The organism is Pseudomonas eucalypticola, assembly GCF_013374995.1.
Taxonomy (GTDB): Bacteria; Pseudomonadota; Gammaproteobacteria; order Pseudomonadales; family Pseudomonadaceae; genus Aquipseudomonas; species Aquipseudomonas eucalypticola.
Map to the genome: position 1 here is coordinate 5453096 of NZ_CP056030.1, position 910978 is coordinate 6364073.

At 62.8% G+C, this 910978-nt stretch carries 844 protein-coding genes, 13 tRNA genes, 3 rRNA genes, 9 pseudogenes and 1 riboswitch (2 of these 870 cut by a window edge); of the genes and pseudogenes, 391 read left to right on the forward strand and 478 right to left on the reverse strand.

The features are described from left to right. From garD to HWQ56_RS24405, 7 genes are all read right to left on the reverse strand, one after another. Positions 1 to 1074: the 5' portion of a galactarate dehydratase gene (garD, locus tag HWQ56_RS24375; protein ID WP_176571962.1), read on the reverse strand. The gene continues 480 nt to the left of window position 1, outside the view; only the first 1074 of its 1554 coding nucleotides appear in the window; it begins with the start codon at positions 1072 to 1074; its stop codon lies beyond the left edge, outside the window. Between the two features lie 12 nt (positions 1075 to 1086). Further along, positions 1087 to 2451: an MFS transporter gene (locus HWQ56_RS24380; RefSeq protein WP_176571963.1), complete on the reverse strand. Its 1365-nt coding sequence runs from the start codon at positions 2449 to 2451 to the stop codon at positions 1087 to 1089. Positions 2452 to 2601: 150 nt separating this feature from the next. Continuing rightward, the gene (gene kdgD, locus HWQ56_RS24385; RefSeq protein WP_158155148.1) at positions 2602 to 3513 is read right to left on the reverse strand and encodes a 5-dehydro-4-deoxyglucarate dehydratase; all 912 of its coding nucleotides are present in this window, start codon (positions 3511 to 3513) and stop codon (positions 2602 to 2604) included. Positions 3514 to 3790: 277 nt separating this feature from the next. Next, the gene (locus HWQ56_RS24390) at positions 3791 to 4537 is read right to left on the reverse strand and encodes a FadR/GntR family transcriptional regulator (RefSeq protein WP_158155146.1); all 747 of its coding nucleotides are present in this window, start codon (positions 4535 to 4537) and stop codon (positions 3791 to 3793) included. A 69-nt stretch (positions 4538 to 4606) separates the two neighbouring features. Then, positions 4607 to 6346, reverse strand: a complete 1740-nt coding sequence (locus HWQ56_RS24395) for an ABC transporter ATP-binding protein/permease (protein ID WP_176571964.1) — start codon at positions 6344 to 6346, stop codon at positions 4607 to 4609. An 81-nt stretch (positions 6347 to 6427) separates the two neighbouring features. Beyond that, complete coding sequence (locus HWQ56_RS24400) at positions 6428 to 6988, reverse strand: response regulator transcription factor (RefSeq protein WP_158155142.1); 561 nt, start codon at positions 6986 to 6988, stop codon at positions 6428 to 6430. Then, positions 6981 to 8243 carry an ATP-binding protein gene (locus tag HWQ56_RS24405; protein ID WP_158155140.1) on the reverse strand — a complete coding sequence of 421 codons (1263 nt, stop codon included), beginning with the start codon at positions 8241 to 8243 and terminating at the stop codon, positions 6981 to 6983. The genes HWQ56_RS24400 and HWQ56_RS24405 overlap by 8 nt, the downstream gene beginning before the upstream one ends. A 173-nt stretch (positions 8244 to 8416) precedes the next feature. On the opposite strand from HWQ56_RS24405, the gene HWQ56_RS24410 reads away from it, so the two are divergent. The 12 genes from HWQ56_RS24410 (at position 8417) to HWQ56_RS24465 (ending at position 24521) form a co-directional block, all read left to right on the forward strand. Continuing rightward, positions 8417 to 9127, forward strand: a complete 711-nt coding sequence (locus tag HWQ56_RS24410; protein ID WP_176571965.1) for an SIMPL domain-containing protein — start codon at positions 8417 to 8419, stop codon at positions 9125 to 9127. Between the two features lie 70 nt (positions 9128 to 9197). Next, complete coding sequence (locus HWQ56_RS24415) at positions 9198 to 10796, forward strand: ABC transporter substrate-binding protein (protein WP_176571966.1); 1599 nt, start codon at positions 9198 to 9200, stop codon at positions 10794 to 10796. Between the two features lie 282 nt (positions 10797 to 11078). Then, positions 11079 to 12692 carry an ABC transporter substrate-binding protein gene (locus HWQ56_RS24420; protein WP_176571967.1) on the forward strand — a complete coding sequence of 538 codons (1614 nt, stop codon included), beginning with the start codon at positions 11079 to 11081 and terminating at the stop codon, positions 12690 to 12692. A gap of 262 nt (positions 12693 to 12954) precedes the next feature. Continuing rightward, on the forward strand, positions 12955 to 14556 hold the full coding sequence (locus tag HWQ56_RS24425; RefSeq protein ID WP_176571968.1) for an ABC transporter substrate-binding protein: 1602 nt from the start codon (positions 12955 to 12957) through the stop codon (positions 14554 to 14556). Between the two features lie 163 nt (positions 14557 to 14719). After that, positions 14720 to 16096, forward strand: a complete 1377-nt coding sequence (locus HWQ56_RS24430) for an OprD family porin (protein WP_158155130.1) — start codon at positions 14720 to 14722, stop codon at positions 16094 to 16096. An 84-nt stretch (positions 16097 to 16180) separates the two neighbouring features. Then, the gene (locus tag HWQ56_RS24435) at positions 16181 to 17776 is read left to right on the forward strand and encodes an ABC transporter substrate-binding protein (RefSeq protein ID WP_158155128.1); all 1596 of its coding nucleotides are present in this window, start codon (positions 16181 to 16183) and stop codon (positions 17774 to 17776) included. Between the two features lie 79 nt (positions 17777 to 17855). Beyond that, positions 17856 to 18866 carry an ABC transporter permease subunit gene (locus HWQ56_RS24440; RefSeq protein WP_158155126.1) on the forward strand — a complete coding sequence of 337 codons (1011 nt, stop codon included), beginning with the start codon at positions 17856 to 17858 and terminating at the stop codon, positions 18864 to 18866. 10 nt (positions 18867 to 18876) lie between these two features. Continuing rightward, positions 18877 to 19788: an ABC transporter permease subunit gene (locus tag HWQ56_RS24445; RefSeq protein WP_158155124.1), complete on the forward strand. Its 912-nt coding sequence runs from the start codon at positions 18877 to 18879 to the stop codon at positions 19786 to 19788. Between the two features lie 10 nt (positions 19789 to 19798). After that, the gene (locus HWQ56_RS24450) at positions 19799 to 20767 is read left to right on the forward strand and encodes an ABC transporter ATP-binding protein (protein WP_158155122.1); all 969 of its coding nucleotides are present in this window, start codon (positions 19799 to 19801) and stop codon (positions 20765 to 20767) included. Further along, complete coding sequence (locus HWQ56_RS24455; protein ID WP_158155120.1) at positions 20767 to 21738, forward strand: peptide ABC transporter ATP-binding protein; 972 nt, start codon at positions 20767 to 20769, stop codon at positions 21736 to 21738. The genes HWQ56_RS24450 and HWQ56_RS24455 overlap by 1 nt, the downstream gene beginning before the upstream one ends. Before the next feature lie 192 nt (positions 21739 to 21930). Then, a complete protein-coding gene (locus HWQ56_RS24460) occupies positions 21931 to 23337 on the forward strand; it encodes an NAD(P)/FAD-dependent oxidoreductase (RefSeq protein ID WP_176571969.1) in 1407 nt (468 codons plus the stop codon). A gap of 83 nt (positions 23338 to 23420) precedes the next feature. After that, positions 23421 to 24521, forward strand: coding sequence for a polyamine ABC transporter substrate-binding protein (locus tag HWQ56_RS24465; RefSeq protein ID WP_158155116.1), 1101 nt, complete (start codon positions 23421 to 23423; stop codon positions 24519 to 24521). 17 nt (positions 24522 to 24538) lie between these two features. On the opposite strand, the gene HWQ56_RS24470 is transcribed toward HWQ56_RS24465, so the two are convergent. Beyond that, positions 24539 to 25432 carry a LysR family transcriptional regulator gene (locus tag HWQ56_RS24470; RefSeq protein WP_176571970.1) on the reverse strand — a complete coding sequence of 298 codons (894 nt, stop codon included), beginning with the start codon at positions 25430 to 25432 and terminating at the stop codon, positions 24539 to 24541. A gap of 121 nt (positions 25433 to 25553) precedes the next feature. On the opposite strand from HWQ56_RS24470, the gene HWQ56_RS24475 reads away from it, so the two are divergent. From HWQ56_RS24475 to catA, 3 genes are read left to right on the forward strand one after another with little or no spacing between them, the layout of a single operon-like run. After that, complete coding sequence (locus tag HWQ56_RS24475) at positions 25554 to 26702, forward strand: muconate cycloisomerase family protein (protein ID WP_176571971.1); 1149 nt, start codon at positions 25554 to 25556, stop codon at positions 26700 to 26702. 13 nt (positions 26703 to 26715) lie between these two features. Continuing rightward, complete coding sequence (gene catC / locus HWQ56_RS24480) at positions 26716 to 27006, forward strand: muconolactone Delta-isomerase (RefSeq protein ID WP_176571972.1); 291 nt, start codon at positions 26716 to 26718, stop codon at positions 27004 to 27006. A 52-nt stretch (positions 27007 to 27058) separates the two neighbouring features. Continuing rightward, positions 27059 to 27988 (forward strand): catechol 1,2-dioxygenase, encoded by a 930-nt coding sequence (gene catA / locus HWQ56_RS24485; protein ID WP_176571973.1) that lies wholly within the window; start codon positions 27059 to 27061, stop codon positions 27986 to 27988. A gap of 308 nt (positions 27989 to 28296) precedes the next feature. On the opposite strand, the gene HWQ56_RS24490 is transcribed toward catA, so the two are convergent. Continuing rightward, complete coding sequence (locus HWQ56_RS24490) at positions 28297 to 29880, reverse strand: peptide chain release factor 3 (RefSeq protein ID WP_158152697.1); 1584 nt, start codon at positions 29878 to 29880, stop codon at positions 28297 to 28299. A 360-nt stretch (positions 29881 to 30240) separates the two neighbouring features. On the opposite strand from HWQ56_RS24490, the gene HWQ56_RS24495 reads away from it, so the two are divergent. The 5 genes from HWQ56_RS24495 to HWQ56_RS24515 all read left to right on the forward strand — a co-directional run bounded on the left by HWQ56_RS24495 (position 30241) and on the right by HWQ56_RS24515 (position 35207). After that, complete coding sequence (locus HWQ56_RS24495) at positions 30241 to 30927, forward strand: ABC transporter permease (RefSeq protein ID WP_176572480.1); 687 nt, start codon at positions 30241 to 30243, stop codon at positions 30925 to 30927. A gap of 14 nt (positions 30928 to 30941) precedes the next feature. Then, entirely contained in the window at positions 30942 to 31856 is a 915-nt protein-coding gene (locus HWQ56_RS24500; RefSeq protein ID WP_176571974.1) for a glycine betaine ABC transporter substrate-binding protein, read from the forward strand. Next, positions 31853 to 32506 (forward strand): ABC transporter permease, encoded by a 654-nt coding sequence (locus HWQ56_RS24505; protein WP_158152700.1) that lies wholly within the window; start codon positions 31853 to 31855, stop codon positions 32504 to 32506. Before HWQ56_RS24500 ends, HWQ56_RS24505 begins: the two co-directional genes overlap by 4 nt. After that, a complete protein-coding gene (locus HWQ56_RS24510; RefSeq protein WP_158152701.1) occupies positions 32503 to 33672 on the forward strand; it encodes an osmoprotectant ABC transporter ATP-binding protein OsmV in 1170 nt (389 codons plus the stop codon). The genes HWQ56_RS24505 and HWQ56_RS24510 overlap by 4 nt, the downstream gene beginning before the upstream one ends. 371 nt (positions 33673 to 34043) lie before the next feature. Then, positions 34044 to 35207 carry a type III PLP-dependent enzyme gene (locus tag HWQ56_RS24515; RefSeq protein WP_158152702.1) on the forward strand — a complete coding sequence of 388 codons (1164 nt, stop codon included), beginning with the start codon at positions 34044 to 34046 and terminating at the stop codon, positions 35205 to 35207. Positions 35208 to 35351: 144 nt separating this feature from the next. Here HWQ56_RS24515 and HWQ56_RS24520 read toward each other — a convergent pair whose 3' ends face one another. Both HWQ56_RS24520 and HWQ56_RS24525 read right to left on the reverse strand, forming a co-directional pair. Continuing rightward, positions 35352 to 36101, reverse strand: a complete 750-nt coding sequence (locus tag HWQ56_RS24520) for a tetratricopeptide repeat protein (RefSeq protein WP_158152703.1) — start codon at positions 36099 to 36101, stop codon at positions 35352 to 35354. Between the two features lies 1 nt (position 36102). Further along, positions 36103 to 36783, reverse strand: a complete 681-nt coding sequence (locus HWQ56_RS24525) for a Fe2+-dependent dioxygenase (protein WP_158152704.1) — start codon at positions 36781 to 36783, stop codon at positions 36103 to 36105. Between the two features lie 209 nt (positions 36784 to 36992). Here HWQ56_RS24525 and HWQ56_RS24530 point away from each other — a divergent pair, with 209 nt between their 5' ends. Both HWQ56_RS24530 and HWQ56_RS24535 read left to right on the forward strand, forming a co-directional pair. Continuing rightward, positions 36993 to 39296, forward strand: coding sequence for a TonB-dependent receptor (locus HWQ56_RS24530; protein ID WP_176571975.1), 2304 nt, complete (start codon positions 36993 to 36995; stop codon positions 39294 to 39296). Positions 39297 to 39423: 127 nt separating this feature from the next. After that, positions 39424 to 41808 carry a PepSY domain-containing protein gene (locus HWQ56_RS24535; RefSeq protein ID WP_176571976.1) on the forward strand — a complete coding sequence of 795 codons (2385 nt, stop codon included), beginning with the start codon at positions 39424 to 39426 and terminating at the stop codon, positions 41806 to 41808. Positions 41809 to 41957: 149 nt separating this feature from the next. Here HWQ56_RS24535 and HWQ56_RS24540 read toward each other — a convergent pair whose 3' ends face one another. The 3 genes from HWQ56_RS24540 to ptsP (HWQ56_RS24550) are packed head-to-tail and all read right to left on the reverse strand — an operon-like array spanning position 41958 to position 47521. Next, on the reverse strand, positions 41958 to 43697 hold the full coding sequence (locus tag HWQ56_RS24540; protein ID WP_176571977.1) for a PTS fructose-like transporter subunit IIB: 1740 nt from the start codon (positions 43695 to 43697) through the stop codon (positions 41958 to 41960). An 11-nt stretch (positions 43698 to 43708) separates the two neighbouring features. Further along, positions 43709 to 44650 carry a 1-phosphofructokinase gene (gene pfkB, locus HWQ56_RS24545; RefSeq protein WP_158152708.1) on the reverse strand — a complete coding sequence of 314 codons (942 nt, stop codon included), beginning with the start codon at positions 44648 to 44650 and terminating at the stop codon, positions 43709 to 43711. Further along, a complete protein-coding gene (gene ptsP / locus HWQ56_RS24550) occupies positions 44651 to 47521 on the reverse strand; it encodes a phosphoenolpyruvate--protein phosphotransferase (RefSeq protein WP_176571978.1) in 2871 nt (956 codons plus the stop codon). 349 nt (positions 47522 to 47870) lie between these two features. Here ptsP (HWQ56_RS24550) and cra point away from each other — a divergent pair, with 349 nt between their 5' ends. Next, entirely contained in the window at positions 47871 to 48866 is a 996-nt protein-coding gene (gene cra / locus HWQ56_RS24555) for a catabolite repressor/activator (protein ID WP_158152710.1), read from the forward strand. 3 nt (positions 48867 to 48869) lie between these two features. Further along, a complete protein-coding gene (locus HWQ56_RS24560; protein WP_176571979.1) occupies positions 48870 to 49655 on the forward strand; it encodes a TatD family hydrolase in 786 nt (261 codons plus the stop codon). A 46-nt stretch (positions 49656 to 49701) separates the two neighbouring features. On the opposite strand, the gene ampE is transcribed toward HWQ56_RS24560, so the two are convergent. The 3 genes from ampE to HWQ56_RS24575 form a co-directional block, all read right to left on the reverse strand. Further along, on the reverse strand, positions 49702 to 50538 hold the full coding sequence (gene ampE, locus HWQ56_RS24565) for a regulatory signaling modulator protein AmpE (protein ID WP_158152712.1): 837 nt from the start codon (positions 50536 to 50538) through the stop codon (positions 49702 to 49704). Further along, positions 50535 to 51098: a 1,6-anhydro-N-acetylmuramyl-L-alanine amidase AmpD gene (ampD, locus tag HWQ56_RS24570; protein ID WP_176571980.1), complete on the reverse strand. Its 564-nt coding sequence runs from the start codon at positions 51096 to 51098 to the stop codon at positions 50535 to 50537. The genes ampE and ampD overlap by 4 nt, the downstream gene beginning before the upstream one ends. 66 nt (positions 51099 to 51164) lie before the next feature. Beyond that, positions 51165 to 53384: a DUF1631 domain-containing protein gene (locus HWQ56_RS24575; protein ID WP_176571981.1), complete on the reverse strand. Its 2220-nt coding sequence runs from the start codon at positions 53382 to 53384 to the stop codon at positions 51165 to 51167. Between the two features lie 365 nt (positions 53385 to 53749). Between HWQ56_RS24575 and nadC the strand changes: the two genes are divergently transcribed. Then, positions 53750 to 54598 carry a carboxylating nicotinate-nucleotide diphosphorylase gene (gene nadC / locus HWQ56_RS24580; RefSeq protein WP_158152715.1) on the forward strand — a complete coding sequence of 283 codons (849 nt, stop codon included), beginning with the start codon at positions 53750 to 53752 and terminating at the stop codon, positions 54596 to 54598. A gap of 43 nt (positions 54599 to 54641) precedes the next feature. Beyond that, positions 54642 to 54905, forward strand: coding sequence for a hypothetical protein (locus tag HWQ56_RS24585; protein ID WP_158152716.1), 264 nt, complete (start codon positions 54642 to 54644; stop codon positions 54903 to 54905). Positions 54906 to 55031: 126 nt separating this feature from the next. Here HWQ56_RS24585 and HWQ56_RS24590 read toward each other — a convergent pair whose 3' ends face one another. The 6 genes from HWQ56_RS24590 to HWQ56_RS24615 form a co-directional block, all read right to left on the reverse strand. After that, entirely contained in the window at positions 55032 to 55805 is a 774-nt protein-coding gene (locus HWQ56_RS24590) for an EAL domain-containing protein (protein WP_176571982.1), read from the reverse strand. A 286-nt stretch (positions 55806 to 56091) separates the two neighbouring features. Then, positions 56092 to 56250, reverse strand: a complete 159-nt coding sequence (locus HWQ56_RS24595) for a hypothetical protein (protein WP_176571983.1) — start codon at positions 56248 to 56250, stop codon at positions 56092 to 56094. Then, the gene (locus HWQ56_RS24600; protein WP_176571984.1) at positions 56240 to 57997 is read right to left on the reverse strand and encodes an anti-phage dCTP deaminase; all 1758 of its coding nucleotides are present in this window, start codon (positions 57995 to 57997) and stop codon (positions 56240 to 56242) included. Before HWQ56_RS24600 ends, HWQ56_RS24595 begins: the two co-directional genes overlap by 11 nt. Positions 57998 to 58635: 638 nt before the next feature. Then, positions 58636 to 58711, reverse strand: a tRNA-Thr gene (locus tag HWQ56_RS24605). Between the two features lie 72 nt (positions 58712 to 58783). Further along, positions 58784 to 59212 (reverse strand): pilin, encoded by a 429-nt coding sequence (locus HWQ56_RS24610; RefSeq protein WP_176572481.1) that lies wholly within the window; start codon positions 59210 to 59212, stop codon positions 58784 to 58786. Between the two features lie 52 nt (positions 59213 to 59264). Continuing rightward, positions 59265 to 59678: a pilin gene (locus HWQ56_RS24615; protein ID WP_176571985.1), complete on the reverse strand. Its 414-nt coding sequence runs from the start codon at positions 59676 to 59678 to the stop codon at positions 59265 to 59267. Between the two features lie 230 nt (positions 59679 to 59908). Between HWQ56_RS24615 and pilB the strand changes: the two genes are divergently transcribed. Genes pilB through yacG form a run of 5 tightly spaced genes read left to right on the forward strand, consistent with a single transcriptional unit; the run spans position 59909 to position 64531 of the window. Then, positions 59909 to 61609, forward strand: a complete 1701-nt coding sequence (gene pilB / locus HWQ56_RS24620) for a type IV-A pilus assembly ATPase PilB (RefSeq protein WP_176571986.1) — start codon at positions 59909 to 59911, stop codon at positions 61607 to 61609. 3 nt (positions 61610 to 61612) lie between these two features. Then, the gene (locus HWQ56_RS24625) at positions 61613 to 62836 is read left to right on the forward strand and encodes a type II secretion system F family protein (RefSeq protein ID WP_176571987.1); all 1224 of its coding nucleotides are present in this window, start codon (positions 61613 to 61615) and stop codon (positions 62834 to 62836) included. A 2-nt stretch (positions 62837 to 62838) separates the two neighbouring features. Beyond that, positions 62839 to 63708, forward strand: a complete 870-nt coding sequence (locus HWQ56_RS24630; protein WP_176571988.1) for a prepilin peptidase — start codon at positions 62839 to 62841, stop codon at positions 63706 to 63708. Then, the gene (gene coaE / locus HWQ56_RS24635; RefSeq protein ID WP_158159036.1) at positions 63708 to 64328 is read left to right on the forward strand and encodes a dephospho-CoA kinase; all 621 of its coding nucleotides are present in this window, start codon (positions 63708 to 63710) and stop codon (positions 64326 to 64328) included. Before HWQ56_RS24630 ends, coaE begins: the two co-directional genes overlap by 1 nt. Beyond that, positions 64328 to 64531, forward strand: coding sequence for a DNA gyrase inhibitor YacG (gene yacG / locus HWQ56_RS24640; protein WP_158159034.1), 204 nt, complete (start codon positions 64328 to 64330; stop codon positions 64529 to 64531). The genes coaE and yacG overlap by 1 nt, the downstream gene beginning before the upstream one ends. A gap of 40 nt (positions 64532 to 64571) precedes the next feature. Here yacG and HWQ56_RS24645 read toward each other — a convergent pair whose 3' ends face one another. Both HWQ56_RS24645 and HWQ56_RS24650 read right to left on the reverse strand, forming a co-directional pair. Continuing rightward, positions 64572 to 65249 (reverse strand): energy-coupling factor ABC transporter permease, encoded by a 678-nt coding sequence (locus HWQ56_RS24645; protein ID WP_176571989.1) that lies wholly within the window; start codon positions 65247 to 65249, stop codon positions 64572 to 64574. Further along, positions 65246 to 65713 (reverse strand): FAD/FMN-containing dehydrogenase, encoded by a 468-nt coding sequence (locus HWQ56_RS24650; RefSeq protein ID WP_158159030.1) that lies wholly within the window; start codon positions 65711 to 65713, stop codon positions 65246 to 65248. The genes HWQ56_RS24645 and HWQ56_RS24650 overlap by 4 nt, the downstream gene beginning before the upstream one ends. A 111-nt stretch (positions 65714 to 65824) precedes the next feature. Between HWQ56_RS24650 and HWQ56_RS24655 the strand changes: the two genes are divergently transcribed. The 5 genes from HWQ56_RS24655 to hutC all read left to right on the forward strand — a co-directional run bounded on the left by HWQ56_RS24655 (position 65825) and on the right by hutC (position 70591). Further along, positions 65825 to 66454, forward strand: a complete 630-nt coding sequence (locus tag HWQ56_RS24655; protein WP_158159028.1) for a DUF1780 domain-containing protein — start codon at positions 65825 to 65827, stop codon at positions 66452 to 66454. A gap of 101 nt (positions 66455 to 66555) precedes the next feature. After that, the gene (locus tag HWQ56_RS24660) at positions 66556 to 66729 is read left to right on the forward strand and encodes a DUF3094 domain-containing protein (protein WP_158159026.1); all 174 of its coding nucleotides are present in this window, start codon (positions 66556 to 66558) and stop codon (positions 66727 to 66729) included. A gap of 87 nt (positions 66730 to 66816) precedes the next feature. Beyond that, a complete protein-coding gene (locus HWQ56_RS24665; RefSeq protein WP_176571990.1) occupies positions 66817 to 68112 on the forward strand; it encodes an NAD(P)/FAD-dependent oxidoreductase in 1296 nt (431 codons plus the stop codon). A 233-nt stretch (positions 68113 to 68345) separates the two neighbouring features. Beyond that, positions 68346 to 69881, forward strand: coding sequence for a histidine ammonia-lyase (gene hutH, locus HWQ56_RS24670; RefSeq protein WP_158159022.1), 1536 nt, complete (start codon positions 68346 to 68348; stop codon positions 69879 to 69881). Continuing rightward, a complete protein-coding gene (gene hutC / locus HWQ56_RS24675; protein ID WP_176571991.1) occupies positions 69878 to 70591 on the forward strand; it encodes a histidine utilization transcriptional repressor HutC in 714 nt (237 codons plus the stop codon). The genes hutH and hutC overlap by 4 nt, the downstream gene beginning before the upstream one ends. A gap of 49 nt (positions 70592 to 70640) precedes the next feature. Here hutC and HWQ56_RS24680 read toward each other — a convergent pair. The 7 genes from HWQ56_RS24680 to rluD all read right to left on the reverse strand — a co-directional run bounded on the left by HWQ56_RS24680 (position 70641) and on the right by rluD (position 75858). Then, positions 70641 to 70717, reverse strand: a tRNA-Pro gene (locus tag HWQ56_RS24680). Between the two features lie 96 nt (positions 70718 to 70813). Then, a tRNA-Lys gene (locus HWQ56_RS24685) sits at positions 70814 to 70889 on the reverse strand. Positions 70890 to 70894: 5 nt separating this feature from the next. Then, positions 70895 to 70971, reverse strand: a tRNA-Pro gene (locus tag HWQ56_RS24690). 10 nt (positions 70972 to 70981) lie between these two features. Then, positions 70982 to 71057: transfer RNA gene (locus HWQ56_RS24695), tRNA-Asn, on the reverse strand. 360 nt (positions 71058 to 71417) lie between these two features. Continuing rightward, positions 71418 to 73982, reverse strand: coding sequence for an ATP-dependent chaperone ClpB (gene clpB / locus HWQ56_RS24700; protein WP_158153799.1), 2565 nt, complete (start codon positions 73980 to 73982; stop codon positions 71418 to 71420). 182 nt (positions 73983 to 74164) lie between these two features. Next, positions 74165 to 74899 (reverse strand): peptidoglycan editing factor PgeF, encoded by a 735-nt coding sequence (gene pgeF, locus HWQ56_RS24705; protein ID WP_176571992.1) that lies wholly within the window; start codon positions 74897 to 74899, stop codon positions 74165 to 74167. Then, entirely contained in the window at positions 74896 to 75858 is a 963-nt protein-coding gene (gene rluD / locus HWQ56_RS24710; RefSeq protein ID WP_158153801.1) for a 23S rRNA pseudouridine(1911/1915/1917) synthase RluD, read from the reverse strand. The genes pgeF and rluD overlap by 4 nt, the downstream gene beginning before the upstream one ends. Before the next feature lie 149 nt (positions 75859 to 76007). Between rluD and HWQ56_RS24715 the strand changes: the two genes are divergently transcribed. From HWQ56_RS24715 to HWQ56_RS24730, 4 genes are all read left to right on the forward strand, one after another. Continuing rightward, entirely contained in the window at positions 76008 to 77033 is a 1026-nt protein-coding gene (locus tag HWQ56_RS24715; RefSeq protein WP_158153802.1) for an outer membrane protein assembly factor BamD, read from the forward strand. 258 nt (positions 77034 to 77291) lie between these two features. Continuing rightward, entirely contained in the window at positions 77292 to 77525 is a 234-nt protein-coding gene (locus HWQ56_RS24720; RefSeq protein ID WP_158153803.1) for a PP0621 family protein, read from the forward strand. Next, positions 77515 to 79107 carry a sensor histidine kinase gene (locus HWQ56_RS24725; RefSeq protein WP_158153804.1) on the forward strand — a complete coding sequence of 531 codons (1593 nt, stop codon included), beginning with the start codon at positions 77515 to 77517 and terminating at the stop codon, positions 79105 to 79107. Before HWQ56_RS24720 ends, HWQ56_RS24725 begins: the two co-directional genes overlap by 11 nt. 2 nt (positions 79108 to 79109) lie before the next feature. Beyond that, entirely contained in the window at positions 79110 to 80450 is a 1341-nt protein-coding gene (locus HWQ56_RS24730; RefSeq protein ID WP_158153805.1) for a sigma-54-dependent transcriptional regulator, read from the forward strand. 58 nt (positions 80451 to 80508) lie between these two features. Here the strand turns inward: HWQ56_RS24730 and thiO are convergent, their stop codons facing one another. The 7 genes from thiO to HWQ56_RS24765 all read right to left on the reverse strand — a co-directional run bounded on the left by thiO (position 80509) and on the right by HWQ56_RS24765 (position 87365). Beyond that, positions 80509 to 81618, reverse strand: coding sequence for a glycine oxidase ThiO (gene thiO / locus HWQ56_RS24735; protein ID WP_158153806.1), 1110 nt, complete (start codon positions 81616 to 81618; stop codon positions 80509 to 80511). Between the two features lie 22 nt (positions 81619 to 81640). Continuing rightward, positions 81641 to 82030, reverse strand: coding sequence for a type IV pilin protein (locus tag HWQ56_RS24740; protein ID WP_158153807.1), 390 nt, complete (start codon positions 82028 to 82030; stop codon positions 81641 to 81643). Between the two features lie 13 nt (positions 82031 to 82043). Beyond that, positions 82044 to 85172 (reverse strand): pilus assembly protein, encoded by a 3129-nt coding sequence (locus tag HWQ56_RS24745; protein WP_158153808.1) that lies wholly within the window; start codon positions 85170 to 85172, stop codon positions 82044 to 82046. After that, positions 85162 to 85596, reverse strand: a complete 435-nt coding sequence (locus HWQ56_RS24750; RefSeq protein ID WP_245217804.1) for a pilus assembly PilX family protein — start codon at positions 85594 to 85596, stop codon at positions 85162 to 85164. Before HWQ56_RS24750 ends, HWQ56_RS24745 begins: the two co-directional genes overlap by 11 nt. An 88-nt stretch (positions 85597 to 85684) precedes the next feature. After that, complete coding sequence (locus HWQ56_RS24755; RefSeq protein ID WP_158153809.1) at positions 85685 to 86413, reverse strand: PilW family protein; 729 nt, start codon at positions 86411 to 86413, stop codon at positions 85685 to 85687. Further along, complete coding sequence (pilV, locus tag HWQ56_RS24760) at positions 86410 to 86904, reverse strand: type IV pilus modification protein PilV (RefSeq protein WP_158153810.1); 495 nt, start codon at positions 86902 to 86904, stop codon at positions 86410 to 86412. The genes HWQ56_RS24755 and pilV overlap by 4 nt, the downstream gene beginning before the upstream one ends. Further along, the gene (locus HWQ56_RS24765; protein ID WP_158153811.1) at positions 86901 to 87365 is read right to left on the reverse strand and encodes a GspH/FimT family pseudopilin; all 465 of its coding nucleotides are present in this window, start codon (positions 87363 to 87365) and stop codon (positions 86901 to 86903) included. Before HWQ56_RS24765 ends, pilV begins: the two co-directional genes overlap by 4 nt. Before the next feature lie 143 nt (positions 87366 to 87508). On the opposite strand from HWQ56_RS24765, the gene HWQ56_RS24770 reads away from it, so the two are divergent. Then, on the forward strand, positions 87509 to 88033 hold the full coding sequence (locus tag HWQ56_RS24770; protein WP_176571993.1) for a GspH/FimT family pseudopilin: 525 nt from the start codon (positions 87509 to 87511) through the stop codon (positions 88031 to 88033). Here HWQ56_RS24770 and ispH read toward each other — a convergent pair. The 6 genes from ispH to murJ form a co-directional block, all read right to left on the reverse strand. Further along, the gene (gene ispH, locus HWQ56_RS24775; protein ID WP_158153813.1) at positions 88030 to 88974 is read right to left on the reverse strand and encodes a 4-hydroxy-3-methylbut-2-enyl diphosphate reductase; all 945 of its coding nucleotides are present in this window, start codon (positions 88972 to 88974) and stop codon (positions 88030 to 88032) included. The genes HWQ56_RS24770 and ispH overlap by 4 nt on opposite strands. Positions 88975 to 89007: 33 nt before the next feature. Beyond that, positions 89008 to 89445: an FKBP-type peptidyl-prolyl cis-trans isomerase gene (fkpB, locus tag HWQ56_RS24780; protein WP_008371575.1), complete on the reverse strand. Its 438-nt coding sequence runs from the start codon at positions 89443 to 89445 to the stop codon at positions 89008 to 89010. Then, complete coding sequence (gene lspA, locus HWQ56_RS24785; protein ID WP_158153815.1) at positions 89438 to 89953, reverse strand: signal peptidase II; 516 nt, start codon at positions 89951 to 89953, stop codon at positions 89438 to 89440. Before lspA ends, fkpB begins: the two co-directional genes overlap by 8 nt. Beyond that, positions 89946 to 92777 (reverse strand): isoleucine--tRNA ligase, encoded by a 2832-nt coding sequence (gene ileS / locus HWQ56_RS24790; RefSeq protein ID WP_176571994.1) that lies wholly within the window; start codon positions 92775 to 92777, stop codon positions 89946 to 89948. The genes lspA and ileS overlap by 8 nt, the downstream gene beginning before the upstream one ends. A gap of 1 nt (position 92778) precedes the next feature. Beyond that, on the reverse strand, positions 92779 to 93732 hold the full coding sequence (gene ribF, locus HWQ56_RS24795) for a bifunctional riboflavin kinase/FAD synthetase (RefSeq protein ID WP_158153817.1): 954 nt from the start codon (positions 93730 to 93732) through the stop codon (positions 92779 to 92781). Positions 93733 to 93840: 108 nt separating this feature from the next. Next, entirely contained in the window at positions 93841 to 95379 is a 1539-nt protein-coding gene (gene murJ / locus HWQ56_RS24800) for a murein biosynthesis integral membrane protein MurJ (protein WP_176571995.1), read from the reverse strand. Between the two features lie 252 nt (positions 95380 to 95631). Between murJ and rpsT the strand changes: the two genes are divergently transcribed. Continuing rightward, positions 95632 to 95907: a 30S ribosomal protein S20 gene (gene rpsT, locus HWQ56_RS24805; RefSeq protein WP_027981210.1), complete on the forward strand. Its 276-nt coding sequence runs from the start codon at positions 95632 to 95634 to the stop codon at positions 95905 to 95907. A 79-nt stretch (positions 95908 to 95986) separates the two neighbouring features. Here rpsT and HWQ56_RS24810 read toward each other — a convergent pair whose 3' ends face one another. The 6 genes from HWQ56_RS24810 to rplU all read right to left on the reverse strand — a co-directional run bounded on the left by HWQ56_RS24810 (position 95987) and on the right by rplU (position 100993). Next, a complete protein-coding gene (locus tag HWQ56_RS24810; RefSeq protein ID WP_158153819.1) occupies positions 95987 to 96748 on the reverse strand; it encodes a LuxR family transcriptional regulator in 762 nt (253 codons plus the stop codon). Between the two features lie 468 nt (positions 96749 to 97216). After that, on the reverse strand, positions 97217 to 97678 hold the full coding sequence (locus tag HWQ56_RS24815; RefSeq protein ID WP_158153820.1) for a CreA family protein: 462 nt from the start codon (positions 97676 to 97678) through the stop codon (positions 97217 to 97219). Between the two features lie 9 nt (positions 97679 to 97687). Next, on the reverse strand, positions 97688 to 98806 hold the full coding sequence (proB, locus tag HWQ56_RS24820; protein ID WP_158153821.1) for a glutamate 5-kinase: 1119 nt from the start codon (positions 98804 to 98806) through the stop codon (positions 97688 to 97690). A 170-nt stretch (positions 98807 to 98976) separates the two neighbouring features. Then, positions 98977 to 100200, reverse strand: coding sequence for an Obg family GTPase CgtA (gene cgtA / locus HWQ56_RS24825; RefSeq protein WP_158153822.1), 1224 nt, complete (start codon positions 100198 to 100200; stop codon positions 98977 to 98979). Positions 100201 to 100386: 186 nt separating this feature from the next. Further along, positions 100387 to 100644: a 50S ribosomal protein L27 gene (gene rpmA, locus HWQ56_RS24830; protein ID WP_003281574.1), complete on the reverse strand. Its 258-nt coding sequence runs from the start codon at positions 100642 to 100644 to the stop codon at positions 100387 to 100389. A 34-nt stretch (positions 100645 to 100678) separates the two neighbouring features. Further along, entirely contained in the window at positions 100679 to 100993 is a 315-nt protein-coding gene (gene rplU / locus HWQ56_RS24835; RefSeq protein WP_007950961.1) for a 50S ribosomal protein L21, read from the reverse strand. A gap of 239 nt (positions 100994 to 101232) precedes the next feature. Here rplU and HWQ56_RS24840 point away from each other — a divergent pair, with 239 nt between their 5' ends. From HWQ56_RS24840 to HWQ56_RS24850, 3 genes are all read left to right on the forward strand, one after another. Then, complete coding sequence (locus HWQ56_RS24840) at positions 101233 to 102201, forward strand: polyprenyl synthetase family protein (RefSeq protein WP_158153823.1); 969 nt, start codon at positions 101233 to 101235, stop codon at positions 102199 to 102201. 164 nt (positions 102202 to 102365) lie between these two features. Then, positions 102366 to 102707 (forward strand): zinc ribbon domain-containing protein YjdM, encoded by a 342-nt coding sequence (locus HWQ56_RS24845; RefSeq protein WP_158153824.1) that lies wholly within the window; start codon positions 102366 to 102368, stop codon positions 102705 to 102707. A gap of 138 nt (positions 102708 to 102845) precedes the next feature. Further along, positions 102846 to 103088, forward strand: coding sequence for a PA4570 family protein (locus HWQ56_RS24850; protein WP_158153825.1), 243 nt, complete (start codon positions 102846 to 102848; stop codon positions 103086 to 103088). Between the two features lie 91 nt (positions 103089 to 103179). Here HWQ56_RS24850 and bamJ read toward each other — a convergent pair whose 3' ends face one another. From bamJ to HWQ56_RS24875, 5 genes are all read right to left on the reverse strand, one after another. After that, complete coding sequence (gene bamJ, locus HWQ56_RS24855; RefSeq protein ID WP_158153826.1) at positions 103180 to 103797, reverse strand: BamJ family beta-barrel-assembly machinery protein; 618 nt, start codon at positions 103795 to 103797, stop codon at positions 103180 to 103182. 120 nt (positions 103798 to 103917) lie between these two features. Then, positions 103918 to 104223 carry a DUF6482 family protein gene (locus HWQ56_RS24860; protein ID WP_158153827.1) on the reverse strand — a complete coding sequence of 102 codons (306 nt, stop codon included), beginning with the start codon at positions 104221 to 104223 and terminating at the stop codon, positions 103918 to 103920. A gap of 103 nt (positions 104224 to 104326) precedes the next feature. After that, the gene (locus HWQ56_RS24865; protein WP_008371599.1) at positions 104327 to 104815 is read right to left on the reverse strand and encodes a TIGR00645 family protein; all 489 of its coding nucleotides are present in this window, start codon (positions 104813 to 104815) and stop codon (positions 104327 to 104329) included. A 91-nt stretch (positions 104816 to 104906) separates the two neighbouring features. Continuing rightward, entirely contained in the window at positions 104907 to 105227 is a 321-nt protein-coding gene (locus tag HWQ56_RS24870) for a PA4575 family protein (protein ID WP_158153828.1), read from the reverse strand. Between the two features lie 161 nt (positions 105228 to 105388). Then, positions 105389 to 107827, reverse strand: a complete 2439-nt coding sequence (locus tag HWQ56_RS24875) for a Lon protease family protein (RefSeq protein ID WP_176571996.1) — start codon at positions 107825 to 107827, stop codon at positions 105389 to 105391. A gap of 328 nt (positions 107828 to 108155) precedes the next feature. Between HWQ56_RS24875 and HWQ56_RS24880 the strand changes: the two genes are divergently transcribed. From HWQ56_RS24880 to HWQ56_RS24895, 4 genes are all read left to right on the forward strand, one after another. Beyond that, on the forward strand, positions 108156 to 108644 hold the full coding sequence (locus HWQ56_RS24880; RefSeq protein WP_158153830.1) for a DUF3015 domain-containing protein: 489 nt from the start codon (positions 108156 to 108158) through the stop codon (positions 108642 to 108644). An 80-nt stretch (positions 108645 to 108724) separates the two neighbouring features. Further along, positions 108725 to 110578: an Lnb N-terminal periplasmic domain-containing protein gene (locus HWQ56_RS24885; RefSeq protein ID WP_176571997.1), complete on the forward strand. Its 1854-nt coding sequence runs from the start codon at positions 108725 to 108727 to the stop codon at positions 110576 to 110578. 124 nt (positions 110579 to 110702) lie between these two features. Continuing rightward, a complete protein-coding gene (locus HWQ56_RS24890; protein WP_158153832.1) occupies positions 110703 to 111053 on the forward strand; it encodes a hypothetical protein in 351 nt (116 codons plus the stop codon). 103 nt (positions 111054 to 111156) lie between these two features. After that, positions 111157 to 111603 carry a GreA/GreB family elongation factor gene (locus HWQ56_RS24895; RefSeq protein WP_158153833.1) on the forward strand — a complete coding sequence of 149 codons (447 nt, stop codon included), beginning with the start codon at positions 111157 to 111159 and terminating at the stop codon, positions 111601 to 111603. A gap of 41 nt (positions 111604 to 111644) precedes the next feature. On the opposite strand, the gene ettA is transcribed toward HWQ56_RS24895, so the two are convergent. Further along, positions 111645 to 113309: an energy-dependent translational throttle protein EttA gene (ettA, locus tag HWQ56_RS24900; protein ID WP_158153834.1), complete on the reverse strand. Its 1665-nt coding sequence runs from the start codon at positions 113307 to 113309 to the stop codon at positions 111645 to 111647. A 245-nt stretch (positions 113310 to 113554) separates the two neighbouring features. On the opposite strand from ettA, the gene HWQ56_RS24905 reads away from it, so the two are divergent. Next, complete coding sequence (locus tag HWQ56_RS24905; protein WP_158153835.1) at positions 113555 to 117388, forward strand: sensor domain-containing protein; 3834 nt, start codon at positions 113555 to 113557, stop codon at positions 117386 to 117388. A gap of 136 nt (positions 117389 to 117524) precedes the next feature. Continuing rightward, the gene (gene glyA / locus HWQ56_RS24910; RefSeq protein ID WP_158153836.1) at positions 117525 to 118778 is read left to right on the forward strand and encodes a serine hydroxymethyltransferase; all 1254 of its coding nucleotides are present in this window, start codon (positions 117525 to 117527) and stop codon (positions 118776 to 118778) included. A gap of 127 nt (positions 118779 to 118905) precedes the next feature. Here the strand turns inward: glyA (HWQ56_RS24910) and HWQ56_RS24915 are convergent, their stop codons facing one another. The 4 genes from HWQ56_RS24915 to HWQ56_RS24930 form a co-directional block, all read right to left on the reverse strand. Then, positions 118906 to 120552 carry a bifunctional metallophosphatase/5'-nucleotidase gene (locus tag HWQ56_RS24915; protein WP_176571998.1) on the reverse strand — a complete coding sequence of 549 codons (1647 nt, stop codon included), beginning with the start codon at positions 120550 to 120552 and terminating at the stop codon, positions 118906 to 118908. 69 nt (positions 120553 to 120621) lie between these two features. Further along, positions 120622 to 121578, reverse strand: a complete 957-nt coding sequence (gene yjiA / locus HWQ56_RS24920; protein ID WP_425331919.1) for a GTPase — start codon at positions 121576 to 121578, stop codon at positions 120622 to 120624. Positions 121579 to 121720: 142 nt separating this feature from the next. Then, positions 121721 to 121918, reverse strand: coding sequence for a YbdD/YjiX family protein (locus HWQ56_RS24925; protein WP_008371622.1), 198 nt, complete (start codon positions 121916 to 121918; stop codon positions 121721 to 121723). Positions 121919 to 121936: 18 nt separating this feature from the next. After that, a complete protein-coding gene (locus HWQ56_RS24930) occupies positions 121937 to 124003 on the reverse strand; it encodes a carbon starvation CstA family protein (RefSeq protein WP_176571999.1) in 2067 nt (688 codons plus the stop codon). Between the two features lie 219 nt (positions 124004 to 124222). Here HWQ56_RS24930 and HWQ56_RS24935 point away from each other — a divergent pair, with 219 nt between their 5' ends. The 3 genes and pseudogenes from HWQ56_RS24935 to HWQ56_RS24945 all read left to right on the forward strand — a co-directional run. Beyond that, the gene (locus HWQ56_RS24935; RefSeq protein ID WP_158153839.1) at positions 124223 to 124672 is read left to right on the forward strand and encodes a methyltransferase family protein; all 450 of its coding nucleotides are present in this window, start codon (positions 124223 to 124225) and stop codon (positions 124670 to 124672) included. Positions 124673 to 124714: 42 nt separating this feature from the next. Continuing rightward, positions 124715 to 125086, forward strand: coding sequence for a PilZ domain-containing protein (locus HWQ56_RS24940; RefSeq protein ID WP_176572000.1), 372 nt, complete (start codon positions 124715 to 124717; stop codon positions 125084 to 125086). A gap of 12 nt (positions 125087 to 125098) precedes the next feature. Then, a pseudogene (locus HWQ56_RS24945) lies at positions 125099 to 125233 on the forward strand (transposase); the annotation flags it as partial. Positions 125234 to 125333: 100 nt separating this feature from the next. On the opposite strand, the pseudogene HWQ56_RS24950 reads toward HWQ56_RS24945, so the two are convergent. The 11 genes and pseudogenes from HWQ56_RS24950 to radA form a co-directional block, all read right to left on the reverse strand. Further along, positions 125334 to 125684: pseudogene (locus HWQ56_RS24950) on the reverse strand (immunity 8 family protein). A gap of 262 nt (positions 125685 to 125946) precedes the next feature. After that, complete coding sequence (locus tag HWQ56_RS28965) at positions 125947 to 126180, reverse strand: hypothetical protein (protein WP_209008694.1); 234 nt, start codon at positions 126178 to 126180, stop codon at positions 125947 to 125949. Between the two features lie 137 nt (positions 126181 to 126317). Next, positions 126318 to 126548, reverse strand: coding sequence for a hypothetical protein (locus tag HWQ56_RS24960; RefSeq protein WP_158153842.1), 231 nt, complete (start codon positions 126546 to 126548; stop codon positions 126318 to 126320). An 896-nt stretch (positions 126549 to 127444) separates the two neighbouring features. Further along, entirely contained in the window at positions 127445 to 127927 is a 483-nt protein-coding gene (locus HWQ56_RS24965; protein ID WP_176572001.1) for a hypothetical protein, read from the reverse strand. A gap of 127 nt (positions 127928 to 128054) precedes the next feature. Next, on the reverse strand, positions 128055 to 128354 hold the full coding sequence (locus HWQ56_RS29180) for a DUF2247 family protein (RefSeq protein ID WP_233270974.1): 300 nt from the start codon (positions 128352 to 128354) through the stop codon (positions 128055 to 128057). Between the two features lie 688 nt (positions 128355 to 129042). Further along, complete coding sequence (locus tag HWQ56_RS24980) at positions 129043 to 129291, reverse strand: hypothetical protein (protein WP_158159050.1); 249 nt, start codon at positions 129289 to 129291, stop codon at positions 129043 to 129045. 980 nt (positions 129292 to 130271) lie between these two features. Continuing rightward, positions 130272 to 130502: pseudogene (locus tag HWQ56_RS29530) on the reverse strand (hypothetical protein); the annotation flags it as partial. 468 nt (positions 130503 to 130970) lie between these two features. Then, positions 130971 to 131495, reverse strand: a complete 525-nt coding sequence (locus HWQ56_RS24990) for a hypothetical protein (protein WP_158157627.1) — start codon at positions 131493 to 131495, stop codon at positions 130971 to 130973. Continuing rightward, positions 131495 to 140182 carry a two-partner secretion domain-containing protein gene (locus tag HWQ56_RS24995; RefSeq protein ID WP_176572003.1) on the reverse strand — a complete coding sequence of 2896 codons (8688 nt, stop codon included), beginning with the start codon at positions 140180 to 140182 and terminating at the stop codon, positions 131495 to 131497. The genes HWQ56_RS24990 and HWQ56_RS24995 overlap by 1 nt, the downstream gene beginning before the upstream one ends. Before the next feature lie 24 nt (positions 140183 to 140206). After that, positions 140207 to 141907, reverse strand: a complete 1701-nt coding sequence (locus HWQ56_RS25000; RefSeq protein ID WP_158152591.1) for a ShlB/FhaC/HecB family hemolysin secretion/activation protein — start codon at positions 141905 to 141907, stop codon at positions 140207 to 140209. A 326-nt stretch (positions 141908 to 142233) separates the two neighbouring features. Further along, a complete protein-coding gene (gene radA, locus HWQ56_RS25005; RefSeq protein ID WP_158152589.1) occupies positions 142234 to 143601 on the reverse strand; it encodes a DNA repair protein RadA in 1368 nt (455 codons plus the stop codon). 166 nt (positions 143602 to 143767) lie between these two features. Between radA and mscL the strand changes: the two genes are divergently transcribed. Continuing rightward, on the forward strand, positions 143768 to 144181 hold the full coding sequence (mscL, locus tag HWQ56_RS25010; RefSeq protein ID WP_158152588.1) for a large-conductance mechanosensitive channel protein MscL: 414 nt from the start codon (positions 143768 to 143770) through the stop codon (positions 144179 to 144181). Positions 144182 to 144230: 49 nt separating this feature from the next. On the opposite strand, the gene HWQ56_RS25015 is transcribed toward mscL, so the two are convergent. Next, positions 144231 to 145007 (reverse strand): ferredoxin--NADP reductase, encoded by a 777-nt coding sequence (locus tag HWQ56_RS25015; protein ID WP_176572004.1) that lies wholly within the window; start codon positions 145005 to 145007, stop codon positions 144231 to 144233. A gap of 193 nt (positions 145008 to 145200) precedes the next feature. Between HWQ56_RS25015 and HWQ56_RS25020 the strand changes: the two genes are divergently transcribed. Together HWQ56_RS25020 and HWQ56_RS25025 are read left to right on the forward strand one after the other, a co-directional pair. Further along, complete coding sequence (locus HWQ56_RS25020) at positions 145201 to 145923, forward strand: autoinducer binding domain-containing protein (RefSeq protein WP_176572005.1); 723 nt, start codon at positions 145201 to 145203, stop codon at positions 145921 to 145923. 115 nt (positions 145924 to 146038) lie between these two features. Further along, the gene (locus HWQ56_RS25025; protein WP_158152585.1) at positions 146039 to 147163 is read left to right on the forward strand and encodes a methyltransferase; all 1125 of its coding nucleotides are present in this window, start codon (positions 146039 to 146041) and stop codon (positions 147161 to 147163) included. Between the two features lie 109 nt (positions 147164 to 147272). On the opposite strand, the gene HWQ56_RS25030 is transcribed toward HWQ56_RS25025, so the two are convergent. Genes HWQ56_RS25030 through HWQ56_RS25040 form a run of 3 tightly spaced genes read right to left on the reverse strand, consistent with a single transcriptional unit; the run spans position 147273 to position 149942 of the window. After that, positions 147273 to 147434 carry a DUF2474 domain-containing protein gene (locus HWQ56_RS25030; RefSeq protein WP_158152584.1) on the reverse strand — a complete coding sequence of 54 codons (162 nt, stop codon included), beginning with the start codon at positions 147432 to 147434 and terminating at the stop codon, positions 147273 to 147275. A 60-nt stretch (positions 147435 to 147494) separates the two neighbouring features. Then, positions 147495 to 148502: a cytochrome d ubiquinol oxidase subunit II gene (gene cydB / locus HWQ56_RS25035; RefSeq protein WP_158152583.1), complete on the reverse strand. Its 1008-nt coding sequence runs from the start codon at positions 148500 to 148502 to the stop codon at positions 147495 to 147497. Between the two features lie 3 nt (positions 148503 to 148505). Continuing rightward, positions 148506 to 149942 carry a cytochrome ubiquinol oxidase subunit I gene (locus HWQ56_RS25040; protein ID WP_158152582.1) on the reverse strand — a complete coding sequence of 479 codons (1437 nt, stop codon included), beginning with the start codon at positions 149940 to 149942 and terminating at the stop codon, positions 148506 to 148508. Between the two features lie 392 nt (positions 149943 to 150334). On the opposite strand from HWQ56_RS25040, the gene HWQ56_RS25045 reads away from it, so the two are divergent. Beyond that, positions 150335 to 151561 (forward strand): MFS transporter, encoded by a 1227-nt coding sequence (locus tag HWQ56_RS25045; RefSeq protein WP_176572006.1) that lies wholly within the window; start codon positions 150335 to 150337, stop codon positions 151559 to 151561. Between the two features lie 63 nt (positions 151562 to 151624). Here HWQ56_RS25045 and HWQ56_RS25050 read toward each other — a convergent pair whose 3' ends face one another. Genes HWQ56_RS25050 through HWQ56_RS25060 form a run of 3 tightly spaced genes read right to left on the reverse strand, consistent with a single transcriptional unit; the run spans position 151625 to position 155270 of the window. Continuing rightward, positions 151625 to 153808 carry a xanthine dehydrogenase family protein molybdopterin-binding subunit gene (locus tag HWQ56_RS25050; protein WP_176572007.1) on the reverse strand — a complete coding sequence of 728 codons (2184 nt, stop codon included), beginning with the start codon at positions 153806 to 153808 and terminating at the stop codon, positions 151625 to 151627. Then, positions 153805 to 154794, reverse strand: coding sequence for an FAD binding domain-containing protein (locus HWQ56_RS25055; protein WP_158152579.1), 990 nt, complete (start codon positions 154792 to 154794; stop codon positions 153805 to 153807). Before HWQ56_RS25055 ends, HWQ56_RS25050 begins: the two co-directional genes overlap by 4 nt. Beyond that, positions 154791 to 155270, reverse strand: a complete 480-nt coding sequence (locus HWQ56_RS25060) for a (2Fe-2S)-binding protein (RefSeq protein WP_158152578.1) — start codon at positions 155268 to 155270, stop codon at positions 154791 to 154793. The genes HWQ56_RS25055 and HWQ56_RS25060 overlap by 4 nt, the downstream gene beginning before the upstream one ends. Before the next feature lie 273 nt (positions 155271 to 155543). On the opposite strand from HWQ56_RS25060, the gene HWQ56_RS25065 reads away from it, so the two are divergent. Further along, complete coding sequence (locus HWQ56_RS25065) at positions 155544 to 156839, forward strand: NCS2 family permease (protein WP_158152577.1); 1296 nt, start codon at positions 155544 to 155546, stop codon at positions 156837 to 156839. Then, complete coding sequence (gene trmA, locus HWQ56_RS25070; RefSeq protein ID WP_176572008.1) at positions 156836 to 157921, forward strand: tRNA (uridine(54)-C5)-methyltransferase TrmA; 1086 nt, start codon at positions 156836 to 156838, stop codon at positions 157919 to 157921. Before HWQ56_RS25065 ends, trmA begins: the two co-directional genes overlap by 4 nt. A 15-nt stretch (positions 157922 to 157936) precedes the next feature. Here the strand turns inward: trmA and HWQ56_RS25075 are convergent, their stop codons facing one another. Next, positions 157937 to 158503: an antibiotic biosynthesis monooxygenase gene (locus HWQ56_RS25075; RefSeq protein ID WP_176572009.1), complete on the reverse strand. Its 567-nt coding sequence runs from the start codon at positions 158501 to 158503 to the stop codon at positions 157937 to 157939. 23 nt (positions 158504 to 158526) lie between these two features. Then, positions 158527 to 159171: a hydrolase gene (locus tag HWQ56_RS25080; protein WP_158152574.1), complete on the reverse strand. Its 645-nt coding sequence runs from the start codon at positions 159169 to 159171 to the stop codon at positions 158527 to 158529. Positions 159172 to 159321: 150 nt separating this feature from the next. On the opposite strand from HWQ56_RS25080, the gene HWQ56_RS25085 reads away from it, so the two are divergent. From HWQ56_RS25085 to HWQ56_RS25095, 3 genes are all read left to right on the forward strand, one after another. Beyond that, positions 159322 to 160212, forward strand: a complete 891-nt coding sequence (locus HWQ56_RS25085) for a LysR family transcriptional regulator (protein WP_176572010.1) — start codon at positions 159322 to 159324, stop codon at positions 160210 to 160212. Between the two features lie 1223 nt (positions 160213 to 161435). Then, positions 161436 to 161882, forward strand: a complete 447-nt coding sequence (gene aroQ / locus HWQ56_RS25090; protein ID WP_158153528.1) for a type II 3-dehydroquinate dehydratase — start codon at positions 161436 to 161438, stop codon at positions 161880 to 161882. A gap of 6 nt (positions 161883 to 161888) precedes the next feature. Then, entirely contained in the window at positions 161889 to 162749 is an 861-nt protein-coding gene (locus tag HWQ56_RS25095; RefSeq protein WP_176572011.1) for a shikimate dehydrogenase, read from the forward strand. A 7-nt stretch (positions 162750 to 162756) separates the two neighbouring features. Here HWQ56_RS25095 and HWQ56_RS25100 read toward each other — a convergent pair whose 3' ends face one another. After that, entirely contained in the window at positions 162757 to 163527 is a 771-nt protein-coding gene (locus HWQ56_RS25100; RefSeq protein ID WP_176572012.1) for an IclR family transcriptional regulator domain-containing protein, read from the reverse strand. A 152-nt stretch (positions 163528 to 163679) separates the two neighbouring features. On the opposite strand from HWQ56_RS25100, the gene HWQ56_RS25105 reads away from it, so the two are divergent. From HWQ56_RS25105 to HWQ56_RS25120, 4 genes are read left to right on the forward strand one after another with little or no spacing between them, the layout of a single operon-like run. Then, positions 163680 to 164489, forward strand: a complete 810-nt coding sequence (locus HWQ56_RS25105; RefSeq protein ID WP_158153525.1) for a shikimate dehydrogenase family protein — start codon at positions 163680 to 163682, stop codon at positions 164487 to 164489. Between the two features lie 10 nt (positions 164490 to 164499). Continuing rightward, positions 164500 to 166227 carry an FAD-dependent oxidoreductase gene (locus HWQ56_RS25110; RefSeq protein WP_176572013.1) on the forward strand — a complete coding sequence of 576 codons (1728 nt, stop codon included), beginning with the start codon at positions 164500 to 164502 and terminating at the stop codon, positions 166225 to 166227. Between the two features lie 2 nt (positions 166228 to 166229). Then, positions 166230 to 166550: an NIPSNAP family protein gene (locus HWQ56_RS25115; protein WP_158153523.1), complete on the forward strand. Its 321-nt coding sequence runs from the start codon at positions 166230 to 166232 to the stop codon at positions 166548 to 166550. A 9-nt stretch (positions 166551 to 166559) separates the two neighbouring features. Next, positions 166560 to 168311, forward strand: a complete 1752-nt coding sequence (locus HWQ56_RS25120) for an FAD-dependent oxidoreductase (RefSeq protein WP_176572014.1) — start codon at positions 166560 to 166562, stop codon at positions 168309 to 168311. On the opposite strand, the gene HWQ56_RS25125 is transcribed toward HWQ56_RS25120, so the two are convergent. Together HWQ56_RS25125 and quiC are read right to left on the reverse strand one after the other, a co-directional pair. Beyond that, positions 168238 to 168909 (reverse strand): TetR/AcrR family transcriptional regulator, encoded by a 672-nt coding sequence (locus tag HWQ56_RS25125; RefSeq protein WP_158153521.1) that lies wholly within the window; start codon positions 168907 to 168909, stop codon positions 168238 to 168240. The two genes, HWQ56_RS25120 and HWQ56_RS25125, sit on opposite strands and share 74 nt — an antisense overlap. 111 nt (positions 168910 to 169020) lie before the next feature. Beyond that, positions 169021 to 170931 (reverse strand): 3-dehydroshikimate dehydratase QuiC, encoded by a 1911-nt coding sequence (quiC, locus tag HWQ56_RS25130; protein ID WP_158153520.1) that lies wholly within the window; start codon positions 170929 to 170931, stop codon positions 169021 to 169023. 350 nt (positions 170932 to 171281) lie between these two features. Here quiC and HWQ56_RS25135 point away from each other — a divergent pair, with 350 nt between their 5' ends. After that, on the forward strand, positions 171282 to 172598 hold the full coding sequence (locus tag HWQ56_RS25135) for an MFS transporter (RefSeq protein WP_176572015.1): 1317 nt from the start codon (positions 171282 to 171284) through the stop codon (positions 172596 to 172598). A gap of 82 nt (positions 172599 to 172680) precedes the next feature. Here the strand turns inward: HWQ56_RS25135 and HWQ56_RS25140 are convergent, their stop codons facing one another. Next, positions 172681 to 173424 carry a sugar phosphate isomerase/epimerase family protein gene (locus tag HWQ56_RS25140; RefSeq protein WP_176572483.1) on the reverse strand — a complete coding sequence of 248 codons (744 nt, stop codon included), beginning with the start codon at positions 173422 to 173424 and terminating at the stop codon, positions 172681 to 172683. A gap of 160 nt (positions 173425 to 173584) precedes the next feature. Beyond that, entirely contained in the window at positions 173585 to 174361 is a 777-nt protein-coding gene (locus HWQ56_RS25145; RefSeq protein ID WP_158153518.1) for an IclR family transcriptional regulator, read from the reverse strand. Between the two features lie 188 nt (positions 174362 to 174549). Here HWQ56_RS25145 and HWQ56_RS25150 point away from each other — a divergent pair, with 188 nt between their 5' ends. Continuing rightward, on the forward strand, positions 174550 to 176268 hold the full coding sequence (locus HWQ56_RS25150) for an FAD-dependent oxidoreductase (RefSeq protein WP_158153517.1): 1719 nt from the start codon (positions 174550 to 174552) through the stop codon (positions 176266 to 176268). Positions 176269 to 176297: 29 nt separating this feature from the next. Beyond that, positions 176298 to 177119 carry an aldo/keto reductase gene (locus HWQ56_RS25155; RefSeq protein ID WP_176572016.1) on the forward strand — a complete coding sequence of 274 codons (822 nt, stop codon included), beginning with the start codon at positions 176298 to 176300 and terminating at the stop codon, positions 177117 to 177119. A gap of 69 nt (positions 177120 to 177188) precedes the next feature. Here the strand turns inward: HWQ56_RS25155 and pcaG are convergent, their stop codons facing one another. Together pcaG and pcaH are read right to left on the reverse strand one after the other, a co-directional pair. After that, on the reverse strand, positions 177189 to 177794 hold the full coding sequence (pcaG, locus tag HWQ56_RS25160; protein ID WP_158153515.1) for a protocatechuate 3,4-dioxygenase subunit alpha: 606 nt from the start codon (positions 177792 to 177794) through the stop codon (positions 177189 to 177191). Positions 177795 to 177807: 13 nt separating this feature from the next. Then, positions 177808 to 178527 (reverse strand): protocatechuate 3,4-dioxygenase subunit beta, encoded by a 720-nt coding sequence (gene pcaH / locus HWQ56_RS25165; protein ID WP_158153514.1) that lies wholly within the window; start codon positions 178525 to 178527, stop codon positions 177808 to 177810. A gap of 146 nt (positions 178528 to 178673) precedes the next feature. Between pcaH and ypfJ the strand changes: the two genes are divergently transcribed. Further along, positions 178674 to 179573 carry a KPN_02809 family neutral zinc metallopeptidase gene (gene ypfJ / locus HWQ56_RS25170; RefSeq protein WP_176572017.1) on the forward strand — a complete coding sequence of 300 codons (900 nt, stop codon included), beginning with the start codon at positions 178674 to 178676 and terminating at the stop codon, positions 179571 to 179573. Here ypfJ and HWQ56_RS25175 read toward each other — a convergent pair whose 3' ends face one another. The 4 genes from HWQ56_RS25175 to HWQ56_RS25190 form a co-directional block, all read right to left on the reverse strand. Continuing rightward, positions 179574 to 180854, reverse strand: a complete 1281-nt coding sequence (locus HWQ56_RS25175; protein WP_158153512.1) for a carbohydrate porin — start codon at positions 180852 to 180854, stop codon at positions 179574 to 179576. Positions 180855 to 181109: 255 nt separating this feature from the next. Beyond that, positions 181110 to 181703, reverse strand: coding sequence for an HAD family hydrolase (locus HWQ56_RS25180; protein WP_176572018.1), 594 nt, complete (start codon positions 181701 to 181703; stop codon positions 181110 to 181112). After that, positions 181700 to 182569 carry an acyl-CoA thioesterase II gene (gene tesB / locus HWQ56_RS25185; RefSeq protein ID WP_176572019.1) on the reverse strand — a complete coding sequence of 290 codons (870 nt, stop codon included), beginning with the start codon at positions 182567 to 182569 and terminating at the stop codon, positions 181700 to 181702. The genes HWQ56_RS25180 and tesB overlap by 4 nt, the downstream gene beginning before the upstream one ends. 88 nt (positions 182570 to 182657) lie before the next feature. Next, the gene (locus tag HWQ56_RS25190) at positions 182658 to 183227 is read right to left on the reverse strand and encodes a GNAT family N-acetyltransferase (RefSeq protein WP_176572020.1); all 570 of its coding nucleotides are present in this window, start codon (positions 183225 to 183227) and stop codon (positions 182658 to 182660) included. An 81-nt stretch (positions 183228 to 183308) separates the two neighbouring features. On the opposite strand from HWQ56_RS25190, the gene HWQ56_RS25195 reads away from it, so the two are divergent. Beyond that, the gene (locus tag HWQ56_RS25195; protein ID WP_176572021.1) at positions 183309 to 184226 is read left to right on the forward strand and encodes a histone deacetylase family protein; all 918 of its coding nucleotides are present in this window, start codon (positions 183309 to 183311) and stop codon (positions 184224 to 184226) included. A 150-nt stretch (positions 184227 to 184376) separates the two neighbouring features. Then, a complete protein-coding gene (locus HWQ56_RS25200) occupies positions 184377 to 185612 on the forward strand; it encodes a TIGR03862 family flavoprotein (RefSeq protein ID WP_176572022.1) in 1236 nt (411 codons plus the stop codon). Positions 185613 to 185708: 96 nt separating this feature from the next. Here HWQ56_RS25200 and rhlE1 read toward each other — a convergent pair whose 3' ends face one another. From rhlE1 to HWQ56_RS25220, 4 genes are all read right to left on the reverse strand, one after another. After that, positions 185709 to 187046, reverse strand: coding sequence for an RNA helicase RhlE1 (gene rhlE1, locus HWQ56_RS25205; protein WP_176572023.1), 1338 nt, complete (start codon positions 187044 to 187046; stop codon positions 185709 to 185711). Positions 187047 to 187153: 107 nt separating this feature from the next. Further along, complete coding sequence (locus HWQ56_RS25210) at positions 187154 to 187765, reverse strand: 3'-5' exonuclease (RefSeq protein WP_158153505.1); 612 nt, start codon at positions 187763 to 187765, stop codon at positions 187154 to 187156. A gap of 15 nt (positions 187766 to 187780) precedes the next feature. Beyond that, on the reverse strand, positions 187781 to 188260 hold the full coding sequence (locus HWQ56_RS25215) for a LabA-like NYN domain-containing protein (protein ID WP_158153504.1): 480 nt from the start codon (positions 188258 to 188260) through the stop codon (positions 187781 to 187783). A 129-nt stretch (positions 188261 to 188389) separates the two neighbouring features. Beyond that, positions 188390 to 189103: a DUF2076 domain-containing protein gene (locus HWQ56_RS25220; protein WP_176572024.1), complete on the reverse strand. Its 714-nt coding sequence runs from the start codon at positions 189101 to 189103 to the stop codon at positions 188390 to 188392. A 201-nt stretch (positions 189104 to 189304) separates the two neighbouring features. Between HWQ56_RS25220 and HWQ56_RS25225 the strand changes: the two genes are divergently transcribed. Next, positions 189305 to 189964 carry a YciC family protein gene (locus HWQ56_RS25225; RefSeq protein WP_158153502.1) on the forward strand — a complete coding sequence of 220 codons (660 nt, stop codon included), beginning with the start codon at positions 189305 to 189307 and terminating at the stop codon, positions 189962 to 189964. 64 nt (positions 189965 to 190028) lie between these two features. Beyond that, entirely contained in the window at positions 190029 to 191111 is a 1083-nt protein-coding gene (locus HWQ56_RS25230; protein ID WP_176572025.1) for an endonuclease/exonuclease/phosphatase family protein, read from the forward strand. Positions 191112 to 191234: 123 nt separating this feature from the next. Here HWQ56_RS25230 and hrpB read toward each other — a convergent pair whose 3' ends face one another. Next, positions 191235 to 193760 (reverse strand): ATP-dependent helicase HrpB, encoded by a 2526-nt coding sequence (gene hrpB / locus HWQ56_RS25235; protein ID WP_176572026.1) that lies wholly within the window; start codon positions 193758 to 193760, stop codon positions 191235 to 191237. A gap of 118 nt (positions 193761 to 193878) precedes the next feature. Between hrpB and HWQ56_RS25240 the strand changes: the two genes are divergently transcribed. Then, positions 193879 to 194298, forward strand: a complete 420-nt coding sequence (locus tag HWQ56_RS25240) for a polyribonucleotide nucleotidyltransferase (RefSeq protein WP_158153493.1) — start codon at positions 193879 to 193881, stop codon at positions 194296 to 194298. Between the two features lie 12 nt (positions 194299 to 194310). Further along, a complete protein-coding gene (locus HWQ56_RS25245; protein ID WP_158153492.1) occupies positions 194311 to 195225 on the forward strand; it encodes a cation diffusion facilitator family transporter in 915 nt (304 codons plus the stop codon). Here the strand turns inward: HWQ56_RS25245 and HWQ56_RS25250 are convergent. Further along, positions 195210 to 196307 (reverse strand): DUF6515 family protein, encoded by a 1098-nt coding sequence (locus HWQ56_RS25250; protein ID WP_176572027.1) that lies wholly within the window; start codon positions 196305 to 196307, stop codon positions 195210 to 195212. The genes HWQ56_RS25245 and HWQ56_RS25250 overlap by 16 nt on opposite strands. A 452-nt stretch (positions 196308 to 196759) precedes the next feature. Here HWQ56_RS25250 and HWQ56_RS25255 point away from each other — a divergent pair, with 452 nt between their 5' ends. Then, positions 196760 to 197239: an Lrp/AsnC family transcriptional regulator gene (locus HWQ56_RS25255; protein WP_176572028.1), complete on the forward strand. Its 480-nt coding sequence runs from the start codon at positions 196760 to 196762 to the stop codon at positions 197237 to 197239. A 9-nt stretch (positions 197240 to 197248) separates the two neighbouring features. Next, a complete protein-coding gene (locus tag HWQ56_RS25260; protein WP_158153489.1) occupies positions 197249 to 197452 on the forward strand; it encodes a DUF2788 domain-containing protein in 204 nt (67 codons plus the stop codon). A 61-nt stretch (positions 197453 to 197513) separates the two neighbouring features. Here HWQ56_RS25260 and HWQ56_RS25265 read toward each other — a convergent pair whose 3' ends face one another. From HWQ56_RS25265 to HWQ56_RS25280, 4 genes are all read right to left on the reverse strand, one after another. Next, on the reverse strand, positions 197514 to 198080 hold the full coding sequence (locus HWQ56_RS25265; RefSeq protein WP_176572484.1) for a pseudouridine synthase: 567 nt from the start codon (positions 198078 to 198080) through the stop codon (positions 197514 to 197516). Between the two features lie 138 nt (positions 198081 to 198218). Continuing rightward, positions 198219 to 199682 (reverse strand): AMP nucleosidase, encoded by a 1464-nt coding sequence (amn, locus tag HWQ56_RS25270; RefSeq protein ID WP_158153487.1) that lies wholly within the window; start codon positions 199680 to 199682, stop codon positions 198219 to 198221. Positions 199683 to 199789: 107 nt separating this feature from the next. Then, positions 199790 to 201439, reverse strand: coding sequence for an acyl-CoA dehydrogenase family protein (locus HWQ56_RS25275; RefSeq protein ID WP_158153486.1), 1650 nt, complete (start codon positions 201437 to 201439; stop codon positions 199790 to 199792). A 72-nt stretch (positions 201440 to 201511) separates the two neighbouring features. Beyond that, entirely contained in the window at positions 201512 to 203905 is a 2394-nt protein-coding gene (locus tag HWQ56_RS25280) for a hybrid sensor histidine kinase/response regulator (RefSeq protein WP_176572029.1), read from the reverse strand. 262 nt (positions 203906 to 204167) lie between these two features. Between HWQ56_RS25280 and HWQ56_RS25285 the strand changes: the two genes are divergently transcribed. The 4 genes from HWQ56_RS25285 to HWQ56_RS25300 all read left to right on the forward strand — a co-directional run bounded on the left by HWQ56_RS25285 (position 204168) and on the right by HWQ56_RS25300 (position 207670). Beyond that, positions 204168 to 204965, forward strand: a complete 798-nt coding sequence (locus tag HWQ56_RS25285; RefSeq protein WP_176572030.1) for a hydroxymethylpyrimidine/phosphomethylpyrimidine kinase — start codon at positions 204168 to 204170, stop codon at positions 204963 to 204965. 30 nt (positions 204966 to 204995) lie between these two features. Continuing rightward, on the forward strand, positions 204996 to 205622 hold the full coding sequence (thiE, locus tag HWQ56_RS25290) for a thiamine phosphate synthase (RefSeq protein WP_158153483.1): 627 nt from the start codon (positions 204996 to 204998) through the stop codon (positions 205620 to 205622). A 17-nt stretch (positions 205623 to 205639) separates the two neighbouring features. Beyond that, positions 205640 to 206923, forward strand: coding sequence for a glutamate-1-semialdehyde 2,1-aminomutase (gene hemL / locus HWQ56_RS25295; protein WP_158153482.1), 1284 nt, complete (start codon positions 205640 to 205642; stop codon positions 206921 to 206923). Between the two features lie 198 nt (positions 206924 to 207121). Continuing rightward, positions 207122 to 207670: a tetratricopeptide repeat protein gene (locus HWQ56_RS25300; RefSeq protein WP_158153481.1), complete on the forward strand. Its 549-nt coding sequence runs from the start codon at positions 207122 to 207124 to the stop codon at positions 207668 to 207670. Between the two features lie 9 nt (positions 207671 to 207679). Here HWQ56_RS25300 and HWQ56_RS25305 read toward each other — a convergent pair whose 3' ends face one another. Both HWQ56_RS25305 and HWQ56_RS25310 read right to left on the reverse strand, forming a co-directional pair. After that, on the reverse strand, positions 207680 to 208282 hold the full coding sequence (locus tag HWQ56_RS25305) for a glutathione S-transferase (protein ID WP_176572031.1): 603 nt from the start codon (positions 208280 to 208282) through the stop codon (positions 207680 to 207682). Positions 208283 to 208329: 47 nt separating this feature from the next. Next, the gene (locus HWQ56_RS25310) at positions 208330 to 208656 is read right to left on the reverse strand and encodes a DUF1820 family protein (RefSeq protein ID WP_158153479.1); all 327 of its coding nucleotides are present in this window, start codon (positions 208654 to 208656) and stop codon (positions 208330 to 208332) included. A 131-nt stretch (positions 208657 to 208787) separates the two neighbouring features. On the opposite strand from HWQ56_RS25310, the gene miaB reads away from it, so the two are divergent. From miaB to lnt, 5 genes are all read left to right on the forward strand, one after another. Next, entirely contained in the window at positions 208788 to 210113 is a 1326-nt protein-coding gene (gene miaB, locus HWQ56_RS25315) for a tRNA (N6-isopentenyl adenosine(37)-C2)-methylthiotransferase MiaB (RefSeq protein WP_158153478.1), read from the forward strand. A 191-nt stretch (positions 210114 to 210304) separates the two neighbouring features. Then, positions 210305 to 211300 carry a PhoH family protein gene (locus tag HWQ56_RS25320; RefSeq protein ID WP_158153477.1) on the forward strand — a complete coding sequence of 332 codons (996 nt, stop codon included), beginning with the start codon at positions 210305 to 210307 and terminating at the stop codon, positions 211298 to 211300. Next, positions 211293 to 211754, forward strand: coding sequence for an rRNA maturation RNase YbeY (gene ybeY / locus HWQ56_RS25325; protein ID WP_158153476.1), 462 nt, complete (start codon positions 211293 to 211295; stop codon positions 211752 to 211754). Before HWQ56_RS25320 ends, ybeY begins: the two co-directional genes overlap by 8 nt. 40 nt (positions 211755 to 211794) lie before the next feature. Then, positions 211795 to 212634 (forward strand): CorC family transporter, encoded by an 840-nt coding sequence (locus HWQ56_RS25330; RefSeq protein ID WP_008374714.1) that lies wholly within the window; start codon positions 211795 to 211797, stop codon positions 212632 to 212634. A gap of 19 nt (positions 212635 to 212653) precedes the next feature. Continuing rightward, positions 212654 to 214171: an apolipoprotein N-acyltransferase gene (gene lnt / locus HWQ56_RS25335; protein ID WP_176572032.1), complete on the forward strand. Its 1518-nt coding sequence runs from the start codon at positions 212654 to 212656 to the stop codon at positions 214169 to 214171. A gap of 77 nt (positions 214172 to 214248) precedes the next feature. Here lnt and HWQ56_RS25340 read toward each other — a convergent pair whose 3' ends face one another. Beyond that, complete coding sequence (locus HWQ56_RS25340; RefSeq protein WP_176572033.1) at positions 214249 to 215013, reverse strand: YdcF family protein; 765 nt, start codon at positions 215011 to 215013, stop codon at positions 214249 to 214251. Positions 215014 to 215110: 97 nt separating this feature from the next. After that, positions 215111 to 215437: a hypothetical protein gene (locus HWQ56_RS25345; RefSeq protein ID WP_158153473.1), complete on the reverse strand. Its 327-nt coding sequence runs from the start codon at positions 215435 to 215437 to the stop codon at positions 215111 to 215113. A 273-nt stretch (positions 215438 to 215710) separates the two neighbouring features. Between HWQ56_RS25345 and leuS the strand changes: the two genes are divergently transcribed. The 5 genes from leuS to HWQ56_RS25370 all read left to right on the forward strand — a co-directional run bounded on the left by leuS (position 215711) and on the right by HWQ56_RS25370 (position 221726). After that, entirely contained in the window at positions 215711 to 218317 is a 2607-nt protein-coding gene (leuS, locus tag HWQ56_RS25350; protein WP_176572034.1) for a leucine--tRNA ligase, read from the forward strand. A gap of 72 nt (positions 218318 to 218389) precedes the next feature. Continuing rightward, positions 218390 to 218995 (forward strand): LPS-assembly lipoprotein LptE, encoded by a 606-nt coding sequence (locus HWQ56_RS25355; RefSeq protein ID WP_158153471.1) that lies wholly within the window; start codon positions 218390 to 218392, stop codon positions 218993 to 218995. A gap of 40 nt (positions 218996 to 219035) precedes the next feature. After that, positions 219036 to 220073 (forward strand): DNA polymerase III subunit delta, encoded by a 1038-nt coding sequence (gene holA, locus HWQ56_RS25360; protein WP_176572035.1) that lies wholly within the window; start codon positions 219036 to 219038, stop codon positions 220071 to 220073. Between the two features lie 82 nt (positions 220074 to 220155). Further along, positions 220156 to 220308 carry an alternative ribosome rescue factor ArfA gene (arfA, locus tag HWQ56_RS25365; protein WP_176572036.1) on the forward strand — a complete coding sequence of 51 codons (153 nt, stop codon included), beginning with the start codon at positions 220156 to 220158 and terminating at the stop codon, positions 220306 to 220308. Between the two features lie 95 nt (positions 220309 to 220403). Next, the gene (locus HWQ56_RS25370; RefSeq protein WP_176572037.1) at positions 220404 to 221726 is read left to right on the forward strand and encodes a lytic murein transglycosylase; all 1323 of its coding nucleotides are present in this window, start codon (positions 220404 to 220406) and stop codon (positions 221724 to 221726) included. Between the two features lie 69 nt (positions 221727 to 221795). Here HWQ56_RS25370 and HWQ56_RS25375 read toward each other — a convergent pair whose 3' ends face one another. The 13 genes from HWQ56_RS25375 to HWQ56_RS25435 all read right to left on the reverse strand — a co-directional run bounded on the left by HWQ56_RS25375 (position 221796) and on the right by HWQ56_RS25435 (position 234182). Further along, complete coding sequence (locus HWQ56_RS25375) at positions 221796 to 222728, reverse strand: S66 peptidase family protein (protein ID WP_176572038.1); 933 nt, start codon at positions 222726 to 222728, stop codon at positions 221796 to 221798. A 165-nt stretch (positions 222729 to 222893) separates the two neighbouring features. Beyond that, positions 222894 to 223874 carry a lipoyl synthase gene (gene lipA, locus HWQ56_RS25380; RefSeq protein ID WP_176572485.1) on the reverse strand — a complete coding sequence of 327 codons (981 nt, stop codon included), beginning with the start codon at positions 223872 to 223874 and terminating at the stop codon, positions 222894 to 222896. A 40-nt stretch (positions 223875 to 223914) separates the two neighbouring features. Then, a complete protein-coding gene (gene lipB / locus HWQ56_RS25385; protein ID WP_158153465.1) occupies positions 223915 to 224562 on the reverse strand; it encodes a lipoyl(octanoyl) transferase LipB in 648 nt (215 codons plus the stop codon). Further along, the gene (locus HWQ56_RS25390) at positions 224562 to 224837 is read right to left on the reverse strand and encodes a DUF493 domain-containing protein (RefSeq protein WP_158153464.1); all 276 of its coding nucleotides are present in this window, start codon (positions 224835 to 224837) and stop codon (positions 224562 to 224564) included. Before HWQ56_RS25390 ends, lipB begins: the two co-directional genes overlap by 1 nt. Before the next feature lie 83 nt (positions 224838 to 224920). After that, entirely contained in the window at positions 224921 to 226081 is a 1161-nt protein-coding gene (locus tag HWQ56_RS25395) for a D-alanyl-D-alanine carboxypeptidase family protein (RefSeq protein WP_158153463.1), read from the reverse strand. A 173-nt stretch (positions 226082 to 226254) separates the two neighbouring features. Beyond that, the gene (locus HWQ56_RS25400; RefSeq protein ID WP_158153462.1) at positions 226255 to 227268 is read right to left on the reverse strand and encodes a septal ring lytic transglycosylase RlpA family protein; all 1014 of its coding nucleotides are present in this window, start codon (positions 227266 to 227268) and stop codon (positions 226255 to 226257) included. Next, positions 227269 to 228279 (reverse strand): lytic murein transglycosylase B, encoded by a 1011-nt coding sequence (mltB, locus tag HWQ56_RS25405; RefSeq protein WP_158153461.1) that lies wholly within the window; start codon positions 228277 to 228279, stop codon positions 227269 to 227271. It abuts the gene before it with no gap. A gap of 17 nt (positions 228280 to 228296) precedes the next feature. Then, complete coding sequence (rodA, locus tag HWQ56_RS25410) at positions 228297 to 229400, reverse strand: rod shape-determining protein RodA (RefSeq protein WP_176572486.1); 1104 nt, start codon at positions 229398 to 229400, stop codon at positions 228297 to 228299. A 31-nt stretch (positions 229401 to 229431) separates the two neighbouring features. Beyond that, positions 229432 to 231327, reverse strand: a complete 1896-nt coding sequence (mrdA, locus tag HWQ56_RS25415) for a penicillin-binding protein 2 (RefSeq protein ID WP_176572039.1) — start codon at positions 231325 to 231327, stop codon at positions 229432 to 229434. An 18-nt stretch (positions 231328 to 231345) separates the two neighbouring features. Next, the gene (rlmH, locus tag HWQ56_RS25420; protein ID WP_158153458.1) at positions 231346 to 231813 is read right to left on the reverse strand and encodes a 23S rRNA (pseudouridine(1915)-N(3))-methyltransferase RlmH; all 468 of its coding nucleotides are present in this window, start codon (positions 231811 to 231813) and stop codon (positions 231346 to 231348) included. A gap of 9 nt (positions 231814 to 231822) precedes the next feature. After that, the gene (gene rsfS / locus HWQ56_RS25425; RefSeq protein WP_008374761.1) at positions 231823 to 232215 is read right to left on the reverse strand and encodes a ribosome silencing factor; all 393 of its coding nucleotides are present in this window, start codon (positions 232213 to 232215) and stop codon (positions 231823 to 231825) included. 16 nt (positions 232216 to 232231) lie between these two features. Beyond that, complete coding sequence (nadD, locus tag HWQ56_RS25430) at positions 232232 to 232909, reverse strand: nicotinate-nucleotide adenylyltransferase (protein ID WP_158153457.1); 678 nt, start codon at positions 232907 to 232909, stop codon at positions 232232 to 232234. A 1-nt stretch (position 232910) separates the two neighbouring features. Continuing rightward, positions 232911 to 234182, reverse strand: coding sequence for a glutamate-5-semialdehyde dehydrogenase (locus tag HWQ56_RS25435; RefSeq protein ID WP_158153456.1), 1272 nt, complete (start codon positions 234180 to 234182; stop codon positions 232911 to 232913). A 180-nt stretch (positions 234183 to 234362) separates the two neighbouring features. On the opposite strand from HWQ56_RS25435, the gene HWQ56_RS25440 reads away from it, so the two are divergent. Then, positions 234363 to 235061: a DNA-3-methyladenine glycosylase gene (locus HWQ56_RS25440; RefSeq protein ID WP_425331920.1), complete on the forward strand. Its 699-nt coding sequence runs from the start codon at positions 234363 to 234365 to the stop codon at positions 235059 to 235061. Positions 235062 to 235063: 2 nt separating this feature from the next. Then, complete coding sequence (locus tag HWQ56_RS25445) at positions 235064 to 236380, forward strand: bifunctional DedA family/phosphatase PAP2 family protein (protein ID WP_158153454.1); 1317 nt, start codon at positions 235064 to 235066, stop codon at positions 236378 to 236380. Positions 236381 to 236406: 26 nt separating this feature from the next. On the opposite strand, the gene HWQ56_RS25450 is transcribed toward HWQ56_RS25445, so the two are convergent. From HWQ56_RS25450 to HWQ56_RS25460, 3 genes are read right to left on the reverse strand one after another with little or no spacing between them, the layout of a single operon-like run. Further along, entirely contained in the window at positions 236407 to 236997 is a 591-nt protein-coding gene (locus tag HWQ56_RS25450) for an LON peptidase substrate-binding domain-containing protein (RefSeq protein ID WP_176572041.1), read from the reverse strand. Between the two features lie 10 nt (positions 236998 to 237007). Then, the gene (locus HWQ56_RS25455; protein WP_176572487.1) at positions 237008 to 237718 is read right to left on the reverse strand and encodes an LrgB family protein; all 711 of its coding nucleotides are present in this window, start codon (positions 237716 to 237718) and stop codon (positions 237008 to 237010) included. Between the two features lie 2 nt (positions 237719 to 237720). Then, positions 237721 to 238074, reverse strand: coding sequence for a CidA/LrgA family protein (locus HWQ56_RS25460; protein WP_176572042.1), 354 nt, complete (start codon positions 238072 to 238074; stop codon positions 237721 to 237723). 158 nt (positions 238075 to 238232) lie between these two features. On the opposite strand from HWQ56_RS25460, the gene HWQ56_RS25465 reads away from it, so the two are divergent. The 3 genes from HWQ56_RS25465 (at position 238233) to HWQ56_RS25475 (ending at position 241178) form a co-directional block, all read left to right on the forward strand. Beyond that, the gene (locus tag HWQ56_RS25465) at positions 238233 to 238688 is read left to right on the forward strand and encodes a MaoC family dehydratase (RefSeq protein ID WP_176572043.1); all 456 of its coding nucleotides are present in this window, start codon (positions 238233 to 238235) and stop codon (positions 238686 to 238688) included. An 88-nt stretch (positions 238689 to 238776) separates the two neighbouring features. Continuing rightward, positions 238777 to 240510 carry a C13 family peptidase gene (locus HWQ56_RS25470; RefSeq protein ID WP_176572044.1) on the forward strand — a complete coding sequence of 578 codons (1734 nt, stop codon included), beginning with the start codon at positions 238777 to 238779 and terminating at the stop codon, positions 240508 to 240510. 26 nt (positions 240511 to 240536) lie between these two features. Then, entirely contained in the window at positions 240537 to 241178 is a 642-nt protein-coding gene (locus tag HWQ56_RS25475) for an oxidoreductase (RefSeq protein WP_176572045.1), read from the forward strand. A 50-nt stretch (positions 241179 to 241228) separates the two neighbouring features. Here HWQ56_RS25475 and HWQ56_RS25480 read toward each other — a convergent pair whose 3' ends face one another. The 4 genes from HWQ56_RS25480 to HWQ56_RS25495 form a co-directional block, all read right to left on the reverse strand. Then, a complete protein-coding gene (locus tag HWQ56_RS25480; RefSeq protein ID WP_158153448.1) occupies positions 241229 to 241516 on the reverse strand; it encodes a YceK/YidQ family lipoprotein in 288 nt (95 codons plus the stop codon). After that, a complete protein-coding gene (gene ubiX / locus HWQ56_RS25485; RefSeq protein WP_176572046.1) occupies positions 241509 to 242138 on the reverse strand; it encodes a flavin prenyltransferase UbiX in 630 nt (209 codons plus the stop codon). The genes HWQ56_RS25480 and ubiX overlap by 8 nt, the downstream gene beginning before the upstream one ends. After that, positions 242135 to 243484, reverse strand: coding sequence for a UDP-N-acetylmuramate:L-alanyl-gamma-D-glutamyl-meso-diaminopimelate ligase (mpl, locus tag HWQ56_RS25490; RefSeq protein WP_176572047.1), 1350 nt, complete (start codon positions 243482 to 243484; stop codon positions 242135 to 242137). Before mpl ends, ubiX begins: the two co-directional genes overlap by 4 nt. A 118-nt stretch (positions 243485 to 243602) precedes the next feature. Next, on the reverse strand, positions 243603 to 245498 hold the full coding sequence (locus tag HWQ56_RS25495) for a sigma-54-dependent Fis family transcriptional regulator (RefSeq protein WP_176572048.1): 1896 nt from the start codon (positions 245496 to 245498) through the stop codon (positions 243603 to 243605). Positions 245499 to 245781: 283 nt separating this feature from the next. Between HWQ56_RS25495 and exaC the strand changes: the two genes are divergently transcribed. The 6 genes from exaC to HWQ56_RS25525 all read left to right on the forward strand — a co-directional run bounded on the left by exaC (position 245782) and on the right by HWQ56_RS25525 (position 251138). After that, positions 245782 to 247302: an acetaldehyde dehydrogenase ExaC gene (gene exaC, locus HWQ56_RS25500; RefSeq protein WP_158153444.1), complete on the forward strand. Its 1521-nt coding sequence runs from the start codon at positions 245782 to 245784 to the stop codon at positions 247300 to 247302. A gap of 155 nt (positions 247303 to 247457) precedes the next feature. Beyond that, positions 247458 to 247916: a GNAT family N-acetyltransferase gene (locus HWQ56_RS25505; protein WP_158153443.1), complete on the forward strand. Its 459-nt coding sequence runs from the start codon at positions 247458 to 247460 to the stop codon at positions 247914 to 247916. Between the two features lie 215 nt (positions 247917 to 248131). Next, positions 248132 to 248788 carry a DedA family protein gene (locus HWQ56_RS25510; RefSeq protein WP_158153442.1) on the forward strand — a complete coding sequence of 219 codons (657 nt, stop codon included), beginning with the start codon at positions 248132 to 248134 and terminating at the stop codon, positions 248786 to 248788. Between the two features lie 3 nt (positions 248789 to 248791). After that, positions 248792 to 249610: a M90 family metallopeptidase gene (locus HWQ56_RS25515; protein ID WP_158153441.1), complete on the forward strand. Its 819-nt coding sequence runs from the start codon at positions 248792 to 248794 to the stop codon at positions 249608 to 249610. A gap of 113 nt (positions 249611 to 249723) precedes the next feature. Beyond that, positions 249724 to 250251, forward strand: coding sequence for an inorganic diphosphatase (gene ppa / locus HWQ56_RS25520; protein WP_158153440.1), 528 nt, complete (start codon positions 249724 to 249726; stop codon positions 250249 to 250251). A 158-nt stretch (positions 250252 to 250409) separates the two neighbouring features. Continuing rightward, a complete protein-coding gene (locus HWQ56_RS25525) occupies positions 250410 to 251138 on the forward strand; it encodes a LexA family transcriptional regulator (RefSeq protein WP_176572049.1) in 729 nt (242 codons plus the stop codon). Between the two features lie 976 nt (positions 251139 to 252114). Here the strand turns inward: HWQ56_RS25525 and HWQ56_RS25530 are convergent. Next, positions 252115 to 253277 (reverse strand): IS3 family transposase gene (locus tag HWQ56_RS25530; protein WP_176570905.1). Its coding sequence is split into 2 segments (ribosomal slippage): positions 252115 to 253022 and positions 253022 to 253277, totalling 1164 coding nucleotides; the frame shifts between segments, so codons are not numbered across the junction. A 328-nt stretch (positions 253278 to 253605) separates the two neighbouring features. Between HWQ56_RS25530 and HWQ56_RS25535 the strand changes: the two genes are divergently transcribed. Beyond that, positions 253606 to 254250: a recombinase family protein gene (locus tag HWQ56_RS25535; RefSeq protein ID WP_176572050.1), complete on the forward strand. Its 645-nt coding sequence runs from the start codon at positions 253606 to 253608 to the stop codon at positions 254248 to 254250. A 93-nt stretch (positions 254251 to 254343) separates the two neighbouring features. Here the strand turns inward: HWQ56_RS25535 and HWQ56_RS25540 are convergent, their stop codons facing one another. The 13 genes from HWQ56_RS25540 to HWQ56_RS25600 all read right to left on the reverse strand — a co-directional run bounded on the left by HWQ56_RS25540 (position 254344) and on the right by HWQ56_RS25600 (position 273198). Beyond that, positions 254344 to 256029: an ATP-dependent nuclease gene (locus HWQ56_RS25540; RefSeq protein WP_176572051.1), complete on the reverse strand. Its 1686-nt coding sequence runs from the start codon at positions 256027 to 256029 to the stop codon at positions 254344 to 254346. Positions 256030 to 256261: 232 nt separating this feature from the next. Further along, positions 256262 to 258016 carry a site-specific integrase gene (locus HWQ56_RS25545; protein WP_245217805.1) on the reverse strand — a complete coding sequence of 585 codons (1755 nt, stop codon included), beginning with the start codon at positions 258014 to 258016 and terminating at the stop codon, positions 256262 to 256264. 72 nt (positions 258017 to 258088) lie between these two features. Next, positions 258089 to 258164 (reverse strand) — tRNA-Phe (locus HWQ56_RS25550). Positions 258165 to 258277: 113 nt separating this feature from the next. After that, the gene (locus tag HWQ56_RS25555) at positions 258278 to 259330 is read right to left on the reverse strand and encodes an ADP-ribosylglycohydrolase family protein (protein WP_176572053.1); all 1053 of its coding nucleotides are present in this window, start codon (positions 259328 to 259330) and stop codon (positions 258278 to 258280) included. Between the two features lie 208 nt (positions 259331 to 259538). Further along, positions 259539 to 260561: a Fic family protein gene (locus HWQ56_RS25560; RefSeq protein ID WP_176572054.1), complete on the reverse strand. Its 1023-nt coding sequence runs from the start codon at positions 260559 to 260561 to the stop codon at positions 259539 to 259541. 270 nt (positions 260562 to 260831) lie between these two features. Next, positions 260832 to 261647 (reverse strand): YfaP family protein, encoded by an 816-nt coding sequence (locus tag HWQ56_RS25565; RefSeq protein ID WP_158152594.1) that lies wholly within the window; start codon positions 261645 to 261647, stop codon positions 260832 to 260834. A gap of 3 nt (positions 261648 to 261650) precedes the next feature. Continuing rightward, on the reverse strand, positions 261651 to 263288 hold the full coding sequence (locus tag HWQ56_RS25570; protein ID WP_176572055.1) for a DUF2300 domain-containing protein: 1638 nt from the start codon (positions 263286 to 263288) through the stop codon (positions 261651 to 261653). Position 263289: 1 nt separating this feature from the next. Further along, positions 263290 to 267849 carry an alpha-2-macroglobulin family protein gene (locus tag HWQ56_RS25575; RefSeq protein WP_176572056.1) on the reverse strand — a complete coding sequence of 1520 codons (4560 nt, stop codon included), beginning with the start codon at positions 267847 to 267849 and terminating at the stop codon, positions 263290 to 263292. Beyond that, positions 267846 to 268454 carry a DUF1175 domain-containing protein gene (locus HWQ56_RS25580; RefSeq protein WP_245217903.1) on the reverse strand — a complete coding sequence of 203 codons (609 nt, stop codon included), beginning with the start codon at positions 268452 to 268454 and terminating at the stop codon, positions 267846 to 267848. The genes HWQ56_RS25575 and HWQ56_RS25580 overlap by 4 nt, the downstream gene beginning before the upstream one ends. Before the next feature lie 17 nt (positions 268455 to 268471). After that, positions 268472 to 270196 carry a DUF2138 domain-containing protein gene (locus tag HWQ56_RS25585; protein ID WP_176572058.1) on the reverse strand — a complete coding sequence of 575 codons (1725 nt, stop codon included), beginning with the start codon at positions 270194 to 270196 and terminating at the stop codon, positions 268472 to 268474. A 36-nt stretch (positions 270197 to 270232) separates the two neighbouring features. Beyond that, positions 270233 to 271021: a YfaP family protein gene (locus tag HWQ56_RS25590; protein WP_176572059.1), complete on the reverse strand. Its 789-nt coding sequence runs from the start codon at positions 271019 to 271021 to the stop codon at positions 270233 to 270235. 135 nt (positions 271022 to 271156) lie between these two features. Continuing rightward, the gene (locus HWQ56_RS25595) at positions 271157 to 271981 is read right to left on the reverse strand and encodes a TIGR03915 family putative DNA repair protein (protein WP_158152600.1); all 825 of its coding nucleotides are present in this window, start codon (positions 271979 to 271981) and stop codon (positions 271157 to 271159) included. Then, positions 271978 to 273198, reverse strand: coding sequence for a putative DNA modification/repair radical SAM protein (locus HWQ56_RS25600; RefSeq protein ID WP_176572060.1), 1221 nt, complete (start codon positions 273196 to 273198; stop codon positions 271978 to 271980). Before HWQ56_RS25600 ends, HWQ56_RS25595 begins: the two co-directional genes overlap by 4 nt. Positions 273199 to 273387: 189 nt before the next feature. Here HWQ56_RS25600 and HWQ56_RS25605 point away from each other — a divergent pair, with 189 nt between their 5' ends. The 4 genes from HWQ56_RS25605 (at position 273388) to HWQ56_RS25620 (ending at position 278435) form a co-directional block, all read left to right on the forward strand. Beyond that, positions 273388 to 273630: an exodeoxyribonuclease VII small subunit gene (locus HWQ56_RS25605; protein ID WP_158152602.1), complete on the forward strand. Its 243-nt coding sequence runs from the start codon at positions 273388 to 273390 to the stop codon at positions 273628 to 273630. Then, positions 273627 to 274514 (forward strand): polyprenyl synthetase family protein, encoded by an 888-nt coding sequence (locus tag HWQ56_RS25610; RefSeq protein ID WP_158152603.1) that lies wholly within the window; start codon positions 273627 to 273629, stop codon positions 274512 to 274514. Before HWQ56_RS25605 ends, HWQ56_RS25610 begins: the two co-directional genes overlap by 4 nt. 96 nt (positions 274515 to 274610) lie before the next feature. Further along, the gene (gene dxs, locus HWQ56_RS25615; protein WP_176572061.1) at positions 274611 to 276506 is read left to right on the forward strand and encodes a 1-deoxy-D-xylulose-5-phosphate synthase; all 1896 of its coding nucleotides are present in this window, start codon (positions 274611 to 274613) and stop codon (positions 276504 to 276506) included. 60 nt (positions 276507 to 276566) lie between these two features. Further along, positions 276567 to 278435: a TonB-dependent receptor domain-containing protein gene (locus HWQ56_RS25620; RefSeq protein WP_176572062.1), complete on the forward strand. Its 1869-nt coding sequence runs from the start codon at positions 276567 to 276569 to the stop codon at positions 278433 to 278435. A 124-nt stretch (positions 278436 to 278559) separates the two neighbouring features. Here HWQ56_RS25620 and HWQ56_RS25625 read toward each other — a convergent pair whose 3' ends face one another. The 11 genes from HWQ56_RS25625 to nrdR form a co-directional block, all read right to left on the reverse strand. After that, positions 278560 to 279354 (reverse strand): cobalamin-binding protein, encoded by a 795-nt coding sequence (locus HWQ56_RS25625; RefSeq protein ID WP_176572488.1) that lies wholly within the window; start codon positions 279352 to 279354, stop codon positions 278560 to 278562. A 67-nt stretch (positions 279355 to 279421) separates the two neighbouring features. After that, positions 279422 to 280039, reverse strand: coding sequence for a GTP cyclohydrolase II (gene ribA / locus HWQ56_RS25630; protein ID WP_158152606.1), 618 nt, complete (start codon positions 280037 to 280039; stop codon positions 279422 to 279424). Between the two features lie 117 nt (positions 280040 to 280156). Further along, on the reverse strand, positions 280157 to 280885 hold the full coding sequence (locus tag HWQ56_RS25635; RefSeq protein ID WP_233270796.1) for a substrate-binding periplasmic protein: 729 nt from the start codon (positions 280883 to 280885) through the stop codon (positions 280157 to 280159). Between the two features lie 14 nt (positions 280886 to 280899). Beyond that, positions 280900 to 281409, reverse strand: a complete 510-nt coding sequence (locus HWQ56_RS25640) for a phosphatidylglycerophosphatase A family protein (protein ID WP_176572063.1) — start codon at positions 281407 to 281409, stop codon at positions 280900 to 280902. Next, a complete protein-coding gene (thiL, locus tag HWQ56_RS25645; protein WP_176572064.1) occupies positions 281406 to 282371 on the reverse strand; it encodes a thiamine-phosphate kinase in 966 nt (321 codons plus the stop codon). The genes HWQ56_RS25640 and thiL overlap by 4 nt, the downstream gene beginning before the upstream one ends. Before the next feature lie 18 nt (positions 282372 to 282389). Next, positions 282390 to 282890 (reverse strand): transcription antitermination factor NusB, encoded by a 501-nt coding sequence (nusB, locus tag HWQ56_RS25650; protein ID WP_027982038.1) that lies wholly within the window; start codon positions 282888 to 282890, stop codon positions 282390 to 282392. After that, on the reverse strand, positions 282887 to 283363 hold the full coding sequence (ribH, locus tag HWQ56_RS25655) for a 6,7-dimethyl-8-ribityllumazine synthase (protein ID WP_158152609.1): 477 nt from the start codon (positions 283361 to 283363) through the stop codon (positions 282887 to 282889). The genes nusB and ribH overlap by 4 nt, the downstream gene beginning before the upstream one ends. A gap of 133 nt (positions 283364 to 283496) precedes the next feature. Beyond that, complete coding sequence (gene ribBA, locus HWQ56_RS25660; protein ID WP_158152610.1) at positions 283497 to 284588, reverse strand: bifunctional 3,4-dihydroxy-2-butanone-4-phosphate synthase/GTP cyclohydrolase II; 1092 nt, start codon at positions 284586 to 284588, stop codon at positions 283497 to 283499. Between the two features lie 15 nt (positions 284589 to 284603). Further along, positions 284604 to 285266, reverse strand: a complete 663-nt coding sequence (locus HWQ56_RS25665; RefSeq protein WP_158152611.1) for a riboflavin synthase — start codon at positions 285264 to 285266, stop codon at positions 284604 to 284606. A 45-nt stretch (positions 285267 to 285311) separates the two neighbouring features. After that, entirely contained in the window at positions 285312 to 286448 is a 1137-nt protein-coding gene (ribD, locus tag HWQ56_RS25670; protein WP_176572065.1) for a bifunctional diaminohydroxyphosphoribosylaminopyrimidine deaminase/5-amino-6-(5-phosphoribosylamino)uracil reductase RibD, read from the reverse strand. A 2-nt stretch (positions 286449 to 286450) separates the two neighbouring features. Next, a complete protein-coding gene (gene nrdR, locus HWQ56_RS25675; RefSeq protein ID WP_158152613.1) occupies positions 286451 to 286915 on the reverse strand; it encodes a transcriptional regulator NrdR in 465 nt (154 codons plus the stop codon). A gap of 107 nt (positions 286916 to 287022) precedes the next feature. Between nrdR and HWQ56_RS25680 the strand changes: the two genes are divergently transcribed. The 3 genes from HWQ56_RS25680 (at position 287023) to HWQ56_RS25690 (ending at position 289057) form a co-directional block, all read left to right on the forward strand. Continuing rightward, a complete protein-coding gene (locus tag HWQ56_RS25680; RefSeq protein WP_158152614.1) occupies positions 287023 to 287475 on the forward strand; it encodes a YbaY family lipoprotein in 453 nt (150 codons plus the stop codon). After that, entirely contained in the window at positions 287472 to 288119 is a 648-nt protein-coding gene (locus HWQ56_RS25685) for a class I SAM-dependent methyltransferase (protein ID WP_158152615.1), read from the forward strand. Before HWQ56_RS25680 ends, HWQ56_RS25685 begins: the two co-directional genes overlap by 4 nt. 65 nt (positions 288120 to 288184) lie before the next feature. After that, positions 288185 to 289057, forward strand: a complete 873-nt coding sequence (locus tag HWQ56_RS25690) for a thioredoxin family protein (protein WP_176572066.1) — start codon at positions 288185 to 288187, stop codon at positions 289055 to 289057. A 1-nt stretch (position 289058) separates the two neighbouring features. On the opposite strand, the gene HWQ56_RS25695 is transcribed toward HWQ56_RS25690, so the two are convergent. Beyond that, a complete protein-coding gene (locus HWQ56_RS25695; RefSeq protein WP_176572067.1) occupies positions 289059 to 289406 on the reverse strand; it encodes a hypothetical protein in 348 nt (115 codons plus the stop codon). Between the two features lie 143 nt (positions 289407 to 289549). Between HWQ56_RS25695 and HWQ56_RS25700 the strand changes: the two genes are divergently transcribed. The 5 genes from HWQ56_RS25700 to HWQ56_RS25720 all read left to right on the forward strand — a co-directional run bounded on the left by HWQ56_RS25700 (position 289550) and on the right by HWQ56_RS25720 (position 293445). Next, the gene (locus HWQ56_RS25700; RefSeq protein WP_158152618.1) at positions 289550 to 290131 is read left to right on the forward strand and encodes a DUF2796 domain-containing protein; all 582 of its coding nucleotides are present in this window, start codon (positions 289550 to 289552) and stop codon (positions 290129 to 290131) included. Further along, positions 290131 to 290853: an ABC transporter ATP-binding protein gene (locus HWQ56_RS25705; protein WP_176572068.1), complete on the forward strand. Its 723-nt coding sequence runs from the start codon at positions 290131 to 290133 to the stop codon at positions 290851 to 290853. Before HWQ56_RS25700 ends, HWQ56_RS25705 begins: the two co-directional genes overlap by 1 nt. Next, positions 290853 to 292118, forward strand: a complete 1266-nt coding sequence (locus tag HWQ56_RS25710) for an ABC transporter permease (protein WP_158152620.1) — start codon at positions 290853 to 290855, stop codon at positions 292116 to 292118. Before HWQ56_RS25705 ends, HWQ56_RS25710 begins: the two co-directional genes overlap by 1 nt. Before the next feature lie 11 nt (positions 292119 to 292129). Next, entirely contained in the window at positions 292130 to 292642 is a 513-nt protein-coding gene (locus tag HWQ56_RS25715; RefSeq protein WP_158152621.1) for a DUF3299 domain-containing protein, read from the forward strand. Between the two features lie 104 nt (positions 292643 to 292746). Further along, on the forward strand, positions 292747 to 293445 hold the full coding sequence (locus tag HWQ56_RS25720; RefSeq protein ID WP_158152622.1) for an OmpW/AlkL family protein: 699 nt from the start codon (positions 292747 to 292749) through the stop codon (positions 293443 to 293445). Between the two features lie 54 nt (positions 293446 to 293499). On the opposite strand, the gene HWQ56_RS25725 is transcribed toward HWQ56_RS25720, so the two are convergent. The 4 genes from HWQ56_RS25725 to HWQ56_RS25740 form a co-directional block, all read right to left on the reverse strand. Continuing rightward, positions 293500 to 294429, reverse strand: coding sequence for an NAD-dependent epimerase/dehydratase family protein (locus tag HWQ56_RS25725; protein ID WP_176572069.1), 930 nt, complete (start codon positions 294427 to 294429; stop codon positions 293500 to 293502). Continuing rightward, positions 294422 to 295306, reverse strand: coding sequence for a sugar nucleotide-binding protein (locus HWQ56_RS25730; protein WP_158152624.1), 885 nt, complete (start codon positions 295304 to 295306; stop codon positions 294422 to 294424). Before HWQ56_RS25730 ends, HWQ56_RS25725 begins: the two co-directional genes overlap by 8 nt. 833 nt (positions 295307 to 296139) lie before the next feature. Then, on the reverse strand, positions 296140 to 296655 hold the full coding sequence (locus tag HWQ56_RS25735) for a single-stranded DNA-binding protein (RefSeq protein WP_158154265.1): 516 nt from the start codon (positions 296653 to 296655) through the stop codon (positions 296140 to 296142). A 9-nt stretch (positions 296656 to 296664) separates the two neighbouring features. Beyond that, positions 296665 to 298059 carry an MFS transporter gene (locus tag HWQ56_RS25740; RefSeq protein ID WP_158154264.1) on the reverse strand — a complete coding sequence of 465 codons (1395 nt, stop codon included), beginning with the start codon at positions 298057 to 298059 and terminating at the stop codon, positions 296665 to 296667. A 178-nt stretch (positions 298060 to 298237) separates the two neighbouring features. Here HWQ56_RS25740 and uvrA point away from each other — a divergent pair, with 178 nt between their 5' ends. Then, positions 298238 to 301072 carry an excinuclease ABC subunit UvrA gene (uvrA, locus tag HWQ56_RS25745; RefSeq protein ID WP_158154263.1) on the forward strand — a complete coding sequence of 945 codons (2835 nt, stop codon included), beginning with the start codon at positions 298238 to 298240 and terminating at the stop codon, positions 301070 to 301072. Positions 301073 to 301162: 90 nt separating this feature from the next. Here uvrA and bfr read toward each other — a convergent pair whose 3' ends face one another. The 55 genes from bfr to tyrS all read right to left on the reverse strand — a co-directional run bounded on the left by bfr (position 301163) and on the right by tyrS (position 343975). Further along, entirely contained in the window at positions 301163 to 301627 is a 465-nt protein-coding gene (gene bfr / locus HWQ56_RS25750) for a bacterioferritin (protein WP_176572070.1), read from the reverse strand. Positions 301628 to 301782: 155 nt separating this feature from the next. Beyond that, entirely contained in the window at positions 301783 to 303231 is a 1449-nt protein-coding gene (locus HWQ56_RS25755; protein ID WP_176572071.1) for a catalase, read from the reverse strand. Positions 303232 to 303427: 196 nt separating this feature from the next. Further along, positions 303428 to 303814, reverse strand: a complete 387-nt coding sequence (rplQ, locus tag HWQ56_RS25760; protein WP_158154260.1) for a 50S ribosomal protein L17 — start codon at positions 303812 to 303814, stop codon at positions 303428 to 303430. 41 nt (positions 303815 to 303855) lie between these two features. After that, on the reverse strand, positions 303856 to 304857 hold the full coding sequence (locus HWQ56_RS25765) for a DNA-directed RNA polymerase subunit alpha (protein WP_007924176.1): 1002 nt from the start codon (positions 304855 to 304857) through the stop codon (positions 303856 to 303858). Positions 304858 to 304879: 22 nt separating this feature from the next. After that, entirely contained in the window at positions 304880 to 305500 is a 621-nt protein-coding gene (gene rpsD, locus HWQ56_RS25770; RefSeq protein ID WP_158154259.1) for a 30S ribosomal protein S4, read from the reverse strand. An 18-nt stretch (positions 305501 to 305518) separates the two neighbouring features. After that, positions 305519 to 305908 carry a 30S ribosomal protein S11 gene (gene rpsK, locus HWQ56_RS25775; RefSeq protein ID WP_002555466.1) on the reverse strand — a complete coding sequence of 130 codons (390 nt, stop codon included), beginning with the start codon at positions 305906 to 305908 and terminating at the stop codon, positions 305519 to 305521. 30 nt (positions 305909 to 305938) lie between these two features. Beyond that, positions 305939 to 306295: a 30S ribosomal protein S13 gene (rpsM, locus tag HWQ56_RS25780; protein ID WP_176572072.1), complete on the reverse strand. Its 357-nt coding sequence runs from the start codon at positions 306293 to 306295 to the stop codon at positions 305939 to 305941. Between the two features lie 131 nt (positions 306296 to 306426). After that, positions 306427 to 306543 carry a 50S ribosomal protein L36 gene (gene rpmJ, locus HWQ56_RS25785; protein ID WP_002555468.1) on the reverse strand — a complete coding sequence of 39 codons (117 nt, stop codon included), beginning with the start codon at positions 306541 to 306543 and terminating at the stop codon, positions 306427 to 306429. A 27-nt stretch (positions 306544 to 306570) separates the two neighbouring features. Next, positions 306571 to 307902: a preprotein translocase subunit SecY gene (secY, locus tag HWQ56_RS25790; RefSeq protein ID WP_158154258.1), complete on the reverse strand. Its 1332-nt coding sequence runs from the start codon at positions 307900 to 307902 to the stop codon at positions 306571 to 306573. After that, positions 307903 to 308337: a 50S ribosomal protein L15 gene (gene rplO / locus HWQ56_RS25795; RefSeq protein WP_008374142.1), complete on the reverse strand. Its 435-nt coding sequence runs from the start codon at positions 308335 to 308337 to the stop codon at positions 307903 to 307905. A gap of 3 nt (positions 308338 to 308340) precedes the next feature. Beyond that, complete coding sequence (gene rpmD / locus HWQ56_RS25800) at positions 308341 to 308517, reverse strand: 50S ribosomal protein L30 (RefSeq protein WP_003176408.1); 177 nt, start codon at positions 308515 to 308517, stop codon at positions 308341 to 308343. 2 nt (positions 308518 to 308519) lie between these two features. After that, entirely contained in the window at positions 308520 to 309020 is a 501-nt protein-coding gene (rpsE, locus tag HWQ56_RS25805; RefSeq protein WP_008374145.1) for a 30S ribosomal protein S5, read from the reverse strand. Positions 309021 to 309023: 3 nt separating this feature from the next. After that, a complete protein-coding gene (gene rplR, locus HWQ56_RS25810) occupies positions 309024 to 309374 on the reverse strand; it encodes a 50S ribosomal protein L18 (RefSeq protein WP_008374147.1) in 351 nt (116 codons plus the stop codon). 10 nt (positions 309375 to 309384) lie between these two features. Then, positions 309385 to 309918 carry a 50S ribosomal protein L6 gene (gene rplF / locus HWQ56_RS25815; protein WP_027982011.1) on the reverse strand — a complete coding sequence of 178 codons (534 nt, stop codon included), beginning with the start codon at positions 309916 to 309918 and terminating at the stop codon, positions 309385 to 309387. A gap of 12 nt (positions 309919 to 309930) precedes the next feature. Continuing rightward, a complete protein-coding gene (rpsH, locus tag HWQ56_RS25820) occupies positions 309931 to 310323 on the reverse strand; it encodes a 30S ribosomal protein S8 (protein ID WP_027982010.1) in 393 nt (130 codons plus the stop codon). Between the two features lie 207 nt (positions 310324 to 310530). Next, positions 310531 to 310836 (reverse strand): 30S ribosomal protein S14, encoded by a 306-nt coding sequence (rpsN, locus tag HWQ56_RS25825; protein WP_158154257.1) that lies wholly within the window; start codon positions 310834 to 310836, stop codon positions 310531 to 310533. A 13-nt stretch (positions 310837 to 310849) separates the two neighbouring features. Then, entirely contained in the window at positions 310850 to 311389 is a 540-nt protein-coding gene (gene rplE, locus HWQ56_RS25830; RefSeq protein ID WP_158154256.1) for a 50S ribosomal protein L5, read from the reverse strand. Between the two features lie 20 nt (positions 311390 to 311409). After that, positions 311410 to 311724 carry a 50S ribosomal protein L24 gene (rplX, locus tag HWQ56_RS25835; protein WP_008374158.1) on the reverse strand — a complete coding sequence of 105 codons (315 nt, stop codon included), beginning with the start codon at positions 311722 to 311724 and terminating at the stop codon, positions 311410 to 311412. 11 nt (positions 311725 to 311735) lie between these two features. After that, a complete protein-coding gene (gene rplN, locus HWQ56_RS25840) occupies positions 311736 to 312104 on the reverse strand; it encodes a 50S ribosomal protein L14 (protein WP_002555479.1) in 369 nt (122 codons plus the stop codon). Positions 312105 to 312127: 23 nt separating this feature from the next. Next, positions 312128 to 312394 (reverse strand): 30S ribosomal protein S17, encoded by a 267-nt coding sequence (gene rpsQ / locus HWQ56_RS25845; protein ID WP_027982007.1) that lies wholly within the window; start codon positions 312392 to 312394, stop codon positions 312128 to 312130. Between the two features lie 2 nt (positions 312395 to 312396). Next, positions 312397 to 312588, reverse strand: a complete 192-nt coding sequence (gene rpmC / locus HWQ56_RS25850; protein WP_002555481.1) for a 50S ribosomal protein L29 — start codon at positions 312586 to 312588, stop codon at positions 312397 to 312399. Further along, the gene (gene rplP, locus HWQ56_RS25855; protein WP_003255479.1) at positions 312588 to 313001 is read right to left on the reverse strand and encodes a 50S ribosomal protein L16; all 414 of its coding nucleotides are present in this window, start codon (positions 312999 to 313001) and stop codon (positions 312588 to 312590) included. The genes rpmC and rplP overlap by 1 nt, the downstream gene beginning before the upstream one ends. 12 nt (positions 313002 to 313013) lie before the next feature. After that, positions 313014 to 313700, reverse strand: coding sequence for a 30S ribosomal protein S3 (rpsC, locus tag HWQ56_RS25860; protein ID WP_027982006.1), 687 nt, complete (start codon positions 313698 to 313700; stop codon positions 313014 to 313016). Positions 313701 to 313713: 13 nt separating this feature from the next. Beyond that, positions 313714 to 314046, reverse strand: coding sequence for a 50S ribosomal protein L22 (rplV, locus tag HWQ56_RS25865; protein WP_003103908.1), 333 nt, complete (start codon positions 314044 to 314046; stop codon positions 313714 to 313716). An 11-nt stretch (positions 314047 to 314057) separates the two neighbouring features. Continuing rightward, positions 314058 to 314333 carry a 30S ribosomal protein S19 gene (gene rpsS / locus HWQ56_RS25870; protein WP_002555486.1) on the reverse strand — a complete coding sequence of 92 codons (276 nt, stop codon included), beginning with the start codon at positions 314331 to 314333 and terminating at the stop codon, positions 314058 to 314060. A gap of 16 nt (positions 314334 to 314349) precedes the next feature. Beyond that, positions 314350 to 315174, reverse strand: coding sequence for a 50S ribosomal protein L2 (gene rplB, locus HWQ56_RS25875; RefSeq protein WP_008374163.1), 825 nt, complete (start codon positions 315172 to 315174; stop codon positions 314350 to 314352). Between the two features lie 14 nt (positions 315175 to 315188). Beyond that, entirely contained in the window at positions 315189 to 315488 is a 300-nt protein-coding gene (gene rplW / locus HWQ56_RS25880; protein WP_002555488.1) for a 50S ribosomal protein L23, read from the reverse strand. Continuing rightward, a complete protein-coding gene (rplD, locus tag HWQ56_RS25885; RefSeq protein ID WP_158154255.1) occupies positions 315485 to 316087 on the reverse strand; it encodes a 50S ribosomal protein L4 in 603 nt (200 codons plus the stop codon). Before rplD ends, rplW begins: the two co-directional genes overlap by 4 nt. A 12-nt stretch (positions 316088 to 316099) precedes the next feature. Further along, a complete protein-coding gene (rplC, locus tag HWQ56_RS25890; protein ID WP_008374169.1) occupies positions 316100 to 316735 on the reverse strand; it encodes a 50S ribosomal protein L3 in 636 nt (211 codons plus the stop codon). 80 nt (positions 316736 to 316815) lie between these two features. After that, on the reverse strand, positions 316816 to 317127 hold the full coding sequence (rpsJ, locus tag HWQ56_RS25895) for a 30S ribosomal protein S10 (protein ID WP_003186070.1): 312 nt from the start codon (positions 317125 to 317127) through the stop codon (positions 316816 to 316818). 141 nt (positions 317128 to 317268) lie between these two features. Further along, positions 317269 to 318462 carry an elongation factor Tu gene (gene tuf, locus HWQ56_RS25900; RefSeq protein ID WP_010220303.1) on the reverse strand — a complete coding sequence of 398 codons (1194 nt, stop codon included), beginning with the start codon at positions 318460 to 318462 and terminating at the stop codon, positions 317269 to 317271. A 31-nt stretch (positions 318463 to 318493) separates the two neighbouring features. Further along, positions 318494 to 320596: an elongation factor G gene (fusA, locus tag HWQ56_RS25905; RefSeq protein WP_158154254.1), complete on the reverse strand. Its 2103-nt coding sequence runs from the start codon at positions 320594 to 320596 to the stop codon at positions 318494 to 318496. A 30-nt stretch (positions 320597 to 320626) separates the two neighbouring features. Continuing rightward, on the reverse strand, positions 320627 to 321097 hold the full coding sequence (gene rpsG / locus HWQ56_RS25910) for a 30S ribosomal protein S7 (protein WP_010490886.1): 471 nt from the start codon (positions 321095 to 321097) through the stop codon (positions 320627 to 320629). Positions 321098 to 321216: 119 nt separating this feature from the next. Further along, a complete protein-coding gene (gene rpsL, locus HWQ56_RS25915) occupies positions 321217 to 321588 on the reverse strand; it encodes a 30S ribosomal protein S12 (RefSeq protein WP_003186084.1) in 372 nt (123 codons plus the stop codon). A gap of 206 nt (positions 321589 to 321794) precedes the next feature. Next, positions 321795 to 325994: a DNA-directed RNA polymerase subunit beta' gene (rpoC, locus tag HWQ56_RS25920; protein WP_158154253.1), complete on the reverse strand. Its 4200-nt coding sequence runs from the start codon at positions 325992 to 325994 to the stop codon at positions 321795 to 321797. 64 nt (positions 325995 to 326058) lie between these two features. Continuing rightward, entirely contained in the window at positions 326059 to 330132 is a 4074-nt protein-coding gene (rpoB, locus tag HWQ56_RS25925) for a DNA-directed RNA polymerase subunit beta (RefSeq protein ID WP_158154252.1), read from the reverse strand. A 220-nt stretch (positions 330133 to 330352) separates the two neighbouring features. Then, entirely contained in the window at positions 330353 to 330718 is a 366-nt protein-coding gene (rplL, locus tag HWQ56_RS25930; RefSeq protein ID WP_158154251.1) for a 50S ribosomal protein L7/L12, read from the reverse strand. A 74-nt stretch (positions 330719 to 330792) separates the two neighbouring features. Further along, positions 330793 to 331293: a 50S ribosomal protein L10 gene (gene rplJ, locus HWQ56_RS25935; RefSeq protein WP_158154250.1), complete on the reverse strand. Its 501-nt coding sequence runs from the start codon at positions 331291 to 331293 to the stop codon at positions 330793 to 330795. Positions 331294 to 331494: 201 nt separating this feature from the next. Further along, positions 331495 to 332190: a 50S ribosomal protein L1 gene (rplA, locus tag HWQ56_RS25940; RefSeq protein WP_158154249.1), complete on the reverse strand. Its 696-nt coding sequence runs from the start codon at positions 332188 to 332190 to the stop codon at positions 331495 to 331497. Beyond that, positions 332190 to 332621: a 50S ribosomal protein L11 gene (gene rplK / locus HWQ56_RS25945; RefSeq protein WP_158154248.1), complete on the reverse strand. Its 432-nt coding sequence runs from the start codon at positions 332619 to 332621 to the stop codon at positions 332190 to 332192. The genes rplA and rplK overlap by 1 nt, the downstream gene beginning before the upstream one ends. A 117-nt stretch (positions 332622 to 332738) precedes the next feature. Continuing rightward, positions 332739 to 333272, reverse strand: coding sequence for a transcription termination/antitermination protein NusG (nusG, locus tag HWQ56_RS25950; protein ID WP_108240418.1), 534 nt, complete (start codon positions 333270 to 333272; stop codon positions 332739 to 332741). 9 nt (positions 333273 to 333281) lie between these two features. After that, on the reverse strand, positions 333282 to 333650 hold the full coding sequence (gene secE, locus HWQ56_RS25955) for a preprotein translocase subunit SecE (protein WP_158154247.1): 369 nt from the start codon (positions 333648 to 333650) through the stop codon (positions 333282 to 333284). A gap of 46 nt (positions 333651 to 333696) precedes the next feature. After that, positions 333697 to 333772 (reverse strand) — tRNA-Trp (locus HWQ56_RS25960). A gap of 95 nt (positions 333773 to 333867) precedes the next feature. Further along, a tRNA-Thr gene (locus tag HWQ56_RS25965) sits at positions 333868 to 333943 on the reverse strand. Between the two features lie 26 nt (positions 333944 to 333969). After that, positions 333970 to 334043 (reverse strand) — tRNA-Gly (locus tag HWQ56_RS25970). A gap of 23 nt (positions 334044 to 334066) precedes the next feature. Beyond that, positions 334067 to 334151, reverse strand: a tRNA-Tyr gene (locus tag HWQ56_RS25975). A 148-nt stretch (positions 334152 to 334299) separates the two neighbouring features. Further along, on the reverse strand, positions 334300 to 334746 hold the full coding sequence (locus HWQ56_RS25980; RefSeq protein WP_176572073.1) for a hypothetical protein: 447 nt from the start codon (positions 334744 to 334746) through the stop codon (positions 334300 to 334302). An 8-nt stretch (positions 334747 to 334754) separates the two neighbouring features. Further along, complete coding sequence (locus HWQ56_RS25985; RefSeq protein ID WP_176572074.1) at positions 334755 to 335504, reverse strand: pantothenate kinase; 750 nt, start codon at positions 335502 to 335504, stop codon at positions 334755 to 334757. Then, on the reverse strand, positions 335494 to 336453 hold the full coding sequence (birA, locus tag HWQ56_RS25990) for a bifunctional biotin--[acetyl-CoA-carboxylase] ligase/biotin operon repressor BirA (RefSeq protein WP_176572075.1): 960 nt from the start codon (positions 336451 to 336453) through the stop codon (positions 335494 to 335496). The genes HWQ56_RS25985 and birA overlap by 11 nt, the downstream gene beginning before the upstream one ends. 167 nt (positions 336454 to 336620) lie before the next feature. Continuing rightward, positions 336621 to 336736, reverse strand: a 5S ribosomal RNA gene (rrf, locus tag HWQ56_RS25995). A gap of 141 nt (positions 336737 to 336877) precedes the next feature. Then, positions 336878 to 339770 (reverse strand): 23S ribosomal RNA (locus tag HWQ56_RS26000). A 219-nt stretch (positions 339771 to 339989) separates the two neighbouring features. Further along, positions 339990 to 340065: transfer RNA gene (locus HWQ56_RS26005), tRNA-Ala, on the reverse strand. Between the two features lie 10 nt (positions 340066 to 340075). Continuing rightward, positions 340076 to 340152: transfer RNA gene (locus HWQ56_RS26010), tRNA-Ile, on the reverse strand. A 123-nt stretch (positions 340153 to 340275) separates the two neighbouring features. Further along, positions 340276 to 341812: ribosomal RNA gene (locus tag HWQ56_RS26015) — 16S ribosomal RNA — on the reverse strand. The 16S, 23S and 5S rRNA genes sit together here with 2 tRNA genes alongside, the layout of an rRNA operon. 963 nt (positions 341813 to 342775) lie before the next feature. Then, positions 342776 to 343975, reverse strand: coding sequence for a tyrosine--tRNA ligase (gene tyrS / locus HWQ56_RS26020; RefSeq protein WP_176572076.1), 1200 nt, complete (start codon positions 343973 to 343975; stop codon positions 342776 to 342778). Between the two features lie 210 nt (positions 343976 to 344185). On the opposite strand from tyrS, the gene HWQ56_RS26025 reads away from it, so the two are divergent. Further along, a complete protein-coding gene (locus HWQ56_RS26025; RefSeq protein WP_176572077.1) occupies positions 344186 to 345625 on the forward strand; it encodes a peptidoglycan DD-metalloendopeptidase family protein in 1440 nt (479 codons plus the stop codon). A gap of 3 nt (positions 345626 to 345628) precedes the next feature. Next, positions 345629 to 346720, forward strand: a complete 1092-nt coding sequence (locus HWQ56_RS26030; RefSeq protein ID WP_176572078.1) for an anhydro-N-acetylmuramic acid kinase — start codon at positions 345629 to 345631, stop codon at positions 346718 to 346720. A 60-nt stretch (positions 346721 to 346780) separates the two neighbouring features. On the opposite strand, the gene erpA is transcribed toward HWQ56_RS26030, so the two are convergent. Together erpA and argC are read right to left on the reverse strand one after the other, a co-directional pair. Continuing rightward, positions 346781 to 347131 carry an iron-sulfur cluster insertion protein ErpA gene (gene erpA / locus HWQ56_RS26035; protein WP_158153258.1) on the reverse strand — a complete coding sequence of 117 codons (351 nt, stop codon included), beginning with the start codon at positions 347129 to 347131 and terminating at the stop codon, positions 346781 to 346783. Positions 347132 to 347243: 112 nt separating this feature from the next. Continuing rightward, entirely contained in the window at positions 347244 to 348278 is a 1035-nt protein-coding gene (gene argC, locus HWQ56_RS26040) for an N-acetyl-gamma-glutamyl-phosphate reductase (RefSeq protein ID WP_158153257.1), read from the reverse strand. Between the two features lie 138 nt (positions 348279 to 348416). Here argC and hemJ point away from each other — a divergent pair, with 138 nt between their 5' ends. From hemJ to coq7, 6 genes are all read left to right on the forward strand, one after another. Beyond that, positions 348417 to 348842 carry a protoporphyrinogen oxidase HemJ gene (gene hemJ / locus HWQ56_RS26045; RefSeq protein ID WP_176572079.1) on the forward strand — a complete coding sequence of 142 codons (426 nt, stop codon included), beginning with the start codon at positions 348417 to 348419 and terminating at the stop codon, positions 348840 to 348842. Positions 348843 to 348873: 31 nt separating this feature from the next. After that, positions 348874 to 349833 carry an NAD(P)H-dependent flavin oxidoreductase gene (locus tag HWQ56_RS26050; RefSeq protein WP_158153255.1) on the forward strand — a complete coding sequence of 320 codons (960 nt, stop codon included), beginning with the start codon at positions 348874 to 348876 and terminating at the stop codon, positions 349831 to 349833. A 27-nt stretch (positions 349834 to 349860) separates the two neighbouring features. Then, on the forward strand, positions 349861 to 350649 hold the full coding sequence (locus tag HWQ56_RS26055) for a DUF805 domain-containing protein (RefSeq protein WP_176572080.1): 789 nt from the start codon (positions 349861 to 349863) through the stop codon (positions 350647 to 350649). Between the two features lie 110 nt (positions 350650 to 350759). Next, positions 350760 to 351533, forward strand: a complete 774-nt coding sequence (locus HWQ56_RS26060; RefSeq protein ID WP_176572081.1) for an SDR family NAD(P)-dependent oxidoreductase — start codon at positions 350760 to 350762, stop codon at positions 351531 to 351533. 71 nt (positions 351534 to 351604) lie between these two features. Further along, on the forward strand, positions 351605 to 351943 hold the full coding sequence (locus tag HWQ56_RS26065; protein WP_027980374.1) for a histidine triad nucleotide-binding protein: 339 nt from the start codon (positions 351605 to 351607) through the stop codon (positions 351941 to 351943). 72 nt (positions 351944 to 352015) lie between these two features. After that, positions 352016 to 352663, forward strand: a complete 648-nt coding sequence (gene coq7 / locus HWQ56_RS26070; protein WP_158153252.1) for a 2-polyprenyl-3-methyl-6-methoxy-1,4-benzoquinone monooxygenase — start codon at positions 352016 to 352018, stop codon at positions 352661 to 352663. A gap of 59 nt (positions 352664 to 352722) precedes the next feature. Here the strand turns inward: coq7 and HWQ56_RS26075 are convergent, their stop codons facing one another. Then, complete coding sequence (locus HWQ56_RS26075; RefSeq protein ID WP_158153251.1) at positions 352723 to 353145, reverse strand: OsmC family protein; 423 nt, start codon at positions 353143 to 353145, stop codon at positions 352723 to 352725. A gap of 212 nt (positions 353146 to 353357) precedes the next feature. On the opposite strand from HWQ56_RS26075, the gene crp reads away from it, so the two are divergent. Next, on the forward strand, positions 353358 to 353996 hold the full coding sequence (crp, locus tag HWQ56_RS26080) for a cAMP-activated global transcriptional regulator CRP (protein WP_158153250.1): 639 nt from the start codon (positions 353358 to 353360) through the stop codon (positions 353994 to 353996). Here the strand turns inward: crp and HWQ56_RS26085 are convergent. The 14 genes from HWQ56_RS26085 to HWQ56_RS26150 all read right to left on the reverse strand — a co-directional run bounded on the left by HWQ56_RS26085 (position 353993) and on the right by HWQ56_RS26150 (position 369260). Next, positions 353993 to 354697 (reverse strand): lipoate--protein ligase family protein, encoded by a 705-nt coding sequence (locus HWQ56_RS26085; RefSeq protein WP_176572082.1) that lies wholly within the window; start codon positions 354695 to 354697, stop codon positions 353993 to 353995. The two genes, crp and HWQ56_RS26085, sit on opposite strands and share 4 nt — an antisense overlap. A gap of 48 nt (positions 354698 to 354745) precedes the next feature. Continuing rightward, a complete protein-coding gene (gene trpC, locus HWQ56_RS26090) occupies positions 354746 to 355561 on the reverse strand; it encodes an indole-3-glycerol phosphate synthase TrpC (RefSeq protein ID WP_158153248.1) in 816 nt (271 codons plus the stop codon). After that, entirely contained in the window at positions 355558 to 356607 is a 1050-nt protein-coding gene (trpD, locus tag HWQ56_RS26095) for an anthranilate phosphoribosyltransferase (RefSeq protein ID WP_158153247.1), read from the reverse strand. Before trpD ends, trpC begins: the two co-directional genes overlap by 4 nt. 9 nt (positions 356608 to 356616) lie before the next feature. Further along, complete coding sequence (locus HWQ56_RS26100) at positions 356617 to 357216, reverse strand: aminodeoxychorismate/anthranilate synthase component II (RefSeq protein WP_158153246.1); 600 nt, start codon at positions 357214 to 357216, stop codon at positions 356617 to 356619. Between the two features lie 11 nt (positions 357217 to 357227). Further along, positions 357228 to 358718 (reverse strand): anthranilate synthase component I, encoded by a 1491-nt coding sequence (trpE, locus tag HWQ56_RS26105; protein WP_176572083.1) that lies wholly within the window; start codon positions 358716 to 358718, stop codon positions 357228 to 357230. Positions 358719 to 358791: 73 nt separating this feature from the next. Further along, the gene (locus HWQ56_RS26110; RefSeq protein ID WP_176572084.1) at positions 358792 to 359607 is read right to left on the reverse strand and encodes a phosphoglycolate phosphatase; all 816 of its coding nucleotides are present in this window, start codon (positions 359605 to 359607) and stop codon (positions 358792 to 358794) included. Then, positions 359604 to 360278 carry a ribulose-phosphate 3-epimerase gene (gene rpe, locus HWQ56_RS26115; protein WP_176572085.1) on the reverse strand — a complete coding sequence of 225 codons (675 nt, stop codon included), beginning with the start codon at positions 360276 to 360278 and terminating at the stop codon, positions 359604 to 359606. The genes HWQ56_RS26110 and rpe overlap by 4 nt, the downstream gene beginning before the upstream one ends. Positions 360279 to 360367: 89 nt before the next feature. Then, positions 360368 to 361516 (reverse strand): iron-containing alcohol dehydrogenase, encoded by a 1149-nt coding sequence (locus tag HWQ56_RS26120; protein WP_176572086.1) that lies wholly within the window; start codon positions 361514 to 361516, stop codon positions 360368 to 360370. A gap of 106 nt (positions 361517 to 361622) precedes the next feature. Next, positions 361623 to 362447: an ABC transporter permease gene (locus tag HWQ56_RS26125; RefSeq protein ID WP_176572087.1), complete on the reverse strand. Its 825-nt coding sequence runs from the start codon at positions 362445 to 362447 to the stop codon at positions 361623 to 361625. A gap of 13 nt (positions 362448 to 362460) precedes the next feature. Next, positions 362461 to 363708: an ABC transporter permease gene (locus HWQ56_RS26130; protein WP_158153240.1), complete on the reverse strand. Its 1248-nt coding sequence runs from the start codon at positions 363706 to 363708 to the stop codon at positions 362461 to 362463. A gap of 66 nt (positions 363709 to 363774) precedes the next feature. Next, a complete protein-coding gene (locus HWQ56_RS26135) occupies positions 363775 to 364809 on the reverse strand; it encodes an ABC transporter substrate-binding protein (protein WP_176572088.1) in 1035 nt (344 codons plus the stop codon). A 56-nt stretch (positions 364810 to 364865) separates the two neighbouring features. Next, positions 364866 to 365987, reverse strand: coding sequence for an ABC transporter ATP-binding protein (locus tag HWQ56_RS26140; protein WP_158153238.1), 1122 nt, complete (start codon positions 365985 to 365987; stop codon positions 364866 to 364868). A gap of 253 nt (positions 365988 to 366240) precedes the next feature. Further along, positions 366241 to 366870, reverse strand: a complete 630-nt coding sequence (locus tag HWQ56_RS26145; RefSeq protein WP_158153237.1) for a response regulator — start codon at positions 366868 to 366870, stop codon at positions 366241 to 366243. Further along, positions 366867 to 369260 (reverse strand): PAS domain-containing sensor histidine kinase, encoded by a 2394-nt coding sequence (locus tag HWQ56_RS26150; protein WP_176572089.1) that lies wholly within the window; start codon positions 369258 to 369260, stop codon positions 366867 to 366869. The genes HWQ56_RS26145 and HWQ56_RS26150 overlap by 4 nt, the downstream gene beginning before the upstream one ends. 94 nt (positions 369261 to 369354) lie before the next feature. On the opposite strand from HWQ56_RS26150, the gene HWQ56_RS26155 reads away from it, so the two are divergent. Next, positions 369355 to 370335, forward strand: a complete 981-nt coding sequence (locus HWQ56_RS26155) for an alpha/beta hydrolase family protein (protein ID WP_176572090.1) — start codon at positions 369355 to 369357, stop codon at positions 370333 to 370335. A 60-nt stretch (positions 370336 to 370395) separates the two neighbouring features. Here HWQ56_RS26155 and HWQ56_RS26160 read toward each other — a convergent pair whose 3' ends face one another. Genes HWQ56_RS26160 through HWQ56_RS26170 form a run of 3 tightly spaced genes read right to left on the reverse strand, consistent with a single transcriptional unit; the run spans position 370396 to position 372858 of the window. Continuing rightward, positions 370396 to 371163: a TerB family tellurite resistance protein gene (locus HWQ56_RS26160; protein ID WP_158153234.1), complete on the reverse strand. Its 768-nt coding sequence runs from the start codon at positions 371161 to 371163 to the stop codon at positions 370396 to 370398. 1 nt (position 371164) lies between these two features. Then, positions 371165 to 371836, reverse strand: a complete 672-nt coding sequence (murU, locus tag HWQ56_RS26165) for an N-acetylmuramate alpha-1-phosphate uridylyltransferase MurU (RefSeq protein WP_158153233.1) — start codon at positions 371834 to 371836, stop codon at positions 371165 to 371167. Next, positions 371833 to 372858, reverse strand: a complete 1026-nt coding sequence (locus HWQ56_RS26170; protein ID WP_176572091.1) for an aminoglycoside phosphotransferase family protein — start codon at positions 372856 to 372858, stop codon at positions 371833 to 371835. The genes murU and HWQ56_RS26170 overlap by 4 nt, the downstream gene beginning before the upstream one ends. Positions 372859 to 372987: 129 nt before the next feature. Here HWQ56_RS26170 and HWQ56_RS26175 point away from each other — a divergent pair, with 129 nt between their 5' ends. From HWQ56_RS26175 to HWQ56_RS26225, 11 genes are all read left to right on the forward strand, one after another. Further along, entirely contained in the window at positions 372988 to 375777 is a 2790-nt protein-coding gene (locus tag HWQ56_RS26175; protein WP_158153231.1) for an LPS-assembly protein LptD, read from the forward strand. Then, on the forward strand, positions 375758 to 377086 hold the full coding sequence (locus tag HWQ56_RS26180) for a peptidylprolyl isomerase (protein WP_158153230.1): 1329 nt from the start codon (positions 375758 to 375760) through the stop codon (positions 377084 to 377086). Before HWQ56_RS26175 ends, HWQ56_RS26180 begins: the two co-directional genes overlap by 20 nt. After that, a complete protein-coding gene (pdxA, locus tag HWQ56_RS26185; RefSeq protein ID WP_158153229.1) occupies positions 377083 to 378072 on the forward strand; it encodes a 4-hydroxythreonine-4-phosphate dehydrogenase PdxA in 990 nt (329 codons plus the stop codon). The genes HWQ56_RS26180 and pdxA overlap by 4 nt, the downstream gene beginning before the upstream one ends. Further along, complete coding sequence (gene rsmA / locus HWQ56_RS26190; RefSeq protein ID WP_176572092.1) at positions 378069 to 378875, forward strand: 16S rRNA (adenine(1518)-N(6)/adenine(1519)-N(6))-dimethyltransferase RsmA; 807 nt, start codon at positions 378069 to 378071, stop codon at positions 378873 to 378875. Before pdxA ends, rsmA begins: the two co-directional genes overlap by 4 nt. 104 nt (positions 378876 to 378979) lie before the next feature. Continuing rightward, positions 378980 to 379360, forward strand: a complete 381-nt coding sequence (apaG, locus tag HWQ56_RS26195; RefSeq protein WP_158153227.1) for a Co2+/Mg2+ efflux protein ApaG — start codon at positions 378980 to 378982, stop codon at positions 379358 to 379360. Beyond that, the gene (locus HWQ56_RS26200) at positions 379360 to 380208 is read left to right on the forward strand and encodes a symmetrical bis(5'-nucleosyl)-tetraphosphatase (protein ID WP_158153226.1); all 849 of its coding nucleotides are present in this window, start codon (positions 379360 to 379362) and stop codon (positions 380206 to 380208) included. The genes apaG and HWQ56_RS26200 overlap by 1 nt, the downstream gene beginning before the upstream one ends. A gap of 188 nt (positions 380209 to 380396) precedes the next feature. Continuing rightward, positions 380397 to 380726: a thiosulfate sulfurtransferase GlpE gene (glpE, locus tag HWQ56_RS26205; protein ID WP_158153225.1), complete on the forward strand. Its 330-nt coding sequence runs from the start codon at positions 380397 to 380399 to the stop codon at positions 380724 to 380726. Positions 380727 to 381006: 280 nt separating this feature from the next. Further along, positions 381007 to 382929 carry a PrkA family serine protein kinase gene (locus tag HWQ56_RS26210; protein ID WP_158153224.1) on the forward strand — a complete coding sequence of 641 codons (1923 nt, stop codon included), beginning with the start codon at positions 381007 to 381009 and terminating at the stop codon, positions 382927 to 382929. Positions 382930 to 383065: 136 nt separating this feature from the next. After that, positions 383066 to 384340 carry a YeaH/YhbH family protein gene (locus HWQ56_RS26215; protein WP_158153222.1) on the forward strand — a complete coding sequence of 425 codons (1275 nt, stop codon included), beginning with the start codon at positions 383066 to 383068 and terminating at the stop codon, positions 384338 to 384340. After that, complete coding sequence (locus HWQ56_RS26220) at positions 384337 to 385899, forward strand: SpoVR family protein (RefSeq protein ID WP_158153220.1); 1563 nt, start codon at positions 384337 to 384339, stop codon at positions 385897 to 385899. The genes HWQ56_RS26215 and HWQ56_RS26220 overlap by 4 nt, the downstream gene beginning before the upstream one ends. 63 nt (positions 385900 to 385962) lie before the next feature. Further along, on the forward strand, positions 385963 to 387054 hold the full coding sequence (locus HWQ56_RS26225) for a tRNA nucleotidyltransferase/poly(A) polymerase-related protein (RefSeq protein WP_176572093.1): 1092 nt from the start codon (positions 385963 to 385965) through the stop codon (positions 387052 to 387054). Between the two features lie 26 nt (positions 387055 to 387080). Here the strand turns inward: HWQ56_RS26225 and folK are convergent, their stop codons facing one another. Together folK and folB are read right to left on the reverse strand one after the other, a co-directional pair. Next, positions 387081 to 387590 (reverse strand): 2-amino-4-hydroxy-6-hydroxymethyldihydropteridine diphosphokinase, encoded by a 510-nt coding sequence (folK, locus tag HWQ56_RS26230; protein ID WP_176572094.1) that lies wholly within the window; start codon positions 387588 to 387590, stop codon positions 387081 to 387083. Next, positions 387581 to 387934, reverse strand: coding sequence for a dihydroneopterin aldolase (gene folB, locus HWQ56_RS26235; RefSeq protein ID WP_158153215.1), 354 nt, complete (start codon positions 387932 to 387934; stop codon positions 387581 to 387583). The genes folK and folB overlap by 10 nt, the downstream gene beginning before the upstream one ends. 75 nt (positions 387935 to 388009) lie before the next feature. Here folB and plsY point away from each other — a divergent pair, with 75 nt between their 5' ends. Beyond that, the gene (plsY, locus tag HWQ56_RS26240) at positions 388010 to 388579 is read left to right on the forward strand and encodes a glycerol-3-phosphate 1-O-acyltransferase PlsY (protein WP_176572095.1); all 570 of its coding nucleotides are present in this window, start codon (positions 388010 to 388012) and stop codon (positions 388577 to 388579) included. Positions 388580 to 388604: 25 nt separating this feature from the next. Here plsY and tsaD read toward each other — a convergent pair whose 3' ends face one another. Next, the gene (gene tsaD / locus HWQ56_RS26245) at positions 388605 to 389630 is read right to left on the reverse strand and encodes a tRNA (adenosine(37)-N6)-threonylcarbamoyltransferase complex transferase subunit TsaD (protein WP_158153211.1); all 1026 of its coding nucleotides are present in this window, start codon (positions 389628 to 389630) and stop codon (positions 388605 to 388607) included. A 202-nt stretch (positions 389631 to 389832) separates the two neighbouring features. Between tsaD and rpsU the strand changes: the two genes are divergently transcribed. The 5 genes from rpsU (at position 389833) to HWQ56_RS26270 (ending at position 398269) form a co-directional block, all read left to right on the forward strand. Beyond that, positions 389833 to 390048, forward strand: a complete 216-nt coding sequence (gene rpsU, locus HWQ56_RS26250; RefSeq protein WP_002551877.1) for a 30S ribosomal protein S21 — start codon at positions 389833 to 389835, stop codon at positions 390046 to 390048. A gap of 385 nt (positions 390049 to 390433) precedes the next feature. Then, complete coding sequence (gene dnaG / locus HWQ56_RS26255) at positions 390434 to 392416, forward strand: DNA primase (RefSeq protein WP_158153209.1); 1983 nt, start codon at positions 390434 to 390436, stop codon at positions 392414 to 392416. A 67-nt stretch (positions 392417 to 392483) separates the two neighbouring features. Next, a complete protein-coding gene (gene rpoD / locus HWQ56_RS26260) occupies positions 392484 to 394331 on the forward strand; it encodes an RNA polymerase sigma factor RpoD (RefSeq protein WP_158153207.1) in 1848 nt (615 codons plus the stop codon). Between the two features lie 111 nt (positions 394332 to 394442). Continuing rightward, complete coding sequence (locus HWQ56_RS26265) at positions 394443 to 398177, forward strand: bifunctional diguanylate cyclase/phosphodiesterase (protein WP_176572096.1); 3735 nt, start codon at positions 394443 to 394445, stop codon at positions 398175 to 398177. 15 nt (positions 398178 to 398192) lie between these two features. Next, positions 398193 to 398269, forward strand: a tRNA-Ile gene (locus HWQ56_RS26270). A gap of 72 nt (positions 398270 to 398341) precedes the next feature. Here HWQ56_RS26270 and HWQ56_RS26275 read toward each other — a convergent pair. Next, positions 398342 to 399295: an NAD-dependent epimerase/dehydratase family protein gene (locus HWQ56_RS26275; protein WP_176572097.1), complete on the reverse strand. Its 954-nt coding sequence runs from the start codon at positions 399293 to 399295 to the stop codon at positions 398342 to 398344. A 258-nt stretch (positions 399296 to 399553) separates the two neighbouring features. Here HWQ56_RS26275 and HWQ56_RS26280 point away from each other — a divergent pair, with 258 nt between their 5' ends. From HWQ56_RS26280 to HWQ56_RS26405, 26 genes are all read left to right on the forward strand, one after another. Then, on the forward strand, positions 399554 to 399766 hold the full coding sequence (locus HWQ56_RS26280; protein ID WP_158153201.1) for a CbtB domain-containing protein: 213 nt from the start codon (positions 399554 to 399556) through the stop codon (positions 399764 to 399766). Positions 399767 to 399813: 47 nt separating this feature from the next. Then, positions 399814 to 400515 carry a CbtA family protein gene (locus tag HWQ56_RS26285; RefSeq protein WP_245217904.1) on the forward strand — a complete coding sequence of 234 codons (702 nt, stop codon included), beginning with the start codon at positions 399814 to 399816 and terminating at the stop codon, positions 400513 to 400515. Between the two features lie 192 nt (positions 400516 to 400707). Then, positions 400708 to 401169: an Lrp/AsnC family transcriptional regulator gene (locus tag HWQ56_RS26290; RefSeq protein WP_158153198.1), complete on the forward strand. Its 462-nt coding sequence runs from the start codon at positions 400708 to 400710 to the stop codon at positions 401167 to 401169. A 143-nt stretch (positions 401170 to 401312) separates the two neighbouring features. Further along, positions 401313 to 402995: a flavin monoamine oxidase family protein gene (locus HWQ56_RS26295; protein ID WP_176572099.1), complete on the forward strand. Its 1683-nt coding sequence runs from the start codon at positions 401313 to 401315 to the stop codon at positions 402993 to 402995. Between the two features lie 9 nt (positions 402996 to 403004). Continuing rightward, the gene (locus HWQ56_RS26300; RefSeq protein WP_176572100.1) at positions 403005 to 403805 is read left to right on the forward strand and encodes a carbon-nitrogen hydrolase family protein; all 801 of its coding nucleotides are present in this window, start codon (positions 403005 to 403007) and stop codon (positions 403803 to 403805) included. 654 nt (positions 403806 to 404459) lie between these two features. Then, the gene (locus HWQ56_RS26305) at positions 404460 to 405230 is read left to right on the forward strand and encodes a hypothetical protein (RefSeq protein ID WP_176572101.1); all 771 of its coding nucleotides are present in this window, start codon (positions 404460 to 404462) and stop codon (positions 405228 to 405230) included. A gap of 42 nt (positions 405231 to 405272) precedes the next feature. Continuing rightward, a complete protein-coding gene (locus HWQ56_RS26310) occupies positions 405273 to 406382 on the forward strand; it encodes a DegT/DnrJ/EryC1/StrS family aminotransferase (protein ID WP_158154952.1) in 1110 nt (369 codons plus the stop codon). A gap of 3 nt (positions 406383 to 406385) precedes the next feature. Continuing rightward, entirely contained in the window at positions 406386 to 407903 is a 1518-nt protein-coding gene (locus HWQ56_RS26315; protein WP_176572102.1) for a lipopolysaccharide biosynthesis protein, read from the forward strand. Next, positions 407900 to 408829 (forward strand): glycosyltransferase family 2 protein, encoded by a 930-nt coding sequence (locus HWQ56_RS26320; protein ID WP_158154955.1) that lies wholly within the window; start codon positions 407900 to 407902, stop codon positions 408827 to 408829. The genes HWQ56_RS26315 and HWQ56_RS26320 overlap by 4 nt, the downstream gene beginning before the upstream one ends. A 36-nt stretch (positions 408830 to 408865) precedes the next feature. Continuing rightward, the gene (locus tag HWQ56_RS26325; protein WP_176572103.1) at positions 408866 to 411076 is read left to right on the forward strand and encodes a polysaccharide biosynthesis tyrosine autokinase; all 2211 of its coding nucleotides are present in this window, start codon (positions 408866 to 408868) and stop codon (positions 411074 to 411076) included. Between the two features lie 58 nt (positions 411077 to 411134). Continuing rightward, positions 411135 to 411638: a transcription/translation regulatory transformer protein RfaH gene (gene rfaH, locus HWQ56_RS26330; RefSeq protein WP_158154959.1), complete on the forward strand. Its 504-nt coding sequence runs from the start codon at positions 411135 to 411137 to the stop codon at positions 411636 to 411638. Between the two features lie 38 nt (positions 411639 to 411676). Then, on the forward strand, positions 411677 to 412678 hold the full coding sequence (locus HWQ56_RS26335) for a glycosyltransferase (RefSeq protein ID WP_176572104.1): 1002 nt from the start codon (positions 411677 to 411679) through the stop codon (positions 412676 to 412678). Next, positions 412675 to 413922, forward strand: coding sequence for a glycosyltransferase family 4 protein (locus tag HWQ56_RS26340; RefSeq protein ID WP_176572105.1), 1248 nt, complete (start codon positions 412675 to 412677; stop codon positions 413920 to 413922). Before HWQ56_RS26335 ends, HWQ56_RS26340 begins: the two co-directional genes overlap by 4 nt. After that, positions 413891 to 415207, forward strand: a complete 1317-nt coding sequence (locus HWQ56_RS26345) for a hypothetical protein (RefSeq protein ID WP_176572106.1) — start codon at positions 413891 to 413893, stop codon at positions 415205 to 415207. The genes HWQ56_RS26340 and HWQ56_RS26345 overlap by 32 nt, the downstream gene beginning before the upstream one ends. Before the next feature lie 10 nt (positions 415208 to 415217). Then, a complete protein-coding gene (locus HWQ56_RS26350) occupies positions 415218 to 416522 on the forward strand; it encodes a glycoside hydrolase 5 family protein (protein ID WP_176572107.1) in 1305 nt (434 codons plus the stop codon). Between the two features lie 31 nt (positions 416523 to 416553). Further along, entirely contained in the window at positions 416554 to 417660 is a 1107-nt protein-coding gene (locus tag HWQ56_RS26355) for a glycosyltransferase family 4 protein (protein WP_158154966.1), read from the forward strand. Between the two features lie 41 nt (positions 417661 to 417701). Then, a complete protein-coding gene (locus tag HWQ56_RS26360; RefSeq protein WP_176572108.1) occupies positions 417702 to 418904 on the forward strand; it encodes a glycosyltransferase family 4 protein in 1203 nt (400 codons plus the stop codon). Between the two features lie 15 nt (positions 418905 to 418919). Continuing rightward, the gene (locus tag HWQ56_RS26365; RefSeq protein ID WP_176572109.1) at positions 418920 to 420332 is read left to right on the forward strand and encodes an undecaprenyl-phosphate glucose phosphotransferase; all 1413 of its coding nucleotides are present in this window, start codon (positions 418920 to 418922) and stop codon (positions 420330 to 420332) included. A 53-nt stretch (positions 420333 to 420385) separates the two neighbouring features. Further along, positions 420386 to 421465, forward strand: a complete 1080-nt coding sequence (locus tag HWQ56_RS26370) for a polysaccharide biosynthesis/export family protein (RefSeq protein ID WP_158154971.1) — start codon at positions 420386 to 420388, stop codon at positions 421463 to 421465. Between the two features lie 138 nt (positions 421466 to 421603). Then, positions 421604 to 424057: a pyrroloquinoline quinone biosynthesis protein PqqF gene (pqqF, locus tag HWQ56_RS26375; protein ID WP_176572110.1), complete on the forward strand. Its 2454-nt coding sequence runs from the start codon at positions 421604 to 421606 to the stop codon at positions 424055 to 424057. Positions 424058 to 424229: 172 nt separating this feature from the next. Then, a complete protein-coding gene (gene pqqA / locus HWQ56_RS26380) occupies positions 424230 to 424301 on the forward strand; it encodes a pyrroloquinoline quinone precursor peptide PqqA (protein ID WP_008365141.1) in 72 nt (23 codons plus the stop codon). 69 nt (positions 424302 to 424370) lie between these two features. After that, the gene (gene pqqB, locus HWQ56_RS26385) at positions 424371 to 425282 is read left to right on the forward strand and encodes a pyrroloquinoline quinone biosynthesis protein PqqB (protein ID WP_176572111.1); all 912 of its coding nucleotides are present in this window, start codon (positions 424371 to 424373) and stop codon (positions 425280 to 425282) included. 10 nt (positions 425283 to 425292) lie between these two features. Continuing rightward, positions 425293 to 426048: a pyrroloquinoline-quinone synthase PqqC gene (gene pqqC, locus HWQ56_RS26390; protein WP_176572112.1), complete on the forward strand. Its 756-nt coding sequence runs from the start codon at positions 425293 to 425295 to the stop codon at positions 426046 to 426048. Then, positions 426045 to 426320: a pyrroloquinoline quinone biosynthesis peptide chaperone PqqD gene (gene pqqD / locus HWQ56_RS26395; protein ID WP_158154977.1), complete on the forward strand. Its 276-nt coding sequence runs from the start codon at positions 426045 to 426047 to the stop codon at positions 426318 to 426320. Before pqqC ends, pqqD begins: the two co-directional genes overlap by 4 nt. After that, entirely contained in the window at positions 426292 to 427452 is a 1161-nt protein-coding gene (gene pqqE / locus HWQ56_RS26400) for a pyrroloquinoline quinone biosynthesis protein PqqE (protein ID WP_158154979.1), read from the forward strand. The genes pqqD and pqqE overlap by 29 nt, the downstream gene beginning before the upstream one ends. Further along, positions 427418 to 429253 carry a S9 family peptidase gene (locus tag HWQ56_RS26405; RefSeq protein WP_176572113.1) on the forward strand — a complete coding sequence of 612 codons (1836 nt, stop codon included), beginning with the start codon at positions 427418 to 427420 and terminating at the stop codon, positions 429251 to 429253. Before pqqE ends, HWQ56_RS26405 begins: the two co-directional genes overlap by 35 nt. Before the next feature lie 213 nt (positions 429254 to 429466). Here the strand turns inward: HWQ56_RS26405 and HWQ56_RS26410 are convergent, their stop codons facing one another. The 10 genes from HWQ56_RS26410 to bioB all read right to left on the reverse strand — a co-directional run bounded on the left by HWQ56_RS26410 (position 429467) and on the right by bioB (position 440297). Beyond that, on the reverse strand, positions 429467 to 429625 hold the full coding sequence (locus HWQ56_RS26410) for a YqaE/Pmp3 family membrane protein (protein ID WP_008365129.1): 159 nt from the start codon (positions 429623 to 429625) through the stop codon (positions 429467 to 429469). A gap of 362 nt (positions 429626 to 429987) precedes the next feature. Then, positions 429988 to 431766: an acyl-CoA dehydrogenase C-terminal domain-containing protein gene (locus HWQ56_RS26415; RefSeq protein WP_176572114.1), complete on the reverse strand. Its 1779-nt coding sequence runs from the start codon at positions 431764 to 431766 to the stop codon at positions 429988 to 429990. A gap of 119 nt (positions 431767 to 431885) precedes the next feature. After that, the gene (locus tag HWQ56_RS26420; protein WP_158158148.1) at positions 431886 to 433172 is read right to left on the reverse strand and encodes a GGDEF domain-containing protein; all 1287 of its coding nucleotides are present in this window, start codon (positions 433170 to 433172) and stop codon (positions 431886 to 431888) included. 171 nt (positions 433173 to 433343) lie between these two features. Further along, positions 433344 to 435149, reverse strand: coding sequence for a phenylacyl-CoA dehydrogenase (locus tag HWQ56_RS26425; protein WP_176572115.1), 1806 nt, complete (start codon positions 435147 to 435149; stop codon positions 433344 to 433346). Positions 435150 to 435429: 280 nt separating this feature from the next. Next, positions 435430 to 435726 (reverse strand): pyrroloquinoline quinone biosynthesis protein PqqE, encoded by a 297-nt coding sequence (locus HWQ56_RS26430; RefSeq protein WP_158158146.1) that lies wholly within the window; start codon positions 435724 to 435726, stop codon positions 435430 to 435432. Between the two features lie 107 nt (positions 435727 to 435833). Beyond that, the gene (gene bioD, locus HWQ56_RS26435; protein ID WP_158158145.1) at positions 435834 to 436514 is read right to left on the reverse strand and encodes a dethiobiotin synthase; all 681 of its coding nucleotides are present in this window, start codon (positions 436512 to 436514) and stop codon (positions 435834 to 435836) included. Between the two features lies 1 nt (position 436515). Beyond that, complete coding sequence (gene bioC, locus HWQ56_RS26440) at positions 436516 to 437340, reverse strand: malonyl-ACP O-methyltransferase BioC (RefSeq protein WP_158158144.1); 825 nt, start codon at positions 437338 to 437340, stop codon at positions 436516 to 436518. After that, on the reverse strand, positions 437333 to 438067 hold the full coding sequence (locus HWQ56_RS26445) for an alpha/beta fold hydrolase (RefSeq protein ID WP_176572116.1): 735 nt from the start codon (positions 438065 to 438067) through the stop codon (positions 437333 to 437335). The genes bioC and HWQ56_RS26445 overlap by 8 nt, the downstream gene beginning before the upstream one ends. Continuing rightward, the gene (gene bioF / locus HWQ56_RS26450) at positions 438060 to 439232 is read right to left on the reverse strand and encodes an 8-amino-7-oxononanoate synthase (RefSeq protein ID WP_176572117.1); all 1173 of its coding nucleotides are present in this window, start codon (positions 439230 to 439232) and stop codon (positions 438060 to 438062) included. The genes HWQ56_RS26445 and bioF overlap by 8 nt, the downstream gene beginning before the upstream one ends. Before the next feature lie 6 nt (positions 439233 to 439238). Next, positions 439239 to 440297, reverse strand: coding sequence for a biotin synthase BioB (gene bioB, locus HWQ56_RS26455; protein ID WP_176572118.1), 1059 nt, complete (start codon positions 440295 to 440297; stop codon positions 439239 to 439241). Between the two features lie 92 nt (positions 440298 to 440389). Between bioB and HWQ56_RS26460 the strand changes: the two genes are divergently transcribed. The 5 genes from HWQ56_RS26460 to rarD all read left to right on the forward strand — a co-directional run bounded on the left by HWQ56_RS26460 (position 440390) and on the right by rarD (position 445960). Next, positions 440390 to 441127 (forward strand): ComFC family protein, encoded by a 738-nt coding sequence (locus HWQ56_RS26460; RefSeq protein ID WP_176572119.1) that lies wholly within the window; start codon positions 440390 to 440392, stop codon positions 441125 to 441127. A 63-nt stretch (positions 441128 to 441190) separates the two neighbouring features. After that, positions 441191 to 441955, forward strand: coding sequence for a TOBE domain-containing protein (locus HWQ56_RS26465; RefSeq protein WP_176572120.1), 765 nt, complete (start codon positions 441191 to 441193; stop codon positions 441953 to 441955). A 101-nt stretch (positions 441956 to 442056) separates the two neighbouring features. Then, positions 442057 to 443925 (forward strand): PhoX family protein, encoded by a 1869-nt coding sequence (locus HWQ56_RS26470; protein ID WP_176572121.1) that lies wholly within the window; start codon positions 442057 to 442059, stop codon positions 443923 to 443925. A gap of 74 nt (positions 443926 to 443999) precedes the next feature. Continuing rightward, entirely contained in the window at positions 444000 to 444974 is a 975-nt protein-coding gene (locus HWQ56_RS26475; RefSeq protein WP_158158137.1) for a serine/threonine protein kinase, read from the forward strand. A gap of 98 nt (positions 444975 to 445072) precedes the next feature. Then, positions 445073 to 445960, forward strand: a complete 888-nt coding sequence (gene rarD, locus HWQ56_RS26480) for an EamA family transporter RarD (protein ID WP_158158136.1) — start codon at positions 445073 to 445075, stop codon at positions 445958 to 445960. 213 nt (positions 445961 to 446173) lie between these two features. On the opposite strand, the gene HWQ56_RS26485 is transcribed toward rarD, so the two are convergent. Next, positions 446174 to 446692, reverse strand: coding sequence for a glycine cleavage system transcriptional repressor (locus HWQ56_RS26485; RefSeq protein WP_176572122.1), 519 nt, complete (start codon positions 446690 to 446692; stop codon positions 446174 to 446176). 330 nt (positions 446693 to 447022) lie between these two features. Here HWQ56_RS26485 and HWQ56_RS26490 point away from each other — a divergent pair, with 330 nt between their 5' ends. Beyond that, positions 447023 to 449200: a malate synthase G gene (locus HWQ56_RS26490; protein ID WP_176572123.1), complete on the forward strand. Its 2178-nt coding sequence runs from the start codon at positions 447023 to 447025 to the stop codon at positions 449198 to 449200. A 97-nt stretch (positions 449201 to 449297) separates the two neighbouring features. Here HWQ56_RS26490 and HWQ56_RS26495 read toward each other — a convergent pair whose 3' ends face one another. After that, entirely contained in the window at positions 449298 to 449741 is a 444-nt protein-coding gene (locus HWQ56_RS26495) for a response regulator (protein WP_176572124.1), read from the reverse strand. Between the two features lie 216 nt (positions 449742 to 449957). Here HWQ56_RS26495 and HWQ56_RS26500 point away from each other — a divergent pair, with 216 nt between their 5' ends. From HWQ56_RS26500 to HWQ56_RS26530, 7 genes are all read left to right on the forward strand, one after another. Next, complete coding sequence (locus HWQ56_RS26500; RefSeq protein WP_342366177.1) at positions 449958 to 451895, forward strand: putative nucleotidyltransferase substrate binding domain-containing protein; 1938 nt, start codon at positions 449958 to 449960, stop codon at positions 451893 to 451895. Continuing rightward, positions 451892 to 452599, forward strand: coding sequence for a 3'-5' exonuclease (locus HWQ56_RS26505; RefSeq protein ID WP_158152851.1), 708 nt, complete (start codon positions 451892 to 451894; stop codon positions 452597 to 452599). The genes HWQ56_RS26500 and HWQ56_RS26505 overlap by 4 nt, the downstream gene beginning before the upstream one ends. A gap of 143 nt (positions 452600 to 452742) precedes the next feature. Next, positions 452743 to 453261, forward strand: coding sequence for an RNA polymerase sigma factor (locus HWQ56_RS26510; RefSeq protein WP_158152852.1), 519 nt, complete (start codon positions 452743 to 452745; stop codon positions 453259 to 453261). Then, positions 453258 to 454238, forward strand: coding sequence for a FecR domain-containing protein (locus tag HWQ56_RS26515; RefSeq protein ID WP_176572126.1), 981 nt, complete (start codon positions 453258 to 453260; stop codon positions 454236 to 454238). The genes HWQ56_RS26510 and HWQ56_RS26515 overlap by 4 nt, the downstream gene beginning before the upstream one ends. A 124-nt stretch (positions 454239 to 454362) precedes the next feature. Further along, positions 454363 to 456771: a TonB-dependent siderophore receptor gene (locus tag HWQ56_RS26520; RefSeq protein ID WP_158152854.1), complete on the forward strand. Its 2409-nt coding sequence runs from the start codon at positions 454363 to 454365 to the stop codon at positions 456769 to 456771. A gap of 62 nt (positions 456772 to 456833) precedes the next feature. Then, the gene (locus HWQ56_RS26525) at positions 456834 to 457934 is read left to right on the forward strand and encodes a PepSY-associated TM helix domain-containing protein (RefSeq protein ID WP_176572127.1); all 1101 of its coding nucleotides are present in this window, start codon (positions 456834 to 456836) and stop codon (positions 457932 to 457934) included. After that, a complete protein-coding gene (locus tag HWQ56_RS26530) occupies positions 457931 to 458101 on the forward strand; it encodes a hypothetical protein (protein ID WP_176572128.1) in 171 nt (56 codons plus the stop codon). The genes HWQ56_RS26525 and HWQ56_RS26530 overlap by 4 nt, the downstream gene beginning before the upstream one ends. 85 nt (positions 458102 to 458186) lie before the next feature. Here the strand turns inward: HWQ56_RS26530 and creD are convergent, their stop codons facing one another. The 4 genes from creD to rloA2 form a co-directional block, all read right to left on the reverse strand. Beyond that, positions 458187 to 459548 (reverse strand): cell envelope integrity protein CreD, encoded by a 1362-nt coding sequence (gene creD / locus HWQ56_RS26535; protein WP_158152856.1) that lies wholly within the window; start codon positions 459546 to 459548, stop codon positions 458187 to 458189. Between the two features lie 72 nt (positions 459549 to 459620). Continuing rightward, positions 459621 to 461045, reverse strand: coding sequence for a two-component system sensor histidine kinase CreC (creC, locus tag HWQ56_RS26540; protein ID WP_176572129.1), 1425 nt, complete (start codon positions 461043 to 461045; stop codon positions 459621 to 459623). Further along, positions 461045 to 461719, reverse strand: coding sequence for a two-component system response regulator CreB (gene creB, locus HWQ56_RS26545; RefSeq protein ID WP_158152858.1), 675 nt, complete (start codon positions 461717 to 461719; stop codon positions 461045 to 461047). Before creB ends, creC begins: the two co-directional genes overlap by 1 nt. A 4-nt stretch (positions 461720 to 461723) precedes the next feature. Beyond that, complete coding sequence (gene rloA2, locus HWQ56_RS26550; RefSeq protein ID WP_158152859.1) at positions 461724 to 462227, reverse strand: retropepsin-like aspartic peptidase RloA2; 504 nt, start codon at positions 462225 to 462227, stop codon at positions 461724 to 461726. Between the two features lie 191 nt (positions 462228 to 462418). Between rloA2 and HWQ56_RS26555 the strand changes: the two genes are divergently transcribed. After that, on the forward strand, positions 462419 to 463309 hold the full coding sequence (locus tag HWQ56_RS26555) for an acyltransferase (RefSeq protein WP_158152860.1): 891 nt from the start codon (positions 462419 to 462421) through the stop codon (positions 463307 to 463309). Positions 463310 to 463374: 65 nt separating this feature from the next. Here HWQ56_RS26555 and HWQ56_RS26560 read toward each other — a convergent pair whose 3' ends face one another. Beyond that, complete coding sequence (locus HWQ56_RS26560) at positions 463375 to 463923, reverse strand: DUF2780 domain-containing protein (RefSeq protein ID WP_158152861.1); 549 nt, start codon at positions 463921 to 463923, stop codon at positions 463375 to 463377. Between the two features lie 158 nt (positions 463924 to 464081). Here HWQ56_RS26560 and HWQ56_RS26565 point away from each other — a divergent pair, with 158 nt between their 5' ends. After that, positions 464082 to 464666 (forward strand): sigma-70 family RNA polymerase sigma factor, encoded by a 585-nt coding sequence (locus tag HWQ56_RS26565; RefSeq protein ID WP_245217806.1) that lies wholly within the window; start codon positions 464082 to 464084, stop codon positions 464664 to 464666. Then, the gene (locus HWQ56_RS26570) at positions 464663 to 465337 is read left to right on the forward strand and encodes an anti-sigma factor (protein WP_176572130.1); all 675 of its coding nucleotides are present in this window, start codon (positions 464663 to 464665) and stop codon (positions 465335 to 465337) included. Before HWQ56_RS26565 ends, HWQ56_RS26570 begins: the two co-directional genes overlap by 4 nt. 89 nt (positions 465338 to 465426) lie before the next feature. Here the strand turns inward: HWQ56_RS26570 and fdhA are convergent, their stop codons facing one another. The 7 genes from fdhA to glyA (HWQ56_RS26605) form a co-directional block, all read right to left on the reverse strand. Next, complete coding sequence (fdhA, locus tag HWQ56_RS26575; protein WP_027980277.1) at positions 465427 to 466626, reverse strand: formaldehyde dehydrogenase, glutathione-independent; 1200 nt, start codon at positions 466624 to 466626, stop codon at positions 465427 to 465429. A gap of 33 nt (positions 466627 to 466659) precedes the next feature. Then, positions 466660 to 467517, reverse strand: coding sequence for a formyltetrahydrofolate deformylase (purU, locus tag HWQ56_RS26580; RefSeq protein WP_176572131.1), 858 nt, complete (start codon positions 467515 to 467517; stop codon positions 466660 to 466662). Between the two features lie 86 nt (positions 467518 to 467603). After that, on the reverse strand, positions 467604 to 468236 hold the full coding sequence (locus tag HWQ56_RS26585) for a sarcosine oxidase subunit gamma (protein WP_158152864.1): 633 nt from the start codon (positions 468234 to 468236) through the stop codon (positions 467604 to 467606). Between the two features lie 79 nt (positions 468237 to 468315). Next, complete coding sequence (locus HWQ56_RS26590; protein WP_176572132.1) at positions 468316 to 471333, reverse strand: sarcosine oxidase subunit alpha; 3018 nt, start codon at positions 471331 to 471333, stop codon at positions 468316 to 468318. Further along, on the reverse strand, positions 471330 to 471626 hold the full coding sequence (locus HWQ56_RS26595; RefSeq protein ID WP_158152866.1) for a sarcosine oxidase subunit delta: 297 nt from the start codon (positions 471624 to 471626) through the stop codon (positions 471330 to 471332). The genes HWQ56_RS26590 and HWQ56_RS26595 overlap by 4 nt, the downstream gene beginning before the upstream one ends. A gap of 18 nt (positions 471627 to 471644) precedes the next feature. Then, entirely contained in the window at positions 471645 to 472895 is a 1251-nt protein-coding gene (locus HWQ56_RS26600; protein WP_158152867.1) for a sarcosine oxidase subunit beta family protein, read from the reverse strand. A gap of 16 nt (positions 472896 to 472911) precedes the next feature. Beyond that, entirely contained in the window at positions 472912 to 474165 is a 1254-nt protein-coding gene (gene glyA, locus HWQ56_RS26605) for a serine hydroxymethyltransferase (RefSeq protein WP_176572133.1), read from the reverse strand. Between the two features lie 251 nt (positions 474166 to 474416). On the opposite strand from glyA (HWQ56_RS26605), the gene HWQ56_RS26610 reads away from it, so the two are divergent. Beyond that, positions 474417 to 475454, forward strand: a complete 1038-nt coding sequence (locus HWQ56_RS26610; protein ID WP_158152869.1) for a threonine aldolase family protein — start codon at positions 474417 to 474419, stop codon at positions 475452 to 475454. A 96-nt stretch (positions 475455 to 475550) separates the two neighbouring features. Here HWQ56_RS26610 and HWQ56_RS29535 read toward each other — a convergent pair whose 3' ends face one another. The 4 genes and pseudogenes from HWQ56_RS29535 to HWQ56_RS26625 all read right to left on the reverse strand — a co-directional run bounded on the left by HWQ56_RS29535 (position 475551) and on the right by HWQ56_RS26625 (position 478226). Next, entirely contained in the window at positions 475551 to 476393 is an 843-nt protein-coding gene (locus tag HWQ56_RS29535; RefSeq protein WP_425331981.1) for a methyl-accepting chemotaxis protein, read from the reverse strand. A gap of 69 nt (positions 476394 to 476462) precedes the next feature. Then, positions 476463 to 477485 (reverse strand): annotated as a pseudogene (locus tag HWQ56_RS29540) (cache domain-containing protein); the annotation flags it as partial. Between the two features lie 211 nt (positions 477486 to 477696). Next, positions 477697 to 477999 carry a cell division protein ZapA gene (locus tag HWQ56_RS26620; protein WP_158152871.1) on the reverse strand — a complete coding sequence of 101 codons (303 nt, stop codon included), beginning with the start codon at positions 477997 to 477999 and terminating at the stop codon, positions 477697 to 477699. Then, a complete protein-coding gene (locus HWQ56_RS26625; RefSeq protein ID WP_158152872.1) occupies positions 477996 to 478226 on the reverse strand; it encodes a hypothetical protein in 231 nt (76 codons plus the stop codon). The genes HWQ56_RS26620 and HWQ56_RS26625 overlap by 4 nt, the downstream gene beginning before the upstream one ends. 300 nt (positions 478227 to 478526) lie before the next feature. Here HWQ56_RS26625 and HWQ56_RS29545 point away from each other — a divergent pair. Together HWQ56_RS29545 and HWQ56_RS29550 are read left to right on the forward strand one after the other, a co-directional pair. After that, positions 478527 to 479282 (forward strand): annotated as a pseudogene (locus tag HWQ56_RS29545) (MCP four helix bundle domain-containing protein); the annotation flags it as partial. Continuing rightward, positions 479274 to 480137 (forward strand): methyl-accepting chemotaxis protein, encoded by an 864-nt coding sequence (locus tag HWQ56_RS29550; RefSeq protein WP_425331982.1) that lies wholly within the window; start codon positions 479274 to 479276, stop codon positions 480135 to 480137. The pseudogene HWQ56_RS29545 and the gene HWQ56_RS29550, both read left to right, overlap by 9 nt. 92 nt (positions 480138 to 480229) lie before the next feature. Here the strand turns inward: HWQ56_RS29550 and gbcB are convergent, their stop codons facing one another. Continuing rightward, entirely contained in the window at positions 480230 to 481330 is a 1101-nt protein-coding gene (gene gbcB, locus HWQ56_RS26635) for a glycine-betaine demethylase subunit GbcB (protein ID WP_176572135.1), read from the reverse strand. 285 nt (positions 481331 to 481615) lie between these two features. Between gbcB and gbcA the strand changes: the two genes are divergently transcribed. From gbcA to HWQ56_RS26650, 3 genes are all read left to right on the forward strand, one after another. Beyond that, a complete protein-coding gene (gene gbcA / locus HWQ56_RS26640) occupies positions 481616 to 482911 on the forward strand; it encodes a glycine-betaine demethylase subunit GbcA (protein ID WP_158152874.1) in 1296 nt (431 codons plus the stop codon). A 754-nt stretch (positions 482912 to 483665) separates the two neighbouring features. Then, complete coding sequence (locus HWQ56_RS26645) at positions 483666 to 483929, forward strand: hypothetical protein (RefSeq protein WP_176572136.1); 264 nt, start codon at positions 483666 to 483668, stop codon at positions 483927 to 483929. Positions 483930 to 483966: 37 nt separating this feature from the next. Then, positions 483967 to 485631: an ATP-binding cassette domain-containing protein gene (locus HWQ56_RS26650; RefSeq protein ID WP_176572137.1), complete on the forward strand. Its 1665-nt coding sequence runs from the start codon at positions 483967 to 483969 to the stop codon at positions 485629 to 485631. 5 nt (positions 485632 to 485636) lie between these two features. Here HWQ56_RS26650 and etfB read toward each other — a convergent pair whose 3' ends face one another. The 6 genes from etfB to HWQ56_RS26680 all read right to left on the reverse strand — a co-directional run bounded on the left by etfB (position 485637) and on the right by HWQ56_RS26680 (position 493331). Next, positions 485637 to 486407 carry an electron transfer flavoprotein subunit beta gene (gene etfB / locus HWQ56_RS26655; RefSeq protein ID WP_176572138.1) on the reverse strand — a complete coding sequence of 257 codons (771 nt, stop codon included), beginning with the start codon at positions 486405 to 486407 and terminating at the stop codon, positions 485637 to 485639. Positions 486408 to 486414: 7 nt separating this feature from the next. Then, the gene (gene etfA / locus HWQ56_RS26660; protein WP_176572139.1) at positions 486415 to 487635 is read right to left on the reverse strand and encodes an electron transfer flavoprotein subunit alpha; all 1221 of its coding nucleotides are present in this window, start codon (positions 487633 to 487635) and stop codon (positions 486415 to 486417) included. Further along, a complete protein-coding gene (gene dgcB / locus HWQ56_RS26665) occupies positions 487635 to 489581 on the reverse strand; it encodes a dimethylglycine demethylation protein DgcB (protein ID WP_176572140.1) in 1947 nt (648 codons plus the stop codon). The genes etfA and dgcB overlap by 1 nt, the downstream gene beginning before the upstream one ends. A 114-nt stretch (positions 489582 to 489695) precedes the next feature. After that, the gene (gene dgcA, locus HWQ56_RS26670) at positions 489696 to 491756 is read right to left on the reverse strand and encodes a dimethylglycine demethylation protein DgcA (RefSeq protein WP_158152881.1); all 2061 of its coding nucleotides are present in this window, start codon (positions 491754 to 491756) and stop codon (positions 489696 to 489698) included. 15 nt (positions 491757 to 491771) lie between these two features. After that, positions 491772 to 492302, reverse strand: coding sequence for a DUF5943 domain-containing protein (locus HWQ56_RS26675; RefSeq protein WP_158152882.1), 531 nt, complete (start codon positions 492300 to 492302; stop codon positions 491772 to 491774). 51 nt (positions 492303 to 492353) lie between these two features. After that, the gene (locus HWQ56_RS26680; RefSeq protein ID WP_158152883.1) at positions 492354 to 493331 is read right to left on the reverse strand and encodes a dipeptidase; all 978 of its coding nucleotides are present in this window, start codon (positions 493329 to 493331) and stop codon (positions 492354 to 492356) included. Between the two features lie 262 nt (positions 493332 to 493593). Between HWQ56_RS26680 and HWQ56_RS26685 the strand changes: the two genes are divergently transcribed. The 3 genes from HWQ56_RS26685 (at position 493594) to HWQ56_RS26695 (ending at position 495346) form a co-directional block, all read left to right on the forward strand. Next, positions 493594 to 494364 carry a hypothetical protein gene (locus tag HWQ56_RS26685; RefSeq protein WP_176572141.1) on the forward strand — a complete coding sequence of 257 codons (771 nt, stop codon included), beginning with the start codon at positions 493594 to 493596 and terminating at the stop codon, positions 494362 to 494364. 110 nt (positions 494365 to 494474) lie between these two features. Continuing rightward, positions 494475 to 494900 (forward strand): lysozyme inhibitor LprI family protein, encoded by a 426-nt coding sequence (locus HWQ56_RS26690; protein ID WP_158152885.1) that lies wholly within the window; start codon positions 494475 to 494477, stop codon positions 494898 to 494900. Between the two features lie 23 nt (positions 494901 to 494923). Next, positions 494924 to 495346, forward strand: coding sequence for a DUF3010 family protein (locus HWQ56_RS26695; protein ID WP_176572142.1), 423 nt, complete (start codon positions 494924 to 494926; stop codon positions 495344 to 495346). A 9-nt stretch (positions 495347 to 495355) separates the two neighbouring features. Here the strand turns inward: HWQ56_RS26695 and HWQ56_RS26700 are convergent, their stop codons facing one another. Then, positions 495356 to 496318: a GlxA family transcriptional regulator gene (locus HWQ56_RS26700; protein WP_176572143.1), complete on the reverse strand. Its 963-nt coding sequence runs from the start codon at positions 496316 to 496318 to the stop codon at positions 495356 to 495358. A gap of 165 nt (positions 496319 to 496483) precedes the next feature. Between HWQ56_RS26700 and choX the strand changes: the two genes are divergently transcribed. The 8 genes from choX to HWQ56_RS26740 all read left to right on the forward strand — a co-directional run bounded on the left by choX (position 496484) and on the right by HWQ56_RS26740 (position 503628). Further along, the gene (gene choX / locus HWQ56_RS26705; protein WP_158152888.1) at positions 496484 to 497428 is read left to right on the forward strand and encodes a choline ABC transporter substrate-binding protein; all 945 of its coding nucleotides are present in this window, start codon (positions 496484 to 496486) and stop codon (positions 497426 to 497428) included. Between the two features lie 77 nt (positions 497429 to 497505). Then, a complete protein-coding gene (gene cdhC / locus HWQ56_RS26710) occupies positions 497506 to 498393 on the forward strand; it encodes a 3-dehydrocarnitine:acetyl-CoA trimethylamine transferase CdhC (protein ID WP_158152889.1) in 888 nt (295 codons plus the stop codon). Between the two features lie 9 nt (positions 498394 to 498402). After that, complete coding sequence (locus HWQ56_RS26715; RefSeq protein ID WP_176572144.1) at positions 498403 to 499368, forward strand: L-carnitine dehydrogenase; 966 nt, start codon at positions 498403 to 498405, stop codon at positions 499366 to 499368. Further along, positions 499365 to 499820: a thioesterase family protein gene (locus tag HWQ56_RS26720; protein WP_176572145.1), complete on the forward strand. Its 456-nt coding sequence runs from the start codon at positions 499365 to 499367 to the stop codon at positions 499818 to 499820. Before HWQ56_RS26715 ends, HWQ56_RS26720 begins: the two co-directional genes overlap by 4 nt. Before the next feature lie 52 nt (positions 499821 to 499872). Beyond that, the gene (locus tag HWQ56_RS26725; RefSeq protein ID WP_158152892.1) at positions 499873 to 500742 is read left to right on the forward strand and encodes a hypothetical protein; all 870 of its coding nucleotides are present in this window, start codon (positions 499873 to 499875) and stop codon (positions 500740 to 500742) included. A gap of 245 nt (positions 500743 to 500987) precedes the next feature. Next, on the forward strand, positions 500988 to 501248 hold the full coding sequence (locus HWQ56_RS26730) for a hypothetical protein (protein WP_158152893.1): 261 nt from the start codon (positions 500988 to 500990) through the stop codon (positions 501246 to 501248). Between the two features lie 165 nt (positions 501249 to 501413). Then, a complete protein-coding gene (locus HWQ56_RS26735; protein WP_176572146.1) occupies positions 501414 to 502778 on the forward strand; it encodes an MFS transporter in 1365 nt (454 codons plus the stop codon). Between the two features lie 7 nt (positions 502779 to 502785). Next, on the forward strand, positions 502786 to 503628 hold the full coding sequence (locus HWQ56_RS26740; RefSeq protein WP_158152895.1) for an amidohydrolase family protein: 843 nt from the start codon (positions 502786 to 502788) through the stop codon (positions 503626 to 503628). Here the strand turns inward: HWQ56_RS26740 and gbdR are convergent. After that, positions 503618 to 504721, reverse strand: a complete 1104-nt coding sequence (gene gbdR / locus HWQ56_RS26745; protein WP_158152896.1) for a choline metabolism transcriptional regulator GbdR — start codon at positions 504719 to 504721, stop codon at positions 503618 to 503620. The two genes, HWQ56_RS26740 and gbdR, sit on opposite strands and share 11 nt — an antisense overlap. Before the next feature lie 369 nt (positions 504722 to 505090). Beyond that, a complete protein-coding gene (locus HWQ56_RS26750) occupies positions 505091 to 506470 on the reverse strand; it encodes an L-serine ammonia-lyase (protein WP_158152897.1) in 1380 nt (459 codons plus the stop codon). A 445-nt stretch (positions 506471 to 506915) separates the two neighbouring features. Between HWQ56_RS26750 and HWQ56_RS26755 the strand changes: the two genes are divergently transcribed. The 3 genes from HWQ56_RS26755 (at position 506916) to choV (ending at position 509953) form a co-directional block, all read left to right on the forward strand. Continuing rightward, positions 506916 to 507863 (forward strand): choline ABC transporter substrate-binding protein, encoded by a 948-nt coding sequence (locus HWQ56_RS26755; protein WP_158152898.1) that lies wholly within the window; start codon positions 506916 to 506918, stop codon positions 507861 to 507863. 69 nt (positions 507864 to 507932) lie between these two features. Further along, the gene (gene choW, locus HWQ56_RS26760) at positions 507933 to 508778 is read left to right on the forward strand and encodes a choline ABC transporter permease subunit (RefSeq protein ID WP_158152899.1); all 846 of its coding nucleotides are present in this window, start codon (positions 507933 to 507935) and stop codon (positions 508776 to 508778) included. Further along, complete coding sequence (gene choV / locus HWQ56_RS26765; protein WP_158152900.1) at positions 508775 to 509953, forward strand: choline ABC transporter ATP-binding protein; 1179 nt, start codon at positions 508775 to 508777, stop codon at positions 509951 to 509953. The genes choW and choV overlap by 4 nt, the downstream gene beginning before the upstream one ends. A 59-nt stretch (positions 509954 to 510012) precedes the next feature. Here choV and HWQ56_RS26770 read toward each other — a convergent pair whose 3' ends face one another. Next, complete coding sequence (locus HWQ56_RS26770; RefSeq protein WP_233270806.1) at positions 510013 to 511572, reverse strand: BCCT family transporter; 1560 nt, start codon at positions 511570 to 511572, stop codon at positions 510013 to 510015. A 334-nt stretch (positions 511573 to 511906) separates the two neighbouring features. Between HWQ56_RS26770 and betI the strand changes: the two genes are divergently transcribed. The 7 genes from betI (at position 511907) to yccS (ending at position 522444) form a co-directional block, all read left to right on the forward strand. Next, positions 511907 to 512500, forward strand: coding sequence for a transcriptional regulator BetI (gene betI, locus HWQ56_RS26775; protein ID WP_158152902.1), 594 nt, complete (start codon positions 511907 to 511909; stop codon positions 512498 to 512500). Positions 512501 to 512553: 53 nt separating this feature from the next. Then, positions 512554 to 514026 (forward strand): betaine-aldehyde dehydrogenase, encoded by a 1473-nt coding sequence (gene betB / locus HWQ56_RS26780; protein WP_176572147.1) that lies wholly within the window; start codon positions 512554 to 512556, stop codon positions 514024 to 514026. Between the two features lie 168 nt (positions 514027 to 514194). Beyond that, positions 514195 to 515886, forward strand: coding sequence for a choline dehydrogenase (gene betA / locus HWQ56_RS26785; RefSeq protein ID WP_176572148.1), 1692 nt, complete (start codon positions 514195 to 514197; stop codon positions 515884 to 515886). 144 nt (positions 515887 to 516030) lie between these two features. Then, positions 516031 to 517452 carry a multidrug transporter subunit MdtD gene (mdtD, locus tag HWQ56_RS26790; RefSeq protein WP_158152905.1) on the forward strand — a complete coding sequence of 474 codons (1422 nt, stop codon included), beginning with the start codon at positions 516031 to 516033 and terminating at the stop codon, positions 517450 to 517452. A gap of 105 nt (positions 517453 to 517557) precedes the next feature. Then, positions 517558 to 518895, forward strand: coding sequence for an ATP-dependent RNA helicase DbpA (gene dbpA / locus HWQ56_RS26795; protein ID WP_233270807.1), 1338 nt, complete (start codon positions 517558 to 517560; stop codon positions 518893 to 518895). Positions 518896 to 518945: 50 nt separating this feature from the next. Next, positions 518946 to 520124 carry a BaiN/RdsA family NAD(P)/FAD-dependent oxidoreductase gene (locus HWQ56_RS26800; RefSeq protein WP_176572149.1) on the forward strand — a complete coding sequence of 393 codons (1179 nt, stop codon included), beginning with the start codon at positions 518946 to 518948 and terminating at the stop codon, positions 520122 to 520124. Between the two features lie 118 nt (positions 520125 to 520242). Then, positions 520243 to 522444, forward strand: coding sequence for a YccS family putative transporter (yccS, locus tag HWQ56_RS26805; RefSeq protein ID WP_176572150.1), 2202 nt, complete (start codon positions 520243 to 520245; stop codon positions 522442 to 522444). Here the strand turns inward: yccS and HWQ56_RS26810 are convergent, their stop codons facing one another. After that, positions 522445 to 523185 (reverse strand): substrate-binding periplasmic protein, encoded by a 741-nt coding sequence (locus HWQ56_RS26810; protein WP_158152909.1) that lies wholly within the window; start codon positions 523183 to 523185, stop codon positions 522445 to 522447. It lies immediately after the preceding gene. A 145-nt stretch (positions 523186 to 523330) separates the two neighbouring features. Between HWQ56_RS26810 and HWQ56_RS26815 the strand changes: the two genes are divergently transcribed. Continuing rightward, a complete protein-coding gene (locus HWQ56_RS26815) occupies positions 523331 to 523789 on the forward strand; it encodes a GNAT family N-acetyltransferase (RefSeq protein ID WP_158152910.1) in 459 nt (152 codons plus the stop codon). On the opposite strand, the gene HWQ56_RS26820 is transcribed toward HWQ56_RS26815, so the two are convergent. Genes HWQ56_RS26820 through HWQ56_RS26830 form a run of 3 tightly spaced genes read right to left on the reverse strand, consistent with a single transcriptional unit; the run spans position 523780 to position 526758 of the window. Next, the gene (locus tag HWQ56_RS26820) at positions 523780 to 524076 is read right to left on the reverse strand and encodes a winged helix-turn-helix domain-containing protein (RefSeq protein ID WP_158152911.1); all 297 of its coding nucleotides are present in this window, start codon (positions 524074 to 524076) and stop codon (positions 523780 to 523782) included. The genes HWQ56_RS26815 and HWQ56_RS26820 overlap by 10 nt on opposite strands. Positions 524077 to 524094: 18 nt before the next feature. Beyond that, on the reverse strand, positions 524095 to 524589 hold the full coding sequence (locus HWQ56_RS26825) for a YgjP-like metallopeptidase domain-containing protein (protein WP_158152912.1): 495 nt from the start codon (positions 524587 to 524589) through the stop codon (positions 524095 to 524097). A 48-nt stretch (positions 524590 to 524637) separates the two neighbouring features. Next, positions 524638 to 526758 (reverse strand): putative bifunctional diguanylate cyclase/phosphodiesterase, encoded by a 2121-nt coding sequence (locus HWQ56_RS26830; RefSeq protein ID WP_176572151.1) that lies wholly within the window; start codon positions 526756 to 526758, stop codon positions 524638 to 524640. Between the two features lie 336 nt (positions 526759 to 527094). On the opposite strand from HWQ56_RS26830, the gene HWQ56_RS26835 reads away from it, so the two are divergent. Further along, on the forward strand, positions 527095 to 527769 hold the full coding sequence (locus tag HWQ56_RS26835) for a polysaccharide lyase family 7 protein (RefSeq protein WP_158152914.1): 675 nt from the start codon (positions 527095 to 527097) through the stop codon (positions 527767 to 527769). A gap of 125 nt (positions 527770 to 527894) precedes the next feature. On the opposite strand, the gene fba is transcribed toward HWQ56_RS26835, so the two are convergent. The 6 genes from fba to tkt all read right to left on the reverse strand — a co-directional run bounded on the left by fba (position 527895) and on the right by tkt (position 534118). Continuing rightward, entirely contained in the window at positions 527895 to 528959 is a 1065-nt protein-coding gene (fba, locus tag HWQ56_RS26840; RefSeq protein WP_158152915.1) for a class II fructose-bisphosphate aldolase, read from the reverse strand. A gap of 103 nt (positions 528960 to 529062) precedes the next feature. Next, on the reverse strand, positions 529063 to 529386 hold the full coding sequence (locus HWQ56_RS26845; RefSeq protein WP_176572152.1) for an MliC family protein: 324 nt from the start codon (positions 529384 to 529386) through the stop codon (positions 529063 to 529065). A gap of 96 nt (positions 529387 to 529482) precedes the next feature. Next, a complete protein-coding gene (locus HWQ56_RS26850) occupies positions 529483 to 529707 on the reverse strand; it encodes a hypothetical protein (protein WP_176572153.1) in 225 nt (74 codons plus the stop codon). A 32-nt stretch (positions 529708 to 529739) separates the two neighbouring features. Next, entirely contained in the window at positions 529740 to 530903 is a 1164-nt protein-coding gene (locus tag HWQ56_RS26855) for a phosphoglycerate kinase (RefSeq protein ID WP_176572154.1), read from the reverse strand. Positions 530904 to 530915: 12 nt separating this feature from the next. Beyond that, on the reverse strand, positions 530916 to 531974 hold the full coding sequence (epd, locus tag HWQ56_RS26860) for an erythrose-4-phosphate dehydrogenase (protein WP_158152919.1): 1059 nt from the start codon (positions 531972 to 531974) through the stop codon (positions 530916 to 530918). A 146-nt stretch (positions 531975 to 532120) separates the two neighbouring features. Next, complete coding sequence (gene tkt / locus HWQ56_RS26865) at positions 532121 to 534118, reverse strand: transketolase (protein WP_158152920.1); 1998 nt, start codon at positions 534116 to 534118, stop codon at positions 532121 to 532123. Between the two features lie 259 nt (positions 534119 to 534377). Between tkt and HWQ56_RS26870 the strand changes: the two genes are divergently transcribed. From HWQ56_RS26870 to HWQ56_RS26890, 5 genes are all read left to right on the forward strand, one after another. Further along, complete coding sequence (locus HWQ56_RS26870; protein WP_158152921.1) at positions 534378 to 535373, forward strand: ArsR/SmtB family transcription factor; 996 nt, start codon at positions 534378 to 534380, stop codon at positions 535371 to 535373. 18 nt (positions 535374 to 535391) lie between these two features. Beyond that, on the forward strand, positions 535392 to 536582 hold the full coding sequence (gene metK, locus HWQ56_RS26875) for a methionine adenosyltransferase (protein ID WP_158152922.1): 1191 nt from the start codon (positions 535392 to 535394) through the stop codon (positions 536580 to 536582). A gap of 156 nt (positions 536583 to 536738) precedes the next feature. After that, entirely contained in the window at positions 536739 to 536981 is a 243-nt protein-coding gene (locus HWQ56_RS26880) for a hypothetical protein (RefSeq protein WP_176572155.1), read from the forward strand. 93 nt (positions 536982 to 537074) lie between these two features. Continuing rightward, positions 537075 to 538757 carry an NAD-dependent DNA ligase LigB gene (gene ligB, locus HWQ56_RS26885; RefSeq protein ID WP_176572156.1) on the forward strand — a complete coding sequence of 561 codons (1683 nt, stop codon included), beginning with the start codon at positions 537075 to 537077 and terminating at the stop codon, positions 538755 to 538757. Positions 538758 to 538829: 72 nt separating this feature from the next. Continuing rightward, entirely contained in the window at positions 538830 to 539225 is a 396-nt protein-coding gene (locus HWQ56_RS26890) for a DUF1090 domain-containing protein (protein ID WP_158152925.1), read from the forward strand. Positions 539226 to 539234: 9 nt separating this feature from the next. On the opposite strand, the gene HWQ56_RS26895 is transcribed toward HWQ56_RS26890, so the two are convergent. Both HWQ56_RS26895 and HWQ56_RS26900 read right to left on the reverse strand, forming a co-directional pair. Further along, on the reverse strand, positions 539235 to 539684 hold the full coding sequence (locus tag HWQ56_RS26895) for a c-type cytochrome (protein ID WP_176572157.1): 450 nt from the start codon (positions 539682 to 539684) through the stop codon (positions 539235 to 539237). A gap of 10 nt (positions 539685 to 539694) precedes the next feature. Beyond that, positions 539695 to 540081, reverse strand: coding sequence for an MAPEG family protein (locus HWQ56_RS26900; RefSeq protein WP_158152927.1), 387 nt, complete (start codon positions 540079 to 540081; stop codon positions 539695 to 539697). A gap of 855 nt (positions 540082 to 540936) precedes the next feature. Between HWQ56_RS26900 and HWQ56_RS26905 the strand changes: the two genes are divergently transcribed. After that, positions 540937 to 542193, forward strand: a complete 1257-nt coding sequence (locus tag HWQ56_RS26905; protein WP_176572158.1) for a cation:proton antiporter — start codon at positions 540937 to 540939, stop codon at positions 542191 to 542193. Positions 542194 to 542237: 44 nt separating this feature from the next. Here HWQ56_RS26905 and HWQ56_RS26910 read toward each other — a convergent pair whose 3' ends face one another. Continuing rightward, entirely contained in the window at positions 542238 to 542639 is a 402-nt protein-coding gene (locus HWQ56_RS26910; protein WP_158152929.1) for an acyl-CoA thioesterase, read from the reverse strand. Positions 542640 to 542833: 194 nt separating this feature from the next. Then, positions 542834 to 542938: riboswitch (S-adenosyl-L-homocysteine riboswitch) on the forward strand. 21 nt (positions 542939 to 542959) lie between these two features. On the opposite strand from HWQ56_RS26910, the gene ahcY reads away from it, so the two are divergent. The 5 genes from ahcY to rhlE2 all read left to right on the forward strand — a co-directional run bounded on the left by ahcY (position 542960) and on the right by rhlE2 (position 549505). Next, a complete protein-coding gene (ahcY, locus tag HWQ56_RS26915; protein WP_158152930.1) occupies positions 542960 to 544369 on the forward strand; it encodes an adenosylhomocysteinase in 1410 nt (469 codons plus the stop codon). Between the two features lie 178 nt (positions 544370 to 544547). Next, the gene (gene metF, locus HWQ56_RS26920) at positions 544548 to 545393 is read left to right on the forward strand and encodes a methylenetetrahydrofolate reductase [NAD(P)H] (RefSeq protein ID WP_158152931.1); all 846 of its coding nucleotides are present in this window, start codon (positions 544548 to 544550) and stop codon (positions 545391 to 545393) included. Between the two features lie 87 nt (positions 545394 to 545480). Continuing rightward, positions 545481 to 546560 carry a hypothetical protein gene (locus HWQ56_RS26925; protein WP_158152932.1) on the forward strand — a complete coding sequence of 360 codons (1080 nt, stop codon included), beginning with the start codon at positions 545481 to 545483 and terminating at the stop codon, positions 546558 to 546560. A gap of 40 nt (positions 546561 to 546600) precedes the next feature. Beyond that, positions 546601 to 547383 carry a substrate-binding periplasmic protein gene (locus tag HWQ56_RS26930; RefSeq protein ID WP_158152933.1) on the forward strand — a complete coding sequence of 261 codons (783 nt, stop codon included), beginning with the start codon at positions 546601 to 546603 and terminating at the stop codon, positions 547381 to 547383. A gap of 220 nt (positions 547384 to 547603) precedes the next feature. Then, a complete protein-coding gene (gene rhlE2, locus HWQ56_RS26935) occupies positions 547604 to 549505 on the forward strand; it encodes an RNA helicase RhlE2 (protein ID WP_158152934.1) in 1902 nt (633 codons plus the stop codon). A 66-nt stretch (positions 549506 to 549571) separates the two neighbouring features. On the opposite strand, the gene HWQ56_RS26940 is transcribed toward rhlE2, so the two are convergent. Both HWQ56_RS26940 and HWQ56_RS26945 read right to left on the reverse strand, forming a co-directional pair. Continuing rightward, positions 549572 to 550168, reverse strand: coding sequence for a YceI family protein (locus HWQ56_RS26940; RefSeq protein ID WP_158152935.1), 597 nt, complete (start codon positions 550166 to 550168; stop codon positions 549572 to 549574). Between the two features lie 29 nt (positions 550169 to 550197). Beyond that, positions 550198 to 550749: a cytochrome b gene (locus HWQ56_RS26945; protein ID WP_158152936.1), complete on the reverse strand. Its 552-nt coding sequence runs from the start codon at positions 550747 to 550749 to the stop codon at positions 550198 to 550200. Between the two features lie 235 nt (positions 550750 to 550984). Here HWQ56_RS26945 and HWQ56_RS26950 point away from each other — a divergent pair, with 235 nt between their 5' ends. Then, positions 550985 to 552391 (forward strand): adenosylmethionine--8-amino-7-oxononanoate transaminase, encoded by a 1407-nt coding sequence (locus HWQ56_RS26950; protein WP_176572159.1) that lies wholly within the window; start codon positions 550985 to 550987, stop codon positions 552389 to 552391. Positions 552392 to 552432: 41 nt separating this feature from the next. Next, a complete protein-coding gene (locus HWQ56_RS26955; protein ID WP_158152938.1) occupies positions 552433 to 553152 on the forward strand; it encodes a 16S rRNA (uracil(1498)-N(3))-methyltransferase in 720 nt (239 codons plus the stop codon). Here the strand turns inward: HWQ56_RS26955 and trhA are convergent. Further along, a complete protein-coding gene (gene trhA, locus HWQ56_RS26960; RefSeq protein ID WP_158152939.1) occupies positions 553149 to 553766 on the reverse strand; it encodes a PAQR family membrane homeostasis protein TrhA in 618 nt (205 codons plus the stop codon). The two genes, HWQ56_RS26955 and trhA, sit on opposite strands and share 4 nt — an antisense overlap. A gap of 81 nt (positions 553767 to 553847) precedes the next feature. Between trhA and HWQ56_RS26965 the strand changes: the two genes are divergently transcribed. Continuing rightward, positions 553848 to 554762, forward strand: a complete 915-nt coding sequence (locus HWQ56_RS26965) for a LysR family transcriptional regulator (RefSeq protein WP_158152940.1) — start codon at positions 553848 to 553850, stop codon at positions 554760 to 554762. A 26-nt stretch (positions 554763 to 554788) separates the two neighbouring features. Here HWQ56_RS26965 and madM read toward each other — a convergent pair whose 3' ends face one another. From madM to pilG, 15 genes and pseudogenes are all read right to left on the reverse strand, one after another. Then, complete coding sequence (madM, locus tag HWQ56_RS26970; RefSeq protein ID WP_158152941.1) at positions 554789 to 555556, reverse strand: malonate transporter subunit MadM; 768 nt, start codon at positions 555554 to 555556, stop codon at positions 554789 to 554791. Between the two features lies 1 nt (position 555557). Beyond that, the gene (madL, locus tag HWQ56_RS26975) at positions 555558 to 555965 is read right to left on the reverse strand and encodes a malonate transporter subunit MadL (RefSeq protein WP_158152942.1); all 408 of its coding nucleotides are present in this window, start codon (positions 555963 to 555965) and stop codon (positions 555558 to 555560) included. Between the two features lie 62 nt (positions 555966 to 556027). Beyond that, positions 556028 to 556954 carry a malonate decarboxylase subunit epsilon gene (gene mdcH / locus HWQ56_RS26980; RefSeq protein ID WP_176572160.1) on the reverse strand — a complete coding sequence of 309 codons (927 nt, stop codon included), beginning with the start codon at positions 556952 to 556954 and terminating at the stop codon, positions 556028 to 556030. Then, entirely contained in the window at positions 556951 to 557550 is a 600-nt protein-coding gene (locus HWQ56_RS26985; RefSeq protein ID WP_176572161.1) for a malonate decarboxylase holo-ACP synthase, read from the reverse strand. Before HWQ56_RS26985 ends, mdcH begins: the two co-directional genes overlap by 4 nt. Further along, a complete protein-coding gene (gene mdcE, locus HWQ56_RS29185; protein ID WP_245217905.1) occupies positions 557541 to 558386 on the reverse strand; it encodes a biotin-independent malonate decarboxylase subunit gamma in 846 nt (281 codons plus the stop codon). The genes HWQ56_RS26985 and mdcE overlap by 10 nt, the downstream gene beginning before the upstream one ends. A 30-nt stretch (positions 558387 to 558416) precedes the next feature. Further along, positions 558417 to 559250: pseudogene (locus HWQ56_RS29190) on the reverse strand (biotin-independent malonate decarboxylase subunit beta); the annotation flags it as partial. Next, positions 559243 to 559542, reverse strand: coding sequence for a malonate decarboxylase subunit delta (locus HWQ56_RS26995; RefSeq protein ID WP_158153378.1), 300 nt, complete (start codon positions 559540 to 559542; stop codon positions 559243 to 559245). The gene HWQ56_RS26995 and the pseudogene HWQ56_RS29190, both read right to left, overlap by 8 nt. Next, a complete protein-coding gene (locus HWQ56_RS27000) occupies positions 559542 to 560402 on the reverse strand; it encodes a triphosphoribosyl-dephospho-CoA synthase (protein ID WP_158153379.1) in 861 nt (286 codons plus the stop codon). Before HWQ56_RS27000 ends, HWQ56_RS26995 begins: the two co-directional genes overlap by 1 nt. Then, positions 560402 to 562078 (reverse strand): malonate decarboxylase subunit alpha, encoded by a 1677-nt coding sequence (gene mdcA, locus HWQ56_RS27005; protein WP_176572163.1) that lies wholly within the window; start codon positions 562076 to 562078, stop codon positions 560402 to 560404. Before mdcA ends, HWQ56_RS27000 begins: the two co-directional genes overlap by 1 nt. 868 nt (positions 562079 to 562946) lie before the next feature. Continuing rightward, positions 562947 to 563405: a chemotaxis protein CheW gene (locus HWQ56_RS27010; RefSeq protein WP_158153381.1), complete on the reverse strand. Its 459-nt coding sequence runs from the start codon at positions 563403 to 563405 to the stop codon at positions 562947 to 562949. After that, entirely contained in the window at positions 563398 to 569235 is a 5838-nt protein-coding gene (locus tag HWQ56_RS27015) for a hybrid sensor histidine kinase/response regulator (protein ID WP_176572164.1), read from the reverse strand. The genes HWQ56_RS27010 and HWQ56_RS27015 overlap by 8 nt, the downstream gene beginning before the upstream one ends. A gap of 26 nt (positions 569236 to 569261) precedes the next feature. Next, positions 569262 to 571310, reverse strand: coding sequence for a methyl-accepting chemotaxis protein (locus tag HWQ56_RS27020; protein ID WP_158153383.1), 2049 nt, complete (start codon positions 571308 to 571310; stop codon positions 569262 to 569264). Between the two features lie 73 nt (positions 571311 to 571383). Continuing rightward, positions 571384 to 571917 (reverse strand): chemotaxis protein CheW, encoded by a 534-nt coding sequence (locus HWQ56_RS27025; RefSeq protein WP_176572165.1) that lies wholly within the window; start codon positions 571915 to 571917, stop codon positions 571384 to 571386. Between the two features lie 9 nt (positions 571918 to 571926). Continuing rightward, entirely contained in the window at positions 571927 to 572292 is a 366-nt protein-coding gene (gene pilH / locus HWQ56_RS27030; protein WP_158153385.1) for a twitching motility response regulator PilH, read from the reverse strand. 21 nt (positions 572293 to 572313) lie between these two features. Beyond that, a complete protein-coding gene (pilG, locus tag HWQ56_RS27035) occupies positions 572314 to 572712 on the reverse strand; it encodes a twitching motility response regulator PilG (RefSeq protein ID WP_158153386.1) in 399 nt (132 codons plus the stop codon). Positions 572713 to 572979: 267 nt separating this feature from the next. On the opposite strand from pilG, the gene gshB reads away from it, so the two are divergent. The 7 genes from gshB to HWQ56_RS27070 all read left to right on the forward strand — a co-directional run bounded on the left by gshB (position 572980) and on the right by HWQ56_RS27070 (position 578879). Next, positions 572980 to 573933, forward strand: a complete 954-nt coding sequence (gene gshB / locus HWQ56_RS27040; protein WP_176572166.1) for a glutathione synthase — start codon at positions 572980 to 572982, stop codon at positions 573931 to 573933. 110 nt (positions 573934 to 574043) lie between these two features. Next, entirely contained in the window at positions 574044 to 574949 is a 906-nt protein-coding gene (locus HWQ56_RS27045) for an energy transducer TonB (protein ID WP_176572167.1), read from the forward strand. Between the two features lie 63 nt (positions 574950 to 575012). Further along, positions 575013 to 575582, forward strand: a complete 570-nt coding sequence (locus tag HWQ56_RS27050) for a YqgE/AlgH family protein (protein ID WP_158153389.1) — start codon at positions 575013 to 575015, stop codon at positions 575580 to 575582. Continuing rightward, a complete protein-coding gene (gene ruvX / locus HWQ56_RS27055) occupies positions 575582 to 576022 on the forward strand; it encodes a Holliday junction resolvase RuvX (protein ID WP_158153390.1) in 441 nt (146 codons plus the stop codon). Before HWQ56_RS27050 ends, ruvX begins: the two co-directional genes overlap by 1 nt. Positions 576023 to 576075: 53 nt before the next feature. Then, a complete protein-coding gene (gene pyrR, locus HWQ56_RS27060; RefSeq protein ID WP_158153391.1) occupies positions 576076 to 576594 on the forward strand; it encodes a bifunctional pyr operon transcriptional regulator/uracil phosphoribosyltransferase PyrR in 519 nt (172 codons plus the stop codon). A 12-nt stretch (positions 576595 to 576606) separates the two neighbouring features. Then, entirely contained in the window at positions 576607 to 577611 is a 1005-nt protein-coding gene (locus HWQ56_RS27065) for an aspartate carbamoyltransferase catalytic subunit (RefSeq protein WP_158153392.1), read from the forward strand. Beyond that, complete coding sequence (locus HWQ56_RS27070; protein WP_176572168.1) at positions 577608 to 578879, forward strand: dihydroorotase; 1272 nt, start codon at positions 577608 to 577610, stop codon at positions 578877 to 578879. The genes HWQ56_RS27065 and HWQ56_RS27070 overlap by 4 nt, the downstream gene beginning before the upstream one ends. A gap of 120 nt (positions 578880 to 578999) precedes the next feature. On the opposite strand, the gene HWQ56_RS27075 is transcribed toward HWQ56_RS27070, so the two are convergent. Next, the gene (locus HWQ56_RS27075; protein WP_176572169.1) at positions 579000 to 579422 is read right to left on the reverse strand and encodes an NINE protein; all 423 of its coding nucleotides are present in this window, start codon (positions 579420 to 579422) and stop codon (positions 579000 to 579002) included. Positions 579423 to 579670: 248 nt separating this feature from the next. Here HWQ56_RS27075 and HWQ56_RS27080 point away from each other — a divergent pair, with 248 nt between their 5' ends. Beyond that, positions 579671 to 580348 (forward strand): C40 family peptidase, encoded by a 678-nt coding sequence (locus HWQ56_RS27080; protein WP_158153395.1) that lies wholly within the window; start codon positions 579671 to 579673, stop codon positions 580346 to 580348. Between the two features lies 1 nt (position 580349). Here HWQ56_RS27080 and HWQ56_RS27085 read toward each other — a convergent pair whose 3' ends face one another. Together HWQ56_RS27085 and HWQ56_RS27090 are read right to left on the reverse strand one after the other, a co-directional pair. Continuing rightward, complete coding sequence (locus HWQ56_RS27085) at positions 580350 to 581480, reverse strand: PilT/PilU family type 4a pilus ATPase (RefSeq protein WP_176572170.1); 1131 nt, start codon at positions 581478 to 581480, stop codon at positions 580350 to 580352. A gap of 76 nt (positions 581481 to 581556) precedes the next feature. Continuing rightward, a complete protein-coding gene (locus HWQ56_RS27090) occupies positions 581557 to 582591 on the reverse strand; it encodes a type IV pilus twitching motility protein PilT (protein WP_158153397.1) in 1035 nt (344 codons plus the stop codon). 66 nt (positions 582592 to 582657) lie between these two features. Here HWQ56_RS27090 and HWQ56_RS27095 point away from each other — a divergent pair, with 66 nt between their 5' ends. The 9 genes from HWQ56_RS27095 to HWQ56_RS27135 all read left to right on the forward strand — a co-directional run bounded on the left by HWQ56_RS27095 (position 582658) and on the right by HWQ56_RS27135 (position 589319). Next, complete coding sequence (locus HWQ56_RS27095; protein WP_158153398.1) at positions 582658 to 583347, forward strand: YggS family pyridoxal phosphate-dependent enzyme; 690 nt, start codon at positions 582658 to 582660, stop codon at positions 583345 to 583347. A 34-nt stretch (positions 583348 to 583381) separates the two neighbouring features. Beyond that, the gene (gene proC, locus HWQ56_RS27100; protein ID WP_158153399.1) at positions 583382 to 584200 is read left to right on the forward strand and encodes a pyrroline-5-carboxylate reductase; all 819 of its coding nucleotides are present in this window, start codon (positions 583382 to 583384) and stop codon (positions 584198 to 584200) included. Between the two features lie 10 nt (positions 584201 to 584210). Continuing rightward, entirely contained in the window at positions 584211 to 584801 is a 591-nt protein-coding gene (locus HWQ56_RS27105) for a YggT family protein (RefSeq protein WP_158153400.1), read from the forward strand. A gap of 165 nt (positions 584802 to 584966) precedes the next feature. Continuing rightward, positions 584967 to 586106 carry a homoserine O-succinyltransferase MetX gene (gene metX / locus HWQ56_RS27110; protein WP_158153401.1) on the forward strand — a complete coding sequence of 380 codons (1140 nt, stop codon included), beginning with the start codon at positions 584967 to 584969 and terminating at the stop codon, positions 586104 to 586106. Positions 586107 to 586113: 7 nt separating this feature from the next. After that, the gene (gene metW, locus HWQ56_RS27115; protein ID WP_158153402.1) at positions 586114 to 586734 is read left to right on the forward strand and encodes a methionine biosynthesis protein MetW; all 621 of its coding nucleotides are present in this window, start codon (positions 586114 to 586116) and stop codon (positions 586732 to 586734) included. Positions 586735 to 586759: 25 nt separating this feature from the next. Continuing rightward, the gene (locus HWQ56_RS27120) at positions 586760 to 587197 is read left to right on the forward strand and encodes a DUF4426 domain-containing protein (protein WP_176572171.1); all 438 of its coding nucleotides are present in this window, start codon (positions 586760 to 586762) and stop codon (positions 587195 to 587197) included. Continuing rightward, on the forward strand, positions 587194 to 587787 hold the full coding sequence (rdgB, locus tag HWQ56_RS27125; RefSeq protein ID WP_158153404.1) for an RdgB/HAM1 family non-canonical purine NTP pyrophosphatase: 594 nt from the start codon (positions 587194 to 587196) through the stop codon (positions 587785 to 587787). Before HWQ56_RS27120 ends, rdgB begins: the two co-directional genes overlap by 4 nt. Then, positions 587784 to 588986 (forward strand): radical SAM family heme chaperone HemW, encoded by a 1203-nt coding sequence (gene hemW / locus HWQ56_RS27130; RefSeq protein ID WP_245217807.1) that lies wholly within the window; start codon positions 587784 to 587786, stop codon positions 588984 to 588986. Before rdgB ends, hemW begins: the two co-directional genes overlap by 4 nt. Positions 588987 to 588995: 9 nt before the next feature. Beyond that, complete coding sequence (locus HWQ56_RS27135) at positions 588996 to 589319, forward strand: DUF3392 domain-containing protein (RefSeq protein WP_158153406.1); 324 nt, start codon at positions 588996 to 588998, stop codon at positions 589317 to 589319. Between the two features lie 64 nt (positions 589320 to 589383). Here the strand turns inward: HWQ56_RS27135 and trmB are convergent, their stop codons facing one another. The 4 genes from trmB to HWQ56_RS27155 all read right to left on the reverse strand — a co-directional run bounded on the left by trmB (position 589384) and on the right by HWQ56_RS27155 (position 591640). Beyond that, the gene (gene trmB, locus HWQ56_RS27140; RefSeq protein ID WP_233270819.1) at positions 589384 to 590031 is read right to left on the reverse strand and encodes a tRNA (guanosine(46)-N7)-methyltransferase TrmB; all 648 of its coding nucleotides are present in this window, start codon (positions 590029 to 590031) and stop codon (positions 589384 to 589386) included. 101 nt (positions 590032 to 590132) lie between these two features. Then, positions 590133 to 590927, reverse strand: coding sequence for a thiazole synthase (locus HWQ56_RS27145; protein ID WP_158153408.1), 795 nt, complete (start codon positions 590925 to 590927; stop codon positions 590133 to 590135). 50 nt (positions 590928 to 590977) lie between these two features. Then, positions 590978 to 591178: a sulfur carrier protein ThiS gene (gene thiS / locus HWQ56_RS27150; RefSeq protein WP_008364873.1), complete on the reverse strand. Its 201-nt coding sequence runs from the start codon at positions 591176 to 591178 to the stop codon at positions 590978 to 590980. Between the two features lie 84 nt (positions 591179 to 591262). After that, the gene (locus tag HWQ56_RS27155; RefSeq protein ID WP_176572172.1) at positions 591263 to 591640 is read right to left on the reverse strand and encodes a DUF423 domain-containing protein; all 378 of its coding nucleotides are present in this window, start codon (positions 591638 to 591640) and stop codon (positions 591263 to 591265) included. A 69-nt stretch (positions 591641 to 591709) separates the two neighbouring features. Between HWQ56_RS27155 and mtgA the strand changes: the two genes are divergently transcribed. Next, on the forward strand, positions 591710 to 592435 hold the full coding sequence (gene mtgA / locus HWQ56_RS27160) for a monofunctional biosynthetic peptidoglycan transglycosylase (RefSeq protein WP_158153439.1): 726 nt from the start codon (positions 591710 to 591712) through the stop codon (positions 592433 to 592435). A 163-nt stretch (positions 592436 to 592598) separates the two neighbouring features. On the opposite strand, the gene rpoH is transcribed toward mtgA, so the two are convergent. The 4 genes from rpoH to ftsY form a co-directional block, all read right to left on the reverse strand. After that, positions 592599 to 593453: an RNA polymerase sigma factor RpoH gene (gene rpoH / locus HWQ56_RS27165; protein ID WP_027980159.1), complete on the reverse strand. Its 855-nt coding sequence runs from the start codon at positions 593451 to 593453 to the stop codon at positions 592599 to 592601. A 127-nt stretch (positions 593454 to 593580) separates the two neighbouring features. Continuing rightward, the gene (gene ftsX / locus HWQ56_RS27170; protein ID WP_176572173.1) at positions 593581 to 594606 is read right to left on the reverse strand and encodes a permease-like cell division protein FtsX; all 1026 of its coding nucleotides are present in this window, start codon (positions 594604 to 594606) and stop codon (positions 593581 to 593583) included. Next, a complete protein-coding gene (ftsE, locus tag HWQ56_RS27175; protein ID WP_158153411.1) occupies positions 594603 to 595274 on the reverse strand; it encodes a cell division ATP-binding protein FtsE in 672 nt (223 codons plus the stop codon). The genes ftsX and ftsE overlap by 4 nt, the downstream gene beginning before the upstream one ends. Continuing rightward, on the reverse strand, positions 595271 to 596770 hold the full coding sequence (ftsY, locus tag HWQ56_RS27180; RefSeq protein WP_176572174.1) for a signal recognition particle-docking protein FtsY: 1500 nt from the start codon (positions 596768 to 596770) through the stop codon (positions 595271 to 595273). Before ftsY ends, ftsE begins: the two co-directional genes overlap by 4 nt. A gap of 232 nt (positions 596771 to 597002) precedes the next feature. Between ftsY and HWQ56_RS27185 the strand changes: the two genes are divergently transcribed. The 5 genes from HWQ56_RS27185 to HWQ56_RS27205 all read left to right on the forward strand — a co-directional run bounded on the left by HWQ56_RS27185 (position 597003) and on the right by HWQ56_RS27205 (position 602349). Continuing rightward, on the forward strand, positions 597003 to 598358 hold the full coding sequence (locus tag HWQ56_RS27185; protein WP_158153413.1) for a M16 family metallopeptidase: 1356 nt from the start codon (positions 597003 to 597005) through the stop codon (positions 598356 to 598358). Next, positions 598351 to 599817, forward strand: a complete 1467-nt coding sequence (locus HWQ56_RS27190) for a M16 family metallopeptidase (protein WP_176572175.1) — start codon at positions 598351 to 598353, stop codon at positions 599815 to 599817. Before HWQ56_RS27185 ends, HWQ56_RS27190 begins: the two co-directional genes overlap by 8 nt. Beyond that, positions 599817 to 600407 (forward strand): 16S rRNA (guanine(966)-N(2))-methyltransferase RsmD, encoded by a 591-nt coding sequence (gene rsmD / locus HWQ56_RS27195; protein WP_158153415.1) that lies wholly within the window; start codon positions 599817 to 599819, stop codon positions 600405 to 600407. Before HWQ56_RS27190 ends, rsmD begins: the two co-directional genes overlap by 1 nt. An 86-nt stretch (positions 600408 to 600493) precedes the next feature. Further along, positions 600494 to 601498, forward strand: coding sequence for a hydrolase (locus tag HWQ56_RS27200; RefSeq protein WP_176572176.1), 1005 nt, complete (start codon positions 600494 to 600496; stop codon positions 601496 to 601498). Further along, the gene (locus HWQ56_RS27205) at positions 601498 to 602349 is read left to right on the forward strand and encodes a helix-turn-helix transcriptional regulator (RefSeq protein ID WP_176572177.1); all 852 of its coding nucleotides are present in this window, start codon (positions 601498 to 601500) and stop codon (positions 602347 to 602349) included. Before HWQ56_RS27200 ends, HWQ56_RS27205 begins: the two co-directional genes overlap by 1 nt. Here HWQ56_RS27205 and HWQ56_RS27210 read toward each other — a convergent pair. Further along, the gene (locus tag HWQ56_RS27210) at positions 602322 to 603176 is read right to left on the reverse strand and encodes a sulfurtransferase (RefSeq protein ID WP_158153418.1); all 855 of its coding nucleotides are present in this window, start codon (positions 603174 to 603176) and stop codon (positions 602322 to 602324) included. The genes HWQ56_RS27205 and HWQ56_RS27210 overlap by 28 nt on opposite strands. Positions 603177 to 603223: 47 nt before the next feature. After that, positions 603224 to 603895, reverse strand: a complete 672-nt coding sequence (locus HWQ56_RS27215; protein ID WP_158153419.1) for a TetR/AcrR family transcriptional regulator — start codon at positions 603893 to 603895, stop codon at positions 603224 to 603226. A gap of 96 nt (positions 603896 to 603991) precedes the next feature. On the opposite strand from HWQ56_RS27215, the gene HWQ56_RS27220 reads away from it, so the two are divergent. The 4 genes from HWQ56_RS27220 (at position 603992) to ggt (ending at position 608157) form a co-directional block, all read left to right on the forward strand. Further along, positions 603992 to 605419, forward strand: a complete 1428-nt coding sequence (locus tag HWQ56_RS27220; protein WP_176572178.1) for a coniferyl aldehyde dehydrogenase — start codon at positions 603992 to 603994, stop codon at positions 605417 to 605419. Positions 605420 to 605587: 168 nt separating this feature from the next. Then, positions 605588 to 606067 carry a pantetheine-phosphate adenylyltransferase gene (gene coaD, locus HWQ56_RS27225; protein ID WP_158153421.1) on the forward strand — a complete coding sequence of 160 codons (480 nt, stop codon included), beginning with the start codon at positions 605588 to 605590 and terminating at the stop codon, positions 606065 to 606067. A 102-nt stretch (positions 606068 to 606169) separates the two neighbouring features. Continuing rightward, positions 606170 to 606421 carry a YfhL family 4Fe-4S dicluster ferredoxin gene (locus HWQ56_RS27230; protein ID WP_158153422.1) on the forward strand — a complete coding sequence of 84 codons (252 nt, stop codon included), beginning with the start codon at positions 606170 to 606172 and terminating at the stop codon, positions 606419 to 606421. 53 nt (positions 606422 to 606474) lie between these two features. Then, positions 606475 to 608157, forward strand: a complete 1683-nt coding sequence (gene ggt / locus HWQ56_RS27235; RefSeq protein ID WP_176572179.1) for a gamma-glutamyltransferase — start codon at positions 606475 to 606477, stop codon at positions 608155 to 608157. A gap of 4 nt (positions 608158 to 608161) precedes the next feature. Here ggt and HWQ56_RS27240 read toward each other — a convergent pair whose 3' ends face one another. The 3 genes from HWQ56_RS27240 to HWQ56_RS27250 form a co-directional block, all read right to left on the reverse strand. Next, entirely contained in the window at positions 608162 to 608506 is a 345-nt protein-coding gene (locus HWQ56_RS27240) for a multidrug transporter (RefSeq protein ID WP_158153424.1), read from the reverse strand. A 124-nt stretch (positions 608507 to 608630) separates the two neighbouring features. Next, the gene (gene mutM, locus HWQ56_RS27245) at positions 608631 to 609443 is read right to left on the reverse strand and encodes a bifunctional DNA-formamidopyrimidine glycosylase/DNA-(apurinic or apyrimidinic site) lyase (RefSeq protein WP_176572180.1); all 813 of its coding nucleotides are present in this window, start codon (positions 609441 to 609443) and stop codon (positions 608631 to 608633) included. Positions 609444 to 609473: 30 nt separating this feature from the next. Then, positions 609474 to 610286: an HDOD domain-containing protein gene (locus HWQ56_RS27250; protein WP_176572491.1), complete on the reverse strand. Its 813-nt coding sequence runs from the start codon at positions 610284 to 610286 to the stop codon at positions 609474 to 609476. A gap of 228 nt (positions 610287 to 610514) precedes the next feature. Between HWQ56_RS27250 and HWQ56_RS27255 the strand changes: the two genes are divergently transcribed. After that, positions 610515 to 611711 (forward strand): class I SAM-dependent rRNA methyltransferase, encoded by a 1197-nt coding sequence (locus HWQ56_RS27255; RefSeq protein ID WP_008364826.1) that lies wholly within the window; start codon positions 610515 to 610517, stop codon positions 611709 to 611711. A gap of 203 nt (positions 611712 to 611914) precedes the next feature. Beyond that, positions 611915 to 613081, forward strand: coding sequence for an MFS transporter (locus HWQ56_RS27260; RefSeq protein ID WP_176572181.1), 1167 nt, complete (start codon positions 611915 to 611917; stop codon positions 613079 to 613081). Between the two features lie 114 nt (positions 613082 to 613195). Here the strand turns inward: HWQ56_RS27260 and HWQ56_RS27265 are convergent, their stop codons facing one another. Beyond that, positions 613196 to 613921 carry a magnesium transporter gene (locus HWQ56_RS27265; RefSeq protein ID WP_176572182.1) on the reverse strand — a complete coding sequence of 242 codons (726 nt, stop codon included), beginning with the start codon at positions 613919 to 613921 and terminating at the stop codon, positions 613196 to 613198. A gap of 447 nt (positions 613922 to 614368) precedes the next feature. On the opposite strand from HWQ56_RS27265, the pseudogene ilvD reads away from it, so the two are divergent. Next, a pseudogene (gene ilvD, locus HWQ56_RS27270) lies at positions 614369 to 616209 on the forward strand (dihydroxy-acid dehydratase). Positions 616210 to 616320: 111 nt separating this feature from the next. Here the strand turns inward: ilvD and HWQ56_RS27275 are convergent. After that, entirely contained in the window at positions 616321 to 617376 is a 1056-nt protein-coding gene (locus HWQ56_RS27275) for an HAD family hydrolase (RefSeq protein ID WP_176572183.1), read from the reverse strand. Positions 617377 to 617622: 246 nt separating this feature from the next. Between HWQ56_RS27275 and HWQ56_RS27280 the strand changes: the two genes are divergently transcribed. Next, a complete protein-coding gene (locus tag HWQ56_RS27280) occupies positions 617623 to 619014 on the forward strand; it encodes an L-cystine transporter (protein ID WP_176572184.1) in 1392 nt (463 codons plus the stop codon). A 77-nt stretch (positions 619015 to 619091) separates the two neighbouring features. Here HWQ56_RS27280 and HWQ56_RS27285 read toward each other — a convergent pair whose 3' ends face one another. Further along, positions 619092 to 619604 carry a dihydrofolate reductase gene (locus HWQ56_RS27285; RefSeq protein ID WP_176572185.1) on the reverse strand — a complete coding sequence of 171 codons (513 nt, stop codon included), beginning with the start codon at positions 619602 to 619604 and terminating at the stop codon, positions 619092 to 619094. A gap of 71 nt (positions 619605 to 619675) precedes the next feature. Between HWQ56_RS27285 and HWQ56_RS27290 the strand changes: the two genes are divergently transcribed. Together HWQ56_RS27290 and HWQ56_RS27295 are read left to right on the forward strand one after the other, a co-directional pair. Further along, entirely contained in the window at positions 619676 to 621049 is a 1374-nt protein-coding gene (locus HWQ56_RS27290; RefSeq protein ID WP_176572186.1) for a DUF2868 domain-containing protein, read from the forward strand. After that, positions 621033 to 622388, forward strand: a complete 1356-nt coding sequence (locus HWQ56_RS27295; RefSeq protein WP_176572187.1) for a DUF3482 domain-containing protein — start codon at positions 621033 to 621035, stop codon at positions 622386 to 622388. The genes HWQ56_RS27290 and HWQ56_RS27295 overlap by 17 nt, the downstream gene beginning before the upstream one ends. Before the next feature lie 250 nt (positions 622389 to 622638). On the opposite strand, the gene HWQ56_RS27300 is transcribed toward HWQ56_RS27295, so the two are convergent. After that, positions 622639 to 624876, reverse strand: a complete 2238-nt coding sequence (locus HWQ56_RS27300) for a heavy metal translocating P-type ATPase (RefSeq protein WP_176572188.1) — start codon at positions 624874 to 624876, stop codon at positions 622639 to 622641. An 81-nt stretch (positions 624877 to 624957) separates the two neighbouring features. Here HWQ56_RS27300 and cadR point away from each other — a divergent pair, with 81 nt between their 5' ends. After that, positions 624958 to 625407: a Cd(II)/Pb(II)-responsive transcriptional regulator gene (cadR, locus tag HWQ56_RS27305; protein WP_158153437.1), complete on the forward strand. Its 450-nt coding sequence runs from the start codon at positions 624958 to 624960 to the stop codon at positions 625405 to 625407. Here cadR and HWQ56_RS27310 read toward each other — a convergent pair. Then, positions 625401 to 626156 (reverse strand): OmpA/MotB family protein, encoded by a 756-nt coding sequence (locus HWQ56_RS27310; protein ID WP_176572189.1) that lies wholly within the window; start codon positions 626154 to 626156, stop codon positions 625401 to 625403. The genes cadR and HWQ56_RS27310 overlap by 7 nt on opposite strands. Beyond that, complete coding sequence (locus HWQ56_RS27315; protein ID WP_158157481.1) at positions 626153 to 626965, reverse strand: motility protein A; 813 nt, start codon at positions 626963 to 626965, stop codon at positions 626153 to 626155. Before HWQ56_RS27315 ends, HWQ56_RS27310 begins: the two co-directional genes overlap by 4 nt. Positions 626966 to 627194: 229 nt before the next feature. On the opposite strand from HWQ56_RS27315, the gene HWQ56_RS27320 reads away from it, so the two are divergent. From HWQ56_RS27320 to HWQ56_RS27335, 4 genes are all read left to right on the forward strand, one after another. After that, positions 627195 to 628283 (forward strand): FliC/FljB family flagellin, encoded by a 1089-nt coding sequence (locus HWQ56_RS27320; protein WP_158157479.1) that lies wholly within the window; start codon positions 627195 to 627197, stop codon positions 628281 to 628283. 110 nt (positions 628284 to 628393) lie between these two features. Then, complete coding sequence (locus HWQ56_RS27325; protein ID WP_176572190.1) at positions 628394 to 629272, forward strand: hypothetical protein; 879 nt, start codon at positions 628394 to 628396, stop codon at positions 629270 to 629272. Between the two features lie 36 nt (positions 629273 to 629308). Further along, positions 629309 to 630493: a tetratricopeptide repeat protein gene (locus HWQ56_RS27330; protein ID WP_176572191.1), complete on the forward strand. Its 1185-nt coding sequence runs from the start codon at positions 629309 to 629311 to the stop codon at positions 630491 to 630493. Then, on the forward strand, positions 630490 to 630894 hold the full coding sequence (locus tag HWQ56_RS27335) for an adenylyltransferase/cytidyltransferase family protein (RefSeq protein ID WP_158157473.1): 405 nt from the start codon (positions 630490 to 630492) through the stop codon (positions 630892 to 630894). The genes HWQ56_RS27330 and HWQ56_RS27335 overlap by 4 nt, the downstream gene beginning before the upstream one ends. Here the strand turns inward: HWQ56_RS27335 and HWQ56_RS27340 are convergent. From HWQ56_RS27340 to fliE, 13 genes are all read right to left on the reverse strand, one after another. After that, positions 630891 to 631586, reverse strand: a complete 696-nt coding sequence (locus tag HWQ56_RS27340) for an RNA polymerase sigma factor FliA (protein ID WP_176572192.1) — start codon at positions 631584 to 631586, stop codon at positions 630891 to 630893. The genes HWQ56_RS27335 and HWQ56_RS27340 overlap by 4 nt on opposite strands. Before the next feature lie 155 nt (positions 631587 to 631741). Beyond that, on the reverse strand, positions 631742 to 632203 hold the full coding sequence (locus tag HWQ56_RS27345) for a hypothetical protein (protein WP_158157469.1): 462 nt from the start codon (positions 632201 to 632203) through the stop codon (positions 631742 to 631744). Continuing rightward, positions 632196 to 634469, reverse strand: a complete 2274-nt coding sequence (gene flhF, locus HWQ56_RS27350; protein WP_176572193.1) for a flagellar biosynthesis GTPase FlhF — start codon at positions 634467 to 634469, stop codon at positions 632196 to 632198. Before flhF ends, HWQ56_RS27345 begins: the two co-directional genes overlap by 8 nt. After that, positions 634469 to 636559: a flagellar biosynthesis protein FlhA gene (gene flhA / locus HWQ56_RS27355; RefSeq protein ID WP_176572194.1), complete on the reverse strand. Its 2091-nt coding sequence runs from the start codon at positions 636557 to 636559 to the stop codon at positions 634469 to 634471. Before flhA ends, flhF begins: the two co-directional genes overlap by 1 nt. Next, on the reverse strand, positions 636556 to 637725 hold the full coding sequence (gene flhB, locus HWQ56_RS27360) for a flagellar biosynthesis protein FlhB (protein ID WP_176572195.1): 1170 nt from the start codon (positions 637723 to 637725) through the stop codon (positions 636556 to 636558). Before flhB ends, flhA begins: the two co-directional genes overlap by 4 nt. A 128-nt stretch (positions 637726 to 637853) precedes the next feature. Beyond that, positions 637854 to 638663, reverse strand: a complete 810-nt coding sequence (motB, locus tag HWQ56_RS27365; RefSeq protein ID WP_176572196.1) for a flagellar motor protein MotB — start codon at positions 638661 to 638663, stop codon at positions 637854 to 637856. Beyond that, a complete protein-coding gene (motA, locus tag HWQ56_RS27370) occupies positions 638660 to 639535 on the reverse strand; it encodes a flagellar motor stator protein MotA (RefSeq protein ID WP_176572197.1) in 876 nt (291 codons plus the stop codon). The genes motB and motA overlap by 4 nt, the downstream gene beginning before the upstream one ends. Before the next feature lie 153 nt (positions 639536 to 639688). Next, positions 639689 to 640258 (reverse strand): flagellar transcriptional regulator FlhC, encoded by a 570-nt coding sequence (flhC, locus tag HWQ56_RS27375; protein ID WP_158157457.1) that lies wholly within the window; start codon positions 640256 to 640258, stop codon positions 639689 to 639691. Further along, positions 640251 to 640598 (reverse strand): flagellar transcriptional regulator FlhD, encoded by a 348-nt coding sequence (gene flhD, locus HWQ56_RS27380; RefSeq protein WP_233270906.1) that lies wholly within the window; start codon positions 640596 to 640598, stop codon positions 640251 to 640253. The genes flhC and flhD overlap by 8 nt, the downstream gene beginning before the upstream one ends. Positions 640599 to 640697: 99 nt before the next feature. Beyond that, entirely contained in the window at positions 640698 to 641069 is a 372-nt protein-coding gene (locus HWQ56_RS27385; RefSeq protein WP_158157456.1) for a flagellar protein FliT, read from the reverse strand. Beyond that, positions 641047 to 641472 (reverse strand): flagellar export chaperone FliS, encoded by a 426-nt coding sequence (fliS, locus tag HWQ56_RS27390; protein ID WP_176572198.1) that lies wholly within the window; start codon positions 641470 to 641472, stop codon positions 641047 to 641049. Before fliS ends, HWQ56_RS27385 begins: the two co-directional genes overlap by 23 nt. Positions 641473 to 641496: 24 nt before the next feature. Then, a complete protein-coding gene (fliD, locus tag HWQ56_RS27395) occupies positions 641497 to 642909 on the reverse strand; it encodes a flagellar filament capping protein FliD (RefSeq protein WP_158157455.1) in 1413 nt (470 codons plus the stop codon). 377 nt (positions 642910 to 643286) lie between these two features. Beyond that, positions 643287 to 643604, reverse strand: a complete 318-nt coding sequence (gene fliE, locus HWQ56_RS27400) for a flagellar hook-basal body complex protein FliE (protein ID WP_158157454.1) — start codon at positions 643602 to 643604, stop codon at positions 643287 to 643289. A 275-nt stretch (positions 643605 to 643879) separates the two neighbouring features. Here fliE and fliF point away from each other — a divergent pair, with 275 nt between their 5' ends. The 13 genes from fliF to fliR all read left to right on the forward strand — a co-directional run bounded on the left by fliF (position 643880) and on the right by fliR (position 654793). Then, positions 643880 to 645577 (forward strand): flagellar basal-body MS-ring/collar protein FliF, encoded by a 1698-nt coding sequence (fliF, locus tag HWQ56_RS27405; protein WP_176572199.1) that lies wholly within the window; start codon positions 643880 to 643882, stop codon positions 645575 to 645577. Continuing rightward, complete coding sequence (gene fliG, locus HWQ56_RS27410) at positions 645567 to 646565, forward strand: flagellar motor switch protein FliG (RefSeq protein ID WP_158157453.1); 999 nt, start codon at positions 645567 to 645569, stop codon at positions 646563 to 646565. The genes fliF and fliG overlap by 11 nt, the downstream gene beginning before the upstream one ends. After that, a complete protein-coding gene (locus HWQ56_RS27415; protein ID WP_176572200.1) occupies positions 646558 to 647274 on the forward strand; it encodes a flagellar assembly protein FliH in 717 nt (238 codons plus the stop codon). The genes fliG and HWQ56_RS27415 overlap by 8 nt, the downstream gene beginning before the upstream one ends. Beyond that, positions 647271 to 648665: a flagellar protein export ATPase FliI gene (fliI, locus tag HWQ56_RS27420; RefSeq protein ID WP_176572201.1), complete on the forward strand. Its 1395-nt coding sequence runs from the start codon at positions 647271 to 647273 to the stop codon at positions 648663 to 648665. Before HWQ56_RS27415 ends, fliI begins: the two co-directional genes overlap by 4 nt. Before the next feature lie 15 nt (positions 648666 to 648680). After that, on the forward strand, positions 648681 to 649133 hold the full coding sequence (gene fliJ / locus HWQ56_RS27425; RefSeq protein WP_158157450.1) for a flagellar export protein FliJ: 453 nt from the start codon (positions 648681 to 648683) through the stop codon (positions 649131 to 649133). Between the two features lie 8 nt (positions 649134 to 649141). Next, positions 649142 to 650455 carry a flagellar hook-length control protein FliK gene (locus tag HWQ56_RS27430; protein WP_176572202.1) on the forward strand — a complete coding sequence of 438 codons (1314 nt, stop codon included), beginning with the start codon at positions 649142 to 649144 and terminating at the stop codon, positions 650453 to 650455. Between the two features lie 126 nt (positions 650456 to 650581). Further along, complete coding sequence (locus tag HWQ56_RS27435; RefSeq protein WP_158157446.1) at positions 650582 to 651037, forward strand: flagellar basal body-associated FliL family protein; 456 nt, start codon at positions 650582 to 650584, stop codon at positions 651035 to 651037. Between the two features lie 3 nt (positions 651038 to 651040). Continuing rightward, positions 651041 to 652093, forward strand: a complete 1053-nt coding sequence (fliM, locus tag HWQ56_RS27440; RefSeq protein WP_176572203.1) for a flagellar motor switch protein FliM — start codon at positions 651041 to 651043, stop codon at positions 652091 to 652093. Continuing rightward, a complete protein-coding gene (gene fliN / locus HWQ56_RS27445; protein ID WP_158157442.1) occupies positions 652086 to 652565 on the forward strand; it encodes a flagellar motor switch protein FliN in 480 nt (159 codons plus the stop codon). The genes fliM and fliN overlap by 8 nt, the downstream gene beginning before the upstream one ends. Beyond that, entirely contained in the window at positions 652562 to 652951 is a 390-nt protein-coding gene (gene fliO, locus HWQ56_RS27450; protein ID WP_158157440.1) for a flagellar biosynthetic protein FliO, read from the forward strand. The genes fliN and fliO overlap by 4 nt, the downstream gene beginning before the upstream one ends. Further along, positions 652948 to 653700, forward strand: coding sequence for a flagellar type III secretion system pore protein FliP (gene fliP / locus HWQ56_RS27455; RefSeq protein WP_425331921.1), 753 nt, complete (start codon positions 652948 to 652950; stop codon positions 653698 to 653700). The genes fliO and fliP overlap by 4 nt, the downstream gene beginning before the upstream one ends. Positions 653701 to 653743: 43 nt before the next feature. Then, on the forward strand, positions 653744 to 653995 hold the full coding sequence (gene fliQ, locus HWQ56_RS27460) for a flagellar biosynthesis protein FliQ (RefSeq protein WP_425331922.1): 252 nt from the start codon (positions 653744 to 653746) through the stop codon (positions 653993 to 653995). Between the two features lie 6 nt (positions 653996 to 654001). Further along, on the forward strand, positions 654002 to 654793 hold the full coding sequence (gene fliR / locus HWQ56_RS27465) for a flagellar biosynthetic protein FliR (RefSeq protein ID WP_176572204.1): 792 nt from the start codon (positions 654002 to 654004) through the stop codon (positions 654791 to 654793). 6 nt (positions 654794 to 654799) lie between these two features. On the opposite strand, the gene flgL is transcribed toward fliR, so the two are convergent. The 11 genes from flgL to flgB form a co-directional block, all read right to left on the reverse strand. Next, positions 654800 to 655999: a flagellar hook-associated protein FlgL gene (flgL, locus tag HWQ56_RS27470; protein WP_176572205.1), complete on the reverse strand. Its 1200-nt coding sequence runs from the start codon at positions 655997 to 655999 to the stop codon at positions 654800 to 654802. A 16-nt stretch (positions 656000 to 656015) separates the two neighbouring features. Next, positions 656016 to 657626 carry a flagellar hook-associated protein FlgK gene (gene flgK, locus HWQ56_RS27475; RefSeq protein ID WP_176572206.1) on the reverse strand — a complete coding sequence of 537 codons (1611 nt, stop codon included), beginning with the start codon at positions 657624 to 657626 and terminating at the stop codon, positions 656016 to 656018. A gap of 126 nt (positions 657627 to 657752) precedes the next feature. Continuing rightward, positions 657753 to 658640, reverse strand: a complete 888-nt coding sequence (gene flgJ / locus HWQ56_RS27480; RefSeq protein WP_176572207.1) for a flagellar assembly peptidoglycan hydrolase FlgJ — start codon at positions 658638 to 658640, stop codon at positions 657753 to 657755. Next, positions 658640 to 659749, reverse strand: a complete 1110-nt coding sequence (locus tag HWQ56_RS27485) for a flagellar basal body P-ring protein FlgI (RefSeq protein WP_209008695.1) — start codon at positions 659747 to 659749, stop codon at positions 658640 to 658642. Before HWQ56_RS27485 ends, flgJ begins: the two co-directional genes overlap by 1 nt. Positions 659750 to 659760: 11 nt before the next feature. After that, positions 659761 to 660417: a flagellar basal body L-ring protein FlgH gene (locus HWQ56_RS27490; protein WP_199267136.1), complete on the reverse strand. Its 657-nt coding sequence runs from the start codon at positions 660415 to 660417 to the stop codon at positions 659761 to 659763. Positions 660418 to 660425: 8 nt separating this feature from the next. Next, positions 660426 to 661208, reverse strand: coding sequence for a flagellar basal-body rod protein FlgG (gene flgG, locus HWQ56_RS27495; RefSeq protein WP_158157424.1), 783 nt, complete (start codon positions 661206 to 661208; stop codon positions 660426 to 660428). A gap of 31 nt (positions 661209 to 661239) precedes the next feature. After that, positions 661240 to 661995, reverse strand: a complete 756-nt coding sequence (locus tag HWQ56_RS27500) for a flagellar basal body rod protein FlgF (RefSeq protein WP_176572209.1) — start codon at positions 661993 to 661995, stop codon at positions 661240 to 661242. A 2-nt stretch (positions 661996 to 661997) separates the two neighbouring features. Beyond that, positions 661998 to 663167, reverse strand: coding sequence for a flagellar hook protein FlgE (gene flgE, locus HWQ56_RS27505; protein WP_158157422.1), 1170 nt, complete (start codon positions 663165 to 663167; stop codon positions 661998 to 662000). Positions 663168 to 663251: 84 nt separating this feature from the next. After that, positions 663252 to 663932 carry a flagellar hook assembly protein FlgD gene (gene flgD, locus HWQ56_RS27510; RefSeq protein WP_176572210.1) on the reverse strand — a complete coding sequence of 227 codons (681 nt, stop codon included), beginning with the start codon at positions 663930 to 663932 and terminating at the stop codon, positions 663252 to 663254. Between the two features lie 3 nt (positions 663933 to 663935). Next, a complete protein-coding gene (gene flgC / locus HWQ56_RS27515; protein ID WP_158157418.1) occupies positions 663936 to 664334 on the reverse strand; it encodes a flagellar basal body rod protein FlgC in 399 nt (132 codons plus the stop codon). Positions 664335 to 664348: 14 nt separating this feature from the next. Continuing rightward, positions 664349 to 664762 carry a flagellar basal body rod protein FlgB gene (gene flgB, locus HWQ56_RS27520; RefSeq protein WP_158157416.1) on the reverse strand — a complete coding sequence of 138 codons (414 nt, stop codon included), beginning with the start codon at positions 664760 to 664762 and terminating at the stop codon, positions 664349 to 664351. Positions 664763 to 664923: 161 nt separating this feature from the next. On the opposite strand from flgB, the gene flgA reads away from it, so the two are divergent. From flgA to HWQ56_RS27535, 3 genes are all read left to right on the forward strand, one after another. Next, a complete protein-coding gene (gene flgA, locus HWQ56_RS27525; RefSeq protein ID WP_176572211.1) occupies positions 664924 to 665622 on the forward strand; it encodes a flagellar basal body P-ring formation chaperone FlgA in 699 nt (232 codons plus the stop codon). An 87-nt stretch (positions 665623 to 665709) separates the two neighbouring features. Further along, on the forward strand, positions 665710 to 666000 hold the full coding sequence (flgM, locus tag HWQ56_RS27530) for a flagellar biosynthesis anti-sigma factor FlgM (RefSeq protein WP_158157413.1): 291 nt from the start codon (positions 665710 to 665712) through the stop codon (positions 665998 to 666000). Next, positions 665981 to 666469 (forward strand): flagella synthesis protein FlgN, encoded by a 489-nt coding sequence (locus HWQ56_RS27535; protein ID WP_158157411.1) that lies wholly within the window; start codon positions 665981 to 665983, stop codon positions 666467 to 666469. The genes flgM and HWQ56_RS27535 overlap by 20 nt, the downstream gene beginning before the upstream one ends. On the opposite strand, the gene HWQ56_RS27540 is transcribed toward HWQ56_RS27535, so the two are convergent. Next, the gene (locus HWQ56_RS27540; protein ID WP_176572212.1) at positions 666455 to 666877 is read right to left on the reverse strand and encodes a hypothetical protein; all 423 of its coding nucleotides are present in this window, start codon (positions 666875 to 666877) and stop codon (positions 666455 to 666457) included. The genes HWQ56_RS27535 and HWQ56_RS27540 overlap by 15 nt on opposite strands. 185 nt (positions 666878 to 667062) lie before the next feature. Beyond that, positions 667063 to 667683, reverse strand: coding sequence for a LysE family translocator (locus HWQ56_RS27545; protein WP_158157407.1), 621 nt, complete (start codon positions 667681 to 667683; stop codon positions 667063 to 667065). A 133-nt stretch (positions 667684 to 667816) separates the two neighbouring features. Here HWQ56_RS27545 and HWQ56_RS27550 point away from each other — a divergent pair, with 133 nt between their 5' ends. Then, entirely contained in the window at positions 667817 to 668302 is a 486-nt protein-coding gene (locus HWQ56_RS27550; protein ID WP_176572213.1) for an Lrp/AsnC family transcriptional regulator, read from the forward strand. Positions 668303 to 668357: 55 nt separating this feature from the next. Here the strand turns inward: HWQ56_RS27550 and HWQ56_RS27555 are convergent, their stop codons facing one another. Both HWQ56_RS27555 and lgt read right to left on the reverse strand, forming a co-directional pair. Beyond that, a complete protein-coding gene (locus HWQ56_RS27555; protein ID WP_158157403.1) occupies positions 668358 to 669191 on the reverse strand; it encodes a thymidylate synthase in 834 nt (277 codons plus the stop codon). Positions 669192 to 669270: 79 nt separating this feature from the next. After that, positions 669271 to 670083 (reverse strand): prolipoprotein diacylglyceryl transferase, encoded by an 813-nt coding sequence (gene lgt, locus HWQ56_RS27560; protein ID WP_158157401.1) that lies wholly within the window; start codon positions 670081 to 670083, stop codon positions 669271 to 669273. A 209-nt stretch (positions 670084 to 670292) separates the two neighbouring features. Here lgt and HWQ56_RS27565 point away from each other — a divergent pair, with 209 nt between their 5' ends. Further along, positions 670293 to 671039, forward strand: coding sequence for an NRDE family protein (locus HWQ56_RS27565; RefSeq protein WP_176572214.1), 747 nt, complete (start codon positions 670293 to 670295; stop codon positions 671037 to 671039). 38 nt (positions 671040 to 671077) lie between these two features. Here the strand turns inward: HWQ56_RS27565 and ptsP (HWQ56_RS27570) are convergent, their stop codons facing one another. Then, entirely contained in the window at positions 671078 to 673357 is a 2280-nt protein-coding gene (gene ptsP / locus HWQ56_RS27570) for a phosphoenolpyruvate--protein phosphotransferase (RefSeq protein ID WP_158157397.1), read from the reverse strand. Positions 673358 to 673379: 22 nt separating this feature from the next. After that, positions 673380 to 673859 (reverse strand): RNA pyrophosphohydrolase, encoded by a 480-nt coding sequence (locus HWQ56_RS27575; protein ID WP_008364786.1) that lies wholly within the window; start codon positions 673857 to 673859, stop codon positions 673380 to 673382. A 141-nt stretch (positions 673860 to 674000) separates the two neighbouring features. Between HWQ56_RS27575 and HWQ56_RS27580 the strand changes: the two genes are divergently transcribed. Then, positions 674001 to 674657 (forward strand): histidinol-phosphatase, encoded by a 657-nt coding sequence (locus HWQ56_RS27580; protein ID WP_158157395.1) that lies wholly within the window; start codon positions 674001 to 674003, stop codon positions 674655 to 674657. A gap of 96 nt (positions 674658 to 674753) precedes the next feature. On the opposite strand, the gene HWQ56_RS27585 is transcribed toward HWQ56_RS27580, so the two are convergent. Together HWQ56_RS27585 and ilvA are read right to left on the reverse strand one after the other, a co-directional pair. Beyond that, entirely contained in the window at positions 674754 to 675203 is a 450-nt protein-coding gene (locus tag HWQ56_RS27585) for a DUF2269 family protein (protein ID WP_176572215.1), read from the reverse strand. 43 nt (positions 675204 to 675246) lie between these two features. Next, positions 675247 to 676761, reverse strand: a complete 1515-nt coding sequence (gene ilvA, locus HWQ56_RS27590; protein WP_176572216.1) for a threonine ammonia-lyase, biosynthetic — start codon at positions 676759 to 676761, stop codon at positions 675247 to 675249. Between the two features lie 123 nt (positions 676762 to 676884). Between ilvA and rpiA the strand changes: the two genes are divergently transcribed. Continuing rightward, entirely contained in the window at positions 676885 to 677556 is a 672-nt protein-coding gene (gene rpiA / locus HWQ56_RS27595) for a ribose-5-phosphate isomerase RpiA (RefSeq protein WP_158157389.1), read from the forward strand. 101 nt (positions 677557 to 677657) lie between these two features. On the opposite strand, the gene HWQ56_RS27600 is transcribed toward rpiA, so the two are convergent. The 3 genes from HWQ56_RS27600 to HWQ56_RS27610 form a co-directional block, all read right to left on the reverse strand. Next, a complete protein-coding gene (locus HWQ56_RS27600; RefSeq protein ID WP_158157387.1) occupies positions 677658 to 678584 on the reverse strand; it encodes an SdiA-regulated domain-containing protein in 927 nt (308 codons plus the stop codon). 105 nt (positions 678585 to 678689) lie between these two features. Further along, positions 678690 to 679355: a fumarylacetoacetate hydrolase family protein gene (locus HWQ56_RS27605; protein ID WP_176572217.1), complete on the reverse strand. Its 666-nt coding sequence runs from the start codon at positions 679353 to 679355 to the stop codon at positions 678690 to 678692. Positions 679356 to 679385: 30 nt separating this feature from the next. Then, a complete protein-coding gene (locus tag HWQ56_RS27610) occupies positions 679386 to 680780 on the reverse strand; it encodes an FAD-binding oxidoreductase (RefSeq protein ID WP_176572218.1) in 1395 nt (464 codons plus the stop codon). Positions 680781 to 680949: 169 nt separating this feature from the next. On the opposite strand from HWQ56_RS27610, the gene serA reads away from it, so the two are divergent. Beyond that, positions 680950 to 682179 (forward strand): phosphoglycerate dehydrogenase, encoded by a 1230-nt coding sequence (serA, locus tag HWQ56_RS27615; RefSeq protein WP_158157381.1) that lies wholly within the window; start codon positions 680950 to 680952, stop codon positions 682177 to 682179. Positions 682180 to 682277: 98 nt separating this feature from the next. On the opposite strand, the gene HWQ56_RS27620 is transcribed toward serA, so the two are convergent. The 3 genes from HWQ56_RS27620 to HWQ56_RS27630 all read right to left on the reverse strand — a co-directional run bounded on the left by HWQ56_RS27620 (position 682278) and on the right by HWQ56_RS27630 (position 683939). Next, complete coding sequence (locus HWQ56_RS27620) at positions 682278 to 682715, reverse strand: DUF4399 domain-containing protein (RefSeq protein WP_158154513.1); 438 nt, start codon at positions 682713 to 682715, stop codon at positions 682278 to 682280. Positions 682716 to 682816: 101 nt separating this feature from the next. Beyond that, on the reverse strand, positions 682817 to 683305 hold the full coding sequence (locus HWQ56_RS27625; RefSeq protein WP_176572219.1) for a 2-thiouracil desulfurase family protein: 489 nt from the start codon (positions 683303 to 683305) through the stop codon (positions 682817 to 682819). A gap of 1 nt (position 683306) precedes the next feature. Next, entirely contained in the window at positions 683307 to 683939 is a 633-nt protein-coding gene (locus HWQ56_RS27630) for a 2OG-Fe(II) oxygenase (protein ID WP_176572492.1), read from the reverse strand. Between the two features lie 142 nt (positions 683940 to 684081). On the opposite strand from HWQ56_RS27630, the gene HWQ56_RS27635 reads away from it, so the two are divergent. Then, the gene (locus tag HWQ56_RS27635) at positions 684082 to 684849 is read left to right on the forward strand and encodes a DUF2059 domain-containing protein (protein ID WP_176572220.1); all 768 of its coding nucleotides are present in this window, start codon (positions 684082 to 684084) and stop codon (positions 684847 to 684849) included. A gap of 31 nt (positions 684850 to 684880) precedes the next feature. Here HWQ56_RS27635 and bipL read toward each other — a convergent pair whose 3' ends face one another. Then, positions 684881 to 685810, reverse strand: a complete 930-nt coding sequence (gene bipL, locus HWQ56_RS27640; protein WP_176572221.1) for a phospholipase BipL — start codon at positions 685808 to 685810, stop codon at positions 684881 to 684883. 96 nt (positions 685811 to 685906) lie between these two features. On the opposite strand from bipL, the gene HWQ56_RS27645 reads away from it, so the two are divergent. Then, positions 685907 to 686485, forward strand: coding sequence for a DUF6436 domain-containing protein (locus HWQ56_RS27645; protein WP_176572222.1), 579 nt, complete (start codon positions 685907 to 685909; stop codon positions 686483 to 686485). A 21-nt stretch (positions 686486 to 686506) separates the two neighbouring features. Further along, positions 686507 to 688882, forward strand: a complete 2376-nt coding sequence (locus HWQ56_RS27650) for a penicillin acylase family protein (RefSeq protein WP_176572223.1) — start codon at positions 686507 to 686509, stop codon at positions 688880 to 688882. 77 nt (positions 688883 to 688959) lie between these two features. On the opposite strand, the gene HWQ56_RS27655 is transcribed toward HWQ56_RS27650, so the two are convergent. The 7 genes from HWQ56_RS27655 to HWQ56_RS27685 all read right to left on the reverse strand — a co-directional run bounded on the left by HWQ56_RS27655 (position 688960) and on the right by HWQ56_RS27685 (position 697048). Then, complete coding sequence (locus HWQ56_RS27655; protein ID WP_158154520.1) at positions 688960 to 689850, reverse strand: ABC transporter permease subunit; 891 nt, start codon at positions 689848 to 689850, stop codon at positions 688960 to 688962. Beyond that, on the reverse strand, positions 689847 to 690767 hold the full coding sequence (locus HWQ56_RS27660) for an ABC transporter permease subunit (RefSeq protein WP_176572224.1): 921 nt from the start codon (positions 690765 to 690767) through the stop codon (positions 689847 to 689849). Before HWQ56_RS27660 ends, HWQ56_RS27655 begins: the two co-directional genes overlap by 4 nt. Further along, the gene (gene potA, locus HWQ56_RS27665; RefSeq protein WP_158154522.1) at positions 690764 to 691906 is read right to left on the reverse strand and encodes a polyamine ABC transporter ATP-binding protein; all 1143 of its coding nucleotides are present in this window, start codon (positions 691904 to 691906) and stop codon (positions 690764 to 690766) included. Before potA ends, HWQ56_RS27660 begins: the two co-directional genes overlap by 4 nt. Positions 691907 to 692254: 348 nt before the next feature. After that, the gene (locus HWQ56_RS27670) at positions 692255 to 693352 is read right to left on the reverse strand and encodes a polyamine ABC transporter substrate-binding protein (RefSeq protein WP_158154523.1); all 1098 of its coding nucleotides are present in this window, start codon (positions 693350 to 693352) and stop codon (positions 692255 to 692257) included. A gap of 144 nt (positions 693353 to 693496) precedes the next feature. Then, the gene (locus HWQ56_RS27675) at positions 693497 to 694861 is read right to left on the reverse strand and encodes an aspartate aminotransferase family protein (RefSeq protein ID WP_158154524.1); all 1365 of its coding nucleotides are present in this window, start codon (positions 694859 to 694861) and stop codon (positions 693497 to 693499) included. A gap of 34 nt (positions 694862 to 694895) precedes the next feature. Further along, positions 694896 to 696254 (reverse strand): glutamine synthetase family protein, encoded by a 1359-nt coding sequence (locus HWQ56_RS27680; RefSeq protein WP_158154525.1) that lies wholly within the window; start codon positions 696252 to 696254, stop codon positions 694896 to 694898. Between the two features lie 14 nt (positions 696255 to 696268). Beyond that, positions 696269 to 697048 carry a gamma-glutamyl-gamma-aminobutyrate hydrolase family protein gene (locus HWQ56_RS27685; RefSeq protein ID WP_176572225.1) on the reverse strand — a complete coding sequence of 260 codons (780 nt, stop codon included), beginning with the start codon at positions 697046 to 697048 and terminating at the stop codon, positions 696269 to 696271. Positions 697049 to 697325: 277 nt separating this feature from the next. Here HWQ56_RS27685 and HWQ56_RS27690 point away from each other — a divergent pair, with 277 nt between their 5' ends. Further along, the gene (locus HWQ56_RS27690) at positions 697326 to 698702 is read left to right on the forward strand and encodes a glutamine synthetase family protein (RefSeq protein WP_158154527.1); all 1377 of its coding nucleotides are present in this window, start codon (positions 697326 to 697328) and stop codon (positions 698700 to 698702) included. A 160-nt stretch (positions 698703 to 698862) separates the two neighbouring features. Further along, on the forward strand, positions 698863 to 699495 hold the full coding sequence (locus HWQ56_RS27695; RefSeq protein WP_176572226.1) for a TetR/AcrR family transcriptional regulator: 633 nt from the start codon (positions 698863 to 698865) through the stop codon (positions 699493 to 699495). A gap of 15 nt (positions 699496 to 699510) precedes the next feature. On the opposite strand, the gene HWQ56_RS27700 is transcribed toward HWQ56_RS27695, so the two are convergent. The 15 genes and pseudogenes from HWQ56_RS27700 to HWQ56_RS27770 all read right to left on the reverse strand — a co-directional run bounded on the left by HWQ56_RS27700 (position 699511) and on the right by HWQ56_RS27770 (position 711791). Continuing rightward, on the reverse strand, positions 699511 to 700665 hold the full coding sequence (locus HWQ56_RS27700) for a glutathionylspermidine synthase family protein (protein ID WP_158154529.1): 1155 nt from the start codon (positions 700663 to 700665) through the stop codon (positions 699511 to 699513). Between the two features lie 7 nt (positions 700666 to 700672). Further along, positions 700673 to 701407, reverse strand: a complete 735-nt coding sequence (locus HWQ56_RS27705) for a DUF1190 domain-containing protein (protein WP_176572227.1) — start codon at positions 701405 to 701407, stop codon at positions 700673 to 700675. Between the two features lie 14 nt (positions 701408 to 701421). Next, a complete protein-coding gene (locus tag HWQ56_RS27710) occupies positions 701422 to 701850 on the reverse strand; it encodes a DUF350 domain-containing protein (protein WP_158154531.1) in 429 nt (142 codons plus the stop codon). Between the two features lie 18 nt (positions 701851 to 701868). Then, positions 701869 to 702519: a DUF2491 family protein gene (locus tag HWQ56_RS27715; RefSeq protein WP_158154532.1), complete on the reverse strand. Its 651-nt coding sequence runs from the start codon at positions 702517 to 702519 to the stop codon at positions 701869 to 701871. Positions 702520 to 702521: 2 nt separating this feature from the next. Next, positions 702522 to 703070 (reverse strand): rhomboid family intramembrane serine protease, encoded by a 549-nt coding sequence (locus HWQ56_RS27720; RefSeq protein ID WP_158154533.1) that lies wholly within the window; start codon positions 703068 to 703070, stop codon positions 702522 to 702524. 124 nt (positions 703071 to 703194) lie between these two features. Then, a complete protein-coding gene (locus HWQ56_RS27725) occupies positions 703195 to 703899 on the reverse strand; it encodes a PspA/IM30 family protein (protein WP_158154534.1) in 705 nt (234 codons plus the stop codon). A gap of 4 nt (positions 703900 to 703903) precedes the next feature. Next, positions 703904 to 704572 carry a YjfI family protein gene (locus HWQ56_RS27730; RefSeq protein WP_176572228.1) on the reverse strand — a complete coding sequence of 223 codons (669 nt, stop codon included), beginning with the start codon at positions 704570 to 704572 and terminating at the stop codon, positions 703904 to 703906. A gap of 148 nt (positions 704573 to 704720) precedes the next feature. Further along, positions 704721 to 704936 carry a TOBE domain-containing protein gene (locus HWQ56_RS27735; RefSeq protein ID WP_027980095.1) on the reverse strand — a complete coding sequence of 72 codons (216 nt, stop codon included), beginning with the start codon at positions 704934 to 704936 and terminating at the stop codon, positions 704721 to 704723. A 32-nt stretch (positions 704937 to 704968) separates the two neighbouring features. Next, complete coding sequence (ssuB, locus tag HWQ56_RS27740; RefSeq protein ID WP_158154536.1) at positions 704969 to 705781, reverse strand: aliphatic sulfonates ABC transporter ATP-binding protein; 813 nt, start codon at positions 705779 to 705781, stop codon at positions 704969 to 704971. Next, complete coding sequence (gene ssuC, locus HWQ56_RS27745; protein WP_158154537.1) at positions 705778 to 706560, reverse strand: aliphatic sulfonate ABC transporter permease SsuC; 783 nt, start codon at positions 706558 to 706560, stop codon at positions 705778 to 705780. The genes ssuB and ssuC overlap by 4 nt, the downstream gene beginning before the upstream one ends. Before the next feature lie 9 nt (positions 706561 to 706569). After that, positions 706570 to 707718, reverse strand: coding sequence for an FMNH2-dependent alkanesulfonate monooxygenase (gene ssuD / locus HWQ56_RS27750; RefSeq protein WP_158154538.1), 1149 nt, complete (start codon positions 707716 to 707718; stop codon positions 706570 to 706572). Between the two features lie 58 nt (positions 707719 to 707776). Then, positions 707777 to 708741: pseudogene (locus tag HWQ56_RS27755) on the reverse strand (sulfonate ABC transporter substrate-binding protein). Positions 708742 to 708855: 114 nt separating this feature from the next. Further along, the gene (ssuE, locus tag HWQ56_RS27760) at positions 708856 to 709449 is read right to left on the reverse strand and encodes an NADPH-dependent FMN reductase (protein ID WP_176572229.1); all 594 of its coding nucleotides are present in this window, start codon (positions 709447 to 709449) and stop codon (positions 708856 to 708858) included. Positions 709450 to 709633: 184 nt separating this feature from the next. Further along, positions 709634 to 710272: a peroxiredoxin gene (locus tag HWQ56_RS27765; protein ID WP_158154541.1), complete on the reverse strand. Its 639-nt coding sequence runs from the start codon at positions 710270 to 710272 to the stop codon at positions 709634 to 709636. A 160-nt stretch (positions 710273 to 710432) separates the two neighbouring features. Next, positions 710433 to 711791, reverse strand: coding sequence for an OprD family porin (locus tag HWQ56_RS27770; protein ID WP_176572230.1), 1359 nt, complete (start codon positions 711789 to 711791; stop codon positions 710433 to 710435). Positions 711792 to 712207: 416 nt separating this feature from the next. Between HWQ56_RS27770 and HWQ56_RS27775 the strand changes: the two genes are divergently transcribed. The 5 genes from HWQ56_RS27775 to tauD all read left to right on the forward strand — a co-directional run bounded on the left by HWQ56_RS27775 (position 712208) and on the right by tauD (position 717222). Continuing rightward, a complete protein-coding gene (locus HWQ56_RS27775; protein WP_233270804.1) occupies positions 712208 to 713140 on the forward strand; it encodes an aliphatic sulfonate ABC transporter substrate-binding protein in 933 nt (310 codons plus the stop codon). A 560-nt stretch (positions 713141 to 713700) separates the two neighbouring features. Then, entirely contained in the window at positions 713701 to 714675 is a 975-nt protein-coding gene (gene tauA / locus HWQ56_RS27780; protein ID WP_176572231.1) for a taurine ABC transporter substrate-binding protein, read from the forward strand. 57 nt (positions 714676 to 714732) lie between these two features. Continuing rightward, complete coding sequence (gene tauB, locus HWQ56_RS27785) at positions 714733 to 715524, forward strand: taurine ABC transporter ATP-binding subunit (RefSeq protein ID WP_158152839.1); 792 nt, start codon at positions 714733 to 714735, stop codon at positions 715522 to 715524. Beyond that, complete coding sequence (gene tauC, locus HWQ56_RS27790) at positions 715521 to 716354, forward strand: taurine ABC transporter permease TauC (RefSeq protein WP_176572232.1); 834 nt, start codon at positions 715521 to 715523, stop codon at positions 716352 to 716354. The genes tauB and tauC overlap by 4 nt, the downstream gene beginning before the upstream one ends. A gap of 34 nt (positions 716355 to 716388) precedes the next feature. Then, the gene (gene tauD / locus HWQ56_RS27795) at positions 716389 to 717222 is read left to right on the forward strand and encodes a taurine dioxygenase (RefSeq protein WP_176572233.1); all 834 of its coding nucleotides are present in this window, start codon (positions 716389 to 716391) and stop codon (positions 717220 to 717222) included. A gap of 144 nt (positions 717223 to 717366) precedes the next feature. Here the strand turns inward: tauD and HWQ56_RS27800 are convergent, their stop codons facing one another. The 5 genes from HWQ56_RS27800 to HWQ56_RS27820 all read right to left on the reverse strand — a co-directional run bounded on the left by HWQ56_RS27800 (position 717367) and on the right by HWQ56_RS27820 (position 723714). Beyond that, positions 717367 to 717615 carry a hypothetical protein gene (locus tag HWQ56_RS27800; protein ID WP_158152836.1) on the reverse strand — a complete coding sequence of 83 codons (249 nt, stop codon included), beginning with the start codon at positions 717613 to 717615 and terminating at the stop codon, positions 717367 to 717369. Between the two features lie 460 nt (positions 717616 to 718075). After that, entirely contained in the window at positions 718076 to 719002 is a 927-nt protein-coding gene (locus tag HWQ56_RS27805) for a sulfonate ABC transporter substrate-binding protein (RefSeq protein WP_176572234.1), read from the reverse strand. 54 nt (positions 719003 to 719056) lie between these two features. After that, entirely contained in the window at positions 719057 to 720094 is a 1038-nt protein-coding gene (mgrA, locus tag HWQ56_RS27810) for an L-glyceraldehyde 3-phosphate reductase (protein ID WP_158152834.1), read from the reverse strand. A 47-nt stretch (positions 720095 to 720141) separates the two neighbouring features. Next, on the reverse strand, positions 720142 to 721470 hold the full coding sequence (locus HWQ56_RS27815) for an LLM class flavin-dependent oxidoreductase (protein ID WP_176572235.1): 1329 nt from the start codon (positions 721468 to 721470) through the stop codon (positions 720142 to 720144). A 3-nt stretch (positions 721471 to 721473) separates the two neighbouring features. Next, the gene (locus tag HWQ56_RS27820) at positions 721474 to 723714 is read right to left on the reverse strand and encodes a TonB-dependent receptor (RefSeq protein WP_176572236.1); all 2241 of its coding nucleotides are present in this window, start codon (positions 723712 to 723714) and stop codon (positions 721474 to 721476) included. A gap of 213 nt (positions 723715 to 723927) precedes the next feature. Here HWQ56_RS27820 and HWQ56_RS27825 point away from each other — a divergent pair, with 213 nt between their 5' ends. From HWQ56_RS27825 to dsbG, 3 genes are all read left to right on the forward strand, one after another. Further along, positions 723928 to 724953 carry a LacI family DNA-binding transcriptional regulator gene (locus tag HWQ56_RS27825; RefSeq protein ID WP_176572237.1) on the forward strand — a complete coding sequence of 342 codons (1026 nt, stop codon included), beginning with the start codon at positions 723928 to 723930 and terminating at the stop codon, positions 724951 to 724953. Between the two features lie 104 nt (positions 724954 to 725057). Continuing rightward, complete coding sequence (dsbD, locus tag HWQ56_RS27830; protein ID WP_176572238.1) at positions 725058 to 726767, forward strand: protein-disulfide reductase DsbD; 1710 nt, start codon at positions 725058 to 725060, stop codon at positions 726765 to 726767. Beyond that, positions 726767 to 727540, forward strand: a complete 774-nt coding sequence (gene dsbG, locus HWQ56_RS27835) for a thiol:disulfide interchange protein DsbG (RefSeq protein WP_176572239.1) — start codon at positions 726767 to 726769, stop codon at positions 727538 to 727540. Before dsbD ends, dsbG begins: the two co-directional genes overlap by 1 nt. Positions 727541 to 727596: 56 nt before the next feature. Here the strand turns inward: dsbG and betT are convergent, their stop codons facing one another. Next, the gene (gene betT / locus HWQ56_RS27840) at positions 727597 to 729561 is read right to left on the reverse strand and encodes a choline transporter BetT (protein WP_176572493.1); all 1965 of its coding nucleotides are present in this window, start codon (positions 729559 to 729561) and stop codon (positions 727597 to 727599) included. 200 nt (positions 729562 to 729761) lie between these two features. Continuing rightward, on the reverse strand, positions 729762 to 730697 hold the full coding sequence (epsC, locus tag HWQ56_RS27845) for a serine O-acetyltransferase EpsC (RefSeq protein WP_176572240.1): 936 nt from the start codon (positions 730695 to 730697) through the stop codon (positions 729762 to 729764). Between the two features lie 198 nt (positions 730698 to 730895). On the opposite strand from epsC, the gene HWQ56_RS27850 reads away from it, so the two are divergent. The 12 genes from HWQ56_RS27850 to HWQ56_RS27905 all read left to right on the forward strand — a co-directional run bounded on the left by HWQ56_RS27850 (position 730896) and on the right by HWQ56_RS27905 (position 742325). Then, positions 730896 to 731894, forward strand: a complete 999-nt coding sequence (locus HWQ56_RS27850) for a D-cysteine desulfhydrase (RefSeq protein WP_176572241.1) — start codon at positions 730896 to 730898, stop codon at positions 731892 to 731894. Between the two features lie 127 nt (positions 731895 to 732021). Continuing rightward, the gene (tcyJ, locus tag HWQ56_RS27855) at positions 732022 to 732819 is read left to right on the forward strand and encodes a cystine ABC transporter substrate-binding protein (protein WP_176572242.1); all 798 of its coding nucleotides are present in this window, start codon (positions 732022 to 732024) and stop codon (positions 732817 to 732819) included. Beyond that, positions 732816 to 733484, forward strand: coding sequence for a cystine ABC transporter permease (gene tcyL, locus HWQ56_RS27860; RefSeq protein ID WP_158152824.1), 669 nt, complete (start codon positions 732816 to 732818; stop codon positions 733482 to 733484). The genes tcyJ and tcyL overlap by 4 nt, the downstream gene beginning before the upstream one ends. Before the next feature lie 4 nt (positions 733485 to 733488). After that, positions 733489 to 734232, forward strand: coding sequence for an L-cystine ABC transporter ATP-binding protein TcyN (gene tcyN / locus HWQ56_RS27865; protein WP_176572495.1), 744 nt, complete (start codon positions 733489 to 733491; stop codon positions 734230 to 734232). Positions 734233 to 734373: 141 nt separating this feature from the next. Continuing rightward, complete coding sequence (locus tag HWQ56_RS27870) at positions 734374 to 735084, forward strand: hypothetical protein (protein ID WP_176572243.1); 711 nt, start codon at positions 734374 to 734376, stop codon at positions 735082 to 735084. 102 nt (positions 735085 to 735186) lie between these two features. Continuing rightward, positions 735187 to 736422 (forward strand): SfnB family sulfur acquisition oxidoreductase, encoded by a 1236-nt coding sequence (locus HWQ56_RS27875; RefSeq protein WP_176572244.1) that lies wholly within the window; start codon positions 735187 to 735189, stop codon positions 736420 to 736422. A gap of 20 nt (positions 736423 to 736442) precedes the next feature. Continuing rightward, on the forward strand, positions 736443 to 737648 hold the full coding sequence (locus HWQ56_RS27880) for an SfnB family sulfur acquisition oxidoreductase (protein WP_176572245.1): 1206 nt from the start codon (positions 736443 to 736445) through the stop codon (positions 737646 to 737648). Then, entirely contained in the window at positions 737648 to 739009 is a 1362-nt protein-coding gene (locus tag HWQ56_RS27885) for an LLM class flavin-dependent oxidoreductase (RefSeq protein WP_176572246.1), read from the forward strand. The genes HWQ56_RS27880 and HWQ56_RS27885 overlap by 1 nt, the downstream gene beginning before the upstream one ends. Before the next feature lie 98 nt (positions 739010 to 739107). After that, positions 739108 to 739899, forward strand: coding sequence for a MetQ/NlpA family ABC transporter substrate-binding protein (locus tag HWQ56_RS27890; protein WP_158152819.1), 792 nt, complete (start codon positions 739108 to 739110; stop codon positions 739897 to 739899). Between the two features lie 2 nt (positions 739900 to 739901). After that, the gene (locus tag HWQ56_RS27895) at positions 739902 to 741026 is read left to right on the forward strand and encodes a methionine ABC transporter ATP-binding protein (protein ID WP_176572247.1); all 1125 of its coding nucleotides are present in this window, start codon (positions 739902 to 739904) and stop codon (positions 741024 to 741026) included. Continuing rightward, positions 741016 to 741660 (forward strand): methionine ABC transporter permease, encoded by a 645-nt coding sequence (locus HWQ56_RS27900; protein ID WP_158152817.1) that lies wholly within the window; start codon positions 741016 to 741018, stop codon positions 741658 to 741660. Before HWQ56_RS27895 ends, HWQ56_RS27900 begins: the two co-directional genes overlap by 11 nt. Before the next feature lie 38 nt (positions 741661 to 741698). Beyond that, a complete protein-coding gene (locus tag HWQ56_RS27905; protein ID WP_158152816.1) occupies positions 741699 to 742325 on the forward strand; it encodes a class I SAM-dependent methyltransferase in 627 nt (208 codons plus the stop codon). A gap of 20 nt (positions 742326 to 742345) precedes the next feature. On the opposite strand, the gene HWQ56_RS27910 is transcribed toward HWQ56_RS27905, so the two are convergent. The 8 genes from HWQ56_RS27910 to rpmB form a co-directional block, all read right to left on the reverse strand. Beyond that, positions 742346 to 745393 carry an efflux RND transporter permease subunit gene (locus tag HWQ56_RS27910; protein ID WP_158152815.1) on the reverse strand — a complete coding sequence of 1016 codons (3048 nt, stop codon included), beginning with the start codon at positions 745391 to 745393 and terminating at the stop codon, positions 742346 to 742348. Continuing rightward, positions 745390 to 746460 carry an efflux RND transporter periplasmic adaptor subunit gene (locus HWQ56_RS27915; RefSeq protein ID WP_158152814.1) on the reverse strand — a complete coding sequence of 357 codons (1071 nt, stop codon included), beginning with the start codon at positions 746458 to 746460 and terminating at the stop codon, positions 745390 to 745392. Before HWQ56_RS27915 ends, HWQ56_RS27910 begins: the two co-directional genes overlap by 4 nt. Then, the gene (locus tag HWQ56_RS27920; protein WP_158152813.1) at positions 746457 to 747548 is read right to left on the reverse strand and encodes an efflux RND transporter periplasmic adaptor subunit; all 1092 of its coding nucleotides are present in this window, start codon (positions 747546 to 747548) and stop codon (positions 746457 to 746459) included. The genes HWQ56_RS27915 and HWQ56_RS27920 overlap by 4 nt, the downstream gene beginning before the upstream one ends. Before the next feature lie 392 nt (positions 747549 to 747940). Further along, positions 747941 to 748723, reverse strand: a complete 783-nt coding sequence (locus HWQ56_RS27925; protein WP_176572248.1) for a MetQ/NlpA family ABC transporter substrate-binding protein — start codon at positions 748721 to 748723, stop codon at positions 747941 to 747943. 159 nt (positions 748724 to 748882) lie between these two features. Next, positions 748883 to 749833, reverse strand: coding sequence for a sigma 54-interacting transcriptional regulator (locus tag HWQ56_RS27930; RefSeq protein ID WP_158152811.1), 951 nt, complete (start codon positions 749831 to 749833; stop codon positions 748883 to 748885). Between the two features lie 9 nt (positions 749834 to 749842). Then, positions 749843 to 750424 (reverse strand): alpha/beta hydrolase, encoded by a 582-nt coding sequence (locus HWQ56_RS27935; RefSeq protein WP_158152810.1) that lies wholly within the window; start codon positions 750422 to 750424, stop codon positions 749843 to 749845. Positions 750425 to 750715: 291 nt separating this feature from the next. Further along, positions 750716 to 750871 (reverse strand): 50S ribosomal protein L33, encoded by a 156-nt coding sequence (gene rpmG, locus HWQ56_RS27940; protein WP_003177274.1) that lies wholly within the window; start codon positions 750869 to 750871, stop codon positions 750716 to 750718. Positions 750872 to 750883: 12 nt separating this feature from the next. Then, positions 750884 to 751120 carry a 50S ribosomal protein L28 gene (rpmB, locus tag HWQ56_RS27945; RefSeq protein WP_008366806.1) on the reverse strand — a complete coding sequence of 79 codons (237 nt, stop codon included), beginning with the start codon at positions 751118 to 751120 and terminating at the stop codon, positions 750884 to 750886. 375 nt (positions 751121 to 751495) lie between these two features. Between rpmB and HWQ56_RS27950 the strand changes: the two genes are divergently transcribed. The 4 genes from HWQ56_RS27950 (at position 751496) to HWQ56_RS27965 (ending at position 756031) form a co-directional block, all read left to right on the forward strand. Next, entirely contained in the window at positions 751496 to 753085 is a 1590-nt protein-coding gene (locus HWQ56_RS27950) for an ABC transporter substrate-binding protein (protein ID WP_176572249.1), read from the forward strand. Between the two features lie 167 nt (positions 753086 to 753252). Continuing rightward, entirely contained in the window at positions 753253 to 755403 is a 2151-nt protein-coding gene (locus tag HWQ56_RS27955; protein WP_176572250.1) for a methyl-accepting chemotaxis protein, read from the forward strand. Positions 755404 to 755514: 111 nt separating this feature from the next. Next, complete coding sequence (locus tag HWQ56_RS27960; protein ID WP_176572251.1) at positions 755515 to 755778, forward strand: CopG family ribbon-helix-helix protein; 264 nt, start codon at positions 755515 to 755517, stop codon at positions 755776 to 755778. After that, the gene (locus tag HWQ56_RS27965) at positions 755741 to 756031 is read left to right on the forward strand and encodes a type II toxin-antitoxin system RelE/ParE family toxin (protein WP_176572252.1); all 291 of its coding nucleotides are present in this window, start codon (positions 755741 to 755743) and stop codon (positions 756029 to 756031) included. The genes HWQ56_RS27960 and HWQ56_RS27965 overlap by 38 nt, the downstream gene beginning before the upstream one ends. 78 nt (positions 756032 to 756109) lie before the next feature. On the opposite strand, the gene radC is transcribed toward HWQ56_RS27965, so the two are convergent. Beyond that, positions 756110 to 756784 carry a RadC family protein gene (radC, locus tag HWQ56_RS27970; RefSeq protein WP_176572253.1) on the reverse strand — a complete coding sequence of 225 codons (675 nt, stop codon included), beginning with the start codon at positions 756782 to 756784 and terminating at the stop codon, positions 756110 to 756112. Positions 756785 to 756916: 132 nt separating this feature from the next. Here radC and coaBC point away from each other — a divergent pair, with 132 nt between their 5' ends. The 4 genes from coaBC (at position 756917) to argB (ending at position 762118) form a co-directional block, all read left to right on the forward strand. Next, positions 756917 to 758125 carry a bifunctional phosphopantothenoylcysteine decarboxylase/phosphopantothenate--cysteine ligase CoaBC gene (coaBC, locus tag HWQ56_RS27975; RefSeq protein ID WP_176572254.1) on the forward strand — a complete coding sequence of 403 codons (1209 nt, stop codon included), beginning with the start codon at positions 756917 to 756919 and terminating at the stop codon, positions 758123 to 758125. Positions 758126 to 758127: 2 nt separating this feature from the next. Next, positions 758128 to 758583 (forward strand): dUTP diphosphatase, encoded by a 456-nt coding sequence (dut, locus tag HWQ56_RS27980; RefSeq protein ID WP_158152803.1) that lies wholly within the window; start codon positions 758128 to 758130, stop codon positions 758581 to 758583. Positions 758584 to 759793: 1210 nt separating this feature from the next. Beyond that, a complete protein-coding gene (gene algC, locus HWQ56_RS28970; protein WP_199267040.1) occupies positions 759794 to 761191 on the forward strand; it encodes a phosphomannomutase/phosphoglucomutase in 1398 nt (465 codons plus the stop codon). A 21-nt stretch (positions 761192 to 761212) separates the two neighbouring features. Then, positions 761213 to 762118, forward strand: coding sequence for an acetylglutamate kinase (gene argB / locus HWQ56_RS27990; RefSeq protein WP_158152802.1), 906 nt, complete (start codon positions 761213 to 761215; stop codon positions 762116 to 762118). A gap of 56 nt (positions 762119 to 762174) precedes the next feature. Here argB and HWQ56_RS27995 read toward each other — a convergent pair whose 3' ends face one another. Continuing rightward, positions 762175 to 762846 carry a DUF4124 domain-containing protein gene (locus HWQ56_RS27995; RefSeq protein WP_233270802.1) on the reverse strand — a complete coding sequence of 224 codons (672 nt, stop codon included), beginning with the start codon at positions 762844 to 762846 and terminating at the stop codon, positions 762175 to 762177. Further along, complete coding sequence (gene pyrE / locus HWQ56_RS28000) at positions 762782 to 763423, reverse strand: orotate phosphoribosyltransferase (RefSeq protein WP_158152801.1); 642 nt, start codon at positions 763421 to 763423, stop codon at positions 762782 to 762784. The genes HWQ56_RS27995 and pyrE overlap by 65 nt, the downstream gene beginning before the upstream one ends. Before the next feature lie 82 nt (positions 763424 to 763505). Between pyrE and HWQ56_RS28005 the strand changes: the two genes are divergently transcribed. Beyond that, positions 763506 to 764285 (forward strand): exodeoxyribonuclease III, encoded by a 780-nt coding sequence (locus HWQ56_RS28005; protein WP_008366828.1) that lies wholly within the window; start codon positions 763506 to 763508, stop codon positions 764283 to 764285. An 87-nt stretch (positions 764286 to 764372) separates the two neighbouring features. On the opposite strand, the gene rph is transcribed toward HWQ56_RS28005, so the two are convergent. Beyond that, positions 764373 to 765095: a ribonuclease PH gene (gene rph, locus HWQ56_RS28010; RefSeq protein WP_158152800.1), complete on the reverse strand. Its 723-nt coding sequence runs from the start codon at positions 765093 to 765095 to the stop codon at positions 764373 to 764375. A gap of 242 nt (positions 765096 to 765337) precedes the next feature. Here rph and HWQ56_RS28015 point away from each other — a divergent pair, with 242 nt between their 5' ends. The 6 genes from HWQ56_RS28015 (at position 765338) to HWQ56_RS28040 (ending at position 770648) form a co-directional block, all read left to right on the forward strand. Further along, positions 765338 to 766201, forward strand: a complete 864-nt coding sequence (locus HWQ56_RS28015) for a YicC/YloC family endoribonuclease (protein WP_176572255.1) — start codon at positions 765338 to 765340, stop codon at positions 766199 to 766201. 13 nt (positions 766202 to 766214) lie between these two features. Next, positions 766215 to 766835: a guanylate kinase gene (gene gmk, locus HWQ56_RS28020; RefSeq protein ID WP_158152798.1), complete on the forward strand. Its 621-nt coding sequence runs from the start codon at positions 766215 to 766217 to the stop codon at positions 766833 to 766835. Positions 766836 to 767000: 165 nt separating this feature from the next. Then, positions 767001 to 767264: a DNA-directed RNA polymerase subunit omega gene (rpoZ, locus tag HWQ56_RS28025; RefSeq protein WP_007921129.1), complete on the forward strand. Its 264-nt coding sequence runs from the start codon at positions 767001 to 767003 to the stop codon at positions 767262 to 767264. Positions 767265 to 767321: 57 nt separating this feature from the next. Continuing rightward, entirely contained in the window at positions 767322 to 769430 is a 2109-nt protein-coding gene (spoT, locus tag HWQ56_RS28030; RefSeq protein ID WP_158152797.1) for a bifunctional GTP diphosphokinase/guanosine-3',5'-bis pyrophosphate 3'-pyrophosphohydrolase, read from the forward strand. Positions 769431 to 769466: 36 nt separating this feature from the next. Then, the gene (locus HWQ56_RS28035) at positions 769467 to 769847 is read left to right on the forward strand and encodes a RidA family protein (RefSeq protein ID WP_008366837.1); all 381 of its coding nucleotides are present in this window, start codon (positions 769467 to 769469) and stop codon (positions 769845 to 769847) included. Between the two features lie 60 nt (positions 769848 to 769907). Next, positions 769908 to 770648, forward strand: coding sequence for an SRPBCC family protein (locus HWQ56_RS28040; protein WP_158152796.1), 741 nt, complete (start codon positions 769908 to 769910; stop codon positions 770646 to 770648). 63 nt (positions 770649 to 770711) lie between these two features. On the opposite strand, the gene HWQ56_RS28045 is transcribed toward HWQ56_RS28040, so the two are convergent. Continuing rightward, a complete protein-coding gene (locus HWQ56_RS28045) occupies positions 770712 to 771560 on the reverse strand; it encodes an NAD-dependent epimerase/dehydratase family protein (protein WP_176572256.1) in 849 nt (282 codons plus the stop codon). 187 nt (positions 771561 to 771747) lie between these two features. Here HWQ56_RS28045 and exbB point away from each other — a divergent pair, with 187 nt between their 5' ends. The 6 genes from exbB (at position 771748) to HWQ56_RS28075 (ending at position 778449) form a co-directional block, all read left to right on the forward strand. Then, entirely contained in the window at positions 771748 to 772701 is a 954-nt protein-coding gene (gene exbB / locus HWQ56_RS28050) for a tonB-system energizer ExbB (protein ID WP_158152794.1), read from the forward strand. 3 nt (positions 772702 to 772704) lie between these two features. Further along, the gene (gene exbD, locus HWQ56_RS28055) at positions 772705 to 773130 is read left to right on the forward strand and encodes a TonB system transport protein ExbD (protein ID WP_158152793.1); all 426 of its coding nucleotides are present in this window, start codon (positions 772705 to 772707) and stop codon (positions 773128 to 773130) included. Next, positions 773127 to 773870, forward strand: coding sequence for an energy transducer TonB (locus HWQ56_RS28060; protein ID WP_158152792.1), 744 nt, complete (start codon positions 773127 to 773129; stop codon positions 773868 to 773870). Before exbD ends, HWQ56_RS28060 begins: the two co-directional genes overlap by 4 nt. 93 nt (positions 773871 to 773963) lie before the next feature. Continuing rightward, complete coding sequence (locus HWQ56_RS28065) at positions 773964 to 774896, forward strand: hydrogen peroxide-inducible genes activator (RefSeq protein WP_158152791.1); 933 nt, start codon at positions 773964 to 773966, stop codon at positions 774894 to 774896. Further along, positions 774893 to 776968 carry an ATP-dependent DNA helicase RecG gene (recG, locus tag HWQ56_RS28070; RefSeq protein WP_158152790.1) on the forward strand — a complete coding sequence of 692 codons (2076 nt, stop codon included), beginning with the start codon at positions 774893 to 774895 and terminating at the stop codon, positions 776966 to 776968. Before HWQ56_RS28065 ends, recG begins: the two co-directional genes overlap by 4 nt. A gap of 80 nt (positions 776969 to 777048) precedes the next feature. Beyond that, positions 777049 to 778449, forward strand: coding sequence for an aminoacyl-tRNA deacylase and HDOD domain-containing protein (locus HWQ56_RS28075; RefSeq protein WP_176572257.1), 1401 nt, complete (start codon positions 777049 to 777051; stop codon positions 778447 to 778449). An 85-nt stretch (positions 778450 to 778534) separates the two neighbouring features. On the opposite strand, the gene HWQ56_RS28080 is transcribed toward HWQ56_RS28075, so the two are convergent. After that, the gene (locus HWQ56_RS28080; protein ID WP_176572258.1) at positions 778535 to 778903 is read right to left on the reverse strand and encodes a helicase; all 369 of its coding nucleotides are present in this window, start codon (positions 778901 to 778903) and stop codon (positions 778535 to 778537) included. Between the two features lie 337 nt (positions 778904 to 779240). On the opposite strand from HWQ56_RS28080, the gene HWQ56_RS28085 reads away from it, so the two are divergent. The 8 genes from HWQ56_RS28085 (at position 779241) to HWQ56_RS28120 (ending at position 790485) form a co-directional block, all read left to right on the forward strand. Next, positions 779241 to 779930, forward strand: coding sequence for a GntR family transcriptional regulator (locus HWQ56_RS28085; protein WP_176572259.1), 690 nt, complete (start codon positions 779241 to 779243; stop codon positions 779928 to 779930). A 722-nt stretch (positions 779931 to 780652) separates the two neighbouring features. Beyond that, positions 780653 to 781426: a DUF3050 domain-containing protein gene (locus tag HWQ56_RS28090; RefSeq protein ID WP_158152786.1), complete on the forward strand. Its 774-nt coding sequence runs from the start codon at positions 780653 to 780655 to the stop codon at positions 781424 to 781426. Beyond that, positions 781423 to 782352, forward strand: coding sequence for a diiron oxygenase (locus tag HWQ56_RS28095; RefSeq protein ID WP_176572260.1), 930 nt, complete (start codon positions 781423 to 781425; stop codon positions 782350 to 782352). The genes HWQ56_RS28090 and HWQ56_RS28095 overlap by 4 nt, the downstream gene beginning before the upstream one ends. A 15-nt stretch (positions 782353 to 782367) precedes the next feature. After that, complete coding sequence (locus HWQ56_RS28100; protein ID WP_176572261.1) at positions 782368 to 785751, forward strand: non-ribosomal peptide synthetase; 3384 nt, start codon at positions 782368 to 782370, stop codon at positions 785749 to 785751. 25 nt (positions 785752 to 785776) lie between these two features. Beyond that, the gene (locus tag HWQ56_RS28105; protein WP_158152783.1) at positions 785777 to 786247 is read left to right on the forward strand and encodes an SRPBCC family protein; all 471 of its coding nucleotides are present in this window, start codon (positions 785777 to 785779) and stop codon (positions 786245 to 786247) included. Positions 786248 to 786388: 141 nt separating this feature from the next. Next, positions 786389 to 786889 carry a sigma-70 family RNA polymerase sigma factor gene (locus HWQ56_RS28110; RefSeq protein ID WP_176572262.1) on the forward strand — a complete coding sequence of 167 codons (501 nt, stop codon included), beginning with the start codon at positions 786389 to 786391 and terminating at the stop codon, positions 786887 to 786889. Further along, positions 786879 to 787853: a FecR domain-containing protein gene (locus tag HWQ56_RS28115; protein ID WP_176572263.1), complete on the forward strand. Its 975-nt coding sequence runs from the start codon at positions 786879 to 786881 to the stop codon at positions 787851 to 787853. Before HWQ56_RS28110 ends, HWQ56_RS28115 begins: the two co-directional genes overlap by 11 nt. 151 nt (positions 787854 to 788004) lie before the next feature. After that, entirely contained in the window at positions 788005 to 790485 is a 2481-nt protein-coding gene (locus tag HWQ56_RS28120; RefSeq protein ID WP_176572264.1) for a TonB-dependent siderophore receptor, read from the forward strand. A 73-nt stretch (positions 790486 to 790558) separates the two neighbouring features. Here the strand turns inward: HWQ56_RS28120 and HWQ56_RS28125 are convergent, their stop codons facing one another. Together HWQ56_RS28125 and HWQ56_RS28130 are read right to left on the reverse strand one after the other, a co-directional pair. After that, positions 790559 to 791197, reverse strand: a complete 639-nt coding sequence (locus HWQ56_RS28125) for an NADH:ubiquinone oxidoreductase subunit N (protein WP_158152779.1) — start codon at positions 791195 to 791197, stop codon at positions 790559 to 790561. Positions 791198 to 791369: 172 nt separating this feature from the next. Next, positions 791370 to 791609: a DUF2789 domain-containing protein gene (locus HWQ56_RS28130; protein ID WP_158152778.1), complete on the reverse strand. Its 240-nt coding sequence runs from the start codon at positions 791607 to 791609 to the stop codon at positions 791370 to 791372. Positions 791610 to 791691: 82 nt separating this feature from the next. On the opposite strand from HWQ56_RS28130, the gene HWQ56_RS28135 reads away from it, so the two are divergent. Together HWQ56_RS28135 and HWQ56_RS28140 are read left to right on the forward strand one after the other, a co-directional pair. Next, positions 791692 to 792177, forward strand: a complete 486-nt coding sequence (locus tag HWQ56_RS28135) for an NfeD family protein (RefSeq protein WP_158152777.1) — start codon at positions 791692 to 791694, stop codon at positions 792175 to 792177. Between the two features lie 3 nt (positions 792178 to 792180). Next, positions 792181 to 792939: a slipin family protein gene (locus tag HWQ56_RS28140; protein ID WP_158152776.1), complete on the forward strand. Its 759-nt coding sequence runs from the start codon at positions 792181 to 792183 to the stop codon at positions 792937 to 792939. A 7-nt stretch (positions 792940 to 792946) separates the two neighbouring features. Here the strand turns inward: HWQ56_RS28140 and HWQ56_RS28145 are convergent, their stop codons facing one another. The 15 genes from HWQ56_RS28145 to HWQ56_RS28215 all read right to left on the reverse strand — a co-directional run bounded on the left by HWQ56_RS28145 (position 792947) and on the right by HWQ56_RS28215 (position 813051). Further along, positions 792947 to 794374 (reverse strand): efflux transporter outer membrane subunit, encoded by a 1428-nt coding sequence (locus HWQ56_RS28145; protein WP_158152775.1) that lies wholly within the window; start codon positions 794372 to 794374, stop codon positions 792947 to 792949. Then, complete coding sequence (locus HWQ56_RS28150; RefSeq protein ID WP_176572265.1) at positions 794371 to 795264, reverse strand: efflux RND transporter periplasmic adaptor subunit; 894 nt, start codon at positions 795262 to 795264, stop codon at positions 794371 to 794373. The genes HWQ56_RS28145 and HWQ56_RS28150 overlap by 4 nt, the downstream gene beginning before the upstream one ends. Beyond that, positions 795261 to 795470: a DUF1656 domain-containing protein gene (locus HWQ56_RS28155; RefSeq protein WP_158152773.1), complete on the reverse strand. Its 210-nt coding sequence runs from the start codon at positions 795468 to 795470 to the stop codon at positions 795261 to 795263. Before HWQ56_RS28155 ends, HWQ56_RS28150 begins: the two co-directional genes overlap by 4 nt. Next, entirely contained in the window at positions 795467 to 797554 is a 2088-nt protein-coding gene (locus HWQ56_RS28160) for an FUSC family protein (protein WP_176572266.1), read from the reverse strand. The genes HWQ56_RS28155 and HWQ56_RS28160 overlap by 4 nt, the downstream gene beginning before the upstream one ends. Further along, positions 797551 to 798003 carry a MarR family winged helix-turn-helix transcriptional regulator gene (locus tag HWQ56_RS28165; protein WP_158152846.1) on the reverse strand — a complete coding sequence of 151 codons (453 nt, stop codon included), beginning with the start codon at positions 798001 to 798003 and terminating at the stop codon, positions 797551 to 797553. Before HWQ56_RS28165 ends, HWQ56_RS28160 begins: the two co-directional genes overlap by 4 nt. A 226-nt stretch (positions 798004 to 798229) precedes the next feature. Next, a complete protein-coding gene (gene iolG / locus HWQ56_RS28170; RefSeq protein WP_176572267.1) occupies positions 798230 to 799240 on the reverse strand; it encodes a bifunctional inositol 2-dehydrogenase/D-chiro-inositol 1-dehydrogenase in 1011 nt (336 codons plus the stop codon). 104 nt (positions 799241 to 799344) lie between these two features. Next, positions 799345 to 802821, reverse strand: coding sequence for a cellulose synthase complex outer membrane protein BcsC (gene bcsC / locus HWQ56_RS28175; protein WP_176572268.1), 3477 nt, complete (start codon positions 802819 to 802821; stop codon positions 799345 to 799347). After that, positions 802809 to 803915 (reverse strand): cellulose synthase complex periplasmic endoglucanase BcsZ, encoded by a 1107-nt coding sequence (bcsZ, locus tag HWQ56_RS28180; protein WP_425331923.1) that lies wholly within the window; start codon positions 803913 to 803915, stop codon positions 802809 to 802811. The genes bcsC and bcsZ overlap by 13 nt, the downstream gene beginning before the upstream one ends. 4 nt (positions 803916 to 803919) lie before the next feature. After that, positions 803920 to 806190, reverse strand: a complete 2271-nt coding sequence (gene bcsB, locus HWQ56_RS28185; RefSeq protein WP_158152769.1) for a cellulose biosynthesis cyclic di-GMP-binding regulatory protein BcsB — start codon at positions 806188 to 806190, stop codon at positions 803920 to 803922. Further along, the gene (gene bcsA, locus HWQ56_RS28190) at positions 806187 to 808781 is read right to left on the reverse strand and encodes a UDP-forming cellulose synthase catalytic subunit (protein WP_176572269.1); all 2595 of its coding nucleotides are present in this window, start codon (positions 808779 to 808781) and stop codon (positions 806187 to 806189) included. The genes bcsB and bcsA overlap by 4 nt, the downstream gene beginning before the upstream one ends. Then, positions 808778 to 809500, reverse strand: a complete 723-nt coding sequence (gene bcsQ, locus HWQ56_RS28195) for a cellulose biosynthesis protein BcsQ (RefSeq protein ID WP_158152767.1) — start codon at positions 809498 to 809500, stop codon at positions 808778 to 808780. Before bcsQ ends, bcsA begins: the two co-directional genes overlap by 4 nt. Further along, a complete protein-coding gene (bcsR, locus tag HWQ56_RS28200) occupies positions 809497 to 809739 on the reverse strand; it encodes a cellulose biosynthesis protein BcsR (protein WP_158152766.1) in 243 nt (80 codons plus the stop codon). The genes bcsQ and bcsR overlap by 4 nt, the downstream gene beginning before the upstream one ends. Beyond that, complete coding sequence (gene bcsG, locus HWQ56_RS28205; RefSeq protein ID WP_158152765.1) at positions 809709 to 811334, reverse strand: cellulose biosynthesis protein BcsG; 1626 nt, start codon at positions 811332 to 811334, stop codon at positions 809709 to 809711. The genes bcsR and bcsG overlap by 31 nt, the downstream gene beginning before the upstream one ends. Then, positions 811331 to 811513 (reverse strand): cellulose biosynthesis protein BcsF, encoded by a 183-nt coding sequence (bcsF, locus tag HWQ56_RS28210; protein ID WP_158152764.1) that lies wholly within the window; start codon positions 811511 to 811513, stop codon positions 811331 to 811333. The genes bcsG and bcsF overlap by 4 nt, the downstream gene beginning before the upstream one ends. Beyond that, entirely contained in the window at positions 811510 to 813051 is a 1542-nt protein-coding gene (locus tag HWQ56_RS28215) for a BcsE family c-di-GMP-binding protein (RefSeq protein ID WP_158152763.1), read from the reverse strand. Before HWQ56_RS28215 ends, bcsF begins: the two co-directional genes overlap by 4 nt. A 430-nt stretch (positions 813052 to 813481) precedes the next feature. Here HWQ56_RS28215 and HWQ56_RS28220 point away from each other — a divergent pair, with 430 nt between their 5' ends. After that, a complete protein-coding gene (locus HWQ56_RS28220) occupies positions 813482 to 813820 on the forward strand; it encodes a tryptophan synthase subunit beta (protein ID WP_158152844.1) in 339 nt (112 codons plus the stop codon). 76 nt (positions 813821 to 813896) lie between these two features. Here HWQ56_RS28220 and HWQ56_RS28225 read toward each other — a convergent pair whose 3' ends face one another. The 3 genes from HWQ56_RS28225 to HWQ56_RS28235 all read right to left on the reverse strand — a co-directional run bounded on the left by HWQ56_RS28225 (position 813897) and on the right by HWQ56_RS28235 (position 815704). Next, positions 813897 to 814172, reverse strand: coding sequence for an HU family DNA-binding protein (locus HWQ56_RS28225; RefSeq protein ID WP_158152762.1), 276 nt, complete (start codon positions 814170 to 814172; stop codon positions 813897 to 813899). Positions 814173 to 814359: 187 nt separating this feature from the next. Further along, complete coding sequence (locus tag HWQ56_RS28230; protein WP_158152761.1) at positions 814360 to 815508, reverse strand: NAD(P)/FAD-dependent oxidoreductase; 1149 nt, start codon at positions 815506 to 815508, stop codon at positions 814360 to 814362. A gap of 28 nt (positions 815509 to 815536) precedes the next feature. Beyond that, positions 815537 to 815704, reverse strand: coding sequence for a rubredoxin (locus HWQ56_RS28235; protein WP_158152760.1), 168 nt, complete (start codon positions 815702 to 815704; stop codon positions 815537 to 815539). A gap of 111 nt (positions 815705 to 815815) precedes the next feature. On the opposite strand from HWQ56_RS28235, the gene HWQ56_RS28240 reads away from it, so the two are divergent. Together HWQ56_RS28240 and ubiA are read left to right on the forward strand one after the other, a co-directional pair. Next, positions 815816 to 816421, forward strand: a complete 606-nt coding sequence (locus HWQ56_RS28240) for a chorismate--pyruvate lyase family protein (RefSeq protein WP_176572270.1) — start codon at positions 815816 to 815818, stop codon at positions 816419 to 816421. Then, positions 816421 to 817311 carry a 4-hydroxybenzoate octaprenyltransferase gene (ubiA, locus tag HWQ56_RS28245; protein ID WP_158152758.1) on the forward strand — a complete coding sequence of 297 codons (891 nt, stop codon included), beginning with the start codon at positions 816421 to 816423 and terminating at the stop codon, positions 817309 to 817311. Before HWQ56_RS28240 ends, ubiA begins: the two co-directional genes overlap by 1 nt. 4 nt (positions 817312 to 817315) lie before the next feature. On the opposite strand, the gene HWQ56_RS28250 is transcribed toward ubiA, so the two are convergent. Then, positions 817316 to 817708, reverse strand: a complete 393-nt coding sequence (locus HWQ56_RS28250; RefSeq protein WP_176572271.1) for a COG4315 family predicted lipoprotein — start codon at positions 817706 to 817708, stop codon at positions 817316 to 817318. Positions 817709 to 817857: 149 nt separating this feature from the next. Between HWQ56_RS28250 and phoB the strand changes: the two genes are divergently transcribed. The 3 genes from phoB to HWQ56_RS28265 all read left to right on the forward strand — a co-directional run bounded on the left by phoB (position 817858) and on the right by HWQ56_RS28265 (position 821365). Next, positions 817858 to 818547, forward strand: coding sequence for a phosphate regulon transcriptional regulator PhoB (gene phoB, locus HWQ56_RS28255; RefSeq protein WP_158152756.1), 690 nt, complete (start codon positions 817858 to 817860; stop codon positions 818545 to 818547). A gap of 78 nt (positions 818548 to 818625) precedes the next feature. Next, entirely contained in the window at positions 818626 to 819924 is a 1299-nt protein-coding gene (gene phoR, locus HWQ56_RS28260; RefSeq protein ID WP_245217808.1) for a phosphate regulon sensor histidine kinase PhoR, read from the forward strand. A 100-nt stretch (positions 819925 to 820024) separates the two neighbouring features. After that, positions 820025 to 821365 carry a hemolysin family protein gene (locus HWQ56_RS28265; RefSeq protein WP_158152754.1) on the forward strand — a complete coding sequence of 447 codons (1341 nt, stop codon included), beginning with the start codon at positions 820025 to 820027 and terminating at the stop codon, positions 821363 to 821365. 73 nt (positions 821366 to 821438) lie between these two features. Here the strand turns inward: HWQ56_RS28265 and HWQ56_RS28270 are convergent, their stop codons facing one another. The 9 genes from HWQ56_RS28270 to HWQ56_RS28310 all read right to left on the reverse strand — a co-directional run bounded on the left by HWQ56_RS28270 (position 821439) and on the right by HWQ56_RS28310 (position 832288). Next, on the reverse strand, positions 821439 to 822338 hold the full coding sequence (locus HWQ56_RS28270) for a peptidoglycan DD-metalloendopeptidase family protein (protein WP_176572273.1): 900 nt from the start codon (positions 822336 to 822338) through the stop codon (positions 821439 to 821441). Between the two features lie 33 nt (positions 822339 to 822371). Next, a complete protein-coding gene (locus HWQ56_RS28275) occupies positions 822372 to 822713 on the reverse strand; it encodes a hypothetical protein (RefSeq protein ID WP_158152752.1) in 342 nt (113 codons plus the stop codon). 164 nt (positions 822714 to 822877) lie between these two features. Beyond that, a complete protein-coding gene (locus tag HWQ56_RS28280; protein ID WP_158152751.1) occupies positions 822878 to 823801 on the reverse strand; it encodes a response regulator in 924 nt (307 codons plus the stop codon). 161 nt (positions 823802 to 823962) lie between these two features. After that, complete coding sequence (phoU, locus tag HWQ56_RS28285; protein WP_158152750.1) at positions 823963 to 824724, reverse strand: phosphate signaling complex protein PhoU; 762 nt, start codon at positions 824722 to 824724, stop codon at positions 823963 to 823965. A 117-nt stretch (positions 824725 to 824841) separates the two neighbouring features. Then, positions 824842 to 825675, reverse strand: a complete 834-nt coding sequence (pstB, locus tag HWQ56_RS28290) for a phosphate ABC transporter ATP-binding protein PstB (protein WP_158152749.1) — start codon at positions 825673 to 825675, stop codon at positions 824842 to 824844. An 18-nt stretch (positions 825676 to 825693) separates the two neighbouring features. Then, positions 825694 to 827364 carry a phosphate ABC transporter permease PstA gene (gene pstA, locus HWQ56_RS28295; protein WP_176572274.1) on the reverse strand — a complete coding sequence of 557 codons (1671 nt, stop codon included), beginning with the start codon at positions 827362 to 827364 and terminating at the stop codon, positions 825694 to 825696. A 17-nt stretch (positions 827365 to 827381) separates the two neighbouring features. Next, the gene (locus HWQ56_RS28300; protein WP_176572499.1) at positions 827382 to 829415 is read right to left on the reverse strand and encodes an ABC transporter permease subunit; all 2034 of its coding nucleotides are present in this window, start codon (positions 829413 to 829415) and stop codon (positions 827382 to 827384) included. 392 nt (positions 829416 to 829807) lie between these two features. Then, positions 829808 to 830794, reverse strand: coding sequence for a phosphate ABC transporter substrate-binding protein PstS (locus HWQ56_RS28305; RefSeq protein ID WP_158152746.1), 987 nt, complete (start codon positions 830792 to 830794; stop codon positions 829808 to 829810). A gap of 204 nt (positions 830795 to 830998) precedes the next feature. Then, positions 830999 to 832288, reverse strand: coding sequence for an MFS transporter (locus HWQ56_RS28310; RefSeq protein ID WP_176572275.1), 1290 nt, complete (start codon positions 832286 to 832288; stop codon positions 830999 to 831001). 369 nt (positions 832289 to 832657) lie between these two features. Between HWQ56_RS28310 and HWQ56_RS28315 the strand changes: the two genes are divergently transcribed. Further along, positions 832658 to 833059 (forward strand): acyl-CoA thioesterase, encoded by a 402-nt coding sequence (locus tag HWQ56_RS28315; RefSeq protein WP_008366910.1) that lies wholly within the window; start codon positions 832658 to 832660, stop codon positions 833057 to 833059. Between the two features lie 72 nt (positions 833060 to 833131). Next, positions 833132 to 834034, forward strand: coding sequence for a D-hexose-6-phosphate mutarotase (locus HWQ56_RS28320; protein ID WP_158152744.1), 903 nt, complete (start codon positions 833132 to 833134; stop codon positions 834032 to 834034). A gap of 62 nt (positions 834035 to 834096) precedes the next feature. On the opposite strand, the gene HWQ56_RS28325 is transcribed toward HWQ56_RS28320, so the two are convergent. The 5 genes from HWQ56_RS28325 to HWQ56_RS28345 form a co-directional block, all read right to left on the reverse strand. Next, a complete protein-coding gene (locus HWQ56_RS28325) occupies positions 834097 to 834636 on the reverse strand; it encodes a DUF3299 domain-containing protein (RefSeq protein ID WP_158152743.1) in 540 nt (179 codons plus the stop codon). Between the two features lie 76 nt (positions 834637 to 834712). Continuing rightward, positions 834713 to 834958, reverse strand: coding sequence for a GlsB/YeaQ/YmgE family stress response membrane protein (locus tag HWQ56_RS28330; protein WP_158152742.1), 246 nt, complete (start codon positions 834956 to 834958; stop codon positions 834713 to 834715). Positions 834959 to 835049: 91 nt separating this feature from the next. Beyond that, entirely contained in the window at positions 835050 to 836132 is a 1083-nt protein-coding gene (locus tag HWQ56_RS28335) for a 5-(carboxyamino)imidazole ribonucleotide synthase (RefSeq protein ID WP_158152741.1), read from the reverse strand. Positions 836133 to 836141: 9 nt separating this feature from the next. After that, a complete protein-coding gene (gene purE, locus HWQ56_RS28340) occupies positions 836142 to 836633 on the reverse strand; it encodes a 5-(carboxyamino)imidazole ribonucleotide mutase (protein WP_158152740.1) in 492 nt (163 codons plus the stop codon). 255 nt (positions 836634 to 836888) lie between these two features. Next, the gene (locus HWQ56_RS28345; protein ID WP_158152739.1) at positions 836889 to 837797 is read right to left on the reverse strand and encodes a LysR substrate-binding domain-containing protein; all 909 of its coding nucleotides are present in this window, start codon (positions 837795 to 837797) and stop codon (positions 836889 to 836891) included. 168 nt (positions 837798 to 837965) lie between these two features. On the opposite strand from HWQ56_RS28345, the gene HWQ56_RS28350 reads away from it, so the two are divergent. The 19 genes from HWQ56_RS28350 to HWQ56_RS28440 all read left to right on the forward strand — a co-directional run bounded on the left by HWQ56_RS28350 (position 837966) and on the right by HWQ56_RS28440 (position 855902). Continuing rightward, positions 837966 to 839390 (forward strand): aspartate ammonia-lyase, encoded by a 1425-nt coding sequence (locus HWQ56_RS28350; RefSeq protein WP_158152738.1) that lies wholly within the window; start codon positions 837966 to 837968, stop codon positions 839388 to 839390. 463 nt (positions 839391 to 839853) lie between these two features. Continuing rightward, positions 839854 to 840690 (forward strand): ABC transporter ATP-binding protein, encoded by an 837-nt coding sequence (locus HWQ56_RS28355; protein ID WP_245217809.1) that lies wholly within the window; start codon positions 839854 to 839856, stop codon positions 840688 to 840690. A gap of 38 nt (positions 840691 to 840728) precedes the next feature. Continuing rightward, positions 840729 to 841715, forward strand: a complete 987-nt coding sequence (locus HWQ56_RS28360; RefSeq protein ID WP_158152736.1) for an ABC transporter substrate-binding protein — start codon at positions 840729 to 840731, stop codon at positions 841713 to 841715. Between the two features lie 29 nt (positions 841716 to 841744). Beyond that, entirely contained in the window at positions 841745 to 842521 is a 777-nt protein-coding gene (locus HWQ56_RS28365) for an ABC transporter permease (protein ID WP_158152735.1), read from the forward strand. Further along, a complete protein-coding gene (locus tag HWQ56_RS28370; protein ID WP_176572500.1) occupies positions 842521 to 843285 on the forward strand; it encodes an SDR family oxidoreductase in 765 nt (254 codons plus the stop codon). The genes HWQ56_RS28365 and HWQ56_RS28370 overlap by 1 nt, the downstream gene beginning before the upstream one ends. 13 nt (positions 843286 to 843298) lie before the next feature. Continuing rightward, positions 843299 to 843838: a cupin domain-containing protein gene (locus tag HWQ56_RS28375; protein WP_158152734.1), complete on the forward strand. Its 540-nt coding sequence runs from the start codon at positions 843299 to 843301 to the stop codon at positions 843836 to 843838. Between the two features lie 6 nt (positions 843839 to 843844). Next, positions 843845 to 844717 (forward strand): alpha/beta fold hydrolase, encoded by an 873-nt coding sequence (locus HWQ56_RS28380; RefSeq protein WP_176572277.1) that lies wholly within the window; start codon positions 843845 to 843847, stop codon positions 844715 to 844717. Beyond that, entirely contained in the window at positions 844714 to 845538 is an 825-nt protein-coding gene (locus HWQ56_RS28385) for an IclR family transcriptional regulator (protein WP_158152732.1), read from the forward strand. Before HWQ56_RS28380 ends, HWQ56_RS28385 begins: the two co-directional genes overlap by 4 nt. Position 845539: 1 nt before the next feature. Further along, a complete protein-coding gene (locus HWQ56_RS28390) occupies positions 845540 to 846337 on the forward strand; it encodes an SDR family oxidoreductase (RefSeq protein ID WP_158152731.1) in 798 nt (265 codons plus the stop codon). Continuing rightward, entirely contained in the window at positions 846330 to 848012 is a 1683-nt protein-coding gene (locus tag HWQ56_RS28395) for a thiamine pyrophosphate-binding protein (protein WP_158152730.1), read from the forward strand. Before HWQ56_RS28390 ends, HWQ56_RS28395 begins: the two co-directional genes overlap by 8 nt. A 10-nt stretch (positions 848013 to 848022) precedes the next feature. Next, positions 848023 to 848826, forward strand: coding sequence for an aspartate dehydrogenase (locus tag HWQ56_RS28400; protein WP_158152729.1), 804 nt, complete (start codon positions 848023 to 848025; stop codon positions 848824 to 848826). 9 nt (positions 848827 to 848835) lie between these two features. Next, on the forward strand, positions 848836 to 850332 hold the full coding sequence (locus HWQ56_RS28405; RefSeq protein WP_158152728.1) for an aldehyde dehydrogenase: 1497 nt from the start codon (positions 848836 to 848838) through the stop codon (positions 850330 to 850332). Then, positions 850329 to 851306 carry a VOC family protein gene (locus HWQ56_RS28410; RefSeq protein ID WP_158152727.1) on the forward strand — a complete coding sequence of 326 codons (978 nt, stop codon included), beginning with the start codon at positions 850329 to 850331 and terminating at the stop codon, positions 851304 to 851306. The genes HWQ56_RS28405 and HWQ56_RS28410 overlap by 4 nt, the downstream gene beginning before the upstream one ends. Then, on the forward strand, positions 851303 to 851620 hold the full coding sequence (locus HWQ56_RS28415; RefSeq protein WP_158152726.1) for a hypothetical protein: 318 nt from the start codon (positions 851303 to 851305) through the stop codon (positions 851618 to 851620). The genes HWQ56_RS28410 and HWQ56_RS28415 overlap by 4 nt, the downstream gene beginning before the upstream one ends. 1 nt (position 851621) lies before the next feature. Continuing rightward, positions 851622 to 851849, forward strand: coding sequence for a recombinase-like helix-turn-helix domain-containing protein (locus HWQ56_RS28420; RefSeq protein WP_158152725.1), 228 nt, complete (start codon positions 851622 to 851624; stop codon positions 851847 to 851849). 19 nt (positions 851850 to 851868) lie between these two features. Next, positions 851869 to 852903 (forward strand): aromatic ring-hydroxylating oxygenase subunit alpha, encoded by a 1035-nt coding sequence (locus HWQ56_RS28425; RefSeq protein ID WP_158152724.1) that lies wholly within the window; start codon positions 851869 to 851871, stop codon positions 852901 to 852903. Further along, positions 852900 to 853337, forward strand: a complete 438-nt coding sequence (locus HWQ56_RS28430) for a RidA family protein (RefSeq protein WP_176572278.1) — start codon at positions 852900 to 852902, stop codon at positions 853335 to 853337. The genes HWQ56_RS28425 and HWQ56_RS28430 overlap by 4 nt, the downstream gene beginning before the upstream one ends. A gap of 3 nt (positions 853338 to 853340) precedes the next feature. After that, positions 853341 to 854300 (forward strand): PDR/VanB family oxidoreductase, encoded by a 960-nt coding sequence (locus HWQ56_RS28435; RefSeq protein WP_176572279.1) that lies wholly within the window; start codon positions 853341 to 853343, stop codon positions 854298 to 854300. A gap of 372 nt (positions 854301 to 854672) precedes the next feature. After that, positions 854673 to 855902, forward strand: a complete 1230-nt coding sequence (locus HWQ56_RS28440) for a hypothetical protein (RefSeq protein WP_176572280.1) — start codon at positions 854673 to 854675, stop codon at positions 855900 to 855902. 63 nt (positions 855903 to 855965) lie between these two features. Here HWQ56_RS28440 and HWQ56_RS28445 read toward each other — a convergent pair whose 3' ends face one another. Beyond that, a complete protein-coding gene (locus tag HWQ56_RS28445; protein WP_176572281.1) occupies positions 855966 to 856778 on the reverse strand; it encodes a helix-turn-helix domain-containing protein in 813 nt (270 codons plus the stop codon). Between the two features lie 188 nt (positions 856779 to 856966). On the opposite strand from HWQ56_RS28445, the gene HWQ56_RS28450 reads away from it, so the two are divergent. Genes HWQ56_RS28450 through HWQ56_RS28460 form a run of 3 tightly spaced genes read left to right on the forward strand, consistent with a single transcriptional unit; the run spans position 856967 to position 860167 of the window. Beyond that, the gene (locus HWQ56_RS28450; protein WP_158152719.1) at positions 856967 to 858409 is read left to right on the forward strand and encodes an alanine/glycine:cation symporter family protein; all 1443 of its coding nucleotides are present in this window, start codon (positions 856967 to 856969) and stop codon (positions 858407 to 858409) included. Between the two features lie 16 nt (positions 858410 to 858425). Then, the gene (locus HWQ56_RS28455; protein ID WP_245217810.1) at positions 858426 to 859166 is read left to right on the forward strand and encodes an aspartate/glutamate racemase family protein; all 741 of its coding nucleotides are present in this window, start codon (positions 858426 to 858428) and stop codon (positions 859164 to 859166) included. Further along, positions 859163 to 860167, forward strand: coding sequence for an asparaginase (locus tag HWQ56_RS28460; protein ID WP_176572283.1), 1005 nt, complete (start codon positions 859163 to 859165; stop codon positions 860165 to 860167). Before HWQ56_RS28455 ends, HWQ56_RS28460 begins: the two co-directional genes overlap by 4 nt. Before the next feature lie 566 nt (positions 860168 to 860733). Here the strand turns inward: HWQ56_RS28460 and pdxR are convergent. Further along, on the reverse strand, positions 860734 to 862275 hold the full coding sequence (gene pdxR, locus HWQ56_RS28465; RefSeq protein WP_176572284.1) for a MocR-like pyridoxine biosynthesis transcription factor PdxR: 1542 nt from the start codon (positions 862273 to 862275) through the stop codon (positions 860734 to 860736). 92 nt (positions 862276 to 862367) lie between these two features. On the opposite strand from pdxR, the gene HWQ56_RS28470 reads away from it, so the two are divergent. Genes HWQ56_RS28470 through HWQ56_RS28480 form a run of 3 tightly spaced genes read left to right on the forward strand, consistent with a single transcriptional unit; the run spans position 862368 to position 864122 of the window. Continuing rightward, on the forward strand, positions 862368 to 862991 hold the full coding sequence (locus tag HWQ56_RS28470; protein ID WP_176572285.1) for an FMN-binding negative transcriptional regulator: 624 nt from the start codon (positions 862368 to 862370) through the stop codon (positions 862989 to 862991). Between the two features lie 9 nt (positions 862992 to 863000). Beyond that, positions 863001 to 863444 (forward strand): GNAT family N-acetyltransferase, encoded by a 444-nt coding sequence (locus HWQ56_RS28475; RefSeq protein ID WP_176572286.1) that lies wholly within the window; start codon positions 863001 to 863003, stop codon positions 863442 to 863444. Between the two features lie 9 nt (positions 863445 to 863453). After that, complete coding sequence (locus HWQ56_RS28480; RefSeq protein WP_176572287.1) at positions 863454 to 864122, forward strand: GNAT family N-acetyltransferase; 669 nt, start codon at positions 863454 to 863456, stop codon at positions 864120 to 864122. Here the strand turns inward: HWQ56_RS28480 and HWQ56_RS28485 are convergent. After that, positions 864119 to 865012: a homocysteine S-methyltransferase family protein gene (locus HWQ56_RS28485; protein WP_176572288.1), complete on the reverse strand. Its 894-nt coding sequence runs from the start codon at positions 865010 to 865012 to the stop codon at positions 864119 to 864121. The two genes, HWQ56_RS28480 and HWQ56_RS28485, sit on opposite strands and share 4 nt — an antisense overlap. Before the next feature lie 110 nt (positions 865013 to 865122). Here HWQ56_RS28485 and HWQ56_RS28490 point away from each other — a divergent pair, with 110 nt between their 5' ends. After that, positions 865123 to 865944, forward strand: a complete 822-nt coding sequence (locus HWQ56_RS28490; protein WP_176572289.1) for an ABC transporter substrate-binding protein — start codon at positions 865123 to 865125, stop codon at positions 865942 to 865944. Further along, the gene (locus HWQ56_RS28495) at positions 865941 to 866774 is read left to right on the forward strand and encodes an amino acid ABC transporter permease (protein WP_176572290.1); all 834 of its coding nucleotides are present in this window, start codon (positions 865941 to 865943) and stop codon (positions 866772 to 866774) included. Before HWQ56_RS28490 ends, HWQ56_RS28495 begins: the two co-directional genes overlap by 4 nt. A 54-nt stretch (positions 866775 to 866828) precedes the next feature. Here the strand turns inward: HWQ56_RS28495 and oadA are convergent, their stop codons facing one another. Together oadA and HWQ56_RS28505 are read right to left on the reverse strand one after the other, a co-directional pair. Next, positions 866829 to 868637 (reverse strand): sodium-extruding oxaloacetate decarboxylase subunit alpha, encoded by a 1809-nt coding sequence (gene oadA / locus HWQ56_RS28500; RefSeq protein WP_176572291.1) that lies wholly within the window; start codon positions 868635 to 868637, stop codon positions 866829 to 866831. A 104-nt stretch (positions 868638 to 868741) separates the two neighbouring features. Then, entirely contained in the window at positions 868742 to 870157 is a 1416-nt protein-coding gene (locus tag HWQ56_RS28505; RefSeq protein ID WP_158152956.1) for an acetyl-CoA carboxylase biotin carboxylase subunit, read from the reverse strand. Positions 870158 to 870344: 187 nt separating this feature from the next. Here HWQ56_RS28505 and HWQ56_RS28510 point away from each other — a divergent pair, with 187 nt between their 5' ends. Then, entirely contained in the window at positions 870345 to 871307 is a 963-nt protein-coding gene (locus HWQ56_RS28510) for a LysR family transcriptional regulator (RefSeq protein WP_176572292.1), read from the forward strand. Here the strand turns inward: HWQ56_RS28510 and HWQ56_RS28515 are convergent. The 3 genes from HWQ56_RS28515 to HWQ56_RS28525 all read right to left on the reverse strand — a co-directional run bounded on the left by HWQ56_RS28515 (position 871249) and on the right by HWQ56_RS28525 (position 875500). Further along, a complete protein-coding gene (locus HWQ56_RS28515) occupies positions 871249 to 871467 on the reverse strand; it encodes a PA3496 family putative envelope integrity protein (RefSeq protein WP_176572293.1) in 219 nt (72 codons plus the stop codon). The genes HWQ56_RS28510 and HWQ56_RS28515 overlap by 59 nt on opposite strands. A 180-nt stretch (positions 871468 to 871647) precedes the next feature. Next, complete coding sequence (gene hexR / locus HWQ56_RS28520; protein WP_158152959.1) at positions 871648 to 872514, reverse strand: transcriptional regulator HexR; 867 nt, start codon at positions 872512 to 872514, stop codon at positions 871648 to 871650. A gap of 88 nt (positions 872515 to 872602) precedes the next feature. Continuing rightward, a complete protein-coding gene (locus HWQ56_RS28525) occupies positions 872603 to 875500 on the reverse strand; it encodes a putative bifunctional diguanylate cyclase/phosphodiesterase (RefSeq protein ID WP_176572294.1) in 2898 nt (965 codons plus the stop codon). A 160-nt stretch (positions 875501 to 875660) separates the two neighbouring features. Here HWQ56_RS28525 and uvrD point away from each other — a divergent pair, with 160 nt between their 5' ends. The 3 genes from uvrD to HWQ56_RS28540 all read left to right on the forward strand — a co-directional run bounded on the left by uvrD (position 875661) and on the right by HWQ56_RS28540 (position 879417). After that, positions 875661 to 877844 (forward strand): DNA helicase II, encoded by a 2184-nt coding sequence (gene uvrD, locus HWQ56_RS28530; protein WP_176572295.1) that lies wholly within the window; start codon positions 875661 to 875663, stop codon positions 877842 to 877844. Between the two features lie 197 nt (positions 877845 to 878041). Beyond that, a complete protein-coding gene (locus HWQ56_RS28535) occupies positions 878042 to 878890 on the forward strand; it encodes a Tim44 domain-containing protein (protein WP_158152962.1) in 849 nt (282 codons plus the stop codon). 119 nt (positions 878891 to 879009) lie between these two features. After that, positions 879010 to 879417, forward strand: a complete 408-nt coding sequence (locus tag HWQ56_RS28540; RefSeq protein ID WP_158152963.1) for an SMI1/KNR4 family protein — start codon at positions 879010 to 879012, stop codon at positions 879415 to 879417. A gap of 39 nt (positions 879418 to 879456) precedes the next feature. On the opposite strand, the gene HWQ56_RS28545 is transcribed toward HWQ56_RS28540, so the two are convergent. Then, on the reverse strand, positions 879457 to 881214 hold the full coding sequence (locus HWQ56_RS28545) for a cation:proton antiporter (RefSeq protein ID WP_176572296.1): 1758 nt from the start codon (positions 881212 to 881214) through the stop codon (positions 879457 to 879459). Between the two features lie 219 nt (positions 881215 to 881433). Here HWQ56_RS28545 and HWQ56_RS28550 point away from each other — a divergent pair, with 219 nt between their 5' ends. Next, complete coding sequence (locus tag HWQ56_RS28550) at positions 881434 to 881919, forward strand: acyl-CoA thioesterase (protein ID WP_158152965.1); 486 nt, start codon at positions 881434 to 881436, stop codon at positions 881917 to 881919. Here the strand turns inward: HWQ56_RS28550 and pdxY are convergent. After that, positions 881916 to 882788, reverse strand: a complete 873-nt coding sequence (gene pdxY / locus HWQ56_RS28555) for a pyridoxal kinase PdxY (protein ID WP_158152966.1) — start codon at positions 882786 to 882788, stop codon at positions 881916 to 881918. The genes HWQ56_RS28550 and pdxY overlap by 4 nt on opposite strands. Before the next feature lie 117 nt (positions 882789 to 882905). Between pdxY and HWQ56_RS28560 the strand changes: the two genes are divergently transcribed. Beyond that, the gene (locus tag HWQ56_RS28560) at positions 882906 to 883295 is read left to right on the forward strand and encodes a DUF3301 domain-containing protein (protein WP_176572297.1); all 390 of its coding nucleotides are present in this window, start codon (positions 882906 to 882908) and stop codon (positions 883293 to 883295) included. A 101-nt stretch (positions 883296 to 883396) separates the two neighbouring features. On the opposite strand, the gene HWQ56_RS28565 is transcribed toward HWQ56_RS28560, so the two are convergent. Beyond that, a complete protein-coding gene (locus HWQ56_RS28565) occupies positions 883397 to 884362 on the reverse strand; it encodes a CobW family GTP-binding protein (protein WP_176572298.1) in 966 nt (321 codons plus the stop codon). Between the two features lie 26 nt (positions 884363 to 884388). Between HWQ56_RS28565 and HWQ56_RS28570 the strand changes: the two genes are divergently transcribed. After that, on the forward strand, positions 884389 to 884742 hold the full coding sequence (locus tag HWQ56_RS28570; RefSeq protein WP_158152969.1) for an NADH:ubiquinone oxidoreductase: 354 nt from the start codon (positions 884389 to 884391) through the stop codon (positions 884740 to 884742). On the opposite strand, the gene zigA is transcribed toward HWQ56_RS28570, so the two are convergent. The 3 genes from zigA to HWQ56_RS28585 form a co-directional block, all read right to left on the reverse strand. Then, on the reverse strand, positions 884743 to 885948 hold the full coding sequence (gene zigA, locus HWQ56_RS28575; protein ID WP_176572299.1) for a zinc metallochaperone GTPase ZigA: 1206 nt from the start codon (positions 885946 to 885948) through the stop codon (positions 884743 to 884745). Between the two features lie 102 nt (positions 885949 to 886050). Beyond that, positions 886051 to 887295, reverse strand: a complete 1245-nt coding sequence (locus HWQ56_RS28580; protein ID WP_158152971.1) for an N-acetylmuramoyl-L-alanine amidase — start codon at positions 887293 to 887295, stop codon at positions 886051 to 886053. Between the two features lie 228 nt (positions 887296 to 887523). Beyond that, positions 887524 to 888051 (reverse strand): DUF3617 domain-containing protein, encoded by a 528-nt coding sequence (locus tag HWQ56_RS28585; RefSeq protein ID WP_158152972.1) that lies wholly within the window; start codon positions 888049 to 888051, stop codon positions 887524 to 887526. A 148-nt stretch (positions 888052 to 888199) separates the two neighbouring features. Here HWQ56_RS28585 and cls point away from each other — a divergent pair, with 148 nt between their 5' ends. Further along, a complete protein-coding gene (gene cls, locus HWQ56_RS28590) occupies positions 888200 to 889639 on the forward strand; it encodes a cardiolipin synthase (RefSeq protein WP_158152973.1) in 1440 nt (479 codons plus the stop codon). 19 nt (positions 889640 to 889658) lie between these two features. On the opposite strand, the gene cfaB is transcribed toward cls, so the two are convergent. Continuing rightward, on the reverse strand, positions 889659 to 890843 hold the full coding sequence (gene cfaB / locus HWQ56_RS28595; RefSeq protein ID WP_176572300.1) for a C17 cyclopropane fatty acid synthase CfaB: 1185 nt from the start codon (positions 890841 to 890843) through the stop codon (positions 889659 to 889661). Between the two features lie 268 nt (positions 890844 to 891111). Here cfaB and HWQ56_RS28600 point away from each other — a divergent pair, with 268 nt between their 5' ends. Together HWQ56_RS28600 and HWQ56_RS28605 are read left to right on the forward strand one after the other, a co-directional pair. Beyond that, positions 891112 to 891540 carry a DUF2231 domain-containing protein gene (locus tag HWQ56_RS28600; protein ID WP_176572301.1) on the forward strand — a complete coding sequence of 143 codons (429 nt, stop codon included), beginning with the start codon at positions 891112 to 891114 and terminating at the stop codon, positions 891538 to 891540. Continuing rightward, a complete protein-coding gene (locus tag HWQ56_RS28605) occupies positions 891537 to 892829 on the forward strand; it encodes a PQQ-dependent sugar dehydrogenase (protein ID WP_176572302.1) in 1293 nt (430 codons plus the stop codon). Before HWQ56_RS28600 ends, HWQ56_RS28605 begins: the two co-directional genes overlap by 4 nt. Before the next feature lie 180 nt (positions 892830 to 893009). On the opposite strand, the gene HWQ56_RS28610 is transcribed toward HWQ56_RS28605, so the two are convergent. Genes HWQ56_RS28610 through HWQ56_RS28620 form a run of 3 tightly spaced genes read right to left on the reverse strand, consistent with a single transcriptional unit; the run spans position 893010 to position 894127 of the window. Then, the gene (locus tag HWQ56_RS28610; RefSeq protein ID WP_176572303.1) at positions 893010 to 893219 is read right to left on the reverse strand and encodes an HAD family hydrolase; all 210 of its coding nucleotides are present in this window, start codon (positions 893217 to 893219) and stop codon (positions 893010 to 893012) included. Beyond that, on the reverse strand, positions 893219 to 893836 hold the full coding sequence (locus HWQ56_RS28615) for a LysE family translocator (RefSeq protein WP_176572304.1): 618 nt from the start codon (positions 893834 to 893836) through the stop codon (positions 893219 to 893221). Before HWQ56_RS28615 ends, HWQ56_RS28610 begins: the two co-directional genes overlap by 1 nt. Before the next feature lie 45 nt (positions 893837 to 893881). Continuing rightward, positions 893882 to 894127 carry a 2OG-Fe dioxygenase family protein gene (locus tag HWQ56_RS28620; protein ID WP_425331924.1) on the reverse strand — a complete coding sequence of 82 codons (246 nt, stop codon included), beginning with the start codon at positions 894125 to 894127 and terminating at the stop codon, positions 893882 to 893884. A gap of 306 nt (positions 894128 to 894433) precedes the next feature. Here HWQ56_RS28620 and HWQ56_RS28625 point away from each other — a divergent pair. Then, positions 894434 to 895314 (forward strand): annotated as a pseudogene (locus tag HWQ56_RS28625) (LysR substrate-binding domain-containing protein). 186 nt (positions 895315 to 895500) lie between these two features. On the opposite strand, the gene glmS reads toward HWQ56_RS28625, so the two are convergent. The 16 genes from glmS to mnmG all read right to left on the reverse strand — a co-directional run. After that, on the reverse strand, positions 895501 to 897336 hold the full coding sequence (gene glmS, locus HWQ56_RS28630) for a glutamine--fructose-6-phosphate transaminase (isomerizing) (protein WP_176572305.1): 1836 nt from the start codon (positions 897334 to 897336) through the stop codon (positions 895501 to 895503). A gap of 11 nt (positions 897337 to 897347) precedes the next feature. Next, positions 897348 to 898115: a DeoR/GlpR family DNA-binding transcription regulator gene (locus HWQ56_RS28635; RefSeq protein WP_158152980.1), complete on the reverse strand. Its 768-nt coding sequence runs from the start codon at positions 898113 to 898115 to the stop codon at positions 897348 to 897350. A 166-nt stretch (positions 898116 to 898281) separates the two neighbouring features. Continuing rightward, positions 898282 to 899649, reverse strand: coding sequence for a bifunctional UDP-N-acetylglucosamine diphosphorylase/glucosamine-1-phosphate N-acetyltransferase GlmU (gene glmU, locus HWQ56_RS28640; protein WP_176572306.1), 1368 nt, complete (start codon positions 899647 to 899649; stop codon positions 898282 to 898284). 113 nt (positions 899650 to 899762) lie between these two features. Beyond that, positions 899763 to 900188 carry a F0F1 ATP synthase subunit epsilon gene (locus HWQ56_RS28645; RefSeq protein ID WP_158152982.1) on the reverse strand — a complete coding sequence of 142 codons (426 nt, stop codon included), beginning with the start codon at positions 900186 to 900188 and terminating at the stop codon, positions 899763 to 899765. A 44-nt stretch (positions 900189 to 900232) separates the two neighbouring features. After that, the gene (gene atpD, locus HWQ56_RS28650) at positions 900233 to 901609 is read right to left on the reverse strand and encodes a F0F1 ATP synthase subunit beta (RefSeq protein WP_158152983.1); all 1377 of its coding nucleotides are present in this window, start codon (positions 901607 to 901609) and stop codon (positions 900233 to 900235) included. 27 nt (positions 901610 to 901636) lie between these two features. Beyond that, positions 901637 to 902497 carry a F0F1 ATP synthase subunit gamma gene (gene atpG / locus HWQ56_RS28655; protein WP_158152984.1) on the reverse strand — a complete coding sequence of 287 codons (861 nt, stop codon included), beginning with the start codon at positions 902495 to 902497 and terminating at the stop codon, positions 901637 to 901639. 50 nt (positions 902498 to 902547) lie between these two features. After that, positions 902548 to 904092 carry a F0F1 ATP synthase subunit alpha gene (gene atpA, locus HWQ56_RS28660; RefSeq protein WP_158152985.1) on the reverse strand — a complete coding sequence of 515 codons (1545 nt, stop codon included), beginning with the start codon at positions 904090 to 904092 and terminating at the stop codon, positions 902548 to 902550. Positions 904093 to 904113: 21 nt separating this feature from the next. After that, positions 904114 to 904650: a F0F1 ATP synthase subunit delta gene (locus HWQ56_RS28665; protein WP_158152986.1), complete on the reverse strand. Its 537-nt coding sequence runs from the start codon at positions 904648 to 904650 to the stop codon at positions 904114 to 904116. A 12-nt stretch (positions 904651 to 904662) separates the two neighbouring features. Further along, positions 904663 to 905133, reverse strand: coding sequence for a F0F1 ATP synthase subunit B (locus HWQ56_RS28670; protein ID WP_158152987.1), 471 nt, complete (start codon positions 905131 to 905133; stop codon positions 904663 to 904665). Between the two features lie 54 nt (positions 905134 to 905187). After that, positions 905188 to 905445 (reverse strand): F0F1 ATP synthase subunit C, encoded by a 258-nt coding sequence (gene atpE / locus HWQ56_RS28675; protein ID WP_002555987.1) that lies wholly within the window; start codon positions 905443 to 905445, stop codon positions 905188 to 905190. A 147-nt stretch (positions 905446 to 905592) separates the two neighbouring features. After that, a complete protein-coding gene (gene atpB, locus HWQ56_RS28680) occupies positions 905593 to 906462 on the reverse strand; it encodes a F0F1 ATP synthase subunit A (protein WP_158152988.1) in 870 nt (289 codons plus the stop codon). Positions 906463 to 906478: 16 nt separating this feature from the next. Continuing rightward, positions 906479 to 906886, reverse strand: coding sequence for a F0F1 ATP synthase subunit I (locus tag HWQ56_RS28685; protein ID WP_008367085.1), 408 nt, complete (start codon positions 906884 to 906886; stop codon positions 906479 to 906481). 148 nt (positions 906887 to 907034) lie between these two features. Continuing rightward, on the reverse strand, positions 907035 to 907907 hold the full coding sequence (locus tag HWQ56_RS28690) for a ParB/RepB/Spo0J family partition protein (protein ID WP_158152989.1): 873 nt from the start codon (positions 907905 to 907907) through the stop codon (positions 907035 to 907037). 9 nt (positions 907908 to 907916) lie between these two features. Next, positions 907917 to 908705: a ParA family protein gene (locus tag HWQ56_RS28695; protein ID WP_158152990.1), complete on the reverse strand. Its 789-nt coding sequence runs from the start codon at positions 908703 to 908705 to the stop codon at positions 907917 to 907919. 18 nt (positions 908706 to 908723) lie between these two features. Continuing rightward, positions 908724 to 909362, reverse strand: a complete 639-nt coding sequence (gene rsmG, locus HWQ56_RS28700; protein ID WP_176572501.1) for a 16S rRNA (guanine(527)-N(7))-methyltransferase RsmG — start codon at positions 909360 to 909362, stop codon at positions 908724 to 908726. Between the two features lie 5 nt (positions 909363 to 909367). Continuing rightward, positions 909368 to 910978 carry the 3' portion of a tRNA uridine-5-carboxymethylaminomethyl(34) synthesis enzyme MnmG gene (mnmG, locus tag HWQ56_RS28705; protein WP_176572307.1) on the reverse strand. Its footprint extends 282 nt past the window's final position, so 1611 of the gene's 1893 nt are visible here — the last part of the coding sequence; its start codon lies off the right edge, out of view; the stop codon is at positions 909368 to 909370.

Consider the following 910978-nt stretch of genomic DNA (forward strand, 5'->3'; position numbering starts at 1 on the left):
GCTGCGGTCGGCCTCGCCCTTGGCCAGGTAGCGGTCGTACCAGTCCATCTCGCGCACCAGCGCTTCGGCCACCGCCGGCGTTTCGGCCCTGGAGGTCAGCAGGTAGATGGCGTCGCGCACTTCGGTCACTTCAGAGAACATCACCGTGGCGCCAGCGCGCAGCAGCAAGTCGCTGGCATACCCCAGCGCCGGGTTGGCGGTGATGCCGGAAAACGCATCGCTACCGCCGCACTGCATGCCCAGGATCAGTTCGCTGGCCGGGACCGTCTCACGGCGGCGGGCATCGAGTTTTTTCAGGCGCACCTCGGCCAGCTCCATGATCTGCTCGATCATTTCGGTGAAGCCGTGGCTGGAGTCCTGCAAGCGGTACAGCCAGGGCTCGCTGAGGTCTACGGAAGCATCGTCCTCGTGCATCACCTGCCCGGCCTGCAGTTTCTCGCAGCCCAGGCTGATGACCAGGGCTTCGCCACCCAGGTTGGGGTTGCGCGCCAGGTTGCGCACGGTACGGATAGGAATGTAGGCATCCGCCGCGGTAATGGCCACGCCGCAGCCGTAACTGTGGGTCAGGGCCACCACGTCGTCGACGTGCGGGTACTTGGGCAGCAGTTCGTCACGGATGCGCTTGACCGCATGGTCCAGCACCCCGGTCACGCACTGCACCGTGGTGGTGATACCCAGGATGTTGCGCGTACCTACCGTGCCGTCAGCATTGCGGTAGCCCTCGAAGGTAAAGCCTTCCAGGGCCGGCAGCGCCTCGGGCACCGCGTCCGACATCGGCAGGCTGTCCAGCGCCGGGGCGGTGGGCATGCGCAGCAGGTCCTCGCGCACCCAGGTGCCGCGGGGGATGGGCTGCAGGGCATAGCCGATGACCTGGCCATAGCGGATCACTTCGCCGCCCTGGGGAATGTCCACCAGGTTCACCTTATGGCTCTGCGGCACGTGTTCAAGGGTCACCAGGGCGCCGGGCAGCTCGGTGCCGGCAGGCACGCCCTGGTCATTGACGATTACCACGACGTTGTCGCGCTCGTGCAGGCGAATTACCCGCGGCGAGTCAGCGTGCTCAATCAACTGCATGAAACCCGCTCCTCAAATTTTGGCTGGGGCCAGTTGCTCGACCGGTTTGCGCGAGCCTTTGCTCGGCGGGTCGGTCAACTCGACCCGTTTGATCTGGCCAACAATCACCAGGTAACTGATCACGGCTACCAGTGCGTTGGCGCCGACGAACACCAGGGCCCACTTGAACGAGCCGGTGGTGCTGATGATGTAGCCGATGACGATGGGCGTGGTGATCGAAGCGATGTTGCCGAACATGTTGAACAAGCCACCGCTCAGGCCGGCGATCTGCTTGGGCGAGGTGTCCGACACCACCGCCCAGCCCAGTGCGCCAACCCCTTTGCCGAAGAACGCCAAGGCCATGAAGCCCACGACCATCCACTCAATGTCCACGTAATTGCAGGCCACGATGGTGGTCGACAGCAACAGGCCACCGATGATGGGCGCCTTGCGGGCGAACGTCAGGGAATGGCCGCGGCGCAGGAGCCAGTCGGAAATGATGCCGCCGAGTACGCCGCCGATGAAACCGCAGATAGCGGGCAGCGAGGCGATGAAGCCAGCCTTGAGGATGGTCATGCCCCGTTCCTGCACCAGGTATACCGGGAACCAGGTCAGGAAGAAATAGGTGATGCCGTTGATGCAGTACTGGCCCAGGTACACCCCGAGCATCATGCGGTTGGTCAGCAACTGGCGCACGTAGTCCCATTTCGGTCCTTCGCGCTTGCCCTTGGGCTTGTCGTCCATGTCGACCATGCCGCCATTGCCAGCGATGTGTTCCAGCTCCGCCCGGTTGATCATCGGGTGCTGGCGCGGGCTGTGGATGACTTTCAGCCAGACCAGGGAGAACACGATACCGATGCCGCCCATGATCATGAACACATGCTGCCAACCGAAGGTGAACACGATCCAGCCCATCAGCGGCGCGAACAGCACGGTGGCGAAGTATTGCGCGGAGTTGAATATCGCCGAGGCGGTGCCACGTTCAGCGGTGGGAAACCACGCGGCGACGATGCGCGCGTTGCCTGGGAACGATGGCGCTTCGGCCAGGCCCACCAGGAAACGCAGCATGAACAGCGCGACCACCGCGGTGGACACGCCGAAATCACCGACGAAGCCTTGCATCACGGTGAACAGTGACCAGGTAAAAATGCTCAGGGCGTAGACCTTCTTCGAGCCGAAGCGGTCCAGCAGCCAGCCACCGGGAATTTGCCCGGCCACGTAGGCCCAACCGAAGGCAGAGAAGATGAAACCCAGGGTGACGGCGTCGATGCCGAGGCTTTTTTGCAGGCTGGAACCGGCAATGGCGATGGTCGCACGGTCGGCGTAGTTGATCGTGGTCACGACAAAAAGCATGAGCAGGATCAAATAGCGGACGTGCGTCTGCTTGGCGGCTTGCATGAAGGTGTACTCCCACTGATTATTTTTTTTAACGCGGGTCTTTCATTCACGGTGTCACAGTGCGGGAACTGCCTTGCCAACGCGCTTTCACGGCCTCGAAAACTCGCTGGCAAGCCAGCCCCACAGGCTTGCTGCAGGCGCGTCTTGAGCTTACTGCGGGCCCATCTTGTCCATCAGGGCGGCGAGCATTTCGTACTCTTCGCCGGTCAGGTCGGTCAGCGGGGTGCGCACGGGGCCTGCGTCGTAACCGGCGATCTTGGCGCCTGCCTTGACGATGCTGACGGCATAGCCCGCTTTGCGGTTGCGGATGTCCAGGTACGGCAGGAAGAAGTCGTCGATCAGCTTGCCAACGGTGGCGTGATCGTCGCGGGCGATGGCGTGGTAGAAGTCCATCGCGGTTTTCGGGATGAAGTTGAACACCGCCGAGGAGTAGACCGGCACGCCCAGCGCCTTGTAGGCCGCGGCGTAGACTTCGGCGGTAGGCAGGCCACCCAGGTAGCTGAAGCGGTCGCCCAGGCGGCGGCGGATGGACACCATCAGTTCGATGTCACCCAGGCCGTCCTTGTAACCGATCAGGTTCGGGCAGCGCTCGGCCAGGCGTTCCAGCTGCGTGGCATTGAGGCGGCACACGTTGCGGTTGTAGACGATCACGCCAATGTTCACCGACTTGCACACCGCTTCCACGTGGGCAGCGACGCCGTCCTGGCTGGCTTCGGTCAGGTAGTGCGGCAGCAGCAACAGGCCCTTGGCACCCAGGCGCTCGGCTTCCTGGGCGTATTCGATGGCCTGGCGAGTGGCACCGCCGACGCCGGCCAGGATAGGTACGCTCTTGGCGCAGGTATCGACTGCCGTCTTGATGACTTGCGAATACTCGCTGGCAGCGAGGGAGAAGAACTCACCGGTACCGCCGGCAGCGAACAGCGCGCTGGCGCCATAGGGGGCCAGCCACTCCAGGCGCTTGATGTAGCCAGAGCGGTCGAAGTCGCCCTGGGCATTGAAATCGGTCACCGGGAAAGACAGCAGGCCGGCGGAGAGGATGGACTTCAGTTCTTGTGGATTCATTATTCGAACACCCTGGTTTGCATGGAATGTGCGCTCAGCCTTCGCTGATGTCGTACGTCATCGTACAACTGAAATAACGAATGCTCAATAGGGTGTGCGACGAAATGTCATGGGATTGCGGCGGCCGCTTCCCGAGCAAGCCGGCAAGCAGGCACAGCCTTCGGTGGCACCGCAGGTCTATCTGCAGTGCCACCAAAGGCTGAGTGCTGGAGGCTATTGATTAAACGGCCGCGAAAGGTGTGGGACCGAGCGTGCTCGGGAAGCAGGTACAACCGACCTAGGCAGTCGCCTGCGCTTCTTCATGAGCCTGGCGCAGCCGCTCGCGGCTGTTGGTCAGGTGCAGGCGCATGGCCGCGCGGGCGGCATCGGAGTCCTGACGGGCGATGGCCTCGTATATCTCTTCATGCTCGCGGCTCAGGCGGCTCATGTAGTGCTGCTGGTCATCATGGGCCAGGCGCGCGGAGTTGAGCCGGGTACGCGGAATGATACTGGTGCCCAGGTGGGTCATGATGTCGGTGAAGTAGCGGTTGCCGGTGGACAGGGCGATCTGCAGGTGGAACTGGAAGTCCGAGGCCACTGCATCGCTGGCGTGGGCCGCGCTCTCAGCCAGGGCGTCCAGCGCCGCGCGCATGGCGGCCAGTTGCTCGGGCGAGCGGCGCTGGGCAGCCAGCCCTGCCGACTCCACTTCCAGGCTGATGCGCAATTCCAGCACCGCCAGCACGTCACGCAAGGTGACGATGGTGGCGGGGTCGATACGGAAGCCGCTTGGGCTGGGCGTGTCGAGCACGAAGGTGCCGATGCCATGGCGGGTTTCCACCTGCCCCGCCGCCTGCAGGCGCGAAATGGCTTCACGCACCACGGTGCGGCTGACGCCCTGCTCCTGCATGATCGCCGACTCGGTGGGCAACTTGTCGCCGCGCTTGAGCTCACCCTTGAGGATGCGCTCGGTCAGCACGGTGACCAGTTCCTGGGCAAGGCTGCGGGGCTTGCGGCGCCCGCGCGGCTGGGCGGTTGGGGTATCCATGGCGAACTTCTTATCTCGAAATCACGTTGATAGGCGCATCATAGCGCATTCCAGTCGTACGACCACAGTTCACACCGTGGTCGCCTCCCCCATCGCCTGTGGCTGCAAATGCCCGCCTTCCAGGCGAATATGCCGGGAGTGGAAGCGCTTGAGGCTGCTGCGGTGGCCGACGCTGATCAGGGTCAGCCCCGGCAGTTCATCGATCAGCGCCTGGTACAGGCTGGCCTCGTCTTCCTCGTCCATGGCCGACGTGGCTTCGTCCAGGTACAACCACTGCGGCGCGTACAACAGCGTGCGGGCGAATGCTACGCGCTGCTGCTCACCCGGCGACAGCAGGCTTTGCCAGTGGGCCGGTTCGTCCAGCCGCTCGATCAGTTGCGGCAGGCGGCACAGCTGCAGGACGTGGGCGTAGCGCTCTTGGCTGTACACATCACCCGGCTGTGGATAACTCAAGGCCTCGCGCAGGGTGCCGATGGGCAGGTACGGCTTCTGGGGCATGAACATCGTGCGCCCTTCGGGCATGTCGATGCGGCCCCGGCCGTGGGTCAACAAATTGCCCATGGCCCGCAACAAGGTGCTCTTGCCACTGCCGGAGCGGCCGCTGAGCAGCACACGGTCGCCGGCAGCGACGTCCAGGGCGGCGTTTTGCAGCAGTTGGCGACCGTTGCCCAGGGTCAGGTCCAGGTCCTTGATGTGCAGCTGGTGCCCGTGGCGCTTCACCTCCACGCCCGGCGCGCGCTGTTCGTTGTCGTCCATGGCCTGGCGGAAACTCAGCAGACGGTCGCACGTGGCGCGCCAGGTGGCCAGGTCGGTATAGGCATTGATGAACCAACTGAGGCTACCCTGCACGCTACCGAAGGCATCGGCTACCTGCATGAGCACGCCCAGCTCGATGGCCCCGGAGAAATAGCGCGGCGAGGCCACGACGATGGGGAAAATGTTGGCGATCTGCGCGTAACCATTGGTGAAGATATTCATGCGCTTCTGCACGCGCATGATCGCCCAGTAATTTTTCCAGATCTGGTTGAAGCGCGCGCTCAGGCGCTGGTTTTCCACAGGCTCGCCGTCCAGCAGGGCGATGGTCTCGGCGTTTTCGCGCACTCGGATCAAGCCAAAACGCAGGTCGGCCTCGAAACGTTGCTGGTTGTTGCTCAAACTGATCAGGCGGCGCCCCAACAAATGGGTGATCAGGCTGCCGGCCAGGGCGTACAGGAATGCGGCCCAGAACATGTACCCGGGGATGTTGATGCCGAACAGCTCGATAGTGCCGGAAATACCCCACAGGATCACCGAAAACGACACCAGGTTGACGATGTTGCTGATCAGCCCCAGGCCGATGCTCAGGGTATCGGAAGTGAAATCGCGCAAGTCTTCGCTCAGGCGCTGGTCAGGGTTATCGGTAACGCCCTGCTGCTCCAGGCGGTAGTAGCTCTTGTGCGCCAGCCACTGCTTGAAGTGTTTCTCGGTGAGCCAGCGCCGCCAGCGGATGGTGAGCATCTGCGTCAGGTAGATGCGCGTCACCCCCATGGCGATGTACACCGCCGCCATGCCACAGAAATACAGGATCAGCTGAATGAACTGCTCATAATGTTTTTCCTGCAGCGAGTTGTACATGTCGCGGTTCCAACTGTTGAACCACACCGACATGGCCACGCTGGCCAGCGACAACACAATGATGGTCACCAGCAGCGACCAGGCTTTGCCCTTTTCTTCGCTTTTCCAGTACGGGGTAATCAGTTTCCAGACCCGGCGGGCAAAATGACCGCGCACGGCGTCGTTGACCGCGGAGTGTTCAGCGTTCTGATTCATGTAGGAACTCGATGATGGAAGGCCCGCGCACGCGCATCGATCCTGATGCGCAGCGAGGCGAAATCAACAAGGGGCAGGCGCTCAGCGCCGAACCGGGCGCTTCTGCAGTTTGCGCTGCAGCGTTCGCCGATGCATGCCCAGGGCGCGGGCAGTGGCGGAGATGTTGCCTTCGTGCTCGGTGAGCACGCGCTGGATGTGTTCCCACTGCAGGCGGTCCACCGACATGGGGTTTTCCGGCACCAGGGTGTCCAGGTCGGCGTGCTCGGACAGCAGAGCCGCCAGCACGTCGTCGGCGTCGGCCGGCTTGCACAGGTAGTTGCAGGCACCGCGCTTGATGGCTTCCACCGCGGTGGCGATGCTGGAGTAACCGGTCAGGATCACCACGCGCATCTCCGGGTCCAATTCCAGCAGCTTGGGCAGCAGCACCAGGCCCGAATCGCCTTCCATTTTCAGGTCCAGGGCGGCGTAGTCGGGTACGTCGTCCTGGGCCAGCTTCAGCCCTTCGTCGGCGCTGGCGGCGGTGCTGACGCGAAAGCCCCGGCGGGCCATGGCGCGGGCCATGACGCGGGTAAAGGTCGAATCGTCATCGACCAGCAACAGATGCGGCAGCTCTTCGCCTTCGACCTGGTTTTCATCACTCATGTCTGTCTCCTCGGGCGTCACGGGGCAGGCGCAACTCGGTGAGTGTACCGCCCTGCTCATGACTATAGAGTTTTACCGAGCCGCCGGCGCGTGTCACGCTGGCCTTGCTCAAAAACAGGCCCAGGCCGAAGCCCTTGCCCTTGGTCGTAAAGAAAGGTTTGCCGATTTGCTCGGCGATTGCCAGAGGCACACCGGGGCCGTGATCGCGAATCACGATGAAGATATCTTCAGCGTTCCAGTCCAGGTGCACTTCCAGGCCTTCGGCGCAGGCGTCGGCGGCGTTGTTCAGCAGGTTGAGCAACGCCTGGGTGAGGTCCGGAGGTGGTGCCAGCTCGGGCACTTCGCCCTGGCCCAGGCGCTGGAAGCGGTAGGTGGCTTCCGGGCGCATCAGGTGCCAGCGGTTCAGGGCCTCGTCGAGCCAGGCGGTCACGGGCTGCTCCATCACCGCCATGCGCCGGTTGGCCTCGGCGGCGCGCACCAGTTGCTGCAGGGTTTCCTTGCACAGCTTGACCTGGTCCTGAAGCACCGCCAGGTCTTCCTGCAGGGCCGGGTCCGGGTGGTCCTGGCGCATTTCCTTGAGCAGCACGCTCATGGTCGCCAGCGGCGTGCCCAGTTCATGGGCGGCACCGGCGGCTTCAGTGGCCACGGCCAGCAATTGCTGGTCACGCAGCCCCTCTTCGCGCCGCTGAGCACGCATCTGCTCTTGGCGGCGCAGCTCCTCGGCCATCTTGGCGGCGAAGAAGGTAATCACCCCGGCCGCCAGGGCAAAACTCAGCCACATCCCGTAGTTCTGCAGGTTTTCCCGGGCGATCGGCAGCGTTGGCAGCGGGTAGAACCGCACCAGCAGCACCGAATAGCACGCCAGGGCAATACCCGACAGAATCACCGAATAGAGCCAGGGCAGTGTGACTGCCGCGATGGTCAACGGCACCAGGTAATACGACACGAACGGGTTGGTGGAGCCACCCGAGTAATACAGCAGGGCACTGTGCAACAGCAGGTCACAGGTCAACTGCAGGGCGTATTCCTGCTCGGTCACCGGGAGTGAAGCGCGCACTCGCAGTGCGGTCACGGTACACAGCAGCAACGACACGGCCAGGGTGGCGCTCAGTTGCAACCAGGGCAGCGGCAGCAGGTGCGTCAGGTAGGCGAAGCCCACCGACCCGGCTTGGGCGGCCAATACCAGAAAACGGATGAATGTCAGGCGCCAGAGGTTCTGGCGAGTAGCGGACAACGGCATAGATGGGGCGAGCATGAGCTCTCCTGATGAGCGCTCCAGGCAGATCGTTGCAAGTATAACCAACTCGGGGGCCAGGCAGACAAATGTGCGGCAAAGCGCCACAGCCCGCCATACAAACGGTTACACATCCGCGATGAACCGCCCCCGGACGACTACAGTCTTAGCGGTTTGCCCACAAGGAGCTCCCCATGCACATCTCCCGTCGCAGCGCTGCCCTCGTCCTCGGCGCCGGCCTGCTTGCCAGCCTGCCGGCCCTGGCCGACGAAGCGCCCCGCTACAATCAGATTTCCCTGCGTGCCGAAGTCAGCCGGGAAGTGCCGCGCGACCTGATGCTGGTCACCCTGTACAGCGAAGAACAGAACGCCGACCCCGCCAAGCTCGCCGCCCAGGTCACCGAGGCCATGAACAAGGCGCTTGGCAAAGCCCGTGAAGCAAAGGAAGTGAACGTCAGCCAAGGCAGCCGCAACAGCTACCCCATTTATGACGACAAGGGCCAGAAAATCACCGGTTGGCGCGAGCGGGCCGAGCTGCGCCTGGAAAGCGCCGACTTCCCGGCCCTGTCCACCCTGACCGGGCAACTGTTGCAAGACCTGAAGATGGGCGGCATGACCTTTACCCTGTCGCCCAAGACCCGCACCGCCAGCGAAGACGCCCTGCTCAAGGACGCCGTGGCCGCCTTCAAGGCCCGCGCCCAGCTGGCTACCGAGGCGTTAGGCGGCAAGGGCTACAAAGTGGTCAGCATGAACCTCAACAGCAGCGGCTACCAGCAGCCGTTCCCACGGGCGGCGATGATGATGAAATCGGCCATGGCCGACGCGGCGCCCACGCCTGAAGTGGAAGCGGGCACCAGTCAGGTCAGCATGAACGCCGACGGCACCATCGAAGTGCAGATGCCCTGACGGTCTGCGGCTACGGGTCATGCAGCGGATGGGGTAATCTGCGAGCCACACTGTATTCAGAGAGGCTTTCATGGACAAAACCGCCTTCAAACCCCTGCTGCTCGCCGCTGCCCTGCTGGCCGCACCGCTGGCCCAGGCCGCCGGCACGCTGGTCTACTGCTCGGAAGCGAGCCCTGCGGGGTTCGACCCCAGCCAATACACCAGCGGCACCGACTTCGACGCCTCGGCCGAAACGGTGTTCAACCGCCTGACCCAGTTCAAACGCGGCGGCACCGAGGTGGAACCGGGCCTGGCGACTTCCTGGGATGTGTCCAAGGATGGCCTGGCGTACACCTTTCACCTGCGCCAAGGGGTGAAGTTTCACACCACCGAGTATTTCAACCCTACCCGCACGTTCAATGCCGATGACGTACTGTTTACTTTCGATCGCCTGCTGAACCCCCAACAGCCGTTTCGGCAGGCCTACCCATCCGAGTCTCCATACTTCAACGACATGGACTTGAACACCACCATCAAGTCGGTGACCAAGACCGACGACAACACCGTGGTGTTCACCCTCAACCATATCGACGCCGCCTTCGTGCAGAACCTGGCCATGAGCTTCGCCTCAATCCAGTCGGCCGAGTACGCCAACCAGTTGCTCAAGCAAGGCAAGGCCGCGGACATCAACCAGAAGCCGATCGGCACCGGGCCGTTCGTGTTCAAGCGCTACCAGAAAGACGCGCAGATCCGTTACACGGCCAACAAGGACTACTGGAAGCCGGAAGACGTGAAGCTCGACAATCTGATCTTCTCCATTACCCCGGACGCTGCGGTGCGCTTGCAGAAGCTCAAGCGCGGCGAGTGCCAGGTCAGCGGCTACCCGCGCCCCGAAGACATCGAGGTGGCCAAGCAGGACCCGGATTTGCGGGTGCTCAGCCAACCCGGCTTCAACCTGGGCTTCCTGGCCTACAACGTGACCCACAAACCCCTGGACCAGTTGAAGGTGCGCCAGGCCCTGGACATGGCCATCGACAAGCCGGCGATCATCAAGGCGGTGTACCAGAGCGCCGGTCAGTTGGCCCAGAACGCCTTGCCACCGGCCCAATGGTCCTATGACCCGACCATCAAGGACGCCCCCTACAACCCTGACAAGGCCCGCCAACTGCTGAAAGAGGCCGGGGTCAAGGAAGGTACCACCATCGACCTGTGGGCCATGACCGTGCAACGCGCCTCCAACCCCAATGCGCGCATGTCTGCGCAGATGATCCAGAGCGACTGGGCCAAGATCGGTATCAAGGCCAACATCGTCAGCTATGAATGGGGCGAGTACATCAAGCGGGCCAAGGCCGGCGAGCATGACGTGATGATCTACGGCTGGACCGGCGACAACGGTGATCCGGACAACTGGCTGGGCGTGCTCTATAGCTGCGCCGCGGTGAAAGGCAGCAACTACGCCAAGTGGTGCGACCCTGCGTATGACAAGCTGATCCAGAAAGCCAAGCTGAGCGCCGACCGTGACGAGCGCATCAAGCTGTACCAGCAGGCCCAGCACATTCTCAAGGCCCAGGTGCCGATCACCCCGATCGCCAACTCCACGGTGTTCCAACCCATGCGCAAAGAAGTACAGGACTTCCGCATCAGCCCGTTCGGCCTGACGCCGTTCTATGGCGTCAGCGTGCAACAGTAGGCAGCTGCTCATCCTTCAAACCAGTCCTATCCATGCGCACCAAAACGGTGCGCATTGTTGACCGAATGATCAGTTTTCGGGCGAGCTACGCCCCAGAATAAACGTACGCAAACGTTCAACTGGGTCATTTCTTACACCGATGCGACATTCTAGTACGACCGTTCCACGTATGAGCCTTTCCCTCCGCCTAAAGTATTGCTTTGGGTATGCGGCCTGCATAAGTATCGGCGGGTCGACCCACAAGGTCCCCCTCAATCAAAAAACACAACAACTGAGGCCAACATGCTCAAACACGCGGTCATTCCGTTTCTGATCGGCGCCGGCATGCTTGCCAGTGCTCCTTTTGCCCTGGCAGCCCCCACCAGCCTGGTGTTCTGCTCCGAGGGCAGCCCGGCCGGTTTTGACCCGGGCCAGTACACCACCGGCACTGACTTCGATGCTTCGGCCGAAACCATCTTCAACCGCCTCAGCCAGTTCGAGCGCGGGGGCACCGCCGTGGTCCCAGGCCTCGCTACCCGCTGGGACGTATCCCCGGACGGCCTGACCTACACCTTCCACCTGCGCGAAGGGGTCAAGTTCCACACCACCGATTACTTCAAGCCGACGCGCGACTTCAATGCCGACGACGTGCTGTTCACCTTCAACCGCATGCTCGACAAGGACATGCCGTTCCGCAAGGCGTACCCCACGGAGTTTCCGTACTTCACCGACATGGGCATGAACGACAACATCACCAAGGTCGAGAAAGTCGACGACCACACCGTCACGTTCAGCCTCAAGACCGTCGACGCTGCATTCATCCAGGACATGGCGATGAGCTTCGCCTCCATCCAGTCCGCCGAATACGCCGCGCAGCTGCTCAAGGAAGGCAAGCCCCAGGACCTGAACCAGAAGCCCATCGGCACCGGCCCCTTCGTGTTCAGCGAGTACCAAAAGGACGCGCAGATCCGTTACAAGGGCAACAAGGAGTACTGGAACCCGTCTGACGTAAAGGTCGACAACCTGATCTTTGCCATCACCACCGACGCTTCGGTGCGCATGCAGAAGCTCAAGAAGAACGAGTGCCAGATCACTGCCTACCCGCGTCCGGCCGACATCGAGCCGCTCAAGGCCGACCCGAACCTGAAGATGCCTGAGCAGGCCGGTTTCAACCTCGGGTATATCGCCTACAACGTCACCCACAAGCCGTTCGACAACCTCAAGTTCCGCCAGGCGCTGGACATGGCGGTGAACAAGCAGCAGATCATCAAGTCGGTGTACCTGGGCGCCGGCCAACTGGCGGTCAACGCCATGCCGCCGACCCAGTGGTCGTACGACACCACCATCAAGGATGCGGCCTACGACCCCGAGAAAGCCAAGGCCCTGCTCAAGGAAGCCGGGGTACCGGAGGGCACCACCATCAACCTGTGGGCCATGCCCGTGCAGCGCCCCTACAACCCCAATGCCAAGCTGATGGCCGAAATGCTGCAGTCGGACTGGGGCAAGATCGGCATCAAGGCCAACATCGTCAGCTACGAGTGGGGCGAGTACATCAAGCGTGCCCACAACGGCGAGACCGACGCCATGCTGATTGGCTGGAGCGGCGACAACGGTGACCCGGACAACTGGCTGGGCACGCTGCTGGGCTGCGATGCTGTCAATGGCAACAACTTCGGCAAATGGTGCGACGCCGACTTCGACAAGCTGATCAAGGCGGCCAAGGCCACCTCCGACCAGGCCAAGCGCATCGAGCTGTACAAGCAGGCGCAACACCGCATGAAGGACCAGGTGCCGATCACCCCGATCGCCAACTCCACGGTCTACCAGCCGATGCGCAGCAACGTCGTGGACTTCAAGATCAGCCCCTTCGGCCTGAACTCGTTCTACGGCGTGGGTCTCGACGAAAGCAAGAAATAACCCTCGGCGTGCAGAAACTGGCTTGCCAGCGAGCTTTTCAGCCCGAAAAGCACGCTGGCAGGCCAGCGCTTCGACGATCGGTGCAAGCTCCCTTAAACCTTTGATTACTGCATTTTCAAGCAGGGCCCTCGTGCATTTCAGAAACGTCCTACAAGCCCCGGCGATTTCGCGCATTTACGGTCATGGCTGACGCCCCTAGTTTCGAACCCCTGCCCAATCGACCCGCGGGCACTTCGAACCAGACAACAAGGAATAGACCGTCATGCGTCATCATCACCTGGTTGCATCCCTATTGAGCGTCGGCCTGCTGGCCGAGATTCCGCTCGCCCACGCCAATGGCAAGAGCCTGGTATTTTGCTCCGAAGGCAGCCCTGCCGGCTTCGATATCGCCCAGTTCACCGGCGGTACCGACAACGACGCGGCCGAGCCGTTGTACAACCGCCTGACCGAGTTCGAGCGCGGCGGCACCGCCGTGGTCCCAGGGCTGGCCACGCACTGGGATGTGTCCGAGGACGGGCTGACGTATACCTTTCACCTGCGCGAAGGGGTGAAATTCCACAGCAACAAGGCCTTTACCCCCAGCCGCGACTTCAATGCCGACGACGTGCTGTTCAGCTTCAACCGCATGCTCGACCGCAACCACCCGTTCACCCAGGCCTACCCCACCGAATTTCCCTACTTCGGTTCAATGAGCCTGGACAAGAACATCGCCAAGGTGGAGAAAACCGGCCCCCACACCGTGGTGTTCACCCTGCGCAGTGTCGACGCTGCGTTCGTGCAGAACATCGCCATGAGCTTCGCCGCCATTCTTTCGGCCGAATACGCCGACCAACTGCTCAAGGCTGGCAAGGCCAGTGATATCAACCACAAGCCCATCGGTACCGGGCCTTTCGCACTGGCGCGCTACCAGAAGGATTCGCAGATCCGCTACAAGGCGCACGACCAGTACTGGGACCCCAGCAAGGTCAAGGTGGGACAGCTGATCTACTCGATCAACATCGACCCGTCGGTGCGCATCCAGAAGCTGCGCAAGAACGAATGCCAGGTCACCCTCAACCCACGCCCGGCCGACCTGGCGGTGCTGGAGGCTGACAGCAAGTTGAAGGTGCTGCAGGCGCCGGGCTACAACCTGGGCTACATCGCCTACAACGTGCAGCACCCACCGTTCGACAACCTCAAGGTGCGCCAGGCCATGGACATGGCCGTGAACAAGCAGGCCATCCTGGAGTCGGTGTACCAGCAAGCCGGGCAGCTGGCGGTCAATGCCATGCCGCCCACCCAGTGGTCTTACGACACCAGCATCAAGGACGCGCCATTCGATCCGGAAAAAGCCCGACAGCTGCTCAAGGAAGCCGGCATCAAGGAAGGTCATGAGTTCACCCTGTGGGCCATGCCGGTGCAGCGCCCCTACAACCCCAACGCCAAGCTGATGGCGCAGATGCTTCAGGCCGACTGGGCGAAAGTGGGCCTCAAGGCCCGCATCGTCAGTTATGAGTGGGGCGAGTACCTCAAGCGCGCCAAGGCCGGCGAGCACGACGTGATCCTGATGGGTTGGACCGGCGACAACGGTGACCCCGACAACTGGCTGGGCACCCTGTACAGCTGCGACGCCATTGGCAGCAACAACGCCGCCATGTGGTGCGACCCTGCCTATGACGCCCTGGTGAAGAAAGCCAAGACCCTCAACTACCAGGAGCAGCGCAGCGAGCTGTACCTGCAGGCTCAGCGGCGGCTGAAAGAACAGGTGCCGATCACTCCGATCGCCCACTCCACCGTCAGCCAACCCATCAGCGCCAAGGTGCAGGACTTCAAGGTCAGCCCTTTTGGCCGCAACTCTTTTGACGGAGTGTCACTGACCGACTGACCGTACAGGCCCAGAAGGTCCGGCCCTCGGCCGGGCACCTCCGCCCAGGGCAAGCCTTGCCACCATGAACGATGGCAAACGTTTGCAAACGTTGTTGTACCCAAAGTTGACCAGGCACCCGAATGTGCCCGGCATAAAAAAAAGAAAACCAAGGAGCTTCACCATGAACATAACAAGAAAAACCATGCTGGCATTGTCCATCAGCAGCCTGTCTGCCGTGGCCTTCGCCGACGAACCCAGCCAGGCCTTCACGCCCACCACGTTGAAGACCACCAGTGCCCAGGCCGAGGCTAACGGCTTCGTGGAAGACCAGAGCCTGTCGGGCTGGACACGCAACTGGTATGCCCGCGAACAGTCCAAACGGGGGCCACTGTTCACCCACAGCAAGGACGGCACCCGGGAGCCTATGAACAACCGTACCAACTGGCTGCAAGGTACCACGCTGAACTACACCTCTGGTTTCACCCAGGGCACCGTCGGCTTCGGTGTCGAGGCGGCGATGTACAACGTGGTGGCGCTGGAGCGCGGCAGTGCCCGCAACGGTGGTTCCAACAACCGCACGCTGGCTGACAGCGACGGCGACACCGTGGGCCAGTGGAGCAAGCTGGGCCTGGGCAACGTCAAGGCGCGGGTCTCCAACACCACCCTCACCCTGGGCCGCCAGGCCATGAACACGCCCATGGTCGCTACCATTGGCAACCGTGCCTTGCCGTCGAGCTTCGAAGGCGTGGCCATCGACAGCAAGGAATTCAACAATTTGTCGTTTCAGGCCGGCACGTTTGACCGCGTGTCGCCGCGTACCGAGCAGAGCTTGAGCAAGTTCCGCACCGAATACGGCGCCACCGGCGTGGAAACCGACCGTGTCACCACCGCCGGCGCCAACTACCAGCCGTTCGAAAGCCTGACCACTACCCTGTTCGCCACCCAGGCCGATGATTTCTGGAACCAGTACTACTTCGGTGCCGAACATGTGCTGGGCGACAGCGCGGTAGTAAGCCTGACCACCGGCCTGAACTACTACAAGACCCGCGATACCGGCGCCCGCAAGATGGGCAAGATCGACAACGACACCGGCAGCCTGTCGCTGACCGCCACGCACCAGGCCCACAGCCTGACCCTGGCGTACCAGCAGGTGAACGGCAACGAGTACTTCGACTACCTGCACGAAACCAACGGCATCTTCCTGGCCAACTCCCTGCTGTCGGACTTCAACGGCCCGAACGAGAAGTCCTTCCAGGTGGCCTACGGCCTGAACATGGCCCAGTACGGCGTGCCGGGCTTGAAATTCAATGCCTACACCGCCCGCGGCTGGGGTATCGACGGTACCCACTACACCGGCACCGCCTACGACGTGCGCAAGATGGATGGCGAGACCCACTATGAATATGGCGTGGGCACCAGCTACGTGATTCAGAGCGGCGCCCTGAAAGACACCAGCGTGCGGGCGACCTACACCGCCCACCGCGCCAGTGCCAACCAGGCTGATGGCAGCCTGGACGAATTGCGGATCGTGACCACGATTCCATTCAACATTCTTTAAGTAAACCGAGGCAAGCTGCAAGCAAAAGCCGTTCGCGGTGCTTGCAGCTTGAAGTTCAAAACCTGCAGCTCCCAGAGGGCCTATATGAAAGCGCTACCCCTTCGTGCCGCCATCGCGGCAGCCTTGTTCAGCGTGGCCGTCGGTATTTCGGCCAAGCCCCTGGTGGTCTGTACCGAAGCCAGCCCGGAAGGTTTCGACATCGTCCAATACACGGCGGCCACCACCGCCGACGCGTCGTCGGAAACCCTGTTCAACCGCCTGGCCAGCTTCAAGCCCGGCACCACCGACATCGAACCGGACCTGGCGCAAAGCTGGGACATCAGCGCCGACGGCAAGCGCTACACCTTTCACCTGCGCAAGGGCGTGAAGTTCCAGACTACCGATTACTTCAAGCCCAGCCGCGACTTCAACGCCGATGACGTGCTGTGGAGCTTCGAGCGCCAGCTCGACCCCAAGCACCCTTGGCACGACAAGGCCCCCATGGGCTTTCCCTATTTCGAAGCCATGGGCATGAAAGACCTGATCGACAGCATCGACAAGGTCGACGACTACACTGTTCGTTTCAACCTCAAGCGTCCCGAGTCGCCCTTCCTGAGGGACATGGCCATGGCCTTTGCGTCGATCTATTCCGCCGAATACGGCGACCAATTGCTCAAGGCAGGCAAGACCGGCGACATCAACAGCAAACCCATCGGTACCGGGCCATTCATTCTGGTGCGCTACAACAAGGACGCGATGGTGCGCTACAAGGCCAACCCCGACTACTACAAGGGTGTGCCGCCCAGCGAAGCGCTGGTGTTCGCCATCACCACCGACAGCAACGTACGCCTGCAGAAACTGCGCGCCAATGAATGCCAGGTGGCTGTGTACCCCAAGCCGGACGACATTCCCAGCATCAAGGCCGACCCGAACCTGCGCATCGACGAGATGGAAGCACTGATGACCAGCTACGTGGCCATCAACACCTCGCACAAATACCTGGGGGACGTGCGCGTGCGCCAGGCCATCGCCATGGCCCTGGACAAGCCCACCCTGGTCAAGACCCTGTTCGGTGAAGGGGGCGCCACCCAAGGCACCGGCCCCTACCCTCCGACCTTGCTGGGGTTCGACAAGACCATCGTTGAGCCGCCCCATGACCTGGACAAGGCACGGGCGCTACTCAAGGAAGCCGGGGTGCCGACCGGCACCCGTTTCACCGTATTCGTGCGTAACGGTAGCGGCCCCACCAACCCCAACCCCACGCTCGCGGCCCAGTTGTTGCAGGCAGACCTTGCCAAGATCGGTCTCAACCTCGATATTCGCGTGTTCGAGTGGGGGGAAATGGTCAAGCGCCTGAAACAGGGCGAACACGACATGGCCTTCTACGGTTGGGCCGGCGACAACGGCGACCCCGACAATTTCCTCAGCCCCAACCTGAGCTGCGACGCAGCCAGCAGTGGGGAAAACGCGGCACGGTGGTGCAACAAGGAGTTCGACAGTCTGCTAGCCCAGGCACGCGCCAGCAGCGACCCGACCGAACGCGCCCACGCGTACCAGCAAGCCCAGGCCATTTTCGCCCAGGACATTCCTTGGCTGAGCCTGGCTTACCCACGCTTATTCACTGCTTTGCGCAAAAACGTCGAGGGCTACCACATCAACCCCCTGACCAATAACAACTTCGCCACCACCCTGGTGAAGTAAAAAAGAAGAACACCTGCCCACACCCGCGATCGGGTCGTGGGCGGGCCATGCCTAACCGGCTGATGAGGTACCAATCAAGATGTTTAGTTTTATAGCCCGCCGTGTGGGATTGCTGATCCCGACCTTCTTCGGCATCACCTTGCTGACGTTCGCGTTGATACGCCTGATTCCCGGCGACCCGGTGGAAGTGATGATGGGCGAGCGGCGCGTCGACCCGGAAATGCACGCCCAGGCCATGGAGCGCCTGGGCCTGAACAAGCCACTGTATGCCCAGTACCTGGACTACATCGGCAACCTGGCCCACGGCAACCTGGGCGAATCCCTGCGTACCCGGGAAAGCGTGTGGCATGAGTTCCTGTCGCTGTTCCCGGCGACCCTGGAATTGTCCATCGCCGCGCTGATCTTCGCCGGCACCCTGGGGCTGCTGGCGGGGGTGATCGCAGCGCTCAAGCGCGGCTCACTGTTCGACCACGGGGTGATGGGCATTTCCCTGGCGGGCTATTCCATGCCGATCTTCTGGTGGGGTCTGATCCTGATCATGTTTTTCTCCGTCAGCCTGGGCTGGACCCCGGTGTCGGGGCGCATCGACCTGCTGTACGACATCGAACCCAAGACCGGCTTCATGCTCATCGACACATTGCTCAGCGACGAGCAGGGCTCATTCCTGGACGCCCTGCGGCACCTGATCCTGCCGGCTATCGTGCTGGGCACCATCCCGCTGGCAGTGATCGCGCGCATGACCCGCTCCTCGATGCTCGAAGTGCTGCGTGAAGACTACGTGCGCACCGCCCGCGCCAAGGGCCTGTCACCGGCCCGCGTAGTGTTCGTGCATGGCCTGCGCAACGCGCTGATCCCGGTACTGACGGTGTTCGGCCTGCAAGTGGGCACCCTGCTGGCGGGTGCCGTACTGACCGAAACCATCTTCTCCTGGCCCGGCGTCGGCAAATGGCTGATCGAAGCCATTGGCGCCCGGGACTACCCCGTCGTGCAGAACGGCATCCTGTTGATCGCCTGCCTGGTGATCCTGGTCAACTTCGTGGTGGACATCCTCTACGGCCTGGCCAACCCACGCATCCGTCATCAGCGCTGAGGGCTCGAACATGACTACCCCAACCCCTGCGGTCGTTGTCGACCAAAGCCTGCTGTACCCATCGCCCTACAAGGAGTTCTGGCAAGCGTTCGCCAAGAACAAGGGTGCCGTCGCCGGCCTGGCGTTCATGCTGCTGATCATCTTCTGCGCGCTGTTCGCGCCGTGGGTGGCGCCCCATGACCCCAGCGAGCAATTTCGTGATGCACTGCTGACCCCGCCCGTGTGGCTGCAGGGCGGCCAATGGCAGTACCTGCTGGGTACCGACGAGCTGGGCCGTGACCTGCTGTCACGGCTGATCCACGGTTCGCGCCTGTCGCTGCTGATCGGCCTGTCGTCGGTGGTGATGTCGCTGATCCCGGGTATCTTCCTGGGCCTGGTGGCCGGGTTCTTCCCGCGTGTCATGGGCCCCGGCATCATGCGCCTGATGGACGTGATGCTGGCCCTGCCCTCGCTGCTGCTGGCCGTGGCGATCGTCGCCATCCTCGGCCCAGGCCTGATCAACACCGTGATCGCCATCGCCGTGGTGTCGCTGCCGTCCTACGTGCGCCTGACCCGCGCCGCGGTCATGGGCGAACTGAACCGCGACTACGTCACCGCCGCGCGCCTGGCCGGTGCCAGCCTGCCGCGCCTGATGTTCGTCACCGTGCTGCCCAACTGCATGGCGCCGCTGATCGTGCAGGCCACCCTGAGCTTCAGCTCGGCCATCCTCGACGCCGCCGCCCTGGGTTTCCTGGGCCTGGGCGTGCAGCCGCCCACCCCTGAGTGGGGCACCATGCTGGCCTCGGCCCGCGACTACATCGAACGTGCCTGGTGGGTGGTGAGCCTGCCTGGCCTGACCATCTTGCTCAGCGTGCTGGCAATCAACCTGATGGGCGACGGACTGCGCGATGCGCTGGACCCGAAACTCAAGAATGCCGCCTGAGGGAACGACCATGTCACTGTTGCAAATCAAGAATCTGAACGTGCGCTTTGGCGACGCCAAGGCGGTGCCCGTGGTCGACGGCCTGGACCTGTCCGTGGACAAGGGTGAAGTGCTGGCCATCGTCGGCGAGTCCGGTTCCGGCAAGTCCGTGACCATGATGGCGCTGATGGGCCTGATCGATCACCCGGGCATCATCACCGCCGACGCCCTGGCGTTCGACGGCCGCGATATGCTCAAGCTCAGCGCCCGGCAGCGTCGCCAAGTAGTGGGCAAGGACCTGGCAATGATCTTCCAGGACCCCATGACCGCGCTCAACCCCAGCTACACCGTGGGCTTCCAGATCGAAGAAGTGCTGCGCCAGCACCTGGGCCTGTCCGGCAAGGCCGCGCGCCAGCGTGCCCTGGAGCTGCTGAAGAAGGTGGAGATTCCCGGCGCCGAAAGCCGCCTGGACGCCTACCCGCACCAGTTGTCCGGCGGCATGAGCCAGCGCGTGGCAATCGCCATGGCCATCGCCGGCGAGCCCAAGCTGCTGATCGCCGACGAACCCACTACCGCCCTGGACGTGACCATCCAAGCGCAGATCATGGAGCTGCTGCTCAACCTGCAACGCGAGCAGAACATGGCCCTGATCCTCATTACCCACGACCTCGCCGTGGTCGCCGAGACCGCCCAGCGCGTATGCGTGATGTACGCAGGCCAGGCGGTGGAAGTCGGCCAGGTGCCGCAGTTGTTCGATATCCCGGCCCACCCGTATACCGAAGCATTGCTCAAGGCGATCCCCGAGCACAGCGAAGGTGCCGAGCGCCTGGCCACGCTGCCCGGCATCGTGCCTGGCCGCTACGACCGGCCCCAGGGCTGCCTGCTGTCGCCGCGCTGCCCTTACGTGCAAGACAGCTGCCGCGCCCAGCGCCCCGGCCTGGACCCCAAGGCCCACAGCCTTGCCCGTTGCTTCTACCCGTTGAACCAGGAGGTGGCTTGATGGCCGTCGTACTCACTGCCCGCGACCTCACCCGTCACTATGAGGTCTCCCGTGGCCTGTTCAAGGGCCACGCCCTGGTGCGCGCCCTCAACGGCGTATCGTTCGAACTCGAAGCCGGCAAGACCCTGGCCGTGGTCGGCGAGTCCGGGTGTGGCAAGTCCACCCTGGCCCGGGCGCTTACCCTGATCGAAGAGCCCACTGCCGGTTCGCTGAAAATAGCCGGCCAGGAAGTGCACGGCGCTACCAAGGCCGAGCGCAAGCAACTGCGCAAGGACGTGCAGATGGTCTTCCAGAGCCCCTATGCCTCGCTCAACCCGCGGCAGAAGATCGGTGACCAACTGGGTGAACCGCTGCTGATCAACACCGACCTGAGCAAGGCCGAGCGCCGCGAAAAGGTCCAGGCGATGATGCAACAGGTGGGCCTGCGCCCCGAGCACTACCAGCGCTACCCACACATGTTCTCCGGCGGCCAGCGCCAGCGCATCGCCCTGGCCCGTGCCATGATGCTGCAGCCCAAGGTGCTGGTGGCCGACGAACCGACCTCGGCACTGGACGTCTCCATCCAGGCCCAGGTACTGAACCTGTTCATGGACCTGCAGAAGGAGTTCAACACCGCCTACGTGTTCATCTCCCACAACCTGGCGGTGGTACGCCACGTGGCTGATGACGTGCTGGTGATGTACCTCGGCCGCCCGGCGGAAATGGGTCCCAAAGAAGACATCTACAAACGCCCGCTGCACCCTTACACCCAGGCGTTGTTGTCGGCCACCCCGACTATCCGGCCGGACCCGGCCAAGCCGAAGATCAAGATCGTCGGCGAACTGCCCAACCCGCTCAACCCACCGTCGGGCTGCGCCTTCCATAAACGCTGCCCGCATGCCACCGAGCGTTGCGCCAGCGAAGTGCCCGAGCTGCGCCAGGTAGATACCCGTCAGGTGGCGTGCCACTATGCCGAGCAGTTTCTGAACTGATTCGCCTCTAAAGCAACTCCACTGTGTGTGGGACCGGGCGAAGCTCGGGAAGGGGACAATGCGTATTTCATGGAAGAACGCATTGCCTGTTTCCCGAGCTTCGCCCGGTCCCACAGAGTGACAGCCCCCCTGCGGTCGCCGTGGAATTTGCAGCTAATCTGAATTCCATCCCCCTATCAATGGAGCAAGCCCATGACAGCGTGGCGCGGCATCAGCCTATGGATGGACCAACTGGAAGACTCCCTCACGCCACGCCCGACGCTGGAACACGACCTGGACGTCGACGTCGTCATCATTGGCGCCGGCTACACCGGCCTGTGGACCGCCTATTACCTCAAGCTGCAGGCCCCTGGCCTGAACATCGCCATCCTCGAAGCCCAGACCGCCGGTTTTGGTGCTTCCGGCCGCAACGGCGGCTGGTTGATGGGCAACCTGCTCAACGATGATCGCCTGCTGGCGACACTGCCCGCCGAGCAGCGGCGTGCTTCGTTCGACTTGCTGCACGGCATTCCCGATGAAGTCGCCCAGGTGGCCGCCATCGAAGGCATCGACTGCCATTACCGCAAGGGCGGCGCGCTGTATTGCGCGGCCCGTTACCCTGAGCAGGAAACCAGCCAGCGCCAATACCTCGAACATCTGCACAAACTGGGGCTGGGCGACCAGGACTACCGTTGGCTGACCCCGGCGCAGGTCGCCGACCAGGTGCGCGTTGACCGCTGCTATGGCGCGATCTTCACGCCGCACATGGCGACCATTCAACCGGCACGCCTGGCACGTGGCCTGGCGCGCACGGTGCAGCGCATGGGCGTGCGGCTATACGAGAACAGCCCTGTCACCGATTGGCAGCCCCGCCAGGTGCGCACGGCGAAGGCCACTGTGCGCAGCCACTGGGTGGTGCCGGCCGTGGAAGGCTACAGCGCCAACCTGCCGCCCCTGGGCCGGTATCACTTGCCGGTACAAAGCCTGCTGGTGGCCACCGAGCCATTGAGCGACGCGCAATGGCAAGGCATCGGCCTGGAACACGGCCAGGCCTTCGGCGAAGCCAGCCGCCAAGTCACCTATGGCCAACGCTCCGCCGACGGCCGCCTGGTGTTCGGTGCCCGGGGTGGCTACCGTTTTGGCGGCCAACTGCGCCACGACTTCACCCTCAGCGACCAGGAAATCGGCCTGCGCCGCTACCTGTTCGGTGAACTGTTCCCGCAGCTCAAGGACGTGCGCATCACCCACGCCTGGGGTGGCAACCTGGGCATGGCCCGGCGCTTTCGCCCGCACATGCTCTGCGACCACGCCAGCGGCCTGGCGCTGGCCGGTGGCTACGGCGGCGAAGGCGTGGGGGCCAGCAACCTGGGCGGCCGCACCCTGGCGGCGCTGATACTGCAGCAGCACAACGAACTGGTGCGCCAGCCCTGGGTAACCTGCACGGGCGGCCTGGCCAACCTGAAAGCCTGGGAGCCGGAACCGTGCCGCTGGCTCGGCTACAACGCCATCATCAAGAGCTTCGTCCATGAAGACCAGACCCTGGCAAACCCGGCGGCCGCACCCTGGCGGCGGCAGCTGGCCAGCCGGTTGGCGGATGTGATGGAGGGGTTGATGCGGTGAGCCGCGAGCCGCCTCGATTCGCCCTGTCGACAATTCCCGAGCTGGCGTATGCTTCAGCAGCCTCTTTCTCAAGGCTTGTCCCAATGCTGCTGAAGATTACCGCCACCCTGCTGCTCGCCCTTGTTGCCAGCGCCGCCCAAGCCGCGGACACGGTGCGCATCTACAACTGGTCGGAATACATCGCACCGGACACGTTGAAGCATTTTCAGGCCCAGACCGGCATCGTGCCGAGCTACTCGCTGTACGACAGCAACGAGGTGCTCAACGACAAGCTGGTGGCACGCCACTCCGGCTATGACGTGGTGTTTCCGTCCACGCACTTCATGGCGCATCAGGTCCAGGGCAATCTGCTGATGGACCTGGACCGCAGCCAACTGCCCAATTGGGGCAACCTGAACCCGGTGCTGCTCAAGGTGCTGGAGGTCAACGACCCGGGCAACCGCCACGGTTTTCCTTACCTGTGGGGCAGCACGGGCATCGGCTACAACATCGACAAGGTCAAGGCGGCGCTGGGGCCCAACGCGCCGGTAGACTCCTGGGACCTGATCTTCAAGCCGGAAAACATCAGCAAGCTGAAAGCCTGCGGCGTCGCATTCGTCAATAGCGGGCCGGAACTGCTGCCCATCACCTTGAATTACCTGGGCCTGCCTCCTCACAGCACCAACCCCGACGACTACCTGAAAGCTCAAGCGCTGCTGATGAACATTCGGCCCTATGTGGCTTACTTCGATACTGCGCGGTACATCGACGACCTCACCCAGGGCAAGGTCTGCGTGGTGGTGGGCTACAACGGCGACGTGCTGCAGGCCCAGACCAACGCCCGCCAGGCCAACAACGGTGTGAACATCGCATACTCGGTCCCGAAGGAAGGCGCCCCGCTATGGTTCGACATGGTCGCCATGCCCGCCGATGCCCCCGACGCGAAGGCTGGCTATGCCTTCATGAACTACCTGCTGGAGCCCAAGGTAATGGCGGGTATCAGCAACTACGTGCACTACGCCAACGCCAACGAAAAGGCCGATGCGTTGATCTCGCCGTCGTTGCGGGGCAACAGCCTGGTGTACCCGGATGAAGACACCATGAGCCGCCTGTTCCCGCTGCAGGCAATGCCTGCGGCGATCGACAAGGTGCGGTTGCGGGTGTGGAACAAGGTGATGGCGGGTGAGCAGGCCGCGCAGAATTGATTTTCTGTCAAACGCGCTTACTCTGCGGCCGGTACACGCAGTTGACGGATCACCTCCAGGCAATACCCCACTGCTGGCGACACATCCCCCACGCGCCGGCTGAGAATGATCGGTGACGTCGCATTGGCTTCCTGCAATGGGCTATAGCCGATGTCATCGCGGTGCAGGATCTGCACCGACTCCGGCACCAGTGTGATGCCAATCCCCGCCCCCACCAGGCCGATCGCGGTCTGCAGTTCGTTGGTCCACTGCGCTACCTTGATGCTCAGGCCGTGGGCGGAAAACAGGGCCAGTACGTGGTCGGCGTAGCTAGGCCTGGGGTTGCCGGGGTAAAGCACGAACGGTTCGCTGGCGAGTTGCGCGAGGGAGGCCGTATGGCCCAGCAACGGGTGCCCGGCAGGCAGCACCGCGATCAAGCGGTCTTCGCGCAGAACCGTTTGCGTGATGGCTGGGTCATCGATGTGGATGCGGCCAAACCCCACGTCGATGCGCCCGGCTTTCAGCGCCTCGACCTGCTGCACCGTGGTCATCTCTGAGAGGCCCAATTCCAGCTCGATCTCGGCGTCGTCGCCACGCAGGCGGCGGATCATCTCAGGCAAGACGCCATAGAGCGTCGAGGGCGCGAAGCCGATGCCCATCCAGGTTTTCTTGCCCTGCCCGATGCGCCGTGTGTTGCCACACAGGCTGTCGAGTTGATGCAGCAAGGCATTGCTGTGTTCGAAGAAATAGCGTCCTGCTTCGGTCAGCCGTAGCGGGCGGGCACGCTCCAGCAAACTGACGCCCAGCTCGTCTTCCAACTGCTGGATCTGCCGGCTCAGGGGCGGCTGGGCAATGTGCAGGCGCTCTGCGGCGCGGGTGAAGTTCAACGTCTGGGCCAATACCTGAAAATAGCGCAGATGCCTGAGTTCCATGATCACCTCCGTTTCAGACGATACCCTGAGGGTATAAAACCAGACTCATTCTATATTGGATTCAACGCGTGCGGCGGATCACTATCGGGTTATACAAGAACACAACCTGACGGGTATCGAAATGAGTCATCCCATCATCGAGTCGCTGGAGACGATCATCGTCGACCTGCCGACCATTCGCCCGCACAAACTGGCCATGCACACCATGCAAAACCAGACGCTGGTGTTGCTGCGCCTGCGCTGCAGCGACGGCGTGGAAGGCATTGGCGAGTCCACCACCATCGGTGGCCTGAGCTACGGCAACGAAAGCCCCGAAAGCATCAAGGTCAACATCGACGCCCATTTCGCACCTTTGCTCATCGGCCAGCCCGCCGACAACGTCAACGCCGCCATGCAGCGCATCGAACGTAGCGTGCGTGGCAACACCTTTGCCAAATCCGGTATCGAAAGCGCCTTGCTGGACGCTCAGGGCAAACGCCGTGGACTGGCCGTGAGCGAATTGCTGGGCGGGCGCCTGCGCGACAGCCTGCCAGTAGCCTGGACCCTGGCCAGTGGCGACACGGCGCGCGATATCGCCGAAGCGGAAAAAATGCTCGATGTGCGCCGCCACCGCATCTTCAAATTGAAGATCGGTGCCGGCGAGGTCAACAAGGACCTGGCCCACGTGATCGCCATCAAGAAAGCCGTGGGCGAGCGCGCCAGCGTGCGGGTGGACGTCAATCAGGCCTGGGACGAAGCAGTGGCCCTGCGGGCCTGCCGCATACTCGGTGACAACGGCATCGACCTGGTCGAGCAGCCTATCTCGCGTTACAACGGCGTTGGCATGGCGCGGTTGAGTGCCAGCAGCCCGGTCCCGATCATGGCCGACGAAGCCATCGAATCAGTAGAAGATGCGTTCAACCTGGCCCGCATCGGCGCCGGTACCATTTTCGCCCTGAAAATCGCCAAGACCGGTGGCCCCCGCGCGGCGCTGCGGGCTGCCGCCATCGCCGACGCGGCGGGTATCGGCCTGTATGGCGGCACCATGCTCGAAGGCGGCATCGGTACCCTGGCCTCGGCGCAGGCCTTTGTCACGTTGCCGAAAATGGCCTGGGACACCGAGCTGTTCGGCCCGTTGCTGCTGACCGAGGACATCCTCGCCAACCCGCCGGTTTACCGCGACTTTCACCTGCATGTTCCCAACACCCCCGGCCTTGGGCTGGAATTGGATGAAGACCGCGTGGCCTTCTTCCGTCGTGACAAGACCACCACGGCTTACAGCCACAGCTAAGGAGAAGCCCGCCATGCTGTTCCACGTGAAGATGACCGTGAACCTGCCCCCTGACATGGACCCGGCCAAGGCCACTGCCTTGAAGGCCGATGAGAAGGAACTCGCCCAGCGCCTGCAACGCGAAGGCAAATGGCGCCACCTGTGGCGGATCGCCGGGCTATACGCCAATTACAGCGTGTTCGACGTGAACAGTGTCCAGGAGCTGCACGACCTGCTGATGCAATTGCCGCTTTACCCCTACATGAAGATCGAACTGGATGCGATGTGCCGTCATCCTTCCTCGATTCACCAAGACGATCGCTGAAAAGACCTGAACCAACCGAATTGCCTAATAACTACAAGATGAGGCTACACCCATGAATATCAAAATCTCGCAAACCGAATCGGTACAGCAGTTCTTCAAACAAGCCACCGGGGCGTTCAACGATGCTGGCAACGCCAGGTCCAAAACCCTGATACACCGCATTGTCACCGACGCGGTGAAGATCATCGAAGAGCTGGACGTCACGCCAGAAGAGTTCTGGAAGGCGGTCAACTACGTCAACGTGCTGGGTTCCCACCAGGAAGCCGGACTGCTGATGGCAGGCCTTGGCCTGGAGCATTACATGGACCTGCAACTGGACGCCCAGGACGAGGCGGCCGGGCAACTGGGCGGTACGCCGCGCACCATCGAAGGCCCGCTGTACGTGGCCGGCGCGCCTCTGGTCCAACACCAGGCGCGCCTAGACGACGGCACCGACCCAGGCACCGTGCTGTTCATGCAGGGCCAGGTCACCGACACCGACGGCAAGCCGCTGGCGGGCGCCATCGTCGACGTCTGGCATGCCAATACAGGCGGTACCTACTCCTATTTCGACCCGTCCCAATCGGAGTTCAACCTGCGTCGCCGCATCGAGACAGATAGCGAGGGGCGCTATCGCTTCCGCAGCATCGTGCCCTCGGGCTATGGCGTGCCCCCTACCGGGCCAACCCAGCAACTGCTCGACGAACTGGGCCGCCATGGCCAACGCCCGGCGCACATCCATTTCTTCATCTCAGCGCCGGGTCACCGGCACCTGACCACCCAGATCAACCTGGCAGGTGATCCATACCTGTATGAAGACTTCGCCCATGCCACCCGGGATGGGCTGATTGCAGAAATCCATTTCAGTAATGATCAGGCGCGCGCGCAGCAGCACGGCGTGACGGGCAAGTTTGCCGAAATCGATTTTGACTTCACCTTGCAGCCAACCGAGAAACCCAAGGCAGACCAGCGCCCACCGCGAGTTCGCGCCCTGGAAGCCTGAGACCAGCCCGCGTCACAAACCCCGAGCAGCATCAGGTACACCGCATGTACCGCCGACGCGGCCAGGTCCGCTGCTACGCCGACCGCTGTAGCAGCGGACCTGGCCGCGTCATAAACACCGCGCAGCATCAGGCACACCGCCTACACCGCCAACGCGGCCAGGTCCGCTGCTACGCCGACCGCTGTAGCAGCGGACCCGGCCGCGTCAAAAACACCGCGCAGCATCAGGTACACCGCCTACACCGCCGACGCGGCCTGGGAGCGGATACCCCAAAAAAAGGGCAACCCGTGGGCTGCCCTGCTTTCAACTTAGTGGTGCTCGCGCGTGGCGCGGAATTTCACGTCCGGCCAGCGCTCTTCCATCAGCGCCAGGTTGACCCGGGTAGGCGCCAGGTAAGTCAGGTGACCGCCGCCGTCCACCGCGATGTTTTCCACCGCCTTGTTCTTGAATTCTTCAAGCTTCTTCTTGTCGGCGCACTCGATCCAGCGCGCCGACCAGACAGTGATCGGCTCATAGGAGCATTCCACCTTGTACTCTTCCTTCAGGCGGCTGGCGACCACGTCGAACTGCAGCACGCCCACGGCGCCGAGGATGATGTCGTTGCTGCGCTCGGGGAAGAACACCTGGGTGGCGCCTTCCTCGGCCAACTGCTGCAAGCCTTGGCGCAGCTGCTTGGATTTGAGCGGGTCGCGCAGGCGTACGCGGCGGAACAGCTCCGGCGCAAAGTGCGGGATGCCAGTGAAGCCCAGCACTTCGCCTTCGGTGAAGGTGTCGCCGATCTGGATGGTGCCGTGGTTGTGCAAGCCAATGATGTCGCCGGCAAAAGCCTCTTCCAGCTGCTCACGCTCGGAGGAGAAGAACGTCAGCGCGTCGCCGATGCGCAGGTCCTTGCCGGTGCGCACGTGACGCATCTTCATGCCCTTCTCGTACTTGCCCGAGCAGATGCGCATGAAAGCGATGCGGTCGCGGTGCTTGGGGTCCATGTTCGCCTGGATCTTGAACACGAAGCCGCTAAATTTCTCTTCCACTGGCTCCACGGTACGTTCGTGGGCCACGCGGGCCAAGGGGCGCGGCGCCCAGTCGACAACGGCGTCGAGCACGTGGTCTACGCCGAAATTGCCCAGCGCGGTGCCGAAGAATACCGGGGTCAGCTGGCCGTTCATGAACTCGTCCTGGTCGAATTCGTGGCAGGCACCCTGCACCAGTTCCAGTTGCTCCAGGAAGCGGTCGTATTCATCACCCAGGTGCGCGCGGGCCTCGTCGGAGTCCAGCTTCTCGATGATCTTCACCTCGGTACGTTCGTGGCCGTGGCCCGGGGTGTAGACAATGATGTAGTCGCCCGCCAGGTGGTACACACCCTTGAAATCACGGTAGCAGCCGATCGGCCAGGTGATCGGCGCAGCCTTGATCTTCAGGACCGCCTCGATCTCGTCGAGCAGCTCGATAGGGTCGCGGATGTCACGGTCCAGCTTGTTGATGAAGCTGACGATCGGCGTGTCGCGCAGGCGGCAGACGTCCATCAGGGCGATGGTCCGCGGCTCTACGCCCTTACCACCGTCGAGCACCATCAGGGCCGAGTCCACCGCGGTCAGGGTGCGGTAGGTATCTTCCGAGAAGTCTTCGTGACCGGGGGTGTCGAGCAGGTTGACCATGTGGTCGCGATACGGGAACTGCATCACCGAGGTGGTGATGGAGATACCGCGCTGCTTCTCCATCTCCATCCAGTCGGACGTGGCGTGGCGGTCGGATTTACGCGACTTCACGGTACCGGCCACGGCAATGGCCTTGCCCATCAGCAAGAGTTTCTCGGTGATGGTGGTCTTACCGGCGTCCGGGTGGGAAATGATGGCGAAAGTGCGGCGTTTCGCGACTTCGGCGGCCTGTTGGGTCATGGGAAATCGCCTGCGAGGTGATTCAAAAAAGGGCGCAGATTATAGCTCAAACTCAACGCCCAGCTAAACCGTTGAGTCAATTAAGGGTGGCCAAATGCTGCCGCAGATGGGAACCTTTTAATACGTGGAGGCGTCCACTCCCCTGATATGACCGTTCGTCAGGGTGCCGAAACACTAGCAACAGCTGCCTGACGAGGCTGCGCTTATGGCACGCATCGGCCCTGTTTTCACAGCCCGCCGAACGTGCTGCTTCTCGCGAACCCACCGTTGACCGCCAGGAATGGCCGGTTGCCACTGACGGTGTGTGCGCCGACTGAAAAAAGGAGTCCGCCTGTGGCTATTCGCTATGGCAAAGGGCTAATGGGGTGCGCGGCCGTCGTCGTCATCCTGGCCCTGCTGGTCCACTGGATCGGCATCAGTACCATCGAGCAGTACCGTGAAGATTTACTGTTTTACCTGCAAGCGCATCTGATACTGGTGGTGGCCTCCATGGCCGCGGCACTGGTGGTGGGGATTCCAGCGGGCATTGCCCTCAGCCGACCGAACATGGTTGGCCGCGCCGAACGTTTCATGCAGATCTTCAACATCGGTAACACCGTCCCGCCCCTGGCCGTACTGGCCATCGCCCTGGGCATACTTGGCATCGGCAGCGGCCCGGCCATCTTTGCCCTGTTCCTCGCGTCACTGTTGCCCATCGTGCGCAACACCTACGAAGGCCTGAAAAACGTTCAGGGCTCCCTCAAGGAAGCGGCCGTCGGCATCGGCATGACCCCGCGCCAAGTGCTGTTCCAGGTCGAGTTGCCCAACGCCGTGCCCATCATCATCGGTGGCGTGCGCGTGGCCCTGGCCATCAACGTCGGTACCGCCCCCCTGTCATTCCTGATTGGCGCCAACAGCCTGGGCAGCCTGATCTTCCCCGGCATCGCCCTGAACAATCAGCCGCAACTGCTGCTGGGCGCCGCGTGCACCGCGCTGCTGGCGCTGTTGCTCGACGGCCTGGTGTCGATGGCCAGCCGCCTATGGCTGGAACGTGGTCTGACTCGCTGAGCGAAGGAACCTACATGAAAGTATCAAGCATGCTGCTGGGCCTGGCCCTGCTGTGCGCGGGCGTCACCAACGCCGCGGAAAAACCGGTGATCCGCCTAGGCGCCCGGGTGTTCACCGAACAGTCGGTGCTGGCTGCCATCACCGCGCAGTACCTCAACACCAAAGGCTACAACGTCCAGGTCACCAGTGGCCTGGGCAGCAACCTGGCGCGCAGTGCCCAGGAAACCAACCAGCTTGACATGGTGTGGGAATACACCGGCGTGTCGCTGGTGGCCTACAACCACGTCAACGAGAAACTCGACAGCGCCGCCACCTACCAGCGGGTCAAGGAACTCGACGCGAAGAAAGGCCTGGTGTGGCTGGCCCCGTCCAAATTCAGCAACACCTATGCCCTGGCCCTGCCGGAAAAGATCGCCAAGGCCTACCCCCAGGTCAACACCATCACCCAGCTCAACCAGGTGCTGATGGATGAACCGAACAAAGGCCACGTGCTGGCCCTGGACACCGAGTTCGCCAACCGCTCCGACGGGCTGGTGGGCCTGACCAAAACCTATGACCTGAAATTCACCCGCCCCGACATCCGCCAGATGGATGCCGGCCTGGTCTATACCGCGCTGCGCAATGGCCAGGTGTTCACGGGCCTGGTGTACACCACCGACGGGCGCCTGAACGCCTTCCATCTCAAGCTGCTGGAAGACGACAAGCACTACTTCCCCGACTACACGGCCGCCCCCGTGGTGCGCCAGGACTTCCTCGACAAGCACCCGGACCTGGCCGCCGACCTCAAGCCGCTGGCCGAGCGGCTGGACGACGAAACCATGCGCCAGCTCAACGCCAAGGTCGACGTGGACCACCTGAGCCCGACGGTCGTGGCCGACCAGTTCCTGCGCGACCACCCCGTGCCTGCCGCCGCGAAGGAGCAACCATGAATTTTATCGATACCTTCTCTCTGCTGGACTGGTCGCAGGTGCTGCACCTGACCGGCCAGCACATCGCCCTGGTCGGCGTGGCCGTGAGCCTGGCCATTCTGGTGGGTGTGCCCCTGGGCATCCTCATGACCCGCTTCCCGGCCGCCGCCGGCGTCATGCAGGCCAGCGCCACGGTGCTGCTGACCATTCCGTCCATCGCCCTGTTCGGCCTGCTGCTGCCCTTCTATTCGAAGTTCGGCCAAGGGCTGGGGCCGTTGCCTGCCATCACCGCGGTGTTCCTCTACTCGTTGCTGCCGATCATGCGCAACACCTACCTGGCGCTGACCGGCGTGGAGCCTGGCATTCGTGAAGCCGCCCGCGGTATCGGCATGACCTTCGGCCAGCGCCTGCGCATGGTCGAACTGCCCATCGCCGTACCGGTGATCCTGGCGGGCGTGCGCACCGCCGTGGTCATGAACATCGGCGTCATGACCATTGCCGCCACCATCGGCGCCGGTGGCCTGGGCGTTCTCATCCTCACTTCCATCAGCCGCAGCGACATGTCGATGCTCATCGTCGGCGCCGTGCTGGTGAGCGTCCTGGCGATCATCGCCGACCTCGCCCTGCAATGGCTGCAACGCGCCCTGACTCCCAAAGGATTACTCAAATGATCGAACTTCAGAACCTGACCAAGACTTTCAACAGCAACGGCAAAGACGTCAAGGCCGTGGACTCCGTGAGCCTGACCGTCAACGAAGGCGAGATCTGCGTGTTCCTGGGCCCGTCGGGCTGCGGCAAGAGCACCACGCTGAAAATGATCAACCGCCTGATCATGCCCACCTCGGGCAAGGTGCTGATCAACGGCGAAGACACCACGGACCTGGACGAAGTGACCCTGCGCCGCAACATCGGCTATGTGATCCAGCAGATCGGCCTGTTCCCCAACATGACCATCGAGGAAAACATCACCGTGGTGCCGCGCCTGCTGGGTTGGGACAAGCAGAAATGCCACGAACGCGCCCGCGAGCTGATGAGCATGATCAAGCTCGAACCCAAGCAGTACCTGCACCGCTACCCGCGCGAACTGTCGGGCGGCCAGCAACAGCGCATCGGCGTAATCCGCGCCCTGGCGGCCGATGCGCCCTTGTTGCTGATGGACGAACCGTTCGGTGCCGTGGACCCGATCAACCGCGAGATGATCCAGAACGAATTCTTCGAGATGCAGCGGGCGTTGAACAAGACCGTGATCATGGTCAGCCACGACATCGACGAGGCCATCAAGCTGGGTGACAAGATCGCCATCTTCCGCGCCGGCAAACTGCTGCAGATCGACCACCCGGACACCCTGCTGGCGCACCCGGTGGATGATTTCGTCAGCAACTTCGTGGGCCAGGACAGCACCCTCAAGCGCCTGTTGCTGGTAAAAGCCGAGGACGCTGCCGACAACGCGCCGTCCGTCAGCCCGGAAACCCCGGTGGCCGATGCCTTGGAGCTGATGGACGAGCACGATCGTCGCTACGTGGTCATGACCGATGCGCAGAACAAGGCCATGGGCTACGTGCGCCGCCGCGACCTGCACCGCCAGCAGGGCACCTGCCACGACTACCTGCGCCCGTTCAACGCCACCGCCGCCTACGACGAACACCTGCGCATCCTGCTGTCGCGCATGTACGAGTTCAACCGCGCCTGGTTGCCGGTGCTGGACGCGGAGAATGTGTTCCTGGGTGAGGTGACCCAGGAGTCCATCGCCGCGTACCTGAGTTCGGGCCGCTCGCGGGGCATGAAGACCAACATCGTCTCCCCGGCCGAATTGGTCGAGCAGACCACCGTCGCATGAGCCTGTCGGTCGTGCGCGAACCAGGTGGGGGGAACATCAGCCTGTCATGCAGGTCGGTTATCAAGGGTGTACCCAAGGCTCAGCGACGAACGCGTGTAAAAACGCGACATTTTTTGTTGATCTTGAGCCCCTCACGTCCTAAAGTTCGCGCCGACCGTCCATGCTGGAAACGATCCATCCGGCTCAAGTACTGACGACGAGACAGCAGGCCATGGGGAAGCACGTCTTCCTGTGGCCTTTTTGCTTTCGGCGACATGCCTTGGGAAGTAGGCGAACCAAAGTGGGGATACGGAGGGCGGTCAAGAGAGGTGTGCATCCGGTGCCACCTTCACCCATGAATATTTTCAATGTTTGCCAGCAGGAGTCCCAGCATGTCGATCCAGGTCGAAGACTATTTCGCGCGCGAAACCTTCCAGAAAATGAAGGCGTTCGCCGACAAGCAAGAAACCCCTTTCGTACTCATCGACACCCAGATGATCAGCCAGGCCTACGACGACCTGCGCGCCGGTTTCGAATTCGCCAAGGTCTACTACGCGGTCAAGGCCAACCCTGCGGTCGAGATCATCGACCTGCTGCGCGACAAGGGTTCGAGCTTCGACATCGCCTCGATCTACGAGCTGGATAAAGTCATGGGCCAGGGCGTTGGCCCTGAGCGCATCAGCTACGGCAACACCATCAAGAAGTCCAAGGACATTCGCTACTTCTACGAGAAGGGCGTGCGCCTGTTCGCCACCGACTCCGAAGCCGACCTGCGCAACATTGCCAAGGCCGCCCCGGGCTCGAAAGTGTACGTGCGTATCCTGACCGAAGGTTCCACCACCGCTGACTGGCCGCTGTCGCGCAAGTTCGGCTGCCAGACCGACATGGCCATGGACCTGCTGATCCTGGCCCGCGACCTGGGCCTGGTGCCTTACGGCATCTCGTTCCACGTAGGGTCGCAACAGCGCGACATCAGCGTGTGGGACGCCGCCATCGCCAAGGTGAAGGTGATCTTCGAACGCCTGAAGGAAGAAGACGGTATCCACCTGAAGCTGATCAACATGGGTGGCGGCTTCCCGGCCAACTACATCACCCGTACCAATAGCCTGGAAACCTACGCGGAAGAGATCATCCGCTTCCTGAAGGAAGACTTCGGTGACGATCTGCCGGAAATCATCCTGGAGCCGGGCCGCTCGCTGATCGCCAACGCTGGCATCCTGGTCAGTGAAGTAGTGCTGGTGGCCCGCAAGTCGCGCACCGCCGTCGAGCGCTGGGTATACACCGACGTGGGCAAATTCAGCGGCCTGATCGAAACCATGGACGAAGCCATCAAGTTCCCGATCTGGACCGAGAAGAAAGGCGAAGTGGAAGAAGTGGTCATCGCCGGCCCGACCTGCGACAGCGCCGACATCATGTACGAGAACTACAAGTACGGCCTGCCACTGAACCTGGCCATCGGTGACCGCCTGTACTGGCTGTCCACCGGCGCCTACACCACCAGCTACAGCGCCGTGGAGTTCAACGGCTTCCCGCCGCTGAAATCGTTCTACATCTAAGCATTCGCTGAACAACGAAACCGGGCCTCGCGCCCGGTTTTTTTACGCCCCCCACACCGCCCGTAGCAGCGGACCCGGCCGCGTCAAGAACGCCGCGTAGCATCAGGCACACCCCATGCATCGCCGACGCGGCCGGGTCCGCTGCTACGCCAGGGAATCGGCTTTCGCCTGGTACAGCGTCGCCATGGCCCGGATGCGGGTGTCGCTGGCCTGCAGCAACGCAGGCCCGCTGACACGCAGGAAATTCAGGTTGCCACCTTCCAGCGCCCGCTGCAGCCAATGCAGCGCGTCTTCCACCCTGCCGGCCTCGGCCAGCACCGCGGCGTGGCTGAACTGCCCACGAAAATCACCGGCTTCGGCCGAACGTCGGTACCAGTCGTGCGCCTGGGCAGGGTCGGCTGCGCACGCCATGCCGTTTTCCAGGTAACGCCCCAGCAGGTTCATCGACTTGGCATGCCCCATCAGCGCCGCACGGCGGTAGCAGGCCAGCGCCAGTTCATGGTCAAGGGCCACGCCACGCCCGGTGCCCAGCAGGTTGGCGTAGTTGTACAACCCCCAATCCAGCCCGGCTGCCGCGGCCTCACGGTAATGCACCGCCGCCTGCCTGGCGTCCACCGCCCCGCCCCAACCGTGTTCGTGGCAACGCCCGAGCATGTTGCGGGCCATGGCATGCCCGCCGTTGGCGGCGATAGCGAACCATGTACGCGCCAGCGCGGGGTCGCGCTCGATGCCTTGGCCGTCCAGCAGAATCTGCCCCAGCAACGCCTGGGCGTCGGCCATGCCGGCGCGCGCGGCAGTCAGGATCGCCTGGGCGGCACGGGCGGGGTTGTCGTCCAGCATCGCACGCAGGCGCTGGGCGTCGAGCACTTCCTCGCGGCGCAGTTGGTAGCCCATGTCAGACGTCCACCCAGCGCCGCAACAGGTTGTGGTAGGTGCCCGTCAGGCGGATCAGCGAGGGGTGGTCGGGCACATCACGGGTCAGGCTCTGGATGGCACCGTCCATCTCGAACAGCAGCGCCCGCTGGCTGTCCTCGCGCACCAGGCTCTGGGTCCAGAAAAACGAGGCGTAACGTGCGCCGCGGGTCACGGCGTTGACCTTGTGCAGGCTGGTACCGGGGTACAGCACCAGGTCACCGGCCGGCAACTTGACCCGCTGGGTGCCAAAGGTGTCCTGGATCTCCAGCTCCCCGCCTTCATATTCGTCAGGGTCACTGAAGAACAGCGTCGATGACAGGTCGGTGCGCACCCGCTCCGGGTTGCCACGGGCCTGGCGCACGGCATTGTCGATGTGAAAGTCGAAATTGCCGCCTGCCGTGTAACAGTTCAGTAACGGTGGGAACACCTTGTGGGGCAGCGCGGCCGACATGAACAGCGGGTTCTGCCACAGCCTTTCCAGCATGGCCGCGCCAATCTCGACCGCCAATGGGTGGCCCTCAGGCAGTTGCAGATTGTGCTTGGCCTTGGCCGACTGATGGCCGGCGGTGGCCTTGCCATCGGCCCAATCGGCTGCTTCCAGGGCCTGGCGAATGCGCGCCACCTCCTCTCGGGAGAAGATTGCGGGGATGTGCAAAAGCATGGCGGTGGCACCTGGAGGAGGAAAGATGCCAATGGTATTGATTCTTATTGACTGTGTACAACGGCTCGACGTACGAATTTGTTAAAAACGTAACAACAAATTGTAAAGAACGTAAATTAGATACGAATGGCAGGGTATCTCAATTGATACCGAGTTTCATTTACCCTACATTCCGCCGCCTCGACACACCTTGGGGAAGGCCAAAAACAATGTCACGCCAACACGTTCACGTACCTGTCAGCTCGCCACGCCTGCTGGTCTCGGCCATCGGCATGGCTCTGGGCGCCGCTTCGGTCTCGCAGTTCGCCCAGGCCGCCGAAGACACCGATGCCAAGCAGAACGGTGCCATTTCGCTCGGCGCTACCAGCATCACCGGTGAGGCCCAGGAGCCTTCCTACCAGGTCGAGAAGTCAGCTTCCAATAAATACACCGCACCGCTGACCGACACCCCACGCTCTGTCACCGTCATCCCTCAACAGGTGATCAAGGACACAGCAGCCACGTCGCTACAAGATGCCCTTCGTACTGTGCCGGGCATTACCTTCGGCGCTGGCGAAGGCGGCAACCCGCAAGGCGACCGACCGTTCATCCGCGGCTTCGACGCCCAGGGTGACACGTACCTGGACGGCGTGCGTGACACGGGTGCGCAAACCCGGGAAATTTTTGACATCGAATCGGTGGAGGTCAGCAAGGGCCCGAACTCGGCTTTCGGCGGCCGCGGCTCGGCAGGCGGCAGCATCAACCTTATCAGCAAGCTGCCCAAGGACCACGACTTCATCGACGGCGGCTTTACCTACGGCTCCGACCAGACGCGCCGCTACACCCTGGACGTCAACCGCAAATTCCTCGATACCGCGGCCTTTCGTCTGAACCTGATGAGCCACGAGCAGAACGTGGCCGGGCGTGACGCGGTCAATTACGACCGTTGGGGCGTGGCACCGTCGTTGACCTTCGGGCTGGGCACCGAGAACCGCCTGAACCTCAGCTACTATCACGTGGAAAGCAACGACCTGCCGGACTCGGGCATTCCCTATGGCTACAGCTCGGCCGATGCCACCGCCCACGTGCACGACAAGCCCACCGATGGCGGCAACAGCAACAACTTCTATGGCCTGAAAGACCGCGACTTCCGCAAGACCCGCGCCGACATCAGCACCATTTCGTTCGAACACGACTTCAGCGACACCATGACGCTGAAAAACACCCTGCGCCATGGCAATACTGGCCAGGACTACATCCTGACCCAGCCCGACGACAGCCAGAAGAACGTCAACAAGTACGGCACCGTATGGCGCCGCGCCAACGCCCGGGTCAGCACCACCGAGACCACCACCAACCAGACCGATCTGTTTGGCGAGTTCAACCTGCTTGGCTTCAAGAACAACTACTCCACCGGCGTTGAGTTCACCCGTGAAGTCAGCAACGTGACCGGCTACACCTTCGCCAACCCGGCGAACAGCAACCCCGGCGCCACTTCGCCAGGTGGCACCGGTTGCCAGCCTGGAGAAACCAACGGTGGTACCTGTACTTCGCTGAGCAACCCGAACCCGGACGACGACTACACTGGCACCATCACCCGCAACTACGCGGGCACCAGGACTACCGCCAATACCCGTGCCATCTATGCCTTCGACACCATCGAACTGGACCCGCAATGGCTGCTGAACCTGGGCACGCGTTTCGACAGCTTTGATACCAAGGCCGACAGCGCCACCACCGGCAAGACCAAGAACGATTCCACCTTCTGGAACTGGCAGGCCGGCCTGGTCTACAAGCCAACCGACAACGGCAGCATCTATGCCTCGTTCGCTACCTCGGCCACACCGCCGGGCGCCATGCTTAACGAAGGTATTGATGGCAACCCGCTGACGGCAGGCAACAGCACCCTGCAGAGCGACCTGGAACCGGAAACCACCAAGAACTACGAAATCGGTACCAAGTGGGACGTACTGCAGGACCGCGTCTCGTTGACCGCGGACATTTTCCGTACCGAGAAGGAAAACACCCGGGTACTGACCGCCAACAACACCTACGAAAACGCCGGCAAGACCCGTGTCGACGGTTTCGAACTGTCGGCCACCGGCAAGATCACCGAGAAATGGCAGGTATTCGCTGGGTATAGCTACCTGGACAGCGAGATCGTCAGCGGTGGCCTGTCCGGCCGCAACGGCACCGTCACAGGGGGAGCCGCTACCGACGGCAATGAACTGCCCAACACACCGAAACATAGCGCCAGCCTGTGGACCACGTACCAGGTGGCGCCGAAGCTGACCATCGGCGGCGGTGCCTTCTACGTGGGTGAAGTCTGGGGCGACACTGCCAATACCGTGTATGTCCCGTCCTACACGCGCTACGACGCCATGGCGGCGTACAAGCTGAACAAAAACGTCGACTTCCAGCTCAACGTGCAGAACCTGACCGACAAGGTCTACTACGACAAGGCCTACGCCGCGCATTTCGCCAACCAGGCGGCCGGCCGAACCGTGCTGTTCAGCACCAACTTCCACTTCTGATTCAAGAGAAGTGCCCCCAGGCCCCGCTCACTGTTGAGCGGGGCTTTTGCATGCATGAGATTTATTCGCAACCGATGCGGCATAATGCGCGCCGCATTCAGTGCCCGATTCGGCAAGGTGATTAAACGTGTTGAAGAAAACACTGTTCCAACTGCATTGGTTTTTCGGCATCACGGCGGGCCTGGTACTTGCCCTGATGGGGGTGACCGGTGCGCTGGTATCGTTCCAGGATGAAATCCTGCGGGCCTTGAACCCCGACACGTTGCGCGTGCAGGTGCAGGACAGTGGCGTGCTGCCGCCTTCGGCCCTGGTGCCCAAGCTGGAGGCCGCCAAGGGCAAGCCGATTACCGCCTTGTGGGTGGAAACCGACACCGGCCTGGCCTCACGGGTGTTCTACATGCCCCCGCCTGGCGAGCGTCGCGGTGAACTGCGCTACTTCAATGCCTACACCGGCGAGCTGTTGGGCAAGGTGCGTGGCGAAGGTTTCTTTGGCTTCACCTTGCAGTTGCACCGTTTCCTGGCCATGGGCGAGGTGGGCAAGAACATCACCGGGGCCTGTACCCTTATCCTGGTGTTCTTTTGCCTGTCAGGCCTTTACCTGCGCTGGCCACGCCAGGCGCTGAACTGGCGCGCATGGCTGACCCTGGACTGGGCCAAGAAGGGCCGCGGCTTCAACTGGGACCTGCACGCGGTGGCAGGCACCTGGTGCCTGCTGTTTTACCTGTTGCTGTCGGTGACGGGGCTGTTCTGGTCCTATGACTGGGCACGCGAAGGCATGACCTCGCTACTGGGCAGTGCGCCAAAAGGCGAACACCGCGAAGGCCAGCGTGGCGGCCGCACGCCACGGCCGATGCCGCCCACAGGCCCGGTAAACGTCAATTACGACGCAGTGTGGGACAGCATCCGCAGCCAGGCCGGCCCCGCCCTGCGCGCCTACAACCTGCGGCTGGCGCCCAATGGCCAGCCGATCACGGTCTTTTACCTGCTGCACAACGCCCCGCACGAGCGCGCGTTCAACAGCCTGATTCTCGACCCCCTGTCCGGCCAGGTGCGCAAGCATGAGCGCTTCGCCGACAAGCCCTTGGGCGGCCAGTTGCTGGACAGCGTCTACGCCCTGCACGTGGGCAGCTACTTCGGCCTCGCCGGGCGCATCCTCAACACCGTGGCGGCGCTGACCATGCCGCTGTTCCTGGTCACAGGCTGGCTGCTGTACCTGGACCGCCGCCGCAAGAAAGGCCTGGTACGCGCCGCGCGCCAGCAACTGGACAACGTCGAGGCCCAGGCGGATGGCTGGCTGATCGGCTTCGCCAGCCAGAGCGGGTTCGCCGAGCAACTGGCCTGGCAGAGCGCCAGCCAGTTGCAGGCCGCCGGCCTGCCGGTGCGAGTAGAACCACTGTCGCGACTGGGCGAAGCAGACCTGTGCCAGGCCTCGCACGCCTTGTTCGTGGTCAGCACCTTCGGTGACGGCGAAGCGCCCGACAGTGCTCGTGGGTTTGAACGCAAGGTACTGGGCCAGGCCATGGGGCTTGGCCACATGAAGTATGCATTGCTGGCGCTGGGCGACCGCCACTACCCACATTTCTGTGGCTTTGGCCTGCGCTTGCATCACTGGCTCGGCCAACAGGGCGCCCAAAGCGCCTTCGAACCGGTGCAGGTAGACAGCGCCGACCCACTGCGCCTGCAACAGTGGCAGGAGCAACTGGGCCAGTTGACCGGTGCCCAACCGACCATGGCCTGGCAGGCGCCGCTGTACGAAGACTGGACGCTGAGCGAACGCCAGCGGCTGAACCCGGGCAGCCAGGGCGCCCCGGTGTACCTGCTGCGCCTGGCGCCACCGGCGCCCCACGGCTGGGAGGCCGGCGACCTGGTCGAGATGATGCCGCGCCTGACCACCGACGTGCCGCTGCAAACTCAGGCCCGGGAATATTCCATCGCTTCCTTGCCCGGGGACGGCGGGCTGGAGCTGATCGTGCGCCAGGAGCGTCACCCCGACGGCACCCTCGGCCTGGGCTCAGGCTGGCTCACTGAACATGCGCCAGTGGGCGCGGCCATCAGCCTGCACGTGCGGCGCAACAACGGCTTCCATGCACCGCGCGATGAGGCGCCGGTGATACTGATCGGCAACGGCACCGGCCTGGCAGGCCTGCGCAGCTTGCTCAAGGCGCGCATCGCCAAGGGCCACCTGCGCAACTGGCTGGTGTTTGGCGAGCGCAACCAGGCCCATGACTTCCTCTGCCGCGATGAGCTGCAGGGCTGGCTGGCGGGCGGCCAGCTGGCACGCCTGGACCTGGCGTTTTCCCGCGACCAGGCGAAGAAAGTCTACGTGCAGGACCGCTTGCGCGAGCATGCACGACTGCTGCGCGAGTGGGTGGCCGAGGGGGCTTTGATCTATGTGTGCGGCAGCCTTCAGGGCATGGCGGGCGGGGTCGATGAAGTGCTGCGTGAAGTGCTTGGGGCGGCTACCCTCGAAACGCTGAGCGAACAAGGGCGCTACCGCCGCGACGTTTACTGATAACGGGCGCGCACACCCTGTGGGACCGGGCGCCAGCTCGGGAACCAGGCGCCGCGGTGTAACTGATACCGCAAGGCGCCCCCTTCCCGAGCTGGCGCCTGGTCCCACAGCGGTGTGCCTGCAACCCTGAACTGACACTACAAGGTGCGTCAGGCCTTGACGGGCTCTACCGCCAGTTCCACCACTTCGGCTTTCTTGATCACTGCATACACCACTGCCGTCACCGCGGCCCCGGCGGCAATCGCCAGCAGGTACAGCAGTGCATGGTTGATGGCGTTGGGGATCAGCATCACGAACAATCCGCCATGGGGCGCCATGAGTTTGCAGCCGAAGTACATGGACAGCGCACCGGTCAAGGCGCCCCCGGCGATGCTGGCCGGGATGACCCGCAAGGGGTCCTTGGCGGCAAAGGGAATGGCGCCTTCGGAAATGAAGCACAACCCCAGTACCAACGCGGCCTTGCCCGCTTCACGCTCGCTCTGGGCGAATTTGCGGCGGGCCAGGAAGGTAGCGATGCCCAGGCCGATGGGGGGCACCATGCCCGCAGCCATGGTGGCGGCCATCGGCGCGTAGCTCTGGGAGGCCAGCAGGCCAACCGAGAACGCGTACGCCGCCTTGTTGATCGGCCCTCCCAGATCGACGCACATCATGCCACCCAGCAGTACCCCCAGCAGGATGGCATTGGTGGTGCCCATGCTGTCGAGGAAGTGGGTCAGCGCTTCGAGCATGCCGGCCACCGGCTTGCCCACCACGTAGATCATCACCAGGCCGGTGAACAAGCTGGCCAGCAACGGAATGATCAGGATCGGCTTGAGCGCTTCCAGGCTCGCGGGCAACCGCGCGTAGCGGTTGATGGCCTTGGCGGCATAACCGGCGATGAAGCCGGCGGCAATGCCGCCGATGAAGCCCGCCCCCAGGGTGCTGGCCAGCAAGCCGCCGATCATGCCGGGCGCCAGCCCAGGCCGGTCGGCGATCGAGTAGGCGATGTAACCAGCCAGCAGCGGCACCATCAGCTTGAAGGCGCTATCGCCACCAATCTGCATCAGCGCGGCCGCCAAGGTGCCTGGCTCCTTGAACGCGGTGATGCCGAACACGAACGACAGCGCGATCATCAGGCCACCCGCCACCACCATTGGCAGCATGTACGACACACCGGTCAGCAAGTGCTTGTAGACCCCGGTTTTCTCCTGCTTGGCTGGCGCGGCGGCACCCGTGCTGGCCGCGGACTCCTGCTTGCCCTCGGCCAGGGCCTTGTCGAGGATCGACTTGGCCTGCTTCAGTGCCACGCCCGTGCCGCAGCGGTAGATACGCTTGCCGGCGAACCGCTCGGTGGCCACATCGATGTCGGCCGCCAGCAGTACCACGTCGGCGTCCTTGATGGCCGCGGCGCTGAGCGGGTTGCGCGCGCCCACCGAGCCCTGGGTCTCGACCTGCAGGTCGTAGCCCATTTGCTTGGCGGCGGTCTGCAAGGCTTCGGCCGCCATGAAGGTGTGGGCTACGCCGGTCGGGCATGCAGTAATGGCCACCAGCCGCGGCGCACGGTCGGCTACCGGGGCGATAGCGGCGTCGGTACACGCCTCGTGAACCTTGGCCTGCTCCGCGGCCTGGCGCAGGAACGCGTCGGCGTCCTGCAGGGCCGCCGCCGGGCTGCTCTGGAACAGGCGCTTGCCGACAAAGCGGCTGAGGTCGACAGGGCCGGTGTTGATCACCAGTACCCAGTCGGCGGCCGCGATGGTGGCCGGCGACAGTTTGTTTTCCGGGTGCTGCGGGTCGTGCACCTCAACGCTGGTGCTCCAACCCTGGCGCTGGGCCACAGCGTCGAGCAGACGCGCACTGAGGACACTGGAGACGCGGCCGCTGGGGCAGGCCGTGACGATGGCAAGTTTCATCTCATACCCTCTTATTGTTCTGTCAGCGCGCGCACGCAGACGCCGCTTTCGAGCCGCGCCAATTCAGCGTGGTCACGGATGCCAAAGCCAATCTGGCTGACCGCCATGGCGGCGATGGCGGTGGCGGTGCACAAGGTCTGCTCCGGCGCAGTGCCGCTGAGCAGGCCATGGACCATGCCCGCCAGCAGCGAGTCGCCAGCGCCCACGGTGCTGCCGATGTCCACGGTGGGTGGCAGCGCTTGCAGGGCTTGCTGGCCACTGAACCAGTTGACGCCCTGGGCGCCCTGGGAAATCACCACGTGCTCGATCCCTCGGTCACGCAAGCGCGTGGCCAGGGCCTGCTGCTGGGCCGGGGTATCCACCGCTTCACCCAATGCTTCGCTCAGCTCGGCGGTGTTCGGCTTGATCAACCATGGCTGCGTCTGCAGGCCGACGCGCAAGGCAGCGCCGCTGGTGTCCAGGGCGACCTTCAGGCCCATGGCGACCAGGCGTTCCAGCAAGGCCTGCAACCACTGCGCATTGATACCGCGCGGCAGGCTGCCGGCCACGACCACGGCGTCATGAGCGGGGGCGATCTGTTCCAGGCGCGCCAGCAGCGCAGCCTGGGCGTCGTCGTCGACGAATGCACCGGGGCCGTTGAGGTCGGTGATGCGCCCGCCGTGCTCGGCCAGCTTGATGTTGGTGCGGGTCTCACCCGGCACGCGGATGAACTCGTCGGTGAAGCCCCGGGCCTGGAACAGCGCTTCGAACGGCAGCACGTTGTCCTCGCCGAGGAAACCGGCCACGGTCAGGTCATGGCCCAGGTCAGCCAGCACCTGGGCGACGTTGATGCCCTTGCCGGCGGCATGGCTGTGCATGGCCGTGGTGCGGTTGACGTCGCCCACCAGCAGGCTGTTGAGCGCCACGGTCAGGTCCAGCGCCGGGTTCAGGGTCAGGGTCAGGATCTTGGCCATCTACTGTTTCTCCACCAGGGCGCGCACGTCAGCGGCGCTGCCCAGGCCCAGCGCGGTCTGCGCCAGGCTTTTCGCATGTTCCAGGGTCAACTCGCGCACCCCGGCCTTAACCTCGGCAATGCTGCGCGCCGAGACACTCAATTCATCCACGCCCAGGCCCACCAGCAGCGGCACGGCCAGGGGGTCGGCAGCCAATTCACCACAGATGCCTACCCACTTGCCGTGGGCATGGGCAGCTCGCACGGTGATGTCGATCAGTTGCAGCACCGCCGGGTGCAGGCCATCAGCCTGGGCAGACAAGGTCGGGTGGCCACGGTCGATGGCCAGGGTGTACTGGGTCAGGTCATTGGTGCCGACACTGAAGAAGTCCACCTCCTTGGCCAGTACTGGCGCCAGCAGCGCAGCGGATGGCACCTCGATCATGATGCCCAGTTGCAGGTCGGCAACCGGGATTTCCAGGCGCAGGCGCTCGGTCATGTCCCGGGCCTGGCGCCACTCCTCGACACTGCCCACCATGGGGAACATGATCCGCAGCGGACGGTTGTCGGCGGCGCGCAACAGGGCGCGCAGCTGGCTTTCCATCACGTCGGGACGCTGCAGGGTCAGGCGAATGCCGCGCACGCCCAGGAAAGGGTTTTCTTCCTTGGCGATCGGCCAGTAAGGCAGCGGTTTGTCACCGCCCACATCCAGCGTGCGCACCACCAGTGGCCGGCCAGCCAGGCCATCGAGCACTCGGCGGTACTCGGCTTCCTGGATGGCTTCATCGGGCGCCTGGGAATGGGCCATGAAGATCAGTTCGGTGCGCAACAGGCCGACACCTTCGGCGCCCTGCTCCACCGCGGCCTTGACGCCGGCGCTCTCGCCGATGTTGGCGAACACTTCAACGGCGTGGCCGTCGCGGGTCACCGCGGTTTCCAGGCGCCGGGCATCTGCGGCTTCCTGGCGCCGGGCGCGGGTTTCGCGCTCTTCGATGGCGCGCTGGCGCACCTCTTCGCTAGGCTCGACCACCAAGTGGCCGCGCTGGCCATCGAGCATCAACGGGCAGCCGGACTTGAGCAACAGCACGGCCTCGCCCGCCCCGACAATGGCCGGGATACCCAGTGCGCGAGCGACGATGGCGCTGTGGGCGGTGGCGCCGCCACGTGCGGTTAGAATACCGGCCACGCGGGCCGGGTCCAGACGGGCAACGTCCGATGGGCCCACCTCGTCCATCACCAGGATATAAGGCTGGCTGGGTTCATCGGCACTTTGCACGCCACACAGCTGCGCCAGCACGCGGCGGCCGATGTCGCGCAGGTCGGCGGCACGCTCGGCCAGCAGCGCATCCTGCAGGGCTTCCTGCTGGCGAGCGGCGGCCTCGATGACACTGATCCACGCCGCCGGAGCGCTTTCACCCTGCTTCAGGCGGCTGGCAACTTCCTCAGTCAGCGCCGGGTCGTCGAGCATTTCCTGGTGGGTCACGAAAATCTCGCGAATGGCCTTGGCCTGGCTGCGGCGAATAAGGCCTTCAATGTCTTCACGCACCTGAACCAGTGCGTCTTGCAAACGCTGGTGCTCCACCGGATGGGATTCGCCGCGCAGCGGGTAGTCGAATGCCTGTGGCACCTGCACATGGGCCGGGCCCATGGCGATACCGGGCGCCGCGGCGATACCCTGAAGCTGCTGGCCGGCCACCGGGGCCTGAACCTTGGGCGTGACGACCACGGTTTCTTCGACCACCACGGCCACTTCGGCAACCGCTGGCAGCGGCTCGACCTCCTCGCCCAGGCCTTCTTCTACCGCCGCCAGCAACGCGGCCAGGGCGTCGTTGGCGATGGCCGGCTCGGCAATGAACTCCAGCACCTGGCCGCGACGGGCGCCCAGGCTCAACAGTTTGCTCAGGCTTTTGGCCGACACGGCAGGCTCGGCGCTGTCCACCAGGCGCAGGTGAATCTCGCCCTCGAAGCGCTTGGCCAGTTGCGCCAGCACCTTGGCCGGACGCGCGTGCAGGCCGTGGGCGTTGGGCAGGCCAATACGGGCGCTGGGCCAGTCGGCGGGCACGTCACCGCCCAAGGCTTCCAGTACCGCGCGCGGGTTGGTGGCGCGGCCCAGTTCCTGGCCGCGGCCTTCGATCAGCAAGCCACACAAACGCTCCAGCAGGGCCTGGTGCGCCTCGCCCAGGCTGGCCAGGCAAAACAGCCCGGTCAGCGGCTGGCCCAGGTAGCGCAGCGGATGTTGGGGGGTAACGAACGCCAGCCCGGGCTTCTTCACGGTCTGCTCGCTGTGCAGCCACCACAGGCCATCGCCCAAGGGCAAGGCTTCGACTTGTTGCAGCACGGCGGCAAAGCCATTGCTGACACAGTCGGCTTGGCGCAACAGGCGCGCGCCGCGCCATACCAGCTCTTCGAAGTCTTCGGCGGCCACGCCCAGGCTGATCATCTGGGCATCCAGCGCCAGCTCTTGCGGCGCACCCTGCAAGAGCTTCAACAAGGCCTCAGGGGTGCTGGCCGTGCGCAACGCCTGGCCCAGGTCAGTCTCGCCCAGCGCGCGGGTCAGCAGTTGCAGCAGGCGCAGGTGCTCGTCGGACTTGGCCGCGATGCCGATGGCCAGGTATACGATCTGGCCGTCGCCCCAGTCCACGCCCTGGGGAAATTGCAGCAGGCGCACGCCGGTGGCGAACACCAGATCACGGGTTTCCGGGGTGCCGTGGGGAATGGCGATGCCTTGCCCCAGGAAGGTGGAACCCTGGGCCTCGCGTGCTTGCAGGCCCGCCAGGTAGCCCTCGGCGACCAGGCCGTCGGCCACCAGCTTTTCAGCCAGCAATTGCAGGGCGGCGGGTTTATCCACGGCACTCTGGGCCATGGATATCTGCTCTATAGTGAGCTCGAGCATGCCAATCTCCTTTACGGCATCCACAGGATGCAGAAGTCTTGTTTTAAGGGTGCAGCATAGGACTGAATTCCCCGCGGAGTCAGCCCAGAGCTGTTGGACAACTTCAGCCAGCCATCGACGGGAAAATTTACTGACCACCCCGACAGATTTTTTTCGGCAGAAAACACGCCGGCTGAATCGTTTAACCTAGAATGACAGGCACGTTACCCGATAATCTTCAGGCATTGAAGCCCAACCTGACGGCGGCATTGCGACAATCGTCGCCTGCCGCGGTGGCCAACGATGGTGAACAATGCACCGGGCAGCCTGAACGCCCGGCGTCGCACGCCGCAAAACAAGGAATACTCGGTTGAAACTCAGTGATATTGCCCGCCTGGCCGGAGTGTCGGTGACCACCGCCAGTTACGTGATCAACGGCAAGGCGCAACAGCAGCGCATCAGCAAGACCACCGTGGAACGTGTCCAGGCGGTGGTGCTGGAACACGGCTTCACGCCCAACCCCCAGGCCGCCGGCCTGCGTAGCCGCCATACGCGCACGCTGGGCTTCATTCTTCCCGACCTGGAGAACCCCAGCTACGCACGCATCGCCAAGCGCCTGGAAAAACGCGCGCGCGAGCATGGTTATCAACTGCTGATCGCCAGTTCCGATGACGAGCCGGCCAGCGAACTGCAACTGCAGCAATTGTTCAAGGCCCGCCGCTGCGACGCCCTGTTCGTCGCCAGTTGCCTGCCGACCGACGACACCAGCTATCTGGAACTGCAAAACAAGGGCTTGCCGGTCATTGCCATCGACCGGGTGATGGACACCCACCATTTCTGCTCGGTGGTCAGTGACGACCAGCACGCCGCCCTGCAATTGACCAGCAGCATCCTGCGCACAGCCCCCAAGGACATCGCCCTGATCGGCGCCCGCCCCGAGCTGAGCATCAGCCAGGCCCGCGCCGCCGGTTTTCATCAGGCCGTGGAAGGCTTCAACGGCAAGGTGCTGGTGTCCGAGGGCGAGGCATTCAGCCGCGAATGTGGCCGTCAGTCCATGGCCGACCTGGTGCAGCAACTGGGCCATCTGCCGGCAGCGCTGGTGACGACCTCCTATGTACTGCTGCAAGGGGTGTTCGATGTGCTGCAAGGCCATCAGGACGAGTTCCCCTCGCTGCACCTGGCGACGTTCGGCGACACCCAACTGCTGGATTTCCTGCCCTTGCCCATCAATGCCATGGGCCAGCAGCACGACCTGATCGCCAGCAAGGCCCTGGAACTGGCGCTGGCCGCGGTGGAGCGCAACGAGTACCACCCTGGCGTGCACGCCATAGCCCGTACCTTCAAGCAGCGTATTTTCGAGGGGTGAGCCATGGGGCTGATCGACACCCACACCCACCTGGACTTCCCCGACTTCGACGCAGACCGCCCCGCGTTGCTGGCCAATGCGCGCGCCCTGGGCGTGCAACGCATGGTGGTGCTGGGCGTACACCAGGCCAATTGGCAGCGGGTGTGGGACCTGGTGCAAAGCGACGCGCAGCTCTATGCCGCGTTTGGCCTGCACCCGGTGTACCTGGACGAGCACCAGCCTGCGCATGTGAACGAACTGCGCGGCTGGCTGGAGCGCCTGGCTGGGCATCGGCAGGTGTGCGCGGTGGGCGAATTCGGCCTGGACTACTTCCTCGAAGACCTGAACCGCGAACGCCAGCAAGCCTTGTTCGAGGCACAGTTAACACTGGCGGCCGAGTTCGAATTACCGGTGTTGCTGCACGTGCGGCGCAGCCACGCGGCGGTGATCGCCACGCTCAAGCGTTTCAAGCTAAAGCGCGCGGGGGTCATCCATGCCTTCGCTGGCAGTCATGAAGAAGCGCGGGAATACCTGAAACTAGGCTTCAAACTGGGGCTTGGCGGAGCGGGCACTTGGCCGCAGGCGGTGAAGCTGCGCAAGACCCTGGCCCGCCTGCCGCTGGAAGCCGTGGTGCTGGAGACCGACTCACCGGACATGGCCCCGGTGATGTACGCCGGGCAGCGCAACAGCCCGGAGCATTTGCCGATGATTGCCGAGGCCTTGGCCGAGGTCATGGGGGTTGATGCACAGACGTTGGCGGCGGCCAGCACCGCGAATGCCTGCGACGTGTTCCACTGGCCTTACGCCTGACCACTCACGCCCCTGGTGCACAGGGTTGCCCCCGGCAATCCGAAGCTCAGAACAGCACTGTCCACAGGGCAATGACGGCATACCACAGCACCGCCGAGCGCAGCAGCAGCTCCCAGAGGCTGTCGAGGCTGGCGACACCCGCCTCGCCCGCCGCCGTGGCCGGCAGCTCACCCGCCACGCGGCCGACATCCGCGATCAGCTGCTTGGCGCCTATGCCCCAGTGCAGCACCTCATGGAGCATCACCTTGCCCACCGCGACGAAGTTGCCCACCAGGGCAAAGCTCACCGCCAGCACCCGCACAGGCAACCAGTCAAAGGCATGGCGAATGCTGCCCGCCCGTGACACCACGCCAGGGTGCTTGGCATTGCGCACCGCCAGCGCCAGCAGGCGATAGACCAGCGCCGCCACCGGTCCCAGCAGCACATACCAGAAGATCACCGCGAAAAAGCTTTGGTACGCCTGCCACAGCAGGTTGTCCTGCACCTTGGCCAACAAGCCCGACTCATCGTCGGCCGTCAGCCCAAGGTCACGCTCAGCCACATGCACGGCCGCCTGCTCGTCCCCGCGCCGCCAGGCATCGCGAAACGGCCCAAGGCCGGCTTTCACATCGCCACGGCCAAGGCTGTAGATCACCACCCACAGGTGAACCGGCAACGCCAACAGGCCATAGGCCACAGGCTTGAGCGCCAGCAGCACGGCCCCCAGGACTAACGCCGGCAGCAATACCCACAGCGCCAGAACGAGCGCCGGCTCCTTGGCGAGCCGAGGCTTGGCTTCCAGGCGGGCCAACTCGGCCAACCAGGCGCGATCCCCTTGCAACCGATGGCGCAACGCCGAGAACTTTTCGATGACCAACACCAGCACCAACACCAGAAAACTCATTGCGCGCCCTCGGGGGCCAGCAGGCTGGCGCGGTAGCGCGCCCAGTCGAAATGCGGCCCTGGATCTGTCTTGCGCACCGGGGCAATGTCGCTGTGCCCGCAGATACGCGATGAAGTAATGGCCGGGTACTGCGCTTGCAGCTGCCGGGTCAGTTGGGCCAGCGCCTGGTACTGGGCGTCGGTGAACGGCTCGAAGTCGGTGCCTTCCAGTTCAATGCCGATGGAGAAGTCATTGCAGGTTTCACGCCCTTCGAAACTCGACACCCCGGCGTGCCAGGCCCGTTGCAGGCAAGAGACGAACTGGGTGAGCGCGCCGTCACGCTCGATCAGGAAGTGCGCCGACACCTTGAGTTCGGCGATGGTCTCGAAGAACGGATGGGCGCTGCGGTCCAGCTGGTTCTGGAAGAACTGCTGCACACGGCCGGTCTTGAACTGGCCAGGTGGCAGGCTGATGTTGTGGATCACCAGCAGGGAGATCTCGCCCTCGGGCCGCTCGTTGAAGTTCGGCGAGGGGCAGTGCTGCGCCGGCTGGCACCAGCCAGTGGCGGGATCAATCGTCATCGGGTTTCCTTGGCAACACGGGTCGTCGGCCCAGTATGCCCCGCCATGGGCCGGCAGGTCAGCCCACTATTTGTTTTTCAGCCGTCGCAGGTTGCTGACCACCGAATCCAGCGCCCGGTCGAACAGCAATGCGTCATCGAGCAGGCGCACGCTGCCGCGACGGAACTCGACCGCCAGGCCGCTGCGGGTCTTTTCCAGCACTTTCATGCCGGTGCGGTTGACGAACACATACTTGTCGGTAGCTTCGATGATGGCCGCCAGCTTGCAGCGCTGGCGATGGTCTTCATCCTCCACGAACTCAACCCAGCAACCGGTGCGCAGCTTGCTTACCTGCAGCATGCCAGGGTCATCGGCCGGCAGGCGCACCTGGACCTGCGGCGCGTCGCCGTGCCCGGCCAGGACGATTTCCTCCACCACCGCCACCAGCGCCGCGGGCTCCTGCCCTTCCGCCCACGCGGCGGGCTGGCGTGCATCGCGCTTGAGCGCTTGCACGTGCAACACCTCCAACTGGCTGAAGAATTCACTGGTGGCAAAGGGGTCGAACGCCGAACTGGTCAAACCTTCGCGCAAGGCCTTGAGCAGGCCGGGCACCACCTGCAACAGGCGCTCATGGGCCTGGGGCTCGTCATGGGGCTCGACGCTCCAGATCAGGTCGTCCATGGTCGTTAGCCCTTCCTGCCATTGCGGCGAACCGTCGCCATGCTTCAGGCAAGTCAGCAGCAGCACCTTGCTCCAGGCTTCTTCCAGCAGGCGCACCACCACCAGGGGCATCACCTTGCCCAGCAAGCGGCTGTTGAGTTCCTGCTGCACACGCTGGCGGGCGAGCTCGGCCTTGGCACGGCCTTCCTCGGCGTCCCGGGTGCGCTGCTCGAGCAGTTCGCTGCGGCGCCGCTCATCCGCGGTGAAGGCCAGGAAGTCGGCCAGCAGTTCGGAGAAGATCGCCGTGTCGTCGACGAAGTCGTTGAGCAGGCGCTGCACGATCTGCTCGATGCGCAGGTACAGGCTGTCACGCTGATAATCGTCACGGTTGCCCCAGCCCATGGCGGCCGACGCAATTTCGTTGAGCAGGCGACGGGCCGGGTGGCTGCCGCGGCTGAAGAAGCTCTTGTCGAGCACCGCCACCTTGAGCATCGGGATTTGTAGCCGGCCGATCAAGGCCTTCAGCGAGTCAGGCAGGTTGCGGTCGTCGAGAATGAACTCGAACAGCATGGTGATGAGGTTGATCACGTCTTCGTCGACGACCCCGATCACCCGGAACCTGCCGCTCTTGACGCTCACGCGGGTCAGCAACTGCTCCAGCTGGTGGCGCAGGTCGTAGTCATCCTGGGCGGCCTGGGACGCCGGCACGTACTGTTGCAGGTGGGACAGCAAGCGCATCAGGTCATTGGTGGAGATGGGTTGCGCTTCCTGGGCGCTCTCCAGCTTGGGCGCCACACTGCCACGCAGTTGGTGCAGCAATTCCTGCAGGGCGCCGAATACTTCCTGCACGCTTTCATCGAGCTGCGCGCCTGGCTGGGTGCCCGCCGAAGGGGCGTCTTCGCGGCGCTGGGCGGGGCGCGCCGGCGCACGGTCGGCGCTGCGCCGCGCCGGGGCGGCCTTGAGTTCAGGCAGCACGCCCGTGGCGATCAACAGCTGATTGGCCTCGGCGTACAACTGGTCGGTATCGGCCAGCACGTATTTCTCGAACAGCTTGAGCACGATCAGCTTGACCTTGATCTCCACGCCCAGGTTGCGCCCGGCCTGCAGGAAGTAGTCGCAGACCATGGCCGGCCCCAACGGGTTGGTGGCATCGTCCAGGCGCTTGAGCACCAGAGCGTTGAGCCGTGCAGTCAACTGGCCAAGGGCCAGGCCGTCGCGGGCCAGGACCTTGCCGACCATGGCGTCCAGGGCAACCGTGCGCTCCAGGTCGTCATTGGCGACCAGTTCCAGTTTGTCGTAATTGACCGGGGCTGCGACGGTGGGCTCGGCGATCTCGTATTGGCCGATGGCCACGAAGGCCTCATTGAGCCTTTCCAGGAAGCCACGCTCGATACTCTTGCGCTTGAGGCGCAGGTCGCGCATGGCTTCGAAAAAGGTGTTCTGCTCGACATTGTTGTGGGCCTTGTCGGCCATCTCGAACAGCGTGTCATCGGCATTGTCGAACAGCGCCTGCAAGCCCTGGCGCAACTGCTGGGCAGCCTTGTCGCGCACTTGCAGCAGTACAACGGGCAGGCGTGCCAGAGGCGTCTGATTGGCGTTATCAGCAGCAGCCTTGTTCAACGGCACGACTTTCCCATCGTTTTGCATCCCGTCCTCCAGAAAGAATGAGGGTCGCTATCGCTCTAGTATGCAGGTTACCCACGCCCGCCCACAGCCCTCTGTCGCAACGCCTTTGTAAGCGCCGTCACGCAGAGTGGAAACAAAGATTCGAAGCGTCAAGCCTATGGCGCCAAATACAAGGCACTCATTATCTGCAAAAGCACGCCGCTCGGCTAGAGCACCCGCGGCAGTTATTTACCGGGCGATGCGAAGTGGACAACAAAACCGGCAAAAAGCTCCGCAACGCCGAATGATTTGCTGGCTTTTCGCTGCTCGGCGGCCTGGCTATCGCAAGGCTTCGCGCCGGGCACCGGCTGCCCTATAATCCGGCCACTTTGCTTGTGGAGCCTGCTATGCCGAATCTACGCCTCGCCGACCTGACTGCCGAGATAGAAGCCAACGTGCGCCGCGCGTTGCTGGAAGACATTGGCAGCGGCGACATCACCGCCCAGCTGATCCCGGCCGAGCGCCTGGCCAAGGCCACCATCATCACCCGCCAGGACTGCGTGGTCGCCGGCACCGCCTGGGTGGACGCGGTGTTCCGCCAGCTCGACCCGCGCGTGGCGGTGCACTGGCAGGTCGTCGACGGCCAGCGCGCCACGGCGAACCAGGCCCTGTTCCACCTCGAAGGCCCGGCGCGCTCGCTGCTGAGCGGCGAACGCACGGCGTTGAATTTCCTGCAGATGCTGTCGGCCGTCGCCACCCAGGCCCGCGCCCTGGCTGACAAGGTAGCCGCCACCCAGGTCAAGCTGCTGGACACACGCAAAACCCTGCCGGGCCTGCGCCTGGCACAGAAATACGCTGTCACCTGCGGTGGCTGCCACAATCACCGCATCGGCTTGTACGACGCCTTCCTGATCAAGGAAAACCACATCGCCGCCAGCGGCGGCATCGCCCAGGCCATCAGCGCCGCGCACCGCATCGCGCCCGGCAAGCCGGTGGAAATCGAAGTGGAAAGCCTGGAAGAACTCAAGGAAGCCCTGGCCGCTGGCGCCGACATCATCATGCTTGACGAACTCAGCCACGACGACATGCGTGAAGCAGTGCGCCTGAATGCCGGTAAGGCCAAACTGGAAGCCAGCGGCGGCATCAACGAAAGCACCTTGCTGCCCATCGCCCAGACCGGTGTGGACTACATTTCCATCGGCGCCATGACCAAGGACGTCAAGGCCATCGACCTGTCGATGCGCCTGAGTCTGTGAAACATCACCCCACGAGATGAACGAAGGTATTGGAGTACTCGCAGTGACGAACACGCTCAACCCCGGGGCCGACACGGTCTACATCATCCGCATCGACGGCACTCGCCTGGGTCCTTTCCAGACCCAGGTAGAACCGAACAAGGCGCTGATCTACGAAGTAACCCTGAACGCCGGCGCCGGCGACACCCTGGAACACCACCGCGAAGGTGGCGCGGTGGACAAGTACCTGATCACCAACACCCACTTCCAGCCGCAAATGACCACCGTAGCCGCGCATTACACCGTGCGGTGGCGGCAAGAGGGCTGACTTGCGAATTTAGCCCCCCTCCTCTGTGGGACAGGGCGAAGCTCGGGAAGCCGGCACCACGCAGCCACTTAAACTGCGCGCCGTCCTTTTCCCGAGCTTCGCCCGGTCCCACACGGTTGCCCCCCGCTACGGCATCAACGGCAAACACTCCACTTGAGGGCGCGCGAACAGATACCCCTGCATCAGGCGGATCCCCAGCCCCAGCAACGCATCTCGCTCCCCCGCCGTCTCCACCCCCTCGGCCAGCAAGGTAATGCCCAAGCGCTGCGCCACCAGCACGATCCCCGCCACGATGGCCTCACGCACCGGGTCGCTGTCGATAGACCGCGTCAACGCCATGTCCAGCTTCAGCACCTGAGGCTGAAAGGTCGCCAACAGATTCAACCCGGAATACCCCGAGCCGAAATCATCGATCGCCGTGGTAAACCCCTGGCGCTCATACGCCTTGAAAATGGACTTCAGATGCTCCGGGTCCTCTACCCGCTCCCCCTCGGTCACTTCGAACATCAAGCGATCCAAGGGAAAACTCGATGCCTCCGCCGCCTCGAGGGTCGCCCGGATACAGGTCTCGGCGCGGTACACGGCGTTGGGCAGGAAGTTGATGCTCAGCTTGCAATCAGGGATGCCCACCAAGCCCAACCCGGCTGCCAGCTCAATGGCCTTCACCCGGCAGGCCTGGTCGAAGCGGTAGCGGTTACCGTCATTGACCTTGCCCAGCACGCTGGCCGCCGACTCGCCGTTGGGGCCGCGCACCAGGGCCTCGTAGGCGTAGAGCTTGCCGGTGGAAACGTCGAGAATGGGCTGGAACGCCATGGTGAACTGGAAATCCAGGCCTTCCAGGTTGCGGCATTGGGCACAGCCGGTGGGTTCGAAGGGGTGGGGGAAGAAGGTTTGGGTCATTGCTCCTCCGGGGAGGCAAATATTTTGTCCGGTGAGCTTGTCACCCTGGGCCGAGCTAACAAATACCAGCGTTTGAAATGAAAAACCCCCAATAGAAAAGGGGGTTCGCAGGATGCTCAGGACCAGTACATCAACCGGCGCGGCCATACCAAACGGCGGCGTCACACGCCTTTACGTGCCCCCGCGTGTACATCGAGACGTTTTCAGAATAGGTGGGCGGCAAGGCCAGGTCAATGGATGGAGCGGTCCTCGTCGACTCGCGTCTGTGGGCGGTCGGCTACCACGGCTATTTTCGATCAGCCCGCGCCTGGGCGGCAGCTAGACCTTGATCGGCGAGCTGCATGGGAGCCGCGCGCAGGATGTTCTGCTTCCATTGGGGCCACTGGGCCACGGTGTGACGAGCCTTGGCCATATGCTCAAGGAAAGCCTTCTTGTCACTGTTCATCTGCCTTCTCCTCCAGGTAGGTTGCAAGCAATGCGGCAGCCAGGTCCTCACGTTCCATGTAGGAGCACGGCAACAACTGGGTGCGCAATTTAGCATCGGATTCACACCAGTCAACGATTTGCCCGTCCGAAGTCTTTCTCTTTATCGGATAACCGCTTCCCAGGCTCGTTGAGAATAGGTTGAAAAAGCTTCGGGGGCCAACCCCGATGAATGGTTCAAAGACGACATTCGTTCCGTCTCTTTCAAGGGAAATGGAGTCGGAGTGAAACTCCAATGCTTTGCTCTTGGGGTAGGGCTCTACATAAACGACTCTTTTTACCCCAGCTGCAATGATATGTTTCGCGCAGTTATGGCATGGAAACGTCGTGCAATATAGTTCCCCCCCGACGGTGCCCACGCCGGCTCGAGCCCCCGCTAGCAAAGCTTCCATTTCGGCATGAACAACCCGACCATACTCGGTAATGTCCCGAATTCTGCTGGAGCGAATAATGGGTGCTACCTGAGAGTGAAGATGTTCCGGGATAGCTGCGAGGATGCTGTCGATGATTGCCTTTTTCTGTACGACATTCGAGTCTTCTCCCCGCATGTAGTCCCGACCGTCCTTGGCATCATTAGCACAATGAGTAGCGGGATCAATTTCTGGCCAGTACAGGCCACCGTGCGCCTTGGGAACATCGTTGGCTCCGGTGGCAACGATGCTGCCATGCTGAGTGAGTACAGCCCCTACCTGCCTTGATAGATCTGCAGATCTCAATGCTGCGGAAAACGCCATGAACATGGCATATTCATCAAAGGTAGGAGTGACATACGGTTTTCCAAACAGCAGATCCAGAACACGCCAGATCTGGTTCTTCAGCGAGTCACTGTGACCGTTGTGATTGATGAAAAAGTCTGAGAGATGGTAGGTGTCCCGCGTGTGCTGACCGAACGGATCACTTTCGTCTGCATCCTTCTCGATCAAGCGAGAAGCCTGCTCGTCGGTCATGCCCCGTTCCCTGATCAGAAAATTAGACCTTCGCGCATGATCGGCATGCACTCCCAGCAGGAAGAAGCCATCCGAATAGATACTGCGCAGACGTTGCACTACTTCAGGATGCTTCAGCGACTTGACGACAAACGCACGCCGACCCGGCTCCTGACCGCTGCGGAATTGGTTCACCTTCAGCGCTACACCTAGCGCGAGCACCGCCTTATCTTCAGTGCGCTTTCTCAATGCATTGCCTGCCGCCATGAAACCGCTGATCCGATCATATTCGCTACTAGTCTGCTCAACGGGAGCAAGCGGGGAGATGATGTCAGTGGATATGCGGATTGACTCGCACGCGTATCGGAAAGCCCTGAGACGGTCGCCTACAACCCTCACAACCTCGTCGAGATCAGTACCAACGGCACCCACCAACCCAATCACAATCTCAGAGTCTGCGTAGGTTCCATCGAGGAAGTAACCGCGCTCACCCGGCATGGTGCGCGCCAAATCGGCCGTAGCCTCGGCACGAGTTTCGGTCTCGGTGGGTGAGTGTGCAGGTCCACCCCCGAACAAGATCTGCGAAACCAATTCCCTCATCAGGTTTGCCGCCTGGGTGGGCCCTTGAAAACTCACGGTGCCCGTAGATGGGAACCAGTTCATGATCGCCTTGCTCTTGGCCCGGAATTGATGTTGATTTCGGTTGACCACCCGCCATTCTCCCACCACCGCTAGGCTTCCCAGCTTCTGCATCAACTCGTTCAGATCTCCATTGAACTTCATGCCTTTCCTCACAGCAGCGTAATTTCCCGTCCGGCCAGAGCGATGCAAATTGCAGGGCCGCGCAAACAGACATCAGCCTAGCGGATGGCGGCACTGCTGACAGTCAGCGCGAATCTCTCGAAAGACGAAGAAAGCTCCGATTGGTACTGTGAAACGTCCTACACCAGATGGTTAGGGATTAGTTGAAAAATAGGCAGGGAACAGTTGAGCATCACCGACTATCGCGCTATCGCCAATGGACATTCGTAGCTTGGACCTGACTACGGTGGAGTAAGCATCCCCATCAGAGGGCCATTCAGCTCAACACACCGCTGACGCCACTAACCTCGAAGGCAGCGCGATCACCAGTGCGCTCGTGGGCCGGCCGCAGCAGGTCATTACCCCTGATGGCCTTTCCTATAGCGAAACCTTCCAGCCAGACGGCATCGCGGTGCGGCACCTGAGGGGGCAGCGGGACGCAGGAAGGGATCTGAAAGGTGACCGAGAGTCCGTTTTGCGTCAACTATGCGGCCTATGGCAACGAGTGCAACATGGTCAAAGCGTATGACCGATGGATCTGGGAGATCGGCAACTCGGAGATGACCACGAACAATCGGATTTCGCGGCATTGAAGGCTTGAAGGGTGACGCGGGGGGAGATGGTGCCGGGGATAGGAATCGAACCTACGACCTTCGCGTTACGAGTGCGCTGCTCTACCGACTGAGCTACACCGGCATATGACTTATCACCAGGCAAAAACTACCACTACTCGCGATCCCTCACAAGCTTTCTGAATCGATCAACGCATCAGTTGAAGACAGTGCAACCGAGAGGGGCGAAATCCTGAGATATATTGGAATTAACTTCGCAAGTCCATATTCCTTCACTCGACCTGACAAGACTAACAACTCCTCCCGCGATCAGATAAACAGGATTTACTAGCGTACAGGATAACGCCACCACACCAGAAGAGGCGACAAGGGACATTGTACAGTTACTAGTATTAGAACTCCCTCCCAAATCGGAGAGAGAGAATGAGCCTACACTGGAAGCCACAAACTCCTCAACTGCAGGCTTTAATGCGGTAAGCTCGGCAAGCCCACCAGAAACCTTGCTCTTGGCTGTATAACGCATATAGTTCGGAATAAGGATCGCCACCAGCACACCGATAATGGCCACTCCAACCATTACCTCTATTAATGTAAATCCATTTTGAGCGAGTTTGGACGAGCTCATATTACTCCAACATATAAAGATGAGGGACGCTTAGCGCCCCCCAGGCCAGCTATCAGCCACCACAGCTTTTAGGCAGCAGCGTGGTATCCGTTACAGTGGAGCTGCAGGCCCAGACACCAGTATCTGCCGTACGAGTCCAAACTACGTTTTTACCCTGAACAATCGAAGGGGCGTTGGTGATTGTGCAGGTGATGGTAACGTTCGCTGTCGCAGAGCCTGCAATAGCGATTGCAGAGCAGTTCGCACTAGATGCCGCACCGCCCGCCAAAGCCAAGGTCGGGGCCGTATTGGAGTTTACTGCGTCGTCTACACCCACTTTCATCGCAGACGTTTCAGCGACTGCGGCAGCGACTTTGGACTTAGCCTGATAACGCGTGTATTGCGGAATTGCGATTGCCGCAAGGATACCGATGATTGCAACTACAACCATCAGCTCGATTAACGTAAAACCTTTCTGATTTTTCATAAAGAAAAAATCTCCGTGTAGGTGCAGGAGCCGAGACAGCTATAAGAGGGTAAGCAATGGTCATGCCACGGCCCAGAACCGGCGGCTTTCCCGCTCTACCTTGCCAATCAAAGCGATAGCGTCGACCACAGATGCGCAAAACTGACGTTTTTTGTCACATTGGCACGTTAGATTTGGCACCTTCGCTCGACTACGCTATAAAACACCGATTAGATGTGACCGGTGCTCAAATGAACGATATTGCCCTCACCGGCTTGGCCAAGCACTTGGTCCAGGCCGATTTGCTAACCGACAAGAGCGCGCAGCAGGCGTATCAGCAAGCGCAGCGGAATCGTACCCCTTTCGTACATTTCTTGGTACAGAGCAAGCTAGTAAAAAGTCGTGAAATTGCTGAGATAGCGTCTGAGCAATTTGGTGTCTCGCTTCTCGATCTAGCGATGCTGGATAAGGATAGCCAGCCTAAGGGGTTAGTAAGCGAAAAACTAATCAGGCAACACCACGCACTTCCACTTTGGCGTCGTGGTAACAAGCTATTTGTTGGCGTATCGGATCCAACCAACCATCAAGCAATTACTGATATCCAGTTCAGCACTGGGTTGACCACCGAGGCCATCCTTGTCGAAGACGACAAGCTCGTAGATGCGATTGAGAAATTCTTCGACTCCGGCAGCACTGGGCTTGAAGAAATGGCGGATGTCGACCTCGATGGTCTTGATGTGCAGGCGGTTGATACTGAAAAAGATGAACCGATAGTAGGTCAGGACGCGGACGACGCTCCCGTGGTCCGTTTTGTAAACAAAATGTTATTGGACGCCATTCGCGGAGGGTCATCAGACCTTCACTTTGAACCCTATGAAAAGAATTACCGCGTACGATTGCGGACCGACGGCATATTACGCGAAGTTGCGCGCCCCCCCATCAATCTTGCAGGGCGCATTGCCGCACGCTTAAAGGTCATGGCAAGCCTCGACATATCCGAAAGGCGAAAACCTCAGGATGGTCGTATAAAGATGCGCATATCGAAGAGCAAAGCAATTGATTTTCGCGTCAACACTCTCCCAACACTTTGGGGTGAGAAAATTGTAATGCGAATTCTGGATCCGTCTAGCGCTCAAATGGGTATTGATGCACTTGGGTACGAACCGGACCAGAAAGAACTTTACCTTCAGGCGCTCCGCCAGCCGCAAGGAATGATACTCGTTACTGGCCCCACAGGCTCTGGCAAAACCGTATCACTATACACTGGCCTTAATATCTTAAACACAGTGGATATCAACATTTCTACAGCTGAGGACCCGGTTGAAATCAACATGGAAGGCATTAACCAAGTTAACGTCAACCCTAAACAAGGGCTGGACTTTGCCCAAGCACTGAGATCCTTTCTACGCCAGGATCCTGACGTCATCATGGTAGGTGAAATCCGCGATCTTGAGACAGCAGAAATTGCCATTAAGGCCGCTCAAACGGGCCACCTTGTGCTATCTACACTACACACTAATAGTGCAGCAGAGACGCTGACACGCTTGCAAAACATGGGCGTTGCTGGCTTCAACATTGCCACCTCTGTCAGCTTGATTATTGCACAAAGGTTGGCACGCAAGCTCTGCCCTCATTGTAAACGAGCTGCGGAAATCCCTTTGGAAACACAGGAAAGTGAAGGCTTCCCTGCGCACCTTATCGGAACTTTTAAAATCTATGAACCTGTAGGTTGCGACCACTGCAACAACGGGTACAAAGGTCGACAGGGCATTTATGAGGTAGCGCGAAATACCCAGGCGCTTCAGCGCCTTATCATGGAGCAAGGAAACTCCATCGAGATCGCGGAGCAAATGCGCAAAGACGGGTTCAATGATCTTCGCACCTCTGGTTTGATAAAGGTCATGCAGGGCGTGACTAGCCTTGAAGAAGTTAACCGCGTCACCAAGGATTAAGCAATGGCTGCGAAAGCACGAGCGCCCAAAATTTTCACTTACAATTGGGAAGGTACTGATCGCAAAGGCGTCAGGATAACGGGCGAACTAACGGGTGTGAGCATACCCCTAGTGAAAGCTCAGTTACGCAAGCAAGGCATCAATCCAGGAAAAATCAAAAAAAAATCGCCTTCTCTTTTTGGGCGAGGTAAAAAAATCAAACCCATGGATATTGCTCTATTCACCCGCCAGATGGCAACGATGATGAGAGCAGGTGTGCCGCTACTACAGTCTTTTGACATCATTGGCGAGGGCTTTGACAACCCGACGATGCGTCAATTAGTAGGGGACTTAAAGCAGGAAGTCGCAGCCGGCAACAGCTTCGCAACCGCATTGAGGAGAAACCCTCAATATTTCGACGAGCTCTACTGCAACTTAGTAGATGCCGGGGAGCAAGCAGGCGCGCTTGAGACACTGCTGGACCGGGTAGCTACCTATAAAGAGAAGACGGAAGCCTTAAAAGCAAAAATACGCAAAGCGATGACGTATCCAGCGGCCGTAGTCGTCGTTGCTTTTATAGTTTCAGCAATCCTATTAATCAAAGTGGTACCTCAATTCCAAATAGTATTTCAGGGATTTGGCGCAGAGCTTCCTGCTTTTACTTTGATGGTAATAGGGCTTTCGGAAATAATGCAGAGTTATTGGTGGATAGTATTAGCTGGCGCCATCGGTATTGTCATAGCATTTAGGCAGGCCATGCGAAAAAGCGAGAGATTCCGGGATGCGCTGGATCGCCTGTTGCTAAAGCTGCCAATTGTCGGTGGAATTTTATACAAGTCCTCGGTCGCCCGTTACGCTCGGACCTTAGCTACCACTTTTGCTGCAGGAGTTCCTTTAGTCGAGGCACTAGACTCTGTCTCAGGCGCTACAGGTAATGTCGTTTTCAAAAACGCGGTAGGTAAAATCAAGCAAGACGTCTCCACCGGCATGCAGCTTAACTTCTCGATGCGATCAACCGGCGTTTTCCCAACCATGGCAGTACAAATGACTGCCATCGGAGAGGAGTCTGGTGCTTTGGACGAAATGCTTGCCAAGGTTGCCTCTTATTACGAGGACGAGGTAGATAACTTAGTAGACAGCTTAACCAGCCTGATGGAACCTCTTATCATGGCCTTCCTCGGCGTAATCGTAGGCGGGCTTGTAATCGCCATGTACCTCCCCATCTTCCAACTCGGCAACGTCGTCTAACCATGCCCCTATCCGACTACCTGGCCACCACCCCCATAGCCTTCACCCTCTGCGCCCTGATCCTCGGCCTGGTCGTAGGCAGCTTCCTGAACGTCATCATCCACCGCCTCCCCAAGATGCTGGAACGCGACTGGAAAGCCCAAGCCCGGGACATTCTCGGCCTCCCCGCCGAGCCCGAGGGGCCGCGCTACAACCTGATGCTCCCCGCCTCCACCTGTCCCCACTGCGCCCATAAGATCCGCGCCTGGGAGAACATTCCCGTGGTCAGCTACCTGGCGCTGAAAGGCAAGTGCAACCAATGCCATGCCCCCATCAGCAAACGCTACCCGCTGGTAGAGCTGGCCAGCGGCGTGCTCAGCGCGTTCATTGCCTGGCATTTCGGTTTCGGCTGGGCCGCTGGGGCGATGATGTTGCTGACCTGGGGGCTGTTGGCCATGAGCCTGATCGACGCCGACCACCAGTTGTTGCCCGATGCGCTGGTGTTGCCGCTGTTGTGGCTGGGCCTGATCGTCAACGCGTTCGGGTTGTTCGCGACTTTGCCCGATGCGCTGTGGGGCGCGGTGGGCGGGTACCTGGCGCTGTGGGTCGTGTTCTGGCTGTTCAAGTTGGTGACCGGCAAGGAAGGCATGGGCCATGGCGACTTCAAGTTGTTGGCCATGCTCGGCGCCTGGGGTGGGTGGCAGGTGTTGCCGCTGACCATTCTGCTGTCGTCGCTGGTGGGTGCCATTCTGGGGGTGATTCTGTTGCGCTTGCGCAACGCGGCGCATAGCACGCCGATCCCTTTTGGGCCTTACTTGGCCATCGCGGGCTGGATCGCATTGCTCTGGGGTGGTCAAATAACCGCTTCTTACATGCAGTTCGCTGGTTTCTGATGACGACAGCTTCTCCCGCACCCTGGATTCTGGGCCTGACCGGTGGCATCGGCAGCGGCAAGAGTGCCGCCGCCGAGCGCTTCGCCGAGCTGGGCGTGCACGTGGTGGACGCCGACCAGGCGGCGCGCTGGGTGGTCGAGCCGGGCCGCCCTGCCCTGGCCGAGATCGCCAGGCATTTCGGTGAAGGGGTGTTGCGGGCCGATGGCACGCTGGACCGGGCGGCGTTGCGGCAGCTGATTTTCGAGAACGCTGATGAGCGTCGCTGGCTGGAAGGCCTGCTGCACCCGCTGATCGCCACCGAAATTGCCCAAGCGCTGGCCAAGGCCACGTCGCCGTATGCGGTGTTCGTGTCGCCGCTGATGATCGAGTCCGGGCAGTACCGGCTGGCCCAGCGCTTGCTGGTGGTGGATGTGCCGGAGGCGTTGCAGATCGAACGCACCTTGCGTCGGGACAACACCAGCCTTGAGCAGGTACAGGCGATCCTGAAGGCCCAGGCCACCCGGGAAAAACGCTTGAGCCATGCTGACGATGTGCTGGTCAATGACCGTGACTTGGCGGCCTTGCGCGCCGAGGTCGAGCGGCTGCATGCCTTTTACCTGACATTGACTGGAGGCCACTGATGAGCCAACCCCTGACCGTACAATGCCCTACCTGCGGCGCGCCGGTGGAATGGAGCGCGGCGACGCCCACCCGGCCGTTCTGTTCGGAGCGCTGCAAGCTGATCGACCTGGGCGCCTGGGCGGCCGAGGAGCACAAGATTCCGGTGGGGCCGGACGCCGAGGATGAAATGTTCTCGGGCGACTTGCCTCATCGCGAGCATTGATTTCAGCGCACCATAGAGGCAGGCGCCGGTGGGCTGGGCATCAGTCTTCCTTCCACGGCGCCGCCAGGTAGCGGGTACGGTTAAAGGTCTCCAGCCATTCGGGGCAGAACACCACCAGCGCCGTGACGATGACGCCGTTGATGAAGGCTTCCGGAAAGATCACCAGCCACAGGTAGCCGATAAAGTCCCATAGCCATTCCGGCAAGGCAAAACGTCCGTCCAGCCACAGCAACCCTACCCCCGCCAGCACACACAGCAATGCCGCCAACGCAGCAGAAAAAAACCCCGAGCAGAAGATGTAGATAAAGGGGTTTTTCGGTTGCAGGCGCTCTACCCCCAGCGCGCACAGCTCGGTGACCAGCACCGGCAAGCCAATCAGCAACAACCCGTTGACGCCCGCGGCTTGCAGATCCTGGTACCCCAGCCCCACCAGGCCCATCTGCGCCACCAATGCGCCGAGCAAGGCCAACGGCCAATCCAGCAGCAGGGTAACCGCCGTCAGGCCGAGAAAGTGGTAGGACACCCCCGTATCGAAGTCTCGACGCACCAACCACAGCGCAAACAGCGCCAGCACCGTGCCGAACAGCAGGTGCTGACGGCGGCTATCGGCGAAGAGCTCTACCCATGGTGCGCGCCACGCCGCCCAGCCCAGGACCGGGACATACAGGCACCAGCCGATCGCGAGGGTCGCGCCGGACAGCACCTGCGCGCTGATCATTTTTTCGCCTGTTCCAACGCCGTCTTCAACGCGGCGGCGTCGGTGAATTCATGCTGGGCCACCACGCGCTGGTGGTCCAGTTCCAGCCACAGTACCGAGTCGTCGGCGACGTTGTAACCAGGCGCGATCCGCCCCTCGCGGTCAAGCACCACCCGGTAGTCGTAGGAGCGCATGGACGGCAGGGCGAACATCTTTGCGATCAGCCGCGGCATGCGCTGGATATCGGCCAGGAACACGGCCTGCCGGCTTTCCAGGTAGCCTTTGGGCTGCCCTTGCAGGGCCGCGTTGACCAGCTTGGCGCCCCCCATGTCGCGGGCCACCAGCAGAATGCGGGCATCTTCGTTGAGGGTGTAGGCACTGTCGAACTGGTCGAGCAGGGTCCAGGCAGGCACGTGCTCGCCCACTTCCAGGGCCATCGCCCAGCACGGCAGCAGGCTGAGCAGCAGGCAGGTCCAGAACTTCATCGGCAGGTTCCTCAGGGAAATTTGGCGTATTGGCAGTCTACACCCCAGGCCATGACACGGCGTGTGCAAGTCATTCACTGCAAAGCGCATTTGAACGCTAAGCTTGTGTGCATGGATGACTCAGATTACCTGCGCCTGCTCACCATCCAGGCCGAACAAGCCAATGCGTTCCTGTCCAATGCCCGCAAATGGGAGCGCGAGCGTTGGGTCTGCCAGCGCCTGCTGCAAGGCTTGAACATTCCCTATCGGGCCGAGGAGTTCAACCCGGCCGGGCAGGAGCCGCCTGACGTGCTGTTCCGCGATGCCAGCTTCGAGGTGTTCTTCGTGCTCGATGAAGGGCGCAGGCTCAATGACGAATGGCGCGAGGAACTGCAACGCCGCCGCAGTGCCTTTTCCCTGGCCCAACTGGTGCGGCGCGAAGCCCGGCCCCGACGTATCGGCGCACCGGAGCTCTTGCAGCGGCTAGCGCCGACCTTGCGCAAGAAGTCGCATAACTACAAGGAGCGCGGGCTGGATCTGGGTGAGCTGGACATCATTGCTTTCGCCAGCCTCAAGCGCGAAGTGCTGGACCTCAACAGCCATTTCCCACCGCCCACCGAATACCTGCGCCAGGGCTGGCGCTCGCTGTCGCTGGTGGGCCCGACCTTCGCCCGGGTGTTGTTCGCCCACCCCGATGCACCGGATTTCCTGCGCAGCAACCTGGGGCGCAGCATCGTCTTCGATGTGGGCATCAGCCTGTAACCCACCACTTCCACAGGCCGGTCCTGCAGTGGTTTATATGCCTTCGTTGTGGAACACTGTACTTTTCCCACAGTCAGAAGCGTCTACCTTCCGAGGTCACGATGAGCAGCCGTTTGAGTCCCGAAGATCAGCAACGCGTGGATGATTACCTGCAGCTGCCCCAGCACAGAGTCGAGCGCCGGCCTTTTCGGCCGTGGATGCTCCTGGTGCTGACGGTGGCCATCACCGTCGGCCTTGGCCTGTTGAGCCGTCTGATCAGTTACCTGGTGCTTTGAGCTGCCTTGCGCTCGCCCGGAACCGGCCGCCAGAAGCGGCCTTGACCCATGACCTACAGAATTCCGTAAACCTTATGAGTACTTTGAATGACACATCGTATCGTGATTGTCGGCGGTGGTGCCGGCGGCCTGGAGTTGGCGACCCGCCTGGGTAAAACCCTGGGCAAGCGTGGCACCGCCAGCGTGACCCTGGTCGACGCCAACCTGACGCATATCTGGAAACCCCTGCTGCACGAAGTGGCCGCCGGCTCGCTGAACTCTTCGGAAGACGAACTGAACTATGTGGCCCAGGCCAAGTGGAACCACTTCGAATTCCAGCTGGGGCGCATGAGCGGCCTGGACCGCGCCGCCAAGCAGATCCAGCTGGCTGCGACCCTGGACGAGAACGGCCTGGAACTGGTGCCTGCGCGCACCCTGGGTTATGACAGCCTGGTGATTTCGGTGGGCAGCACCACCAACGACTTCGGCACCCTGGGCGCGGCGCAGAACTGCCTGTTTCTGGACACCCGCAAGCAGGCGGAGCGTTTCCACCAGCAATTGCTGAACCACTACCTGCGCGCCCACGCCCACCACGACCAGGACAGCCAGATCAGCGTCGCCATCGTTGGCGCCGGGGCCACGGGAGTGGAGCTGGCCGCCGAGCTGCACCACGCTGCCCACGAGCTGGCCGCCTACGGCCTGGACAAGATCAAGCCGCAGAACATGCGCATCACCCTGATCGAAGCCGGCCCGCGTGTACTGCCTGCCCTGCCCGAGCGCATCGGCAACCCGGTGCACAAGACCCTGGAAAAACTCGGGGTTACGGTGCTGACCGGCGCCTCAGTGAGTGAAGTTGGCCCCGACAGCCTGATGACGGCGGACGGCAAAGTCATTCCGGCCAGCCTGAAGGTCTGGGCGGCAGGTATCCGCGCGCCGGCGTTCCTCAAGGACATCGACGGCCTGGAGACCAACCGCATCAACCAGCTGCAGGTGCTGCCGACCCTGCAGACCACCCGCGACGAGAACATCTTCGCTTTTGGTGACTGCGCCGCCTGCCCGCAGAAAGGCACCGACCGCAACGTACCACCGCGTGCCCAGGCCGCCCACCAGCAGGCGTCCTTGCTGGCCAAGTCGCTTAAACTGCGCATCGAAGGCAAGGAATTGCCGGAATACACCTACAAGGATTACGGCTCGCTGATCTCGCTGTCGAAGTTCTCCGCCGTTGGCAATCTGATGGGCAACCTGACCGGCAGCGTGATGCTGGAAGGCTGGCTGGCGCGCATGTTCTACGTGTCGCTGTACCGCATGCACCAGATGGCGCTGTATGGCACCTTCAAGACCATGATGCTGATGCTGGGCAGCCGCATCGGCCGCGGCACCGAGCCTCGCCTCAAACTGCACTGATCCCCTCCCCACCCTTCGGCCGCTGCCACGTGTAGCAGTGGCCGCAAGGCCGCGTCCGCGGTAGATGCGGTTCGCCTGACACTGCGCGGTGGCTGTGACGCGGCCGGGTCCGCTGCTACGGACTATCCATTCTATTTGCGACAAGGTGCGCTTTACCGGCGACGTGACGCTTGCTATACCTGTATATACAGGCTTATATAGCTCCCTTCACAACCTGACATCAGGACACCGCCATGCCCGCCCCACTGCATATCCTGCCCGGCCATTTCGACCTCGACCAACTGCGCGCCATCTATCAGCAGCAAGCTCCGTTCGAGCTGGATGCCTCGGCCCGGGATGTGGTGGCTGCCAGCGCCAACACCGTTAGCCAGATCATCGCCAACGAACGCACCGTGTACGGTATCAATACCGGCTTTGGCCTGCTGGCCCGCACGTCCATCGCCACCGATAAGCTGGCCAAGTTGCAACGCAACCTGCTGCTGTCCCACTGCACGGGCACCGGCCCGTTGCTGGATGACGCCAGCGTGGGCCTGATCATGGCGCTGAAAGTGGCATCGCTGGCGCGTGGTTTCTCCGGGGTACGCTGGGAGCTGATCGAGGCACTGCGCAGCCTGTACACCGCCAAGGTGTTCCCCTGCATCCCGTCCCAGGGCTCGGTAGGCGCTTCGGGCGACCTGGCGCCACTGGCGCACATGTCGGCCGTACTGATCGGCGTCGGTCGGGTGCGCCATGAAGGCCGTGAAATGGATGCCGTCGAGGGCCTCGCCATCGCCGGGTTGAAGCCGCTTGAGCTGGGGCCGAAGGAAGGTCTCGCCTTGATCAACGGCACCCAGGTGTCCACCGCCCTGGCCCTGCGCGGCCTGTTCGCTGCCGAGAAACTGTTCAGCGCCGCCGTGGTGGCGGGCAGCTTGACCGTCGAAGCCCTGAAAGGCTCGGCCGTGCCCTTCGACCCGCGCATCCAGGCCGTGCGCGGCCAGCCCGGGCAGATCGCCGCGGCAGCGTACTACCGCGACCTGTTGGGCAGCACCAGCGAAATCCGCCAGTCCCATGCCGACTGCAAGCGCGTGCAAGACCCCTACTCCCTGCGCTGCCAGCCTCAGGTGATGGGCGCCTGCCTGGACCACATGCGTTTCGCCGCGGGTGTTTTCCTGCGCGAGGCCAACGCCGTGTCGGACAACCCGTTGGTGTTCAGCGCCGACGGTGATGTGCTGTCGGGGGGCAACTTCCACGCCGAGCCCGTGGCCATGGCCGCCGACGTGCTGGCCCTGGCCATCTCGGAAATCGGCGCGCTGTCCGAACGCCGTACCGCGCAATTGGTGGACCCGGCCCTGTCCGGCTTACCCGCCTTCCTGGTGCGCGAAGGCGGCCTGAACTCTGGCTTCATGATTGCCCAGGTGACTGCGGCGGCCCTGGCCTCCGAGAACAAGACCTTGGCCCACCCTGCTTCCATTGACAGCCTGCCCACCTCGGCGAACCAGGAAGACCACGTCTCCATGGCCACCTTCGCCGCTCGCCGACTGCTGGACATGGCCGGCAACAGCAGCGCGGTGGTGGCTATCGAACTGCTCGGTGCCGCCCAAGGCATCGACCTCCTGGCGCCGTTGCAAACCTCGCCGAAACTCACCCAAGTGATGCAGTTCATCCGCGAAGGCGTGGCCCACTACGACGAAGACCGCTATTTCGCCCCTGACATCGCCGCTGCCCGCGGCTGGGTGGAAGACGGTGTGTTTGGCCGCTGGCTGGCCTTCAGCGAGCTGTACCAGGGATGACCCAGGCGCTCTACCAGAAGGCCAAGGACTTTGTGCTGCACAAGGTCCGGGCCGGTGACTGGAAGCCTGGCGACCTGATCGCCTCGGAAAACCAGTTGGTGCAAACCCTCGGCATGTCGCGCATGACCGTCAACCGCGCCCTGCGCGAGCTGGCCGAGGAAGGCCGGCTGGTGCGGGTCAATGGCGTGGGCACCTTCGTGGCCGAGCACAAGCCGCAGTCCAACCTGATGCGCATCAGCAACATCGGCGACGAAGTCCTGGCGCGGGGGCATCGCTATGAATGCAGGATGCTGGAAATGGGCCGGGTGGTTGCCAGCATGGCTGTCGCCGCCGCCATGGGCGTGCCCACCGGGGCTTCGTTGTTTCACCTGCTGTGCGTGCACCTTGAAGAAGGTGTGCCGGTGCAACTGGAGGACCGTTACGTGAACCCCGAGCTGGTGCCGCAGTTGCTGGCACAGGACTTTGGTGCGCAATTGCAGCCGGCCAGCTATCTGTTGCAGGTGATTCGGCCAGATGAAATGGAACACATCGTCGAGGCAGGCCACCCCAGCGAAGAAGAAGCACGGCTGCTGTGCATGGAACCAGATGAGGCCTGCCTGGTGTTGCTACGGCGCACCTGGCACGGCGAACGCGCAGTGACCTATGTGCGGCTGGTACACCCGTCTTCGCGCTACCGCCTGGGCAGCAGGATGGCGGTCGGCAAAAGCTGAACGCGGGGCATAAAAAAGGCGTCCACCAGGGACGCCTTTTTTCTGAAGATGGTCGGGGTAAGGGGATTCGAACTCCTGACATCCTGCTCCCAAAGCAGGCGCGCTACCGGACTGCGCTATACCCCGGTACAAAAAAGGCACCCAGAAGGCGCCTTTTTTGATGCCTTCAGACGTTACTCTGAAGGTCTTTTAAGATCTGACCCAGCGAACTGGAGTCAAAAATGGTGGGTCGTGTGGGACTCGAACCTACGACCAATTGGTTAAAAGCCAACTGCTCTACCAACTGAGCTAACGACCCAAAAATGGTCGGGGTAAGGGGATTCGAACTCCTGACATCCTGCTCCCAAAGCAGGCGCGCTACCGGACTGCGCTATACCCCGATATGAAATTTGGCTCCGTGACCAGGACTCGAACCTGGGACCCAATGATTAACAGTCATTTGCTCTACCGACTGAGCTATCACGGAACTATCAATTTCAGTTACATCTACAGCAAGCTTCGAACCTGTATTCCTACCGCTTCGAACTCTTCGACGCTTCCGTATCGCTACGTTAGTGCCTCTGAGGCGCGCTATTCTACAACCTTCAAAACCCTTGTCAACCCCTAATTTTCATTCAACTTACTGAATTTCAAACTATTTTCAGATCCCGGTGTTGCGTGGTGATCTGTGGGTTGCCGTTACTGCGGGGCGCACTTTACTAAAGGTTTTTTGGAAATGCAAATAGAAACATGCATTTAGCTTCAATTTTTTCAGGAGCCCGCGAATGCCGGGCCTGGCTGCAGGACCGGGCGGCGCTCGGTCCTGCAGAGGCACTGCATTCACCCGTCAGGCAAATACGATCTCATCGTCTTTTACCGTGGCGGTCACGGTGGTGCCGGGCAGGAACTGCCCCGACAGGATCAGTTGCGCCAGGGGGTTCTCGATCCAGCGCTGGATGGCGCGCTTGAGCGGCCGAGCGCCATACACCGGGTCGTAGCCCACAGCGATCAACTTGTCCAAGGCCTCATCGCTCAGCACCAGGCTCAGCTCGCGCTCGGCCAGGCGGCTGCGCAGGCGGCCCAACTGGATCTGCGTAATACCGGCGATCTGGTCGCGGGCCAGGGCTTCGAATACCACCACTTCATCGATACGGTTGATGAACTCTGGCCGGAAGTGCGAACTCACCGCGTCCATTACCGCCGCACGCTGGGCTTCGCGGTCACCGGTCAACTCCTGGATCTGCGCCGAGCCGAGGTTGGAGGTCATCACGATCACCGTGTTGCGGAAGTCCACGGTGCGGCCCTGGTTGTCGGTCAGGCGGCCGTCATCCAATACTTGCAGCAGCACGTTGAACACATCCGGGTGAGCTTTCTCTACCTCATCCAGCAGCACCACCGAGTACGGCTTGCGACGCACGGCCTCGGTCAGGTAGCCGCCCTCTTCATACCCCACATAGCCCGGCGGTGCACCGATCAACCGCGCCACGGAGTGTTTCTCCATGAACTCGGACATGTCGATGCGCACCATGGCCTCCTCGGTATCAAAGAGGAATTCGGCCAGCGCCTTGCACAGCTCGGTCTTGCCCACGCCGGTTGGGCCCAGGAACATGAACGAGCCGCTTGGGCGGTTGGGGTCGGACAACCCGGCACGGGAGCGGCGCACGGCGTTGGCGACGGCCACCACGGCCTCGTCCTGACCGATGACACGCTGGTGCAGCAGGCTTTCCATCTTCAGCAGTTTTTCCCGCTCGCCTTCAAGCATCTTCGCCACGGGAATACCCGTCCACTTGGACACCACTTCGGCAATTTCTTCCTCGGTGACCTTGCTGCGCAGCAACTGGTTGTCGCTCTTGCCATGCTGGTCGACCATCTGCAGGCTGCGCTCCAGGTCCGGGATAACCCCGTACTGCAGTTCGGCCATGCGGTTGAGGTCGCCACGGCGACGGGCCGCTTCCAGCTCCTGGCGCGATTGCTCGATCTTCTGCTGGATCTGGGCTGAGCCTTGTACCTCGGCTTTCTCCGAGGTCCACACCTCTTCCAGGTCGGCGTATTCGCGCTCCAGGCGGGCGATTTCCTCGGTCAGTTTTTCCAGGCGCTTGATGGCTGCGTCATCGTCTTCTTTCTTGAGGGCCTGGGATTCCACCTTCAATTGGATCAGGCGACGTTCCAGGCGGTCGAGCACCTCAGGCTTGGAGTCGATTTCCATGCGGATACGGCTGGCGGCCTCGTCGATCAGGTCGATGGCCTTGTCCGGCAGCTGGCGATCCGTGATGTAGCGATGGCTGAGCTTGGCCGCGGCAATGATCGCGCCGTCGGTGATGGCCACCTTGTGGTGCACCTCGTAGCGTTCCTTGAGACCACGCAGGATAGCGATGGTGTCTTCCTCGCTCGGCTCGTCCACCAGCACTTTCTGGAAGCGCCGTTCCAAGGCCGCGTCTTTTTCGATGTACTGGCGATACTCGTTCAGCGTGGTGGCGCCCACACAGTGCAGTTCACCACGGGCCAGGGCCGGCTTGAGCATGTTGCCAGCGTCCATGGAGCCCTCGCCCTTGCCGGCGCCGACCATGGTATGCAGCTCGTCGATGAACAGGATGATCTGGCCTTCCTGCTTGGACAGGTCGTTGAGCACACCCTTGAGGCGTTCTTCGAATTCGCCGCGGAACTTGGCGCCGGCGATCAGCGCGCCCATGTCCAGGGACAGCAGGCGCTTGCCGCGCAGGCCGTCGGGCACCTCGCCATTGATGATGCGCTGGGCCAGGCCCTCGGCGATGGCGGTCTTGCCCACACCAGGCTCACCGATCAGCACCGGGTTGTTCTTGGTGCGGCGTTGCAGCACCTGGATGGTCCGGCGAATTTCGTCGTCGCGGCCGATCACCGGGTCCAGCTTGCCTTCCTCGGCACGCTTGGTCAGGTCGACGGTGTACTTTTCCAGGGCCTTGCGCGAGTCCTCGGCGTTGGCGTCGTTCACCGCTTCGCCGCCGCGCAGGTTGGTGATGGCATTTTCCAGCGCTTTCTTGCTCACGCCCTGGCCGAGCAGCAGCTTGCCCAGCTTGCTGTTCTCGTCCATGGCGGCCAGCAATACCAGTTCGCTGGAGATGAACTGGTCACCTTTCTGCTGGGCCAGGCGGTCGGCCTGGTTGAGCAGGCGCGCCAGGTCCTGGGACATGTTCACGTCGCCGGTGGGGTTCTGGATTTTCGGCAGGCGGTCGAGCTCTTTGCTCAACTCCTTGCGCAGGCTGTTCACGTCGAAGCCGACCTGCATCAACAGCGGCTTGATGGAACCACCCTGCTGGTCGAGCAGCGCTTGCATCAGGTGCGCGGGCTCGATGGCCGGGTGGTCCATGCCAACGGCCAGGGATTGGGAATCGGATAAGGCTAATTGCAGCTTGCTGGTCAAACGGTCTATACGCATGAGTCACCTTCCTAAAGGGGCAGGCCGGAGCGATGGACACACCTGATGAAGATAAACCTGCCTGAGATACCGATATAGATGGGGGGGATTGTTCAATATTCAAGCGGCAGGAGCTTGACCCAGATCATCAAATCGGCAGCGCCTGGTTCCCGAGCTTGGCCCGGTCCCACAAGGGATAGCGTTTAATCCAGCCAGATCAACGAGGCAAAGCGCCCCGTCTGCGGCGCACGCCGGTAAGAGAAGAAGCGTAGATCCTCGATGGTGCATTCACCACCGCCGTAAACGGCTGTGATGCCCAGTGCCGCCAGGCGCACCCGTGCCAGCGCATAGATGTCGGCGAGGTACTTGCCCGGCGCCGCACCGGGCACGAAGGCTTCGGCGGTTTCGGGATGGCTGGCCATGAAGATGTCGCGCACTTCAGCGCCCACTTCAAAGTTGCGCGGGCCGATGGCCGGCCCCAGCCACACCAGAATTTCGCTCGCCGGCACGCCCAGGCTTTCGGCCGTGGCTTCCAGCACCCCGGCGGCGAGCCCGCGCCAGCCTGCGTGAGCCGCGCCCACGCGGGTACCGGCGCGGTCGCAGAACAACGCGGGCAGGCAGTCGGCGGTCATCACCGTGCAGGCGATACCCGGCGTCGAAGTCCAGCTGGCGTCGGCCTCGGCAATCACCGACGGGTCGGCATGGGCCACGGCGACGCCATGCACCTGCTTGAGCCACGCCGGCTGAATGCCGAAGGCCTGGGTCAGGCGCCGACGATTCTCGGCGACCGCGGCAGGGCTGTCGCCCACATGGTCGCCCAGGTTGAAATGCTCGAAAGGCGCGGCGCTGACACCGCCCTCTCGCGTGGTGACGCAGGCTTTCACATTGGCCGGTGCCGGCCAATCGGGGAATATCAGGGCCTGCGTCAAGTCACTCACCCGACGAACGCCTCGCGGTCCTGCTTGAGCAGCGACAGCAGCCAGACGAAGTCGTCGGGCAGTGGCGATTCCCAGCTCATGCGCTCACCCGTGCTCGGGTGTTCCAGCTCCAGGAAGCGCGCATGCAGGGCCTGGCGCGGGAAGGTCTTGAGCGCATCGACCATGGTCGCGCTGGCGGCCGGCGGAATGCGGAAGCGACCGCCGTAGGCCGGGTCTCCCACCAACGGGAAGTTGATGTGCGACATGTGCACGCGGATCTGGTGGGTACGGCCTGTTTCCAGCTTCACCCGCACGTGGGTGTGGGAGCGGAAGCGCTCCAGCACGCGGTAGTGGCTGACGGCCGGCTTGCCGCCCTCCATCACCGCCATGCGCTGGCGCTGCTGGCCATGCCGGCCTATGGGGGCGTTGATCTTGCCGCCGGCGGTTACCACGCCGATGACGATGCACTCATAAATCCGACTGACGGTACGGCTTTGCAGCTGCGCGACCAGTTTGGTCTGCGCCTGGATGGTCTTGGCGACCACCATCAGGCCCGTGGTGTCCTTGTCCAGGCGGTGCACGATGCCCGCGCGCGGCACATTGATGATGTCCGGCACATGGTGCAGCAGGGCGTTGAGCAGGGTGCCATCGGCGTGGCCGGCAGCCGGGTGCACCACCAGGCCCGCAGGCTTGTTGATGACCAGGATGTCGTCGTCTTCGTAGACGATGTCCAGCTCGATGTCCTGGGCGATCCACTCGCCCTGGGCTTCCTGCTCGGCGGAAAGGGCCAGGATGGCGCCGCCATGGACGATGTCACGCGGGCGCAGCACGCCACCGTCCACGGTCAGGCGGCCTTCTTTGATCCAGGCGGATAGGCGCGAGCGCGAGTGCTCGGCGAACAATTGTGCGGCGACTTGATCGAGGCGTTGGCCGCCCAATTCGGACGGCACCTCTGCGCTAAGTTGTATGATCTCGGACATGCTCGGACTAGGCGGCGGCACAGCCTTTGGTTTCGGCTGCACGCTTGTGGTTAAATACGGCGTCTTTTGCCCCGAGGGTTTCACGGGGCGCCCATCATAACAGGACGGTCACGCCCAAGACAGCGGCCGTCATAGGGACGCAAGCCGCCATGCAAGTGAAACACCTGCTGCTGATCGCCATCCTCGGACTCACGGCCGCCTGTTCGTCGAAGAAAGAAGTGGTCGACGAAAACCTGAGCGAAACCGAGCTGTACCAGCAGGCACAGGCCGATCTGGACAACCACAGCTTCACCAGCGCCACCGCCAAACTCAAGGCGCTGGATTCCCGCTACCCGTTCGGCCGCTATGCCGACCAGGCCCAGCTGGAGCTGATCTACGCCAACTACAAGAACTCGGAGCCCGAAGCCGCCAAGTCGGCAGCCGAGCGCTTTATCCGCCTGCATCCCCAGCACCCGAACGTCGACTATGCCTACTACCTCAAGGGCCTGACCTCGTTCGACCAGGACCGCGGCCTGCTGGCGCGCTTCCTGCCGCTGGACATGACCAAGCGTGACCCGGGTGCTGCCCGCGACTCCTACAACGAGTTCGCCCAGCTGACCAGCCGCTACCCCAACAGCCGCTACGCGCCGGACGCCAAGCAGCGCATGATCTACCTGCGCAACCTGCTGGCGGCCTACGAGATCCACGTGGCCGACTACTACCTGACCCGTCAGGCCTACGTCGCTGCCGCCAACCGTGGCCGCTACGTGGTGGAAAACTTCCAGGAAACCCCATCGGTCGGCGACGGCCTGGCCGTGATGGTGGAGTCCTACCAGCGCCTGGGCCTGGACGAACTGGCGGCCACCAGCCTGGAAACCCTGAAGCTGAACTACCCGGACCACCCGCAACTGGTGGACGGCCAGTTCGTGCCGCAGCAGAAGGAAGCCGACAACCGCTCCTGGCTGACCAAGGCCACCCTGGGCCTGGTGGGCACCAGCGCGCCGCTGCCACCGGGTGAAACCCGTGCCAACCAGGAACTGACCAAGCAGTTCCAGGACGACAAGGACGCTATCCCGCACGAGTTGCTGCCTGCTGACCAGGGCGGTACCGCCGACGAGCCGGCCAAGCCGATCGACGATTCGCCGAAGAAAAAGCGTGGCTTCTTCAGCTACCTGACCTTCGGCCTGTTCGACTGAGCAGCGCTGCGATAGCAAGAAGAGGCCTGCGGGCCTCTTTTTTTGTATCCGCGAAAATATATATACGCGCCGAGCGTGCACACCGCTTGGCGCCTGAAGAAGCGCGTTGCCCTTTTCCCGAGCTTCGCCCGGTCCCACAGGGGAAAGGTAGCGGGTTGAAGCCATCAAAAAGATATCACTGCCGATACCCGCCCGCGCTTGTCCCCCGCCCTGCCCGCTCCTACACTGCCGCATCCCTTTCCGTTCGAGCCGCACACCATGATTCGCCTGATTTTCTGGATCGCCATTGTCTTCGCCGCCCTGTGGCTGTGGCGCAAGATCAAGCCCAACGCCCCGCGACCGGCCCCCCAGGGCGGCGACCAGACGCTGCCAATGGTGCGCTGCGCCCACTGCGGCGTTCACCTGCCCAAGGACCGCGCCTTGAGCCGTGACCACCAATGGTTCTGCAGCCAGGGGCACCTGGAACAGGGCCCGGCCGCCCGTGAGCGCTGAGACCTTCCTGCCCGGGGGCCCCCAGGCGCGGCGGATGCTGCGCCTGTACCACCTCTATCGGCTGACGATCGGCATCACCCTGATCCTGCTGATTTCCAGCGACATGGACGACAAGCTGCTGGAACTGGCCAACGGCACCTGGTTCCGCAACGGCAGCTGGGCCTACCTGCTGATCAACATCGGTGCCGTGATCCTGCTGGAGAAGCTGCGCCCGCCAGGCCACGTATTCGCCCTGGCACTGTTCGACATTCTCATGCTCTCGGGGCTGTTCTACGCGGGTGGCGGCACGCCCAGCGGCATTGGCAACCTGATGATCGCCTCGGTGGCCATGAGCAACCTGCTGCTACGCGGGCGCAACGGCCTGCTGATCGCCGCGCTGGGCAGCATCGGCATCATTTACCTGACGTTCTACCTCAACTTCCTGCGCCCCAATGGCACCACCAACTACGTGCAGGCCAGCACTCTGGGCGTCCTGTGCTTTGCCGTGGCGCTGATGGTGCAAGCCCTGACACGCCTGCTGCGGGTCAGCGAAAACCTGGCCTCACAGCGCGCCAGCGACGTCACCAACCTGGAAGAACTCAACGCCCTGATCCTGCAGCGCATGCGCACCGGCATCCTGGTGCTGGACACGGTCAACCGCGTGCAACTGGCCAATGAAGGCGCGTTGAAACTGATCGGCCATTACCACCTCAATGGCCAGCTCATCACCGCCTACTCCCCCGAACTGGTGGAGCGCTTGCTGCAATGGCGCACCAACCCCACGCTGCGCCTGCGCAGCCTGAAGTTCACCCCGACCGGGCCATCGGTACAGCCAAGCTTCATCGCCCTGCGCCGCGGCGAGCAGCAACAGACCCTGGTGTTTCTCGAAGACCTGTCGCAGATCGCCCAACAGGCCCAGCAACTCAAGCTGGCGGCCTTGGGGCGCCTGACTGCCGGCATCGCCCACGAAATCCGCAACCCGCTGGGCGCCATCAGCCATGCCGGCCAACTGCTGCAGGAGTCCGAGACCCTGGACCCAGCCGACCTGCGCCTGACGCAGATCATCAAGGACCAGTCCAAGCGCATGAACCTGATCATCGAGAACGTGCTGCAACTGTCCCGCCGTCGCCAGGCCGAGCCGCAGCCGTTGGACCTGAGCAGTTTCCTGCAGCAGTTCCTGGCCGACTTCCGCACCACAGCCACCGCCAACCAGGCCCTGCACCTGTACGTCACGGATGGCCCCATCGAAACCCGCATGGACCCGCATCACCTGACCCAGGTGCTGACCAACCTGGTGGACAACGGCCTGCGTTACAGCGCCCACAACCATGGCCAGGCCCAGGTTTGGCTGAACCTGTTCATCGAACCGACCAACGGCCTGCCGATTCTCGACGTGCTGGATGATGGTCCCGGCTTTTCGGCCGATCAACTGCAACACATCTTCGAACCTTTCTTCACCACCGAGACCAAAGGAACAGGATTGGGCCTCTACATTTCCCGTGAGCTGTGCGAAAGCAACCAGGCGCACCTAGACTACAAACCACGTGAGCGCGGTGGCAGTTGCCTGCGAATCACGTTCGCCCATGCACGGAAGCTGACTTGAACATGAGCCAACGGCAAAAGATCCTGATCGTCGACGATGAGCCGGACATCCGCGAACTCCTGGAAATCACCCTGGGCCGGATGAAGCTCGACACCCGCAGCGCGCGCAACGTCAAGGAAGCCCGTGACTGCCTGGCTCGCGAGCCGTTCGACCTGTGTCTCACTGACATGCGCCTGCCCGACGGCACCGGGCTGGACCTGGTGCAGCATATCCAGCAGCGTTTTCCCCAGGTGCCGGTGGCCATGATCACCGCCTACGGCAGCCTGGACACCGCCATCAATGCCCTCAAGGCTGGCGCATTCGACTTCCTGACCAAACCGGTGGACCTCGCCCGGCTCCGGGAGCTGGTGGGCAGCGCCCTGCGCCTGCAAGGCCAGACCGCCGAGCAGCCGAGCATCGATGACCGCCTGCTGGGCGATTCGCCGCCCATGCTGGCCATGCGCAAACAGATCGTGCGCCTGGCGCGCAGCCAGGCGCCGGTGTACATCAGTGGTGAGTCGGGCAGCGGCAAGGAGCTAGTCGCCCGGCTGATCCACGAACAGGGTCCACGCGCCGACCTGCCTTTCGTGCCGGTGAACTGCGGCGCGATTCCCTCGGAATTGATGGAGAGCGAATTCTTCGGCCACCGCAAAGGCAGCTTCACCGGCGCCATGGAAGACAAGCCCGGGCTGTTCCAGGCGGCCCAGGGCGGCACGCTGTTCCTCGATGAGGTAGCCGACCTGCCCTTGGCCATGCAGGTCAAGCTGCTGCGCGCGATTCAGGAAAAGGCCATTCGCAGCGTCGGTGGCCAGAGCGAGGTGGTGGTGGACGTGCGCATCCTCTGCGCCACCCATAAGGACCTGGCCGCCGAAGTGGCGGCCGGGCGCTTCCGGCAGGACCTGTATTACCGGCTCAACGTCATCGAACTGCGCGTGCCATCCCTGCGCGAACGCCGTGAAGACATCGCCCTGCTGGCCAACAAGGTGCTCAAGCGCCTGGCCCACGGCAGCGGCCTGCCGCCCGCGCAACTCAGCGCCACCGCGCTGGAAACCCTCAAGGCCTACCGTTTCCCCGGCAACGTGCGCGAACTGGAGAACATGCTCGAACGTGCGTACACCTTGTGCGAAAACGAGCGCATCGAGGCCAGCGACCTGCGCCTGAGCGACACCGCGCCCGTGGCCGAGGGCGGTGTGCCAGACTTGACCAACGTGGATAACCTGGAAGACTTCCTGGAGAACATCGAGCGCAAGCTGATCCTTCAGGCGCTGGAAGAAACTCGCTGGAACCGCACGGCGGCGGCGCAGCGCCTGAGCCTGTCGTTCAGGTCGATGCGCTACCGCCTGAAAAAGCTGGGGCTGGAGTAGGGACCGGCGAACGCGATCTGCCTTTGTGGACCGGGCGAAGCTCGGGAAGCAGACGCCGCTAATCCCCCGCCAAACGCCCCGCTGGCGCATATGGCGCAGGATCGATGATCGGCTCGCGCCCCAGCATCAAATCGGCAAACAACTGGCACGAGGCCGGCGCCAGCACCAGCCCATTGCGGTAATGCCCGCAGTTCAGCCATAGCCCATCAAAGCCTTCCAGCGCCCCAATGAACGGAATGCCCTCCGGCGACCCCGGCCGCAATCCCGCCCAATGCTTTACCGGCTGGGCATCGGCCAGCGCTGGCAGCAACTCCACCGCAGACGCCTTCAGGCTCTCCAGGGCGCTGACGGTCGGGGTCTTGTCATAGCCCTCATGCTCCAGCGTACTGCCCACCAGAATGTGCCCATCACGACGGGGAATGGCGTAGCGCCCCTTGGCCAGCACCATGCTTGGCAGGAAATCCGCCTCGCACTTGAACAAGATCATCTGCCCTTTCACCGGTTCGACCGGCAGGCGCACGCCCAGGCTTTCCAGCAAGTCGCCGCTCCAGGCGCCAGCGGTCAGCACCACCTGGTCGCCATGCAACTCACCGTCAGCCGTATTCACCCCGACCACGGCCTGGCCATCGCGCAGGAAGCCTCGCACCTCGCAATGCTCGCGCACGGTCACGTTCGGCTGCCCCAGCAAGGCGGCCTTCAACGACTTCACCAGCCGCGGGTTGCGCACGTTGGCCACATTGGCCATGTACACCGCACTGCGGTAACCGCCGCCCAGTACGGGCACCCCGTCGTAGGCAGCCGAAATGTCCACCTTGCTCAGGGGCCGGTTCAGGCGCTGGGCCCAAGCCAGGGCCTCGTCTTCGTCCGGCAAGTCCAGCCAGTACAGGCCGGTGGTGTGTACCTCGGGGTCGATGCCGGTATCGGCGAACAACCGCGCGCCCAATTGCGGGTAGAAATCCTGCGACCAGTGCGCCAGTGCCGTGACCGCGGCGCTGTAGCGCCAGGGATACAGCGGCGAAACGATGCCGCCACCGGCCCAGGACGATTCCTGGCCCAGGCCGGAGCGGTCCAGCAGGGTGACGTGGCCTACATGGGGCGCCAGGTTCAGGGCGGTCAGCAAACCGATGACGCCGCCGCCGACGATGATCACTTGTTGTTGTGTGGGCATGCTTGATCCAGTTTCAGTGAGCTCAACGGCCCCAGCAGGTGGCGGTGGCCGTGGTGCCGGAGCTGCTGCGCAGGCCGGTGTTGTCCAGGGTGAACGCACCGCAGGTGTCGGTGGCCATCAGGGTACCGGCAATGGGTGTGGCTGTCAGGGTATAGGTAGTGGCAGTACTCCCCAGTATGACTGTGTACCAGGCGTTGCTCGACGGGTTGGGAAACCCGGCGTAGGTACCGTATTTGGAATACCAGCGTTCCAGGTTTTGCGCCGTCTCAGACATCAGCTCGGTAATCTCCGCGCGGTGAGTCTTGCGCACGTAGTTGGTGTAGCTCGGGTAGGCGATGGCAGCCAGAATGCCGACGATCGCGACCACGATCATCAGTTCGATCAGCGTGAACCCGCGGGTGCTTCGTTGCATGTTCAGAGTCCTTCTATTGGATTTGCCGCCACATGATACGGCTCGCCGTGGTCACCGATCCTGCGGCCTCCACCAGCACCGTGAGTGTACCGCTGGAATCGTTGACGATCTTGCGCTGGCTCGCCGCCGTCGTGGAGGTCGCCGCCACACTGACAATGGCGTTCAGATCGGGAATGCCCGTGGAGATATACAGGCCACTGACCCTGGTGTCACTGGCATTGACCGAACCGTCGCCGTTGGTGTCCAGCACCGGGTAGCTCAGCAAGCTGCCGTTGAGGGCATCCAACTCGATGATGTAACCGCTGCCCTGGCTGGAACAAGGGTCGGTAGTGTCAATGTCGGCGGTGGTGAAGATCACCCTGCCAGATGTATACGCCGCTTGGTATATAACCCGGTTACCGGTCAGCAGGGTGCCGTAGACCAGCGGGATGTACCAGCCTTTCTGCGAGGTGTAGTCCGTCACATTCGAGGTGGTGGTCAGATACTGACTGCTGCCAGAGGTATAGGTGCCCGTTACTGCCTGCGCTTGCAGGTTGGACACGGTGTAATTGCCGGTGGCATTGTCGGCATCCCATACCGCATAGAACGCCTCGCTATCGGTGGTGGTCTTGTCCGTGGTTTCCAGCAGTTTGCCTGTGCCGAAATACACCATCTTGCCGCTGGTGCTGTTGGTTACCAACAAGGGCTGAGCGGTGATGGGCTGGGTGGCACCGCCCGGCGCCGTGAACAGAGGGCTACCGGAAAACGCCACCGCCCAGCTTGCTGTGGACGTACTGCTGAGGTCGAACTTCCACATGTGGCCCAACAGGTCCCCGCCGTACGCGGCCTGAACCACGTTGGAGGCATTGACCTTCAGCTTGACCGACGACAATCCATTGCTGCCGTTGCTGCTCTCCGCCACGATCTCCTTGATCAGCGCCCCGGTCGCCAGGTTTACCACGAAGAGTGATGCCACCCCCTTGGTGCTGCCATAGCCGTTTGCGATGAACGCTGCCCAGGTCCCGTCAGGCAAGCGGGCCACTTCGGGCTTGGAGTAGGCATAGCCGAGGTTCGCGAACGTGGTTGCGGTATCCGGACGCAATTCCCACAATGCCTTGGGCGTACTGCTTTTAGTCGCCGCGTCGAAGATCTGTACAGCCGTATACGCCTTTCCACCGCCGCCTGTACCGGTCAGTGCGATGGTTTTCCAGGCGCTGCTGATCTGCGCATCGAACACTGCAATCTGGCCGTCGTTGAGGAAGGTATGGGACGTGCCGTTGACATAGGTGGTATCGGCAACCTTTTCCAGCGATGGCAATGCCGTCGAGGGCATGTAGGCATAGTCGCGCACACCGGTATTGGCATTGAGTACGTTGAAGAAACCATCATTGGCATTGACCAGCAAACGAGGCGTCATGTTCGCCGACTTGATCGCCAGAAAACTCGTATAGGTAGAGTCGTTGGTCAAGTCCGACGCGGTCTGATCGGTGGCCGCCGCCAACGTCAGGGGCGAATTGATGATATCGCCCATCAGTACCGTGCGTGTACGCAGGCCAGTGACGTTAGTACCCTTGGCCCAGTTCACCAGACTGGTAGCTGTCACGCCTGACGGGACGCTGGCGGTCAAGACGGCCTGCTGCGCGCTGGAGTAGTTGGCATAGTTCATGGTAATAGGCAGCGCGGTGCTGGTGTTATACGACTCGAACGTAGGCGCCGTGGTGCCGACCGCCATGGTGGTATTGGTCGTCCAACTGGCGGTGGAGCTGATCACGCCCGCCGTGCTGATCGCGTAGGCATTGATAACCCCGCGCCAGTCGGCTGGGTCATAAAGCGTCTGGTAGTAAACAGTGCTGGAGGTCAACGTCGAAGAGTTGGTGGCGCCTGCCCCACCGGACCCGGCCTTGGAGGTGATATCGCTGAGCGCCGAAGACAGTGCTGCGGTAAGGCTGGTGCTGTCGCTGGCCTGATAGTACTTGCCATGGCCATAGCTCGCTGCATCCGACAGCATCTGGTTCGAAGAGGTAAACCCCACGGTATAGGTCAGCATGTTCTGCTTGGGGAAATCGGCCGCGTCCCAACTCTTGCCGGCGGCATCGGTGCTGGTGGTGGACGCCGCGCGCATGTCGATGTCGTAGGCGAACTTGGCGATGTCATCCAGGTAGAGCGTGTCACCCTCGCTATCACCACTCAGGTTTGCGCCGTCATTGTTGATGCCATCCCAGTTGGGTAGATTCTTGCCGCCCAGCGGGTCATTGGTAGGGAACGTACGGTCGTAGGTAGGCAGGCCATCGGTGATCACCACGCCGAAATTCTTTTGGCAGCGGTACTGAATGGGGCTCGTATAGGTGGTTGGGGAAGAGTTGTAGTAAGGCGCCATACCCCGCATGTAGCGGGTGATTTCGTAATAGGTCTCCGCCAGCGGAGTGTTGGCCACCGCCGCCAGGGCGTTGATGGAACTGACGAGGTTATTGTAGTTGGTGGTGGCCTGCGCGGTCGTGGTACTGCCGCTCACCGCCTGCAAGTCACTGATGGAGCGGGCGATATAACCACCCGGCCCGCGGTCGGCATTGGTGGGCGAGTTGAACGTGGCCAGGCCGAAACGCAGGTTGCGATTGGCAGCCACCAGCGCCGCAGACACCGTGCGGGCCACGTTGATGCGGTAGTCGGTCGGTATGGTACCGGTGGTGAAGTCGGTGTTTTTACCATTCGCCAGGTTGACCAGATAAGCCAGGTAGGCTGCCGAGTAGCGGGTGTTGCCACTGCCCACGGGGTCGGGCAGCTTCAGGCAGATAGACGCTAGCCCCAGCAGCCCGCGGTAGAAGCCATACCAGCCACTGGAGCACCCGCCGCGGTTGAGGTCGGAAATGAAAATACTGGTATCGGTCATATCCAGCGCCTGCCCGAACAGGCAATTGCTGTCGGAAGCACAGATATAGATCTGGGAAGGCGTGGCCGTCGAGTCGAAACCACTTGCCCAGATGATGCTGTTCATACTGCCCGAGTCGTCGACCAACAGCATGACATTGGGCGTCACCGCCGCCGCACTGAGCAGTGGCGATGTAGATGGGGCGAAGGCCTGTGCCGGTATTCCCACGAAGAACACCAGGCACATGCCCAGCAGCAGGCCCAGGCAGCGCCGCAGAGTCCGTTTGCTATTTCGCATACACACTCTCCAGTACCGAGCGCGGGTTGGTCAACGGCGTCGCCGCGGTGAAACCGATAGCGGTAATGCGGTACAACGAAGCACTGGTGGAACTGCTGTTGGCCGGGTCGCTGGTGGTGCCGATCATCTGTACGCCGTAGAAGCCCGTGGTGCCCACCGCCACCCAGGTAATGCCGGCGGTACCGTAGACCCCAGCGGTCGTTACCTGGTTGTAGTCGGTGGCAGGTGGCGGCGCACAGGTCGTGGTCGTAGTGCATTTGGCCAAAGTATAACCTGTGGTGGCGACTGCATTCTCACCCGCGCGCAAAGCTGCCTCGGCCGCCTGGAAGGTCGTGTTTCGGGTTTGCACGCTGCTGGCCATTTTTTCCTGCAAGGTGGCGTTGTGCATGGATGAAACGCCGATCATGGTAATCAGCAGCAACATCACCAACGCCACCAGCAGGACCATGCCTTGCTGGGAACGCTGGCTCGGGGGGAGGCAAAGGGGCGACCGCGCTTCATCGGCACCGTCCTCATGGCAAGCGGTTGCGAATAGCCGCAACGACGTTGAAGGTCTGGTTGGCCACTCGTCCATTGGGATCGGACAAGGTCAGGGTGATGCGTACACTGCGAATGTTGGCCGCGGAAGCAGGCGTTGCCGTGTAGGAAGTAATCGGGCTGCCAACGCTGGTGTCGGCAGCCATGCCAAACAGCACGCTCATGGCGGCGACGTTACTGATCAGCACCGATTGGGTAGTGCCAGACACGGTCAGCAATTGCTGGGTGGTGCTGTTGTAGGTGTAAATCACCTTGCGGATTGGCAATGCAATCATCCCAGTAGCCGTCTTGGCGCCAGCCGAAACGGTCGAAGGGCTGGTGACGCAATCGGTGAGAATGGTCCAGGTCGGCGTGGTACTGCTGCCCACATCCCCGGTGATCAAGGTCAACGTTCCAGTGGTCACGGTACCGACCGTGGTGGTCACGTAGGTGATCGGGCTCACCTGGGCGGCGATGAAATCAGCGGCGGTGGCGTCCGGCGTGACCGTCTCCACGCACCCGAACATCCCCACCATGCGAATTTCCTGCACCATCTTGCTCAACGCATAACGCGCGTCTTCTTGCATGGCCGCTGATGCATTCTGCGCCAGGTAGGTATTCTTGGCGGACACGAATATCTGCAAGACACCCAACAGGATGATCAGGCCCAGCAGTATCGCCACCATCAACTCAATCAGGCCGAAACCGGCGCAATGCTTTCTCATTGGGTCACCGTGCCGTCATTGAACGCCCTGGACACCAACGTGAACGTCTGGGTATTGGTGTTCTGATTGGCCGTCGTGGCGTTGATCGCGTTCACGCTGTTGCCCGCCCGCGCATCCCCCCATTTGATCGTGATGGTAATGACGTTGTTGGCGATGGCGATGGAGCCGTCGGCGTTGCTACTGCCACCCAGGCCGCTGTTGATATTGGTCTTGAAGTCGGACCAGTCCAGCGCCCGAGGGTCGGAGGTGGCGGTGGTGGTGGTCGCGGCCTGCGCCGAGGCCAGGGTGTAGTTGGCGCCGTTGTTGGCGCGGATGCGGTCGAGCATGTCATAGGCGATGAAACTGGCCTGGGTGCGCATGGCCGAGCTGTCGGTGTATTTCAAGGCGTTCACCTGGATGGCGGCCGCGCCCAGCAGGCCGATGGCCAGAATCAGCAAGGCCACCAGCACTTCGATCAATGAAAAGCCCCGCTGGGCGGTTTTCAGGCTCATGTACAGGTTCCGCTCAAGACGATACGACCATTGAGGCACACGCCCAGGCTGCGGGTGACAGTGCCCTGGGTGTAGGTCAGGTTGAGCGCGGACGCCGGGAAGGTCAGCCCGCCCAGGTTGTTGAATTCGATGTAGGCGGCCGTGGTGCTGAACGCCAGCTTCGCCTGGCTGGACATCCCGGGGATCACCCGCAGCGTCGTGCCGCCCGAGCTCAGGGCGATATTGAGGACGCCGGTCCAGGCCCCTGCCGTAGCAGGCGTGATGCGTACGCTCAGGCCGCGGTTGATGGCTTCGATGCGGGTGTAATTGAGGGCTTGGTAAAGGTCATTGGTTTCCGAGTCCGCCCGGTTGTTGGCGATCAGCTTGGTGTACGACGGCAGCGCGATGGCAGCCATGATGGCCAGAATCGCCACCGTCACCACCATCTCCACCATGGTGAACCCATTACGTCTTGAATCCATTTACCCCACTCCCCCGAATGCGCTTGGACTATAAACCAGCAGTGCCCGCGCTAAAGCAGCGCACAGGATATACGGTTGTTCCAGAGGGATCAGCGTTCATCTGTACGAACTCGTCACCGCGTTGCCACGCAAGGAGCCTCGGCATGCCCCAACAAGGTTTCACGCTGCTGCAGTTGTTGATAACGCTCGCCATCGCCAGTGTGTTGCTGCACCTGGCGGCCCCGGCCTATGAGGAAATGCTCGCCAGCCACCGGCGCCAGGTCATCGCCCAGGAGCTGCTGGCAAGCCTGCGGGCGGCACGTACCGACGCGGTGCTGGAGCACCGCGATGTGCTCATGCATGCCCTGGAAGGTGACTGGGCCAACGGCTGGCGGGTCATCGCCGACCAAAGTGGCAAGGGCGCCAGCGATACCGACAACCCGGTACTGCGAGTGCATCAGGGTATGCCCAGGATGCTGGTGAAGGGCAACACACCGGTACGTGAGCAAGTGCGGTTCACGGGCCAGGGTTGGGCGCTGCAGGACAACGGCGCGTTTCAGGCCGGCACCGTGCACGTGTGTGATGGAAAAACGGGAGAGAGCCATTACCAGGTGGTGGTGGCCAAGAGCGGCCGCGTGCACCTGACGAACAAAAGGGCCCAGCAGGCCCTTTGTTCAGTGCAGACCTAGATGGCCTTGACGCGCAGTTCCTTGGGCATCGAGAACGTGATGTTCTCCGGCCGCCCGTCCAGCTCTTCGGCGCCCGTGGCGCCCCAGGCACGCAGCTGCTCGATCACGCCACGCACCAGCACTTCCGGTGCCGAGGCACCGGCGGTGATACCGATGCGCTGCACGCCGTCGAACCAGCTTTGTTGCATATCTTCGGCGCCGTCGATCAGGTACGCCGGGGTGGCCATGCGCTCGGCCAGCTCGCGCAGGCGGTTGGAGTTGGAGCTGTTGGGGCTGCCCACTACCAGGACCACATCGCACTCGTCAGCCAGCTGCTTGACCGCGTCCTGGCGGTTTTGCGTGGCGTAGCAGATATCGTCCTTGCGCGGGCCGCCGATGTTGGGGAAACGCGTGCGCAGCGCGTCGATGACGCGACTGGTGTCGTCCATCGACAGGGTGGTCTGGGTGACGAAGGCGACGTTGTCGGGGTTGCGCACCGCCAGGGTAGCCACGTCCTTCTCGTCTTCGACCAGGTAGATCGAGCCGCCGTTGCTGGCGTCGTACTGGCCCATGGTACCTTCCACTTCCGGGTGCCCGGCGTGGCCGATCAGGATGCATTCGCGGCCGTCACGGCTGTAGCGCGCCACCTCGATGTGCACCTTGGTCACCAGCGGGCACGTAGCGTCGAACACTTTCAGGCCACGGCCGGCCGCTTCCTGGCGCACGGCCTGGGAAACACCGTGGGCGCTGAAGATGACAATGACGTCGTCCGGCACCTGGTCCAGTTCTTCGACGAAGATGGCACCGCGGTTACGCAGGTCTTCGACCACGAACTTGTTGTGCACCACTTCATGGCGCACGTAGATCGGCGGGCCGAAGACCTCCAGGGCGCGGTTGACGATTTCGATCGCGCGGTCCACGCCGGCGCAGAAGCCACGGGGGTTGGCGAGTTTGATTTGCATGCTGTGCCTCGTGCTTGCGCGCTGGGGCAAGGCTCAGAGAGCCTTGACCTCGATGATGTCCACTTCGAAGTTCAGGGTCTTGCCAGCCAGCGGGTGGTTGAAGTCGACGGTCACTTGCGCGTCGTCGAACGCCTTCACCACGCCGGGCAGTTCAGTATTGGCCGCGTCGTTGAAGATCACCAGCAGGCCTTCCGACAGCTCCATGTCCTGGAACTGCGAGCGTGGCATGATCTGCACGTTCTGCGGGTTGGGCTGACCGAAGGCGTTCTCCGGCGGGACCACCACGGTGCGCTTGTCACCGGCCTTGAAACCGAAGATCGCCGCCTCGAAACCGGGCAACAGGTTGCCGTCGCCCACCTTGAACACGGCCGGGGCCTTGTCGAAGGTGCTGTCGACGGTGTCACCGTTTTCCAGGTGCAGGGCGAAGTGCAGGGTCACTTCGGTGTTTTGAGCGATACGCTGCTCAGTCATGGACCGCGTCTCCGGTTTTCTTGCTCTTGAACATGTCCAGGGCCAGCATCACCGCGCCGATGGTAATGGCGCTGTCGGCCAGGTTGAACGCCGGGAAGTACCAGCGGTTCTGCCAATGCACCAGCACGAAGTCGATCACGTGGCCCAGCACGATACGGTCGTACAGGTTGCCCAGCGCGCCGCCCAGTACCAGCACCAAGGCCACGGCCAGCCAGTTTTCATGGCGGCCCAGGCGCTTGAGCCACACCAGCAGCACGGCGCTGACCACCACCGCGATCAGGGCGAACAGCCAGCGCTGCCAGCCGGAACTGTCGGCGAGGAAGCTGAAGGCCGCGCCCGTGTTGTAGGCCAGGGTCCAGCTGAAGTAGTCGGGAATGACCACCATTTGCTGGTACAGGCTCAGGTTGCTCTGGAAGTAGATCTTGCTGGCCTGGTCGAGGACCAGAACCAGCACGCTCAACCAGAGCCAACCCAGGCGCCCGAAGCGCCCGGCATCGGCCTTAGGCATAGTGACGCACCTCGCCCGCACCGCTGATGTTGTCCACGCAACGGCCGCAGATTTCCGGATGCTCGGCGTTCACGCCGACGTCATCGCGGAAGTGCCAGCAACGGGCGCACTTGGTGTAGCCGGACTTGACCACTTTCAGCTTCAGGCCCGCTACTTCAGTGACCACGGCATCGGCGGGGGCATCGACGAACGGCGCGACGCTGGCCTTGGAAGTGATCAGCACAAAGCGCAGCTCGTTGCCCAGCTTGGCAAGGTCGGTGCTCACGGCTTCGTCGGCATACAGTGTCACTTCGGCCTGCAGGTTGCCACCGATGGCTTTCGCCGCGCGCTGGTTCTCCAGTTCCTTGTTGACCGCGGTCTTCACCGCCATCACGCCTTCCCAGTACTCGCGGCCCAGCTCGAAGCCTTCCGGCAGTTCGGTGAGGCCCTGGTACCAGGTGTTGAGCATCACCGATTCGTTGCGCTCGCCCGGCAGGTACTGCCACAGCTCGTCAGCGGTGAAGGCCAGGATCGGCGCGATCCAGCGCACCAGCGCTTCGGAGATGTGGTACAGCGCGGTCTGGCACGAACGGCGCGCGGTGCTGTTGGCGCCGGTGGTGTACTGGCGGTCCTTGATGATGTCCAGGTAGAAACCACCCAGCTCCTGCACGCAGAAGTTGTGGACCTTGGAGTACACGTTCCAGAAGCGGTATTCGCTGTAGTGCTCTTCCAGCTCGCGTTGCAGCAACAGCGCGCGGTCGACGGCCCAGCGGTCGAGGGCGATCATCTCGTCGGCCGGCAGCAGGTCGGTGGCCGGGTTGAAGCCGCTCAGGTTCGAGAGCAGGAAGCGCGCGGTGTTGCGGATACGGCGGTAGGCGTCGGCGCTGCGCTGCAGGATGGTGTCCGACACGGCCATTTCGCCCGAGTAGTCGGTGGCCGAGACCCACAGGCGCATGATGTCGGCGCCCAGGGTATCGTTGACCTTCTGCGGGGCGATGACGTTGCCCAGCGACTTGGACATCTTGCGGCCGTTCTCGTCCACGGTGAAGCCGTGGGTCAGCAGTTCACGGTACGGCGCGTGGTTGTCGATGGCGCAACCGGTCAGCAGCGACGAGTGGAACCAGCCGCGGTGCTGGTCGGAGCCTTCCAGGTACAGGTCGGCACGCGGGCCGGTCTCATGGCCCATGGGGTGCGAACCGCGCAGCACGTGCCAGTGGGTGGTGCCGGAGTCGAACCACACGTCCAGGGTGTCGCTGATCTTGTCGTACTGGGCCGCTTCGGCGCCCAGCAGTTCGGTGGCGTCCAGCTTGAACCAGGCTTCGATGCCCTCGACTTCAACGCGCTTGGCCACTTCTTCCATCAGTTCGACGGTGCGTGGGTGCAGCTCGCCGCTTTCCTTGTGCAGGAAGAACGGGATCGGCACGCCCCAGTTGCGCTGACGCGAGATGCACCAGTCCGGACGGTTGGCGATCATCGAGTGCAGGCGCGCCTGGCCCCAGGCCGGGACGAACTTGGTCTCTTCGATGGCTTTGACCGCGCGGTTGCGCAGGGTGGCGCCTTCGGCAGGCTGCTTGTCCATGCCCACGAACCACTGCGCGGTAGCGCGGTAGATCAGCGGGGTCTTGTGGCGCCAGCAGTGCATGTAGCTGTGGCTGATGGTTTCGGTGTTCATCAGCGCGCCGACTTCGGCCAGCTTGGCGATGATGTTCGGGTTGGCCTTCCAGATGAACTGGCCGCCGAAGAACTCCAGCGAATCCACGTACACGCCGTTGCTCTGCACCGGGTTGAGGATCTCGTCGTTGACCATGCCGTATTTCTTGCAGGTCACGAAGTCGTCTTCACCGTAGGCAGGTGCCGAGTGGACCACGCCGGTACCGGCACCCAGCTCCACGTACTCGGCCAGGTAAACCGGCGAAGTACGGTGGTAGAACGGGTGCTGGAAGTGAATGTTTTCCAGGGCCGAGCCCTTGGCGGTGGCGATGGTGTTGCCAGTCAGGCCGTAACGGCTCAGGCAGGCTTCGACCAGTTCTTTGGCCAGGATCAGCAGGCGGTCACCGACGTCCACCAGGGCGTAGGTGAAGTCCGGGTGCACGTTCAGCGCCTGGTTGGCCGGGATGGTCCACGCGGTGGTGGTCCAGATCACGATGGCCGCGGTCTTGTCCAGGCCCGGCAGGCCAAAGGCGTCGGCCAGGCTCTGCTGGTCGGCGACATTGAAGGCCACGTCGATGGTGTCGGATTTCTTGTCCTGGTATTCGACTTCCGCTTCGGCCAAGGCCGAACCGCAGTCAAAGCACCAGTTCACGGGCTTGAGCCCCTTGAACACGAAACCGTTCTTGACCATTTCCGCCAGGGCGCGGATTTCGCCGGCCTCGTTGGTGAAGTTCATGGTCTTGTAGGGGTTGGCCCAGTCACCCAGCACACCCAGGCGAATGAACTCGGCCTTCTGGCCCTCGATCTGCTCGCTGGCATAGGCGCGGCACAGTTCGCGGGTCTTGTCGGCGCCCAGGTTCTTGCCGTGGGTGACTTCCACCTTGTGCTCGATCGGCAGGCCATGGCAGTCCCAGCCCGGCACGTACGGCGCATCGAAGCCGGCCAGGGTCTTGGAACGGATGATCATGTCCTTGAGGATCTTGTTGACCGCATGACCGATGTGAATACTGCCGTTGGCGTACGGAGGGCCGTCGTGCAGCACGAACTTGGGACGGTCCTTGCCAATTTCACGCAGCTTCTGGTACAGGCCAATGCTGTCCCAGCGCTGCAGAGTTTGCGGCTCGCGCTGGGGCAGGCCGGCCTTCATTGGGAAGGCGGTGTCCGGAAGGTTTAGCGTGGCTTTGTAGTCGGTCATTTCAGGCTCTTGGGTTAGCAGTTGGCCGATGCTCAAGGGCATGGGCTCGGGCGGCGGCGACATCCGCATCGATCGCCGACTTCAGCGCCTCAAGGGAGGCGAAACGCTGCTCATCACGCAGCTTGTGGTGGAACACCACCGTCAAACGCCGGCCATAGAGGTCACCGGCAAAGTCCAGCAAATGTACTTCCAGGTGGGCACTGCCATCACCTGCAACCGTTGGCCGCACGCCTATGTTGGCGACTCCCGGCCAGGTTGTGCCGTCGATCTCGGCGCTCACCTGGTACACCCCGGTGAACGGCACGCGACGGCGCTTGAGCTGCACGTTGGCGGTCGGCCAACCCAGTTGACGGGCCAGCTTCTGGCCGTGCAGCACCCGCCCGGCAATGCGGTACGGGCGGCCGAGCAGTTGCTCGGCCAGGGAAAAATCGGCGGCGGCCAGGGCCTTGCGCACTTGCGTGCTGCTGACCCGCACGCCATTGAGCTCCACGGTTTGCGCCGCTTCCACGGTGAAGCCCTGGACCACGCCCGCCTGCAACAGGAAGTCGAAGTCGCCCAGGCGGTCGCAGCCGAAGCGGAAGTCATCGCCCACTTCCAGGTGCTGCACGCCCAGGCCGTCGACCAGGATGGTGTCGACGAACTCGGCGGCGCTGAGCTTGCACAGGCGCTGGTTGAACGCCAGGCACAACACCCGGTCGACGCCCTCCTCGGCCAGCAGCGCGAGCTTGTCGCGCAGGCGCGCCAGGCGGGCCGGGGCGGTGTCGGGGGCGAAATACTCGCGCGGCTGCGGTTCGAAGATCACCACGCAGCTGGGTACGCCCAACTCCCGCGCACGCTCGCGCAGCCGTGCCAGGATAGCCTGGTGGCCACGGTGAACACCGTCAAAGTTGCCAATAGTGGCGACACAGCCCCGATGTTGGGGCCGCAGGTTGTGGAGGCCTCGAACCAGCTGCATAACGCGCTTCTTGCTCATAAAGTGGCCGATTATAACCACACACGGGCGCTGGCGACAGGCGCCGCTGCCTCGTGCGGGTGACTAAACCGGAAAACCGACAACTGACGCTCAGGCCAGCCCGCGACGGGCGAAATCCCGCAGCCGGAAGCCGAAAGCGAACAGCACACCGAAATACACTACCACGCCTGTCAATACCAGGGCGCCCAGGCGCAGGAAGCGCGCCAGCATCTGGCCCTCCGACCAGGCCGGCATGAACTGCATCATGCCCAGCAGCACGGCCGCCATGGCCACCACGGCCAGCAACAACTTGATGAAAAACTTCAGCCAGCCCGGCTGCGGCTGGAACATGTCCTGCTTGCGCAGCTGCCAGTACAGCAAGCCAGCGTTCAGGCAGGCACCACCGCTGATGGCCAGGGCCAGCCCGGCGTGGGCCAGGGAGCCGATGAACGCCAGGTTCATCAACTGCGTGGCGGCCAGGGTGAACATGGCGATCTTCACCGGGGTGCGAATGTTCTGCTGGGCATAAAAGCCCGGCGCCAGCACCTTGATCAGGATGATGCCCAGCAGGCCCACCGCATAGGCAATCAGCGCCCGCTGGGTCATGGAAGCGTCGAAGGCGTCGAACTTGCCGTACTGGAACAATGCCACGGTCAATGGCTCGGACAGCAGGGCCAGGGCCACGGCACAGGGCAGCACCAGAATGAAACACAGGCGCAGGCCCCAGTCCAGGATGCGCGAATACTCGTGGCGGTCCTTGTTGGCGTAGGTCTTGGCCAGGGTCGGCAGCAAGATGGTGCCCAAGGCCACGCCCAGCACACCGGAAGGCAGCTCCATCAGCCGGTCGGCGTAGTACATCCACGACACTGAGCCGGCCGCCAGGAACGAGGCGAAGATGGTGTTGATGATCAGCGAAATCTGGCTCACCGACACGCCGAGAATGGCTGGCCCCATCTGTTTCATTACCCGCAGCGCGCCCGTGTCGCGCAGGTTCAGGCGTGGCAGTACCAGCATGCCGATCTTTTTCAGGTGCGGCAGTTGGTAGAGCAACTGCGCCAGGCCGCCGGCCAGCACGCCCCAGGCCAGCACCATGATGGGTGGGTGGAAATAGGGCGTCAGGAACAGCGCGAAGATAATCTGCGCGATGTTGAGCAGCGTCGGCGTGAAGGCCGGTACCGAAAAGCGGTTCCAGGTATTGAGGATGGCGCCAACGAAGGACGACAGCGAGATCAGCAATATATAGGGAAAGGTCACCCGCAGAAGGTCGGCGGTGAGCTGGAATTTTTCCGGGGTATCAGCGAAACCCGGCGCGGTCACCCAAATGACGAATGGCGCGGCGATCATGCCCACTACCGTCACCAGCGCCAGGACCAGCGTCAGCATGCCCGCCACATAAGCGATGAATGTGCGCGTCGCCTCCTCGCCCTGCTGGCTCTTGTATTCGGCCAGGATGGGCACGAATGCCTGGGAGAAAGCACCCTCGGCGAAGATGCGCCGCAGCAGGTTGGGCAGCTTGAAGGCGATGAAAAAGGCGTCGGTGGCCATGCCGGCACCGAAAATACGGGCGATCAGGGTGTCGCGCACGAAGCCCAGCACCCGCGAGATCATGGTGATGGAGCTGACCGCGAACAGTGACTTGAGAAGATTCATCGAAAGATTTTTCTGCCTTCTGGACAAAGAGCAGCGCGAGATTGCGCGCAACTGTGCGATACTCCGCGCCGCATCAGCAGGCAGAGCCAAAACTCGCGAGTTTACAGGTCAGGCGCCAGAAGGGAATCTCTCACTTCGGCAATGACCACTCAGCGGAACGTCTCAAGCACCCTTGACAACAGATCCAGTCATCGGCATGATTCGCGGCCTATTTTGTTTGCTATTTAAAAAAGTCTTTCGAGGAGCTCGACGGTGGCCAACTCACCTTCCGCCAAAAAACGTGCAAAACAGGCTGAGAAGCGTCGCAGCCACAACGCCAGCCTGCGTTCCATGGTCCGCACCTACATCAAGAATGTAGTCAAAGCCATTGACGCAAAAGACGCCGAAAAAGCACAAGCTGCTTACGTTCTGGCCGTGCCAGTTATCGACCGTATGGCCGATAAAGGCATCATCCACAAGAACAAGGCTGCTCGCCATAAAGGCCGTCTGAATGGCCACATCAAAGCACTGGTTCAGGCTGCCGCCTAAGCTTATTGCTTGATGTACCAAAAAACCGACCCCAGGGTCGGTTTTTTGTTGCCTGCGATTCGCGAAACCATCGCAGCCTTCAGAACGAGATCAGCCCCTGAGACACCGCAATGCCAATGGCGTGCCCGCGGTTGGTGGACCCCAACTTGTGGCCCGCATTGGCAATGTGAAAATCCACCGTGCGCTCGGCACAGCCGATAATGCGGCCGATCTCCCAGCTGGTCTTGCCCACACTCGCCCACCCCAGGCATTCCGCCTCCTTATGGGTAAGACAGGATTCGGGCGAACGCTCGATCGCTACCCTGCGCTGCAACCCTTCGATCAAGTAGGGGACCAGCATGAACAACACCCCCAGGTCATCGTCGTCAGCGCCCGCCGGTCGCTCTCCATCGTCGACCGAGTGGGCCACGCTCAATGCCCCCACCCACGCCCTGTCCCGCAACGGAATGCTGACCCCATTGCGCATGCCATGAGCCCCGCACGCCTCCCAGAACTCCCGGGAGCGCCCGCGCGCCCTTCGCTGCGCACGCTCCCAGAACAATGGTTTCAAATGCTGGCGACAATGACGAACTATCGGATCCATCTCTTGATAATGTTGCGCCTCATAATGTTCCTGCCAACTTCGAGGGAAGTTGTTCAATGGCCGAGCAGGGGCGCCGCCCTTGGTCGGCCCGAATGACAATGAATAATAACGATAGCTCATGCGCTTCATGACCGCCCGCAATCGCAACTCCCAGCCCCGCTGATGCGCACGCCCTGCCAATAAAGCAAACTCGGCCAACAATGAACTTTCCAACAGACGGCCATGATTGACCGTCCGATTCAACACCCGGCTTTCCATAACATTCCCGCAATCGATATATAGATAATCAAAAGAGGGACAGCGCTATCCCCCTGACTAGACCCCCTCGACCGAGAGCGCCCGCCGTCGCGCCGGCTGCGACAGGGCGGGACAGTACGCATGGTCGCAAAACGTGTCAATGCGCCGAAACACTTTTCGAAACCAGGGGAAATGCACCCAGGCCATCTTCGGGCGCGCACCGATGCAGAACAAGGGATTACCCCTATCCCCAGCAATTACAAAGGAGCGAGACACTTTACAACAACGCGAAGTTGCGCAAGTGCCCGCACTGGACATATATAAACCGCCCACCCACCGCCACTGTACTTTCCACAAGGAAACCATCTCCATGACGACGAGCTATTAATAAGACAATCGAACTGGAACTATTACCCCTCGAACTTTATAACAGGCAATAAAAAACGGCGAGCCAGGCCCGCCGTTTTCAATGACTTGACTTGCAGCCGATCAGGGCTGCGGCCAGGGCAGAATCGGAATCGCTGTGACCGCGTTTTGCGGACTACCCTCGATAACGCGATCGCTGTAAACCAGGTACACCAAGGTATTACGCTTTTTGTCGAAGAATCGCACCACCTGCATGGTCTTGAAGACCAGCGAGGTCCGCTCCTTGAACACTTCCTCGCCATCCTTCAGGTCATCAGGCAGGTGGATAGGCCCCACCTGCCGACAGGCGATGGATGATTCGGCGCGATCTTCGGCCAACCCGAGGCCGCCTTTGATGCCACCGGTCTTGGCGCGAGACAGGTAGCAGGTCACGCCCGGCACCTTGGGGTCGTCGAATGCCTCCACGACGATACGGTCGTTGGGGCCGACGAACTTGAACACCGTCGACACCTGGCCGATCTCTTCAGCCGAAGCAAGTAGCGGCAGGACCAGCAGCAGGCCCAGCATTCCCTTGATCGCACGCATGGTTAACCCTCAGACCAGAATCAGATTGTCGCGGTGCACCAGTTCCGGCTCGGCGATGTAGCCCAGCAGGTTTTCGATGGCCTCGGAAGATTGGCCGATGATTTTCTGTGCCTCGGCAGCACTGTAGTTGGCCAGGCCGCGGGCCACTTCCTTGCCGTCCGGCCCCAGGCACACCACCATTTCACCGCGACGGAACGCGCCCAGCACACCCTTCACACCCACCGGCAGCAGACTCTTGTGCCCTTCCAGCAGCGCCTGCACGGCGCCCGCATCCAGGGTCAGGGTACCGCGCGTCTGCAGGTGGCCGGCCAGCCACTGCTTGCGCGCCGCCAGCATGCCGCGCTCGGGCGACAACAGGGTGCCCAGACGCTCGCCGGCCTTGAGGCGGTCCAGCACACGCTCCAGGCGCCCACCGACGATGATGGTGTGGGCGCCGGAACGCGCAGCCAACCGCGCAGCGCGCAGCTTGGTCTGCATGCCGCCGCGCCCCAGGGCGCCGCCGGTACCGCCCGCAACGGCATCCAGGGCAGGGTCATCGGCCCGCGCTTCGTAGATCAATTGGGCATCCGGGTTGTTGCGCGGGTCGGCGTCGAACATGCCGTCGCGGTCGGTGAGAATCACCAGCAGGTCAGCCTCCACCAGGTTGGCTACCAGAGCCGCCAGGGTGTCGTTATCGCCGAAGCGGATTTCGTCAGTGACCACGGTGTCGTTTTCGTTGATGACCGGGATCACCCCCAACTCCACCAGGGTACGCAGGGTGCTGCGTGCATTGAGGTAACGTTTGCGGTCGGACAGGTCGTCATGGGTCAGCAGGATCTGCGCCGTGTGGCGGCCATGCTCGGCGAAACTCGACTCCCAGGCCTGCACCAGGCCCATCTGGCCAATGGCGGCTGCGGCCTGCAGTTCATGCATGCCACTGGGGCGCTTCGCCCAGCCCAGGCGGCTCATACCAGCCGCCACGGCGCCCGAGGACACCAGCACCAGCTCAACGCCCGCCTCGTGCAAGGCCACCATTTGCTCGACCCACACGCCCATGGCGGCACGGTCCAGGCCCTTGCCGTCTGCTGTCAGCAACGCGCTGCCGATTTTCACGACCCAGCGCTGCGCACCTGTCACCTTGCTCCGCATGTTCTTCCAACCTATGCCCGGGAGAAATTATTCGTAGAAACCAAAACGCCGCTCCCAGGGGAGCGGCGCTGTAGTTTACTACGGGCAGATCGGCGGCGCCTGCTTCCCGAACTTCGCGCGGCCTCCACAAGAGACTGCAGGGCGAAGCTCGGGAAAACGCGCCACACCAGTCAATCGCGCACGTAGATGACCTCCGGGCCGTCTTCGGCGTCCTCTTCATCCCAGAAGCCGTCGTCTTCGCCGATGTCGTGCACGCTCTTGACGCCGGTACGGCGCAGGGCGCGGGCATCGTCCAGGGCTTGCAACTGGGCACGCGCCTCGTCTTCGATGCGCTGGTCCAGGTCGGCCAGCTCGGCCGCGTAGGCCGGGTCGTTGGCCAGGCGGTCGGCACGGTCTTCCAGGTAGCGCATCAGGTCACGGGTCAGGCGCTCGGTGCCTTCTTTGGCGATAGCCGAGATCACATAGACCGGGCCTTCCCACTCCAGGCGGTCGACGATTTCCTTGACGCGCTCTTCGTGCTCTTCTTCCAGGATCTGGTCGCACTTGTTCAGCACCAGCCAGCGCTCACGCTCCACCAGCGACGGGCTGAACTTGGTCAGCTCGTTGACGATGACCTCGGCCGCGTCAGCCGGGCTGGTTTCGTCCAGCGGCGCCATGTCCACCAGGTGCAGCAGCACACGGGTACGCGCCAGGTGTTTGAGGAAGCGAATCCCCAGGCCAGCACCATCGGAGGCCCCTTCGATCAGGCCAGGGATGTCGGCGATGACGAAGCTCTTCCAGCGGTCAACGCTGACCACGCCCAGGTTTGGCACCAAGGTGGTGAACGGGTAGTCGGCAACCTTCGGCTTGGCGGCCGATACCGAACGAATGAAGGTGCTCTTGCCGGCATTCGGCAAGCCCAGCAGGCCCACGTCGGCCAGCACTTTCATTTCCAGCTTCAGGTCGCGCTGCTCGCCCGGCTTGCCTGGCGTGGTCTGGCGCGGCGCACGGTTGGTGCTGGACTTGAAGCGGGTGTTGCCCAGGCCGTGCCAGCCGCCATGGGCAACCAGCAGGCGTTGGCCAGCCTTGACCAGGTCGCCAATGACCTCCTGGGTGGCTGAGTCGATCACCGTGGTGCCGACCGGCACGCGCAGCTCCAGGTCTTCACCCTTCTTGCCGGTGCAGTCGGTGCTACCGCCATTCGAACCGCGTTCGGCGTCGAAGTGGCGGGTGTAACGGTAGTCCACCAGGGTGTTGAGGTTTTCGTCGGCGACCATGTAGATCGAACCGCCGTCACCGCCATCACCGCCGTTGGGGCCACCGTTCTCGATGAACTTTTCACGGCGGAAGCTCATGCAACCATTGCCGCCGTCGCCCGCTTTCACGCGGATGGATACTTCATCAACAAATTTCATGAAAAACGCCTCTCGCCTTACGGACGAGCCAAAAAAAGCAAAGACATAAGGCTCTTGCAAAAATGAGCATGGCGGACCCCATTAACGATACTCGCGCCAGCGGCCCAGGCAACAGCTTTGCAAGAGACTCACCCCACAAACGAAAAAGCCCCGTCGCAAGACAGGGCTTTCCCAGCGAACTCGCGATTAGGCCGCGACTACGCTCACGTAACGACGACCGAAGGCGCCTTTTACTTCGAACTTGATCACGCCTTCGACTTTAGCGAACAGAGTGTGATCTTTACCCATGCCAACGCCGTAGCCAGCGTGGAATTGGGTGCCGCGCTGACGCACGATGATGTTGCCTGCTTTGATAGCCTGGCCGCCATACATCTTCACGCCAAGGCGTTTGGCTTCTGAGTCGCGACCGTTACGGGTACTACCACCAGCTTTTTTGTGTGCCATGAGTCAATTCTCCTAGTGAGGAATTAGGCTGAAATTAAGCCTGAATACCGGTGATTTTGATCTCGGTGTACCACTGGCGGTGGCCCATGCGCTTCATGTGGTGCTTACGACGACGGAACTTGATGATACGAACCTTGTCGTGACGACCTTGGGAGATCACTTCAGCCACAACGGTAGCGCCAGCAACAACGGGGGCGCCGATGTTGACGTCGTCGCCGTTGGCGACCAGCAGAACGCGATCAAAGGTCACGGATTCGCCAGTGGCGACTTCCAGTTTCTCGATCTTCAGGTACTCACCCGGGGCGACTTTGTACTGCTTGCCACCGGTAACAATTACTGCGTAAGACATGGTATTTCTCCGATAATCCTGCTCACCCAGCTCTTTATAAGTAGAGTGTCGGCTGGCATGGCTGCATGGGGTGGAACGACCCAAATGCAATTGCGTAAGGCAGGTGCTGCCCAGGAAGTTCAGGGTGCGCGATTGTACGCAAGCCCCGCCCCGCTTGCAAGTGGCCGTCCATCGCGCCTTGACAGGGCGGGACCCGCGACCTAGCATGCCGCGCATCCCTTCTGGAGCACCTGTCGCTGATGCAACCCCAAGCTTTCTACCGCGCGGTGGCGGACGATTTCAACGCCGTCGACGTCATCATCAAGAAGCAACTGACTTCGCGCGTACCGCTGGTGTCGAAAATCGGTGACTATATTACGTCAGCCGGGGGCAAACGTCTGCGCCCGCTGCTGGTGCTGCTGTGTGGCAAGGCCCTGGGCCGCGAAGGCGACGAGCTGCGCCTGCTGGCCGCCACCATCGAATTCCTGCATACCGCCACCCTGCTGCATGACGACGTGGTCGACATGTCGGGCATGCGCCGTGGCCGCTCCACCGCCAACGCCATGTGGGGCAACGCACCCAGCGTCCTGGTAGGTGACTTCCTGTACTCGCGCTCGTTCGAGATGATGGTAGAACTGGGCTCCATGCCGGTGATGCGCATCCTGTCCCAGGCTACCCGCGTGATCGCCGAAGGCGAAGTGCTGCAACTGTCCAAGGTGCGCGACGCCAGCACCACCGAAGAAGTGTACATGGAAGTCATCCGCGGCAAGACCGCGATGCTCTTCGAAGCCTCTACCCACAGCGCCGCGGCCCTGGCCGAAGCGACGCCGGAACAGGCCGAGGCCCTGCGCACCTTCGGTGACCACCTGGGCGTGGCTTTCCAACTGGTCGACGACCTGCTGGACTACAAGGGCGACGCCGAGACCCTGGGCAAGAACGTCGGCGACGACCTGGCCGAAGGCAAGCCGACCCTGCCACTGATCTACACCATGCGCGAAGGCACCGCCGAGCAGGCCGCCCTGGTGCGCAAGGCCATTCAGAAAGGCGGGATCGAAGACCTGGAAAGCATCCGCGTTGCCGTGGAAGCCTCCGGCGCCCTGGAATACACCGCCCAGCTGGCGCGCGACTACGTCAAGCGCGCCATCGCCTGCCTTGATGCCCTGCCGCCCAGCGAATACCGCGACGCACTGGTTGAGCTGAGTGAGTTCGCCGTAGCGCGCACCCACTGATACCGAGTCGCCTGCTTTCCGGGCTTCGCCCAGCCCCACAGTGGAACGCATTTCCTCGTGGGATCTGGCGCAGCTCGGGAAAGCCTCCCCCGCAATTCCCCCGCCTGCGATAAAAACCCTATATAATCTGCGCCTTTATTTTGCCCACCCGCCGAGGAACCCGCGTGAGCACTCTGCCTGCCTGCCCCAAATGCAATTCCGAATACACCTACGAGGACGGCACCCAGCTGGTGTGCCCTGAATGCGCCCACGAGTGGTCGGCCAGCGGCGAAGCCGAGACGGGCGGCAATGACGCGGTGAAAAAGGATGCGGTAGGCAATGTGCTGCAGGATGGCGACACCATCACCGTGATCAAGGACCTCAAGGTCAAGGGCACCTCCCTGGTGGTCAAGGTCGGCACCAAGGTCAAGAACATCCGCCTGTGCGACGGCGATCATGACATCGACTGCAAGATCGAGGGCATCGGCCCGATGAAATTGAAGTCCGAGTTCGTACGCAAAGTCTGATCTGACGAATGGTCGCGAGGCTGCCCGGCGCGGCCTGCGGCCCCTGATCTTTCCCTGAATGGAAAAAATCCTCCAATAGAGCCTTGCTATTCCTTGAATAAGAATTATTCTCATTGAACGCTTTCAAGGAGAACTGACATGACTTATTTGATCGATGCCTGGCTGGACCGCCCTCACCCTTACCTGCGCATATTGCATCGCGAAACCGGCGAAGTGTGTGCGGTGCTGGAGGAAGAGGCACTGGATGAACTGCGTGACCAGGGTGACCTGGACCTGTCGGGGCTGAGCTCCAGCGAGCCCATCGTGCTCAAGGAACTGGTGCGAAACCTGTTCCTGTTCTGCTATGCCCGAGCGTTGCGCCCGGTAAGCAGCCTGCATTGAAGCGGCTGACCCGATGTGCAGCGGCTGCCGCCAGGCGGCGTCCGGGCGCCCGTGACGCGGCCTGACGGCCACTGCTACACCTCTGCAGTGCTTACAGTACGTCCAGCAGCTCTACGTCGAATACCAGCACGCTGTGCGGCGGGATGCTGCCAACGCCCTGGGCACCGTAGGCCAGTTCGCTTGGCACGTACAGACGCCATTTGCTGCCGGCGTTCATCAGTTGCAGCGCTTCGGTCCAACCGGCGATCACGCCGCTGACCGGGAATTCGGCCGGCTGGCCACGCTCATACGAGCTGTCGAACACGGTGCCGTCGATCAGGGTACCGTGGTAGTGGGTGCGCACGCTGTCGTCGCGCGATGGCTTGGCGCCTTCGCCAGCGGTCAGCACTTCGAATTGCAGGCCCGATGCCAGGGTGGTGATACCCTCGCGCTTGGCGTTTTCGGCCAGGAACGCCAGGCCAGCGCCAGCGGCGGCTTCAGCTTTGGCAGCCGCTTCGGCTTGCATGATGTCACGGATAACCTTGAAGCTGGCAGACAGGTCTTCCTGGCTGACACGGCTAGGCAGGCCATTGAAGGCATCGGTCAGGCCGGCCAGGATGGCGTCCAGGCTCACACCCGGTGGCGGGTTGTCGCGCAGCTGGTCGCCCAGTTGACGGCCAATGCCGTAGCTTACGCGCGTTTCGTCGGTGGACAGGTTTACTTCGGACATCTCGGTGCTCCGCTGCAGGGCCCGTCAGCGAGCAGGCGAATACCACCGCCTGCCGTCCCGGGCCCAAACCAAAAGGGCGAGCAGACTAGCACACTGAGTACGTCAGTTCAGCTTGTGGCGTCAGTGGCGCGAGCGGAATGAGATAGGCACGCGCAGATCTTCCTCGGCGCTGTCGCCCAGGCCGCACATCTCGTCATGCACCGAACCGTGGATCAGGTGAAACGGCACCTCCGGCAATTGCCGCAGCAGGTCGCGGGCATGCTCGACCGAACGCAGGTGCATGGCGTGGCCACTGGCGTCGTTGAGCGGGTGGGATTTGCCATGCATGCGCGCTTCGAGCAAGTAGATACCGCCTTCCAGGGATATCAGGTTCAGCTCGTCGATCAGACCGGCATGGGCGTGGGTGGTCAGTTCCTGAACATTCATGACTGCACCTCGAATGGGTCGAATGGCTTCAACACTTCATTCTTCGTACAGCAGCGGGCAAAGCACAAGGCAGCTGCCGCGCCGCTGGTCCGATTGGCGCCGCTCAGTGCTTGGTCAGCTTGTCCAGGTAGCCCATGGCGAAGGCCGAGATCACGAAGGTCATGTGAATGATCACATACCATTTCAAGTACTCAGGCTCGATATTGCGGGCGTCCATGAACATGCGCAGCAGGTGAATGGACGAGATCGCGACAATGGAGGCGGCCACCTTCATTTTCAGCGAGCTGGAGTCCATCTTGCCCAGCCAGCTGAGCTTTTCCTGGCCTTCGTCCACGTCCAGCTGGGACACGAAGTTTTCGTAGCCCGACAGCATCACCATTACCAGCAACCCGCCGACCAGGGCCATGTCGATCATCGACAGCAGCACCAGGATCAGGTCCGCCTCGCCCATGGAGAACACATTGGGAATGACGTGGAAAACCTCTTGGAAGAACTTCAGCGCCAGGGCGAGCAGGCCCAGCGACAAGCCGACGTAGATGGGTGCCAGTAGCCAACGAGAGGCGTACATGGTTTTTTCGATAAAGCGTTCCATTGAAAACTGTACCTGGCGGGTAGAAATCGGGGCGCCGATTATACCCGCCAGGTCACCGCACCGCCTCCTGCGACACTGCGCCACATCCGCGTCAGGAGGAACAGCGGTGACATCGCTCGCCATTGATCTTGCGCAACTGCGCCTGCAAGTGCAGCGACCAGATCTGCGGGTCACCCGCTACCTGGTAGCCGTGCAAGGTCAAGCTGTCGACGATGGCGTCCATCACCGATTCGGCGACGGTAGGGCCGGGGAACGGCCCTTGGGACTTGATGGCGGAAGGTTGTTCGCCTGCCATGCCAGCGGCGAAAAGCAGGGTCCACATGCCGCTGTCACCGGCCAGTGGGCGTATGCTGCATTCGATTCGGGTCACCAGACCCAGGCATTGACGCGTAAGGCTGAGGTTGCGCGGCATGACGTCGCTCCTCAATAAAACACTGCTTCAGCCTTCAGTGGAAGACTGTTTCAATCCAGCGACCCGTGGCTATCCATGCCCTGAGGATAGAAGAAATCCACCGCTGGCAATGTGCGACTGCCTGGTCAGGCGCCGAATGGTCATCCGGCGCCCTCCCCGCTTCAGGCTGGCTTGACCTCGGCCAACTCGGCCTCGGCATGCTCCTTCTCTGCCTCCTTGAGGTCTTCCTCGCTGATCATTTCGGCGATTTCACGCAGACGCTCCACCACCCGGGCGTTGACGCTACCCTCGGGGAACTGGCCATCGGCGTCCGGCGCACCCGCGTCCTCGCCTACCAGCAAGCTCAGGGCCTCGTCGGCCTGGCGCACCGCGTACACGTGGAACTGGCCGGCGCGGACAGCCTGCAGCACCTTCTCGTCCAGCATCAGGGTGGCGACGTTGGCGTGGGGAATGATCGCCCCCTGCTCACCGGTCAGGCCGCGCGCTTCGCACAGGCGGAAGAAGCCTTCGATCTTCTCGTTGACCCCGCCCACCGCCTGCACTTCACCAAACTGGTTGATGGAGCCCGTGATGGCGAAGCATTGTTTGAGCGGCGTGCGCGACAGCGCCGAGATCAGCGTGCAGGCCTCGCCCAGCGACGCGCTGTCACCGTCCACGTAGCCGTAGGACTGCTCCAGGGCGATACTCGCCGAAATCGCCAGCGGGAACTCCTGGGCATAGCGGCTACCCAGGTAACCGGTGAGGATCATGACGCCTTTGGAGTGAATCGGCTGGCCCAGGTTGACCTCACGCTCGATGTCGACGATGCCGCTGCCGCCCGGGTACACCGTGGCGGAAATGCGCGCCGGCACGCCGAAGGCCGAATCCCCGACTTCCAGCACCGTCAGGCCGTTGCACTTGCCCACGGCAGCGCCGTCGGTGTCGATCAGAATGATGCCGGCCAGCATGTCGTCCAGGATGCGCGCCGACACCCGGCCGGTGCGCGTGGCCTTGGCCCTGAGGGCACGGTCGATATGGCCGGCGTCGGTCATCTCGTCGTTGGCCAGGTGGCGAATGAAGTCTGCCTCGCTCACCAACTGAAACAGGTCACCGATGCGCGCCGACAGGCGCCCCTGGTGCTCGGCCAGCCGCGCGCTGTAGGTCGCCAGGCGCGCCACCGCGTCGGCGGTCAGCGGTGCCATGCCCTCTTCCGAGGTGCGGGTCTTGAGCAACTGCGCGAACTGCTCAAGGCTCTCGTCGACCATGGGGATGTCTTCATCGAAGTCCACCAGCACCCGGAACATCTCCTGGAAGTCCGGGTCGGCGTCCTGCAGGGCGTAATACAACTGCCGCGAACCGATGATCACCACCTTGACCTGCAAGGGAATCATCTGCGGCGTCAGGGTGACGGTGGCCAGGCGGCCGTACTCGCCCAGCGGTGACTCCATCTTCAGCTTGCGCGATTGCAGGGCGCGCTTGAGCGCATCCCATACGAAAGGCTCGCCCAGCATCTTCTCGGCTTCCAGAATCAGGAAACCGCCGTTGGCGCGGTGCAACGCCCCCGGTCGCAGTTGCCGGTAGGTGGTGTACAGCGCGCCCTGGTCGGTGCTGTATTCGATGCGGCCGAACAGGTTGTCATAGGTGGGGTGCGGTTCGAACACCACGGGTGCGCCACCACTGTTGGGGTGGCCCACCACCAGGCTCGGGGCATATTGCTCTTCGAGCAGTTTGCGAGCCTGGGCATCGGTCTTGCTGTCGTCCACCAGTTGCTCGACCACGGTTTTCAGCAGGTACACCTGCATGGCTTGCAGGTAGGCGCACACCGCGGCGTTCTCGGCGTATTTTTCCGACAGCGGCGCCAGCAGAGGCTGCAAGGCCAGGGTAATGGTTTCTTCGTTCAGCTGGCGCAGCTGGTTGCCGGACTCGCGCTTCCACTGCGGCAGGCTGGCCAGCTCCTCGTTGAGGCGTTCTTCCAGGTCGGAGATGTCCTGGTGAAAGCGGTCACGGTCGGCTTCAGGCAGTTGCGCGAACTCGGCCTCGTCCAAGGCCTTGCCATCGAGCATGGGCGTAAAGGCGATGTTGCTGCTGTCACGGTACAGCGCCACGTCCTTTTCCAGCGACAGGCGCTCGATGACGTCCAGGGCACGGTCGTAGCGCTGGTTGAAGGCGCGGTCGATGCCACTCTTCTTCTGCTGGTAGGACGGGTGCTCGAACACCGCTGGGAAGGTGGAGAGCAGGTTGTCGATCAGCCCGCCGATGTCGGCGATGAAGGCGCCGGCGGTGCCCGGTGGCAGCTCCAGCGCGCGCGGCTCGCGAGGCTCGTCGAAATTGTTGACGTACACCCAGTCCGGCGGGGTCTGCAGACGCTTGCCCTCAGCCTTGAGGTAGCGTTTGACGAACGAGAAGCGGCCGGTGCCCGGCTCACCCATGACGAATACGTTGTAGCCAGGGCGTGGCATGGCCACACCAAATTGCAGCGCCTCGACTGCGCGCTCCTGGCCAAGCACACCGCGAAAGGGCTCCAGATCATTGGTGGTGGAGAAGCTGAACTGTTCAGCGGAAAACGGACGGGTCAGCGCTTCTGGCGCAAGACGCAGGCTGGCAGCAACAGGATCAGGCATCGGGCATCCTTACTTCGGCGGGGCAGATGACGGCATTCTGGCGCTGAAAAGCTTCAAGCTGCAAGCGCTTGCGGAAGTTGATCGCTGATGATGGGAGCCCCCCTGTGGGACCGGGCGAAGCTCGGGAAGCGAACAACAGGGTGCAACTGAAGGTTCGGGGGGTGCTTCACGAGCTCCGCCCGGTCCCACAGGTCATCATTGTGTGCAAATTGCCAGTTTTTCAGTGGAACCAGTAAACCCCGCCTAAACTCCAAACTGCGTCCTGGAGCGAAGCAGTGCCAGGCAATCCTGAACCCTTGGTTTTGCACCTTACAAAGAGAACAAAGCTATGAAACGGATTCTTCTGGGTACGCTGTTCACCGTTGTCTCGCTCAACGCCATGGCCCAGGCCCCTGGCGGTCCGGACTGCGGTTGGGGGAACATGTTGTTCGCGGGCCAGCGCGGCACACCGGCTCACTTCCTGGCATCCACCACCAACGGCACCTCGGGTAACGCCACCTTCGGCATGACCTCGGGCACCAACGGTTGCTCCACCAATGCGGCACTGACCTACGGCGGCAAGTCGTGGATCGCCATGAACGGCATGATGAACGAGCTCTCCGAAGACATGGCCAAGGGCCAAGGCGAAGCGCTGACCACCTACGCGGTGGTACTGGGCGTGGCGCCTCAAGACCGAGCCTACTTCGAATCCGTCACCCACCAGCACTTCCAGGACATCTTCAAGACCGCCAATGTGACGGCCGACGATGTTCACGCCAACACCATGAACGTGCTCAAAACCGACCCTCGCCTGGCCAAATACGCCGTCGAGGCCTAAGCTCGAACCGCCCGCCCCTCGGGGCGGGATTTCACGCCACCCCGGCACGCCGTTTCGTCCACCTGACTTAGTTGCCAACGATGCTCAAACGCCTTGCTTACCTGGCGCTCTGTGTGTGCGCCCCGTTGCATGCCGCCCCTCACGTGGATCCATCCCGAATCACTACCCTGGCAGCCGACCCGTACTGGCTTGCCCTGGGCCATTACACGCCCGCCAAATTCGGCGGCTGGCGCAGCTACGTCGATGACCCGCGTTTCTTCCTGGCCCGCGACGGCGCCCACCACCCCGACCAGGAACTGGCCGCCACCGTCGACGCCCTGTATGCGCCGGCGAACAAGGGCGACCTGCATGCCCAGTGCGTGTTCCCCGCGCGTACCCGCTGGCTGCGCGCGCAGCTGGGCCTGCAAGACCTGCCCACGCCCGACTGCGGCGACTTTCACCGCTGGTACAAGGACATCTCGCCCTACCACACCGTGCTGGTGTTCCCGGCGGCCTACCTCAACAGCCCCTCGTCCATGTTCGGGCACACACTGTTGCGTATCGACCAGGCGCAGGCAAGCCAGGACAAGACCGCGCTGTTGAGTTCGGCGATCAACTTCGGTGCCTACATCGAAGGCAACGACAACAGCATCCTGTATGCCTGGAAAGGCCTGGCCGGTGGCTACCCCGGCATGTTCTCGCTGGTGCCTTACCAGCAGAAACTGGCCGAGTACGGCAGCCTGGAGAACCGCGACCTGTGGGAATACCACCTGGACCTGACACCCGAGGAAACCGGGCGCATGGTGGAGCATGTGTGGGAACTCAAGCAGATACGCTTCGACTACTTCTTCTTCGACGAAAACTGCTCGTATCGCTTGCTGGAGTTGCTGCAGGTGGCCCGCCCCAGCCTGCGCCTGACCTCGCAATTCCCGTTGACGGCGATTCCCACCGACACGGTAAAAGCCGTGAAGCAGGCAGGCATGGTGGGCGAGATCGACTACCGCCCCTCCCGCGAGCGGGAACTGCTGGCCCGCGCCAAGCCACTGGACGCCGATGAGCAGCAATGGGTGCTCAAGGTGGCCGAAGACACCACGCAGCTGCAAAGCCCCGGTTTCAAGGCGCTGGCCGCTGACCGCCGGGCGCTGGTCCTGGATGCCGCGTACCGCCTCGAGCGCTACCGCGCCACTGGCCAGGAGCGCGATGCTGGCCGTACCCAGCGCAGCTATCAACTGCTCCGTGCCATCAGCCAGAACCCGCCGCCGCCCCTGAACGTGGAACGCCCCGGCCTGCCGGAAGACGGCCACGATTCGCGCACCTGGCAAGTGGGTGTGGGCAGCCGCGACGGCAAGGCCTTCGGCGAATACGGCCTGCGCATGGCCTATCACGACCTCAACGACAACGCCCAGGGTTTCCCCCTGGGTGCGCAGATCGAAATCCTCAACATGAAGCTGCGCCAGTACGAGGGCAACCACTGGCAGGTACAGCGCCTGGACCTGGCCACCATCCGCTCCATGACCCCGCGCAACGCGTTGCTGCAACCCTGGTCCTGGCAGGTCACTGGCGGCCTGGAACGCGTGCTGGGCAAACACGGCGACGAAACCCTGGTCAGCCATGTCAACGGCGGCGCCGGCGGCACCTGGCAATTGGGGGACGATACCCTGGCCTTCGCGTTGGGCACGGTACGGGTAGAACACAACAACGACTTCTCGGCCATGCTCTCACCCGCCGCCGGCTTCGACAGCGGCCTGCTGTGGAAAAACCGACTGGGCAACCTGCGCCTGGAAGCCCAGGGCGACTACTTCCTCAACGGCGAAGTACGTCGCACCCTGAGCCTCAACCAGCAATGGGAGCTGTCACGCAACCTGGGCCTACGCCTGAGCGCTCAGCGCGACTTCAGCGAACTCACCGGGCCGCGTAACGAGGTGATGCTGGAGGTGAAGTGGTACCACTACTGACAATTCCATCACACGGGTTTGACGCGGCCGCGACTAAATCGAACCTAGACTTGACTCATGGGTCCACCCTTTAACCGTCGCTGTTTCCAGACGGGTGCGGTGGGCATGGATCGGGAGTCGAATCATGTGGCGCTGGGCGGTGGTGAGTGTGATGGTGGTGTTGGTGGGTTGCCAGTCGACCCATGAGCAAATGATCAGCCAGGGCTACCCGCCCGCGTACGCCGACGGGTTCAAGGATGGCTGCGGCAGTGGGCGCGAAGCGGCCGGCGTGAATGGCCAGTTCCAGAAGAACGTGCCCCGCTATCTGCATGAAAAGTTGTATGCCACAGGCTGGGATGACGGCTTCCGCCAATGCCAGGCCAGCGCGGCGGCGCAGCCGAACCAGAGCGACTGGAGCGTGCAGCACGGTGATGACCGTGAGCGCGCCTGGCAGCAGCAGAAGACCCAGGGTGAAGGCCGCGCTTATCACCCTTGAATTGCGTCGTTCTTTTCCCGAGCTTCGCCCGGTCCCACCGCGTTTCCCTGCGGGACTGAGCAAGGGTCGGGAAGACGGCAACGCTGAACCAAAAGGAGTACCCGTGAGTCGAGCCTTCGTCAACGAGGACCATGCCCAGCCCACCCAGGCTGCGGAGCGACGGGTCAGTGACCAGCCCAATTACGTCACCCCCCAGGGCCTGGCCTTGCTGAAGGCCCGCCTGCGCGACCTGCAAGGCCCTGGCGACGACCCCCAACGCCTGGCCGATCTGCACTACTTCGCCCAGCGGGTGCAGAGCGCGCAGGTGGTCAACGCCACGGACAATGGCAAGGTGCAGATTGGCAGTTGGGTGACCTTTGCCGATACCCAGGGCGAGGAACAGCGGGTGTGCCTGGTGGGTGAAGATGAAGCGGATGCGACCCAGGGGCGGATCAATTGGGGCTCGCCACTGGGTACCGCATTGCTCGGCGCCCGCGTGGGGGATGAGGTGGTGTGGCGCCGGCCTGTGGGTGACCTGGCTATCGAGATCGTCGAAATCGACCTGGGTTGACCGCAGGCCAAGAAAAACGGGGCCCGAAGGCCCCGTTCCTGTTACGCCAGTTTCTTGTGGCGTACCCGGTGCGGCTGGGCCGCTGCGTCGCCGAGGCGTTTTTTGCGGTCGGCTTCGTATTCGGTGTAGTTGCCTTCGAAGAACACGGCCTGCGAATCATCCTCGTACGCCAGGATGTGGGTCGCCACGCGGTCCAGGAACCACCGGTCGTGAGAGATCACAATGGCGGCGCCCGGGAAGTCCAGCAGGGCTTCTTCCAGGGAACGCAGGGTTTCAACGTCAAGGTCGTTGGACGGTTCGTCGAGCAGCAGGACGTTGCCGCCCTCTTTCAAGGTCAGGGCCAGGTGCAGGCGGCCGCGCTCACCACCGGACAGGTCCTTGACGAACTTCTGCTGGTCGCCGCCCTTGAAGTTGAAACGGCCAACGTAGGTGCGCGACGGGATCTCGTAGTTGCCGATGCGGATGTTGTCCGAACCGTCGGAGATCTGCTGGAACACGGTCTTGCTGCCGTCCAGGTCGTCACGGCTCTGGTCCACGCACGCCAGTTGCACGGTTTCACCGATCTCGATGCTGCCCGAATCCGGCTGTTCCTTGCCCATCAGCATGCGGAACAGGGTCGACTTACCGGCGCCGTTACCGCCGATCACGCCGACGATGGCGCCTTTGGGCATGGCGAACGACAGGTTGTCGATCAGCACGCGGTCGCCGTAGCCCTTGCTGACGTTCTTGAACTCGATGACCTTGTCACCCAGGCGCGGGCCGGCCGGGATGTAGATCTCGTTGGTTTCCGAACGCTTCTGGAATTCCTGAGACTGCATTTCCTCGAAGCGCTGCAGACGCGCCTTGGATTTCGACTGGCGGGCCTTGGCGCCTTTGCGCACCCATTCCAGCTCTTCCTTCATGGCCTTTTCATGGGCCGACTGCTGCTTGGACTCCTGGGCCAGACGGTCGGACTTGGCCTCCAGCCAACCAGAGTAGTTACCCTCGTAAGGAATACCCGCGCCACGGTCCAGTTCCAGGATCCAGCCAGCGACGTTGTCCAGGAAGTAACGGTCGTGCGTGATCGCGACCACGGTACCCGGGAAGTCGTGCAGGAAGTGCTCCAGCCAGGCGACGGAATCGGCGTCCAGGTGGTTGGTCGGTTCGTCGAGCAGCAGCATGTCAGGGGCCGACAGCAGCAGGCGGCACAGGGCCACGCGGCGCTTTTCACCACCGGACAGGTGTTCCACCTTGGCGTCCCAGGCCGGCAAACGCAAGGCGTCGGCCGCCACTTCCAGCTGGCGCTCCAGGTTGTGGCCATCGCTGGCCTGAATGATGGCTTCGAGCTTGGCCTGCTCGGCGGCCAGCTTGTCGAAATCGGCATCCGGGTCGGCGTAGGCGGCATACACTTCATCAAGGCGCGCCTGGGCGTCCTTGATCACGCTGACCGCCTCTTCCACCACTTCACGCACGGTCTTGGCCGGGTCAAGTTGTGGCTCCTGCGGCAGATAACCCACGTTGAGTTCGGGCATCGGGCGCGCTTCGCCGTCGAATTCCTTGTCGACGCCGGCCATGATTTTCAGCAGGGTGGATTTACCCGAGCCGTTGAGGCCCAGCACGCCGATCTTGGCGCCGGGGAAGAACGACAAGGAGATGTTTTTGAGAATTTCCCGCTTCGGCGGCACAACTTTGCTCAGCCGATGCATGGTGTAGACGTATTGGGCCATGAGAAACCTGGTAACAGTAGACAGATGAAGAATCCGCGAGAAGGCCAAAGCTACCGGAATGCGCGAAGCAGGGCAAACAACCGACAAGCAGTGCTGGCACATAGCCATAAAACAAGGCATGCTAGCCGCCCTTCGGGCGTCCAGCTTATAGTGCGCGCTGTTAACGGCCTGGGCCCCCTTTGCACCCCACTGCAACGGCCCCTGCCGGCCACCTGCCACAGCCAGCCAGACCGCAGGATCACAGCTTGACCAACTTCACTCAACCGTCATCCCTGCGCTCCCCGGTCACTGCGGCTGGCGAACCGACGCGCGGTACCCTGAAGAGCGCCCTGGCCTTGCTGGCCCTGCTGTTGCTGACGCTGCTGGTGTGGCAGTTGCTCGACCAGTTCAAGCACACTATTGCCGACCAACGGCAACGTACCGTGGAGTACACCAGTGTGCTGGGCGAGCACCTGAGCCTGAACATGGCGCTGGTTGGCCAGCAGGCCCTGTACCGCGTCACGCGCGGCGAAGCCCAGACACCCCAGGCCATTCAGGCACTGCTGCAACCCCACCTGCCGGAACTGCGCAGCGTGGCGCGGCTGGACAGCCAGGGCAACGTCCTGGCCGACACGCTGGCCCAGCAACCTCTCTTCGACGTTCCTGCCCTGGTCAAGCGCAGCCAGGGAGAGGCCTTTCATTTCAGCCAGAGTGATGACGGCCAGCAGGTGTACCTGTTGTTGTCCGCCAGTGAACGGGCGAGCGACGGGTATTGGCTGCTGCGCCTGGACACCGCCCTGTATGCCGGTCTGACCCACCGGGTCGATCCCAGCGCCCCGCCCCGCTGGCTGCTGGAAAGCCGTGACCAAGGCCAGGTGCTGCGCCGTGACCCACGCTGCGCGGCCACGGGCCCGGCCCTGACCAGCCAGGAACAACAACAGAGCGTGGCCACTGTGCCATTGCCCAACACCGACTGGCAGTTGCGAACCCTGTTCGACCAGCACGACGCCCAGTTGCAATTGCTGCCGGCGCTAATCGGCAAATTCCTGCTGCTGGGTGCCTGTTCGCTGCTGCCGATGCTGGCCCTGTTGAACCTGCGCCGTCGTCAGCGCCAGTTGCATGAGGGGCGTCGCCGCTACCACGATATTTTCGAAGGCACCGGCGTGGCCCTCTGCGTGCTGGACCTGCGCGGCCTGCAAGACCTGCTGGGGGAAAATGCCATCGGTGACCGGGCCGCCCTGGATGCCTGGCTGGCCGCCCACCCGGATGACCGGCCGCGCCTGCTGCAACAACTGCGCATCACCGAAGTGAACCAGATGGCGCTGGGCCTGCTCAACGTCGCTGACAGCCAGGGCGCGTGGCAGCGCCTGTTCGGCAGTGACCGCCTGGCCGGCAACAGTGTGGGCCGGCAGTTGCTCGACACCCTGCTCGACGACCGGCAAGAGCTGGAAACCGAGATGCGCATCAGCGACCGCCTGGGCCAGGACCAGTACCTGTGGCTGACCCTGCGCCTGCCCCAGGCCACCGCCGACCATGGCTCAGTGATCCTGAGCATCAACGACATCACCAGCCGCAAGAGCGTGGAGCTGTCGCTGGTGGAGCGCGAGGGTTTCTGGTCGGACGTGGTACGCACCGTTCCCGACCACCTGTACGTGCAGGACGTGCTCACCCAGCGCATGCTCTACAGCAACCACCACCTGGGCCAGACCCTGGGCTTCAGCAAGGCCGAACTGGCGCAGATGGGCGAGTATTTCTGGGAGATCCTGCTGCACCCCGAAGACGCCGGCGACTACCAGCGCATGCGCCTGGCCCGACGCCAGGACACCGAACTTGAAATGCAGCAATGCCAGTTGCGCTTCAAGCACAGGCAAGGCCACTGGCTGCGTTTCGACATTCGCGAGCAGGCCCTGGCCCGCGACGGCGAAGGCCGGGTGACACGTATCATCGGTGTGGCCAAGGACATCACCGAGCAGATCGAGGCCAGCGAATCACTGCGTGACAGTGAACAGCGTTACCGCATGCTGGCCGAAAGCATCAGCGACGTGATCTTTTCCACCGACAGCCAACTGGCGCTCAACTACGTCAGCCCATCGGTGCAGGCCGTGCTGGGCTACGACGTGAAGTGGATCTTCGACAACGGCTGGCAGTCCACCATCGCCAACCCTCAGCAGTTGACCGGCATCTACCAGTTGATCGAACAGGTCAGCCAGGTACTGGACAACCCCGAGGCGCTGGCCGAACTGCGCAACGAATTGCCCACCCAACTGTACGTATTCGATTGCCTGCGCGGTGACGGCCGCAAGGTGCCCATCGAGATGCGCCTGGTGCTGGTGTGGGACGATAACAACACTTTCGAAGGCATTCTGGGCGTGGCCCGCGACATCAGCCAGCAGCGCCGCGCCGAGAAAGACCTGCGCATGGCCGCCACGGTATTCGAGCATTCCACGTCGGCGATCCTGATCACCGACCCGGCCGGCTATATCGTGCAGGCCAACGAGGCTTTCAGCCGCGTCAGCGGCTACGCGGTGGCCGAAGTGCTTGACCAGTTACCGACCATGCTCACCGTCGACACCGAGCAACAAGCGCACCTGAGCTATGTGCTCAAGCAGCTGCACAGCCGCGGCACCTGGGAAGGCGAGGTGTGGCTCAAGCGCCGCAACGGTGAACATTACCCGGCCTGGGTGGGCATCACGGCAGTGTTCGACGATGAGGGCGACCTAGCCAGCTACGTGTGCTTCTTCAGCGACATCAGCGAGCGCAAGGCTAGCGAACAGCGCATTCACCGCCTGGCCTATTACGACGCCCTGACCCACCTGCCCAACCGCACGCTGTTCCAGGACCGCCTGTTCAACGCCTTGCAGACCGCCGAACGACAGAAGTCGTGGGTGGTGCTGATGTTCCTGGACCTGGACCGTTTCAAACCGATCAACGACTCCCTGGGCCACGCCGCCGGCGACCGCATGCTCAAGGACATGGCCACGCGCCTGCTGGCCTGTGTCGACGACGAAGACACCGTGGCGCGCATGGGCGGCGACGAGTTCACCTTGCTGCTGCAACCGCGCAATACCCGCGAAGCGGCCCTGAACCGCGCCATCCATGTGGCCGAGCAGATCCTGGCCAGCCTGGTACGGCCGTTCGTGCTGGAAAACCGCGAGTTCTTCGTCACCGCCAGTATCGGTATCGCCCTCAGCCCTCAGGACGGCAACGAGCTGAGCCAGTTGATGAAGAACGCCGACACGGCCATGTACCACGCCAAGGAACGCGGCAAGAACAACTTCCAGTTCTACCAGGCCGACATGAACGCCAGCGCCCTGGAGCGCCTGGAACTGGAAAGCGACCTGCGCCACGCCCTGGAGCAGAAAGAGTTCATCCTCTACTACCAGCCGCAGTTCAGCGGCGACGGCAAGCGCCTGACCGGGGCCGAAGCGTTATTGCGCTGGCGCCACCCGCGCCGTGGCCTGGTGCCGCCAGGCGACTTCATCCCGGTGCTCGAAGAACTGGGCCTGGTGGTGGACGTCGGCGACTGGGTGCTGACCGAGGCGTGCCGCCAACTGCGCGCCTGGCACCAGGCCAAGGTGCGGGTGCCCAAGGTGTCAGTGAACATCTCGGCACGGCAATTCTCCGACGGCCAGTTGGGCACGCGCATCGCCAATATTCTCAAGGAAACCGGGCTGCCGCCCGCGTGCCTGGAGCTCGAGCTGACCGAAAGTATCCTGATGCGCGAAGTGAACGAGGCCATGCAGATCCTCGACAGCCTGAAATTCCTGGGGCTGAGCATCGCCGTGGATGACTTCGGCACCGGCTATTCGTCGCTCAACTACCTCAAGCAGTTCCCCATCGACGTGCTGAAAATCGACCGCACCTTCGTCGACGGCCTGCCCGAAGGCGAACAGGACGCCCAGATCGCCCGTGCCATCATCGCCATGGCCCACAGCCTGAACCTGGCGGTGATCGCCGAGGGCGTGGAAACCCATGAGCAGTTGGACTTCCTGCGCGAGCACGGTTGCGACGAAGTGCAGGGCTACCTGTTCGGCCGGCCCATGCAGGCCAGCCGCTTCGAGGCGCAGTTCAGCAACGACGCCCTGTTCATGTTCGATTGAGCGCGGGCCCTTCTGCACACGCTGCATGAGGCCCGCTCGTCAACGCAATGACTGCCTTTCATATGCCAGATAAAACCCGATGGGGTAGAATGCGCGCCTGATCACCTTTTTCCCTGCCCGATCCTTGAGGACCGCCATGTTCAGCCGTGATTTGACCCTTGCCAAGTACGACGCCGATCTCTTTGCCGCCATGGAGCAAGAAGCTCAGCGCCAGGAAGAGCACATCGAGCTGATCGCCTCGGAGAACTACACCAGCCCAGCCGTCATGGAAGCCCAAGGCTCGGTGCTGACCAACAAGTACGCCGAAGGCTACCCAGGCAAGCGCTACTATGGCGGCTGCGAGTACGTCGACGTGGTCGAGCAACTGGCCATCGACCGTGCCAAGGAACTGTTCGGTGCCGACTACGCCAACGTCCAGCCACACGCCGGTTCCCAGGCCAACGCCGCGGTCTACCTGGCCCTGCTGCAAGCCGGTGACACCATCCTGGGCATGAGCCTGGCCCACGGCGGCCACCTGACCCACGGCGCCAGCGTTTCCTCGTCGGGCAAGCTGTACAACGCCGTTCAATACGGCATCGACGCCAACGGCCTGATCGACTACGACGAAGTCGAGCGCCTGGCGGTCGAGCACAAGCCGAAGATGGTCGTGGCCGGTTTCTCTGCCTACTCGCAAGTGCTGGACTTCGCCCGCTTCCGCGAAATCGCCGACAAGGTCGGTGCCTACCTGTTCGTCGACATGGCCCACGTGGCCGGTCTGGTCGCCGCTGGCGTCTACCCGAACCCGGTGCCATTCGCCGACGTGGTCACCACCACTACCCACAAGACCCTGCGCGGCCCACGTGGCGGCCTGATCCTGGCACGCGCCAACGCCGACATCGAGAAGAAGCTGAACTCGGCCGTGTTCCCGGGCGCCCAGGGCGGCCCGCTGGAGCACGTCATCGCCGCCAAGGCCGTGTGCTTCAAGGAAGCGCTGCAGCCTGAGTTCAAGGCCTACCAGCAACAAGTGGTGAAAAACGCCCAGGCCATGGCCAGCGTGTTCATCGAGCGCGGCTTCGACGTCGTGTCGGGCGGTACTCAGAACCACCTGTTCCTGCTGTCGCTGATCAAGCAGGAAATCTCCGGTAAAGACGCCGATGCCGCCCTGGGCAAAGCGTTCATCACCGTGAACAAGAACTCGGTGCCTAACGACCCACGTTCGCCGTTCGTGACCTCGGGCCTGCGCTTCGGCACCCCGGCCGTCACCACTCGTGGCTTCAAGGAAGCAGAGTGCAAGGAACTGGCTGGCTGGATCTGCGACATCCTGGCCGACCTGAACAACGAAGCGGTAATCGACGCCGTTCGCGAGAAGGTCAAGGCCGTGTGCGCCAAGCTGCCGGTATACGGCAACTGATCGCCAAGCCTTGATGTGAGAAGCCCGGCTCTGTGAGCCGGGTTTTTTTATGCCTGGGGATAGGCGGTGCCTGCTTCCCGATCACCTGTGGGACCGGGCGAAGCTCGGGAAGCAAGCGATGCGGTTCTCAGCGAACGCGGATGATGCGCCCCGCTGGCGAACCAGCCCCCGCGTTCGGCTGCTGCGCCAGGTACCCCAGCAACGCATCCAGGTCGATCATGCGGCTATCCTCGCGCTGCGTCCCCTGCTGGAACACCGAAAACCGGTCGCCGCCGCCCGACAGAAAGCTGTTCATCACCACCCGGTAGGTCTGCTCCAGCCGCACCGGCTTGCCATCCAGCACCAGGCTGCCTGGCACCACCCTGTTATCCGCCCAGCGATAACTGAACCCCCTGGACACCTGCAACGGGTTGAAGCCAGCGCCCTGCCACTGCTGGTTCAGCACCTGCTGCAACTGCGCGCCCGTCAGGTTCATCAATACCAGGGTGTTGTTGAACGGCTGCACGCTGGCGACCTGGGCATACGTGAGCTGGGTCTGCCCCGGTGCCAGGATCAGGTGGTTGCGGATGCCGCCCTGGTTGGTGAAGGCGATCTGTGCGCCAAACGTGCGGGTCATGGCCAATTGGGCATCGGTGATCAGGTCACCCAGGGGTGACTCGCCGTTGGCATCGGCCGCGGCACTGATGGCAGGGGCGCCGGGCGTGCCGACAGGGCGCAGCAGCACCGTATTGCTGCGCGCCTCCACCTGTTGCTGCAACGCCGCCATCCTGGCGTCCGGGTGATACTTGCGCGGGTCGGCCAGCAGGTTCTGTGCCTCGATGGCGGTGACCTGGTGGGTACCCGGGGTCACCTCAAGGGTCAGATGGGTCAGCAGGTGGCCGTAGGAACTGCCCTGGGTTACCAGCAGGTTGCCCACCTTGCACAGGTATCCCTGGTGCGAGTGCGCCGAAATCAACACATCCACCGCCGGGTCCAGGCGCTGGGCCACATCGACGATATCGCCTTGCAAGCGGCTACAGTTCGGCTTGTCGTAGGGCTCCGGGGTATTGCCGCCCTGGTGCACCACGGCGACGATGGCATTGACGCCCTGGGCCTTGAGCTGGGGGATCACGGCATTGATGGCGTCCGCTTCATCGGTAGCCTTCAGGCCCTGCATGCCTTTGGCGCTGACCACCTTGGCCACGTCATGCAGCACTGCCCCGACGAAGGCTACTTTCACGCCGTGCACCGTCTCTATGTGGTAAGCCGGCAGCAACGGCTGGCCGGTGTCGGTATCGATCAGGTTGGCCGCCAGGTAGGGGAAGCCGCCACCAGGAAAATCGGCCTGGAACCGGCAGGCCTTGTCAGGCCGCGAAGACTGGCAGCCACCGTTGGCCTGGCGCAGGAACTCGGCCTTGCCGTTGTCCAGTTCGTGGTTGCCGATGGTGCTGAACTTCAGGCCCATGCCGCGCAGGGCCAGCAAGGTCGGCTCATCGGCCCACATGGCCGACAGCGGCGGGCTGGCGCCTACCAGGTCGCCGGCGCCGATGAACAGCAGTTGCGGGTCTTGCTTGCGCAACTGGTCCAGCATGCCGCCCAGGGTGGCGATACCGCCCGCCTCTACCCGTTGAACGCTGCCGTTGGCGTCCTTGTAGGCATAGCCGTTGGCCTGCAGGTACCCGTGCAGGTCGTTGATGGCAACGATGTTCACCGCCACCGGTCTGGGCGGGGCCGATGCACAGCCAGCGAGGGCCAGCGCCAGTGTCAGGGCTGCGGTTTTAAACACTCGGTACATCGCACTCTCCTTGAGTTCTCCGGCTGTTTGGCAGCTCACTGGCAAGCCAGCGCCCACACGCCAACGGCGTCAGGTCAGGGCTTCGAAGCCTTCGCGAATCCTGGCCTCAGGCAGGTCATCGGCGATGAACACCATCACGCTCTCACGCGCCTCGCCCTCGGCCCATTCGGTGTCCCAGTCAAAGCCATACAGCTTCAACACGCCCTGGAACACCAGGCGCCGATCTTCCCCGGCGATGCTCAGCACGCCCTTGTAGCGCAGCAACTGCCGCCCATGGTCCTCCAGCAACTGGTTCATGAAGTCGCTGAGGCGGTCGATATCCAGCGGCTTGTCGGTGCGCAACACCATGCTGGATATGCGGTCGACGCTGGCTGCTGCTACCACCGGCCGCAAGCTCAGGCTGCCATTGAGGTTGAAACCGCGCACATCCAGCAGCTCGGCCAGGTCGATACGCCCATGTTCCACCACGCGTACCGGTGCACGGCGGTTGATGCGGGTCAGACGCTGGCTCAGGGCTTCGAAGGCTTGGGGCGTGACCAGGTCGGTCTTGCTCACCAGCAGCCGGTCGGCAAAGCCTACCTGGGCCTGGGCGATGGTCTCGGCCAGGTGCACGTCGGCGTTGGCGGCGTCCACCAGGGTGATGATGCCGTCCAGGATATAGCGCTCGCGCAGCTCTTCCTCGATGAAAAAGGTCTGCGCCACCGGGGCCGGGTCCGCCAGGCCGGTGCATTCGATCACCAGGCGGTCGAACGCGATCTCGCCACTGTCCAGGCGCTCCAGCAGCAGGTACAGGGCCTTGGTCAGGTCGGTGTGAATGGTGCAGCACACACAGCCGTTGGCCAGGGTCATGACCTGCACCGGGGCATCGCCGAGCAGCTGGGTGTCGATGCCAGCGTCACTGAACTCGTTCTCGATGACCGCGAGCTTCAGGCCGTGTTCGGCCTTGAGCAGGTGGCGCAGCAAGGTGGTCTTGCCAGCGCCCAGGAAGCCGCTGAGGATGGTGACGGGGATGGGGGAAGACAACATCGATTCTCCAGGTTTCAAGCCTTCCCATGCAGGACCGGGCGAAGCTCGGGAAACAGGCGACGCGGTGTACCAGAGGGTATCGCAGCGTCTGTTTCCCGAGCTTCGCCCGGTCCCGGAGGGGTCAGCAGGTAAAGTCCTTAACTCAACAACACTTCGGCCCGCCCTTGCCGCCGTAGCGGGCCTCCTGGCGTTCGCGGAAGAACGCCTCGTAGTCCATCACCGGCTTGTCCGGGTGCTTGGTCTGCATGTGCTCTACGTAGTTGTCGTAGTCGGGCATGCCTACCATCAGGCGGGCGGCCTGCCCCAGGTATTTGCCAAGCCGGCTCAGGTCATTGAACATGTCTGCCTACCTCGTTGGTCACGCACCAGGCACCGCCTGGAAAGGTGCTTCCTTGTCGGTACGCTCCTTCTTGCCCCACGCGGCGATGCTGACCTTGATGGCATACACCAGGATCGCGAACACCACGAACAGGAACAGCCCGGTCAGTGTCGCATTGGTGTAGGCATTGAAGATCACGTGTTGCATCTGGTTGATGTCCTTGGCCGGGGCAATCACTTGCCCGGCGTCCAGCGCGGCGCTGTATTTCTTCGCCAGGGCCAGGAAACCCACCGCCGGGTTAGCGTCGAACAGCTTGATGAAGCCGGCCGTCGTGGTGCACACCAGCAACCACACCGCCGGAATCAACGGTACCCAGATGTAGCGCTGGCGCTTCATCTTGATCAGCACCACCACGCCCAGCATCAGCGCGATGCCGGCCAGCATCTGGTTGGAAATACCGAACAGCGGCCACAGGGTGTTGATGCCGCCCAGCGGGTCGACCACGCCCTGATACAGCAGGTAGCCCCACAACGCCACGCAACCCGCCGTGCCGATGATGTTGGCCGTCCACGACTCAGTGCGCTTGAGCGCTGGCACGAACGAGCCCAGCAAGTCCTGCAGCATGAAGCGCCCGGCACGGGTCCCGGCGTCTACCGCCGTGAGGATGAACAGCGCCTCGAACAGGATCGCGAAGTGGTACCAGAACGCCATGGTGTTCTCACCCGGCAGCACGTGGTGCAGGATCTGCGCGATCCCCACGGCCAGGGTCGGCGCACCACCGGCGCGGGCCAGAATGGTGTTCTCACCAATGTCATGGGCCACGGCCTGCAGGGCATCCGGAGTAATGGCAAAGCCCCAGTTGCTGACCGCGGTCGCTACCGCTACCACGTCAGTCCCCACCACGGCGGGCGGGCTGTTCATGGCGAAGTACACACCCGGTTCGATCACCGACGCGGCAACCATGGCCATGATGGCCACGAACGACTCCATCAGCATGCCGCCGTAACCGATGTAGCGCGCGTTGACCTCGTTATCCAGCAGCTTGGGCGTGGTGCCCGAGGAGATCAGCGCGTGGAAGCCCGACACCGCGCCACAGGCGATGGTGATGAACAGGAACGGGAACAGCCCGCCCTTCCACACCGGGCCGGTGCCGTCGATGAACTGGGTCAGGGCCGGCATTTTCAGCAGCGGCGTGGTGATCAGAATGCCGATCGCCAGGGCGATGATGGTGCCGATCTTCAGGAAGGTCGACAGGTAGTCACGCGGCGCCAGCACCAGCCATACCGGCAGTACCGCCGAGACCGCGCCATAGCCGATCAGCATCCAGGTGATCTGGATACCGGTGAAGCTGAACGCCTTGTTCCACTGCGGGTCTGCGGCGATCTGGCCCCCCAGCCAGATGGAGCCCAGCAGCAACAGCACGCCGATGATCGAGATCTCACCGATGCGGCCCGGGCGGATATAGCGCATGTACACGCCCATGAACATCGCGATGGGGATGGTCGCCATCACCGTGAACATGCCCCATGGGCTGTCGGCCAGGGCCTTGACCACGATCAGCGCCAGCACCGCCAGGATGATGATCATGATCAGGAAGCAGCCGAACAGGGCGATGGTGCCTGGAATGCGGCCCATCTCCTCGCGCACCATGTCGCCCAGCGAACGACCGTTGCGGCGGGTGGACATGAACAGCACCAGGAAGTCCTGCACGGCACCAGCCAGCACCACGCCGGCGATCAGCCACAGGGTGCCCGGCAGGTACCCCATCTGCGCGGCCAGTACCGGGCCCACCAATGGGCCGGCGCCAGCGATGGCGGCAAAGTGGTGACCGAAAAGAATATGTTTGTTGGTCGGCACATAGTCCAGACCGTCGTTGTTGAGCACGGCCGGCGTAGCGCGGCGCGGGTCCAGTTGCATCACGGTGTTGGCGATGAAAAGGCTGTAGTAACGATAGGCAACGAGGTAAATCGCCACCGCCGCGACCACAATCCACAGTGCGTTGACCGCTTCGCCACGGCGCAATGCCACGACGCCGAGGGCGCACGCTCCTAGTGCTGCCACCACTAGCCATGGCAGATGGCGCAGCAGACCATTGTTGTTGTTCATTTTTTTTATTCCAACCAAGTGGATACGAAAGTCAGCCCTGCGAGTCTAGCGGCACTCGTGGGAAAGACCACCCCCCACGTTGGTCTAGAGCCTTCTTTTACAGGATGACTGTCATTTTTATCCGCCCTTGGCTGGCACTTGGCAAGTACCAGCAGACCAGTGAACACCGCGGCCAAAAGCCGGTCGCACTAAGTAAGCCCACCGCACAGGTAACGCCCCATGCCCAAGGCTCCGTTTCCACCGCCGCTGCTGTACCTGACCTTCATCGCCGTAGCCATCGCCCTGAGCTACGCCCTGCCCTTGCCCATCCCGGACACCAGCTGGACCCGGGCCACAGGGGCGGCCCTGATCATTCTCGGCCAGGGCCTGTCGTTCTGGGCCATGCTGCGCTTTCGCCGCCAGCACACCACCGCCAGCAACTTCGACACCCCCGACCAGTTGCTGCAAAGCGGCCCCTTCGCGGTGTCCCGCAACCCGGTGAACCTGGGCGACACCCTGAGCTATTGCGGCATCGGCGTGTTGCTGAGCAGCGTCTGGCCCTGGCTGCTGCTACCCGCCTTGATCGCCATCATGAACCGCGCCGTCATCCGCCCCGACGAGGCACAACTGGAGCGCACCTTTGGCGACGCCTATCGTCAGTATTGTCGACGGGTTCGAAGATGGCTTTGAGACACTAGGCTATAGTCACTGGAATCGCAGAGGGCCGCACCCATGACCGATAGCCACGACGACCGCCGCCGTTTCAAGCGCGTCGCCTTCGACGCCAAAACCGAAATCAGCCAGGGCGACCGTACCTGGCCGGCGAAACTGATCGACCTGTCCCTGCGCGGCGCCCTGATCGACCGCCCGACGGACTGGGAAGCCGCCGACCTCGAGAAGCATTTCCTGATCAAGATTCACCTCACCGACCTGATCGAAGTGCGCATGGATGCGGAGCTGCGTCATGAAGAGCGTGGGCATCTGGGGTTTGCATGCCTGCACATTGGGCTGGAGGATATTGGCCATTTGCGGCGGATCATTGAGTTGAATCTGGGGGATATGGAGGAGTTGGAGCGGGAGTTGGGGGCATTGGTGGAGGTTTGAGGGAGCGCGCTAATGCGTCGTACCTTTACCCCAGAGTTCAAGCGCGAGGCTGCGTGCCTGGTGCTCGACCAAGGCTACAGCCATACCGAAGCAGCCCGATCGCTTGGGCTGGTTGAGTCGGCCTTGCGTCGTTGGGTGAACCAGCTCTAGCAGGAACGCGGCGGTGTCAGGGTGTCAGATCAAGTCGAGACCTCTACAGATAACGCAACACTGCACATGGCCGCTGTTAGATAAACAATCCTATTGGTTAGGATTGGTAATCATCAAACTCCCAGGCAAATATCTTTCCCAGCTTTATCACGATAGTTTCCCAGCTATCCCCCTCGCAGCGACTCACATACTCATGAATCAATCCATTAATAGTCGAAAAATCATATTCTCGAACAATTAATAGACCTCTCCCCCAATGAGGCTCCTACATTGTCTCTTCCAACCACTTTGGAGTGCAGATGAAAAGTTCAAAATCATCTGCCCCTTGCGTACTGTCAAGCCCAATTCGAATACGAAGACTTAAAGAAAAATTGTATACATTCTCAGGGACGTAGATCTCGACATCAAAAAAATCATTAGAAATACTTTTTATAACAGCACGCATCATTCCTCCTAGTCAGCCACATTCAGATGGCCGTTACTTACTTTTACGCGCTGACCTGTCACCGGGTTGATGTTGTACATTTCGAAATTGGCCTGCACGCCTGTCGTTGCAAAAAATTAATCTTTGGGTGTCGGCGGCCTATATACACGAGTGCCGTCTGCGCTAACCAAACCAAGCCCATCACTTGTTTTTGTCGCACAACCTCCAACCCAGGTTTTACCCAACTGATTAGCTTCGAAAGATGTACTTTGACCTATAGAGAAGTTCAGATTTTCGTTCCACTGCCGTTCACAGCCGCAGCTAATCTTGAGTCCTGAGCCGCAATATTGCTCAGGTTTTCTTGTATCAGTTGATCCTTCGGCTTTGGGTACAAGGTCGCATTTTCAGCGTCGGAGCTAGCAGCTCCACCTTTTGCACCTCCACTAACAACATCCGCTCCAACCGCTCTCGGCTGACCACCCACGTAACGCTGCCAATCCGAATTGGTAAGGATCAGCATTCATCTCGTCCGTAATAGTGGTGGTATCCACCCAACCAGTGGCGTAACGCTCCAACTCGTGCCAGTGACCTGCATTCAGGTCCGCGTCGTTAGAGATAGCGCCTATCTCGCTTTTTCAAGCTGCGCATATTGAAAAACTACGCCTGGCGAATATCAGATAAAAAATCATAAAATTCTTTTTCTGTCATCTCAAACTCTGGCCCTTCGACCATTGCCATTAGTGACAACAACGCAATATCTAAAGCTTTTGTAAGAGAAAGGTTTGGATCTTGGTAAATATCAAGTGCCTCTTTTGATATTTTAAAAATATCAAATCCATCAGCAACTGCTCTTTTAAGTCTGTCAGCCACTATATCTTCCATGCTCATTGCTGCCCCCAACTCTTTAACTCCGCTCCGGTCGGAGGATAGTGCTGAGCATCAACCGGCTGCCCATTAATACTTTTCGGGTGGACACGGATTACTTCTCCTGCATCGTCATAGCTTTCCATCCATTGCCTCGTACTGCCCGACACATTGCCCATCGACAAGCGCCGTGTATTGACGCTCAGCAGACGAAGTATTCCCATACATCCCACGCACAACACTTTCGTAACTCTGCGCCTTGTCGATTGCCCGACTACCACTCACAGCAATGGGATCGGTTGTTTCCAGCGCAGTGCCTGCGCCTTTTGCACCTACTCAGGAGTAATTTTCAACTCACTCCATAGTGGTTTTAGTCCTAGACTTTCCATATAAGTCCCATAGTCGAAAAAGTCCCTAACCCCAATGTCTTCGTATAAAAACCATGAGGCCTCGCACTCTTGACATATGAACAAGCAAGTGTTGTCAGCTATAATTTCAGCCTTGACAATATCTCCCTGCTCACACCTTGGACACAACATATAAAACTTCTCTATTTAACAGGTCAGGAACAACCCCTACCCCGCCGGGTGGGTCGTATATGGTGGTGTTGGCCGAGTGAACAGCGCGCTGTCCTTGAACTGCTCGGGCGTGGCGCTGAATTCGTAGACCACTGCGCCATCCTCAATCTTGAACCCAGAGTTTGGCGGATAATCAGCACCCACTGTTTCATCGTATATAGCGGCCCACTTTGATAGACGCAGCTGAAGCTCTTCAGAGATAGGAAGCTCGCAAGGAGCTATGTCCCCATACCCATGGGGACATATCCCAAAGCGGATGACACTGATAATCCTTCATCAACTTTATTTTTTTCACTTAACGCCACCCCTCAAATTTGCACCAACGACAAAACCGAGCCTATATCACAAGACTTTCATCTGCTTAGCTATTTTTCTGGCCGAGTGACGTATTTTTTGAGTCTCTCCAGACTTACTCAACGCATCCAGCTCCGCCTCCAAACTATTAGATCTCGAAACGAACAAAGCCCATTTCAATGCCAAGACAGACCAATACTCACTGCGACTTCTAAGGCCTGCCAATACAACTTGCTCAAACGGGAATAAATCTACGAACTCCTCGGAAAGCCCATAACCTTTGAGCCCATCAACCATCTTGCAACGAACCACCTCTGGTAGCTCTTCTAAAACTGGTAAAAAAAACACACACAGCGTTTCGTCACTGACTGTCTGAACGACAGACTCTGTCGACCTAGCCCAAAGCCCCTTGGAAGTAATCCCCAAAATAAAGCGCCCCCTACACAACGTTGTGACAGGAAGCCAACTCAAAAGAGCTCCTCCAGAATTATACTCAATTTTACTTACCCACTGAGCCTCTAGTTTACTCAATAGCTTTTTTTTTCAGCTCATCTATCATCTAGATATCCCAGGAGCATGAGTAACGTTTACGCCATGGCTTCTCATAAGCGATTTAAACTGCTCACGAAGCTCGGAGGCCGGTGTTGAGATTGACAGATCAGGTCGGAACTTTTTTATAGCTCATAACAGCCAGTTTATCTTTCAACCATTGCTTATGTTCATGAACAACGTGATCATAGTTTGATGCAAAGTGGTATTGATACTCTGGTAAAGCCATCGCACTAGGAGTCATCGACAGTGGAGCATCAGCAGGCCACTCCCAACTTGCCCAAAACTCAGAAAGCTTTATCAACCCATAGAGCGGGTCTGGGTCTAGGTTTGTTAGAAGTTCATCCCGCGCAACAGCTCGCCATATTTCCCTGGCTCGTTGCATGTCCGCATTTTGAAACTCACTCATTTTTTTGCAACAGCGGGCATAGCTCAGATAAAGGCAGCCCACTATCGTTATCCAAGCTAACAATCACATCGAGCAAGGGATTATTTCCCGCTACCTTTTCAAGTTCAGCGGTTGCAAAATTCTCCACACAAAACGCTGGCAAGCGTCCCAAAAGGCTAGGAATACCACAGACGCCCTGAGCAAAACAGCCCAGTCAGTCAAGCCATGTTTGGCAATTCGTTCAAAGACTGCTTGAATCATGGCTTCACCAGTATACCCTTAACAATTTCATTTGGCACAAACATTCTGTGCGTTACACTCCCCCAACTTCGGATCTACAATCCATTCAAACCTACCCGCCACACCATTGTAGCTACCTGATGCTTGGTAAAGCGACGAGCCGTTGTTGAGTGAACACTCAGTCGCATTGCCTACATGATTATCGACAATATCGGGAAAACCATGCGCAACCGGAGTCGATGGAAATTCTTGTGTGGCATAAGGGCCATTGAGCTTCTCTGAGTACACCGGTATTGGTTTTCCGTCCACCCCAAAAACTTGTTGATTCGGAAGTTGGTCTACTTTCTTTCCGCTACTTTGCCCCTTCGTACCATTGCCAATACGCGCTTCGACTAGAACATCATTTGATAGCGCTTCTCCCCCTTTTGCACCAACCAAAGAGCCGAAAAATCACGAAGCTCTAACGACCTTAACCACGCCCCCTGTTGACCGCATCCAGAAGCAATTCAAGCTCAAGGCCATAACTATTCGGCTCGAAGCTCTCCTCTACACCATGCATCAAAAACTCATTGGAAATCAACTCACAAAGTTCATCCACCTCATTTGATGATAATGAACCATTAAGCAATTTCTCAGCTAGTGCCAGTTGGAACGCTCCCGCCATAAAGCACAACGAAAATAAAAGCTGCCATTGGGCACTGGTTAAGAGACTGCTCATTTTCCGGTCCCCGAAGCGGATTTTCCCCAACCGGTGACGACTTTACCTTCAGCATTGACCACTATGACTGCATCCGTCCCCGTATACCTAAATGTTGGACCGTACTTTGAAGGGACATATTCAATTTTTAGAGGGCTAGACCAAGCGCCACTGAGTGCAGACTGGCTTACACCAATGCCGCCATCCCTTCCTGCAAATTGTTCTAATGCGTGATTTGGATAGCTAGTGATTGTATAGGTGCCCTGGCTCCGGCGGCCTGCTCAGTAACCATCTGCATTTTGAGTCTAGCAGCATTTGCCGCGCTACTTGCTCCTTACTCAGCAATAGAGGGAACGCCTTTTGCACCTCCACTAACAACATCCGCTCCAACCGCTCTCGCTCACCACCCACGTAACGCTGCCAATCCGGATGGAAGGATCAGCGTTCATCTCGTCCGTAATAGTGGTAAGACTAGTATCTTTGGGAGCTTCCTCTATCGCTTTTGCGCTACCCAACTCAACCTGAGCCGCGTTCTTCGCAGACGCCCCAGCCGCCCGAGCCTCCGCGAGCGCCTGCAAAAACAGCCACGTCTAGTGGCGGTAGAACTACACAGCTCAGCTATCTCGGTACTACGGTTTATGTTTGGAATGCCTTTTGCACCAACTTATTCGTGACAAGCTAAAGTCTTAGTCGCCTGATGCAAAGCAGCCATAAGGTCCTCAAGTCTGAAATCCCACTTACCTCCCTCAACAGGGGGATAAATTTTTATTTCAATTGGTTTTCCTGGCTCATGTGATACTTCAGCGAACTGACTCCCCCCCGCCCAAATCTCGAATACACAATTCTTCCGATCTGGGGGGCTTGTTATCACAGTAGATAAAATACTCATGGCTTCGGCGGCTCCAATAAACCAATAAATTTTCCATTCGAATCGTACGAAGCCCGCAGCCATCGGGGGCAATCACATCCATGACCTTTCCAAATCTACCGGCGTCTTTATAGGTTACGGAAGTCGCCGGATTGCTCAACGCGCTTGCAGCCCCCGCAGTCAGGGCGGAGACGACGATGATCACCGCCAGCATCGCCCCCTGCCCCATCCTCGAGTTCTTGGGCTTGAACGACTCGTGCAGTTCCTTGAACTGCTGCGAGTTCACGTCGCCACGCTGCTCAGCCTGTTTCAGCCATACCAGCTGCGGGTCAGCCTTGACCGTCGCGTCGATGGTCTGCTTCAAAAAATGAGTTCCATCATCAACGGCTGATGATGCCTCATATATTGCTTCGGTCGCTGTCATAAGCGAATCCCCCTACCAGCTAAGGACGGCGCCGATACAGTGCGAGCTTGGCTAAACAGCGGAAGGCCTTCTACATTTAAGTTTTGCCCTTCATCCAGGCTGTCTTGCAAGTCAAAATACTTCTCATCTCACTGTGCAGCTAAAGCATCTAGCCCAGAAACCTAATCAGTCGCGAGTTTATTACCAGATTGTAGATACCCAAGAGACTCGGCAACAATAGACACTTCTGCTGGACAGGCCTGCAAAGCAAGTTCACAAGCCACTTTCACAGAACGTCTTCGTTGTCCCTTACTGACCATCTTAAGTTTTTCTATTAGGCTTTATCTCAACCATTTCTAAACGCATAGTTATTGTTTAGTCTCTGACAGTGATTTTAATGGCGCGGGCACATCCTGCGCGCTCTTTAAACTACGACTGCCAGAATGTCAGACAGACGCCATATTCATCGAGAAGATCGTCAGCAATTTCAAACTGAAATACCTTCTCTGGAAAGGCGTCGGATAACGCGCGCCTCCAATATCTGGTGACCTGCTCAGCAAATAAATGACAAAGACGATAATCTTCTTCCGACAGGCCCACTTTAAATACGGGGCGGCCCGGTGCATCCTCCCACTTTGAAAAGAACTGATTTATTGAAAAAATATTTCTGTATCGCTCAACGTCTCTACGCGATGTACTTTGTTCCAACATACTAGATTCGGTCTCAACCAGCCCGCTCAAATGAAATTTTTGCGGATCGTATTGCTGAGCGTTAGGCAGCCAGAAAATGTGACCATTGACCTCAATAAAATCAGGAGAGAGCAAGCCCAGAACAGAAATTGCCTGTTCCAATGAAACCAAGTGCCCTACATATGAAAAAAACTCCCCGGAGCCAATATCTGAAACAAACAGACTCAACGACTCTTTAGAAATATCACCCTGATAAACTTTCATCACTTCAACCCCAAGCTATCAAGAACCGACTGAGGAACATTCCCCTCAAAAACCTTTGTATCATTCCCCTTCTTGGGGAAATATGTTCCATTCGGAGCTTGGTTCCATTCGACCACTTTAATCCGAGAGCTAGACACATCATATAGTGCACGCCCATCAGGACCGTAAACAACAACATGTCCATTTCCAAGATTCGCATAAGAATCGGGAGTTTGCCCTTGCAACGGATACTGAACACCACCACGCGCTCCTGTGACCGTCACATTCGTTTCCCTGAGTCCCTTGGTATAATCTAAATCAATAGTATTACCGGCAGAGTCCGTAATGAACCTGGGTGTATTGGGAGCGTTAGTAGTTGCTTTTGCACCTCCACTAACAACATCCGCTCCAACCGCTCTCGGCTCCCCACCCACGTAACGCTGCCAATCCGGATGGTAAGGATCAGCGTTCATCTCGTCCGTAATAGTGGTAAGACTAGTAGCTTTGGGAGCTTCCTCTATCGCTTTTGCGCTACCCAATTCACCCTGAGTCGCGCTCTGCGCAGACGCCTCACCCGCCCGAGCCTCCGCTATCGCTTGCTCACTACCCTGCTCACCCCGAGCCGCGCCCTGCGCAGACGCCTCACCCGCCCGAGCCTCCGCTACCGCCTTTGCACTACCCAACTCAACCTGAGCCGCGCTCTTCGCAGACGCCCCAGCCGCCCGAGCCTCCGCGAGCGCCTGCAAAACAGCCCGCACCCCGCCCTTGGCCGCGCTGGCCCCGGGCACGACCGCCAACAGCACATCCAAGTCTACGGTGCTGGTATCCACCCCACCAGTGGCGTAACGCTCCAACGCCTGCCATTGATCTGCATTCAGGTCCGCGTCGTTGGAGATAGCGCCTATCTCGCGAAGCTTTTTGGTCGCTACCGACTCGCCATACTGCTCGACCCACTTGTCAGGAACAACCCCTACGCCGCCGGGTGGGTCGTAGGTGGTGGTGTTGGCCGAGTTGAACAGCGCGCTGTCCTTGAACTGCTCGGGCGTGGCGCTGAATTCGTAGACCACGGCGCCATCGGCGATGACCGGCTTGCCGTCTTCCCAGGTCAGCAAGACCTTGGCGTTTTGCAGGTCTTGCACCACTGAGCGTGCTTTGGCCAGGTCGTCAGCCAACGCCACCCCCTCGGGGTTGCCGTCGCTGTACTGCGCCATGATGGCGGTGAGGCGGGCATTGTCGCGCTGGTCGATGTCACCGCCTGCCACCAGGGTGAGCAGCATGTCCCAACTGAAACCGGTGCGGCTCTTGCCCACCGTCTCGTCGAGTGTGGTTGCCGCCTGCGCCAGCTTCTCTTCTTCTTTTGCGTGAAGCTTGCGGTTGTAGGACTGCGCATTACCCGCGATTTCGGAGCCGAGGGCGACGTCCCCGCCAGCCCCGGCCGCCGCCACCAGGCCGACGAGCTTGGAGGCGGCGTTGACCAGCCGATCATGCTCAGCCTGATCGGCACCCTGGAGGAACGGCAGGCTATCCAGCGTTTCAATTAGCGCCTCGTTCGCCCCCGCGGCGAGTGCGCCGGTTTTGAAGTCGCCGCCCATCGCTTCGGCAAGCAAGCCGCCCGCCAACGCGTGAATAGCGGTTTTACCCAGCCCACTGTCGGGTAGCTGAAGTGTGTCGCCAAGATCGCCGACATTGGTGAAGACTGTGGCCTGCAGCATGTCGAAGACGCTGCTGAGCATGGCGTCGCTGAACTTGCCCTGCCCCAGGGCCTGGGACAGCCCTCCCCGCACCGCACCGCCCGCCAGCTGAATCGCACCAAAGCGGGCGATGGCGGCGGGGTCAGTCAGGTGCGGCACCACGCTGGGGCCCGTGACTTTGTTGGTGATCGGATCGGTCTGGGCGCCAAACCAGTGACCGCCGGCGTAGTTGATGAAGCCCGCCGACGCTCCCGCGATCACGGCCTGCTTGACGCCGTCGCTGCTGAAGGTGTCCGTGAGCGCCGTGCCGACGTTGCCCTTGTTGTTGATCAGGCTGACGGCGCCGGTGCTCGCCATGGAGGTCAGCGCCGCCGTGGCGACGACGTTGCCCAACCCTGCCGGCACCACCACACCTGCCGTGGTGGTGTACCCGGCCGCCATCGTGGCGCCGGCCCCTACCGTCGACCCCGCCGATGCCGCCAACGCACTTGCAGCCCCCGCAGTCAAGGCGGAGACGACGATGATCACCGCCAGCATCGCCCCCTGCCCCATCCCCGAGTTGTTGTACTTGAACGACTCGTGCAGTTCCTTGACCTGCTGCCAGTTCACGTCGCCGTGTTGCTCAGCCTGTTTCAGCCACGCCAGCTGCGGGTCAGCCTTGACCATCGCGTCGACGGTCTGGCTGACGGTGTTCTGGTCGATCTGCTTGATGTCGATGTGCAGCCCATCGACCGCCTTGATTGCCAACTGCCCCTGGGCCACCAGCGCGCTCTGGCGCAGCGTTTCATCCGTATGCCCCTCGCCCTTGGCGCTGAACCACGACAGGTCGCTCTTGCTCTTGGTATGGCTCTCATCGTGCAGGTCCTTCACCCCCTCGAAGGTGATTGCCCCGCCACTGGCCAGGGTGATGTCCTTGCCGCTCTCAAGCTTCGCCACCTGGTAGCGCTGGTCGCCGCCGCTCTCGATGGTCAGGTCGCCACCGGTCTTGATTTCAGTCCCTACGTTGGTCTGCTGCGTGACTTCATCACGCTGCATTTTCTTGGCGCCCCAGCTGCCCTTTTCCTTCATGTCGTACAGGGTGTGGGTGCTGTCCTGGGCTGCCAGCAGCTGGATCTGGTCGCCGCTGTAGAGGTAGGCCTCGTGGCCGGCGGTGATCTTGCTGGCGACCAGGGTGGTGTCGCGGCCCGCTCCGCTGGTGAAGTCGTTGCCGGCGGTGAAGGTGGCGGCGCGCTGGGTGGTGCTGTCGTTTTGTTCCTTGATGCGTTGTTTGCCGTCCTTGCTGCGGCTTTCAACGTTGTGCACGTCGCCGTTGGCAGCGGCGTTGAAGTCACGAGCGGCAACGATGCCGATGTCGCTGCCAGCCTTCACGTCGCTGGCGATGACGGTGACGTCCTGGCCAGCGGTCAGGTGGACGCTGCCTCCCGCCGAGACGGTGCCGGCCAGGTTCTTGACGACGCTGGTGACACTGGAATCATGCCCCCCATTGTGAAACTCATGCTTCTCGCTGACGTCCTGCACCGCCACCAGGTTGATGTCCCGCGCAGCGTTCAGGTTGACGTCGCCGCCAGCACTGATCGCCCCATGATTGGTGAGGTCCTGCCCGGCCGTGACGTTCACCGTCTGGCCCGCGGCGATGCGCGCGCCGGCATCGGTGAGGGTGCGCATGCCCGCGCCGTCGTTGACGGCGATGGCGGTGCGGTCGTTGACGATGTCGCCCTTGAGGGTTTGCAGGCTGACCTGGCTGGCGCGGATGTCGCCGGCCAGGGCGTTGCGGATGCTGTCCTGAGCCAGCAGGCTGAGGCGCTCGTTGGCCTCGACCACGCCGCCGTTGTAGAGGCTGCCGCCGGCGGTAGCAGTGAGGTCTTCGCTGGCGCGCAGGGTGCCGACGTTGACCAGGTCGCTGCCGGCCATGAGGCTCAGGTTGCGGCCCTGGATGAGGCTGCCGCCGTTGAGGTTGCGCTCGTCGGCCTGGGCCAGGTACAGCACCGGCACCAGCACGTTCTGGCCGTCGATGACGCGGTTTTCCAGCCACACGATGTCGTGGGTCAGGGCCGCCACCTGCTGGGCGCTCAGGCCCACGCCGACGCTCAGGTTCAGGGCGTCCTTGCTGGCCAGGGCGTTGTCCATCAGGTAGCGGTACTGGTCGTAGTCGCTGGTCAGGCTGGCGGCCAGGAAGCGCTGGCCGGTCTGGGCCACCACGGCGTCGCTGATCAGGCGGCTTTCGTAGCGCCCGTCGCCCAGGCGGCGGGCGGCTTCGTCGGCGCTGAAGCCCAGCTGGCCGAGCAGGTAGTCCGAGCTCATGAACCGGCTGGGGTCGGTGAGGTTCGGGTTGGTTTCGATCAGGTAGTGGCATTGCGGGTTCTGGCTGGGGACGAACAGGCCGTATTCGCCCTGGGGCAGGCGGAAGCTGGTGGACGCGGTGGGGTCGACGGCGGCGAAAGGTACGCCCGTGAAGTCCACCGGGGTGAAGCTGACGTGCACGGTGCCGTCGGTGTCGATGCGCTCCACACGCTGCACGTCCTTGGCCGCCACCGGGGTGGCGGCGCTGCGTTCGGGGCTGAGTTGCAGCACCACGGCGCCCACCTTCTGGGTGGCCTCGTTGTCCAGGGTGCCGGTCAGTTGCGCCAGGGTCTGCTCCAGCAGGGTGCCGTTCTGCACGCTCTGGGTGACGTTCAGGGTGGCAGTGCCACCGGACTGGATCGTGCTGGTGTAGTTATGGGTGCTGTCAGGTGTCCAGGTGGTGACGTCGCTCTGCTGCTGGAAGCGGCTGTCGCTGGAGCGGGCGATCAGTTCGTTGAAGCGGCTTTCGTCGAAGTGGCCGGCGGCGACGGCGGCGTTGAACGCGGGCACGTCGACGTACTGCATCTGGTCCCAGTAGCCGGTGCTGATGCGCTGGGGCGTGGCGATGACGATCACCTGGCTGCCGCTGCGCGAGGAGGCGCCCTGGTTGAGCAGGGTGTCGGCGTTGAGGGTCAGGTCGCCGTTGGCAGCCAGCAGGCTGTAGCGGTTCTGCACGTCGCTGGCGTTGAGGGTCATGTCGCTGCCGGCGATCAGGCGCGCCATGGGCGAGTCCAGCAGCACGCTTTCTTCAAGCGCCTTGGTGATGGTGATGCTGCCGCGCTTGAACGAGTCGTGGCCGCCGCAGTGCTGGCCGCACTTCCATTCCAGGCTGCCGCTGACCACGGCCTGGGCCAGTTCGAACTGGGCCTTGGCGTTTTCGATGCTGACGGCGTTGAGGTCGATGCGCCCCAGGCTTTGCACGCTGCCGGAGAGGTTGCTGAAGGCACTGGCGCGGCCGCCGTCGTAGGCGGCGAAGCTGAGGTTGCCCTGGTTGTAGAGCTCGCCATAGGTGTTGCTGAAACGGTCGGCGCGCAGGGCCAGGTCGCCGCCGGCGAACAGCAGGGTATCGGCGTTGTTGCTGATGGTTTGCCGGGCGCTGAGGCTGACGTGGCCCTGGCCGCCCAGGGTACCGTCGTTGCTGATGCGGGTGGCACTGATGGTCAGGTCGTTGCCGGCGATCAGGCGGCCGGCGTTAGCCAGGTCGCCGGTCAGGGTCAGGGTGGTATTGCCGGCGCTGGTCAGGCGGCCGCCCACCTGACTGAAGTCGCGGGCGTTGACGCGCAGGTGGCCCTGGCTGGACAGCAGGCCACGGTTAACCTGGTCGCCGGCCGCGAGCAGGGTCATGTCGAGGTCGCTGACCAGTTCGCCCGCGTTGTCCAAACTGCCGACGTTCAGGATGAGGCTGTCGGTGGTGGCCAGGCGGTCACCGGCCAGTACGGTCAGGGCGCCGCCGCTGGTGATGGCGAAGGTGCCGTCGAACTGGGCGCGGCCCACGCTGCTGGCCGTGCCCAGGTGCCAGTCGGAACGGCCGGTGCCGTTGATGCTGCCCAGGCCGCCATCGAGGCTGCCAGCCGTGAGGCTGAAGACGTCACTGTTGAATTTCAGGGTGCCGCTGTTGACCAGCGCGCCACCGATGGTGAACTGGCTGCGGGCGCCGCCCAGGCCACTGATGCGCCCGCTGTTGTCGAGGCTGGCGGCGTTGATGCTCAGGCCGCCCAGGGCCTCGATCAGGCCCTGGTTGCCCAGTTGCCCGCCCAGGTCGATGGCCAGGCTGGCGCCGCTGATTTCGCCGCCGCTGGCATTGTTGAGCTGCTGGCCGTCAAGGCTGAGGTCGCCCTTGGCGAACAGCGTGCCGGCGCGGTTGGTCAGTTGCGCCACCTTGAGCTTGAGCGCGCCGACGATGCTGGAGAGCATGCCGGCGCGGCTGTCGTCGGCGCTGTTGTCCAGGTGGCCCGCGGTCACGTCCAGGCTGTCGGCCACTACGCTGCCGCCCTGGTTCTGCAAGGTGCCGTCCGCCAGGTCGAGGGTCACGGCGCCGCCCTTGGCGTACAACAGGCCTTGCTGGTTGAGCACGGTTGCGGCAGTGATCTGCAGCCCCTCGGCGCCGGCGGTGATCTGCCCGCCCTGGCGGTTGTCCAGCTGGGTGCCGCTGATGTCGACGCGGTTGCCGCCGAGGCTGCCGTTGCGGTTGTCCAGCTGGGTGAAGCTGGTCAGCCACAGGGCCTGGTCGGCGGCATCGATGGTGCCGGTGGCGTTGTTCAGCAAGCCGTTGATGGTCAGGCGCACGGCGCCGCCGTTGCCGAGGATGGCGCCCTTGGCGCTGTTGTCCAGGGTGCTGGCGGTGAGGGTCACCGCCTGGCCGCTGATGACGCCACCGTGGTTGTCGAGGTTCGACGCGCTGACCTGCAAGGCACCCTCGCCCTGGACGTGGCCACCGCTGTTGGCCAGGCTCGCCAGGGTCAACGTGGCGCCCCCGGAGCCCGCTGCGATCAGGCCCGCTGCGCGGTTGTCGACGTGCTCGGCGGTAAGCTGCAGGGTATCGAACAGCAGGCTGCCGCCACGGTTGTCGAGGCGGGCGGCCGGCGCATTGAGCACCAGGGCCTGGCCTTGCAGCTTGCCGCCGCGGTTGTCGACGGTGCTGGCGTGCAGGCTGAACAGGGTCTTGGCCAGGGCGCGGCCGGCCTGGTTGTTGAATTGCCTGGCCAGGCGCAGGTCGATGGCGCCCTGGCCCGCGCTGACCAGGCCATCGGCGCTGTTGTCCAGGCTGCCGGCGGTGACGCTGACGCTGTCCGCGCTCAGGGTGCCGGTGCGGTTATCCACGGCCCCGGCATTGATGCTCAGGGCCTGGCGGGCCTGGGCGCTGCCGTTCTGGTTGTTGAAGTCGCCGGTCAGGGCCAGGGCCAGGTCGCCCTGCGCGGCGCTGATCAGGCCGCCAGCGCTGTTGTCCAGGCTGTCGGCGGTGACGCTGATGGCGTCGCCCAGCAGCGTGCCGGCGCTGTTGCGCTGTTCGCCACCGCTGACGTCCAGGCGCGTCGCCGCCTGGACGGTGCCTTGGCGGTTGTCCAATAAAGCCGTCTTGACCTTGGCGCTGCCGACGCTGGCAGCCAGCACCCCACCGCGGTTATCCAGCCGGCGGACGTCCAGGTCGAGGGTATCGGCCAGCAGGCTGCCGTCGCGGTTGTCAAAGGTGGCGGCCACGACCTTGAACTGGCCACCCACCACTTCCAGGCGCCCGGCGCGGTTGTCCAGGCTCGCCAGGCTGAGGTCGACATTCTGGCCCGCACCAAAGCGAATCAGGCCGCCCAGGTTGGCAATGGCCGGGGTGTTGAGGTTGAGGCTGTTTTCCCCGCGCAGCCGCGCACCGCTGCCGGTGTTGGTGAGCTGGGCGGTGGTCAGGGTGACGTCGCGGCCCTGGATTACGCCGTTGTCGTTACCCAGGGTGTGGGTGGCGGTGGCGGCCAGGGTGCGGCTGGCGATCACGCTGGCGCTGTTGCTGATGTCGGCGGCTTGCAGGGTCACGTCGCCCTGGCTGTTGCGGCTGTTGTCGGCGTTGACGCCGGCTTCGATCACGCCGCGGTTGCTCAGCTGGCCGTCGGCGCTGAGGGTGACGCTGTCGCGGGCGCTGATGCTCTGCGCGTTGGTGAGGTCGGCGCGGCTGCGCAGCTCGGCGCGGGTACCGGCGTAGACCGGGCCCTGGGCGTCGATGCCCGAGGCCTTGGCTACCACGGCACCGTTGGCGCTGACGCTGGCCAGGGTCAGTTTGCCGTTGGCGTCGATCTGCACGTCGCCGGCGCTGGCCGCCAGGTCACCGGCCAGGCGCACGCCCACGCCTTTCTCGGTCCCCACCAGCTTCACCGCGCCCACGTACATGCCGCCCAAAGCGGCGCTATCGATGGCCAGTTCCGGCTTCTGCGAGCCATCGTCGGCGCGGGCCGTGGCCTGCAGGGTGTCGGCGTTGACGTCGTTGCGGCCAGCCACCACGGTGAGGTGCTTGGCGTACAGGCGAGCGTTGATCTGCGCTGTGCGGGTGATCAGTTCGAACTGGTCGATGTTGCCCGCGTCGAGGCCGGCGCCTTCGATGGCGATGTTACCGCCGTCGACCTGGAAGCGGTCCAGCCGGCCGCTGCCGTCGAGCACCGGCTTGCCGGTGGTCAGGGTCGCCCGTGGCGTGTTGATGAAGCCGCAGCCGTTGCAGGTGATGCCGTAGGGGTTGGCGACGATGACCCGGGCGGCCTGCCCCGCCACCTCGGTGTAGCCCTTGAGCTGGCTGCGGTTGTTGCCGGTGACCTCGTTGAGGATGGTGCTGGCGGCCTGGCCGTTGAGGTTGGCGTTCCCCAGCACGATGCCGCCCAGTTGCGTGGCCTGGGTGCGGCCGGTGGCGTTGTTGAGGATGACGCCCTGGCTACCGACGTTGTAGTCCTGGAACTGGTTATGGGACACCCCGCTGGCGTTGGGCGCAGCGATGTTGACCACCGGCACGCCATTGCCCGCCGTCCCCAGCGTGGTACCCGGGCCGCTGACCACGATGCCATCGGCCTGGGCCCACAGCGGCTGCCAGAACATGACGTTGGCCAGCAGGAAGGCCAGGGCGCGCTTGGGCATGCCCCAGAAACGGTCGCGGGGCGCGACAGCGGCCGAGGGCTGGCGGGCCAGGAAGGCAAGGTGACGGGCGTCCATGTCGGGTACTCGTTGCAGCGGGAATTAGAGGTAGAGGTTCAGGCTGAAATAGATCGGTGCTTCGCGGTCGGCGATGGCGTCCGGGCGCTCCAGCGAGTGGGCGAACGTGACGCTGGCGCCCAGGTAACGACCGCGGGCGAACAGCTCCAGCGAATCGCTGCTCATGCGCCCGTGCTGGTCGTAGGCGCCATGACTGCGGCTGATAACCCCTTGGTCGTAGGCCACGGCCATGCCGTATTCGCTGACCGCCGGGCGCAGCCAGGCCCAGTCCACCGGGCGGCTCCAGCGCAGTTCGTTACGCCAGTAGCCGCCGTTGTCGCCGGTCAGGTACTGGTCCTTGAAACCGCGCACCGAAGACTGGCCGCCCAGGCTGATGCGCTGGGAGCTGTACAACTGGTCGGGGGTGCGTTGGCCGGTGGCCAGGCTGCTGAAGGTGAAGCTTTCGCCCAGCCACTGGAAAGGCTGCAGGTAGCTCACGGTGGCCGTGTACTTGCGGTAGCGGGCCGTGGCACCGCTGGCATGGTCGCCCTGAGCGCCGAAGGCACCGATGCCGCGTTGGGTACCCAGATCGAGGTTGAGGAAGGCGTTGCCGATGCGCCGGCCGTGGTTGATGCCGTAGCTGAATTCACTGAGGGTGTTGCTGGCGCCGATCAGCCGTACGCCGTCGTTGTAGTTGTGGGTGGCCACGCGGGCGAGGCCGGCGTTCACCGAGGTTTTGCTCAGGGCGTCGCGGTAGATCACCCGCTCCGCGCGCAGCTGATGGGTGGCGCTGTCACCGCGCTGGCTGAACGAACCGCCGCCGTCCTGCGGGGTGGCCTGGGCGCGGTAACCGCTCTGGCTGTAACTGTAATTGAAATTCCACCAGCCCCACGGCAGGTTGTAATTGAGCAGGCCGTTGCGCGAGCTGTGGTTGGAATCGCTGACCGCATCGTGGCCGCCACGCAGCACCAGCTGGTCGGCCAGGCCCAGGGGGCTGTCCCATTCCAGGCCGGTGTTCCACTGCTGTTCGCCCGTGCTGCGCTGGCCGTCGTTGCTGCGCCCCAGGGAGGCACGCCAGGGTTTCTGCGGGGTATTGGTGACCTGCACGTCGCTGCCGCCCACGGCCTGGCCGGGGCGCAGTTCCATGCGCGCCTGGTTGGAAGGCAGGCGGTTGAGCTGGTCCACCAGTTGCTCGACTTCACGCAGGTTCAGCACCTCGCCCGTGCGCCCCGGGAACGTCATGGCCAGCTCGCGTTCGCTGAGCCCGCTACCGTCCGCGCCCTGCAGGCTTTCCAGACGCCCTTCCACCACCTGGATGACCAGGGTGCCACTGCCTAGATCCTGGGGCGGCAGGTAGGCACGGCTGGTGACAAGCCCCCGGTCAAGGTAATGCCCGGTCACGGCCTTGAGCACCTCATTGAGCTGCGGCAGGCCCAGGCAGCGCCCCAGGTAGGGTGCCACCAGGCGTTCACGCTCGGGGGCGGAAAGGTGGTCGGCACCTTTGAGCTCGATGCGCTGGATGGTGAAGCAGCGGGTGTCGGCGGGCGTGGCCGGGGCCGTTTCCGGGGCGGCCTTGCCGGGCAGGTTCTTCAGGTCTTCAAGCCGGCGCTGCTGTTCTTCGAGCAAGCGGTTCTGGCGGTCGCGGATGAGATCCTGGTCACCCTGGGTGGGCAGGGGCGCAGGCGCCGCCGTAGCCACCGATGGTGCACAGAAAATACTGAATGACAGGAACAGCCAGGCCGTCATCCGGGAACTGGAAGCAGACATCAAATCGATCCTTGAAGCGTCGGGGGGTGCGAAAGAGCGGCGATACTAGGGGGCTAGGCCTGGATCGTCAAATTTCGGATACAATTTTATACAAACGAAAACAAGGGGCTTAAAATCAGCGTTAGTAGGCGTAAATTCCGGGAAAAAGCGCCTAGCATTGCGGATCCAAATTATGCTAGCAGCGCTACTACCCCCTACATGTGCAGGGGGTAGAACCGACGAATGGTATAGGTCGTTACAATTTTGTCCGCCGCTGGAGGGGCAACGCCACCAGCGTCGCGGCGCTCGTGCAGGGCTGCGGCGCTTTACTCGAACAGTGCATCGAGCGCCTGTTCCAGCCGCGTGACGGCGATGATCTGCAACCCTGCCGGCGCTTCCTTCGGCGCATTGCCCTTGGGCACGATGGCGCGCTTGAAGCCATGCTTGGCTGCTTCCTTCAAGCGCTCTTGCCCACTGGGCACCGGCCGTACTTCGCCGGACAACCCCACCTCGCCAAACACCAGCAGGTCATGAGGCAGCGGGCGGTTGCGCAAGCTGGACATGATGGCCGCCAGCAGGGCCAGGTCGGAAGCGGTTTCCAGTACCTTCACGCCGCCTACCACATTGAGGAACACGTCCTGGTCGTGGGTGGGAATGCCGCCATGGCGATGCAGCACCGCCAGCAGCATGGCCAGGCGGTTCTGGTCCAGGCCCAACGTTACCCGGCGCGGGTTGGCCAGGTGGCTGTCGTCCACCAAGGCCTGCACTTCCACCAACATGGGCCGGGTGCCCTCCCACGTGGCCATGACCACACTGCCCGGCACCTCTTCCTGGGCGCGGGTGAGGAAGATGGCCGACGGGTTGGAAACCTCCTTCAAGCCCTTGTCGGTCATGCCGAACACGCCCAGTTCGTTCACCGCGCCGAAGCGGTTCTTTACCGCGCGCAACAGGCGCAGGCGGCCATCGGATTCGCCTTCGAAGTACAGAACGGTGTCGACCATGTGCTCCAGCACCCGCGGGCCGGCCAGCGCGCCTTCCTTGGTGACATGGCCCACGAGGAAGATGGCCGTGCCGCTCTGCTTGGCGTAGCGCACCAGCAGCGCCGCGCTCTCGCGCACCTGGGAAACGCCGCCGGGGGCCGACTGCAGGGCCTCGGTGAAGATGGTCTGGATGGAATCGATGACCATCACCTTGGGCTGTTCGACGCGGGCGGTGGCGATGATGGTCTCGATGCAGGTTTCGGTCATCACCCGCAACTTGTCCTGGGGCAGCCCCAGGCGGCGGGCACGCATGGCCACCTGCTGTTGCGATTCCTCGCCGGTGACGTAGAGGGCGGGCATGCGCGCAGCGATGTTGCACAGGGTCTGCAGCAGGATGGTGGACTTGCCGATGCCGGGGTCGCCGCCGATGAGCACCACCGAGCCGTCCACCAGGCCACCGCCCAGCACCCGGTCGAGTTCGGCCGAGGCGGTGGTGAAACGCGGGATTTCCTCGACGCTGACCTCGGCCAGGGTCTTGATCTGCGCCTGCTGCCCGGCCCAGCCGGTGCGGCCGCTGGGGGCGGCCGCGCCACCGCTTTCGATCATGGTTTCGGTGAGGGTATTCCAGGCACCGCATTCGCCGCACTGGCCGGCCCATTTCGGGAAGGTGGCGCCGCATTCGGTGCAGCCGTACAAGCGCTTGGCCTTGGCCATGGTGGAAAACCCCTGTATGGAAAAACAGTTATCATACCCCAGGCGCCAGGCAAATCCGGTAAAACTATCGGGCATAACCCCTGTCATTGTTACCAGGTGTCAAGCGTGACGCGCTTGGGTAACTTACACTGGCTGCCACCATCATTTGTAACAGGGGATATCAAACATGGGCGTACTAGCCGAGTTCAAGGCCTTCGCGGTCAAAGGCAACGTGGTCGACATGGCCGTGGGTATCATCATCGGCGCAGCGTTCGGCAAGATCGTGTCGTCGTTCGTGGGCGACGTGGTGATGCCTCCGCTGGGGCTGCTGATAGGCGGGGTGGATTTCAGTGACCTGGCCATTCAGCTCAAAGCGGCAGAAGGCACGACGCCAGCGGTGGTGCTGGCCTACGGCAAGTTCATTCAGACGGTGATCGACTTCCTGATCGTGGCGTTCGCGATCTTCATGGGCGTGAAGGCCATCAACCGCCTCAAGCGTGAAGAGGCCAAGGCCCCTACCCTGCCACCAAGCCCGACCAAGGAAGAGCTGTTGCTGGGCGAAATTCGCGACTTGCTGAAAGAGCAGAACACTCGGCCTTGACGGTATATCCCGAATGAAAGCCTGAGCGCTGTCCCACAGCGCTTTCAGCTCACCAGTAGTTTTCCACGGCGATCTGGCCCGGTTTGCGGGTCAGTGCCAGGCGCATGTCGCGCGCCTTCAGCACGCGGCGGGTATCGTCGATCATCTGCGGGTTCCCGCAGATCATCACCCGTGAATGCTCAGGCGCAAGGGTGCAGCCGGCGGCGCGCTCCAGCTCGCCACTCTCGATCAGCGCGGTGATGCGGCCATTCAGGGCCCCCGGGTACTGCTCGCGGGTTACCGTGGGAATGTACTGGAACTTGTGTGCGTACTCGGCCAGGTACTCTCGCTGGGTCAGCTCGGCGATCAGCGGCTGGTACGCCAGTTCGCGGCCTTCACGGGCACTGTAGACCAGGATGATGCGCTCGAATTTTTCCCACACGTCGAAGTCCTGCAGTATCGACAGGAATGGCGCTACCCCAGTCCCGGTTGCCAGTAACCATAAATCCCGACCGTCGCTGAAGCGGTCCGGCACCAGGTAGCCGAATGCCTGCCGGTCGACCAGCAGCGTGTCACCCTCGCACAGCCGGCTCAATTCGCTGGTGAACTCCCCGCCCGGAACCACGATGGAAAAGAACTCCAGAAACTCGTCATGGGGCGAGGACACCATGGAGTAGGCGCGCCACACTACCGAACCATCCGCCTTGGCGACCCCCAGCCGGGCGAACTGCCCGGCGCGAAAACGAAACCCCGCGTCGCGGGTGGTACGCAGGGTGAACAGGCTTGGCGTCAGGGGCTGAACCTGCAGCAAGGTCTGGCGAGTGAAGTTCTCGGCGCTGGCGGTCATGGTCATCTCCATGGAAACAATGGCTCAGTGTCCCGCAAATGCAGGCGGATAAACACCGGCGCGTTGTAATGGTTTATACGGCCGCGCCCCGCCTGACTAATGTCGTTCTTTAGCAGTAGAACCCTTGGCAAGCATGGAATTGGCCCTAGAATAAAACAATCAATATTGGATCCATGTTTGGCTGGAGGACGCCATGACCCATTGGCCCGAGCAGCAGTTGTGTGAACTATTGCGCCTGACGGACGAAAACAGAATCCTGCGCTCGGCCGTTACTCTGATCCGCGACCTGGGGTTCGACTACCTGCAGTTCAGCACTGCCTTGAGCGCCTGCCCCCACCCCATCTTCATGAGCAAGGGAAACCTGCCGCCCAGATGGACTGCACGCTATCACGACATGGATTACGCCAGGGTCGACCCGGTCATTGCGCATTGCCGCGAATCGCTGGCGCCCTTGCGGTGGACCGATGAACTGTTCGCCGATACCCCCGGCCTGCGCCAGGATGCCAGTGCCCACGGGGTCAGCCACGGGTTGAGCCTGGCGGTACACGATGCGCACGGGCAGATGAGCATGCTGTCACTGGTGCGCCGAACCCTGCCGGTGAGCGACGACGAGTTCTATGCCAAGGCCGGCGCCAGCCTGTGGCTGTGCAACGTGTTGCACGAGCGCCTGAAAAACCACGTTATCCAGGCCTTGGCCATGACCTCCACTGAACTATCGGTGCGGGAACGGCAAATACTGCACTGGCTGGCCGAGGGCAAGACAGCAGGCGAAACCGCAATGATCCTCAACCTGTCGGAACGCACGGTGAACTTCCACATCACCAGCGCCGTGCGCAAGACCGGGCAGAAGAACAAGACCCTGGCAGTGGTACATGCGGCCAAGGCCGGAATACTGGACGGCGTCATGCCTGCATAAAATCGCAAATGGACGTAGAATTCGCGACCCGGAGTGCCTGCGCGCACCTCCCCTGCGAGTTTGGTGCCGCCGAGACTTGCGTAATATACAGCCGCCTACCCTGAGTCTCTGCCCCATGCCCGTGTTGACCTCGCCGTTTGCCCAACTGGACCTTATTCGCCAGCCTGACCAGCCCAACGAGCCTTTGCAGGCATTCGACGCAGCGGACGAATACCTGCTCAACCACCTGGCCGAGCAAAAGCTGCCCGCCGCCACCCGGGTGCTGGTACTCAATGACAGCTTCGGCGCACTGGCCATCAGCCTGCAGGGGCAGTTCGCCCTGGTGACCAGCGGCGACTCCTGCCTGGGCAGCCTGGCGCTGGAAAAGAACCTGGTGCGCAATGGCCGGCCCTTCGACGCTATCACGCTGCTGCCGGCCAGCCAGCGCTGGGACGGGTTGTTCGAACGGGTACTGATCCGCGTGCCCAAGACCCTGGCGCTGCTGGAAGAGCAACTGATTCGCCTGCAAGGTCACCTGGCACCCGGCGCTGAAGTGGTGGCCGGCGCCATGGTCAAGCATTTGCCCCGAGCGGCAGGCGACTTGCTGGAGAAATACATCGGCCCCGTCAGCGCCACCCTGGCCGTGAAGAAAGCTCGCCTGTTGACCGCCCGCGCCGAACCGCGCGCGGCCTTCACCTCGCCCTACCCCAGCCGCTACCGCCTGGACCAGCCCGCCGTGGAGTTACTGAACCATGCCAACGTGTTCTGCCGCGAAGGCCTGGACATCGGCACCCGTGCCTTCCTGCCCCACCTGCCCAAGGGCCTGGGCAGTGCGCGGGTAGCAGACCTGGGCTGTGGCAACGGCGTGCTGGGTATTGTCAGTGCACTGGGCAACCCTGATGCCCACTACACGCTGGTGGATGAGTCCTACATGGCGGTGCAGTCCGCTGCCGAAAACTGGCAAGCCGCGCTGGGCAGCCGTGAAGTGACGGTCCGCGCCGACGATGGCCTGGCCGGCCAAGCCCCGCAGTCGCTGGACGTGGTGCTGTGCAACCCACCCTTCCACCAGGCTCAGGTGGTGGGTGACTTCCTGGCCTGGCGCATGTTCCAGCAGGCTCGCGAAGCACTGGTGGTGGGCGGCGCACTGTACATCGTTGGCAACCGCCACCTGGGTTACCACAACAAGTTGGCGCGGCTGTTCCGCGGGGTCGAGCAGGTAGCGGCGACGCCCAAGTTCGTCATCCTCAAGGCCCGCAAATAGCCCGCCAGGCCTGCGGAGCCTCCCTAAAACGCCAGGGCAAAAAAAACCCTCCGAAGAGGGTCTGAAAGCCGCTGCCTGTGCAAAACAGCGGTGGGATGAGACGGTTGGATCAATGCGACTTCATGCCCGCGGCGGTCATGAACATGCGCAGCAATTCTGCGACGATGCCCAGGGCCACTATGCTGCCGGCCCAGATCACCACCAGCCAGCCAACACGTTTCCACCAGGGGGTGTTGGCGGCCGGATCGGGTTCGTGTTCCTTGGTGCTCATGTCACGACTCTCCAGGCAAGCCCCGGGTGATGCTGCGCACCGCCACGGGGCATGGGGCTATCAGTGGTAACCGTCCTCATGGGTCACCTTGCCGCGGAACACGTAGTAGCTCCAGAAGGTGTACACCAGGATGAACGGGATGATGAACAGGGTGCCCACCAGGATGAAACCCTGGCTCTGCGGTGGCGAAGCAGCGTCCCAGATCGAGATCGATGGCGGGATGATGTTCGGCCACAGGCTGATGCCCAAGCCGCTGTAACCCAGGAAGATCAGGGCCAGGGTCATGATGAACGGCATGTAGTGCGCACGCTGGGAAACGGCCTTGAGCAGCACGTACAGCGACAGCAGCACCAGCAGCGGCACCGGCATGAACCACAGCAGGTTAGGCATGCTGAACCAGCGGCCGGCGATGTCGGCGTGGGTCAGGGGGGTCCAGATGCTGACGATACCGGTCACCAGCAGCAGTACCAGCGCCAGCGGCTTGGCCAGCTTGTGCATGGCTTCCTGCAGGCTGCCTTCGGTCTTCATGATCAGCCAGGTGCAACCCAGCAGGGCATAGGCGACGATCAGCGCCAGGCCACAGAACACGCTGAACGGCGTCAGCCAGTCCAGGCCCCCACCTGCGTAAGCGCGGTTGACCACCGGGATGCCGTCGATGAAGGCACCCAGGGCCACACCCTGGGCAAAGGTGGCCAGCAGCGAGCCGCCAATGAACGCCTTGTCCCAGATGTGGCGCTTGTCGGCACGGGCCTTGAAGCGGAACTCGAAGGCCACGCCGCGGAAGATCAGGCCGATGAGCATCAGGATCAGTGGCAGGTACAGCGCTTCCAGCACCACCGAGTAGGCCAGCGGGAAGGCGCCGAACAGCGCGGCACCGCCCAGCACCAGCCAGGTTTCGTTGCCGTCCCACACGGGGGCGACAGTGTTCATCATTACGTCACGGTCGGACTCGCCCTTGATGAACGGGAATAGAATCCCGATACCCAGGTCGAAGCCGTCCATGATCACGTACATCATGATGCCGAAGATAATGATCACGGCCCAGATCAGTGGCAGATCGATACCCATGACTCAATTCCCCTTGGTCAGGTCGGCAGTGCCTTCTTCGGCGCCTTCGTGGGCGGCGGAGAGAGGACGGGCAGGCGTGCGTGTCTGGCCAGGGCCACCGTGGGTAGCTTCTGCGCCTTCGTGGGTTTTCGGCCCTTTGCGCACCAGGCGCATCATGTAGCCGAAGCCGGTACCGAACAGCGAGAAGTACACCACCACGAACAGCACCAGGGTGATGCTCATCTGCGTGACGCTGTGGTTGGACACCGCATCGGAAGTGCGCAGCAGGCCATACACGACCCACGGCTGACGGCCGATCTCGGTGGTGAACCAGCCCGCCAGCAGGGCGATCAGGCCAGACGGGCCCATGCACATGGCCAGGGTCAGGAACAGGCGGTTGGTGTACAAGCCACCGCGCCAGCGCAGCCAGGCGCTCCACAGGCCCACGGCGATCATCAGCATGCCGAGGCCGGCCATGATGCGGAACGACCAGAACACGATCAGCGAGTTCGGACGGTCTTCAGGCGGGAACGACTTCAGCGCGGGGATCTGCTTGTCCAGGCTGTGGGTCAGGATGAGGCTGCCCAGGTACGGCACTTCGATGGCGTACTTGGTTTTCTCTTCCTTCATGTCCGGGATGCCGAACAGGATCAGCGGCGTCGGCTCGTTGCCGACGTTTTCCCAGTGGCCTTCGATGGCCGCGATTTTCGCTGGCTGGTGCTCCAGGGTGTTCAGGCCGTGGGCGTCACCGACGAAAGCCTGGATAGGCGCGACGATCAGCGCCATCCACATGGCCATGGAAAACATCTTGCGGATGGCCGGGTTGTCGCGGCCGCGCAGCAGGTGCCAGGCAGCCGAGGCGCCGACGAAGAACGCGGTGGCGACGAAGGCGGCGATGGCCATGTGTGCCAGGCGGAAGGGGAACGACGGGTTGAAGATAACCGCCAGCCAGTCCACCGGAATGACGCGCCCGTCGACGATCTCGTAACCTTGCGGGGTCTGCATCCAGCTGTTGGACGCCAGGATCCAGAAAGTGGAGATCAGCGTGCCCACGGCCACCATGACGGTGGAGAAGTAGTGCAGGCCACGGCCCACACGGTTCCAGCCGAACAGCATGACACCGAGGAAACCCGCTTCCAGGAAGAATGCCGTGAGTACTTCGTACGTCAGCAGCGGGCCGTTGACGGCGCCGGCGAAGTCCGAGAAACGGCTCCAGTTGGTACCGAACTCGTAGGCCATGACCAGGCCCGAGACCACGCCCATACCGAAGTTGACGGCAAAAATTTTCGACCAGAAGTGGTACAGGTCGCGGTAGGTATCGTCCTTGGTCTTGAGCCACAGGCCTTCGAGCACCGCCAGGAAACTGGCCAGACCGATGGTGATGGCAGGGAACAGGATGTGGAACGATACGGTAAACGCGAACTGCATTCGGGCGAGATCTAGAGCCTCTAAACCGAACATAAGTTTTCCTCTATCAGATGTGTCATCTGCACGTTACGGGCGGGAGCCCGTGAACCAGCGCCTACGGCCCTCAGGATTACTGAGTGCGGCGCTTGTCATGTGTTCTGCGTAATCAGGTTAGTCAGCGACCGAAGGCCAAACACCGTGCGGGCGCAATGGGTTTTGACGTGGGTCAATGATCTCTAAAAGAGTAGACCCAAAAGCGGTGCGCAACTGCGTGGTCTATTGTCACGCGGCACGTTGCCTCACCCTGCGAAAGGCGGGTGTGGGGGGCGATTGTCGTTGATCAGGCGAGCGGATGGCAGCGAACAGCGGTAACCTGCGTTTCTGCAACCTCTGGTTACAAACAAATGGTAATCTCGCGCCTTCCGCTCGCGAGGTCGCCCTGCCCCATGTCCAGTTCCGCTGTACTGCTGCTGCGTCATCATCGTCCCTTCATGGCCTTCTGGTTCGCGCGGGTGTGTACCGCCAGCGGTTTCCAGATGCTGACAGTGGCCATTGGCTGGCACCTCTACCAGTTGACCGGCAGCGTGCTGGATCTGGGTTTGGTCGGCCTGGTGGAATTCACGCCGCGCGTGCTGTTCATGCTCCACACGGGCCATGTGGCCGACCGCTATGACCGGCGCAAGGTGGCGGCTATCTGCCAGACCGGCCAGGCACTGGTGGCCCTGGCCCTGGTGATCGGCAGCAGCACGGATACCGTCAGCCGCGACATGATCTTCGTGCTGGCTTTCCTACTAGGCAGCGCTCGCGCGTTCGAGATGCCCACGACCCAGGCGCTGTTGCCCAATATCGTGCCTGCCGAGCTGTTCCCTCGGGCCGTGGCGGCCTCGGCGTCGGCCATGCAGACCGCAACCATCGTCGCGCCGGCCCTGGGTGGTTTCCTGTATGCCTTCGGCAGCATCTGGGTGTACGGCCCCACGGTGGTGCTGTACGTGCTGGCCTTGTCGCTGATGCTCAGCCTGCCGGCGCGGCAGACGCCGCTGAACAAGGGCAAGGCCACGCTGCAATCGCTGCTGGCGGGTATTCACTTCATCCGCAGCCGCCCGGACATTCTCGGGGCCATCTCGCTGGACCTGTTCGCGGTCTTGCTGGGCGGCGCCACGGCCCTGCTGCCGGTGTTCGCCCGCGACATTCTGCTGACCGGCCCGTGGGGCCTGGGCCTGCTGCGTTCAGCACCGGCGGTGGGGGCCTTGCTGATGTCGTTCTGGCTGTCGCGTTTTCCTATCGAACGCAACGTGGGCCGCGTCATGTTCACCGGGGTCGGGGTGTTTGGCGTGGCGACCATTGCGTTTGGGCTGTCCACGTCGTTCTGGTTTTCCCTGGGCACCCTGGCGGTGCTGGGCGCGGCGGACATGATCAGCATGGTGATTCGCGGCGCGTTCGTGCAACTGGAAACGCCTGATGAAATGCGTGGGCGGGTGAGCGCGGTGAACGGCCTGTTCATCGGGGCTTCCAACCAGCTTGGGGAGTTCGAGTCGGGGCTGACGGCGCACTGGTTCGGCACTGTTCCCGCAGTGGTGCTGGGCGGTGTGGGTACGCTGGCGGTGACCGGAATCTGGATCAAGCTGTTCCCGACCTTGGCCCAGCGCGATCACATGCATACCCGTAAACCTTAGCGCGCCGATCCCCCAGCTTCGGCCGGCCACCTGTGAGGCCGGGCGAAGCTGGGGAATGCACGCTCAGAGCAATTTATCGAGGGTGATGGGGAATTCGCGTACGCGCTTGCCGGTGGCGTGGTAAATGGCATTGGCCACCGCCGCCGCCACACCGACCACGCCAATCTCGCCGACGCCCTTGGAACCCAGCGCGTTGACGATATCGTCCTCTTCCTCGACAAAAATAACGTCAATGTCGCCAATATCGGCCTGAACCGGAATATGGTATTCGGCCAGGTTATGGTTCATGGGCCGCCCCAGCACATGGTCCACCAGCGCCTCTTCGTGCAAGGCCATGCCCACACCCCATACCACGCCGCCCAGGATCTGGCTGCGCGCCATCTTCGGGTTGATCACCTTGCCCGCCGCCACGGCACTGACGACGCGGTTGACCCGCACGCTGCCCAGGTCTTCATCCACCAGCACCTCGACGAATACCGCCGAATGGGTCGCCGTGGCGTAGGCCTCGCGCTTCTTGTCCGGCTCGGCGTCCACTTGCACCTCCAGGAAGGTTTCGCCACCGGCCTCAAGCAGTTCGGCCAGGGCCCGGCGGTAGCCACCAAAATGCAGGTGGCCTTCCTCGAACCGCGCCCGCTCGGGAGTGATGGCGGCGAACGCCGGGTCGACCTGGCGGGCCAGGTCCAGCAAGCGGCCTTGCAGCGCCGCACAGGCCTGCTGCACGGCACTGCCCACCGAGGACACCGTGAAAGAGCCGCCCTGCAGCGGCGCCGTGGGCAAGGATGAGTCGCCCAGCACGAAGCGAACGTTCTCAACCGCCACGCCAGATGCCTGGGCCGCGATCTGCGTCATGACCGTGTAGGTGCCGGTGCCGATATCGGTAGTGGCACTGCTGACCACCAGTTGCCCGTCGGCCGTGAGCCTGGCCTTGGCACTGGCCTTCATCTGCAAGGCTTCCCATACGCCGCCGGCCATGCCCCAGCCCACCAACTGGTGGCCCTGGCGCTGGCTGCGCGGTTCAGGGTTGCGCCGGGCCCAGCCAAAACGTTCGGCGCCTTCGGCGTAGCAGGCACGCAGCTCTTTGCTGGAGTAGCGCTTGTCTTCGTTCTGGTTGCGCTCGGAGAAGTTGAGCAGGCGCAGTTGCACCGGGTCGATGGCCACGGCGCAGGCCAGTTCATCCATGGCGCACTCCAGGCCGATCAGGCCCAGCGCCGCGCCGGGCGCACGCATGTCCAACGGGGTGTAGACATCCAGTGGCACCAGTTGGTAGTCCAGTTCGACGTTATCGCAGTGGTAGAGCATGCCGCTCCACTCCACCACATGCTCGGCGAAGTTCTCGAAGCGCGATGTCTGGCCGATGGCCTGGTGGCCAATGGCGGTCAACTGGCCATTGGCGGCGCACCCCAGGCGCAGGCGCTGGCGCGTGCGCGGCCGGTAGCCGAAGGTGAACATCTGCTGCCGGGTAAGGGTCACGCGCACTGAGCGCTTGAGCAGCAGCGCCGCCATTACCGCCAGGGGCAGTTGATATTGCGGGCGCAAGCCCGACCCAAAGGCCCCCCCCACGAACGCCGCCAGGATCCGCACCTTTTCCTTGGGCAGGTCGAATACCTTCTGTACGTAGGCCTGGCAGTTCTGTGGCCCCTGGGTCTTGTCATGGATCAGCAGGCTGCCGTCCTGCTGATACAAAACGGTACTGGCGTGGGGCTCCATGGGGTTGTGGTATTCGCTGGGGGTATCGTAAGTGGCGTCGATGCTCAACGCCGCCCCCGCCAGGGCCTGCTCGAAATGCCCACGCGGTTTGGGCGTTTCGGCCGGAGCCGGGTGGGCGTGGTCCAGGTCCACCAGCAGGTCGGTCTGGTGCGCCGCTTCTTCGTATTCGATGTGCACCAGGGTCGCGGCGTAGCGCGCCAGCTCCAGGTCGCACGCTACCACCAACGCCAGCGGCTGGCCGCTGTACAGCACGTGGTCATTGTAGAGGGGGCGAAAGGGCGAGCCCGGGGCGGCGTCGGCGTCTTCGTAGGGCTTGTCGTAGCTGGCGATGGCCGGGCGGTTGGTGTGGTCGATTACCGCCACCACGCCTGGCAACGCCAGGGCTGCGGCGCTATGGATGTTCACCACGCGCCCTCGGGCAATGGTGCTGGAGACTACGCTGCCGTACAGCAGGCCATCTTCGGGAAACTCACTGGCGTAACGGGCCTGGCCAGTAACTTTCAGTACACCGTCGACTCGGTCCATGGGGGTTGCGTTCATGAGGGTTGCCCTCCCAGTGCCGCCTGCTCCAGGGCGCGCACCACGGCGCGGCGAACCAGGCGCACCTTGAAGGCGTTGTGGGCCAGCGGCTCGGCGTCACGCACCAGCGCCTCGGCGGCGGCGGTAAAGGTTTCATGGCTGACCGGTTGGCCTACCAGCTGTGCTTCCACGGCGCGGTCGCGCCACGGCTTGTGGGCTACACCGCCCAACACCAGGCGGGCGGCGGTGATGGTCGGGCCGTCCAGTGTCAGCGCAGCGGCCACCGACACCAGGGCAAAGGCGTAGGACGCGCGGTCGCGCACCTTGAGGTAGTGGCTGTGGGCCGCGAACCCTTCTGCAGGCAATTCGATGGCGGTAATCAGTTCGTCGTCGGCCAACTGGTTGTCGCGCTCCGGGTGGTCCGCGGGCAGCCGGTGGAAGTCGGCGAACTCGATGGTGCGTGCACCGGCGCGTCCCTGCACATGCACCACGGCCTCCAGCGCGGCCAGGGCCACGCACATGTCCGAGGGGTGGGTGGCCACACATTCGGGGCTGGCGCCGAAGATTGCATGAATGCGGTTCAAGCCATCGCGTGCCGGGCAGCCGCTGCCGGGCTTGCGCTTGTTGCAGGGCACCCCGGCGTCGTAAAAGTAGTAGCAGCGGGTGCGCTGCAACAGGTTGCCGCCGGTGGTGGCCATGTTGCGCAACTGCGGAGAAGCGCCCGCCAGGATCGCCTGGCTGAGCAAGGGGTACTGCCATTCCACCTGGGGCAACCAGGCCAGGTCAGCGTTGCTCACCAGGGCGCCGATGCGCAGGCCCCCATCGGCGGTGGGCACCACGTCGCGCAGGGGCAGGCCAGTGATATCGATGACCTTGGCCGGTCGCTCGACATTCTCTTTCATCAGGTCCAGCAGGTTGGTGCCACCGGCGATGAAGCGGCTGCCGGGGCCTGCCTGGCCGATGGCTTCTGCGACGCCCGCCGGGCGGCTATAACTGAAAGGGTTCATTGCCCACCCCCTGCGCGCACATCTTCGATCGCGTCGATGATGTTGCCGTAGGCACCACACCGGCAGAGGTTGCCGCTCATCAATTCACGCACCTGGTCCGGGCTGTGGGCCCTGCCTTCCTCCAGCAGGCCCACCGCCGAACAAATCTGCCCTGGGGTGCAGTAGCCGCACTGAAAGGCGTCATGCTTGATGAAGGCAGCCTGCATCGGGTGCAGACCCGCCTCGTCGGCCAGGCCTTCGATGGTGGTCAGGTGGGCGCCCTGGCACATGATCGCCAGGGTCAGGCAGGCATTCACGCGCTTGCCGTCGCGCAGCACCGTGCAGGCACCGCACTGGCCGTGGTCGCAGCCTTTCTTGCTGCCGACCAGGTCCAGCTGTTCGCGCAGCAGGTCCAGCAGGGTGGTCCAGGGCAGCACTTGCAGGCTGCGGGGCTGGCCGTTGAGGGTCAGCTCCAGGGTATGGGTGGTCTCGCTCATGGCAACCTCACGGTGTTCGGCCTGATTCTTGCGCGGCTTCTGCGAGCGGCGTCGTCAAGGCGTACGACTGGGCGGGTAGCACGATCGTTCAGGTGGATTGATGGGTGGCGCCAGCGCTGAAACAGCGATTGCCGTCTAAAACCGACACGCGCATTCACCGCCGGGCAACCATGCTGCTATGATGCGCGGCTTTTTTCGGCCCCTCGGCGAGCATGTGCTTTGCTTGAGGGGTCAATTCATTCACGGCGCCGGGGCGCGCCACGGGGAGCAGGCATGCTGGAAAGGCTGTTTCAACTCAAAGCACATAACACCAACGTGCGTACCGAGATACTGGCGGGCATCACGACTTTCCTGGCCATGGCCTACATCCTGTTCGTCAACCCGAGCATCCTCGGCGAGACCGGTATGGACAAGGGCGCCATCTTCGTGGCTACCTGCCTGGCCGCGGCCATCGGCTCGACCGTGATGGGCCTGATCGCCAACTACCCGATCGCCCTGGCGCCGGGCATGGGCCTGAACGCCTTCTTCACCTACACCGTGGTGCTGCACATGGGGTACACCTGGCAGACCGCGCTGGGTTCGGTGTTCATTTCTGCCGTGCTGTTCTTCCTGCTGTCGATCTTTCGCATCCGCGAATGGATCGTCAACAGCATCCCCCTGCCCCTGCGTTCGGCGATTGCCGCCGGCATCGGTCTGTTCCTGGCGCTGATCGCCCTGCACAACGCTGGCATCGTAGTGGGCAACGAAGCCACGCTGGTCGGCCTGGGCGACCTGAAAAAACCTGCACCTATCCTGGCCACCCTCGGTTTCGTGCTGATCGTGGGCCTGGAGGCACTGAAGGTCCGCGGCGCAGTGCTGATCGGCATCCTGGCGGTGACCATCGTCTCGATCCTGATGCACTTCAGCGAGTTCGGCGGCGTGGTGTCCATGCCACCTTCGCTGGCCCCTACCTTCCTGCAGCTGGACATCAAGGGCGCGCTGAACGTGGGCCTGGTGAGCGTGATCTTCGCGTTCCTGTTCGTTGACCTGTTCGACAACTCCGGCACCCTGATCGGCGTGGCCAAACGCGCCGGCCTGATGGGCAAGGACGGCCACATGCCGAAAATGGGCCGTGCCCTGATCGCTGACAGCACCGCGGCCATGGCCGGCTCCCTGCTGGGCACCTCGACCACCACTAGCTACATCGAGTCGGCTGCGGGCGTGAGCGCCGGCGGCCGTACGGGCCTGACCGCCATCGTGGTAGCCGTGCTGTTCATCCTGGCCCTGTTCTTCGCCCCGCTGGCCGGCAGCGTGCCCGCCTTCGCCACCGCCCCGGCCCTGCTGTTCGTGGCCGTGCTGATGATGTCGGGCCTGGCTGAAATCAACTGGGACGACATCACCGAAGCCGCACCCGTGGTGGTCACGGCCCTGGCGATGCCCTTCACTTATTCCATCGCCAACGGCATCGCCTTCGGCTTCATTTCCTGGACGCTGATCAAGCTGCTGTCGGGCCGCACCCGCGACCTGAACCCGGCACTGGTCATCCTCTCGATTCTGTTTGTCATCAAGCTGGGCTGGTTCAACGCATGAGTACAGTAGTGGACCCGGCGGACTACAGCCGCCAACTGGACGAGAAGACCGCGCGCCTGCGTGAACTGCTGGCGCCCTTCGATGCCCCGGAACCGGCGGTGTTCGACTCGCCACGCGAGCACTACCGCCTGCGCGCCGAGTTTCGCCTGTGGCGCCAGGACGGCCAGCGCCACTACGCCATGTTCGCCCCGGGCGAGAAGCACCAGGCCATCCTGATCGAGGAATTCCCGATCGCCAGCCTGCGCATCAACGAATTGATGCCCAAGCTCAAGGCCGCCTGGCAGGCCAATGAAGCCCTGAGCAACAAGCTGTTCCAGGTGGAGTTCCTGACCACCCTGGCCGGCGACGCCATGGTCACCCTGTGCTACCACCGCCCCCTGGATGCACACTGGCAGGCCGCCGCCGAACAACTGGCGGCCGACCTGGGCGTGAGCCTGATTGGCCGTTCCAAAGGCAAGCGCGTGGTGATCGGCCGCGATTTCGCCGTGGAAAAGCTGGAAGTGGCAGGGCGCACCTACCAGTATCAACAGCCGGAAGGCGCCTTCACCCAGCCCAACGGCACGGTGAACCAGAAGATGCTGAACTGGGCGTACGATGCGTTGGGCCAGCGTGATGACGACCTGCTGGAATTGTATTGCGGCAACGGCAATTTCACCCTGCCCCTGGCCACCCGGGTGCGCAAGGTGCTGGCGACCGAGATCAGCAAGACCTCGGTGTACGCGGCGCTGAACAACCTGGCCGACAACGCTGTGGATAACGTGACCCTGGTGCGCCTGAGCGCCGAGGAATTGACCGAAGCGCTGAACGAAGTGCGGCCATTCCGCCGCCTGCAGGGCATTGACCTGAAGAGCTACCAGTTCGGCAGCGTGTTCGTCGACCCACCGCGTGCGGGCATGGACCCCGACACCTGCGAACTGACCCGGCGTTTCGACAACATTCTGTACATCTCCTGCAACCCGGAAACGCTGGCGGCCAACATCGCCCAGTTGCACGACACGCACCGCATCGAGCGCTGCGCGCTGTTCGACCAGTTCCCGTACACCCACCACATGGAGTCGGGCGTGTTGCTGGTTCGCCGGTAACCGCGTACCACGGGCTTAGCGGCTTTGCAGCCAGCCGCTCAGCCACCGCGTCGCCCTAGGCATGAACACGTAGACCACCAGCAGCACCACGCTCAAGGTGATCACCGTGTTCGCCGCGGCATAGCTGCCCAACCACGGCAACAGCTTGAACACCGGCCCCCACAACCACGGCACCAGAAAACTCAGCGGCAGGATGACCATGAAGGTCACGCATGCCTGCTTCCAACGGGGCGGCGGGGCATTGCCGGCTTCCACGGGGGTGAACCAGAACTCGCGGTCGTTGTTGATCTCGGTCTGGTCGCCGTCGGCCAGCATCGGCCTGGCTTCCTCCACCAGGCGCTTGCGGTCACCGGAATCGAGCCAGGCCTGCAACTGCTCGGTGCCGGCGAAGCGCAGCACGCTGGTGAACAACTGCAAACCCTGGCTATGGCCCCGCATGACATCGATGCCCAGGTGGCCGGGGTAGCCGCGGGCGGTGCCGATGATGCGCCGCAGCCATTCTTCGTAGCGTTGTTCCTGGCCTTTGCTGATACGGTGGCGTACCAGCAGGGTGACCACGCCGTCGGACATTTCGATGTTCATGCTGGACTCCTTTCGCGCTGAGCTTAGTTGACCTGCCGCTGGGGTGCCTTGTGCACCATGGTGTAGGCGTAGTCCACGCCCATGCCGTAGGCGCCGCTGTGTTCGCGCACCAGGTTCATCACCGCGTCGTAAGTGTCCTTGTGCGCCCAGTCGCGCTGGAATTCGAGCAATACCTGCTGCCAGGTGACCGGAACGGCGCCAGCCTGAATCATGCGCTGCACCGACATGTCGTGGGCTTCCTGGGTCGTACCGCCGCTGGCGTCGGTGACGATGTACACCTCGAAACCCTCAGCCATGGCTTCCAGGGCAGGGAAGGTCAGGCAGACTTCGGTCCACAGCGCGGCGATGATCAGCTTCTTGCGGCCAGTGGCCTTCACGGCTTCCACGAACTTGGCGTCTTCCCAGCTGTTCATCGAAGTGCGCTCGATCGGCTTCTGGCCGGGGTTTACGGCCAACAGCTCAGGCCAGATGTAGCCGCTGAAGCTTTCGGTTTCCACCGAGGTATAGATCGTCGGCACGTTGAAGACCTTCGCCGCCTTGGCCAGGCCCACGGTGTTGTTTTTCAGCACCTGGCGGTCGATGGACTGCACGCCAAAGGCCATTTGCGGCTGGTGGTCGATGAGGATCAGGGCGGCGTTGGTGGGGTTCAGCAGTTCGTGCTTGGACATGATGTATTCCTTTTCAACAGGTTCGAAGTAGTGGGAGCTGGACGCTGCCGATCGGGCGTGGGCGTCTGGCGTGTTGATACTGTAAGGTCGTGCATTAGTCGCAACAATCCCATAAAATCGAGACTCATTGATTCCATATCAGGGACACTGATGGACCGTATCGACGCTATGCGCGCCTTCGTTACCACCGTGAATGAAAATGGCTTCGCCGCAGCCGCCAGGGCCATGGACGTGCCGCGCTCGAAAATCAGCAAGCAGATCCAGGCGCTGGAGGAAGACCTGGGCGTGCAGTTGCTGCAACGCACCACGCGTAGCCTGCACTTGACCGAAGCCGGCGCCGAGTACTATGAGGCTGTGCGCGAAGTGCTGGCCTCGGTGGACGAAGCCGAGCAACGCGCTCGCAGCGGGCTTGGCGAGGCACGCGGGGTGCTGAGGGTAAACGCCCCCATGTCGTTCGGCTTGCGCAAGCTGGGGCCTCTGATTGCGCAATTTCACCAGCAACACCCTCAGATCGAGCTGCAACTGGTACTCAGCGACCAGCAGGTGGACCCGGTACGGGGCGGCTTCGACGTGACCATCCGCATTGCCAGCCTGGCGGACTCCAGCATGGTGGCCAAGCAACTGGCCCCGGCGCCACGGGTACTGGTGGCCTCCCCCGACTACCTGGCGCGCCATGGCACCCCCCAGGTGCCGCGCGACCTGACGGCGCATGCCTGCCTGAACTATGGCTACCTGCAGAGCGGGGTCAGCCTGCAACTGAGCAACGGCAAGGACACCCAACGGGTGCACGTGACCGGCCCCCTGCACGCCAACAACGGCGACCTGCTGGCCACGGCGGCCGAAGGCGGCATGGGCATCGCCCTGCTGCCGGCCTTCATCGTCGAGGACGCGCTGGCGGCCGGCCGGCTGGTGGCGGTGATGTGCGACTGGCAGGCACCGCCGATCGGCATCCATGCGGTTTACCCCTCGGCCCGGCGGGTGCCGCAGAAAACCAGGGCGTTCATCGACTTCATGGTGGCGCAGTTGGCGCCCTCTGCTTAAGGTTGCGACTTTCGCTGTAGACCGGGCGAAGCTCGGGGAAACCGCCAGCGCGGTCTTCCAGACCCACCGCACCGCCCTCTTCCCGAGCTGGCGCCCGGTCCCACAGGCGTGGATGGAAGCGCGCGGTTCACCTCTGTGGGACCGGGCGGAGCTCGGGAAACCGCCACCGCGGTCTTCCAGGCCCATCGCACCGCCCTCTTCCCGAGCTGGCGCCCGGTCCCACAGGCGTGGATGGAAGCGCGCGGTTCACTCTGTGGGACCGGGCGAAGCTCGGGAAACCGCCACCGCGGTCTTCCAGGCCCACCGCACCGCCCTCTTCCCGAGCTGGCGCCCGGTCCCACAGGCGTGGATGGAAGCGCGCGGTTCACCTCTGTGGGACCGGGCGAAGCTCGGGAAGCAGCCAGCGCGGTCTTCCAGGCCCACCGCACCGCCTTCTTCCCGAGCTGGCGCCACGAGGGGTAAGGACCATCTGCAAAGATATCCACAACCGACCGCCCGGCGGCGTTGACGGAATGCCCAGCGTTCCCCACAACTCAAAGGCGTCATGACCCTGGCCTAGAGAACTCGGGTCGCAGCGCGGCGTCAGCGAAGCGGGTGGAAGAGCAATCTTCCCCCCGCTTTTTTTTGGGTCTTCACGGAATCTCGGGAAAGTTGTCGCACCACTGCAAATCCACAGCGAGCAAACAGAGCGGATCAGGTGATGTCCCAGGCATAACTGGCCCGAAACGGATGTGGGAGTGGGGGGGGCGCCGAGCCCTTGCCCGGGAAGCGCTGCGCGGGCGGCGCTCGGTTTCAAGGGCGCAGGAAAAACCAAGACATGCATCCGGTGGCCTTGATGCGATTGCAAGACGGGCCGATAGGATGTTCATCGGAGCTCCTGGCTGGGGATTGCATCAAGGCTACTAGGCGCCAGGCGATGTTGTAGTGTCGCTGTCGAGATCGAGCGCCGTCCGTACGGCGCTTCCCGGGCAAGCCCGGTCCCGCATCTGTTTCGGGCCAGTTATGCCTGTGAGATCACCTGGTCCGCCTTGTTTGTCCACTAAAGATCTTCGTAAGCACCACCAACTTTTCCGGCAATCCGTGAAGAACCTTTTTTTTACGCCCGTGATTCAGCCTCCGAACGAGCGTGGAGATAAATTAATTTGACCAAATTAACTGGTTAGTACAATTTATGTACACCTCGCTCCACTGTCTCACACCAAAAATAACAAGGGAGAGTCTCCATGAGCCGTACCGTACTGGTGCTCAACGGCCCGAACCTCAACATGCTGGGTACCCGCGAACCCGCCACCTATGGCCGCGAAACCCTGGCCGACGTCTCTGCCCTGTGTGCCCGCACTGCCGAACAGCATGAGCTGACGGTCGAGTTCCGCCAGAGCAACCATGAAGGCGAAGCCATCGACTGGATTCACCAGGCCCGCGGTCGCTGCGCAGCGATCGTCATCAACCCCGGTGCCTGGACCCACACATCCATTGCGATTCGCGATGCACTCACCGCCAGCGAACTGCCGGTGATCGAAGTGCATATCAGCAATGTGCATGCCCGTGAAACCTTCCGCCACCATAGCTATGTCTCCGGCGTCGCCGTGGCAGTGATGTGCGGTTTCGGCACGAACGGTTATCGGTTGGCGCTTGAACACGTCAGCCACCTGTTGAACAACAAGGGTTAATTCGCAATGTCCCAGAACAATAAAACCAGTGTATTGGCCGGCCTGATTGGCGCTGGCATCCAAGCCTCGCGCACCCCTGCCCTGCATGAGCGCGAAGGCGCCGCCCAGGGCCTGGGCTACCTGTACCGGCTGATCGACCTGGACCAGTTGAAGCTCGACACCAGCCACCTGGAAGAACTGCTGACTGCCGCCCAGCGCATGGCCTATACCGGCCTGAACATCACCTTCCCGTGCAAGCAGGCGATCATTCCCTTGCTCGATGACCTGTCGCCCGAGGCCCGTGGCATTGGCGCGGTGAACACCGTGGTGCTCAAGGATGGCAAGCGCGTGGGCCATAACACCGACTGCCTGGGCTTTGCCGAAGGCTTTCGCCGTGGCATGGACGGCGCCGCCCGTGAGCGCGTGGTGCAGATGGGTGCCGGCGGTGCGGGCGCGGCAGTCGCCCATGCGCTGCTGATCGAGGGCGTGAAACAGCTGACCATCTTCGACGTGGACGCCAGCCGCGCCCAGGACCTGGCCGACAACCTCAACCAGCACTTCCCCGGCAACCGCGCCCGTGCCGGCAGAGACCTGGCGGCAGCGATGAAGGAAGCCGACGGCATGGTGAACACCACGCCGATGGGCATGGCCAAGCTGCCGGGCATGCCAGTTCCCGCCGAACTGCTGCGCAAGGACCTGTGGGTGGCGGAAATCGTCTACTTCCCGCTGGAAACCGAACTGCTGCGCACCGCCCGCGCCTTGGGCGCGCGCACCCTGGATGGCGGCACCATGGCCGTGTTCCAGGCAGTGAAGGCGTTTGAGCTGTTCAGCGGCATCGTGCCGGATGCCGACCGCATGACGGCGCATTTCAACAGCATGAATGGCTGAAGCCGCCTCAATCAAGCACCGGGCGCAGCAGCGCCTGGGCTTCGTAGAGGGCCGGCAGGTAGCGCTGCTGCATGGCCTGGGAATTGAGCCGGGCCACCTGGGTGGTGATCGATAACGCCGCCTTGAGTACGCCCTTGCGATCACGCAGGGGCACGCTCAACACCGCCATGCCGACCTCGAACTCCTGATCGACGATGCAGAACCCCTGCTCGCGCACCCGCCCCAATTCCTCTTCCAGCGCCGCCACCGTCACCTTGGTGTAGGGCGTCAACGGCCGTTGTTCAACGCGCTGCAAGTAGCTGCACAACTCCGCAGGCTGCAACTGCGCCAGCCAGATGCGCCCGCTCGCCGTGCAATACAACGGCAGCCGCGACCCAGGACGGATCGACAGCGACGAGATGTGGCTATAACGACTGCGCACCACGTGAATGATGTCGTCGTCATCCCGGACGCCTACGGACACGTGCTCCTGGGTACTGCGCGCCACCTGCTCGACGATGGGCCGCAGCATGCGCGGTAGCTGGGCGGAATCCACGTAAGCCTGGCCGATGCGCAAGGCCTTGGCGGTCAACCAGTATTCGCGCCCATCGGTCTCGACGAAGCGCTCATGCACCAAAGTCAGCAGAAAGCGCCGCGCGGCGCTCTGGCTCAACCCCGACAGCCGCGCTGCCATGGGCACCGTAAGCCGCGGGTGGTCTTCGCTGAACACCTGCATCAGCGCCAGGCCCTTCTGCAGCCCGGCGATGAGGTCTCGTTCGTGGATAGTCGGTTGTTTCATGGGGTACCCCCGCCCGGATTATTGGCCCGATGATGCGATTATCGCAGTGGCACCGCGAATAACAACCAAAAGCGCCAACAGCCGCGTTGTGGCGCTCGCCGGCCAGCCGCACCATGGGCCCACAACAACAGCAAACGGTCCAGGAGATCGACATGGTTCGCGGCTCGACCCAATTGGTGGCCATACTCGGCACGCCTATCGCCCAAGTGAAATCCCCCGACAACTTCAACCGCTGGTTCGCCGACAACGATCGCGACATCGCCATGCTGCCCATCGACCTGGGGGCCGCGGCGTTGCCGGCGTTCGTCGACACGCTGCGGGCCTGGCAGAACCTGCGTGGCTGTGTGGTGACGGTGCCCTACAAACAGGCCGTGGCGCCCTTGCTCGATGCCCTCACCGAGCGGGCCGCGGCCCTGGGCATGGCCAACGTGATCCGCCGCGAGGCCGATGGCCGCCTGGTAGGCGACCACCTGGACGGCATTGGTTTTCTCAAGGCCGCGGCGGCTCACGGCTTCCAGCCGCAGGGCAAGCGCGCCCTGGTGGTGGGCGCCGGTGGCGTGGGCGCGGCCATTGCCTACGCGCTAGCCGAGCAAGGCCTGGCCGAGCTGGTGCTGGTGGATGTGCGCACCACGCAGGTAGAGGCACTGAAAAAGGTACTGCTCAACGCCTTCCCGACGCTAGCCATACAAAGCGCCTACAGTGAACTGGGCAGCTTTGACCTGGTGGTCAACGCTACACCCGTGGGCATGGGGGATACGGGCCACTTGCCGCTGCCCGACACCGCCCTGGCCAGCCTGCGCCCAAGCACGCTGGTGGCCGACGTGGTCACTTCGCCACCGGTTACCCCTCTGCTCGCCAAAGCCCGCGACTTGGGCTGCCGCATCCAGACCGGCCCGGAAATGGCCCGCGCGCAGATGGGCAACCTGGGCGCCTTCATGGGCGTGACACCCGAAGACGCCTGAGGAGGCCGCCATGAACGCAGCCATACCCGCACAGGGTTGGACTCACCACGTGGACCTGGTGGTGCTGGGCAGCGGCGCCGCCGGATTTGCCGCCGCCACTACCGCGGCCTGCCGGGGCTTGAAGGTATTGATACTGGAGAGGGCCGAGACCTTTGGCGGCACCTCGGCGATCTCCGGCGGCGCCGTGTGGGTCCACGGCACCGACCAGGCACGTGCCGCTGGCGTGCAAGACACCCCCGATGCCGTGCGCCGCTACCTGAAGGCCACCATCGGCCCCGGCTACCGCGCCGACCTGGTAGACGCCTACATCGCCCGGGGCGCCGAAGCGCTGCGCTACCTGGAAAGCCACAGCGAACTGAAATACGCGCTACGGCCCCTTTCCCCCGACTATTACCCCGATGAACCCGGTGGCACCGACCGCGGCCGCGCCCTGGAGATGGTGGAATACGACGGCCGGCAGCTGAGCGCCTGGTTCCAGCACCTGCGCACCCCGCCGCCGGGCATGCTGTTGTTCGGTGGCATGATGGTCAACCGGGTGGATATCCAGCACCTCCTCAGCTTCCGCCGGTCGCCTGCCTCGCTGTGGCACTGTGTGAAGCTGCTGGCGCGCTACGGCAAGGACCGCCTGCGCCACCCACGCGGCACCCGCCTGACCGTCGGCAACGCCTTGATCGCACGCCTGGCCACCACGGCTTTCGCCAAGGGCGCGGACCTGTGGCTGAAGGCCGAACCGCGGGCACTGATACACGAGCACGGCGCGGTCACTGGCGTGGAAGTCGACTATAACGGCCAGCGCTTGAGGATTCAGGCACGCTGCGCCGTTGTGTGCGCCGGCGGTGGTTTCGCCGCCGCGGGCAATGCCGATGGCCTGCGCCCGGGTACCGGCAGCGACCACCTGACCATGTCGCCCGCCAGTAATGACGGCACCAGCCTGGCCCTGGCCCAGGCGGTGGGTGGGCACCTGGGCGAGGGCTTGGCGGCCAATTTCTTCTGGGCCCCGGTGTCCCAGCGCCGCCACGCCAACGGGACGCTGGAACGCTTTCCGCACCTGGTCACCGACCGCGCCAAACCCGGCATCATCGCCGTGAACCGCAGGGGCCAGCGCTTCGTCAACGAGTCCGACTCCTACCATTGCTTCGTACAGGCCATGCAGGAAAATAACAACTCACCGTGCTGGTTGATCGCCGATGCCCAGGCCCTGAACAGCTACGGCATGGGCCTGGCACGGCCCAAGCCTGTGGATAACCGCGCACTGGTGGACGCGGGTTACCTTTACCAGGCCGACAGCGCCGAGCAACTGGCGCACTTGATCGGCGTCGACCCCAACGGCCTGGCCGACACCTTGCGCCAGCACAATGCCGATGCCCTGCGCGGCACCGACAGCCAATTCGCCAAGGGCGGCAACAGTTACAACCGCTCCCTGGGCGACCCTCATCACGCGCCCAATCCCTGCCTGGCGCCGCTGACGAAAGCGCCCTGGTACGCGATCCGCGTGCACACCGGCGACTTGGGTTCGGCCCGAGGGCTGGTGACCGATGCCAATGCGCGTGTGCTCGACCGCCAGGGCCAGCCCATTGCCGGCCTGTATGCCGCCGGCAACGACATGAACTCGATCATGGAAGGCACCTACCCCGGCCCCGGTATCACCCTGGGCCCAGGCCTGACCTTCGGCTACATCGCCGCCACCCACGCGGCCACCCGGCTGCAACGCAGCACCCCTACCCAACAAGAGGCATGACCATGTTCTATGAATTGCGCACCTACACCCTCAAACCCACCAAGCTCGCCGACTGGCTGGCGCTGTACCAGAGCGATGCCCTGGCCGTGCAGACCGAGCACCTGGGCCGCCTGGTGGGTTTCTTCACCACCGAAATCGGCGACGTGAACCAGGTGGTGCATATCTGGGCCTGGGAAAGCCTGGACGAGCGCATGGCCCGGCGCACCGCCATGGCGGCCGACAGCCGCTGGATGGAGTTCAGCCGCAAGAACAAGGAGCTGGACGCCGTGATGAAACTGGAGTCGCGAATGATGCGCCCCACTGCATTCTCGCCGCTCAAGTAGGCCAGGCCCATGAGCGCTCCTGAGCACTACGACTGCGACGTACTGGTCATCGGCTCGGGGGCCGCTGGCCTGGCCGCCGCCGTGACCGCCGCCCACCACGGGCTGAAAGTGATCGTCGCCGAGAAGCATCACCAGCTGGGCGGCACCAGTGCCTGGTCGGGTGGCTGGTTGTGGGTACCCGGCAACCCGCTGGCAGTGGCCGAGGGGCAGTTGGAAACGCCCGGCGCCGTAGAACAGTACCTGCGCCAGCAACTGGCCACGGCGCAGCTGGATGACCGCGTGCAGGCCTACCTCGAACAGGGGCCACGGATGGTCGACTTCTTCCAGCGGCATACCCACGTGCAGTTTTATTCAGGCAGCCGCATGCCCGACATGCATGAAGGGCCGGGAGCCGCCCTGGGCGGCCGTTCGCTGTGCGCGCAACCGTTCGATGGACGGCGGCTGGGGCCATGGCTGCACAGGTTGCGCCCGCCCTTGGACCTGATCAGCCTGGGCGGCATGGGTATCGCTGGCGGCATGGACCTGGGCCATTTCTTCAATGCCACGCGGTCAGTGAAATCGGCGCTTTATGTGGCCAGGCGGCTGGCGCGCCATGGGTGCGGCCGTCTGCTGCATGGGCGCGGGTTGCACCTGGTCAATGGCAACGCGCTGGTGGCCCGCCTGTTGCGCAGTGCGCTGGATTTGCAGGTGCAGGTGCGTACGCACAGCGCAGCCCTGGCATTGTTGGTGGATGGCCATCGGGTAGTGGGCGCGCGCTTGTCCACGGGCCCAGTGCGGGCGCGGTGCGGCGTAGTACTGGCGGCAGGTGGGTTTGCCCATGACAGGCAGCGGATGAGTGAAGTATTCGGGCATGACAACCACCTGTCGGCTGCGCCGGCGGAGAATACGGGGGACGGCATTCGGTTGGGTGAGATGGCTGGCGGGGTGGTGCCTGCCCTGCCCAATGGCGCTGCCTGGGCACCCGTCTCCAGGGTGATGTGCGGCGCCGGCCATACCAGCACGGCCCAGGCTTTTCCCCATTTGATGGACAGGGCCAAACCCGGCTTCATTGCCGTGCGCGACGACGGCCGCCGCTTTACCAATGAAGCCGATTCCTACCATGACTTCATGCAGGCGCTGTTCGCTGCCGACCCTGCCGACCGTCAGCCCCATTGCTGGCTGATCTGCGACCACCGCGCCCTGCGCCGCTACGGGCTTGGGGCCGCACGGCCGTTTCCGCTGCCTACCTGGGGCCTGCGTCGCCGGGGGTATCTGATCAAGGCGCGGAGCGTGGCGCAACTGGCTGAGCGCTGCGGTATCGACGCCGCTGCCCTGCACGCCACGGTGCAGCGCTTCAACCAGCAGGCGCGGCAGGGGCATGACGACGACTTTCACCGCGGCGCCTCGGCCTACAACCGCGCCCAGGGTGAAGCCACGCACCGGCCCAACCCATCGCTGGGCGAGCTGGCGCGCGGGCCGTTCTATGCGGTGAAACTGGAGCCGGGCAGCCTGGGCACCTTCATGGGCCTGGCCACCGACCGCCAGGCACGGGTGCTGGATGCACAGGGCCTGGTGGTTGACGGGTTGTATGCGGTGGGCAATGACATGGCCAGTATCATGGGCGGCCATTACCCCAGCGGCGGCATTACCCTGGGGCCGGCGATGACCTTCGGTCACCTTGCCGGCCTGAGCCTGGCAGCCGACGCCGTCAGGGTTTCAGGTAACGCAGCACCGTGTCGACGATCATCTCGCGATGACGTGCCTTGTTCTGCTCGTCACTGAAATCGATCTGGAAGATCTCGCCGAAGGTGTGCTTGTTCGACACCCGGTAGAAGCAGAACGAACTGATCAGCAAATGCACGTCCAGGGCGTCCAGGCCTTGACGGAACAGCCCTTCACGGGCACCGCGTTCCAGTACCTCGCCCAGGGCGTGCAACACGGTCTTGTTCATGGCGCGGATGGCGGTGGACTGCTTGATGTACTCGCCCTTGTGCATGTTCTCGTTGCACACGATGCGCACGAAATCGACATTGGCGTCGTGGTGGTCGAAGGTGAATTCCACCAGGCGGCGGATACCATCGCGCGGCTCCAGCTCACCCAGGTGCAGGTCCACCTCGGTGCTGCGGATGTCGCCGTAGAGTTTTTCCAGCACCTCGACGTACAACTGCTCCTTGCTGCCGAAGTAGTAGTAGATCATGCGCTTGGAGGTTTGCGTGCGTTCGGCAATGGCGTCTACCCGGGCACCCGCCAGGCCTTGCAGGACGAACTCGGCAATCGCCGCCTGAAGGATATTCTCGCGGGTTTTCTCAGGGTTGTTCTTGCGGCTCTTGCGTGGCGCCGGTTCAGCAGTTTCCACGGAGCGTTCTGTCATTGTTGTCATTCTGGGCTCACGGCCATCGTTAAACAGCGGCAATTATGGAGCGGCCAGCGCGGCGAAGGAAGCCTGCAAGCCCCGGTCTACAACCAAAGGCTTGCAGTTCCATACAAATGGTTACAGTTTGGCGTGGCGAACACCCTTGCTGCGCGCCTTGGCCATGGCGGCCAGACGCACCGCGACGTTCGCCGCCCCGTACCCGGCGTAACCATTGCGACGCTGGATGATTTCGAAGAAGAAGCGATCTTCGAAGGGTTCGGTGTACACGTGGAACAACTCGCCGCCATTGGCATCACGGTCGTAGAGCACGTTGTAGTAGGCCAGCTCGCTCAGGAACTCATCATCGAAGTCAAAGCGCGCGGCCAGGTCATCGTAGTAGTTGAGCGGGATGTCCAGCAGGGCCAGGCCCGCTTCCTTGGCCTTGGTGACCGCAGCGAAGATGTCGTCGCAGTCGAAGGCGATGTGGTGCACGCCCGAGCCACGGTAGGTGGACAGCGCGTGGGAGATGGCGGTGTTGCGGTTTTCCGAAATGTTCAGCGGCAGGCGGATGGAGCTGTCCCGGCTGCGTACCGCTCGGCTCTTGACCAGGCCGTAAGGGTCGGGCAACACCACTTCATCGTCGGCGGTGAAATCCAGCAGGCTCTTGTAGAACAGCGTCCAGTTATCCAGGTTGTCCGGCGGCAGCGCCATGGCCATGTGGTCGATGCGCTTGAGGCCCAGCGGGTTCTGCTTGACCTCTTTGACACTGAAGTCAGTGTCGTAGATGGTGCGGCCCTGCGCATCCTGGTCCACCAGGTAGATCAGGCTGCCATCCGGCGCGCGCACGGCGGCCAGTTCACGTTCGTTGGGGCCGACCAGGCCGCGGAACGGCTGGCCTTTGTAGGCCACGGCGCGCTCCAGCGCCTTGGCGCTGTCTTTCACCCGAATGGCGGTGGCGCACAGCGAAGGGCCGTGGGACTCGAAGAAGTTGTGGGCGAACGAGTACGGCTCGGAGTTGAGGATCAGGTTGATGTCGCCCTGACGCATCAGGCTCACCGCCTTGGACTTGTGCTGGCCGGCCTTGGCGAAGCCCAGTTGCTCCAGCACGTTGGTCAGCTTGGCGCCCTGGGCTTCGTCCACGGCGAACTCGAGGAATTCGATACCGTCGTAGGCGTCGGCCTGAGGTGGCGAGAACAGGATGTCCAGGTTCGGCACCGGCGCCGCTTCCTGTTCCAGCAGCTTGCGGGTTTTCTCTTCCAGGTACAGCAGCGAACGCAGGCCGTCGGCAGCGTTGGCGCGCGGCGGCGCGGCGCGGAAGCCATCGTTGAAGATTTCCAGCGACAGCGGGCCGGTGTAACCGGACTTGATGATCGGCGCCAGGAAACCCGGCAGGTCGAATTCGCCCTGGCCCGGGAAGCAGCGGAAGTGGCGGCTCCACTCCAGCACGTCCATGTTCAGGATCGGTGCGTCGGCCATCTGCACGAAGAAGATCTTGTCGCCCGGAATGTCGGCGATGGCCGCCGGGTCGCCCTTGAGCGACAGGGTATGGAAGCTGTCCAGCAGCACGCCCAGGTTCGGGTGGTCGGCGGCTTTGACGATGTCCCAGACCTGCTGGTACGTGTTCACGTGCTTGCCCCATGCCAGGGCTTCGTAACCAATGCGCAGGTTGCGCTTGCCGGCGTGCTCGGCCAGCAGATGCAGGTCGTCGACCAGGATCTGGCGATCGCCCACCGAGTCCGCCGACGCGTTGCTGCACACCAGCACCAGGTCGGTACCCAGTTCCTGCATCAGGTCGAACTTGCGCTCGGCGCGTTCGATGTTGCGGGCCAGGCGGTCGCGGCGGCAGCCTTCGAAATCACGGAAAGGCTGGAACAGGGTGATGGCGATGCCCAGGTCGGCGCACATCTGGCGAATTTCACGGGGGCTGCCATCGTAGTACAGCAGGTCGTTTTCGAAGATCTCGACACCGTCGAAACCCGCGGCGGCAATGGCTTCGAGTTTTTCCGGCAGGGTACCGCTCAGGGAGACGGTGGCAATCGAACGATGCATGTTTCAGCTCCATGGGGCTGGCGGCCAGGGCACTTCACGGGTGCGCATCTGGCCAGCTGGCCGATGTCCGCTACAGGGTGTCAGGCGCACCTGCGGCGGGTTAAAAGAATGCGTGGATGCTAATTTATACCGCACTTTTTGGGCGTACGAACCAGTTAGTTTTGTGTGCGATTATCGACCGGAAAGCCGCCCGCTCAATTGACGATTTTTCGATCAATCGCCACCATCGCCCCCCTCATTGAAGCCCGTCAGCCGGCCAAAAGCCAGCAGACGCAGCACTGAGCTACGCCAACCCAGCGTACTTCAGAACCGCGCTACTCCATAAAAATTTCAAAAATCGGGTAACCATCATGCACGCTGTAAATGCACTTGCGCCTCGCCATGCGAGCATGGGCGAGAAAATCCGCGGCGCCCTGGCCGTGGGCAAAACCCGCTGGGGCATGCTCGCCCTGGTGTTCTTCGCCACCACCCTGAATTACATCGACCGTGCCGCCCTGGGCGTCATGCAGCCTATCCTGGCCAAGGAAATGAGCTGGACGGCGATGGACTACGCCAACATCAACTTCTGGTTCCAGGTGGGCTACGCCATCGGCTACGTGCTGCAAGGCCGGCTGATCGACAAGGTGGGTGTCAAACGCGTGTTCTTCTGCGCGGTACTGCTCTGGAGCGTGGCCACCGGGCTGCACGGGCTGGCCACCTCCGCCGTGGGCTTCATGGTGTGCCGCTTCATTCTGGGCATGACCGAGGCAGCCAACTACCCCGCCTGCGTGAAGACCACGCGCCTGTGGTTCCCGGCTGGCGAGCGCGCGGTGTCCACCGGTATTTTCAACGCCGGCACCAACGTCGGCGCGATGATCACTCCGGTGATGCTGCCATTGATCCTCGCCGTGTGGGGCTGGCAGGCGGCGTTCATTTGCATGGCGTGCCTGGGCCTGACCTGGAGCGTGTTCTGGGCCCTCAAGTACTACAACCCCGAAGACCACCCACGGGTCAAGCAGAGCGAACTGGATTACATCCAGGCCGAACCCGAGCCTGAGCAAAAGGCCGTGCCGTTCCACCGCATTCTGCGCATGCGTGGCACCTGGGCCTATGCCTTGGCCAATGCGATGACTGCACCCGTGTTCTGGTTCTACCTCTATTGGCTGCCGCCGTTCCTGAACCAGCAATACCAGTTGGGTATCAACGTGACCCAGATGGGCATCCCGCTGATCATCATCTACCTGAGCGCCGACTTCGGCAGCGTGGGTGGCGGCATCCTGTCGTCGTTCCTGATTGGCCGTGGGGTATCACCGGTCAAGGCGCGCCTGACCTCCATGCTGCTGTTCGCCCTGTGCATCGTCGCCGTGATCGGCGCAGCGGGCGCCAGCAATCTGTGGGTGGCGGTACTGGCGATTTCCCTGGCCATCGCTGCGCACCAGGCGTGGACGGCGAACATCTGGGCCGTGGTGATGGACTACACCCCCAAGCCCATGATGAGCACCGTGTTCGGCTTTGGCGGCATGTGCGCGGCGGTGGGCGGCATGTTCATGACCCAGATCGTGGGCTACATCCTGACCGTGACCCACAACAACTACCACGTGCTGTTCATGATCATCCCGGGCATGTATTTCATTGCCCTGACCTGGCTGTACCTGATGGCGCCGCGCAAGGTGCCGGTGGTCGACTAGTGCCGCCGTAGCAGACCCGGCCGCGTCGCAGTCACCGCATAGATCGGCAGACGCGGTGACTGCGACGCGGCCGGGTCCGCTGCTACAGGCGCTCCAGGACCTGCAGGGTCTTGTCCAACGCCTTCTTTGCCCGTTCCAAGGCGCTGCCGCCGTCGCGCACCGGCACTTCCAGGCTCAGCGGCAAGCCCGCCGGCAATGCCCGCAGCAGCCCCAGCAGATCGCAATCACCATCCCCCGGGAAGCGCCGCTCGTTGCGCGCCTGGCGCAGGATCTCGGCCATGTCATCGGGGCGGGGACCGGCCACGTCACACAGCTGCACGTAATGGGTACGTGAAGCCGGCAGCTGGCGCAGGTCTTCCAGGCGCGAGGCCGAACGGTCGAAGTGGAACGCATCCACCAGCACGCAGCCATTGTCCCGCCCCGCCGCCTCGACGATACGCATGGCCTGCACGAGGTTCTTGGCATCGGTCCAGGGCATGAACTCCAGGTGCGGACGAATCCCGTAGGGCTTGGCCAGGTCACACAGGGCGGCGAAGTTTTCGGTCAGGCGCGCCTCGTCCGGGTCATTGCCCGCCACCAACAGTTCAGTGGCGCCGAACTCGGCGCCGACGGCCAGGTGCCCGGCGAAATCTGCCACCAGGGTCTCGGGCTTGAGCCGCAGGATCTCGATGTCCAGCACCTTGATCCCTGTGTCGCGCAGGCGTTCGGTCGTCTGGCGGCGCAGCTCGGCATCGCGCACCAGGGGGTAGTGGTGCTCTTCGCTGGTCGCCGGTTCCGTGCGCAGGCCGACATGGCTGTAGCCGGCGCGGGCGGCGACTTCGACCATGTCCGGTGGGGACAATTCAAGCACCGTCAGGGCGGCGAGGGACAGGATGCGTTGCACAAGGAAATCCTCTTGGTGTTGTTCTGGTCTGAATATTTAGAACTCAGTTCCATTTTCTCGCAAGAGGTTTTTCCACGCCACGACCAGCTGCGGGGTCAGGCCATCAGCTGAACAGTTCGGACGCCGGGCACGCCTGTGAGAGCTCCGCGGCGGCGGCCAGCAGGGGCGTCGACAGTTCCTGCAGGCGGGCCTGGCTCAGGCGCGCGGTAGGGCCGGCCACGCTGACCACACCCACCACGTGGCCATCGACCGGCCGACGCACCACGGCAGCGATGGCCGAAGTGCCGATTGCCGAGCTTTCCATGACCAGCGAGTAGCCACGCTGGCGGGTCTGCTCCAGGTGTTCGAGCAATTGGGTATTGGACTTCGGCGCATTGGGCCCGAAGTCTTCGCGGTTGGCGATACCCTGGCGCTCGACCAAGGCCAGCGCCTGGGCGTCGCTGAGGCTCGCCAGCCAGGCGTGGCCGGACGCGGTGTAGAACAGCGGCGCGTCCTGGCCCATTTCCGGGTCGTAGCGCAGCCCTGAACGGGCGCCCTGGGCCTTGGCAATCCAGGTCTGGCGCTCGCCGTCGATCACCCCCAGGCGCACCAGCTCGCCGGTTTCCTGGGCCAGGCGCTCCAGGATCGGCTGGACGATGTCGGCGCCGCTGCTGGCCAGGTAGCGAAAGCCCATGGCCACCAGCTTGGTGGACAGGTGGTAACGGCTATTGTCGGGGTTCTGGCGCACGTAACCCAGGCGCATCAGCTCACCGAGCATGCGGTGGGTGGCGCTCTTGGGAATGTCCAGTTGCTCGGCCAGGGTCTGCATGGGCAAGCCCCGGGGGTCGCTGGTGAGGCTTTCCAGAAGGCTGAAAGCACGTTCGATCTGACTGCCGGCCATGGTGACGGGTCCTGGTGAAAGTGGGGCGATTCTAAACGGGGCGGGGCGAAGCGCAAGCTGTCCGATCTTCGCCCATTTTCGCCACGCGCACCCTTGGCGGCGACGACATGGCCGCCATAGAATGTGGAACGCGGTTCCAGAATACTACAAAATCCGTCATCCCACCGAGCCGCCAGGAGTTCTCCTTCATGCCTGCCGCTACCCCGCTTCATTCCACCGTGGACTGCGATGTATTGGTGATCGGCTCTGGCGCGGCCGGGCTGTCGGCCGCCGTGACCGCCGCCTGGCATGGCCAGAACGTCATCCTGGTGGAAAAGGACGACGTCTTCGGCGGCGCCACCGCCTGGTCCGGCGGCTGGATGTGGACGCCCTGCAACCCGTTGGCCAAGCGCGCGGGCATCGACGAAGACGTCTCGTTGCCGCGCACCTACCTGGAACATGAACTGGGCGAGCGCTTCAACCCGGCCATCGTCGACGCTTTCCTGGAAGCGGCACCGCGCATGGTGGCGTTCTTCGAACAGCACACGTCCTTGCAATTCAGTGATGGCAACGCCATTGCCGATATCCACGGTGACACACCGGGAGCGGGGACTGGCGGGCGCTCGGTGATCGCCGCGCCTTACGACGCGCGACAAGTGGGCAAGCTGCTCAAACGCCTGCGCCGGACCATGCGCGAAACCTCGTTCATGGGGATGCCGATCATGGCGGGTGCAGACCTGACCGCATTCCTGACCCTGACCCGCTCCTGGAAGTCGCTGCTGCACGTGACCAAGCGCTTCAGCCGCCACCTGTGGGACCTGGCCGTGCACGGCCGGGCCATGCACCTGGTCAATGGGGTGGCGCTGGTAGCACGGCTGGCCAAGTCGGCCGAAGACCTGGGTGTACTGCTGTGGGAATCGGCGCCGGCCAAAAGCCTGATCCACGAGCAAGGCCGCGTGGCCGGCGCCGTGGTGCAGACAGCCAAGGGGGACATTGCCATCCGAGCCCGCAAAGGCGTGGTATTGGCGGCGGGCGGTTTCCCCAATGATGTGGAACGGCGCAAGGCCATGTTCCCGCGCACGCCCACCGGCCACGAACACCTGGCCCTGCCACCCCTGGGCGCCAGCGGTGATGGTTTGCGCCTGGGCGAGAGCGTGGGCGGCCAGGTGGCCGATGACCTGGTGAGCGCGGCGGCCTGGTGCCCGGTGTCGAAGGTGCCTTACAAAGACGGCAGCTTCGGCCACTTCCCGCACATCATCGAACGCGGCAAGCCTGGCATCATCGGCGTGCTGGCCAACGGCAAGCGCTTCGTCAACGAGGCCGACGGCTACTACGACTACACCAACGCCATGGTCCGCGAAGCACCGGGTGAAGAGGTCGCGTCATGGCTGATCTGCAGCCATGCCTTCCAGCGCCGCTATGGCCTGGGCATTTCCCGCCCCTTCCCCCTGCCCGTCTCGCCGTGGGTCGCCAATGGCTACCTGAAGACCGGCAATACCATCGAAGAACTGGCGATTGCCTGCGGCATCGACCCCGCCGGCCTGGTGCAGACGGTCAACGATTTCAACCGCCACGCACGCAATGGCCAGGACCCCGAGTTCGGCCGTGGTGCCACCCCTTACAACCGCAAGCAGGGCGACGCGCTGCACCAGCCCAACCCCTGCGTGGCGCCCATCGAACAGGGGCCTTTTTATGCGGTCAAGGTTCAACCGGGCAGCTTCGGCACCTTCGCCGGGCTGCGCACCAATGAACACGCCCAGGTGCTGGACGCCAGCGGCCAGCCCGTCGCCGGGCTGTACGCAGCGGGCACCGACATGGCCAGCATGATGGGCGGCTACTACCCCGCCGGCGGCATCAACCTGGGGCCGGCCACCACGTTCGGCTACATCGCCGGCCGCCACCTGGCAGGCGCAACGACCTACGAATGAACACCACCACGAATGCAGGGAGATCGAGCATGCAGAGCATCACCAACCGTCACGGGCTGAACATGCCCAAGCTGGGCCTGGGTACCTGGCCCATGGTCGGCCAGGAATGCACCGCCGCCGTGGTCCAGGCGCTGGATGTGGGCTACCGCCACATCGACACCGCTGCCGGCTACAACAATGAAGACGCCGTGGGCAACGCCCTGGCCCAGACCTCGGTGCCGCGCGAGCAGATCCACGTCACCAGCAAGGTGTGGTGGGACAAGCTGGCACCAGCCGATATGCGCCAGTCGTTCGACAACACCCTCAAGGCCTTGCAAAGCGACTACATCGACCTGTTCATGATCCACTGGCCCACCAAGGACTGGGACCTGGAGCGCACCATCGAGACGCTGGTTTCGTTCACGGAAGACGGCCGCGCCCGCAACATCGGCGTGGCCAACTTCCCGTTGCCGCTGCTGACCAAGGTGCTGGAAGAACTGAAAGCGCCGCTGTCGGTGCTGCAAGTGGAATACCACGTCACCCTGGACCAGACCCCGCTGCTGCAACTGGCCCGTAAACACGACATGGCTTTGACCGCCTACAGCCCTATCGTGCGCAACCGGGTGTCGGACTATCCGCAGTTGCAGGCCATCGCCGAGAAGCACGGCGTGCTGCCTACCCAGGTAGCGCTCAAGTGGCTGCTGGACCAGGACGGCGTGGCTGCCATTCCGAAAGCGGCGAGCCGCGCCAACCAGTTGAGCAACCTGGCCTCACTACAGGTTCAGCTGGATGATGAAGACCGCGCGCTGATCGCCGGCCTGCCCAAGGACCAGCGCCTGGTGAGCCCGCCCTTCGCGCCGCAGTGGGATTGATTCCTTATCAAGCGATGCGACACAAAAAAACCGCCCATCAAGGCGGTTTTTTTGTGTCGGCTTTTCGGCTTAGAAGTCGAAGAACACGGTCTCGCCTTCGCCCTGGATGCGAATGTCGAAACGGTAGGCCGTCTTGCCATTCACTTCGCAACGGGTAGCGATCAAGGTCTCGCGGCGCGCTGGCTGCTCGATCAGGTTCAGCACCGGGTCCTTGGCGTTGGCCTCGGCTTCGTCGCTGAAGTAGATGCGGGTTTGCAGGTGGATGTTGATACCACGGGCAAACAGGCTGACGTTGATGTGCGGCGCCATTGGCACGCCGGCGGCGTTCTTCACCACACCCGGCTTGATGGTGTGCAGGTCCCACTCGCCGCCGTCGAAGGTGGTGGCGGTACGGCCGAAGCTGTTGAACGGCTTCTCAAGGTTGTAGTCAGTGTCGTAATGGCCGTTGGCATCGGCTTGCCAGAACTCCAGGAACGAGTCGCGCACCTTGTGGCCGTTGCCGTCGTAGACGTCACCGAGCAGCACGATGTGCTCGCCCTGGGCGCCTGGCTTGGCCATCTGGTTCCAGATTTCCTGCTCGCGCGGCGGGTTGCCGGCGGCGGACAGGGCCAGGCCGATGTGCACGTAGGGGCCAGCGGTCTGCGAAGGTGTTTCCTTGAGCAATGTGATAGGCATGGTGGCGCTCTCCTCAGCAGTTTTCGAAGTGGGTCTTGCGCTGGCCGCGCAACACGATGTCAAAGCGGTACGCCAGGCAGTCCATCGGGTTGGCGTGGTTCATGTCGAGCTTGGCGATCAGGCTCTGCACCGCTTCCGGGTCGGCGATGGACTTGACGATCGGGCACATCGGGATCAGCGGGTCGCCTTCGAAGTACAGCTGGGTGATCAGGCGCGTAGAGATCGACGGGCCGCTGACGGACACGTGGATGTGCGCCGGGCGCCAGTCGTTCGGGCCGTTGCGCCATGGGTACGGGCCCGGCTTGATGGTGCGGAAGTTGAAGTAGCCTTCGCTGTCAGTGACCATGCGGCCGACACCACCGAAGTTGGGGTCAAGCGGCGCCAGGTAGCGGTCGTTCTTGTGACGGTAGCGGCCACCGGCGTTGGCCTGCCAGATTTCCACCAGGGTGTGCGGGATCGGCTTGCCGTACTGGTCGCACACGCGGCCGGCAACGATGATGCGCTCGCCGATCGGCAGGCCACCGTTGTTGAAGTTCAGCAGCAGGTCGTTGTCGTACTTGCCGAATTTCAGGTGCGAGAAATCCGGGCCGGTGGATTCGCTGGCAGATTGCGGAATGCTCACCAGCGCCTGGCGCGGGGAGCGCGGCACGGAGGTCTTGTAGTCGGGGGTCAGGGCTTTGGGGTGCCAATTACGGTCACGGATAACGAAGCGACTGGTGTCTTGGGAAGACATGCCGTTCTCCTATTATTTGATTTATTGGGTCCTGCGGACAGGCTTGCGGCTAGTCTCAATGAAATCTTTAGTATCGAAAATTGAATATAGCAGCACCATACATATCCGATTGGTTATCCATACCGCTGTTCTGGAGGGTCCAAGCCATGCTGTGGAAAAAAGGCCGACGCAGTGACAACGTGGTCGACGCCCGCGATGATGATTCTGCCGCAGGCGGCGGCGGTGGCGGCCTGCGCATCGGTGGCAAAGGCCTGAGCCTGACCGCCGTGGTGCTGATCGTGGGCTTTGGCTTGCTCACTGGCCAGGACCCGATGCAGATTCTCGGACAACTGACCGGGCAACTGAGCCAGCCGCAAACCGCGCCGGTGGAGACCCGTGATCGCCCTGCCCCGCCCGCCAACGACCAACAGGCAGATTTCGTGCGCGCCATCCTGGGCGACACCGAGGACACCTGGACGCAGGTGTTCCAGCAGGCGGGCAAGCAATACCAGGACCCCAAGCTGGTGCTCTTCCGCGGCCAGGTGAATTCAGCCTGCGGCTTCGCCACCTCGGCGGTGGGCCCCTTCTATTGCCCGGGTGACCGCCAGGTGTACCTGGACATGGACTTCTTCAAGGAAATGGCCCAGCGCTTCCATGCTGCTGGCGATTTCGCCGAGGCCTACGTGATTGCCCATGAAGTGGGCCACCATGTGCAGAACCTGTTGGGGGTGTCGGCCAAGATCCAGGCCGCACGCCAGCGTGGCCAGCCCATGGAAGGCGCCAGTGGCTTGTCGGTAAGGCAGGAATTGCAGGCGGACTGCCTGGCGGGGGTGTGGGCGTACCACGCCCAGCAACGGCTGAACTGGTTGGAACCGGGGGATGTGGAAGCGGCGCTGAATGCCGCCAATGCCATCGGCGACGACCGCTTGCAGGCGCAGAGCCAGGGACGCGTGGTCCCCGACTCCTTTACCCACGGCACCTCGGCCCAGCGCGTGCGCTGGTTCAAGGCCGGTTTCGCACAGGGTCAGGTGAACCAGTGCGATACCTTTGGCGCCAAGGCGCTGTGATCAGAACGCCGCTTTGATCTGCACGCCGGCCATCAGCGCGTTCTGGGTGTTGGTGCCGTAGAACGCGCCTGGCTCCTTGATGTACTGCACGTCAGGGCGCACGGTCAGCCATTTGGTGACCTGGGCGGTATAGCTCAGCTCGATCAGCTGCTCGCCGCTGTCCAGGTTGCTGATTTCATCGGCTGCAGCGGCGGTGGACGCGGCGGCGATCTGGTTGTCACGGGTGTGCGGGTTCAGCACCGCACGGCCGTAGGCCAGGCCGATGGCGTCGTCAGGACGGCTGTCGAACGGCTTGTGCAGCACCACGCCGGCCGAGTACCAGTGACGGAACGGCGAAGTGGCCACGTCGGTCTGGGTAGCCTGGCCGAACACGTGCAGGTTGCGCTTGGGGTCGGTAGCCGAATGCCATACGGACTGGTCGACCAGCACGTAGGAACCGGAACGGCCGGCAGCGGTGCCGTTGTGGTCGATACGCGCGGTATCGGAGGTGTCGTAGTACCAGCCGAACTTGTACTGGCCGTCGTATTCGCCGGCATGGGTGTAGATCAGCTCGATCGGCATGATGGTGCCGGTGTAATGATCCGGGCTCATGCGCAGGGCGTACTTGGACTCGCTGTTGGTGATCGGGTTGACCTCGAACGCGGCGGTCTGGATCGCCCACTCGTCGTTGATCTTGTACTTCAGCATGCCGCCCCAGTGGCCGGTCGGGGCGTTGGTCCAGCCACTGCCACCGGACATCGACAACGGGTGGGCGCAGAAGCCGGCGTTGACGAAGTTGGTGAGGATGCTCATGCCACCGAAGTCGTTACCCATGGGCATGAAGCCGACCTTCATCTCCAGGTCAGGGGTGAAGATGGTACGCGCATAGCTGAATTCGCTGATGCGGGTGTACTGGCCGCCGTAGATCTCCTGCACCGGCAGGCGGTTGCCTACCAGGTCGTTGGAGGCACTGTTGCCACGACGGTCGGTGACCATGATCTGTACCTGGCCGCCGTTGTCCACGCCCAGAATCTTGCTCAGGTCGAACCGCGCGCCGATGCGCAGTTGCTGAGCGTAACGAGCGCCATGGCTTTCGCCGCCGTGCACGGTGCCGAAGGTTTCGGACACGTAGTCGCTGGTGATCTTCACGCCTTCGTTTTCGAGGCGGGTACGTTCACCGCCCCAGTTACCGGTCATGAGCGAGTCGTCGGCCAGGGCAAGGCCCGGAACCACCAGGGAGCCCAGCGACAGGCCGGCCACCAGGCCTGAAGTCTTGATGCGACGCGAAGATTTGATGAGCATGATTCTCTACGATTTCGATTGATTCAGGAGGAGGTATCGGCCGGCAGGGACAGTTAGCCTAGTACGAGGGGGTGCATCATAATGACGCACCTCTGCGGAATTAAGACCAATGGTAACAAAATTGTGTTGCGGAATTTAAGAAAATGATCGGAATAGTTAGTTTAGTTTCATACGCAGGTATGCGATGGTCGAGCGGGGCTTTCCAAGCGTGAAAGCCCCGCCAGGCGATGACCGATCCTACTCGGTGCGGGGGGCTCAGCGAGTGGCGAGGTCGAGCAGGTCGGAGCAGGTCGGCGCGTGCCAGTCGGCAAGGTCGGGCCACGGGTTTTCCGGCAGGTTGACCAGCACCGTGTGGGCGCCGGCCGCGCGGCCGCAGTCGAGGTCAAAGCGGTAATCGCCCACCATCACCATCTGTGACGGCGACACGCCCCAGCCACTGGCCAGTTTCAGCAGGCCATCGGGGTCCGGCTTGGGCAGCGCATTGTCACGGCCCAGTACGTCGGCGGTCGCGAAGCAGTCGGCAATACCGATGGCCTCCAGGGTAATGTGAGCCAGCTCCCGAGCATTGCGCGTCAGGATACCCAAGGTGTGACCGCGCGCCGCCAGGCTGCGCACCAGTTCGACGGCCCCCTCGGCGGCACGCGAAGCCACGGCCAATTCCCGTTCGTGCTCCAGCAGCCAGGCATGCTTGGCTGCCGCGACCTCGGCAGGCAGGCCGGCCAGGTGGGTCAGGATGTCATCCTCGGGCGGAATATCCAGGGCCACGCGAATGGCGGCGAAATCATGCACGGCCACCGTCAGGGTGCCGTCCATGTCGAACACCCAGTGGCGTATGTCGCGCAGGCTCATGCCCAGTCCTTGCGGTGGCGAATCAGGCCTTCCTGGGCCGCGGACGCTACCAACTGGCCCGCACGGTTGTACACGCTGCCGCGGCAGAACCCGCGGGCATTGCCGGCCCAGGGGCTGTCCATGGCATACAGCAACCAGTCGTCGGCGCGCAGGTCGCCGTGGAACCACAGCGCATGGTCGAGGCTGGCCAGTTGCATGTCCTTCTGCCACACCGATTTACCGTGGGGCATCAGCGACGTGGTCAGCAGACCGAAGTCAGAGGCATAGGCCATGATGTATTTGTGCAGGGCGGGGATGTCCGGCAAGGTGCCGTCGGCTCGAAACCACACGTATTTGACCGGGTCGCCGGGGACCGGGTTGTAGGGGTCGCGCTCGGTCACCGGGCGTACTTCAATGGGCTTGGGGCACAGCAGCTTATCGCGCAGTTGCTCGGGCAGCGTGTGGGCGATGCGCTGGGTCAGCTCCAGCTCGGTCGGCAGGTTTTCTGGCCCTACCACGCCAGGCATCGCTGCCTGGTGCTCATACCCCGCTTCGTCGTACTGGAACGAAGCGCTGCACGTGAAGATCTGCTGGCCTTTCTGCACGGCCGTCACCCGGCGGGTGCTGAAGCTGCCGCCGTCACGTACCTTGTCGACCATGTACACCACCGGCAGCTGGGCGTCGCCCGGGCGCAGGAAGTAGCCATGCAGGGAGTGCACATGACGTGCATCCTCGACGGTCTGGCTGGCGGCCGACAGCGACTGGCCCAGTACCTGGCCGCCGAACAGCTGACGAAAACCCAGGTCCTGGCTGCGACCGCGAAACAGGTTTTCCTCGATGGGTTCGAGGGTCAGCAGGTCAACCAGATCGTCCAACACGTGGCTCATTCGAACTCTCCAAAAACAGTAACAGTGCCCGTGAGGCGAGGTAGTGAAGGCGAATGATACAGGCAAAAAGCCTGGCAGCGACCAAGCGCTAGCCGCGCAGTGTCTGGCGCCATTGGTCGCGGTCGATCCGGTACAGCACATGGCGTTCCAGTTCATGCCCTGCCGGCAGGCCCGGGTGGTCGAAATCGCCGAAGGGGTCACGCTGCATGCCAATGGCCTGCATCATCTTCTGGGACGGCAGGTTGACCTGGGCTGTGAACGACACCACCTCATCCAGGCCCAACCGCTCGAACGCGGCACCCAGGCTGGTCCAGGCAGCCTCGCTGGCGAACCCCAGGCCCCAATGATCGCGGGCCAGGCGCCAGCCGATTTCCACGGCTGGGGTGAAAGGCGCGTCGAAATCGACATTGAGCAGGCCCGTAAAGCCAATGAAATCCCCCGTATCCTTGCGCTCCAGTGCCCAAAGCCCGAAGCCGTACTCATTGAAGTGCCCTCGGATACGACCAATCAAGGCCGCGCTTTCCAGGCGGCTCAGCAAGGCCGGAAAATAGCGCATCACCTGCGGGTCGGCGCACAGGGCGGCGAACGCCGCCAGGTCGTCATCACGCCATTGACGCAGGATCAGGCGCGCGCTTTCCAGCTCCAGGATCGGCTTCATCACTGTATTCCCCGTTGACGGTCCTTGAAGTTTACTCTGCCAGTGGCAAGATTCAGGCAACCCCTTGCGCCGAAAGTGCCCATGCCGCTGCCACTGATCTACCACGACGACTACAGCCCCCAGTTCCCCCCGGAACATCGCTTCCCCATGGACAAGTTCCGCCTGCTGCGCGACCACCTGGTGGCCAGCGGACTGGTACGCGACGCCGACCTGCTGCGCCCCGAGCTGTGCCCGACGGACATCCTGGCCCTGGCCCACGACCGTGACTACATCGAGCGCTACATGGCCGGCAACCTGGCTCGCGAAGACCAGCGCCGCCTGGGCCTGCCGTGGTCCGAAGCGCTAGCGCGGCGTACCGTGCGCGCGGTGGGCGGCTCGTTGCTCGCGGCCGAGCAGGCGTTGCAGCATGGCCTGGCGTGCCACCTGGCCGGCGGCACCCACCATGCCCATCATGACCACCCCGCCGGCTTCTGCATCTTCAATGACCTGGCAGTGATCAGCCATTACCTGCTGGGCAGTGGCCAGGTAGGCAACGTGCTGATCTTCGACTGCGACGTGCACCAGGGCGACGGCACGGCGCGCATCCTGGCGGACACCCCCAGCGCCATCACCGTGTCACTGCATTGCGAGAAAAACTTCCCCGCGCGCAAGGCCGACAGCGACTGGGACATTCCACTGCCCATGGGCATGGGCGACGAGGCTTACCTGCAAGTGGTGGACGAAACGCTCGACTATCTGTTGCCGCTGTATCGGCCTGACATTGTGCTGTACGACGCCGGTGTGGATGTGCACAAGGATGATGCCCTGGGGTACCTGCAACTGACCGATGCGGGTGTGTCGGCCCGGGACGAGCGTGTGCTGCGCCATTGCCTGGGCCGGGACATTCCGGTGATGGGCGTGATCGGCGGCGGCTACAGCAAGGACCGCCAGGCCCTGGCCCGCCGCCACGGGCTGCTGCACCACAGTGCCCAGCGGGTGTGGACAGATCTGGGATTGTGACTTACCCACATCGGCTGTGGAACCGCCTGTGGATAACCTGCGGGAAAGCTCTGCCACGCCAGTAACGGCGTGGCCTGCAGGCGGCTGTACGTTTTTTATCCACCGGCGATCAGCTACAATGACCGGCTTATTCAGCACCGTGTGGCCCTCATGTCCGATTCCCTCCCCGCCCCTGTCCATCATGTCGCGATCATCGGCGGCGGCCCCGCCGGCCTGATGGCCGCCGAAGTGCTGAGCCAGGCCGGCGTGCGCGTTGAAGTGTTCGATGCCATGCCATCGGTGGGCCGCAAGTTCCTGCTGGCTGGGGTCGGCGGCATGAACATCACCCATTCCGAGCCGTACTCCGCGTTCGTCACCCGCTACGCCGAGCGACGTGATGAGGTGGCGGCCATGCTGGCCGGGTTCGACGCCGAACGCCTGTGCGAGTGGATTCACGGCCTGGGCATCGACACCTTCATCGGCACCTCCGGGCGTGTATTTCCCACGGACATGAAGGCCGCGCCCCTGCTGCGCGCCTGGCTCAAGCGCCTGCGGGAACAGGGGGTCGTTATCCACACCCGGCATCGCTGGCAGGGCTGGAACCTCGACGGCAGCCTGCGTATTCAACACCCTGGGGGCGAGTTGGCGGTGAAGCCGGACGCCACGGTGCTGGCCCTGGGCGGCGCCAGTTGGGCGCGCCTGGGCTCCGATGGTGCCTGGTTGCCCTGGTTGGCCGAGCGCCAGGTCGCCATCGCCCCCCTTCAGCCCGCCAATAGCGGGTTCGAAGTGGCGGCCTGGAGTGACCTGCTGCGCGACAAGTTCGCTGGCGCCCCCCTGAAGAACGTGGCCATGCACATGGCCGGTGAGACACCGCGCCTGGGTGAAGCGATCGTCACCGCCACGGGTATCGAGGGCAGCCTGGTGTACGCCCTGTCGGCACGCATCCGCGAGCAGATCAATGCGCAGGGGCAAGCGACGGTCTACCTCGACCTGCTACCGGGCAAGGCTGTGGATAAAGTGGCGGCGGCCTTGAGCAAGCCGCGCGGTTCGCGCTCCATGGCCAAGCATCTGCACAGCGTGCTGGGCATCGACGGCGTGAAAGCCGCGCTGCTGCGCGAACTGACGGACAAGGCTGCCTTTGACGACCCACAGGTGCTGGCGGCAGCAATCAAGGCGTTGCCCATCGTCGTGGTGCGGCCACGGCCGCTGGATGAAGCGATCAGTACCGCCGGCGGGGTTCGTTTTGAGGCGCTGAATGCAGGGTTGATGCTGACGGCGATGCCAGGCGTGTTCTGCGCGGGGGAAATGCTGGACTGGGAGGCGCCGACGGGCGGCTACCTGCTGACGGCATGCTTGGCCAGTGGACGGGTTGCGGCCCAGGGCGCGCTGGACTGGTTGCGCACCTGACCCTCAGCAGCGGGCCTGGCCGCGGCGGCTGTCACGCGGGGTGAATGAAACCGCGCGGCGGCCCGGACGCGGCCGGGTCCGCTGCTACACAGCGCCTTAAGGCTTGCGCTTGCGTGGGCCGGTGTTGAAGGCCGGAACCTTGCGCACGGGCTTGACGGCCGGGGCAACGTTTTCGGTGGGCGTATCGCCGCTGTCCATCCATTTGCCCAAGGTGCGCTTGCCACCGCTGACCTTAGGTTTCTTCGGCTTTTTCGGTTTTTTCAGCACTTCGCCGCTGGCATTGGTTTCCGGGACCCGGTGGTCGGGTTCGAAACCCGATTCTTCCTGGCGCTTGAGGGTCTGGCGGGTCAGCACTTCGATAGCCGACAGCAATTGCACTTCGTCGGCGCACACCAGCGAAATCGCCTCGCCCGTCTGGCCCGCCCGGCCCGTGCGGCCGATGCGGTGCACGTAGTCTTCGGCGACGATGGGCAGGTCGAAGTTGACCACGGTGGGCAGGTCGTCGATGTCCAGGCCGCGGGCCGCCACGTCGGTGGCCACCAGGATCTGCACTTCATTGGCCTTGAAGCGGTCCAGGGCGCGCTGGCGCGTGGCCTGGGGCTTGTCGCCGTGGATGCCGTCGGCGTTGATGCCCAGGCCCTGCAGGCGCTCGACCAAGGCGTCGACACCGTTGCGGGTCTTGGCGAAGACCAGGGTCTGCTTCCACTTCAAGCGCTTCATCAGGTGGATGAACAGCTCCGGCTTGCGCTTCTTGTCCACCGTGACGATCCACTGCTTCACAGTGGCAGCCGCTACGTTGCGCGGGCTGACTTCGATGCTCAGCGGGTCGTTGAGCATCTGCCCGGCCAGCAGGCGGATGTCGTCGGAGAACGTGGCCGAAAACAGCAGCGTCTGGCGCTTTTTCGGCAATGCGGCGTAGATATCACGCAGTTCTTCGGCGAAACCGAGGTCAAGCATGCGGTCGGCCTCGTCCAACACCAGGGTTTCCAGCTGGTTGAATTTCACCGCGTTCTGGCGGTAGAGGTCCAGCAGGCGGCCCGGGGTGGCCACCAGCAGGTCGATGCCCTTGCGCAACTTCATCATCTGCGGGTTGATGCTTACGCCACCGTACACCGCATAGGTGCTCAGCGGCACATGCTCACCGTACTCACGGATGCTGGCGTGCACCTGTTCTGCCAGTTCCCGGGTCGGCACCAGTACCAGCGCGCGCACGCAGTTGCTGGCCACTTTCGGGCCTTCCATGGTCAGGCGCTGCAGCATGGGCAGGGCGAAGCCGGCCGTCTTGCCGGTGCCGGTCTGGGCGGCGGCCATCAGGTCGCGGCCGGCCAGCACCGCTGGAATGGCCTGGGCCTGTACCGGCGTCGGGGTCTGGTAGCCAAGGGTTTCCAGGGCGCGCAACAGGGGTTCAATCAGGCCAAGGGTGGCGAATGTCATCGAGGGTACCGTCAGGTCAAATTCTGCAATGCGCGCAGTTTACCTTGTCAGGGCGTGTGGAGGCGGGCTTGCCAGCGAGTTTTTCTGAACGGTCGCTGGCGGGGCGGTCAGGCGCCGCGATGCTTGCGCAGGGCGTCGCCGATCTTCGCGGCCGGCACCTTTTGCAAGGTGCAGAATAACGCATGGGACACCTGGCTCAAGCCATGGGTCTGGCGCAGCTCGCCGGCCAGATGCTGGACCAGGTTGGCCGCCATCTCGGCGTCGGCCATGGCCCGGTGGGCGGTGCCGGTGTGCGGCAGGCCAGCCCATTGCGTCAGGGTGCCGAGCTTGTGGTTGGGCGCCGCCGGCATCAGGCGCCGGGCCAGCAGCATGGAGCAGGCGAAGCGCTGGCGACGTTCGCGGCGCAGCAGGCCCAGTTCATAATCCCAGAACCGCTGGTCGAACGAGGCGTTGTGGGCCAGCAGCGGTGTATCACCGACAAAGTCCGCGACTTCACCCATCACCTGGGCAGCCGGCGGCGCACCGCGGACCATGGCGGTGGTGATGCCGGTCAGGCTGGAGACGAACGCGGGCACGGCAACCCCGGCATTCATCAGGCTCTGGTAGCGATCGACGATCTGCCCGCGTTCGAGCATCACCACGGCGATTTCGGTGGCACGGCAGTAGGCGCCCGGCGAGATGCCGGTGGTTTCAAAGTCGATGACGGCAATACGTTCCAAGACAACTCCAGGTATTCAATTCTTGAGCAGCAACGCGCCTTCGATGGGCACGTAGCGGCTGGCGGCGCGGATCAGCGAGTTCGCCGTAAGCCCCGGTACGCCGTAGGCAACGGCCTGCACGCCGTGCTTGCTGATGATACGGTCGAGCAGCATGTCGAAATCGCCGTCGCCGGAGGCCAGTACCACTTCATCGACGCGGTCGGCCACGTCCATGATATCGATGGTGATGCCCACGTCCCAGTCGCCTTTGGCCGAACCATCGCTGCGCTGGATGTACGGCTTGAGTTTTACCGTGAAGCCCAGGTTGCGCAGGATCTGCTGGAACTGCTGCTGCTTGCTGTCGCCACGGTCGATGGCATAGGCATAGGCTTCCACGATCTGGCCGCGCTGGCTGATATCAGCCCACAGGGCGGCATAATTGAAGTGGCAGCCATAGGCTTGGCGCACGGTGTAATAGAGGTTTTGTACATCGGCGAACACCGCGATTCTTTTCACCGCACATCCTCGTGGCGCTGAAGCGCTCGACCTTGATCAGGCCGTCAGTATGCCAGTTGCGGCGCGGGTGCTGGGAATTGTCTGGCGAAACGGCCCGGGCTGCTGCCACGGGCCGCCTGCCGAAGGGGCTCAGACGAAAGTGTCGTCGTCATCGAAGAAGCTGCCACCGCTGTCATCGCTGAAGTCGGTGTCAGTGAGGTTACCGCTTTCGTTGCCCCACGAATCGTTGTTGGCGAAGCGCTCGGGCTCATTGCCCCAGCCGCCCTGGTCCTGCGCAGGCGCGGGCTCTTGCAGGATCTCGACGATTTCCTGGGGTTGGCTGTTGTGGTGGAACAGGCTGCTGATGCCCTCGGCCAGCATCACGCCACCGGCGACGCCGGCTGCGGTCTGCAGGGCGCCGCGCATGAAGCCGCCACCTGCCGGAGCCGCCTGCTGGGGCGGTGGTGCGTATTGCGGTTGCTGTGGCGCAGGCTGCTGGTAGCCGTTGCCAGGCTCGCGCCAGCCGCCCGATTGCTGCGGGGCCGGTGCGGGCTCAGGGCGTGAACCACCGCCGAACAGGTTCGACAGGAACCCGCCGCTGGCTGGCTGCTGGTTGCCCGAGCCGGCCTGGGCACGTGCTTGTGCCAGGTCGGCCTGGAGTTTCTTGACCTGCTCGTCCATGCGCTTGAGGGCCGCTTCCTGTACCAGGATGGCCTGGGCCATGTAATAAGGCACCGCCGGTTGCGCGGCCACATGTTCCTTGATCCGCTCGTACGCCTGGGCGTCACGTGGGGCTGAACCCGCTTCGGCTTGCTTGAGCCGGGTAAACAGTCCGTCGATCAGGGTTTGCTCTTCGCTGTTCATGGCGACCTCGTTAGATTGCCGGTAAAAATTCGGCCCGGCCCGATATGGGCGGCCTGCCTACAAAATGGGGCACCCGCATGACGGTTTCAATGGCGGCACAGCATGAAACTTCCTTCAGCCGGCCGCCCGACCGCCACGGTTGGAGCCTCGGGGCGCATGGGCTAAAGTGTCGGCCTGCTTTTTCATGTGCGATCGCGACTGATGAACCCCTTAGACGTACTGCGTGACTCCCTGTATTTCTTCCGCCGCAACCTGGCCGGCATCGCCCAGCTGTGCCTGCCGCTGCTGGTGCTCGAAGCCCTGGCCTCGCAAGTGGTGCAACACAGCATCGGCCCCGATGCCTCGCCTATGTATGACATCGCCGTGGGCCTGCTGTTCTACCCGCTGTACACCGGCGCCCTGATTCTGTTCCTCGATGCCCGCAGCCAGGGCCTGCAACCGCTCAAGCGCAATCTGCTGGCGGCCACGCTGCAGATGTGGCCGTTCTTCGCCGTGCTGGCGGCCACCAGCACGCTGTTGATCATGCTGGGCTTGTCGCTGTTCATACTGCCCGGTGTCTACGTGATGATCCGGCTGGTATTCGCCGAGTACCTGCTGGTGCTGCGCGGGCTCACGCCCATGGCGGCCATGCGCGACAGCTTCCAGCTGACCCAGGGGCACCTGCTGCCCATCGCCGCCTGCGTGTTCGGCTCGCTGGTGCCTTTGTGGGCCATCGACCTGGCCAGCAACACGGTCTGGCCCGACCCCAGCCACTGGCAGATGCTGCTGCTCGACAGCCTGAACGGCTTTCTGCAACTGTTCACCAGTGTGGTGGTATACCGCCTGTACATGCTGCGCGTGGGCAAGACCGGCCAGGCGTGAGGCCTTGGGCCGACGCGCCAGCTCGGTTATGCTCAAGGGCATTGCCACGCCATAAGCCGAGCCGATGACCCGACTACTGCGCAATACCCTGCTGGTGCTGGTGACCCTGGCGCTGTTGCTGGCGGTGCTGGTCTACACCCTGACCTGGCACCCAGAGCCCCGGGAAAAACTGACCCGCATGTGCCGCGGCGCCGCGCCGCAACTGGTGCCAGGCCAGGCGCTGAAGGTGATGACCTGGAACGTGCAGCACCTGGCGGGCAAACAGTACGTGTTCTGGTACGACCTGCCCGCCGGCAACGGCCCGGACGAGCGGGCGACCCCGCAAGACCTGGCGTACAACCTGGACGAGGTGGCGCGGGTCATCCGTGCCGAGTCCCCGGACCTGGTGCTATTGCAGGACCTGGACGACGGCGCCAAGGCCAGCGACTACCAGGACCAGCTGGCGCTGTTGCGCGCACGCATCGTCGACCTCTACCCCTGCGACGTCGAAGCCTTCGACTGGAAAGCAGACTTCGTACCCGACTCGCACATTCTTGGCAGCGTCGGCCGCAAGCTGGCGACCCTGAGCCGCTACCAGATCGTGCAGGCCGAACGCCTGCAACTCCCCGCCAACCCGTACTGGCGCAACCCGTTCGCGCCGCAGCGAGCGCTGCTGACCAGCTACTTGCCGATCCAGGGCGGTGGCCAGCTGGCCGTGCTCAACACCAACCTGGACAAACCAGCCCCCGGTGATGACATCCAGGGTCAACAGATGCAAGCCATCCTCAAGCGCATCGACCGCATGGAAAGCCATGGCACACCGTGGCTGCTGGGTGGCAACCTCAACGCCCTGCCCCTGGGCCAGACCCTACGCCTGCCACCGGCCCGCCAAGCCGCCTACCCGGCCGACAGCCCCTTGCACCTGCTGTGGGACCGTTACCCCATGATCCCGGACAACCAGGAAGCCAGCGGCGCGGACCGCGAGGACTGGTTCACCTACTACCCCAACGACCCGGCTGTGCCAGGCCCGGACCGCACGCTGGATTACCTGTTCCACAGCCCCAAGCTCACGCGCATGGAAGCGCGGGTGCGCCAGGAAGACACCGAGGAAATTGCCGATCACCTGCCGTTGACGGCGCGGCTGTTGTTGCCGCCGCCGGCTAATTGATGGAATAGGCGCCGAGATTTCCAGATAGATAGGTGCTGGCCGCTTCCCGAGCTTCGCCCGGTCCCACAAGGGAACGCGGCACACGCCAATCCCTGTGGGAATGGGCGCCTCGGGCCTGCACCTTCATTTTCTAGGCTTGACGCGCGCCGTAGCCTCCGCCACCAACGGATCATCCGGCCAGTAGTGCTTTGGATAGCGCCCCTTCAGGTCTTTCTTCACTTCGGCATAAGTGGTACGCCAGAAGTTGGCCAGGTCCTGGGTGACCTGCACCGGCCGCCGCGCCGGCGATAGCAGGTGCAGCTTGACCTGTAGCCGGCCATTGGCGATGCGCGGGGTGTCTTCCAGGCCGAACAGTTCTTGCAGGCGCACCGCCAGGATCGGCGGCAGCTCGCTGTAGTCCAGCCGCACGTTGCTGCCTGATGGCACGGTAAGGTGCTGCGGCGCCCATTCGTCCAGGCGCTGGGGCAGCGGCCAGGGCAAGGCGTTACGCAGGATGGACGACAGGTCCAGGTTGCCGAAGTGGCTCAGGCGGGTGACTTTCCCCAGGTAAGGTTCCAGCCAGTCTTCCAGCGTTGCCAGCAGCGCGGCGTCGCTGACGTCCGGCCAGTCGCTGGCGCCTTGCTGGTCGAGGTCCAATTGGCGCAGCAGGCCGACCCGGGCCTGCCACTGGCGCAGTTCGGGGGTCCAGGGCAGCAGTTCCAGGCCTTTGCGCCGCACCAGGCTGGCCAGGGCGCGTGCCCTGGCCGCGTCGTCCAGCCCGGGTAATGGCTCACGGCTAAGCACCAGCTCGCCGACCTTGCGCTGGCGTTCGGCGCGCAGCACGCCTTCGCGCTCGTCCCATTCCAATTGATCCACTTGGCGCACTTGCTCGGCCAATACGCCGTCCAACAGCTGCGCGTCGAAATCGGTGGCCAGGTAGATGCGCTCTTCGCGCTGGCCCTGGCGGCTGCCCAGGTCAGCGATGACGATCCACTCGTGTTTCATCAGCGCATCTGGCTCGCCGAATTGGGCAGCGCGGCCGTTGGCCAGGCGGTATTCGCTGCCACCGGCCCGGCGTTGCTGGGCGACGCGGTCCGGGTAGGCAAGCGCCAGCAGCGCGCCCAGCCAGCGCGGGTGCTGGGGGTCGGCCACCGGCTGGCGGCCATTGCCTTTGAGGTAGCCGCGGTATTGTCTGGCTAGTTGCCGTACACGCTGGACACCGCCCTGACTGCCGCGCGCACCGCGCTGCTCGCCCGACACCAGGCCCAGGCGGCTGTGCAGGTCGGCGCCGGCGCCACGCAGGATGTCGCGTTCGCCCAGCAATGCCGCAACGTCGCAGGCCAGGTCCGCCAGCCCCAGGGCATGCCCACGCAACAGCAAATGGGCGATGCGTGGGTGGGCAGGCAACTGCGCCATGGCCTGGCCATGGTCAGTGAGGCTGACCGCGCCCGCGTCAGCCAGCGCCCCCAGGCGTACCAACAGGTCCAGGGCCTGGTTGTAGGCAGCCGGCGGGGGCAGGTCGAGCCAGCTCAGTTGGCCAGGCGTAACGCCCCAGCGCCCCAGTTGCAGGGCCAGCCCGGCCAGGTCGGCCTGGAGGATTTCAGCGGCACCGTACGCCGCCAACTGCTCATGCTGGGCCTCGGACCACAGGCGGTAGCACACGCCCGGCTCCAACCGCCCTGCCCGACCAGCGCGCTGGGTGGCGCTGGCGCGAGAGATACGCTGGGTGTCCAGCCGCGTCATGCCGCTGCCCGGGTCGAAGCGTGGCACGCGGGCCAGCCCGGCGTCGACGACCACGCGTACGCCGTCGATGGTGAGGCTGGTCTCGGCGATGTTGGTGGCCAGCACCACCTTGCGCTTGCCGGCAGGTGCCGGGTCGATGGCTGCGCGCTGGGCGGCCAGGTCCAGTTCACCGTGCAGCGGGCACAACAACACGTTGCCGCCTTCGCCCAAGGCTTCGGCCAACTGCTGGTGCACGCGGCGAATCTCGGCCTGGCCCGGCAGAAACACCAGGACGCTACCGGTCTCGTCGTTGAGCGCTTCGAGCACGGTGTTGACCACTCGCGGCTCCACGTATTCACCTGGCTGGAACGGCCGGCCCCAGCGGATATCCACCGGGAACATGCGACCCTCGCTACGCACCACCGGGGCGTGGTCGAGCATGGCCGACAAGCGCTCGCCTTCCAGGGTGGCCGACATCAGCAGGATTTTCAGCGGCGGGTCGTCGCGCAGCAACTCCCGACCATTGAGGCTCAGGGCCAGGGCCAGGTCGGCGTCCAGGCTGCGCTCATGGAACTCGTCAAAGATCACCAGCCCCACGCCCTCCAGCGCCGGGTCTTCCTGCAGGCGCCGCGTAAGGATGCCTTCGGTCACAACCTCGATACGGGTTCCAGGACCAACCCGGCTTTCCAGGCGAATGCGGTAACCCACGGTTTCACCGACCTTCTCCCCCAACTCACTGGCCAGGCGCTCGGCCGCAGCGCGGGCCGCCAGGCGACGTGGCTCCAGCATGAGGATGGTCTGGTCTGCCAGCCAGGGCTCATCGAGCAGCGCCAGCGGCACGCGGGTGGTTTTACCGGCACCGGGCGGGGCTTCGAGGACCGCTTCGTGGCGCGCCGCGAGGGCTTCACGAAGGGCTGGCAGAACGGCATCAATCGGCAATGAAATCATGGTGGCTCCCAGGCAAGCCGACGAGTATAACGGCGAACTCGCGCCCTATAATCATGGTCTTATCTATTGGTACCGGCGTTTTGCCTGTAACGTTGTGTCCTTCATTTCGGAGATTCCCATGCGTATTCCTTCGCGTTTGATTGGCGGCGTCCTGGTGGGCGCCCTGCTGACCCAGGTGACTGCTTGCGGCAGCCTGTTCTACCCTGAGCGTCGCGGCCAGATCGACGGCCACGTTGACCCGGTGATCGTCGTGGCTGACGCCGTCGGCCTGCTGTTCTACATCATCCCCGGCCTGATCGCCTTTGGCGTGGACTTCGCCACCGGCGCCATTTACTTCCCCCACGGCAAGACCGCCCAGGTGGCGCCGGAAAAACTGCACGAAGCCGTCAGCGCCGATGGCAAGGTAGACCGGGCGAAACTGGAAGCTATCCTGCAGAACGAACTGGGCCGCAGCCTGCCCCTGAACGACCCGCGCCTGATCGAAAGCCGTGGCAGCGTCGAACAGCTGGCAATGTTCGGCCTCAAGCCCGCCGCGTAAGAACAGGCCCCCATGACCCCATCCGCTCGCCACATCAAACTGCTGCGCCTGGCTACCCGTGCTTCGCTGACGGTGGCCGCCATTCTGATCATCGCCAAGGCCGTGGCCTGGTGGTTGAGCGGGTCGGTCAGCTTGCTGGCCGGCCTCACCGACTCGGTGCTGGACGGCGCGACTTCGTTTCTCAACCTGCTGGCGGTGCATTACGCCCTGCGCCCTGCCGATGACGATCACCGGTACGGGCACGGCAAGGCAGAAGCCATGGCCGGTATGGCCCAGGCGCTGTTCATCGGCTTCAGTGCAGTATTGATCGCCTACCAGGCGATCGACCGGCTGCACCACCCGCAACCATTGGGCCAGCCGGGCCTGGGCATCGCGGTGATGGTGCTGTCGCTGATACTGACGGCAGGGTTGCTGGCGATCCAGTACAAGGTGATCCGCGAAACAGGCTCGACGGCCATTCGCGCAGACTCCCTGCACTACCGCTCGGACATGATGCTCAACGGCAGCATTCTGGTGGCATTGCTGCTGGCCCAGTTCGGGCTCGGGCAGATGGATGCGTTCTTCGGCCTGGGGATCTCGCTGTACATCCTGTGGAGCGCGGTGCAGATCGCAAGGGAAAGCTCGGCGATCCTGATGGATCAGGAACTGCCGGCCGATGTCAGTGAACAGATGCTGGCCTTGGCCTGCGCCGTGCCCGGCGTGCTGGGCGCCCACGACTTGCGCACGCGCATGTCAGGCAACCACTGGTTCGTGCAACTGCACCTCGAACTGCCTGGGCAATTGACCCTCACCGTCGCCCACGACCTGTGCGAACAGGTGGAGGCGGCGATCATGCAGGCGTACCCGCAGGCCGAAGTGCTGGTGCACGCCGACCCGCAGGAAGTGGTCAAGGCCAGCCGTACCGACCCGCGTCAGTACACCCTGTAGCCACGGGTGCTCAGGCAGGAGCCAAAGGCGTTGCGGTAGGCATACACCACCGCTTCTTCCGGGGCATAGGTCGCAGTAGCCGGGTCGAAGCCGGTCTGCTGCACGGCCTGGCGATAGCACTCGTACTTGTCCTGGGCCATTTGCTCGGGGCTCTGGCCGTAGGCCGGGTACAGGTTCACGTCATAAGGGTTGGGCGCGGGCTCCGGCTGGGCAGTGGGCGGGTTGACCACCTGGTACTCCTGGCTCGAATCCAGCCACTGGTAGTAGCTGCCTGCAGCGAGGAAGAACAGCGCGCCGCCCACCCATACTTCCCGGGCATAGTCCGGCAGGTAACGGGTGCGGATACCGTAAGGTGGTGACACCACTATGTAGCGCGGGCCTTCCGGCCGGTACCAGTAGCCCCCCGAGAAAAAGTAGTCGCCACCCCGGTATGGCACGCGGTAGGACTGCCCGGGGAAACGGTCGACGAACTGCCCGGGCCGGTATTGCGGGCCAGGGCCCCAGCCATTGCCATGGCCATCCGGGCGGCCAGGCCAGCGGCGGTCATCACGACGGTCACGGTTGGGCATGTCGGCGTAGTTGCCGCGAATCGGCGGCTGGGTTTGGCGCACTTCATCGGGCTTGGGCCGAATGGAGGGCTGCTCGAAATTCTGCGCGGGGCGGTTGTCGAACTGGTTGCGGTTGTTCGGGTCCTGGGCGCGCGGAAAGTCCTGCTGGTGAAACTGATACTGACCACTCTGCTGCTGCGGGCGCGGCTGTTGCTGCACCGGCGGCTGCTGCGGTTGGCGCTGAGGCTCGGGCCGGCTGAAATTCTGCTGACGGGCAGGTTCGTCGCGGTTGAAATTCTGCTGGTGGAACTGGTATTGCCCGCTCTGCTGCACTGGCCGCTGCTGCTGGGGTTGCTGTTGCGGCTGTGGACGGTTCTGCTGCTGTTGCGGCTGCGGGTGGTTTTGCTGCCCTTGCGGTCCATGCTGATTGCCCCGCTGTTCTTCTTGCAAGTTTGGCCCTTCGGCCAAAGTTTGAGCGCTGACACTCACACAGAGCAAACCAACACCTGCCACCTGCCAGATGCGCGACTTCATGCTTTTCCTCACGGGGGTTGGGCGTACAGAGAAGACTGGAAAACAACCTTTGGGTTCTTCAAGTCTATCAGGGTGTATGAGGAGGGTATCGGCGGGGACATGATTTTGTTGCGCGGTTTTTTCCAGCGCCCACAAAGAAAGAAGGGAGGCCCGTCGGCCTCCCTTTAGTATCTTCCGTCCGGCTCGACGCTTGTGGCGTCGGCTCACCTCACGCCGCCTTCTGGACCGCGTGCAACCCGGGGGCCAACGCATCCCCTGTGGGGGTGGTGGCCGCGACCTGCCTGCTTGGGTCTGGTCGCAGTGGACTCATGTCCGGGTAGTGATTCTGGGTATAACTATAAGGCCGGGCATGCGGCACGGGATTGCGAAGATTGCTGATGAAAACATCACTTGCGCAATTTTTGCCTTCAGATGGATAATTTGCAGCAATATTAAAGATCAAGGGCAGATCCATGAGCAAGCTGGACCGTTATGACCTGAGCATCCTCGCCGAATTGCAGCGTGATGCCCGTATCTCCAACCAGGAACTGGCCGAGCGCATCGGCCTGTCGCCTTCGCCCTGCTCGCGCCGGGTCAAGCAACTGGAAGATGACGGCTACATCACCCGCCAGGTCGCCCTGCTGGACCGCAAGATGCTCAGCCTGAGCCTGACCGCCTACGTGAACATCGGCATGGACCGCCACACCCCCGAGCGCTTCGAGAACTTCGAGGCCGCCGTGCGCGCCCTGCCCCAAGTGCTGGAATGCAGCCTGGTGACGGGCATGGAAGCGGACTACCTGCTCAAGGTGGTGGTGCCGGACATGGACCACTACCAGAAACTGCTGCTGGGCCACCTGACCCGCATCGACGGCGTGACCAGCGTGCGCTCGAGTTTTGTGCTGAACCAGGTACTGTCCAGCACCGAGCTGCCGCTGACCCACCTGCGCACCTGAGGAGCCGCCATGGACCCGGCCGTATTCGAAGAATGGATGATGACCATCCTGGTAACCGTACTGGTAGGGTTCATGGGGTTCATCGTCTGGGACCTGGCGAAGAAATCCAGGGCCGGGCGCTTTGGCACCCTGATCCTGTTCGCGGTGCTGGGGTTGGGCGTGCTGGCCTTCATCATAAAGACGGTGGTGATTGCGGTGATCGAGTCGCGCTAGGCAGCAGGGTTGGCGGTTTGCCTGATGGTGCGCGGCGATCGTGACGCGGCCAGGTCCGCTGCTACAGTTTGGCGGGTACTTCGCGGTATCTGCCCTGTTCCAGGCCGTCCAGTGCCCAATTCCCAATGCGCACGCGCACCAGGCGCAAGGTCGGCAGGCCCACCGCCGCCGTCATGCGCCGTACCTGGCGGTTACGGCCTTCCTTGATGACCAGTTCCAGCCAATGGGTAGGCACGCTCTTGCGAAACCGCACGGGCGGGTCGCGCGGCCAGAGGTCCGGCTCTGCCAGCAGACGCGCCTGGGCCGGCAGGGTCATGCCGTCGTTGAGCTCCACACCCTGGCGCAACCGCTGCAAGTGATCCTCGGTCGGTTCGCCTTCCACCTGCACCCAATAGGTCTTGGCCAACTTGTGCTTGGGATCGGCGATGCGCGCCTGCAATTGGCCGTCGTTGGTCAGCAGCAATAACCCTTCACTGTCGCGGTCCAGGCGCCCAGCCGGGTAGATGCCTGGAATGTCGATGAAATCCTTGAGCGTCACGCGCCCTTCACCGTCGCTGAACTGGGTCAGCACGTCGAAGGGTTTGTTGAACAGGATCAACCGCGGTTCGGCCGGCGGCGCCTTGGCCACGCGCCGGGGTTGCCCGGGCTTGGCGGAGGGTTTGGTGCCCGGGCGGCGAGGGTTGGAACGCGGTGACGAGGACATGGCAAAGGCTATCAAGGCAGCTGGGCCGACTATGCTAGTGGGCCCGGCCGCTTTGGGCAAACCTCAACGGAACGGCGGCTCGTCGAAGCTGCGCAGTTTGCGCGAGTGCAGCGAGGTCAGCTCGGTGCGCAGCAGGTCCAGTGCGGCGATACCGATTTTCAAGTGCTGGCTGACCGCCCGGTTATAGAAGGCGTTGGCCGAACCCGGCAGCTTGATCTCGCTGTGCAGCGGCTTGTCGGATACACACAGCAATGTGCCGTACGGTACGCGCAGGCGGTAACCCTGGGCGGCAATGGTGCCGCTTTCCATGTCCACGGCCACGGCGCGGGACAGGTTGATCAGCGGCCGCTCCTGGGCCCAGCGCAGTTCCCAGTTGCGGTCGTCGTAGGTCAGCACGGTACCGGTGCGCAGGCGCTTTTTCAGTTCGTCGCCACGCTCGCCGGTGATTTGCGCCGCGGCTTCCTGCAAGGCCATCTGCACTTCGGCCAGGGCCGGGATCGGGATGTTCGGCGGCAGCACGCGGTCGAGGATGCCGTCCTGGCGCATGTAGGCGTGAGCCAGCACGTAGTCGCCAATGGTCTGCGACTGGCGCAGCCCGCCACAGTGGCCGATCATCAACCAGCAGTGCGGGCGCAGCACCGCCAGGTGGTCGGTGATGTTCTTGGCGTTGGAAGGGCCGACGCCGATATTGACCAGCGTCACGCCGTCACCGTCAGCGGCGATCAGGTGGTAGGCCGGCATCTGGTAGCGGTGCCACACCACGCTGTCGACCAAGGCCTGGGCCTGCTCGCTGGTCATGTCCTTGTCGATGACCACATTGCCAGGCATGACCATGCGCACGAAGCGCGGGTCGCTTTGCAGCTGTTCCAGGCCGTGGCTGACGAACTGGTCGACGTACCGGTGGTAGTTGGTGAGCAGAATCCACGGCTGCACATGGCGCCAGTCGCTGCCGGTGTAGTGGATCAGGCGGCGCAGGGAGAAGTCCACGCGGGCGGCGTCGAACAGCGCCAGCGGCATCGGGTCGGCCGTGGCCCAGTCGTACAGGCCGTCGGCGACCCCGTCGGTGGCGGCCGACAGGTCGGTGCTGGGGAATACCCGCGCCAGCGCCGCGGCGGTAACGCCGGTGCCGGCCAGTTCGTCGCCCTGTTCCACGACGTAAGGGTACGGAATGTTCTGTTCGCTGACGCCCACTTCCACAGTGACGGAAAAGTCGCGCATCAAGGGCCGCAGCTGGTCCAGCAGGTAGGTACGGAACGCCGCCGGTTGGGTGACGGTGACCGAATAGGTACCCGGCGACTGCACCTTGGCGTAGGCACGGGTGATGGGCGGGACTTCGCCGCCGTAGGTGTAGGTGACGCGCAATTCGGGGTAACGGAACAGGGACCGCTGGGCAGCATCGGGCTCGCTGCGGTCCTTGAGGTACTGCTTGAGGGCCTGGCTCAGGGCCAGGGTGGCCCGTTCATGCAGCTCAGCCAGACGATCGACGGCTTGTTCGGCGGTTTCGACAACAACAAAGGCTTGAGTCACGGTGCGCTTCCTGTCTGATCTTGCAGGCCTCCATCTTGCCTGTAACAACACGCAAAGGCACGCCTTGCGATCACAGCCGGCGCCCGGTACCGCTGGGATGGCGGCGGTTACAGGGTGGTGGGGGTTGAACGCTGCACCAGCGCCTGCACATCCACCCCACGCGGCAGCGCGCCGTAGACACGCCCGCCAGCGCCCAGCCGGCTGGCGATGAACGCGTCGCTGACCACGGCATTGCCTGCCTCCAGCAACAACTTGGCCTGCACGGCCAAAGCAATGTCCTCGGTCAGTTGCCGAGCGCGGTACTGGATGTCAGCGGTGTCAGTGAAGGCATCCTTCAGATGGTCGATGTGCGCCACCAGGCGACGGTCGCCGTGGCCGTCGCCCAGCTCGGCGAACAGTGCATCGAGCACGCCAGGCTCCTTGGACAAGGCACGCAGCACGTCCAGGCACTGCACGTTGCCCGAGCCCTCCCACGTGGAGTTCACCGGTGCCTCGCGGTACAGCCGCGGCAGGATGCTGTCCTCCACATAACCGGCACCACCCATGCATTCGGCCGCTTCGTTGATCATCGCCGGGGCCCGCTTGCAGATCCAGTATTTGCCCACGGCGGTCATCAGCCGGGCGAAGCGGGCCTGCTGGCCGTCGCCCAGGTGGTCCAGCGCCTGGCCCATGCGCAGGCTCAGGGCCAGGGCGGCTTCGCTTTCCAGGGCCAGGTCGGCCAGCACATTCTGCATCAACGGCTGGTCGGCCAGCAGGCGCCCGCCTACCTGGCGATGGGCGCAATGGTGCGCAGCCTGGGTCAGGGCCTGGCGCATCAGCGCGCTGGAGCCGACCATGCAATCGAAACGCGTCATGGCCACCATTTCGATGATGGTGGGCACGCCTCGGCCCTCTTCACCGATCATCCAGGCCAGGGCGCCGCGAAACTCGACTTCGCTCGAGGCGTTGGAGCAATTGCCCAGCTTGTCCTTCAACCGCTGAATGTAGAACTCGTTGCGCGTGTCGTCAGGACGGTGGCGCGGCAGCAGGAAACAGCTCAAGCCCTTGTCGGTTTGCGCCAGGGTCAGGAAGGCATCGCACATGGGCGCCGAGCAGAACCATTTGTGCCCCACCAGTTCGTAAGCCTGGCCCGGCCCCGGCGAGCCGACCGCAAACGCGCGGGTGGTGTTGGCGCGCACATCGGTGCCACCCTGCTTCTCGGTCATGGCCATGCCCAGGGTGACTCCCGCCTTGTGCGCCATGCCGACGTTGCGTGGGTCGTATTCGGTGGCGAGTACCTTGGGCAACCATTGCTCGGCCAGGTCCGGTTGCAGCCGCAACGCCGGCACACTGGCGAAGGTCATGGTCAACGGGCAGCCGCTGCCGGCCTCGGCCTGGCTATGCAGGTAGGTCATGCCGGCACGGGCCACATGGGCGCCGGGCTGGGGATGAGCCCAGGGCAGGGACGGCAGGCCATGCTCGATGGCGGTGCGCATCAGCTCGTGATAAGCGGGATGGAATTCCACCAGGTCGATGCGGTGGCCATAGCGGTCGTGGCTGTGGAACACCGGTTTGTTCTGGTTGGCCAGGAACCCCGCAGCCATCAACGGCCCGCCCGCCAGCGCGCCGTAGGCATCGATGCGCGACTCGGCCCAGCCACCGCCGCAGCGGCGCACCCACTCTTGCAGTGGCAGGTCGATACGCCACAGGTTGGCGCCGTCCAACGCAGGGGGCTGGTTGGTGACTTCGTGGGTCTCGGCGAACTGATGCAGGTTCATCGCGGGCTCCTGGGGGCGGGTTCCTGCCCCAGTGAAGCACGCTCATGGCCTGCGTCAAAGTGTCATTTCGGCCTAACTGCCGGCGCTTTCGCCCTGCGCCCGGACTAATAGCCAGCGATGCAGCGCTGCCTGCAACTCTTCGAAACGCACGGGGCGGTTCAGGCAGTCACTCATGCCCGCGTCGAGGCAGCGCTCCCGCTCATGGCGCTGGGCGATCACCGCCAGCACCGGCAAGCGCGCGCAGCCGGGCAACTCGCGCAGGCGCCGTGTAGTGGCGAAGGCGTCGGTCAGGGGCGTCTGGCAGTCCAGCAGCACGGCATCGAAACGCTCGCGGTGCAACAACTCAAGGGCGGTGATACCGTCGTCGGCGGTGCGCACCCGGTAACCGAGCTTCAGCAGCATGCCGCGAATCACCAATTGGTTGATGCTGTTGTCATCCACCAGCAATACCGTGCAGTCCTGTGGCTGGCGTTGCGGGCGCTGGGGCTCCGGGCGAAGGCCAGGCGGCGCGTTGCCGGCCAGGTGCACCAGGCCCAGCGGGACGCGCAACTCGAACCAGCTGCCGCGGCCCGGTTCGGAATGATGGTTGAGTTCGCCGCCCATCAGGTCGGCCAACTGCCTGCAAATCGCCAGGCCAATGCCCAGGCCGCCGTATTCGCGGGTCATGGACCCATCCACTTGGGAAAACCGCTGGTAGAGCGCTGCGTCGGCCAACTGGCTGAAGCCGATGCCGGTATCGCTGACCTTGAAGCTCAGCTCCAGGCTGTCGCCGGTGCGCGCCCCTGCCCGCACGCGCAAACCCACCGCGCCCTGGCGGGTAAACTTGATGGCATTGTCGAGCAAGCAACCCAGGCACAGCGCCAGCTTTTTCGAGTCACCCTGCAGGCGCTCCGGGAGGTCGCTGTCGGTTTCTACCGAGAACGCCAGGTGCTTGGCCTGGGCCGGCCGGGTGAACTGCATTTGCAGGTTGTCCAGCAATGCCTGTACGCCGAACGGCTCGTGCCGTGGGTAGAGCTTGCCGGCCTGCAATTCGGTGAGGATCAGGATGTCGTCGACCATGCGCATCATGTCCCGGGCAGAACCGGCGGCGGTCTGCTGGTACTGGGCAAGTTCGGCGTCCATGGGCACGGTCTGCATCAGTTCCAGCGAGCCGATGACACCGTTCATGGGCGTGCGCAGCTCGTGGGTGACGGTCGCCAGAAACTCATCCTTCAGGCGGTTGCTGTTGGCCAGTTGCTGGTTGAGCAGCTCCAGTTTCTGCCCGGCCTCCAACAGCACGCGGGCCTGCTGCTCGCGCATGGAATTGATGCGGTCGGCCAGCGCCAGCGACAACAACCCCACCTCCAGCGCCGAACCGATCTGGCTGGCGTACATGGTGATGAACACGTTGGGCAGGTAGCCCAGCACCATCAGGGTATTGATGATGCCGCCGGCCAGAAATGCCGTCCAGGCGATGATGAAGTAGCGCGCCAGACGTAACCCGCGCCACCAGGCGACCAGGCCCGCGCTGAAGATCACCACGGTGAATACCAGCGCCAGGGCCGTTGCCAGGCGCAGGGCCAGGGCGTAGGTGGACGCCAGGGACATGAGCATGGTGACCACGCCCCAGCCCATCAGTACCATCAAGGTGCGGTCCAGCCAGCGACTGTGCTCGGCCGTTTGCAGGAAGCTGCGGGCGAACTGGCTGCCGAACAACGCGGCGGAGCCGATCAGCAAGGGCGTGGACGCATTGGCCCACCAGGGGTTCTCCGGCCAGAAGTACTGCACCCCGGCACCATTGACCGACACCTGATACAGGCCGAACGAGGCGATGTAGAGGATGTAATACAGGTAGCTTCTGTCGCGCACGCTCAGGTAGATGAACAGGTTGTAGACCAGCATCCCCAGCAACACCCCGTAGATCAGCCCCAGCACATACAGGCGCGTGGGCTGCTCTTCCAGGTAGGCGGTGTACGACCACAGGTTCAGCGGCACCTGCACCGAGCCTTCGCTGTGGATACGCAGGTAAACCGTCTTCTGCTCGTTGGCGGGGAACGGGATGGCGAAGACGTAGTTGTTCTGCTTGATCTGGCGCACCGAATACGGCAACTCGTCGCCGGTGTGCTCGTTGAGGCGGTACGCGCCATGGGCGTCGGGCAGGAACAGCTCGATGCTGTCCATGGGCGGGTATGCCAGTTCCAGCAGCCAGTTGCCGACCGCGTCGGGCTCTCTGGGCACAAAGCGCAAGTCTACCCGCAGCCAGAACACCGAGCGCGAATAGCCGGCGTTGAGCACTGCCTCGCGCTGGCGGTGGAATTTATCGGCAAAGGCCGCGGAGGTGACCTGCTCGATGCTGGCCGTGCCATCGACGTCTTCGTAGACCTGCATCACGCGCCCCAGGGGAAGGGTGCGCGTGGACTCGTCGAAATCGAGCGCGCAGGCCAGCATCGGTAGCCAGCCCACCAGTAGTATCAGCAAATAGCGCATACAGCCCCAGCGTAGCCTGCACGAGCGCGTCAGGAAGCCCCCATTCCCTTTGAGACGACGTCGTCCGGCAGTGCCTGTTATCGGTTTCGGAGCACTCTAGCATAGCTTCTGGCCACTAGTGCATCACGGGTAAAAATTTGTATCAGAGGCTCTATAACAGTACTTTCAGCGACCACCGGTCGATTATTGCTGGCCATTTCGACAAAAAATCCGTTTGCGCCGCTCCGCCCCGCAAAAGCGTTTGGTGGTAAGCTCGCGCACCATGAATATCTATAGCTCCCGCCCCGTTGTCCTCTGTCTCTCCGGCCACGACCCCAGTGGCGGCGCCGGCTTGCAGGCAGATATCGAAGCCCTCATCGCCCAAGGTTGTCACGCGGCCCCCGCCGTGACCGCCCTGACCGTGCAGGACACCGTCAATGTCACCGACTTTCGCGTGCTGGACCGCGAGTGGGTACTGGCCCAGGCCAATGCCGTGCTCAACGATTCCGACGTGGCAGCGGTCAAGCTGGGCATGATCGGCTCGTTGGAAATGGTCGACACCGTGGTCGAACTGCTCAGCGCGCATCCGCACTTGCCCATGGTCTGCGACCCGGTACTGCGTGCGGGCGGCGGTGGCCGGCTGGGCAAGGACGAAGTCGGCTACGCCATGCGCGAGCGCCTGCTGCCCCTGGCCATCATCGCCACCCCGAACCTGCCTGAAGCCCGCATCCTGGCTGAACTGCCGGAAGGCAGCGCCGATGAGTGCGCGGAGAAACTGCTGCCCTACGTGCGGCATCTGCTGATCACCGGCGGCCACGGCGACGAGGTGGAAATCCATAACCGCCTGTACAGCCGCGACGGTCGACGCCAGACCTTCACCTGCCAGCGCCTGCCAGGCAGCTATCATGGTTCAGGCTGCACCCTGGCCAGCGCCCTGGCCGGTCGCCTGGCGCTGGGCGAGCAACTGGACAGCGCCGTGCAGTCGGCGCTCAATTACACATGGCGCACCCTGCGTGACGCCGAGCAACTGGGCAAGGGCCAATACGTGCCACGCCGGTTGCCGCTGGATTTCTGCTCCTGACGCCAGGCCATATTTTTTGAGGTGCGCTTGATGAAACTACGTGGCCTTTATGCCATTACCGACAGCAAACTGTTGGCCGGCAGGTTCCTTGATTACGTCAAGGCTGCCCTGGACGGTGGCGTCGTGTTGCTGCAATACCGCGACAAGACCAGTGACGAGGCCCGACGCCTGCGCGAGGCCGAAGCCCTGCGCAAACTATGCGAGTCCTACAAGACCCAGTTGATCATCAACGATGACCTGGAACTGGCTGCCAAGCTGGGCGTGGGCGTGCACCTGGGCCAGACCGACGGCCCGTTGACCCCGGCCCGTGCCCTGCTGGGCCGCAACGCCATCATTGGCTCCACCTGCCACGGGAAACTGCCCCTGGCCGAGCAGGCCGCCAAGGAAGGGGCCAGCTACGTGGCCTTCGGCGCCTTCTTCGACTCCAGCACCAAGCCCGATGCCGGCCTGGTGAGCCTGGACACCCTCAGCCAGGCCCGCGCCCAGCTCAAGCTGCCGATCTGCGCCATTGGCGGTATCACCCTGGACAACGCCCCGCTGCTGCTGGAACAGGGCGCCGACCTGCTGGCCGTGGTCAATGCCCTGTTCGGCGCCGAGACCGCCCAGGACGTGACACGCCGCGCGCGCGCCTTCAACGCCCTGTTCGAATCTGCCTGATCAACGAGATTACCTTTATGTCCCGCTCCGAAACGCTGTTCGCCAACGCCCAGAAACACATCCCCGGGGGCGTGAACTCGCCCGTGCGCGCTTTCAAGAGCGTTGGCGGCACGCCGCTGTTCTTCAAGCATGCCGCGGGTGCCTACGTCACCGACGAGGATGACAAGCGCTATGTGGACTACGTCGGTTCCTGGGGCCCGATGATCCTCGGCCACAGCCACCCCGACGTGCTGGAGGCGGTACGCAAGCAGCTGGAGCACGGCTTGTCATACGGCGCCCCGACCGAGATGGAAACCCAGATGGCCGACCTGGTCTGCTCGCTGGTACCGTCCATGGAAATGGTGCGCATGGTCAGCTCGGGCACCGAGGCCACCATGAGTGCCATCCGCCTGGCCCGTGGTTTCACCGGCCGCGACAGCATCATCAAATTCGAGGGCTGCTACCACGGCCACTCCGACAGCCTGCTGGTCAAGGCCGGGTCCGGTGCCCTGACCCTGGGCGTGCCCAGCTCGCCCGGCGTGCCGGCGGCGTTCGCCAAACACACCCTGACCCTGCCCTTCAACAATCTGGCGGCGGTCGCCGAGATGCTCGCCGACGTGGGCGAGGAAGTGGCGTGCATCATCGTCGAGCCGGTGGCCGGCAACATGAACTGCGTGCCACCAGCGCCGGGTTACCTGCAAGGCCTGCGCGAACTGTGCGACCAGCATGGCGTGGTGCTGATCTTCGACGAAGTGATGACCGGTTTCCGCGTGGCCCTGGGGGGCGCCCAGGCGCACTACGGCGTGACCCCGGACCTGAGCACCTTCGGCAAGATCATTGGCGGCGGCATGCCGGTGGGCTGTTTCGGTGGCAAGCGCGAGATCATGTCGCACATCGCCCCGCTGGGCCCGGTATACCAGGCCGGCACCCTGTCGGGTAACCCACTGGCCATGGCCGCCGGCCTGACCACCCTGAACCTGATCAGCCGCCCGGGCTTCCATGACGAGCTGAGCGACTACACCGCCCGCTTGCTCGATGGCCTGCAACAGCGCGCCGATGCGGCTGGCATTCCGTTCGTGACCACCCAGGCAGGTGGCATGTTCGGCCTGTACTTCAGCGGTGCCGACGACATCGTCACCTTCGAGGACGTGATGGCCAGCGACGCCGAGCGCTTCAAGCGCTTCTTCCACCTGATGCTGGAAGGCGGCGTGTACCTGGCGCCGAGCGCCTTCGAAGCGGGCTTCACCTCCATCGCCCATGGCGACGCCGAGCTAAAAATCACCCTGGACGCCGCCGAACGCGCTTTTGCCGCCCTGAAATAATCCCTGCGCCGGCTGGACGAAGCCTTGCGATGGCTGCTACACACTCTGTAGCAGCCATTGCAAGGCCGCGTCATAGCCCCGCAGAGCAGAAAAACGAGTAAAGACTTTGTAAGGACGGCCCGGCTTATTTCATAATGCCCTACCAGTCCATTGTCCTGGCCGGGTCCGCCCGTTTCCTGTTGAGGTAAGTCGATCCCCATGAACCGCACCGGCCGCGCCCTTGCCCTGGGCTGCCTGTTGCTCCTTCAGCCGCTGCTGGCGACCGCAGGCGGCAACTCGTTGTTGATTCCGGCGGTGGGTCGCTGCACCCTCAACACCCAGCCCCAGGACCTGCCACAGGCCCTGGCTGCCTGCCAGCAGGCGGCCAAGTCGGGCGACGCCCAGGCACAATACGAGTTGGGTCAGTTCTACTACGATGGCACGGCCACGCCCCGCGACCTGGGCCAGGCCCTCAATTACTTCGAGCAGGCCTCGTTGCAAGGCCATGCCGATGCGCAATACCACCTGGGCATGATGTTCTTCCACGGCGAAGGCGTCGCCGCCAACAATATCCAGGCTTATATCGTGCTGAAGATGGCGGCCGTCAACGGCGCCGAGGATGCCCTGGACGTCGCCGACGAAGTGGCCGCGCAGATGCCGCGCGACCAGTTGGAGACAGCGACCCAGGTACTGGGGCAGATCTTCCGCAAATACCTGCTGGAACTGCAGACCGCCGACGGGCGTTCGCCTTTCTCGCCGCTGCCTTGAGCCGCGTCCTCACACCATCGGATAACGCTTGAACAGCTCCGTCTCTTCCAACCGCGCCGCGTGGGCCTGCAGGGCGGGGAAATCGGCCGCCTTGACTACGTCAGCGACCATCAACTGAATGAACGACCAGGCGACTGCGCTGCCGATGGCCGCCTGATCCAGGCTGTGCCCCGCGGCGTTGGCGTAGTGCTTATCCAGCGCATCGCACGCGGCCAGCAGCTGGCGCGTCACCCGGTCCACCCAAGGCAGATGGCGCTTCTCCTCGGGGCGCAGGTTGCGCTCGTAAACGATCTGCACCGCCTTCTCGCACGCCGCCAGCGCCAGCCCGACGACCTCCAGTGCCTTGCCGAGTGCCGCTGGGTGGTGTGGCAACTGCTTGCGGCCTTCGGCGGCCTGGGCTTCGAAATAGCCGATGATCACGGTGGAGTCCATCAGCACGGTGCCGTCGTCCAGCACCAGGCTAGGCGCCTTGACCACCGGGTTGATCGCGGCGAAGGCTTCGAAAGTGCTGAACACCGATAACGCCTGGTGTTCGAACGCCACGCCGTACAGGTCGAGGGAAATCGCCGTGCGGCGAACGTAGGGTGAATCCAGCATGCCTATCAGTTTCATCCATTACTCTCCTTAGTGAGGGGAACCTGGGGCGCGCGCCGGGGCGGTTATTTCTCCGGCATCGGCATCGGAAACGGCATGACGTTGCTGGGGCCACGGGCCTCGCTGATCTTCGGCGTGCCCAGGCGCTCCACTTCGTCGATGCGCACAATGGAGTGCATGGGCACGAAACTGCGCACCACGCCTTCGAACTGTGCCTTGAGTTTTTCCTCGCTGGGGTCCACGACGACCTGGGTGCGCTCGCCAAAGACGAATTCCTCGATTTCCAGGAAGCCCCACAGATCGCTCTGGAAGATTTGCTTGGCGTACATTTCGAACACCTGGCCCTGGTTGAGGAAAATCACTTTGTAGATCGGAGCTTCGCGTTTGGTCATCTTGGGTGGGCAACAGTCGGGGGTGGTAAAGAGGGCGAAAACTATAGCACAGGCGCCGGGCAGGCAATGCTAGGAAGGTCGGGCTTGCGGCCCTATAATGTGCGGTTCGTTGAACGACCAGATGATCCCCCATGGCCAAGAAGCTTTACATCGAAACCCACGGTTGCCAGATGAACGAGTACGACAGCTCGCGCATGGTCGACCTGCTGGGTGAACATCAAGCCCTGGAGGTCACCGCCCGGGCGGAAGACGCCGACGTCATCCTGTTGAACACCTGCTCGATCCGCGAGCGGGCCCAGGACCGCGTGTACTCGCAACTGGGCCGCTGGCGCGAGCTGAAGCTGGCCAACCCGGAGATGGTCATCGCCGTGGGCGGCTGCGTGGCCAGCCAGGAGGGCGAGGCCATCCGTGACCGCGCGCCCTACGTGGACGTGGTGTTCGGCCCGCAAACCCTGCACCGGCTGCCGGAAATGATCGACGCCGCGCGCGTGACCAAACTACCCCAGGTGGATATTTCCTTCCCCGAGATCGAGAAATTCGACCACCTGCCAGAGCCGCGCATCGATGGCCCCACCGCGTATGTGTCGGTGATGGAAGGCTGCAGCAAGTACTGCACCTTCTGCGTGGTGCCTTACACCCGCGGTGAAGAAGTCAGCCGGCCGTTCGACGACGTCATCGCCGAAGTCATCCACCTGGCCGAGAACGGCGTGCGGGAAGTGACCCTGCTGGGCCAGAACGTCAATGGCTACCGCGGCCTCACCGAGGACGGCCGCCTGGCCGACCTGGCCGAGTTGATCCGCGTAGTGGCGGCCGTCGAGGGTATCGACCGTATCCGCTACACCACCTCGCACCCGCTGGAGTTCTCCGACAGCCTGATCCAGGCCCACGCCGAAGTGCCGGAACTGGTGAAACACCTGCACTTGCCGGTGCAGTCGGGCTCCGACCGCGTGCTGGCGGCCATGAAGCGCAACCACACGGTACTGGAATACAAGTCCAAGCTGCGCAAGCTCAAGGCCGCGGTGCCGGGCATCTGCATCAGCTCGGACTTCATCGTTGGCTTCCCCGGTGAAACCGAGAAAGATTTCGAGCAGACCATGAAGCTGGTGGCCGACGTGGGCTTCGACTTCTCCTATTCGTTCGTCTACAGCCAGCGCCCCGGCACCCCGGCCGCAGACCTTGCCGACGACACCCCGGAGGCGCTGAAGAAGCAACGCCTGGAGGCCTTGCAGCACCGTTTGAACCAGCAGGGCTTCGAGATCAGCCGACAGATGGTGGGTACCACCCAGCGGATTCTGGTCACCGACTACTCGCGCAAGGACCCTGGCGAGCTGCAGGGGCGTACCGAGAACAACCGCATCGTCAATTTCGCCTGCCTCGACGCCACGCTGATCGGCCAGTTCGTCGACGTGCACATCGGCGAAGCGCGCCCCCACTCGCTGCGCGGCACCCTGATCTGACCGGTCACTGAGCAGCGGTCGTGGCCGCGCCAGCGCTGCATGGGGCGCGCCTGAAAGGGCCCCCATGCAGCAGGCCGCAGGCTGCGTGCGCAGCGTTAGATGACCACTGGACATCTGGGGCCTTTCGCCGCTGGCCCGCTGGGGTTATCCTTAAATCCAACTCAATTGCCGTCGGGCGGCTAAAAACGACCTTGAACGCACCCATAGAACCTCATCGTTTCATCCTCGAGCCCTTTGAAGCTCGCCGTTTCGCCAACCTCTGCGGGCAGTTCGACGAGCATCTGCGCCTGATCGAACAACGCCTGGAAATCGAGATCCGCAACCGCGGCAATCAGTTCGAGCTGATTGGCGAACCCAAGCACACCACCTCCGCCGAACACCTGTTGCGCCGCTTGTACCGTGAGACCAAGGCCACCGAGCTGTCTCCGGACCTGGTGCACCTGTACCTGCAGGAATCGGCCATCGAAGAGCTGGACAACCCTGCCAACAACGAAGTGCCGGTGTCGTTGCGCACGCGCAAGGGCATGATTCGCCCGCGCGGGCTGAACCAGCAGCGCTACGTCAAGGAAATCCTGGGTAACGACATCAACTTCGGGATCGGCCCGGCCGGTACCGGCAAGACCTACCTGGCCGTTGCCTGCGCCGTGGATGCCCTGGAACGCGAACAGGTGCGGCGTATCCTGCTGGTGCGCCCGGCTGTGGAAGCCGGCGAGAAACTCGGCTTCCTGCCCGGCGACCTGGCGCAGAAAATCGACCCGTACCTGCGCCCGCTCTACGACGCGCTGTACGAGATGCTGGGCTTCGAACACGTGGCCAAGCTCATCGAGCGCCAGGTGATCGAGATCGCTCCGCTGGCCTACATGCGCGGCCGTACGCTGAACAACAGCTTCATCATTCTCGACGAAAGCCAGAACACCACCGTCGAGCAGATGAAGATGTTCCTGACCCGCATCGGTTTCGGCTCTACCGCCGTGATCACCGGCGACATCACCCAGGTCGACCTGCCCAAGGGCACCAAGTCCGGCCTGGCCCATGTCATCGAAGTGCTGGACGGCGTGCCAGGCATCAGCTTCACCCACTTCAAGCCCAAGGACGTGGTGCGCCACCCGCTGGTACAGCGCATCGTCGAAGCCTACGAGCGCTTCGATGCCCGTACCCCGGAACAGGACAACCGCCGCAATGGTTGAACTGGACCTGCAGGTTGCCACCAATGACCCGGTACCCAGCGAGACGTTGTTCCAGCAATGGTGCGAAACCGCGCTGGGCATGCGCAAAGGTGATTCGGAGCTGACCATCCGCCTGGTGGACGTGCCCGAAGGGCGCGAGCTGAACAACACCTACCGTCACAAGGATTACGCCACCAACGTCCTGTCCTTCCCTGCGGACGTGCCTGACGACATGCTTGACATCCCCCTGCTTGGCGACCTGGTGATCTGCGTGCCGGTGGTGGAGCGCGAGGCCGCCGAGCAAGGCAAGTCACTGGAAGCCCACTGGGCGCACCTGGTCATCCACGGCTGCTTGCACCTGCTTGGTTTCGACCATGAAGAAGACGAGGAAGCCGAGGAGATGGAAGGCCTGGAACGAGAGTTGCTTGCCCAGTTGGGTCATCCCGACCCGTATGCAGACGACGATGAACACTAATATTCACCACCGAAACAGCAAGGATCACGAGAAAAGGGCCATGAGCGAAGATCGATCGAGCAACGGGCAAAAGTCATGGCTGGGTAAAATCACCCAGGCTTTTGCCCATGAGCCGAAAAACCGCCAGGAGCTGCTGGAGCTGCTGCGCGAAGCCCACCAGAACAAGCTGCTCGACAGCGAAGCGCTGACCATCGTCGAAGGCGCTATCCAGGTTGCCGACCTGCAAGTGCGCGACATCATGGTGCCGCGCTCGCAGATGATCAGCATCAAGTCGACCCAGACACCTCGCGAATTCCTGCCCGCGGTGATCGACGCCGCCCACTCCCGCTACCCGGTCATCGGCGACAGCCATGACGATGTGATCGGCGTGCTGCTGGCCAAGGACCTGCTGCCCCTGATCCTTCAGGAAAACGGCGACAGTTTCAACATCAAGGACCTGCTGCGCCCGGCCACCTTCGTGCCCGAGTCCAAGCGCCTGAACGTGCTGCTGCGCGAATTCCGCGCCAACCACAACCACATGGCCATCGTCATCGACGAATACGGCGGCGTGGCCGGCCTGGTGACCATCGAGGACGTGCTGGAGCAGATCGTCGGTGACATCGAGGACGAGCACGATGTGGAAGAAGACAGCTACATCAAGCCCCTGCCCAGCGGCGACTTCCTGATCAAGGCGCTGACGCCGATCGAGAACTTCAACGAGTTCTTCGACAGCGAATTCTCCGATGACGAATTCGACACGGTGGGCGGCCTGGTGATGAGCGCCTTCGGCCATTTGCCCAAGCGCAACGAGACCACGGAGATCGGCGCTTACCGCTTCCGCATTCTCAACGCCGACAGCCGCCGGATACACTTGCTGCGTCTGACCCCCATCTCCCGCTGAAAACGCATTAAGGATCACAATGCGCTGGATCACCCGCCCCGGCTGGCCCGGTAACCTGCTGGCCGTGGCGGCCGGTGCACTGACCCCACTGGCCCTCGCGCCTTTCAACATCTGGCCGCTGTCGCTGCTGTCCTTGGCGCTGCTGTACCTGGGCCTGCGCGGGCTTGGCCCGCGCCAGGCTGCCGGGCGTGGCTGGTGCTATGGCTTCGGCCTGTTCGGCGCCGGCACCAGCTGGATCTACGTCAGCATCCACAACTTCGGTGGCGCCTCGGTACTGCTGGCCGGCTTGCTCATGCTCGCGTTCAGCATGGCCGTGGCGCTGTTCTTCGCCCTGCCCGCCTGGCTGTGGGCGCGCTGGCTGCGCCGCAACGAGGCGCCGCTGGCCGATGCCCTGGCTTTCGGTTCACTGTGGGTGGCCCAGGAGGCCTTCCGCGGCTGGTTCCTCACCGGCTTTCCCTGGCTCTACGCCGGTTACAGCCAGCTCGACGCGCCCCTGGCCGGGCTGGCGCCGGTCGGCGGCCTGTGGCTGGTGTCGTTCGTGCTGGCCCTGAGCGCCGCGCTGCTGTGCAACCTCCACCGCCTGCGCCAGCGCAAGGGCGCCCTCGCCGGAGCGCTGGTGCTGCTGGCTGGCCCCTGGCTCATCGGCCAGGGCCTCAAGCACCACGCCTGGACCGAGCCGTTGGGCCAGCCCCTGAGTGTGGCGGCGGTGCAGGGCAACATCGAGCAGGAAATGAAATGGGACCCAGCCCAGGTCGATGCACAACTGGCGCTGTACCGTGACATGACCTTCACGGCCAAGCGCACCGACCTGATCATCTGGCCGGAAACCGCGGTGCCGATCCTGATGGACAATGCCCAGGGCTACCTCGACATGATGGGCAACTTCGCCAGCAGCCGGAATTCGGCGCTGATCACCGGCGTGCCGATCCGCCAGCTGGTGCGCCACGAGAAGAAGTACTTCAACGGCATCACCGTGACGGGCCAGGGCGACGGCACCTACTTGAAACAGAAGCTGGTGCCCTTTGGTGAGTACGTGCCGCTGCAGGACATGCTGCGCGGGCTGATCGCGTTCTTCGACCTGCCGATGTCGGACTTCGCCCGCGGGCCGGCCGACCAGGCGCTGCTGCAAGCCAAGGGCTACGCGATCGCGCCCTTCATCTGCTATGAAGTAGTGTACCCGGAGTTCGCCGCTGGCGAAGCCGCGCGCAGCGATCTGCTGCTGACCATCAGCAACGACACCTGGTTCGGCACCTCCATCGGGCCACTGCAACACCTGCAGATGGCACAGATGAGGGCGCTGGAGGCCGGCCGCTGGATGATTCGCGCCACCAACAATGGCGTGACCGCGCTGATCAACCCGTATGGCGAAATCACCGAGCAGATCCCGCAATTCCAGAAAGGCATCCTGTATGGCGAGGTGGTGCCGATGCATCAGCTCACGCCGTACCTGCAATGGCGCTCATGGCCCCTGATCATCCTGTGCCTGCTGCTGTTTGGCTGGGCGTTGCTGGCCAGCCGTATCGCCAAGACCGTATGACCCCGTCGCCCCGCCCCAACAGGTCTCGATTAACCTGTTGGGGCGGGGGCAAGCTCGGGAAACGGCCGCGCCGCCAATCAACGGTAGAACAAACGATACCCGACCAACCCCACTGCCTCGTTCAGCAACTGCCCGCTCTGCCAGAACGCCTTGCCTTCCGGCATCCAGCCACCCAAAGGGCGGGCGTTGTCGATACCCAGGAAACCCACTGGCGCACTCACCACGTCCAGGCCGGCATGCTCGAAGCTCCAGCGTGCCCGGGGCATGTGCCAGGCCTGGGTCACCACCACCACACGATGGATGCCCTGGGCCTTGAGTATCTCGGCGCTCATGGTCGCGTTTTCCCAGGTGGTGCGGCTGGCGCCTTCCTGCCAGCGGGTCGGCACGCCGAAGTCATTTTGCAATGAAGTGGCCATGATCCAGGCCTCGCTCGGTGGCGAACCATAGTGCAGCCCGCCGGAGGTCAACACCGGCAGCCCGGACGCCTTGGCCAGGCGCGCGGCGTAACGCACGCGTTCGAGGTTCACGCCGGTGGGCTGGTCTTCACCGCCCCAGGCCGGGTCGCCGCGCTCCCGGCCTGCGCCCAGTATCACGATGGCGTCGGCGCGGCGCGCCAACTGCGGCCATTGTTCAGCGCTCAGCGCCGGTTCCTGCTCCAGCGCATGGGCTGCCAGTTGCACTGCCCGCGGCATGCTCATCAGCCAGAGCCCGCCAAGTCCTGCCACGAAACAGGCACAAGCCAGCCGAGGGCGCGAACGACGCAGCCACCAGGCCAGCAGCAGGAAGATGAAAAGAATACCTGGGGGCAACAGCAACTGTTTGATGAAGTAACGAAAAGGCATCGAGCATCTCCTGAGATGCTCGAAGCCTAAGGGTAACAACGGGATACAACAATAAGGATGTGCCGGGGGCGTGCAGGCGTGTGCATCACCTCGGCACTTACTTGAACTGCATCGACCTGGATTTGCTGGCGGGCCTTTTCGGCGCCTTGTCCTTGATCCACACTACGTTGCTGTTGCTGGCCGGCGGCACGGCGTCCCTGGGGTCGCGCACCACCGCACCGGCCTGCAGGCCCACGGGCATGGTGTCCAGGTAGGCATTGATCAACTCTACCTCGGCACGGCTGAGGCCGCGCAGTTCCAGTTCGGCGGGGGCTTCGTTGCGCAAACGTACCGAGGTCCTGGCAACATCCAGGGCCAGGCCCAGACGATCGATCAAACGTTCAAACAGCTCCGGCTTCATCCCTTTAACATGTGACTCAACCATCCGTTCACCTCATTGAAAATAAATCACGTTCCCCATTGATGAGCTTAGCGGCGCAGGCGAAACCGGCCCGCCGCCGCGACCAACGGCCAACGCCTGCGGGCATTTGCTGGCGTTCGGGCGCCTGGGGGCAGCGTGGTTTGATGCAATCAGGGTTTCCCACCTTCGAGTGGGGTCATGTATGCTACGGCGTTTAAAGATCGCCGCCGGATTGCCGGGTGTAGCGGATTTCACGCTGCCTGGATAAGGTCACCCATTTCTCAGCGCAAAGTAGCCATGCACGAACTCTATCAGCCCCGCGAAATCGAAGCCGCCGCCCAGTCGTTCTGGGACGAGCAAAAGTCCTTTGAAGTAAGTGAACAGCCAGGCAAGGAGACCTTCTACTGCCTGTCGATGTTCCCCTACCCCAGCGGCAAGCTACACATGGGGCACGTGCGCAACTACACCATCGGCGACGTGATCTCGCGCTACCACCGCATGCAGGGCAAGAACGTCCTGCAGCCAATGGGTTGGGACGCCTTCGGCATGCCGGCGGAAAACGCCGCCATGAAGAACAAGGTCGCGCCGGCCAAGTGGACCTACGAGAACATCGCCTACATGAAGACCCAGCTCAAGAGCCTGGGCCTGGCGATCGACTGGTCGCGCGAAGTCACCACCTGCAAGCCCGACTACTACCGGTGGGAGCAGTGGCTGTTCACCCGCCTGTTCGAGAAAGGCGTGATCTACCGCAAGAACGGTACCGTGAACTGGGACCCGGTAGACCAGACCGTATTGGCCAACGAACAGGTCATCGACGGCCGCGGCTGGCGTTCGGGCGCGCTGATCGAGAAGCGCGAAATCCCGATGTACTACTTCAAGATCACCGCCTACGCCGAAGAGCTGCTGGAAAGCCTCGACGAACTGCCGGGCTGGCCTGAGCAGGTCAAGACCATGCAGCGCAACTGGATCGGCAAGTCCCGCGGCATGGAAGTGCAGTTCCCGTACGACCAGGCGTCCATCGGCGAAGCCGGTGCCCTGAAAGTCTTCACCACCCGCCCTGACACCCTGATGGGTGCCACCTACGTGGCCGTGGCCGCCGAGCACCCGCTGGCCACCCTGGCGGCGCAGAACGACCCTGAGCTGCAAGCGTTCATCAATGAATGCAAGAGCGGCAGCGTCGCCGAAGCCGACGTCGCCACCCAGGAAAAGAAGGGCATGCCGACGCCGCTGTTCGTCGAGCACCCGCTGACCGGTGAAAAGCTGCCGGTATGGGTCGCCAACTATGTGCTGATGCACTACGGCGACGGTGCGGTCATGGCTGTTCCGGCGCACGATGAGCGTGACTTCGAGTTCGCCACCAAGTACAGCCTGCCGATCAAGTCGGTGGTGCGTACCAGCGCTGGCGACAGCAACCCTGCGCCGTGGCAGGAGGCCTATGGCGAGCACGGCACCCTGATCAACTCCGGTGAGTTCGACGGCCTGGACTTCGCCGGCGCTTTCGATGCCATCGAAGTGGCACTGATCAAGAAGGAACTCGGCAAGTCGCGCACCCAGTTCCGCCTGCGCGACTGGGGCATCAGCCGTCAGCGCTACTGGGGCTGCCCGATCCCGATCATCCACTGCGACAGCTGTGGCGACGTGCCCGTGCCGGAAGACCAACTGCCGGTCAAATTGCCGGAAGACGTGGTGCCGGACGGCGCTGGCTCGCCACTGGCGCGCATGCCTGAATTCTACGCGTGCACCTGCCCGAAATGCGGTGCGGCGGCCAAGCGTGAAACCGACACCATGGACACTTTCGTGGAATCGTCCTGGTACTACGCCCGCTACGCCTCGCCTCAATACGAAGGCGGCATGGTCGACCCGGCCGCGGCCAACCACTGGCTGCCGGTGGACCAGTACATCGGTGGTATCGAACACGCCATCCTGCACCTGCTGTACGCGCGCTTCTTCCACAAGCTGATGCGCGACGAAGGCCTGGTCAGCTCCAACGAGCCGTTCAAGAACCTGCTGACCCAGGGCATGGTGGTCGCCGAGACCTACTACCGCCTGGAAGAAAACGGCGGCAAGACCTGGTTCAACCCGGCCGACGTGGAGCTGGAACGCGACAGCAAGGCCAAGGTCATCAGCGCCAAGCTGATCAGCGACGGCCTGCCGGTGGAAATCGGTGGCACCGAGAAGATGTCCAAGTCCAAGAACAACGGTGTTGACCCGCAGTCGATGATCGACCAGTACGGTGCCGACACCTGCCGCCTGTTCATGATGTTCGCTTCGCCGCCCGACATGAGCCTGGAATGGTCCGACTCGGGTGTGGAAGGCTCGCATCGCTTCATGCGCCGCGTCTGGCGCCTGGCCCAGGCCCACGTCGGCCAGGGCCTGCCAGCCGCCCTGGATATCGCCAGCCTGTCGGACGAGCAGAAGGTCATCCGCCGCGCCACGCACCTGGCCATCAAGCAGGCCAGCCAGGATATTGGCCAGCACCACAAATTCAACACCGCCATCGCCCAGGTGATGACCCTGATGAACGTGCTGGAAAAGGCGCCGCAAGCCACCGAACAGGACCGCGCCCTGATTCAGGAAGGCCTGGAAACCGTGACCCTGCTGCTGGCCCCGATCACCCCGCACATCTGCCATGAACTGTGGAATGCGCTGGGCCACGTCGGCGCCGTCATCGACGCCGGCTGGCCGGTACTGGACGACAGCGCCCTGGTCCAGGACAGCCTGCAACTGGTCATCCAGGTCAACGGCAAGCTGCGTGGCCAGATCGAGATGCCGGCCAGTGCCACCCGCGAAGAAATCGAAGCCGCCGCCCGGGTCAACGAAAACGTGCTGCGCTTCATCGATGGCCTGACGATCCGCAAGGTCATCGTCGTGCCTGGCAAACTGGTCAATATCGTCGCCAGCTGATCGGATCAGCGCGCCCGGGCGACCGGGCGCCATATACAGAGTCGGCCCACAAGGTTTCTAGGGAGCATCAAGATGATCAAACGCAATCTACTGGTTATGGGCCTGGCCGTGCTGCTGGGCGCCTGCGGTTTCCAGTTGCGCGGCACCGGCACCAACGAACTGGCGCTCAAAGAACTGAACGTCACCGCTCGCGATGCCTACGGCCCGACCGTTACCCAACTGCGCAAGCAGCTCAGCGCCAGCGGCGTGAAGGTCTATGACGGCGCACCGTACAAACTGGTGCTGAGCCGTGAAGACGAGCAACAGCGTTCGGCCAGCTACACCAGCGGTACGCGCTCGGCTGAATACGAGCTGACCACTACCCTGAGCTATGACATCGTCGGCCACGAGAACCTGAACCTGCTCAGCGACAAGATCATCGTCGACAAGACCTACACCCAGGACAGCAACAACCTGGCAGGTTCCGACCAGGTGGCCCAGGAGACTCGCTCGGAAATCCGCCGCGAGCTGATCCAGCGCCTGATGCTGCGCCTGCAGCAGATCACCCCGCAGCAGTTGGACAAGCTGCAGGTCGAAGCTGACGCCAAGGCCAAGGCCCTGGCCGAGCAGGAAGCCGAAGCCCAGCGCATCCGTGATGCGACGCCGCAACAGTCACCTCTCCAGATCCCTTCGAAGTAAAAGAGGAACGGGGCGCTCAGGCGCCCCTTCTTTCATCACCATGAAACTGACCCCCGCCCAGCTCAACAAACACCTGCAAGGCAGCCTGGCGCCGATCTACGTGATCAGCGGCGACGACCCGTTGCTGTGCCAGGAAGCCGCCGACGCGGTGCGCAGTGCCGCACGTGCCCAAGGTTTCGATGAACGCCAGGTATTCAGCGCCGACGCCAATTTCGACTGGGGCACCCTGCTGCAAGCCGGCGCCAGCCTGTCGCTGTTCGCCCAGCGGCGGCTGCTGGAACTGCGCCTACCCTCGGGAAAACCCGGTGACAAGGGCGCCGCGGCGTTGATCGAATACTGCAACCGCCCGGCCGAGGACACCCTGCTGCTCATCAGCCTGCCCAAGCTGGATGGCAGTGCCCAGAAGACCAAGTGGGGCAAGGCCCTGGTCGACGGCCAGCAGACCCAGTTCGTGCAAATATGGCCGGTGGACGCCAACCAGCTGCCGCAATGGATTCGCCAGCGCCTGTCCCAGGCCGGGCTCGCGGCGCAGCAAGATGCCGTGGAGCTGATCGCTGCACGGGTGGAGGGCAACCTGTTGGCCGCCGCCCAGGAAATCGAGAAGCTCAAGCTGCTGGCCGAAAACAACCAGGTCACCTTGGAAACCGTGCAGTCGGCAGTCGCCGACAGTGCCCGCTTCGATGTGTTCGGCCTGGTGGATGCGGTGCTCAATGGCGAAGCCGCCCACGCCTTGCGCATGCTCGAAGGCCTGCGCGGCGAAGGCGTGGAGCCACCGGTCATTCTGTGGGCCCTGGCCCGCGAACTGCGGACCCTGGCCAACATTGCCCTGCAATACAGCCAAGGCACGCCGCTGGACAAAGCCTTCAGCAGCGCCAAGCCGCCCGTCTGGGACAAACGCAAACCGCTGATGAGCAAGGCCCTGCAACGTCATTCGGCCAAACGCTGGGGTGAACTGCTGCAGGACGCCCAGCACATCGATGCACAGATCAAGGGCCAGGCCCAGGGGTCGGTGTGGATCAGCCTGTCGCGCCTGTCCCTGTTGATGGCCGGGCAGCGCAACGTACTTCCTGCGCAATAGCCCACGTAGCCTGCTCGGGCCACAGGGATTGCGCGGGACCGTGATCGGCGTATGATCGGCGCTCCAGTCAAGGAGTGCCGTCATGAGCAAAAAGCGCCCCAACAAGGCCAAATCCATCGTCGCCCAACCCCTGTTCCGCAGCCGCCAGGAACGACCCGCCAAGGGCAAGTGCAGCTACCAACGCGAAGCCTTCCAGTCGAAAAACTGGGAGGCTTCTCCTTTTCTGGCAGCCTGAAAACACCGTTTACCACGAACTTTCCTACGCGTTGCCCCTCGCCCCCCGCTCTCATGATATGGTCCGCATCTGACTTGAAATACCTGGACCTGTGAATGTCTCTTCGTCGTCTCCAGCGTGTGCAAATGCGTCATCTGCTCGCTGCCTCCACCCTCGTTCTGCTGGGCGCCTGCGCTGAAAAGCCAACGGTTGCCGCCGATGCCCTGCCCACCCCTGCGCAAAAGACCTCGCCGGTCGCCCCGCTGACCACCGCCGCCCCTGTGGACACCGATGGCGTGATGCTGCCCAGTGAAACCTTCGCCCAGTGGGAAGACGGCTTCCGCCAGCAGGCGTTGCAGGCCGGCATCCGCCCGGACGTGTTCGACCGCGCCTTCACTGGCGTCACCCCGGACCCGAGTGTGGTCAAGGCCGACCGCAGCCAGCCGGAGTTCACCCGCCCGGTGTGGGAATACCTGGACGGCGCCATCTCGCCAGTACGCGTTCGCAAGGGCCAGGCGCTGATGAACCAGTACGGCGATGACTTGCAGCGCATCGAGCAGCGCTATGGCGTCGACCGTCAGGCCTTGGTGGCGGTGTGGGGCATGGAGAGCAGCTTCGGCCAGTTCCAGGGCGACAAGTCGGTGATCCGCTCGCTGGCGACCCTGGCGTACGAAGGCCGCCGCCAAGGTTTCGCCCAGGACCAGTTGATCGCTGCCCTGCAGATTCTGCAGAACGGTGACATCCAGCCCGAGGCCATGCTGGGCTCCTGGTCGGGTGCGATGGGCCAGACCCAGTTCATCCCCACCACCTACAACTCCCATGCCGTGGACTTCGACGGCGATGGCCGCCGCGATATCTGGAACAGCGCGCCAGACGCCCTGGCCTCCACCGCGCATTACCTGCAAAGCTCGGGCTGGCAACGTGGCCAGCCCTGGGGCTTCGAAGTGCAATTGGCCCCCGGTTTCGACTACGCCCAGGCCGATGGCGCCCTGCGCAAGCCAGTGGCCGAATGGCTGCTGATGGGCGTGAAGCTACCGGCGGGTACGCGCTTGCCTGCCGGTAGCGAACAGCTTTCGGCCGCCCTGCTGCTGCCCGCGGGTTACCGTGGCCCGGCGTTCCTGGTGCTGGACAACTTCCGCGCCATTCTCAAGTACAACAATTCATCGTCCTACGCCCTGGCCGTGAGCCTGCTGGCCCAGCGCTTCGACGGTGGCGGGTACGTGATGGGCGATTGGCCGCGCGATGACCTGCCGTTGAGCCGTACCGAGCGTATCGAGCTGCAAACGTTGTTGACGGCCAAGGGTTATGAGGCCGGCAACCCGGACGGTATCATCGGCGCCAACACCCGCAAGGCCATTCGCCTGGCGCAACAGTCGCTGGGGTGGCCGGCCGATGGCTACGCCAACCACAAGCTACTGGATAGCCTGCGCCAGCCTTGAAACAGGTGTCGCGCTCTTCCCGAGCTTCGCCCGGCCCCACAGTCGATCACGTGGGGCCAGGCGACACCGTTACCTGACTACATCCTGTTCCAGCATCAAGGTCTTCTGCCCTGCGTCCAGGCGTACCTGGGCGCCCAAGGGCAGGGTCAGGTTCGGGTCGCAATGGCCACTGCGCCAACCGGCCAGCACTGGAATCCCCATGGGCTCGAAGATTTCCTTGAGCAATGGCGTTAGCCGTGGCACATCCAGCCCGGCGAAATCCCCCACCAATACCCCGCGAAGCCCCTTGAAGCGCCCGGCAAGGCGCAGTTGCGTCAACAGCCGATCAACCCGGTAGAGGGGCTCGCCAACGTCCTCCAGAAACAATATGGCGCCTTGCAGGTCGATTTCGTAATCGGTGGCCAGGGTGGCGCAGATCATCGACAGGTTGCCGCCGGTCAACCGACCGCTGGCTACCCCATGCTCGATGCAGGTCAAGGGGTGCGCCACGGGGTGGGCCAGCAGGTCACCCTTGCGCAGTTGCCCGCGCAACAAGCGGCGCATGGAGTCCTCAGTCGGTGGCTGGCGGTTGGCCAACAGGTCTGAGGTGAGCATCGGCCCGTGGAAGGTGACGAAGTTGCAGTAGCGGGCAAACGCCAGGTGCAAGGCCGTGACGTCGCTGTAGCCGATGAAGGGCTTGGCGTGCCGGGTGATCAGGTCATAGTCGATTTTATCCAACAGCCGCGGCGTGCCGTAGCCCCCGCGCAGGCAGATGATGGCGTCTATGTCCGGGTCGGCGAAGGCGTCATGCAGGTCGCGCAGGCGCACGGCATCGCTGCCCGCCAGGTAGCCCTGGTGTTCGAGCACACCCGGGTAGACCTTCAGCGCATGGCCCCGGCTGCTGACCCAACGCTGCGCGGCCTCCACACTGAATTCCTTGGGGCCGGCCGGCGCGATCAGGGCGATCTGCGCCTGGGTGGGCACGCGACGCGGCAAAGCGGCGGGCGTGTGTGTGTGTTTCATTCGTCAGGCTCCTTGCGTTGATCGAAGATGCCTACTGTAGAGCGATCCCCATGACAGCACAGCATAGCCTTGTAACCCGGTGCGTCCCATGAACATACCCCGGAAACAACGATGCCGGCGGCAGTTGCGGGAACTGGCGGCCGGCATCGGTACCTCAGGCGCCGATCAGAGCTTGATCTTGGCCTCGTGCGCCTGCTGGTCGGCGTGGTACGAAGAACGTACCAGCGGGCCGGAGGCGACGTTCTTGAAGCCCATCTTGTAGCCTTCCTCGGCGAACCAGGCGAAGGTGTCCGGGTGCACGAAGCGCTGCACCGGCAAGTGGCTGCGCGACGGCTGCAGGTACTGGCCCAGGGTCAGCATGTCGATGTTGTGCTCGCGCATGCGGTGCATCACTTCGATCACTTCTTCGTCGGTCTCGCCCAGGCCCAGCATCAGGCCGGATTTGGTGGGCACGTGCGGCACCAGCTCCTTGAACTTCTGCAGCAGGGTCAGCGACCACTGGTAGTCAGAGCCCGGGCGCGCGGCCTTGTACAGGCGTGGCACGGTTTCCAGGTTGTGGTTGAACACATCCGGCGGCTCTTTGGCGGTGATTTCCAGGGCAACGTCCATGCGGCCGCGGTAGTCCGGCACCAGGGTTTCCAGCTGCACGCCTGGCGACAGCTTGCGGATTTCGCGCAGGCAGTCGGCGAAGTGCTGGGCACCACCGTCACGCAGGTCGTCGCGGTCCACCGAGGTGATGACCACGTACTTGAGGCGCAGGTCGGCGATGGCCACCGCCAGGTTCATTGGCTCGTCGGCATCCAGGGCCTTCGGACGGCCGTGGCCGACGTCGCAGAACGGGCAGCGACGGGTGCAGATATCGCCCATGATCATGAAGGTGGCGGTGCCACCGGAGAAGCACTCGCCCAGGTTCGGGCAGGACGCTTCTTCGCAGACGCTGTGCAGCTTGTGCTTGCGCAGCAGTTGCTTGATGCGATCGACTTCCGGCGAAACCGGGATACGCACGCGGATCCAGTCGGGCTTCTTCGGCAGTTCTTCGGTGGGGATGATCTTCACCGGAATACGTGCGACTTTCTCGGCGCCACGCAGCTTCACACCGGCTTCGACCTTGGGCCGCGGCGGCGTGACGTTGGTCACGGGGATCATGGTTTGCACGGATTCAGCTGTGTCTTGCGCGGTAGTCATATCAATCGATTCCGCCCGTCAGGGTCGTCTGCTCAGCGTAGTCGAGGTGCTTGACGAGCTGCGCGCGCAGCCGGGCACCAACCTCGGCATATTCAATCTGGCCTGCATGATCGCACAACTGGGTCATCGCCAGCCCGGCATATCCGCAGGGGTTGATACGGCGGAACGGCGCCAGGTCCATGTCCACGTTCAGGGCCAGGCCGTGAAAGGAACACCCGTTGCGGATCCGCAGGCCCAGGGAAGCGATCTTCGCCCCCTGGACGTAAACACCGGGCGCATCGGCCTTGGCCGCTGCCGGCACATCATATTCAGCCAGCAGCGCGACGATGGTCTGCTCGATGCGCGTGACCAGTTCGCGCACGCCGTAACCCAGGCGGCGCACGTCCAGCAGCAGGTAGGCCACCATCTGGCCCGGGCCATGGTAGGTCACCTGGCCACCACGATCCACCTGGACCACCGGAATATCACCCGGCACCAGCAAATGCTCGGCCTTGCCCGCCTGGCCCTGGGTGAACACCGCCGGGTGCTGCACCAGCCAGACTTCATCGCCGGTGGCCGGGCCACGCTGGTCGGTGAAGCGCTGCATCGCATGCCACACCGGCTCGTAGGCCATCAGGCCCAGCTCGCGAAAGCCCAGGCAAGCGGACATCAGAGCACCATTTTCACGACGCCGGTGGCACGCAGCTCACTGTTGATGTTGTACAGCTGGTCCTGGCCGGTGGCCAGGATGTGCAGCTGCAACGTGGTGTACTTGCCGTTGCTGCTCTGGCGCTCGGCGGTTTTCTCGTGCTCGATGGTCGCATGGTTGGCGACGATGGCGATCACTTGGTCTTTGAAGCCCGCCCCGGTGTCACCGATCACTTTGATCGGATAATCGGCGCAGGGGAATTCGATCTTAGGAGCCTTGACTTCGGTGTCTGTCATAGCAGTAACGGCCTCGCAAGCCGTGAAGACGGACAAACCCCCGGTCCGCACGGCGCGGTCCCGGGGGCATGCTGTTCACGTAATCAGTTGAACAAGCCGTAGAAGAATAGACGAATGCTATCCCACATGCGGCGAATGAAACCACCTTCCTCGACCGCGTCGAGGGCGATCAGGTTGGCGCTGTGCACGACCTGCTCACCGTTTTTGACTTCCACCTTGCCGATCACGTCACCTTTGGCGATAGGCGCGGTCAGCTGTGGGTTCATGGTCATGGTGGCGGTCAGGTTTTTCAGCTGGCCTTTTGGCAGGGTCATGGTCAGGTCATCGGCCAGGCCTGCACGGATCTCGTGGGTAGCGCCTTTCCATACCGGCGCCTTGGCCAGCTCGGTGCCCTTCTGGTAGAAGGTCTGGGTTTCGAAGAAGCGGAAACCGTAGGTCAGCAGCTTCTGGGTTTCGGCGGCACGCGCGGCTTCGCTGGTGGTACCGAATACAACGGCGATCAGGCGCATGCCATCACGAACGGCCGACGCCGCCATACAGTAGCCCGCTTCCTCGGTGTGGCCGGTTTTCAGACCGTCGACGGTCTTGTCGCGCCACAGCAGCAGGTTGCGGTTAGGCTGCTTGATGTTGTTCCAGAAGAACTCTTTCTGCGAGTAGATCGCGTAGTGGGCCGGGTCGATGTTGATGATCGCGCGGGCCAGCTTGGCGATGTCGTGCGGGGTGGAGTAGTGGTCCGGGTTCGGCAGCCCGGTAGGGTTCATGAAGTGGCTGTTCTCCATGCCCAGGTCGCCGGCGGTCTTGTTCATCATGTCGGCGAAGGCGTCTTCGCTGCCGGCGATGTGCTCGGCCAAGGCCACGGTAGCGTCGTTACCCGACTGAATGATGATGCCGTGCAGCAGGTCGCTGACGGTGACCTGCGAACCGACCTTGATGAACATCCGCGAACCGCCGGTGCGCCAGGCGTTTTCGCTGACGGTGACCATGTCGTTCTCGCCGATCTGGCCGCGCTTGATCTCCAGGGTGGCGATGTAGGCGCTCATCAGTTTGGTCAGGCTGGCTGGCGGCAGACGCTGGTCGCCGTTGCTGTCCACCAGGACTTGCCCGCTGGACGCTTCCATCAGTACGTAGGCCTTGGCAGCCAGTTGCGGGGCTGCAGGCGTCATTTGCTCGGCCGACATGGCAACTGGGGCGATCAGCAGCAGTACAGGCAGGCACAGGCGTTTGGCAAAGGTGGTGATGTTCATCCGTCTCTCGAAATTGCTAATGGGCACATGCCCTCGCGGGCAAAATCTGTTTGTGTGGGCCAGTGGCCCTGGTTGTTTGCGCGGCCTTTCTGCGGGCCGTTATTCATGCGGTTGCCGCCCACCCCCAAGGACAAGCGGCAACCGGGGTCCGGCCTGTCGCCAGGCCGGGAAAATCATTCGGCGGTGACCACGCTGGGCGAACCCAGGTTGGCCAGGCGCACGCTGTCCTGGGTCTGCTGCACTTCACCCGGCGTGCCGATCGGCCCCAGCCGCACTCGATACAGTGTCTGCTGGTTGCGCACGATCGAGCTGACGAACACCGGGGCCCGAACCATCGAACTCAACTTGGACCTCAGCAGCTCCGCAGCGTCCGGGTTGGCGAACGCTCCCACCTGGAGAAACTGGCCAGACGCTGGAACAGAAGCGTTTTTTTTTGCGTCGATCTGCGCGGGCAGGACGGCGGCGGCATGCTGTTGCGGTGGCGGCGTCCATTGCTCGATGGTGCCCGCCGACGCGGTGATAACAGGTTGCTGCGGTGCCTGGGCCACTTGCGGCTGGTCCAGCATCAGCGGCGCCGGACGGCCACGCTGGGCCCAGTACTGGGCCGGGTCGATGCCTTCGACCTTGACCCGCGCGGTGCCGATCTCGGCATAGCCGAGCTTCTTGGCTGCGGCGTAGGACAAGTCGATAATACGGTCGGAGTAGAACGGCCCGCGGTCGTTGACCCGCAGGATCACGCTGCGGTTGTTGTCCAGGTTGGTCACGCGTACATAGCTCGGCAGCGGCAGGGTCTTGTGCGCCGCGCTCATGCCGTACAGGTCGTACACTTCGCCATTGGCGGTGTTCTGGCCGTGGAACTTGGTGCCATACCAGGACGCCGTGCCGGTGGCCGCATAATGGCTGGCATCGGTGAGCGGGAAGTAGGTCTTGCCCAGTACCGTGTACGGGTTGGCCTTGTAGGGGCCGCTGTGCAGCGTGGGCACGGCGTCGGGAATACGCGACACGTCCACGTCCCACCACGGCGCGCCGTCCTTGTGGGCCCGATTGATGTCCAGCCCCGGCTGGGAGCGCACCACGTAGCCGCCGCTTTGCGGAGCCCGGCTGGTGGACGAACAACTGACCACCAGCATGGCGAGGGCCGCATAGCCCATCAGCTTCAAAGGTGTGCGAATCTGCAGTGTCCGCATTTACTTGACGCCCCGTGCTTGAACCAGTGCTTGCGACAGTTGATAGACGGCCATGGCATACATGGCGCTGCGATTATAGCGAGTGATGGTATAGAAGTTGCCCAACCCCATCCAATATTCCGGACCGAACTCACCGTCGAAGCGGAAAGCAGTCACGGGCATATCATCGCGCAGCGCATCATGACTCGACCAGCCCAGTGCTCGCAACTGGCCAACGTTCTTGACCGGATCGATGCCCGGGCTCAAACCCTCGTCCACGTGCTCGCCGCGCACGGTGGCGCGGCTGACCACAGGCTGACCCATGACCCAGCCGTGCTGTTTGAAGTAGTTGGCGACGCTGCCGATGGCATCATCGGGGTCACTCCAGATGTTGATGTGGCCATCGCCGTCGAAGTCCACGGCGTAAGCACGGAAACTGCTGGGCATGAATTGCGGCAGGCCCATGGCGCCCGCGTACGAGCCCTTGATGCTCAGGGGGTCGACCTGCTCTTCACGGGACAACAGCAGGAACTCGCGCAGTTCCTTGCGGAAGAAATCGGCACGGGGGGCATAATCGAATGCCAGGGTCGAAAGCGCGTCCATCACCCGGTAATTGCCGGTATTTCTGCCGAAAAACGTCTCGACACCAATGATAGACACAATAATCTGCGCCGGTACGCCATATTCCTGCTCGGCCCGCTTCAGGGCCGCTTCATGCTGGCGCCAGAAGTCCACGCCCCGGGCAATGCGGGCGTCGGTGATGAACAGTGGACGGTATTCTTTCCACGGCTTGACGCGCTCGGCGGGCTTGGAGATGGCGTCCAGAATCGCCTGCTTGCGTTGCACTTCCTGGAACACACCGATGACCTGCTCGCCGGCGAAACCATAGTCGCGGGTCATTTCACCGACGAACTGCGCCAACTGCGGGGTGCCATCGTAGTCGCCGGCCACTGCCTGCTGCGACGAACCGAGGATGCCGACCAGGCCGACCCAGGGGATGCACCGGGTGGCCCAGTTGCAGACTGCTTGCATTAAATTCTTCACCTTAATCAAACCTGCGCGATCCACTTGCGATGGGTATGGATCGACATCAAAACCCCAAACGCTGACATCAGCGTCACCAGCGAAGTTCCGCCGTAACTAATGAAGGGCAGCGGCACGCCTACGACGGGCAACAAGCCACTGACCATACCGATATTGACGAACACGTACACAAAAAAGGTCATGGTCAGGCTGCCGGCCAGCAGCTTGCCGAACAGGGTCTGGGCCTGGGCAGTGATCACCAGGCCGCGGCCAATGAGGGCCAGGTACAGCAGCAGCAAGGCGCAGATCCCCACCAGGCCGAACTCCTCGCCCAGCACGGCGATGATGAAGTCGGTGTGGCTTTCGGGCAGGAAGTCCAGGTGCGACTGGGTGCCCAGCAACCAGCCCTTGCCGAATACGCCACCCGAGCCGATGGCCGCCTTGGACTGGATGATGTTCCAGCCGGTGCCCAGAGGATCGCTCTCGGGGTCGAGGAAGGTCAGGATCCGCTGCTTCTGGTAGTCGTGCATGATAAAGAACCACATGCCCACGGCCACCGGCACGGCAGCGGCGATCACGCTGACAATCCAGCGCCAGCGCAGGCCGGCCATGAACAGCACGAAGGTACCCGAGGCCAGAATGAGCAGCGAGGTACCCAGGTCCGGCTGGCGGACGATGAGAATGAACGGCACGCCGATCAGCACCAGGCTGGCCCCCACGTGCTTGAGCGTGGGCGGCAGGGTGCGTTTGGCCAGGTACCAGGCGATGGTGGCCGGCATGATGATCTTCATGAATTCCGACGGCTGGAAGCGGATCACCCCCGGAATGTTGATCCAGCGCGTGGCACCCATGGCGTTGTGGCCCATGACATCAACGGCCACCAGCAGGATCACCCCCAGGCCGTAGGCCAGCGGCACCCAGCGCGCCATGAAGCGTGGCTCCAGTTGGGCGATCAACAGCATGGAGACAAGGCCGATGCCGAACGAGGTGGCCTGCTTGATCAGCAGGTCCCAGCTTTTGCCGCTGGCCGAATACAGCACGAACAGGCTACCGGCGGCCAGGGTCAGGAGCAGGATCAACAGCGGGCCGTCGATGTGGATGCGCTGCAGCAAGGTGGCGCGGCGGCGCATCACGTCCTCGCTGGAGAGCATGCGATCGAAATTACTCTTCACGTGCGGTTGTCTCCATTGCGGTGTTGCTGGCGTATTCGGGCTTGAGCTGGCCGTCGGGGCCCAACAGCCAGGCATCCATGACCTGACGCACGACGGGCGCCGCGACGCCGGAACCGGACTCACCGTTCTCCACCATCACCGCAACTACAATTTTGGGATTGTCGGCCGGCGCGAAACCCACGAACAGGGCGTGGTCGCGGTGGCGTTCCTGAAGCTTGGTACGGTCGTATTTCTCGCCCTGCTTGATGGCGACGACCTGAGCGGTGCCGCTCTTGCCGGCAATGCGGTACTGGGCGCCGACCGACGCCTTGCGTGCCGTGCCCCGGGCACCGTGCATCACTTGTTGCATGCCGTGGTTGACGCGGTCCCAGTCATTGGGGTCGCGCAACACGATGTCTTCCATGGGGTTTTCGTCCACCGGTGGCTGGCCTTCGATGGTGCGGGCCAGGTGCGGCCGGTTCCATTTGCCTTTGTTGGCCACCAGCGCGGTGGCCTGGGCCAGTTGCAACGGGGTAGCCTGCATGTAGCCCTGGCCGATCCCCAGAATCAGGGTTTCACCTGGGAACCAGGCCTGGCGACGAGTGATGCGTTTCCAGTCCCGCGATGGCATCAGGCCCGGGGATTCTTCGAACATGTCCAGCGACACCTTCTGGCCGATACCGAAGCGGTTCAGGTAGCTGGACAGGCGGTCGATGCCCATCTTGTGCGCCAGGTCGTAGAAGTAGGTGTCGTTGGACCGCATGATGGCGGTGTCCAGGTCCACCCAGCCGTCGCCACTGCGGTTCCAGTTGCGGTACTTGTGGTCGAAATTCGGCAACTGGTAGTAGCCGGGGTCGAACACCCGGGTGGTCGGGGTGACGACGCCGGTGTCCAGGCCTGCGATGGCCACTGCTGGCTTGATCGTCGAGCCAGGCGGGTACAGGCCGCGCAACACCCGGTTGAACAGCGGGCGGTCGATGGAGTCACGCAACTCGGCGTAGGCCTTGAAGCTGATGCCGGTGACGAACAGGTTGGGGTCGAAGCTCGGCTGGCTGACCATGGCCAGCACCTCGCCGGTTTTCGGGTCCAGCGCGACGATGGCGCCACGGCGCCCGCCCAGGGCCGCCTCGGCCGCTTCCTGCAGGTTGATGTCCAGGCTCAGGACGATGTCCTTGCCGGGGACCGGGTCGGTGCGCTTGAGCACCCGCAGTACGCGGCCACGGGCGTTGGTCTCGACTTCTTCGTAACCCACCTGGCCGTGCAGCTCGGGCTCGTAGAAGCGTTCGATGCCGGTCTTGCCGATGTGGTGGGTGCCGCTGTAGTTGGTCGAGTCCAGCGCCTTGAGTTCTTTCTCGTTGATGCGCCCCATGTAGCCCACGGAATGGGCGAAATGAGGGCCCTGGGGGTAATGGCGCACCAACTGCGCCACCACTTCAACGCCCGGCAGGCGGAACTGGTTCACGGCGATGCGGGCGATCTGCTCTTCATTGAGCTCGAACAGGATGGGCACCGGCTCGAATGGCCGGCGCCCCTGCTTCATGCGTTTTTCGAAAATGGCCCGGTCATCCGGGGTCAGGTCCAGCACCTGGACGATAAGGTCAAGAACCTGCGCCCAGTCCCCCGCGCGCTCGCGGGTCATGCTCAGGCTGAAGCTGGGGCGGTTGTCGGCGATGATCACGCCGTTGCGGTCGTAGATCAGCCCACGCGACGGCGGAATCGGCTGCACGTGCACCCGGTTGTTCTCCGACAGCGTGGAGTGATACTCGTACTGGATCACCTGCAGGTAATACAGCCGCGCCACCAGCGCGCACACCATCACCATCACCACGATTGCACCGACCACGACGCGGCCACGCACCAGGCGTGCGTCCTTCTCGTGGTCCTTGAGGTGAATCGGCTGGGACATGAAAGGCGGCTTGTACGCTTATTTGTGGTAAGGGTGCCCGGACAGCACGGTCCAGGCGCGATACAGCTGCTCGCCGATCAGGATACGAACCAACGGGTGCGGCAGGGTCAGCGGCGACAGGGACCAGCGCTGGTCAGCGCGCGCACAGACTTCCGGCGCCAGCCCCTCGGGGCCGCCGACCATGAAGTTGACGGTACGCGAGTCCAGCCGCCAGCGGTCCAGCTCCACCGCCAACTGCTCGGTGCTCCACGGCTTGCCGTGCACTTCGAGCGTAACGATACGTTCACCCGGCTGAACCTTGGCCAACATGGCCTCGCCTTCCTGACGGATGAAGCGCGCCACGTCAGCGTTCTTGCCACGTGTGTTGAGCGGAATTTCCACCAGGTCGAGCGCCAGTTCGGACGGCAGACGTTTGGCGTATTCCTGCCAACCGTCTTCCACCCACTTGGGCATGCGCGAACCGACAGCAATCAGACGCAGACGCATGGCCCGGCCTTATTCGTTGCCTGGGGTGTGGTGTGCGCCGCTGGCGGCACGGCTCTGCTCGGCGCCCTGCCACAGGCGTTCCAGGTCGTAGAACTGGCGGGCAGCCGCGGTCATCATGTGCACGATCACGTCGCCCAGGTCCAGCAGTACCCAGTCGCTTTCGCCCTTGCCTTCTTCGCCCAGTGGCTGCGCGCCCTTGGCTTTGACGTTCTCGCGAACCTTGTCGAGCATGGCGTTGATCTGGCGGTTCGAGGTACCGGTGGCGATCACCATGTAGTCGGTCAGGCTGTGCTTGTCTTTCACGTCGATCACCAGGATGTCCTGGGCCTTGACGTCTTCCAGGGCGGCCTTGGCCAGTTCAACCAGCTCTTCGCCGGATACGCTGATTTTTTGCTTGGTCATATAAAACTCGTTCAGTTCAATTGGACGCACGGTACAGCCCGTGCGCCTCGATGTAGGCCAGTACCGCGTCAGGCACCAGGAAACGTACCGACTTCCCGCTGGCCAGCAGTTGACGGATCTGGGTGGCCGACACCGCCAGGGGTGTCTGCCAGACGAAAGTAATATTCCCGCCAGGCCCTTGAAGGGCCAACGGGTCGCTGACCGACCGCGCGGCCAGCAGGTTGCGCAAGGCATCCGGCGGCTCGCTGTCGGCGTCAGGCCGCTGCAATACCAGGATATGGCAGTGCTGCAGCAGTTCTTCCCAGCGGTGCCAGGAAGGCAGGCCACAAAAGGCATCCCAGCCCAGCAGCAAGAACAGCTGGTCTTGAGCGGCGAGTTCCGCGCGCATCAGTTCCAGCGTGTCGATGGTGTATGACGGTTTGTCCCGTTGCAGTTCCCGGGCATCCACGGTCAGCGGCGCCACGCCCTCCACGGCGCAACGCACCATGGCCAGGCGGTCCTGGGGCGTCACCTGCGGGGTGTCGCGGTGCGGCGGCCGCGCGTTGGGCGTCAGGCGCAGCTCGTCAAGGCCCAGGGCATCGGCCACTTCCAGCGCGCTGCGCAGGTGGCCGATGTGCACCGGGTCGAACGTGCCGCCCAGCACACCGATACGGCGCGGGACGGGCTGGCTGCCTGGGCGGCTGACGTCACCCAAGTCAGGCAGGCTCCTGGCCGCGCAACTGGCCGTCGCCAATCACGATGTATTTCTCGCAGGTCAGGCCTTCCAGGCCCACCGGGCCACGGGCGTGGATCTTGTCCGTGGAAATGCCGATCTCGGCACCCAGGCCATACTCGAAGCCATCGGCAAAGCAGGTCGGGGTGTTGATCATCACCGAGGCGGAGTCGACCTCGGCGGTGAAGCGCCGGGCTTCGCCGAAGTTCTCGGTGGCGATGGAATCGGTGTGGTGCGAACCGTAATGGTTGATGTGATCGATGGCCTGTTCCAGGCCGTCGACCACGCGAATCGACAGGATCGCCGCCAGGTATTCGGTGTGCCAGTCTTCTTCAGTGGCCGGCAGTGCCTGGATGATGTCGCGGGTGCGTTCGCAGCCGCGCAGCTCGACACCTTTTTCGGCGAATTGAGCCGCCATGGCGGGCAGGAAGTCGGCGGCCACGGCCGCGTCCACCAGCAGGGTCTCCATCGCGCCGCAGATACCGTAGCGGTAGGTCTTGGCGTTGAAGGCAATGCGCTGGGCCTTGGCCAGGTCGGCATCGGCGGCCACGTACACATGGCAGATGCCGTCCAGGTGCTTGATGACCGGCACCTTGGCGTCGCGGCTGACGCGCTCGATCAGGCCACGGCCGCCACGGGGCACGATGATGTCCACGTACTCGGGCATGGTGATCAGCGCGCCCACGGCTTCGCGGTCGGTGGTTTCCACCACCTGCACCACGGCCGCCGGCAGGCCGGCCTCGGCCAGGCCGCGCTGGACGCAGGCGGCAATGGCACGGTTGGAGTGGATGGCCTCGGAGCCGCCGCGCAGGATGGTGGCGTTACCCGACTTCAGGCACAGGCTGGCAGCGTCGATGGTCACGTTCGGGCGCGACTCGTAGATAATGCCGACCACGCCCAGTGGCACGCGCATCTTGCCCACCTGGATGCCCGACGGCCGATAGCTCATGTCGCGGATGGCACCCACCGGGTCCGGCAGGCTGGCCACCTGGCGCAGGCCGACGATCATGCCGTCGATGCGTGCCGGGGTCAGCGCCAGGCGCTCGAGCATGGCCGGTTCCAGGCCATTGGCGCGGCCAGCGGCCAGGTCCTGTTCGTTAGCGGCTGTGAGCTCGCCACGGGCGGCATCCAACGCGTTGGCAGCAGCCAGCAGGGCGCGGTTCTTCTGCGCAGTGCTGGCGCGCGCGATCACGCGGGAGGCTTCACGGGCGGCGCGACCCAGGCGGGTCATGTAGTCAAGAACGGACTCAGTCATGGTCTCTGTGGTCTTGGCAAAGAGGAAAGCGGCTGATTATAGCTGTCTCGACCGGTCACTGACAGCGGCGGCAGGCGGATGGTCGAAAACAGTCTGCGCCGGGACAGCGATTCAGCCGTGATTAAGCCACGGATGGATATTATCCTTGCAGGTTCTTTCGTAACTTGCGGTAAATCGCCAATGCTGCTCACTGCCCTGCCCTGGCCAGACGCACGCCCCCTGCCCGACGCGTTTTTCGACCGCGACGCCCAACTGCTGGCCCGCGAGCTGCTGGGCAAGGTCATTCGCCACAAGCAGGGGCCGTACTGGCTGTCGGCCCGCATCATCGAGACCGAGGCTTATTACTTCGCCGAGAAAGGCAGCCATGCGTCGTTGGGCTACACGGAAAAACGCAAGGCGCTGTTCCTAGATGGCGGCCATATCTACATGTACTACGCCCGGGGCGGCGATTCGCTGAACTTCAGCGCCCAGGGCCCTGGCAACGCGGTGCTGATCAAGTCCGGCTACCCCTGGGTGGACGCCCATGCCGATGAAAACGCCTTGGCGCAGATGCAACTGAACAACCCCGATGCCGCCGGCAACCCGCGCCCGATCGAGCGCCTCTGTGCCGGCCAGACACTGTTGTGCAAGGCCATGGGGCTGAAGGTGCCGAACTGGGACGCCAAGCGGTTCGACCATGAACAATTATTTGTCGATGACCTTGGCATCATCCCGAAACAAATTATCCAGACCACCCGCCTGGGCATTCCCCACGGGCGCGACGAACATCTGCCGTACCGTTTCGTGGACGCTGACCATGCCCGCCATTGCACGAGGAACCCCTTGCGCCGCGGTCAAGTCGAAGGTCGCGACTTTTTCATCCTCACGCAAGGAAACTGAACATGGGCCCATGGCTCGACGGGCTGACCGCCTGGTTGTCCGCACACCCCCAATGGCTGGGCTTGGCGATTGTGCTGGTAGCCTGCACCGAATGCCTGGCCATCGTCGGGCTGATCGTGCCCGGCACGGTGCTGCTGTTCGCTATCGCCGTGCTGGCCGGCAACGGTGCGTTGTCGCTGGGCGAAACCTTGTTGCTAGGCTATATCGGCGGTTTGCTGGGGGACGCCCTGTCGTACTTCACGGGCCGCCATTTCCACCAGAACATTCGCCGCCTGCCGGGTTTGCGCCACCACCCCGAATGGATCGGCCGGGCCGAAGGCTATTTCCAGCGCTATGGCATCGCCAGCCTGCTGGTGGGCCGCTTCATCGGCCCGCTGCGCCCCATGTTGCCAATGGTGGCGGGCATGTTCGACATGCCGTTGCTGCGGTTCATCGGGGTCAGCCTGCTGGCTGGTGCCGGCTGGTCGGTGGTGTACCTGATGCCCGGCTGGGCCACCGGCGCGGCGCTGCGCCTGCCGCTGCCCGAAGGGTTCTGGAGCCAGGCCGGGGTGTTGGCCGCAGGCTTCGCCGTGCTGATTGGCTTGAGCGTCAGCGCCGCCTGGCGTTCACGGCCCCACGGCACCCGGCTGGTGACCGCCATGTGCCTGGTACTGTTGGCGGTGGTGTTCCTGGGCTGGCCGCATTTGGTGCAGTTCGACCAGGGGATCATGACCCTGGTGCAGGAACACCGTGCGCCGTTCATGGACGATGTCGCCATCGCATTGACCAAGATGGGCGACTTCCGCACTCAATTCGTGCTGGCTGCCGCGCTGGGCGCGCTATTGGTGGCGCTGCGCCAGTGGCGCCCGGCGATGTTCGCCGTGGGCACCCTGCTATTCACGGCGCTGGGCAATGGCTTGATGAAGCAGGTGTTCGCGCGCATCCGCCCGGACGTCATGACCCACCCGCTGGGCACGTTCAGCATGCCCAGTGGCCATAGCTCGGCGTCGTTCGCGCTGTTCCTGACCCTGGGGGTACTGGCCGGCCGTGGCCAGCCGCCACGCCTGCGCCTGGCCTGGCTGGTGCTGGCGGGGTTGCCCGCGGCGAGTATCGCGCTGTCGCGCGTGTACCTGGGCGCCCATTGGCCGACGGATATCCTGGCGGGCACACTGCTGGCCTGCTTCGTCTGCGCGGCCAGCCTGACCGTGAGCCAGTGGCGCCAGCCGTTGCCCGCCATGGCGCCACGGGTGTGGTGGCTGGTGATGCCAATGGTGGTGGTGTTGCTGGGTTTCTTTGCTACGCGGGACTTTTCCCACACTTTGCTGCGCTATGCCTACTGACATGGCCACAGGACCTGCAGCAGCGTCTACGCAAAAAGCTCGCCCTGCAGGTCATCCAATAACACCTGGATACCGGCCAGCCGCTCAGCAGGGTCGGTGAGGCCCAACAGGTCGATCTTGTCCTGCTCGGGGAACGGCAACAGGTAGGCCAGCTGATTGGCCAAGGACTGACGCCCGGAAACCTCAGTGCCCATGTCCAGGGCCGCCACCATGGGATGTTCGGCCAAGGCATGCAGCAACGCCACCAGGTCGTCGTCCTCTTCCAGCAACGGCGGGTCAGCGGCTTCGTCCAGCCACTCCACATCGGCGACCAGCAACTGGTCGCGCTGCAACTCGGTGCCCGTCACCTTGAACCGCCGAGTACCCTTCACGCGAATACCCAGCAGGCCATTGTCCTGCTTCTGAAAGTCGGTGATCACGGCTTCACAACCGAGCATCGCATGCCCCGCGGGCGCCGGGCCGACTTCCTGGCCCTCCAGAATGCACACCACGCCAAAGCCACCGCCCTGTTTCATGCAGCGTCCGATCATGTCCAGGTAGCGCGCCTCGAAAATCTGCAGATCAAGGATGCAACCGGGAAACAGCACGGTATTGAGGGGAAAAAGCGGCAACGTCATAGTGGTTTCCTTAAACGAACAGGCTGACGGCCAGCGGCAGGAACACCGCGGTCGACACCCCCATCAGGCTCATGGCCAACGCGGCGAAGGCCCCGCACTCCTCACCTTCCTGCAAGGCCACCGAAGTACCCACCGCATGGGCGGTCATGCCCAAGGCCATGCCTCGGGCTTCGGGGCTGTGTACCTTGAGCATGGACAACAACGCGGGGCCAAAGATCGCCCCGATCACGCCGGTGATCAGCACGAACACCGCCGCCAGCGCCGCCACCCCACCGATTTGCTCGGCCACCAGCATGGCGATGGGCGACGTGACGGATTTAGGCGCCATGGTCATCAGGATCATGTGCTCGGCGCCAAGGCACCAGGCCAGCAGCAGACCCAGGCCTGTGGCGAACACCCCGCCTAGCAAAAGCGTAGCCAACACCGGAAGCAGCAGTTGGCGGATGCGCCGCAGGTTCAGGAACAGTGGCACCGCCAGGGCGACCGTGGCCGGCCCCAGCAGGGTGCCGAGAATCTCGGTGCTTTTGCGGTATTCGCCGTAGCTGACCCCCGTGAGCAACAGCACGCCAATCACCACCAGCATCGACACCAGTACAGGTTGCAGGAACACCCACCGGGTACGTTCATAGCCAGCCAGCACCAACTGGTAGGCCCCCAGGGTAATGCCGATTCCGAACAAGGGGTGGTGGATGACCGACTCCAGCGCGCCGTGCCAGTCCAGGTTCATGGGTGTTCCCCGCGGCGGTTGAGCATTTTCTGCATCAGTTTCCCGGCGACGGCCATGGACACCAGCACCGAGATGAACAGCGTACCGACAATGGCCCAGAAATCGGCAGCGATGTCGCTGGCGTAGGCCATCACGCCAACGGCGGGCGGCACCAGCAGCAGCGGCAGGTAGCGCAGCAGGCTGGCGGATGCATCGGCCAGGGGTTTGCTCACTTCGCCCCGCATGATCAGGAACGCCAGCAACAGCAGCAGCCCGATGATCGGCCCGGGCAGCCTGTGCAAAACCAGATGATTGAGCGCCGTGCCCACCAGCTGGAACACGATCAGCCACGTCAAACCACGTAACAACATACTTTCCTCCCCTGCCCGCATCCATCGTCATTATAAGCACGCAAGGTTGATGCCTATAAACCGGCATTCGCCAACGCCATGGAAGCTTGACCGGCCCGGCACAGCGTGCTGATCTAACCGGGCGCATGCCAACGCGCCACTTAACAAGGAGAGTCTCGATGCCGTTTGTACCTGTTGCAGAACTCAAGCAGTACGTGGGTAAGGAACTGGGCTATTCCCAGTGGCTGAAAATTGACCAGGCGCGGATCAACCTGTTCGCCGAGGCCACCGGCGACTTCCAGTTCATACACGTGGATCCGCAAAAAGCTGCCCAGACCCCGTTCGGCAGCACCATCGCCCATGGCTTCCTGACCCTGTCACTGATTCCCAAGCTGATGGAAGACCTGCTCGTGGTGCCCGAGGGGCTGAAAATGGTGGTCAATTACGGCCTGGACAGCGTGCGCTTCATTCAGCCGGTCAAGGTCGACTCCAACGTGCGCCTGAAGGTGGAACTGACCGAAGTCACCGAGAAAAAGCCTGGCCAGTGGCTGCTCAAGGCCGTCACCACGCTGGAAATCGAAGGTCAGGAAAAACCGGCCTATATAGCCGAACCGTTGTCCCTCTGCTTCGTTTAATACCGGTCAGCGCTCAAACCACCCCGGTGGCTGTTTCACCGGGGGTGTTGTACGGCATACTCGGCGCCTTACTTGCCCGGATCCCGCCATGCGCCCACTCGTTCCCCTCGCCCTGACCCTGTTGATCACCGCCTGTGGCGATGGCGAGTCCCTTTCCCCACCTGACGCACGCCTGCCCGACGGCGGCCGCTACCGGGGCGAGGTGGTCAACGGCCTCTTGCAGGGCCAGGGCCGGATCGATTACCCCAATGGCAGCTGGTATGCCGGCGACTTCCAGAATGGCCAGTGGCATGGCCAGGGCGAGTGGCACGGCAGCAATGGCGAGGTGTATCGCGGCAGCTTCCAGCAAGGCCTGTTCGATGGCCAGGGCAACCTGAGCGCCAACGGCGTGACCTACGTGGGCAGCTTCAAGCTGGGCCGGCGCGATGGCGAGGGCACGCTCAAGGAACCGGGGCAGACCTACCGCGGCGAGTTCAAGGCCGACCAGTATGCCGGCGCCGGCCACCTGGAACTGGACGACGGCAGCGATTACCAGGGCGTGTTCGCCCACGGCAAACCCAACGGTGAAGGCGTGCGCAGCGACGCCAGCGGCAACCAGTTCACCGGTACCTTCGTCAATGGCGAGCTGGAAGGCCATGGCACGTTCAGCAGCTCCGAAGGCGACCAGTACATTGGCGACTTTCACCGCAGCCAGCTGCATGGCCGTGGCCGTTACGAAAGCGCCGAAGGTGACGTATGGATCGGCCAGTTCAAGGAAGGCGCGCTCAGCGGCGAAGGCGAAATGTTCGGCAGCGACGGCAGCCACTACAAGGGCCGTTTCGATGACTGGCACTTCACCGGCCCCGGTAGCCTGTCCCTGGCGGACGGCAGCGCTTACGTCGGCAATTTCGACAAGGACGCCTACGACGGCAAGGGCACGCTTATCCACAAGGACGGTGAAGTGGAAAGCGGCCTGTGGGCCAATGGCCAGCGCGTACGCGACGCCCAGGGCAAGTTGTTGCCCGATACCCTGGAATTGGGCCTGCTGAACCAGGGCGCCCTGTTGGACAAAGCATTGGCTGGCGTGCCAGCCGCCACCGGCAGCGACGTGCAGCTGTACGCCATTACCCTGGCAGGCGACGGTAAGCAGAGCGTATTCATGCGCGAGGCGGACTATGTCAGCCACATGCTGGCCAGCCGCTTCGGTGCCGTGGGCCAGGTCAACCTGACCAACCACCGCGACCACCTCGATGACCGGCCCATGGCCACCCGCGAAACCCTGAGCCGTGCGGTGCAGACTGTCGCCCAGCGCAGCAAGGCCGACGACCTGGTGTTCATCTACCTGACGAGCCACGGCACCCACGAAAACGAACTGGTGCTGGACCAGCCACGCTTGCAGTTGTCGGACCTGCCGCCCGACGAGCTGGCCGCCGTGCTGGCGCCGCTGAAGAATCGCGACAAGGTGGTGGTGATCTCTGCCTGTTACTCCGGCGGTTTCATTCCGGCCATCAAGGACGAGCACACCCTGGTCATGACCGCATCACGGGCCGACCGGGTTTCGTTCGGTTGCTCGGAGGAATCGGACTTCACCTATTTCGGCGATGCCCTGTTTGCCCAGGCGCTGAACGAAACCGACGACTTGCAGCAGGCCTTCGAACTTGCCCGCAAGCACGTTGCCGAACGTGAAGCGACGGACGGTTTCGAGGCGTCCGACCCGCAGATCTGGGCACCCAAAGGCGTGCTGGCACACTGGCAGCGACTGCGCCAGCAGCAAGCTCGGCACGCGCTGCAGAGCGCGGCACTGGGTGCCGCGGGAGAGGCAAAAAATACCGGGAGCCACTAAGCTTCCTGTATCAAGGGAGAGACATCATGTACTTGACGCCGCAGCACATCCTGCTTGCCGGAGCCACCGGTTTGACTGGTGAGCATTTGCTCGACCGCCTGCTCAACGAACCCACCGTGACGCGTGTCCTCGCCCCTACCCGCCGCCCCCTGGCCGAGCACCCGCACCTGGAAAACCCGGTGGGCACGTTCACGGAATTGCTGCCGGGCCTCAGCGGCCAGGTCGATATTGCCTTCTGCTGCCTGGGCAGCACCATCAAGCAAGCCGGCTCCCAGGAAGCCTTTCGCCAGATCGATCACGACCTGGTGGTGGCCTACGCCAAGCGCGCGCGGGAATTGGGTGCGCGGCACCTGCTGGTGATCAGCGCCATAGACGCCGATGACAAGTCGAAGATTTTCTATAACCGCGTGAAGGGCGAGACCGAACGCGACCTCAAGGCCATGAACTGGCCGCAGTTGACCATCGTCCGGCCGTCATTGTTGCTGGGCCAACGCCTGGAACCGCGTTTAAGCGAACAGCTGGCAGGGCCGCTGTCGAAGCTGATTCCCGGCAAGTACCGGGGCATCGAAGTGTGCGACCTGGCCCGAGCACTGTGGCGCCTGGCGCTGGAAGAACAGGACGGCATCCGCGTGGTCGAGTCCGACGAGTTGCGCCGGCTCGGCAAATAGCCCTGCAACCCCGCCCCACAGAGTTGCGCCGGTCAGGCATCCATGCAGGGTTACAGCCCGCCGTGGGCCTGCACGCCGAAGCCAAGCACGGTCAGCACCGATAGGGGCAACAGCAGCGTATCGAGCAAGGTGCTGAACGGCAGGTCCACCCGCGGCCAGGCGGGCGCCTGGGTGCCGAAATGGTCCGTCGCACAGCAACCACCCTCGATGGCATACCAATCCAGCCGCACCCCGGAGTACACCACCGGCGCGCCTGGCTTGGCGGCGTTCAAGGTGCTCACGGTCGCGCACCCCGTCAATTGAAGCACGGCCAGCAGGCCGATCAGTCGCTTATTCATCGCCGCCCAGGTGGTACTCACCCCAGCGCGGTAGCATGTCCTGCGGAATATTGAGCAGGTTCAGTACCCGCGCCACCACGAAGTCCACCAGGTCATCGATGGTCTGCGGCTGGTGATAGAAACCCGGCGACGCCGGCAAAATCACCGCGCCCATCTGCGACAGCTTGAGCATATTCTCCAGGTGGATGGAGGAATACGGCGCCTCCCGGGGTACCAGGATCAATTGGCGGCGCTCCTTGAGAGTAACGTCCGCAGCACGCTCGATAAGGTTGTTGCAGGCGCCCGTGGCGATGGCCGACAAGGTTCCCGTCGAGCAGGGCACGACGACCATGGCCGCCGGCGCGCCGGAGCCCGACGCCACCGGCGACATCCAGTCTTCCTTGCCGTAGACGCGAATCTGGTTGGCAGCCGCGCCTGTGTATTCAGTGAGAAAGGCTTGCATGGCCTGGGGCTTGGCTGGCAACACCACATCGGTCTCGGTCGCCATCACCAACTGCGCGGCTTTTGAGATGAGGAAGTGCACCTCACGGTCTTCGCGCACCAGGCAGTCGAGCAGGCGCAGGCCATATTGGGCGCCCGAGGCCCCCGTCATGGCCAGCGTGATACGTTCCGGGCCAATCATGTCAGGGCCTCGGCCAATTTCAGGTGCAAGCCGCCGAAACCGCCGTTGCTCATGATGACCACATGGGTACCCGGCTGCGCCTGGCTTTTCACCCGGGCGATGATGGCGTCCAGAGAATCCGCGACGATGGCCGGTACCGGGCACTGCGCAGCGGTGGCGGCCAGGTCCCAGCCCAGGTTCGGCGGGGCATACCAGATAACCTGATCGGCATCGCGCACGCTGTCCGGCAAACCGTCGCGGTGGGCTCCCAGCTTCATGGAGTTCGAACGTGGTTCGATCACCGCTATCAGCGGTGCATCGCCAATACGCTTGCGCAGGCCATCGAGGGTGGTGGCGATGGCGGTCGGGTGGTGGGCGAAGTCATCGTAGATGGTCACACCCTGCACCTGGGCCACGGTTTCCATGCGCCGCTTGACGTTCTTGAACGCGCTCAGGGCTTCGATCCCCATGGCCGGTACCACGCCCACATGGCGCGCGGCCGCCAAGGTGGCCAGGGCATTGGCAACGTTGTGCTGGCCCGTCAATGGCCAGTTCACCGTACCTTCCACCTTGCCTTCGAACAGCACTTCGAAGCGCGAACCGTCTTCACTTAGCAGGCGCGCCTGCCACTGGCCACCCTGGCCGGTAGTCTGCACCGGGGTCCAGCAGCCCATGTCGACGACGCGCTTGAGCGCTGGCTCGGTGGTGGGGTGAATCACCAGGCCTTCGCTGGGAATGGTGCGCACCAGGTGGTGGAACTGTCGCTCGATGGCGGACAGGTCCGGGAAGATATCGGCGTGGTCGAATTCCAGGTTATTGAGAATGGCCGTACGCGGGCGGTAGTGGACGAACTTCGAGCGCTTGTCGAAAAAGGCGCTGTCGTACTCGTCGGCCTCGACCACGAAGAACGGGGTATCCCCCAGGCGCGCCGACACCGCGAAATTCTGCGGCACACCGCCGATCAGGAAGCCTGGGGCCATGCCGGCGTGTTCCAGCACCCACGCCAGCATACTGCTGGTGGTGGTCTTGCCGTGAGTACCAGCCACCGCCAGTACCCAGCGGCCTTGCAGCACATGGTCGGCCAGCCACTGTGGGCCTGACACATAAGGCAGGCCCTTGTTCAGCACATATTCCACCGCCGGGTTGCCGCGCGACAGGGCGTTGCCGATGACCACCAGATCTGGCGCCGGGTCCAGTTGGGCGGCATCGTAGCCTTGGGTCAGCTCAATGCCTTGGGCCTGCAGCTGGGTGCTCATGGGCGGGTAGACGTTGGCGTCGGAGCCGGTGACGTGATGGCCCAATTCCTTGGCGAGAACCGCCAGCGACCCCATGAACGTGCCGCAGATACCGAGAATGTGAATGTGCATGATTGACCTCGCAAAACATCGAGGCAGGGTAGCCCACGGTAGGAAAAATCTCACGCGTTGATTGTTACACGCCGCTGCGATGCATCCCCGTGGCCCCCGGTTTCAGGCTTGATCGAGCTCAGGCGTTCATCTGCCGGCTGATCCCGTGCTTGCGCAGCTTTCTATACAAGGTATTACGGCTGACGCCCAACTCCTCCGCCACATGCGTCATGTGCCAGCGCTGCCGCTCCAGCACGCCGATCAAGGCGGTACGCTCGGCCTCTGCCAACGGTTGCTCAGGCTGCGGCGCCTGCACCTGCTGTTCGCGCACGTAGCCTGGCAGGTCATGGAATGCCACGTGTCCGCCTTCGCTCAAGGCCACCAGCGTGCGCAGCACATTGCGCAGTTGCCGCACGTTGCCCGGCCATGGGTAGGCCAGCAGTGCCTGGCGGGCGCGTTCTTCCAGGTACAAGGGTTCGCCGGCCGCTTCCTGAGCCAGGACGAAGTCCAGCAAGGCCGGCTTGTCGGTGCGCTCGCGCAAGGCAGGCAGTTCGATTTCAAGGCCGTTGAGGCGGTAGTACAGGTCTTCACGGAAGCTGCCGTCGCGCACCCGTTCGAGCAAGTCGCGGTGGGTGGCACTGATGATGCGCACGTCCACCGCCACGGCCTCGCCGCCCAGCGGCACCACCACGCGGTCTTCCAGCACCCGCAACAGGCGGGTCTGCAAGGCCAGCGGCATGTCACCGATCTCATCCAGCAGCAACGTGCCGCCATCGGCCTGTTGCAGCTTGCCGCGCATGCCTTCCTTGCGCGCGCCGGTGAAGCTGCCGCCGCGGTAACCGAACAACTCGCTTTCGATGAGGCTTTCCGGCAACGAGGCGCAATTGAGCGCTACGAAGGCTTTGCCGGCGCGACGGCTGGCCTGGTGCACAGCCTTGGCGAACGCCTCTTTGCCCGACCCGGTTTCGCCGTGGACCATCAAGGGCACATCCCGCTCGAACACCTTCAGGGCGCGACGAAAATCCTGCTGCAGGCGCTCATCGCCCAGGCAAATACCCGCGGCCGATGCAGGCACCTTGGCCACTGGCACCGACAACGTCAGCGGCCGCCCCTTGAGGCTGGCGAACAGTGAACGGCCATCGCGCGTACGCAGTGGCCAGCGCGTGCTGGCGTGCGGGGTCGCGCGGCCCAGCAATTCACCTAGCGAGCAATCGAAGCAGCTGTCCACCGCCTGGCCCACCAAGGTGTCGCGCCCTCGCCCCAGCAAGTTCAAGGCGCTCTGGTTGACGGCGGCAATGCGCCCCTGCTCATCGAACGCCAACAGGCCCTCGCTGAAAAACCCCACCGCCTCGGCCTGCAAATGAAAGCGCAACAGCCACTGGTCCTCGAAATGCCGCAGGAAATAATTACTTTCGATCAACTTGGCCGACAGGTTCACCAGGGTCATGGTGTGGAACTGGCTCTGGCGCGATACATCGGCCCGTGCCGAGGAGACATCCAACACCGCCAACAGCTCGCCATGAGGGTCGAACACCGGGCTGGCCGAACAGGTCAACCCGGTATGGCGGCCACGAAAATGTTCGTCCTGGTGAATGGTCAGCGCCTGTCGTTCCACCAGGCAGGTACCGATGCCATTGGTGCCCTCGCGAGCCTCGCTCCAGTCCGCGCCCAGCCAAAGCCCCGCGCGCTCGAACACCTTGCGTTCGGTAGGCGCAGTGACGCAATTGAGTATGACCCCCCGGGCGTCGGTCAGCAGCACCGCATGGCCGGCACCGGACAACTGCTGGTGCAGGCTGGCCATTTCCCCGCCGGCGATCTGCAGCACCTGCTGCATGCGCTCGCGGCTTTCAAGGATGCGCCCATGCTCCAGGACCGTGGGCGCCACTGCCAGGGACGGATCGAGGTGGTAGTCCTCCAGGCACCGCAGCCATGAACGGGCGATGGAGGGGTCGCTGGCGGGGCCGCGCGAAGGGGCCGGGCCACGGGTGACGGTCAGTACCTGGCGGGCATGACGGCTGAGATGATCACTGTGCACTTTTTATTATTCTCCCAGTGGGTTTTGCCCAGCATCCTCCAGGCGCCGCGCCAATGCAATGCCACCTTCGGCCCAGTGAACCCGGGTGTCACGCAACTGGTACAAAGTGTCACGCGAGCTGTGACGTAGCCGCCACGAACCGTTGCCACCCCCGGGCCATGCCACCGCTGCAAGCCGCGGTTTCACTAGGGCGCCGGGCACTGGCCCGACACTTGCTCTACGCTATTGAACGCCACAGACGCGTCCTCCAGCCAAAAGTAAAAAAACCAAGGAGAAACCCACCATGCGTTACGCACATCCCGGTACCGAAGGGGCTCTGGTCAACTTCAAGAGCCGCTACGGCAACTACATCGGCGGCGAGTTCGTGGCGCCGGTGAAGGGCCAGTACTTCACTACCACTTCCCCGGTCAATGGCCAGCCTATCGCCGAATTCCCTCGCTCCACTGCCGAAGACATCGACAAAGCCCTCGACGCCGCCCACGCTGCCGCTGACGCCTGGGGCACTACCTCGGTGCAGGCCCGGTCGCTGATCCTGTTGAAAATCGCCGACCGCATCGAGCAACACCTCGAGACCCTGGCCATCACCGAGACCTGGGACAACGGCAAGGCCGTGCGCGAAACCCTGAACGCCGACATTCCGCTGGCCGCCGACCATTTCCGCTACTTCGCCGGCTGCCTGCGCGCCCAGGAAGGCAGCGCCGCGGAAATCGATGGCAACACCGTGGCTTACCATATCCATGAGCCGCTGGGCGTGGTCGGCCAGATCATCCCCTGGAACTTCCCCATCCTGATGGCCGCCTGGAAGCTGGCCCCGGCCCTGGCCGCCGGCAACTGCGTGGTGTTAAAGCCGGCCGAGCAGACGCCGCTGGGTATCACCGTGCTGGTGGAGCTGATCGGCGACCTACTGCCACCGGGCGTGCTCAACATCGTCCAGGGTTTCGGCAAGGAAGCAGGTGAGGCGCTGGCCACCAGCAAGCGCATCGCCAAGATCGCCTTCACGGGCTCCACCCCGGTGGGCTCGCACATCATGAAGTGCGCCGCCGAGAACATCATCCCGTCTACCGTTGAACTGGGCGGCAAGTCGCCGAACATCTTCTTCGAAGACATCATGCAAGCCGAGCAGAGCTTCATCGAAAAGGCAGCCGAAGGCCTGGTACTGGCCTTCTTCAACCAGGGCGAGGTGTGCACCTGCCCCTCCCGTGCGCTGGTGCAGGAGTCGATCTACCCGGCCTTCATGAAAGAAGTGATGAAGAAGATCGAGCAGATCAAACGCGGCGACCCGCTGGACACCGACACCATGGTCGGCGCCCAGGCCTCCGAGCAGCAGTTCGACAAGATTCTTTCGTACCTGGATATCGCCAAGGGCGAAGGTGCGGAGCTGCTCACCGGCGGCGCGGTGCAGAAGCTCGAAGGCAGCCTGTCGACTGGCTATTACATCCAGCCGACGCTGCTCAAGGGCAACAACAAGATGCGGGTGTTCCAGGAAGAAATCTTCGGCCCGGTGGTGAGTGTCACCACCTTCAAGGACGAAGCCGAGGCCCTGGCCATCGCCAACGACACGGAGTTCGGCCTGGGGGCCGGCGTGTGGACGCGCGATATCAACCGCGCCTACCGCATGGGCCGCGGCATCAAGGCCGGCCGCGTGTGGACCAACTGCTACCACCTGTACCCCGCCCACGCAGCCTTCGGCGGCTACAAGAAGTCGGGTGTGGGCCGTGAAACCCATAAAATGATGCTGGACCACTACCAACAGACCAAAAACCTGCTGGTGAGCTACGACATCAACCCGCTGGGCTTCTTCTAAGCTGAAACCAGGTCGGCCCGGTCATGGTCACATGACCGGGCTGATTCATTTCAGCGTCCGTTTGATTGCGCTTTCTAATTGTTTTAGGGCAGCATCGGACCAACGGCATGCCGTGGTATTGGTTGCCATTCTCTGTCCAGCACGCGAGGCCCGATATGCGAATTGTTCAAGCAACGCTGGAGCATCTGGACCTGATCGCTCCACTGTTCGTGAAATACCGCGAGTTCTACGGCGAACTGCCCTACCCCGATTCTTCCCGCGCTTTCCTGGAAAAACGCCTTCGACGCAAGGAATCGACCATCTACCTGGCCCTGCCGGACGACGATGACAAAAAGCTGCTGGGCTTCTGCCAGCTCTACCCCAGTTTCTCCTCGCTATCGCTCAAGCGTGTGTGGATCCTCAATGACATCTACGTCGCCGAGGACGCCCGCCGCCAGCTGGTAGCCGACCACCTGATCCGCGCCGCCAAGAAAATGGCCAAGGAAACCCAGGCCGTGCGCCTGCGGGTGTCCACCAGCGCCAGCAACGAAGTGGCGCAGAAGACGTACGAGTCCATCGGTTTCCATAAAGACACCGAATTCCTCAACTACGTGCTGCCCATCAACGCCGACTGACCGGTAGCACCGCCTGGGCGGGGGCTGGCAATCCAGCTCCCGCAACTGCCTGTGACGACAGACATCCGTAATGCCTGGCTACAAAGTCATGGGGTATTGGCGCTCTGCGGTCGTATAATCCCGGATCGCCAGGTTGTACGATTTGTTACCGTCACGACCGCCCCCACTCAAGTAGCCCCAAGCCCGTAGCGTCGGGCCCTGCACAGGTGTTGCACATGGATTTCAACCCGCTCGACCTGATCCTCCACCTCGATACTTACCTCGACCTGCTGGTGACCAACTATGGCCCCTGGATCTACGCGATCCTGTTCCTGGTCATCTTCTGCGAGACAGGCCTGGTGGTGACCCCTTTCCTGCCGGGTGACTCCTTGCTGTTCATCGCCGGCGCCGTGGCGGCGGGCGGCGGCATGGACCCATGGCTGGTAGGTGCGCTGCTGATGGCCGCCGCCATTCTGGGCGACAGTACCAACTACATCATCGGCCGCACGGCGGGGGAAAAGCTGTTCAGCAACCCGAACTCGAAAATCTTCCGCCGCGACTACTTGCAGCAAACTCATGACTTCTACGAGCGCCACGGGGGCAAGACCGTCACCCTGGCCCGCTTCCTGCCGATCCTGCGTACTTTCGCGCCGTTCGTGGCCGGCATCGCCAAAATGTTCTACCCGCGCTTCCTGGCCTTCAGCGTCGTCGGTACCGTGGTGTGGGTAGGTGGCCTGGTGACCCTGGGTTACTTCTTCGGCAATGTGCCGTTCATCAAGAAGAACCTGTCATTGCTGGTGCTGGCGATCATCCTGCTGTCGCTGGTGCCCATGGTCATCGGCATCGTCAAGAGCCGCATGGGCAGCAAAGCCGCCAAGGCCTCCTCGCGCTAGGCCATGTGGTCATTGCGCGCCTGGCGGCGCCGACGGGCGCTGGCCCGGCACCCCATCGACCCGGGCCTGTGGCAGCGGGTCCGGCACCAACTGGCGATCCTCGACGGCATCAGTGTCGAGGAGGACCAGTGGCTGCAGGACGCCTGCATTCTGTTCCTGCTGGACAAGCACCTCACCAGCCTGCCAGGCGTGGAGCTGGATGACTGCACCCGCCTGCTGCTGGCCGCCCAGGCGCAACTGCCGCTGCTGCACCTGGGCGACTTGAACTGGTACGGCAACTTCCACGAGATCGTGCTCTACCCCGACGACTTCCTCAGCCCCCAGCGCCACCGCGACCCCAGCGGCGTGGAACACCATTGGGACGGCGAGCACAGCGGCGAAGCCTGGCAGCAAGGCCCCATCATTCTGGCGCTGCCCGGGGTACTGGCCAGTGGGGGCTGGGAAGGCTACAACCTGGTCATCCACGAATTGGCACACAAGCTCGACATGCTCAACGGCGATGCCAACGGCCTGCCGCCTCTGCACAGCGACATGCGGGTCAGCGACTGGGCCGCCGCCATGCAGCACGCCTACGACGACATGAACCGGCAACTGGACGAGAACCCCGACGCCGAAACCGCCATCGACCCCTATGCCGCGGAAAACCCGGCCGAATTCTTCGCGGTCACCAGCGAATATTTCTTCAGCGCGCCGGACCTGCTGCACCAGGCCTATCCCCAGGTGCACGCCCAGCTCAAGGCGTTCTACCGCCAGGACCCGTTGGCCCGGTTGCAAGGCCTGCAAGCCAGCCACCCCGACTACCGCCAACCCCACCACGGCTGAGCCGGGGCGGCGGTCCGGCCGGGCGTGGCAACGCCGGCAAACTATGCAATAATCCCTGCCACTTTTTGGCCTAGACGGCCATTTTTACTGGCCTACAACGGGGGCAACGCCCAATGAGCTACAGCAAGATTCCGGCTGGCAAAGACCTGCCGAACGACATCTACGTCGCCATCGAAATTCCGGCCAACCACGCGCCGATCAAATACGAAATCGACAAGGACAGCGACACCCTGTTCGTCGATCGTTTCATGGCCACCCCAATGTTCTACCCGGCCAACTATGGCTTCATCCCCAACACCCTGGCTGACGACGGCGATCCCCTGGACGTGCTGGTCGTTACCCCGTACCCAGTGGCCCCAGGCTCGGTAATCCGCGCCCGTCCAGTCGGCATCCTGCACATGACCGACGACGGCGGCGGCGACGCCAAGGTCATCGCCGTACCACACGACAAACTGTCGCAGCTGTACGTCGACGTGAAGGAATACACTGACCTGCCAGCCCTGCTGCTGGAACAGATCAAGCACTTCTTCGAGAACTACAAAGACCTCGAAAAAGGCAAGTGGGTCAAGATCGAAGGCTGGGGCGACGCAGACGCCGCCCGTGCCGAAATCACCAAGTCGGTCGCTGCCTTCAAAGGCTAAGCCACCCGGCCCGAAAAAGCCCTGCCCTTGCGCAGGGCTTTTTCATGCTCGCGTTTTCACGCACCGCCCCTTCCGTCGTTCAGAAACGTCCTACATCTACGCGCCAATCCCTTCGCCACACTCCCTGCGAACCCACTACCCAGGGAAACCCGCCCCCCATGATCACCTCCGGCGACCGCCTCAAGACCCTGCTCCAGGAGTGCCACCTGTCCCCGTCCGACCTGGCCCTGCACCGCAATGTCCTGCCCCAGCACGTCAACAACTGGATTCGCCGGGGCGTGCCCATCGCCCGACTCGACGATATAGCGGGGCTTCTGTGCGTTCATACCCACTGGCTGCGCACCGGCATGGGCCCCAAATACCGCTTCCCGCCACCCGCCCCGCCCCTCGATCCGCAGGACCACTTCATCGATCAGGACAACCTTCTCTACCCCACGCCCAGCCCTACCGCCCTGGCCGCCAGCACCCACGAAGACGTCCTCATCCCATTCCATCGGCCCCTCAATCAGCAGCTCATCGCCGTCGACAACCGTCACCTGCGCCTGCCTCGCGAAGCCCTCGACAGCTTGCGCATCAACCCCGACCATTGCGCCGCCCTGATCATGCCTGACACCAGCCAGGCCCCGCGCATCCAGCCAGGCGCCGCCGTGGCCATCGACCGCAGCCACACCACGTACCAGCCCGGCCACCTCTATGCCGTACTCCACGGTGGCGACCTGGCCATCCGAAACCTCTACCCGATGACCTGCAACGCCATGCGTTTGCGCCCGTACAACCTTGCCCATTTCAGCGATGAACTGGCCAGTGCGCAGGAAGCGGTGGAAGTACTGGGCTGGGTATTCTGGTGGTCGACCCTGCAACCCTGCCGACCGGATGAGAAGCAATGACATTTGTGCTGGGCATTTGGCAGCAATGCCGCTATCCTTGGCGCACATTTTCGCAAGTCGTGCTGCACATGCAGCCGGCTTGCACAGTTGGGCGGTGTACATCGCGGCCTGGCTAACCGGTGACGCAAGGTCATTGGTTCTACATTTTTGAAGGCGGTGGCGGTCTACCAAAAATAGACCAACGCCGTCCCCGAGAAGCCGGCCACAAGCCGGCTTTTTAATGCCTGATCGAAACCCGCAGGAAAGCACTTCTGGAGAACCTTGGGAATGTCATCTGCATCGTACTGGGCGGGTGTGGTGAGTAGCATTAGGATGCATCAATCCGGCTACAGCCACCGTTCCCCAAGAGGATGTCCGTAATTGGAATTCAACGAACATTATTATTTCCTTCGAATGTATTCGGTTGACCTGAATGCAGCCGCAGAGGCGTTGAAGGTCTTGAAGCGCTACAGGCGCCCTGAAGTCAGACATGCTCTGCTTCGTGATCTTATAGTCACGTACGTTCGACCCTTTTCGGGAAACCAAGGTAAAGGCACCAAGCACAGACTAAAACCCGATGGTCATGTGCCCACGGACATGCGCTCGCTCCACGACGAACTCGTACGTGTCCGAATGCAACAATTCGCACACACAGATTTGAGCTATTACACCCCCGTAACGATGGCCTTTCGGGGTTCGAATGGTGAGTTCCACGGATACGGGATGATGTTCAAAGGCTACGACTACGCAGCATTGCTCCGAAAGCTACCGGATATCGCTACGCTCATTAGGGCTGTAGAGACCAGCGTGAACGATGAACTAAGGCGGGAGGAAGACATTTCGGGAACTGATGGACCGCCCGTGCCGGTCCCACCAAATCCTTAGGACCTTGGGGATTTGGAGCAAAAATCTGAGTGACTACCTCAATCTGGGCGCACTCGCGCACTTCCCCCGTGCCTACCCTCGCATGAGCTTTAAAGCGGATGTCTTGTAGTGGTCAACTGATCCCGGACACTGCGTTAAGTTTTTCCTCGGCAACGGCAGGCGCCAAGCCGTCGTTGAACTGATGTGGTCGCCGCCAGTTGTACCGCTCCATCAGGAAACGTCCAATATCTTGTTTAGCCAACACGGCGCTCATGTAGCCCACCGTCGGTATCCATTCAGTTTTCAGGCTACGAAATAGCCGCTCCATCGGCGCGTTGTCGTGGCAGTTGCCGCGCCGACTCATGCTCTGTGTGAAGCGGTATCGCCATAGTCTCTGGCGGAAACTTCGACTGCCGTATTGGCTGCCCTGATCGCTGTGAAATAGCACATCCTGAGGCCGGCCACGCTGCTCATAGGCCATATCCAATGCCTTGATCACCAAGTCAGCGTCAGGCTTGACTGAGAACGCCCAGCCTACGACCCGGCGCGCATACAGATCGATCACCGCTGCCAGATAGTGCCATCGACCTTCGGCCCAAACGTACGTGATGTCACCGCACCAGACCTTGTTGGGGGATGCCACGCTGAACTCTCGATCAAGTACGTTCGGTATATCAGGTCGCTCCACGGTGGCCTTTTTGTAGGCATGGGAGCCCGGTTGTTTGCTGATCAGGTTCATCTCGCGCATCAACTTACGTACCTTGAATCGCCCGATTTGCATGCCGTCCTCTTTCATCATCAGCATGATGCTTCTACTGCCCGCAGCGCTTCGGCTTTGAGTAAACAGTTCGTTCACGCGGCTGCGCAAAATCACCCGTTCGGCATCAGGGGATCGGCGTTTTCGACAGTATGCGTAGTAGCAAGATCGGGTGACTTCAAATACCGAGCACAACAGATCAACCGGCTCCTCGGAGCGAAGCTGATCGACTAACGCGAGCGCTCGTGCTCCTCGGCCATCAAGAGCGCGGTAGCCTTTTTTAGGATCGATTTCTCCCGTTCCAGACGATTGATTCGGGCTTCCAATTCTTGGATTTTTTGCTGCTCAGGTGTTAACGCTTTGCTGGTCGGGGTGACACCGCCACGTTCTTGCTGGAGCTGGTTCACCCAGCGACGCAAGGCCGACTCAACCAGCCCAAGCGAACGGGCTGCCTCGGTATGGCTGTAGCCTTGATCGAGCACCAGGCACGCAGCCTCGCGCTTGAACTCAGGGGTAAAGGTACGACGTTGCTTGGTCATCAGACACCTCTCTGTGGCGAGCATTCTCGCCTAAATGGGTGTCCGGTTTCATTAGACCACTACAGTCTTGGCCCTTACCACGAACCCGTTCGCGCCTCCAGATGAGGGCTTTGGAGAGGATCAAGGATTGATCACGATTTGACGGTCATTGGTAGTCAATCTCCTCCTCTAAGTGCGGGGTCGAAGGGCTTGATTTCCGTGGTTCTTTGGGTATGCCTCGGCGACCACGGTCAGGCGCCCGATGGAGTGTGGTTGTTTTGAAGGTGTTGACCATTGTAACGACCACACATATAGTGACCACACCTAAACGACTACAGGGCGTTTCTCGATGTTCATCCGCGCTTACCTCCGGGCTTCTACCAACGACCAAGATGCCCATCGGGCTAAGGATCAGCTCACAGTCTTCGCACAGGATCATGGGGAGCGGGTAGCGGCCTACTACATCGAGAACGAAAGTGGGGCCACTCTCCAGCGTCCTGAGCTGTTCCGATTGTTGTCCGATGCACATCCCGGTGATGTCCTCTTGGTCGAACAGGTAGACCGTCTTTCGCGTCTCACAGAAGTTGACTGGCAGAATCTTCGGGGGATCATCAAGGACAAAGAGGTCCGAGTGGTCTCGCTCGATTTGCCTACCTCGCACCAGTTCATGGCGCAGGGGCGTGGAGCTTTGGACAGCTTCACATCGCGGATGCTTGGGGCCATCAACGACATGCTCTTGGACATGCTCGCAGCGGTTGCCCGGAAGGACTACGAGGATCGTCGCCGTCGCCAGATGGATGGCATTAAGAAAGCGAAAGACCAAGGTGCATATAAGGGGCGTGGGGTCGATCAGGACAAGCACCAGCGCATTATTGAATGTCTGAGCAAGGGTATGGGTGTACGGGAAACCTCAAGGGCTACAGGCACAAGCACGGCAACCGTCCAGCGTGCGTCGAAGCTAAAGCAATCGGTATTTCTGGGCAGCATTTCATAAGATAACCATTTCCATGCTGGCGTAATCTTGCATGTCTTCGGCTGCTTATCTGTAATGACTGCCCTGCACTCCGATTGCTCGCTTATAGGTTAATTACACTTTGCTTGCTGTGCCCATATGTACATGGGTGACAAATTCTCGTAGGCCCGCAAGTCTCCCGTCGTCCAGCGGGATTCCTTTAAGTAATGATGTGACATATTTGGGACCGTGTGACCCTACCTCTGGGCAGAAGTTTTCTATTTCGCCCACCTCTATGATGTATATACCTATGCCTTCAAGCTTGTTTTTGAGGCTGTTGAATTCTGCGGTGGCCTCCCCACGAGGTATTACTCTTGAGCCATGACGTTTAACAGTATTCCATGGAGATGATTGCTTCATCGCGTCAATGATTTTAGTCTTGGGGACCTTCTCATCTTGGACAGAGCCTAATATCTCCATAAGTTCGCCGATTATCTGGTTGGGCTTTTTTTCAGGTATGCCGCTACGCACTCCTGCATTGATAATGTTCCAAGATTTTTCATATTCGCTCCATTCGCCGCCGAAAGCTGAGATAGTATTTTGAACAAGCTCTTTTTCTGATAGGAAGTCGATATCAAATATCGCTTTTAACGGAACGCCTGCTTTTCTTAAAACTTTGGCAATCAGCGGGATAGCATGTTTGCCACCTGTAGGTATATAAGCTGTATCTTTCCATGGAGATATGGAGGTTTTTGCGCAGTGGTCAGCAATTGAGTTGATTAGGCGACAATCACTATCATCTTCGCATATGATAGTTTCCTCGTGAAACAGCCCTTCGAGAGCGTTAGAGTATCGAAGATCAGGTTTTTGCCAGAGAGATTCGATCGTTTCAGTGTCTGCCTCGTGTACGTAGTTTTTGTCGCCTTCCCGCCGTAATCTTATGACCCGAAGTTGGCCCTTTGTACCTTCAAGAAATCCTCGAAGGATATCACTGCTGTGGGTTGAAACTATAAGCTGACCCTTAGCTTGTGAAGCGAGAGTCTCTCCAAGTTTCCTCATCTGTGGTGGGTGAAGAAAGGCTTCAGGTTCATCGATAAGGGTGATGTCAACTGGGGACACTATCGCTTCAAACAGTATCCCTGCGTAGCCCTTCATTCCATCCCCTTGGTTGGATAGTAAAGGGTTTTTACGGACGGCTTGCGTGTATGCATCACCTACACGGTCTACCATAATGTCCCCGGAAGGCTTCTCACCAACATGCAAAGGAAGTATGCTCCCTCCTCTGAAGTCAAACATGAGATCCTTTCCGAATGATGCTTTGAAAAGTCCGCTTATTTTATCCGTCAAACTATCGCTGTCGTACAAAAAGTGCTGTGGTCTGGTCTTAGGCTGTCCTGGAGATATGCTTGCCTGATCTTGACATATGTTAAGTCTCTCGTTTGCAGTGATGTTTTTTATGAATGCCGGTTGGAGTACTTGGTGGAGGCCGGGGGAATCCCAAGTGTAAAGATTCCCTTCGTATATGTTCCAGGTTCCATAGCGATAATGGTTGGGGTCGGTAGGCTCACTATTTTCCCTCAAAAAATCTAATAAGCTCTGCTGTGAGCCTTCTTTTGAGACTTCTACCTTGTTTACGACTTTGGCGTGAGTAGCGTTGGCGGAGCCGCTAACCTCCACTATGTCGCGTAGCAGTTGTGACTTTCCGCTGTTGTTTGCACCAACAATTATAATGCGATCATTTTGATCTAATGTGACGACTTGGTCGCTGGAAAAAGTTAAGTTCGTTAAGTGGACTTTCGGCTTTTTTGCGGGATTACTCATATAAGGTCCATCTATGGTTGGCTTTCTATCTGATGGTCCCGAACGGAGCATCAAGATTTCATCCCGATCGTATCTTGCGGATGTGAGGCTTTCAATTCTTTCAATGAGGTTTGTATGTATGTATCACAAGAGCAGACGCATGGAGCGTTTTTGGGGAGGGGCGCGCGTGCAATGTCACGATCTCTTGGCTACTGAGTTGTCGACCATCGGGAGGGCTTCGCTTGTACGTCGACTAAGGAATAAGCCCAGCCAGACGGGCAGTGCTCGGTAGCCGTCCCAATTGTTCGTATTGGATTTTCAGGAGGTGGCGTTCGCCGTAGTGGCGACTCACGGACCCATCATCGTGGCCTGTCATTGCATCATGTATCTCCTCGGGAATACCTGCTTGTCGACACATCGTCTTAAAGCTATGGCGAAACCCATGGGACGGACTCACAGGCGTCTCAAGCTCAGCAACCTCACGTAGGTACGCTCCCCATCGCTTCCCAAAGTTATGCCCGTACCAGCCCGTAGGGTTAGGCTTGAGGGCCGGAAAGAGCTGTCCAGATGCAGGCAGGCCCTCGACGTACTCAATGAAGCCAAGGTCAATCAGGTCTTGATGGATGACAACCAAGCGATGGCTACCCTTGGTCTTTAGGGTCCTATCGTCGTCTGCTCCGTCCTCAGACACGCCAAGGAGGTCCAGATGCCATATGCCGTCTTCGGACTTACGGACCTCGCTGGCCTTCATCTGAGCAATCTCTTCTCTTCGTGCGCCTGTGTAGCAGAGCAAGAGAGGTAACCACTTCCACGCTTCTCCAAACGAGGCCCGAGGGGGGACCCATTCCCCCTTGAAGAACGGGCTTGAGAAGACCCGAATGAGTTCCGCTTGGGTGTAGCCTTTGCGAGTGGCTGTGCGCGATTGTTTGGCGCTCGCCTTGCGCAGGGACTTCGTGATGCCCGAGGCGACCACTGGGTTCTCTGCGATGTATTCCATCTGCACGGCGTAGGTCAGGACCGAGGAAAGGCCCATCAGCTTGTTCTTGATCGTTACACTACTCAGCGAAGGCAGATCAAGCTGTTTGGCTCGGGCAATCTGCTCGTGTGCGTTGAGCCCTTTGAGGCCCTCGCCTTTGGATGGCAACTGACGAAGCAGGTTGTAGAACTCTTCAATCGTCCTGCGCTTGATTTGCTTAACTGGGAGGTCGCCAAGCAGTTCAATGAAGCGGACGATAGTGGTCTGATACTCCCCTGCGGTCTTCTCAACGTCACGCTTCCCATCACCCATGTGACGATGATTCCGGGCCCAATGCTCAAAGACCACGGAAAGGGTCTCGCTCGGGCTCGCTGCCTTCGTCTTGTCGATGCTCAAGGGGGCTTCGTGGGGTAACTCAAGGACCGCTGAGTAATTGCCGTGGTGGCGCTTGTAGGCAATCTCGGACAGCTCCAAATACTGCACCACGAATGCTTCGTACAGATACTTGTGGAAGGGCGTACCGGGCAAAGGCATTGGCAGAGAAGCCTTCGCGAGCTCATCGGCTACCGTTTGATCGAGGTGCTGTCGAGCGCGTGACTCCAGACCACCGGGGCCCAGTAGTGCTTTCGGGTTTCTGACGCTGAAGTGATCCCGCAGGGTCTCGTGCCCTACATCATCCGAGCCGATGAGATATCCCTCAAATCGTCCGGTTGATTCCATGTGGTCAAGCTCACCCTTCGCCCATCTTGCAGCAAGCTGGATGGCGTCTTGAAGGGTAGGGGTATGAGTGCCGGAAACCTGAAGGCGAGTGTTCAGGAAGATTCCTTCGGATAGACCCCATGCGGCAGCGAAGAGGGTCTTGGCCTCTCGGGCATCTTTGGTGCCCAGCGAGCGCTTGTGGAACTCACCTGCGTCTGGAAGGAACGGCTTGATATCCTTCGGAATACGGCGGCGGATGTAGTAGGTCCCGGTGCGGGGATCTTTCCAAGGTTGTGCCATAAATCCCATCGTGTACCCGCCATGTGTACTCATGCGTAACGGGTTACAGCAACTCCAGATAGTAAAAACCCCCGAGACCTTGCGGAATCAGGGGTTTTCGGTATTTGGTGCCCAGAGACGGAATCGAACCGCCGACACGGGGATTTTCAATCCCCTGCTCTACCGACTGAGCTATCTGGGCCGCAGGCGGGATTAGACGTTTTTACGCGCGTGGCGTCAAGCTCGAAAGCAAAAAAATAGAATGATTACCTGTAGTTACACGCCACGCGTCGGGGTATCCGTCCTCGCCAGAGCTCAACCGCCGGGGTACGCCACCTCGATCCACTCATCCTCCTCGCCGCCATACCCGTAGTAATCGCGCGGCACACGCTCGATGTCTTCCGCCACGCGCTCAATCACCGCACGCAACTCCAGCCGCTTAAGCCAGCGTGCCGGTATGGCCCCAGGGCCGTACTCGATGCCCAGCAGGTGCCCGGCCACCAACCCGGTGCTATCGCTGTCGCCGCTGTGGTTCACCGCGAGGATGATGCCGTCTTCCAGGGTGTCCGCCATCAAGGCGCACCACACGCCGATGGCCAGCGCCTCTTCAGCCACCCACCCGCCGCCCAGCTTACCGATGCGCTCGGGCGTCGGCCGATCACCCTGGCGGACGAAGAACAGTACGCGCTCCAGCAGCTCACGCACTTCATGCATGCCGGCTTTGTCGCCATGGCTGGCGAGGCTGTCGACCACGGCCTGCTCGAGCCCCGCGCCGTGGTCGACCATGCGTTGCAGGATGTCGGCGAACAAGCCTGCGGCGAGGTAGCCGCTGGGGTGGCCGTGGGTGAGTTGGCCGGCTTCGCTGGCCCACTCGAAAGCATTGGCGAAGAAGGCGCAGGGGGCGGAGCGCATCAGCGCGCCGCAGCCTTTGCTATTGTTCTGGGCAGGCGCGCCCAGGTGCTTGCTGGCCTTGAGGGCGCTGATGCAGGTTGTGCCTGGGGCACGGCGAGCCCACAGCGCTTTCTCGCTGATGAGCCAACCGTCATGGCTCACATGCGTGGCCGGCTGCTCGTTCTGAGTCACCAGCCAGCGCAGCAGCGCGTGGTGAATGACGCTGGGCACGTGGCAGATGCCTCGGGAGCTGCCGCGTACGTAGGCGCGCAGCAGGCCTTCGGCAGTGAAGAGCATCATCTGCGTGTCGTCGGTGACGGCGCCGATACGGCCGTAGGCTGGGGTGAAATCGACGATCCCGCATTGGCCGTAGCGGGCTTCGATCACCGGCCATTCCAGGAACTCCACAGGGGCGCCCAGGGCGTCGCCGACGGCGCCCCCAAGCAGGCAGCCCTTGATGCGGTCGAGTCGGTTCATGGCGGTCTCCTTACGATGCCAGTTCGATGTCCTGCAGGCGGCCCAGTGCTTGCTCGATTTCTACGATGCGGGCCTTTTCTGCACGCAGGGTGCTCGGTAGTTCGCGCTTTCCACGGTATGGATACGTGCACAGCGTGCACCCTTTTGGTACTTGCGCGCCAGTTCCCGGCGTTGCTACCGCTGAGGAAGCGCAGAGGAGGCAATCTGATCAGCCCGCGCTTGAGCCGACCCAATCGGCGCCCTTCTGGCTGATTCGGTATTTCTGCGCAGGACTGCGCGGTGAATCAGGGTTGGTCATCTCGACCAACCCCTGGGCAAGCGCGGGGTTCAGGTAGTTTTCACGGAAGGTCGCACGGTGGGAAATTCCCAAACCTTCCATCAACTCAGCCGCTTTCATCGCCGGATGTTCACTTAAGCACCGCAACAGGCTGGCAACCTGGTTGCTCAATGTCCCTGCGCTGTGGTCATCAGTGCTACCTGCATCGAGCAAAGCCTGCTGCAACGCACCCAGCATGAACTCGACGAAGTGCGTTGCCTCACCCAACTGGTCGGCCCGCGAGAGTGCAGCGTAGTAGGCATCCTGTTGTTCGCGTATTACGGTTTCCACGGGCAACCAAGCGAGCACCGGGCGCCATTGGCTTAGGAGCAAGGTCTGCCAGAGACGCCCCATTCGGCCATTACCATCGGCAAACGGGTGGATGAACTCAAACTCGTAATGGAATACGCAACTTGCGATCAATGGATGCAGCTCGGTTGAGCCCGCCCACTGCAAGAGCGAGTCAACCAGCGTAGCGACACGGCTGGCAGGAGGCGCCATATGTACCAGCCGGTCCCCTCGGTAAATGCCTACACCGCCACTACGGAACTCACCTGCGTCGTCCAGCAGACCGAACATCAGCGTCCCGTGCGCCTGCAGCAAATGCGCCCGAGAGTCTGGGCGAAAAGTCGGCATGGCCTCATACGTCGTGAACGCGTTGCGTACTTCCTGGATTTCGCGAGGCAACCCGAGTACACGCTTGCCGTCGAGCACGGCGGTGACCTGTTCGAGGCTCAGGGTGTTGTTTTCAATCGCCAGCGACGCCTGGATCGTTCGGATGCGGTTGCCGCGCCGCAATTGCGGGGTGAGCTCGGCTTCGCGGCGTTCCGAGAGACGGCCCACCTGCTCACTGATTTCTGCCACCAGAGCGAGCATGCGGGTAGTGAGGGTCAGGGGCGGCTGGTAACGATTCAATGGTCTTTCCGGGGAGTCAGTGGACAGTGAATGGGAGCTTCATTGGCCGTAATGGTACACCGATCTACTTGTACGGTTACTTGTACGGTTACTTGTACGGTGCCAGCGCCCAAGCGCCCCCTTCCGGGCCTTTTGCAGGCAGGACCTGGTAGCGCAATCAGATGTAGCAGCGGACCTGGCCGCGTCACAAGCGCCGCATTCTCCCTGGCGGACCGCACCGCCCTTTCCACTGGCCAACAAGCCCAAGGCCACTGCCGGTAGTCAAAGACCTCAGGGATAGCTGAACCGATGCACCAGCGTCAGCTCACCCGGCGCGCGCATGGGCACCAGGAAGGTTTCCATTTTCTCGTTGGGTGTGCCCTCTTCGGTGATGAGGGTGATCTGGGCGGTGGTCAGCGGTTTGACCGGGTTTTCCTGGCCGCCGCTGTCGCCGTCATCACTCCGGTAACCGCCGCCGAAATAATTGACGTAGATGAGGTACTGGCCCTTTTGCGGCGCGGGCATGGCGAAGATCTCCGGGCCATAGCCGGTGGTGACGTCCACGTCCAGGGCCGCGCCGTTGGCGGCGGTGCGGTCGCCGTACCAGATGTGAGCACCGTCAGGGGTGATGACGTGCAGGTCCAGGTCGGTGTTGTCGCTGTCCCAAGACAGCAGGATACGCAATTTGGCCGGGCTGGCGCTGCCGCTGTTGAGGAACTGCACGCGGCGCTTCTGCTGGCCGTCAGGGCTGCGGATTTCAACGCTGTTGGTGCCGCTGGGGAACGAGAAAGGACGGTCGAAGTGGCCATTGCCATCGATTTTCAGCGGCATGGCGACGCCGTTGACGATGACCTTGCCTGGCTGGTCGGCACTTTTGGGCATGCCCTTGATCGCCCCCATGATCCGCGCCGTATCGGCCTGATCGGCGGGGGTATTTACCGATGAGGCCGGATAGTTGACGGTCTGACGGAAGTGCTCGCCCTCCGGATTGGCGCTGCGCCAGCCGCCGACAGGCGTATCGAGGCTGACGGGGTTGTCGCCACGAGCAGCCGGCAGCGCCAGCAAGGCGCCAAGGAACAGGACGGTGGTACGGGTGCGCGGAGTCATGGCCTAATCCAGAAGCAGGTGGCGGGCGAGCCCTTCGATGTAGGTTTCATCCTGGCCATTGGGGTGGGCCTCGAAGGCCAGGTGCAGGTATTCATGGGTCAGGTCCAGGCGGTCTTGCAGGGTGAGGACGCCGCGCACGTAGATACGCTGGCGTTCGCGGTCCACGTAGGGGCGGCCGTAGGCCAGGCGGCACACCGCAAAGGTGTTGAGCTCGTTGTAGCCCACTTCGTTGTCCAGGGCCGGGCGCCACTGGCGCTTCTGGCTCTGCAACCACTCCTGGGCGGCGGGTAGCGCTTCGCAGGAAGCGACCGGGTTGTCCCAGCGGCTCAGGCTTGCACGAGGGTAGGCGCGCTGCAGAATCACGTCGTAACGCAGGCCATCACGGGCTTGCTGCACGGCCTGGGCCCAGGACAGCTTGTCCGGCCCCGGGGTATCGGAGTGGTAGGTGACCGGGCTACCCGCCAGCACCAGGTCGCTGGTCCAGGCAACGATGCGCCGCGTATCGACCGTGGCGGCACGCGGGGCCACGCGCTGGCGGCTGCTGCTATCGTCGATGCTCAGGCAGTCGCCATTACGCCCGGCGTTCTGCAGCAAGTAGGTGCGAATGGCCACGGCCAGGGCCTTGGCCGCTTCGGCGGGCTGGCTTGTCGCTTCTCGTTGCAGCACCCGCGCAACATATTCTTCGCGGTCCAGGCGAGCGATCAGACGGGGGCCTTGCTGCAGGTACAGGTCACCGCTGCTGTCGATATCCAGATCGTTGCCATTGGCGAACACTGCACGGTAGCGGCCTTGCAGCATCCCTGGGGGCGCAGGGGTACCCGAGGGGGTCAGCACGCTCTTGAGCGGGTAGCGGGCGAACAGGTCGACCTCCACGCAACGCCCGGTGTCCCTGGGCCAGGGCGCCGGCAGAAAAGCGCCGAGCACGTCGGCGTAATGGCGCAGGACCATCTGGCTGGTACCTCGCCCGCCAACCCAGATCGGTGTGCCATCCGACAACCAGCCGGCAAAACCGCCCTGGCGCCCCTTGGGGTCGCTGTCGGCCAGCCAGCTCCAGGTTTTCACCCGCAGGCGGCCGCCCAGGCTGCCCGCTGCCTGGCCGTCGGCAGCGTCGAGCACCACGTCCAACAACAACTGCCGGGCCTGCTCCTGGGCGGGCAGGGTACGCAAGCTGTCGAGCAACTGCGCCACCGGGACGCGGGTGCCGGGCTGGAGTTGGCCGAGGTCGGCCAGCCAGGCCGGGGCCTGGCGGGCGTGCCAGAAGTCATGCCACTGCTGCACATCGATTTGCAAACGCCGCGGGTCGAAATACAGCCCGCAGGAATGCACCAGCGCCGCGTCACGGGCAATGGTGCCGCCGGGGGTACAGCAATAGACTTCGTCGCGGTCCTGGCCCTGGCAGTCATAGGCCGGTTCGTGCTGGTCAGTGTCCACCAGCCAGGCATAGACGAACAGTTTCCACAGGCTGCCCAGAGGCGTGGTCAAGTCGGCCGGCAGTGGCGTGCGGCCGACGGCCTGGGTTTCACTGAACTGTACCAGCTCATACCCTGCGCCATGGGGCCAGGCCAGGCGCAGAGGCGCCTCCCCTGCCCAGGTCAGCAGAGGAAGCAGGCACAGCAAACCGCCTAGCAGCGCACGTCTCATGTTACTGGACCGTAACCTGGCCAACCGCTGCCTTCTTCTCTTCGGCCTTGTGCTGCGGCGCATAGAGCTGGGTGTAGCGCACCGGCGGCAAGGTGAACTGGCCTTTCTGCGAGAAGCGCACCAAGTGACGGAACCGTAGCTCGCCGCTGAGGCTGTCGACGGCGATGCCGTAGGCCATCTGCCCGGGTTCGAAGCGGGCCTTTTCCAGCGGTGCGGCATCGGTGGCGCCCTGCCCTGTCAGCTTGATGCCCCAGGTGGTGCGTTCCACATCGGCGCCCGGCGGCAGCGGCACTTCAAGCATGCCATAGCGCAGTGGCTGGCCCTTGGTGCTGACCGTCACCTCATCCAGGTAAAGGCTGTCGCTGGCCAGAGGTTTGTTGCCCACTGCTTCGAGCTTGAAGGTGAAGGCTTGGTCACCGGGAACCAGGCGCAGCAGCCGGCGCTTGACCACTACCGGCAGGTCATCCGGGGCGGTCTGCTTGCTGTTGAAGGTCAGCACTGCGCGAACGGGACGTTCACTGGTGCCGGTGACGTTGAGGGCGGCCGGTACGCCGGTGCCCTGCCACTGCCAGAAGCCACTGCCGGTGGCGCCCTGCGCCGCCCGCCAATCAGCCGCGGGAGCCAAGGTAGTGGGCTTGGGTGCCTGTTCGATGCTGCGTTGCAGCCAGGTCAGCGCCAGGGCGCGCTCGAGGGTCGACTGCTGCGGCAACAGGCGTTGCAACAGGTCGCGGACCTGGTCGGCCGTGGCAGGCTTTAGCGACAGGTCCAAGGCGGCGGCGAACGGCTGGCCACTGGTGGCAAGCCGTTGGCGAGCCTCTTCCAGGCCGCTGGCGAAGGCCGGCGGTTGGGTGACCTTGGCCTGTTGCGCCAGGGCTGCGGTCAACACGCGAGCACTGGCCAGGCCCAGGGCCGACTCGGGGGCGCCCATGACCACGCTGTCTTCGCCATCGTCCATCAGGTTGGCGTTGGCCCCCGGGCCAGCCTTGGCAAGATCGGCCATCAGGCCACTGAGCAGGGTGTTGACCGGCAATTGCATCTCGCGGGCAAACGACAGGATCAGCGCCCGCTGCAGCAAGGGGGTGCTGGCCGCCTGCTTGGCATACACGTCCATCACTCGCTGCCAATGCTCTGGCGGCAGGCTCAGGCCCAAGGCCTTGCTGGCATGCCAGTCGGCGTAATAGGCGTATGCGGTCAGGAACGCATCGGGCGCACGGTCGTCGCCCCACCAGGTGAAGGCTGCTTCGGGACCGGCCATCTGAACCAGGCGCAGGCGGCTGTTCTGCAGGATAAGCCGCAGGCGGTCACGCACACCGGGGTCGGCGGTCAGGGCCGGGTAAGCGATGGCCAACGGCAACAGTTGGCTGGCGGTTTGTTCGACACCGCCCCACGGGTATTCGAGCAAGTCGTCGAGGCTGGCGCGGAACAGCGCTTGCGGGCTGTCGTCCAGGCGCAGGCGCAGGTTGCTGGCATCGACGGGCAACGACAGCGGGATGTCGCCAGCGGTGACGTCCAGGGCCTGGGTGTGAACGGTCTGCCAACCGTCGGCGACGGTTTTCAGGTCGATGGCCAGGGCGTCCTGGGTTTTGCCGTCCTGTTGGATCTCGGCCGCCAGGTGGGTCGTACCCAAGGCCAGTTGCAGCGCCCCGCCAGGCAAGGGAATGTAATTGATGCCGGGGTTGAGGGTCAGCGGCAGGCGCTGTTCCTGGCCACCGTCGTGGATCACCAGTTCAGCTTTGACCGGCTGTTCTGCCTGGCTGAAGGCGAACACCCCCAGGTCAGGCTTGTCACCTGCGCGGAAGCGCGTTGGGCCGCTCCATTTCAGGTAAAGGGGCTTTTCGGAACGGATGAACTGCTTTTTCTGCCCCACCTGGCCGTCATCGGCGATGGCCCGTGCGGTGATGCGCCAACGGGTCAGGGAGTCGGGCATGCGGAAGGTGAAGCGCGCCTTGCCGCTGGCGTCGCTGACCAACTCCGGCTGCCAGGCAGCGGTGTCGACGTCTTCGCGGCGCGGGCGCTCCAGCACCTTCACGCCACGCTCGCTGCGGTTGGCCTTGCCGGGTGCCGTGGGGCTGCCGGGCAGGGCCACGTCGTAGCTGATGAACGACAGGCTGGCGCTGGTGCGCACATTGTTGCGCCGTGGGTGATAGAAGAACTGGTCAATGCCAGGGGCGATTTCCGGTTGCAAGGCATAGACCATTTCGTCGACGACGCTGACGGTCAGGTGTGCGGGAATGGCCTTTCCGGCGAACTGGGTGCTGAGGTCGACGGTGACGGTGTCGCCAGGCTGGTAGTGGTCCTTGTCGGTCGCGATGGCGATGTCGATCTGCGGCTGCACCACCTTGATGCCAGCGTTCTGGAAGCTGTATTCGCCGCCTTTGGTGTACAGCACCGAGAAGGTCAGGTTGGGCGCGAAGCTATCCTTCACCGGAATGTGCACGCGGTATTGGGTGGGGCTGAGGGTATCGATTTTCAGCCAGTCGCCGCCTTTGGTCAGCAGCGCGGTGGCCTCGACCTTGTCACGCTCGAGCGACAGCAAGGCATCACTGACAGGCTCGGGGAACGTGATCAGCGCCAAGGCTTCGTCGCCCGCCTTGTACTCGGCCTTGTCGAGGGTGATCTCCACGGTACCCGGCACTGCCTTGACGCCGTCGCCGGTCACCGAATGGCCGGTGGCGCCAAGGATGCGCTGGTGTTCGTCGACGAGGCTGAGGTTGTAGGTGCCGGGTCGGTCGAAGGCCACGGTAAAGCCCTTGTCCGCCGCCCCCAGCTTGGCGCCGCCGGTGGTCTGGTCTTCCAGGCGTACCCAGGTGTAGGCCGCGGGTTTGACCGGAGTCGGCTGCTCGCTCTGGTAACTGAAGGCGACCTTGTCACCCACGGCACTGAAGCGCTCGGGCGCACCGAGCTGGTACTGGGCGGCGCCCCGCTCGATGAGGATTTCCTTGGTGGTCTTGACCCGGTACGCGGCGCCGTCGCTGGCGAACACGGTGAGCATGTAGCGGCTCGGCTTTTCGGCCGCCGGTAGCTCGATGCTCGCGTAGCCCTTGGCATCGGTGGTCAGTTCAGTGCTGGTCAGTTCCACCGGGAATTGACCCAGGTACTGCAGCTCGTTTTCCACCATCGATAATTGCTGGGCGCGCAGGCTGAGGGTGAGCTTGGCGTTGGCCACCGGCTTGCCGTCGGGGTACATCAGCAACAGCTTGCCCTTGACCGGTTCATGGGTACGGAAGTCCTGCTTGGCCAGGTCGAGGGAAATCTCGAAGTGCGGCTTGATGTACTCGGCTACGCGGAAGGCACTGCTGTAGGTCTGGTCGCGGTACGTGAAGCGCAACTCGTACCCCCCGGCCACTGCATTGTCGGGCAGCTGGAAGTGGCCCTGGGTACCGGCCTTGGCGTCCAGGTTCAGGTCCATGCCTTGCAGGGTGGTACCCGTGGCATCGATGACGCTGACGTGCACGGCACCACCTGCGGGGTTGACCGAGTCGCGGGCGTTCTTGAATTCGCGCCCGACTATTTTCATCGACACCCAGTCGCCGGGCCGGTACAGCGGCCGGTCGGTGAAGGCGTAGAGCTTGGTGTCGTAGATTTCGCTGTCGTAGTAGAAGTTCTCCGAGACAAACACCCCGCCCTCGGCGTCTTCGCCAATGACAAAGGAACGCTCGGGGCTGACGTGCTTGAGGCGCAGCAGCCCGTCGTTGTCGGTCTCGCCGCTGCTCATCACACCCAAGCCGTCGGTCCACAGCACTTTCACTTTGGGTACCGAGCTGCCTTCATGCTTGCGCGCAGCCCACACCAGCAATTCGTCGCCGGCGATCTTGCTCACGGCCACGGTATTGGAGACGAACACCACGGTGGTGGCGCGGTACTTGCCAATCAGCGCTTCCACCAGGTACAGGCCGGGCTTCAGCTTGCCCAGGGGGATGTAGACGTTGCCAGGGGCGACACTGATGAACTCGCTGGAGGAGCCCGCCAGGTCGACGCCCTTGGGCGGTTGGATCGGCTTGGCTTGCCACAGCGGGTAACGGAACTGGGTCACCAGCGGCAGGCCGGGAATGGGTGCGTATTGGGGCTGGGCATCGTACTGGGTGGGTGCGGCGATGGTATTGCCCATCTTCAGTTCCGGCACCTGGTCCGTCACTTCCTTGCGCGACTCATAGGAAAACGCCCGCTGCATCACGCGCCGGGACTTGCGGTACCAGTTGTCCCACAGGTACGCCAGGGTGTTGGACAGCCCCTCGCCCTTGAACTGGCCCTCGCTGGCCACCCGATGCAGGTTCTTTTGCCGCTTGAGGAATTCCAGCGGCTGGTCGATGCGGTAGACACGAATATCGGCGCCACCATACGGCTCCATGCGGAACCGGCGGTAATCACGGCCCGGTGCTTCCAGGCGCACCATGGCCTGCTCGTCGGTGGCAAAACTGCTGTCGGCCAGCAGGAAAAAGCTTTCGCCGGCCAGGGGCGCGTAGTCGCTGGCCGACACCGAGTCTTCGGCGCGCACCAGGCCCACGGGCGCCAGCAGGCACAGCAGCCACAGGCACAGGCGCACCACCAGCGCGCGGCTCATCGCAGGAAATTGAGCCGATAGACACCGATGAAATTCGGGTTGGCTGCGTCGGGTATCCATCGGGTGTCCTTCCATGTCATGAGTTGCTGCACGCTTGCCGAGCGCATGCCGTTGTCGGTGGGGGTGGTGGTGCCGGTGTGATAGGCAATGTAACGGCCCATCCAGATCATCAGGTGCTGGTCGTCACCCTGGTCGAAGAACATCAGGTCGCCCGGGCGAGCCTGGTTGATGTCACGGCCTACCAGGCGGCTGTTGAACTGAATCAGCTTGATGGCATTGACGTAGGGGCCAACCTGCCCGCCGCCCTGCTGCCACTGCCGGGCCAGGCTGCGCTGGGCATCCGTGAGCGCCAGCTCTGGCGGCAGGTAGCGGTTGGACAGGCCGTTGGCGCGCAACCACTTGTCATCGTGAACCTTGAGCGCTTCATTGGCGGCGAACCGCACCAAGCCCGCGCAGTCCTGTTGGTACCAGCGCGGGCTGGGGCCCTGGGTCAGCTGTTCCTGGGCGATACGCACGAACCAGGCGCGGAACACCTGGCTCTGTTCGGCATCCAGCGCCGGTGTGGGCGCGGCCAGCAGCCGGACGCTGAACAGCAGCGCGGCCATGCCCGGGAGGAATGATTTCACAGGGCACGCCATTGCAAGGGCAGCCACTGCCAATGCCCATCGGGCTCGCTGCCCTCGGGCAAGGTCAGGGCGTATTTGCCGTAGCCGGCCAGTTTCTGCAGTTTGGGAATCAGGTGGGTCTGGGCGGCATTGCGAAACACCGGCTCCATGTCCTGGGGCAGGCTGTCGAGTGTTTCCTGTTGCATCAGCTGCGCCAGGGAGTCAGGCCCCAGGTACACGGACATCAGGGCATCCTTGGGCGCTACATCGGCCAGCGGCGCGAAGTGTTTGTCCAGGGTGGCAACAGCTTTGTCCACCAGCTTGTCGTCCAGCGAGAACAGCAGGGTCGAGCCATGGCGCGCCAGGCTGACCTTGAAAAAGCCCTTGCCGGTGATGCTGTCAGGCTGCTCGGCCTCGCGGTTGCGGTATTGGCCGAAGTTGGAACTCACCTGCCGCTGCCATTGATGGCCGTCGGCTGGCGTCTGCTCGCTGACCGCGAACTTGCCGCCGGGCACCTTGCTTTCCCAGGCCCCGACCATGGCGCCGAACAGGTTGCCCAGGTCGGCGTCCAGCTTGCCACCGTCGCCGGTGTCGAGGCCGGCCACCAGCAATGGCGTGTAGAGTTTTGAGTCCGGGTACCAACACAGCCCGGCCGCGCCGGTCATGTGGCCGGTCAGGGCCTTGGCGGTCTGCTCGTCGGCGCCCAGCTTCACCAGCAAGGGTTGTTGCTGTTCGGCAGCCAGAGGCAGCGCCACACAGGCACTGGCGCCGAGCGGCATGGCCTGCCACACGGGGGCGAAGTTCAGGTTCGCACCGCTCGCCGTTTCATCCAGTGCCAGGAAGCTGTGCCAGCCCTTGTCGTCCATGTCCAGGCGCACGCCTGCGAAGGTGGGGATGAAACGCTGGTAACCCATGGCAAGCACGCTGGAACCGATGGAGATGCGTTGCTTGATCCCGGGCTCACGCGGTTTCAGGCCAAATGCTTCGGGGAATAACTGGTTGCCGCTCAGCAATGCGGCCATGGCCTGGGTCGACACCGCGCCCGGCGGCACGTCGCTGTCATCGGTGTGTTCGTAGAGCTTGTCCGGGTTGGACAGCACCACCAGCTTGTCCCCACGGGACGCGAACAGCAGCGATTTGGTGGCGTTGTAGCTAAGCCGGTAGATCGGTACGGCCTCACTGGCCACCTTCAATTCCCCGACCTTGCTCAGTTGCTGGTCGTCGAGGGCCACGTGAGCCAGTGGCTCCAGCAGCTTGGCCAGCCCCCCGCGGTCCATTACCAGCAAAAAGTCCTTGAGGCGGCCATCGGCGCCGCGCCACAGGGCCACGTCGGCGGGCTGGTCGAACAGCGCTTCGATGAGGTTGTCCTGCAGCTTCAGGTCATGCTCGTAGATGATGCGTCGCAGGCTGCCGATCAGGCCCAGGCGGTCGCCGTGGGTTTCGTAGTAGAAAACGAAGTCCTCGGTAAGGGTGTCGCGCAGGAACGGCACGCTCAGGACGTCGCGGGGCAACTGGCTGAGGGACTGGGTTTCCAGCAGCGCATCAGGGCGGCTGAGGCCGAACTTGTCCATGGCCAGGGCCACCGCAGGCAAGGCGGGCTTGTGCAGGAACCAGCCCATGCCGCCCGCCACGGCGGCCACCAGGCACAGGCCTGCGGCCAGCAGTAGGTTACGACGCTTGCCGGTGCCGGGAGGTGTTGGCGCCGCGGGTGTAGCGGCCGGTACAGCGGTGTTTTCGCTCATGTTCGCAAAGCCCGATTCATCCATGCGGTGCAGGGTTCAATAAGTGAAGGTCTTGACCAGCAGCAGGTCGCCGATGGCGCGCAAGGGCACGATGAAGCTCTCGCGTTTTTCATTGACGGTGTTTTCGTTGAGCACCAGGTTGATTTGCGAGGTGATCACCTCGTTCTGGTTGCCGCGTTCCTCAAAGTTATAGCCGCCATTACTGTAGTTGCCCCAGTAGTTGACGTAGACCAGGTAAGTGCCATGCATCGGCGCGGTCATGGTGAACATTTCCGGGCCGGGGCCGTCGACACTGTCGGTGTCCAGGCCGCCGCCGTTGTTCAGCACCGGGTTGGCGTAGAAGGCGTGCTGGCCGTCAGGGGTGATGATGTGCAGGTCGAGTTCGGCCTTGGGGTCATCCCAGGCCAGGAAGATGCGAATGCGTGCGGGCGTGCGCTGGTCGTTGGCTTCATAGAATTGCACGCGCTTGAGGGATGCGCCTTCACTGCTGCGCACTTCGACGCTGTTGGAGCCGGCCCCGAAAGCATAGGGCCGGGCGAAGCGGCCGTGTTCGTCGGTATACAGGCTCAGGGCATTGCCGTTAACAGCCAGGGTGTGGGGCTGGCGCGCGGCGGAAGTGGCCTTGATCTGGCCTTCGATCATGCTGCGGTTGCGCTGGATGCCACGGTCGATGGGCGGCGTGGGATAGGCCACGCGCGGGTTCTCGGTACGGTCGAGCAGGCCGAAATAACGCCAACCGCCCACGGGACCGTCGAGCGTGGCCGTGGTCTCCGCCAGGGCGATGGATGCCCACAAGATGGCGCTCAACCCGAGAAAGAATCGCATGGGTGCTTCCTGCAATGCATGGTGATGGGTGTCGGTTCCAGGACACCTTTTATAGCCCGTTTTCAGGGCGGGCGAAGATTAACCACTTGCCTGGGCTTTAACAATCGGCCCCACGCTGGAAATGTCGAGCAGTGCTCATCCTCCGGTGATGATGCGCTTGCCCTGGCGGGCGCCGACGGAGCCCGCTTGGCCATCGCGCTGTTTGCCGGTGCGCGCTTCACTGATCAGGCCCGGGATCAATGCGCCTTCGGGCAGGTGTTTCCAGAAACGGCTGGGCAGGTGCCCCTGCATGGCCCGGGTGTTGAGCCGCGCCGGATTGAAGATATGGCTGTAGTAGGTCAACCACAGCTCGCCATGAGGGTCTTCGGCCTCACGCGCCAACTGTTGCCAGGGCGCAGGGCACTGGCGTTGATGGTGCAACTGCTCGCCGTCGTAATAAACGCCATCCCGGGGGGTTGCGATAAGCCAGCGGTGCCGCCCCATGCGTCCGATGAAGTGAGAGCTGGCACTTTCGAGAATGTCGTGTGCCGGTTCATGCCACGCCACATACTCAGGGCGACCCGGCGCGCTTTCGGCCGGCGCCAGGGCCACGAAACGGACGAACGCATGCAGGTGGTGCGCTTCACGTGACACCTGTTTCAGGCGCCGATGCAACTCGCTGCCCAGGCTATCGCCGGCAAGCATCGCGGTGCGGTCGCCATGGCTGACCCGCCACAGCACCTCGTACAGCAGGCTCCAACGCTGTTCGCCACGGTAACGGGCCGCCGCCTCCAATTGCTCCACCAAAGCCAGTGGAATGCGCGCCTGGAACGGCCCGGGGGTAGCGGGTAGTTCCAGGTCGGTGGCGAACAGCTCGGCGGTTTCCCAACTGACCTGGCTGGGCTCTACCCCATGGCTGAGCAACCAGCGAGCCTGTTGCCGCCAGGTGGCGAACAGGTCATCGCAGTCCAGGCAGATCACCCCCACAACCCCATCTGCTGAGGAGCCGGGCGATCGCGCAACTGCTCGCGCAGCAGGTGGCTGCTGCTGTCAGCCTGGCGCGGATGGTAGTCACTGGTGATCAGAAATGGCTTGGCCTTGGCCAACACGCAGCGCAAGCGTGTGAGGTCCTCGTAGCGGATGCGGCGCTGGCGGCGCAATTCCACCAGGCGCTGGGTGGTACGGATGCCGATGCCGGGAATGCGCGCGATGAGCGCTGGTTCGGCGCGGTTGAGGTCCAGCGGGAAGACGTCGCGATGCTCCAGCGCCCAGGCCAGCTTGGGGTCGATATCCAACGCCAGGTGGCCGGGCCCCTGAAACAGTTCGCCGGCCTTGAAGCCGTAGCCGCGCAACAGGAAATCGGCCTGGTACAGTCGATGCTCGCGCATCAATGGCGGGGCCGCCAGGGGTACGCTTTTCGGGCTGTTGGGAATCGGGCTGAACGCCGAGTAATACACACGCTTGAGCTTGAAGTTGCCGTACAGGCTTTCGGCGCTGTGCAGGATGGTGCTGTCGTCGGTGTCATCGGCGCCGACGATCATCTGGGTGCTTTGTCCTGCCGGGGCGAAGGACGGCGCCTTGGATTCGTTGGCCACCGCCTCGCGGCCCACATGGATGGTACTCATGGCCTGGCGAATGGAGCCTACCTGCTTTTCCGGCGCCAGCGTCTGCAGGCTGGCATCGGTGGGCAGCTCGATGTTGACGCTGAGGCGGTCAGCGTAGCGCCCGGCCTCCTCGATCAGGCGTGGGTCGGCCTCGGGAATGGTCTTGAGGTGGATATAGCCGCGAAATTCGTGCTCCTCGCGCAGCAGCTTGGCCACGCGCACCAGTTGTTCCATGGTGTAGTCCGCCGAGCGGATGATGCCGGAGCTCAGGAACAGCCCGCTGATGCAATTGCGCCGGTAGAAATCCAGGGTCAGGGTCACCACTTCCTCAGGCGTGAAGCGGGCCCGCGGCACGTCGCTGGAGCGGCGGTTGACGCAGTACTGGCAATCGAACAGGCAGAAGTTGGTGAGCAGTATCTTGAGCAGCGACACGCAGCGGCCGTCAGGGGTATAGCTGTGGCAGATCCCCATGCCATCGGTGGCACCCAGGCCGGCCTTGCCTTCGGAGCTGCGCTTGGGCGCAGCGCTGCTGGCGCAGGAAGCGTCATACTTGGCGGCGTCGGCAAGGATGCTGAGTTTCTCGATCAGCTGCATGGGGTTTTCTCGATACTGTTTTTATGTACAGTAAGGCACGAGACCCGGCCACTCAAGGACTTTGCGCCAGGTTGGCGGAAAAGTGACCAACGGCGGGAACCTGCAACAGTGTTTTGCAGCCGCTGATTTGCCCGTGGCGCCCTGCTCTGCTAGTGTCGCGCGGTTTGAACCCTGTCGAGAGTAGCCGCCATGGCCCGTAAGAAAGCTTCCGTGGATTTCGAGCAATCGCTGGCCGATCTGCAAACCCTGGTCGAGCGCCTGGAGAACGGCGAGTTGTCGCTGGAGGACTCCCTGGCCGCCTTTGAACAAGGCATTGGCCTGACCCGCGACTGCCAGGCCGCCCTGGCCCAGGCCGAACAAAAGGTGCAAGTGCTGCTCGAACGCGACGGGGAGCTGACCCAAGAGCCCTTTGACGCGGAACAGCCCGAATGATCAGCACCTACCAGGCCACCTGCCAGGCGCGTGTCGATGGCGCCCTGAACAGCCTGTTCACCGCCCCTGCCCCTGAACTGGCGCGCCTTTACGAGGCCATGCGCTATAGCGTGATGAACGGTGGCAAGCGCGTACGCCCGCTGTTGGTGTATGCGGCCTGCGAAGCCTTGGGCACCCCGGCCGAACAGGCCAATGGCGCGGCCTGCGCGGTGGAATTGATTCATGCCTATTCGCTGGTGCATGACGACCTGCCGGCCATGGACGACGACGACCTGCGCCGCGGCCAGCCCACCACCCACAAGGCGTTCGACGAAGCCTGCGCCATCCTGGCCGGTGACGGCCTGCAGAGCCTGGCCTTCGCAGCCCTGCTGGATGACCGCCTGAGCCCGCAGAACGAGGCGCTGCGCCTGCAGATGGCCATGGTGCTGGCCAACGCCGCTGGCCCCGCCGGCATGGTCGGCGGCCAGGCCATCGACCTGGGCTCGGTGGGCAAGAAGCTGGACCAGAAGGCCCTGGAATTCATGCACCGGCACAAGACCGGGGCGCTGATCGAAGCCAGCGTGCAACTGGGCGCACTGGCCAGCGGCCGCGCCACGGCCCAACAGCGCGAGGCGCTGAAGACTTATGCACAGGCCATCGGCCTGGCGTTCCAGGTGCAGGATGACATTCTGGACGTGGAAAGCGACACCCAGACCCTGGGCAAGCGCCAGGGCGCAGACATCGCCCGCGACAAGCCGACCTACCCGGCGCTGCTGGGCCTGGATCTGGCCAAGGCCTATGCGCTGCAGCTGCGCGACCAGGCGCTGGAGGCCCTGCGGCCGTTTGACGCGGCAGCCGAACCGCTGCGCGAACTGGCCCGTTACATTGTCGAACGTCGCAGTTGAACGACCCTGCGCCAACCGCCCAATGCGTCATCGCGTGGGCAGTCGGCGCTGCATAGGTTAAACTGCCGCCACTTCATATCTATAACGATTCGCCTGATGCCCACGACGTTTCAAGAGATTCCCCGCGAACGCCCGCTGACGCCCCTGCTGGACCGTGCCGACACGCCGGCCGGGCTGCGCCACCTGGGTGAAGCCGAGCTGGAAACCCTGGCCGATGAACTGCGCCAGGAGTTGCTCTATACCGTTGGCCAGACCGGCGGGCACTTCGGTGCCGGCCTGGGCGTCATCGAACTGACGATTGCGCTGCATTACGTCTTCGACACGCCCGACGACCGCCTGGTGTGGGACGTGGGCCACCAGGCCTACCCGCACAAGATTCTGACCGGTCGTCGCGAGCGCATGGCCAGCCTGCGCCAGAAAGAAGGCCTGGCGGCTTTCCCGCGGCGCAGCGAGAGCGAGTACGACACCTTCGGTGTCGGCCACTCCAGCACCTCCATCAGTGCCGCCCTGGGCATGGCCATCGCCGCGCGCCTGCAGAACAGCGGGCGCAAATCCATCGCCGTGATCGGCGACGGCGCGCTGACCGCCGGCATGGCCTTCGAGGCGCTGAACCATGCGCCCGAGGTGAACGCCGACATGCTGGTGATCCTCAACGACAACGACATGTCGATCTCGCGCAACGTCGGCGGGCTGTCCAACTACCTGGCCAAGATCCTCTCCAGCCGCACCTACGCCAGCATGCGCGAAGGCAGCAAGAAGGTGCTGTCGCGCCTGCCCGGTGCCTGGGAGATCGCCCGCCGTACCGAAGAGTACGCCAAGGGCATGCTGGTACCCGGAACCCTGTTCGAAGAACTGGGCTGGAATTACATCGGCCCGATCGACGGTCACGACCTGCCTACCCTGGTGGCTACCCTGCGCAACATGCGTGACCTCAAGGGCCCGCAGTTCCTGCACGTGGTCACCAAGAAGGGCAAGGGTTTCGCCCCGGCCGAAGTGGACCCGATCGGCTACCACGCCATCACCAAGCTGGAGCCGTTGAACGCGCCTGCCGCGCCGAAAAAGACCACGGGGCCGAAGTACTCTGCGGTATTCGGCCAGTGGCTGTGCGACATGGCGGCCGCTGACGAGCGCCTGGTGGGGATTACCCCCGCCATGAAAGAAGGCTCGGACCTGGTCGATTTCAGCGAGCGTTACCCCGAGCGTTATTTCGACGTGGCCATCGCCGAGCAGCATGCGGTGACCCTGGCCGCGGGCATGGCCTGTGAAGGTGCCAAGCCGGTGGTGGCTATCTATTCCACCTTCCTGCAGCGCGCCTATGACCAGTTGGTGCACGACGTCGCGGTGCAGAACCTCGACGTGCTGTTCGCTATCGACCGCGCTGGCCTGGTGGGCGAAGACGGCCCCACCCATGCCGGCAGCTTCGACCTGTCGTACCTGCGCTGCATTCCGGGCATGCTGATCATGACCCCGAGCGACGAGAACGAACTGCGCAAGATGCTCACCACCGGCCACCTGTTCCCTAGCCCGGCCGCGGTGCGCTACCCCCGCGGCACAGGCCCCAACGCGCCTATCGAGGCAGGCCTGGAGCCACTGGAAATCGGCAAGGGCATCATCCGCCGCCACGGCAGCAAGACCGCCTTGCTGGTGTTCGGCGTACAATTGGCCGAAGCCCTGAAAGTGGCCGAGAAGCTCGACGCCACCGTGGTCGACATGCGCTTCGTCAAGCCCCTGGATGAAGCCCTGGTGCGTGATATCGCCGCTCGCCACGAGTTGCTGGTGACGGTCGAGGAAAACAGCATCATGGGCGGCGCAGGCGCTGCGGTCAGCGAGTTCCTGGCCCGCGAGAACCTGCTCAAGCCCGTGCTGCACCTGGGGCTGCCAGACAGCTATGTGGAACACGCCAAGCCGGCCCAGATGCTGGCCGAATGCGGCCTGGACGAAGCCGGTATCAAAGCCGCCGTCACCCAGCGGCTGCAACGGCTCGGGCTCTGAGCCGCGCTTCCCGGGGCACCGGAAACGGTCCCTCCGGGAAGTGCTTTGCGAGGACACATCATGCGCCCCGCCCTGCTATTGCCCATCGCCTTGTTGTGCCCCCCGGACGCCTGGGGCGACGATGAGCCGCTCAAGCTCGCCGACACCCTGGTGAGCGCCAACCGGCAAGCTGAAGAGCGGGACAGCAGCACCAGCGCCAGCACCGTTTTCACCCGCGCTGATATCGATCGCCTGCAACCGGACAGTGTCGTCGATCTGCTCAACCGCGTGCCTGGGGTACAGGTGGCGCAAAGCGGCGGGCGCGGTAGCCTGCCCGGCATTTTCGTCCGCGGCATGCAGTCGTCCCAGACCCTGGTGCTGGTGGATGGCGTGCGCGTGGCCACGGCCACATCAGCCGACAGCAACCTGCAGAACCTGGGTGTCGACCAGATTGAACGGGTGGAAGTGTTGCGGGGTGCCCGTTCGGCAATCCATGGCGCTGATGCCATGGCGGGGGTCATCCAGATCTTTACTCGCCGTGCCGATCAAGCGGGGTTGCAGGGCCGCCTGCACGTGACGGCTGGTAGCGATGGGCACTGGCAGCGCGACCTGGGGCTGTCGGGGGCCAATGACGACAGTCGCTTCGCCCTCAGCGCCGGGCTGGACGAAAGCGCGGGCATCAACCGTACCCATGCATCATTTGCCAGCGACCAGGACCACGACGCCTATCGCAACCGTTCCCTGAGCCTCACCGCCAGCCATTACTTCACCGACGACCTGGAGGCCGGGATCACCCTGCTCGATAACCAGGGCAAGAACGAGTACGACAACCCCTTTGGCCGGTTTGACTCGTTGAGCCTCAGCACGGTTGGGCAGAAACCCTACAGTGACTTTCAGCTGAGCAGTTTCGGCACCTATGTCGACGCCCGGCTCACGGAACATTGGAAGAGCCGCTTGGAACTGGGCCATAGCGAGAACCAGGAAACTTCGCGCGACACCCTCAGCGACGAACATTCAGCATTCAACACCTACCGCGATTCGCTGGGGTGGCAGAACACCTTGCACCTGGATGAACGCAACAGCCTGCTGGCAGGTGTGGATATCTTCCAGGACAGGGTCACCAGCAGCACCGCCTTCGCTGAGGACAGCCGCTGGAACCGCGCGGCGTTCGTCCAGCACAGCTACCGAACTGACAGCTTCGGGACTCAAGTCGGCTGGCGCCGCGACGTGAATCAGCAGTTCGGCGGGCAGAACACCTGGAGCGCGGCGGTGACCTGGTTCGTCAACCGCAGCAATGACCTGGTGCTGTCCTACAGCGAAGGCTTCCGAGCGCCGACGTTCAACGATCTCTATTACCCGGGCTACAGCAACCCGAACCTCACACCCGAGCATTCGAAGAGCTATGAGCTGCAGTGGCGCAGCCGCCTGAGCGATACCACGCGCCTGGAGACTTCGCTCTACCGTACCGAACTGAGCGACGCCATCGTCCTGGACAGCAACTTTTTGCCGCAGAACATCGGCCACGCGCGTATCAATGGGGCCGAGGCCGTCTTGCGCCAGCAGCTCAGGGACTGGAACAGCGCCCTGAGCCTAGCGGTGATCGACCCCCGCGACCGCGACAGTGGCCACACCATGACCCGCCGGGCCCGGCGCACGTTGAATTGGGACCTGGACCGGCGCTTCGGGGCGCTGGCCGTCGGCGTCACCTGGCAAGCGGTGAGCCGCAGTTATAACGACGCCTCCAACCAGCAAAGGATCGGCGGGTACGCGCTGATGGGGTTACGCAGCAGCTGGGCGGTGACGCCTCAGGTGAAGGTCGACCTGAAAGTGGATAACCTGCTCGATCGCCAGTACAGCCGGGTGCTGTACGAGTTCGATGGGCAAGCGTATGGGTATCGAGAGCAGGGGCGGGCCTGGACCATTGGGTTGACGTGGAATCCAGCGCTATAGGCGCGGGCTTTCGGGAAAATCCTGGTTGCGTGTCGACCCCTTCCCGCGCTTCGCCCGGTCCCACCGGGTTGATGCGGCCCCCTATGGGACCGGGCGAAGCTCGGGAAACAGGCAACGCTTTACATCAGGTGGGCGACGCCATTTTGCGGCAAAGCGATTCAACGGCATCGATCATCGCGGCACTGGGGCGCTCCAGCGCGCCATCGCGTGTCCACACCCTTCCTGCCTTGACCGCTTCTACCTCTGGCCAGGCACGCCAGGCATCAGCCTGGGCCTGGTCCGGCACCAGTATCACCTGGGGATCGCGCTGCAACACCGACTCGATGCTGACCTGGGGGGCCGGTAACCGCAGCTCATTGAAGATGTTTTCGCCGCCACACACCCGCAGGGCATCGCTGATGATCTGCTGGCCACCCAGCGTGAAAAGCGGTTTGTCCCAGACCTGGTAGAACACCCGCAGTGGCAGCTGCCGGCGGTAACGCGCGCTGAGCGCCGCCAGCCGTTGCCGGATACCCGTGGCAAGGCGCTGCCCGCGCTCGGCCGCCCCCAGATGCTGGCTCACCACTTCGATCTGCCCTGCGAGCTCATCGAGGGTATGCGGATCCACCACCAACGTGGCAATGCCCAGACGCTGCAGCTGATCGCGCTGGGCCGCCCCGACGCTGCCCGGCCAGAGCAACAGCAGGTCGGGCTTGAGCGCCAGCAAGGCTTCGCTATTGAGTTGGCCGTAATGCCCGACCGACGCCACCTGGGCCAGGCCTGCAGGCCGCGGGCCGGCGTCGAGCATGCCCACCAGGCGCTGCTGCGCCCCCAGTTCAAGGACGATTTGCGTCAAGGAAGGCGCCAGGCTGACCACCCGCTGCGCCGCCGACGCCGCGCTGCAGAACAACAGGCAACCAATCAGCCCCCAGCGCGTCAGGCGCGCTGACGGGGAATGCCGTGCCGGCACGATGTTGCCACGGGTTGACGGTCCGCCTGTGGCAGGCTCACGCCTGGCCAACCTCACTCTGGTGCTCGTTGCCCATCATATGCCCCAACTTGCCAGCCTTGGTGGCCAGGTAGTGCTTGTTGTGGGGGTTGTGGCCAGTGTGCAGTGGTACACGCTCGGCCACCACGATGTTCATCTTGGTCAGGGCCTTGACCTTGCGCGGGTTGTTGGTCATCAACCGCAGGGACTTGACGCCCAGGTGTTCCAGCATGGGCAGGCACATGGCGTAGTCGCGCTGGTCGGCGGCGAAACCCAGGCGCTCGTTGGCCTCGACGGTATCAGCACCACCGTCCTGCAGTTCATAGGCGCGGATCTTGTTCAGCAGGCCGATGCCGCGGCCCTCCTGGCGCAGGTACAGCAGTACGCCACGGCCTTCACGGGCGATGGCTTGCAGGGCAGCTTCCAGTTGCGAACCACAATCGCAACGCTGGCTGAACAGCGCATCACCGGTCAGGCACTCCGAATGCAGACGGCCCAGCACGGGCTCGCCGTCGGCGACATCGCCCAGGCTCAGCACAACGTGCTCGCGGCCGGTGGCCTCGTCGAGGAAACCATGCATGGTGAATTGCGCAAAAGGCGTTGGCAGCTTGGAAGCGGCGACAAAAACGACGGGCACCGTGTGCTCCTATCAAATATCTGACATGAAAATTGACCGAGGACTGCATTGTAACAGCAGCTTACTGGCGGCGCTTAGGCTGAATTATGGGGGTTAAAGATCAGTAAGTTTGATCGCTTATGGCGCAAAGGGATAAGGCTGCTTCCAATGGGCGAAGACCTGTCGCAGTTCGCCACCCGGTACCAGTGTGTCCATGCGCTGGTCGAACAGCGCCATCAGCGCCCGCCCCCGAGGGGTGTCGGCAAACCCGACGTACAAGGGCAATTCGGCAATGTGGGTGAGCTTGAACTGCGCAGGGTTACCGGCGTCCTTGAGAATGCCTTCGATCTCGGTGTAGGCATCGATGTAGTAATCGGCCCGGTCGTGCGCCAGCATCGGCAGGATGCCTGTGCGGCGCTGTACTTCGTTGTACTGACGGATTCGTGGCAAGTAGCGTTCGAAACCATAGCCACGCACCCAGGCCAGACGGTAGCGGCCAATGGTGTCCAGGGTGGGCGCGGGCTTGTCGACCAGGCCCAGTGCATAGATGTGGTCAGTGTCGTAATACCAACGAGGGTAGCGCGTGCTGGCCACCTCGTCATGGTAGGAGCCGACCCAGGCGTCGGCCTCCCCACGCTGCACCAACCCCATGGAGCGCGTGTACGGCGCGGTACGGGTATGCACCTGCACCCCGGCTGGCTCGAACACCTTGCGCAGGATGTCCCACCCAAGGCCCGTGCCGTCGGCGTTGGTGTAGTCGCTCCACGCTTCGCTGACGACGGTTATCGGCCCCAAGGCCGGCTCGGCCGCCGCCACGCGGACGACTGCCAGCAGGCCCAGCACCATCATCAGCATCCTTCTGACCATCGCCGTGCCTCCTGTCAAACCCAGTGCCACCCCCAGACCACCACCTGCATGGCCAGCCAGGCGCAGACCCCGGCCAGGACGTCATCGAGCATGATGCCGAACCCGCCGTGCACGTGCCGGTCCACCCAACGGATGGGCCAGGGCTTGAGTATGTCGAAAAAGCGGAACAACAGAAAACCCACCAGTAGCCATTGCCATCCATGGGGCACCAGCCACAGGGTGATCCACATGCCGACCATCTCGTCCCAGACGATGCCCTCGTGGTCATGAACCCCCAGGTCGTCCGCCACCTTGCCGCACAGCCAGAAACCAAACAGCATGGTAACGCCCAGCATCAGCCAGTAGCCCCAGCCGGGCAGCGCCTGCCACAGGGGCATGAATGGGATGGCCACCAACGAGCCCCAGGTACCGGGCGCCTTGGGCAGCGTGCCGGAACCGAAGCCGAAAGCCATGAAATGCCACGGGTTGCGCCAGACCGACAGCGGCACGTTCTGTGCCACGGCCTGGTTGGAGGGATGCGTCACGGTGTCTCCCGAAAATGTTGGTAGCCGCGCACGGCGGGGGTGATATCGCGGCCCGCCCCGTCCAGCAGGCTGACGCCCTGCCCCACAGCAACCTGGCCCACCACGTGGACAGGCCAGCCGTCGGCCTGCAGGCTTGCAAGGTGCTGACGCGGCAGGCTGAAGACCAGCACGTAGTCATCGCCGCCGGTAAGCGCGGCGTTCTGCGCCCCGTGGTGGCCGCAGAAGGCCAGCAAGGCCGGTGACAGCGGCAGGGCCTCGAGTTGCAGCGCCAGCGCTACCCTGGATGCCGAAGCGATATGCCCGCAATCAGCCAGCAGGCCGTCGGAAATGTCCATGGCAGCGGTGGCCCTGCCGCGCAGGGCCTGGCCCAGGCCGAATTGCGGCGGGGGCGACCAGTAATGGGCCAACAGGGGCCCGGCCACCGCCGCCGGCGCCTGGGCCTGGCCCAGCACCAACGGCAAGGCGCCGGCAGCGTCGCCCAACACCCCGCCCACGCACAGCAGGTCGCCCGGCTGGGCGCCACTGCGCAGCAGCGCCTGCCCGGCGGGTACAGCGCCGAACACGGTAACGGTCAGGCTCAACGGCCCACGGGTGGTGTCCCCCCCGATCAGGCTGAGGCCACATTGCCGGGCCATGCGGTTCAGGCCCTCGGCAAACGGCTGCAGCCAGCCTTCGGCCACCGACGGCAAGGTCAGCGCCAGGGTAAAGCCCAGCGGGGAAGCTCCCATGGCCGCCAAGTCACTGGCAGCCACCGCCAGCGCGCGCTGGCCGAGCAGCAGGGGGTCGGCAGGGTCGGGGAAATGCACCCCGGCTACCAGGGTGTCGGTCGACACGGCCAACTGCTGGCCGGCTGGCAGGGCCAGCAGGGCGCAGTCATCACCGATGCCGAGCGCCACCCCGTCGCCGCCCTGCGCACAGGGCGCGGCGGCGAAGAAGTGTCGGATAAGCTCAAACTCGCCCATGGTCTGCAAGCGCGTGGATCAGCGCTTGAACGCCTTCACTTCGGCGGCGCGGACATTCGGCGCCACCTTGTCCAGCACGCCATTGACGAACTTGTGGCCGTCGGTGGAACCGAAGACCTTGGCCAACTCGATACCTTCGTTGATGACCACGCGGTACGGCACGTCGACACGCTTGAGCAATTCCCAGGTGGACAGGCGCAGCACGGCCAGTTCAACCGGGTCCAGCTCTTCCAGGGCCAGGTCCATGCACGGCTTGAGCACGGCATCGATCTCGGTCTTGCTGGCAGGAACGCCGTGCAGGATCTCGCGGAAGTAGGCGCCGTCAACGTCGGTGAAGTCGTTGTCGACCCGGAACTGCGCTTCGATCTCGTTCAGCGAGTGGCTTGCCATGTGCCATTGGTACAGGGCTTGAGTCGCCAGCTTGCGGGCTTCACGACGCTTCATGCTCTTGGAAGGCTTGCCAGCATCCGCAGGTTTTGGATCGCGCGGGTTGAAACGATCGCTTTCGTCGGAAATCACTTGGCCTCCAACTGCGACAGCAGGCTGACCATTTCCAGGGCGGACAGGGCCGCTTCAGCGCCTTTGTTGCCGGCCTTGGTGCCGGAGCGCTCGATGGCCTGCTCGATGGAATCGACGGTCAGCACGCCAAAGGCCACCGGTACGCCAAACTCCATGGACACCTGGGACAGGCCCTTGGTGCATTCGCCAGCCACGTATTCGAAGTGCGGGGTGCCACCACGAATGACCGCGCCCAGGGCGATGATCGCGTCGTACTCGCTCTGCTGAGCGACTTTCTGCGCAACCAGCGGGATCTCGAAGGCGCCAGGGGCACGGATGATGGTGATGTCGCTTTCGCTGATACCGTGGCGAACCAGGGCATCAACCGCGCCGCTCACCAGGCTTTCGACGACGAAGCTGTTGAAACGGCCAACCACCAGGGCATAGCGACCTTTGGGGGCAATGAAGGTACCTTCGATGGTCTTCAGGGTCATTCGGTGAGTCTCGTCTTAAAGAGCAAGGACGCCAGGGGCGTCCTATGGGGGTAATGGTTCACGAACAAGCACGTACGGGGTCACTGAAAACCATAGCGCTGGCCTGGCAATCTGGCGACCCTTTTACCGGTGTTTATTCGGAGGGCACGTATTCTACTACTTCCAGATCGAATCCGGATATCGCATTGAACTTCATTGGCGAACTCATCAGGCGCATCTTGCGCACGCCCAGGTCGCGAAGGATCTGGGAACCGGCCCCGACGATGCTGTAGGTAGTCGGTTTTTTCACCGGCGCGCTTTCGCTGGTTTCGCGTATATGCGCCAGCAGCACATCGCCGTCCACCGGGTTGCCCAGCAACAGCACCACGCCGCTGCCGGCCTCGGAAACCGCGCTCATGGCGGCCCGCAGGCTCCAGCGGCCAGGCTGCCTGACCATCAGCAGGTCGCGCAGCGGGTCCATGTTGTGCACCCGTACCAGGGTCGGTTCCTCCGCGCAGATGGTGCCCAGGGTGAGGGCCATGTGCACGTCGCCTTCCACCGAATCGCGGTAGGTGACCAGGTTGAACTGGCCCAGTTCGCTGTCCAGCGGCTGCTCGGCAATCCGCTGAACGGTACGTTCGTGGATCATCCGATAGTGGATCAGGTCGGCGATGGTGCCGATCTTGATGCCGTGCTCGGCGGCGAAGGCTTCCAGTTCGGCGCGACGGGACATGGTGCCGTCGTCGTTCATCACTTCGCAGATCACGCCGCTGGGCTCGAAACCGGCCATGCGCGCCAGGTCGCAGGCGGCTTCGGTGTGGCCAGCACGGGCCAGCGTACCGCCGGCCTGGGCCATCAACGGGAAGATGTGGCCGGGGCTGACGATGTCTTCTGCCTTGGCGTCCCTGGCGGCAGCCGCTTGCACGGTACGCGCGCGGTCGGCGGCGGAGATGCCGGTGGTGACCCCTTCGGCGGCTTCGATGGACACGGTGAACTTGGTGCCAAAGCCCGAACCATTGCGCGGCGCCATCAATGGCAGCTTGAGCAGCTCGCAGCGCTCGCGGGTCATGGGCATGCAGATCAGGCCACGGGCGTGCTTGGCCATGAAATTGATGTGCTCGGCCTGGCAGCATTCGGCGGCCATGATCAGGTCGCCTTCGTTTTCCCGGTCTTCGTCATCCATGAGGATGACCATCTTGCCCTGGCGAATGTCTTCCACCAGTTCTTCAATCGTGTTGAGCGCCACGCGGCACCCCCTATGTCAGGACTTCAGGTAACCGTTGGCGGCCAGGAAGCTTTCGCTGATGCCACCACTGGATGGCTCCGCGGCCTTGTCGCCCAGCAGCAGGCGCTCCAGGTAACGGGCCAGCAGGTCCACTTCCAGGTTGACCTTACGCCCGGCACGGTAGTCGGCCATGATGGTTTCGGCCAGGGTGTGCGGGACGATGGTGAGTTCGAACTCGGCGCCATCGACCGCGTTCACGGTCAGGCTGGTGCCATCCACGGTGATCGAGCCTTTGTGAGCGATGTACTTGGCCAGCTCTTTCGGCGCACGCACACGGAACTGGATGGCGCGGGCGTTTTCCTCGCGCGAAACCACTTCACCTACGCCATCGACGTGGCCGCTGACCAGGTGCCCGCCCAGGCGCGAGCTTGGGGTCAGGGCTTTTTCCAGGTTGACGCGGCTGCCGGCCTTCAATTCATGGAAGGCGGTGCAGTCCAGGGTTTCGCGGCTGACGTCGGCCCAGAAGCCGTCGCCCGGCAGCTCGACGGCGGTCAGGCATACGCCGTTGACGGCGATGCTGTCGCCCAGCTTGACGTCGGCAAGGTCCAGCTTGCCGGTCTCTACGTAAACACGCACGTCACCGCCCTTGGGGGTCAACGAGCGGATGCTGCCGATGGATTCGATAATGCCGGTGAACATGGATCCTCCTACGGAACCGGGCCTGCGCTGGGCGCGAGGCTGGAATTATACGCTTGCCGCCTTGGCAGGTACTGCGATGACTCGCCAGTCAGGCCCCACGGCACGCATTTCGATGATTTCAAGGTGTGGCGCCTCGCTCATGCGCGCCAGCGGCCAGTCCAGCAACGGCCGGGCGCTGGAGCCCAGGAACTTGGCGGCGACGAATATCTGGTACTCATCCACCAGCCCGGCCTGGGCGAAGGCGCCAGCCAACGTGGGCCCGGCCTCGACCAGGACTTCGCTGGCACCACGGGCCGCCAGCGACTCGAGCAGGGCCCTGAGGTCGACATGGCCCTCGTGGGCAGGTATTTCCAGCAGCTCGTGGCCGTGCTGCTGATAACGCGTTGCGGCGCCACTGCCTGGGCAAGTCACCACCAGGGCGGGGCCAGCCTGAAAAAAGGGCGCGTCCAGGGGCACCCGCAAGCGGCCGTCGATCAGCACGCGCAAAGGGGGCCGCTCGGTGGCCAGGGCGGCGGTCTCGGGGTCCAGGCCCAGCTCGCTGGCGCGCACGGTCATGCGTGCACCGTCGGCCAATACGCTGTCGGCACCGGTCAGCACGATGCTAGACCGGGCGCGCAGGCGTTGCACCGCCGAGCGTGCCGCAGGCCCGGTGATCCACTGGCTTTCGCCACTGGCCATGGCCGTGCGGCCATCCAGGCTCATGGCCTGTTTGACCCGTACGAATGGCAGGCCATGCTCCATGCGCTTGAGAAAGCCAGGGTTGAGCGCCCGCGCCTCGCCTTCCAGCACACCGCTGTGAACAGCGATGCCGGCATCATTCAGGCGCCGCAAGCCACGGCCAGCCACTTGCGGGTTGGGGTCCTGCATCGCCGCCACCACCCGCGCCAGCCCGGCGTTGACCAGGGCATCGGCGCACGGCGGCGTACGCCCATGGTGGCTGCACGGCTCCAGGGTGACGTAGGCGGTGGCGCCACGGGCCAGCTCGCCGGCCTGGCGCAAGGCATTCACCTCGGCATGGCCTTCGCCGGCACGCACATGCCAGCCCTCGCCCACGACCTGGCCGTCGCGCACGATCACGCAACCGACCCGGGGGTTGGGGTGGGTGGTGTACTGGCCGCGACGCGCCAGCTCGATGGCGCGGGCCATGTAGTGGGCGTCGAGGACGGCTTGCTCGCTGGCCATGCTTACTCCTTGGACGGTTCGCGGGCCAGCCGGTCGATTTCCTCGCGGAATTCGTCCAGGTCCTGGAAGCGGCGGTACACCGAGGCGAAGCGGATATAGGCGACCTCATCGAGCTTCTGCAACTCGGCCATCACCAGTTCGCCGACGACCAGCGACTTGACTTCGCGCTCGCCGGTGGCACGCAGCTTGTGCTTGATATGAGCCAGGGCCGCTTCCAGGCGCTCGACGCTCACGGGGCGCTTTTCCAGCGCCCGCTGCATGCCGGCGCGCAGTTTTTCTTCGTCGAAGGGCTGGCGGCTGCCGTCCTGTTTGATCAGGCGTGGCAAAACCAGTTCGGCGGTTTCGAAGGTGGTGAAACGCTCACCGCAGGCCAGGCATTCGCGACGACGGCGTACTTGCTCGCCCTCGGCGACCAGTCGCGAGTCGATGACCTTGGTGTCGTTGGCACCGCAGAAGGGACAGTGCATGGTGGCAGGCAACAAAAAATGGGAGGGCCATGGTAGCGCATCCCACTGGCAAGACAAGCCAAAGCCTTTGCGGTATACAGAGGTTATTTATTGCGATGGATTTGCCAATGCCTCTACGCCCCCTTGTTTTGCTGAGCCTGGTCGCCCTGTTGGCGGCCTGCGGCAGCGATAAGCCCAAGCCCGTCGCCGCCGTGGTGCCCGCCCCCAAAGCTGCCGTGGCCGGGCCCCAACCGCTGGGGCCGTTGCCCGCCTACCAGCGTGAACTGACCGGCACCCTGCTGGGTGCGCCCGCTGGCGCCGAAGTGGAACTGGCGCTGTTGGCGGTGGACGAACGCGGCCGGCCGCAGAAGCTGTTGGCCAGCAGCAAGCAGACCGGCACCAGCAAGCCGCTGCCCTTCCAGTTGCGCTTCAACCCCGAGGCTTTCCCCAGCAACCTGCGGGTGGAGCTGCGCGGCCGTGCCAGCCAGTCCGGCATTTTGATCCTGCACCTGCCGGCCGTTGCGGTGGGCCAGCCCACTACCCAGTCGCTGGGCCAGTTGCAGCTGCTGCAAGCACCATGAAGGCACTGCAACAGGCGCTCGGTGACCTGCTGGGTGACGCTCGGCTGGTGCCCACCGCCCTGCCCGGCACCGACATACGCCTGTGGTTGATCGACGGTGACAACATGGACCGCGCCTTCAGCCCCGAGGAAACCCGGCGGATCCTGCACGAGCCGCCCTACTGGAGCTTCTGCTGGGCCAGCGGCCTGGCCCTGGCCCGTTACCTGGCCGAACAGCCGCAGTGGGTCGAAGGCCTGCGGGTGCTGGACTTCGGTGCGGGTTCAGGGGTGGCCGCCATCGCGGCGGCCAAAGCCGGCGCCGCCGAAGTGGTGGCCTGCGACCTCGACCCGCTGGCGCTAGGCGCCTGTCGCGCGAACGCTGAACTCAACGGCGTGGCCCTCGGCTACAGCGCCGATTTTTTTGCCGAGGCCGATCGCTTCGACCTGATCCTGGTGGCCGACGTGTTGTACGACCGCGCCAACCTGCCGCTGCTCGACCAGTTCCTCAGCCGCGGGAGGCAAGCGCTGGTGGCGGACTCGCGGGTGCGCGACTTCAGCCACCCGGTGTACCGTCAACTGGCAACGCTCGAGGCCTGTACACTGCCGGACCTGGCTGAACCCCACGAATTCCGCCACGTCAGCCTCTATCACGCACGCCGCGGCTGAGGCGCTTTCGGCCAGCGGCGCCAGCCTTTATAGTGCAACCATTACCGCTTTTTTCGAGATGCACGATGAGCCAGCCCACGCCGTATATTTTCGATGTCACCACTGCCACCTTCCAGCAAGATGTGATCGACAAGTCGTTCGACCAGCCGGTGCTGGTGGACTTCTGGGCCGAATGGTGCGCGCCCTGCAAGGTACTGATGCCACTGCTGGAAAAAATCGCCGAAAGCTATCAGGGTGAATTGTTGCTGGGCCGGGTCAATTGCGATGTGGAACAGGACATCGTCGCCCACTTCGGCATTCGCAGCCTGCCCACCGTGGTGCTGTTCAAGGATGGCAAGCCGGTGGACGGTTTTGCCGAAGCGCGGCCGGAGTCGGAAATCCGCGCCATGCTCGAACCCCATGTGCACATGCCGGCCCCGGCAGAGGCCGACCCATTGGAAACGGCCCAGGCGCTGTTCAGCGAAGGGCAGTACGCCAAGGCCGAGCAGGTGTTGGTGAGCCTGCTGCAAGCGGACAACAGCAATGCCAAGGCGCTGATCCTGTATGCCCGCTGCCTGGCCGAGCGCAACGAATTGACTGAAGCCCAGACCGTCCTGGATGCGGTCAAGGGCGACGAGCACAAGGCCGCGCTCGCCGGCGCCAAGGCGCAATTGACCTTCCTGCGCCAGGCCGCCGACCTGCCGGACGCCGCCGATCTGAAAAGCCGTATCGCGCAGAACCCAGGCGACGATGAGGCCGTGTTCCAGCTGGCGATCCAGCAGCTGGCGCGCCAGCAATATGAAGCGGCACTGGACGCCCTGCTGAAACTGTTCGTGCGCAACCGCAGCTTCAACGAAGGCGTTGCTCACAAGACATTGCTGCAAGTGTTCGATCTGCTGGGCAATGACCACCCATTGGTCACCACCTACCGCCGCAAGTTGTTCGCCGCGCTGTACTGAGCTACCCCACCCAGCAATACAGCGGCGCGTCGGCGCCGCTTTCCACCCGCACTTCACGGCAATGGCGCAGGCGCACCAGCAAGCGCTTGCCCGCCGCCATGCTGCCTGCCAGACCCTCCAACTGCCCGAGCAATTCGGGGCCGCTGATCTGCCCAGCCTGCTGCACCAATTGCAGCGTGGTCTGCCACAGCGCATCGCCTTGCCCGGCCGGCTTGGTTTGCGGTGCCGGATCTGGACCGGGCTCAGCCTGCACCTGCAGGTGCGCGCCCAGTTGCTGCCAGTCGGCGGCGTCCATTTCGATGGTCAAATCCACCGGCCAGGCACCGATGGTTCCGCGAATTCTTAGCATGCTGATTCCTCTCGTGGGACCCGTCATGTTCCCACAGCTACCACCCGTTGCGCCTGAGAGAAATTTCATCTGGACCTTTATGGCGCAGGCACTTTAAAGTTGTTATAACGTTACACTTATTTATCTTCCATCAGGACTTCTTCATGCGCCGACTTCTGCTCGCCCTGCCCTTCGCGTTGCTGCCACTGGCCATTGCCCACGCTGACGACACCACGGTAAAACACGGCAGCCTCGGCACGCATGAACATGGCACTGCCCGCGTCAACGCTGCTTTGGATGACCAGACCCTGGCCCTTGAACTGCAAACCCCAGCCATGAACATCGTCGGTTTCGAGCACCTGGCTACCACCGACGCCGACAAGGCGGCCGTTGCCAAGGCCCGTGCGCTGCTGGAAAAACCCCTGGCCCTGTTTGGCCTGCCAGCCGCGGCCGGTTGCAGCGTGACCAGCCAACACCTGCAAAGCCCGCTGTTCGGTGACGCGATGCCCGACGATGACGGCGACGATGACCATGACCAACACGCTGCCGGTGAAGAGCACCACCACAGTGAGATTCACGCGAGCTACGCGCTGACCTGCACCGCGCCGGACAAGCTCAAGGCCCTGGATACCGCCCAGCTGTTCAAGACCTTCCCGGCCACCCACAAAGTGGTGGTGCAACTGATCGGCCCAACCGGCCAGAAAGGCCTGGACGCGACCCCGGACAACAGTGCACTGAGCTTCTGATGGCCAGCACAGCCCTCATCGAACTGCGCGACCTGCATTTCGCCTGGCCGCGCCAACCCGCCTTGCTGGACATACCTGCGTTTGAATTGCAGGCCGGCGAAACACTGTTCCTCAAGGGTCCCAGCGGCAGTGGCAAGACCACCCTGCTGGGGTTGCTGGGCGGCGTGCAGAAGCCGGTCAGCGGCAGTATCCAGGTACTGGGCCAGGAACTCGGTGAGTTGAGCCAGGGCCGCCGTGACCGCTTCCGCGTCGACCATACCGGTTATATCTTCCAGCAGTTCAACCTGTTGCCGTTCCTCTCGGTCCGCGAGAACGTCGAACTGCCTTGCCATTTTTCTCGCCTGCGGGCCGACAAAGCCCGCCAGCGCTATGGCAGCATCGATGAGGCCGCCGCAGCACTGCTGGCCCACCTCGGCCTCAGCGACCCGGCGCTGCTGGAACGTCGCGCCGACACCCTGTCCATCGGCCAGCAGCAACGGGTAGCCGCCGCCCGCGCACTGATTGGCCAGCCGGAACTGGTGATCGCCGACGAACCCACCTCGGCGCTCGACCACGATGCACGCGAAGCCTTCATCCGCCTGCTCTTCGCCGAATGTAGCGACGCCGGTTCCAGCCTGCTGTTCGTCAGCCACGACCAGAGCCTGGCGCCCTTGTTCGACCGCAGCCTGTCACTGGCCGAACTCAACCGGGCCGTGCGCCCCGCCGCCCCTGGGGAAGTCTGATGTACCTGTTCCGTCTAGCCGTGGCCAGCCTGGCCAACCGCCGCTTCACGGCGTTTCTCACCGCTTTCGCCATTGCCCTGTCGGTATGCCTGCTGCTGGCGGTCGAGCGCGTGCGCACCGAAGCCCGCAACAGTTTTGCCAGCACCATCAGCGGCACCGACCTGATCGTCGGCGCCCGCTCCGGCTCCGTGAACCTGCTGCTGTACTCGGTGTTCCGCATCGGCAACGCCACCAACAATATCCGCTGGGACAGCTTCCAGCACTACGCCCACGACCCTCGGGTGAAATGGGCCATTCCCATGTCCCTGGGGGATTCGCACCGCGGTTATCGCGTGCTGGGTACGGACCAGTCGTACTTCGAGCACTACCAGTACGGCCGTCACCAGAACCTGGCGATGGCCGCTGGCCGCTTCTTCGCCACTGACCCGTTCGAAGTGGTGCTGGGTGCGGAAGTGGCCGATGCCCTGCACTACAAGTTGGGCGACACCCTGGTGCTGGCCCACGGCACAGCGGCCATCAGCCTGGTCAAGCACGATGACAAGCCCTTCACCGTGGTGGGCATCCTCAAGCGCACCGGCACCCCGGTGGACCGCACGTTGCATATCAGCCTGGGCGGCATGGAGGCTATCCACATCGACTGGCACAACGGCGTGCCCGCCCGCGGCGCCGGGCGCATCAGTGCTGACCAGGCGCGCAACATGGACCTCACGCCCAGCGCCATCACGGCAATGATGCTGGGGCTGAACAACAAGATATCAACCTTCTCCCTGCAGCGGGAAATCAATGATTTCGTCGGTGAACCGCTGCTGGCCATCCTTCCCGGGGTAGCGCTGCAAGAGTTGTGGAGCCTGATGGGCACTGCCGAGAAAGCCTTGTTCGTGGTCTCGCTGTTCGTGGTACTGACCGGCCTGATCGGCATGCTCACGGCCATCCTCACCAGCCTCAACGAACGCCGACGGGAAATGGCGATACTGCGGTCGGTGGGCGCCAGGCCTTGGCATATCGCCAGCCTGCTGGTTCTCGAAGCCTTCGCGCTGGCGCTGTGTGGCATCGGCGCAGGCCTGGCCTTGTTGTATGCCGGTATCGCGGGCGCCCAAGGGTATGTGCAAGCCAACTACGGCCTGTATCTGCCGCTGTCGGCCCCGACGGCCTATGAATGGTCGCTGCTGGGGATTATCCTCGGCGCAGCCCTGGTCATGGGCGCCGTCCCGGCCTGGCGTGCCTACCGGCAGTCACTGGCCGATGGTCTGTCCATTCACCTGTGAGCCTTGCCGACATGAAAGCCGCTTTGCTGTGCCTGCTGTTGCTGGTATCCCCCACCCTGTGGGCGGCCGCGCCGCGCGAGTTGACCTGGGCGGAAATGATTCCGCCCGATGCCCCCAAGGTGGCCCCGCAAATGGCGCCGCTGCACGACCTGTCCAAGATGGGCAGCGACATGGAATCGGCACCGGCGGTGAAGCAGCAGGAACCCGATGCCCCGGTGGTCAAGGCGCTGGATGGCCAGAACGTGAAGATGCCTGGCTTCATCGTGCCGCTGGAAGTCAGCGACGAAGGCCGCACCACTGACTTCCTGCTGGTACCGTATTACGGCGCCTGCATCCACGTACCGCCGCCGCCATCGAACCAGATCGTTCACGTGACCAGTCAGGTGGGGGTCAAGCTCGACGACCTTTACCAGGCGTTCTGGGTAGAGGGCACCCTGCGGGTCAAGCCGTCGAGCAGCGAACTGGCCGACGCCGGGTACCAGTTGGAAGCCGACAAAATCTACATCTACGAACTGCCGGAGTGACCTCAGGCGGTTAATGACGGTTTTATTGAGCTGGGTCAAAACCCTTGACCCAGAGCGCTCCTACCATCGGCCAAGCCTTTTTCCACTTGTCCGATGGAGCCCCAATGAACACCAAACTCCTGGGTGCCTCGCTATTCAGCCTGGCCCTTGTCACGCCTTTTGCCCACGCTCACCAGGCCGGTGATTTCATCGTCCGCGCGGGCGCCATCGAAACCGCACCCAACGAGGACAGCGGCAACTTGAAACTCGATGGTGCAAAGGTGTCCGGCACCAAGGCTACCCTGGGTAACGACACGCAGTTGGGGCTGACCTTCGCCTACATGCTCACCGACCACGTGGGCGTGGAACTGTTGGCCGCCACCCCCTTCCAGCACAAGGTCGGGGTCAAGGGTGTCAGCGCCGCCACCGGTATCGCCGGTCTGGATGGCAAGCTGGCCGACGTGAAGCAACTGCCACCGACCCTGTCGCTGCAGTACTACCCGCTGGAGCCCAGCTCCAAGTTCCAGCCGTACGCCGGCGTAGGCCTTAACTACACCTGGTTCTACGGTGAAGACCTGACCAGCGACCGCAAGTCCGAGGGTTTCAGCAACCTCAACCTGAAGAACTCCTGGGGCTGGGCTGCGCAGGTGGGCGCGGACTATATGCTGACGGACCACATCATGGTCAACGCCGCGGTCTGGTACGTGGATATCGATACCCAGGCCAGCGTCGATGGCCCGACTGCGCTGGGCGTGGGCCGCACCAAGGTCAATGTCGACGTGGACCCATGGGTGTACATGGTGGGTGTGGGTTACAAGTTCTGATCCATCCCTCATGCAGGACCGGCGACCAGCCCCCGGCCCTGCATGGGCGAAGCGTTACCGCCCGAGCAGGCGTTTCAAGCCAGTGGCCATCGGGGTGATGGCTGGCAGTTCAAAGCGCTGCAGCAAGCGCGCATTGTTGGCCCGCGAATGCTTGATATCCCCCGGCCGCGCCTCGCCGTAATTCACCTGGGGCAAGCTGCCCAGCACCGACTTCAGCTCTGCCAGCAACTGGTTGAGGCTCATGGCCTGGTTCAAGCCCACGTTGATGGCCCCCTCTTGTACATCCGGCGCCTCCAGCGCCTGCACCAGCACCGCCACCAGATCCCCCACGTAGATGAAATCGCGGGTCTGCTCACCATCACCGAACAGGTTGATGGGCACGCCCTGCTGGGCGCGCTCGCAGAAGATGCTGATAACCCCGGAGTACGGCGAGGACGGATCCTGGCGCGGGCCGAACACATTGAAGAAGCGGAAGATCACCGGCTCCAGGCCGTGCTGGCGGCGGTAGAAATCGAAGTAGTGTTCGCTGGCCAGCTTGTCCGAAGCGTAGGGCGTCAGCGGTGCCTTGGGCGTGTCCTCGGCGATGGCCTGGCCTTCGCCGTTGTTGCCGTATACGGCAGCGCTGGAGGCGAACACCACACGCTTGATGCCTGCGATGCGCATTGCCTCGCAGACATTCAGGGTGCCAATGAAGTTGGCCTGGTGCGTGCGCACCGGATCGTCCACCGAGGCCTGCACCGACGCCACCGCAGCCAGGTGCACCACCGCCTTGCAACCTTGCGCGGCGCGGGCCACCAGGGCCGCGTCGGCGACATCGCCTTCGATGAGTTCCACCCGTGGGTTGTCCAGCGGCAGGTTGCTGCGCTTGCCGGTGGAAAGGTCGTCGAGGATACGGACGGCGTGGCCCTTTTCCAGCAGGACGTCCACCAGATTGGAGCCGATGAAGCCGGCGCCGCCGGTGATCAAAACAGGTGTATCAGCCATGTCGGTAATATCTGTCCAGTAGGCTTGGGAGCCCGGAGCGCCAGGCCCGAGGCTTGATCCCGAAAGTATGGAGAATCTTCTTGCAGGCCAGCACGGCGTGCTGAGGTTCCTGAGCGGCGTCAGGCTGCGCCGCATGGGCCTGGGCGGTAGGCGCCTCGATCGCCAGCGGGTGCAGGCTGGCAGCTTCGCTGATGATCGCCTGGCCCAGCGCCAGCGGCGTGGTGGCCTCGTTGCCCGCGTAGTGGTAGGTGCCCCACAGCGGCGCGGCGCAATCGAGTTGCTTGAGCACCGAGATGATTACCCGCGCGGCATCGTCCACCGGCGTCGGGTTGCCACGGCGGTCATCGGCCAGGAAGATTTCCTGGGGCTGCTCGGCGCGCTTGAGGAAGCGCCCCAGCACGCCGTCGATGCTGTCGTCCAGCAGCCAGCCAAAGCGCAGCAGCACATGCTGCGGGCAAGTGGCGCGAACGCTCTGCTCGATGCGCCACAGTGCCTGGCCGCGCAGGCCAAGGGGCACAGGCTCGTCTTTTTCGCTATAGGCCGTGGCCCGGGAGCCATCGAACACGCGGTAGCTGGATGGCTGCACCAGGATCACCTGGTGGTGCTGGCACAGCTGGGCCAGGCGCTCGACAGAACGTTCCTGCTGGGCAAGGCGCGTCTCGCTGACTGTCGCAGCCTGGAACCAGTCGAAATAGTAGGCAAGGTTGATCACTGCGTCGGGGCGGGTATCGTCGAGCAGTTGGGTAAGGCTCGCCGCATCCCAGCCGGCTTCCGGCGGGCGCGGAGCGAGGAAGCCGATGTCTTCCTCCGCTCCGAGACGAATCAGCGCTTGCCCAAGGGCATTACCGCCGCCCAACAGCATAAGGCGCATTCGCATAGAGTCAGCAGGTCCAGTCCGGTGAATTCGGTGAGCCATTGATTGCCCGGGGCCAAGCCCGCGTGGCGATCGGTAAAGAGGCTCATGGTATTGCATTTTGCGGATTTGTGCTGCGTGGATCAATCGATTGGCCGGGCATGCTTTGGCGCTACAGGGTAGGCTGGCCGATCTGCACAGTCCTTGGGACGCCCCCAAAGCCACTAACGGTCACGGGCACCTCTGCAATGACGGATTTGTTCTCGAAGGAATAATTAGCCATGCATGGGGTTATTGATATAAGCGGGCTCCTGGCCCGGATTCAAGCCGGTGAGCGCTTGACGGTATCTCACTCAATCCCGGGGAAGTTGGTGGTGCCTTCAAAGATCTGTAGTGAACAAACAAGACGGACGAGGTGATGTCCCAGGCATAACTGGCCCGAAACAGATGTGGGAGCGGGGAAATGCGCCTAGCCCTTGCCTGGGAAGCGCCGTGCGGACGGCGCTCGACTTCAACAGCAACACAACAACATCGCCTGGCGCCTGGCGGCCCTGATGCGATCTCAAGCCAAGAGCTCCGGTGAGTCTTCTATTGGCCCGTCTCGCAATCGCAATCAGGCCACTAGGTGCATGTCTCGGTTTTTCCTGCGCCCTTGAAACCGAGCGCCGCCCGCGCGGCGCTTCCCGGCCAAGGCCGGTCCCACATCCGTTTCGGGCCAGTTATGCCTGTGAGATCGCCTGCTCCGCTCCGTTTGCTCGCTGCATATCGGTGGTGGTGCCACGACTTTCCCAGCAATCCGTGAAGAACCACAAAAAAGCCCCTGCAATGCAGGGGCTTTTTCGGGAAATCAGCAGCGATCAGAACGGAATATCGTCATCAAAGCTATCGAAATCTGCCGCTGGCTGTGGCGCCGCCTGTTGCGGGGCTGGGCGCGACTGCTGTGGTGCGGCCTGCTGAGGGCGTGGCGCTTGCTGGCGTGGGGCCGACTGCTGGTAGTTGTTGCCGCCCTGGTTCTGGTCGCCCTGTTGTGGGCGGCCGCCCAGCAGCTGCATGGTGCCCTGCATGTCGACGATGATTTCAGTGGTGTAGCGTTTGATGCCGTCCTTTTCCCACTCGCGAGTCTGCAGCTTGCCTTCGATATAAACCTGCGAACCCTTGCGCAGGTACTCGCCGGCGATCTCGGCAACCTTGCCGAACATCGACACGCGGTGCCATTCGGTGCGCTCGACGCGCTGGTTGGTCTGCTTGTCGGTCCACTGCTCGCTGGTCGCCAGGCTCAGGTTGGTGACCGCGTTGCCGTTGGGCAGGTAGCGCACTTCAGGATCCTGACCGCAAGTACCGACCAAAATGACTTTGTTAACCCCACGGGCCATAACGTTCTCCTAGGCTTGGCACGTCTCTGGGGCCGGATTGACCAGGCGCTCCAGGGATGCACGATCCAAAATTTCTGTGTCCAATTTGATATAGATGGCGGCCTCTTCTGCCACCACCACTGCATCTGTCACACCTGGTACGGCCTTGAGGCGCTCGGCCAGCGCCGCTTCGCGCAGCGCTGCGGGCGACAGCGGCAAGCGCAGGCTCGTCACATAGGGTGGTTCACGCATAGTAACAGCTATGGCCAGCCAAATCGCCAACAGGCCTGCGCAACCGATGAATACCACATTCAGGCCGCCATGCTGGAACAGCCAGCCGCCAAGAATGCCGCCCAATGCCGCACCGAGGAACTGGCTGGTGGAGTACACACCCATGGCCGTGCCCTTGCCGCCCGCTGGCGAGACCTTGCTGATCAACGACGGCAGCGAGGCTTCCAGCAGGTTGAAGGCGGTGAAGAACACGACAGTGCCCACTACCAGCTCCGTCAGCGAATAACCGAATGCCCAGAAGAACAGTTCGGTGAGCATCAGGGTGGCAACCGCACCAATCAGAACCCGCTTCATCTTGCGCTTTTTTTCGCCGTAGATGATGAACGGAATCATCCCGAAAAAAGATACCAGCAGCGCCGTCAGGTACACCCACCAGTGCTGTTCTTTCGGCAGCCCGGCACGCTCGACCAGCGCCAGCGGCAAGGCAACGAAGCTGGCCATGAGAATGGCGTGCAATACAAAGATACCCACGTCCAGGCGCAGCAGGTCCGGATGCTTCAAGGTAGGAAGCAATGCCTGGCGCGCGACGCCTGATTCGCGATGGGTGAAATGGCTGGAGGCACTGGGCACCACGAAGGCGATCAGGCCGATGCCCACCAGCGCCATCACCGCGGTCACGATGAACAAGCCCGACAGCCCGAACATGCGCGTCACCAGCGGCCCGACCACCATGGCCACGGCGAACGAAACACCAATGCTCATGCCGATGGTGGCCATGGCCTTGGTGCGATGCTGCTCGCGGGTCAGGTCGGACAGCAACGCCATGACCGCCGCGGAAATCGCGCCTGCGCCCTGCAGCACGCGGCCGGCGATCACCCCCCAGATGGAGTCGGCATGGGCAGCCAGCAGGCTGCCCAGGGCGAAGATCACCAGGCCGATGTAGATCACCGGCCGGCGGCCGATGCGATCGGAAATGATGCCGAACGGAATTTGCAGGAAGGCCTGGGTCAGGCCGTAGGCGCCGATGGCAAAACCGATCAGGGCCGGGGTGGCTCCGGCCAGGTCCATGCCATAGGTGGCCAGGACCGGCAGCACCATGAACATGCCCAGCATACGGAAGGCGAACACCAGGGCCAGGCCGCCGGCTGCGCGGGTCTCGCTGCCACTCATGCGTTCGCTGTGGAGATCGTGCATGGAAAAACCTCGTGTGAACCGGCGGCGATTCTACCAGTCCCATCGATAGAGGGGGTATATGGCGACGCTTTGCCGCGCAGTTGTCATGTATGGCATCAGGGATGTCATCCGATAGTGTGCATCCATCCAGTATTTGGCCTTATACTCCTGTGTTTACGCCCGCCGCGCGAGGCCACTCTTGGACAAGATCCTGATTCGTGGGGCTCGAACCCACAACCTGAAGAACATCGACCTGACCCTGCCCCGGGACAAGCTGATCGTCATCACCGGGCTGTCCGGCTCGGGCAAGTCATCGCTGGCGTTCGACACGCTGTATGCCGAAGGGCAGCGCCGCTATGTCGAGTCGCTGTCGGCCTATGCCCGCCAGTTCCTGTCGATGATGGAAAAACCCGACGTCGACACCATCGAAGGGTTGTCGCCGGCGATCTCCATCGAGCAAAAGTCGACCTCCCACAACCCGCGTTCCACCGTGGGCACCATCACCGAAATCTACGACTACCTGCGCCTGCTGTATGCGCGGGTAGGTACACCCCGCTGCCCGGACCACGATATCCCGCTGGAAGCGCAGACCGTCAGCCAGATGGTCGACCTGGTACTGGCCCAGCCCGAAGGCAGCAAGCTGATGCTGCTGGCCCCGGTGATCCGCGAACGCAAAGGCGAGCACCTGGCGATTTTCGAGGAACTGCGCGCCCAGGGCTTCGTGCGCGCACGTATCAACGGCCGGCTGCACGAACTGGATGAACTGCCGAAGCTCGACAAACAGAAGAAACACACCATCGAAGTGGTGGTGGACCGTTTCAAGGTTCGCGAGGACTTGCAGCAGCGCCTGGCCGAGTCGTTCGAGACGGCGCTGAAGCTGGCCGACGGCATTGCCCTGGTTGCCTCGATGGACGAAGAACCGTTCGAGGAGATGATCTTCTCGGCGCGCTTCGCCTGCCCGATCTGCGGCCACGCCATCAGCGAGCTGGAGCCCAAGTTGTTTTCCTTCAACAACCCGGCCGGTGCCTGCCCCACCTGCGACGGCCTGGGCGTGAAGCAGTTCTTCGACGCCAAGCGCCTCGTCAATGGCGAGCTGACCCTGGCCGAAGGTGCCATACGCGGCTGGGACCGGCGCAATGTCTATTACTTCCAGATGCTCGGATCGCTGGCCTCCCATTACAAGTTCAGCCTTGAGAAGCCGTTCAACGAACTGCCCGCCGACAAGCAGAAGCTCCTCCTGCACGGCAGCGGTACCCAGAACGTCGACTTCAAATACCTCAACGACCGGGGCGATATCGTCAAGCGTTCGCACCCCTTCGAAGGCATCGTGCCCAACCTGGAGCGCCGTTACCGCGAGACCGAATCGGCCACCGTGCGTGAAGAACTGGCGAAGTTCCTCAGCACTCAGCCGTGCCCGGACTGCCGTGGTACCCGCCTGCGTCGCGAAGCGCGCCACGTGTGGGTGGGCGAGAAAACCCTGCCCGCGGTCACCGGCCTGCCGATCGGCGATGCCACCGACTACTTCGACGGCTTGAAACTGACCGGCCGCCGTGGCGAAATCGCCGACAAGATTCTCAAGGAAATCCGCGAGCGCCTGCAGTTCCTGGTCAACGTGGGCCTGGACTACCTGACCCTGGACCGCAGCGCCGACACCCTGTCCGGTGGCGAAGCCCAGCGCATCCGCTTGGCCAGCCAGATTGGCGCCGGCCTGGTGGGGGTGATGTACATCCTCGACGAGCCGTCCATTGGCTTGCACCAACGGGACAACGACCGGCTGTTGGGTACCCTCAAGCACTTGCGCGATATCGGCAATACCGTGATCGTGGTGGAGCACGACGAGGACGCCATTCGCCTGGCCGATTATGTGGTGGACATCGGCCCGGGCGCCGGCGTGCATGGTGGCAGCATCGTCGCCGAAGGCACCGCCCAGGAGGTCATGGACCATCCGGACTCGCTCACCGGCAAGTACCTGTCAGGCCGGGTCAAGATCGTCGTACCGGCCAAGCGCACACCACGCAACAAGAAGCTGCAGCTGACCCTCAAGGGCGCGCGCGGCAACAACCTGCGCAACGTCGACCTGGAAATCCCCATCGGCCTGCTGACCTGCGTCACGGGCGTATCGGGGTCGGGCAAGTCGACGCTGATCAACAACACCCTATTCCCTCTGAGCGCCACGGCACTCAATGGTGCCACTACCCTGGAAGCCGCGGCTCATGACAGCTGTGACGGCCTGCAGCATCTGGACAAGGTAGTGGATATCGACCAGAGCCCCATCGGTCGCACGCCTCGCTCGAACCCAGCCACGTATACAGGCCTGTTCACCCCGATCCGCGAGCTGTTCGCCGGCGTGCCCGAATCGCGTTCGCGGGGTTATGGCCCGGGGCGCTTTTCGTTCAACGTCAAGGGTGGGCGCTGCGAGGCGTGCCAGGGCGATGGCCTGATCAAGGTCGAAATGCACTTCCTGCCGGACATCTACGTGCCCTGCGACGTGTGCAAGAGCAAGCGCTACAACCGCGAGACGCTGGAGATCAAGTACAAGGGCAAGAGCATCCACGAGGTGCTGGAGATGACCATCGAGGAGGCTCGCGAGTTCTTCGATGCCGTTCCGGCCCTGGCGCGCAAACTGCAGACCCTGATGGATGTTGGCCTTTCCTACATCAAGCTCGGCCAATCGGCGACTACCTTGTCCGGTGGTGAGGCACAGCGGGTGAAGCTGTCCCGCGAATTGTCCAAGCGCGATACCGGCAAGACCTTGTACATCCTCGATGAACCCACCACGGGGCTGCATTTCGCGGATATCCAACAACTGCTGGACGTGCTTCACCGCCTGCGCGACCACGGCAACACGGTGGTGGTGATCGAGCACAACCTGGACGTGATCAAGACGGCGGACTGGATTGTCGACCTTGGCCCTGAAGGGGGCTCAAAGGGCGGCATGATCATTGGTTGCGGCACGCCGGAACAGGTGGCAGAGATGAAGCAGTCATATACTGGCCACTACCTCAAACCCCTGCTGGAGCGCGACAAGGCATAACCAGGTCTCACCAAAAGCTTTGCCGACAAGCCAGGTACAACAAAGCCCCGACATCGCGAGATGCCGGGGCTTTTTCTGTTGCAGACAGTGTTAGAACTGCGACTGCAGGTAGTTCTGCAAACCGATGGACTGGATCAGGCCCAGCTGCTTCTCCAGCCAGTAGGTGTGATCTTCCTCGGTGTCCGACAGCTGCTGGCGCAGAATATCGCGGCTGACATAGTCCCGATGCTGCTCGCACAACGCGATACCCTTGCACAACGCGCCACGCACCTTGTACTCCAGGCGCAGGTCGGCCTCGAACATGCTCGGCACGTCCGTGCCCACTTCAAGGTCGTCCGGGCGCATGCGCGGCGTGCCTTCGAGCATCAGGATACGGCGCATCAAGGCATCGGCATGGCCTGCCTCTTCTTCCATCTCGTGGTTGATGCGCTCGTAGAGCTTGCTGAAACCCCAGTCCTCGTACATCCGCGAGTGGATGAAATACTGATCACGCGCCGCCAGCTCGCCGGTCAGCAGCGTGTTCAGATAATCGATTACATCCGGGTGCCCTTGCATCGCCCTACATCTCCTTGCTTGAAAGTGGATAGTTTGAACCAAGGCGGGCCAGACGTCACGGACAAGCAGGCAGAAAATCGCAAAAAACCGCATAAAAATGGATGATTGGCAGCGAAAACCGCCCAAATGAGGGCGGTTCTCCTTACGATTTAGAATTACCCGCGTTTTTTCTCAAGCGCGTGGGCAACACCTTCGCCATAAGCCGGGTCAGCGGCATAGAAGTACGGCAGTTGACGTTCGATCACGTCACCGGAAACGCCACTCATTGCGTTAGCGATGTTGTCGATCAGCAACGCCTTCTGGGCTTCGTTCATCAGCCGGAACAACGCGCCGGCCTGGCTGTAGTAATCCTGATCCGTACGGTGATCGTAACGATCAGCCGCGCCATTCAATGCCAGCGGCGGCTCGGCATATTGCGGCGCCTGCTTGGGCGCATCGCTGTAGCTATTGGGCTCGTAATTGGGCGCGGCACCACCATTGCTGCCAAACGCCATGGCGCCGTCGCGCTGATAGGAGTTCACCGGGCTGCGGGGTGCGTTGACCGGCAGTTGTTGGTGATTGGTGCCCACGCGGTAGCGGTGTGCGTCAGCGTAAGCGAACACACGGCCCTGCAGCATGCGGTCAGGCGACAGGCCAACACCGGGCACCATGTTGCTTGGGCCGAACGCCGCTTGTTCCACCTCTGCAAAGTAGTTCAGCGGGTTGCGGTTCAGTTCCAGCAGGCCAACTTCAATCAGCGGAAACTCTTTCTGCGACCAGGTCTTGGTGACGTCGAACGGGTTCTCCCGGTGGGCGTTGGCCTGGGCCTCGGTCATCACCTGGATGCACACACGCCATTGTGGGTAGTCGCCACGCTCGATGGCCTGGAACAGGTCGCGCTGGGCGTAATCCGGGTCAGTGCCGGCGATACGGGCCGCATCGGCCGGGGCCAGGTTCTTGATGCCCTGTACGCTCTTGTAGTGCCATTTCACCCAGTGACGCTCACCTTGGGCGTTGATCAGGCTGTAGGTGTGGCTGCCGAAGCCGTGCATGAAGCGGTAGCCATCCGGAATGCCACGGTCGGAGAACAGGATGGTGACCTGATGCAACGCCTCGGGTGAGTGCGACCAGAAATCCCACATGGCCTGGGCACTCTTCAGGTTGCTCTGCGGCAGGCGCTTCTGGGTGTGGATAAAGTCGGGAAACTTCAGCGGGTCACGAATGAAGAACACAGGGGTATTGTTGCCGACGATGTCCCAGTTGCCTTCTTCGGTGTAGAACTTCAAGGCGAAACCACGGGGGTCGCGTTCGGTGTCGGCCGAACCCCGCTCACCACCCACGGTGGAGAACCGCAGGAACGTAGGCGTCTGCTTGCCGACTTCGGAGAACAGTTTGGCGCTGGTCAGGCCAGTGATATCCCTGGTAACGGTAAAGGTACCGTAGGCGCCCGAGCCCTTGGCATGCACACGGCGCTCCGGAATGTTCTCGCGGTTGAAGTGTGCAAGTTTTTCGATCAGATGAAAATCGTCGAGCAGCAATGGCCCACGAGGCCCCGCGGAACGGGAATTCTGGTTATCAGCCACAGGTGCGCCGCTGGCAGTAGTGAGTGTCTTGCTCTGGCTCATGGGTGTGTCGTCCTCTGTCAGACCTGAAGGGTTGCCGGGCTAAGCGGCTTGGTGTTCAGTATCATTGAGCAGGATGACAACATCTAATTTATAGATCTTTTGTGCCCGATAGTTTTTAACAATACTTGGCCCGCTACCGATAGATAGCCATAAAAAAACCGGGCACTAGGCCCGGTTCTTCATGCAGCTATTCGTCTTACTCAGCAGCTTCTACAGCGCCGCCAACAGGACGATCGACCAGCTCGACGTACGCCATAGGAGCGTTGTCGCCAGCGCGGAAACCGCACTTCAGGATGCGCAGGTAGCCGCCTTCACGGGTGGCGTAGCGCTTGCCCAGGTCGTTGAACAGCTTGCCAACCATTTCTTTCGAACGAGTACGGTCGAAAGCCAGACGGCGGTTTGCAACGCTGTCTACCTTGGCCAGGGTGATCAGCGGCTCGGCAACGCGGCGCAGTTCCTTGGCTTTTGGCAGGGTAGTCTTGATCAGCTCGTGCTCGAACAGCGACACCGCCATGTTCTGGAACATAGCCTTGCGGTGAGAGCTGGTACGGCTCAGGTGACGTCCACTTTTACGATGACGCATGGTTCATTCCTTACCAAACTTACGTTCGGTGATTACGACGATCAGGCAGTCGCCTTGTCGTCCTTCTTAAGACTTGCAGGCGGCCAGTTGTCGAGGCGCATGCCGAGGGACAGACCGCGGGAGGCCAGAACGTCCTTGATTTCGGTCAAGGATTTCTTGCCCAGGTTCGGAGTCTTCAACAGTTCTACTTCGGTACGCTGAATCAGGTCGCCGATGTAGTAAATGTTTTCCGCCTTAAGGCAGTTAGCCGAACGTACAGTCAGTTCCAGATCGTCAACCGGGCGAAGCAGGATCGGGTCGATCTCGTCTTCTTGCTCGATTACAACAGGTTCGCTGTCACCTTTGAGGTCGACGAACGCAGCCAGCTGCTGTTGCAGGATGGTTGCGGCACGGCGGATGGCCTCTTCAGGATCCAGGGTACCGTTGGTTTCCAGATCAATTACCAGCTTGTCCAGGTTGGTACGCTGTTCGACACGGGCGTTTTCCACCACGTAGGCGATACGGCGAACCGGGCTGAACGAGGAGTCCAGCTGCAAGCGACCAATGCTGCGGCTTTCGTCTTCATCGCTCTGACGCGAATCGGCCGGTTCATAACCACGACCACGAGCTACAACGAGCTTCATGTTCAAGGCGCCGTTAGACGCCAGGTTGGCGATTACGTGATCGGGGTTAACGATCTCGACATCATGATCCAGCTGAATATCGGCAGCGGTAACCACCCCCGAACCCTTCTTCGACAAGGTCAGCGTAACTTCGTCACGACCGTGCAGCTTGATAGCCAGACCTTTCAGGTTCAACAGGATTTCGATGACGTCTTCCTGTACACCTTCGATGGCGCTGTACTCGTGGAGTACACCGTCAATCTCGGCCTCGACTACTGCACAGCCGGGCATTGAGGACAACAGGATGCGGCGCAGCGCGTTGCCCAGGGTATGGCCGAAACCACGCTCGAGAGGCTCGAGCGTAATTTTAGCGCGGGTTGGACTGACGACCTGCACATCAATGTGGCGGGGCGTCAGGAACTCATTTACCGAAATCTGCATGGATGCACCTATTTTCTAGCCCTTACTTGGAGTAGAGCTCGACAATCAGGCTTTCGTTGATGTCGGCGGACAGATCACTGCGAGCAGGAACGTTCTTGAAAACGCCCGACTTCTTGGCAGTGTCAACATCTACCCACTCAACGCGGCCACGCTGGGCGCACAGCTCAAGGGCCTGAACGATGCGCAGCTGGTTCTGCGATTTCTCGCGAACCGCGACCACGTCACCCTGACGAACCTGGTAGGACGGAACGTTTACAGTCTTGCCATTGACGCTGATCGCTTTGTGCGAAACCAGCTGGCGGGACTCGGCACGGGTAGCGCCGAAGCCCATACGGTAAACAACGTTGTCCAGACGGCATTCGAGCAGTTGCAGCAGGTTCTCACCAGTAGCGCCTTTCTTGCCGGCAGCTTCTTTGTAGTAACCGCTGAACTGACGCTCGAGAACGCCGTAGATACGACGGACCTTCTGCTTTTCACGCAGTTGGGTGCCGTAGTCGGACTGGCGGCCGCGGCGCTGGCCGTGGATACCTGGGGCTGCTTCGATATTGCACTTCGATTCCAGAGCGCGAACGCCACTTTTCAGGAACAGGTCAGTGCCTTCACGACGAGCCAGTTTGCATTTTGGACCAATGTAACGAGCCATTATCTATCGTCTCCTGAATTACACGCGGCGCTTCTTCGGCGGACGGCACCCATTATGCGGGATTGGCGTCACGTCGGTGATGCTGGCGATCTTGTAGCCACAGCCGTTCAAAGCACGGACAGCGGATTCACGACCTGGACCTGGACCCTTGACGTTGACGTCGAGGTTTTTCAGGCCGTATTCCAGCGCAGCTTGACCAGCACGCTCAGCAGCTACTTGAGCAGCGAACGGGGTGGACTTGCGGGAACCGCGGAAACCCGAACCGCCGGAGGTAGCCCAGGACAGGGCGTTACCTTGACGATCGGTAATGGTCACGATGGTGTTGTTGAAAGACGCGTGGATGTGGGCGATGCCATCAACCACTGTCTTTTTTACTTTTTTACGAGGACGAGCAGCAGGTTTTGCCATGACTAAATTCCTGTCGATTCGCTGGTGCGATTACTTGCGGATCGGCTTACGCGGACCTTTACGGGTACGCGCGTTGGTCTTGGTACGCTGACCGCGTACTGGAAGACCACGACGATGACGCAGGCCACGGTAGCAGCCCAGATCCATCAAGCGCTTGATTTTCATGTTGATGTCGCGACGCAGGTCACCTTCAACGGTGAACTTCGCCACTTCGCCACGCAGCGATTCAATCTGCTCGTCGCTCAGATCCTTGATCTTTGCGGCTGGGTTGACCCCAGTGTCTGCACAGATCTTCTGTGCAGTAGTGCGACCGACACCATAGATGTAGGTCAGCGAGATAACAGTGTGCTTGTTATCTGGAATGTTAACGCCTGCAATACGGGCCATTCAGTGGGACTCCAATTGACAGCTACCTACGCCCCGGAAGCCAAGAAATAGGGCGCGAGATAATATCGCTGTAATAACAAATAATCAACCCAGCAGCGCACTAGCTGCTGGGCTTGTAGCACAGATCACACTCAGCCTTGGCGCTGTTTGTGACGTGGTTCCGCGCTGCAAATTACTCGAACGACACCTTCGCGGCGAATAATTTTGCAGTTGCGGCACAGCTTTTTCACCGATGCACGAACTTTCATCACCAACTCCTCGAACCTTATGGGTCTTCAGCGCAGCATGCCGCTGCCGCCGTAGCCCTTCAGGTTGGCTTTCTTCATCAGGGATTCGTACTGGTGTGAAACGAGGTGCGATTGTACTTGGGACATGAAGTCCATCACAACCACTACCACGATCAGCAACGAGGTCCCGCCAAGGTAGAACGGTACGTTTGCCGCGACCACCAGGAACTGGGGGAGCAGACAGACGGCCGTCATGTAGAGAGCACCGAACATGGTCAAGCGGGTCAGAACGCCATCAATGTAGCGCGCAGACTGCTCACCTGGACGGATGCCCGGAATAAAGGCACCGGACTTCTTCAGGTTTTCCGCTACGTCTTTCGGATTGAACATCAACGCCGTATAGAAGAAGCAGAAGAAAATAATCCCTGCACTAAACAGCAGAATATTCAACGGCTGACCAGGAGCGATCGACTGCGAGAGATCCTGCAGCCAGCCCATACCAGCAGACTGACCGAACCAGGCACCCAGCGAAGCCGGGAACAGCAAAATGCTGCTCGCGAAAATAGCAGGAATGACGCCTGCCATGTTCACTTTCAGCGGCAAGTGGCTTGTCTGCGCAGCGAAGACCTTACGGCCCTGCTGACGCTTGGCGTAGTGAACAGCAATACGACGCTGACCACGCTCGATGAACACCACAAAACCGATAATCGCTACTGCCAGCAGACCGATAGCTACCAGGGCGAAGATGTTGATATCACCCTGACGCGCAGACTCGAAAGACTGCCCGATTGCTCTCGGAAGACCGGCGACGATACCCGAAAAAATCAACATCGAGATACCGTTGCCAACACCGCGCTCGGTAATCTGCTCGCCCAGCCACATCATGAACATCGCGCCGGCCACGAAAGTGGCGACCGCGACGAAATAGAAGCTAATGCCAGCAGAGAACGAAACACCCTGGTTGGCCAAGCCAATGGACATGCCAGTTGCTTGAACCAAAGCCAGGATGACGGTGCCGTAGCGGGTGTACTGGCTGATCTTGCGACGGCCAGCTTCACCTTCCTTCTTCAACTGCTCCAGCTGCGGGCTGACGACGGTCATCAGTTGCATGATGATCGATGCCGAGATGTACGGCATGATCCCCAGTGCAAAGATGCTCATACGCTCCAGCGCGCCGCCGGAAAACATGTTGAACAAGCTAAGAATGGTCCCCTCATTCTGTCGAAACAGGTCCGCCAGGCGGTCCGGGTTGATACCGGGAACTGGGATGTGCGCGCCGATTCGGTAGACGATAATCGCCAGGAACAGGAAACGCAGACGAGCCCAGAGTTCGGACAACCCGCCTTTGCCTAGCGCTGAGAGAGCACCTTGCTTAGCCATTTATTCCTCGAACTTGCCGCCAGCTGCTTCGATAGCCGCACGCGCACCTTTGGTGGCTGCGATGCCCTTGATGGTGACTGCGCGAGTAACTTCGCCCGACAGCATGATTTTCACACGCTGAACGTTCTGGTTAATCACGTTGGCATCCTTCAGGGACTGAACGGTTACCACGTCGCCTTCCACCTGGGCCAGCTCGGACAGACGCACTTCTGCGCGGTCCATGGCTTTCAGGGAAACGAAGCCGAACTTCGGCAGACGACGGTGCAGCGGCTGTTGACCGCCTTCAAAGCCTGGAGCAATGGTGCCACCGGAACGGGAGGTCTGACCTTTGTGACCACGGCCACCAGTCTTACCCAAACCGCTACCGATACCACGGCCCGGACGATGCTTTTCACGACGGGAACCCGGCGCTGGACTCAGATCATTGAGTTTCATCGATTAACCCTCGACGCGCAGCATGTAGTAAGCCTTGTTGATCATCCCGCGATTCTCGGGAGTATCCTGGACTTCTACAGTGTGACCGATGCGACGCAGACCCAGACCCTTAACGCACAGTTTGTGGTTAGGGATGCGGCCGGTCATGCTTTTGATCAGCGTAACTTTAACGGTAGCCATGATCAGACGATCTCCTCAACGCTCTTGCCGCGCTTGGCAGCAATGGACGACGGGGATTGCATAGCTTTCAGACCCTTGAAGGTGGCATGAACCACGTTCACTGGGTTGGTCGAGCCGTAGCACTTGGCCAGAACGTTCTGAACGCCAGCAACTTCGAGGACAGCACGCATTGCGCCGCCAGCGATGATACCGGTACCTTCAGAGGCAGGCTGCATGTAAACCTTCGAAGCGCCGTGGGCGGACTTCATGGCGTACTGCAGGGTGGTGCCGTTCAGGTCAACTTGAATCATGTTGCGGCGAGCAGCTTCCATAGCCTTCTGGATCGCAGCAGGCACTTCACGCGACTTGCCACGGCCGAAGCCTACACGGCCCTTGCCATCACCTACCACGGTCAACGCGGTGAAGGTGAAGATACGGCCGCCTTTAACGGTTTTGGCTACGCGGTTAACTTGAACCAGCTTCTCAATGTAGCCTTCGTCGCGCTTTTGGTCGTTATTTGACATAACTTAGAACTCCAGCCCAGCTTCACGAGCAGCATCAGCCAGCGCTTTCACGCGGCCGTGGTACTTGAAGCCAGAGCGGTCGAAAGCCACCTGCGAGACGCCTGCGGCTTTCGCACGCGAAGCGACCAGCTGGCCAACCTTAGTGGCCGCGTCGATGTTGCCAGTGGCGCCATCACGCAGTTCTTTGTCCAAAGTCGAGGCGCTTGCCAGGACTTTGCTGCCGTCGGCCGAGATGACCTGGGCATAGATGTGCTGCGAAGAGCGGAACACGCAGAGACGCACGACTTCGAGTTCGTGCATTTTCAGGCGTGCTTTGCGAGCGCGACGCAGTCGAGTAACTTTTTTGTCGGTCATTTGCTATGCCCTACTTCTTCTTGGCTTCTTTACGACGGACGACTTCGTCCGCGTAACGCACACCCTTACCTTTGTAAGGCTCTGGTGGACGGAAATCGCGGATTTCAGCGGCCACTTGACCCACCAGCTGCTTGTCGATGCCCTTGATCAGGATATCGGTCTGGCTAGGAGTCTCAGCGGTGATGCCTTCCGGCAGTTCGTAGTCCACTGGGTGCGAGAAGCCGAGGGCCAGGTTCAGGACGGTGCCTTTGGCCTGTGCCTTGTAACCAACACCGACCAGCTGGAGCTTGCGCTCGAAGCCTTGGCTTACGCCTTGGACCATGTTGTTGACCAGGGCACGGGTGGTACCGGCCATTGCACGAGTCTGTTGGTCGCCGTTGCGAGCAGCGAAACGCAGCTCACCAGCTTCTTCAACGATTTCAACGGACGAGTGAACATTCAGTTCCAGAGTGCCCTTGGCACCCTTCACCGAAAGCTGTTGGCCGACGAATTTTACTTCGACACCAGCCGGCAGCTTTACGGGGTTCTTAGCGACGCGAGACATGCTTATCCCCCCTTAGAACACTGTGCAAAGAACTTCGCCGCCGACACCGGCAGCGCGCGCAGCACGATCCGTCATCACACCTTTGGAGGTGGAGACGATGGATACGCCGAGACCGCCACGAACTTTTGGCAGCTCATCGACGGACTTGTACTGACGCAGACCTGGACGGCTGACGCGTTTGACTTCTTCGATGACTGGACGGCCTTCGAAGTACTTCAGCTCGATGGAAAGCGACGGTTTTGCTTCGTTGCTTACCTGATAACCCGCGACATAACCTTCGTCCTTCAGAACTTTGGCTACAGCTACCTTCAGCGAGGAAGATGGCATGCTTACGACGGACTTTTCAGCCATCTGGGCATTACGGATTCGAGTTAGCATGTCCGCTAACGGGTCCTGCATACTCATGGGCTAGACGCTCCTGTTACAAAAATATTTAGCCTTCCGGCTACTACGTCGCCGAGCAGACTGCGAAAAAACGCAGGCTCAGGCGAGCCGGTCATTCTAGACACACCCCAGAAATGAATCAAGCCCCATGAGGGGCTTGATTCGATCTCCAGGTCACCGGCGGTCGGCTAATTGCTCAACCTCGCGCCAGGACTTTGGGAGCACGACTTACCAGGAGGCCTTGACCAGACCTGGTACGTCACCGCGCATTGCTGCTTCACGCAGCTTGTTACGGCCGAGGCCGAACTTGCGGTAAACGCCGTGTGGACGACCAGTGATGCGGCAGCGGTTACGCATGCGCGAGGCGCTTGCGTCACGTGGCTGCTTCTGCAGAGCTACCGAGGCGTTCCAACGTTCTTCGTCGCTTGCGGTCAGACTAACGATGATTGCCTTGAGCTCAGCACGCTTCTTGGCGAATTTTGCGACCGTCAGCTGACGCTTCAGCTCACGGTTTTTCATGCTCTTCTTGGCCATTTTCCTACTCCAATCAGTTGCGGAACGGGAAGTTGAAAGCACGCAGCAGAGCGCGGCCTTCGTCATCCGAACGAGCAGTGGTGGTCAGGGTAATGTCCAGACCGCGCAGAGCATCGATCTTGTCGTAATCGATTTCCGGGAAAATGATCTGCTCTTTCACGCCCATGCTGTAGTTGCCACGACCGTCGAAGGACTTGGCATTCAGGCCGCGGAAGTCGCGTACCCGAGGCAGGGAGATCGCCAGCAGGCGGTCCAGGAATTCGTACATACGATCGCGACGCAGGGTAACCTTGACGCCAATCGGCCAGCCCTCACGGACCTTGAAGCCTGCGATCGACTTACGAGCGTAAGTGACGACAGCCTTCTGGCCGGTGATTTTTTCCATGTCGGCAACAGCGTGCTCGATGACTTTCTTGTCGCCGATCGCTTCGCCCAGACCCATGTTCAGGGTGATTTTGGTAACGCGCGGAACTTCCATCACGTTCGCCAGCTTAAGTTCTTCCTTAAGCTTGGGAGCGATTTCCTTCCGATAAATCTCTTTCAGTCGTGCCATGGTCTTCTACCTAGCAGTGTTCAAGCATCAACCGCTTTTTGGGTCGACTTGAAGACACGAATTTTTTTGCCTTCTTCTACTTTGAAACCAACGCGGTCAGCCTTGTTGGTTTCGCCGTTGAAAATGGCGACGTTGGAAGCGTGCAGAGGCGCTTCTTTCTCGACGATACCGCCCTGTACGCCCGACATCGGGTTAGGCTTGGTATGACGCTTCACCAGGTTGATCCCACCAACGACCAGACGGTCGTCAGCGAGCACCTTCAGCACCTTACCGCGCTTGCCTTTGTCTTTGCCGGCGATCACGATGATCTCGTCGTCACGACGAATCTTTTGCATGTCGGATCTCCTTACAGCACTTCTGGGGCGAGCGAGACGATCTTCATGAACTTCTCAGTACGAAGCTCACGGGTCACTGGCCCAAAGATACGGGTGCCGATCGGCTCTTGCTTGTTGTTCAGCAGAACAGCAGCGTTGCCATCAAAGCGGATAATGGAGCCGTCAGCGCGACGAACACCGTGGCGAGTGCGGACTACAACAGCAGTCATCACTTGGCCTTTCTTCACCTTACCGCGAGGAATTGCTTCCTTGACGGTAACTTTGATGATGTCACCGATGCCAGCGTAACGACGATGCGAGCCACCAAGCACCTTGATGCACATAACGCGACGAGCGCCGCTGTTATCAGCCACATCAAGCATGGATTGAGTCTGAATCATATAATTTCTCCGACCCCTAGCCCTTAGACTTCCACAGCGCGTTCGAGAACTTCAACCAGCGCCCAGGACTTGGTCTTGGCCATCGGACGAGTTTCACGAATCGAAACTTTGTCGCCGATGTGGCACTGGTTGGTTTCGTCGTGCGCGTGCAGCTTAGTCGAACGCTTAACGTATTTACCGTAGATCGGGTGCTTTACGCGACGCTCGATCAGAACGGTGATGGTCTTGTCCATCTTGTCGCTGACAACACGGCCAGTCAGCGTACGGACGGTTTTTTCGGCTTCAGCCATGATTACTTACCTGCCTGCTGGTTGAGCACAGTTTTCACGCGAGCGATGTCACGCTTCACTTGCGAGAGCAGGTGAGACTGCCCCAACTGGCCAGTTGCTTTCTGCATGCGCAGATTGAACTGGTCGCGCAGCAAGCCGAGCAGTTGCTCGTTCAGTTGCTGTGCTGATTTCTCACGAAGTTCATTCGCTTTCATCACATCACCGTCCGCTTAACAAAGGAGGTGGCGAGAGGCAGCTTTGCAGCTGCCAAGGCGAATGCCTCACGCGCCAGCTCTTCAGAAACACCCTCGATTTCATACAGGACTTTGCCTGGCTGAATCTGGGCAACCCAGTACTCGACGGAACCTTTACCTTTACCCATCCGCACTTCGAGAGGCTTCTTGGAGATCGGCTTGTCCGGGAATACACGGATCCAGATCTTGCCGCCACGTTTTACGTGACGGGTCAGGGCACGACGTGCCGACTCGATCTGACGGGCGGTGAGACGACCGCGGGCAACAGCTTTCAAGGCGAATTCGCCGAAGCTGACTTTGCTACCGCGCAGTGCCAGACCACGGTTGTGGCCAGTCATCTGCTTGCGGAACTTCGTACGCTTAGGTTGCAACATTTGGCGTACCCCTTACTTAGCAGCTTTTTTACGAGGCGCTGGTGCTTGTGGTTTCAGTTCTTCTTGGCGACCACCAATTACTTCGCCTTTGAAGATCCAAACCTTCACACCGATCACACCGTAAGTGGTGTGAGCTTCGTAGGTGGCATAGTCGATATCGGCACGCAGGGTGTGCAGTGGCACACGACCTTCGCGATACCATTCAGTACGTGCGATTTCAGCACCGCCGAGACGACCGCTCACTTGGATTTTGATGCCTTTGGCACCAATGCGCATGGCGTTCTGTACGGCGCGCTTCATAGCGCGACGGAACATTACGCGACGCTCCAGCTGCTGAGCTACGCTCTGGGCAACCAGCATACCGTCGAGTTCCGGCTTGCGGATTTCTTCGATATTGATGTGCACAGGCACACCCATCTGCTTGGTCAGGTCCTGACGCAGTTTTTCAACATCTTCGCCTTTCTTCCCGATAACGATACCAGGACGAGCGGTGTGGATGGTGATGCGTGCAGTTTGAGCCGGACGATGGATATCGATACGGCTTACGGACGCGCTTTTTAGTTTGTCTTGGAGATACTCACGCACCTTCAGATCTGCGAACAAGTAGTCCGCATAAGTCCGGCCGTCTGCGTACCAGACGGAGGTGTGCTCCTTGACGATTCCCAGGCGAATGCCAATGGGATGTACTTTCTGACCCATCTGATCGACTCCGTTACTTGTCAGCAACCTTGACAGTGATATGGCAAGACCGCTTGACGATGCGATCAGCGCGGCCTTTGGCACGCGGCATGATGCGCTTCAGCGAACGCCCTTCGTTGACGAAAACAGTGCTGACCTTCAGGTCATCAACGTCTGCGCCTTCGTTGTGCTCGGCGTTGGCTACGGCCGACTCCAGCACTTTCTTCATGATTTCCGCGGCTTTTTTACTGCTAAAAGCCAGCAGGTTGAGCGCTTCGCCCACCTTCTTCCCGCGGATCTGGTCGGCGACCAAGCGGGCTTTCTGGGCGGAGATTCGAGCGCCCGACAACTTAGCGGCTACTTCCATTTCCTTACCCCTTAACGCTTGGCTTTCTTGTCAGCCACGTGCCCACGATAAGTGCGGGTACCGGCGAACTCGCCCAGTTTGTGGCCGACCATGTCTTCGTTCACGAGAACGGGGACGTGCTGACGACCGTTGTGTACTGCGATGGTCAGACCGACCATTTGTGGCAGGATCATCGAACGACGCGACCAGGTCTTAACTGGTTTGCGATCGTTCTTTTCCGCCGCCACTTCGATCTTCTTCAGTAGGTGAAGATCAATAAAAGGACCTTTTTTCAGAGAACGTGGCACTGTCGTATCCCTCTATTTACTTGCGACGACGGACGATCATTTTGTCGGTACGCTTATTACCACGAGTCTTAGCACCCTTGGTTGGGAAGCCCCATGGCGATACCGGATGACGACCACCGGAGGTACGACCTTCACCACCACCATGCGGGTGGTCAACCGGGTTCATGGCAACACCACGAACGGTTGGGCGAACGCCACGCCAGCGTTTGGCACCAGCTTTACCCAGCGAACGCAGGCTGTGCTCGGAGTTCGAGACTTCGCCCAGGGTCGCACGGCACTCAGCCAGTACTTTACGCATTTCACCAGAGCGCAGACGCAGGGTCACGTAGACACCTTCGCGTGCGATCAGCTGAGCCGAAGCACCAGCGGAACGAGCGATTTGAGCACCTTTGCCCGGCTTCAGTTCGATGCCGTGAATGGTGCTACCCACTGGGATGTTGCGCAGTTGCAGGGAGTTGCCTGGCTTGATTGGAGCCAGAGCACCTGCGATCAGCTGGTCGCCAGCGCTCACGCCTTTAGGAGCGATGATGTAGCGGCGCTCGCCGTCTGCGTACAGCAGCAGTGCGATGTGAGCAGTACGGTTTGGATCGTATTCGATACGCTCGACGGTGGCAGCGATGCCATCCTTGTCGTTGCGACGGAAGTCGACCAGACGGTAATGCTGCTTATGACCACCACCTACGTGACGAGTAGTGATGCGGCCATTGTTGTTACGACCACCAGACTTCGATTTTTTCTCGAGCAGCGGTGCGTGAGGAGCGCCTTTGTGCAGCTCCTGGTTGACCACCTTGACCACAAAACGGCGGCCAGGGGAAGTCGGTTTGCATTTAACGATTGCCATGATGCACCCCTTCCTTACTCAGCACTGCTGCTGAAATCGAGATCTTGGCCTGGCTGAAGGGAGATAACTGCCTTCTTCCAGTCATTACGCTTGCCCAGACCGCGAGCAGTGCGCTTGCTTTTACCCAGTACGTTCAGGGTAGTCACACGCTCTACTTTCACGCTGAACAGGCTTTCGACGGCCTTCTTGATTTCCAGCTTGGTTGCATCGGTAGCAACCTTGAAAACGAACTGACCTTTCTTGTCTGCCAGAACCGTAGCCTTCTCGGAAACGTGCGGGCCAAGCAGAACTTTAAATACGCGTTCCTGGTTCATCCCAGCAGCTCCTCGAATTTCTTCACGGCCGACACGGTGATCAACACCTTGTCGTATGCGATCAGACTAACTGGATCGGAACCTTGCACGTCACGTACATCGACGTGTGGCAGGTTGCGAGCAGCCAGGTACAGGTTCTGATCAACAGCGTCAGACACGATCAGGACGTCAGTCAGGCCCATGCCATTCAGCTTGCTCAGCAGGTCTTTGGTTTTTGGAGCTTCAACAGCGAAGTCCTGAACCACGACCAGACGATCGCTACGTACCAGCTCAGCAAGGATGGAGCGCAGTGCAGCGCGATACATCTTCTTGTTCAGCTTTTGCGAGTGGTCCTGAGGACGCGCTGCAAAGGTGGTACCGCCGCCGCGCCAGATTGGGCTACGGATGGTACCGGCACGAGCACGGCCAGTACCTTTCTGACGCCATGGGCGCTTGCCGCCACCGGAAACGTCGGAACGGGTTTTCTGCTGCTTGCTACCTTGACGGCCGCCGGCCATGTAGGCCACGACTGCTTGGTGAACCAGCGTCTCGTTGAACTCGCCACCGAAAGTCAGTTCAGAAACTTCGATCGCTTGAGCGTCATTTACATTTAATTGCATTTCAGCTTCCCCTTAACCGCGAGCCTTGGCTGCCGGACGCACAACCAGGTTGCCGCCAGTAGCGCCAGGAACAGCACCCTTGACGAGCAGCAGATTGCGTTCAGCGTCGACGCGCACAACTTCCAGGGACTGCACGGTCACGCGCTCAGCGCCCATATGACCGGACATTTTTTTGCCCTTGAATACACGACCAGGAGTCTGGCACTGGCCGATAGAGCCAGGGACGCGGTGGGAAACGGAGTTACCGTGGGTGTTATCTTGACCGCGGAAGTTCCAACGCTTGATGGTACCGGCAAAGCCTTTACCCTTGGACTGACCGGTAACGTCTACCAGTTGGCCTGCAGCGAAGATTTCAGCATTGATCAAGTCGCCGGCCTGGTACTCGCCTTCTTCAAGACGGAATTCCCAGACACCGCGACCAGCGGCAACGTTCGCTTTAGCGAAGTGACCTGCTTGAGCAGCAGTCACGCGCGAAGCACGACGCTCACCTACAGTGACTTGCACTGCACGATAGCCATCGGTCTCTTCAGTTTTGAACTGGGTGACGCGATTCGGCTCGATCTCAATGACCGTGACCGGAATGGAGACACCTTCTTCGGTGAAAATACGGGTCATACCGGATTTTCGACCGACTACACCAATAGTCATGTTGTAAACCTCATGAGTGTACGGGGCTTTCACCCGCTATGGCCGCCCATTTCAGAGCGTTACACGACTAAGACCCTGTCTTAGCCGAGGCTGATCTGCACTTCCACACCTGCCGCGAGATCGAGCTTCATCAGCGCATCAACGGTTTTATCCGTTGGCTGGACGATGTCCAGAACGCGCTTATGAGTACGGATCTCGTACTGGTCACGCGCGTCTTTGTTGACGTGCGGGGAGACCAGAACGGTGAACCGCTCTTTGCGGGTAGGCAGTGGAATTGGACCACGCACTTGAGCACCAGTACGTTTCGCGGTTTCCACGATTTCCTGGGTGGATTGGTCGATCAGGCGATGGTCAAAAGCCTTCAACCTGATACGGATTTGCTGATTTTGCATTGGATTTCAGACTCCAGGCTGCTATTCCCACCGGACGCACTACGCCCGATAAAAGGAGGCGTGATTCTATAGACGGGTTCATTGGGTGTCAACCCAATAAAAAAACCCCCGCTAAGCGGGGGTTTTTTCAAGGCTCATCGATTACTCGATGATCTTGGCTACGACGCCAGCGCCGACGGTACGACCGCCTTCACGGATAGCGAAACGCAGACCGTCTTCCATTGCGATGGTCTTGATCAGGGTAACAGTCATCTGAATGTTGTCACCTGGCATTACCATTTCAACGCCTTCCGGCAGTTCGCAGTTACCGGTCACGTCAGTGGTACGGAAGTAGAACTGAGGACGGTAGCCTTTGAAGAACGGAGTGTGACGGCCGCCTTCTTCTTTCGACAGAACGTAGACTTCTGCGGTGAACTTGGTGTGCGGCTTGACCGAACCTGGCTTGACCAGAACCTGGCCACGCTCAACGTCGTCACGCTTGGTACCACGCAGCAGAACGCCGCAGTTCTCGCCAGCACGACCTTCGTCCAGCAGCTTGCGGAACATCTCAACACCGGTGCAGGTGGTGGTGGTGGTGTCACGCAGACCAACGATTTCCAGGGCGTCCTGAACGCGGACGATACCACGCTCGATACGACCGGTAACAACGGTACCACGACCCGAGATCGAGAATACGTCTTCGATTGGCATCAGGAACGGCTTGTCGATAGCGCGCTCAGGCTCTGGGATGTAGCTGTCCAGAGTCTCAACCAGCTTCTTGACAGCGGTGGTGCCCATTTCGTTGTCGTCTTTGCCTTCCAGCGCCATACGAGCCGAACCGATGATGATCGGAGTGTCGTCGCCTGGGAAGTCGTAGGTGGACAGCAGGTCGCGAACTTCCATCTCGACCAGTTCCAGCAGCTCAGCGTCGTCTACCAGGTCAGCCTTGTTCAGGAAGACCACGATGTACGGAACGCCTACCTGACGGGACAGCAGGATGTGCTCACGGGTTTGTGGCATCGGACCATCGGCGGCCGAGCAAACCAGGATCGCGCCGTCCATCTGGGCAGCACCGGTGATCATGTTCTTCACGTAGTCAGCGTGACCTGGGCAGTCAACGTGAGCGTAGTGACGAATGTTCGAGTTGTACTCGACGTGCGCGGTGTTGATGGTGATACCACGAGCTTTTTCTTCTGGAGCCGAGTCGATCTTGTCGAACTCAACAACGGCCGAACCGAAAACTTCGGAGCAGACGCGAGTCAGAGCAGCGGTCAGAGTGGTTTTACCGTGGTCAACGTGGCCGATGGTGCCGACGTTTACGTGAGGTAGGGAACGATCAAATTTTTCTTTAGCCACGACAGTGAACTCCTAGCCTAAAGGGGCTGAATCAGCCTTGTTTTTTAACGATAGCTTCGACGATGTTCGACGGAGCTTCGGAGTATTTGGAGAATTCCATAGAGTAGCTCGCGCGACCCTGAGACATGGAACGGACGTCGGTCGCATAACCGAACATCTCACCCAGCGGAACTTCGGCGCGGATAACTTTGCCGGAAACCGTGTCTTCCATACCCTGGATCAGACCGCGACGACGGTTCAGGTCACCCATCACGTCGCCCATGTAGTCCTCAGGTGTTACAACTTCGACCTTCATGATCGGCTCAAGAACAACACCGCCACCTTTGGTGACGAGCTGCTTGGTCGCCATGGAGGCTGCCACCTTGAACGCCATCTCGTTGGAGTCGACGTCGTGGTAAGAGCCATCGAACACAGTCGCCTTCAGGCCGATGAGCGGATAGCCGGCAACAACGCCGTTCTTCATCTGCTCTTCAATGCCCTTCTGGATAGCCGGGATGTATTCCTTCGGAACCACACCACCTACTACTTCGTTGTGGAACTCCAGACCTTCCTGACCTTCGTCTGCCGGAGCAAAACGAATCCAGCAATGGCCGAACTGGCCACGGCCGCCGGACTGGCGAACGAACTTGCCTTCGATCTCACAGGACTTCGTGATCTTCTCACGATAGGAAACCTGTGGTTTACCGATGTTGGCTTCAACGTTGAACTCACGGCGCATCCGGTCAACCAGGATGTCCAGGTGCAACTCGCCCATACCCGAGATGATCGTTTGACCAGTCTCTTCGTCGGTCTTGACGCGGAAAGAAGGGTCTTCCTGAGCGAGCTTGCCCAGAGCGATACCCATTTTTTCCTGGTCATCCTTGGTCTTCGGCTCAACGGCAACCGAGATAACCGGCTCCGGGAAGTCCATGCGAACCAGGATGATTGGCTTGTCAGCGGCGCACAGAGTGTCACCGGTGGTGACGTCCTTCATGCCGATCAGGGCCGCGATGTCGCCAGCGCGTACTTCCTTGATCTCTTCGCGGGTGTTTGCGTGCATTTGCACCATACGGCCCACGCGCTCTTTCTTGCCCTTGACCGAGTTGATCACGCCGTCGCCGGAGTTCAACACGCCCGAGTAAACGCGAGCGAAGGTCAGGGTACCCACGAATGGGTCGGTAGCGATCTTGAACGCCAGAGCCGAGAACGGCTCGTTGTCGTCTGCATGACGCTCCATGGCAACAGTCTCGTCATCCGGGTCCGAACCCTTGATGGCAGGAATGTCGACAGGTGCTGGCAGGTAGTCGATGACGGCGTCCAGAACCAGGGGCACGCCCTTGTTCTTGAACGAGGAACCGCAAACGGCCAGAACGATTTCGCCGGCGATAGTACGCTGACGCAGAGCAGCCTTGATCTCTTCGATCGACAGCTCTTCGCCTTCCAGGTACTTGTTCATCAGCTCTTCGCTGGCTTCGGCAGCTGCCTCGACCATGTTGCTGCGCCATTCGTTGGCCAGTTCCTGCAGTTCAGCAGGGATGGCTTCGCGGCGCGACTTCATGCCCTTGTCAGCGTCGTCCCAGTAGACGGCTTCCATGGTCATCAGGTCGATCTGGCCCTGGAAATTGTCTTCCGAACCGATAGCGAGCTGGATTGGCACCGGAGTGTGGCCCAGACGCTGCTTGATCTGACCGATCACGCGAAGGAAGTTGGCACCGGCACGGTCCATCTTGTTCACGTAAACCAGGCGTGGAACGCCGTATTTGTTGGCTTGACGCCATACGGTTTCCGACTGAGGTTCGACACCGGAGGTGCCGCAGAACACGACCACAGCACCGTCGAGTACACGCAGCGAACGCTCTACTTCAATGGTGAAGTCAACGTGGCCGGGGGTATCGATGATGTTGAAGCGGTGCTTTTCGAACTGCTTGTCAGAGCCAGCCCAGAAAGCGGTAGTAGCAGCGGAAGTAATGGTAATACCCCGCTCCTGCTCCTGCACCATCCAGTCCATGGTCGCGGCGCCATCATGCACCTCGCCCATCTTGTGGTTTACGCCTGTGTAGAACAGGACGCGCTCGGTGGTCGTGGTTTTACCCGCGTCCACGTGAGCAACGATACCGATGTTACGGTAGCGTTTGATATCAGTTGTACGAGCCATAAAGCCCTCGCAAAATAATTGACGCTGGATTTAGAAGCGGTAGTGCGAGAACGCTTTGTTGGCTTCAGCCATACGGTGAACGTCTTCACGCTTCTTAACTGCAGCACCTTTGCCTTCGGCAGCATCCAACAGCTCGCCAGCCAGGCGCAAAGCCATAGACTTCTCACCGCGCTTGCGCGCGAAGTCTACCAGCCAGCGCATTGCCAGGGCGTTACGACGGGACGGACGAACTTCAACCGGAACCTGGTAAGTAGCACCGCCAACACGGCGCGACTTTACTTCGACCAGCGGAGCGATGGCGTCGAGAGCTTTCTCGAAGATTTCCAGTGGGTCGCTGTTCTTGCGTTCTTTAACCTTGTCCAGCGCGCCATAAACGATACGCTCGGCAACGGCTTTCTTGCCGCTTTCCATCACGTGGTTCATGAACTTGGCCAGGATTTGGCTGCCGTATTTTGGATCGTCAAGCACTTCGCGCTTGGCTGCTACGCGTCTTCTTGGCATGGATAAGCCCTCAAACGGTCTTCAGGTTAGCTCGGGACATCCCACCCTGAGGTGCGGGACCCGACCTTACTCTTATCGACTCAGAAAAATAGATAATTGCAATGTGCTGCAAGCGGCCATTACTTCGGACGCTTGGTACCGTACTTCGAACGACCTTGGTTACGACCTTTGACGCCGGAGGTATCCAGGGAGCCGCGAACGGTGTGGTAACGAACACCTGGCAAGTCTTTTACACGACCGCCGCGGATCAGTACCACGCTGTGCTCTTGCAGGTTGTGGCCTTCACCGCCGATGTACGAGGAAACCTCGAAACCGTTGGTCAGACGCACACGGCATACTTTACGCAGTGCCGAGTTAGGTTTTTTCGGCGTGGTGGTGTACACACGGGTGCACACGCCACGACGTTGCGGGCAGTTCTGCAGCGCAGGTACGTCGGATTTCTCGACGATACGCTTACGCGGCTGACGTACCAGCTGGTTGATAGTTGCCATCTACTAGCTCCACTGTTGTCTTGCGACGCTATTGTCTTGCAAGAAAAGCAAAATGGCAGGACATGCGTCCCGCCAGATTTAGGGGTACAAGAGTCTAAAGAGGATCTTGTCCCCAGTCAAGGCAAGGCCCCGCCCTCCCCGACCAGCCGAACCCAGGCATTTCATGTCCGGATTCGTCGATCGCAGAGACCAGGGCCCCGCTCTGATCAGTTACCGCTGGAGTTCAGCGCTTCAGTCAGTGCTGCTTCGACTTCGCTCGCGCTTACACGCAACGGTTTGTCAGCATCACGGCGACGCTTGCGCTCGCTGTGGTATGCCAGACCGGTACCAGCCGGGATCAGACGACCCACGACCACGTTTTCTTTCAGGCCGCGCAGGTAGTCGCGCTTGCCGGTTACCGCCGCTTCGGTCAGTACGCGGGTGGTTTCCTGGAAGGAAGCCGCCGAGATGAACGATTCGGTGGACAGCGAGGCCTTGGTGATACCCAGCAGCACACGGGTGTACTTGGAGATGAACTTGTCTTCCGATGCCAGGCGCTCGTTCTCGCCCAGTACCTGAGTCAGTTCCATCTGGTCGCCCTTGATGAAGCTGGAGTCACCCGACTCGGCGATCTCGACCTTGCGCAGCATCTGACGCAGGATGGTCTCGATGTGCTTGTCGTTGATCTTCACGCCTTGCAGACGGTAAACGTCCTGGATCTCGTTGACGATGTACTTGGCGAGCGCGCTCACACCCAGCAGACGCAGGATGTCGTGCGGATCGCTAGGACCGTCGGAGATTACCTCACCGCGGTTGACCTGTTCACCTTCGAACACGTTCAGGTGACGCCACTTCGGAATCAGCTCCTCGTAAGGATCGCTGCCGTCGTTCGGGGTAATGACCAGACGGCGCTTGCCCTTGGTCTCCTTACCGAACGCGATGGTGCCGCTGACTTCAGCCAGAATCGAGGCTTCTTTCGGACGACGCGCTTCGAACAAATCGGCAACGCGTGGCAGACCACCGGTGATGTCACGGGTCTTGGAGGTTTCCTGTGGAATACGGGCGATAACGTCACCCACACCCACTTGCACACCATCCGCCACGCCGACCAGGGCGTTGGCTGGCAGGAAGTACTGAGCCGGTACGTCGGTACCTGGCAGCAGCAGATCCTTGCCATCCACACCAACCATCTTGACCGCAGGGCGAATTTCCTTGCCCGCCGCAGGACGATCTTTGACATCCAGTACTTCGATGTTGGTCAGACCGGTCAGTTCGTCGGTCTGGCGCTTGATCGTGATACCTTCTTCCATGCCCACGAAGGTCACGGTACCTTTCATTTCGGTAACGATCGGGTGGGTGTGCGGGTCCCACTTGGCCACGATGGCACCAGCGTCGACCTTGTCGCCTTCCTTCACCGAGATCACAGCACCGTACGGCAGCTTGTAGCGCTCGCGCTCACGACCGAAGTCGTCGGCGATGGCCAGCTCACCGGAACGGGACACGGCAACCAGGTTGCCATCGGCACGCTCAACGTGTTTCAGGTTGTGCAGACGAACCACACCACCGTTCTTCACCTGGACGCTGTCGGCAGCCGAAGTACGGCTTGCAGCACCACCGATGTGGAACGTACGCATGGTCAGCTGGGTACCCGGCTCACCGATGGACTGGGCAGCGATAACGCCGACCGCTTCACCGATGTTCACCTGGTGACCGCGAGCCAGGTCACGACCGTAGCACTTGGCGCAGATGCCGTAGCGGGTTTCACAGCTGATCGGCGAGCGAACGATCACTTCGTCGATGCTGTTGAGTTCGATGAACTCTACCCACTTCTCGTCTACCAGGGTGCCGGCCGGAACGATGACGTCGTCGGTACCTGGCTTGAACACGTCACGGGCGATGACACGGCCCAGTACGCGCTCACCCAGCGGCTCTACAACGTCGCCGCCTTCGATGTGCGGGGTCATCAGCAGACCCTGCTCGGTGCCGCAGTCGATCTCGGTAACCACCAAGTCTTGCGCCACGTCTACCAGACGACGCGTCAGGTAACCGGAGTTAGCGGTTTTCAACGCGGTATCCGCCAGACCTTTACGAGCACCGTGAGTCGAGATGAAGTACTGCAGTACGCTCAGACCTTCACGGAAGTTCGCGGTGATCGGGGTCTCGATGATCGAGCCGTCCGGCTTGGCCATCAGACCACGCATACCAGCCAGCTGACGAATCTGAGCTGCCGAACCCCGGGCACCGGAGTCAGCCATCATGTACATCGAGTTGAACGATTCCTGGTCAACTTCGTTGCCATGACGATCGATGACCTTCTCTTTCGAGAGGTTGGACATCATCGCCTTGGACACTTCGTCGTTGGCCTTGGACCAGAGGTCGATCACCTTGTTGTACTTCTCGCCCTGGGTTACCAGGCCGGAAGCGTACTGGCTTTCGATCTCTTTCACTTCGTCGGTAGCGGTACCGATGATGCGAGCTTTCTCATCCGGGATAACGAAGTCGTTAACACCGATGGAAACACCCGAAATCGTCGAGTAGGCGAAACCGGTGTACATCAACTGGTCAGCGAAGATAACGGTCTCTTTCAGACCAACCACGCGGTAGCACTGGTTGATCAGCTTGGAGATCGCCTTCTTCTTCATCGGCGTGTTGACCACGTCGAAGGACAGGCCTGGCGGAACGACCTGGAACAGCAGCGCACGGCCGACGGTGGTGTCGACGATACGGGTGTTCTTCACGCTGCCGCCGTCACGGTCGTTGACCGTTTCGTTGATGCGCACTTTGATCTTGGCGTGCAGCGCTGCTTCGCCGGCGCGGAATACGCGGTCGACTTCCTGCAGGTCGGCAAACACGCGGCCTTCGCCCTTGGCGTTGATCGCTTCGCGGGTCATGTAGTACAGACCCAGTACAACGTCCTGCGACGGAACGATGATTGGCTCACCGTTGGCGGGCGACAGGATGTTGTTGGTCGACATCATCAGCGCACGGGCTTCGAGCTGGGCTTCCAGGGTCAGCGGTACGTGTACCGCCATCTGGTCGCCGTCGAAGTCGGCGTTGTACGCAGCACAGACCAGAGGGTGCAGCTGGATAGCCTTGCCTTCGATCAGTACCGGTTCAAACGCCTGGATACCCAGACGGTGAAGCGTCGGTGCACGGTTGAGCAGCACGGGGTGTTCGCGGATCACTTCGGCGAGAACGTCCCATACCTCTGGCAGTTCGCGCTCGACCATCTTCTTGGCGGCCTTGATGGTGGTAGCGAGACCACGCATTTCCAGCTTGCCGAAGATGAACGGCTTGAACAGCTCCAGGGCCATCTTCTTCGGAAGACCGCACTGGTGCAGGCGCAGGGTCGGGCCTACGGTAATTACCGAACGACCGGAGTAGTCAACACGCTTACCGAGCAAGTTCTGACGGAAACGACCCTGCTTACCCTTGATCATGTCAGCCAGGGATTTCAGAGGACGCTTGTTGGAACCCGTGATGGCGCGACCGCGACGACCGTTGTCCAGCAAGGCGTCGACAGCTTCCTGCAGCATGCGCTTTTCGTTGCGCACGATGATGTCAGGGGCCGACAGGTCCAGCAGACGCTTCAGACGGTTGTTACGGTTGATCACTCGACGATACAGATCGTTGAGGTCGGAAGTCGCGAAACGACCGCCATCCAGTGGAACCAGTGGACGCAGGTCTGGCGGCAGAACCGGCAGAACGGTCAACACCATCCACTCAGGCAGGTTGCCGGAGCCCTGGAAGGCTTCCATCAACTTCAGGCGCTTGGACAGCTTCTTGATCTTGGTTTCCGAGTTGGTCTGCGGAATCTCTTCGCGCAGGCGGCCGATCTCGTGCTCCAGGTCAATGGCGTGCAGCAGCTCGCGGACAGCCTCGGCACCCATGCGGGCGTCGAAGTCGTCACCGAACTCTTCGAGGGCTTCGAAGTACTGCTCGTCGTTCAGCAGCTGGCCCTTCTCCAGGGTGGTCATGCCCGGGTCGATAACGACGTAGCTCTCGAAGTAGAGAACGCGCTCGATATCACGCAGGGTCATGTCCATCAGCAGGCCGATACGCGACGGCAGCGATTTCAGGAACCAGATGTGGGCAACCGGCGAAGCCAGTTCGATGTGCGCCATGCGCTCACGACGAACCTTGGCCAGCGCGACTTCAACGCCGCACTTCTCGCAGATCACACCACGGTGTTTCAGGCGCTTGTACTTACCGCACAGGCACTCGTAGTCCTTGACTGGGCCAAAGATCTTGGCGCAGAACAGGCCGTCACGCTCAGGCTTGAACGTACGGTAGTTGATGGTTTCCGGCTTTTTAACTTCACCGAACGACCACGAACGGATCATCTCAGGCGACGCCAACCCGATACGGATTGCGTCAAACTCTTCGACTTGACCCTGGTTTTTCAGCAAATTCAGTAGGTCTTTCAAGGCCTTTCCTCCTGGCGGAGCAGGGAGCGGGCTTTATGGGCCCACTCCCGATTCGCGTCGCGTGTTATTCGGTTTCCAGATCGATATCGATACCGAGGGAACGAATCTCTTTGATCAACACGTTGAAGGACTCGGGCATGCCCGGCTCCATACGGTGATCGCCGTCCACGATGTTCTTGTACATCTTGGTACGACCGTTCACATCGTCCGACTTCACTGTGAGCATTTCTTGCAGGGTGTAGGCGGCACCATAAGCTTCCAGTGCCCAGACCTCCATCTCCCCGAAACGCTGACCACCGAACTGAGCCTTACCACCCAGCGGCTGCTGGGTAACCAGGCTGTAGGAACCAGTGGAACGCGCGTGCATCTTGTCGTCCACCAAGTGGTTCAGTTTCAGCATGTACATGTAGCCAACAGTAACGTGACGCTCGAACTTGTTGCCAGTCCGGCCGTCGAACAGCTGCATCTGGCCGCTTTCCGGCAGGTCTGCCAGTTTCAGCATGGCCTTGATTTCGCTTTCCTTGGCACCGTCGAATACCGGGGTAGCCATTGGAACGCCAGCACGCAGGTTCTTCGCCAGGTCCAGGATTTCCTGGTCGCTGAAGCTTTCCAGATTCTCTTGGCGGCCACCGATCTCGTTGTAGATCTCGGTGAGGAACTTGCGCAGTTCGATGACTTTACGCTGCTCTTCGAGCATACGGTTGATCTTTTCGCCCAAGCCCTTGGCCGCGAGGCCCAGGTGGGTTTCCAGAATCTGACCGACGTTCATACGCGAAGGTACGCCCAGCGGGTTGAGTACCACGTCCACAGGGGTGCCGTTGGCATCGTGTGGCATGTCTTCAACCGGCATGATCACGGAGACCACACCCTTGTTACCGTGACGACCGGCCATCTTGTCGCCCGGCTGGATGCGGCGACGGATTGCCAGGTAAACCTTGACGATTTTCAGCACGCCTGGAGCCAGGTCATCGCCTTGCTGCAGTTTGCGCTTCTTGTCTTCGAACTTGTCGTCCAGCAGGCGACGACGGTCAACGATGTACTGCTGGGCTTTTTCCAGCTGTTCGTTGAGCGCGTCTTCGGCCATGCGCAGCTTGAACCACTGACCGTGTTCCAGACCGTCCAGGACTTCGTTGGTGATTTCCAGACCTTTTTTCAGGCCGGCACCACCGTCGACGATCTGGCCGACCAGGGCCTGACGCAGACGTTCGAAGGTCGCGCCTTCGACGATACGGAACTCTTCGTTCAGATCCTTGCGGATCTCGTCCAGCTGGCTCTTCTCGATCGACAGTGCACGAGCGTCACGCTCCACGCCGTCACGGGTGAAGACCTGGACGTCGATGACAGTACCTTTGGTGCCGGTAGGCACGCGCAGGGAGGTGTCCTTAACGTCGCTGGCTTTTTCACCGAAGATGGCGCGCAGCAGTTTTTCTTCCGGAGTCAGCTGGGTCTCGCCTTTCGGGGTGACCTTGCCGACCAGGATGTCGCCGGCGCCAACTTCGGCACCTACGTAAACGATACCGGCTTCGTCCAGCTTGTTCAGCGCTGCTTCACCCACGTTCGGGATGTCAGCGGTGATTTCCTCTGGGCCAAGCTTGGTGTCACGGGCCACACAGGTCAGTTCCTGGATGTGGATCGTGGTGAAACGATCTTCCTGAACCACACGCTCCGACAGACAGATGGAGTCTTCGAAGTTGAAACCGTTCCAGGCCATGAACGCGATGCGCATGTTCTGACCCAGTGCCAGCTCACCCATGTCGGTGGACGGGCCGTCGGCCATGATGTCGCTGCGCTGAACGCGGTCACCCTTGCTCACCAGCGGACGCTGGTTGATGCAGGTGTTCTGGTTCGAACGGGTGTACTTGGTCAGGTTGTAGATATCTACACCGGCTTCGCCTGGCTCGACTTCATCGTCCGCCACGCGAACAACGATACGGCTGGCATCGACGGAGTCGATCACGCCGCCACGACGGGCCACGACGCAAACGCCGGAGTCACGGGCAACGTTGCGCTCCATGCCGGTACCTACCAGCGGCTTGTCGGCGCGCAGGGTCGGTACAGCCTGACGCTGCATGTTGGAACCCATCAACGCACGGTTGGCGTCGTCGTGCTCCAGGAACGGAATCAGCGAGGCTGCGACCGAGACTACCTGCTTGGGCGAAACGTCCATCAGGGTTACGTCTTCAGGCGCCTTCACGGTGAATTCGTTCAGGTGACGTACGGCTACCAGCTCGTCGATCAGGACCTTGTTCTCGTTCATGGTCGCCGAAGCCTGCGCGATCACGTGATCGGCTTCTTCGATGGCGGACAGGAACACGATCTCGTCGGTGACAACGCCCTCTTTAACAACGCGGTACGGGCTTTCCAGGAAGCCGTACTGGTTGGTACGCGCGTAGGCGGCCAGGGAGTTGATCAGACCGATGTTCGGACCTTCAGGGGTCTCGATCGGGCATACACGACCGTAGTGAGTCGGGTGTACGTCACGAACTTCGAAGCCTGCGCGCTCGCGGGTCAGACCACCTGGGCCGAGTGCGGAGACACGACGCTTGTGGGTAATTTCCGAGAGCGGGTTGTTCTGGTCCATGAACTGGGACAGTTGGCTGGAACCGAAGAACTCTTTCACCGCGGCCGCTACCGGCTTGGCGTTGATCAGGTCCTGAGGCATCAGGCCTTCGCTTTCAGCCATCGACAGGCGTTCCTTGACCGCACGCTCAACGCGCACCAGGCCAACACGGAACTGGTTCTCGGCCATTTCACCTACGCAGCGAACACGACGGTTACCCAGGTGGTCGATGTCGTCGACGATGCCTTTGCCGTTACGGATGTCGACCAGGGTCTTCAGAACGGCAACGATGTCTTCCTTGCTCAGCACGCCCGAACCTTCGATCTCGGTACGACCGATACGACGGTTGAACTTCATGCGGCCTACAGCGGACAGATCGTAGCGCTCAGGGCTGAAGAACAGGTTGTTGAACAGGGTCTCGGCGGCGTCCTTGGTTGGCGGCTCGCCAGGACGCATCATGCGGTAGATCTCGACCAGCGCTTCCAGTTGGTTGGCGGTGGAGTCGATCTTCAGCGTGTCGGAGATGAACGGACCGCAGTCGATGTCGTTGGTGTACAACGTTTCGATACGGACGACCTGGGCCTTGGCGATCTTCACCAGCAGCTCGGTGCTCAGTTCGGTGTTGCATTCGCACAGGATTTCACCAGTGGCCGGGTGAACGATGGCCTTGGCAGTGGTACGACCCAGCACGTAGTCCAGCGGAACTTCCAGCTCTTTGATGCCGGCTTTTTCCAACTGGTTGATGTGGCGGGCAGTGATGCGGCGACCCTGCTCGACGATCACCTTGCCGGTGTTGTCGAGGATGTCCAGCACGGCAACTTCACCACGCAGGCGCTGAGGCACCAGTTCCAGGCTGAGCTTTTCGCCCTGCACGTGGAATACGTTGGTGGTGTAGAACGCATCGAGGACTTCCTCGGTGCTATAGCCCAGTGCGCGCAGCAGTACCGACGCAGGCAGCTTGCGACGACGGTCGATCCGGACGAATACACAGTCTTTCGGGTCGAATTCGAAGTCCAGCCACGAGCCGCGGTAAGGAATGATACGGGCCGAGTACAACAGTTTGCCGGAGCTGTGGGTCTTGCCACGGTCGTGGTCGAAGAACACACCTGGCGAACGGTGCAACTGGGAGACGATGACGCGCTCGGTACCGTTGATTACGAAGGTACCGTTCTCGGTCATCAGGGGGATTTCCCCCATGTAGACTTCCTGCTCCTTGATGTCCTTGATCGCTTTGTTCGACGATTCTTTGTCGAAAATGATCAGGCGTACTTTTACCCGCAAAGGTACGGCGTACGTTACGCCGCGCAATACGCATTCTTTGACATCAAAGGCCGGTTCGCCCAGGCGATAACCAACGTACTCCAGAGCAGCGTTGCCGGAGTAGCTGATGATCGGGAAAACGGATTTGAAGGCCGCATGCAGACCGACGTCACGGAACTGGTCCTTGGTCGCGCCCGCCTGCAAGAATTCGCGATACGAATCCAGCTGGATAGCCAAGAGGTACGGTACGTCCATGACGTCCGGCAACTTGCTAAAGTCCTTGCGGATACGTTTTTTCTCAGTGTATGAGTAAGCCATCAGCGTTCCCCAGCTTGGTCACCTGCTTGTTTGGCTTCTCCCGACGGGGAGCAGCCAGAAAATCGTGCAAACCCCTTGGTTTGCGCCACCATCATCGGTGGTTGAAGCACGTTACTGGCGCCGACCTGATCAGCTGCCAATAACGGAAAAAGGCCGGTGGCATGAGCCACCAGCCATCAGCCGTTCGCTTGACGCTCGGGCTGGAGACGCAAGGTCGAAATTACTTGACTTCGACTTCGGCGCCAGCTTCTTCCAGCTTCTTCTTAGCGTCTTCAGCGGCTTCTTTCGAAACGCCTTCAGCGATAACCTGAGGAGCGCCGTCGACTTTCTCTTTGGCTTCTTTCAGGCCCAGACCGGTCAGCTCACGAACAGCCTTGATCACGTTAACTTTCTTCTCGCCAGCGGCTTTCAGAATAACGTTGAACTCGGTTTGCTCTTCAACAGCGGCAGCAGCAACAGCTGGACCAGCCGATGCAGCAGCAGCGGTAACGCCGAATTTTTCTTCGAAAGCTTTGATCAGCTCAACAACTTCCATTACGGACATTGCGCCAACGGCTTCGAGGATTTGCTCTTGAGTAACGGACATGACTCTTTTCCTGAATTGGGGGACGGCCTACGCGACCATCGAAATAAACAAAAAACGCGAGAAGCGAGCGGCCCTTAGGCTGCTGCGGCTTCTTTCTGGTCGCGAACTGCTGCCAGGGTACGGGCCAATTTGCTGGTAGCGCCTTGAATCACGCTCATCAGCTGGGAAATGGCTTCGTCACGGGTCGGCAGTGTTGCCAGTACGTCGATCTGATTAGCTGCGAGGAACTTGCCCTCGAACGCAGCTGCCTTGATCTCGAACTTGTCCTGACCTTTGGCGAACTCTTTGAAAATACGAGCAGCAGCGCCCGGATGTTCTTTGGAGAAAGCGATCAAGGTCGGGCCTTTGAACACGTCGTTGAGGACCGAGTAGTCGGTGCCTTCAACAGCGCGCTTGAGCAGGGTGTTACGTACGACACGTACGTATACGCCAGCTTCGCGGGCCTCTTTACGGAGTCCGGTCATAGCGCCTACAGTCACACCACGGGCATCAGCCACGACAGCGGACAGGGCAACTTTGGCAGCCTCGTTGACTTCAGCGACGATGGCCTTCTTGTCTTCGAGTTTAATTGCCACGGGTTTAACTCCTGCTTGTTACCGTTTCATCTGGCCGAAGCCTGATGTCGTTTTGGTGTCTAGTTCCAGAAGGAACCGGGAGCACCATCTGCGTAGGCTTGTGGTTTAAGGCTTGCGCCGCCTACGGTCTTGGATAGCCCCCGCAAAGCAGGGACCCCAATTTTTTCAGCCCGGAGCGGTCACCCGCCCCGGCTGCAAGTCTTACGCGCTCAGGGAACCCTGATCGATTACCAGACCTGGGCCCATGGTGGTGCTCAGGGTAACGCGCTTGACGTAGATACCTTTCGAAGAAGCTGGCTTGATACGCTTCAGATCAGCGATCAGGGCTTCAACGTTTTCCTTCAGCTTGGTGGCTTCGAAGCCAACCTTGCCAACGGAAGTGTGGATGATGCCGTTTTTGTCGGTGCGGTAGCGAACCTGACCAGCCTTGGCGTTTTTAACCGCGTTGGCTACGTCTGGAGTCACGGTACCGACTTTCGGGTTAGGCATCAGGCCGCGTGGACCCAGGATCTGACCCAGTTGACCTACAACGCGCATGGCATCCGGGGAGGCGATGACTACGTCATAGTTCAGGTCGCCGCCTTTCATTTCGGCAGCCAGGTCGTCCATGCCAACGCGGTCTGCGCCTGCAGCCAGGGCAGCTTCAGCAGCCGGGCCTTGGGTGAAGACAGCAACACGTACGGTCTTGCCAGTGCCGTGTGGCAGCACGGTAGCGCTACGTACGACCTGGTCGGATTTACGTGGGTCAACGCCCAGGTTCACGGCGACGTCGAACGACTCGCTGAACTTGACGGTCGACAGCTCGGCCAGCAGAGTGGCGGCTTCTTCGAAGTTGTAGACTTTGCCAGCTTCGATTTTGGAAGCAATAGCCTTTTGGCGCTTGGTCAGCTTAGCCATTACACACCCTCCACGTTGAGGCCCATGCTGCGAGCCGAACCAGCGATGGTGCGCACGGCGGCGTCCAGGTCGGAAGCGGTCAGGTCAGCATTTTTTGCCTTGGCGATATCTTCCAGCTGAGCGCGGGTCACGGTACCGACTTTAACGGTGTTCGGACGAGCGGAACCGCTGGTCAGGCCAGCAGCTTTCTTCAGCAGAACCGAAGCTGGGGTGCTTTTGGTTTCGAAGGTGAAGCTACGGTCACTGTATACAGTGATGATAACTGGAGTCGGCAGGCCGGCTTCTTGACCCTGAGTACGGGCGTTGAAGGCCTTGCAGAATTCCATGATGTTCACACCATGTTGACCCAGAGCCGGGCCGACGGGCGGGCTAGGGTTGGCCTGGCCGGCCTTTACTTGCAGCTTGATGTAAGCCGTGATTTTCTTAGCCATGAGCTACTCCAATATCGGGTACAGGCGCCTGGAAAGGCTCCCCGGTTGCTTGCGTTTTATCCCAGAGACGACAAAACCCCGCAGCTTACGCCTGCGGGGCATGGGATATGCCTTCAATCAGACCTTTTCGACCTGACTGAACTCGAGCTCTACCGGAGTAGAGCGTCCGAAAATAAGCACGGCCACTTGGATCCGGCTCTTTTCGTAGTTGACTTCTTCGACGGTACCGTTGAAATCCGCGAACGGACCATCGGTAACGCGCACCACCTCACCCGGCTCGAACAGCGTCTTGGGCTTCGGTTTGTCGCTGCCGTCAGCGACACGACGCAGGATAGCTTCAGCTTCCTTGTCGGTAATGGGTGCAGGCTTATCGGCGGTACCGCCAATGAAACCCATCACGCGAGGAGTGTCCTTGACCAAGTGCCAAGTACCCTCGTTCATTTCCATCTGGACCAGCACATAGCCTGGGAAGAACTTACGTTCGCTTTTGCGCTTCTGGCCGTTGCGCATCTCAACCACTTCTTCAGTGGGGACCAGAATCTCGCCAAAACCGTCTTCCATGCCAGCCAGCTTTACACGCTCGATCAAAGAGCGCATAACATGCTTCTCGTAACCCGAGTAGGCATGCACAACGTACCAACGCTTAGCCACGGGACACCCTTAGCCGACGATCAAGGAAACAAGCCAGCCGAGCAGGGAATCAAGCCCCCACAACAGCAACGCCATGACCAGGACGACCGCCACTACGATCAGGGTGGTCTGCGTGGTCTCTTGGCGAGTTGGCCATACGACTTTACGGATTTCGGTGCGAGCTTCCTTTGCCAGAGCGAAGAACGACTTGCCTTTGGCGGTCTGCAGCGCGGTGAACGCGGCTACGGCAGCAATGACGAGCAGTGCAAGCACTCGGTACAGGATCGGAGACGCATGGTAATACTGATTACCAACCACGCCAACCACCACCAAAGCGACAACAACCAGCCACTTGAGCAGATCAAAGCGAGATTCTTGGGCTTCAGCCTTCGGGGTCATCTAGGAGGATCCTGTGAAAAGAAAGCCAGACATCACCGAGTGAATCTGGCAGGTCAGGAGGGAATCGAACCCCCAACCTACGGTTTTGGAGACCGTCGCTCTGCCAATTGAGCTACTGACCTAAAAACATAATCAGGCCGACCATTATGCCGGGCCGAATAAGCGATTTCAACCACTTATAAAACAAAGGCAGATATTTTCATATCTGCCTGAGTAATGGAGCTCTTGAGCGGATTTGAACCGCTGACCTCACCCTTACCAAGGGTGTGCTCTACCAACTGAGCTACAAGAGCGAAACACTTTGCACAACCAGCAAACTTGGAGCGGGTAGCGGGAATCGAACCCGCATCATCAGCTTGGAAGGCTGAGGTTCTACCACTAAACTATACCCGCGGAGCTTGCTGCTCACGCTAAATTGGTGGAGGGAGAAGGATTCGAACCTTCGAAGTCTGAGACGTCAGATTTACAGTCTGATCCCTTTGGCCGCTCGGGAACCCCTCCGTAACGTGGGCGGCATTATCAACCTCTGCCGTCCTGCTGTCAAGCTATTTTTTCAATTAAATCTTGAAGTTAGCTTCGTTTGACAGCTGCTTCACACCTTGAGCGTTTCCGCTTATCGCTGTGGAGCGGGCGCCATTCTATGCAGGATTCAAGGTACTTGCAACCCCCCACACAACATTATTTTCTGTTTTAAGTCTTTGAAATCATTGGAAAGTCTCTGGAGCAGGGTTTCGTCCAGCAAACGCCGGGCCTCCGGCGAAATACGCAGCCAGTGAGAAACTCCATCAGGGCCATTTACCGCCACGGCCCGCGCCGAAATATCCAGGCTGACAAGCCGCTGCGATACGGGGGCGAGCTGCTCCAGACGTGAGAACCCTCCTACATACAGGCAATTTTCGTTGTCGACTTGCGGCTTTGCAGTCGCGGCACCACGCGCCTGGCCCGATTCAGACTCACTGAGCAGCCTGATGTCCTGGTGCGCGCCTTTGTACAGCGATTGCGACGCGACCTCCTTGGGCCGCATGGGAGCTTCCTGCTGATGCCACACGGCATAGAAAACGTTGAGCACAACCAGCAGGAGGAATAACCAGCGCATAGGGCACCTCAGACAATAGGACAGGCGATGGCCAGGCCGACGAATACCAGATCCGGCACCACCTGCGCAGCGGGAACCACATCGCTGACCAAGCCAGCATCGCCGCCGGTGAGGAACAGCGTGAAGTCATCCCCCCACAGGCGGCCGGCTTGCTCGACCTGGCTGGCGACGAACCCCCGCATCATCAGCGTGCAACCACGCTCCACGGCCTCGACGGTGTTGCGTCCAGGCTGCAGACTCAGGTGAGCGCGCTCGGCAGATTGGTCGTCATAGCGGATCTTGCGGGTGTGCGTGCGCAACTGCCCACGCATCAACGGCAGCCCAGGGCAGATAAAGCCCCCAATATGCTCGCCATCCGCAGCGACGAAATCAGAGGTAACGGCAGTTCCCAGGTCAATGACCACGCAGGCTCGCCCCGCGAGGCGGAAACCGGCCACAAGGGCGACCCACCGGTCCAGGCCCAGGCGTTCGAACGCCTCATAGCCATTGCGCACGCCCGCCAATACCTGCGCCGGAAGAGCCACCATGGCCTGCACGTTGAGTTCCGTCGCCAGGGCCGCCACCAGGCGCTCGGTTTCGTCCTCATTACGCACGCTGACCAGCCTGCAATGCTCCAGCTGCAAGCCAGCTATGCCCTTTACGGCGTCAATAAGCACGCTGTCGGCATCCACGACGCCACCCGCGATGCGCTCGGCGCCGTCGCCCGCGATGACGCGCCACTTGATGAAACTGTTACCGCAGTCCAGCTCAAGAATCATTGCGCAACCTCAGGCTGAGCTCACCGCCACTAAAGCTTTTCTCTACGCCATCGACCTTGAGTCGCAACGCGCCTTGTTGATCGATCCCCATCACCACACCGTCCACCTGCTTGACCCCGGCGATCAACGACACCGCCTTGCCTTGCCACAGATGGTTGGCCTCCCACTGCTCCTGGATGGGCCCGAAGCCCTGGTCACGGTGCAGCGCCAGGTATTCTTGTAGTCGCTGGTTCAGCAATGCGACCAATTGATTGCGATCAACCGCCTTGCCAGTTTCCAGGCGCATGGACGTCCATTGCTGATCGACTGCATCAGTGGCCTGCATGTTCACGTTGATGCCAATGCCGAGCACGACATGGCATACGTCGGCAGGATCACCCACCAGCTCGAGCAGGATACCGGCGATTTTCTGCTGCCCCACCAGCACATCATTGGGCCACTTCAGCCCGGCCTTGGCGATACCCAGCTCGCGCAATGCCTGCATGACAGCCAGCCCCACGACCAGGCTGAGCCCTTCCAACTGGCGCATGCCACCGTCTATCCGTAGCACCAGGCTGTAATAGAGGTTCTCGGCGAAGGGGCTGACCCAGGTACGCCCCCGCCGCCCGCGCCCGGCACTCTGGCGCTCTGCCAGGACCAGGAAAGGCGCCTGCCGCCCCTCTGCCACGGCACGCAAGGCTTCGGCATTGGTGGAGTCAATGGAATCGAAAATGAAGGTAGGCCAAATCGAGGCACCAGCGTAAGCCGCTATGCCGTCAGCATCGAGCAGGGCCAACGGAGCCGCCAGTTGGTAGCCACGCCCCCGAACCTTGTGGATAGGAAGATTGAGTTCAGCTTCCAGGTGCTGGAGCTGCTTCCAGACCGCGCTGCGGCTGATACCCAGCGCTGCACCCAGGGTTTGCCCGGAATGGAAGCGACCATCCTTCAAGAGCTTCAACAACGTCAACATGCCAGATTCGCCTCACAATGAGGCACGCATGATAGCCATGCCGGTGGCCGTTGCATAGAAAGCGCAGGGGCGTTTGGCCGCCATCCGCACAGGGATTTCGGGGCGTGAGGAATGCCGGAAAGACAAAACCCCCAGCTGCTTTCGCAACTGGGGGTTTCGGAATTTAATCTTGACGATGACCTACTCTCACATGGGGAAACCCCACACTACCATCGGCGATGCATCGTTTCACTGCTGAGTTCGGGATGGGATCAGGTGGTTCCAATGCTCTATGGTCGTCAAGAAATTCTGTAGCCAGGATGCCCTTTGGAGGCACTCCAGCGAATCGGGTATGTGATGGTATTTGTGAACTGCAAACTTTCGGTGCGTGTCATCTTCACGACACCGCAATCTGGTCATTCGACGCAAATTGCTTGGGTGTTATATGGTCAAGCCTCACGGGCAATTAGTATTGGTTAGCTCAACGCCTCACAGCGCTTACACACCCAACCTATCAACGTCGTAGTCTTCGACGGCCCTTTAGGGAACTCAAGGTTCCAGTGAGATCTCATCTTGAGGCAAGTTTCCCGCTTAGATGCTTTCAGCGGTTATCTTTTCCGAACATAGCTACCCGGCAATGCCACTGGCGTGACAACCGGAACACCAGAGGTTCGTCCACTCCGGTCCTCTCGTACTAGGAGCAGCCCCTCTCAAATCTCAAACGTCCACGGCAGATAGGGACCGAACTGTCTCACGACGTTCTAAACCCAGCTCGCGTACCACTTTAAATGGCGAACAGCCATACCCTTGGGACCGGCTTCAGCCCCAGGATGTGATGAGCCGACATCGAGGTGCCAAACACCGCCGTCGATATGAACTCTTGGGCGGTATCAGCCTGTTATCCCCGGAGTACCTTTTATCCGTTGAGCGATGGCCCTTCCATACAGAACCACCGGATCACTAAGACCTACTTTCGTACCTGCTCGACGTGTCTGTCTCGCAGTCAAGCGCGCTTTTGCCTTTATACTCTACGACCGATTTCCGACCGGTCTGAGCGCACCTTCGTACTCCTCCGTTACTCTTTAGGAGGAGACCGCCCCAGTCAAACTACCCACCATACACTGTCCTCGATCCGGATAACGGACCTGAGTTAGAACCTCAAAGTTGCCAGGGTGGTATTTCAAGGATGGCTCCACGCGAACTGGCGTCCACGCTTCAAAGCCTCCCACCTATCCTACACAAGCAAATTCAAAGTCCAGTGCAAAGCTATAGTAAAGGTTCACGGGGTCTTTCCGTCTAGCCGCGGATACACTGCATCTTCACAGCGATTTCAATTTCACTGAGTCTCGGGTGGAGACAGCGCCGCCATCGTTACGCCATTCGTGCAGGTCGGAACTTACCCGACAAGGAATTTCGCTACCTTAGGACCGTTATAGTTACGGCCGCCGTTTACCGGGGCTTCGATCAAGAGCTTCGCGTTAGCTAACCCCATCAATTAACCTTCCGGCACCGGGCAGGCGTCACACCCTATACGTCCACTTTCGTGTTTGCAGAGTGCTGTGTTTTTAATAAACAGTCGCAGCGGCCTGGTATCTTCGACCGGCATGGGCTTACGGAGCAAGTCCTTCACCCTCACCGGCGCACCTTCTCCCGAAGTTACGGTGCCATTTTGCCTAGTTCCTTCACCCGAGTTCTCTCAAGCGCCTTGGTATTCTCTACCCAACCACCTGTGTCGGTTTGGGGTACGGTTCCTGGTTACCTGAAGCTTAGAAGCTTTTCTTGGAAGCATGGCATCAACCACTTCGTCGTCTAAAGACAACTCGTCATCAGCTCTCGGCCTTAAGATCCCGGATTTACCTAAGATCTCAGCCTACCACCTTAAACTTGGACAACCAACGCCAAGCTGGCCTAGCCTTCTCCGTCCCTCCATCGCAATAACCAGAAGTACAGGAATATTAACCTGTTTTCCATCGACTACGCTTTTCAGCCTCGCCTTAGGGACCGACTAACCCTGCGTCGATTAACGTTGCGCAGGAAACCTTGGTCTTTCGGCGTGGGTGTTTTTCACACCCATTGTCGTTACTCATGTCAGCATTCGCACTTCTGATACCTCCAGCAAGCTTCTCAACTCACCTTCACAGGCTTACAGAACGCTCCTCTACCGCATCACCAAAAGGTGATACCCGTAGCTTCGGTGCATGGTTTGAGCCCCGTTACATCTTCCGCGCAGGCCGACTCGACTAGTGAGCTATTACGCTTTCTTTAAAGGGTGGCTGCTTCTAAGCCAACCTCCTAGCTGTCTAAGCCTTCCCACATCGTTTCCCACTTAACCATGACTTTGGGACCTTAGCTGACGGTCTGGGTTGTTTCCCTTTTCACGACGGACGTTAGCACCCGCCGTGTGTCTCCCATGCTCGGCACTTGTAGGTATTCGGAGTTTGCATCGGTTTGGTAAGTCGGGATGACCCCCTAGCCGAAACAGTGCTCTACCCCCTACAGTGATACATGAGGCGCTACCTAAATAGCTTTCGAGGAGAACCAGCTATCTCCGAGCTTGATTAGCCTTTCACTCCGATCCACAGGTCATCCGCTAACTTTTCAACGGTAGTCGGTTCGGTCCTCCAGTTAGTGTTACCCAACCTTCAACCTGCCCATGGATAGATCGCCCGGTTTCGGGTCTATACCCAGCGACTAAACGCGCTATTAACACTCGCTTTCGCTACGCCTCCCCTATTCGGTTAAGCTCGCCACTGAATATAAGTCGCTGACCCATTATACAAAAGGTACGCAGTCACAGAACAAAGTCTGCTCCCACTGCTTGTACGCATACGGTTTCAGGATCTATTTCACTCCCCTCTCCGGGGTTCTTTTCGCCTTTCCCTCACGGTACTAGTTCACTATCGGTCAGTCAGTAGTATTTAGCCTTGGAGGATGGTCCCCCCATATTCAGACAAAGTTTCTCGTGCTCCGTCCTACTCGATTTCATTGACAAGAGATTTTCGCGTACAGGGCTATCACCCACTATGGCCGCACTTTCCAGAGCGTTCCGCTAATCTCAAATCAACTTAAGGGCTGGTCCCCGTTCGCTCGCCACTACTAAGGGAATCTCGGTTGATTTCTTTTCCTCAGGGTACTTAGATGTTTCAGTTCCCCTGGTTCGCCTCTCAAGCCTATGTATTCAGCTTGAGATAACCATCTTATGATGGCTGGGTTCCCCCATTCAGACATCTCCGGATCACAGTCTGTTTGCCGACTCCCCGAAGCTTTTCGCAGGCTACCACGTCTTTCATCGCCTCTGACTGCCAAGGCATCCACCGTATGCGCTTCTTCACTTGACCATATAACCCCAAGCAATCTGGTTATACTGTGAAGACGACATTCGCCGAAAATTTGCAATTCGAATCACAAATTTTACCTTAGCCTGAATAAACACCAGTGAAAGTGCCATCCAGTCTATCTTTCTATCACATACCCAAATTTTTAAAGAACGATTCTGATAAAGTTCAGAAATCAATATTCGACACGAATATTCATTTCTAAGCTTTGGAAGCAGTTTATGGTGGAGCCAAGCGGGATCGAACCGCTGACCTCCTGCGTGCAAGGCAGGCGCTCTCCCAGCTGAGCTATGGCCCCATAACAAAATTGGTGGGTCTGGGCAGATTCGAACTGCCGACCTCACCCTTATCAGGGGTGCGCTCTAACCAACTGAGCTACAGACCCAATTTCGAGCGTAACTGTTAGCCAGATCAGCTATCAGCTTGGAGCTTAAAGCTGCTTCTATCGTCTTCTTCAATGAATCAAGCAATTCGTGTGGGGGCTCATGATACAGCTGATGTCGTCGATTAAGGAGGTGATCCAGCCGCAGGTTCCCCTACGGCTACCTTGTTACGACTTCACCCCAGTCATGAATCACACCGTGGTAACCGTCCTCCCGAAGGTTAGACTAGCTACTTCTGGTGCAACCCACTCCCATGGTGTGACGGGCGGTGTGTACAAGGCCCGGGAACGTATTCACCGCGACATTCTGATTCGCGATTACTAGCGATTCCGACTTCACGCAGTCGAGTTGCAGACTGCGATCCGGACTACGATCGGTTTTGTGAGATTAGCTCCACCTCGCGGCTTGGCAACCCTCTGTACCGACCATTGTAGCACGTGTGTAGCCCAGGCCGTAAGGGCCATGATGACTTGACGTCATCCCCACCTTCCTCCGGTTTGTCACCGGCAGTCTCCTTAGAGTGCCCACCATAACGTGCTGGTAACTAAGGACAAGGGTTGCGCTCGTTACGGGACTTAACCCAACATCTCACGACACGAGCTGACGACAGCCATGCAGCACCTGTCTCAATGTTCCCGAAGGCACCAATCCATCTCTGGAAAGTTCATTGGATGTCAAGGCCTGGTAAGGTTCTTCGCGTTGCTTCGAATTAAACCACATGCTCCACCGCTTGTGCGGGCCCCCGTCAATTCATTTGAGTTTTAACCTTGCGGCCGTACTCCCCAGGCGGTCAACTTAATGCGTTAGCTGCGCCACTAAAGTCTCAAGGACCCCAACGGCTAGTTGACATCGTTTACGGCGTGGACTACCAGGGTATCTAATCCTGTTTGCTCCCCACGCTTTCGCACCTCAGTGTCAGTATCAGTCCAGGTAGTCGCCTTCGCCACTGGTGTTCCTTCCTATATCTACGCATTTCACCGCTACACAGGAAATTCCACTACCCTCTACCATACTCTAGCTTGCCAGTTTCGGATGCAGTTCCCAGGTTGAGCCCGGGGATTTCACATCCGACTTAACAAACCACCTACGCGCGCTTTACGCCCAGTAATTCCGATTAACGCTTGCACCCTCTGTATTACCGCGGCTGCTGGCACAGAGTTAGCCGGTGCTTATTCTGTCGGTAACGTCAAAATTGCAGAGTATTAATCTACAACCCTTCCTCCCAACTTAAAGTGCTTTACAATCCGAAGACCTTCTTCACACACGCGGCATGGCTGGATCAGGCTTTCGCCCATTGTCCAATATTCCCCACTGCTGCCTCCCGTAGGAGTCTGGACCGTGTCTCAGTTCCAGTGTGACTGATCATCCTCTCAGACCAGTTACGGATCGTCGCCTTGGTGAGCCATTACCTCACCAACTAGCTAATCCGACCTAGGCTCATCTGATAGCGCAAGGCCCGAAGGTCCCCTGCTTTCTCCCGTAGGACGTATGCGGTATTAGCGTTCCTTTCGAAACGTTGTCCCCCACTACCAGGCAGATTCCTAGGCATTACTCACCCGTCCGCCGCTGAATCAGAGAGCAAGCTCTCTTCATCCGCTCGACTTGCATGTGTTAGGCCTGCCGCCAGCGTTCAATCTGAGCCATGATCAAACTCTTCAGTTCAATACTGCAATCGGGTTTTGAGAAAACCCTATAAACTTGGCTCAGCAATCGTTGGTTAAACCATGATTTCTCGTGGAGTAACTTATGATGCTGATAATCTTTTTGACTATCAGTCTGAGTCACAAGCACCCACACGAATTGCTTGATTCAGTTGTTAAAGAGCGGTTGGTTGATTCTTTCGTCTCAACCGAGGCGCGCATTCTACGCTTTCCTCAGAGTGTGTCAAGCGTTTATTTTGAAGTTTTTCAGAGAATCTCTAACAACTTCAACCACTTGACTCGCTTCGATCTCTCGTTAGCGGGAGGCGAATTCTACAGCGATTTGAGTCGCTGTCAACTGCCTTTTTCACCGCTTTCGACATTAAAATCGAAACCTTTCGGAGCGGGCTACTTTGGCTAACTACTTGATTATCAAGAAGTTTTCCGTTTGGTCTGCGCCGGAAGTGGGGCGAATTATAGAGAGATCCGCGGGGGCGTCAAGGGTTAATTTCGGGAGATTGTCATTAAGATAAAAAGCTTCCCCGCTTGCCACCCTATAAAGGCCGCCAGGTGCATGCCTTGATGCTTCTGGCGTTCTTGAGATCGAGCGCCGCCCGCGCGGCGCTTCCCGGGCAAGGGCTCGGCGCCGCCCCCGCTCCCACATTGGTTTCGGGCCAGTTATGCCTGTGGGATCACCTCGACCGCTTTGTTTGTTCACTTCAAATCTGTAGTGAAAGGACAAGGCGGACCAGGCAATGGGCCAGACAAAACTGGCCCGAAACAGACGTGGGACCGGGCTTGCCCGGGAAGCGCCGCGCGGGCGGCGCTCGGTCTCAAGGGCGCCAGAAAGCCCGAGACATGCGCCTGGAGGCCTTCATGCAATCTCCAGAAATGCCCTTGATAGCTCCATCCCCCCAAAAACCAAAAAGGGCAGACCTGCCGGCCCGCCCTTCTCAACAGTAAAAAGCTCAAAGAGCCCGCAACCTCACTCCTGCTTCAAGCTGATCCGCGCGAACGCCTTCTTGCCAGCCTGGCACACATGGGTAGCCCCCACCGCGAAGACAAACCCGCGATCAACCACCTCACCATCGACCCGGACACTTCCAGCCGACAACAGATCACGTGCCGCCGCGGAGTTCTTCACCAGGCCTGCCTTGTTAAGCACAGCAGCAATAGGCATGTCTTCGCCTGCGGCGATTTCGATTTCCGGCAGGTCGTCCGGCAGCTCGCCATCCTTCATGCGGTTGCCCGCGGCGCGGTGGGCATTGGCGGCCGCTTCCTCACCATGGAAACGGGCGACGATCTCTTCAGCCAGCTTGATCTTGATGTCACGCGGGTTGGCGCCAGCCTCGACGTCAGCCTTGAAGCCGTCGATCTCTTCCATGGAGCGGAAGCTCAGCAGCTCGAAGTAACGCCACATCAGCGGGTCAGGGATGGACACCAGCTTGCTGTACATCACGCCCGGCGCTTCCTGAATGCCGACGTAGTTGCCCAGCGACTTGGACATCTTCTTCACGCCGTCCAGGCCTTCCAGCAGTGGCATGGTGACGATGTTCTGTGCTTCCTGGCCGTAGGCGCGCTGCAGCTCGCGGCCCATCAGCAGGTTGAACTTCTGGTCGGTACCGCCCAGTTCCACATCCGCCTTCAGGGCCACCGAGTCGTAGCCCTGCACCAGCGGATAAAGGAACTCGTGGATGGCGATGGACTGGTTGGCCTTGTAGCGCTTGTCGAAGTCATCGCGCTCAAGCATGCGCGCCACGGTGTACTGCGAGGACAGACGAATGAAGTCGGCAGGCGACATGGCGTCCATCCAGGTGGAGTTGAACGCCACCTCGGTCTTGGCCGGGTCGAGGATCTTGAAGACCTGGGCCTTGTAGGTCTCGGCGTTGGCCAGCACCTGCTCGCGGGTCAGCGGCGGGCGGGTGGCGCTCTTGCCGCTTGGGTCGCCGATCAGGCCGGTGAAGTCCCCGATCAGGAAGATCACGTGGTGCCCCAGCTCCTGGAACTGGCGCAGCTTATTAATAAGCACCGTGTGCCCAAGGTGCAGGTCAGGCGCCGTAGGGTCGAAGCCAGCCTTGATGCGCAGCGGCTGCCCGCGCTTGAGCTTCTCGACCAGTTCGGACTCGACCAGTACCTCTTCCGCACCACGTTTGATCAGCGCTAGCTGCTCTTCAACCGACTTCATAACCGACCCGCAAGGCTTAGATTCAAAGGGAACCAACCATACAAGATCAGGCACCAATTACAAGTTTTTGACTTGCGTGTGACCCCAGGCCGGGGTCGTGGCGTCTGCGAGCTTGCTTTGGAAAGGATTTGGTTATATTTTATACAGTTATTTCATCTTTATCATGTCATTCATCTTTTCCATTTCATCTTTTTCAAAGTCAAATTACCTATGACCAGCGAACCGCCTAAAGCGCCCCCGCTTTATCCGAAGAGCCACCTGTTGGCCGCCAGCGGCATCGCCGCCCTTCTCAGCCTGGCCTTGCTGGTGTTTCCTTCCAGCGAAGTCGAAGCCAAACGCACCTCCACCCCGCTGGAAATGGAGACACCCGCCGACCAGCTCAAGCAGGCCGAGAAAGACGCCCCGGCCACCGACCTGGGTGAAGAACCTGCGGTACCCGCGCCCTTCGCCCAGATAGACAACGACGACCAGGACCAGGACACCGCCCAGGACGCCCCCGCCACCCAGCCCGAGCCGGTCGCTGCCGCCGAAGACAGCGCCAAGAAGGCCTCAGGCCACCGTGAAGTCACCGTGCGCAAGGGCGATACCCTGTCCAAGCTGTTCGACGAAGCCGGCCTGCCCGCCACGGCAGCGCAGGAAGTATTGGCCAGTGACAAGCAGGCCAAACAGTTCGCGCAGCTCAAGAACGGCCAGGTGCTGGAGTTCGAGATCAGCCCTGAAGGCCAGCTGACCAGCCTGCACACCAAGCTGAGCAACACCGAGACCATCCGCCTGGTGCGCGGCGCCAAGGGGTTTGCCTTCAACCGCGATGTCATCAAGCCGGTGATGCGTGAGGCCTACGCACACGGCGTGATCAAGAATTCGCTGTCGCTGTCTGGCCAGCGCGCCGGGCTGTCCCACAACCAGGTGATGGACCTGGTCAACATCTTCAACTACGACGTCGACTTCGCCCAGGACATCCGCCAGGGCGACGTTTTCGACGTGATGTACGAACAGAAAGTACTCAATGGCAAGGTGATCGGCACCGGCAACATTCTGGCGGCGCGCTTCACCAACCGCGGCAAGACCTACACCGCGGTCCGCTATACCAACAAGCTGGGCACCACCAATTACTACACTGCCGAAGGCAACAGCATGCGCAAGGCGTTCGTGCGCTCGCCAGTGGACTTCGCCCGCATCAGCTCGCGCTTCTCGGTAGGCCGTTTCCACCCCATCCTGAACAAGATCCGCGCCCACCAGGGCGTCGACTACGCCGCCCCGCGCGGCACGCCGATCAAGGCCACGGGCGACGGCAAGGTGGAACTGGCCGGGCGTCGCGGTGGTTACGGCAACACGGTCATCATCGCCCATGGCAAGACCTACAAGACCCTTTACGGGCACATGCAGGGCTTCGCCAAGGGCATTCACGCTGGCTCCGCGGTCAAGCAGGGCCAGGTGATCGGCTACATCGGCACCACTGGCCTGTCCACCGGGCCGCATGTGCACTATGAGTTCCAGGTCAATGGCGTGCATGTCGACCCGCTGGGGCAGAAGCTACCAATGGCCGACCCTATCGCCCGCAATGAAAAAGCACGCTTCATGCAGATAGCCCAGCCGTTGATGGCGCAAATGGACCAGGAGAAATCCACCATGGTCGCGAGCAAGAAGTAAGACATGGCCCTGTATATCGGTGTGATGTCCGGGACCAGCCTCGATGGGCTGGACATTGCGCTGGTGGAACAGGGCGCCACACTGCGCCTGGTCGCCAGCCATTATGTGCCCATGCCTGGGGGCCTGCGCAGCGACCTGCTGGCCCTGTGTGCGAGCGGCCCGGATGAGATAGCGCGGGCCGCGCTGGCGGAGAACCAATGGGCAACGCTGGCGGCACAGGGCGTCAACGCCTTGTTGCAGCAACAAGGCCTTTGCCCTTCCGATATCCGTGCCATCGGCAGCCACGGCCAGACCGTGCGCCATGAGCCTGCCCGTGGCTTCACGGTACAGATCGGCAACCCGGCGCTCCTGGCCGAGTTGACCGGAATTACCACGGTGGGAGACTTCCGCCGTCGCGATGTGGCGGCGGGCGGCCAGGGCGCGCCCCTGGTACCGGCCTTCCATGACTCGCTGTTCGCCGGCATTGGCGAGCACCTGGCGGTATTGAACGTGGGCGGTTTCAGCAACCTCAGCCTGATCGACGCCGGGCAACCGGTGAGTGGCTTCGACTGCGGGCCGGGCAACGTGCTGCTCGATGCCTGGATACATGACCGCCAAGGCCTGCATTTCGACCGCGACGGCGCCTGGGCGGCAAGCGGCACGGTGCACGCCAGGCTGCTGGACGAATTGCTGAGTGACCCGTTTTTCGCCGGCAAAGGGCCGAAGAGCACCGGGCGCGAAGTCTTCAACCTGCCTTGGCTGCGAGGCCATCTGGCCAGGTTGCCGGCCATCGCGGAGCCGGACGTTCAGGCGACGCTGCTGGAGCTGACCGCGCGCACCATCATCGAGTCGTTGCGCCACGCACAACCCCACACCGATGAACTGCTGGTGTGCGGTGGCGGGGCGCATAACGGCGCACTGATGCAACGCCTGGCTCAGCTGTTGCCAGGCACGCAGGTGGCCAGCACCGACAGCCGTGGCATCGACCCTGACTGGATGGAGGCCATGGCATTCGCCTGGCTGGCGCATTGCTGCCTTGAGGGCATCGCTACCAACAGGCCTAGCGTGACGGGTGCGCGTGGATTGCGCGTACTGGGCGCGATTTACCCGGCTTGAACCCTGAATAGCAGAACGCCGCGCAATTGCGCGGCGTTCCGTGGCCCAGCATCCCGAGGTTCAGATCGAAAACGACTGACCGCAACCGCAGGTCGTGGATGCGTTAGGGTTGTTGATCACGAAACGTGACCCCTCCAGGCCTTCCTGGTAGTCCACCTCGGCGCCTGCCAGGTACTGGAAGCTCATTGGGTCAACCACCAGGCTGACGCCCTCGCGCTCGACGATGGTGTCGTCGTCGGCCACGTCTTCATCGAAGGTAAAACCGTACTGGAAGCCCGAGCAACCGCCACCGGTCACGAAAACCCGCAGTTTCAGACGGTCATTGCCTTCCTCATCGACCAGGGTCTTCACCTTGTGCGCAGCACCATGGGTGAATTGCAAAGCCGTGGGTGTGAAGGATTCGACGCTCATGCTGACTCTCTCCCGGCGTAAGCCGCCATAAAACGTAATGGCGCCATTATCCGCTTGTCCCAGAAAAATGGTCAACAATTGTGCGCTGGCCGGTGCCAGCGCACTGTTGCGGTTACGGCAACATGCCAGCGTGGGCCAGGCCCAGGCGCTCGTCGAGGCCGAACAGGATGTTGAGGTTCTGCACGGCCTGGCCGGAAGCACCTTTGACCAGGTTGTCGATGACCGACAGCACCACTACCAGGTCGCCACCCTGCGGGCGATGCACGGCGATGCGGCATACATTGGCACCCCGTACGCTGCGGGTTTCCGGGTGGCTGCCAGCGGGCATGACGTCGACGAACGGCTCATCGGCGTAGCGCTTCTCGAAGAGCGCCTGCAGGTCGACAGCTTTATCCACCACGGTGGCATAGAGCGTGGAATGGATACCGCGGATCATCGGTGTCAGGTGTGGCACGAAGGTCAAACCCACCTCGCCGCCAGCGGCGCGGCGCAGGCCCTGGGTAATCTCCGGCAGATGGCGGTGACCCTTGACCGAGTAGGCTTTCATGCTTTCGCCGGCCTCGCAGAACAGCGAACCCACGCTGGCACCACGACCGGCGCCACTGACACCGGACTTGCAGTCGGCGATCAGGCGCGAATTGTCGGCCAGGCCGGCTTCCAGCAATGGCAGGAAACCCAGTTGGGTGGCGGTAGGGTAGCAACCCGGCACGGCGATCAGGCGCGCGTTGCGGATCTGCTCACGGTTCACTTCAGGCAGCCCGTAGACCGCGTCCTTGAGCAGTTCCGGCGCGCCGTGCGGCTGGCCGTACCACTTGGCCCACTCATCGGCATCCTGCAGACGGAAGTCGGCCGACAGGTCGATGACCTTGGTGCCCGCCGCCAGCAGCTCGCCAGCCAGGGAGTGCGCCACACCGTGCGGGGTAGCGAAGAACACCACGTCACAGGCGCCCAGGGTTTTCACATCCGGCACGCTGAACGCCAGGCCATCGTAGTGGCCGCGCAGGTTGGGGTACATGTCGGCAACCGGCACGCCCGCTTCGGAACGCGAGGTGATGACCGCCACTTCTGCCTGTGGATGGGTTGCCAACAGACGCAGCAGCTCGACCCCGGTGTAACCCGTGCCGCCGACGATACCGACCTTGACCATATACCTGCCCCTTTCAACGAACCGACTAGGAAACCGCTGATAATACGGGCCCAGCGCATGCGCTAACAACCGTTGAGGTGACGTGCGGCGGCCAAGGGCACTACTATCAGGCTACCGTGAACCTGGAAACCCATAAAAATGCTCTATCTCTGGATCAAAGCCTTTCACATCATCAGCATCGTCTGCTGGTTCGCCGGGCTGTTCTACCTGCCGCGCCTGTTCGTCTACCACGCCAGCAGCGAAGACGAAGTCGGCAAACAGCGTTTCATGGTCATGGAGCGCAAGCTCTACCGTGGGATCATGGGCCCTTCGATGGTCGCCACCCTGGTGTTCGGCGCCTGGCTCGTTTACCTCATCCCCGGCTATCTGACCCAAGGCTGGTTGCACGCGAAACTCGCCTTGGTCGTCCTGCTGATTGGCTACCATCATATGTGCGGCGCCCAGGTCAAACGTTTTGCCCGTGGCGAGAACACCCGCTCTCATGTCTTTTATCGCTGGTTCAATGAAGTGCCGGTGCTGTTTTTGCTGGCTATCGTAATTCTGGTCGTGGTGAAGCCGTTCTAAGGTCAGACAACCACCGAGGCGAAATACGCTTATGTCGCTGCCCACTCTGCTGGACCAACGCTTGCGCCTGCCCATAGTGGCGGCGCCGATGTTTCTCATTTCTAACCCGCAGCTGGTATTGGCTTGTTGCCGCAATGGCGTGGTGGGCAGTTTTCCGGCGCTGAACCAGCGCGATAGCGCCGGGTTCAAGGCCTGGCTCGAAGAGATCGAAGCCGGCCTGGCACTGCTCGACAGACCCGCGCCCTACGCCGTCAACCTGATCGTGCACAACAGCAACCCGCGCCTGGAGGCCGATCTGGCGATCTGCATCGACCACAAGGTGCCCATCGTCATTACCAGCCTGGGCGCGGTAAAGGAAGTCGTGGACGCCGTGCACAGCTACGGCGGCCTGGTGTTTCATGACGTGACCACCCGCCGCCACGCCGAAAAGGCCGCACAGGCGGGCGTGGACGGTTTGATCGCCGTGGCGGCCGGCGCCGGTGGCCATGCCGGCACCTGGAGCCCTTTCGCCCTGATCGCCGAAATACGCCAGTTCTTCGACAAAACCCTGCTGTTGGCCGGCAGCATCACCCACGGCCGGGAGGTGCTCGCTGCACAACTGCTGGGCGCGGACCTGGCCTACCTGGGCACGCGCTTCATCGCCTGCCAGGAAAGCCATGCCCCCGACGCCTACAAGCAAATGCTGCTGGCTTCCAAGGCCGCTGATATCATCCTTACACCCGCCGTATCGGGGGTGCCGGCCAGTTTCATGCGTAAAAGCCTGGAGGATGCCGGCTTCGACCTGGCAACCCTGGCGGCAGCCGGTAGTCAGGCCAAGCTCAAACCGATCGATGACGAAGCCAAGGCATGGAAGTCCATCTGGTCGGCCGGCCAGGGCGTGGGTGAAATCGATGACCTGCCAAGCGCTGATGAACTTATCGCGCGCCTGGACACCGAATACCGCAAGGCACTGGTACTGGCAAACCGCCTCCCCGATTACTGGCCACGCTGATACCCCACCCCAGACAAGGACGCCCGCATGACCACACTGTTCAAAATCGTCTTCGAAGGCAGCCCGCTGCCTGGCGTCGACCTGCAAACCGCCAAGGCCAACCTGGCCCAGCTGTTTCGCAGCGACCTGGAGGCGGTGGAAAAACTGTTCACTGGCCACAAGGTGGCACTCAAGCGCAACCTGTCCCATGACACGGCGCAGAAATACCTCGATGCGCTGCACAAGGCCGGTGTCCAGGCGCGCCTGGAAGAGGAGACGCCGCTGGAGCTGAGCCTGGAGGAAGTCGAGCCTCTGCCCGAGCCCGCTTACTCACCCTATGCCCCGCCGCAATCGGATATCGCGCCGACCATCGCGGTGTATGGCCCACTCAAGGTCATGACCATTCAGGGGCGTATTGGCCGGGTGCGGTACCTGGGCTGGTCCATGGCCCTGTTGCTGTGTGCCTGCCTCGCGGCGCTGGTGTGCGTCACCCTGTTGACCCTCTCCAAGCCGCTGGGCATCGGCGCGGGCGCGATAGCCGTGGCCGCGTTCATGACCATCAACGTGCAGATCGGTGTGCAACGCCTGCATGACGCCGGCTGGACCGGGTGGATGTGGCTGCTCAACCTGGTGCCGTTCGTGGGCAGCATCTTTCCCCTGGTGGTGATGGCGGTGCCTGGCAACCCCGGCACCAACCAATATGGCCCGCCCGCGCCGCCCAACAGCACGGCCGTCAAGGTGCTGGCCTGGCTGTGGGTGGTATTCCTGGTGCTGATGTTCTTCGCCGGTATCACCGGCGGCCTGTCCTCGGTAGCCCAGCACTCGGCGGCACTGTAAGCGAACCAGCACAACCGCGCGCCGCACGGTAGACTAGCGCCCATGAAAAACGCCCCTGCGCTGCGCCTCATCGAAGAGGCGGGGTCAGGGGCGTTCGTATGGAGAACCGCATGACCCGTTACGCCATGATCACTGGCGCTTCCAGAGGCCTGGGCCTGGCATTGGCCGAGGCCCTGGCGCGGCGTGGCCGCAACCTGATATTGGTGGCGCGCCAGCGCGACGCCCTGGAAGCGGTGGCCAGTGAGCTGACCCAACGCTTCGGCGTCGAGGTGCTGTTCCGCGCCTGCGACCTGAGCGAGCCACTGCGTATTTCCGGGTTCCTGCTGGAACTGGAAGAAAGCGACCGGCATATCGACTTGCTGATCAATTGCGCAGGGCTACGCTCCTATGGGCACTTTCTGGCCCAGGACTGGATGCAGGAACAGGACCTGATCGAGGTCAATATCCTTGCCCTGGCGCGCCTGTGCCATGTGATCGGCAATGCCATGGCGGTGCACGGCGGCGGGCAGATCCTCAATGTCGCGTCGTTGGCGGCGTTCCAGCCAGGCCCGTGGATGAGCAACTACGCCGCCAGCAAGGCCTACGTGTTGAGCTTTTCCGAAGGCTTGCGCGAAGAACTGCGCCAGTCGGGGGTGAAAGTCTCGGTACTGTGTCCAGGCCCTGTGCGCTCGGCGCAGCGGCTGATCGAGCGGCTGGCCAGCAGCCAGCGCGTGCTCAGCCCCGAAGAAGTGGCGTTGTACACTGTGCGTGCGCTGGCCCGTAACCGCGCAGTCATCGTCCCCGGCCGGCGCAACCGGCTGCTCACCTATGGTGCTCGCCTCGGCTCGCGCTGGCTGGTGCGCAAGGTGGCCGGCGCCATCAACCTGGCCTACCGCCCACGCTGAGCATTCAGCGCTGGGCGCCGGCCACGGGCGTGGTTACACTCGTGCCCGACGTCAAACATGGAGAAACCGTTGTGGATACTCTGTTCACCAAGATCATCAACAGAGAAATACCCGCCAAGATCATCTACGAAGACGACCAGGTTCTGGCCTTCCACGATATCGCCCCACAGGCACCGGTACACTTTCTGGTGATTCCGAAAAAGCCGATCCGCACCCTCAACGACCTCACCGAGGAAGACAAGGGCCTGGCCGGTCACATTCTGTTCACCGCCCAGCGCCTGGCCAAGGAGCTGGGGTGTGAAGAAGGCTTCCGCGTGGTAATGAACTGCAACGAGCTGGGTGGCCAGACGGTCTACCACATTCACATGCACGTGCTTGGGCAACGCCAGATGCACTGGCCGCCGGGCTGATTCAACGCTAGAACCCGCGGTTTCACATTGTTGAGTTAAACTGCAGGCCGTGATTCTATCCGGAGGTGCCCAATGGCTACCGAACGTCACTACTCTCCCCTCGACCGACTGCTGCTGCAGGCCGACACGGCCATGCGCACGCTGCTGCCTTTCAGCGGCCAGCCGTCGCGGCCGTCGCCGGCCATCGTCCAGCCGGACCCTACCCTCAGCGAAGACGAGGCCCGCCACGTCGCTGGCCTGATGCGCATCAACCACACCGGTGAAGTGTGTGCTCAGGCGCTGTACCAGGGCCAGGCCCTGACCGCCAAACTACCCCAGGTGCGCAAGGCCATGGAGCACGCCGCCGAGGAAGAAGTGGACCACCTGGCCTGGTGCGAACAGCGCATCCGCCAACTGGGCAGCCACCCCAGCGTGCTCAACCCGCTGTTCTATGGCATGTCCTTTGGCATCGGCGCCGTCGCTGGCCTGGTCAGCGACCGGGTCAGCCTGGGCTTTGTGGCGGCCACCGAAGACCAGGTGTGCAAGCACCTCAACGAACACCTGGAACAGTTGCCGGCCGAGGACGCCAAGTCCCGCGCCATTCTGGAACAGATGCGCATCGATGAGGAGCAACACGCCGAGTCCGCTCTGGACGCTGGCGGTTTCCGCTTCCCGGCACCGGTGAAATTCGGCATGAGCCTGCTGGCCAAGGTCATGACCAAGAGCACTTACCGGGTCTGACCCGGTCGCCAGTCACGAAAAAGGGACCCGAAGGTCCCTTTTTTCATGCCCGCGGTGAATCAACCCAGTTCGACGATCTCGTAGTCATGGGTGATTTCCACGCCGGCACGGCCCAGCATGATGGAGGCCGAGCAATATTTTTCCGCCGACAGTTCCACGGCCCGCTTGACCTGGGCTTCTTTCAGGCCGCGGCCCTTGACCACGAAGTGCAGGTGGATCTTGGTAAAAACCTTGGGGTCCTCGCTGGCGCGCTCGGCGTCGAGAAAGGCTTCGCAGCTCTCCACCGGTTGGCGCGACTTCTTGAGGATGCTGACCACGTCGAAATTGCTGCAGCCGCCCAGGCCCAACAGCAGCATCTCCATGGGGCGCACGCCCAGGTTGCGGCCGCCGCTCTCGGGCGGGCCGTCCATCACCACCACATGACCGCTGCCCGATTCACCGAGAAACATGGCTTCGCCTGCCCACTGGATACGCGCCTTCATCACCAGGACTCCACTGTAAAAAAGGCCGCCAGCTTAGCACAGCCACTTGCATAAGCCCTGTAGCCGAGGCGATGGCTGCCGATAAGCTGTTCAGTAAATTCCCTGATACACAAAACGGGGGTCTGATAAGCTGGCGCCAAATCACTGACGCCAAAGCTCAGTGTCCTAAAAATTACACTTCGCCGTTGATTGTCTTGCCCCGGGATCCAGCCATGGTTGCTCTCACCCAACCGATACAGAACATCGATAAACTCCTGGCGCACTGCCAGCGCCGCCGCTATGGCGCCAAGAGCAATATCATCTGCGCCGGCGACCGCTCCGACACCCTCTCGTACATCATCAAGGGGTCGGTGACTATCCTCATCGAGGATGAAGATGGCCGCGAGATGATCATCGCCTACCTGAATGCCGGGGATTTCTTTGGCGAACTGGGCCTGTTCGATTCGCCCGGCCACGACCACGAGCGCAGCGCTTGGGTCCGGGCCAAGACTGAATGCGAAGTGGCCGAGATCAGCTACGCGAAATTCCGCGAAGTGGCGCTGCAACACCCGGAAATCATGCTCGGCCTGGGGACCCAGATGGCCCAGCGCCTGCGCGATACCACCCGTAAGGTCGGTGACCTGGCCTTCTTCGACGTGACCGGGCGCGTAGCCCGTTGCTTGCTGGAGCTGTGCAAGCAGCCCGATGCCATGACCCACCCCGATGGCATGCAGATCAAGATCACCCGCCAGGAAATCGGCCGGATCGTTGGTTGCTCGCGGGAAATGGTCGGGCGGGTGCTCAAGGACCTGGAAGAACGCAACCTGGTCAACGTGAAGGGCAAGACCATGGTGGTCTTCGGTACCCGTTAGTCCTTGCTGCGAACCTCGGCCAACAACCGCTGATAGGCCTGGGTCAGCCGTTCCACCACCTGGGGCGCGGTGAAACGCTCGTTCAGGGCGATATGGCTGGCAGCCTGGCAGCGCTGGGGCAGGTTGCAGGCCTGGTTGAAGCGGTTGACCGCTGCCACCATCGGCTCCCGCTCGTTGTCCATCAGCATCGCCCCATGCACCAGCACCACCGGCCGGCTGCCACTCAAGCCCTGGCGCCAGCGCTGGGCGGTGCCCACCCATTTGCGGCCGTCGATATTGACGTTATAGCGGCCGTCGCAGAAAGCCCCTGGCACTTCTCCCAGTGAAGGGTCGCCGCCGAGCTCCGTCACCACGTCGCAAAGGGGTTGGCACAAGCGCTGGTACGCGGTTTCGATACGGTTCTGGTCGCCTTCGCTGCGCGGTGCCACGTAAACCAGTGCCACGTTGAGGGTCGCTGCCGATTGCGGCACCGGCTCGCCACCGGTTTCGCGCAGCAGTACCGGCCAGCCGGCTTGCGCCGACACCCCGCAGGCCGCTTCGAAGCCGGGTTGGCGGTTGAGGCGCCGGGGCATGACCAGCGTCTGGTCGGTGGACTGCCAGAACAGCAGCCCGTCGGGTTGCTCCCCACGGCAGACGGCGGCGAGCAAATCCTGCTCAGCTTGCAGGCCAGCCTGGGTGTCGAGGCGCAGGGGGAAAGCCATTTCAAAACTCCTGTAGCAGCGCCCACAGAGAGGTCAGTGACAGAATTGTCAGGCCTGTACGCGTTCCGGGAAGAACAGGCGTTGCAATTCATCGCCCGGATGCTCGGCGCGCATGAAGGCTTCGCCCACCAGGAACGAATACACTTCGCTGATCTCCATCAGCTCGACGTCGGCCCGGTTGAGAATGCCGCTTTCCGTCACTACCAGGCGATCACGCGGGATCAGCGGCAACAGGTCGAGGGTGTTTTCCAGGCTGACTTCGAACGTGTGCAGGTTGCGGTTGTTCACCCCCAGCAAGGGCGACTTCAGGTGCTTGAGCGCGCGCTCCAGCTCCTCGCCATTGTGAACCTCCACCAGCACATCGAGGCCGACGCCGAAGGCGGCCGCTTCCAGCTCGGCCATTTTCACGTCGTCCAGCGCGGCAACGATCAGCAGCACACAGTCGGCGCCCAGGGCGCGCGACTCGACGATCTGGTAAGGGTCGACCATGAAGTCCTTGCGGATCACCGGCAGGCTGCAGGCCGCGCGGGCCTGTTGCAAATAGGCGTCGGCGCCCTGGAAGTAGTCGATATCGGTGAGCACCGACAGGCAAGTCGCCCCGCCCTTCTCATAGCTCTGGGCAATATCGGCAGGCACGAAGTGCTCACGGATCACGCCCTTGCTGGGCGATGCTTTCTTGATTTCAGCAATGACCGCCGGGTGCTTGGTCGCCGCCTGGTCGATCAGTGCCTTGGCAAAGCCACGCGGTGCGTCGGCGATGGCTGCCAGGCGCTCCTGCTCGGCAAAGCTGACCCGCTGCAAGCGTTCAGCGACTTCCTGGGCCTTGCGCGCGAGAATGTTTTCCAGAACCGTGGGCACACTCATCCTTCATTCTCCTGCTTGAATACGGCGGTAAAGGCACCCAGCTCCTCGAGCTTTTCGCGGGCAAGCCCAGTGTGCAGCGCGTCGTGGGCCAGTGCCACGCCTTCCTTGAGCGAAGAGGCATGGTCAGCAGCGTACAGTGCGGCGCCAGCATTGAGGATGATCATTTCTGCGGCTTTCTGGCCGTGCTCGGTCTTGCGTTTGCCCAGGGCATCGCGGATCAACTCCAGCGAGGCCTTCGGGCTTTCCACGGCCAGACCATAGAGGCTCTGGCTCTTGAGGCCCAGGTCTTCGGGTTCAACCCAATACTCGCTGATCTCACCGTTCTTCAGCTCGGCCACAAAGGTAGGCGCCGCCAGGCTGAACTCATCCAGGCCGTCCTTGGAGTGCACCACCAGCACGTGCTTGCTGCCCAGGCGGTGCAACACTTCCGCCAACGGCCGGCACAAGGCCTGGTTGAACACGCCCACCACCTGATGCTTGACGCCTGCAGGGTTGGTCAGCGGCCCGACCATGTTGAACAGGGTACGCAGACCGAGGTCACGACGTGGCCCGGCCGCGTGTTTCATGGCCCCGTGGTGGGCCTGGGCGAACATGAAGCCGATGCCCACGCTGTCGATGCAGCGTGCCACCTGTACGGGTGTCAGGTTCAGGTACACACCGGCCGCCTCCAGCAGGTCGGCGCTGCCGCTCTTGCCCGACACGGCGCGGTTGCCGTGCTTGGCCACGGTGCAACCTGCCGCAGCGATGACGAAGGACGATGCCGTGGAAACGTTGAAGATATTGGCCCCGTCGCCCCCGGTGCCGACGATGTCGACCACCTTGTCCAGGGTATTGAGTTCCACGCGATCGGCCAGCTCACGCATGACCGACACAGCGCCGACGATTTCGTCGATGCTCTCGCTCTTCATGCGCATGCCCATCAGGAAGGCGCCGATCTGCGCTTCGGTGCATTGCCCGGTCATGATTTCGCGCATGACATCGCGCATCTCATCCGTGGTCAGGTCCAGCTGACCGACGATGCGGTTCAGCGCGTTCTTGATATCCATGATGGTTCCTTAGGCCTGACGGGTGCCGCCGGTCTGCTTGAGAAAGTTGGCGAACAGCTCGTGGCCCTGCTCGGAAAGAATCGATTCGGGGTGGAACTGCACCCCTTCGACGTTCAGGGTCTTGTGCCGCAGGCCCATGATCTCGTCCACCGAACCATCATCCTTGGCGGTCCAGGCGGTAATTTCCAGGCACTCGGGCAACGTCTCGCGCTTGACCACCAGCGAGTGGTAGCGGGTGACGGTCAGTGGGTGGTTGAGCCCTTCGAACACGCCCTGGTCTTCGTGCACCAGGGGGCTGGTCTTGCCATGCATGGCCACGCGCGCCCGCACTACGTCACCGCCAAACGCCTGGCCGATGGACTGGTGGCCCAGGCACACGCCCAGAATTGGCAGTTTGCCGGCGAAATGCAGAATGGCGTCGATGGAAACACCCGCCTCGCTGGGCGTGCAGGGGCCAGGGGAAACCACGATACGTTCGGGGTTCATGGCCTCGATATCGGCGATGGTCACCTCATCGTTGCGCACCACTTTGACGTCCGCACCCAGCTCACCGAGGTACTGCACGACGTTGTAGGTAAAGGAGTCGTAATTGTCGATCATCAGCAACATGGTGTACTTCCTCAGGCGTCGGTCGGGGAGGTTTGTTCGGCCAGCGCCACGGCACGGAACATCGCGCGGCGCTTGTTCAGGGTTTCCTCCCACTCAAGGGCGGGCACCGAGTCGGCGACGATGCCGGCCCCGGCCTGAACGTGCAGTTCGCCGCCCTTGATCACGGCGGTGCGAATGGCAATCGCCGTGTCCATGTTGCCGTTCCAGGCAAAGTAGCCGACCGCGCCGCCGTAGACGCCGCGCTTGACCGGCTCCAGTTCGTCGATGATCTCCATGGCGCGGATCTTCGGCGCGCCCGACAGGGTGCCGGCCGGCAGAATGGCGCGCAGTGCGTCCATGGCCGTCAGCCCGTTTTTGAGCTGGCCGGTGACATTGGACACGATATGCATCACGTTGGAGTAACGCTCGATGACCATCTTTTCGGTCAGCTTCACCGAGCCAATCTCCGAAACCCGGCCGGTGTCGTTGCGGCCCAGGTCGATCAGCATCAGGTGCTCGGCCAGTTCCTTCTTGTCGCTGAGCAGGTCCTGCTCCAGCGCCAGGTCGGCTTCTTCGTTGGCACCGCGCGGGCGGGTACCGGCGATCGGCCGCACCGTGATTTCGTTGTCCTCGACGCGCACCAGCACCTCCGGCGAACTGCCCACCACGTGGAAATCACCGAAGTTGAAGAAGTACATGTAAGGCGTCGGGTTGAAGCAGCGCAGGGCCCGGTACAGATCGATGGGCGCTGCCTTGAATTCGATGGACATGCGCTGGGACGGCACCACCTGCATGCAGTCACCGGCCAGGATGTACTCCTTGATGGTGTTCACCCCACGTTCGAAGTCTTCCTGGGTGAAGCTGGAGCGGAACGCGGGCTCGGCCGCCGGCGGACGGTCCAGTTCCAGGCCGCGGCGCGGCGCGATCGGCTGGCGCAGCTTGTCCATCAGCGCATCCAGTTGCGCCTGCCCCAGCTCGTAGGCGTCAGCCTGGGCCGGGTCGGCCAGGACGATGGCGTGCATCTTGCCCGCCAGGTTGTCGAACACCACCACGGCATCGGACACCATCAGCAGAATATCCGGCACGCCGATGGGGTCAGGATTGGGGCACTTGCCCAGACGTTTCTCGACGTAGCGCACACAATCGTAGCCGAAATAGCCCACAAGGCCGCCATTGAAACGCGGCAGGCCGGGGATGGTCGGTACGTTGTAGCGGGCCTTGAAGGCCTCGACGAACGCCAGCGGGTCTTCGACGTGGTCGTGGCGCTCCACTTGCGCGCCATCGCGGGTGATCACCACCTGATGCTCGTGCACGCGCAGCACGGTGCGGCATGGCAGGCCAATGATCGAGTAACGGCCCCATTTTTCGCCGCCCTGCACCGACTCCAGCAGATAGGAGTTGGGCGCGTCGGCCAGTTTCAGGTAGATCGACAGCGGTGTGTCGAAGTCGGCCAGGGTTTCGCGGGCGAGCGGAATGCGGTTATAGCCGGCAGCGGCCAAGCGCAGGAATTCTTCACGGATCATGATCAGCCTCGTGGCATGAGGAGCAAAAACGGTCAGGTATGCAAACGCGCCGGCAGGGCCGGCCAGGTAAAAGTCAGGCGCGCCAACGCCAGCGGGCCAGGGCCTTGATGACTTTCATCCAGAGTTTGCGAGTGACCACCACGATGGAATCTCTGCGAGGGGAAGGTGTACTAGCCCCCAACGTTATCTCAGCCGCTGGATCTAAGCAACTGATCAGGTCGCTGAAATGGTCAATGACCATTGCCGGCGACTCTTCGGCAATGGGCCGGCCATGGTTGTAGCCATAACTCAGGGCGATGCAGCGCACACCGGCGGCCCTGGCGGCCAACACGTCGTTGCGCGAGTCACCGACGAACAGCGCATCGGCCGGCTCCACGCCGGCCATGCGCATCACTTGCAGCAGTGCGGCCGGATCGGGCTTCTGCTGGGGCAAGGTGTCACCACCGATGATCCAGCGGAAGAAACGGCCCAGTTTCATTTCATCGAGCAGCGGCGCGACGAACTGTTCCGGCTTGTTGGTGATCAGCGCCATCTCGACGCCGCGCTTCTGCAGCCACTTGAGGCTCTCGCGCACGCCGGGGTAGACCTTGGTCAGGGCATGGCCGCCACTGTAGGCATCCATGAACACCGCCAGCGCCTGGTCGGTTTCCACCTCGCCCACGCCGGTATGGTCGAGGCTGCCGGCCAGGCCTCGGCGCACCAGTACACGCACGCCGTTGCCGACGTAAGTGCGCGCGGCCTCGAGGCCTGCCGGGGCACGGCCGAGCTTGAGCAGCGTAGCGTCCAGGGCCGCGGCCAGGTCGGGGACGGAGTCGATCAGGGTACCGTCCAGATCGAACATCACCAGCCGTGGCAGCTTGGCCGGAACCCGCTGCTCGAAGCCGCTCATGAACGGGCCAGCGCCAGTTCGGAGCGCATCTTGTCGATGACTTCCTTGTAGTTGGGGGCGTTGAAGATCGCCGAGCCGGCAACGAAGGTGTCGGCGCCCGCCTGGGCGACGTCGCGAATGTTGTTCACGTTCACGCCGCCGTCGATTTCCAGGCGAATGTCCAGGCCACTGGCGTCGATCAGCGCGCGGGCTTCGCGCAGCTTGTCGAGGGTGTGGGGAATGAACTTCTGGCCGCCGAAACCTGGGTTGACGCTCATCAGCAGCACCATGTCGACCTTGTCCATCACGTACTTGAGCACGTCCAGGGGCGTGGCCGGGTTGAACACCAGGCCGGCCTTGCAGCCGCTGTCACGGATCAGTTGCAGCGAACGGTCGACGTGCAGGGTGGCTTCGGGGTGAAACGTGATGAAGCTGGCACCGGCTTCGGCGAAGTCACCGATGATGCGGTCCACGGGGCTGACCATCAGGTGCGCGTCGATGGGCGCAGTAATGCCGTACTTGCGCAGCGCGGCGCAGACCATGGGGCCGATGGTCAGGTTGGGCACATAGTGGTTGTCCATGACATCGAAGTGGATGATGTCGGCGCCAGCGGCCAGGACATTGTCGACTTCCTCGCCCAGACGGGCGAAATCTGCGGAGAGAATGGACGGAGCAATTGCAAAGGGCTGCATGACGCACCTTTCTGGGCTGGAATCACGGTGGCGCGCATTGTACCTCAGCTTGTCGGCATGGGGGTGGCGAGGTCGACCACCAGCGGTGGTCAGTAAGCACTGCGGTAGATCTGCTCGATGTCCCTGGCGCCGAGCTGGCGCGGGTTGTTGCGCATCAGCCGGTCAATGCCGCACGCCTCGGCGGCCATGGCCGGGATGGCGTCCTCGGGCACGCCGAAGCTGCGCATGCCTTTGGGAATCTCGACGGTGGCGCACAACTGCACCATGGCCTCGACCGCCGCCTCGGCCGCCTGCTGGTCCGACAACTGCGCCACCTGTAGCCCCATGGCCACGGCGATATCGCGGAACCGCTCCAGGCAAGCGATCTTGTTCCAGGCCATGACATACGGCAGCAACAGCGCATTGCTGACCCCATGGGCAATGTTGAACCGCCCTCCCAAGGGATAGGCCAGCGCATGCACGGCCCCTACCCCGGCGTTGCCGAACGCCATGCCGGCCATCAGGCTGGCGGTGGCCATGTCTTCGCGGGCCTGCAGGTTGGAAGGGTTGGCATAGGCCTTGGGCAAAGCCCGCACGATCAGCTTGATGGCCCCCAACGCCAGCGAGTCGGTGATGGGCGAGGCGTTGACCGAAATATAGGACTCGATGGCATGCACCAGCGCGTCTACCCCGCTGGCGGCAGTAACGCTGCGCGGGCAGGTCAGGGTCATCTGCGGGCTGACCAGGGCGACGTCCGGTAACAGGTAGTCACTGACGATACCTTTTTTCAGGTGAGCGGCCTTGTCAGAAAGAATCGCTACGTTGGTCACTTCCGAGCCGGTGCCCGCCGTGGTGGGAATGGCGATCAAGGGCGGTCCCTTGCGCTCCACGAGGCCCACCCCGAACAGGGCAGCCAACGGCCCGTCGTGCCCGGCATAAGCGGCCACGCTCTTGGCGATATCGATGGCGCTGCCGCCCCCTACCCCAATCAGCCCGTCATGGCCGCCCTGGCGGTAGGCGCCCATGCAATCCTCAACGATAGCGATCTCGGGTTCGGGCTGCACGCGGTCGAAAATGCCGTGGCGACGCCCACCCAGTTGCGCCACGGCAAGTGCCACGGTGCCGGACTGCACCAGCACCGCATCGGTGACAAGCAAAGGGTTGTGCACACCGAGGCGGGACAGTTCGCTGTCCAGTTGCTCGATGGCGCCTGCGCCGGTGAGCAGCTTGTTGGCGATCTTGAAGGCAGAGAGGGTCATGAATGCGGCCTTTTGGTCGGACAAGGGCTGCTTTCAGACTAGCCGAGGGCGCGGGCCAATGAGGGATCATTGGCCCCGTTGATAGTCGACGATCACGAACCAGCGATCAGGCCTGGGCCGTGCGCAACTTCTCGCTGCGCCCGCGCAGCCACTCCAACGTGAGCAACAGCACCACCGAGAAGGCGATCAGCAAGGTGGCCGCCGCCGCGATGGTGGGGCTGAGGTTTTCACGAATACCGCTGAACATCTGCCGGGGCAAGGTGGCCTGCTCGGGGCCTGCCAGGAACAGCGTCACCACGACCTCGTCGAACGAGGTCGCGAAGGCGAACAGCGCTCCGCTGATGACCCCCGGCGCGATCAGCGGCAAGGTCACGCGCCGGAACGCGGTCAGCGGTGAGGCGCCCAGGCTCGCCGCGGCGCGCACCAGGTTGTGGTTGAAGCCCTGGAGGGTCGCCGACACCGTGATGATCACGAAGGGCACGCCCAGCACCGCGTGCACCAGAATCAGCGAAGTGAAGCTGTTGCCCAACCCTAGCGGGGCAAAGAACAGGTAACTGGCCACGCCGATGATCACCACTGGCACCACCATCGGCGAAATGACCAGGGCCATCACCAGCGACTTGCCGGGGAAATCGCCACGGGTAAGGCCGATGGCGGCCAACGTACCGAAGACCATGGCCAGCACCGTTGCCGCCGGCGCGACGATGATGCTGTTGGTGAGGGCCCGCATCCACTCCGGCGACGCGAAGAAGTCCTGGTACCAGTGCAGCGAGAAGCCCTGCAACGGGTACACCAGAAAACTGCCGGAGTTGAACGACAGCGGAATTATCACCAGCACCGGCAGGATCAGGAACAGCAGGATCAGGCCGCACAGAATGCGCAGGCTGTAGAACCAGACCCGCTCCACGGGCGACATGTAAGGGCTCAGCATTTTCGGAATCTCCTCAGCTCAGGCGCAGGCGGCTGGCGCCGACCAGTTTGCTGTACACCAGGTACAGCAGCACGGTGGCCAGCAACAGCAGGCCGCCCAGCGCGGTGGCCATGCCCCAGTTGATGCTGGTGTTGGTGTAGAAGGCCACGAAGTAGCTGACCATCTGGTCGTTGGGGCTGCCCAGCAATGCCGGGGTGATGTAGTAGCCGATGGCCAGGATGAACACCAGCAGGCAGCCAGCGCCCACGCCCGCATAGGTCTGCGGGAAGTAGACGCGCCAGAAACTGGCGAACGGGTGGCAACCCAGCGAGATCGCCGCGCGCATATAGGTGGGCGAAATGCCTTTCATCACGCTGTAGATCGGCAGGATCATGAAGGGCAGCAGAATGTGCACCATGGAGATGTACACGCCAGTGCGGTTGAACACCAGTTCCAGGGGTTTGTCGATGATACCCATGGCCATCAGCGCACTGTTGATCAGGCCACCCGACTGCAGCAACACGATCCAGGCCGCCACGCGCACCAGGATCGACGTCCAGAACGGCAGCAGCACCATGATCATCAGCAAGTTGCTTTGACGTGCCGGCAGATTGGCGAGCAAATACGCCAGCGGGTAGGCCAGCAGCAGGCAGATGACCGTGATCACCAGGCCCATCCAGAAGGTGCGCGCGAAGATATCCAGGTAAATGGCCTGGTCAGGGGTGGCGGGGGCCACTTCGCCGAGGTCGTCGATACGATGGTCGACGGCCGCGAGCAGGTAATAGGGGGTGACATTGCTGGTGTTGCGACGGATCGCCTGCCAGTAGGCAGGGTCACCCCAGCGTTCGTCGAGGCTTTGCAGCGCTTCTTTATAGGAGGCCGGCTCAGGGGTGAAGGGCATCGCGCGGGCGGTTTTCGACAGCAGGCTGCGGTAACCGGCCAGTTCCATGTTCAGGCGTTTGGACAGATCGCCCAGGGTCTGGTTCTTGCGCGCATCCACCAAATCATCGCTGAGGGCCTTGTACACGGCCTCGTCCGGCAGGCTCTTGCCGTCCCAGGCCTTCACGGCGGCGACGGTACGCGGCAGCCCTTCCACCACTTCCGGGTTGCCCACGCTCTTATAGAGCAGCACAGCGATGGGCACCAGGAACACCAGCAGCAGAAACAGCACCAGCGGCGCGATCAGGGCCTGGGCCTTGAGGCGGTTGAACCGCTCGGCACGGGCCAGGCGCTGTTTCAGGTTAGGGCTGGCGACCTCTTTGAGGGGCACTGCAAGGGCCATGGTCTACTCCGCGAATCTTTGAACTCAAGGCGCGCCACCGGGGAGTGGCGCGCCGCCTGCATGGGGTTACTTGGCAGCCCAGGCGTTGAAGCGCTGTTCCAGTTGCTCGCCGTTGTCAGCCCAGAAGCCCACGTCGATCTGCACCTGGTTGGCGATGTTTTCCGGGGTGGTGGGCATGTCTTTCAAAATGCCCTTGTCGAGCAGCGGTACCGCCTGGCTGTTGGCCGGGCCGTAAGCGATGTTCTCGGAGAAAACCTTCTGCTGCTGCGGCTTGACCGAGTAGGCAATGAATTTCTTCGCTTCCTCGGCATTCTTGGCGCCCTTGGGGATGGCCCAGGCGTCGAAGTCGTACACGCCACCGTTCCACACCACCTTGAGGTTGCTTTCCTTCTGCACGGCGGCGATGCGGCCGTTGTAGGCCGAGCTCATCACCACGTCACCCGAGGCCAGATACTGCGGCGGCTGAGCGCCGGCTTCCCACCACTGAATGCTGGGCTTGAGCTCGTCGAGCTTCTTGAAGGCGCGGTCCTGGCCTTCCTTGGTACCCAGCACCTTGTACACATCCTTGGGCGCCACACCGTCGGCCATCAGGGCGAATTCCAGGGTGTACTTGGCACCTTTGCGCAGGCCACGCTTGCCCGGAAAGTTCTTCACGTCCCAGAAATCGGCCCAGCTGGTGGGCGCGGTCTTGAGCTTGTCGGCGTTGTAGGCCAGCACAGTGGACCAGACGAAGAAGCCAACGCCACAGGGCTGAATAGCACCCTTCACGTAGTCGGCTTCATTGCCGAACAGTTTCGGGTCAAGCTGTTCGAACATGCCCTCGTCACAGCCACGGGCCAGTTCCGGTGATTCCACTTCCACCAGGTCCCAGGACACACTCTTGGTGTCGACCATGGCTTTGACCTTGGCCATCTCACCGTTGTATTCACCGGCGACGATTTTGCCTTGCCCGGACTTTTCCCACGGCTGGTAGAAGGCTTTCTCCTGGGCCGCCTTGTTGGCGCCGCCGAAGGAGACCAGGGTCAGGTCGGCCGCCGCCATGGCCTGGCCCGCGCCCATCAGGCCCAGTGCCAGGGCGGTGAACTTCAAGTGCTTGAGCATTTATGCGTCTCTCCACAGTGCAGGGTTGGTGTTGCTTGGGGGCGATTGGCTCGCCTCTAGTCGACTAACAACGGGTCCAGCGCACGCGCGTGCTCGACCTGCCAGCCGAGCGGTACCACATCGCCCACCGCCAGTGCCGGGTCCAGCTCGGCAATTGGCTGCTTCACGAAGAAGTCCGACTTGCCGCACACTTCCAGGCGCACCCGCACGTGGTCGCCCAGGTAGATGAATTCGGCAACCCGGCCAGAGAATCGATTACTGCATTGCTCACTGTGGCCATCGAGGAACACCCGCTCGGGGCGGATCGACAGCGTCACCGGGTCGCCCGGCTCGCCGACGTTCACCGCCAGCGCCTGGATCTTCTCGCCCCGCTCCAGGCCCACCACGCAACGGTCGCCGTCCTGGGTAATCAGGCGGCCATTGAGCCGGTTGTTTTCGCCAATGAAGTTGGCCACGAAGGTATTGCGCGGTTCCTCGTACAGGGCGCGCGGCGGGGCGATCTGCTGGATCTCGCCCTGGTGGAACACCGCCACCCGGTCAGACATGGTCAGCGCTTCGCCCTGGTCGTGGGTGACATAGACCACGGTTACGCCCAGACGCTGGTGCAGGTGCTTGATTTCCATCTGCATGTGTTCGCGCAGTTGCTTGTCCAGGGCGCCCAGAGGCTCGTCCATCAGCACCAGTTGCGGTTCGAACACCAGCGCCCGGGCCAGCGCTACCCGCTGTTGCTGGCCGCCGGACAGTTGGGCCGGGTAGCGCGCGGCGAATTTGCCCAGTTGCACCATGTCCAGTACTCGCTTGACCCGTTCGCTGACATCGGTCTTGCTCAGGCCGCGTACGGACAACGGGAACGCCAGGTTTTCCGCCACCGTCATGTGCGGGAACAGCGCGTAGTTCTGGAACACCATGCCGATATCGCGCTTGTGCGGTGGCACGTTGTTGATCGAGCGCCCGGCCAGCAGTATCTCGCCGGCGGTGGGCGTCTCGAACCCGGCCAGCATCATGAGGCTGGTGGTCTTGCCGGAGCCGGAGGGGCCGAGCAGGGTCAGGAACTCGCCCTTGCGGATGTCCAGGTTGAGGTCTTTGACGATCAGCACTTCACCGTCGTAGCTCTTTTGCACGCCACGAAAGCTGACCAGCACATCGCTCGCCCCAGCGCTTGAATTCACCTCGCTCATACCCACACCTTTCGATTATGACTGCCGTGTGAATAAGCCTAGTGAAGGCTGCAGGCCACGCAAATCGGGGGCCGGGAGAGAATGGCATCAGCCGGATGGAAGGCTGCGGGTAGGGATCGCCCTACACGGATGGCGGGAATGGATATGTTTTTTCGGCGAGGCCCGAAACCAGGCCCTGCCCCCTGTCGCAATTGGATAAATACTGATCGGGCATGAGCCCGCCGCCGTGCGAACTGTTCAGCCGGGCGCCGTTCTAGACCAGCTTATGCTCCATGGCGTATTTCACCAGCTCAGCCAGGGAAGTAACGTTGAGTTTCTGCATCAGCCGCGCCTTGTGGGTGCTGATGGTCTTGCTGCTAAGCGCCAGTTGCTGAGCGATGTCATTGACGTTGGCGCCTTGGGCCAGGCGCTCGAATACCGAGAATTCGCGCTCCGACAACAGCGAATGCAACGGGCGAGCATCGGTGAGGCCTACTTCGAACACCATGCGGTCGGCCAGGTCCGGGTCGATATAGCGCCCACCGTTGGCAACGCGCCGGATGGCGGTCAACAGCAGGGCCGGGTCGCTGTCCTTGGTGGCGTAGCCCGCGGCGCCAACCTTCAGCGCCCGGGCGGCCATCTGCGCTTCATCGTGCATGGACAGCACCAGGATGGCGGGCGGGTTGTTCAGCGCACGAATCCGCGGGATCGCTTCAAGGCCGTTGACCCCGGGCATGGAGATATCCAGGAGCACCACTTCGCAGGGCGTGTGCCGCAGGGTTTCCAGCAACTGCTCGCCATTGCTGGCCTCGCCTACCACCAGCAGGTCACGGGCCAGGCCGATCAACTGCTTGATGCCCTCGCGCACGATGGTGTGGTCTTCCGCTACCAATACCCGTATCACCGCCCTACCCCCAACACCGAACGCTCATTGACTGGAACGCGAACCCGCAGGGTTGTGCCCTGGCCCGGCTCGCTGTGCAACTGCAACACCCCGCCGAGCATCAGCACTCGCTCGCGCATGCCCACCAGGCCAAAGGAGGTGGATGGGCCGGCCCCCACCACGAAACCGTGGCCGTCATCGCTGACACTGAGCACCAGCCAATCTTCATCCACCTCAAGGGCAATGTCGACTGTCTGCGCCTGGGCGTGGCGCATCACGTTGGTCAACGCTTCCTGGAGAATGCGAAACAGGCCGGTGGCCTTGGCGTCGCTGAGCGCCGGGACAGGCTCGGGCACCTGTACCAGGCAGGGTATTCGCGTACGGGCCTCGAAGCGGCGGGCCTGCCATTCAATGGCCGAGCCGATGCCCGCGTCCAGGATCGGCGGCCGCAAGGCCGTGGCCACATCGCGAACCAGCTGGAACAACTGGGCGATCAGGCGCTTCATGCTATTGAGACGCTCCTGAAGGCCAGGGTCCAACTCCGCGTAGGCCAGCTCGCACATGGAGGTTTCCAGCTTCAGCACGGTCAGCATCTGCCCCAGTTCATCATGCACTTCCCTGGCAATACGGGCCTTTTCTTCCTCGCGAACGCTTTCCAGGTGGGCCGACAGCTCGCGCAGTTGGTCCTGGGAGCGTGCCAACGCCAATTCGGCGTGCTTGCTCTCGCTGATGTCCCAGACAATGCCATCCCACACCCGGCCTTCGCCCAGGCCGCGGGACATGGCTTTGATTTCGACCCAGCGCTCGTGGCCGTCCCGGGTCAGCATCCGGCCCTGCCACGACCAGTCACTGTCGGTGTCCAGGGCCTGGTCCTGGGTGCGGTGGTAACTGGCGCGGTCTTGGGGCTGCACCAGGTTGCGCAGCCCCATGTCCGGGTGGCGCAGCGCGGCCGGGGAATAGCCCACCAGGCTTTCGCTGCCCTCACTGATGTAGGCGAACTCCAACTGGCCGCCGGCCTGCAACCTTTCCAGGCGGAATACCAGGCCGGGCACGTTGGCGGCGATACCTTGCAAGCGCGCCTCGCTCTCCTGCAGGGCCGCTGTGGCGCGGCGCCGATCGGTCACATCGGTAAGGTACACGACCAGGTACTCGGCATCGTGAAAGCGCAGGAAACTGAGGGACACGTCGGCAGGCAGAAAACTGCCATCGGCGCGCAGGCACTGGCTCTCGAAACTCAAGGCCTCGCCTTCGCTGGCCCGGGCGCGCTTCCACAGGTTCAGCCAGCGGTCCATGTGCAGGCCGGGCTCGAAATCGATCAACGGGCGGTTCAGCACCCCACCAGCCGAGTAACCCAGCAAACTTTCGGCCGCACGGTTGGCGTAGCGCACGTGGCTGTCCCAGTTCACCCACAGGATCCCCACGGTGCTCTGGTCGATGGAGAACTGGGTGAGGCGCAAGGCCGCTTCCCCTGCTTGGCGCCGGGCAAGGTCATCGCGGGCCTCCATCAGCCGGCCCTCCAGCCAGTGCTGCTGGCGACGCTGCCAGAACACGATGGCGATGGCCGACAGCGCCAGCACGGCGAACAGCAGGCTCAGGTTCTGCCAGAAACCGGGGGACTCGGTCAGGCGCGGGTAGCGTGGTTGCAACCAGCGGCCGTGCAGTTGTTCCAGATCCTTGGCGGGAATGGCCTGCAACGCCGCTTCAATGACCTGGGCGAGGATTGGCCAATCGCGACGCGAGCCTACGCGCAGCAACTGCGGCAGGCCGATGTCGCCCACTACTACCAGGTCGGCGAAATCGCTTTCCCCCGAGAGGCGCCCCAGTTGCGCTTCATCCACCACGGCATAGCGCGCCTGCTGGCTCAGCAGCAATTGCAGCGCCTGGCGCTCAAGCGGCACGCCCTGCAGGTTGAGGTTCGAATAGGTGCTGCGCAAGTAATCGGCCACGGGGCTGGGCATGCGCACGGCCACCCGGTCTTTACTGTCGAGCTTTTCGAGGTCCACGGCCACGGCGCCGCTGCGCTCGCCCACCACCAATTGCGGAATGCGCATGTAGGGGTCGGAAAACAGCCACAGGCGCAGGCCGGCCGGGGTCTGAACCAGGCCAGGGGCCATGTCTACCTCGTCGTCGCGCAGGGCGCGCTCCAAGGCCGCCTGGTCCGGGAAATTGCGCCAGTGCAGGTCCAGTTGCAGACCCTTGGCCAGCCAGTTGATCACCTCGACATTGACCCCCGAGAGCTGCTGCAAGCGCCGGTCGTACTGGGCGAACGGCGCCTGCAGGACCACGCCCACGCGGATTTCCCGGTGCTGGTCCAGCCACGCCTGCTGTTCAGGGCTCAACGCCACCGGCGCGGCCAAGGCGATCAAGGGTAGGCACAACCAGCCGATAAGCACCCAGCACAATCGAATCATCGCAGCTCTCATCACCCATGACCGACGCTATACGTTTGGCGGTTCGGGACAAATACCATTAGGCTGCCAGGACCAACCTGGCGTGGAATATCCGATGTCTTCAATCTACCGCACAACGCTGCCAGCGTTCTGCCTATCGCTGATGTTACCCCTGGCGCTGCCGGCGCTGGCCGACGACGCGGCGCAAAAGCCCGCCACCGACAAAGCGGCCGAGCAACCGAAGGTCGAGCGCCAACCGGTACTCGAGCGCAGCCAGGAAGACAACCTGGCCCTGGAACGGCAACTGCCGCAGGACGAACAACAGCAATTGCAGGCCGGCAGCGACAGCTTCCTGGGCTTGTGGCGGCCGGCCAATACCAGCAACCCTGCCGGCGCGGTGGTGATCATACCCGGCACAGGCGAAACGGCTGACTGGCCCAACGCCGTCGGCCCTATTCGCAACAAGCTGCCGGATGCCAACTGGCACAGCCTGAGCATCAGCCTGCCCGACTTGAGCGCTGATGCCCCGCAACCGCGTGTAGAGGACAAGGCGCCGCCGCCCAAGGAGGCTGACAGCAAGTCGACGCCGCCAGCCAACCCTTCGGTGGAACAGGCAACCGCCACCGAACCGGACAAACCGCCGGCGCAATCGGCCGAAGAACTGGCCAAGGCCGACGCCGAGCGCATCTTCGCCCGCATCGACGCGGCGGTGACTTTCGCCCAACAGCAGAAATCCCGCACGGTGGTGCTGCTGGGGCACGGTACGGGTGCCTATTGGGCAGCCCGTTACCTCAAGGAACGCCCGCAAGCCCACGCCCAGCGCCTGGTGATGGTCGCGCCCATGACGCCGAATAACGCCAGCCAGAACCTGCAGGACCTGGCCCCGTCGCTGAAAGTGCCGACCGCCGACATTTTCTACAGTGACACGGCCGCCGCCCAGCAGGCCGCGAAAGCACGGCTGCAGGCCAGCAAACGCCTGAAGGACACGGGTTACACGCAAATCTCGCTCAATGCACTGCCCGCCGACAAGACGGCAGAACAAGAGCAACTGTTCCGCCGCGTTCGTGGCTGGCTGAGCCCCAAGCCCGTGGATTGAACCCGGTGCGCCGGCGGTGAGGAAAACCCGCAGCGGACCTGGCCGCTGCCTGTTTTCCCGTCAGCGAAAATCCCGACGCTCGCGGATCAGAGCATAGGCGCTGTGCAGCTCGCGGGTGCGCTCGGTGGCTTCGCGCACCTGGGCCGGGGTGGCGCCGCTACCGGCGAGTTTGTCCGGGTGGTGGCGGCTGAGCAGGCGCCGGTAGGCACGCTTGATCTGCGAAGGCTCGGTGCTCGCCCCCACGCCCAGCAGGCGCATGGCCTCCTGGTAGGTGCCGCCACTGTTGGCCAGCGGCTTGCGCGCCGGTTCATAGTCCGCTGACAGACTCTGCACCTGCACCGAGGTCCAGCCCAGCCATTTGCCCCACTGCACCACTAGCTCACGTTCGCCTCGGCTGGCCTGACCATCGGCCCACACCATGCGCCAACACGCCCGTAGCACGCCTTCGGCCGAATTGGGCTGGCGCGCCAGGCGCTCCAGGTGATGCTGCAAACGATCGCGCCCGCCCTTGCCGCGGTTGAAGGCGGCGATCGCCACTTTCTGCCGGGCTGTGTCCAGGCCCAGGGCGCGCATCTCCTGGCGCGCTTGCTGAATGTGGCTTTGCACCACCCGACCGTCACACTTGGCCAGGCGCCCCAGCAACACGAACAATAGCTGGTCATCGCCCAAGGGCGACTTGCCGCGTACACGGTCCAGCAGTTCGCCCCAGCTATGCAGTTGCAGGCGCCGGTCAAGCGCCTGCCCCAGCAATGCCCCCAACAGTGCCCCCGGAATATTGGCGATGGCGAAACCAGCGCCCGCCCCAATGAGCGTCCCCGGCCAGAGCATCTCAATGGCGTCCTTGCACTAAGGCTTCAACCTCGGCCAGGCGTTCATGGGTACCGACATCTACCCAGCGCCCGGTGAAGTGCTCACCACTGACCTTGCCCGCGGCCATGGCCTGGCGATACAGCGGCGCCAATTTGAACGCCCCCGCGCTGCAACCGGCGAACAGCGCCGGGTGCAGCACGGCGATGCCGCTGTAGGTCAGCCGTGCTGCGGCCTCGCCCTCGTCAGTCACGGTGCCGCCCTGCAGTAGAAAATCCCCAGTGGGGTGATGAGCCGGGTTATCCACCAGCACCAAGTGCGCCAGGCCGTCCAAAGGCTGGCGCAGCCGACTGAAGTCGTAATCGGTCCAGATGTCGCCATTGACCACCAGGAAAGGCTCTACCCCCAGCAACGGCAAGGCCTGGAAAATACCGCCACCGGTTTCCAGTGGCTCGCCTTCCGCCGAATAGCGGATGCTCAAGCCGAAACGCGCGCCATCGCCCAGGTGGTCTTCGATCTGCTGGCCGAGCCACGCATGGTTGATGACGATCTCGGTGAACCCTGCCTGGGCCAGCGCCCGCAGGTGGTACTCGATCAAGGGCACGCCGCCGGCGCGCACCAGCGGCTTGGGCGTGTGCAGGGTCAGGGGGCGCATGCGCTCGCCTTTGCCTGCGGCCAGAATCATGGCTTTCATGCATCAGCCTCCGTGACGGCGCGCAGGCTGGCCAGCAATTGTCCAAGCCCCGCCAGTTCCGGCCGGCGCTCCAGCACTGCTTCTATATAGGCGAAGAAGCGTGGCACGTCGGCCAGGTAACGGGGCTTGCCATCGCGGTGGCAGATGCGGGCGAAAATACCGATGACCTTCAAATGGCGCTGTACGCCCATCAGGTCGCTGGCGCGCAGGAAGTCCTGGAAGTCGGCCTGCACGGGTATCCCTTTGGCACGGGCCGCATTCCAGTAACCCAACAGCCATGTATCGACGCGCTCCAGCGGCCAGCTGAGGAAGGCATCCTTGAACAAGCAGGTAATGTCGTAGGTGACAGGGCCGTACACGGCATCCTGGAAATCCAGCACGCCAGGGTTGGGTTCACTGCGCATCAGGTTGCGCGGCATGAAATCCCGGTGCACCAGGACCTTGGGCTGGGCCAGGGCGCTATCGATCAGCAGGTTGCTGGCACCCTGCCACAGGGCTTTCTGCGCCTCGTTGAAGGTTACGCCCAGTTGGCGGCCCACGTACCACTCGGGGAACAGTTCCAGCTCGCGGCGCAACAGGGCCACGTCATAGCTGGGCAATGGCGCATCCATGGGCAACTGCTGGAAAGCCAGCAACGCATCGATGGCGTCGGCGAACAATGCATCGGCGTTCTGGACGTCGATCACGTCCAGGTAGGTTTTGTTGCCCAGGTCGTTGAGCAACAGGAAGCCGCGTTCCAGGTCCTGGGCATGAATATTCGGCACATTGATGCCAGACGTGGCCAGCAGCGCGGCAATGTCCACGAAGGGTTTGCAGTTTTCCTGGGGTGGCGGGGCGTCCATGACGATAAAACTGCGGTTACCGCCCTGCCAGCGAAAATATCGGCGAAAACTTGCATCGCTGCTGGCGGCGGTCAATGAAGACGGGGGTACAGGCCCCCAGCCCCCGGCCACAAAGAGTTTCACCAGTTGTTCGTCCAGCCAGACTTGGAGCTGTTGCAGGCGTACATCTTGATCGGGCATTACAGAGGTCTCCGACGGCGCTAGCCGTCAAGCGGGTCATGCTTTATTATCCAGCATCTTTTTCAGACCATCGAGAGGCGTGCGGCCCCACCGCGGGCAGATGGCACGCAGGAAGCCCGGACTAATAAGATGGCATTGAAATCCCCCGCGTTTCGTAAAAAATTCCCGTTGCTGGTCACCGGCGGTTTGCTGGCGATGCAACCCCTGGCCGTGCCGTTCGCGGTGGCCGCCGAGCAGTATGACTGTACTGTCTCCGCGGCGGGAGCCTGGGAGTGCAAACCCAAAGCCCCAGTGGGTGTCCTGCCGCCTCGCCCGGTCCATGACGGCAGCGCTGTCTCGTCGGCGCCTGAAAGCGCCGACCAGAGCCAGCCCGCCGCAGCGGAAGAGAAGGCCAAGGGCCCCATGCTCGTCACCGAGAGCAAGGGCCGTGGCCTGAAATCCCGCAGTGCCGACTATAGCCATCTCGACTGGGTACCGCGGGAGAAACTCACCGCCGCCCAACTGGCCGAGACCGGTCCTTACTGCGAAGGCGCCTACGTCGAGCCCATCCGGCCCGGCATGGACGACAAGACTTCCAAGAAGGACTCCCCGACCTTCATCGGCGCCAAGGCCTCGCGCTACGACCAGGAGCAGCAGACCGCTACCCTGGCTGGCGACGTGGTATTGCGCCAGGGCAGCATGCAGGCCGAGTCCGACGAGGCCAGCCTGCACCAGGCCGAGAACCGTGGCGAGCTGACCGGCAACGTCAAGATCCGCGACCAGGGTGCCCTGATGGTCGGCGACCACGCCGAGATCCAGCTGGACACCGGCGCGGCCCAGGTCGACAACGCCGAATACGTGATGCACAAGCAGCGTATTCGCGGCAGCGCGCTGTACGCCAAGCGTGGCGAAAACGCCATCATCCGCCTCAAGGATGGTACCTATACCACCTGTGAGCCAGCCAGCAACGCTTGGGAAATCAAGGGTAACAACATCACCCTGAACCCGGCGACCGGCTTCGGCACGGCGACCAACGCCACCCTGCGCGTGCATGACATTCCCGTCCTGTACACGCCGTACATCTACTTCCCGATCGACGACCGTCGTCAGTCCGGCTTCCTGCCGCCGAGCATCGGCAGCGGCAGCAAGACCGGCTTCTCGTTGGTCACACCGTACTACTTCAACCTGGCGCCCAACTACGACGCCACGTTGTACCCGCACTACATGAGCAAACGCGGCATGCTCACCGAGGGCGAATTCCGCTACCTGACGCCGACCAGCGAAGGGCAGTTCGGCGGCGCGTACCTGAGCGACGAAGACGACGAGCGCAGCAAGCAGTCGGATTACTCGAAAGACCGCTACATGATCAACTGGCAGCACAAGGGCGATCTGGACAAGCGTCTGACCTACAAGGTCGACTACACCAAGATCAGCGACCCTTACTACTTCCAGGATCTGGAAACCAACCAGATCGGCGTTAAGAACCAGGACTACCTGAATCAGCAGGCTGCTGCGTACTACCGCAGCGACAACTGGACCGCCGGCCTGAACGTGCAGGGCTACCAGCTGACGACGGTTTCGGACATCACGCCGTATGACCGCCTTCCGCAGATCACCTTCAACGGATCGCTGCCGTATCACCCGGCTGGCCTGGACTTCACCTACCAGACCGAAGCGGTACGCTTCCAGCGCAGCCTGCAGAATGGCACCTATACCGATGAAGATGGCAACGTCTCGTCGCGCATCGACAACAACGTTGCTGGCCTGGCGCGTGCCAACGGCGACCGCCTGACCCTGGCGCCGGCCATGAGCCTTCCTCTGACCGCATCGTGGGGCTACATCAAGCCGTCGGTGAAATTCGTCTACACGGATTATCAACTGGACCTGGACAGCCAAGGCAAGAACTCGTTGGTCAACAACGGGCACGAAACCGAGGTCTACCACAGCAACATCGACCGCTCGATCCCGATCTACAGCGTGGACAGTGGCCTGTACTTCGACCGCAACACGTCGATGTTCGGCACCAACTATCGCCAGACCCTCGAACCGCGCGCCTACTACCTGTACGTGCCGTATGAGAATCAAAACGATATCCCGGTCTTCGACTCCGCGGAAAACCAGTTCAGCTACTCGTCCCTGTGGCGCGACAACCGCTTCTCCGGCTATGACCGCATCGGCGACGAGAACAAGATCTCGCTCGGCGCGACCACCCGCTGGATTGAAGACAATGGCTTCGAACGCCAGAAGTTCAGCTTCGGTGAAGCGTTCTACATGCAGGACCGCAAGGTCCAGCTGCCCGGCATCTACTACAAGGACCGCGCCGAGGCGACTGCCAGCCGTTCCCCGTACGCCCTGGAATACGAATACCACTTCAACCGCGACTGGCGCTTCAATTCGGACTTCAACTGGGATCCGGACAGCCGCAGCACCCGTTCGGGCAGCGCGATGTTCCACTACCAACCTGAAGACAACCCGAACAAGGTGGTCAACTTCGGCTACCGCTATCGCGACGACATCGTTCACTACGATTCGTCCACCGGTAAGTGGGGCTTTGGCGGTGACTACGGCAACCCTGGCGATCCGAACTACATCAAGGACTACTACAAGATCCAGCAGCATGACTTCTCGATCATGTGGCCAGTGGTCCCGCAGTGGAACGCCATCGCTCGCTGGCAGTATGACTACAACCGCAACCGTACCCTGGAATCCTTCGCCGGTTTCGAGTACGACAACTGCTGCTGGAAGCTGCGCCTGATCAGCCGCTACTGGGTTGACTATGACGAGTTCAGCCAGTCGCTGCCGCAGAATGAAAAAGGCGACCACGGTGTCTTCCTGCAAGTCGTGCTCAAAGGGCTCGGCGGCGTAGTGGGCAATAAAGTCGAGTCTTTCCTCGACAAGGGCATTCAGGGTTATAAAGAACGTGAAGAGCAAGCTTACTAATTGTCTGCGCCCCTTGCTGCTGGGCGCACTGCTGTTGAGTGGCGCGGTTCACGCCGACGTGCGACCTCTGGACAGCGTTGCCGCGATCGTCGACAACGACGTGATCATGAAGAGCCAACTGGACAAACGCGTCCGCGAGGTTCAACAGACCATTGCCAAGCGTGGCGGCACTAACGTGCCCCCTGCCGATGTCCTGGAAAAGCAGGTGCTCGAGCGCCTGATCGTCGAAAACCTGCAGCTGCAGATCGGCGAGCGCTCCGGCGTTCGCATCACCGACGAAGAGCTGAACCAGGCCATCGGTACCATCGCCCAGCGCAACAACATGAGCGTGGCGCAGTTCCAGGCAGCCCTGGCGCACGACGGCCTGTCTTATGAGGACGCCCGTGACCAGGTGCGTCGCGAGATGATCATCAGCCGCGTGCGCCAGCGCCGTGTGGCCGAGCGCATCCAGGTATCGGAGCAGGAAGTGAAGAACTTCCTGGCTTCGGACCTGGGCAAGGCCCAGCTGTCGGAAGAGTTCCACCTGGCCAACATCCTGGTGGCAACACCGGAAAGCGCCAGTTCTGAAGCCATTCAGGCAGCGGCCCGCAAGGCCGGCGACATCTACACCCGCCTCAAGCAGGGTGCCGACTTCGGCCAACTGGCCGTAGCCAACTCGGGCAGCGACAACGCCCTGGAAGGCGGCGACATGGGTTGGCGTAAAGCCGCCCAGCTGCCACCGCCGTTCGATGCTCAGGTCAGCGCGCTGTCGCTGGGCGACGTCACCGAACCCACCCGCACCCCAGGCGGCTTCATCATCCTGAAGCTGCTGGAAAAACGCGGTGGCGGTAACGTTACCCGTGACGAAGTGCACGTACGGCACATTCTGCTCAAGCCCAACGAAGTACGCAGTGAAGCCGAAACCAAGGTGCTGGCTGACCGTCTGTATGAGCGCATCAAGGGTGGCGAAGACTTCGGCGACCTGGCCAAGAGCTACTCCGAAGACCCGGGTTCGGCCCTCAACGGCGGCGACCTGAACTGGGTCGACCCGCAGTCGCTGGTACCCGAGTTCCGTCAGGTCATGGCCGACAGCCCGCAGGGCGTCGTCTCCAAGCCGTTCAAGACGCAATTCGGCTGGCACATCCTGGAAGTACTGGGCCGCCGCGCTACCGACAACACCGAACAGGCACGCGAACAGCAAGCCATGATGGTGCTGCGCAACCGCAAGTACGACGAAGAGCTGCAGAGCTGGCTGCGCCAGATCCGCGACGAAGCCTACGTCGAGATCAAGCTGCCTGGCGCCGAACAGGCTGCACAGGCCGACCAGTGAAGCCCCAGCGCTTCGCCCTGACGCCCGGCGAGCCGGCGGGCATAGGCCCCGACCTGTGCCTTCTGCTCGCCGCGCATCGCCAGCCACACCCCCTGATTGCCATCACCAGCCGTGACCTGCTCTTAGAGCGGGCCACGCAGCTGGGGGTGGCCGTCACTTTGCTGGCCGTCGACCCCGACGCCCTCCCCGACCAGCCCGCCGATGCCGGCAGCCTTTATGTGTGGGACACCCCCCTGGGCGCCCCTGTGCAGGCTGGCGTGCTGGACCGCGCCAATGCCGCCTTCGTCCTTGAAACCCTGACCCGCGCGGGCCAGGGCTGCCTGGACGGGCGCTTTGCCGGGATGATCACTGCCCCCGTGCACAAAGGCGTGATCAACGAGGCGGGCATCGGGTTTTCCGGCCACACCGAATTCCTGGCCGAGCTGACCCACACCGAACAGGTGGTGATGATGCTCGCCACCCACGGCCTGCGCGTGGCCCTGGTGACCACTCACCTGCCCCTGCGCGCAGTGGCCGACGCCATCACCGAAGAACGCCTGGAGCGGGTGACCCGCATCCTGCACTCGGATCTCAAGGACAAGTTCGGCATCGCCCGGCCACGGATCCTGGTATGCGGGCTCAACCCCCATGCCGGTGAAGGTGGCCACCTGGGCCGTGAAGAGATCGAGATCATCGAACCGACACTGGAGCGCCTGCGCAGCGAGGGCATGGACCTTCGCGGACCGCTGCCAGCCGACACTCTGTTTACCCCCAAATATCTGGAGCACTGCGATGCAGTGCTGGCGATGTACCACGACCAGGGCCTGCCCGTACTCAAGTACAAAGGCTTTGGCGCTGCCCTGAACGTTACCCTGGGCCTGCCGATCATCCGTACCTCGGTTGACCACGGCACCGCCCTGGACCTGGCAGGTACCGGCAAGATCGACACCGGCAGCCTCAAGGTCGCGCTGGACACCGCCTACCAGATGGCCGAGACCCGTATATGACCGAGCAATACCAACACCGGGCGCGCAAGCGCTTCGGCCAGAACTTCCTGCACGACGCTGGCGTGATCGACCGCATCCTGCGCTCCATTCATGCCCGCGAAGGCGAGCGCATGCTGGAAATCGGCCCGGGCCAGGGCGCCCTGACCGAAGGCCTGCTGGGCAGCGGCGCGCAGCTTGACGTGGTCGAGCTGGACAAGGACCTGGTGCCTATCCTGAACCAGCAGTTCGCTGGCCGTGGCAATTTCCGCCTGCACCAGGGCGATGCGCTGAAGTTCGACTTCAATACCCTGGGCGCCGCGCCTGGCAGCCTGCGCGTGGTCGGCAACCTGCCGTACAACATCTCCACGCCGCTGATCTTCCACCTGCTGTCCAACGCCAGCCTGATCCGCGACATGCACTTCATGCTGCAGAAGGAAGTGGTCGAGCGCATGGCTGCCGGGCCTGGCGGCGGCGACTGGGGCCGCCTGTCGATCATGGTCCAGTACCACTGCCGCGTGGAACACCTGTTCAACGTCGGCCCCGGAGCGTTCAACCCGCCGCCCAAGGTCGACTCTGCCATCGTCCGCCTGGTGCCTCACGAAACCCTGCCGCACCCGGCCAAAGACCACAAGCTGCTGGAGCGCATCGTGCGCGAAGCGTTCAACCAGCGCCGCAAGACCCTGCGCAACACCCTCAAGGCCCTGCTCAGCAGCGAAGAAATCACGGCTGCCGGCGTCGATGGCAGCCTGCGCCCTGAACAGCTGGACCTGGCCGCTTTCGTGCGCCTGGCCGACAAGCTGTTCGAGCAGAACGGCGCCGCCTGATCCACCTCATCGTGCGCCTTGACTACTGTCCGGGCGCCCGATGGCCTAAACTGCAAAGACCGGCACCATGATTGCCCCTTCGTTTTTGCAATAAGGCCCCTTGCATGTCCGATCCCCGCTATCAGATCGACGTCAGCGTCGTCACCCGCTTTCTCGCCGAACAATCCCAGCCAGAACACCAACGGTTCGCGTTCGCCTACACGGTGACCGTGCATAACAGTGGGCAACTGCCTGCCAAACTGGTTTCCAGGCACTGGGTCATCACCGACGGTGACGGCAAGGTCGAAGAGGTACGCGGCGCGGGCGTGGTCGGCCAGCAACCCCTGATCGAGGCGGGAGAAAGCCATACCTACAGCAGCGGCACGGTGATGACGTCCCAGGTGGGCACCATGCAAGGCAGCTACCAGATGGTGGCCGAGGACGGCAAACACTTCGACGCTGTCATCGCCCCCTTCCGCCTGGCCGTGCCCGGGGCCCTGCACTGATGGCGGTGTACGCGGTCGGAGACCTGCAGGGCTGCCTGCAACCGCTCAAGTGCCTGCTGGAGCGCGTTCAATTCAACGCGGAACATGATCGCCTGTGGCTAGTGGGCGACCTGGTCAACCGCGGCCCCGAATCACTGGAAACCCTTCGCTTTCTCTATCACATGCGTAATTCGCTGGTGTGCGTGCTGGGCAACCATGACCTGCACCTGCTGGCGGCCGGCTGCAATGTGGAACGGCTGAAGAAAAGCGACACGCTGCGCGAGATCCTCGACGCACCGGATGCGCCCCAGCTACTCGACTGGCTTCGCCAGCAAAAGCTGATGCACTACGACGAACAGCGCAACGTGGCCCTGGTGCATGCGGGCATCCCGCCGCAATGGTCGCTGAAAAAGGCCCTGCGCTGCGCTGCGGAAGTCGAGCAGGCCTTGCGCGACGATAATCTGTTCAAGCCGTTCCTGGACGGCATGTACGGCAACGAGCCGGCGAAGTGGAGCAACGGGCTGACCGGCATCGACCGCCTGCGGGTGATCACCAACTATTTCACCCGCATGCGCTTCTGTACCGCCCAGGGCAAGCTTGAGCTCAAGGGCAAGGAAGGCGCCGACTCCGCGCCGCCAGGCTATGCGCCGTGGTTCAGCTACCCGGGGCGCAAGACCCGTGAAGTCCGCATCATCTTTGGCCATTGGGCGGCACTGGAGGGACGCTGCAACGCGCCTTGGGTGCACGCCCTGGACACGGGTTGCGTGTGGGGCGGGTCCATGACCCTGATGAACGTCGACACCGGCGAAAGGTTTGGTTGCGACTGTGACGAGCAAGGCCGCATCCGTGGCTCGATAGCCCAACCCTGACGCGGTAGAATCGGGCCATCACCAGGCCGCGCCACCTCTTGTAGTGTACGAGCGCTCGGGAACCTGGCACCGCGATCTTTCAGGACTACCGCGGCGCTCTTTTCCCGAGCTTCGCCCGGTCCCACAATGGGGAGCGTCGCGGCTACAGGGGCCAGTGCAGGCCGTCCATTCTTCTCAGGAGCACCGTCATGACCGAATTCAAACGCATCCCGCCACAAACGGCCCATGAACTGCTGGCCAACGGCGCTGCCGTGGTCGACGTGCGCGACGCCCAGACCTTCGCCGCCAGCCATATCCCCAACGCCCAACACCTGGACAACCATTCGGTGCAGGATTTCATTCGCGCCGCCGACCTCGACAAACCGACCGTAGTGGTGTGCTACCACGGCAACTCCAGCCAGGGCGCCGCCGCTTATCTGGTCAGCCAGGGCTTCTCGGAGGTCTACAGCCTGGACGGCGGTTTCGAGCTGTGGAAAACCACCTACCCCGAGCAAACCGCGCAAGGGAGCGTCGAATAATTTTTTTTCTGGCGCCAAGCCCCCGCCCCACGGGGCTTGGCGCGGGCTGACGAACGGTCAGCCCATAACATATCGCTCATTGCACCTTGAAGTCTGAGATTCCCAACTATCCTTAGGATCAGGCCATCCAAAACAGGGGAGAGCCGGTACACCGACGCGCGGGTCATCGGTAGCGACTTTGAGGTGTTCTGGGGGGTATACAGCGGCCGATTGTTTCGGCGGCTGCCAGCATCAACTGATTGATCCGACGTCGGCTCCACGTATCGAGCGAGGTGACGTCATGAGTATTTTTAGCCACTTCCAACAGCGTTTCGAGTCCACTCGTCAGGAAGAACTCTCGCTGCAGGAGTATCTGGAGCTCTGCAAAAAGGATCGCAGTGCCTACGCTTCTGCCGCCGAACGCATTCTGATGGCAATCGGGGAGCCGGAATTGCTCGACACGTCGACCAATTCACGGCTGTCACGGATCTTCTCCAACAAGGTGATCCGCCGTTATCCGGCCTTCGAAGACTTCCACGGCATGGAGGAGTGCATCGACCAGATCGTGTCCTACTTCCGCCATGCCGCCCAGGGTCTGGAAGAGAAGAAACAGATCCTCTACCTGCTGGGCCCGGTGGGCGGCGGTAAATCGTCCCTCGCCGAAAAGCTCAAGCAACTGATCGAGAAGGTACCGTTCTACGCCATCAAAGGCTCGCCGGTGTTCGAATCGCCCCTCGGGCTGTTCAACGCTACCGAGGACGGCGCCATCCTGGAAGAGGACTTCGGCATCCCGCGCCGCTACCTCAACACCATCATGTCGCCGTGGGCGACCAAGCGCCTTGCCGAGTTCGGCGGCGACATCAGCCAGTTCCGCGTGGTCAAGCTGTACCCTTCCATCCTCAACCAGATCGCCGTGGCCAAGACCGAGCCGGGCGACGAGAACAACCAGGACATCTCTGCCCTGGTGGGTAAAGTCGACATCCGCAAGCTCGAGGAATACCCACAGAACGACGCCGATGCCTACAGCTACTCGGGCGCGCTGTGCCGGGCCAACCAGGGCCTGATGGAATTCGTCGAGATGTTCAAGGCGCCGATCAAGGTCCTGCACCCGTTGCTCACCGCCACCCAGGAAGGCAACTACAACAGTACCGAAGGCCTGGGTGCCATTCCCTACTCCGGGATCCTGCTGGCCCACTCCAACGAATCGGAATGGCACAGCTTCCGCAACAACAAGAACAACGAAGCGTTCATCGACCGGATCTACATCGTCAAGGTGCCTTACTGCCTGCGCGTCAGCGACGAAATCAAGATCTACGACAAGTTGCTGTTCAACAGCTCCCTGTCCAAGGCCCATTGCGCTCCCGACACGCTCAAGATGCTGGCCCAGTTCACCGTGCTCTCGCGTCTCAAGGAGCCGGAAAACTCCAACATCTACTCGAAGATGCGGGTCTATGACGGCGAAAATCTGAAGGACACCGATCCCAAGGCCAAGTCGATCCAGGAATACCGCGACAGCGCCGGCGTGGACGAGGGCATGAACGGCCTGTCTACCCGCTTTGCGTTCAAGATCCTGTCCAAGGTGTTCAACTTCGACCCGCACGAAATCGCTGCCAACCCGGTGCACCTGCTGTATGTGCTGGAACAGCAGATCGAGCAGGAACAATTCCCCGCCGAGGTGCGCGAACGCTACCTGCGCTACCTGAAGGAATACCTGGCGCCGCGCTACATCGAGTTCATCGGCAAGGAAATCCAGACCGCGTACCTGGAGTCCTACAGCGAGTACGGACAGAACATCTTCGACCGCTATGTGCTGTACGCCGACTTCTGGATTCAGGACCAGGAATACCGCGACCCGGAAACCGGCGAGATCCTCAACCGGGTGGCACTCAACGAAGAACTGGAGAAAATCGAGAAACCGGCGGGCATCAGCAACCCGAAAGATTTCCGCAACGAAATCGTCAACTTCGTGCTGCGCGCCCGGGCCAACAACAATGGCAAGAACCCCACCTGGCTCAGCTACGAGAAGCTGCGGGTGGTCATCGAGAAGAAAATGTTCTCCAACACCGAGGACCTGCTTCCGGTCATCAGCTTCAACGCCAAGGCCAGCAAAGAGGACCAGCAGAAACACAACGACTTCGTTACGCGAATGGTCGAACGCGGGTACACCGACAAACAGGTACGGCTGCTCTCCGAGTGGTACCTGCGGGTCAGAAAGTCGCAGTGAAGCAGCGGTAAGCGGTGAGCTGCAAGCGGCAAGCTGTTGGCGCTGGTCGTTGCGACTGCGTCGGCCGCTTGGCTTGCAGCGCACGGCTTTTGACTTGCGGCTTGCAGCTTAAGGCTTGCAGCTGCCCGGAGGGCCTATGAGCTATGTGATCGACCGACGCCTGAATGGCAAGAACAAGAGCACGGTGAACCGCCAGCGCTTCCTGCGGCGTTACCGTGACCACATCAAGAAGGCGGTGGAGGAGGCAGTCAGCCGCCGCTCCATCACTGACATGGAACACGGCGAACAGATCAGCATTCCTGGCCGCGATATCGACGAGCCGGTGCTGCACCATGGCCGCGGCGGCAAACAGACCGTCGTACACCCTGGCAACAAGGAGTTCACCGCGGGTGAACACATCGCCCGGCCACAAGGGGGCGGTGGCGGCGGCAAAGGGCCTGGCAAGGCGGGCAATTCCGGCGAAGGCATGGACGAGTTCGTGTTCCAGATCACCCAGGAGGAATTCCTGGAGTTCATGTTCGAAGACCTCGAACTGCCCAACCTGGTCAAGCGCAACCTCAGCGGCACGGACACCTTCAAGACCGTGCGCGCGGGTATCAGTAACGAGGGCAACCCCTCGCGCATCAACATCATTCGTACCCTGCGCTCAGCCCATGCGCGGCGCATCGCCCTGTCGGGCAGCAGCCGCGCCAAACTCAAGGAAGCCAAGGCCGAACTTGAGCGCCTGCGCCGGGAAGAACCGGACAACTTCGGCGATATCCAGGAAATGGAGACGGAAATCGAGCGTCTCAGCGCCCGCATTCATCGCGTCCCCTTCCTCGACACTTTCGACCTCAAATACAACCTGCTGGTCAAGCACCCCAACCCCAGCTCGAAGGCGGTGATGTTCTGCCTCATGGACGTGTCAGGGTCCATGACCCAGGCCACCAAGGACATCGCCAAGCGCTTCTTCATCCTGTTGTACCTGTTCCTCAAGCGCAACTACGACAAGATCGAAGTCGTGTTCATTCGCCACCACACCAGTGCCCGCGAAGTCGACGAGGAGGAATTCTTCTACTCCCGCGAAACCGGCGGCACCATCGTCTCCAGCGCGTTGAAGCTGATGCAGGAGATCATGGCTGAACGGTATCCCACCAACGAATGGAACATCTACGCCGCCCAGGCCTCGGACGGTGACAACTGGAACGACGATTCGCCCATCTGCCGCGAAATCCTGACCAAGCAGATCATGCCGTTCGTCCAGTACTACACCTACGTGGAGATCACTCCACGCGAACATCAGGCATTGTGGTTCGAGTACGAGCGCATTGGCGAAGCCTTCGCCGACACGTTCGCCCAGCAGCAGCTGGTGTCGGCCGGGGATATCTACCCGGTCTTCCGTGAACTCTTCCAGCGCAGGTTAGTGACATGACCGCTAGAGAGCAGAAACGCCAACCCCTGTCCACGGGCTCCGAGTGGACCTTCGAACTGATCCAGGCCTACGACCGGGAAATCAGCCGGATTGCCGAGCGTTACGCGCTGGATACCTACCCCAACCAGATAGAAGTGATTACCGCCGAACAGATGATGGATGCCTACGCCTCGGTGGGGATGCCCCTGGGCTACCATCACTGGTCCTACGGCAAACATTTCTTGAGCACGGAGAAATCCTACACCCGGGGCCAGATGGGCCTGGCGTACGAGATCGTCATCAACTCCGACCCTTGCATCGCCTACCTGATGGAAGAGAACACCATCTGCATGCAGGCGCTGGTGGTGGCCCACGCCTGCTACGGGCACAACAGCTTCTTCAAGGGCAACTACCTGTTCCGCACCTGGACCGATGCCAGCTCCATCATCGACTACCTGGTGTTTGCCAAGCAGTACATCATGCAGTGCGAAGAGCGCCATGGCATCGACGCCGTGGAAGACCTGCTGGACTCCTGCCACGCGCTGATGAACTACGGCGTGGACCGCTACAAGCGCCCCTACCCTATCTCCGCCGAAGAGGAACGGCGGCGGCAGAAGGATCGCGAAGAGCACATGCAGAAGCAGATCAACGACCTGTGGCGCACCATCCCCAAGAGCGCCGACAAGAACAGCGAACGCGACAATGCACGCTTTCCGGCCGAACCCCAGGAGAACATTCTCTACTTCATCGAGAAACACGCGCCGCTGCTGGAGCCCTGGCAGCGTGAAATCGTGCGCATCGTGCGCAAGATCGCCCAGTACTTCTACCCGCAACGCCAGACCCAGGTGATGAACGAAGGGTGGGCCACGTTCTGGCACTACACCTTGATGAATGACCTGTACGACGAGGGCCTGGTCACCGACGGCTTCATGATGGAGTTCCTGCAGTCGCACACCAGCGTGGTGTTCCAGCCGGGTTTCGACAGCCCTTACTACAACGGCATCAACCCCTACGCCCTGGGCTTTGCCATGTACCGCGACATTCGGCGCATGTGCGAAGAACCTACCGAAGAGGATCGCCGCTGGTTCCCCGAAATTGCTGGCAGCGATTGGCTTTCCACTGTCAAATTCGCCATGACCAGCTTCAAGGATGAAAGCTTCATCCTGCAGTACCTGTCACCCAAGGTCATCCGCGACCTGAAGCTGTTCAGCATCATGGACGACGACCAGCGCGATGACCTGCTGGTACCGGCCATCCATGACGAAGGTGGCTACCGCATCATCCGCGAAACCCTGGCCGCCCAGTACAACCTGGGCAACCGTGAACCCAATGTGCAGATCTGGAGCATCGACCGCCGCGGTGATCGCTCGCTGACCCTGCGCCACCAACAGCACGACCGCAAGCCGCTGGGCGAATCCACTGATGAGGTACTCAAGCACCTGCATCGGCTGTGGGGCTTCGATATCCATCTGGAAACCCTGCAGGGCGACCAGGTCATGAAGACTCACCACGTCCCCCCAAAGACGGAACACAGCGAAGGTGACTACGGGCGCCTTGACCTCGCTGTTGTTCACCTCTAACCAAGGCACCGAGCCTCCCTGGGCCATACAGGTTATCCTGTGCGGCCCCAGGAGGTTTTTTTCATGCAGATTTTCAAAGTCGGCGGCGCCGTTCGCGACCGTCTTCTCGGCCAGGCCGTCACTGATATCGACTGGGTGGTGGTGGGTGCCACCACCGAGCAAATGCACGCGCTGGGCTACCGTCCGGTAGGCGCCGACTTCCCTGTGTTCCTGCACCCGCGCACTGGTGAGGAATATGCGCTGGCACGTACCGAGCGCAAAAGCGGGCGTGGCTATGGTGGGTTCGTGTTCCATGCCAGTCCCGACGTGACCCTGGAAGAAGACCTGGTTCGCCGCGACCTCACCATCAACGCAATGGCCGAGGATGACCACGGTAATGTGGTCGATCCGTACCACGGCCAAGCGGACCTCGAAGCTCGGCTATTGCGTCACGTTTCCCCGGCGTTCGCCGAAGATCCCTTGCGGGTGTTACGCGTGGCGCGGTTTGCCGCCCGCTACGCGGGGCTAGGTTTCAAGGTAGCCTCCGAGACCCTGCTGCTGATGCGCCAGCTCAGTGAGTCCGGTGAACTGCAGGCACTGACACCGGAGCGCAGTTGGAAGGAAATATCCCGCGCCCTCATGGAGGAGCAACCTCAGGTATTCATCCAGGTACTGCACGACTGCGGCGCGCTGGAGATATTGATGCCTGAAGTGGCCAGCGGTGGCGAGCGCCGCCTTTTCGCGCTCCAACAGGCTGCCCGGCACAATCAGCCGCTGACCGTGCGTTGGGCTTGTCTGGTACAGGGGTTGGGCAAGGCCATCAACGAACGCTTCAAGGTGCCACGTGACTGCCAGGAGCTGGCGATGCTGGTGGGGCAGCACCAGGGCGACGGCCACGGCGCGCTGGAACTGGCGCCTGAGCGGCTGCTGGAGTTGCTACAGCGTTTCGACGTATATCGCCGGCCGCAGCGCTTTGAGGAGTTCATCATGGCCTGTGCCATGGCGGCGGGCGAGCAGGGTTATCCACAGGGCGACTACCTGCGGGGCGCCGCGGATGCTGCACGCGCGGTGGCGGTGAAACCGCTGGTGGAGGCAGGTTTAACTGGCCAGCAGCTGGGCGAAGCCCTGAAGGCCGAACGCCTGAAGGCCTTGCAGGCCTTCAAAGCAAAGGCCTGAAACGCCCCCCCGCTGTGGCGCTTGAGTCAAATCCGCGTGAGTTGCACGCCGCGCCACTGGAACGGCACAGGGGCCAACACCTGGTCGATCTGCGCCTGCGCCCACAGCTCGGCCATGGGCTTGCCCACGCCAGGGTGCACCACGTCAGGCGCTATCAACGCCAGCGGCCACAGCACGAAGGCATTCTTGAGAATCTCCGCTCGTGGCAACACCAAACCGTCGAAGTTGCCTGCCAGCTCACCGTACATCAGCACATCGATGTCCAGCGGCAAGCCCTTGCGCTCCGGCGCATAGCGGCCATTGTCGGCCTCGATGAACTTCAGGCGCCGGTCCAGCTCGGTCAACGGCAGGTCGGTCAGCGCGCTGACCACCAGGTTGTAGAACGGCCCGCTCTTGATACCCACCGGCTGGCTTTCGAACACCGCCGAACAGTGCATGTCGGTCAGAAACCCGGCGAGGGCATCGAGCCCCGCGCAGAGGTGGGCTTCACGGTCGACGTTACTGCCCAGGCCAAGGTAAATCCGCGTCAGCGACATCCGCGCTCGATCTCCACGCCAACGCCCTTGGCCGCCGCGACGGCGCCAGGCTTGGTCAATTTCAAGTGCAGCCAGGGAATGTTGAACTCGCCCATCAGCACCTGCGCCAGGCGCTCGGCAAAGGTTTCCACCAGCTGGAACTGGCTGTCCTGGGCAAATGCCTGGATGCGCGTGGAAACGCTGGCGTAGTCCAGCGCCAGGCTCAGGTCGTCGCCCGCAGCGGCCGGGCGGTTGTCCCAGGCAAAACTCAGGTCAAGACGCAGGCACTGGCGGATGCCACGCTCCCAGTCATAGGCACCGATCACGGTGTCCACTTCCAGGCCCTCGATAAACACTCTGTCCAAGCACTTCTCTCCGCAGCACGACAAGGGCGCAATGCGCCGTTAGAATCAGGGGCGTCCTCGCCCGGAATAGTTAGCATGTTTTGGTTACTGGCGGTTCTCGCCTACCTGCTCGGCTCGCTGTCCTTCGCCATTGTGCTTAGCCGCGCGACCGGCAACCCCGACCCGCGCATGAGCGGTTCCGGCAACGCCGGCGCGACCAACATGCTGCGCCTGGCTGGGCGCAAGCTCGCCATCCTCACCCTGCTGGGCGACGTGTGCAAGGGCTTGCTGCCGGTGCTGGTAGCGCGACTGGCCGGGCTGGACCTGCAGGAACAGGCCTGGGTAGGCCTGAGTGCTGTCATCGGCCACATGTTCCCCCTGTACTTCCGTTTCCGGGGCGGCAAAGGCGTGGCCACTGCCGCCGGCATGATCCTGGCCCTGTACCCGCCCGCCGCCCTGTTGGCGGTGGCGGCATGGGGACTGACGTTCTACCTCACCCGCACCAGCTCCCTGGCCTCGCTGATCGCCACACCCCTGACCCTGCCGTTGCTGGCGTGGCAGGAGCCCCAGGCGCTGCTGCCCATGAGCGTGCTCACCCTGCTCATCGTCTGGCGCCACCGCGGCAATCTACGCGACCTGTTCGCCGGGCGCGAACGGCATTTCTGAAAGCCGCCCATGAGCCGCGCTCAGCTTACAGCGCCGGCAACTGCTCCATTGGCCAGCGGGCCTGCACGGTGATCGCCAGGTCTTCATGCTGGCCTGCGAGCAAGCGCTGGCAGCCGGCGTAGGCGATCATCGCGCCATTGTCGGTGCAGAACTGCGGGCGCGCATAGAACACCTTGCCCTTGAATTCGCCCAGCATGCTGTCCAGCGACTCGCGCAGGGCCTTGTTGGCGCTGACGCCCCCAGCGATGACCAGGCGCTTGAGGCCGGTCTGCTTGAGGGCCCGGCGGCACTTGATGGTCAGCGTGTCGACCACGGCCTGCTGGAAGGCCAGGGAGATGTCGCAACGGGTCTGATCGGTGTCGTCTCCGGCCGCCTGGCACTGCTGCCAGGTGTTCAGGGCCGAGGTCTTCAGGCCGCTGAAGCTGAACGTCAGGCCAGGGCGATCGGTCATGGGCCGCGGAAAGGTGAAACGCCCCGACACGCCCTGGGCGGCCAGGCGCGCGATTTCCGGGCCACCGGGGTAATTCAGGCCGATCATCTTCGCGGTCTTGTCGAACGCTTCGCCAGCCGCATCATCCAGGGTCTCGCCCAGCAGCTCGTACTGGCCTATGCCGTCGACCCGAACCAGCTGGGTATGGCCGCCGGACACCAACAAGGCGACGAACGGAAACTCGGGGGGTTGTTCTTCCAGCATGGGTGCCAGAAGATGCCCCTCCATGTGGTGCACGCCCAGCGCCGGAATGCCCCAGGCAAACGCCAGCGCCTGGGCGCACGAAGCCCCCACCAGCAGCGCGCCCACCAGGCCGGGACCGGCGGTGTAGGCAATGGCGTCGATCTCGGTGGCCACGCAGTCGGCTTCGGCCAGCACCTGACGGATCAAGGGCAGCATGCGCTTGACGTGGTCGCGCGAAGCCAGCTCCGGTACCACGCCACCGTAGACGCGGTGCAGGTCGATCTGGCTGAACAGCGCCTCGGCCAACAGGCCGCGTTCGCTGTCATAAAGGGCGACGCCGGTTTCGTCGCAGGATGTTTCCAATCCCAGTACTAACATGGGTCATGGCCTTGTTGAGGCTGAATTCGAAGGCGCGCATGATAGTCGCCACTTGGTGCCCCGGCCAGCGGTTTTCGATCAGAGGCTTTGCATTCCGGGCTGCTAAGGGTTAACATCCGCAACCCTTAAAAACCGACGTACTTCAGCGCATGTTTTTTGCCATTGGCACGTCGATCCCGGTAATGAATGAAGGTAGCTCTAGATGCCAGCCGTCAAAGTTAAAGAGAACGAACCCTTCGACGTAGCTCTGCGTCGTTTCAAGCGCTCCTGCGAAAAAGCCGGTGTACTGGCTGAAGTTCGTAGCCGCGAATTTTACGAGAAGCCGACTTCCGAGCGTAAGCGCAAAGCAGCTGCTGCTGTTAAGCGTCACGCCAAGAAAGTTCAGCGCGAACAGCGCCGCGCCGTTCGTCTGTACTAATACAGACTGCGTCGCAAGCTTCTGCCTTGCCCGGCCCACAGCCGGGCTGCCGGCAGTTGTTGCTGTTGCAAGAGCCGTTGTTGCAACACCCCGTTCAGGTACTGCCCGAACGGATGCCGAGGTTGCCTTGCGCACCGAAGCAAACCTGCCTGAAACGTCAGAGCTGGCCTCATCGCCAGAGTGCACGTCAGAACTGACGAGCCTTCACGGGCTGCAGACGAGCACACCCCCTTTTTTCCTGTTTCAACGTCCCGCTTCGATACCAGCCACGGCTGATCGGAAGCGACGCCGTTTCCGACAAACAAACAGGACCGCAAAGGGCAACAGCACCCTCTGCACCCAGTTACACTGCACAGCAGCTTTCTAGCCAGATGATGAGAGAGCCATGGCCGGGCTGATTCCCCAAAGCTTCATTGACGACCTTCTGAACCGCACCGACATCGTCGATGTGGTGACTTCGCGCGTGCAAATGAAGAAGGCGGGCAAAAACTACTCTGCCTGCTGCCCGTTCCACAAGGAAAAGACCCCATCGTTCACCGTCAGCCCCGACAAGCAGTTCTACTACTGCTTTGGCTGCGGCGCTGGGGGCAACGCCCTCGGCTTCATCATGGACCACGACAACCTGGACTTCCCCCAGGCCGTGGAGGAACTGGCCAAGGCCGCTGGCATGGAAGTGCCGCGCGAGGACAGCGGGCGCGGGCACAAGCCCCGCCAGCCCACCGACTCGCCGCTGTACCCGCTGCTGACGGCCGCGGCCGAGTTCTACCGCCAGGCGCTCAAGAGCCACCCGTCGCGGCGCGCCGCGGTGGAGTACCTCAAGGGCCGCGGCCTGTCGGGGGAAATTGCCCGGGATTTCGGCCTGGGCTTCGCCCCGCCCGGCTGGGACAACCTGTACAAGCACCTGGCCAGCGACAGCCTGCAGCAGAAAGTCATGATCGATGCCGGGCTGCTGATCGAGAACGCCGAGTCCGGGAAGCGCTACGACCGGTTCCGCGACCGGGTGATGTTCCCCATCCGCGACAGCCGCGGCCGGGTGATCGCCTTTGGTGGCCGGGTACTGGGCGACGACAAGCCCAAGTACCTGAACTCGCCGGAAACCCCGGTGTTTCACAAGGGCCAGGAACTGTATGGCCTGTTCGAGGCCCGCAAGCACAACCGCAACCTCGATGAGATCATCGTGGTGGAAGGCTACATGGACGTCATCGCACTGGCCCAGCAAGGCCTACGCAATGCCGTGGCAACCCTGGGCACGGCCACCAGCGAGGAACACCTCAAGCGCCTGTTCCGGGTGGTACCCAGCGTGCTGTTCTGCTTCGACGGCGACCAGGCCGGCCGCAATGCCGCCTGGCGCGCCCTGGAAGCCACGTTGCCCAGCCTGCAGGACGGGCGCAAGGCGCGCTTCCTGTTCCTGCCTGAAGGCGAGGACCCGGACACCTTGGTACGGGCCGAGGGCACCGACGCTTTCAAGGCAAGGATCAACCAGCATGCCCAGCCGCTGGCCGACTATTTCTTCCAGCAACTGACGGAAGAAGCCGACCCACGGTCGCTGGAAGGCAAGGCCCACATGGCCACCCTGGCGGCGCCACTGATCGACAAGGTACCCGGGGCGAACCTGCGTACCCTGATGCGCAATCGCCTCAGCGAGATCACCGGCCTGAGCGGCGAAGCCGTGCAGCAGCTGGCCAGCAGCGCGCCCGCCGTCGCACAGCCGCAGCCCAGCTATGACCCGGGCTTCGATTACGACTCGGTGCCTGACTTCACGCCCGACTACAGCGACTTTCACCAGCAACATGCCCCCCAGGAGTTCCAGCCGCAACAGCAGGCCTGGACACCGAACAAGGGCGGCGGCAAGAAGAAATGGGACGGCAACAAGGACTGGAAAGGCAAGGGCGGGCGCAATTTCGAGCCGCGGGTGCCACCGCGGGTGCCGACATCGGTGGAACCACCGACCCTCAGTGCCCTGCGCACCCTGCTGCACCACCCCCAATTGGCGGGAAAGGTCGAGAGCACCAGCCATTTTGCCGACGAAGAACACCTGTACTCACAGCTGCTGGTGGCCCTGCTCGAAGCCTTGCAGAAGAATCCTAAGCTACGCTCTTTACAGCTGATCGCACGTTGGCACGGCACCGAACAAGGTCGCCTGCTACGCGTGCTGGCAGAGAAAGAATGGCTGATCGAGGCCGATAACCTTGAACAGCAGTTTTTCGACACCATAACTAGCTTGACCGCTCGCCAACGCGAACGGAGCCTGGAACGTCTGCTTCTCAAGGCCAGGCAAGGTGAATTGAGCGATGAGGAGAAAAATCAGCTTCTCCAGCTGTTAACTCGCAATGTTCACGCACAAACCCCGACCTCAACTGGCGCGTGAGGTCCTAGCTCGGGTATAATCCTCGGCTTGTTTTTTGCCCGCCAAGACCTTCAGTGGATAGGGTGTTATGTCCGGAAAAGCGCAACAGCAGTCTCGCATCAAAGAGTTGATCACCCGCGGTCGTGAGCAGGGCTACCTGACTTACGCGGAGGTCAACGACCACCTGCCAGAGGATATTTCAGATCCGGAGCAGGTGGAAGACATCATCCGCATGATCAACGACATGGGGATCAACGTATTCGAGAGTGCTCCGGATGCGGATGCCCTTTTGTTGGCCGAAGCCGATACCGACGAAGCAGCGGCTGAAGAAGCTGCCGCAGCGTTGGCGGCCGTGGAAACCGACATTGGTCGCACCACCGACCCAGTGCGCATGTACATGCGTGAAATGGGCACGGTCGAGCTGCTGACCCGTGAAGGCGAAATCGAAATCGCCAAACGCATCGAGGAAGGCATCCGTGAAGTGATGGGCGCTATCGCGCACTTCCCTGGCACGGTCAGCTACATCCTCGGCGAATACGATCGCGTCACCAGCGAAGGTGGCCGCCTGTCCGACGTTCTGAGCGGTTATATCGACCCGGACGACGGCATTGCGCCGCCGGCCGAAGTGCCGCCGCCCATCGACACCAAGGCACCGGCCAAGGCCGAGTCCGACGATGACGACGAGGAAAGCGACGGCGGTGACGACGAGGAAGAGGCCGAAAGCGGTCCGGACCCGGTCGTCGCGGCGCAGCGTTTCGGTGCAGTCTCCGAACAACTGGAAATCACGCTCAAGGCGCTGAAGAAGCACGGTCGCGACAGCAAGCAAGGCATTGCCGAGATGCTGGCCCTGTCCGAGCTGTTCATGCCGATCAAGCTGGTACCCAAGCAGTTCGAAGTACTGGTCGAGAAAGTGCGTGGCGCCCTGGACCGTCTGCGTCAGCAGGAACGCGCCATCATGCAGCTGTGCGTGCGTGATGCCCGCATGCCACGTGCCGACTTCCTGCGCCTGTTCCCGAGCAACGAAGTCGACATGACCTGGGCCGGTGACCTGGCCAAGCGCAGCACCAAGTGGGCTGAAGCCCTGGGCCGCCTGAACGCCGACATCGTGCGCTGCCAGCAGAAGCTGGTGGACCTCGAAGCCGAGACTGGGCTGACCATCCTTGAAATCAAGGACATCAACCGTCGCATGTCGATCGGCGAGGCCAAGGCCCGTCGCGCGAAGAAAGAGATGGTCGAGGCCAACCTGCGTCTGGTGATCTCGATCGCCAAGAAGTACACCAACCGCGGCCTGCAGTTCCTCGACCTGATCCAGGAAGGCAACATCGGCCTGATGAAGGCGGTGGACAAGTTCGAATACCGTCGCGGGTACAAGTTCTCGACGTACGCCACCTGGTGGATCCGTCAGGCCATTACCCGCTCGATCGCCGACCAGGCGCGCACCATCCGTATCCCGGTGCACATGATCGAGACGATCAACAAGCTCAACCGCATTTCCCGGCAGATGCTGCAGGAAATGGGTCGTGAACCGACCCCGGAAGAGCTGGGCGAGCGCATGGAAATGCCTGAGGACAAGATCCGCAAGGTACTGAAGATCGCCAAAGAGCCGATCTCCATGGAAACGCCGATCGGTGACGACGAAGATTCGCATCTGGGCGACTTCATCGAAGACTCCACCATGCAATCGCCTATCGACGTGGCGACCGTGGAAAGTCTGAAGGAAGCCACCCGCGAAGTACTCGGCGGCCTGACCGCACGCGAAGCCAAGGTGCTGCGCATGCGTTTCGGCATCGACATGAATACCGACCATACGCTGGAAGAGGTCGGTAAGCAGTTCGATGTAACCCGTGAGCGTATTCGTCAGATCGAAGCCAAGGCGCTGCGCAAGCTGCGCCACCCGACGCGAAGCGAACATTTGCGTTCGTTCCTCGACGAGTGATACCAGAACCCCCGGCCCTGCCGGGGGTTCTGCTTTCTGCGCCACGCACCGCACACCCTTTCCACCGCCGTCTACACTCGACTCATTCCAGGGAATGAAATCGAGGCCCACATGCGCGTGCTGCTCTTGCTGTTCCTGATGGGCCGGGCAGCCATGGCGGTCGCGCTGCCGCTGTCGGCCGAAGAGCAGGCCTGGCTGCACGATCACCCTAGCCTGCGTCTGGGGGTGGACGCTTCGTGGCCTCCCTTCGAATTTCGTGACACGGGCGGTGTATACCAGGGCTTGGCGGCGGACTACGTCAGACTGGTGCAGAAAAGCCTGGGGGTCACCCTCAGCCCCGTAGAGCCCGTGAGCTGGAGCGAAACGCTGCAGCAAGCGCGCCTAGGCCAGGTCGACCTGCTGCCCGGGGTCATGTCGACCCCCGAACGCCAGGCATACCTCGCGTTTACTCGGCCCTATCTGGACTTCCCCATCGTTATCCTCGCTCGCAAGGACGGCGCCCAACCACGCAACCTCAAGGACCTCTACGGCCTGAAGGTGGCCGTGGTGGAAAACTACGCGCCTCACGAACTACTGCGTACCCACCACCCCGACCTCAACCTGGAAGCGCTGCCCAACATCAACTCCGCGCTCGAAGCCTTGGCCACGGGCCAGGCCGACGCGGTGGTCGGCGACCTCGCCTCGAGCGTCTGGAGCCTGCGCCAACTCAAGCTCAAAGGCCTTTACGTCAGCGGCGACACCCCCTACCGCTACCAACTGGCGATGGGCGTGCCCATCCACGAAAAGATCCTTGCCGATATCATCGACAAAGCCATCGCCGGGCTTGATCCACAGCAGGTCGAGGACATTCAGGAACGCTGGGTTGGCAAAATCGTCGACCAGCGCACCCTGTGGTATGACTACCTGCTCTACGCCCTGCCAGCATTGCTGCTGATCCTGGCGATACTGGCCGGCGTGATCCGCATCAACCGCCGGCTCAGCTCGGAGATTTCACGGCGCATCGCCCTGGAACAGGAATTGCGCAGCAGCGAATACCATTATCGAGGCCTGGTGGAGAGCCTTTCGGCCATTGCCTGGGAGGCCCACCCCACCGACTTCTCCTACAGCTACGTGTCGCCGCACGCCGAAGCGTTGCTGGGCTACCCCCTGGCCCATTGGCTCAAACCGGGCTTCTGGCGCAGCATCCTGCACCCCGCCGATGCTGCGTGCGCGGACGCGTTCTGTACCGCCGAGACCCTCGCCGGGCGCGACCACGTGGTGGACTACCGCGTAGTGACCGCAGACCAGCGGGTGATATGGGTACGGGATATCGTCAGCCTGATCCGCCAGGGGCATGTGCCGGTCATGCGCGGCCTGATGATCGACATCAGCGAAATAAAACGGACCGAAGAAGCTCTGCGCCAGTCCGAGCAGAAGTTCGCTTCGGTCTTCCGCCAGTTCCCTGACATGCTCATCATTGCCCGCCTCAGCGACGGCTGCCTGCTGGAGGTGAACCGCGCGTTCGAAGAGCAGACCGGGCTCAATGCCACCGACGTGGTAGGCCGCACTGCCAGCCAACTGACCATTTTCACCACCCCGCATGTCGGCGCCGATCTGCTGCTGCGCCTGCAAAGCGGCAGCATCCGCAACCTGGAGATGCCCCTGCGCCGTCACAATGGCCAGACGTTTACCGGCCTGGTTTCGGCCGAACGGTTCGAACTGGACACCACCCCGGCGCTGGTGGTGGTTGTGCGCGACATCAGTAAACTCAAGGAAACCCAGCAACGCCTGCAGACCAGCGAGGAAAAGTTCGCCAAGGCCTTCCACGCGTCCCCTGACGGCATGCTGCTCACCCGCCTGAGCGACGGTATGCTGCTGGAAGTGAATGAAGGGTTCAGCCGCATCAGCGGTTACACCAGTGGCGTGTCCATCGACCACTCGACCCTGGACCTGGGGCTCTGGGTAGACCTCAACGAACGCAAGCGCCTGCTGGGCATGCTGGCACGCGATGGTTTCGTCCGTGATTTCCGTTGCCACATACGCCGCAGCGATGGCGCCATCCGCCTCTGCGAAGTCTCCACCAGCCCCTTGCCCATCGCTGGCGACGCCTGCCTGTTGACCATCGCCCGGGACATCACCGACCGCCACATGATGCAGGAAAAACTGCAACTGGCCGCCACGGTGTTCGAAAGCACCGCCGAAGGCGTGCTGATCACCGATACCCGCCAACGTATCACCGCGGTCAACCGCGCCTTCAGCGAGATCACTGGCTACAGCGAAGCCGAGGCCGTGGGCAACACCCCTACCCTATTGGCATCAGGCCAGCACGACAGCGCCTTCTATGCGGCCCTGTGGCACCAGTTGACCGACGAAGGTCATTGGCAGGGCGAAATCCATAACCGCCGCAAGAACGGCGAACTGTACCCCTGCTGGCTGACCATCAGCGCCGTGCGCAACACCGAGGCCGCGCTGACGCATTTCGTCGCCGTGTTCGCCGATATCTCCAGCCTCAAGCACGCCCAGGCGCGCCTGGATTATCAGGCCCACCACGACCCGCTCACGGGCCTGCCGAACCGCACCCTGTTCGAAAGCCGCCTGCAGGCGTCGCTCAACCGCCAGCATGACGACAATGGCCAGGGCGCGGTGCTGTTCCTGGACCTGGACCGCTTCAAGCACATCAACGACAGCCTGGGCCACCCCGTGGGGGACCTGTTGCTGACCGGCATCGCCCAACGCCTCAAAGAGCAGGTGCGCGACATCGACACCGTGGCCCGCCTGGGCGGCGATGAGTTCATCATCCTGCTGCCCGGCCTGCACCAGGCCAGCGACGCCGAGCACATCGCCAACAAGCTGCTGGCCTGCTTCAGCGCGCCCTTCCAGGCCGGTGAGCACGAGTTCTTCACCAGTGCCAGCATTGGCACCAGCCTATACCCCCAGGACGGCACCGACGTCGCCACGCTGATCAAGAACGCCGACGCCGCCATGTACCGCTCCAAAGCCAAGGGGCGCAACCGGGTGGAGTCCTACACCCGTGACCTCACCGCCCAGGCCAGCGAACGCGTGGCCCTGGAATACGAATTGCGCCGCGCCATCGAGCGGGGCGAACTGAGCCTGGCCTACCAGCCCAAGTTCAGCCTGCTGGACCAGCGCCTGGTGGGCGCCGAGGCCCTGGTCCGCTGGGCCCACCCCACGTTTGGCGACGTAGCGCCCGAGCGCTTCATTCCCCTGGCCGAGGAAAACGGCAGCATCCTGCAACTGGGTGACTGGGTACTGGAAGAGGCATGCCGCCAGCTGCAAGCCTGGCAGGGGCTGTACGATACCTTCGGCCCTCTGTCGGTCAACCTCGCCGGTGCCCAATTGCGCCAACCCAACCTGCTCAAGCGCATCGAACAACTACTGCGCGACTACCGCCTGGCCCCCGGCTACCTGCAACTGGAAATCACCGAAAACTTCATCATGAGCCAGGCAGAAGAAGCGCTGGCGGTATTGCATCAGCTCAAGGCACTGGGCGTACAACTGGCCATCGACGACTTCGGTACCGGCTACTCCTCGCTCAGCTACCTCAAGCGCCTGCCGCTGGACATCCTCAAGATCGACCAGTCATTCGTGCGCGGCCTGCCCGCCGACCCCCACGACGCCGCCATCGTGCGAGCCATCATCGCCCTGGGCCGCAGCATGCAGCTGACGGTCATTGCCGAGGGCGTGGAAAACGCCGCACAGCAGCAATTCCTGGCAAACGAAGGCTGCGAACAGGTACAGGGTTTCATCTTCAGCCAGCCCCTGCGCCCCGAAGAATTCGCCGCAGCGTTTCTTCGTATGCGTGTTTCCGACTTTTCGGATAGCACTGGCGAGAATCCGTCGTTATAATCCGCGACCTACTGGGGGCCTATAGCTCAGTTGGTTAGAGCAGGGGACTCATAATCCCTTGGTCGCAGGTTCGAGTCCTGCTGGGCCCACCACCTATGAAAAAGCCGCGCGAAAGCGCGGTTTTTTCGTTTCTGGCATTCCCGGCGCGCGGGGCATCAAAAACGCTATGACCGCCCCTGCCTGAACGCCTGCCCCGTCCGGGTCAACGCCTGCTCCAACGTCAACGGCGGCACCCACCCCAGCACCCGCCGAGCCTTGCCCGAGTCCACCTGCAAAGACGCACACAAGGTGGTGTACATGCTCTCCCTGCCCAGCAGCTTCGCGCCCCAGCGCATCAGGCCGTCAGGCACCGGGACCAGGCGTGCCGGGCGGCCCATGCTGGCGGCCAGGTAGCGAACCATCTGCGCGGTGGAGGCGTCTTCGCCGTCGGAGATCAGGAACAGCTGGTTACCCGCCGCCGGGTGCTGAGTGCAGAGCACGATGAAGTCCGCCAGGTTCTCCAACGCGACCATGCTGCGGCGGTTGTCCAGGCTGGCGAAGGGCAGTGGCGCGCCGGAGGCGACCAGCTTGAGCAAGCGCGGGAAATTGCGCCGGGCATGGGCGGCGTAGATCAGCGGTGGCCGAATGATCACCAGGTCCATGGCCGTCCCCTCCACCAGCGCTCGCAAGCCCTCTTCGGCTTCGAATTTGGATTGGGCGTAGTCGCCGTCGGGAGTCGGTGTCGAGGATTCATCGAAAGGGGTGCCGGTAGTGGACGAGCCATTGACTCCCAGCGAACTGATGAAGATAAAACGCCGCACGCACGCCGCCAGTGCCTGCTGCGCCAAGGCCAGGGTGCCCTGCAGGTTGGTACGGCGGTATTCGGCCAGCGGGTCCGGGCTGCTGTCGGACTGCAGGTTGAGGCGTGCGGCCACATGCACCACGACGTCGATGCCCTGCAGGGCTGCGGACCAGTCAGTGTCGCCCGAGATATCGCCCACGGCGACCAGGGGTATGGCGCCCTGACGGCTGGTCGACGCGCGGCTGCTGCCGCGCACGTGTGTATCAGGCTGCGCTGCCAAGGCTTCACAGACAGCCTGGCCGAGGAAGCCGGTGGCTCCCGTGACAAGTACATTCATGGCGTTCCCGAGCCTCGCTGGGTGCAGAGTATGCGAGCAGCATAGCCACGCTTTGAGCAATGCTCAGGGTCAGCGGGCAATTGTCACGACGTTCTCCGACCAAACGGTTACACTGGCCCGGCTGTATCAATATGTTTCGATGAAAGAAGTCGGTCCAAAACCGACGCGGTCGCGCCACTGTAGTCGGCCTCCAGCCGTAAGCCAGACCTTTCTTCGACCTGCCCACCGTAACCGGGACGCGTAATCCCAGAGGTAATCATGGCCTATAGCACCACTTCACACTCCGATATCTCGATTCCGACCATTCCCCTGGGCGAGATTCTGCCCTGGGCGATCTTTGGCGGCCTGCTGCTGATGCTGGCGATCTACTTCGTCGGCGCCGAACAAGGCGCCACCGCCCTGTTCAAAGGCATGTACGTTCACGAGTTCGTGCACGACGGTCGCCACCTGCTGGGTTTCCCCTGCCACTGATCGCTCCTTGAGGTGTTCACATGACTGGTCGTTTACTCGTCAGGGGCATGCTCGTCGGTCTGATCGCCGGCATCCTGGCTTTTGGCTTTGCCAAGGTGTTCGGTGAGCCCCAGGTTGACCGCGCCATCGCCTTCGAAGCAAGCATGTCGCACATGCACGGTGATGCCGAAGAACCCGAGCTGGTCAGCCGCGAGGTGCAAAGTACCTTCGGCCTGCTGACTGGCGTGGTGGTGTACAGCGTTTCCCTGGGTGGCATTTTCGCCCTGGTGTTCGCCTACTCCCTGGGCCGCATTGGCAAGGTTGGCCCGCGCGGCTTGTCGGCCTTGCTGGCCCTGGCTGCGTTCATGGTGCTGATCCTGGTACCGGAACTCAAATACCCGGCAAACCCGCCTTCGGTGGGCAACCCCGACACCATTGGCCTGCGCACTCAAGTGTATTTCCTGATGCTGCTGGTCTCGGTGGTCACCGCGGTGATAGCCATCAACGCCGCCCGCAAGCTCGTGGCCAGCCGTGGCCCCTGGGCCGGCGCCATCGCTGGCGTGGCGCTCTACCTGGTGATCATGGCCGTGGCCGGCTCGCTGTTCCCCGTGATCAACGAGGTTCCGGAGCACTTCTCGGCTGACGTGCTGTGGAAATTCCGCACCTCGTCGCTGGGTATTCAGGTGGTGCTGTGGACCAGCATCGGCCTGATCTTCGGGCCGGTGGCCGAGCGCCTGTTGAACCCGGCGCCGCGCCGCGTGCGTGCCTGAGCCACCCTTGGCCAAAAGAACCGCGCCCAGGCGCGGTTTTTTTTGGCCGCGCGATGACACCTGCTGACACCATGCCCGGCCCCTGGACAGTGGGCCGATTAGCTGCCTTAATCGCGCACGACCTGTACCGGTTGCCGAGGTCAGGGCGCATTGCGCGCTGCCCGATCAACCTGCCCACGCGCGAGCCAACCCGTGACTGACACCCGTACCCTGCCCCTGGATGAAATCGACCGCCAGCTCATCGCCGCCTTGCAGATCAATGCCCGCGAAAGCGTGGCCGTGCTCGCCCGCCAGCTGGGCATCGCCCGTACCACCGTGACCTCGCGCCTGGCGCGCCTGGAAAAAGCCAAAGTCATCACCGGCTACGGCGTGCGGCTGGGCCAGCGCCTCGCCGACGGTGGCCTGCAGGCCTATGTGGGCATCACCGTGCAGCCGCGTTCGGGCAAGGAAGTGGTACGCCGCCTCAGCGCGATGGGCCAGGTGCAGCAGTTGTGCGCGGTCAGCGGCGAGTTCGACTACGTGGCCTGGCTGCGCACCGAGTCACCGGAACAACTGGACCAGTTGCTGGACCAGATCGGTAGCGTCGACGGGGTGGAGAAAACCACCACCTCTATTATCTTGAGCAGCAAAGTGGACCGCGGCCAGTCATTTTGACGCGAAAGCTCGTCACTCTGCAGCGGTACATGTCATTACGACGACACTCTGTGCCTTAATAACGGCAACGGCTCTCCCTAAAATGGCTGGCACCCCTTTCCTATACTGAAAGCTCCGCTCAGTAGCCGCCCATAAGGCCCGCCATGACTCAGCACAACCGCCACCCCGCCGACGGCAAGAAGCCCATCACCATTTTCGGCCCGGACTTTCCGTTCGCCTTCGACGACTGGATCGAGCACCCGGCGGGCCTGGGCATGATTCCCGCGGAAAACCATGGCGCCGAAGTTGCCATCGTGGGCGCGGGTATCGCCGGCCTGGTAGCGGCGTATGAGCTCATGAAACTAGGACTCAAACCCGTACTGTACGAAGCCTCGAAGATGGGCGGGCGCCTGCGCTCGCAGGCCTTCGAAGGCACCGACGGTATCGTCGCCGAGCTGGGCGGCATGCGCTTTCCGGTATCGTCCACGGCGTTCTACCACTACGTGGACAAGCTCGGCCTGGAAACCCGCCCCTTTCCCAACCCGCTGACAGCCGCTTCCGGCAGCACGGTCATCGACCTGGAAGGCGAGACCTACTACGCCCGCACCCTCAGCGACCTGCCAGCCCTGTTCCAGGAGGTGGCCGACGCCTGGGCCGACGCCCTGGAGGCCGGTGCCCAGTTCAGCGAGATCCAGCAGGCCATCCGCGACCGCGACGTGCCGCGCCTGAAGTCGCTGTGGAACACCCTGGTACCGCTGTGGGACGACCGCACGTTCTACGATTTCGTCGCCACCTCCAAGGCGTTCGCCAAGCTCTCGTTCCACCACCGCGAAGTGTTTGGGCAGGTCGGCTTCGGCACCGGCGGTTGGGACTCGGACTTTCCCAACTCGATGCTGGAGATCCTGCGGGTGGTGATGACCAACTGCGACGACCACCAGCACCTGGTCGTCGGGGGTGTCGGGCAGGTCCCCGAAGGCATCTGGCGCCATGTGCCGGAAAAATGCGCCCACTGGCCTGCCGGTACCAGCCTCAGCTCCCTGCACCATGGCGCGCCCCGCTCGGGCGTGAAGAAAATTGCCCGCGCCGCCGACGGCCGCTTCGCCGTCACCGACAACTGGGGCGATACCCGCCACTATGCTGCCGTGCTCGCCACCTGCCAGAGCTGGCTGCTGACCACCCAGATCGAGTGCGAAGAGTCACTGTTTTCGCAAAAAATGTGGATGGCCCTGGACCGTACGCGCTACATGCAGTCCTCGAAGACCTTCGTGATGGTCGACCGGCCCTTCTGGAAGGACAAGCGCCCCGACAACGGCCGCGATACCTTGAGCATGACCTTGACCGACCGCCTGACCCGCGGCACCTACCTGTTCGACAATGGCGATGACAAACCCGGGGTCATCTGCCTGTCCTATTCGTGGATGAGCGATGCCCTGAAGATGCTGCCGCACCCAGTGGAAAAACGCGTGAAGCTGGCCCTGGACGCCCTGAAGAAAATCTACCCGGACGTGGATATCGCTGGCCATATCATCGGTGACCCGATCACCGTGTCGTGGGAAGCCGACCCGTATTTCCTGGGGGCCTTCAAAGGCGCCCTGCCCGGCCACTACCGCTACAACCAGCGCATGTACGCGCACTTCATGCAACACGACATGCCGGACGACCAGCGTGGCATCTTCATTGCTGGCGACGACGTGTCGTGGACCCCGGCCTGGGTCGAGGGCGCCGTGCAAACCTCGCTGAACGCCGTGTGGGGCATCATGAAACACTTCGGGGGCCGCTGCCACGCCGAGAACCCAGGCCCCGGGGACGTCTTTCACGAGATTGGCCCCATCGCCCTGGCCGAATAAGGAGCCACCATGAAAATCGCGCTTTGCCAATGCGAGCCACAACCGCTGGCGGTCGTCGACAACCTGGCGCGCCTGCAAGCCCAGGTGCGCCAGGCCAAGGCCCAGGGCGCAGCCCTGGTGGTATTTCCGGAGATGTTCCTGACCGGCTACGACATCGGCCCGGATGCCGTACAGCGCCTGGCAGAAACCGCCAACGGCCCGTCTGCCCACGTGATCGCCGGCATAGCCGAGGCCCACGACATGGCTATCGCCTACGGCTACCCCGAGCGTGGCGCGGATGGGCAGGTATACAACAGCGCCCAGCTGTTCGATGCCCGCGGCATCAGCCTGCTCAACTACCGCAAGACCCACCTGTTCGGCGAACTCGACCATCGCCTGTTCAGCCCGGGGGGCGATGATTTTCCTGTGGTAGAACTCAATGGCTGGAAGGTCGGGGTGCTGATCTGCTACGACATCGAATTCCCGGAAGCTGCTCGGCGGCTGGCCCTCGGCGGCGCCGAACTGATCCTGGTACCCACCGCCAATATGCTGCCATTCGAGTTTGTCGCCCAAGTGACGGTACGCAGCCGTGCATTCGAAAACCAGTGCTACCTGGGGTACGCCAATTACTGCGGCGCTGAAGGCAGCCTGCGCTACTGTGGCTTGAGCAGCATCGTGGGGGCCGATGGCAACGTGCTCGCAATCGCGGGCGCAGAGCCCTCGCTGTTGTTTGCGCAGCTGTCTCGCAAAGGGCTGGGCACCGTGCGCGCCGCCTACGACTATCTGCGCGATAGGCGCGCCGAACTGTATCGGCCAATTTGCGAAAAATAGTCAATATTCCGCCAATGACGAAGCCCTCACTTTGAGGGCTTCATTTTTTTGGCGTCGGTATTTATTCCGCCCTTCGTCGTAGCGTCTACCCCCCTGAAACCCCCGCCGCGTGCCGCCCCCAGCAAATACGGGGGCGCTGTGCCAGTAACGCGGCAAAAATGTGCCAGCGCGCCATAAAACCGTGAAGAAGTGATCCGATCTGCAGCGTCAACTTTTCAACTTCCTTGTTTTTCAACGGGTTATATAGCTGGAAAGGGTATAAAACGCCTCGCCGCGTTTTTTTTGACAAAAGCGATTGACAGCCTGCCGAAGACAGTCGATATATCTCTCTACCCGGCGCCAATAACGGCTGGGTCGAGCCACAACACAGAGTGCGGCCGATTAGCAGTCCGGTAGTAATTGATAAAACCTGCCAACACTTACTTTTACTGTTCTGGCTCGATTTTTTATCGGGTCTGTATGGGTTTTGACAGAGTAATTCGCAATTAGCTTGTTACGACGAGCGGGCGGTAGCTTTGTCCCTCACAAAACACTTTCACATGACCCGAATGGGCCGCCCCCTGCGGTAGCCATGCCGCGAAAAAGTGTGAAGAACAATTAAGCGTCGATGTCCTGCCTTCGCGACCCTTCCTCAAACGCAGCGAGTTTGTTGCCATGTCGCCACTGATTTCGATTGACGAAAACACCTCCGCCCGCCTGGTCCATGACATGAACCATCAGGGCTTCGCCACCTTGGAAAACGCCCTCTCAGAGGACGCGCTTGGCAACCTGCGCGCCTATGTCGAAGAGCAGGCCGCCCGCCACAATAACCAGTACTTCGCCTATCACGGCTACCCGGCGCTGGCCGGCAGCGCCCTGGCGGCATTGGGAAAAACTCCTGAATTCAAGGAGTTGCTGTCGCGCATGCACAAGCAGGGTAATGGCCACGACGCGCCCAGCGACGAAATTTTTCCAGTGCTGCGTTGTGTGCAGGGCGGCAGCGGGCGCAAGGAGTCCAACGCCTTTCACTACGACGCCACGGTGCTCACCATGCTGGTGCCGATCTTCACCCCCCAGGAAGGCGAACTACGTGGCGACCTGATTCTGTTCCCCAACCTGCGTCGCGTACGCCGTTGGGTACTGGTCAACGTGATTGAAAAAGCGCTATTCCAGAATGCACTTTGCAGAAAGTTCCTAAGTGCCTGTATTGATCGAAAATTATTAAAGCCTGCAACACTAAGCGTTGTGCCCGGCAACGTCTATTTCTTCTGGGGTTATCGCTCGCTGCATGCCAACCAGCCCTGCGATCCGGCGTTCAGGCGGGCCACCGCGTTATATCATTACGGCGATCCCCACGCCGGTAGCCTGGTGACTCGCTGGATATTGAAACTCAATCAACGGCGCGCCCGAAAAGTTGTCGCCCGCACCGACGCCCCCCTTTCCTGAGTACGCCTCGAGGCCCCTGCGGCCATTGCCGGGAGATGCACCATGATCAACGTGACCAAGTCTTATCTGGGCAACATCGACAAGTTCAAGGCGTACGTGGACATGATCTACGCCTCGCACTGGATGACCAACCACGGCCCCCTGTGTTGCGAGCTGGAGGAGCGCCTCAAGGAACACCTGGGGGTACGCAACCTGATCCTCACCAACAACGGCACCCTGGCACTGCAAGTGGCTTACCGGGCATTGGGCCTGAGCGGCAGCGCGGTCACCACCCCCTTCAGCTTCGTCGCCACCAGCAGCACCTTGCAGTGGGAAGGGATTCGCCCGGTGTTCGCCGATATCGACCCGCGGACCTGGAACATCGACCCCGAGCAGATCGAGTCGCGCATCGGCTCCGACACTAGCGCCATCGTTGCCACCCATGTGTTTGGCAACCCCTGCGCCGTGGAACGTATCGAAGCCATCGCCAAGCGTCGCAACCTCAAGGTCGTCTACGACGGCGCCCATGCCTTTGGTGTGCGCCATGCCGGGCAGTCGGTGTACAACTGGGGCGATGCCAGCACCTTGAGTTTCCACGCCACCAAGCTGTTCCACACCATCGAAGGTGGCGCCATCGTGACCCAGGACGATGACCTGGCCCGCGAGGTACGCAAGCTGTGCAATTTCGGCATCACCGGCGTGGACCGTATCGAAGGGTTGGGCACCAACGCCAAGCTGAATGAATTTTCTTCGGCCATGGGCCTGTGCGTACTGGACGACATCGAGCACATCTTCGAACAGCGTGCCGAGATGGGTCACTACTACGAGCAGCGCCTGAGCGGCCATTTCGACCTGCAGGGCGTACACGACGGCGACGAAATCAACTACAGCTACTTCCCGGTGGGCCTGCTCAACCAGGCCGAGGCCCTGGCCGTGCGGGACGCGCTGCAGGAGCAGGACATCAACCCGCGCCGCTATTTCTACCCGTCGCTGGACACCCTGGACTACCTGCAACCCCAGGCCGCCCAACCCCATTCCCGCGGCCTGAGCCAGCGCATCCTGTGCCTGCCCATTTACCCGGGCCTGGCTCGCGACATTCAGGACAAGGTCATCGACACCCTGCTGCGCCAGCGCGAGAAGCCCCAGGACACTTCACTCGCGCATGCGGTGTAACGCATGAAAAAGCTTTCGGTGGTTCACAACACCACCATCAGCTACCTGGGGCAGGCCTACACGCTGCTGGTGGGTATTCTGATCATGCCGTTCTACCTCGGTCACCTGGGCGCCGAGGTGTATGGCCTGATTGGTTTCTACGCAGTGCTGCAGGCCTGGCTGACACTGCTGGACGCGGGCATGTCGCCGTCGCTGGTGCGCGAGATCGCGCACCACCAGGGCAGCGCCCGGCAGCTGCGCAAGTCGGGGTGGTTGCTGCGCTCCTTCGAGCTGATTTTCGTGCCCCTGGCGCTGGTGTGCGTGCTGGGGGTGTGGCTGGCCAGCCCCTGGATCGCCGGGCAATGGCTCAACGCACAGCACCTGGCGCCGCAGACCCTGGCCCACTGTGTAGCCCTGATGGGGGTGATGGTCGCCCTCAGGCTCTACGCCACCCTGTACAAGAGTGGCCTGCAAGGCCTGGAACTGCATGCCTGGCTCAATGCGGCCAATGTGCTGATCGCCACCCTGCGCTATTTCGGCGGCCTGGCCCTGGTGGCATGGGTGTCCCAGGACCCGATCGTGTTCTTCCAGTTTCAGGTGGCCGTGGCCTTGCTGGAAACGCTGATCTTCGCTGTGAAGGCCTGGCGCATGCTGCCGGCGCCCCACTGGTACAGCGGCTTCAATCAGGCCTTGATAAAGCCGGTATTGCCCTTCGCCGCCAGCCTGTCGCTCAGCTCGGTGTTGTGGATACTGCTGACACAGCTGGACAAGGTGCTGCTGTCCTCGCACCTGACCCTCAAGGACTACGGCTACTTTTCCCTGGTGGCGCTGATCAGCACCGGCATCATCATGCTGATCAACCCCCTGGTGCAGACCTTGCTGCCGCGCATGACCGCCCTGATGGCAGAAGGGCGCGATGCCGACATGCGTCGCCTTTACCTGGACGCGCACCGCTTCATCGCCACTTTCATCGTGCCACTGTCAGCGGTTATCGCCCTGCATGGTGATGCCCTGGTCTTCGCCTGGAGCGGCGACCGCGCCGCGGCCCACTGGGTGGGGCCCGTACTGTTCTGGTACGCGCTGGGCAGCGGGATCCTGAGTTTGAGCGGCTTTCAGTTTTACCTCCAATACGCCTATGGCCGCGTGCACTTGCACCTCTGGTACAGCCTGGCTTCGGCCGTGGTGACCGTTCCAGTGCTGGTGGTGGCCGTGCAGTTCCATGGCGCGCTGGGTGCCGCGATCGCCTGGTTTGCCCTGCGCCTGGTGTCGTTTGCCTTCTGGCCAGCGTTCATCCACCGCCGCCTGGCACCAGGGCTGCACCGCCAGTGGCTGCACGACGTGCTGCGCATCAGCCTGATGAGCGCACTGGGGCTGGCAGTGACCCAGCCCCTGGTACAGGCCATGGCCGGCGACAACCGTTTGCAGACCTTCCTGGCCCTGGCCCTCTGCGGCCTGATCAGCCTGTTGTTGGTCGCCGGCAGCCACCGGCCCTCGCTGCAACGTGTCCTTCTCATCTTCAACCGTGTGAGCGCGCAACGATGAACAGCAGACCCGAAAGCGACATCATGAAAAACTGGGGCCCGGCACGCGAGCCGCTGCTGAGCATCGTCTGCCCTACCTACAACCACGAACACTTCGTGGCTCAGACGCTGGACAGCTTCCTGGCCCAGCAGACCGACTTCCCGTTCGAAGTCGTCATCAACGATGACTGCTCCACCGACGGTACCGCGGCCATCGTCGCCGACTATGCCCGGCGCTACCCCGGCATCATCCGCCCGCAGTTCCAGAGCGAGAACCAGTACCAGCAAGGCAACCATCCTTGCCCCGGCCTGTTTCGCCTGTCGCGCGGCAAGTACATCGCGTTCTGCGAAGGCGATGACTACTGGACCGACCCTTTCAAACTGCAAAAGCAGGTCGACTTCCTCGAGCACCACCTGGATTACGTGATCACTTACCACGACGCCGTGGCGTTCAACGAGCACGGCATGCAGGGGGTGCAGTTGCAGGGCAAGGGCCAGCGCGATGCCACCAGCCTGGAGTTGATGCAGGGGCGGCCCATTTCCACCCTCACCACTTGCTTTCGCAACGTGCTGCACGAAATGCCCCGCGAACTGGCGGGCGCGCCACTGACTGACCTGGTGTGGTGGGCCCTGCTGGGGGCCCACGGCAAGGGCAAGTACCTGGGTGACATCGCGCCCGCGGCCTACCGGGTACACAGCGGCGGCGTGTTCTCCATGCGCTCGGACAAGAAGAAGTTGCAGATGACCCTGCACACCTATGGCGCATTGGCCAATTACTACTTTCGCATTGGCAACGTGCCGCTCTACGAGCACTGCCAGGTGCAGCTGTTCGGCCTGTCGATCTCCGCCATTTCGCCCCTGAAGAAACTGCTGGCCCTGGCCCTGGTGGCCCGCAATGTCAGCGTCAACCTGCTGCGCCGCGCCACCTCGTCGACCGCCCGGGGCTGAGCCGCCCGCCTACCTGAGTATTGAGGATCAATAAAAATGACTGCGATGAACCGCTCCTCCCTTGAGCACTACCAGGACACTCAGTTAGACCTGGCGACCCTGTTGCGCACCCTGATCGACCACAAGCGCCTGATCGCGGGCGTGGTAGGCAGCTTCGCGGTGGCGGGCCTGGCTTTCGCCTTCCTGGCCACGCCCAGCTACCAGGCCAACGTGATGATCCAGATCGAACCCCGGCGAGTGGGGCTGGACAACACGCCCGAGATCAACACCAAGCCCAACGCCGTGTCCCAGGCGACTGCCGAGATCGAACTGATCCGCTCGCGCGCCGTGCTGGGCCAGGTGGTCAACGAGCTGAACCTGGACGTGGTCCACAAGCCCAACTACCTGCCGGGCATCGGTGCCTTCATGGCCCGCCACTTCAAGCCTACCGCCAATGAGCCGCTGGCCGCGCCCCTGCTGGGCTTGGACAGCTTTGCCTGGGGCGGTGAGAAACTGGACGTGTCGACCCTGGAAGTGCCCGAAAGCCTGCTAGGCAAGAAAATGACCCTGGTGGCCGGCGAACACGGCCAATACCGGCTGCTGGACAGCGACGGCGACGCCCTGCTGACCGGGCAAGTGGGAGAGATGGCAGCCGCGGGCGGAATCAGCCTGCAAGTGGACACCCTGCAAGCGCGCCCCGGCACTGAGTTCACCGTGGCGCGTAACCGCGCCCTGGTCACCCAACTGGAGTACCAGACCAAGCTCAAGGTGGCCGAAGCTGGCAAGGATTCGGGCATCGTCTACCTGTCCCTGGAGGACCCGGACCCCGCCCAGGCCAACCGCGTGCTCAACGAGGTCAGCCGCCTGTATGTGCGCCAGAACCTGGAACGCACCTCGGCCGAAGCCGAGCAACGCCTGCAATTCCTGCGGTCGCAACTGCCCATTGTCCGCGGTGAACTGACCAAGGCAGAAGACGCGCTGCACGACTACCAGATGCGCAGCAAATCGGTGGATATCTCCCAGGAAACCAGCTCGTTGCTGACGCAAGTGGTCAGCGTCGACAACCAGATCTCCGAGCTCAAGCTCAAACGCGCCGACCTGGACCGCCTGTACACCCGCCAGCACCCCACCCAGGTGGCGCTGACCAACCAGATCAACCAGCTCGAAGCGCAGAAAGCTTCCATGCAGAGCCGCGTGCACAACCTGCCTGAAACCCAGCAGGAACTGCTGCGCCTGACCCGGGAACAGCAGGTCACCAACCAGACCTACACGCAACTGCTGAACAAGACCCAGGAACAGGACATCATCCGCGCCGGTAACATCGGCAACGTGCACATCATCGACAAGGCCGACGCCAACGTCGAAGAGCCGGTCAAGCCGATGAAGAAGCTGATCGTGCTGATCTCCATCCTGCTTGGCGGCCTGGTCGCCGTGGCCATCATCTTCGTGCGCCAGGCCTTCGACCGCGGCATCGTCAACCCCGATGATATCGAGAACCTGGGGATTCCGGTGTACGCCTCGGTCCCCCTGTCGCGGCTGCAAGACCGCCTCAACAAAGGCCGCGCGCCGCGCAAAGGCACCAGCGACACCCGTCTGCTCAGTGTCGCCGAGCCAGGCGAGCTGGCCGTGGAGTCGCTGCGTAGCCTGCGTACCAGCCTGCACTTCGCGATGATGGAAGCACGCAACAACATCCTGATGATTTCCAGCCCCAGCCCAGCGGTGGGCAAGTCCTTCATCAGCGCCAACCTGGCCGTGACCATCGCCCAGGCCGGCAAGAAAGTACTGCTGATCGACGCCGACATGCGCAAGGGCTACTTGCACAAGGTAGTGGGCCTGCAACCGCGCCACGGCCTCTCCGACGCCCTGGCCGCGCGCCTGAGCAACCGCGAAGTCGTCAACGCCACCGCGGTGGACAACCTGCACTTCATCTCCTGCGGCTTCGCGGCGCCCAACCCGTCCGAACTGCTGATGCACGACAACTTCAACAAGCTGTTGCGCGAACTGGCGCCCAAGTACGACCTGGTGATCATCGACACCCCGCCCATCATGGCCGTCACCGACGCCGCCCTGGTGGGCCGCCAGTCGGGCACCACCCTGCTGGTGGCGCGCTTCGGCAAGAGCTCGGCCAAGGAACTGGAAGTCGCCAAGCGCCGCCTTGCCCAGAACGGCGTGCTGGTCAAGGGCGCGATTTTCAACGGTGTGCAACGCAAGGCGTCCACCGCCGAATACGACTGCTCCGCCTACGACTACAGCCCGAACAAGAAATAAACCGGGCCACCGATCCATTGCCCCGGCAGGAGCCGGGGCGGCACGCGAGACACTGACCATGAGCTACCTGAATGACAGTTCCAACTGGTACCTGATCCAGACCAAGCCGCGCCAGGAAGCCCGCGCCGAAGAACACCTGGCGCGCCAGCACTTCGAATGCTTTCGCCCTCTGAAACCAGCGTTGGACAAGCCGCGCAAGGCCGCTGAAGAAGAGCTGTTTCCCGGCTACCTGTTCATCCGCCTGGACCAGGGTGACAGCTGGTACCCCATTCGTTCCACCCGCGGCGTGTGCCGCATCGTCGCCTTCGGCGGCGCCCCGTGCCCCGTCCCCGACAGCCTGATCGCGCAGATCCGGCGGCGCCTGGCCACACCCGAACCACAGCCCAGTTTCAACCAGGGCGAAGCGGTCCTGGTGCATACCGGCGGCAGCGACATCCAGGCCATCTTCCTCAGCGACGACGGTCAGGAACGCGCGGTCATCCTGCTCAACCTGCTGCAACGCGAACAACGCATCAGCCTGCCCAAGAGCAGCCTGTCGCGCATGGCCTTGCCAGCCTGCTGAGCCGCGACCGTCCGCCAACAAGAAAGGGGGAACCTGCCATGCCCGCCACCACGACCCTGGTCACCCTGACCTACGGTGACCGTCTTCACTACCTGCAAGCGCTGATCGAGCGCTCGCTGAGCTGCGCCGAGATCGCCCAGGTGATTGTGGTCAGCAACGCCTCGCGCTCCGACCTGGGCCAGTTGCTGTTGCGCTGGCCCAACCAGGTCACGGTGATCGACCTGCCGGCCAATACCGGCTCGGCCAACGGTTATGCAGTGGGTATCGCCGCCGCGCTGGAGGCGGGTGCCGAATACATCTGGTTGATGGACGATGACAACGCCCCCACCCCCGGCGCGGTCGAACAATTACACCAGCGCCTGGCCGAGTGCGCACGCAAACTGGGCCGTGCCCAGGTCGCCGTGCTGGGCTTTCGCCCTACCCACCAGGCTGACATTGCCGCCGGTGTGCCGCGCCGCCATGCGTTTCCCCACCGGTCCAGCTGCTTCGGCTTTCACATTGCCCAGTTGCCTTACAAATTGTGGCGCCGCACCCCGTGGGGCAAACCCCATGCCGAAGCCCTGCATCACAGCCTGGTGAAACTGCCGTTCGCCACCTACGGCGGCTTGCTGGGCCACCGGGCCATGTACGAAAACATCGGCCTGCCCCGCGCCGACATGGTGCTGTATGCCGACGACACCGAATACACCCGGCGCATCACCGCCAGCGGCGGGCACATTTTCCTGGTCACCGATGCGTTGCTCGAAGACCTGGAGCATTCCTGGAACATCAAGGCCCGCACCAACAACATCTACGAGACTTTCCTGATGGGTGATTCCGACATGCGCGCCTACTACACCGCCCGCAACCAGGCCTGGTTCGATAAATTCGTCTGGGCGCGATGGGGCTGGCTCTACCACCTCAACCGCGCCGTGTTCATGACCCTGTTGCGCCTGGTGGCCCTGCGCCGTGGCACGCACCAGCGCTTGGCACTGCTGCAGCAAGCCATTGCCGACGGCGAGTCCGGGCGGCTGGGCCTCAACAAGTCGTTTCCGCTATGAACGTGCTGTTCCTCTCCAGCCTGTATGCGCCGAACATCGGCGGTGGGGCTGAAATCGTGCTGCAACGCACGGTCGAAGGGTTGCACCAACGTGGCATGAATGTCTGCGTACTGACCACGGGCGCCGAGCCGGGGCTGGTGGAAGATCAGGTCAAGGGTGTGAAGGTGTACCGCGCCGGCCTGCTCAACACCTACTGGCACTTCAGCGACCAGCGCCCCAACGCCCTGGCGCGCCTGAGCTGGCACGTGCGTGACCGCTACAACATGGGCATGCGTGCCTATGTGCGCCAAGTGATGAGGATGGAAAACATCGGCCTGGTGGTGTGCCACAACCTGGGTGGCTGGTCGGTGGCAGTGTGGGACGAAATCTCCAAGGCCGGGGTGCCCATCGTGCAGGTACTGCACGACATGTACCTGCTGTGCCCTGGCAGCCTGATGTTCAAGAAGCGCCAATGCTGCGGCGGCCCCTGCACCTTGTGCAGCACCCTGCGTCAAGGCCATGCCGAGCGCTCGGCGCAGGTGGACGCGGTGGTGGGTGTCAGCCACTTTCTGCTCGACCGCCTGCAGAACGCGCGGTTTTTCCGCAACGCCAGCGCCCATGTCATCTACAACGCCAGCCCCAAGGTGGAAGAAGTGCAGCGCCCTCACCCCCAGGGCCGCCTTGCCGACAGTGAGCCACTGCGGTTCGGTTACCTGGGCACCCTGTCGGACCACAAGGGCGTGCGCTGGATGATCGAGCAGTTCAAACGCCTGCCGTTCAACGCCACGCTGCAGATCGCCGGGCGCGGGCAACAGGACTATGAACGCGAAATCCGCCAGTTGGCCGAGGCCGACGAAAATATCCATTTCGTTGGCTACCAGTCGCCTGAAAGCTTTTACCGGCAGATCGACGTCGCCCTGGTGCCGTCACTGTGGAACGAGCCATTCGGCATGGTCGCGGTCGAGGCCTGTGCCCATTCGGTACCCGTGATCGCCAGCCACCGCGGTGGCCTGCCGGAAATCATCCGCGAAGGCATCAACGGCCTGTTGTGCGACCCCGACGAGCCGGAGTCGCTGGCCCTGGCCATGCTGCGCCTGTACCGCCAGCCCGAACTGCGCCGCCAACTGGCGGCCCAGGCCAGGGCCAGCGTGGCGCCGCTGCTGGACATGGACCGCATGCTCGACGGCTACCAACAGCTGTTTTCCCAGGTTTACCAGAACAAGGGCACTTTCCATGAATCCCAGCCTGCCTCTGAGCCGCTCTAAGCGCCCGCGCATCGCCTTCAGCAAATCACTGATCGTGCTGCTGGTTGCCGTCGCTCTGATTGTCACCGAAACCTTCGGCGGCGCCTTGCGTTATTACCTGGACGGCGCGGGGCTGTCGGTGCTGATGTACCCGGCCAAGATGGCCTGCCTCGGCCTGTTCGTGCTCGAACTGTTCACCTTCAAGGGCGGCCGGGCGTTCTGGACCATGCTGTTGCTGCTGACCATTGCCTCGGCATTGGGCATGCTGCATGGCGCTGCGCCGGGCAATATCCTGTTCTCGCTGTACATGTACGGCCCGTTCCTGTTCGGCATGGTCTGTGGTACGCACCTGGAACACCGCAAGCGCACCCTGGCCGTCGTGGTGGGCTTGTGCCTGCTGGCCTCGCTGGGCGGTGTGCTGCTGGACAAATACACCACCGTGCCCTGGAAGGGTTACAGCTACAACGTGGGCGACACCGAGGTGGCCGGCAACCTGATGTGGAGCGCCGACGGCGTCGACCGCCTGGCAGGCTTTACCCGGCTGTCCACCACGGTGGCGGTGATCATCGCGCTGTACAGTCTGTACCTGAGCGCTTTCATCCGCTCACGGCTGATGCTGCTGACGATGTTCGGCGCAAGCATGGCGACCATCTGGATTACCACCAACAAATCCACCGCAGTGGCTTATGCCTGCACGCTGTTACTGATGCCCATGCTGCGCCACCGCATGACCTGCCGAGTGCTGTTCGCCACCGTGGTGGCCATCGGCATCGCCCTGCCGCTCGTTGGCCTGACCATGGACTTCGACCCCAACTCGCCAGCGGCCCAGGCCGGCTTCCTGTCGTCGTTCTACGACCGGTTGATCTACACCTGGCCGAACCTGGCCCACAACCAGTGGTTGCAGGGCTGGCAATTCTGGGGCGCCGGTTTCGGCATGGTGGGCAGCACCGTCGCCGCCTTCCCGGTGTATTCGGCCACGGTGTCGATGGTGGCCGACAACAGCGCCATGTACCTGTGGGCCACCTTCGGTCTTGGCGGCCTGGCCGTGTACTGCCTGCTGATACCGCTGATGAGCCTGTTGCGCGACAAGCCCACCCGGCTGGCTAGGGCGCTGGTGTGCAGCTGTTTCTGCCTGACCCTGATCAGCTGGACCACCGACGTTCCCGAAGTCGCGGTCGCCGACCTGTTCCTGGGCCTGGCCGTGTCGGTGGCGCTGCGGCGCAAAGCCATGCCCATTACAGAAGGTGCCAGCCTGCATTCGGCCGTTCCCCGAAGCCCGGCGTTCGTCACGCCCTTGCGAACCTAGTGAACCGACTATGCGCAGATTGCTACCTTGCCTGGCCGTGCTGCTGCAGGGCTTGTTCACCACGGGCGCGCAAGCGGCCAACGAACCGTTCATCATCGGCACCGCCACCCATGTGATGGATGGTTCGCCACAACTGGGCCGCCAGTTCCAACTGGCCAGCGAAGCGGGCATCGGCTCGTTGCGCGAGGATGCCTACTGGGCTCGCGTGGAGTTGCAGCCCGGCACATTGCAGGTCCCCGCCAGCTGGCGTGAATACCAGGACGCGCGCGTAGCCCGGAAACTGGACAACGTGGTGGTACTCGATTACGGCAACCAGTTCTACGACAACAATGCATTGCCGCGTTCGCCCCTAGTCGCCACGGCCTTTGCCAACTACGTGGACTTCGTGACCCGGGCCCTCGCCGGCACGGTCAACTTCTACGAGGTCTGGAATGAGTGGGACCAGGCCGGCCCAGGCGACCGAGCCGTCAGTGATGATTATGCAAGCCTGGTCAGGCTCACCCGCCAACAGATTCAACGCAACGACCCCAAGGCAAAGGTACTGGCCGGCGCCATCACCAGCGAGGGCCTGAACAAGGGTTTCGCCGACCGCCTGGTACAGGCCGGCCTGGCCGACCAGGTTGACGGCCTGTCCCTGCACCCCTACGTGCACTGCGCAGGCGGCCAGGACAGGACCCCGGAAAGCTGGATCAAGTGGCTGACCAGTATCGACCAGAAACTGACCCGCCTGGCTGGCAGGGCAGTACCGCTGTACCTCACCGAAATGAGCTGGCCTACCTCCAGCGAACGTTGCGGGGTGGATGAGCCGACCCAGGCCAAGTTTCTGGCCCGGGCTTTTTTCCTGGCCAAGACGCGCCCCAACATCAAGGGCATGTGGTGGTACGACCTGGTCGACGACGGCGTCGACCCTGCCGAGCGTGAACACCACTTCGGCCTGCTCAAACCCGACCTGACGCCAAAGCCAGCTTACGTGGTGCTCAAGGCCATCGCCCCGTTTCTGGCGCAGTACCAGTACGACAGTTTGAAAAGCCTCCAAGCCGATGATCTTTACCTGCTCAATTTCACCAAGGGCGATGACCAGGTGCTGGTGGCTTGGGCGGTGGGGCGGCCACGCCAAGTGAAGATCGAAGCCAACGGCCGCCAGCAAGGCTCGGTTCAGATGGTCGATACCCGCCGCCCCGAACGAGGCCGCGCCCCCGTTGGCCGGTGGCAATGCCCCAAGGCCGAAGAAGAACACTGCACCACGGTGATCACACTGGACGATTTCCCCCGAATCATCAGCCTGGGCGACGCCAGCTGGCTATTCACCCGCTGAGCAGCAAGGCCATGCCTTGAAGGACGAATCGATGGTAGTTATCAATGCTCGCTTTCTGACCCAGGAGCTGCGCGGAGTGCAGCGTTTCGCCGAGCAGATCAGCCTGGCCTTGCAAGCCCGGCGTTCGGACCTGGTATTCGTGTGCCCCGACCGTATCCAGATGCACGACAGCGCCCGGCGCCTGAACGTGCAGCCCGTGGGCCGGCGTACCGGGCACCTGTGGGAACAGCTGGACTTGCCGCGCTACCTGCATCGCCACGGCTCGCCGCTGCTGGTATCGCTGGGGGGCACTGGGCCGCTGCTGTACCGCAACCAGATCGCCACCCACCACGACATTACCTACGTGCGCCACCCGGAAAGCTACTCATGGGCCTTTCGCACCAGCTACCAGCTGATGACTCCGCTGCTGCTGCGCAACCTGAAAACCCTGATCACCGTCAGCGAGTTTTCCCGCACGGAAATCAGCGACCACTACGGCTTTCCCAAAGACCGCATCATGGTGGTGCCCAACGCCGTGGGCGACGAATTCCAACCGGGGCCGCCGGTGCAATCACGCGGTGGTTATCTGCTGGCGGTGTCCTCGCCCAGCGCGCACAAGAACTTCGCCCGGATGATCCAGGGGTTTCTGCGGCTCAAGGGCCACGGCCGTGTTCAGCTGCGCATCGTCGGGGCGGCCAACGCGATTTTCTCCGACCCCCAATTGGAACGCCTGGCCAGCAGTGACCCACGCATCCGCTTCCTGGGCCGCCTCAGCGACCAGGAATTGATCACCCAATACCAGGGCGCCGCCGCGTTCGTGTTTCCCTCACTGTACGAGGGCTTCGGCATCCCGCCCCTGGAGGCTCAGGCCTGCGGCTGCCCGGTGCTGGCCGCCAATGCCGCGTCCATGCCCGAAGTGCTGCAGTCCAGCGCGCTGTATTTCGATCCGCTGGACGTGGAGCACATCACCCAGGCCATGCACCTGGCGCTGACCAACCAGTGCATCCGCCAGCAACTGCGCACCCTGGGGCTGCACAACGTTTCACGCTTCGACTGGGAACACTCGGCGGGGCTGATCAGTGACCGCATCGACGCCTTGCTGGCCGAGCAAGCCCCCAGGCGCACCCCACTTCCGTTCAATGCCAGCATCCCCAAATAACCGCCGGGCCCAGGCCCGCCATAACAACGCGTGGTGGCACCATGAAAATCGCAATCATCCATGACTGGCTGGTGACTTATGCAGGGGCCGAGCGAGTACTGTCGGCGCTGTTGAAGATCTGGCCCGAGGCCGACCTGTTCTCGGTCATCGATTTCCTCAGCGACGAAGACCGTGCCCACCTGGGCGGCAAACACGCCCAGACCACCTTCATCCAGCACCTGCCCAAGGCCCGTACTCGGTACCAGCAGTACCTGCCGCTGATGCCCCTGGCCATCGAGCAACTGGACCTGTCGGGCTACGACCTGATCATTTCCAGCAGCCATGCCGTGGCCAAGGGCGTGCTTACCGGCCCCGACCAATTGCACATCAGCTACGTGCACTCGCCCATCCGCTACGCCTGGGACCTGCAGCACCAGTACCTGAACGAAGCAGGGCTCAACCATGGCCTCAAGAGCAAGGTGGCGCGCATGGTCCTGCATTACATGCGCATGTGGGATCAGCGCACCGCCGCCGCGGTGGACGAATTCATCGCCAACTCGCAGTTCATCGGGCGGCGGATCGACAAGGCCTACCGGCGGCCCTCCACGGTGATCTACCCGCCAGTGGACACCCACGGCTTCGACCTGCAGCCCGTCAAGCAGGAGTATTACCTGACCACCTCGCGGATGGTGCCCTACAAGCGCGTGCCGATGATCGTCGAAGCCTTCCGGGCCATGCCTGACAAGCATCTGATCGTGATCGGCGATGGGCCGGAAATGGACAAATGCCAAGCCCTGGGCGCTACCAACGTCACCCTGCTGGGCTACCAGCCCTTCAGTGCCCTGCGCGAATACCTGCGCAACGCCAAGGGCTTCGTCTTCGCCGCCGAAGAAGACTTCGGCATCAGCCCCGTGGAGGCCCAGGCATGCGGCACCCCGGTGATTGCCTTTGGCCGCGGCGGCACCCTGGAAACCGTGCACGGGCTGGATCACGACCAGCCCACCGGGGTGTTCTACCACGAGCAGAGCGTGGCCGCGATCATCGATGGGGTGCGCGAGTTCGAGTGCAACGCCCACCGCATCACGCCCCAGGCCTGCCGTGAAAACGCCGAACGGTTTTCCGAACAACGCTTCGAGCGCGAGATGCGCCAGTTCGTGGAAAGCCGCTGGAACCAGGAACACCCGCCCGTCGCGGTGCCGTCACCGGCCAGCGCCCCGCGCCTGAGCCTGGCGCCGGCATTGGCCGTCGCCGCCAAACCTTTGTGATCGGGGAGCATTGCCATGGCAAGACCGTTAAAAGGCATCCTGCAGGCCCACCAGTCGGCGCTTTCGCTGGCCCACCGGGCACTGGACATCGCCCTGATCGTTACGTGCACCCTCTGGTTCAACTGGATGTCCGGCACCCTGCACGCCAGCGACACCTGGGGCCGCCTGATGGCCATCGTGCTGGTGTTCCATTGGCTCGCCGAGTACCACCAACTGTACGGTTCGTGGCGCGGCGAGCGGGTGACCCGCGAACTGCTGCGCGTGTTCAACTACTGGGCATTGACGTTCTGCTGCCTGCTCGTGATCGATTACACGCTCAATACCGCGCAGGTCGTGCTCGACCGTAGCCTGATGGCCTGGTTCATGCTCGTGCTATTCGCCCTGTGCGGCTACCGGCTGCTGATTCGCAGCACCCTGCAGGCCTTGCGCCGGCGGGGCTTCAACACCCGCACGGTAGCCATCGTCGGCACCGGGCAGATCGGCGAGCGGCTGGCTTACTCCATCACCGCCGCGCCCTGGATGGGCCTTCACCTGCTGGGGTTCTATGACGACGAACCGCAACAGATGGCCCTGGACGAACTGGGCAAGCGCCTGCCGGTGCTGGGCAACCTGGACCAGCTGGTACTGGACGCCCGCGCCGGGCGTATCGACAAGGTCTACATCACCCTGGCCATGAGCTGCGAGCCGTCGCTGTGCAACCTGGTCAAGGGCCTGAGCGACACCACCGCTTCGGTGTACCTGATACCTGATGTGTTCATGTTCGACCTGCTGCACGCCCGCAGCGAGAGCATCAACGGCCTGACCAGCATCAGCCTGGTCGACACCCCCATGGATGGCTCCAGCCAGCTGGTCAAGCGCTTCGAGGACGTGATTGTCAGCAGCCTGATCCTCGCGGTCATCGCCGTGCCCATGGTGCTGATCGCGCTGGGGATCAAAATCACCTCGCGCGGCCCCGTGTTTTTCCGCCAGACGCGCTATGGTTTAGATGGAAGGCCGATCATGGTCTGGAAGTTCCGCAGCATGACGGTCCAGGAAAATGGCCATGAAGTCCGTCAAGCCAGTCGCAATGACTGTCGCGTGACCCCATTCGGGGCATTTCTGCGGCGGACATCGCTGGACGAGTTGCCCCAGTTCTTCAACGTGCTGCGTGGTGACATGTCCATCGTCGGCCCGCGCCCCCATGCAGTGGCGCACAACGAGCAGTACCGCAAGCAGGTCAATTGCTACATGTTGCGGCATAAGGTCAAGCCCGGCATCACCGGCTGGGCGCAAGTCAATGGATGGCGCGGGGAGACCACGACCTTGGACAAAATGCAGAAGCGCATCGAATTCGACCTGGACTACATCGAACACTGGTCTGTGTGGCTGGACCTGAAAATCATCGCACTGACCCTGTTCAAGGGCTTTATCCACAAAAACGCGTTTTGATCCTATAAGACCCATCGATGGAGAAAACTGCTTTCTCCAAGGAAGACTTTGCCATGAAGCGATCGTTACTCGGTGTACTGCTCATCACTGCATTGGTCCAGGGCTGCGCCTTCGCGCCTGGGCAACACATGACCCCTGACGATGTGCAGGACAAGGACACCGGACCGGTGACCGTGGTGCCCATCACGTCCACCAGCGTCAACCAGCAGAAAGTCATTTACCAGGCCCAGCCTGTACCCGCCACCCTGACGGGGTACCGGCCCGGTGACTACCGCATCGGCCCAGGCGACAACCTGATCATCACCGTATGGGAACACGCTGAGCTCAACTCGCCCAGCGCCCAGACCCAGGTAGAGGCCAGTGCCCGGGTCGTGCGCCTGGATGGCACGCTGTACTACCCCTACATCAACTCGATCAAGGCCGGTGGCCTTACCGTGCCGGAGTTTCGCGCCAACCTGCAGAAGGCCCTGGGGCAATACCTGACCGGCGCCCAGGTGGACGTGAATATCCAGAAATATGACAGCCAGAAGGTCATCATCTCCGGAGCGGTGAAAAATCCTGGCCCACAATCGCTGACCAACATTCCGCTGAACCTGGTGGATGCCATCAGCCGCGCGGGGGGCGAGTCTTCGGATGCCAACCTGGCCAACCTGATCCTCAAACGCGACGGCCATGAATACGTCATGGACATCGATACCCTCAACCGCACCAACTCCCGGCTCAACGAAATCTACCTGAAGGATGGCGACCAACTGCACCTGGGCAACGACCACGCCAACAAGATTTACGTGCTGGGCGAAGTACAGAAGCCGCAGGTCATGAACTACGGCACCAGCACCTTCAACCTGATGGAAGCGCTGGGCAACGCCGGCGGCATCAGCCAGGAAACCGCCAACGCCGAGGCTATCTACGTGATCCGCGGTGCCCAGGCCAACAATGGCCAGCCAGCCACGGTGTTCTACCTGAATGCCAAGAAGCCCACGGCGTTCCTGCTGGCGCGCCAGTTTGACCTGCGCACCTCTGACGTGGTGTTCGTGGGCCCGGCGAACATCACCCGCTGGAACCGCTTCATCAGCCAACTGCTGCCGTCGGCAACGGTGGTCGGCACTACCGCGGCCTTCAACCACAACTGAGGCCCCCCGTTCGCTGTAGCAGCTTGTCGCGCAACCTCAAAAAAAGCCCTCCGGCCGCCCGGCGGGCTTTTTGCGTTATATCCCCCGGCCAAACTTCCGCTAGCATTAGCCTGACATTGCTTTGCCAACGGAACCGTCATGCAGGATGTAGCCCCCCCGGAATTCGCCTCGCTGGAGTTGGAAAACGGCCTGCGCGTGCAATTGCGCCACGACCCCCGCCTCAAACGCGCCGCCGCGGCCCTGCGGGTCGCCGCCGGAAGCCATGACGTGGACCCCGCCTGGCCCGGGCTCGCGCACTTCCTGGAACACCTGTTCTTTCTCGGCACTGCGCGCTATCACGACGAACAGGCACTGATGCCGTTCGTCCAGCGCCACGGCGGGCAACTGAACGCCAGTACCCGCGAGCGCACCACCGACTTCTTTTTCGAACTCCCGGTTGAATCCTTTCCTGGGGCCTTGGACCGGTTATGCGAAATGCTTGCCCAGCCCAGGCTCGATCGCGAATACCAATTGCGCGAACGCGAAGTGCTGCACGCCGAATTCATCGCCTGGTCTCGCGACCCGCAGGCGCGCCATCAGCAATGGCTGACCGCGCCTCTTTCCGCCAACCACCCGCTGCGTGCCTTCCATGCCGGCAACCGCTATAGCCTGCCGGTGCCGCGCCAGGCCTTCCAACAGCACTTGCTGGCCTTTTACCAAGGGTTCTACCACAGCGGGCAAATGACCCTGAGCCTGGCTGGGCCGCAACCCCTGGAAGAACTGCACGCCCTGGCCACCAAGTCGGGGGGGCAACTGCCCGCGGGTCAGCCCCGGATTCGCCCGCCTTGCCCTCCGCTACTTGATGCGCCCTGGCAGCCGCTGCCGCCTGAAGATGAAACGCGCTTGAACCTGGTGTTCGCCTGCCAGGACATACCCGGGGATAGCGCCCCGGCGGTGGACTTCCTGGCCACATGGCTTGCCTCCACCCAACCGGGCGGCCTGCTGGCCGAGCTGCAACGCCGGGAGCTGGTCGAAGCGGTGAGCCTGGTGCCGCTGTATCAGTTCGACGGCCAAGTAGTGCTCAATATCGAATTCAAGCTCACTGCCACAGGTCAGCAGCCGCGGCGCACCATCACCGAGTTGTGCCTGGACTGGCTGGAGTTTTTCCAGTCCCATGACGACTGGCAGGGGTTGCGCGAGGAATATCAGCTGCTACGCCAGCGCCGCCAACTGGTCAGTACAGCGCTGCAACTGGCCCGCCATGACAGTGAACACTTCGGCCAAGGCAATGCGCTGGCGCTCGCGCCCCCGGCGCTGAGCGCCTTGCGGGCCCTGCTCGGGCAGATGCGCGGCGACACTATCCTGCACCAACCGCTGGCCGCGCTGCGCGCCGACACCGGGGTGAAATGGCGTTTGCCCCAACGTAACCGTTTCCTGCGCCCCAGCCGGCGCCCGGCACAGCCCGTGGCACGGCCTGCCTGCCTGGACAGCATCGACACGGCGCAACCGGCCAGCCACGAAGGCTGTGTGTACCTGCGTTGGCGGGTCAAGTCGGCGCAGCGCAGCGGGCTATGGCGGTTGCTGGACCATAACTTGCTCAAGCTGCGCGAAGAAGCCAGCCAGGCGGGCGTGCAGTTAAGCTTCAGCAGCCTCGGCGACCACTGGCAACTGCGCCTTTGCGGCGTGCAGGAGCCCCTGGCGGCACTGGTGGAGCAAGCGCTGGAAAACCTCACCCAGCCAAGCCCTGAAGTGTGGCGCCAGGCCGCGCAGCTCAATGCCCCGGCAGCCTTGATACCCATCCGTGAATTACTTCAGCGCCTGCCTGAACACAGCCTGGGGTATTACCAGACGCCGCTGCGTGGTCGTGATGAGCACCTGCAACCGGCCATGCTCCAGCGCCTGTGGAGCGAGGCGCGGTGGGATGGCATGACGCTGGGCTTAAGCCCGAGCGTGGCCCAGGCGCTCAATGCGGTGTTGCTGAAAATGCCTGGGCGCCAGGACACGGCCTTGTGCCAGCCGCCCTTGCCATTGCATGGCCGTACCTGGAGCCAGGTGGCCACCGACTCCAACGAGCAGGCCCTGCTGCTGTTCTGCCCCACTGCAGGCGACCAGATCATCGACCAGGCCGCCTGGCAGATGCTTGCCCAACTCAGCCAGGCAGCCTTCTACCGGCGCATGCGGGTCGAACTGCAACTGGGCTATGCGGTGTTCAGCGGCTTTCGCCAGGTAGCCGGGCGCTCCGGGCTGCTGTTCGGCGTGCAATCGCCCAGCACCTCCATGGCTGACATCCTGGAACATGTGCAGGTCTTCCTGCACACCCTGCCAGGGCTGATACGCGCCTGCTCCGGGCCAGCCCTGGCCAATGAATGCCGGGACCTGGCTGCACGTACCAGCCTTGCCGACATGGAGCTGGGCCTGGCGGCCGACAGCCTGTGGCAAGCGCGGCTGGCGGGCCACTCGTCCGATTTCATCGACCAATTGCGCAAGGCGTTCGGGCGCCTGCGCACCGATATCCTGCTGCACGCCGCCCAACAGCTGCTGGAGGCTCAAGCTGGCTGGTTATGCCTGGCCAACCAGCCCCCTGTGGACACAACCTGGCAAGTGGCGCAATGATCATTACGCAGGCTGTAACGAGCTTTCTCAGCTTGAAGAATGCAATTTAACGTTTCAGTACACTGGAATTTAGTAACATAGTGCCCTAAGCATTGCGAACATCTCCCCCGGGGGTGGTTCCGATGTGATGTACCGGCACCACTTCCATCCATCACCCAGAAGGAGTCATCCTATGTGGACCAAACCAGCTTACACCGACCTGCGCATCGGCTTTGAAGTCACCATGTACTTCGCCAGCCGTTGATTTTTATCGCAGTACAGCGCCTCGGTCAGCCGGGGCGTTTTTATTTTTGAAGTCAGACACAGGCCTGCCATGTACATCCAGATTCTAGGCTCCGCTGCCGGTGGCGGTTTCCCCCAGTGGAACTGCAACTGCGTCAACTGCAAGGGCTACCGCGACGGCACCTTGAACGCCAAGGCGCGCACCCAGTCATCCATCGCTCTGTCCGACGACGGGGTCAATTGGGTGCTGTGCAATGCTTCGCCGGATATCCGCGCGCAGCTGCAAGGCTTCGCCCCCATGCAGCCGGCCCGCGCCCTGCGCGATACCGGCATCAGCGCCATCGTGCTGCTGGACAGCCAGATCGACCACACCACCGGCCTGCTCAGCCTGCGCGAAGGCTGCCCGCATCAGGTATGGTGCACCGACATGGTCCACCAGGACCTGACCACCGGTTTCCCGCTGTTCAACATGCTCAGCCACTGGAACGGCGGCCTGCAATGGAACCGTATCGAGCTGGAGGGCACCTTTACCATCCCGGCCTGCCCGAACCTGCGCTTCACCCCGTTCCCACTGCGCAGCGCGGCGCCGCCGTATTCGCCGCACCGCTTCGACCCCCACCCGGGCGACAACCTGGGGCTGCGCGTGGAAGACCTGCGCACCGGCGGCAAGCTGTTCTACGCGCCGGGCCTGGGCCAGGTGGATGACACCCTGCTGGGCCACATGGCCGACGCCGACTGCCTGCTGGTGGACGGCACGCTGTGGGACGATGATGAAATGCAACGCCGTGGCGTTGGTACCCGTACCGGCCGGGAAATGGGCCACCTGTGCCAGAACGGCCCTGGCGGCATGCTCGAGGTGCTGGACGGTTTGAGCAAGCCGCGCAAGGTGCTGATCCACATCAACAACACCAACCCGATCCTCGACGAAGACTCGCCCGAGCGCGCCGAAGTGGTCCGCCGTGGCGTCGAAGTGGCCTACGACGGCATGAGCATCGAGCTGTAGGAGTGTGAGCATGACTGACACCAAGGCAATGTCCCCCGCCGAATTCGAGCAGGCCCTGCGGGCCAAGGGCGCCTACTACCACATCTACCACCCCTACCACGTGGCGATGTACGAAGGCCGCGCCACCCGCGAGCAGATCCAGGGCTGGGTGGCCAACCGGTTCTACTACCAGGTCAACATCCCCATGAAGGATGCGGCGATCCTGGCCAACTGCCCGGACCGCGAAGTGCGCCGCGAGTGGATTCAGCGGCTGCTGGACCACGATGGTGCTCCCGGCGAAGACGGCGGCATCGAAGCCTGGCTGCGCCTGGGCCAGGCCGTGGGGTTGGACCCCGACCAACTGCGCTCCCAGGAACTGGTGTTGCCCGGCGTACGCTTTGCCGTGGACGCCTACGTCAACTTCGCCCGGCGTGCCAGCTGGCAGGAGGCGGCCAGCAGCTCGCTGACCGAGCTGTTCGCCCCGCAGATCCACCAGTCGCGCCTGGACAGCTGGCCGCAGCACTACCCCTGGATCGACCCGGCCGGCTACGAATACTTCCGCACCCGCCTGGGCCAGGCCCGTCGAGATGTGGAACATGGCCTGGCCATTACCTTGCAGCACTACACCACGGCTGAAGGCCAGCAGCGCATGCTGGAGATTCTGCAGTTCAAACTGGACATCCTGTGGACCATGCTCGACGCCATGACCATGGCCTACGAGCTGAAACGTCCGCCCTACCACAGCGTTACCGACCAGCGTGTCTGGCACAAGGGGATCGCTTTATGAGTCTCGACCGCAACCTGACGCCCACGTGGCGCCCCGGCTATCGTTTCCAGTACGAGCCCGCGCAGAAAGGCCATGTGCTGCTCTATCCTGAAGGGATGATCAAGCTCAACGACAGCGCCAGCGCCATCGGCGGCCTGATCGATGGCCAGCGCAGCGTCGCCGCCATCATCGCCGAACTGGACAAGCAGTTCCCTGGCGTACCCGAGCTCGGTGACGATATCGAGCAATTCATGGAGGTCGCTCGTGCAGAGCACTGGATCGAACTTGCCTGAGCTGCCGGCCACGCCTGCGGTCGGCCTGCCCTTGTGGCTGCTGGCCGAGCTGACCTACCGCTGCCCGTTGCAGTGCCCGTACTGCTCCAACCCCCTGGACTTCGCGGCCCAGGGCAAGGAACTGACGACCGAGCAATGGTTCAAGGTATTTCGTGAAGCCCGGGAAATGGGCGCTGCGCAAATAGGTTTCTCCGGCGGCGAACCGCTGGTGCGCCAGGACCTCGCCGAGCTGATCCGCGAGGCCCGCCAGCTGGGGTTCTACACCAACCTGATTACCTCGGGCATTGGCCTGACCGAACAGAAAATCGCCGACTTCAAGACGGCTGGCCTGGATCATATCCAGATCAGCTTCCAGGCCAGCGACGAACAGGTGAACAACCTGCTGGCCGGTTCGAAGAAAGCTTTCAAGCAGAAGCTTGAAATGGCCCGCGCCGTGAAAGCCCATGGCTACCCCATGGTGCTGAACTTCGTTACCCACCGGCACAACATCGACAAGATCGACCGCATCATCGAGCTGTGCATTGCCCTGGAAGCCGACTTCGTCGAGCTCGCCACCTGCCAGTTCTACGGCTGGGCCGAACTCAACCGCCTGGGCTTGCTGCCCACCAAGGAACAGCTGGTGCGGGCCGAACGCATCACCAATGAATACCGGGAAAAGCTGGCGGCCGAAGGTAACCCCTGCAAGCTGATCTTTGTCACCCCGGACTACTACGAGGAACGCCCCAAGGCCTGCATGAACGGCTGGGGCAGCATCTTCCTCACGGTGACCCCCGATGGTACCGCGCTGCCTTGTCATGGCGCACGGCAGATGCCGATCCAGTTCCCCAATGTGCGCGAGCACAGCATGCAGCACATCTGGTACGAGTCGTTCGGGTTCAACCGCTTCCGCGGCTATGACTGGATGCCCGAGCCGTGCCGCTCCTGCGACGAGAAAGAAAAGGACTTCGGTGGCTGTCGTTGCCAGGCATTCATGCTGACCGGCGATGCCAGTAATGCCGACCCTGTGTGCAGCAAATCCGCGGACCACGGGATCATTCTCAAGGCCCGCGAAGAATCCGAGACTGCCACTCAGACGATCGAACAACTGGCCTTCCGAAATGAACGAAACTCGAGAATCATCGCAAAAGCCTGACCTGTTCAGCGCCGCCCAGGCTGTGGCCGCCGGCACCGACTTCGCCGAACTGAAAGTCGGCCCCGCCGGCCTGTTCTGGAACGAATTCCGCCCCCAGGACGCCGCGTGCCGCATCTGGCACTGGCACGCCGGCCAGGCCCGCTGCCTGACGCCCGACGGCTTCAGCGTGCGCAGCCGGGTGTATGAATACGGTGGGGGTTCATTCTGCCTCGCAACGGGCGGGCTGGTGTTCGTCAATGAAAGCGACCAGCAGCTCTACACCCAGGCAACCGACGGCACGGCCCCGCGCCAGCTGACTGCCGGCCAGTACCGCTACGGCGATGTGCAGTCGGCCGGTGAGCGTGTCCTGGCTGTGGAGGAAAGTCACGAACCCGAGCAGGTAATGCACCGCCTGGTCAGCATCGCCTTGGCTGATGGCCAGCGCCAGGTGCTGGCCGAAGGCGCCGATTTCTATGCCTCCCCGACCTTGAGCGGCGATGGCCAGCGCCTGGCCTGGATCGAGTGGAGCCGGCCTCACCAACCCTGGACCAGCACCCGCCTGCTGACCGCGCGGCGGCTGGCGCCTGGCGAATGGAGCACCCCGCTTCAGGTGAACAGTGCCGCTGAGCAGTCACTGCAGCAGCCACGCTTCGATGCCCAGGGGCGTCTGCACTGCCTGTCCGATCTCGATGGCTACTGGCAACCGTGGGCCGAGACCGACCACGGCTGGGCCGCGTTGCCTGCATCGTCCGCTGACCATGCCGGCGCCCCGTGGCAACTGGGCGCGTGCACGTGGCTGCCACTTGCCGACGGGCACTGGCTGGCCACCTGGTTCGACGATGGTTTTGCGCGGCTGGGCATTTGCGCGCGTGACGGCAAGGTCGAGGACTACAGCGGTGAATACACCCGTTTCCGCAGCCTGGCGCTGGATGACAATAGCCTTTATGCCATAGCCGCCTCGGCCACTTGCCCGCCTGCCGTGATCGCCATCGACCGCCACAGCCGCCAGGCACGTATCCTGGCCGGTGGCGTGTTGCCGTTGCCCGCCGCGCAGGTCAGCCGCCCGCAACCGCTGCGCTATGCCAGCGGCGACGGCCATGCCCATGGTTTCTTCTACCCGGCCATGAACGGCGACAGCCAGCCACCGTTGGTCGTGTTCATCCACGGCGGTCCCACCTCTGCCTGCTACCCGGTGTTCGACCCGCGCATCCAGTACTGGGCCCAGCGCGGCTTCGCCGTGGCCGACCTCAACTACCGTGGCAGCAGCAGCCACGGCCGCGCTTACCGCCAGGCCCTGCACTTGCGCTGGGGTGAAGCCGACGTGGAAGACGCCTGCGCGGTGGTCCGCCACCTGGCGGATCGCGGCCTGATCAATCCCGACCAGGCGTTCATCCGCGGCGGCAGCGCGGGGGGCTACACCACCCTGTGCGCGCTGGCGTTCCACGATGTGTTCCGCGCAGGCGCCAGCCTGTATGGCGTCAGCGACCCGCTGGCGCTGGCCAAGGCCACCCACAAATTCGAAGGCGACTACCTGGACTGGCTGATCGGCGACCCGCAACGTGACGAAGCCCGCTATCGCGAGCGCACGCCGCTGTTCCACGCCAGCAACATCAAGGCCCCGGTCATCTTTTTCCAAGGCGAACTGGATGCCGTGGTGGTCCCCCAGCAAACGCGCGACATGCTCAAGGCTCTGCACGACAACGGCCTTCCGGCTGAAGCGCACTTCTACCCTGAAGAACGCCATGGCTTTCGCCAGGCAGCGAACCTGGCGCATGCCCTGGAACAGGAGTGGAAGTTTTACCGGCGGGTGATCGAAGCCTAGGGTCTGTATGAAATGTATTCCAGCGAAGCCCAGGCAAGGCGAAAACAGGCGAGGAAGCGGAGTTTACGTGTTGTAAATGAGCATTCCGAGCCTGTTTTCACCGCAGCATGGCCGAGTTGGGATGCATTTCGTACAGAGCCTAGGGCAGGCGGTGCTCAGCCAATCTTCAAGGTCACGGGCTTGCCGATCCGGCTGAGCATATCGATGAGGCGGTTACCGTTTGGCGATGATGTAAACCGCATGCACGATTCCGGGGATGTAGCCGCACAGGGTCAGCAGGATGTTGAGCCAGAACGCCCCGCCAAAACCGACTTGCAGGAAAACGCCCAGCGGTGGCAACAGAATGGCGACGATGATGCGGATGAAGTCCATGGTACGGCTCCTGGAGATTGATACCTGATTGACATCACTGCTACCGAAGTCGTTCCACCGAATTCCAGCGTTGGCGGTGTGGGACTGGCGGGCCCCTTCCCGAGCTTCGCCCGGTCTCACAGGGTTGCCACGGTCCGCTGCTACGAGGGATTTATTGAGGGCAAAAGAAAACCCCGCCGAAGCGGGGTTTTTCAGACTGTATCCTGACATCCATTTCGGCCCACCGTCCTGTGGCGGGTTCCTTACGTGTCCGTGTTCTGCTTGGCGCTTCCTGCGCGACGTCCATGGAGCAATATTACCCATGGATCCGACCTGCCGGTATCGCCGAACGCCACCGCGCAATGTAGGAAATTGCTTACATTCTAGAACTGCTCCGCATCGAGCAGAAACAGCGATTCACTGCCCGCCTTCACCGCCGTGGTCAACGAGTGGATGCGCGGCAACAGCCGGGCGAAATAGAAGCGCGCGGTACCCAGTTTGCTGGCATAAAAGTCTTCCTGCCCCTCCTTGCCCAGCGCAGCCTTGGCCATCAGCGCCCACATGTACGCGTAGGCGGTGTAACCGAACACATGCAGATACTCCACCGACGCCGCGCCAATTTCGTTGGGGTCATTCTTGACCCTGTCCAGCAGCCAGGCAGTGAGCTCATCCAGGTTCGTCAGCGCGGCGTCGAGCGGCTGGGTGAATTCGCCCAGGGCAGGTGCCGCGGTCTTGATGAAGTGACGAATCTCATCGGCGAACAGCTGATAGAACGCGCCGCCACTGCCGATGACCTTGCGCCCCACCAGGTCCAGCGCCTGGATACCATTGGTACCTTCGTAGATCTGGGTAATGCGCACGTCGCGCACCAGCTGCTCCTGGCCCCATTCACGAATGAAGCCGTGGCCGCCGAACACCTGCTGGCCATGCACAGCCGTTTCCAGGCCCAGGTCGGTCAGAAATGCCTTGGCCACCGGGGTCAACAGTGCCACCAGATCCTCGGCGCGCTTGCGGGTGGCGGGGTCTTCGCTGTACTTGGCGGTGTCGAGTTGCAGGGCCACGTAAGTGGAGAATGCCCGCCCCCCCTCGTTGCAGGCCTTCATGGTCAGCAGCATGCGGCGCACGTCCGGGTGCACGATGATCGGGTCGGCGACCTTGTCCTTGGCCTTGGGGCCGGTGGGCGAGCGGCTCTGCAGGCGGTCGCGCGCGTATTCGACCGCGTTCTGGTACGAGCGCTCGGCCGAGGCCAGGCCTTGGATACCGACCCCCAGGCGCTCGTAATTCATCATGGTGAACATGGCTGCCAGGCCCTTGTTCGGCTCGCCCACCAGGTAACCCACGGCGGCGTCGAAGTTCATCACGCAGGTGGCGGAGGCCTGGATGCCCATTTTGTGCTCGATGGAGCCGCAGCTCACGATGTTGCGCGCCCCCAGGCTGCCGTCGGCATTGACCATGAACTTGGGGACCAGGAACAGCGAAATGCCCTTTGGCCCGGCTGGCGCGTCCGGCAGCTTGGCCAGCACCAGGTGGATAATGTTTTCGGTGAGGTCATGCTCGCCGCCGGTAATGAAGATCTTGGTACCGCTGACTTTGTAGCTGCCGTCGGCCTGGGGCTCGGCCTTGGTGCGGATGATGCCCAGGTCGGTACCGGCGTGGGCTTCGGTCAGGCACATGGAGCCTGCCCAGGTACCGGCGTACATGTTGGGCAGGTAAATGGCCTTGAGTTCTTCGCTGGCATGGGCATTGAGCGACAGGCACGCGCCGGCCGTCAGCATCGGGTACAGGCCGAACGCCAGGCTGCTGGAGTTGACCATTTCCTCCACTTGGGCAGATACAGCCTTGGGCATGCCCATGCCGCCATAGTGCGGGTCGCCGCCCACCCCAACCCAGCCGCCTTCGGCGTAGGTCTGGTAGGCCTGAGGGAAACCTTGCGGGGTAGTCACCACGGTGTCTTTCCAGTGGCAGCCTTCCTCGTCCGAGGCGCGGTTCAGGGGCGCGATGCTGCGGCTGGTGACCTTGCCCGCCTCTTCGAGGATCGCCTCGACCGTCTCGGCGTCGACCACTTCGGCCAGGGCCGGCAGCTGCGCCCACAGGCTGGCGACATCGAAAACTTCATTGAGGACGAAGCGCATATCGCGCAGGGGCGCTTTGTAGTCAGCCATGGCAACCTCGCAAAAAGGAGTGGGGACAGAGGAGAAATCCAGTGTACCCCAACAACTTTTGCGACACATAGGGTCGTCATGTGACTGAAGAGTCATAACTGGTCACCCGCGAAATGTCATCAGGCGGCAGCGTTGCGCACTGCACCCCTGCGATTCTGGCCGTAGCCCATCACGCAGTTACGCCCCGCGCCCTTGGCGCTATACAGCGCTTCGTCGGCCGATTTGAGCACTTGCTCCGGGGTGCGGTGGTCCACCAACCGCTCGGCGACCCCAATGCTGATGGTCACCGACACGGCGGAGGCCCCAGGCCCTGAGCGGCGCTGGCGGCCCTGCTTGTCATCCTGGGGGCGGTTCTCGGGGTTGCGCAGCTGTATGGAGTAGTTGGCGATGACCTCGCGGATGGCTTCCAGGTGCGGCATGCACTCTTCCATGGTCTTGCCGGCAAACACCAGGGCGAACTCCTCCCCCCCATAGCGGTAGGCGCGCCCGCCACCGGTGACCTTGCCCAGCTTGCTGGCCACCAGGCGCAGCACCTGGTCTCCTACGTCGTGCCCATGGGTGTCGTTGAATTTCTTGAAATGGTCGACGTCGGTCATCGCCAGCACATAGTTGCGCCCCAGGCGCTGCATGCGCTCGTTCAGCGCACGGCGCCCGGGCAGGCCGGTGAGCTCGTCACGGAAGGCCATCTGGTAAGCCTCGTGGGCCACCGCCGCGGCAATCATCAGCATTACCTGGCTGCACATGATGTTCAGGGTAAAAGGCAGGATGAATGTCTTGGGCAGCATCCAGAACAGGCCTGTCAAACCCACCACCTGCGCCGCGTGAAGCGGCCGCGGTTCTCGCAGGTATTGCACCACCAGCAGCAGGAAGGCCAGAAAGAACATCGGGTAGGCCAACTGGATCAGGCTCATCCACTGGCCGTGCAAAGACGGCCAACGTATCTCCGCCAGCCAGTTGAGCAACGGCACCGGGAAACTCTGTTCAAGGCCCAGCGCGGTGCTGCCCACCGCCAGCAGCACCGCGAAGCGGGCCACCATGTCCTGAAACAGGTGCGTGCGCTCCTGCCAGGCGCCGAACAAGCCGAACAGCACCGGCAACAGCAGGCAGCACAGATGGAACACCACAGCGGCATCTTCACGCACCCGGCCGTTGTCGCGGTAGAAGTCGGTCTGGGTGTCCAGCAGGAAATAGGCGATGTACACCGTGACCATCAGAAACAGCTCGCGCTGGCGGCGGTAGACCGCACAGTAGGCGCCGCCGAGCAGCAGCACCAAGGTGGGCAGCACGTTGAACAGAGAGGTGAAGAAGACGTTCAGGTCTCTTACGTAGGCAGCCGCCAACCCCGCGAGCAATAACAGCAGCGACGGCAGGAAATGGCTGATTCGAAAAGCGGATAAACGCAGCAAAAGGGTGGGGTCCGATACGATGGCAAGGTCATGGCATTGTGCCTGCAACTGTATCGGCCATTGTTACGAATGCTTAATGATTAAACTCGATTTATTGGCGCCAATTAATCATTTCTTCCATGAAAAAACCGCTACCCGAGGGCAGCGGTTTTTTTAGCGCAGCGGCAAACCTCAGTAGCTGAGGCCGAAGTGCTCTTCGTTCATGTCCATCAGGTTGTTGGCACCCGACAGAATGGCCGCCACGTGGGTGCGGGTACGCGGCAGGATGCGCTGGAAGTAGAAGCGCGCGGTCTGCAGTTTGGCAGTGTAGAATGCCTCTTCGCTGGTACCAGCCGCCAGCTTCTCGGCCGCCAGGCGCGCCATGTCGGCCCAGAAGTAGGCCAGGCAGGCGTAGCCGGAGTACATCAGGTAGTCCACCGAGGCAGCACCCACTTCCTCACGGTCCTTCATGGCCGCCATGCCGATCTTCATGGTCAGCTCGCCCCACTCTTTGTTCAACTGGGCCAGTGGCGTCACGAATTCATTGACCGCTTCCTGGCCTTCGTTGGCCTGGCAGAACTTGTGGACGATCTTGGTGAAGCCCTTCAGTGCCTCGCCCTGGGTCATCAGCACCTTGCGACCCAGCAGGTCCAGGGCCTGGATGCCGGTGGTGCCTTCGTACAGCATGGAGATGCGGCTGTCGCGAACGTTCTGCTCCATGCCCCACTCGGCGATGAAGCCGTGGCCGCCATAGATCTGCACACCGTGGTTGGCGGCTTCGAAGCCCACTTCGGTCATGAAGGCCTTGGCGATCGGGGTCATGAAGGCCAGCAGCGCGTCGGCCTTTTTCTTCTCTTCTTCGTCGGTGCCGTACTTGACGATATCCACCTGCTTGGCAGTGAAGTAGACCATGGCGCGAGTACCTTCGGCGAAGGCTTTCATGGTCAGCAGCATGCGGCGTACATCGGGGTGCACGATGATCGGGTCGGCAGCCTTGTCGGGCGCTTTCGGACCGGTCAGCGAACGCATCTGCAGGCGGTCGCGGGCGTATTTCAAGCCACCCTGGAACGCCACCTCGGCATGGGCCAGGCCTTGCAGCGCGGTGCCCAGGCGAGCGGTGTTCATGAAGGTGAACATGCAGTTCAGGCCCTTGTTCGCCGGGCCGATCAGAAAGCCGGTGGCGGCGTCGAAGTTCATCACGCAGGTGGCGTTGCCGTGAATGCCCATCTTGTGTTCGATGGAGCCGCAGGTCACTGCGTTGCGCTCGCCCAGGCTGCCATCGGCATTGGGTACGAACTTGGGCACGATGAACAGCGAAATGCCCTTGGTGCCAGCCGGTGCGTCAGGCAGGCGAGCCAGCACGATATGGATGATGTTGTCGGCCATGTCGTGTTCACCGGCCGAGATGAAGATCTTGGTGCCAGTGACTTTGTAGGAGCCATCGGCCTGGGGCTCGGCCTTGGTACGCAGCATGCCCAGGTCGGTACCGCAGTGCGGCTCGGTCAGGCACATGGTGCCGGTCCATTCACCGGACACCAGCTTGGTCAGGTAGGCGTTCTGCTGTTCGGGCGTGCCGTGCTCGGAAATGGTGTTCATCGCACCATGGGACAGGCCGGGGTACATGCCCCACGACCAGTTGGCCTCGCCGACCATTTCGCTCACCGCCAGGCCCAGCGATTCGGGCAGGCCCTGGCCGCCATGGGCAGCGTCGTGGGCCAGGCTTGGCCAGCCGCCTTCGACGAACTGCTTGTAGGCGGCCTTGAAGCCGGTCGGCGTCTTCACGCCCGACTCGCTCCAGGTGCAGCCCTCGGTGTCACCCACCCTGTTCAACGGCGCCAGCACCTGCTCACAAAACTTCGCGCCTTCCTCGAGAATGGCGTCGACCATGTCCGGGGTAGCGTCCTGGCAAGCCGGCAGGCTTTGATAGTGCGCTTCATAACCAAGCAGTTCGTCACGTACGAAGCGAATATCACGCAAGGGGGCCTTGTAGTCAGGCATAGCGATAAACCTCTGCTGATGAAACAGGAATGTGTGACCGCAACAGGCCAACTCGCGATTGTCGGCTCTCTGTCAAACAGGTGTTTGAAACATACGTTTACGCTGAAAAGTTGTCAAGCGTCGTTCACCCCAGACTACACCCGGTGTGCGACGAATGCGCGCAGGCGAACGCGCCACACGCCAGTAAAGGTGTGGTGAATAGGGAAGGATCAGCAAGCGAAGGGGAGGTAATGACCGCTGGAGGGCGCCGTGTGGGAGCTGGCTTGCCAGCTCCGGAAAATCAGGCGTAGGTGTCGATCAGGGTGCCGAGGGTTTCGTTGGCGGCTTGGGTCACTTTCAGCCCGGCTTCGACTTCCAGTTTGCCTTGGGTCAGTTCCACGGCGCTGCCAGCCAGGTCTTGTTGGCTGCGGTCTACCGACAGCACCTGCTGGGCCTGCAGGTTGGTGGACTGGTTGCTCACCGCCGGGCGGTCCACCGAGTTGCTGGCAATCTGGCTGGCGGCCTGGTCGACACGATTGAGGCCATTCTGCACGGCGCTCAGGCCTGCGTAATAGGCGCTGCCCCCTGAGATTTGCATGGTCGAGCTCCGAAGGACGGATAGGTAATGGCCATTATTGAAGCAGAACGTGTCAAGAAATACACGTCAAAAACCCTAATGGCACATTGCCTATTCCATAGCCAAAGCTAATCCAGCAGGTCCAGCTGCAGGTGTTCGGCGACCATCGCTGCGGAGATACCCTTGAGCCGCGGCACCCGGCCCAGGCAAGGCGCGGGCAGGCATTCGGCCAGGGTTGCGAGGTTTTCTTCAAGCCGGGACGTGCGCCCGTCGATGACGTTGGCCACCCACCCGGCCAGTTGCAGCCCGTCCCGGGCAATGGCCTCGGCGGTGAGCAGCGCGTGGTTGATGCAGCCAAGCCGCACGCCCACCACCAGAATCACCGGCAGTTTCAGGGCCATGGCCAGGTCGGACAAGTTGGCCTGCCCGGACAGCGGCACGCGCCAGCCACCCGCCCCCTCGATCAGGGTGAAGTCCGCCCCGTGAGCCAGAATATCGCGCATCGGCGCCAGCAAGCCGGGTACGCTCAGTGCCACGCCCGCTTCACGAGCCGCCAGGTGCGGGGCAATGGGCGGTTCGAAGGCGACCGGGTTGACCTGCTCGTAAGGCAACTGCAGTGAGCTTTCAGCGATCAATGCCAGGGCATCGGCATTACGCAAGCCCCGGGGCGTTAGCTCGCAACCGGAAGCGACCGGCTTGGCCCCCAGAGTGCTGAGGCCGTTCAGGCGCGCTGCATGCAACAGGCCGGCGGCGATCGTGGTCTTGCCGACATCGGTATCGGTGCCGGCGATAAAGTAGGCTCGCCCCATCTCAGTTCCCTCCCTCCAGCGGTTTGCGCAGTACCGCGTAGACCACTTGATAAGTGGCCGGCAAGCCTCGCGGCTGGCGGAATTGCTCGTAAGCCTGCAACAACCCGGTCATGCGTGCGCGCCCGGTCAACCCGCCCGGGCGGCCCGGGTTGAGGTTGTGCGCACCCAATGCCTTGAGTTCATGGGTCAACCCACGCACATCAGGGTAGTACAACACATGAGGAAGCTGTTCCAGGCCCAGCACATCCAGGCCGCTACCATCACACAGGCGCTGGTAATCCTCGAAATGCCGGAAGCGGTTGACGTGAACCATGCCGTCCACGGCTTGCCAGCTTTCGCGCAATTCGCGCAGGGTGCCCACGCACAGGCTGGCGAATGCCATGACCCCACCCGGCCGCAGGCAGCGCTGGCCTTCGGCAAGCACGGCGGCGAAGTCACTGCACCATTGCACCGCCAGGCTGGAAAACAGCAGGTCCAGGCTCTCTGCCTGCAACGGCAGGTGCTCGGCATCCCCGGCTACGTAAGCCTGGGCACCGCCCAAGGGCCGGGCATGCTGGAGCATGCCCTCGGCAATGTCCACGGCCACCCCGTAGGCACCTGGCCAGGCCGCGGCCAGGGTACGGCTGAAGTAACCGGTGCCACTGCCCAGGTCGACCCAGGTACGGGGTTGCAACCCATGGGGCAGGCGCGCGACAAGGGCGTTGCCCACCGCACGCTGCAGTTCGGCGACGCTGTCATAGGTGGCTGCGGCACGGGAGAAGGAAGCCGCCACCTGACGCTTGTCCGGCAAGTGGCCGGGCAACGGTGGCGTGGAAAGATCAGTCATCGGGAGACTCGTGCAGAAAGGCCTGGATGGCAGCCGCCAGTTCGTGGGGGTCTTCCAGGGGAAAAGCGTGGCTGGCCGCTTCAATGAGGCCAACTTCGACATCTGGAAGCAGCGCCAGTACATCCGCAGCCGCCTCTACAGGCACCAGTGCATCGGCGCCCGCATACAGGTGCAATTGCGGACCGCTGAACCCCTGCAAGGCAGGGCGAATGTCCAACTGCGCCAGCAATTGCAAACCTTCCAGCAATGCCTCAGGGGACGCAACTGGCGCACCGGCCGTCAGTAGCTTGGCCAGCGCCCGAGGGTCTTGCGCAGCACCCTGGGCGCACAACAGACTGAAGCGCTTCAACGTCGCCTGTGGACTGTTCGTACAACCTTCCAGGAAGGCGGCGAAGGTTTCACGCTGCATCGCGTTCGGCCAATGGTCCCGGGCCACGAAGCAAGGATTGCTGGCCAGGGTAACCAACCCGCAACAGTGCTCGCCCCGACGCGCAGCCAACTCAGCGGCCAGCATGCCGCCCAGTGACCAGCCACCCAGCCAGCAGTCCGTCGGCAGGCGGGCATCCAGTGCATCGAGCCAGGCGTCCAAGTCGCTGTTGCCTGGCTCGGGCAGCGGCTCGATCTGTACCTGCAGGCGCGGGTCCAGCCCGCGCAGTGCTTCGGCCAAGGGTTGCAGCGGCGCCGGGCCCATGGCCCAGCCCGGCAGCAGGATCAGGCGGTCACGCATCGCACGGCTCCAACAGCGGATAACAATCGGCCAATGCAGACAACAATAGCTGCACCTGCGCTTCACTGTGGGCGGCCGACAAGGTCACGCGCAAGCGCGCGCTGCCCGCAGGCACCGTGGGTGGTCGGATGGCGGTCACCATCAGGCCGCGCTCGCGCAGCATCTGCGACAGGCGCACGGCACGGGCAGCGTCGCCGATCAGGATCGGCTGGATGGGTGTAAAGCTGTCCATCAGTTGCAGCCCGATCCGTTCGGCTCCCTGGCGAAACTGACGAATGAGGTTCGCCAAGTGCTCACGACGCCAGTGCTCGCTGCGCAGCAGCTCCAGGCTCTTGAGCGTGGCGCAGGCCAGCGCCGGGGGCTGGCTGGTGGTGTAGATGTAGGGCCGGGCAAACTGCACCAGCGCCTCGATCAAGTCGTCACTGCCCGCCACGAACGCCCCAGCCGTGCCGAACGCCTTGCCCAGTGTGCCCACCAGCACCGGCACATCCTCCATGCCCAGGCCATAGTGCTCGACAATGCCCGCGCCGTTGGCGCCCAGGGGGCCGAAGCCGTGAGCGTCGTCCACCATCAGCCACGCGCCCTTCGCCCGGGCAACCCTGGCCAGGGCCGGCAGGTCGGCGATATCACCGTCCATGCTGAATACCCCGTCGGTCACCACCAGCGTGTTGCCGGTGGCTTTCTCCAGGCGGTTCGCCAGGCTGGCCGCGTCGTTATGCAGGTAGCGGTTGAAACGCGCACCGCTGAGCAGCCCCGCATCCAGCAGCGAAGCATGGTTGAGCCGGTCTTGCAGCACGGTGTCGCCCTGCCCCACCAGTGCGGTGACCGCGGCGATGTTGGCCATGTAGCCTGTGGAAAACAGCAACGCCCTGGGGCGCCCGGTCAACTCGGCCAGGGCCAGCTCCAGCTCGTGGTGCGGGCCGCTATGGCCTACCACCAGATGCGAGGCGCCCCCGCCCACGCCCCAACGCTCGGCGCCGGCACGCCAGGCGGCGACCACGTCGGGGTGGTTGGCCAGGCCCAGGTAATCGTTATTACAGAAGGCCAGCAAGGGCTGGCCATCGACCACTACCTGCGGCCCCTGGGGGCTTTGCAGTAATGGCCGCTGACGGTAGAGGTCGGCGGCGCGGCGTTCAGCCAGCCGCGCGCTGAGGTCGAAAGCCATCGGCGCTTACGCCGACGCGGCGTCGTAGAACAGCTCGCTGCTCTTCTGCTCGACCAGCGCCTGTTCGATGGCTGCCTGGTGCACCTCGTCGGCGTGCTCTTCGCGGGCTTCGGGCTTGATGCCAAGGCGGCCAAACAAGGCCATGTCCTTGTCCGCCTGAGGGTTGGCGGTGGTCAACAGCTTGTCGCCGTAGAAAATCGAGTTGGCGCCAGCGAGGAAAGCCAGGGCCTGCATCTGCTCGTTCATGGCCTCGCGACCCGCGGACAGGCGCACATGGGATTGCGGCATCAGAATGCGGGCCACCGCCAGCATGCGGATGAAATCGAACGGGTCGACGTCTTCGGCGTTTTCCAGCGGGGTGCCGGCCACCTTGACCAGCATGTTGATAGGCACCGACTCCGGGTGTTCAGGCAGGTTGGCCAGCTGGATCAGCAGCCCGGCGCGGTCATCCAGCGACTCGCCCATGCCCAGGATACCCCCCGAACAGATCTTCATGCCTGCGTCGCGCACGTAGGCCAGCGTCTGCAAGCGCTCGCTGTAGGTGCGAGTGGTAATGATGCTGCCGTAGAACTCCGGCGAGGTGTCCAGGTTGTGGTTGTAGTAGTCCAGCCCGGCTTCGGCCAGGGCGGCGGTCTGCTCCTGGTCCAGCTTGCCCAGGGTCATGCAGGTTTCCAGGCCCATGGCCTTCACGCCGGCAACCATCTTCAGCACGTAGGGCATGTCCTTGGCCGACGGATGCTTCCACGCCGCGCCCATGCAGAACCGGGTGGAACCGATGGCCTTGGCGCGCGCGGCCTCTTCCAGCACCTTCTGCACTTCCATCAGCTTTTCTTTTTCAAGGCCGGTGTTGTAGTGGCCCGACTGCGGGCAGTACTTGCAGTCTTCCGGGCAGGCGCCGGTCTTGATCGACAGCAGGGTCGACACCTGCACGCGGTTGGCATCGAAATGCGCCCGGTGCACGGTCTGGGCCTGGAACAGCAGGTCGTTGAAAGGCTGGGTGAACAGGGCCTTGACCTCGGGCAGGGTCCAGTCGTGACGAAGCGTTGCAGTTGTGCTGGCGCTCATGGGCGATTCCTTGGTTATGCTGGGGCTTGCGCCGGGACAAGGGAAATGTCCACAAGCGCGACACGGTTAAACGGCATATTTAAGGAAGACGCATGCACTGTCAACCAGGTCACGGAAGGCTGGTTTACAACTGGCTAAAAAACAATCAATCGTGCTTGTTGTGCGATGAGCAAGCGGATCAACCCTACCCGCTGTGCCACGCCTGTGAAACGGAGCTCCCCTGGCTGCACGAACGGTGCCTGTGCTGCGCGCTGCCATTGCCGATCGAAGGCATGTTGTGCAAAGCGTGCGTGCGGCGCCGGCCTCCGTTCCACCAGGTGGAGGTGCCATGGCACTACGGGTTTCCGGTGGACAGCCTGATCAGCCGCTTCAAGCACCAGGCACGCTGGCCATTGGGGCGCCTGTTGGCCGTGCTGCTGGGGCACTGGCTGCAGCAGCGGTTCGACGATGGCCTGGCACGCCCTGACTGCCTGCTGCCGGTGCCCATGGGCCGCAAACGTCTGCGCCAGAGGGGGTTCAACCAGGCGGCGATGCTGGCGAGCTGGCTAGGGCCGCAATTGAAGCTGACAGTGGATGAACAGCTGATACTGCGCCCCCATGAGACCCGCGCCCAGCAGGAACTGGGCGCACGGCAGCGCCAGCGCAACCTGCTGCAAGCCTTCACCCTGTGCCCCCGGCCTCGGGTTCAGGGCCGCCATTTCGCCTTGGTGGATGACGTGATGACCACCGGCGCCACGGCCAGGGCCCTGGCGAACCTGCTGCTGCGGGCGGGCGCCAGCAGGGTGGACGTCTATTGCCTGGCGCGCACGCCCAAACCGGGCAGTTCTTGACTTGACGGGCCACCGGGTTCAACGTCGTGCGCACTACAATATTGTCCGAAAAGCGCCCCAGCCATGCCCTTGCCCAGCCTGCTCACCCAGCACATCGCCCGTCGCCCCCAACGCATCACCCTGTTGCAGCACATCGCTGAACAGGGCTCCATCACCCGCGCCGCCAAGGCCGCCGGGCTCAGCTACAAGGGAGCCTGGGATGCCATCGACGAACTGAACAACCTGGCCCACAAGCCACTGGTGGAGCGCGCAGTGGGTGGCAAGGGCGGCGGTGGCGCACGGTTGTCAGAGGAAGGCCAGCGCGTATTGCGCCTGTACCAGCGTTTGCAGGCCCTGCAGGCCCAGGTACTGGAAGCTGCCGAGGACGTCAGTGACCTGGACCTGCTCAGCCGTCTGATGTTGCGCACCAGTGCCCGCAACCAGTTGCAGGGCACGGTGTGCGGTATCACGGCCCAGGGCCGCAATGACTTGATAGACCTGGACTTGGGTGCGGGGCTGTCCCTGAGCGCGCAAATCACCCATGAAAGCACCGACAACCTGGAGCTGGCCGCCGGCGTTCAGGTACTGGCGTTGATCAAGGCCGGCTGGTTGCGTCTGCACGACGCTGCCGGCCCGGTGCCCACGGGTGAAAACGGTCTGGTGGGGCGCGTAGAGCAAGTGATCGAAGACCCGCACGGCCCCACCGAGGTGCGCGTAGGCCTGGCCAATGGGCAGACGCTGTGCGCGCTGGAGGACGCGGCGCGGGTGGAAGACCTGGGGCTGGCCGCGGGCAAGGACGTATTGGTGTCGTTCGCGCCTGGGTTCGTATTGCTGGGGACACCCCTCTGACGCTGCCGAGCCCTGCAGGGTTGTTGCGAGATATGTACTGCAACACGTCTGTCATACCCCCTCCCTAGCGTGATCCCCCTGACCCGCAGGGAGCCTGATCGATGCACCTATTACAAGACCAAGAACCCACCGACCTCGAACGCCTTACCGGCCTGGCCCGCCGCGGTTTTCTCGGCGCTGGCGCCCTGGGCGGCGCTGCGCTGTTCCTGGGCGGCAGCCTGCTCAGCCGCAGCGTCAACGCCGCCTTCAGCAGCAGCCCACTGATGGGCTTCGCCGGCATTCCCGCCGCCACCGCCGACAGTCTCAGCCTGCCGCCCGGCTACAGGGCGTCGGTATTGATCAGTTGGGGGCAGCCGCTGCACGCCGACGGCCCCGCGTTCGACGCCAGCGGCCACGGCAGTGCCACTGACCAGGAACAGCAATTCGGCGACAACAATGACGGCATGAGCCTGTTCCCCTTCAAGGACGACCCCGACCGCGCCCTGCTGGCGATCAACAACGAATACACCAACTATCGCTACCTGTACGCCCACGGCGGCCGGCCGCAGTCACCCGAGGAGGTGCGCAAGGCCCTGGCCAGTGAAGGGGTATCGGTGATCGAGGTGAGTCGCCACAACGGCCATTGGCAGTTCGTTCAGGGCTCGCCCTACAATCGGCGCATACACGGCAACTCGCCCATTACCTTCAGCGGGCCCGCCGCTGGCGACGCACTGCTGCGCACTGCCGCCGACCCTGAAGGCCACCATGTGCTGGGGACGTTCCAGAACTGCGCCAACGGCAAGACGCCTTGGGGCACCTACCTGACCTGCGAAGAAAACTTCAGCGACTGTTTCGGCAGCAGCAATGCCAGCCAGGCATTCAATGCCGCGCAGAAACGCTACGGCGCCAGCGCCACCAGCAAGGAGGTCGATTGGCACCCTCACGACCTGCGGTTCGACATGGCTCATAACCCCAACGAATTCAACCGCCACGGCTGGATTGTCGAAATAGACCCCTTCGACCCGACGTCCACCCCGGTCAAGCGCACCGCCCTGGGCCGTTTCAAGCACGAAAACGCGGCCCTGGCGCAAACCACCGACGGCCGCGCGGTGGTGTATATGGGCGACGACGAACGCGGCGAGTTCATCTACCGCTTCGTCAGCCGCGACCGCATAGCCAGTGGCCAACGCGACCTGCTGGACCACGGCACGCTGTACGTTGCCCGCTTCGAGCCCGGCCCCGAGCACAAGGGCAGCGGCCAGTGGCTGGAGCTCAGCCACGGCCAGCACGGCCTGGACGCAGGCAACGGATTCGCCAGCCAGGCCGACGTACTGATTCACGCGCGAGTGGCGGCCAGCCACCGCCAGGCCACGCGCATGGACCGCCCCGAATGGATAGTGGTGAGCCCTCTGGATGGCCAGGTGTACTGCACCCTGACCAACAACACCAAGCGTGGCGAGGACGGCCAGCCGGTGGGCGGCCCCAACCCACGGGCAAAGAACGTCTACGGGCAAATCCTGCGCTGGCGCCCCGCAGGCGACGACCACGGCGCAGTGAATTTCGAGTGGGACCTGTTTGCCGTGGCTGGCAACCCCGCCGCCCACCCCGGCAAACCCGAGGCTGGCTCCGCCAACATCACGCCTCGGAACATGTTCAACAGCCCTGACGGGCTGGGCTTCGATGACGCCGGGCGGCTGTGGATACTCACCGACGGCGACGTCAGCAATCAGGGTGATTTCGCCGGCATGGGCAACAACCAGATGCTCTGCGCCGACCCCGACAGCGGCGAGATCCGCCGCTTCATGGTCGGCCCGGTGGGCTGCGAGGTCACGGGCATCAGCTTCGCCCCGGACCAGCGCACCTTGTTCGTCGGCATCCAGCACCCCGGGGAGAACGGCGGCTCCACCTTCCCCGAACACCTGCCAGGCGGGAAGCCGCGCTCTTCGGTGATGGCCATCACCCGCGACGATGGGGGTGTGATCGGCGCCTGAGAACCGACGCCCACCCGCCGCGTCTGTTACCATGATTGGCCGGACGCGGCCGCCTGCCGCACGCAGGAGTCAGCATGTCTCACCCGTTTGAAACCCTCACCCCCGACCTGGTGCTGGACGCCGTGGAAAGCATCGGTTTCCTCAGCGATGCGCGCGTATTGGCGCTCAACAGCTACGAGAACCGCGTGTACCAGGTGGGCATCGAGGACGGCCAGCCGCTGATCGCCAAATTCTACCGCCCGGACCGCTGGACCGACGCCGCCATCCTGGAAGAGCACAGCTTCACCGCTGAACTGGCCGACTGCGAAGTGCCGGTGGTCGCCCCCATGGTTCACGAAGGCCGTACCCTGTTCGAACACCAGGGTTTTCGCTTCACCTTGTTCCCCCGCCGCGGCGGCCGCGCGCCAGAGCCGGGCAACCTGGACCAGTTATACCGCCTGGGCCAGTTGCTGGGCCGCCTGCACGCCGTGGGCGCTACCCGTCCGTTCGAGCACCGCGAAGCGCTGGGTGTGAAGAACTTCGGCCAGGATTCGCTGAATTTCCTGCTGGAAGGCAACTTCGTCCCGCGCAGCCTGCTGCCGGCCTACGAGTCGGTGGCGCGCGACCTGCTCAAGCGCGTAGAGGAGGTGTACCGCGACACCCCGCACCAGAACATCCGCATGCATGGCGACTGCCACCCCGGCAACATGATGTGCCGCGACGAAGTGTTCCACATCGTCGACCTCGATGACTGCCGCATGGGCCCGGCGGTTCAGGACCTGTGGATGATGCTGGCGGGCGACCGCCAGGAATGCCTGGGCCAACTGTCGGAACTGATGGACGGCTACAGCGAATTCCACGACTTCGACCCGCGTGAACTGGCGTTGATCGAACCGCTGCGCGCCCTGCGCCTGATGCACTACAGTGCATGGCTGGCCCGGCGCTGGGACGACCCGGCGTTCCCGCGCAGCTTCCCCTGGTTCGGTTCCGAGCGGTACTGGGGCGACCAGGTGCTGGCGCTGCGCGAACAACTCGCCGCCCTCAATGAAGAGCCGCTCAAACTGTTTTAGCGGCAGCTTCGAGCGGCAGCCTGAGGCTACTCCAAACCCCCAACCACGATCCGCTTTTACTGGCAGCTTGACGTTCAAAGCTGCCCTTAGGACATAGCATGCAAGCCGCCAACCCGCGCCGCGGGTATCTGCTAGGCCTGACCGCCTACATCTGCTGGGGATTGTTCCCGCTCTACTTCAAGGCCATCGAGGCCGTGCCCGCCGTCGAGATCATCGTCAGCCGCGTGTTGTGGTCGGCGCTGTTCGGCAGCCTGCTGCTGGCCGCCTGGAAGCACCCTGGCTGGTTCCGCCAATTGCGCGACAACCCGCGGCGCCTGGCCATCCTGGCCGGCAGCGGGACGCTGATCGCCGCCAACTGGCTGATCTACGTGTGGGCGGTGAACAACGGGCGCATGGTGGAAGCCAGCCTGGGCTACTACATCAACCCGTTGGTCAATGTGCTGTTGGGCATGCTGGTTTTGGGTGAACGCCTGCGCCGCCTGCAGTGGCTGGCCGTGGGCCTGGCCGCCGTGGGCGTCGCCCAGCAGATCTGGCAGGTCGGGAGCGTGCCATGGGTATCGCTGGCCCTGGCCTTGACCTTCGGCTTCTATGGCTTGATCCGCAAGCAGGCACCCGTGGCAGCGCTGCCCGGGTTGGTGGTGGAAACCTGGCTGCTGGTGCCCTTGGCGCTGATCTGGCTGGCCTTTAACCCAGGCGCCAACAGTGCCCAGCCCGACTTCTGGCTGACTACGGACGGCCTGTGGTTGCTGGCCGCCGGGCCTATCACCCTGGTACCGCTGGTGAGTTTCAACGCGGCCGCCCGCCACCTGCCCTACACCACCCTGGGCTTCCTGCAATACCTGGCGCCTACCCTGGTGCTGCTACTGGCGGTGTTCAAATACCATGAACCGCTGTCGGCCAACGCGCTGGTGGCGTTCGCCTTCATCTGGGCAGGCCTGCTGATCTACAGCATCGATGCAGTGGTGAATTTGCGCCGAAAAGCCTGATCAGAAAACGATCAAACCTCTGCAGGCCACGGTTCTCGTGGCCTGCAACGGACTACCCCAAGGTTATCCACAGCACCATCCCCGCCGTTTGTGCACAAGCCCCTGAATTTGCTCGTTTTTTAGCCAACGCCTGGAGAAGCCCGGCCCGCCGTCGTCTGCGCGGTGTTCCCCCAGCTTATCCACAGGCAGGTGCAAGATAAAGATGAACAACTTTTACGGCTCGGTGCGCAGCACCAGCTCTACCATCAGGTCGTCCGCCAGGGTCTCCAGGCTGGCCTGCAACTGCTCAAGCGAAAGGGTCAGGGGTAGGCCCAGCACTGCCTCGGCATGAAACAGTAGCTCACTGCTCATGGGTGCCGGGCGCACACCGGTGGTCAGGCGCTCCACGTTCACGCCTTCCTGCGCCAGCAACCGACTGATGTCGCGCACGATACCCGGGCGGTCATTGCCCACCAGTTCCATGGCGATAGGTTTCCAGGTGCAACTGGGCGACGCCCCGCTGTCGGCGATCATCACCCTGATGCCCTCGGCTGCCAGCCCTTGCAGCGCGTCCACCAGTTCGGCCTGGCGCTGCGGGGGCACCGCCACCTGGAGGATCCCGGCGAACTGGCCGGCCATCCGCGACAGTCGGCTTTCCAGCCAGTTGCCATTGTGGTCAGCCACGCACTGGGCTATCCGTTCGACCAGGCCGGGCTTGTCGGGGGCGAAAACGGTCAATACTAAGTGGTCCACGGTGCCACGCCTCCTGTTGTGAGCCCAAGCAGTATAGGCAAGGGCCAAGGTGCGCGTAGGTAGCAGAAGGATGAAAATCTGTGTACGTTTTTTAGATTTATCTGGAACAATTGTCCGTAGTTTTGAGAACATACGATTCGTAGCGTGACTGGCAGCGCAAAAATGGTCGCGGAGCGACGTATTTAGTCTGATTTTCACAACTCCATGGCATCATGTAGTATGCCGCAGCACGGACTACATAACGCCAGAACGAGGTCTGCCGAGGCGCCTGAGAGAAGCGCTACAGGCTTAAATACAAGAGCTGAATAGCTGAGCAGAGTGAGGCAAGCAATGACTGAACACGTTCAAGTCGGTGGCCTTCAGGTCGCCAAAGTCCTGTTCGACTTCGTGAACAACGAAGCCATTCCCGGAACCGGCCTCGACGCCGACCAGTTCTGGGCCGGGGCTGAAAAGATCATCAACGACCTCGCTCCAAAGAACAAAGCCCTGCTGGCCAAGCGTGACGCCCTGCAAGCCAAGATCGACGGCTGGCACCAGGCGCGTCAGGGCCAGGCTCACGACGCCTCGACTTACAAGGCCTTCCTGCAGGAAATCGGTTATCTGCTGCCAGAAGCGGCAGACTTCCAGGCCACGACGCAAAACGTCGACGAAGAAATTGCCCACATGGCCGGCCCGCAACTGGTGGTGCCGGTGATGAATGCGCGCTTTGCCCTCAACGCCTCCAACGCCCGCTGGGGGTCGCTGTACGATGCCCTGTACGGCACCGACGCCATCAGCGAAGAAGAGGGCGCCGAGAAAGGCAAAGGCTACAACAAGGTTCGCGGCGACAAGGTCATTGCCTTCGCCCGCGCCTTCCTGGACGAAGCCACGCCCCTGGCGGCCGGCTCTCACGTTGACTCCACCGCCTACAAGATCGTCGACGGCAAGCTGGTGGTCACCCTGAAGGGTGGCAGCAACAGCGGCCTGCGCGATGACGCACAACTGGTGGGCTACCAGGGCGACGCGGCAGCCCCCACCGCCATCCTGCTGAAGAACAACGGCCTGCACTTCGAAATCCAGGTCGATGCCCAGAGCCCGGTCGGCCAGACCGACGCCGCCGGGGTCAAGGACCTGCTGATGGAAGCGGCCCTGACCACCATCATGGACTGCGAAGATTCGGTCGCGGCCGTCGACGCCGATGACAAGGTGGTGATCTACCGCAACTGGCTGGGCCTGATGAAAGGCGATCTGGCCGAGGAAGTGTCCAAGGGCGGCAGCACCTTCACCCGTACCATGAACCCCGACCGCCACTACACCGCCCCCAACGGCGGCGAACTGAGCCTGCACGGGCGTTCGCTGCTGTTCGTGCGCAACGTCGGCCACCTGATGACCATCGACGCCATTCTCGATGCACAAGGCAACGAAGTGCCCGAAGGCATCCTCGACGGCCTGCTCACCAGTCTGGCGGCGATTCACAGCCTCAACGGCAACACCCGCCGCAAGAACACCCGCACCGGTTCGGTGTACATCGTCAAACCGAAGATGCACGGCCCGGAAGAGGCCGCTTTCACCAACGAACTGTTCGGGCGTATCGAAGAAGTCCTTGGCCTGACGCGCAACACCCTCAAGGTCGGCATCATGGACGAGGAGCGCCGCACCACGGTGAACCTCAAGGCCTGCATTCAAGCCGCCAGCGAGCGCGTGGTGTTCATCAACACCGGTTTCCTTGACCGTACCGGTGACGAGATCCACACCTCCATGGAAGCCGGCGCCGTGGTGCGCAAGGCGGCCATGAAGGCCGAGAAATGGATCGGCGCCTACGAAAACTCCAACGTCGACATCGGCCTGAAGACCGGCCTGCAAGGCCGTGCGCAGATCGGCAAGGGCATGTGGGCCATGCCCGACCTGATGGCGGCCATGCTCGAACAGAAGATCGCCCACCCACTGGCCGGTGCCAATACCGCCTGGGTACCTTCGCCTACTGCCGCAGCACTGCACGCGCTGCACTACCACAAGGTGGACGTGTTCGCGCGCCAGGCGGAACTGGCCAAGCGCGCACCGGCATCGGTGGATGACATCCTCACCATTCCGCTGGCCAAGGACACGAACTGGTCGGCCGAGGAAATCCAGAATGAACTGGACAACAACAGCCAGGGCATTCTCGGTTACGTGGTGCGCTGGATCGATCAGGGCGTGGGGTGCTCAAAGGTGCCGGATATCCACGACGTGGGCCTGATGGAAGACCGCGCCACCCTGCGTATTTCCAGCCAGCTGCTGGCCAACTGGCTGCGCCATGGCATCGCCACTCAAGCGCAGATCCTGGAGAGCCTCAAGCGCATGGCACCGGTGGTGGACCGCCAGAACGCCAACGACCCGCTGTACCGCCCGTTGGCCCCGGACTTCGACAGCAACATCGCCTTCCAGGCAGCGGTGGAATTGGTGATCGAAGGTGCCAGGCAGCCTAACGGCTACACCGAGCCGGTACTGCACCGCAAACGCCGGGAGTTCAAGGCCCGCAACGGGTTGTAATTCCGCTGCAGCGGCCTCGCGGCCGCTTGCCATGCCTGTGGGAGCTGGCGTGCCAGCGGGTTTTTCGAAGGGTGAAAAGCTCGCTGGCTTGCCGCTGCTACTCCAGCCCCAACTCCTTCCTGGCCAACTTCACCAACTGCTCGGTATCAATCGGCTTGAGCAGAAAGTCCACCACGCTCAGGTGCATGGCCGCGATCGCGTCCTTCACCCCTGCGTCCCCCGACATGATGACAATGGGCAGCGCCGCGCGGTCGGATTCGCGCACCTTGCGGATCAGGTCCAGCCCGGTGTCCGGCGCCATGCGCAGGTCGGTGACCAACAGGCCGATGGCCTTGTTGGACGCCAGCAACTGCAACGCCTCGACAGCACTGCCTGCGGTAAGGCAGGTAATACCCTGCAAGGTCAAAATCTCGGCGAGTAGCTCCCGCGACGCCTTGTCGTCATCGACAATCAATGCCTGCTGCGCCGGCAGATCAGGCACCTGCATCACCGCACTGAGTGCCTCGCGCTCGGCATCGCTCAAAATATCGTGATCGGACATATGCCTCTCGTCATAGGGAAAACCAGATGCACCCATCTGGTTGAGACCGCAGACGAATGGCTTTACCGGTGCACTTCGTCGGGTCATCACGTGAAGAAGAGCATGATGTCTAGGAATACGACTCAGTTGAAGCATTTTTTTTAGACTTACGTCCAATGGGAAGCCCCGGCCATCAAGCCGACCATGTTGAACGATAAGAACAATGCGGTCATGGACATGAGTAAACCCGACGCCTATGCCCTGGCGGGCAAGACAGCGGTGCTGCAGAACATTCAGGGCACCCTGCAATTCCTGCAGCGCCACGCGCCATTCAACCAGATGGACCAGGCCCACCTGGCCTATCTGGTGGAACAGTGCCAATTGCGGTTCTACGCCGCTGGCGAGAGCATCATCAAGCCCGCCGACGGGCCCGTGGAACACTTCTACATCGTCAAGCAGGGCCAGGTGGTGGGCGAGCGCCCGCACACCTCGCGGCGCGGCACCGAAACTACCTTCGAGATCACCACCGGCGAATGTTTTCCCTTGGCCGCGCTGCTGGGTGAACGGGCCACCCGCACCGAGCACCTGGCGGCGCAGGACACCTTTTGCCTTCAGTTGCACAAGCTGGCCTTCATCAAGCTCTTTTCCCTGTCCGCACCTTTTCGCGATTTCGCCCTGCGCGGGGTCAGCAGCCTGCTCGACCAGGTCAACCTGCAGGTGCAGCGCCGGGCCGTGGAAACCTTGGGCACCCAGTACTCGCTCAACACGCGCCTAGGTGAACTGGCCATGCGCCACCCTGTCACCTGCAATGCCCTGACGCCTCTGCGCGAGGCGGTAAGGCTCATGCATGAGCAGCAGGTGGGCAGCATCGTCATCGTTGACGAACAACGCTACCCGCAAGGTATCTTCACCTTGCGCGACCTGCGCCAGGTGGTGGCTGCCCTGGATGCCGACTTCAACCAGCCGATCGGCCGCCACATGATCGCCGAGCCCTTCTACCTCAGCCCCGACGCCAGCGCCTTCGACGCAGCGATCGCCATGACCGAGCGCCATATAGCCCACGTTTGCCTGGTCAAGGACGGGCGTCTGTGCGGCGTGGTCTCCGAACGTGACCTGTTCTCGCTGCAACGGGTTGACCTGGTACACCTGGCGCGCACCATCCGCAACGCAGGGCGGCTGGAGCAACTGGTGCATCTGCGTGGCGAAATCAGCCAATTGGTGGAGCGCATGCTTGCCCACGGTGCCTCCTCCACGCAGATCACCCAGATCATCACCCTGCTCAACGACCATACCGTGTGCCGGGTCATCGAACTGGTGCTGCAGGACAAGGGCGACCCGGGCGTGCCGTTCAGCTGGCTTTGCTTTGGCAGCGAAGGCCGGCAGGAGCAGACCCTGTACACCGACCAGGACAACGGCATCCTGTTCGAGGCACGTGACGCCGCCCATGCCGCCGAGATCCGCGGCAAGCTGTTGCCCATCGCCCACCAGGTCAACCTCAACCTGGCCCAGTGCGGGTTCACCCTGTGCCAAGGCAACATCATGGCCGGCAACCCCGAGCTGTGTTTGTCGCGAGCCGAATGGGCACGACGTTTCGCGGCCTTCGTGCGTGAGGCCACGCCGGAAAACCTTCTGGGCTCCAGCATCTATTTCGACCTGCGCGTGGTGTGGGGCGATGACCGGGGCTGTGCGCAGCTGCGCCGTCAGGTGCTGGACCAGGTTGCCGACAACCGCTTGTTCCAACGCATGCTGGCCGAGAATGCCCTGCGCCAGCGCCCCCCCGTAGGGCGCTTCCGTGAATTCGTGCTGCGCCGCAAGGGCAATGACAAGGCCGGCACCCTGGACCTCAAGGGCCAAGGCCTGACGCCTTTCGTCGACGGCGCGCGCCTGCTGGCCCTGGCCAACGGTATCGAAGCCACCAACACCCTGCAGCGCCTGCGCCAGCTGGTCGCAAAGGAAGTCATCGACAAACTCGACGGCGCGGCCTACGAAGAGGCCTACCACTTCATTCAACAGACCCGCATGCAACAGCACCAGCGCCAGACCCGCGATAACCAGGCCTGGTCGAACCGCATCGACCCCGACAGCCTCAACGACCTGGACCGGCGCATCCTGCGCGAGTCACTGCGCCAGGCCCAGCGCCTGCAGGCCAGCCTGACCCTGAGGTACCAGCTATGAGCCTGTTTGCCTGGTTGCGCCCGCCCGGGCCGAGCCTCAACCCGGCGCAACAGCTGGCAGTGCAGCGCTTGCAAGATCCGGCGCCCCTGGGCGATTGCAGCCTGCGCCAACAGCGCTGGGTGGTCCTGGACCTGGAAACCACGGGCTTGAACGTCAACCGCGACCTGTTGCTGTCCATCGGTGCGGTCGTGATCGAGGATGGCGCCATCGACCTGTCACAGCAGTTCGAATGCACCCTGCGGCGCAGCGGCCACAAACCAGGGCCAAGTGTGCTGCTCCACGGCCTGGGGCCCGGCGCCATCGCCGCTGGCTGCGAACCGGCCGACGGTCTGCTCGACTTCATGGAGTTCCTGGGTGACAGCCCGGTGCTGGCGTTCCACGCGCCGTTCGACCAGCGCATGCTGGGCCGCGCGCTGAAGGACTGCGTGGGCTACCGGTTGCAGCACACCTTTATCGACGTGGCCGAACTGGCGCCCCTGCTCAACCCGCAGACGGTGCTGCGCGAAGCCTCACTGGACGACTGGGTGGGCCATTTCGGCTTGCAGGCCGATGAGCGCCACAACGCCAGCGCCGACGCCTACGTCACCGCGCAACTGGCGCTGATCCTGCTCAGCCAGGCACGCCGCCTCGGCCTGGATAGCCCTGCGTTGCTCATGGAGCGCCTGAACCAATGGCGACGACGTCAGCGAATGCCGTCGCTTTGAGCACACAAGCCCTGATGGCGCCGTCGCGTCCAGCAAAATAAGGATACAGAGCGCCCGACGAGCGCCAATTGCACCGCGCCACCATCCCTGACACAATCGCGAATAATTCTCGTTAGTTAAAGTGTTTGCATTCGGGGAACATCTTGCCTTCAGCCCATAGCCCTCACGGTGAGTTGGTGGGTGCGCTTTACCGCGACCATCGCAGCTGGCTGCTTGCCTGGCTACGGCGCAATATCGCCTGCGCACAGCGGGCCGAGGACCTCAGCCAGGACACCTTCGTGCGCCTGCTGGGCCGCGACACCCTGAGCGCACCCCGCCAGCCACGCGCTTTCCTGGCGGCCATCGCCAAGGGCCTGCTGTTCGACCACTTCCGCCGCAGTGCCCTGGAACAGGCCTACCTGGCTGAACTGTTACAAGTGCCAGAGGGCGAACAGCCCTCCCCTGAAGAACAGCAACTGATCCTCGAAGACCTGCACGCCATCGACCAGATGCTAGGCAAGCTGTCGAGCAAGGCACGCTTGGCCTACCTGCTCAACCGCCTGGAGGGCCTGGGGCATGCGGAGATCGCCGAGCGCCTGGGGGTATCGGTGCCGCGGGTGCGCCAGTACCTGGCCCAAGGCATCCGCCAGTGCTATATCGCACTTTACGGGGAGCCCGCATGAACCCCAACCGACCGGTATCGGCACGGGTGCTGAATGCCGCCATTGAGTGGCAGTTGAGCATCGACGGCAATAACCCCGCGCAACAGGCCGAGTTCGCCCGCTGGCACGCCGCCGACGAAGAACATGCCCGTGCCTGGCAGCAGCTGGGTATGCTCGACCAGCGCCTGCGCGTGGCCCCGACGGCCGGCCGCAAGGCCTTGCTCAACAGCGCCACCAGCACCCGCGAGCAGGTACGCAAACTGGGCCGCGGCCTGGCCGGCGTGGTGCTGGTGATAGGCCTGGCCACGTTCGGCCTGCAACGCTGGGCACCCATGGGCTATTACCTGGCCGACCAGCGCACAGCCACAGGCGAACAGCGCACCCTGACCTTGGCCGACGGCACCCTAGTGGACCTCAACACCCATAGCGCCATCGACGTGCGCTTCGACCAGGACCAGCGCCGCATTGTCTTGCGTGAAGGCGAGATCATGGTACGCACCGGCCACCCGGCTGGGGAACAGCGCCCCTTCATCGTCGAAACCCAGGACGGCCAGCTGCGCGCGCTGGGGACCCGCTTCCTGGTGCGCCGTGAAGACCAGGGCACACGGCTGAGCGTATTGCAGTCGGCGGTGGCCGCCCATGCCCGCGAGCTACCTGGCGAAGTGGTGCTGCATGAAGGCCAACAGGTGCTGATGCGCCGCGCCGGCCTCGGCGAGCCGATGGCTCTGGGCCCGGGTGCGGATGCCTGGACCCATGGCATGCTGGTGGTCGACAACGCCCGCCTGGACGATCTCGCCCGAGAACTCTCGCGCTACCGCCCGGGCTATCTGGGGGTAAGCCCGAAAGTCGCCGACCTGCGCATCACCGGCAGCTTTCCGCTCAAGGATACCGACCTGGCGCTGAATGCTCTGCTACCGACGCTGCCGGTGCAGATCCAGGCCCACACCCGCTGGTGGGTCACCCTGGAAGAGCGCCCGGCGGGTCCGCAGAAACCCTAGGCTGCGCCCACGTCGCGCCGGGCTTGCAGATCTAAATCAACATTATTTTCGATAAGGCCTATCACTTTTTCGATCTCGTCCGGCACACAGGCAATCGAGAACTATTCCCTCTCAGGAGCGCCGCATGTCCCGCCCATTCGAAACGCTGCTTCGGCCCAGTCTCATGGCCGTCGCCATCGCCCTGGCCGTCCCGCTGACCAGCACTGCCGTGCTGGCGGCCGAACAGGCCACCCAGGTACGCAGCTACAACCTGCCTGCCGCCCCGCTGGCCAGTACGCTCACCCGGATCGCCAGCGGCGCCGGCCTGGTGCTGGCGATCGAACCAGGCCTGGTGGCTGGCAAGACCAGCGCAGCGGTGAACGGGCAGTTCGACGCGGCGAGCGCGCTGCGCCAGGCCCTGGCGGGCAGCGGCTTGCAACTGGTGCAGAGCAGCGCTGGCACCTTCACGTTGATCGCGGCGCCAGAAGGGACACTGGCCTTGCCGGAGACCAATGTGAACGCGGCAGGCGATGCGGAAACTGCGTGGGGCCCCACTGATGGCTATGTCGCCACGCGCACCGCTGCCGGGACTAAAACCGATACGGCGCTGATCGAAGCGCCTCGTTCCATCTCCGTCGTGACGCGCGAGCAGATGGACGACCGCAAGGTGCTGAACCTCAATGATGCCCTGCGCTACACCGCCGGCGTGATGAGCAGCGGTTACGGCTCTGACTCCCGCGCTGACTGGCTACGCGTTCGGGGCTTCGATCCCACTCAATTCCTGGATGGGCTACCCCTGCCGAAGGGGTCATACGCCAACCCGAAAATCGAGCCATGGGACCTTGAGCGCATTGCCGTGCTGCGCGGCCCCGCCTCCTCTGTCTACGGTCAGACACCCCCCGGCGGTTTGCTCGACATGGTTACCCGCCGCCCGGAGGCCGACAGCAGCCACGAAGTCGAGCTGCAGGCGGGCAGCAACGACCACAAACAGCTCAGCTTCGACAGTACCGGCAAAATCGACGATGAAGGTCAGTTCCTGTACCGCGTCAGCGGTGTCGTGCGCGACAGCAACGTAGAGGTCGACCACATTCCGGACAAGCGCTACAACATTGCGCCCAGCCTGACCTGGAACATCGACCCAGACACCCACTTGACCTTTCTTTCGCAGTACACCCGTGATGACACAGGCATCACCAGCCAGTTCCTGCCGCTGCAAGGGACGAAGCTGAGTTCGCCATACGGCAAGGTTTCCCACAAAACCAACTTTGGCGATCCGGACTGGGAGTTCTACGACCGTACCTACTACGCGTTGGGATATGCGTTTGACCACCGTTTCAATGACGTCTGGCAGTTCCGTCAGAACCTGCGCTATACCAAAAGCGACCTTGAATTCCAGGCGCTGAGCGTTGGCACCGGCACCACAGCAGTCGCCGCGGATGGCACCTTGTCGCGGAGCGCCGGTATCGTCGACGAAGACATCAGCCAATTCGCCATCGACAATAACTTCCAGGCCGACTTCAGCACCGGGCCGCTGACCCACACCCTATTGCTGGGTCTGGACCACCAACGTTCCAACACAAACTACCGCTGGCAGTACGGTGTAGCACCTTCGACCAACGTGGCTCACCCGATCTATGGGCAGGACTTTTCCAACGTCAGCTTCTTCGATCTCTACAACTATGATCAGAAAACCTTCCAGACAGGCCTGTACGCACAGGATCAAATCGCACTGGATAACTGGCGCCTGACGGTGGGAGGGCGTGAGGACTGGATTCACACTGACACCACGTTCTATAACAACAACGATTTGACCTCGACCCAACGTGATAAGAAATTCAGTCCAAACGTTGCCATCAGCTACGTTTTCGACAACGGGTTTACGCCGTATGCCTCGTACACCGAGTCGTTCCAGCCAGCCAGCGGCGCCACCGTCAGCGCCACCGACTCGCTGAAACCTACCGAAGGGCGCCAGTACGAACTGGGCTTGAAGTATCAGCCACCTGGCAGCAAAACGCTGCTGACCGCGGCGGTCTACGACCTCAAGCAGAAGAATGTTTCGGTGACCGAAAACAGTATCACCCGCCAGGTTGGCCAGATTCAGGTACGCGGCCTTGAGCTTGAGGCCACTTCAGATGTCAGCAAGAACCTCAAGTTGATCGGTTCCTATACCTACACCGACAGCGAGATCCTGGACGGTGACGACAAAGGCAACCGTATGGCACAGATCCCGCGCAACCAGGCAACCGGCTGGGCGGACTACACCTGGCACAACGGCTTGCTGGAAGGCTTCGGCGTAGGCGCCGGTGTACGCTATGTAGGCGATACCTACGGCAATACCGCTAACACCGACCTGGGGCATGTCAGCTCCTACACCGTGTACGATGCGGCCGTGCATTACGACCTTGGCGTACTGAGCCACACGCTCAAAGGCGCTTCCGTCGCAGTCAACGCCACCAACTTGTTCAACAAGGACTACCTGGCCACCTGCGATGGCTACTGGTGCTACTACGGCGACGAGCGCAAGGTCGTGGCCAGCGTCAATTACAAATGGTAAAAGCCTGAAGCACCACACAAGCCGCCCCCTGGGGCGGCTTTGTCATTGCGGACCCCTGTGAAATGAAAAGTAAAACAATACGTCGCTGGTCCTTCATCCATACCTGGTCCAGCCTGGTGTGCACGCTGTTCCTGCTGATGCTGGCGGTCACCGGCCTGCCCCTGGTGTTTCATCACGAAATCGAAAGCCTGCTCGGTGACGCGCCCCAGTACCGGCAACTGCCCGCCGACACCCCGCGTCTGGACCTGGAACAACTGGTCAAGGCCGCCGAGGCGTATCGCCCAGGCGAGGTGGTGCAGTACTTCGGCTGGGACGACGACAACCCCGAGGGCCTGTTCGCCATCACCGCCGCCAGCGCCGACGCCGACCCCAACACCTCGCACACCTTCGGCCTGGACAGCCGTACCGGTGAAGTGGTGGAGATGCCCTCGGCCAATGGCGGCTTCATGATGGTGATGCTGCGCCTGCACGTGGACATGTACGCCGGGCTGCCGGGCAAACTGCTGTTGGCCTTCATGGGCTTGCTGTTCGTGCTGGCCATCGTCTCCGGGGTGGTGCTGTATGCGCCCTTCATGAAGCGCCTGCGCTTCGCCACGGTGCGCCGTGAAAGGTCCACCCGAGTGCGCTGGCTGGACCTGCATAACCTGATCGGCATCGTCACCCTGACCTGGGCGCTGGTGGTCGGCGTCACCGGGGTGATCAATGCCTGCGCCGACCTGCTGATCGACGCCTGGCGCAACGACACCCTCACGGCCATGGTCGCCCCGTACCGTGACGCGCCCCCTCTGGTGCGGCGGGCGCCGGCCAGCCAGGTGCTGGCCATTGCCGAAAATGCCGCGCCGGGCATGGAAGCCGACTTCATTGCGTTTCCCGGTACGCGCTTTTCCAGCGAACACCATTACGCGGTGTTCATGAAAGGTGCCACGCACCTGACCTCGCATCTGCTCACGCCAGTGCTGATCGACGCCAGCACCCTGGCCGTCACCGCCGTGGGCGAGCGCCCGTGGTACATGGACGCCCTGGGCCTGTCCCAGCCATTGCACTACGGTGACTACGGCGGCCGGCCCATGCAGATCCTGTGGGCAGTGATCGACCTGTTGACCATCATCGTCCTCGGCAGTGGGCTGTACCTGTGGTGGGTTCGGCGCAAGGTGAACGCATGAGCCGCAAGCCATCGCGTTTCTGGCCCGTGTTCGGCGCCCCGCTGGCCATCGCCCTGCTGGGTGCGCTGGGCCTGTTTGCCGCGTTGCTGGGCGATGGCGCCTGGGACTGGTTGTCGTGGCTAGGACTCGGCATCCCTGCCGCGCTGAGCTTGCGGGCCTTGCGGTAGAACGGCCGCAGGCGCCGGCTGACCGGTGGCGACAGGGGTACCGGTCAGCACAAACAATAAGAATTCCTCAGCCCAGCGCCGCTCTTCACGCAACATCGCCCACCTCCTGCACCGCCTTGACCTGCCCCACGCCATACCAGTCCAACCGGCGGGTCAGCACCATGAACAATCCCAGCATGGCGAACAACAGCAGCGCGCCCATCAGCAAGGCATAGTCCTCGGCGCTCAGCAGCCCGAACAGCAACCCATACAGCCCCGCCAAGCCGGCGCCAAAGCCCAGCCCGCTGCGCCAACTGTGCAGCACGTGGCTGACGTAGAAGCCGATCAACACTACGCACCCGCTCGCTGACAGGCCGTAGGCCAGGGCGAAGCCGATGTGCTCGGCCAGCGACAGCAGCAACAGGTAGAACAATGCCAGGGCGAAGCCCACCAGGGTGTATTGCACCGGGTGAATGGCCAGGCGCTTGAGCACCTCGAACAGGAAGAAACCGGCGAACGTCAGGGCCACGAACAGCAGCGCATATTTGATCGCGCGGTCGGCCTTGAGGTACTGGTCCACCGGGTCCACCAGGCTGACGCCGAAGCGGGTATCGGTGAAGCCTTCGCACTGGTTGGTCTGCAAGCAATAGTCCAGCCGTTCCTGCAGGTTGGTGGAAAAGAACGACGTCTGCCACTGGGCGTCGAAGCCACTGGCAGCGACGTTGCGCTGCACCGGCAGGTAGTTGCCGACAAAGCTGGGGTGTGGCCAGTCCGCCTTGAGCGCTACCTGGGTTTCGCGCCCCACAGGCAACACATCGAAGCGGCCAGTACCCTGCAACCCCAGGTCGAAGCGCACGCTCAGGTCGCTGGCGGTGGCAGTATTCAGCGCCGGTAGCGGGGCATGCACGCCGTTGCCCAGCCAAGCCACCTGGGTGCCAGGCTGGAAATCCAGGCGCTGGCCATTCACCGCCAGCTTCAACCCAGCCTCGATGCCGCGGATGTCACTGATACCCACCGCCAACCAGGGGGCGTCGAACTGGTAGTCCGCCAGGTCATCAGTGACACCCAGGCGTTCCGGTAGCTTGAAATCGGCCTCGATGTGGTTGCTAGCGTGGTACAAGCGCGCGTCGTAGATGCCCCGGGCCCGGCGCTCGGTGCGCAGGTCCGCAGCCAGATCGAAGCGCTGGGGCAGGAAGTATAGGCGCCCGCTGGTGTGGGAATCCTCCTGGTAGCGTCGGCCGCTTTTCTCGTCGGTTTTCCATTCATGCAGGGTCTTGCGAAAAGGCACCACCAGCACTGGGCCGCTGAGTTGCTGGCTCAGGCTGGAACTGCGGGCGATATCCTCCAGCACCCCATCGCGGCGCGCCTGGCGCTCGCTGATGAGGTTGCCGATGAGGAACAGGGGAATCAGCAACAGCACGATCAACGTGGCGATCATGGCCAGTTTGACACTCAGGTTTCGGTTCATGGGTTGTCGCTCCTTGGCAATGGAGCGAGTGTGCAGGTGCCGAATGAGGGTTTTGTGTGGCGTGTGTGGAGCTTATGTGGAGATTCGCGTCCAGGGAAACCACAGGCGCACCTCCACGCCGCCGTCCACGTTGCCCACCCGCAAGTGGCCGCCATGCAGGTGCAACACCTCCTCGACGAAATTCAGCCCAAGGCCCGTGCTCTTGCGCCCGGTAGCGGGCCTGGGCAGCGAGTAGAAGCGCTCGCTCAACCGCGCCAAGGCATAGTCGGGAATCGCTTCGGCCTGGTTGAACAGCACCAATTGCTGGCCGTCCATGCTTAACCGCAAGCGCCCGCCGGGCGGGGTGAAGTCCAACGCATTATCCAGCAGGTTGCTGAACGCCTGACGCAGCAAAAATGGCTCGCCCAGCAAGACGACACCCCGCGGCACTGCGTTGCTGATGTCCAGGGCGCTGTTCTGCACCCGCGCTGCCTGGCTCTGCACCACGCTGTCGAACAGGGCCGCCACGGCGATATCGGCCTGCTCCTGCAAGCCTTGGCGCTGTTCAACCATGGCCAGGTTCAGCAACCGCTCGATCAACTGCTGCAAGCGCGCGCTCTCGCGGTCGATGTTGCCGACGAAGCGCTGTTGCTGCGCTGCCGGCATTGGCCCTTGCAGCAGCTCGGCAGCGCCGCGAATGGCGGCCAGGGGGCTTTTCAGTTCATGGGTCAGGGTGTGCACATAACGCTCCACGTAGTCCTTGCCCTCCAACTGCGATCGCATGTGCGCCACCGCAGTGGCCAGTTGTGCCAGCTCGCCGCCGCCATAGGCCGGCAAGGCTACGCGCTCGCCTTCACTGACGGCCTGGGCATAGTGGGTCAGCTTGCGCAACGAACGGGTCAGCCACCACGACAGGCCCGCGCCCACCAGCAAGCCCATGATGATCAACCCCAGGCCGAACGCCAGCAACCGCCGTTCCGAGCGGTCTATGTAAGGCTGCAAGGAGCGGTTGGGCTTGGCCACGGTGACCTCGCCGATGATCTGCGCGCCGTCCATGATCGGTGCGCCCACATGCATCACCGACGACTCGGGGTCGGCAGGGTCGCTACGGGTGGACCGTGCACCGTACTGGCCGCGCAAGGTCAGGTACACATCGTTCCAGCGCGAATAATCCTGACCCACGGCCTGCCCCGCCGAGTCCAGCAAGACGATGCCTCGTGCGTCGGTGACATAGATACGGTGGCTGACCTGGTTCTTTGCCAGCCCCCAGATCTCGGCCTTCGGCTCGCGGCGGCCGTACGCCGTGAGGGCGTCGTTGAGGCGGCTCTGGTCCAGGGTGCCGGCCTTGACGTCCGGGGCCAGTATTTCGGCCAGCAGGTTGGCGGTGTCCACCAGGGTTTCCTCGGTGGACTGGCGCACCCCGGGGCGGATTTCCTCGCGCACCGTGTACAACAGGAAGTAACCGGTCAGGCCAACGAAGAAGAAGTAGACCAGGAATATCCGTATTCCCAGGCGCATCAGCTGTGGCCCGGGCTGTAGCTGTAGCCCAGGCCACGGTGGGTCTGGATGGGCTCCGCCTCGGCGGCCACCTGGCGCAGCTTGGCGCGCAGGCTCTTGATGTGGGTGTCGATGCTGCGCTCGTAGCCGGCGTCACTGGGCACGCCCACCGCGTCGAGCAGTTGTTCGCGGCTGAACACCCGCTCAGGTTGGTCAAGCAAGCTGTGCAGCAGGCGAAATTCATGGCGAGTCAGGCTCAGCGGCTGGCCACGGTAGCTGATCAGAAAACGCTCGTTATCCACCTGGAACACCGGCGACGGCGTTTCCTGCCGGGGTACCACGCGCTTGAGGATGGCCCGCACCCGCGCCGAGACCTCCCGGGGGCTGAACGGCTTGATCACGTAATCATCGGCACCGATTTCCAGGCCCACCACCCGGTCGATCTCGGCATCGCGCGCAGTGAGGAAGATCACCGGCACTTCGCTGAAACGGCGCAGTTGCTTGCAGGTTTCAAAGCCACTGATATCCGGCAGGCCCACGTCCAGGATCAGCAGGTCGGCCGGCTGGCGGCGCTGGTGCTCCAGCGCGGCCTGGCCAAGGCTGACCCAGGTAGTCTCGAACCCTTCACCCTGCAAGGCGTAGACCAGCGTATCGGCGATGGCGGCTTCGTCTTCGACGATCAATATGTGCGCCATGGCCTCAGCACTCAGGGTCGCCAGCGGTGTAGCGGCGGGCCGGGTTAACCGCCGCGCCGAATTCACGCAGGCCCTTGGCGCCGATCAGCAGCGGGTAGTTGAAGCTGCTGCGGTCCACCAGGTTGGCCTCGATGGTGCGCCGGGTACCGCCCAGGCACATTTCCAGCTCCACCACCGGGCGCTTGGCCACTTCGGCGGTCTCGCCCTCATCCTCCTCGTCGGCACGGCTCTTGATGCGGCTGATGCGGGCAACCTTGTGTTCGAACACCTTGCCGTCGGCGTCCCTGGTCGCCAGGCGGAAGCGTACCCAGTCGTCACCATCGCGCTTGAACAACTGGATATCGCGGGCCGACAGCGACGCGGTGAGCGCACCGGTGTCCATCTTCGCCTTGAGCGTGGCGCCGCCGATTTCCGGCAGCTTGATGTTTTCGTAGCGCCCGTACAGGGTCGGCTCAGCGGCCATGACCGGCAGGGCCAGCAGCGACAGCAATGCAAGAACGGATTTCACTGGCAGTCTTCCTCAGAGGTTATGTCTGCGCCCAGTCCAACAGAGGAGCGCGTTCAGCCGATAGTTCAGTGGCGTGGAGCATACCCAAAAAATCGTGAAACAATTGTCGATTACCATTCGGCACCGGCAATTTGGCGCCAGGCGCGGACCTGCTTATCATTGCCGGCCATAATTACTCCAAGAGTCGTTTTATGCGTCGCCTGCTCGCCGGCAGTTTCACCACACTGCTGCTTTTGCTCAACACCCTGGTGCTTATCGGCCCACTTCTGGTCTTCGCCCTGCTCAAGCTTGCCGTCCGGGGGCGCTGGCGCGACCGCGCCTCGCTGGCGGTGATGTGGATCGCCGAAACCTGGGCGGAAATCGACAAGCTCATCTTCCGCCTGTGCATTCCCACCCGCTGGGACATCCGGGGTGCCGAAAGCCTGCGAGGGGACACCTCGTACCTGGTGGTCAGCAACCATCAATCGTGGGTAGACATTCCCGCGCTGATCCAGGCGCTGAACCGCCGCACGCCGTTTTTCAAGTTTTTCCTCAAGAAAGAGTTGATCTGGGTACCGTTTCTGGGCCTGGCCTGGTGGGCGCTGGACTACCCCTTCATGAAACGCTACACCAAGGCTTTCCTGGACAAGCACCCCCACCTCAAGGGCAAGGACCTGGAAATCACCCGCCAGGCCTGCGAGCTGTTCAAGCGCCAGCCGGTGACCGTGGTCAATTACCTGGAAGGCACGCGCTTCACCCAGGCCAAGCGTGACGCCCAGGCCTCGCCATACAGGAACCTGCTCAAGCCCAAGGCCGGCGGCGTGGCATTCGTGCTGGCCGCCATGGGGCCGCAACTGGACCGCATGCTCGACGTGACGGTGGTGTACCCCGAAGGCAGGATTCCGGGTTTCTGGAATTTGCTGTGCGGTGACGTGAAGCAGGTGATCGTCGAGATTCACTCACGGGACATCGACCCAAGGTTGCTGGCCGGCGACTACGAGAACGACCCGGCGTTTCGCCAGACCGTGCAGGATTGGGTGAACGGCCTGTGGCGCGAGAAGGATGCGCGGATCGAGGCGTTGCGCCTGGAACTGAAATCGTAAGAATCGGTTCGCCCTGCCCTGCAAGGAATATCAGGTTTTGCAGGGCCGGGCGAAGCCAACGCGGCTTAGCCGCCTGTACCCCAGATGCCACCCAGGGTTTTCAACAGGCCACCGCCCACGCCTTGCTGCCCCAGGTACTGCAGGATCACCGGGGCAAATTGCCCGACCATGCCGCTGTCCATGCCCAATGCACCGAAGGCATTGTTCAGGTCATTGGTGTTCTTCACGTCCCCCAGCGCGCTGGTCAGGGCGCCCTTGTCGGTGCCGGTCTTGCCCAGCAGCCCGCCCAGGCTGCCCACGGCATTGGCGCCGGCCAGCTTGTCCAGCCCCGGTACTTGCTGGCTCAACTGGGAATAGTCCGACGAACTCAACTTGTTTTTCGCCAGCCCCAGCATGGCGCCGGTCCCGCCGACGGCCTGTTCGGGGGTAACCTTCAACTGCCCGCCCAGGTTGTTGAGCAACCCCGCGGCCTGGGGCGTTGAGGCGGCGTTACCGGCCTGGCCGTTCTGCAGTGAAGAGGCTGCGTTTACTGCGTCGTTGAGGTTGAAGGCTAAGACCGGGCTGGCGGCCAGGGCGGTGAGCGTTGCCAGGGTGATGGCGCGCATGGTGTTCATGGTGTTCCCCTTGAATCGTTGGGCCGCCGGCACAGTGTAGCCGGCGGCTAAAGCCAGGTTTTGACCGGGAAATACAGCTTTGTGTTCCAAAACCGAAATAAATTCGTACAAAAGCGCATCCATCACATTCCCCACCGCGTATATCACGCAACGGCCCGGTGGCTGGTCTAGGCTCTAGAAGCCCACTCAGCGGAGGCCCGACCATCGATACCGAACAGCTACGCCAGTTGCTCGCCGCCTGCGCCCAGGGCAACCGCCGCGCCTTCGAGGCGCTCTACCGTGGCAGCAGTGCCCGCCTGCATGGCGTGGCGCTGCGTTGCGTGGGCCGCCGCGAACTGGCCGAAGAAGTGGTGCAGGAGAGTTTCGTGCGCATCTGGAACAACGCGTCGCGCTATGACCCCAACCTGGCCGCGCCCATGACCTGGATGGTCAACATTACCCGGCACCTGGCCATCGACCTGCTGCGCCGTCGCCACGAGGTGCCATTGGACGATGCGCACCTGCAGGCCCTGAGCGACGACGGCCCCACGGCCGACGAGCAACTTGGCCGGGCCCGCGATGCAGCGGCGCTGAACCGTTGCCTCGATGACTTGGAGGGTATGCAGCGTCAGTCGATCCTCACTGCCTATTTCCACGGCTTGTCCAATGCGGACCTGGCGCGACAATTATCGGCGCCGCTGGGCTCGGTGAAATCATGGATACGCCGGGGCCTGGAGCGCCTGCGCCGGTGCCTGGAATCATGAACTACCACACGCCCACGTTGCGCCGTGCACTGGCGGCAGACTACGCCATCGGCCTGATGGCGCCCGCCGCCCGGCGGCGCTTCGAGCGCTTGCTGGTCGACGACCACGCCCTGCGACAAGAGCTGGGCCAGTGGCAGGATGCACTCGCCAGCCTGGCGGCGCCGCTGCCCGAAGCCCCGGTGCCGGAGCGGGTATGGGAGAATATCAAGGCACGCATCGAGCCCCAGCGCCTGCATGTGCCACCACCCTCGTTCACGCGCCGTAGGCTGGGCCTGGGTGCGCTGGCCGCGGCGGTAGTGCTGGCGGTCGGCCTGGGCATGTACTACAACCGCGACCAGGCGATGTACAGCGCGACCCTGGTCAGCGCCAGCAATCAGCCCGCGGTGACCATCGAGGCGTTTGACCAGTATCTGCAAGTGGCGCCGCTGAACCTTGCCAGCGCCCCGGCTGACCGCAGCATGCAATTGTGGGCGATTCCGGCCGAAGGTACGCCGGTGTCCCTGGGCCTGATGCCCGAAGGTGGCAAAGGCCGTATCAGCCTGGATGAAAGCCAGCGCAAACTGCTGGGCGAACCCATCGCCCTGGCCATCAGCCTGGAACCGGCAGGCGGTTCGCCCACCGGTCAGCCAACGGGGCCAGTGCTCTACCACGGCCAGGTGATCAGCCTGTAGCAGCGGACCTGGCCGCGTCCCCGGCGCCGCGCCGCATCAGGCATTGCCGCATGCACCGCGACGCGGCCAGGTCCGCTGCTACGCGGTTTTCAGGCGGCGCTGAAGAGTTTGTGCGGGTCGATGACGAATTTCTTCGGCACACCGGCATCGAACTCGCCATAGCCTTCCGGCGCCTGGTCCAGGGTGATGACCTGCACGCCCACTACTTCCGCGATGTTGATGCGGTCCCACATGATGGCCTGCATCAATTGACGGTTGTACTTCATCACCGGGGTCTGGCCGGTGTGGAAGCTGTGGGACTTGGCCCAGCCCAGGCCAAAGCGAATGCTCAGGCTGCCCATCTTCGCCGCGGCGTCCACCGCACCCGGGTCTTCAGTCACGTACAGGCCGGGGATACCGATCTTGCCGGCTACACGTACCACGCCCATCAACGAGTTGAGCACCGTGGCCGGTGCTTCGTGCTGGGCACCCGCATGGCCGTGGCCACGGGCCTCGAAACCCACCGCGTCTACCGCGCAATCCACTTCCGGCTCACCCAGCAGGTCGGCGATCTGTTCATGCAGCGGGGTGTCCTTGGACAGGTCGGCGATTTCGAAGCCTTGGGCCTTGGCGTGGGCCAGGCGCACCGGGTTGACGTCACCGACGATGACGACCGCTGCACCGAGCAAGCGCGCCGAGGCGGCCGCAGCCAGGCCCACCGGCCCGGCACCGGCCACATAAACGGTGCTGCCGGGGCCGACGCCTGCAGTGACGGCGCCGTGGTAACCGGTCGGCAGGATATCGGACAGGCACGTCAGGTCACGGATCTTCTCCATGGCCCGGTCGCGATCGCCCAGCTTGAGCAGGTTGAAATCAGCATACGGCACCAGCACGTATTCGGCCTGGCCGCCGACCCAATCGCCCATGTCCACGTAGCCATAGGCGCCGCCAGCACGGGCCGGGTTTACCGTCAGGCAGACGCCGGTGTGCTGTTCCTTGCAGGACCGGCAGCGGCCGCAGGCAACGTTGAAGGGAACCGAGACCAGGTCACCGACCTTGAGGTTTTCCACGTCCTTGCCGACTTCCAGCACTTCGCCGGTGATTTCATGGCCCAGCACCAGGCCCACCTGGGCCGTGGTACGGCCGCGAACCATGTGCTGGTCCGAGCCGCAGATGTTGGTAGAAACGACCCGCAGAATCACACCATGTTCGATGCGTTTTCCACGCGGGTCCTGCATTTTCGGGAAGGGAATTGTTTGCACCTCGACCTTGCCGCCACCGAGATACACCACACCGCGATTACCAGACATGCTTTCACCTCACTGTTGTTGTTTTAAAGGCAACTAAAGGACAACCGTTCGACCTCCGTTCAGGAACACCCGCCGCTCGATGTGAAAACCCACCGCCCGGGCCAGGGTCTGGCACTCGATGTCGCGACCCTTGGCAATCAGGTCCTCGGCATAGTGGCTGTGGTCCACGACTTCGACGCCCTGGGCAATGATCGGGCCTTCGTCCAGGTCGTTATTGATGTAATGCGCCGTGGCGCCCACCAGTTTCACGCCTTTGTTGTACGCCTGGTGGTAGGGCTTGGCGCCTTTGAAGCCGGGCAGCAGGGAGTGGTGGATATTGATGGCCCAACCGTCCAGGCGCCGGCACAGTTCGGGCGACAGCACCTGCATGTAGCGGGCAAGAATCACCAGTTCGGCACCCTTCTGCTCAATGACTTCCAGCACCTTGCGCTCCTGCGCAGGCTTGTCGTTAGGGTCCAGGGGGAAATGGTAGTAGGGAATTTCGTGCCAGCGAGCCAATGGCTCCAGATCCGGATGGTTGGACACCACGGCCACCACATCCATGGGCAATTGGCCGATGCGCTGGCGGTACAGCAGGTCGTTCAGGCAGTGGTCCGCCTTGGAGACCATGATCACCACCTTGGGCCGGTAGTGCGGCGGTGTCAGCTCGAAGACCATGCCGAACGACTCGCCACGCTCGGCCAGGCCGGCACGGAACGACTGCTCGTCAAAGCCATCGGGCTGACGGAATTCGACACGGATGAAAAACCGCGACGACAGGCGATCGTCGAACGAATGGTGCTCGGTGACATAGCAACCCTGTTCGAACAGGTAGCGGGTTACTGCGTCCACCGTGCCGAGCATGCTGGGGCAGTCGGCGGTGAGGATCCATGTATCGGGGGCACGGCTCATGGTAGGGCTCCAGTGCGCTGATGCGGCCTTCCCGGTCTGCGCCGCCCCGACATACCCTGTGGGGCCGGGCGAAGACCGGGAAAGGATCAACCGGTGATTTCCAGGCCATATTCGGCCGACGCGTCCTGCAACCACAGCCACCAGTAATCGGAGAAGCTGCGGCGCACCAGCAGCTCCCAGACATCTTCGCTGGGACGGCGGATCACCAGTTGCGACTTGGCGAACACCGTGCCCACGGCCTTGCCCACTGGAAAGTTGTCAGGGTGCACGTCGTAGCTGGTGGATTTCATCAGGACCTGGCGCACGTTGGGCCCGCTGAGTTCCAGCAGGCTCTGGCCGCCGCTGACGTTGACCACGGCGATATGCTGGCCGGCCAGTGCTTCACGCAGGCGGTTCTCAGTGGCCACCTCTTCGCCGGCCGGCACGATCAGCAACCACTCGTCCGGGCCCAACCATTGCAGCGAGGTTTCGCCGCTGCTCACCAGTGCCAGGGCACCCGGCAGTTCCAGGCCCACCGCCTTGGCCACGCCTTCGGCGAAGGCCGGGTCATGGCCATTGCCGCGCAGGGTCAGGTGGCCCAGCAGTTTCTTGTCGCGCAGCTTTACACCGGCGTTCTTGCGGCCCTTGCCCACCAGCTTGGCGAGGTCGGCATGGTGCAGCGGTGCCTCGGCCTTGGCGGCGGTGGCCGGGCGTTGTTCGTATACGTTGACTGTGGTCATGTGGACACCTGTCAAAAGTCAGCAAAAGACGCTGTAGGCGCTGGCTTGCCAGCCCCCACATCAATTCAGCACACCCACGTCAAACGTTCTGTTGTTCGCCTTTGGGGTCGAAGAACACCGAAGAGCAGATTTCGGCCTCGATCACGCTGCCATCCACCAGCGGCGCGTAAACCTTCTCGCCCATGCGCTTGAGGCCGCCCTTGACTACCGCCAGGGCAAACGAATGGCCGAGGGTGGCGCTCATGTAGCTGGAGGTCACGTGGCCCACCATGCTCATGGGAATCGCCTGCTGGGTGTCGAACACCAGTTGCGCGCCTTCCGGCAGCACCTTGTTCGGGTCGGTCGGTTTCAGGCCCACCAGTTGCTTGCGCTGTTCACGCACGCAGTCCTCGCGGTTCATGCCACGCCAGCCGATCCACGAGAACGGTTTGGTACGGCCCACGCACCAGCCCATGTTCAGGTCGTCCGGGGTCATGGAGCCGTCGGTGTCCTGGCCAACGATGATGAAGCCCTTCTCGGCCCGCAGCACGTGCATGGTTTCGGTGCCGTAGGGGGTCAGGTTGTACTGCTTGCCGGCCTCGACGATCTGCTCCAGCACACCCATGGCGTAGTCGGCCTGGATATTCACTTCGTAGGACAGCTCGCCGGTGAACGAGATACGGAACACTCGGGCCGGTACGCCGCCTACCGTGCCTTCTTTCCAGGTCATGAACGGAAAGGCGTCCCTGTCCAGGTCGATGTCGGTGACGTGGCTCAGCAGCTTGCGGCTGTTGGGGCCCGACAGGGTCAGGGTGGCCCAGTGGTCGGTGACCGAGGTGAAGTACACCTTCAGGTCCGGCCACTCGGTCTGCTGGTAGATCTCCAGCCATTGCAGCACGCGGGCAGCGCCGCCCGTGGTGGTGGTCATCAGAAAATGGTTGTCGGCCAGGCACGCCGTCACGCCGTCGTCGAAGACCATGCCGTCTTCCTTGCACATCAGGCCGTAACGGGCCTTGCCCACATCCAGCTTGGTCCAGGCGTTGGTGTAGATGCGGTTGAGGAACTCGCGGGCGTCAGGCCCCTGAATGTCGATCTTGCCCAGGGTGGAGGCATCCAGCAGGCCCACGCTGTCACGCACGGCCTTGCATTCGCGGGCCACGGCCGAGTGCATGTTTTCGCCGCGCTTGGGAAAATACCAGGGGCGCTTCCACTGGCCGACGTCTTCGAATTCGGCGCCGTTCTTCACGTGCCAGGCGTGCAGCGCGGTGAAGCGCACCGGTTCAAACAGGTGGCCACAGTGGCGGCCGGCAATGGCGCCGAAGGTGATGGGGGTGTAGTTGGGGCGGAACATGGTGGTGCCCATCTCGGTGATCGAGATGCCACGGCTGCGGGCCGCGATGGCCAGGCCGTTGATGTTGCCCAGCTTGCCCTGGTCGGTGCCGAAGCCCAGCGCGGTGTAGCGCTTGACGTGTTCCACCGACTCGAAGCCTTCACGGGTGGCCAGTTCGATAGCGGCGGCGGTGACGTCGTTCTGCTGGTCGACGAATTGCTTCGGCGCCCGGGCAGTGGGCTTGTCGTGGGGCACCTGGAACAGTGCCACGGTGGGCTCTTCCTGGCGGTTCAGGGCCTTGGGCAGCGTGCCTTCGACAATCCTGAAACCCGCCTCGGCGGCAGCGCGCGCACCGCCTTCGAAGCCATCGGACAGGGCATCGGCCAGGTTGAACACGCCGTTGATGCCGCCCACGCACACACGTTTCTGCGGCGCATCACCGGGAACGAACGCGAGGATGTCTTCACGCCATACCGGCTTGCCACCCAGGTGTGACGCCAGGTGCACCACCGGGCTGTAGCCGCCGGAGCTGCCGACCAGGTCGCAGTCCAGCCATTCGCCGGGGCTGGTGACCTTGTGGGCGTTGATATCGATGGCCGCGACCCGGGCGGCCGTCACGTGCTTGCTGCCGCGAGCTTCGATCACGGCGCTGGAGGTGAGGATGCGAATGCCCTTGGCCCGTGCTTCTTCCACCAGCGCGCCGCGCGGGTTGTGGCGGGCATCGGCCACGGCCACCACTTGCAGGCCGGCGTCGAACCAGTCCAGCGCCACACGGTAGGCGTAGTCGTTGTTGGTGGACAGCACCAGCTTCTTGCCCGGCGCCACGCCATAACGGCGCACATAGGTAGAAATGGCGCCAGCGAGCATGTTGCCCGGCACGTCGTTGTTGCCGTACACCAGCGGCCGCTCGTGGGCACCAGCGGCCAGCACCACGCGCTTGGCGCGCACCCGGTGGATCCGCTGGCGTACCTGGCCGATGGGCGCACGATCACCGAGGTGGTCGGTCAGGCGTTCGTGAATGGTCAGGAAGTTGTGGTCGTGGTAGCCGTTGACGGTGGCGCGCGGCAACAGGGTGACGTTGGCCAGGCCCTTGAGTTCGTTGACCACCTGCACCACCCACTCGGCGGCCGGCTTGCCGTCCAGGCTCTCGCGGGTGTCGAGCAGGCTGCCGCCGAACTCTTCCTGTTCATCGGCCAGGATCACCCGGGCGCCACTGCGGGCGGCGGCCAGCGCGGCCGCCAGGCCCGCAGGGCCGGCGCCGACGATCAGCACGTCGCAGTGCTGGTTGAAGTTGTCGTAGGTGTCGGGGTCATTCTCGGTAGGCGAGCGGCCCAGGCCAGCAGCCTTGCGGATGTACTTCTCGTAAGTCATCCAGAAAGACTGCGGGTACATGAAGGTTTTGTAGTAGAAACCCGGCGGCATCAGCTTGCCGCCGACCTTGCCGAGAATACCCATCATGTCGGTGTTGACGTTCGGCCAACCATTGGTGCTGGTAGCCACCAGCCCCTGGTACAGCGCCTGCTGGGTAGCACGCACGTTGGGAATCTGGGTGGCTTCGGTAGCGCCGATCTGCAGAACCGCGTTGGGCTCTTCAGCGCCGGCGGCGATGATGCCGCGTGGGCGCGAGTACTTGAAACTGCGCCCGACAATGTCGACGCCGTTGGCCAGCAGGGCGGCGGCCAGGGTGTCGCCCTCATAGCCGGTATAGCTCTGGCCGTTGAAGGTAAAGGTGATTTTCTTGCTGCGATCGATACGACCGCCGCTGGACAGGCGATTGACCTGGCTCATGCTTTGTCTCCCGCGGCCGTGAACTGGGGCTTGGTGCCAATCGGATAGGTTTCGAGAATCTCGTACGTCACCGTGTCGCGGGTGGCGTTGAAGTACTGGCGGCAACCGGCGGCGTGAATCCACAGTTCATGGTGCAGGCCGCGGGGGTTGTCCCGGAAGAACATGTAGTCGCCCCACTGTTCGTCGGTGCACGCACCGGGGTCGAGCGGGCGCGGAATATGCGCCTGGCCGGCGCTGTGAAACTCTTCTTCGGAGCGCAGTTCGCCGCAATGAGGACAGAAGATATGCAACATGGTGGAATTCTCCTGTAATTAGTGGGCGACCGCGGCAGCGCCGTGTTCGTCGATCAGCGCGCCGTTGTGGAAGCGCTCGATGGAAAATGGCTTGGCCAGGGGGTGCATCTCGCCCTTGGCCAGGCTGGCGGCGAAGACGTTGCCCGAGCCCGGGGTGGCCTTGAAGCCGCCGGTACCCCAGCCGCAGTTGAAGAACATGTTCGGCACCGGGGTCTTGGAGATGATCGGGCAGGCGTCCGGGGTGGTGTCGACGATGCCGCCCCATTGGCGGTTCATGCGCACGCGCGACAGCACCGGGAACATCTCCACGATGGCCTGGATGGTGTGCTCGATCACCGGGTACGAACCGCGCTGGCCATAGCCGACCCAGCCGTCGATACCGGCACCGATCACCAGGTCACCCTTGTCGGACTGGCTGATGTAGCCGTGCACGGCGTTGGACATGATCACGCTGTCGATGATGGGTTTGATCGGCTCCGACACCAATGCTTGCAACGGGTGGGACTCGACCGGCAGGCGGAAACCGGCCAGCTTGGCCATGTGCCCGGAGTTGCCCGCGGTGACTACGCCCACGCGCTTGGCCCCGATGAAACCCTTGGTGGTTTCCACGCCGATGCACACGCCGTTTTCCTTGCGAAAGCCAATCACCTCGGTCTGCTGGATCAGGTCCACGCCCAGGGCGTCGGCAGCACGGGCGAAGCCCCAGGCCACGGCATCGTGACGGGCCACGCCGCCACGGCGCTGGACCGTGGCGCCAATGATCGGGTAACGGGTGTTTTTCGAGCAGTCCAGGTACGGGATTTCTTCGGCTACCTGCTTGCCGTTCAGCAGTTCGCCGTCCACGCCATTGAGGCGGTTGGCGCTGACCCGGCGTTCGGAGTCACGCATGTCCTGCAGCGTGTGGCACAGGTTGTAGACCCCGCGCTGGCTGAACATGACGTTGTAGTTGAGGTCCTGGGACAGGCCTTCCCACAGTTTCATGGCGTGCTCGTACAGGTGCGCCGACTCGTCCCACAGGTAGTTGGAACGCACGATGGTGGTATTGCGGGCAGTGTTGCCACCCCCCAGCCACCCCTTCTCGACCACGGCCACGTTCTTGATGCCGTGCTCCTTGGCCAGGTAGTAGGCGGTCGCCAGGCCATGCCCGCCGCCGCCGACGATGACCACGTCATAGACCTTTTTCGGCGTGGGCGTGCGCCACATGCGCTGCCAGTTCTCGTGGTGGCTGAGGGAGTGCTTGAGAAGGCCGAAGCCCGAATAGCGTTGCATAAGTGTTTACTCCAGCTCAGCGGTAAACCGGGAAGTCAGCACACAGGGCGGCGACGTTACGGGCCACATCGGCCTCCACGTCGGCATCGCCCAGGTTGTCGAGGATGTCGCAGATCCAGCCGGCCAGCGAGGTGCACTGGGCCACCTTGAAGCCGCGGCTGGTGACGGCCGGGGTGCCGATGCGCAGGCCCGAGGTCACGAACGGCGACTGCGGGTCGTTGGGCACCGCGTTCTTGTTGACGGTGATATGGGCACGGCCGAGGGCGGCGTCGGCGTCCTTGCCGGTCAGGCCCTGGCGAATCAGGCTGACCAGGAACAGGTGGTTATCGGTGCCACCGGAGACCACGTCATAGCCGCGCTCGACGAACACGGCGGCCATGGCCTGGGCGTTATCAATGACCTGCTGCTGGTACGCCTTGAAGCCGGGTTCCAATGCTTCCTTGAAGCACACGGCCTTGGCAGCGATCACGTGCATCAGCGGGCCGCCCTGGCCGCCTGGGAATACCGCGGCGTTGAGCTTTTTCTCCAGGGCTTCGTTGGCACGGGCCAGGATCAGGCCGCCACGCGGGCCGCGCAGGGTCTTGTGGGTGGTGGTGGTCACCACGTCGGCAAACGGAATCGGGTTGGGGTACAGGCCTGCGGCAACCAGGCCGGCGACATGGGCCATATCGACGAACAGGTAGGCGCCCACTTTGTCGGCGATCTCGCGAAAGCGCGCAAAATTCAGGGTCTTGGAGTAGGCCGAGAAGCCGGCGATGATCATTTTTGGCTGGTGTTCGACAGCCAGGCGCTCCACTTCGTCGTAATCGATCAGGCCGGTGGCGGTGTCGATGCCGTACTGCACGGCGTTGTAGAGCTTGCCGCTGAAGCTGACCTTGGCGCCATGGGTCAAGTGGCCGCCGTGGGCCAGGCTCATGCCCAGCACGGTATCGCCGGCTTGCAGCAGGGCCAGGTACACCGCGGCGTTGGCTTGGCTGCCTGAGTGCGGTTGAACGTTGGCATAGTCAGCGCCGAACAGCTGCTTGGCGCGGTCGATGGCCAGTTGCTCGACTTTGTCCACGTGTTCGCAGCCACCGTAGTAGCGTTTGCCCGGGTAGCCCTCGGCGTATTTGTTGGTCAGGCCGCTGCCCTGTGCCTGCATCACGCGTTTGCTGGTGTAGTTTTCCGAAGCGATCAGCTCGATGTGATCTTCCTGACGCTGTTCCTCGGCATTCATTGCCGCCAGCAGTGCATCGTCGTAACCCTGGATCTGGTCTTGCTTGCTGAACATCGCGGATCTCCCAGCGGCGGCGTGGCGCCTTTGATATTGGTTGGCGGCCGCCGTGCGACAGGGCCCCCTTTGCAGCGATGGTAGGGCCGGCGCTTGCAGACCAGATGCCTGCGCACGCCACACAAAGGTGCGTTTACGACATCGCCGCGAAACCAGTGGAGAGTCGCCGGGGCCCACAGCACAACATGCCAATACCCGCGGCGATATTCCTGGTTTACAGTGACCGGCTACACGAACACAAGGAACCGGCCATGAACGACCAAAGCCAACAGTTTGCCAGCGACAATTACTCGGGCATCTGCCCCGAAGCCTGGGCGGCCATGGAGCAGGCCAACCAAGGTCACCAGCGTGCCTATGGCGACGACCAGTGGACGGCCCGGGCCGCCGATGAATTTCGCCGCCTGTTCGAAACCGACTGCGAGGTGTTCTTCGCCTTCAACGGCACCGCGGCCAACTCCCTGGCGTTATCGTCCTTGTGCCAGAGCTATCACAGCGTCATCTGCTCGGAAACGGCCCACGTCGAGACCGATGAATGCGGCGCGCCGGAATTCTTCTCCAACGGCTCCAAGCTGCTGACCGCCCGCAGCGAGAACGGCAAGCTCACGCCCGAGGCCATTCGCGAAGTCGCCCTCAAGCGCCAGGACATCCACTACCCCAAGCCACGCGTGGTAACCCTGACCCAGGCCACCGAAGTGGGCAGCGTCTACCGCCCCGAGGAGCTGCAGGCCATCAGCGCCACCTGCAAGGAACTGGGGCTGAACCTGCACATGGACGGAGCTCGCTTCGCCAATGCCTGCGCCACCCTGGGCTGCTCGCCGGCAGAACTGACGTGGAAGTCGGGGGTGGACGTGCTCTGCTTCGGCGGCACCAAGAACGGCATGGCGGTCGGCGAGGCCATTCTGTTCTTCAAGCATGAGCTGGCGGTGGACTTTGACTACCGTTGCAAGCAGGCGGGCCAGTTGGCGTCAAAAATGCGCTTCCTGTCCGCGCCTTGGGTGGGCTTGCTGGAAAACGACGCATGGCTCAAGCACGCCCGCCATGCCAACCACTGCGCCACGTTGCTGAGCCAACTGGTGGCAGACATTCCCGGGGTGGAACTGATGTTCCCGGTGGAAGCCAACGGGGTGTTCCTGCAGATGTCGGAACCGGCACTGGAGGCCTTGCGTGGCAAGGGCTGGCGGTTCTATACCTTCATCGGCAGCGGCGGTGCGCGGTTCATGTGCTCGTGGGATACCGAAGAGGCGCGGGTGCGGGAGTTGGCGGCGGACATTCGCCAGGTCATGAGCTGAAACAGGGGGTGGCCTTTTCCCGAGCGTCGCCTGGTCCCACCTTGAACGCATTGCAATTGCAGGACCGGGCGAAGCTCGGGAAGGGCGAAACACGGGCTAGAGCTTGAACCCTCCCATCTGCCGCGCCAGGTCATCGGCCAGCCCACGCAGGGCCTGGCACTCCTCGCGGCCGCTGCGCACCTCCCCTGCCGTGGCCCGGGCCAGGTCGGAAATGCCCTGCACGTTACGGTTGATCTCCTCGGTCACCGCCGTCTGCTCTTCGGTGGCCGTGGCCACCTGGTGGTTCATGTCGCTGATACGCTCCACCTGGTCGGTGATGGCCGTCAACGACGTGCCGGTACGTTGGCTGGCCGTGACCCCGGTCCCCGTCGCGGCCTGGCCGCTGTGCATCGACGCCACCGCTGTGTCGGCGCCTTGCTTGAGCCGGCCGATCATCTTCTGAATCTCGTCGGTGGAGGCCTGGGTACGCTGGGCCAGGGTGCGCACCTCGTCAGCCACCACCGCGAAACCACGGCCCATTTCCCCGGCCCGCGCAGCCTCGATAGCGGCGTTCAGCGCCAGCAGGTTGGTCTGCTCGGAAATACCGCGGATCACCGCCAGCACCTGGTCGATGGAACCCACCTGCTCGGCCAGCTCACCCACCGCGCTGGCTGCACTGCCAATTTCCTGCGACATGCCTTCGATATGGGCGATGGAACGGCCCACGATATCCCGCGCCTGCAAGGCCTCGTCCCGGGCGCTTTGCGAAGCCTCGGCGGCATTGCCCGCGTTGCGAGCGATTTCCTGCACGGTCAGGCCCATCTCATGTACCGCCGTGGCCACCATGTCGGTCATTTCCTGCTGGCGGCCGGCGCGTTCCGCCGTGTTGTCCACCACCTGCGCGACATGCCCTACCGAATGGCGCAGGCGCTCGCTGGTGGTCAGCACCTCGGCGATCATGTCGCGCTGGCTACCCAGGAAACGGTTGAAGCCACGAGCCAGGTCACCCAGCTCGTCGGCGCGGGCGTCGTCAAGGCGGTGAGTCAGGTCGCCGCCGCCACTGCCGATCGCCACCAGTGCAGCCGTTACCTGACGAATCGGTTTCACCAGCCCACGGGCCAGCAGCACCACCAGCAACAGGCACACGAACGCCACCGCCAGGCCGATCAGGCTGGTCAGCCACATGGCCTGGCGTGCCTGGGCATAGATCTGCGCCTCAGGCACTTCCGCGACCAGACTCCAGTTGAGGTCGCGCAGCGGCAGGGCCAGGGCCAGGTAATCTTCGCCGTCACGCTGGAAAACGCTGGTGGTCAAGCCGGTGTGGCCCAGCACCGCGGCTGCGGCCTGCGGGCCGATCTGCTCGGCCAACTGGCGCTTGCCGCTCAGCTGCGCGTCCGGGTGCACCTGGATCAAGCCGTCGTTGCGCACCAGGAAGACCTTGCCGTGCTCACCGAAGCTGTAGTTGTGGATCAGTTCCGACAGTTCGCTCATGCTCAGGCCCAGACCAGCGATGCCCAGGGTCTTGCCCGCCTGCTGCACCCGCAGATCGATGAACAGCGTCAGCGCACCCGTGCCAGTGTCCGTGTCGATATTGAGGGTCCGCGGCTTGCCGCTGTCCAGGAACTGGTAGAACCAGGCGTCCTGGGCATTGGCCCGGCTGAGGGTACGGTCCAGGCCCTTCTCGGTGTAGTAGCGGTTGCTGTCTGCGCTGGCGATCAAGGCGGTAAAGGCCTTGTGCTCGTTGCGCACGCCATCCAGGTAGCGGGTGAATGATGGCAATTGGGCACTATTTTCGCCCTCCGCCAGCCATTGCTGCACCAGGGTGTTGCTGGCGATGTCATCGGCAGCCGTCAGGGGCCGGCTGAGGATCCGTTCGATGTCATTGCGCATGGCTTCCACGCTGGCTGGCAAGGCGGTTTCCAGCAGGTAGCTCTGAGCCAGGCGGTTCACCACCACGGTGTAAATGCCCACGACGATCAGGATGCTGGCCAGCAGGGCGGTGCCCATGCTGAGGATCAATTGCCATTGGATACTGCGGCGCCACAACTGCATGGGTGTAACCCTCTGAATGTCTACATCGACCGAACTGCAACAGCCATGCCGATTGTATACATTAACCAGACCAACGGTTACACAGGAAGAGTAATGCGGGCGCCGGCGGGCCAGCGAGCTTCTGACGCTTGAACACTCGCTGGCACGCCAGCACCTGCAGGATCGGGGGAGTCGGGACCAGGCCCCGCCGCGGCTGGCGAGGCCCCGTCCATCAGCCGTGGCTGATGGTGTTCTTGATCACATCAACCGTGGCGTTGACTTGCTCTTGATAACGGTTGAGCGCTTCAGCGTGCTGCTGCTGCATATCCAGCTGCTTGGAGCACAGGTTCAATGCCGCCAGCACCAGCAACTTGTCGCCGATGAGGGACGGATATTTGCGCTTGGTCTCGGCCAACGACGCATTGAGCAGGCGAGTGGCGTCGAGCAGCTTCTGCTCTTCACCCGGCGGCGCCTTGAGCGAGTAGTCATTGCCCAGTATCGAGACGACCTTGATCGACTCCTGGTCGGTACTCATGCGCTCACGGCACCAGCGCTAGCGCGCTGAACCAGAGCCTGGATACGCGAAACGGTGGAGGTCTGCTTCTCTTCCTGTTCCATCAGGTTCAGTTGCAGGCTTTCGTTCTCTTCCTTGGCCTGGGCCAGTTGAGCAGTCAGTTGGGTGTTGTTTTCGGTCAGTTGGCGGTTCTGTTCAACCAGTTCGCTGACCAGTTGTTCCAGTTGGCTCAGAGTTGTTTCCAGCATGGTGATTTCTCGGCAGATTCAAGGGGCGGTAACGATAAAGAAAAGTCGCCGCGCAGGCCAGGGTTTATCGGGCTCGGAACCATGAAATCCGCTGCGGCGACCTTCCTGGCCACGCTTCGGGCCAGACCCGAAACAGACTCTGATGGACCGGCATAACTCCGACCGGTTCCCGGTGGCCATTGGCCGTGCGACAAAAGGTCCCTAAAGACTTGCCTGCAAAGACCGATAGGCATGGCAACTGCCTGCACCCCGCACGGAACGCGCCCCCTATCCCTGGAACCTGCCATGTCCCTACGCAACATGAATATCGCGCCCCGCGCGCTCTCCGGCTTCGCTTGCATCGGCGCCCTGATGATCATCCTCGGCATCTTCGCCCTGGTGCAGATGGGCAGTATCCGCAAGGCCGGTGAAGAGATCGAGAACAACACCCTGCCCAGCCTCTCCAACCTGGGCCAGATCACCCAGATGACCCTGCGCCTGCGTGTGCTGTCCTACCGCCTGCTGGCCAACCGTGATGCCCAGACCCAGGCTGAAGCCCTGCAACTGCTGGACTCGCGCAACCAACTGATCGCCAAGGCCCAGGCTGCCTACGAGCCGCTGATCGCCGGGCCCGACGAGCGCGCCGCGTACGAACAACTGAAATCGGCCCTGGCCGAATACCATCAACTGGAAGCCCAGATGCGCAGCGCCAACGCCGCCAACGACCTGGATGCCCTGCGCAAGGCGGTCAACACCGACCTGCAGGACAACTCGTCGCGCATCAACGCCGCGCTCGACAAGCTGGTGGAGATCAACACCCAGCAAACCGCCGACATGAACAAGAACGCCGCCGACCAGTATTCCTCTGCGTTCACCCTGGTGGTCACCCTGCTGATCATCGCCGCCGTGCTGACCTTCCTCTTCGCCTGGCTGCTGACCCGCAGCATCGTGGTGCCGATCGACCAGGCCCTGGCCGCCGCCGAGCAGATCGCCGAGGGCAACCTGACCCGTCCGATCCACGTGGAAGGCCGCGACGAGGCCGCGCGCCTGCTGATTGCCATGGAGAAAATGCAGAACAAGCTGCGCGATACCCTGCAGCGCATCGCCGGCTCCGCTACCCAATTGGCCTCCGCGGCGGAAGAACTCAACAGCGTCACCGACGAAGGTGCCCGTGGCCTGGCCCAGCAGAACCATGAAATCGAACAGGCCGCGACCGCGGTCAACGAAATGACCAGCGCCGTGGAAGAAGTGGCCCGCAATGCGGTGAGCACGTCGGAAGCGTCGAAGGACGCCACCACTTCGGCCAGTGATGGCCGTGACCTGGTTCAGGAAACCGTGGGCGCCATCGAGCGCATGAGCAGCGACGTGCAGAGCACTGCCGAACTGATCGGCAACCTGGCCAACGAGTCCCGCGATATCGGCAAGGTGCTGGACGTGATCCGTGGCCTGGCCGACCAGACCAACCTGTTGGCCCTCAACGCCGCCATCGAAGCTGCCCGCGCCGGTGAAGCGGGCCGTGGTTTTGCCGTGGTCGCCGATGAAGTCCGCGCCCTGGCCCACCGCACCCAGCAGTCCACCGCTGAAATCGAACGCATGATCGGCAGCATCCAGGGTGGTACCGAGCAGGCCGTGAACTCGATGCGCAACAGCACCGAGCGCGCCGAGTCGACCCTGAACATCGCCAAGGGCGCCGGCATGGCCCTGGACACCATCAACGGCGCCATCGTGCAGATCAACGAGCGCAACCTGGTGATCGCCAGCGCGGCGGAAGAACAGGCCCAGGTGGCCCGTGAAGTTGACCGTAACCTGGTGAACATCCGTGACCTGTCGGTGCAGTCGGCCACCGGCGCCAACCAGACCACTGCGGCCAGCGCAGAGCTGTCGCGCCTGGCGGTGGACCTGAACAGCATGGTGGCGCGTTTCAGCCTGTAAACCGCGTCGTCCGTTTCCCGAGCTTCGCCCGGTCCCACAGGTTCCTGCGTGATCTGCTGGGACCGGACGACGCTTGGGGAAGCATCACAGGATCAATACTCGATCCGCACATCCCCTTTCGGCACACTGCAGCACGACAAGATGTAGCCATCGGCTACGTCCTCGTCGGTAATCCCGCCGTTGTGCTCCATTTCCACCTCCCCGCCCAGCTTCATCACCTTGCAGGTGCCGCAGATACCCATGCCGCACGCCTTGGGAATCATCAGGCCGAGCTTGGCCGCTGCCGCATGCACGGTTTCCCCCGGCGCCACGCGAATGCTCTTGCCGGCCGCGGTGAATTCCACCTGATGCAGCTCGGACGCATCCACTTCCGGCGCCTCGGCGGCCTGCTCGGCGTTTTCCACCGCATCGGCGCGAGCCTCCGGCGGCGTGGCGCCGAAGGACTCCTCGTGGTAGCGGGACATGTCATAACCCGCCGCCTCCAGCAGGCGCTTCACCGCATTCATGTAGGGCGTGGGCCCGCAGCAGAAAATCTCGCGCTCCATGAAGTCGGCGGCGATCAGCTCCAGCAATTTGTGGTTCAGGTAACCCCGGTAGCCCGCCCAGGGCTCACCCAGCCCATGCTTCTCGCAAATGATGTGCAGGCTGAAATTGTCGATGCGCGACGCCATGTGTTCCAGCTCGCGATGGTAGATGATGTCCTTGGGTGAACGGGCGCTGTGCACGAACACCATGTCGACGTTGGCGTTGGTGTCGTAGAACCACCGCGCCATGGACATCACCGGGGTGATACCCACCCCGCCACTGAGGTACAGCACCTTCTGCGCCGGGTAATCGATGGCGTTGAACAAGCCCACCGGACCGTGCACCGCCAGCTCCTGGCCTTCATGCAGGGTGTCGTGCAACCAGTTGGACACACGCCCGCCCGGGACACGCTTGATGGTGATGGAGAAGCTGTACGGCACCGACGGCGAGCTGGAAATGGTATAGGAGCGCATCACCGGCTGGCCTTCGATCTCCAGCTCCAGGGTCACGAACTGGCCGGGCTTGAAGAAGAACAGGATCGGCTGGTCGGCCATGAAGCAGAAGGTGCGCACGTCCCAGGTTTCCTGGATGACCTTGACGCAACGGACCACATGGCGGCCATTGGCCCATGTCTGGGTATTTACCGGGCTCAGGAAGCTGTTGGACATGCTCTTCTCCACGGCCGACTGTCGGCCTCATGGGGAAGGATTCTGCTTGGGCCGCATGGCCGTCACTTTCCTATCTGCGACATTCACATGCTTATGGCGACCAGCCCCATGGTACATGGCCTGGCGCGTCGGGAATGGATTGGGCCATGTCGCCCATGGATAAGGTTCGCGGCCCGCGCGGACGCACACTCCACCGCAAATGAACCTGCTTTCTTCCGTGCCTTGCGTTGCAAACCGTATCAGCCACTTTTCGCGGCCGCACAGACGGCCATGAGGACACACACGATGGACGTTACCGCTACCCTGAGCCTGGGCGACCCGCTGGAACCCGCACGCAAGGCCACTGCCGAAATGCTCCAGACCCGGGAGCGGACGTTCTCGCTGCCCCAGCCGTTCTACAACGACGAACGCCTGTTCGACATCGACATGCAGGAGATCTTCCACAAGGAATGGCTGATCGCCGGCATGACCAGCGAGATCCCCACCAAGGGCAACTTCATTACCCTGCAGATCGGCAAGAACCCGATCATCGTGGTGCGCGGCGCCGAAGGCGTGGTGCACGCGTTCCACAACGTCTGCCGCCACCGCGGTTCGCGCCTGTGCACCAGCGAAAAGGGCAAGGTCGCCAAGCTGGTCTGCCATTACCACCAGTGGACCTACGAACTGGACGGCCGCCTGCTCTTCGCCGGCACCGAGATGGGCGCCGATTTCGACATGAAGCAGTACGGTCTCAAACCGGTGAACGTGAAAACCGCCGGCGGCTACATCTTCATCAGCCTGAGCGACAACCCACCGGCCATCGACGAGTTCCTGCGTACCCTGGACCACTACATGGAGCCCTACGACATGGAGAACACCAAGGTGGCGGTGCAGACCACCCTGGTGGAAAAGGCCAACTGGAAGCTGGTGCTGGAAAACAACCGCGAGTGCTACCACTGCGGCGGCTCGCACCCTGAACTGCTCAAAACCCTGCTGGAATGGGACGACGTCACCGACCCACGCGCCGACCAGGCCTTCAAGGACCACGTAGCAGCCTCGGCCGCCGCCTGGGAAGCCGAGAAGATCCCCTACGCCCACGCCAGTTTCGGCCTGCGCAACCGCATCGTGCGCATGCCTTTGCTCAAGGGCACCGTGTCCATGACCCTGGACGGCAAGGTTGGCTGCAAGAAACTGATGGGTCGCATCCAGAACCCCGACCTGGGCTCCATGCGCATCCTGCACCTGCCCCACTCGTGGAACCACTGCATGGGCGACCACATCATCGTCTTCACCGTGTGGCCCATCAGCGCCCAGGAAACCGTGGTCACCACCAAGTGGCTGGTGCACAAGGACGCCGTGGAAGGGGTGGACTACGACGTGGAGCGCATGCGCCAGGTATGGGACGCCACCAACGACCAGGACCGCCGCCTGGCCGAGGAAAACCAGAAAGGCATCAACTCCACCGCCTACCAGCCCGGCCCGTACTCCAAGACCTACGAGTTCGGCGTGGTGAACTTCATCGACTGGTACAGCGAACGCATGCTCAGCAACCTGGGCGCCGCACCAGCCCCCTACCTCAAGGGCGTAGCGGTGCACGAATAATCACTCCACATTGCAGCGGTGTCGTCACTCCACTCCCTGATCAATAAGTGATCAAACCTGGTACAGCCCGCTACACTGGCGGGCCCTGGCCATTCGCCAACACCTTATCCACAGCCGGGCCCACAGTAATTGTGGGCAAGCGCTGCCTGCCTGTGAAAAAAATTCAAAAAAAAACCGTGACTTATTCAGATACACACTCGCGGCACAGCATTGATCAAAAAATGACCAATTCTCTGCAAGCCCCGTAATCAAAGGCTTTCAGGCTTAGGCGAACACCTTATCCACAGAAGCGCCAACAGACTTTGTGCGCAATTTTGACGGTGTTATGCGGGCCCTGTGGAAAACCCCTGAAAGCCACGGTTTACCGCTGTTGCGGGGCAGAAAAACACGTAATCTTCTGTGATTGATCAAAAATCGATCAATCCCGGCAACGCCTTGATTGGCAAGGCTTCCAGCGTTACGCGAACAGATTATCCACAGAGGCACCAACAAGGATTGTGGGCAAAACCTCCCTGGGAACCGTCGTCACCGCCACGATAAACCCAGGGAAAACAGCCGCTTGCGCTGTTCATTTTCTGATCTACCGGCTACAAGCCTTGCCCGCTGCGGCTCGCAGCCATGCACCAACAACTTACCCACAGGCACACCCACATGGATTGTGGGCAATTCAGGGCGACCCCCTACATCTGTAGGGATTGCCCGCCCCGTGATGCATAAGCACCCTGTGTACACCAATAAGAAAAGGGACCTTCCCATGCATCCAGACAGCCTGCTCTCCGCCCTCGCCATCGCCTTGCTGCTCGGCATCAGCCTTGCCAGCGCCGACCCCCAGACCGACTGGAAGCAGGTCCTGCAGGTGGGGTTGCCGCTCTGCATGGCGGGCGTGGTGGCGGTGTTCTACTGGCTGCGACGCGACCAGCCGCGCAGCCAGGCACGCAAGCAGGTCCAGCCGGCGCGCAGCTTGTTGATGGTGTGGGTGAATGTGCGGTGGGAGGGGGTTGGGCGGCGCAATTCCTGAGCTTGCGCAGAAACCATTCGATAACCTGGAGGCGGCCGTGCTGTCGTTCATCAAGGAAGCCATTCTGGCTCACCCGCTACTCTTCACGGGGGCTACGGTCATGGTCGCTACTCTGAAACTGTGTGCCCTCGCTCCAGCGTTCTTTCTTGGAAGAATCATCGACAGCCTTTCTGCGCATCAAGCGCTGGATGCCTACACGATCGGCTTGCTACTGGCTGCTTTTTGCTCTGTGACCATTTTGCAGTCTGTTATCCACCCCCTTCAGACCTACCAGCTGACAAAACTGGTGCAGTTGACCCTCAAGGACAAATCCATCGAATGGACCACAGCCATCATGAACAAGGAGTTCGAGCAGTTTTCCTCGCTCCGGCTCGGCGCCCTGATCAAGGGAGTGGAACGGGGTATCACGGCCCATGAAAAGCTGCTCTCATTTTTCATCCTGAACGCTCTGCCCCTCACCATCGAACTGTTACTGGTAGCGGCCGCCTTCCTCTACGTGGGTGGAAACCTGTTATTCGTGATGATGTTGGCAACATCAATTGCGTATCTAACGGCATGTCATCGACTGATCATCTGGCGCAGGCCACACCTGGAGGCGGTCAATGACCAGGAAGATCTTGTCTCGACTCAATTGTTCGATGGTTTGAGCGCCGGCAAAGCCATCAAGTTGGAACACGCCACCCTCCATGCGCTGCAACCGCTTTTCAATAGCTACGGTAGTTATGCACAGGCGGCTACCCAGGTTGCGAGTTCAGCCGCAGTGCTGGGGTCTGCACGAATTTTATTCGTGGGCCTGTCGACAGCCGCGTTACTGGCGTGGGGAATACACGATAGGTTTCAGCCCGTCCCGACACTGTCGGTCGGCGAACTGGTGGCCATCTTTTCGATCGCTGGCGGGCTTTTGGTCAACATCAGTGGCCTGGCCGATGCCTATCGGACGCTCGACCAGTACATCGCCGACAAGCGTCGATTGGTTGAGCTGCTCGACCTCGACGGACTACCGCTTGATCACCCTATGCCCGACGGCCTGCAAGCAGAGCAGATCGGACTCCTTCCTCAGCCCGGTGAAGCGTCAGTGCCGCTGCGCTTCAACACCAGCCAATCAGTAGCCATCGTGGGGGCGAGCGGCGCTGGCAAGACAACGCTGCTGGAAACCCTGGCGGGACTGGTGGCGACGGCCCGGCATCGCTTGATAATCAACGATAGCCCCATGGAACACCTCACTTGTTACTTGAAGATGATCAGATACTGCCCCCAGCACCCCGGTTTCGTTGAAGGCGAATTTCGCCAAGCGGTGCTGTTCGGGCAACCTCCGGCCCCGGTCATGGAGCGGTACGTTGACGCACTGGGGCTGCGAACCCTTGTGGATAACCGCACGATCAGCGAGGGGGGGAAAAACATCTCCGGGGGGGAGGCGAAACGTCTCACCCTGTTGCGACTGATAAACCGCCCTGGCCGCTTCAACCTGTTTGATGAACCCACTGCTTCCCTGGACGTCGAAACGACCACCCTGGTTTGGAACGTGTTGTTTGCTGTATTTCAGGGAAAGGGACTGGTGTGCGTCACCCACGATGTCGATGCGCTGCACCGTTTTGACCGAGTCCTGGTGATACGCGCCGGTCGTGTGGTGGCAGACGGCCCTTGGCAGGAGCTGAAAGGACGGCGCGACGTCGGCGCGATGATCGAAGAAATTGGCGGGTGAGGTGCTTAGCGCACCACCCCCTCCTCCACCAACACCTTGAGAATCGCCTGCGCCCCCTCCTGCGCACTCACACCCTTGAGCACCTGCCCGCCGCCACCGCTGGCCTTTGCCGTGGCTGCTTTCATGCGGTCGGCACCGCTCTTGGCCTTGATCACTTTCAACCGCTTGGGCCGGGGCTTGGCGGGGGTCAGTTCGGCGCCTGTGTATAAGTCGTCGATCACGATCTCTACCTTGTCCACCTGGAACTGGCCGCGCTGGGCTGGGCCGTAGGCGCTTTGCCGAGCTTTGGGCGCGGCGTTGTCGACGGTGGCCAGCAGCGGCAAGCGCACCTTGAGGCGGCGACGCTGACCGCGTGGCAGGGCTTGCAGGACCTGGGCGACGCCATTGCTGACCGACTCCACTTCGGCAAGGCCAGTCACCAGTGGCCAACCCAGGCGTTCGGCCAGCAGGAAAGGCAGCATGCCCGACCCTTCACCGGTTTCTGCCTGGCTACCGGTGAGCACCAGTTGGGCACCGACGTCATGGAGGAAGTCGGCCAAGGCGGGTACCACGTCGCTGCCGGGGGTTTGCTCGATGACGTCCATCTGGTCCAGGCCCATGCCCAGGTAGGCGCGCAGGGCGGGTTCGCGAACGTCGCCGGCGTGCACGACCTGCAAGTTATCCCCAGCCAGTTGCAGGCCCAGCTCGACGGCGCGCGAATCCTGTTCGGCGCGGCGGCTGCGGCCAGAGGTGGGGTGGGCGCCGATGGACACCAGGCTGACGACTTTCATGTTCATGTGCACCTCAGGCGGCATCGCGCTTGGCTTCGTTACGGTAGGCCGCGACCGCGTCGATCAGGGCCTCGAGCAGTTCGGCGCTGTCGCCGATCACCGACAGGTCGGCGCGCTTGATCATGTCGCAACCAGGGTCCAGGTTGATGGCGATGACCTTGTCGCAGGCGCCGATACCCTGCAGGTGCTGGATAGCCCCGGAAATGCCCACGGCCACGTACACCCGCGCGGTCACCCAGGTGCCGCTGGCACCCACCTGGCGGTCGCGGGTCATGAAGCCATCATCCACGGCCACCCGCGACGCGCCTTCGGTAGCGCCCAGGGCGGCAGCGGTGCGGTGGAACAGGGGCCAGTCCTTGACGCCGTTGCCGCCGGAAAAGATGAACTCGGCCTCGGCCATGGGGATGGCGGCCGGGTCCACGGCTACCGCGCCCAAGTCCTCGATGCGTGGCAGGGAGCGGGCCACGGTGGTGGACAATTCCACCGGCAGGGCTTCGTGACGGGTTTCATCCACGGGTTCGGCGCACTCGGCGGCGGCCAGGATCAAGCGCGGCACAGCGCGGCTGATGTCGTGCTGGCCGGCGCCAGCACGGCCAACACAGGTACCATCCCTGACTTGCCAGATGCGCGTCGCCGGGCGCTCGCCGAGGCTGGCGCCCAGGCGGCGACCAAGTTCGCCGCCGCCGCTGCGGCTGTCGGGTAGCAGCCAGTGGCGAGGGGTGAACTGGTTATCCACAGCCCGCAGGCCCTGCACGCGCTGCTCGGGGGCATAGCCGTCGTATTCACTGCCGGCGATCACCAACAGACGGTCGACGCCGGCTGTGGAAAACCCGCTTTCCTTGTGTTCGCCAAAGACAATGGCCAACACCGCGCCGTCGTTGCCGGCCAGTTGATGGGCCAAGCCAAGCAGGTCCCGGTCGTGGCTGCCGAGGCGGCCGCCGACCATGTCGGGTACCACGGCGATGTAGAACGCCGGGGCCACCACCTGGTGCAACGGCAGCAACACTTCAGCAGCAGCGCTGCGCTTGCCGGCGCCGCCCTGCTGGGCGCCACTGCGGTCGATACGCTTGACGCCATTGGGTCCGATGAAGCCCACGGCATGGGGATTCTTGCGGATCACCCCCTGGGGGCCCATCCAGGACGCCTGGGCGGGCTGCATGGCCGCGTGCAATGGATGCAGGCGGTTACGGGCGATCCACTCGGCCCGCGGGTCGCGGCGGATAATATCGCTCATCAATGCACCTCCGCAGGGATACGTTTAACCGGTGCTGGCTTTACCACCACGACTTCCTCCACCAGCGCATCGGCCACCAGTTCGGCGATGTCCTTGATCAGGGGGCGAGGTTCAACCACGCCTTCGAGCATGGCGGTGCATTGCGGACAACCGACGGCCACCAGTTCGGCCTGAGTCTCGCGGATGTCGTCCATGCGCATGTCGGGAATACGCTGCTTGCCGGGGATGTCGGTGATCGGCGCACCGCCACCGCCCCCGCAGCAACGGGAACGGAAGCCGGAGCGCTGCATCTCGCGCACCTCGATGCCCAAGGCCTTGAGCACGTCGCGGGGGGCCTGGTATTCGCCGTTGTAGCGGCCCAGGTAGCAAGGGTCGTGGTAGGTAACACTGCCACCCTTGTGCTGGCCCAGGTTGAGCTTGCCAGCCGTCACCAGTTCGGCCATGAAGGTGCTGTGGTGCTGCACATGGTAGTGGCCATTGAAGGCGCCGTATTCGTTCTTGAGCACGTGGAAGCTGTGCGGGTCGCAGGTGACGATGCGGCTGAAGCTGTATTTGCCCAAGGTCTGGATGTTGCGCCTGGCCAGCGTCTGGAAAGTGGCTTCATCCCCCAGGCGCCGAGCTACGTCGCCGCTGTCGCGCTCTTCCAGGCCCAGCACGGCGAAGTCCAACTTGGCGGCCTTGAGCACTTTGACGAAGGCGCGAAGGGTGCGCTGGTTACGCATGTCGAAGGCACCGTCACCGACCCAGAACAACACGTCGGCGGTCTTTTTCTCGCTCATCAGGTTGAGATTGAGGTCGGCAGCCCAGTTCATTCGCCCGCCGGGGTTGAAGCCGCCCGGGTTGTCGGTGGCGATCAGGTTATCCAGCACCTCGGCGCCCTTGTTGGGGGTAGCCCCCTTTTCCAGGGTGAGGTGGCGGCGCATGTCGACGATGGCGTCCACGTGCTCGATCATCATCGGGCACTCTTCCACGCAGGCGCGGCAGGTGGTGCACGACCACAGGGTTTCGGCGTCCACCAGGCCATTGACGATGGGCTGGTGCGGATTGCCGCCATGTTCGCCCACGGGCTTGCCGGGGTACGGGCTACCAGCGAACGAGGCATCGGTACCGCCGGCCAGGCCCACCACCATGTCCTGGATCAGCTTTTTGGGGTTCAGCGGCTGGCCGGCGGCGAAGGCCGGGCACGCCGCTTCGCATTTGCCGCACTGGACGCAGGCGTCGAAGCCCAGCAACTGGTTCCAGGTGAAGTCTTTGGGCTTTTCCACCCCCAGTGGCGCGCTGGGGTCAGCCAGGTCCAACGGCTTGAGGCCGGTGGAACGGCCGCCGCCGAAGCGCTCTGGGCGGCGGTGCCACGCCAGGTGCAGGGCCCCGGCGAAGGCGTGTTTCATCGGGCCGCCCCAGGTCATGCCGAGGAACAGCTCGGACACGCCCCACAGCACGCCCACGGCGAGAATCACCGCCAGTACCCAGCCGCCAAAATCAGCGGGCAGGATGCCGGCCACGGGCAGGGTCAGCAGGAAGAAGCTGGCCGAGAATGCCAGCAGGCTTTTCGGCAGGCGCATCCACGGGCCTTTCGACAGGCGCGAAGGCGGGTTGAGACGGCGCTTGAAGACGAACACCGCGCCGACGAACATCACCACGGTGGCCAACAACAGTGCGTAGCCGAGGATACGGTCATGCAGCCCGAAGCCGTGTACCAGAATCGCCAGGACGATGGACAGCACCGCGCCACCGGCGGTGGCCACGTGGGTATTGGCGATGTACCTGTCGCGGGCCACCACATGGTGCAGGTCGACCATGTAGCGGCGCGGCATGGCCAGCAGGCCGCCGAGCAGGTCCACGGGCGAGGCGCGGCCGTTGCGCCACAGGCGCACCCGGCGCAGGGCGCCGAGAATGCCCAGGGCCAAGGCGGCGAATAGCAGGATGGAGAGGATAGTGTTCAGCATGAAATCACCTGGGTGATAGCTGCAAGCCACAAGCCGTAAGTTGCAAGCGACGATCCAGACCCGATCACCGTCGCGTTCACTTGCCGCGTTGAGCCTGCAGCTTGGGGCTGGGCCTCAGAAGTCCTTGCACAGGCGCAAAGCGTCATAGATCGCGGCATGGGTGTTACGCTGGGCCACGCAGTCGCCGATGCGGAACAGCAGGTAGCCGTCGCCAGCCTGGCTCAACGAAGGCTGCGGCTGGATGGCGAACAAGGCTTCGATGTCCATCTGGCCCTTGTTGCGCGAGTCCTGCTTGAGCTCGTAGTACAGCTTTTCGTCCGGCCTCACGCCGTTCTCCACCACCACCTGGTCCACCACCCGCTCTTCCTTGGCACCGGTGTATTCGTTCTCCAACACCGCCACCAGCTTGTCACCCTCGCGGTAGACCTTCTCCAGCATCAGGTCGCCGGTCATGATCACTTCCTTGGGGTACATGCTGCGGTAGTAGGTGGGGAACGACGTACCACCAATGGCCACGCCGGGCTTGATGTCATCCGTGACGATTTCCACCTGGGCGCCTTTGTCGGCCAGGAAGTCGGCCACCGACATGCCGGTGAATTCGCAGATGGTGTCGTACACCAGCACGTTTTTGCCGGGCGCTACCTTGCCGTCCAGCACGTCCCAGCTGCTGACTACCAGGCCTTCTTCGGCGCCCCAATGCTCGTTCTGCTCCAGGAACGGGTGCCCGCCCACGGCCAGCACGACTACGTCAGGGCGCAGGTCCATGATGGTCGCCGCGTCGGCGGCGGTGCCCAGGCGCAGGTCGACCTTCAGACGCGCCAACTCCAGCTGGAACCAGCGGGTAATACCGGCGATCTGGTCACGCTGCGGCGCTTTCGACGCCGTGGTGATCTGCCCGCCGATGAATTCCTTCTTCTCGAACAGCGTCACGTCGTGGCCGCGCTCGGCCGAGACCCGCGCTGCTTCCATGCCCGCCGGGCCCGCGCCGACGATCACCACCTTGCGCTTGGGTCCGGTGGATTTCTCGATGATGTGCGGCACGCCCATGTATTCACGGGAGGTCGCGGCGTTCTGGATGCACAGCACGTCCAGCCCCTGGTACTGCCGGTCGATGCAGTAGTTGGCGCCCACGCACTGTTTAATCTGGTCCACCTGGCCCATCTTGATCTTGGCGATCAGGTGCGGGTCGGCGATGTGCGCACGGGTCATGCCCACCATGTCCACGTAGCCGCCTTCCAGAATGCGCGTGGCCTGGTTCGGGTCCTTGATGTTCTGCGCGTGCAGCACAGGGGCCTTGACCACTTCCTTGATACCGGCCGCCAGGTGCAGGAAAGGCTCCGGTGGGTAACTCATGTTCGGAATGACGTTGGCCAGGGTGTTGTGGGTATCGCAACCTGAGCCCACCACGCCGATGAAGTCGATCATGCCGGTGTCGTCGTAGTACTTGGCGATCTGCTTCATGTCTTCGTGGCTGAGGCCATCGGGGTGGAATTCGTCACCGCAGATACGCAGGCCCACGCAGAAGTCAGGGCCGACTTCCTTGCGCACCGCCTTGATCACTTCCAGGCCGAAGCGCATGCGGTTCTCGAAGCTGCCACCCCATTCGTCGGTGCGCTTGTTGACCCGCGGGCTCCAGAACTGGTCGATCATGTGCTGGTGCACGGCGGACAATTCCACGCCGTCCAGGCCGCCGGCCTTGGCTCGCGCCGCAGCGCTGGCGTAGTTACCGATCACCCGCCAGATCTCTTCCGGCTCGATGGTCTTGCAGGTAGCCCGGTGCACCGGCTCGCGGATGCCCGAAGGCGACATCAGGGTGGGCCAGTGTTCGCCGTCCCAGCGCGAGCGGCGGCCCATGTGGGTAATCTGGATCATGATCTTGGCGCCATGCTTGTGCATGGCGTCGGCCAGGTTCTGGAAGTGCGGGATGATCTTGTCGGTGGCCAGGTTCACCGATTTCCACCAGCCCTGGGGGCTGTCGATGGCCACGCTGGAAGAACCGCCGCAGATCGCCAGGCCAATACCGCCCTTGGCTTTCTCTTCGTAGTATTTGACATAGCGATCGGTGGTCATGCCGCCGTCGGTGGCGTAGACCTCGGCGTGCGCGGTGCTGAGCACGCGGTTGCGGATCGTCAACTTGCCGATCTGGATCGGCTGGAACATCGCTTCGAAAGCCATGACGGTTTCCTCGACTTACAACGGCTTGACGGTGAACAGGCCATCTTCGTGGCCTTCTTCCGACCCGCTGTAGACCTGTTCGGCCACGGTGCGGATCTTGCTGCCTCGGGCGGCCAGGATCTGGTCCATGGCACCGGCGAACCAGCCGGTGAACATGTAGTCGACCTTGCGCCCGACCTTGCCGTACACGTACACGAAGCACGAATGCTCCAGCTTCACGCTGGCGGTGCCCTTGTCGAGGTCGATGTCCTGGATCTTGAACAGGCCCCAGCCGCGCTGGGACAGGCGTTTCATGTAGTGCTCGAACACCGCCACGCCTTCCAGGCCATGGCACTCGGCTTCCTTCTCGCACCAGTGCCAGGCGGATTTGTAGCCGGCCTTGTAGAGAATCTCGGCATAGGCGTCGGCACCGAGCACTTCCTCGATGCCCATGTGGTTATTGACGAAGAAATGCCGCGGCACGTACAGCATTGGCAGGGCATCGGAGGTCCAGACACCGGTCTCGCTGTCGACTTCGATAGGCAATTGCGGGGCGATCTTGGCCATGGAAACTTAACTCCAGAAAATTGAAATGAGGTGATGAGGCGGGTTAAGGCGTTACTCGCCCCACACATCCTTCAGAACGTTGACCCAGTTTTCGCCCATGATCTTGCGCACCACACGCTCGCTGTGGCCGCGCTTGAGCAGGGTTTCGGTCAGGTTCGGGAATTCGCCCACGGTGCGGATGCCCAGCGGGTTGATGATCTTGCCGAAGTTGGTCAGGCGCCGGGCGTAGCCCTTGTCGTGGGTCAGGTATTCGAAGAATTCCTGGCCATGGCCCTGGGTGAAGTCGGTGCCGATGCCGATGGCATCTTCGCCGACGATGTTCATGGTGTATTCGATGGCTTCGGCGTAGTCATCAATGGTGGAGTCGATGCCCTTGGCCAGGAACGGCGCGAACATGGTCACGCCAACGAAGCCGCCGTGGTCAGCGATGAACTTCAGCTCTTCATCGGACTTGTTGCGCGGGTGTTCCTTCAGGCCCGAGGGCAGGCAGTGGGAGTAGCACACCGGTTTCTTCGATTCGAGAATCACTTCCTCGGACGTCTTGGAACCGACGTGGGACAGGTCGCACATGACGCCCACGCGGTTCATCTCGGCGACGATTTCGCGGCCGAAACCCGACAGGCCGCCGTCGCGCTCATAGCAGCCAGTACCCACCAGGTTCTGGGTGTTGTAGCACATCTGCACGATGCCCACGCCCAGTTGCTTGAACACCTCCACGTAGCCGATCTGGTCTTCGTAGGCGTGGGCGTTCTGGAAGCCGAACAGGATGCCGGTCTTGCCCAGTTCCTTGGCCTTGCGGATGTCGGCGGTGCTGCGCACGGGCATGACCAGGTCACTGTTTTCCCGCATCAGTTTCTGGCTTTTGCAGATGCTGTCCACCGTGGCCTGAAAGCCTTCCCACACCGAGACCGTGCAGTTGGCCATGGTCAGGCCGCCCTTGCGCATGTCCTCGAACAGCTCGCGGTTCCACTTGGCAATGATCAGCCCGTCGATAACGATGCTGTCGGCGTGCAATTCGGCTGGGCTCATCAGGCTGTCCCCTCTTGGTTCAAGACGCGCGCCGAATCGTGTGCCGGCGCTTTGGAGCCAGCATATGCCTGCGCGCCAAAGCGTCCGGATGCAAAAACGACAGGGGAATCGCTGAAAGCGTCAACGGGCGGATTTGCCCTGCCTGCGAGGCAGGACGGAAGGCAGTCCTGGAGGCCTTACCCTTTTGCAGCTGTATAGCTCGCCGCTTAGGTTAGGTGAGGCCGCCCAGGATGGGCGGCTCCGTTCACGACAGGAGCCATCAATGAACGCGCATGAAAAAGCGATTTATCGAGATCAGTTGCAATCCCTGGCAGAGGAATTCAAATCGCTGGTGCCCAAGCCTGCGGGAAGGATCGCGACACGCGCTGCCAGTTCGCGCTTCGACCTGCCTAGCGCGGCGCACCGCAACGTTGCAGGGGTGCTGGAGGACTCGATCCTGGCAGCGGAAAAAGGATTGAGTGACGAGCAGGTGCGCGGTATGTCGATGGCCATGCATTTGGCCTACCTGATCGCACGCGAAAACGGGCAGGTAGCCGGCCTGGTGTGGAATTCGAACTATCAGCGAACGCTGGAGCGGCTTGGCTGGAAAACCAGGATCAATACGCTGATCTATAATTCAGATTTACGCAAGAACACAGCTTACGAGGACGTGCTCGGCCGGATAGCTGAAATCATCGGCTGCCACTCCACCGCGCCCCTAGCCAAACAGGCGGTCGCCCGACTGGAGCAGAACCCTGCAGCCCACGAGCTGATAAAGAAGAACAGTAGAATAACCGGTAACCAGCACGGTTTCGTCTTCACGCCCATGCCCTCCCTCGGCAGCGACAACGAGATGCAATTCGGGGCAGCGTATTCACGGGCATTTTATGTCAATGACAAGCCGACCCTCGGCTCATCCCCTACCGGCGTATTCCTGGTGGGTTCGGCCATGTTGTTCAAACTGGAAGCCGCGAAGTTCGAAATGATGATGGAAGTCGTCGAGCCTGCGCTTATCACGTTCTCCCGGCGCAAGTTCGAGGAAATACGGCTGTGAACCGCAGCGAGGTGGATGTAAACTTTTCACCCGGTGGCCACTGGTCATTGCCCACCACCTAGGCCAGAATCCCCGCCATCGTTATCGCAATTTTGGCGGGGATCTCGCACATGAAATCTTGGTTACTGGTATTGGCTCTGGCTTCCCTGGGGGCCCACGCGGCTGAAGACGGCCCTACCCCCTGCGACAACGTTGACGACAGCAAAGCCAGCCTGGCCTGCTCGGCGTACAACAAGAAAACCGCCGAAAGCGAGCTCAAGGATGCCTACAAGGACCTGCTCGACCGCGCCAAGACCAACTTCAGCGGTGAACCTGCCAAACAGGCCAAGATGAAGGACCTGATCGGCGCTGCCGAGGCCCAGTGGGAAAAGACCCGCGATGCCGACTGCGCCATCGAAACCTTCGAGGCCAAGCCCGGTACCCCGGAATTCACCACGGCCCAGGACGACTGCATCGCGCAAAAGAGCGACGAACGGTCGGAGTACCTGCAGACCCTGGCCAATCCGGGTGATGAAGGCGACGTACCCGAGCAGTAACCCCCTCGTTGACAAGGCTTACCATGAAAATCTGCGGCATCGACATCAAGGCCAGCGAAGCCATCTTCGCCCTGGCCAGCCAACAGGGGGGCGCACTGGAGCACCTGGCCCTGCCCCTGAAGAAACTGGCGCTGGAGGACGATGAGGATGCCGCTCAGGTGAAAGCTTTCGCCCGCCAGGCGGCCGAATTCGTCAGCGCCAACGGCATTACCCATCTGGCCATCAAAAAGCGCAGCAAGAAAGGTGAGTTCGCCGGCGGCCCCATCACCTTCAAGATCGAAGGCATCCTGCAATTGCTGGACGGCTGCGAGGTGCAACTGGTGTCGCCGCAAACCCTCAACGCCCAGGCCAAGAAGCACGACCTGGTGCTGCCCGCGACGTTGAACAAATACCAGCATGATGCCTACAAGGCCGCGTGCGCGCTGCTGCTCAAAGCCAGCAAATAAGCCGCAGCCTCAATGCACGGCGGGATCATGCCGTACCCCACTGCGCCGCTCTTCCCGGGGGCAGCGCGCGAACCGTGCCCGGTAGCTGCGCGTGAAGTACGAGGCGGATTCGAAGCCGCAGGCAATGCTGACCTCCAGCACGCTCATACCGGTCTGACGCAGCAGTTGCCGGGCTTTTTCCAGGCGCAGGCGCAGGTAGAAGGCGCTGGGCGTGTCATTCAGGTGCAATTTGAACAGCCGCTCCAGCTGTCGACGGGTGACACCGACGGCTTCTGCCAGCGCCAGGGTGCCGAGCGGTGGCTCGGTGTGCTGTTCCATTTCGCCAATCACGTGCACCAGCTTCGGGTTGCTGACCCCGTAGCGCGAGGCGATCTGCATGCGCTGGTGATCCTGGCGGGGGCGGATGCGCCCCACCACGAACTGCTCGGAGACTTCGATGGCCAAACCGCTGCCATGGGCCTGGGCGATCAAGTCGAGCATCAGGTCGATCGAAGCGGTGCCTCCCGCTGAAGTAATGCGCCGCCGGTCGATCTCGAACAATTCCTGGGTGGCCTGCAGGTGTGGATAAGTTTCCTTGAACGCCTCCAGCGCCTCCCAGTGCAAGGTAACCCGATGGCCGTCGAGCAGGCCGGCCTGGGCCAGGATGAAAGCACCCGTGTCGATGCCACCCAGGGTCACGCCGTTATGGTCCAGGCGGCGCAGCCATTGCTGCAACGCCGCCGTACTGGCCTTCAACGGTTCGAAACCGGCCACTACCAGCAAGGTAGCGCCCGGCGCCAGCGCTTGCAGCGCTCCATCGGCGTTCACCGACATGCCGTTGCTGGCCAGCACCGGGCCGCCATCCAGGCTCAGGACGTGCCAGCGGTACAGCTCGCCACGAAAGCGGTTGGCCACCCGCAGCGGCTCTACCGCCGAGATGAAACCGATGGCCGAAAAACCTGGCAGCAATAGGAAGTGATAGTCCTGGGACATGGCCGCTCTCGTGCAGTGAAGCCCCGTTAATACGCCGCAGGTCGCCGCTGTGCAAGTGCGGGTCGCCGCAGTGCGAATTCTGCAAAGCGAGGCAAGCTACCTTGTGGTCCAGGGTGCGCAGACGCCACCCCCATAACAATCAGAACTGCCGCCTGAGGAGCCATCATGAAAAGACTGATCAGCTGCTGTCTGCTGATGCTCACCGGTACCGCGGTGCTCTCGGCCGCCCAGGCCGCCGAACCGCAAAGCTGCAAGAACGTGCGCCTGGGTGTGGTGAACTGGACCGACGTGATGGCCACCAGTGCCATGACCCAGGTACTGCTCGACGGCCTCGGTTACCAGACCAAACAGACCAGCGCGTCGCAGCAGATCATCTTCGCGGGTATTCGAGACCAGCGACTGGATATGTTCCTCGGGTACTGGAACCCGCTGATGACCCAGACCATTACCCCTTTCGTGGAACAGAACCAGGTGAAAGTGCTGGCCGAACCGAGCCTCAAGGACGCCCGCGCTACCCTTGCGGTGCCCACCTACCTGGCGGAAAAAGGCCTGAAGACATTCAGCGACATCGCCACATTCAAGAAGGAGTTGGGGGGCAAGATCTACGGCATCGAGCCTGGCTCGGGTGCCAACAAGCAGATCAAGGACATGATCGCCAAGAACCAGTTCGGCCTCGGCGACTTCCAACTGGTGGAGTCCAGTGAGGCGGGCATGCTGTCGGCCGTGACCCGCGCGACCCAGCGCAATGAGGCCATTGTGTTCTTCGGCTGGGCGCCGCACCCCATGAACGTGAACCTGAAGATGACCTACCTCAGCGGTAGCCAGGACGCGCTAGGCCCGAACGAAGGCATGGCCACGGTGTGGACGGTCACTGCGCCGGACTATGCCAGCCGTTGCCCCAATGTCGGCAAATTGCTCACCAACCTGACCTTCAGCGCCGCCGACGAGAGCCGCATGATGCAGCCGCTGCTGGACCACAAGGACGCCTTGGCCTCAGCCAAGGCCTGGCTCCAGGCGCACCCCGAAGACCGGAAACGCTGGCTGGCCGGTGTGACCACCTTCGACGGCAAGCCGGCCGAACAGAATTTGCAACTCACCTCTACCCCCTGACTGATCCCGTTTACGCCCTGGTGGGGCCGGCTCGCCGGCTTCACCGGGAGGCGTGCGCCTGCCATAAAGGAGATAGCATGAACCACGACGTCATTATCACCTGCGCCCTCACCGGTGCCGGCGACACCACCGGCAAGAGCCACCTGGTACCCATCACCCCCAAGCAGATCGCCGCCGCCGCGGTGGAAGCCGCCAAGGCCGGCGCCACTGTTGTGCACTGCCACGTTCGCGACCCGCACACCGGCAGATTCAGCCGAGATGTGGCGCTGTACCGGGAAGTGATGGCGCGCATTCGCGAGGCCGACATCGACATCATCGTCAACCTCACCGCTGGCATGGGCGGCGACCTGGAAATCGGCTCCGGCGAAACCCCCATGGAGTTTGGGCCCGGTACCGACCTGGTTGGTCCTCTGACCCGCCTGGCCCACGTGGAAGAACTGTTGCCGGAAATATGCACCCTGGACTGCGGCACGCTCAACTTCGGCGACGGCGACAGCATTTACGTTTCAACACCCGCCCAACTGCGCGCCGGAGCCAAGCGCATCACCGAGCTGGGGGTGAAGGCCGAACTGGAAATTTTCGACACCGGCCACCTGTGGTTCGCCAAACAGATGATCAAGGAAGGCCTGCTGCACGATCCGCTGTTCCAGCTATGCCTGGGCATCCCCTGGGGCGCGCCGGCCGACACCACCACGATGAAAGCCATGGTCGACAACCTGCCCGCGAACGCGGTGTGGGCCGGCTTCGGTATTGGCCGCATGCAAATGCCCATGGCCGCGCAAGCGGTGTTGCTGGGCGGCAACGTGCGCGTGGGCCTGGAAGACAACCTGTGGCTGGAAAAAGGCGTACTGGCAACCAACGGCCAACTGGTGGAACGCGTCAGCGAGATCCTTGTCCGCCTGGGCGCTCGCGTACTCACACCGGCCGAAGGCCGAGCCAAGATGAACCTGATTCGTCGCACCTGAGGACTCGCCATGACCTTCATCACCGAAATCAAAACCTTTGCCGCCCTGGGCAGCGGTGTCATCGGCAGCGGCTGGGTTGCCCGCGCCCTGGCCCACGGCCTGGACGTGGTCGCCTGGGACCCTGCCCCCGGCGCTGAAGCGGCGCTGCGCAAGCGCGTCGCCAACGCCTGGCCGGCCCTGGTGCAAAACGGCCTGGCAGCGGGTGCGTCTCGGGAACGCCTGCAATTTGTCGACACGGTGGAGGCCTGCGTGCGCAACGCTGACTTCATCCAGGAGAGCGCCCCCGAACGGCTGGACCTCAAGCTGGAGCTTCACGCCAGGATCAGCGCGGCGGCCAAGCCCGATGCGCTGATCGGCTCCAGCACTTCGGGCCTGCTGCCCAGTGAGTTCTACGAAGGCGCTGTCCACCCGGAACGCTGCGTGGTAGGCCATCCCTTCAACCCGGTTTACCTGTTGCCGCTGGTGGAAGTGGTGGGCGGCCAGCAGACGGCGCCCGAAGCGGTGCAGGCGGCGATCAAGGTCTACCAGGCACTGGGCATGCGCCCGCTGCACGTGCGCAAGGAAGTGCCCGGTTTCATCGCCGACCGGCTACTGGAAGCGCTGTGGCGCGAAGCCTTGCACCTGGTCAACGACGGGGTAGCCACCACCGGTGAAATCGACGATGCCATTCGCTTCGGCGCTGGCCTGCGCTGGTCGTTCATGGGCACCTTCCTGACCTACACCCTGGCGGGCGGCGACGCTGGCATGCGCCACTTCATGAACCAATTCGGCCCGGCCCTGAAGCTGCCCTGGACCTACCTTCCCGCGCCGGAACTGAGCGACAAACTGATCGATGACGTGGTCGACGGCACCACCGAGCAATTGGGCAGGCACAGCATCAGCGCCCTGGAACGCTACCGCGACGACTGCCTGCTGGCAGTACTGGAAGCAGTGCGTGCGACCAAGGCCAGACATGGCATGGAGTTCAGCGAATGATCACCTACCAAACGCCGGTGCTGGAAGAGTGGGTGGACTACAACGGGCACCTGCGCGATGCCTTCTACTTGCTGATTTTCAGCTATGCCACCGACGCCTTCATGACGGAAATTGGCGTGGACCCCATCAGGGACCAGCATTCACTGTTTACCCTGGAATGCCACCTCAACTACCTGCACGAAGTAAAACGCGATGCCCTCGTGCAAGTGCGCACGCAGGTCATTGCCCATGACAGGAAGCGTTTGCACCTTCACCACAGCCTGATGCTCGCAGATGAAAGCGCCCCAGTTGCCGTGACCGAACAGATGCTGCTGCACGTGGATTTGAACGGCCCCCGTTCCGCCGACTTCAACGCCACGACAGTGCACCGGTTGAACAGCGTCATCGAGCAACAAACGCACTTGCCAGCCCCTTCCCACTGCGGCAGAACCATTGGTCTCGACCCGAATTGATCATGAACGTGACAAACTTTCCCTCTCGCCAAGGTGCACCGTCATATTTATCGTGAAGCCACCTGAAGACTCATTCTTCCGGACGTGTTTTTTTGAAAAGGACTTCATTATGCTTATTACCACTGACACTTCCATTACCCAGCGACTGGCGGCCTTCGAGGCATTGGCATTACCAGACTATGCCGAAACCGGTATAGGAACACGGGCAATTCTGGAAGACGAAGACGACTACGCGCCTGAGGAATCCGAACGTCGTGGCGTGGTGGCCGGCAATGCAATCAACACCTTCGAGGGTGAACTTTCGCTGCCCAACGAGCGTGACCTGAACAACATGGGCCGCTATGCCGAAGCCGTTGCCAATCGCCAGGTCGACAAGGAAAAGGATATACGCCAATGGTACAGAAAGTACACCGAGGTCATGGGTGTCCTCGGACTTGGCCTGCAGAGCTTTGGGTTTGAAGAACGAGGCACCACCGACGCCTCGGTGAAAGTCGATGCCGTCGCCCTGAAGCTGCTGGGCGGCGCCGCTATGGGCGCAGGCAAAGCCGGCCAGATCCTGGTTGCCAGCATCAAGGACGCCCTGAGCGCCATCAAGGATGACCAGAAAGCCCTGGGGTTGTTCGAAAAGCAAAGCAGTAACACGAAAGGCGCAAACTTCCAGATGATGCCTGCCGGGCAGAAAGCCAATGGTAGTTGCGTGGTATTGTTGGCCTGTTCCTACTTCCACAGTTCGATCAACAAAGGCAAAGTGCTGTTCGTCTCATGGAACAAGTCCAAGATCAATATTTACGGTTCCGCGCAACGGACCATGTTCATTCGCGATGACTACGATGACGAAATGCGCACGGAAGTCGCGCGGTGGTTGAAGAAAAACGCCAAATACCAGTTCGCCAGCTTCAAGTTGCCGGATGATGAAAAGTAAGCACTGAAAAAAAGCCCCGATCCAGCCGTATCCGGATCGGGGCACAGTGTGTTGCGTTCAACGTAACGAAGTCGACCAAACCCGCACGCTGGAAGCCCGGCCAGTGTGCCCCGCGCCATGGCCCGTCAGTTAGCTGAAAACGACGTGCTCATGCCCACGGCAGCCACGCCGACAATCGCCTCTTGCCGTGCCGCCGGGGCGCTTCCAGAATCGCCCCAAGCCCCTTCGGAAAAAGGACTCGCCTCATGATGCACGTGGATCTGATTGACCAGGACGACCTGCTCGGCCAACTCAAGGCCCTGGGCTTCGACATGCCGGCCGGCGCCAGCGCCGAACAGGCCTGCGAATGCGCGGTGCGAGGCTTGAGCGAGGCGCGAGCGAAGGCCTTGCGCAAACTGGTCGAGCAGCTGCTTACCGGCAGCGCCACCATTCTGCCGGCCGTGCGCCAGGCCATCGACAAGCAGTTGCTGCCGGCGCTGGCGCAGTACCAGCAAACCCGCGGCTGAACCTTCCCTGCTGGCCCGAAACCGGCGGGCCAGACGCTTTCGCATCAGCACAGCATAAACAGAACACATACCTGCATAACCGTTTCGCGGCAGACTTGGGGTAAAACTGGTCGTACCGTCTCTTTACAGCGCCTTGGCGCGATGAAAATAAAGAGAGTGATGCCCATGAACCAGCGTGCAGCCGTTGACGTCAAGGCGTGGATCGACACCCGTGCCATCTCCCCCTATCAGTGGCTGGTGCTTGCACTGTGCTCCTTGATCATCCTGTTCGATGGCTACGATGCGGCGGTCATGGGCTTCATTGCCCCTGCCCTGTCCCAGGACTGGAGCCTTGCGCCGGCCCAGATGGGCCTGATCCTCGGCGCCGCGATGTTTGGCGTAGCCCTGGGCGCGCTGGTGGCCGGCCCCTACTCCGACCGCCTGGGCCGCAAGCGGGTGCTGCTGGTGTCCATTGCCAGCTTCGGTTTGTTCAGCGTGCTGTGTGTGTTCGCTCGCAACCCCTATGAAATGGCGTTGCTGCGCTTCCTGACCGGATTGGGCCTGGGCGCCGTGATGCCCAATTGCGTGACGCTCGTGTCGGAATACATGCCCGAGCGCCGTCGCGGCCTGTTGATCACCCTGATGTACTGCGGTTTCAACATCGGCTCCGGCGCGGGCGGTTTCATCGCCGCCGGGCTGTTGCCACACGGTGGCTGGAAGGCGGTTTTGCTGGTGGGGGGGCTTGGTCCACTGCTGACACTGCCGATACTTGTCTGGCTGCTGCCCGAGTCGGCGCTGTACATGGTGGTTCGCAACCATGCCCAAGGCAGTATTGCTGGGGTCCTCGCCCATATGGGCGGTACCTTCGCCCACGGCACGCGCTTCGTGCTCAAGACCCCGGCCATCGACAACAAGGCCCAGGTCCTCAAGCTGTTTTCCAAAGGCTACGCCCAAGGCACCTTGATGCTGTGGCTGACCTATTTCATGGGGCTGTTCGTGATTTACCTGCTCAACGGCTGGCTGCCGACCATCATGCGCACCAGTGGGCTGAGCCTGGAAAAAGCCGCGGTCACCGCCGGCTTGTTTCAGCTGGGCGGCACCCTGGGTGGCCTGCTGGTGGGCAGCCTGATGGACCATTTCCAGGCGCGCAAGAAGGTCATCGGCCTGTTCTATCTGCTGGGCATGTGCTGCCTGCTGGCCGAGGGCATCTTCGGGTTTGGGCCAGCGGTCCTGGGCATGCTGGTGTTCGTCAGCGGCCTGTGCGTGAACGGTGCGCAAACCGGCCTGCAAGCCTTCTCGCCCACCTTCTACCCCACCGACATGCGCGCCACGGGGGTCAGCTGGATGCATGGCATTGGCCGTAGCGGCGCTATCATCAGCTCGTCCATGGGCGGCCTGCTGCTGGGTGCGTTCCCTGGTACCACCAGTATCTTCATCGTGTTGTCGGTGCCAGCGCTGTTCGCCGCGCTGGCCATCGTCAACCACCGCAATGCCGTAGTGACTCCACCGCTCAAGCCTGCCCCGCGCCTGCTTGAAGCACCTGCCCGATGAGTGATTCATGAGCGTATTGACCCAACCCAAGATCGACTGCCACCACCACATCTTCGACCCTGCCCGGTTTCCGTACGTGGCCGATACCCAGTACCGCCCCGAGGGCCATGAACTGGGTACCGCAGCGCATTACAGCGCGGTGATGCAGGCCTACAACATTCGCCACTCGTTGATCGTGGGCCCTACGTCGGGCTACAACACCGATAACCGCTGCCTGCTGGCGGCGCTCGCCGAACGCCCGGGGCGGTCCAAGGGCATCGCGGTGGTGCCGCTGGATATCGCCAGCGATGAGCTGGCGGCGCTCAAGGCGCAGGGCGTGGTCGGCATCGCGTTCAACGTCGCCATGCTCGGCACCGCACCGTTCCTGGATGTGGACGGCCTGATGGGGCGCCTGGCCGAACTGGAGCTGTTCGCCCAGGTGCAGGTGATGGACGATCAGTTGCCCGCGTTGATGCCATTGCTCAAGCGCAACCGCACGCCGCTGCTGATCGACCACAGTGGCCGCCCGGACGTACGCGCCGGCGTTGACCAGCCGGCGTTCCAGGCGCTGCTGGCGCTGGCCGGCCAGGAACGCACCTTCGTGAAGTTGTCGGGGCTGTCGAAGTTTTCCCGCCAAGCCTATCCCTGGTCCGACGGCCATCCCTACCAACGGGCACTGCTGGAAGCGTTCGGGGCCGAGCGCTGCATGTGGGGTTCGGACTGGCCGTTCCTGCGCGCCAACGAACGCATGGACATCGGCAGCCTGTTGCTGCTGCTAGAGCAGTTGTTCCCGGATGAAACCGTGCGCGAACAGATACTGTGGAGCACGCCCAAGCATCTGTTCGGCTTCGCCGATAGCCTCAGATCCTGACGCTGGCGAACGTCGACTCGTTGCGCGCCTGGCTCAACGCCGACATCGGCCCCGACAGCGGCGCCAGCACCATGGCCTGCGGGATCGGCATCATCGCCACTTGCTGGGTGGTGTTGGACCCCACGCGCTCGTCACGTGGCGGAATGCCGAAGTATTCGCGGTAGCACTTGGAAAAGTGCGGCGTAGACACGAACCCGCAGACCGACGCCACCTCGATGATCGACATGGGCGTCTGCTTGAGCAGTTGCCGGGCGCGGATCAAGCGCAGCTTGAGGTAATAACGCGACGGCGAGCAATGCAGGTACTTCTGGAACAGCCGCTCCAGCTGGCGGCGCGAAACCGACACGTACACCGCCAGCTCATCCAGGTCGATGGGCTCTTCCAGGTTGGCTTCCATCAGCGCGACGATTTCCTGCAGCTTCGGCTGGTTGGTGCCCAGCATGTGCTTGAGCGGCACGCGCTGGTGGTCCTGTTCATTGCGAATGCGCTCGTAGACGAACATCTCCGAGATGGCCGCCGACAGCTCGCGACCATGGTCGCGGCTGATCAGGTGCAGCATCATGTCCAGCGGCGCGGTGCCGCCCGAGCTGGTGAAACGGTTGCGGTCCAGGGTGAACAGGCGCGTGCTCATGGCCACCCGCGGGAAAGCCTCCTGCATGGAGGCCAGGCATTCCCAGTGCACGCTGCAATCGAAACCGTCGAGCAGACCGGCGCACGCCAGCGCCCAGCTGCCGGTACACACCGCGCCCAGGCGCTTGGACTGGCGGGCCTGGCTTTGCAGCCAGGTGACGTGCTCGCGGGTGACCGTGCGCTGTATGCCGATACCGCCGCACACAATCACCGTGTCCATGGCCGGCGCCTTGTGCATGGCCGCGTCCGGGGTGATCTGCAGGCCGTCGCTGGCCCACACCTGCCCGCCGTCCACGCTCAGGGTGGTCCAGCGATACAGCTCGCGGCCGGACAGCTGGTTGGCCATGCGCAGCGGTTCGACTGCGGAGGCCAGGGAAATCAGCGTGAAATTATCCAGCAGCAGAAAGCCGATGGATTGAGGCGTACGGGTCTGGGGTTGGGCCCCGGAGTTGAACGACGTCATCGCGGTATCTCCTCACTCAAAGCGGGTGATGGCCTCAGGCGGAGGCTCTTCTTATCGCCCTGCTCGCAGGAGGGCTTTGCAATGACAACGCAAATGCCATGCCTGAAATTGAATGCCCATTCAATTACTCCTGAAAACGACGTCGCTCTGCGGCCAGTTGCCGCACAAGGCAAAATGCCACCCATGGCGGCGCCCAAGGGCTGTGAGCAATTCGGTAGCACTTGTGTGAAGCGACGGGCGGTGGCCGCGCAACAGTGTCACCGCAAGCACGGGAGGACGGCAGCCAGCGACTGGCCGCCGTAGGAACGATCGTACGAGGCTAAACGCGCCAAAACGTCGCGAGGGAAACCGGGAGTGGGCGAAAAAGGTTCAACATTCGATGGCGCTGACCGCCAGGCCGCCACGCGAGGTTTCCTTGTACTTGTCATGCATGTCGGCGCCGGTGTCGCGCATGGTGCGGATCACCCTGTCCAAGGAGATAAAGTGCTGGCCGTCACCGCGCAGGGCCATCTGCGCGGCATTGATGGCTTTCACCGCGGCAATGGCGTTGCGCTCGATGCACGGCACCTGCACCAGGCCGCCGACCGGGTCGCAGGTCAGACCGAGGTTGTGCTCCAGGCCGATTTCCGCGGCATTCTCCAATTGCGCCGGGGTGGCGCCGAGGATTTCCGCCAAGCCGGCGGCGGCCATGGCACAGGCTGAGCCGACCTCGCCCTGGCACCCTACCTCGGCGCCCGAAATGGATGCATTCTTCTTGCACAGGATGCCAATGGCCGCAGCCGCCAACAGGTAGTCAACGACGTTGGCCTCGCTGACCTCGTCGCTGAACTTCATGTAGTAATGCAGCACCGCAGGGATGATCCCCGCCGCGCCGTTGGTCGGTGCCGTGACCATGCGCCCGCCCGCGGCATTCTCTTCGTTGACCGCCAGGGCGAACAGGTTCACCCATTCCATGGCGCTCATGGTGGAGCCGATCACGTTGGGCTTGTTCAGCTCTTGCAGGCTACGGTGCAGGCGCGCCGCGCGCCGCCGCACATTGAGGCCGCCGGGCAGGATGCCCTCGTGCTTGAGGCCATGCTCCACGCAATCCTGCATGGCATGCCAGAGTTTCATCAGGCCGGCGCGAATCTCCTCCTCGCTGCGCCATACCTTTTCATTCGCCATCATCAACTGCGACACGCGCAAGTCGTTTTTCTCGCACAACTCCAGCAGTTCGACCGCCGTATTGAAGTCGTAGGGCAACACCGTGTTGTCGGCGTCCAGCACGCCACTGGCCGCTTGGGCTGAATCGACGACGAAGCCGCCCCCCACCGAATAGTAGGTATCGCGGTGCAATGGGCGACCTTCGGCGGTTTCGGCGACCAGGGTCATGGCGTTGGGGTGGTAGGGCAGGTTTTCGTCCAGCAACAGCATGTCGCGCTGCCACACGAAGGGGATTGCCCGGGCACCCGCCAGTTGCAGCGTGTCGGTTTCACGCAGGGTGGCGATGTGCAGGCCGATCGTGGAAGGGTCCACTGCATCGGGCCATTCGCCCATCAGCCCCATGATGACCGCGTTGTCGCTGCCGTGGCCGACCCCCGTGGCGGACAGCGAACCGTACAGGCGCACCTCGACGCGTTGCACCTGTTCCAGCTCACCGCGCTCACGCAGGCCCTGCACGAACAGGGCGGCGGCACGCATAGGCCCCACCGTGTGGGAGCTGGACGGCCCGATGCCTATCTTGAACAGGTCAAACACGCTGATCGCCATTGCCGAGCACCTCCTGAATTGGGCAGACCGGGCCGCCACTGCGGCCACTGGCGCAACTGCTACGCTTGAGCGGCGTGCGCCGGATTGCCTTCATCATCAGGCTTCCTGCCACGGGTGCGACGTCTGCAACCGACCCGCCCATGCCCACCAGCGCCCACGCCCACAGGAAGGCGTTTTCAGCGATGCCCGCGGTCGAAAACCACGCTTGCAGGGTTCGGAAAATCTGTAAACGACACCACCGGCACTGGAAGCGACCCCCTATGTACTGGTTACGACCCCCCCTGTAGGCGACGGTTTTTCACTGGTACATGATCAGTCTCGACTCGATTGCACGGCACCCGGTTAGCGCTGTCTCGTTCAAGCGCTGCCCGCCACCCAACCGCGACCAGAAAGCGGGTCAGCCTGAGCAGGCCGCCCGAGAAAAAACATCCAGGAGCGCAACCCCATGAAAGGTTCACCATCGTTGTTGTTGGCCGCCATGTTGAGTCTGCCGATGCTGGCCCAGGCCGCCGAACCGGCCCAGTGCCAGACCGTGAATTTCTCCGACGTCGGCTGGACCGACATTACCGTCACCACCGCGGTGACCAGCGCCGTGTTGCAGTCGCTGGGCTACAAGACCAACACCACCATGATTTCCGTCCCCGTGACCTACAAGTCCCTGGCCGACGGCAAGAACATGGACGTATTCCTCGGCAACTGGATGCCGACCATGGAAAACGACATCAAGCCATACCGCGACGCCGGCACCGTGGAAACCGTGCGCGCCAACCTGGAAAACGCCAAATACACCCTGGCCGTACCGCAGGAGCTGTACGACAAGGGCCTGCATGACTTCGCCGACATCGCCAAATTCAAGAAGGAACTGGACGGCAAGATCTACGGCATCGAGCCGGGCAACGACGGCAACCGTCTGATCCAGAGCATGATCGACAAGAACGCCTTTGGCCTGAAGGATGCAGGCTTCAAGGTGGTGGAATCCAGTGAGGCCGGAATGCTGAGCCAGGTGGACCGTGCGCAGCGGCGCAATACCGCCGTGGTGTTCCTGGGCTGGGAACCGCACCCCATGAACACCCGCTTCAAGATCAAGTACCTGACCGGGGGTGACGACTACTTCGGCCCCAACTTCGGCCAGGCGACCATCTACACCAACGTGCGCAAGGGCTACACCCAGGAGTGCAGCAACGTCGGCCAGTTGCTGAAGAACCTGTCGTTCACCCTGCCCATGGAAAGCTCGCTGATGGGTAATGTGCTGGACGACAAGATGAAGCCGGACGCCGCCGCCAAGGCCTGGCTGAAGAAAAACCCGCAGGTACTGGAAACCTGGCTCGCGGGCGTGACCACCGTGGACGGCAAACCGGGCCTGGAGGCCGCCAAAGCCAAACTGGCGCAGTAACCGCAGAACTTGCGGCGGGCGCACCCGCCGCAAGCCGTTCTTTCAACTTGCATGCGGACGTTCACTACCATGCTGACTGATCATAAAATCCCCTTGGGCGAATACATCGCCGGTTTCGTCGACTGGTTGACGAAGCATGGCGCCACCACCTTCGACGCCATTTCTTCCACCCTCGAAGCCATGATCCACGGCCTGACCTATGGCCTGACCTGGTTCAACCCACTGGTATTGATCGCGCTGATTGCCGCACTGGCGCATTTCATCCAGCGCAAGTGGGGGCTGACCGCTTTCGTGGTGCTGTCATTCCTGCTGATCCTCAACCTGGGGTACTGGCAGGAAACCATGGAAACCCTGGCCCAGGTGCTGTTCGCCACTCTGGTGTGCGTGGCCATCGGCGTCCCGCTGGGAATTGTCGCGGCGCACAAGCCGATGTTCTACACCATGATGCGCCCCGTGCTCGACCTGATGCAGACCGTGCCCACTTTCGTGTACCTGATCCCTACCCTGACACTGTTCGGCCTGGGCGTGGTGCCGGGGCTGATTTCCACGGTGGTGTTCGCCATTGCCGCGCCCATCCGCCTGACTTACCTGGGCATCCGCGACGTGCCCCATGAACTGCTGGACGCGGGCAAGGCCTTCGGCTGCTCGCGCCGCCAACTGCTATCGCGCATTGAACTGCCCCATGCCATGCCGAGCATTGCCGCCGGCATTACCCAGTGCATCATGCTGTCGCTGTCGATGGTGGTCATCGCTGCGCTGGTGGGTGCCGATGGCCTGGGCAAACCTGTGGTCAACGCACTGAACACGGCCGATATCGCCCTGGGCTTCGAAGCCGGCCTGGCAATCGTGCTGCTGGCGATCATGCTCGACCGTATCTGCAAACAACCCGATGCAAAAGTAGGGGGTGACGCATGAGCATAATCCGCTTCGACCAGGTAGACGTCGTCTTCTCCAATAAACCGCGGGAGGCGCTCAGCCTGCTGGACCAAGGCCTCTCGCGGGACCAGATCCTGAAAAAGACCGGCCTGGTGGTGGGCGTCGAGAAAGCCAGCCTGGACATCAACAAAGGCGAGATCTGCGTACTGATGGGGCTGTCGGGCTCAGGCAAGTCCAGCCTGCTGCGCTGCATCAACGGCCTCAACACCGTCAGCCGCGGCAACCTGTACATCGAGCATGAAGGGGCGCAGATCGACATCGCCCACTGCACGCCGGCAGAATTGAAGATGATGCGCACCAAGCGCATCGCCATGGTGTTCCAGAAGTTCGCCCTGATGCCCTGGCTGACGGTGCGCGAGAACATCAGCTTCGGCCTGGAAATGCAGGGCCGCCCCGAGAAGGAACGGCGCCAGCTGGTGGACGAGAAGCTGGAGCTGGTGGGCCTGACCCAATGGCGCAACAAGAAGCCCGACGAGTTGTCCGGCGGCATGCAGCAGCGTGTGGGCCTGGCCCGTGCGCTGGCCATGGACGCCGACATTCTGCTGATGGACGAACCGTTCTCCGCCCTCGACCCGCTGATTCGCCAAGGCCTGCAGGACGAACTGCTGGCCCTGCAGAACAAGCTGAGCAAGACCATCGTCTTCGTCAGCCATGACCTGGACGAAGCGCTGAAACTGGGCACCCGCATCGCCATCATGAAAGACGGCAAGATCATCCAGTACAGCAAGCCTGAAGAAATCGTGCTCAACCCCGCCGACGACTACGTGCGCACGTTCGTCGCCCATACCAACCCGCTCAACGTACTGTGCGGCCGCAGCCTGATGCGCACGCTGGAGAACTGCAAACGCATCAACGGCTCAGTGTGCCTGGACCCGGGTGGCGACTCCTGGATAGACCTGGCCGAGGGCAACACCATCAAAGGTGCGCGCCAGGGCGCCGGGGTGCTGGACCTGCAAAACTGGGCACCGGGCCAAGCGGTCGAAGGCCTGGGCCGCCAGCCGACCCTGGTGGGTGCCGACATCGGCATGCGCGATGCCTTGCAGATTCGCTACCAGACGGGCAACAAACTGGTGCTTCACGACAACAATCGGGTGGTAGGGATATTGGGTGACAGCGAGCTGTATCACGCGCTGTTGGGCAAGAACCTGGGGTGAAGCTGATAGCCTCATCGCGAGCAAGCGTTGCTCGCGATGAGGCCTGAACAGGCGCTACGTCAACGGCGGATGAACTCGCGCCCACCCAGTGCCAGCAACTCGGCCTGCATTTGCTCCAAGCGGTCCTCTTCAGCCTTGGCGTCCTGCTTCATGGCCTTGACCAGGCCCCACATGAACAGCAACAGCACCACCGAGAACGGCAGGCCCGCCAGTACCACCATGGTCTGCATGGCTTCGAAGTTGCCTGCGAACAGCAGGCCGATGGTCACCAGGGTAATGATCGCCGACCAGAGGATACGCAGCCAGTGAGGGGCATCTTCATCCACATCGCCGCCTTTGCACGACAGGTTGGCCATCATCACCGCGCCGGAGTCCGCCGGGGTGAGGAACAGCACGAAGCCGACGAAAATGGCCACGCCGATGACGATCTTCGACGCCGGGAAGTGGTCCAGCAACTGGTACATGGCCATGGACGGCTGCTCCAGCGCGGTCTTGCCCAGCTCTGCTACGTTCTGGTTCATCACCAGGTCCAGGGCGGTATTGCCGAACACCGACAGCCACGCCAGGGTGAAACCCAACGGAATCAGCAACACGCCGAACACCAGTTCACGCACGGTGCGGCCACGGGAAATACGTGCGATGAACATGCCCACGAATGGCGCCCAGGAAATCCACCAGGCCCAGTAGAACAGGGTCCACAGGCCCAACCAGCGTTCCGACTTGGCGGTGTCGCCGGTGTACACGTACAGGTCGAAGGTTTTCAGCACCACGCCATTGAGGTAGTCGCCGATATTCTGGATGAAGCCATTGAGCAGGTGCAGCGTGTCACCGGCCAGCAGCACGAACAGCAGCAGGCCGCTGAACAGGATGATGTTCAGGTTCGACAGGCGACGGATGCCGTTCTCTACCCCCGACACCGCGGCGATGGTCGCCACCGTGCTCATCACCAGGATCACGATCAGCAGGTTGGTGTTGTTGTGCTGCATGCCGAACAGGTGTTCCAGGCCCGAGGACACCTGCATGGCACCGATGCCCAGGTTGGTCACCAGGCCCAGCAGGGTCACGAACATGCCGAACCCGTCCACCGCATCACCGGCCAGGCCCTTGACCCAGCGCTGCCCTACCAGCGGGTACAGCGCCGAGCGCAGCGCCAGCGGCTGATTGTGCCGGTAGGCGAAATACGCCACCGCCAGGCCTACCAGCGCATAGATGGCCCAGCCATGCAGGCCCCAGTGCAGGAAGGTCAGTTGCACGGCCTGACGAGCGGCAGCACTGCTGGCCGAAACGCCCTCGGGCGGGTTGAAAAAGTGATCCAGCGGCTCCGATGCACCGAAGTACAGCAGGGAAATGCCGATGCCAGAGGAGAACAGCATGCCCGCCCAGGCGCCATAGCTGAAGTCGGGGGTATCGTCCTTGGTGCCCAGCTTCAGTTTGCCGAACGACGTGAACGCCAGGCCCACCACGAACACCAGGTAGGCACCGATGACCAGCATGTAATACCAGCCAAAACTTTTCGACAGCCAATCCTGGGCCTGGCCGAGCATATGCCCGGCCTGTTGGGGCGCGGCGATCAGCACCGCGGTGAGCAGCAGTATCAGAATCGTCGATGCGTAAAACACGACGGGGTTGAGCCGAACCCTTTCGGTGGGGTTCTTGATCAAGGAGGCAGAACTCATGGCACAGATGCTCCAGGCAGTGCGAGAGAAGGACACACAGGGACTCATTCCTTAGGCGAATGGGACAATACCCACACGCCCAGGAGTGATATAAAGCACCTCGATTTTTTTCGGGGTGCCATTTGTGCCACTCGGACGCCCGCAAAGCATGTCAATGGCACAAATTGTCGCAGAGCTTATTCTTTGTTGATTGAACGTTCAATCAAAACAAAATAGACTGGTCTTCGCCGAGACGGGCGGCTTGCTGTCCGTCGCAAGGCCAAAGGAGAAGTTTTCAATGCCCAAGGTCGGTATGCAGCCCATACGCCGCCAGCAGTTGATCGAAGCCACGTTGCTGGCGGTCGACCAGGTCGGAATGGCAGATGCCAGCATTGCGCTGATCGCCCGCCTGGCGGGGGTCTCGAATGGAATCATCAGTCACTACTTTCAGGACAAGAACGGCCTGATCGCAGCGACCATGCGCTACCTGATGAACGCCCTGATCGAAAATGTCCGGGCCCGGCGCCAGGCTCTGGGGGACGAAAGCCCCCGCGCCCACCTGCAGGTGATCATCGAAGGCAACTTCGACGCCAGCCAGGTCAACGGCCCGGCGATGAAAACCTGGTTGGCCTTCTGGGCGGCCAGCATGCACCAGCCGTCTTTGCACCGGTTGCAGCGGATCAATGACCACCGCCTGTATTCCAACCTGTGCTGCCAGTTCCGCCGCGTATTGCCGCAGGAACAGGCACGCAGCGCCGCCCGCGGGCTGGCTGCACTGATCGACGGGCTGTGGTTGCGCGGCGCGCTCTCGGGCGACGCCTTTGACACTGAGCAGGCGCAGCAAATCGCCTACGAATACATGGATCAGCAACTGGCGAAGCAGATGAACTAGCGGTGACACGCTCGCATCTGCCCGCTACCCAGACAAGCACTTGCGAGGACACTATGGCCCGTTTCGAACTGCAAAAACTCTACATTGACGGCGGTTACGTGGACGCTTCCAGCGACGCCACCTTCGACGCCATCAACCCGGCCAACGGCGAAGTGCTGGCCCAGGTTCAGCGGGCCACCGAGGCCGATGTGGAGCGCGCCGTGGTCAGCGCCGAAAAAGGCCAGAAAGTCTGGGCCGCCATGACCGCCATGGAGCGTTCGCGCATCCTGCGCCGCGCCGTGGACATTCTGCGCGAGCGCAACGACGAGCTGGCTGCCTTGGAAACCCTGGACACCGGCAAGGCGTACTCGGAAACCCGCTACGTGGACATCGTCACCGGTGCCGACGTACTGGAGTACTACGCCGGCCTGGTGCCTGCCATCGAAGGTGAGCAGATCCCGCTGCGCGACACCTCGTTCGTCTACACCCGCCGCGAGCCGCTGGGCGTGACCGTGGGTATCGGTGCCTGGAACTACCCGATCCAGATCGCTCTGTGGAAATCCGCCCCGGCGCTGGCCGCGGGCAACGCGATGATCTTCAAGCCCAGCGAAGTCACCTCGCTGACCACCCTGAAGCTGGCCGAGATCTACACCGAAGCCGGCCTGCCAGCCGGTGTGTTCAACGTGCTGACCGGCAGCGGCCGTGAAGTGGGCAGCTGGCTGACCGAGCACCCGCGCATCGAGAAAATCTCCTTCACCGGCGGCACCGACACCGGCAAGAAGGTCATGGCCAGCGCGTCGAGCAGCTCGCTGAAGGAAGTGACCATGGAGCTGGGCGGCAAGAGCCCGCTGATCATTTTCGACGACGCCGACCTGGACCGCGCCGCCGACATCGCCATGATGGCCAACTTCTACAGCTCGGGCCAGGTGTGCACCAACGGCACCCGCGTGTTCGTGCCCAACGCCCTGAAGGCAGCGTTCGAAGCCAAGATCGTCGAACGCGTGAAGCGTATCCGCGTAGGCAACCCGGAAAACGAAAACACCAACTTCGGCCCCCTGGTGAGCTTCGCCCACATGGAAAGCGTGCTGGGCTACATCGCCAAGGGCAAGGCAGAAGGCGCGCGCGTACTGTGCGGCGGCGAGCGCCTGACCGAGGGTGAATTCGCCCAGGGCGCCTACGTGGCCCCGACCGTGTTCACCGACTGCCGTGACGACATGACCATCGTGCGCGAAGAGATCTTCGGCCCGGTGATGGCCATCCTCGGCTACGACAGCGAGGACGAAGTGATCCGCCGTGCCAACGACACCGACTTCGGCCTGGCCGCCGGCATCGTCACCCAGAACCTGACCCGCGCCCACCGCGTGATTCACCAACTGGAAGCCGGTATCTGCTGGATCAACGCCTGGGGCGAATCCGACGCCAAAATGCCGGTCGGCGGCTACAAGCAATCGGGCGTGGGCCGCGAGAACGGCATCAGCTCGCTGAACCAGTACACCCGGATCAAATCGATCCAGGTTGAACTGGGCGATTACGCCTCGGTGTTCTAAAGCCGCCCCCTGCCCGGCCCGCCATTCCCCTGTGGACCGGGCGAAGCTCGGGAAATGGCCACCGCCATCCAGCGCGGCGCCCCTTCCCGAGCTGACGCCCGGCCCCACATGAGCGGGGGCCGCGCAACCCCACGACGATTTTCCCCCACCCAAAACGAGGGAGCAGAAATGTCCAAAGAATTCGACTACATCATCATTGGGGCCGGCTCGGCCGGTAACACCCTGGCCACCCGCCTGACCGAAGACCAGGGCGTCACTGTCCTGCTGCTGGAAGCTGGCGGCCCCGACTACCGCTTCGACTTCCGTACCCAGATGCCCGCCGCCCTGGCCTTCCCGCTGCAGGGCCGCCGCTACAACTGGGCGTACGAGACCGACCCGGAGCCGCACATGAACAACCGCCGCATGGAATGCGGCCGCGGCAAGGGCCTGGGTGGCTCGTCGCTGATCAACGGCATGTGCTACATCCGCGGCAACGCCATGGACTACGACGGCTGGGCCAAGCTGCCTGGCCTGGAAGACTGGACCTACCTGGACTGCCTGCCGTACTTCCGCAAGGCGGAAACCCGCGACATCGGCCCCAACGACTACCACGGCGGTGAAGGTCCGGTGAGCGTCACCACGCCCAAGGCCGGCAACAACCCGCTGTTCCACGCCATGGTCGAGGCCGGTGTGCAGGCCGGTTACCCGCGCACCGACGACCTCAACGGCTACCAGCAGGAAGGCTTCGGCCCCATGGACCGCACCGTGACGCCCAAGGGCCGTCGCGCCAGCACCGCCCGTGGCTACCTGGACACCGCCAAGCAGCGCGACACCTTGACCATCGTCACCCACGCCCTCACCGATCGCATCCTGTTCGACGGCAAGCGCGCCGTGGGCGTGTCGTACCTGGTGGGCGAGAGCAATACCCCGGTCGAAGCCCGTGCCCGCAAGGAAGTGCTGCTGTGCAGCGGCGCCATCGCCTCGCCGCAAATCCTGCAGCGTTCCGGCGTCGGCCCGAAAGACTTGCTCGAGAGCCTGGACATTCCGGTGGTTCATGACCTGCCGGGCGTGGGCCAGAACCTGCAAGACCACCTGGAAATGTACCTGCAGTACGCCTGCACCAAGCCAGTGTCGCTGTACCCATCGCTGCTGTGGTGGAACCAGCCGGCCATCGGTGCCGAGTGGATGTTCAACGGTACCGGCATCGGCGCCAGCAACCAGTTCGAGGCCGGCGGTTTCATCCGCTCGCGTCCGGAATTCGAATGGCCGAACATTCAGTACCACTTCCTGCCAGTAGCGATCAATTACAACGGCAGCAACGGTGTGAAGGAACACGGTTTCCAGGCCCACGTGGGCTCCATGCGTTCGCCGAGCCGCGGCCGCGTGCAGCTGAAATCGAAGAACCCGCGCGAATACCCGAGCATCCTCTTCAACTACATGGCTACTGAACAGGACTGGCAGGAATTCCGTGACGGCATTCGCCTGACCCGGGAAATCATGCAGCAGCCGGCCCTGGACGAATTCCGTGGCCGCGAGATCAGCCCCGGTATCGAGGTGCAGAGCGACGAGGAACTGGACACATTCGTGCGCGAGCACGCCGAGACGGCGTTCCACCCATCGTGCTCGTGCAAGATGGGCACCGACGAGATGGCGGTGGTCGACGGCCAGGGCCGCGTGCATGGCCTGCAAAGCCTGCGCGTGGTCGATGCGTCGATCATGCCGATCATCACCACCGGCAACCTCAACGCGCCGACGATCATGATCGCCGAGAAGATCGCCGACAAGATCCGCGGCCGCCAGCCGCTGCCGCGCAGCACCGCTGACTACTACGTGGCCGGGGATGCGCCGGTGCGCAAAGCACCTATGCGCGCAGTGCAGTAACCGCGTCGCCCTTCCCGCGCTGCGCCCGACCCTACAGGGGAACCGGGCGCAGCGCGGGAAAAGGGTGCCTGCCCATCTCAATCCTTGCGACAAATCACCGCAGCCACCTAAGCTAGACACCCCACCACACAAAAAAGGGATGTCATGCCCACCGCCCTGGACCCCCGCACCGCCAAACTACTGCCCTGGGTAGTCGCCATCGCCTTCTTCATGCAGTCGCTGGACGGCACCATCCTCAACACCGCCCTGCCCGCCATGGCCCGTGACCTGGCCGAAGACCCGCTGCGCATGCAGTCGGTGGTCATCGCCTACATGCTCACCGTGGCCCTGCTGATCCCGGCCTCCGGCTGGATCGCCGACCGCTTCGGTACCAAACGGGTGTTCTTCAGCGCCATCGCACTGTTCAGCCTCGGTTCGCTGGCCTGCGCCATTTCCAGCAGCCTGACGGTGCTGGTGTGCTCGCGGGTGCTGCAGGGGCTGGGTGGCGCGCTGATGCTGCCGGTGGGAAGGCTGGTGGTATTGCGAGCGTACCCGCGCTCGGAGCTGGTGCGCATCCTGGGCTTCGTGACAATTCCCGGCCTGCTTGGGCCCCTGCTGGGCCCGACCCTGGGCGGCTGGATGGTGGAATACCTGAGCTGGCACTGGATTTTCCTGATCAACCTGCCCGTGGGCCTGCTGGGTTGCTGGGCAGTGTGGACCATCGTGCCGGACCTGCGCGGCAGCAGCCGCACGCACTTCGATACCCTGGGCTTCCTGATGTTCGGCGCCGCCATGGTGCTGATCACCATTGCCATGGAAGGCCTGGGCGAACTGCACCTGCCGCACCTGCGGGTCATGTTGCTCCTGTTCGGGGGCATGGCCTGCCTGGCGGCTTACTGGGTGCGTGCCGCCCATGACCCCGAACCGCTGTTCTCGCCGACCCTGTTCCGGACCCGCACCTTCGCGGTGGGCATCCTGGGCAACCTGTTCGCCCGGCTGGGCAGCGGCGCCCTGCCGTTCCTGGTGCCGCTGCTGTTGCAAGTAGCACTGGGTTATTCGCCCGCCCAGGCTGGCATGAGCATGATCCCCCTGGCCGCCTCGGCCATGCTGGCCAAGTCGGTGGCACGGCCGCTGATCGAGCGCTTCGGCTACCGCGTCGTGCTGACCACCAACACCCTGGCACTGGGGGTGATGCTTGCCAGCCTGGGCCTGGTGACGCCGGACACGCCGTATATCGTGCTACTGGTGCAGCTTGGCATCATGGGCGCCGTGAACTCGTTGCAGTTCACCGCCATGAACACCGTGACCCTGATCGACCTGGACGACGCCAATGCCAGCAGCGGCAACAGCCTGCTCTCGGTGGTGGCGCAGCTGTCCCTGAGCCTGGGCGTGGCCTGCGCCGGTGCGCTGCTCGGCGGCTTTACTACCGAGGCCGACACCAACGTGCTGCAGGCTTTCCACCTGACCTTCCTGACCATCGGCATCATGGCGATGCTGGCCGCGGCGATCTTCGTGCAGCTGTCCAACCGCGACGGCAAAAAGGACAGCAGCAACGCTGTTCGTCCGGAACCGGAGATAGAGGCTTAGGGCCAAAGGCCACTGGGCTGGTACACTGCGCGACATTTTGTTTTGCAGGCCAGTCCCGTGACCACCATCGCCACCGCTTTTAATACGCTGCCATTGTCCGCCGCCATGCTGGCCAACCTCGAATCCCTCGGGTATGCCCAGATGACGCCGATCCAGGCGCAGAGCTTGCCGGTGATTCTCAAGGGCATGGACCTGATTGCCCAGGCCAAGACCGGCAGCGGCAAGACCGCGGCCTTCGGCATCGGCCTGTTGAACCCGATCAACCCGCGCTACTTCGGTTGCCAGGCGCTGATCATGTGCCCGACCCGGGAACTGGCCGACCAGGTGGCCAAGGAAATCCGCCGCCTGGCCCGCGCCGAAGACAACATCAAGGTGCTGACCCTGTGCGGCGGCGTGTCCTTCGGCCCGCAGATCGCCTCGCTGGAGCACGGCGCGCACATCATCGTCGGCACCCCGGGGCGCATTCAGCAGCACCTGCGCAAAGGCTCGCTGGTACTCGACGGTTTGAACACCCTGGTGCTCGACGAAGCCGATCGCATGCTCGACATGGGCTTCTACGACGCCATCGAAGACATCATCCAGCAAACCCCGGACCGCCGTCAGACCCTGCTGTTCTCGGCCACCTACCCCGTGGGCATCAAGCAGCTGGCCTCCAAGTTCATGCGCGACCCGCAGACCGTCAAGGCCGAGTCGCTGCACGCCGACAGCCAGATCGAGCAGCGCTTCTACGAGATCAGCCCGGAAGAACGCCTGGGCGCCGTGACCAAGGCCCTGGGGCACTTCCGCCCGCAGTCCTGCGTGGCGTTCTGCTTCACCAAGCAGCAGTGCCAGGAAGTGGTCGACCACCTGGTGGCCAAGGGCATCAGCGCCGTGGCCCTGCACGGTGACCTGGAACAACGCGACCGCGACCAGGTGTTGGCCATGTTCGCCAACCGCAGCACTTCGGTACTGGTGGCCACCGACGTCGCGGCCCGTGGCCTGGACATCGACGCCCTGGACATGGTGATCAACGTGGAGCTGGCCCGCGACTCGGAAATCCACATCCACCGCGTGGGCCGGACCGGCCGTGCCGGCGAGAACGGCCTGGCCATCAGCTTCGTGGCCCCGGCCGAAGCACACCGCGCCCAGGCCATCGAGCAGTTGCAGAAGGCGCCGCTGAACTGGCAGCCGCTGGACAGCCTGACCGCCAAGGGCGGCGGCCCGCTGCTGCCGGCCATGTCCACCCTGTGCATTGCGGCCGGCCGCAAGGACAAGGTTCGCCCGGGCGACATCCTGGGCGCGCTGACCGGCGATGCCGGCATTCCTGGCACCCAGGTGGGCAAGATCGCGATCTTCGATTTCCAGGCCTACGTGGCCGTGGACCGCGACATCGCCAAACAGGCCCTGCAGCGCCTGAACAACGGCAAGATCAAGGGCCGCTCGCTGCGCGTGCGTATCCTGTAACCACTGCAAATCCCGCGTTTGCGGGACCACTCGAATGAAAGGATGATGGTGTGCGCTCTACCGACGTTGTGATCATTGGCGCAGGTGCCGCCGGCCTGATGTGCGCTTTCAGCGCGGCCGCCCGCGGCCGCCGGGTGCTGCTCATCGATCACGCCAACAAGGCCGGCAAGAAAATCCTGATGTCCGGCGGTGGGCGCTGCAACTTCACCAACCTGTACACTGAACCGGCGAATTTCCTCTCGCAGAACCCGCATTTCTGCAAGTCGGCGCTGGCCCGCTACACCCAGTGGGACTTCATCGCCATGGTCGCCAAGCACGGCGTGCCGTACCACGAGAAGAAACTGGGCCAGCTGTTCTGTGACAACAAGTCCAGCGACATTCTGGAGATGCTGATCAGCGAATGCGAACAGGTGAAGGTCGACCTGCGCCTGGACACGTCGGTGCAGAGCATCGAGAAAACCGAAGCCGGCTACCTGCTGGACACCAGCCTGGGCCAGGTGACATGCGCTTCGCTGGTGGTGGCTACTGGTGGCCTGTCGATTCCAACCCTGGGCGCTACCGGCTTCGGCTACCAGATAGCTCGCCAGTTTGGCCACAACGTGCTGGCCACCCGCGCCGGCCTGGTGCCATTCACCATCACCGACCAGCTCAAGGGCTTGTGCACCGAGTTGTCGGGCACGTCGGTGGACTGCCTGGTGAGCTGCAACGATCAGAGTTTCCGCGAGAACATCCTGTTCACCCACCGCGGCCTCAGCGGCCCGGCGGTTTTGCAGATCTCCTCGTTCTGGAACCCTGGCGACACGGTGGAAATCAACCTGCTGCCCGACCACGACGCCCTGGCCTGGATGCAACAGCAACAGGCCGAGCGCCCCAACAGTGAGTTCAAGACCCTGCTGGGCGAGCTGTTCACCAAGAAAATGGCCACCCTGTTGGCCGAGCAGTGGTTCGCCTCCAAGCCGATGAAGCAGTACACGCCCGCCGAACTGCGCGACATCGCCGAAAAACTGGGTGCCTGGCAACTGGTCCCGGCCGGCACCGAGGGCTACCGCACGGCCGAAGTGACCCTGGGCGGCGTCGATACCCGCGAAGTGTCTTCCAAGACCCTGGAGTCGCTGAAAAGCCCTGGCCTGTATTTCGTCGGCGAGGTGCTGGACGTCAGCGGGCACTTGGGCGGCTTCAACTTCCAGTGGGCCTGGGCCTCGGGCTACGCGGCAGCGCAGTACGTTTAATAACGCGGCAGGCAGTATCCCGGAACATGATTTGCTGGTAATAAGAGAGCGGCGACAATGAGTCGCTGCACGCACCGGTTCATTCAGATCAACTGCCCAACAGGTTCGCTTCCCCTCTATGGCATCGACCTCGTTTCGCCAATCCATGCGTCGTTTATGGGCGCTCGACAAGTTCAGTTACAGCGTGCGGGTATTCATCGCCCTCACCGGGTCCATGGCGTTCTGTTGGTACCAAAGGGAAATGCATGCGCTGATCCCGATCTTCCTGGGCATCATCGCCTGCGCCCTGGCCGAGACCGACGATAACTGGCAGGGCCGCATCAAGGCGCTGGCGGTCACCCTGGTGTGTTTCAGTTGCTCGGCGCTGTCGGTCGAACTGCTGTTTCCCTACCCCTACCTGTTCATCATCGCCCTGGCCGTGGCGGCGTTCGGGCTGACCATGCTCGGTGCGCTGGGCGAGCGCTACAACGCCGTGGCCTACGCGACGCTGATCGTGGCGGTGTACACCATGATCGGCGTTGACCAGCGCGGCGGCGAAGTCAGCAATTTCTGGGAAGAACCGCTGTTGCTGGTAACCGGGGCCGGTTGGTATGGGCTGCTGTCAGTGCTATGGCAGGCCCTGTTCGCCAACCAGCCGGTGCAGCAGGCCCTGGCGCGGCTGTTTCGCGAGCTGGGCTTTTATCTGAAGCTCAAGGCCAGCCTGTTCGAACCCATCCGCGGCCTGGACATCGAAGCCCGGCGCCTGGAACTGGCCAAGCAGAATGGCCAGGTAGTGGCGGCGCTCAATGCCACCAAGGAAATCATCCTGCACCGGGTGGGCGGCGGCCGACCCGGTTCGAAGATCAGCCGCTACCTGAAACTGTACTTCCTGGCCCAGGACATCCACGAGCGGGCGAGTTCTTCGCACTACCCCTACAACGCCCTGGCCGAAGCCTTTTTCCACAGTGACGTGCTGTTCCGCTGCCAGCGCTTGCTGCGCCAGCAGGGCGCCGCGTGTCGGCGCCTGTCGGAGTCGATCCAGATGCGCCAGCCATTCGTCTACGACGATAGTTTTGCCGAAGCCCTGGGCGACCTGCACGCCTCGCTGGAGCACCTGCGCATCCAGAGCAACCCGGCCTGGCGTGGCCTGCTGCGTTCGCTGAGGGCACTGGCGGCGAACCTGGGCACCCTGGACCGCCTGCTCAGCGACGCCAGCAACCCCGACAAGCTCGCCGACGAGAGCGACAGTAGCCTGCTGGACCGCTCCCCCCGCAACCTCAAGGACGTGTGGGGACGCATTCGCCAGAACCTGACGCCTACCTCGCTGTTGTTTCGCCATGCACTGCGGTTGCCGCTGGCGCTGATCGTGTGTTTCGTCATGGTGCACGTGGTGCCCACCACCCAGAGCTACTGGATCATGCTCACCACGGTGTTCGTCTGCCAGCCCAGCTACGGCGCCACCCGCCGCAAGCTGGGCCAGCGCATCATCGGCACGGCCATCGGCCTGATCATCGGCTGGCCGTTGTTCAACCTGTTCCCCAGCCCGCTGGTGCAGTCGATGTTCGCCATTGCCGCGGGCCTGGTGTTCTTCGTCAACCGCACCACCCGCTACACGGTCTCCACCGCGGGCATCACGCTGATGGTGCTGTTCTGCTTCAACCAGGTGGGTGACGGCTATGGCCTGTTCCTGCCGCGCCTGTTCGATACCCTGCTGGGCAGCCTGATCGCCATCATCGCGGTATTCCTGTTCCTCCCCGATTGGCAGGGCCGTCGGCTGAACAAAGTGCTGGCCAACACCCTGAGCTGCAACAGCATCTACCTGCGCCAGATACTGGAACAGTACGCCCGCGGCAAGCGTGACGACCTCAGCTATCGCCTGGCCCGACGCAACGCCCACAACGCCGATGCGGCGCTGTCCACCACGCTGGCGAACATGCTGATGGAGCCGGGTCATTTCCGCAAAGAGGCGGACGTTGGCTTCCGCTTTCTGGTGCTGTCGCATACCTTGCTCAGCTACCTGTCGGGCCTGGGTGCGCACCGGGCCACCGAATTGCCAGAGCCGGTGCGCAGCGAGCTGATCGAAGGCACCGGCCAGGCGCTGGCCGCCAGCATTGACGAGATCGCCGCCGCCCTGGCCAACAAGACGCCGGTGGCGCTGCACAGTGATGCCGAGGAAGGATTGGCCAATGCCCTGGAGCAGATGCCTGAGGAGGTCGATGAAGGCCAGCGCCTGGTGCAGACGCAACTGGCGCTGATCTGCCGGCAACTGGGGCCGCTGCGGACCCTGGCCGCGCACCTGATCAAGGACAAGACCGAGCAGGCGACCCCCGCGGCGGCCTGATCACAGGCCGTACTGCTTCAGCAACCGTTTGTAGGTGCCATCGGCCTGCATCTGGCCGATGGCCTTGTCGAACGCCGCCACGATCCGGGCATGGTCCGGGTTTCTCAGGCTGACCAGGATATGCAGGTGGTTGAGACTTAGGGGCACGGGCAGAAACTCCACTGAGTCCCGCACCCGCGGGACTTCCCGGTTCAAGTAGTAACGCGCCACGAACTCGTCTTCCAGGGTCAGCTGTACTCGGCCCGCCGCCAGCATGCGCACGGCCATGGGAAAATTGTGTACCTGCACCTTCTGCAATTCACCGTCGCTGTCGAAAGCACCGGAGTAGGCATAGCCGCGCACGATCGCGATCGGGTACGGGTGCAGTTCGTCGAGGTTGCCGCTGAAGGCGATGGGCGTGCCCCTGGTCTTGATGAACAGGATACGGTTCTGCAGGTAACTGCCGGAGAACTGGCCAATGCGGGTGCGTTCGTCGCTGTACCAGGCGTTGACCAGCACGTCATAACGCCCCTCATCGATACCCAGCAAGGCCCGCGCCCAGGGTACCTGTTCGAACTCGCTGGCATAGCCGGCCCTGGCCAAGGCCGTGGTCACCAGCTCCGTGGCCAGCCCGCCATTGACCATCGTGGCGTCGGTGAACGGCGGCCAGGCATCGGCTACCAGGCGCAGCTTGTCCGCTGACGCCAATGGGGCCACCAACAGCAATCCAAGCAAATACGAGACTCGAAGCAAATGCAGCATGCTCAAGATCCTGTAGCGGGCTCCAGGCCCGGCGTGTTGGTCAAGCCTTGCGATCAACATCCAGATTCTAACCTTAGCTCAACATCACCCGTGTCTGACACTATGATGGCGGTTGCCAACCGACCTTCATTTTTCAGGAGCCCACATGTCCCTCGACTGGGTCTGCAAACACCACACTGATCTGGGTATCGACCAGCTCTACCGTATTCTTCAACTGCGAACCGAAGTATTTGTGGTCGAGCAGCAATGCCCGTACCAGGAAGTCGACGGGCTGGACCTGGAGGGTGACACCTGCCACCTGATGGGCTGGGAGGGCAACCAGTTGGCGGCTTACCTGCGCCTGCTGGACCCGGCCGCCCATGACGGCGACGTGGTGATCGGCCGCGTGGTGACCGCGCCATTCGCGCGGGGCAAGGGGCTGGGGCATGAACTGCTGATGCAGGGGCTGTGGCATGCGGACAAACTGTGGCCGCAGGTGCCGATCTACCTCTCGGCACAGGCGCATTTGCAGGGGTATTACGGGCGGTATGGGTTCGTGGCGCAAGGTGAGCAATACCTGGAAGACGGCATTCCCCATATCGGCATGCGCAGGGCTCAGGGGTAGCCGAGCGTGGCCTTGATGGCCGACAGGTTGCGCCCGATCCAGGCCTTGTCGATGGCCCCCCAGTCGCGGATCAGGTATTGGCCGATATGGTTGCGCTCGCCTTCGCGCTGTTCGAATTCGCAGATGATGTCGAGGTCGGCCAACGCCAGCAGTGTGTCCTGCGCGGTGCGACGGGGCATGCCGGTGGCTTCGGTGATGGCTGGCACGCTGCAGGCGGTGCCGCTGTCGATCAGCCATGCCACATACAGGCGGCGGTAGAAACTGGTCTTGGTCTTGCTGACATCCATCGAACTATCCTTGGTCGGTCATTGCGGCAGGTCGCGCCAGGTCAGGTAAATGCGCAGGTCGAATTCCAGCTGATGGTAACCCGGCTGCATGTATTCGCAGAGCTTGTAGAACGCCTTGTTGTGATCCGACTCCTTGAAGTGCGCCAGCTCGTGCACCACGATCATCCTCAGGAATTGCGGCGCCGCCTCCTTGAACAGCGAAGCGATGCGAATTTCCTTCTTGGCTTTGAGCTTGCCGCCCTGCACCCGCGATACCGCGGTATGCAGCCCCAGGGCTCGATGGGTCAGGTCAAGGCGGTTGTCATACAGCACCTTGTCCAGATTGGGGGCATTGCGCAGGTGTTCCTGCTTGAGCTCCAGCGCATAGCTGTACAGCGCCTTGTCGCTCTGCACGTCATGCCGCTCAGGGTAGCGCTGTTGCAGGTAGTCACCCAGGCGGCCTTCAGCCAACAGCTTGCGCACCTGGTCTTGCAGGTGCGGGGGGTAGGCCTGGAGGTATTTGAGCGGCGTCATGGTGGCACTGTACGGTGGGATCGACCGCCAGTGTACCCAATTGCATGGCTACACTGACGCCCAATCGAAGTGCCCGGGGAATCCGGTGGCGTCCTCGGACGTCAGCGGCTTGGCAACGATGAAACCCTGGGCCAGCTCACAGCCATTGGCCTGAAGCCATTGATACTGCTCGCGGGTCTCGACCCCTTCGGCGATCACGGTAATGCCGAAATCCCGGCACAGCTCGATGACATTGCGCGCCAACGCGGCATCACGGCTGGATTCCGGCAGGCGTGCCACCAGGTGGCGGTCCAGCTTCAGCGTATCGATGGGCAGGTCGCGGAGCAATTTGAGCGAACAGTGGCCGGTGCCGTAGTCGTCCAGGGCCACGCGCACGCCCAGGTTGTGCAGTTCATGCAGCTGGCGCAGGGCTTCCTCCTGGTTGTGCATCAGTGAGGTCTCCACTACCTCCACTTCCAGCTGCTGGGCCTGCAGGCCGTTCATGGCGATAGCCCGCTGCAGCTCCGGCACCAGGTTGGGCATGGCGAACTGGGCGTTGCTCAGGCTGATGCTGAGAATAAGTTGCTCATCAAAGCTGTCTCGCCAGGCATGGCGCTGGGCTGCGCCCTGCTGATAGATCCAGCTGGTCAGGCGGCTGATCAACCGGGCTTCTTCCAGCAACGGGATGAACAGGCCCGGCGGCACGTCGCCGACACTGGGGTGACGCCAGCGCAGCAAGGCCTCGAACCCGCGCAGGCGACCGTCGGCGATGGCGACCTGCGGCTGGTACACCAGGGTGAAATCTTTCTTCTCGATGGCACTGCTAACGCTGTCTTCCAGCATCAGGCGCGAGCGAGCGCGGCCGTTCATGTCCTGGTCGTAATAACGGTACTGCTGACGACCCGCCTGTTTGGCGGCGTACATGGCGATGTCAGCGGCGCGCAGCAGGCTGTCCAGGTTGGAACCACACTCAGGGTAGGTGGCGATGCCGATACTGACCCCCAGGGTCACGTCCAGGCCGTCGACCTGCTGGCACATGGAGACCCGGTCGATCAGTTTCTCCGCGACCTTGGCGGCTTGTTCGGGGTACTCCAGGGTGTCGAGCAAGGCGGTAAATTCATCACCGCCCATGCGAGCCACAATGTCGTAGGAGCGCAGGCAATCCTTGAGCTGCTCGGCCACCCAGCGCAGCACCCGGTCGCCAGCGTCATGGCCGTGGATGTCGTTGATGCGCTTGAAGCCATCCAGGTCCAGGTACAGCAGGGCCTGGGATTTATCCGAACGCTCATTGCGCACCAGCGCGCTTTCCACCGTCTGGTAGAAACCGCGGCGGTTGAGCAGCCCGGTGAGCGGGTCGGTCACTGCCTGGTATTCGAGTTGCTGGTGCAGGTTGCGCACCACCGACATGTCCAGCACCGTCACCACCATGGCATGCTGCTCGCCCGGCAATGGCGCGCAGGACAACGCCGCCGGCAACTGCTGGCCGGACACCGTGCACAGGACCGCGTCATGCACCCGGAATGTCTCGCGGTTGGAATACGCACGGTAGAACTCGGAGTCTTGCCATTGAGTGACCGCCGGCTTGGCGACGAACTTCAGCAGTTCAGCGCCGGTGAGCTCGGCGACCGAGGCGTTGAGCAGGCGGGAGATGGCCGGGTTGGCGAAACTGATTCGGCCTTTCTCGTCGATCACCAGGATGCCTTCGGCCGCGTTTTCCAGCACCGAGGCATTGAAGGCCCGCGCCGTTTCCAGATCGCGGCTCAGCCGTTGCAGGTCACGCCGGTTACGTTGTTGCTCCAGCAGCGCCTGCACCTTGGGACGCAGAATCTGCGGGTCGAACGGCTTGAACAGGTAATCGACCGCGCCGTTGGCGTAACCCTTGAGCACCGACGCCTGGTTCTGCTCGTTGGCCGTGAGAAAAATGATCGGGGTCAGCCGAGTGCGCTGGTTTCCGCGCATCAGGCGCGCCACTTCGAAGCCGTCCATGCCCGGCATCTGCACATCGAGCAGGACCAGGTCGACTTCATGCTCCAGCAACATGCTCAAGGCTTCCACCCCGGATGCCGCCGTCACCACCTTCCAGTCCTGGCGTTCGAGCAAGGCCCGCATGCTGATCAGGTTTTCCGGATAATCATCTACGACCAGCAGCGTCGAGGCGCCGTCGTTAGGCTGGGATTGCGCGCAGTCCATGCATGCTTCTCATCGAGACGTTTGGCACCGGCCTTTCAGGCAAAAACCGGATACAGATAGCTCCTTACTCTAGTCAAGGATCCAAGAGTGCGGGAGCAGCAGACGTGCCAGTACCTTGCCAATACAGACTTACCCGACTAACGGTAAGTTCCCAAACCCCCCAGAAATAGGGGCCTGCAGCGAATTCGACGTAAGGTTGGCGCCAAGTTATCGACTAGCCATCATTAACAAACTATTTTTAAGACTCTATAAAGAGCGCCCTCTCAATCCCGAGCTCAAGCGGCCGGGTTGGTTTCTCGGCAGTCGACCGCCGCGATAATATGGAAGGCTACTATCATGATCGACCTCTCGACCTGGATGCTGAGTGTTCCCGAAGGTACCCCAGCCCAGACCATCAGCACCCCCACCCTGGTCTCCGGCTTCAAGGACAAGTATTTCCATTCCGACACCGGCACGCTGTTCTTCTGGGCGCCCGTGACCGGCACGGTGACTGAAAGCGCCATCTACCCGCGCTGTGAATTGCGTGAGGCCAATGCCGACGGCTCCGTTCGCAACTGGCTGTATGGCGCCGCCGACAACACCCTTCGCGCTACGCTCAGCGTCGACCAGGTGCCCTCCTCGGGCAAGGTGGTGATCGGCCAGATTCACGTGTACGGCAGCAACCAGCCGCTGCTCAAGGTTGAATACCAGTACAAGACCAAGACTCAGACCGGCAACATCGTCGCCAAGGTGCGCTACCACCTGGACGATGACGAGCCCACGGTGATCCAGGTCGCCACCGGCGTGCCGCTGGGCAAGCAGTTCAACTACCTGATTCATCTGAGCCCGGGTGGCATGCTCAGCGTCGACTCCGCCGGCTACACATGGGCCGACCAGATCAGCGCCACCTGGAAGGCATCACAGCTGTACTTCAAGGCCGGGGTGTACACCCAGGACAATACCGGTGACACCACGGAAGGCGGCACCGTGACCTTCTACAAGCTGGCGATTGCCCATAGCACCTCGTCGTGAGGCAGTACCCGGCAGCGTTACCGGCCGCAGCGGCGGCATGCCGGTGTAGCCGCCCATAGGGATATGGCAGCTGGGCAGCAGAAAAAAGCCCCGCACGAGGCGGGGCTTGTTTTACAACCAGGTACTCAGTTGACCTTGGCAGCCAGCTCGCCCTTGGCGTAACGCTGGAACATCGCTTCCAGCGAGATCGGCTTGATCTTCGAAGCATTGCCGGCGGTGCCGAAGGCTTCGTAGCGGGCGATGCACACGTCACGCATGGCCTTCACGGTTTCACCGAAGAATTTGCGCGGGTCGAATTCGCTCGGGTTGGTGGCCATCAGGCGGCGCATGGCGCCGGTGGACGCCAGGCGCAGGTCGGTGTCGATGTTGACCTTGCGCACGCCGTGCTTGATGCCCTCGACGATTTCCTCGACAGGCACGCCGTAGGTTTCCTTGATGTCGCCGCCGTACTGGTTGATGATCGCCAGCCACTCCTGCGGTACCGAGGAAGAACCGTGCATCACCAGGTGGGTGTTGGGGATACGCTTGTGGATTTCCTTGATACGGTCGATCGCCAGCACGTCGCCGGTAGGCGGCTTGGTGAACTTGTAGGCGCCATGGCTGGTGCCGATGGCGATCGCCAGGGCATCGACCTGGGTCAGCTTGACGAAGTCAGCGGCTTCTTCAGGGTCGGTCAGCATCTGGCTGTGGTCCAGTTGACCTTCGGCACCGATCCCGTCTTCTTCACCAGCCATGCCGGTTTCCAGCGAACCCAGGCAGCCCAGCTCGCCTTCCACCGACACACCACAGGCGTGGGCCATGGCCACGGTCTGCTGGGTGACGCGCACGTTGTAGTCATAGTCGGTCGGGGTCTTGCCGTCGACGCCCAGGGAGCCGTCCATCATCACCGAGCTGAAGCCCAGTTGAATGGAGCGCTGGCACACGTCAGGGCTGGTGCCGTGGTCTTGGTGCATGCACACCGGAATGTGCGGAAACTCTTCGATCGCCGCCAGGATCAGGTGGCGCAGGAAAGGTGCGCCAGCGTATTTGCGGGCGCCCGCGGACGCCTGGACGATTACCGGGGAGTCAGTCTTGTCAGCGGCTTCCATGATGGCGCGCATCTGCTCAAGGTTGTTGACGTTGAAGGCTGGTACGCCGTAGCCGAATTCAGCGGCGTGGTCCAGCATCTGGCGCATGCTAATGAGTGCCATTGTGAGTCTCTCTCCCGGTCGAGGGTCGTTAATCGTGCAAGCCTGCCGTAGCGGCGGCTGCCATTCAAGTAGTGTAGGCCGGACATGTGCCCGGCCCTGCTCATCACTGGGCCTTGCAGGCCCGGCCAATCAAATCGTTGGTCGCGACCCAGTACACCAGGCCTTCATTGCCTTTGCTGTGGAACGCCAGCACGCCATCGCTGTACAGCTCGCCCGACGCACCGGGCTCAGCCTTGAGGTGGTACACCTGGGTGCTGCCACCCAGCTTCACTTCCACGCTGTTCTTGCCGGCATCCAGGTAACGCCAATCGACGCTAGCCTGGCTGTCGCAGGTCCAGTGGGTCCAGTCAGCGGGCGCCGGGGCCTGATTGAAACTTGCACAACCACCCAGCATTGCAAACGCCATCATGGCCACAAAGCCTTTCATTTTACTTCCTCGCTTGCAGCGCAACGGCAGGCCATGGCCTGCCGCTCAATTCCATCGGACTGAAAAGCCCGCCGGTTGTTCCGACCAGCGGTCGACTCAAGGGCAACCCTGCCCCGGAGCCTGGCGCTCGGTGTCGTACTTTTCGAGGCCATCCGGGCCCAGGCGCTTGTTGATGACCGGCGCCGTCTCCGCCTGCCAGTCAGACTGGTAACAGCCGCCCTTGCCCGGCACGTGGTCGGGCTGGGCCGGGGCAGTGTCAGCCTTATGGGCACAGCCTGCCAGCGCAGTGGCCAACAGCAACAACGGCAATGCCTTGGTCATCTGGACGCTTCCTTTCCACCTGTGCATGAGGATCAGCCTTTGGCCCGCTGCTCCAGCATTTCGACGGCCGGCAGCACCTTGCCCTCAACGAACTCGAGGAAGGCACCACCGCCGGTGGAAATGTAGGAAATATCTTGGCCAACGCCATACTTGTCGATGGCCGCCAAGGTGTCACCGCCGCCAGCGATGGAGAACGCCGGGCTTTCGGCGATCGCCTTGGCCAGCACCTTGGTGCCATTGCCGAACTGGTCGAACTCGAACACGCCCACCGGACCGTTCCACAGGATGGTCTTGGAGGACTTCAGCAACTGCGCGAACTGTTCAGCGGTTTGCGGCCCGATATCCAGGATCATGTCGTCTTCGGCCACGTCGGCGATGAGCTTGACGGTGGCTTCGGCGGTTTCCGCGAACTGTTTGGCGACCACTACGTCCACCGGCAACGGTACGCTGACCTTGGCAGCGATTTCACGGGCGGTGTCCAGCAGGTCCGGCTCGTACAGCGACTTGCCGACGGGGTGCCCGGCCGCGGCCAGGAAAGTGTTGGCGATACCGCCGCCAACGATCAGTTGGTCGCAGATCTGGCTCAGGCTATTGAGTACGTCCAGCTTGGTGGATACCTTGGAGCCGGCAACGATGGCTGCCATTGGCTTGGCCGGCGCGCCCAGGGCCTTGCCCAGCGCATCCAGTTCGGCGGCCAGCAGCGGGCCCGCTGCAGCGACTTTGGCGAACTTGGCCACGCCGTGGGTGGAACCCTCGGCACGGTGGGCGGTGCCGAAGGCGTCCATCACGAACACGTCGCACAAAGCCGCGTATTTGTGTGCCAGCTCATCGGCGTTTTTCTTCTCGCCCTTGTTGAAGCGCACGTTCTCGAACAGCACCAGGTCGCCAGCGTTCACCTGGACACCGTCCAGGTAATCGGCCACCAGCGGCACGTCGCGGCCCAAGGCTTTGCTCAGGTAGTCGGCCACGGGCTTGAGGCTGTTCTCGGCGGAAAACTCGCCTTCGGTCGGGCGGCCCAGGTGCGAGCAGACCATCACCGCGGCGCCTTTCTCCAGCGCCAGTTTGATGGTCGGCAGCGAGGCCAGGATACGCGCGTCGCTGGTGACCACACCGTCCTTCACGGGGACGTTGAGGTCTTCGCGAATCAGCACGCGCTTACCATGCAGATCGAGGTCGGTCATCTTCAACACAGTCATGTGTTCAGTCCTTCAAGCCTGTTTTGATTGTTGGTTGACGACGTACAGAAAGTGTTCTGCCACGTCGAGCATGCGGTTGGCGAACCCCCACTCGTTGTCGAACCAGGCCAGGATGTTGACCAGGCGCGGGCCTGATACACGGGTCTGGCTGGCATCGACGATGGCCGAATGCGGGTCATGGTTGAAATCACAGCTGGCGTGCGGCAGTTCGGTGTAGGCCACCAACCCCTTGAGCGGCCCGCTGAGCGCGGCGTCATGGAGAATACGGTTGACCTCCCGGGCGTCGGTGTCGCGTTTCACTTGCAGGGTGATGTCCAGGCAGGACACGTTCACGGTCGGCACGCGCACTGCTTTGGCCTGGATACGGCCACCGAGTTCCGGTAGCAACCGCTCGATTCCGCGCGCCAGCCCGGTGGATACCGGGATGATCGACTGGAAGGCCGAGCGGGTACGGCGCAGGTCCTCGGCATGGTAGGCATCGATCACCGGCTGGTCATTCATGGCTGAATGGATGGTGGTGATCGAGATGTACTCAAGGCCCAGGGCCTCATCCAGCAACCGCAGCAACGGCACGCTGCAGTTGGTGGTGCAGGAAGCGTTGGACACCAGCGTCTCGGTACCGGTCAATACCTGCTGGTTGATGCCGAACACCACAGTGGCGTCGACATCGGTCTCGCTGGCCATGGGCTGGGAGAACAGCACCCGTGGCGCGCCGGCGTCGATGAAGCGCTGGCCGTCGGCACGGGTATGCCAGGCCCCGGAGCATTCCAGTACGAGGTCGACGTCAAGCGCCGCCCAGTCGATGCCCTCGGGGGTGGCGCTGCGCAGTACTTTCACGCAGTCGCCATTGATCATCAGACAATCGCCTTCGCTGCGCACCTGGCCAGGAAAGCGGCCGTGGGTAGAGTCGAAGCGTGTCAGGTATTCCAGGCTGGCCATGTCGGCCAGGTCGTTGATGGCAACCACCTCGACGCCCGCTTCGGCGCCCCGCTCGTAAAGCGCGCGCATGACACAACGGCCGATGCGGCCGTAGCCATTGAGTGCAACTTTATAGGGACGCGGCTGGGGCATGAGGTGCTCACTGGAAACAATGGGTCAAACCTTGCTGCATGGCGGCATGCCCATGCAGGTGCGGGAGCTGGCTTGCCAGCGAGCTTCTGATGCCCTCAAAAGCTCGCTGGCAAGCCAGCTCCCACACCAGCCAGGCAGGCGGTACATCAGTCTTCCAGCAGTTCTTCAGCGGTACCGACGACATTGTCGACGGTGAAGCCGAACTCTTCGAACAGCTCGGCCGCAGGGCCGGACTCGCCGAAGGTGGTCATGCCGATGACACGGCCTTCCAGGCCCACGTACTTGTACCAGTAGTCAGCATGCGCGGCTTCGATGGCAATGCGCGCACCCACTTCCAGCGGCAGCACGGCCTGCTTGTAGCTGGCGTCCTGGGCCTCGAAGACGCTGGTGCACGGCATCGACACCACGCGAACCTTGCGGCCCTGCTCGGCCAGCTTGGCCTGTGCGCTGATGGCCAGGCCCACTTCGGAACCAGTGGCGATCAGGATCAGTTCCGGCTCGCCCTCGCAATCCTTGAGCACATAACCACCGCGCTCGATGTCGGCCAGTTGCGCGGCATCACGTGGCTGGTGCTGCAGGTTCTGCCGCGAAAACACCAGGGCCGAAGGGCCGTCGTTGCGCTGGATGGCGTGCTTCCAGGCCACGGCGGATTCAACGGCGTCGGCTGGGCGCCAGGTGTCCAGGTTCGGCGTGCAGCGCAGGCTGGCCAGTTGCTCGATCGGCTGGTGAGTCGGGCCGTCTTCGCCCAGGCCGATGGAGTCGTGGGTGAACACATACACCACACGCTTCTTCATCAGGGCCGACATGCGCACGGCGTTGCGGGCGTACTCCATGAAGATCAGGAACGTGGCGCCGTAAGGCACGAAACCGCCGTGCAGGGCGATACCGTTCATGATGGCGCTCATGCCGAACTCGCGAACGCCGTAGTGCAGGTAGTTGCCACCTGGGGCTTCGGCGCTGATGCTCTGGCTACCTTTCCAGAAGGTCAGGTTGGAGCTCGCCAGGTCAGCCGAGCCGCCCAGCAGTTCCGGCAGCAGCGGGCCGAAGGCGTTCAGAGCGTTCTGGCTGGCCTTGCGGCTGGCGATGGTTTCGCCCTTGGCAACCACTTCGGCGATCCAGGCATCGGCCTTTTGCGCGAAGTCGGCTGGCAACTCACCGGCCATGCGGCGGATGAATTCGTTGGCCAATTCCGGGTGGGCGGCCGAGTACGCGGCGAAACGCTGGTCCCATTCGGCTTCCAGCGCACGACCGTTTTCCTTGGCATCCCATTCGGCGTAGATGTCGGCCGGGATTTCGAAGGCAGCGTGGTTCCATTTCAGCGCGGCACGGGTCAGGGCCACTTCTTCGGCACCCAGGGCCGAGCCGTGGGACTCTTCCTTGCCTTGCTTGTTCGGCGAACCGAAACCAATGGTGGTCTTGCAGCAGATCAGGGTCGGGCGGTCGCTCTTGCGAGCGGTCTCGATGGCGGTCTTGATCTCGTCGGCGTCATGGCCGTCGACATTGCGGATCACTTGCCAGTTGTAGGCTTCGAAACGCTTGGGCGTATCGTCGGTGAACCAGCCTTCGACTTCGCCGTCGATGGAGATGCCGTTGTCGTCATAGAAGGCGATCAGCTTGCCCAGGCCCAGGGTACCGGCCAGCGAAGCTGCTTCGTGGGAAATGCCTTCCATCATGCAGCCATCACCCAGGAACACGTAGGTGTGGTGGTCCACGACGTTGTGGCCGGGGCGGTTGAACTGGGCCGCCAGGGTCTTTTCGGCGATGGCGAAGCCCACGGCGTTGGCCACGCCCTGGCCCAGCGGGCCGGTAGTGGTCTCGACACCGGGGGTGTAACCGTATTCCGGGTGGCCTGGGGTGCGGCTATGCAGCTGGCGGAAGTTCTTCAGATCGTCGATCGACAGGTCGTAACCGGTCAGGTGCAGCAGCGAGTAGATCAGCATCGAACCGTGACCGTTGGACATCACGAAGCGGTCGCGGTTGGCGAACGACGGATTGGTCGGGTTGTGCTTCAAGAAATCACGCCAAAGCACTTCGGCGATATCCGCCATGCCCATCGGGGCACCGGGATGGCCGCTGTTGGCTTTTTGCACGGCATCCATGCTGAGGGCACGAATGGCGTTGGCACGCTCACGACGGCTGGGCATCGCTTATCTCCTGGGCTTTATAAAAAGTACGGATTTTGAAAAGACCGGCATTTTCCCCCACGCCACGCCTCTGGGCAATGACAGATAGTCAAAGGGCGGTGTTTTTCCTGCTCATCGGGAACTAATGGCCGGTCTGCCTGCAACGTCTTCCTGTAGTGGACCACCATTCGCCCCATTCGGCTCCATCCATCGTGCAATATCAAAACTTTTTGATATTGCCCTTGCGGTGCCGGTTTTCGCTGTCTAGACTGCCGAACCTATGAACTTGCCCGTACCCGAAACCCGCCACGAGCACCACGACGCCCTTGCCAGCCTGTGCAAGGCCGGTGGCGATTCGCTGCGGCTGAACGTATTGCGGGCACTGGCAAGCGATTCTTTCGGCGTGCTGGAGCTGGCACAGATCTTCGCCATCGGCCAGTCGGGAATGAGCCACCACCTCAAGGTGCTCGCCCAGGCCGGGCTGGTGGCCACGCGCCGCGAAGGCAACGCGATTTTCTATCGCCGTGCCCTGCCGGCGGCGGACTCACCGGGCGGGCGCCTGCATGCGGCCCTGTTCGATGAAGTCGACGACCTTGCCCTGCCCATCGATGTGCGGGCACGCATGGCGCTGGTGCAGCGTCAGCGGGCGGCGGCCAGTGAAGACTTTTTCTCGCGCATGGAAGAGAAGTTCCGTGCACAGCAGGACCTGATCGCCGGCCTGGCGCAGTACCGTGACAGCGTTCTGGCACTGCTGGACAAACTCAGCTTCGGCGAACAGGCCAGCGCCCTGGAGATAGGCCCCGGTGACGGCGCGTTTCTGCCCGACCTGGCCCGCCGCTTCGCCCAGGTCACCGCGCTGGACAACAGCGCCGAAATGCTTGAACTGGCCCGTCAGCTCTGCCAGCGCGCTCAATTGGGCAATGTCCAGTTGAGCCTGGCCGATGCATTGGGCGACAGCCATGCCCAGGCCCACTGCGTGGTCCTGAACATGGTGCTGCACCATTTCCCCGACCCGGCCCTGGCCCTCGAACGGCTGGCCGCCCGGGTAATCCCCGGTGGTAGCCTGCTGGTGACCGAGCTGTGCAGTCACAACCAGAGTTGGGCCAGGGAGGCCTGCGGTGATCTCTGGTTGGGTTTTGAACAGGAAGACCTGGCCCGTTGGGCCACCGCTGCGGGACTCGTTCCCGGGGAAAGCCTGTATGTGGGCTTACGTAATGGTTTCCAGATCCAGGTCCGCCATTTTCAGCGACCGGCTGGCGACACTCACCATCGGTAAATTTAGGAAACCGTCGAGATGAGCGAATACTCCCTTTTCACCTCCGAGTCCGTGTCTGAAGGGCATCCGGACAAAATCGCCGACCAGATCTCTGATGCGGTCCTGGACGCCATCATTGCGCAAGACAAGTTTGCCCGCGTGGCGTGCGAAACCCTGGTGAAAACCGGCGTCGCCATCATCGCCGGCGAAGTGACCACTTCGGCCTGGGTCGACCTCGAAGACATCGTGCGCAAGGTCATCGTCGACATCGGCTACAACAGCTCCGATGTGGGTTTTGACGGCGCCACCTGCGCAGTGATGAACATCATCGGCAAGCAGTCGGTGGACATCGCCCAGGGCGTGGACCGCAGCAAGCCGGAAGACCAGGGTGCCGGTGACCAGGGCCTGATGTTCGGCTACGCCAGCAACGAAACCGACGTGTTGATGCCAGCGCCGATCTGTTTCTCGCACCGCCTGGTAGAGCGCCAGGCCGAAGCCCGCAAGGCCGGCACGCTGCCATGGCTGCGCCCGGACGCCAAGTCGCAGGTCACCTGCCAGTACGAAGGCGGCCGCGTGGTGGGCATCGACGCCATCGTGTTGTCGACCCAGCACAACCCGGACGTTTCCTACGCCGACCTGCGTGAAGGCGTGATGGAAGAGATCGTCAAGAAAGTGATCCCGGCCGAGTTGCTGCACAAGGGCACCCAGTTCCACATCAACCCGACCGGCAACTTCATCATCGGTGGCCCGGTAGGCGACTGCGGCCTGACCGGCCGCAAGATCATCGTCGACAGCTACGGCGGCATGGCCCGCCACGGCGGCGGCGCGTTCTCCGGCAAGGACCCGTCCAAGGTTGACCGTTCGGCTGCCTACGCCGGTCGTTACGTGGCCAAGAACATCGTCGCCGCCGGCCTGGCCGACCGTTGCGAGATCCAGGTGTCCTACGCCATCGGCGTGGCACAGCCCACATCGATCTCGATCAACACCTTCGGCACCGGCAAGATCAGCGACGACAAGATCGTCAAGCTGGTACGCGAGCACTTCGACCTGCGCCCGTACGCGATCACCACCATGCTCGACCTGCTGCACCCGATGTACCAGCGCACCGCGGCCTACGGCCACTTCGGCCGCACCCCGGAGCAAGTGACCGTGGGCGAAGATACCTTCACCACGTTCACCTGGGAACGCACCGACCGCGCCGACGCACTGCGCGCTGCTGCCGGGCTGTGAAGGGAAGCTGCAAGCAACGGCGGACGGTACTCGGTTTGTAGCTTGCAGCTTACAAAATAAAAAGCCTCGGCCAGGAAACTGGCCGGGGCTTTTTCGTTCCTATGCCCGCCCGCTCGCTGAGCGGGCGGCTTTTATTTTCAGACTTTTGAGGTTCCGATGCGCATTTCGCTGTTCGCCCCCGCCGCCGCCCTGCTGGGCCTTTTTGCCATCAACGCCCAGGCCGCCAACATGGCAACCATGGCCAATTCCCCCAACAGTCACGACACCCACAGCCAGCAACAACAGAAACACAAGGCGCCACAACCGGTGCACAAGAAAGTCGTGGTCAAGAAGGCACCGCCACACAAGCCCCTGGTTCATTCGACCCGCACCCAGCAAGAAGCGCCAAACCAGCGCTGATCCGGGCAATACGCGGTAACCACGCCGCCGCGCACCTGCAGCAAAGCTTTCCTAGGCTTGGGGTTCCCCCTGTGTCGCGCAAGGAAGCCGACGATGAACCCCACCCTCATGCTGCTGGGTGCCTTGCTGGCTCCGGCCTTGGCAACTGCCGAAAGTTGCCCGGACTGGAACCCTGCCCACGCCACGCTTCAGCTCACCGCCCTGCAGGCGCAACTTGCTGAATGGGATACGCAGTATCACCGCGACGGCATCTCCGCCATTGCCGATGAACTCTACGACCAGGCTCGCGTGAGGCTGGATCACTGGCAGCAGTGTTTTCCGGCCGCGGGCTCTGCCAATGCGCAACCGCTGGAGTCGGCGCGTGGCACCGTATCGCATCCCATTGCCCACACGGGCGTAGGCAAGCATGCCGAGCTGGCCACCGTCGCCGACTGGTTGCGGCACAAGGCCGATGTCTGGGTGCAACCCAAGGTCGATGGGGTCGCGGTGACGGTCGTCTACCGCCAAGGCAGGCTGCACCAGGTCATCAGCCGCGGCGATGGCGAGCAGGGCCATGACTGGACCGCCAATGCCCGTTCCATCCCAGCGGTACCCCAGGCGCTCCCCAAACCCGTGGACCTGATCCTGCAAGGTGAGCTGTATTGGCGTTATGACGGGCATGTCCAGGCCCGCGACGGCAGTGACAATGCACGCGGCAAGGTCGCCGGGCTGATGGCACGCAAGCAGCTAGACGTGGCCGATGGGGCCAACATCGGGTTGTTCGCGTGGGACTGGCCCGAAGGCCCACCCACCTTGCCGGAGCGCCTGGCAGGCCTGGCGGCCCTGGGTTTCGACCTGCCAACCCGATACAGCCAACCCATCATCGACGCCGACCAGGCGAGCCATTGGCGCAACCACTGGTACACCACGCCGCTGCCATTCGCCAGCGACGGCCTGATCCTGCGCCTGAGCCAACGGCCGCCGGCCAGTCGCTGGCAGGCCAGGGTGCCGTACTGGATTGCCGCCTGGAAATATCCCTATGCCCAGGCGCTGGCCCATGTGCGCGAGGTAACCTTCAGCATCGGCCGCAGCGGGCGCATAACCCCCGTGCTGGAACTGCACCCGGTACGTCTGGACGACCGCACGGTGAGACGCGTCAGTGTTGGCTCGCTGGAACGCTGGCGCGCACTGGACATCCTGCCCGGGGACCAGGTCGCCGTGCAGCTTGCCGGCCTTACCATACCGCGGCTGGGCGAGGTGGTATGGCGTAGCCCCGACAGGCAGCCCCTTGCAACCCCTGCCGCGGCGGACTACCACGCACTCAGCTGCTGGCGCCCCACCGAGGGTTGCGAGGCGCAGTTCCGCGCGCGCCTGACCTGGCTTGGCAGCAAACAGGGGCTGAACATGGCCCACGTGGGGGCCGCGACCTGGGAGCGCCTCATTCAGGCGGGAAAAGTCAACGATCTCGCCAGTTGGCTGCTGCTGGACGAACAGGCGCTGGCCGACGTGCCGCAACTGGGCATGCGCAGCCGCACCCGCCTCCTGGAAAGCTTTCAGGCAGCGCGCCGCCATGGCTTGCAGGCCTGGCTCAAAGCCCTGGGGGCACCTGCGGTTGGTCCGTTGAGCGCAGCACAGACGTGGGAGCAATTGGCTGCCCGCAGCCTTGAGCAATGGCAAGCGCAGCCCGGCATTGGCACGACACGGGCCACGCAGCTGTTCGAGTTCTTCCGGCACCCGGAGGTACTCGCTGTCGCCAATAGGCTCCGCACTGTAGGCATTGCAGGCTTTACTGGTTAAAAACTAGGAAACTTCTTACAGACTTTGGCTTCAATAAGCCGTTCAATAGGACAGTCCTTACACGGAGTCACCATGAAACCATTATCCATTCTGACGGTGCTGGCCCTTTGCGGCAGCCTGTGCGCGCCACTGATGGCCGCCGAAGCGCCGGAGGGCCTCAAGGGCTGCGCGGCTAAACAGCAAGCCATTCGCACCCAGATCGACCAGGCCAAGGCCCACGGCAACGCCGAGCAGCAGGCGGGCCTGGAGAAAGCCCTGGCCCAGACCCAGGCCAATTGCACCGACGCAGGCTTGCAGAAGGAGCGGGAAAACAAGGTGCTGGATGCGCGCCGCGAAGTAGCCCAACGCCAGGCAGACCTGGACAAGGCCATGAAGAAAGGCGACTCGGACAAGATCAACAAACGCAAGGACAAGCTCGCCGAGTCGCGCAAGGAACTGCAGCAGGCACTGGACGAGATGGACCAGTAACCGCGTCACTCAGTGATCGCGGAATTCCCGGTGGCAGGCCTTGCAGGCGTTTTCCACCTTCTGCATGGGCTTGTCCAGGTCCAGGTCCTTGAGCGGCTGAGCGCGGCTGGCCACCACCAACTCACCGGTGGCACCCTCCAGTGACCGCGCCAGCGCCTGAAACCGCGCCTGGCGCTCCCACACTTCAGGCTTGGCGCTAGTGTGGTCCTGCTCGCGCACCTGGGGAAAATGCTGCCAGGGCTGATGGGCCAGCCCATCGAGCTTCACGGCACTGGCGGCGAAGGTGGGCGCATCGAAGGCCAGGCGCCCCAGCAGCATGCCATTCATGTCTTCGCTGGTATGCAGCATTTGCTTGAAGATGGCCTTGCGCTTGCCCAACGGCGAGTCGGGGTCCACCCCACCGCAGGCACACAATACCATGCAGGCCAGCAGCACCACGCTCAGACGTTTCAAGCTCATGGCATTCCTGTCAGACGGACACGCAGAACAGGCTGACGACCAGCCCCAGGCCAACGAACCACACCAGCGAACGCAGCATAGCCCAATCCGCCAGGTAGCAGATGATGTACAGAAGCCGGCTGGTAATGAACAGCACGGCCAGCACGTCCATGGTCACCTGCTGAGCGTTGTGGCAGATATCGGCGATGATCACCGCCGCGGCGAACGCGGGGAATGCTTCGAAACTGTTCATCTGCGCCGAATGTGCACGCTTGGCAAACCCGTCGAGGTTGGCCAGAAATGCCCGCGGGTCGTGGTTCTGCCGAGCGCCGAACTGGCCACCGCTGAACTTGGCGATGCCCGTGCACACGAAGGGCAGCAGGATGGCGATCAATACACACCAGAATGCGACGGTCATGCTTGGTCCTTTTCATGGAATATCAAGGTTTGCTATTCAACCGTCCTTATCGAACGGTGTTCGTCTGCCGGCTATGGCAAAATCATGTATTAAGAAGTTTCCAGTCCGGACGAGTTATTCGAGACGCTGTAGAATACCGCTTACGTGCTTACCTATCGCCGCCGGAGCCACGATGCCAGAGTCTTGTCCACGCACTTGTGACAACCTTGTCTCACGCACATCTCACGCGGACGCCGCACAGCGGTTGCGGAACCTGGCGGAATACCTGGCGAACAACCCTGAGGAAGCGCGCGCTTTTCGGGTCAAAACCGGGGTTCACGACCAAAATGGCAAATTGACGCCCGCTTACCGCTAACCAATGTATAGGACACTCCCCTCCTTCGTCCTCGGCTTTCACGGCTGTGATCGCAAGGTAGGCGAAGCCGTTCTTGCGGGCCAACATTTACGGCCCAGCAATAACGACTACGACTGGCTTGGGCAAGGCATTTACTTCTGGGAAAACAGCCCCCACCGCGCACTCAGCTACGCCAAGAAGATGAAACGCTACCACCAACTGCCTAGCTACGAATCAGTTCGGTCGCCATTCTGGGAAGGCGAAGAACTTTACCAAGGTGCGCTTTTCAGACGTGAAACCCACGTGCAGATCTGCGTCCGCGACAGGCTCCGCATCAAAGGCTACTTTCGCCCCCTCAATGAGCAAGGCGGGCCTTTTCAACCATAAGCGATGCGTCCTCAAGCCGATAGTGCGGTCAATTGGCCGCACAATGAGCTGTGTCCCCTCCCGGTGCCCACTCGTCCTACCGGGTACATCGCGTGTAATTCACGCCCCACCGCCACACCACCATGGGAGCCCGGATGCTCGAATTAGTTGCCGCCTTCATCTGCCTTACCACCCTTCTCACCTACGTCAATTTCCGCTTCATCGGCCTGCCACCCACCATCGGTGTGATGGTTACGGCCCTGATGTTCTCCCTGTTGCTGCAAGGCTTGAGCGTGCTGGGCTATCCCGGCCTTGAAGCCCGCGTGCAGGGTCTGATCGGCCAGATCGATTTCGGCGACCTGCTGATGAACTGGATGCTGGCGTTCCTGCTGTTCGCCGGCGCCTTGCACGTCAACCTCAACGACCTGCGTAGCTACCGCTGGCCCATCGGCCTGCTGGCCACTTTCGGTGTATTGATGGCCACGCTGGTGATCGGCACCCTGGCGTTCTATATCTTCGGCATGTTCGGCTGGCATGTGAGTTTCCTCTACTGCCTGCTGTTCGGCGCGCTGATTTCGCCTACCGATCCCATCGCCGTGCTGGGCGTGCTGCGCACGGCCAATGCGTCGAAACCGCTGAAGACCACCATTGTCGGCGAGTCGCTATTCAACGACGGCACTGCCGTGGTGGTGTTCACCGTTCTGCTGGGCATCGCTCAGCAGGGGGAGACACCGTCAATCAGCGAAACCGCCATGCTGTTCGTTCACGAAGCCATCGGCGGCGTGCTGTTTGGCGCGCTGATCGGGTACGTGGTGTACCGCATGATCAAGAGCATCGAGCAATACCAGGTCGAGGTGATGCTGACCCTGGCGCTGGTGATCGGTGGTTCGGCGATGGCCTACGAACTGCACGTCTCGGCCCCCATCGCCATGGTCACCGCTGGCCTGATCATCGGCAACCTGGGCCGCAAGCTGGCCATGAACGACATGACCCGTCGCTACATGGACGGTTTCTGGGAATTGCTGGATGACATGCTCAACGCCTTGCTGTTCGCATTGATCGGCATGGAATTGTTGCTGTTGCCGTTCTCGTGGATGCACGTGGTGGCGTCCAGCTTGCTGGCGGTAGCGATACTTCTATCGCGGTTGCTGACCGTGGCCCCGGCGATCCTGCTGCTGCGCCGCTGGCGCAGCGTGCCGCGGGGCACCATCCGCATCCTGACCTGGGGTGGCTTGCGCGGCGGCGTATCGGTGGCCTTGGCACTGGCATTGCCGGTGGGCCCGGAACGTGACTTGCTGCTGAGCATCACCTACATCGTGGTGCTCTCGTCGATCCTGCTGCAGGGCCTGAGCATCGGCAAGCTGGTGAAAAGCGTGACCCGCGATGCGCCGCAAGAAGAAGCAGCGCACTGAAACCTGTGGGATCGGGCCTTGCCGCCCGGTCCCGCACACATCCGTTACTCGACCGATTCCGCGTCGAACTGGTCCTTGATGTACCTGATCTCGGTGCGACCATGGGGCGCGGGCAGCCCGTCCTCGCCCAGGTTGACGAACACCATCTTGTCGACCGTGAGGATGCTCTTGCGGGTGATCTTGTTACGCACTTCACACGTAAGGGTGATGGAGGTGCGGCCAAACTCGGTGGCCGTGATGCCCAGTTCGATGATGTCTCCCTGGCGCGAGGCGCTGACGAAATTGATCTCCGAAATGTACTTGGTGACCACCCGCTGGTTACCCAGCTGGACGATGGCGTAGATCGCTGCCTCTTCGTCGATCCAGCGCAACAGGCTGCCACCGAACAGGGTGCCGTTGGGGTTGAGGTCTTCGGGTTTTACCCATTTGCGGGTGTGGAAGTTCATGCTCGCTCCTGACCGTCTTGCCGTTGATGCCGCCATCATCGCAGACCTTAGCCGCCGCCTCCATTGGACTATCGCTATGGGCTCGATAAACCTTCGAGCGGTTATCAGCAGAAAGCCTTGGGCAGCGCCGCCTTCCTCTATATAATCGCTGCGTTCGATTACAACGGCCCGTCTTTCCCGGCCGTTCCCGCCACCTGTCCGAGGGGCGCTGCAGCAGGGATACCTGTCAGGCTCGGATGGGGCGTTGCCCGCACGGTTGGTCCGTACGGGCTCTAAACGCACAACGGCGCCCATTCGCACTTTACGAATGGAGGCTCTTCATGAGCGCTGTACACACGCCTGCAGGTTTCACCGATTTCAAGGTCGCCGACATCTCCCTGGCCGCCTGGGGCCGTCGCGAGACCATCATCGCCGAATCGGAAATGCCTGCACTGATGGGCCTGCGCCGCAAGTATGCCGGTGAGCAACCGCTCAAGGGCGCGAAGATCCTGGGCTGCATCCACATGACCATCCAGACCGCCGTGCTGATCGAAACCCTGGTTGCCCTGGGTGCCGAAGTGCGCTGGTCGTCGTGCAACATCTTCTCCACCCAGGACCAGGCCGCTGCCGCCATCGCTGCTGCCGGCATTCCTGTGTTCGCCTGGAAAGGCGAGACCGAGGAAGAGTACGAGTGGTGCATCGAGCAGACCATCCTCAAGGATGGCCAGCCTTGGGACGCCAACATGATTCTGGACGACGGCGGCGACCTGACCGAAATCCTGCACAAGAAATACCCGGCCATGCTGGAGCGCATCCACGGCGTGACCGAGGAAACCACCACTGGCGTTCACCGCCTGCTGGACATGCTGGCCAAGGGCGAACTGAAGATCCCGGCCATCAACGTCAACGACTCGGTGACCAAGAGCAAGAACGACAACAAGTACGGCTGCCGTCACAGCCTGAACGACGCCATCAAGCGCGGCACCGACCACCTGCTGTCGGGCAAGCAAGCCCTGGTGATCGGCTACGGCGACGTGGGCAAGGGCTCGGCTCAGTCCCTGCGTCAGGAAGGCATGATCGTCAAGGTCACCGAAGTCGACCCGATCTGCGCCATGCAAGCCTGCATGGACGGTTTCGAACTGGTTTCGCCGTTCATCAACGGTGAGAACGACGGCACCGAAGCCAGCATCGACAAGGCCCTGCTGGGCAAGATCGACCTGATCGTCACCACTACCGGTAACGTCAACGTCTGCGACGCCAACATGCTCAAGGCGCTGAAGAAGCGTGCCGTTGTCTGCAACATCGGTCACTTCGACAACGAAATCGACACCGCTTTCATGCGCAAGAACTGGGCATGGGAAGAAGTGAAGCCACAGGTACACAAGATCCACCGTACCGGCCCGGGTGCTTTTGACGCACAGAACGACGACTACCTGATCCTGCTGGCCGAAGGCCGCCTGGTGAACCTGGGTAACGCCACTGGCCACCCAAGCCGCATCATGGACGGTTCGTTCGCCAACCAGGTCCTGGCCCAGATCTTCCTGTTCGAGCAGAAGTACGCCGACCTGTCGCCCGCGCAGAAAGCCGAGCGCCTGACCGTCGAAGTACTGCCAAAGAAACTCGACGAAGAAGTGGCCCTGGAAATGGTTCGCGGCTTCGGCGGCGTGGTCACCAAACTGACCAAGCAGCAGGCCGACTACATCGGCGTGACCGTCGACGGCCCGTTCAAGCCACACGCTTACCGCTACTAAGCAGCGGCACGTTGTGAGCTGCAAGCTGCAAGTAGAAGCACGACCGTGCTGACCTGCTTGCAGCTTTTTGTCTTCGCGAAATTTGCTCCCTGATAGCGCTGAAGCTTTTGCAAGACCTGCAGGCGGACCCAGTCCTCCTTGCAGCTTGCCGCTAGAAGCTTGCAGCTGAGGAACAACCATGTCCCAGGAACGCCGCTTCAGCTTCGAGTTCTTCCCGACCAAGACCGACGCTGGGCATGAAAAACTGCTGAACGTGGCCCGCCAGCTGGCTGGCTACAACCCCGATTTCTTCTCCTGTACCTACGGTGCCGGGGGCTCTACCCGCGACCGCACGCTCAACACCGTGCTGCAGCTGGAAAACGAAGTGAAGGTGCCTGCCGCCCCGCACCTGTCGTGCGTTGGTGACAGCAAGGCCGACCTGCGCGCCCTGCTCGCGCAGTACAAGGATGCCGGCATCAAGCGCATCGTCGCCCTTCGCGGCGACCTGCCCTCTGGCATGGGCATGGCCAGCGGCGAGCTGCGCCACGCCAATGACCTGGTCGAGTTCATTCGCGCCGAAAGCGGCGACCACTTCCATATCGAAGTAGCCGCCTACCCGGAAATGCACCCCCAGGCGCACAACTTCGAAGACGACATCAAGAACTTCGTGCGCAAGGCCAATGCCGGCGCCGACAGCGCCATCACCCAGTATTTCTTCAACGCAGACAGCTATTTCCATTTCGTCGAACGCGTGCAGAAAGCCGGCGTGGACATCCCGATCGTGCCGGGCATCATGCCGATCACCAACTACAGCAAGCTGGCACGCTTCTCCGATGCCTGTGGCGCGGAGATCCCGCGTTGGATCCGCAAGCAGCTTGAAGCCTACGCGGACGATGTCACCAGCATCCAGCGTTTCGGCGAGCAGGTGATCACGCAGATGTGCGAGCAACTGCTGGAAGGCGGGGCCCCGGGGCTGCACTTCTATACGCTGAACCAGGCGGAACCGAGCCTGGCGGTGTGGAACAACCTGAAATTGCCCCGCTAGTCAAAACGCAGGGGGAAATTCAGCAAGGCCTTGGTAAAGTACCAAGGCCTTTTTTATTTCCACATTGCTTCAAGGACGACACACGCCATGCCGACTGTTACCGCGGTGCGCCCGCAGTTGGTTTACCTGGTGTTCGGTGCAGACACCTATCACCAGGAAGCTATCTTCAGTATCGCCAGCGCCATCGCTCACCTGGGCGCGGCTGGTGAGATGCCGCTCGATATCCAGGTGTTCACCGATAACCCGCAGCCCTACGCACGGTTGCCGGTGCGGGTGCGGCCGTTCGGCCAAGACACCCGGCGGGCCTGGAGCCAGCCGCACGGCTACCACTTTCGCACCAAACATGTGGCGTTGCGTGAAGTGCTGCGCGACTCGCCCCTGGCCATGCTTGTCGACACCGACACCTTCTTCCGCGAGTCGCCGCTGGCGCTGTTCGCCCGCATCCAGCCCGGCACGCTGCTGTGCAATGCCTTCAGCATGCAATACCGCGACGGATCCGACTCGCCGCTGTATTACGAACTGGCCGAAGAGCTGAAGGCCCAGGGCATGGCCGATGACGATATGTGGCTGGTCAATTCAGGAGTCATAGGCCTCTTCCAGGGCGATGCACAGGTGCTCGACCGCTCCATCGAGTTGATGGACCGTTACTACCCGCGCACGCCCACCGCCTATAACCTGGAAGAATTCTGCCTGGCCCTCGCGACCTACAAGCAGTATCCCGTGCACCAATGCAGCGACCTGATTCACCATTACTGGAGCCGCAAACTGCTGATACGCGCCAAAGTGCAGGCCTGGGTAAGCAAGCATCACGAACAGCCCCTGGCGGCCCAAGCACTGGCCGACGTGCGCCTGGTGAGCAGCCACGTGCCTCGCCCCCCGGCTGTGCAACGCCTGGCCTACAAGGCGGTCACCCTGGCGCTACCGCGCGAACAGCGTCAGTTCATGCGTGAAATTCTCTACGGCTGCTACGAGCACCCCAATGAATTCGACCGTGCCTGTGCCCCCGTATGGTGGGACAAGGCCCGGCAGAACCTGCAAGAGCGCCAGCATGCGCCCGTGCAAGCCGAACAACTGCAGCGCTGGCTGGGCTCCACGGTCGGTCGGCTGATCCTGGGCAAGCGCCGCGACGCCATTTATCAGCACTTGATCGCGAACCCGGCGAACTGATGCGTTGCCAAGCCATCGGGCTGCATCGTACTCTGCCGCCATGCCCGCTTTCCTATCTCTGCTGACAGCCATGTTCCTGACTTGCCTGAGCCTGAGCGCCCAGGGCGAGAGGCTACGCATTGTCACCGACGCCTGGGCGCCCTATGCCTACCAGCAGGATGGCCAGGGCAAAGGAATCGACTACGAAGTGGCGACCCGGGTATTCGAGCGGCTGGGGGTGGATATAGAGTGGCAATTCCTGCCGTGGAAGCGGTGCCTGGCCATGCTCGACCAGGGTGAAGCCGACGGTGTGCTGGATATCTTCCGCACCCCGGAACGCGAAGCGAAATTGCTGTTCCCCGATGAACCCTTGTCCGACACCCAATTCGTGCTGTTCCAGGCCACGTCCCGCCCCCATGTGGCCAACAGCCTGGCCGACCTGGCCGGGCTCACCATCGGAACTTCGGCCGGCTACAACTACGGCGATGCGTTCATGCAAGCCAGCGACTTCATCCGCGAAGCAGCCGCCAGCCAGGAAGCCAATTTCGGCAAGCTGGTGCGCAGCCGCGTGGACCTGGTCATCACCGACCGCCGGGTGGGCCAGTTCACCCTGGAATCAATGGGCTTGCAGGACCAGGTCAGCGCCTTGCCCCTGGTGATCGACCGCCAGCCTCAATACCTGGCGGTACGCCGTGGCGCCGGCATGGACCAACTGGCGTTGCGCTTTGCCATCGAGCTGCGACGCTTCAAGCACGAGCCCGCCTACACGGAACTCACCACCCGCTATGCCACAGCTTCTTCGGCGAATAAAACCGTTGAGCAGCATGAAAGCAGCGCGCTGTGATTGCTCTGTTATACTCCGACCTTCCCGCCAGGCTTACGCCCGGACGCCCGGCCTTGCAAAAGGCACCCCGACCCGCTCGACTGCCCGGCTCACGCCCGCTCAGCGAGGTCCGGATGCGCATTGAAGGCCCGGCAGGACCGGACGCGATAGTGCCCCCATGCACCCGTCGCGCCAGGCAAGATTCCCATTGGGCAAAGCCCTCACTAGAACAGGATTACTCATGTCCTTTGCTTCCCTCGGTCTCTCCGAGGCTTTAGTCCGCGCCATCGAGGCGGCGGGCTATACCCAGCCTACTCCGGTGCAACAGCGGGCTATTCCCGCCGTGTTGCAAGGTCGTGACCTGATGGTCGCGGCACAGACAGGTACTGGTAAAACCGGTGGTTTCGCCCTTCCGATCCTGGAGCGGCTGTTCCCCAACGGTCACCCGGACAAATCCCAGCGTCACGGCCCGCGCCAGCCGCGCGTGCTGGTATTGACGCCCACCCGCGAGCTCGCGGCCCAGGTGCACGACAGCTTCAAGATCTACGCCCGTGACCTGAAGTTCGTCAGCGCCTGTATCTTCGGCGGCGTCGGCATGAACCCGCAGGTGCAGGCCATGGCTCGCGGCGTCGACGTACTGGTGGCCTGCCCGGGCCGCCTGCTCGACCTGTGCGGCCAGGGCAGCGTCGACCTCTCGCACGTGGAAATCCTCGTGCTGGACGAAGCCGACCGCATGCTCGACATGGGCTTCGTCCATGACGTCAAGAAGGTCCTGGCACGCCTGCCAGCCAAGCGCCAGAACCTGTTGTTCTCGGCCACCTTCTCCAAGGACATCACCGACCTTGCCGGCAAGTTGCTGCACAACCCCGAGCGCATCGAAGTCACCCCACCCAACACCACGGTGGAGCGTATCGAGCAACGGGTCTACCGCCTGCCTGCCGCCCACAAGCGTTCGCTGCTGGCGCACCTGATCACCCTGGGTGCCTGGGAACAGGTGCTGGTGTTCACGCGCACCAAGCATGGCGCCAACCGCCTGGCCGAGTACCTGGAAAAACACGGCCTGAGCGCCGTCGCCATCCACGGCAACAAGAGCCAGAACGCTCGCACCAAAGCCCTGGCCGACTTCAAGGCCGGCGCCGTGCGCATCATGGTTGCCACCGACATCGCCGCCCGCGGCCTGGACATCGACCAGTTGCCCCACGTGGTCAACTTCGAACTGCCCAACGTCGATGAAGACTACGTGCACCGTATCGGCCGCACCGGCCGTGCCGGGCGTAGCGGCGAGGCCATCTCGCTGGTCGCCCCGGACGAGGAAAAGCTGCTCAAGAGCATTGAGCGCATGACCAAGCAGAAGATCCCGGACGGCGACCTGATGGGCTTTGACATCAATGCCGTGGAAGCCGAGAAGCCCGAGGTGCGCGAGCGCCCTCAGGCCAACACCCCACGCAATGGTCGTGGCCAGCGCGGTGACGGTGCCAATGCCGCTGGCGGCCGCAAGGACAAAGGTAAGGACAAAGGCAAGGAGAAGCAGCGCCCAGCCGCTGCACAAGGCAAGGAGCAAGGCAAGGAAAAGCCCGCCGGGGCGCGTTCTGAACGCCAACCCCGTGACCAGAAGCCGCGTCAGGCCCAGCCCACTCCAAAGCCGCCGGTAGCCCCTGCCGATCGCGCGCCGGACGAGTTCCTGGATGACGAAGTGGACAACTTTGGTAACCGCGCCGACTACGTCAGCCCTTACCAGAACAAGAACCAGGGCCGTAACCGTCGCCCAGGTGCTCCCGCACCGGCAGGCGGCGCAGCCCCGGCACCACGCCAGGGCCGCCAGAACGGCCCGCGCAGCAACGCCCCAGCGGGTGAGAAACGCAGCAACGGCCCGCGCAGCAATGGTGGCGGTGGCCGTGATGGCCAACCGCGTCGCGACAACAACGGCGGCGGCCGCAACCGTCGCCCAGCCCGCGACGAGCAGCCTCGTCAGGAACCTGCCGTGAGCAACTCGCGTCAGCCGCAGAACCAGCCGCGCATCGTGCACAAGGAATCGAAGATCGACCGTTTCCCCACCGCCGAGCAGCTGGAACAGCTGGAATCGCTGCCTAGCCGTCGCAACGGTGAAAAACCAGCGCTGCTGACGCGCAACCGCGAGGGCTGATTCGCCCCAACGGCCCGCATAAAAAAACCGCAGCCATCGGCTGCGGTTTTTTTGTGCCCGAAGAAATTACTTCTTCTGCACACCCTCGAATGTGATGTCCAGGGTCAGGGTGTCGGACTGCGGGCCCAGGTCCATCATCTTGCCGAAATCAGAACGCTTGATGGTGGTGGTGCCTTCAAAGCCGGCACGGTAGCCGCCCCATGGGTCTTTGCCTTCACCCAGGAACACGGTCTTGACCACGACAGGCTTGGTCACGCCGTGCAGGGTCAGGTCACCGGTCACGTCGGCAGTCAGCTTGCCATCAGCATTCTTGCCGGTTGGCTTGACGCTGGTGGACACGAAGGTCGCGGTCGGGTACTTGTCGGTTTCCAGGAAGTCCTTGCTCTGGATGTGCTTGTCACGCTCAGCGTGGTTGGTGTCCACGCTCTTGGTGTTCAGGGTGATGCTGATCTTGCTGTCTTCAGGCTTGGCGGCGTCGAAGCTGAAGGTACCGGTCCAGTCCTTGAACGTACCGTAGATGAAGCTGTAGCCCAGGTGGCTGATCTTGAAGTTGATGAAAGCGTGATTGCCTTCCTTGTCGATGGTGTAGTCAGCGGCCATGGCCTGGCCGGCCGTCAGCAGTGCGGTACCCAGAGCCAGTGCGGCCAGTGTCTTCTTCAACATGTGCAATATTCCTTGATTTGAGTTGAGGTTCAGGCTTTGCGTCCCAGCATGCGTACCAGGGTCGCGTCACGGTCGATAAAGTGGTGCTTGAAAGCGGCCAAGCCATGGAGTACGGAAAAGACCACCAGGATCCAGGCCAGGTAAAGGTGCACGTCGCCCGCGGTTTCCGCCTGGTTGGGCAGGCCGCTGACCAGCGCGGGTACTTCGAACAGACCGAACACCGGAATCCCCACGCCATCCGCGGTGGAAATCAGGTACCCGGCAACCATCACCAGGAACAGGTCCAGGTAAAGGAAAGCATGACCCAGTTTTGCTGCGATACGCGTCAACCGGCCCTGGGTAGGTGGTGGCGGCGGCGGTGGGCTGATGAAGCGCCAGACCACGCGCAACACCATGAAGAAGAACAGCGTCAGGCCAATGCTTTTATGCAGGTCGGGCCCAGCCTTGCGCCATGGGTCGTAGTAACCCAGGTCGACCATCCACAGGCCCAGGGCGAACAATCCAAATACCGCCAGCGCCACACCCCAGTGCAGAAAGATGCTGACCCAGCCGTAGCGGGAAGTAGAGTTGCGTAGCTGCATCACGGTCACCCTGTAATTTCTGAGACAAGACTAGCTTTTTATCTATCGAATTAAAGCGAAAAATTTTGCTTTGAAATATCGAGATACACGATGAAAGACAATAAAAGTAAAGCATTAACGGGGCGTTAAGTGTCGGCGCCGGCATGCCATGAGGTTGCCCCCGAGCCGGGCATTGCATAGGCTTGCGCGATTGTTTGCCGAGCATGGCGACCACGCCGCTGCCAGGAGAGAGAAAATGGGCCTCAACAACCAGTGGATGCAACGCGACCTTGCGGTCCTGTGGCACCCCTGCACCCAAATGAAAGACCACGAGCAACTGCCGCTGATCCCCATCAAACGCGGCGAGGGCGTCTGGCTCGAAGACTTCGAAGGCAAGCGCTACCTGGACGCCGTCAGCTCGTGGTGGGTGAATGTGTTCGGGCATGCCAACCCGCGTATCAACCAGCGAATCAAGGACCAGGTCGACCAGTTGGAGCACGTGATCCTCGCCGGCTTCAGCCACCAGCCGGTGATCGAGTTGTCCGAGCGCCTGGTCAAGATGACCCCTGAAGGCCTGAACCGAGTGTTCTACGCCGATAACGGGTCGTCCTGCATCGAAGTCGCGCTGAAGATGAGCTTCCACTACTGGGTCAACCGCGGGCAGCCGAACAAGAAGCGCTTTGTCACCCTGACCAACAGCTACCACGGCGAAACCATCGCCGCGATGGCCGTGGGCGACGTGCCGCTGTTCACCGAGACCTACAAGGCGCTGCTGCTGGACACCCTCAAGGTGCCAAGCCCGGACTGCTACCTGCGGCCCGAGGGCATGAGCTGGGAAGAACATTCGCGGCACATGTTCCAGGCCATGGAGCAGACCCTGGCGGATAACCATGACAGCGTCGCCGCCGTTATCGTCGAGCCGCTGATCCAAGGCGCCGGCGGGATGCGCATGTACCACCCGGTGTACCTCAAGCTGCTGCGCGAGGCCTGCGACCGCTACAACGTACACCTGATCCACGACGAGATCGCCGTGGGCTTCGGCCGTACCGGTACCATGTTCGCGTGCGAGCAGGCCGGCATTCGCCCTGACTTCCTGTGCCTGTCCAAGGCCCTGACCGGCGGCTACCTGCCCCTGGCCGCGTGCCTGACCACCGACGACGTGTACAGCGCCTTCTACGACGACTACCCCACCCTGCGCGCCTTCCTGCACTCGCACAGCTACACCGGCAACCCACTGGCATGTGCAGCGGCCCTGGCCACGCTGGACATCTTCGAACAGGACAACGTCATCGAGCACAACAAGGCCCTGGCTGCGCGCATGGCCACCGCCACGGCACACCTGGCCGACCACGCCCACGTCTCGGAGATTCGCCAGACCGGTATGGTACTGGCCATTGAAATGGTCCAGGACAAGGCCAGCAAAACCGCCTACCCCTGGCAGGAACGCCGCGGCCTGCAGGTGTTCAACCATGCCCTGACCCGCGGTGCCTTGCTGCGCCCCCTGGGGAGCGTGGTGTACTTCCTGCCGCCCTACATCATTACCCCGGAACAGATCGACTTCCTTGCCGAAGTGGCCAGTGAGGGCATCGACATCGCCACCCGCACCAGCGTCAGCGTGGCCGTGCCGAGCGACTTCCACCCCGACTTCCGCGACCCGGGCTAGTAGCCCGATGCCCGGCCCCACCATCAGATTCGAGACACCCCATGAGACTTTCCCGCTTTTACATTGATGCGCCCCTGAGCCTGGGCGAGCACGAGCTGCCCGAGGCCCAGGCCCACTACATCGGCCGCGTGCTGCGCATGGCCGAGGGCGACGCCGTGCAGCTGTTCGATGGGTCAGGCCAGGAATACCGCGGCGCGCTGCTGGAAGTCGGCAAGAAGCGCGTGCGCGTGCAACTGGACGAGGCCTTCGCCGGCCAGCCCCCGTCCAGCCTCGAGATCCACCTTGGCCAGGGCCTGTCCCGCGGCGAACGCATGGACTGGGCCATCCAGAAGGCCACGGAACTGGGCGTCAGCGAGATCACCCCGATCATCAGCGAGCGCTGCGAAGTGCGCCTCAAGGACGAGCGCGCGGAAAAGCGCCAGGCCCATTGGCAGCAAATCGCCGTCAGCGCCTGTGAACAGTGCGGGCGATCCACGGTGCCGGTCATTCACCCACCGGTGCTGATGGCCGAATGGCTCAAAGCCTGCGATGCCGAACTCAAACTGGTGCTGCACCCGGTGGCCGAACCCCTGGTCAGCCATGCGAAGCCTGCCACGCTAGCCTTCCTGATTGGCCCCGAAGGCGGCCTGTCGGATACCGAAGTCAGCCAGGCCCAGGCCGCTGGCTTCCACTCGGCGCGCCTCGGCCCGCGGGTGCTGCGTACCGAAACGGCGCCGGTGGTGGCATTGGCGGTGGCCCAGCAATTGTGGGGCGACTTCTAAAGCACATAGAAGAACACCGCCACGAAGTGCAACAGGCTCCCCGCGATCACGAACAGGTGCCAGATACCGTGCCAGTGGCGAAAACGCCTGTCATAGGCGAAGAAGATGATGCCTACGGTGTACAACACCCCGCCCGTGGCCAGCCAGGTGAACCCGACCGTCCCTAGGGTGGCGAGCAGCGGCTTGACCGCCACCAGCACGATCCAGCCCATTACCGCGTAGATGATGATGGACAATACCCGCGCTTCCGAGCGCGGTTTTATTTCCTGCAACATGCCGATGACCGCCAGCCCCCAGACGATCCCGAACAGCGTCCAGCCCCAGGGCCCGCGCAATGTCACCAGGCAGAAAGGCGTATAGCTCCCGGCGATCAGCAGGTAGATCGAAAAATGATCAACCTTTTGCATGATCACTTTCGCCCGCCCACGTACGCTGTGGTAAACCGTCGAGGCACTATAGAGGGTCACCAGGGTCACGCCGTAGATCGCCATGCTGACGATCTTCCATGCGTCCCCCTGCAGGCTTGCCAGCACCAGCATCCATACTGCGCCAATTGAAGCCAGTACGGCACCGACCAGGTGTGTCCAGGCGTTGAACCGTTCGCCGTGATACATGCAGTCGTTTCTCCTTGGTTTCCATTGGGTCGACAATGCCGTCTCAGGCACAATCCTCCGTACCCTACCAGAGCCCGTGCCATGTTGATCGACGAAGAGTTGACCCTCAAGAAGCTGGAAATATTCCTTGCCTTCATGCGCACCGGCAATCTTGGCCGTGCGGCGGCGGAGCTCTGCACCAGCAATGTCAGCGTTCACCGTGCCATTCACTCATTGGAAAGCGCCCTTCGCTGCCCGCTGTTCAAGCATGAGGGGCGCAACCTCACGCCGCTGGAAAGTGCCTATGTGCTGGAGGAGCACGCGCAGAAGCTGGTACAGGACGTGCTTGGCGCGGTTCGGCTGACGCGCGAGGCGGCCGGCTTCTCCGCCGAGCGTTTTCGGCTGGGGTCGCTTTATTCTCTGACGGTGAAGACCGTGCCGCAGTTGATCATGGGCCTCAAGCTACGGCGCAGCGAGCTCAACATCGACCTGATACTGGGCTCCAACATCGACCTGCTGTACAAGCTCAAGAACATGGAGGTGGACGCTATTCTGGTGTCACTGGACGAGACGGTCAGCGACCCGGACTGCGAGCAGTTGCCGCTGTTCTCCGATGACATCTTCCTGGCCACCCCGGCTGATTCGCCGTTTGCCAGGCGCAGCGAAGTGGACCTGGCCGACTTGCGCGAAGACACCTTCATCACCCTCACCCAAGGCTTCGCCACCCACCAGGACGGCGTGCGCGTGTTCCAGCAGGCCGGGTTCGAGCCGAAGGTGGCGATGCAAGTGAACGATATCTTCACGTTGCTGAGCATGGTCAGTTCGGGGGTGGGTTATGCGCTGCTGCCGGGGCGCGTGGCGGCCGTGTACGAGAACCGCGTGCGGCTGGTGCCGTTGCAGGCGCGCTACCACCTGCAGCAACACATTGGCGTGGTATTCCTCAAGGCCAAGGAGCGTGACCCGAACCTGCTGGCGCTGCTCGCCGAATGCCGCATGTACACCAACCGGTTGGATTGAGTGGCCCCACCGGGGTACGCCGGCGGCTAGGCACCCACCAACGCCCGCACGGTCAGGTACAGCACCGAAGGCCCCAGCAGGCAACCGAGCCCAGTGTGGAAAGTCGCCGTCAACGCGCCATAGGGCACCAAGCGTCGATCCGTCGCCGCCAGCCCAGCCGTCACGCCGCTCACCGTCCCGGCCAGCCCGCCAAACACCATGGCCGACCGCGGGTTGTCCAACCCCATCCAGCGCGCCGCCATGGGCGTGCCGACCATCACCAGGATCGCCTTGATCAGCCCGGTGGCGATCGATAGCGCGACCACGTCCGAGCTGGCACCGATTGCCGCCCCGGTCACGGGCCCGACGATATAAGTCACCGCACCGGCGCCGATAGTGGTCATGCTCACCGCATCGCGATAGCCGAACACCCAGGCCACGCAGCAACCGAACACGAACGGCAACAACGTGCCCAGCAACAACGAAAAGGCACCGATGAAGCCCGCCTTGCGTGCTTCGGTGGCCTGCACTTCGAACGCGGTGGCGACGATGGCAAAGTCGCGCAGCATGGCCCCGCCCATCAAGCCAATGCCGGAAAACAACGACAGGTCGGCCAAGCCCTTCTGCCCGCCCGTGAGCGTACCCCCCACCCAGGCCAGTACCAGGCCAATGACAATGGCGAAAGCCGAACCATGCACCCGGCCAAACGTCAGGCGCCTGGACAACTGCACCGACACCCACATCACAATGCCGACGAAGGCGAACGCGGTGACCAGGCCGTTGGCTTCCAATGCATGCTCGATGAGGTTCCACATATCAGCGCGCTCCCAGCGGTTGGGCCGTTACCGGCACTTCGGGCGGTAGGGGTTCGCCCTTGTGGGTTCGGCTGATCAGGGCAATGGTGGCGCCGCAGATCAGCACCGAGCCAATCGCCGCTATCACCGCCACCGGGCCACCGTGCAGCGCGGTGACCACGTTCTGCTGGGCGGCCATGGCCACCACTACCGGAATATACAGCGCGCCCCAGAAGCCCACGCCCATCTCGCAGTCCTTGCTCAGGCCGCCGTGTCTACCCCTGTACAAGCGGGCGCAGATCAGCAGGATCATGGCGATCCCGACGCCGCCCACGTTGGATTTCACCCCTAGCAGCACCCCGAGCATGTCGCCCGTGATGACCCCGGCCAGGGTGCAGATAGCCAGCAATGCCACACCGTAAATAATCATTATTGTTGTCCTCGGTTTGCACAGTCGAAGTTGTTGTTCTTGTCTTCGAAAACCTTGCAGGTCTATTGGGGTCGGCGGGCCTCCTCCTGCATCAGCGCGTGCAGGGTGTCCAGGCGTGCGCCCTGGAAAGCGATGAGGGTGCCCTCGGGAAAGGCGTGGCGCCCCAGCCCGGTGAGGACGCCGCCGGGCGGCATTTCGATCTGCAGGCGCACGCCACGCTCATAGGCCGTTCGCGCCAGCGCACGCCAGTCGACGAGCCGGCACATGTTGAAAGCCAGGTCGTCGCGCAGCTTCTCGGGCTGAACGATGGGGCGTGCGGTGGTGCCGCTGAGGTAGCGGATCCTGGGTGCCTGCACGCTGACCTCGGCAAAGGCTTGGGCCAGCCGTGCGGCCGGCTCGGCCAGCAACGCGCAGTGGGAAGGCACGCTGACCGCCAGCGGCTTGGCCAGCGCCGCCCCCTCGGCCTTCGCCCGCTTCGCCAAGCGCGCCATGGCGTCGTTGCGCCCGGCAATGACCAATTGGTTTTCGCCATTGATATTGGCCAGGTATACCGGGCCATCGGCCTCGGCCAGCCATTGTTCGACCTTGCCCAAGGCAAGGCCGACGATGGCGGTCATGCCATAGCCCTGAGGGTAAGCCGCTTGCATCAGCTCGCCGCGCAAGGCCACCAACCGCAACGCGTCAGCAAAGTCCAGCGCGCCGCTGACCACCGCCGCCGGGTAGGCACCGATCGACAACCCCGCCACGTAGTCCGGGGCTGGAGCGTCGTCGAGCAACAGCCGCGCGCTGGCGACTCCCGCCACCAGCAGGCACAGTTGCACTGCCCGGGTCGAGGCCAGGGCGTCGGCGGTATCCAGTTCAAGCACCGACCGGCCCAACACCTCGCTCGCTTCCTCCAGGCAGGCGCGCACCCGGTGGTGATCCGGCAGGTCATGGAGCATGTTGGTCTGCTGCGCGCCCTGGCCGGGAAATGCCAACAGCGTGCTCATGGCGCCAGGCTCCAGGGGTCGCTGACCAGACGAGCACCGTCGGCTGCCTTGAGCAGTACCTTGGCGCCATGGCCCGCCCACTCGCGCAACGCCACGCCGCCGGCGGGGGTTTGCAGTTGCACGTCGACCTTTTCCTCCAGCAAGGCCAGTAGCTCGCGGGCTTGTTCACGCGCCAGGGGCTGTGGGGTGCGTACGATCAGATCCAGGTCGCTACCGGCATGCAGGGCGGTAAAGCCGCTGGCCAGCTCGAAGCCGGCGCTGCCGCCCACCCCCCATGCCCACCCCGACTCATCCAGCCGCGGCCGCAGGCGGTACAGGACTCGCAGCGCCGGCCAGTCACGCTGCCCCACACAGTGGCGTAGCGCTTCGGGGCTCAGTTGGCGACTGATCGCAGCCACGGGCATGTGCGTGGCATAGCGCTGTTCGCGCTGACCGCCGCGCACGCCCACCGCCACCTGGCCCGGCGCCGCAGCGTCACGGCGCACCACCACGGGCTGGCCGTCGGCCAGGGCAGCCGCTACCCAGGCCGGCGCATCTGCCGGCAGGTGCGTGGGCGTCAGGCCCCACAGCAGGTCGTGGGGGCGTATCACTGCCATTGCTCGCGCAACAGTTGCCGTACCCGTGCGGAAGCCGCCCGGTTGGGCGCGCCCAGGCGCCCGGAAAGACCACGACCACCCTGGGCGATGTCGGCCAGGGCCTGCCCGAGGCACGCCTGCACTCGGGCCAGATCGTCAGCCGTTGGCTGCTCGATCTGCGCCACCGACAAGGTCTCCCACAGCAGGCCAAGGCTGGCATAGCTGTCGATGTCGTAAGCCATGGGCGGGATGCTGGCGGCCAAGGCTTCCAGTGCCTCGACACTGCGCTGGGTGACCCGCGCCGCCGAAGCCTTGCCCATGGCGTGTACCTGCACGCCCGGGTCGCGCAGGGCGATCAGGCGGTTGGCCTGGTAGCCGTGGGCCAGGAAGGCGCCGGACATGGCCTTGCCCACCAGCAGCGCGATCACCGGGTGCCCGGCCAGGCGGGCACGGGCATAGGCATCGGCGGCGCCGGCCAGAGCCTGATGGATGCCCAGGGCCTCTTCGCGGCGGCCGTAGGCTTGGCTGGGCACGTCGACAATGGCCACCAACGCGCGCTTTTCAGGGGCGTTGCGGTCGGCCTCGATGGCTTCGTCGACGGCCTTGGCCAGGCCCCAGCCCTCCAGCAGCCCGACCTCGCCCTGGCGGGCGCGGGGGAAAGGGTTGTCGGGCTCAGGGATCACGGCCAGGTAGCGCGCCGGATAATGATCGAGGCTGCCGTCGGCGACGCGCACCGAGGCTGGCAGGCCAGCGGCTGTAGAGGCGGTGCCAGCCAGCGCCTGGAACCAGCTTGCGCCACGACTGTGCCCTGCGTTCTGCGGGACCGGGCGGAGCCCGGGAAGGTTGCGACGCGGCAGGTCTGAAACAGTGGAAGCGCACGCGGCGGTATACAGATCGCGTACGGCCTGGGCGCTGATCTGAACCTCGGTGTCGACCTCTGCCAAGCGCGCCAGATACCCTTCATGTTGCTGGCTGCGCACGCGCTTCGGTACACCCTGCTCCAGGCAGTCGCCCACCCGCTGGCGGATCGCAGCGGTGTCATCGGCGACATAAGCATCCGCCAGGCCACTGGCGAACCGCTGCTCGCCGCCGGTCAGGCTCCAGATAAACGGCCGGTCACGGGAATCGTATTCGGCGATGCCTGCTTCCTGCTCGATCACCTGCGGGCCATTGAGCCCCAGGCGCGCTTCGCGGGTGACGATCAGGTGGCTGCACAACCCCGCGGCGATGGACATGCCGCCGAAGCACCCTACGCTCCCAGCCACTATACCGATCACCGGCTGATACTGGCGCAGGTCGACGATGGCGGCATGAATATCGGCGATGGCCGCCAGGCCCAGGTTCGCTTCCTGCAGACGCACACCACCGGTTTCCAGCAACAGGATCGCTGCGGTAGGGATGCCCTTGCGGTTGTCTTCAGCCGCCAGTTCCAGTGCGCCGGCTATCTTGGCGCCACTGACCTCGCCCAGGCTGCCGCCCTGAAAGGCCCCTTCGATTGCCGCCAGCACCACCGGGCGCCCGCCCAGGGTACCTTTGGCGATGACCGCGCCATCGTCGGCCTGGGGTACCACGCCCTGGCGTTCGAGCCACGGCGACATGACCCGCTGGAACGGATCGACCAGCTCGCGGAAGCTGCCCGAGTCGAGCAAGGTCTTGGCCCGCTGACGGGCGCCCAGTTCAATGAAGCTGTGTTGCTGCAACAGGCGCGCGGTGTCAGTCATGGCCGATCTCCTCCAGGGCCTGTTCCAGGCGCAGGCGGACCACCCCTGGGGTGGCGCCGAAATCATTGATGTCGATGCGCAGGGCCGGCAGCGCCTGGCCACTGAACATGCGGGTGAAGAGGTGTTCCCAACGCAGGGAAGCGCCGTTGACCGAGGTCACCACCTGGATCGCCAGAGTGCCGGCCTGGCCGGGTTCAAGCAGTACTTCCAGGTCGCCCGAGCCCACACAGCCCACCAGGGCGCGGCCGCGGGCCGGTTGGCCGGCGGGAAATTCGAAGGTGAGGGTTTCCATCAGGCAGGGCTCCGTGAATGCTCGCCGCGGTCCAGGCGATCGATGAACAGGCAGGCGGCCAACAGGTCGGCGGCACCACCCGGGGAGGCATTGAGTGCCAGCAGGCGCTGGTCGAGCTGATGCAGGCGACGCCGGCCTGCCAGGCTGGCACTGCCTCCGGCGGTCAGTACTGCCTGGGCACCAGTCTGCATGGCGGCCAGGCCTTCGGGGCCGGCGCGGTACAGCACGCAGGTATCGGCCAGGGTGGCCATGATCGCCAACAAGGCGTCCAGGCGGGCATTCTGCTCGCCATGGCCGGCGAGGCGGCTGGCACGCAGGTGTGGCAGGCCGTGCTCCAGCACCGCCGGGAAGCCGGCCTGGGCCTCGGCGCGAGCGCCACCGGCACCGTAGCGCTGCTCAACGACTCGGCCGTGGCTCAGGGGTTGCGGCGCCGAGCGATCTGGCAGGCGCGCCAGCGCGGCCGCCCTGGCCGCCAGCACGGCGGCGCCCGTGTCGTGCGGCGCCAGTGCCGCTGCGGCCACCAGCAGGCCCAAGGCCCAGATGGCCCCCCGATGGGTGTTCACCCCACCCGTGGTGCGCAGCATATCAGCCTCGCCCTCACGGCCCAGTTGGCCGAGGGCTTCGCGCAGCGGCAGGCCGATGCAACCATGCTGCGTCGCGGCGTCTGCCATGCCCTGAAACGCCGGCCACAATGCCAGTGCCGAGGCATGCATCAGTCCCAGGTGCAGGTCGGTGTGCGCACCATTGCCGCGGCGGTCCACCAGGGCGGGCTTGGGTGACAGGTCCGCTTCATCGATCAGCGCTTCCACCGCCAGATCGGCCAAAGGGCAAACATCAGGTATCGAATTGAGTGCGTGCATCACCAGCTCCTGAATTTGGCCGGGGGGTTGTAGAGGCCGCCCGACCAATCCACCAGGTCGGCGATGCTTTTGGCTGCCAGCCATTCGCGGGTGGCGTCGGTACGGCGGATGCCCAGGTCCTCGAGCAAGGCGATCAGGCCTTCGCGGCGCATGCGCTCAGTGTCCTTGGGGTTGTGGCGCAAGCCAATGGCGGTGACCCCGGCCACGGCGGCGATCATCGCCTGGCGCTCTTCGAGGCTGCGCGCCTTGTACAGGTAGGCAATGCCCTCTTCGGTCAGCAGGTGGGTAACGTCGTCCCCGTAAATCATGATGGGCGCCAGCGGCATGCCGGTCTTCCTGGCCACGTCCACCGCGTCCAGGGTCTCGACGAACGTGGGCTTGCCGCCCTCCTGGAAGGTTTCGACCATCTGCACCACCAGTTTCTGGCCACGTTCGAGCAGGGTGCTGGTGTCGTCGCCGCCGGGCTGGCGCATGTCCAGCCAGGCCGGTGTGCCGTGGCGGCGGCCGCGCGGGTCATGGCCCATGTTTGGCGCCCCGCCGAAGCCGGCCAGGCGGCCACGGGTAACAGTGGACGAGTGGCCGTCACCGTCTACCTGCAAGGTAGCGCCAATGAACAGGTCCACGGCGTACTGCCCGGCCAGTTGGCAGAACATGCGGTTGGAGCGCATTGAACCATCGCGGCCGGTGAAGAACACATCCGGGCGCGCAGCAATGTAATGCTCCATGCCCAGCTCGGTGCCAAAGCAATGCACGCTCTGCACCCAGCCACTTTCAATGGCGGGAATGAGTGTCGGGTGCGGGTTGAGAGTCCAATTGCGGCAGATCTTACCCTTGAGGCCCAGGGACTCGCCGTAGGTGGGCAGGATCAGTTCGATGGCTGCAGTGTTGAAGCCGATGCCATGGTTCAGCGACTGAACGTTGTGCTTCTCGTAGATGCCGCGAATCGCCATCATCGCCATCAGCACATGCACCGGCTTGATATGCCGGGGGTCGCGGGTGAACAGTGGTTCGATGTAGAAAGGCCGGTCCGCCACCACCACGAAATCGACCCAGGAAGCCGGGATATCCACCCGCGGCAAGTCGCTGACGTCGTCCACCAGCTGGTTCACCTGGACGATGACAAGGCCATCGCTGAACGCCGCCGGCTCGATCAGCGCCGGGCTGTCTTCGGTGCTGGCCCCGGTATAGATATTGCCTTGGCGGTCGGCCATGAAACCGGCGGAAAGCACCACGTTGGGAATCAGGTCCACCACCAGGCGCGCGTAGAGTTCGATGTAGGTGTGGATGGCGCCGATTTCCAGCAGCCCGTCTTCCAGCAGTTGGCTGATCCGCAGGCTTTGGGTGCCCGCGAACGAGAAGTCGAGTTTGTGGGCGATGCCTTTCTCGAACAGGTCCAGGTGCTCGGGGCGGCCGACGCTGGGCATGATCATGTGCAGGTCGTGGAGCTTGCCGGGGTCGGCCTGGGCCAGGGAGCGCGACAGGAAGTCGGCCTGCTTCTGGTTGTTGCCCTCCAGCACCACCCGGTCGCCGGGCATCAGCAACGCTTCAAGGGCAGCGACAATGCCCTCGGTAGGCAGTACCACACCATCGGCCATGGCACGCACCTGTTCCAGGCGCCGCTGCTTCTCGCTGCGCCGCCGCGTCCACTGTGGCTCGGGGGTGATTGTCGTTGTCATGGGGCCTCCACGGCGGGAATGTCGTGGCTAGACCATAGGCGCGTGGTGGCGTGGCATCAATCAAGCTGCCGATGAAACCGTTACCCTGAGGTTAACGTTGAATGTGATAGCGGGTTCCCCTCTGTGGGACCGGGCGAAGCTCGGGAAGCAGACGCCGCGGTCTTCCAGTCATCCCGCGCTGTCCCCTTCCCGAGCTGGCGCCCGGTCCCACAGGGGTAAATCTGATAGCGGGTTCCTCTCTGTGGGACCGGGCGAAGCTCGGGAAGCAGACGCCGCGGTCTTGCTGTCATATCGCGCCGTGCCCTTCCCGAGCTGGCGCCCGGTCCCACAGGGGTAAATCTGATAGCGGGTTCCTCTCTGTGGGACCGGGCGAAGCTCGGGAAGCAGACGCCTCGGTCTTGCAGTCATATCGCGCTGTGCCCTTCCCGAGCTGGCGCCCGGTCCCACAGGGGTGAATCTGATAGCGGTTTTTTCTCTGTGGGACCGGGCGAAGCTCGGGAAGCAGACGCCGCGGTCTTCCAGTCATATCGCGCTGTGCCCTTCCCGAGCTGGCGCCCGGTCCCACAGGGGTGAATCTGATAGCGGGTTTTTCTCTGTGGGACCGGGCGAAGCTCGGGAAGCAGACGCCGCGGTCTTCCAGTCATATCGCGCTGTGCCCTTCCCGAGCTGGCGCCCAGTCCCACAGGGGTGAATCTGATAGCGGGTTCCTCTCTGTGAGACAGGGCGAAGTTCGGGAAGCAGACGCCGCGGTCTTGCAGTCATATCGCGCTGTGCCCTTCCCGCGCTGGCGTCCGGTCCCACAGGGGTGAATCTGATAGCGGGTTTTTCTCTGTGGGACCGGGCGAAGCTCGGGAACCAGGTGCCGCAATCAGAGCGCGGCTTCGTCCAGCAGCCGCTCCAGGCCTACCAGGTCGGGCACCCGTGCCACCTGCTCGCCCACCTGCACGGCGGCAATCTCCAGGGGGGCGAGCGGCACGTCGATGTAGCTCAATTGGCTGTCCAGCCGGCACGAACGAGGCACGCCCTGGATCAGCAGGCCAATGAAGCGCAGCGGGCTTTCACCCACGGCGTTGAGCACGACGATGCGCGCCTGCTCGCTGACCACTGCCTGGGCACCGCAGGCAGCCTCGAAGCTGACCAGGGGCAGCAATTGGTTACGCCAGGTGATATGGCCCAAGTGCCAGGCCGGGCGGTCCGGCGCCGGTTGCCCATACTGGTAGCCAATCAGCTCGGCCACAGCGACGTTGGGCACCACCAAAGTACGGTCAGCCAGGGGAAGCAACAGCGCGGTCAGGGTCGTGCGCCGGCCAATGGTGCGCTCAAGCATGGCTGCGGCTCCACTGGGCGATGCTGTCGAGCAACACCGACTCCTGGTAGGGCTTGCCCAGGTAATCGTTGACGCCAATGGCCATGGCCCGCTCGCGGTGCTTCTGGCCGGTACGCGAGGTGATCATGATGATGGGCAGGTCCTTGAGCCGAGGGTCGCGGCGGATCTCGGTGGCCACTTCGAAACCGTCCATGCGCGGCATTTCGATGTCCAGCAACAGTACGTCGGGCACATGTTCCTGCAGCAGCGCCATGGCGTCGACCCCATCGTTGGCAGTCAGTACGTTCATGCCGTGGCGCTCCAGCAACCGGCTGGTCACCTTGCGCACGGTCACCGAATCATCCACCACCATCACCAGCCGTGCCCGGCCCGGGTCGACATCCACCGACGGCAAGGGCGACTGGACCGGCGGCGCCTGCATCTGGCGCACGTTGGCGGCACGGATCTGCGCCGGCAGGTCGAGGATCATCACCACCCGGCCATCCCCCAGAATCGTTGCCCCGGACAACCCCTGAACCGCCGAAAATTGTGGCCCCAGGCTTTTGACCACGATTTCCCGCGAGCCAGCCAGCGCATCCACCTGCACGGCCATCTGTTGCTCATGCCCGTGGATCAGCAATACCGGCAGCGGCTGGGTCTGGCCCAGCAGTTTAGGCCGCGGGGTGTTGTACAGCAGGTCGCCCAGGTAACGCAGCTCGTAAGTCTGGCCGCCATAGTGGTAACGCGGCGGGCACGTCTGGTAGTGGGCTTCCAGCTCGGCCGGCATGACCCGCACGATCCCTTCCAGGCCGTTGAGCGGCAGGGCGTAGACATCCTCGCCACATTGCACCATCAGCGCCCGGTTCACCGACACACTGAACGGCAGGCGGATCTGGAAACGCGCGCCCTGCCCTGGCTTGGAGTCGATGATCATCGAGCCGCCCAGCTGCTTGACCTCTTCGTGCACCACGTCCATGCCCAACCCGCGCCCGGAGATCTGGGTTACCTTGGCGGCGGTGGAGAACCCCGGCTGCAGGATGAACTGCAGCACGTCATGGTCGCTGATCTCACTGCCCGGCTCTATCAGCCCGCGCTTCACGGCCTTGGCCCGCACGGCCTCCAGGGGCACGCCGGCGCCGTCATCGCTGAGTTCGATGACGATATCGCCCCCCTGGTGCAGCAAGTTCAACGTGATGCGCCCCACGTCTGGCTTGCCCTTGGCGCGGCGCACCTCGGTGGGTTCCAGGCCATGGTCCACGGCATTGCGCAGCATATGCTCCAACGGCGCCAGCATGCGCTCCAGCACGCTGCGGTCCATCTCGCCCTCGGCGTTGCCCACGTCGAATTCCACCTGCTTGCCCAGCTCGCCGGCCACTTGGCGCACCAGACGCTGCAAGCGCGGCACCATGCGCTCGAACGGCACCATCCGCGTGCGCATCAGGCCTTCCTGCAATTCGGTGTTCACCCGTGCCTGCAACTGCAGCAAGGCCTGGGCCTTGTGGTTGCGCGAGGCCAGGGTCTGGTGCAGGTCGAGCAGGTCGGAGGCCGACTCGAACAGCGCCCGCGACAGTTGCTGCAACTGTGAGTGACGGTCCATTTCCAGCGGGTCGAAGTCTTCGTAGCCCTGGCGTTCGTTGTCAGCGTGCTCGCGGCTGAGGATACGGCCCTGGGTTTCGGTGTCCAGGCGCCGCAACTGTTCACGCATGCGCTCAATGGTGGTTTCCATTTCGCCCAGGGCGATCTGGGTGTCGTTGACCTGTTGTTCGATGCGGCCACGGAAAATCGAGGTTTCACCCGCCAGGTTGCCCAGGTCATCCAGCAACTCGGCGGTCACCTTGACCATGTCGCCTGGGGCACGCTCGGGTGCCGGCACCGGCTGCTCGGGCAGCAACACCGCACGCTCGGGTTGGGGCGTGGCCGGCACCGGGCTGACGAAGCCCCGAATGGCGGCAATCAGGGTGGGGTCCGGTTCCACCGGCTGGTTCCGGCGCAAGGTGTCAAGCATGTGCGCCAGCCGGTCGTGACCATTCTGCAGCAGGCTAAACAGCGGTGGGCTGGGGGCCAGCACCCCGGCGGACAGGTTTTCGTAGAGAAATTCCATTTCATGGGCCAGGTCGCCGATAGGCGCGACCTCGACCATGCGCGCGCCGCCCTTGAGGGTGTGCAGGTCGCGCAGCAGGTTTTCCACTTCAAGGCTGTTGCGCGGGTCGGCCTGCCAGCGTTGCAAGGCTGCGCCCGAGCTTTCGACGATATCCAGCCCTTCCTCGAGAAACACCGCCAGCAATTCCTTGTCACCACCCGACGCCGGGGCGGGCGCCGGCTCGACGATGGCCGGTGCCGCGCTCTGGCGGCTGCCGGCAAGTGCCTGGATCAGGTCCGGCGCGTCGCTGGCGCGCTGGCCACGTTGTAGCTGTTCCAGCATGGTCGCCAACTGCTCATGGCAGTCGAGCAACAGGGTCGCGAGGTCTTCGCTGAAGCCCAGGCGGCGCTTGCCCAGGGCTTCATAGGTCAGCTCCAGCTCCTGGGCCAGATCATCGACGGCGGCGATATCAGCCATGCGCGCGCCGCCCTTGAGGGTATGCAGGTCGCCTTGCAGCGCGGCCAATGCCGCCTGGCTGTCGGGCTCCAGCAGCCAGCGTTGCAAGGCCTGGTCGGCGTTTTCGAGCAGGTCGGCGGCTTCGTCGAGGAAGAACGCGGTGATACCGTCGTCTGCCGCGGCTACGCCAGGGGCCTGTTGTTGCAGTTGCCCGGTCAGGGTAGCCAGGTCGGTGATGCCGCCTTGGCCCACGTGGCCCATGGCATCGGGCGCCAGCCCCTCGTCGAGCAACGCATGAAGGGCGCGGATGCGGTCCGGTTGCGGCGCCACCGCCTGGCCGGCCGCGACCTGGTCGAGCATGTCGATGAGAGCGTCATGCGCCAGCTCGGCTTGCTCGAAGAACCGCTCGCTGACACTGAGGCTGCTCTCCTCTACCGCCCCATACAGGTCCAGCAGGGCCTCGCACAGCTCATCCACCTCGGGCAGGTCAGCCAGTTGCGCGCCCTCGCCCAGCCGCGTCAGCTCATCGAGCAGGCGCTCCAGTTCGTTGCGGCTGCCAGGCTGCTGCCGCCAGCGTCGCAAGAGCGATTCACTGTCGAACAGAATGTCCATGGCCTGCCCCAGGAAGGTCTGCGTTACCCGCGGGTCACGCTTGGCCACGGGGCGCTCGCCAGCCTGCGCCAGACGCATGGCCAGCCGCGCCCGCGCCTGTTCGACAAGCGCGGCGGCACCGTCCAGCGGCGCCAACGGCATGCTGGCCAGCTGGCCCAGGCCCTGCTGCCAGCAATCCAGGGCCTGGCGCAGCATGGCCAGGTCGATGGCCTCCATCAGCAGCTGATGGGCTTTGTATTCCCGGGTCAAGGCGTCCAGTGGGGTGGCAAGTTCGGCCATGGGCAACACGCCAGCCATGGAAGCGCTGCCCTTGAGGGTGTGCAGGGCGCGCTGCAGAGCATCGTCCACGGGCGCCTGGTTATCCCCGGCCGCGACCAGGAATGCCTCGATGGTCGCCAGATGGCCCTGCGCCTCGCTGCGGAAGATCTCCAGCAATTGCGGGTCCAGGCCTTGGTCGTCGGGGGCGGCACTGGCCAGCAGGTGCGCCCGCGCCGCCAACTGGTCGACATCGTCGCGCTGGCGTTGCTGGTGGCTGGCGAAGTCATCGATGATCAAGGGCAAGGTCTGCACCACATGTTCCAGCAGGTCGCGCACCTCTTGCCCGACTTCGACGCTACCCTCCAGCACCCGGTTGAGCAGGTTCTCGCAGGCCCAGGCCAGCTCACTCAATACCAAAGCGCGCACCATGCGCCCACTGCCTTTGAGGGTATGGAAGCCGCGACGCACTTCAGCCAGCGCGCGGGCGTCGTCGCGGGGCAAGTACTCACGCAGCACTTGCAGCACCTCGTCCGCCTCCTCCATGAACACTTCACGCAGCTCATCGTCCACCGCGGCCTCTTCAGCAGGGGGTGGCAACAAGCTGGCCGGTGCGGACTGGGCTGGCGGGTTGAAACCCGGGACCGGGCTGGCCAGTACCTCGGCCAGAGACTGGGTGACGCCGGGGCTGTCCAGTGGCTGCTGCTCACGCATCGCCAAGGCTTCGGTGGGGCTGAGAACGTCCTGCAACACCGGCACCTGCGCGGCCACAGGCAGGTAGCCCAGCGCCGCCAAACGCGCCTGCGCCACATCCAGAACGCGCTCGCCGGGGGCCTGAGGGTCTTCGCTGAGGCGCTCCAGGTAGTATTCGATGGCACTGATGGCGTCCGCCAGCGCATCCAGTTGCGGACTTGCGGGCGGTTGCGGGTCGGCGAGCAAATGCGCCTTGATGTAGTCGTTGCAGGTCTCAAGCAGCCCTGCCGCCCGTGGCAAGGGGATCATGGCCAAGGCGCCGCGGACCTGGGTCAGCAAGTCAGGCAGCGGTTGCAGGCGCTCATGGTCGCCGCCAGACTCCAGATACTCGCTGATCAGGTCTTTGGCCTGCTGTAACCCGAAGCGCGCCTCCTTGATGACCAGTTGGTGAATGTGCACCAGCTCGGTTCCGGGCAGGTGGCTGTCGTCGGTACGCATTGGCTCGTCGGGACCCACCATGCCTACCAGCGTCGATTCCACATAGAGCAGCGCTCCAGCCACGTCCATCAGCACCGAGTCATTGGGTTCACGCACACCTTGGGCAAGGCCGAGAACCACCGACATCTGGTCGAGGATGACCTTGCGCGGCTGGCCAAAACCCAACACCGCCAGGGTGTCGGTGACCTGGCGCAACGGCGGCACCAGGGCGTGCAGTTCCGCCACGTGCTGGCGGTCGCCGCGCACGAAATGGTCCAGTTGTTCCTTGACCCGCACCAGCTCTTCGCACAAGGCGCTGACCACCGAGCGCAGGGCATCGGGGTCGGGCACCACCAGGTGCGCTTGCTCTTGCGCCAAGGTGCGGCCAGGCGCTGGCGAATCGTCCAGCTCATAGGCAACCCGCAAGGCTCGCAGGCGCGGCGACTGGCCGGTGGCAGTGGCGACGTAAAACAACAGGCCCTTGAGCAATTGCGCCGGGGCGGGCTGGTTGAACCCTGCCACCCCCTGCTCCAGCAAGCGTTTGAGCTCGCGGTCGCAGTCCTTGAGCAGGCTGCGCAGGGCCGGGGTGTTGTGCACCGCGCCGTTCTGCAGGCCCTCCACCAGGCCGGCCGCCACCTGCCACAGGGGGCTCAGCGGCGCACCGGCGCACAGGGTTTCCAGGCGTTCGAAGACCCGGGCCATCTGCCCCAGGTGGCTGGGGACTTCCTGCTCACGCATCAGCCCCACCAGGGCCTGTTGCAGGCTTTGATGCCATTTGCGCAGCGATTCAGGCAGTTGCGGCTCATCGAGCCGGGCGAGCTCGCTGGCGTCCAGCGGCTCAGGGGTGGGCAGTTCGACAGCGAACAGGCTGGTTTCAGCCAACGGCAGCGCACCGCGTGTGCTGCGTAAATCATTGATCAAGGGTAATACCACCAAGGGTAGATCGCGGCGGGCCAGATGTACCTGGTCCAGGTAAAGCGGTAATTGGGTGAACGCCTGAAGCAGCCATTTCACTGCCTCGGCCTGTTGGTTGACGCGGCCGTGGGCCAATGCCCGGCCCAGGTGCTCGATTTCCTCGGCCAACAGCGCGGCACCGTAGAACTCCACCATCTGCAGGCTGCCGTGCACCTGGTGCAGGTAGCCCAGGCAACGGCCCATTGCTTCCCCGGCGTGGGGTTCAGCGCCGAAGGCCTGCAGGGCGGCACGGGCCTGCCCGAGGGTCTCGACGATTTCGCCCTTGACCCACTCCAGCGCTACGTAGTCGTGGCGGTCAGCCATGTCGCTTCCCCTGAAGGTACGCCAACTCAGCCCGGCTCCCTGGCCTTGGGCAAGGTGAACCCGGACACCGAGCGGCGCATTTCACTGGCCATTTGCGCCAGGTTGCCGATGCTTTCGGCGGTGGTGGTGGTGCCGGACGAGGTCTGCTCGGTAATTTGCTGAATAACCGACATGGTATGGGATATCTGCCCCGCCGAGCTGGTCTGCTGCTGCGCGGCAGCGGAGATGGTCTGGATCAGCGCGGCGAGGTCTTCGGACACGCCTTCGATCTCCTCCAGGGCCACCCCGGCGTCATGGGCCAGGCGCGCGCCGCGCACCACCTCGAAGGTAGTCTGCTCCATGGAGATGACGGCTTCGTTGGTGTCGGCTTGAATCGCCCGTACCAGCATCTCGATCTGCCGGGTGGCCGACGACGAACGCTCAGCCAGCCGCTGCACTTCGTCGGCGACCACGGCGAAGCCACGGCCCGCTTCACCGGCCATGGATGCCTGGATCGCGGCATTGAGGGCCAGGATGTTGGTCTGGTCGGCAATGTCGTCGATCAGGCTGACGATATCGCCGATTTCCTGGGAAGACTCACCCAGCCGCTTGATCCGCTTGGAAGTGTCCTGGATCTGTTCGCGAATATTGTCCATGCCCCGAATAGTGTTGTGCACCACCTCACTGCCCTTGCTGGCAATGGTCACCGAGCGCTCGGCCACCTTGGCCGACTCCCAGGCATTGGTGCTGACACGGTCGATGGACTCGGCCATGTCACTGATGGCCATGGACGCTTCGCTGATCTGCTGGGCCTGCATTTCCGAGGCGCGGGCCAACTGCCGGGCGCTGGCCTGGGTGTCCTGCACGGCGGCGGCGACCTCCTCGGCGGTGAGGTTGATGGTGGCCACCAGGTCGCGCAGCTGGTCGATGGAATAGTTGATGGAGTCGGCGATGGTGCCGGTGAACTCTTCGGTGACCGACGCAGTGACGGTCAGGTCGCCGTCGGCCAGGTCTTCGATTTCATCCAGCAGGCGCATGATGGCGGCCTGGTTGCGCTCGTTGCGCTGCGACGTTTCACGCAACTGGCGGTTGGTCTCGCGCACCATCACCAGGCCGATCAGAATGATCGAGCCCAACGCCAGCAGGCCCAGCACGTAGCCACCCACGGTATCGAGGGTGCGGCTGCCGGCCAGGTTCTCGAAGCTGTTGGCCAGGTGCGAAGCTTCGTCCAGCAAGGTCTGCGACAAACCGAAGATGGTGGTGGAGGCTTCGCGCACCTGGAACAACTGCGGTGAGGTCTCCAGAATCTCGTCCACCGAGCCCGAGACGAATTCGAACAGTTCGGCGATTTCCTTGAGCCGCGCCCGGGCATCGCGATCCTGTACCTGGCTGATCTGGATGCTTGGATCGCCGTCGAGCATGCCCTTGAGCACCTGGCCGAAGCGGTTGGCATCGCGACCGAAGGAGGCAGCCGCGGCAGCTGCCGACTCGTCACCGGAAAGCACGGTGTTGACCGAGCCGAGGATTCGTTCAGCCAGCAGTGACTGGCGCTGCGCTACCGCCACCTGGCTGGCCGGGGCGCCGCGCAGCAACAGTATCTCCACGACCTTTTCGTATTCCACCTGCAGCTGCGGCACGGTCTCGCCCAGGGTGGCGGCCACCTGATGCAAGGACAGCACGGTTTGCTCGCTGGCCAGGATAGCGTCGGTATTCTTGCGCAGGCTCTCCCAGTCACGTTGTACCAGGCGCATTTCCTGGTGCACGGAGGCCGGGGCCGGCGGCAGGCCTGTACCCGTGTCGCCGGACTTGAGCAAGGCCCAGCGGCGGTCGAAATCGTTGCGCGCCTCAGCCAGCAACTTGAACGCCTGGGGCTTGCCGGAGGCCGCCTCGGTGGCGTTCTTGGCGATATTCTGGGACAGCACCCGCAGCTCGCCAGCGTTGCCGATGTACTGCTTGTCGTAGTTGGACTGGGTGTTGAGGTAGGCGAAGTTGGCGAACAGCAGCATGATCGAGACGATCAGTACCACGAACAGCCCCGCGATCTGCGCACTGCTGCGCGAGCGTTGTACCGTGTTTCCCGTTGCTGCCTTGTTCATTGCTCAGGTCCTCGCCTGCACTGCCGTGCGTTGTTCAACCCATTGCCAGCGCGCCGCGGACGAGCAGGGAGTTTCAAAGTGCCACATTCATGAACCCTGGGGTCTGCACCAGTGCATTGGGGCTGAAGACGTTCCATAGCTGGTCACGCTGGAAGTGCCCCTGGACAAAGGCGGACATGCCCTGGGGCAGGCCGGCGGTCACGGCGGGGTCGAGGCTGTGCAGGGGGAAATGCTGCAGGCCACCGACCTCGTCCACCAGCAGGCCGGCAAACAGCTCATCCTGGTCGATGACCAGTACCCGCCGGTGTTTGTGCGGCTGCAACAGTTCATGGCCCAGCAGCCCGCACAGGTCCATCACCGGCAACAGGCGACCTCGCACGTTGGCCACGCCCAGCAGCCACGGCTTGACCCCGGGCACCCGGCTCAGACGCGGCTCGTGCAATACCTCGGCCACCTCGCCCATGGGCGCCACGTACCAGTGCTCGCCCAGGCGAAAGCCGATGCCGCTCCAGGTCTGCAGGCGGTTTTCCTGGGACGGCAATTGCGCCGCCCGCCGCCGGCAGCGCTGGTCGATGTCCAGCAGCAGTTCGAAGGCTGTCTGCGCCATGGCAGGCGGTCAGCCCGCCAGCACGGCGTTCAGGGTACGGATCAGGGTTTCCTCATCCACGGGTTTGGTCAGGTAGTCCTTGGCACCCTGGCGGGTACCCCAGATCCGGTCGGTTTCCTGGTCCTTGGTGGTGATCATGATCACCTTGATATGGGCGGTTTCCGGCTCCTTATTCAACTGGCGGGTCGCCTGGAAGCCGTTGAGACCGGGCATGACGATGTCCATCAGCACCGCATCGGGCTTCTCCTGGCGCGCCAGGGCCACGCCATCGGCACCGTTCTCGGCCTTGAGCACTTCATGACCGTGCTTTTCGAGCATGCCGGTCAGTTTGTACATTTCGGTCGGCGAATCATCGACGATCAGAATACGAGCCATGCTGTTCCCCATCTTCATTAATTAGTGCGCGGCGGCGAACCCCGGTACATGGGCCCTGATGGCCCCCACCAGTTCTTCCTGGCTAAAAGGCTTGGTCAAGAACTGATCGGAACCCACGATGCGCCCACGAGCCTTGTCGAACAAGCCGTCGCGGGACGACAGCATGATGACCGGGGTGGTCTTGAAAGCGCTGTTGTTCTTGATCAGTGCACAGGTCTGATAGCCGTCCAGGCGCGGCATCATGATATCCACAAAGATGATACGCGGATGGTTGTCGGCAATCTTGGCCAATGCATCGAAACCGTCGGTGGCGGTGATCACCTCGCAACCGACGTTTTCCAGGAGCATCTGGGCAGTGCGGCGAATCGTCTTCGAGTCGTCGATCACCATCACCTTGAGCGCTGCGGGGTGCTGTTTCATAGAAATCTGCTTTGGGCGCTGAAAAACGAGTTTGACCATACCGTTGCGGCAGCGCGAGCGCGGCGGCACTTCACCCTGCGCATGTTCTCTGTACGACAGCGTAGCCCTCGCGGCTGCGAGGTTCCTCCACATTAACGAGCCTTTTTAGCACACTCAGGCGGTGGGTTCCATTCACGCCCCCCTTGACCCGGCGCCTTGGCAGCGCCACCCTGACGCCACTTTTGCACACCTATTTCCGGCGGCCCCGGCCGTCCCAAGGAGCTTCCCATGAGCGTACGCCTCGGCATTGTCATGGACCCCATCGCCGAAATTTCCTATAAAAAGGACAGTTCGCTGGCCATGCTGCTGGCAGCCCAGGCGCGCGGCTGGACCCTGTTCCACATGGAAATCCAGGACCTGTACCAGGCCGGTGGCAAGGCCCGCGCGCGCATGCGCCCGCTGAAAGTCTTCGCCGACCCCGAGCACTGGTTCGAATTCGAGTCCGAGGTCGACGCGCCCCTGGCCAACCTGGACGTGATCCTGATGCGCAAGGACCCGCCCTTCGACCTGGAATTCGTCTACAGCACCTACCTGCTGGAACAGGCGGAGAACGACGGCGTACTGGTAGTGAACAAGCCGCAATCACTGCGTGACTGCAACGAGAAAATGTTCGCCACGCTGTTCCCGCACCTGACGCCGACCACCATGGTCAGCCGCCGGGCAGACATCCTGCGCCAGTTCGCTACCGAGCACGGCGACGTGATCCTCAAGCCGCTGGACGGCATGGGTGGTACCTCGATCTTCCGCCACCGCCCGGGCGACCCCAACCTGTCCGTGATCCTGGAAACCCTGACCGCCAACGGCACCCAGCAGATCATGGCGCAGACCTACCTGCCGGCCATCAAGGACGGCGACAAGCGCATCCTGATGATCGACGGCGAGCCGGTACCCTATTGCCTGGCGCGTATTCCGGCGGCAGGCGAGACCCGCGGCAACCTGGCCGCCGGCGGCCGTGGCGAAGCCCGCCCGCTGACCGACAAGGACCGCTGGATCGCCGAACAGGTCGGCCCTACCCTGCGTGCCAAGGGCCTGCTGTTCGTAGGGCTGGACGTGATTGGCGAGCACCTGACCGAGATCAACGTCACCAGCCCTACCTGCATCCGCGAGATCGACGCGGCCTTCGGCACCGACATCGGCGGCCAGTTGATGGACGCCATCGATCGCAAGCTCAAGGCCCGCTGAGCGACAAGGCAGGGGTTTTTCCGCGCGGTAGGTTATGATGCACGCCCATTTTTTGCTGTTGGGCGTGCGCTGCCGGAACAACCCCGCACCGCACGACTGCCGGATAACCGATGACTGCCGCAACCGACATCCCCGCCAAGTTTTCCCGTGCTGCCGTGCGCCCGGCGGACAGGCTCGGCTTTACCCTGTTCGTGGCCGCCCTGGTGCACGTGGTGGTGATCCTGGGCGTGAGTTTCACTGTCACCAAACCGGAGGAAATTCGCCAGACCCTGGAGATCACCTTGTCGACCTTCAAGGACGCCAAGGCGCCGAAGAAGGCCGACTACCTGGCCCAGGACAACCAGCAGGGCAGCGGCACCCTGGATAAGAAGGCATTGCCCAAGACCACTCAGGTCGCGCCGTTCCAGGACAACGTGATCAACAAGGTCACCCCGCCTCCCGCGGTGAAACCCGAGGTCAAGCCCGAGGTAGCACCGGTGAAGAAAGCGGTGACCACGGTGGCGCCCAAGCCGCAGAAGGTCGACACCCGCCGCGAAGCGGTCAAGCAGGAAGCCCAGCCCAAACCGGCGACGCCGGATTTCGACAGCACCAAGCTGTCCAGCGAGATCTCCAGCCTGGAGGCCGAACTGGCCCATGAACAGCAGCTGTACGCCAAGCGCCCACGCATCCACCGCCTCACGGCCGCCTCGACCATGCACGACAAGGGTGCCTGGTACAAGGACGACTGGCGCAAGAAGGTCGAGCGCATCGGCAACCTCAACTACCCCGAGGAAGCACGGCGCCAGCAGATCTACGGCAGCCTGCGGCTGATGGTCTCGATCAACAGCGACGGCTCGCTGTATGACGTGTTGGTGCTGGAGTCTTCCGGGCAGCCACTGCTGGACCAGGCCGCCCAGCGCATCGTGCGCCTGGCCGCGCCATTCGCGCCTTTTACCGGCGACCTGTCGGACGTCGACCGCCTGGAAATCATCCGCACCTGGCGTTTCGCCAAGGGTGATCGTCTTTCCAGTAACTGATAGCGACGAAACAGTCTTTAACGGCGGCTTGTCAGCCCGGCTGCTCGACGCCACACTACAGGTATGAAGAACGTCGACCCGAGTTACCTCAAGCATCAATTCCTGATCGCCATGCCCCACATGGCGGACCCGAACTTTGCACAGACCTTGACCTACATCGTCGAGCACACGGCCAGTGGCGCCATGGGTCTGGTGGTCAACCGGCCCCAGGAACTGAACCTGGCCGATATCCTTGAACAGCTGCGCCCGGACATCGAACCGCCGGCCAGTTGCCAGCTCATCCCCATCTACGGTGGCGGCCCGGTACAGACCGACCGCGGCTTCGTGCTGCACCCCAGTGGCCCGACCTATCAGGCGACGGTGGAGCTGGGCGGCATATCGCTTTCCACGTCCCAGGACGTGCTGTTCGCCATCGCCGACGGGCTGGGCCCCAAGCAAAGCCTGATCACCCTGGGCTACGCCGGCTGGGAAGCCGGACAACTGGAGGCAGAGCTCGCCGACAACGCCTGGCTGACCTGCCCGTTCGACGCCGACATCCTCTTCGGCATGGACAGCGAGCAACGCCTGGGCGCCGCCGCGGCCTTGCTGGGGGTCAACCTCAGCCTGCTCACCAACCAGGCGGGGCACGCCTGATGGCCGCCATTCGCCTGCTGCTGGGCTTCGACTACGGCACCAAACAGATCGGCGTCGCGGTTGGCCAGGTCATCACCGGCCAGGCCCGCGAGCTGTGCACCCTCAAGGCCCAGAATGGCGTGCCCGACTGGAACCAGGTGGAAGCCCTGATCAAGGAGTGGAAACCCGACGCCATCGTGGTCGGCCTGCCCCTGAACATGGACGGCACCCCCAGCGAGATGTGCGAACGCGCGGAAAAATTCGCCCGCCGCCTCAACGGCCGCTTCAACCTGCCGGTGCATACCCATGACGAACGCCTGACCACCTTCGAAGCCAAGGGCCAGCGCATGGCCCGTGGCGGCCAGAAGGGCAGCTACCGCGACAACCCGGTGGACGCCATTGCCGCCGCGCTGCTGTTGCAGGGCTGGCTTGAGGAAAACGCCGGCACCTTCCAATCCTGACCCCCCGTTTCAAAAGCCGGGCGCTGGCCGCCCGGCCTTTCAAGGAGCAAGTGATGAGCCTTCCAAACCCCGCCGAACTGATCAGCCAGATGGCGGTCGACCTCAAGGCCCACCTGGCCCGCCGCACCATCACCGAGCCACGCTTCATCGGCATTCGCACCGGTGGCGTGTGGGTGGCCCAGGCCTTGCTCGAAGCGCTGGGCAGTGATTCGCCGCTGGGTACCCTGGACGTGTCCTTCTACCGTGACGACTTCAGCCAGAACGGCCTGCACCCGCAAGTGCGTCCTTCGCAGCTACCGTTCGAGATCGAAGGCCAGCACCTGATCCTGGTGGACGACGTGCTGATGAGCGGCCGTACCATCCGTGCCGCCCTCAACGAACTGTTCGATTATGGCCGCCCTGCCAGCGTCACCCTGGTCAGCCTGCTGGACCTGGACGCCGGCGAATTGCCGATCCGCCCCAATGTTGTTGGCGCAACCCTGTCATTGGCACCCCATGAGCGGGTAAAATTGACCGGGCCCGCACCGCTCGCCCTCGAGCGCCAGGACCTCGCCTCCGCTTCCGCCTTTTAAGAGTCCCCCGCGATGACGCCTATCGACGCCAAGCGCCCGCTGCAGCTCAATGACCAGGGCCAGCTGCGCCATTTTCTCTCGCTCGACGGTTTGCCCCGTGAGCTGCTGACCGAAATCCTCGACACCGCCGACTCGTTCCTCGAAGTCGGCGCGCGGGCGGTCAAGAAAGTCCCGCTGCTGCGCGGCAAGACCGTGTGCAACGTGTTCTTCGAGAACTCCACGCGCACCCGTACCACCTTCGAGCTGGCAGCCCAGCGGCTGTCGGCCGACGTGATCACCCTGAACGTGTCCACTTCCTCCACCAGCAAGGGCGAGACCCTGTTCGACACCCTGCGCAACCTGGAGGCCATGGCCGCCGATATGTTCGTGGTACGCCACGCCGACTCCGGCGCCGCCCACTTCATCGCCGAACATGTGTGCCCCGACGTGGCCATCATCAACGGCGGTGACGGTCGTCACGCGCACCCCACCCAGGGCATGCTCGACATGCTGACCATCCGCCGGCACAAGGGAGGTTTCGAGAACCTTTCGGTGGCGATCGTCGGCGATATCCTGCATTCGCGTGTGGCCCGCTCGAACATGATCGCCCTCAAGGCACTGGGTTGCCCCGACATCCGCGTGGTCGCCCCCAAGACCCTGCTGCCAATTGGCGTGGAGCAGTATGGCGTGAAGGTCTTCACCGACCTGGAACAAGGCCTGAAAGACGTCGACGTGGTGATCATGCTGCGCTTGCAGCGTGAGCGCATGACTGGCGGCCTGCTGCCTAGCGAAGGCGAATTCTACCGCCTGTTCGGCCTGACCACCGCGCGCCTGGCCGGCGCCAAGCCTGATTGCATCGTGATGCACCCGGGGCCGATCAACCGCGGCGTGGAGATCGAGTCGGCCGTGGCCGATGGCGCCCACTCGGTCATCCTCAACCAGGTCACGTACGGCATTGCCGTGCGCATGGCCGTCTTGTCCATGGCCATGAGCGGCCAGAACGCCCAGCGTCAATTCGAGCAGGAGAACGCCCAGTGAGCCTCAGTATCCTAGGCGCTCGCGTCATCGACCCGGCCACCGGCCTGGATCAGGTCACCGACCTGCACATCAGCGAAGGCAAGCTCGTGGCCATGGGCGCCGCGCCTGCAGGCTTCAGCCCCAACCAGACCCTGGAAGCCAATGGCCTGATCGCCGCCCCTGGCCTGGTGGACCTGAGCGTGGCCCTGCGCGAACCCGGTTACAGCCGCAAGGGCACCATCGCCAGCGAAACCCGCGCTGCTGCTGCTGGCGGCGTCACCAGCCTGTGCTGCCCGCCACGCACCAAACCGGTACTGGATACCTCGGCGGTGGCCGAGCTGATCCTCGACCGCGCCCGCGAAGCCGGCCACGCCAAGGTGTTCCCCATCGGCGCCCTGAGCAAGGGCCTGGATGGCGAGCAACTGGCCGAACTGGTGGCCTTGCGTGATGCCGGCTGCGTGGCCTTCGGCAATGGCCTGACCAGCTTCCAGAACACCCGCACCCTGTGCCGTGCCCTGGAATACGCCGCCACCTTCGACCTGACAGTGATCTTCCATTCCCAGGACCGCGATCTGGCCCAGGGTGGCCTGGCCCACGAAGGCCCGACGGCCAGCTTCCTCGGCCTGCCGGGCATCCCGGAAACCGCCGAGACCGTCGCCTTGGCCCGTGACCTGTTGCTGGTGGAACAGAGCGGGGTGCGTGCACACTTCAGCCAGCTGACCACCGCCCGCGGTGTCGAGCTGATCGCCCAGGCCCAGGCCCGCGGGCTGCCGGTGACCGCAGACGTAGCGCTGTACCAGTTGATTCTGACGGATGAGGCGCTGATCGACTTCTCCAGCCTGTACCACGTGCAGCCACCGCTGCGCACCCGCGCCGACCGCGACGCCTTGCGCGAAGGGGTCAGGTCGGGCGTGATCCAGGCCATTTCCAGCCACCACCAGCCCCACGAGCGTGATGCCAAGCTGGCGCCGTTTGGCGCCACCGAGCCAGGCATCAGCAGCGTGGAACTGTTGCTGCCCCTGGCACTGACCCTGGTGGAAGACGGCCTGCTGGACCTGCCGACCCTGTTGGCCCGCCTGAGCAGCGGCCCAGCGGCGGCGCTGCGCTTGCCGGTGGGGCAACTGAGCGTGGGCGGCCCGGCCGACCTGGTGTTGTTCACCCAGAACGTCACCACCGTGGCAGGCGAACGCTGGTTGTCCAAGGGCGAGAACTGCCCGTTCCTGGGCCACAGCCTGCCAGGCGCGGTGCGTTACACCCTGGTGGATGGCCACATCGCCCATACCGACTGATACCTCCCCGGGCAGCCGGACGCGGTTCTGTGGGACTGGGCGCAAGCTCGGGAAGCAGGCGCCGCGTCTGACCGGCCTGCGCCCGCTCCCCCGTAAAGCACCTGTATCCGGTACCGGAACTTATCGGGTGCTTTGCGCGTTTTTCAGGGAAATCTGGTCATTGAGGGTCCAGAAGTCATACAGCACGCCCAGCAGGAAGACCCCACCCGTCAGCAGATAGATCAGCCCGCTGATCCATTTGCCCTGATACATCCGGTGTACCCCGAACGCCCCCAGAAAGGTCAGCAACACCCACCCCGCGTTGTAGTCCAGCGGCCCGGCGAAGAACCGCAGGTCGGCTTCGCGGTCCATGGCCGGGATCAGGAACAGGTCGATCAACCAGCCAATGCCCAGCAAACCGAAGGTAAAAAACCAGATCGTCCCGGTAATCGGCTTGCCGTAATAGAACCGGTGAGCGCCGGTAAACCCGAAAATCCACAGCAGGTACCCCAGGAATTTACTGTGGGTGTCCTGGTAGCCGTTGTCGTGCTGATAGCTGTTCATGAGCCGCGTCATACCCTCTGATAATTAAATTTTCTAAACGTTTATGTGACTTTTTTGTCCCTTGCCGACGTGTGGTCGCGTGACCGACAAGTCGGGCAAACCCTTGCCCCGCCTGACTTCCACAGAATTATTGTGGGAATTTGCCGTAGATTGATCATTTTTCACTCAGGATCACTGCCGACCAACGGGTTAAAAACTGATCAAAAAGCTGTTATAAAGTTGCGCGCTTACCCATACGAGCCTGCCTAATGCGTCCATTTTTGAAGACATGGCTGACCATCTGCCTATTATTGCCATTGGCTGCCCACGCCACCAATCGTGAGCAAAGACTTCCCGCCGGCTTCACCGGTCACGCCGCCAAGACCGGTGCCGCGGAACACACCCAGACCCCGGTGGAAACCCCCGAACTGGCCACCAACACCACCAGCCGCAGCAAACGCCAGTCGGCGCGCAGCCGCAACACCGGCCGCAAGACCATCGCTGTCGGCGGCCCGGCCGTCGCGCAGATGTCGCCCAAGCAAAGCAGCGAAGTGCTGTCGCGCGCGGTGAATGCGCTGGGTACCCCTTATCGTTGGGGCGGTAGCAGCCCAACCAAAGGGTTCGATTGCAGTGGCTTCGTGAAATATGCGTTCAACGACGTCAAGGCAGTCGACCTGCCACGTACGTCGAACGCCATGGCTGCGGGCCACGGCCAGAAGGTCGACCAGAAGGACTTGAAGCCTGGCGACCTGCTGTTCTTCAACATCAAGAGCCGCCGGGTCAACCACGTCGCCATCTACCTGGGCAACGACCGCTTCATCCACGCGCCGCGGCGCGGCAAGGCGGTGAGCATCGACACCCTGAACAAGCCTTACTGGCAGGAACACTACGTCGTTGCCAAGCGCGTCCTGCCCAAGGACCAGACCCTGCGCCTGACCCAGCGCTGAGTCACCGTGAACCTGGCGTCGGCCCCTTGTCCGGCGCCAGGTGCATACCCTCCCTGGCCTCCGTGCCCGTGCTCGACTCGAGCTTGATCATCAACCGCAGGTCGTTCGCCGAATCGGCATAAGCCAGCGCGTCCTGATAACTGATCGCCTTTTCCCGATAGAGTTCATATAGCGCCTGGTCCAGGGTACGCATGCCCTGGTCATTGGTGCGGCTCATCAGCGTCTTGAGCCCCGGCACCTCGCCCCGGCGAATGCGCTCGGCCATCAGCGGCGTGTTCACCAGTATCTCCACCACGGCGCGGCGGCCAGTGCCGTCAGCCGAAGGGATCAGTTGCTGGGCAATGATCGCCCGCAGGTTCAACGACAGCTCCATCCATACCTGCACGTGGCGGTCCATGGGGAAGAAGTTGATGACCCTCTCCAGCGCCTGGTCGGCGTTGGAGGCGTGCAAGGTGGCCACGCACAGGTGGCCGGTTTCCGCGAACGCCAAGGCCTGGCCCATGGTCTCGCGGCTGCGCACCTCGCCGATCATGATCACATCCGGGGCCTGACGCAGGGTGTTGCGCAGCGCCACCTCGAACGACTCGGTATCGATGCCCACCTCCCGCTGGGTGACAATGCAGCTCTGGTGCTCGTGCAGGAACTCAATCGGGTCTTCGATGGTGATGATATGCCCGCTGCTGTGCTTGCTGCGGTGGTCGATCATCGCCGCCAGCGTCGACGACTTCCCCGTGCCGGTGGCACCCACCACCAATACCAGGCCGCGTTTGAGCATCGACAGGCCGCGCAGGGTGTCGGGCAGCTTGAGATCGTCGAAGGTCGGAATGCGGCTCTCGATGCGCCGCAGCACCATGGCCGGCAAGCTGCGCTGGAAGAACGCGCTGACGCGGAAGCGGCCGATATCCCGGGCATGAATGGCGAAATTGCATTCCCGGCGCTCAGTGAACTCCAGCCGCTGGGCTTCGCTCATCAGCCCCAGGACCGCCTCGCGCACCTGTTCGGGGCTCATGGCGGTGCGGGTGACGGGCATGATCTTGCCGTGCACCTTGAGCGAGGGTGGCAGGCCGGGGGTGATGAACAGGTCGGAGCCGGATTTGTCGACCATCAAGCGCAACAGCTTCTCGAACTCCATGCCCCGCCCTCGCGTCCTGGAAAAAACCGCTCCCCGTCAGCCTAGTCGCCACCGACCGGGGTGCCCAGGCAGCCGGTCAGAAGTTGTCCGGCGCCTTGGCCTTCTCGCGGGCGGCATCACGGCCGATCAGGCCACGGCTGACCAAGTCCTTCAGGCACATGTCCAGGGTCTGCATGCCCAGGGCACCCCCGGTCTGGATGGAGGAATACATCTGCGCCACCTTGTCCTCGCGGATCAGGTTACGAATGGCCGGGGTGCCGATCATGATCTCGTGGGCCGCCACCCGGCCGCCGCCGATCTTCTTCAGCAGGGTCTGGGAGATCACCGCCTGCAGCGACTCGGAGAGCATGGAGCGGACCATGGACTTCTCCTCGGCAGGGAACACGTCCACCACACGGTCAATGGTCTTGGCCGCGGAGGTAGTGTGCAGGGTACCGAATACCAGGTGGCCGGTCTCGGCAGCGGTCAGGGCCAGGCGGATGGTTTCCAGGTCACGCATCTCACCCACCAGGATCACGTCCGGGTCTTCGCGCAGGGCCGAACGCAGGGCGTTGGAGAAGCTCTGGGTGTCACGGTGCACTTCCCGCTGGTTGACCAGGCACTTCTTCGATTCATGGACGAATTCGATAGGGTCCTCGATGGTGAGGATGTGGTGGTGCTTGTTGTTGTTCAGGTAGTCGATCATCGCCGCCAGGGTAGTGGACTTGCCTGAACCGGTGGGGCCGGTGACCAACACCAGGCCCCGTGGCACGTCGGTAATCTTTCGAAACACATCACCCATGCCCAGGTCATCCATGGTCAGCACCTTGGAGGGAATGGTACGAAACACCGCGCCGGCGCCGCGGTTCTGGTTGAAGGCGTTGACCCGGAAGCGTGCCACGCCCGGCACTTCGAAGGAGAAGTCGGTCTCCAGGTACTCCTCGAAGTCCTTGCGCTGCTTGTCGTTCATGATGTCGTAGATCAACTCGTGAACGGCCTTGTGGTCCAGCGCGGGCAGGTTGATGCGGCGCACATCGCCATCCACGCGGATCATCGGTGGCAGGCCGGCCGACAGGTGCAAGTCCGATGCGCCTTGCTTGGCGCTGAAAGCCAGCAACTCAGTAATGTCCATGAGACTCCCCAAATACAGACAAGCAGGTAGAATGCCCCGGACCCCAAGACCCGCTGGCGCAAATTAATGTCCACGATAGCAGACAACGTTTTACGGGTAAGCGCCCGAATTCACGACGCCGCACGGGCCGTGCAGCGCGACCCGGCCAGCATCGGCCTGCTGGCGGTGAGCAAGACCAAGCCGGCCGAGGCCGTTCGCGAGGCGTTCGCCGCCGGAATCGAAGAATTCGGCGAAAATTACCTGCAAGAGGCGTTGGGTAAACAGGCCCAATTGACCGATCTGCCCTTGACTTGGCATTTCATCGGCCCCATTCAGTCAAACAAGACTCGCGCCATTGCCGAGCATTTTGCCTGGGTGCATTCCGTGGACCGCCTGAAAATTGCCCAACGCCTGTCAGAGCAGCGCCCGGCCGACCTGCCGCCGCTCAACATCTGCATTCAGATCAACGTCAGCGGCGAAGCCAGCAAGTCCGGCTGCACTCCAGCCGACCTGCCGGCCCTGGCCACGGCGATTGCTGCGCTGCCACGCCTGAAGCTGCGCGGACTGATGGCAATTCCAGAACCCACTGAGGACCGCGCGGCACAAGACGCGGCCTTTGCTACCGTTCGCACCTTGCAAGAAAGCCTGAACCTGCCACTGGACACTTTATCCATGGGCATGAGCCACGACCTGGAGGCCGCTGTCGCACAAGGCGCCACCTGGGTTCGTATCGGCACTGCCCTGTTCGGCGCCCGCGACTATGGCCAACAACCCTAGCGCGGGTTCCCCCGCAACCTCTCAAGGACCTGTCATGAGCAAAACTCGTATTGCCTTTATCGGCGCCGGAAACATGGCCGCCAGCCTGATCGGCGGCCTGCGTGCCCAGGGCCTGGACGCGGCGCTGATCCGTGCCAGCGACCCGGGTGCCGACACCCGCGCGAAAATCAGCGCCGAGCACGGCATCGAAACCTTCGCTGACAACGCCCAGGCGGTCGAGGGTGCCGACGTGGTAGTGCTGGCGGTCAAGCCCCAGGCCATGAAGACCGTGTGCGAGGCCCTGCGCCCTGCCCTCACCCAGTCCCAGGTGGTTGTCTCCATCGCCGCCGGTATCACCTGCGCGAGCATGGCCGCCTGGCTAGGCGAGCGCCCGATCGTGCGCTGCATGCCCAACACCCCCGCACTGTTGCGCCAAGGCACCAGCGGCCTGTACGCCAACGCCCGGGTCAGTGAAGAGCAGCGCGAGCAGGCCGAGCAACTGCTGTCGGCCGTGGGCCTGGCCCTGTGGCTGGACGAAGAGCAGCAACTGGATGCCGTCACCGCCGTGTCCGGCAGCGGCCCGGCCTATTTCTTCCTGCTGATGGAAGCCATGACCGCCGCCGGCGAGAAGCTGGGCCTGCCCCGTGAAACCGCGGAAAAGCTGACCCTGCAGACCGCCCTGGGCGCTGCGCACATGGCCGTCGCCAGCGATGTCGATGCCGCCGAACTGCGCCGCCGCGTCACCTCACCGGCCGGCACCACCGAGGCCGCCATCAAGTCGTTCCAGGCCAACGGTTTCGAAGCCCTGGTTGAAAAGGCGCTGGGCGCCGCGGCACATCGCTCGGCGGAACTTGCCGAACAACTGGGCAAATAAGGAGCACTGCATGAATGCGATTTCCGGCGCCACGATCTTCGTGGTGCAAACCCTGGTCAGCTTTTACCTGGCCATCGTGCTGTTGCGCTTCGTGCTGCAACTGGTCAAGGCCAACTTCTACAACCCGTTGAGCCAGTTCGCGGTCAAGGCCACCCAGCCGCTGCTTAAGCCGCTGCGCCAAGTGGTGCCAAGCATCGCCGGCCTGGACACCTCGTCCCTGCTGCTGGCCATCGTCATTCAAGCCCTGCTGATGGCCTTCGTGATGATGCTCACCTATGGCACCATCCTGGACCTGCCGCACCTGTTGATCTGGGCGCTGCTGGGGGTGTTCTCGCTGTTCCTGAAGATTTTCTGGGTAGCGATGATCGTCATGGTGATCGTCTCCTGGATCGCCCCGGGTACCCACAACCCGGCCGCCGAACTGGCCTACCAGATCGCCGAGCCGATCCTGGCGCCGTTCCGCCGCATGCTGCCGAACCTGGGCGGCCTGGATATCTCGCCGATCTTCGCCTTCCTGGCCATCCAGGTGGTGCAGAGCTTCTTCATGCCCAAGCTGGCTGAAATGGCGCAGATGCCCGATGTGCTCTGGCGTCTGATCTGACGTCGGTGTAGCTCCGTTGCCGAGCTTCGCCCGTTCCCGCACGAGGGGTTGATCAACCCCGCCGGGACCGGGCGCAGCCCGGGAAAAGGGCGGCACACTTCCATCGCTTGCCGCTAGCCCCCCCGCTCTTTAGACTTACGCCTCATTTATGCGAGAGCAGGGTCGATGTCCACTGTCTTCCCCGAAGATTCCGTCGGTTTAGTCACACCGCAAGTTGCCCACTTCAGCGACGCCCTGGCCTTGGCCTGTGGCCGGTCGCTCAATGCCTACGACCTGATCTACGAAACCTACGGCCAGCTCAATGCCACCGCCAGCAACGCGGTGCTGATCTGCCACGCCCTGTCGGGCCATCACCATGCTGCTGGCTACCACTCGGTCGATGACCGCAAGCCGGGCTGGTGGGACAGCTGCATCGGCCCTGGCAAGCCGATCGATACCAACCGTTTCTTCGTGGTCAGCCTGAACAACCTCGGTGGCTGCAACGGCTCTACCGGGCCAAGCAGCATCAACCCTGACACGGGCAAGCCCTTCGGCGCCGATTTCCCGGTGCTCACCGTGGAAGACTGGGTGCACAGCCAGGCCCGCCTGGCCGATTACCTGGGCATCACCCAGTGGGCCGCCGTGGTCGGCGGCAGCCTGGGCGGCATGCAGGCCCAGCAATGGACCATCACTTACCCGGACCGCGTGCGCCACTGCCTGGCCATCGCTTCGGCGCCCAAGCTGTCGGCGCAGAACATCGCCTTCAACGAAGTGGCACGCCAGGCCATCCTGACCGACCCCGAATTCCATGGCGGCTCGTTCCAGGAAATGGGTGTGATCCCCAAACGCGGCCTGATGCTGGCGCGCATGGTGGGCCACATCACCTACCTGTCGGATGACTCCATGGGCGAGAAATTCGGCCGCGGGCTCAAGAGCGAAAAACTCAACTATGACTTCCACAGCGTGGAATTCCAGGTGGAAAGCTACCTGCGCTACCAGGGCGAGGAGTTTTCCGGGCGTTTCGACGCCAACACCTACCTGTTGATGACCAAGGCGCTGGACTACTTCGACCCGGCCGCCAGCCATGGCGACGACCTGGCCAAGACCTTCGCCGGCGCCAAGGCCGATTTCTGCGTGATGTCCTTCACCACCGACTGGCGCTTCTCCCCGGCCCGCTCGCGGGAAATCGTCGATGCGCTGATGGCTGCACGCAAAAACGTCTGCTACCTGGAAATCGATGCACCGCAGGGCCACGACGCCTTCCTGATCCCGATCCCACGGTACCTGAAGGCGTTCAGCAGCTACATGAACCGAATTGCGATCTGAGGAAGCCATGAGAGCCGATCTTGAAATCATCCAGGACTGGATCCCGGCCGGCAGCCGCGTGCTTGACCTCGGTTGCGGTAACGGTGAGTTGCTGGCCTGGCTGCGCGACCACAAGCAGGTGACCGGCTACGGCCTGGAAATCGACGCTGACAACATCAACGAGTGCGTGCGCAAGGGCGTCAACGTGGTGGAGCAGGACCTGGACAAGGGCCTGGGCAACTTCGCCAGCAACAGCTTCGACGTGGTGGTCATGACCCAGGCCCTGCAGGCCGTGGAATACCCGGACCGCATCCTCGATGAGATGCTGCGCGTGGGCCGCCAGTGCATCATCACCTTCCCCAACTTCGGCCACTGGCGTTGCCGCTGGTACCTGGCGCGCAACGGCCGCATGCCGGTGTCGGAATTCCTGCCGTACACCTGGTACAACACGCCGAACATCCACTTCTGCACCTTCAAGGACTTTGAAGAGCTGTGCCAGGAGCGCCAGGCCCAGGTACTCGACCGTCTGGCGGTCGACCACCAGCACAGGCATGGCTGGGCCAGCAAACTGTGGCCTAATCTGTTGGGTGAGATCGGCATTTACCGGGTCAACAGCCCGGGCCTGCAGGAGCACCGTCTGGCGGTGTGAACCTGCCTACCCACGGAGAACGATCATGCGCCAGTTCGCTGCCTTCCTGTTCGCCTTGTGCCTGGCCCTTCCCGCCGTGGGGGCCGACGCCGCCAAGGGCAACCGCCAAGAACAGCTGGGCGAGCTGACCGTGCATTACAATGCGATCACCTCCAGCCTGCTGCTACCCGGCATCGCCAAGGCGGCGGGCCTGCTGCGCAGCAAGAACCTGGGTGTGCTGAACGTGGCGGTGGAAAAGGCCGGCAAGTCCTTTCCTGCCGCCATCAGTGGCACCGTCACCGGGCCTGAAGGCAAGAAAGAAAACCTGACCTTCACCCAGGTGACCGAACAGGGTGCCGTTTCCTACGTTACACAGTTCCAGATCCCGCAGGACGCGACCTATACCTTTGACCTCAGCATCAAGGCGGCCGGTGACACCAACCGCCTGAGCTTCGACCAAGAACTCTTTCCGGGCGACTCATGAATTTCACGCAACTCGTGCTGGCCAGCCACAACGCCGGCAAACTCAAGGAACTCCAGGCCATGCTGGGCGGCAGCGTACAACTGCGCTCGGTGGGCGAATTCAGCCAGGTAGAGCCAGAAGAGACCGGCCTGTCGTTCGTTGAAAATGCCATCCTGAAGGCCCGTAACGCCTCCCGCCTGTCCGGCTTGCCGGCACTGGCCGACGACTCGGGCCTGGCGGTGGACTTCCTAGGCGGTGCGCCGGGCATCTATTCGGCCCGCTATGCCGACGGCCAGGGCGATGCGGCCAACAACGCCAAGCTGCTCGATGCGCTCAAGGACGTGCCCGAAGCCGAACGCGGCGCCCAGTTCGTCTGCGTGCTGGCCCTGGTGCGCCACGCCGACGACCCGCTGCCCATCCTGTGCGAAGGCCTGTGGCACGGCCGTATCCTGACCGCCGCCAGTGGCGAACACGGTTTCGGTTATGACCCCCTTTTCTGGGTGCCCGAGCGCGACTGCTCCAGCGCCGAGCTGAGCCCTGTGGAAAAGAACCAGCTCAGCCACCGGGCTCGCGCCATGGCCATTCTGCGTCAACGTCTGGGCCTGGCATGACCACCACCACGCTGTTCGCGGGCGAGGATGGTTTTTCCTCGGTCGCGCCGCGGGCGCCATTGCCCGTGCTGCCACCGCTGGCGCTGTACATCCATATTCCCTGGTGCGTACGCAAATGCCCGTACTGCGATTTCAACTCCCATTCCGCCAGCCCCGTGCTGCCGGAAGAGGAGTACGTGGACGCCCTGCTGGCCGACCTGGACAATGACCTGCCGGCCACTTACGGTCGCCCGCTGAGCTCGATATTCTTCGGCGGGGGCACGCCCAGCCTGTTCAGCGCGAAAGCCCTGGGACGGTTGCTGGCGGGCGTGGAACAGCGCATTCCGTTCGTCGCGGACATCGAGATCACCCTGGAGGCCAACCCGGGTACCTTCGAGCAGGAAAAATTCAGCGCTTACCGCAAGCTGGGCATCAACCGCCTGTCCATCGGTATCCAGAGTTTCCAGGAAGCCAAGCTCGAAGCCCTGGGCCGTATCCATACCGGCAGCGAAGCGGTACGCGCTGCCGACATGGCGCGGGAGGCAGGGTTCGACAACTTCAACCTGGACCTGATGCACGGCCTGCCCGACCAGTCCCTGGACGAAGCGCTGGACGACCTGCGCCAGGCCATCGCCCTCAAGCCCACGCACCTGTCCTGGTACCAGCTGACGCTGGAGCCCAACACGGTATTCTGGAACCAGCCGCCCGTGCTGCCCGAGGACGATACCCTGTGGGACATCCAGGAAGCCGGCCAGGCCCTGCTGGCCGAGCATGGTTACGCTCAGTACGAGGTGTCGGCCTATGCACAGCCCGGCAAGGCCGCGCGGCATAACCTCAACTACTGGAGCTTCGGCGATTTCATCGGTATCGGCGCCGGCGCCCACGGCAAGCTCAGCCACCCGGACGGGCGCATCGTGCGTACCTGGAAAACCCGGCTGCCCAAGGACTACCTGAACCCGGCCAAGCCCTTCCAGGCAGGCGAGAAGCTGCTGGCGCTGGACGAACTGCCCTTCGAGTTCCTGATGAACGCCCTGCGCCTGACCCAGGGTGTGGAAGCACAACTTTACCCACAGCGTACCGCGTTGACCCTGGAAAGCCTGGGTGAAGGCCGCCGCCAAGCCGAACAAAAGGGCCTTTTGCAGGTCGAACCGTCGCGCCTGGTTGCCACGCCTCAGGGCCAGTTGTTTCTCAACGACCTGCTGCAGTATTTCTTGATTTAAGGATTGGCCATGGAATTAGTGTTGAACCTGCTCGCTACCGCGTCGCGCTGGAGCCGCGGCAATCTCTCGGAAATCGCCCTGGCGCTGGTGGGTTGCCTGCTGGTGCTGTTTGGCGCCGACATCAAGGCCTGGCTGGATCAGCGTGTGGGCGGCATGGCGGGGGCGTTGCGGGTGCCGGTGATGGCGCTGGTGTGCTGCATTGGCAGCGGCGCGGCGTTGATCTATGCCACGCCGTGGGTGGTGCGCGGGCTGAGCCAGTTCAACAACTACAGCCTGGCGCCGGTGTTGCTGGTGGTGCTGGTGCTGATCGGCGTGGTCGCCGACCGCAAATAATCCGCCGCTCCCTGTGGGGCCGAGCGAGGCTCAGTCCCACAGCAAGCGTGCGAGACGCAGGGCATCAATCGACCTTTTCGAACTTCAGGTCCCACACGCCATGGCCCAGGCGCTCGCCGCGGCGTTCGAACTTGGTGATCGGGCGTTCGGCGGGGCGGGGTACGCACTTGCCGTCTTCAGCCTGGTTGCGGTAACCCGGCGCCACGTTCATCACTTCCAGCATGTACTCGGCATAGGGCTCCCAATCGGTGGCCATGTGCAGCACACCACCCACTTTCAGCTTGCTGCGTACCAGTTCGGCGAACGCCGGCTGGACGATGCGACGCTTGTGGTGGCGGCTCTTGTGCCACGGGTCCGGGAAGAACAGCATCAGGCGGTCGAGGCTGTTGTCCGCAATGCAGCGCTTGAGCACTTCGATGGCGTCGGTGTCGTAGACCCGCAGGTTCTTCAGGCCCTGGGTCAGCACGCCATTGAGCAGCGCACCCACACCCGGGCGGTGCACCTCGATGCCGATGAAGTCGTGCTCCGGGGCGGCGGCGGCCATTTCCAGCAGCGAATGGCCCATGCCAAAGCCGATTTCCACGGTACGCGGGGCGCTGCGACCAAACACCTGGTCATAGTTCACCGGTGCGTCGGCCAGCGGCAGCACGAACAGGGGCGCGCCCTGGTCCAGGCCGCGCTGCTGGCCTTCGGTCATGCGCCCGGCGCGCATCACGAAGCTCTTGATAGCGCGGTGCTGGCGCTGTTCGCCCTCACCCTGCACGTCGTCGTTTTCAGGGGTCGGGGTATCTTGCGGTTCAGTCATGGTGGCTCTTACTTGATCAGACCATCCAGCGGCGATGAGGCGCTGGCATAGAGTTTTTTCGGCATGCGCCCGGCCAGGTAGGCCATGCGGCCAGCAACGATGGCGTGCTTCATGGCCTGGGCCATCAACACCGGGTTCTGTGCGTGGGCGATAGCCGAGTTCATCAGCACCGCCTCGCAGCCCAGTTCCATGGCAATGGTAGCGTCCGACGCGGTACCCACGCCGGCATCCACCAGCACCGGTACCTTGGCTTCTTCCAGGATGATCTGCAGGTTGTAGGGGTTGCAGATACCCAGGCCGGTGCCAATCAGGCCCGCCAGCGGCATCACCGCGATGCAGCCGATCTCGGCCAGTTGGCGGGCGATGATCGGGTCGTCGCTGGTGTACACCATCACGTCAAAACCGTCCTTGACCAGCACTTCGGCGGCCTTGAGGGTCTCGATGACGTTGGGGAACAGGGTTTTCTGGTCGGCCAGCACTTCCAGCTTCACCAGGTTGTGGCCGTCCAGCAGTTCACGGGCCAGGCGGCAGGTACGTACTGCTTCGACCGCATCGTAGCAACCGGCGGTGTTCGGCAGAATGGTGTAACGGTCCGGCGGCAGCACGTCGAGCAGGTTGGGCTCGCCAGGGTTCTGGCCGATGTTGGTGCGGCGCACGGCCACGGTGACGATCTCGGCCCCCGAGGCTTCGATGGCCAGGCGGGTTTCTTCCAGGTCGCGGTACTTGCCGGTACCGACCAGCAGGCGCGATTCGAAGGTACGGCCGGCCAGGATAAACGGCTTGTCGCTAGGCAGATTGCTCATCGTCATTCCTCTCGAGGGTTGAAGGGATACAGCAGGCGGTGTGCCGCAGCCTAGCCGCCGCCAATGGCATGGACCACTTCAACCTGGTCGCCTTCGCGCAGGGCAGTGGCTTCGTGCTGGCTGCGCGGCACGATGTCCAGGTTCAGTTCTACCGCGACCCGGCGGCCGGTCAGCTCGAGGCGGGTCAGCAGCGCCGCGACGGTTTCGCCGTCGGGCAATTCAAAGGGTTCACCGTTCAACTGAATGTGCATGCAGGCAGCAGCCATCATTTCAAAGGGGGTCAGCATTCTAGCCCGTTCGCCGCCCGCTACCAACACAAACCCGGCCCATTCGTCTCAGGCCTTGCCCAGGTTCCATGCCGCCATGCCCAGGCAGGCCCAACCCACCAGGAACGCCAACCCGCCAAACGGAGTAATCACACCGAACAGGCGCACGCCGCTGAGGGTGAGGGCGTAGAGGCTTCCGGAAAACAGCACGATACCGATGCAGAACATCACGCCGGCGGCATTCACCAGCCGACCCGGCACCTGCACGCTCAAGACCGCCAGCGCCAGCAAGGCCAGGGCGTGAATCAGCTGATAGTTCACACCGGTATGGAACACTGCCAGGTAATCGCTGCTCAAACGGTCCTTGAGGCCATGGGCGGCGAACGCGCCGAGCCCTACCCCGGTAAACCCGAAAAAGGCAGCCAGCATGAGAAATTGTCGCAGCATTGACGAACTCCGGTTCGATAGCACAGGGTCTGTATAATGGCCCGCTCACTGCATCCGGCCAAGTCATCCATGCTGAGTTCGATTTTCACCCTGCTGCGCAAAGTGGCACTCTGGTTCATCGTCGGCAGCATCCTGCTGGTGGTGCTGTTTCGCTTCGTGCCGCCGCCAGGGACAATGCTGATGGTGGAGCGCAAGATCGAGTCCTGGGTGGACGGCGAGCCCATTGACCTGCAACGCAGCTGGCGGCCTTACGGGGAAATCTCCGATTCACTGAAGATCGCCGTCATTGCCGGCGAAGACCAGCGCTTCGCCCAGCATTGGGGGTTTGATTTCGACGCCATGCAGGCGGCGTTCCTGCACAACGAACGCGGCGGTTCCATTCGCGGCGCCAGCACGCTCAGCCAGCAAGTGTCGAAGAACCTGTTCCTGTGGTCTGGCCGCAGCTATTTCCGCAAAGCGCTGGAAGCCTGGTTCACCGCCCTGATCGAGACCTTCTGGTCCAAGCAGCGGATTCTGGAGGTGTACCTCAACAGCGTGGAATGGGACGACGGCGTGTTTGGCGCCGAAGCGGCGGCGCGCCACCACTTCGGCACAAGCGCTGGCGCCCTGTCGGCACAGCAGGCCAGCCTGCTGGCCGCCGTGCTGCCCAACCCCCGGGTATGGAGCGCCAGCCACCCAAGCAACTACGTGGCCCGCCGGGCCGGGTGGATTCGCAAGCAGATGGGGCAGTTGGGCGGCGATGCGTACCTGACCGACCTCAACCACTCGCGCAGTGCAACGCCTTGGGCGATGTGACTGCATTCCCTATCAATCGCTGCCTGCGGGGGGTGCCTGGTACTACGTGGGGAGTGGGACGCGGCCGGGTCCGCTGCTACGGGTTAGTCGGCGCGACTTCGGGCGTGCCGTGAATGTAAAAAGCCCCGGCACTTGGCCAGGGCTTTTCGTTTCAGCGGGCTGATCAGGCGGCGATGGACACCTTCAGCTTGTTCATCGCGCTCTTTTCCAGCTGGCGGATACGCTCGGCCGACACGTTGTACTTCTCAGCCAGTTCGTGCAGCGTGGCTTTTTCCTCGGCCAGCCAGCGTTGGTAGAGAATGTCACGGCTACGGTCGTCCAGTACTTCCAGGGCCTCGTGCAGGTTGCTGTTGGAGTTGTCGCTCCAGTCAGCATCCTCCAGCTGGCGCGCCGGGTCGTAACGGTGGTCTTCCAGGTAGTTGGCTGGCGATTGGAAGGCACTGTCGTCGTCCGCTTCCGCGGCCGGGTCGAAGGCCATGTCATGGCCGGTCAGGCGGCTTTCCATCTCGCGCACTTCCCGCGGCTCCACGCCCAGGCTTTCGGCCACGCGGTGGACTTCCTCGTTATTCAACCAGGCCAGGCGCTTCTTCTGGCTGCGCAGGTTGAAGAACAACTTGCGCTGGGCCTTGGTGGTCGCAACCTTGACGATGCGCCAGTTGCGCAGGATGAACTCATGGATTTCCGCCTTGATCCAGTGCACCGCAAAGGACACCAGGCGTACGCCCATTTCCGGGTTGAAACGCTTCACGGCCTTCATCAGGCCGACGTTGCCTTCCTGGATGAGGTCGGCCTGTGCCAGGCCGTACCCCGAATAACTGCGTGCGATATGCACGACAAAACGCAGGTGGGCGAGCACCATCTGCCGAGCCGCCCCAAGATCCTGCTCATAGTAGAGACTCTCGGCCAGTTCACGCTCCTGCTCCGGCGTCAGCAGTGGAATGCTGTTCACCGTGTGCACATAGGCTTCCAGGTTCTGACCCGGGACCAAGGCATACGCAGGTTGCAAAGAAGTGGTCATACGAAAAAACCTCCGACTCACGAATTTGTGCATTAAAGCACAGACGCATAGACCGGGAACCGCGAAACAAGTTCCCTAAAGTTAATTTCACCAAAGGTCAATGCTGGCAAACAAATATTACCAAAAATTACCGCGGAGCCAGCTCGCGCAAATGCCGCGCCACTGCGATCCACGCACCGATATACCCCAACAACAGGGCACCAAGCAAGAGGGACAGACCATCGGATGATGGCACCCCGGCCAGGGCAAAGTCGCTGCCGTACAGCCCGGAGAGCCCTACCACGGCGTCATTCAGCCAGTTCAGGCCGAAAGCCAGCACGCCCCAGGCGAAAACCCCGCCGCCCAAGCCGTAAATCGCCCCCATGTACAGAAACGGCCTACGCACGTAGGCGTCAGTGCCGCCCACTAACTTGATGACCTCGATTTCCGTGCGCCGGTTCTCGATGTGCAGACGAATGGTATTACCCACCACCAGCAACAGCGCCGACACCAACAGCACGGTCAGGCCGAAGACAAAACGGTCACCCAGCTTGAGAATGGCCGCCAGGCGCTCCACCCACATCAGGTCCAGTTGGGCCTGCTGCACCTTGGGCAGCTCGGCCAGTTGCCCGCGCAGGGCTTCCAGCGCGGCCTTGTCGATCTCCAGCGGGGTCACTACCACCACGCCAGGCAACGGGTTGTCGGGCAGTTCCTTGAGCGCCTCGCCCAAGCCGGACTGTTGCTGGAACTCGGTGAGGGCCTTGTCCTTGTTGATGAACTCGGCATCGGCGACGCCACTCAGGCCTTTGATCTGGGTCACCAACGCTTCGCCGTCGCGGTCGCTGGCATTCATGTCCAGGTACAGCGAAATCTGCGCTGCACGCTGCCATGAGCCGCCCAGGCGCTCGACATTCTTGAGCAGCAGCGACAGCCCCATGGGCAGGCTCAGGGCCACCGCCATCACCAGGCAGGTGAAGAAACTGCCGATGGGTTGCTTGCCCAGGCGCCGCAGGCTGTCTTGCAGGCTGGCGCGGTGGCTTTCCAGCCAGGCCTTGAACAGGGTGGCGAAGTCCGGACCGTCGTCTTCTTCGTGGGGTTTCTTCTTCGGCGGCAACGGGTCGGCGTTCTTCGGGGCCACGCGGTCGGCCACTTTGGGGCTACGGGTGCCAGTCATTCCGCAGCCTCCCCGTCACCGATGAGGCGCCCGCGCTGCAAGGTCAGCATGCGATGGCGCATGCGTGCGATCAGGGCCAGGTCGTGGCTGGCGATCAGCACACTGGTGCCCAGCCGGTTGATGTCTTCGAATACACCCATGATTTCCGCTGCCAGCCGTGGGTCGAGGTTACCGGTCGGCTCGTCCGCCAGCAGCAAGGCTGGCCGGTGGACGATGGCCCGGGCGATGCCGACCCGCTGCTGCTGGCCGGTGGACAGGTCGCCGGGGAACAGCTCGGCCTTGTCGGCCAGGGCCACGCGTTCCAGCGCCGAATCCACGCGCTTGGCAATCTCGGGCTTGGACAGCCCGAGAATCTGCAGCGGCAGGGCGACGTTGTTGAACACCGTGCGGTCGAACAGCAACTGGTGGTTCTGGAATACCACGCCGATCTGGCGACGCAGGAACGGGATCTGCGCGTTGCTGATCTGGCCCAGGTCCTGGCCGGCCAGCAGCAGCTTGCCGGAGGTGGGGCGTTCCATGGCCAGCAGCAGGCGCAGCAGGGTACTTTTACCGGCACCGGAGTGGCCGGTGACAAACAGAAACTCGCCACGACGTACTCGAAAGCTCAGCTCATGCAAGCCGACGTGTCCGTTCGGATAGCGCTTACCGACCTGTTCGAAACGAATCATGAACGCTCCCGCTCGGCAAACAATGCCTGGACAAAGGGTTCTGCTTCAAAGGTACGCAAATCGTCGATGCCCTCGCCCACGCCGATGTAGCGAATGGGCAGGCCGAACTGCTTGGCCAGGGCGAAGATCACCCCACCCTTGGCGGTGCCATCCAGCTTGGTCAGGGCCAGGCCGGTCAGGGCCACGGTCTGGTTGAACTGCTTGGCCTGGTTGATGGCGTTCTGGCCGGTACCGGCGTCGAGGACCAGCAGCACTTCGTGAGGCGCATCGGCGTCGAGTTTTCCGATGACACGACGCACCTTCTTCAGCTCTTCCATCAGGTTGTCTTTGGTGTGCAGGCGGCCAGCGGTATCGGCGATCAGCACATCGATGTTACGGGCCTTGGCAGCCTGCACGGCGTCGAAGATCACCGAGGCCGAGTCGGCGCCGGTGTGCTGGGCGATGACCGGGATCTTGTTGCGCTCACCCCATACCTGCAGCTGTTCCACGGCGGCGGCACGGAAGGTATCGCCGGCGGCCAACATGACCTTCTTGCCTTCCAGTTGCAGCTTTTTGGCCAGCTTGCCGATGGTGGTGGTCTTGCCGGCACCGTTGACGCCTACCACCAGGATCACGAACGGCTTGTTCTGCGAGGCAATCTTCAGGGGTTGCTCGACCGGGCGCAGCAGGTCGGTAAGCTCGCCCTGCAGCGACTTGTACAGCGCGTCGGCATCGGCCAACTGCTTGCGGGCAACCTTCTGGGTGAGGTTCTGCACGATCAGCGAGGTTGCCTCGACGCCGACGTCGGCGGTCAGGAGGCGAGTCTCGATTTCTTCGAGCAGGTCGTCATCGATGTTCTTCTTGCCCAGGAACAGGAACGACATGCCCTCGCCCAGGCTGGCGCTGGTCTTGGCCAGGCCCTGCTTGAGGCGGGCAAAGAAGCCGACCTTGTTGCCGGCGTCAGCCTGGCCAGCGGGTTCCGGCTGGGGCTCAGGCTCGGGGGCTGGCTGCAGCACGGGCACCGCCACTGGGGCCGGGGCAGGCTCTGGAATAGGCTGCGGCAGCACTTCGGCCACGGGCGTATGAACTGGCGCCGGCTCGGGCTCGGCGACGACAGGCGCAGGGGCCGTTTCAGGGACCACCAGGGGCGCGGGCACCGGCTCGGCCCGTTCGAGAGCAGGCTCGATGACCGGCTCGACGACGGGCGCCACCACTTCAGCTACCGGCGCGATCGGCGGCGGTGCGTGGGGTTCCAGGTCTGGCACCAGGGCCACGGGCTCTTCCGGCACCGGCAGCACCAGGCCGGCCGGTGCAGGGGCGGCAGCCGGCTCGGGCTCGGCCACCGCCTGAGGCGCAGGCGCCAGTGCTGGCTCGGGCGCTACCTCGACGGGGAGCTCGGGAGCCACGGTTTCAGGGGCTTTGGGCTGCTCGACCACTTCTTGCTGCGGCTTTTTGCGCAGCCAGCCGAACAGGCCTTTCTTCTCGGGGGACTTTTTGTCGTCGTTGGAACCAAACATGGAGGACGGCTATCTCAAGGTAGCGACGCGCCAATGCGGCGCCTCAGGAAATTCTAATAACGCAGAACAGACTGTATTTTTCCCGGCTCGTTCATGCGCAACATTTTGTAGAGTGCCCGCAGGCCATTCTCTGCAACCAGGCATGGTCGCCAGGTAACCGGATCAGTATCCTAGCACCTCCTCGCCCGTGGACGCTAAGACCAAGCGGGCAGTCCGACAGGTTAAAAAACGAATGAATGCTCTAGCCCGCCGTGCCGCCGGCCTGCTGCTCAGCTCGGTTTGTCTGCCTTTTGCAGCCCTCGCCGCCGATCCCCAACCCACCACCGAATTCACCCTGGACAACGGCCTGAAGGTCGTGGTGCGCGAAGACCACCGCGCGCCGGTGGTGGTTTCGCAGATCTGGTACAAGGTCGGCTCCAGCTACGAAACCCCGGGCCAGACCGGCCTGTCCCACGCCCTGGAGCACATGATGTTCAAGGGCAGCGAGAAACTCGGTCCCGGCGAAGCCTCGCGAGTGCTGCGCGACCTGGGCGCCGAGGAAAACGCTTTTACCAGCGACGACTACACCGCCTTCTACCAGGTGCTGGCCAAAGACCGCCTGCCCGTGGCCATGGAGCTGGAAGCCGACCGCATGGCCACCCTGAAACTGCCGGCCGACGAGTTCAGCCGCGAGATCGAGGTGATCAAGGAAGAGCGGCGCATGCGCACCGACGACAAACCCAGCGCCAAGGCCTTCGAGCTGTTCAAGGCCATGGCCTACCCGGCCAGCGGCTACCACACGCCGACCATTGGCTGGATGGCTGACCTGGACCGCATGAAGATCGAAGAGCTGCGCGACTGGTACAAGGCCTGGTACGTGCCCAACAACGCCACCCTGGTCGTGGTGGGCGACGTCACCCCCGACCAGGTCAAGGCGCTGGCCCAGCGTTTCTTCGCCGGCATCGCGCGGCGTGCCACCCCACCGAGCAAGATCCCGCTGGAACTGGCCGAGCCGGGCGAGCGGCAGATCACCGTGCACGTGAAAACCGAACTGCCCAGCGTGGTCTACGGCTTCAACGTGCCTGGCCTGGCCACTGCCACCAACCCCCGCGATGCCCAGGCCCTGCGCCTGATCTCGGCGCTGCTTGACGGCGGTTACAGCGCGCGCCTGTCTACGCAGCTGGAGCGCGGCGAAGAACTGGTCACCGGCGCCTCCGCCAGCTACAACCCGTTCACCCGTGGCGACAGCCTGTTCATGCTCTCGGGCACGCCGAACACCCAGAAGAAAAAGACCCTGGCCGACGTCGAGAAAGGCTTCTGGCGCCTGCTGGACGAACTCAAGACCAAGCCACCCACCGCAGAAGAGCTGGAACGCGTGCGTGCCCAGGTCATCGCCGGGCTGGTCTACGAACGCGACTCCATCAGCAGCCAGGCCACCACCATCGGCCAACTGGAAACCGTGGGCCTGTCCTGGAAGCTGATGGACACCGAACTGGATGACATCAAGAGCGTCACCCCCCAGGACATCCAGAACGCCGCCCGCACCTATTTCACCCGGTCGCGCCTGAGCGTCGCCCACGTATTGCCAGAGGAATCGGCGCATGAATAAGCGCATTCAACCCCGCCGAGCCCTGCTGGGCACCGCGCTGATGGCGGCGCTGCTGGCCGGCCAGGCCCTGGCCGACACCGCCAGCGCCCCTGCCCAGCCGCTGGACAAGTTGCAGACCCTGAAGGAGATGGACGGCAAGGCGCCCAGCCACCGGATGATGGACATCCAGACCTGGCAGACCGCCGCCGGCTCCAAGGTGATGTTCGTCGAGGCCCGGCAGTTGCCCATGTTCGACCTGCGCCTGACCTTCGCAGCGGGCAGCAGCCAGGACCAGAAGAGCCCCGGCATCGCCCTGCTTACCAACGCCATGCTCAACGAAGGCGTGGCCGGCAAGAACGTCGAGGCCATCGCCCAGGGCTTCGAAGGCCTGGGCGCCGACTTCGGCAATGGCGCCTACCGCGACATGGCCGTGGCCTCGCTGCGCAGCCTGAGCGCCAGCGACAAGCGCGAACCGGCGCTCAAGCTGTTCGCCGAGGTGGTGGGCAAGCCGACCTTCCCCGCCGACTCTATGGCACGCATCAAGAACCAGTTGCTGGCCAGCTTCCAGTACCAGAAGCAGAACCCTGGCAAACTGGCGGGCAATGAGCTGTTCAGCCGCCTCTACGGCGACCATCCGTACGCGCACCCCAGCGACGGCGACGCCAAGTCCATCGCCGCCATCAATGCGCAGCAACTGCGGGGCTTCCATGACCGCGCTTACGCGGCAGGCAACGCGGTGATCGCCATCGTCGGCGACCTGTCCCGGGACGAAGCGGCAAAAATTGCCGAACAGGTGTCCTCGGCGCTGCCCAAGGGCCCGGCGCTGCCACACATGCCTGACCCACAGGCACCGAAGGCCGGCCTGACCCATATCGAATTTCCCTCCAAGCAGACCACCATGCTGCTCGCCGAACTGGGCATTCAGCGTGACGACCCGGACTACGCCGCCCTGTCGCTGGGCAACCAGATCCTCGGTGGCGGTACCTTCGGTACCCGCCTGATGAGCGAAGTACGCGAGAAGCGCGGCCTCACCTACGGTATCTACTCGGGCTTCACCCCGATGCAGGCCCGCGGCCCCTTCTCGATCAGCCTGCAGACCCGCGCCGAACTCAGCGAGGGCACCCTGGGGCTGGTGCAGGACATCCTGCGCGACTACCTGAAAAACGGCCCTACCCAGGAGGAACTGGACAACGCCAAGCGTGAACTGGCCGGTAGTTTCCCGCTTTCCACCGCCAGCAACGCGAGCATCGTTGGGCAATTGGGGGCCATTGGCTTCTATAATCTGCCCCTGAGCTTTCTGGAAGACTTCATGCAGCAGTCGCAGAGCCTGACGGTCGACCAGGTGAAGGCGGCACTCAACCGCCACCTGGATGCCGACAAGCTGGTGATCGTCACCGCCGGCCCCACCGTGCCCCAGAAGCCATTGCCACCCCCTACAGACAAACCCCAGGAACAACCCATGGGCGTTCCGGAGCATTAATGGCCAATCCTTCTGCAAAACCTGTGAAACACAACGGCCAGGGCCAGCTGCGCATCATTGGCGGCCAATGGCGCAGCCGCAAGCTGAGCTTTCCCGACGGCCCGGGCCTGCGCCCCACGCCGGACCGGGTGCGTGAAACCCTGTTCAACTGGCTGGCGCCCCATGTCGAAGGCGCCAAGGTGCTGGACCCGTTCTGCGGCAGCGGCGCGCTGTACCTGGAGGCCTTGTCGCGCGGCGCCAGCATGGGCCTGGCCCTGGACAGCAACGCCCAGGCCATCGCCAGCCTGCGCAGCAACCTGGACCTGCTCAAGTGCGGCACCGGCCAATTGCTGCAAAGCGATGCACTGCGCTACCTGGAGACCCAGGCGGCCAGCGCGTTCAACCTGGTGTTCCTCGACCCACCGTTCCACCAGAACCTGCTGGCGCCTGCCTGCGAGTTGCTGGAAAGCCGTGGCTGGTTGAGCGAAGGGGCCTGGGTGTACACCGAGAGCGAAACACCGCCTTCGGCATCGGGGCTGCCGCAGAACTGGCGGTTGCATCGGGAGAAGAAGGCCGGCCAGGTGTATTACGCGCTCTGGCAGCGTGGCTGAAAGCTCGTCAACGCTGCCCGCAAAATCCCGACACACCTTCCTCCAATCATGGCACCCTACGCCAGTAATTGGAGGAAGAAACACCCGTGGACACGTCTACCGCGCAACCCGTTGCGCCTTTCCGCCCCGCCCGGGGCTTCGGCAACCCGCACCTGCAAACGCTCTGGGGCCCCACACTACGCCGCCAGCCTGCACTGGTGCGTGAACGTCAACGCCTGTGGCTGGCCGACGGCGACTTCATGGACCTGGACTGGCACGGGCCCCATAGCCCCGATAGCCCGCTGGTACTGGTGCTGCACGGCCTGACCGGCTCTTCCAACTCCCACTATGTGGTGGGCCTGCAGCGTGCATTGGCCGCGCAAGGCTGGGCCAGCGTGGCGGTCAACTGGCGAGGCTGCTCGGGCGAGCCCAACCTGCTGGCGCGCAGTTACCACTCCGGCAGCAGCGAAGACCTGGCGGAAGTCATCGACCACCTGCACCGCCATCGCCCCATGGCGCCACTGTTCGCCGTCGGCTATTCGCTGGGCGGCAACATTCTGCTCAAGCACCTGGGCGAAGCGGGCAGCGCCAGCCAACTGCAAGGCGCCGTGGCGGTGTCGGTGCCTTTTCGCCTGGATCAGTGCGCGGACCGTATCGGCCTCGGTTTTTCCAAGGTCTACCAAGCGCATTTCATGCGCGAAATGCTCGCCTACGTGAAAGACAAGCAGCGGCGCTTCCAGCACGAAGGCAAGCAGGACGGCCTTGACACCCTGAGCAACCTGGGGCCTTTGAACAACCTGCGCACCTTCTGGGACTTCGACGGCAAGGTCACCGCCCCCCTGAACGGTTTCACCGACGCCCACGACTACTACCGCCGCTCGTCCAGTGGCTATTACCTGGCGGGCAACCGAACGCCCACCCTGATCATCCAGGCCGAAGACGATCCCTTCGTGTTTCGCCACAGCCTGCCCCAGGCCAACGAGCTGTCCGCCAGCATTACCCTGGAACTGCATGAGCACGGGGGGCATGTGGGCTTCGTCGAGGGTCGCCTGGGCAAACCCGGTTACTACCTGGAGCGACGCATTCCACAGTGGCTGATGGGGCTGGCGTAATGACCGAGCTAGCGGGCGAGTCCATCCACTTCTGGCAGACGCCGCCGCTGACGGGGGTGGAGTTGCTGTCGGCACGCTACATCGAGCAGCGGTTCGTGCCCCATGTGCACGACGGTTTCGTGATCGGCATGATCGTCGACGGTGCCCAGCGCTACCGTTACCGCGGCGCGGACCATCTGGCGCCGCGGGGCACCCTGGTGCTGATAAACCCGGATGAAGTGCACACCGGCAGCAAGGGCCACGACCAGGGCTGGCTGTACCGGGCTTTCTACCCGCAGAACACCCGGCTCGACAGCCTGATGCAGGAACTGGAGATCAGCACCTGCGCCACCCACGCATTCAGTGAAACCCTATACCGCGACCCCGACCTGGTCGCGGGGTTCTACCGCCTGCATCGCCTGCTGGAAAATGGCGGCGAGGCGCTGGAACAGCAAACCCTGTGGCGGGAAATGATGCTCACCCTGTTCGCCCGCCACGCCAAGCTGCGCTTGCCCGGCGACGCAGGCCGCGAACCCGTGGCCATCGCCTGGGCCAAGGAATTGCTGCTCACCCACTTGGCGGCGCCGCCTTCGCTAGAGGCGCTGGCCGAAGCGGTACACCTGTCACCCTTCCACTTCGCCCGCTGTTTTCGCAAGGCCACCGGCCTGCCGCCCCATGCCTGGCTGATGCAACAGCGCATCGCCCGGGCCCGCGCCTTGTTGCGCGAGGGCTGCGTACCGGTTCAAGTGGCCACGCAGCTGGGGTTCGCCGACCAGAGCCACCTGAGCCGCCAGTTCAAGAAGGTCTACGGCGTGGGGCCCCGCGCTTACCGTGATGCCGGGGCTCAGTCGCCGGTGGCCAGGGGCCGCTGAGGGTCGGTGATCCACTCGCTCCAGGACCCGGCATACAGCGGCGCCAGCGGGTAACCGGCCAGGCACAGGGCGAACAGGTTATGGCACGCCGTCACCCCGGACCCGCAATAGGCTACCAGTGATTCCACCGGTCGCCCGGCCAACGTCGCGGCGAAGCGCTCCTTGAGTGCCTGCGGGGGCAGGAAGCGACCGTCGGCCCCGAGGTTGTCGGTGAACGCCGCGCACTGGGCACCAGGAATGTGCCCCGCTACCGGATCGATAGGTTCAAGGTCACCGCGGAAACGCGGCAACGCCCGGGCGTCGAGCAACGTCAGCTCGGCCTGGCCCAGGCGTTCCTGCAACTGGCGGGCGGTAACCAGCAGGCTGGCGTCCGGCTTGCCATGCAAATGGCCGACGGTGTTGCCCGGCGCGTCGAGGCTCAGCGGCAAGCCGGCAGCGTGCCAGGCCTTCAGGCCGCCATCGAGAATAGCGACCCCGTCACGCTTGCCCAGCCAAGCCAGCAACCACCAGGCGCGCGCGGCGAAAGCGCCGGGGCCGTCGTCGTACAGCACTACGGTGCTATCGGCATTGATACCCCAATGCTGGAAACGCTCCAGCAGCCGCCCCGGTTCGGGAAGCGGATGGCGCCCGGTCACCCCCTTGACCACCCGGCCACTGAGGTCACGTTCCAGGTCCGCGAAATGAGCGCCGGCAATATGCCCTTCGGCATAGCTGCGCTGCCCGTAGTCGGGGTCCTCAAGGGCAAAACGACAATCCAGTACCACCAGCGAAGGTTGCTCGAGTTGCGCAGCCAGTTGCTGGGGGGTGATCAATTGCGCGATGGGCATGACTGCCTCCCTGGAATCAAGAACGAAAACACGTGTTGGCTGGCAGCTTAGTCCGGCTGCTCCAGCGCCTGGTTCAGTGATACATGAAATTCGCTGCACAGGGCATCCACGGCCGCCTGATAAGGCGGTGCCACGTACCCCAGCTCCAGCACCAGCACTTGATAAATGCCACGACGGACGGCGTCTTCACTCAAATGGCTGGCGTTTTCCCGCGTGGTGCAGAGAAATCGTACCCACGAGGTGAGGATGATCCAGGCGTTGAGGGTAACCGCCTCGACCTGGGCCTCGCTCATCCGCAGAATACCTGCCTCCACGAAGCCCTTGTATATCAGTTGCCCCTGAACCAGGCAGCGTTGGGAAAACCGCCGATAGCGTTCGGCGAGCACCGGGTCACTGTCCAGCAGGTGCTCCAGGTCTCGATGCAGGAAGCGGTAGTGCCACATCGCCGCAAGCACAGCCCGCAAGTAGAAGCCTTTGTCTTCAACGGTCGCCACGCGCCCGGCGGGCGGGCGCAGGAAGCTATCCACCAGGGCTTGGTATTGGTCGAACAACGCGCTGATGATTTCCTGCTTGTTGGCGAAATGGTAGTAGAGGTTGCCGGGCGAGATCTCCATGTGCGCGGCAATGTGGTTGGTGCTGACACTGCGCTCGCCCTGCTGGTTGAACAATTCCAGACTGTGCTGAACGATGCGCTCACGGGTTTTGAGGCGTACAGCCATGTGGGTTCCTGACCAGGATCTTGGGGGATGGCAACAGTGTAACAGCAGCCGTTTTTAGAGTATAAACTCTAAAATATCATCACTCCGGAGCGAGCCATGTCGGCCCCACTGCTGGAACAGCCTGATGCCTTCGCCCTGCTTGAGCCACTGCTGCAGGCTCAGCGCCAGGCCTTCGCCGCCAACCCGATGCCCCCGGCAGCCCAACGCCGGCAATGGCTGAAAAGCCTGCGCGGGATGCTGGTCAGTGAACAGCAGGCGTTGATCGAGGCACTGCGCAGCGATTTCGGCAACCGCAGCGCCGACGAGACGCTGCTGGCCGAACTGCTCCCCAGCCTGCAGGGCATCCAGTACGCCAGCCGCCACCTCAAGGGCTGGATGAAAGCTTCGCGGCGCACGGTCGGGCCGGCGTTTCAACCGGCTTCGGCCAAGGTGGTCTACCAGCCACTGGGCGTGGTAGGCGTCATCGTACCGTGGAACTACCCACTGTTTCTGGCCGTGGGACCGCTGGTGGGCGCGCTGGCGGCCGGCAACCGGGTGATGCTCAAACTGAGCGAAGCCACCCCTGCCACCGGCATCCTGCTCAAGCGCCTGCTGGAGCGCGTGTTCCCCACCGACCACGTGTGCGTCGTCCTGGGCGAGGCCGACGTGGGCATTGCCTTCTCGCGCCTGGCGTTCGACCACCTGTTGTTCACCGGGGCCACCAGCATCGGGCGGCAGGTGATGCGCGCCGCCGCCGACAATCTCACCCCGGTTACCCTGGAGCTGGGTGGCAAGTCGCCGGCCATCGTCAGCCAGGACGTGCCGCTCAAGCACGCCGCCGAACGTATCGCTTTCGGCAAGACCCTCAACGCCGGGCAAACCTGCGTTGCCCCCGACTATGTGCTGGTCCCGCGGCAACGCATGGAGGCGTTCGTGGAAGCCTATCGCAAGGCCGTGCTGGCCTTTTACCCGAAGGTGCAGGGTAACCCCGATTACACCTCCATCATCAATGACCGCCAGCTGGCCCGCCTCAACCGCCATGTGGAGGACGCCCGGGCCAAAGGTGCCCGCGTCGTCGACCTGTACCCGCCACGCGAAAACGCCGGGCGCTGCCTGGCGCCCCAGGTGCTGCTGGGCGTCAACGACCAGATGACGGTCATGCAGGACGAAATCTTCGGGCCACTGCTACCCATTGTCCCGTATGACCAGCTCGATGAGGCCCTGGCTTATGTCAATGCCCGCCCGCGCCCGCTGGCGCTGTACTATTTCGGCTACGACAAGGGCGAGCAGGGCAAGGTGCTGCAGCACACGCATTCCGGCGGGGTATGCCTGAACGATACCTTGCTGCAGGTGGCCCAGGAGGATCTGCCCTTTGGCGGCGTGGGGCCGTCAGGCATGGGACACTACCATGGCCACGAAGGCTTCCTGACGTTCAGCAAGGCCAAGGCGGTGCTCGCCAAGCGGCGCTTCAACGCCGCCAGGCTCATATACCCGCCATATGGGAAAGCGCTGCAACGGCTGGTCTACCGGCTGTTCATTCGCTAGGCCCGCGGTTGTGCCGGGTACCGGGCACGCCAGCGCCTGCCGGGGAAGCTAGCAATCAGGTTCGCGTAAAGGTGTCTATAGTCCCTTATACCCTGAACACCGACTTGGCCGACCGGGATTGCTGCGATACCATCCCAGTCCCCAACGGATTCCCGCCAGGACGACGCGATGAACCGAGTGTTGTACCCAGGTACCTTCGACCCCATCACCAAGGGTCACGGCGATCTGGTCGAACGCGCCTCGCGCCTGTTCGACCACGTGGTCATTGCGGTGGCTGCCAGCCCCAAGAAAAACCCGCTGTTCCCTCTGGAACAACGGGTCGAACTGGCGCGCGAGGTCACCAAGCATCTGCCCAACGTCGAGGTGGTCGGCTTTTCCACGCTGCTGGCGCATTTCGCCAAGGAGCAGGGAGCCAATGTATTGCTGCGTGGCCTGCGCGCCGTCTCGGACTTCGAATACGAGTTCCAGCTGGCCAACATGAACCGCCAACTGGCCCCGGACGTGGAGAGCCTGTTCCTCACCCCATCGGAGCGCTATTCGTTCATTTCCTCGACGCTGGTCAGGGAAATAGCGGCCCTGGGCGGCGATATCACCAAGTTCGTGCACCCTGCGGTCGCCGAAGCCCTGACCCAGCGCTTCAAGAAGTAAACCGCCGGCCGCCCCCATAAGCGTGCACTGCGCGCGCTTATGCGGCACAATTGCGCACATTAGTGTTCATATGCCCGGGCCAAGGCCCCGGCCGGAGTACCCATGTCCCTGATCATCACCGACGATTGCATCAACTGCGACGTCTGCGAACCCGAGTGCCCGAATGCCGCCATTTCCCAGGGCGAAGAGATCTACGTGATCGACCCGAACCTGTGCACCCAATGTGTCGGCCACTACGACGAACCCCAGTGCCAGCAAGTGTGCCCGGTCGACTGCATCCCGCTGGATGAAGCGCACCCGGAAACCGAAGAGCAGCTGATGGACAAGTATCGCCGGATCACCGGCAAGGCCTGATTCCCAGATTCGGGCAACGCCGGTAAGCGGAATTTCAGACAAGGCAGGAAGCGATGTCGAAACCCTATTCATTACTGTTCAGCGCCCTGCTGCTGTGCTGTGCCACCCTGGCCCAGGCACAACCTCTGCCGACCGCCGCGGCCATCGCCAGCCCTCACGCCCAAGCCACCGCCGCCGGCCAGAAGGTACTCTCGGAAGGTGGCAATGCCTTCGACGCCGCCATCGCCATCAGTGCTGCCCTGGCCGTGGTAGAGCCCTATGCCTCGGGCCTGGGCGGCGGCGGTTATTTCCTGCTGCGCCAGGCCGGCACACCGGTCAGCTACCGTTTCATCGATGCCCGCGAAAAGGCCCCCATGGCCGCCCGGGGCGACATGTACCTGCGCGACGGCAAGGAAGTACCCGGTCTGTCGACCACGGGCGCCCTTGCCAGCGGCATCCCTGGCCTGCCGGCCGCGCTGGTAGAGTTGGCGGCGCATTACGGCGCCCTGCCGCTGAAGGACTCCCTGGCCCCGGCCATCCGCCTGGCCAACAAGGGCTTTGCCGTCGACCGCGTTTATCGCGCCTGGGCCACGGCCCGTCTGGCGGCCATGCGCGACGACCCGGAAACTGCCCGCCTGTTCCTGCGCAACGGCGAAGTGCCGGACATTGGCGAGGTGCTGCGCCAGCCAGAATTAGCGCAAACCCTGACGCTGATCGCGGAAAAAGGCCACGACGGCTACTACAAAGGCGCCACGGCCCAGGCACTGGTCAAGGCCGTGCAGGCCGGCGGCGGCATCTGGACCCTCAAGGACCTGGCCGACTATCAGGTGGCCACCCGCGCACCGTTGCGCTTCGCCCTGGCCGACCAGCGTGAGCTGATCACCACCCCGCCGCCTTCGGCTGGCGGCGTTGCGCTGGCGCAGTCGTTGGCCATGCTGCAGCAACTGCCTTGGCAACAGGCCGAACCGGTGCAACGGGTGCATTACGTGGTGGAAGTACTGCGCCGCGCCTACCGCGACCGCAGCCAACTGGGTGACCCGGACTTCGTCAACAACCCGATCAAGGCGCTGTTGGCACCCGACTACCTGAAAACCCTGGGCGCCGGTATCGACCCACGGCAGGCCACGCCCAGCGCCGCGCTGCCCCCGGCACCGGCCTCACATGAAGGCGAGCACACCACTCACTTCACCGTCCTCGACAACCAGGGTAACGCCGTGGCGGCCACGCTATCGGTGAACCTGCCATTTGGTTCCGCCTTCACTGCCGCCGGCACCGGGGTGGTGCTGAATGATGAAATGGACGATTTCGCGGCCGACCCCCATGGCAGCAATGCTTATGGACTGGCCGGCAGCCAGGCTAACGCCGTGGCGCCCGGCAAGCGCCCGCTGTCGAGCATGAGCCCCAGCTTCATCGAAAGCCCTACGCAATTCGCATCATTTGGCACGCCCGGTGGCAGCCGCATTCCCAGCATGGTGCTGTTGTCGATGCTGCAATACCTGGATGGCCAGCCTGTGCCCACCTGGCCCGCAGTGCCGCGCTACCACCACCAGTACCTGCCCGACGTGGTGGAGTATGAACCGGGCGCGTTCACCGCACCGCAGTTGGCCGAACTCAAGGCTCGCGGCTACAGCCTGAAGGAAACCGGCCGGGCCTATGGCAACCAGCAAGTGCTGCTCTGGCACAAGGACGACGGCCAGGTGGAGGCCGCCAGCGACCCCCGCGGGGTCGGGGTCTCGGAAGTGATGCCGCGCCAGTAGGGCGTTACTCGCGCTTGCCGTAGCCGTCGCCGGTGCAACCCAGGCAGCGCACGAACGCTGCCTTGCCCGGGTCGACCACCAGCGCCTTGCCGGCGTCCTTGACGTTGCCACCCAGCGCAGTGAATGGCAGGGACACCACGAAGACCACTGCGCCGACCGCCGTGGCGGCTACCAGAAACGGCCGGGCGATCACCAGGTCGGCGATCATCGAATACGCCGGTGGGCTCTGCACCTGGTACACGGGGTCTCCGCTGCCACTGGCGATCTGCTCGTCGTCCGCCAGGCTGGGCATGGCCTGCAAGCCTAGGCAAAGCGTCAGGAACAGAGCGAGGGTGCGGAAGCAATTCATGGCGCAAGTCCTTTCACGGGCGGTTGATGGGTGCTGAGACGAACACCTGTCGTTGGCGGCGCACCCCGGTTGGCTATTAACTATATCAGGCGGCGCGCCCTTGTCAGGCACGAGCCGTAACCACTTACTTCTGGCAACGCGGGCAATACACACTGGCACGCTGGCCCAGCTTAACCTCGCGCAGGGTGCTGCCGCACACCTTGCACATTTGGCCCCCACGCCCGTACACGAACAGCTCCTGCTGGAAGTACCCTGGCTGGCCATCGCCGCCGATGAAATCACGCAACGTGGTGCCGCCGCGCTCGATGGCCATGGCCAGAATGCGCTTGATCTCGATGGCCAGCTTCAGGTAACGGGCACGGGAAATGCCCCCTGCCTCGCGGCGCGGGTCGATGCCCGCGGCGAATAGCGCTTCGGTGGCATAGATGTTACCCACCCCCACCACCACGGCGTTGTCCATGATGAACGGCTTCACCGCCATGCTCTTGCCCCGCGACAGCTGAAATAGGCGCTCACCGTCGAACAGCGCCGTCAGGGGTTCAGGGCCCAGGCGCAGCAGTAGCTCATGGTTGAGGGGGTCCAGGCTCCAGAGCATGGCGCCGAAACGTCTTGGGTCGGTATAGCGCAAGGCCAGGCCCGAATCCAGTTCGATGTCCACGTGCTCGTGCTTGAGCGCTGGCAGGCCCGCTTCCACCAGGCGCAGGTTGCCGGACATGCCCAAATGGCTGATCAGCGTGCCCACCTCTGCGTTGATCAGCAGGTACTTGGCCCGCCGCTCCACGCCGGTGATCAACTGGCCAGACAAGCGTGCGTCCAGGTCCTCGGGAATGGGCCAGCGCAGGCGCCGGTCACGCACGATCACACGGCTGACCCGCTGCCCTTCCAGGTGCGGCGCAATACCTCGGCGGGTGGTTTCGACTTCAGGCAATTCAGGCATGGATGACTCAACGCTGGGAAATGGACGGCCTCAGCGGGCGCCCAGTTCGCGGATGGATTCCTTCAGGTTCTCGAAGTCGTAGTCCGACAGCCCCACGTAATCGAGCACCAGATGGCTGATGGTATTCCACTCGTGGTCTTCGCCCTGGTTGCCCAGCACCCGGTAGGACGAGCAGATGTGTTCGGCCATCTTCAGGATCGCCAGCAGGTTTTTCAACTGGCTGTTGCGGTTCGAATCATCGCTGAAGATCGCCAGGGCATTGTGGTGGTTGGCGATGGCGTTGCCCAGGTGCTCGGGCAGGCGCCAGGACTTGGCGGTGTAGTAGCCCACCACCGAATGGTTGGTGTTGTAGGCCTGGTTCTCGGTGTCGACGATGCGCGACTCGGGGCCGGCATTGGCATAGGCCTGCTCCAGGGTACTCATGTAGTCAGGGAAGCGCTTGAGCATCAGCGGAATGCCGCAGTCATGGAACAGGCCGAGAGCATAGGCCTCGTCCACGGCCTGGGAGCCGATGCGCTTGGCCAGGGTCAGGCACGTCATGGCTACGTCCTGGGCAGTGTCCCAGAAACGGTTTAGGGTGACGATGGTCTCGTCGCTCATCTCGCCCTTGATCGACTGAGCGTTGATCAGGTTGATGATCGAGCGGCTGCCCAGCAGGTTCACCGCGCGCTGGATGGAGGCGATCTTGTTGGTCAGGCCGTAGTACGGTGAATTGACGATCTTGAGCAACGCCCCCGACAGACCGGGGTCCTGCGCTATCAGACGAGCGATCACTTCCAGGTCCGGGTCGGGCATGTACTGCTCCATCTGCAGGTCGACCATGATCTGCGGTTGAGGCGGCACACTGATCCCCTGCAAGGCTTGCTGGATCTGCTCTTCGGATAACTCTTGGGACATAAGTACTTACTCTGGGCTGAGGCGCGATTTTAACCCGTACGAGGCCTTGCGCCCACAAGCGCTAGCCATTTCTTCACGGTTGGCGGTCCACCTGAAAGGACCGCCGATCCTCACCCGGGCCATCGGCCAGCGTTCCACGCTATACTCCCGCTCTTTTTTCCCCGGAGCGACTTCATGTCCCTGCCCAGCCTTCGCCTCAAAGCCAATGCCGACCGCCGCCTGCGCGCCGGTCACCTGTGGGTCTACAGCAACGAGATCGACGTAGCCGCCACGCCATTGCATGGTTTCAAGGCCGGCGACCAGGCCGTGCTGGAAGCCGCCGGTGGCAAGCCGTTGGGCATCGTCGCCATGAGCCCCAACAACCTGATCTGCGCCCGCCTGCTGTCGCGCGACGCCAAGTTGCCGCTGGACAAATCGCTGCTGGTACACCGCCTCAACGTCTGCCTGTCCCTGCGCGAGCGCCTGTTCGACAAGCCATTCTACCGCCTGGTCTACGGCGATTCCGACCTGCTGCCAGGCCTGGTGGTCGACCGTTTCGGCGATATCCTGGTCGTGCAGCTGGCGTCGGCCACCATGGAACAGCACAAGGCCGACGTCATGGCCGCGCTGATCCAGGTCATCAAGCCCAGCGGCATCCTGTTCAAGAACGACTCGGCCGCCCGTGATGCCGAAGGCCTGGAACGCTACGTGGAAACCGCCTTCGGCGTGGTCCCGGAGTGGGTCGACCTGGAAGAGAACGGCGTGAAATTCCAGGCCCCGGTCATGGAAGGCCAGAAAACCGGCTGGTTCTACGACCACCGCATGAACCGCGCCCGCCTGGCCCCTTACGTCAAGGGCAAGCGCGTGCTGGACCTGTTCAGCTACATCGGTGGCTGGGGCGTGCAGGCTGGTGCCTTCGGCGCCAGCGAAGTGTTCTGCGTCGACGCTTCGGGCTTCGCCCTGGACGGTGTCGAGCGCAACGCCGCCCTGAACGGTTTCGCCGAGAAAGTCACCTGCGTCGAGGGCGACGTGTTCGAAGCCCTGAAGCAACTCAAGGCCTCGGAAGAGCGCTTCGACGTGATCGTCGCCGACCCGCCCGCCTTCATCAAGCGCAAGAAAGACCTGAAAAACGGCGAAGGCGCCTACCGCCGCCTGAACGAGCAAGCCATGCGCCTGCTGAGCAAGGACGGCATCCTGGTCAGCGCTTCGTGCTCCATGCACTTGCCCGAGGACGACCTGCAGAACATCCTGCTGACCAGCGCCCGCCACCTGGACCGCAACATCCAGCTGCTGGAACGCGGCGGCCAGGGCCCGGACCACCCGGTGCACCCAGCTATCCCGGAGACGCGCTACATCAAGAGCATCACATGCCGGTTGTTGCCGAATAGCTAAAGCAAGTCCCAGACCTGTAACCGCTGCCGCCGTGTGTTGCTGGCCCCCATGCCTCGTTGGAGATATCCAGTGTGCAAACGGGCCTGTACAGCCTGCGGTAGCGGCTACGATAACTCCTACAAAAATTTAGGAAATTTCGCTAACTAGCCGCTATCGCCTACAATCGCGCAACACAGTAGCCTTGATCCAAAAAGGCTCATCTCATGCCCGCCCTACCAAAACGCTCCATCATCACCCTGCTCCTGGCCATGGTGCTGCTCGGCGTTTTTCCCCTCGACGTCATCCTTCCCTCCTTTCCCGCCTTGTCCGAGCATTTCGCTACACCCTCAAGCGAAATAGCCCTCTCCATCAGCCTGTTCGCCCTGGGTGTCGCCATCTCGCAGTTCTTCCTTGGCCCGCTTTCCGACCGAATCGGCCGCAAGGGCCTGCTGGTGATGGGGCTGGCTGTTTCCATCCTCGGCGCTATCGGCTGCGCCAATGCCACGCAGTTCATGACCTTCATGCTCTTCCGCACCCTGCAAGCCATCGGCTGCGGCTGCTTCGTGCTGCTCAACGCCCTGGTCCAAGATCTGTTCGCCGGCACCGAACGGGACCGTACCCGCATCTTGGTCACCAGCGCCAGCGGCGTATTCATCTCCACCTCACCGCTGGTTGGTGCCCTGCTGCAGCACCTGGCCGGCTGGCAGGCAAGCTTCTACCTATTCTCCCTGATCGCGCTGATGGTACTGATTCAAGCCATCCGCATCCTGCCGCCCACCTGCGGCGCCAATCGCCAGGCCAAAGGCTTGATCAGTGCCTACCTTGAACTGCTGCTCAATCCTGCCTTCATGGGTTTCTCGCTGATCGTGGCCATCGCCTTCACCTGCCACTTCGCCTTTATCGCCATCTCGCCGCTGATCTTCCTCGACCACTTCCAGCTCAGCCAACTGCAATTCGGGCTGACCCTGCTCAGTTACGGCGCCGCCTACGTGCTGGGTGGCCTCATCGCCAGCCGCATGAGCCGCAGCGTCAGCTACCGTCAACAACTATGCGCAGGCCTTGCCCTGATTGGGCTGGCGGGCATGACAATGCTGGCATTGACTTTGCTCACCGAGCGCAGCGTGACGACCGTCTTGCTGCCCATGATGATTTGCACCGCCGGCACCACCATCACCCGCCCTGCCGCCACTTCCCGAGCGATGGAGTGTGTGCCAGGGAGCGCCGGTGGCTCGGCTTCAGTACTGAATACGCTGGTGTTGGTGGCGGGCGGGGTGGGGAGTGCGGCGATCAGTGTGGTGGCGGAGGATTTCGAGCGAGTGTTGGGGACGGCTTTCATGCTGTTGAGCATGGCAGGGCTGGCAGTGACTGCCCGGCTCTGTAAAGCAGCGTAACCGTTTGCCCTGCAGAAAACCGCCACGACCAGAAGCATCTCAAGGGCCGTGGCTTGGGAATAATTCGAAAGCCGCTGCCGCAGGCTGCGGCTACAGTCGGGACCACCACCTAGGTCACAACTGCAAAACCACCGAAGCAATCCCGAAATACACCAACACCCCCGCCGCATCGGCAATCGAGGTAATCAACGGCCCGCTGGCCACGGCCGGGTCCATGTTCAGGCGGCTGAACAGGAAAGGCAGGCTCATGCCGATGACGCTGCCCACCAGCACGATCACCAGCATGCTGCTGGCAACCACGAAAGAGATGTCCCAGCCGCCACGCACTGCGCCCAGCAAGGCCACGGCCACGGCCATGGTCACACCCAGGGCCAGGGCCACGGAGCATTCGCGCCAGAGCAGGCGCAGCCAGTCTTTCATCACCACATCACCCGTGGCCAGGGCGCGCACCATCAGGGTGGCCGATTGGGCGCCGGCGTTCCCGCCGCTATCCACCAGCAGGGGCAGGAAAAACACCAGTACGATGTTGGCGGCGATCACGTCTTCAAAGGCAGCGATGCCGGCGCCGGAGAACAGGTTGCCGAACACCAGCAATACCAGCCACAGCACGCGCTTGCGGTACAGCAGGCCGATAGTGGCGGTGCTGAGGTTGCCCAGGGGCGTGGATATCAGCGCGCCTTTGTGGAAGGCCTCGGTGGCTTCCACCGCGGCCTCCGTTTCGAGGCGGCTGAGGACGTCGGCGCGCTTGTCTTCGGGCAGCGCCTGCAGGTGGGCCGCGATGTCGGCGGCGGACAGGTGGGCCAGGGATGCATCGTGTTGCGCAAGGTCGAAGGTAGTCATTGAGTCTCTCCAGGCGGCGCAGGGCTGCCTGGCGAGCGGACGCGTCAGCTCACAGGCAGGCCCGCCGCCGCTGCGGTCGGTGCCAGGATCGGGTTCTCGAAGGAACTTGAACTGGGGTGGTCCATTGGGTGTTTTCTCGTCGGCCGCACATGCGGCGCAGGGATAGTAGCCAGCGTGCAGCGGCAAAAATAGCCGCTGACGCAAATTCAGAAATGTCCTACAAGCCCGCCCCTGATCGGTCTCGGCATTCCATCCCGCCGCCAGCGGTGTAGAATCGGCCTATTCATCGCCAATCATCCCCCGGCGGGTTTATGAGCTCCGGTCGAGCGCGCAGCGATCCTGTGGCGTCACCGACCTCATCCGCAACGGCAGCTACCTGTCGCCGCTGCAAAGGACAAGAGAAGCTCACTCCCTTACTGATACCTGATTAGCCGCCCGGAGTGTTCCATGCCTGACTATCGTTCGAAAACATCCACCCACGGCCGCAACATGGCCGGCGCCCGCGCCCTGTGGCGCGCCACGGGGATGAAGGATGCCGACTTCAAGAAGCCGATCATCGCCATCGCCAACTCGTTCACCCAGTTCGTCCCGGGGCACGTGCACCTGAAGGACCTGGGCCAGCTGGTTGCCCGCGAGATCGAACGCGCCGGTGGCGTGGCGAAGGAATTCAACACCATCGCGGTCGACGACGGCATCGCCATGGGCCATGACGGCATGCTGTATTCCCTGCCGAGCCGCGAGATCATCGCCGACTCCGTGGAATACATGGTCAATGCCCACTGCGCCGACGCCATCGTGTGCATCTCCAACTGCGACAAGATCACCCCCGGGATGCTGATGGCCGCCTTGCGCCTGAACATCCCGGTGATCTTCGTGTCCGGCGGCCCGATGGAAGCCGGCAAGACCAAACTGGCCAGCCACGGCCTCGACCTGGTAGACGCCATGGTCATCGCCGCCGACTCCAGCGCTTCTGACGAGAAGGTCGCCGAGTACGAGCGCAGCGCCTGCCCTACCTGTGGTTCGTGCTCCGGCATGTTCACCGCCAACTCCATGAACTGCCTGACCGAGGCCCTGGGCCTGGCCCTGCCGGGCAACGGTTCCACCCTGGCCACCCACAGCGACCGCGAGCAGCTGTTCCTGCAGGCCGGCCGCACTATCGTCGAGCTGTGCCAGCGTTACTACGGCGAGAACGACGAGTCGGTACTGCCGCGCAACATCGCCAACTTCAAGGCGTTCGAAAACGCCATGATGCTGGACATCGCCATGGGCGGCTCGACCAACACCATCCTGCACTTGCTGGCCGCCGCCCAGGAAGCCGAGATCGACTTCGACCTGCGTGACATCGACCGCTTGTCGCGCAGCGTGCCGCAGCTGTGCAAGGTGGCGCCGAACATCCAGAAGTACCACATGGAAGACGTGCACCGTGCCGGCGGCATCTTCAGCATCCTCGGTTCGCTGGCCCGCGGTGGCCTGCTGCACACCGACCTGCCCACCGTGCACAGCCGCAGCATGGAAGAAGCCATCGCCAAGTGGGACATCACCCAGACCAGCGATGAAGCGGTGCACCACTTCTTCAAGGCAGGCCCGGCCGGCATCCCGACCCAGACCGCCTTCAGCCAGTCGACCCGCTGGGACACCCTGGACGACGACCGCGAGAACGGCTGCATCCGCAGTTTCGAGCACGCTTATTCGAAAGAAGGCGGCCTGGCCGTGCTGTACGGCAACATCGCCCTGGACGGCTGCGTGGTGAAAACCGCTGGCGTGGATGAGTCGATCCATGTGTTCGAAGGCAACGCCAAGATCTTCGAAAGCCAGGACAGCGCCGTGCGCGGCATTCTGGCCGACGAGGTGAAAGCCGGTGACATCGTCATCATCCGTTACGAAGGCCCGAAAGGCGGCCCGGGCATGCAGGAAATGCTGTACCCCACCTCGTACCTGAAGTCCAAGGGCCTGGGCAAAGCCTGTGCCCTGCTGACCGACGGCCGTTTCTCGGGGGTACCTCGGGCCTGTCCATCGGCCACGCCTCGCCGGAAGCCGCCGCGGGCGGTGCCATCGGCCTGGTGCAGGATGGCGACAAGGTGCTGATCGACATTCCGAACCGCTCGATCAACCTGTTGGTCAGCGACGAAGAACTGGCGGCCCGCCGCGTCGAGCAGGACAAGAAAGGCTGGAAGCCTGTTGAGGTGCGCCCACGCAAGGTGACCACCGCGCTGAAGGCCTACGCCCTGCTGGCAACCAGTGCCGACAAGGGCGCGGTGCGCAACAAGGCGCTGCTCGACGGGCTGTAAGCCTTAGCCCTCCGCCTTGTGGGACCGGGCGAAGCTCGGGAAGCAGACACCGCGTAATACCGGCCTGCCCGAGCTTCGCCCGGTCCCGCAAGGGATCGCGTGAAGCGAGGGTTACTGGATTTCCTCAGGCTTCACGATCACCCAGTTCTTGTCCGCCGTCACCGGCAACCCTTCCTTGGCCTGCGCTGCGGCGTTCTGGCTGATCATGCCATTGAGCTGGTCCATGTACTTGGCCTTGCGGTTCACCCACAGGTGCACGCCGCCCTTGGCCACGTCCACGCTGTGAAACAGCATGTAGCCGTCGCTCGACGGTGTGTCGCCCCCCACCAGCACCGGCTTCTTCCACTGATCGATATAGGTCAGGATCGCTGCCTGCTTGCCCGCCATCCAGGTGGCCGGGGTCCACAGGTACGGCGTCACTTCCAGGTCCATGTTCGCCTTGGGGTCATATTTGCCCGCTGCGATCTGCTTGCGCGCGGTGGTCAACTCGCCGGTCTTGGGGTCTTTGAGCAAGGTGGTCACGCCAATCACGTTCTGCGGCTTTACGTTGTAGCCGTACTTGGGGTCGGCAGCGATCATGCGCACCAGTTCCTCGGACGCCGCTGTGACCACGTACACGTCGATGCCGTTTTCCATCAGCTTGTTGTAAAGCTCGGCCTGGCCGGTGAAGACCTTGGGGGGCTCGACATCCATCTTCTTGACTACGTCGCCATCGAAGTACGTGGTCGGGATGGGTTTGCCTGACGCCATCATTTCATCCACGTAGCCCTTGAGTTCCTTGAGCGTGAAACCGGAAAACACCTGGGCCACCCAGGGGTAGCAGACCATGTCGTCGACTTCACACAGGCGGTAGTAGTAGCTGAACAGGCTCTCCTTGTGCTCGGCGGTGTCCTTGAAGGGAATCAACTTCAGTGAGGGGTCGAGCTTTTCCCGGGTCAGAATCCCCTTGTTTTCCAGGTAAGGCAGCAACGACTCTTCGACGTCGTAGCGGTAGCTGGTGTTGTCCATGTCGAATACCGCGTAATTGCCCTTGTTGGCGTTGGCGGCAATCATTGCGTCGAGCTGTTTGCCCTGTGCCGCGGGCCAGTGCTTGAGGTCGGTGGCGAAGACAGGGCTGGCCAGCGCCAGGCCAAGGGTGACGGCAAGCAGGTTGCGCAGTGGCTTCATCGGTGGTGCTCCCCAGTGAGATCCGATGGACCGTAGCAAATCCTCATGACAAACCCGGCGTGAACACGACCGCCAGGCACTGGATCACGCCATGGCGTTATCCATGAACGACAGTTCTTATTCCATAAACGACTATCTACATTCGATCTCGGTATAAATAGCAGAAAATTCAGAGTGTTAGAGTTTCGGGTTGGCCAGCGCCCATCAGAGGTGCATCAGCCTGGAAATCTTTCACCTGGAGCTTCAATGAACCTGCCCCTGCTACTCAACCTGCTGGTGTTCCTGGCCCTGCTGCTGGGCCTGGCGCAAACCGCCCGCACCTCGTTCACCCTGGCGAAAAAAGTGCTGATCGGCCTGGTATTGGGCGTGCTGTTCGGCAGCGCCCTGCATGCCATCTATGGCCAGGGCAGTCCCCTGCTCAAGACCACCATCACCTGGCTCGACCTGGTGGGCAACGGTTACGTGCAATTGCTGCAAATGATCGTCATGCCACTGATCTTCGCCTCGATCCTCGGTGCCGTGGCGCGGCTGCACAACGCCTCTTCCCTGGGCAAGATCAGTTTCCTGACCATTGGCGTGCTGCTGTTCACCACCCTGATCGCGGCGTTGATCGGCGTGGGCCTGACCAACCTGTTCGGCCTGACCGCCGAAGGCCTGGTCGCAGGCACCCAGGAAGCCGCGCGCATGCAGGCGATCCAGAACGACTACGTGGGCAAAGTCAGCGACCTGAGCATCCCGCAGTTGCTGTTGTCGTTCGTGCCCCAGAACCCGGTGGCCGACCTCGCGCGGGCCAAGCCCACGTCGATCATCAGCGTGGTGATCTTCGCGGCATTCCTGGGCGTCGCGGCGCTGCAGTTGCTCAAGGATGACGCCGACAAAGGCGCTCGCGTGGTCACGGCCATCGAAACCCTGCAGGCCTGGGTCACCCGCCTGGTGCGCCTGGTGATGAAGCTGACGCCCTATGGCGTGCTGGCGCTGATGGCCAAGGTGGTTGCCAGCTCCAACCTGCAGGACATCATCAAGCTGGGCAGCTTTGTGCTGGTGTCGTATATCGGCCTGACGCTGATGTTCATGGTTCACGGTCTGCTGCTAAGCATCGCCGGGGTCAACCCCCTGCGGTTCTTCCGCAAAGTGTGGCCGGTGCTGACGTTCGCGTTCACCAGCCGCTCCAGCGCGGCTTCGATCCCGTTGAGCATCGAAGCGCAGACCTTGCGCCTGGGCATCCCGCAATCGATCGCCAGCTTTGCTGCATCGTTTGGCGCCACCATCGGCCAGAACGGTTGCGCGGGCCTGTACCCGGCGATGCTGGCGGTGATGGTCGCGCCCACCGTGGGCATCAACCCGCTGGACCCGCTGTGGATCGCCACCCTGGTCGCCATCGTGACCCTGAGTTCGGCCGGCGTGGCGGGCGTGGGCGGGGGCGCGACCTTCGCCGCGCTGATCGTGCTGCCGGCCATGGGCTTGCCGGTATCACTGGTGGCGTTGCTGATTTCGGTAGAACCGCTGATCGACATGGGCCGCACGGCGTTGAACGTCAGTGGTTCGATGACCGCTGGCACCATTGCCAGCCAGGTGCTCAAGCAGACCGACCGTGCCGTGCTGGACAGCGACGAACACGCCGAGCTCGCTCACCGCTGAACAACTGGCCGCGCCACGAACGCCGACGCGGCCAGGTCCGCTGCCACGAGGTGTGTGGCTTGCACCGCGTCAGGGGCTCAGCGGCGGTCCCAGACTTCGAAGGCGTAGGCCGGGGCGTCGCCCACGGCAGGGTTTTCGGTGTTGGACGCCAGCAGCCACTGGCTCTGGTCATATTCAGGGAAGAACGCATCGCCTTCGGGGCGCGCGGCCACGCGGGTCAGGTACAGGCGGTCGGCCTGTTCAAGGCCCAGGGCATACAACTGCGCCCCCCCGATCAACATCAGTTCCTGCGCACCGTTGGCCTGGGCCCATGCCTCGGCGCGCTCGATGGCGGCCTGCAGCGACGGGTACACCTCGGCGCCTTCCAGCACCAGCCCGGCCTGGCGGCTGACCACGATGTTCAGGCGCCCCGGCAGCGGCCTGCCGAGCGAATCCCAGGTCTTGCGGCCCATGATGATCGGCTTGCCCAGGGTGGTGGCCTTGAAGTATTTGAAATCACCCGGCAGGTGCCAGGGCATGGTGTTGTCTATGCCGATGACGCGGTTCTCGGCGAGCGCCGCGATCAGGCTGAGGGGGAGTGTGTTTTTCATGCCGCGAGGATAGCAGAGCCCAGGGCCTGGCTGGGTTATGCTCTTGGCTGGTTCGATCAATGGATGGTGGCGTGACAGCACTGGACAGACTCTGGCTCACCGAAGCCATACGCCTGCGCGAAGAGCAGGCCGGCCCCCTGGACGACCAGGAAGCCAACCGCCGCGCCCGTCAGCAAGGTGGCGAGCTTGCGGCGCGGGTGGAACATCGCGCGCTGTGGCTGGCCGAGCGCGACGGCCTGCTGACGGCCCTGAAGCACTGGAAGCAGGGTGCGCGGCTGAGTGTCATGCTGCTGGCCGTGCTGGTCGTGGTCAGCGGCGCAGGGCTGGCGTTCGCCGCCCTGGGCAGCGGCCCGGTCAATGTGTTTTGGGCACTGGGCAGCCTGCTGGGCCTGAACTGGCTACTGCTATTGGGCTGGGCCAGCGGGTTGCTGCTGGCGGGCGAGCACAGCGCCAGCCTTGGCCGCTTGTGGATGTGGCTCAGTTCCCGCCTGGCGCGCGATGCCAACGCCGTGCACCTGGGCCCGGCACTCATTCTCCTGCTGCAACGCCGGCGCCTCAACCGCTGGGTGCTGGGTGCCCTGGTCAACGGCCTCTGGCTGCTGGCCCTGAGCAGTGCCCTGATGGTGCTGCTGCTGATGCTGGCCACACGGCGCTACGGCTTCGTCTGGGAAACCACTATCCTCAGCCCAGACACCTTCGTGGCGCTGACCCGTGGCTTGGGCACCCTGCCCGCCCTGCTCGGCTTCAACGTGCCGGACGTCGCCACCATTCGCGCCAGCGGCGACAGTGCGCTGGCCATCGACAGCGCCCGCCAGGCCTGGGCAGGCTGGCTGGTGGGGGTATTGCTGGTGTTCGGCATTGCGCCGCGGCTGCTGCTGGCAGTGGCGTGCTGGGCGCGGTGGCGCCTGGGCCGCGCTCACCTGGATCTGGACCTGACCCTGCCAGGCTACAGTGATTTGCGCGAACGGCTGATGCCCAGCAGCGAACGCCTGGGCGTCAACGACCAAGCCCCGGAACAGTTGCACCAGGCCACCGCCGCCCACGCCGGGGAACATACCGATGGCGCGCTGCTGGTCGGCCTTGAGCTGGATGAGCAGCAACCCTGGCCGCCCGCCCTGCCGGCCACTGTCGCCAATGCCGGTATCCTCGATAGCCGCGAATCCCGACGCCGCCTGCTGGACCAGCTTGCCCGCTACCCGGCCGCGCGCCTGGCGATTGCCTGCGACCCGCGTCGCTCACCTGACCGTGGCAGCCTGGGCCTGATTGCCGAACTGGCACGCAGCGCCGGGCGCACCCGGGTCTGGCTGTTGCCTGCGCCACCTGGACAGCAACTGGACGCCCACCGCCTGGCCGACTGGCATCACGCGCTGGATACCCTCGGCCTGCCCGTGGTGGAGCACGCGCCCCTGAACTGGTTGGAGACCGGCCATGACCAAGCCTCTTAAGCTGGCCGTGGTCGGCCACACCAATGTCGGCAAGACTTCACTGCTGCGCACCCTGACCCGCGACGCGGGCTTCGGCGAGGTCTCGCACCGCCCCAGCACTACCCGCCATGTGGAAGGTGCGCGGCTGTCGGTGGACGGCGAACCGCTGCTGGAGCTGTACGACACCCCCGGCCTGGAAGACGCCATCGCCCTGCTCGATTACCTGGAACGCCTGGAGCGCCCCGGTGAACGGCTGGACGGCCCGGCGCGCACCGAACGTTTTCTGCAGGGCAGCGAAGCGCGCCAGCGTTTCGAACAGGAGGCCAAGGTGCTGCGCCAGTTGTTGGGCAGCGACGCCGGCCTGTATGTGATCGACGCCCGTGAACCGGTACTGGCCAAGTACCGCGATGAACTGGAGGTGCTCAACGGTTGCGGCAAACCGTTGCTGCCGGTGCTCAACTTCGTCAGCAGTCCCGGCCACCGTGAAGACCAGTGGCGCGAGGCACTGGCACGCCTGGGGCTGCATGCACTGGTACGTTTCGATAGCGTGGCGCCGCCACAGGATGGCGAACAGCGCCTGTATGAAAGCCTGGCGCTGTTGCTGGAACACGCCCGGCCGGCCCTGCAACGCCTGATCGAAGACCAGCACAAACAGCGCCTCGCGCGTCAGCAGGCGGCCCTGCGCCTGATCGCCGAACTGCTGATCGACTGCGCCGCGTGCCGGCGCAGCGTAGCCGGTGAGCCACACGACGCCATTCAACAGCTGCGCGAAGCCGTGCGCCAGCGCGAGCAGAAGTGCGTGCAGGCGCTGCTCAAGCGCTATGCGTTCCGCCTGGAGGACGCTACCGCCAGCGACTTGCCGCTACTGGACGGACGCTGGGGCGATGACCTGTTCAACCCGGAAACCCTCAAGCAACTGGGGGTCAAGGTGGGTGGCGGCATAGCGGCCGGCGCGGCCGCGGGGGCCGGGGTGGACTTGCTGGCAGGCGGCATCACCCTGGGCCTGGCCGCCTTGGCGGGTGCCATCGCCGGTGGCTTGCTGCAGACCAGCCGTGGCTATGGCGGGCGGCTGCTGGGCAAGCTCAAAGGTCAGCGCGAGCTGACCGTGGACGATAACGTGCTGCGCCTGCTGGCCTTGCGCCAGCGCCAGTTGCTGCAAGCCCTGGACAGCCGCGGCCACGCCGCCATGGGCAGCATCGAATTGGCCACGCCACAGGACCAGGCCTGGCGCGAGGGCAAGCTGCCCGAGGCGCTGGGCAAGGCCCGCGCTCATCCACAATGGTCGTCTCTCAACCCACACCCACGCCTGAACCAGGCCGAGCGCCAGGAACAGCTCGAACGCCTGGCCGCTCAGCTGTAGCAGCGGTCCGGGCCATTCCGCGCCATGTCGGCGGTACGGAGGTAGGCCTGATGCTGCGCGGCGTTTGTGACGCGGCCAGGTCCGCTGCTACGGGCCATTGAGCAGCGCCGTGGCTTTGGTCGTGTTCGAAGGCGTCGGCCTCTTCAGCGGTCATTACGCCCCCCTGATACTCCAGGGTACAGTGGTAATGCTGCCCAGCCGGGCCACCATGTAGAACGCCTTCAGCTCGGCACTGAGCATCACCACCCTCTTACTTGCGTAACAGCCTCAAACCGTTGAAAACCACCAGCAGACTGACGCCCATATCGGCGAACACCGCCATCCACATCGTCGCCAGGCCCGCGAAGGTCATGGCCAGGAACACGGCCTTGATCACCAGGGCGAGCACGATGTTCTGCATCAGTATCGCGCGGGTCTGGCGCGAGAGCCTGACGAAGGCCGGTATTTTTCGCAAGTCGTCGTCCATCAGCGCCACGTCGGCGGTCTCGATCGCCGTGTCGCTCCCCGCCGCGGCCATGGCGAAGCCCAATTCGGCACGGGCCAGCGCCGGAGCATCGTTGATCCCGTCGCCCACCATGCCCACCCGGTGGCCCTGGGCATACAGCGCTTCGATGACCTGCAACTTGTCGGCAGGCAACAGATTGCCACGGGCCTCGTCGATGCCCACCTGCGCAGCGATGGCCTGGGCCGTGTGCGGGTTGTCGCCGGTCAGCATCACGGTCTTGATGCCCAGCGCATGCAACTGGGCGATGGCTTCGCGGCTGGTGTCGCGCAAGGTGTCGGCCACGGCGAAGAAGGCCAGCGGGCCGCTGGCGTCAAGCAACACCACCACGCTCTTGCCCTGGCGCTCAAGGGTGTCGAGCTGCGCTTCCAGCTTCGGCGAGCACAGGCCCAGCTCTTCCACCAGGCGATGGTTGCCCAGGTGGTAGACCTGGCCTTCGATGCAGCCGCGCACACCGCGGCCGGCCAGGGCCTGCAAGTCCAGCACGTCCAGCAGCGCCTCGCCTGCCTCCAGCGCCGGCCGGGCAATGGCCTGGGACACCGGGTGGTCGGAACGCGCGGCCAGGCTGGCGGCGATCTGCTCGGCACGCGTGACGAAGGCTGGGTCCAGGGGCACGAAATCAGTCTGCACCGGCTTGCCGTGGGTCAGGGTGCCGGTCTTGTCCAGCGCCAGGTAATCCAGGCGGTGGCCGCCCTCCAGGTGCACGCCGCCCTTGACCAGGATGCCTTTGCGCGCCGCCGAGGCCAGGCCGCTGACGATGGTCACCGGGGTCGAGATCACCAGCGCACAGGGGCACGCGACCACCAGCAGCACCAGCGCCCGGTAAACCCAGTCGAACCAACCGCCGCCCATGAACAAGGGCGGCAGCAGCGCCACGGCCAGCGCCAGGGCGAACACCGCCGGGGTGTAGTAGCGAGAAAAGCTGTCCACGAAGCGCTGGGTCGGTGCCCGGGCACCCTGGGCCTGTTCCACGGCGTGGATGATGCGCGCGAGGGTCGAATCGCTGGCGAGCGCAGTCACCCGGTATTCCAGGGCGCCCGCCTGGTTGATGGTACCGGCGAATACCTTGTCGCCTACGGCTTTCTCCACCGGCAGGCTTTCGCCGGTGATGGCTGCCTGATCGACGCTGGATTGCCCCGCCACCACTTCCCCATCCAGAGCGATACGCTCGCCGGGCCGCACCCGCACCACGGCGTGCAGCGCGATGTCCTTGGCGGGCAGTTCGGCCCATTGGCCGTCTACCTGCCGCACCGTGGCGCGCTCGGGGGTCAATTGCAGCAAGCTGCCGATGGCGTTGCGCGCGCGGCTCAGGGAGCGGGCTTCGATCAGTTCGGCCACCGTGAACAGGAACATGACCATGGCCGCCTCCGGCCACTGGCCGATCAACAAGGCGCCCGTCACGGCGATGCTCATCAGCGCATTGATGTTCAGGTTGCGGTTCTTCAGGGCAATCCAACCCTTCTTGTAGGTACCCAGGCCACCGCTGACGATGGCCAGCAATGCCAGGCCGGCAATGCCCCACTGCGGCACCAGGCCGCTGAAATGGGCAGCCTCGGCCGCCACCGCTGCCACGCTGGAAAGCGCCAGCGGCCACCAGGGCTTGTGCACGGTTACGCTGGCAGCACCGGGCCCCGCGCCGTCCAGCGGCTCGGCCTGCATGCCCAGCTCTGCGATAGCCGCGACGATCGCCTGGTCGTCGACCAAGGCATGGCGCACGCCCAACACCCGGTTGATCAGGTTGAACTCCAGTTCCTCGACCCCGGCCAATTTGCCCAGGCGGTTCTGGATCAATGTCTGCTCGGTGGGGCAGTCCATCTGCTCGATACGAAAACGGCTGAGCCGCGCGTCGATACTGGCCTTGCCGCCCAGCCGTACGGTGGCCGGCGCCGCACCGGCGCAGCAGCTGCCGTGGGCAGGGCTGCGTACCGAAGCATGGTCGTGGTGATGATCGTGGTCGTGCTTGTGGTCGTGCGTGGGCTGGCTCATTGGTCAGGTCCGTAGAAGTGCCTGTTGCCAAGTGAACACCCTGTAGCCACTATAGGGTCAAGCACCTTTGGAGGGCGCAGCATGAAAATCGGCGAATTGGCCAAGGCCACCGACTGCCAGGTCGAGACCATCCGCTACTACGAGCGCGAGCAACTATTGCCGCCCCCGGCTCGAACCGATGGCAACTATCGGCTGTATACCCAAGCCCATGCAGAGCGCCTGACCTTCATCCGCAACTGCCGTACCCTGGACATGACCCTCGACGAAATCCGCAGCCTGCTGACCCTGCGCGACAGCCCCCAGGCCCAGTGCGAAAGCGTCAATGCCCTGGTTGACGAGCATATCCACCATGTGCGCGCACGTATCGAGGGCCTGCAGGCGCTGCAGTCACAGCTGCTGGAGTTGCGCCAGCGTTGTGGCACGGCGGGCAGCAGCGACCAGTGCGGCATCCTGCAGCGCCTGGAAGTCAACGGCGCGGTCACGGCCCCGGAGGCCGAGCACTCCCACGTGGGCCGCAGCCACGGTCACTGAGGTGGCGGGTTGGCAACCGCCTCCAGCACCACTTCCACCCGACGGTTTTTCGCCCGGCCTTCGGCCGACTCGTTGCCCGCCAGGGGGTGGGTATCGCCGAACCCCACGGCACGCAAGCGCTGACCGTCGACACCATTGGCCTGCAGATAGCGCACCACGCTGGCAGCGCGGGCGCTGGACAGCTCCCAGTTGGATGGAAAGCGTGTGCTCTGGATCTTTTCGGCATCGGTATGGCCTTGTACCAGGATCGGTTGGCTGTTTTTTTCCAGTACCGGCAGCAACGGTTTCAGCGCAGTGATGCCCGCCGGGCTCAAGTCAGCCTGCCCCGACTCGAACAGCAGTTCGCTGCTCAGGCGAAAACTCACGGTCTTCTGCGAAATATCCACCTCGATATCCTTGCCCAGGGCGTCCAGGCCGAGGTTTTTCGCCATCTCGTCCGGGCCAGGTGGGGCCGGGGGTGCGGGTGGTGCTGGCGGGGGCGGCTCGGCGGCAGCGGCCGTGGCCACTACCGGTTTCACCACGGGCGGGCGGCCCAGCAGGGCAAGGCCGTGGGGCAACAGGCCCTGGCCCATGAACGGCAACGGCGCGGGTGGCGAAGGTGGCGCGGTGCTGTGCAGGCGGGTGGTGATGGCCAGCATCGCCATGGTCACCACCAGCAGCAGCGTCATCATGTCCAGGTAGGTCATCATCCAGCTGTCTTCGTCGCTCTCCAGGGCCAGACGCCCCAGCGCTTCCAGCGGCCGGCTCATGGCCCGACGCTCTCGCCCAGGCGTGGGGTGATGCGCAGTGGCTCGCGGATCTCATCGGCGTGTTGGGCGACGAACGTGCTCAAGGTTTCACGGATGAGTCCTGGGCTGCGCTTGTTGCACATCATTGATATGCCCTGGATCAGCATGTTCATCTGCAGCACCCGCTGCTCGGTCCGGCGCTCCAGCTTTACCGCCACCGGTTTGAGTACCAGGTTGGCCAGCAGCACACCGTACAGCGTGGTCATCAGGCCCACCGACATCTGGTGGCCGATGGTGACCATGTCGCCGTCGCCCAGTACGAACATCAGGTTCACCAGGCCCACCAGCGTGCCGAGCATGCCAAACGCCGGCGCATAGCTGGCCATGACCCGGAACAACTGCGCCTCGGCGCGCTCCTTGGCGCGCATGCGCACGATGCGCCATTGCAGCAGTTCGATGATCTCGGCCTCGGCGGTCTTGTCGATCACCAATTGCACACCCGAGCGCAGGAAGGGGTTGCGAGTATTTTCCAGGGCTTTCTCCACGGCGCGCAGATCGTCATCCAGCCATAGCCGGGCCATGGTCACAACCTGCTCGATGTCGTCGTGGGCGTGTGCCGGCTCCTTGCGCATTACCGTGGCGAACAACCCCAGCACCCGTCGCACTTCGCTGAGCGGGTAGCTGAGGCAAGTGGCGGCGAAGGTGCCGATCAGCACGATGCCGAGGCTGGGCAAATCGATGAACATCAGGGGGTGCTGCGCCGAGAACAACAGCAGCAAGGCCAGCAGGACCAGGCCAGAGAGCAGGCCGATCAGGGTCGAGGGATTCATCACAGGCTCCGGGAAGTGAACAGCGGCAGCGGGTTTTATAACGCGCGCGCGGGCGTTTCAAAGGCGCTAACACAGGGCTTTTCCCTATCGAAATCCGCTGACGGCCACGGGCGCGAAAAAAATCGGAGGCTTTTCTAAAGCTGACCAGGGTGTTGCCGATCTTCGCGGTTAAAAGGCCCGGGGCGCCACAGACCTGGGCCCCAGGCCACCACCAAGAAGGAAGTGCAGCATGTCCGTCATTAATACCAACATCACGTCCATGATCGCTCAGAAGAACCTGAGCTCGTCGGAAAGCTCCCTGAGCACCTCCATCGAGCGTCTGTCTTCGGGCCTGAAAATCAACAGCGCGTCCGACGACGCCGCCGGCGAAGCCATCGCCAACCGCATGAGCTCGCAGATCACCGGCCTGGACCAGGCCAGCAGCAACGCCAGCGACGGTATCTCCCTGGCGCAGACCACTGAAGGCGCGCTGGACGAAGTGAACGACAACTTGCAGCGTATCCGTGAGCTGTCGGTACAGGCCGCCAACGGCACCAACTCCCAGTCCGACCTGCAGTCCATCCAGGATGAAATCACCCAGCGCCTGGATGAAATCGACCGTATCTCCTCGCAAACCGCGTTCAACGGCGTCAGCGTTCTGGACTCTGACCAGACCATCACCATCCAGGTAGGCGCCAACGATGGCGAGACCATCGACATCAAGCTGAGCGAAATCAACAGCTCGACCCTGGGCCTGAGCGGCTTCAACGTCAACGGCTACGACGGTTCGGTGAGCGCGGCTTCGGTGGAAGACGAAGGCGGTGCATCCATGACTCTGTCCAGCACCAACGTCACCATCACCGACAAGTCGGGCAGCTCCATCAGCTACGGCAGCGGCAGCACTGGCGGCACCCTGGTGCAGGACGAAGATGGCGATTACTTCCTGCAGGTGGGCAGCGGTTCTACCGCCACCTACTACGCCGCCGACGTGACCGTGACCGGCAGCGGCTCCACCGCCACCGTATCGGTAAGCGTGGACACCGAAAACGAAGTGACCCAGAAGTCCACCAACACCCTGACCACCCTGGACTCGGCCCTGAATACCGTGGACTCCATGCGTTCGGACCTCGGTGCGGTGCAGAACCGGTTCGATTCGGCCATTTCCAACATTTCCACCACCGAAACCAACCTGACCTCGGCGCGCTCGGGTATCGAAGACGTGGACTACGCCACTGAAGTATCGGCCATGACCAGCGCCCAGATCCTGCAACAGGCAGGTACCTCGGTACTGGCGCAAGCCAACTCCACCCCACAGCAGATGCTGTCGCTGCTGCAGTAACCGCGGTAAGCGGAACAGGCCCCACCCGGGGCCTGTTCTTCACGCATCGCCGAGGGCCCAACCGCCCTACCCTAGCTTTTTCAACCGAATTCCATGGGGACCATCGAACCATGACGGCGCAACCCTTCAACTGGAATTTCCAAGGCCGGCTGGTCGCCCTCGACCAGGGTGCCGGCCTGGCCAGCCGCCCGGATTTCGCCGCCCTGATGGCCCTGGACGCCCTGAGCGTCATTATCTTCGACCCGGCCAGCCGCCTGCACGGGTCGCCCCTGGGCGAACACCCGCACGTGCAGATTTTCAACGGCATCACCCTGGGCGACGGCCGCCCGACGACCCTGCACGCCTGCCTGGACTCGCAGCTCAGCGGCACGCGCCCACCGCAACCGCTCGCCAGCCTGCCTGCGCCTTTGCAACGAGGGGCCCAGGTACTCGCGCGGCTGCCGATTCGCAGCACCAGGCTGGACGGTCTGCAAGGCCTCAAGAGCCTGGACTGGCTGGTGCTGGACGATCGTCACGACACCCTGGGCATCGTTCACCACGCCGGTGCGACCCTGGGCCAACTGCTGCTGGCCCAGGTCAGTGTGTCGATGCTTGCCCCCCAGGCCGAGCACTTCGAGTTCGGCCCGCTATGCCAGCGCCTGGCCGAACACGGCTTGCAGTTCTACCGCTTTCACGCCCCCAGCCACCTCAGCCAGTTCCCTGCCGAACTGGACCTGACCGCGCCACGGGCAACCCAGTTGCACAGTGTGCAGGCATTGTTCATTCCGACCCCCGAGCGCCTGGCGCAATTGCTACCGCAACGCCGCCTGAAACTGGCATTCGTCCTGGACACGGCCTACGGCCTGCACGACCTGGCCTACCGCCTGCTTGCAGGTGTCGACCAGGGCCAGGCTGCAGCCTACCTGCAAGCACGTCACTACCTGCCCGCCGCCAACCTCGCGGCCACCACCTTCACGCTTACCGCCGAGTACAGCCCAGCGCCGTGGTAAGTGCGCGCTGGCTCAGCCTTCCAACCGGGGTCCACCATGTCTCGCACCGCCAGAAAAACCTGGAGCAACAAGAACGAGGACGCGGCCAACGCCTACATCAACAGCGGCCGCCAGCTGCTTAGGCAACAGCGTACCGACGAAGCCATCGCCAGTTTTCGCCAGGCGCTGCCCTTGGCGCCGCGCAATGCCCGGCTGCACGCGGACCTGGGGCTGCTGCTGGCCAAACAGAAAAAAACCGCGGAGGCGCTGACACTGCTGGATCGCGCCCTGGAACTGGACCCCGACCAGGTTCAGGTACTGGTCAAGCTGGCCGAAATTCATAACCAACAGGATGACAGCACCCGCGCCGACGCACTGGTGCAGCGCGCGCTGCAATTGGCGCCGCGCAGCACATCGGCGCACTTGGTGCTGGGGGTTGTTCGCCACCATCAGGTGCGCCTGCCAGAGGCCTTGGCCTGCTACCGCCAGGCGTTGACCCTGCGCCTGGAAAAACCCATCAGTGTCACCCCCAGGGCGCCTCGCGATGACTTCAACAAACCGCAGGTTGAACAGCTGTTGTGGGATACCCTGGCCGCGCTCTGCCAGGCAGGCGTTCATGCCTTCGCCGCCTATGGCACGCTACTGGGCCTGACCCGCGAGGGCGGCCTGCTACCGTTCGACAAGGATATCGACTTCGGCCTGCCCCACTGTGAAATGGAGCGCGCGACCCATTGCCTGATTCGCCGCGGCTGGGTCGAACCAACCGGCGCGCACCGGCTTACCAACCCCAAGGCCTTCTACCACCCGGCGCACAAGATCTCCCTCGACCTGTCCGGCTTCGTGGTGGACCGCGAGGGCAATACTTGCACGGGGTTCTGGATCAAGGACGGCCTTCACGAATGGCACCGCCAGACCCGCTACCCAACCTTGCACCTGATCAAGGGACATACCCCCGACAACCGGCCGATATGGCAGCTGGAACAGGCCGACACTTGGCTGACCGCCGTGTACGGCGACTGGCGCACCCCGGACGCGTTCTTCGACACTGTGATCGCGGCAAAGAACCTGCAGGGTTTTTCGCTGCTGACCGAGTGCTACGCCGTCTCGCGGATTTATTCGCACATCGAGAGCGGACATCTGCACAAGGCCCGCGCCCTGGCCGACCACGCGCTGGCCCATCGCCCGGAGGATGAACTGCTGTTGGCCGCCCGGGCAGCCCTAGGCACGGTGCTGGCGCCATGAGCCGTATCGTTCTCACCTACGGAACCTTCGACCTGTTCCACGTGGGTCACCTCAACCTGCTGCGCAACTTGCGGGCACTGGGCGACCGGCTGATCGTCGGGGTATCCACCGATGAGTTCAACCTGAAAAAGGGCAAGCAGACGGTGATTCCCTTCGCCGACCGCCTGGACATCGTGCAATCGCTCAAGTGTGTGGACATGACCCTGGCCGAAACCGGCTGGGCGCAGAAGGCCGATGACATCCGCCGCCTGGGCGTCGCGGTGTTCGGCATGGGGGATGACTGGCGGGGCCACTTCGACACCCTCAGACCGCTGTGCGAAGTGGTGTACCTGCCGCGCACGCCGGGCATTTCCAGTTCAGCGCTCAAGCACTGCCTGGCACGGCCGGCGCCTGCGGCCTAATCGGCCAGGGCGTCGCGCAGGCGCGAGACAGCCTGGCTGTGCAACTGGCACACCCGCGACTCACTGACCCCGATCACGGCGCCAATTTCCTTGAAGTTGAGCTTTTCCTGGTAATACAGCGCAAGGAGCAAGCGTTCCCGCTCGGGCAATGCATCAAGGGCCTTGACGAACCGCTCGCGGTTGCGCTCCTGCAGCAATTCGACAAAAGGCGAGGCCCCGTAGCCGCTGCTGACCCCGCTGGCATCATCCTCGGCGATTTCCTCGATGGGCATCAATTGGCAGCCGTTGATGTCCAGCAGCAATTGCCGATACTGCTCCAGGGGCAAGTCCATGGCCTGGGCGATCTCCCGCTCTTCCGGCGGGCGGCCCAGTGCCTGTTCCAGGCGCCTTATCACGCCCTTCAGCGCGCGGGCGTTGCGGCGCACGCTGCGGGGGGCCCAGTCGCGGCTGCGCAGCTCGTCGATCATGGCCCCGCGGATGCGCTGCGAAGCGAAGGTGCCAAAGGTCGCACCCTGGGCAGTGTCGTAACGCGCCAACGCATCGAGCAGGCCGATGCTGCCGGCCTGTATCAGGTCATCGAGATCGACATTGGCCGGCACCCTGGTTTTCAACTCAAGCGCGTGTCGGCGTACCAGTGGCAGGTACTGTTCCAGCAACTCGCTTGATTTTAGTTTTCCCTGAGCTGTGTACATCCTGCAGGCCTGGTGTGATGAGGAAACCGAGGGCATGCCCGCCACGCGGGTCACGGCGTGGAGGGCGGGTCATGGGCGCGGGCATTATTACTGCTTAGCCTGGGTGGGTAAGGGCGGAATAGCCGTAGCCTTTAGTGGCTTTTCTGCCAATTGAACTAATTGTCGGCCACGCGGTCGCGGTGGCGTTCTGCCACGATCAGCAGCTCCACCCCCAGGAACTGGGCACAGGCCGCGCGCAAGTTTTCCACCCGGGCGCATTGCGCTACTGCCCCGCCATGCAACAACAAGAGGCGGCGCGGCCCACCCGCCTGCACCAGCGTGCGCACCAGCCGGTAAGCCCGTTGGCAGGCACCTGGGTCCGTGCTTAGCCACAGCCCCCAGCGGGGGTAGTGGCGCGCCATCTCAGGCACCCTGGGGCTGTCGGCTGCCAGCGCCAGCAACTGCCAGCGCGACGGCTCTGCGACCCATGCATGGCCGTCGGCCCGCCAGCGCCGCAGGGTTGCCCTGGCGTCGCCAAGCCCCGAGGCCGCGCCTACTACCACCAGCACCTGCTCGGGCGCGGTTGCCCGGGCGTGGCGCTCAGCCCAGCGACGCAGACCTTGGGCCTGGTCACTCATGTGCCAGGCGGGCCATGGCCGTGCGGGTGGTGAGCAGGTGCAGCAGGCTTTCCAGCAACACCAGCGGGCTACACGCGCGACGCTTGCCAGACAACTCCAGCAGTTGTTGACGCACAGCCTGGCCCCACTCGGCTTCGACCTGGTCCAGGTGGCAGGCGCACGCCGCCAGGGCAGTGGCCAGGAACAGACGCAGGTCGGCGTTCAACGGGCCATGCCGCTCACCCAGGATGTTCCAGGCCCGCAGCGTCAGTGCCGGCAGCGACTCGCACACCTGCACGCGGCTCAGGCTGTCGGCCTGTTCAGCGAGGTTGCCGTTGCCGTCGGCGAGCCAGTAACGCTGGCCCAGTATCTGGTCACTGTCGCAATGTCGCAGGGTGCCGAACCAGGCACGTACGGGTCGCTGCGGCTCGGTGGGCAAGCTGACGACCAGGTAGCCGAGCTCCAGCTTCACCCACCGCCCCCGCTGGCGCAGAGCACGGTAACCGTGGCTAGCGCTGCGCTCCGCCAACTGCGCCAGGGTCCAGGACTGACCGCCCTGCATCACCCGCTGCCCCCGCTGCGCATTGGCCAACCAGGTGGGGCCGGCCTCCAGCAAACGCTGCATCAGTTCGCGGCTGGGGCTGCCCGCCCACAGGTGGCGGCTGCCGCCCAGGGTTGCCGAGCTCCACTCCAGTCGCGGCTGAGTGCCGATAGGCAGTTGATGGGCCAGCCACGGGCGTATCTGCAGATTCCCTTCGGCGGTAAAGCTCAGCACCGGCATTTTCCAGGTCGCGCCGACGACGGGTCGCTCCGCGCCCCACAGAATCTGTCGGTTTGCCGCGTTGGGCACCGGCGTGTCCGCCAGCAGCCGGGCAAGCGCCTGACTCTGCTGGGAGGCGGGCAGATCAGCCATGTGCCAAGCCTGCTCCAGCAGCGCGAAGTCATCGACCTGGCGGTGCAAGCTGGCGCGCAGGGTAGCCAGCAGCCGGCCATGGCCCAGCACGTTGCGAGCCAGGGTATCGAGTTGCTGCCCCTTGCCATGGAGCGCCGTCGGGCCCGCGCCGTAGAGAGACGGGCGCTCGCGGGTCAGCGCCTGGTTCATCAGCGCGGGCCTGTCGGCCAGGTGCAAGTCTTCCGGCACCTGCTGCCCAGTGGACAGGTAATTGAGCCGCAGGTCATGGCGTATCAGTACGTCCAGCACCGGCCCCAGGCGTGGGGCTTCGTCGCATTTGCTGATAATGCAATCGCGCAACGTCGTGCCGGCGTTCAGGGCGGCGCGGCGATAGGTGTCCACCACTTCATCCAGGGTGTCACCGTGGCTGGCGGCATTGAGTACCAGCATCAGCCGCACCAGACTGTCACCATTGGCCAGCCGTTTGATCTGCGCCAGCAGGCGCTGGTCGCGCTGGCTCATGCCTACGGTGTCGATAATCACCAGGCGCTTGCCGGACAGGCTGGCCAGCAACTGCTCGATATTGTCTTCGGCGCCCAGCGCATGCACTTCGCCGCCCAGCAATTCGGCGTAGATACGCAGTTGTTCGTGAGCGCCGATCCGGAAGCTGTCGGTGGTCACCAGGGCCAGGCCGTCTGCACCGTGGCGCATGACGAAACGCGCGGCGAGTTTGGCGGTGGTCGTGGTCTTGCCTACCCCGGTGGGTCCGACAAGCGCGATGATGCCGCCCGCTTCCAGCAGCGGGCCGTCGTCGGGCAACACCGACAGGCGCGCCCCCAGGCGCTCGGCCAGCCAACTGGCCCGGCCGGGGCCATCAACCCCAGGCAACGCCGGGGCAGCGTCGAGCAATTCCTGGCTGAGACAGTGGCTGAACCCGCTGCCCAGCAGGTCGCGCAACAGTGCCTGGCGGCTGTCGTCAGCCGGGGCCGAAGGCTGTTGCTGCATGAGCAGCTGGCGCATCTGTTCCATTTCGCCGCGCAGCAGTTGGCTCAGGGCGGCAAAGTCGCCAGCAGGCATGGGTGTCGCTGGGAAGCTCACGGGCAACCCGGCACCTACGGCCTCCCGGGGCTGAACGCCTGGGGTATCCAGGGTGGCAGCTGGTTCGCCAGCGGGCTTTCGAGTGCCAGCCGAGCCGCTGGCGCTCATGTGTGCATAGGCGGCGGCCGCGCGGCGCGGGCTGAGGGGAGCAGGCTGGGTGTCATCAGCCACTGCCATGATCTCGACACCCTCCTCCACGCTGCGGCTGGAGAGGATCAAGGCATCTTCCCCGAGTACCAGGCGCACCTGGTGCATGGCTTCGCGGCTATTGGCCCCGACAAATCGTTGCACGCCCATCAATTACCTCCACCGATCAGGCTGGTTATACGCAAGGTCCGGCCTTCCGGAATTTCCGACAAAGACATCACCACCAACTGGCGCAAACGCCGGCGCAGGAACCGCGCCAACAACGGCCGCAATTTGCTCGGTACCACCACCACGGCTGGGTGGTTGCCCACTTCCTGACGGGCCAGGGCGATTTCGGTCTGCTGCATCAGGTTGTCCGCAAGGCTTGGCTCCAGGGCTCCGCCGCTGGTGACGGCTTGCAGCAGCACTTGCTCCAGGTTGGAGCCCAGGCCAATGGCATGCAGTTCGGTCTGGTTGGGGAACCACTGCTGGGTGATTGCCCGGCCCAGAGCCACGCGTACCACGGCGGTCATTTCCTGCACGTCAGCCTCGGGCTGGGCAGTGACGAATTCGGCCAGGGCATCGAGGATGCTGCGCAGGTCGCGGATCGAGACCTCCTCTTCCAGCAGGTTCTGCAGGATGCGCTGCAAGGTGCCGAGGGAAATCAGCTTGGGCACGACTTCTTCCACCAGGGCTTTGTTGTCCTTGGTGAGCTTGTCCAGCAGCTTCTGCACTTCGCCACGGCCGAGCATGTCCTTGGCGTGCAGGTACAACAGATGGTTGAGGTGGGTGGCGGCCACGGTGCTGGCGTCGACCACGGTGTAGCCGAAGATCTGCCCGTGCTCACGCATGCTCGAATCGATCCAGATGGCCGGCAAGCCGAAGGCCGGGTCGACGATCACCTCGCCTTCCAGCTTACCGGTGACCTGGCCGGGATTGATCGCCAGCCACTTGCCCGGGAACAGCTCGCCGCGCCCCACTTCCACGCCGTTGAGGCTGATGACGTAGGTGTTGGCCAGCATGTCGACCTTGTCACGGACGCGCACCACCGGGGGCAGGAAACCCACGTCCTGGGCGAACTTCTTGCGCACGCTCTTGATGCGCACCAGCATCTCGCCCTGCTGGCGGCTGTCCACCAGCGGAATCAGGCGGTGGCCGACGGTCAGTGCCAGGGTATCCACCAGGCTGACGTCGTCCCAACTGGCTTCCGAGCTCTGCGACGCCGCCTTGGGCACCACCTGCTCTTCCGGCGCGGCCGCCTGTGCCAGGTCGCGCTTGCGCAGCCACCAGCCGAGCCCGCCCAGCAAGGCGGTGAACAGCAGGAATACCAGGTTCGGCATGCCGGGTACCAGGCCCAGCAGGCCGATCACTGCCGCGGTAAGGATCAGTACCTGGGGGCGGATGAACAGTTGGCCGATCATCTGCTGGCCCACATCTTCCTCTGTGTTCACCCGCGATACCGTCACGCCAGCGGCGATGGAAATCACCAGGCCTGGAATCTGCGCCACCAGACCGTCGCCGATGGTCAGCATGGTGTAGGTGTGCGCAGCGTCCGCAAAGGCCATGCCGTGCTGCAGCATGCCGATGATCAGGCCGCCCACCACGTTGACCCCCATGATCACCAGGCCCGCCATGGCGTCACCGCGCACGAATTTGCTGGCACCGTCCATGGAACCGTAAAAGTCCGCTTCCTGGGCCACTTCCCGGCGACGCTTGCGCGCTTCCGGCTCCCCGATCAGGCCGGCGTTGAGGTCGGCATCGATGGCCATCTGCTTGCCTGGCATCGAATCCAGGGTAAAGCGTGCGCCTACCTCGGCAATACGCCCGGCACCCTTGGTGATCACCATGAAGTTGATGATCACCAGGATCAGGAACAGCGCCATGCCGACGGCGAAATTACCGCCTACCAGGAACTCCCCGAAGGCTTCGATGACGCGGCCAGCGGCATCCGGGCCCTGGTGGCCTTCCATCAGCACCACGCGGGTGGAAGCCACGTTCAGCGACAGGCGCAGCAGGGTGGTGAACAGCAGTACTGCCGGGAACGCCGAGAAGTCCAACGGTTTTTCGGTGAACATGCTGACCAGCAGCACCATGATCGCCAGGGCGATGTTGAAGGTGAACAGCAGGTCGAGCACGAACGGCGGCAGCGGCAAAATCATCATGGACAGGATCATGACGATCAGCACGGGGCCGGCCAGCAGTTTCAGGTCGGCCTTGGCCAGCCAGGAGTCGGGGCCCAGCAGTTGAGTCATGGCGTTCATGGGGTCGGTGTTTCCTCGGCGGTGGCCCCCGCGGGGCCAGGCTGATCCATACCGGCGGGCACCAGCAGGTTTTTCGGTTTGGGCGGCACCAGGCCGCCGGTTTCACTGACACGCTTGAGGCGCATGGCCCAGGCCAGCACCTCGGCAACAGCGGTATACAGCGAGCCAGGAATTTCCCGGTCGATGTCCACATGGAAATACAGGGCGCGCGCCAGGGCTGGCGCTTCGAGCATGGGGATGCGGTGCTCTTCGCCCAGCTCGCGGATACGTGCGGCCACCTCATCCGCGCCCTTGGCGATCACCCGCGGCGCCGACATCTTGTCCTGGTAGGCCAGGGCCACGGCGTAGTGGGTTGGGTTGGTGACGATCACGTCAGCCTTGGGCACCTTGCTCATCATTCGCGAGCGGGCCATCAGCTGTTGCTGGCGGCGGATCCGCGCCTTGATGTGCGGGTCGCCGTCGGTGTCCTTGTGCTCCTGGCGCTGCTCTTCGCGGGTCATGCGCAGCTTCTGGTAGTAGGTGTAGAACTGGAACGGCACGTCCAGGGCCACCACCAGCACCAGCGAGCCGATAACCAGCGCGCAGGCTTTCGCCACCAGGCCCATGGCCGTGGCCAGGGCCAATTCCACTGGCATGCCTGTGAGGTCCAGCAGCAGGCGGGCGTGGCCCCTGAGGAACAGCACGGCCACGCAGCCCACCAGCAACGCCTTGGCCACGGCTTTGCCAAGGTCGGCCAGAGCACGCAGGGAAAACATGCGCCCCAGGCCTGCTATAGGGTTCATACGGGAAAAGTTGGGTTGCAGCGCTTTCAGGGTAATCACCAGGCCGCCCAGCAGCATCGACGCCGCGACCCCGGCCAGCATCAGCACCAGGAGAAATGGCATCACCGTCAACAGCCCCAGTTGACCCAGCCCCAGAGCGGCTTGAACCATGCGGGTAGTGTCGAATGCCTGGGCGCGTTCGAACAACAGGCCGTGTTCGAGCACCTGGCACAACTGCCCGTAAAACCACCCGCCGCCGCCCCATAGCGCGGCCACGCCGGCCAGCAGCACCACAAAGGTATTGAGCTCCCGGGAGCGCACCACCTGGCCCTGTTCACGGGCCTTCTCGATCTTGCGCGGTGACGCCGATTCGGTCTTGTCTTCGTTGCTGCTGTCTTCCGCCATGGCGGTTCATCGGCTTTTGATAAGGCCGATATTTTGCGCAGCACCGGGCTCGCCCCATCCTTGGAACAAGCACAGAATTGGGGCGTATTTAGCGCAATGGCCGCCGGCCCACCCGCCTGTGGCACCGGTCATTCGTTGCGGCTGAGAATTTTGCGTGCCACCTGGCTGTCCAATACGGTGATCTCGATACGCCGGTTGGCAGCGTCCAGCGGCTGAGCATCACGGGTAGGGATGCGGTCGGCCATGCCCGAGATGCGCAACAGCTTATCCGAGTCCAGCCCGCCACTGACCAGCTCCAGGCGCGAAGCTTTGGCCCGGTCAGCCGACAACTCCCAATTGCTGTACCCCGCCTCGCCGCCCGCATAGGGATGGCTGTCCGTGTGGCCGCTGATCTGCACGCTGTTGGGCAGCTCGTTGAGCACCGGTGCAATGGTGCGCAGCAGGGTGCGCATGTAAGGTGCCACCCGGGCGCTACCCAGTTCGAACATGGGCCGTTGCTCACTGTCGATCAGCTGCAGGTTCAAGCCCTCGGGGGTCAACTCCATGAGGATCTGCTTGCTCAGGTCCTTGAGCGCCGGGTTCAGCTGGATCACCTGCTGCAAGCGCTGACGCAAAGCCGCCAGGCGCTTGAACTCCTCCTCCGACAACGGCCGGGCCGGCAGTTCGATGGGGTTGAGCGACGTCTCCTTGAACGCCAGCGCCGGGGTGCCACCGGGGATCGGGTGTTCGCTGCGGTTGATGGCGCTGAGCAGAGGGGTGCTGAAATAATCGGCCACGGCGTTTTTCTGCGACTTGCTGGCGTTGGACAAAACCCAGAGCACCAGAAACAGCGCCATCAGCGCAGTCATGAAGTCGGCGAAGGCGATTTTCCACGCGCCGCCGTGGTGGCCGTGGGCGGCACTTTTGCGCCGCCGCATGATGATCGGGCGCTCGCTCATCCCAGGGCCATCGCGCCGGCCGGCGTGCCACGCACATAGCTCTCCAGCTCCAGCGCCGTCGGCCGCTCGGCATGGTGCAGTGCCTTGCGGCCAAACTCTATCGCCAGCATCGGTGCCATGCCCTGCTGGCTGGCCAGCAGGGTCATGCGCATGCACTGCAGCATTTTGACCGCTTCGGCTACCTGGCGGTCGATGCGGCTGGCCAGTGGCGCGATCACACCGTAGGCCAGGTAGATGCCGAGAAAAGTACCCACCAGCGCATGGGCGATCATCTCCCCCATCAAGTCCGGCCCCACGTTCACCGCGCTCAGCGCCTTGACCACGCCCATCACCGCGGCCACGATACCGAAGGCCGGCAATGCGTCGCTGACCTTGTACAGGGCATCGGCGGGAATATGGGCTTCATGCTCGAACGCTTCGACCTCGTGCAACATCAACTCGTCGAGCTCATGGGGCTGCATTTGCCCGCTGAGGATCAGGCGCATGTAATCGGTGATGAAGGTGAGGATCATCGGGTCATCGAGCAGTTCGGGGTAGTCGCTGAACAGCGAGCTCTGCCCGGGTTCATCGATGTCCCGCTCGACCGCCAGCATCCCTTCGCGCCGCGCCTTGCCCAGCAAGTGGTAAAGCAACGCCATGACCTGCAGGTACCGGCTCTTGTCATAGCGGGTGCTGCCCTTGAGGCGCGAAACGGTGGTAAGGGTGGCCTTGATGGCCTTGCCGTTGTTGGCCGCGACAAAGGCCCCCAGGGCCGCGCCGCCAATCATGAGCATTTCGGTGGGCTGGTACAGCGGCCCCAGGCTGCCGCCTGACAGCGCGAAGCCGCCGAATACCGACAGCAGAATAGCGATGAGTCCTAGAGCGATAAGCACAGGCCGTTCCTTTTATGACGCCAGGGGTGACCTGGGCAAAGATCGGCGCTCGATGGCCCAACTTTAACCACGGCCGGTCACACCCTTCGTCGCGGCGGACCTGACCGCGTCGGCGGTGCACGCGGTACACCTCACACCCCGCGGCCGCGCTTGTCAGGCGTTGGCCTGGCGCATGGGCGCCTCGTCTTCCAGCTCTTCGCTCTCGCGCCGCTTGAGGGTTTTGCCGGCACGCGACGGCGGCTGGCAGATACCGCATATATAGCGCTGGGCAGGGCCGTGGGAGTGGGCCACGAACTGACCGCTGCACGAGGAACACGCCACCAGTTCCAGCATGTCGCTCTCGAAGAAACGCACCAGCGTCCAGGCACGGGTCAAGCCCAGCACCACCTCGGACTCTTCGTCGCCCCCCACTTGCTCAAGGTACAGCCGGTACGCCTTGATGAAGGCCTCGATACGGTCGCAGCCGATCTTGGTCAGACGCAGGTAGATACCGTAGAACAGCGAGGAGTGGATATTGGGCAGCCAGGTCACGAACCAGTCGGTGGAAAATGGCAGCATGCCCTTGGGCGGCGATACCCCGCGTACCTCTTTGTACAGGCGGATCAACCGGCCCCGGCTGAGGTTGGTTTCCACCTCCAGTACCTGCAGCCGCGCCCCCAGCTCGATGAGCTCGATAGCCAGTTGCACCTGGAACATTTCCTCGACCAGGCTTTTCTCAGACATGCGCCTGCCCCACGCGTCCTCCCGTGTCGCCCCCGGCGTCCACCGACGCCATCAGCAACGACGAGTGAATTTCCACCAGGCCCAGCTCCCGCGAATTGCCCAGCACCCGCGACAGGCACTCTGCTTCATCGAAAACCGGGCGGCACACCAGTTGGTTGATGCGTGCCAACTGGGTCAGCTGCTTGCTGGTCAGCTTGACCAGCAGGTCCGCCATGCCTTCGGTCAACTTCAGGCGAAACATGGCGGTAGCGCGATCCTTGCGCAACAGGCGCTGTACCAGCAACAAATAAGAGAAATTCAGATCCTGAATATCTTCCAGACCTCGATCAGCGTTCAGCACTTCCCACTCCCCTGTACTTTTCGCACTCTTCAATTCAACAGACGTGAATGACTTGGTTCAAACACACCGCCCTAGCGGCAACTTGTCGCAACCCCTGACTCACACTTCCGGACGCACAACTGTCTTGAATAGTGGCCTAACAGTGGCAGTTGGCCTGTATGCCTTGCCCTGTCCGCGCTTTAAACGCCCGGCCAATATAAGTGCGCCCAAGTGGCTCTGACGGTCGGCCAGGCATTTGCGAACTTCAACTTCCAACTCCAGAATCTGCTTGATCAATTCGAACTTGCGCCGACGGTGTTCTTCGTCCAGCTGGACCCCCGCCTCCTGGCGTCGCAAGGTTTCTTCATCGATCAGCCCCTGGGACTTCAACAGCAGAATCTCTGCCCAGTCCCCTTGCGCCGCACATTCGTGCATGCGACGCGACTGCGCCAGCAACCGCTCGTACGACTCAACCACCTGCGCTTGCGACATCGCCATCCTCCCCCTCGACTCGAGGCCCTATCTGCCGCCACGCGGAACCAATGTTTTCAATCAGGCTTGCTGCCACATCCAGGACCTCCTCGTCGTTATGCAGATTGGCCCGCAATAACAGCCGCACCACCGTGTCGTAGAGCTGATCCAGGTTGGCGGCGACCTCGCCGCCGCGTTCCATGTCCAGCGAACCGCGCAGGCCGCGGCTGACGATCTTGATGGCAGACGTGATGGCCTTGCCCTTGCCCGCCATGTCGCCGACCTGCATGTGCAGCCGGGCCGTGCGGATGGCGGCCTGGTAGCTGTCGAACAACATCACGATCCGTTGGTACGGGGAAGCAGCCAGGATGCCGCTCTCCAACCCCACCGCCGCGTAGGCATTCGCTCCGCGCAATACACTCACAACCTCACTCCCATCTACTGAGGATTAATCATCACTGCTCAAGGCATCGAACTGGGTGGTGAGGTAGTCCGCTGTCGAATCAAGCTCGGAAATCAGGGTGTCCAGGGCCGTGAATTGCTCGGTATAGCGGTCCATCACACTGTCGATGAAGTCCTGCTTGTCTTCGTACTTCTCTTCAAGATCATCCAGCTGGTCGTTCAGGTCGTTGACCACCGAGACGAGCGAGCCGTCGTCCTCATCCAGAAAGGTGTCCAGGTCGGTCGCTATCTGGGTGGCGAAACCCTCTGTATCGTCGGTACCCACAAAGAAATCGGTTACGTCGCTGAGGTTGTTGGTGACCGCGTCTTCCAGCGTGTCATCGTCGATACTCAGGGTGCCGTCCACGCCCAGGGAAATGCCCAACTGCGAGAGGTAGCTGAACGTACTGTTGGAAATAGAGTTGTACAGGTCCTTGCTCAGGGTGCTGTCGACGCGGCGCGTGGTGGAGTCGCCAAGCAAGGCCCCCGCGGTGTCGTCGTCTGCGTCGTATTCGGTCAAGGTGTCCATGGTCGAAGCGTAGGAGTTGTAGGCGTCGACGAAATCGTTGATGGCATCGATGATCGAGTCGGTATCGCGCTTGACCGTCAAGGTCGAGGTACCCGTGTCGGTGATGCTCAGGGTGACGCCCTGCAGGGCTTCTTCCACGGTATTGCTCTGGCTGGTCACGCTCAGGCCGTTGACTGTCAGCAGGGCGTCGGCCGCCGCGACAGTCTCGGTCATGTTGTTACTGTCGCTGTCGGTGCTATAACCGAACAGGTCCGCGGCATCGCCCGTGCCGTCGTAGCTCACGGTCATTTGCGACTCGGTGCCGGTGTCGTTCGAGGTCAACACCAGGCGGTAGGGGGTGTCGCTGCCATCGTTGACGATGGAGGCAGTGACGGACCCACCCGCGTCATTGATAGCATCGCGGATACCTTCCAGGGTGTTGTTGCTCGACGTCAGGTCGATACTGATGCTCTCGTCGTCACCGACTGTAATGGTGAGCGTACCGGTGCCCAGCGCTGTTGTAGAATCAGCGATACCATCGGTGGCCAAGGTCTGTGCGCTGGCCAGCTGGCTGACCACGATCGAATAGGTACCGGCCACGGCGTCGCTGGTGGTCGCGGCGGTCACGCCCGTGCCGCTGACGCTGCTGGTCAGGGCGTCATAGGTGTCCGCGTCGGCGAGGGTTTCGACGGCGGTCTGCAGGCTGGTCAGGGCACTGGTCAAGGTGCCATACGCAGTGATTTCGGCGTTGATGTCGTCTTCTTCGTTCTCGATCGGCGTCAACAGACTCGTTTCCTGGGCTTCCTCGAGGCTATCGAGAATCGAGTCCAGATCCAGCCCCGACCCCACACCCAGAGAGGTGATGGTTCCGCTGGTAGCAGAGGAGGAAGAAGTGGAAGTGGTCGTCGTCATATAGTCCTCACAGGTCCGCGCCTATTAAGCAGGGCCAATCAAAAATTACCCCATCACAAATGAAACATTCGCAATGACGCAGAGGAAATCGGCAGCCGAATATAAAACTTTAACGACACATGTCTATTTATTTTTTAAGTAACGCCTTTTAAACAAATGCTTTTCCCGTAACTTTAAGACTTGCCATCTCTCGCCCCGGCAGTACTTTCCTTAGTGCAACCTAAGTAATAAGCCGGTTACACAGCTTTGCCCTTCAGCGCTTTCCCGACCAACGCCCTTAGTTAGATCCTGAATTTTTTTTCATCGAGACCGCCGACCACTCAAACGTATCAACTGACGTACAGATGGATACTTTTACGTAGACCGCAACGCCGTCCCTACACCTGCATCGCCATCACATCCTTATAAGCGGTGACCAACCGGTTACGCACTTGCACCCCCATCTGGAAACTGAGTGCGGCTTTCTGCATGTCCACCATCACGTCGTTGAGCGCTACATCCGGGCTGCCTACCTGAAAGGCATTGGCGTGCTGGGTGGCCGTCTGCTGCAGCTGGTTGATGCGCTTGAGCGACGCCTGCAATTCACCGCTGAAGCCCGTCGCCCCCGCCCCTGCCACTGACGACGTCGCGCCTTGTGATTGGCTGGCCAGCAGGGTGAGTTGCTGCAGTGCAGCCTGCAAAGCAGATGTATTCATGGCGCGAACATGTCCGAAGTGGAAAAGGTCAGGGTGATGGCTCGAAAGGTTAACAAGGCGGGCCGTACCGACAAGCAACCAATTGGCTACAAAAGCGCTGGCTTTTCCGACCTTTGGATACGGGCCGGGTCGAGATAATAGCCGCCCTGCGATACCTGCCAGCGCTGGCACCGGGCGGCCCCGCCGCAGCCTGATGCCACAGCTTCTCGACCACCTTCGACACCGGAACGAGCAATGTCTTCTGTAGCGCCCCTACCCTCGCCTGCGAGGTGCGTGTGAGTAACGCCGCCCAAGGCAAAGGCTCCGCCAGAGTCGCCCCCGACAAGAACAAGGCCAGTGCGCTGGAACCGCTGCTGGCACGCCTGCGTGGCCAATCCCTGCCCTTGCTGTTGGCGGGTGCGGCAGCCATTGCTCTTCTGATGGTGCTGGCCTTGTGGGCACGGCAGCCCGAGTACCGCGTGCTGTTCTCCAACCTCAGCGAGGCCGACGGTGGCCAGGTGATCAGCGAACTGGAGAAACGCCAGGTGCCCTACCGCCTGAGCGAAGGTGGCCACGCCATCCTGGTACCGGCCGCGCAAATGAATGCCTTGCGTCTGCAACTGGCTGAACAGGGTCTGCCCAAGGGCGGCAACGTGGGTTTCGAACTGATGGACAAGCAGGCGTTCGGGGTCAGCCAGTTTGCCGAACAACTCAACTACCAGCGCGGCCTGGAAGGTGAACTGGCGCGCACCATCGAGTCCCTGGGCCCCATTGCCAGTGCCCGGGTGCACTTGGTCATGGCTCGCCAGTCGGTGTTCGTGCGCGAACGCGAGCCAGCCCGCGCCTCGGTCATGGTCAACCTGCAACCGGGCCGCGAACTGGGCCAGAGCCAGGCTAACGCCATCGCCCACCTGGTGTCGTCCAGTGTCGCCGACCTGAGCATCGACGGTGTGACCATCGTCGACCAGAGCGGCCGTCTGTTATCCCAGAACCCTGGCGACAACGGTGGCCTGGATGGCACGCAATTGACCTACGTGCGCGATATCGAGCGCTCCTACCAACGCCGTATCGAAGATATTCTGGCGCCGTTGCTGGGCCGTCAGAACGTCCACGCCCAAGTCGTGGCCAAGGTCGATTTTGACAGCCGCGAAAGCACCGCCGAACACTACGAGCCCAACCAGGCGCCGGACCATGCGGCCGTACGCAGCAAACAGATCAACGAAAGCCTGGCCGGCAGCGACGCGGCCGCCCGTGGCGTGCCTGGCGCGCTGACCAACACCCCGCCCAACCAGCCGCCCGCGACCCGCGCCACGGCACCGGGCAAACCGGGCGAAGGTACCCAGGCCAGCACCGACGACAGCGACACCAGCGCCTCGGCCCGCAGCAAGACCCTGCACAGCGAGCGCATGACCAACTACGAGGTCGACCACAGTGTCGAGCACGTCAAGCAGGCCCAGGGCGAGGTCACGCGCCTGACCACCGCCGTGGTCGTCAACTACCGCGCCACCGAGAAGGACGGCAAGCCGGCCCAGGAACCCCTGAGCAAGGAAGAACTGGCCAACATCGAGAGCCTGGTGCGACAGGCCATGGGCTTCACCGAAGGCCGTGGCGATGAACTGAAAGTGATCAACAGCCCGTTCGCCGTGGAAGACACCAGCGGCCCGGAACTGGCCTGGTGGCGCACGCCAGAGTTCTTCGCGTTGGCGATGAGCCTGTCGCGTTACGTGCTGGTGGCCTTCATCGCCTTGCTGCTGTGGCTGATGGTGTTGCGGCCGATGCAAAAGCGCCACGCCCAGACACTCAAGGCGGCCCAGGCCGAGGAAGAACCGCAGACCATGGTCACCGAAAGCGGCGAGACCGTTGAAGTGCCAGCCGGCAAGCGCAAGGCCCAGGGCTACGAGGCAAACATGAAACGCCTGCGCGAGATCTCCGTGGAAGACCCACGCCTGATCGCCATGATCATCAGGGGCTGGATGAAAAAAGATGACAAATAAAATGACCGCTACCCGCCGCAGCGCCATCCTGCTGCTGTCGCTGGAAGCCGACGAGGCCGCCGAAGTATTCAAGCTGCTGCCAGGCCCGGACGTGGAAAGCATCAGCATGGAAATGGCGCGCCTGAGCCAGGTGTCCCACGACGAGATGCGCAAGGTGCTCGAGGAGTTCATCGACGAGACCGAGCAGTACGCGGCCATCAATATCCAGTCCAGCGAGCATATCCGCGCGGTACTGACCAAGGCCCTGGGCAGCGAGCGGGCGGCCAGCCTGATCGATGACATCCTGGAGGCCAACGACGGCGGCTCGGGCATCGACAAGCTCAACCTGATGGAGGCCTCGCTCGTCGCCGAGATGATCCGCGAGGAACATCCGCAGATCGTCGCCACCATCCTGGTACACCTGGACCGCCACCAGGCCTCGGATATTCTAGAGCTGTTCGAAGAGCGCCAGCGCAACGACATTATCCTGCGTATCGCCACCTTCAGCGGCGTCCAGCCGGTGGCCCTGCAGGAACTGACCGAAGTACTGGGCGGCATGCTCGACGGCCAGAACCTCAAGCGCAGCAAGATGGGCGGCGTGCGCACCGTGGCCGAGATTCTCAACCTGATGAACTCCAGCCAGGAAGAGTCGGCCATCCAGACCCTGCGTGCGCACAACGAAGACCTCACGCAGAAGATCCTCGACGAGATGTTCCTGTTCGAGAACCTGCTGGAGATCGACGACCGTGGCATCCAGACCATCCTCCAGGAAGTGGAGACCAACTCCCTGTCCATCGCCCTCAAAGGCGCGCCCACGGCGCTGCTGGACAAGTTCCTGGCCAACATGTCCCAGCGTGCGGCGCAGCTGTTCCGCGAAGACATGGAAGCCCGCGGGCCGACGCGCATGTCCCAGGTGGAAGCCGAACAGAAAGCCATTCTGCAGGTGGTGCGACGCCTGGCCGACAACGGCATCATCGTGACCGGCAATGGGGACGACACCTATGTCTGACGGCAACCCCTGGGCTGACGGCGCCAGCCAATGGCAACCCTGGCGCATGGCCGTGCTGCCCAGCGAGCCCGTGCCCGCCCGCGAGCTGGACGAAGCCCAGGCCGAGGCCCAGCGCAAGCACGCCTTCCAGCGCAAGCTGGAGTTGCAGGCACGCCGCGACAAGGTCCGCCAGGAAGCCATGCACCAGGGACATGCCACGGGCCTGGCCGCCGGCCACGCCGAGGGCTATGCCCAGGGCCTGGAGGAAGGCCGGCTGGCCGGCGAAGCCGCCATGCAGGAACAGATCCAGGCCACATTGGCGCCCCTGCTGCACCTGTGCCAAAGCTTTGACCAGGCCATGCGCCAGCTGGACGGCCAACTGCTCGGCCAGCTGGTAGAGCTGGCCCTGGACACAGGCCGGCACATTGCCGGCGAGGCTCTGCAAGCGCGCCCTGAGCAGGTCATTGGCAGGGTGCAGCGCTTGCTGCAACATGAACCGGCATTGAGCGGCAAACCACGCCTGTGGTTACACACCGACGACCTGGTGCTGGTGCAAGAGGCCCTGGGCGAGCAACTGGCCGCTGCCGGCTGGAGCCTCGCAGCCGACGCCGGCCTGGCGCGCGGCGGCTGCCGAGTCACCAGTGCCAGCGGTGAGCTGGACGCGACATTGGAAAGCGCCTGGGCCGGCATTCGCAGCCGCCTGCCCGACACGCTGCCGGCTACTTCATGAGCCTGCCAAATCCATTTGTGCAAGGCTGGCAGCAACGCCTGGCCAGCCTGCGCGGCGAGATCGCCCAGGTACCGGCTCATGTTCATAGCGGGCGTATCGTCCGAGCGACGGGCCTGGTACTGGAAGCGGTGGGCCTGAGCATTCCCCTGGGCGGCGCCTGCCGCATCGAAACCCAGGTTGCGCAGCCCGGCCAAGGGCTTGGCGCCGAATATGCCGAAGCCCAGGTGGTTGGCTTCGCCGCGGACACCCTGTACCTGATGCCGCTGGAAGAAATCGGTGACCTGCAACCCGGTGCTCGGGTATTGCCCCTGGACGAACGCCAGACTGGCGGCGCGGCCACGCGCCAGTTCCCCTTGGGCCCGGCATTGATGGGCCGGGTACTGGACAGCCGTGGCGAGCCGCTGGACGGCAAGGGCGCACTGGCTGACGTGCGGCACAGCCCCCTGAATACGCCGCCGCTCAACCCGCTCAAGCGTGCGCCCATCGACCGCCAGATCGATGTGGGAATTCGCGCCATCAACGCCTTGCTCAGCGTTGGCCGCGGCCAGCGCCTGGGTCTGTTCGCCGGCTCCGGTGTGGGCAAGTCGGTGCTGCTGGGCATGATGGCCCGGTACACCCGAGCCGATGTCATCGTCGTGGGGCTGATCGGTGAACGGGGCCGCGAGGTGCAGGATTTCATCGACAACATCCTTGGCGAGGAAGGCCTGCGCCGCGCGGTGGTGGTGGCCGCGCCCGCCGACACCTCGCCCTTGCAACGCCTGCAAGGTGCCGCTTATGCCACCCGTATCGCCGAGGACTTCCGCGACCAGGGCCAGGACGTGCTATTGATCATGGATTCGCTGACCCGCTATGCCATGGCCCAGCGCGAGATAGCCCTGGCCATCGGCGAACCACCGGCCACCAAGGGTTACCCCCCATCCGTGTTCGCCAAGCTGCCAAAGCTGGTTGAACGTGCCGGCAACGGGCCGCCCGGTGGCGGTTCGATCACGGCGTTCTACACGGTGCTGAGCGAAGGCGATGACCAGCAAGACCCTATCGCCGACTCGGCGCGGGCGATCCTGGATGGTCATATCGTGCTGTCGCGCACCCTCGCTGAGGCCGGGCACTACCCGGCCATCGATATCGAGGCGTCCATCAGCCGAGCCATGACGGCCATTGTCAGCGATAGCCAGCAGCGCAAAGCCCAGCAGTTCAAGCAGGTGCTGAGCAAATACCAGCGCAACCGCGACCTGATCACCGTCGGTGCCTATGCCGCTGGCCATGACCCGCTGCTGGACCGCGCTGTGCAACTGAACCCGCACCTGGAGCGCTTCCTGCAACAGCGCATCCAGGAGCGGACCACCCTGGAAGACACCCTCCAGGCCCTGAACCAGCTGTTCCCAGGTAAATAACCCCGAGGCAGTGCCATGACATCGTCCCTCGACCTGCTCGCTGAACTGGCCCACAAGGCGCGCGACGGTGCCGCCCGTACCCTGGCCCAGCAGCGCCAGGCCCTGCGCCAACTGGCAGGGCAATTGAAAACCTTGCAGCAGTATCAGCAGGAATACCGCCAGAGTTTGCAAAGCACCCTGCACAAGGAAGGCATGAGCCCCGCCAGCCTCGCCAACTACCGCGCCTTCCTGGCATCGCTGGACACTGCCATGGATCGTGCGCGCAACAGCATGGCCCGGCAGCAGGCGGAAATCGACAAAAGCCAACAGGCCTGGCAAGCCGAATGGCGCAAGGCCCACGCCTACGAAGCCCTGCTGCAACGACGCGCCTCGCAACAGCAGCACCTGGCTAACCGCCGCGAACAGCGCCAGAGCGACGAAATGGGCGCCCGGATGCGCCAGCAGCCCGGCCCCTTCACCCGTACTTGAGAGCTCCCATGGACATCACCGCACTGCTGGCCAGCCCCGCGACCGCCAGCGCCCCGGGCCCCGCTGCAACCGAAACCGACGGCAGCGTGTTTGCCCAGGCACTGGACGCGGCCGCCCAGGCACAACCCGTGGAGGCGATAACGCCCGACACGACCGTTGCGCTGCCCGTCGCGGTACTTGAAACGGCCGCCGAACCGGCAATGACGGCGGCGACAGCAGTGCCGCTGGCGGAACCTGAAATGTCGGTGACACCCCAAGGCGAGCCACCCGCTGCCAGCGTGCCTGATGAAGCCAGCGTGCCCAGCGCGATACCGGTAGCGCAACCGGCTGCCCCGGCGGTAGCCGCGAACACACCGGCCAAACCGCAGGTGGTGGCGTCGCAGCAACCAGAGGAAATCGAGCCTCCCGAAGCCAGCCTGCCCATGGTGGATGAGTCGCAACCCCCTGAAAACGATGACGGCACGGATAGCCAACTGCAGCACATCCGCAACCGCATGCACTTGATCGACACGGCCGGCACCCCCGATGCCAGCACAGCCCAGGCATATACCCAGCCGGTGTCCATACCGCTGGCCGACGCCACCCCGGTACTCGCCGAGGCGCCGGCCCAGGCCGCGCCCGCGGTGACCGTGCGCAGCACTCAACTGCCTGCGGTAACCAGTACCACCGGCAACCCTGGCAAGGCGCAAAGCGCGGCGGCAGTGCCACCCACCACTACCGTGCCCGCCGACACGGTGACCGACACCGCCGTCATGGCGACAGCAACCGATACGCCGTCGGACGGCAACGAGACTGGTGCCGACGGCGACACACCCAGCCCCCAGCCGCCCGACACCCTGAGCGCCTGGACGCCCGTCACCGGCGGGGTGGTCAGCAGCGAACCCGCGCCGACCGCCACCGGCAACCCGACCTTGACCGCCGTGGTGGGCAGTTCGCAATGGCAAAGCGGGCTCAGCCAACAAGTGCTCAGCCTGCACCAGCGCGGCAAGCACCAGGTGGACCTGCAGCTGCACCCCGCCGACCTGGGGCCCTTGTCCATCAGTCTCAAACAGGACACCAGCGGCACCCAGGCCCAGTTCATCTGCGCTCACCCAGCCGTGCGCACTGCCGTGGAGCAGGCCCTGCCCCAATTGCGCGAAGCCTTGGCGGCCCAGGGCATCACCCTGGGGGACACCTCGGTCAGTGACCAGCCTTCGCGCCAGGCACAGCGCGAGCAGAGCCCCTATGCCCCACCTGCGGCCAGCGCCGGGGCCGTCGCCGACGAAGACCCCAGCGAGGCTCAGCCCACCCCGCTCATGACGCGCATCGACCTGTACACCTGACAGCCCGCCATGCCACGGCAAAACGCCAAGATACGGCGTATTGGGCGGCTTTATCGGGCCATGGTCGGGGCGCGGTGATGGTCATACTCGCGGCTTGTCTGATCAGACCCTACGAAGACACCGGCAATGAGCACGACCCGCAAGACCCCTTGGCTACCCATGATCCTGTGCGTTGTGTTGCTGGCCGCCGCCAGCATCGCCGGCACCTGGTACTACGTGACCCGCCTGCAGGCCCCCGCCCAAGCGGCCGTCGAACCGCCGGCCGCGCCGCAGCTGGTGAACATCGCACCGCTGACCGTCAACCTGCAGAACCCACAGCACGAACAACGCCTGCTGTATGTCGGCTTCGCCATCAGCGTGGGCGACAAGGCCACCCAGGCCTTCCTGCAATCCTACGTGCCACAGATCCGCAGCCAGCTGTTCAAGCTGCTGGGCGAACAGGACAGCACCGCCCTGATGACCAGCCAGGGCAAGAGCGCTTTGGCCGCCAAGGTGCTGGAGCTGGTCAAGCGTCCGCTGACAACACCCCAACCCGAGCTTTCCATACTCGACGTCCTTTACACCGACTTCATCGTGCAATAGCCCATGCCCTTAGAAGACCTGTTGTCGCAGGAAGAGATCGATACGCTGCTCAACGGCGTCAGCGGTGACGACGAGTCATCCGCCGGCACCGAGCAGATGCCCTGGGATGCCCACATCCGCCCCTATGACCCGGCCACCCAGCACCGGGTCATCCGCGAGCGGCTGCACGCCCTGGACATCATCAACGAGCGCTTTGCCCGGTATTTCCGCATGGGCCTGTTCAACCTGATCCGGCGCAGTGCCGATATCACCGTGGACAGCGTGCGCTACCAGAGCTTCAACGATTTCTCCCGCCATGTGCCGGTGCCCACCAACATCAATCTGCTGGCCATGAAGCCCCTGCGCGGCACGGTGCTGACGGTGTTTCCGCCCAACCTGGTGTTCATGGTGGTGGACAACCTGTTCGGCGGCGACGGGCGCTTCCTGGCCAAGTCGGAAGGTCGCGAGTTCACCCGCACCGAGCAGCGCATCATCCGCCGCCTGCTCAGCCTGGCCATCAGCGCCTACCAGGACGCCTGGAGTTCGGTGTACCCGCTGGAAATCGAATACCTGCGCTCGGAAATGCAGGCCAAGTTCGCCAACATCACCAGCTCGCCCAACGAGATCGTGGTCAACACCACGTTCCACCTGGAAGTGGGCAACCTGGCCAGTGATTTCAACATCGTCATTCCCTACCTGATGATCGAGCCACTGCGCCAGTTGCTCAATGGCCCCCTCACCGACAGCGATCCCGACGCCGAGAAGGCCTGGAACCGCAAGATGGCCGGCGAGATCACCCAATCGCATATCGAACTGGTGGCCGACTTCACCGAAATCGACACCAGCATCGGCCAGGTCATGGCGCTGCAGGTGGGCGACGTGCTGCCCATCGAGCTGCCCGACACCCTGGTGGCCAAGGTCGACGGCGTGCCGGTGCTGACCTGCGATTACGGCAGCCAGAACGGCCTGTGCGCCCTGCTGGTGAAAGACCTCATCGACCACTCGCCCGTAGGCCCCGAAGCCGCCAGCTTCGTGAAAGGCCCCGTGCCCCCTGCCAAGGACTCCGCCCATGACTGAACCGACCACCCCCGAGCCCACCCCGGCGCAAGACCCATCGCTGGAAGACGAATGGGCCAGCGCCATGGCCGAGCAGGGCGATGATGCCGATCTGGATGACCCATGGGCCGCAGCCCTGGCCGAACAGGAAAGCGCCCCGGCGGACGCCCCCGCCGCGGCACCTGCCAAGGTGTTTCGCCCCCTGAACAACCAGGGCGGCGGCGCCGTGAGTCGCGACCTGGAAATGATCATGGACATCCCGGTCAAGCTCAGCGTGGAACTGGGCCGCACCCGGGTGACCATCAAGCAATTGCTGGAACTGGCCCAGGGCTCGGTGCTGGCACTCGACGGGCTGGCCGGCGAGCCGATGGATATCCTCATCAACGGCTACCTGATCGCCCAGGGCGAAGTGGTGGTGGTCGATGAAAAGTATGGCATCCGCATCACCGAGATCATCACCCCGTCCGAGCGGGTACAGAAACTCAACCGATGACCAGCCCGCCCTCCTCACCCGACAGCCTCTTGGGCCTGGCCTTGCTTGGCAAGACCGGCCTGGCCTTCGCCGTAGTGGTGGCCAGCATTCTGCTATGCGGCTGGTTGGCCAAGCGCTTACGCCCCGGCCACACCCGGCCCGGCGCGCACCTGCGGCTGGTCGGCAGCACCCAAGTGGGCCAGCGCGAGCGGGTGGTGATCGTCCAGGTGCAAGGGCGCTGGCTGGTACTGGGGGTCACGCCCCAGCACATCAGCGCCCTGTCGGAACTGCCCGCCCCGGCCGATGAACCTGCCGCACCCGGCACGCCGCTGGCACCAGCCTTCGCCGAACGCCTGGCGGCCGCCGTGAAACAACGCCTGACCCCCGCCGGAAACGACACGCCATGAACCTGCGCCCCATGCTCCTGGCTGCCACTGTGCTGCCGGCCCTGATCGACACCGCCTGGGCCCAGGAAGCCCCGGGCCTGGCGGCCTTCACCAGCCAGGCCATGGGCAACGGCAGCCAGCAATGGTCGCTGAGCCTGCAAACCCTGATGCTGCTGTCGTCCATGGCCTTCCTGCCGGCGCTGTTACTGATGATGACCGGTTTTACCCGCATCATCATCGTCCTGGGCCTGCTGCGCACTGCCATCGGCACCACCTCGGCGCCCCCCAACCAGGTATTGCTCGGCCTGGCCCTGTTTCTGACGTTCTTTGTTATGTCGCCGGTGCTGAACAAGGCCTACGACACCGCGTGGCAGCCGTTCTCCAGCAACCAGATCGGCCTTGAGGAAATGCTCGACAAGGGCAGCCAGCCGTTTCGCGGCTTCATGCTCAAGCAGACCCGCGAAACCGACCTGGCCATGTATGCGCGCATCGCCGACCTGCAGGACCTGGACAGCCCCGACCAGGTACCCATGCGCGTGCTGATGCCGGCCTTCGTCACCAGCGAGCTGAAGACCGCCTTCCAGATCGGCTTCAGCATTTTCGTCCCCTTTCTGATCATCGATCTGATCGTCGCCAGCGTGCTGATGGCGCTGGGCATGATGATGGTGCCGCCGGCGACCATTTCGCTGCCCTTCAAGTTGATGCTGTTCGTGCTGGTGGATGGCTGGCAGTTGCTGCTGGGCTCCCTGGCCCAGAGTTTCTACACCTGACACCTACCTTCGGAGCCTTACCACGATGACACCGGAAATGGTCATGGACCTGGCCTACAGGGGCATGCGCGTGAGCCTGTTCGTCGCCGCGCCGCTGCTGCTCACCACCCTGGCGGTGGGCCTGATCGTCAGCCTGTTCCAGGCGGCGACGCAGATCAACGAGTCGACGCTGTCGTTCATCCCCAAGATCATCGGTATCTGCGCGGTACTGGTACTGGCGGGGCCTTTGATGATGGACATGATCCTGGACTTCACCCGCGACCTGCTGGTGGGGCTGCCAGGCCTGGTGGGCTGAGCGCCCATGCTGGACATCGACTCGGGACAATTGCAGCAATGGCTGGCGCTGTTCTTCTGGCCGCTGTGCCGCATTGCCGCGTTCATGCTGGTGGACCCGCTGCTGGGCCATACCATCATCCCCAACAGCGTGAAAATCGGCCTGGCCTTGTTGCTCAGCGTGCTGCTTTCACCGGTGCTGCCGCCCATGCCGGACGTGGCCATCGTGTCATGGGAAGGGCTGGGTATCGCCGTGGAACAACTGTTGATCGGCGCCAGCCTGGGCATGGTGATGCGCGTGACCCTGGCGGCGGTGGAAATGGCTGGCGAGATCTGCGGCATGCAGATGGGGCTGGCGTTCGCCAGTTTCTATTCGGCGGAAAGCAACACCAACACCATGGTGCTGTCGCGGCTGCTGAGCATGACTACCTTGCTGATGTTCCTGGCGCTGGATGGCCACCTGCTGGTGCTGCGCCTGCTGGCCAGCACCTTCCAGAGCCTGCCGGTGGGCAACCTGCATTTCGACCCGTCGTCATGGGAGATGGTCGCCCGCTATGGCAGCCGCGTGTTCCTCACCGGCCTGCTGCTGGCCTTGCCCATGGTGGCGGCGCTGCTGATCATCAACCTGGCCATGGGCATTCTCAACCGCGCGGCGCCGCAATTGACCGTGTTCGCCGTGGGCTTTCCGGTCACCCTGAGTACCGGGCTGGTACTGATCATGGCGCTGACCAGCCACCTGGGGCATTTCATCCAGCTGCTGCTGGATGAATCGCTGCACTTCATGCAGATGCTGGTCGGCAACATGATCGTGCCCGGCTGAGCCCGGTCAGATATAGTCGAACAGCGTCATGTCCTGCACGCTGGCGAAGGTCTGTTGCGCTGCCTGCAAGGCGACCTGCAGAGCGGTGTAGTTGGATACCGACGTGGTGTAGTCGGCATCGGTCAGGTTGGACAGGCTGGTGGCGTAGGTCAGCGACATGTCATCGCCCACGGTATCCAGCACATCGATCTCGTTCATGCGCGTGCCTACCGAGGTGCGCACGGTGAGGACGTTGTCCAGGGCGTTGTCCAGCTCCCGACTGCTGGTGGACAGGGTGTTGCTCAAGGCTGCCTGGTCGGCCTCGTCTTCCACCGGTGTGTTGAGGGCCGTGATGATGTTCTGCAGGGTGCTGAACAGGTCCGGGTCGGCATCGGCGGCCGCGCTGACGCTGATGCTGTCGCCGTCGGCGGGCTCGCCTTCCAGGGTCATGGAAAGGCCGTTGACCTCCACGGTGTCGCCCGACTCGTACGCCACCGCGTCACCGCCATCGACGCTGTAAGTGGTTGCGCCGTCGTCGTCCACGGCGAAGGTCAGGGTGAAGGCGGTACCGTAGTTGGTAGCGCTGCTGTCAGTGATATCCGGCCCGTCGAACGTCACCGATCCGCTGTTGTCGGCACTGGCCTGGGCCACGAACCCCGCGGCGCTGCCTACGCTGAGGAAGACGCTCTGGCCGGTGTCCCCGCTGGCAATGGTCTCGGTGGCGCTGATCTGCTGCATCACCGCGTTGTCGTCACCCTGGTAGGTGAGGTTGCCGTCGGCGTCTGCTACGAACGTCTGGCTCTCGCTCTGGTAGCCGGAAAAGATGTAGTTGCCGTTGCTATCCGTGGTATTGGCCAAGGACACCAGCGTGTCGTAGATGCCTTGCAGCGAAGTGGCGATGGACGCGCGGTCATCATCACTGAGGGTGCCGTCGCCAGCCTGGATCAACAGGGTCTTGGCGCTGGTGATTGCATCGCTGATGCTGTCCAGAGCGCTCTCTTCGGTAGACAACGACGTGGTCACCGAGGTGCGCGAAGCGGCGTACTGGTCGTTGAGCGACGAAGCCTGTTGCACCACCACTGCCTGGGCTGCCGCCGACGAATCGTCGGAAGGGTTCACCACGCGCTTGCCGCTGGATACCTCGCTGCTGGCGTCCAGGTAGGCGGCTTCCTGGGTGAGCATGTTGCTCAGGCCCTGGCTGTAGACGGTCTGGGTGGAAATACGCATCGGTCAAGCCTCCTTGTCAGGCGTCCATGCTCAGAATGGTGTCGAGCACGGTGGAACCCACCTCGACGATTTTCGCGCAGGCCTGGTAGTACGCCTGGTAGCGCACAAGGTCGGCGGCCTCTTCGTCCAGGTTCACGCCCGAGGACGACTGCTGCAGGGTGGTCAGTTGTTCGGTGACGCTGGTCTGGTTGTCCAGTTGCGTGCTGATGGAACTGGTGGTGCTGCCTACTTTGCTGACCAGCGATGCATAGGCTTCGGTCAGGGTGGACGTACCGCCCACCAGGTCCTGGTTCTGCAAGTCGAGCATTTCCAGGGCGATGCTGTTGTCACTGTCCCCGCCACCGGCGCCTGCGGCGATCAGCGATGGGTCATCGATTTCGGTGTCCAGCGTGCTGGCGGCGCTGCTCAGGGGCTTGACCAGGAAGCTGTCGCCGTCGTTGGCAGTGCCGCTGATGGTCACGGTCAGGCCGCCGAAGCCGAGGGTGCCGGTGTCGGCGTCATAGGTGCTTTCCACGGCCTCCCCGGTGCTGGCATCCGTCACGCTGTAGCCGTTATCGACCGTATAGGTGACGGTGTAATTGCTGGTGGTCAGGCCGTCCAGGTCATCGGAAAAGGTGGCGCTCAGGCTCGCGGTGCCGGTATTGCCGGTATTGCTGTACACCACCGGGTCGTCCACCGAAAAGAATGCGGTGCCGGTGTCGCCATTGAGGTCCGTGCCACTGGTTTGCAGGGCATTGAAAGCGCTGGCCAAGGCGACGGCCATCTGGCCCAACTGATTCTGGGCGGTATCGAGGGTTTCGCTGCGGAAGGTCAACAGGCCACCGATGGAGCCCCCGCTGATGGTCGACTCGTCGAGCTCGGTTTCGTTGCCGGCGGCATCCACGTAGCTGACCACCGTCTGGGAAGGGTCGCTAGCGGAGGTGGTAGTTGCCAATTCGAAGCTTTGATTACCGGACACCAGCGACAGACCATTGCTCAGGGACAGGCTGTAGCTGCCGTTGTCCTGGACGGTGAGGTCGACATCCACCAGCTCATTCAGCGAGGTAACCAGGGCGTCGCGCTGGTCCATCAGGGTGTTGGCCGAGTCCGAGTTGCTGCCCAGCGCACTGATCTGCTGGTTGAGGGTAGCGATCTGGTCGGTGATATCGTTGACCTGGTCGACCTGGTCGCTCAACTGCGAGTTGACGCTGCTCTGCATGTCATCCAGGTAACTGCCCAGGGAATTGAACTGGGACACCAGGGTTTCTGCCGAGCCTATCACCTCTTCGCGGGCTGCCGAGTCACTGGCATCGCTGCTCATGGTCTGTACCGAGGAGAAGAAATCCTGCATCAGGGTATCCAGGTCCGAGGTGCTGTCGGCCAGCAGATCGTCGACCTGGGAGACTTGCGTCGAGTAGGTGCTGAGCGCGCTCTCGGTGCTGGTGGACGCATTCAGCTGGGCCGCGATAAACTGGTCGAACGTACGGTCGACACTGGTCACCTCCACGCCCCCCGAGGTGCTCGCGGCCAGCGATGCAGACTCCAGGTTGTAGCCATCGGTATACACGTTGGTGATGTTGTTGCTGCTGGTGCTGAGGGCCACTTGTGCCGCATTCAGACCGCTGACACCGATCGATATGATGCTCATAAATAATTCCTACACGACGTGCCACGTGTTATCGGCCGATTGCCTGAAAACTTGAAAAATCAGGCGGTTTTTTTGTGCCCCCAACGTTGTCGTGGCCCCGTGGGAGCGGGCGCATTCCAGCCGGGTTCAAGGTTCCAGGCGGGCGGATTGCAGGGGTGGGCGCAGCGGGCCGATGGTAGCCATCACGGCGATCAGCTTGCTGGCGTAGTCGGGGTCGGTGGCATACCCGCCCTTTTGCAAGGCATGCGCCGCCTGCAAGGGGTCGCGGGCCGATAGCACCCCGGCGTAGTTGGCGTTGCTGCCGATCAACTGGGTGTAGTCGGCCAAGGCTGCTTCATCGCTGGCGTAGGCGCGGAAGCTCTGCAGCTGCTTGCGCATTTCGCCGTCCTGAAACTCCGTGGTCATGACTTCGGTACTTGCCCCGCGCCAGCGTCCACCCGCCTTGATGCCGAACAGGTTGTGGCTGTCCTCGCCGCCAGCGGTGGTGATCTTGCGCCGCCCCCAATCGGTTTCCAGCGCTGCCTGCGCCACGATCAATTCGGCGGGCACGCCGCTGCTGCGCGACGCTTGCTGGGCTGGCCCGGCCAGGCGCTGGACGAAATCCTCCACATGGGCTGCCCGCGCACTCGCCTCGCCCACGGCACGGCGCTGCCAGGCGGCGAATGTCTGCTGCACGTTGGCAACCATCCCCGACGGCGCGCTGACTCGCTGCCCGGTATCGCCCCCCAACTGCCGCTCCAACTGTTCAGCCAGGCCCAGGCCTTTGCCGGCCAGGTGCTGTGACCACTGCTCATCGAGCATTTCGGTGTACAGGCTGGTCTGCGAGTCCTTGTCCAGGTCGGACTTGGGGATGGCGGCGCGCATGCTCTTGAGCATCATCTGCAAGAACATCGCTTCGAATTGCTTGCTGGCCTCCTTGGCCCCGGCGGCCCGGTCGTTCTGGGCCGTGCGGCGCAGGTTGGCCAGGCCCTGCATGTCCAGGGCGAAGCCGTCGGTGCTACTGGCCAGGCTCATCAGATGATCTCCAGCTCGGCGCGCAGGGAACCGGCAGCCTTGAGCGCCTGCAGTATCACCATCAGGTCCTGGGGCGTAGCGCCCAGGGCGTTGAGGCCCTTGACCACATCCATCAGGCTGGCGCTGCCTTCCATGAAGTGCAGCAGGCCGCCCTGCTCCTGGATCGAGATGTTGCTATTAGCGGTGCCGGCGGTCTGCCCTTGGCTCAAGGCGCCCGGCTGGCTGACCTGGTTAGTGGTGTCGATGATCACCGACAAGTTGCCATGGGCCACGGCTGCGCGCCCCAGCTTCACGGCGCTGTTGAGCACCACCGAACCTGTGCGCGAGTCGATGATGACCTTCGGCCGGGCCTCGGCGGGCAGCACTGCAATGCCCTCGACGCGGGCCATGAAATTGACCCGCTCGTTGGGCGACATCGGCCCCTGCAACTGAATCACGCCGCCATTGACGGCCGACGCCACGGTGCGGCGGAATTCGGAGTTGATGGCAAACACCACTCGCTCGGTGGTGGCAAAATCGGCCTGGTTCAGGTACAGGCTCAGCATCCCGTCATTGCCACCCAGGTGCAGCGGCACCTCGCGCTCGACCACCGCGCCGCGCGGGATGCGCCCACCGGCCAGCTGGTTGACCGTGACGCTGCTGCCATTGGCCGCCGCGCCCGCGCCGCCCACCAGCAAGTTGCCCTGGGCCATGGCGTAGACGTCACCGTCGGCGCCTTTGAGTGGTGTCATCAGCAACGTGCCGCCGCGCAGGCTACGGGCGTTGCCGATGGACGACACCACCACGTCGATCTGCTGGCCCGGCCGGGCGAAAGGCGGCAGCGTGGCCGTGAGCATGACGGCAGCGATATTCTTCATCTGCATGTTGGCGCCATCGGGCAGGGTCAGGCCCAGCTGGGACAACATGTTGGTCAGGCTCTGCTCGGTGAAGGGGCTTTGCGTGGTCTGGTCGCCACTGCCGTCCAGGCCCACGACCAGCCCGTAGCCCACCAGGCTGTTGGGGCGCACGCCGGCGAATTCAGCGATATCGCGAATCTGCTCGGCCCACGCCGGGCCAGCGATGGTCAGCAATAGCAGGCCACCTAGAAGGGAGCGAATCAGGTCAGCCATGGTAGCAGCCCTCATAGCGGAGAGATGTTCAGGAAGAAGCGATGCAGCCAGCCCATGCGCTGCGCTTCGTTGATGTAGCCGTCACCGACGTATTCGATTCGCGCGTCCGATACCTGGGTGGACGCGACGGTGTTTTCACCGGTGATGGTGCGCGGGTTGACCACGCCGGAAAACCGGATGAACTCAGTGCCCTGGTTGATGGCGATCTGTTTTTCGCCGCGTACCCGCAGGTTGCCATTGGGCATGACCTGCATCACCGCCACGGCAATGGTGCCGGTGAACGAATTGGTGGCCTGGGAACCGCCGCTGCCGGTGAAGTCGTTGTCAACCGAGGCGTCGAGGCCATAGCTGCCTTCCTGGGAGGCTCGGCTGGAGGTGGCCTTCATGCTCAGGCCGACCGAGCCACTACGCCCGGCGTTGGAGGCCGAATTCTTGCTGGCGCTGACCTGTTCATTCAGGGTGATGGTCAAGGTATCCCCGACCATGCGCGGCCGACGGTCCTCGAACAGCGGCTGCAGGCCACGCCGCACCTGGTAAATGGCGCCATCGGCCTGGCGCGCTGGCAGTGGCGGCACCACCATGCTTTCGTCCTGCACCACCGGTTTGCGCGGCAACACATCGCAGCCGGCCAGCAGGCCGACGACGATGCACAACGCCAGCTTGTTCATGCCGCACCTCATAGCTGCGTCAGGCGCTGCAGCATTTCGTTGGAGGCATCCACCGCTTTGCTGTTGATCTCGTACGCGCGCTGCACCTGGATCATGCTGACCATCTCCTCCACCACATTGACGTTGGAGGTTTCCACATAGCCTTCGGACAAGGTGCCGGCGCCATTCAGCCCCGGCGTGCTTTCCGTAGGCGCGCCCGACGCGTCGGTTTCCAGGTACAGGTTCTGACCGATGCTTTCCAGGCCGGCGGGGTTGATGAACAGTGCCACGTTCAACTGCCCCACCTGGGTGGAGGTAGAAGAACCGGAGTTCACCACCGAGACGATGCCGTCGGTGCTCACCGACACCGAAGTGGCGGTGCTGGGAATGGTGATACCACCGGTCAGGGTGTAACCGTTGGACGTCACCATCTGGCCGTTGGCGTCAAGCTGGAAGCTGCCATCACGGGTATAGGCAGTGGTGCCGTCGGGCATGTCCACCTCGAAGAAACCATTGCCGTTGATGGCCAGGTCCTTGGAGTTGTCGGTCTCGGTCAGGTTGCCCTGGGTGTGCAGGCGCTCGGTGGCCACCTGGCGAACACCGGTACCTACCTGCAGCCCCGACGGCAGCTTGGTCTGGCTGGTGCTCTGCGCGCCGGGCTGGCGCATGTTCTGGTACAGCAGGTCTTCGAACACCGCACGCGACTTCTTGAAGCCGTTGGTGCTGACGTTGGCCAGGTTGTTGGCGATGACGTCCATTTGCGCCTGCTGGGCTTCCAGGCCGGTTTTCGCCGTCCACAGTGATCGGATCATCGATCATTCCTCGTTCAATTCAACCGGTGTTTCAGCCCTGCAGGGACAGCAGGCTGTTGGCGTTCTTGGCGTTGTCGTCGGCGTCGCTGATGACCTTCATCTGCATCTCGTAACGCCGGGAGTTGTCGATCATCGCGACCATTGCGCTGGTAGGGCTGATGTTGCTGCCCTCCAGGTTGCCGGGGCTCAGGCGCATGGCGTCGTCGGCCGGCAGCGGTTGCCGGGTGCCGTCGGGGCCTGGCGGCGCACGGAACAGGCCATCGCTGCCAGCCTCGACGGTGCCCGGCAGCGCCGAGACCAGCTTCAGCCGGCCCACTTGGGCCAGGCCCTTGGCGCCGCCGGTCTGCTCACGAACGCTGAGCGTTCCGTCGCTGCCGATGCTGACCTCGCTGCCCGGCGGCACGCTGACAGGCCCGCCATCGCCTATCACCGGGCGACCGCCCACCGTGACGTTGCCGGCACCATCCACCTGCAGGTCGCCACGGCGGGTATAGGCCTCACCGCCGTCGCTGGTCTGCACGGCGAGCAGCCCGTTGACGTCCAGGGCCACGTCCAGGTTGCGATCGGTGCGGGTCACCGGGCCCTGGCTCCAATCCACGCCAATACCGGTAGCCGACACCGCCACGCGGGTCGGCAGGCCCTCGCCGGCTACCGGCACGGCCTGCATTTGCGCCAGTTGCGAACGAAAACCCGGGGTCACCACGTTGGCCAGGTTGTTGGCCACCACGGCTTGCTGGTCCAGGGACTGGGAGGCGCCGCTCATGGCGGTGTAGAGCATGCGATCCATGATTACGACCCGAGGCTAACCGCTTGCTGGAGGACTTCGCTCTGGGTCTTGACCGATTGCGAGTTGGCCTGGAAGTTGCGCTGGGCAATGATCAGGTTCACCAACTCCGTGGTCAGGTCGACGTTGGAGTCTTCGGTCACGCCGCTCTCGATGGAGCCCAATTGGCCGGTGCCGGCCGTACCCAACAGGGCCACGCCCGATTCGGTGGTAGCGGTCCAACTGTTGTCGCCCACAGCCTTGAGGCCCTGCTCATTGTTGAAGGTGGCCAGCACGATCTGGTCGATGATCTGGGTCTGGTCGTTGGAGTAGCTGGCGACCACGTTGCCGCTCGAATCGATGGTGAAACCGGTCAGGCTTCCGGAGGTGTAGCCGTCCTGGGAACTGCTGGACAGTTCGAAGTCGTTGCCGAACTGGGTAGTGCCGGTCAGGTCGAGCTCGATACTCATTTCGGCGGCGCCGTTGTCCGGGTCATAGCTGTAGGTCGCCGTAGCGCCGCTGGTGAGCAGGCCGCTGGTGTCGAAGGCCACCTCCTGGCTCACGGCATTGCCGTCGTCATCGGTGACGGTGTTGCCGTCGATGGCGGTGTAGACGTTCCAGGTGTTGGTGTCATCGCTCTTGGCGAAATACAGCGTCATGCTGTGGCTGTTACCCAGCGAGTCGTACACCGTGGCGCTGGTGGAGTACGAGTAACTGGTGGCGTCGGTGGCGTCGAAGGTGCTGGTGATGGCGTCGGAACTGGAGTCCAGGTTCAGGGTGGCGTCCACCTCGGTGGTGGCACTGGCCTGCAGGCCGGAGGACGGGATCTGGATCACGCCGCTGGCACCCACCAGCTTGGCGCCCGCGGCATTTTCCAGGTACCCATCGGAGCTCAAGGTCAGTTGCCCATCGCGCGAGTAGGTCGTGGTGGTGCCATCGTTGAACACGAAGAAACCATCACCACTCACGGCCAGGTCCAGGTCATTGTCGGTAGTCGTCAGGCTGCCTGACTCGAAGTTCTGCACCACCCCGGACACCGAAGTACCCAGGCCCACCTCGGCGTCGGCGTAGACGTCGGCGAACTCGGTGGTGGAGCTTTTGAAGCCCACGGTTTCGGAGTTGGAGATGTTGTTGCTGATGACGTTGAGGTCGGTCGATGCTGCGCTCAGACCGCTGAGTGCTTGGGAAAAGCCCATATTTCGCTCCTTGAAGCCGATAAGGACCGGGCAGCCGCAAACGCCGCGAAGGTCACGTTTCTGTGAAAGGTCTTGGGTAAGGCGTTACAGCAACAGGCGAATGTCGCTGAGGCTGGCGCTGTCGGTATTGGCGCCCAGTTCCAGTACCACGGCGCTGGAATCATCCGTGCTGACACCCGATACCAGGGCGTAATTGAGCGCCGTGGCGGTCACGGCGCTGCCGTCTTCGGTGGCGCTGATGCTCACCGTGTAATCGCCGTCCGGGGCGGTGGTGCCGTCGTCCGCCAGGCCGTCCCAGCTCAGCGAATGCACGCCTTCGTCCAGCGCCCCCACGTCGATGGTGCGCACTACGTTGCCACTGCTGTCGGTGATGGTGGCGGTGACGGTGTCGGCATCCCCGTCCAGGTTCACCCCGTAGGCCGTGGCGCTGCCACCGGATACGGTGATCGAATCGCCGTCCACCAGCACGCCTTTGCCCACCAGTGCCGAGGCTTGCAACGCCTGGCTGGTATCGATCTGGCCGGAGATGCTGTCCAGCGTGTCACCCAGGTCGGTGATGCCGCTGATCATGTTGATCTGCGCCAACTGCGAAACCATTTCTGTGTTGTCCATGGGTTCGGACGGGTCCTGGTTCTGCAGTTCGGTCACCAGCAGGGTGAGAAACTGGCTTTGCAGGTCGTCCGCCGTGGTGGCCGTCGAGGTACTGGTGGTGGTCGTGCTGGTGTTCATGCTCGACAGCACTGAGCTGCTGATGGTGTTGGTCATGGATCAGGACTCTCCCAGAGTCAGGGTCTTAAGCATCAGTTGCTTGCTCGTGCTCATGACCTCGACGTTGGCCTGGTAGGAGCGCGAAGCGGAAATCATGTTGACCATCTCGCCCACAGGCTCGACGTTGGGCATGCTCACGTAGCCGTCGGCGTCGGCCATGGGGTCGCCGGGGCGGTATTCCTTGCGAAAATCGGACTGGTCTTCCACCACCTGGCTGACGCGCACACCACCAAGCCCCGCGGCCTGGGCCTCGAACACGGCCTGACGAGCACGGTACGGCTGGCCGTCGGGGCCGCTGACGCTATCGGCGTTGGCCAGGTTGCTGGCGGTCACGTTCATGCGCTGGGACTGGGCACTCAGCGCGGAACCGGCAATATCGAAAATGCTGAACATCGACATGAGGGGTACCTGCTCTATTCGGACTGCATGGCGGTCTTGAGCGCCTGCAGCCGGCTATTCAGAAACGTGAGGCTGGCCTCGTAGCGCACCGAGTTGTCGCTGAACTGCGCGCGTTCGCGGTCCATGTCCACGGTGTTGCCGTCCAGGCTGGGCTGGTCGGGTACGCGATAGAGCATTTCGTGCAGCGAGTTGCCGCTGAAGGTTGCCGCCAGGTGCCGATCGGAGGTGGTCGCCAGGCTCATGCCGCTGGCCTTGGGCATACCCTGGCCCAAAGCGCTGGCCAACTCGCCGGAGAAATCGAAATCGCGGGCGCGATAACCCGGCGTATCGGCATTGGCGATGTTGTTGGCCAACACCTGCTGGCGTTCGGCGCGCAGGCTCAGTGCGTTCTGCTGAAAGCTGAGCTCGTTGTCGAGCTTGTCGATCATGCTGGCAGCCTCGGACTCGGATTGGGGGTGAGGCGCGCAGAGTAGTCGCAAGGTGGCCAAGCCAAAGGCTGAAACAGACACGCATTTATCGAGCACTTCCAACCTTGCATCGCGGCGCGGCGCTCTAGAATCACCTGCACGACCCTCGACGAATCAGCCGCATGAACCCACGCACCACCCTTGCCACGCGCGCCCGGCTCGCCACTGTCGGCGCCTGCCTGGGCACGCTGTTGTGGTTACCCACCAGCGCCACGGCAATGGCCGAAGACAGCCTTGAACAGGGGCGCATCCGCGAACTGCTGATCGCTGCCCTGCCCGCCCATAGCCATCACCCGCAGGTCGAGTTGCCAGCCAGTACCACGGCCTGCGACGACCCCAGGCCGTTTCTGGCCCACCCCGAGCAACGCAGCTATGGCCGCGTGCTGGTGGGCGTGCGCTGTGGCCAGGCGTTGCACTACGTGCAGGCCAGGGTTTCAGTAATGGGAACGTACGTGGTCAGCCTGCAGAACATCGCAGCCAACCAGGTGGTCGAGGCGAGCATGCTGGCGATGAGGGCCGGCGCCCTGGAGCGCCTGCCGGCCAACGCAGTGCTTGATGCTCGCGAGGTGGTGGGCCTGCGTGCCACCCACGCGCTAAGGGCCGGCGCCCCCTTGATCGCCAGCGCGCTGCGCAAGACGTGGCTGGTGGAACAGAACCACCAGGTTGCCATGCAGTTTCGCGGCGCCGGTTTTGTTCTGAGCCGCCAGGGCAAGGCACTGGACAACGGCTACCTGGGTGACGAGGTGCGGGTGGTGCCCGAGCGCGGCAGGGTTCTGCGCGCAACCGTGACCGGGCCTGACCAACTGATGGTGCGCGATTGAAACGCGCCATAAATTTGAAATACAGGCGTTCAAGTTCACCCACCCAATGCCGATAGTGGGCAAAAGGGACACTATGAAAATTCGACCGTGAAAATAATCAGCACAGCGCTCAGCAACACACTGCCCAATACCGATCTGACGGCCAACAACCGGCTGCAGAAAAGCGAGGCCAGTGACACGGACCCGGCGGTGAGCAATACGCTGGAACTCAATGACAGCCTGCAAGGCGCCAACGCATCCACTGCCGATATCGACATGAATCGGGTGAATGAGATTCGCCAGGCGATCAGCGACGGCACCTTGCAGGTGGACTCGTCACGGATCTTCGACGGTATGGCTGAAAGTGTGATGGAAATGAATGGGCAAGCCACTGAGTGACGCTCGGCCGCCGGCCGGACATGAAATTGCCAGAGGCCTGGCGCGCCACCTGCAACGCCAGCAGGTAGCGGCCCAGCGCCTGCTGACGTTGCTGGACCAGGAACGCCTGGCCTTGGCCGGCCCGCGGATAGACGGCGAGCGGCTGACAGAGCTGAGCATCGCCAAGCAGTCCATCCTGGAAGCCCTGGAGCAACTGGAAACCACCCGCCGCCGCGCACAGCGCTCGCTGGGCCATGCACCGACCCAGCAAGGCGCCATGCAACTGGCCAAGGACCAGGGTTGCCTGCCAGCCTGGACCCGCCTTCAGGACCTGGCGGCCCGTGCCCAGCGCCTCAACCAGCTCAATGGCGACTCGCTGCGTGTGCGCCAGCAACAGAACCAGCGCATCCTCAATTACCTCAATGAAGCCAGCGGCCGCACCCTCTACGGGCCGGACGGCCGCCACGCCGGCCATTCAAGCCGGGCATGAAGCGCCTGCGGCCTGCAGGGTGCGGGCCGCGCAACTGAGCCCCTCGCCCAGCACCCGGCGAAACAGCGCCAGCAAGGTGTTGGCCCGCAGGGGCTTCTGCACGATACCCAGCAAGGGTTGGGCTGGGTGCTGTACCTGACAGGCCAGCAAGGCCGGTGCCGGGACCTGGCCATCGGACAGCAGAATCAAATGCCTGACCTTGTTTTCGGCATAGACCAGCTCGGCCAGGTCCAGGTCGCTCATGCCGAAGGTACCCACGCTGCAAATAGCCACGTCGAACGGTACCTGGCGCTCGCGCAACACGCGGGTCACTTCGTCCTGGCTCATGGCCGGGGTCAGGTAATGGCAACCCAGGTCGTAGAGCAGGGTCTGGGTATCGAACAGTTGGAAGGCATGGGGTTCTATCAACAGAATTCGCAGCCTGGAATTTTCTAGAAGCTCTCTATCGGTCACGGCAAACCCCGTAGGCAAGGATCGTTGGCGCACCGAGGTTAAAGGCGTCGACCGCTGAACAATGGGCAGAACATCACACCCAAACAGCGCCAATTCCGCTTGCAACTGCTCCCCCCTGCGCCACCGGGCTTGCCCGCGGGTCAGTGGATGAGCATGGCCGCCGCCGCCGCGACCATGATCGCGGCGGCGCCGCGGAACAGGCGCTGCTGGGCACGCAAGCTGGACAACAGGTGGCGGATACGGACGGCGCCCAGGATATACACCGCCCCTACGGCCAACAGTACCAGTGCAGTCAGGGGCACCAGCATCAAGCCCCAGGTCTGCGGCGTGACCGACTCCAGGTTGATCACCAAAGGCAGTAGCGCCAGGTAGAACGCAATGGTCTTCGGGTTACCCAGCGTAATGGTCAGGCCTGAAACCGCCGCTGACAGCAGTTCCTTGCGCTGTACAGGCCTGTCGGTTTCGAAGGCTTGGGGCTCGGCAAACCAGAACAGCCAGGCCAGGTAGCACAGGTAGACCGCCGCCGCCCAGCGCACCAGTTGAAACAGCCCATTGAAGTGCTCCGCCACCATCGCCAGGCCGAACACGGCGAACGACAGATATGTCAGGTCGCCGAGAATTATCCCGAACAGCAGGCAAAAGCCCGACAGCGCACCACCACCGACACTGCGAGCCACCAATGCGGCCATGCCCGGCCCAGGGATGGCGGCGGCGACGGCCAATGCTGCGCTGTAGGTCAGTATTTGTGAGGTATCGAGCATGTGAAGGCATCCGTGACAGCGGGTTGAGGCGGAAAATGCTACTCCGCACACCCGGAAAAATTTCTTCTAAGTTTGCCGTCCAAGCGGTTATTTTAGGCAGAAGCTGCCTTTATGAAGCACAAGGAAGAAATGAATGACCAGCGAGCTGTTGAGCATCATGGATGTGAAGCTTCTGACCGCCCTGCAACAGGACGGCCGCATGACCAACCAGAACCTGGCCGACGCCCTGGGCATGTCGGCGTCGCCCTGCTGGCGGCGGGTTCGCCATCTGGAAGAGCATCGCTTTATCCAGGGCTACCGCGCCGTGCTTGACCGCCGCAAGATCGGCCTTGGGGTGATGGTGTTCATCCGCATCAGCATCGACAGCCACAGCGAAGCGCAAGCGCGCAAGTTCGAGCAGGAAGTAATGCAGCTGGAAGACGTGGTGGCCTGCTACAGCATCGGTGGCGATGCCGATTTCCTGTTGCAGGTGGTGGCGCGGGACCTGGACTCGTTTGCCGAGTTCGCCATGTCGGTAGTGCGGCGGCTGCCGGGCATCAAGGAGATGCAGAGCATGTTCGTGCTCAAGGAGATCAAGCCGTTCATGTCGTTTCCCGTCAAACGGCCTGAAGCGTCCTGACAAGACCTGTGCCGCGCCCTTGCAGGGTCGAGCGCGGCACGGCCCTGACAGACTGTCAGATGGCGACCGGCGCCTTGATGCCCGGATGCGGGTCGTAACCGACGATTTCGAAATCTTCGAACTTGTAGTCGTAGATTGACGCTGGCTTGCGCTTGATGTTCAGCGTTGGCAGTGCGCGCGGCTCGCGGGCCAGTTGGGTCTGGATCTGTTCCATGTGGTTGGCGTACGCATGGGTGTCGCCCGTGGTGACGATGATCTCGTGGGGAATCAGGTCGCACTGCTGGGCCAGCATATGGGTCAGCAAGGCCAGGGCCGCGGTGTTGTAGGGCAGGCCCAGGAACACATCGGAGCTACGGATGTACAACTGCATCGACAGGTGCCCTTCATGCACGAAGGCCTGGTACAGCAGGTGGCACGGCGGCAAAGCCTGGCGACCTTCCAGCGCATTCTGCTGCGGGCTCTTGGACTCGTCGGGCAGGTATTCCACGTTCCAGCCGTGGAACAGGATGCGGCGGCTGTTGGGGTTGTTCTTCAGGGTCTCGACCATATAGTCGATCTGGTTGATGGTCTTGCCGTCCTTGGTCGGCCACGCCGTCCACTGCTCGCCGTACACCGGGCCCAGGTCGCCGCTTTCGGTCGCCCACTCGTCCCAGATGGTCACGCCATTCTCGTTCAGCCACTTCACGTTGGTGTTGCCACTGAGCATCCAGATCAGCTCGTTGGCGATGCTCTTGAAGTGCAGCTTCTTGGTGGTCAACAACGGAAAACCGTTGGCCAGGTTGTGGCGGAACTGGCGGGCGAAGACGGCCTTGGTGCCGGTGCCAGTGCGATCGCCCTTGCCCACGCCGTTGGTGATCACATCGGTCAGGAGATCCAGGTACGCTTTCATTGGGGCCTCAAGTCGGTCGCCAGCAGACGCGACCGTTTACAGAAAAAGAAAAAGGCGGGGCCTGCGCCCCGCCCGTCAATCACACCGCGGCGCTTTTCGGCGCGGCGGGCCGGTTGTAGGCCCACCAGATCAAGCCTAGCCCACCGAGGATCATCGGGATGCAGAGGATCTGGCCCATGGTGACCCAACCGAAGGCCAGGTAGCCCAGCTGGGCGTCCGGCACGCGGACGAACTCGACGATGAAACGGAAAATACCGTAGAACAGCGCGAACATGCCGGAAACGGCCATGGTCGGGCGCGGTTTGCGCGAGAACAGCCACAGGATGATGAACAGCGCCACGCCTTCCAGGGCGAACTGGTACAGCTGCGACGGGTGGCGCGGCAACTGGGCCGGGTCGCTCAGCGGCGGGAAGATCATCGCCCACGGCACGTCGGTAGGCTTGCCCCACAACTCGCCGTTGATGAAGTTGCCGATGCGCCCGGCGCCCAGGCCAATGGGTACCAGCGGAGCAATGAAGTCCATCAGCTCGAAGAACGACTTGCCGTTCTTGCGGCCGAACCACCAGGTGGCCAGCATCACGCCGATCAGGCCGCCGTGGAACGCCATGCCGCCTTTCCACACTTCGAAGATCAGGGTGGGGTTGTCGATGTATACCTTCAGGTCATAGAACAGCACGTAACCCAGGCGCCCACCGACGATCACGCCCATGGCACACCAGAACACCAGGTCGGAAAGCTTCTCCTTGGTCCAGGTGGGGTCGAAACGGTTCAGGCGGCTGGAGGCCAGCAGCCAGGCACTGCCGATGCCGATCAGGTACATCAGGCCGTACCAGTGGATTTGAAGCGGTCCGATGGCGACGGCCACCGGGTCGATCTGCGGGTAAGGCAGCATTGCAACTCCTTGACTTGAACAGGCGGCAGGATCGCCCCCGGCGTTCCCGAATGGCCATGGCGGCCAGGAAAACCAGAGACTATGCCCCGCCCGGCTGCCCGCTGCCATGAAACTTGTGTCAGCGAAAACTGGAGCGCATGGTAACGGATGGGGGCATTTGCCTCTACTGTGACGGGATGGAGTGCAACCGTGAACACAAGGCAAACCTTATGTGCTTGATCGTATTCGCCTGGCGCCCCGGGCACCCTGTCCCGCTGATACTGGCGGCCAACCGCGACGAATTCTATGCTCGCCCGAGCCAGGCGCTCGGCCAATGGCCCGATGCCGAAGGCGTCTGGGCCGGGCGCGACCTGGAGGCCGGCGGTACGTGGCTAGGGCTGGGAAGCGCCGGCAGGTTCGCGGCGCTGACCAACATTCGCGACCCCGGGCAACCCGCAGGAAGGCGCTCGCGCGGTGACCTGGTAGCGCGTTTTCTGACCAGTAGCGTCGGCATTGACGACTACCTGGATGACGTGGGCAGCCGGGCCGCGGAGTATTCGGGGTTCAACCTGTTGCTGGGGGCAGCGGGAAGGCTGTGCTACTTCAATCAGCGCGAGCGGCGGGCGGTGGATTTATCCACAGGGGTGTATGGGTTGTCCAATGCGGGCTTGGATACCCCTTGGCCGAAGCTGTTGAAGGCCCGGGCAGCGCTGGCCGAGCAGCTGAATGACCCGCAGCCCGAGCCGTTGCTGGCGATATTGAAAGACAGCACCCCCGCCGCGGACGCCGAGCTACCGGATACCGGCGTGGGCCTGGCCACGGAATCGTTGCTGTCCAGCGTGTTTATCGCCAGCCCCACGTACGGCACCCGCGCCAGCACGGCGCTGATCGTGCGGGCCGATGGGTCGCGGCGCATTGTGGAGCGCAGCTTCGGGCCTTATGGCGGTGCGCTGGGCGAGGTGGACCTGGCGTTGTGACCCACCCCAATCCTTTCGTGGGATCGGGCTCAGCCGATTTAAAGCGTCTTGGGCGCGGCGGGGTTGATCATGCGCGCCAGCCCCAGGTTTTTCAGGGCCAGTTGCAGCGAGCTGTGGATAACCTGCGGGTTGTCGATTTTCATCAACTGCGCCAGCAGTTCCTTGGACTTCGCCAGGCTGACCTGGCGCAGCATCCATTTCACCTTGGGCAAGTTGGTGGCGTTCATCGACAGGCTGTCAAAGCCCATGGCCATCAACAGCACCGCCGCCGCCGGGTCGCCGGCCATCTCGCCGCAGATGCTCACCGGCTTGCCTTCGGCATGGGCTTCGGTGACCACGTGCTGCAGGGCTTGCAGCACGGCGGGGTGCAGGTAGTCGTACAGGTCGGCCACCCGAGGGTTGTTTCGGTCCACGGCCAACAAGTATTGGGTCAGGTCGTTGGAGCCCACCGACAGGAAGTCGACCTGGCGCGCCAGCTCGCGGGTCAGGTACACCGCCGCGGGAATTTCCACCATCACGCCCACTGGCGGCATCGGCACGTCGGTGCCTTCGTCGCGCACTTCGCCCCAGGCCCGGTGAATCAGGTGCAGGGCCTCTTCGGTTTCGTGGGTGCCGGAAATCATCGGCAGTAGAATGCGCAGGTTATTCAGGCCCTCACTGGCCTTGAGCATCGCGCGAGTCTGCACCAGGAAGATTTCCGGGTGGTCGAGGGTAACGCGAATGCCGCGCCAGCCCAGGAATGGGTTGTCTTCCTTGATGGGGAAGTACGAGAGCGACTTGTCACCGCCAATGTCCAGGCTGCGCATGGTCACCGGCAGCGGGTGGAAGGCAGCCAGCTGCTCGCGATAAATGGCCAGCTGTTCCTTTTCGCTGGGGAAACGCTGGTTGATCATGAACGGCACTTCGGTGCGGTACAGGCCGACCCCTTCGGCGCCGCGCTGCTGGGCCCGGGCGACATCGGCCAGCAGGCCGGTGTTCACCCACAACGGCATGCGGTGGCCGTCCAGGGTCACGCAGGGCAGTTCACGCAGGGCATCAAGGCCCTGAGCCAGCTGGCGCTCTTCCTCCACCACGTCGGCGTACTGCTTGGCCAGCACTTCGCTGGGGTTGGTGTAAACCTCGCCCTTGTAGCCATCGACGATCATCTGAATGCCGTCGACCTTGGAATACGGCAGGTCCACCAGGCCCATCACCGTCGGGATACCCATGGCTCGAGCCAGGATCGCGACGTGGGAGTTACCCGAACCCAGCACCGAGATCAGGCCCACCAGCTTGCCTTCAGGCACTTCACCAAGCATGGCCGGGGACAGCTCTTCGCTGATCAGGATGGTATTGTCGGGGTAAACCAGGGTTTGCTGCCGGGCTTCCTGCAAGTAGGCCAGCAGGCGGCGGCCCAGGTCCTTGACGTCCGAGGCCCGCTCGCGCAGGTAGGCGTCGTCCATCAATTCGAAACGGTTGACGTGCTCGGTGACTACCTGGCGCAGCGCACCCTGGGCCCACTGGCCGGTCTTGATGACATTGGTCACTTCACTGCCCAACGAGGCATCGTCGAGCATCATCAGGTAGACGTCGAACAGTGCGCGCTCTTCCGGGCGCAATTGGGTGGCCAATTTTGCCGAAAGTGTGCGCATATCATGGCGAACACCTTCCAGGGCGGTCTGAAACAGTTGCAGTTCGGCGGCGATATCGGTGACGGTCTTGTCCGGCACCACTTCCAGGTCGGCCGGCGGCAGCATGACCACGGCAGTACCCACCGCCGCGCCTGGCGACCCAGGTACGCCAACGAATTTGGCCTCCTGAATGCCCTTGCCCTGGCGGCCCAAGCCCCGGATCGAACCGGTGGCCTCAGCGTGGGCAATAACGCCGGCCAATTGCGCGCTCATGGTGACCAGGAAGGCTTCTTCGCCCTCGTCGAACTGACGGCGCTCCTTTTGCTGGATGACCAATACCCCCACCACGCGGCGGTGGTGAATGATCGGCGCGCCGAGGAATGAAGCGAAGCGCTCCTCGCCGGTCTCGGCGAAGTAGCGGTAACGGGGATGGTCGGCGGCGTTTTCCAGGTTCAGCGGTTCTTCACGCGTGCCCACCAGGCCCACCAGGCCCTCGTTGGGCGCCATGCTGACCTTGCCGATGGAGCGCTTGTTCAAGCCTTCGGTAGCCATCAGCACGAAGCGGTTGGTTTCCGGGTCAAGCAGGTAGACCGAGCAGACCTGGCTGCCCATGGCCTCTTTGACACGCAGCACAATGATCCCCAACGCCGTCTTGAGATCCTTGGCGGAGTTGACTTCCTGGACGATCTTGCGCAGCGTATTGAGCATGGCTCGGGGTCGAACTCCGTCGTCAGTCGCGCGCCAGCAGGCGCGGGGCAAGCTCTTTGAGAGCGCGGCGATACACCTCGCGCTTGAATGTCACCACCTGGCCCAGCGGGTACCAATAGCTGACCCAGCGCCAGCCATCGAATTCCGGTTTACCGGTCAAATCCATTCTCACGCGCTGCTCGTTGGACACCAGGCGCAAGAGAAACCACTTCTGCTTCTGCCCGATGCACAGCGGTTGGCTGTGGGTACGCACCAGGCGTTGAGGTAAACGATAACGCAACCAGCCGCGGGTGCAGGCAAGAATTTCAACATCTTGTCGCTCCAGCCCCACTTCTTCATTCAACTCGCGGTACAAGGCCTCTTCCGGCGTCTCCTGGGGGTTGATCCCCCCCTGGGGAAACTGCCAGGCATCCTGATTGATACGACGAGCCCATAGCACCTGTCCGGCATCATTGGTCAGAATAATGCCGACATTGGGACGGAAACCATCGGGGTCGATCACGGCAGCAACCTCGCAAACGCATGTCTTGGCATTGTTCCACAAAGATCGTCAAGGCAGCAACGCACCCGCATACCTTATGTGCACTGTTGTGAAAAGTCCGTATTCTGTGGGTCTTTTCCGGTTTTTAGACGAGTAACTTCCATGCGCCTGGCTTTATTCGACCTCGACAACACCCTGCTTGGTGGCGACAGTGACCACGCCTGGGGCGATTACCTGTGCGAGCGCGGCATCCTCGACCCAGTGGAATACAAGAATCGCAACGATGCCTTCTACCAGGACTACCTGGCCGGCCAGTTGAACCTGACCGACTACCTGAACTTCAGCCTGGAGATCCTCGCCGCCACCGACATGGCCCAACTGGCCGAATGGCATGCCGACTTCATGCGCGACTGCATCGAACCGATCATTCTGCCCAAGGCGTTGGCACTGCTGCAGCAGCACCGCGATGCGGGCGACAAGCTGGTCATCATCACCGCCACCAACCGCTTCGTGACCGGCCCGATCGCCGAGCGCCTGGGGGTTGATACGCTGCTGGCCACCGAATGCGAGATGGCTGATGGTCGTTATACCGGCCGCAGCACCGACGTGCCGTGCTTCCGCGAAGGCAAGGTGGCGCGGCTGAACCGCTGGATGGAAGAAAACGGCATGAACCTGGAGGGCAGCTACTTCTATAGCGACTCGATGAACGACTTGCCCCTGCTGGAGAAGGTCGCGAACCCGGTGGTGGTGGATGCCGACCCGAACCTGCTGGCCGAGGCCCAGCGCCGCGGCTGGCGGATCATGTCACTGCGCGATTGAAGTCGGCGTCGCGCTTCTCGAGCTTCGCCTGCTCCCACTGGATATGTGCAGCATCTTGCGGGACCAGGCCAGGCACGGGAATACGACACGCCCGCTCTAGACGGGTTTGGCCAGCATCAACACCAGAATGGCCACCAGCACCACCAGCGACACCCCGGCGAACACGGCTGCCAGTTTGCGCTGACGCACCACCTGTACCTGGTTATAGGCCGCCGCGGCCTGGCGCCAGCGGATGGTGCGGCGCAGCAACAGCAAAAACCCGAACACGCCCACCACGTACAGCACCGAGCCGCCCAACAGCCAGGCCTGGCCCAACGGCCAGCCCACGGTGTGCATCATCCACCAGCCGGTGAACGGAAAGCTGGCCACACTCAGCCCCATCAGCACCCAGGCATACAGCCACGGGCGTTGCAGGGTCTGGGCGAAGGCCGACTTGTTGCCGGCGCGCCAACCGCGCCAGGTCTGGAACAGCACCGCCGCCACACTGCCCAGCAGCAGGGCGGTGGCGATGCCATGGAGCATTTTCAGCAGGCTCAGGGTTTCCATGGGGCAGCTCCTGTGCGTGTGGCGATGCTGTACAGCCTAGCAGTCAGCCGAGGAACAGCCGATACGCCGGGTTATCGGTTTCGTCCCAGAACGGGTAGCCAATTTCCTCAAGGGCCGCGGCCACCTGGCCTCGCTCGTGGGCGGGGACCTGTAAGCCTGCCACCACGCGACCGTCGGCGGCACCGTGGTTGCGGTAATGGAACATGGAGATGTTCCAGCGCCCGCCCAACTTGTTGAGGAAGTTGAACAGCGCCCCAGGCCGCTCCGGGAACTCGAAACGCATGACCATTTCATCGCTGACCTGCACCGCATGGCCGCCCACCATGTGGCGAATATGCAACTTGGCCAGCTCATTATCGGTCAGGTCCAGCACCGGGAAGCCCTGCTCGGCAAGGCTGGCCACCAACGCCGCGCGCGGGTCGGTGTCGGGGTGGGTCTGCACGCCAACGAAAATGTGCGCCTCGCGGCCGGTGTGGTAGCGGTAGTTGAATTCGGTGATCTGGCGCTTGCCGATGGCCTCGCAGAACGCCTTGAAGCTACCGGGACGCTCGGGGATGGTCACGGCGATGATGGCTTCGCGGCCCTCACCCAGCTCGGCACGCTCGGCCACGTGGCGCAGGCGATCGAAGTTGACGTTGGCACCCGAATCGATGGCCACCAGGGTCTGGCCGCTGACGCCGTGCAGCTCCACGTACTTCTTGATCCCGGCCACGCCCAGGGCGCCAGCGGGTTCGGTGATGGAGCGGGTGTCGTCGTAGATGTCCTTGATGGCCGCGCAGATCTCGTCGGTGCTGACGGTGATCACGTCGTCCACGTAGTCCTTGCAGATATCGAAGGTGTGCTGGCCGATCTGCGCCACGGCAACGCCGTCGGCGAAGATGCCGACCGACGGCAACACCACCCGCTCGCCCGCGGCCATGGCCGCTTGCAGGCAGTTGGAGTCGTCAGGCTCCACGCCGATGATCTTGATATCCGGGCGCAGGTACTTCACGTAGGCCGCGATACCGGCGATCAGGCCGCCGCCGCCCACCGGCACGAAGATGGCGTCCAGTTTGCCCGGGTGCTGGCGCAGGATCTCCATGGCCACGGTGCCCTGGCCGGCAATGGTGTGCGGGTCGTCATAAGGGTGGATATAGACGTAGCCCTTTTCGTCTACCAGCTTCAGCGAATAGGCCAGCGCCTCGGGGAAGGAGTCGCCATGCAACACCACCTTGCCGCCGCGCGAGCGCACGCCTTCGACCTTGATCTCGGGAGTGGTCTTGGGCATCACGATGGTGGCTTTCACGCCCATTTCCCGCGCCGCCAGGGCCAGGCCCTGGGCGTGGTTGCCCGCCGAGGCGGTGACGACGCCACGGGCACGTTCTTCGTCGCTCAACTGCGCCAGCTTGTTGTAGGCGCCGCGAATCTTGAAGGAGAACACCGGCTGCAGGTCTTCACGCTTGAGCAGAATCTGGTTGCCAAGGCGTTTGGACAGCTGGCCGGCGGCCTGCAGAGGGGTTTCCACAGCGACGTCGTAGACGCGCGAGGTGAGGATCTTCTTAACGTACTGTTCGAGCATCGGAAGCATCACTGGCGGTTGAGCAAGACCTGGGAGTCTACCCCAGCGTTCCCGCCAAGGACCACAGCAAACGGGTATAATGCCGCCCTTCCCCCGCTACTTTGTGCCCGCTCCGGAGCCCGCATGACCCAGGACCAACTCAAACAGGCCGTCGCCCAGGCTGCTGTCGACTTCATTCTGCCCAAGCTGGACGACAAGAGCATCGTCGGCGTCGGCACCGGTTCGACCGCCAACTGCTTCATCGATGCCCTGGCCCAGCACAAGGGTGCCTTCGACGGCGCCGTTGCCAGCTCCGAAGCCACCGCCGCGCGCCTCAAGGGCCATGGCATTCCGGTGTATGAACTGAATACGGTCAGCGACCTGGAGTTCTACATCGACGGCGCCGACGAGAGCGACGAACACCTGAACCTGATCAAAGGCGGCGGCGCGGCCCTGACCCGCGAGAAGATCGTCGCGGCCGTGGCCAAGACGTTCATCTGCATCGCCGATGGCAGCAAGCTGGTGCCGGTGCTGGGCGCTTTCCCGCTGCCGGTGGAAGTCATTCCCATGGCCCGCAGCCACGTGGCGCGCCAGCTGGTGAAGCTGGGCGGCGACCCGGTGTACCGTGAAGGGGTTGTGACCGACAACGGCAACATCATCCTGGACGTGCACAACATGCAGATCACTGATCCGGTGGCGCTGGAAGTGCAGATCAACGCCATTGTCGGTGTGGTCACCAACGGCCTGTTCGCCTCGCGCCCGGCCGATTTGCTGTTGCTCGGCACGCCTGAAGGCGTGAAAACCCTCACCCGGTAATAGCCTCACCTCTGCCCGGGAAGAAGCCACAACGCAACATCAGATGCGCCGTGCTGCCGTCTTCCCGAGCTTCGCCCGGGCCACAGAGGTTCAAGCGATACTCAGAACTTGCGGAACACGTAGAACAGGTTCGGTTCGCTGACCATGTAGAGGGTGCCGCTTTCGTCCATGGCCACGCCTTCTGCGCGCGGAATGGTGTCTTTCAGGCCGTTCAAGCCGCCCAGCAACGTCATGTAGCTGACCTGGCGACCGCTGGGGTCCAGTTCCAGCAGCATGTGCGAATCCGCCGACAGCACCAGGGTGTTGCCCGTACGCGGGTCGATGCCCAGGGAAGACAGGTTGCGCAGATTCAGAGTGCTGAACGGCAACTTGACCTTGGCCCCCTGCCATTGCCCATTGGCATCGACCTTCAGGCTGTACATGGCCGCCGGGCGCTCCTCACCCAACAGCAGTTGCCCGCGGCGCGGGTCCCAGGCGATGCCTTCATAACCTTTGTTCTGATTCGCCGATGGCCCCAGGTCGAACTGCGGCCAATCGGCCAGGGTCAAGGCCTGGGTGTCCGCGGTCACCTTGACCACCGTCATCAGGTGCTGGCGCTCATCGGTAATGGCCATCTTGCCACCGCCGATGTAGGCCACCCCTTCCGGGTTCGACCAACCCTTGAGCGGCATTTTGCGCAGCACGTCGCCTTCCAGGGTCAGCTCCACCAGAAAGGCGTTCTTGCCCATCACCGAGAACAGCGTCCTGGTGTCGGGGTTGTAGGTCAGGTCAGAGGCTTCGTCCTTCTCCATGCCGGGCAGCGCCTTGCCGTCGATGAAGGCGCGATAGTCCGGCAACCACACCGCCGCATCGCGTTGCGCCTGCGGGGTCATGCGCTCCACCACCCAGAGTTTGACCCGGGTGTCCCAGTGCATGACTGCGGCGATAGCATAGGCAGCGGCCACGATCAGCAGCCAGACATACCAGCGCGTCATGAGGCGCGGCTTGCGCTCGTGCGCAGCCGGGGAAAGAGAGGGAGGTACGGCCATGTCGATATCTTCCTGAGAATACGGCAACCCTGGGCGCGAAGGCGCTCAGGGTGATCAAGCCGTATTATCCGGATGACGTGTGAAAAAAAAGCAAAAACCTGGCCGTCAGCTCACGACAGTTTCGAAACGACTGGCGCCCGGCAGCTCCAGCACCAGTTCATCACCCGGGTTCAGCGCCCCCACCCCGGCCGGCGTGCCGGTCAGAATCACGTCGCCGGCCAGCAGCGAGAAGTTGGCCGCCATGTACTGGATCATCGGCACGATGGGGTTGAGCATCAGGTTGCTGTTGCCGTCCTGGCGCACTTCACCGTTGATGGTCAGACGGATCGGGATGTCGGTCACGTCCGGGAAAGTACTGCCCACCACGAATGGGGCCAGCACACAGGCGCCATCGAACGCCTTGGCCAGCTCCCATGGCAGGCCTTTTTCCTTGAGCTTGCTCTGCACGTCACGCAGGGTCAGGTCCAGGGCCGGAGCGAAACCGGAAATGGCATCCAGCACTTCTTCTTCCGTGGGCCTGGTGGACAGGGACTTGCCCAGCAGCACGGCGATTTCCGCTTCGTAATGCACCGAACCCCGGTCGGTGGGGATCTTGAACCCGCCTTCGGTTGGCACCACGCAGCTGCCCGGCTTGATGAACAGCAGCGGTTCGGTGGGCACGGGGTTGTTGAGTTCCTTGGCGTGCTCGGCGTAGTTGCGCCCGATGCACACCACCTTGCCCACAGGAAAATGAATATGGGTACCGTCGAGGTATTGGTGTTGATAGCTCATTGCCCGACTCCTTGATGGGAAAACTGCGAATCAAACAGCAAAGATCTTGCCCGGATTCATGATGCCGTTGGGGTCGAACACCGCCTTCAGGGCTTTCATGTACTGGATTTCCGCTTCGCTGCGGCTGTAGTTCAGGTAGTCCCGCTTGACCAGCCCCACGCCGTGCTCGGCCGAAATGGAGCCGTTGTACTTCTGCACGGTCTCGAATACTGCCTTGTTGACGCTGACGCACTTGGCGAAGAACGCTTCCTTGTCCAGGTCTTCAGGCTTGAGGATATTGAGGTGCAGGTTGCCGTCACCGATGTGGCCGTACCAGACCACTTCGAAGTCGGGGTAGCTTTCACTGACGATCGCGTCAATTTCCTTCAGAAACGCCGGCACCTGGGCCACCGTCACCGAGATGTCGTTCTTGTAGGGCGTGCGGTGCGAGATGGTTTCGGAGATGTACTCACGCAGTTTCCAGAGGTTGGCCAGCTGCTGCTCGCTCTGGCTCATCACCCCATCGATGACCCAGCCTTGCTCGACGCAGTGCTCGAAGGTGGCCAATGCCTCGTTGGACACTTGCTCGGTAGTGGCCTCGAACTCCAGCAAGGCATAGAACGGGCATTCGGTAGTGAACGGCGGCGGCACATCGCCCCGGGCCATGACCTTGGCCAAGGCCTTGTCGGAAAAAAATTCGAAGGCGGTAAGGTCCAGTTTGCCGCGAAACGCATGCAGCACTGGCATGATCGAATCAAAGTCCGGTGTGCCCAGCACCATGGCGGTCAGGTTCTTCGGGGCCCGGTCCAGGCGCATGGTGGCTTCCACGACGAAGCCCAGGGTGCCTTCGGCGCCGATGAACAGCTGGCGCAGGTCATAGCCGGTAGCGTTCTTGATCAGGTCCTTGTTCAGCTCCAGCAAGTCCCCCTTGCCGGTGACCACTTTCAGACCAGCGACCCAATTGCGGGTCATGCCGTAGCGAATGACCTTGATCCCACCGGCATTGGTGCCGATGTTGCCGCCAATCTGGCTGGAGCCCGATGAGGCGAAGTCTACCGGGTAGTAGAGGTCGTGGTCCTTGGCCAGGTTCTGCAATTGCTTGGTGATGACCCCAGGTTGGCACACCACTGTCCGATCAACGGTGTTCACGGCGCCTGTCTTGTTCATATAGTCGAACGACACCACCACTTCGCCATTGGTGGCCACCGCGGCGGCGGAAAGGCCGGTGCGCCCGCCAGACGGTACCAGCGCCACCTTGTGGGTGTTGGCCCAGCGCACGATGGCCTGAACCTGCTCGGTAGTCTTGGGGAACACGATGGCACTGGGGGCAGGGGCGAATTGTTTCGTCCAGTCCTTGCCGTAAGCCTCCAGCGAGTCGGCATCGGTGAGTACTTTGCCGGGGTCGACCAGGGTGTGAAGCTCTTCAAGAAACGCAGAATGGGTCATTGCTGAACTCTCGAACTGTTCATAGTCACCCTGAGTACTCTTCACGTCCCAGGGATGGGCTTACCAAGGGGGGATATGCTAGCATACGCCCCCCCGCTAATCGTGCTTCCGGCCGATCCGCGATCGCTACACTTCCTGCCATTTTTCTCCGGGACACAGGTTTACGCAGATGAGCAAGACTTCTCTCGATAAGAGCAAGATCAAGTTCCTTCTTCTCGAAGGCGTCCACCAATCCGCCGTCGACGTTCTCAAGGCCGCCGGGTATTCGAATATCGAGTACCACACCAAGTCGCTGCCCGAGGCCGAGCTGAAGGAAAAGATCGCCGATGCTCACTTCATCGGTATCCGCTCCCGCACCCAGCTGACCGAAGAGCTCTTCGATTGTGCGAAAAAACTGGTCGCCGTCGGCTGCTTCTGCATCGGCACCAACCAGGTTGACCTGGACGCGGCTCGCGAGCGCGGTATCGCCGTGTTCAACGCGCCGTACTCCAACACCCGTTCGGTAGCCGAACTGGTGCTGGCCGAGGCCATCCTGCTGCTGCGCGGCATCCCCGAGAAGAACGCTTCCTGCCACCGCGGTGGCTGGATCAAGAGCGCGGCCAACTCCTTCGAGATCCGTGGCAAGAAGCTGGGCATCGTCGGCTACGGCTCCATCGGTACCCAACTGTCGGTACTGGCCGAAGGCCTGGGCATGCAGGTGTTCTTCTATGACACCATCACCAAACTGCCGCTGGGCAACGCTACCCAGGTAGCCAGCCTGACCGAACTGCTGGGCATGTCCGACATCGTCTCGCTGCACGTACCTGAAACCGCCGCCACCCAGTGGATGATCGGCGAGAAGGAAATCCGCGCCATCAAGAAGGGTGGCATCCTGATCAACGCTGCCCGTGGCACCGTGGTCGAGCTGGACCACCTGGCAGCCGCCATCAAGGACCAGCACCTGATCGGCGCGGCCATCGACGTGTTCCCGGTGGAGCCGCGCTCCAACGACGACATCTTCGAAAGCCCGCTGCGCGGCCTGGACAACGTGATCCTGACCCCGCACATCGGTGGCTCCACTGCCGAGGCCCAGGCCAATATCGGCCTGGAAGTGGCCGAGAAGCTGGTCAAGTACAGCGACAACGGTACCTCGGTTTCGTCGGTCAACTTCCCGGAAGTGGCCCTGCCAGCTCACCCGGGCAAGCACCGCCTGCTGCACATCCACGAAAACATCCCGGGCGTGCTCAGCGAGATCAACAAGGTGTTCGCCGAGAACGGCATCAACATCTCCGGTCAGTTCCTGCAGACCAACGAGAAAGTCGGTTACGTGGTCATCGACGTCGACGCCGAATACTCGGACCTGGCCCAGGCCAAGCTGCAACAGATCAACGGCACCATTCGTAGCCGCGTTCTGTTCTAAGCACACCTGCGTCATGAAAAAGGGGAGGCCTTCGGGCCTCCCCTTTTTTGCTTTCATACTTTTTCATCTGGTCCTGCGGGGGGGGGCCAGGAGGCACGTTATTTAACCGTAACGGTGATCTTCTTCGATTCCACCGCCGGCTTGAACGGCACATGGAAGCGGTCCGCCAGCAGCAGTTGCAAGGTGTGCTTGCCCGGGGCCAGGGTCAGGGTGGTCTCGGTCTGCGCCTTGCCGAAGTGCAGGATATGGTCGGTTACCGGGAGCGGCTGGTCGGCTGGCGGTTGCTGGTCAACGTCTACCAGCAGGTGGTGGTGGCCGGTGTTCGGGGTCGGGTCGCCAGCCGGGGCCAGCTTCATGCCTTCGATGCCGAATTTGACGGTGAAGGTCTTGTCGACGGTAGCACCGTCGGCAGGGGAAACGATGAACACCTTGGCACCCGCTGGCGCTTCGACACTTTTCAGGTCATCGGCACTGGCCAGCAACGAGGCGCCCATCAGCAGTCCAGCAACGGCAGCGCGGCAAAAAAGAGATTTCATCGGGGAACTCCAGGATATGTTTCCGGTTTTGTCTGGAAACACCTTAGCCTATTTCGTCAGGGTACGGCGCGCTGGAAGGCCTGTGCCAGAGCAGGTTTCATCTAGTTTTCCAACGCTGCCAGCGCCTGGGCGGCCTCGGCCAGCTGTTGCTCGTTGAATACCTGCACCCCTTCACGTCGCAACAGTGCCGCGGTAACGCCTTCACCCTGCACCTTGGTGGCGGTGAACGTCCCGTCGTAGGTCAGCGTATTTCCGCACGAGGGGCTGTTGGCCTTGAGCACCGCGACGCGGATGCCATGCCGGCGTACCGCCTGCAGCGCCAGCTGGGCGCCGCGCATGAAGGCAGCGGTGAAGTCCTCGCCCGCCGCTGTCAGCACCAGCGCTTGCCCTTCCAGCACCTGCATACCCTGGCCACCCGGAATCTCGGCCGCCGGGCGCGGGGTGGGCAAGCCTCCGGCCACCTCGGGGCACAGGCCAACGACACGGCCTTCGGCCAGCCACGCGTCGAGCTGGTCGAAGGGGCCGCTGGCACCGCCGTCATAGCGCACCCGGTGGCCCAGCAGGCAGCGGCTGACCAGCACCTTGTGCATATCAGAAGGGCTCGTTGCCACGGCGGCGGAACCAGCCCGTCAACGACAGGCGGTCATGCATGGCCGGCATGACTTCATGGGGCACTTCACCCGACAGGAATACCACCAGGCAGCCGCCGGTCGGCGCGACGTCGTGCTCGCGATCCTGTTCGAGGTACATACGCAGTTGCCCGCCGTGTTCCGGGGCCCACGCCTCGTTCAGGTAGACAACCGCCGAGACCATGCGCCGGTCGTCATCCCGGAAGCGGTCCACATGCTTGCGGTAAAAGGCCCCGGGCGGGTACAGGGCGAAGTGGCACTCAAAATCCTCCAGGCCCAGGAACAGCCCGCGGTTGAGGGCTTCGCGCAGGGCATCCATCAGCGCCAGGTACTGGTCGCAGGCGCTCGACTCACCGGACTCCAGCCACTGGATACGGTCGCCGCGAATACCCTCGCGGATTTCCTGCGCGGGGCCACGGCCGACCGCGGCAGGTGCCAGCTCGCCTTGGGCCGCACGCTGGCGACACTCGGCCGCCAGCGCCGCGACAAGGGCCGGGGGCAGGAACAAGTCCTGCTGCGACCACCCGCGCTCGGCCAGGTCGTCGACGATAGAGAGCAGCAGCGGATGATCAGAGGATATTTGCATGCCGCGCATAGTATCCATGTGCCCACGAAACGGACAGAGCCACTTGGCCCCCGACGCGCAGCACGTCGATTATGTTGCGCCGCTTGTTACGAATTCTCGACAAAGCCCTGCCCGGCCACGGACAATGGCGGCCTGCCGACAGGAGTCCCTGATGCGCCGTTTGTTTTTCCTTTTGATCATGTGCTGCACCCTGCCTGCATGGGCAGACAGTCACGACCAGTTGTACAAGGTCGCTGGCTGGCCAGAGCAGCGGGCGCATTTCACCGACGCCCTGAAAGCAGCCCAGCAGCGCTACCAGAACAGCTTGCCCCCCGCGGTATTCCAGGCCCTGGTCAATAACAGCGACCAGCGTTTCGCGCCCCAGGCCATGGACCAGCGCGCCGAAACCCGGCTGCGCCAGACCCTTGCCGACCCCAACCCGGCCCTGGCCTTTTTCCAGTCGCCGCTGGGGCGCAAAGTGGTGGCCGCCGAGCTTTTGGCCACCCGCCGCGACCAACTGGCCAAGAACGCCCAGGGCCTGCCGCACATGCAGGTCAGCGATACCCGCGCACTGATCATCGGCCACCTGTCACGCGCCTTGCCCGCCCGCGAGGCCGGCGCCGAAGTCAGCCTGGCCATCGCCGGCGTCGCCGCCGACAGCCTCAGCCAGATGATTCCCGGCCTGCTGGGCAGTGACCAGGCCCAAGGCATGCTCGACGGCCAGCGCCAGCGCCTGATGGGGCAGATCGGCACCGAGCTGGATAACACCCTGCTATATGTGTACCGCGACCTGTCGGACCCGGAACTGGAGGAATTCGCCAACTTCGCCGAGTCGCCCGAAGGGCAGGCCTATTACAAGGCGGCGCTGGCAGCGGTGCGGGCCAGTCTGGCAGTGGGCCAGAGCACGTCGAGTCTCAACCCGCCGAAGCCTGGCACCTGAGACCGCCCAGGTGCTGAACCACATGATCAGGTCAGCGCCCCAGCCACTCACCCACAAATGAAAAATACCGCTCCCTGATCGGTACCACTTCATTGGCCAAATGATGCCGTGCCCCCGGCAGCATCAGCACCTGGGGGCTGCGAAACTTGGCCTGCAGCACACCGAGGTTGTGTTGCCAGTCCACCGTCATGTCAGCGTCGCCCTGCACGATCAGCGGCGAACGCGTGCTGACCGGCGCGGCTTCTATCCGTGGCACCCAGTTGACCAGCGCACCTACCCAGGCGGTAGGAAGACGAATGGGTTGCAACGGGTCTGCCTGCAGGAACGGCATGAATTCAGGGTCATTGGTGTTTTCACTGAAGCGCCGGGCAATGCCGCTGACGAAGGGGCTGAGCAGCCGATAGCTGACCTGGGACCAGCGCCAGCCACGCGGGCGCACCAGCGGCGCCAACAGGATCGCCTGGCCCTGCGCCGGGCTATCGGGGCCGTGGTGCAGCAAATGGTCGAGGACAATCGCGCCGCCGGTGCTCTGGCCCATCAGGTGCCAGGGCTGCGGCAAGCCAATGCTGGCGGCCTCGGCGAACAGGCCGCTCAAGGCCGCCTGGTAGTCGTCGAAGTCATCGATGCGTGCCCGTTCGCCACTGGACAGCCCGTGGCCTGGGAGGTCGCCCGAAATCACCGCGAAACCATGCTCCAGCGCCCAACGGATCACGTGCCGATACAGGCCCATGTGATCATAGAAACCATGCAGCAGCACCAGCGTCGCGACCGGTGATGGCGGTAGCCAGACCTGGCTTACCAGCTCGTAACCGGCTGCCTCGAAACGGCCCAGCCAGGTCTGGCACGGCAGGTCGATGCCGTAGAAGCGCTGGTAGGCCATCGCTTCCTCGGAGAGAGGCAGGTGGGCGGCCAGGGGCTTGAGGCTTGCGCGAAGCGCGTCTGGCCGGAACGTGGCGGGCATAAGGTCTCGCAGCGGTAAGCGAATAAACACACCTCCGATATTCTTCTCTATGGCCAGGCATGGCAAGCTGGGTGTCCTGTTACGGATCGAGCCTTTATGTCTGCCTCGCGCCGCAAAACCCTGCTCCTCACCCTGCTGGCCCTGATCTGCGTGGCCACGCTGTGGCTGGCCTATGACTGGTTCGAGTCCCGCTACATCCGAGCGTTCAGCGAACATGCCACACTTTTCGAAGGCGACCGCCTGCAACTGCCCCCGGCACTGGCCGGCCCCGGCCCGATCCGCCTGGTGCATTTCTGGGAGCCGGCCTGCCCGTGCAACGTGGGCAACCAGCAGCACCTGAGTGAGTTGCAGGCACATTTCGGCCCCCAGGGCGTGACGTTCTACAGCGTGCAGAAAACCGGCAGCCACGGCCAGCTACCGGCCAATCTGGACAGTTTCAAGGCCCTTGCGGCCATCCATGGCAGCGAAGGCGTGCCGGCCAGCCCCGCCGTGGCAATCTGGGACCAGAAAGGCCAGCTCGCCTACTTCGGCCCCTACAGCGAAGGCGCGACCTGCGATTCGAGCAACAGCTTCATTGAGCCGATTCTCAAGGCGCTGACCGAAGGGCGTGCCGTGAACGCCACCCATACCCTGGCCCAGGGTTGCTATTGCCCGTGGGACAGTGCCGGGCCATGAGGCATCACTAAAGGACTTCCGATGAAACGCAGCCTCACCGTCCTCGCCGTTCTGATCGCCGCCGCCGTTGGCGGCGGTGCCTGGTACATCCACGGCAAGCAACCTCGACGCAGCGGTGAAATAGCCCTGCAACATCTGCAGGCGCCCGTCAGCGTGCGCTATGACGGGCGCGGTGTGCCGCACATCCAGGCGCAGAACCAGGCCGACCTGTACCGCGCCCTGGGCTACGTACAGGCCCAGGACCGCTTGTTCCAGATGGAGATGATGCGCCGCCTGGCCCGCGGTGAACTCGCCGAGGTGCTGGGGCCCAGGCTGGTAGCCACCGACACCCTGTTCCGCAGCCTGCGCATTCGCGACCAGGCCGAGGTCGCCCTGGCTCGCGAAGATCGCCAGTCACCCAGTTGGAAAGCCATAGAGGCCTACCTGGATGGCATCAACCAATACCAGGCCAGCCACCCTAGCCCCATGGAGTTCGATGCGCTGGGGATTACCCCGCGGCCCTTCACGGCCCAGGACATCTTCAGCGTCACCGGCTACATGGCCTACAGCTTCGCCGCCGCCTTCCGCACCGAGCCCATGCTGACATTCGTGCGCGACCAACTGGGCGCCGGGTACCTGAAGGTATTCGACATCGACTGGCACCCCCAGGGTGCGTTACCACTGGCGGCCGAGGACTGGAAAAGCCTGAACACCATGGCACGCCTGAGCCAGCAGGCACTGCAAGAGGCCGGCCTGCCCCAGTTCGAAGGCAGCAATGCCTGGGTGATCGCGGGCAACCGCACCGCCAGCGGCAGACCGCTGCTGGCCGGCGACCCGCACATCCGCTTCTCGGTGCCCTCGGTATGGTATGAGGCCCACCTGTCCGCACCGGGCTTCGAACTTTACGGCTACCACCAGGCACTTGGCGCCTTCGCCACCCTGGGCCAGAACAAGGAGTTCGGCTGGAGCCTGACCATGTTCCAGAACGACGACCTGGACCTGGTGGCCGAAAAGGTCAACCCAGGCAACCCGAACCAGGTCTGGTACCACGACCAGTGGGTAGACCTGCAAACCACCCAGGAGCAGATAGCCGTCAAGGGTGAAGAGCCGGTGACCATCACCCTGCGCCGCTCGCCCCATGGGCCCATCGTCAACGACGCCTTGGGTAAAGTGGCACCCACCACGCCCATCGCCATGTGGTGGTCGTTCCTGGAGTCGCAGAACCCCATTCTCGAGGGTTTCTACGAAATCAACCGCGCCGACACCCTGGCCAAGATGCGCGCCGCGGCCGCCAAGGTACAGGCGCCGGGCCTGAACTTCATCTGGGCCAACGCCAAGGGTGATATCGGTTGGTGGGCGGCGGCGCAACTACCCATTCGCCCCGCGGGCGTGCAGCCCATGTTCATTCTCGATGGCAGTGGCCGTGATGCCGACAAGCTGGGCTTCTACCCCTTCAGTGCCAACCCCCAGGAAGAAAACCCCGCCCGGGGTTTCATCGTTTCGGCCAACTTCCAGCCGGTGTCGCCGCAGGGCATCGAGATTCCCGGTTATTACAACCTGGCCGACCGTGGCCAGCAGCTGTTCAGCCAACTGAATGACGACAGCGTGAAATGGGACAGTGCCCACGCCCAGGCCCTGCAACTGGGTACCCGCACAGGCTACGCCCAGCGCGTGCTGGCGCCGTTGCTGCCGGTGCTACGGCAGGTGGTGAGCGAACCGGGGGAAAAGGCGCTGGTGGAGCAACTGGGGCGCTGGCAGGGTGACTATCCGCTGGACTCGGTCCCGGCCACGGTCTTCAGCGAGTTCCTCTACGACCTGACCTATGCCGCCATGCACGATGAACTGGGTGACGCCATGTTCGATACCCTGCTGGCCACCCGCGAACTGGACACCGCCCTGCCCCGCCTGGCGGCAGATGAAGACTCCCCGTGGTGGGATGACCGCGCGTCGGCAGCCCATGAGACACGCGCCGATATCGTCCGGCTGGCCTGGGGCAATACCCTGCGCCAGCTCAAGGCAACCCTGGGCGACGACCCTGGCCAATGGCAATGGGGCAAGGCCCATACCCTCACCCATGAACACCCGCTGGGCAGCCAGAAACCACTGGATCGGCTATTCAACGTCGGCCCGTTCGCGGCACCGGGCAGCCATGAGGTACCGAACAACCTGTCCGGGCGGCTGGGGCCTGCGCCATGGCACGTCGGCTATGGCCCTTCGACCCGCCGCGTCATCGACTTCGCCGACCCGGCCCATGCCACCACCATCAACCCGGTGGGGCAAAGCGGGGTGCTGTTCGATGCGCATTACAGCGATCAGGCCCAGGACTACATCGATGGCAAATACCATCAAGTGCTGATTGACCCGGCGGATGTGGCCAACGGAACGGTCAGTACCATGAACCTGGTACCGGCGAGGTAGACGGCTACCCACCCCCTGCCGGTGCCACAGGAAAATGGCGATGCCCTGTAACGAACAAGGCCCCGAAGGGCCTTGTGTCATGCGGCTATCGGCGCTTGCGCACGGCGCGGGTCGGGCTGTTTCCAGCCATCGGCCGCGGCTTCTTCGATGGCCGCCTGAATCGCGCGCTTGCGGCGCTCTTCGGCCCGGCGGGTGAAGAACCACACCAGGAAGGTGAAGATGGAAACGGTCAGCAGGATCAGGCTGGCCACGGCGTTGATCTCCGGCTTCACGCCCAGGCGCACGGCCGAGAACACTTCCATCGGCAGGGTGGTGGAACCCGGGCCCGACACGAAGCTGGCCAGCACCAGGTCGTCCAGCGACAGGGCAAACGACATCATGCCGCCGGCCGCCAGCGAAGGGGCGATCATGGGAATGGTGATCAGCATGAACACTTTCCATGGGCGCGCCCCCAGGTCCATGGCCGCCTCCTCGATGGACAGGTCCAGCTCGCGCAAGCGCGCCGACACCACTACCGCCACATAGGCGGCACAGAACGTGGTGTGGGCGATCCAGATGGTGGCGATGCCACGCTCCTGGGGCCAGCCGATGGCCTGGGCCATGGCCACGAACAGCAGCAACAGCGACAGACCGGTGATGACCTCGGGCATCACCAGCGGCGCGGTCACCAGGCCGCCAAACAGCGTACGGCCCTTGAAGCGCGCCACACGGGTCAGCACGAACGCTGCCAGGGTACCCAGGATCACCGCGGCGATGGCCGTGTAGCAGGCGATTTCCAGCGAACGGGCCACCGAGCCCATCAACTGGGTGTTATCCACCAGGCCCACATACCACTTCACCGACCAGCCGCCCCATACCGTCACCAGCTTGGAGGCGTTGAACGAGTAGATCACCAGAATGACCATGGGCGCATAGATGAACACCAGGCCCAGCACCAGCATCAGGCTGGAAAAACTGAAACGTTTCATACCTTGCCCTCCATCTCTTTGGCCTGACTACGGTTGAAGAGCAGGATGGGCACGATCAGGATCGCCAGCATCACTACCGCCAGGGCAGACGCCACCGGCCAGTCACGGTTGTTGAAGAACTCTTGCCACAGCACACGGCCGATCATCAGGGTTTCCGGGCCGCCCAGCAGCTCGGGAATCACGAACTCACCCACTACTGGAATGAACACCAGCATGCAACCGGCGATGATACCGTTCCTGGACAGCGGCACGGTGATCTTCCAGAAGCTGTTGAAGGTGCTCGAACCCAGGTCGGATGCGGCTTCCAGCAAGCTTTCATCGTGCTTCACCAGGTTGGCGAACAACGGCAGGATCATGAACGGCAGGTACGAATAGACCACGCCGATGTACACCGCCAGGTTGGTGTTGAGGATCTGCAACGGTTGGTCGATCAGCCCCAGCCACATCAGGAAGGCATTGAGCAGGCCGTTGTTGCTCAGGATACCCATCCAGGCGTAGACGCGAATCAGGATCGCCGTCCAGGTCGGCATCATGATCAGCAGCAACAGCACCGTCTGCACTTCCTTGCGGGCACGGGCAATGGCGTAGGCCATGGGATAGCCGATCACCAGGCACAACAGCGTGCTGAAGAACGCCATTTTCAGCGAACCCAGGTACGCGGAGATGTACAGGTCGTCATCGCCCAGCATTGCGTAGTTGCCCAGGTTGAGCAGCAACTGGATCTTCTGGTCGACGTAGGTGTAGATCTCGGTGTACGGCGGAATCGCCACGTCCGCTTCAGCGAAGCTGATCTTCAGGACAATGAAGAACGGCAACATGAAGAACAGGAACAGCCACAGGAACGGCACGCCGATCACCAGTTGGCGGCCACCGGGCGTTATTCGATGCAGGATGCGTTTGATGTTTTTTGTATTCATGAGCGCAGTACCACGCCGCTGTCGTCTTCCCACCACACGTACACCTGGTCATCCCAGGTTGGCCGCGCGCCGCGACGTTCGGCGTTGGCCACGAACGACTGGACCAGCTTGCCGCACGGCAGCTCCACGTAGAACACCGAGTGGCCGCCCAGGTAGGCGATGTCGTGTACCTTGCCGCGCGACCAGTTGTACTCACCGGCAGGCGGCTCGACCGTCACCAACAGTTTTTCCGGGCGAATGGCGTAGGTGATGTGCTTGTCCTGCACCGAAGTGCTGATGCCGTGGCCCACATAGATATTGCGCTCCAGCTCCGGGCTGTGGATCAGCGCATGGCCTTCGGCATCGTCCACCACGTCGCCTTCGAACAGGTTGACGTTGCCGATGAACTCGCACACCAGGCGGCTGGTAGGCGTTTCATAGATGTCGATGGGGCTGCCGATCTGAGCAATCCAGCCCAGGTGCATGATGGCGATGCGCTGGGCCATGGTCATGGCCTCTTCCTGGTCGTGGGTCACCATCACGCAGGTCACGCCCACGCGTTCGATGATCTCCACCAGCTCCAGTTGCATCTGCGAACGCAGTTTCTTGTCCAGCGCGCCCATGGGCTCGTCGAGCAGCAGCAGCTTCGGGCGCTTGGCCAGCGAGCGGGCCAGGGCCACGCGCTGGCGCTGGCCACCGGACAACTGGTGGGGTTTGCGCTTGGCGTACTGGGTCATCTGCACCAGCTTGAGCATCTCGGCCACACGTGCGTCGATCTCGGCCGCCGGGATCTTGTCCTGCTTCAGGCCGAAGGCAATGTTCTGCGCCACGGTCATGTGCGGGAACAGCGCGTAGGACTGGAACATCATGTTGATCGGCCGCTCATAGGGCGGCATGTCGGTGATGTCCACGCCATCGAGGTAGATACGCCCCTCGGTCGGCCGTTCGAAACCGGCCAGCATGCGCAGCAAGGTGGATTTACCCGAGCCGGAGCCGCCGAGCAGGGCAAAGATCTCGCCCTTGTTGATTTGCAGCGACACGTCGTCGACCGCAACCGTCTCGTCGAACTTCTTGGTGACCCGGTCGATTTTGACCAGCACCTGTTTAGGTTGCTGATCGCCCTCGAGGGCTTTCTTATAGGCACCGGAGGCAACTGCCATTAACGAAACTCCCAACAAAATTTTACAGCCCGCCCCGGATAGGCGGACCTTGGATTCTTGCAGCCTGTTCCTTCAGGTCGTATGAAACGGCCAACGACGTCGGCTCCATTACAAATGTGCACGATAGGCCTCTGGTGAGTCCCGGCGGGCACGGCCTTGCAAAATAAAGTGCAACAACTGACTACCTCGTTTCCTGCCTGCGGCAGGCGGCAACGTGCCAACCGTTTGGAAAAAACCGGCGCGCAACTTACCCTTGATGACGCTGAGTCGCAAAAACTATTTCAAATTCAGAAGCCTGCGGTACTGTGCCGAGACCACCGGCACAGTACCCAGGGCATCACAGCCGGCTTACTTGCCCGACTTGATGGTGGTCCAGGTGCGCGTCAGGATGCGCTGGGTCGCGGCCGGCAGGTCGGCGATGGCGTACAGCTTGGCCTGCACGTCAGCCGGCGGGTAAATGCCCGGGTCGCTGGAAATTTCCTTCGCCACCAGTGGCGTCGCCGCGGCGTTGCCGTTCGGGTAGCCCACGGCATCGCTGATTTCAGCCATTACCTTTGGCTGCAAGATGAAGTTCATGAACTTGTAGGCGCCTTCGACGTTTTCGGCATCTTTAGGGATGGCGACCATGTCGTAGAAGCTGCCGGCGCCTTCCTTCGGAATGCTGTAGTTCACGTGCACCTTGTCACCGGCTTCCTTGGCACGGGAAGCAGCCTGCTTGATGTCACCGGAGTAGCCGATGGCCACGCAAATGTTGCCGTTGGCCAGGTCCGAGATGTACTTGGACGAGTGGAAGTAGGCGATCGATGGGCGGATCTTGAGGAACAGGTCCTCGGCCTTCTTGATCTCGTCCTTGTTCTGGGTGTCGGTCTTGAAGCCCAGGTAGTGCAGCGCGGCCGGGATCATTTCGGTCGGCGAGTCGAGGAAGCTGATGCCACAACCCTTGAGCTTGGCAGCGTTCTCGGGCTTGAACACCAGGTCCCAGGAGTTGACCGGGGCGTCGGCGCCCAGCGCCGCCTTGACCTTCTCGGGGTTGTAGCCGATACCGATGGTGCCCCACATGTACGGGAAGGCGTGGGCGTTGTTCGGGTCGCTGACGGACACTGCCTTGAGCAGGTCCTTGTTCAGGTTGCCGTAATTGCTCAGCTTGGATTTGTCCAGCTCCTGGTAGACGCCCGCCTTGATCTGCTTGGCCAGGAAGTTGTTCGAAGGCACGACGATGTCATACCCCGACTTGCCAGCCAGCAGCTTGGCTTCCAGGGTTTCGTTGCTGTCGAATACGTCGTAGACGACCTTGATCCCCGACTCCTTCTCGAAATCCGCGATGGTGTTCGGCGCAATGTAGTCGGACCAGTTGTACACGTGCAGGACCTTGTCGTCCGCGTGTGCCGCACCGGCCATCACACCCATAAGGGACATGGCGAGGAGGGTCTTGCCAAATATCTTCATGCGTAAGGCTCCAATATTTTTTTAATTCCGTCTGTCCAGTAGCCGGGGCAACTGCAACAGCTGCTAGTCTGGCAAGGTCCAAGGCGCCCTTTCAATTAAAAGAGCAACCTTCTGTAGCCCCCCGAACCAAGCCAAGACTAGCACTCAGCCATTCAAAGCCTGCAAGGTCAGATCCAGGCACTTGCGCGCCTTGGTCACCAGCTCGTCGATTTCCTCACGAGTGATCACCAGCGATGGCGCAATGATCATGGTGTCGCCCACGGCGCGCATGATCAGGCCATTGTCGAAGCAGAAGTTGCGGCAGATCATGCCCACACCCATCCCCTCGTACCGTTGGCGCGTGGCTTTGTCCTTGACCAGCTCGATGGCGCCCAGCAGCCCCAGCCCGCGAACCTCGCCCACCAACGGGTGGTCGTTCAGCTCACGCAGACGTTTCTGCAAATACGGTGCCGTTTCTTCGCGCACCCGCTCGATAATTTTCTCGTCGCGCAGGATGCGGATGTTTTCCAGGCCCACGGCAGCTGCCACCGGGTGCCCCGAATAGGTAAAGCCGTGGTTGAAATCGCCACCTTCGGAGAGGGTCTTGGCCACTTCGTCCCGCACGATTACCCCACCCATGGGGATATAGCCTGAGGTCAGGCCCTTGGCGATGGTCATCAGGTCGGGTTCGAGGCCGTAGTAATCACTGCCGAACCACTCCCCGGTACGGCCGAAACCGCAGATCACCTCGTCGGCGACGAACAGGATGTCGTATTTGGCCAGAATCTCCTTGATCTTCGGCCAGTAGGTTTCAGGCGGAATGATCACGCCGCCGGCGCCCTGGATAGGCTCGGCGATGAAGGCCGCGACGGTGTCCACGCCCAGTTCCAGAATCTTCTTCTCCAACTGTTCGGCGGCCCAGGTGCCGAACTCTGCCTCGGACAGGTCGCCGCCTTCGCCGAACCAGTACGGCTGGGCGATGTGGACAATGCCGGGGATCGGCAGGTCGCCCTGCTCGTGCATGCCTACCATGCCGCCCAGGCTGGCGCCGGCCACGGTGGAGCCGTGGTAGCCGTTGATGCGGCTGATGATGACCTTCTTCTCTGGCTTGCCCTTCAGCGCCCAGTAGTGGCGGACCATGCGCAGCACGGTGTCGTTGCCTTCGGAGCCGGAGCCGGTGAAGAACACATGGCTCATGCCGGCTGGCGCGACTTCGGAAACGGCCTTGGCCAGTTCCAGCGCCGGCGGGTGGGCGGTCTGGAAAAACAAGTTGTAATACGGGAGCTCGCGCATCTGTTTCGCCGCCACGTCGGCCAGCTCATCGCGGCCATAGCCCACGGCCACGCACCAGAGCCCGGCCATGCCGTCGAGGATCTTGTTGCCTTCGCTGTCCCACAGGTGCACGCCCTTGGCCTTGGTGATGATGCGCGGGCCTTTTTCCTTGAGCTGCTTGTAGTCGCTGAACGGCGCCAGGTGGTGCTCACCGCTCAGGGCCTGCCACGCTTGGGTTTGCGAATTCTTGTTGCTCATTGCCTTCTCCTCATCGGGGCGAGCCCCGCGTTGATCACACCGCGAACAGCAGGAATTCACGTTCCCATGAGCTGATGACGCGCTTGAAGTTCTCGTGTTCGGCGCGCTTGACCGCGACGTAACCGATGATGAATTTGTTGCCCAGGTACTTCTCGACCGTCTTGCAGTTTTCCATGCGCTCCAGGGCGTCCTCGATGGTCAACGGCAGGCGCAGGTTGCGCCTTTCGTAACCGCGGCCCTGCACCGGGGCGCTGGGCTCGATGCCCTCGACCATGCCGATGTAGCCGCACAACAGGCTGGCCGCGATGGCCAGGTACGGGTTGGCGTCGGCGCCCGGCAGGCGGTTCTCCACACGGCGGTTCTGCGGCGTGGCATCGGGCACCCGCAGGCCTACGGTACGGTTCTCTTCACCCCATTCCACGTTCACTGGCGCCGAGGTGTCGGGCAGGAAACGACGAAACGAGTTCACGTTGGGGGCGAACAATGGCAGCAGCTCGGGAATGAATTTCTGCAAGCCGCCCACGTGGTGCAGGAACAGCTCGCTCATGCTGCCGTCATCGTTGGAAAAGATGTTCTTGCCGGTCTCGATGTCGACGATGCTCTGGTGCAGGTGCATGGCACTGCCGGGTTCGCCGGTCATGGGCTTGGCCATGAACGTGGCGGCCACGTTGTGCTTGAGCGCGGCCTCGCGCATGGTGCGCTTGAACACCAGGATCTGGTCGGCCAGGTGCAAGGCGTTGCCGTGGCGGAAATTGATCTCCATCTGCGCCGTGCCGTCTTCATGGATCAGGGTGTCCAGGTCCAGATGCTGCAATTCGCACCAGTCGTAGACGTCCTCGAACAGCGGGTCGAACTCGTTCGCCGCTTCGATGGAGAACGATTGCCGGCCGGTTTCCGGGCGCCCGGAGCGGCCCACCGGAGGCTGCAGCGGGAAGTCCGGGTCTTCGCAGCGGCGCGTCAGGTAAAACTCCATCTCTGGCGCCACGATGGGTAGCCAGCCCTTGTCGCTATAAAGCTTCAGGACCTTCTTGAGCACGTTGCGCGGCGACAGCTCGATGGGGTTGCCCTGCTTGTCATAGGTGTCGTGGATCACCTGTGCCGTGGGCTCGATGGCCCAGGGCACCAGAAACACTGCGTTCTCGTCTGGCCGGCAGATCATGTCAATGTCGGCCGGGTCCAGCAGGTCGTAGTAAATGTCGTCTTCCACGTAGTCGCCGGTGACCGTCTGCAGCAGAACACTTTCCGGCAGACGCATGCCTTTCTCGGCGATGAACTTGTTGGTCGGCGAGATCTTGCCCCGCGTGATGCCGGTCAGGTCGGCGATCAGGCATTCGACTTCAGTGATCTTGTGCTCTTTCAACCAATCGGTGAGCTGGTCGAGGCTGGTACGCATAAATACCTCAGGGGCTAGATAGCAGTCCTGGACGCGGCTGCGTCGCGTTGGGTCGCACGCTGTCTGCAGGCCTGGCCAAAGGCCTGGAAAATGGCCAGGTAGTGCGGGTTATCCAGCACTTGCCATTCGGGATGCCACTGCAAGCCTAGTGCAAAACCTCCGCCCCCCTCGACCGACACGGCTTCTACCAGGCCATCGGGCGCCACGGCCTCGATGCGCAAACCCGGGGCCACGCGGTCGATACCCTGGGCGTGAATGGAGTTGACCTGCAACTGCGCCGGCAAACCAATGGCCTGTAAAACACCGCCGGGCTGGACAGCCACCGCATGACGCAGGGCATACTGGGCCTCGACCGGTTGGTCCTTGGGCTCACGGTGGTCCATGAAGGTTCCGGTTTCGTGAACCTTCTGGTGCAGCGAGCCGCCCAGCGCCACGTTCAGCTCCTGAAAACCGCGGCAAATGCCCAATACAGGCACGCCAGCGGCCACGGCGGCGCGAATCAGCGGTAGAGTGGTAGCATCACGTTCAGGGTCGTGTAGCGTGCCAGGCGTGCTGTCGGCACCGGCGTAATGGCGCGGCTCTACGTTGGACGGTGAACCGGTAAAGAGAATGCCGTCCAGCCCGTCAAGTATTTGGGTCGGTTTGAACAGTTCGCCGAGCGACGGGATGATCATCGGCAAGCCTGCGGCGGCCACGGCGACCGCGCGGACATATTTGTCACCACAGGTATGGCTGGCGTGCAGGCCGACTGGCTTTATGCAGGCGGTGACGCCGATTGTCGGCAGGCGTGCCATGAGCTCCCCCGGTATTATTGGCGTTATGGGTTGCAAACGAGCTTAGCGTTGTTCATTTTTTTTCACAACACCCCCGTAAAAAATACAACACGGGCTGTTGAATAATTCATCTGAGGGCATTCACGGACGTAAAAAATGCCCCATTAAGCGGCAAAAATGGCTTTCAGGCGCCATTTCAGGGCAAACCGAGGCTCGCTTGACTTCATGATGGCTTTCGGATTGACTGAAACAGCAAAAGCCCAATGATTGATATTTTTAACAACAAAGGTGTTGCATCATGTCGGTACCCCCGCGTGCCGTTCAGCTCAACGAAGCGAACGCATTCCTTAAGGAACATCCTGAGGTTCTGTACGTCGACCTTCTGATTGCAGATATGAATGGTGTGGTGCGTGGCAAGCGCATCGAACGCACCAGCCTCCACAAGGTTTACGAGAAGGGCATCAACCTGCCCGCCTCGCTCTTCGCCCTGGACATCAACGGCTCTACGGTGGAAAGCACCGGGCTGGGCCTGGACATCGGCGACGCAGACCGTATCTGCTTTCCGATTCCCGACACCCTCTCCAACGAGCCCTGGCAGAAACGCCCTACCGCGCAACTGCTGATGACCATGCACGAACTGGAAGGCGAACCCTTCTTTGCCGACCCGCGCGAAGTGCTGCGCCAGGTGGTCGCGAAGTTCGACGAGCTGGGCCTGACCATCTGCGCCGCTTTCGAGCTGGAGTTCTACCTGATCGACCAGGAGAACGTGAACGGCCGCCCGCAACCGCCGCGCTCACCTATTTCCGGTAAACGCCCGCACTCGACCCAGGTGTACCTGATCGACGACCTGGACGAGTACGTGGACTGCCTGCAGGACATCCTGGAAGGCGCCAAGGAACAAGGCATCCCGGCCGACGCCATCGTCAAGGAAAGTGCCCCGGCGCAGTTCGAAGTGAACCTGCACCACGTGGCCGACCCGATGAAGGCCTGCGACTACGCCGTGCTGCTCAAGCGCCTGATCAAGAACATCGCCTACGACCATGAAATGGACACCACCTTCATGGCCAAGCCCTACCCGGGCCAGGCGGGCAATGGCCTGCACGTGCATATCTCGATCCTGGACAAGGACGGCAAGAATATCTTCACCAGTGAGGATCCCGAGCAGAACGCCGCGCTGCGTCACGCGATCGGCGGTGTGCTCGAGACCCTGCCCGCGTCGATGGCGTTCCTGTGCCCGAACGTCAACTCGTACCGCCGTTTCGGCGCCCAGTTCTACGTGCCGAACTCGCCCTGCTGGGGCCTGGACAACCGCACCGTGGCCCTGCGCGTGCCTACCGGCACCCCGGACGCCGTGCGCATCGAACACCGCGTGGCCGGTGCCGACGCCAACCCGTACCTGCTGATGGCCGCCGTGCTGGCGGGCGTGCACCACGGCCTGACCAACAAGGTCGAGCCCAACGAGCCGGTGGAAGGCAACTCGTACGAGCAGAACGAGCAGAGCCTGCCCAACAACCTGCGCGACGCCCTGCGCGAGCTGGACGACAGCGAGATCCTGGCACGGTATATCGATCCGAAGTACATCGATATCTTCGTGGCGTGCAAGGAAAGCGAGCTGGAGGAATTCGAGCACTCCATCTCCGACCTTGAGTACAACTGGTATCTGCATACGGTGTAAGCCGATGCAAAAAACGCCGCAGGCCAAGGCCTGCGGTTTTTTTTGCCTCGGGATTCGCTGTTGCCACAGAGCACATGCCCGGGTGGCGCCGGGCGAAGCTCGGGAAGCAGACGACGCCGATTCAAAACCCTACAATGCGTGGCCCGAGATGGAGAACCTCATGACCCGCACCGCCACGCCCCGCAAACCCCGTGCCCGCAGCCAGGCACGGATCGACTCGATTCTCGAGGCGGCGCGCGCCCTGCTGGCCAGTGAGGGGGTGGGCAGCCTGTCGATCTACAGCGTTGCCGAGCGCGCGGAGATCCCGCCGTCGTCGGTGTACCACTTCTTCGCCAGCGTCCCGGCGCTGCTGGAAGCGCTGACGGCAGATGTTCATGCCGCTTTCCGCGCCTGCCTGCTGGAGCCCGTGGATCATGAGCAACTGCGTGAATGGCGCGACCTGTCGCGCTTGGTGGAAGAGCGCATGCTGGTCATCTACAGCCAGGACGCCGCGGCCCGCCAGTTGATTCTGGCCCAGCATGGGCTGGCCGAGGTCACCCAGGCTGACCGCCAGCATGACCTGGAGCTGGGGGTGCTCATGCACCAGGTATTCGACCGGTATTTCCAGCTGCCGAGCCTGCCGCAAGACGTGGATGTTTTTGCCCTGGCCATGGAGCTGGGCGACCGGGTATACGCGCGGTCGGTGCAGCTGCATGGGCAGATCACCCCACGCATGGCGGAGGAAGGGATGCGGGTGTTCGATGCTTACCTGGGGCTGTACCTGCCGCCGTTCCTGCCTAAAAGATCGGCCTAGCGCCGTTCCCGGGCTTCAGCCCAGGATCAAATGCGGGAGGAACCGGCTGGTATCCTTGGTGATCAGGCTGTCATCTTCGCGGATACCTATCCCCGCGGCGCGGTCGCCGATCACCCATGAACCTACCAGCGTGTAGCTGTCGCCGAACTTGGGCAATGGCGCCAATCGCTGCAAGACATAGGGTGCATCGTCGTACGGGCCATCCACCACGTGCAGCTGGTCATCAGGCGTGCGCAGCTCGATGTTTGCGCCTTCCCTGGAGAAGTACGGCTTGCGTACCCAGCCCTTGGGCACCGGCGAGCGCGGGTTGGTATCCAGATGGCTTTCCAGCAGGTTCGGGTGGCCTTTGTGAGCCTCCCACAGCATCGGCAGGATGCCCTTGTTGGAGAGAATCGCCTTCCAGGCGGGCTCCATGAACTGGGTGTCACACTGAGCGATGGCCGCGCCGAAAGGCTCGTGGAAGATGAACTCCCAGGCGTGCAGCTTGAACAGGTGGGGGATCCAGCGGTCCTGCAGGTCGACGAAGCGGCCATCAAGCAGGCCGATGTCTTCCAGGTCGATGTGCCGTGACTCTATACCCACCTTCTCGGCGACCAAGCGCAGGTAGTCCGTGGTCGCCTTGTCTTCCACGGAGCCTTTTATCGAAGCGAAATAGAACGGCCGCTGGATGTTCAGCGCGGCGAAGGCTTCGTGCAGGCGCGTGTCGATGCTGTTGAACTGGTCCACCGAGGCCGGCAGCATGCCGCGCTCGATGCACTGCTCCAGCCAGCCCCACTGGAAGGCCGCTGCCTCGTACAGGCTGGTGGGGGTGTCGTAGTTCAGCTCCAGCAACTTGGCCGGGCCGGTACCGTCGTAGGAGAAGTCCATACGCCCGTACAGGTGCGGGTGGCCTTCGCGCCAGGAGGTGCGCACCAGGTCGTGAAACGCCGGCGGGATGGCCAGGCGTTCCAGTTTTTCCTCACTGTTCACCACGTCGCTGACCAGGTCCATGCACAGTTCATGAAGGGCCTGGGTCGGGTCTTCCAGGTCGTCCTCGATCTGCTTGAGGGTGAACTGGTAGTAGGCGCTTTCATCCCAATAGGGCTCGCCATCAATGGTGTGGAACATGAAGCCCAGGCGTTCGGCAGTCTGCTTCCAGTCGGGGCGTTCGGCGATGGCGATTTTCTTCATGCTGCCCTCAACCGCCGAAACTGCTGCGCGACGATGAACCGCTCCAGCCACTGCGGGCCGTAGCCGAACTGCCGAAACCGCCGCGGGTGGTCGCCTGGCGTACCGACACCGGGTTGGCGTTGATACGGCCGAAGCTACTGCCACTACTGCTATAGCCGTTGCCCGACTCGCTTTGCCGCGAGCGCGAGAACGTGGCGCCGCTGTTGATGCGCGAACCCAGGGTGGAGCTGGCGTAATTGCCGCGGTCGTCACGGTACTGGTACACCGGCGCCGACCTGAAATTGCCGGTGCTGCTGCTTAGCATGTGGCCGATGAGCAGACCTGTCAGCAGGCCGCTGCCATTGAAGCCGCCTGCGCTGCTGTCGCCGCCGCTGCGGGCCACCTCGGCCTTGGCCGAATCCAGCTGCGACTGGGTAACGGTGCCGTCGGCATCCACCTCGAAACCGCCCAGCTGGGGCATGTACTTGCCGGCCGAGTCGACCTGGCAGTAGTCCGGCACGAAGTCGGCTTCGCAGTCAGCCTTGTTGTCGTACACCGGGGCAATCTTGCGGTGCTGGCTGAGCGCGGCGATATAGGCATCGGAACACACGTCTACCGGAAACTTCTGCGCGGTGCATTCGGCCACCGTCTTGAAGTCGAAGGTTTTCTTCACCTGGTAGGTCTTCTCCGGCGCACCGCAACCGGCTACCGCCAGCGCCACCGAGGCAGCCAGCGAGAGTTGTACGTACTTGCTTCGTTTCATCCCTGGCTCCGCGATCAGTTGGTGTTGGGCGTCATGCAGGCGGCGTTGAGCATGCCGACGCTGATGGCCACGGCCGCCACGTAGATACCGGTGGCCACCTCACCGCGCTGGATGCGTGCCGATACGCCCTTGAGCACCAGGCTGGCGGCGAAGAATGCCAACAGCTGCACCACACCGGCGATCAGTGCCCAGACCACGAAGTCCAGCAGGCTGATGGAGTAGGCAATGACGTTGCTGGCCGGAATCGCGAAGCCGATGATGGCGCCGCCCAGGGCAATGGCAGCGGCGACGTTGCCCTCGCGAATCAGCTCGAACTCCTTGTGCGGCGTCATGCGTGTGTAGATGAACTGGAACAGCGCGAGGAAGACCCCCGCCCCCACCACGTACAACAGAAACCCCAGCACGGCGGTGGGGTTCAGCGAAATCGAAAGTGCTTCTAGCATGGCATGTCCCTATGGATGTCAGAGGATGTTCAAGTCGGTGGGGTACAGCGAAATGCCGAGCGAGGCGCTGAGGCTGACGGTGCCCTCCTCGTCCTGTTCCACCGAGAACAGCAGGAATTCGCGGCGGTCGGTCAGCCCGGTATCACGGGCGTACAGCATGGCGCGGTGCTCGACCACGTAGGACTCGTTGGGGTTGACGACCCGTTCACGCAGGTCGGTCAGTTCGGTTTGCCCTGCCTCGGTGCCCCACTCGCGGGTGTATTGCACGCCGTCGAGGTCATAGGTCGGTAGGCCGATGTCACTGTTGGGGCCGGCCAGGCGCTGCAGCTCGCTGTTGCTGCTGATGGTGGCGTAGCGCAGGTAGTTGAACAGGATCACCGATTCGACCTGGCCATCGCGGTCACCCGTGGTGTGCACCTGCAGCCAGTAGTCCTCCTCGTCCATGTAATAGCGGTTCAACCACTGGGACTGGCCCAGGTCCACCGTGCCCACGCTGAAGATCTGCTGGGTGGGCGGAATGATCACCTTGCTGGCACCATCGAGCAGCAGCTTGAGGGTGCCGTCGAAGCTCACCGAGCGGCCCTGGGCCAGGCCCAGCGCGCCTTCCACCGCGGCCTGCGGCTTGCCGGCGGGTGCTTCCAGGCCCATGAACTGTTTGAACCAACCCATCTTCAGACTCCTTCTTCTTTGCGCAAAAGCACCCGTGCCGCCACAAACCCCGCCACCGCACCGGCGATATGGGATTCGAACGAAACGCCATAGCGTGGCAGAAAACCGTAGACCAGCCCACCGTACAGCAGCATCGCGGCCGCGGCACACAAGAGATTGGCCCAACTGTGGTGGAACCAGGCACGGGCCACTACGTATACCCACAGGCCAAACACCCAGCCGCTGGCCCCTACATGGTAATAGCCACGGCCGAACAGCCATACCAACACGCCACCGACCACGATGATCAGGCCGCTGGCGGCGAGGAACCGGCCGACACCGTCCTTGGCCACCAGCGTACCCAGCACGATGAACGGCACCAGGTTGCCCAGCAGGTGCCACAGCGAACCATGCAGGAACGGTGCGCTGATGATACCCAGCAGGCCCTGGGCCGAACGCGGCAGCAGGCCGTAGGTGTTCAGGCTGTAACCGGAGAGCAGGTTGAGCGCCTGCACCACGCACATCACCCCGGCGAGCCAGAGTACGGGTTTGAAATCCTTGGCAGCGATCACTGCGCTCTCCCTGTGTTGCCATTCCCCCGCAGGGCCGGGCGACGATCGGGAAGAAGGTGCCACGCTGCATCAGGGATGCATGCGGGCACTGTTCCCGGCGTCCGTCCGGTCCTGCAGAAGGACGTTACTGGCCGGCTTGCTGCTTGCGCAGGCGTTCCAGGATGGCGTCGGCGCTGCCGGTATCCGGGACGATGCCGGCTTCCTTGAGCTTGCGCTCCAGGTCATTGCCGGTTGAGGCCTCGGCCAGTTGGTCCTGGGCCTCGAGTTCGGCAGCGCGCTGCTCCTGCTTGGCCTGCAGGCGGTTCAGGGTGCCCACGGCGGTTTCCAGCTTGCCGTTGGCGCCGCCGCTGGCAATGGAAGCGCTGACCTGGGCCTTCTGCACGCTTTCACGCGCCTTGGCCACGTCTACCTGCTGGCGCAGGCTCTTGATGCGGGCCTCGGCCTTGGTGATGTCCTTGCGCATCTTCTCGACGTAACCGCCGAACTCCACGACCTGCTTGTGCTCAGCCTCACGCTCGTTGACCTGCACGGCGATGGCCTCGGCCACTTCGTGGGCCAGATCATTGCGCTCGGCTTTCATCGCCGCCAGCGCCTTGCTTTCCAGGTCGCCGATGCGGGCGTCGTACTGGGCCACGCGGTCGGTGGCCAGCTTGTGCTTGGCCATGATGGTCACCAGTTCGCGCTTGGCGTTGGCCAGGGCAGTGTCGGCGTCACGGATTTCCTGGTCCAGGATGCGCAGGGCCTGCTGGTCGACGATGGACTCGCCCACCTCGCTGGCACCACCGCGCAGCGCCGTGAACAACTTGCTCCAGATGGATTGATTACTCATGTCGTTACTCCTTGGCTTTCTTGAAGAAGCCTTCGAAGGCTTCGGCGGCGCGTTGCACGTTATCGACCAGGGTGAACACTTCGGTCACCACGTTGGTCAGGCTCGAATTGGCGCTCAGGGCGCCAAACATGTTGTAGACGGTCTGCCCGTTGGGCATCACTTCCAGGCCGATGGACGACAGCGGGAACAGCTCGCGGCTGCGCAGCACGGCGTCATTGAAGCGGGCCACATCCTTTATGGAGTCGACGTCCACCAGCACGGTGTCGACGATGATCTGCTCGCCCACCACGGCAATGTGAATCGGCAGGCCGCCGTACTCGTTCATTTCCAGCTTCAGGCTTTGCTCGGCCCCTTGCACCAGGGTCGGGGTGATTTCCTTCGACGCCACTTCATCCAGGGCCTGGAAGGCCTGGTGAAGGCGGTCGAGGGTCCATTTCTCCGCTGAGGTCATGTGTTCCTCCAACTTGAATGTGCCAGCCATCACAGGCTGGCGGAGCTGTTTTTCCACTTGCTTGAGCAACCCGCGGTTCTCCGGGAGCACCCACGCCTCGTGTTTCACATACCCGGCATCGGCCAGCCCGGCTCGCATTTTCTTCATGTAGAAGCTGGAGGTTTTTTTCTCCGCAGGGGCCTTCTTTACCGTTGCCTTGTCGTTGCCAGCCTTGCTTGCCATCGGGTCGATTCCGTATCACATGTGATAAACATACACCCTTTGCAGAAACCTGCAACACATCACGCGTGAGAAAATATTTCCGGAAAACGGAAATGAAAAAACCCCGCCGGGCGCAAGCCCGGCGGGGTTGAACATGACGCAGCCGTGGTTACAGCTTGGCGATCGACACTTCGGTGGATTTGACGAAGGCAATCACTTCACTGCCGATCACCAGTTCCAACTCACGCACCGAACGGGTGGTGATCACCGAAGTAACGATGCCGGAAGCTGTCTGCACATCGATTTCCGACAGCACCGGGCCTTCGATGATTTCCTTGACGGTGCCCTTGAACTGGTTACGCACGTTGATCGCTTTGATAGTCATGAGGTTCTTCCTGTTCAAACGAGGGGTGTGATTCAGAGTGCCCAGCGCAATTGCGTGGGCAACGGGGCCGTGGGTTCCGGCTCGGGCGGTGTGCCCGGCAGCGACAACACACGGTTGAGGACTTCGGTTTCCAGCGCCGCCAGGCGGTGCGAACCACGGGCCCGGGGACGTGGCAGGTCGACAGTGAGGTCCAGGCCGATCTCGCCGTCTTCGATCAGAATGACCCGGTCGGCGACCGCAACCGCCTCGGCCACGTCATGGGTGACCAACAGCACCGTGAAGCCATGCTGTTTCCACAGGCGTTCAATCAGTTGCTGCATTTCGATACGGGTCAGAGCATCCAGCGCGCCCAATGGCTCATCGAGCAACAGCAGGCGCGGTTTGTGGATCAGCGCACGGGCCAGGGCCACACGTTGCTTCTGGCCCCCCGACAGGGCCGCCGGCCACTCGTTGGCGCGCTCGGCCAGGCCCACGGCTTCCAGCGCCTCCAGGGCCTTGGGCCGCCAGTTGCCCTTGAGGCCGAGACCCACGTTATCGATGACTTTTTTCCAGGGCAGCAGGCGCGCTTCCTGGAACATCAGGCGGGTGTCGTCCCGCGCCTCGCTCAAGGGCGCGGAGCCTGCCAGCAGTTGGCCGGCGCTGGGTTTATCCAGCCCTGCCAGCAAGCGCAGCAAGGTGCTCTTGCCGCAACCACTGCGGCCGACCACGGCCACGAATTGGCCCGCCGGAATGTGCAGGTCGATGTCCTTGAGCACCTGGCGGCTGCCAAAGCTCTTCTGCAGACGGTCCAGCGCCAGCGGAATGCCTTGCAGCAGGCGCGGCGGTTGTTGCTTCAGCGCGTTCATGCCGCACCTCCCTTGGCAACCTGGTAAGCCGGGTGCCAGCGCAGCCACACACGTTCCAGGCCACGGGCGGCCAGGTCGGCCAGCTTGCCCAGCACGGCATAGAGAACGATGGCCAGCACCACCACGTCGGTTTGCAGGAACTCACGGGCGTTCATGGCCAGGTAGCCGATGCCAGAGCTGGCGGAAATGGTTTCGGCGACGATCAGGGTCAGCCACATGAAACCCAGGGCAAAGCGCACACCTACCAGAATGGAAGGCAGTGCCCCCGGCAGGATCACCTGGCGGAACAGCGCGAAGCCGCTCAAGCCATAGCTGCGTGCCATTTCCACCAGAGCCGGGTCGACGTTGCGGATGCCATGGTAGGTATTCAGGTAGATCGGGAACAACGTGCCCAGCGCCACCAGAAAGATCTTCGCCGACTCATCGATCCCGAACCACAGGATCACCAACGGGATCAACGCCAGGTGCGGCACGTTGCGGATCATCTGCATGGAGCTGTCGAGCAGGCGCTCGCCCCATGTCGACAGGCCGACGACGAAGCCCAGCACCAGCCCCAGCGAGCCGCCGATGACGAAGCCCACGCCTGCACGCCAGCCACTGATGGCCAGGTGGGTCCAGATTTCGCCGCTGCGCACCAATTCGACACCGGCCGCTACGACCGCGCTGGGCGCGGGCAGAATGCGCGTGGACAGCCAGCCGGCGCTCACCGACAACTGCCATACCGCCAGCAACAACACCGGCAACGCCCAGGGCGCTAGCCTGTGAATAATTTTGTTCATGACCAGCCCTCAGCTCTGGGACGCGGCTTTGGGCAGAATGTCGTTAGCGACCATCTCACCGAAAGGGCTCACGTAGTTGGCGCCTTGCGGCTGTTCAGGGCGTTGCACGTCCAGGTGTGGGAACAGCAGCTCGGCAACGCGGTAAGACTCTTCCAGGTGCGGGTAGCCCGAGAAGATGAAGGTATCGATCCCCAGGTCGGCGTACTCCTTGACCCGCGCGGCCACGGTCGGACCATCGCCCACCAGCGCCGTGCCGGCACCGCCGCGCACCAGGCCCACGCCTGCCCACAGGTTGGGGCTGACTTCCAGGTTGTCGCGGTTGCCACCATGCAGGGCCGCCATGCGTTGCTGGCCCACCGAGTCAAAGCGTGCCAGCGACGCCTGGGCGCGGGCGATGGTGTCATCGTCCAGGTGCGAGATCAGGCGGTCAGCCGCGGCCCAGGCCTCGGCGTTGGTTTCGCGCACGATCACGTGCAGACGGATGCCGAAACGCACGGTACGGCCCAGCTTGGCGGCCTTCTCCCGCACTTCGGCGATTTTCTCGGCCACGGCCGCAGGTGGCTCGCCCCAGGTCAAATACAACTCCACCTGCTCGGCAGCCAGGTCCTGGGCGGCTTCCGAGGAGCCGCCGAAATACAACGGTGGCCGTGGCTGCTGAACCGGTGGGTAGAGCAGCTTGGCGCCTTTGACTTTGATGTGTTCGCCGTCATAGTCGACGGTTTCGCCTTCCAGCACGCGGCGCCAGATACGGGTGAATTCCACCGAGGCTTGATAGCGCTCCTCGTGGCTGAGGAACAGGCCGTCGCCGGACAACTCCTCAGGGTCGCCTCCGGTTACCAGGTTGAACAGCGCGCGGCCACCGGACAGGCGGTCCAGGGTCGCGGCCTGGCGGGCCGCCACGGTAGGGGAAATGATGCCTGGGCGCAGGGCCACCAGGAATTTGAGCCGCTGGGTCACCGGAATCAGCGACGCTGCCACCAGCCAGGAATCCTCGCAGGAACGGCCCGTGGGGATCAGCACGCCACCGAACCCCAGGCGGTCGGCAGCCTGGGCGATCTGTTGCAAGTAGCCATGGTCCACGGCGCGGGCGCCTTCGGCGGTGCCAAGGTAATGACCGTCGCCGTGGGTGGGAAGAAACCAGAAAATGTTAAGGCTCATTGGAGTTGTCTCCTAAGGGTGGCTAGGGCCGGTGCGGTGCACCGGCCCGCGGTACGAATCACGGGGCGGTGGCGACCTTGGCCGGTGGCGTCCAGATCACATCCTTGATGCTCAGCGGTTTGGGAATCAGCTTGAGTTGGTAAAAAGCGTCGGCGATCTTCTGCTGGGCAGCGGCCACGTCAGGGGTGATGAACTCGGCGCCGAAGCCTTGGCGCTTGACCGAGGTCAGGGTGATGTCAGCCGGCAAGCCCAGCAGCGGCGCCACCTCTTTGGTCACCTGTTCGGGGTTGGATTTGGACCACTCGCCCACCGAGCGCACCTCGTCCACCAGGGTGGCGATCACGTCCGGGTGCTGCTGGGCGTACGGTTTGGTCGCCAGGTAGAACTGGTTGTTGTCCACCAGGCCTTTACCGTCACGCAGGGTACGCGCTTGCAGCTGCTGTTCGGCGGCCGCCTGGTAGGGGTCCCAGATGACCCAGGCGTCGACGCTGCCACGCTCGAACGCAGCACGGGCGTCGGCCGGGGGCAGGTAGACGGTCTGGATGTCGGTGTATTTGAGGCCGGCGTCTTCCAGGGCACGCACCAGCAGGTAGTGCACGTTGGAGCCCTTGTTCAGCACCACTTTCTTGCCCTTGAGGTCGGCCACCGACTTGATCGGCGAATCCTTGGGCACCAGGATCGCTTCGCTGGTGGGGCCGGTGGCTCGTGGGCCACGTAGAGCAGGTCGGCGCCCGCGGCCTGGGCGAATACCGGTGGCGTCTCGCCGGTCACGCCGAAATCGATGGAGCCTACGTTGAGGCCTTCCAGCAACTGCGGCCCACCGGGAAATTCGGTCCATTGCACCTGCACGCCCTGGGCGGCCAGGCGCTTCTCCAGCGAACCGCGGGCCTTGAGCAGCACCAGGGTGCCGTACTTCTGGTAGCCGATGCGCAGGGTATCAGCCTGGGCCTGGGTAATGGCGCCGTACGACACAGCCGCAGCAAACAGAGCGACCAGCCCGCGACGCAAAAAGACTGTGCGCATAGCGCCGCTCCTTTGCTATTGGGTATATGGCTGCACCTGCTTGCCCGTTGGCGGGCGAGTAAGGCCAGTGAAATTGAATGTGCTACCTGTGGGAGCCGGTAAGCCAGCCCGCACTTAAATGCTCCAGCGCGCGCTCAGCAATCTTTCGTTCAGCAGGTTCGGGTCCAAGGGCTGTGGCCGACGGCTCAGCGCGTAGTGGAACTCCTGAAGCGCATTTTCCAAACGTTGTTCCAGCGCTGGCGCCAGCTGCGCGGCGGCAGTGCCCTCCCCGTAGGCGATCTGGCTGTCGTCAGCAAAGATCCCCTGCAGCATTTCCTGGGCCTTGAGCGCCGCCAGTACCGGCTTGAGCGCGTAATCCACCGCGAGCATGTGGGCGATGCTGCCGCCCGTGGCGATGGGCAGTACCACCTTGTTGGCCAGGGCCCGCTCGGGCAGCAGGTCCAGCAGGGTTTTCAGCGCACCCGAGAACGACGCTTTGTACACCGGCGTAGCCACGATCAGGCCATCGGCTTTCTGCACCAGTTCCAGGAAGTCCAGCACCTTGGGGCTATCGAAGCGAGCGTGCAGCAGGTCCTCGGCGGCGAAGTCGCGCACCTGGAAGGTCACTACTTCAACACCATGGCGTTGCAGCCACTGACGGGTCCGTTCAAGCAATACACCGGAACGCGAGCGCACACTGGGACTGCCACCGAGAGATACAACCAGCATGGGTTACGCTTCCTTTAACCGTCCAAAAGGCCTCGCGGTCGGCGAGATGGGAGTGACCATAACAGGCCTTTTATATATCCATAAATCATATTTTTTCATTTGGTTATTCGTTAATTGAATATGATTATTTGGACAAAAAAAGAGCCGTCATGAACGGCTCGAAACCCTGTCGTGGGAGGATGAATCAGCGGTTGGGCTGCGGGGTCAGGCGCAGGTAGGGCTTCACTGCGCGATAACCCTTGGGAAAGCGTTGCTTGATCTCTTCCTCGTCCTTGAGCGAGGGCACGATCACTACCTCGTCACCGTCCTGCCAGTTGGCCGGGGTGGCCACCTTGTGGCTGTCGGTGAGTTGCAGCGAATCGATTACCCGCAGGATTTCGTGGAAGTTGCGGCCGGTGCTGGCCGGGTAAGTAATGGTCAGGCGCACTTTCTTGTTCGGGTCGATCACGAACAGCGAGCGCACCGTCAGGGTGTCGTTGGCGTTGGGGTGGATGAGATCGTAAAGGTCGGCGACCTTGCGGTCGGCATCGGCCAGGATCGGGAAGTTGACGATGGTGTTCTGGGTTTCGTTGATGTCCTCGATCCACTTGTGGTGCGAGTCCACCGGGTCTACCGACAGGGCGATGGCCTTGACATTGCGCTTGGCGAATTCGTCCTTGAGCTTGGCGGTAAAGCCCAGTTCGGTGGTGCACACCGGGGTGAAGTCGGCGGGGTGGGAGAACAGCACGCCCCAGCTGTTGCCCAGCCATTCGTGGAAGCGGATCTTGCCGGCGCTGGAATCCTGTTCGAAGTCGGGGGCGATATCGCCCAGGCGGATGCTCATGTGTGCTTGCTCCTTCAAGGGTGCGTTTATGGGTTCCACTGTGCACTCAGCGTAGACCAAATAAAAAGAATAAATATCGATTTATTAAGCACTGAAAGGAATAAGCTATTTCGGGCAAAACAAAGCCCGCCAAAGGGCGGGCTTCACTTTTAAGCCAGGCTTACAACAGCGGGATCGAGTAGCTCACGATCACGCGGTTTTCGTCCTGGTCGCGTTGGCCAGGGATGTCGTTGCGCCACATGGCGTTTTTCCACATCAGGCCCAGGCCCTTGAAGGTGCCTTGCGGTACGACGTAGGCCAGGGTCAGGTCGCGTTCCCACTCGGAACGGCCGGAACCGGCCACCGCGCCACTGGTGGCCACGGTGTCGATGTTGTCGCCACGCAGGTACACCAAGCCGGCGGTAGCGCCAGGGAAGCCGATGGCCGAGAAGTCATACGAGTAGCGCGCCTGCCAGGTGCGCTCGCCGGCACGGCCGAACTTCTGGATCTGCATGTCGGTGATGGTGTAGTTCGACGAGCCGTCGCCCTGGTTCAGCCACGGGAAGTCCGAGCTGCCGTTGCTGACCTGGTAGCCACCGCCGAAGGTGTGGCCGGCCACGGTGTACAGGAACAGGCCGCTGTACAGGTTGTTGTCCACCGGGCCCTTGCCGCTGGCCACGCCGCTGTAGTTGCCGGTGGTGTAGTAGGCCGCATCGTTGCCGTTGGCGCCGTCGTCGGTGCTGTGGAACACGCGCAGGTCGGACTTCAGCACGCCCGGGCCGATGGCCCAGTTGTGGACCAGGCCCAGGAAGTGCTGCTTGTAGAATTGGTCCAGCTCACCGTAGTAGTACTGGACCAGCAGGTCCTTGGTGATCTTGTAGTCGGCACCGGCGTAGTAGAACTTGTTGCTGCGCTCGCCAATGTTGCTGTTGCCACTGCCGTTGGCGCCGCTGATGGACAGGTTCTCGTTGTTGCTGGAGTTACGCCCCTTGACCTGGCTGATCTGGCCGGCGGTCAGGGTCAGGTCCTTGATGTCGTTCGAGGTGATCTGGCCGCCCTGGAAGGTTTGCGGCAGCAGACGACCATCGTTGTACTGGATGACCGGCAGCTTGGGCATCAGGGTGCCCAGTTTCAGCTCGGTCTTGGAGATCTTGGCCTTGGCGGTCAGACCCAGGCTGGCGAAATCGTCGGCAGCCTGGTTGCCATCGCTCGGGAACACGGTACCACCGTCCAGGGTGCCGGTAGGGTTACCGTGCTTGGCGGTGCTGGAGTCCAGCTTCACGCCCAGCAGGCCAATGGCATCCACGCCGAAGCCGACGGTGCCGGCGGTGTAACCCGATTGGTATTCGAGCTGGAAGCCCTGGCCCCATTCAGCGGTGTAGTTGGCATTCTTGGCGGCGGCCGAGTCGCGGTTGTCGGTGTTGATGTAGTAGTTGCGCAGCTTCAGCGTGGCTTTGCTGTCTTCGAGAAAGCCTTCAGCGCTGGCTTGAGACGCCAACACGCCAACAGCCACGGCCAGAGCCAGGGAGGACTTGTACATGTGTTGCTCCTGTAATGATTCTAATTCTTGTCTTGCTCCAGTCACGGGTCTGCTGCCCATTCACGCTGGAGTTGTGGCGATTAGCGCCAGTTGCGAACACCGCGTCAATCGCTCTAGGTCGCTTTACGACGATGGTCTATGTCCATTTTGTGACGACCAAGGGTAAATAATATTTCATAAGTCCAAAATGAATTGTTTCATCTTTTATCAGAACATTTTGGAATAACAGCGCGGACTTACCCACCCCTATGGCCTCTATGCTGTATCGACCTCTAAGCTAATGACTAAACAGTCTTTGCAAAATTTTTTTTAGATCGTTTAGCTTTCAAAACACCGGACCACCGGACATTCCGTCACCCTTCCCCCCTGCACTGCCAGTGCGCTTCGAGGTGCCCATGTCCGGCCAGCGTCCACGCATGAAGAATATTTTAATCGCCGCCCTCAGCCTGTTCATCCTGGCGCCTACGGCGCAGGCGGTGGAAACGCTGCGTATCGGCTACCAGAAGTCCTCGACCCTGATCACCTTGCTCAAGCAGCAAGGCACGCTGGAGAAAGACCTGGCCCGGCAAGGCATCGAGGTGAGCTGGCACGAGTTTCCCAGCGGGTTGCCACTGCTGGAGTCGCTGAACGTGGGCAACGTCGACATCAGCGCCGACGTCGCCGACACCGTGCCGGTATTCGCCCAGGCCGCGGGTGCCACCCTTACCTACTTCGCCCAGGAGACGGCGTCGCCCCAAGCCCAGGCCATCGTGGTGCGCCAGGACAGCCCCGTGCAGTCGCTGGCCGACCTGAAGGGCAAGAAAGTAGCGGTGACCAAGGCTGCTGGCACCCACTACCTACTGATCGCCGCCCTGAACAAGGCGGGCCTGAAGTTCAGTGACATCCAGCCGGCGTACCTGACCCCCGCCGATGGCCGCGCAGCCTTTGAAAACGGCAAGGTCGATGCCTGGGTAACATGGGAGCCCTTCCTGACCAGCGTGCAGCGCCAGCTGCCTACCCGTACCCTGGCCGATGGCACCGGCCTGGCCCAATACAAGCGCTACTACCTGACCGGCACTGCCTATGCCAAGGCCCACCCCGAAGTGCTCAAACTCGTGTTCGCCGAGTTGCAGAAGGCTGGCGAATGGACCAAGGCCCACCCCGACCAGGCTGCCGCCATACTGGGGCCGCTGTGGGGCAACCTTGACAGCGCCACGGTGGAGGCTGCCAACCTGCACCGCACCTACCAGGTGCAAGCAGTGCAACCCGACCAACTGGGCGAGCAACAGAAAATCGCCGACGCGTTCTTTGCCGCCGGACTGTTGCCCAAAGCAGTCGATACCCGCGGCGTAGGTATCTGGCACCCCTGAAAACGGGTCCTTCACGGAATCCCAGGAAAGCTGATGGTGCCTACAAAGATCTGTAGTGAACAAACAAGGCGGACCAGGTGATCTCACAGGCATAACTGGTCCGGAACAAATGTGGGACCAGGCTTGCCTGGGAAGCGCCGCGCGGGCGGCGCTCGATCTCAACAGCGACACTACAACATCGCCTGGCGCCTTGAAGCCTTGGCGTAATCCCCAGCCGAGAGCTCCGATGAACAACCCTATCGGCCCGTCTTGCAATCGCATCAAGGCCACCAGATGCATGTCTTGGTTTTTCCTGCGCCCTTGAAACCGAGCGCCGCCCGCGCGGCGCTTCCCAGGCAAGCCTGGTCCCACATCCGTTTCGGGCCAGTTCTGCCTGGGACATCACCTGATCCGCTCTGTTTGCTCACCGCAGATCCGTGGTGGTGCCACCAAATTTCAGGGGTACCGCAAGAAGAACCAAACATAAGCTAATGCTAAAACGTTATTTATTTGGCAATTCTTAGATCAATTAGTCTCCATCATCACCCTAGCCGTCTGGCCGCCTGATGAGGAGCTACACCATGTCTAAGCTCAACCCCCTTCGCCTGTTGGCGGCCCTCTCCCTGGCAGGCGCCGCGTTCATGGCTCAGGCAACGGACTTCACCGTCGCCTACCAGACCACCGTCGACCCGGCCAAAGTGGCCCAGGCCGATGGCGCCTATGAAAGGGCCACGCAGTCGAAGATCAGCTGGCGCAAATTCGACGGCGGCTCGCAGGTCATCACCGCTGTTGCCTCGGGCGACGTGCAGATCGGCTATGTCGGCTCCAGCCCGCTGGCGGCCGCCGCCACCCGCCAACTGCCGGTTGAAACCTTCCTTATCGCCACCCAGATCGGTGCCGCCGAGGCCCTGGTAGCCCGTAACGGTGCGGGCATCAACAGCCCGCAGGACCTGGTCGGCAAGAAGATTGCCGTGCCCTTCGTGTCCACCGGCCACTACAGCCTGCTGGCCGCGCTGAAGCAATGGAAGATCGACCCGTCGAAAGTCACCATTCTTAACCTTGACCCACCGGCCATCATTGCCGCCTGGAAGCGTGGCGACATCGACGCCACCTACGTCTGGGACCCTGCCCTGGGCGTGACCAAGGAGAGCGGCAAGGTGCTGATTACCTCGGGTGAGCTGGCCAAGGTCGGCGCACCGACCTTTGACGCCTGGATCGTGCGCAAGGATTTCGCCGCCAAGCACCCCGAGATCGTCAAGGCCTTCGCCAAGGTGACCCTGGACGCCTACGCCGACTACCGCAAAGACCCGAAAGCCTGGCTGGCCAACCAGAGCAACGTCGACAAGCTGGTGAAGCTGTCCGGTGCCAAGGTCGCTGATATTCCGCTGCTGTTGCAGGGCAACGTCTACCCGCTGGCGGCTGACCAGGTCACCGCTCTGGGCGCGCCGACCACCCAGGCCATCACCGACACCGCCACCTTTCTCAAGGAACAAGGCAAGGTCGACGCCGTGCTGCCCGACTACGCCCCGTACGTAAGCGCGCAGTTCGTTCAATAATCCGGCCGCTTGCCTGACGCCTGGACAAATGCCACTGGCCAAAAGGAGCCCATACCCATGGCCCTGCTACAACTCGAGCGCATCAGCGCACAGTACCCCGGCGCCAGCACGCCGGTGCTGGCCGACATCAACCTGTCCCTGGGCCCGCAACAGCTGCTGGTGGCCCTGGGTCCTTCAGGCAGCGGCAAGACCTCGCTGTTGAACCTGATCGCCGGTTTCGTGGAGCCCAGCGCCGGGCGCATTACCCTCGACGGCGTACCGGTCAAAGGCCCCAGCGCCGAACGCGGCGTGGTGTTCCAGGACGATGCCCTGCTGCCCTGGCAGGACGTCCTCGCCAACGTTGCCTTCGGCCTGGAGCTGGCCGGCGTGCCTCGCGAGAAACGTGAACAGCGGGCACGGGAAATGCTCGCCCTGGTGGACTTGGCCGACTTCGGCAGCCGGCGTATCTGGCAGCTTTCGGGCGGCCAGAAGCAGCGCGTGGGCCTGGCCCGCGCCCTGGCCGCAGACCCACGCGTGCTACTGATGGACGAACCCTTCGGCGCCCTCGACGCCTTCACCCGCGAGCAGATGCAGGAACTGCTGCTGCAGGTATGGAAGCGCACCGCCAAGCCGGTGTTCCTGATTACCCACGACATCGAAGAAGCGGTGTTCCTGGCCACCGACCTGATCCTGCTGGCGCCCAACCCGGGCCAGGTGGTCGAACGCCTGCACCTGGATTTCGGCCAGCGCTACGGCGCCGGTGAATCGGCGCGGTCGATCAAGTCCGACCCGCGCTTCATCGAAACCCGCGAACACGTGTTGTCCCGCGTGTTTTCCCAACGTACCGCACTGCAACAGGAGCCGGCATGAGCAGCTACGAGATTCCCGCCAGCGCCCAGCCAGCAGTGGCCACGCCGTTGAAACCACGCCGCCAGTTGAGCACACGCGCCATCAGCACCCTGACCCTGCTGGCCTTGCTGGCCCTGTGGTGGGCGGTCACGGCCAGCGGCCTGATTGAGCCACTGTTCCTGCCCTCGCCTATCGCCGTGCTGCAGAAAGGCTGGCTGCTGGCGACCGAAGGCTACATGGACGCTACCCTGTGGCAGCACCTGGGTGCCAGCTTGAGCCGTATCGGCCTGGCCCTGGGTTTCGCCATTCTGACCGCGATTCCCATCGGCATCGCCATCGGCACCAACCGCATCGCCCGCGGCATCTTCGACCCATTGATCGAGTTCTACCGCCCGATTCCGCCACTGGCCTACCTACCGCTGATCGTGATCTGGTGCGGCATTGGCGAGTTGTCGAAGGTACTGCTGATCTACCTGGCCATCTTCGCCCCCATCGCCATCGCCACCGCCACCGGCGTGCGCACCGTGGACCCGGCCAAGCTGCGTGCCGCGCAATCGCTGGGCGCCACCCGTGCGCAATTGATCCGCCACGTGATCCTGCCCAGCGCCCTGCCCGACATCCTCACCGGGGTGCGCATCGGCTTGGGCGTGGGCTGGTCGACCCTGGTCGCCGCCGAACTGATCGCCGCCACCAGCGGCCTGGGTTTCATGGTGCAGTCGGCGGCGCAGTTCCTGGTCACCGACGTGGTGATCCTGGGCATCCTGGTGATCGCCGTCATCGCCTTCGCCCTGGAAATGGGCCTGCGCGCCCTGCAACGCAAACTGGTTCCCTGGCACGGCCAAGGTCATTGATCGATCGCCGCTTACCTTGAATAACGAGATAGCCATGAGCCTGACCATCACCCCTATCAGCCCTGCCATTGGCGCCGTCATCAGCGGCATCGACATCGCCCAGCCGATCACGGCCGAGCACCGCGATGCCATCGAGCAGGCGCTGCTCAAGCACCACGTGATCTTCTTCCGCGACCAGCCGATCACCCCCCAACAGCAGGCGCGTTTCGCCGCCCAGTTCGGCGACCTGCACATTCACCCCATCTACCCCAACGTGCCGGAACAGCCCGAAGTGCTGATCCTGGACACCGCCGTGACAGACGTACGCGACAACGCCATCTGGCACACCGACGTGACCTTCCTGCCCACCCCGGCCATGGGCGCGGTACTGAGTGCAAAACTGATTCCGCCGTATGGTGGCGATACCCTGTGGGCCAGCGGGATCGCCGCCTACGAGGCGCTTTCCGAGCCTTTGAAGCGGCTGTTGGACGCCCTGACCGCCACCCATGACTTCACCAAATCCTTCCCGCTGGAGCGCTTCGGCAGCACCCCGCAAGACCTGGCGCGCTGGGAAGAAGCCCGCCGCAAGAACCCGCCGATCAGCCACCCCGTGATTCGTACCCACCCGGTCAGCGGGCGCAAGTCCTTGTTCGTCAGCGATGGCTTCACCACCCGCATCAACGAGCTGGAGGCGGCGGAAAGCGACGCCATCCTGAAGTTGCTATTCGCCCACGCCACCCGCCCGGAATTCTTCGTCCGCTGGCGCTGGCAGGAGAACGACGTGGCGTTCTGGGACAACCGCAGCACGCAGCATTACGCAGTGGATGATTACCGCCCGGCGCGGCGGGTGATGCAGCGGGCGACGATTCTGGGTGATGCGCCGTTCTGAGACACCTCAGGCGATTCGCCCTCCCGGTATGCAAGGAAAAATCCTCACGATCATGAGGTTTTTAATTAAATTGCTGGCTGAAAACCTAAAATCCTCACGACCATGAGGATTACTCTCCAACGATGAGTCAGAACCGGCGCGTGGCTACCTTTCAACCCCAATCAAGCCATGCATACGCTCCAGTACGTCGCACCCTTCTTGGAGCAGGTGACAGGCCACGTCGGCAACCACATTCAGGTCCTTGCCCTCGATCGAGCATGAATTCATGCAGGAAAGGCATTCCATGAGATTGCGCACGGCCTGGAAGCGGCGGGTGGCGAATTCAAAGAGGTCTAGGTCGGGGCAGTCGGGGTTGATCAGGAAGATCGGGGGTGAGGCGTCTTGGTTGGTCATGGCTAAGTCCCTAAAGCTGATGAACCGCCACCATCGTTTGCACGCGATTTCAGGGTGGCGGCTGTGCGCAGGTGTGCAAAACCGGGCTTTAGATCCGGCAGACCCGAAGGTCTCCCACGCACAGCCACCATAAAGCCGAACAGCAGACATGAATATGCCTGCTGTGCAGATTGATGGCTACAGCGTCTAAAGCACGGGTTTGCACGCCCGGTCGCTGATGCTCAGCAACGCAGAGGACTATAGGGCGATGCCCCAGGCATCACTACCCGGCCACTTCCGATAACACCGTGGGAAAAATCCCAACATTTGTGGTGCCCGCTTCCCGAGCTTCGCCCGGTCCCACATGGGCGCGCGCCCCATCTTGAACTGACCCCAAAAAGTTGGATGTGGGTGTGCAACTTTTTGGAGTCAGTTCATCCCTGTGGGACCGGGCGAAGCTCGGGAAGGGAACGACGCGGTTCTATTTCAAGACAGCGCTGCTGACATCCACATGCGTGGGCAACAACCGGTTCTGATAAAACAGATCCGCCGTCACCTGCTGCGCCGCCATGATCGTGTCGTCGATCGGCGAGATCGGCGATGGCGGGCGGTTGTCGATGTACTGCGCCACTACCGGCTTGGGCAGGCTCATGTTGCCGGCCAGCAAGTTAATGCTCTCGTCACGCTGGCTGCGGGTGAGTGCTTCGGCCTGGCTGAGTTCGTCGAGCAGACTGTGAATGAAGGGGCCATTCTGCTCCGCGTACTGGCGCCGGGCGGTGTACAGCGGGCCGGACAGGCCCAGGCCGGTGCCGTCGGCGAGCTTGCGGGTGTGGCCTTCGCTGAGCGCCAGCGAGGAGTAAGGGTCCCAGATCACCCAGGCGTCGACGCTGCCTTGCTCGAACGCGGCGCGGGCGTCGGCGGGGCTGAGGTAGATGGGCTGGATGTCCTTGTAGTTCAGGCCGGCCTTGTTCAGCGCGCGCAGGATCAGGTTGTGGGAGCTGGAGCCTTTCTGGAAGGCGACTTTCTTGCCCTTCAGCTCGGCCACGCTGTGCAACGGGCTATCGTTTTTCACCAGGATGACTTCAGCGGCAGGCTTGGAAGGTTCCGCGCCGATGTACACCAGGTCCGCACCGGCCGCCTGGGCGAACAGCGGCGGGATATCGCCAGTGGAGCCTACGTCCAGGGCGCCCACGTTGAGTGCTTCCAGCATCTGCGGGCCAGCGGGGAATTCGATCCACTGCACGTTGGTTTGCGGGAACTGCTTTTCCAGCAGCCCGTGTTCCTTGGCCAGCACCAGGGCGATGGAGCCCTTCTGGTAGCCGATGCGCAGCGCGGCCGGGTCGGCCAGTGCGTTGAAGGTCAGGGCGAGCAGGGACAAGCCGGCCGCCAGGCGTGCTAGTGGTTTCATCTGGAATCTCGCAAGGCAGGGCCGGGGAACGAAAAGTCCCCCGGCTTGGAAAGGTCATTCAGCCAGCGATGGCTTTTCCCACAGGTTGATGCCGCCTTCGACGGCGTAGCGGTCGATGGCTGCCAGTTCTTCCTGGGTGAACGACAGGTTTTTCAGGGCACCGACGTTTTCGATGATCTGCTCGGGCCGGCTGGCACCGATCAGGGCCGAGGTCACACGCGGGTCGCGCAGGGTCCACGCCAGCGCCAGTTGCGCCAGGCTCTGGCCGCGCTGCTGGGCAATTTCGTTGAGCGAGCGGATGTGCGCCAGGTTGCTTTCCGAAAGATGCGATTGCAGCAGCGAACCACCGCCGGGCTTGTTCACCCGTGCGTCTTTCGGCACGCCGTTGAGGTATTTGTCGGTCAGCAAGCCCTGGGCCAGCGGGGTGAAGGCGATGACGCCGGCGCCCAGGTCGTCGGTGACGTCCAGCAGGTCCTTTTCCACCCAACGGTTGAGCAGGTTGTAGGCCGGCTGGTGGATCAGCAGTGGCACTTTCCATTCCTGCAACAGCTTGGCGATTTCGCGGGTCTTGACCCCGGAATACGAGGAAATGCCGATGTACAGCGCCTTGCCTTGCTGAACGGCAGTGGCCAGCGCGCCCGCGGTTTCTTCCAGTGGGGTGTCGGGGTCGAAGCGGTGCGAGTAGAAGATATCCACGTAGTCGACGCCCAGGCGCTGCAGGCTCTGGTCGAGGCTGGCCAGGATGTATTTGCGCGAGCCGCCGCCCTGCCCGTATGGGCCTGGCCACATGTCCCAGCCGGCTTTGCTGGAGATGATCAGTTCGTCGCGGTATTGCTTGAAGTCTTCACGCAGCAGGCGGCCGAAGTTGATCTCGGCGCTGCCGTAGGGCGGACCGTAGTTGTTGGCCAGGTCGAAATGGTTGATGCCCAGGTCGAACGCGGTGCGCAGCAGCGCGCGCTGGGTGTCGATAGGGGTGCTGTCGCCGAAGTTGTGCCACAGGCCCAGGGACAGGGCCGGCAGCACCAGGCCGCTGCGGCCGACGCGGCGGTAGGGAATGGACTCGTAGCGGTCCTGGGCAGCAAGGTAAGTCATCGATTCCTCTCTTTTCCGATAAGGCGCTTGTGGGGCTGGGGCAACGCTCACACAAACTGGTTGGCAGATTTTTCCAGGCCAAGGTTCTCGCGCAACGTGGAGCCTTCGTATTCGGTTCTGAACAGCCCGCGGCGTTGCAGCTCGGGCACTATGTAATCGGCAAAATCCTCCAGCCCGCCCGGCAAATGCGGCACCAGCACGTTGAAACCATCTGCCGCGCCTTGTTCGAACCACTCCTGCAGCTGATCGGCGATCTGCACAGGCGTTCCGATCAGGCTGTAATGCCCGCGACCGCCGGCGATCTTGCGGCCCAGCTCGGCCAGGCTCAGGTTCTCGCGGCCGGCCAGCTCGGTCAGCAGTTTCTGTCGGCTTTGCTGGCCACTGTCGGTCAGCGGCAACTCGGGCAACGGGCCGTTCAGTGGGTAACCGGACAGGTCGAAGTTACCGAGCATACGCCCTAACAACGCCACGCCGACTTCGGGTTCGACCAAAGCCTGAAACGCTTCAAACTTCTGGCGCGCCAAGGCTTCGGTTTCACCGACGACCACAAATACGCCTGGCATGATCTTCAACGAGTCAGGCGTGCGGCCGAACTTGGCCAACCGCCCCTTGAGGTCGCTGTAGAAGGCTTGGGCATTGGCCAGCGAAGTCTGGGCAGTAAAGACCACTTCGGCGGTTTGCGCCGCCAGCTCGCGACCGGTTTCCGAAGAGCCGGCCTGCACGATCACTGGCCGCCCTTGCGGGGAACGTGCGACGTTGAGCGGCCCCTTGACCTTGAAATGGTCGCCGCTGTGGTTGAGCACGTGCAACTTGGCCGGGTCGTAGTATTGGCCGCTGGCCTTGTCGCGGGTGAATGCGTCGTCAGCCCAGCTGTCCCACAGGCCAGTGACCACCCGGTGGAATTCCCGCGCACGGCTGTATCGCTCGGCATGGCCGATGTGTTCGTCACGGCCGAAATTCTGCGCCTCGGCGGCGGCGTCGGAAGTCACCAGGTTCCAGCCCGCTCGCCCGCCCGACAGGTGGTCCAGCGAAGCGAACTTACGCGCCACGTGGTAGGGCTCGTTGTAGCTGGTGGTCACCGTGCTGATCAGGCCGATGTGCTCAGTCACCGCGCTCAATGCCGACAGCAGGGTCAGGGGCTCGAAATGATCGGAGCGGGCCATGCGGCTGGCGATGTCGCCGGTGGCCGCCGCCACGCTGTCGGCCACGAACAGGGTGTCGAACCGTGCCCGCTCCGCCACCTGGGCCAAGTGCTTGTAGTGCTTGAAATCTAGCCCCGCATTGGCCGGTACGTCAGGGTGCCGCCAGGCCGCCACGTGGTGCCCGGTGGCCATCAGGAACGCGCCCAGTTTCAGTTGTCGTGGTGCCTGGCTCATGCTTTAGAAGTCCTTGCGTACTTGAATGCCGAAGTAACGTTGGTCATCGCGCGGTACGGCGCGGTAGACGTAACCCGTGCCGCTGGCCAGCAGCGGCGAGTACGACTTGTCGAGCAGGTTCTTGCCCTCCAGCGATACGCGCCAGCCGCTGTTGTAATCGGCCAGGGCGACGCTGGCGTTCCAGATGCCATAGGCGCCCTGCTTGGTGTCGGGGTTCTGGCTGATGTCGTATTGCACTTCGCTCTGCCAGTTGTAATCGGTGCCCAGCTCGATATCCATGCCGTTGTCAAGCGGGATGTCATAGTCGGCGCGCACGTAGGTTTTCCAGTCCGGGCTGAACGGCAGGGTCTTGCCGTTGACGTCGCAGGACGCCGCGGCGCCGGCCGGGCAGCTGAACTGGTCGATGCGGGCATGGGTGTAGGCGAAGGCACCGGACAGTTTCAAGTTGCGCGTGGCTTGCAAGGCCCAGTCGCCCTCGACACCTTCGGTGCTGACGCTACCGGCGTTGATCAAACGGGTCACCACCTGGCCGGCCACGGTGTCGTAGAAGTTGGCCTGGTAGTTGTCATAGTCGCTGTGGAACACGGCCAGGTTGGTGGTCAGGCGGTTGTTCCAGCTGGTGGCCTTGAGGCCCACTTCCCAGGTATTGGAGGTTTCAGGCTTCAGCGCCTGGGTGTCCCGCGCCTGCATGTTGAAGAACACGTTGTAGGCCGGGCCCTTGTAGCCGCGCGAATAGGTGACGTAGCTGGTCACGTTGTCGCTCAGGTCATACTGAAAGCCCAGGCGCCCCGACCAGCCTTCGGCGTTGGTGTCGCCGGAGCTGCTGGTGCTGGGGTTGATGCCGTTCACGGCCACCGCCGAGGAGGACACGCGGTCGTGGTCGTATTTCAGTTCGTCGTGAGTCCAGCGCAGCCCGGCGATACCGCGGAACGTCGGGGTGAAGTTGAAGGTGTTCTCACCGAAGATCGCATAGCTGTCGCTGGTGGTGCTGTAGTTGGCCAGGCCGTTGTTGGTGGCGGTCGGCGTGATCAGCGTACGGCCGTAGGTTTCCTTGTCCTTGGCATGCATGTAGTACAGGCCGCCGACGTATTCCAGGAACTCGCCCTTGGGCGAAGCCAGGCGGATTTCCTGGCTGTACTGGTCATAGTCCAGGGTGCCCTTGTCTTCGATGCCGGGGTAGGCGGCGCTGATGGTCGCCAGACGGTCGGCGTCCTGCCACTGGTCGTTGTTCCAGCCGCGCCAGGCAGTGATGGACGTCAGGGTGTAGTCGCCCAGGTTCCAGTCCAATTGCGCCGACAAGCCCTTGTTGATGTCGTCGACATGGGTACGGTAGTCACTGCTGATGTCACGGTTGTGCGAGGTGGCGTTGACCGGCGACAGGGCATTGGCGAAGGCGGCGCTGCTGGTGCTGCTGACCACGCCGTTGGGCGCATCGCTGCCCGAGTTCATGTAGTCGGCCGACAGGGTCAGCTTGACGTCGTCATTGGGGGTGAACTCCAGCTTGCCGCGCACGCCCTTGCGGTTATAGCCGTTCACTTCCTGGCCGTTGGCCTTGTTGTCGACGTTACCGTCGTAGCTGCTGACCAGGGTGGTGAGGTTGCCCTTGAGCGTGCCGGGGATCAGGGTGCCGCCGATGCCGAAGCGGGTCCGGCTTTCGTTGCCCTGGTAGTAGGACTGTTCCACGTAGCCGTGGGTCTCGTCGGTAGGCGCCTTGGTGGTGATGTTGAGCACGCCTGCCGAGGCATTCTTGCCGAACAGCGTGCCCTGCGGGCCGCGCAGTACTTCGATGCGTTCCAGGTCCAGCAGGTCAAGGGTGGCCATGCCGGGGCGGCCATAGACCACGCCATCGACCACGGTGGCCACGGTGGGTTCGACGCCCGGCGAGGTGGAAATGGTGCCTACGCCCCGAATGAACAGCGAGGTGTCCTTGTTCGACGCGCCGGTGCGGAAGTTCACGGTGGGGATCTGCTGGACGATGCTTTCGATGTTGGTACGGTTCTCGCGGCCCAACTGTTCGCCGTCGACCACGGTCACGGCTACCGGCACCTTCTGCAGCGATTCCTCGCGGCGGGTGGCGGTCACGGTGACCGACTTGAGCACCGGCTCGGCGCTGCTGTCAGCCGTGGTGGTGGCATCCGCTGCCTGTGCCGCGCCTAATGGCATGGCCGCGCAGGCGGCCAGGGTCCAGCCAAAGGCCTGGACCAGCGCAGTAGTCTTGAAACGATCCCCAAATCGGTTGTACATGTCGGATGCCCTGCTCGAAGGTTATGCCTTGGCCGTGGCTCTGCGGCCACTGCGTCTGTCGTTGTTCGCAGAAAGGTGTCTTGGGCATTCGCTCGAGCGAGTAGCAGACAAAGCACTTTGTTAGCGCTAACATCACCAGTATCAGCAATGGGTCGATAGACCGTCCAATACTGAAAAATTACTTTTATATTCTTTTAGGTTTTATAGCTGACCATGACTGACGATAAGCGCAAACGCCGGGGTGCCGGGCGTGTCACGCTCGCTACCGTGGCCCGCCACGCGGGGGTCTCGGCGATCACTGTGTCACGCTATTTCAACCAACCGGAGCAAGTCTCGCCGCCGCGACGCGAGCGCATTGCGGCGGCGGTGGCGGAATTGGGTTATGTGCCCAACCTGGTCGCAGGCGGGCTGGCATCGGCGCGCGGCAAGATCGTGGGCATGGTGATACCCAACATCTCGGGGCCGATCTTCGCCAACACCATCCAGGGCTTCAGCGATACCCTCAGCCGCCATGGTTACCAGCTGCTGCTGGCTTCCAGTTACTTTTCGGTAGAGCAGGAGGAAAGTGCCGTTCGCGCTTTTCTGGGGTGGTCGCCCGCGGCCTTGGTGCTGACCAGCCATTTCCATAGCGCAGCCACCGAGAAAATGATCGGCGAGGCGGATATTCCGCTGGTGGAAACCTGGGATTACCGCCCGGAGCGCAGCCCCATGCAGATCGGCTTTTCCCACCACCAGGTGGGCATCACGGCCACTCGCTACCTGCATGGCAAGGGCTACCGGCGCATTGCGTTCGTGCAAAACAGCGCAGTCGGCGACTTCAGTGCCCTGGAACGCCGCGACGGCTATACCGCCACCATGGCCGAGCTGGGCCTGGAGCCGCTGGTGTTCGCCCCCCAGGCCGGGCTGGCACCATTCGAGGCGGGCAAGCAAGCCATGCAGGCGCTGATGGCCCGGCCACAGCCACCGCAGGCAATTATTTTCGCCAATGACAACCTCGCCGCGGGCGGCCTGCTGGCCGGCCAGCGCGCGGGGCTGAACATTCCAGGGGACTGTGCCGTGGTCGGTTTCGGCGACTACCCATTCGCCGAAATGCTCATGCCCAGCCTCACCACCATCAAGCCACCGGCCCTGGAGATAGGCGTGCTGGCCGCTACCCGTATCCTGGAAAGCCTCGGTGGCCAACCGGCCTGCCACCTGACGCTGCTGGAGTGCAACCTGATCGAGCGGGAGAGCGCTTGAGCTGCGTCCTACAGCGCTCCGGCTCGGCGCTGTAAGACCACACTAACAAGGCGTTAATCACCACCGCGCACCCTCTGCCATCCAACTGATCGCGAGGTGTGCCCATGCGGCTTCTGACGCTCTGTTTTCTCATGCTCTATTCCGCGTTGGCAGCGGCCGTGTTCGGGCCGCCCCAGGCGGCTTTCCTGCCGGCCGAAAAAGCCTTCGTGCTGACCCACCAACGGCTCGCCAGTGGCGAGCACCTGCTCGACTGGCGCATCGCGCCGGGCTACTACCTGTACAAGGAGCGCATGGCCTTCGGCGGTTTGCCCGCCAGCCAGCAACCCGTGTTGCCGGACGGCGTAGAGCACGAAGACGAATTCTTCGGCGTGCAACCCATCTACCGGGACCAGCTGCAGGTCTTGCTACCCGCCGAGGCCAGCGGCCTGGTGCAGTTGAAGTGGCAGGGCTGCGCCGATGCGGGGCTGTGCTACCCGCCGCAAGCCTTCACCCTGGACCTGGGCGGCACCGCGAACCCGGCGCCTGGGGGCGAAGCTGAGGACCAGTCCATCGCCCGCGACCTGCAACAGCGCTCGTTGCTGTGGAGCATGGCGGCGTTTTTCGGCCTGGGGCTGTTGCTGGCCTTCACGCCATGCTCACTGCCCATGTTGCCGATTCTGGCGGGCGTGGTGGTAGGCAGCGGGGCCAGGACTGGGCGCAGCCTGATGTTGGCCGGCAGCTATGTGCTGAGCATGGCGCTGGTGTATGCGGCCATGGGCGTGCTGGCCGCGCTGCTGGGCGCCAACCTGCAGGCCTGGCTGCAACACCCGGTGCTGCTGGCCAGCTTCGCGGGCCTGTTCGTATTGCTGGCCCTGCCCATGTTCGGCGTGTTCGAACTGCAACTGCCCGCCGCGGTGCGCGACCGCCTCGAGCAGGCCGGCACCCGCCACAAGGGCGGCAGCCTGGCCGGTGCCGGGCTGATGGGGCTGTTTTCCGGACTATTGATCGGCCCCTGCATGACCGCCCCGCTGGCAGGCGCCCTGCTCTACATCGGCCAGAGCGGCAATGCGCTGCACGGGGCGCTGGTGCTGTTTGCCATGGGCGTGGGCATTGGCCTGCCGTTGATGCTGCTGGTCACCGTGGGCAACCGCTTCCTGCCACGGCCTGGCGCCTGGATGAACCTGGTCAAGGGCGTGTTTGGCGCGCTGTTCCTTGGCCTTGCCTTGTGGATCGTCGAGCCGCTGCTTGACCCGGTGCTGTGGCTGGCGCTGGCCGGGCTGCTGACGCTGGCCATGGCCATCGTCTGTGGCTGCAAGCTGGGCACGCCCCTGCTGCGTACCGGGCTGGGGGCGCCGCTGGGGCTATGGGCGGTCTTGATGCTGGTCGGCGCAGCGGCCGGCGGCGCTTCACCCTTGCAGCCCCTGGCCGTTTTCGCAGGCACGGCCAGCGCCGGCATTGCCCCCGAGACGGCACCTGCCAAGGTCAGCAGCGTGGCGGACCTGGAGCGCGAGCTGCAACAGGCCGCTGCCCAGGGCCAATGGACGCTGCTGCACTACACCGCCGATTGGTGCGTGAACTGCAAGGTACTGGAGCGTGAAATTCTCCATCACCCCGTGGCGCTGCAAGTCTTGCAAGGCGTGCGGGTGCTGGCCGTCGACGTCACCCAGGACAACGACCAGAGCCGGGCGCTGCTGGCCAGGCATGGCGTGGTCGGGCCGCCCACCATGGTGTGGCTGGGCCCTGACGGCCAGGAGCGCCGTGAGTACCGGGTTACCGGCCTGATCAAGCGTGACGTCTTTATTCAACGATGGGCAACAGCCAAGGAGCGCGGTTAATGAAAACGATACTACTGGCAACGGCCGGCCTGGCCTGGGCCGCCATGGCCACCGCCGAGGTCGAGCCACTGCCCCGACCTTTGCAACCGCTGCAGCAAATGGGCCTGGAGTTTCTGGGCAGCTTCGAGGGACCCGACCAACTCAAGGGCTATGCTGCCCGCTACCAACAGCAAGGCGTGGCCGTCTACCTCACCCCCGACCGCCAACATGCGCTGGTGGGCACGCTGTACGACGCCCAGGGCCAGGACCTGAGCGCCGAACACCTGGACCGCCTGGTGTTTGCCGCCATGGACCAGGCCAATTGGGAGAAACTGGGTGCCAGCACCTGGATCGCCGATGGCAAGGCCGATGCACCGCGCATCGTCTATGTCTTCAGCGACCCCAATTGCCCGTTCTGCTCGATGTTCTGGAAGCAGGCCCGACCTTGGGTCGACAGCGGCCAGGTGCAACTGCGTCATGTCATGGTGGGCATCCTGCGCGAGGAAAGCGCGGCGCTGGCCGCGGCGATGCTGGCCAGCGGCGACCCGACGGCGGCCCTGCTCGAGCATGAACGCGATGGCAAGCGATCCACGCTCAAGCCGCTGAAGAAGATCCCCGCTGATATTGCCGGCCAACTGGCAGCCAACCTGGCCTTGATGACAGAACTGCAAGTACCCGCCACCCCCGCGATCTTTTACCGCGATGATGCCGGGCGTCTGCAGAACCATCGCGGTGCACCACCGGGGAAAATGCTGGAAGCGATACTCGGGACCCAGCCGCGCAGCGGCGGCTGATACCGCCCAGGGACCGGTAGCGATGCCATCCGGTCCCGTGGGCCCATTGCCAACGCTTAGCGAACCATGTGCAGGAACTGCATGTGCCGCTCGTACTGGTCCAGGATGTCGTTGATCACCTGCTCCTTGCTGTACCCCACCAGGTCGTAGTCCTGGCTGCCTTCGGCCAAGTGAACCTCGGCACGGTAGTAACGGCGGTTCTTCAGCTCCTTCGTGCCCATGCCACCGCGGGCGAACGAGGGGGTGAAGTAGCCGCGCATCAGCACCTGGTAGATGAACGGCCGTTCTTCGCCATGGCCGATTTCCAGGCTGACCTGGTCGTGGCTGAGGTCTTCCTGTGTCACGACCTTCAGGCCTTTTTCGGTGAACACCGCCGACACTTCTTCAATGGCTGGGCGCACCAGGGTGTCCATGAAGCGGTACACCTCGTCGCGCGACGGGAAGTGCACGGCCTGGCTCAGGCGCTGGCGCCAGCCGCCACGGCCACGACGGGCGTTGGTGGCGACCGGGGCCAGGGAGTACATCTGCGCGATCTTGCGCTGGGACTCCAGGTAGAACGCCTTGTGCAGGCCCCACATCATCGCCAGCAGGATAAGCGAGAACGGCAGGGACGTCAGCACCACCGCCGATTTCAGCGAATCGATGCTGCCGGCGAACAACAGCCCGCTGGTCACCAGCGCGGTCATTACGCCCCAGAACACCCGCAGCCATTTCGGCCCGTCTTCGTCGGCATTGCCGCCGCGGGCAGACAGCGTGGACAGCACCACGGTGCCCGAGTCGGCCGAGGTGACGAAGAACACGAAGCTGATGAACACCGTGACGGCGATCACCGTGCGGCTCCAGGGGTAGGTTTCAAGCAACAGGTACAGCGTCCTGGCGGGGTCGGCCAGGGCCGACTGGCCCAGTTCCGTCATGCCATGGTGCAGCACCATGTCGATGGCACTGTTGCCGAAAATCGACATCCACGCCAAGGTAAAGCCCAGCGGAATCAGCAACACGCCGAAGACGAACTCGCGGATGGTTCGGCCACGGGAAATACGGGCAATGAACAGGCCCACGAACGGCGCCCAGGCGATCCACCAGGCCCAGTAGAACACCGTCCAGTTGCCCAGCCAGTCGCTGGGTTTGTCATAGGCGTAGACGTCGAAACTCTTGGACGGCAGCGCGCCCAGGTAGTCACCGACGTTCTGGATCAGCGTGGTGAGCAGGTGCTGGGTAGGCCCGGCGAACAGCACGAACAGCAGCAGCGCACAGGCCAGCAGCATGTTGATGTCGGACATCACCCGAACGCCCTTGTCCACGCCCGACACGGCGACGATGATCGCCGCGCCCATCATCAGGGTGATGAGTATGACCTGCACCCACTGGCTGTGGGCCACGCCGAACAGGTAGTCCAGGCCGGCGTTGAGGTGCAGCACGCCAAAGCCCATGTCGGCGCCCAGGCCGAATACCGTGGCGATGATGCCGAAGCCGTCCACTGCGTAGCCGATGGGGCCATTGATGCGTTTGCCGATCAGCGGGTAAAGGGCCGAGCGCAAGGCCAGCGGCAGATTATGGCGGTAGGCGAAATACGCCAGGGCCATGCCCACGAACGCGAACACGCCCCAACCGTGCAGGCCCCAGTGCAGGAACAGCAACTGCATGGCCTGGCGCGCGGCTGCCTCGGTGCCGCCCTGGCCTTGCGGCGGGGTGAGCATGTGGGTGAGGGGTTCGGAGACGCAGAAGAAAAACAGGGTAATGCTGATACCGGCGGCAAACAGCATGCCGGCCCATGACAGGTAGCTGAACTCGGGCTCGTCGTGGTCGGCACCGAGCTTGATCTTGCCGTAGCCAGACAAGGCGGTGACCACCACGAAGACCAGATACAGGGTCATGGCCAGCATGTAGTACCAGCCAACGGTGTTGGCCGCCCAGGCTTGCGCGGCAGTGAGCCAGGCCCCGGCTTGTTGCGGGAACGCGATGACCACGATGCCGAACAGCAGAATGAAGCTGGCGGCGAAGTAGAACACCGGTGGGTTCATGCGGACGTTGCCGCTGGCGGGAGAAGACGAGGCACTCATTGGCTGTGCACCTCGATGGACGGGAAATGGGCTGAATAGAGCGTTTTCAGCAAGGGTTGACCTCCTGTAGAACGCGAATCGCGAACATCTTTTAAATTGAACAACCGTTCAATTTAACCACACAACCGTTCCCCTACCAAATCAGCCCCCGGGTTGCGGCGCTACTTCTGGGTGCCGTCATCGTGCTGCAGGTTGGCCTGGGTCACGTTGCTGCCCGCGGGTACGTTGCGGGTCAACCAGACGTTGCCCCCGATGGTCGAGCCTTTGCCGATGGTGATGCGCCCCAGAATGGTAGCCCCGGCGTAGATCACCACGTCGTCCTCGACGATCGGGTGGCGCGGATGGCCTTTCTGCAGGTTGCCCGATTCGTCCGCCGGGAAGCGCTTGGCGCCCAAGGTCACGGCCTGGTAGATGCGCACACGCTCGCCAATGATCGCCGTTTCGCCGATCACGACGCCGGTACCATGGTCGATGAAGAAGCTGGGGCCTATCTGCGCACCCGGGTGAATGTCGATGCCCGTGGCAGAATGCGCCAGCTCCGAGCTGATGCGCGCCAGCAACGGCAGGCCGGCGCGGTACAGGTGGTGCGCCAGCCGGTGGTGGATGATCGCCAGAATACCGGGGTAGCACAGCAGCACCTCGTCGACGCTGCGCGCCGCCGGGTCGCCGTGGTAGGCGGCCAGCACATCGGTGTCCAGCAGGCTGCGCAAGCCCGGCAGCGCGGCGGCGAAACCCTGGATCAGTTGCAGGGCCTGGGCATCCACGTCTTCCTGGCGTTGCTGGTGGCGGGCGGCGTAGCGCAGCTCCAGCCGCGCCTGCGCCAGCAGGGCATTGAGCGCAGCGTCCAGCGTGTGGCCTACGTAGAAGTCCTCGCTTTCCTCGCGCAGGTCGACCGGGCCCAGGCGCATCGGAAACAGTGCGCCGCACAACTGCTCAAGAATTCCGCGCACTGCTTCGCGCGAAGGCAACTGCCGCCCCCCCTGCTCGCCGCTGCTGCGCCCATTGGCGGTGCGCCATTGCTCCCGCGCACCGCGCAACTGGCCGACGATGGACTGCAATTGCCAATGGCCGTTGGCCCCTTGGGGTTTGTCGCTCACGTTGGTACTCCTGATATGGCCGCCTGATCGGCGCCCACTCTACGGTAGATTGTCGCACCGCAAAAAGAACCGATTCTGCACGGTGGTGAACATCTGAACATATGCGCAGGGCGGCGTTCCGCGCAGCCCACCGTGTCAGGCTTGCCGCACGCACGGCGCCTGCCTATAGTCCCCTTTCCCACTACCACCGGAATCCTCATGATCACGCAATCGCTTGCCCGTTTTCCCCGCCTCGAACTGCTCGGCGCCCCTACCGCGCTGGAAAAGCTCGAGCGACTGTCCCAGTGGGTAGGCCGCGATATCTACGTCAAGCGTGACGACCTGACCCCGCTGGCCATGGGCGGCAACAAGCTGCGCAAGCTCGAGTACCTGGCTGCCGACGCCCTGGCCCAAGGGGCCGATACCCTGATCACCGCTGGCGCCATCCAGTCCAATCATGTGCGCCAGACGGCCGCCATCGCGGCCAAACTGGGCCTAAGCTGCGTCGCGCTGCTGGAAAACCCCATCGGCACCGACGACAGCAACTACCTGGGCAACGGTAACCGCCTGCTCCTGGACCTGTTCGACGCCAAGGTCGAGCTGGTGGAGAACCTCGACAACGCCGATGAACAACTGCAAGCCTTGGCGCAGCGCCTCAGCGCCAGCGGGCGCAAGCCCTACCTGGTGCCCATCGGCGGTTCCAACGCGCTCGGCGCGCTGGGCTATGTGCGCGCCGGCCTGGAGCTGGCCGAACAGATCAATGCCACCGGCCTGGACTTCGCAGCCGTGGTACTGGCTTCCGGCAGCGCTGGCACCCACAGCGGCCTGGCCCTTGGCCTGAGCGAGTCGCTGCCCGACCTTCCGGTCATCGGCGTGACCGTGTCGCGCACCGACGAAGCCCAGCGCCCCAAGGTACAAGGCCTGGCCGAACGCACCGCCGCGCTGCTCAGCGTGCCGCTGCCCGAAAGCTTCAAGGTGCAGTTGTGGGATGAATTCTTCGGCCCGCGCTATGGTCAACCGAATGCGGGCACGCTGTCGGCCATCAAGCTGGTAGCCAACCAGGAAGGCCTGCTGCTGGACCCGGTGTATACCGGCAAGGCCATGGCTGGTTTGCTCGATGGCATCGGCCGCCAGCGCCTGGGCGACGGCCCGGTGATTTTCCTGCACACCGGCGGGGCGCCGGCGCTGTTTGCCTACCCTGGCGTGTGGAATAATTGATATACCTAAATTGAAAGACTGCTAAGTTTTTTAGTATTTTAAGCCATAACGACGAGCGGCGATAATCTCGCCTCACCGCATCGGCAAGGACGCTCTGCCTTCACTCACTCGAACAATGGGGCTCCACATGACTTTCTCTTCGTTGCGTCGCACTCTTCTCATCGCCAGCATGGGCCTGGCGCTGGGTTCGGCACTGGTCGGCCAGGCCATGGCCGGGGATGAGCTGAAAACCATCCAGGACAAAGGCACCATCAGCGTCGGCCTGGAAGGCACCTACCCGCCGTTCAGCTATGTCGACGAGAACGGCAAGCTCACCGGTTTCGAAGTTGAATTCGCCGAAGCGCTGGCCAAGGAACTGGGCGTCAAGGCCAAGCTGCAGCCCACCAAATGGGACGGCATCCTCGCGGCCCTGGAGTCCAAGCGCCTGGACGTGGCCATCAATCAGGTGACCATCTCCGAAGAGCGCAAGAAGAAGTATGACTTCTCCGAACCCTACACCGTGTCCGGCATCCAGGCCCTGACCCAGAAGAAAGACGCTGGCAAGATTGCGTCGGCCAACGACCTGACCGGCAAGAAAGTCGGCGTGGGCCTGGGCACCAACTACGAGCAATGGCTGAAGGAAAACGTACCCGGCGCCGTCATCAAGACCTACGACGATGACCCTACCAAGTACCAGGACCTGCGCGTTGGCCGTATCGACGCCATCCTGGTCGACCGCCTGGCCGCCTTCGAGCTGATCAGCAAGACCAACGACACCTTGGCCGTGTCGGGCCCGGCATTCTCGCGCCAGGAAGCTGGTGTGACCCTGCGCAAGGGTGAACCGGAACTGCTGGCCGCCATCAACAAGGCCATCGACAAACTGCGCGCCGACGGCACCCTGGCCAAGCTGTCGCAGAAGTACTTCAACGCTGATGTCACCAAATGATTGAAGACAGTCTGAAACTGGCGCTGGATTCAGCGCCTTTTCTGCTCAAGGGCGCGTACTTCACCGTTGCCCTCAGCCTCGGTGGCATGTTCTTCGGTTTGCTGCTGGGCTTTGGCCTTGCACTGATGCGTTTGTCGCGGTTCATGCTGCTGCGCGGCATTTCCCGGGTGTATGTGTCGTTCTTCCGCGGCACGCCGTTGCTGGTTCAGTTGTTCGTGATCTACTACGGCCTGCCGCAGATCGGCGTGGAGCTGGACCCGCTGCCCGCGGCCCTGATCGGCTTTTCGCTGAACATGGCTGCCTATGTCTGTGAAATCCTGCGCGCGGCGATCAGTTCGGTAGACCGCGGCCAGTGGGAAGCAGCCGCCAGTATCGGCATGACCCGCGGCCAGACCTTGCGCCGGGCAATCCTGCCCCAAGCCGCACGCACTGCCCTGCCGCCGTTGGGCAACAGTTTCATTTCCCTGGTCAAGGACACGGCCCTGGCTGCCACCATCCAGGTACCGGAACTGTTCCGCCAGGCGCAATTGATCACTGCCCGCACCTTTGAAGTGTTCACCATGTACTTGGCCGCTGCATTGATCTACTGGGTGCTGGCCAGCGCCTTGTCGGCCCTGCAGAACCGCCTCGAAGAACGCGTAAACCGCCATGACCAGGAGTCCTGACACCATGATCGTGGTGGAACAACTGACCAAGCAATTCAACGGCACCACCGTGCTCAAGGGCATCGACCTGCGGGTGGAGGCCGGCGAAGTGGTCGCCATCATCGGCCCCAGCGGTTCGGGCAAGACCACCTTCCTGCGCTGCCTGAACCTGCTGGAAACCCCGGACAGTGGCCGTATCCGCATGGGCGATATCGAGATCGACGGCAGCAAGGTTGCCCAGCAGCAGGGCCTGATCCGTCGCCTGCGCCAGCAGGTTGGCTTCGTGTTCCAGAACTTCAACCTGTTCCCGCACCGCACGGCGCTGGAAAACGTGGTTGAGGGCCCTGTGGTGGTCAAGAAGACGCCGCGCGCGCAAGCCGAGGCCCTGGGCCGCACGCTGCTGGCCAAGGTCGGCCTGGCGGGCAAGGAAGACGCCTACCCACGCAAGCTGTCCGGTGGGCAGCAGCAACGGGTGGCCATCGCCCGCGCCCTGGCCATGGAGCCCCAGGTGATTCTGTTCGACGAACCCACCTCGGCACTGGACCCGGAACTGGTAGGCGAAGTACTGACCACCATCCGCGGCCTGGCCGAAGAGAAGCGCACCATGATCATCGTTACCCACGAAATGGCATTCGCCCGCGACGTGGCCAACCGGGTGGTGTTTTTCGACAAGGGCGTGATCGTCGAGCAAGGCGAGGCCAAGGCGTTGTTCGCCCAGCCCAGGGAAGAGCGCACCCGACAGTTCCTGAGCAAGTTCCTGGCGGGTTGATGTAACCCTGGAACAGGCAGCCCGTCTCGTAGGACAAATCTGAGTTCGAGCGAAAGCACCGTTCCCACCTTGAACCCTCGCCGGCAACCCCCTATCAAGGACCGCGGCCCATTTGCCGCCATGCCTTGAAGGAGATTTGCCATGCGCCTGTTCAACGGATCTGAACTCTCGCCGCCCAGCCTGCCACAATGCCCCCACGGCATAGGCGTGCACGCCGCAGGGCACCTGAGCGCCACCATCGGCCCCTACCCCGCCATGAACGACGGCGACCTGGTCGAACTGTTCTGCAACGATGCCTTTGTCTGCGCCCGCTCGGCCATGGCCGGTCAGGTACTGCGCTTGCCGCTGCCACCCAGCTTCATCGAGGACGGCGAGGCGCACCTGCATTACCGCGTGCTGCGGGTGGGCCACCGCGCGCAGAAGTCACCCAGCCTGCGTGTACCGGTAAAACTGCTGTGCCCCGGCGCCCCATTGGCGCACGACCCGGAGAACCCGTTCCTCGCCCCCCTGCACCTGCCCGAGCGAATACTGCGCGAAGGTCTGTGCCTGAACCGCATCAAGCGCGGCATGGCATTCACCATCGCCCCCTGGCTGAACATGGCCGCCGAGGACCGCGTGACCCTGCGCTGGGGCGACTTGCGCCTGGACCTGCCTGCCCTGCTGCCGGGCCAGGTCGGCCTGCCCGTGAATGGCCGAATCCCCAAGGCGCTGATCCGCGAAGCCGGGCTGGATGATCATCAGGAAGCCACCTATTGCGTCCTCGATCGGGTCGGCAACCCGTCTGGCTGGGCCCCCGCCAGGCAGGTACGCGTGCACCGCGACTCAGCTTCTATTGATATTCCCAAACGTTAGTATATTTAAAATTTATACACGATTAGGGTATATGAACCGGACCACCGGACCAGCGCATTTTCCGCCGCGACAACGCGGCGCTATTCATGACGTGAGGACGGTATGGTCAGCAACAACGATATCCAGTCGGATCTGGACACCCCTCCACCACTGCTGTCCGCCCACGTGCTGGGCAGCGACGCCGAGGCCCTGGCGGCCGCCCGTGACCTGGCCGCCCTTGCCAAGACCGGCGCCGCCACACGCGACCGTGAACGGCAATTGCCCTGGGCCGAACTCGAACAATTCAGCCGCAGCGGCCTGGGCAGTATTTCCATTCCCCGCCGCTTCGGCGGGCCACAACTTTCATTCGTCACCATCGCCGACGTGTTCCGCATCATCTCCGCTGCCGACCCGGCGCTGGGGCAAATTCCGCAGAACCAGTTCGGCCTGCTGCACACGCTGGCCGGCGTAGCCACCGAAGCTCAGCAACAGCAGCTGTTCGGTTCGGTGCTGCAAGGCGCACGCATCGGCAACGCGGGCCCGGAAAAAGGCACGCGCAACACCCTGGAAATCAAGGCACGCATCACTCGTCAGGGCGACGGCTATGTCATCAACGGGCAGAAGTTCTACTCCACCGGCGCCCTGTTCGCTCATTGGGTGGCAGTGAAAGCCTTGGACGAGGATGGCCGCCAAGTGCTCGCCTTCGTGCCCCGAGGCAGCGCTGGCTTGCGCATCGTCGACGACTGGTCCGGTTTCGGCCAGCGCACCACTGCCAGCGGCACCGTGTTGCTGGACAACGTGCCCGTAGCCGCGGAACTGGTTGTGCACACCTGGCGCGCCGCTGATACCCCGAGCCTGCAGGGCGCCGTCTCGCAGTTGATCCAGGCCGCCATCGATGCTGGCATTGCCGAAGGCGCCATCGACGACGCCATCGCGTTCGTCCGCGAGCGGGCGCGCCCCTGGGTCGACGCCAACGTTGAACGCGCCAGCGACGACCTGTACGTGATCGCCGACGTCGGCCGCCTCAAGCTCGAGCTGCATGCTGCCCAGGCCCTGCTGCGCAAGGCCGGCCAGGTGCTGGACCGGATCAGCACCGGGGTCATCGACGCCGACGCTGCCGCCAGTGCTTCCATCACCGTGGCCGAGGCCAAGGTGCTGACCACCGAAATCGCCCTGCTGGCCAGCGAGAAGCTGCTGGAACTGGCCGGCAGCCGCGCCACCCTTGCCGAATTCAACCTGGACCGCCATTGGCGCAACGCCCGGGTGCATACCCTGCACGACCCGGTGCGCTGGAAATATCACGCCGTGGGCGCCTACCACCTGAACGGCAGCCGCCCTGCACGCCATTCCTGGATTTGACCAGACCACTGGAGAACGCAATGAACGCATTCACCCCCAACCTGGGGCCGGTGGCCCTTATCCAGTCCGATGACCAGGCACTGGACGTGGCCCGCGCGCTGGCCGAAACGCTACGCCCGGACAGCATCGCACGCGACCGCGAGCGGCGCCTGCCCCACGACGAACTGGCACAGTTCAGCCGCTCGGGCCTGTGGGGCATCAGTGTGCCGAAAGCCTTTGGCGGCGCTGGCGTGTCCAACGTCACCCTGGCCCAGGTCGTGGCCCTGGTTGCCCAGGCCGATGCCTCGCTGGGGCAGATCCCGCAAAACCACTATTACGCCCTGGAAGTGCTGCGGGTCAACGGCTCCCCTGAACAGCAGCAGCGCCTGTACGCCGAGGTGCTGGCCGGGCAGCGGTTCGGCAATGCCCTGGCGGAACTGGGCACCAGGACCGCCCACGACCGCACTACACGCCTGAGCCGTGACGGCGATGGCTACCGCGTCATTGGCCGCAAGTTCTACGCCACCGGCGCCCTGTATGCCCAGCGCATCCCCACCTCGGTGGTGGACGAGCAAGGAATGCAGCAACTGGCCTTCGTGCCCAGGGCGAGCGAGGGCCTGGAGGTGATCGACGACTGGAGTGGCTTCGGCCAGCGCACCACGGGCAGCGGTTCGGTGGTGTTCGACAATGTCTACGTGGAAGCCCGCGACGTGGTTCCCTTCCAGACCGCCTTCGAGCGCCCGACCCCGGTGGGCCCGCTGGCGCAGATACTTCATGCCGCCATCGACACCGGCATCGCCCGTGCGGCTTACGAGGACGCCTTGCACTTCGTGCGCACCCGCACTCGGCCGTGGATCGACTCCGGCATCGAGAAAGCCGTGGACGACCCGTTGAGCCTGAAGACCATCGGCTACCTGGCCATCCGCCTGCATGCCGCCGAAGCCCTGCTGGAGCGTGCCGGTGAGTACCTGGACCGCGCCCAGGCCCAGAGCACCGCCGACAGTGTGGCGGCCGCCTCCATCGCCGTGGCCGAAGCCCGCGCCATCAGCACCGAGATTTCGCTAGCCGCCGGTTCCACCTTGTTCGAGTTGGCCGGCAGCCAGGCCACCCTCGCCGAGCATGGCCTGGACCGCCACTGGCGCAATGCCCGGGTGCACACCCTGCACGACCCGGTGCGCTGGAAGTACCACGCCATCGGCAACTACTACCTCAACGACGAAAAGCCGCCGCTGCGGGGGACCATCTGATGACCGCGAAGAAAATCCTGCTCAATGCCTTCAACATGAACTGCATCGGGCACATCAACCACGGCCTGTGGACTCACCCGCGCGACACCTCCACCCAGTACAAGACCCTCGAGTACTGGACCGAGCTGGCCCAGACCCTGGAACGTGGCCTGTTCGACGGCCTGTTCATCGCCGATATCGTCGGTGTGTACGACGTCTACCAGAACAGCATCGACGTGCCGTTGCGCGAGTCCATCCAGTTGCCGGTCAACGACCCGCTGCTGCTGGTCTCGGCCATGGCCGCGGTGACCAGGCAACTGGGGTTCGGCCTGACGGCCAACCTCACCTATGAACCGCCCTATCTGTTTGCCCGACGCATGTCGACCCTTGACCACCTGAGCCGCGGCCGGGTGGGCTGGAATATCGTTACCGGCTACCTGGACAGCGCCGCCAAGGCCATGGGCCTGGATGAGCAGGTGGAGCACGACCGCCGCTACGACCAGGCCGACGAGTACCTGCAAGTGCTGTACAAGTTGTGGGAAGGCAGCTGGACCGACGATGCGGTGGCCAACGACCCGGCTCGGCGGGTATACGCAGAGCCGGGCAAGGTCCGCAAGGTTCGCCACCAGGGCGAGTTCTACCAGGTGGAGGGGTACCACCTGTGCGAGCCTTCGCCCCAGCGCACACCCGTGCTGTTCCAGGCAGGCGCATCGGACCGCGGTCTGCTGTTCGCCGGTCGCCATGCCGAGTGCGTGTTCATCAGCGGCCAGAACAAGGCCAGCACCCGCGCCCAGGTCGACAAGGTACGCGCCAGCGCCGTGGCCGCCGGGCGCCAGGCCGAGGACGTGAAGGTGTTCATGGGCCTGACGGTGATCGTCGCCGCCACCGAAGAAGCGGCTCGCGCCAAGCATGCCGAGTACCTGGCATACGCCAGTGCCGAAGCCGGTGTCGCGCATTTCGCCAGTTCCACAGCCATCGACTTCGCCCAATACGAGCTGGACGAGCCCATTCAGTACGTGAAAAGCAACGCCATTCAATCGGCCACCAAGCACTTGCAGAACAACGACTGGACCCGCCGCAAGCTGCTCGACCAGCACGCCCTGGGCGGGCGCTACATCACCCTGGTGGGCTCACCGCAGCAGGTGGCGGACGAACTGATCGCCTGGCTCGACGAGACCGGCCTGGACGGCTTCAACCTGGCGCGCACCGTGACCCCGGAAAGCTATGTGGACTTCATCGACCTGGTGGTGCCGGAGCTGCAGCGCCGTGGGCGCTACAAGACCGAATACGCCGACGGACCACTGCGCCAGAAGCTGTTCGAGCAAGGCGCGCGACTACCCCAGCGCCACATCGCCAACGAATTCAGACACCTGACCGCCTGACCCGGGCGCGGAACGCAACGCCGCGGTATGCCAGGTATCGCGCGCTGCCTGGCCCCACACGGAACCAGGCCAAACCGTATCGCATTGGAACGAACACCATGAAAAAGATCGCCACCTTACTGCTCACCCTGGGCCTGGCCACCGGCCTGGCCCAGGCCGCCGACGCGCCGCTGAAAGTCGGCACCACCGCCGCCTTCGCCATTCCCCTGGAAGCCGCGGTGTCCGAAGCCGACAAACAGGGCTTGAAAGTCCAGTTGGTGGAATTCACCGACTGGATCGCCCCCAACGTCAGCCTCGCCGCCGGTGACATCGACGTGAACTACTTCCAGCACATTCCCTTCCTGGAAAACGCCAAGGCCGCGGCCGGTTTCGACCTGGTGCCCTACGCCCCGGGCATCATCAACAACGTGGGCCTCTACTCGAAAAAGTACAAAAGCTTCGCCGAGCTGCCTGACGGTGCCACCGTGGCCATCGCCAACGACCCCATCAACAGCGGCCGTGGCCTGCAGTTGCTGGCCAAGGCTGGGCTCATCACCCTCAAACCGGGGGTGGGCTACAAGGCCACCGAAGACGATATCACCGCCAACCCCAAGCACCTGAAACTGCTGCAGGTGGAAGCCGTGCAACTGGTGCGCGCCTACGACGATGCCGACCTGGTGCAGGGTTACCCCGCCTACATCCGCCTAGCCAAGACCTTTGACGCCGAGTCGGCGTTGCTGTTCGACGGCGTCGACCACCCCGAATACGTGATCCAGTTCGTGATTCAACCCAAGAGCAAGGATGACCCGCGCCTCGCCAAGTTCATTGATATCTACCAGCACTCGCCCGTGGTGCGTGCAGCCCTGGACAAGACCTATGGCAAGCTCTACCAGACCGGCTGGGGGAGTTGACCATGAGCCAAGCCCAGCGCCTGCCTGACACTGCGCCTGCACCCCCGACCAACGCCGAACGCACGCAACTGCACCCTGAACTGGCCAACGCCCAGGTGCGCTTCATCGGTGTGGGCAAGACCTACCAGGGCCAGGAGGGGCCCGTGCAGGCCCTGCACGGCATTGACCTGAGCGTCCAGCGCGGCGAGATTTTCGGCATCATTGGCCGCAGTGGCGCGGGCAAGTCGTCGCTGATACGCACCATCAACCGCCTGGAACAACCCACCAACGGCCGGGTGCTGATCGACCAGGTGGACATCGGCGATTTCGACGAAGACCGCCTGGTGCAACTGCGCCGACGCATCGGCATGATCTTCCAGCATTTCAACCTGATGTCTGCCAAGACCGTGTGGCAGAACGTCGAGTTGCCGTTGAGGGTAGCCGGCGTGGAACAGGGTGCCCGGCATCGCAAGGTCACCGAATTGCTCGAACTGGTCGGCCTGGCCGACAAGCACCACGTCTACCCGGCGCAGTTGTCCGGCGGGCAGAAACAGCGGGTGGGCATTGCCCGGGCGCTGGTGCACGACCCACAGATTCTGCTGTGCGATGAGGCGACTTCCGCACTGGACCCGGAAACCACCGAATCGATCCTGGCGCTGTTGCGCGACATCAACCGGCGCCTGGGCCTGACCGTTATCCTCATTACCCATGAAATGGCGGTGATCCGCGATATCTGTGACCGCGTGGTCGTGCTGGAAAAAGGCCAGGTGGTGGAACAAGGGCCCGTGTGGCAGGTGTTCGGCGACCCCCGCCATGACGTCAGCAAGACCCTGCTGGCGCCGCTGCAGCACGGGGTGCCGGCCGAACTGCAGACGCGCCTGCGGCCACATCCCGCTTCACCGGCTGACGCGCTGGTACTGGGCTTGCGCCTGAACGGTACGGCGGGCGAAGAGCCTGACCTGTCTGCCCTGTTCCACAGCCTGGGTGGGCGGGTAAGCCTGTTGCAGGGCGGCGTGGAGCGTATTCAGGGCCGTGCCCTGGGACAACTGGTGATTGCCGTGGCGCACTCGCCGCTGGCACGCGAACAACTGGTGGAACGCGCGGCCCTGTGGGCCGACCGTGTGGAGGTGCTGGGCTATGTGGGCTGAACGACTCTTGCAGGGCACCCTGGACACCCTGCTGATGGTGGGCGTGTCATCGCTGATCGCCTTGCTGCTGGGCATTCCCCTGGCGGTTATCCTGGTGACCAGCGGCAAGGGCGGCATCTACCAGGCACCCACGCTGAATCGCCTGCTGGGGGCCTTCGTCAACCTGTTCCGCTCGGTACCCTTCCTGATCCTGATGGTGGCGCTGATTCCCTTCACCCGCCTGATCGTCGGTACCACCTACGGCGTGTGGGCTGCCGTGGTACCGCTGACCATTGCCGCCACGCCATTTTTCGCGCGCATTGCCGAGGTGAGCCTGCGCGAGGTCGACCACGGGCTGATCGAAGCGGCCCAGGCCATGGGCTGCCGACGCTGGCACATCATCTGGCATGTGCTGCTGCCTGAAGCGCGGCCAGGCATCGTCGGCGGTTTCACCATCACCCTGGTGACCATGATCAACTCTTCGGCCATGGCCGGCGCCATCGGGGCCGGTGGGCTGGGGGACATTGCCTACCGCTACGGCTACCAGCGGTTCGACAGCCAGATCATGCTCACGGTGATCGTGTTGCTGGTGGTGCTGGTGGCGTTCATCCAGTTTGGCGGTGATCGGCTGGCCAAGGTGTTGAACAAGCGCTGAGGTATCATCGCGGCAACACCCTCACCTGGCGAACCGCGATGACCCTCGACCCCAAAGCCCTGCAGCAGATCACCGACGTCACGCTGGGCAATTACAACCAGACTGCCGAGCGCTTTCGTGAAGGCACGCGCGACCATGATGTGAGCCAGAACATCGAGGCTTTGCTGCGGCATATCCAGGTGCCGGCACCTGCGCGGATACTCGACTTCGGCTGCGGCCCAGGGCGCGACCTGCGCACCTTCACCGCGCTGGGCCACACGGCCACGGGCCTGGACGGCAGCGAGCGCTTCGCCGAAATGGCGCGCGCCGACAGCGGTTGCGAGGTGTGGCAGCAGAACTTCCTGGCCCTGGACCTGCCTACCGAGCACTTCGACGGTATCTTCGCCAACGCCGTGCTGTTTCACATTCCGACCCAGGAACTTCCCCGCGTGCTGCGCCAGTTGCACGCCACGCTCAAACCAGGCGGTGTGCTGTTCAGTTCCAACCCCCGGGGTGAGAACCAGGAGGGCTGGAACGGGCCACGCTACGGCGCCTACCACGACCTGGACACCTGGCGGCGGGTGCTGGCCGAGGCGGGCTTCGTGGAGCTGGAGCATTATTACCGCCCCGCGGGGCTGCCCCGTGAACAGCAGCCGTGGCTGGCGAGCGTCTGGCGCAAGGCGTAAGCCCGCGCCTCGCCGTGTAATCAGGCCTTGCGCGGTTCCTTGATCTTGTACCAAGCCACATAGAGCGCTGGCAGGAACAGCAGGGTCAGCAGCGTGGCGCTGATGATGCCACCGATCATCGCATACGCCATGGGGCCCCAGAACACTTCGCGGGCGATGGGGATCATGCCCAGGCTCGCCGCCGCAGCGGTCAGCAGGATCGGCCGGCGACGGTGCTGGGTCGCCTCCAACACCGCATCCCACGGCTCATACCCATCACGCTCGAAGGCATCGATCTGGGTCACCAGAATCACCGAGTTGCGGATGATGATGCCGATCAACGCCAGAATCCCCAGGATCGCCACGAAGCCCATGGGCGTGCCCGTCGGCACCAGCGCCACCACCACGCCGATCAACCCCAGCGGCGCGACGCTGGCCACCAGGAACATCTTCTGCACGCTGTGCAGCTGGATCATCAGGAAAGTCGCCATCAGAAACAGCATCAATGGCACCACCCGGGCGATCGGCCCCTGGGCCTTGCCGCTCTCCTCCACGGTGCCGCCGGTGGCCACCTTGTAACCGGTGGGTAAGCCTCCGGCGAACTTCTCGATGGTGGGCTTGAGCTGAGTGACCAGGTCGGTGGGCTGGATCTGGTCGCGCACCGCGGCCTTGATGGTAATGGTGGGCAGGCGATCGCGGCGCCATACCAGCGGCTGCTCCAGCTCGTAGCGCACGGTAGCGAAGGCCAGCAACGGGATGGAAACCCCGCTGGGGGTGACGATCTGCAGGTTCTGCAGGGTCTCGGGCGAATCACGCTCGACGTTCTCGGCCCGGCCCACCACGTTGATCAGGTAGATATCGTCGTTCACCTGGGTAACCGCCGTGCCGCTGACGATGGTGTTCATCAGCTTGGCCACGTCTTCGGAGGACAGCCCCAGCTGCCGCGCCTTGTCCTGCGCGATGTCGATGCGCAGTACCTTGCCCGGCTCGTTCCAGTCGTAAATGATCTCGCCGATATGCGGGTTCTGGTCCAGCAGGGTGGCCAGGTCGATGGCGTGCTTGCGCACCTGGTCGATGTCCTTGCCGCTGACCCGGTACTGGATGGGCCGGCCCACTGGCGGGCCCATCTCCAGGGTTTGCACGTAGCTGCCGATGCCGACGAAATCCTCGCGCAGGCGTTTGCGTAACCGGTCCATCAGCGCGGCGCGTTGTTCCAGGCTCTTGCTGACGATCACCAACTGGGCGTAGTAAGGGTTTTCCAGCTGCTGGTCCAGGGGCAGGTAGAAACGGATCGCGCCCTGGCCGATGTAGGTGCTCCAGCGCGCGATGTCCGGATCGTCCTTGAGCGTGGCTTCCAGCTTGTCGACCGCCTTGCGGGTCTCGTTGATGGAAGCGTTCTGCGGCAGGTTGAGCTCCAGCAGTACTTCAGGCCGGTCGGAAGACGGAAAGAACTGGTTCTGCACAAAGCGCATGCAGAACACTGCCAGCAGGAACAGCCCCACGGTGATCAGGATCGTCAGCCAGCGATGGCGCATGGCCCACAGCAGCCCGCCGTTGAAGGCCCGGCCGATACGTCCGGGCTCATCGGAGTGCGGCTTCACGTTAGTGCTGAGGATATGCACACCCAGCACCGGCGCGAACAGCACCGCCACGCCCCAGGACACCAGCATGGCCACGGCAATCACGGCGAACAGGGTAAAGGTGTACTCACCCGCAGAGCTGGCATTGAGGCCAATGGGCACGAAACCGGCGACGGTCACCAGGGTGCCGGTGAGCATCGGGAACGCGGTGGAGGTATAGGCGAAGGTGGCCGCCTGCTCTTTGGTCTCGCCCTTCTCGAGGCGGGTGACCATCATCTCCACGGTGATCATCGCATCGTCCACCAGCAGACCCAAGGCGATGATCAACGCGCCCAGAGAGATACGCTGCATGGTGATGCCGCTGTATTCCATGAACACGAAGACCATGGCCAGCACCAGCGGAATGGAACAGGCCACTACCAGCCCGGCACGCACGCCCAGGCTGATGAAGCTGACCACCAGCACGATGATCACGGCCTCGAACAATGCGCTGGTGAAGCCGCCCACGGCCTCTTCTACCACCTGCGCCTGGTCGGACACGTTGTGTATGCCCACGCCTACCGGCAGGTCGGCGGTAATTTCGGTGATGCGCTGGTGCAGCGCCTTGCCGAAGGTCTGGATGTTGCCACCGTCACGCATGGCGATAGCCAGGCCGATGGCCGGCTGGCCGTTGTAGCGGAACATGGGCGTGGGCGGGTCGCTGTAGCCACGCTGGATATCGGCCACGTCGGCCAGCCGGTAGAACCGGTCGTTCAAGCGCAGGTTGACCGCGGCGAGGTCTTTTTCCGAGGCGAACTGGCCGCTGGTGCGTACCGAGATTCGCTCGGGCCCCGCTTCGATCACCCCGGCAGGGGTCACGGCGTTCTGGCTTTGCAGTGCGTCGACCACCTGGCGCTGATCGATGCCCAGGGCCGCCAGCTTGCGGGTCGAGAAGTTCAGGTAGAGCACCTCGTCCTGCTGGCCGATCAACTGGATCTTGCCCAGCCCAGGCACTTGGCGAATTTCGGCGCGGGCCTGTTCCACATAGTCGCGCAGCTGGCGCATGCTCAGGCCATCGGCGGTGAAGGCGTAGATGGAACCGAACACATCGCCGAACTCGTCATTGAACGCAGGCCCCTGGATGCCCTGGGGAAAGCTGCTGCGGATATCGTCGATCTTCTTGCGTACCTGGTACCAGATCTGCGGAATGGCCTTGCCGTTGGTGGTGTCGCGCAGGTACACGAACACGGTGGATTCACCGGGCCGGGTGTAGCTCTTCACGTAGTCCAGCGAATCCAGCTCTTCGAGCTTCTTCTCGATGCGGTCGGTGACCTGCAGCAGGGTTTCGTCCTGGGTTGCGCCCGGCCAGCGAGTCTGGATGACCATGGTCTTGATGGTGAAGCTGGGGTCTTCCTCGCGGCCCAGGTTGAGGTAGGAAAACACCCCCATCAGCAACGCCACGAACATCAGGTACCAGACGAAGGACTGGTGCTTGAGCGCCCAGTCGGACAGGTTGAAGCTTCCTTTCATCGCGTACTGCCCTCGTCCACTTTGACCTTCTGCCCCGGCTTGAGGCTGTTGACGCCGGCGCTGACCACCCGCTCGCCGGCCTTGACCCCCGCGCTCACCACCACCCGGCCATCGGCCCGGCTGAGTACCTGCACCTCGCGAGGGGCCACGGTCTGATTTTGCCTATCGATGACCCAGATGCGGGATTTACCCTCCACCTCCTGGATAGCGCTGAGCGGCAGTTCCACCTTGGGTTCGATGGCCGTGCTCAACGTCACGCTGATGGCGGTTCCCAGGCGAAATGCTGCCGGCGTCTGGGCCAGGGTAAGACGCGCCCGTCGCGTGCGGGTGGCGCTCTCGGCCTGGGGCTCCAGTTCACGCACGGTTGCCGTGGTGCTTATGCTCGGCTCCAGCTGGTCGGCGACGGTGAAGCGCACATCGGGGGGCAGGTTTTCCGCCAGCGACGAAGGCAGGTCGATGACGGCCTCCTTGATGTCCGGGCGGGCAAGGGTCACCACTTCCTGGCCGGCGCTCACCACTTGCCCCGCTTCGACATTCCAATGGGTAACCACCGCATCGTGGTCTACCCGCAGTTCGCTGTAGTTGAGCTGGTCCTTGGCCTGGCTGACCGAGGCCTTGGCCTGGTCCAGCGAGGCGCGGGTGGTCTTGAGGTTGGTCTGGGCCACGTCCAGCTGCGCCTGGGCGCCAACGCCACGGTCGAACAGTTCCTGCTGGCGGCGGGCATCGGCCTGGGCGTTGATCCACTGCGCCTGCACCCGCGCCAGGTCGCCCTGGCTGGAGCGCACCTGGTTCTGCAGGTCGGTGGGGTCGAGGGTGGCCAGCAGGTCGCCGGCTTTCACTTCGCTGCCCACGTCCACCGCCCGGCGGGCAATGCGGCCTGACACACGAAAGCCAAGGGTGCTTTCATAGCGGGCCTGAATGGTTCCGGCGAAGCGGCCCAGCTGCGCAATGTCCTGCGGGCTGATTTGAACCGACAATACCGGGCGTACCGGTTCCGGGGGTGCTTCTTCCTTGGAGCAACCCGCCAGAAGGATGCCCAGGCAGGCCAGTGCAGTGACGCGGTTCATGGCTTGTCCTCGGCATTTTCCTGCGCGGCGATTTCCACCTGCATGTCCGGGTGCAGCAATTGCCCACCCGCCACCACCACTTTCTCGCCGTCGTGCAGACCGTCAGCGATCACGACTTTGCCGGTGAGGTAACGGCTGACCTTGACCTTGCGCAGGTTGGCCTTGCCCTGGTCATCAACCACCCACACGGCCGGGTCGCTGCCCTCCTTGGTCAACGCCGACCACGGAAGCTCGACGCTTGGCCGCGCCGGCCCGGTGAGGGTGCCGCTGACCACCGCCCCCAGGTTCATGCCGGGGGGCAAGGCGTCGAGCGCTACCTTGACCTGCAGCGTGCCGGTCTGGGCGGATACGGCCGGCGTGACCTCGCGGACCTTGCCGCGCGCCTGCACCCGCGGGTCTTCCACCAGGCTGACGGGCACCGGCTGGTCGGTGGGCGGCTGCACGAACAGCGATTCATAAACGTTGAAAACGGCGTCACGCTCGCCATCGCGGGCCAGGCTGAAGATCGGCACGGTGGCCTGCACCACCTGCCCCACTTCGGCCTGGCGCGCAGTGATGATGCCCGGGGCATCAGCCACCAGGTCGGTGTAGCTCAGTTGCTCACGGGCGCTGGCCAGTTGCGCATTGGCGGCCGCCAGTGCGCTTTGGCTACTGCGCAACGCGGCCTGGGCGGAATCGTATTCGCTCTGGCTGGTGTAGCCCTTGGGCAGCAATTTCTGCTGGCGCACGAAGGCAGCCTGGCTCTGGGTGACCCGCGCCTGTTCGGCGAACACCGCGGCCTTGGCCGAGTCGACGTTGGTCTGCAGGTCCTTGGGGTCCAGCTGGGCCAGCACCTGGCGGGCGGTGACGCGGTCACCGACATCGACCATGCGCTTGATGATCTTGCCACCCACGCGGAATGACAACTGGGTTTGCACCCGCGCCTGGATATCCCCGGTAAGGCTCACCGGCGGCGCGAAATCCAGCGCCTGCACAGCCTGCACCCGCACCCGCGGGCGCTGGGGCTCCGCCTGTTTTTCCTGACCACAGCCGGCCAGCGCCGCCGCCAGGCACAGGCCACCGATGAACCACAACCGAACAACCGCCATGCAGGCTCCTTTGCGTGCGTATTCCAGCTCAGAATGGATGCGACTGTGATCGTAGCTCAGGGTTCATTGAATATACAGAGATGATCGGAGATTTTGGCGGCACGATTGCCGCCTGGAAACCGCAGCTCCTGGTCAACAGGAGCGCCTCGGCGACGGTACTTGTTTCGTAGGCAGGATGGATCTTTTCTGCACGTTCGTACTCGAAACCCTCAACCTGCCTACTGCCAAGGATGCCCCATGATGAACAACAAGACCTCGAACCCACCTGCGCCCCAGGATTTCATCAAGCTGCTGGCCGCGTTGCGCCGGGCCGTGGCAGCCCCACGCTAACCGCCAGGCAATAAAAAACGCCGACGCTGTGCAAGCCGTCGGCGTTTTTGCTCGCGCCTTAATCAGAACGCAGGCAATACCGCACCGTTGTACTTCTTGGCGATGAATTCCTTCACCTCCGGGCTGGTCAGGGCCGCGGCCAGTTTCTTGATGGCATCGCTGTCCTTGTTGTCCGGACGGGCAACCAGGTAGTTCACGTAAGGCGAGTCGGCCCCTTCGATCACCAGGGCATCCTTGGCCGGGTTCAGGCCGGCGTCCAGGGCGTAGTTGGTGTTGATCATGTCCAGGTCAACCTGGTCCAGGGCGCGTGGCAGCATGGCCGATTCCAGCTCCTTGAACTTCAGGTGCTTGGGGTTCTCGGCGATGTCTTTCGGGGTAGCCAGGGCGTTTTTCGGGTCTTTCAGGGTGATCAGGCCGGCTTTCTGCAGCAGGATCAGTGCGCGGCCACTGTTGCTGCCTTCGTTCGGGATGGCGACGGTGGCGCCGTCCTTCAGCTCGGACAGCGACTTGACCTTCTTCGAGTAACCGCCAAAGGGTTCGACATGCACGCCGACCACGGTCACCAGGTGGGTACCCTTGCCGTCGTTGAAGTTCTGCAGGTATGGCAGGGTCTGGAAGTAGTTGGCGTCCAGACGCTTCTGGTCAACCTGGACGTTCGGCTGCACGTAATCGGTGAACACTTTGATCTCCAGGTCCACACCTTCCTTTGCCAGGGTTGGTTTGACCAACTCCAAGATCTCGGCGTGGGGAACCGGGGTGGCAGCGACCACCAGCTTTTCGTTAGCGTTGGCAACACCCATGGTCAGGGCGGCGGCCAGGGCAGTGAACAGCAGAGCCTTTTTCATGCATTGTCCTTGATCAATAAGGTGCCAGCGACGTTGTTGGCTGGCTTGGAGGCGGACGATACCGACATTCTTTATGCCAAGACAATATCTTTTACTTCACTGCTTATGCCTTTTTAGCGAGTCCCAGGCCAATGGCCATCTCGGCGCCTGATGCATGGCTCAGCCGTTGGGTTGCGCAAGACGCAATGCGGTCTGCTCCAGCAGGGCCTTCAGGCCTTGAAGGCTTGAGCCAGAGCCTTCGCTGAGCAGCGCTTGAATATTGCGCTCAATCTCCGCCAGCGGCTCGACCAGTGGCGGCAGGTTGAGATGCTCTGGCAGGATCTCTTCGCCGCTGCTGACCAGCAACGCGAAATGAATGACGTTTTCCAATTCGCGGGTGTTGCCTGGCCAGGCATGGCGTTCCAGGACCTGCTGGGCGCTTTCGCTGATCAGCGCGACGGGCAGGTTCAAGCGAACGCTGTAAATGCCCACGAAATATTCGGCCAGCGAGAGGATATCGCCAGGTCGTTCACGCAAGGCTGGCAATTGCAGCTGGCCTTCACTGAGGTAATGGAACAAACGCTCGTTGAACTTGCCGGCGGCCACCGCCTGGGCCAGGTCGATGCTGGTAGCGGCCACCAGGCGCACATCCACCGGGCTGGGTTGCTGTGCACCGACCCGAGTGACTTCGTGGTTTTCCAGCGCCGCCAACAATTTGCTCTGGATGGGCAATGGCAGGTCACCTATCTCATCCAGGTACAGGGTCCCGCCGTTGGCCGAGCCGAACCAGCCCGCACGGCTGCTGACCGACCCGCTGTAGGCACCGGCAGTGTGGCCAAACAGCTCGGCATCGGCGTAGGCCGGGCTGATAGCCCCGCAATTGACCGACACGAACAAGCCGCCGCGGTCACTGGCACGATGGATATGTCGTGCCAGCAGCTCCTTGCCGGTGCCTGTTTCGCCGCGTATGAGTACCGGCAAGGCGCGGCTGGCCAACCGCTCCATGTCCTCGCGCAATTGGCGGGACCGCGGGTCGACGAACACCAATGCCTTGGCACGGATGCTCAGGGGACTTTTGTCGGCTTCGGGAAAGGTCAGCAAGGGCGGACCGAACTGTTCTGGCTGGCTCATGGAAAAACCTTATGCGCGGCGCAAGGCGTGCTGCTCGATTCGGCCCTGCAAGCGGTATAGATAAGCGAAGCCCTGCTCCCAGCGCTGGTGGCCGGACTTGACGTTGATGTGCCCGGCGCCGGTGATCAGCCCGGCTTCACTGCCCCAGTCGCGGGCCATGTCCAGGGCGCGCGGAGCGCTGACGGCCGGGTCGTTGTCGGAACTGACGATTTGGCTGGGGAATGGCAGCAGGTGGCGCGGGATAGGGGCGAAGTTGCGCAGGGCCGGTGAACAGGCTGGCCGCTCGACATCCGCCGGGGCCACCAACAGGGCGCCCAGCACTTTACGCAATGAATCGCGTGGGGCGTGCTCGGCCCAATGGGCAACCGTCACGCAGCCCAGGCTGTGGGCAATCAGGATGACAGGGGTGTCGTCGCTGCTTACCGCCTGCTCCAGCGCTCCGACCCAGGCTTCGCGTTGGGGCGCGAACCAGTCCAGTTGCTCGACCCGCGCACTGTTGGGCAGGCTGTTCTGCCAGTGTGTTTGCCAATGGTCCTCGGGCGAGCCTTGCCAGCCTGGGACTATCAGATAGCGGATCGATTCGCTGCGCATGGAATACGCCTCCTGCATCATTTTGCGTGGGGTTCAGTATAAGGGTCGGTCATATATCCGTTAAGGAATAAGAAGCTATTTGTTAATAACTTATAACCATATAACTGGGACGTTTAAAGCCAGACCCCAACAATCTAAATCATAATCATTCTCATGTACAGAATGGAACGGACATTCCGTGGCTTGCTATCGCCAGCACAATCGACGGCGGTCACGTTCGGGGGACTTAACGCTAAGCAAAAAAAAACCCGTATCGTGAGATACGGGCTTTTTTTGTCGGGCGAAAATCAATTACTTGATTTTGCCTTCCTTGTAGATCACGTGCTTGCGAACAACCGGATCATATTTCTTGATCTCGATTTTGTCCGGGGTGGTGCGCTTGTTCTTGTCGGTAGTGTAGAAGTGACCAGTACCGGCACTCGAAATCAAACGAATCAATTCACGCATGATTTTGCTCCCTTAGACCTTGGCGCCAGCAGCGCGGATTTCGGCCAGCACGACATCAATGCCGCGCTTGTCGATGATACGCATGCCTTTGGCGGATACGCGCAGACGCACGAAACGCTTCTCGGACTCGACCCAGAAGCGGTGATGCTGCAGGTTCGGCAGGAAACGACGACGGGTTTTGTTGTTTGCGTGGGAAATGTTATTCCCGGTTACCGGACCCTTACCGGTAACTTGACAGACTCTCGACATGCCTCAGCCCTCTAAAACCACATGCCCAACCCGGCATGGGTTGGCCGCTTATCTCTCAGTCTTGGCGCCAGGCGCCGCGTTTCTTCAGGGGTCTTACCAGCCTCGCTCGCAGGCGAAGGATCCGGGCCCCTAGAAAAGAGCGCTGCTTTATACCAGAAAGACCTGCGGGCAACAACCATGACCTGACTTTCAATTTTCAGCCGCTGCCTCGTCAGAGGCCCAAACGCCGCTGTTACAGGGCGCGCTGGCGAGAGACCGCTCGTCGTGCCATCGGTAAAAATTTGGATAGTCAATTGCGCTGCGGATCTCTAGGGTAGGAACTTTATCCAGACTGCACTGGCAGATGGGCCATCAATCAGCCAAGGAAACTCACCCATGCGTCTAGCGACTTTGCCGCTGCTGCTCGCTCCTCTCTTCACCCCGTTGCTGGCCCAGGCGGCGCCGTTGACCGTGTGCACCGAAGCCAGTCCCGAAGGTTTCGACGTGGTGCAATACAACTCGCTAACCACCACCAACGCCTCGGCCGATGTGCTGATGAACACCCTGGTGGACTACGATACCGCCCAGGCCAAGGTCACGCCGAGCCTGGCCGACAGCTGGACATTGTCCCCCGACGGGCTGACGTACGAATTCAAATTGCACCCCGGGGTGAAATTCCACAAGACCGAATACTTCAGCCCGACCCGCGACCTGACGGCCGACGACGTGGTATTCAGCTTCCGGCGCATGCTGGATGAGGACAACCCCTGGCACAAGATTGCCCAGAGTGGCTTCCCCCACGCCCAGTCCATGCAGTTGCCCAGCCTGATCAAGAAAGTCGAGGCCGTGGATCCGCTGACCGTGCGCTTCACCCTGGCCCACGCCGATTCGACCTTCCTGGCCACCCTGACCATGGGCTTTGCCTCGATCTACTCCGCCGAGTACGCCGACCAGCTGCTGCGCGCCAACACCCAGGACAAGCTCAACAGCCAACCCATCGGTACCGGCCCGTTCATTTTCGGCCGGTTCCAGAAAGACGCCGTGGTGCGCTACCGCGCCAACCCCACCTACTTCCGGGGGAAGCCTGCGGTCGACCCATTGCTGTTCGCCATTACCGGCGACACCACCGTGCGCTTGCAGAAACTCAAGCGCAACGAATGCCAGATAGCCCTGTCGCCCAAGCCGCTGGACGTTGACGAAGCCAGCAAGGACAGCTCGCTGCAAGTGATCAAGGCACCGGCGTTCATGACCGCCTTCGTGGCCATCAACAGCCAGCACCCGCCGCTGGACAAGCCCCAGGTGCGCCAAGCCATCAACCTGGCGTTCGACAAGGCCAGCTACCTCAAGGCAGTGTTCGAAGGCACCGCCGTGCCTGCCAACGGCCCCTACCCGCCCAACACCTGGAGCTATGCCAAGGACCTGCCCGGCTACAACTACGACCCGGCGAAAGCCCGCGAGCTGCTGGCCAAGGCGGGCCTGAAAGATGGCTTCAACACCACCATCTGGACCCGCCCGTCCGGCAGCCTGCTCAACCCTAACCCCAGCCTGGGCGCACAGATGCTCCAGGCTGACCTGGGCAAGGTGGGCATCAAGGCCGAGATCCGGGTGATCGAGTGGGGCGAGCTGATTCGTCGCGCCAAGGCCGGTGAGCACGACCTGTTGTTCATGGGCTGGGCTGGCGACAACGGCGACCCGGACAACTTCCTGACCGCGCAATTTTCCTGCGCGGCGGTGCAGTCAGGCACCAACTTCGCCCGCTACTGCGACCCGACGCTGGACAAGCTGATCACTGCCGGCAAGACCACTGGCGACCAAGGGGTACGCAGCAGGCTGTACCTGCAGGCCCAGCAGCAGATTCAGGACCAGGCGCTGTGGGTGCCGCTGGCGCATCCTACCGCCGCCGTACTGGCCCGTGAAAACGTCAAGGGCTACCAGGTCAGCCCGTTCGGGCGGCAGGACTTCTCGAAGGTCACCGTGGGCCAATAATCCCCTCGCAACTGCACCAAGTCAGGGCCGCATCGCGGCCCTGCACGTTTCCGGGGCGAAAAAGACGCCTCGATTGTCCACACACGTCGCCGAAATACCCGTGAACGTCATGGCAGGCAAATTGCTACTACTTGCTCATTCTTTGTAGTCAAAGTAAGGAATGGCCAATGCCCCTGCGTAGCGACTCGATGCAGCTCTCCCCCGCCGAACGCCGCTGGCTGCCCTGGTTTGGCAAGACCGGCAAATTGGCCATGCGCTGGGCCTGCCACTGGAACCGGCACGCTGCGCCTACCCTTGAGAAGACGTTCGAGGCCATCGCCGATACCCGGGTCAAGCTGCTGCATACCTGGGCCAATGAGCAATGGCAGCACCTGGCGGAGCTGGCGGTCACCCTGGCGCGTGAAGCCGGTGGGCTGGATGCCGGGCTGCTGGCTGACAAGCTGCGCCAGGCTCCCTGCTTTTCCGAGTTGTTCGTGGTCGACCCGCAAGGCCAGTTGCTGGCCAGCACTTTCAACGGCGCCGTGCAGGGCCGCCAGGTGAATCCGGCGGCGCTCAAGGAAGGGCTGAAAGCGCCTTTCCTGCACGGCCCGTACGTCGACCCGCTGACCCTGCAGATCGGCCCTTCCACGTCGCGCTTCCACGACGAAGTGACGCTGATGTTCTACCAGCCGCTCACCCATGACGGCAAAACCCACGGCTGCCTCTGCGGTCGTGTACCCAATGACGTGCTGGGCGACCTGATTCAGCGCGAAGCCGGGCACATCTTCCCGGAATCCGGTGACAACTACCTGTTCATGGCGCAATCAAGGTTCGACCCTGCCGTAGCGCCGGGCACCGCCCTCTCGCGCTCACGCTTCGAGGACAATGCCTTCACCCACGGCGATAACCTCAAGGGCGGGGTCAACACCGCGTTCGGTGTGGTCCGCGTGCAGCGCCATACCGAACTCGAGCTGCGCTTCACCGACCCGGCCACCGGGCAACTGCACCCCGGCATCCGCGAAACCATGCGTGCGGGCAACAACCTGTTCGTCACCTACCCCGGCTACTCCGATTACCGTCATATTCCGGTGGTCGGCAAGGGCGTGACCTTTCAATTACCGGGCTCCCCGGACCGCTGGGGCATGATGTGCGAGGCCGACCTGGAAGAGGTCTACCGCCGCCGCTCCCTGACCCACGGGTTGATGAAGCCCTACCTGGCGACCATGGCCGGTTTGTTCGCCTGCAACTTCGGCGTGCAGCATTACAGCGGCCTGGACCAGACCTTCATCGACCTCATCCAGGTGTTCAGCATCCTCATCGCCGGCCTGCTGTTCAGCGCCCTGGGGCCCAAGCGCCTGGCCGCCCGACTGGAAGCCATGACCGACGTGATTCGCACCATCGCCGAGGGCGAAGGCAACCTGCGCCAGCGCCTGGATACCGCGACCATGGCCAATGATGAAACCGGGGACATGAGCCGCTGGATCAACAGCTTCATCGACAACCTCGACGCGGTGGTCGGCCAGGTCATCGCCGCCTCCCACTCGGTGGGGCAGACCAACGAAATGATGCTCGGCAAGAGCCGCATCGCCGGCCAGACCTCCAACGATGTAGCGCAAGCCATCCACCGCATGATGATCATCGTCGAGGGCCAGCTCGGCGAGATCCAGCAAGCTTCCCTGACCGCCGAGCAAATGAAGCAGGCCATGGACGAAGTCGTCCTGCGCGCCCAGGAACAATTCGCCTCGGTGCGGGCCGGCACCCAGTCAATCCGCGACGTGGTGCAGCGCTCGGCCACCAGCGTGCAGGAACTGGACAAGCGCATGAGCGAGATTGGCACCTTCACCGGGCTGATCACCGATATCACCAACCAGACCAACCTGCTGGCCCTGAATGCCGCCATCGAAGCCGCCCGCGCTGGGGAGAATGGCCGCGGCTTCGCCGTGGTCGCCGACGAAGTCCGCACCCTGGCCAGCCGCACTGCCCAGGCCGCCGCGCAGATCCGTACCATGGTCGAAGGCCTGCAAGGCGAGACCCGCAACGCCGTGGCCTTCATGGAGGGCGGCGTGCAGAACGTCGACGAAAGCCTGCGCCTGGCCGAAAGTGCCTCTTCGGAGAATGTGCAGTTACATGAAGCGGTGGACAACCTGTTCGGCATCATCCAGCAGCTGAACGAAAAGAGCCTGGACTGCGGGCAGACCATCAAACAGGTCGACCAGGCCAGCGGCGACATGCGCCAGACCGTAGTGGTGTTGCAGAACAGCGCCGAGCGGGTGAAGCACAATGCGAGCAAGTTGCAGCAGTTGGTGGGGCAGTTCGAGGTGACGGCTGGGGCTGCTTGAGATGAATCCAATGCCTTTTCCTGAAACGGCCAGCAGTGGTTGACACCCTGGACAGCAATGCCTACTGTCTATATCGTACACAACGTATACGAAACGATCTGGAGCGCTACCATGGCCTCACCCGTCCTGTCCTTCCGAGTGGATTCCGAGCTGATCAGCCAGCTTGATCAATTGGCCGAGGCGACCGACCGGGACCGCCAATACCATCTGAAACGGGCATTGGCGCGCTATATCGAGACAGAGTCCTGGCATTTTCGCGCAGTGGCTGAGGGTATCGCCGATGCTGAAGCGGGTAACCTAATCGAATTGGATGCCGTGAAGGCTAAGTGGGAAGCGCGTGCCAAAAATTGCATTGACCAGCAAAGCGGAAAGTGACCTCGACGGAATTTTCGAGCATTACGCTCGCTTGATTGGCAATGAAAGAGCGGAAGCGGTCGCCTTCAGCGTACTGGAAGCACTCAGCACCCTGGACGCCTTCCCGCAGCTTGGCAGGCCTTCTGATATTCCCGATTGCAGGGAGTTGCTCTTTTCGAAATACCCCTACCGTGCGGTTTACACGGTCAAAGGCAATAAGTTGCTGATCTATCGAATCCTGCGTCAGCACGCTGAACGCCCGGAAGACTGGTAATCACCCGCCGCAGCGCAAGCTTTGCGACTGCGGCAGGTGCCGTGCCTGTCGCGGCATGACGACCCGACTTGAATCAGGTCAGAGCCATCCGTATTCCACCATCGACAATGGCTCCCCCTCCCCCACGATAAAGTGGTCCAGCACGCGCACCTCAACGTATTCCAGCGACTCCTTGAGCCGCTGGGTGAGCACCCGGTCCGCCTGGCTGGGCTGCGGGTTTCCGGAAGGGTGGTTGTGGGCAAGGATCAACGCCGCCGCGTTGCGAGCCAACGCGCGCTTGATCACTTCCCTGGGGTACACGCTCGCGCTGTCGATCGAGCCTTGAAAAAGGATCTCGAATCCCAGCGGACGATGCTTGGTGTCCAGAAACAAGCACCCAAACACCTCGCGAGCCTCATGCCGCAGGACCGCCTTGAGGTAATCACGCACGGCAGCCGGACTCTCCAGGGAGGGTTCCTTGTACAGCTGCTCCGCCAGGTGACGACGCCCCATCTCCATTACCGCCTGCAACTGAGCGAATTTCGCCGGCCCTAATCCCGCCTGCTCGCTGAAAGCGACCTGATCCGCAGCGACCAGCTCGCGCAAGCCACCAAAGCGGCTGATCAGCTCGCGCGCCAGATCCACGGCCGACTTCCCGGGAACCCCCGTGCGCAGAAAAATGGCCAGCAGCTCCGCATCCGAAAGGCTTGCCGCACCTTGCCTCAACAGCTTTTCCCTGGGCCGTTCGGCTACCGGCCAATTTTGAATACTCATAGCGGCTCCCTGCCAGTGTGCTCGCTGCTCCCCAATGAGCGCTGTGCTATCTTAGCCCATCTTTTTTGCACGGTGAGCCGGCCCGGGGAGGTGCCATCACCGAGCGTCATCACTGGATCTGAAGGCAGGCCTATGCAGCGGCTGTATCGAAAACGCATCGTTCTGGGCGTCGGCGGCGGCATCGCCGCCTACAAGAGCGCCGAGCTGGTTCGCAGGCTTCTGGACCAGGGCGCCGAAGTGCGCGTGGTCATGACCCGCGGCGGCGCTGAATTCATCACCCCGCTGACCATGCAGGCGCTGTCGGGCCACCCTGTGCACCTGGACCTGCTGGACCCGGCCGCCGAAGCCGCCATGGGCCATATCGAGCTGGCCAAGTGGGCCGACCTGGTGCTGATCGCCCCGGCGACCGCCGACCTGATCGCGCGCCTGGCCCAGGGCCTGGCCAACGACCTGCTGACCACCCTGGTGCTCGCCACGGATGCCACCGTGGCCCTGGCCCCGGCCATGAACCAGGCCATGTGGCGCGACCCGGCCACCCAGGCCAACCTGCGCCTGCTGCAAAGCCGCGACATGAAGGTGTTCGGCCCCGCGGCAGGTAGCCAGGCCTGCGGTGACATCGGCCTGGGCCGTATGCTGGAGGCCACCGAGCTGGCCCAATGCGCCGCCGACTGCTTCCAGCGCCAGTCGCTGACCGGCAAGCACGTGGTCATCACCGCCGGCCCGACCCAGGAAAACATCGACCCGGTGCGCTACATCACCAACCACAGCTCCGGGAAAATGGGCTTTGCCCTGGCGGAAGCCGCGGTGGAAGCCGGCGCCCGCGTGACCCTGATCAGTGGCCCGGTGCATCTGCCGACGCCAGACCGCGTGCAGCGCATCGACGTGGTCAGTGCCCGCGACATGCTGGCCGCCTGCGAGGCCGCGACCCCCTGTGACGTGTTCATTGCCTCGGCCGCCGTGGCCGACTACCGTCCGGAAGTCGTTGCGCCACAAAAACTGAAGAAAGACCCTACAAACGGCGACGGCCTTCTCCTGCAAATGGTACGCAACCCGGACATCCTGGCCACTATCGCCACGCGTCCCGACCGCCCGTTCAGCGTCGGCTTCGCCGCCGAGACCGAGCACCTGCTCGATTACGCGGCACGCAAACTCAAGGACAAGAACCTCGACCTGATTGTCGCCAATGACGTGGCCAACCCCAGCATCGGCTTCAACAGCGAGGAAAATGCGGTCAGCCTGATTGACCGCGGGCTCAACACCACGGTGTTCACCCAGACCAGCAAGGGCAAGATCGCCCGCCAGATCGTTTCCTTTATCGCCCAACGGCTAGACCAGGTTTAACCATGCACGCTTTGCAAGCCAAGATTCTCGACCCCCGCATCGGCAGCGAATTCCCCCTGCCCCAGTACGCCACCCCAGGCTCCGCCGGCCTGGACCTGCGTGCCATGCTCAAGGAGGACACCGTCCTGGAGCCGGGCCAGACCATCCTCATTCCCACCGGCCTGTCCATCTACGTTGGCGATCCGGGCCTGGCTGCGCTGATCCTGCCGCGCTCCGGCCTGGGCCACAAACACGGCATCGTGCTGGGCAACCTGGTGGGGCTGATCGACTCGGACTACCAGGGCGAACTGATGGTGTCCTGCTGGAACCGCGGCCAGACGGCCTTCAACATCGCCATCGGCGAACGCATCGCGCAGCTGGTGTTGGTACCTGTGGTTCAAGCGCACTTCGAACTGGTCGATACATTCGACGAAACCCAGCGCGGTGCTGGGGGGTTCGGCCACTCGGGCAGCCATTGACTACGCTGGAATGACAGCCAAGGGGCGGCGCCGGTAGCCGACCGTCAAAGGGAGATGCGCGGTGAACGACTTCACAGCAAGCGGCCATGTTGGCGCTACCGAGACCAGCACGCCCCAGGTTCGTGCCGCCCTGTGGGTCGCCGGCATGGCCTTGGCCGTGGCGACCGTGCTCGTCGGCCTGGGGCTGCCCAGCCCCTCCCCTGACGCCGTCTACCGCTCGGTGGCCCAGGCTTCGGCCAACAGCGAGGGCCAGGTGCTGCACAAGCACATCGCCGTGCTGGCCGCCGAGACCGACGGCGCGGCCCACCAGCAGCAAGTGCTGCAAGCGGTGCAGAACCCGGCCCACGCCACGAACCTGGTGGTGGCCTTGGGTTACCTGCCAGGCCTGATCGACGCCTACGCCGTGGGCAAAGGCCAGGCCGCGCTGGACAGTGACCGCCCTTCACCGATCAACTTTGTCACTCTCGACCTCATCCGCCAGGCTGAATCAGGCACTGCCCCAGCCCTTCAGGCACAGAAAGTCGGTGACCGTTGGCTGGTCTACAGCCTTGCGCCCGTGCGTGACGCCACCGACTCCAGCATTCTGGGCACCCTGCTGCTAAGCTTCGACCTCGGGCGCGTGACCTCGGAATTCAGCGCCCTGCCGGCCGATGCCGGTGAATGGGTACTGGAGCAGCAATTCGACCAGGGCCCTGTCCAGACATTGTTCAAGACCGGCGTCGGTGTACTGGACCAGCGTTACCCGGTGCATGCGGGAAACTGGACCCTGACACTCACCCCGGGCACCCTGTTCAAGCCCCCGTTGCAGTGGCGCAGCCTGCTCTGCTGGGTGCTGGCACTAATAGTGGCCATTGGTGGCGCATGGCTGGCGCTGTCCCTGCTGGCACGTCGCCTGCGCGCACAGTTGGCAGCCGATGCCCGACAATTGTCCCAACTGATACAAGAACTCTCGGGCGGAAAAGCCGTCAAAGCCTTCAGTTTGAGCCTGCCGGAGCTCAATATCGTGGCCGCGAGCCTTGCCAGGCTGTCGTTGCAGGGCAACCGGCATGACAGCCCGACGGTCGCGGCGCAGAGCCTTGGCCGTGTGGCACCCCTGGCCGGGAAAGCGGTGTTCAGCCCGGCAGGATCGTTGCATCAAGATACCGACCTACTCGATATCGCTATCCCCGACGACGATCAGGACCCCCTGAGAATGGAGCACCTCAACGCTATGAACAGCCAAGCGCACGTCGCACCCCAGTTCCCCGACAGCATCTTTCGCGCCTACGACATCCGTGGGGTTTTCGGTGACACCTTGACCGCCGAGACCGCCTACTGGATCGGCCGTGCCATTGGCTCGCAAAGCCTCGCCCAGGGCGAGCCCCATGTTGCCGTTGGCCGTGACGGCCGCCTGTCAGGCCCAGTGCTGGTGCAGCAACTGATCCAGGGCATCGCCGATTGCGGCTGCCATGTCAGCGATGTCGGCCTGGTGCCGACACCCGCGCTGTACTACGCCGCCAACGTGCTGGCCGGCAAATCGGGCGTGATGCTCACCGGCAGCCACAACCCTCGGGACTACAACGGCTTCAAGATCGTCATCGCTGGCGACACGCTGGCCAACGAGCAAATCCAGGCCCTGCATGACCGCCTGAAGAACAACGACCTGGCCAGTGGCAAGGGCACCATCGAGAAAGTCGAGATCCTGGATCGCTACTTCAAGCAGATCAAGGACGACATCGTCCTGGCCAAGAAACTCAAAGTCGTGGTGGACTGTGGCAACGGCGCGGCCGGCGTGATCGCCCCGCAGCTGATCGAAGCCCTGGGTTGCGAAGTGATTCCGCTGTTCTGCGACGTCGACGGCAACTTCCCCAACCACCATCCGGACCCGGGCAAGCTGGAAAACCTTGAAGACCTGATCGCCAAGGTCAAGGAAACCAACGCCGACCTGGGCCTGGCCTTCGATGGCGACGGTGACCGCGTGGGCGTGGTGACCAACAAAGGCAACGTGGTATTCCCTGACCGCCTGTTGATGCTCTTCGCCAAGGACGTGGTGTCGCGCAACCCGGGCGCCGACATTATCTTCGACGTCAAATGCACCCGCCGCCTGACCCCACTGATCACCGGCTACGGTGGCCGCCCGGTCATGTGGAAAACGGGCCACTCGCTGATCAAGAAACAGATGAAGATCAGCGGCGCGCTGCTGGCGGGCGAGATGAGCGGGCACATCTTTTTCAAGGAGCGCTGGTTCGGGTTCGACGACGGCATCTACAGCGCCGCGCGGCTGCTGGAGATCCTCAGCCAGGAAAAAGACAGCGCCGAAGACCTGTTCGCGGCCTTCCCGAACGATATTTCTACCCCGGAAATCAATATACATGTGACCGACGAGGGTAAATTCAGCATCATTGATGCTCTGCAAAGCGACGCGCAGTGGGGCGACGCCAACCTGACCACCATCGACGGTGTGCGGGTAGACTATCCCAAGGGCTGGGGGCTGGTACGCGCCTCCAACACCACGCCTGTGCTGGTGCTGCGTTTCGAGGCCGACGACCAGGCGGAACTCGAGCGCATCCAGAACGTTTTCCGCGCAGAACTGAAGAAAATCGCCCCTGATCTCCAACTACCGTTCTGATTCGTTTCACTGGAGCCCCGCATGACCCTCGAACGTGATGCCGCCACTAACGTCGCCAAGGTACTGTCCGAAGCGCTGCCTTATATTCGCCGCTTCGTCGGCAAGACGCTGGTGATCAAGTACGGCGGCAACGCCATGGAGAGCGAAGAACTCAAGACCGGCTTTGCCCGTGACATCGTGCTGATGAAGGCGGTGGGCATCAACCCGGTGGTCGTGCACGGCGGTGGCCCGCAGATCGGTGACCTGCTCAATCGCCTGTCGATCAAGAGCGAGTTCATCGACGGCATGCGCGTCACTGACGCCCAGACCATGGACGTGGTGGAAATGGTGCTGGGCGGCCAGGTGAACAAGGACATCGTCAACCTGATCAACCGCCATGGCGGTAGCGCCATCGGCCTGACCGGCAAGGACGCGGAACTGATCCGCGCCAAGAAGCTGCAGGTCAGCCGCCAGACGCCCGAGATGACCAAGCCGGAAATCATCGACATCGGCCATGTGGGCGAAGTGGTGGGTGTGAACACCGACCTGCTGAACATGCTGGTCAAGGGTGACTTCATTCCGGTGATCGCACCGATTGGTGTGGGCCCGGACGGTGAGTCGTACAACATCAACGCCGACCTGGTGGCGGGCAAGGTTGCCGAGGCCCTGAAGGCCGAGAAACTGATGCTGCTGACCAACATCGCCGGCCTGATGGACAAGGAAGGCAACGTGCTGACCGGCCTGAACACCGAGCAGGTCAACGCCCTGATCGCCGACGGCACTATCTACGGCGGCATGCTGCCCAAGATTCGCTGTGCGCTGGAAGCGGTGCAAGGTGGCGTGACCAGCTCGCACATCATCGATGGCCGCGTGCCGAACGCCGTGCTGCTGGAGATCTTCACCGATATCGGCATGGGCACCATGATCAGTAACCGCAAGCGTCACTGATCTGTATTGGCGTGGTAGCCCCCGCAGCAGTTGCAGGGGCTACTGAATTCGTCGCATCACTCCCCCAGAAGCTTCTGCACCCTCGCCCGGTCCTGGGCAAACTGCTGGTCCACCTGCTGGCGAATAGCCTGGTAGTTGACGATCCGCGCCTTTACATCGGCCTGCTGGCCTTGCAACCCCTTGATCTGATCCTGCAGCTCCTGCGGCACCGCATGCCCGTTGCGCTGCAATTCGGCGGCCTGTGCCTGCAAGGTAGCCTGCTGGCCCTGCAGGGTTTGAAGGTTGCCATTGGCAAGCGCCACCAGGCCGTCGACCTCCGACAGCCGTCGGCCACGGGCGCGGTCTACTTCATCGACGGAAGGGTACAGGTGCAGCAATTGCACATCGGCGGCCGCCCGGGCGGTGGCCGCCTGTTGCTGGCGAATCTCGTCGGCGCTGGGCGCGGGCGGCACGGTTTGCACTACCCGGCCCTGGGCATTGAGCACTTCGTAGCCTTTGCCGACGTATTCGGGCGGTACGCCCTGGCGGTCCATCACGGTCACGCCATGGCTGTCCACGTAGCGATAGAACACCAGCGGCGGACCGTCAGCGGCCTCCGCCTGCGGGCAGCACAACACCACGAGCAGGCAGAACGCGGCGCAGGCCCGCACGCCGGTCACCCAGTCAGATACCGTACTGGGCGCGGTAGGCCTGGACGGCCGGAAGATGCTGCTTGAGCTCGGCGTCATCGGCCAGGAACTCCAGCACCTGGTCCAGGGAGACGATGCTGACTACCGGAATACCGAAGTCGCGCTCCACTTCCTGGATAGCAGACAGTTCACCGTTGCCACGTTCCTGGCGGTTCAGGGCGATCAGTACGCCCGCTGCCTTGGCTTTCTGGGCATTGATGATCTGCATGACTTCGCGAATGGCGGTGCCGGCGGTGATCACGTCGTCGATGATCAGGATGTCGCCTTCCAGCGGCGAGCCCACCAGGCTGCCGCCTTCGCCGTGGTCCTTGGCTTCCTTGCGGTTGAAGCACCACGGAATATCGATGCCGTGATGCTCGGCCAGTTGCACCGCGGTGGCGGCTGCCAGCGGGATGCCCTTGTAGGCTGGGCCAAACAGCACATCGAAAGCGATGCCGCTTTCAACCACGGCCGCGGCATAATATTTACCCAGCTGAGCCAGGGCGGTGCCGGTGTTGAACAGGCCGGCATTGAAGAAATAAGGACTGGTGCGCCCGGATTTCAGGGTGAACTCACCGAAACGCAGTACCCCGCGATCGATGGCAAAACGAATGAAGTCGCGTTGATAGGCGTGCATGAAAAAAGTCCCGAATACCACGGCTTTAGCTAAATGAGTGGAGCTCGGGTATCATACACGCACGAGATTTTTGGGGCCATTTATGCGGATCATCAGTGTGAACGTTAATGGTATTCATGCGGCAGTCGAGCGCGGTTTGCTCAGTTGGCTGCAAGCACAGAATGCTGACGTCATCTGCCTGCAGGATACTCGTGCCTCCGCCTTTGAACTGGACGACCCAGCCTTCCAACTGGATGGCTACTTCCTTTATGCCTGCGATGCCGAAGTGCCCACCCAAGGTGGCGTGGCGCTTTACTCGCGGTTGCAACCCAAGGCGGTAATCAGCGGCCTCGGCTTCGAGACAGCCGACCGCTACGGGCGCTACCTGCAAGCAGACTTCGACAAATTGAGCATCGCCACCCTGCTGTTGCCTTCGGGCCAGAATGGCGATGAAGACTTGAACCAGAAATTCAAGTTGATGGACGACTTCGGCAAGTACCTGGACAAGCAGCGCCGCAAGCGCCGCGAGTACATTTACTGCGGCTCGCTCTATGTGGCGCAGCAGAAGCTGGACATCAAGAACTGGCGCGACAGCCAGCAATCTCCCGGCTTCCTGGCGCCTGAACGCGCCTGGATGGATGAGATTGTCGGCAACATGGGCTATGTGGATGCCCTGCGCGAAGTGAGCCGCGAAGGCGACCAGTACAGCTGGTGGCCGGATAACGAACAGGCTGAAATGCTCAACCTGGGCTGGCGGTTCGACTACCAGCTGCTGACCCCAGGCCTGCGGCGCTTCGTGCGCAGCGCACGCCTGCCACGCCAGCCGCGCTTCTCCCAGCATGCCCCGTTCATCGTGGACTATGACTGGACCTTGACCATCTGAATGGCCGAGGTACAAAAAAGCCGACCCTTCGAGGTCGGCTTTTTTGCGTGTTCCTGATACGGCGCGGTGCTGGGGACGACAGTCCGGTCAGTCCGCCAGGGCAGCTTTTTGCAGCTCGAACAGGTCAACCATGCCTTTCTGCGCCAGCGCCAGCATGGCATTGAGCTCTTCAGGCTGGAACGGCGCGCCTTCGGCCGTGCCCTGCACTTCGATGAAGCCACCGGTGCTGGTCATCACCACGTTCAGGTCGGTCTCGGCGGCCGAGTCTTCCAGGTAGTCCAGGTCCAGCACTGGCTCGCCCTGGTACATGCCCACCGACACCGCGGAAATCATGTGCTTGAGCGGGTCGCCGCCTTTCAGGCCGCCACGCTTCTTGACCACCTTCAGGGCGTCGACCAGGGCCACCATGGCACCGGTGATGGACGCGGTGCGAGTACCGCCGTCCGCCTGAATCACGTCGCAGTCGACGTACAGGGTGATGTCGCCCAGCTTGGACATGTCCAGCGCGGCACGCAGCGAACGGCCGATCAGGCGCTGGATTTCCAGGGTACGGCCGCCCTGTTTGCCCTTGCTCGCTTCACGCTGGTTACGCTCGCCAGTGGCGCGCGGCAACATGCCGTATTCGGCAGTGAGCCAGCCTTGGCCCTGGCCCTTGAGGAAGCGCGGCACGCCGTTTTCGACGCTGACGGTGCAGATCACCTTGGTATCACCGAACTCAACCAGTACAGACCCTTCGGCGTGCTTGGTGTAGTTGCGGGTGATGCGGATCGAGCGAAGCTGATCGGCAGCGCGACCACTTGGACGTTTCATCTGGGATACCTGTACTGAGGAACGAAAACTGCCGAGCAGTATAAGACCTGTGATCATTTAATGCCCGAGTTGCGTGCATCCTGCGGCCGCTCCAAGCCTGAGAGGCGGCCCCGGGGAAACAATTTTCGGCCCAACGGTCGACATGCTGTAACAGCAATGGTTTGGGCGCCGGCCTGCCGGTGCGCTACAATCCTGCGCCTTTGCAGCCATCCGGCTCTCATCCCACTCTGCGAGGTACTCCCATGGTGCACAGCATGACCGCCTTCGCCCGCGTCGAACGGGCGGGCAACCAGGGGACGCTCAGTTGGGAGCTGCGCTCGGTCAACCATCGTTACCTGGAACCGCACCTGCGTCTGCCGGAGGCGTTCCGCGACCTCGAAATCGCCGTGCGCGAAGCGCTGCGCCAGGGTATTTCCCGTGGCAAGGTGGAATGCACCCTGCGCTTTTGCGAAGTCACCAGCGGCAAGCCGCTGCAGGTTGACCGCGAACGCGCCGCACAGCTGGTGGCTGCCGCCGAAACGGTCGCCAGCCTGATCAAGCAACCCGCAGCGCTGAACCCGCTGGAAGTACTGGCCTGGCCGGGCGTGCTGGTGGCCGATGCCGCTGACCCCCAGGCGCTGAACCAGGAAGCTATCGAGCTGTTCAACGAGGCACTCAGGGAATTGAAAGCCGGCCGCGACCGCGAAGGCAGCGAACTGGCGCGGCTGATCAACGACCGGCTCGACGCCATGAGTGAAGAGGTCAAGACACTGCGTGCCCAGGTGCCGCACATGCTCGGCGTGCAACGTCAGAAGATCCTTGACCGCTTCGCCGACATGCAAGCCGAACTGGACCCCCAGCGCCTTGAGCAGGAAATGGTGCTGCTGGCCCAGAAAAGCGACGTGGCCGAAGAGCTCGACCGCCTGACCACCCATGTCACCGAGGTGCGCCGGGTGCTGAAAACCGGCGGCGCAGCGGGCCGGCGCCTGGACTTCCTGATGCAGGAACTCAACCGCGAAGCGAACACACTGGGCTCCAAGGCCTTCGACCCGCGCAGCACCCAGGCTGCGGTCAACCTCAAGGTGTTGATCGAGCAGATGCGTGAACAAGTGCAGAATATTGAGTAAGGCAAACCGCAGAATGAACCACAGCACTGGCACCCTTTATATCGTTTCCGCCCCCTCGGGCGCAGGCAAGACCAGCCTGGTCAAGGCCTTGATCGACGCCCAGCCGAACATCCGCGTCTCGGTCTCGCACACCACCCGCGCCATGCGCCCCGGTGAAGCCGATGGCGTGAACTACCACTTCGTCGACCGCGCCGAGTTCGTGCGCATGATCGAGCACGGTGATTTCCTTGAGCAGGCCGAAGTATTCGGCAACCTCTATGGCACCTCTCAGAGCGCACTGCAGCGCACCCTGGACGAAGGCCATGACCTGATCCTGGAAATCGACTGGCAAGGCGCCCAGCAGGTGCGCAAGCTGATGCCGGCCGCCCGCTCCATCTTTATTCTGCCGCCTACCCAGCAGGCCCTGCGCCAGCGCCTGACCAACCGCGGCCAGGACAGCGACGAGATCATCGATGGGCGCATGCGCGAAGCCGTCAGCGAAATGAGCCACTACAACGAATACGACTTCGTGGTGATCAACGATGACTTCGCCACTGCCCTGGAAGACCTGAAGGCGATTTTCCGCGCCAACAAGCTGCAACTCGACCAGCAGCAGGGTCGCTTCAACGAACTATTGAGCCAATTACTGGCTTAAATGAAGCTTTCCGCGCTGCGATAGGTTACCGTTGAGGTGTCTGCGCAGCGGCTGGACAGCCTGTTTGAAAATCAGCGCTTCCCTAAACGCTGGTGATTTTTTAAACTATCGAGTCCGCTCGCCCATCCGGGCTGCGCGCATACCGCATTTGCTACGAGGAAGACCATGGCCCGCGTAACCGTTGAAGACTGCCTAGAACACGTGGATAACCGTTTTGAGCTGGTCATGCTCTCTACCAAGCGTGCCCGTCAACTGGCGACCGGCGGCAAAGAGCCGAAAGTGGCGTGGGAAAATGACAAGCCTACCGTCGTAGCCCTGCGTGAGATCGCCGAAGGCCTGATCGACTATGCCGCTATCGCAGAAGCTGAAATCGTTGAAGACGAACCGCTGTTCGCAGCGTTCGAGGACGAGTCCAACGAGGCCGTCTAAGCCTATGCCTGGTCGACGTAGCACGGCGCGGGAATACAGCCTTCGGCAGGAGTCATCATGCCGAGCATAGACGCCCTCGCCGATCGCTTGTCGACCTACCTGGGTGCTGACCAGGTCAACCTGGTCCGCCGGGCGTATTTCTACGCCGAACAAGCCCACGACGGCCAACGCCGCCGCAGCGGCGAACCCTACGTCACGCATCCGCTGGCGGTGGCCAATATTCTCGCCGACATGCACATGGACCATCAGAGCCTGATGGCGGCCATGCTTCATGACGTGATCGAAGACACCGGCATCGCCAAGGAAGCACTCTGTTCGCAGTTCGGCGAAACCGTGGCCGAACTGGTCGATGGGGTCAGCAAGCTGACCCAGATGAACTTCGAGACCAAGGCCGAAGCCCAGGCCGAAAACTTCCAGAAAATGGCCATGGCCATGGCACGCGACATTCGCGTGATCCTGGTCAAGCTCGCCGACCGCCTGCACAACATGCGCACGCTGGAAGTGCTGTCCGGTGAAAAACGCCGGCGCATCGCCAAGGAAACCCTGGAAATCTACGCCCCCATCGCCAATCGCCTGGGCATGCACAACGTGCGCGTGGAATTCGAAGACCTGGGTTTCAAGGCCATGTACCCCATGCGCTCGGCGCGCATCTTCCAGGCCGTCAAGCGCGCCCGTGGCAACCGCAAGGAAATCGTCCAGAAAATCGAACAGTCCCTGGCCCATTGCCTGGCCGTGGACGGTATCGAGGGTGATGTCAGCGGCCGCCAGAAGCACATCTACGGCATCTACAAGAAGATGCGCGGCAAGCGCCGTGCCTTCAACGAGATCATGGACGTTTACGCCTTCCGCATCGTGGTGGACAAGGTCGATACCTGCTACCGGGTGCTGGGCGCCGTGCACAATCTGTACAAGCCCCTGCCGGGCCGCTTCAAGGATTACATCGCGATTCCCAAGGCCAACGGCTACCAGTCGCTGCACACCACCTTGTTCGGTATGCACGGCGTGCCCATCGAAATCCAGATCCGCACGCGGGAAATGGAAGAAATGGCCAACAACGGCATCGCCGCTCACTGGCTGTACAAGTCCAGTGACGACGAACAGCCCAAGGGCACTCATGCCCGGGCGCGCCAATGGGTCAAGGGCGTGCTGGAAATGCAGCAACGCGCCGGCAACTCCCTGGAATTCATCGAAAGCGTGAAGATCGACCTGTTCCCGGACGAGGTCTATGTGTTCACGCCCAAAGGCCGCATCATGGAGCTGCCCAAAGGCTCCACGGCGGTCGACTTCGCGTATGCGGTGCACACCGACGTGGGCAACAGCTGCATTGCCTGCCGCATCAACCGCCGCCTGGCGCCACTGTCCGAGCCGCTGCAAAGTGGCTCCACGGTGGAAATCGTCAGCGCCCCGGGCGCCCGCCCGAACCCCGCGTGGCTCAACTTCGTGGTCACCGGCAAGGCGCGCACGCATATCCGCCATGCGCTGAAACTGCAGCGCCGCTCCGAGTCCATCAGCCTGGGCGAGCGCCTGCTGAACAAGGTGCTCAACGGTTTCGACAGCGCACTGGACCTCATTCCCGCAGAGCGCGTGCACGCCATGCTGGCCGAGTACCGCCTGGACCAGATCGAAGACCTGCTCGAGGACATCGGCCTGGGCAACCGCATGGCCTACGTGGTGGCGCGCCGCCTGCTGGCCTCCGAGGGCGAGCAACTCCCCAGCCCCGAAGGGCCGCTGGCCATCCGCGGCACCGAGGGCCTGGTGCTCAGCTACGCCAAGTGCTGCACGCCGATTCCAGGCGACCCCATCGTGGGGCACTTGTCGGCCGGCAAGGGCATGGTGGTGCACCTGGAAAACTGCCGCAACATCAGCGAAATCCGTCATAACCCGGAAAAATGCATCCAGCTTTCCTGGGCCAAGGACGTCACGGGCGAATTCAACGTCGAGCTGCGCGTGGAACTCGAACACCAGCGCGGCCTGATCGCCCTGCTGGCCAGCAGCGTCAACGCCGCCGATGGCAACATCGAGAAGATCAGCATGGACGAACGCGACGGCCGCATCAGCGTGGTGCAACTGGTCGTCAGCGTTCACGACCGCGTGCACCTGGCTCGCGTGATCAAGAAACTGCGGGCACTGACCGGCGTCATCCGCATCACGCGGATGCGCGCGTAAGGTCGCTGCCTTCACCTCTCTGCCAAGGAGTCACCAATGACCAAGACTGTTATCACCAGCGACAAGGCCCCGGCGGCCATCGGCACCTACTCCCAGGCCATCAAGGCGGGCAATACCGTCTACATGTCTGGCCAGATTCCGCTGGACCCCAAGACCATGGAACTTGTGGAAGGCTTCGAAGCCCAGACCGTTCAGGTGTTCGAAAACCTGAAGGCCGTGGCCGAAGCGGCTGGCGGCTCGTTCAAGGACATCGTCAAGCTGAACATCTTCCTGACCGACCTGAGCCACTTCGCCAAGGTCAACGAAGTCATGGGCCGTTACTTCGAGCAGCCATACCCAGCCCGCGCCGCCATCGGCGTGGCCGCACTGCCGCGCGGTGCACAGGTTGAAATGGACGCCATCCTGGTCGTCGAGTAAGCCTTGAAGGCGAGGCGCGCCCGCGCCTCGCCGTTCCCCCTATTTCCGGAAGGATTCCCCATGCGCCACGCGCTTGTCCTGCCGTTGCTGGCCGCGCTGCTCAGCGGCTGCGCCAGCCACAGCAATGTCGACCCCAGCGGGGTCTGGATCAACCAGCAAGTCATCGACGCCGCCGCCAAAGGCATCAGCCTGCGCCAGGCCATGCCGAAGAATGACCAGCCGCTGGAATGGCAACTCAACAGCAAGGCCAACCAAGCCAGCTTCAGCAACGGCTTCGAAGTAGGCAAGGGCAACCTGCAACCGCTGGGCAAAGGCAAATGGACCGTGACCCTGTCGGGTTCGCTGACCGAAGACATGACCACCGTCAGCGATGATGAACTGGAAGTGGAGGCCAACAAGGCTGGCCCCAAGCAGGTCTTCAACCGGCTGAAAACCACCGCCGAGCCTAACGCTCCCGTGGGTAGCAGCTTTGAACGCGCACTATATGGCGCCTACATGGGCGGTGAATGGACGATCGTCGAAGGTCCGGGTCAAGGCAGCAACGTGCGCTTCCTGGCCGATGGCCAACTGGCAGGCTTCCCAGGTGCCGACCGCTACGCCCTGTGCCTGGCCGGCGACTGCGCCACGATGACCGGGGGCCAGGACAGCATGTGGATCGAACGCAACAAGCAGGGCGCGCCATTCATCTTCAAGCGTGATGGCAAGCAACTGGAGATCTTCCAGGTCGTGAACCAGGCCCAGGCCGATGAAATGCCGCAGTTCAAGGCGGGCGAGCGTCGCTGGTTGCTGAAGAAGCAATAGCCACGCCCTCCAGCGCCTTGTGGGACCGCGCTTCGGCCGGTTCCACAAGGAACGCTGCAAGGTTCAGCCGTTGAGAATGGCTTCATACCCCTCACGGTAGCTGGGATAGCGCGGCACCCAGCCCAACGCCCTGGCCTGGGCATTGCTGCAACGCTTGTTGCCATTTCGCCGCAGCGTCGATTCCTCGCCCCTCTCCTGTACACCCAGGCGCACTCGCAACCAGTCCACCACCTCGGCCAACGGCGCCGGCTTGTCGTCCACCCCCAGGTAACAACCCGCGACCGGCGCGCCCTGCGCATCGTTCAACAACAGGAACGCCAACAGGCCGGCGGCATCGTCGCTGTGAATACGATTGCCAAACAGGCTTGGCTCATGCGGCACGCGATAACCCTGGCGCACTTGCTGCAACAGGCGCTCGCGCCCCGGGCCATAAATGCCCGTCAGGCGCACGACCGTGGCCGGCCCGCTTTCCTTGGCCACTTGCTCGGCTTCCAGCATCAGCCGCCCGGAGAACGCCACCGGTTCAGTGGGTGAGTATTCGTCTATCCACTCACCTGCGGCTTGTGCATACACACTGCTGCTGGAGACAAACAGCAGCCGGCGGGGCAATTGCCGATTGTGCTTCAACCAGCCAACGACGCGCTTGAGCCCCTCCACGTAAGCTGCGCGGTATCCCGGCTCGTCATGCTGCTGGGCAGCGACGCAATACACCACGTAATCGATAGCTCCCTGAGGCCAATTCGTCGGGCAAGCGGGCTCGGCCAGGTCGGCCGCCACCGGCACCACGCCTTCCGGCAACCGCGTCACATCGCGGCGCAAGCCGAACACCTGCCACTGCTGGGCCAGCATTTGCCGCGCAAGGCGGCCGCCGACGTCCCCGCAGCCAACAATCAATACATTTGGGGCGGACATGGAAATTCTCCCGAATCAAGACTTTAGGCTCATCCCGGTGGCCAAAATGCCACTAAACCCGGAAAAAGTTCAGCGTATCGCTTTTGTTAACAAGAATTACTTGCAATAATAATCGCCCATTTTGTTCTCGGCCTGCTCTCGAGGCCTCGAAGGACATCAACTCATTTCCCTTTCAGGTCCGGCCAGCATGACTCAGAATCAACCTTCCGCTTCGCCAACCCGCACTCGCCCATGGCGTGGTATTGCCGCGCTGGTCATCGGTCTTGCGCTGACTCCAGCCGCTTTCGCGGATGAGCCAGCTGCCCAGGCCCACCAACCTGCCGCGGCCACCGCGCCAGCGGCGCAGGATGCCGCCGTGCAGCCTGTAGACAATGCCGTGGCGGCGCCAGTAGCAGACGAGCCTGCCGGTGAGCCCGCCGTGGAAACCGGCTTCACCCTTGGCCACGACCTGTCGCCGTGGGGCATGTTCCAGAATGCTGACATTATCGTCAAAATCGTGATGATCGGCCTGGCAATCGCCTCCATCATCACGTGGACTATCTGGATTGCCAAAGGTTTCGAGTTGCTCGGCGCCAAGCGCCGTCTGCGCGGTGAAATCGCCCAACTGAAAAAGGCCACTACCCTGTCGGCCGCCAGCGAATCGGCCAGCAAGCCCGGCACCCTGGCCCATCTGCTGGTGCATGACGCTTTGGAAGAAATGCACCTGTCCACTAATGCTCGCGAGAAGGAAGGCATCAAGGAACGCGTCAGCTTCCGCCTGGAGCGTCTGGTCGCTGCCTGTGGTCGCAACATGAGCAACGGCACCGGCGTACTGGCTACCATCGGTTCCACCGCGCCATTCGTGGGCCTGTTCGGTACCGTATGGGGCATCATGAACAGCTTCATCGGCATCGCCAAGACCCAGACCACCAACCTCGCCGTCGTGGCCCCCGGCATCGCCGAAGCTCTGCTGGCCACCGCCCTGGGCCTGGTCGCCGCCATCCCTGCGGTAGTGATCTACAACGTCTTCGCCCGCTCCATCGCTGGCTACAAGGCCCAGGTTTCGGACGCTTCCGCCCAGGTACTGCTGCTGGTCAGCCGTGACCTGGACCACCAGCCAGGCGAGCGCAGCGCTCAGCCCCACATGGTGAAGGTGGGTTAATCCATGGGTCTGCACCTCAACGAAGGTGGCGACGACCTCGCCGAGAACCACGAAATCAACGTCACGCCGTTCATCGACGTGATGCTGGTGCTGCTGATCATCTTCATGGTCGCAGCACCGCTGGCCACGGTGGATATCAAGGTCGACCTGCCCGCCTCTACCGCGAAACCTGCCCCCAGGCCGGAGAAACCGTTGTTCCTCAGCGTCAAGGCCGACCAGAGCCTTTACCTGGGTGACGACAAGGTGGACCGCGCTCAGCTGGGCCCGGTACTGGACGCCAAGACCAAAGGCAAGAAAGACACCACCATCTTCTTCCAGGCCGACAAGAGCGTCGACTATGGCGACCTGATGGAAGTGATGAACGCTCTGCGGGCCGCCGGTTACCTGAAAGTCGGCCTGGTGGGCCTTGAGACGGTAGGGAAGAAATGATCACAGCGCGCCAAAAGCTGACGCGTTATGGCGGTAGCCTGGCAGTGGTGCTGGGGGTCCATGCCCTGGCCATCGCCTTGGCGCTCAACTGGCATTCGCCGCCACCGCCGGAAATGCCGCCGCAGGCGATGATGGTGGAACTGGCGCCGGTACCGGAGCCAGCACCGCCACCGCCGCCAAAGGTAGTCACGCCACCGACGCCACCCACACCGGTTGAAGAACTGCCGCTGCCGAAACTGGCCGAGGCACCAAAACCAACCATCGCGATTCCCAAGCAGGAAAAGCCCAAACCCAAGCCCAAGCCACAGCCGCCCAAGCCTGAGAAGAAGCCGGAACCGCCGCAGGAAACGCCACCGTCGGAAAAAGTCGTCGACACCGCACCCGCGAAGGAATCGGCACCCAAGGCACCGGTCGCGCAGCCTCAGTTGCCGTCCAACAGCAATGCCCTGCCCAACTGGCAAGGTGACCTGCTGCGCCACCTGGCCAAGTTCAAGCGCTACCCCGAGGACGCGCGTCGCCGTGGCCTGCAGGGTGTGAACCGTCTGCGTTTCGTGGTGGATGGCGAGGGCAAGGTGCTGTCGTTCGAGCTGGCGGGTGGCTCCGGTAGCGCGGCGCTGGATCGTGCCACACTGGAAATGATCCGCCGGGCACAGCCGTTGCCGCCACCGCCCAAGGAACTGCTGAACAACGGCAGCCTGGAAGTGGTCGCACCGTTCGTCTACTCGCTGGACAAAAGATGAATATCTGTTTCTGACATACAGATGCAACCTTGATAACGTGCGTCTATCGATTGCAGCCGCTATGCTGGGCTCGCAACTTCATGGACGCACGTTATGACTCTCACAGAATTGCGCTACATCGTCACCCTCGCCCAGGAGCAGCATTTTGGCCATGCCGCCGAGCGCTGCCACGTCAGCCAACCGACCTTGTCGGTGGGGGTCAAGAAACTCGAAGATGAACTGGGTGTGCTGATTTTCGAGCGCAGCAAGAGTGCCGTGCGCCTCACCCCGGTAGGCGAAGGCATCGTCGCCCAGGCGCAAAAGGTGCTGGAACAGGCCCAGGGCATTCGTGAGCTGGCCCAGGCCGGCAAGAACCAACTGACCGCGCCCCTGAAAGTCGGTGCCATCTACACCGTCGGCCCTTATCTGTTCCCCCACCTCATTCCGCAACTGCACCGGGTGGCACCGCAGATGCCGTTGTACATCGAGGAAAATTTCACTCACATCCTGCGCGACAAGCTGCGCAATGGCGAACTGGACGCAGTGATCATCGCCCTGCCGTTCAACGAGGCCGATGTACTGACGTTGCCGCTGTACGACGAGCCGTTCTACGTGCTGATGCCCGCCGGCCACCCCTGGACGCACAAGGAAACCATCGACGCCTCGCTGCTCAACGACAAGAGCCTGTTGCTGCTGGGCGAAGGCCATTGTTTCCGCGACCAGGTGCTCGAAGCCTGCCCGACGCTGGTCAAGGGTACCGAAGGCGCCAAGCACACCACCGTGGAGTCGAGTTCGCTGGAAACCATCCGCCACATGGTCGCTTCGGGCCTGGGCGTGTCTATCCTGCCGTTGTCAGCAGTGCACAGCCATCATTACGCCCCCGGCGTGATCGACGTGCGGCCCCTGACGCCACCCTCCCCGTTCCGCACCGTGGCCATTGCCTGGCGCGCCAGCTTCCCGCGGCCCAAGGCCATCGAGATCCTGGCCGACTCCATCCGCCTGTGCTCCGTGGCCAAGCCCACCCCCTTGAGTAAAGTGGCGACATGACCGAGCTGTCCCAGGTTTCGGTAACCGCCCTCAAGGGCATCGGCGAGGCCATGGCCGAGAAATTGACCAAGGTGGGCCTGGAGAACCTTCAGGACGTGCTGTTCCACCTGCCGCTGCGCTACCAGGACCGAACCCGCGTGGTTCCCATTGGCGCCCTGCGCCCCGGCCAGGACGCAGTGATCGAAGGCGTGGTCAGCGGCGCCGATGTGGCCATGGGCAAGCGCCGCAGCCTGCTGGTGCGCCTGGGCGACGGCACAGGCTCGCTGAGCCTGCGCTTCTACCATTTCAGCAATGCCCAGAAAGAAGCCCTCAAGCGCGGTACCCACCTGCGTTGCTATGGCGAAGCGCGCCCTGGCGCCTCGGGCCTGGAAATCTACCACCCCGAATACCGCGCCCTGACCGGCGACGAACCGGTGCCCGTGGAACAGAACCTCACGCCCATCTACCCCACCACCGAAGGCCTGACCCAAGCACGCCTGCGTCAGCTATCGCAGCAGGCCCTGGCCCTGCTGGGCCCGCGGAGTCTGCCAGACTGGCTGCCGCCGGAACTGGCCCGTGAACACCAACTGGCGCCGCTGGATCAGGCCATCCGTTACTTGCACCATCCGCCGCCAGACGCCGACCTGGAAGAGCTCGCCGTAGGCCATCACTGGGCCCAGCACCGCCTGGCGTTCGAGGAACTGTTGACCCACCAGCTGTCCCAGCAACGCCTGCGCGAAAGCCTGCGGGCCTTGCGCGCGCCGGCGCTGCCCAAGGCCAAGCGCCTGCCGGTACAGTACCTGGCCAACCTGGGTTTCACGCCCACGGGCGCCCAGCAGCGGGTGGGCAAAGAGATCGCTTACGACCTCAGCCAACGCGAACCCATGCTGCGCCTGGTGCAGGGCGACGTGGGCGCGGGCAAGACGGTGGTCGCGGCGCTGGCCGCTTTGCAGGCCTTGGAGGCCGGGTACCAGGTGGCCCTGATGGCTCCCACCGAGATTCTCGCCGAACAGCATTTCATTACGTTCAAACGCTGGCTAGAACCTCTGGGCATCGAAGTGGCGTGGCTCGCGGGCAAGCTCAAGGGCAAAGCCCGGGCCGCTGCCCTGGAGCAGATCGCAGGCGGAGCCCCCATGGTGGTCGGCACCCATGCACTGTTTCAGGATGAGGTGAAGTTTGCCAAGCTGGCTCTGGTGATCATCGACGAACAGCACCGCTTTGGCGTGCAACAGCGTCTGGCGCTGCGTCAGAAAGGCGTGGGCGGGCGCATGTGCCCACATCAGTTGATCATGACTGCCACGCCCATCCCCCGCACGCTGGCCATGAGTGCCTACGCGGACCTCGACACCTCGGTCCTCGACGAACTGCCGCCAGGCCGTACCCCGGTCAATACCGTCCTGGTGGCCGACAACCGTCGCGTCGAGGTGGTCGAGCGGGTGCGCGCCGCCTGTGCCGAGGGCCGCCAGGCTTATTGGGTGTGTACCTTGATCGAAGAGTCGGAAGAGCTGACCTGCCAGGCGGCCGAAACCACCTTCGAGGAGCTGACCAGTGCGTTGGGTGAACTGCGCGTGGGCCTGATTCATGGGCGCATGAAGCCGGTGGAAAAAGCCGAGATCATGGCCCTGTTCAAAGCCGGCGAGTTGCAGCTGCTGGTCGCCACCACGGTGATCGAGGTAGGTGTCGACGTGCCCAATGCCAGCCTGATGATTATCGAGAACCCCGAGCGGCTTGGCCTGGCGCAACTGCACCAGTTGCGTGGCCGTGTCGGTCGCGGCAGTGCCGCGAGCCACTGCGTGCTGCTCTATCACCCGCCCCTGTCACAGATCGGCCGTGAGCGCCTGGGTATCATGCGTGAAACCAATGATGGCTTCGTGATTGCAGAGAAAGACCTGCAACTGCGTGGCCCCGGTGAGATGCTCGGTACACGCCAGACAGGTTTGCTACAGTTCAAGGTAGCCGACCTTATGCGCGACGCCGATTTGCTTCCTGCCGTACGAGAAGCGGCTCAGACCCTGCTCTCGCAATGGCCGGCACACGTCGACCCGTTATTGGAACGCTGGCTCAGGCATGGCCAACAATATGGACAGGTTTGAAAAAAGACTTGGCACGACCGAACCAGCTGGCGATGCAAGCTGGGTATACTGTCGGCCATGTAGGAATATGGATACAGACCATGACTGAAGTTGCCCTGGACACCGCGACCCCACACACCCCGTCTGTCATTCAGGATATGCTGGGGAAGCTGGCAATCAGTTATCGCGAGGTGCTCGACCACCCGCACCTGAACCCTGCGCGCAAGGTCCAGGCGGTGCTGCTCAACGACGCCGTTGGCGCACTGATGGTGCTGTTCCCGCAGAGTCAGCTGCTGGACCTCAATCGCCTGGCCGAACTCACTGGCCGCAAGCTGACCGCGGTGCCGCTTGACCGCATGACGCGAATGCTGGCCAAGCACGACCTCAAGCAATTGCCCGGCCTGCCTACGCTGACCAGCTCACCGTGCCTGTACGATGAGCGTCTGCTGGAGGAGAGCGAACTGCTGGTCAACTCCGGTGAGCCTGGCCTGTGGCTGGAGATCGGTCGCGACGACTTCAGGAAGGTGCTCAGCAAGGCCAGCGCCGGCAACTTCGGCGTGGTGCTGACCAGCATTCGACCCAACCTCGACCGCCCTGGCGATGACCCCAAGGAAATCACCCAGGCCGTCCAGGCGTTCACCGCACGGCGTATCCAGCAACGGCTGGAAGCCACGATCGAAATTCCGCCGCTGGCGGAAACCGCGCAGAAAATCATCAAGCTGCGGGTAGATCCCAACGCGACCATCGACGACATCACCGGGGTAGTCGAGACCGACCCGGCGCTGGCCGCGCAAGTGGTGAGCTGGGCGGCATCGCCCTATTACGCATCACCTGGCAAGATCCGCTCGGTGGAAGACGCCATCGTCCGCGTGCTGGGCTTCGACCTGGTCATCAACCTGGCGCTGGGCCTGGCCCTGGGCAAGACCTTGAGCCTGCCCAAGGATCAACCACAGCACGCCACGCCCTACTGGCAGCAATCGATCTATACCGCTGCCGTCATCGAAGGCCTGACCCGCGCCATCCCTCGCGCACAGCGGCCTGAAACCGGGCTGACCTACCTGGCTGGTTTGCTGCACAACTTTGGCTACCTGCTGCTGGCTCACGTCTTCCCACCCCACTTCTCGCTGATCTGCCGCCACCTGGAGGTCAACCCGCACCTGTGCCACAGCTACGTGGAACAGCACCTGCTCGGCATCACCCGCGAGCAGATCGGCGCTTGGCTGATGCGGTTCTGGGACATGCCCGACGAGTTGGCCAACGCCCTGCGCTTCCAGCACGACCCTGGCTACGATGGCGACTATGCCCAGTACCCCAACCTGGTGTGCCTGGCGGTGCGCCTGCTGCGCAGCCGCGGTATTGGCTCGGGTGCCGATGAAGGCATTCCGGACGAGTTGCTCGAGCGCCTGGGGCTGAGCCGTGAAAAGGCCGAGGATGTGGTCACCAAGGTACTGGACGCCGAAGTGATGCTGCGTGAACTGGCTTCGCAGTTCAACCAGCACTGAGCGCTGTACTGACGTGGGAGTTGGCCAGCGAGCTCGTTGACAGCCTGGCCCCCACGATACCGCTACGGGCGTGGCACCACGCGCTTCACTTTTTCGGTTTCAGGTATTTCATGATGCCCTGAAACCAGATGACCAGGGCCGGGTTGCCCTTGATCTGAATGGTCTTGTCCTGAATACCCTGCATGAACGCCAACTGTTTGTTCTTGGCCTGCAGCGTGGCATACCCGAATGCCGCGTCCTTGAACGCAATCGCAAACGCCGGGGCGTCCACTTTGCCGCCCTTGCTGGTGATGCGCATGTCCTTGACGATGAAATGCCTGGCAACCTTGCCGTCCAGCGTCTGCAGTTGAAACACCAGGTCGCGATCCTTGAGCTGCTGGGCGAACGCAGGGTTGCGGCGACTGGCCCGTGCCATCAATAGCCCCATGGCCCAGAGCAAAAAGCGAAACTTCATGTACACGCCTCGAAAAAAAAGTGGATGACGATCGCGGCAGTTTACCGAGATCCTGCACAATCACCATCGAAAACCCGCCGCCACGTGAATATCGCTGATTTTCCTTACCTTTTTGCGACGCGGCGGGCAAAGTGGCCGTCTGTCTAAGCCCGCAACAAACTGCACCCCTCCCCACCTTCCAATGTGCCTGCAACTCCGTCACGATAAGCACGCGAACTCAGGCCCCGCTACGCATAGCGCACGGGTGCCGGATTGGATTGACAGGCACAAGTGGGCCCACTAGCCTTTTTGGGATCCCACACATATTTTGTGACAATTATAATCAGGTAGGCCAATCGTGACAGCCAAAAAGCCGTTGAGCACCATTCTGGTCAGCGAGCAGGTACCCGCCCACCTTGCTCGTTCGGTCATCGAGGAAAAATTGCGAAGTGCCATCCTGGACGGCCGACTTCCTGCCGGTACGGCGGTAAGGCAACAGGAACTGGCGACGCTGTTCGGCGTCAGCCGGATGCCTGTGCGCGAGGCATTGCGCCAGCTCGAAGCCCAAGGGCTGCTCAAGGTTGTCATGCACAAAGGCGCGGTCGTCGCACCGCTGGTCGACGAAGATGCCGCCGAAACCTATGACTTGCGCTTGCTGCTGGAAACCGAAGCACTTCGCCAGTCGATTCCCAACCTGACCGATGCGCACCTCGCCGAGGCGCGCTACTGCATCGACCAGCTCGACACCGAGACCAACCCGGCCGAGCTCGGCCGCCTGAACCGGCTGTTCCACATGGCGCTGTATGCGGGTGCGAACAACCGCAAGCTGCTGCGCATGATCGAACAGGAACTCAACCAGGAAGAACGCTTCCTGCGTTTTCATTTGTCCTCGATGGGCCTTGGCAAACCTACCCAGGAAGACCACATCGCCCTGGTCGATGCCATTCAGGACCGCAACGTAGAGCTGGCCATCGACATACTGCAACAACACTTGGCCAACGCGTCGCACACCATCCGCCACTACCTCGAAACCCGCGCGTCGGCATAGGCTCGGCGGTCACCCCGGGCCTGATGGCTGATGTGCCCAGCACCAGCCTTCCTGTGGTAACGAGTTCGATCCTGCCTGGCCCCCTTGCCTGGCAACGTGCCTAACGCGCCCCCGACCGGATGAAGTGAGCCGGCGCCACCTGCCGCTTTCCCCCCCTCACCGCCTCTGCTGCACCCCATAACCCACTTTTGCGCACCTGCGATTGGCGACTTCATGCTCTGATACTGCGCGCCGATGGAAAATCGGCGTTTTAGCGCACACTCTGGCACTGGCCGATGGCCGTGAGCTGTTCTGCTCAATCAACACGTCATCACTTCGTCACCCACGCAGGAGCGTAAACACGGGCCCAGCCCCTGGATTAATTAATTAGCAACTACCCATCTACTTGAGTGCTCCGAGTGAGGCATTCACTCATCTTAATTTAATTTTGACCGTAAAACGTCGAAAGGGGAGCACTTGCGCCTCTAAAACTTGCCGCGCTTGTTTTAGCGAACTCCTATTTTCATTAAAAACATAACTTATTGTTTTTTAACGATTTTATTTGAAATGCAGATAAAACCTGGTCTAACTTGATTAGCACTGGCGACGTACCTGCCCGCCAGTCACCGCTGCCAATGGGCATAAGTTTATATCCGACCCTTCAACGGAAGGATTTGTTCAAGCAGCACGCAAAGTGATAGCCAGAAGTTTCAACTCATTGTTAAAAACTTTAAGGAAGCGCCATGACCTTTCAAACCGACGTGCTTGTACAGAAAAAGAACCAACTGAGTGCTCACCCGATATTCGGCGAGATCAATACATTGCCGGTATTACAACGTTTCATGGAAACCCATGTATTCGCGGTATGGGACTTCATGTCGTTGACCAAACGCCTGCAACGCGAACTTACCTGCGTGGACCTGCCGTGGCTGCCGCCCGCTGACCCAAAGGCGGCGCGGCTGATCAACGAGATCGTGCTGGGCGAGGAATCGGATGACCGCCTGGACGGCGGCCACTACAGCCACTTCGAACTCTACCTGGAGGCCATGCGCGAAATAGGTGCCGATACCGGCCCTGTGCAGCAGTTCGTCGCGCTGCAGGCCGAAGGCGTGCATTACCGCACCGCCTTGCAAAGCGTGAACGCCGACCCCGCGGCCATCCACTTCGTGACAGACACCCTGGAAACCGCGCTGTACGCCCCCGCCCATGCCGTGGCCGCTGCGTTCCTGCATGGCCGCGAAAGCGTGATCCCGCACATGTTCCAGCGCTTGCTGGATGACTGGGGCATCACCGCGCGCCAGGCACCGACCCTTTGCTATTACCTGCAGCGGCACATTGAAGTGGACTCCGATGATCACGGCCCGGCGGCACAGTCACTGCTCGACCGCCTGACCGGCGATGACCCTCAGCGCCTGGCGCAAGTGCACGCAGCCGCCATCGCCGCCATCGACAGCCGCATGACCCTGTGGGATCGGCTGCGCGTCAGCATGAAGGCCGGGGCCGAGGTGAATGCATGAACGCCGCCGACTACCGCTCATTCGCCGACGCGTGGGAAGACCGCGCCACCATCCGCACCCGTCCGCGACGGCGGCTAGAAGACGATGCACGGCTGATCTACCCCCTCAGCCGCCAGCCGCTGGTGCTGGGGGCCACGTTTCTGCGCGAGTGCCCGCACCAGCGCGATTTCGCGCTGGTGCAAAGCCTCTACAAATTCATTCATGACGTGGTGATCTTCGAGACCGAAATCGTCAACCGCACGGCCAGCAGCATTGCCCGCGGGCGCTTTCCCCTGGCGTACCCCTTCGCCTGCCGCTACGACGCCATGACCGTGGTGGTGGATGAGGACTACCACGCTCTGGTGGCCATGGACTTCATGCAGCAGACCATCGACCTGACCGGTATCGAGCCCATCGCCCTACCTGCCGAGATCGAACTCAGCAGGGCGATACCAGCGGCCCTGGCGCATGTGCCAGAGCCGCTGCGCCCAGCCGCCGAGCTTATCTGCGTGGCGATCGCCGAGAACACCTTGACCAACGATGTGGCCGCCTTCGCCCGCGATGACTCGGTGAAGGAATCGGTCAAGGGCCTGATGGCCGACCACCTGCTGGACGAAGGCCGCCATTCCACCTTCTGGACGCGGCTGGTGCGCATCTATTGGCAAGGTGCCAGTGCAAGCGATCGGGCGGCACTGGCTGGCATGTTGCCAGTGTTCATCGAACGCTACTTGACCAATGACATTCAGAAAGCCTTCGACCTGGCCTTGATCGAGCACCTGCACCCCGACCCGGCCGTGCGCCGGGCCCTGGCCGAAGAAGCCCAGAGCCTGGCGTTCCCGATCAACGCTCAACACCCACTGCTGGGCAACATTCTGCGCTTTTTCAAAGGCAGCTCGATGCTCGACAGCCCCTGTGTGAGCGACGCCCTGGCCGCCTATCTGGCTTGATACAAGGAGAAGACAATGAGACGTCTGCAGATCATCCTCTATGGTTCCAGCCGTGCCTTGCGCGCGCTCGGCACCGTACTGCAAGAGTATGGGCACCAAGTAAGCCCGACCTGTGAACAACCCGATGTGCTCATCGAGGACGGCAGCGGTCAGGCTATCCCGAACACCCCACCTCGCTGCCTGCACCTGGGGTTGCGCCTGTGCCTGGAGCCGGATAGCGGCAACCTGCCCCGGGTGCAATGGCAATGCTGGGCCGGCACGGCCCACGCCCAGCGCCTGGTCATCTGCCAGGCGCTGGCGGCAGCGACGTCGGGCAACGGCGAAGCACTGCGCGCCAGCGTCGAGCAAAGCCTGCTGGAGCGCATGAGCCTGGAGATCACCCGCTTTTCCCGCGACCCGCAGCACTTCGCCCAGCGGGCCGTGTGCGACGCCGCAGGGCTAGGCCGGCAGCAAGGCCTTGATGCAATCGAAGCCCTGGCGTTCGAACATCGCCTGAACCAGAACAGTGCGCCCCATTTGCTGGATGAAAACATGCCGTCGCTGCTGGAGCAGTTGCACGCCAGCCTGCGCCTGAATACCGGGCGCACGGCGCTGCAACTGGCCGACAGGGTGGTGAGTTACGCCCAGTTGCAGCAGCAGGCGGCAGCGATTCGTGCCGCCCTGCCGGCAGGCGGAGGGGTGATCGGTGTATGCCTGGAAAAATCGGTCGAACTCTACGCCAGCCTGCTGGCGGTGCTCGGCAGCGGTGCCGTGTACCTGCCGATGGACCCCAGTCATCCCTCGCAGCGCCTGCGCGCCATTGCTGAAAATGCGCAGGCCAGCCTGTTGCTGCACAGCGGGCCAGCGCCGTTCAGCCTCGACGGCATGCAGGCGCTGCGGGTGGACGATATCAAACCTGCCGCTGCCGGCGGCCACTGGTTCGACCTGCCGGTACAAGGGCAGGCACCCGCGGTGGCCATCTACACCTCGGGCACCAGCGGGCAGCCCAAGGGCGTGCTGCTCAGCCATGCCAACCTCAACCACTTCCAGGCCTGGTACCGCCAGCGCGTGGAACTTACCCACAACAGCCGGGTGCTGCAGTTTTCCACCATTGGTTTCGATGCCTCGCTGCTCGACATATTGCCCACCTTCGCCGCGGGGGCAACGTTGGTCGTGCCCACCCCGGACGAGCGCCGCGACCCCACGCACTTGATCGAACTGCTCAACGCCCAGGCAGTCAGCCACGCATTCCTGCCCCCCGCCCTGCTGAGTATTCTGCCGCCCACAGCGCCCCTCTCCTTGCAGCACCTGATCACGGGGGGCGACGTGTGCGAGCCGACGGTGCTGGCGAATTTCGCCGGCCGCTGCCAGTTCCACAACATCTACGGCCCGACCGAAACCACGGTGCTTGCCACTACCCGGCGCATGCACCCTGGCGACAACCCGCGGCAGATCGGTGAGCCAATCGCCAATACCCAGGTGCTGATCCTTGACGACCATGGCTGGCCGGTCGCTGACCACACACCGGGTGAGCTCTACATAGCCGGTGCCGGTGTGGGCCTGGGCTACCTCAACAACCCGCCACTGAGCGCCGAGCGCTTCGTCACCCTGGCCCTTCCCGATGGGCGTAGTGTGGCCGCCTACCGCACGGGCGACATCGCGCAATGGGCTGAACAGGGCATCGTCCTGAGCGGGCGGCGTGACAACCAGGTGAAGATCCGTGGCTTCCGGGTGGAACCAGAAGAAGTGGAACACTGCCTGCGTGCCAGTGGCCAGTTCGCCCAGGTAGCCGTGGCCGTCGACCCACAACACCGGCTACTGGCCTTCGTCGCCCAGCCACGGGCAGGTGACGGACAGGCGCTCGCCAATCTACAGGCCCATGCCCAGGCCCACCTGGCCGACTACATGCGGCCACTGCACTACACCGAACTGACCGTGCTACCGGCCACCGCCAACGGCAAGGTTGACCGCCGAGCCCTGCTCAATCTGCCTCAAGCCCACGCCCAAGCCCACGAACGGCCGGCCAATGCCACCGAAACCAAACTGCTGGCCCTGTGGAGCGAGCTGCTGGAATTGCCTGCCGAGGCCATCGGCACTGACCACAGCTTCTTCAACCTGGGCGGCCACTCCATTTTGCTATCGCAGATGCTGGTACAGATCCGTGAGCGTTTCGGCACGGGTATTCCGATCAACCGCTTCATCGAGCAGCCCACCCTCAAGCGTCTGGCCGAACTGGTCAATGGCGTCGAGGACCAGGTGCGCCAGGTCAGCCCACGGGCACTGACCGACGCTTTCCGCGAACTGAACCTTACAGCCTTGCCCGTCGAGTACATGGGCGACGTGCACAAGGTCATCGTGACCGGCGCCAACAGCTTCCTGGGCGTGCACATCGTTCAGGCCCTGCTGGCCTGGGGGGCCAGCGAGGTGGCCTGCCTGGTCAGGGCCCAACCGGGGCTCAGCGCCAGCGAACGTTTCCAACAGGCCCTGGTGGAGAACCGGCTGGAACACCTCGACCTGAGCAGGGTGCGGGTACACGCCGCCGACATCACCCAACCGAGCCTGGGGCTGAGCGACGCACTGTACGAAGAGATAGACGCCCATTACGGCGCGCTGATTCACAACGCGGCGCAGGTCAACCACGTGCTGGATTACGAAGCGCTGGCCGCCACTAACGTCGAGCCGGTGTTCCATTGCCTGCGCCTGTGCGAAGGGCGGCGCAAGAAGATCTTCAACTTCGTCTCCACCCTATCGGCCTCCAGCGTTGTCGACGCCAAGGGTCACGTGCTGGAAGAACCGCCGGCCGATACCCCGCCCATCTACATTCGCAATGGCTACAACCTGTCGAAATGGGTAGCCGAGCGAATCATTCAGCGCGCCCGCGAGGCCGGCGTATGGGCCAACCTCTACCGGCCCGGAAACATTACCTTCAACAGCCGCACCGGGGTCTGCCAGCCCCACAAGAACCGCCTGATGCTGATGCTCAAAGGCTCGCTGCAACTGGGCCAGGTGCCAGCGCTGGACCTCAACTTCGACCTGATGCCGGTGGACTTCCTCGCCCGCTTCCTGGCCTTCCACGCCAGCCGCTACCAACCGGCGCGGGCGGTGTTCAACCTGCACAACCCTGAACCGCTGAGCTGGGCGAGCTATGTGGACGCCTTTCGCGAAGCGGGCCGAGACTTCGAGTTCGTCAGCGTAGCCCAGTGGCAACGGCAACTGGCCCGCGTGGACGCAGACAACGCCCTGTTCGGGGTGCTGGGCTTCTACCTGGATGGCTTCGAGGAAGACATCGGCGACATTTCGCGCATCGACCACGAGAACGCACGCAGTGGCGTGCAACGCATGGGCGAGCGCTACCCCAGCAAGACTCCGGCGCTGCTGCGCAAGGGTTGCGCGTACCTGAAAGAAATCCAGTTCATCTGAACCACCCTACCCAAGGAGACACACCATGACTGCACTGACCCCCGATACCCTCGTACGCAACCCTCAGGGCTGCACTGTCACCGCCGCGGTCAACATCGCCGCGCCCGCCGACAGCGTCTGGGAAGTAGTGGGCAACTTCGCCGGCTTCGATAAATTCATACCGGCCCTGGAACGCATCGAAATGACCGGCAGCGGCGTGCGCTCGGTACGCAAGAAGTTCTTTCGCGACGGTGAGAACATCGTCATCGAGCAACTCAACAGCCACGATGACCAGGCCCGCCGCATGACCTGGAGCCTGATCTACACCACCCTGAACATTGGCAACCTGTGGGCAGCCATGGAGGTCACGGCCAAACCCGACAACACCAGTGAAGCCAAATGGACCATTCAGGGCGAGCCCTGGGAAGGCGGCGCCGCGGCCCTGCCGGCTTTCGAGGCGTTCCTGCAAGGCTTCGCCGATGACGCCATGAACAACGTGCGCAACCTGTTCAGTTAGTCCGACGCGCTACCCGGTGGGGCCGGTTGCCACCCAACCAGCCCCACGCTTACGTGTGTGTGCAGCCAATGTTGCAAAATGTACCGGGCTTCATGAAAATAAGACTAATTATCATTCATGCAGTCTTGCGTGGCGCATCCCATGTCCTCCCAAGAATTTACCGTGGGTCCGCTCTACCGCGCCCATCACGGCTGGCTCAGCACCTGGCTGCGCAGCCACCTCGGCAACGCGGCCGATGCCGCGGACCTGGCCCAGGACACCTTCCTGCGCCTGCTGCAACGCACTGATCGCCTGGAACTGAGCGCCCCCCGAGCATTCCTGCGCACAATTGCGCGGGGCTTGGTGATCGACCATTGGCGCCGCGAAGAACTGCACCGCGCCTACCTGGAAACCATCGCCCACCTGCCCGCCGCCGAAGCTCCGAGCGTGGAAACCCGCGCGTTGCTACTGGAGTTGCTGGAACAAATCGCGCGCCTGCTGGACGGGCTCAAGCCCAAGGTGCGCAAGGCCTTCCTGCTGTCTCAGTGCGAAGGCATGCCCCACCAGGATATCGCCGCGCAATTGGGGGTGTCCCTGCGCTCAGTGGAGCGCTACGTGGCCGACGCCCTGTTCCATTGCTACCTGCTGCGTTATGAACAGTGACCACGGCGGCCCTGCGCCAGACCCGCAGATGGTGCGCCAGGCCATTCACTGGCTGCTGCGCTTGAACAATGATGGCGGCAACGCCCGGGTACAGCGCCAATGCGCCACGTGGCGCGCGGCCGACCGGCGTCATGAGCTGGCCTGGCAGCGCATTCAGTCGCTGAGCCAGGAAGTGGCCGGCCACTACCGTGCCGTACCCGGTGCTGGCCTGGCACTGGAAACCAGTGCCCAGCGTCTGGACCGGCGCCAAGCCTTGAAATTACTAGGTGTGGTTGGCCTGATGGGCAGCACCGGGTGGCTGGGCAAAGACCTGGAACAATGGCAGCAGTGGTCATCGGATTACGCGACCGGCGTCGGGGAACGCCGCACCTATACCCTGCCGGACGGCTCGCAACTGCAGCTCAATACCCGCAGCGCCGCTGACCTGCGCTTCAGCACGCAGCAACGGCTGCTCAGCCTGAAGCATGGCGAGATACTGCTCACCTGCCAGCCAGACCCGCAAGGCCGGCCGTTACGGGTCAATAACCGTGATGGCCTGTTCGAAGCGTCCCAGGGGCGCTTCGCCCTTCGCCAACAGGACGACTGCACCCGCCTGAGCGTCGCTCGCGGCCAAGTGGCCATCTACCCGGCCCGGGGCGGGCCGCTGACTTGGGCGCGAGCAGGCCAGAGCTGGCAAGTCGACAGCGCCGGCGCGCGGCAGGTCGCCGTGCCGGAGATGGACTTGGGCGCCTGGGCCGACGGCCTGATCGTGACCCGTGACATGCGCTTGCAAGCCTTTCTCGAAGAATTAGGCCGCTACCGTCATGGGTACCTCAGTTGCGCCGCGGACATCGCCGAGCTGCGGCTGTCGGGCGTGTTTCGTCTGGACGACACCGACAAGCTCCTGGCCCTGCTGCCTCAGACCCTGCCCGTGCGGCTGCATAGCCGCACCCGCTATTGGGTACGCCTGGAAAGGTCGGTATAGCCTCCCAACCCCATGCCAGCCGCTGCCTTCATGGCAGCTCAGTGCTGAATGGGGCGATGGCCCCTCAACTTTTTTGGCGGGTTTCGCCGGCCCGTTCGGCTTGGACAGTAATTAACCCGTTCAAGCCCCTTCCATGCCTCGGAACCGCATCATGACCAGCAATACCCCATCGCTTCCGCTTTCCCTGCCCAGCGCCGTGCGCGCTGCATTGCTGTCTACCGCCCTTGGCCTGGGTACCCTACCCCTGGCAGCCCAGGCAGCCGCGACCCCGGGCGCACAGGCCGCCGCCAGTCGCTACGACGTAGCTGCCGGGCCGCTGGGCGAAGCCCTCAATCAGTTCGCTCGCCAGGCCGGCATCACCTTGGCCGCCACCCCCGCGCAAACTCAGGGCAAACAGAGCCCGGGCCTGCACGGCACGTTCAGCGTCGCCCAGGGCTTGAACGCCCTGCTGGCCGGCAGCGGCCTGCAGGCCAGCAGCAGCGACGGCACCAGCTTCGTGGTCCAGGACACCCAGGACCAGGCCATGGCGCTACCTTCCACCGACGTACGCGGCTTTGCCCTGGGTAATGCATTGGGCAGCATGGACGGCTACAACGCTACCCACAGCCAGATCGCGACCAAGACCAGTACTGCCTTGCTGGAAACGTCGCAAAGCGTCTCGGTCGTCACCCGCCAGCAAATGGACGACCAGGGCTCGCAGACCGTCGCCCAGACCATGCGCTACACCCCTGGTGTGCTGACCAACCCCTATGGCGCCACGCATCGCTATGACTACGTGGCCATGCGCGGCTTCAACGATGGCTCGGTGGACAACATCTACATCGATGGCCTCAAGTCCATGGGCGACAGCGGCACCTACAGCACCATGCAGATCGATCCCTACTTCCTTGAGCGGGTCGACATTCTCAAAGGCCCTTCATCGGTGCTCTACGGGCGCAGTTCCCCCGGTGGCCTGGTGGCACTGACCAGCAAAAAGCCGCTGTACGAGGCCTACCACGAGATACAGGCCACTGTCGGCACCCAGGGCCAGCATGGCGTGGGCTTTGACTTCAGCGGCCCGGTGGATGACGACAAGCGCATTGCCTACCGCGTGACGGGCCTGACTCACGACTCCGACACCCAGTTCGACCACAACGAAGAGAAACGCTACGCCATTGCGCCCACGCTGAGCATCGATTTCGATGAGGATACTTCGCTGACCCTGCAGGCCTACCTGCAACACGACCCGGAAGGCGGCTACCACGGCGGCCTGCCCGCCGACGGCGTGTTGCACCCGCGCAACGGCCAGCGCATTTCCGAGCATTACTTCGAGGGCGAGCCGGGCATCGACCATTACAGCCGTGACCAGCAGTCATTCGGCTACCAGTTCGAGCACCGCTTCAACGACGTCTTCACCGCGCGGCAGAACTTCCGTTACCTGGACTCCAAGGTCGACCTGGACCAGGTCTATGGCTACGGCTACACCAGCGCCACCAGCAACGAGCTGAACCGCTACTACTCGGGCGCCAGCGAACGCCTGCATTCGTTCATCATCGACAACATGCTGCAAGCCGAGTATTTCACCGGCGCCGCCAAGCACACCACCCTGCTGGGCGTGGATTACCAGCGGCGCAAGACGGTGGTGGACTGGACCAGTGGCTCACTGGCACCCATCGATGCCTTCAACCCGGTGTACGGCAATTCCGCCATCAGCTATTACAGCCCCACCAGCTACCTTCGCCGCCTGCAGCAGACCGGCGTGTACCTGCAAGACCTGATCGAGCTGGACAAGTGGCGCTTCTCCCTGGGCGTACGCCAGGACTGGGTGAAGACCTCGGACGAGAACCGCATCGCCGAATACAACCGCCCCGTTGGCACCACCATCAGCGACCAGCGCACCAAGCTGACCAGCCGCGCGGGCGTGCTGTACCTGTTCGACAACGGCCTGGCGCCCTACATCAGCTACTCGGAGTCGTTCAACCCCAACTCCTACTCCGATGCCAGCGGCAACCCCTTGCCCCCTACCGATGGCAAGCAATGGGAAGCGGGCCTGAAGTACCAGCCGCCGGGCTCGGAAAACCTCTACACGGCATCGGTGTTCCGCATCGACCAGGAGAATCTGGCCACCAAGTTGCCGCAGGAAAACTTCTACCGCGCCGTCGGCGCGGTGCGTTCCCAAGGTGTGGAGCTGGAAGCCCACCTGCAAGTCACCGACAACCTGAAACTGCTGGGCAGCTACACCTTCACCGACCTGAAATATTCGAAGTCGATGGTCAGTACCCTGAGCACTGCCGACAACATCATCGAGAACAAAGGCAACTCACCCACCCAGGCGCCACGCCAGATGGCCTCCATGTGGGCGGACTACAAATTCAGCAGCGGTGCACTTGACGGCCTGCGCCTTGGCGCGGGCGTGCGCTACGTGGGTTATAGCTGGGCGGATGCGGAGAACACCGAGAAAGTACCGGCCTATACCCTGTACGACGCGTCGGTGGGTTACGACTTGGGCAAGCTGGGCCTCAAGGGCCTGGACTTGCGCATCAATGCCAACAACGTGACCAACGAGCACTACGTGGCCACCTGTGCCAGCTTGAACTTCTGCTACGTGGGCGAAGAGCGCAACGTCGCTGCTACCTTGAGCTATCAGTTCTGACGGGGGTTGTGATGCGGCCAGGTCCGCTACAAAGCAGCGGACCTGGCCGTGTCGTCAGGGCCACCGCTGACATTCAGACCTTGTACTCGGTCTCCAACGCGTCCAACTGATGGTCAAACGCACGCAGGCGTGTCGACCAGGTGTACACCAGCACTTCCATCTCCCGGTCGACCCCGGCGCTGGCCTTGATGCTGGTGCGCGGGTCGCAGAAGTCCAGCAGGTAGCGCTGGCGTGCCAAGGCAGTGGCTACGCTGGAGAGCTCCCGAGCATCGTCCAGCCAATGCCATTGGCTGTCGTGAATCTCGTCATCCAGCACTTGGCATTGCAGCTTCAATGCTTCAAGGGACTTTTCCAGCGGCGTGCCCGCCAGGTCGCCCATCACCTCCTGGAACGTACGCCCGGGTTGCCAGTAGCTACCCCAGAAATAGCGGTCGAAAACGGTTTCCACCTTGCGCAGGGCCACCTTCGTGTCCCAGATGCGCACCAGCGTGTGGCCCTGGGTTTGCCGTCGCCTTTTCAATTGCGCGTTTTCATGGGCGGACCATGCCAGCACGGCGAGCGCCAGCACGCCGATCAACCACAGTGCGCTATTGAAGAAGACCAGGGCACGTTCGATCTGATGGGCCTCGATGACCCCGTAGAAGTAAGTGGCAGTGATCAAGCCGAGCGCCGAGGTGGCGCACCAGAAGCCAGGAGCATAGGAATCTTTCATAGTTATTATCATCCCATTGACCCGGGGCCAGTGATGACTGAAAGAATCCGCGTGAATGCCGCCGCGCGGTCTTGGGCAGACCACATGAACCCCATAAGTCAGAGCATAGGACAGGCTGCGGCAATTGTTGGCAACGCCAATGAAATCGGGGGGGCAACGGATAAGCGGCAGCTTAGCGAACCTTGTGCAGCAGCTCGTTGAGCTGGTCGATCACTTCGGCCCAATCGGCGTCCTCGAGAATCTCCTCGCGCAGGAAAGCCGCCTGGCTGGGTGTCCAGAAGAAGGCTTCGTGCAGTTTGAGGCCGGGCTTGAGGGGTGAATGGCTGGTGACGAATTTCTCGATTTCCACCGGGTCGGAGGCCAGGCCCAACTGCTCGAACAACGCCGGCAAACTGTGATTCGGCGATTCCATGTGGGTACCCTCGTCGTCAACTAAACTTTCAGTAAAGGAAACTTTGGCACATACGTCGAGGGCAAATCCCCCGGAGGTGAAAGTGGGCACAGTGATCGTGCTGACCGTGAACCAGGCCGCCGTAGGCCTGATCCTGTTCGGCCTGGTGATGCTGGCCATTGAAGCGCTGTTGCCGTCTTACGGCATTCTGGGCGTGGTAGGGCTGATCGTGCTGTTGCTGGGCGTGGTGACCCTGGTAGACGCCCAGGGGCCGGACATTCAAGTGCAAGGGTCGCTGTTGCTGGCGATCGCGGCGGTGGCTGGGGTGCTGATTGCCACCGTGCTGGGCATGGCCATCAGCGCCGCGCGCCGACGGCCGGTGGGCGGTGACAACGAACTGGTGGGCAAGGTCACCGCGGTGTCGGCGTTGCAGTCGGATAACCCCCGCGCCGGTTGGGTGCAGTTGCAAGGGGAGCAATGGCAGGTGCGCTGCGATGCACCGCTGCAGGCAGGGGAACAGGTCAAAGTCGTGGCACGCCGGGGCGTTCAACTGGAAGTCGCTGCGGCGCAACCGCCGTCAGGAGCCTGAACCATGTTCATCGAAGTCGGTTACACCGCGCTGGTCGTGGTGCTGGTACTGGTCGCCCTGTCGACGTTCCGCATCCTGCGCGAGTACGAACGTGGCGTGGTGTTTCAGCTTGGCCGCTTCTGGCAGGTCAAGGGGCCGGGGCTGATCATTCTCATCCCGGTGGTGCAGCAAATGGTGCGGGTAGACCTGCGCACCATTGTGCTCGATGTGCCGCCCCAGGACGTGATCACCCGTGACAACGTCTCGGTCAAGGTCAACGCCGTGCTGTACTTCCGCGTGCTTGACCCGCAAAAAGCGATCATTCAGGTCGAGGACTTCCTCATGGCCACCAGCCAGCTGGCGCAGACCACCTTGCGGGCCGTGCTGGGCAAGCATGAACTGGACGAACTGCTGGCCGAGCGCGAGCGCCTGAACATGGACATCCAGCAGGTGCTGGACGCGCAGACCGATGTCTGGGGCATCAAGGTGGCCAACGTGGAGATCAAGCATGTGGACCTGAACGAGTCCATGGTGCGCGCCATCGCCAAACAGGCCGAGGCCGAGCGTGAACGGCGGGCCAAGGTGATTCATGCCGAAGGCGAGTTACAGGCTTCGGAAAAGCTCACCCAGGCAGCCGAAATGCTCGGCCGCCAGCCAGGGGCGATGCAGCTGCGCTACATGCAGACGCTTTCCAGCATCGCCGGGGACAAGAGTTCGACCATTGTCTTTCCGCTGCCCATCGAATTGCTCAAGGGCATGGCCGACCTTTCCACCAAGCCCTGAGCTACCCTCAAGGCGTGCGCCCACTCTCCCAACCACCGCCCAATGCCAGGAAGACATTGATCTGCTGCATGGCCACCTGGGTGTTGGCTGCCGACAGTTGGGCGGTCACGTCGGTGTAGGTCTTGGTCGCTTGCAGGTCAGCCAGGAAGGATTCGCGCCCGGCCAGGTAGAACCGGTGGGTCTGGTCGGCCGCCTGGCGCGCCGATTCCTCGGCTTCGGCCAGGGCGTCACGGCGCTCCAGTAGCGCGGTGTACTGGGCCAGGCCAGTCTGGGCTTCACGCACGGCGTTCAGCACCACGCCGTCGAAGTGCGCCAGGGCTGCCTGGGTGGACACTTCCGCTTCACGGACCCGGGCACGCGCCTGGTTACCTGGAATGGTCCAACTGATCATCGGGCCAAAGCCCCAGCGGTTGGCGGTGTCTTCCCCCAGGTCTTTGAGGAAACCCACCGAACCCACGGTGGCGCCAATACTGATGTTCGGGTACAGCTGGCCGGTGGCCACGCCGATTTCAGCGGTGGCGGCCGCCAGCTTGCGCTCGGCCTGGCGCACGTCAGGGCGGCGCTTGAGCAGCGCCGCGCCGTCGCCTACGGGCATCACCTGGGCGATTTTCGGCAACTCGGCGCAGTCGGCGGTACCGGCCGGCAACTGGTTCACTGGCTTGGCCAGCAGCATGGCGAGTTTGTACAGCCCAGCCTGGCGTTCGGCTTCGAACTTGGGCAGGTCGGCGCGCAACGACTTGAATTGGGTTTGCGTACGGGTCACTTGGGTTTCATCGCCACGGCCGGCATCACGCAGGCGCTGGGTCAGGCGCACCCCCTGCATTTGCAGGTCCAGGGACTTCTCGGCGATGTGGCGCTCTTCGTTGGCGGCGCAGATTTGCGTATACGAGCGCACCACCTCGGCCACCAGGGTGATGCGCGCCGTGTCAGCGGCAGCCTGGGCAGCGTCGGCATTGGCCTGGGACGCCTCGACCCCGCGCTGCAACGTGCCCCACAGGTCAAATTGATACGAAGTGGTCAATGACAGGTTGCCGACGTTGGCCACCGGGATCTTCTCGCCTTGCAAGTAAGACTCCGCCGACTCTTGCAGACGCTGGGCGCCCGCCTCGGCCTTGGTGGTGAAACCACCGGCGTGCTCGGCTTCCTCGATCTGCACACGGGCGCGGTTGAGGTTCGCCGCCGCCACACGCAAGTCGGTACTGGACACCAGGGCCTGGCTCACCAGTTGGTCCAGGCGCGGGTCGTTGTACAGCTTCCACCAGTCCTGCGGAACAGGGGCCGAGACCACATTGCTGTCGCCACTGGCCAGGCTGCCTTGCAGGTCGGGGCGGTTCACCGCTCCCTCCTTGGGCCGGTGATAGTCCGGCCCGACCATCTGGCATGCCGACAGCAACAGGCCCAGGGCCATGGCTGATAGACGTACACCGTGGTTCATCGAGCGGTCTCCACGGGCTGGCCGGCATCATCGACGATCGACACAGTGGCGGTACGCCCGGCGATCATGCGGAAGTGCTCCGGCACGTCGTCGAAGGCAATGCGCACCGGAATCCGCTGGGCCAGGCGTACCCAGCTGAAGGCCGGGTTGATGTTGGGCAACAGGTTGGAACCGCTACTGCGATCGCGGTCTTCGATACCGGCGACGATGCTCTGCACATGGCCGGTCAGACGGGCGTTGTCGCCCATCACGCGGATGTCGACTTTCTGTCCGACTTCGATCATCGGCAGCTTGGTTTCCTCGAAGTAGCCATCGACGTGGTACGAGGTGCTGTCCACCACCGACAGCACCGGGTGGCCGGCGGCCACGAACTCATGGGCACGCGGCGCCCGGTCGTTGAGGTAACCGTCCACCGGGCTCTTGATCACCGAGCGGTCCAGGTTCAGTTGGGCGGTGTCCACGGCCACCTGGGCCTCGGCCAGGGCGGCCTGGGCGCGGGCCAGTTTGGAGTCGCTTTCTTCCAACTGCTCCTTGGCCACCAGGTTACCCAGGCCACGGTTACGCTTGGCCTCGCGCTGGGCCTGGGCCATGGTTTCCTGCCGGTCGGCCAGCGCCGCCTTGGCCTGGCGCAGGGCCAGGCTGAAACGGTCCTGGTCGATGGTGAACAGCACCTGGCCACGCTTGACCACTTCGTTGTCACGCACGGCCACGTCCTGGATCAGCCCGGAAACGTCCGGCGACACCTGGATCACGTCGGCACGGATGTGGCCGTCGCGAGTCCAGGGGGCGAACATGTAGTACATCACCATGCGGTAGACCACGACGCTGGCCAGCGCCACCACCAGCAAGGTCAGAACAAGGCGGCCAAAGGTCAACAAAGGTTTTTTCATGTCATCAGGTTTCGGCAGAGTGCGTCCACCGCGCCCAGCAGCAGCGCGTACAGACCGACGTTGAACAAGGCCCGGTGCCAGACCAGGCGGTAGAAATGCAGGCGGTTGAGTACGCCGTGCAGCAATAGAAACAGCACGTAGGTGATGGCCATCATCACCAGCAATGTCGGCAGGAAGATCCCGCTTACATCGATTTCACCGATCATAGGGGGGCTCCGTCCAGACCGTGGCTTGGCAGCTCGGGGGCATCACTGGGCTCTATCACCACCTCGACCCCAGGCAACAAGGCCAGGCGCAGGCCGCTGAGCGAGTGCAGCATCTGCACCCGTGCTTCGGCCTCTGCGCCCACGTTCTGCTGGGCCAGGGCGCGGCGGGCGCGATCCATGGTCATGAGGATAGTCATGGGCGCCGGCAACCGTTCATTGGCTTTCAGGCACGCCTTGAAGTAAGCACCCACCTCGTCCACCACTTGGCGCACCTGGGCACGAGGGCCCACCGGGATACGCGGCATGTAGGCCAGCAGGTCGAGCATGTTCAGCGCCACCCGCAGGTCGCGCAGGGCCGAACCGGTGTCCTGGCCGGTCTGCAGCAAACGCGGCAGGTGCTGCATCAGGCGGTCGAGCATCTGCACGCCCATGGCCCGGTGCTCGGCCAGGGTGGCGCGCTCGCTGAGGCTGACGATGTCGCGCCAGCTGAAGCGGGTCAGGCGCTTGGCCGCAAGGTCAGTGCCGAAGGGGCGCATGATCAGCGTCCAGCAGAACGCGAACAGCAAGCCCATGGGCCCGGCGATGTTGGAATTCAGGAAGGCCAGGAAATTGGCGTCGTAGGCAGTGTCCAGGCTGATGAAGGTAGCACCGTTGACCAGGGTCAGCATCATGCCCAGGTTAAACCGTGGCTGCAGGGTCAGGGTGGCCGCCGTGATGAACGGCACCGCGAACGCCAGCACCAGCATGGGGAAATCATGCAGGTTGGGCAGGATCAGGAACAGGTACAGGCTGGACATCACCACGGCGATCAGGGTCCAGAAGAAGAACCGGTAGATCTGCGGCGCGGGGTCGTCCATGGCGGCGAAGAAGCTGCACGCCACAGCCGCGAGGATCACGCCACCGCCGCCATCGGCCCAGCCGGTGAAGATCCAGATCAGCGACGCCACGACGATCGCCGAAATGGTCGAAAACGCCGAGTACATCATCATGCCGCGGTCGAAGAACGGCGACAGTCGGCCCAGGCGCCAGTGGCGGTACACCGCGCGCCACTGGGACTGGTCTTCGGTCTCGATGGCCAGTTGCAGGGTACGCATGTCTTGCCACAGGTCTATCCACTCGCCCAGGCGGTACAGGGCGTTGGACAGCAACAACTGGCGGCGGTCATCCAGTGCTTCCGGGGCGGGTTGCAGCTTTTCCAGGCAGCCGTGCAGTTCGGTCCACAACTCGGTGGGCGCGCCGGCGGCGGTTTCCTTCAACCACTGGCGGGTCTGCTCCAGGATGGGGGCCATTACCGGCACCAGGTCGGTACGGCGTTCCAGGGCAATCAAGGCATCGTCCAGCGCATCGATGGTCGGCAGCAGGTGGATCATGCGTCCGCGCAATTCCTTGATGTTACGCACGGTCTGAGGCAGCGCGCCCTCGTGGGGGATCTGCCCGATCATCAGCTCCAGGGAGTTGAACGTGGTCACCATGGAGGCGCGCAGGTTGCCCACTTCCGTGGCGGTGATTTCCCGCGACAGGAAGCGGTCGCAATAGGTGGTGGCCTCCACGAACCATTTGCGCGTGGCATCGCCCAGTACCGGTGCCAGGCGGCGGGGCCAGAAGATGGCACCGATCACGGCGGCGCTGATCAGGCCCAGGCAAATCTCCTGGAAACGCGCCGAGGCGATATCAAAGACGTTCAGGGGGCTGTCCACCACCGGCAGGGCAATCAGCGGCATGGTGTAGCCGGCCAGCATCAGCGCGTAGCTGTTGGCAGTGCGCAGGTGCAGCGACAGGAACAACAGCGTGCCTGTCCAGGCCGCGACAATGATCACCAGCAACGCGGGGGTCTGCACGAACATGGGCACGAACAGCACCGCCGCCGCGGCGCCGACGAAGGTACCAATGCCGCGGTACAGGGCCTTGGAAGTGGTAGGGCCAACGAACGGGCTGGAGACGATATAGACGGTGGCCATGGCCCAGTAGGGGCGTGGCATTTCCAGTTTCATCGCCACATACAGCGCCACCATCGAGGCGATGAAGGTGCGCAGGCCATAGAACCAGTCCCGCAGTGGCGGGACATCACTGAAAAAGGCTTTCAAGACGGCAGCACCGCCGTGCCCTGCCCCGCCTCTTCGAAGGCCCGCACCACACGCAGGGCAGCCTCCAGGTCGGCGGGGGCGATATCGTGCAGTACTTCACGACGCAGGCGCACCAGTTCACCTTCGATGGCTTCGGCCAGTTCGCGGCCAGTGGGTGTCAGGCTTAGGGCCTTGGCACGGCGGTCGGTGGGGTCTTCGGTGCGCATGACAAAGCCCGAGGAACACAGCTGGTCCAGCAGGCGCACCAGCGACGGGCTCTCCAGGCCGGCGGCGTGGGCCACGGTAACCTGCCGCACGCCATCACCCAGGCGCACGATGATCAGCAACGGCACGGCGCAGGCTTCGGAAATACCGTAGTTGGCCAGCGTTGTCTGGCAAATGCGCCGCCAGTGACGGGCAGCGGTCACCATGCCGGTGCTGATATTGAGGTGGAGCTTGTCGAGGTTCATTGAACGGGAACGCACCGATATTCATAGTTTGCTAACTATCTATATTCCGGTAATGAATCGCTTGCCGTCAATAGTAGCCACAAGACATTTCTCATCGGATGGCAAACGGCCGTGAGCCAGTTTGTTATAGACGCAAAGAACCGGGGCTGCGTAGCGCCCGGTCCTTGCCGGAACAGAAAAGATCACCGCGGCGTGCGTTTGGTCCGTGCCGCCACGCCACAGCGGGTCAGTTGTAGAACGCGGGACGCGAAGGCAGTTCAATGGGCTCGATGCGGCCACTGACCTGGGCCAGGTTGCAGGCGTCGCCAGCGACGGCGGCGGCATAGCCGTTCCACGCGGAGGGCCCGGTGAGCTGACCGTCGGTGACGCCCTTGATGAAGGCCTGCAGCTCCACGTCGTAGGCATCGATGAAGCGGTCTTTCCAGTCCATGAGGATACCGGTGGACAGCCTGGCGGCGCTGCGCAACTGCACGCTGGAAGGCTCGGGCAGGCGGGCGATGCCCTCCTCGCCCACCACTTCGCACTGGATGTCATAGCCATACTTGCAGTTGACGAACACTTCGACGTCGATGCGCACGCCCTTGGCGGTTTCCAGCAGAACGATCTGCGGGTCACGCAACTGGGCGTGGGTGTGGCGCGTGGCGCGGGGGAATACGACCTGGGCCGAGACATAATCGTCGTCGATCAGCCAGCGCAGCACGTCCAGCTCATGGATGAGGGTATCGGTGATGGCCATGCCGGTACCGTAGGCCTCTGACACATGGGGGTTGCGGTGCGCGCAGTGCAGCATCAATGGCGCCCCGATTTCGCCGCTGTCGATCACCGTTTTCAGGGCCCGGTAGCCCTGGTCGAAAGGGCGCATGAAGCCAACCTGAACCAGGCGCCTGCCAGCGGCGATTTCCGCGTCGACGATGCGCCGGCAGCCTTCGGCGGTGACGGCCAGGGGCTTTTCGCAGAACACCGGCTTGCCAGCGGCGATGGCCGCCAGCACGAACGCCTCGTGACTGGGGCCCCAGGACGTGACCAGCACCGCCTGGACATTGCCCGCCTCGATCAGCTCCTGACCGCTGGCATAGACCTCTGCCTCGATCCCCAGTTGCGTTACCACATCGCGCGCCTGCTCGGCATTGATGTCGTTGACAGCCACTACCCGTGCGCCGGAGAGCGCGAAGCTGAGGCGACGGATATGGTCCCGGCCGATTGCGCCGGTGCCGATGACACCGATATTCAAGGTCATGATGGCTCCTGATTGTTGTTGTAGGCCTGGGACTTCAGCCTAGAACGCCATCAAGAGAAATCAATTATTTTTCTATTAATATTATTTTGGAATTTTTATTTTGATCAGCGCATATCTGCATAAGGCGTGATCGGTTCCACCGGCAGGGGCAGGTTGCCCTGCCATGGGTCGAATGAATAGCGCAGGTACACCAGCGCTCGGCTCGGCGCGTAGCCCTCACTGTGCTGCCAGGTCACGCCGCCCCCCAGCACCAAATTGTCGGACAGACGCCGCTCCAGCAGGCCTTGCACCCGGAAGTTGATGCCGTTGCTGTTGCTACCGCTTTTGCTCAACGTCGGGTCGGCCACCAGGGTATGGCCTGATTGAGCCAGCAGGTTCTCCAGGTCGCTGGCACTGCTGTCCTTGGGGTAAAGGTCGCTGGCGCTGGTCTTGGCGAACGACCAGCCTGCCGAGCTTTCCAGAAAGGCCGACCAATTGGCGTTGCGCCAGGCAAAATTGACCGGGACGCTGACCGAGTAGTACTGCTGCGGACTGTAGTACCCCCCCTGCCCCAGGGTCGACTCGCTGAGGTCCTTGTCGTAGCCCATGTACATCAACGTCAGGCCCGTGCGCACGCGCTCATCGGCGCGCTCCACCAGGCGGTAATAGTAGCCGCCCATGGCACTGCGGCGCTGGTTGTTCTCGACGTTCTGGCCCACCAGCCAGTGGCTGCTCAGGCTGGCCCAGACGCCGTCCTTGCCGCCTTCGTCGTGGCTCAGGCCCAGTGTGAAGCCGTTGGCGGTGACACCACCGAAGCGGGTGCCGGTGACCGGATCGACCGCGCCCGCATAGGACACCAGCGAGTTGGTCAGCGGCCGGCGCGAGGCGGTCAGGCGGTAACCGATGTCGTCCCAATCGCCACTGTAAGTGACCCCACCTACCCAGTTGGAAACCGTGAATTCCTGAGGTGTATGGCCTACGTCAAACGCCCACTTGTCATCGTGCCAGCCCATGCCGAGCAGGGTACCGCTGACGCTTTGCGCACCACTGGCACAGCCGCCCTGCACCACGGCGCATAACCCGAACTGGTCGTTGCTGGCGAAACTGCTGACATCCAGTTGCACGTCTTCGGCCTGCACAAAGGCCTGGCCCTGGGCCAACGGCGTGTCGATGCGCAGGATCGTGGTCTGGGTGGACAAGTCCGATACGCCCGAGGCGCTGTTATCGGTGCGCCAGGCGAAGTCGTGGTACAGGTTAACCGTCGGGTTCTGCTTCTGGTACAGCGCGTCCACGTCACTGCGAATGCTGCGGGCCAGCCAGTCATCACTGTCTTTGGCACGGCTGGCCTGAGTGACGGCGCGGTCGTCACGCGGGGCGGCCTGCCCGGGTGCGATCAGCTTTGCCGCGGCCATGGCGTGGGCGTAGTCATCCAGCGCATGCTGCGGCTGTTCGGTGGAAAGCAGACGTGCTTCATCGCGGTACGCGAGGGGATCCTGCCGCGGGGTGCTCAGCAGTTCAGCGAACAAGGCCTTGGCCCGCGTCTTGTCTCCCACCGCGGCCCAGGCATTGGCCAGCCGCCGCTGAAAGCCGACGTCAACGGGTGCCGCTGGCTTGATGGCCAGCAGGCCGACCCGGGCGGCTTGCGGCTGATGGCTGGCGATCAGGACTTCACTAAGGCCCAGTTGCGCTTCGGGGTTGCGCGGTTCACTGGCCAGCACCTGGCGGTAGCGGGCCTGGGCGGTGGGCAGGTCTGCGCGTTGCTGGGCCCAGTCGGCCAGCGTCAGGTAGTCATCGGTGTTCGGCGCACGCAGCAACAGCGCTTCGGCCTGGTCTTCATGGTGATCGGCGCGCAAGGCCTCGGCCTTGGCCAGCATCTGCCGGCGCTGCAGCCGGGCCCACAACTGGTTCATGTTGTCGCTCCAGCCGGCACGCGGCACCTGTTGCAGGCTGGCCATGGCCTCGGCGTCACGGTCGCCATCGGCCAGGAACAGGCCATGGGCATAACGCGCTTCGGGGTTCTGGCCCTGGCGTCGCAGGAGCAGGCTGAAGCTGTGATCGGCATCGGCGGCGCGGCCCAACTGCCGTTGTGCGTTGGCCAATCGGTAGACCAGCCAGGGGTTGTCCGGGTCCAGCTCACGGGCCCTGCTCAGGTGTTCCACCACCTGGCCCCAATCGCTGCGCCGGGTGGCGTCATCGGCCTGGGCGTTCAAGCGGTCGAGGGCCAGGCCCAACCGCACGCTCTTGAACTCGACCTGCTGGGCAGGCGTCAGGCTGTCCAGGTATTGCTCGGCCTTGTCGGCCGACTGCGCCTGGTACAGGCGCACCATGGCGCGCACCACGCTGGCATTGCCGGGGTCCAGCTTGCGGGCCTGAAGCAGCAGGGCCTCGGCGGCGATATCGTCTGACTCGCCGCGAGCCACGTAGGACAGGCCGATCAGAGCGCTGGCATCCTTGGGCTGGGCCACGCGCGCCTGCTGGTAGAAGCGCTTGGCCTGTGAATACTCTTTGCGCTCGAGCGCCTGGTCACCTTTTTGCAGCAGCATCCACTGGTAGTTGGCGACCTTGAGGTCTTGCCACTTGGTCATCCAGTAGGTGTCCTGCTCGATGGCCGAGGCTTTGACGAACGTGTTGTAGGCGTCTTCATGCTTGTTCTGGCGCATCAAGGCCACACCAAGGGCACCCAGCAGGCTGGAATCCTTGGGGTAAGCCTTGAGCGCCCGACGCAGCTGCGCTTCGGCGCCAGCGTTGTCGCCCGCCTCCAGCAGAGCCTTGCCCTTGACCCCGGCTTGCCAGCTGGGGTCGGCCAGCAGGTGCTCCTGAGCCTGCAACTGCAAGGTAGCATCGGCCCGATAGGGGGTAGATGGGTACACCTTGAGGAACGTCTGCCAGGCCTGGGCGGTTTCCCGGCCTACCGGCTGCTTGAGCAAGTAGTTGTACTCACGTTCGGCAGCGTTGGCCGCGGCGTTCACGTCACCCGCCAACTGGTGCAGGACGATCAGGGCCTCCGCGTCGCGCTGTTGGGCGAACAGCAGGCCCACCAGGGTCTGGCGCAGGGCTGCGTTACCGGGGTACTGGCTGTCCAGCGCCCGCAACTGGTCGATGACCTGCGCGCGTTGTTCCTTGATGCCGCTGCGCACGGTCAGGTATTCAAGGGCGATGGCAAAGTCCGGCATATCGTCGCCGAACATTTGCTGGTAGGCGCGCTGGGCGTCGTCGTAACGCCCGGCGGTCGCCAGCAAGCGGGCTTGCTGCAAGTCTTTCTGCCCGCCGCTGCTGTGCAGCTTGAGCAGGCTTTGCGCCTGGCGCGACTCGGCGCTGCCAGGCAGTCGGCGAGCCAGCTCGGCGGTCAGACGCTCGGCCTCGGCGGCGTTGTTCTGCAGCAATGCCTGGCGAACCTCGGCCACCTTTACCTGCGGGTTGTCCGGTGCGATCAGCTCAAGGCGTGCCAGTGAGTCGTGCACCAGGTCTTCGCGGTACAGGGCCTGGCCCACGCGGATCTGTCCCAGCAGCCATTGCTGTTGCTCGGGGGCACTTAGCGGTTGAGCCAGCGCGGCACCACAGACGCTGCCCAGCAGCAGTCCCAAACCGGTCAATCTTTGCATGCGGCAGTCCAGTTCGGCGCAAGGCGGCCGTCTTTGTCAAAGCGGTAGCGTTGTTGGTCCCAGCCCTGGCCAAACAGCAGCAGGGACTGGTTGTAATAGGCGTCGGCCAAGGGCGGGTGCTTCTGCAGACGGGCGCGCTGAACGGCCAGCGCCGGGGCATTGGCGGCCAGCAGCGGCAATAGCGCGGCACTGAACCCCGCAGGGCCGATACCGCTGTCAGTGGCACTGGCCGTGTCGACTTTCTCCGGTACAAATCCGGCTTCGGCCACCCGCATGACCATGGGTTGCAGGTGCTCGACCAGCGCCGCGCGGCCAGGGGCATCCTTGGCCAGCATGCCGGCCCACAGGTACACACGAATGGCGTCATAACTGCCGACCGCACCTTTCTGGCTGTCCACGGCCCACCCCTGCCCCGCCTTCCACAGCTGCCAGTCAGGCACCAGCCCCTTGGGGGAACCCTCGATCAGCAAGCGCTGGGCATTGGCGGCCAGTTCGGCCCATACCGGTGCTTCGGTAGCAAAACGCGCCAGCAACTGCGGTGGCAGGTAACTGGCATTCAGCCGCCAGCCTTCGGTGCTCTCGAAGCCCACATCGCCTGGCAACAGCATCAGGCCCATACCCGGCAGCTTGCGCAAGCTCTGGGCGGCAGTACGCCACAGCAGGTTGCGGCCCAGCGCCTGGTAATCGGCGCGGTGCCATAACCGGCCGGCTTCCAGCAGGCTGTAGGCGATCCACAAATCGGCATCCGAGGCGTTGTTGCTGTCCAGCACCTGCCATTGCCCTTGCGTGTTCTGACCCCACTGCCAGGCTGGCAACTGCCTGTTGAGGTCGCCCGCGGCCAGGTTGTCCTGGGTCCAGTGCAGCAGCTTGGCGAAGCTATCGCGGTCATTGCCCAGCAGCGCGAAGAACAAGCCATAGGCCTGCCCTTCGGACGTGGTAGTCATGCCGGGCGTGGACCGGTCGATCACCCGCCCGTCTGCGCTGACCAGCGCCTGGCGATAATGCACCCAGGCCGGCCAGGCACATTCACCTGCATCGGCAAGCTTGGTTAGCGCGAGAGCACCGGCCATGACCAGGGCCGCGATGGTTTTCACCGGCTTACTCCTGGCCAACCAGACGGCGGCGCGCCATCCAGCGCAGGCCACGCCACAGCAGGAAGGCTGTCAACAACACGCTGATGGTCGCCAGGCCCGCCAGCAACACCGGGTGTTCCGACAGTTGGTACCAGAGCAGCAGCCACCACGGCAGGTGGCCGACGAAGTATTGCTGCCCTACCCAGCTGCTGCTGACCCCGCTATCCCGGATCAGCGCCACGGAACCGGCCACGGCCTCCAGCTTGCCGCTGTCGGCCAGGGTGTCACGCAGCAATTGGTAGTCGGCGTCATCGGAGGCCAGCAAGGCCACGATGCTGCGCTGTTCATGGTAGGGCGACTGCAAGCCGACGATGGCGGCGATGGGCGCCTGGGCGCTCACCGCCACACGGTTGGCGCCCTGGTCGCGGGCATCGTTGAACTGCCCGGCGCGCGCCGATTTGCCGCTGTCTTCGTTGGCGGGCGTGAGCAGCCAGTCGCGCGTCTTGGCCAGCACCAGGTTGGCATCGTCGCCCTTGCCCACCGAGGCAGCCAGGTTGCCAAACACCAGCAAGTCGTTATCGGCCTTGGCGTCGTTCCAGTCGCTCGACAAGCGCAGGCCGAAGGCCGGCAGGCCCGAGCGTGCGGAAATCGCGCCCAGGGCTTCGAACAATGTGCTCAGCTGCACCGCGGTGCTCTGGGCGGGCACCATGACCAGGGTCTGCGACAGGTCGGCCATGCGGCTGAACGGGAACCCGCCACGGGCAAAGGCACGCAGGTCCGGCATGGCCAGGTAGTGGTAGTAACCCGACAGGTCCACGGTCGACTCTTCGTCGATCACTGCCTGGTTGTTCACCGGCAAGGTGGTCTGGCAGTGGTCGCGCTGGGCACTGCCGTAGGTGCTGGCGAAATTGAAGTCAAAGCGCAGGGTGTTGCGGTCGCCGATCTTCAGCGCCGGCACCAGCAATTTGTCGGTGACGTTGGCGGTTTCATCCGACATGACCGCCAAGCGCATCTGCTCCAGCTGGCTATTGGTCTTGCTGTGCAACGGCAGGCTGGTGATGAACTGGTTGTTCAGGCTGATGGTCAGGCTCGACGCATCATCCGCCGCCGGTTGGGTGTAGCGGAACTTGGTTTGCAGGGGGATGCCCTGGTTACGCCAGACGAACAGGTCTGGCGGCAGGTTCACGTCCAGGGTGATGGAGCGTGGCAGCAGGCCGTTGGCCTGAAGCTGCTCGGGGTACTTGATCAGTTCGGCGAAGCGTACCGGGCGGTCGGTGCGCATCCAGTTCGGGGCGTCGTAGGGTTCACGTGGCTTGATCTGCTGCACGCCATCGACGGTTACCCGCGGCCCACGGAACAGGTCACTGCCCAGGGCCAGGGCCTGGGCGGCGACCGCCAGGTCGTCATCGTTGCGGCCCAGCACCAGCAGCACCTTGCTGTAGGGGTCCTGGGGGTTGTCGATCATCTGCACCACCGGCGCATCGACCGCCGGGAACTGGTTCTTGTCAGCCAGGAACGCCGGGCGATGGTCGTTGGTGGCGAAGACGATGGCCGGCTTGGCGCGGTGCTGGTCGTCGATGGCTGGCAACTGGTCGAACTGCACGGGGAACCGCGCGCCCCGCCAACCGGCCTTGCTGCCGAAATACGAGGCCAGGATACCTGCGGCACGCTGCTCGCCCAGGGTCGGCGCATTGGCGAACACCAGGTCAATGGAAGGCTTGTCCTGGCCGCGTGCGTCGAAGAACGGCATGGGGAAATAAGCCAGGTCGTTCTTCAGCTCCAGTGCCTGCTCCTGCAACTGCACCTGGCTGTCGCGCCCCACACTCAACCACAGTGCGCTGTTGGCCGGGTCCTCGCACACATCGGCGTAGTGGCCGACGAACTCCAGGCGCACGCGGTTGAAATCGGCGATCAGGTGCGGGTCCAGTGCCACGGACTGGGTGACACGCTTGCCCAGCTGCTCTTTCTCGATCGGTACCACGCTCATCAACACGTCGTTGAGGTAGACGCGGATATGCGACACCTGGGGCAGCAACGACGGCGAGGGGGTGTATTGCAGTTGCAGGCGGGCATCGCTGGCGATGCGATCACGGCGCAGGCTGAACTCGATCTGGTCGCTGTTATGAATGCCCAACAGCAGGCTGTCGGCAGGGCGCCCCAGCTGTTCGAAGCTGTGGTTGCTGTTCCAGGCCGGCGCCGACGCTGGCTGCGCAGGCGAGGTGACGGCGGCCTGTGCGCAGCCGATGGCCAGCAGCGCCAGGCTGGCAGCGAGGGATTTGTTGAAGAAGCGGCTCATCGTGCGCTCACTGATCGGGAAGTGGAAATAGAGGTGGCCACGGGGCGGCGTGGCAGGAAGCTGGCCAACCAGCGCAGCAGGTGCAAGGGCGGCCCGGCGATATAGCGCACCCAGGCAGGCAGGTACTGGTACAGGCGGTAATAGCCGACCGCGCCCAGGCGCAGGATGTCCATGAAACTGTGCAGGGGGCGGTCGGGAGCAAAGTTGTCGCCCCAGTTCAGCCAGGCGTCGGCGCGCGCGAACGTGCACTGCACGAAGTCGATCTTCTGCTGGCCCTTCAGGTCACCCAGGTTGATACCCACGAACGTCCTGTGGCTACGGGTCACGTACCCGGGAAACAGGAATTCGCGGTCACCGCGTTGCAACATCAGCGCGATGCGCCCGCCCACGGGCAATGACAGTGCGGTGTCGAGCTCGATGCCCGCGCCGCCGTCGGAATAGTCCAGCAGCATGCCGGGATAGCAGTGGCCGTTTTCCAAACGTACCGCGGCCGGCATCTTTACCTGGACACGGTGGGTCTGGCGCACTTGGCGAACTTCCGCCGCCACCGCCACCGCCGCCCCCACGATCAGCAGGTTGTAGACAACCCAGAGGCTGCTGACCAGCACCGTGATGATCTCGGTGGTGGGCCCGTACACCAGCCGCCAGGCGGCGAAGCCCAGGCCGGCCATGTTTACCAGGGCCAGGATCAGGTAGGGCTGGGCGATCTTCCAGTCGAACTGGTTATCCTCCATCAGGCCGCCCTTGGCCGTAACGTTGAACTTGCCTTTCTTCGGGTTGAACAGGGCCACGGTGGTTGGCCGCGCGATGTACCAGGCCAGCACCGTTTCATACACCTCGCCCCAGAACGTCTGGCGGTAGGCGCCCTGCATGCGCGAGTTGGTCAGGCTGGCGTGAATCATGTGCGGCAGCACGTACAACAGAATCATCATTGCCGGGGCGTAGATGATGTAGGCGTGCAGCACCAGGAAGGCCAGCGGCGCGGTGAGGAACACCAGGCGCGGCAGGCCCGCCAGGAAGTGGATCATGGCATTGGCGTAACAGATGCGCTGGAACAGTGTCAGGCCGCGGCCCAGTAACGGGTTGTCGGTACGGAAGATCTGCGCCATGCCCCGGGCCCAGCGGATTCGCTGGCCAATGTGCGCCGAGAGGCTTTCGGTGGCCAGGCCGGCCGCTTGCGGAACCTTGATGTAAGCGGAGTTCCAGCCATTGCGGTGCAGGCGCAGCGCGGTATGGGCGTCCTCGGTGACCGTTTCCACGGCGAAGCCACCGATGGCATCGATAGCCGTGCGGCGCAGTACCGCGCAGGAGCCGCAGAAAAACGCCGCGTTCCACATGTCGTTGCCGTCCTGGACCAGGCCATAGAACAGCTCGCCTTCGTTGGGGCGCTCCCTGAACACATTGAGGTTGCGCTCGAACGGGTCGGGCGAGAGGAAATGGTGCGGGGTCTGCACCAGCGCCAGCTTCGGGTCGCTGAGGAAGCCACCCGTCGTCAGTTGCAGGAAAGACCGCACAGGTACGTGGTCGCAGTCGAAGATAGCGACCAGTTCGCTGTCGATCAGCGTCAGCGCGTGGTTGAGGTTACCTGCCTTGGCGTGGCGGTTATCGGTGCGGGCGATATAACCCACGCCCACTTCGGCGGCGAACTGGCGAAAACTCTCGCGCTTGCCGTCGTCGAGAATGTAGATGTTCAATTTGTCGGCGGGCCAGTCCAAGCCCATGGCGGCGTAAACAGTACCGCGCACGATCGACAGGTCCTCGTTGTAGGTAGGAATCAGCAAGTCGACGCTGGGCCACAGGCTGATGTCGCGCGGCAGCGGCTTGGGTTTGCGGCCCAACGGCCAGCAGGTCTGGATGTAGCCCAGAATCAGCACCACCCACGAATAGGTCTCGGCCACCAGCAGGATGGAGCCGCACGCCAGGTCCAGCGGCTGGTTCCAGTTCAGCGTGGCGGTGTAGCGCCACCACAGGTAGCGGCACGAGACGATGACCGACAGCACCACCATCAACAAGGTCGGGAAGCGCCCGGGCACCCGCCGCACCAGCATGGCCAGGCCCCACAGCAGCAGGACGAAGACCAGTTGCGCGACATAGCTGAAGGGTTCGGTGATGCACAACAGGGTCAACAGGAAGGCCACGGTGCCGATGCTGATGTTCACCATACGCTGGCTGCGCCGGTCCAGGCCTTTCCACCAGTGGCTGCTCTTGCGGATCTGCGAGCTGGATTCGGCGCGTTGCGGCAGCTCTTCCAGTTCCGCGCCCACCCGTTCCCACGCCCGCAGGTAGAGCGCCCCGAGGCCCTTGAGCCAATCGGGTGCGCGCAGCGACCACGTGCGTGGCGGGGCCGGTTTGACCAGCAGCAACCACAGGCTCTGCACCAGGTAGCGCAACGGGTCGCCCAGGCGCGGCGGCTTGTCGGCCAATTGCGGGTACCACCGCTGCGGGTGCTGCAGCAGGTTACGCCATTGCGCGGACTCCAGCCGCAGGCACATCCACGCCAGGGCACAGAGGCTGGCCAGCAGCAAGGCCAGCGGCGGCGTGCAGCCATGGCGCTGGCGCAGGCGGGTGTAGGGGAAGACCTTGGCGATCATAGGGTCTCCAGGCGCCGGGTCAGGCACCAGGTGGTCAGGCTCTGGATGTCCTGGGCCGCCAGGCTGGCCTTGGCGTAGGCACCTACCGGCTTCTTGAAGGCCAGGGCTTCACGCATGGCCTCGTCCTGATGAATATTGAGCGGCAACAAGCGCTCGCCGTACTGCTTGCGCCAGATCAGCAGCAGGTCGCGCTGCAACTGGCTAGCCGGGTCGAAGCGGTTGATCAGTAAGTGCTCGCTGCTGTCCTCCTGTTGTTGCAACAGCACATGGCAGGCCGCATCGGCTTCCACCACTTGCAGGCGCAACGCGCAGGGGCCGACACGGGCATGGCCCGGCAAGCGCAGCGGCACGTCGAACAGAATCCAGTCGTAGTGCGCGGCCAGGCTGGTCTGGCGGCGTCGCCACAACTCGGGCTCGTTGCGCAGGCGTTGTTCTACCTGCTCTTGCTCTGCCCACTTGAGGCGGCCGTAGGGCAACAGGCTCAGGCCTGGTTCCACGCTCCAGGCCTGGGTGTGCCAGTCGAGGCCATCGATCATCGCCCGCGCCCACCCAGCGCGCTCGCCGACATCCACGTTGTAGTGCAGGCGCAGCAAGTTTTCCGGACACATGTCGACCAGCAGTACGCGCTCACCCAGCTCGTGCAGGGCATGGCCGGTGGCGACCAGCAGTGAACTGGTACCCACGCCGCCACGCAGGCCACGCAGGCTCAGGGCTGTCACGATAGCCTCTCCAGTTCCGAAGGCCGTGCCGGGGCCAGTACCTTCGGTTGCAGCCGCTCCATTTCCGCGAGCAGGGGCCAGCGGTGCAGGGCTTTCTGTAGCTCCAGCTGCGCGGAAATGTCCACGTAGTCCAGTTCAGGCAGGGCCAGTTCCTGTTTCAGGCGAGCGATGTCGTCGGCACGGTCGGCCCGCGACTGTACCTTGGCCCTTACTTGAACCGCTGTGGGTACGGCAGCCATTGGCCTTTCTCCTTGATACGCACATAAGGTTTGCCGGCGTAGTCGACGACCACCGTGCCAGCGTTTTCGGAGACCGCCGCGGTTTGCGGCAGATCGGTCAACAGCGTCTGCCAGCTCGGCGCCAGGCCCGCGCCCTGAGGCTGGGCGGTGTACAGCCGGCTGATGATTTCCGACAGGGCCAGGAAGCTGCTTGGCGCGGTAACGTGCAGCGGCTCGGCGCTCGGATTGCTACCCATGTTCACCAACTTGATGCCCACCGGCACATGGGTGATCGACGGGCTGGGGATCTCGCGCATGCCGGAAATCTGCATGCGGTCGCCGTGCAGTGCCGCCCCATGCTCGGGAACGATGACCACCACCACGCGCCGGCCACTGGCCTGCAACTGCTTGATGAAACCGGTCAGGTCATCGATCAGGGCCTGGGCACGTGGCTTGTAGTCGGCGCTCTTGGTGCCGCCATCGGCGGTCAGCGCGCGGTTGCCGTCGTGCAGGGTGGTGGTGTTGTAGAACAGCGCCACCCGGTCGTTCTGCTCGTCGACGCGGTGTTTCCACCAACTGGCCAGTACCTGGCCGTCACGCAGGATCGGCGTGCCGTCGAAGCCCACTAGGGCCCGTGGCAGGTTGCTGGTGCTGATGGCCGGCGGTGGCAGCGCGCCTTGGGAGCGCACTTCGTCCAGGAAGCCTTCGAACTGCCCGGTATGGTTGAGCATCACCTCATCGGCGAAGCCCAGCTTCTTCAGGTCGTCCATCAGCAGGCACTGCTCGGGGGCCGTGCCGTAGAGTTTGCTGTGGGGGCTCTGGCCGCAACTGGCGCGCAGCAGGCGTATGGCCGCGGGGCCGCTGTAGGAGGTCGCCGAGTTGAAGTTGTCGAATACCACGTCCATCTGCTGGAACAGCGCATTGTCGCGCAGGCCCACGGTTTCAAGGTCATCCCAGGCCATGGAGCAGATGTTGATCAGCAGCAGGTCGAAGGGCTGGGCCGCCGAGGTCGAGGGTTTGAATTCAACCTGGCGGCCTGCTTCGGTGGTGTAGAACTTCTGCAGGTAGGCTTCCAGGGTGGCGTTGTCCGGCTCGGCAGCTGTGGCCGCCGCAACGGGTGCGCCGGCAGCCGCCCCCGCCGGCGCGCTGCTGGGGTGCATGGCAAGGACATTGGCGCTTACCAGCCAGGCCAGGCCAAGCACGCTGAACGTGGTCAGGCGCAGCCAATGGCGGGCGAAGATGTAGATCACCACAAGCACGGCCAACAGCGCGCACAGGTTCCAGTCAATGAAGCGGCCCATCAGTTCGAGCAGGTAGGCGCCCGTGAAGTCCAGCACCCCTGGCTGTGCCAGCAAGCGGCTGAAAGGGGGCAGCCAGGTGTCCTGGTAGAGCAGCGCCACCCCTACCGGCACGGCAACGACGGTACGCAGCACGCGCAAGTAGCGATGGGGCAACGGCAGCAGCAAAGCGGCCGCGAACACGACGTTAGGCCACACCTGCACATTCAGGTAGCCAGCCCACAGCAAGGCGAACTTGAGGATGAAATACAGGTTCCACAGCCCCAGGCCCGGCCATTCGCGTACGCGCGGTGCCGGGATGGCTTCAAACTGACTCATGGAGCTTCACTCTTGGCAGGGGCACGGCGGCGTACACCCTGGGGCTTCAGGTAACGTGGGGGCAGCAGGGCCTGCACCACCGCCAGCAGGTGGCGGCCAAAGCGCGTCAACGCGACGATCAGGGCCAGGGTCAGCAGGGCGCTGAGGCCAATGACCTGGATCAGTTCGGCAAAATTCATGGGCAAACGTCCGAGATAGGCAGGGTGAAGCGCTCAGGGGCATAGGCGCCGCGTTCGGCCACCTGGGCGGAGCTGCCGGCGGTGCGCTCTTCGGCCAGGTGGAAGGTGGGCGGCAACTCGGCCGCGCTGAGGAAGATGTCCCGTGGCAAGGCGTCGACCCCTGGCAGGATCTGGAAGGCGCTGAACAGGTCCCGCCACGCCAGCCGGCAGATATTGCCCAATGCCGGCTCCAGGCCGTCGGCGCGGCAGGCGAACAGGAACAGATAGAAGTCGCCATTGACCACGCAGGCAATGTCGCCATAACGGCGCAGGCTGATCTGGTTCAGGTACTGCTCGATGTCCAGCGCGCCACGCGGGGTGAGCTTGAGCAACTGGTGGCTGATTTCGCCCGAGGCGCCGCCGTAGATACGGGTGACGGTGTTTAGAAATTCCGCCGGCATCATCAGGCCGCGCTCGGCAGGCGGGCGCAAGCGCTCGAACAGCGACTGGAAATCGGTCTGGCGGCTGTGGCGCCAGGTCTGCCCCTGCACGCTGTCGATGATGCTGAAGAAGTACGCCAGTGTGGTGCCGTAGGGCACCGTGATATTGGCGCCACAGGACACCAGCAGGCGCTCATCGCGATAGCGCAGGCAGGGTTCGACTTCCCGCACAATGATCTTCAACCCGCTGCCACAGCGTTCGCGCAGCGCATGCAGCTGGCGCGCCAGCCCTTCAACCTGCTGGTTACTGTCGATGGCCACGATCACGCTGGCCGCCCGCGCGTGGCGCGCCTGCAGCAGCAGGTCATCGCGACTCTCGAACAACCGCCATTGATCAGACAGCGCCGGCGAGCCTTCGAGAACCGAACGTTGGGTCAGGTAGATGCGCTGGTCATCGGTGTGGGTCAACTGCGGGTTCGCCTGCTCGGTGGCCGACAGCATGAAGCCCTGCTCACCCAGCTCCAGCTCCAGTTCCTGACCGCTGCACACTCCCAATTCGCTGTGCCAGTAGTGCAACTGGTAGCGAATACCGCCATCACGGCGGTACAACTGCCCCAGGCCCGACAGTGTTTCGTTGAGGCGCAGCAGGCGTTCGTGCAACTGCGGGGCCTGGCCGTGGCAGATGACCAGCAAGGTACAGCGGCGGCGCGATAGCCATCCGCTCAGTGTCTGGCACCAGTGGCGCAGGGCGGGCGCGGCCTCGCTTTGCCAGGCGCTGGCTGGCAGCATCAGCACGATCACGTTGCCGGGCGTCGCCACGGCGCGGGTCAACTCCCCCACCATGGACTTGAGGGCCAAGCCCATGGCCGGTTCGGCGATATCGAAAAGGGTCAGCTCGCCCGGGCCCTGGTCGGCAGGCAGCGCCTCGGCCAGCGTCTGGCTCGAATGGCCACAGCACACCAGCGTCGCCTCGGCGTGCGCGGGCATGGATGCCAGGCATTGGCGTGCCAATGCAGCCGCATCGCCAGCCAGGTCTGCCGCTATCCAATAAAGGCCGCCCTGGCGCAAATACATCTGCTCGTCACGTAAATGACCAATGGCTAAGCTGACCTGACTCACTGCATACCCCCGGCGAAACAACGGCGTGCCTGCTAAGGCAAACCCTGATACGTCTCAAAAAGGAGTCATTAGTCTGGCGGCGATAGCCATCGCCCGGCGAAGGCCGAGATGGGTAAGCGACAGAGCAAACAGGTTGGCGCATTGCGATGCACGTGCAGAAGCACAGGCGGCGGAAGACTGCCGAAGCAGCATGAAGCGCTCTGGAACAAGGGTTTCAACCCTTCTTGCAGCCGGACTCTCTGATTACCTCGGCCGCGCGGTTGCCATTATTCTGATAGTGCCTGGGGGGCGTCAATTAATTATTTTATCGGCAGTCCATAAGGTGCCAGACGGTTGTTGCTCGATAACTGGCGCGCTTTTACGACGCCGGTTCATGACCACCTGGCCTATGCTGCTTGTTGAAGTTCTGGCCAAGCCCAAGGAGGCCCTGATGTACTACGTGCAACGCAATGCGCTTGGACACATTATCCGCGCAGACAAGGCGTCCTACCCTGAGGCCGAAGACTTTCTGGTCGAAGACCACCCGGACATCCTCGCATGGATGGCACGTGGCACCATCGAAGGCCGACTGCAGCAATTGCGGCAGAGCGACATGGAAATGATCCGCGTACTTGATGACCTGATTCAGGTATTGACCAGCAAGGGGGTGATCCGCATCACCGACCTGCCCGAGGCGGCGCTGGCCAAGCTGAAGACGCGCAATGAGGTTCGGGGCGAGCTGGGCGGCCTGGACCACCTGGTCGACGACCCGGATGACGCACTTCTTTAGCGAACGTTCTAGGGCTGAGTGCAAAGCGCAGACACCAAAAAGGGCCCTTCGAGGCCCTTTCTGCTTGCGCTATCGCTTATGGATTGACGCTGTCTTTCAGGAATTTGCCAGGCTTGAAGGAAACGGTGTTGCTGGCCTTGATTTTCACTGGCTCGCCGGTCTGCGGGTTCTTGCCGGTGCGGGCACCACGATGGCGTTGCAAGAAGGTGCCGAAACCTACCAGGGTCACGCTGTCTTTGCGGTGCAAGGCATTGGTGATTTCTTCCAGTACCGCATTGAGCACCCGGTTGGCTTGTTCCTTGGTCAGGTCAGCTTTTTCGGCGATAGCAGCGGCCAGTTCTGGTTTGCGCATAGTGAAGCCCCTTTAGACGGATTTTTGTTTTTATGCCAGTGCCGCACATTAGAACGGGGCACCAGGCGCCGCAGGCTCTACGCTGCGGCAGACGGAGTGAGGATGGCACGGCGCACGAGGCTGCGCCAGTCTCAACCCCGGCTTTGTAGGGGCAAAAACCGGGTTATTCCGACAGAAAGACGGTTATTTACGCCAGCAGCGGCGGCAGCTGCTTATTGAGCGCCAGCTTCTCGGCCACGGCCGCCCCGGTCAGGGCGTAGCCCAACAGGTTGCCTGCCGCGTCACGGCACAGCGCCTTGACGTCGGCACCCTGCCCTTCGACCTGCCATTGCCCCTCCAGGCCGCGCGGCACGGGGGATACCACCAGCGGGCATACCGGGGTCTTGACCGTGATCGGCATGGGGCCGTAATTCACTGATGTCGGGTTGCCTGCCAAGGTTTGCGCCAAGGCACGGGCGCAATTCATCAACGGCATCACGTACAGCAGATTGAGCCCATCGACCTCGGCACAATCGCCCAAGGCATAGATGTTGGCGTGGGACGTCTTGAGGGTCCGATCCACCACCACGCCACGGTTGGTTTCCAGGCCCGCCGCGGCAGCAAGGTCCACGCGCGGGCGCAGGCCAATGGCCGAAACCACCAGGTCGCACGCCAGTACCATGCCGTCGGACAGGTGGGCGTCAAGGCGCTCGCCCACCCGCTCCAGGCGGTTGAGCACCGGCCCCAGATGGAAACGCGCCCCCAGGCCTTCCAGGCCGGCTTGCACCGCCGCGGCTGCAGCCGGGTGCAGCAAGGTTGGCATCACTTGCTCGCAGGGCGCCACCAACTGTACTTCATACCCGCCCATGATCAGGTCATTGGCAAACTCGCAGCCGATCAGGCCGGCGCCCAGCAATAGCACGCGTTTCTTGCCTTGCGCGGCGGCGCGAAAGCGCGCGTAGTCTTCCAGGTCGTTGATGGGGAATACCGCATCACTGGCGTCACCTTGCACGGGCACGGTCACGGTCTGGGCGCCCCAGGCCAGGACCAGGTCGCGGTAGGGAACCGCCTCCTCGCCTATCCACAGCTGCTTGTGGCCAGGGTCAATGCCCGTCACCCGCGTGTGGGTGCGAATTTCGGCCTTGAGCTGGTCAGCCATGGCGCCCGGCTCGGCCATGCTCAGGCCGTCGGCATCCTTGTTCTTGCCAAAACCTGTGGACAGCATTGGCTTGGAGTAGGAACGGCCATCATCGGCGGTGATCAGCAGCAACGGCGTGTCACCGTCCAGCTTGCGAAACTCTCGGGCCAAGTTGTAACCGGCCAGGCCGGTGCCTACGATCACCACGGGTGCTGTCATGTGTCCGTTCCTTGAGTTGAAAATTCGATCAGGCGATTTCGATCATTTCGAAGTCCATCTTGCCCACGCCGCAGTCGGGGCACAGCCAGTCTTCCGGTACGTCTTCCCAACGGGTACCTGGCGCGATGCCGTCGTCCGGCCAGCCATCGGCTTCGTTGTAGATCAGACCGCATACCACGCATTGCCACTTTTTCATTTAACGGTGTCCTCGATGCTCAGGCTGTTGGCTCGGGCGATCATTGATTGGTGCGTTGTCGACCGGCTCGACAGGTTTTGTACTGGGGGTTGTGCACAGATGCAAGCCTGAATGCATGCTAAGCTCGCCGACCAACCTGCTTGCCGAACGTTGCCGACCGTGACCCACGCCGCTTCCTCTGCCACAGCGCCCGCCTGGCTGGCGCTGGCGCCCACCGATGCCGATACCTTTACCTGCGACTGGTTGTTCGACCAGGGGTCGCTGACCCGACGCCTCACCCGCCTGGCCGACGGGCATTTCAGCGTCACGCCGCTGCTCGAACACTGGCAGGTGCTGCGCGACGATGAATGCGCCTCGCTAGGCCTGGCGCCGGGCAGCAGCGGCTGGGTACGCGAAGTCTACCTGCGTGGGCACGGCACACCGTGGGTGTACGCCCGCAGCGTGGCCGGTCGCCAGGCGCTGGAAGCCGACGGCCTGGCGCTGGCGGCACTGGGCAGCCGATCACTGGGTGAACTGCTGTTCACTACTCCAGCGTTCGTGCGCCAGCCTATCGAAGTGGGCCGGTACCCGGACACTTGGCTGCCTGCCGACCAAGCCCACGATGGCCTGTGGGCCCGACGTTCACGCTTCGACCGTGGCGCCTTGCGCATTCTGGTCGCGGAAGTATTCCTGCCGGGCCTATGGCCCACCGCTCAACTCGCTGCGGAGAACCCTTGATGTACCAGAGCCTGCTCAAGTCCATGAACCGGCTGCACCCGCGCGCCTGGGACTTTGTCCAGCTGACCCGCATGGACAAGCCCATCGGCATTTACCTGCTGCTATGGCCCACCCTGTGGGCACTGTGGGTAGCCGGCGAGGGCCGACCGTCCGTGGCCAACGTGTTCATCTTCGTGCTGGGCGTGGTGCTGATGCGCGGTGCTGGCTGCGTCATCAACGACTTCGCTGACCGCAAGGTCGATGGCCACGTCAAGCGCACCGAACAGCGGCCCTTGGTCAGCGGGCGCATCAGCTCGCGCGAGGCGCTGGTGTTTTTCGCGGCGCTGATCGCCATCAGCTTCGCCTTGGTGCTGTGCACCAACGCCACCACCATCTGGTTGTCGTTCGGCGGCCTCGCACTCGCTGCCACCTACCCGTTCATGAAGCGCTACACCTATTACCCGCAGGTGGTGCTGGGGGCAGCGTTTTCCTGGGGCATGCCCATGGCGTTCACCGCTGAAACCGGGCACCTGCCCGCAGCGGCCTGGTTGCTATACATCGCCAACCTGCTGTGGACCGTGGGCTATGACACTTATTACGCCATGACCGACCGCGACGACGACCTGCGCATCGGGGTCAAGTCCACTGCCATTCTGTTTGGCGAGGCCGACCGGGTGATCATCGTCACACTGCAGGGGCTGGCGCTGGTGTGCCTGTGGTTGGCGGGCCTGAACTTCGGCCTGGGTGGCTGGTTTCACCTGGGCCTGCTGGGGGCCGCGGCGTGCTTTGCCTGGCAATGGCACAGCACCCGCGACCGGGAACGCATGAAATGTTTCAAGGCGTTCCTGCACAACCACTGGGCGGGCTTGATCATATTCGCCGGTATCGCCGCGGACTATGCCTTTCGCTGATCCTTCAGTCGGCATCCGCGTCGGTGGGTATCATGTGCCAGACATCCATCTTACCGTCGCCCATCTTGTCACCGGCTTTCTTGTCACCTTTGAAGGTGTAGACCGGCTTGGTCTCGTAGGCCCATTGCTTCTTGCCATCATCGCGGGTCACCACTGACCAGTCGCCATCGTCCTTGGCCGCGCTGTCGGCCATCAACGGCGGCCAGTTCTCGGCGCACTTGTCGTTGCAATTGGACTTGCCATCACCATCCTTGTCGTAGGTGTACAGGGTCATGCCATGGTGGTCCACCAGCATGCCGTCCTTGGCCATGGCAGGCTCCGCAGCCTGGGAAAGCGCAGGGGCGGCAAGGGCGAACGCCCCCACCAGGGCCATCCAGTTCAGCGTATGTCGTGTCATTGGATTTACCTCTTGGTTATTCTTGGCAACGAATTTACAGCTTAGCCCAGCCCCCGTAAGTTGATAGGCTGGCAACGACCTGTCACACGACTGCAATAATTCCGTTATCTAATGCGCCCCAAGACACTTCAATGACAAGAGGTTTGAGCATGGTTGGCAGGAACATTCTGATCGTTGACGACGAAGCGCCCATTCGCGAGATGATCGCCGTCGCGTTGGAAATGGCTGGCTATGACTGCCTCGAGGCAGAAAACTCCCAGCAGGCCCACGCCATCATTGTCGACCGCAAGCCTGACCTCATTCTGCTGGACTGGATGCTGCCCGGCACCTCGGGTATCGAACTGGCCCGGCGCCTCAAGCGCGACGAGCTGACCGGTGACATCCCGATCATCATGCTCACCGCCAAGGGCGAGGAAGACAACAAGATCCAGGGCCTTGAAGTGGGCGCCGACGATTACATCACCAAGCCGTTCTCCCCCCGCGAGCTGGTGGCGCGGCTCAAGGCCGTGCTGCGTCGCGCTGGCCCGACCGACGGCGAAGCGCCGATCGAAGTGGGCGGCCTGTTGCTCGACCCTATCAGCCACCGCGTGACCATCGATGGCCGCCCGGCGGAAATGGGCCCCACCGAATACCGCTTGCTGCAATTCTTCATGACCCACCAGGAGCGCGCCTACACCCGTGGCCAATTGCTGGACCAGGTGTGGGGCGGCAACGTCTATGTCGAGGAGCGTACTGTCGATGTGCACATTCGGCGCCTGCGCAAGGCGCTCGGCATTGCCTACGAGAATCTGGTACAAACCGTGCGCGGCACCGGCTACCGCTTTTCCACCAAGAGCTGAAGCCCGCCCGCCACGGCATGACTCGAAAGGACGCGACGTTAATTGAACCAGAACTGGCACAGCATCCTGATCAGGCACATGCTGATATTGGTCACGCTTTGCCTGCTGGCAGGGCTGGTTAGCGGTTATTACGGCTGGTGCCTGGCCGTGGGCCTGGGCCTGTACCTGGGCTGGACCCTCAAGCAGTTGCTGCGCCTGCACCACTGGCTCAACAAGCACCAGCCGGATGAAGCACCGCCCGATGGCTACGGCCTGTGGGGCGACGTCTTCGACAGCATCTACCACCTGCAACGACGCGACCAGCGCGTGCGCGGGCGCCTGCAGGCAGTGATCGACCGGGTGCAGGAGTCCACCGCCGCCCTGCGCGACGCGGTGATCATGCTCGACAGCGACGGCAACCTGGAATGGTGGAACCGCGCCGCCGAAACCCTGCTGGGCCTCAAGACGCCCCAGGACAGCGGCCAGCCGGTGACCAACCTGGTGCGCCATCCGCGCTTCAAGGAGTATTTCGAGGCGGAGAACTATGCCGAGCCGCTGGAAATTCCTTCGCCGATCAACGACCGCCTGCGCGTGCAGATGCTCATCACCCGCTACGGCAACAATGAACACCTGATGCTGGTGCGCGACGTAACCCGTATCCATCAGTTGGAGCAGATGCGCAAGGACTTCATCGCCAACGTCTCCCACGAGCTGCGCACACCGCTCACGGTGATCAGCGGGTACCTGGAAACCCTGCTCGACAATGTCGACGAAGTGAACCCACGCTGGGCCCGGGCGCTGCAGCAAATGCAGCAACAGGGCGGGCGCATGCAGACGCTGCTCAATGACCTGCTGTTGCTGGCCAAGCTGGAGGCCACTGATTATCCCTCCGACAACCAGCCAGTGGCGGTGTGTGCCCTGCTGCAATCAATCAAGAGTGACGCCCAGGCCCTGTCCGGCTCGCGCAACCAGCGCATCACGCTGGAGGCCGATGACAGCATTCGCCTCAAGGGTAGCGAATCGGAACTGCGCAGCGCTTTCTCGAACCTGGTGTTCAATGCGGTGAAATACACCCCGGCCGAGGGCAATATCCATATCCGCTGGTGGGGCGACGGCAAGATGGCCTACATGAGCGTGCAGGACTCGGGCATCGGCATCGACGCCAAACACTTGCCCCGCCTGACCGAACGCTTCTATCGCGTGGACTCCAGCCGCGCTTCGGCGACCGGCGGCACGGGCTTGGGCCTGGCCATCGCCAAGCACGTGCTGCTGCGCCACCGTGGCCACCTGGAGGTCAGCAGCGTGCCGGGCCAGGGCAGCACGTTCACCTGTGTGTTTGCCGCGCAGCAGCTGGTCATGCAGGCCACCGGCAATGGCTCGTTGCGCGCCACCCCCTAGGCAAGTACTGGTTCAACCGCTACATTGATAGTCTTGTGCCTGCATTTCAGGCACCTCAGCACTCCTCAATTTCTGAAGACGGAACCCGTAAAACTCCATCATGGACCCTTCCCCTGGCTTTACCCTCGCTTCACTCTTCGCCGATTTCGGCATGATTCTTTTCGCTGTGCTGCTGGTGTTTCTCAACGGCTTTTTCGTAGCCGCCGAGTTCGCCATGGTCAAGCTGCGCTCCACCCGCGTGGAGTCCATCGCCGAGAAAAACGGCTGGCGCGGCCAGATCCTGCGCACCGTGCACAGCCAACTCGACGCTTACCTCTCTGCCTGCCAACTGGGTATCACCCTCGCCTCCCTGGGCCTTGGCTGGGTGGGTGAACCGGCGTTCGCGCACTTGCTGGAGCCGTTGCTGGAAGCGGTGGGCGTGCAATCGCCGGAAGTGGCCAAGGGCGTTTCCTTCTTCAGCGCCTTCTTCGTGATTTCCTACCTGCATATCGTGGTCGGCGAACTGGCCCCCAAGTCCTGGGCCATCCGCAAGCCCGAACTGCTGTCCATGTGGACGGCGGTGCCTTTGTACCTGTTCTACTGGATGATGTACCCGGCCATCTACCTGCTCAATGCCAGCGCCAATGCGATTCTGCGTATCGCCGGGCAAGGCGAGCCTGGGCCGCACCATGAACATCATTACAGCCGCGACGAGCTGAAATTGATCCTGCACTCCAGCCGTGGGCAAGACCCCAGCGACCAGGGCATGCGCGTGCTGGCTTCGGCCGTGGAAATGGGCGAATTGGAGGTGGTCGACTGGGCCAACTCCCGCGAAGACCTGGTGAGCCTGGACTTCAAGGCGCCATTGAAGGAAATCCTGGCGATGTTCCGCCGGCACAAATTCAGCCGCTACCCGGTGTATGACGCCGAACGCAATGAATTCGTCGGTTTGCTGCATATCAAGGACCTGCTGCTTGAGCTGGCCGACCTGGACCATATTCCCGAGTCGTTCAACCTGGCCGAGCTGACCCGCCCGCTGGAGCGCGTATCCCGGCACATGCCGCTGTCACGCCTGCTGGAGCAGTTCCGCAAGGGTGGCGCGCACTTCGCCCTGGTGGAGGAAGCCGACGGCAAGGTCATCGGCTACCTGACCATGGAAGACGTGCTGGAAGTGCTGGTGGGCGACATTCAGGACGAACACCGCAAAGCCGAGCGCGGCATCCTTGCCTACCAGCCCGGTAAATTGCTGGTGCGCGGCGACACACCGCTGTTCAAGGTCGAGCGCCTGCTGGGCGTGGACCTGGACCACATCGAGGCCGAAACCCTGGCCGGCCTGATCTACGACACGCTCAAGCGCGTGCCCGAAGACGAAGAGGTGCTGGAAGTAGAAGGCCTGCGCATCATCATCAAGAAGATGAAAGGGCCGAAGATCATCCTGGCCAAGGTGTTGCGCCTGGAATAACCCGCCTTGCAGCAGGCGGCCGCGTGGCGCCTATCACGCGGCCACTGCTGCTGTAGGGATGGATTGGCAATGACTATTTATTGCCCAGCGCAAAGTTGGGCAAGCTGCCCACCGGTTGGTTGAACTGGAAAGGGATCGATTCAAGCCCCAGCCCCACGTTGCGTTGCACCACGAAATGCAGGTGCGGGCCGGTGCTGTTGCCGGTATTCCCCGAGCGTGCCAGCGGCGTGCCCACCGCCACATGCTGACCTTCGCGTACGCTCACCGAGCCTTGCATCAGGTGCAGGTAGACGCCCATGGTGCCGTCGTCGTGCAGCACCCGGACAAAATTCCCGGAAGGATTGGCGCCGCCGCTGCCCTGGTTATTCTCCACCTTGACCACGGTACCGCCGCGGGCGGCAATGATGGGGGTGCCCACCGGCATGGCTATATCCATGGCATAGCGGCTTCGGGGGCCGAAATGGCTGAATGTACCGTTGGGGCCCTGGGTCAGGCGAAAGGGGCCACCGACCCAGGGCAACGGGTATTGGTAGCCCATGGGCGCGCTCGACGGGTTGCCGAGCGAATAGCGAAACTTCTGGGAAAAGCGCAGGCCCTGGCCGGGCCTCTGCGCCACCAGGGTGGCCAGGGTCAGCGTTGACCGCGCCGGCAACACCCGCCGCACCAGCGACGGCGCCCCCGGGCGTACATTGCCCAGGTTGGCAAGGCGCAGTTCCACCTCGACCGGCGCATACAGTTCGTTGCGTGCGGAAAAGGTGGTAACGCCGGCCTGCTTGTTCACATCCAGGTGCACTTGCTGGTCCAGGCGTTCGTTCATGCGGTCGGCGAACACCAGCACCTTGGCACCGCGGGTGGGCCTGTCGGTGTAGGACGTTACCCCGTACGCATCCGTGTATTTGTAGATAGTGGCGGCGCTGGCCTGGCCAATGCCCAAGGCCATGGCGCAGGCACACAAAAGGGGTCGAAGCTGCATGATGGCATTCTGGAATAGTGGACTGGCCAAAGATTAGCAGGTGCGTGCGGGCCTTGCGCACGCCGCATGGCGGATCACCGGGTAGGGCGGCTCGCAGGGTATCAGGCGGTAGGTACCCGGCTCCAGGCGCACCAGCTCATAGCGCATGCTGGCGTCTGGGTCGATGCGCTGCAGCGCTACCCAGGGTTGGCCCCAGGCGTCGAAATGGTCGATGCGCCAGGCCAGCCGGGCATCGCGCAGCAGGCGGTAGCACTTGAGATCCAGGGCCCTGAGGCCGGCTGGAAGCTCGGTGACCCACACGGTATGGTCAAGCCATACCAGTTCGTCGCCGGAATTGAGGGGTTCGTGCAGCGGCAGGCAGAATTCGCAGGGCATCGTGGCGCAGGCCTCCAGTGGGGAGCCCAGATCATGCGCGCAACAGCGCGGGACCGGCAGAGTAACGATTCCCAAAATTGTGTAGGAACCGATACCCCACTTGCGGCACCCCGAAAACACAATGCCCGGTGACACCGAGCCTGTATTTTTCTCCTGCCCGGTTTTCAGGCCCCCGGAATGAAATGCTTCTGCGCGGTGCCGCGGGCGATCAGGCGCGAGATGTAGTCGAGCTTCTGGGCGTCCTGGTCGACGAACCGGAAGGTCAGCTGCAACCAATCGCTGTCCGGCTTGGGCTCATGGGCGACGATGGCGTGCAGGTAACCATTGAGGCGGGCCACTTCGGCGTTGTCGCCCTGCTCCAGGTCAAGTACGGCGTTTTCCAGTACCTGGGGCAGCACATCGCCACGGCGCACCACCAACAGCGCCTCCTTGAGGCTCAACGCCTTGATCACGCACTGCTGGTTGCCGCCTGACAGGCGCAACTGGCCCTGCCCACGGCTGCCCGCGGTGGGCGCAGTGGGCGCCGCTGCAGCGGCCGCCGGGCGCGGCGTATTGTTCAACAGGCCGGCTCGGGCCCCAGGGGCAGGCGCAGGCGCGGCGGCCGGGCGCGCGGTTTCGGCCTTGCCGCCGGTAAGGGCATTGAGCGAGTCATTGGCGAAAGCCGATGTAGCGCGGGTCGGCGCGCTGGCCATCAGGGCCTCCAGCTTGCCGACCTTGGTCAGTGCCTTCTTCACCTTGGTCAGCAACTGCTCGTTGGTGAACGGCTTGCCGATGAAGTCGGAAACCCCTGCCTGAATGGCCTGCACCACGTTTTCCTTGTCGCCACGGCTGGTCACCATGATGAAGGGCATGGCCTTGAGGGCCTCCTGCTCGCGGCACCAGGTCAGCAGCTCCAGGCCCGACATTTCCGGCATCTCCCAGTCGCACAGCACCAGGTCGAAGCTGTCTTTCATCAACAGCGCCTGGGCTTTGCGGCCGTTTACCGCGTCCTCGGTAACGATGCCCGGAAAGTAGTTGCGCAAGCATTTCTTCACCAGGTCGCGGATGAACGGAGCGTCATCCACAACCAGCACACTGACCTTACTCATTGACCACTCCTAAGATTACCCGGCAAGCATAGCGCTGACTGATGGCCATTTGCCAAAACTTATTAGTCACGCCGGGACTCTTCGTTCACGGGTGCCTTGAAATTGGTGCACCGCAAACGAAAATGCCCGGCACTAGGCCGGGCATTTGTAGTCGGGCAGTCTTACTTATCGTCCGCGACGCCCGGAACATTAGCCCGGTCGGCGGCCCGGCCCTGTACTTCCTCGCGCATGCGCGCCAGGCCCAGGTGGCGCACGTCGGTGCCGCGCACCAGGTAGATGACCAGTTCCGAAATATTGCGCGCGTGATCGCCGATGCGCTCCAGCGAGCGCAGCGCCCAGATCACGTTCAGCACCCGCGAAATGGACCGCGGGTCTTCCATCATGTAGGTCACCAGCTCGCGCAGCGCGGTCTTGTATTCGCGGTCGATGGTCTTGTCATACTGGGCCACCGACAGCGCCAGGTCGGCGTCGAAGCGGGCGAAGGCGTCCAGTGCGTCGCGCACCATGCTGCGCACCTGGTCGCCGATGTGGCGCACTTCCACGTAGCCGCGAGGCGACTCGCCCTCTTCGCACAGCTGAATGGCGCGGCGGGCGATCTTGGTGGACTCGTCCCCGATGCGCTCCAGGTCGATCACCGACTTGGAAATGCTGATGATCAGGCGCAAGTCCGAAGCGGCCGGTTGGCGCCGGGCGAGGATGCGCACGCACTCCTCGTCGATGTTGCGCTCCATCTGGTTGATTTGCACGTCCACGTCGCGCACCTGCTGGGCCAGGCCCGAGTCGGCCTCGATCAGCGCGGTCACCGCGTCGTTGACCTGCTTTTCCACCAGGCCGCCCATGGCCAGCAAATGGCTGCGCACTTCTTCCAGTTCAGCGTTGAACTGCTGGGAGATATGGTGCGTAAGGCTATCTTTATCAATCATGGTATCGCTCCGCGACAGCTACAAGCTTCAAGCTGAAAGCTGCAAGTGGTTAAGTGGTGATCCAGAACTGCGCGCCGCATCCGCTTGCAGCTTGTGGCTACAAGCTTGCAGCCCTAACTAGCCATAGCGACCGGTGATGTAGTCCTCGGTCTGCCGTTTCGCGGGGTTGGTGAACAGGGTATCGGTGTCCCCGAACTCCACCAGCTTGCCCATGTGCATGAACGCCGTGTAATCGGAGACCCGCGCAGCCTGCTGCATGTTGTGGGTCACGATCACAATGGTGTATTTGGATTTCAATTCGTAGATCAGCTCCTCGACTTTCAACGTGGAGATAGGGTCCAGGGCCGAACACGGCTCGTCGAGCAGCAAGACCTCGGGCTCCACGGCCACGGTACGGGCGATCACCAGGCGTTGCTGCTGGCCACCGGAAAGCCCGAGGGCGGACTCATGCAACCGGTCCTTGACCTCGTCCCACAACGCTGATGCCTTCAGCGCCCATTCCACGGCCTCGTCGAGCACGCGCTTCTTGTTGATGCCCTGGATGCGCAGGCCATACACCACGTTTTCATAGATGGTCTTGGGGAACGGGTTGGGTTTCTGGAACACCATGCCCACCCGGCGGCGCAGCTCGGCCACGTCTTCGCCCTTGGTGTAGATATTGTGGCCTTCCAGGTTGATCTCGCCGTCCACCCGGCAGCCGTCCACCAGGTCATTCATGCGGTTGAAGGTGCGCAGCAAGGTCGACTTGCCGCAACCGGAGGGTCCGATGAAGGCCGTGACACGTTGCTTGGGGATGTCCAGCTTCACGTCGAACAGCGCCTGCTTGTCGCCGTAGAACAGGTTCAGGCCCGGCACCTGGATGGCCAGCTTCTCGTTGGCCATGCTCAGGCCCTGGCGCATGCGGCCGATGGCCGAAAGGCTGATACCGGCGGGTTTGTTCGGGTCTTGCATGTAGTGCTCCCTACGCTATCAGTTGTCCAGCGCCTTGTACTTCTCGCGCAGGTGGTTACGAATGGCAACGGCCGACAGGTTCAGCGCGGCGATCACCAGCACCAGCAGCAGCGCCGTGGCATACACCACCGGCCGCGCGGCTTCGACGTTGGGGCTCTGGAAGCCGACGTCATAGATATGGAAGCCCAGGTGCATGATCTTCTGGTCCAGGTGCAGGTACGGGTAGTTACCGTCCACCGGCAGGGCCGGGGCCATCTTCACCACGCCCACCAGCATCAGCGGCGCCACCTCGCCGGCAGCGCGCGCCACGGCCAGGATCATGCCGGTGATCATCGCCGGGCTGGCCATGGGCAATACCACCTTCCACAGGGTCTCGGCCTTGGTGGCGCCCAGCGCCAGCGAACCCTCGCGCAGGCTCAGGGGAATGCGCGCCAGGCCTTCCTCGGTGGCGACGATCACCACCGGCACCGCCAGCAGCGCCAGGGTCAAGGAGGCCCACATGAGGCCAGGCGTGCCGAACGTGGGCGCCGGCAATGCTTCGGGGAAGAACAGCCGGTCGATGGAGCCACCCAGCACGTAGACGAAAAAGCCCAGGCCGAACACCCCGTAGACGATGGCCGGCACACCGGCGAGGTTATTCACCGCGATGCGGATGAGCCGGGTCATGGGGCCCTGGCGAGCGTATTCACGCAAGTAAACCGCCGCCAGCACGCCGAACGGGGTCACGATCATGGCCATGATCAACGTCATCATGACGGTGCCGAAGATGGCCGGGAACACCCCCCCCTCGGTGTTGGCTTCACGCGGGTCGTCGCTGAGGAATTCCCACACCTTGCCGAAATAGAACCCGGTTTTCTTCAACACGCCCATGGCGTTGGGCTGATAGGCATGGACGACCTTGCCCATGCTGATCTCGATTTCCTGGCCGTTGACGTCACGCACGGTGAGGCTGTCGCGGTTGATGGCCTGATGCAGGTCGCCCAGCTGCGCCTCGATACCTTCGTACCGGGCCTTGAGTACCGCGCGCTCGGTGTCCATGTCGGCCTGCGCCGTGGCGTCGAGCTGGTGGTTGAGCTCCAGCTTGCGCGCATGCAGGCGAATGCGCTCCAGGCGCGCATTGATCGAGCCGATCTCGGTCTTTTCCAAGCGGTTGAGCTGGCGCGCCAGGTCTTTCACCCGGTCGATGCGCGGGTACAGTTGGCTGAAGACGCCATCACCCTCGCCCACCACCTGACCGTTTTCCTTGATGTTCACCAGGTAGCCGTAGAAATTGCCCCACTCCCGGCGCTCTACCGTCACCAGTTCCTCGGGTTGGCGCTGCTCCTGCAGCCATTCGCCCACTACCCAGACGAAATCGGGGTGGCCCAGGTCTCGGTTGCCCACCTTGATCAGCTCGCGCGTCATGAATTCCGGGCCATCGGCGGGTACCGGCAGGCCAGCACCGGCCAGCTGGGCGCGAGGCACCTGGTCTTTTTCGACAATTTCGCCGACCAACTGCTGGGCAGGCTGGCCCGGCACGTTGTAGCTGGCGCGCACCAAGTCGGCGGGCCAGAAATGGCCAAGGCCGCGCACGGCCAGCACCGCCAGCAGGCCAATGGTCATGATCACGGCGACGGACACCGCGCCGCCGCTGAGCCATACACCTGGCGAACCACTGCGGAACCAGCCTTTGAATGAAGCCTTTTTCACGGATCGCTACCTTTGCACTAAAGCGACGAGTATTTTTTGCGAAGACGCTGGCGGATCACTTCGGCCAGGGTATTCATCACGAAGGTGAACAGCAGCAACACCAGCGCGGCCAGGAACAGCACGCGGTAGTGGCTGCCGCCCACCTCCGACTCGGGCATTTCCACCGCGACGTTGGCGGCCAGGGTGCGCATTCCCTCGAACAGGTTCATTTCCATCACCGGCGTGTTGCCCGTGGCCATCAGCACGATCATGGTCTCGCCGACGGCGCGGCCCAGGCCGATCATCAGCGCCGAGAAAATTCCCGGGCTGGCGGTCAGCAGCACCACGCGGGTCAGGGTCTGCCAAGGCGTGGCCCCCAGGGCCAGGGAACCCAGGGTAAGACTGCGCGGGACGCTGAACACTGCGTCTTCGGCGATGGAGTAGATGTTGGGGATAACCGCGAAGCCCATGGCCAGGCCGACCACCAAGGCATTGCGCTGGTCATAGGTGATGCCCAGGTCGTTGGTTATCCACAGGCGCATGTCGCCCCCGAAGAACCAGTTCTCCAGGTGCGGGCTCATGGACAGCGCGAACCAGCCCACCAGCAGGATCACCGGAATCAGGATAATGCTTTCCCACCCCTCCGGTACCCGCAGGCGAATGGCCTCGGGCAGGCGGCTCCAACCGAAGCCGGCCACCAGGATACCGAGCGGGGTCAACAGCAACAGGCTGAAGATCCCCGGCAGGTGGCCCTCCAGGTAAGGGGCCAGGAACAGGCCGGCGAAGAACCCCAGGATCACCGTGGGCATGGCCTCCATCAGCTCGATCACCGGCTTGACCTTGCGGCGCAGCCCCGGCGCCATGAAGTAAGCAGTGTAGATGGCGGCAGCAACCGCCAGCGGCGCGGCCAGGAACATGGCGTAGAACGCTGCTTTCAGGGTGCCGAAGGTCAGCGGCGATAGGCTCAGCTTGGGCTCGAAGTCCGACGTGGCCGCCGTCGACTGCCAGATATACTTGGGCTCGTCATAGTTTTCGTACCACACCTTGTCCCACAACGCGCTCCACGACACTTCCGGGTGCGGGTTGGCGAGCGTCATCGGCAGCATCCGGCCCCCCTCTTCCATCATGATGCGGTTGGCGCGCGGCGACAGTGCCATCACGCCGGGCCCTTGAGCGACTTGCTGCACGAGCAACGTTCGGTGGGCGGTGCTATGGAAGACCCCCATCTGCCCTGCGGCATTGACCGCAAGGAAGCCCTTGCGCCGCTGCTCCGCAGTAATGTCGACAATGGGGGTGGTGCCCATCTGGAAGTCGCGGATGTGCCGAAGGCGCTGCTCGCCATCGGTATCGCGGGCCATGAACCATTGGGACAGGCCACCCTTGGAGGTACCCACGATCAGCGAAATCCCCCCTACCAACTGGGTAGTAGCGGTTACTTCGGCGCTGGCATCCTCAAGCAGCTTGTAGCGACCGTTCAGGCTCCTGTCCCGCAGGCTGAAAACGTCGGCCTGAGCCCGGCCATTGATCACGTACAACCATTGCTGGCGCGGGTCCACGAAGATGGCCTTGACCTGCTCCGTCATCTGCGGCAATTCGATGGCCGCCTGAGAGGTGTCGGTCTCGCCGGTCAGCAGGTTCTCTTCCCTGGTGATCGAGAGCACGTGCAACTGCGGGCCGGTGGAGCCTGCCACGATCAGTGCATCATCCGTGGCGCTGAGGTTAACGTGCTCCAGCGCCCGCCCCTCTTCGTCCAGGGTCAGCGGCGCCTCGCCATAGGGAAACTCCAGGGCGGTATTGATGGTCTTGTGACCGTCCGGGTAAGTCACCTTGTAGGTGTGGCGGAAAATCATCACCTGGCCGTTGGACAGGCCCAGCATCACCAGTGAGCTGCCGGGCTGCTCCTCACCAATGGAAACCACCTTGGCCCCGGCCGGTAGCGGCAAGTCGATGCGCTTGAGCTCGTGGCCGTCCCTGGTGCTGAAGAACAGCGCCTGGCCAGCCTCGGAGACCCGCAGGCCTACCTGGTTCTGCTCTTCGAGGGAAAGCATCAGCGGCTTGCCGGCGTCCTGCAGCCAGGCCGGGGTCATGGGTGCCTTGACGGTCAACTCGGCGCCTTTGAACAGCGGCAGTACGACATACAGCAGGTAAAAGAAAATCAGGGTGATGGCAGCCAGCACGGCAAGCCCGCCCACCAGTACATACCAGCGGGTCAGGCGGTCCTTGAGCGCACGCAGCTTGCGCTTGCGTACCAGTTCCGGCGTGTTGAAGTCGATGCGCGCGGGTGGTTTGCGGGGAATGTTTGCAGAGTTGGCCAGATCATTCATGGGCACACCCTAGCGACCTCGTATGACAGAAACGTGACAGTGAATAGACGCGACGAGGTCTGTCGCCTGGACATGCCCGGCAACAAACCTTGGTCAATCTGCAAGCGAGGGCTCTGGAACGGCCCTGCCAGCCATTGTACTTACTTTGAGCCTTCACTCAGCCCCAGATCGGCCAGGGCTTTGGCCGCTACCTTGGCCGGGAGCGGGATGTAACCATCTTTTACCACGATCTGCTGACCGGATTGTGACAACACCAGCTTCACGAACTCGGCCTCCAAGGGGGCCAATGGCTTGTTCGGCGCCTTGTTCACATACAGGTAGAGGAAACGCGACAGCGGGTACTTGCCGTTGAGGGTATTCTCTTCGGTTTCCTCCACGAACGTGGTGCTGCCCTGCTTTGCCAGCGCCACGGTCTTCACGCTGGCTGTCTTGTAGCCGATGCCTGAATAGCCGATACCGTTGAGCGAACTGCTGATGGACTGCACCACCGACGCTGAACCGGGTTGCTCATTGACGTTGGGCTTGTAGTCGCCCTTGCACAGCGCAGCCTCCTTGAAATACCCATAAGTGCCCGACACCGAATTGCGCCCGAACAACTGCACCGGTTTATTGGCCAGGTCCCCGGTCACGCCCAGGTCACCCCACGTCTTGACCTCGGCCTTGGCCCCGCACAGGCGGGTAGCCGAGAAAATCGCATCCACCTGCTCCATGGTCAGGTGCTGGATGGGGTTGTCTTTGTGCACGAACACTGCCAAGGCGTCCACCGCCACGGGCACCGCCGTCGGCCGGTAGCCGTACTTCTGCTCGAAGGCCTGCAGCTCGACATCCTTCATCTTGCGGCTCATGGGCCCCAGGTTCGCGGTACCCTCGGTCAACGCCGGCGGCGCAGTGGACGACCCGGCAGCCTGTACCTGGATATTGACGTTGGGGTATTCCTTTTTATACGCCTCGGCCCACAGGGTCATGAGGTTGGCCAGGGTATCGGAGCCGACGCTGGACAGGTTCCCGGACACGCCCGTGGTCTTCACATAGGCAGGGATGGTGGGGTCTACAGCGGCGGTGGCGTGAACACTGGCAGTACCCGCGACAGCCACGCTGATCGCGGCCATCAAACGCTTGAAATTCATGCCTGACTCCAGGAATAGGGGTTGTTCGGATGGGTCGGGCGCCAGTATCGATAGCCCATGTGAACATTCTATGTATGGATTGTGACAGAAGGATGAATGGCCATTACGGGATATTGCCGCCACTGCGGGATGGGCGTCGGGCCGCGTCGGACGTTGTGTAATGCGTGCACGTACAACGCGGCCTACCGGATGTTCAAGACGCGATCAACGCTTCTTCGCCAGCAGATACAGCCCCACCGCCAGGCCGATCATGCAAATACCTGCAACATAATACGCCGGCCCCATCGGGTCAGATTTAAGCAGCAGGGTCACGATCATCGGCGTCAGGCCACCGAAGATGGCGTATGCCAGGTTGTAGGAAAACGACAGCCCGGTGAAGCGCACCACCGCCGGGAACGCCTTGACCATCACGTACGGCACTGCGCCGATGGTGCCCACGAACAGACCGGTCAGCGCGTACAGCGGGAACAGCCAGTCGGGGTGGGCATGCAGGCTGTGGTAGAACACCCACGAGCTGGCCAGCAGGGCCAGGCTGCCCCCTACGAAGACTCGCCCCGCGCCGAGGCGGTCAGCCAGTGCGCCAGCGCATACACAGCCAATGCTGAGAAAGACGATGGCCAGGCTGTTGGCCTGCAAGGCCACCGAGGGGCTGAAGCCGTAGACGGTCTGCAGCACCGTGGGGGTCATCAGGATGACCACGACGATACCCGCCGACAGCAACCAGGTAAGCAGCATCGACACAGCGATGGCACCGCGGTGGTCACGCAGCACGGCGCGCAGCGGGATCTCATCCGCCAGCGCCTTGCGCTGCTGCAACTCGGCGAACACCGGGGTTTCATGCAACCAGCGGCGCAGGTATACCGACATCAGGCCGAACACCCCGCCCAGCAGGAAAGGAATGCGCCAGGCGTAGTCGGATACCTCGGTGGCGCTATAAATACTGTTCACCAAGGTCGCCACCAGGGAACCGAGCAGGATCCCCGCCGTCAAACCCGACGTCAGCGTGCCACAGGCATAGCCCACATGGCGTGCCGGCACGTGTTCGGACACGAATACCCAGGCACCGGGTACCTCGCCACCAATGGCGGCGCCCTGAATCACCCGCATCAGCAGCAACAGCAAGGGCGCCCACAGGCCGATCTGCGCGTAGGTGGGCAGCAGGCCCATGATCAGGGTCGGCACGGCCATCATGAAGATGCTCAGGGTGAACATTTTCTTGCGCCCCAGCAGGTCACCGAAGTGCGCCATGACGATGCCGCCAAGGGGGCGCGCCAGGTAACCCGCGGCAAAGATGCCGAAGGTCTGCATCAGGCGCAGCCACTCGGGCATGTCGGCTGGGAAGAACAATTTGCCGACCACGGTGGCGAAGAACACGAAAATGATGAAATCGTAGAACTCCAGCGCGCCACCCAGGGCGGAAAGCGACAAGGTCTTGTAGTCATTGCGGGTCAGAGGCCGCGCCGGTTGCGCGGGACTCGAGGGGACGGACGTCATGGTGTGGTTTCTCTTATAGGCAAAACGGCAACCCTCACCAGGGCTGCTTGCGGCTTGGCAGGTGGGGCACGATAGCAAATTGCTTGAAAAAGCACATGGATTGTGATTTTCGGTCGATTAATTGCGTGCCCGACCGTCGTCGCACCCGTTATCGCCCTATATACTGCGCGTCTGTAGGAATTTTCTGGTTGGATACAGGGTGTTTGTGCGAAAGCGTCGCTATAAGCGCTAGCCGATTTCGCAGAGTTACCCTTGGAGCGTCTCTAGCGGCGAAAGCAGCGTAGTATGAAGCTGAATCGTTTTATATGAGGCGTCATTACCCGTTCCGCCAACCCTATATGAGAGTGTTGGGTCAGAGGCACCCCGAGCATGATTGAACTCGAACAAGAAGATCCTATTCCCCAAGGCGACCTGGCCTTGCAGATCACCGCTTTGCCGCGGGAGACCAACGGCTTTGGCGATATCTTCGGCGGCTGGCTGGTCGCGCAGATGGACCTGGCCGGTACAGCCATGGCCAGCAAGGTGGCCGGCGGCCGCGTGGCTACCGTGGCCATAGACCGCATGGCGTTCCTGGTACCGGTTGCCGTGGGCGCGCAGTTGTCGTTCTACACCCAGACGCTGGAAATCGGCCGCAGCTCCATCCAGATGATGGTTGAAGTATGGAGCGATGATCCGCTGTCCAGCGAATGGCGCAAAGTGACCGAAGCGGTCTTCGTTTTCGTTGCCATCGACGGCAGCGGCCGCACCCGTTCCGTACCGCCCCGGCGCTGACAGCCGGCAAACTTGGCGGCGTTTTCAGGGTCAACTGCAATATATCTATTGGATTGGAAGCGAGAACTGCGCATGTCTACCCCCCAGGTCGAGTCGGTCAAACTGGATGAACTGAACTGCTGGCGCATTAGCCACAGCGGTGCCGAGCTGCTGGTAGCCCAGCAGGGTGCCCAGATCCTCAGCTACCAGCGCGCGGGCGAGAAACCGCTGATCTGGCTCAACGACCAGGCGGTGTTCAAGCATGGCAAGCCCGTACGCGCAGGTGTGCCGGTTTGCTGGCCATGGTTCGGCGTGTTCGCCCGCAACCCGCAGCCTGTGCAAGCCATGCTCACGTCGCCCGAGGGGGCCGGAAGCCACGGCCTGGTGCGGGCCATGGACTGGCAACTGCAGGCCATCGACAGTTCCACCGACGATAACCTGCGCATCGATTTCACCCTGCCTGAGGCCGAGGGAAAATTGCCTGGCTGGCCGCACAAAGTAGCGCTGAAACTGAGCATCATCCTCGGCGACCACCTGAGCGTGAGCCTTACCACCACCAACCTGGGTGACGACGACGTTGCCATCAGCCAGGCACTGCATAGCTATTTCGCCGTGAGCGATGTACGCGATGTGCATGTGGAGGGCGTGGCCGGGCTGGATTACATCGAGACCCTGGAAAACTGGGAAGTGCGCAAGCAGGCCAGCGAGCTGCGCTTTGCCGGGGAAACCGACCGCATCTACAAACAGGTCCCCGCGCAGCTGACCATCGTCGACCCGGCCTGGAAACGCCGCGTGCGCCTGACCAGCAGTGGCGCCAATGCCGCGGTGATCTGGAACCCCTGGACCGACCGCGCCGCGCAACTCAGCGACATGGCCGACGATGGCTGGCAGCGCATGCTGTGCATCGAGACGGCCAACGTGATGGATGACATCGTGGTGCTGCTGCCGGGCGCCGAGCACACCTTGGGGGTGACCATCGTCAGCGAGCCGCTCTGAGCCGACAGCTTCTGTGTGGGACCGGGCTTTGCCCGGCCCCACCACGTAAAGCCGCAGCAGCGTTACAAGTCAGATTCCACTACTACCCGCACCTTCGAGGCATCCATGGCGTAGGCAGCATCCGCCATGTCATTGCTGACCTTCTCGATCTTGAGCGTGCCAATCGCCCATAGCGGTGTATAGATATCGTCCAGCTTCAACCCTTTGGGGTAGCGAATCAGGATCATCTGGTTCGGCGGCGGTGGCGGCACGTGGATGCACGCACCCGGGTACGGCACCAGGAAGAAAGCGGTAGCGCGCCCTTTGGCGTCGGTTTCCAGCGGCACGGGGTAGCCACCGATACGGATGTCCTTGCCATTCATTTCAGGCACGGTCTTGGTGGAATACATGACCGCCGGCAGGCCCTTGCTCTGCTTCAACCCGCCCTTGTGGGTAAAGTTGCCATCACCCTCGGGCGTGTTGTGGGTGATTTCCGGCATGGCTTCCAGCGCCTTCTGGTCCGACTTGGGCATCAAGGACAGCCAGTCGGTTTCCGGGAGCTTTTCGGCGGCATGAACGAGGCCGCTGCAGACTAACAAGGTGGCAAGAAGAATACGGCGCATGAAGGGCCTCGACACAAATTGAGTCGGGCATTCTAGCCCTCTCTGCGCGCCAGCAGAGAGGGCCGTCGGGCGAATGTCAGTCTTTTTTGATCATGCCGTACAGCACCAGCAGCACGATGGCACCTACCAGTGCACCCAGGAAGCCAGCGGTTTGCCCAGCCTGGTAGATGCCCAGCGCCTGGCCACCGTAGGTCGCGGCCAGCGAGCCGCCGATGCCCAGCAGGATAGTCATGATCCAGCCCATGCTGTCGTCGCCAGGCTTGAGGAAACGTGCCAGCAAGCCAACGATCAGGCCGATGAAGATGGTACCGATAATACCCATGTGAAACCCTCTGATTGACTGCATAAGCCAAAGCCTAGTCGTGCTTTGGCATCCTGCCATCAGAGGGCCTCACGGCCAGGATGGTTCCCTGTCAGGCACCGATGAGGGCTTCGACAGCCTTGATCTGCTGCTGCAGGGTCGCCATGTCGGCGCTGCGCAGCGTGGCATGGCCCACCTTGCGGCCTGCCTTGAATGCCTTGCCATAGTGATGCAGGTGGCAATCGGCAACCGAGATCACCTTGTCCACCGGCGGCACTTCACCAATGAAGTTGAGCATGGCGCTTTCGCCCACCTTGGCGGTGGAACCCAGCGGCAGGCCGGCCACGGCGCGCAGGTGGTTCTCGAACTGGCTGCACTCGGCGCCTTCGATGGTCCAGTGCCCGGAGTTGTGCACGCGCGGGGCGATCTCGTTGGCCTTGAGGCCGCCGTCCACTTCGAAGAACTCGAACGCCAGCACACCCACGTAGTCCAGGTGCTCGAGCACGCGCGAGGCGTAGTCTTCGGCCAGGCCTTGCAGCGGGTGGTCGGTGCTGGCCACGGACAGGCGCAGGATGCCGGTTTCGTGGGTGTTGTGCACCAGCGGGTAGAAGCGCGTCTCGCCGTCGCGGGCACGCACGGCGATCAGGGATACTTCGCCGGTGAAGGGTACGAAGCCTTCCAGCAGGCACGGCACGCTGCCCAACTCTGCGAACGTACCTTCGACGTCCGCCTGGGTGCGCAGCACCTTCTGGCCCTTGCCGTCGTAACCCAGGGTGCGGGTCTTGAGCACGGCCGGCAGACCGATGCTGGCCACCGCCGCGTCCAGGTCGGCTTGCGACTGGATATCGGCGAACGTCGGGGTCGGCACGCCCAGATCCTTGAACATGCTCTTCTCGAACCAGCGGTCCCGGGCAATGCGCAAGGCATTGGCGCTCGGGTACACCGGCACGAACTGCGACAGGAACGCCACGGTCTCGGCCGGCACGCTTTCGAACTCGAAGGTCACCAGGTCGACTTCGTCGGCCAACTGGCGCAAGTGGTCCTGATCCCCATAGTCGGCACGCAAGTGCTCGCCCAGGGGCGCAGCACAGGCGTCGGGCGCAGGGTCCAGGAAAGCGAAATTCATACCCAGCGGGGTGCCCGCCAGCGCCAACATGCGGCCCAGCTGGCCGCCACCAATAACACCGATCTTCATGAAAGAGCCTCAGGCCTGACGCGGGTCTGGATTGTCCAGCACGCTGTCTGTCTGTTCAGTGCGGAATTGCTTGAGCACGGCATGGAACTGCGGGTGCTTGGCGCCCAGGATGCTGGCCGACAGCAGCGCTGCGTTGATGGCGCCGGCCTTGCCGATGGCCAGGGTAGCCACCGGCACGCCGGCAGGCATCTGCACGATCGACAGCAACGAATCGACACCCGAGAGCATGGAGGACTGCACCGGCACGCCCAGCACCGGCAGGTGGGTCTTGGCCGCGCACATGCCTGGCAGGTGGGCAGCGCCACCGGCGCCGGCGATGATCACTTCGATTCCGCGGCTTTCCGCTTCCTCGGCGTACTGGAACAGCAGGTCGGGAGTACGGTGAGCGGATACCACCTTCACTTCGTACGGAATACCGAGCTTTTCCAGCATATCGGCGGTGTGGCTAAGGGTGGACCAATCGGACTTGGAGCCCATGATCACGCCAACCAGTGCACTCATCGTCGAGCCTCTTCTCTTGGGCGCCCGCAGGCGCGTCAAAAAACAACAAGCCACGCAGGAAAACCGGCGTGGCTTGTTATACGAATTATGGCCGGTAAAACCGACCGAAGGCCGCGCAGTATACCGCAAAGATCGTGGATAAATAGACCTTCTATCAGGCCTGGAAACCGCGTTTTTACTGACTTTCAAGTCAATCTCGGAAAGCCTGTGGCGTGCCTGGTACAGCGCGGCGCGCGGACGCGGCCAGGTCCCCTGCTACGACTGTGCGGCGGCGCTGCCTTCGAGCTTGCGCCACAACAGGCGTACGTTGGCCTTTCGTACCAGGGCACAGCGATACAGGCGAATCTCCAGCGGCACATGCCACTGCGACCCGCCGCATACCACCAGTTCCCCCCGCTTGAGCTCGGCAATGGCCGACAGGTGCGGCACCCACGCGATGCCCAGGCCCTGCAGCGCCATGCTCTTGAGACTGTCAGCCATCGCGGTTTCATACACCGTGGTGTAGCGCAGGTTGCGCTGGCGCAGCAACAGGTTCACCGAGCGGCCCAGGAACGCACCGGCGCTGTAGGCCAGCAATGGGAAGCTGATGTCGTGCTCCAGGTCGAACAATGGCTTGCCATCAGCCCCCACGGCGCATACCGGGATCATTTCAGTCTGGCCCAGGTGCAGGGAGGGGAAGATCTCGGCGTCCATCTGCAACGCCGCGTCCGGGTCATAGAACGCCAGCATCAGGTCGCAGCCGCCCTCGCGTAACAAATGCACGGCATCGCCCACGTTGGTGGCCACCAGGCGTGTGGCTATGTTCAGGCCTTCATTGCGCAACTGCGCGATCCAGCTCGGAAAGAACCCCAGCGCCAATGAGTGGGCAGCGGCCACCTGCATGACCTCGCCTTGCCCACCTTCCAAGTGATGCAAATGACGCAACACTTCGCCCAATTGCTCCACCACCGTGCGGGCAGTCACCAGGAACAGTTGCCCGGCGGCGGTCAGCTCGATAGGCGTGCGCGAGCGGTTGACCAGTTGCAACCCCAACGCGGCCTCCAGGCTGCGGATCCTGCGGCTGAACGCCGGCTGGGTGACGAACCGGCGCTCGGCGGCCTGGGAGAAGCTGCGGGTGGCGGCCAGGGCGCTGAAATCCTCCAGCCATTTACTCTCAAGATTCATCAGCGACCTCCGGGGCGCCATACGTTGCGGACGACTCATGCGTCACATGACCCATTATGCCGTTTCTGCATAGGGCAGTGTGCAACAGCATTGGCCGACAATCGGTCACAAGCCTAGCATTGGCAGCGTTCCGGCACATGCCGGGTCCACATTGAGATTATCTCTATCATGTCCTCCGCTGCATCACCGCGCATCGAAAAAGACCTGCTTGGCGTTCTCGAAGTCCCCGCTGAAGCGTACTACGGCATCCAGACCCTGCGAGCGGTAACCAACTTCCGCCTCTCGGGCGTCCCGATCTCGCATTACCCCAAGCTGGTGGTGGGCCTGGCCATGGTCAAACAGGCCGCAGCCGACGCCAACCGCGAGCTGGGCCACCTCAGCGATGCCAAGCACGCCGCCATCAGCGAAGCCTGTGCACGGTTGATCCGCGGTGACTTCCACGAGCAGTTCGTGGTGGACATGATTCAAGGCGGCGCTGGCACTTCAACCAACATGAATGCCAACGAAGTCATCGCCAACATCGCGCTGGAGGCCATGGGCCACAGCAAGGGCGAATACCAGTACCTGCACCCCAACAACGACGTGAACATGGCGCAGTCGACCAACGACGCCTACCCCACCGCGATCCGCCTGGGTCTGCTGTTGGGCCACGACGCCCTGTTGGCCAGCCTCGACAGCCTGATCCAGGCGTTCGCAGCCAAAGGCCAGGAGTTCTCTCACGTTCTGAAGATGGGCCGCACCCAGCTGCAGGACGCGGTACCGATGACCCTGGGCCAGGAATTCCACGCTTTCGCCACCACGCTCACCGAAGACCTCAACCGTCTGCGCAGCCTGGCACCAGAGCTGCTGACCGAAGTGAACCTGGGCGGTACCGCCATTGGTACCGGCATCAACGCCGACCCGCGCTACCAGGCCCTGGCCGTGCAGCGCCTGGCCACCATCAGCGGCCAGCCGCTGGTGCCTGCCGCCGACCTGATCGAAGCCACCTCCGACATGGGCGCCTTCGTGCTGTTCTCCGGCATGCTCAAGCGTACCGCGGTCAAGCTGTCGAAGATCTGCAACGACCTGCGCCTGCTGTCCAGCGGCCCACGTACCGGCATCAACGAGATCAACCTGCCGGCTCGCCAGCCAGGCAGCTCGATCATGCCAGGCAAGGTCAACCCGGTGATCCCGGAGGCCGTGAACATGTGCGCCTTCGAAATCATGGGCAACGACCTGGCGCTGACCATCGCCGCCGAAGGTGGCCAATTGCAGCTGAACGTGATGGAACCGCTGATCGCCTACAAGATTTTCGACTCGATCCGCCTGCTGCAACGCGCCATGGACATGCTGCGCGAGCACTGCATCGTCGGTATCACCGCCAACGAACAACGCTGCCGCGAGCTGGTCGAGCACTCCATCGGCCTGGTTACCGCGCTGAACCCCTACATCGGCTACGAGAACGCCACCCGTATCGCCCGCGTGGCCCTGGAAACCGGCCGCGGCGTACTGGAACTGGTGCGTGAGGAAGGCCTGCTGGATGAAGCCAGCCTGGAAGACATCCTGCGCCCCGAGAACATGATTGCTCCCCGCCTGGTGCCCCTGAAGGCCTGACCTTCGGCACCACGCCGCTACACCGCTCACCAGGTCGAGGGACTAGACACCTCTCACCTTTTGAGGGCCCCGGGCTTAGCCCCGCGGGCCCTTTTTTTTGCTTGGAATTTATGTCGGCCGCTCCCGAGCTTCGACCGGCAAGCGGTCAACTTATATATAGCCGTCGCCTGTTTCACCCTTAAAACAAACTGGCAAATAGCCGGTACTCCCGCCGTTACTGCAAAAAGCCCTCTTTTCTCGCAGTTACACAATGTGCGCACAGTGAATGTGCATATCCGTGCCACATAAGAAACTGTGTTTCACCTATAAAACGGTGAATAATTAACCATATCTTTATAACACTTTGATAATAAAGGAGATTAGAAATTAATTAGCGGAAGTTTGTGGATGGCATTGTTCATGCACTAAACAGCGTATCACCTATAAAACAGACCAGAGACCTTCCCCAATGGCTGTGAAAGAGATGTACGCAATCGCCCCCCAGTGGCAACAACCCGCGCCCCGGGAAGAACTGGAGCCGACCGAGATCGAGTTTCGCCAGGTCGGCAAAAGCTTCCCGGCCAAGGGCCAGGCAGACGCGCCGTTCGCCATCCGCCACGTCAATTTCAAGATCCGCCGTGGCGAGGTGGTGTCCATCATCGGCCCGTCCGGTTGCGGCAAGAGCACCATCCTCAACATGGGGTCGGGCCTGTACCGCCCCAGCGAAGGCGAGGTGTTCGTCGGCGGTGATGCGGTGACCGGCCCGGTGCGCAAGGTAGCGTTCATGTTGCAGAAGGACCTGCTGATGCCCTGGCGCAGCATCCGCCGCAATGTGGAGCTGGGCCTGGAAATTCAGGGCATGCCCGCCGCTCAGCGCAAGGTCATCGCCGAAGATCTGCTTAACCGCTGCCACCTGCAAGGTTTTGCCGACCACTACCCCTTCCAGTTGTCTGGCGGCATGCGCCAGCGCGCGGCCTTGGCCCGCACCCTGGCCATCGACCCGCAGGTGCTGTTCCTCGACGAGCCATTCTCGGCCCTCGACGCGCAAACCAAGATGATCCTGCAGCAGGACCTGGCGCAGATGCTTTACCAGGAAAAGAAAACCGCGCTGTTCATCACTCACGACCTGGTGGAAGCCATCGCCATGTCCGACCGCCTGCTGGTGATGAGCGCTCGCCCCGGCACCATCGTCGAGGAAATCGTGGTGGACCTGCCCTTTCGCGAGAACCCGCTGGAGCGCCGCAAGCTGCCTGAGATCGGCCCACTGGCCGGGCGGCTGATGGAACTGCTGAAAGTCGGCGAAGACACCGAACTGCATTGATCACCGCCATACGGCCATCAACCGATTCAGGAGCACGCATGTTCAAGTCCCTGTTCAACACCTCGATCCTCGCCTTGGGCCTCGGCCTGGCGGCGCTGGCACAAGCGCAGACCGACGTCACCTACCTGCTGCCGGCGCCCCCCAATTCGCCTGCTTTCGCACCCTGGGTCATTGCCAAGGAAAAAGGCTATTACAGCAGCAAGGACCTGAACGTTCAGTTCATCGCCGCCAAGGGCGGGGTCGACGTGGCCAAACAGATCGGCGCTGGCAACGCCCTGGTGGGTGGTGCCATCGGCGATACCCCGATCGTGGTGCGGGCCAACGGTATCCCCGTGCGAGCCGTGGCAGTGCTGGGCGCTGGCGGGGTGACCATGATCGCCACCAACGCCGACGCCAATATCCACTCTATCCAGGACCTGAAGGGCAAGACCCTGACCGTGATGTCCTACTCCGACACCACGTACTACGCCCTGTTGGCATCGCTGCGAAAAGCGGGCCTGGGCAAGGACGATGTCAACGTGCAGGCGGCCGGCCCCGCAGGTGTCTGGCAGTTGTTCTCGGCGAAAAAAGCCGAAGCCATGGCCGGCGTGCCGGACTGGGTGGTAGACGCCGAAGATGCTGGCGTGAACGTGAAAATGATTCCCCAGGACCAGGTGTTCGAGAGCATGGCCCAGGCCATCCTGGCCTCCGACGATGCCATCAAGAACCACCCGGACGTAGTGCGCGGGGTCGTGCAGGCCACGCTGCAAGGCATGCGCGACATCATCCAGGACCCGCACGCCGCCGCAGCCACCTTCGCCAAGGCAGTGCCCGCCTATGCCGGCAAGGAAGCGGAGCTGGAACGCACCTTCAAGCTTTACGTCGACAACGTCTACGCCCACCAGGCCGTGCTGGGCCAGATCGACGCCGGGCGCCTGGACAAGGTCCGCCAGTTCTACGTCAGCGAGGGCATCGTCAGCCAGGAGCCCAAGCTCGACGACCTCTACACCAACCAGTTCATCGACACCACGACGGCCGCCAAGTAAGCCGCGCGATAGCCAAAGGTATTGAACCGATGAGAAGCCTGAACCCCTCCATGCTCGGCAGCGTTGCCCTGCTGATCCTGTTCCTGCTGGCCTGGCAATTCGGCCCTGGCCTGTTGGGGATGCCCGAGTTCGTCATGCCCAAACTGAGCCGGGTGGCTCAGGAAACCGTGTCCATGTGGGGCACCAGCGGGTTGCTGAAACATACCTTGATAACCGCCTTTGAAATCATTGTGGGCTTCGGCCTTGGCGCCCTTCTGGGCGTCATGATCGGTGTGTCGCTGGGCCTGTCACCCTCGGCCGAAGCGATGTTGTCGCCGTACATCCTGGCCCTGCAGATCGCCCCCAAGGTCGCCTTCGCGCCGCTGTTCGTGATGTGGCTGGGCTACACCATCTACCCCAAGATCCTGATCGCCATTCTGATCGTGTTCTTCCCGGTGATGATCAACGTGCTGTCGGCGATCCGCACCGTGGACCCGGACATGATCAACCTGGTGCGCACCATGAATGCCAGCCGCTGGCAGATCTTCCGCCTGGTGGAGTTCCCTTCGGCCATGGCTGCCTTGTTCTCCGGCCTGCGCATCGCCTCGACCCTGGCCGTGATCGGCGTCACCGTGGGCGAGCTGGTGGGCGGCAACCAGGGGCTTGGCTTCCTGCTGGTAGACGCCGAAGGCCAGGGCAACACCAGTGGCGTGTTCGTGGCCATCGTCATGCTCACCCTGATCGGTGTGCTCGCCTACGGCGCCGTGGTCTGGGCCGAGAAACGCGTTCTGCACTACCTGCCAAAAGCCATGCTGAGTACAAAATGATGAAGCCCTCCATTCGACTGCTCGAAGGCCGCCGCGTACTGGTCACCGGTGGCGCCCGCGGCCTGGGCTTCGCCTTCGCCGAATCCATCGCCAGGGCCGGCGCCCGGGTGGTGATCGCCGACATCCTCGCCGACCGCGTGCAACAGGCCGCCGCCGAACTGGTGGCCATGGACATGGATGTGACGGGCCTGGTGGTCGACCTCGCCGACCCCGCGTCCATCGACGCCTGCGTCACCGCTGCCTGCCAATGCCTGGGTGGCCTCGATGGCCTGGTCAACAACGCTTCAGTGACCAACTCTGGCGGCAAGACCTGCGAAGAACTGGACATCGACACCTGGGATACGGTGATGAAAGTCAACGTGCGCGGGACGTGGCTGATGACCAGGGCATGCCTGCCCGCCCTTCGCCAGAGCGGTACCGGCGCGGTCATCAACCTGGCTTCCGACACCCCGCTGTGGGGCGCCACCAACCTGCTCGCCTACGTCGCCAGCAAGGGCGCCGTCATCGCCATGACTCGCAGCCTCGCCCGCGAACTGGGCAAGGACAACATCACCGTCAATGCCATCGCCCCAGGCCTGGTGCTGGTGGAAGCCACAGCCTATGTGCCCGAAGCCCGCCACCGCCTTTACACCGAGCAGCGCGCCATCCAGCGCGCGCAGTTGCCCGAGGATGTCAGCGGCGCAGTGATCTTCGCCCTTTCCGACCTTGCCCGCTTCATTACTGGACAAACCCTGCCGGTCAACGGCGGGTTCGTCATGCCCTGAAAAGGAGATAGCCGTGACTGATCTAGCCGCACAACAACAAGCCCCGAAAAGCTGGGAACGCCCCGAGGGGACCAGCCTTGAAGCCTGGATGCAGACCCGCATCGCACGCTACGAAACCCGTAAATACGACTGGAACGCGCTGAAATTCCAGGCCGACTACGACCCCAAGTATCGCCGTGCGCAAATGCGTTATATCGGCACCGGTGGCACCGGTGTCAGCACCGACATGAACACCATTCCCTCAGAGAACTTCACGTTCTCCACCATGGTGATCCCGGCCGGCCACGAAGGCCCCTCGCACCTGCACACCGACGTGGAAGAAGTGTTCTTCGTGCTGCGCGGCAAGCTCAAGGTGGTGATCGAGAAAGACGGCGAGCGCTACGAAACCATTCTCACCGACCGCGACGTGATCTCGGTGCCGCCAGGCGTTTATCGCGAGGAGATCAACATCGGCGACGAAGATGCGTTGATGTGCGTGATGCTCGGCGCCAAGAAGCCGGTCACCCCGACCTATCCGCCAGAGCACCCTCTGGCTTCGATCAAGCGCGGGTAAACCGACATGCATGCCACTGAAAGCCTCGACCCCTGTACCGAACTGCAAACCCTGTTGGCCAACCGCTTCGCCCAGCGCCTGCTGGACGTGGCTAGTGATCAGCAAGCCATTCGCGAAGCCGGTAGCGGCGCCGCCATCGTGCTGTTGCATGGTATCGGTTCGGGCGCCGGCTCGTGGCTGGAAGTGGCGCTGCAACTTGGCCAGCACGCTCGGGTCGTTGCCTGGGATGCCCCGGGGTACGGCGATTCGACGCCGCTGAGGCCAGCGGCACCCCGTGCCGAGGACTACGCCGAACGCCTGCTCCACACCCTGGATGCATTGAACATCGAGCGTTGCGTGCTGGTCGGCCATTCGCTGGGGGCGATCACCGCCGCCGCGTTCAGCCGCCTGCACCCGCAACGCGTCAGCCGCCTGGTGTTGGTGAGCCCCGCCCGCGGCTACGGCGACCCTGCCCGCGAACTCCAGCGCCAGCAGGTCCGCGGCAAGCGCCTGACAACGCTGGAACAACTGGGCATTGCCCAGATGGCCGCTCAACGCAGCAGCGCCATGCTCTCGCCGCGGCCCACCGCCAAGGCGTTGGCCTGGGTGCGCTGGAACATGGCGCGGCTGAACCAACAAGGCTACCGCCAGGCCATCGAACTGCTGTGCGGCGATGACCTGCTGCGCCATGCCCCGCTGCCCGTGCCATGCGAAGTGCACTGCGGCGAAGCCGATGCCATCACCGCGCCCGAGACCTGCCTGACCTTGGCCAAGGCACTGGGCGCCAGCTTCAACCTGATCGCCGATGCAGGGCATGCCAGCCCAATCGAACAACCGCATGTCGTGGCCGGCCGCCTGGCCCATGCCCTCAAGGAATCCCTGACAGGTAGTGCACAATGACCGACACCGATCTGACTAAAGATGCACAGGACAAATACATCGTTCCGGGCCTGGAGCGCGGCTTGTTGCTGCTGTGCGAATTCAGCCGCCAGAACCGCACGCTGACTGCCCCGGAACTGGCCCGCCGCCTGGAACTGCCTCGCTCGACCATCTTTCGCCTGCTGACCACCCTGGAAACCATGGGCTTCGTGACCCGCAGCGGCAACGAATACCGCCTGGGCATGTCGGTACTGCGCCTGGGCTTCGAGTACCTGGCTTCGCTGGAGCTGACCGAACTGGGCCAACCGCTGTTGGCGCGCTTGTGCGACAAACTCAACTACCCCAGCAATCTGGTGGTGCGCGACGGCCGCTCGATTGTCTACGTGGCCAAGGTGTCGCCGCCATCGGTGTTCTCCAGCGCCGTCAATGTCGGCACGCGCCTACCCGCCCATGCCACGGTGCTGGGGCGCATTCTGCTGGAAGACTTGTCTTTGGCCGAGCTGCGCGAGTTGTACCCTGAGGAGCACCTTGAACAGCATTCCCTGTGCACACCCAAGACCGTGCTGGAACTGTTCGACCTGGTGCAGGGCGACCGCCAGCGCGGCTATGTCAGCGGCGAGGGGTTCTTTGAATCGGCGATCTCCACCGTTGCCGCGCCGGTCCGCGACCACAGCGGCCGGATCGTGGCGGCGCTGGGTGTAACCATTCCGACCACCCAAATAGGTCACGTCAACTTCGAGGAAACCCTGGCCCAGGTCCGTCGCAATGCCGACGAACTCTCGCGCTTGCTCAATTACACGCCCAGCCACGGCGGTCGTGTCACCGCGCTGATGAGGGACTGACATGAGCCTCTATCAAATCCAGGGTCGCACGGCGGTCGTCACCGGTGGCTCGTCCGGCATTGGCCTGGCCTGCGTGGAACAACTGCTGGAAGCCGGCGCCAACGTTGCCTTCTGCGGCCGCGACGAAGACCGCCTGCGCAGCGCCGAGGCCGACTTGCGGATGCGCTTTCCTGAAGCGGGTTTGCTGGCCCAGGTCTGCGATGTGCTCGACGCAGCCTCGGTCCAGGCGTTTGCCGCCGCCACCGACACTGCGTTGGGCCCGGCCCAGATGTTGATCAACAACGCCGGCCAAGGACGTGTCTCAACTTTCGCAGACACCACCGATGCGGCATGGACCGAAGAGTTGAACCTGAAATTCTTCTCCGTGATCAACCCGGTACGTGCCTTCATGGCCCAACTGCAACGCCAGGCCGGCGCCTCCATCGTCTGCGTCAACTCACTGCTGGCCAGCCAGCCCGAGCCACACATGGTCGCCACCTCCGCCGCCCGCGCGGGGCTGAAAAACCTGGTGCGTTCCATGGCCACCGAATTTGCTGAACAGGGCATTCGGGTCAACGGCATTCTCATCGGCCTGGTGGAGTCCGGCCAATGGCGGCGCCGCTTCGAGGCCCGCGAAGAACGCCACCTGGACTGGTCCCAATGGACCGCGCAATTGGCGCAGCGCAAACATATTCCCTTGGGCCGCCTGGGCCTGCCCGTAGAGGCAGCCCGCGCGATCCTCTTCCTGGCTTCGCCCTTGTCGGCTTACACCACAGGCAGCCATATCGATGTTTCTGGAGGCCTGTCCCGTCATGCGTAACGACAACCAAGTCACCGTAGGTGCCGCTATCACCGCCTTCCTCGAGCAGTGCGACGTCAAGGCAGCGTTCGGCGTGATCTCCATCCACAACATGCCTATCCTCGATGCCTTCGCGGTACGCGGCAATATCCGTTTCGTCATGGCCCGCGGTGAAGCCGGCGCCACCAACATGGCCGATGCCTACGCACGCACCACGGGCGGGCTGGGTGTATGCCTGACCTCCACGGGAACCGCTGCCGGCAATGCTGCCGGTGCCATGGTAGAAGCACAGACCGCAGGCACACCGCTGCTGCATATCACCGGGCAGATCGAGACCCAATACCTGGACCAGGAGTTTGCCTACATCCATGAGGCGCGCGACCAACTGACCATGCTCAAGGCAGTGTCGAAAGCCGCCTTTCGGGTACGCAGCGTCGAGACTGCACTGAGCACCATGAAGCTTGCCGTGCAAACCGCACTCACCGCGCCTACAGGGCCGGTCAGTGTCGAGATCCCGATCGACATTCAATCAACCTTCATCACCATGCCAACCGACTTGGCGCCACTGCCTGTGCCGGTGGCCGTGCCGGCACCAGAAGCCCTGGATGCCCTGGCCGAGCGCATGGCTGGCGCCAAACGCCCGATGCTGTGGCTGGGTGGCGGTGCGCGTCATGCGGGCAAACAAGTGAAGCGTTTGCTGGAAATGGGCGTTGGTGTCATTACCTCTACCCAAGGGCGCGGCGTCGTCAACGAAGACGATGAACGCTGCCTGGGCGCTTTCTCACAAAACCGCGCCGTGGAACAGTTCATGCAATCCTGCGACGTACTGCTGGTAGCCGGTTCACGTCTGCGCTCCAACGAAACCTTCAAGTACGCACTGAAACTGCCGCAGACCACCCTGCGCATTGACGCCAACCCAGCGATTGAAGGCCGCAGCTACAGTAGCGACCAATTCGTGTGCGGCGATACCGCCCTGGCTTTGGACGGTTTGGCAGACCGGCTGGAAGGTCGACTGAATATAGACCCAATGTTCCACGTGGAACTATTGCAGGTGCGCGCCAAGTCGCGCGCGCAGCTGAATACGGACTTGGGTCCCTACAGCGCCCTCGTGGAACAACTGCAAGCCGTCACCGGTCGCCACTTTTCCTGGGTACGCGACGTGACTCTGTCCAACAGCATCTGGGGCAATCGCCTTATCAACCTGTTCCATCCACGCGCAGGCGTGCACGCTTTGGGCGGTGGTATTGGCCAAGCGCTGGCCATGGGTATTGGCGCTGCAGTTGCTGCCGCTGAAACTGCGCCGGAGCGCAAAGTATTCGCCCTGGCTGGCGATGGTGGCTTCATTCTGAACCTGGGTGAGCTCGCAACCCTGGTGCAGGAAAAGGCCAACGTGGTGATCCTGCTGATGAACGACCAGCGCTACGGTGTGATTCGCAATATCCAGGATGCCATCTACGGCGCCCGGCACGCCTACGTGGAACTGCATACGCCGGACTACACCCAACTGGCCGCGTCCATGGGGCTGCGCCACGCGCTGGTCAGCGACCTGAAAAACTTCAGCGGCGTGATCGAAGGCGCCTTGGCTGAACCGGGCCCGTTTCTCCTGGAAGTGGACATGCTGGCGGTCGGTGGGTTTGCCACCCAGTTCGCCGGCCCGCCCAACAGCGAAACCAAGGCTCAAAAGGCCACCGCCTGAGGATTGCGCCATGCTGCATATCACCATGATCGGCTGTGGCGCCATTGGCGTCGGCGTGCTGGAACTGCTGGAGAAAGACCCGACCCTGTGCGTTGACCATGTCATCGCTTCGGCCGGGTCCGAAGACCTGGTGCGCCAGCGCCTTGCCAGCTTCGCCAGGCCACCGCAGGTACTCACCACCCTGCCCGCCGACGCGCGCCCCGACCTGTTGGTCGAATGCGCCGGCCACCGCGCCATCGAAGAGCATGTGTTGCCTGCGCTGGAACGTGGCATCGCCTGCCTGATTGTCTCGGTGGGCGCACTTTCAGAGGTCGGCCTGGTGGAACGCCTGGAGGCAGCGGCCGAGCGCGGCCAGACCCGTATCGAACTGTTGCCTGGTGCCATCGGCGGTATCGATGCGTTGTCTGCCGCCAAGGTCGGCGGCCTGGACGCCGTGAACTACGTTGGCCGAAAACCGGCACGGGCCTGGAAGAACACCCCAGGCGAGCACGCTTGCGATCTGGATGCCATCACCGAAGCAACGGTGATCTTCCAGGGCAGTGCGCGCTTGGCCGCGCAGCTCTACCCCAAAAACGCCAACGTGGCTGCCACCCTGTCGCTGGCTGGCATCGGCCTGGACCGCACCCACGTGACGTTGATCGCCGACCCGCACAGTGACGAAAACGTACACCAGTTCGAAGCCCGTGGCGCCTTTGGTGGCTTCGAGCTGAGCCTGCGCGGCAAGCCGTTGCAAGCGAACCCGAAAACGTCCGCCCTTACCGTCTACAGCGTGGTGCGTGCCTTGGGCAACCACGCCCATGCGATTTCCATCTAGGGGATGAACATGACCTTGGAACAGACTCTACCCATTTGCATCGCCGGCCATTGGCGCCTGGGCCACGGCGAGCGCTATGCCAGCCGCTACCCCGCCACTGGCGAACCCGTGGCCTGGCTCAACGCCGCCAACCTGAACGACGTAGAAGAAGCCGTGCAAGGCGCCCATCAGGCGTTCCTGCATAGCGGCTGGGCCCAGCGCAAACCCCATGAGCGCGCCAGCGTGCTGTACCGCATCGCTGCGTTGATTCGAGAGCGCAGTGAAGAACTGGCCCAATTGCAACGCCAGGACAACGGCAAACCCATCGGTGAGACGCGTGCCTTGGTGGCCAGCGCTGCAGGTACGTTTCAGTTCTTCGCCGCCGCCTGTGAAACACTGGAAGAAACCATCACGCCGTCGCGCGGCGACTTCGTGACCATGAGCGTCTATGAACCCATGGGGGTGGTGGCGGCCATCACCCCCTGGAACTCGCCCATTGCCAGCGAAGCGCAGAAGCTAGCCCCAGCGCTGGCCGCCGGTAATGCGGTGGTGATCAAGCCGGCGGAAATCACCCCGCTGCTGGCCCTGCAATTGGCGCGCATCTGCGAAGACGCCGGCCTGCCCAAAGGCTTGGTCAGCGTACTGCCCGGCAAGGGCTCGGTGCTGGGCGACGCCCTGACCCAGCACCCGCTGATCAAGCGTGTGTCGTTCACTGGCGGCACTCGAACCGGCAAGCATATCGCGCACATCGCCGCCGAGAAGATGATGCCGGTGTCGCTGGAGCTGGGCGGCAAGTCGCCAACCATCGTCCTTGACGATGCTGATCTCGACCACGCCGTCGCCGGTGTGCTGTACGGTATTTTCAGCTCCTCGGGCGAAGCGTGCATCGCAGGTTCGCGGCTATTCGTAGCACGCTCGCTGTATGAACCCTTCATGGAGCGCCTGGTGGCCGGCGCGGCAACATTGCGCCTGGGCGACCCGGCCGACGAAACCACGCAAATGGGGCCATTGATCAGCGCCAGCCATCGCGAATCGGTAGAACGCTATGTGGCCCTGGGGCTGGCCGAAGGGGGCACCCTGCGCCTGGGTGGGCAGCGCCCTGTGGGCGGTATCTACGACAACGGCTATTTCTTCCCGCCCACCATCATCGAAGGGCTGACCAACAGCCAGCAAACCTGTCAGGAGGAAATCTTCGGCCCGGTGCTGGTAGCCATGCCGTTCGATGACGAAGCCGAACTGATCGAACAGGCGAACGACAGCCTGTATGCATTGGCAGCCGGCATCTGGACCGGTGACTACAAACGCGCCTGGGCGCTGGGCCGCAAGATCCAGGCCGGTACGGTGTGGATCAACACCTACAAGCAGTTCTCTATCTCCACGCCTTTCGGCGGCTGGCGCGACAGCGGCCTGGGCCGGGAAAAAGGCCGCCTGGGCATTGTGCAGTACATGGAACAGAAGAGCCTCTACTGGGGCATGAACGAACAGCCTCTGGCCTGGGCCAGCGGGCACCAAGGGGTAGCGTCATGAGCGTTTCAGGTATTGATGAAGTCACCTACGGCGTCGAAGACCTCGACACCTGCGCGCGCTTCTTTGCCGACTGGGGCCTGAACAAGGTCAGCGAACAGGCTGACGAAGTCGTCTTCGAAACCCTCAACGGCTGCCGCGTGGTGCTGGCTGCCATCGACAAGCCTGGCCTGCCGCCGGCCATTGAAAGCGGCTCGACCGTGCGCGAAGTGGTCTGGGGCGTGTCCAGCGAAGCCGACCTGGCGCTATACAGCGAACGCATCGCCAACGACCCGGGCTTCGTTGAAGGCAACGGCCGCATCGGCTGCACAGACCCCAACGGCCTCGCCATTCGCCTGCAAGTGACCCGCAAACGCGAACTGGATATCGAGTGCAGCGGGCACAACACCTGGCAAACCAAGGGCCGCATCAATAAACCCGCACCGATCTATGAGCGCGCGACGCCCATAGAAGTAGGCCATGTGGTGTTCTTCGTCACCGACGTGAATGCCTGCGAAGCCTTCTACCACGACCGTTTCGGCTTCCAGGCCTCGGACCGCTACCCCAACCGCGGCGCCTTCCTGCGCACCGCCGAGGAAGGTGGCCACCATGACCTGTTCATGCTGCAACTGCCTGCCCCGCGCGCCGGCCTGAACCATGTGGCCTTCACCGTTCGCGACGTACACGAAGTGTTTGGCGGTGGTATGCATATCTCGCGCAGCGGCTGGGCCACTGAAATCGGCCCGGGCCGCCACCCGGTGTCGTCGGCGTTCTTCTGGTACTTCAAGAACCCCGCTGGCGCGCTGATCGAGTACTACGCCGACGAAGACCAACTGACCGGCGAATGGCAACCACGGGAATTCGAGCCCGGCCCTACCGTGTTCGCCGAATGGGCCATTGCAGGCGGCATCGACGGTCACACCCGCCGTCAGCAACACGTTGAAGCGCCCCAGGGAAAATTCCTCACCGACAAGCCAAAAGAAGGCGGCCAGCGATGAGCGAGCACCTGCTGCTGACCGTGCTGCTCAAGCACGACCAGTCCAAGAACCTGGAAGACATCCAAGGCCACATGAAAAAGGTGGGCTGGTGGGAAAGCTTCCCGCCGCAAGGCGTGGAAGTGGTGTCGTGGACCGTGGCCATGGGCCTGGGCCAGATCGTCACCCTGCGCCTGCCTCCAAGTTTGCTGGGCAAGGTCAACGTTGAACTGGAGCGCGCCGCCTGGGGCGTATTCCGTACCGAATGCTACGCCACTTATGACTTTGTACCCGTGCGCGAAATGATCCGCGAACGGGTGCGCAATGGAGGCCAATGACATGAGCAATACCGAACCCTACGTGCAGCCCCATCAGGCACGCAAACGCCCCAACACGCCATTCGAAGAACTGTTGGGTGACTCCATCGAACGTGCCTACGGCAGTGGTATCGCCGACCTGCCTGCGCTGTTGGCACACCTGAACCATGCCGGCCCGCCCTGCCCCCTGACCTCTGGCGAGTGGACCGAACAATCCTACAAGACCCTGATGGCCCGGCTAGGCGCGTAAGACGCCGAGGTAAAAGAACATGAATATGCACGTGACCGCTGACCCTGTTGAGAACCTCTTGGCCAACGGCCTGAAAGACCTGTGGTTCCCGATAATTCCTTCCGAGTTGCTGGCTGAAAAACCGCTTTCTGTTCGGCGCCTCGGCTACAAGATCGCTTTATGGCGCGATAACGATGGCCGGGTGCATGCGTTGGAAGACCACTGCCCGCACCGCGGTGCGCCGCTATCCCAGGGCCCGGTACTGGGCGACCGCCTGCAATGTCCTTACCACGGCGTCGAAGTACGCTGCGACGGCACGGTCACCAAGGTGCCCGGCAGCCCGGGTTGCAAATTGGAAGGTGCACGCCCCACGCGCATGTTTCATACCCGTGAGGCGGCGGGCGCCATCTTCCTGTTCAATGCCACCGACCCCCATCTGGAAACGCCGCCGGAACTGGTACTGCCCGAGCAACTGACCTCCCCCGAGTGGAGCAGCTTCCTGTGCTACACCGAATGGAAAGGCGATTACCGCTACGTGCTCGATAATGTCATGGACCCGATGCACGGCACCTACCTGCACAAGATGTCTCACTCCATGAGCGAGGGCGAAGCCACCGCCAAGTTCGTCACCCGCGACACAGACCAGGGGTTCTTCTTCGAGAAAGAAGGCCAGCGCGGCGTCAACTTCGACTGGACCGAATTCCTCGATAACGGCTGCCACTGGCTGCGGCTGGAGATCCCCTACCCGAAAACGGGCGGCCCCGGTGGCAATTTCACCATCATCGGCAGCTATACCCCCAGCAGTCGTTCCCTGGCGGCGGTGTTCCACTGGCGCGCCCGCCCGCTCACCGGCTGGCAGCGCGATACCTGGCGTTTCCTTTACAAAAACCGCCTGGAAGCCCGCCACTGGGCCGTGCTGGAGCAAGACCGGGTATTGCTGGAATTCATGGAACCGGACGCCAACCAGCGCGAAAACCTTTACCAGCACGATCTCGGCGTAGTGCGCCTGCGTCGTTACCTGAAGAGCCAGGCCAAAGCCCAGCTTGAACTGATCGAAGCGAAGCAACTGCCATGAGCGCCGCTGTTCAGCGCATTCAGGCGTCGAGCTTGCCCGAACTGGCCACGGCCAGTTGGTGCAATGCCCTGCTGATCGGCAATGAGGTGGTGATGTCCGGCATGACCGGGCATCCCGCCACACGTACTGCCGCACTGGCCGGCGCACCGCTGGGCATCTATGAACAAACCCTGCTGGTGCTGAACAAGGCTCGCGCTCTGGTCGAAGCGGCTGGCGGCCATATCGGCAATATCTACCGGCTCACGGTGTACCTGACGGCCATCGCCGACAAGGACGAAGTGGGCCGCGCACGCCATGATTTCTTTCACGGCTTTGCCCATTTCCCTACCTCCACCCTGGTTGAAGTGAGTGCTTTGGTATTCCCTGAGCTGGTGGTGGAAATCGAAGCCAGTGCCCGGCTCGACATTGATCTACGTGCGGCGCAGGAGAGCTGACCCATGTCCAATTCCAACACCCTCACCGCGCGGGTTCGCACCCTGCGCCATGAAGCAGAAGGCATCATCAGCGTTGAGCTGACCCCTTTCGGCGATACCGTGTTCCCCCCTTTCGAGGCCGGCTCGCACATTGACCTGCACCTTCCCAACGGCCTGGTGCGCAGCTATTCCCTACTCAACTCGCCAACCGACCAGGGCCGTTATGTAGTGGGTATCCTGCGTGATCGCAACGGCCGCGGTGGTTCCGAGTATGTGCACACTCAAGTACGGGTGGGCATGCAGCTGACGATTTCGCGGCCTCGCAACAACTTTTTCCTCGATCTGACCGCCAGGCATAGCGTGCTGGTAGCGGGTGGCATCGGGATCACGCCGGTCTACTGCATGTTTCGCCAACTGCTGGCCTTGGGAAAATCGGCGCAACTGATCTACTGCGCCCGGTCGCGACAGGAGGCAGCGCTGGTGGAGGAGCTCACCGGCCTGGAGGCCAATGTGGTTTACCACTTCAACGACGAAAAAGGTGCACCGCCCGACTTGTCCCATTACCTGGCCGACCAGCCCAGCGACACCCATTTCTACTGCTGTGGCCCGACACCGATGCTGGATGCCTTCGAGAGCACTTGCGAGCGTCTGGGTTATCCACACGCCCATATCGAGCGCTTCGCCGCCGAACAAGTGCCGCCGAGTGATGAGGCGCAAGCGAGTTACAGCGTGGAACTGGCCAGGTCCGGGAAAACACTGAAGGTAGAACCCGGTTTGAACTTGCTCGATGTATTACTGGAAGCCGGGTGTGATATTGATTACAGCTGCAGAGAAGGCGTGTGCGGCTCGTGTGAAACCAAAGTACTGGAAGGCGACGTCGACCACCGTGATGGTGTATTGACCAAGGCGGAACGAGCGGCCAACAAGTCCATGATGGTGTGTGTATCAGGGTGCAAGAGTCAGCGACTTGTACTGAATATATGATCCAATAACGCAGTGTTCAGCCGGCCTCCAGGGCCGGCTTTTTTATGCCCTGTTTGTGGCCCTTGTGCACTAAAGAAGCACGCAATGGTTACCGCGGCCGGCAGGCGTTCCAAGGACGGTACATAGGGCACCGTTTCACATGTAAAGCATTGAAAGAAAAGAGTTTAAATTAAATGATCATTGATATTTGGTGCTGGCATAGTTCCTGCTAGATCATTACAGAGTTCACACGCAAGACGGTGATCCACCGATAAAACAGTGAACCCCTTGTTATTGACGAGTGTGGCGCGACCTTGGTGCGTTATCCGCGCCGCAGCGTCCTGTTGCCTGTTGCTTTGTAACCGAACTGATTGGGCAGGGTTGGGGAACGTGATGAAAAAGACTGTGATTTGCTTGGGCCTGATATTCAACAGCTTCGCCGCACTGGCGGCCGAACCGGGGCCTGCGGCACCCGATGTGCCCAGTGAGGTGAAAAAACCATTTCCACATATTTCCTGGCGAAGCGACGATGGCGATAGCAGCCTCGATATAGGTGGAGCATTACGCACCAATTATCGTGATGAACATTGGAAGACCACAGAAAACAATGGTCGTTTTCTCTTTGATACTTTCCGCCTTGATGTAAAGGCCACTTATAAAAAGGCCTATGGCGACATCGGTTATTGGTTTCAGGATGATGGCAAACACTCAGTGGACCACGGATACGTCGGGTACCGCTTTGACAGTGCTTCTAACTTGCAACTGGGCGCACCCTTCAAGCCTTTTGGCCTGGAACCTTATCCACAGTTCGGTTGGAGTTACCATATTCCCTTTTTCATGGGCTATGGCGTGAGTGCCGGTACCGGTCTCAAATACAGTTACAAGGACAAGGACTGGGACTTGCAACTCGGTTATTTCCCACGCATGTTGCCTTCCGACCTGCGCTACTCGCCTGAAATCGGCCGTTACGCCGACCTCGATAACAATGCCGTGGCCATCACTCAGTCGCGCCAGGACAATGAAAAGCGCAACCAGATCAATGCCCGTGTTGCGCGTACCTTCCGTGGCAGCGACTGGAGCACTGAAATCGGCGCATCGCTGGCCGCTTCCCAACTGTACAACGCCACTACCGACGACAATGGCAGCTACTGGGCGGCGGGAGTCCACGGTATCTTCAATAAAGGCCCATGGTCGGTTACAGGCCAAGCCATCCGCTACGAATACGACCCGAAGAACCCGACAGGCGTGAGCGATGATTCTGTTCTGATGGGCGGCAACGGCCTGACCCCAGCCTACCTGATCGCTGCCAAGGCTACGCTTGCCTCGGTCAACGTTGGCTACGACATCTACACCCCGGCGCTGGGGCAACTGAAGAAGATCAAGCTCTACAACGACTACAGCCGCATGATGAAAGACAAGAGCGGCTGGGACGACTCGCAGATGTTCACCGTGGGTGCGCAATTCATCGCCATGCCGATCATGGCCTGGGTCGATTTCACCTGGGCGAAGAACGCCAACCCCTTTGGCGGTTCGGAAAACGGCACCGGCTGGACCAGCACCTCGTCGAGCGGAAGCAACGAGTGGTACTACCGCACCAACGTGAACATCGGTTACTACTTCTGACTTGCCCCGCCACCGCAACCTCTGTAGCCGCAGCCTGGCGGCAGCGGCTACAGGATTCGCGCGCTATCCAATCTGGAACAACCCATCCACCACCTGCGTCTGCGCCAGGCGCTCGCGCAGGTCGCTGTCGATCTCCGGATCGTCCGGCAGGTACAGGCGCACGCGCTGATACGCCTCGACGCGGTTGATGTCCTTGCCTAGAAACTCCCACACCACCCGACTGCAGGCCGGCGCGCGATGGTCCGCGGAAGAGACGCCTATCTTCAAACCATTGAGCCGCTTGATCCGCGCCTTGTAGCTGGGGATGAGCACCGTCTGGCAGATTTCATTGGACGTCAGTGACTCGTAATCCAGGAAAAACAGGCGATTTTGCAGGGAATAGGCCACGCCCAGGTAGCGATAACGCTCGTAATCTTCACCTTTGGCTGCCGGTGATTGCAGACGTTCGCTGCGCTCATAGGTATAGTGCCCGCCCTCTTCGCGCAGGTGCACGAGCGAGCACAGGATGCGCCCAGGAACCGACATGGAATGGTAGTACTCGTAGTAGTACCCCACATGGGCGGCCAGGTCGGGCGAAGAACGCTGACGCAGATGCTCCAGGGCGCGTTGCGGTCCGGAGGACTGCGGCAGTTCGACGGCGTGCCGGTTGCGCACGCCAATCAGGCGGGCGAACTGTACTTCCGGCAGCCCTATCTCGTACTCCTCGACCCCAAAGAAGTCGCAGATGCGCTTGAGGTTGTAGGGCGTCGGCACACTCTGGCCGCTGAGGTATTTGTTGAACTGCGCACGGTTGATATCCAGGCGCCGGCACACCTCGGCAATGGACGGGTAATGCCGACAAAGCAATTGCAGGTTGGCCGGGAGGTATTCACGCATGAGCAGCTCGTCGAAATGGCGCCAAGGAGCGCGAAGGTAGCATCAAGTAGCATCATTTTCCATCAACCCGCGAAATTGCTCCAAACGGGTCAATCGCCAACCATTTGCGCCTTGAACCGGGCGTGGGGCATTGCACCCGTACCAGGCAAATTCGCCAACATAAAAAAACAAACAGCGAGGATTACTCCATGCTTGAAGTCATCAACGACTTCCTCTCGGGCAAAGTACTGATCGTGCTTATTGTCGGCCTCGGCAGCTACTTCACGATCCGCTCGCGTTTCGTCCAGCTTCGTCACTTCTTCCACATGTTCGCCGTGTTCCGCGACAGCCTGAAAAGCAGCTCGGGGCAGCTCAGCTCGTTCCAGGCGCTGATGCTCAGCCTGGCTGGCCGCGTGGGCGCGGGCAACATCGCCGGTGTCGGCATCGCCGTGACCCTGGGCGGCCCGGGCGCTGTGTTCTGGATGTGGGTCACTGCCCTGGTGGGCATGTCCAGCAGCTTCTTCGAGTGCACCCTGGGCCAGCTGTACAAGCGCTGCGACTCCGAGGGCCAGTACCGCGGTGGCCCGTCGTATTACATCCAGCACGGCCTGGGCAACCGCAAGGTCGGCATGCTGATGGCTATCCTGCTGCTGGTGACCTTCGGCTTCGCCTTCAACGGCCTGCAATCCCACGCCGTGACCCACTCGCTGAACAACGCCTTCGGCCTGGACGTCAGCAAGACCGGCATCGCCCTGGCCGTGCTGCTGGGCCTGGTGTTCGTGGGTGGCATCAAGCGCATCGCCAAGGTCGCTGACCTGCTGGTACCCGTGAAAACCCTGGTGTACATCGGCGTGACCCTGTACGTGATCGGCCTGCAGTTCGAACACGTGCCCGCCATGCTGGAAACCATCGTCAAGAGCGCCTTCGGTTTCGACCAGGCCTTCGGCGGCCTGGTAGGCAGCGCGATCGTCATGGGCGTGAAACGCGGTGTATTCGCCAACGAAGCCGGTCTGGGCAGCGCCCCGAACGTGGCCGCGGTGGCACAGGTCGAGCACCCTATCGCGCAAGGCGTGGTCCAGGCGTTCAGCGTTTTCCTGGACACCTTCGTGATCTGCACCTGCACTGCCCTGCTGATCCTGCTGTCGGGCTTCTACACCCCGGGCTTCGAAGGTGACGGCATCGCGCTGACCCAGAACTCCCTGGCCGCCGTGGTCGGTGACTGGGGCCGCATGTTCATCAGTGTGGCACTGGCCCTGTTCGTGTTCACCTCGATCCTCTACAACTACTACCTGGGCGAAAACAGCCTGCGCTTCCTGGTCGGTGAAAACCGCAAGGCGCTGGTTGGCTACCGCGCACTGGTCTTGGCGCTGATCGTGTGGGGCGCGGTGGAAGACCTGAGCACCGTGTTTGCCTTCGCCGACATCACCATGACTCTGCTGGCGTTCGTCAACCTGATCGCCCTGGCCCTGCTGTTCAACGTTGGCCTGCGCCTGCTGGCCGACTACGATGCGCAACGCAAGGCCGGTATCAAGACCCCGGTATTCGATGCCGCCCAGTTCCCGGACCTGGACATCGACGCCAAGGCCTGGCCTGCCGTCTCGGCACCGGTAGCCGCTGAAAGCGCAGCAAACCTGGCCCAGGCTCCACGCTGACATGGCCGGGGCATTCATGCCCACCCACCTGGCCCCGGGCGATTACGTCGCCCGGCCCAGGCTTGGGATCATCACCGGCTCGGGGCCTGAAGCCGGGATGGACATGTGGGCCAAGCTGCTGGAAGAAAACCGCCGCCGCCTAGGCGAGGCCTTCCGCGGCGACCTCGACGCCCCCGCGGTGTCCATCATCTCCGACCCCGAACTGGGGTTGTCGATGGAACTGCACAAAACCGAACAACAGGTGTGGAACGCGCTGCACCAGGACATTCTTGCCCTGGATGGCAAGGTCGCGGCCTTCGCCATCGCCTGCAATACCTTGAACCTGTTCGCCGAACGCATTCGCGCCCTGAACCTGCAAACCGCGTTCGTCTCCTTCTGCGACGTGCTGGAGGCGTTTCTGCTTCGCAATGGCCAGCAGCGCGTTTGCCTGCTGGGCGCGCGGCCTGTGGCGGAGCTGGGTGAGTGGTCACCCTACCGCTCGCTGCGCCAGCACGTGGCTTTCGAGCCTGCGCCGGCCCAGGCCTTGCATCAATTGATCTATGACATAAAGGCACTGGGGCCAAAACACCCGGATCTCAGGCCGCGTTTCACCCGCATGCTGGAGGGCATCGAATCCGACACGGTGCTGCTGGCGTGCACCGAACTGCCGTTGATTGCCGATATCGATACTGACAAACAACTGGTCGATGTCACCCAGCTGGTGGTCGAGGCGTTGCTCGACCATACCGGCGTCATTCGTGAGGAGACCGGGACATGAGCCCAGCCCAAGCAGTACCCGCGCGCCAGGTCATGGTGCTCTACACCGGTGGCACCATCGGCATGCAAGCCACCGCCAATGGCCTTGCCCCCGCGTCGGGCTTCGAACAACGCCTGCGCGAGCAACTGGCGGAACACCCGGACCTGGCCATCGCGCCGTGGCGCTTTCGTGAGCTGCTGCCACTGATCGACAGCGCCAACATGACACCGCAATACTGGCAACGCCTGCGTGAAGCCGTGGTACAGGCCGTGCAGGCCGATGGCTGCGACGCGGTGCTAGTGCTGCATGGCACCGACACACTGGCCTACAGCGCGGCCGCCATGAGCTTCCAATTGCTGGGCTTGCCGGCCCCGGTAGTGTTCACCGGCTCCATGCTGCCCGCCGGTGTGCCAGACAGTGATGCCTGGGAAAACATCAACGGTGCCCTGGTGATGCTTGCCCAAGGCGTGGCTGCCGGCGTGCAGCTGTATTTCCACGGCGAATTGCTGGTCCCGACCCGCTGCGCCAAGGTACGCAGCTTCGGCCGTAACCCGTTCGCGGCGCTCAAGCGCAGCGGCGGGGTGGCCCGTGCCGACGCGGTGCCGGCGGCGCTCGCCTATGACCAACCCAAGGCGCTGGGCAATGTCGCGGTATTGCCCCTGTTCCCGGGTTTTGGCGCAGAGCCTCTGCAGGCGGTGCTGGGCAGCAGCGTGCAGGCGCTGGTGCTGGAATGCTATGGCAGCGGCACAGGCCCGTGCGACAACCCAGGCTTCATCGCCGCCCTCAAGGCTGCCCATGAAAGCGGCGTCGTGATCGTCGCCGTGACCCAATGTCACGAAGGCGGCGTTGAATTCGACGTCTACGAGGCCGGCAGCGGGCTGCGGGCAGCCGGTGTACTGGCCGGTGGCGGCATGACCCGCGAGGCAGCGTTCGGCAAGCTGCACGCGCTGCTGGGGGCAGGCTTGCCCGTAGCTGAGGTCCGTCGCCTGATGGAAGTCGATCTGTGTGGTGAACTGGCCTAGGCCACACCTGCACAGAAATCCCCCGGCCCGGCGCTCCCCCCATGGGGCCGGGCGGTGCGGTATGCCTGATGCCCCGCGGTGCGGCCTTCCCGAGCTTCGCCCGGTCCCACAGGGGTTGCCGCGCAGGCATGGCTTGCGCTGTGGGACCTGTCGCCGTGGTATGCCTGATGCCCTGCGGTGCGGCTTTCCCGAGTTTCGCCTGGTTCCACAGGGGTTGCCGCGCAGGCATGGCTTGCTCTGTGGGACCGGGCGCCAGCTCGGGAACCAGGCGCCGCGGTATGCCTGATGCCCCGCGGTGGGGCCTTCCCGAGCTTCGCCCGGTCCCACAGGGGTTGCCGCGCGGGCATGGCTTGCGCTGTGGGACCTGTCGCCGTGGTATGCCTGATGCCCTGCGGTGCGGCTTTCCCGAGCTTCGCCGGGTTCCACAGGGGTTGCCGTGCAGGCATGGCTTGCTCTGTGGGACCGGGCGCCAGCTCGGGAACCAGGCGCCGCGGTATGCCTGATGCCCCGCGGTGCGGCCTTCCCGAGCTTCGCCCGGTCCCACAGGGGTTGCCGCGCGGGCGGTGCTAGTCTTTCCAGGCCTGGCGCAAGCGATCGAGCGCGGCCAGCGTGGCGGCGGGCGCCACGGCTGCGAACCCGAGTACCAGACCGGCCCGGTTATCCACAGGTTCAGCGGACTCAGGCAGCCAGTAATGGCTCAGCCCGTTGAGCTCAACCCCCGCGGCTTCTGCCGCAGCGACCAACCGCTCCTCCCGCGCCACACTGTCCACCGCTACCGTGAAATGCAGGCCCGCAGCCACGGGTGGCAATGGGCCGACCCCTGGAGTATCCGCAGGCCAGTTGCCCAGCAAAACATCCCGGCGCGCCAGCGCAGCCCGACGCATGCGGCGGATGTGACGTTGAAAATGGCCCTCGGCGATAAAGCGCGCCATCACCCGCTGGATACCGATCTCGGAATGGCGCAGGGCAACGGCGCGCTTGCGCGAGAAAGCCTCGACCAGCCCCGCGGGCACCACCAGGTAGCCAAGGCGCAAGCCAGGAAAGGCCACTTTGCCGAACGTGCCGACATACAGCACCCGGCCGCTGCGATCCAACGCTGCCAAAGGTGCCAGCGGCGCACCGCTGTAGCGATACTCGCCGTCGTAGTCATCCTCGACCACCCAGCCCTGGTGGCGCTCGGCCCAGTCCAGCAGCGCCAGGCGCCGGGCCAGACTGAGCGTCACGCCCGTTGGGTACTGATGGGCCGGCGTGACATACACCATGCGGCTTGGCTCTCCCTCATCGAGCGCGCTGCACACCAACCCTTCCCCATCCACCGGCACGCCCTTAAGCTTTGCGCCTGCATTGATGAACGCATGACCCGCCGCGCGATACCCCGGGTTTTCCACCGCAACCCTGTCCTCAGGATTCACCAACAGCTGTGCACAAAGGCTTATGGCCTCCTGAGCCCCGGTGGTGATCAGAATTTGCTCAGCGCTGCAATTCAACCCACGCGAGCTGCGCAAATAGGCCGCGATCAAGCTACGTAGCTCCGGGTCACCGGCAGGGTCGCCATAGCCAAGCAGTTCGGGCGCCGGGTTGCGCCAGAAGTCCCCGTAAAGCTTGGCCCATGTGGCGAAAGGAAAGAGATCGAACGCCGGAATACCTACCCTGAACGCCCGTGGCGGACCGCTGCGAAAAGGTGGCAAATGGTGCTCAGCCAGCCGTTTGCAAGCCTCGGTGTGGATAACTTCACTGGACACACACCCAGTATTTTCGCCCCATTTTGTGGATAACCCTGTGGGTAAACCCAGGGATAACCCTGTGGACAGTTTTGTGGATAGTTTTTCAGTTACGCCCTCCAACACCGCCACATAGGTACCGTCCCCCACCCTGCTGGCGAGATAGCCCTCGGCGTACAATTGATCATATGCCCGCGTCACGGTATTGCGCGAAACACCAAGCGCCCGCGCAAGGTCCCGGCTGGCCGGCATACGCGTACCCCTGCCCAACCGCCCATCAAGAATGCGCGCGCGCAGGTTCTCGTATAGCCCGCGACTAAGGCCAAGCTTGGCGTTCAACTGAATGCCGGCCGGGTCGAATGGCAGAGCGGCAGTGGTCACGGTCACGTTATTGGCTCTATGGAAATGGCTATAAATGGATCTTACAAAGGTCCAATCGGCTGCCTAGGATAGGCACATCCGCCGAGGAAGATCGAGCCATGTATTTACCCACAGCTTTCCACGACACCGACATCGAGCGCCTGCAACAGCAGATGGCCGCGACCCGCCTGGCTATCATCGTCACCCATGGGGACCAAGGCCTGCTAGCCAGCCATGTACCCCTGTTGCTGGACCGTGAAGGCGAGTTCGGTACGCTGCGTGGCCATCTGGCCCGCGCCAACCCACAGTGGCGTGACCTGGCCAACGGCAGCCAGGCCATGGTGATTTTTGCCGGTGCCGATGCCTATGTGAGCCCCGGCTTCTACCCCAGCAAGGCCGAGCACGGCAAAGCGGTGCCGACCTGGAACTTCCTGGCCGTGCATGCCTACGGCCACGCCGACGTGTTCAGCGACCCCGAGCGCTTGCATGCGCTGGTCAGCAGCCTGACCGACCACCACGAGGCCCGTCAGGCGCAGCCCTGGACGGTCGAAGACGCCCCTGCCGATTACCTGGAGAGCATGCTCAAGGCGATCGTTGGTTTCGCCCTCCCCATCCAGCGCCTGGAAGGCAAGCGCAAACTCAGCCAGAACCGCAGCGCCGAGGATATCGCTGGCGTGCAGCGCGGCCTGGCCAGCAGTTCCGACCCCTTGGACAACGCCGTTGCCCAGCTCATGACGCAATAAGGAGACACCATGGCCATTGAAATCCGCCCGGTCAGCGCCGATGACCACCCTCACTGGCTGCCCTTGTGGCACGCCTACCTGCGCTTTTATGAAACCCACCTGGCACAGGAGGTCTGCGACTCGACGTGGCAACGCCTGCTCGACCCGTCCGAGCCCACCCATTCGGCCTTGGCCTGGCACAACGGGCGCGCCGTCGGCATGGTGAATTTCATCTACCATCGTTCCAACTGGAGCATCCAGAACGCGTGCTACCTGCAAGACCTGTACGTGGCCGAAGATACCCGCGGGTCGGGGGTTGGCCGCCAGCTGATCGAACATGTTTACGCCACGGCGGCCACCAATGGCTGCAACAAGGTGCATTGGCTGACCCACGAAACCAATGCCACGGCCATTGCGCTGTATGAACGCGTGGCGGAGCGTCCGGGCTTTATCCAGTTTCGCAAAACCGTATAGGAATTGATCATGTCCAACCCCCTCACCGACTGGCAACCGGCTGTATTGCCCAGCGGTTCGACGCTGCAGGGCCGCTTCATCCGCCTGGAGAAACTCGACGTCGCTCACCATGGCGATGATCTGTGGGCCGCCTTGCAGGGCCCCGACCCGAAGCTATGGGATTACCTGCCATACGGACCGTTTGCCGAGCGTGGCCTGTTCGATGCGTGGCTGAAAGGCCAGGCCGCCGGCAGCGACCCGATGTTCTACACGGTGCTCGACAAGGCCACCGGCAGGGCCGAAGGCATCCTCAGCCTGATGTCCATCGTGCCGGAGCACGGACGTATCGAGATAGGCCACGTGGCCTTCGGTGCGCCTATGCAACGCACACCGAAAAGCACCGAGGCGGTGTACTTGCTCGCCAAGCTGGCCTTCGCCCTGGGTAACCGCCGGCTCGAGTGGAAGTGCAACAACGACAACGCGCGCTCCAGGCAAGCAGCCGAGCGTTTGGGCTTCACGTTCGAGGGGGTCTTCCGCCAACACATGATCGTCAAAGGCCGCAACCGCGACACGGCCTGGTATTCGATCACCGACGCCCAGTGGCCGCACGTGCATGCCGCGTTCGAGGCCTGGTTGGCCGATGCCAACCAGACCGCGCAGGGTCAACTGAAGACCCTGAGCGAACTTCGCGCCGGTTAAAGACCTGCCGCCAACACCGCGATGTGCTCCGGGCCGATCCCACAGCACCCGCCAATGTGGGTCGCGCCCCGCGCGCGCCAGTCAGCGGCCCACTGCAGGTAGCCGGGCGGGTCCAGGTCCTCGCGCAACGGGTCCAGGCCGTCGTTGGCCGTCGCATCCTTGGGCTGCGGGGGGAACGCATTGGCATAAGCGCCGATGGCCACGGCCGCGCCCATTGCCGCAAAGGTTTCCCGCGCGGCATCGATGGCGGCACCGATCACTTCAGGCTGGCTGCAGTTGAACAGCAGCACCTGCACCCCCAGTTCAGCCGCGGCCTTGGCCGCGTCCACCACCGGTTCGCCAGAGCGCAGACGCGGCACCTCGTCGGTGTCCTCGTCCTTGAGCGTGAACGACAGCCAGAACGCCTTGCCATCTGCTGGCAAACCGGCACGGATGGCACGAGCTTCGGCAATGCAGCTTTGGGTCTCGGCCAGCCACAGGTCCACGTGAGGGGACAGCCCCTGAATCAGCGGTTGCAGTAATTCCGCCACGCGCTGGGGCTGAAACAGGTCTGGGCGATAAGAGCCGAACAACGGCGGCAGCGACCCTGCCACCTGCACGCCCGGTTGTACATCGGCTGCTTGCCGCGCCAGGCGGCCAGCGACATCGGCCAAGGACTGCCCCTCACGGGCGAAGCGCTCTTCGCCAATATGAAAGGGCACCACCGCGTAGCTGTTGGTGGTGATGACCTGAGAACCACTGTCGATATAGGCGGTGTGAACATCGCGTACTGCATCCGGCGCTTCGCCCAAGGCCAGCGCAGACCACTCGGGCTGACGGAACGGCGCCCCGCGACGCTGCAGCTCCCGGCCCATGCCACCATCGAGAATTACCACTGGCGCTTCAGTCATATGCAATCTGCTTATATCGATATGAAAAAAACTCACTATGAGCGAGTTACTTATAACTATTTAATACGTCACTTCGTCTAACTTACAACCATTTTCTTCAGGGGACTTTCGTGAAACTACGCGCACTGCTGGGCCTCGGCCTACTGGCTCTGGCCGCCTCCACTCAAGCCGTAGCGGGCGCCACGTTGCAGCGTGTGCAGGACCACAAGGAACTGGTCGGCGTATTGATGGAAAGCTACCCACCCTTTTCCTTCCTCAACGACCAGAACCAATTGGCCGGCTTCGACGTCGACGTAGCCAAGGCCGTTGCCCAGAAGCTGGGCGTGACCTTGCGCCTGGAAACCCCATCATGGGACGTGATCGCCGCAGGGCACTGGAGCGGCCGTTACGATATCTGCATCTGCTCGATGACACCGAGCAAGGCCAGGGCCGAGGTGTTCGACTTCCCGGTGGAGTACTACGCATCGCCGGCGGTGATCGTGGTCAACGCCACTGATGACCGCATTCACTCGGCCAAGGACTTGTCGGGCATGACGGTCGGCCTTACCAGCGCTTCCAGCTACGAAAGCTACCTGAATAAGAACCTGGTGATCGAAGGTGCCGAGGACAAGCCCTTGGTCTATCCCTTCGAGAACGTTCAGATCGCGCCCTACGACACCGACAACGTGGCCTTCCAGGACCTGGCACTGGGCGCCGGCAAGCGCCTGGATGCCATCCTCACCAACCTGGTTACCGCCCAACCACGCCTGAACCAGGACAAACGTTTCAAGCTGGCCGGGGCGCCACTGTATGAAGAACCCAATTCGGTGGCCATCGAAAAAGGTGATCCGCAATGGGATGCCAAAGTGCGTCAGGTGTTCGCCGAACTCAAGCAGGACGGCACGTTGAGCAAACTGTCGCAACAGTGGATTGGCGCCGATATCAGTAAATGACTTCCTTCCAGCCCCCACGCCCACCGCAGCAGGTTCGCCCGAGCCTGTTGCAACGAGTTTTCGGTTTCCGCACCCGGCTGTACCTGACCTGGGCAGCGATGTTCTGCCTGTTCGCCGGGTTCTTCCTGAGCTTTGACCTGAAACTGTCGATCATCGCCGACAAGTTGCCGAACCTGATCGGCCTGCACGTGGCACCCAATGGTTTCCTGCAGGGTGCAGCCCTGACACTATTCCTGTGCGTGTGCTCGATCGTGGTGTCCGTGCTGCTGGGGTTCGTCACTGCCTTGGCGCGCTTGTCCAGCAGCGCCGTGGCCTTCGGCGTAGCGAGCTTCTATGCGTCGTTTTTTCGCGGCACACCGCTGCTGATCCAGATTCTGCTGATTTACCTGGGCCTGCCGCAGCTGGGCATCGTGCCGGGCGCCATCAGCGCAGGCATCATCGCGCTGTCGCTGAACTACGGTGCCTACCTGAGTGAAATCTTCCGTGCGGGCATCATCGGCGTCGCCACTGGCCAGCGCGAGGCTGCCTTGGCGCTGGGCCTGCGTCCGGCGCAGATCTTCTGGCGCGTCACCCTGCCCCAGGCCATGCGCACCATCATCCCACCCACGGCCAACCAGTTCATCTCGATGCTGAAGGACTCGTCGCTGATCTCGGTGATGGGGGTATGGGAAGTGATGTTCCTGGCACAGTCCTACGGGCGGTCCAGCTATCGCTATATCGAAATGCTGACCACGGCGGCGGTCCTGTACTGGATCATGTCCATTGGCATGGAGCTGCTGCAGGCGCGCCTGGAAGCGTATTACGGCAAGGCCTATCGCGAACGCCGCTGAACAAAAAAGGGAGGCCGAAGCCTCCCCGAGGTAAAGCAGGTAGCTGGCTGAAGATCAGCCAACGATCTCGATCAGGATTTCGCCCGGGTTCACCCGGTCGCCCTTGGCAATGTGGATGGCCGTCACCTTGCCAGCCACCGGCGCCTGCACTTCGGTTTCCATCTTCATCGCCTCAGTGATCAACAGCGCCTGGCCTGCCTTGACCACATCGCCTTCCTTGACCAGCACATCGACGATGTTGCCCGGCATGGTGGTGCTGACATGGCCCGGCTCGCTGGCCTGCTTGCGCTTGCCGATGCCCCCGCCCACGAATTCGTTGAGCGGTTCGAATACCACTTCTTCCGGCATGCCATCGATGGACAGATAGAAGTGGCGCATGCCTTCGGCTTTCACACCCACGCCGGTGATATCCACACGGTAGGTTTCGCCGTGCACATCGATGACGAACTCGGTCGGTACACCCTCACCGCCCGCCGACGGCGCTTTACCTGGTTCGGGAATGGGCAGCAGTACTTCAGGGGTCAACTTGCCGGCGGCGCGCTCTTCGAGGAACTTGCGGCCAATGTCGGGGAACATGGCGTAGGTCAGTACATCTTCTTCCGACGTGGCCAGGGTGCCGATCTCACCGCGCAGGCGCACCATTTCCGGCTTCAGCAGGTCGGCAGGGCGCACGTCGATCACGTCTTCGCTACCGATGGCCTGGCGGCGCAGTTTCTCATTGACCTGGCCGGGGGCCTGGCCGTAACCGCCCTGCAGGTACAGCTTCACTTCATTGGTGATGGTTTTGTAGCGCTCGCCGGCCAACACGTTGAAGAACGCCTGGGTGCCGACGATCTGCGAAGTCGGGGTCACCAACGGCGGGTAGCCCAGGTCTTCGCGTACCCGTGGGATCTCGGCCAGCACTTCGTTCATGCGGCTCAGGGCGCCCTGCTCCTTGAGCTGGTTGGCCAGGTTGGAAATCATCCCGCCGGGCACCTGGTTCACCTGAACGCGGGTGTCGACGGCGGTGAATTCGCTTTCGAACTGGTGGTACTTCTTGCGCACTGCATAGAAGTACAGGCCGATCTCCTGCAGCAGCTCCAGGCTCAGGCCGGTGTCGAATTCGCTGCCCTTGAGCGCCGCGACCATGGACTCGGTGCCCGGGTGGCTGGTGCCCCAGGCGAAGCTGGAAATAGCCGTGTCGATATGGTCGGCACCGTTTTCCACGGCCTTGAGCTGGCACATGGCGGCCAGGCCGGCGGTGTCGTGGGAGTGGATGAACACCGGCAGCGACTGCTCGGCTTTCAGCGCCTTGACCAACTCACCCGTGGCATAAGGAGTGAGCAGGCCGGCCATGTCCTTGATCGCGACAGAATCGCAGCCCATGGCTTCCATTGTCTTGGCCTGCTCCACGAACGCCTTGATGGTGTGCACCGGGCTGGTGGTGTAGGCGATGGTGCCCTGGGCATGCTTGCCGGCTGCTTTCACCGCTTCAATCGCCACGCGCAAGTTACGCACATCGTTCATGGCGTCGAAGATGCGGAAAACATCGATGCCGTTGACCGCCGCCTTGGCGACAAAGGCGCGCACCACGTCATCGCTGTAGTGGCGGTAGCCCAGCAGGTTCTGGCCACGCAGCAACATCTGCAGGCGGGTATTGGGCAATGCGGCGCGCAATTTGCGCAGGCGCTCCCAAGGGTCCTCCTTGAGGAAACGCACACAAGCGTCGAACGTGGCGCCGCCCCACACCTCCAGCGACCAATAGCCAACCTTGTCGAGCTTGTCGCAGATAGGCAGCATGTCATCGGTGCGCATGCGGGTTGCCAGCAAGGACTGGTGGGCGTCGCGCAGGATAGTGTCGGTAACGAAGATCTTCTTAGTCATTGGTATCTCCTCATGAGCCGCGAGCTTCAAGCTGCAAGCGGCAAGCAAAGGCGCCAGGGGCGCGCACTACTTGCAGCGTTCAACGTGCAGCTCGCGGCTGCTGTTCATAGCCCTGCGTGGGCGGCGATGGCGGCGGCGATGGCCAGGGCCAGCTCTTCGGGTTTGCGCTTGATCGAGTAGTTGGTCAGTCCAGGGTGGCTTTCCACGAAGCTGGTGTTGAACTGGCCGCTACGGAATTCCGGGTTGCGCAGGATTTCCTGGTAGTAGGCGGCGGTGGTCTTGACCCCCTGCACGCGCATGTCGTCCAGCGCCCGTAAGCCACGGTCCATGGCCTCTTCCCAGGTCAGCGCCCACACCACCAGTTTCAGGCACATGGAGTCATAGAACGGTGGAATGGTGTAGCCGGTATAGATCGCCGTATCCGTGCGCACACCAGGGCCGCCTGGGGCGTAGTAGCGGGTGATCTTGCCGAAGCTGGGCAGGAAGTTGTTCTTCGGGTCTTCGGCGTTGATACGGAACTGCAACGCGAAGCCACGGTGCTGGATGTCTTCCTGCTTCACCGACAGCGGCAGCCCCGAGGCAATGCGGATCTGCTCGCGAACAATGTCGATGCCGGTGATTTCCTCGGTGATGGTGTGTTCCACCTGCACCCGCGTGTTCATTTCCATGAAGTACACCTCGCCCTCGGCGAGCAGGAACTCCACGGTACCGGCGTTCTCGTAGCCCACCGCCCTGGCGGCGCGCACGGCCAGGTCGCCGATATAGGCGCGCTGCTCGGGGGTAAGCTGCGGGCTGGGGGCGATTTCGATGAGCTTCTGGTTACGGCGCTGGATGGAACAGTCGCGCTCGAACAGGTGCACCACGTTGCCGAAACTGTCACCCAGGATCTGCGCCTCGATGTGCTTGGGGTTGACGATGCACTTTTCCAGGAACACTTCGGCGGAGCCAAAGGCCTTGGTCGCCTCGGAAATCACCCGGGGGAAGTTCTGCTCCAGTTCCTCACGGCTGTTACAGCGGCGGATGCCACGGCCACCGCCGCCAGAGGTGGCCTTGAGCATCACCGGGTAACCAATGCGCTCGCCTTCGGCCAGGGCTTCCTCGATATCGGCCACGTTGCCTTCGGTGCCGGGGGTCACCGGCACACCGGCCTTGATCATGCTGCGGCGCGCTTCGGTCTTGTCACCCATGCGGCGGATGACTTCCGCCGAAGGGCCGATGAATTTGATACCACGCTCGGCACAGATATCAGCCAGCTCAGGGTTTTCCGACAGAAAACCGTAACCGGGATGCAGCGCGTCACAGCCGGTCTCCACCGCCAGGTTCACCAGCTTGCGCGGGTTCAGGTAACCGGCCAGTGGCTCGGCACCAATGCTGTAGGCCTCGTCAGCACGTTTGACGTGCAAGGCGTGGCGATCGGCGTCGGAGTAGATCGCGACGGAGCGAATGCCCATTTCGGCGCAGGCACGTACGATGCGTACGGCGATTTCACCACGGTTGGCGATCAGGATCTTTTTTATCACTTGGATTTCCTCGACCGTTGACTATCGGGCTGGGCTGACCCAGCCGGCGCATGACCCGGCCCGCTTGGCCAGTCGCCAATTAACAGTAGCGTCCTGCAACAATTAACAAAAATCAATATTTGTTAGGTCAGCCATAAAGGAAACCTTATAGTTATGGTTTCAGACCACCTGCAGCGAGGCGTGATACATGCGTAAGTCATTGATGCGTATGACATTACGGCAACTTCAGATTTTCAATGAGGTGTGTGACCTGCGCTCTTACAGCCGCGCTGCGGAGGAAATGTCACTGACACAACCGGCCGTCAGCCTGCAAATTCGCCAGCTTGAAGAGCTAGTGGGCCAGCCATTGTTCGAATACGTGGGTAAAAAGCTCTACCTCACCGAGGCCGCCGAAGCACTGCAACGGGCCAGCCGCGACATCTTCGGACGCCTGGAAAACTTCGACATGCAGCTCTCCGACATGCAGGGGTCGCTGCAGGGCCAATTGAAACTGGCAGTGGAGTCCAGCGCCAAATACTTCGTCCCCCACCTGTTCGCGGCCTTCAAGCGCCAGCACCCAGAGGTAAACCTTAGCCTGACGGTATGCAACCGTGCACAGGCCATCCGTCGCCTGTCGGATAACCGCGACGACCTGATCATCATGTCGATGGTGCCCCAGGACATGGGGCTGGAGTTCATGCCGTTCCTGAACAACCCGATCGTCGCCGTGGCGCCGCCGGACCACCCCCTGTGCAAGCTGGACCGCCTGCGCCTGCAAGACCTGGAGCCACACACGCTGCTGATGCGCGAACAGGGCTCAGGCACCCGCATGGCTTGCGAAGAGTATTTCAAGGAGAAACGCGTGCACTTCACGCAGACGCTGGAGGTGGCCAATGCCGACGCCCAGCGCGAAAGCGTCATCGCCGGTCTTGGCCTGGCCCTGTTGACCCGCCATGCGCTGAACATGGAGTTGGCCACAGGGGTGCTCAAAGAATTACCGGTCGAAGAACTGCCGCTTTATCGCAGTTGGTGCATCGTGCAAGCCAAGACCAAGCGCCTTTCACCCGTGGCCCTGGCATTCCAGGCATTCATTCGCACGGAACGCGTGCAGATCACTGCCCTGGCTGAGCGTTTTTCAGGCCGGTTGCCGACGCTGCCTGCCAGTAGTTGAAGGTATCGGAGTCGGGATAGTCGGAGATTTCCTGCAGCAGACGGCGCTGCTCGGAATAGCTTTCGATCGCGCGGCGAAATTCCATGCGGCGCTGGTCTTCCTGCTGACGCTTGGTCTGCTTGCTGCCTTGCTCCTGCAAGCCATCGAAGTAACGAGCCATTGCGTGTCTCCCAGTTCGAGTGCGGGGAGTTCAGACTGGGCTCGGGCGGTTACGATTGTGGGGCACAGGTGTGACTGTTCGGTTAAATCTGTGCTGCCGGCTTTCCGAGCTTCGCGCGGCCCCATAGGGATCGCGCGCGTCGTGTCGGACCGGGGAAGCCTGGTGAGCGGTCAGCGCTAATCAGTCGTCGAGGGCTTTGATCGACTTGGGCGACAGCCGCAGGCTGCGCAAGCTGCGCTTGACGCTCTTGAGGTGGTTGACCAGGCTCGGGCCACGCGCCATGGCCACGCCCATGGCCAGCACGTCGATCACCACCAGGTGGGCAATGCGCGAGGTCAACGGGGTGTAGATTTCGGTGTCTTCGTGCACGTCGATGGCCAGGTTCACCGTGGACAGTTCGGCGAGCGGCGTCTGGCTCGGGCACAGCGTGATCAAGGTGGCGCCGCTTTCGCGCACCAGGTTGGCGGTGATCAGCAGGTCCTTGGAGCGGCCGGACTGCGAGATACAGATGGCCACATCGCCCGGCTTCAAGGTCACGGCCGACATGGCCTGCATGTGCGGGTCGGAATAGGCGGCGGCGGTCAGCAACAGCCGGAAGAACTTGTGCTGGGCGTCCGCGGCCACGGCGCCTGAGGCACCAAATCCATAGAACTCTACCCGCTGGGCCTGGGCCATGGCGGTGACGGCGCGCTGCAACGCCTGGGCGTCGAGGTGTTCGCGCACCTCCATGAGGGTGTGCAACGTGGTATCGAAGATTTTCAGGCTGTAGTCAGCCACCGAATCATCTTCATGAATGGCGAACTGGCCGAAGCTGGCGCCCGCGGCCAGGCTCTGGGCCAGCTTGAGCTTGAGGTCCTGAAACCCCGAACAGCCAATGGCCCGGCAGAAACGGACGATGGTCGGCTCACTGATGCCTACGTTGTGGGCCAGGTCTGCCATGGAGCTATGCATCACGGCCGCAGGGTCAAGCAGCACGTGGTCGGCGACCTTGAGCTCCGACTTGCGTAACAGGTGGCGAGACTGGGCGATGTGTTGCAACAGGTTCAATGGACAGGACTCATTCAGGACCGAAAGACCGATGTAGCTTTCTTGTAGTTATACTACATGACCCGCGACACGCCCAGCTAAACCATATTCAAGTTCGCGAATGAACCTGTTCAAGCTGCCCGGCGTAATCATGGTCTTCCATCAACAATGCCCGGAAAGCCTCGGCCTCCAGCGGCTTGCTGATGAGGTAACCCTGAATTTCGTCACACCCATGGGCGTTCAGAAACGAAAGCTGCGTGTGCGTTTCCACACCCTCGGCGACCACTTTCAGCTGCAGGCTGTGCGCCATGGCGATGATGGCACGGGTGATGGCCGCATCCTCACTACCTTCGGCGAGGCCGCGGATGAAGGCCTGGTCGATCTTCACGTAGTCCACTGGAAAGCGCTTCAGATAGCTCAAGGAAGAGTAGCCGGTTCCGAAGTCGTCGATGGCCAGTTTCACGCCCAGCGCCTGCAACTGGTGGAACGTCGCGATGATGTGCTCCACGCTATCGAGCAATTGGGTTTCGGTCAGCTCAAGCTCCAGGAAGCGCGCTTCCAGGCCCGTGTCGGTGAGCACTTGACGTACCAGGCTGACCAATTTGCCCTGGCGCAGTTGGTGCACCGACAGGTTCACCGCCACCCGGATGGGCCGCAGGCCTTGGCGCTGCCATTCACAGGCCTGCCAGCAGGCCTGGCGCAACACCCACTCACCAATGGGCCCGATCAGCCCGCTTTCCTCGGCCAGGCCGATGAACTCGCCCGGCGGCACCATGCCCATGGTCGGGTGCCGCCAGCGCACCAGCGCTTCCGCTCCGTTCAAGCGCCCGCTTTCCAGGCACAACTTGGGCTGGTAGTACACTTCCAACTGCTGTTCGTCGATGGCCTTGCGCAACTGCTGCTCAAGCTGCAGGCGCTCCAGCGTGCTGGCCTGCAGGCTCTCGGTGTAGAACTGGAAATTGTTACCACCCAGGTGTTTGGCGTGTTGCATGGCCATGATCGCCTGGCTGACCAACGCCGACACGTCACGGGCATTGTCAGGCAGCAAACTGATGCCTATTGAAGCGCTGACCACCAGTTCCTGCTGCTCGATGACCTGCGGTACGCGCAGTTTGGCCAGCAAGCGGCTCGTGACCCGGGCCAGGCTGGAGAGGTTGGCGTAGGCGTCGAACAGCACGGCGAACTCGTCGCCTGACAACCGCGCGATGGTGTCGGCCTCGGGCAGGGCGTTGGTGATGCGCCGGGCCATCTGCTTGAGCAACTGGTCGGCGGTCTCGTGGCCCAGGGTTTCGTTGAGCAACTTGAAGCGGTCCAGGTTGATATGCAGCAACGCCAGGCTGCGGCCGCCCTGGCGCACCCGCTGGTTGGCTTCCTGCAAACGCTCGCGGAACAGCGCGCGGTTGGCCAGGCCAGTCAGTTCATCGTAGTGGGTGAGGAAGCGCATGCGCTCTTCCGACTCGCGCCGTGATGAAAGATCGGCACAGAAAGCAATGATATGGCTTATTTTTTCCCGATGATCGCGCACCACGCTGAGCTGCAGCCATTGCGGGTAAAGCTCGCCGGCCTTGCGCGCCTCCACCAATTCGCCCTGCCAATGCCCCGTGTGCTGCAAGGCATCGTCGATCTGCCGATGATAGCGGCGAGCATCACGGCTGCAGGGCAACTCCACGATATTGCGGCCCAGGACCTCTTCGCGGCTGTAACCGGTGATTCTGATGAACGCCTGGTTCACCGACAGCACCGTGTAGTCGCTGTCGAGGATGACGATACCCTCCCCGGATGCCTCGAAAACCATGGCGGACAGGCGCTGCTGGTCCTCCTGAGACTTGGTGACGCTGATATCCCGGCGGGTGCCGAGCATGCGCAGCACCTTGCCTGCATCGGTGCGCTCCACCGCCCGCCCGCGGTCCTCGATCCAACGCCAGCGGCCATCGGTATGGCGAATGCGGTATTCGATGCGGTAGTCCTCGGTGCGGCCCTTCATGTGTTCCACCAGGGTGCGCTTGAGGTGCGGCAAGTCTTCAGGGTGCAGACGTGGCTTGAGGTGGCGCAGCATGTCGGTGACGTATTCGGGCTCCAGGCCGAACAGCTGCTTGACGTGGGTGTGGTGCACCTCGTCCGATTGCAGGTCCCAGTCCCACAACCCCAACTCGCTAGCCTCCAGTGCCAGAGCCAGGCGTGCTTCGCTCTTGCTGAGCGCCTGGTTGGCGGCATCCAGCTCCTGGCTACGCAATGCCACGCGGGTCTCAAGCCCCGAGTGCGCTTCACGCAGCTCGGCTTCCACGTGGCGGCGCTGCTCCACCTCCTTGGCCAGTTCCTGGTTCAGCCGTGCGCTGCCGGCCTGGGCGCGCTGCAGATGCTCGATCAGGTCCTGGTTCTGGAAACGCCGCATCAGGCTGCGCTCGATCAGGCGGTTGACCTGCCAGGCCACGACGATCAGCGCACCCAACAGAATCAGCCCCAACCAACCCCAACCGTGCTGGGCACCGGTGCCGATCACGAAAAGGAAACCAATGGGCGGCAACAGGCATGGCAGGGCAAAGCTCAGGAAGGCCGGCAGGCTCACCGCATAGGCAACGCTGGCCGACAGGGTGGCCGCGCCCAGCAAGCCAAACACCCAGGCCTGTTGCACGAAGCTATCGGTGGGCACTAGCAATATCGCCGCCCCGGCCAGCGTCAGGCCGCTGATGAAGGACCCGAACAGGAACATGCGCAACCAGATCGGTTCCGCCTGGCGGTCAGGTATCGCCGAGTCGAACGCCGCCACCTGGATGACGCGCATGGCCACCAGCGCGGTCAGCCACACCAGCCAGATGCTCACCAGCAGGTAGTGCTGCGGTTCCCACAGCAGCCAGGCGCACACCAGGCCGTTGAGCAACATCAGCAACGTGGGCAGCAACGAGCCCTGATACAACAGGCGCGTGCGCTCCACCGCCAACTGGGCGGCATGTTTGCGGCGAATCTCCCGTTGGCCCTCCATGGAAGCGGGACCTGTGGCAAGTGTCATAGGCAGTATTCTTATTAATGTGGGAAGCCCGAACGTGCACCGAGCATACACAAGGCCGATGCCCGGCCAAAGCCCCGTGGCGCTGATGGTGGTCGGTCTTCTACCGACCACTCGCACGCCAAGTTTGCTCCAATCTTGTTCAGCACCCTAAAATGGGCGAATGCGCGATGACCTCTCCCTTTTGCTGAATTCCCTCAACGATGCCCAACGGCAGGCCGTAGCGGCCCCCGTCGGCCGTCAGTTGGTCCTGGCCGGTGCTGGCTCCGGTAAAACCCGAGTGCTGGTGCACCGTATCGCCTGGTTGATCCAGGTCGAACAGGCCTCCCCCCATTCGATCCTGTCGGTGACCTTCACCAACAAGGCCGCCGCCGAGATGCGCCAGCGTATCGAGCAGTTGATGGGTATCAACCCGGCCGGCATGTGGGTAGGCACCTTCCACGGCCTGGCGCACCGCCTGCTGCGGGCCCACTGGCAGGAAGCGAACCTGAACCAGAACTTCCAGATCCTGGACAGCGACGACCAGCAACGCCTGGTCAAACGCGTGATCCGCGAGCTGGGCCTGGACGAGCAGCGTTGGCCGGCCCGCCAGGCGCAATGGTTCATCAACGGCCAGAAGGACGAAGGCCTGCGCCCGCAACACATCCAGGCCGGTGGTGACCTGTTCCTGGGTACCATGAAGTCCATTTACGAGGCCTACGAGGCGGCCTGCGCCCGTGCCGGTGTCATCGACTTCTCCGAACTGCTGCTGCGCGCGTTGGACCTGTGGCGCGACAACAAGGGCTTGCTGGAACATTACCAGCGCCGTTTCCGCCACCTGCTGGTGGACGAGTTCCAGGACACCAACGCCGTTCAGTACGCCTGGTTGCGGATGCTGGCGCAAGGCGGCGACAGCCTGATGGTAGTCGGTGATGACGACCAGTCCATTTATGGCTGGCGTGGGGCGAAAATCGAGAATATTCACCAGTATTCGGCGGACTTCCCCGACGTCGAGACCATTCGCCTGGAGCAGAACTATCGCTCCACCGCCGGGATCCTCAAGGCTGCCAACGCCTTGATCGCCAACAATACCGGACGGCTGGGCAAGGAACTGTGGACTGACGGCGGCGATGGCGAGCCATTGAGCCTGTACGCCGCCTTCAACGAACACGACGAAGCGCGCTATGTGGTGGAAACCATCGAAGCGGCGATCAAGACCGGCATGTCGCGCAGTGACATCGCCATCCTGTACCGCTCCAACGCCCAGTCACGGGTGCTGGAAGAAGCGCTGCTGCGCGAACGTATTCCGTACCGCATCTATGGCGGCCAGCGCTTCTTCGAGCGCGCCGAAATCAAGAACGCCATGGCGTACCTGCGGGTGCTGGAAGGGCGTGGCAATGATTCGGCCCTGGAACGGATCATCAACGTGCCACCGCGCGGCATTGGCGAAAAAACCGTCGAAGCCATTCGCGACCACGCACGCCACGCGCAGATTTCCATGTGGGAATCCATGCGCCAGCTGGTGGCCAACAAAGGCCTGACAGGCCGGGCTGGTAATGCCCTCGGCGCGTTCATGGAATTGATCGAGAACCTCGCCGCCAAGGTCATGGACATGCCGTTGCACCTGATGACCCAGACCGTCATCGAGCAATCCGGGCTGATCACCTATCACCAGGAAGAGAAAGGTGAAAAAGGCCAGGCACGGGTAGAAAACCTTGAGGAACTGGTCAGCGCCGCGCGCAACTTCGAAACCGCCGAGGAAGACGAAGAGCTCACCCCGCTGGCCGCGTTCCTTGGGCACGCGTCGCTGGAAGCCGGCGATACCCAGGCCGACGAGCACGAAGACAGCATCCAGTTGATGACCCTGCACAGCGCCAAGGGCCTTGAGTTCCCCCACGTGTTCCTGGTGGGCATGGAAGAAGGCCTGTTCCCGCACAAGATGAGCCTGGAAGAACCTGGCCGCCTGGAAGAGGAACGCCGCCTGGCTTACGTGGGTATCACCCGCGCCATGCAGCAGCTGGTGATGACCTACGCCGAGACCCGTCGCCTGTACGGCAGCGAAACCTACAACAAGGTGTCGCGTTTCGTACGCGAGATCCCGGCCGGGCTGGTGCAGGAAGTGCGCCTGTCCAACAGCGTCAGCCGGCCCTTCGGCGGCAGCCAGAAACAGTCCACCAGCAGCCTGTTCGGCGGCGCCAGCATCCCGCAAACCGAATTCACCCTGGGCCAGCGGGTCAACCATGCGGTGTTTGGCGAAGGCGTGATCCTCAACTTCGAAGGCTCCGGCGCCCAGGCTCGGGTGCAGGTGAACTTCAGCGAGGGCAGCAAGTGGCTGATGCTGGGCTACGCCAAGCTCGAAGCGCTCTGAAGCGCAACGCCGCGCGCCTGGTGGTGCGCGGCGCTTGTGACGCGGCCAGGTCCGCCGCTACCGCCATGGCAGGACCCTGCCTGGTATCACGCGTGATTTGTTTCGCTCGGTAAAAGCCCGAAACATTATGTCACTGGCCATGACCTGCCCATCTGTGCAACATGGCAGCAGTGCAATCCACACACGAGAATTTCCCTATGCAACGTTTCCTCAGCATCGCGCTCGCGCTTTGCATTGGCCTGACCATGAGCATCGACGCTCATGCCAAGCGTTTCGGCGGTGGCAAGTCGTTCGGTAATGCACCGACCCACCAGTCCGTCACCCCTTCCCCTTCCGGCGCCGCGGGCGCGGGTGCTGCCGCCGCTGCTGGCCGTGCAGCACCTGCCGCCGGTGGTGCCTCGCGCTGGCTCGGCCCATTGGCGGGTATCGCCGCTGGTGGCCTGCTGGCGTCCATGTTCATGGGCGGCGGCTTCCAGGGCCTGCAGTTCTTCGACATCCTGATCATGGCGGTCATTGCCTTCGTCATTTTCCGCTTCATCGCGGCGCGTCGACGCAAGCAGCAGGAGCACCTGGCCCCGGCCGGCGCGCCCTTCCAGCGTGAAGCCTTCGAGCAACCGGCCCAGCCCATCTTCGGCAGCTCCGGCGGCCAACCTGTACGCCCGGTCATCAATGCCCCGGCCTGGTTCAACCAGGAGAACTTCCTGGCCGCCGCGCGCAGCCACTTCGAGGCCCTGCAGCAGCACTGGGACGCCAACGAGATGGACAAGATCGCCGAGTTCGTGACCCCGCAGATGCTGCAGTTCCTGCGTCAGGAGCGCGCAAGCCTGGGTGACGGCTTCCAGTCGACCTTCATCGACAACCTGCAGGTGCAGCTCGATGGCGTGGACGACCGTGCCGACAAGACCATCGCCACCCTCACCTTCAGTGGCGTGTCGAAGAACTCGCGTTTCGACCAGGGCGAAGTGTTCAGCGAGAGCTGGAACATGGAACGTGCCCAGGGCGACAACCAGCCTTGGCTGATTGCCGGGATTCGCCAGAACGGCTGATCCAGAGGTATTGCACAGAGAGACCCCGGCCCAGGCCGGGGTTTTTCATTTTTAACATTGCGAAAATATCCAGCTAATGTATAAACCGCACCGCGCAATTCGTTGAGAGGATATACACCGTGGAAGAAGTGATCGAACAACTCCGGGAAGCCAATGAACCGGTACCCGTTCCACTCGAGTTGCCCGATGAGGACCAACTGGTCGAGGTTGAGGAACAACTGTTCATCAATATCCCGTTCGTCTTCAAGGAGTTCCTGCTGACCGTCAGCGATGTGGTCTACGGCAGCCTGGAGCCGGTGACCGTCACCGACCCGCAGTCGCACACCTATCTGCCGGAAGTGGCGGCCAACGCCTGGGATTCGGGCGTGCCCCGCGACCTGATCCCGATCTGCCAGGACGGCGAGGACTTCTATTGTGTCGAAGAAGACGGCACCGTGGTGCTGTGGTCCGGCGAAGAAGAACTGGTTACCGAAGAGAGCTGGGAATCGGTGTGGCATTGGGCACGAGACGTCTGGCTGGAAAGCTGAAGCTTCGCAGCGCAACCCGGCAGGTGCAGGCAGGGCAGCTCAGTGGCTGTCCTGATTGCTCCCCAGGGTTTCCAGCAGGGCCACCTGCATGCGCGTGTGCACGCGGATGAACCAGCGCCACAGCACCGCGGCGACCGCCGCCGCCACCAGCCCGACCAGTATCAACAATTCACTGGTGGGCAGGATGCTGGCTGACAGGGCGGCCAGCAGCAGGAAGATCACCAGCAGCGACACCAGCGGAATTACCTCAGCCACCACCTTTCGTACCCGCGCGGTATGGCGGCCCGCCATCTCCGGTTTTACGCCCATTTCCGCCAGCAGCATCGACAGCGCCTTGAGCTTGCGATACGCAGCTATCAGGAACGCCAGCGAAAGCAGCAACGCCGCCCCCCAGATCAGCGCGTTGTGCCACCTGGGGTCGCTGACCCACTGCCCCATGTAGCGCGCGATGGGACCGGCGAAATAGCCAGCGCTGAAGAAAATAGCCATCACCAACGCCAGGTTGACGCCTACCTGCAACAAAATGCGGCGGATCATCGACGCCAACAACGCCCCCTGCCCTTGTGGCTGGATACTGCGCAACCACTCACCATACAGCCCGAATACCCGGCCGACGCGCTGGGGCACCCAGCCCGCCAGTTTCGCCGACAACGGGTCCGCTGCCCGAATCAGGTACGGTGTGGACAAGGTGGTGAGCGCCGATACTGCCACCGCAACCGGGTAGAGAAAGTCGCTGGTGACCTGCAGGGTCATGCCCAGCGCGGCAATGATGAAAGAAAACTCGCCGATCTGTGACAGGCCCATGCCAACCCGCAGCGAGGTACGACCATCGTTGCCGGCAATGAACGCGCCCAGCCCGCAGGACACCATCTTGCCCAGCACCACCGCCACGGTGATGACCGCGATGGGCCAGGCATAGGCAACCAGAATGGCAGGGTCGATCATCAACCCGATCGCCACAAAGAAAATGGCGCTGAACATGTCGCGAATCGGTTCAATCAGCCGCTCTATCTTCAGCAATTGCCGCGACTCGGCCATGATCGCACCGATCAGGAACGCCCCCAGCACCATGCTGTATTCCAGCTTCACCACCAGCAAGCAGAAACCGAAACACAAACCCAGCACCGTGATCAGCAGCATCTCGTTGCTTTCAAAGCGCGCGACATACGCCAGTACCCGCGGCACCAGCAAGATGCCCACCACCAAGGCGACGATCATGAACAACGTCAGCTTGCCAACGGTGGAAAATACCTCCCCCGAGCTGACCGAGCCGCTGACGGCGATGCCCGACAACAGCGCGATGATACCGATGCCAAGAATGTCCTCGACGATCAATACACCGAAAATCAGTTGGGCAAAACGCTGGTTTTTCATCTTCAGGTCGTTGAGTGCCTTGACGATGATGGTGGTCGAGGAGATCGCCAGGATCGCGCCCAGAAACAGCGAGTCCATCGTGCTCCAGCCGAACCACCGGCCAATCTCGTAGCCGATCCAGATCATCAGGACGATTTCCAGGAAGGCGGCGATGAACGCAGTGGCCCCTACCTTGAACAGCTTGCGCAGGCTGAATTCCAGGCCCAGGCAGAACATCAGGAATATCACCCCGAGTTCGGCAAGGGTCTTGATGGTGTCTTCATCGTGAATCAGGCTGAAGGGTGGGGTATGCGGGCCTATGAGGAAGCCGGCGACGATATAGCCGAGCACCACCGGTTGGCGCAAACGGTGGAAAATCACCGTGACCACACCGGCTATCAGCATGATCACGGCCAGGTCCTGAATGAAACTGATGGCATGCATGGGTCCGGCTCCTGTTCACGGTGTAACATCTCAAGGGCTGAGGTTAACACCGCGAAACAGTCGCAAAGGCCGATGCAACAAGTGGAAACAGATCCGTCGCCAGCCAAGGCTGTGACGCACGGGCCATGGCCAACGTCCCGAAAGAGATAGGACATGCCAGCGGGCAAGCGCCAGCATAGGTGCGCCCCTCAACTACCGCTACATAACCGTGAGTGCACTATGGAACCCGGAAACGCCCAGTTGTCGATGACTGTTCTGATGACCCCGGACATGGCCAACTTTTCTGGCAATGTGCATGGCGGCACCTTGCTCAAGTACCTCGACGAAGTGGCCTACGCCTGCGCCAGCCGTTATGCCGGCCGCTACGTGGTGACCCTGTCGGTGGACCAGGTGATATTCCGCGAACCTATTCATGTAGGTGAGCTGGTGACCTTCCTGGCGTCGGTCAACTACACCGGCAACACCTCGATGGAAGTGGGCATCAAGGTGGTCACCGAGAACATCCGTGAACGCTCCGTGCGCCACACCAATAGCTGCTTCTTCACCATGGTAGCGGTCGACGACCAGCGCAAGCCGGCCCAGGTACCCCGCCTCGAACCCCAGACCAGCGAAGACAAGCGCCGTTTCGTGCAGGCACAGCAGCGCCGCCAGATCCGTCAGGAACTGGAACAGCGCTACCGCGACATCAAGGACGACGGTATTTAAAACGCCAGGCGCTGGGCCTCGAAACGCAGCCGCGGGTGCACGATACGGTCCTGGGCACGCACTAGCTCCAGCTCATAGCTGGCGCAAGCCTGGGTTTCCAGCAACACCTCGTGCACCGCGGCCGCCGCGAACTCGAAGGCGGCTACCTGGGTGTCGCCCAGCAGCAGGCGAGCCAGGAACAGCCCCGACGTCAGGTCGCCCACACCCACCGGTTGGCGCGGGAACGCCAGCAACGGGCGGCGCAGGTGCCAACTGCCGTCGGCGGTCACCAGCAGCATTTCAAAATCCTGGGCGGCCTTGCCGGGGTAGGCCAGGTGCTTCACCAATACCGCCTTGGGGCCACGCGCCAGCAACGAGCGCGCCATCGCCACGCAGTCTTCCAGAGACTCTGCGGTGCGGCCATGAAAGGTATTGAGCTCCAACTGGTTGGGGCATAGCAGGTCCGCCAGGCTGGCTGCCTCATCCAGCAGAAAGTCACTGACCTCCGCCGGCACGCTGCAGCCCTTCTCCGGGTGGCCCATGACAGGGTCACACAGGTACAGCGCATGGGGGTTGGCCGCCTTGACCCGGCGCACCACCTCAAGGATTGCCCGCCCCTGGGCCGCGCTGCCCAGGTAGCCACTGAGCACCGCATCGCAGTTGCCCAGCTCACCAATCGTCGCAATCCCTTCCACCAACGCGGGAATTTGCGCTGGCGCCAACACTTCTCCCGCCCACTGGCCATACTGAGTGTGGTTGGAGAACTGCACTGTGTTCAAAGGCCAGACGTTGACCCCTACCCGTTGCATGGGGAACACGGCGGCGCCGTTACCGGCATGGCCAAACACGACGTGCGACTGAATGGCGAGCAGGTGTGGAGTACGTTTCATGCAGATATCCCGCAACTGTTACTGATTTTCGAGGGGCGCAGTATGGCGCTAAATACCGTCTGTACGACAGACTGAAGTCGCAGTTAAGCTGGGCCTACTTAGTTGGAGCATTCCTCGATGTTTACCCTCGGAAATCTGTTGGTGCTGATGGTACTGGGCACCGGTGCTGCCTGGCTGTGGCACAACCATGGCCTGCGCGAGCGGGCACTGGAGCGGGTCAAGCAGCACTGCGCCAAGCTGGATCTGGAATTGCTGGATGAGAACGTGGCGTTCAAGCGCTTCGGCTTTGTACGCGATGCCAATGGTCGCCGCCGCTTCGCCCGGGTCTACACCTTCGAATTCACCGTGACGGGCGAGCAGCGCCACCCCGGCACCATCACCCAGTTCGGCGGGCACGCCGTGCAGATTGAACTGGCGCCCTACCCGTTCGAAATCAAGACCCATCCCAGCGCCGAGGTGATCGAAATGAGCCAGTGGCGCGAAGAGCACAAGCGCTGGCGTCCCTGAGTCTGGCCAGGGCTGCCCGGGCTCCGCGGCAGCGAGACAGGCGGGGTGTGCATGGGTAGATCGCGTGTACTGCTGACGCGGCCAGGTCCGCTGCTACGCGTTCACCCGTTGGTCAGACATTCGCGCAGGCCCTGTTCCAACATCCGCCGGTCCTGCGGGCGGGTGAAGATCAACTCCAACCTCGAATCCTTTCGCCACTCGGTGGGTTGCCACTCCGGCATAACGTTATCCACAGCGTTGAACGACTCCCAGTTATCCCCAAGACGGACAATTCCCTTGGCTCTACGCCAATCCATTGTGGATAACCACGCCTTCAGCTTTTCCGGTTCGAAAATCCGCTCTGCATGCCATCGCCAACCGATGCTCCAGCCTTCCTGCTGGTTATGCACAGAGATTACGGGGCGAAACGGATCTATCCACAGGTCGGTGGGCGCACCCGGGCCGTTCGGAATACTATCCACACCCACGAAAATACGAGATTCTGCCTGGTGTTCCAAATATGAAACACTCAAAAACCCTTCGTTTGTAAAAATAGTTTTAATATCAACGACTTGTGATTTTATCCACAACCGCTTTTCCACAGGCACTTCGTTGGCTTTATTGATCACCACGAGCCCAGCTTCCCGCAATGCTTCGCGTTGAACATCTGCCAGGACTTGTCCACAGGCGAGGGCCTTGGCGTCCAAGACCATGATCAAAGGCTGCACCGCCAACACCCCACGCCAAGGTGCCTGCCGTAACTGCGTCAGCAATTGCAGCGGGTGGCCCAGACCGGAGGGTTCGATGAATAGCCGGTGCGGGCGCGACTTGCGCAGCAGCCTCCCCAGCCCTACCTGAAACGGCGCGCCGTTCACGCAACACAGGCAGCCCCCCGCCACCTCCGCCAGTGCGATACCATCTTCACCGGTGCTCAACAACGCGGCATCCAGGCCTATCTGGCCAAACTCGTTGATCAGCACCGCCCAGCGCTCGTGGGCAGGCCGTTGTGCCATCAACTGGCGGATCAGACTGGTCTTGCCAGCCCCCAGCGGCCCGGCGATGACATAGGTCGGTATATTCTCGAGCATCGGTATTTTCTTGAGTGGAGGTAGGAATGCGTTTTTGGGGTGTGCTGGTGCTGACCCTCGCCAGCAGTCAGGCCTGGGCCCAGGCCTGCGTTGTTCACAGCCATGCCGAGCGGCTGGATGTGAAGGTCTGCCAAGAGAACCGCAACATGCCTCAGAAGCTGTTCCACGACGGCTTCTGTGAGCCCAACCTGCCGGGCCAGAAGGTCGACGTGGCATTCGTCGACCAATGCCCGGCGGGTGCCTTTGGGGTGTGCAGCAACGCCCATGTGGACAATATGCCTTATCGTCAGGATATCCACTATTACGGCGTGGCTACCGACGCTGCCTACCTCCAGCCCTTTTGCGAGCAACGCAGCCAAGGCACCTGGCTGAAGCCCTGATCAGGCCGCGTCCTCGTGCCAGGGGCCGAAGGGGTCCGGCAATTGTTGCCATTCATCCACCCCCAGAGCCATCTCGGCGTCGGTCAGCAGGCAACCGTCCAACTCAGCGGCAAGACGGGCGAAATCCACACGCTGACCAATGAACACCAACTCCTGGCGGCAATCACCGCAATCGGCCTGCCAGTGCGCCATGATCGAGGCGGTGCCTTCGGCATCTTGAGGCCAATGGGCCTGGGGCACGAACCGCCACCACCGCCCGGCGAAACCGTGACGCACCAGGCCACCGGCCTGTGACCAGCTACCCGCTTCCTGAGGCTTGCTGGCCAACCAGAAGAAGCCCTTGGAGCGCAGCAACTTGCCGTTGGCCCAGGGCGCGTTGAGCCAGTCGTAAAAGCGCTGGGGGTGAAACGGGCGACGGGCCCGGTAGGCACCCGATGTGATTCCGTATTCGTCGCTTTCGGGCACGTGCTCGCCGCGCAATTCGCGCAGCCAGCCGGGCGCCTGGGCCGCGCGCTCGAAATCGAACAGCCCGGTATCGAGGATACGGCCCAAGGGCACCTGGCCCATGACCATCGGCATGACCTGGGCCTCCGGGTTCAAGCGCTTGAGGATCTGCGTGAGTTCCTCGCGCTGGCTGCTGGCGATGAGGTCGATCTTGCTGATGAGAATGACGTCAGCGAATTCCACCTGCTCGATCAGCAGGTCAGTGATGGCCCGTTCATCCTCCTCACCCAACGTTTCGCCGCGGCTGGCCAGGCTCTCGGCAGCCTCATAATCACGCAGGAAGTTCACCCCGTCGACGACGGTGACCATGGTGTCGAGGCGCGCCAGGTCTGCCAGGCTGCGCCCGTGTTCATCACGGAAGGTAAACGTCTCAGCCACGGGCAGGGGTTCGGAGATACCCGTGGACTCGATCAGCAGGTAATCGAACCGGCCCTCATCGGCCAGCCGTGCAACCTCTTCGAGCAGGTCTTCGCGCAAGGTGCAGCAGATGCAGCCATTGCTCATTTCCACCAATTTTTCTTCGGCACGGTTGAGGCTGACATCACGCTGCACTGCGGTGCCGTCGATGTTGATTTCGCTCATGTCATTGACGATGACCGCGACGCGCAGGTTCTCGCGATTGCGCAGCACGTGGTTGAGCAACGTGCTTTTGCCGGCACCCAGAAAACCTGAGAGCACGGTCACGGGAAGGCGATGGGGCATGTTCTGTTCCTCCAGGGCGGCCTGGTCTTGTGGAATGAACTGCCAGGCTATCCCGCAATGTTATAGTATAACATTGCGGGATAGCCAATACCGATTGTCTCTTCAGGCGGTTTGCTGAGCTTTCTGCTCCTGGCGCCAGGCTACATAGGAGCCACTGGGAGGATTCTTCGAGAAGTACGTGTTGATGCCGTCGAACAAACGGTCGGCCACGGCCTGCTGATGCCGCGCAGTCACCAGGCGCTGGGCATCACTGGCGTTGGAGATGAACCCCGTCTCCACCAGGATGGAAGGCACGTCGGGAGACTTCAGTACCGCGAAGCCAGCCTGCTCCACGCGCTTCTGGTGCAGCGTAGTGATGTCGGCCAGGCTCCCGAGCACGGTATGGCCCAGTTGGAGGCTGGCAGCGATGGTGGCATTCATGGACATGTCGATGATGACGTTAGCCAGCATGGGGTCCTTGTCCTTGAGGTTGAGCAGGCTGGCAGCACCCAGCAGATCAGCGCCGTTCTCGCGTTCAGCCATCATGCGTGCAGTGGCGGACGTGGCACCGTTCTCCGACAGCGCGAACACCGAGGCGCCGGATGCCGTAAGCCGCGGCGCGGCGTCGGCGTGCACCGAAATGAACATGTCGGCGTTACGCTGATGAGCGAACTCCACGCGCTTGCGCAGTGGTACGTAGAAGTCATCATTGCGCACCAGGTGCACGGTATAGCCTTTCTCGCGTTTCAAGCGGCGCGCCAAGAGCTGGGCGATGGACAACACCACATCTTTCTCTCGCTCGCCTTTGCCCCCTATGGCGCCGGGATCCTTGCCGCCATGGCCGGGGTCGACCACAACAACGATGTCGCGCTTGGGATGGAAGTTGCTGGCACTGGGCCTCTCAGGTTGAACCGGCTCGACGGCCTCGGGCTTTGGGGTGCTGGCGATAACGGCGGGTACGGCTGCGTAGCCAGGTTGCATCAGGTCCAAGACCAGCCGATGCCCCTGGCCGGCCTGCGGGCCCAGCAGGAAGGCAGTGGTCTGCATGGGTGCCTTGAGGTCGAACACGATGCGGGTGTCGCCATGGCCAAACGGGCCAGAACGAATGGCCCGCACGCTGGTGCCCGCCAGGTTCAAATGAGTGAAGTCACCGCTGAGTTGTGCGCCAGCTACATCGACGATCAACCGGTCGGGCGCCTCCAGGGTGAAGGTCTTGAATTGCACCGGGCCACTCAAATCGAACACGACCCTGAGCTTGTCACTGCTACGCCACAATCGCGCATCGCGCACCAGCGCCGCGGAGGCACCAAATGGCAGGGCCAGCGTAGTGCTGGCCAGGATCAGGTTGAGCAGTTGGCGTCTGTGCATGGCGAATCCGGCAAGGGTTCATCGAAGGAATGACAATGATCGCATCGTTATAATGTAACATGCGGATTGTCGCCAAAGATGAAATAGCGCAGGCGCAGGGTCCGCATCGTGCGCGACTCTAAACCGGGCCTCTCGTCCAGATTGTGAAACTTTCTACATATTGAATATTGGGTGTTCCACGTGGAACGCCAGCCGATGGCGCTCCCGTGGCATGGGTGCTCGTAGTGTTCAACTGCGTGGCCGCACACTCCCACAATCGTTGCCCAGCCAGACGGCCCGAGTTTCCATACTACCTTTCTGCTGGGTACCGGTGGCATTGAAGGTACCGCTGACCTTGGTCAGAAACTCCCGTTGGCTGAGGAACGTGGCCTGGCCAGTGCCCTGGGCTTTCGGGCAGCTGAATCGGAAGTTCCACACGTTGCCTTGGCGCGAGGTGATCTGCTGAGTGCAACCCGATTGCGGGTCTTGCAACGGAATGTCGTTGCTCTGCACCTGGGCCTGAGTCAGGCAGCTGCGGATGCCCTTGCCCCCTACCGTGATCCCCTGCTTGGCCATCGCCTGTTCGACCATGGCTTTCTGTTCAGGCGCCAGCATCTGCATTTGCCCCAGCATCACGTTGAGGTCCGGCAGCGCATTACCGTCGACCTGCATGTTGCTAGTGGTCAGTTCCCACAAGCCCGGTTGGAGCATCTGCGCCTGCGCAAAGGGCGCTGTAAGACAAAGGGCCAATGCCACAGCCGGCAAACGAATATTCATGGGTAGCTCCTGGGAATGGTTCCAGTCTTGGCTGGATGATGTTACTTGGACGCTGAAACACTCGGGGCGTTGCAAGCAGAATTATTTCGAGACAAGCAGAGGTTAACGTGGTCTGTTAGACACAACGCATTCGGGAGCAACGCCGCGCATGGATTATCACAGCCCCTGGTTTTTTGGCTACCTGTTTGGCCTGGTTCACCTGGTCGGAATCATCGCCGCCGTCCATGCGGTGCTAACGGTTCGTACAGCGCAAGGCTCCATTGCCTGGGCCCTGTCACTGGTGTTCGTACCTTACCTTACCCTTCTCCCCTACCTGGTGTTTGGCCGCAGCACGTTCGACGCCTACATTGAGGCCCGGCGCCAGGCCAACCGGGAAATGCATACGGCCATCGCCGACCTGGACTGGCGCCCATGGGTGGAAGAAGCGCTGACGGCGCGCAACTCCAGCTCCTATGATTCACTGCGGGCGATGCCGAAACTTGGACGCATGCCCTGCCTGGCCAACAATCAGGTCAGCCTGCTGGTCAATGGCAAGGCAACCTTCGATGCCATCTTCGACGCCATTCGCCAGGCGCGCGAGGTGGTGCTGGTGCAGTTCTTCATCATTCATGACGACCACATAGGCCGAGAGCTGCAAGCCCTGCTGTTGAAGAAGGCAGCGGAAGGCGTGAAGATCTATGTGCTGTACGACAGCGTGGGTAGCCACGCGCTTCCCCGTGAATACGGCGACACCTTGCGCAAGGCCGGCGTCAAAGCGCGCGCGTTCGCTACTCGCAGTGGTTGGCTCAACCGCTTCCAGGTCAACTTTCGCAACCACCGCAAGATCGTAGTGGTCGACGGCCTGGTCGGCTTCATCGGCGGCCATAACGTCGGCGACGAATACCTGGGTGGCAACCCCAAGCTCTCGCCCTGGCGCGACACCCATGTGCGCATCACTGGCCCGGTCGTGGCCTGCCTGCAGGAATCCTTTGCTGAAGACTGGTTCTGGGCTTCACGCAAATTGCCTCCTTTGATCCTGCCCGAAACCTACGCCGACAACGGCGTGCTTTGCCAGGTGCTCGCCAGCGGCCCGGCAGATGCCCAGGAAACCTGCTCGCTATTTTTCGTGGAAGCTATTCATGCAGCTACGGAAAGGGTGTGGATCACTACCCCCTATTACATTCCCGATGAGGCCGTGTTCGCCGCCTTGCGCCTGGCAGTCCTGCGTGGGGTGGATGTGCGCATCCTGCTGCCGTCGCGGCCAGACCATAAAGTGGTGTATGCCGCGTCCAGCCTGTTTGCCTTCGAGGCAGTGCGAGCCGGCGTACGGATGTTCCGCTATGGGCCGGGGTTCCTGCATCAAAAGGTCGTGCTGGTGGATAGCGAGATCAGCGCCATAGGCAGCGCCAACATGGACAACCGCTCGTTCCGGCTGAACTTTGAAATCATGCTGCTCACGGTGGACAAAGCGTTCGCCAGCCAGGTGCAGGAAATGCTCGAGGCCGATTTTGCGTTGTCGCGCGAGATCACGGTAGAGGACAGCCGGCGCACGCACCGGCTACAGAAGCTGGGCATGCGCATCGCCAGGTTGATCTCACCCATCCTGTAGATGCGCCGCCTGCGCAGGACTAGCGGTACAGATCCTCACGGGTCCATGGCAAACCATGGCTACCGTCTGAGTAGGTTTTCACCGACAGGATCTGATGGATGTTGATCCAGCCCTGGGCGAAAGCGTAGGAGCATCCGGCCAGGTAAAGCCGCCAGATCCGCAGCGCTTGGTCGGGCACCATGGCAGCGGCTTTTTCCAGGTTCGCCTCCAGGCGTTTGCTCCAGAAGTCCAGGGTCTTGGCATAGTGCAGCCGCAGGCTTTCGACGTCGACCACTTCAAAACCTGCCTCGCTGATGCGAGCCGACATCATCGCCATGTGCGGCAACTCCCCATGGGGAAATACATAGCGCTCGATGAAGTCTCCTGCCCCACGCCCTACCGGTCGACCGTCCGTATGCTTGGCGGTAATGCCGTGGTTCATCACCAGGCCACCTTCACGCACGGCACCGAACAGCTTTTCGCAATACACCTGCAGGTTAGCGTGGCCGACATGCTCGAACATACCGACGCTCACCACTTTGTCGAAGCGGCCATCCTGAGGCAGGTCGCGGTAATCGAGAAGCTGCAATTCCACCAGATGCTCCAGCCCCTCGGCCTTCACGCGCTCGCGAGCGAGCTTGAGTTGCTCCTTGCTCAACGTGATACCGAATACCCTGGCGCCGTACTCCCGAGCGGCGTAGCGAGCCAACCCTCCCCAACCGCAGCCGACGTCCAGGAGGTAATCACCGGCTTGCAGCCGAAGCTTGCGACACAGGTGCTCGAACTTGGCGTGCTGGGCTTGCTCCAGTGTCTCGGTGCCGGTCTGAAAATAGGCGCAGGAATAAGCCATGTCCTGGTCGAGCCACAGCTGGTAGAACTCGTTGGACAGGTCGTAGTGATAGGAAATGGCGGCGGCGTCGGTGTCCTTGTCGTGCACCGTTCGAATGGGTTGGTCGCCTTCGTCATCATCGACCAGCGCCTGGCTGAGCTCGTCGCATACCCGGATTACCTCACCGATCGAACCTTCCATTTCCAGCTTGCCCTCGACGAAGGCGGTACCCAGCAGGTCGAGACTCGGATGGGTGAATTGCGTCACCAGCTGTGGGTCTTTCACCACGATGGTAACGCTGGGCTCGGGGCCCAGGTTGAACTCATGACCATCCCAGAGTCTCAGGCGCAACGGTAGCTGAAGATTCTGTAAGGCCGGTGGTAATTGCGCGAGCATGTGGTAACCCCCTAGTTCAGACTTCTCTGAGATTAGGGTAGTCCAGAATTTGGCGGTGTCATGGGGTGCAATACTATGGTCTTAGACCATGGTGCGGATTTTTGTGGGATTTCTTCCGTTACACATTGTTTCCATGCGAACGGTTTGCGCTGCATGGCTGGGGCTCGGCAAGCGCTTTGAACTTTCCTGCCAGCCGCAGGATCGGTTCCTAGGCGCAGTTTGAGCGTCAGCGCCCTGCTCGGGGCCGCTGAACGATAAAGGAGCCATCATGACCGCTACCGCTCGCCTCCCCTATCCCACCACGCCGGGCCCGCTGCACGCCACGGTGCTGGCGGGGACCGTTCCCCTGTTTCTGGGCGCACTCATCAGTGACATCGCCTACTTCCAGACCTACCAGAGTCAGTGGAGCAACTTCGCCGCCTGGCTGCTGGCGGGCGCCGAGCTGTTCTGCGGCCTGGCGTTGCTGTTTGCCCTGGTCAACCTGGTGCGCGCGAACCCCAGGCGCGGCCGGCCCGTCCTGTACTTCCTGTTGCTGTTGGTGACGTGGGCCCTTGGCCTGGTCAACTCGTTCCAGCACGCCAAGGATGCCTGGGCCGTCATGCCTTCGGGCCTGGTGCTGTCAGTCATCACCGCCCCGCTGGCTTGCATCGCCACTTGGGTAGGACTCACCAATCTGCGCACCGGGGGTGTTCAATGAGACCTTCACACGCACTGACTGCCCTGAGCATGGCCTTGCTGCTGAGCGCCTGTAATGGCGAAGGCGACAGCACCCAGGCCCACGGCCCCGACCCGAAATTGCCAACACCGGAACGCGGCCTGCTGCCCACGATGAAAATTGCCGAACCCGCGGCATGGGGCAGTGAAAAGCCATCGGTACCCGAAGGCTACACGATCAATGCGATCGCCACGGATTTGAAGATCCCGCGCCAGACACTGGTGCTGCCAAACGGCGATATCCTGGTGGCCGAAGGCAAAGGTGGCACAGAAGCAGCGCTCAAACCCAAGGACGTGATCGCGAGTCTGGTAAAAGCCCGGGGTACCACCCCGGTCAAAGGCGGCAACCGCCTGACCCTGCTGCGCGACGCCGATGGGGATGGTACCTATGAGGTCAAAACCGTCTTTGCCGACAACCTCAATGCGCCCTACGGCCTGGCCTATGGCAATGGCCATGTGTACGTCGCCAACCAGGACAGCCTGGTGCGCTTCGACTACACCGACGGCCAGACCAAGGCCAGCGGCCCCCCCACGAAAATTACCGACCTGCCCGGGCAGATCAACCACCACTGGACCAAATCTCTGGCCATCAGCCCTGATGGGCGTTTCCTGTACGTCGGTATCGGTTCGAACAGCAACATCACCGAACGCGGCATGGAAGTGGAAATCGACCGCGCCAGGGTATGGGAAGTGGATGCGCAAACCGGTGCCCACCGCGCCTACGCGACGGGCCTGCGTAACCCCACTGCGCTCAGAATTCAGCCTGGCACGGGCAAACTGTGGGCGGTGGCCAATGAGCGCGACGAGCTGGGCCCGGATCTGGTGCCTGATTACCTGACATCCGTGAAAGACGGCGCCTTTTACGGCTGGCCCTACAGCTATTGGGGCCAGAACGTCGATACCCGCGCCCAGCCGCAAGACCCCGCCAAGGTCGCGGCGGCGATCAAGCCCGACTACAGCCTGGGTTCACACGTGGCGGCGCTGGGCGTGGATTTCTCCCAGGCGTCCATGGGCGAAAAATTCGCCCAAGGTGCATTCGTGGGCGAGCACGGCAGCTGGAACCGCGAGAATCCAGTCGGCTACAAGGTAGTGTTCGTACCGTTCAGCAACGGGCAGCCCTCGGGCGAACCCGTTGACTTCGCCACCGGGTTTAGGGGTGCGGATGGGAAAACCAGGGGCCGGCCTGTGGGCGTGACGGTGGACCCCAAGGGGGCACTGATTATCGCCGATGATTTGTCGAATACGGTTTGGCGGGTGACGCGGAGGAAGTGAGCATGTGGGCTGACGGGGCCGAGGCAAGCTAGCCCCGTATCGCTAGGGCCTGTATGAAACGTATTCCAGCGAAGGCCTGTTTTCAATGCAGCATGGCCGGGTTGGGATGCATTTCGTACAGAGCCTGGTCAGGCTCAAAGGGGCGGCCTACCAGGCTGCTTAGACCCCTGGCAGCGATGATCAGTGCAGGATCCGTTGGACATCCCTCAAAGTAATTCCATGCTCGCGCAGCAGCGTGATGCGCTGGCCCATGAGTGCATCATAGTCAGGGATCTCTCTGGTTGTAGCGAACAACTCCCTAATGCCGGTACGTCCCGCAATCGCAGGCCACAGCTCAGGCACCAGTACGCGTTCCAGGTCGATACAGGCCAGTTTGCTAAAGCTGCTCATCAGCGTCCCATCCCAGGCAGCACCAGGCTCAAGCCTAGTCCGATCAGAATGGTGCCGATCACTTTGTCGACTATATGCTGCCTGTCCAGCATGCGTTGACGCAGGGCCTCGGCTGAAAAGAACAGGGCAACGAAGCTGAACCAGAGCCAGTGCGAGAACGACATGAACAGTCCATAAGCGAAGTTGATCGCCAGGCTGTTGCTGACTTGCACAACTTGGCTATAGGTAGCCACGACGAACAGCATGGTTTTCGGGTTTAGCGCATTGGTCAAAAAGCCCATGGCGAAAGCCTTGCCAGCGGAGGGGCGCGGACCGGTGGCGGTGCCCAGTTGCAGGGATGACTTGCTGGTCAGTGACTTCCAGCCCAGATAGATCAAGTAACCCGCGCCGAGGGCTTTCATGGCCATGAACAGCATTGGCGAATGGGTAATGACTAAAGCGATACCGAGCACGGTATAGAACACATGCACCTGCACGCCGCAGGCAATGCCGAAAGCAGCCGTGAGCCCGATGCTACGCCCATAGGCGTAACTATTACGGGTGACCATCGCGAAGTCAGGACCTGGGCTGATCACCGCGAGGATAGTGATCGCGGCTACGGCTATTAATTCGTTCATCCGAGGACTCCATGCGGCATGGGCTAGCCATGCCGCTATAGCGGATCAGCGTTTGCTGAAAGTAATGACTAGCACATCCCGGTAAGCGGGTTGCAGTGGGTCGAGCTGGATGATCGGGGTAACCCCATGCAGAGTCTGCTCATCGTTGACGATGGCCACCTCCATCGCCTCGGAGAGGGTGTACCGGCTCAAGGGGCGTTTGTGGCGGTCGCATATGCTGATTTCGCCATTAACCACGTTGACCCGATTGACCATCATCATGAATACGAAGTTGAGACCGTCGCGGTGCACGCCTTCCGGGGTAGGCGAAGCCGCCAGCTGCGAGGCATTAGCAGGCTCGCGATCTTGCGTGAGGACACCAGGGTAAAATCCCTTTGCGCTACGATTTCACACAGATTTTGAATGCTGTACTGGCGGGCAAAACAAACCTCCTGTTGCTGGACCTGTGTGGTGGCACGTTCCATCAAGTTCATTGCTTCCTCCTCCCTGTTGGTCAAACTTGCACATGAGATGCAGTCAGGGACGAAGCATGGCAATTTGCCGGCTTGATGAAAAACGATTTATATTCCCCTTTATCTGTGAGAATTCATCGCGCATATGAAGCTACCCGCTCTGACCTCCTTCCATTTCTTTACTGTCGCAGCGCAAACCCAGAGCTTTGTTCAAGCCGCACGCTTACTGCATGTCACCCATGGTGCGGTTAGCCGCCAGGTGAGGCAGTTGGAGGAAGCAATCGGCGTCGAACTGTTCGAGCGCCGCAATCGGGCAATTTTCCTGAACAGCGCTGGCAGGCAACTTTTCAACGTCACTCGGCCTTTCTTCGAACAGCTCGAAGGAACGCTTTACCAGTTGCAGCGGGATGCGCGCGAAGAAGTACTGGTCGTGTCTTGTGAACCGACCATCGCGATGAAATGGCTGATACCCCGTCTGCCCGATTTTCAAGCATCACACCCGAACCTGCAGTTGCAACTGCTGGCTGCCGGTGGGCCTATCGACTTTGCCCGTTCAGGCGCAGACGTGGCGCTACGTCGGGACGACTTCTACTGGGATGAGTCGATTCACTGCGAAACGATTTGTGAAGAATGGATCGGTCCGGTGTGCATTCCGGCTTTGTGGCCAGAGGGCCAGAAGTTAGATGATATGCCGCTTCTACGCAGTACGACTCGCCCACTGGCTTGGAACAACTGGATGCGGCTGGCGGATGTCGCGGCGCCGGGGGCGATAAGAGTGGAATACGAGCATTTCTATCTCTGCATACAAGCAGCGGCTGCAGGGTTGGGCGTGGGCATGGCGTCCTTGCTCATGGTCCAGGATGAGCTGAAGTCGAGGCAGCTTATAGCTCCATTCGGCTTCACGCGGGATGGCTCCAGGTATTGCTTACTGTCGCCCGCCCGTTCGATGAGAGTTCCAAATGCAGGTTATTCCTTAAATGGATCACCAAGCAGATGGCAGACACCATTAAATGGTCAGGCGATTAATGCTAGCCAGCGACCGGTGCGCTTCGTTTGTTTACCTGCGCAGGCAGGCTAAGTGGCGCTGGCCAGTATCAGCACGGTAGCCGGTAGCCGGTAGCCGGGGCTGACACCCTCGGCCACCTGCGACAGCTTTAGTTCCCGTGCGGCAGACTTAATTCCCAAAATCTAGGCACCTACCCGATAACCCCTTTATTCCACAGTCACCGACTTCGCCAGATTGCGCGGCTGATCAACGTCCGTACCTTTCAGCACCGCGACGTAGTACGACAGCAACTGCAACGGAATCGTGTACAGGATCGGTGCCAACGCATCGACGATGTGCGGCATCGCCACCACATGGGTTCCCGGGCCATCGCGGAACTCGGCCTGGGCGTCGGCGAAGACGATCAACTCGCCGCCGCGGGCGCGCACTTCCTGCAGGTTGGACTTGAGCTTCTCCAGCAGCTCGTTGTTCGGCGCCACGGTCACTACCGGCATGTCCTTGTCGACCAGCGCCAGCGGGCCGTGCTTGAGCTCACCTGCCGGATACGCTTCGGCGTGGATGTAGGAAATCTCCTTGAGCTTCAGCGCGCCTTCCATCGCTACCGGGAACTGGGCACCGCGGCCAAGGAACAGCGTGTGGTGTTTTTCGGCAAATAGCTGGGCAACCTTTTCCACCGTGCCATCCATGGCCAGGGCTTCACCCAGGCGAGTGGGCAGGCGGCGGAGTTCTTCCACCAGCTCGGCTTCGACACCCGCTTCCAGCGTACCCTTCACCTGCCCCAGGGACAGGGTCAGCAACATCAGGGCTACCAGTTGCGTGGTGAACGCCTTGGTGGAGGCAACGCCGATCTCAGGGCCTGCTTGGGTCAGCAGGGTCAGGTCCGACTCACGCACCAGCGAACTGATGCCGACGTTGCAGATGGCCAGGCTGCCGAGGAAGCCCAGCTCCTTGGCGTTACGCAGGGCGGCCAGGGTATCGGCGGTTTCGCCGGACTGGGAAATGGACACGAACAGGGTGTCAGGCTGCACCACGACACGGCGGTAACGGAACTCGCTGGCCACCTCCACCTGGCAGGGAATACCCGCCAGGCTTTCCAGCCAGTAACGGGCGACCATCCCGGCGTGGTAGCTGGTACCACAGGCGACGATCTGCACGTTGCGCACCTTGGCGAACAATTCGGCGGCCTGAGGGCCGAAAGCCTGTACCAGCACTTGCTCCTGGCCCAGGCGGCCTTCCAGAGTGCGTTGCACCACCCGTGGCTGCTCGTGAATCTCCTTGAGCATGAAGTGACGGAATTCACCCTTGTCCGCCGCTTCGGCACCTTCGTGGTATTGCACGCTCTCGCGCTGCACCGGCTGGCCGTCGCTGTTCCAGATGCTCACCTTTTCCCGGGTGATCTGCGCGATATCGCCCTCTTCAAGGTACATGAAGCGGTCAGTGACCTGGCGCAGGGCCAACTGGTCGGAGGCCAGGAAGTTCTCACCCAGGCCCAGGCCGATTACCAGCGGGCTGCCACTGCGGGCGGCCACCAGGCGGTCGGGCTGCGCTTGATGAATGGCCGCCAGGCCATACGCGCCATGCAGTTCCTTGACGGTTGCCTTGAGCGCATCGACCAGGTCGGGCAGGGTCTTAAGGTGGTGGTGCAGCAAGTGGGCGATGACTTCGGTATCGGTATCGGAGGCGAAGGCGTAGCCCATGCCTTTCAAGCGCTCACGCAGCACTTCATGGTTTTCGATAATGCCGTTGTGCACGACGGCCACGGTATCGCTGGAGAAGTGGGGGTGGGCGTTGCGCTCGGTGGGTGCACCATGGGTGGCCCAGCGGGTATGGGCGATACCCAACTGCCCTACCAGCGGGTCACTCGCCAGGGCTGCTTCCAGCTCGCTGACCTTGCCCACGCGGCGGCGGCGCTGCACGCCATCGGTGTTGGTGTACACGGCCACGCCGGCGCTGTCATAGCCACGGTACTCCAGGCGCTTGAGGCCTTCGAGCAGGATGGCGGTGATGTTACGTTCGGCGATGGCGCCTACGATTCCACACATGAGTTGTTCTCCTAGCTGGCGGCGGCGCAGATAAGGTTGATACCGCGGGCCTGAATCTGGTCGCGTGCCGTCTGCGGCAGGCGATCATCGGTAATGAGGGTGTGTACACTGCTCCAGGGCAGTTCCAGGTTGGGAATCTTGCGGCCTACCTTGTCGGACTCGACCATCACGATCACTTCGCGGGCCACTTCTGCCATTACCCGGCTCAAGCCGAGCAGTTCATTGAAGGTGGTGGTGCCTCGCGCCAGGTCGATGCCATCGGCACCGATGAACAGCTGATCGAAGTCGTACGAACGCAGCACCTGTTCGGCGACCTGGCCCTGAAAGGACTCGGAATGCGGGTCCCAGGTGCCGCCGGTCATCAACAGCACGGGCTCGTGCTCCAACTCACTGAGGGCGTTGGCCACATGCAACGAATTGGTCATTACCACCAACCCGGGCTGATGAGCCAGTTCGGGGATCATCGCGGCGGTGGTGCTGCCGCTGTCGATGATGATGCGGGCGTGCTCGCGAATCTTTCCCACGGCCGCGCGCGCAATGGCCTGCTTGTGGATAGAAACGCTTCGCGCCTGCTCGGCGATCATTTCCTGAGGCACGGGGATCGCGCCGCCGTAACGACGCAACAACAGCCCATTGCTTTCCAAGGCAGCCAAATCCTTGCGAATGGTGACTTCGGAAGTTTCGAAGCGACGAGCCAGCGCGTCGACACTCACCTCGCCCTGTTCATTGAGCAGGGCAAGAATGTTGTGACGGCGCTGGGGAGTGTTGCGTTTCGACATGGCGGCTTTTAAGTTTCGATCCGAAAGATAACGGAAGTAATCAAAACCTATCGCCGAGTTTTCGTCAAGTGAACTGTGATCCGGGTGACGACAGGCGCTTGAATCAACTTATCCACAACGACGTAGCCGCAGCCTGGCGGCAGCGGCTACGGTGTGTTTGGATATCTCAAGACTTCCTGATTTTCTCAGGGCGCTTCCAGCCGTCGATGTTGCGCTGGCGGGCACGGCCCACAGCCAGCTGGCCTGCGGGCACTTCCTGAGTAATGGTCGAGCCTGCGGCAGTCGTGGCCCCGGCCTGGATATCCACAGGCGCCACCAACGAGTTGTTGGAGCCGATGAACACGTCCTCACCCATCACCGTGCGCCACTTGTTGGCGCCATCGTAGTTGCAGGTGATGGTGCCGGCGCCGATGTTGGTGCGTGCACCAATGTCGGCGTCGCCCAGATAGGCCAGGTGGCCCGCCTTGGCGTCTTCGTGCATGTGGGTATTTTTCAGTTCCACGAAGTTACCCACATGGGCACGCGCGTCCATCACAGTACCCGGGCGCAAGCGCGCGAACGGACCCGCATCGCTGCCCTCGCCCATTACCGCGCCGTCCAGGTGGGTGTTGGCCTTCAGCACCACGCCTTGGCGCAAGGTGCTGTCCTTGATGTAACAGTTCGGGCCGATGACCACGTCGTCCTCGATCACTACCTTGCCTTCCAGGATCACGTTGACGTCGATCAGCACGTCACGACCGACAGTGACCTCACCGCGTACGTCGAAGCGTGCCGGGTCGCGCAGGGTGACACCCTGGGCCATCAGGCGGCGGCCTTCGCGCAATTGATAGTGGCGCTCCAGCTCGGCCAGTTGCCGACGGTCATTGGCACCCTGCACTTCCATGGCATCGAGAGGCTGTTCGGTGGCAACCACCAGGCCATCGCTGACCGCCATGGCGATGACGTCGGTCAGGTAGTACTCGCCCTGGGCGTTGTGGTTGGACAGGCGCCCCAGCCATTCGGCCAGGCGCTTGCCCGGTACGGCGAGAATGCCGGTGTTGCCTTCGTTGATGGCGCGCTGCGCTTGGCTGGCATCCTTGTGCTCAACGATGGCACTGACATTCCCCGCCCCATCGCGAACGATGCGCCCATAGCCGGTAGGGTCGGCCAGATTGACGGTCAGCAGGCCCAGTTGCTCTGGGGTAACCAGTGCAAGCAGACGCTTGAGGGTGTCGACCTCGATCAGCGGCACGTCGCCGTAGAGGATCAACACGGTTTCAGCCGTCAGGGCAGGCAGCGCCTGGGCCACGGCGTGGCCGGTGCCCAATTGCTGGTCCTGCAGGACGAAATTGAGGTCGGGGGCGGCCAGGCGTTCGCGCACCAGATCGGCACCGTGGCCGATCACTACATGAATACCGTTGGGCGCCAGTTGCCGGGCGCTGTGGATAACATGGCCGAGCATGGAGTTGCCCGCTACCGGGTGCAGAACCTTGGGAATGGCCGAGCGCATGCGCGTGCCCTGGCCTGCAGCAAGAATGACGATATCGAGGGACATTGACTGGCTACCAATGCGAAGCGGTCGGCAACGGCGACCGAAGAATGAAAAGCGGAAAAAAGAAAAAGGGTAGCCGAGGCTACCCTTTTACTCAATCGCACAGAGGCTGCGGCTTATTTGCCGAACTTCTTGCGGATCTGCTGAACGGTGCGCAGCTGGGCTGCGGCCTCGGCCAGACGTGCGGCAGCAGCGCCGTAGTCGAAGTCGGCGCCTTGCTCGTTCAGGGCCTTCTCAGCAGCCTTGACGGCTTCCTGAGCGGAGGCTTCGTCCAGGTCGGCAGCACGCTGCACGGTGTCGGCAAGAACCTTGACCATGTTCGGCTGAACCTCGAGGAAACCACCGGAGATGTAGAACACCTCCTCTTCCCCACCCTGCTTGATCAAGCGGATCGGACCTGGCTTCAGATTAGTGAGCAACGGTGCGTGGCCCAGGGCAACGCCCAGGTCACCCAGTTCACCGTGTGCAATCACCATCTCGACCAGGCCGGAGAAGATTTCCCCTTCCGCGCTGACGATATCGCAATGGACTGTCATAGCCATCTGCTTGCCTCAACCTGATTAGCGCCCGTTGCCGGGCGCCGGGATTACAGTTTCTTGGCTTTCTCGATCGCTTCTTCGATGCCGCCGACCATGTAGAACGCTTGTTCTGGCAGGTGGTCGTAGTCACCGTTGAGGATGCCTTTGAAGCCAGCAATGGTGTCTTTCAGGGAAACGTATTTACCTGGGGCACCGGTGAAGACTTCAGCCACGAAGAACGGCTGCGACAGGAAGCGCTGAATCTTACGAGCGCGGGTTACCAACTGCTTGTCGGATTCCGACAGCTCGTCCATACCCAGGATCGCGATGATGTCTTTCAGCTCTTTGTAACGCTGCAGCACGTACTGAACGCCACGAGCGGTGTCGTAGTGATCCTGGCCAATGACCAGTGGGTCCAGCTGGCGCGAAGTCGAGTCCAGTGGATCGACCGCTGGGTAGATACCCAGGGAGGCGATGTCACGGGACAGTACGACGGTGGCGTCCAAGTGGGCGAACGTGGTGGCTGGCGACGGGTCGGTCAGGTCGTCCGCAGGTACGTATACGGCTTGTACCGAGGTGATCGAACCGGACTTGGTCGAAGTGATGCGCTCTTGCAGAGTACCCATCTCTTCAGCCAGGGTCGGCTGGTAACCCACGGCCGACGGCATACGGCCCAGCAGTGCCGACACTTCGGTACCGGCCAGGGTGTAACGGTAGATGTTGTCGACGAACAGCAGAACGTCGTTACCTTCGTCACGGAACTTCTCAGCCATGGTCAGGCCGGTCAGCGCTACGCGCAGACGGTTGCCTGGTGGCTCGTTCATTTGACCGTAGACCAGGGCAACTTTGTCCAGAACGTTGGAGTCCTTCATCTCGTGATAGAAGTCGTTACCTTCACGAGTACGCTCACCCACACCGGCGAACACGGAGTAACCGCTGTGTTCCATCGCGATGTTACGGATCAGTTCCATCATGTTTACGGTCTTGCCTACACCGGCACCACCGAACAGACCGACTTTACCGCCTTTGGCGAACGGGCAGACCAGGTCGATAACCTTGATGCCGGTTTCCAGCAGGTCGTTGCCGCCCGCTTGTTCAGCGAACGAAGGAGCCGGCTGGTGGATACCACGGCGCTCTTCTTCACCGATCGGGCCGGCTTCGTCGATTGGGTTGCCCAGCACGTCCATGATACGGCCCAGGGTCGCTTTACCGACCGGTACCGAGATAGGAGCGCCGGAGTCGACCACGTCCAGGCCGCGTTTCAGGCCTTCGGTGGAACCCATTGCAATGGTACGAACCACGCCGTCGCCCAGCTGCTGCTGAACTTCCAGAGTGGTTGGCGCGCCTTGAACACTCAGCGCGTTGTAGATGCTCGGTACGCTGTCACGTGGGAATTCCACGTCGATGACGGCGCCGATGATTTGAACGATACGTCCGCTACTCATAGCAGGATCCTCTGAATATTTGAACCGTTAAACCGCGGCAGCGCCGCCGACGATTTCCGAGATCTCTTGGGTGATCGCAGCCTGACGCGCCTTGTTGTAGACCAGCTGCAATTCGCTGATCAGGTCGCCGGCGTTGTCGGTGGCGTTTTTCATCGCGATCATCCGCGCAGCCTGCTCGGCCGCGTTGTTCTCGACCACCGCCTGGTAGACCTGCGACTCCACGTACCGAACCATCAGGCCGTCCAGCAGCTCCTTGGCGTCGGGTTCGTAGAGGTAGTCCCAGTGGTGCTTGAGTTCTTGATCCGGGGTTGCGACCAACGGAACCAATTGCTCGACCGTTGGCTTTTGCGTCATGGTATTCACGAACTTGTTGGACACCACGGACAGGCGATCAATACGGCCATCCAGGTAGGCATCCAGCATCACCTTGACGCTGCCGATCAGATCATTGATCGATGGCTCTTCGCCCAGGTGGCTGATCGCTGCAACGACGTTGCCGCCGAAGTTGCGGAAGAATGCCGCACCCTTGGCGCCGACCACGCACAGATCGATCTCGACGCCGCGCTCGCGGTTTACCGCCATGTCCTTGACCAGGGCCTTGAACAGGTTGGTATTCAAGCCGCCGCACAGACCACGGTCACTGCTCACCACGACGTAACCGACGCGCTTTACTTCGCGGTCGATCATGAACGGGTGGCGGTATTCCGGGTTGGCGTTGGCCAGATGTCCAATCACCTGGCGGATATGCTCCGCGTAGGGACGGCTGGCTGCCATGCGCATTTGAGCCTTGCGCATTTTGCTGACCGCCACTTTTTCCATGGCGCTGGTAATTTTTTGCGTGCTTTTGATGCTCGCAATCTTACTGCGAATCTCTTTTGCGCCTGCCATGTAACACCTATCAGGTTAGCAAGCGGGAGCCTCGCGGCTCCCGCTGCGGCTTACCAGGTTTGGGTGGCCTTGAACTTCTCGATACCGGCTTTGATGCCAGCGTCGATTTCGTCATTGAAGTCACCCTTCACGTTGATCTTCGCCATCAAATCGGCGTGATCGCGGTTGAAGTAAGCAATCAGGGCCTGCTCGAAGCTACCGATCTTGGCGATTTCGACGTCAGTCAGGAAACCACGCTCAGCGGCGTACAGCGACAGCGCCATGTCCGCGATGGACATAGGAGCGTATTGCTTCTGCTTCATCAGCTCGGTAACGCGCTGACCGTGCTCCAGTTGCTTGCGGGTGGCTTCGTCCAGGTCAGAGGCGAACTGGGCGAATGCAGCCAGTTCACGGTACTGAGCCAGAGCGGTACGGATGCCACCGGACAGCTTCTTGATGATCTTGGTCTGAGCGGCACCACCCACACGGGATACCGAAACACCGGCGTTCACTGCAGGGCGGATGCCCGAGTTGAACATGGCCGATTCCAGGAAGATCTGACCGTCGGTGATGGAAATCACGTTGGTCGGAACGAAGGCGGAAACGTCGCCAGCCTGGGTTTCGATGATCGGCAGTGCGGTCAGGGAACCGGTCTTGCCAGTCACTGCACCGTTGGTGAACTTCTCGACGTACTCTTCGGAAACGCGCGATGCACGCTCCAGCAGACGGGAGTGGAGATAGAACACGTCACCTGGGTAGGCTTCACGGCCTGGTGGACGGCGCAGCAGCAGGGAGATCTGGCGGTAAGCCACAGCCTGCTTGGACAGATCGTCATAAACGATCAGCGCGTCTTCACCGCGGTCGCGGAAGAATTCACCCATGGTGCAACCGGAGTACGGTGCCAGGTATTGCAGGGCAGCCGATTCCGAGGCACTGGCGGCAACAACGATGGTGTTGGCCAGAGCGCCGTTCTCTTCCAGCTTGCGCACGATGTTGGCAATGGTCGATTGCTTCTGACCGATTGCAACGTACACGCAGAAGATGCCGCTGTTTTTCTGGTTGATGATCGCGTCGATCGCCATGGCGGTCTTGCCGATCTGGCGGTCACCGATGATCAGCTCACGCTGGCCACGGCCGACAGGGATCATGGCGTCAACCGACTTGTAGCCAGTCTGTACAGGCTGGTCTACCGACTTACGCCAGATCACGCCCGGTGCAACTTTCTCGACCGCGTCGGTCTCGGTGTTGCCCAGTGGACCTTTGCCGTCAACAGGGTTGCCCAGTGCGTCGACGACGCGACCCAGCAGTTCCTTGCCAACCGGAACCTGCAGGACGCGGCCAGTGCACTTGGCGCTCATGCCTTCGGCCAGGGACTGGTAGGAACCGAGAATAACGGCACCTACGGAGTCCTGCTCCAGGTTGAGGGCCATGCCGAAGACGCCGCCCGGAAACTCGATCATCTCGCCGTACATGACGTCGGCCAGACCGTGAATCCGCACGATACCGTCAGATACGCTGACGACAGTGCCTTCGTTACGGGCTTGGGAGGTCACATCGAGCTTGTCGATGCGGCCCTTGATAATTTCACTTATTTCGGAAGGATTGAGTTGCTGCATTGCTCTGCTGCCCCTTCAAACTCAAGATTTCAATGCTTCGGCCAGCTGCGCGAGTTTGCCACGCACTGAACCATCGATTACCAGGTCGCCAGCGCGAATGACGACGCCCCCGATGAGGGAGGCATCTTGCGCGGCGTGCAGTCGCACTTCTCGGCCGAGCCGTGCACTGAGAACCTTGGCGAGTTTGTCTTGCTGTTCGTCGTTCAATGCAAATGCACTGGTTACTTCCACGTCTACGGATTTCTCTTGCTCGGCCTTGTACAGGTCGAACAGAGCCGCGATCTCCGGCAACAGCAGGAGACGGTCGTTTTCCGCGACAACATGAATGAAATTCTGTGCCTGGCTATCAAACTTTTCACCGCACACTTCAATGAAAGTGGCGGCCTTTTGTGCGCTCGTCAGTCGCGGGGCCTTGAGCAGGCGCTGCATGGTGTCGTCTTCCGACACCGCAGCAGCCAGGCCGAGCATGGCTGACCAATTGGCCAGTTGCTGGTGGGCCTGGGCATGCTCGAAGGCTGCCTTAGCGTAAGGTCGGGCCAACGTGGTCAGTTCTGCCATGATCGCCCTCGCTTAGATTTCTGCAGCCAGTTTGTTAACCAGCTCCGCGTGCGCGTTTTGATCGATTGTGGCGCCCAGGATCTTCTCGGCACCGCCTACGGCCAGAGCACCCACTTGGGCACGCAGCGCGTCTTTGACACCGTTCAGTTCCTGCTCGATCTCGGCCTGAGCCTGAGCCTTCACGCGTTCAGCTTCGACACGGGCCTGTTCACGGGCCTCGTCGACGATCTGAGCGCCGCGTTTCTTGGCTTGCTCAATGATTTCGGCTGCCTGAGCTTTAGCATCGCGCAGTTGCTGACCCGCTTTGTCTTGGGCCAGCTCCAGGTCGCGAGCTGCTCGTTGTGCAGCGTCCAGTCCATCCGCGATCTTCTTCTGACGTTCTTGCAAAGCCGCGATGACCGGAGGCCACACGAACTTCATGCAAAACAGTACAAAAATGAAGAACGCAACGGACTGGCCAATCAGGGTTGCATTAATGTTCACGCCAACACCTCGCTCGTTCTTTGTTCACACCAATCAGCTCGAAGGTTCGAGAGATTAGCCAGCGAGTTGACCAACGAAGGGGTTCGCGAAGGTGAAGAACAGAGCGATACCAACACCGATCATGGTTACGGCGTCGAGCAGACCGGCAACGATGAACATTTTAACTTGCAGCATTGGAACCATTTCTGGCTGGCGAGCTGCGCCTTCCAGGAATTTGCCGCCCAGCAGGCCGAAGCCGATAGCAGTACCCAGTGCGCCCAGGCCGATCAGCAGAGCAACAGCGATAGCGGTTAGACCAACTACAGTTTCCATCTTTCCTCCCGACTTTTACGTCGTATTGGTTAGGTTTTCTTAGATTAAAGCGGTAAAACAAATCGTTTTTGCAGCAGCCCCGGCAGACTCCCCCCAAGGGCACCCTCCCACCGAAGCGGGAGGGTCATCAGACACGCCAGGCGGGTCTTAATGGTTCTCTTCGTGCGCCATCGACAGGTAGACGATGGTCAGCATCATGAAGATAAAGGCCTGCAGGGTGATGATCAGGATGTGGAACACAGCCCACGCCCATTGCAGGACAACACCCAGACCGCTCAGCCACAGCAGGCCACTGCCGAACATCACGGCGATCAGGATGAACACCAGTTCGCCAGCGTACATGTTGCCGAACAGTCGCAGAGCCAGAGAGATTGGCTTGGCGATCAGTGTCACGAATTCCAGCAGGAAGTTGACCGGGATCAGAACGATCTGAACCAGCATGTTCTTGCTGCTGAACGGGTGCAGGGTCAGTTCGCCGATGAAGCCGCCCAGGCCCTTGATCTTGATGCTGTAGAAAATGATCAGTGCAAACACCGAGAAAGCCATGCCCAGCGTGGCGTTCGGGTCGGTGGTGGACACTGCGCGGAACGGGATCTCGTGGTCGCCGGTGACCAGGGCCGCCAGGTGGGGAATCCAGTCGACCGGTACCAGGTCGATGGCGTTCATCAGGAACACCCAGGCGAAAATGGTCAGGGCCAGGGGGGCGATCACGGCGCTACGGCCGTGGAAGCTGTCCTTGACGCTGCCGTCGACGAACTCTACCAGCACTTCAACGAAGTTCTGCAGGGCGCCAGGCTGGCCCGAAGTCGCCTTTTTCGCCGCCATGCGGAAAATCAGGACGAAAATCAGGCCCAGGGCCACCGACCAGCCGAGGGTATCGACGTGGAAAGCCCAAAAGCCCATTTCCTTGGCTTGTGCTGCGGAGTGGGCAAAGCCCCAGCCGCCGTCTGGTAGTTGACCGAAGGTCAAGTTCTGCAAGTGGTGCTGGATATAGCCCGAAGCGGTTTCTGCTGCCATGGTTGCCTCAAACGCCCTAAGGTCTCGAAAGTCTTGTTTTCATCAGCAGGGGTGCGAACCAGCTGACCAGCTGGGTCAGCACGAAGACACCGAATACTGCCAACGGCGCCAATGGTTTCACTCCTGCAAACGTCAGCGCGAACAGCACTGCCGTCAGAATCAATTTGCCTGCCTCGCCGGCGTAGAACGACCGGACGATGGCTTGCGCGGCTCGGGCTCCGGTAAACCGGAAAGCCTTGTGAGCGAAATACAAATTCGGCAACCAGGCAATCAGCCCTCCAAGGAGGCCTGAATATCCACTGACTGCCCCGCGCCACTGCCACAACGCCAAGGCTGCCAACAGAAACACGACACATTGAGCCAGCAATACCGGAAAAACCGCCAAGCGATGGAACGGCAGGCGGTTTGGCGTGCGGGTTTCCATCACAAATTGCTCCTCGTGAGTCGGCGCGCCAAAATCAATGACTTGGCATAATTTGTGCCGACAAAATGCGCGCAGAGTATAGGGGCGGTTAAGCCCCTATTCAACTGCCGGGTAGTGATTTCCGACTGCGCGCTACAAAAGGAGTGTTTCAGCGAATGTGAGCAAGGACACCTTGAAGCTCGTCCAGGGAGTTGTAACGGATGACCAACTGCCCCTTGCCCTTCTGCCCGTGACGAATCTGTACATCAGAGCCTAGACGCTCTGCCAGGCGCTGCTCGAGCCGGGTAATGTCCGGATCGGGCTTGGCCGCTTCAACCGGTTCCGGCTTGCCTGCCAACCACTGGCGAACCAGTGCTTCGGTCTGGCGCACGGTGAGGCCGCGTGCGACAACATGTCGCGCCCCTTCCACCTGCTGTTCGTCCGGCAAACCGAGCAAAGCACGAGCGTGACCCATTTCCAGGTCGCCATGGGCGAGCATGGTCTTGATCACTTCCGGTAGCGAAATCAGACGCAGCAGGTTGGCCACGGTGACCCGCGATTTGCCAACGGCATCAGCGACCTGTTGCTGGGTCAACTGAAACTCATGCTGCAGGCGCTGCAGGGCAATGGCTTCCTCGACCGGGTTCAGGTCTTCACGCTGAATGTTCTCGATCAGCGCCATGGCGATGGCCGCTTCATCGGGCACATCGCGAACCATGGCCGGGATGGTTTCCATGCCGGCCTGCTGGCTGGCGCGCCAGCGGCGCTCACCGGCGATGATCTCGAACCGGTTGTTGCCGATCGGGCGTACCACGATGGGTTGCATCACACCCTGGCTCTTGATCGAGTGGGCGAGCTCTTCCAGCGCTTGCGGGTCCATGTCCCGGCGTGGCTGGTACTTGCCACGCTGGATCACGTCCAGGGGCAGGTGCTGCAGTTCGCTCTGGTCGACCTTGACAGCCTGTTCTTCCAGCGCACTGACGGTTGGCCCGCTTAGCAGGGCATCCAGTCCACGTCCGAGACCTCGTTTCTTCACGGCCATGTGGATTCCTTAAGCTTTTTCAGCGCGAGTTTGACGGCGCTGGCGGCGAACCATCTCGCCCGCCAGGGCCAGGTAGGCCAGTGCGCCGCGCGATTGTTTGTCGTAGGCCAGGGCCGGCATGCCGAAGCTTGGCGCCTCGGCCAGGCGCACGTTGCGCGGGATGACGGTGTCGTACAACTGGTCGCCGAAGTGTTCCTTGAGCTGCGCGGAGACATCGTTGATCAGGCTCAGGCGCGGGTCGTACATGGTCCGCAGCAGGCCCTCGATCTTGAGTTCCGGGTTCAGCAGCTCGGCGATGCGCTTGATGTTATCCACAAGGTCGCTGAGGCCTTCCAGGGCGAAGTACTCGCACTGCATGGGGATGATCACCCCATCGGACGCCACCAGGGCGTTGAGGGTCAGCATGGACAGCGACGGCGGGCAGTCGATCAGGATGTAGTCGTAACTCTCGCGGATCGGCGCCAGCGCGGTACGCAGGCGGCTCTCCTTCATCTGCATTTCCAGCAGCACCACTTCGGCGGCGGTGAGGTCACGGTTGGCCGGCAGCAGCTGGTAGCCGCCGTGTTCGGAGAAGTGCATGGCCTGGGACAGGTCGCACTCGCCGATCAACAGGTCGTAGACCGAGTTTTCCAGGCCGTGCTTATCCACACCGCTACCCATGGTGGCGTTGCCCTGTGGGTCGAGGTCGATCAGCAGCACGCGGCGCTTGGTCGCCACCAGCGATGCTGCGAGGTTGATGCAGGTGGTGGTTTTGCCCACACCACCTTTCTGGTTCGCGATCGCGAATACCTTAGCCATTATTGCGTGTGTTCCCAATCATGCCGTGCGGCGCAGTATCAGCAGATGACGTTGGCCTTGGCAACCCGGTACGGTCAAGGCCTGTGCGCTTTCGAGGTGAAAATCTGCCGGTAATGCTACCAGTTCATCAGCAGGATGCAGCCCTTTCATTGCCAACCAGCGTGTATTCGTGTCACCGAGGTGGCGCGTCCAGTTGCTGAAGTCCTCCAAGCTGCTGAATGCTCGCGAGATGATCCCGTTGAACGGCAGCTCTGGCTGGAAGGCCTCGACTCGGCTGTGGATAACTTGCAGGTTGTCCAGCTTCAGTTCCAGTTTGACCTGGGTGATAAAGCGGGTCTTCTTGCCGTTACTGTCCAGGCAGGTGATTTTCTTTTCCGGAAACAGGATCGCCAGCGGCACGCCAGGCATGCCTCCACCGCTGCCCACGTCCAGCCAGCGCTCGCCTTCACCGATGTGGGCGATCACGCTGAGGCTGTCCAGCAGGTGGCGCGAAACCATCTCGTCAGGGTTGCGCACGGCAGTCAGGTTGTAGGCCTTGTTCCACTTTATCAACAGGGCCAGGTAGGCCAGCAGCTGATCGTGCTGGGCCTGGGTCAGTTCGACCCCCAGTTCCCGTGCCCCTTGGGCCAGTTCCTGGGAGTGGTGCGGGGTGACCATAGAACTCAAGCGCTTTGCTCCAACTCACGGCCTGCGCCGCGTTTTTTCAAATGAATCATCAGCAGCGAGATAGCCGCCGGGGTCACGCCGGGGATGCGCGAAGCCTGGCCCAGCGTCTCGGGGCGCGTGGCCCCCAGCTTGCCCTGGATCTCCTTGGACAACCCGGAGATGGCCGCGTAGTCGATATCCACAGGCAGACGAGTGTTTTCGCTGGCCCGCAGCCGAGCGATCTCGTCCTGCTGACGGTCGATGTAGCCGGCATACTTGGCCTTGATCTCGACCTGTTCGGCCACCTGGGGGTCGAGGGCACCTTCGCCGGTCACCTCGATCAGGCCGTTGTAGTCGATTTCCGGTCGGGTCAGCAGGCTCATCAGGTTGTATTCATGGCCCAGTGGCGTGCCGAATTTCTCGGCGATGGCATCACCGCGCTCGGTCCCCGGGCGTACCCAGGTGCTTTTCAGCCGTTGCTCTTCCAGCTCGATGGCTTCGCGCTTGGCGCAGAACGCCGCCCAGCGGGCGTCATCGACCAGGCCCAGTTCGCGGCCTTTCTCGGTCAGGCGCAGGTCAGCGTTGTCTTCACGCAGGATCAGCCGGTATTCGGCGCGCGACGTGAACATGCGGTACGGCTCCTGGGTACCCAGGGTGATCAGGTCGTCGACCAGCACACCGATGTAGGCCTCGTCACGGCGCGGGCACCAGGCATCACGGCCCTGTGCGCGCAAAGCGGCGTTGGTACCGGCCAACAGGCCTTGGGCACCGGCTTCTTCGTAACCGGTGGTGCCGTTGATCTGGCCCGCGAAGAACAGGCCACCGATGACCTTGGTTTCCAGGCTGTACTTCAGGTCACGCGGGTCGAAGTAATCGTATTCGATGGCGTAGCCGGGGCGAACGATGTGGGCATTCTCCATGCCGCGGATCGACCGCACGATCTGCAGCTGCACATCGAACGGCAGCGAGGTAGAAATGCCGTTGGGGTACAGCTCATGGGTGGTCAGGCCTTCCGGCTCGATGAACACCTGGTGGCTTTCCTTGTCGGCGAAGCGGTGGATCTTGTCTTCGATCGACGGGCAATAGCGCGGGCCTACACCTTCGATGACACCCGAGTACATGGGTGAGCGATCGAGGTTGGCGGCGATGATCTCGTGGGTACGGGCGTTGGTATGGGTAATCCAGCAACTGACCTGGCGGGGATGCAGTTCCTTGTTGCCCATGAACGACATGACCGGGATCGGGGTATCGCCGGGTTGCTCGGTCATTACCGAGAAATCCACCGATCGGCCATCGATACGCGGGGGCGTGCCGGTTTTCAAGCGGCCGACGCGCAGCGGGAACTCGCGGAGTCGACGCGCCAGCGCCGTAGAGGGCGGATCCCCTGCACGGCCACCCGAGTAATTCTCCAGGCCGATGTGGATAAGTCCGGCCAGGAAGGTGCCCGCGGTCAGTACCACGGAATCGGCGAAGAAACGCAAACCCATTTGCGTGACCACGCCGCGTACCTGGTCCTGCTCGACGATGAGGTCGTCGCACGACTGCTGGAATATCCACAGGTTGGGCTGGTTTTCCAGAATCTCGCGTACCGCAGCCTTGTAGAGGATGCGGTCTGCCTGGGCACGCGT

Excerpts from the sequence above, each read along its gene's own strand:
- pilB (WP_176571986.1), top strand. The coding sequence starts at position 59,909 with ATGAACGATATTGCCCTCACCGGCTTGGCCAAGCACTTGGTCCAGGCC.
- HWQ56_RS25395 (WP_158153463.1), bottom strand. The coding sequence starts at position 226,081 with ATGAACATCACCACCTTTGCCAAACGCCTGTGCCTGCCTGTACTGCTG.
- pqqD (WP_158154977.1), top strand. The coding sequence starts at position 426,045 with ATGAGTCTCGACCGCAACCTGACGCCCACGTGGCGCCCCGGCTATCGT.
- HWQ56_RS26475 (WP_158158137.1), top strand. The coding sequence starts at position 444,000 with ATGTCTCACCCGTTTGAAACCCTCACCCCCGACCTGGTGCTGGACGCC.
- HWQ56_RS25305 (WP_176572031.1), bottom strand. The coding sequence starts at position 208,282 with ATGAAACTGATAGGCATGCTGGATTCACCCTACGTTCGCCGCACGGCG.
- HWQ56_RS26495 (WP_176572124.1), bottom strand. The coding sequence starts at position 449,741 with ATGTCCGATCACGATATTTTGAGCGATGCCGAGCGCGAGGCACTCAGT.
- HWQ56_RS24525 (WP_158152704.1), bottom strand. The coding sequence starts at position 36,783 with ATGCTTTTGCACATCCCCGCAATCTTCTCCCGAGAGGAGGTGGCGCGC.
- HWQ56_RS27695 (WP_176572226.1), top strand. The coding sequence starts at position 698,863 with ATGACCCGCACCGCCACGCCCCGCAAACCCCGTGCCCGCAGCCAGGCA.
- HWQ56_RS25200 (WP_176572022.1), top strand. The coding sequence starts at position 184,377 with ATGTCCGATTCCCTCCCCGCCCCTGTCCATCATGTCGCGATCATCGGC.
- HWQ56_RS28265 (WP_158152754.1), top strand. The coding sequence starts at position 820,025 with ATGGACCCTTCCCCTGGCTTTACCCTCGCTTCACTCTTCGCCGATTTC.
- HWQ56_RS25095 (WP_176572011.1), top strand. The coding sequence starts at position 161,889 with ATGTCCCAGAACAATAAAACCAGTGTATTGGCCGGCCTGATTGGCGCT.
- HWQ56_RS24625 (WP_176571987.1), top strand. The coding sequence starts at position 61,613 with ATGGCTGCGAAAGCACGAGCGCCCAAAATTTTCACTTACAATTGGGAA.
- HWQ56_RS27820 (WP_176572236.1), bottom strand. The coding sequence starts at position 723,714 with ATGTACAACCGATTTGGGGATCGTTTCAAGACTACTGCGCTGGTCCAG.
- HWQ56_RS27025 (WP_176572165.1), bottom strand. The coding sequence starts at position 571,917 with ATGGCGCAGACAGCCTTCGAACTGCTGCTGGACATCGACCAGCGCTGC.
- HWQ56_RS26210 (WP_158153224.1), top strand. The coding sequence starts at position 381,007 with ATGAGTATTTTTAGCCACTTCCAACAGCGTTTCGAGTCCACTCGTCAG.
- HWQ56_RS26835 (WP_158152914.1), top strand. The coding sequence starts at position 527,095 with ATGATCGACCTCTCGACCTGGATGCTGAGTGTTCCCGAAGGTACCCCA.
- HWQ56_RS25120 (WP_176572014.1), top strand. The coding sequence starts at position 166,560 with ATGAGCGCTCCTGAGCACTACGACTGCGACGTACTGGTCATCGGCTCG.
- HWQ56_RS26470 (WP_176572121.1), top strand. The coding sequence starts at position 442,057 with ATGCACCTATTACAAGACCAAGAACCCACCGACCTCGAACGCCTTACC.
- HWQ56_RS28410 (WP_158152727.1), top strand. The coding sequence starts at position 850,329 with ATGAGCGTTTCAGGTATTGATGAAGTCACCTACGGCGTCGAAGACCTC.
- rpmG (WP_003177274.1), bottom strand. The coding sequence starts at position 750,871 with ATGCGTGAATTGATTCGTTTGATTTCGAGTGCCGGTACTGGTCACTTC.
- cadR (WP_158153437.1), top strand. The coding sequence starts at position 624,958 with ATGAAAATCGGCGAATTGGCCAAGGCCACCGACTGCCAGGTCGAGACC.
- pfkB (WP_158152708.1), bottom strand. The coding sequence starts at position 44,650 with ATGGCCAAGATCCTGACCCTGACCCTGAACCCGGCGCTGGACCTGACC.
- folK (WP_176572094.1), bottom strand. The coding sequence starts at position 387,590 with ATGTCGCTGACGCGGATTTACCTTGGCCTGGGCAGTAACGTCGACCGT.
- bcsG (WP_158152765.1), bottom strand. The coding sequence starts at position 811,334 with ATGAGTCAGTTTGAAGCCATCCCGGCACCGCGCGTACGCGAATGGCCG.
- HWQ56_RS25375 (WP_176572038.1), bottom strand. The coding sequence starts at position 222,728 with ATGAAACACACACACACGCCCGCCGCTTTGCCGCGTCGCGTGCCCACC.
- HWQ56_RS25730 (WP_158152624.1), bottom strand. The coding sequence starts at position 295,306 with ATGCGAATGCGCCTTATGCTGTTGGGCGGCGGTAATGCCCTTGGGCAA.
- atpE (WP_002555987.1), bottom strand. The coding sequence starts at position 905,445 with ATGGAAACTGTAGTTGGTCTAACCGCTATCGCTGTTGCTCTGCTGATC.
- phoR (WP_245217808.1), top strand. The coding sequence starts at position 818,626 with ATGCTGATATTGGTCACGCTTTGCCTGCTGGCAGGGCTGGTTAGCGGT.
- HWQ56_RS26030 (WP_176572078.1), top strand. The coding sequence starts at position 345,629 with ATGGCCCTGTATATCGGTGTGATGTCCGGGACCAGCCTCGATGGGCTG.
- pqqB (WP_176572111.1), top strand. The coding sequence starts at position 424,371 with ATGTACATCCAGATTCTAGGCTCCGCTGCCGGTGGCGGTTTCCCCCAG.
- HWQ56_RS27635 (WP_176572220.1), top strand. The coding sequence starts at position 684,082 with ATGCGCCGTTTGTTTTTCCTTTTGATCATGTGCTGCACCCTGCCTGCA.
- tcyJ (WP_176572242.1), top strand. The coding sequence starts at position 732,022 with ATGACTTTCTCTTCGTTGCGTCGCACTCTTCTCATCGCCAGCATGGGC.
- HWQ56_RS24440 (WP_158155126.1), top strand. The coding sequence starts at position 17,856 with ATGTTTAGTTTTATAGCCCGCCGTGTGGGATTGCTGATCCCGACCTTC.
- HWQ56_RS26465 (WP_176572120.1), top strand. The coding sequence starts at position 441,191 with ATGCCCTTGCCCAGCCTGCTCACCCAGCACATCGCCCGTCGCCCCCAA.
- ubiA (WP_158152758.1), top strand. The coding sequence starts at position 816,421 with ATGTACCAGAGCCTGCTCAAGTCCATGAACCGGCTGCACCCGCGCGCC.
- HWQ56_RS26680 (WP_158152883.1), bottom strand. The coding sequence starts at position 493,331 with ATGAGCCCAGCCGAATTGCACGCCGACAGCATCGTTATCGACGGGCTG.
- HWQ56_RS24420 (WP_176571967.1), top strand. The coding sequence starts at position 11,079 with ATGCTCAAACACGCGGTCATTCCGTTTCTGATCGGCGCCGGCATGCTT.
- HWQ56_RS27155 (WP_176572172.1), bottom strand. The coding sequence starts at position 591,640 with ATGCTGCGACAATTTCTCATGCTGGCTGCCTTTTTCGGGTTTACCGGG.
- HWQ56_RS24865 (WP_008371599.1), bottom strand. The coding sequence starts at position 104,815 with ATGGAACGCTTTATCGAAAAAACCATGTACGCCTCTCGTTGGCTACTG.
- HWQ56_RS24750 (WP_245217804.1), bottom strand. The coding sequence starts at position 85,596 with ATGTTGCTGCTGATTACCATGATCGGCGTTTCATCCATGCACAACGCC.
- HWQ56_RS27325 (WP_176572190.1), top strand. The coding sequence starts at position 628,394 with ATGACGGCGCAACCCTTCAACTGGAATTTCCAAGGCCGGCTGGTCGCC.
- creD (WP_158152856.1), bottom strand. The coding sequence starts at position 459,548 with ATGAACCGAAACCTGAGTGTCAAACTGGCCATGATCGCCACGTTGATC.
- HWQ56_RS27210 (WP_158153418.1), bottom strand. The coding sequence starts at position 603,176 with ATGCCCATCGCGCAATTGATCACCCCCCAGCAACTGGCTGCGCAACTC.
- algC (WP_199267040.1), top strand. The coding sequence starts at position 759,794 with ATGAACAGCCAAGCGCACGTCGCACCCCAGTTCCCCGACAGCATCTTT.
- HWQ56_RS28275 (WP_158152752.1), bottom strand. The coding sequence starts at position 822,713 with ATGCCCTGCGAATTCTGCCTGCCGCTGCACGAACCCCTCAATTCCGGC.
- HWQ56_RS24660 (WP_158159026.1), top strand. The coding sequence starts at position 66,556 with ATGAGCAGCCGTTTGAGTCCCGAAGATCAGCAACGCGTGGATGATTAC.
- HWQ56_RS28165 (WP_158152846.1), bottom strand. The coding sequence starts at position 798,003 with ATGAACCTCGACAAGCTCCACCTCAATATCAGCACCGGCATGGTGACC.
- HWQ56_RS27715 (WP_158154532.1), bottom strand. The coding sequence starts at position 702,519 with ATGGGTTGGTTCAAACAGTTCATGGGCCTGGAAGCACCCGCCGGCAAG.
- rplV (WP_003103908.1), bottom strand. The coding sequence starts at position 314,046 with ATGGAAGTAGCCGCTAAGTTGTCGGGCGCTCGAATCTCCGCCCAGAAA.
- rpsJ (WP_003186070.1), bottom strand. The coding sequence starts at position 317,127 with ATGCAAAATCAGCAAATCCGTATCAGGTTGAAGGCTTTTGACCATCGC.
- HWQ56_RS27185 (WP_158153413.1), top strand. The coding sequence starts at position 597,003 with ATGAATGCTCTAGCCCGCCGTGCCGCCGGCCTGCTGCTCAGCTCGGTT.
- HWQ56_RS26150 (WP_176572089.1), bottom strand. The coding sequence starts at position 369,260 with ATGATTCGATTGTGCTGGGTGCTTATCGGCTGGTTGTGCCTACCCTTG.
- rpsK (WP_002555466.1), bottom strand. The coding sequence starts at position 305,908 with ATGGCAAAACCTGCTGCTCGTCCTCGTAAAAAAGTAAAAAAGACAGTG.
- bioD (WP_158158145.1), bottom strand. The coding sequence starts at position 436,514 with ATGGGGCGAGCCTACTTTATCGCCGGCACCGATACCGATGTCGGCAAG.
- HWQ56_RS24380 (WP_176571963.1), bottom strand. The coding sequence starts at position 2,451 with ATGCAAGCCGCCAAGCAGACGCACGTCCGCTATTTGATCCTGCTCATG.
- HWQ56_RS24665 (WP_176571990.1), top strand. The coding sequence starts at position 66,817 with ATGACACATCGTATCGTGATTGTCGGCGGTGGTGCCGGCGGCCTGGAG.
- HWQ56_RS28450 (WP_158152719.1), top strand. The coding sequence starts at position 856,967 with ATGCTTGAAGTCATCAACGACTTCCTCTCGGGCAAAGTACTGATCGTG.
- rsmG (WP_176572501.1), bottom strand. The coding sequence starts at position 909,362 with ATGGTCACCCCGCACCACTCCCAGGAACTGGCCCAAGGGGCACGGGAA.
- coq7 (WP_158153252.1), top strand. The coding sequence starts at position 352,016 with ATGGCTACCGAACGTCACTACTCTCCCCTCGACCGACTGCTGCTGCAG.
- HWQ56_RS28080 (WP_176572258.1), bottom strand. The coding sequence starts at position 778,903 with ATGAAGTTTCGCTTTTTGCTCTGGGCCATGGGGCTATTGATGGCACGG.
- HWQ56_RS26340 (WP_176572105.1), top strand. The coding sequence starts at position 412,675 with ATGAACGTGCTGTTCCTCTCCAGCCTGTATGCGCCGAACATCGGCGGT.
- HWQ56_RS25510 (WP_158153442.1), top strand. The coding sequence starts at position 248,132 with ATGGATTTCAACCCGCTCGACCTGATCCTCCACCTCGATACTTACCTC.
- thiL (WP_176572064.1), bottom strand. The coding sequence starts at position 282,371 with ATGGGCGAGTTTGAGCTTATCCGACACTTCTTCGCCGCCGCGCCCTGT.
- choV (WP_158152900.1), top strand. The coding sequence starts at position 508,775 with ATGAGCATAATCCGCTTCGACCAGGTAGACGTCGTCTTCTCCAATAAA.
- HWQ56_RS26870 (WP_158152921.1), top strand. The coding sequence starts at position 534,378 with ATGAACTTGCCCGTACCCGAAACCCGCCACGAGCACCACGACGCCCTT.
- HWQ56_RS27870 (WP_176572243.1), top strand. The coding sequence starts at position 734,374 with ATGCGCCTGTTCAACGGATCTGAACTCTCGCCGCCCAGCCTGCCACAA.
- mdcA (WP_176572163.1), bottom strand. The coding sequence starts at position 562,078 with ATGACAACGACAATCACCCCCGAGCCACAGTGGACGCGGCGGCGCAGC.
- HWQ56_RS25115 (WP_158153523.1), top strand. The coding sequence starts at position 166,230 with ATGTTCTATGAATTGCGCACCTACACCCTCAAACCCACCAAGCTCGCC.
- HWQ56_RS28045 (WP_176572256.1), bottom strand. The coding sequence starts at position 771,560 with ATGTCCGCCCCAAATGTATTGATTGTTGGCTGCGGGGACGTCGGCGGC.
- rplK (WP_158154248.1), bottom strand. The coding sequence starts at position 332,621 with ATGGCTAAGAAAATCACGGCTTACATCAAGCTGCAAGTAAAGGCCGGC.
- tkt (WP_158152920.1), bottom strand. The coding sequence starts at position 534,118 with ATGCCCAGCCGTCGTGAGCGTGCCAACGCCATTCGTGCCCTCAGCATG.
- HWQ56_RS25985 (WP_176572074.1), bottom strand. The coding sequence starts at position 335,504 with ATGATTCTTGAGCTGGACTGCGGTAACAGTTTCATCAAGTGGCGCGTC.
- coaE (WP_158159036.1), top strand. The coding sequence starts at position 63,708 with ATGACGACAGCTTCTCCCGCACCCTGGATTCTGGGCCTGACCGGTGGC.
- purU (WP_176572131.1), bottom strand. The coding sequence starts at position 467,517 with ATGAGCCGTGCCCCCGATACATGGATCCTCACCGCCGACTGCCCCAGC.
- dsbG (WP_176572239.1), top strand. The coding sequence starts at position 726,767 with ATGAAAACGATACTACTGGCAACGGCCGGCCTGGCCTGGGCCGCCATG.
- HWQ56_RS26685 (WP_176572141.1), top strand. The coding sequence starts at position 493,594 with ATGAACGCGCATGAAAAAGCGATTTATCGAGATCAGTTGCAATCCCTG.
- HWQ56_RS26345 (WP_176572106.1), top strand. The coding sequence starts at position 413,891 with ATGAATCCCAGCCTGCCTCTGAGCCGCTCTAAGCGCCCGCGCATCGCC.
- tauA (WP_176572231.1), top strand. The coding sequence starts at position 713,701 with ATGTCTAAGCTCAACCCCCTTCGCCTGTTGGCGGCCCTCTCCCTGGCA.
- murJ (WP_176571995.1), bottom strand. The coding sequence starts at position 95,379 with ATGAATCTTCTCAAGTCACTGTTCGCGGTCAGCTCCATCACCATGATC.
- HWQ56_RS27995 (WP_233270802.1), bottom strand. The coding sequence starts at position 762,846 with ATGACGCCGAGCTCAAGCAGCATCTTCCGGCCGTCCAGGCCTACCGCG.
- HWQ56_RS28385 (WP_158152732.1), top strand. The coding sequence starts at position 844,714 with ATGACCGACACCGATCTGACTAAAGATGCACAGGACAAATACATCGTT.
- thiO (WP_158153806.1), bottom strand. The coding sequence starts at position 81,618 with ATGCCCACACAACAACAAGTGATCATCGTCGGCGGCGGCGTCATCGGT.
- HWQ56_RS25400 (WP_158153462.1), bottom strand. The coding sequence starts at position 227,268 with ATGCGGACACTGCAGATTCGCACACCTTTGAAGCTGATGGGCTATGCG.
- flgG (WP_158157424.1), bottom strand. The coding sequence starts at position 661,208 with ATGATCCGATCACTGTGGACGGCGAAAACCGGCCTGGAAGCCCAGCAG.
- hutH (WP_158159022.1), top strand. The coding sequence starts at position 68,346 with ATGCCCGCCCCACTGCATATCCTGCCCGGCCATTTCGACCTCGACCAA.
- HWQ56_RS28350 (WP_158152738.1), top strand. The coding sequence starts at position 837,966 with ATGTCCTCCGCTGCATCACCGCGCATCGAAAAAGACCTGCTTGGCGTT.
- HWQ56_RS27105 (WP_158153400.1), top strand. The coding sequence starts at position 584,211 with ATGAATGCGATTTCCGGCGCCACGATCTTCGTGGTGCAAACCCTGGTC.
- HWQ56_RS27620 (WP_158154513.1), bottom strand. The coding sequence starts at position 682,715 with ATGAAATCTCTTTTTTGCCGCGCTGCCGTTGCTGGACTGCTGATGGGC.
- HWQ56_RS28325 (WP_158152743.1), bottom strand. The coding sequence starts at position 834,636 with ATGCGCCGTATTCTTCTTGCCACCTTGTTAGTCTGCAGCGGCCTCGTT.
- trpE (WP_176572083.1), bottom strand. The coding sequence starts at position 358,718 with ATGATCCGTGAAGAATTCCTGCGCTTGGCCGCTGCCGGCTATAACCGC.
- HWQ56_RS24390 (WP_158155146.1), bottom strand. The coding sequence starts at position 4,537 with ATGGATACCCCAACCGCCCAGCCGCGCGGGCGCCGCAAGCCCCGCAGC.
- HWQ56_RS27280 (WP_176572184.1), top strand. The coding sequence starts at position 617,623 with ATGAACCTGCCCCTGCTACTCAACCTGCTGGTGTTCCTGGCCCTGCTG.
- HWQ56_RS25700 (WP_158152618.1), top strand. The coding sequence starts at position 289,550 with ATGCGCCGACTTCTGCTCGCCCTGCCCTTCGCGTTGCTGCCACTGGCC.
- HWQ56_RS26695 (WP_176572142.1), top strand. The coding sequence starts at position 494,924 with ATGAAAATCTGCGGCATCGACATCAAGGCCAGCGAAGCCATCTTCGCC.
- potA (WP_158154522.1), bottom strand. The coding sequence starts at position 691,906 with ATGGCAGTTGCCTCCGGTGCCTATAAGAAAGCCCTCGAGGGCGATCAG.
- HWQ56_RS27815 (WP_176572235.1), bottom strand. The coding sequence starts at position 721,470 with ATGAGCCAGGCACCACGACAACTGAAACTGGGCGCGTTCCTGATGGCC.
- HWQ56_RS25345 (WP_158153473.1), bottom strand. The coding sequence starts at position 215,437 with ATGGTTGAGTCACATGTTAAAGGGATGAAGCCGGAGCTGTTTGAACGT.
- HWQ56_RS27190 (WP_176572175.1), top strand. The coding sequence starts at position 598,351 with ATGAATAAGCGCATTCAACCCCGCCGAGCCCTGCTGGGCACCGCGCTG.
- HWQ56_RS27285 (WP_176572185.1), bottom strand. The coding sequence starts at position 619,604 with ATGAAAAACACACTCCCCCTCAGCCTGATCGCGGCGCTCGCCGAGAAC.
- HWQ56_RS27045 (WP_176572167.1), top strand. The coding sequence starts at position 574,044 with ATGACTGCCGCAACCGACATCCCCGCCAAGTTTTCCCGTGCTGCCGTG.
- oadA (WP_176572291.1), bottom strand. The coding sequence starts at position 868,637 with ATGACTAAGAAGATCTTCGTTACCGACACTATCCTGCGCGACGCCCAC.
- HWQ56_RS26995 (WP_158153378.1), bottom strand. The coding sequence starts at position 559,542 with ATGGAAACCCTCACCTTCGAATTTCCCGCCGGCCAACCGGCCCGCGGC.
- HWQ56_RS25150 (WP_158153517.1), top strand. The coding sequence starts at position 174,550 with ATGCCTGCCGCTACCCCGCTTCATTCCACCGTGGACTGCGATGTATTG.
- HWQ56_RS24960 (WP_158153842.1), bottom strand. The coding sequence starts at position 126,548 with ATGAGCATGGAAGATATAGTGGCTGACAGACTTAAAAGAGCAGTTGCT.
- HWQ56_RS26295 (WP_176572099.1), top strand. The coding sequence starts at position 401,313 with ATGACTCAGCACAACCGCCACCCCGCCGACGGCAAGAAGCCCATCACC.
- HWQ56_RS26585 (WP_158152864.1), bottom strand. The coding sequence starts at position 468,236 with ATGACCACAGTCAACGTATACGAACAACGCCCGGCCACCGCCGCCAAG.
- HWQ56_RS27710 (WP_158154531.1), bottom strand. The coding sequence starts at position 701,850 with ATGCTAGAAGCACTTTCGATTTCGCTGAACCCCACCGCCGTGCTGGGG.
- metF (WP_158152931.1), top strand. The coding sequence starts at position 544,548 with ATGTCCCAGGAACGCCGCTTCAGCTTCGAGTTCTTCCCGACCAAGACC.
- ftsY (WP_176572174.1), bottom strand. The coding sequence starts at position 596,770 with ATGTTTGGTTCCAACGACGACAAAAAGTCCCCCGAGAAGAAAGGCCTG.
- glyA (WP_176572133.1), bottom strand. The coding sequence starts at position 474,165 with ATGTTCAGCAAGCAAGACCAGATCCAGGGTTACGACGATGCACTGCTG.
- rlmH (WP_158153458.1), bottom strand. The coding sequence starts at position 231,813 with ATGCGTCTGCGTCTGATTGCTGTCGGTTCGCGCATGCCCAAGTGGGTG.
- lspA (WP_158153815.1), bottom strand. The coding sequence starts at position 89,953 with ATGCCTAAGGCCGATGCCGGGCGCTTCGGGCGCCTGGGTTGGCTCTGG.
- HWQ56_RS26925 (WP_158152932.1), top strand. The coding sequence starts at position 545,481 with ATGCCGACTGTTACCGCGGTGCGCCCGCAGTTGGTTTACCTGGTGTTC.
- flhC (WP_158157457.1), bottom strand. The coding sequence starts at position 640,258 with ATGTCTGAGAAAAGCCTGGTCGAGGAAATGTTCCAGGTGCAACTGGCT.
- rpmC (WP_002555481.1), bottom strand. The coding sequence starts at position 312,588 with ATGAAAGCGAATGAACTTCGTGAGAAATCAGCACAGCAACTGAACGAG.
- mrdA (WP_176572039.1), bottom strand. The coding sequence starts at position 231,327 with ATGTCCCAGCCGATTCACCTCAAGGACCACGAGAAGGACGCACGCCTG.
- rpmB (WP_008366806.1), bottom strand. The coding sequence starts at position 751,120 with ATGTCGAGAGTCTGTCAAGTTACCGGTAAGGGTCCGGTAACCGGGAAT.
- rplD (WP_158154255.1), bottom strand. The coding sequence starts at position 316,087 with ATGCAATTAAATGTAAATGACGCTCAAGCGATCGAAGTTTCTGAACTG.
- HWQ56_RS28965 (WP_209008694.1), bottom strand. The coding sequence starts at position 126,180 with ATGCTGATCCTTACCAATTCGGATTGGCAGCGTTACGTGGGTGGTCAG.
- HWQ56_RS27775 (WP_233270804.1), top strand. The coding sequence starts at position 712,208 with ATGAAGAATATTTTAATCGCCGCCCTCAGCCTGTTCATCCTGGCGCCT.
- HWQ56_RS25755 (WP_176572071.1), bottom strand. The coding sequence starts at position 303,231 with ATGAGCCAGAGCAAGACACTCACTACTGCCAGCGGCGCACCTGTGGCT.
- HWQ56_RS25355 (WP_158153471.1), top strand. The coding sequence starts at position 218,390 with ATGATCAAACGCAATCTACTGGTTATGGGCCTGGCCGTGCTGCTGGGC.
- mgrA (WP_158152834.1), bottom strand. The coding sequence starts at position 720,094 with ATGACTTACCTTGCTGCCCAGGACCGCTACGAGTCCATTCCCTACCGC.
- rpoH (WP_027980159.1), bottom strand. The coding sequence starts at position 593,453 with ATGACCACTTCTTTGCAACCTGCGTATGCCTTGGTCCCGGGTCAGAAC.
- fliI (WP_176572201.1), top strand. The coding sequence starts at position 647,271 with ATGAGCCTGCCAAATCCATTTGTGCAAGGCTGGCAGCAACGCCTGGCC.
- HWQ56_RS27435 (WP_158157446.1), top strand. The coding sequence starts at position 650,582 with ATGAGCACGACCCGCAAGACCCCTTGGCTACCCATGATCCTGTGCGTT.
- HWQ56_RS28360 (WP_158152736.1), top strand. The coding sequence starts at position 840,729 with ATGTTCAAGTCCCTGTTCAACACCTCGATCCTCGCCTTGGGCCTCGGC.
- HWQ56_RS27020 (WP_158153383.1), bottom strand. The coding sequence starts at position 571,310 with ATGAACAAGGCAGCAACGGGAAACACGGTACAACGCTCGCGCAGCAGT.
- HWQ56_RS27340 (WP_176572192.1), bottom strand. The coding sequence starts at position 631,586 with ATGTACACAGCTCAGGGAAAACTAAAATCAAGCGAGTTGCTGGAACAG.
- HWQ56_RS24400 (WP_158155142.1), bottom strand. The coding sequence starts at position 6,988 with ATGAGTGATGAAAACCAGGTCGAAGGCGAAGAGCTGCCGCATCTGTTG.
- HWQ56_RS26335 (WP_176572104.1), top strand. The coding sequence starts at position 411,677 with ATGCCCGCCACCACGACCCTGGTCACCCTGACCTACGGTGACCGTCTT.
- rpiA (WP_158157389.1), top strand. The coding sequence starts at position 676,885 with ATGACCCAGGACCAACTCAAACAGGCCGTCGCCCAGGCTGCTGTCGAC.
- HWQ56_RS28445 (WP_176572281.1), bottom strand. The coding sequence starts at position 856,778 with ATGCGTGAATACCTCCCGGCCAACCTGCAATTGCTTTGTCGGCATTAC.
- rplN (WP_002555479.1), bottom strand. The coding sequence starts at position 312,104 with ATGATTCAGACTCAATCCATGCTTGATGTGGCTGATAACAGCGGCGCT.
- HWQ56_RS26740 (WP_158152895.1), top strand. The coding sequence starts at position 502,786 with ATGAGCGTATTGACCCAACCCAAGATCGACTGCCACCACCACATCTTC.
- HWQ56_RS26930 (WP_158152933.1), top strand. The coding sequence starts at position 546,601 with ATGCCCGCTTTCCTATCTCTGCTGACAGCCATGTTCCTGACTTGCCTG.
- HWQ56_RS27915 (WP_158152814.1), bottom strand. The coding sequence starts at position 746,460 with ATGAACCGCGTCACTGCACTGGCCTGCCTGGGCATCCTTCTGGCGGGT.
- HWQ56_RS25440 (WP_425331920.1), top strand. The coding sequence starts at position 234,363 with ATGCTGCTCACTGCCCTGCCCTGGCCAGACGCACGCCCCCTGCCCGAC.
- HWQ56_RS24720 (WP_158153803.1), top strand. The coding sequence starts at position 77,292 with ATGATTCGCCTGATTTTCTGGATCGCCATTGTCTTCGCCGCCCTGTGG.
- fliG (WP_158157453.1), top strand. The coding sequence starts at position 645,567 with ATGACAAATAAAATGACCGCTACCCGCCGCAGCGCCATCCTGCTGCTG.
- rpoD (WP_158153207.1), top strand. The coding sequence starts at position 392,484 with ATGTCCGGAAAAGCGCAACAGCAGTCTCGCATCAAAGAGTTGATCACC.
- uvrD (WP_176572295.1), top strand. The coding sequence starts at position 875,661 with ATGCGCGATGACCTCTCCCTTTTGCTGAATTCCCTCAACGATGCCCAA.
- HWQ56_RS26135 (WP_176572088.1), bottom strand. The coding sequence starts at position 364,809 with ATGCTCAAGCACTTGAAGTTCACCGCCCTGGCACTGGGCCTGATGGGC.
- HWQ56_RS24645 (WP_176571989.1), bottom strand. The coding sequence starts at position 65,249 with ATGATCAGCGCGCAGGTGCTGTCCGGCGCGACCCTCGCGATCGGCTGG.
- HWQ56_RS24915 (WP_176571998.1), bottom strand. The coding sequence starts at position 120,552 with ATGTACCGAGTGTTTAAAACCGCAGCCCTGACACTGGCGCTGGCCCTC.
- fliP (WP_425331921.1), top strand. The coding sequence starts at position 652,948 with ATGAACCTGCGCCCCATGCTCCTGGCTGCCACTGTGCTGCCGGCCCTG.
- HWQ56_RS28400 (WP_158152729.1), top strand. The coding sequence starts at position 848,023 with ATGCTGCATATCACCATGATCGGCTGTGGCGCCATTGGCGTCGGCGTG.
- HWQ56_RS26945 (WP_158152936.1), bottom strand. The coding sequence starts at position 550,749 with ATGCAGCTACGCAACTCTACTTCCCGCTACGGCTGGGTCAGCATCTTT.
- HWQ56_RS26890 (WP_158152925.1), top strand. The coding sequence starts at position 538,830 with ATGAAACCATTATCCATTCTGACGGTGCTGGCCCTTTGCGGCAGCCTG.
- HWQ56_RS25145 (WP_158153518.1), bottom strand. The coding sequence starts at position 174,361 with ATGGCCGGCAGTCAGATCGAACGTGCTTTCAGCCTTCTGGAAAGCCTC.
- HWQ56_RS26895 (WP_176572157.1), bottom strand. The coding sequence starts at position 539,684 with ATGAGCTTGAAACGTCTGAGCGTGGTGCTGCTGGCCTGCATGGTATTG.
- HWQ56_RS26600 (WP_158152867.1), bottom strand. The coding sequence starts at position 472,895 with ATGCAACGCTATTCGGGCTTCGGCCTTCTCAAGCACTCCCTCAGCCAC.
- HWQ56_RS25135 (WP_176572015.1), top strand. The coding sequence starts at position 171,282 with ATGCACGCTGTAAATGCACTTGCGCCTCGCCATGCGAGCATGGGCGAG.
- HWQ56_RS26505 (WP_158152851.1), top strand. The coding sequence starts at position 451,892 with ATGAGCCTGTTTGCCTGGTTGCGCCCGCCCGGGCCGAGCCTCAACCCG.
- HWQ56_RS28635 (WP_158152980.1), bottom strand. The coding sequence starts at position 898,115 with ATGTCGAAACGCAACACTCCCCAGCGCCGTCACAACATTCTTGCCCTG.
- HWQ56_RS27800 (WP_158152836.1), bottom strand. The coding sequence starts at position 717,615 with ATGACCAACCAAGACGCCTCACCCCCGATCTTCCTGATCAACCCCGAC.
- kdgD (WP_158155148.1), bottom strand. The coding sequence starts at position 3,513 with ATGAATCCACAAGAACTGAAGTCCATCCTCTCCGCCGGCCTGCTGTCT.
- quiC (WP_158153520.1), bottom strand. The coding sequence starts at position 170,931 with ATGCATCGTTCGATTGCCACCGTCTCCCTGAGCGGTACCCTGCCGGAA.
- HWQ56_RS27950 (WP_176572249.1), top strand. The coding sequence starts at position 751,496 with ATGCGTCTAGCGACTTTGCCGCTGCTGCTCGCTCCTCTCTTCACCCCG.
- HWQ56_RS25480 (WP_158153448.1), bottom strand. The coding sequence starts at position 241,516 with ATGAATAAGCGACTGATCGGCCTGCTGGCCGTGCTTCAATTGACGGGG.
- HWQ56_RS25545 (WP_245217805.1), bottom strand. The coding sequence starts at position 258,016 with ATGAGTACACATGGCGGGTACACGATGGGATTTATGGCACAACCTTGG.
- HWQ56_RS25685 (WP_158152615.1), top strand. The coding sequence starts at position 287,472 with ATGAAGGCACTGCAACAGGCGCTCGGTGACCTGCTGGGTGACGCTCGG.
- HWQ56_RS26300 (WP_176572100.1), top strand. The coding sequence starts at position 403,005 with ATGAAAATCGCGCTTTGCCAATGCGAGCCACAACCGCTGGCGGTCGTC.
- HWQ56_RS28280 (WP_158152751.1), bottom strand. The coding sequence starts at position 823,801 with ATGAGTAAGGTCAGTGTGCTGGTTGTGGATGACGCTCCGTTCATCCGC.
- pcaG (WP_158153515.1), bottom strand. The coding sequence starts at position 177,794 with ATGCCTATCACATTGCTCAAGGAAACACCTTCGCAGACCGCTGGCCCC.
- HWQ56_RS28270 (WP_176572273.1), bottom strand. The coding sequence starts at position 822,338 with ATGCAGCTTCGACCCCTTTTGTGTGCCTGCGCCATGGCCTTGGGCATT.
- argC (WP_158153257.1), bottom strand. The coding sequence starts at position 348,278 with ATGGTCAAGGTCGGTATCGTCGGCGGCACGGGTTACACCGGGGTCGAG.
- fdhA (WP_027980277.1), bottom strand. The coding sequence starts at position 466,626 with ATGTCTGGTAATCGCGGTGTGGTGTATCTCGGTGGCGGCAAGGTCGAG.
- HWQ56_RS25465 (WP_176572043.1), top strand. The coding sequence starts at position 238,233 with ATGCCGTTTGTACCTGTTGCAGAACTCAAGCAGTACGTGGGTAAGGAA.
- rph (WP_158152800.1), bottom strand. The coding sequence starts at position 765,095 with ATGAAACGTCCAAGTGGTCGCGCTGCCGATCAGCTTCGCTCGATCCGC.
- HWQ56_RS28075 (WP_176572257.1), top strand. The coding sequence starts at position 777,049 with ATGACTGAAGTTGCCCTGGACACCGCGACCCCACACACCCCGTCTGTC.
- HWQ56_RS24515 (WP_158152702.1), top strand. The coding sequence starts at position 34,044 with ATGTCGATCCAGGTCGAAGACTATTTCGCGCGCGAAACCTTCCAGAAA.
- HWQ56_RS25460 (WP_176572042.1), bottom strand. The coding sequence starts at position 238,074 with ATGTTGTTACGTGGTTTGACGTGGCTGATCGTGTTCCAGCTGGTGGGC.
- HWQ56_RS26430 (WP_158158146.1), bottom strand. The coding sequence starts at position 435,726 with ATGCAAATCTCAGGGGGCAGCGCCTATTACGCAGGCCTGAGCGCCGTG.
- etfA (WP_176572139.1), bottom strand. The coding sequence starts at position 487,635 with ATGAGCGATATTATCCGCCGCGACCCGCGGGCCGAGTGGATCGCCCGT.
- flgL (WP_176572205.1), bottom strand. The coding sequence starts at position 655,999 with ATGCGTATTTCCACCCAGACCGTCTACAGCCAGGGCCTGAGCAACATG.
- HWQ56_RS27645 (WP_176572222.1), top strand. The coding sequence starts at position 685,907 with ATGTCTGCCTCGCGCCGCAAAACCCTGCTCCTCACCCTGCTGGCCCTG.
- dxs (WP_176572061.1), top strand. The coding sequence starts at position 274,611 with ATGCCCACGACGTTTCAAGAGATTCCCCGCGAACGCCCGCTGACGCCC.
- HWQ56_RS25390 (WP_158153464.1), bottom strand. The coding sequence starts at position 224,837 with ATGACAGACACCGAAGTCAAGGCTCCTAAGATCGAATTCCCCTGCGCC.
- HWQ56_RS25230 (WP_176572025.1), top strand. The coding sequence starts at position 190,029 with ATGACCCGACTACTGCGCAATACCCTGCTGGTGCTGGTGACCCTGGCG.
- pilV (WP_158153810.1), bottom strand. The coding sequence starts at position 86,904 with ATGAGCCTGAAAACCGCCCAGCGGGGCTTTTCATTGATCGAAGTGCTG.
- HWQ56_RS27920 (WP_158152813.1), bottom strand. The coding sequence starts at position 747,548 with ATGGCGGTTGTTCGGTTGTGGTTCATCGGTGGCCTGTGCCTGGCGGCG.
- HWQ56_RS26170 (WP_176572091.1), bottom strand. The coding sequence starts at position 372,858 with ATGCCCGATCAAGATGTACGCCTGCAACAGCTCCAAGTCTGGCTGGAC.
- HWQ56_RS26625 (WP_158152872.1), bottom strand. The coding sequence starts at position 478,226 with ATGCTGGAAACAACTCTGAGCCAACTGGAACAACTGGTCAGCGAACTG.
- HWQ56_RS28645 (WP_158152982.1), bottom strand. The coding sequence starts at position 900,188 with ATGGCTATGACAGTCCATTGCGATATCGTCAGCGCGGAAGGGGAAATC.
- HWQ56_RS24745 (WP_158153808.1), bottom strand. The coding sequence starts at position 85,172 with ATGCGAAATAGCAAACGGACTCTGCGGCGCTGCCTGGGCCTGCTGCTG.
- trmA (WP_176572008.1), top strand. The coding sequence starts at position 156,836 with ATGAGTACAGTAGTGGACCCGGCGGACTACAGCCGCCAACTGGACGAG.
- ileS (WP_176571994.1), bottom strand. The coding sequence starts at position 92,777 with ATGACCGACTACAAAGCCACGCTAAACCTTCCGGACACCGCCTTCCCA.
- HWQ56_RS24890 (WP_158153832.1), top strand. The coding sequence starts at position 110,703 with ATGTGGCGCTGGGCGGTGGTGAGTGTGATGGTGGTGTTGGTGGGTTGC.
- rpsE (WP_008374145.1), bottom strand. The coding sequence starts at position 309,020 with ATGTCAAATAACGACCAAAAGCGCGACGAAGGCTACATTGAGAAGCTG.
- HWQ56_RS28610 (WP_176572303.1), bottom strand. The coding sequence starts at position 893,219 with ATGAGCAGCTTTAGCAAACTGGCCTGTATCGACCTGGAACGCGTACTG.
- HWQ56_RS27095 (WP_158153398.1), top strand. The coding sequence starts at position 582,658 with ATGTCCACGATAGCAGACAACGTTTTACGGGTAAGCGCCCGAATTCAC.
- HWQ56_RS26060 (WP_176572081.1), top strand. The coding sequence starts at position 350,760 with ATGACCCGTTACGCCATGATCACTGGCGCTTCCAGAGGCCTGGGCCTG.
- fliD (WP_158157455.1), bottom strand. The coding sequence starts at position 642,909 with ATGACGACGACCACTTCCACTTCTTCCTCCTCTGCTACCAGCGGAACC.
- cgtA (WP_158153822.1), bottom strand. The coding sequence starts at position 100,200 with ATGAAATTTGTTGATGAAGTATCCATCCGCGTGAAAGCGGGCGACGGC.
- ypfJ (WP_176572017.1), top strand. The coding sequence starts at position 178,674 with ATGCTGTGGAAAAAAGGCCGACGCAGTGACAACGTGGTCGACGCCCGC.
- HWQ56_RS27895 (WP_176572247.1), top strand. The coding sequence starts at position 739,902 with ATGAGCCAAGCCCAGCGCCTGCCTGACACTGCGCCTGCACCCCCGACC.
- HWQ56_RS27905 (WP_158152816.1), top strand. The coding sequence starts at position 741,699 with ATGACCCTCGACCCCAAAGCCCTGCAGCAGATCACCGACGTCACGCTG.
- HWQ56_RS25060 (WP_158152578.1), bottom strand. The coding sequence starts at position 155,270 with ATGAGCGAGACCACCCATACCCTGGAGCTGACCCTCAACGGCCAGCCC.
- cydB (WP_158152583.1), bottom strand. The coding sequence starts at position 148,502 with ATGGGTATCGATCTGCCACTGATCTGGGCCGTGATCATTATCTTCGGC.
- pqqF (WP_176572110.1), top strand. The coding sequence starts at position 421,604 with ATGCAGGATGTAGCCCCCCCGGAATTCGCCTCGCTGGAGTTGGAAAAC.
- HWQ56_RS28130 (WP_158152778.1), bottom strand. The coding sequence starts at position 791,609 with ATGGAATCGCCGAATCACAGTTTGCCGGCGTTGTTCGAGCAGTTGGGC.
- gmk (WP_158152798.1), top strand. The coding sequence starts at position 766,215 with ATGAACCACAGCACTGGCACCCTTTATATCGTTTCCGCCCCCTCGGGC.
- yacG (WP_158159034.1), top strand. The coding sequence starts at position 64,328 with ATGAGCCAACCCCTGACCGTACAATGCCCTACCTGCGGCGCGCCGGTG.
- HWQ56_RS28695 (WP_158152990.1), bottom strand. The coding sequence starts at position 908,705 with ATGGCTAAGGTATTCGCGATCGCGAACCAGAAAGGTGGTGTGGGCAAA.
- HWQ56_RS28330 (WP_158152742.1), bottom strand. The coding sequence starts at position 834,958 with ATGGGTATTATCGGTACCATCTTCATCGGCCTGATCGTTGGCTTGCTG.
- ptsP (WP_158157397.1), bottom strand. The coding sequence starts at position 673,357 with ATGCTCAATACGCTGCGCAAGATCGTCCAGGAAGTCAACTCCGCCAAG.
- HWQ56_RS28220 (WP_158152844.1), top strand. The coding sequence starts at position 813,482 with ATGTACTACGTGCAACGCAATGCGCTTGGACACATTATCCGCGCAGAC.
- HWQ56_RS28110 (WP_176572262.1), top strand. The coding sequence starts at position 786,389 with ATGTCCTCCCAAGAATTTACCGTGGGTCCGCTCTACCGCGCCCATCAC.
- HWQ56_RS25105 (WP_158153525.1), top strand. The coding sequence starts at position 163,680 with ATGGTTCGCGGCTCGACCCAATTGGTGGCCATACTCGGCACGCCTATC.
- HWQ56_RS25620 (WP_176572062.1), top strand. The coding sequence starts at position 276,567 with ATGCGCCCCGCCCTGCTATTGCCCATCGCCTTGTTGTGCCCCCCGGAC.
- atpA (WP_158152985.1), bottom strand. The coding sequence starts at position 904,092 with ATGCAGCAACTCAATCCTTCCGAAATAAGTGAAATTATCAAGGGCCGC.
- HWQ56_RS25100 (WP_176572012.1), bottom strand. The coding sequence starts at position 163,527 with ATGAAACAACCGACTATCCACGAACGAGACCTCATCGCCGGGCTGCAG.
- HWQ56_RS26520 (WP_158152854.1), top strand. The coding sequence starts at position 454,363 with ATGTCCCGCCCATTCGAAACGCTGCTTCGGCCCAGTCTCATGGCCGTC.
- HWQ56_RS24510 (WP_158152701.1), top strand. The coding sequence starts at position 32,503 with ATGATCGAACTTCAGAACCTGACCAAGACTTTCAACAGCAACGGCAAA.
- HWQ56_RS27580 (WP_158157395.1), top strand. The coding sequence starts at position 674,001 with ATGCGCCTGGCTTTATTCGACCTCGACAACACCCTGCTTGGTGGCGAC.
- catC (WP_176571972.1), top strand. The coding sequence starts at position 26,716 with ATGCTGTTCCACGTGAAGATGACCGTGAACCTGCCCCCTGACATGGAC.
- radA (WP_158152589.1), bottom strand. The coding sequence starts at position 143,601 with ATGGCCAAGGCCAAGCGCTTGTACGGCTGCACCGAATGCGGCGCCACC.
- lipA (WP_176572485.1), bottom strand. The coding sequence starts at position 223,874 with ATGATCCCCGTGACCAACGTCACGCCGCCGCGGCCCAAGGTCGAAGCC.
- HWQ56_RS28430 (WP_176572278.1), top strand. The coding sequence starts at position 852,900 with ATGAGCGCCGCTGTTCAGCGCATTCAGGCGTCGAGCTTGCCCGAACTG.
- HWQ56_RS25190 (WP_176572020.1), bottom strand. The coding sequence starts at position 183,227 with ATGAAGCCGATCCTGGAGCTGGAAAGCGCGCGCCTGATCCTGCGTCAA.
- HWQ56_RS28485 (WP_176572288.1), bottom strand. The coding sequence starts at position 865,012 with ATGACTGAAGCGCCAGTGGTAATTCTCGATGGTGGCATGGGCCGGGAG.
- HWQ56_RS26590 (WP_176572132.1), bottom strand. The coding sequence starts at position 471,333 with ATGAGCCAGGTCAATCGCCTGTCCAGCGGCGGTCGTATCGATCGCAGC.
- HWQ56_RS25435 (WP_158153456.1), bottom strand. The coding sequence starts at position 234,182 with ATGACTGAGTCCGTTCTTGACTACATGACCCGCCTGGGTCGCGCCGCC.
- HWQ56_RS28240 (WP_176572270.1), top strand. The coding sequence starts at position 815,816 with ATGCATGCTAAGCTCGCCGACCAACCTGCTTGCCGAACGTTGCCGACC.
- HWQ56_RS28380 (WP_176572277.1), top strand. The coding sequence starts at position 843,845 with ATGCATGCCACTGAAAGCCTCGACCCCTGTACCGAACTGCAAACCCTG.
- HWQ56_RS25580 (WP_245217903.1), bottom strand. The coding sequence starts at position 268,454 with ATGGCCGCGCTGCTGTTCAGCGTCCGGCTGCTGGCCGCGCCCACACCG.
- HWQ56_RS25725 (WP_176572069.1), bottom strand. The coding sequence starts at position 294,429 with ATGGCTGATACACCTGTTTTGATCACCGGCGGCGCCGGCTTCATCGGC.
- aroQ (WP_158153528.1), top strand. The coding sequence starts at position 161,436 with ATGAGCCGTACCGTACTGGTGCTCAACGGCCCGAACCTCAACATGCTG.
- HWQ56_RS26855 (WP_176572154.1), bottom strand. The coding sequence starts at position 530,903 with ATGACTGTGTTGAAGATGACCGACCTCGATCTGCATGGTAAGCGCGTG.
- rplQ (WP_158154260.1), bottom strand. The coding sequence starts at position 303,814 with ATGCGTCATCGTAAAAGTGGACGTCACCTGAGCCGTACCAGCTCTCAC.
- HWQ56_RS27010 (WP_158153381.1), bottom strand. The coding sequence starts at position 563,405 with ATGCTTGAGCGCACCATTGGCCGGCGCACGACCCTGACCGCGCTGTTG.
- HWQ56_RS25140 (WP_176572483.1), bottom strand. The coding sequence starts at position 173,424 with ATGGTCGAAGTCGCCGCCCGCGCCGGCTACAGCCATGTCGGCCTGCGC.
- glmU (WP_176572306.1), bottom strand. The coding sequence starts at position 899,649 with ATGTCCCTCGATATCGTCATTCTTGCTGCAGGCCAGGGCACGCGCATG.
- HWQ56_RS27085 (WP_176572170.1), bottom strand. The coding sequence starts at position 581,480 with ATGGAGTTCGAGAAGCTGTTGCGCTTGATGGTCGACAAATCCGGCTCC.
- nrdR (WP_158152613.1), bottom strand. The coding sequence starts at position 286,915 with ATGCACTGTCCCTTCTGCGGTGCCAACGACACCAAGGTCATCGACTCG.
- miaB (WP_158153478.1), top strand. The coding sequence starts at position 208,788 with ATGGCCAAGAAGCTTTACATCGAAACCCACGGTTGCCAGATGAACGAG.
- HWQ56_RS26220 (WP_158153220.1), top strand. The coding sequence starts at position 384,337 with ATGACCGCTAGAGAGCAGAAACGCCAACCCCTGTCCACGGGCTCCGAG.
- yccS (WP_176572150.1), top strand. The coding sequence starts at position 520,243 with ATGGCATCGACCTCGTTTCGCCAATCCATGCGTCGTTTATGGGCGCTC.
- HWQ56_RS24600 (WP_176571984.1), bottom strand. The coding sequence starts at position 57,997 with ATGAAGTTCAATGGAGATCTGAACGAGTTGATGCAGAAGCTGGGAAGC.
- argB (WP_158152802.1), top strand. The coding sequence starts at position 761,213 with ATGACCCTCGAACGTGATGCCGCCACTAACGTCGCCAAGGTACTGTCC.
- metX (WP_158153401.1), top strand. The coding sequence starts at position 584,967 with ATGTCCACTGTCTTCCCCGAAGATTCCGTCGGTTTAGTCACACCGCAA.
- nadC (WP_158152715.1), top strand. The coding sequence starts at position 53,750 with ATGCCGAATCTACGCCTCGCCGACCTGACTGCCGAGATAGAAGCCAAC.
- HWQ56_RS25175 (WP_158153512.1), bottom strand. The coding sequence starts at position 180,854 with ATGCTCATCAAATCTTCGCGTCGCATCAAGACTTCAGGCCTGGTGGCC.
- trmB (WP_233270819.1), bottom strand. The coding sequence starts at position 590,031 with ATGCGCGCCGGGCGCATGACCGAAGGCCAGCAGCGCGGCCTGGACCAG.
- HWQ56_RS27825 (WP_176572237.1), top strand. The coding sequence starts at position 723,928 with ATGACTGACGATAAGCGCAAACGCCGGGGTGCCGGGCGTGTCACGCTC.
- HWQ56_RS26730 (WP_158152893.1), top strand. The coding sequence starts at position 500,988 with ATGATGCACGTGGATCTGATTGACCAGGACGACCTGCTCGGCCAACTC.
- metK (WP_158152922.1), top strand. The coding sequence starts at position 535,392 with ATGAGCGAATACTCCCTTTTCACCTCCGAGTCCGTGTCTGAAGGGCAT.
- mtgA (WP_158153439.1), top strand. The coding sequence starts at position 591,710 with ATGCTGAGTTCGATTTTCACCCTGCTGCGCAAAGTGGCACTCTGGTTC.
- ftsX (WP_176572173.1), bottom strand. The coding sequence starts at position 594,606 with ATGACTGGCACCCGTAGCCCCAAAGTGGCCGACCGCGTGGCCCCGAAG.
- HWQ56_RS27015 (WP_176572164.1), bottom strand. The coding sequence starts at position 569,235 with ATGGCTGACCGCCACGACTACGTAGCGCTGGAGTGGGTCAAGGGCGAA.
- HWQ56_RS27770 (WP_176572230.1), bottom strand. The coding sequence starts at position 711,791 with ATGTACAAGTCCTCCCTGGCTCTGGCCGTGGCTGTTGGCGTGTTGGCG.
- HWQ56_RS28525 (WP_176572294.1), bottom strand. The coding sequence starts at position 875,500 with ATGACACTTGCCACAGGTCCCGCTTCCATGGAGGGCCAACGGGAGATT.
- HWQ56_RS28370 (WP_176572500.1), top strand. The coding sequence starts at position 842,521 with ATGAAGCCCTCCATTCGACTGCTCGAAGGCCGCCGCGTACTGGTCACC.
- HWQ56_RS27685 (WP_176572225.1), bottom strand. The coding sequence starts at position 697,048 with ATGGCACGCCTGCCGACAATCGGCGTCACCGCCTGCATAAAGCCAGTC.
- fliJ (WP_158157450.1), top strand. The coding sequence starts at position 648,681 with ATGACATCGTCCCTCGACCTGCTCGCTGAACTGGCCCACAAGGCGCGC.
- HWQ56_RS25000 (WP_158152591.1), bottom strand. The coding sequence starts at position 141,907 with ATGACGGCCTGGCTGTTCCTGTCATTCAGTATTTTCTGTGCACCATCG.
- HWQ56_RS25765 (WP_007924176.1), bottom strand. The coding sequence starts at position 304,857 with ATGCAGATTTCGGTAAATGAGTTCCTGACGCCCCGCCACATTGATGTG.
- HWQ56_RS28035 (WP_008366837.1), top strand. The coding sequence starts at position 769,467 with ATGACCAAGACTGTTATCACCAGCGACAAGGCCCCGGCGGCCATCGGC.
- HWQ56_RS24490 (WP_158152697.1), bottom strand. The coding sequence starts at position 29,880 with ATGACCCAACAGGCCGCCGAAGTCGCGAAACGCCGCACTTTCGCCATC.
- rarD (WP_158158136.1), top strand. The coding sequence starts at position 445,073 with ATGCAAGCCGCCAACCCGCGCCGCGGGTATCTGCTAGGCCTGACCGCC.
- HWQ56_RS25275 (WP_158153486.1), bottom strand. The coding sequence starts at position 201,439 with ATGAACCTGCATCAGTTCGCCGAGACCCACGAAGTCACCAACCAGCCC.
- rpoB (WP_158154252.1), bottom strand. The coding sequence starts at position 330,132 with ATGGCTTACTCATACACTGAGAAAAAACGTATCCGCAAGGACTTTAGC.
- HWQ56_RS25570 (WP_176572055.1), bottom strand. The coding sequence starts at position 263,288 with ATGAGACGTGCGCTGCTAGGCGGTTTGCTGTGCCTGCTTCCTCTGCTG.
- bcsR (WP_158152766.1), bottom strand. The coding sequence starts at position 809,739 with ATGGCTGCCGTACCCACAGCGGTTCAAGTAAGGGCCAAGGTACAGTCG.
- fba (WP_158152915.1), bottom strand. The coding sequence starts at position 528,959 with ATGGCACTCATTAGCATGCGCCAGATGCTGGACCACGCCGCTGAATTC.
- bioF (WP_176572117.1), bottom strand. The coding sequence starts at position 439,232 with ATGGCTTTCGACCTCAGCGCGCGGCTGGCTGAACGCCGCGCCGCCGAC.
- HWQ56_RS27730 (WP_176572228.1), bottom strand. The coding sequence starts at position 704,572 with ATGGCAAGCAAGGCTGGCAACGACAAGGCAACGGTAAAGAAGGCCCCT.
- atpB (WP_158152988.1), bottom strand. The coding sequence starts at position 906,462 with ATGGCAGCAGAAACCGCTTCGGGCTATATCCAGCACCACTTGCAGAAC.
- tauB (WP_158152839.1), top strand. The coding sequence starts at position 714,733 with ATGGCCCTGCTACAACTCGAGCGCATCAGCGCACAGTACCCCGGCGCC.
- HWQ56_RS24520 (WP_158152703.1), bottom strand. The coding sequence starts at position 36,101 with ATGGGCTACCAACTGCGCCGCGAGGAAGTGCTCGACGCCCAGCGCCTG.
- HWQ56_RS25225 (WP_158153502.1), top strand. The coding sequence starts at position 189,305 with ATGAACCCCTTAGACGTACTGCGTGACTCCCTGTATTTCTTCCGCCGC.
- arfA (WP_176572036.1), top strand. The coding sequence starts at position 220,156 with ATGAGCAAAAAGCGCCCCAACAAGGCCAAATCCATCGTCGCCCAACCC.
- flhA (WP_176572194.1), bottom strand. The coding sequence starts at position 636,559 with ATGAACGCCATGACTCAACTGCTGGGCCCCGACTCCTGGCTGGCCAAG.
- HWQ56_RS25080 (WP_158152574.1), bottom strand. The coding sequence starts at position 159,171 with ATGTCCAAGCACGAACTGCTGAACCCCACCAACGCCGCCCTGATCCTC.
- HWQ56_RS26750 (WP_158152897.1), bottom strand. The coding sequence starts at position 506,470 with ATGGCGATCAGCGTGTTTGACCTGTTCAAGATAGGCATCGGGCCGTCC.
- HWQ56_RS27310 (WP_176572189.1), bottom strand. The coding sequence starts at position 626,156 with ATGAGCCGGCCGCTGGAAGCGCTGGGGCGTCTGGCCCTGGAGAGCGAC.
- bcsA (WP_176572269.1), bottom strand. The coding sequence starts at position 808,781 with ATGATCGCCAAGGTCTTCCCCTACACCCGCCTGCGCCAGCGCCATGGC.
- HWQ56_RS26410 (WP_008365129.1), bottom strand. The coding sequence starts at position 429,625 with ATGGACTTCATCCGCATCATCGTCGCCATTCTGTTGCCACCGCTGGGC.
- HWQ56_RS26755 (WP_158152898.1), top strand. The coding sequence starts at position 506,916 with ATGAAAGGTTCACCATCGTTGTTGTTGGCCGCCATGTTGAGTCTGCCG.
- HWQ56_RS29535 (WP_425331981.1), bottom strand. The coding sequence starts at position 476,393 with ATGATCGCCGAGGTGCTGACCACCAGCGAGCGCCTGCGCCATTCGGTA.
- HWQ56_RS25525 (WP_176572049.1), top strand. The coding sequence starts at position 250,410 with ATGATCACCTCCGGCGACCGCCTCAAGACCCTGCTCCAGGAGTGCCAC.
- HWQ56_RS25250 (WP_176572027.1), bottom strand. The coding sequence starts at position 196,307 with ATGAAGTCGCGCATCTGGCAGGTGGCAGGTGTTGGTTTGCTCTGTGTG.
- spoT (WP_158152797.1), top strand. The coding sequence starts at position 767,322 with ATGCCGAGCATAGACGCCCTCGCCGATCGCTTGTCGACCTACCTGGGT.
- HWQ56_RS26175 (WP_158153231.1), top strand. The coding sequence starts at position 372,988 with ATGGCATTGAAATCCCCCGCGTTTCGTAAAAAATTCCCGTTGCTGGTC.
- HWQ56_RS25695 (WP_176572067.1), bottom strand. The coding sequence starts at position 289,406 with ATGCTAAGAATTCGCGGAACCATCGGTGCCTGGCCGGTGGATTTGACC.
- HWQ56_RS27555 (WP_158157403.1), bottom strand. The coding sequence starts at position 669,191 with ATGAAAGCGTACCTGGATCTCCTGACCGATGTGATCACCAACGGCGTG.
- ligB (WP_176572156.1), top strand. The coding sequence starts at position 537,075 with ATGAACCCCACCCTCATGCTGCTGGGTGCCTTGCTGGCTCCGGCCTTG.
- bipL (WP_176572221.1), bottom strand. The coding sequence starts at position 685,810 with ATGCCCGCCACGTTCCGGCCAGACGCGCTTCGCGCAAGCCTCAAGCCC.
- HWQ56_RS24730 (WP_158153805.1), top strand. The coding sequence starts at position 79,110 with ATGAGCCAACGGCAAAAGATCCTGATCGTCGACGATGAGCCGGACATC.
- HWQ56_RS28235 (WP_158152760.1), bottom strand. The coding sequence starts at position 815,704 with ATGAAAAAGTGGCAATGCGTGGTATGCGGTCTGATCTACAACGAAGCC.
- HWQ56_RS28040 (WP_158152796.1), top strand. The coding sequence starts at position 769,908 with ATGCGCCACGCGCTTGTCCTGCCGTTGCTGGCCGCGCTGCTCAGCGGC.
- gshB (WP_176572166.1), top strand. The coding sequence starts at position 572,980 with ATGAGCGTACGCCTCGGCATTGTCATGGACCCCATCGCCGAAATTTCC.
- HWQ56_RS27765 (WP_158154541.1), bottom strand. The coding sequence starts at position 710,272 with ATGAGCATCCGCCTGGGCGATATCGCCCCCGACTTCGAACAGGATTCC.
- HWQ56_RS27260 (WP_176572181.1), top strand. The coding sequence starts at position 611,915 with ATGCCCGCCCTACCAAAACGCTCCATCATCACCCTGCTCCTGGCCATG.
- HWQ56_RS28365 (WP_158152735.1), top strand. The coding sequence starts at position 841,745 with ATGAGAAGCCTGAACCCCTCCATGCTCGGCAGCGTTGCCCTGCTGATC.
- pyrR (WP_158153391.1), top strand. The coding sequence starts at position 576,076 with ATGAGCCTTCCAAACCCCGCCGAACTGATCAGCCAGATGGCGGTCGAC.
- HWQ56_RS24930 (WP_176571999.1), bottom strand. The coding sequence starts at position 124,003 with ATGAACAACAACAATGGTCTGCTGCGCCATCTGCCATGGCTAGTGGTG.
- madL (WP_158152942.1), bottom strand. The coding sequence starts at position 555,965 with ATGATTATTTACGGTGTGGCATTGCTGGCTATCTGCACCCTGGCCGGG.
- HWQ56_RS26310 (WP_158154952.1), top strand. The coding sequence starts at position 405,273 with ATGATCAACGTGACCAAGTCTTATCTGGGCAACATCGACAAGTTCAAG.
- HWQ56_RS28440 (WP_176572280.1), top strand. The coding sequence starts at position 854,673 with ATGAAAAAGACTGTGATTTGCTTGGGCCTGATATTCAACAGCTTCGCC.
- HWQ56_RS25710 (WP_158152620.1), top strand. The coding sequence starts at position 290,853 with ATGTACCTGTTCCGTCTAGCCGTGGCCAGCCTGGCCAACCGCCGCTTC.
- HWQ56_RS27550 (WP_176572213.1), top strand. The coding sequence starts at position 667,817 with ATGACCAGCGAGCTGTTGAGCATCATGGATGTGAAGCTTCTGACCGCC.
- HWQ56_RS24630 (WP_176571988.1), top strand. The coding sequence starts at position 62,839 with ATGCCCCTATCCGACTACCTGGCCACCACCCCCATAGCCTTCACCCTC.
- flgD (WP_176572210.1), bottom strand. The coding sequence starts at position 663,932 with ATGACCAACACCATCAGCAGCTCAGTGCTGTCGAGCATGAACACCAGC.
- gbcB (WP_176572135.1), bottom strand. The coding sequence starts at position 481,330 with ATGTCCAACAGCTTCCTGAGCCCGGTAAATACCCAGACATGGGCCAAT.
- HWQ56_RS25255 (WP_176572028.1), top strand. The coding sequence starts at position 196,760 with ATGAGCAAGCTGGACCGTTATGACCTGAGCATCCTCGCCGAATTGCAG.
- HWQ56_RS27500 (WP_176572209.1), bottom strand. The coding sequence starts at position 661,995 with ATGGATCGCATGCTCTACACCGCCATGAGCGGCGCCTCCCAGTCCCTG.
- HWQ56_RS25735 (WP_158154265.1), bottom strand. The coding sequence starts at position 296,655 with ATGGCCCGTGGGGTTAACAAAGTCATTTTGGTCGGTACTTGCGGTCAG.
- ubiX (WP_176572046.1), bottom strand. The coding sequence starts at position 242,138 with ATGATTGGCCCGGAACGTATCACGCTGGCCATGACGGGGGCCTCGGGC.
- HWQ56_RS28455 (WP_245217810.1), top strand. The coding sequence starts at position 858,426 with ATGCCCACCCACCTGGCCCCGGGCGATTACGTCGCCCGGCCCAGGCTT.
- pilG (WP_158153386.1), bottom strand. The coding sequence starts at position 572,712 with ATGAAACAGCACCCCGCAGCGCTCAAGGTGATGGTGATCGACGACTCG.
- HWQ56_RS25195 (WP_176572021.1), top strand. The coding sequence starts at position 183,309 with ATGCCGCTGCCACTGATCTACCACGACGACTACAGCCCCCAGTTCCCC.
- ggt (WP_176572179.1), top strand. The coding sequence starts at position 606,475 with ATGTCGAAACCCTATTCATTACTGTTCAGCGCCCTGCTGCTGTGCTGT.
- HWQ56_RS28335 (WP_158152741.1), bottom strand. The coding sequence starts at position 836,132 with ATGAAGATCGGTGTTATTGGTGGCGGCCAGCTGGGCCGCATGTTGGCG.
- secY (WP_158154258.1), bottom strand. The coding sequence starts at position 307,902 with ATGGCTAAGCAAGGTGCTCTCTCAGCGCTAGGCAAAGGCGGGTTGTCC.
- bioC (WP_158158144.1), bottom strand. The coding sequence starts at position 437,340 with ATGACTGATCTTTCCACGCCACCGTTGCCCGGCCACTTGCCGGACAAG.
- HWQ56_RS27485 (WP_209008695.1), bottom strand. The coding sequence starts at position 659,749 with ATGGCTGACCTGATTCGCTCCCTTCTAGGTGGCCTGCTATTGCTGACC.
- leuS (WP_176572034.1), top strand. The coding sequence starts at position 215,711 with ATGCACGAACTCTATCAGCCCCGCGAAATCGAAGCCGCCGCCCAGTCG.
- HWQ56_RS27935 (WP_158152810.1), bottom strand. The coding sequence starts at position 750,424 with ATGCGCAGCGAATCGATCCGCTATCTGATAGTCCCAGGCTGGCAAGGC.
- rplE (WP_158154256.1), bottom strand. The coding sequence starts at position 311,389 with ATGGCACGACTGAAAGAGATTTATCGGAAGGAAATCGCTCCCAAGCTT.
- HWQ56_RS28305 (WP_158152746.1), bottom strand. The coding sequence starts at position 830,794 with ATGAATTTCAAGCGTTTGATGGCCGCGATCAGCGTGGCTGTCGCGGGT.
- betB (WP_176572147.1), top strand. The coding sequence starts at position 512,554 with ATGGCCCGTTTCGAACTGCAAAAACTCTACATTGACGGCGGTTACGTG.
- HWQ56_RS24405 (WP_158155140.1), bottom strand. The coding sequence starts at position 8,243 with ATGCTCGCCCCATCTATGCCGTTGTCCGCTACTCGCCAGAACCTCTGG.
- HWQ56_RS24880 (WP_158153830.1), top strand. The coding sequence starts at position 108,156 with ATGAAACGGATTCTTCTGGGTACGCTGTTCACCGTTGTCTCGCTCAAC.
- HWQ56_RS27090 (WP_158153397.1), bottom strand. The coding sequence starts at position 582,591 with ATGGACATTACTGAGTTGCTGGCTTTCAGCGCCAAGCAAGGCGCATCG.
- HWQ56_RS24610 (WP_176572481.1), bottom strand. The coding sequence starts at position 59,212 with ATGAGCTCGTCCAAACTCGCTCAAAATGGATTTACATTAATAGAGGTA.
- HWQ56_RS28125 (WP_158152779.1), bottom strand. The coding sequence starts at position 791,197 with ATGAAAGATTCCTATGCTCCTGGCTTCTGGTGCGCCACCTCGGCGCTC.
- hemJ (WP_176572079.1), top strand. The coding sequence starts at position 348,417 with ATGCTCTATCTCTGGATCAAAGCCTTTCACATCATCAGCATCGTCTGC.
- pstB (WP_158152749.1), bottom strand. The coding sequence starts at position 825,675 with ATGCAAGACCCGAACAAACCCGCCGGTATCAGCCTTTCGGCCATCGGC.
- flgC (WP_158157418.1), bottom strand. The coding sequence starts at position 664,334 with ATGTCGATGTTCAGCATTTTCGATATTGCCGGTTCCGCGCTGAGTGCC.
- HWQ56_RS24755 (WP_158153809.1), bottom strand. The coding sequence starts at position 86,413 with ATGAGAAAGCATTGCGCCGGTTTCGGCCTGATTGAGTTGATGGTGGCG.
- HWQ56_RS27080 (WP_158153395.1), top strand. The coding sequence starts at position 579,671 with ATGCGTCCATTTTTGAAGACATGGCTGACCATCTGCCTATTATTGCCA.
- HWQ56_RS24500 (WP_176571974.1), top strand. The coding sequence starts at position 30,942 with ATGAAAGTATCAAGCATGCTGCTGGGCCTGGCCCTGCTGTGCGCGGGC.
- HWQ56_RS27605 (WP_176572217.1), bottom strand. The coding sequence starts at position 679,355 with ATGAGCTATCAACACCAATACCTCGACGGTACCCATATTCATTTTCCT.
- HWQ56_RS28420 (WP_158152725.1), top strand. The coding sequence starts at position 851,622 with ATGAGCAATACCGAACCCTACGTGCAGCCCCATCAGGCACGCAAACGC.
- HWQ56_RS28115 (WP_176572263.1), top strand. The coding sequence starts at position 786,879 with ATGAACAGTGACCACGGCGGCCCTGCGCCAGACCCGCAGATGGTGCGC.
- fliE (WP_158157454.1), bottom strand. The coding sequence starts at position 643,604 with ATGAATACATCTGCTTTGCAGGCTGCACTGCAGCAACTCACCCTGCTG.
- HWQ56_RS25590 (WP_176572059.1), bottom strand. The coding sequence starts at position 271,021 with ATGCGATTCTTTCTCGGGTTGAGCGCCATCTTGTGGGCATCCATCGCC.
- rplO (WP_008374142.1), bottom strand. The coding sequence starts at position 308,337 with ATGAAACTCAATGATCTGAGTCCAGCGCCGGGTTCCCGTCGTGAAAAG.
- rsmA (WP_176572092.1), top strand. The coding sequence starts at position 378,069 with ATGACCGAGCAATACCAACACCGGGCGCGCAAGCGCTTCGGCCAGAAC.
- HWQ56_RS28665 (WP_158152986.1), bottom strand. The coding sequence starts at position 904,650 with ATGGCAGAACTGACCACGTTGGCCCGACCTTACGCTAAGGCAGCCTTC.
- HWQ56_RS25050 (WP_176572007.1), bottom strand. The coding sequence starts at position 153,808 with ATGAACGCAACCCCCATGGACCGAGTCGACGGTGTACTGAAAGTTACT.
- HWQ56_RS24925 (WP_008371622.1), bottom strand. The coding sequence starts at position 121,918 with ATGTTCAATGACCTGAGCCGGCTTGGCAAATACCTGGGGCAGGCCGCC.
- HWQ56_RS28315 (WP_008366910.1), top strand. The coding sequence starts at position 832,658 with ATGATTGAACTCGAACAAGAAGATCCTATTCCCCAAGGCGACCTGGCC.
- phoU (WP_158152750.1), bottom strand. The coding sequence starts at position 824,724 with ATGATTGATAAAGATAGCCTTACGCACCATATCTCCCAGCAGTTCAAC.
- HWQ56_RS27345 (WP_158157469.1), bottom strand. The coding sequence starts at position 632,203 with ATGAGTGACCAGGCCCAAGGTCTGCGTCGCTGGGCTGAGCGCCACGCC.
- HWQ56_RS25280 (WP_176572029.1), bottom strand. The coding sequence starts at position 203,905 with ATGCGCTATTTGCTGATACTACTGGTGGGCTGGCTACCGATGCTGGCC.
- HWQ56_RS26940 (WP_158152935.1), bottom strand. The coding sequence starts at position 550,168 with ATGTTGAAGAAGACACTGGCCGCACTGGCTCTGGGTACCGCACTGCTG.
- HWQ56_RS28605 (WP_176572302.1), top strand. The coding sequence starts at position 891,537 with ATGAGACCTTCACACGCACTGACTGCCCTGAGCATGGCCTTGCTGCTG.
- HWQ56_RS24935 (WP_158153839.1), top strand. The coding sequence starts at position 124,223 with ATGCCCAAGGCTCCGTTTCCACCGCCGCTGCTGTACCTGACCTTCATC.
- HWQ56_RS24530 (WP_176571975.1), top strand. The coding sequence starts at position 36,993 with ATGTCACGCCAACACGTTCACGTACCTGTCAGCTCGCCACGCCTGCTG.
- ribH (WP_158152609.1), bottom strand. The coding sequence starts at position 283,363 with ATGACCCTGAAGACCATCGAAGGTACCTTCATTGCCCCCAAAGGTCGC.
- HWQ56_RS26845 (WP_176572152.1), bottom strand. The coding sequence starts at position 529,386 with ATGAAAGGCTTTGTGGCCATGATGGCGTTTGCAATGCTGGGTGGTTGT.
- rplP (WP_003255479.1), bottom strand. The coding sequence starts at position 313,001 with ATGTTGCAACCTAAGCGTACGAAGTTCCGCAAGCAGATGACTGGCCAC.
- HWQ56_RS24425 (WP_176571968.1), top strand. The coding sequence starts at position 12,955 with ATGCGTCATCATCACCTGGTTGCATCCCTATTGAGCGTCGGCCTGCTG.
- mdtD (WP_158152905.1), top strand. The coding sequence starts at position 516,031 with ATGCCCACCGCCCTGGACCCCCGCACCGCCAAACTACTGCCCTGGGTA.
- trhA (WP_158152939.1), bottom strand. The coding sequence starts at position 553,766 with ATGTATCACGGCGAACGGTTCAACGCCTGGACACACCTGGTCGGTGCC.
- ssuC (WP_158154537.1), bottom strand. The coding sequence starts at position 706,560 with ATGAACAAAATTATTCACAGGCTAGCGCCCTGGGCGTTGCCGGTGTTG.
- HWQ56_RS27240 (WP_158153424.1), bottom strand. The coding sequence starts at position 608,506 with ATGAATTGCTTCCGCACCCTCGCTCTGTTCCTGACGCTTTGCCTAGGC.
- HWQ56_RS26275 (WP_176572097.1), bottom strand. The coding sequence starts at position 399,295 with ATGAATGTACTTGTCACGGGAGCCACCGGCTTCCTCGGCCAGGCTGTC.
- HWQ56_RS24470 (WP_176571970.1), bottom strand. The coding sequence starts at position 25,432 with ATGGAACTCAGGCATCTGCGCTATTTTCAGGTATTGGCCCAGACGTTG.
- exaC (WP_158153444.1), top strand. The coding sequence starts at position 245,782 with ATGCGTTACGCACATCCCGGTACCGAAGGGGCTCTGGTCAACTTCAAG.
- tauC (WP_176572232.1), top strand. The coding sequence starts at position 715,521 with ATGAGCAGCTACGAGATTCCCGCCAGCGCCCAGCCAGCAGTGGCCACG.
- HWQ56_RS26715 (WP_176572144.1), top strand. The coding sequence starts at position 498,403 with ATGACCTTCATCACCGAAATCAAAACCTTTGCCGCCCTGGGCAGCGGT.
- pyrE (WP_158152801.1), bottom strand. The coding sequence starts at position 763,423 with ATGCACGCCTATCAACGCGACTTCATTCGTTTTGCCATCGATCGCGGG.
- rpsC (WP_027982006.1), bottom strand. The coding sequence starts at position 313,700 with ATGGGTCAGAAAGTACATCCCATTGGCATTCGCCTGGGAATCGTCAAG.
- HWQ56_RS24885 (WP_176571997.1), top strand. The coding sequence starts at position 108,725 with ATGCTCAAACGCCTTGCTTACCTGGCGCTCTGTGTGTGCGCCCCGTTG.
- HWQ56_RS26720 (WP_176572145.1), top strand. The coding sequence starts at position 499,365 with ATGATCACCTACCAAACGCCGGTGCTGGAAGAGTGGGTGGACTACAAC.
- HWQ56_RS25610 (WP_158152603.1), top strand. The coding sequence starts at position 273,627 with ATGATCAGCACCTACCAGGCCACCTGCCAGGCGCGTGTCGATGGCGCC.
- HWQ56_RS26900 (WP_158152927.1), bottom strand. The coding sequence starts at position 540,081 with ATGACCGTCGCATTCTGGTGTGTATTGATCGCCATCCTGCTGCCCTTC.
- rpsU (WP_002551877.1), top strand. The coding sequence starts at position 389,833 with ATGCCAGCCGTCAAAGTTAAAGAGAACGAACCCTTCGACGTAGCTCTG.
- rsmD (WP_158153415.1), top strand. The coding sequence starts at position 599,817 with ATGGCCAATCCTTCTGCAAAACCTGTGAAACACAACGGCCAGGGCCAG.
- HWQ56_RS26825 (WP_158152912.1), bottom strand. The coding sequence starts at position 524,589 with ATGACGCCGCTCAAATACCTCCAGGCCTACCCCCCGCACCTGCAAGAC.
- tcyL (WP_158152824.1), top strand. The coding sequence starts at position 732,816 with ATGATTGAAGACAGTCTGAAACTGGCGCTGGATTCAGCGCCTTTTCTG.
- HWQ56_RS27585 (WP_176572215.1), bottom strand. The coding sequence starts at position 675,203 with ATGGAAACCCTGAGCCTGCTGAAAATGCTCCATGGCATCGCCACCGCC.
- HWQ56_RS26320 (WP_158154955.1), top strand. The coding sequence starts at position 407,900 with ATGAACAGCAGACCCGAAAGCGACATCATGAAAAACTGGGGCCCGGCA.
- rluD (WP_158153801.1), bottom strand. The coding sequence starts at position 75,858 with ATGTCCGAGATCATACAACTTAGCGCAGAGGTGCCGTCCGAATTGGGC.
- HWQ56_RS25155 (WP_176572016.1), top strand. The coding sequence starts at position 176,298 with ATGCAGAGCATCACCAACCGTCACGGGCTGAACATGCCCAAGCTGGGC.
- HWQ56_RS28515 (WP_176572293.1), bottom strand. The coding sequence starts at position 871,467 with ATGGCTCGTTACTTCGATGGCTTGCAGGAGCAAGGCAGCAAGCAGACC.
- HWQ56_RS27805 (WP_176572234.1), bottom strand. The coding sequence starts at position 719,002 with ATGAAACCACTAGCACGCCTGGCGGCCGGCTTGTCCCTGCTCGCCCTG.
- HWQ56_RS26325 (WP_176572103.1), top strand. The coding sequence starts at position 408,866 with ATGACTGCGATGAACCGCTCCTCCCTTGAGCACTACCAGGACACTCAG.
- bcsC (WP_176572268.1), bottom strand. The coding sequence starts at position 802,821 with ATGCAAAGATTGACCGGTTTGGGACTGCTGCTGGGCAGCGTCTGTGGT.
- birA (WP_176572075.1), bottom strand. The coding sequence starts at position 336,453 with ATGTTGACGTTGTTGAAGCTCTTGAAGGATGGTCGCTTCCATTCCGGG.
- HWQ56_RS26735 (WP_176572146.1), top strand. The coding sequence starts at position 501,414 with ATGAACCAGCGTGCAGCCGTTGACGTCAAGGCGTGGATCGACACCCGT.
- HWQ56_RS26850 (WP_176572153.1), bottom strand. The coding sequence starts at position 529,707 with ATGACCAAGGCATTGCCGTTGTTGCTGTTGGCCACTGCGCTGGCAGGC.
- ssuB (WP_158154536.1), bottom strand. The coding sequence starts at position 705,781 with ATGAACGCGCTGAAGCAACAACCGCCGCGCCTGCTGCAAGGCATTCCG.
- madM (WP_158152941.1), bottom strand. The coding sequence starts at position 555,556 with ATGTGGAACCTCATCGAGCATGCATTGGAAGCCAACGGCCTGGTCACC.
- mutM (WP_176572180.1), bottom strand. The coding sequence starts at position 609,443 with ATGCCTGAATTGCCTGAAGTCGAAACCACCCGCCGAGGTATTGCGCCG.
- HWQ56_RS28435 (WP_176572279.1), top strand. The coding sequence starts at position 853,341 with ATGTCCAATTCCAACACCCTCACCGCGCGGGTTCGCACCCTGCGCCAT.
- dgcB (WP_176572140.1), bottom strand. The coding sequence starts at position 489,581 with ATGCTGAACACTATCCTCTCCATCCTGCTATTCGCCGCCTTGGCCCTG.
- flhB (WP_176572195.1), bottom strand. The coding sequence starts at position 637,725 with ATGGCGGAAGACAGCAGCAACGAAGACAAGACCGAATCGGCGTCACCG.
- flgK (WP_176572206.1), bottom strand. The coding sequence starts at position 657,626 with ATGAGCATCATATCGATCGGTGTCAGCGGTCTGAATGCGGCACAAGTG.
- lnt (WP_176572032.1), top strand. The coding sequence starts at position 212,654 with ATGCGCTGGATCACCCGCCCCGGCTGGCCCGGTAACCTGCTGGCCGTG.
- rpsL (WP_003186084.1), bottom strand. The coding sequence starts at position 321,588 with ATGGCAACTATCAACCAGCTGGTACGTCAGCCGCGTAAGCGTATCGTC.
- HWQ56_RS27075 (WP_176572169.1), bottom strand. The coding sequence starts at position 579,422 with ATGAACAGCTATCAGCACGACAACGGCTACCAGGACACCCACAGTAAA.
- rpmA (WP_003281574.1), bottom strand. The coding sequence starts at position 100,644 with ATGGCACACAAAAAAGCTGGTGGTAGTACCCGTAACGGTCGCGACTCA.
- fliM (WP_176572203.1), top strand. The coding sequence starts at position 651,041 with ATGCCCTTAGAAGACCTGTTGTCGCAGGAAGAGATCGATACGCTGCTC.
- HWQ56_RS25540 (WP_176572051.1), bottom strand. The coding sequence starts at position 256,029 with ATGAGTAATCCCGCAAAAAAGCCGAAAGTCCACTTAACGAACTTAACT.
- mltB (WP_158153461.1), bottom strand. The coding sequence starts at position 228,279 with ATGCAAGCAGTCTGCAACTGGGCCACCCGGTGCATCCCCTGGGTCGGC.
- HWQ56_RS26200 (WP_158153226.1), top strand. The coding sequence starts at position 379,360 with ATGGCGGTGTACGCGGTCGGAGACCTGCAGGGCTGCCTGCAACCGCTC.
- HWQ56_RS24560 (WP_176571979.1), top strand. The coding sequence starts at position 48,870 with ATGGGGCTGATCGACACCCACACCCACCTGGACTTCCCCGACTTCGAC.
- HWQ56_RS26125 (WP_176572087.1), bottom strand. The coding sequence starts at position 362,447 with ATGCTGAGCCCTTACATGTCGCCCGTGGAGCGGGTCTGGTTCTACAGC.
- HWQ56_RS26155 (WP_176572090.1), top strand. The coding sequence starts at position 369,355 with ATGTCTTCAATCTACCGCACAACGCTGCCAGCGTTCTGCCTATCGCTG.
- HWQ56_RS26405 (WP_176572113.1), top strand. The coding sequence starts at position 427,418 with ATGAACGAAACTCGAGAATCATCGCAAAAGCCTGACCTGTTCAGCGCC.
- cfaB (WP_176572300.1), bottom strand. The coding sequence starts at position 890,843 with ATGCTCGCGCAATTACCACCGGCCTTACAGAATCTTCAGCTACCGTTG.
- HWQ56_RS26160 (WP_158153234.1), bottom strand. The coding sequence starts at position 371,163 with ATGCTCTGGCCGGGGACGCTCATTGGGGCGGGCGCTGGTTTCGCCATC.
- HWQ56_RS24445 (WP_158155124.1), top strand. The coding sequence starts at position 18,877 with ATGACTACCCCAACCCCTGCGGTCGTTGTCGACCAAAGCCTGCTGTAC.
- HWQ56_RS28155 (WP_158152773.1), bottom strand. The coding sequence starts at position 795,470 with ATGATCGGTGAAATCGATGTAAGCGGGATCTTCCTGCCGACATTGCTG.
- HWQ56_RS27220 (WP_176572178.1), top strand. The coding sequence starts at position 603,992 with ATGTCGGCCCCACTGCTGGAACAGCCTGATGCCTTCGCCCTGCTTGAG.
- HWQ56_RS24430 (WP_158155130.1), top strand. The coding sequence starts at position 14,720 with ATGAACATAACAAGAAAAACCATGCTGGCATTGTCCATCAGCAGCCTG.
- etfB (WP_176572138.1), bottom strand. The coding sequence starts at position 486,407 with ATGAACATGAAAGTCGTCAGCCTGGTGTCCATCGGCGCCCACCCCACC.
- HWQ56_RS24575 (WP_176571981.1), bottom strand. The coding sequence starts at position 53,384 with ATGCAAAACGATGGGAAAGTCGTGCCGTTGAACAAGGCTGCTGCTGAT.
- HWQ56_RS28470 (WP_176572285.1), top strand. The coding sequence starts at position 862,368 with ATGTATTTACCCACAGCTTTCCACGACACCGACATCGAGCGCCTGCAA.
- pilH (WP_158153385.1), bottom strand. The coding sequence starts at position 572,292 with ATGGCTCGTATTCTGATCGTCGATGATTCGCCGACCGAAATGTACAAA.
- HWQ56_RS28405 (WP_158152728.1), top strand. The coding sequence starts at position 848,836 with ATGACCTTGGAACAGACTCTACCCATTTGCATCGCCGGCCATTGGCGC.
- HWQ56_RS25470 (WP_176572044.1), top strand. The coding sequence starts at position 238,777 with ATGCGCCCACTCGTTCCCCTCGCCCTGACCCTGTTGATCACCGCCTGT.
- HWQ56_RS27670 (WP_158154523.1), bottom strand. The coding sequence starts at position 693,352 with ATGAAGATATTTGGCAAGACCCTCCTCGCCATGTCCCTTATGGGTGTG.
- ppa (WP_158153440.1), top strand. The coding sequence starts at position 249,724 with ATGAGCTACAGCAAGATTCCGGCTGGCAAAGACCTGCCGAACGACATC.
- HWQ56_RS26965 (WP_158152940.1), top strand. The coding sequence starts at position 553,848 with ATGTTGATCGACGAAGAGTTGACCCTCAAGAAGCTGGAAATATTCCTT.
- proC (WP_158153399.1), top strand. The coding sequence starts at position 583,382 with ATGAGCAAAACTCGTATTGCCTTTATCGGCGCCGGAAACATGGCCGCC.
- tesB (WP_176572019.1), bottom strand. The coding sequence starts at position 182,569 with ATGAGCCACGTGTTGGACGATCTGGTTGACCTGCTGACCCTCGAACCC.
- HWQ56_RS24810 (WP_158153819.1), bottom strand. The coding sequence starts at position 96,748 with ATGGAAAGCCGGGTGTTGAATCGGACGGTCAATCATGGCCGTCTGTTG.
- ispH (WP_158153813.1), bottom strand. The coding sequence starts at position 88,974 with ATGCAAATCAAACTCGCCAACCCCCGTGGCTTCTGCGCCGGCGTGGAC.
- atpD (WP_158152983.1), bottom strand. The coding sequence starts at position 901,609 with ATGAGTAGCGGACGTATCGTTCAAATCATCGGCGCCGTCATCGACGTG.
- coaBC (WP_176572254.1), top strand. The coding sequence starts at position 756,917 with ATGCAGCGGCTGTATCGAAAACGCATCGTTCTGGGCGTCGGCGGCGGC.
- rplC (WP_008374169.1), bottom strand. The coding sequence starts at position 316,735 with ATGACTATTGGTGTAGTCGGTCGAAAATCCGGTATGACCCGTATTTTC.
- HWQ56_RS27700 (WP_158154529.1), bottom strand. The coding sequence starts at position 700,665 with ATGAAGAAAATCGCCATCGCCGAACGCCCCGACTGGAAGCAGACTGCC.
- HWQ56_RS27430 (WP_176572202.1), top strand. The coding sequence starts at position 649,142 with ATGGACATCACCGCACTGCTGGCCAGCCCCGCGACCGCCAGCGCCCCG.
- crp (WP_158153250.1), top strand. The coding sequence starts at position 353,358 with ATGGTTGCTCTCACCCAACCGATACAGAACATCGATAAACTCCTGGCG.
- HWQ56_RS25065 (WP_158152577.1), top strand. The coding sequence starts at position 155,544 with ATGCTGGAAAGGCTGTTTCAACTCAAAGCACATAACACCAACGTGCGT.
- HWQ56_RS26525 (WP_176572127.1), top strand. The coding sequence starts at position 456,834 with ATGAAAAGTAAAACAATACGTCGCTGGTCCTTCATCCATACCTGGTCC.
- trpD (WP_158153247.1), bottom strand. The coding sequence starts at position 356,607 with ATGGATATCAAGAACGCGCTGAACCGCATCGTCGGTCAGCTGGACCTG.
- HWQ56_RS26025 (WP_176572077.1), top strand. The coding sequence starts at position 344,186 with ATGACCAGCGAACCGCCTAAAGCGCCCCCGCTTTATCCGAAGAGCCAC.
- rpsM (WP_176572072.1), bottom strand. The coding sequence starts at position 306,295 with ATGGCCCGTATTGCAGGCGTTAACATTCCAGATAACAAGCACACTGTT.
- HWQ56_RS24990 (WP_158157627.1), bottom strand. The coding sequence starts at position 131,495 with ATGAAAGTTTATCAGGGTGATATTTCTAAAGAGTCGTTGAGTCTGTTT.
- HWQ56_RS28120 (WP_176572264.1), top strand. The coding sequence starts at position 788,005 with ATGACCAGCAATACCCCATCGCTTCCGCTTTCCCTGCCCAGCGCCGTG.
- creB (WP_158152858.1), bottom strand. The coding sequence starts at position 461,719 with ATGGCGCACATATTGATCGTCGAAGACGAAGCCGCCATCGCCGATACG.
- flgJ (WP_176572207.1), bottom strand. The coding sequence starts at position 658,640 with ATGAGCCTGGCCAGTAGCACCGACGGCTTCGCCCTGGACATGCAGGGC.
- hutC (WP_176571991.1), top strand. The coding sequence starts at position 69,878 with ATGACCCAGGCGCTCTACCAGAAGGCCAAGGACTTTGTGCTGCACAAG.
- HWQ56_RS27300 (WP_176572188.1), bottom strand. The coding sequence starts at position 624,876 with ATGAGCCAGCCCACGCACGACCACAAGCACGACCACGATCATCACCAC.
- tsaD (WP_158153211.1), bottom strand. The coding sequence starts at position 389,630 with ATGTTAGTACTGGGATTGGAAACATCCTGCGACGAAACCGGCGTCGCC.
- HWQ56_RS27415 (WP_176572200.1), top strand. The coding sequence starts at position 646,558 with ATGTCTGACGGCAACCCCTGGGCTGACGGCGCCAGCCAATGGCAACCC.
- mpl (WP_176572047.1), bottom strand. The coding sequence starts at position 243,484 with ATGCACATTCACATTCTCGGTATCTGCGGCACGTTCATGGGGTCGCTG.
- HWQ56_RS24655 (WP_158159028.1), top strand. The coding sequence starts at position 65,825 with ATGGATGACTCAGATTACCTGCGCCTGCTCACCATCCAGGCCGAACAA.
- HWQ56_RS26905 (WP_176572158.1), top strand. The coding sequence starts at position 540,937 with ATGCTCGAATTAGTTGCCGCCTTCATCTGCCTTACCACCCTTCTCACC.
- HWQ56_RS28460 (WP_176572283.1), top strand. The coding sequence starts at position 859,163 with ATGAGCCCAGCCCAAGCAGTACCCGCGCGCCAGGTCATGGTGCTCTAC.
- HWQ56_RS24995 (WP_176572003.1), bottom strand. The coding sequence starts at position 140,182 with ATGGACGCCCGTCACCTTGCCTTCCTGGCCCGCCAGCCCTCGGCCGCT.
- HWQ56_RS27650 (WP_176572223.1), top strand. The coding sequence starts at position 686,507 with ATGAAACGCAGCCTCACCGTCCTCGCCGTTCTGATCGCCGCCGCCGTT.
- HWQ56_RS27230 (WP_158153422.1), top strand. The coding sequence starts at position 606,170 with ATGTCCCTGATCATCACCGACGATTGCATCAACTGCGACGTCTGCGAA.
- bioB (WP_176572118.1), bottom strand. The coding sequence starts at position 440,297 with ATGAGCGCCAGCACAACTGCAACGCTTCGTCACGACTGGACCCTGCCC.
- dnaG (WP_158153209.1), top strand. The coding sequence starts at position 390,434 with ATGGCCGGGCTGATTCCCCAAAGCTTCATTGACGACCTTCTGAACCGC.
- HWQ56_RS25720 (WP_158152622.1), top strand. The coding sequence starts at position 292,747 with ATGAACACCAAACTCCTGGGTGCCTCGCTATTCAGCCTGGCCCTTGTC.
- HWQ56_RS26365 (WP_176572109.1), top strand. The coding sequence starts at position 418,920 with ATGGCAAGACCGTTAAAAGGCATCCTGCAGGCCCACCAGTCGGCGCTT.
- dbpA (WP_233270807.1), top strand. The coding sequence starts at position 517,558 with ATGCTGGCCAACCTCGAATCCCTCGGGTATGCCCAGATGACGCCGATC.
- HWQ56_RS25575 (WP_176572056.1), bottom strand. The coding sequence starts at position 267,849 with ATGAGCCGCGCGCTGGTGGTGCGCCTGTGCCTGTGGCTGCTGTGCCTG.
- rplW (WP_002555488.1), bottom strand. The coding sequence starts at position 315,488 with ATGAACCAGGAACGCGTATTTAAAGTTCTGCTTGGCCCGCACGTTTCC.
- HWQ56_RS28145 (WP_158152775.1), bottom strand. The coding sequence starts at position 794,374 with ATGAACCACGGTGTACGTCTATCAGCCATGGCCCTGGGCCTGTTGCTG.
- HWQ56_RS27135 (WP_158153406.1), top strand. The coding sequence starts at position 588,996 with ATGGAATTAGTGTTGAACCTGCTCGCTACCGCGTCGCGCTGGAGCCGC.
- HWQ56_RS26985 (WP_176572161.1), bottom strand. The coding sequence starts at position 557,550 with ATGGCAGTGATACGCCCCCACGACCTGCTGTGGGGCCTGACGCCCACG.
- HWQ56_RS24590 (WP_176571982.1), bottom strand. The coding sequence starts at position 55,805 with ATGACCCAAACCTTCTTCCCCCACCCCTTCGAACCCACCGGCTGTGCC.
- rplF (WP_027982011.1), bottom strand. The coding sequence starts at position 309,918 with ATGTCTCGCGTCGCTAAGAACCCCGTAAAGCTGCCGGCTGGTGTCGAA.
- HWQ56_RS26215 (WP_158153222.1), top strand. The coding sequence starts at position 383,066 with ATGAGCTATGTGATCGACCGACGCCTGAATGGCAAGAACAAGAGCACG.
- pqqC (WP_176572112.1), top strand. The coding sequence starts at position 425,293 with ATGACTGACACCAAGGCAATGTCCCCCGCCGAATTCGAGCAGGCCCTG.
- rplR (WP_008374147.1), bottom strand. The coding sequence starts at position 309,374 with ATGACCGACAAAAAAGTTACTCGACTGCGTCGCGCTCGCAAAGCACGC.
- proB (WP_158153821.1), bottom strand. The coding sequence starts at position 98,806 with ATGCGGAGCAAGGTGACAGGTGCGCAGCGCTGGGTCGTGAAAATCGGC.
- HWQ56_RS27315 (WP_158157481.1), bottom strand. The coding sequence starts at position 626,965 with ATGAATCCCTCGACCCTGATCGGCCTGCTCTCTGGCCTGGTCCTGCTG.
- HWQ56_RS25310 (WP_158153479.1), bottom strand. The coding sequence starts at position 208,656 with ATGACCAAACGCGAAGCTCCGATCTACAAAGTGATTTTCCTCAACCAG.
- HWQ56_RS28415 (WP_158152726.1), top strand. The coding sequence starts at position 851,303 with ATGAGCGAGCACCTGCTGCTGACCGTGCTGCTCAAGCACGACCAGTCC.
- HWQ56_RS24435 (WP_158155128.1), top strand. The coding sequence starts at position 16,181 with ATGAAAGCGCTACCCCTTCGTGCCGCCATCGCGGCAGCCTTGTTCAGC.
- pcaH (WP_158153514.1), bottom strand. The coding sequence starts at position 178,527 with ATGTCTTCCCAAGACACCAGTCGCTTCGTTATCCGTGACCGTAATTGG.
- HWQ56_RS26050 (WP_158153255.1), top strand. The coding sequence starts at position 348,874 with ATGTCGCTGCCCACTCTGCTGGACCAACGCTTGCGCCTGCCCATAGTG.
- HWQ56_RS28510 (WP_176572292.1), top strand. The coding sequence starts at position 870,345 with ATGCGTAAGTCATTGATGCGTATGACATTACGGCAACTTCAGATTTTC.
- HWQ56_RS28690 (WP_158152989.1), bottom strand. The coding sequence starts at position 907,907 with ATGGCCGTGAAGAAACGAGGTCTCGGACGTGGACTGGATGCCCTGCTA.
- HWQ56_RS26620 (WP_158152871.1), bottom strand. The coding sequence starts at position 477,999 with ATGAGTACCGACCAGGAGTCGATCAAGGTCGTCTCGATACTGGGCAAT.
- HWQ56_RS28495 (WP_176572290.1), top strand. The coding sequence starts at position 865,941 with ATGACTTCCTTCCAGCCCCCACGCCCACCGCAGCAGGTTCGCCCGAGC.
- HWQ56_RS27900 (WP_158152817.1), top strand. The coding sequence starts at position 741,016 with ATGTGGGCTGAACGACTCTTGCAGGGCACCCTGGACACCCTGCTGATG.
- HWQ56_RS26360 (WP_176572108.1), top strand. The coding sequence starts at position 417,702 with ATGAAAATCGCAATCATCCATGACTGGCTGGTGACTTATGCAGGGGCC.
- ruvX (WP_158153390.1), top strand. The coding sequence starts at position 575,582 with ATGGCCGCCATTCGCCTGCTGCTGGGCTTCGACTACGGCACCAAACAG.
- rpsN (WP_158154257.1), bottom strand. The coding sequence starts at position 310,836 with ATGGCCAAGAAGAGCATGAAAAACCGTGAGCTGAAGCGTCAGCTGACG.
- exbD (WP_158152793.1), top strand. The coding sequence starts at position 772,705 with ATGGGTCTGCACCTCAACGAAGGTGGCGACGACCTCGCCGAGAACCAC.
- HWQ56_RS27910 (WP_158152815.1), bottom strand. The coding sequence starts at position 745,393 with ATGAAAGGAAGCTTCAACCTGTCCGACTGGGCGCTCAAGCACCAGTCC.
- HWQ56_RS25285 (WP_176572030.1), top strand. The coding sequence starts at position 204,168 with ATGAATATCTATAGCTCCCGCCCCGTTGTCCTCTGTCTCTCCGGCCAC.
- dgcA (WP_158152881.1), bottom strand. The coding sequence starts at position 491,756 with ATGGCTTTCGAAGCGATGTTCCAGCCGATCCAGATCGGCAAGTTGACG.
- yjiA (WP_425331919.1), bottom strand. The coding sequence starts at position 121,578 with ATGTTGTCTTCCCCCATCCCCGTCACCATCCTCAGCGGCTTCCTGGGC.
- rplB (WP_008374163.1), bottom strand. The coding sequence starts at position 315,174 with ATGGCAATCGTTAAATGCAAACCGACTTCCCCTGGCCGCCGTTTTGTG.
- rplA (WP_158154249.1), bottom strand. The coding sequence starts at position 332,190 with ATGGCTAAGCTGACCAAGCGCCAAAAGGCTATTGCTTCCAAAATCGAA.
- betI (WP_158152902.1), top strand. The coding sequence starts at position 511,907 with ATGCCCAAGGTCGGTATGCAGCCCATACGCCGCCAGCAGTTGATCGAA.
- HWQ56_RS25300 (WP_158153481.1), top strand. The coding sequence starts at position 207,122 with ATGAACCGCACCGGCCGCGCCCTTGCCCTGGGCTGCCTGTTGCTCCTT.
- gbcA (WP_158152874.1), top strand. The coding sequence starts at position 481,616 with ATGGACGTTACCGCTACCCTGAGCCTGGGCGACCCGCTGGAACCCGCA.
- HWQ56_RS25075 (WP_176572009.1), bottom strand. The coding sequence starts at position 158,503 with ATGAACATCGAAATGTCCGACGGCGTGGTCACCCTGCTGGTACGCCAC.
- coaD (WP_158153421.1), top strand. The coding sequence starts at position 605,588 with ATGAACCGAGTGTTGTACCCAGGTACCTTCGACCCCATCACCAAGGGT.
- fkpB (WP_008371575.1), bottom strand. The coding sequence starts at position 89,445 with ATGACTGAGCAGCGTATCGCTCAAAACACCGAAGTGACCCTGCACTTC.
- HWQ56_RS27600 (WP_158157387.1), bottom strand. The coding sequence starts at position 678,584 with ATGGCCGTACCTCCCTCTCTTTCCCCGGCTGCGCACGAGCGCAAGCCG.
- cls (WP_158152973.1), top strand. The coding sequence starts at position 888,200 with ATGGATTATCACAGCCCCTGGTTTTTTGGCTACCTGTTTGGCCTGGTT.
- HWQ56_RS26500 (WP_342366177.1), top strand. The coding sequence starts at position 449,958 with ATGAGTAAACCCGACGCCTATGCCCTGGCGGGCAAGACAGCGGTGCTG.
- recG (WP_158152790.1), top strand. The coding sequence starts at position 774,893 with ATGACCGAGCTGTCCCAGGTTTCGGTAACCGCCCTCAAGGGCATCGGC.
- flgB (WP_158157416.1), bottom strand. The coding sequence starts at position 664,762 with ATGATCGACAAGCTCGACAACGAGCTCAGCTTTCAGCAGAACGCACTG.
- dut (WP_158152803.1), top strand. The coding sequence starts at position 758,128 with ATGCACGCTTTGCAAGCCAAGATTCTCGACCCCCGCATCGGCAGCGAA.
- HWQ56_RS28565 (WP_176572298.1), bottom strand. The coding sequence starts at position 884,362 with ATGCTCGAGAATATACCGACCTATGTCATCGCCGGGCCGCTGGGGGCT.
- HWQ56_RS28390 (WP_158152731.1), top strand. The coding sequence starts at position 845,540 with ATGAGCCTCTATCAAATCCAGGGTCGCACGGCGGTCGTCACCGGTGGC.
- HWQ56_RS27065 (WP_158153392.1), top strand. The coding sequence starts at position 576,607 with ATGACGCCTATCGACGCCAAGCGCCCGCTGCAGCTCAATGACCAGGGC.
- exbB (WP_158152794.1), top strand. The coding sequence starts at position 771,748 with ATGACTCAGAATCAACCTTCCGCTTCGCCAACCCGCACTCGCCCATGG.
- HWQ56_RS24465 (WP_158155116.1), top strand. The coding sequence starts at position 23,421 with ATGCTGCTGAAGATTACCGCCACCCTGCTGCTCGCCCTTGTTGCCAGC.
- HWQ56_RS27335 (WP_158157473.1), top strand. The coding sequence starts at position 630,490 with ATGAGCCGTATCGTTCTCACCTACGGAACCTTCGACCTGTTCCACGTG.
- HWQ56_RS27960 (WP_176572251.1), top strand. The coding sequence starts at position 755,515 with ATGGCCTCACCCGTCCTGTCCTTCCGAGTGGATTCCGAGCTGATCAGC.
- rpsG (WP_010490886.1), bottom strand. The coding sequence starts at position 321,097 with ATGCCAAGAAGACGCGTAGCAGCCAAGCGCGAAGTGCTTGACGATCCA.
- HWQ56_RS27000 (WP_158153379.1), bottom strand. The coding sequence starts at position 560,402 with ATGCACGCACTCAATTCGATACCTGATGTTTGCCCTTTGGCCGATCTG.
- bfr (WP_176572070.1), bottom strand. The coding sequence starts at position 301,627 with ATGCAAGGGCACCCGGATGTAATCGATTATCTGAACACGCTGCTGACC.
- ybeY (WP_158153476.1), top strand. The coding sequence starts at position 211,293 with ATGGTTGAACTGGACCTGCAGGTTGCCACCAATGACCCGGTACCCAGC.
- HWQ56_RS28230 (WP_158152761.1), bottom strand. The coding sequence starts at position 815,508 with ATGACAGCACCCGTGGTGATCGTAGGCACCGGCCTGGCCGGTTACAAC.
- HWQ56_RS24540 (WP_176571977.1), bottom strand. The coding sequence starts at position 43,697 with ATGAAACTTGCCATCGTCACGGCCTGCCCCAGCGGCCGCGTCTCCAGT.
- betT (WP_176572493.1), bottom strand. The coding sequence starts at position 729,561 with ATGAACCCACCGGTGTTCTACTTCGCCGCCAGCTTCATTCTGCTGTTC.
- HWQ56_RS27680 (WP_158154525.1), bottom strand. The coding sequence starts at position 696,254 with ATGCGTACCAGCCTCGACCAGCTCACCGATTGGTTGAAAGAGCACAAG.
- rodA (WP_176572486.1), bottom strand. The coding sequence starts at position 229,400 with ATGCGCCGCCGCGCCACCTTGCTGCAGCGCATCCACATCGACGGCCCG.
- ssuD (WP_158154538.1), bottom strand. The coding sequence starts at position 707,718 with ATGAGCCTTAACATTTTCTGGTTTCTTCCCACCCACGGCGACGGTCAT.
- HWQ56_RS24395 (WP_176571964.1), bottom strand. The coding sequence starts at position 6,346 with ATGAATCAGAACGCTGAACACTCCGCGGTCAACGACGCCGTGCGCGGT.
- HWQ56_RS27955 (WP_176572250.1), top strand. The coding sequence starts at position 753,253 with ATGCCCCTGCGTAGCGACTCGATGCAGCTCTCCCCCGCCGAACGCCGC.
- HWQ56_RS24495 (WP_176572480.1), top strand. The coding sequence starts at position 30,241 with ATGGGGTGCGCGGCCGTCGTCGTCATCCTGGCCCTGCTGGTCCACTGG.
- HWQ56_RS28545 (WP_176572296.1), bottom strand. The coding sequence starts at position 881,214 with ATGCATGCCATCAGTTTCATTCAGGACCTGGCCGTGATCATGCTGATA.
- HWQ56_RS27565 (WP_176572214.1), top strand. The coding sequence starts at position 670,293 with ATGTGCTTGATCGTATTCGCCTGGCGCCCCGGGCACCCTGTCCCGCTG.
- erpA (WP_158153258.1), bottom strand. The coding sequence starts at position 347,131 with ATGAGCGTCGAATCCTTCACACCCACGGCTTTGCAATTCACCCATGGT.
- HWQ56_RS26445 (WP_176572116.1), bottom strand. The coding sequence starts at position 438,067 with ATGCGTGACCGCCTGATCCTGCTGCCGGGCTGGGCCATGGGCCCGGCG.
- HWQ56_RS27925 (WP_176572248.1), bottom strand. The coding sequence starts at position 748,723 with ATGAAAAAGGCTCTGCTGTTCACTGCCCTGGCCGCCGCCCTGACCATG.
- rplU (WP_007950961.1), bottom strand. The coding sequence starts at position 100,993 with ATGTCTTACGCAGTAATTGTTACCGGTGGCAAGCAGTACAAAGTCGCC.
- HWQ56_RS27255 (WP_008364826.1), top strand. The coding sequence starts at position 610,515 with ATGTCCCTGCCCAGCCTTCGCCTCAAAGCCAATGCCGACCGCCGCCTG.
- fliQ (WP_425331922.1), top strand. The coding sequence starts at position 653,744 with ATGGACCTGGCCTACAGGGGCATGCGCGTGAGCCTGTTCGTCGCCGCG.
- HWQ56_RS26130 (WP_158153240.1), bottom strand. The coding sequence starts at position 363,708 with ATGGCCCTTGCAGTGCCCCTCAAAGAGGTCGCCAGCCCTAACCTGAAA.
- HWQ56_RS24815 (WP_158153820.1), bottom strand. The coding sequence starts at position 97,678 with ATGCGTGCGATCAAGGGAATGCTGGGCCTGCTGCTGGTCCTGCCGCTA.
- HWQ56_RS27050 (WP_158153389.1), top strand. The coding sequence starts at position 575,013 with ATGAAGAACGTCGACCCGAGTTACCTCAAGCATCAATTCCTGATCGCC.
- trpC (WP_158153248.1), bottom strand. The coding sequence starts at position 355,561 with ATGAGTGTGCCCACGGTTCTGGAAAACATTCTCGCGCGCAAGGCCCAG.
- HWQ56_RS28480 (WP_176572287.1), top strand. The coding sequence starts at position 863,454 with ATGTCCAACCCCCTCACCGACTGGCAACCGGCTGTATTGCCCAGCGGT.
- HWQ56_RS26810 (WP_158152909.1), bottom strand. The coding sequence starts at position 523,185 with ATGCTGCATTTGCTTCGAGTCTCGTATTTGCTTGGATTGCTGTTGGTG.
- HWQ56_RS27120 (WP_176572171.1), top strand. The coding sequence starts at position 586,760 with ATGCGCCAGTTCGCTGCCTTCCTGTTCGCCTTGTGCCTGGCCCTTCCC.
- HWQ56_RS25690 (WP_176572066.1), top strand. The coding sequence starts at position 288,185 with ATGAGCCAGCCCACGCCGTATATTTTCGATGTCACCACTGCCACCTTC.
- HWQ56_RS28585 (WP_158152972.1), bottom strand. The coding sequence starts at position 888,051 with ATGAATATTCGTTTGCCGGCTGTGGCATTGGCCCTTTGTCTTACAGCG.
- choX (WP_158152888.1), top strand. The coding sequence starts at position 496,484 with ATGAAAAGACTGATCAGCTGCTGTCTGCTGATGCTCACCGGTACCGCG.
- HWQ56_RS28005 (WP_008366828.1), top strand. The coding sequence starts at position 763,506 with ATGCGGATCATCAGTGTGAACGTTAATGGTATTCATGCGGCAGTCGAG.
- hemL (WP_158153482.1), top strand. The coding sequence starts at position 205,640 with ATGTCCCGCTCCGAAACGCTGTTCGCCAACGCCCAGAAACACATCCCC.
- HWQ56_RS28570 (WP_158152969.1), top strand. The coding sequence starts at position 884,389 with ATGCGTTTTTGGGGTGTGCTGGTGCTGACCCTCGCCAGCAGTCAGGCC.
- HWQ56_RS27890 (WP_158152819.1), top strand. The coding sequence starts at position 739,108 with ATGAAAAAGATCGCCACCTTACTGCTCACCCTGGGCCTGGCCACCGGC.
- phoB (WP_158152756.1), top strand. The coding sequence starts at position 817,858 with ATGGTTGGCAGGAACATTCTGATCGTTGACGACGAAGCGCCCATTCGC.
- epd (WP_158152919.1), bottom strand. The coding sequence starts at position 531,974 with ATGCCCCAGCCGCGTCCCTATAAAGTTGCACTCAATGGCTACGGCCGC.
- HWQ56_RS24980 (WP_158159050.1), bottom strand. The coding sequence starts at position 129,291 with ATGAGCAGTCTCTTAACCAGTGCCCAATGGCAGCTTTTATTTTCGTTG.
- HWQ56_RS26815 (WP_158152910.1), top strand. The coding sequence starts at position 523,331 with ATGTCCCTCGACTGGGTCTGCAAACACCACACTGATCTGGGTATCGAC.
- HWQ56_RS24450 (WP_158155122.1), top strand. The coding sequence starts at position 19,799 with ATGTCACTGTTGCAAATCAAGAATCTGAACGTGCGCTTTGGCGACGCC.
- gbdR (WP_158152896.1), bottom strand. The coding sequence starts at position 504,721 with ATGACGTCGTTCAACTCCGGGGCCCAACCCCAGACCCGTACGCCTCAA.
- HWQ56_RS26460 (WP_176572119.1), top strand. The coding sequence starts at position 440,390 with ATGCACTGTCAACCAGGTCACGGAAGGCTGGTTTACAACTGGCTAAAA.
- HWQ56_RS26285 (WP_245217904.1), top strand. The coding sequence starts at position 399,814 with ATGCTCGTCGGTCTGATCGCCGGCATCCTGGCTTTTGGCTTTGCCAAG.
- rdgB (WP_158153404.1), top strand. The coding sequence starts at position 587,194 with ATGAATTTCACGCAACTCGTGCTGGCCAGCCACAACGCCGGCAAACTC.
- rhlE1 (WP_176572023.1), bottom strand. The coding sequence starts at position 187,046 with ATGACATTCGCCACCCTTGGCCTGATTGAACCCCTGTTGCGCGCCCTG.
- HWQ56_RS28560 (WP_176572297.1), top strand. The coding sequence starts at position 882,906 with ATGTTTACCCTCGGAAATCTGTTGGTGCTGATGGTACTGGGCACCGGT.
- HWQ56_RS25040 (WP_158152582.1), bottom strand. The coding sequence starts at position 149,942 with ATGTTCGGTTTAGAGGCTCTAGATCTCGCCCGAATGCAGTTCGCGTTT.
- HWQ56_RS27545 (WP_158157407.1), bottom strand. The coding sequence starts at position 667,683 with ATGCTCGATACCTCACAAATACTGACCTACAGCGCAGCATTGGCCGTC.
- HWQ56_RS25340 (WP_176572033.1), bottom strand. The coding sequence starts at position 215,013 with ATGCCTTTTCGTTACTTCATCAAACAGTTGCTGTTGCCCCCAGGTATT.
- HWQ56_RS25025 (WP_158152585.1), top strand. The coding sequence starts at position 146,039 with ATGCCCGTGTTGACCTCGCCGTTTGCCCAACTGGACCTTATTCGCCAG.
- ahcY (WP_158152930.1), top strand. The coding sequence starts at position 542,960 with ATGAGCGCTGTACACACGCCTGCAGGTTTCACCGATTTCAAGGTCGCC.
- HWQ56_RS26820 (WP_158152911.1), bottom strand. The coding sequence starts at position 524,076 with ATGGATGTCAGCAAGACCAAGACCAGTTTCTACCGCCGCCTGTATGTG.
- HWQ56_RS26225 (WP_176572093.1), top strand. The coding sequence starts at position 385,963 with ATGCAGATTTTCAAAGTCGGCGGCGCCGTTCGCGACCGTCTTCTCGGC.
- HWQ56_RS26690 (WP_158152885.1), top strand. The coding sequence starts at position 494,475 with ATGAAATCTTGGTTACTGGTATTGGCTCTGGCTTCCCTGGGGGCCCAC.
- HWQ56_RS26950 (WP_176572159.1), top strand. The coding sequence starts at position 550,985 with ATGGGCCTCAACAACCAGTGGATGCAACGCGACCTTGCGGTCCTGTGG.
- HWQ56_RS28685 (WP_008367085.1), bottom strand. The coding sequence starts at position 906,886 with ATGGAAACCCGCACGCCAAACCGCCTGCCGTTCCATCGCTTGGCGGTT.
- atpG (WP_158152984.1), bottom strand. The coding sequence starts at position 902,497 with ATGGCAGGCGCAAAAGAGATTCGCAGTAAGATTGCGAGCATCAAAAGC.
- cdhC (WP_158152889.1), top strand. The coding sequence starts at position 497,506 with ATGAACCACGACGTCATTATCACCTGCGCCCTCACCGGTGCCGGCGAC.
- HWQ56_RS28580 (WP_158152971.1), bottom strand. The coding sequence starts at position 887,295 with ATGCACAGACGCCAACTGCTCAACCTGATCCTGGCCAGCACTACGCTG.
- HWQ56_RS25635 (WP_233270796.1), bottom strand. The coding sequence starts at position 280,885 with ATGGTCAGAAGGATGCTGATGATGGTGCTGGGCCTGCTGGCAGTCGTC.
- HWQ56_RS26265 (WP_176572096.1), top strand. The coding sequence starts at position 394,443 with ATGCGCGTGCTGCTCTTGCTGTTCCTGATGGGCCGGGCAGCCATGGCG.
- mdcH (WP_176572160.1), bottom strand. The coding sequence starts at position 556,954 with ATGAGCACGCTGTTGGCATTTCCCGGCCAGGGCGCGCAGCAGACCAAC.
- HWQ56_RS25125 (WP_158153521.1), bottom strand. The coding sequence starts at position 168,909 with ATGACAACAATGACAGAACGCTCCGTGGAAACTGCTGAACCGGCGCCA.
- HWQ56_RS26595 (WP_158152866.1), bottom strand. The coding sequence starts at position 471,626 with ATGTTGCATATCTTCTGTCCTCATTGCGGCGAACTGCGCTCCGAAGAA.
- HWQ56_RS28615 (WP_176572304.1), bottom strand. The coding sequence starts at position 893,836 with ATGAACGAATTAATAGCCGTAGCCGCGATCACTATCCTCGCGGTGATC.
- HWQ56_RS27535 (WP_158157411.1), top strand. The coding sequence starts at position 665,981 with ATGGGCAAGCCACTGAGTGACGCTCGGCCGCCGGCCGGACATGAAATT.
- HWQ56_RS24870 (WP_158153828.1), bottom strand. The coding sequence starts at position 105,227 with ATGCCGCGCAACCTCAGCCTTACGCGTCAATGCCTGGGTCTGGTGACC.
- HWQ56_RS26515 (WP_176572126.1), top strand. The coding sequence starts at position 453,258 with ATGAACCCCAACCGACCGGTATCGGCACGGGTGCTGAATGCCGCCATT.
- HWQ56_RS27320 (WP_158157479.1), top strand. The coding sequence starts at position 627,195 with ATGTCCGTCATTAATACCAACATCACGTCCATGATCGCTCAGAAGAAC.
- ribD (WP_176572065.1), bottom strand. The coding sequence starts at position 286,448 with ATGGCCAGCGAGCAAGCCGTCCTCGACGCCCACTACATGGCCCGCGCC.
- HWQ56_RS28395 (WP_158152730.1), top strand. The coding sequence starts at position 846,330 with ATGCGTAACGACAACCAAGTCACCGTAGGTGCCGCTATCACCGCCTTC.
- glyA (WP_158153836.1), top strand. The coding sequence starts at position 117,525 with ATGTTCAGCCGTGATTTGACCCTTGCCAAGTACGACGCCGATCTCTTT.
- HWQ56_RS26055 (WP_176572080.1), top strand. The coding sequence starts at position 349,861 with ATGACCACACTGTTCAAAATCGTCTTCGAAGGCAGCCCGCTGCCTGGC.
- rpe (WP_176572085.1), bottom strand. The coding sequence starts at position 360,278 with ATGCAGCCCTTTGCAATTGCTCCGTCCATTCTCTCCGCAGATTTCGCC.
- rsfS (WP_008374761.1), bottom strand. The coding sequence starts at position 232,215 with ATGACCAAGCAAAAAATCAGCGTATCCGGCGAAGAGCTGGTTGAACTG.
- HWQ56_RS26910 (WP_158152929.1), bottom strand. The coding sequence starts at position 542,639 with ATGAACTTCCACACCCGCAAATGGGTAAAACCCGAAGACCTCAACCCC.
- HWQ56_RS25240 (WP_158153493.1), top strand. The coding sequence starts at position 193,879 with ATGCGTATTCCTTCGCGTTTGATTGGCGGCGTCCTGGTGGGCGCCCTG.
- iolG (WP_176572267.1), bottom strand. The coding sequence starts at position 799,240 with ATGACCTTGAATATCGGTGTCATCGGCACCGGCGCAATCGGCCGGGAC.
- HWQ56_RS27385 (WP_158157456.1), bottom strand. The coding sequence starts at position 641,069 with ATGTCGCAAGCGCAGGTGGTTGAGTCGTACGAGCGGTTGCTGGCGCAG.
- rpoZ (WP_007921129.1), top strand. The coding sequence starts at position 767,001 with ATGGCCCGCGTAACCGTTGAAGACTGCCTAGAACACGTGGATAACCGT.
- HWQ56_RS25600 (WP_176572060.1), bottom strand. The coding sequence starts at position 273,198 with ATGCAGCTGATCGAGAAACTCAGCATCCTTGCCGACGCCGCCAAGTAT.
- HWQ56_RS27275 (WP_176572183.1), bottom strand. The coding sequence starts at position 617,376 with ATGAAGCCACTGCGCAACCTGCTTGCCGTCACCCTTGGCCTGGCGCTG.
- ettA (WP_158153834.1), bottom strand. The coding sequence starts at position 113,309 with ATGGCCCAATACGTCTACACCATGCATCGGCTGAGCAAAGTTGTGCCG.
- HWQ56_RS28015 (WP_176572255.1), top strand. The coding sequence starts at position 765,338 with ATGGTGCACAGCATGACCGCCTTCGCCCGCGTCGAACGGGCGGGCAAC.
- HWQ56_RS28475 (WP_176572286.1), top strand. The coding sequence starts at position 863,001 with ATGGCCATTGAAATCCGCCCGGTCAGCGCCGATGACCACCCTCACTGG.
- HWQ56_RS25020 (WP_176572005.1), top strand. The coding sequence starts at position 145,201 with ATGACCCATTGGCCCGAGCAGCAGTTGTGTGAACTATTGCGCCTGACG.
- HWQ56_RS27295 (WP_176572187.1), top strand. The coding sequence starts at position 621,033 with ATGACCAAGCCTCTTAAGCTGGCCGTGGTCGGCCACACCAATGTCGGC.
- pdxY (WP_158152966.1), bottom strand. The coding sequence starts at position 882,788 with ATGAAACGTACTCCACACCTGCTCGCCATTCAGTCGCACGTCGTGTTT.
- tcyN (WP_176572495.1), top strand. The coding sequence starts at position 733,489 with ATGATCGTGGTGGAACAACTGACCAAGCAATTCAACGGCACCACCGTG.
- clpB (WP_158153799.1), bottom strand. The coding sequence starts at position 73,982 with ATGCGTATAGACCGTTTGACCAGCAAGCTGCAATTAGCCTTATCCGAT.
- HWQ56_RS25055 (WP_158152579.1), bottom strand. The coding sequence starts at position 154,794 with ATGAACCCTTTCAGTTATAGCCGCCCGGCGGGCGTCGCAGAAGCCATC.
- secE (WP_158154247.1), bottom strand. The coding sequence starts at position 333,650 with ATGACCCCGAAGGCTGAAGCCCAAGAATCTCGCTTTGATCTGCTCAAG.
- ssuE (WP_176572229.1), bottom strand. The coding sequence starts at position 709,449 with ATGCTGGTTGTATCTCTCGGTGGCAGTCCCAGTGTGCGCTCGCGTTCC.
- HWQ56_RS27930 (WP_158152811.1), bottom strand. The coding sequence starts at position 749,833 with ATGAGCCAGCCAGAACAGTTCGGTCCGCCCTTGCTGACCTTTCCCGAA.
- HWQ56_RS26120 (WP_176572086.1), bottom strand. The coding sequence starts at position 361,516 with ATGACCCTCTCTGCCTTCAAGATCGCCAACAAGCTGCTCACCGGCGCA.
- HWQ56_RS28105 (WP_158152783.1), top strand. The coding sequence starts at position 785,777 with ATGACTGCACTGACCCCCGATACCCTCGTACGCAACCCTCAGGGCTGC.
- HWQ56_RS27215 (WP_158153419.1), bottom strand. The coding sequence starts at position 603,895 with ATGGCTGTACGCCTCAAAACCCGTGAGCGCATCGTTCAGCACAGTCTG.
- HWQ56_RS27675 (WP_158154524.1), bottom strand. The coding sequence starts at position 694,861 with ATGAGCAACAAGAATTCGCAAACCCAAGCGTGGCAGGCCCTGAGCGGT.
- HWQ56_RS25245 (WP_158153492.1), top strand. The coding sequence starts at position 194,311 with ATGACCCCATCCGCTCGCCACATCAAACTGCTGCGCCTGGCTACCCGT.
- HWQ56_RS28250 (WP_176572271.1), bottom strand. The coding sequence starts at position 817,708 with ATGACACGACATACGCTGAACTGGATGGCCCTGGTGGGGGCGTTCGCC.
- HWQ56_RS25565 (WP_158152594.1), bottom strand. The coding sequence starts at position 261,647 with ATGACTCCGCGCACCCGTACCACCGTCCTGTTCCTTGGCGCCTTGCTG.
- flgE (WP_158157422.1), bottom strand. The coding sequence starts at position 663,167 with ATGGGCTTTTCCCAAGCACTCAGCGGTCTGAGCGCAGCATCGACCGAC.
- HWQ56_RS28550 (WP_158152965.1), top strand. The coding sequence starts at position 881,434 with ATGGAACCCGGAAACGCCCAGTTGTCGATGACTGTTCTGATGACCCCG.
- HWQ56_RS25180 (WP_176572018.1), bottom strand. The coding sequence starts at position 181,703 with ATGAGCCTGCGCGACATACGCCACTGGGTGTTCGACATGGACGGCACC.
- HWQ56_RS24410 (WP_176571965.1), top strand. The coding sequence starts at position 8,417 with ATGCACATCTCCCGTCGCAGCGCTGCCCTCGTCCTCGGCGCCGGCCTG.
- HWQ56_RS24840 (WP_158153823.1), top strand. The coding sequence starts at position 101,233 with ATGCAACCCCAAGCTTTCTACCGCGCGGTGGCGGACGATTTCAACGCC.
- betA (WP_176572148.1), top strand. The coding sequence starts at position 514,195 with ATGTCCAAAGAATTCGACTACATCATCATTGGGGCCGGCTCGGCCGGT.
- HWQ56_RS27610 (WP_176572218.1), bottom strand. The coding sequence starts at position 680,780 with ATGACCCATTCTGCGTTTCTTGAAGAGCTTCACACCCTGGTCGACCCC.
- HWQ56_RS28095 (WP_176572260.1), top strand. The coding sequence starts at position 781,423 with ATGAACGCCGCCGACTACCGCTCATTCGCCGACGCGTGGGAAGACCGC.
- HWQ56_RS25110 (WP_176572013.1), top strand. The coding sequence starts at position 164,500 with ATGAACGCAGCCATACCCGCACAGGGTTGGACTCACCACGTGGACCTG.
- murU (WP_158153233.1), bottom strand. The coding sequence starts at position 371,836 with ATGAAAGCCATGATTCTGGCCGCAGGCAAAGGCGAGCGCATGCGCCCC.
- HWQ56_RS27625 (WP_176572219.1), bottom strand. The coding sequence starts at position 683,305 with ATGCACAAGGTGCTGGTCAGCCGCTGCCTGCTGGGCCACCGGGTGCGC.
- HWQ56_RS25450 (WP_176572041.1), bottom strand. The coding sequence starts at position 236,997 with ATGACGTTGCCGCTTTTTCCCCTCAATACCGTGCTGTTTCCCGGTTGC.
- HWQ56_RS26955 (WP_158152938.1), top strand. The coding sequence starts at position 552,433 with ATGAGACTTTCCCGCTTTTACATTGATGCGCCCCTGAGCCTGGGCGAG.
- HWQ56_RS25715 (WP_158152621.1), top strand. The coding sequence starts at position 292,130 with ATGAAAGCCGCTTTGCTGTGCCTGCTGTTGCTGGTATCCCCCACCCTG.
- holA (WP_176572035.1), top strand. The coding sequence starts at position 219,036 with ATGAAACTGACCCCCGCCCAGCTCAACAAACACCTGCAAGGCAGCCTG.
- HWQ56_RS25705 (WP_176572068.1), top strand. The coding sequence starts at position 290,131 with ATGGCCAGCACAGCCCTCATCGAACTGCGCGACCTGCATTTCGCCTGG.
- HWQ56_RS26610 (WP_158152869.1), top strand. The coding sequence starts at position 474,417 with ATGAACGACCAAAGCCAACAGTTTGCCAGCGACAATTACTCGGGCATC.
- HWQ56_RS24860 (WP_158153827.1), bottom strand. The coding sequence starts at position 104,223 with ATGAATGTTCAGGAACTGACCACCCACGCCCATGCCGGTCTGATCGAC.
- glpE (WP_158153225.1), top strand. The coding sequence starts at position 380,397 with ATGACCGAATTCAAACGCATCCCGCCACAAACGGCCCATGAACTGCTG.
- ptsP (WP_176571978.1), bottom strand. The coding sequence starts at position 47,521 with ATGCTCGAGCTCACTATAGAGCAGATATCCATGGCCCAGAGTGCCGTG.
- HWQ56_RS27330 (WP_176572191.1), top strand. The coding sequence starts at position 629,309 with ATGTCTCGCACCGCCAGAAAAACCTGGAGCAACAAGAACGAGGACGCG.
- bcsF (WP_158152764.1), bottom strand. The coding sequence starts at position 811,513 with ATGAATTTTGCCGAACTGATCCAGGTCATTGGCCTCAGCGCCCTGCTG.
- ampE (WP_158152712.1), bottom strand. The coding sequence starts at position 50,538 with ATGAGTTTTCTGGTGTTGGTGCTGGTGTTGGTCATCGAAAAGTTCTCG.
- HWQ56_RS26830 (WP_176572151.1), bottom strand. The coding sequence starts at position 526,758 with ATGGACTGCGCGCAATCCCAGCCTAACGACGGCGCCTCGACGCTGCTG.
- rpsH (WP_027982010.1), bottom strand. The coding sequence starts at position 310,323 with ATGAGTATGCAGGACCCGTTAGCGGACATGCTAACTCGAATCCGTAAT.
- HWQ56_RS27490 (WP_199267136.1), bottom strand. The coding sequence starts at position 660,417 with ATGAACAAGCTGGCGTTGTGCATCGTCGTCGGCCTGCTGGCCGGCTGC.
- HWQ56_RS28310 (WP_176572275.1), bottom strand. The coding sequence starts at position 832,288 with ATGACGTCCGTCCCCTCGAGTCCCGCGCAACCGGCGCGGCCTCTGACC.
- HWQ56_RS26880 (WP_176572155.1), top strand. The coding sequence starts at position 536,739 with ATGCGCATTTCGCTGTTCGCCCCCGCCGCCGCCCTGCTGGGCCTTTTT.
- mscL (WP_158152588.1), top strand. The coding sequence starts at position 143,768 with ATGGGCGTACTAGCCGAGTTCAAGGCCTTCGCGGTCAAAGGCAACGTG.
- HWQ56_RS25045 (WP_176572006.1), top strand. The coding sequence starts at position 150,335 with ATGTCCAGTTCCGCTGTACTGCTGCTGCGTCATCATCGTCCCTTCATG.
- HWQ56_RS28600 (WP_176572301.1), top strand. The coding sequence starts at position 891,112 with ATGACCGCTACCGCTCGCCTCCCCTATCCCACCACGCCGGGCCCGCTG.
- HWQ56_RS28090 (WP_158152786.1), top strand. The coding sequence starts at position 780,653 with ATGACCTTTCAAACCGACGTGCTTGTACAGAAAAAGAACCAACTGAGT.
- tauD (WP_176572233.1), top strand. The coding sequence starts at position 716,389 with ATGAGCCTGACCATCACCCCTATCAGCCCTGCCATTGGCGCCGTCATC.
- HWQ56_RS25015 (WP_176572004.1), bottom strand. The coding sequence starts at position 145,007 with ATGACCGCCAGCGCCGAGAACTTCACTCGCCAGACCTTGCTGCAGGTT.
- HWQ56_RS26100 (WP_158153246.1), bottom strand. The coding sequence starts at position 357,216 with ATGTTGCTGATGATCGACAATTACGACTCCTTTACCTACAACGTCGTG.
- HWQ56_RS25515 (WP_158153441.1), top strand. The coding sequence starts at position 248,792 with ATGTGGTCATTGCGCGCCTGGCGGCGCCGACGGGCGCTGGCCCGGCAC.
- HWQ56_RS26085 (WP_176572082.1), bottom strand. The coding sequence starts at position 354,697 with ATGGCTTTCCCCCTGCGCCTCGACACCCAGGCTGGCCTGCAAGCTGAG.
- serA (WP_158157381.1), top strand. The coding sequence starts at position 680,950 with ATGAGCAAGACTTCTCTCGATAAGAGCAAGATCAAGTTCCTTCTTCTC.
- HWQ56_RS26280 (WP_158153201.1), top strand. The coding sequence starts at position 399,554 with ATGGCCTATAGCACCACTTCACACTCCGATATCTCGATTCCGACCATT.
- HWQ56_RS27725 (WP_158154534.1), bottom strand. The coding sequence starts at position 703,899 with ATGAGTAATCAATCCATCTGGAGCAAGTTGTTCACGGCGCTGCGCGGT.
- HWQ56_RS24715 (WP_158153802.1), top strand. The coding sequence starts at position 76,008 with ATGCAAGTGAAACACCTGCTGCTGATCGCCATCCTCGGACTCACGGCC.
- purE (WP_158152740.1), bottom strand. The coding sequence starts at position 836,633 with ATGAGTGCACTGGTTGGCGTGATCATGGGCTCCAAGTCCGATTGGTCC.
- HWQ56_RS24875 (WP_176571996.1), bottom strand. The coding sequence starts at position 107,827 with ATGCCTGATCCTGTTGCTGCCAGCCTGCGTCTTGCGCCAGAAGCGCTG.
- flgA (WP_176572211.1), top strand. The coding sequence starts at position 664,924 with ATGAACCCACGCACCACCCTTGCCACGCGCGCCCGGCTCGCCACTGTC.
- HWQ56_RS24595 (WP_176571983.1), bottom strand. The coding sequence starts at position 56,250 with ATGAACAGTGACAAGAAGGCTTTCCTTGAGCATATGGCCAAGGCTCGT.
- HWQ56_RS26570 (WP_176572130.1), top strand. The coding sequence starts at position 464,663 with ATGAACTACCACACGCCCACGTTGCGCCGTGCACTGGCGGCAGACTAC.
- ribF (WP_158153817.1), bottom strand. The coding sequence starts at position 93,732 with ATGCAGCTGGTTCGAGGCCTCCACAACCTGCGGCCCCAACATCGGGGC.
- HWQ56_RS27705 (WP_176572227.1), bottom strand. The coding sequence starts at position 701,407 with ATGAAACGAAGCAAGTACGTACAACTCTCGCTGGCTGCCTCGGTGGCG.
- HWQ56_RS25220 (WP_176572024.1), bottom strand. The coding sequence starts at position 189,103 with ATGAACAGCGAAGAGCAAACCCTGATCGACGGACTGTTTACCCGGCTC.
- HWQ56_RS27630 (WP_176572492.1), bottom strand. The coding sequence starts at position 683,939 with ATGCGCGGCATGCAAATATCCTCTGATCATCCGCTGCTGCTCTCTATC.
- HWQ56_RS26350 (WP_176572107.1), top strand. The coding sequence starts at position 415,218 with ATGCGCAGATTGCTACCTTGCCTGGCCGTGCTGCTGCAGGGCTTGTTC.
- flhF (WP_176572193.1), bottom strand. The coding sequence starts at position 634,469 with ATGGGCGTGCAACGATTTGTCGGGGCCAATAGCCGCGAAGCCATGCAC.
- HWQ56_RS25740 (WP_158154264.1), bottom strand. The coding sequence starts at position 298,059 with ATGCACGATCTCCACAGCGAACGCATGAGTGGCAGCGAGACCCGCGCA.
- radC (WP_176572253.1), bottom strand. The coding sequence starts at position 756,784 with ATGAGTATTCAAAATTGGCCGGTAGCCGAACGGCCCAGGGAAAAGCTG.
- rpsQ (WP_027982007.1), bottom strand. The coding sequence starts at position 312,394 with ATGGCTGAAGCCGAAAAAACCGTCCGTACGCTGACTGGCCGTGTTGTC.
- HWQ56_RS25085 (WP_176572010.1), top strand. The coding sequence starts at position 159,322 with ATGGACCGTATCGACGCTATGCGCGCCTTCGTTACCACCGTGAATGAA.
- HWQ56_RS25505 (WP_158153443.1), top strand. The coding sequence starts at position 247,458 with ATGCGAATTGTTCAAGCAACGCTGGAGCATCTGGACCTGATCGCTCCA.
- apaG (WP_158153227.1), top strand. The coding sequence starts at position 378,980 with ATGTCCGATCCCCGCTATCAGATCGACGTCAGCGTCGTCACCCGCTTT.
- bcsB (WP_158152769.1), bottom strand. The coding sequence starts at position 806,190 with ATGAGCCGCTTCTTCAACAAATCCCTCGCTGCCAGCCTGGCGCTGCTG.
- creC (WP_176572129.1), bottom strand. The coding sequence starts at position 461,045 with ATGCGCCTGGGAATACGGATATTCCTGGTCTACTTCTTCTTCGTTGGC.
- catA (WP_176571973.1), top strand. The coding sequence starts at position 27,059 with ATGAATATCAAAATCTCGCAAACCGAATCGGTACAGCAGTTCTTCAAA.
- HWQ56_RS25980 (WP_176572073.1), bottom strand. The coding sequence starts at position 334,746 with ATGCGCTGGTTATTCCTCCTGCTGGTTGTGCTCAACGTTTTCTATGCC.
- HWQ56_RS25605 (WP_158152602.1), top strand. The coding sequence starts at position 273,388 with ATGGCCCGTAAGAAAGCTTCCGTGGATTTCGAGCAATCGCTGGCCGAT.
- choW (WP_158152899.1), top strand. The coding sequence starts at position 507,933 with ATGCTGACTGATCATAAAATCCCCTTGGGCGAATACATCGCCGGTTTC.
- HWQ56_RS26415 (WP_176572114.1), bottom strand. The coding sequence starts at position 431,766 with ATGGCTGACTACAAAGCGCCCCTGCGCGATATGCGCTTCGTCCTCAAT.
- HWQ56_RS28060 (WP_158152792.1), top strand. The coding sequence starts at position 773,127 with ATGATCACAGCGCGCCAAAAGCTGACGCGTTATGGCGGTAGCCTGGCA.
- ftsE (WP_158153411.1), bottom strand. The coding sequence starts at position 595,274 with ATGATTCGTTTCGAACAGGTCGGTAAGCGCTATCCGAACGGACACGTC.
- HWQ56_RS28355 (WP_245217809.1), top strand. The coding sequence starts at position 839,854 with ATGTACGCAATCGCCCCCCAGTGGCAACAACCCGCGCCCCGGGAAGAA.
- motB (WP_176572196.1), bottom strand. The coding sequence starts at position 638,663 with ATGAGCGAGCGCCCGATCATCATGCGGCGGCGCAAAAGTGCCGCCCAC.
- HWQ56_RS26530 (WP_176572128.1), top strand. The coding sequence starts at position 457,931 with ATGAGCCGCAAGCCATCGCGTTTCTGGCCCGTGTTCGGCGCCCCGCTG.
- HWQ56_RS24740 (WP_158153807.1), bottom strand. The coding sequence starts at position 82,030 with ATGCAACGAAGCACCCGCGGGTTCACGCTGATCGAACTGATGATCGTG.
- HWQ56_RS24475 (WP_176571971.1), top strand. The coding sequence starts at position 25,554 with ATGAGTCATCCCATCATCGAGTCGCTGGAGACGATCATCGTCGACCTG.
- HWQ56_RS25260 (WP_158153489.1), top strand. The coding sequence starts at position 197,249 with ATGGACCCGGCCGTATTCGAAGAATGGATGATGACCATCCTGGTAACC.
- rplX (WP_008374158.1), bottom strand. The coding sequence starts at position 311,724 with ATGCAAAAGATTCGTCGTGACGACGAGATCATCGTGATCGCCGGCAAA.
- rfaH (WP_158154959.1), top strand. The coding sequence starts at position 411,135 with ATGAGCTACCTGAATGACAGTTCCAACTGGTACCTGATCCAGACCAAG.
- HWQ56_RS26140 (WP_158153238.1), bottom strand. The coding sequence starts at position 365,987 with ATGAGCGAGGTGAATTCAAGCGCTGGGGCGAGCGATGTGCTGGTCAGC.
- tyrS (WP_176572076.1), bottom strand. The coding sequence starts at position 343,975 with ATGAAGTCGGTTGAAGAGCAGCTAGCGCTGATCAAACGTGGTGCGGAA.
- rpmJ (WP_002555468.1), bottom strand. The coding sequence starts at position 306,543 with ATGAAAGTTCGTGCATCGGTGAAAAAGCTGTGCCGCAACTGCAAAATT.
- HWQ56_RS29180 (WP_233270974.1), bottom strand. The coding sequence starts at position 128,354 with ATGAGTGAGTTTCAAAATGCGGACATGCAACGAGCCAGGGAAATATGG.
- HWQ56_RS24770 (WP_176571993.1), top strand. The coding sequence starts at position 87,509 with ATGCCCCAACAAGGTTTCACGCTGCTGCAGTTGTTGATAACGCTCGCC.
- HWQ56_RS26490 (WP_176572123.1), top strand. The coding sequence starts at position 447,023 with ATGACTGAACACGTTCAAGTCGGTGGCCTTCAGGTCGCCAAAGTCCTG.
- HWQ56_RS26370 (WP_158154971.1), top strand. The coding sequence starts at position 420,386 with ATGAAGCGATCGTTACTCGGTGTACTGCTCATCACTGCATTGGTCCAG.
- HWQ56_RS25555 (WP_176572053.1), bottom strand. The coding sequence starts at position 259,330 with ATGAACCGACTCGACCGCATCAAGGGCTGCCTGCTTGGGGGCGCCGTC.
- HWQ56_RS26645 (WP_176572136.1), top strand. The coding sequence starts at position 483,666 with ATGCATCCAGACAGCCTGCTCTCCGCCCTCGCCATCGCCTTGCTGCTC.
- HWQ56_RS24940 (WP_176572000.1), top strand. The coding sequence starts at position 124,715 with ATGACCGATAGCCACGACGACCGCCGCCGTTTCAAGCGCGTCGCCTTC.
- HWQ56_RS24615 (WP_176571985.1), bottom strand. The coding sequence starts at position 59,678 with ATGAAAAATCAGAAAGGTTTTACGTTAATCGAGCTGATGGTTGTAGTT.
- lipB (WP_158153465.1), bottom strand. The coding sequence starts at position 224,562 with ATGTCCGCTTGCCTGGGCTTTCGCGAGCTGGGCCTGATGGCCTACGAG.
- HWQ56_RS26675 (WP_158152882.1), bottom strand. The coding sequence starts at position 492,302 with ATGGCCAAGATCGCCCCGCAATTGCCTATCGAAGTCGACAGCGAGACC.
- ilvA (WP_176572216.1), bottom strand. The coding sequence starts at position 676,761 with ATGCTCGAACAGTACGTTAAGAAGATCCTCACCTCGCGCGTCTACGAC.
- dsbD (WP_176572238.1), top strand. The coding sequence starts at position 725,058 with ATGCGGCTTCTGACGCTCTGTTTTCTCATGCTCTATTCCGCGTTGGCA.
- HWQ56_RS27145 (WP_158153408.1), bottom strand. The coding sequence starts at position 590,927 with ATGAGCAATCTGCCTAGCGACAAGCCGTTTATCCTGGCCGGCCGTACC.
- HWQ56_RS27875 (WP_176572244.1), top strand. The coding sequence starts at position 735,187 with ATGGTCAGCAACAACGATATCCAGTCGGATCTGGACACCCCTCCACCA.
- HWQ56_RS25370 (WP_176572037.1), top strand. The coding sequence starts at position 220,404 with ATGTCTCTTCGTCGTCTCCAGCGTGTGCAAATGCGTCATCTGCTCGCT.
- rpsD (WP_158154259.1), bottom strand. The coding sequence starts at position 305,500 with ATGGCTCGTTACATTGGTCCAAAATGCAAACTGGCTCGTCGTGAAGGC.
- HWQ56_RS26075 (WP_158153251.1), bottom strand. The coding sequence starts at position 353,145 with ATGAAGGCGCGTATCCAGTGGGCAGGCGAAGCCATGTTTCTCGGTGAA.
- HWQ56_RS28535 (WP_158152962.1), top strand. The coding sequence starts at position 878,042 with ATGCAACGTTTCCTCAGCATCGCGCTCGCGCTTTGCATTGGCCTGACC.
- plsY (WP_176572095.1), top strand. The coding sequence starts at position 388,010 with ATGTTTTGGTTACTGGCGGTTCTCGCCTACCTGCTCGGCTCGCTGTCC.
- rplL (WP_158154251.1), bottom strand. The coding sequence starts at position 330,718 with ATGTCCGTTACTCAAGAGCAAATCCTCGAAGCCGTTGGCGCAATGTCC.
- HWQ56_RS24765 (WP_158153811.1), bottom strand. The coding sequence starts at position 87,365 with ATGGATTCAAGACGTAATGGGTTCACCATGGTGGAGATGGTGGTGACG.
- HWQ56_RS26315 (WP_176572102.1), top strand. The coding sequence starts at position 406,386 with ATGAAAAAGCTTTCGGTGGTTCACAACACCACCATCAGCTACCTGGGG.
- HWQ56_RS25585 (WP_176572058.1), bottom strand. The coding sequence starts at position 270,196 with ATGAGCGAAAACACCGCTGTACCGGCCGCTACACCCGCGGCGCCAACA.
- HWQ56_RS24415 (WP_176571966.1), top strand. The coding sequence starts at position 9,198 with ATGGACAAAACCGCCTTCAAACCCCTGCTGCTCGCCGCTGCCCTGCTG.
- thiE (WP_158153483.1), top strand. The coding sequence starts at position 204,996 with ATGAAACTACGTGGCCTTTATGCCATTACCGACAGCAAACTGTTGGCC.
- HWQ56_RS26110 (WP_176572084.1), bottom strand. The coding sequence starts at position 359,607 with ATGAGCGGCTTCGAGCAGCGGGTTCCGGCCAAGCTGCCACGGCTGGTG.
- fliR (WP_176572204.1), top strand. The coding sequence starts at position 654,002 with ATGCTGGACATCGACTCGGGACAATTGCAGCAATGGCTGGCGCTGTTC.
- HWQ56_RS26355 (WP_158154966.1), top strand. The coding sequence starts at position 416,554 with ATGGTAGTTATCAATGCTCGCTTTCTGACCCAGGAGCTGCGCGGAGTG.
- HWQ56_RS28100 (WP_176572261.1), top strand. The coding sequence starts at position 782,368 with ATGAGACGTCTGCAGATCATCCTCTATGGTTCCAGCCGTGCCTTGCGC.
- HWQ56_RS29550 (WP_425331982.1), top strand. The coding sequence starts at position 479,274 with ATGCAGAACAAGCTGCGCGATACCCTGCAGCGCATCGCCGGCTCCGCT.
- rhlE2 (WP_158152934.1), top strand. The coding sequence starts at position 547,604 with ATGTCCTTTGCTTCCCTCGGTCTCTCCGAGGCTTTAGTCCGCGCCATC.
- metW (WP_158153402.1), top strand. The coding sequence starts at position 586,114 with ATGAGAGCCGATCTTGAAATCATCCAGGACTGGATCCCGGCCGGCAGC.
- HWQ56_RS25030 (WP_158152584.1), bottom strand. The coding sequence starts at position 147,434 with ATGAGCACCAAGGAACACGAACCCGATCCGGCCGCCAACACCCCCTGG.
- HWQ56_RS27690 (WP_158154527.1), top strand. The coding sequence starts at position 697,326 with ATGTCGGTACCCCCGCGTGCCGTTCAGCTCAACGAAGCGAACGCATTC.
- HWQ56_RS28320 (WP_158152744.1), top strand. The coding sequence starts at position 833,132 with ATGTCTACCCCCCAGGTCGAGTCGGTCAAACTGGATGAACTGAACTGC.
- HWQ56_RS24460 (WP_176571969.1), top strand. The coding sequence starts at position 21,931 with ATGACAGCGTGGCGCGGCATCAGCCTATGGATGGACCAACTGGAAGAC.
- fliN (WP_158157442.1), top strand. The coding sequence starts at position 652,086 with ATGACTGAACCGACCACCCCCGAGCCCACCCCGGCGCAAGACCCATCG.
- HWQ56_RS28225 (WP_158152762.1), bottom strand. The coding sequence starts at position 814,172 with ATGCGCAAACCAGAACTGGCCGCTGCTATCGCCGAAAAAGCTGACCTG.
- ampD (WP_176571980.1), bottom strand. The coding sequence starts at position 51,098 with ATGACGATTGATCCCGCCACTGGCTGGTGCCAGCCGGCGCAGCACTGC.
- HWQ56_RS27880 (WP_176572245.1), top strand. The coding sequence starts at position 736,443 with ATGAACGCATTCACCCCCAACCTGGGGCCGGTGGCCCTTATCCAGTCC.
- fliO (WP_158157440.1), top strand. The coding sequence starts at position 652,562 with ATGACCAGCCCGCCCTCCTCACCCGACAGCCTCTTGGGCCTGGCCTTG.
- HWQ56_RS26305 (WP_176572101.1), top strand. The coding sequence starts at position 404,460 with ATGTCGCCACTGATTTCGATTGACGAAAACACCTCCGCCCGCCTGGTC.
- HWQ56_RS24850 (WP_158153825.1), top strand. The coding sequence starts at position 102,846 with ATGACTTATTTGATCGATGCCTGGCTGGACCGCCCTCACCCTTACCTG.
- HWQ56_RS28345 (WP_158152739.1), bottom strand. The coding sequence starts at position 837,797 with ATGAATCTTGAGAGTAAATGGCTGGAGGATTTCAGCGCCCTGGCCGCC.
- hrpB (WP_176572026.1), bottom strand. The coding sequence starts at position 193,760 with ATGATTTCATTGCCGATTGATGCCGTTCTGCCAGCCCTTCGTGAAGCC.
- HWQ56_RS25680 (WP_158152614.1), top strand. The coding sequence starts at position 287,023 with ATGCCTCTACGCCCCCTTGTTTTGCTGAGCCTGGTCGCCCTGTTGGCG.
- rpmD (WP_003176408.1), bottom strand. The coding sequence starts at position 308,517 with ATGGCTACCGTTAAAGTTACGCTGATCAAAAGCATGACCGGCCGCATC.
- hemW (WP_245217807.1), top strand. The coding sequence starts at position 587,784 with ATGACCACCACCACGCTGTTCGCGGGCGAGGATGGTTTTTCCTCGGTC.
- HWQ56_RS25445 (WP_158153454.1), top strand. The coding sequence starts at position 235,064 with ATGGGCCCATGGCTCGACGGGCTGACCGCCTGGTTGTCCGCACACCCC.
- HWQ56_RS25475 (WP_176572045.1), top strand. The coding sequence starts at position 240,537 with ATGTACTTGACGCCGCAGCACATCCTGCTTGCCGGAGCCACCGGTTTG.
- HWQ56_RS26425 (WP_176572115.1), bottom strand. The coding sequence starts at position 435,149 with ATGCCTGACTACAAGGCCCCCTTGCGTGATATTCGCTTCGTACGTGAC.
- HWQ56_RS25665 (WP_158152611.1), bottom strand. The coding sequence starts at position 285,266 with ATGTTCACCGGCATTATCGAATCCATCGGCAGCATCCGCTCGTTGACC.
- fusA (WP_158154254.1), bottom strand. The coding sequence starts at position 320,596 with ATGGCTCGTACAACTGATATCAAACGCTACCGTAACATCGGTATCGTT.
- HWQ56_RS28065 (WP_158152791.1), top strand. The coding sequence starts at position 773,964 with ATGACTCTCACAGAATTGCGCTACATCGTCACCCTCGCCCAGGAGCAG.
- HWQ56_RS28150 (WP_176572265.1), bottom strand. The coding sequence starts at position 795,264 with ATGAAAAAACCTTTGTTGACCTTTGGCCGCCTTGTTCTGACCTTGCTG.
- HWQ56_RS27655 (WP_158154520.1), bottom strand. The coding sequence starts at position 689,850 with ATGAAACGTTTCAGTTTTTCCAGCCTGATGCTGGTGCTGGGCCTGGTG.
- HWQ56_RS27850 (WP_176572241.1), top strand. The coding sequence starts at position 730,896 with ATGATCACGCAATCGCTTGCCCGTTTTCCCCGCCTCGAACTGCTCGGC.
- HWQ56_RS27205 (WP_176572177.1), top strand. The coding sequence starts at position 601,498 with ATGACCGAGCTAGCGGGCGAGTCCATCCACTTCTGGCAGACGCCGCCG.
- HWQ56_RS27660 (WP_176572224.1), bottom strand. The coding sequence starts at position 690,767 with ATGAATACAAAAAACATCAAACGCATCCTGCATCGAATAACGCCCGGT.
- HWQ56_RS25330 (WP_008374714.1), top strand. The coding sequence starts at position 211,795 with ATGAGCGAAGATCGATCGAGCAACGGGCAAAAGTCATGGCTGGGTAAA.
- HWQ56_RS27735 (WP_027980095.1), bottom strand. The coding sequence starts at position 704,936 with ATGACTATCAAAGCGATCAACGTGCGTAACCAGTTCAAGGGCACCGTC.
- glmS (WP_176572305.1), bottom strand. The coding sequence starts at position 897,336 with ATGTGTGGAATCGTAGGCGCCATCGCCGAACGTAACATCACCGCCATC.
- zigA (WP_176572299.1), bottom strand. The coding sequence starts at position 885,948 with ATGCCCCATCGCCTTCCCGTGACCGTGCTCTCAGGTTTTCTGGGTGCC.
- HWQ56_RS27885 (WP_176572246.1), top strand. The coding sequence starts at position 737,648 with ATGACCGCGAAGAAAATCCTGCTCAATGCCTTCAACATGAACTGCATC.
- HWQ56_RS24455 (WP_158155120.1), top strand. The coding sequence starts at position 20,767 with ATGGCCGTCGTACTCACTGCCCGCGACCTCACCCGTCACTATGAGGTC.
- HWQ56_RS24650 (WP_158159030.1), bottom strand. The coding sequence starts at position 65,713 with ATGAAGTTCTGGACCTGCCTGCTGCTCAGCCTGCTGCCGTGCTGGGCG.
- HWQ56_RS25535 (WP_176572050.1), top strand. The coding sequence starts at position 253,606 with ATGTTCATCCGCGCTTACCTCCGGGCTTCTACCAACGACCAAGATGCC.
- bamJ (WP_158153826.1), bottom strand. The coding sequence starts at position 103,797 with ATGTCCGAAGTAAACCTGTCCACCGACGAAACGCGCGTAAGCTACGGC.
- HWQ56_RS28140 (WP_158152776.1), top strand. The coding sequence starts at position 792,181 with ATGTTCATCGAAGTCGGTTACACCGCGCTGGTCGTGGTGCTGGTACTG.
- HWQ56_RS26555 (WP_158152860.1), top strand. The coding sequence starts at position 462,419 with ATGCGTCGCCTGCTCGCCGGCAGTTTCACCACACTGCTGCTTTTGCTC.
- HWQ56_RS26700 (WP_176572143.1), bottom strand. The coding sequence starts at position 496,318 with ATGTCCCAGGACTATCACTTCCTATTGCTGCCAGGTTTTTCGGCCATC.
- thiS (WP_008364873.1), bottom strand. The coding sequence starts at position 591,178 with ATGCACATTCAGTTGAACGGTGAACCCTTTGAATTGCCCGACGGCGAA.
- HWQ56_RS24505 (WP_158152700.1), top strand. The coding sequence starts at position 31,853 with ATGAATTTTATCGATACCTTCTCTCTGCTGGACTGGTCGCAGGTGCTG.
- HWQ56_RS26560 (WP_158152861.1), bottom strand. The coding sequence starts at position 463,923 with ATGAACACCATGCGCGCCATCACCCTGGCAACGCTCACCGCCCTGGCC.
- HWQ56_RS27265 (WP_176572182.1), bottom strand. The coding sequence starts at position 613,921 with ATGACTACCTTCGACCTTGCGCAACACGATGCATCCCTGGCCCACCTG.
- lgt (WP_158157401.1), bottom strand. The coding sequence starts at position 670,083 with ATGCTGCCTTACCCGCAGATCGACCCGGTGGCCGTCGCCATCGGACCG.
- HWQ56_RS28425 (WP_158152724.1), top strand. The coding sequence starts at position 851,869 with ATGAATATGCACGTGACCGCTGACCCTGTTGAGAACCTCTTGGCCAAC.